Origin of the sequence: Natronorubrum sediminis (assembly GCF_900108095.1) — an archaeon.
GTDB lineage: Archaea > Halobacteriota > Halobacteria > Halobacteriales > Natrialbaceae > Natronorubrum > Natronorubrum sediminis.
The window spans coordinates 1-901,136 of record NZ_FNWL01000001.1; the positions used below are offsets into that span (position 1 = coordinate 1).

The window sequence follows — 901,136 nt, forward strand, 5'->3', positions numbered from 1 at the left end:
AGTATGAGTGAAGGCGGCGAATCGGGGATCCCAGAGGCTCGCGCACTCCAGTACGTGCCGATACGCAGACGAGCTTATCTTCCGTGTTCGGGATGGGTACGGGAGGCACCTCGTCGCTCTGGCCGCCGTAATGCCGATCAACGGACTCGAACCGTCGCTAAACCGTAATCGGTGGCCTCTGACCGTGTGTATGTGTAGTCCAGTTTGCGTCCGGACCCGTTCTCCGCGTCACGGATCCAATGCGATAATGTATGACTGTGTGGCTCGATCGATTAGTGCTCGCGGGCTCAACGCCTCGTTGCCTTGGCGCGTACACCCCGAGTCTATCGAACTCGTCTTCTACGAGTGATCTCAGTGGTATCTCTTTTCCAAGTGGGTTTCGAGCTTAGATGCGTTCAGCTCTTACCCCGTGGTGCGTCGCTGCCCGGCACGTGCCCTCTCGGACAGCCGGTACACGAGTGGCACCCATTCGTAGTTCCTCTCGTACTATACGAACGTTCTCGTCAGATACCGTAACACCCCCAATAGATAGCAGCCGACCTGTCTCACGACGGTCTAAACCCAGCTCACGACCTCCTTTAATAGGCGAACAACCTCACCCTTGCCTGCTTCTGCACAGGCAGGATGGAGGGAACCGACATCGAGGTAGCAAGCCACCCGGTCGATATGTGCTCTTGCGGGTGACGACTCTGTTATCCCTAAGGTAGCTTTTCTGTCAGCAATTGGCCGCATCAAGCAGCCTAATTGGTTCGCTAGACCACGCTTTCGCGTCAGCGTCCGTCGTTGTGCCGGACACTGTCAGACTTCCGTATGCTCTTGCGCTCTTTCCCGCGTCTCCGACGCGGGTGAGGAAATCTTGGGGCGCGCTCGATATCTTTTCAAGCGCGTACCGCCCCAGTCAAACTGCCCGGCTACCAGTGTCCTCCGCCAGGAGTGAGAGTCGCAGTCACCATCGGGTAGTATTTCAATGCTGGCTCGGTGAGCCGCTAGCGCGGCTACCTGTGTAATGCCTCCTACCTATGCTGCACAATGGCGACCACGTCTCAGTGACAGCCTGCAGTAAAGCTCTATAGGGTCTTCGCTTCCCCTTGGGGGTCTCCAGACTCCGCACTGGAACGTACAGTTCACCGGGCCCAACGTTGGGACAGTGGCGCTCTCGTTGATCCATTCATGCAAGCCGCTACTGAAGCGGCAAGGTACTACGCTACCTTAAGAGGGTCATAGTTACCCCCGCCGTTAACGGGTCCTTCGTCCCCTTGTAAGGGGTGTTCAGATACCCGCACTGGGCAGGATTCAGTGACCGTACGAGTCCTTACGGATTTGCGGTCACCTATGTTGTTACTAGACAGTCGGAGCGCCCGAGTCACTGCGACCTGCCTCTTTCCGAGGCAGGCATCCCTTATTGCGAACGTACGGGACTAACTTGCCGAATTCCCTAACGTCGGTTATTCCCGACAGACCTTGGCTTTCGCTGCCACGAGTACCTGTGTCGGATCTCGGTACGGACTGTGTGCTTGCCTTTTCACGGGCTCTAGGTTGACCTCTCTTTCGCTATCCAGCCATTCGATCGCTTCCTGCCATTACGGCTTCCACGATCTTCGACTGTTCGACCGGGCGAAAACCCGGTAGAGGCGGCCCCAAAGCGTCGGCTTTGAGTGCACACTGGCGTAGGAATATTAACCTACTTCCCTGTTGTCAGCTTCGACTTACGGGCTGACTTAGGACCGGCTAACCCTCAGCTGATCAGCATTGCTGAGGAACCCTTACTCGTTTGGCCGTCGAGGATCTCACCCGACTCACGCTGCTACTATGACCAGAATTTTCGTTACTGCACGGTCCACACGACCTCTCGGCCGTGCTTCCGCCCGAACAGTACGCCAACCTACAGGATCACTCCGTCAAGAGTGCCGCTAGGTCTCGGTGGTGGACTTGAGCCCCGATCATTTTGGGCGCCTCAAACCTCGGCCGGTAAGCTGTTACGCTTTTCTTAGAGGGTAGCTGCTTCTAAGCTCACCTCCCGGCTGTCTAGGGCTTGAGACCACCTTCGATCGCACTTAGTCCACACTTGGGGACCTTAACCCAGCTCTGGGTTGTCTCCCTCACGGTACACAGGCTTACCCCGCGCACCGGACTCCCTGCGTCAAACGACGTTCGTAGGTTCGGAGTTGGACAGGGGGGCACACTCCTCTCGGAGTGCGATCCCCCAATCCGTTGCTCTACCCCACGAACTATCTCGGCAGAGGTCATGCTTCGACATGTTTCGGTTGGAACCAGCTGTTTCCGGACTCGATGGGCCTTTCACCCCTAGACATAGGTCACGCGAGGGTATTGTAGGACACCAACGCTAGCAGGCCTCCACGTGGCTTTCGCCACGCTTCACCTTGCCCATGCCTAGATCGTCCGGTTTCGGGTCGTGCCCGATTGACTCCCCGCGCTTGAACACGGCGGCCCTTGTGCAAAGCACTGCGGCCATGTCGGTTTCCCTACGCCTTCCCCGATACTCGGGTTAGACTCGTCAATCAGGCACACTCTCTGGTTCGTTTTTCAAAACGTACGACGGAACACCGGCTTCCCGTGATGCTTACTACAGGTTCGCACCTGATTCATTACTCACAGGACCTTGTGTGCCCCGTCGCTCTATCGCCAACTGATTTCACGCCCTATTGCACCTCCCTTCTGGGGGTACTTTTCAGCGTTCGTTCACACTACTTGTTCGCTATCGGTCTTGAGGAGTGTTTAGTCTTCCCAGTCGATGCCTGGGATATTCACGAGGGATATCCAACCCCCGATACTCTGGAGCTGACTCGTCTCATACTCATCTACACTACGGGACTGTCACCCTGTCTCGTGCTCTATTCCAAGAGACTTCCTGTAGATCCTCTGAGAGTGTTAGTCAGTCCGAACACCACATTGCCCGAAGGCTTCGGTTTGGACTGTATCGCGTTCCTTCGCCAGTACTAACGACATCACATTACGTTTTCTTTTCCTGCCGATACTGAGATGTTTCAGTTCTCGGCGTTCCCCATTGCGCGAAGCAATTGCGGTGGGGATTCCCATTCGGAAATCCTGAGTTCTTTCCCTCCGTGCGGGTCCCTCAGGCTTATCGCAGCTTGGCACGTCCGTCTTCAGCTCTCAAGCCGAGCGATCCACCAGCTGGCACAGTAGCCACGTTCATCGGATCGGGATTACATCAAAGATGTAATCGTTAAGTGACCCGGGAACGGGTCCAGTGGACGCCTGGACTACACGTACACACAGTCTCATCTGCACGCCGGTAGACGGCCGGCCTGCATTGACCCTTCCCAGCCACACTTGCGCGGGCTGGTGCATCGGTTCTGCTTCGGATTCAATCCTCGGGTCGTCTCCCACTTAAGGGACACGATCCGTGATTTCCTCCGAGTCATGGACCCACAGGGATTCGAACCCTGGGCATCCTCCTTGCAAAGGAGGCACTCTACCACTGAGCTATGGGCCCACGTCCACCACTCGATGGTGGACACGAGGTGAGTGTTAGCCTTGGTAGTTCTGAGGTGCTCGATCGGCCTAACGGTGGGCGATCGAACGTGAACTGCGTGACGGAAAACCGTCACGGCTTCTGGGCTGGGGCGACGCCCCAGTCCCGGTCTGTGGAGGTGATCCAGCCGCAGATTCCCCTACGGCTACCTTGTTACGACTTAAGCCCCCTTGCGAAGCCCAGATTCGACCCCCGTACAGGGGCCTCATCCGGACCTCACTCGGGTGCTTTGACGGGCGGTGTGTGCAAGGAGCAGGGACGTATTCACCGCGCCCTTCTGAGGCGCGATTACTACCGAATCCAGCTTCATGAGGGCGAGTTTCAGCCCTCAATCCGAACTACGACCACGTTTCGGAGATTAGCGCCCCCTTTCGGGGTTGCATCCCACTGTCGTGGCCATTGTAGCCCGCGTGTCGCCCAGCACATTCGGGGCATACTGACCTACCGTTGCCCGTTCCTTCCTCCAGTTTGGCACTGGCAGTCCTCCTAATGTACCCAACCACCACAAGGGTGTTGCTGGCAATTAGGAGTGCGGGTCTCGCTCGTTGCCTGACTTAACAGGACGCCTCACGGTACGAGCTGACGGCGGCCATGCACCTCCTCTCAACGGCTCCAGTAAGCTCATCACACTGACCTTCACGGCACGTTGTCGATGCTGGTGAGATGTCCGGCGTTGAGTCCAATTAAACCGCAGGCTCCTCCGGTTGTAGTGCTCCCCCGCCAATTCCTTTAAGTTTCATCCTTGCGGACGTACTTCCCAGGCGGTCTGCTTCACGGCTTCCCTACGGCACAACACTGGCTCGTAGCCAGTGTCACACCTAGCAGACATCGTTTACAGCTCGGACTACCCGGGTATCTAATCCGGTTCGTGACCCGAGCTTTCGTCCCTCACCGTCGGATCCGTCCTTCCAGAGCGCTTTCGCCACCGGCGGTCCGTCCAGGATTACGGGATTTCACTCCTACCCCAGACGTACCCTCTGGATCTTCCGGTCCCAAGCCACACAGTTTCCACCGGACGCCTGCGCGTTAAGCACGCAGATTTCCCGATAGACTTGTGCGGCCAGCTACGGACGCTTTAGGCCCAATAATAGCGGTCATCACTCGTGCTGCCGGTATTACCGCGGCGGCTGGCACCGGTCTTGCCCAGCACTTATTCCACCACCACCTTACGGTGGTGAAAAGCGAGGACTATATGCCCTCGCACTCGGAGTCCCCTTATCGCACTCGCGTGCAGTGTAAAGGTTTCGCGCCTGCTGCGCCCCGTAGGGCCCGGTATCTTGTCTCAGATACCGTCTCCGGGCTCTTGCTCTCACAACCCGTACCGATTATCGGCACGGTGGGCCGTTACCCCACCGTCTACCTAATCGGCCGCAGCCACATCCTATGGCGCCTGAACGTTTCGCGCTCGCGCCACTTCCAGGCAGCGAGCGGTATTCCGCATTAGCCTCAGTTTCCCGAGGTTATTCGGATCCATAGGGTAGTTTGGCCACGTGTTACTGAGCTATCTGCTACGAGTCTAAACTCGTGCAACTAGCATGGCTAAATCGGACTCCAATAGCAATGACCTCCGGCAGGATCAACCGGAATGCTATCTAACTCCCAGCCCCAATGAGCTGGGAGGGCTAAATTTGGCGGTGAATGTCGTATCCAAGATACACACTCACACATGGGTCCACGTTCGATGTCCCCCAGATCGCCGACCGATCAAGCGACACCGAACTACCAAGGCTAACATCAAATCCCATCTATACGGCGGACCGCAGGGGTAGGATTCTCATTTCCTTCGGATCTACTCCTAAGCCATCCGGGGTACATAACCCCTTCGAACCGGAGTGATCCGATCCGACGAGACGTCAAGCGCCTCGCCGATCACGTTAGTATCCAAACGACCTCGTACATATAAGGGCGTCGGATCAAATCCACCGTCGGAAACCACATCCAACGGAGGGTTCCGCGTATACAGGAATAGACGACGACCACATATAAGGGCGTCGTCTCCGACGTCGATCGTCGAAGTGTATCACGGTGAATCCGAACACCCATCCGACGCTTCGGAGTGATCCGTATCGTCGAGACGAGGGCGGGATACTATACCTACCTCCGTGCCGGGAAACGGCCGGAGGGGACGCGACGAAGTACGCCACGTCGTTCGCATTACTTTCGAAAGTCGGGTGTACACATAAGGCCGTCGTCTCGAGTCGCGTCTGAGCCACGTTAGGCAGTGCCGTTAGGTAATCCGAAACAGTGTATCCGTATGGTATCGTTACTTGCGCTCAGGAGAGGTCTCGGTCGGGTTTTCGGGTGAAACGAGACTACGAATGAATCGAAAGCTTCCGACGAGAACCTCTCGAAGGACTGGTGCACCATCGTACAGCCAGAGCAATGCGGCACCAGAAGCCATCCCAATCTGGATCCACATGTACGTCGAGAGGTCGCCCGCGAGCAGTTCCGACTGATACTGAGAGAACAGTAGAAAGAACTGCTCGAGGAAGTTCCGACTGTGGCCGTGTGAGCCAGTTGTCTCGACGGGCCAATACATTAGTTCGGGTTGATAGACCCCTTCGCGGACGTACGCGTCGACGACATCGGACGGAAGGTGAAGGAGATACCCGAGACCGAACGCGAGCCCAGTCCGCGGGCGGCCGAGTGAATGCGCAACGATTCCGACGAAGAGAGACAGGGGCACCGCGAAAAAGATCGAGTGGCCAAGCGCGTACCCACTGTCGAAGATGCCGTACTCCCAGGCGAGTGGTTTATCGATGAGATCCGGGAGGACAGAAGCGAAGACGACGGCGAACGCCTCGAGTCCGCCGGGCGAATCGCGATAGACCGTGTGACAGAACAGCGAGTAGGCGAGATATCCAACGATAGCGTGTTCCCATGGCCACATACGTTGGGCGTACGGTGGACGATGGATAGTTATGGAGCGCCTGTATCCACTTTCGGTCGGGAACTCGTATTCGTTGTGGAGTTCAGGCGCACCTGGACCAGAACGGAGGTGTTGGCGCTCGACAGTGGCGGTTCGAGAGTCCGGAGAATCGTACGGGTCGAATATAGAGGACGGAAGATGGAGGTGGAAGCGTGAAGGTGCCAGCGTGCGAGAGTCGGCGACCGATACGATTTAGCGGCGAGCGAGCGATGGGTGAGACATGGACCGAGAAGGATTCGTCAGGCTCGCGATAATCGGGATCGGACTCGTCATCTTGAGCTTTTTCGTCCGCGGGTTCAGCCAGCTCGCGCTCGGTCGGGGTATCGCGGAGATGCTACAAGCACCGTTCGCGCTCGTTGGATTTTGCATCGTCGTCTATTTGTTCATCAGGGCGACACTCGACGCTGTCGGGATCTGGGAAGTCGAAAATCCGGACGCGTAACCGTTCACGAAGAGGATTCTGTATGACTCGCCTCGAGCGTGACGTCACCGGAAGGAAACCGTTTTTCGCACACCGACCGAACGCGTGGGTATGACAGCACTTGTGCGGTCACTTGCCGACCTCGGTCCGGCAGACCGTAATGCGTTTTTCGAGCGGGACGCCGGAATCGAGGCGATCAGCGGTGACGTGGAAGAGATCGTCTCTCGCGTGCACGAGGAAGGCGACGTTGCCGTCCGAGAGTTTACGAGTGAGTTCGACGACGTCGAACTCGGAAACATCGAAATCACTGACGCGTGCGAGCGCGCGTACGAAGACCTCGAGCCAGATCTTCGAGAGGCGATCGAAGCGGCCGCGAGTAACGTGAAAGCGTTCCACGAAACCCAGTTACCAGCGGACTGGCGAGAAGAGGCGAGTCCTGGTCGAGAGCTCGGGCGTCGGTTTCGACCGATCGACCGCGTTGGTGTCTACGTTCCAGGAGGATCAGCCGCGTATCCCTCAAGTGCGATCATGGGCGTCGTTCCGGCGGTCGTCGCCGGTGTCGAACACGTCGCGGTCGTCACGCCCCCAGCCGACGAACTCAATCCCGTGACGCTGGCAGCGATCCACGTCGCAGGCGCAGATGCAGTGTACAGCGTCGGTGGGGCGCAGGCAATCGCCGGTCTCGCTTACGGGACGGAATCCATCACGCGCGTACAGAAGATCGTTGGCCCGGGGAACAAGTGGGTCACGGCGGCAAAAGCCGTGGTACGCGGTGACGTCGAAATCGACTTCCTTGCGGGACCGAGCGAGGTCGTCGTCGTCGCAGACGAGACGGCAGATCCCGAACTCGTCGCCGCGGAACTGGTCGCACAGGCCGAACACGACCCGAACGCCTCCGTCGTCGCAGTCACAGCCGACGAAGACCTCGCTACTGCAATTCAGACTGCAGTCGAGGAGCAGGCCGACGCGCGTGAGCGCGGGGATGTAATTCGGGACGCCCTCGAGAACGACGCCAGTGGTATCCTCGTGGCCAGATCGATGAGCGAGGCGATTCTCTTTACCGAGGAGTACGCCCCCGAACACCTCTCGATTATGGCTGACGACGACGAGGCAGTCCTCGAGCGAATCGACAGCGCGGGGAGCGTCTTTCTCGGGCCGAACACGCCGGTCGCTGCAGGAGATTACGCGAGCGGGACGAACCACGTCCTCCCGACGAACGGCGGCGCGCGCGTGACGGGCGGGCTTTCGACCGAGACCTTCCTCCGGTCGACGACGGTCCAACGACTCTCTCGAGAGGGACTCACGGATATCAGCGAGACGGTTACGACCCTTGCAACGGCAGAAGGGCTCGAGGCTCACGCGGAGAGCGTCCGAAAGCGACTCGAGAAGTAAGCAAATCGGCTCGAGTGAAACGGGATGTGATTGTAACCTAGTTTTAGGGTCTTCGACGACGTAGGTAACTGCATAATGCCACGGCAGGAGTGTGAGAGCGAGCCAATGGTCGATCCAACCGACAGACGAGTGCTCGAGCGAAATTACGATTACGCACAGAAGAACGTGCGGCTCCTCTCGATGTGGTACGAGTGTGAGCCAAAACGAATGCTCGAGTTACTGGCCGAGTACGACATCGAACTGTCTCGAAACGATAAACGCCAGTTTGGTCCGTACTACCAGTCGGTACAGCAGTGGGCGAACACGTACGGCGAGTAACGGTCGAAACCGCCGATCGAGTGCTGTGCGTGTCGCGTCACGAATGGCGTCACAGTTAACATCGTTGCGACGGAAGGGATGCATATGAGCACGGACAGTATGGAAGGTGGCAACACGAAGACACACCCGGAGATCGAAGTAACGGAGATTGCGGCCGAACAGGCGCTGTCGCTGCTCGACAGTGAGGATCTCGACGCGACGGAAGCCGGACTTCGCCTCTTCGTCCAACAGGGCGGGTGTGCTGGCCTCTCCTACGGGATGCGCTTCGACGATTCACCGGACGACGACGATACGATCTACAACCATCACGACCTTCGGGTCTTCGTCGACCCGGCTAGCCTGAAATACATCGAGGGGAGCATCCTCGACTACGAAACTGGTCTTCAGGCAGAAGGGTTCCACGTCGAGAACCCGAACGTCGTCAGCGAGTGTGGCTGTGGAGAGTCGTTCCGAACGTAACGTCGGCGTCCGCCTCCCGTCCGTTCTTCAAGAGACGTTTTCGGCCCCGATTCTCGAGACGACGAGTGACTGCGCTCACGAAACGGAAGGAAACGGAGTGAGTGCTCACTCCTCGAGTCTGAACGCGACGGTCACTTCTGCTTGATACTCGCGGTCGTCCGCGCTCGCGACTTCGACGCCGAGTTCGTCGACTTCGACCCAGTGGACGTTCTCGAGCGTCTCTTCGGCGCGGGTGATCGCGTCGTCGGCCGCGTCGTCGAAGCTTTCGGTGCTGGTTCCGATCAGGGTGATTTTCTTGAAGACCATCGCCTGTCTTTGTACACCGTCCTCAGCCTTCAATATGTGGCTCGTGAGCGCAAGAGTCACGCTGTTCGCACAGTGCAATCGCCAAAGACAGTGTGGACTCGCGTGTGGATGCCGTGGCGATGCGTGAACGTTTTTGAGGGTTCCGCTCCCACTGGGTACCATGTCAGATGCTGACGAGGCGATAGACGTCGCGGAGATAGCTGAGTTGACACCACCGGATCGGACGCTGATGGGGCCAGGGCCGAGCGATGTCCACCCACGCGTGCTGCGAGCGATGAGCACGCCGCTCGTGGGCCACCTCGATCCCTCGTTCGTCGAGATCATGGACGAGGTGCAGGAACTCCTTCGCTACACGTTCAGAACCGACAATCAGTGGACGATCCCGGTTTCCGGAACCGGTTCCGCGGCCATGGAAGCTGCCATCGGGAACGTCGTCGAACCAGGAGACACCATGCTCGTACCGACGAACGGCTACTTCGGCGGGCGAATGGCGTCGATGGCGCGTCGCGCCGGCGGCGAGGTCGTCGAGGTCGACGCGCCGTGGGGCGAACCCCTCGAGCCTGCCGACGTTTCCGACGCGTTGGCAGCACACGACCCCGATGTCTTTGGTTTCGTTCACGCGGAGACGAGTACGGGCGTCCTCCAGCCTGACGTCCCCGAACTCACCGCGGCGGCCCACGATCACGACGCGCTCGTCATCGCCGACACCGTCACCTCGATCGGCGGCGTCGAGTTGCGGGTCGACGAGTGGGACATCGACGTGGCCTACGCGGGGCCACAGAAGTGTCTCTCCTGTCCACCCGGCGCGAGTCCGCTCACGCTCTCCGACGAGGCCATGGAGAAGGTCCTCTCGCGCGAGGAAGATCCGCGCTCGTGGTACCTCGATCTCTCCCTGCTCGAGGGCTACTGGGGGAACGAACGCGCGTACCACCACACGGCACCGATCACGAACGTCTACGCGATCCGCGAGGCGCTGCGACTTGTCGCCGAGGAAGGAATCGAACAGCGCTGGGCGCGCCACGAGCGACTCGCCGGCGCGTTGAAAGCGGGCGCAGAAGGAATGGGACTCGAGATGAACGCACCCGAGGAGTACTGGCTTCCGAGTCTCAACGCCGTCCGCGTTCCAGACGGAATCGACGACGGGGAGGTCTGTTCGGAACTCATCGACCGCTACGACCTCGAGGTTGCGGGTGGATTGGGAGACCTCGCCGGCGAAATCTTCCGCATCGGTTGTATGGGCCACTCCGCACGGCCGGAGAACGTCATCTACGTCGTGACGGCACTGGGTGACATCCTCGAGTCGATGGGAGCGGACGTCGATCCCGGTGCGGGCGTCTCTGCGACGCGAAACGCACTCGAGTAACGACGCGGTCGCTACTTTTCCGGACGGTGGGTTCTCGAAAAGAGGGTCGTGATCGGTTTATGCAGTCGCGCGTGGGCCCGGCGGGGCGCGTTCGACCTGATAGTCGTCGCCGTCGACGACAATGATGGCCCACTCGTATTCAGGGCTGCGACGCCGAAGTTCGGTCTCGAGTTCGTCTACGTCCTCTGGTTGTGCAACATAACAGTGGAACTGTCCGGATTCGTCTGACAGTTCTGCTGTCTCGAGGACGGTATTGACGTGGACGACCTTCCATTCGCGTTCGGCACGGAACGTCGGGCCGTTTCCTTCGACGCTGTATCCAAGTTCAGCGAATATCGACCTGGCCTGCTCGACGAGTCGCATGTTAACAGGACCCATTCGTATAGACAGTCGTTGGCATACACCATAAGTGTTGGTCCGACACGAGAACTCGGCTGTACGTTCGGATTGTCGATAGAATCAGCGAGTAGTGGTGATAAATCACGACGGAATCGGTCAATTTGGTGTGTGGACGTCACCGGCCCGTCGACAATGTGGGGCGACTTTCGCGGCGGCGAACTGACCACGAGAACTGGAGACGAGTATCGAGTGTCGAACACGGTCACTCGTGGGCGGCGTCCCACTCGGTCGGTTTGCGGAAGTTTCCACACTGGTTGCACTTAATTCGGCCCATCGAATCCATCGCGTTGTCGAAGCTCTCGCAGTTCGAACAGTACCAGCCGTATCGACTCTCAGCCGCTCGAGATTCGTAGGCCACGAGAAATGGCCCCTTCGAACCGCGATCGCCATCCGTCTGTGACACGTAGACGGTCGTTCCGTCGTCGGTGGACAGTGACTGCATGCACGCACCTACCGTCGCTCGGGGTAAATGACTGTCTGTCCGGTCGCGAAACTCGTTTCCAAAATGACCGTCCGCCAGGGCGTGACAATTGTGCACACCCGTGACTGTCCGCACTGAAAGGTTTACCCGGTGGCGAACCGTTCGGGTGAATAATGTCGCTGGTCGTGGTTCCCGTTCGGTATCCACTGTCGAAGCACTCGCGTCGAACGCTCGAGCGCGCAATCACCGTTGCGCGCGAGCGCGACGCGGCGTTGACGGTTCTCCACGTCGATCTCTATCAGAACGGGAAGAAAGTCACGAGAATCGATCTCAAGAACGCTGTCGAGCGCGAATTCGGGCGTCTCGAGAACGTACGCTACGTCGTGCGGACCGGGTTTTTGGTCGAGGAGAGCATTCTCGACGAGGTGGCAGCGGAGGAAGCGGACGCGGTCGTCATCGGCAGTCGACAGGCGAGTCGCCTTCGCCGGATTTTCCGCCGGTTCACCGACAATCCGAACATCGACCAATACCTTCGCACACACCTCGAGTGTGAGATTATCACCGTCGAGAGTGCGCGCGCCTGAGCGCTAAAGCGCGATTAGAAACCCGTCGACTCACGCTGTGGTTCCCGCATTCCGGACGACGAAAACTGGAATTTCTGCGTTATCGACGACGCGTTCGGACACGCTTCCGAGAGACGTTACCTTTTCTCGCGCACTCTTGCCGCGCGTTCCGATCACGATCAGGTCGATATCGTGATCGTCTGTATATTCGAGGATCGTTTTCGATGGCGTCCCCTTGTGAACGTCGCGTGCCGTCTCGAGACCGCGTTCTGTGGCGGCGTCTGTGACGGCAGTAACGGCTTCGCGACCTTCGTCCTCGAGTGAGCGCTCGAGGTCGGCCCCAGTTTCCTCGGTCGCCGCTGCGGTGATACGACTGTCGACGACGTACAGCGCGTGGACCGTTGCATCGTTGTCTTCGGCGATAGCAAGTCCGTGCTCGAGCGTTTCGTCGGTCGTTTCGCTCCCGTCCGTCGGAATGAGAATGTCGTCGTACATCGCTGTGCTAGTACGTGACTTCGTGACAAGACGGGATAAAAGACTACCACGATTTCGGCGGATGGAAAGTACAGACGGACTGATGGATTATTCGCTGTCGTCGTCTGAATTCCGTCGAGGACCCGGATTCGAGTCGTGGCTGCGAGCGTCGACTGGAACGCCGCTGTCCGATCGCGTCCGTTGGGTGTCCTCGACTATCGTCCGAGCGACGCCGCTGCTGTCGTCGAAGACGTGGTGACGGTGTGGGTACGCGAACTCGACGTCCAGATCCTCGAATCGATCGTAGACGGCCTTTTGGACGTCCGAGCGGGAGACGGTTTGCTTGTAGGGGTGTTTGATCCAGAAGCGAAGTTGCAGTGCGATCCCGTCTTCGGCGTACTCGTCGATCGTACACATCGGGGCAGCGCCGTATCTGGCGCTTCCGATTCGGATATCCGGCCCGCCGGAGATGACGGTGTCGACGGTCCGAGCAGCCCGTTCTGCCTGACGCCGTGCTTGCTCGAGGTCGCTCTCGTACGTAATTTCGAACGAGACGGAGATACGAGTTCGTTCGTCTTCGGCGGAGTAGTTGATGACGTCCCGTTCGTGGATTTCCGCGTTCGGGATAACGATGAACGTGTTCTCGACGGTGAAGATCTTGGTGTAGCGGATCGTGATATCTTCGACGAAGCCCTTGTGTTCCTCGTCGGTAATTTCGATCATATCTCCAATTTCGTAGGGCTGATCGGCGAGGATGAAGAAGCCGTTGATCAGACTGCCAACCAGCGGTGCGAGGACGACGGCAATGACTGCCGAAATGACGGTCACCGAGAGGAGGATCTCCGTATCGCCAACGCCGAGAATCCAGGCCGCAACGATGGTCGCGACGGCCAGAACCGAGATCCGAACGCCGCGAAGGACGGTTCGAGTAACGCTCGGTCGGTCGATTCGCCTGGCGATCGTTCGACCGGCGAGTTGGACGACGAGTTTCGAGAGATACCAGCCGAGGACGATGATACTGATCGCAAGTGCGAGTTGGACGGCCCACTCCGGCGGCCCGAGCGGCAGGCTTTGGTGCACGTACTCGGTTATCTCACGCTCCGTCATTCGAACCCCTCGCGCATGACAGCAAATCAGGGTCACAGTGGTTAAGCGTTCTGACTATCGCACTCCCGACGCTCCCGGGTATTGACGAAGGAGCGCCGAATCGTTCTCGAGACTACCTAATTTCGAAAAGAGGTGCTACTCAGAGTATAATAAATCATTTAGCCGTCGGGACCGTAGGCGTCGATATGGCTTCAGACGAACTTCGTTCGACCGTCGAGCAGGTCGGCGATCGGTTCAACCTCGGAGAATACGAGATCGATGCCTATCTCACCGTGTTAGAGCAGGGACAACTGACGGCAAGTGAAATCGCAGACCAAACCGACATTCCCCAGCCCCGCGTCTACGATACGGTCCGCAGTTTGAGCGACCGCGGGCTGGTCGAACTGCGCGAGTCTCGACCGATGAAGGTCGTCGCGATCGACCCGGAAGACGCCTTCGAGAACGTCCAGGACTCCCTCGAGGAGATGATCTCCGAACTCGAGGCACGCTACACGGCACCCGCACGCGATACGGAGGCGGTCTCCCTCGTCAAATCGCGCTCGACGATCCTTCGGTATCTCGAGGAGGTCATCGCCGACGCGGAGTTCGAACTCTCGGTGTCGCTGACGCCGGAGCTCCTCACGCGGTTCGAAGCGGACCTCAAGGAGGCCATCGACGACGGTGTGAGTGTCGATCTGATCGTTACGCCGGCGAAGGAAGCGCCCGATCCGGACGAGTTCGACTACCTCGAGGTAGCGACGACGGTTCGAGCGCGGCGCGGAATCACGACACCAGTCGTCGCGGTTGCAGACGGTAATTACTCGATGTACGCGACACAGGACGCCTTGCGTGACGATCAAGACCGTTACGGCGTCATCTTCAATCGGTCGGCGCTTGGCTTCCTGGTCTCGGGATTCTTCGGTACCGTTCTCTGGACGACCGCCGAAGAGACGCTCGCCGAGAACGGCGTCGCCGGCACCTATCCGCGCAAGTACGCCTCGATTCGCCGGTGTGTCAAAGACGTCCTCGACGAGGGTGGGGAGTTCTACGCGACCATCGACGGTCGCGACGTCGAAGTCGGCGGCCCACGCGTCGTTCGCGGTCGTATCCTCGACGTTTCCTTCGAGGTGAGCGAAGAAGTTGCGTCACTCACGCTCGAGACCGAAGACGGCGAAGAAGTCTCCGTCGGCGGTCGCGTCGCCGCGTTAGAGGACGTCGAGGCCCACGAAATTCACATCGGCCGCCACGAGCCACCGACGCTCGAGGACTAACACCGAACGCGACCCAAATCTGAACCGAAACCAGAACGTGAGACAACGTTCGTATCGTTTCTCGCTCCGAATTCACTGAAGAGGACTTCGTGAGTACTCAATTCCGCCGACGATCGCTCCAGAGCGGCCGTGTGCACCTCGGTCGGGTCTCTCGTTACTTCTCGAAGAGCGTAACGACGGATTACTCCGGTGATCGGTTCCTCTAGCTGTGGTAGGCATAATCATGCAAGCAGACTAATTAAGCACCGAAGCGCCGTGTATTGAGTTCGGATGGGAGACGAGACTGGCGGACGATTCCAGCGGGCTGGCGTGTCACGCCGGACGTTCGTACGAACCGCGTCAGTATCGACGGTGCTCACCACGACGGCGTTGGCCGGTTGTCTCGGACGTGGACGAGACGAAACGACCGTCGTCATGACCGGTGCGACTGATTTCGAGGAAATTCTCCACACGGAAGAGGGGGAACCCTCGGTCCAGCAAGCACTGTGGGACGCCGGACTCGACGAAAATATCACGGTCGAACTCCAGACGGTCGTCAGCGACTCGGTCCAGCGAATGCAAGAAGCCCAGGCGACGCTCCAAGCCGGCCGAGCACCCCCCGACATTCACATGATGGACAGCGGGTGGACGATTCCGTTTATCCTTCGCGGGCAGACGCGAAACCTGACCGACGCGCTTCCGGACGACGTCGTCGAGCGCATCGAATCCGAGTATCTCGAGGAGGCGCTCGAGACGACCCAGCACCCGGAAACGGGAGATATCCACGGCATTCCGCTGTTTCCCGATTTCGGCATGATGTTGTACCGCCAGGATCTCGTCGAGGACGCCGGCTACGACACGGAAGAGTGGGCCGCGGAGCCGCCGTCGTGGGAACTGTTCTCGGAAGCGGTCGCCGAGACGCAGTCCGAACACGACATCGACTTCGGCTACACCACGCAGGCGGCCGCATTCGAGGGACTGGCGTGTTGTTCGTTCAACGAGGTGATGACAACCTGGGGCGGTGGCTACTTCGGCGGCACGGAGAACCTCTTCGTCGCCGGTGAACGGCCCATTACCGTCACCGACGACGGCGTTCTGGATGCAATTCGGATGATGCGAGCGTTCATCCACGGCGAAGACGACGAGCACGCACTCGAGGGCTACCCCCAGATCAGCCCCTCGGCCATCGTTCAGTGGTCCGAAGAGGAGTCACTCGGGCCGTTCGCGGGAGGCGACGCCGTCGCCCACCGAAACTGGCCGTTTTCGATCGCCGAAACCGGCGACGACGAAGTGTTCGGCGAGGACCTCGGCGTGATGGCCCAACCGTACGCGGTCTCCGAAGACGACGCGGAGTACGAGGGCGTCGGTGGAACGGCCGCCGCACTTGGCGGGTGGCACCTCACGCTCAGTCCCTACACCGACCGCGAGGATCTCGCACTCGAGGTGCTCGAGGCCTTCACCCACGAGGAAGTCATGCTCACGATTTTCGAACTCCAGGGCTTCCTGCCGCCGAACATCGACCTCATCGAGGAGGCGGATCCGGACGAGATCGGCCCGATTGCACGGTACACCGACCAGCTCCAGTTAGCTGGAGAAAATGCGATTTCGCGGCCGGTCACCGACGTCTGGCCGGAACAATCGGCGCTCATCTTCCAGGAGGTCAACGCGGCCTATCGCGGCGCGAAATCGCCCGAGGAAGCGATGAACGATCTGGACGAGCGACTCGAGCGGAGCGAATCGGAGGTGGCCGAGCAACATGGCGACTGATACCGACGAGAACCCGTTGATTGGCGGAGAAGAAGGGCGGGAACGAGACCGAGACCGAAGCGGAAACGTCGTCGTCAACTGGATGGAGAATCTGAGCGAGGCCGCGTACGCCTACTTGCTGTTGATACCTGCGTTCGCGTTACTCACGTTGATCGCGTTCTACCCGCTCATTCAGACGTTCGTCATGTCGTTGCGCTCTGATGAGACGCGGGGTGCGGAGCCACTCGGCGGGTTTGTCGGCGTCGAGAACTACATCGACATACTCACCGGCAACGCCCGACTCGCCCGGCAGTTCCTCGACGTCACGGTCTCGACGTCGTTTCCGTTCGTCGAACTCGGCGTGCCGTTCCTGCAGCAAGCGTTGTTCGTGACGCTCGCGTTCGCCGTCATCAGCGTCATCGCCGAGACCCTTATTGGGTTCGGACAGGCGTACGTCCTCGATCAAGAGTTCCGAGGCCGACGGTGGGTTCGCGTCGCGATCATCCTCCCGTGGGCGGTGCCCATCGTGATTCAGGGGATGATCTTCTTCCTGTTGTTCCAACCCGAAGTCGGCTTCGGCAGCGATCTGATGCAGTGGCTCGGCCTCTTCGGGGCCGATCCGCTGGCTGATAGCCAGGATTCGTTCATCATCATCCTCATCGCGGACATCTGGAAGTCCTCGGCGTTCATGGCCCTGCTCATCCTCGCGGGCCTCCAGAGCGTCGACCGAAGCCTCTACGACGTCGCACGCGTCGCCGGTGCGTCGCCGTGGCAACGATTCAAGCGAATCACGCTGCCCCTCGTCATGCCAGCCCTGCTGGTCGCGATGTTGTTCCGAACGATGGACGCGATGCGCGTCTACGGACTCATCGAATCGACTGCCGGCTGTACGACCGTCCCCTCGCTGACCTGTCTCGTCGTCGAAGCGATGTTCGGCGGGACGCGAATCTTCGCGACGGCGGCCGCCATCGCGTTCGCGACGGCGCTCGTGATCGGCCTGATCATCTCGGTGTACGTGTTCTTCTTCCGCGACACGCAAGGAGGGCTCTACTGATGACGAACGATACCTCACCGACCGGCGGAGACGACCCGCTCGATCGCTCCTCAGACGACGTATCAGAGGAAACACGCGGGGCGGACCCGACTCAGACGACACCCCGGCGGATGACCGACGGCGGGAGTCCCGAATCACAACAGCCCGACGCACTGATGGGTGAAGACGACGCGGAACTCGACCGCGGACCGCTCGAGCGGTGGGTCGCGAGTTCCATCTCGAACCCGACGCGGGCGTACCGAGCGATGTTCTACACTGCCACGATTTTCTTCCTGTTCACGACGCTCTTTCCGTTCTACTGGCTGCTTATGGTCGCACTCACGCCGGAGGGACAACAACAGGATATCATCCTCACGCCAAACGGATTCAATCCCGGCGCGTTCGTCGAGGTCTTCCAGGTGCTGCCGTTTCACTGGTACATCTTCAACAGCTTCGTCATCGCGACGGCTTCGACAATCTTCGTCCTGATCGTCGCCAGCCTCGCGGGCTACGCCTTCGGCCGCCTCGAGTTCCCGGGCAAAGTGCCGCTCATGTTGCTCGTCTTAGTCATCTCCTTCTTCCCGCCAGCCGCGTTTTTCATTCCGCTCAACGAGTTGTTCAACACGCAATTTGTCGCCCTCGAGCCGATTACGGGCGACGGCTCGCTGTACAACACCCCCGGAGCGATGGTGTTGCCCCTCTCGGCGATCTTCATGCCGCTGGCGATTTTCATCCTGACGACGTTCTACAGCCAGATTCCCGACGGACTCGAGGACGCCGCCCGCGTCGAGGGGACGACTCGCCTCGGCGCGCTGTTTCGCGTCATCATCCCGCTGTCGGCCCCCGGCGTCGCGACCGCGGGCGTCCTCACGTTCATTGCCGTCTACAACGAGTTCTTCTTCTCGTTCCTGATGACCGACGGCCAACCGGAGAACTGGGCACCGATTCTCGAGGGTATCCTCGGCTATCAGGGCCAATACGAAGTGATGTACCACCTGATGGCTGCCTCGAGCATTATCGGCGTCATTCCGGTCGCGATCCTCGTGATCATCGCCCAGGAGAAGATCGTGAGCGGACTGACCGCCGGCGCGCTCAAGGAGTAACCAAGATACAACCATGGCACGAGTACGACTCGAGAACGTCACGAAACGCTACGAAGACGTCACGGCAGTCGACGACGTCAGCCTCGACATCGAAGACGGCGAGTTCGTCACCTTCGTCGGCCCCTCCGGTTGTGGCAAGTCGACGACAATGGAGACAGTCGCGGGTCTGACGAAACCCACAGACGGGAAGGTGTACATCGGTGACGACGACGTTACCACGCTCGCACCGAAGGACCGCGGCGTCGCGATGGTCTTCCAGAACATCGCCCTCTTCCCCCACATGGACGTCTTCGAGAACATCTCCTTCGGGCTTCGCCTGCGCAAGTACGACGACGAGGAGATCGAACGCCGCGTCGAGCAAGCAGCCGACATCGTCCAACTCGAGGGCATGCTCGAGCGGATGCCAGACGAGATGTCCGGTGGCCAACGCCAGCGGGTGGCAATCGCCCGCGCGATCGTTCGCAATCCGGACGTCTTCTTGATGGACGAACCGCTGGCCAATCTCGACGCCAAACTCCGGGTGCACATGCGGACGGAACTCCAGCGTCTTCACCGACAACTGGGGACGACGATCATCTACGTGACCCACGATCAGGCCGAGGCGATGACCATGTCCGATCGGATCGCCGTTTTGAACGCGGGGAAACTTCAGCAGATCGCCCCCCCACTCGAGTGTTACAACGAACCCGCAAACCGGTTCGTCGCGGGCTTTATCGGCTCGCCGTCGATGAACTTCGTCGACGGCGAACTCGAGGAAGACGGCCTCCAAACGCCGAACTTCCACGTCAACCTCGATCCCGAGACGCTCCCGGGCGCAACCGTCGGTGACGCAGTGACACTCGGCGTCCGGCCAGAAGACATCCACCTCAGTGAGTTTGCGGACACGATCCACCACTCGACGGCACCGATCGACGCTCGGACCGACGTCCTCGAGCCCATGGGTGATGAAGTGTTCGTCTATCTATTGCTCGCAGAAACGTCGTCGCAGTCGATGGCAGAGGACCCAACGTCGTCGTCGGACCAACTGTTGATGAGCGTGACACCGGATACGGAGGTGTCCGTCGAACAGGACGTGAACATCGTGCTCGATCGATCGAAGATTCACCTCTTCGAGACGGAAACTGGTGACGCACTCGTTCACGGACTCGTCGACCACTCCGAACGGGAGCCGGGGACCACGACTCGAGAGGCAGATAGCTGAACCGGCGAGCGACGAACGCGGCCAATGGACAGTCGCCAACGGAGCAAAGAGGGTCGAGCCCCTAATTTGATATAGCGATATTGGATATATCGAGGGATCGGCCACACCGAGGCTAGGACAATGACACTGGATCGAAACGACGTACGAACAGGGATCATCGGACTGGGAAACATCGGCCAGTACCACGCAGAGCGACTCGTCGATCTCGGTATTCCGCTGGTCGGCGGCATGGACGTCGCTCCGGACGCGCGGTCTCGATTCGCCCGCCGATACGACGTGGACGTCTACGAAGACCACCAGGAACTCTACGATACAATCGACGCGGTCATCATCACGACACCGAACAAGTACCACGAGGAGTACGCCATCGATGCCTTCGACCGCGACCTCCACGTCCTCCTCGAGAAACCACTCGCTCACTCGCTCGAGAGTGCAGAGCGAATCGCAGCGGCTGCAGGTGAGTCGGACGGCCACTGCATGGTGGGATTCAACAACCGATTCGCAAACGCGGTCCAGATCGTCCACAATCGAATCGCTCGCGGTGAACTCGGGGAAATTACGCACATCGAGGCGAACTACGTCCGTCGGCGAGGAATCCCGGGGAGAGGTTCGTGGTTCACCAGACGCAAGATTGCAGGTGGCGGGGCGCTCATCGATCTCGGCGTCCACGCCGTTGACCTCGCGCTGTTCTTACTCGACTATCCAGATCTCACAGAGGTCACCGGCGTTGCCCGCGGTGAGTTCGGCGCGAGCGACGAGTACGCGTACCTCGAGATGTGGGGTGAAGACGCCGGACCCGCAGGATTCGACGTCGACGACTCCGCGAGCGCGTTCGTTCGGTGTAGGGGGAATCGAACGATCTCGCTCGAGGTCGCCTGGGCGACGAATCGCCCGGCAAACCACGAGTTCGTCGTCCGAGGCACCGAGTCAGCTGCACGCTTTGACTTACTCGAGGGTGATCTGTCCGTTCACTCGGCGAGTACGACAGGCCCCGACCACCTCGAGAATACGACGATCGAAACGCGCCAGAACGACACCCATTCGGCGGAGCAACGCGCATTTTTCGAGGGTATTCGTCGTGACGACCCGCCTGAACACAGTATCGAACAGGCGCTGGCCGTCCAGGAGGTCATCGAGGCGATCTATCGCTCGAGTGAAGCGGGGAAAACGATCGCCGTCGAAGAGTGAGTTCGTGGCCAAGAACAGACCGACAACCGGAGTAGATTTCACACCGATCGCACAATCATCGTAGGTAGGATCGGGTGCGCACTGCCTTCAGTGCCAGCTAACTGGTGTCTCACTGAGAGCGTTGGTTCGTGCCCGTAGCTGTTTCCGGTTTTTCGTGTGTCACATGCAAGTGTGCGCTTTTGGGGGCAAACGGTGGTAGACGTCAGTATGAACGTGAAACGATCGCTCGTTCTCGAGGTGAACAGATACGAGGTCCCCGTCGGAGAACCCGTCGTCGTTCGCGTCACGTCGGGCAACCGTCCGATCGAGGGCGCGATCGTCGAGGCCGGTTCGAAACGGGTCAGAACCGACGCCGGTGGGTGGTGTGAAGTGACGTTTCACTCGCCCGGATTCTGGAAAATTATCGCGGCCAAATCGCCGACGGATACCACCACGTACAAACCCGTATCGACCCTCGTTCGAACCTTGCCACGCACCTCGACGAGGCGAAAAGCACGACCGACCGATCCACTTCGACTGTAACTCGAGACGTGCCGTCTCGATTGCCGGCCATCGTTTTATTTTACCGGCCGTCGACCGTCGTCTCGTATGAATATCGGTGTCCACACCCCGCCGCTGGCCGACGAATCGCTCGAGGGTGCACTCGGGTATCTCTCGGATATCGGCGTCGACGCGATCGAACCGGGAGTCGGCGGCCATCCCGGGGAAGATCACCTGTCGCGAGCGGATCACCTCGACGACGAGGACGCCCAACAGGTCGTTCGAACCAAACTCGAGGAGTACGGAATAGAGATCAGCGCACTCGCTACGCACAACAATCCGTTACACCCCGACGACGAACGCGCCGACGCCGCCGATACCGAACTCCGTGAAGCGATCGTCCTCGCCGACCAACTCGAGGTCGACGTCGTCACCTGTTTTTCCGGCCTCCCCGCCGGCGGCCCCAACGACGAGGTGCCAAACTGGATTACGGCACCCTGGCCGCCAGAACACGAGCGCGCACTCGAGTATCAGTGGGAACAGGCGACTGCGTACTGGCAAGACCTCGCTGCACACGCGGATGACCACGGCGTCGACGTCGCGATCGAGATGCACCCGAACATGCTGGTCTATGAACCCCACGGGATGGCGAAACTCCGCGACGAGACAAACGAGCGAATCGGCGCGAACTTCGACCCGTCGCACCTCTACTGGCAGGGAATCACGATTACGGACGCTATTCGATACCTCGCCGAACGCGATGCGATCCACCACGTCCACGCGAAGGATACGAAAATCTACCAGGCCCAAGCCCGAGAAAAGGGTGTGCTCGATACCACGGCCTACGACGACGAACCCAATCGCTCGTGGCTCTTTCGATCGGTCGGCTACGGACACGGCGAATCTCACTGGAAGGATATCGTCTCGACGCTTCGTATGGTCGACTACGACGGCACGCTCAGCATCGAACACGAAGACTCGCTGACGAGTTCGCGAGAGGGCCTCGAGAAGGCGGTCGACCTCCTCGAGCGTGCGATATTCGAGACGGAACCCGGTGAGGCCCACTGGGCCGAGTGAGTCACTGCTGATGTCGATCGCGCGGATTCCGCGAATTATTCGTTGGTTCCGCTAACCGAGTCCAATCGAGTCTCGAAGAATCGACGAACCGAGTCGACGATGCCGTCGACGGTGTAGTTGACGCCGATGTAGACGCTCACGAGTGCGAGGATGGTGCCGGCGACGACGTCAGCGAACCAGTGTATTCCCAGGTACATCGTCGAAAGCGCGACGCTGACCGCGAGGAAACCGGAGACCGGAACCCACAGCGGATACTTCCGGCGCGTTACCCACGCGAGGAAGAAGACGGTCATCGACAGCGAGGTGTGCAACGACGGGAAAACGTTCGTGCTCTGATTCACTTCGGTCGTGAGCGCCCCCGACTGTGGGAAGACGTCGTACAACAATGGCTCGAATGTGGTTGGATCGATGTTGCGCGGTCCATACGCCACGAAGAGTGTATAGAAGAGCAACCCAATCGCGTAGTTCGCGGTAAACGCGAGGATGAGCGTCGAGAGGTCGTCCATCTCCTCGAGTGCAAAATACGCGAGAAACGGGAACAACAACAAGAACGCGTAGCCGTAGATGTAGATGAAGACGAAAAACGCCGTCACCAGATCCGTCTGGACCGACTGGACCATAACGACGGGGTCCGTTCCGAACACCGTCTGATCGAACTCGAAGAGATAGGGTGTGATATTGTTCTGGAGGACGCGACGCTCGAGCAACTGCACGATATCCTGTGTCGACCAGCGCAAGAGTAAGACGGCAGCCAACGCGACAAACGGCAAGAGGCAGGCCTCGAGGCGCCACCGGAACCCTCGTATCGCATCGAGCAGGTTTCGGGGACCGATAATAACGAGTATCCCGGTGACGAGCATCGCCGCCACGACGAGCGAGAGTTCGAACAGTACTGAGAGGAGCGCCATTCGGGTCTACGTAGAGATAGAGACTCCGAGTCATTAACTCTTTCATGGGTATCGGTGTGGATGGCCGATACGTTCCACTGTAGAACAATTGCTCGTCGTCGACAGACGGATAGTTACCGACGTAGCCCCAACCAGCGGGGTTGTCGACAGTCAACAAGAGAACTCAACAGTGAGCGGGAGAATGCAAGTGAGAACGACGCAGTCTCCCACACGCGACCGACCGGAACTACTTGAGCAATACGCCGTCGTCGTGATCACTTGAGCAATACACCGTCGTCGTAGCTGTACCCGATATCTTCGAACAGCGACCGAGTTTGAGCGGTATCGATCGATCCTGCAGACCCCGGAAAGTTCAACACATCCGGGGTGAGCGAGTCGAGTTCGTCATCGTCGTCGAAGTCGGCGTTGTGCATGCCGACGAGTTTGGCCGGCGTCGTCGCTGGATCCCCGAAGTCGTTGAAAACGTCTTCGACGGTCGTCTCGCGATCGATCAAGCGCGAACAGATACGCCGGAAGTTTGGATTCGCAAGCTCGTCGTGTTGGTTGTTGTATCCAACCATATAGAACGACTCCGAGGAATTCATCGCCGTCGTCACATCACTCGTCCCCTGGACGTCGCCGACGCGCTCGGGCGGAAGTTCACTCGCTGTGATATCGATTTCACCGTCGAAGAGGGTTTCAACCATCGTCCCCGGTTTCGACACGATATCGAATCGCAGCCCACCGAAATGTGAGAAGTTCTCGAGCACCGATGGTCGGTCCTCACTCTCGTAGAAGACGTGCGCTTCGAACGGTTCGAGAAGGACTTCGTTGTCCTCCGTCGCCTCTTCGAATGCGAACAATCCTGAGCCGATCGGTTCCTCGTTGTCGCTTGCGAGTACCTCAGTCTGGCGATTAGCGATAATTTCTGATCGATCGGCCCAGATGTGCTCTGGGAGGAGTGGCATCGTAAACACGCGTCTGGCTACGTCCCGTGACACCTCTCCGAATGATATCGAAATCGAGTCTGGCGCGTACACGTCAGTCGATTCGACGAGCAGTTGTTGATCTCGATAGATTGGAGCAGGAATCGCACTCTCAGCGTCGCCGAGCGACGTATCTTCGATGAGTTCGAGCGTGAACGCCACGTCGTCTGCGTCGATCGATTCACCGTCGTGCCACTCGAGGCCGTCACGGAGCGTGACGTCGGCGCGAAGTCCGTTATCGTCGTCCCATTCGACGTCCGCAGCCAGCCACAGCACGTACTCGTCTTCGAACTGGCGAACTAACGGATCGTACAGCAAATCCAACACCCCGTCGATTCGGTTCCGATCGACGGTGAGTGGGTTCAGTCGTTGAGTCAAATTTTCTCCAAAAACGCCCAACTCTACCCGACCATCCAGTGATCCGTTGTTCTCGTCTGAGAGGAGGTCGACGTAACTCGGGATGTCTCGTGGCGGCGTCGCAGCCTCGAGACTGGACTGGACGCCGCTGATTCGGTACGGATGTGCGACCACCGTGTAGGGCACTGCTTCCAACAGGAACTCGACGAGATCGACGAGTTCTGTCGGACGGTCGTCGTTCGACGCCTCGCGTTGTCGTTCGAGGAGGTCGTCGACAGTGAGGTCAGCGAATTGGAACGGGTTCTGCCATCCCCGTTCGCTGACGAACTGCGAATGTAACAACCCATACAGCGAGTCGTGCTCGTCGAACCCGCGGTGACGAACGACGAACACGTCGTAATCGTGCTCGAGGAGGACCTCACGGTGGAGTTCTGCCTTCGCGATTGGGTGGTGGGAGGCGTCGATCCCAGCCTCGGTGAAGTTTTCACGGAGCCGGTTCGCAATGGTTGCGGCGAGTGGGTCGTCGTCTGCCGGGACGGTTTTGATCGACATCGTCACTTGATCCGGACCGGTCGTTTCCGCTTGGGACCAGAGTCGATCGAAGCAGCCTGCGAGAGAGCTCACAGCGGCCACACTCCCGCCAGCAATGAGCCCTCGTCGCGTCGTCGGCAGCGCGCCCCCTTCCATACGAGCGAGGGTACGCTACCGTTGCGTATAGGACTTACTCTCGAATCGACATTTCGCCGAGACGATTAGCTCACGTGTCGCGGAACACTCGAGAGGATTGCTCCATCTCGCAGTTTGATCTCGAGAATCCGGACCAGCCAACATCTAAGAAATAGAGAATGTAATGGGTTATTGACTCTTATTTATTCGAGTGTACTCGATCCATAACAATAGGAACGTCTGCCGATCGATCAACTGTGAGACGGCTACTGAAACGGTCGTTCGGCAGAGTAGTCGAACAATCTCGCCTCAGTAGCGGCCACGAATACACCCATGAAACTCGCACTCATTGGCTTTGGACAGGCAGGTGGAAAGGTCGTCGATCAATTTCTGGCGTACGATTCCGAGATTGGCGGCGGGTTCGTCGAGGACGCTATCGCGGTCAACACGGCGACGGCGGATCTCCACGGGCTCGAGAACGTCCCGGAGGATCGTCGTGTGCTCGTCGGCCAGGCACGAGTGAACGGTCACGGGGTCGGCGCCGACAACGAACTCGGTGCAGCGGTCACCGAAACGGACATCGACGAAATACAACACGCGGTCGATCAGGTGCCGACGCACGAACTCGACGCGTTCCTCGTCGTCGCCGGTCTGGGCGGTGGAACCGGGTCGGGTGGCGCACCCGTCCTCGCGAAACACCTCCGAACCATCTACACCCAACCCGTCTACGGGCTGGGTCTCCTCCCCGCGATGGACGAAGGCGGGATCTACACGCTCAACGCGGCACGCTCGTTCCAGACGTTCGTCCGGGAAGTCGATAACCTCCTCGTCTTCGACAACGACGTCTGGCGGAGTACGGGCGAGTCCGTCGGAGACGGCTACGACCGAATTAATCGTGAGATCGTCGAACGCTTCGGTCTCCTGTTCGCTTCGGGCGAAGTCTCAGACGGCGACGTGGTCGCAGAGAGCGTCGTCGATTCCTCCGAGATCATCAACACGCTCTCGAGTGGCGGCGTCTCGACGATCGGTTACGCAAGTGAATCCGTCGGAACGAGCGGCGATGGACTGCTTTCGTCGTTCACCGGGAGCACCGACGATTTCGACGAGGGGAACGCCACCAACCGGATGACGAGTCTCGTCCGAAAGGCGACGCTGGGTCGACTGACGCTCCCGTGTGACGTCGGGAGTGCAGACCGCGGTCTGGTCGTCGCCACGGGACCACCAGAGTACCTCAACCGAAAGGGCGTCGAACGCGGTCGGCAGTGGCTCGAGGACGAAACGGGGAGCATGGAGATTCGCGGGGGCGATTATCCGCGAGCGGACGACACCGACGTTGGAGCCGTCGTTCTCCTCTCGGGAGTGACGGACGTTCCGCGTGTCAAACAACTCCAACAGGTTGCTGTCGAGGCGAAAGAGACCACGGCAACCGTGCAGGCGAACGCCGAAGACGAGTTCGCAGCACTTGTCGATACGGGCGGCGAACTCGACGCACTCTTCTAACGCTCGAGAAGCGAATTCGAGGCTGAATTGCTCGAGACCATACTAGTAATTCGAGGCGCCAGCGTGGCCTTGTTCAGTCACAGTTAGCCCGTGACGCCGGAATCGTTCACTTCACCCAGCCATGGTTCGTTCACCTCCCCCTCTCGCGAACCCCTCCTGATGAACAGCGAGTGTGACCACCCGACGCAACCGAGATATCGATGATATCAAATTTTGTGTTATTCAAGGTATGGAGAGTATAACGAAACCCGATACGGTCGATCTGCCGACTATGGCACGGAAGAGTCAGCCGAATCGGGGCGGACGCGACTCACGCATCCGCCGATCACTTCGCGCCGTCTTCGCTCGAGATTCGGACCGAACGACCATCGAAGAGTGTCGTCAGTGCGGAACGACGTTGCAAACGTCGGCACCCTCGTGTCCGACTTGCGGTCGCGAGGAGATCGCCATCTACCACCTCGAGTGATCGGGTCTCTCGAGTAGCGTACTCACCTCGAGCCCCTCGGCGGCGCGCACACGAAGTGAGCCGTCACTGGTCTCGGGTGAGTTCCACTGGCAAGTCGTTCGTATCGATCGCCCCTCGACGGCCGTCTAGTAGTTCGAACGCCTCGCCGCGACGTTGCTCAAGCCACGCGAGCAGCCGTTCGGCCCACTCGAGTTTCCGGGCTTTCTGCCCATCGACCGTCGGATCGTCGAAATCCCAGCCGACGAACTCGAGGGTTGTGGCACCGAGGTGGTCAGCGAGGAAGGCTCCACGGTCCCCGTCGGTGAACCCGCCAACGTTGACGACAGGACCCCGTGGTGCAGCCTGCGTCGTCGGAAGCACGTATTCGTCGGTGCACGTCGGAATGACCTCGCGAATCAGCGGGATATTGTCTCCGTGAGCGTGGACTGCGACGGGAACGCCATCTTCCGTGAGACGTCGAACGGTACCCGGATTCTTATCGAGATCCGTCACCATACAGTCGACGGCGATGCCGTGGGCTGCGAGTCGATCGGTCGCTGTCGAGGCCCCAAAGACGACGTCGGCTCCCCGGATTCGCTCGAGCGCAGCACCGTCTTCGAGCGACGGTCCCGCCCCAGCGATGGCGACAGACGCACCCTCGACGCTCGAGAGTACGTCGAAATCGAACGCGCCAGTCATCGATCCCAGAAGATCCCGTGCTCGCTCGTCACCCTCACGACCGTACCCGAAATCCTCGAGAATCGCTTCGTACACGGGTTCCCACTCGTCGAACTCCATACTTCCTCTTGTGAAGTGGAGTCGTATCTGTATTGCGCACGCGATTTCTAGAAGCGAGAGGACGACGAACGAGACAGACGATTGGACGACGAACGACGATGTGACCTTGCGTTCACGACAGCCAGCACTCGACAGTTGGTTCTGTTTCAAAACGAAACAGTCACGCAAGAATACACAGACCGCTCGGGTGAAGATGTCACTGGCCGGTTGGAGCCACAATAATTCCGTGTTGTGGGCCGGGAGGTCGCCTCCGAAGTACCCCTACCCGGGAGGCCGCCCGGCGTCCACTCCATCCTTTCGAAGCATCAGGCATAAGCTTTCTCTTACCTAAGCACTGTCAGTAGTTGGTATCTGATACTGTCGAACGTGACGAATATCTGGAGAGAATACTCGAGCGCCGTGAATTCAGTCGAATCGGCCCGGCTTTGCTATACCATGGTTATTGGTACCACGAGTAACTGGCTTCCCTCATTGGGACTGCGTAGATCAGCCCTAAAGAGAAGAAGAAAGAAATCGATCGACACTCGTCTCGAGCACACGAATCAGTCCCGAGCACACGAATCGGCGAACGCATCACCAATCAATGCTGCATCCCTCGTTTCACCAACGTCGTGCGTTCGGACGATGTGTGCCCCACGATCGACGGCCATCGAGGTCGCCGCGAGGCTCACTGGTAGTCTGTCGTCGGTCTCCCTGTCGGCGATTTCACCGAGGAAGTTCTTCCGGTTGATCGAGACGAGCATCGGTCGCTCGAGCGACCGAAACTCTCGCAGGCGTCGGAACGTCTCTCGGTCGTTCTCGAGCGTTTGCGCCTCGCTCCACCCACCGAACGCCGGATCGATGATCGTCTTCTCGGTCAGACCGTTTTGTTTCAATGCCTCGTAAACCTGGTCGACGTAGTCAGCGTTTCCAGCCCACTCGCGTGACTTTCGTTGGGCCCAGTCGGTCTCTTCGACGGCACCGGGACGCTCGAGATCAGGCGGACTCGCCATTTTTGCAACGGCGACGTCGTACTCAGAACAGACGACCGGCATCTCCGGATCGGCGAAGCCGGCAATGTCGTTGACCATGTCGAACCCGCGTGAAATCGCCTCGTCGGCAACCTCGGCGTACCGAGTTTCGATCGAGAACACCGCATCCCCGCTGACGCTCTCGATCGTCTCGAGGGCAATATCCAGTCGCTCGAGTTCTTCCTCGGCCGAGAGCACGTCGAAGCGTTTGTTCGCAGACTCGAGTCCGATGTCGACGATATCGGCACCCTCGTCGATCAACGATTCGTCGACATATTGAGCGGCGTCACCGGGATCGTCGAACACGCTCGGATCGTACGGTGACTCCTCGCTGACGTTCAACACGCCCATAATCCGGGGCGGGTAATCGTCACCGATCCCGAGACCTGCTGCGTCGACAGCGTTCATACCACACACTGGGAAACAGAGCCTGATAGGTACGCCGGTCGCGAGTCCGGGCGGATTATTACGCTCTTTCCGAAGGGATGGTTGGGACGTGTAAGAGAGAGAAATTAGGACAGCGTGGGGGAGATACCTGTTACTCGCGACGGATTACTCGTCGCCGTCGTCCTCGAGGACAGCCAGTCGCGAATCTCGCAGGAGCACCTTTTTGACGATAGACGGATTCTCGAGGAGTCGGTGTTTCGCGTGCGCGCCTCGACCGCGCCCACGTCCCTCACGTTCGGATTGAATAACGTTGAGGAAGTTTTGTTCCTGGAGGATCTCCTGGACTCGCCGTTCGGAGAGGACATCGAAGTTGAGTTGACGAGCGATCGACTTGTACTGGTTGTAGATAATCTTCGTCGGGAACTCCTTTTCCGAACTGTTCTCGGTGAGCAGCGTCAGCGAGTACAAGATCGCCTTCGCCTGTTGTGGAGAGCCCTCGATCAATTCGTTGAACCTGTCGGCTTCGGTTTTCTCCTTTGCATCCCGGACGTGATCTGCGGTAACGCGCGTCGCGTTTTGTTTCTTTGCGATCCGACCCGCATTGCGCAGAATGTCGATCGCTTTCCTCGCGTCGCCGTGTTCCTGGGCCGCTAATGCGGCGGTCAGTGGAATCACGTCGTCAGAGAGGACACCATCGTGAAACGCGTCGCGGCGTTTCTCGAGGATTTCGACGAGTTGGTTGGCGTCGTAGGGTGAAAAGACGAGTTCGTCCCGTGAAAGACTCGATTTGACGCGCTCGGAGAGATGATCGGGGAAGTCAATCTTGTTCGAAATGCCAATAATACCGATACTCGAGTCCGAGATTCGTCGATTTTCGCCCGCTCGGGAGAGCTTTCGAAGGACTTCGTCGTTCTCGAGCATGTCGATTTCGTCTAGAATGACGATCGTGACGTCCGTGCAGTGGTCGATGGCCTCCCAGAGGCGTTTGTAGTAGTCACCGGTGCCGAGTCCGCGGTCGGGAACGGAGATGCCACTCGCTTCGGGTTCGTTGACTAGCTGGGCGATCGTTTTGATGACCGAGGCCTCCGTGTTCTGTTCGCCGCAGTCGATAAAGGCGTACTTGACGACGATGTCGTCACGGCCGGCTTCCGAGATGACACGTTGGGTCACCGATCGAGAAATGAGTGACTTTCCGGTTCCGGTCTTCCCGAAGATGAATAGATGGTTGGGTTCGCTGCCGAAGATTGCAGGGTTCAGGGCGTCTGCGACGCGTTGCATCTGTTCGTCGCGGCCGACGATGCGGTCGGGGCCGGGGAGGTGCGTAATCTCGAGCAATCGCTCGTCAGCAAAGACCGGATCGTCGTATTGAAAGAGCGGATCACGATCGTCGTTGGCGGACATTGCAGTACCTCGTGGCTTTCAACTGGATTGAAATAAACCTATGGACTTCGCTCGCGGATGTAAATATGGTGGGAACCCCTCTGAAAAGACTGTACGCGCGGGAGTGACGGTGAATCAGTAGATTGCCAGTATCGCGCTTCTAACACTGTGGTTCGATAGACGATCGGTATGCGAAACACCCCCACCCCCGTCGCGGATGTAACTGCGCCGACAGGGAGGGGTCGAGGAGAGATGAACGCTGACGGTGAGTGAAACGAGCGCTCCTACGAAGTGTACTCGATTTTTAGGAGCGGACAGTGCAAGTCTCGCTTGCCCTCGCTCATATCGTCCCATTTGCCCTCGCTCAAATCGATCCACTTGCTCTCGCTCGTATCTCGTGTTTCAAAACGCCATTCGCGACGTTCGAACCTGTTAATTCCATCGCTCGAGGGAGGCACACCCCCATCGCGTTTGTAACGGGGAATGGGTGGGTGGGGTCTGAGATTATCGACTGATTTGTCCGCATTCAGAGTTATTTGGGCTGATTTTACATCCGCGGCACTGGTGTGTACCAATACAGAACCCCCACACACATACAGCCTTACAAACGCGATGGGGGTGTGTCCCTCCCCCCATTATATGTGTTGTGTCTCGAGATACGGAGAACTACCAAACGCCTTCGTGAATCGAGACTATACCGACCCAACCAAGACCGTACTAACACGATTCCAAGGGAGCACAGTTCCAAGACCATAGTAACACAATTAGTATCAACTGGCTAGTCTAGAAACTAGTCTAGTTAGCTAGTCTAGAATAGCTAGACTAGAAGAAAGAAGAAGAGAGAAAAAGAGACCGAGAGACCGAGAGACCGAGAGAAGGATCAATCGAAACTGATGAAGAGACCGAGACGATGTCCAGATTAGGTCGAGTATCCTGAACAAGACTCCCGTTCTCTTCCGGTCAATCTCTCTTCTCTCTCATTCGTTGCTTTCGTCCTCGAGTCGCCGAGTGATGAATCGAAAGGGTAACCCGTTTCACGACCCGATCTTCGCTGAACGCGTATGAGCGAGGAGTTAGACGACCAGTCCACGGTCACTCATCAAACACCGCCAGCAGTTGCCGTCGTCGATGCCCAGACGCCGGGGAACGTCGGGACGATTGCACGAGGCATGAAGAACTTCGGATTCGAAGACCTCCTCCTCGTCGACCCGCCAGCACTCGACCGTGACGGCCCAGCGTACGGATTCGCAGGACACGCTCGAGACGACATTCTTCCGAACGCGAGTGAAGTAACGTTCGACCAGCTCGTCGAAAACTATCACACCATCGGCTGTACGGCAGTGACGAACGAAGACGACAACAGTCACATCCGTTTTCCGTTCTCGACTCCTGGCGAACTCGCAGATCGCCTCGAGACCATCGAGGGACCAACTGCACTCGTCTTTGGCCGTGAGCGTGTCGGACTTACAAACGAGGAACTCGCCCAAATCGACGAAATTTGTTCCATTCCGGCTGCCGAAGAGTACCCCGTTCTCAATCTCGGCCAGGCGGCGACGATCACGCTCTACGAACTCAGCTCACTCACACTCGCGAAGGGAGACACACAGCTTCCCGACCGCGAGCAGGTCCGAGCGCCACAGGAGACGGTCGATCGAGTGTACGACCAGTGGGACGCGCTTCTCACGGAACTCAATCATCCATCCGAAAAACACGACAAAACGATGCGGATGCTTCGTCGGATCCACGGTCGGGCGGATCTGACAGCGCGAGAAGCACACACGCTCCTCGGCGTACTTCGCCGAGCAACTGACCGCCCCGAAAAGCAGTAACAAAGTCGACAACCACTTTACCGACCGTCCATTCCTCGTATTCTCGCACCTCGTGGACACTGCGAGACGAACGGAACGAATACCACTACAATGATATATCAGTGGTAATCACTACTACTGGATGATCGAGGTCAATCGACGACACGCACTGTCTCTCGCCGCGGGTGGAATGCTGGCCCTCGCTGGGTGCTCGGAGTTAACCAGTTCCGACGATGAGGAATCGGACGGTGGGATCGAGGCCGACGGTGGATTACCGTCGTACGCGTCGATTCTCCCCGCCGGAGACTACTCGCCGTACGTCTATGGTGCGATCGATTTCGAGACGATGGCGACTATCATCGACGAGGAAGACACGACGGCTGGTGACGAACCGGACGATCCGCTCATCGGGAACCCGATCGTCGTCGCCGTCCTCAACTCGAGTGGGTTTTCTCACCTGGCTAACTCCCCAGGAGCGACCGCCTACAGCGACAACGACGAGACACCGACGGGCGAGGGTGCGCTCGTGTACGCGAACGGTGCTTTCGCAGTCGTCGGCGAGTACGATTACGACGGTCTCTACACCGACCTCGAGCAGGCGGGATACGACCTCGAGTCAGAATCGGATTCGTCAGCACTCTTTAGTGACGCCGAAACTGACGAAATCGTCGGGATCACCGACGACGTGTACGCCTTTTCGTACCCGAATCCGAACGACGACGAGTACGACGCACTCGAGGGAGTCGACAGACTCATCGAGACCGCAGCTGGTGAACGAGAGCCCAAACACGAAACCGACGACGACTTCGAGTGGCTGCTCCGGACGGGCGAAACGGGAGGGATCACGCTCGGTGTGTACACTGACGACGAGGCCCTTCCCGCCGAGACGATCGACGGCGAGCAACCGGCGGAAGACGAGGAGGGCCTCGAGTTCGAATTTGGAGCCTTCGAGGATGCGTCGGCCGTTCACCAACACCTCGCGGTCGAATCCGACGGCGCACACGCCAGTACGCTCGTGACGTACGCCGGGGAAGATTCACTGGACGGAGAGGGACTCGAGTCGGCACTCGGAACCGACTCAGACTCGACCGAGACTACGACCGACGACACCGCCGTGCGGGTCGACGGTGAGTACACGGGAGAGCTGACTGATTGAGTGCCAGACGGGCTCTTCCTAGCGATTTACTTTACGTCCGAGTCGTCGAGGACGACTACGAGCGGAGACGTTGAGTGCGAAACGGATAGTCCGTTGAGCACGATACGAACGAGGCCGTCAGACCCGAGGACTACCGCTTCGAACTCGAGGGTTAGCGCTCGTTGGGTAACTCACTCGAGTCGGATTCGGGGATGACTCCACCATCTGTTCTGGCTTTAGCGTGGGTTTCGGTGCTAGCTTCGACACGAGTTTTGGCAGTGGTTTCGACGTGCGTCTCAGGAAGTCCCCGATTTGGCTTGCCCGAACGCGCCGACACCAGGGCGGAGCGGATCGCGTTTCGCTTGATGACGAGAAAGCCCACAAGGATCGTGAGCAGTCCGACGATCGTAATCGAGTCGACGATCGAGCCGAGTACCAACCAACTGACGACGATCGCGACGGCAGGTTCGGCGTAGCCCACGAGGTTGACCTGCGTTGGTCCGCTTTGCTCGAGCAACTCGAAGTAGAGCAAGAACGCGAAGACGCCGGAGATAATCGTCAGGTACGCGTACGAGAGCAACGCTGTCGTCGTCAATTCGACGCCAGCCATCGACTCACCGCGAACGCCCGCCCAGGCGAACAGGACGCCGGCACCGATGAGCATCGCCCACGCCTGGAGCGTTTCGATCGGAAGTGCGGACTCGATCGGTCGGACGAGGACGCTCCCGAGCGCGAAGGTAATCGCAGCACCGAGGACGAGTATCGCCCCGTAGGTCATGTCGCCGTGGAGCGATGCCGGAGACGGTCGAACGACGAGGATTACACCCACCAGTCCGAGGACGAACCCGATAACGCTGAGTCCGTTAATTCGCTGATTCGGCAACAGGAGACTGGCGAAGACAACCGTCAGAATCGGGGCCGTACTGACGACCGTTGCGGCGACTGCTCCCGAGACGTAGAGCTCACCGAGGTACAAGAGCCCGTGGTAGAGACCGATCACGAAGACGCCCGCGATGGAGACGATGAGCCACTCACCGCGAGTCCGTGGGCGTATTCGGTCGGTTGCGACCACCGCATAGGCGAAGACGATCGCGCCCGCGACGAGGTAGCGAAAGCCGGCGAATAACAACGGTGGAACGTACTCGAGGCCGACTTCGATTGCGACGAACGAACTTCCCCAGCAGAGTGCGAGTATCGAAAAGAGCACCAGTTCTCGGTACTCAGATCGGCGGGAGAGTAGATGAGTCATATCCGATTCAGAATGGAGGGGTATATTTAGATCCTTCTACAAGCGCACTCTCTGAGCCGAATCAAGAACCACACATATGGATTACATCCGAATGTACTGCCACAGTGATGGACTGTGTTATAGATATATCCAAGTACGTCAGACGAAGGATATATTCGAACCGAACGATGAGTGTACTACATGGACGAGCGCGACGTGCGACTGCTGAAGGCAATTTCGGAACTCGAGACCGGGAGCCCGGAACGACTCCACGAAGCCACTGGAATCCCGGTCTCCACGATTCACTATCGGTTGAGCAACCTTCGGGAGGAGGGAATCATCACGAACGATCGCTACGAGATCGACCTCGAGGAACTCGGTCTCGGCGTGACGGTCCTCGTCGAGGTTCACGCCGATTATCAGGGCTCCTACGAGGAGTTCGCCGACCGACTGCTGACCGTCGAGGGCGTCACGAACGTCTACTTCACGATGGGGAAAACCGACTTCATCGTCCTTGCTCGACTGAGCGCCAGCGAGATGGTCGAACGACTGATCGCGGAGTTCGAACAGATCGAAGGCGTCGACCGGACCGATTCGACGTTCGTGATTTCAGCCATCGAAGAGCGGGACGCACTCCAGAGTTACGAGCTAGAGACGTTGCTCGAGGAACTCGCCGGTGAGTGAGCACGCTATTCGAATTCGCAGTTACGAAGGTGGCGACAAAATGCGTCTCGAGCGTTTTTCCAGACGGTCTACGTCCGTTTTTGAATCTCTTCACGCAGCAACTCGCTCACGAGGTCGCCGTCGGCCTTCCCTCGCAGCGCGCCCATACACTCGCCCATGAGTCCGGAGAACGCCTGCATTCCTTCGTCTGCGACCTGTGACTCGTTGCGTTCGACGACCTCGACGACGGCTTCCCGAACCTCCGTTTCGTCGACGCCGCCGAGTCCCGCCGCTTCAGCCGCCGCTTCGGCGGTTTGGTCTGGCTCTCGAGCCAGTTCGGAGAGTAGATCCGGCACTCCTTCGTTAGGGAGGTCGCCCTCTTCGGCCATCGAGAGCACGGCCTCGAGATGCCCGCGTTCGAGGTTCTCGACCGGCACGTCGTCTCGTCTGAGTTCGGTGAGCGTCGACTCGAGGGTGGTCGCGGCGAGCGTCGGATCGATGTTGTCGGCGACTACGTCCTCGAAGAGTGGCATCCGTCTGCCGTAGGCGACCTGTTCGGCCAGTCCGGCACCGAGGTCGTGCTCGTCTTGATACCGTTCGACCTTCTCGGTCAGGAGTTCCGGCTCTGGAACCTCGCTCGGGTCCGGTTCGACGGGTGGCACGTCCGTCTCGGGGTACATCCGCGCGGCACCGGGAAGTGGGCGCAGGTAACGGGTCGTCCCGTCGTCGTTCGCGCCGCGGGTCTCCTCGGGGACGCCCTCGAGGGCGGTCGTGGCGCGTTCGGCGGCGGCCTCGATTGCGGCTTTGGCGACGTCGGTGTCAGCAGCGACGATCGCGACGGCGTCTTCGGGACCGGCCCCGACGGCGTCGCGAAGCGCGTCGACTTCGTCCTCGGTCACGCCGTATGCCGGGAGTTCGTCCGTGTGGAAGATTCCGCCGGCGCCGTGGCGCTTGGCGTGGTCGGAGAGTTCGGTTCCGAGCCGACGATCGGGAGCGATCTCACGGCCGACGATCCCGTCGAAACCGTAGAGCGGGACGGCCATCACCGATCCACCGCTACTGAGTGCACCGGCGATGACGCCGCTGTCGGTTCCCTCGAAAACCTCGCTGACGTCCTGTTCCTCGCCGACGGCAGCCTCGCGTTCCTCGAGTTCCTCGCGAATGCCGACGAGTTCGGCCTGTCGACCGACCTCGTTGCGGACGATGTCGTCGATGTCGTCCAGACTCTGGACGCCCTTGATCTCGACGCGGGCCCCCTCCGCGATAGAGACGTTCACGTCCTGACGGATGGTTCCGAGCCCGCGTTTTACCTTGCCCGTCGAACGAAGCAGCATGCCGATTCGTTCGGCAGCCTCGAGCGCCTGTTCGGGAGAGGCGATGTCGGGCTTCGTGCCAATCTCGACGAGCGGAATCCCCAGCCGATCTAGGCTGTAGCGGACGCCGTCGTCGGTCTCCTCGACGCGCTGGGCGCTCTCTTCCTCGAGGAGGAGGTCTTCGATGCCGACGCTGCCCTCGCTGGTCTCGATCCCGCCGCCAGTTGCGATCAACGTCGAGCGCTGGAAACCTGACGTGTTCGAGCCGTCGACGACGAGCTTTCGCATGACGTTCGCCTGATCGACCGGGCGCATGTCCATTAGCTGGGCGATCTCGAGGACCGTCTCGAGAGCCTCTGCATCCAGTTCGTGTGGTGGCTCGTCGTCCTCTTCGACCAGACACGTCGAGTCGTACGCGAGGTACTCGAACTCGCGGTCGACCTTGCTCTCTTCTAAGGCGGCTTCATCGATCTCGCCCAGTTCGCTGCGCGTCGGGTGGAGATAGCGCGTGAACGTCCGCGACGACTCCTCGGGCTCGCGAAGCTCGGTCGGACACTGACAGAACAGCTTCGTCGCCGTCTCGAGTTGCTGGTGGATCTCCAGCCCGGCGACGAGTCCGAGCTCGTCGTAATCGTACTCGCTCATTAGCGGCCACTCGGAGGCGGAAGGGTAAAAAACCGTCCAGTTGCGTTCAGTCGTCGTCGGCCGCATTACTCACGTGCGCGCTCGCTCGAATCACGGTCGTCTCGTTCATCTCGCTCGCGCGATTGCCACCAGCTAATTGCGATAGTCGGCAGGAATAATAGAACGCCGACGCTCACGAAGAGCAGGACGATCGCAATTGTCTCGAGCATATTCTCTCTCGGAAAGCGTGACGGACAGTCGTAAATACACTTCGCGTCTCGCACATGCAAGCACTATCATTACCGGTCGATGTCGTGACAGAATTTAGTATGGTTAGACTCTCGACGATCGTCATCATCCTCGCGATCGTGCTCGCAATCGGTCTCATTCCGATCCCCGTCATCCCCGGAGTTGGACTTCTCGTCGGCATCTCGGGAATCATTCTCGGGATCATTCTTCGACTGATCGGCTGGTAAAGCCCCTCCCGAGCGTCCCGAGGGTGCAAACCGAGAACCCAGATTGATACCGCGCTCTGCAACTCTCTAATCGCTCGAGGACTCCGCCGAGGCGCCCGGACTCGAATCGTCTTCGGAAGTCGATCCGCTACTCGCGGACCCGGCGGTCCGACGCGAGTCGACCGCGTTCGTGTGTTCCTCGAGTGCGGCGTCGATGGACTCGAGAACGGTCTCTCGGGTTCCAGCAATCACTCGCTGGTGACTCGAGAACGTTTCGGGGGCCGTTTGCGACGCTGGATAGTCGCTACCAGATACGTCGTCTTCACGGGTGGCACTGACTCGACTGTCGGCTTCCCGAGGGTTGTTGACCCGTCCGTCGTCTCCGCTCGAGTCCGTCACGATCACGACCGAGTCGGCGACTGCATCGACCGTCTCGAGGAGTGCGCGCGACCCGGGCCCAACCGATTCGACGACGCGTTCGGTGACGACCGTGACGTCGGCAGTTCCGACTCGCTCCTCGAACGTCGGGTGTACGGCCGGCGATGGCGACTCGTAGGGGCCGATCTCGAGACACGCGAGGTCGTGTCGGCGCGCGATATCGGCGACTGTGCTCCCGCGGGTCACGGGACCGACGGTTACCGAGAAGTCGCGATTCGCTGTCTCGAGTCGCGAGACGACGCCCGCACTGACCTGTCCAGTCCCGAGGACGTGGACGGTGACGTTCGTGGCACCACCGTCGTTGTCGACTCTGCCGCCGTTGTTGGCTCTCTCATCGTTGTCCATTCCGCTCGAATTTGTCGCCTCGAGTCGGTCCGCAGTTCCGTCGGTAGTCGGTAGTGCCGTCACCTGTTCGGTCCCCGTAACGGGATTCTGCGTCACCGTTGCGCTCGCCTCGAAGACCGCGGAGAGCGTCTCACCCGTTAGTACGTCCTCCGGCGGCCCACTCCGGTAGACCGAGCCATCGGCGAGCAAGACGAGACGATCACAGTAGCGGGCGGCCAGATCGAGGTCGTGAATCGCCGCACAGACGGTCTGGCCGTCGTCGACGAGGTCGCGAACCAACTCGAGCGTCTCGACCTGATGGTTCACGTCGAGGCTCGCGGTCGGTTCGTCGAGCAACATAACGGGCGTCTCCTGTGCGATCGCTCGCGCGAGGACGACACGTTGGCGCTGGCCGCCGCTAATCTCGTCGATCGGTCGATCAGCCAACTCGGTCGTTCGCGTTCGCTCGAGCGCTCGTTCGACCGCAAGCCGGTCCTCGTCCGTGGGCGCGCTAAAGCGAGAGCGATGGGGGTGACGGCCCATGGCCACGACGTCGCGGACGGGGAAGGAAAACGAGAGCGACGTATCCTGGGGAACGACCGAGAGCAACCGACTCGAGGCCCTCGAAGAGGCGTCGTGGACGTCGGTTCCGTCGACCGTGATCGTCCCCGAATCCGGCTCGAGTGCGCTACTGATCGCTCGAAGGAGCGTCGTCTTCCCGGCTCCGTTGGGGCCGATGAAGCCGACGAACTCACCAGCGTCGACGGTGAGCGAGACGTCCTCGAGAACGGAGAGGTCGCCGAACGAGAGCGAACAGTTCTCGATCTCGATCGACGCGGATACTGGTGTCCGTCCGGAACTCGCGAATGGAAGCGAGTCGCGTTCCTCGGTCTCGAGGGGTTCCCAGTGGGTGTCGGTACTATCCGAGTTCGCGCCGGAAGTAAACGGATTCATACCGAGTGCACCTCCCGTCGCGTGAGCAAGAACAGGAAGAAGGGCGCGCCGAGTGCGGCCGTGATGATCCCCACGGGAACCACCGGCGTCTCGATCTGGATACCCAGTGGGAACGAGAGCGTTCCGAGTCGGGCGATCGTATCCGTTACGACCAGAAACGACGCCCCCGCGAGCGCACTGGTCGGCAGGAGGATTCGGTGATCCGGGCCGACGAGGAGTCGCATGATGTGGGGGACGACGAGGCCGACGAATCCGATGACGCCAGCGACGGCCACGCCCGCAGCGGTGACGATGCTCGCCAGTGCGAGCAAGAGGAGTTTGGTCCGTTCGACGTCGACGCCGAGGTGGTGGGCGTCTTCCTCCCCGAGGAGCAAGACGTTCATCTCTCGAGTGTAGGTAAGCAAGATGGCCACGCCGACGAGCGTCACCGGGAGGGCGAAGGCGACGTCGCTCCACGTACTGTTGCTCAGATGGCCCATCATCCAGACGACGGCCTGTCGAAGGTCGTCACCGCTGTGGACGAGCATGTAGGAGATCATCGCGCCGAGGAAGGCCTGAATCGCGACGCCCGCGAGGAGCAACGTTGCAACCGGCGTTCGCCCGCCTTCGGTCGCGATCGCGTAGACGAAAAAGGCCGTTCCCAGCGCACCGACGAACGCCGCGAGGTGGAGGCCACCGAACGGAATCAGTGCTGGGAAGGCGATGGCTGCGACGGCACCGGCGGCAGCACCCGACGAGACGCCGATTATCGAGGGGTCGGCGAGCGGATTGCGGAAGAATCCTTGCATCACCGTCCCGGCCGCGGCGAGCGAGAATCCGACGGTGGCTGCGAGGGCGATCCGCGGCAGGCGGACGTCGGTGACGATGATCTGATGGCTGTCGGGCACGTCGAAGCCGAACAGCGGACGGTACTCGAACGACGGGAACGGAATCGACCACCCGGTGACCGGAAGCCCGGACGACTCGAGGCTGGCCCCGACGGGAACGGCGAGCGCGTTGAGGACGGCCATCGAAACCGTGAGCGGGTCGATCCGGACCGAGCCAAGCGCCGCGCTGGCGACGATCGTGGCCACGAGGAGGGCGAACAACCCCATCGACCACGCGAGGAGCCGGCCCGGTCGGTACATACGTCACAACCACGATTGGATTAGCCAAATATTTGTTGAAGTGGCTCCAGAGTCGGAGGTATGCGACCTATCGCAGCACTCGTCGTGGCAGTGTTCGTTGCCACCGCAGCGTTCGCCCCGGCCGCCGCGGCCGGCGCTACTACACACGCCACACCCGAAACGAGCACCTCGGCGGGTGACGTCACACCGTCGATTCAGGACGATACCGTCTGTGAGTATCCCCTCGAGATGACCGACGCGACCGGTGAGACCGTCACGATCGACGAAGAACCGGAGGAAGTCGTCGCCTTACAGCCGAGTGACGCACAAACGACCTACGAAATCGGTGCCCAAGAGCAGGTCGTCGGCATGCCGATCGGCGAATTCACCGACTACCTCGACGTCGAAGATCACGCGACCGACATTACCGAAGACGACGGCGTGACGACCGACGCCGAACAGGTCATCGATCTCGATCCTGACGTGGTCGTCGCCGACGAAACGGCACTCAGCCAGGAGGGATTGATCGACCAACTCCGTGACGAGGCCGACCTGACCGTTTTCGTCGTCGAGGACGCCAACAGTATCGACGACGTCACCGAGAACGTCGCACTCACCGGGCAACTCGTCGGCGAGTGTGAGGGTGCAACCGACACGGTCGAGGAGATGGACGACCGACTCGAGGACGCCGAACCGGACATCGACGAGTCGCCGACGGCGTACTTCGCGATGGACGAAGAAGGCTACACGGCCGGTCCCGGCTCGTTCAACCACGACGTGCTCGAGGCGGCCGGATTCGAGAACATCGCCGAGGATGCTGGCGTCGAGGAGTGGGGCGAGATCGACCCGGAGATGGTGGTCGAAGCGGATCCTGACGTCATCATCTATCCCGACTATCAGGACGAGCCACCGATACCGGATGCCGTCGAGGCGACGACGGCGGCTGAAGAAGAAAACTTCGTTCCGGTCAACGACAACCTGATGAACCAGCCAGGGCCGATGATCGTCGAAACTGTCGAGGATCTCGCAGACGAAGCCGAGGCGCACGAATCGGACGCTGAGGGTGCCGACGACGCTGACGACGCTGACGACGGCGACGAAAGCGAACCGATCCCCGGCTTCGGCGTTCCCGCCGCGGTTGCCGCAGCCTTGCTCGCCGTCGGGTTCCTCGTTCGGTTCCGATAGGGAATCTCTCCCCACTGATTTTGAAAAGGGTTTACCGGTCGGACTGCCGAGATGAGTGTATGGTCGAGAACGTCATCTGGCCCGCCTATCTCGATGCGGCCCTTTCGCGGGCCGACGGGCGGCGCGTTTCACAGGAGCTCGCCGTCGAGGAACCGACGGTCGACGAAATCGCCAAGGCAGTCCAACAGATCGGCTACGACGCCTCGATCGAACGGGACAAAGCCTACTCTCGAGAGCACTGGGCCGACCGGGGTCGGGTCGTCGTTCGCGGTGCCGACGATTCGTCGAAGAACGACCTCGTTCAGGCCGTCGCGGCGTACGTCGTCGCGATGCGTGAGTAAGATGCGACGGGTTGGCTCCGTCGTCAGAACGGCACAGGGACTCGCCGTCCTCCGCGCGAGCGAACGGAGTGACGAGAACGCTGCGGGCGCTGGCGGCAACGCGTTTCGCGACGAAATCGGGACGATGGTCATCGACGACGACCTCGAGACCGTCGGTCGCGTCGTCGACGTGTTCGGACCCGTCGAGCAACCCTACGTTGCGGTGACACCGGAGGACGGCGTCCACCTGCCGTCGCTCGTCGGTTCGAAGCTCTACACACGCTAAGTGAGGTGAGTTCGCCGTACGCCTCCTCGAGCGGAGACGAAAACACCCATACCAGCAGGATACGAACGCCGGGCTATGAACCATCGGACTCGAGTCTCTGCCGCCGTCGGATTTACGGTGGCGCTCTTCCTCGCGATCCAGCTCGGGACGCTCGCGCTGGTCGAACCGTTTCAGGAAGCGGGACATCAGGCCGTCGACGACCCGGACGATCCGGCCAACAGCGCGTTCTACTTTGGAATTATTCTCGTCGCAACGGCGTTCATGCTCCTCACGTTCAAGTACAACGCAGACTGGCTTATCAGGGCCCTCATCGTCGGCGTCAGCGTGATGCTCGGGTGGTTCGTCTTCGCCGAACTCGTCCCGCCGGTGGTCACCGTCGCCTCGACTAACGTCCTCGCCGCACTCGGCGCACTCGCCGTCGGAGCAGCCCTGCTGGTCTATCCCGAGTGGTACGTCATCGACGCCACGGGTATCGTGTTGGGCGCTGGCGCGGCCGCCCTCTTTGGAATCAGCTTCGGTCTCCTGCCCGCCATCCTCTTGCTCTCGATTCTCGCCATCTACGACGCGATTAGCGTCTACCGAACCGAGCACATGCTCGACCTCGCGGAAGGCGTGATGGACCTCAAAATCCCCGTCGTCCTCGTCGTCCCCACGACGCTTTCCTACTCGTACCTCGAGGCTGGAAGCACCGAGGGGGTCACCGATGTCGAAGACGGGCATCCATCGGACGAACGCCACTCGACCGACGATGAGGATTCGGGTACCGCGGCCGAGACCGAACCAAACCCCGCCACCGAGTCCGAAGCGGACGCCGATCTCGACACCGAGACAGACGCCAATCTCGAGGCTGAAGGCGACTCCGATCTCGAGGTCGGAAGTGGCTCCGACGGCGACACTGACGCCGAGGAACTCTCCGCTGAAGAACGCGAACGCGACGCGCTGTTCATCGGCCTCGGCGACGCCGTGATTCCGACAATCCTCGTCGCGAGCGCCGCGTACTTCCTCGAGGCTGGAACGATCGACGTACCCGGACTCGCGCTGAACGTGCCTGCACTCGGCGCGATCATCGGAACGATCGCCGGCCTCCTGGTACTCATGTACATGGTGCTCAAGGGCCGACCCCACGCTGGCTTACCGTTGCTCAACGGGGGCGCAATCGGCGGCTACCTGCTCGGGGCGATCGCGAGCGGGCTATCGATTTCGACTGCGCTCGGATTCTGAGCGGTCGCCGGTTCTATTCGTCATCGTCCGTGTGGTCGATCTCCGTCTCCTCGTCGATATCTACGTCTACGTCCTCACCGTGTTCGAGACCAGCAAGGAGGGTGTCGACCTCGTCCTGTTCGTCGCTCAACTCGAGGCTCTCGTCCTCAGGATAGATACCGACCGTGACGAGTGAATCCTCGCCGGCGTCGAATCGAACGACGTCGACGACGCAGTCAATCTCCGCGTCAGCGTCGTCGGCCACCGTCGCCGTCGCGGCGTACGTATCGAAGGAGACCCGAACCTCTAGGTCGTCGATCTCGACGGCACGGCCGCCGACGTTGTTCTCGACGCTGAAATCTTCGTACTCGTCCTGAACCGATTCGACGATGACTTCGGGATCGCGGTCTGCGAGCGTCTCGAGTTCCTCGCCCGCGACCACGACTGTCGGCGTGGACACGACGGAGACGACGGCCGGAACGGACGACGACTCGAGGTCCTCGAGTGAGTGTTCGACCTCCCGGACGTACTCGCTCACGTAGCTCGTTTCCTCGTACGATTCGTCCTCGTACTCCCGGTGTTCGACCCGTTCTTCGGTGCGGGTATGCTCGTAGTCGGTCTCGTCGACAGCGTCCGGAGAGACGCGAACCAGCGACGCCTGGAACGTCGTCTCGTCGTCGATAATATCACTCAGACAGCCCGCAGTGACGCCGACTATGCCGGATACGCTTGCCCCGAGAAACACCCGTCGATTCATCTACTCAGGTCGTCCCCACTCGAGCGTATATAGCTCGTGACTGTTGTCACTCGCTGAAATGGGCCCTCGCAGAAACGGTCGCAAAAGACCAGCGGACTACTCGTCGCTCGGCAACCGGTAGCTCGCGCCGTCGTCGGTATCCTGAATCTCGATGCCGAGTCCCTCGAGTTCGTCGCGCAACTCGTCCGCTCGCTCGTAGTTCCCCGCCGAGCGTTCCCGTTCGCGAACGTCGAGAACGAGGTCGACGACATCGCCCGCGAGGTCGGCCGTCCCGGTCGTTTCCCCGACGAACGAGAGGCCGAGGACATCGCCGAGTTCCTCGAGCGTTTCGACGGCCGCTCGGAGCCCGCGGTAGTCGTACTCGTCTCGGCTCTCGAGGTGTGCGTTCAGCGCCGATGCGATCTCGAGCAACGCGGCCTGTGCCTCACGCGTGTTGAAGTCGTCGTTCATCGCGGCGACGAAGTCCGAACGGGCGTCTCGGACTGCTTCCCGAAGCGAGTCGTCCGACGCTTTCGTCCGTGCGGCCGGCGAGTCGAGCGCCTCGACGGCCGACTCGTAGGCGCGCTCGAGTCGATCCCATCGCTCCCGGGCCTCGGCGATGGTCTCGTCCGAGTAGAGCTGTTTGCTGTTGTACGACCCCGCGGTGAGGAAGGTGCGAAGCGCGTTCGTCCCCCACTGCTCGACGGCGTCGTCGACCGTGACGAAGTTGCCCAGACTCGAGGACATCTTCTCGTCGTCCATCTGGAACAGCTCACAGTGAAGCCAGTAGTTCGCGAATTGCTGGCCGGTCGCAGCTTCTGACTGGGCGATTTCGTTCTCGTGGTGGGGGAAGACCAGATCCCGGCCACCCACGTGAATGTCGAGCGTTTCCTCGAGGTGCGTCATGCTCATCGCCGAGCACTCGATGTGCCAGCCGGGACGACCCTCGCCCCACGGCGACTCCCAGGTCTGGCCGCTCGGTTCGTCCTCGCAGTCGAACGCCACATCGTCGTGGCGGTGTTCGTGAACGGACGACTCGTCGACGCCGCCGGCTTTCCAGAGTGCGAAATCCGCAGGGTGGCGCTTCTCGGAGCGCTCGTCGGCTTCGCCCTGGGATTCGATCTCCTCGAGTTCCTGATTCGAGAGCTTACCGTACTCTTCGAAACTCGTCACGTCGAAGTAGACCGAGCCGTTCGACTCGTACGCGTAGTCCTTCTCGATCAGGGTTTCGACGAGGTCGACGATTTCGGGGACGTGTTCTGAAACGCGCGGGTAGACTTCCGCCCGGAGGAGGTTGAGGGCTCGCATATCCGCGAGCGTCCGTTCGATGTACGTCTCCGCGACGTCGTTTTCGTCCGAGCCGAGGTCGTCCTCACCCACCCGGGCGACGATCTTCTCGTTGACGTCGGTGAAGTTCTCGACGTGACGCACGTCGTAGCCCAGGTGCTCGAGCCAGCGGTGCATGACGTCGACGTGGACCCACGAGCGCGCGTGGCCCAGGTGAGGCGGATCGGAGACCGTCAGGCCACAGTAGTAGAGCAAGACGTTCTCTGGATCCTGTGGCTCGAAGGGCTCTCTCTCGCCCGTCAACGTGTTCGTCACGTGCAGGGTCATTAGGCTCACTTCCTCCGGACGAAAGTTAAAGCGTGTGATGAGCGTCGAGACACGACTCGAGCGCGTCCTCGACCGCCCGGAGCGCGTTCGCCCCCTCGAGTCGATCGACGACGACGACCAATGATTCCTTGCCGACGCCCGCCGCGTGGGGCTCGATACCCGAACGCGACAGTCGGTGGATGACTTCCGCGAGTGCCGTCGCGTCCACGTCGCCGGTCGCGATCACGGCCGTTCTGTCGCCCCCAGTCGGTCCGAACGCACTCCCGCCGACCGTGATCAACGCCTCGTCCGCCCCTGCGTCGGCTGATCCCCCACCATCCGGTCTCGCACTGTCCGCCCCCGCTTCGACCGGGCCGATCCCACTCTCCATCGTGACTCGAGCGTCTCGGGTCCTCGTCTCGTGTGCCGGTAACTCCTCCGCGTAGCGTCGCAACGCCGTCGCGACCGCGTCAGTCTCGCCGTCGACCTCGAGAAATCGAGCGGCGGCGGTGTAGTTGACGACCCCCGCCCGCAACGCCGTGATGAGAAACGGGTGCGAGTCGGCGACCCGCCGCGCGTCGGCTGCCAGTGACATATCGCAGCAAGCGCCCCGGATCGGTATAAATTCGCCGTCACCGGCGTGGCGGTACCGACGTGTCAGCACCGGCGTGCCAGCACAGATGTGTCAATGCCGATACGGTCGAGGGGCGTAAGAGATCATGTACTCCCGAGCGCTGCGAGCAGGACCGCGGCGCTTTTGCCTCGAGCGTCCGAATGTCTGCGTATGAATCTCTCCGACATCGAGGAACTCATCGAGTCGAACGTCGAGAACGCCGAAGCGAATGTCACGCACGCGCGAGACAAACACGACGACGACCACCTCGCAGCCACCGTCGTCTCGCCGACGTTCGAAGACCTCCCGCTGGTCCAACAACACCAGGCGGTCTACGACGCCCTCGGAGAGCACATGACGACCGATATTCACGCCCTCGAGTTGTCGACGTACACTCCCGAGGAGTACGACGAGCAAGAGGACTGACTCGAGGTCGCCCCGCCGCGAGATAATCACGTCACGTGAGGAGACAACCGCAACTTTATCCACGTTCCTGAGAGGCTATGCGTATGGAATCCCTTCACCCGCGAATCAGACTGCTCTGGATCGCGAACGTGGCGATCGTCCTCGGCGTCGTCGGGGCACTCGCTGGTCAATGGGTGATCGACATCCCCATCGAAGCGGTCGGGGCTGTCATTGCGGTCGGAATCGGGCTGGGGATCGTCTACGCGATCCGCCTCTATCAGGTCTGGCGCTTCGAACTGCAAGACGACGCGCTCTACCTCGAGCGCGGTGTCGTCACCTTCGTCGAGACGGCCGTTCCATTCGTTCGGGTCCAGCACGTCGACACCCAGTTCGGCCCCGTCGAACGAGTGCTCGGGCTCTCGAGCGTCGTCGTCTACACGGCCGGTTCGCGCAACGCGGACGTGCGAATTCCGGGGCTGACCCCCGACCGGGCAGATGATCTGCAAGATACGCTCCGTGATCTCGCCGTCGAGAGCGAGGCCGACGACGCGGTCTAACTCACGATGAACCGACTCCATCCACTCAGCGCAGCCACGTACGGGCTTCAATACGGCCTCATCTGGCTCTGGATACCGATGGCGTTGGTTCTACTGTTGGGTGCCGTCGTCGACCCGATCAGCCCAGCGTGGTCTCCACTCGCCGCGCCACTCGGGTTCGCGATCGGTGTCGCCTACGGCGTCGCCTACTACTACCGATTCGAGTACGCCATTACGCCGGACACGTTCGACGTCTCCTCGGGTGTCTTCGCCCGCCGATCCCGTGAAATTCCCTACGGCCGCATCCAGAACGTCGACGTTCGACAGGGGGTGTTTCAACGACTCTTCGGTCTCGCGACGCTGTCGATCGAGACCGCAGGTGGCGGTGCAACGGAGGCCACGCTCAACTTCGTCAGCGAATCCGAAGCCACGAGACTCCAAACGCAGATCAGGCGGCGAACTGCCGAGGTAAAGAGTCGTCGGGGTCGACGACGCGAACAGGAATCGTCGTCGGACGACCAAGCCGAGTCAGTCGCCGATCGACCCGAACACCCCGACGAAGCCGAGCGCACGAGCAGCGACCAAACGGTCGACGGGACCGGCGGTCCTGGCACCCCTGAACCGACGTCGAACCGCTCTCGAGAACTCGACTCCGACTCTCCTCTCGCACCAGGAGTCGGCCAACGCCGACAGCATCGACTGTTCGACCTCGAGGCTCGAGAACTCCTCCTCTACTCGTTCACGTCGTTTCGGCCCGCGGCCGCCGCTGCCGTCTTGGGGCTCTTTTTCATCGCGACGGATACCTTCCTCGAGTTGCTCGTGGTCGTCGCCCAACCGGTCGGTGGCCCCGAATCGCTGGGCGAAGGGACGACGACAGATTACGGCATCCTGACGCTCGTCTCGATAGCTAACGGTGTCGTCATCGCGTACGTATTGAGCGTCGCGTACACGTTCGCAACGTACTACGACTTTCAGCTCGGACGGGCCGACGACGACTTCGTCTACGAACGCGGGCTCTTACAGCGTTACAGCGGCTCGATTCCCGTCGAAAAGGTCCAATCGGTGACGGTGACCGCCAACCCGATTCAACGGGCGATCGAGTACGCCGGTCTCTGGGTCGAAACGGCCGGATACGGTCCCGACAGCAACGGCGGCAGCCAGTCTGCCGTCCCGCTGGCGAAACAAGGACGCGTTCATCGCTTCACGGAAAACCTGACCGGCGTCGAAACGCCGAAATTCCAGCGCCCACCGCCCATCGCACGCCGACGGTACCTCGTTCGGTACTCGCTCATCGCCACCGTCATCGTCGCGATCAGCTTCGGAATCACGCAGGCAACCGGCCTCGAGCGCTGGTACCTCGCTGCTGTCGCCTTCGCCGGGGTTCCACCCGCAGCCCACCTGAAGTACGTCAATCTCGGCTACTACGTCGGCGAGGATCACTTGATCGTTCGACGAGGCTTTTGGCAGCGCCGAACGACGGTGATCCCCTACTACCGAATCCAGACCGTCTCGACTCGTCGATCGATCTTCCAGCGTCGACTCGGGCTGGCGTCGCTCGTCATCGACACGGCCAGTTCGCGAACGCTCTTTTGGACGACGCCGACCATCTACGACGTCGATCTCGAGGATGCGCGTGACACCCACGGAACCGGCCGAAAACGACTCCAGTCGGCGCTTCGTGAACGGGCTCGAGACGACGACCTCGGCCTCGACGTCGACTTCACCGCCTCGAGTGAACGCTCCGATGATTTTATCTAATTTCCACAATAACGCCGCGTTATGGAACCCCTCCATCCGCGAATTAGGCTCCTCTGGATAGCAAAAGGTGCTCTTCAGGCGCTCGTCGTCGGCCTCCTCTTGGTCGTCCTCGATCAATTTATCGCAGACGTTCCCGTGTCGGTCATCGCTGTCGTCATCGCAATCGGCCTCGTCCTCACGAGCGTCTACGCGATTCGACTGTATCAAATATGGCAGTACGAACTTCAGGACGACGCGCTCTACCTCGAGCGCGGCGTTATCACGTTCGTCGAAACCTCGGTGCCCTTCGTTCGGGTCCAGCACGTCGACACCCAGTTCGGCCCCGTCGAACGAGTGCTCGGACTCTCGAGCGTCGTCGTCTACACGGCCGGTTCGCGCAACGCGGACGTACGAATCCCGGGGTTGACGCCCGACCGTGCTCGAGACCTCCAGGACGCGCTGCGCGAACTGGCAGTCGAGAGCGAGGCCGACGACGCGGTCTAACTCACAATGAATCGACTCCATCCACTCAGCGCCGTCTCAAACGCCGTCAGCGGCGCGATCATTGGCTTCTTCCTCCCGTTTCTCACCGTCTCGTTCCTCGCGGACCCGCTCGGCACGAACGCGGTTTACGCACTGGTTCCGATAGGACTCGTTCTGGGTGTATCCCACGGAATTGCAACCTACTATCGATTCGAGTACGAACTCTCTCCGGACACGTTCGACGTCTCCTCGGGCGTCTTCGCGCGCCAGTCTCGAGAAATTCCCTACGGCCGAATCCAGAACGTCGACCTCAGACAGGATCTGCTCCATCGACTACTCGGCGTCGCCGTGGTCTCCCTCGAGACGGCTGGTGGCGGGGCCTCCGAGGCGACCCTAAGCTTCGTCACCAAGGACGAAGCCGAGCGAATCCGCACCGAGGTCCGCCGACTGACGGCCGAATCCGGATCCGAGCGAGCAGCGTCGGACGAACGGGTCTCGAGTACAGAATCAGCCACTGAAACACCAGCGGTCGATGCAGATGTCGGCACGGAGACCCAACGCGTCACCGGCTCTGATACGGATTCTGGGATCGAGACCGAAGCAACTGACGACCACCGAGTCGAACGAACGCGACTGTTCGAACTCGAGACCCGCGAACTGTTGCTCTACGGCACCACGGCGTTCAGCCTGAGCGGCGTCATGTTGCCGGTAATCCTCTTCGTCTTCTTTACCGACGGCGGATCGGGCGTGTTCACGAGCGGGTTCTTCGAACTCTCGATCCTCCTCCAAGCCGTCTTGGTCGTCGTTCCGTGGGCGCTGGCTGCGTACCTCTTTAGCGGATTGTTCACGATTGCGCGATACTACGACTTCCAGTTAGCGCGCGCCGGCGACGACTACGTCTACGAACACGGCCTGATCCAACACTACAGCGGCTCGATTCCGATCGATAAGGTCCAGTCGGTGTCGATTACGGACAATCCGCTCCAGCGGGCGCTCGGCTACGCCGGGCTCTGGGTCGAGACGGCGGGGTACGGCCCCGAAAGTAGCGGCGGCAGTCAACCAACCGTTCCGTTCGCGACCGAGAGTCGAGTTTACCGATTCGCCGAACGAGTCACCGGAATCGAGCGGCCGGCATTTACAGACCATCCGCCGATCGCTCGCCGACGGTACCTCGCACGATACACCATTCTCGCGACGGTGTTCGTCGGCGCGGTGTTCGTCGCGGCTCAGGTGACCGCCCTCGAGCAGTGGTACTTCGCGGGACTCGCCTTTCTCGCAGTTCCACCAGCGGCCCACCTCAAGTGGAAGCACATGTCCTACTATCTCGGCGAGGATCACCTGGTCATCCGGCGGGGCTTCTGGAACCGAACGACGACCGTCATCCCCTACTACCGAATCCAGACGCTGACGACCAACCGCACGCTCCTCCAGCGCCGCCTCGATCTGGCGACGCTCGTCGTCGATACGGCCAGTTCGCGAACGTTTTCTCGATCGACGCCACAGATCGTCGACATCGACCTCGAGGACGCTCGCGACGTTCACGACGAGAGTCGCAACCGACTCGAGCGAAGTCTCCACGAGCGGACTCGCGACGGTGTGGAGACGTCGCCGGCCGACGGAATCTGATCGTTTCGGACGGTTTTTCGATCGCGTGACCTGCAAGTGAGGTTCGTTTCGGTGGGTTTTACCTGACTCACCGAGACGAGTCGCGTATGGCAGACAATGACGAGTTCCGCGTCGAGGAGGACAGTCTCGGGGAGATGGAGGTACCCAAAGACGCCTACTGGGGCGCACAGACCCAGCGGGCGATCCAGAACTTCCCCATCTCGGGCATCTCGTTCGGCCGACGCTTCGTTCGCGCGTTGGGTGTCGTCAAAAAATCCGCCGCGCAGGCGAACCGCGACCTCGGTCTCATCGAAGACGACGTTGCTGATGCGATCGTCGAGGCCGCAGACGAGGTCATCGCCGGCAAACACGACGAGCAGTTCCCGGTCGACGTCTTCCAGACCGGCTCTGGCACGTCCTCGAACATGAACGCCAACGAGGTCATCGCCAACCGCGCCGCCGAACTCAAAGGTGCGGAAATCGGCGACCGCGTCGTCCACCCGAACGACCACGTCAACTACGGTCAATCGAGCAACGACGTCATTCCGACCGCGATGCACGTCGCCTCGCTCGAGGCCGTCGAAAAGGACGTCATCCCGGCACTCGATCAACTCCGCGAGGCGCTCGAGCGAAAGGAAGACGAGTTCGACGACGTAGTCAAAACCGGCCGTACGCACCTCCAAGACGCGACTCCCGTGACCCTCGGTCAGGAGTTCGGGGGTTATCGTACACAAGTCGAGAAGGGACTCGCCCGCGTTGACAAGGTTCGCGACCACCTTGCCGAACTCGCACTCGGTGGCACGGCAACCGGAACCGGCCTCAACACGCACGAGGAGTTCCCCGGTCGCGTCGCCGAGTACATCACGAAAGAGACCGGCGTCCAGTTCCGCGAGGCCGATAACCACTTCGAGGCCCAGGCCGCACACGACGCGATGAGCGAGGCCCACGGTGCGCTTCGCGTCATCGCCGGCTCGCTGAACAAGATTGCCAACGACCTTCGACTGCTGGCTTCCGGACCGCGAAACGGTCTCGGTGAGATCGAACAGCCCGAAAATCAACCCGGATCGTCGATCATGCCGGGCAAGATCAACCCCGTCGTCGCCGAGGCCGTCAATCAGGTCCACAAACAGGTCATCGGCAACGACGCCGCCGTCTCCGCCGGCGCTGCAGACGGCCAACTCGACCTCAACCTCTACAAGCCCGTCCTCGCACACAACTTCCTCGAGTCCGCCGAACTCATCTCGAACTCGAGTCAGGTGTTCGCCGACCGCTTCGTCGACCCACTCGAAGCGAACCGCGAATTCTGTGCGGACCAGGTCGAACGGTCGATGGCGATGGCGACGTCGCTCAACGTCCACATTGGATACGACAAAGCCAGCGAGGTCGCGAAGACGGCGCTCAAAGAGGACAAAACGGTCCGTGAGGTCGTCCTCGAGAAGGGCTATCTCGACGAAGCAGAAGCCGACGAAGTGCTCGACCCCCGCAAAATGTCCCAACGCGGGATCCTCGGCCAGGACGACTGAGTCCTGAGCGGAACCAACACTTACCCGTTGTCTCATATCTGCATTTTTCTCGAGCGAAAACAGTTCCCTCGACCGACGTGACAGTTACCGCCCCACTCGTTACCGAATACTCGGTATATTCTGACGTTCTTTCTTCACGAGTAATAGCCAATAAAACGACATAGTGGGCCCAGATCACGGTAATCTCCGTCGGAATAAAAAATCCAAGCAGTTTTGACGGGGGCTCGCGTCAGACAAAATATGCACACCTGTCGCGACTGTAACCAGTCGTTTCAGACGGAACTCGCACTCGAATTGCACCGTGATACGTGCACGAAGGGCCAACTCTTTTGTCAGGTCTGTGGCGATCGGTTCCGAGAGGCCGACGCGACACAAGATGGTTGGCATTATGACTGTCCGGACGTCGAGTGCGACGGCGGTGGCCTCCAAGAGGACCTCTTTCGAGTTGAAGACATTCGAACCGCTACACACTGAGTGAGTGCGCTATACACTGAGTGAGTATTCCACGCGACAGTCCGTCTCGGCGGGCGTTCTCAGGCGACAGATTCGCTCTCGAGTGCACCACTGATCCGGAGTAATTCGCTTTCAGACGACGTTCCGATTACGCTGGGTCGGCCACTTCTCCTTTGAGTTCCTGCACGACAGCCAAATCGTGTTCCGCGATTTCGCCCACGAGTTCTCGAGTTTCGGCTTCGACGTCCTCGTCCGGAACGACTCGATTGAGGAGTCCGAGCGCCCGTGCGCGCTCTGGTGAAACGGCTTCGCCGGTGAGTACGATTTCTTTCGCGACTCGAGAGCCTACCATCGCCTCGAGGTAGGGAATCGAATGTGAGGCCGCGATACCGAATTAAACCTCCGGCATCGCGAGTGTTGTCTCTTCGCCGGCGACGAGGAAGTCACACCGCAACGAGAGAATGAATCCGATACCGATGAGTGCACCGCGCTCCGACGGCGATCGGATACGGTCTCGAGGTGAGAAAATAGTATATTTCACCGGTCAACTCGCCAATTTCGTCGGCGTACTTTTCGCCGTACGCTGGGTCAGCGACGAGGTCCCTGTCCATGCCGGCACAGGTGACGTCACCGGCCCCAGTCAGGACGAGACCGTCGACCGCATCCTCGGACAAGTCGACGAGAGCGTCTCTGAGAGCGGACAGTAACTCGAGATTCACCGCGTTGAGTTTGTCTGGACGCGCCAGCGTAATCGTCGCAATTCCGTCGGTGACGTCCGATTCGATGAGTGTTGACGAAGCCATACGTGTTCAATTCACAGTGGCCGAGATAACAGTGGGTGACTTCCGTACTCGTCTACAATACCACCGTCCTTTCAGTATAGCGAAATGCAGTATATGTGTCTGTCGTCGGCCGCACTCTGTGGACATATTCACTACGCCTATACTCACTAATTTCTTCGTGAATTGATACGGGGGAGCCCACTCGAGGCGTCGTTCGGGTCGAAGGCAGGTAGTTTCCGCGAGTGGTCCACATTCTCTGACCGACACGAAAAATTCGGTCGATACACTACCTGTCCCACACCCACAACCAATAATCAGTCACGGTCCCAGACCCATTCACGAACTACTGAGGCGACCGTCCACCCCTAATTCAACAGTGTGAGCCGTCGCTTTGATGGATACGTCCACTCGACTCGAGTCGGTTAGTCGGGGTGTATCCGACTCCGGAAACCAGTCGTTCGACCAAGAGCACTCTCGTGGTCAGATACCTGCCCAAGACCGGTGAGTGGCCACGGAATCGATTGTTGATGGTTACGCGTCCATTTCCCCCTTCGGACTAGAAACGGGGCTCTCGAGTCCCTCATGGCCAGTACCCCACACCGTATTCGAGCGCACGAATCGACCGATCAGCGCCTTTCTATCGTCGTTTCCGCGATAGGAAGACAATTTGCCAGCAGTGCCGGTCGGTGACGTTGACGGGGTAGTGAAAAAGACTCGATTCATTCACAGGGACTCCTCGAGTGCTGGCCCAACTCTGGTTCGGTAGGTCTCGAGTCGATTTACCACCCCGACGCGTACCACGTAGCATCGTTCACTCATCTCAGTTTCAAAGATCTCACACCGATGTGTTTTCTTTCGACCGTTCGATTCTCTCGTTTGATCGGGCCATGAGTTGTGCCCTCGCCTCGCTCGAGGAGACCCATTCGAAGTCGTCTGGATTGTAGTAAGACCGAGAGTCTGTGGAGTGGTCCATGGTGACGATAAGCACTCTTCCCTAAGAATTTTACAATTAGGATGGGGAGGAATTATATTGTTTTGCAAGGGTGTTTTTCGGGCGTTACCCCAAGGGTTTGCCCCGGGAAGATGGCAATCAAATATTGCCGGATGTGGCTGTACTTCGACCATGGATTTCGATTGATTCCCAGCAACTGAATGAGGGTACAGACCGACTCGATAGTAGCATAATAAATCTGCCAATTTATCACACTTCGTATTCGGATCAGTTCGAATCGCGATTCTTTATCTGTGTAAGTAACACTATTTGGTCGCTATTGGTGGACCTGCTAATGAATATAATCTACTTGCCCGTCGGTTTTGAGAGTATCAATTGCCCAAATAAATGCCCTTATTTGTGATAGTGGGATAGATTGAAGTGTGCCCGCTGAGTTGCGCCGACCATGGCTGAAGACGACCGCGTCGCTGTGAAAACATACGTTCCTCGACAACAAAAGGAAATTTGGAGCGACCAGGCCGACGATCTCGAGATGAGTCAAAGCGAGTTCGTCAGGACGATGGTCCAGGCTGGGCGGAGTGAATTCGAGATCCCTTCGGCAGGTGACTCGGGGGGAACTGAATCAGGTTCTAACGCACCCGCTGACGAAGACTTTGCAGACCGCATTCTCGAGGTGTTACAGCGAAGTGGCGCGCTGGATTGGGACGGACTCGTCGAAGCACTGGTCGACGACGTGGAGGCCGAACTCGACGCCGAGATCCAGCGTCTACAGGACGACAATCTGGTTCGATACAGCGGCCGAGAGGGCGGCTACGTGGTGACGAACGATGAGTGAGGGCCAGCAACAACCGAATACGGTCGAGTACTTCCTCCAGGACATCGAACACCACGGGCGTAACGAACGAACGGCAACAGCCTACAAACGAGTGCTCACGGACTACGAGCAATTTCTTGCGGAACGCTTCGATAAGACGCCGCCAGCGGCCAGCTATCGGGATTGTATGGCGTGGGTACACGAACTCCGCTCCACGCACTCTGACAGCACTGTCGCGACGTACGCGTCGTATCTGAACCGATTTTACAGCTATCTCGAGCGAGTGGGACACACCGAAGCGAACCCCATGACCGTCGTCTTAGAGGAGATGAACGAGTCGATCGAATCGAACCCGACGCGTCGCGACGTGACGCTCCCCGAAATGCGGTCGTTCGTCGGCGAGATTCACCATCCCTTGCACGAGGCAATCGTGCTCGTCCTCTTGAAAACGGGTATCAGAGCGGGGGAACTCTGCAACCTCGATCTGATCGACGTCAATCTCGAGCACGAGGCTCGAACCTGGCAGCCTCGAGCCCATATCTCGGGTCGCTCTGACTCGCTGTTTATCGCGACAGAGCACACGTACGGCCAGGAATCGGGTGGGGAACGCCGAAACGCGTCGAATAAACGGAAACGGGAAACGGTGATACCGATCGATTCGGAGCTCAAAGACGTCCTCGTTCGGTGGCTCGCCGTTCGGCCGGACGTCGCTTCGAACTCGGCCTCACCGGCTGCGTCGGAGCCTTTTTTCGTCGGGACAGCCAGCAGTTGGGGTGAGCGATTGACGCCGAATATCGTCCATCACGTCGTCGAGCAGTACGCGAGAGCCTACGGCTGGTATCGAACGGGCGGTGGTGCCGCAGAGAACGTCACTCCCCACTACTTTCGTCACTTCTTCACGACTCACCTTCGCGATCGAACGGGTGACCGGGGTATCGTCCAATACCTTCGCGGTGACGTCGCCAGTGACGTGATCGATACGTACACTCACAACTGGGGTGATCGCGTTCGAGAAACGTATCTCGAGCACATCTACACGCTTCGTCGATAGGGCTCGGTCGTCAATTATCGTTTCCTGTGTTCGCCGCTGAATACCACCCCGAGACGCGAGGAACGCTATTGCAAACACGCAGACGGACGCTGTTCTCATCGGCACGATTTCCGGAGACTGAGCCTCTGTGCCACATATAATTACTACTATCGTTGTCCTATATCGCGTCCGAGGCTGGACTAATAAATCGCATGTCGCTATATACAATTGGGACACCAGCGACGAGAGAGTCGGAACTCTCGAGTCACCGCTCGAAACTGTGACGAAAATTGTGTTGCTACGGTTCGAGGGTCAGTTCGGTCTCGAGGTCGGGTCCGGTGAACAGCGACCGGACCCGTTCGACGGTGTCCGTCACTTCCGGGGAACTCTCGAGGAGGACGGTTTCGCTCGGGAAGAGTTGTTCGCCGAGCAAGAGACCGTGGTCTCGAGCGGTCGACCCCGTTACCGTGAGGTAGACGCCGATTCCGGTGTCGGCGATAGCTGCTTCCTCTTCACGACCGGATTGGGGGTATTCGAAGTGAACTCCCTCGAGCACGTGCGTTCCGAGGACGGCCTGTACGAGTCGCTCGTAGCGCGGTTCGATACACAACGGGCCCTCGTATTGCTCGAGGAACGTCCGGTCGATCGACCCGTCCGAGGACACGTCGGGGGTAGCCATCAGCGTGTGATACACGGTGTCGCCGAGTCCGGTGACCACCTGGACGTGGGTGTCCGACGGATCGATTCGCGTGTTGATATCCGCTAAGCTCTCGAGTGGCTCCGGACGAAGTTCGACGACTTCCTCGAGGACGAGGTCGGCGCTGTCGAATCCGAGTGCGAACTCGTGGGTGCGAAGCGCACGGAACGGCTCCTCTCGTCCGACGAGTTGAATCGAGACGTCGTCGGAGATATCGTCGACATCAGTGAGTGGAATCGTGACACTGTCAAAGACGATTCGACGAGGTTTGCCGTCACGGTCGTCTCTCAAGAGCGTGTACTCGGGTTCGGTTGGATCCTCGACGGAACTATAGGTTGCGAGACGATGGTAGACGTGTTCGTCGGGTCCGTCTGCTGGCTCGATCGTTCCCTTCGTCAGTGCCTTCTCGTGACGAAGCGTCGACGTAATCGTGTCCGCGAGGTCGGCGATGTCGAGTCGGTGTGCTAATCGATCGAGGACCGACTCGAGTGGCCGCCCCTTTCGTGGAACCGCAATCGGGATCGTCTCGCCCATCGACGAGTTCTCGCGTACCGAGAGATAAACGCGTTGCGTTTCGAAAGCCAGACTGGGGAAAATCAGTCAGAGAACATCGAACCGAGTTGGTCACGCCACTCCTGAATATCGGTGACATCACCACGAACGTCTTCGAGGTCCGCTTGGAGTTCGTCGACATCGTCCGTCACCGTCTCGAGATCGTCGGTTACCGTCGAAACATCGTCGTCGAGGCTGTCTACGTCGCTCTCGAGGCCCGAAACATCGGTCGAAACTGTCTCGAGGTCGTCCTCGACGGCCGACACATTGTCCGTCGTCTCTTCGAGTTCCGCTTCTACCGTACCGACGTCGGACTCGAGCGATTCGAGACCCGACAACGCCGTGTCGACGTCGGCCGAGACGGCTTCGAGTTCGGAGTCGGTATCCGTGAGCTGACGGTCGTTCGCTGTTACTTGCTCGTCCATGCGCTCGAGTTCCGATTCCATCGATTCGAGGTCCGATTGGACGTCCTGAATGAGTTGCGTCCCAGTCCCGTTTTCGTCGAGGAACTCTTCGAGTGCGTTGGTGTAGGCGGCGACTTCTTCGACGCGAGACTGGAGGTGGTCGAATTTCGCAACGTCTGCTCCCGCTGGCTCGAGATCTAGTGCGTCCTGGAGCACGTCGAGGTCGTCGTCGTCGATTTTGCCGTCGCGAAGTTCCGCCGCGAGTGTCGCACCAACGGTGCCCTCGAGTGCAACCGCGTCTGTGCGTTCGGTGGAATCGTCTGTCGCTTCGGTGTCGGTCTGAGTCGCTTCAACGGGCGCCGTTGTGTCAGTAGAATCGGCCATGTCGGTCTCAGTATCGGCTGTGTCGTCGTCGGTGCCTTCGGCTGTGTCCTCACCAGCGTTTTCGGCTGTGTCGTCGTCGGTGCCTTCGGCTGTGTCGTCGCTTTCGTTCTCTTCTTCCTCGAGATCGAGGGCGATTTCGGGCTCTTCGGCTGGTTCTGCTGGTTCGGCTGGTTCTGCTGGTTCGGCTGGTTCTGCTGGTTCGGCTGTCTCTCCTTCGTCGCCGGCGGCGTCGTCCCCGTCTGCGTTGTTCGTGTCGGTTTCGTGGTCGAGACCGAGTTTGAGCTCCGACTCGTCGTCTTCCTCAGTAGCAGCCGGGATATCGTCTTCTTCGAAGTCGAGGTCGATATCGGGAGCGTCCTCGTTAGAGTCACGTTCGTCCGTGTCGACGTCCTCGTCGTCTTCGTCCGTTGTCCCCAGTGACAGATCGAGTTCTTCGTCTGGATCGGCCTCGCTGTGATCGTCTTCGTCGATGGGACTTTCAGAATCAGTGTCCTCGTTTTCGAGGCCGGGAACCGAGTCTGTATCCCCGGAAATCAGATCTTTGACCGCCTGATTTCGGTCCGGTGAGACGATGCTTCCGATGACATCGTCTTCCACGACATCGGCTTCTGAGTCGGTTGAATCGGTCGTTTCAGAACTCACTTCGACGATCGTTGGGTCCGTCAGAAACGCACCAATGTCCGTGTCGTCGTCGATCCGAATTCCGTATACCGTGAGCAAGTCGTCGGTTGCGTCGACGGCTCCGGTAAATTCGACGTGGTTGTCTTGAAAGGCAGTCCAGTTGTCGCTATCGTAGTCTGGGTGAAATCCGACCCTATCCATCGGGAACGATTCCGGAATCGATTCAGAGAGGCGGAATGTAACGGGTTCCTCCCGTTCTGATTCGATTTCGAATTTGATCGCAGGGACCGGAAATTCGTCCGCCGTGAACGATTTTCGGACGGATAACCCGTCGGCAGAGACCTCGATCACGTCGTCCGTGTCGGCGGTGCTACTCATGACGCCAACGTTACCACACCATTACTATAAATGATACGGACAGTATCAGATTTGGTGTACGTCGCAGTCTCAGAGATCGACCCGGTCGCCGATTTCGGCGAGTTCGACCCGTCGAGGGTACTCAAAACTCGCCGCGTGGTGATGAAGTGATTTCGGGTCAGCGGTGAGGCCACGCCACATATCCCAGTGACTTGGAAGGACGCGCTCGAGTCGGAGCGTCGACGCGGCGTCGACGAGTTGGTTCTCGTCGTTGTACCAGCGAGTTCGGGACGGTTCGCGGGTTTGTTTATCAGGTATCTGACCGACGGTACCGAACGCGAGAACGCCGAGGTCGATGTCGTACTCGCTCCCGATTCGGTCGAATTCGTCGGAGGGCTTCGTGTCGCCGCCGTGGAAGAAGGTTCCCGAGTCGTGCTCGAAGACGTAACTGACCGGATGGGTTGCATCGGGGTCGTTCGCCACTTCGACGTGAACGGTAAACTCGCCGACCTCGAGCGTGTCTCCTTCGGCCACTTCGGCGAACTGGTCGTCGTCGAGGTCCCAGCGGGTGGCCCACTCCTGGTCGTCTCGAGCGGCCTCAAGGCTGTCATCCGGTGCGTAGAAGGTTGCACCCGTTTGCTCGAGAATCGGTGCCTGACTCTCGCCGTGGACGTGATCGGAGTGTTCGTGGGTGGCGAACACGGCGTCAGCCGATGTGACGTCGGCGGGATCGAACGGTACGGGAATCATCCGAACGGTTCGGGGTGGATCGCCTAGCCCGAGATACGGATCGATGTAGATCGTGGTACCGTCGTGACCTTTGAGGACGAACCCGTTACAGCCGAGGTACCAGATTGCCACGCTGTCGGGCGATGCGTCTGCAACGTCTTCGAGGAGCCAGTCTCCCCAGTCGCTGTGGATCATACCTACCGATGCGAGGAGTGAGTGGGTAAGTGTTGTTGTCTCCGTAGCGTATCCCGGCATTTCCACGCGACGGCAAGTAGAATTTAAGAGGGACCTGTGACAGTCGCTGGCGGTTGTGCGTTATTTCGACGGTCGGTATTCACGATACGACGGGTTCGCAGGAGGCGGTTGTGGTGACTAGCGTGTCGCGTAGCTGTGATCCGCCTTCGTAGGAGATTTGATCCCGCTGGTCGTCCGTTCTGACGAGACCAGCCTGTTGCAATCGTGGCAGGTGATCGTGGACGAGTGCAGCCAGGACATAGTCGAGGCGCTCTTGGAAATCGATGGCTTCTGTGTCCCTCATCTCTCGCCCCGTAACGTCTCGAGCGAGCGTATCGGTCGAAACTGGCTTCTGGTAGTTCGCGAGCACGCTCAGCACGGTTCGTCGTTGTGGGTCCGTAAGGATACTAGCGAGCGTCTCGACGACGTTCGAGTCCATTTGGTTGTCGAGGAGTGTCCGGACCACGGGGTCGTCGAACGCCCAGTGGTCGCCCGCGGCAACCGTATCCGAATCAGTTTCGACAACGAGCCCAGAATCTAGCAAGTACGGGAGGTGGGAGTGGTGACACTCGACGAGCGTTCGCTCGAGTTCGGCATCTGTTACCGTTGCTGGTTCGGCGTCGGTGAGTACGGCGGCGAGTTCTCGCGCAAGCGCACGTTTCGAGATCCCAGTCGGTGACCGATCCCGGACAATTTGAAGGAGATGACGGCGCGTCTCGTTCGTGAGTACCCCGAAGACCACGTCTCGAGACCGCGTCGATCGTCCAGCGACGTCTGAATTACTCATCGATTACTCGTGGGCACCATACGTGCAAAAGGACTGCTCCAAATTTATTTGGAGTCAACCTATGGTTACGACGTTCACTGGCACATTCGTTCACTATTCGACAACATTCTGGCGATCCACGAAAGAGTAGTGCCGGATACTCTCACATTCGGCAAACGGATTCTCCGAGGTAGATGGGGATAATCGATTGCAACGTCCCGAGAAAGACCCGCGATATCGTCTGCTTACCAGGTTCCGTGGAACGTGTCGAAGGAGAGTTCGTCGAGTGGTTTGTTGCCGACGGCAATCTCGTACTCGCCGGGGGTGAGCATCGGCTTGTGGAACTGCGGACCGTCGTCGGTCGTAATTCGCGGGCAACCGGTGTTGACGAAGGCGTCCATGTCGAAGTTTCGGAGGCGATCAGGGGTCACTTCGTCCATCGTGATGAGGTAGGCGTCGTCGTTGTCGTCGAGAATCTGCTGGGCCTGTTCCCACCGCCCTTGGCCGATCTTGGTACAGAAGATGACGCCCCACTTCTTCGCGTCCATCGCCTTGTGGACCGACGCATAGCGCTGTTTCAAGAACTTCTCCGTGTCCGCGACGGTCACGACGTTGTTCACCGGATCAGCGATGACGACGTGTTTCTCGGGGTGTTCCATCGCGAGTCCGAGCGGGTGGAACTTACCGCCGCCGACGTAGAGAACCTGATCCGCGGGAACGTCCGCGCTCGCGTAGTTGCAGCCAAGCACCTGCCCTTCGTGAGTCAGTCGGTCGTCGCCACGACGGCTATGAACCTCGTAGCCTCGCTCCTCGAGGAAGTCGGTCATCTCCTCGTAGCGATTCATGTGTTGGGCCGTGGTGACGAGTCCGACGTCTTCGGTCTCCGCGGGGTCCTCGAGCGTCTCGAGGGCCTCCTCCATAATCGGCTGGACCTCGACGTTCGAGAACAGCGGGACGTAGATTACTTTGTCCGTGTTCTTCATCGGCGAGTGCCCGAAGTGAACGAACACGTCCGTTCGTTTCATCAGGAACGTATCGAGGTCGCAGGCGCCGTAACAGGGCTGCCCGGAGAGCATGAACGTCACGTCGTCGTCGGCCAACTGACGGAGATCGTCCGCGACGGCCGGGCCGCGACGTTTCAGCCCTTCCGGAAACTGCAGGCCAACTTTCTTCGCATCTCGCTCGTCGATGGCGTCGACGATTTGCTCGAGTTCGTAATCCCACTCCCGGTCGTGTTTGAGACGCATCCCAGTGTTTCGGAGGTCACCCTCGGTGTACTCCGACTCGTGACTCATTGTCCGGTGTAGCGTGCACGGACGTATATACTGCACGCTGTCGAAAATACAGCGGCGAGCGAGCCACACGGTGACGAAGACCAGTCGTTCGAGACGAATTGAGTGTCGGGTCAGATGGGAACGTGACAGACGAAACGGGGATCAAATCACGGAAAAACTAGTTTGATATATAACTGGTAAGTCGACCCAACAGTCATAGTACTGGAGTATAAACGGGTTGCTAATGCCAGCGGAACAGCCTGCAGATGGGTATCTCTTCGACCTTTATCGTCGATACATCGGTGAACCCGAGGAGCGAACCGACGTCTACGTCGGCTTCGGCCTCTTCTTCGGTGGAATCGGGATCGCGGTGACGGCCCTCGTACTCTTCCTGTGGGGGAGCACGCACGAGGTCCACACCTTAGACAGCGCGTACTACGACTGGATTCAGTCGGCGTACGCACTCGGAATGCTTTCGCTTCCCGCGATGATGCTGGGGATCGTCGTCCTGTTGCCCGCCGAGCGCAAAGTGTTGTACACCTCGGTCGTGGGCGCGGTGATCACCATCGGTGCAGTCATCGGGTTCGTCTACGCCTACCCGATGCACTGGAACTTCGTTCGCGAGGTCGACTACACCATCGAGGTCGTCGCGACGTACGCGCTCGGGCTCTCTGGACTCATCGCCTCGACCGGCGCGGCGCTCGTCGCTCACTACCTCGACCTCGCGCGTCAGGCGGAGACGGTTCATATCGACGGCGAGGACGACGAAGAAGACGAACTCTCCGACGCCGACGTCCGGCGGGATATCGACGAGGCGATGGAAGATGTCGAACTCTCGTGGGGTGGCGTCCAGAAAACCGAGCACAAGCGACTGAACTTCTCGAGTGACGATTTCGAGGACGTCTCGGTCGATACGGACGTCGGAACGAAGACCGCACGCTCGAGTGGTGTCGACGCGCAGGTTGCAGGTCTGAAGGGACTGAAAGGCGGCGAAACGAAGACGACGACCTCGAGTTCGACGGTCGACGACCAGACGTCGAAGTTGAAGGAACTTCGCGAGCAAAAGCGCAACGAAGAACTGGCAACGGCCGAGAACGAGGGATCGGCGATCTCCGGACTACTCGATCGGCTTCGAGGCCTCCTTACCCGCAGGTAATCATCTGATACTGGCGGTAATTGCCGCTTATAATTCACACGTTGAGATGTAAGAAATTCACATAGATTTATATTCCGTCGGCCGCCTTGCCCAACTATGGCGAAAGGCCTAGACGTTGGGACGATGAACATCCTGTCAGCACAGCAGGATGGGAACGACACGGTTTTCGTGCAACAGCGCAACTCATTCGTAGAGATCGAATACTCGGATATGGCCGAGCAAATGCTCTCGCGAAGTGAAGTACTCCACATTCGCAAAGACGACAAGGTGTACGTCGTTGGTGACGACGCCCTTAACTTTGCGAACATTTTCAACAAGGAGACACGCCGCCCGATGAAACACGGGATTCTCTCGAACGACGAGAAGAGTGCGATTCCGATGATGAAGCTCATCATCGAACAGGTCGTCGGCGAGCCAGCCTATCCTGACGAGAAACTGTACTTCTCCTCGCCCGCAGATCCGATCGACTCGGATCTCTCGACGCTGTATCACCAGAAAACGATCGAGTCGTTCCTCAACGACATGGGATACGACTCCGAACCAATCAACGAAGGGATGTCCGTCATCTACTCCGAACTCGCGGACAACAACTTCACCGGCCTCGGCATCTCCTTCGGTGCCGGGATGACGAACGTCTGTCTGGCGTACTACGCAGTGCCAGTCATGAAGTTCTCCGTCGCTCGTGGTGGCGACTGGGTCGACGAACAGGCCGCCCGCGCGACGGGCACGCCCGTCGACAAGGTCACCTCCATCAAGGAAGACGACTTCGAACTCGACTTCACGACCGACGTTGGTGGCGTCGAAGGTGCACTCTCGATTTACTACGAGAACCTGCTCGACTACGTCATCGAGAACATCGTCAAAGAAGTCGACGACGAAGACGTCGAAGAGGGACTGGACGTCCCCGTCGTCGTCACGGGCGGAACCTCGAGTCCGAGTGGCTTCGAGGACCTCTTCCGTGACCACCTCGAGGACGCGAACATTCCGTTCTCGATTCGGGACGTCTCCCACGCGAACGAACCCCTCTACAGCGTCGCCCGTGGTGGCCTCGTGGCCGCCCGTTCCGACGAAGACGTCGACCACGACGGCGGAGACGACGACGCAGAAGAAGCAGAAGCGGCTGCCGAATAAGGGTCGCTGCAGTTTTTCTTTGGAGCAAAGTTCCTCGCAAGTGAATACTCTCGCGGTAGGTTACACCGTCGAACGACTACCAGTTGCACACCGTCAAACGACTGCCTAGACAGTCACGGGCGCGTCTCGACAGTTCGGTTACTGATCGTAAAATCGGTGGAACGCGTCTCGCCAGGACTCCGGTTCCTCTCCCTCGGGGATGTGATCGACCGGGACGTCCGCAAACTCACAGTGTGGACACGACACCGTCGAGACGTCACCCAACGAGAGTTCCTCTAACGCCCCCTCACAGCGTGGACACTCCATACCTGCACGTCACACGGATTATCCTTAACTCTATTCGAACATACCAACTTCAATATGTTTCACGTTACTCGACAATCGGGTCGTCAGATGGGCTATCAGAAGACGTTCCGTCGACGGTCGAACATCTCCCTGCCGGTCCCAATTCCGAGGGGGCTATCACGCTCGAGTCCGAATCGATTCGCATGTCCGGCCCGTCGCGCCGATCGCTCGCTCGAGCACTCGAGACGCTCGACGATTTTGCCGAGCCATCCGTCGAACTCGAGCAGTACCTCACGCCCCCCGAGATTGCCGCCCACGTCTGTCATCAGGCCCAACTCTCCGGGGATCTCGAGGGGTGGGTCGTCGATTTAGGCACCGGAACGGGAATGTTCGCGATCGCGGCGTCGCTTTCGGGAGCCAAGCGCGTGGTCGGTATCGACGTCGATCCCGACGCGCTCGCCGTTGCACGGTCGAACGCAGCCAGAATCGAAGCCGCGGGAGAATCGGGGTTCCTCGAGTGGGTTCGTGCTGACGCCACGCAACCACCCGTGTCGGAACCTGTGGGCGATGCTACGGTCACGGTCTTCTCGAATCCACCGTTCGGCGCACAACGGGGAAATCGCCACGCAGATCGGGCGTTTCTCGAGACGGCTCGGTCGATCGCCGACGTCTCGTATACGATCCACAACGAGGGGAGTCAGTCGTTCGTCGAGTCGTTCGCGGCGGACGAGGGCGGCGACGTCACGCACGCGTTTCGCGCGGAGTTCCCGATCGAACAGCGATTCGAGTTTCATACCGAAGGCGAGCGAACGCTCGAGGCGGAAGTGTTCCGGATCGAGTGGGCGTGAGCCGGAACGACCCCACGGGCAGGGTTGTCCCGCGAACAGGGTTGGTCCCACGAGGAGGGACGACAGGCGACCAGTGACTGGCGGTGACGCGGGCGTCACTCGAGGTGCTCGAGTCGAGCGTAACGAGCGCCACGCCAGCCGGTGACGAGGGCGACGACCGTTCCGAGGGCAATCGAGAGAGTGAGTCCGAGGAGGTACACCTCAGGTGGGGTTCGCAGTAATTCGTCGAAGCCGACGATTGACGCCGAGAGGTGGTTGAGTCCCGCGGCGAACAGGGGAGTCAACGCGAGCCCGAACACGCCACCGACGAGGCTGATGAGGAACCCCTGGACGGCGATGGTTCCAGCGAGTACCCACCGAGAGAGGCCGATTGCTCGCAGTGCAGCGAGTTCGTCGCGTTGCTGGTAGGCAACCAGCGCGAAGAGATTAACCGTCAAGACGATTCCGCCGACGAGCGCGAGGCCGACCAGCGTCGTGCCGCTCGCGATGACGAGCGGTCGCTCTTCGATCATTGCCCCGACCTGCTCGTCGTTGGCTCGAACGTCGTACTCCGGATAGTCGTCGTCCAGTTCGGCTGCGACGGCGTTTGGATCCTCACCGTCGGCGACGCTCGCGGTGATGAACGTCGCTCGATCGGTTCCGGCCGTTCCGCCGAGGGCCTGGAGATCACCCAACGGAATCGCTTCGGTGTCCGACCCGAGGAATTGCGAATAGTACTCGGCGATTCCGACGACGGTGAACTCGTAGTTCGGTGCCGACTCTCGAGCCGTCCCGACGTAGACCGTCTCACCGACCGATACGTCGTGTTCCTCGGCAGTATCGGGATCGAGGACGATCTCTTCGACGTCCGGGTCGGTTGGCCGTTCGTCGGCAACCCCATCACCGTCGGACGCGTTCGTGTCGGTTTCGAACCCTTCCCCCTCCTCGAAGCCAAACCCGTCGTGGGTCTCGTGGACGCCGACGGCCGACGTTCGCTCGAGGTCGTCCGGTGACGTTCCGATGTAGACGTCGTGCATCGCGAGCGGTGCGGCGGAGCTGACGTCCTCACGCTCGCTTACCTCTGCAGACACGGTGTGTGCGCCGACGATCGGGTTTTCGGTGCCGCTGGCTGACGGGTCGATCGGATCGCTCGAGATCCAGATGTCCCGACTGGAGCTGTCGAGGCCGTCCTCTCCCGTTTCGACGACGCCGACGCCGAGGCTGGCGAGAAGCGTCACCGACAGGACCGCGAGCGCGACGGCGAATACGGTGAGGACAGTTCGTCCGGGCGAGCGCCGAAGCTGCGAGACGGCTAGCCCGACCACCGCCCGCAGTCGTCTGCCGGCCCGACGGAGCCTCACCGTCCCACCTCCTCGAGGACGGAGGTGCGCGCGGCGACTGCGAGCGGGTAGGGAATCGCGACGAGCCCTGAGACGAGGGCGACGCCGAGTGCGTAGGGAACGAGTATTGGGTGAACGATGGCGACGGCACTGGGGGCAATCGTCGCGGTGGCGATTGTGTTGACGAGCGCGATGCCACCGATGCCGAGGACGATGCCGACGAGTGCACCGACGATCGTCGTCAGCATTGTCGAGACAGCGACGATCGAGAGGCGACTCCGCGTGGGGTAGCCAACGGCCTCGAGAACGGCGAGCGTCCGCCTCTCTTCGGTGACGGTCATCCCGGCGGTCGTGGCGACGAAGGAGGCACAGATTGCGATCCCGATGACGAACGTGAGCACGCTCGTCGCGAACGCGAGTCCGTCGCTGAACAGTGCAGACGGGTCGGTTCCGTCGTGGGTTTCGACCGCCGCGTCGGGATACTCGTCGTCAGCAGCGGACGCCGCTGCATCGTCGTCGCCCCACACCAGGACCTGATCTGCCAGTTGGTCGTCGTCGGCACCCGAGAGCGTCTGCAACTGCTCGAGGTCGACGAGTGCGACCGGCGTTTCGTCGTCGGTCGATTGGACGTCAGTCGCCGTCATCGAAGGGGCTGGAACGTCCGCTGGGACGTGAGAGGGGCCAACGGTAATGTCGTCGTCGGGCGCTGCATCCAGTCGGTCTGCAGCCGGTTCGGAGAGGACGATGGTGTCATCCTGTGAGACGGCGTCCGATTCGTTGTCGCCACCGTCGTCACCCCCCGCTAACTGGGCCGTCGAGAGTCCGCCGACGGTTCGATGTTCGTCGTCTGCATCGACACCGACGAGAAGGACCGTCTCGGATTCGCCGTCACTCGGGGACTCGAGTTCGACCGGTTCGATGAGGACGGGTGAGGCGTGATCGACACCGTCGGATTCGCGAATCGTCTCCGCCCGATCGTTCGTCTCACCGAGGCGAGGCCCCTCGACGCCGTCGACGGCCGACAGCGTGCCGCTCTCCTCGGGGACGATCTGTACGTCGGCATCGGCGTCGTCGACAGCGCCGCCATCGGCGAGTCCGAGTGCGACGCCGGTCACGACGACGAGCAGGGCGATCGTGAGGGCGACGGCACAGACGGTCGCGAGGACCCGACTCGACTTGGTTCGGACGGTCCGCTTCCACAGCCGAGTGACCGAGACGCCGAGGATTCCACGCCACCGCGAGCGCCGCGTGCCGTCTTCGTTCGACTCGAAGGCGTCGTCAGCTGCCATCGGAAACCACCCGTCCATCGCGTAGGGTGATTACGCGGTCGGCGACGGCGAGCGTCGGTTCGTCGTGGGAGGCGACCAGTACTGCCCGATCACGGCCGATATCCGTCAGCAACTCGAGGACGTCTGCGCCAGTTTCGGTATCGAGTTCGCCCGTCGGCTCGTCGGCGACGATGACGTCCGGGTCGGTCACGAGCGCTCGCGCGATCGCGACGCGCTGGCGTTCGCCGCCGCTGAGTTCTCCCGGTAGATGGGTGATCCGTTCGGCGAGCCCGACGCGCTCGAGCAACGTTTCGGCCCGCTCGCGACGGACGGTTCTCGGCAGTCCCGCCTGGACGAGTGGCAACGCGACGTTCGCACGCGCAGAGAGGGAGGGGAGCAGGTGAAATCGCTGAAACACGATGCCGACGTGCTCGCGTCGAAGCCGGGTTCGCTGCCGACTGGAACGACCCTCGAGTGGCGTTCCGAGCAACTCGATGGTTCCAGAAGAGGGGACTAATAGCCCCGAAACGGCGTGTAGGATCGTCGACTTTCCGCTGCCGCTTGGCCCCTCGAAGCCGACGATTTCGCCGGCGCGGACGTCGAACGACACGTCCTCGAGCGCGGTTACGGTCCGATCAGGCCCCGAAGCTCCGCGAGCCCCACTCGAGCCGTACTCGTGGGTGACGCCCGCGAGACGAACGGCAGTCGGTAGCTCGGCCTCGTCGGTACGCGGTCGGTCGGTCGAGTGCGCGTCCTGTTGCAGCGTGTGCTTGCTCATCGATCCAGAGTCAACTCACGCAGAAGACCGACGCAGTCGGCTATTGTTTCCCGCCGACTTCTCACAGCCACGTTGCCGTTAACGATCGTTCCAATTGCGACGACTGTCGGTTTCACGGCTACTGTAATCGATTCACGACCATCTCGAGAGCAAACGCGTTCGATTCGATACCGATGAATATCGGCGAAAGAAATGTGTCTGTACCTGTGAGTGTGTTCGAAGATGAAATATTTCGATTATATGACCCTCAATCAAACCTTCACGTAGGTGACTCGAGCCCCCTACTCGTACGTCTCTTCGCTCGCCACAGCAACCTCTGTCCCGTCGGCGATTGCATAGATCGTCTCGGCCGCATCGTCGTCTGTATCGCTCTCGCGTTCGAACGTGAGCGTGCCGGCCGTCGTCGATTCGTTGCCGTCCGGAATTGGCGTCGTTTCGACATCGCCTGTTTCGGTCGATTCGACGACGAATTCGAACGTCCCGTCCGTCGACGCGAGCGTCACGTTCTGGCCCTCGAGTTGGACGTCTGCTCGCGATTCGTTCGACTCGTGAGCCATCTGGGGATCCTCGCCGTCCGCCCAGAGTTCGACCTGATAGACGGAATCGTTACCGACCGGTTCCCAGCCGGTGCGTTCGACGTGGACGGTTTCTCGCCACCCGACGCTGCCGACGTCGACCGAATCGGAGCCGGAGAATTCGAGGTTCTGTGCGGGAATCGCTTCGGACCAGAGTTGTCGCTCCTCGCTCGCGACGATGACGCCACTCGACTCGAGGGAAATGGCGTCCTGAAGCGGACCGATGGCGAACGGAGTCGTCATTTCGTTTTCGACGTCCTCGGCGTACTGCACCGTGTAGTCCTCAATTTCGACGGCCGAGTCGGATTCCGGTGTGGCATCCTCGAGGACGAAGAGATTGACCGGAACGGCCATACCCGCGAGGATCGCCAGCACGACGACGACGAGGACGGTTCCCGTCTGTCGCTGCCCGAGTGTCGCGAACCGACTTCGGCCGCTCGAGCTCGGCCCGCCGGCGATCGTTTCGATTCGCTCGAGTCGGCCGGTCGGCGATGGGGCACGTTCGCCAGACCGGCGGGCGAGTTCGAGCGATCGCTCGAGGGGGCCGTTCGAGCGATTTCGGTCGGTGGGACTACTTCGCGACCTGAGCCGTCCCGGCACGATCGGTTTCTCGGAGCCGGCGATGGCGACGGTGATCACGAGCGCGAGGACGAAAACGAGGAACACACCGGGCCCTCTGAAGAGGTAGTAGACGTTCTCGCCGCCGAACCAGTAGATCTGCCAGAGTCCCTGTGCGAACGCGAAGAGGAGGACGCCGAGCCAGACCCAGCGGGCGTTAGGCTGTCGGCTTCGAAGGCGTAGGAGCCCGATACCGAGAACGAGTCCGAGGAAGAACCCGAGTGCATGGCCCTGTATCGCGATTCCGGCCCACGAGGGTGCCGACGGCGGACTGGGCTGGGCGACGAAGACGCCGATCGGCGATTGGAGCGCCTGGTAGGTGGTCACGAGCGCCCCCTGAACGCCGAGGATGCCGACGAGCGAGACGATCGGATAGTGCACGATCGCGAACGCGGCGAAGGCGAAGACGACTCCCGAAAAGCCGATCACCGGTCCGAGCGCGAAGAGACTCGTCACGAGCGTGAGACCGACGACGACGAGCGGGAAGACAACCACCGCCCGGATCCAGGGGGTGGTCGGCCACCACGAGAACCGCTCCGTCGCTCGTTCGTTCGGGTAGTGACCCCACGCGTACTCCGCTATCGGGGCGAGCACCATCGCACCAGCGAGGTTCCCCATGAGATGACTCGCGGACGCGTGTGAAAACGAGGACGTGAGCATCCCCAGGGGGTAGAAGTACGAATACGCACGGTAGGGAATCGTCACCGGATCGTTGATCGACGAGATGCTGTCTTGGACGAACAAGTAGACGCCACAGACGAGTCCGATGACGATCAGCGACCCCCACGGAACACCCATCACGAGCCTCGAGCGGGCACTATCTACCCACCCCTCCTCGGAATCGTGCAACCGATCGACGATTACCACCGACGCGAGGATGGTCCCCACCGTGAGTACGGAGAGGATGATCGCGAAGAGCGTTCCGATCGACAACATACCCAACGGTTCGGGGCCTGCTGTATAGTGATTTACATTCCGGGAATGCCGACTCGAGCGGCCTCGAGCCTCGAGGGTGAACAGAAAGGTACAAGCGGCTGACGGCCGGAACGGAGACTATGGAACTGCGGGTCACCGAGAGTAGCGAGAACGAACTCTCGATCGAAATCGCCGGCGAGGATCACACCTTCATGAACGTGCTCAAGGGAACGCTGCTCGAACACGACGACGTCACCGCCGCAACGTACGACGTCAACCCCGAACAGTCGGGTGGGCAGACAGAGCCAATTCTCACGCTCAAGACCGTCTCCGGAGCCGACCCGATCGACACGCTCGAGGACGCTGCGGGCGACGTTCGCGACAAAGCGATCTCCTTCCGCGAAACGTTCGAAGCGGCCGCGTAATTTCGTCTCGTTCTCGAGGTCCGGCGTCGCTGTTTTTGTCGGTGATTCCGGAACGAATCCGTCGTTAGCACGCCGCGTACGTGACGTAAAGTTGTCCGTCGACGGCGTGGAGGTCCATCCCCTCGATGTCGTACTCGTCGCCGGTAATTTCCTCGGAGCCGCTCGTCTCGAACGCCGCGGTGACGGCGCTCGCGAGTTCGTCTTCGTCGTCGTACTCGTCGACGGATACCATTTCGATACCCGGCCAGACGGGAATCTCTCCGCTACAATCGGCACCAAAATCGGCTGGCTCGACCGAGTCTGGGCTCACGTCGTCGTACTCGCTCGCGACCTCCGCCCGATTTATGTACTCTGCGTATGCAGCCATATCGCCGTCGTACGTCCGCGTCGACTCTCGCTCCGCATCGAGTTGCTCGTGAATTATTTCCTCACTTGCCTCGAGGTCGATGCCGGCCGCCGTCGCTCCGTCGCCGGGGGCGTCGGGCGGTGATGGCGTTCCCACACCGGGGATGATCGACGGCGAGATGATCCCCGTCGCGAACAAGACGACGATGAGCCCGAAGACGGCGATAATCGGCGCGTAGGGTTTCGCAACCTCGAGCCAGCTTGGAACCTCGAGGTCGCTACCGACGTCGTCGTAGGTCTGTTCGACTTTCTCGAGGTCGTGGTCGCCACAGCGAGAACAGGGTGGGTTGTTCTTCATGTGCTGGCGGCCGCAGTTCGAACAGACCCACATGTACTGCGTGCCGGTGTCCACGGTTTCGAACTCCTGTTGGCGAACGACGGCCTTCTCGAACTCGTTGTGGCCACAGCTATCACACGGAGGGTCGTCGGATTCGTGTGGTTTGCCACACCACGTACACCGCCACTTCACGAGTCGGAAACTCGAGTGATAGAAGAAAAGCGTAGCGAATCAGTTGCGGACGGGAACGTCTCGTTCGTCCAGATGCGCTTTGACCTCGCCGATCGAGTACTCGTCGAAGTGGAAGATAGAAGCTGCGAGACCGGCATCTGCGTCGGCTTCGGTGAACACCTCGTGCATGTGTTCCGGTCCGCCACAACCCGAGGAGGCGATGACTGGCGTGTCGACTGCATCGCAGACGGCCGACGTTAAGGGGACGTCGTAGCCGTCTTTAGTTCCGTCCTTGTCGATCGAGTTGACGAACAATTCGCCCGCGCCGCGGGATTCGGCCTCCTGTGCCCACTCGATGACGTCGATCCCGGTTCCTTCGCGGCCACCCTTTTTCGTGCACTCGAACCAGCAGGATTCGCCGTCCACGTCGACGTAGTGTTCACCCTGTTCGTCGAAGCGGCGTCTCGCGTCGACGCTGATGACGATACACTGGCTTCCGAACGCGCGCGCTCCCTCGTTGATCAGTTCGGGTCGCTCGAGTGCACCGGTCGTGATCGAGACTTTGTCCGCGCCGGCGCGAAGCGTTTCTTTGATGTCTTCGGTAGTACGGATGCCGCCGCCTACCGTCAAGGGGATGAACACTTCGTCGGCGACGCGTTCGACGACGTCGAGCATGGTCTCGCGCCCTTCCGCGGAGGCCGTAATATCGAGGAAGACGAACTCGTCCGCGCCGGATTCGTTGTACGCTTTCGCCATCTCGACCGGGTCGCCGGTGTACTCGAGGTCCTCGAAGTGAACGCCGGTGTACACCGCCGGGTTCCCGTCTTCGTCCAGATCGACGTCGATACACGGGATGATTCGCTTGGTCAGCATGTAGGTACTATCCGAGGGTTAGCACCCGGTGTAGTAAAGTGACCTGCATCGATGCGTCTTCGCTGCGGGCGATACCCCTCTCCACCGATCGCGACAGAAGGGGCGACCTCTCGGATCGCGTGTCTTTAAGACGACTACCGGCCAACACGCTGGTATGGCAAACGAATCAGACGCCGATGTCGAGGACGACTCGGGCGCTGACGTCGGTCACGACCTCGAGGCCGAACGGACGACTGCACCGATGAGCGAGTTTTCGGCACGCGAAGCCGGAATCGGATTCGCGATCTTGCTCGTCGGCGTCGCGCTCGCGTTCGGGATTCCACTCGTCGCTGTGGCTCCGTAGCGACAAGAACGCGCGGGAAAGAGTCAGTTAGAAGACGTATTCGTCGTCGTGGCCCATCATGCCGTCGTCTTCGAGGCCGCCCGGGCCACCCTCATCTTCGTCCATTGGTCCACTAGTCTTGTAGGCCTTGATACCGGTCGACAGCAGATCCTCGATCGCCTCTTCGCGATTGACGAACTCGCCGCGTTCGACCATCTGGGCGATCTGCATCTCGAGGTGTTCCGGTATGGTGATCTCTACTTTCGGCATCTGATTCGGGTTTCGGTGAGGGGGTATTTAGGTTTGACGGGGAGTCTATCGTGCTTGGAATCGGACTGAAATATTGTGAACGGAGATGGACTCGAGTCACTCGACTCGTCGCCAGTAGGTGGTTCGTCGAAGACCGACACGAAAAGTGCTGTGTCGGTGACAGGCCGGGCACGTTCGATATCACCGATGGGACTTCACCGAAAAACGGGGGCGTTCGAGGATGAGTCAGCGGACCGTTATTTGTTGCCCATCATCGAGTCGAACGCGTTCTTGATCGTCGCACCGGGCTGGGTGACCGTCTCGAGTTGCTGGCGCATCTTGCGCTGGTTGAAGTAACTCGCGAACGCAAGGATGGTCGGCGGCCAGAGTCCGACGAATATGCCACGTTGTCGGTCGCCGCGGAGGAAGAAGTAGTACCACGACAGCCCGACCGATGCGACCGCCGCAAGAAGCGCCGGGCCCATGGCTTGTCTGGTCACTTCTTCTGCCTGCTGTCCGGACATCTCCTGTTCCGTCATCTGCTGTTTGCTCGCCATACGATGTGAGGGTGGTCGAGACTGTACTAAGGGATGGCGAGGGTTTCGCCCGGAATCCTTTCCATAGGACCTCACTGAAACCGTTTCAGACCGTTTCATTTCGTCCTTCGTCGTGGTAAGTCCAGATTGTCACGCGAAACTCGCCACTCTAGAGAACGCGATATCATCGAGTTCCTCGAGGGATCGATCTCTCGAGTCGCGATCGGCGACGCGAGTCGAGTTGACACTCGAGCGTCACACCTACGTCCCTCGGTCCGGACGTATACGTATGAACACGGACATCTCCGACGTGACCGATCTTTACCAGGAGTTCGGCGACGATCGACTCCCGCCCGGACAGCGGGAAACGACGGCGTTTCCGGTTCTCTCGAAGGGGAGCACTCCCGACTGGGACCCCGATACGTGGGAGTTCACTGTCACGGGTGCCGTCGAGAACGAACTGACGCTCTCGTGGGACGAGTTCCGAGCGTTACCGAGTGAGACCCAGTGTCAAGACTTTCACTGCGTGACTGGCTGGAGCAAGTTCGACTGCGAGTTCACGGGCGTTACATTCCCCGAACTCGCCCAGAGAGCAGGCGTCGACGACGATGCAGTCCACGTCATGTTTTCCGCACTCGACGGCTACACGACCGACCTTCCACTCGAGGACTGTCTCCGCGAGGAAGTGCTCTTCGCGTGGGCGTACGACGGTGAGTCGCTTCCCGGCGACCACGGCGGGCCGCTACGGGTCCTCACCCCGCACAAGTACGCCTACAAGGGGGCGAAGTGGGTCGACGGTGTCGAGTTTTTGACCGAACCCGAACTCGGGTACTGGGAGAAACGCGGCTATTCGGAGACTGCAGATCCGTGGCAAGAAGAACGCTACAGCTAATTTAACGCGCGTTTTCCGTCGTGTCGTTTCGCTGTCGAACGTATACTCTCCCCATCAGTACCCGGTATAGTTAGGCTGAAGGCACGGCAGTTCCGAACTGTGTTCGATGGATCATTCGTCGGGCGACCGTCGACTGGCGGGGGTCGAGCCAGCCGACGGCCCGCCCTCTTTCGTCAGCCACAGCCGCGAACTCGAGGACGTCTCCTTCGGCGCGATCGTCGATACGGACGCCGAGTCGCGGATCCTGTGGTCGACGCCCGATGGTGTGGAGATCGTCGGCCGGGGTGTCGGTGCTCGATTCAGCGCCCGCGGCCCGGACCGATTCGATCAGATTCGAACTCGCACACAACGTACGTTCGACGCGCTCGAGCACACGGGCCCAACGATCGCCCGTCCCCGTGCGTTCGGCGGGTTTGCATTTCACGAGGAACACGTGCCGGAAACACTGTGGAACGGGTTCGACGCGGCGTCGTTCGTCATCCCCGAAACGCTCGTCGTTCGCAGCGACGAAGGAACCTGGCTGACGACGCTCGGCGAGGATTCGGCACGCGCACAGGAACGACTCGAGTCCTGGAGTCAGCGACTCGCCGAGTTACCGTCGATGAAGCCGACGGCGGCGAGCCCCGGTATCGCGTCGACCGAGCGCCCAACCTCGAGAGCGGACTGGGCGACACAGGTCGAAACCGCCCTCGAGCGAATCGATCGGGGCTCGCTCAGAAAGGTCGTCCTCGCACAGTCGCTCTCGGTCGATCTCGAGAATCCGATCGACGTTCCGGGGACGCTCGAGCGACTCCGTCGCGAGTACCCGAACTGTTATCGGTTCCTGGGGGGCTACGAGGGAGGCGGGACCTTCTTCGGTGCCCCACCTGAACGGCTCGTCTCCAAACGCGGCAATCAGGTCGAAACCGAAGCGTTGGCTGGATCGGTACAGCGAGGCGACTCGCCCGAAGCGGACCGAGCGTTCGCGGACCGAATGGCAGAGAGCGAAAAAGTCCAGCACGAACACGAACTCGTCGTCGACGCGATTCGAAGCCAACTCACACCGCTCACGCGAACGCTCGCAGTCGAGGAGCAGACGATCAGACGACTCGCGAACATTCAACACCTTCAGACGCCGATAACTGGCGTTCTCGAGGACGACCGACACGTTCTCGATCTCGTCGAAGCGCTCCACCCGACTCCCGCCGTGGGCGGTGTCCCGCCGGGATCGGCCTTCGAAACCATTCGAGACGCCGAAACGTTCGACCGGGGCTGGTACGCCGCCCCGATCGGTTGGTTCGACGGTGCTGGCGACGGCGAGTTCGCCGTCGGCATTCGCTCGGGACTCGCTCGCGAGGACACGGTCACGCTCTTCGCGGGCAACGGGATCGTCGCCGACAGCGACCCGACGGACGAGTGGGAGGAAGTACAGCTCAAGTTCCGACCGATCCTCGACGAACTCAGGTGATCAGATGGACGCACCCAATCGCTCGACGCTGTGGGGCCGGATTCTGATCGACGAACTCGCGAAGGGGGGACTCGAGGCCGCCTGTGTCGCCCCCGGCAGCCGTTCGACGCCGTTGACCGTCGCCGCGGCTGCACATCCCGATATCGACGTCTATTCGCACCTCGACGAACGATCGGCGAGCTTCTTCGCGCTCGGGCGTGCGAGACGAACCGGCGAGGCGACCGCGCTGATCTGCACCTCCGGGACGGCAGCGGCGAACTTCCACCCGGCAGTTATGGAAGCCGATCAGGCGCGAGTGCCGATGCTCGTCCTGACGGCTGACCGACCACGAGAACTGCGCGACAGCGGCGCGAACCAGACCGTCGATCAACCGTCACTCTACGGCGACGCGGTTCGGTGGGACGCCGAATTACCGAATCCCGAACCCGACGAACGCAAAGTCAGAAGCCTTCGGACCACCGTTGCGCGGGCGCTCGCAGAGACCGGCGGCGTCGATCCCGGTCCAGTTCACCTGAACTGCCCGTTTCGCAAGCCACTCGAGCCAATCGACGTACCTGGCGACATTCCGGAGTCGTTTGCGGATACCCTGGCCGGCCGAGGCAGACCCGGGGCGTTCGTCGAGACGGCTGCAGGGACCCGTTCGCTCAAGGACGAACAGTCCCAATCGCTGGCAACGGCTCTCGAGACAGCAGAGCGACCGGTGATCGTCGCTGGACCGGCCGACCCCGTTTCACTCTCGACTCTCGACCCTGCGCACGTCGTTTCGGTTGCCGAAAGTGTCGGCGCACCGATTCTCGCGGACCCGCTCTCCGACGTTCGATTCGGCAATCATGTCGACGACGGGTCCTCTAAGAAGTACGTCTGCGGTGGCTACGACGGCTACATCGACGCGATGGCGGCTCCCGACGTCGTCGTCCGTTTTGGTGCGTCGCCGACCTCGAAACCGCTTCGTCACTTCCTTCGCGACAGTGAGGCGCGACAGTTCCTCGTCGACCCCGCTGGAGCGTGGCGCGAAGCCACGTTCACCGCGACGGACCTGCTCGCAGCCTCGCCCGGAGCCGTCTTTTCGAACCTCCTCGAGCGGATCGACCCCGAAACGAACGCCGATACCGACTGGATCGAACAGTTTCGGGACGCTGAACGCGAACACTGGCGACTCCTCGAGGAAGCGAGGACGGACGAGGCGCTCGAAGCCGAGCCCTTCGAGGGGAGCGTCCTCGCCACGGTGTTTCAACGCGCGCCAGACCCGGCAACTGTCTTCGTCTCGAACAGCATGCCGATTCGTGATGCGGACCGGTTTGCACGCCCGCGAAGCGCCGAATTCACGGTATTGGCAAACCGCGGCGCGAGCGGCATCGACGGGATCACGAGCACGGCACTCGGTGCTGGCAGCGCGGGCGACGAACCACTGGTCCTCGTTACCGGCGACCTCGCGTTTTACCACGATTCGAACGGCTTGCTCGCCGTCGAGCGCTGTGACGTCGATGCCACCATCGTCGTGCTCGACAACGACGGCGGCGGAATCTTCCACAAACTCCCGATTGAAGACTTCGAGCCGCCGTTTACGGCGCAGTTCAAGACGCCCCACGGCCTCGAGTTCGATTCGCTCGCCGAATTCTACGGCCTCGAGTTCGACCGCGTCAGTCCCGTCGACTTCGCTGACGCGTACGCGGATTCGCTCGAGCGCGAGGGAACGCAGGTTCTCTCGGTCGAATTCGACTCGGAGACGAATCACCGAACTCGCGAGTCTCTCGAGCAGCGGGTGAGAGACGCCGTCGGAGGCGTCGGCACCGACTCGGTGTAGCGGTTCACGGCCGTAACGCCCACCAAAAGGCCAGCGCGTAGCCAAACGGAATCCAGACGGAACCGAGTGCGATGAGGCCGGTCACCGAGATTACAGAAACGCCCGGCAGCTGGAGGAGTCCGAACGGAAACAGGAGGGTCCAACTGCCGAACAACACGGTCGCGAGTCGCGGCCTCGTGAGCAAATATGCCACGAGAATACCCGTACATACCGCGAGCACCGCGTTCACAGCGAGTGGAAACATCGAGGTCACGCTCGAGGCGACGAACAGCGGATACAAAAGCCAACAGCCAGCCATCGTCAACGCCGTCGCGCGGTCGATCGGACGACCCTCCCACTCGAGGGTGGCCTCGCCATCCCAGTCGTGAACGGTGTACCGGAACCCGCCTGCAGAACGCTCCGTGGCCTCGTTCTCCGGCGGGGGCCGGCCGGCGGCTCCGACTTCGGTGGCGTCTCGTGTGAATTGCCCACGGCGTTTCGTTCGCCGTCGCGCGCGCTGGCTTCCGGCCTTCCTCTGGCTCGTCGTTCCAGAGCCGTGTGTCGACCCGGTTCGTGACCGAGTTCCGTCGGACGCCCCTCGCGTGCCTCGAGCACCGTTCGATTTGGTCGTCTTCTCGGTTGAATCGGTCGTCTTCGGTTGTCTCGACGTCCTCGAGTCTCCTGTCTCGCTCGAGTCACTCGAGTAGCGCCCAAGGCGCTCGTAGGCGTCGTGTCCGAGTCGGTCGTACCGAGCGCGTTCGTCCCCGTCGGTGAGCACGGATCGTGCCCTCGAAACGCGGGAAAACTGTGTCGCGGCGTCGGGTGCGTCGTTGTGGTCAGGGTGGGTCTCGAGGACGCGCTTGCGATACGCCGCGGTGATTTCAGCCCGCGTCGCGTCCGACTCGACCTCGAGGACCTCATAGTACGTTTCACCCATCGACTGAGAAATAGTTGGAAATCGCGGATGAAAGTCATTCCGGCTGTCACGTCCGAGCGACTTCGTTCGAGTTTCGGTGGTCGATTCAGGGGAACGATGGTGGCGAACGAGGCCGAAACAAGACGGATGAATTGTATTACGATATATCAAATCAAGTCAGTCTCCGCATCCCGATAGTCGGACAGAAGTGAGGGAGAGACAGATGAAACGGGTCTTTTCGACGGATTCGGTTGTCGAAGGAGTTGCTCGAGGGAGAGATGGTGAGAGTCGTCTAGTCTGGCGTCACGGTGTCACGAATCCGAGGGTGGCGTCGACGGCTGGCGGTTCGTGACAGGCCGGGCGAAGAGTGGGTACGGGGAGCGCACGGTGGAGACACCTCGTCTCGAGGGCGTCGGTCGTCACGAGGGTGAGACGTTCGGCGTTACACCGGACGCATCTCGGTCGGTCGACAGCGGACCACCTCGAGGGGTCGACAGCGCCCCCTCGAGGAGCGACAGTCGCTGCGTTCTACTGGAGAAACCCACGTTTCGATTGACGCAAGCGTTCGAGAACAGCGCTAGCCTCGTTAGCGTTCGCGTCGATACAACGCGACGAGCAGGACTAACAACGCGACTTCGGTGGTCTTGCTCGCGAGTTCGTGCACATCGTCGAGGAGGTGCGCAACGACCGTTTCGAGGACTCCCCGATCGTGGTGGCCGTGGGCTTCGATATGTGGCCAGAACGCGCCGTGTTCTAACACGGTGTGCCACGTGACGTAGCCGACGAGGTACGCGAGGACGAGTCCGATGCCGAGCGCGTAGAGGTGGCGATTCGGGATGTCGACGAGATCGGTCGCGACGAGCACGATCCCGGCGAAGATGGCCAGCCCCGAGAGGGTGAACAGGAGCGGGCGTGGATCGTAGAGCGTCCCGAGTTGAACGTACTCGAGCAGGCGGGGGAGACCGAGCGTCGGGTGAAAGAGGTGCAATCCGGCGACAGCGACGGCGACGCCTCCCGTGAGTGCCCGAAGACGGGTGGAAAACGCGTGTGAAAACTCGTCCAGCGTTGGCTGCCAGTAGAGCAAGCCGACGGCGAGGACGAAGAGGACGGTCGCGATCTCGTGGGTGTAGTTGACCATGAAGACGAACGCGGAGGACGTTCCCGCTGCGCCCGCGATCAGCGGGGCCAACACCGGTGCGGCACAGCCGGGACAGGTCACGAGTCCGACGACGCCGGTGTAGATCGACGAGGAAATGTTGAGCACGGCGGTGTAGAGGAGATACGACAGTGCCAGATAGCCGACTACTTGGTACGGAATGAGTCGAACGGAGACCCAACTGCCGGTGTAGTCGACGATCGGTGACCAGCCAAGCGGTCGATCCCACTCGACGACGAGACCCGATGGGCCGGGCTCTGCGATCGAACGTATCGGCATCACCATCCCCGAGAGGTACAAGATCACGAGGAAGTACGCGATCGCGACGCTCGCAGCGATGGCGACGTACTTGAACGAACGGGTGACCGGTCTCGTGTACCAGACTGCCAGCGCGGAGATAGTTATCCAGATGAACGGAATGAAGTAGTAGTGGACGTTCGGCGTGTTCGCGTCGACGACGGCCGCGTACGTCAGACCGACGACGAGCTGTGCGGCCAGGAAGAGATTGATCCACGTAAGTGTCCGAAGGTAGCCGCTAACGTCGTCGAATCGTCCGAGGGATACGTCTTCACTCATAGTTCTCGAGACGGAACCACTGTTGTCTCGAAGTGTGGTCTCACGGCCAATAACCGTATCCATCTCGTGCTCGAGTCGATCTTTTGGGAAAGTAATTCGTCCGTCGTAACCAGGAGACGGCGTTCGAGCTTTCGGTAGGTGTCGCCAGTACACCGCGAGGACGAACCTATTTCACCTGCCGGACGCGAAATGCGAGCCAATGGTTTCGGAATGTTTCGACGACACGCAGTGGGAACCGGTAGCGGAGTTCGACTTTCGCGATCTGACCTACCACCGGGCAGTCGATTCAGGCACGGTTCGAATCGCCTTCGATCGACCGGACGTTCGGAACGCGTTCCGTCCGGGGACGGTCGACGAGCTGTACGACGCGCTGGATCACGCGAAGCGACAGACAGACGTCGGCTGTATCCTGCTGACCGGCAACGGCCCATCGTCGAAAGACGGCGGCTGGGCGTTTTGTTCCGGCGGCGATCAGACGGTCCGCGGCGACGACGGATACCAATACGGCGACGAGGAGAGCGAAGCGCGTAGTTCTTCGGAGAACGCGAACGGGCAGCGCCCGGGATCACGTGCGTCGGAACAGGGACGACTGCACATTCTCGAGGTCCAGCGACTCATCCGTCACATTCCGAAGATCGTTGTCTGTGTCGTCCCCGGCTGGGCCGTCGGCGGCGGCCACTCGCTACACGTCGTCTGTGACCTCACGCTCGCGAGCGAAGAGCACGCGAAGTTCCTCCAGACCGACCCCGACGTGGCGAGCTACGACGCCGGCTTCGGCTCGGCGTACCTCGCGAAACAGATCGGGCAGAAGAAGGCTCGAGAGGTGTTCTTCCTCGGGAAGACGTACAGCGCGGAAGAAGCCGCCGAGATGGGGATGGTCAACGAGGCCGTCCCGCACGACGAACTCGAGGACGTAGCTCTCGAGTGGGGCGAGCGGATCAACGCGAAAAGTCCGACGGCGATGCGGATGCTCAAGTACGGGTTCAACATGGCTGATGACGGACTGGTCGGCCAGCAGGTGTTCGCCGGCGAGGCGACGCGACTCGGCTACATGACCGACGAAGCGAAAGAGGGCAGAGACGCCTTCGTCGAGGGGCGCGAGCCCGATTTCGACGAGTATCCGTGGCATTACTGACTGCGAAAGGTTGCAGAATTCCCTCGGATATTCCGGTTGCAGTTGTCAGGAAGCGTAACGCTTTGGATGGATCGGCGTGAAAAATACACCAGTGACACTCTCCGATCGGTCGGGACTGTCCCGTCGGGATTCCCTCCGCGCGCTCGTCGCCATCGGTGGAGCGACGGCCCTCAGCGCCTGTCTCTCCGAAACCGAGGATAGCGACGTTCCAAGCGGGACGGACGATCCGGGTTCTCTCCACCCCCGCCAGCACGCGTGGAACGGGTATCTCGATCGAGACGACGACGGAAACGTCCGCCTTCCCGAACACCACGTCCTCGTCGCGCTATCGCTGCTCGAGGAGCCAAGCGATGACGCTCGAGACCGGGTCGAGTCGGCGTTACGGACGCTCGAGCGCGCCTACGAGTGGAGCACCGACGGGCTGGTGTTCACGCTCGGTTACACGCCGGCGTACTTCGATCGCTTTGACGAGTCGCTGCCGGAGACGGTTGACTTGCCCGACCCAGAGGCACTCACCGAGCGCGAGGAGCCGTCGACCGATACGGACGATGCGGTGATTCATCTCGCCAGCGACCGCTCGGAGGTCGTTCTCGAGGCCGAAGAAGGATTGTTCGGCGACCGATCGACCGTCAACGGCGTCGACGTCGAAACCGATCTCACCGACGTCTTCGAGCGACTCGAGGACGAGCGCCGCACCGGGTTCGTCGGAGCAGGCCTTCCGGCGGAGCACACCGACGTGTCGGGAGTTCCCGATGCCGTCCCCGAGGAGGCCCCGTTCTTCATGGGCTTTCGATCCGGATTCGATCGGAGTCAGGCCGACGAGGATCGGGTGACGATCGAGGAGGGGCCGTTCGCGGGCGCGACGACCCAGCACGTCGAATCGATGGACGTGCAACTCCGGACGTGGTTCGAACAGGAGAGCCACCGTCAGCGCGTGATGAAGACGTTCAGCCCCCAGCACGCGGACGAAGAGCTGGTTGGCGAAGTCGGCGAGAAACTGACCGACTCGAGCGAGCTAACCGACGAGCGGATCGACGCGACGGAGGACGACGCCCGAAGCGGTGTCGTCGGGCACGCGCAGAAGGCCGCTCGAGGGAGGATCGACGGAGAGCCACCGTTGCTCCGCCGCGATTTCAATACCGTCGACGGCGACACGCCGGGACTACACTTCCTCTCGCTCCAACGAGATATCGAGACGTTCGTCGACGTTCGAGAGGCAATGGAGGGCGAGGATCTGGCCGTTTCGAACGCGAACAACGGCATTCGGAGCTACCTGTTCGTTTCCCGACGGGGGAACTATCTGATTCCGCCGCGGTCGCTTCGCGCACTGCCGCCGCCCGATCCGGATGAGACGTGACAAGGATCGTTCGGCAAAACAGATATTTGCACTCGCGACAACCACGCTGAAAACCACGACTCGATCTATGCACGACCGAGCTATGAACCGACGGGCGTTCACGCGACTGACCGGCGTTGGAGCCAGCGCGCTCGCGTTGGCGGGCTGTCTCGACGGCATCGCAAACGGAGACGATGAGGAGCAGGACGACTCGAACGAGACGGAAAACGGCGGTGACTCCGGCGGGGACGGTGACGTCCCGGCATTTCCCGAAATCGACGACCCGCCGGACGTCGTCTATCGCCCCACACACCGCGAGTCGATGCGCGTTCTCGAGCCCGTAGTGGCTGGCGAGTACACCCTCGCACCGATGCTGTCGTATCCCCATCCCTTCTGGGTCGTCGCCGGCGGGACCGACAGCGAGGACGAAGACGAAGTCGAGCGCGAGGACCCTGAGCAGATGGAGGGCGTCCACCTGATGGTGCTCTGTTGGGACGAGGAGACGGAGACGATTCTCCCGGTCGACGAGGGCGTCGAAATCGCCGTCTCGCGCGACGGTGACCCGGTCGGCTCGCCGCGCTCGGCGTGGACGATGATCTCCCAGGAGATGGGTTTTCACTTCGGCGACAACGTCCCACTCGAGGGCGATGGAACGTACACCGTCGACGTCGAGTTGCCGTCGCTCTCGGTTCGGAAAACGGGCGACCTCGAGGATCGGTTTACCGACCGAGAACAGGCAACGTTCGAGTTCGACTACGACCAGTCGTTTCGGGACGCTGTCTTCGACGTGACGTACTTCGACGAAGACGAGTGGGGCGAACCCGGCGCGCTCGAGCCGATGCACGGCGAGGACGCGGGTGAGCACGCCGGAGACCACGACGACGATGACGGTGAACACGACTACACCGAGCACGCTGACGACAATGGCGGCCACGCTGACGACGGTGATCACGCAGACGACGGTCACGAAGACCACGACCACCACGAGGACATTCCCTACTCCGCACTTCCGCCCGCCAGCGAGTATCCAGGGACGGCGCTCGAGCCGGTCGAAGAACCGGAGGATGGCGACCTTCCGCGCAGCGGCGACGCAGCGTTCGTTGCAACGCTCGTGGACTCGAGTTCGCAACTCGCGATCGACGAGGAGACGACGCTCCTCGTCTCGCCGCGAACGCCGTACAACCGGGTGCCGCTGGCGGACATGTCGATGCGCGCCACTCTCGAGCGTGAGGACGAGTCACGTTCGGAGGCCGACCTCGAGCAGACGATCGACGGGGAACACGGCCTGCACTACGCCGGTTCGCTCGCGGACGCGGCCGCCGGTGATAGGGTGACCGTCGAGGTCGACGCACCCCCGCAGGTCGCTCGCCACCAGGGGTACGAGACGGCGTTTCTCGAAATGTCGCCGATCGAGTTTGACATTCCCGAGGACCAATGAGAACGACGCTTCCTCGCCGACGGCTCTCGGCCGTTGTCGTCGTCGCGCTCGCGTGTGCGATCGTCGCCGGGCTAGTCGTTCCGGCTACCGTCGCCGGCGGCGACAACGCGACGACGATGTACTTCGACCCCCACGAGTCGGAGGCCGACGCCGGAGAGACGATCACCGTCGACCTCGTCGCGAGCACCCACGGCGACTACGTCGGCGACGGTATCGACGAACTGTCCGTCGACCTCCAGTACGATTCGGACCTGCTCACCGTGACGGAGGTCGAACACGGGCCGATGCTCGCGGAGGGGGCCGACGACGCCGAGGTCAACGGGACCGCCGATTTCGACGAGGACGGAACCGTGTCGATCGAGCAGGAACGCGAGCCCTCGGGCGACGGCGCGGTTGCCACCGAAACGGTGGCGACGATCACTGTGGAAGTTGCTGAGGATGCACCATCGACTGAGACCGATCTCGAGATCACCGATTCCGAGGCGATGCTGATCAGCGAGTACCCGCAGGCGTCGATCGAACGCGACGGCTCGATCGAAATCGATGGCGACTCGAGTGACGGTGCGGCTGACTCGATTCCGGTGGGTACCCCGTTGGCCGCACTGGTCGCGATCGGCGGGACGCTCCTGTTCTTCTTCCTCCGTCGGTAATCGGTTTGACGCGAAGACTGCGTTGCACCCGGTTCCGGAAGTGATTTTACTTCGATTGTGGACGCGTTCGATAACTCACGATGGACGAGTCGCGACTGTCGTCTCGAGTCAGTGGTCGACTGCAATGCCAACGTTCACACTCCCGCGAGTACCACTCTGGTGCAATGAGCACGGCGGAGGTCGATATTTCACGGACGAAGGCGTGGGTGATGGCTGCGCGTCCACAGACCTTGCCCGCGGCCGCGGCACCGATTCTCGTCGCGACGGGGCTGGCGGTCCACGAGGGCGTGTTCGCGCTGGGGCCAGCAGTGATGGCGTTCGTCGGGGCAGCACTGATCCAGATTGGGACCAACTTTGCGAACGACTACTACGACGCGATGAAGGGTGCCGACACCGACGACAGGGAGGGGTTCACGCGGGTCACGCAGGCGGGAATCATCTCGCCCGAACAGGTCAAACTGGCGACGATCCTGACGTTCGCGCTCGCGATCGTCACCGGCACCTATCTCGTCTACATCGGTGGTGTTCCCATTCTCGTCATCGGACTGGTGAGCGTCTTCTGTGGCTGGGCGTACACGGGAGGGCCGTACCCACTCGGCTATCACGGACTCGGCGATCTGTTCGTCTTCGTCTTCTTCGGCGTCGTCGCCGTGATGGGGACGTTCTACGTGCAGGCGGCGGCGACGCTCGCGGACCCGCTCGCGACGACGGTTCCTGAGGGAACGGTCACGCGAGAAGCGTTCCTCGCGAGTCTCCCCGTCGCCGGACTCTCGACCGCGATTCTCGTCGTGAACAACGTCCGCGACCTCGAGACGGACGCGGAAACCGGCAAGCGAACGCTCGCCGTCAGGCTCGGCTACCAGTGGAGTCGTCTCGAGTACGTCGCCATGCTCGCGCTGGCGTACGTCACGCCGGTGTGGTTCTGGCTCGGCGAAGGCTACGGAATCGCCGTCTTGTTGCCCCTGCTTACGCTGCCCTACGCGGCCGTGTTGACCCGAACGATCTACACCCGAACCGACGGAGAGGCGCTGAATCCGGCGCTCGAGGGGACCGGAAAACTGCTCGCGCTGTACTCGCTGTTGTTCGCACTCGGGGTGGTCGTGTGAGTGGATCCTGTAACGACGACCGCGACCGCAACCGCGAACTCGAACTCGAGTATCAGTCGTTCTCGCTTCCACTCGCCGCCCCGCTCGAAACCGGCGACGGGACAATCGAGTCGCGAGACGGATTTCTGGTCAGAATCGAGGACGCAAACGACGACGGAGACCCAGCCCCGGTCGGCTACGGCGAAGCGACGCCACTCGCAGGCTGGACGGAATCGATCGAGGACTGTCGGGACGCCCTCGAGCGGGCCGAGTCTGCCATTCAGGTCGGTCCAGAGACCGCACTCGAGGCCGTCAGCGATCAGGTCGCCGCTCGACACGCGATAACGCTCGCGCTCGCGGATCTGCAGGCGACCAGCCAGTCGACGCCGCTGTACCAGTATCTCGGCAACGGCCCGCTGGTCGGACGGGTTCCGGTCAACGCGACCATCGGGTCCGGGTCCCCGGCCGAAACCGCACAGGAGGCACGAGCGGCCGTCGAGCGCGGCTTCACGTGTTGTAAACTGAAGGTCGGACGACTCGCCCTCGAGACGGATCTCGAGCGAATCGCTCGCACCCGCGAGGCCGTCGGTCCGGACGTCGAAATCCGGGTCGACGCCAACGGTGCCTGGACCGCAGCGGAAGCAACGCGAGCACTCGAAACGTTGGCCGAGTACGACGTTTCGCTCCTCGAGCAGCCCCTACCGGCCGGATCGTTGGACGGACACACCGACCTCAGACGAAGCGTCGGCGAGGATGACGTCGCGATCGGGCTGGACGAAGGGTTGCTCGAGCACGGGGTCGACGCAATCTGTGACGCCGGTGCAGCGGATGTGGTCGTCCTGAAGCCGATGGCACTCGGCGGGATCGACGTTGCTCGCAAGATCGCGGCGTGGGTACGGATGCTCGACATCGAACCGATCGTGACGACGACGATCGACGGCGTGGTCGCCCGGACGGGGGCGCTTCACGTCGCCGCGTCGATTCCAGACGTTCCGGCCTGTGGATTGGCAACTGCGGACCTGCTCGCGGACGATCTGGGCAACGATCCGGTCTTACTCGAGAACGGGTCGGCCGTCGTCCCGCAGGCCAAAGGGCTCGGCGTCGAGGGGGTGTGGGACGCGTGATCGGAGACCCACTCGCAGACGCACCTCGAGATCTCCTCGCGATGCGAACGAAGACGACGCCGGAACGGACGGCGCTGCTCGACGACGAAACGGGACGTCAGTGGTCGTACAGCGAACTCGACGCGCTCGTCGATCGAGTGGCCGAAACCCTCGAGCGAACGCTCGCGGCCGTCGACGATACCCGGGCACGACCGAGACTCGGAACGCTCGTCGACACGCGACCGGCGTTCGTGACGCTCGTCTTCGCTGCGATACGAGCGGGAATCACCATCGTCCCGCTGAACGTCCGCGAGACGACCGACGAACTGGCCTGGAAAGCCGAACGGACCGCTGTCACGGCCATCGTCTGTGAACGCGAGACCGAATCGGCGGCGCTCGAGGTCGCCGAGACGGTCGATACGGGGAGTTCGTCGACACCCGTCCTCTCGGTCGACGGGCCGAGGGCGAATCGAACCGGACGGATTCGAGCGACGCTCGAGGATGTGGGTTCCTCATCGAAGACCGACTCGCGCTCGACGACGCCGGAACGTTCGAACGATGGCCCAGCGGCGTCGAACGAAACAGCTCCGCTCGAGCACGACGAGACGTTCCTCATCATGTTCACTTCGGGCACGTCCGGCGAGCCGAAGGGCGTTCGCCTGACGCTCGGCAACCTGATCGCGAGTGCGACTGCCTCCGCATTCCGTCTGGGAGTCGACCCGTCCGACCGGTGGCTGTGTTGTCTGCCGATGTACCACATGGGCGGATTGGCACCCGTTATCCGATCGACGCTGTACGGGACGATGGTCGTGATCCAGCGGACGTTCGATCGCCACGAAACCGCACGCGTGCTCGATGAGTACGGGATCACCGGTGTGTCGATCGTGCCGACGATGTGTAAGCGACTGCTCGACGCTGGATGGGAGCCCGCGGAGACGCTTCGATTCGTCTTGCTCGGCGGTGCACCGGCCTCGAGCGAGTTACTCGAGCGGTGTCTCGCGGCCGACGTCCCGGTGTACCCGACGTACGGCATGACCGAAACGGCCTCCCAAATCGCGACGGCGACGCCACAGGACCTCGCCAATCACACAGGAACGGCGGGAACGCCGCTGCTCGTCACCGACGTGACCGTCGTCGACGAGGACGGCGACCCCCTCGACCACGGTGAAACGGGCGAGTTCGTCGTCAGTGGGCCGACAGTGACACCGGGATACCTCGAGACGGCGCACACGAACGCCGCGTTCGACGAGTACGGCCTCCACACGGGGGACATCGGATACAAGGACGGTGGGGGTCGGCTGTGGGTGCTCAACCGACGGAGCGACCGAATCGTCACCGGCGGCGAAAACGTCGATCCGGGCGAAGTGATCGCCGCGATTCGATCGCACCCCGACGTCGACACTGCGGTCGTACTCGGCCTCGAGGATCCGGAGTGGGGCGAACGCGTCGCAGCGCTCGTGGTTCCCGACGAATCCAGCGATTCGGGTGCAGCCAGCGACGGCACAACTCGAGGTGCGCCGAGCGACGCCGCGTCGGTCGACCTCGAGTCCGTGCTCGCACGCTGTGGGGACTCCCTCGCCGGATTCAAACAGCCGAAGACGATTGCCGTCACGGACTCGCTTCCCCGAACGGCGTCGGGAACCGTCGACCGCGAGCGCGCTCGAGCACTCATTCTCGAGCACGGGATCGACGTCTCCGAACTCTCCTGAGCGCAAGCGAAGTTAAGGCGATGGCGGCCCAACCAGCGGCCGTGTGTACACTGACACTCGCGTGGCAGGTATTCGACGACGCACCGGTCACGGTCGCGGCGAATCGTGACGAGGCCGTCGGCCGGCCGTCCGAACCGCCGGGACGCTACCGAGACGAGCCGGCGATCGTCGCACCTCGAGACGTCGAAGCGGGCGGCACTTGGATTGGGTACAACGAGTTCGGCGTGTTCGCGGGCATTACGAACAAGTGGACCGACGCGGACCTCGCCGGCGAGCGATCTCGGGGACTGCTCGTTGCGGACGTTCTGTCGGCTGCATCTGCCGTTGAAGCAGCCGAGGTGCTCGAGGCCGCGACGGCCGACGCCGAGTACGACGGCTTCTATCTCGTCATTGCAGACGCGACGGACGCCTACTGCTACGAGTGGGACGGGACGCTCTCGCGACTCGAGTTCGATCCGGGCGTCCACGTGGTCGTCAACGTCGCTATCGACGATCACGTCGACATTCCGCCCCATCGCGTCGACGCCGGCCGCCAGCAAGCCGACAGCGCTCGCGCGGTTCGCGACGCCCTTTCGGACCCCACCGAAGAGACGGCCGCGGAGTGGCTCGAGCGCGCTGGAGGGGTCCTCGCGGATCACAACTACGGCGTCTGCCTCCACGAAAACGGGTACGGAACGCGCTCGTCGTCGCTGATCGCGCTCGGATCGTCACCGACACGACACGCGTTCGCTCCAGGCCCGCCGTGTGAGACGGCGTACGAACCCGTCGACCTCGAGGCACCGGGTCTCGCTGAGACGCGCGCCATCAGTGACGATTGCAGCGTCGAAGGGCACATTTAAGCGCCTCGACCAACCTCATACGTACATGGACGCACTCCCGTTCCGAGCGATGAGCACGGAGAGGTGGTCACCGTGAGCGTTTCTGCGATCGAAGCCGAACTCTCCGAGGACGAGCGCGCCGGGCTCGAACTCGTCCGTCAGAGTGGTGGGATCCATCAGAGCGACTTCTGGAAGGAACTGGACGTCTCCTCGCGAAAGGGTAGTCGAATCGTCGAGTCGCTCGTCGAGAAAGAACTCGTCGATCGCGAAGACGCCGTCTACGACGGACACAACACCTACCACATCACGCCGACCGCTCGAGACCTCGACTTCACGCTGTTGATGGCCGGCGACATGCTCTCGCCGTATATCGGCGAAGAGGAAGTCGACCCGAACAGTGACGCGTTCTCGCAGTGGATCATGAACCTCGCCTACGAGGAGTAACCACCTGCTGCTCTCGATTCTGACGCACTCCCATCGACGGATAGCCCTGCAGCTGGCGCTCTCGCTTCCTACCGACAGATCCCGACTCGTAGAAGTTGCTGCGAGACAGTCGATGGCGTTCGTTACTCGAGCGCGCTCGCCGCTCGAATCAGTCGTTCCTCGCCGAAGGCGGGGCCGACCAACTGGAGTCCGACGGGGAGGCCGTCGTCGTCGCTTTCGCCGGCTGGCACCGAAATCGCGGGCAGGTCGGCGAGGTTGACGGGAACGGTGTTCGCGTCGGCTAAGTACATCTGAAGCGGGTCGTCGAGGCTCTCGCCCTGCTCGAACGGCGTGACCGGCATCGTCGGCGAAGCCAGCACGTCGGCGTCAGAGAGCGCCTCGTCGAAGTCCTGTTTGACCCACGCTCGAGCGTCCTGTGCCTTCTTGTAGTACTTGTCGTGGTAGCCCGCCGAGAGGGCGTAGGTACCGAGGAGGATGCGGCGTTTGACCTCGTCGCCGAAGCCTTCCTTGCGAGTCTCGGCGAAGACGTCGTTCCAGTTGCCCTCGGCGTCCGCGGAGTGGCCGTAGCGGACGCCGTCGAACCGGGCGAGGTTCGAGGAGGCTTCCGACATCGCAATCACGTAGTAGGCCTCGACGGCGTGTTCGACCGACGGGAGCGAGACCTCGTGGTACTCGGCTCCTTGCGCTTCGAGGTCGGCAATCGCGTCCCAGAAGGCCTCGACGACGCCGTCGTCGGCACCCTCGAGCAGTTCCGTCGGAACACCGATCGACAGACCGTCGACGTCGCCCGTTGCAGCGTCGGCGTACCTCGAGTCGTCGCCGGCATCGCGGGTCGTCGCATCTCGCTCGTCGCTTCCGGCGATGACGTCGAGCAGGGAGGCGGCGTCTTCGACGGTGTTCGCGAACGGGCCGATCTGTTCCAAACTATTGCCGTAGGAGACGAGTCCGTACCGGGAGACCAGCCCGTACGTCGGTTTGATGCCGACGACGCCACAGAAGGCGGCGGGACAGCGAATCGAGCCGCCGGTGTCCGACCCGAGTGCGAGGTCGGCCTCACCAGCGGCGACGGCTGCGGCCGAACCACCGGAGGAACCACCGGGAACGCGTCCCGGTGCGGCCGGATTGTCCGTCGACCCGAACGCGGACGTTTCCGTCGTCGATCCCATTCCGAACTCGTCCATGTTCGCCTTCCCGATGATGGTCGCGCCGGCGTCCGTCACGCGTTCGACGACCGTCGCGTCGTACGGCGGGACGTACTCCTCGAGCATCGTCGACCCGCAGGTCGTTCGGACGCCCTCGGTCGAGATGTTGTCCTTGACGGCAACGGTCTGGCCGGCGAGTGGGCCGTCGTCTGTGCCATGGATCGTCTCTTTCGTGATGAAAATGTGTTCGGACATGATCAGGAGACGTTCGGTCCTTTGAAGTAGCCGTCTTCGGTCTCTGTTGCGTTCTCGAGTGCCGCCTCGTGATCGAGTGATTCGCGTTCCTCGTCGGGTCGCATCACGTTCGTCAGGTCGGCCTCTCGGTCGACCTCGGGCACCGTATCCAGCGTCTCGAAGTACTCGAGGATGTCACCGAACTGTTGGGTGAACTGGTCGACCTCGTCGTCGTCGAGGTCGACGCGAGCCAGTTCGCCAACGTGGCGGACTTCCTCGGGACTGACGGCGTCGCTCATGCTTGCTCGCACTAGCCAGCGGGGAGTAAGCGTTTCGATACGCACACACTCGAGTCTCGCCTCGTATCACTCGAGGAGTGTATCACTCGAGCCCGACTGATCGTCTGTAGAACGCGTGTTCTCTAGGAATACTCGCTATCACCACCTTGCACTCGCCAGTTCATCTCACCGTACTATCGAAGAATTTAAGTGATGCGGATTCGTTGGGTTTCCCTACGATAGCACGTTTTCCAGTGAGCGTCGTGAAAATGTGACAATACAATGACTGACTCCACTATTCGAACGCGGAGCGGTGAGCGACGCCAGCACGAGTCGACGGACTCCGAGGAACAGTCCTCGACGCGAGAGCGCTGCCCGGAGTGTGACGGCCGACTCGTCTCCGACGCCGAACACGCCGAGACCGTCTGTCGCGACTGTGGCCTCGTCGTCGACGAAGGTGAAATTGACCGCGGCCCCGAGTGGCGCGCGTTCGACGCCGCCGAGAAGGACGAGAAGTCCCGCGTCGGTGCGCCGACGACGAACATGATGCACGACCAGGGCCTCTCGACCAACATCGGCTGGCAGGACAAAGACGCCTACGGCCGTTCGCTCTCGAGTCGCCAGCGCCAGAAGATGCAGCGCCTGCGCACCTGGAACGAGCGCTTCCGGACTCGCGACAGTAAGGAGCGCAACCTCAAGCAGGCGCTGGGCGAAATCGACCGCATGGCGAGCGCACTCGGCCTCCCGAAGAACGTCCGCGAGACGGCCAGCGTCATCTACCGTCGCGCGCTCGACGAGGACTTACTCCCTGGCCGCTCGATCGAGGGCGTCGCCACCGCCTCGCTGTACGCGGCAGCGCGACAGGCGGGGACCCCGCGTAGTCTCGACGAAATTTCGGCCGTCAGCCGCGTCGAGAAAGACGAGGTCGCCCGAACGTATCGCTACGTCGCCAGAGAACTCGGCCTCGAGATCGAACCAGCGGACCCCGAACACTACGTCCCCCGATTTGCGAGCGACCTCGAGCTCTCTGACGAGACTGAACGACGCGCTCGCGGGCTCCTGTCGACGGCGAAAGAGCAGGGAATCCACAGCGGCAAGTCGCCTGTCGGCCTCGCGGCCGCAGCCGTCTACGCCGCGGCACTCTTGACGAACGAGAAGGTTACGCAAAACGACGTCAGCGAAGTCGCGAGCATCTCAGAAGTAACCATCCGCAACCGGTATCACGAGTTACTCGAGGCCGAAGAGGCGACGCCGGCGTAATCGAGTGGCGGCTCCCGGGGGCGCTCGCGTTTCAAGATCACATTTCCCGCTGTTAGTACGACTTTTATCCGTCTCGTCGCTCGTATAGTCACTCCATAGTGAATATCATCGGTCCAAATAACTCTGCTATGAGCTGTGACAACTGTTCGGCGACAGCAGTCGCGTACACGCTTCGGACGCACGTGACGGACTCCCCCGGTGAGCAAATCGACCTCCACTTTTGCTCGAGCGAGTGTCTTCGCGTCTGGACGTAACGACCCCACGGAGCTATCACGCGCTTTGGTGTTAGAGTCGCGCTATGGTGACGAATTCGTCTCTCCGTTCCGAGACGGGAACGGCCCTCCGGTCGTCCATCGACGCGGAATCGACCGTCCGAACGGTCAACGACGTCCAGTTGCACGTGGTCGTGGCTGGCGAAGAGACGGGCCCACTCGTCGTCTTACTGCACGGCTTTCCGGAGTACTGGTACGGGTGGCGCCACCAACTCGAGGCCTTCGTCGAAGCGGGATTTCGCGTTCTCGTTCCCGATCAGCGCGGGTACAACCTGAGCGAGAAACCCGACGGCGTGCGTCCGTATCGACTCGAGGAATGTACTCGAGACGTCCGCGCGTTGATCGAAAACGAGGGTCGCGACAGCGCGTTCGTCGTCGGCCACGACTGGGGCGGCGTCGTCGCGTGGAATCTCGCCCAGCGGTTTCCATCGGCGGTCGATCGACTCGCGATCGTCAACGCGCCCCACCCGACGGTGTTCAGAGAGCACCTGCGCTCGAACCCGGAACAGCTTCGACGAAGCTGGTACGCCGGCTGGTTCCAACTCCCGACCCTCCCGGAACTCGTTTGTCGCGCGAGAGACTTCACGATCCTCGAGCGAGCGCTCACGTCCATGGCGCCAACTGGAACGTTCACGGACGACGAACTCGAAAGCTATCGGTCGGCCTGGAGACGACCCGGCGCGCTCACGTCGATGCTGAACTGGTATCGGGCGGCGCTACGGTATCCCCCTGGTCTGGATCGAGAACCGGTTTCGCCACCGACGCTCGTCGTCTGGGGAACTGACGACGTCGCGCTGACGACTGCACTGGCGATCGACGCGGACCTCCGGTGTGAGACGAGTCGCCTCGAGTTGTGGCCGGAGACGAGTCACTGGGTACAACACGAACGCCCGGAGCGCTTGAACACGCATCTTCTCGAGTGGTTCGATGATGACCGGTGAGCCCGTTCGCCATCTTGTCGTCGGCCGTTCCCAACGGGTGGGAATAGCCAGTGTCTATTCGGACGGAGCGAGGCTACGATCGAGAAGAGACGCTCGCATGGCTCAGGCGATACTCACGATTACGATGCCAGAACGCAACTGGATAGGCCAGCTCTCGACGGCGTATCCGGAGGCGACCTTTCAGGTGCTTGCGGCACTCGGCGACGCCGAGAGTGGGTTCGCGCTCGTCCGGATAACCGAGTCGAACCGTTCTCAGGTACTCGAGGACGTGCGTGAGCATCCACAGATTACGGCGTTTACCCTCCTCCAGCGTCGAGACAACGAGGCGACCGTTCACGTCGAGACGGCTGAGTCACTCGCCCCCTTCTCCTCGGGAGGGTCGGAACTCCCCCTCGAGTTCCCGCTCGAGATCGTCGACGGTGAAACGACGATCGAGGTGACCGGAACGCGAGACCATCTCGCTGGACTCGCCGAGCAACTCGAGTACTCGCCGGTCGACTATCGAATCGACGAGGTCCACGAGCGCCTCCACGAGAGCCAACTCCTCTCCGAGCGCCAACTCGAGATCGTCGTCACCGCCGTCGAAGAGGGATACTACGATACGCCACGCCGGAGTTCCTTGACGGAGCTCGCAGCCCATCTGGGTATCGCGAAGTCGACGTGTAGCGAAACGCTCCACCGGGCAGAAGGCTCGATCATCAAACGGTTCGTCGACGACGTTTCACAGAGTGATGCCGATGATGAACTGGAAGAACACTTCGCCACCCGCTGAATCGGCGAGCAACCGCGTGGGTCCGTTCGAATCACGTCCACCTCACGAGTAGTTTTGAGAGTTGACACAGATTACCACGCTGGACGATAAGAAACTCCGACGCAGTTGTCGGGCGATAGACGGGGCGTCTCGTTCTTCCCATGGTCCATGATATGATGGAACATGTGCTGGCCAATTCAGGGAAAACGGCCTACCCTACTAATAAATGCACGAACATATTCGCGTCCATTCTCACCCGATGGAAATCGAGTCTATATTTGAACCTGATCTAGTTGTGAGTCCGGTAGTAGAGGATCCACAGATGACCGTATTCAACTACGTGTCGGCGTGTTATTACTTCGCAACGAGCGGATTCTCGTCCAGAGGTGTGCTACCGAAATGAGCACGGACGACGAATCTTTCCACCCGCTCGGACAAGAGTGGGAGACTGAGCTCGAAGGAATGCTCGACGATACCGAGTACGACTCCGATCTCGGTATGCAAATGGCCCAGGACGCAATGCGCGTCACCAAGGGCGAACTGTCTGAAGCCGAATTCCACGAAATGTATCACGACGACGTGATGGACGAATTCGGCGTCGACGACCGCCCGACTGAGGAAGCCTACGAGGCTGCTCAGGAAGAAGGGAAGGGCGGAGTAGCCCGAATGCTCTCTGCTTTCGACGACGACGGCGAGGAGGGTCGCCGCGACGTCATGAAGAAGATGGGCGTCGGTGCCGCTGCCGTCGGCCTCGGTGCGTGGGGCACCGTCGACGACAGCGAACCCAGCCTAGGTATCTCCCAGGAAGGCGACGACGCCGGCGGAGATGGCGACGACGTCCAGATGGGAATGACCATCGACCTCGAGCAGTGTGACGGCTGTCTCTCTTGTATGTCTGCCTGTGCCGAGGAGAACAACCTCGATCAGGGTGTCAACTGGATGTACGTCCTCGAGTACGACGAACCAGAGGGCACCCCAGACACGAGCAACAACCTGCTCGTCCGTCCGTGTCAACACTGCACCGACGCACCCTGTGAGAAGGTCTGTCCGACCACGGCACGACACACCCGTGACTCCGACGGCCTCGTGCTGACGGACTACGACGTCTGTATCGGCTGTCGATACTGTCAGGTCGCGTGTCCCTACGGCGTCAACTACTTCCAGTGGAACGAACCCGACATCTCGACGGACGAAATCGCCGAGGACCACGAGGACATGGATTCCGATCACATGACCTCCGAGGATCGGTGGGTCGACAGTCGTGCTCCACGCGGAACGATGAGCAAGTGTACGATGTGCCCAACCCGCCAGGACGGCGGTATGGGCGACGAGATGGTTGGCACCACAGCCTGTGAGGAAACCTGTCCGCAGGACGCCATCCACTTCGGCAATATGAACGACGAGACGAGCGACCCACAAATCTACGCCGACAACCCGAGTCGCGGTCGGACGCTCACGGACTTCGCTCCGGACGAAGCCGACGTCGAGGAGGAACTCGAGGAACTCGAAGACGCCCTCGACGGCGAAGACGAGGACCTCGACGCGGTTCTCGACGCCTACGACTTCCAGGGTCTCGGTGCCGTAGAAGACGACGAGGAAGGCCTCGCACTCTTGCTCGCACTCGAGATCACCGCCGAGGACGAACTCGGTGGCGGCGAGGACTACCTCGCACAGAACGAGGAGTTCGTCGCCGCTGCGCTCGAGATCATTGCCGACCACGGACTGGATCTCGAGAGCCAAGAGGTCCTCTCGGAACTCGACCTCGCAGATGCACCTGAAGAAGACGACGAGGAAGACGACGAAAACGGTGCAGACGAGGACGAAGACGAAGCCGACGAGGAAGACGAGGACGAAGACGAAGCCGACGAGGAAGACGAGGACGAAGACGAAGCCGACGAGGAAGAAGAGGACGAAGCGGAAGACGAGTTCGATGGCCCAGACGAAGGCGCTGCACAGAGCCTCATCGAACAGTACGCTGGCACCCCTGCCTCGAGCTTCCGCTTGCTCGAGGACATGGGGACCAACCCGAACATCATCTACCTGGGTAACGAACCCGGACCGAACGCCGAACAGAGTGAGGATCCCGAGGAGCAATCCGACTATGGGAACGTCTCTTACCAGCGAGCAGACGGCGACCGCGTCGATCTGGTCGACAACCGCAAGGAAATCCTCGACGACGAGACGGTCGGTGACGCTGGGGTGTCCCTATGAGCACGAAGACGCCATCCGAAGCGGACATCCTCCGCCCGATCGACAACTTCTCGAAGAAGTTCTTCATCCTCTTCGGTGTCTGTGCCCTGGCACTCGGTGCGTTTCTCGTCGCCTGGGTCTACCAGCTCTACGTCGGGATGTCGGTTACCGGCCTCTCCGACTGGGGGACCGGCGGCGGTGCGACCTGGGGACTGTACATCGGCGCGTTCATCTGGTGGGTCGGGATCGCTCACGGCGGGATCATCCTCTCCGCTGCGGTCCGACTGCTCGGCATGGATCGATACATGCCGGTCGCCCGCCTCGCCGAATTGCTGACCATCGCCGGCCTCTCCGCGGCTGGCTTCTACATTCTGGTCCACATGGGACGCCCGGACCGCATGGTCACGAGCGTCCTCGGACACTACCACATCACGGTCAACAACTCGCCGCTGGTGTGGGACGTGACCGTCATCACGGCCTACTTCGTGTTGACGGCGACCTACCTCGCACTGACGCTTCGCTACGACATCACGCGGCTGCGTGACGATCTTCCAGGCTATCTCTCGCCGGTCTACAACGTCCTGACCCTCGGCTACACCGAGGACGAAGACGAGGTCGTCGAGCGGATGGTTTGGTGGCTCGCACTCGCGATCATCATCATGGCACCACTGCTGCTCCACGGCGGTGTGATTCCGTGGCTGTTCGCAGTGTTGCCCGGCATGCCAGCCTGGTTCGGTGCCGTCCAGGGACCACAGTTCCTGACGATCGCACTGACCTCGGCGATCAGCGGCGTGATCATCGTCGCGTACGCGTTCCGACGCGCGTACGATTGGAACCACATCATGACCGACGACGTCTTCCGCGGACTGCTCCTCTGGCTGGGCTTCTTCTGCCTGCTGTTCGTCTGGCTCCAGCTCCAACAGAACGTCACCGGTCTCTTCGCCGCACCAGTGAGCACGGAAGTCGCCCAAGAGGCGACGATCGGTCACTGGATGTACATCGGATCGATGGCGCTCGTCTTCGGGACGCTCGTCTTCATCTTCGCACAGGCGATCCGTCCGTCGCTGTTCACGAAGGCTCGAGCGATCGTCGCCTCCGTTGCCGTGCTCATGGGCACGCTCGGTGAGAAGCTAATCTTCGTCGTCGAAGGCTTCCTGCACCCGGAGTTCGAGATCTACGCGAACACGCCCGGAGAGTACTTCCCGAGTGTGATCGAGTGGCTCTCGCTGCTTGGCACGATCGGGATGGTCACGCTGATCTTCCTCGTCGTCTCGAAGGTCGTCCCCGTCGTCGAACTCCACGCCGTCGAACACCTGCGTGGCGATCACGGACACGGCCACGAGGAAGCAGACGAATCCGCAACTGAACCAGAGGTGAAAGCATGAGCGCACTCGCAGCCACACTCGCAGAACCGCTCTACCACGGCTACAGTGGTACCGAAGGAGTAACCGGATTCCCGAACATCGGGACCTACCTGATCTTCGGCGTCGTGTTGGTACCCATCTACGTGATGGTCATTTCGTGGTTCGTCAGCGAACCTCGAGACACGAAGACGGGCCTGCTCGGTGTGTCTTACCTCATCGGCATCGCCGCACAGATGTGGATCGGGATGTTCATCCTGACCGTGATCATCGGGGTCTTGTTCTTCGGCGGCCTCCCGGAACCGCTTGGCTCCCACGGCCCGACCGACTCCATCCCGATCTTCGGGTTCCTGTTCTAACCGGACAGGCCGACCTGCTGATCGGTTCTCACCGTTTTTGTTCTCGTTCAGTCGGCGCTGCCTCGCGAGCCGCGGCCCACCCATGACATCCATGCACACCCAGGGGAAACCACGACCCGACCGGGGCGCAAACCCAGATTATGACGCTGGTTGACACGCTCGCGACGATACTCTATCACGGCTACGAAGGGACGGAGGGATGGACCGGATTTCCAAACGAGGGAACGTACATCATTTTCGGTGTCGTCTTACTGCCGATTTACGTCATGATCATCGCCTGGTTCACGGGTACCCCTCGAGACACGAAAGTCGGGTTGCTCGGCGTCACGTATCTCGTCGGCATCGCAACGAGTATGTGGGTCTCGATGCTCGTCATGACGGTACTCATCGGGATCATCTTCTACGGTGGTGTGCCGAGTATCTGAGGCGACGAACGATCGACGTTTCACGCACCCGTCGAGCGGTTTGCCGGGAACCCTCGAACCATCACACGTATCCCATTCCGACCCCTTATGCACTGATAACGAACCTAACGCACTATGAGTATTACAGAACACGAACTTCAGATCGAACTCGAGGGGATCGAAGACCCGGACCTCGGCGGGGATATCGTCTCGCACGGATTGGTCAACGACGTCCAAATCGAGGACGAAACCGCCCGGATCGAGTTGGCGATGAACGCGCCGTATGCCCCCTCCGAGATGGAACTCGGCAATCGAATTCGAGAGGTGTGTGACGAGGCCGGACTCGAGGCCGACCTGCGTGCACACGTCGGCGAGGAACACGGGTTCGACGATCAAGTGCTGCCACGAGTTCGGAACGTTATCGCCGTCGCCTCGGGGAAGGGTGGCGTCGGCAAGACGACGGTCGCCGCGAACATCGCTGCCGGACTCGAGAAACGGGGGGCGATGGTCGGGTTGCTCGACGCGGACATTCACGGCCCGAACATTCCGAAGATTCTGCCGCCCGAGAGCGATCCCGGCGTGACGCCGAGTGAGGACATCGTCCCGCCACGATCGGACGGCGTCCGAGTCATCAGTATGGGGATGATGATGGAAGACGAAGACGATCCGGCGATCCTCCGCGGGCCGATGGTCAACAAGTTCATGCTGAAGTTCCTGGAGGGCGTCGAGTGGGGCCGTCTCGATTATCTTATCGTCGACTTGCCGCCGGGAACGGGCGACGCGACGTTGAATCTCCTTCAGTCGATGCCGGTGACGGGTGCAGTCGTCGTGACGACGCCACAGGAGATGGCCCTCGAGGACACCCGGAAAGGGATTCAGATGTTCAAGAAACACGACACGCCCGTGTTGGGCATCGTCGAGAATATGAGTTCGTTCATCTGCCCGTCGTGTGACGACCAGCACGGACTCTTCGGTACCGACGGCGCACAGACGATCGTCGACAAGTACGACGTGCCGTTGCTCGGCCAGATTCCGATCCACCCGGACTTCGGTGCCGATGGAAGCCAGGGTGCGCTCGTGAAAGACGAGGAGAGTCAGGTTCAGGAGACGGTCGAAAACCTCGTTGCCGACGTCGCAGATCAAATCGGCGCGACGAATCGCCAGACGGTTGCCGACAACGTCGAAGGGGGGCCGACGAATCAGCTCCCGACCGAAACGAAAGACTGAGTGGCTGACTTACACCCCACAGTAGGACGCGTGCGCCGTCGAATTACCCGGTTGAGTTCTACTCGGTTGATGGTTCTTCGTCGACTTCCCACTCGAGCGTGACCGTTACTTCTTCACGCGGTCCACCGAGCATCGGCGAGCGCTCTTCGACTTCGATCTTGTACTCGAGTTCCGGTGCCGGTGTGAGCGACAGCGTCTTGTTTCCGACGCGAACGTTGGCCGTGCCATCACGTCGGAGTTCTCGAGCGAGTTCCTGAACGAGGTCGGCCGCTCGTTCCCGTGAGACATCCTCCGTCGTGTTGGTTTTCTCTGCCATGGCCAAACGGCCACCGAGTGAACATAAATAGATTGGCTGCGAATCGGCAGGCCGGGCGTCGATCGTCATCGCCGTCGAAGCGAGGTATCAGGACCCAAGAGACTGATCGCCGTCGAACGGAGCGGGGCATTCGAACCGTGTCCGGCGACCCGAAATCGTGCTATGCACTCGGCGGATCGGGTTCGTTCTCGAGCAGCGACCGAATGTACGTCCCGACGTGGTCATCCATGCGGCGTTTGTAGCCGGCTTGTCTGGCGAGTCGGTCGAGTTCTCGAGCGACGAGACTGCCGTATTGGACGGCCTTTTTCTCACGGTCGACGACGTCTGCGGGGAGGTGCGATCTGGAGACGCGACGGAGGGCCCGTTTCCGTTCGGTTTCGTCCGCGAGTAGTTCGTCCGGAAGCCGAAGGGCGGCGTCGACCACGGTGTCGTGTAACAGGGGGGCGACGGGGTCGAGTCCGGTCGCTTCGATGGCGTGAACGTCTCGTGGAAGCTGTGCCGGCAACGTCTCGATTCCCTCGCGGACGGCACCCCGAACCGTGTTCGCCTCGACGCGGTGATCGAGACGGACGACTTTCTCGTAGCCGCCGAACAGTTCGTCGGCACCCTGGCCGACTGCGAGGGCGTCGAAGCCGTCGGCGGCGACACGCTCGCCAACGAGGTACAACGGCAGGGCGATCTGAACGTCCATCGCGTTCGTCCGTCCCGTCGCTCGAGCGACCTCGGGGACGGCGCGCTCGAGGTCTGTAGGCTCGAGTTCGACGACGGTGAGCTCCCGCCCCATCGCTCGTGCAGCGCTTCGGGCGGCCTCGACGTCGTGACTGTCGGGAAAGCCGACGACGTACAGCGGCGCATCGAGCACGGCGGCGACGAGCGCCGAATCGACACCACCGGAAAACGCGACGGCGATGTCTCTGTCGTCGGTGTCGACGGCGTCAGCCGCGGTTTCGATCGCCGTCTCGAGTCGTGTGAGTGCTCTCGAGTGATTCGATTCGGGTGTCGGCTCAGGGAGGTCGAAGTACTGCTCTGGAGTCGCGTCCGGGTCGTCGAGTGCGAGCGTCGATCCCGCCGGAAGAAGCGTCGGATTTTCGAGTGCTGTGGGTTCGAACGCCCATTTTGTCGAGGTCTCTGCTGAGGGCTCTGCCGTGGGCATCGAGTTTGTACGGGCGGATGCAGACTCGACGTACAACGGCTCGCGTCCAAGCACGTCTCGAACGACTATCCCGTCGAGTTCACCGGCGAAGCCGGTCGTTCCGGGGAGGGCGTCATCGCTCGAGAGTGCCGCCCGAACCGTCTCTCTGGTGGCACCACGGAACGTCTCGGTGTCGCTTGCGCAGTCGCTCATTGGAACAATCCTAACACCGAATTTCGAACGCGTCGGGTCACGCCGCCGGCGGCCTGTCGAAAGCTGATATGCCACGGCGTTCGTTTGCCTTCGACGGTCGTTTTACCCTCACGGATCGCCTCGAGTATCGCGTCGGCGGAGCGTTCATCGGCGTCGACGCGGGTGATGGCCTGGCCGACCATTTCGCTGATGTGGGCGTCACTGCCCGCTGTCATCGGCATGTCTCGCGTGTTCGCGAAGCGTTCGGCCTGCCGATTCGCTCGGCCGGTGAGCAATCGAGAGTTGTAGACCTCGATCGCATCGCCCTTGGCGAGTTGATCGCGCGTGACGCGAGCGATCACACCGTGGCGAGACTCCTGGAATGGGTGGGGAATAACGGCGAGTCCATCCTGTTCCCAGATGGCCTCGAGCGTGGTTTCGTAGGAGAGGCCGGGAGGGACGGCTTCCTCGAGCCCGAAGCCGAGGATGTGGCCCGCTTTGCTCGAGATTTCCATGGCGGGAATGCCGACCAGGCCGTACTCGGGGGCCCGTTCGGCCGCGTCGAGGCTAGCGTCGATTTCGTCGTGGTCGGTCACTGCGATCGCGTCGAGACCCACGGCTTCGGCCTGTTCTAAGATCAGTTCGACCGAGTCTCGGCCGTCGTACGACAGCGACGAGTGAGCGTGGAGTTCAACCGACAGCACGTGTATGTTGCACGATTCGGGCGGAGCGATCAAAAGCACCTCGGTACGCGAACGTTCACTCGCGCTACCGACAGGACGGTCGTCTCGACTGCATCACGAAGGAGTTGCGCCCGGGGACCGCCGTCGGGCCGATCGGTTTCGGCGGTGGACGAGTGACGCGATTACTCGTCCGTCTCGAGTTCGACCAACTCGAGCGATCGGTCGAGATGGCAGACGTCGTGTGGTGCGTCGCCGTGAATTTCTTTGATCCGGTACTCCTCGTCGAACTCGAGGCCATCGGGTTCACAGAACTCGTGGGAGGGACACTCGACGTACGGACACGGTCCGGAGAGACTCGCCTTGCTGCCGGCGAATGCCCCCTTGGATGGGATGGTTGCGCGGACCGACGCGGGTTCGACTTCGACGGCGCGAACACCCCCGTCGTGCATCGCACACTCCAGAGTCTGTGCGTTCTCTCGGATGGCCGTGACGCGGTACTTCGTCTCCGGCTGGAGGTTCAAACACTGGCTTCGGTACGGACAGCCCGCACAGCCATCGGCTTCGCCGTGATAGACGAATTCGGTTCCCGGCTCGGCGAGGCGGGTTCCGAGGAGGGTAACGGTCGACATACGTCGTCGTTAGTGGTGGTCGCGGTTAAGACTCACGTCCCCTCGCCGCACGCGGCTGGGTCGATAACGGACTGTCTCGACGGTCGAATCCGCTCTGTGGGCGGATTATTGTTCGCCGACGAGTTCGTCTAACCGTTCGAAGTACGTCTCTCGAGGAACCTGATACAACTCGCGGTAGTCGACGTCTCCGTCGTCGAATTCCGTGGCGAGCGCAAGCGTGTACTCGAGGGCGTCGTTTCTGTTCGCGAACCGTTCCGTCGTCGCCGAGACGTCGGGCTCGAGGTAGAGGGTGACGTACCAATCGTCGTCGGCGTGATTAGCTGGGTTGGTTCCGGGGCGTCGGGTCCGTGCGCCGTGGGTGAGGTACAGCGTCGGGAGGCAGGCCGGCGGAAAGTCGTCGCCGTTGAATACGTCGGGTCGGTACGCAAGGACGAGTCGGCCGTCGTCCCCGCGATTCCAGACGTTCCACTCGGAAGGGAGCGACGTGAGTGGCGTCTCCGAATCCTCCGCCGATGGCGAGTTCGTCATTAGTGGCCGTACGCGCGCCCCGCCTAAATTCTCGTCGTCGAGTCGTGAACACCTGTACTCGAGTCGTGAGCGCCGGCACCGACGACAGCGGCCGCGTCGAGCGCGCGCGACCGATTCCGGCAGTTGCAGGGAGATAACTTATTCGTCGAATTGGCAAACTGTCCGTATGGTGGCAGAAAATGCGGTATAATTCGACACTACCGACAGGGAAATATATTCTGGTAAATACCTTTTGGGGCCAAAGCTAAGTACCTGGATTACTCACTCATTAAATACTATCGGTATCCGCTCACCGGACCGATCCACTCTGCGCTCGTCCCCGACGCAGCGTCGTTCGAAGCAACACGTGCTTCGTGTACGATGTCGAGTGGTACAAGAAAACACATGACACGACACGGTAGCCCCTCGGTGCAGTGCTCCCCGCTCCCAGCCCACGTCGCTCGAGGAGCGAGTAGAGAACGGACGCGATGTGTTGTCGCCGGTGAGGCGACCGAGCGGACCCGGACGAATCGGTTCCGTCGAAACCGATGGCAACCGCCACCGACTCCGAGCACTCGGCGCGAGGAGAGCCGATGCAGACGGGGGAGAGAACAACTGGCAATGATACCATGACCGGCGATATCGAGACACTCGAGACGCTCAGCACGGATTACAAGGAATCGATGCCCGAAGACCTGCGGGAAACCAAGCCCTTCGATTGGTACCTCGGGGAGTGTTACGACGATCCACAGATCACTCGGAACGCTCACCAGCGGGTCGCGGACATGTTCGACTACTACGGCACGACGTACGACGAGACCGAAGGTGTCGTCGAGTACCAACTCGCCAGCGAAGATCCACTGGGCGACGGTGAGAACACGTTCTACGGAAACGTCATCCACCACTCGATTCACGAGTTCGTGAACAAGGTCAAATCGGGTGCCCGCCGATTGGGTCCCGAGCGTCGAATCAAGTTGCTGCTCGGCCCCGTCGGCTCCGGGAAGTCACACTTCGACAAGCAAGTCCGCAAGTACTTCGAAGATTACACCCTCCGCGAAGCGGGCCGAATGTACACATTCCGGTGGACGAACCTCTGTGACGTCATCGTCGATCAAGACCCCGCCGACGACGTCGTCCGTTCGCCGATGAATCAGGACCCACTCGTCCTCTTGCCACTCGAGCAACGCCAGCGGGTGATCGACGATCTGAACGAACGACTCGACGCACCCTACACGATCCAGAACGAGCAGGCGCTCGATCCGGAAAGCGAGTTCTACCTGGATAAACTGCTGGCATACTACGACGACGACCTCCAGCAGGTACTCGAGAATCACGTCGAGATCGTCCGTCTCGTCGCCGACGAGAACAAACGACAGGGCCTCGAGACGTTCGAGCCAAAGGACAAGAAGAACCAGGACGAGACGGAACTGACGGGCGACGTCAACTACTCGAAGATCGCCATCTACGGGGAAAGCGACCCGCGCGCGTTCGATTACTCGGGGGCGTTCTGTAACGCGAACCGGGGCATCTTCTCCGGCGAGGAGTTGCTGAAGCTTCAACGGGAGTTCCTCTACGACTTCCTGCACGCGACACAAGAGCAGACGATCAAACCGAAGAACAATCCTCGGATCGACATCGACCAGGTGATCGTCGGGCGAACGAACATGCCCGAGTACAAGGATAAGAAGGGCGACGAGAAGATGGAGGCGTTCAACGACCGCACCAAGCGGATCGACTTCCCCTACGTCCTCAGCTACGAGGACGAAGCCAGTATCTACGAGAAGATGCTGAACAACGCCGACGTCCCGGACATCAACGTCGAACCACACACTCTCGAGATGGCGGGGCTCTTCGGCGTCCTCACGCGAGTCGAAGAGCCAGACACCGAGACGGTCGATCTGCTCTCGAAGGCGAAGGCCTACAACGGGGAAATCGACGAAGGCGACGACATCGACAGCAAGAAGCTCCGCGAGGAAGCCGAACAGAAGGCCGAGATTGGCGAAGGGATGGTCGGCGTCTCGCCCCGGTTCATCGGGGACGAGATCGCCGAGGCGATCATGGACTCCAAACATCGCAGCCGGGGCTTCCTCTCGCCGCTGACGGTGTTCAACTTCTTCGAGGAGAACTTAGAGCACCACGGCTCGATTCCCGAGGAGAACTTCGAGCAGTACTACCGCTACCTCGAGACGGTTCGCGAGGAGTACAAGGAGCGAGCCATCGAGGACGTTCGCCACGCGCTGGCCTACGACATCGACGAGATCCAGCGCCAGGGCGAGAAGTACATGGACCACGTGATGGCCTACATCGACGACGACACCATCGAGGACAGCCTCACGGGCCGCGAGCAAGAACCGGACGAAACCTTCCTCCGTAGCGTCGAGGAGAAACTCGACGTGCCAGAAGACCGGAAGGAAGACTTCCGTCAGGAGGTGTCGAATTGGGTCTCTCGTCGCGCACGCGAAGGAGAGGCATTTAACCCACAGGACAACGAGCGCCTGCGCCGCGCACTCGAGCGCAAACTCTGGGAGGACAAGAAACACAACATCAACTTCTCCGCGCTGGTGAGCGCCAACGAGTTCGACGACGACGAGCGTTCGGCGTGGATCGACGCGCTGATCGAACAGGGCTACTCCGAGGGCGGCGCGAAGGAAGTACTCGAGTTCGCCGGCGCGGAGGTCGCCAAAGCAGAGATGGAAGACTAACATGACCGGCAACGACTACGTCACCGAGGCCGACCGCGCGTTAGAAGAGACCTACGAGGAGCCGATGGGTCTCGCGGCGTACGTCGATCGGATCTTCGAAAACCCGACGATCGCCTCTCACGCCTCGAAGTACCTGCTCGAGGCGATCGAAGCCGCGGGTACCCGTACCGTCGTCGAGGAGGGCGAGGAGAACGAACGCTACCGGTTCTTCGACGATCCGCACAACGACGGTGAGCACGCCATCCTCGGGAACACCGAGGTGCTCAATCGGTTCGTCGACGACCTCCGATCCATCGCGGCTGGCCGAGCGAAAGACGAGAAGATCATCTGGTTCGAGGGGCCGACCGCGACCGGCAAGTCCGAACTCAAACGCTGTCTGGTCAACGGCCTGCGGGAGTACTCGAAGACGCCAGAAGGTCGTCGGTACACGGTCGAGTGGAACGTCGTCTCGGGCGAGGCCGACGAGCGCGGCCTGAGCTACGGCGGCGACCCTTCGGCGGGGGACGAGCAGTACTGGTACGAGAGTCCCGTCCAGACACATCCGCTGTCGGTGTTTCCCGAGGAAATTCGAACCGGCCTCCTCGCCGACCTGAACGAACGAATCGAGGACCACGTTCCGATACGCGTCGACACCGCCCTCGATCCGTTCTCTCGAGAGGCCTACGACTACCTCGAGGAACGGTACCGGCGAGCGGGTGAAGACGCCCTGTTCTCTGCGATCACCGACGAGGATCACCTGCGAGTGAAGAACTACGTCGTCGACGTGGGTCAGGGCGTCGGCGTCCTTCACTCCGAAGACGAGGGGCTACCCAAGGAGCGACTCGTCGGCTCGTGGATGCACGGCATGGTCCAAGAGTTAGACTCCCGCGGGCGAAAGAATCCGCAGGCGTTCAGCTACGACGGCGTCCTTTCCCAGGGCAACGGCGTGCTCACGATCGTCGAGGACGCGGCCCAACACGCCGACTTGCTCCAGAAACTGCTGAACGTCCCCGACGAGCAGTCGGTCAAGCTAGACAAGGGAATCGGGATGGACGTCGATACGCAGATGCTCATCATCTCGAACCCCGACCTCGAGGCCCAACTCAATCAACACGCGGATAGAAACGGAATGGACCCGCTCAAGGCGCTCAAACGCCGCCTCGACAAACACCAGTTTGGCTACCTGACGAACCTGAGTCTCGAGTGTGAACTCATCCACCGCGAGTTGACCAACGAAACCGAAATCTGGGACGCTGAGGGCTACGACGAACTCGAGGAGCGGATTCGAGAGCCGGTGACGGTGACGCTCAAAGATCAGGACGGGCAGACGCGAATAGAGGAGTTCGCACCGCACGCGATCGAGGCGGCCGCACTGTACGCGGTCGCGACGCGACTCGACGAGGAGAACCTCCCCAACGGCCTGGACCTGGTCGACAAGGCGTTGATCTACGATCAGGGGTACCTCCAGGAAGGCGATACCCGCCGGGAGAAAGAAGACTTCGACTTCGACGACGATAACCACGACGGCGAGCACGGAATCCCGGTCACGTACACGAGGGACACCCTCGCCGAACTCGTCCAGACCGAACGGGACCGCCACCATCCCGAATTCCCCGTCGAGAACGTCGTCATGCCTCGAGACGTGTTGAACACGATGGCCGAAGGGCTCTCCGACGCCCCCGTCTTCTCGACGGGCGAGCGTTCGGAGTTCGAAAATCGAATCGTGCCGGTGAAAAATTACATCTTCGACAGACAAGAGAGCGACGTCATCGAGGCCATCATGTACGACAAACGCGTCGACGAGGAGACCGTCGCCGAGTACGTCGAACAGGTCTACGCCTGGGAGACTGACGAACCCCTACAGAACGACCGCGGCGAACGCGTCGAGCCCGATCCGTTGAAGATGAAACTCTTCGAGATCGAACACCTCGGTCGGTTCTCGGAGGCAGAATACGAGGGGAACTTGCCTCGAGAGAGCGTTCGAAACTTCCGTCGCGAGAAGGTCATCACGTCGCTCAATCGGCACGCGTGGGAGCACCGCGACGAGGACTTCGCCGTCGAGGACGTCGATCTCACGGCGATTCCGGTGATCAAGTCGGTCCTCGAAAGCCACGATTGGGAGGACGTGCGCCGAACCTTCGAGGACTTCGATCCGCGACAGTGGGATGACCCACCGAGCGGGACGGAGACGGCAGCGATCAAAGCCCAAACGATCGAGACGATGGTCGACCAGTTCGCGTACTCCCCCGCGTCGGCCGAGTTGACCAGCAGACACGTTATGGGACAGGTGAGCTACCGATGGGACTGAGAGACGACCTCGAGCGATTCCGTGAAGTGGGTGAAAAGCGCCGCGAAGATCTGGCCGACTTCATCCAGTACGGCGACCTCGCCGGCGGGAAGGAGTCGATCCAGATTCCGGTGAAAATCGTCTCCCTACCCGAATTCGAGTACGACCAATTCGACAAGGGCGGCATCGGTCAGGGAGACGGCGACACGCCCGACGTGGGACAGCCGGTCGGCCAGCCACAGCCACAACCGGGTGACGACGACGGTGACGACGGCGAACCCGGCGAGGAAGGCAGCGAGCACGAGTACTACGAGATGGACCCCGAGGAGTTCGCCCAGGAACTCGACGAGGAGTTGGGTCTCGACTTAGATCCGAAGGGGAAGACGGTCGTCGAGGAGAAGGAAGGCCCCTTCACGGACATGACCCGAACGGGCCCCGACAGTACGCTCGACTTCGAGCGGATGTTCAAGGAGGGCCTCAAGCGAAAACTCGCGATGGACTTCGACGAGGAGTTCCTTCGGGAAGTCTGCAAGGTCGAGGGAATCACGCCTCGAGCGGTCTTCGAGTGGGCACGCGGCGAAAGCCTCCCCGTCTCGATGGCCTGGATCGAGGAGGCCTACAGCGAGGTTCCCGACGACGAGCGTGGAACGTGGGCCTCTATCGAAGAACTCGAGGCGAACGTCGAGCGCGAGAGCGTCCAGCAGAAGATTCGCCGTGAAGGGATCAAGCACGTCCCGTTCCGACGCGAGGACGAACGCTACCGCTACCCCGAGATCATCGAGGAGAAAGAGAAGAACGTCGTCGTGGTCAACATCCGCGACGTCTCGGGTTCGATGCGCGAGAAGAAACGCGAACTCGTCGAGCGAACGTTCACGCCGCTAGATTGGTACCTGCAGGGCAAGTACGACAACGCCGAGTTCGTCTACATCGCCCACGACGCGGAAGCCTGGGCCGTCGAGCGCGACGACTTCTTTGGCATCCGAAGCGGCGGCGGGACGAAAATCTCGAGCGCGTACGAACTCGCGAACGAGTTGCTCGAGGAGTACCCCTGGAGCGACTGGAATCGCTACGTCTTCGCCGCGGGTGACTCCGAGAACTCGAGTAACGACACGGGGGAACGAGTTATTCCGTTGATGGAGGAAATCGACGCGAACCTCCACGCCTACGTCGAGACCCAACCTTCGGGCAACGCGATCAACGCGACCCACGCCGAGGAACTCGAGCGACACTTCGGCACCGATGCGGACGACGTGGCGGTAGCGTACGTCAACAGCAAAGACGACGTGACCGACGCGATTTACGAAATTCTCTCGACGGAGAGTGAGGGCGATGACTGAGAGCGGACTAGCACGACACAACCACAGTGGTGTCCATGAGTAAGACAAACTCCAACGCGGATCGCTTCCGCAAACAGGCGATCGCGAGCGACCTCGAGGAACCGGTTTCGGAAGCCAGAAACTTGGCCGAAAAACTCGGCCTCGAGCCGTATCCGGTCAAGTACTGGATCATCGATTACGACGAGATGAACGAACTCATCGCCTACGGGGGGTTCCAGAACCGGTACCCACACTGGCGCTGGGGGATGCAGTACGACCGACAGCAAAAGCAAGGCCAGTACGGCGGCGGCAAGGCCTTCGAGATCGTCAACAACGACAATCCAGCCCACGCGTTCCTCCAGGAGTCGAACACGATCGCGGACCAGAAGGCCGTCATCACCCACGTCGAAGCCCATTCCGATTTCTTCGCGAACAACGAGTGGTTCGGACTGTTCACCAGCGGCCGAACAGACGAACAGGTCAACGCTGCGGCGATGTTGGCCCGGCACGCGCGTGCCATCGACGAGTACATGGCCGACCCCGACATCGACCGCGCGGAAGTCGAAAAGTGGATCGACCACTGTCTCTCCCTCGAGGACAACATCGACCAACACCAGGTCTTCGTGCGTCGACTCGAGGTAGACGGACCGACGGATGACCTCGAGGACCTCGACGACGACCTCGCGGAGAAGGTGGCCGAACTCGACCTCTCCGAGGAGATCAAAGGCGAGGTGTTCGACAAGGAGTGGCTCGAAAAACTCGAGGCGGGCGAGGAGTCCGTGACGTTCCCCGAAGAGCCCCAAAAGGATATACTCGCGTTCGTTCGCGAACACGGGAAACAGTACGACGGCGAGGCGGGTCGCGCCCTCGAGATGACCGAGTGGCAACGCGACATCCTGGATATGATGCGCGCCGAGGCGTACTACTTCGCCGCCCAGAAGATGACGAAGGTGATGAACGAGGGGTGGGCCGCTTACTGGGAGTCGACGATGATGACCGACGAGGGTTTTGCCGGCGACGACGAGTTCCTGAACTACGCCGACCACATGGCCAAGGTGTTGGCTTCCGGCGGGCTCAATCCTTACAGCCTCGGCATGGAGCTCTGGGAGTACGTCGAGAACCGAACGAACCGACGCGAGGTGCTCGAGCACCTGCTTCGAATCGAGGGCGTCTCGTGGCGGAACCTGATGGACGTCGTCGACTTCGACGAGGTTCGGGACGCGCTCGAGCCACCAGCGCCACTCGCGACGATCACGCCGGAGACGATCGAGGAACTCGCGGACGTTCCAGACGAATACGTCGACCACGACGCACTCGAGGCGGCACGGGCGGGTGAAATCGACGTCGAGCGCTATCCCTGGAAGGTGCTCACCACCGAGGGGTTGGCCCGACGCCACTACTCGCTGCTCAAGCGCCAACATCGCGGCTTCCTGACTCGAGTCAGTCAGAACGATGTGGAGCAGATCGGTCGCTACCTCTTCGACGACGCTCGGTACGAGTCCGTCGAGGAGGCGCTCGCGGACGTCGACTTCTCGGCCGGCTGGAATCGGATGTACGACATTCGCGAGAGCCACAACGACGTGACGTTCCTCGACGAATTCCTCACGGAGGAGTTCATCACGGAGAACAACTACTTCACGTACGAACACTCGAAGGCGACCGGGCAGTACCACGTCGCGAGCGACGCCGCCGAGGACGTCAAGAAGAAGCTCCTGTTGCAGTTCACCAACTTCGGCAAGCCGACGATCGCGGTCTACGACGGCAATTACAACAACGCGAACGAACTGCTCCTTGGCCACCAGTACAACGGCGTGATGCTCGATCTCGGGAAGGCTCGAGAAACCCTCAAGCGGATCTTCGAACTGTGGGGTCGTCCGGTGAACGTACAGACGATCGTCAAGGAGGTCAACGAACACGACGTCGAAGTGGCGAAACGACGGAACCGAGAGCCAGAGCCAGAAGAGCAAGGCAAGTTGCTTCGCTACGACGGCGAGGAGATAACCGTCGAGGACCTCCCCTGGGAGGAAGTCGATCATCTCGCTGCAGACGACGTCGACTACGATACGAAACCGGACGAGTGGCTCGCGTAGTGGATGTTTTCGCCACCCTAGACGCGAAGTAAACACTCGGAACGCTTTTGACCCTAATTACCAATACTGAGAACAGCATGGATGGGGAAGGGGTTGGATCACTCGACCAGCGACAAGCCGCTGGCTCGCCGTTCGACGTGCCGGCCATTCTCGCACAGCTAGATAGACGCGATCCGGCCGAACAACGCGTCGCGGTCGAAACGATTCGAGAGACGATTGCGGACGAACCCCGCGCCTGCGTCCCGACGGTCCCGAAACTCAGAGCACTCCTCGAGCAAGACCCACTCGAGTACCACGAGACGGTCGCGTACTGTCTCGCCGAACTCGCAGCGGAGTTTCCAGCAGACGTCGCACCGTCCGTCGCGGAACTCGTTACCTTCGCCAGCGAGCATCCGACCCAGTCCGCGACGGGGGAGGTACTTCGCTGTCTCGAGGCGGTCGCACGCGAACAGCCAGCGACTGTCTCCGACTACGTGGCATCGATAGCCAAGGTGATCGACGAGCGACCCGGATACGACGAGTGGGGGCTCCGTCTCCTACAGCACGTTTCTCACTCGAACCCGGTTGCAACCACATCAGCGGTCCCGGTTCTCCTGGATGCCCTCGAAGCGGACTCAGAAGCGACCGGAACGCAGGTCCTTCCGGTATTCGGTCGACTCGCACGCGCGGGTCGATTATCATCAGCGTGTGAATCGGCCGAAATGGACTCGAGTTTCGAGTCGCTCCTCGAGGAGACAACCCAACTCCTCGACCACGACGTGGATGCGCTCAGACGAAACGCGATCGGCTGTCTGGCTGACGTCGCCACCCACTCTCCGACTGCTGTCACGCCACCCTCACCCGCGCTCGTGGGTGCACTCGACTCGACTGACCCACAGACACGGGCGAACGCGGCCGTCGTCTTCGCTCGCGTCGCGATGGAGACGAACGTAATTCCCGAGAACGCACGCGAGCCACTGATCGGCGCACTCGCCACCGATCACGAGCGTGTCCGGGCGAACGCGTGTGTCGCACTCGGCTACGGTCGCGTCGAAACCGCGAGTGATCGACTCGAGACGTTGGCAGACGACGACCCGGAACCGAGTGTTCGCGAACGAGCCGAGTGGGCCCTCGAGCGACTCTCCTGAAACGATCGTCGGTCGACGCCGTGAGCGAAACTGGATAGGGAGTCCGTCGCGTGGTCTCACGTATGGGTATCGAGACGATCACTATCGAGACCGACGCTCGATTGACGACGGTCGACGTGACCGATCAGATCGCGAGCGTCGTCCCAGACGACCTCGAGTCCGGGACGGTCACGGCGTTCGTCGCGCATACGACGGCTGGACTCCTCGTCCAGGAGAACGAACCGCGATTGCGAGAAGACATCGAAGACTTTCTGAGCGACCTCGTTCCCGACGAGGGCCACGCTCACGATCGACTCGACGGGAACGCAGATTCTCATCTGAGGGCGGCGATGATCGGGCCGGACGTAACGATTCCCGTCGAAAACGGCGAGCTCGTCCTCGGCACCTGGCAGTCAATCCTGTTCGTCGAGTGTGACGGCCCGCGGACGCGTTCGCTCACGGTCGCGGTAACGCCTCACTCGGAGTGACAGCAGCGCTCTCACCTCACAAGCGATGGTTTCCCACACCGATGCCCGCCTCAAACGCGAATCGGGCGGTCTGCCGAGACGCAATCGACGCCGCGCAACTCGAGGAGTTTTGCCGTCGTCCGGCGCTCGAGCGACCACGCGTGGACCTCGAGGTCGACCGCTTTCGCTCGCGGGACGATGTTGGTCGTGAGACACCGCCAGTAGTTCGCACCGATGACGTCACAGTCCAGTTCGATCGCGGTCGTGACGGGGGTTTCGAGGTGGCGACTGGCCAGCAAGCCCGTCGGCTGCTCGCGGTCGAGTTCGCGAATTGCTCGCAGCTCCGGTATCAAAAACGAGGTCGTCACGACGCGATTGTCGACCGATTCGATCGCTTCGAGGACGTCGGCCGCGATGTCGAGTTCTTTCATCTCGAGATTGACTTCGACGCGCGAGGGCAACGCCTCGAGGAGTTCCTCGAGCGTCGGCACGCGCTCGCCGGACTCGAGAACGGTCTGGGTCTTGAGTTCCTCGAGTGACTGGTCGGCGACCACACCGACGCCGCCGGTGACGCGATCGATCGTCTCGTCGTGGATGACGACGAGTTCTCCCGACCCACACCGACGAACGTCGAACTCGACTGCATCCGCGCACTCGGCCGCAGATTGAATCGCGGCGATCGTATTTTCCGGAGCCGTCGCGGCAAATCCTCGATGTGCGATCAAACGCATTCACTGGCACAACAACGGCGACCGATTTCAGTGTCTCGCCTCGTGACAGTTCCCCCGCATTTCTGAGCACGGTCTCGAATCACGGTCGGTATCGGCAGGACCACTCAAATCCACGATCTCTCGCTCGAGACGAATCCAGGATTTCAGCTGTTTAGACGCTTGTACCAACCGGACTCGATTTCGACCCAAACGGTGTAGTAGCCACTCTTAAATGGGTGCCACATATAGTAGGGTTCAGTTACGGATCGAATGGTCTCTATTGGGTCAGGAAGGCGCGACATGGGGTGGGGGTGCACATATGACTAGTCGAACTGACGACGTAGTCGAAATCCTGCTCGTCGAAGACAATCCGGGAGATGTTCGGCTGACGAAGGAGGCGCTGATCCAGCTTTCGATCGAGACAACGACGCACGTTGCGATCGACGGCGACGAGGCACTCCAGTTTCTCTCGAGACGAAATCGGTCAGACACGGAATCGCTTCCCGATCTCGTCCTGTTAGATCTCAATTTGCCTCGAATGGGTGGACTCGAGGTACTCGAGGCGTTGGCGGACGAGTCGCTACCCGCTCGCATTCCGGTTGTCGTCCTCACGAGTTCCGACACGACGGAAGACATCGTCGAAAGTTACGAACTCGCCGCGAACGCCTACCTGACCAAACCAACGGATCCGGCCGAATACACCGAGATGGTCGAGGCGCTCGCCCACTTTTGGTTCGAACAGGCTGCACTCCCCCCGATGAGTCACTGATCGGCGTGGGGCTTCGACGCGACTGGCGACCACCCGAGCAATCATTGTTGTGGTCGTGGAAGCGGGCGTATGGCTCCGTCCGAGTTTTCAGTCGACTTCGACGAGCGGGTCGCGATCGTTACGGGTGCAAGCGGTGCACTCGGTAGTGCTGTCGTCGAGCGATTCGACGACGCGGGGGCGACCGTCTGTGCCGTCGATGTCGTCGCTCCCGACGATGAAGACAGTCACCTCGAGATCACCGACGACGTCCACTTCTACGAGGGCGATCTGACCGACGAAGCCGACGTCGAGCGCCTCGTCTCCGACATCGTCGACGATCACGGCCGGATCGACCACTTGCTCAACATCGCCGGCACCTGGCGCGGTGGCGATCCAATCGAGGACACCGACCTCGAGGAGTTCGAACTGCTCGTGAACGTCAACCTACAAACCGCGTTTTTGGCGTCGAAACACGCGCTCCCTCACCTCCAGGAGACCGAGGGATCGATCGTCAGCGTCAGTGCGCGTTCGTCACTCGAGGGTGGCGAAGGGGATGGTCCCTACCGGATTACGAAAGCCGGCATTCGGCTACTAACCGAAACCATCGCCGAGGAGAACACGGGAACCGTTCGCGCGAACGCCGTGATGCCGAGTGTGATCGACACGCCGATGAACCGCGAGATGATGTCGGATTCGGATCACGACGAGTGGGTCGATCCGGCGGACATCGCCGACGTAATGGCGTTTCTCTGTAGCGACGGGGCGTCGGTGACGAGCGGTGGCGCGGTGCCCGTCTACGGCGAAGCGTAAGCGAGCGATGGTGGCTGTGCGTTGCTCACTCAGAAACCCAGCTTCTCGTCTCGAAAAACCACAAAAGAAGGCTCGAACGCTACAGATTCGCGCTGATCCAGTCAGCGAAGTCCCCCGTCAGGAAGCCGACGTAGTCGACGATACCGAGCGCGAGGGTGATTGCCAGCACGACGACGAGCGGAATGCGAACCGCCCAGATCCACGCCGCACCAGCGGATCCGATATCGTCGACGCCTTTCGATACTTCGTCCAAGGCAGCGTCCGGGATGACCCACCCGACGAAGATGACGAGTAACAGGGCTCCGAGGACAAGCAAGACCGAATCAGCGAAGTAATCGAACAACTCGAGGAAGACGAGGTCGTACGTCACGGGAACTCCGAGTGCGAATACCGAGCCACCTGCGAGCAGTGCTGCAGGGCGACGCTCGAAGCCGTGTTCGTCCATCAGGTACGCGACGATGAACTCGAGGATACTGATCGCACTCGAGAGCGCCGCGACGGCGACGACGCCGAAGAAGAGCAACCCGAGCACGTCGGGGACCTCCGTCATCGCGTCCGCAACTGCTGTGAAGATTGCACCGATCGGCGACGCAAACAGGAGTTCACCATCTGGGTCAGGCGTTGCGGTAAGCAGAATCGGGAAGACGATCAGGCCGACCAACAGCGCGATTGCGGTATCGAACCCGATGATGATCCCGCCGTCCTTTGCGAGGTTTCGATCTTCACCGACGTAGGACGCGTAGACGATCATCACACCCATTCCGAGCGAGAGCGTGAAGAACGCCTGTCCGGCCGCGGCCGGCAGAAGCGTCGTCCAATTAGCGGCAATTTCGCTGAAATCGGGCGAGAGGTAGTACTCGTACCCATCGCTCGCACCGGGAAGGGTAGCAGCCCAGATTGCGAGTCCGACGAGCAAGACGATAAGCGATGGGACCATAACCTTGACCGCGAGTTCGATCCCCTTCCTGACCCCGAGGGCAACGATGCCGATCGTTACCAACATAAAGAGCGTGTGGAACAGAATCGAATCGAGCCCCGTCGCGACGGAGTCGAACAGCAATTCGGCCGGTATCGTATCGTCTCCGGCTTCGCCTTCGTACTGACCGACTGCATCGTCGTAGCCGTCGGTCACACCGATGATGAAGTAGCGAACGAACCAGCCCGCAACGACGCTGTAGTACGAGAGGATGACGAACGCAGTGACGAAGAACACGTATCCGACGTACTTCCACACCCCGCTGCCGAGTTCACGAAGTGCACCGACAGGATTGAGTTTGGTTCGTCGGCCGATGACGAACTCCACGAGAATCGCCGGAAATCCGATGAGGAAGATAAACAGCAGATAGACGAGGAGGAACGCCGCACCACCACCCTCACTCGTGACGAACGGGAATCGCCAAATGTTTCCTAACCCCACCGCGCTCCCCACCGCGGCGAGAATGAAGCCTGTTCTTGTTGCCCATGTCTCTCGTTGAGCCATGTCTTGCCCATTGAGAGGGGTGTTATATATAACTTTCTACGGTATTTTCCCTCGAGATAACGAGCGTCTATTTATAATTGCTGTCGGTCGTTCCACCATTTGCCACCTCGGTGGTTATTAATTGTGATGGAGTTGCGGAATCCTTTTCCAGTAGGTTCTCGCACGAGAATATATGAACCACGCAGGGGTGCATCGACCGTGACGATGGAAGATCGCATTGCGGAACTCGAGGAGCTACGCGAAGAAGCCCGTCTGGGTGGCGGAGAGGACCGAATCGAGAAACAACACGACAAGGGCAAGATGACCGCCCGCGAGCGGATCGACTACTTCCTCGACGAGGGGACGTTTACGGAGTTCGATCAGCTTCGGACCCATCAGACCAGTCAGTTCGGGATGGAAGAGAAGAAAGTTCCCGGCGACGGTGTGGTGACGGGTTACGGCGAAGTCAACGGACAGACGGTGTTCGTCTTCGCTCACGACTTCACCGTCTTCGGCGGCTCGCTCGGCGAGGTGTTCGCCGAGAAGGTCTGTAAGGTCATGGACATGGCGATGGAAGTCGGCGCACCCGTTATCGGGCTCAACGACTCCGCCGGGGCCCGCATTCAAGAGGGTGTTAAGAGCCTCGCTGGCTACACCGAAATCTTCCGCCGAAATCAGGAAGCGAGCGGGGTTATCCCCCAGATTTCTGCGACGATGGGTCCGTGTGCTGGCGGTGCCGTCTACTCGCCGGCGATCACCGACTTCATCTTCATGGTGAAAGACACGAGCCACATGTACATCACCGGGCCCGGCGTCACCCAGACCGTCACCGGTGAGGAGGTCACCCACGAGGAACTCGGCGGCGCGATGACCCACTCCGGGAAGACCGGCGTCGCCCAATTCGCCTGTGAAAGCGAAGAGCAGGCCCTCGACGATATCAAGCGGTTGCTCTCGTATCTGCCACAGAACAACGTCGAGGATCCGCCTCGCGTCGAACCGTGGGACGACCCCGACCGACGAGACGAGGAACTCAAATCGATCGTGCCGCCGAGCCCACAGAAGCCCTACGACATGGTCGACGTCATCGACAGCGTCGTCGACGAAGGCTCGTTCTTCGAAGTCGCGGACAACTTCGCGAAGGAACTCGTCGTCGGATTCGGCCGTCTCGACGGCCGTTCCGTCGGTCTCGTCGCCAATCAGCCTCGAGTGAACGCCGGAACGCTCACCGTCGACGCCTCGATGAAGGGCTCGCGATTCGTTCGCTTCTGTGACTCGTTCAACATTCCGATCGTCACGTTCGTCGACGTGCCCGGCTACATGCCCGGAACCGATCAGGAACATCGGGGCATCATCCGCCACGGTGCGAAACTGCTCTACGCGTTTGCGGAGGCAACCGTCCCACTGCTGACGGTCATTACCCGGAAGGCGTACGGCGGTGCCTACTGCGTCATGGCGTCGAAGAACCTCGGTGCCGACGTCAACTACGCCTGGCCGACCGCCGAAATCGCCGTCATGGGGCCACAGGGCGCGGTCAACATCCTCTACCGCAAGGAACTCGCCGAGTCCGACAACCCCGATGAACTCAGAGACGAACTCATCGAAGAGTACCGCGAAGAGTTCGCCAATCCGTACACGGCGACGGACAAAGGCTTCCTCGACGACGTCATCGTGCCGACCGAAACACGTCCGCGCCTGATCGACGACCTCGAGATGCTCGAGACGAAACGCGAGTCGAATCCGGACAAGAAACACGGAAACATTCCGCTGTAAGCATGACGACACACCAGTCGAACGTCGAACTCGACGGCCCACAAGATGGTCTCGAATCGGCCACGCACTCGACAGCAGGCGAAACCGATGGTGCCACCGTCGAGACCCCATCGCAACCGGCGTACGATATCGACATCCCAGCGGATGCGAGCGACGAAGAAGCGGCCGCAATCGTCGCGGCAATCGGCGCACACGTACACGATCACGCACTCGCGATTGCCGCGGCAGCGTCAGAGAGCGAGGAGACGTGGGATGGAAAGCGCTGGTCGTTCGCCGGCCGGATTCGCGACCGACAACAGCGGACGGTTAGAGTGCCACGCGAAAGCCCAACCGATCCGTGGGCGGCGGCGGGCCGAACGGATCGATTCTAACGCAGTGGCGACTGGCGTTTCGAGCGATCGATTTTCACGGGATACTCTTCCTCGAGACGTGTCCGCGTGCTTGTGGACCTGACGCACAATGAGTGCGCTTAAGAGACACCGTCCACAACCCCCGAACATGGCCACGCAAACCGAATCTTCGACGGACATGGGTGTAGGACTGGCATTTGCACTCAGCGCAGTTGCAGCGATTGGTGCGTTGTTGATGTTCACCGGCGCCCCGGACATGACCGCAGCCTGGGGATTCGCCGCAGCGATGCTCTTTAGCGCGCTGGCAGTCGTTGGCATTCACCTTTACTGGGACTAATCGCCAGGCGAGACGTCGTTCAATACCGGCGTACGTTCCGAATCGGGCTACAAAAGTTAAGAGCGACGATGTCCTAAACCCTCCTACGGACGATGACCGACTACTCCAACGAAGAGCAAGAAATCCTCTCGTACCTCCGGGAGAGTGCGACTCGAGGTGAACAGTACTTCCGGGCGAAGAATATCGCGGAAGCGATTGGGCTGTCATCGAAGCAGGTCGGTTCCCGCCTCCCTCACCTCGCCGAAAAGGCAGACGAGGTCGACATCGAAAAGTGGGGTCGCGCTCGCTCGACGACGTGGAGAGTAACGATTAGTTAATCACCGGCCGGAACTGGGTCGTTGTGTCGGTGGAGTAACGTGACGTTCGGTCCACGGTCTTTTTACCAGTGACTCCCGGAGTTAGGGCCATGACAGTACGGGTCGATCGATCGTTCGAGGTTTCGGCGCCACCCGAACGTGTCTGGGCATTCATTGCTGACCCAGAGAATCGCGCACAGGCGATCAGTGTCGTCCACGAGTACACCGCGAACGATCCTGCCGGCAAAGAAGTAACCTGGCACGTCGAATTACCGATTCCGTTCGTTCGGAAAACGATCACCGTCGAAACCGAAGACGTGGCGCGTGACCCACCGACGTATGTCGAGTTCGTCGGCAGATCGAAGGTGATGGACGTCACCGGGACGCACGAAATCGTCGAAACAGCCGACGGCACCCGCCTAGAGAATTCGTTCGTCGTCGATGGCAAACTCCCTGGCGTGGAGACGTTCTTCGAACGAAATCTCGACGACGAACTCGAGAACTTGCGTGTCGCCCTCGCGGACGACCTCCGGGCGACCAACTCAGGGGGCGACTGACGACGCTCACTCGAGGATCGACAACACACGGGAATGACGGCACTCGAGGACAGACACCATCGGATTCAGACGACACCGACAATTGACACCACACGATGACACCGACAATTGACACCACACGATGACACCGACTCCGACCACACCGTTTACACTCGCACTCGCACAGATCGACGTCGAACCGACCGCTGTCGACGCGAACGTCGAACGCGCACTCGAGGCCATCTCGCGTGGGGCCTCGCGCGGCGCGGACCTGGTTGCACTGCCGGAGCTGTTCAACGTCGGGTACTTCGCGTTCGACAGCTACTCGGACCTCGCGGAACCGATCGACGGCACGACGCTCGCTCGCATTCGAGAGGCAGCGGCCGAACACGGCGTCGCCGTGCTTGCGGGGAGTATCGTCGAAGACCTCGAGGCGACGGCGACCGTCGAGACGCCGGCAGACGAGGGGTTTGCAAACACGGCGGTGCTGTTCGATTCGAACGGTGACCGTCAACTGATCTACCGGAAACACCACCTCTTTGGGTACGAGTCGGCCGAATCCGAACTACTCGTTCCGGGTGAGCGCATCGAGACGGCAACCGTTGGCGGGGTCACTATCGGAACGACGACCTGTTACGATCTCCGCTTTCCGGCCCTCTACCGACGACTCGTCGATGCCGGCGCAGAATTAGTGCTCGTCCCGAGCGCGTGGCCGTATCCGCGCCTCGAGCACTGGCAAACGCTTTCACGCGCTCGCGCGATCGAGAATCAATGCTTCCTCGCGGCGATCAACGGCTCGGGCCACTTCGAAGACGCCGACGCGACCCTGCTCGGACGGTCGACCGTCTACGACCCGTGGGGGACGACGCTGGCCTCGAGTGGTGACGAGCCTGCTCTGATCGTCGCGGATCTAGACCTCGAGCACGTCGGGCAGGTTCGATCGGAGTTTCCCGCACTTCAAGACCGGCGACTGTAACTGTACCGCGTTCGTCACTTCCAGAACGGCGACGTCGATCACTGAATTTTTATTTCAGGGACCCGATTGTTCGACCTGCCGGTTACAGGCGCTTTTCACGTCACGACCGGCAGAGCGCGTCTCCGGCCCGACACACGCTCGAATCCCGGGACTCGAGCGTGTCTCGTCTCCGTCCCACCTCGACCCCACTCCTCTTTCGTTGCTGTCGAGTCGTTGACTATCCGCGTCAGACGGCCGATCTCGCAGAAATTGCGAAAAGTACCATCGGCCAGCCCGTTGCGAAAAAGTAAGGTAGTGGGTTCGCGTGGGTTTTGACAGGAATGTTCAGGAAGGTTCTCGTAGCAAATCGCGGGGAAATCGCAGTTCGAGTGATGCGAGCCTGTGAGGAGTTGAATATCGGGACCGTCGCGATCTACTCCGACGCCGATTCGGAGTCGGGACACGTCCGCTTCGCCGACGAAGCGTACAACGTCGGTCCGGCTCGAGCGGCCGATTCGTACCTCGATCACGAGGCGGTTATCGACGCCGCACGGCGAGCCGATGCCGATGCGATCCACCCCGGCTACGGCTTCCTCGCGGAGAACGCCGAATTCGCGAGCAAAGTCGAAGCTGCCGATGGTATTACCTGGATCGGTCCTGCGAGTGACGCAATGGAATCACTCGGTGAGAAGACCAAAGCGCGGACGATTATGAACGAGGCAGACGTGCCGATCGTCCCCGGAACGACGGATCCCGTCACCGAACCCGAGGAGGTCACCGCCTTCGGCGAGGAACACGGCTATCCGATCGCGATCAAAGCCGAAGGTGGCGGTGGCGGACGCGGGATGAAAGTCGTCTGGGACGAGAGCGAAGTCGAAGACCAACTCGAGAGCGCCCAGCGCGAGGGTGAGGCCTACTTCGACAACGACTCAGTCTACCTCGAGCGCTACCTCGAGAACCCTCGCCACATCGAAGTCCAGATCGTCGCCGACCACGACGGCAACGTTCGTCACCTCGGCGAGCGTGACTGTTCGCTCCAGCGCCGCCATCAGAAGGTTATCGAAGAAGGCCCCTCCGCAGCACTCTCCGACGAACTGCGCGAGAAGATCGGCGAGGCCGCTCGCCGCGGGGTTTCTGCGGCGGAGTACACCAACGCCGGCACCGTCGAATTCCTCGTCGAGGAAGCGTCCGGACGCAGTCCCGACGAACCGCTTGGCCCCGACGCAAACTTCTACTTCCTCGAGGTCAACACGCGAATTCAAGTCGAGCACACCGTCACCGAGGAAATCACCGGCATCGACATCGTCAAACGTCAGATCCGAATCGCCGCCGGCGAAGAAATCGATTTCGAACAAGACGAGGTCGAGATCGACGGTCACGCGATCGAGTTCCGGATCAACGCGGAGAACGCGGCCGAGGACTTCGCTCCCGCGACCGGGGGCACGTTGGAGACGTACGATCCGCCGGGTGGAGTCGGCGTCCGGATGGACGACGCCCTCCGACAGGGCGACGACCTCGTCACGGACTACGACTCGATGATCGCGAAGCTAATCGTCTGGGGCGAAGACCGCGAGGAGTGTATCGACCGCTCACTGCGCGCGTTAGGTGAGTACGAAATCGATGGCATTCCAACGATCATCCCGTTCCACCGACTCATGCTCACCGACGAGGAGTTCGTCGAGAGCACGCACACGACGAAGTACCTCGACGAAGAACTCGAGGAGAGTCGAATCGAGGAGGCCCAAGAGCAGTGGGGCGGAGACGTCGGCGATGGCTCGAGTGAGGACGAAGAGGCCGTCGAACGCGAGTTCACCGTCGAGGTCAACGGCAAGCGATTCGAAGTCGAACTCGCAGAGCACGGTGCCCCGGCGATTCCGGCCGGCGACGTCGACGTCGACGGTGGCCACACCGAACCGCCACAGCCAGCAGGCGGCTCGAGCGATAGTAGTGATCTCGAGGGCGACGGTGAAACCGTCGACGCAGAGATGCAGGGAACGATTCTCGACGTCGCCGTCGAAACGGGAGACGAAGTCGCCGCTGGCGACGTGCTCGTCGTTCTCGAGGCGATGAAGATGGAAAACGATATCGTGGCCTCGAAGGGCGGCACCGTAACCGAAATCGCCGTCGAGGAAGAACAGAGCGTCGATATGGGCGATACGCTCGTCGTCCTCGAATAAGGAAGGCCGATTCCGACTAGTCGTCCTCGAGCGTTCGACGGTGGACGTTTTGATCCGCCGACCAGTCTTTTTGGGCGTATCCTTTCTGCCACTCGATTCTCCGGTTACGTAAACGAGTCAATGACTGCTTGAGTAGACGAGTTGGGACCGTTTCCTCTCGACGGTAGTCCGTGACGCTAAAACAATTCGAACGAAACGAACGATTCACCTGATGAGTGTCATACTATTACACCACTATTGGAGTCGAAGAAATACACTGTCGAACAGAACTGCGTCGTACTGAACAATAGTGTCCAACAAGGGCTGGCTGAGGCCAGAGGATTTATCCCTGATGACTGTAAGAGTCTGCCCAATGCTACTCTCAGCTGACGCCTCGGATACCACTGCGACACGCTCGATCAGTTTCGACGTAATCGCCGCCGTTGCCGAACGAGAGGGTGTCGATCCGATGGATATCGAACCTCCAGAGTACGAAGCGTTGTACGAAGCCATCAATCCGGAGGCGCTCGATGCAATTTTCACCCCACGAACGGACGGAACTCCTCGAGCGGCGGGGCGCGTCGAGTTCCCTTTCTGTGGGTATTACGTCACAGTAACGAGCGACGGGGATGTCGACGTTCGCGAGCAATCGAGCACCGATCAGTAAGCTCGTTTGGCGCGTGGACCTGGAGTCGAGACTCACTCGCGTGTTGCGTCGATTCGCGTTCGCCATTCGTCGGGGAGTGGCTTCGACTCGCCGGCCGCCCGATCGACGAGGACCTGAACTGTCTCTGCTGTCGCGGCGGTGTCTCCATCGGCTCGGATCTCGTATCCAATCGTCAGGCTCGAGGTACCGAGGGCAGTAACGCCCATCGAGACGGTGACCCTGTCGTCGGCTTCGATTGCCCTGACGTAATCGATTGTCATCGTTGCGAGGACGGTTCCAATGTCAGTCAGTGAGACGCCAATGACGTCGGCGAAGTACGCTTCTCTCGCTTCTTCGAGGAACGTGGCGTAAACTGCGTTGTTTACGTGGCCCATGAAATCGATGTCACGGAGACGCACGTCGATGTCGGTTTCGTAGGAGTACAAGTCGTCGGGATCGTCGGTCATCGATGCCAGCTAACGAACGCGGCCACCGTATAGCTACGTGTCCCATCCGTATTCGTCATCGATCGTCGCGAGTTATTCTGAGTCACAGACCGATTCGAAGACGGATCGATGGAGTTGCGTCGTGACGATTTCCATCAGCGGCTTCATGTTTCGCGTATCAGCCCGGTTGTACTCGACGAGGCGCTCGAGTGCGGCGTCGTCGCCGCGTTCGTACTCGTGCCAGAGGCGGACGGCGTCGCGGCCCGTGAGGTCTGGCATGTCGCGGTCGATCCCGAGTTCCCGCTCGATCGCTTTCAACCCGCCATCGAGTCCGAGCCTCTTACAGGGATACATGAGGTCGACGTGGGGCGTCGTGACGTCGATGTCGTAGCAGGTCTCGAGAAACGGCACGTCGAAGCGCTGACCGTTGAACGTCGCCAACAGCGCCGCTTCCTCGAGTTCAGCCTCGAGGCGCTGACTCGTCAAATCTCGGCCCTGAACGAACGTCTTCGTCTCGCCACCTTGGTGAAGGCTGACGGTCGTTACGTCGTTACAACTCGCGTCGAGTCCGGTCGTTTCGATGTCCAGAAAACACGTTTCCTCGCGAACGTTTTCGTAACAGCGCCAGCGGCTAGCTGCCGGCATAGCGTCGGCGAATACCGAAACGTCACCGCGCTCGAGGTGGCGACGACCGTCGTCGATAAATGAAGAGATACGGTCGGCGAGCGTCTCGCCAACGACACGTCCATCGAACTCGTCCCAGTGGGTGATCCCGTGCTCCCAGAGACGACGTTCGGTGGTTTCCCCAACCCCGCGGACGGGAATGAAACTGTTCTCGATTCGCACACCCATTTCAGAGCGCCGCGCAAACTAAAATTGATTGGATCGACGCCGGGGACCGTTATCTCGACCGTCTCGAGAGACTGGCGGTATCGACCGGAGAGACTGGATTCTCGTGTGAGCGTTTGACGGCTCAAAAGGCTAGCCACTCGGTCGTCGTTCCTTCGTCTTGAAATTGCCAGCGATGTTCGTCCGTTCCGCGCCGAGAGCGGATTTCGACGAGCACGTCGAACAGTGGCTCGAGGAGACGAACCAGTTCGTCGGTGCGCTCGAGTGGGAGGTGATAGTGGCCCATCCCGTTGTAGTAATCGACTCGAGCGGTGAGCAGGTGGAGGAACTGAAACACGTCGTCTCGTGGCTGTGCTTCGAATAACCGCTGGAGGCAATCGAGACAGACGCGAAGCGAGGCGGGTTCGAACCCGTCCGCACGCTCTTCGAGTTCCTCGATCGCGTCGTTACTCTCGATACCGAGCGTTTTGAGCGATGTCTGGTCGGAGGTGTCGCCAGCTACCCGTGTCGACGGTGTGGCCGCTGTCACGTCGATCGTACGGGTGTGAGCTGGCGCGTCGATACTCGAGCGAGTACACGGCTGCGTCGTCGAATCTGAATCGGTAATGGAGAGTCGATATCGCGAGGGTGCATCGACGCCGCCACACAATCGACGACAGAGGGTCGTGTGAAGTTCGGACGCATCCGTGCCGACGATCAGAATATTGCTACCGTTTCGTTTGAGTTTCGCGAGCGTCTGTCCGAAACTCGCCTCCGATGACACACCATCGATTGGTTCACCATCCATTCCGTCATACAGAGCTTGCGATATACTGATAAGTTTTCTGTCTCGTATTGATCGTATCGTTCTGTTTCACCTCCAGTCGTGAGTTCGACGGACTACTTTCGAGTCCACCGGCTACCGGCCGAACTTTTCATTGAGGCACCCGTAGGAGTCGTATGAGCGACTCCAACGACGAACTGATCGATGCCGTTCGTGAACTCACACGAACGATCGATGACCTTCGAACGGAACTCGAGGCGAACACCGACGGCCCTCGACTGCGATCGCGCCCGCGGCCGCCGACCCCCCGAGAACTCCTTCGGTTTACGGACGAAGTTGCGATCCCGGCAGCGATCGTTGCCCTCGAGACGAGCGTTCGCGCGCTCGAGGGGTTTCAGCGGACGCTCAAACTCGCTCGTACTGAACGAGACGTTCGAGACCGAACGTCGACCGCGACCGACGCCGCGAGCGATCGCGCGAATGCGCTCAGACGAACGACGCTGTCACAACTCGATACCATTCTGACGCAACTCCAGCGAGCGACGGCCGACGAAGACGCCGTGGAGGACGACCGAGTCACCGACTTGCTCTCCGAGGCTCGAGCGCTGCGCGACGATCTCGACGGGAGGTTGCAGCGTCTCGGCGACGATGTCGACCGATCCACGGAGGGCTCGGAACCGATTCGCATCGACATCGAAGACGGAACCGTCGACTCGCCCGATATCGGTGACGAAAGCGACACTCGGGCCGATCCACAGTCACACGTCGACGTCGACGCCGAACTCGAGACGCTGAAAGATCGTTACGGAGAGGAGGATCCGGACGCCGATTCCAAGCCGGGCGTGGGTTCCGGTGTTGGTATCCACGAGAATCACTCGAGTGCGGCCGGTGAGACTGACGATACAGGCGAAGCGGACGAAACGGACGAAACAGACGAAACAGATGAGACGAACGGTGACAACGAGTCGGACCCGACTCGTGACGATTCTCCGGGAGCGGGAGGCGATAACGGCGAGGAACGTTAGACCGGTTCGAACCGATACCCGTCCCACTCCTGACTTTCTGGCTCGCGAATGCCAGCATCGGGGTCGCGCAGTTCCTCGACGTACACCGGCTTTACCTCGTCGTCAGTTTCGATATCGCCGGTCGTCACCTGACCGATCGCTCGAACGGATTCTCCCTCGACGTCGAACTCGACGATTGCGAGATGATTCGGCTCGCGGACGCCCGGTGGCGTTGCCGTACTCGTCGTCCACGTGATCACTTCTGCAGTGTACTCGCTGAGATCGATCGTGTCGACCGGTTCGGTCCCACCCGGCCCTCGAGGATGGCCGGGGTAGCGAATCGTGCCGTCGTCGTACTCGTAGGCTTCCATCGTCATTGTGCTGCCTCCATGATCGTCGTGATCACACAGTTGCCAAAGCCACCGACGTTACAACAGAGTCCGGCCTCGGCGTCGACCTGTCGTGGTCCTGCCTCACCGACCAATTGTTCGTAGATTTCGACCCCTTGTGCGACCCCGCTTGCACCCAGTGGATGGCCCTTCGATTTGAGACCGCCGGAGGTGTTGACCGGCAACTCGCCCGTCTCTCGCTCGGTGTATCCCTCCTCGACGAGTTTCCACGCCTCGCCGTGCTCGGCGAAGCCAAGTCCCTCCATCTGAAGGAACTCGAGAATGGTGAACATGTCGTGGAGTTCTGCGACGTCGATATCGTCCGGTTCGAGGCCGCTCATCTCGTAGGCTCCGTTGCCGCTCTCGACGACGCCGCCCATCACGGTCGGATCCTCGCGTTCGTGGACGACGTGAGTGTCCGTCGCGCCGTCGATGCCTGAAATGACGGCGTAGGTATCGGTATACTCCTGGGCGACGGATTCGGGACAGCACATCAGCGCCGCCGAGCCATCCGTAATCGGACAGAAGTCGTACAATCGAAGCGGATCGGCGACGACCGGCGACTCGAGGATCGTCTCGAGGTCGACTTCCTTCTGGAACTGCGCGTGTGGGTTGTCGACGCCGTTTCGATGGTTCTTGGCTGCAACCTTTCCGAGACTCTCACGCGGGGCGTCGAAGCGCTCGAGGTAGTGTCGCGCCGTGAGCCCTGCAAACGAGGGGAGCGTAACGCCATGTTTGTACTCGACTGGGTGAGTGAGCGAGGCGATGACGTCGGTTGCTTCGCCAGTCGTCCGATGGGTCATCTTCTCGCCGCCGACGAGCAGCGTCATCTCGCTCGCGCCGCTTGCGACGGACTGCCAAGCAGCGTAGATACCTGCACCGCCGCTGGAACTCGTCTGATCGACACGTTGTGTATATGCCGGCATCGCATCGAGGTCGTGTGCCAGCGCGTTCGGAACGCCGGTCTGTCCTTCGAATTCCCCACTCGCCATGTTCGAGACGTACAGGTGGTCGACCGCCGAGGCGTCGACACCCGAATCCTCGAGACACTCCTCACCGGCTTCCGCGAGGAGGTCCATGATCCACTCCCCCTCGCGTTGGCCGAACTGCGTCATCGAGGCACCGATAATTGCAACACGTTCCATACGCTACTGGTCATCGGTCAACGATTTATAAGGTGGGGATCCCGACAGTGCTCGTCGTCGCGAGAGCTTCAGCGGACGGCTGCCGGGAGACTACACCGATTCAGCCGTCGTCGTCCCCAACTCACTCGCACGTGATCGCGCCTGCTCGATCATCGCGGGTCTCGCTTCGAATGTAATGACGACGTCTTCGTCACCGTACGTCACGTCGTCGACGTGGCCGTTATCGTGAATCCACGACACGACGCTCATCGTCTCGTCCGTCATGGGGAGCAACAGGCGCTCTTCACGCCACTCCGGCAATTCGTCGTCGATTCGCTCGAGGAGGGCGTCGACGTTCGCTCCCGTCTTCCCGCTGACGGCAACCGGATTCGGGGCGAGCGACGAGAGCGCCTCGCGCTTTTCGGCGAGTTCGTCCTCGTCGACTTTGTCGATCTTGTTTAACACCGTGACGATCGGTGCCTCGTTGCGTTCGTAGAGCGTGTCGTGACTGGTGACGAGTTTCTCGTGAATCTCGTCGACGTCTTCGCTAACGTCGACGACGAGTAAGACCAGGTCGGCACGGTAGACCGAGTCCAGCGTCGACTTGAACGATTCGACCAGCCAGTGGGGCAGGTCGCTGATGAACCCAACCGTGTCGGTCACAAGGACATCCCGCGGTTCGATCGCTGCACGTCGGGTCGTCGTCCCTAGCGTGGTGAACAGGTTATCCTGAGACTCGGCCGTCGCCTCGAGGTCCGGGTGAAGCCCCTCGTTTTCTTCGACGGTGAGGTCGTCCGCGAGTCGGCGCAAGAGGGTCGATTTGCCGGCGTTCGTGTAGCCGGCGAGAGCGACCAGATCGAACCCGGAGTCGCGTCGGCGTTCTCGCCGATGCTGCTCGGTCTGTTCGATCTGCTTGAGTTCGTCGTTGATCCGGCTGATCTGGTCTTTGATGTCCTGTTCGCGGCTCTCGTCGTACTCTCCCAGACCCATGAATCCGGGGTGTTCGTCCCGCTTGGCGAGGCTGGTTTTCGCCTCGGCTCGAGGGAGTTCGTATCGGAGTTCCGCGAGTTCGACCTGAAGCTGTGCCTTGCGCGTCTGGGCTCGTTGGCCGAAAATCTCGAGGATGAGCGTGAATCGGTCGATGACCTCGACTCCCGCATCGAAGAGTTGTCCCAGATTGTACGTCTGATAGGGGCCAAGTCGATTGTCGAAGATAACTGTCGTCGCCTCGGTTTCATCGACGAGCTCGGCGAGCGTTTCGGCTTTCCCCTCACCCAGTTGCAACGCGGGATCAGCCCGTCGCGATTGGGTGACTTCGCCAATGACAGTGTACCCTGCTGCGGCTGCAAGGTCCCGAATTTCGCTCGTATCCGCGACGCCGGAATCGACGCGTTTCGCGATAATAGCCTTCATACAAACCTCGAATGTGTCGTAGTCGATTCGGACTCGTGTCCGTCCGTTCGCGAGACGTGGGGCTCTCCGGACGACGACAATCCTTCGGTACCCCACCATTCGTCTCGACGTATCGATCGAGACATCCGCTGGTCGTCACTCGAAACGATGCCGGGCGAACACCTCCGTTGGACGAATGCTGACCATACGTGTGAATACGTGTCCGAGCGTCTTGAATCCCATGCTCAAGTCACACTCACGAGTCGTCCAATCGGTGAAATCCGCGTTCCATCTGTCGTCAGAAATGGGGGACGGCGTCGGTTTTAACCACAACAGTAATTGTCATTGGCACGTATGTGAAACCGTGGTTGTAGATATCGATCCGTCGACGCTCGGCCTGGAGTTTGCCGGAGGTGCGATTATCGGTGCGGTTCTCGGATTTGCGACGAAGCAGGTTGCCACGCTCGTCGCCATTATTATCGGCGTTCAGTTGATGGCGTTTCGATATCTCGAGTCCCAGGAGATCGTCACCGTCGACTGGAACCGTCTCTCAGCGGGTCTCGTCGAAACCCAAGAACGCGCGCAATCGGAAATTCACTGGCTCGAGTCCGCCCTCTCGATGCTCTCGGTTGGGGCCGGATTCACGAGCGGGTTTTTAATCGGGTTCCACCGAGGGTAGCGTAGAGGCCACTCGCCGAGAGTCACGTCTCGTTGCGGGCGTGAGGCACCCACAACGAGTTCGAGGAACTTCACCGCGTCTGGAGGTCGTCTTTGTCCTTGACGAGTTCGGTTTCTGCTTCGCCACTCGAGTGTTCGTTGACGACGTCGTAGAAGTCGTTTTGCATGCCCGCTGGGAACGTGATAGCACCGATCCACGAGCCGTCGGGTTGCCACTCTTCGCGCTCGAGATCGCCGAAGGAACGAACCTTCGCCTGTGCGCTCCCGGCGTACTCCGCGGGAATCTGGACGGCGATGGTCACCTCTTCGAAGCGAATCGGGATGACGGGACGTAACGCATCCAGGGCCTCGTCGACTTGCTGTTCGACCGGTTCCATCGGATCGACGGTGAAGCCGGCTTCCTCGAGGGCGTTCTCGATTCGTTCTGGGGGATGGGGCGCATTGTCCATCTGGGGGTTGATCGCGTTTCGTGCGATCGTGTTGATCAGTTGCTTGCGCTTTTGTTCTTGCATCTCCCGACGCTGTTCGGCCGTGATCTGGATCTCACCCTGCTTGATCACTTCTGGAATGATCTCGAGCGGGTCGGTCGTCTCGAAGACCGTCTCGAGATCGTCCTCAGCAGGTCGGTCTCCCCGCGAGGCGTTTTCGAACACGTCCTCTGCAGCGATCACGTCCTCGAGGTCGTCGTCGAACTCGCCCCGTTTGATCTCGAGTGCCGCGTCAGGATCGACTAACACTTCGAAGCGCGCCCCGTGTGACTCGAGTTGCGCCGTCACCGCCTCGTCGAGTGATATCATACCTGTGAGTTCCGTCGGACGGGTAAAAGAGCTTTTCCTGATCACTCGGCGGAGACAGACGCACGAACCCGCGAAAAACGAGACTCGAAACTGCAAGCGACGTCCGTGCCCGTCGGATCGTCTCGATTACTCTGCGTCTTCGTCGTCCTCACCGTCGTCGAGGAGGTCGTTTTCCTCGAGGTGAGATTCGATCTTGTCGTAGTCGAACTGCTCGAAGGACTCCGTTTCGACGTCGACCGTCGCGAGGCCGACCTCGTTCGGCAAGAGCGAGCCCTCGTTGACCGAGGCGAGTGCGTCGAGTGCGAGTCCGATGCCACCATCGAGATCCGCTTCTTCGTCGTAGTTCTCCTCGAGGTACTCCTGTAAGTCGCCGCGGTCTGCACCGACGGCGAGGGCCTTCCACTCGTAAGGCGTTCCGGATGGGTCGGTTTCGAACAGGCGCGGCTCGCCGTTGTCGATCCCGCCGACGATCAGGGCGACGCCGAACGGACGGGCACCGCCGACCTGAGTGTACTGTTGGATGTGGTCGGTGACTTCCTTCGTCAGCGTCTCCACGCCGATTGGCTCGCCGTAGCGTAGCTGGTTGACCTGCGTCTGTCGGCGCGCGAAGTCGATGAGCTGGCGAGCGTCGGCGACGTGGCCGGCGCTGGCGATGCCGACGTGGTTGTCAGCCTTGTGGATTTTCTCGACGCTCGAGTCCTCGAGCAGCGGAGAGGGAACTCGTTTGTCGACGGCCAGTACGACGCCGTCACTCGTTCGGACGCCGATGCTTGCTGTTCCTCGCTTGACCGCCTCGCGAGCGTACTCGACCTGGTATAGTCGGCCGTCGGGCGAGAAGATCGTGATGCCTCGGTCGTACGCCTGCTGTTGTTGTTGTCCCTGCATAGTATCACGCTAAATCGTAATCGAGGTCTGTCGCACCCGTGAACGTCTCATCGAGTCGCACGTCTGTAGATCCATCGCGCACAACGGCGACTCGCTCCTCGTTCCCGAACACGACGTTTCTCTCTTCGGAATCTTGCCCGCGTCGACCTAAATAGTTTTCTTCAGCGGCACGGATCGTGCCACTGATACCACAGACCCGAATTCCGACCGGAGAGCCGTCTATACCGTCGATACAGGCGACCGCTGCCCGCCCCGGTTCCGTCTCACCGCGGCGGACCCGAACGATCGCTGTACCGGTTCCATCGCCAAATTCGAACCTCACGACCGTCATATCGGCTCGAGCGCTCCCCGGATCGCCCAGTAAATTCTGGGCCGCGTACCAACACTCGCGCTGGAACGCTCGTCGATCGATCGTGGCGTCGGGCCAACTCTCGAGTTCGAGCGCGAGATAGCGCCAGTGGGGCTGGAGGTGTTTTGGCAGGTGCTTCATGCGGAATCGAGAGCGTCAGTGTCGCCCACTCGGGTCGTCGCCCGTTCCGCAACCAAGACGCCCACCTGTTCGTGGACCTGTTCGACTGCGGTGAGCGAGAAGCCGGCGTCGGTGAATGCGTCCGCGAGGACGCCGACGGTCGCGGGGTCGTCGACCTCCGGCGAGTAGTACGGCTCGTCTGGATCCGGTTCCCCGAAGAACATCACGTCACCGAGGACGAATTTCCGGGGCTCGAGGTCGGCAATCACCGCAATCGCCTCGCGTTTTTCTCCATCCGAGAGGTGATGAAGGGCGTAATTCGAGGTGAGTATGTCGACCTCGTCGTCGTAATTCGGCTCGCGGAAGGTCCCGTGGCCGAACGAGACGTTCTCGAGTCCGCGCTCATCGGCCTTGGCTCTCGCCTCGTTCATCATTTCGTCGCTGATGTCCCGACCGACGATGCGTTTTGCGTCGGCCGCGAGCGAAAGGGCAATCGCGCCGGTTCCAGTGCCCAGATCGAGAACGATATCGTCGTTACTCGGATTCGCGTGTTCGACCACGAGGTCCGCACACGCCCGATACTCGGGTGATTTCGACTCGTCGTAACTCGCCGCCTTTTCGTCGAACCTTGCGGCGTGTTCCTCAGGACTCTTCGTCATATCTCCCCCGTTCGACCCCCGGCTCAATGAACGACTCGGAGCGAATCGCTCGGTTTCGTTCGGCAAGGTGGCCCCACTCGGCGAGCCCCGCTTCGATAAACTCACTCGAGAAGCCCAACTCCTCGCCCAGCGCAGCGAGTTCGCGCGGGGCGCGCATCTCGAGGTGTGATCGCGGATCACCACTGACGACGTACGGTGCGTCGTAGTAGTCGACGAGTTCCTCGAGCTTTTGCAGCGACTGAATCGCTCGCACTCGTCTGCCGCCGCTTCGTCGGAGCACCCCCGAGAGGTCGAATTCGAGGCGAACGCCGTTCTCGACGGCGGCTTTCACGACCACGTGATTGACGTCACCGCCGCCGGCCATCGGATGCGCGAGAACGTCGACCTTGTCGGTCTCGACTGCGAATCGATTCATCGCGTTCGAACCGCCGTGAACCGCGAGAATCGTCTGTTCCGTTCGGTAATTTCCGACCGACCCTCCGGCCTGTTCGGGAGAGTCGGCTCGTATCTCGAGGCCCGTCACGACGTCGACGTCGTACGCCTCGCGGATTTGCTCGGCGTCGTACTCTCCACGAGAATCGTGGTGATTGCGTACGACCACGCCCTCGAAGCCGTAGTCGGCCGCCGTCTTGGCGAGTCTGGCGACCGTGGTCTCTCCGTCAGGGTGGGCGTGGACGGCCTCGTACATACTCGAGTCGTCTCACGGCGGCGACTTGGGGTTTGCGCCATGTACTGAGGAAATTGTCGCAGAGTCGAACGGCCGGGAGCACGCCCGAACGACTGTGAGGGCGTGCGACCCGGGGAAGGGCAGGCTGACACCCGACGCTCACCGCGAGCGAACGTAAGAACGGCGCTACGCGCCGCGGAAAGACGAACGGCCGGAGGCCGTGAGTCAGTGAGCGAGCGGGCCGACGACTGATGTGAGTGAGGACTAAAAGGACGAACGAACGGAAGGAGAAGTGCTTTTCATCGAAATTTTGCCGAGGGACATCGCGGCCGCAACAGTTTGCGGCCGCGATAGACCGCAGCGCAAAAGTTCGGTTCTAGTTGAGAATCGACTGTGCGACCGTCGCGAGCTGGCCGTTGTCCGCCTCGCGGAGTCGGTCGTCGCCGATCGTTAGACGCAGTCGTGGGCGACCGACGTCGATCGGAACCTTCTCGGTGTCGATGAGACCCATGTCCTCGAGTTTGGTCTTGGTTCGGCTGAACGTTGCTTTGGACGCGATGCCGACGTCTTCGCCCCACTTGCTGATGTCGTACAGCAGCGCTTCGTTCTTCGCTGCGACGAGCAGCGAAATGGTCACTTCGTCGAGACCGTCGCCGTCTCCGCGAGCGGTCTCGAGCGAGTTGAGGATCGCCGTGAAATCTTCCTCGGCTTCGGGACTGATCTCGTCGGCGAGAGTCTCCTGGACGTCCGTGATCGGTGGCGTCCGGAGGTTGAACTGGGTGGCGTCCTCCCAGCGGCCGGCGTACGTGTCGTACGTGTCGGCGACGAAACTCTCTTCGTCGGTGACGAGGCCACCGACGCGGTCGCCGGCGTGGACGATCGCGATGACGCGTTCGTCGGTGCTCAAAAGCGAGTTCTCGGGTGCTTGCTCGAGCGTGCGAAGTGCGAGTGCGTCCTCGCTGATGAGGTCGGCAGCGTTCGAGGCGATGATAAAGTCATCCATCACATCTTTGAGTGTTCGCTCATCTGCGAGCATGTGAACCGACGGCAACTCGCCGTCGAATGCGGTCGCGACGGAAACGAACTCTTCGATCGCATCAGCGGACGGATTAACCATGTATACGTCCCCAGATGCATCCTCGAGAACAGATTCGAGGATATCGTCAATCTGGTGGTTGAGTAAATTCGAGGCCATGACTATACAGAAGTAAACGAACGGATGTTACTTAATTTTGGTGGCCGTTTGACCACCAGAACATCCAATCGCGTCGGGACACCGGTAAGTTTTGTCTCAGGTATCGTCAATTTCCCGACCAAATCCGGGTAGAAGCCCGATACTTGTTAACCAATTGTCTGGATAGGACGCTTCGTGTGACAGTCCTTTCTTCAGTATTGTAACCATTATTGTATTGTGGACAATAATTATATATGCTACCGTAGTACTGTTGACTCGTATGGGTGCTAGCTACGAACAGTGTTCGTCGATTGGTCGTACGTTGTATCGTTGTGGGTCGACGGCTGATGCACGTCGGTTCCCGCTAGTGGGTGCAAAGCGTGTCAGTACGTACGGTGGTCCCTGAACTGCTTACTGGACAAAGTGCGACCAGATATCGTTCGACCAGTAGACGTCGCCGTCGTAAATTACCGACGCATCTGTTTCCTTGAGGACCGTTGCAACCTCACTCGAGGTGAGCGTCATGTTCGACTGTGTCCCACTGAGGTATGCAAACTCGTTTTCTTCGGTGTGGGGGTAGTAGTACGACCCCGTCGCTCGTGTCGAGTAACAATCGAACGTCACGAAGTACCTCGAAGGTTCACCGTCGAGTTCCTCAAGAGTGATCGTAATCGGAAGTTGGTTTTCACCGTGGACAAGCGAGTGGGTTCCGTCGCCGACGACGGCGTAGTCTTTGCCCATCATGATGCGTCTTCTGGCGAGGCGAAGCGCGCGTTCGAAACTGAATCCGTGGACGAGCAGTTTGGCGAACATCGAGCCCACTTTGACCGCGTGTTCGTTCAGAACTTCTTGAAACGTTACTGCACCGGCCACGCTACCGTTTTCGATCAGATCGACCCCTTCGTAGTAGGAGCCACACGCGTTGAGGAAGAAGGTTTGTGCGTTTGATTCGTCCACGTTCGAAGTCGAGAAGGAGCCGTCTGTACAGCGAAGTCCATCGGTTTCACAGTGGCCGATGTAGTGGACGAAGTCGTGGTCGGCTTCGAACACACGGGCGAGTTCGCTCGACGTAAGCGATTCGAGGACGGTGACGTCCATCGAGAGCTCCGACGATCGTTGCCGGTAGATATTGGCGACGTCATCGTGTTCGCAGGCCATCTCGGGATCGTTCAACACGATACAGATCGACGTCGTCGAACTCGGGCCTTCGATGTACTCGAGTCGATTGTGGTAGGCCTCCGGTGTCGTGTTGAAGACGTCGATTGGGACACCGTCGGCGAGCCACCCGTGAACGCGACCTGTTTTGAGGTCGGGTTTGACGATATCGACGGACGCGACGGCTCCGTTCATTGCACCCCTGGTGTCCGCGTTTTCGAGAGAACGACCGGCGCGGTAAAAGTCCTCGAGTGATCGTTCGACGAGTTCCTTCCCCTCGAGTTTGGAGGTCTGTGGCATGTATATCATGCTCATTCGATCGAGGAGGAACGGGAGGGCCTCGACAGTATCGTACGCCGGGGCGACGTACGTCGAGAGGTGCCAATCCGGGAGTCGGTGTTCGATTGCACCGTAGGGAACGTCGAGGTACGCGGCGAGTCGTTCTCGTGGCGGCGCAGTGTAGAGTCGCTGTGCATCGACTCCGAGCGCGTCGAGGACGTTGAGTTCGGCCAAGTCGGTACCGTGGGGCCCGACGTTCCGGACGAGACAATCGAGGAAAAACGTCTTACGGAGCAACTGTTCGACGTCTCGCTCGAGTTTGGGCATCGATGAGAGTTGCGTTTCGATCGGCCCGTTGGTCGAACGAAGCGTCGGTTCGTTCGATTCGATTCCGCGGGCATCGAACGGGACGATCGTCGCCTGAAGATAGTAGGCGAGGGGTGCGATCACGTAGAGCGTCTCGTAGTCGGCTGGAACGAGGAGTTCGATACCGGTGTCGATACGCTTCTCGCGGACGGTGTCGGGAATCTCGAGGTGGTCGCCGCGCTCGAGGAGCGGTGGGTGGCCCCGAAGTGTCGGGTACGTGCGATCCGGGCTGTCGGTTTTGTGTGCTGTAGCGAGATGGGAAATTGCAGTTGCAAGTTCGGTCGGCGAGTCGGGGACGGTAATCGTCTCCGTCGGAAGTTCGTGCCGACTCCGAAAGCCAACGATGACGCGGGTCCGTTCGGGAAAGGTAACGACGGTTTCTTCGTAGCCACCGGCTTTCGAAATTGTCGCACTGCCGGAGAATCGGAGGTACGTTTTGATCTCGGCGTCGATATCGACGACGTACTCGTCGGGGACGAGCGACAGTGGGGTGCCGTCCGGATCGAGTTCGTGTTGTGCTGTTGTGCTGAGTGAACACGCGTAGGTAACGGCGTGGGGGAATCGCAGTTCGTCCGTCGTAACGACGACCGTCTCGTCGACGGGGCGCGGGATGTCCGGACCTGGGCCGTCGACGACGAGCGTCTCACCGTGTACCGACAGTTCGGTGTTGTCGGCGTCCGTCACACGGAGCGTATTATCGCCCATCGCCCACTCTATCATTCGGTTCGCTGAATGTTTCTCTGCGAAGTTAGTTGTATCGGGTGTGTCACGACAATATCTGCCATTACGATCGTGAAACGTCGGAGATGAGCAATTTGAGCGGTTAATACCCGACCACGTCTCTTTCGGTTGAATCGTGACCGAACCGCTGTTCTCGAGGCCAAGTAGTGGCCCCACTTGCCGAAGACGGGTACACTTATACACTCGCCAGCCGGCACATCGGACATGGAACACGAGCACGTACGGGAGGTCGATCCCGCCGTAGCAGATGCACTCGAGGGTGAGGTCGAACGCCAGCGATCGTCCCTGCAGATGATCGCGAGCGAGAACCACGCCAGTCGAGCCGTCATCGACGCGCAGGGAAGCGCGCTGACGAACAAGTACGCCGAGGGCTACCCCGGCTCCCGGTACTACGGCGGCTGTGAGTTCGCCGACGACGTCGAACAACTCGCCATCGACCGCGCAAAAGAGCTGTTCGGTGCCGAGCACGTCAACGTCCAGCCACACTCGGGGACCCAGGCCAATCAGGCCGTCTACTTCGCGATTTGCGAGCCAGGCGACAAGATTCTTTCGCTGGATCTGACTCACGGCGGACACCTCAGTCACGGTCACCCGGCGAACTTCGTCGGCCAACTCTACGACGTCGAGCAGTACGAAGTCGACGCCGAGACGGGCTACATCGACTACGACGGCCTCGCAGAACAGGCCGAGGAGTTCGAGCCGGACATCATCGTCTCGGGGTACTCCGCGTACCCGCGCGAGATCGAGTGGGGACGCATTCAGGAAGCCGCCGACAGCGTCGACGCACTCCACCTCGCCGACATCGCTCACATCACCGGCCTCGTCGCTGCGGGCGTTCACTCCTCGCCGGTCGGCACCGCCGACTTCGTCACCGGTTCGACCCACAAGACCATTCGCGCCGGTCGCGGCGGCATCGTCATGTGCGATGAAGAGTACGCCGACGATATCGACGCCGCCGTCTTCCCTGGCGGACAGGGTGGCCCGCTCATGCACAATGTCGCTGGCAAGGCCGTCGGCTTCAAGGAAGCCCTCGAGCCCGAATTCGAGGAGTACGCCGACCAGACGGTCGCCAACGCGAAGGCCCTCGGTGAACGTCTCGTCGAGAACGGTTTCTCGCTCGTCTCAGACGGGACGGACAACCACCTCGTCCTCGTCGACCTCCGCGAGAGCCACCCCGACACGAGCGGCGGTGACGCCGAGGAAGCGCTCGAGGACGCGGGTATCGTCCTCAACGGGAACACGGTTCCCGGCGAGACGCGCTCGGCGTTCGACCCGTCAGGTATCCGCGCGGGCACGCCCGCACTGACGACTCGCGGTTTCGACGAAGACGACTGTCGCAAAGTCGGTGAGTTGATCTCCCGCGTCATCGATGCCCCCGAAGACAAAGCCGTCATCGAAGACGTTCGAAGCGAAGTCGAGGACCTCTGTGGCGCGAATCCGCTGTACGAGTAAGTAGTCGAGTAGGTCGATCGTCAGCGTTCGGTCGTGTCGCCTTTTTCCGCTAATCGTTGTCCCGGCCTACTTGCCGCGGGCATCCAGCGGTTCCACCGAGTACCGACACCGATTTCCATAGCGGGCGACCGTTTGGTGGAGACGTGAGTGTTCTGTCTCAGTCGTCGCTCGAGTCGCTCGAGTCGGCACCGATCGACTCGTGTTTGTGCAGGAGTGACATCTTTTCGCGGAGATCTTCGTCCTCGTCGCCGTACGTCCGAATTCGGTAGACGTACAACAACGACATTACCAGAATCCAGCCGAACTGGAGCACCAGTGCCGACGGTGCGCCCAGTGCGACGAACACCATGAACACCGCCGAGACGACGACGTTGCCGACGGCGACGATTTTGAGCACCGGCATCGGGAGTCGGTAGAACGAGTACTTGTACCGATCCGGGAATATTTTCGGGAGATTCCACAGCGCGACTCCGCTAATCATGAAGCTGATGAAGATCCCGGTGACCGTGACGGTCACGAGCCAGTCCAACACGTCGACGGTGAGAATTGCTCCGAAGGGGCCCATAAGGGGGGCGGCGAGTAACGGAGGGAGCCCGAGTAACAACAGTGCACGGTTTGGCGTTCCGAACCGATCGTCGATCCCGGCGAAGAACTCGGGGATAACGTCGTCACGGGCCGCGCGCATGATCGTCCGCGAATAGGACGTGTACAGCGTGTTGGTCGTCGTCGCGGCCGCAACGAGCGCGCCGATAGCGACGAACGCGATCGCCCAGCCAGGTAAGATGCCTTCACTGACGGCCGCGATACCACCATCGACGGCCTCACCGTCTTGAGCGATCGCCTCCCACGGTACGGCACCGACCAGGGCGATGATGACGGCAATCGTCAACACTGCCACGAGTGCCATCCCGACTGCGAGGACGCGCGGGATGTTCTTCGCCGGGTTCTCGAGTTCTTCGCCGATCTCGATGATCATCGCGAAGCCCTGGAACGGAATATACAGCGTCACGGCTGCCAGGAAGAAGGGAGCGTATCCGTCGGCGTACGGTTCGCCTTCACCGGCGGGGAACATCGGTTCGAAGTTCGCGGTATCGAAGGACGTGAAGCCGCCGACGACGAACGTGATCATCGCCGCGATCAACAGACAGACGAGGACGATCTGGATGTTCGCGGCGAGACGAACGCCGACGTAGTTAAACACCAGAAACGCTCCGAGTAGGAGGTAGACGGACAGCAACGTCGGTAACTCGACGAAAACCGGGACGTACTCGGCGAAGCCAAGTGCCGCGAACAACAGGTACGCCCACACCGACATCACCGGAACTGCAACCCCAAGGAATCCCCAGTACGGCCCGACAAGCCTCGAGGCGTAGACGTACGCGCCACCGGCGACTGGGATTGCACCACCGAGTTGTAACAACAACAACATTCCCAGTACCATCGGCACTACCGAGAGTAAGATCGCCAGGACGATACTGGGTCCAGCGACGGCGGCCATCTGTGTCGGGACGATGAAGATACTCATTCCAACTGCCGTCCCAATGAGAAGTGCCACTGCTGCAATTGGTCCCACCCGTTCCGTAATCAGTTTGAAATCGTCAGTAGCCATCGATGTTATGCTACTACATGCCATACCATCTGCCTTCAACCTACCTATTGGAACATACGATAAGTCTGCGTATCGTTCGAGCGTATCGTCGACACGATACCCACATTCGTGGATAGTGTGGCTAGCGAGCGTGGAGATTTTGGGCACGAACCCGAGGGTTGAATAGCCTCGCGGTCGCCCACTCGAGTAATGACTGAGATCATCGACGGCAACGCTGTCGCGAGCGAGATCCGAGACGGGTTGACAGACGCGATCGAGACGCTAGCCGACGTGGGTGCGCGACCTGGGCTGGCGACCGTCCTGATGGGCGACGATCCCGCTAGCCAGACCTACGTGAACATGAAACAACGCGACTGCGAGGAGGTCGGCATCGAGGGCCACCACGTAGACGTCGCCGGAGATGCGCCTGCAGACGAACTATACGAGACGATCGACGACCTGAACGACAACCCGGATGTCCACGGCTACCTCGTCCAGGATCCTGTCCCGGATCATATCGACTACCGAGAGGTCATTCGCCGAATCGATCCCGCTAAAGACGTCGACGGCTTTCATCCCGAGAACGTCGGCCGGCTAGTCGCTGGTAACGCCCGCTTTCGCCCCTGTACTCCCCACGGAGTCCAGAAGATTCTCGAGGCTTACGACATCGATACAGAAGGGGCGGACGTGACGATCGTCGGCCGCTCGCGAATCGTCGGCAAGCCGCTCGCGAACCTCTTGATTCAGAAGGCTGAGGACGGCAACGCAACGGTGACGGTCTGTCACTCCCGAACCGACGACCTCGGCGAGAAGACCCGCAATGCGGATATCGTCGTCGCCGCCGTCGGCGTTCCCGAACTGATCGACGGGTCGATGATCGGCGACAACGCCGTCGTCATCGACGTCGGTGTCAATCGCGTCGAGGCAGATACCGAGAAGGGATACGAACTCGTCGGTGACGTCGACTTCGAGAGCGCCAACGAACGCGCCAGCGCGATCACGCCCGTCCCCGGCGGTGTCGGTCCGATGACGCGCGCGATGTTACTATATAATACGGTTAAAGCGGCGAGCCTCCAAGAAGAGATCGACGTGTCGCTTCCCTGAACGACGCTCTCCTCGACAGAGAGGTTACTCTCCATATCTAGACGGCGTCGTCGAACTCGAGTGTCTCGAGTCGATCCTGCGCCCGTACGACGGCCTGTTCGTCCCCACGGAGTCCGCTCGCGAGGTCGCGTGTGGCGTCAACCAGTTGATCTGCTCGTTCCGGTGCAACGTCGCCATCGAGCATCCGGACACGTGTGACGTGATCGTCGAGCGTCTCGAGGGTGGCTCGTTCGGTACTCGTGAGGGTATCGTCGTCGATCCAGGTTCGAACGTCTCGACGGTATTCGTCGACGGCGGTCGCGTAGGCGAGTCCGCGAGCGCTGCGAAGCGACGGCGGAATTTCGGCTGCCGGTGGGCGTTCACCCTGATCGGCGTCGCGAAGTAAGGAGAGGAAGTACAGTTCCTCGCGTTCCTCGAGGCGGGGGGCTCGAGAGATGGTGTCAGAGACGTGGCGTAACTCGGATGCGGCCAGATACGTGTCGTCCAGATCACGCAACGATCCGCCGTCGATGAAGCCGCGTCGACGAACGTATTCGCGACACTCCTCGCTCGCCCGGTCTGCGACGTCGTCACTCGAGTGTTCGTCGAGGTCGTTTCGGACTCCCGTGAGGTCGAACGTTACCTCGAGGTCGGTGTGTTCGGCGCGTTCGTTTACGCCGACGCTGTGGAGACTCCCACACGATGGACAATCGATCTCGCCGGTTTCGTAGTACGACCACCGGGTTCCACAGTCAGTGCACTCGCGCTCGCCCCGTACTTTCATGGCGAGACGTACGTCCGGGAGCCCAAAAACCACACCGGAGTCTCGGTCGACCTCGCTCGAGCGCGTCCGTCGTGTGGGAAGTGACAGGAATCGCCATCAGTGACTCGTGTAGGAATCTCGGATGAGTAAATTCGCGGTCGAGATGCCACCGACACCGATCGTGAGCCAGTACGTACAGAGCCGGTAGATGAGTGCGATGGTGAACGCCGCCGCTGGGTCGAGTTGACCGAGGGTCGTGAGTCCGGCGGTGACGATTGCTTCGACACCACCCGTTCCACCGGGTGCCGGAACGACGGTTCCCAGTTTGCCGAGTGCGACGACGATGGCGACGACGGGTAACGATAGTTGATGGCCAAGCGCCATCGCGCCGATGTAGACGGGGAGCATCAGGAACGCCATCCCGAGGTGGGCGTAGATCGTCGCGACGACGAGCGTGCGCTTGTTGGTCGTGATCGTCTCGACGGTCGTGTAGAACCGATCGAGGCGCTCTCGGATAGTTACCTCCGAGAGGTGCGTGGCGAATCGGTCCGTGAACCGCCCGGTGGCGACACGGACGATGCCAGCGAGCCCAAGCACGATTCTGTAGACGAGCGACGGGCGGCGAACGACGGTGAGGACGACCGACGTCACGACGACGAACAACACACCAAAGGCTGTGAACTGCGCGACCATTCCGTTACTGAGGGCACCGGAAACGGTGATTATCGTGAGGCCGAGGAAGCCGAACGTATAGTAGGGAACGTAGTTCAAGAGGTCTGCAGAGAGGATACTCGCGAGTCCATCTTCGTAGGCCATCTCTCCGTTGCGAGCGACCAGGTAGGCGACGAACGGTTCTGTCGTCACCTGGCCGTACGGCGTTGCATATTTGATGAACATCGCGCTGAGAAAGACCCCGCCGATCACCCGCCGGGACATCGTCGTGTCGACTAGTGTGATAAATCGCTCCCACACCATGCCACGGAACGTGAGTGCGAGTAACCCAGAGAGGAATCCCAAACCGAGCAGTCGAACGTCGGCGCCGGACAACTCGTCGACGATTCCCTGCCTGCCAACGAAATAGACGAGGAGGGCGAGGAGGGTAAGGGCGAACACGAATCCGAGGGCCATTCGACGCTTCACGTACGTACCAACGCGCCAACCATACAACTATTTTATGAATTTAGTGGCCATTATGTTTATTACTTATCAGTGAAGAAAGGAAAAACTCGGGAGAAATAGAGAGTCATCGAAAAGCCCCGGTAACGGCCCGATGTGTCGCTCTATCGCCAATTACCGAAAAACCAGTTTTCCGGGGTGACGGTCACACCATCTTGGAGGATGTTCAATACGTGATTAACAGGCGGCAGTTGCAGGCCGCACTGAAACCAACGGGAACGTCCTATCCAGAGATATGTCCGATTCAGAACTGAACCGACGTAAGTTCGTGGCCGCAGCAGGTACCGCAAGTGCACTCGTCCTCGCCGGCTGTGCCGACGACGGAAACGGTGGCGACGATGACGACGGAGCCGAAGAAGAGGAAGATCCAGCGACGGAAGACGATACGGACGACGAAGACGACAACGGTGACGAAACGTATGCGCTCACGGTAACCGTCGAGGACGACGGTGAACCCGTTGAAGGCGCGACCGTCGAACTCGAGGAGGCCGACGACGACCTCATGGACGACGATGAGGACGAGGATGACGACGAAGACGACGATGATCTCCTCGATGACGAGGACGAAGACGAGGAAGATGACGATCCGGAAGAAGCCGAAACCGACGCGTCGATTCAGGAAGACGACGACCCGGCCGCAGACGACGAAGACGACGATGAGGACGAGGATGAGGACGATGACGACCTCATGGACGACGACGAAGATGACGATGACGATGAGGATGACGAAGACGACGACGAGGACGATGATGACGAGGAGTTCCCACTCGAGGAGGAAACCGACGAAGACGGTGAGGTCGAATTCGACGACCTCGAGGACGGCGAGTACACGGTGACCGCTGAGTACGAAGGCGAAGAAGCCGAAGACGATGTCGAAATCGACGGCGACGACGAAGAGGTCACGCTGACGCTGGGTGAAGAAGCCGAAGACGACGATGCCGCCGCGGACGAGGATGACGACGAAGACGACGAGATGGACGATGACGACGATATGATGGATGACGACGAAGACGATGCGGCAGACGACGGTGACGAAGACGACGCACTCTAGGTCACACTGAGTCGGCTCAGAAAGACATCACCTCGTGGTGTTTTCCGTCAGTCAAACCCCCGTGACAGACGTTTTTTCCCGGTCCAAACTCACGCGTGTGAGAGCCATCTCTAACTCCCTCGAGTCGAACTGGCACTAGTGACTCCTGGGAAGAAACGGTGCTGGCTTCGGTCATTCAGTGTTACATCACTCGAGTTACACGGACGTGTTCGTTTTTTCGGCCGTTGTCGTATCCCGTGTCAGATTGTACTGTCGTCTGCCGACGAGCGTCACCCGCGCGAACCGTTTCACGAACTAATCGATGACTGACTCCTAAAACCATCACAGTCCTTGCTACGACTCGATGTGTGATGAGTCACATACTGGCCAGCTCCGGATACACTCGAGATTGCTGTCACGGTCTGGGCGAGCGAACGCGAGGGCTTTTTTCCGTGTCGCGTCCGTAGTGTGACGTATGCGAGACGAAGAAGAAATCCGGGAGCAATATGAGTTTCTCACCGAACACCTCGAGAGCGAGGAGATGAACCACGAGGGTGTTAGAGAGATGTTCACGTACTACAAACGCGCGATTGGCTGGGTTCTCGAGGAAGAACACATCTGATTGTCATCGAACCTGAACGTATCATCGCTCCGGCTGGTGTCGTTACCTTTAAGTACACTCGGCAAAATCGTTCACCTGACGCTTCGCTTGGAGGGCCGAAGCGTCAGCGGGGACCAATTCAGGGCGGCAAGCACTCGCGTGGCATTTTTCCGCCACGCGATCTGCTTTCCTGTTTCGATACTATTCACTCAGTCAAAACACTGCTTTTTAGTAACGCAGCATCGTCTCCGTAGACAGAGTTTGTTCGCTACGCGATAGTATAATAATACGGAAAATATCTACCCGGACACTAAACATGAATCGAGCGTTACCTATCCTCCGGTGTCGATTCATCACCGCCGTTATCATTTGGCTAAATCGAAAATGGCAACATTCGTCTGTAATAGTGCTGTTTCAGTCGAAACAACCCGATAGCCTTATTAAAATTCGACAGTAAGTGCAAGTGGTACTTATCCAATGTACGACCTGACAGGATTTCAGCGTGACTTGCTGTACGTCATCGCTGGCGAGGAGGAACCCCACGGACTGGCAATTAAAGAAGAACTCGAGCAGTATTACGAGAAGGAGATCCATCACGGTCGGTTGTATCCGAACCTCGACACGCTCGTCGACAAGGGCCTCGTAGAGAAAGGCCGGCGTGACCGGCGAACGAACTTCTACACGCTCACTCGACGCGGCCGGCGCGAACTCGAGGCGCGTCGTGACTGGGAAGGACAGTACGTCGAACTATAGGACGTCGGTCGGTCAGGGTCGGGAATCGCTATTGATGCCGTCGTTTTTCACGTGGGGTCGGTCAGCGACGGTCCGTTCGAGGGTTGTTCCGATTCGAACGGACTGACGGGACGAACGCTGGCATATAGTTGGTGTCGGATTGCACTTTTCGAGAGGTGACGGTGCTCGTTTCGCCACCGTGCATATATGCACTCGTGGTGAACCACCGCTAGTGAACGAGGTGACGTTACAACTCGTCGAAGCGCCACTCGAGGAGACAGTCGTTCGGCTGGCACTCGCCGGCGCACTCGGTATGTTCCTCGGCTTGGAGCGAGAGTGGTCTCAGAAATCGGCAGGTATTCGGACGTTCTCACTCATTAGCCTGCTCGGAGCAGTCTTTACGCTGCTCGCGACGGAGACACAACTCGGTGAAGGGTTGCTCGTCCTCGGAGGCATCCTCGTCATCGTTCAGGGGATCATGCTCGCAATTCAGGGGCTACTGAGCGAGGAAAACGCCGGGTTGTCACTCACGACGTCGGTCTCGATGCTCGTCGCGTACGGAGTCGGTGCACTGGTCGCAGCCGACTTCGTCGTCGAAGCCGTCGCCGTCGCCGTCCTCTCGTCGTTGTTGCTCGTGCTCAAACGAGAACTCCACGAGTTCGCGTGGGGGCTCTCCAGAGAGGAAATGCGCTCGACGACCGAGTTCGCTATTTTGGCGTTCGTCGTCTATCCGCTCCTCCCAGCGGAGTGGACGCCCGAAATCGCCGGTCTCACGATTCCACTCGAGCCACAGGTCATCTGGCTCATGGTCGTCGCAGTCGCCGGGATCGGTATCGTCAACTACGCGATCGTCTCGACGTACGGCGGCCGTGGAATCGCTGTCACGGGGTTTTTCGGCGGGTTAGCGTCATCGACGGCAGTTGTCGGGACGATGCTCGATCACGTCCGACAGCGCCCCGATGCCGCGTCGTACGCTGTCGCAGCGATTCTCCTCGCGAACGCGGCGATGGCGTCGCGAAATCTCGCTATCGCCGTGGGATTTACGATGGGCGGTGAGACGGCAATCCTGCTCGAGTCAATTATTCCGCTCGGTGCAGTTATCGTGCTCGCGTTCGCCATTGCCGCGATGACTGCAGACTGGCACGAATCCGGCCCGATCGAACTCGAGAGTCCGTTCTCGCTAAAGAACTCGCTCGCGTTCGGTGCCGTCTTCCTCGTGGTGCTCGTCTTCGGCTCGCTGGCCGAAACCTGGTTCGGCACACTTGGGTTCTACGCAACTGCCGTCGCGAGCGGGTTCGTCTCGAGTGCCGGAGCGACCACCTCGGCGGTCGTCCTCTATCGTGGTGGCCAACTCGGGGCGACCGAAGCAACGATCGCTATCCTCCTCGCAACGGTCTCGAGTATCGTCGTTAAGGCGTTACTCGCAGCGACGTCGACGAACACGAACTTTCGTAGGCAGGTGGCAACCTACAGCGGGATGCTCTTACTAGGGGGTGCACTCGCGTCTCTCGTAATCGTTGTTTGAGCCGAAACGTCGCGATCCGCCGCGCGTTACGTCGTCATACGAAAGCCTCGGCGTCTTACCGCTTCGACACGAGTATCGTGGACGATGATTGGGGCACTAACGGTCGGCAAAAAGGCGGTGACGTTCGGGTACAAACGCTACGGCCTCCCGGGGGCAGTTGCATCAGGCGGAATCGTCCTCGTCGGATACCTTGCCGTCCGGAGAGCGCTCCGTGCGGCGGCCGAGGCCGACGAGGACTCGATCGGTGCGGCGATCGATGCAGATCAAATCGAACGCGCGATCGATCAGAACGGGATCCAGGCGGTGACCAACGTCGGGACGCTCGAGGAAGCGATCGATACGGACGAACTGCGTTCGAACGTCGATCTGTCTGACATCCGATCGGATGTCGAGTCGTCGATTCCAGAGGATTCCGAAGAGTTCTCTGACGAGTTCGACGACGAGTACGGACAACAAGCAGGCGGCTAAGCGGTTTACTCGCCGCGGAGGTCGTCCATATGGTCGATTCGCTGCTGGACGAGGTCGGGTTTACCGATGTCGTGGCGCATGTGCAATCCGTCGTCTCCGGCAACCGCGAGGGCGTCTTCTGCGATTGCTTCGGCCTCGGTAATCGAGTCCGCGAGGCCGACGACAGCGAACGAGCGCGAGGTCGTCGTGTAGATTCCGCCGTCACCAGAACCTGAAGCGTGCTGATCGCTCGAGGCGCTTCGCTCTTCGACGCTCGCGTAGTAGAGGAGCGCGTCGCCTGCACTCTCCTCGTCGATTTGTATCTTCGCACCGGCCTCCGGGTCTGTGGGGTAGCCGTCAGGAACGGCGTACTTACAGACCGTCGCCTGCTCGACGAACTCGAGTTCCGGCGGCGCGTCGCCGTCTCGAGCCGCGATCAAGACGTCCAGGAAGTCGGTCTCGAGGACGGGGAGGGTGTTCATCGCCTCGGGGTCGCCAAAGCGGGCGTTGAACTCGATGACTTTCGGGCCCTCGCTGGTGAGCATGAACTGCCCGTAGAGAATACCGCGGTAGTCCTCGAGTGCGTCGACGGTCGCCTCGATGATCGAGACGGCCGTTTCGTAGTCGTCGTCGGTCATAAACGGCAGTTCGTTCGTCGCCGCGGAGTAACTGCCCATGCCGCCGGTGTTTGGTCCCTCGTCTCCTTCGTAGGCGCGCTTGTGATCTTGGACTGCGGGTGCGGTCTGGAACTCGCCGTTTGCCACGAACGCCTGAACGGTGACTTCCTCGCCGATCAGTCGTTCCTCGAGGACGATTCGGTCGTACCCCGACTCCTGAATGTACGCTTTGCCCTCCTCTGGTGTCACCTGGTCGCCGATGACCTTCACACCCTTCCCGCCAGTGAGACCGGCGGGTTTGATCGCGAGGTCACCGTCGTACTCGTCGACGAACTCACAGGCCGCCTCCATATCGTCGAACGTCTCGAAATCCGGGCAGCCCGGAATGTCGTGTTCATCCATAAATCGGCGCTGAAACGCCTTGTCCGTCTCGATGCGAGCGTCCGACTGTTTCGGGCCGAAGGCGTAGACGCCGGCAGCCTCGAGTTCGTCGGCGACGCCGGCCTCGAGTGGGCCTTCGGGGCCGATGACGGCGATCGTCGCCTCGATTTCCTCGGCGAACTCGAGGACGGCCTTCGGATTGGTCGTCTCGAGTGTCTCGAACTCGCTCGCGATGCGGGCGATGCCGGGATTTCGATTCCCGGCGCAGGCGTAGAGGTCGGCCTCGCTATCCTCGAGCGCGCGAGCGATGGCGTGTTCGCGACCGCCGCCGCCGATCAGGAGCACGGTCTCTGGCATGATCGATAGCGGAACGCACGAACCTGTAAGTGTTGCTCTTTTCTCGAGTCGAACATATCCACGAACGTGGATACTCGTCGCTACGACTCACGCGTAAAACAGCGGCGGCCGTCTATCTCCGCCGTAGTCCTCCTCGGACGTCTGGTCCTCGAGCGCCTCGGGGTCCGCGTTCCCGAGCAGTTGATCTAGCACGTCGACTGCGCCACCGCGATGGAGCGGCTGATTGTCGTTTCCACACTGTTCATCCATCACGCACGCGGGGCAGCCGCCGACGTTGCCACACTCACAGTCGGCGATGAGGTCTCGAGCGCGCCGAGCGACGGCCTCGTAGTTCTCGTAGATGGCTCGAGCAAAGCCGAGTCCACCCTCGATACCGTCGTAGATGAACCAGCCGCTGGCCGGTTGGTGCTCGAGTTCCATCGCTATCTCGCGGACGGTGGCCTCTGCCGCGGCGATGTTCTCCGGCGCGTCCTCCTCCGTTGCTCGTCTCTCGCGTCGGTCATCTTCGCCCGGTCCCCCGTCGGGATCTAGGTGGGAATCAATCGTTAGCGTCGCGAGCCCGCCCAGATCTCGTTTGTCGACCATCAACTCGAGGGGGGCCACGCCGATCGTCGCGTGCTCTGCAGCGTGGAGGCCGCCCGCGTAACCGAGGTGGGCCGTCCCTGCGAAGCCGTCCTCGAGTTCGGGAATCTCGAAGTCGCGGTACTTCTCGACGAGGGCGTCCTCGACGGCCTGGGGCACCTCGAGCCAGCACAGTTGCGTGTCCATCGACAGCGGCGGGTTGTCGGTCGGGATCGCCTGTTCTTGCTTCTGGCCGCCGTGGATGGCGACCTTGTCGTAGGTTCCGTGGTAGACGAGCACCCGCCCACGACCGAAGTGCAGGGTGAAGTCACCGATCTCTCGAGACTCCTCGGAGACCGCGTCGAGCACGGTCACGTCGGTTTGCGTGCGCGTGTAGTAGTCCGCATTCGTCGGCCGAAGCGTCACCGATGGCTGTGGCGAGTCGTGCTCGACGGCGGTCACCTCGTACTGTCGACCCTGATGCAACCGAACCGCGCCTTCGTGGAAGTCCCGCAGTACGCGCTCTTTCGCCAACGGCTCCATCTCTGGATCGGCGTCGTCGTCACACCCGTCTTCGAGACTGACTTCGTACTCCTCGCCGGTCGTCGCGTAGAGTGAAATCGACTGCTGGGGGCGTGGCGGGCCGACGTAGGAAACGCCCGTCTCGAGGTGGCCCTGTAGGTGTCCAGCGCGTCGCCACATCTCGACGGCTCGCTCGAGTCGCTCGTGCTCGGCGAAGTCCTCCGCATCGCGTTCCTCGAGCGCGAGTTCGCTGGCAGCACACCGCAGGTGCTGGGCGAAGACGGCGTCGTTGTCGATGTCGACAACGGCGTCCTCGACGTCGTTCTCGAGGAGGTACTCGGGGGTGTTCACAACGTACTGATCGAGCGTGCGGTGTTCGGCGACCAGGACGGAGAGCGCACGTTGGTCTCCGCGACCCGCGCGGCCAATTTGTTGCCAGAACGATTGTCGCTGGCCGGGGTAGCCGAGTTGGACCGTCGCGTCCATCTCGCCGATGTCGATTCCCAACTCGAGGGCGTTCGTCGAGGCGACGCCGTCGAGGACGCCCGTTTTGAGTTGGTGTTCCGTCCCGTGGCGTTTGCGCCGCGAGTGTCCTGCGTGATAGGGCTCGAGGGCGCTCGATCGCTCGGGATTCGTGTAGTATCGCTGCCGGTCGTGACGATATTTCGTGGCACGTTTGATGGAGAGTTCGGCGAGCTTTCTCGAGGGGGTGAACAACAGCGTCTGGGCGTCGTGATAGGTGAGGTGTGAGAAGACGCGCGGGGCCTCGACGGTGGCGGGCAGGCGCTCGAGGATGCCCTCGCCGCCGTCACCCGTCGCTCGGTCAGTGTCGGTCTCGTCGCTATCGCGCCACTCGTCTCGAGGGTCGGCCGTGTCGTCTCGATTCCGCGGCGGCGGATTCCAGAGGACCAGATCCCGCGGTCCGCGCGGAGAGCCGTCCTCGTCGACGACAGTGACCGATTCGTCGAGCAGCGCCTGCGAGTGCTCGCCGGGGTTGCCGATCGTCGCACTCGTGAGCACGTACTGAGGTGTAGCCCCGTAGTACGACAGCACGCGTTTGAGCCGTCGGACGATCCAGGCGACGTGCATGCCGTGGACGCCGGTGTAGGTGTGTGACTCGTCGATGACGAGGAGATCACAGGCGCCGAGAAATCGCGCCCAGCGATCGTGGTCGTTGAGATAGGTGTTCACTCCCGCGAAGTTCGTGATGATGACGTCCGCCTCCTCTCGAATACGCTTCCGGTTCGTGCCGCGTTCGGTGTCGCCGTCGTAGACGGAGACGGTGATGTCGAGGCCGAGTTCCTCGAAGAGGTCGTTCAAACTGGCTTCCTGATCGCGCGAGAGGGCTTTCGTCGGATAGAGCAGGTACGCCGTCGATTCTTCGCCTCGAGCCTGCGCTGCGAGATAGTTGCGGGCGATCTGCAGCGCGTACACGCGAGTCTTTCCCGACGCGGTGCTCGTCGCGACGCAGACGTGTTCCTCGCGTGCGAGCGCCTCGAGCGCGCGAGCCTGGTGGGAGTAGAGGTCGTGCTCGAGCGAGTCCGCGAGGTCGGTTCTGAGGACGTCTTCGCTCGGAACTCGCATCGCCTCCCGCCCTGCTCGCTCGAGGATGGTCGCACTACCGGGCGAGCCGGGGAAGGTTTCGACCAGTTCGTTGCCGGTTACCGGAACCTCAGAACGCGAGTGCTGTTGGTCGCTCATGGATTAGAAATCACTCAAGCCGCTTTGTTCGGTTTCGTTCGTCTCCGTCGTCGCCGTGGCAGCGGAACTCGAGTCGGATCCACCCTGACTCGAGTCCGCGCGATTCGCGTCCCGAGTCGCTTGATCTCGGGTCGCTGGGGCAGTGGTCGACTCGTCCGCAGAAGCCCCATCGGCTCGAGGCGCATCCTGCAGACGCTCGTAGACGTGCCAGAGCGCCCGGCAATCGTCCTCGCAGTAGGCTTCGTGGCGTTCCCACTCGAGTGGCTTTCCGGTTCGCATGAATCGCTGGTAGGCAGCGGCAGTTTGAGCTCCGTCGAGGCCAGTCTTTGCGCCGTCGAAACCCAGCGCGTCGGCGACGACCTCGAGTTCGTTCGTCCGACCGGGGAGCAACGCGTGCTCGTTCTTTGCGGCCCACCAGTAGAGGTCGAACTTGGGAATCGACTCCCACTCCTCGGCGTAGTACGGGGCGTGTTTCGCGATGAACGAGCCGAGGTGTCGGTAGTCGAATCCCCAGCCGTTCCACGTGAGCAGCGCGCGATTCGGGTGGACGCCGAGCAGCCAGTCACAGAAGGCCTCGAGTACCGGTCCCGGATCCGAGGGCTCTTCACGCTCGACGAACGCGCGATACTCGTCGGCCGCGGGGTCGTAGACGCCGATCTGCCAGAGAATCGTCGGCGAGAGGCCGTCGGTTTCGATATCGAGACACAGCGGGGGCGTCGACCAGTGCTCTCCCGGTAGCGACTCGTCGGTCAGCCGGCGCGCTTCGCCGGTCTCGAGCACCTGCGCGTGCCGGTGCATCGTCCGAGCGCGTTCGGCACCGACGCCAGAGAGTGACGTGAGTGTCTCGAAGGAAGTCTCGAGCAGGTCCGTCCGCGTCGTTACACCTCGTTCTGCGAGCTGTGTGGCCGTTTTCGGCCCGATGCCGGAGACTGCCTCGAGTCCGAAATCGGTCACGTCGTCGGTGTCGACGGCCGAAACGCCGCTTGGGCTCAGTTTCAGCGTCGCGATCGAACGGCTCTTGCCGTAGCCTACTGTGGGCCCCACTCCTCGAACGCGAACGGAGACGGACGCCGAATCCAGTGGATCGAGGGCACCGATCAGGTCGTGGTCGACGGCCCGAACCGATCCGGAATCGGGCTCGAGGTGCCAGAGGGCGTCGTAGCCGGCTGGTTCGCCGCCAGTAAGGACGGTCGTCACAGCCCCCGTCGGTGCGACTGACGCCAACGTTTTCGCGCCCTCGAGTTCGGCTGCGAGTGCCGTCGGTCGAACGGTTGTCGTCACGTCGTCGCAGACGAGCGGTGGACTGTCTGCGTCCGCGGATCTCCGGGCGAGCGCGCTCGAGACGGTCTCTCGATCGGCGTCCATGGCTCGGAGACTCGGTGCGACGGTGAGCTCGAGCGCGTCACGCTCCTCCTCGATAGCCTCGTTCTCGTCTCCTTCGAGTGGCTGTCGATGAAGCGGCCCATCGCCGGTCGTCTCGAGTGGCGGGTGAAAGACTGCCGCCTCGAAGACGCTCCTCGCGCGGGCGAACGCTTGCGGTTCTCGAGACGGACCGAGCACCCAGACGGCGTCCGGCTCGCGGGTGCTCGCGAGGTCCTCGAGCGTCGCGATGGAACGGTTCTCGAGTGCCGACGGTGGGAGAGCGAGGACGGTGGCACCGACTCGAGCGGTCATCGCTCGTCGGGACGCCCGCAGGAATAAAGAGGGTTTGGACAGCGGAGTGAAAGTGAACAAAACGTGGAGATATGTGATCAGCGAAACAGTTAAGCAGGATCTGCACACATATGTGTGCATGAGCGAGACCGAGTATCGAAACATCAGGCTCACTGAGGAAGCGTACGAGCAACTCAAAAGCCGCAAGCAGGCTGGGGAATCGTTCTCTGATACGGTCGATCGTATCGCGGGCGAACGGTCGTTGCTCGATCTCGCGGGAATCATTTCAGAAGACGAAGCCAACGAGATGCGTGATGCGATTCAAGAGCAAGAAGACAGGTCGCGTGAGAATCTCGACCGACTTACCGAACGAATGGACCCGTGATCGTCGATACAGACGTTCTTATCGATATCATGCAGAATCGAGAACGAGCGATACAGAAGCTTCGCCATCTCGAGAGCGAACACGTCCCGCTTCGTATCTCAGCGGTTTCACAGTTCGAACTATTCCATAGTATCGAACGAGTCGATAACCCAGATAACCGACGACGAAAAATCGAACACGTTCTCGAAACGAAACCGGTGTACCCAGCTGATAGCGCCGTGATGAAAAAGGCTGGACGGATCGACGGACAGCTAACAGCAGATGGTCGTGCTATCGGCATCGGTGACACAATAATCGGTGCCACGGCGCTCGTACACGAAGAGTCAGTGCTCACGAGAAATGATACGCATTTCAAACGAATAGACGGTCTCACTATCGAATCGTACCCAGACGAAAGCTAACGGCGAAATCAAACGGCTGATTTCGAGCCTGCGACTTTCTGCAGTAAAATCATACTTGGCGGGGATTTGCCATGTCGGCCCTTGGAAGTCAACGCTAAAGAACGAGGGGCCAAAATGGGAGTGTAATGCAACAGTACCTCGATCTCGTCGACGCGGCTCTGAGCGAGGGGGCGTACAAACCCAATCGCACCGGCGTCGACACGATTTCTTCGTTCAGCGAGCACTACGAGGTCGATCTCCAGGAGGGGTACCCGCTCCTGACGACCAAACGGATGGACGGCTATCGCTGGAATTCGATGCTCCACGAAGTCTGCTGGTATCTCTCCGGCGAGGAACACGTTCGAACGCTGCGCGAGGAGACGAAAATCTGGGACGCGTGGGCCGACGAGGAGGGCAAACTCGACACCGCGTACGGGCGCTTCTGGCGACGGTTCCCCGTCCCGGAGAAATCGAACCGACTCGAGGGTGAGTCCTGGCCCGACGAGAGCCACCGGTGGGTCACCGAAGAGGCTGACGGCAGCCAGACGTTCGACCAGTTGCAGTACGTGATCGACACGCTCTCCGACTCGCCGAACTCCCGGCGACTCGTCGTCAACGCGTGGCATCCGGCGAACGCAGCCGTCTCGACGCTGCCGCCGTGTCACTACTCGTTCGTCTTCAACGTGCAAGGCGATCGGTTGAACTGTCACCTGACTCAGCGCTCGGGGGACATCGCACTCGGCGTGCCGTTCAATATCGCGGCGTACGCCCTGCTCACGAAGGTTATCGCACAGCAGACCGGCTTCGAACCCGGCTCGTTCGCCCACACGGTCGTCGACGCGCACGTCTACTGTGGGCGAGGCGCTCGAGGGGAGTGGTACGGAGACAACCTCGCGGACCTCCAGTCCAAACTCGCCGCGGTCGACGACCGCGAGGAGTACCACGAGGTCGCGACGTGGCTCGAGTCCGAGGCCCCCGCCGAGGCCGAGGGTGACGAACGCCTCGATCACGTGCCCGGCATGCTCGAGCAACTCGCCCGCGAGCCACTCGAGCGACCGACGCTCGAGGTGAGTGACGTTTCGATCGACGAACTGAGCTACGATGACGTCACGCTCGAGGGGTACGACTCCCACGACGGCATCGAGTTCGCAGTGGCAGAATGACGGCGACAGAGTCGACGGCCGAGACGGACCTCGAGACCGACCGCGAACTCGTCGGGATCGTCGCCGTCGCCGAAAACGGCATTATCGGCAAAGACGGCGACATGCCCTGGCACATCCCCGAGGATCTCGACCACTTCAAGGAGGAAACGATGGATCACCCGGTGATCATGGGTCGAGTCACCTACGAGGGGATTCTCGAGGCACTCGGTGAGCCCCTTCCCGGCCGAACGACGGTCGTGTTGACGAGTCGGGACCTCGAGACGCCTGATGACGGGGCTGCCGTCGTCGCAAATGATCTTCGAGAGGCGCTCGAGAAAGCCGAGCGAGCGGCCGACGAACACCACGACGGCACCGACCGCATTTTCGTCGCGGGTGGGGCAACCGTCTACGAACAGTGCTTGCCCGCCCTCGATCGACTCGTCGTCACCGAAGTGCACGACGACCCCGCCGGCGATACCGTGTTCCCAGAGTGGGACCGAGACGGTGGGTGGGAGGAACGCTCGCGTGACGCCCACGACGAATTTTCGTTTCTCGAGTACGTGCGTCGCGAGTAACGTCGTCGAAGTAGAGACACACGTTCGGCATACAGTCTATATTTCCGACAATAGCTCGCTGTATTATCGACAGGGTGTCTATCACCGTTCGTTGTCTGTCGGCGTTCACGTGATATTGGCGAACCATCCATATAATCACATACCAATATGTGACAAATATTGGGCGAAACTGCGCCCTACAGGGAGTTCTCGGGAGATTCAAAACCCCCCGCCTCGAAGTCACTGTATGGCAATCGATGAGTTCTCGGATGCAATCCGGGAGTTCGAACACGACGGCGAGACGTACAAGATGGCCGACCTCACCGTACTCGAGGAACAGGGACTCTGTGACCTCGAGACACTGCCGGTGAGTATTCGCGTGCTGCTCGAAGCGGTCCTCCGAAACGCAGACGGCGACATGATTTCTGCACAGGACGTCGAAAACGCAGCGTCCTGGGAACCGGACGTACCGGACGTCGAGGTCCCGTTCCAGCCCTCCCGCGTCGTCCTGCAGGACCTGACCGGCGTTCCGGCGGTCGTCGACCTCGCTGCCCTCCGTTCGGCCGCGGATCGGGCCGGAAAGGATCCTTCGGTCGTCGAACCCGAAGTCCCCTGTGACCTCGTCATCGACCACTCCGTCCAGGTCGACTACTTCGGCAGCGAAGACGCCTACGAACAGAACGTCGAACTCGAGTACGAGCGAAACGAGGAGCGCTATCGCGCGATCAAGTGGGCCGAACAGGCCTTCGAGGACTTCAACGTCGTGCCTCCGGGAACCGGGATCGTCCACCAGGTCAACCTCGAACACCTCGGCCGCGTCGTCCACGCCCGCGAGGAAGACGGCGAACAGTGGCTCGTCCCCGACACCCTCGTCGGCACCGACAGCCACACGCCGATGATCAACGGCATCGGTGTCGTCGGCTGGGGTGTCGGCGGGATCGAAGCCGAAGCCGCCCTCCTGGGCCAGCCCATCACGATGACGCTGCCCGAGGTCGTCGGAGTCGAGCTCACGGGCGAACTCCCCGAGGGCGCAACCGCGACGGACCTCGTGCTTCACATCACCGAGAAGCTCCGCCAGGTTGGCGTCGTCGACAAATTCGTCGAGTTCTACGGCGAGGGCGTCTCCCAGCTTTCCGTCGCCGACCGCGCGACCATCTCGAACATGTCGCCCGAACACGGCTGTACGATCTCCATGTTCCCCGTCGACGAGAAGACGCTCGACTACCTCGAGCTCACTGGTCGCGACGAGGACCACATCGAACTCGTCCGTGAGTACCTGGAGGCCCAGGGACTCTTTGGCGACCACGACCCCGAGTTCACCGAGACGGTCGAGTTCGACCTCAGCTCAGTAGAGCCCAGCCTCGCGGGCCACAAGAAGCCCCACGCCCGCATCCCGATGGGCGATCTCGACGAGCACTTCCCGACGCTGCTCGCCGAAGAGGGTGTGATCGATTCGGGAGCGGCCGAAAGCGACGGTGGACTTGTCGCGAAAGAACAGCCCGGACTCGACGAGAAGGTTCCCGTCACGCTCGAGGACGGCACTGACGTCGAGATCGGTCACGGCTCCGTTCTCGTCAGCGCAATCACGTCCTGTACGAACACGTCGAACCCGTCCGTGATGGTCGCCGCGGGCCTGCTCGCGCGTAATGCAGCCGAGCAGGGACTCGAGATCCCGGAGTACGTTAAGACCAGCCTGGCACCCGGCAGCAAGGTCGTTACGGAGTATCTGAAGCAGGCTGATCTCCTCGAGGATCTCGAGGAACTGGGCTACCACGTCGTCGGCTACGGCTGTACGACCTGTATCGGTAACACTGGCCCGCTCGCCGAGCCGATCGAGGCTGCCATCACCGAGCACGATCTCTGGACGACCAGCGTCCTCTCGGGCAACCGCAATTTCGAGGCCCGAATTCACCCGAATATCCGCGCGAACTACCTGGCCAGTCCGCCGCTGGTCGTCGCCTACGGTCTCGCGGGCAAGATGGACATCGACCTCGAAAACGAGCCGATCGGCACGAACGACGACGGCGAGGAGGTCTACCTCGAGGACGTCTGGCCGGACCCAGAAGAGGTCAGAGAAACCATCCACGAGAACGTCTCTGCCGAGTTGTTCGAGGAGAAGTACGCGAGCGTCTTCGAAGGCGACGAGCGCTGGGAGTCCCTCGACGCGCCGGAAGGTGACGTCTACGAGTGGGATTCAGAGTCGACGTACATCCGCGAGCCGCCGTTCTTCCAGGACTTCCCACTCGAGGAACCCGGCGTGGAGAACATCGAAGGGGCGCGCGGTCTACTCATGCTCGGTGACACCGTCACGACCGACCACATCAGCCCGGCCGGGCCGTTCAGCGAGGACCTGCCCGCCGGCCAGTGGCTCGCAGAGCGCGGCGTCGAAGCCTACGAGTTCAACACCTACGGCTCCCGTCGGGGCAACCACGAGGTCATGATGCGGGGCACCTTCGCGAACGTCCGCATCGAGAACCAGTTGCTCGACGGCAAGGAGGGCGGCTACACCATCCACCACCCGACGGACGAGGAAACCACCGTCTTCGACGCCTCCGAACGCTACCGCGAGGACGATACGCCGCTGGTCGTCATGGCCGGCGACGAACTCGGCACCGGCTCGAGTCGCGACTGGGCGGCGAAGGGAACCGACCTGCTCGGCGTCCGCGCAACGATCGGCAAAAGCTACGAGCGAATTTATCGGGACAACCTCCTCGGCATGGGCGTCTTGCCCCTGCAGTTCGAAGACGGCGACGGCTGGGAGGAACTCGGCCTCGACGGCTCGGAGACGTTCGAGATTCGCGGACTAGACGACGGCCTCGAGCCGAACGCCGAACTCACCGTCGTCGCCGAAGCCGACGATGGCGAGACGACCGAGTTCGACGTGACCGCACAGGTCGGGACGCCTGCTGCAGTCGAGTACGTCGAGAACGGGGGCGTGCTCCACCTCGTGCTTCGACGCATGCTGACGGAATAACGAACCGAAAATCAACTCTCGATTTCCCTATTTTCGCGCCCGTAGACTGGTCTATGGGGCTGATTTACGAAAGAATTGTCAGCGAAGTATATAGCTGCTCGTGTCGTTCATACGAGACGAGAGCCATGGAATCTACACCCAACGAGTCAGCCGTCGATCCGTTCCCACTCGACGTAGACTGGCAACTGGTCGGAATCACTGGTGGTGTCATCGCACTCCTCGGCGTCCTCGCGATCGCGTTTCCGTTCGTGACGGGCCTGTCGATGACCTACCTGCTCGGGGCGCTACTCGTCGCGAGTGGTATCGTACACGCGATCACCGCACACGCGAATCGTGGCTGGAGCGGAACGCTCTGGCAGGTCGTTCTCGCTGGCGTTGCAGTCGTCGCGGGACTCCTCTTGCTCGTGAACCCGATCGTCGGTCTCGCGACGCTCACGCTCTTGGTCATCGCCTTTCTGGTCGTCGACGGGCTTACCGAACTCGCGGCGAGCGTTCGAATGCGAGGCCACGACGGAATGGCGTACATCGCTGCCAGCGGGATCATTTCACTCGTCCTCGCGGGCCTGCTCTGGGCGGGCTTCCCGGCCGACGCGACGTGGGCGATCGGAGTCCTCCTCGGCGTGAGCTTGCTCATGACGGGGTTCTCGATGGTCCTCATCTCCATGAGCGGACGACGAGCCGCGAGAGACGTCGAGAGAGGCGTCGCCGACTCCCCACGGACCTGAGAACAATATCGTTCATTTTTCGACGCCGTCAGTACGTCACTCGAGCGGTGGATTCATCGTCGTGCCGACGGGTTCGACGGAGTTCCGAATCGACATCGGCGTCTGTAATGTTCGTCCGATTCCCGTCGCCGCCCACGCGCAAAACGCTCGAGACGACCGTCGTATCGCGTCCGTCCCAGTGGTCCGTCGGGAATTCAAGCACACCCTACTCGGTCGTCGCGTTTCGACGCGGGGCTTTTAGGCCGGGAGGCTGTATCCCGTTACATGAGCGCGCCTACCCGGCGAAATCGTCTGGACGAGGAGGAGAGTCCCTATCTGCGCCAGCACGCCGACAACCCCGTCAACTGGCAGCCGTGGGACGAACAGGCACTCGAGACGGCTCGCGAGCACGACGTGCCGATCTTCCTCTCGATCGGCTACTCGGCGTGTCACTGGTGTCACGTCATGGAAGAAGAGAGCTTCGCGGACGAGGACGTCGCCGAGGTGCTCAACGAGAACTTCGTCCCGATCAAAGTCGACCGCGAGGAGCGCCCGGACGTCGATAGTATCTACATGACCGTCGCCCAACTCGTCACCGGACGGGGCGGTTGGCCCCTCTCGGCGTGGCTCACGCCACAGGGAAAGCCCTTCTACGTCGGGACGTACTTCCCGAAGGAAGCGAAACGCGGCCAGCCGGGCTTTCTCGACGTACTCGAGCAGCTTACGACCTCGTGGGAACAGGACCGAGACGAGGTCGAAAATCGCGCACAACAGTGGACCGACGCGGCGAAAGACCGACTCGAGGAGACCCCCGACTCCGTCGCCGCGGCCGAGCCTCCCTCGAGTGAGGTGTTGACGACGGCAGCGGACGCTGCCCTCAGGAGTGCCGACCGCCGCCATGGCGGCTTTGGCTCCGGCGGGCCGAAGTTCCCACAACCGTCTCGCCTCCACGTCCTCGCCCGCGCGTTCGATCGAACCGGGCGAGAACAGTATCTCGAGGTGCTCGAGGAATCACTCGACGCGATGGCCGCAGGCGGGCTCTACGACCACGTCGGCGGCGGGTTCCACCGCTACTGCGTCGACGAGGACTGGACGGTCCCACACTTCGAGAAGATGCTCTATGACAACGCGTCGATTCCGCGCGCGTTCCTCGCGGGGTATCAACTGACCGGCGAGGAGCGATACGCCGAAATCGTCGAGGAAACCCTCGAGTTCGTCGACCGAGAGCTGACTCACGAGGAGGGCGGCTTTTTCAGTACGCTCGACGCTCAGAGCGAGGATCCCGAGACGGGCGAGCGCGAGGAAGGTACGTTCTACGTCTGGACGCCGGCAGAAGTTCACGACGCCGTCTCCGACGAGAAAACGGCAGATCTCTTCTGTGACCGATACGACATCACCGAGTCGGGGAATTTCGAGGGAACGAACCAGCCCAATCGAGTTCGCTCGATCGCCAACCTCGCCGAGGAGTACGCCCTCGAGGAACGCGAGGTCGAACAGCGACTCGAGACCGCTCGCGAACGGCTGTTCGACGCCCGAGAGTCCCGACCACGGCCCAATCGGGACGAGAAGATCCTCGCGAGTTGGAACGGCATGCTGATCGATACCTGTGCGGAGGCAACCCTCGTGCTCGGCAACGACGAGTACGCCGAATTAGCCGTCGACGCCCTCGAGTTCGTCCGGGAACGTCTCTGGGACGAGGACGAGAGCCGTCTGGCGCGGCGATACAAGGACGGAGACGTCGCCGTCGACGGCTACCTCGAGGATTACGCCTTCCTCGCGCGGGGGGCACTGCGGTGTTACGAAGCGACTGGAAACGTCGAGCACCTCGCGTTCGCCCTCGAACTCGCCCGAACCATCGAGACCGAGTTCTGGGACGAAGCCCGCGGGACCCTGTACTTCACACCCGAGAGCGGCGAGTCGCTCGTCACGCGCCCACAGGAACTGGACGATCAGTCGACGCCCTCGGCGACCGGGGTGGCCGTCGAGACGCTGCTCGCCCTCGATGGCTTCGCCCGCGAGGACTTCGAAACGATCGCATCGACGGTCCTCGAGACGCACGCGAACCGAATCGAAGCGAACGCACTTCAACACGCCTCGCTCTGTCTTGCGGCGGATCGACTCGAGGCGGGTGCACTCGAGGTTACGGTCGCAGCCGACGAACTCCCCGACGAGTGGCGCGACCGATTCGCGGAATCGTACCACCCGGACCGGCTGTTCGCGCTTCGACCGCCGACCGAAGACGGACTCGAGGCGTGGCTCGAACGCCTCGACCTCTCGGAGGAACCACCGGTCTGGGCCGGTCGAACGGCCCGTGACGACGAACCCACGCTGTACGTCTGTCGGGATCGGACGTGCTCACCGCCGACGCACGACGTCGAGGACGCACTCGAGTGGCTCGGCGAGAGCGAACTGCACGCTGAGTCGACTGAGAACGGTTCCGACGAACCGGAAAGCCCCTTCTAACGGCCCTTCACTCGGGTGTGCTTACACTCGAGGCGGATCATCCCACGTCGGGTTTCCCCTTGTGTGGGCACCGCAGGGCTTCGACTGTTTTGCGCTGGCGGAGTATCTACCCGGTCCTCCTCGTGTTGTGTCCGTCTCGTATAGCTCTTCAGAAGCGAACGGGCGGACGTACTCACATCGCTGAATATCTGCAAATTATTCACGTGCTACCGTCTGGTTAGCGCCGATTAACAATACTACCTGATGATTGTTATTCAGCTGAATTTCGATGAATCCCCGCTTCGTGGCAACGGCGTTGAACGGCGTGGTCGCTGTGGAACGCACCGACTCCCACCCTGGGCAAGTGGAACAGTGTGAGGAACCAACCCATGACTGATATGAATCGACAGTCGCTCGATCGGGACGAACGGCCAGCGCATCACTCCACTCAGGAGTCGTCGTCAGCGCCGGCAGAATCCGAATCCACGACGTACTCGACAGGTAGCGGTCGTCAACGTGAACGCACGGTCGCGATTCACCAGCCAAACTACTTGCCGTGGCTCGGATACTTCCACAAGATCCAGACGAGCGACGTGTTCGTCTTCCTCGACGACGTTGAGTACACGTCCAGTTCCTGGATCAACCGGAACAAGATCAAGACGCCGGACGGCTGGTCGTGGCTCACCGTCCCCGTCGCCGGATCGAGTGGCGAAATCTCGAGCGTCGACATCGCGAACGACGACTGGCGGGACACGCACCGAAAGAGTCTCAGGCAGAATTACGGCAAAGCGTCGGCGTTCGAAGAGTGGTGGCCGATCTTCGATGACGTCTATGCTCAGTCGTGGGACTCGCTGTGTGAGCTGAATATCCACCTCGTTCGGACGATTGCCGATCACCTCGACCTCGAGTGTACGTTCGTCCGCTCGTCGGAACTCGACGTCGACGCGTCGAAAACGGACCGGATCGTCCGTCTCTGCGAGGAAGTGGACGCAGATCGGTACTTTTCGGGCACCGGCGCGCGCTCGTACCTCGAGCACGATCGGTTCGAGGACGCCGATATTGCACTCGAGTACCAGTCGGTGACCCATCCCCGCTACGAGCAGCGCTTCGACGAGTTCGTCCCGCAGTTGTCTATCGCCGATCCGCTCCTGAACGTCGGGTCAGCAGAGACGACCGAACTCCTTGCACAACTGGAGGACCCATGAGTCGAACGGACCACATCCAAAACGGCGAGTGGAGCGACGATTTCAGCTACGACTACTACCGACAGCTAATCGACACGCTCGAGACCCGATTCGATCTCCGCACGCTCTCTGCGTACCCCGAGTACCGGTCGAACTCATCACGGGCCGCGTTCGTCCGTCACGATGTCGACGTCTGCCTCGAGGAAGCACTCGAGTTGGCCTACTTCGAGCACGAACTGGGCGTCTCGACGACGTACATGGTCTTCCCCAGATCACCGCTGTACGATCTCGAGGCGCAGCGAGACATCCTCCTCGAGATTCAAGCGCTTGGTCACGAGATCGGCTTGCACTGCGATCTCGGAATCCGCACGACACGTGACCGGGCTGAACGACCTGCCAGTAGTGAGGGGGGACTCGGACCGGCTGAACGGGCGACGATCGAGGAATCGCGGTCGCGTCTCGAAGCACTCGGTGTCGGCCCCGTCGAATCGCTCTCGTTCCATCGGCCAGCGGAGCAACTTCTCGGTGGGCCACCTGCGATTAGCGGCATGATCAACGCCTACAGTTCGGAACTCCTCTCGGCGTATATCTCGGACTCGGGTGGTCGATGGCGAGAGGGGCCGCCGATCGATTCGGTACGAGCCGTCTCCGACGCCGATTCGTTTCAGCTGTTGACTCACCCGGTGTGGTGGGGTCACGAACACGTTCAGCCGATCGATCGTCTGGACGCCGTCGCCGAGAAATTCGACGTGACGAACGAGGGTGTGTACGACGAACTCGTCGCGATCTATCCGTCGCTGGCTACACGACTCGAGCACCCACAGTTGAGCTAGTACCACTCGACGCTCCGCTCGTCGCTCACGCGGCCATCACACTAACGGAGCGTGGCCCACCACGTTGAATCACGCAGGAGTAGCGATCGACCCGGTTCTTTAGCGCTGTTCTTCGAGTTGGGTCGCGAGCCAGACGGCCGGCGGAAGGTCCTCGGATTCGACGAATCGAATCACTTCCTCGCCGTCCGTGGTTTCGACGACGACCGTCGGAATGTACTCGATATCGTACTCCTCGACGCCCTCACCCTGCTTGTCCTCGCCGAGAGCGTACTCCTCGATCTGCGCTTCGGGGACGTCCGCCGCCTCGAGTGCAGCACCGAGGTTCGGCAAGAGTTTCCGGCAGTCCTTACACCAGTCGCCACCCCAGACCTTGTAGACGAGGTCGTCGTGTGCGGCGAGCGTGTCGACGGCCTCCTGGTACGACGCCTCGTCCCACGTCGGATTTGGTCGCAATGTCTCGAGACTCATACCCACGGGTTACTGCTCCGATGGCTTAACGACGATGTTTCAGTTGGCGCTATACGATAGCCGGCACATCCTGCCTGTGTCCAGCAGCGGTTTATGGCTCGACCGACTACGAAGGGTCAATGAAAGGGAGCATCCTGGACACGATCGGCTCGCCGCTCGTCCAGGTCGACTCGCCGGAGGGAGCGACCGTCGCAACGAAAGTCGAATCTTTCAACCCCGGCGGCTCGGCCAAAGATCGGCCGGCGCTCCAGATGATCCGCACGGCCGAACGCGAGGGGGCCATCGAACCCGGCGATTGGCTCGTCGAACCGACCAGCGGGAACACCGGGATCGGACTCGCATTGGTCTGTGCCGCTCGAGACTACGATTTGACGATCGTCATGCCCGCAGACAAATCCAAGGAGCGCCAGCAGATCATGGCCGCCTACGGTGCCGAGCTAGAACTCGTCGACGGCGATATGGAAGCCGCCCGCGAGCGTGCCGACGAACTCGTCGAAGACGGCGCGATCCAGTTAGGCCAATTCGAGAATCCGGCGAACCCGGAGGCACACTACCGAACGACCGGCGAGGAGATCGTCGAACAGGTCGGCGAGCGACAGATCGACGCGTTCGTCGCCGGTGTCGGCACCGGCGGCACGCTTTCGGGCACCGGCCGAAGGCTTCGCGAGGAGTTTCCCGAAATGGAGATAATCGCCGTCGAACCGGAGCGCAACGCCGTCCTCTCGACCGGCGAGTCCGGCGACGACGACTTCCAGGGGATGGGTCCCGGCTTCGTGAGCGACAATCTCGACCGCGACCTCCTCGACCGCGTCGAAACGGTCCGACTCGAGGACGCGGAAGACGAGTGCCGTCGCCTCGCTCGCGAGGAAGGGCTACTTGTGGGCCAATCCAGCGGCGCGACGAGTCTCGTCGCACAGCGAATCGCTCGCGAAATCGCCGATCCAGACCTCGAGTGCCCGGAGCCCCCAAGCGAGTTCGACGAGTCGGTGGCCACACCCGAACCCGACGGCGGCGAGGTAGCCGACTGTCCGCTCGTCGTCACGGTCTTCTGGGATAGCGGCGAACGCTACCTCTCGACGGGACTGTTCGACCTCGACTCGTAACGACAAAAATCATTTTAGCTTGCCATATTCCTTTGATACGTCGGTGAGTACGTTCGGGTGATGACACGTCGTTCACGACGAACCGTCCTGTATGGTACCACAAGCCTACTCACCCTCTCAGCCGGCTGTCTCGACGAGATGAACTCCGGATCGGACGACGATACCGGAACGGATGACGATCCCGGAAGTGGGAGTGAAGGCGGTGGCGAAAACGGGAACGATGACGACACTGACGACGGTGGCACTGACGACTCCGACGGTTCAGACGAATCAGACGAATCAGACGATTCCGACGATTCCGACGATTCCGACGACTCGTCTGAGAACGGGGAACCGCTCGAGTCCGTCTCGTTCGCCCACTCCGACCCGCCGTCAGAACCCACCGCGACGGTCCTCGACACCACCGACGAACTCGACGACTGGCTCGAGGACCGCCAACTCGAGGACGGCGATGTCGCCGACCTCGTCGACGGGATCGACTTCGATACGTCGGTGCTGACCGCTATCGAAGCAGAGGGGCCGAATCTCTGTTACACCATGACCCTCGAGAAGAAATCGATCGACGAGGACGAATCGGAACTCGTCCTCGAGGCGACCGTCGAATCCGAGGACGAAGACGACGTTGCGTGTGCACAGCAGATCGTTTCGGCTGGCCACCTCGTTCGGGCCTCGCTCGACGGCGAACCGATCACCAGCGCGTCGGTGACGATCACTGACGCCGACGGCGAGGAACACGACCTCGATCCCGATTACTGAGCGTTCGGTCCCCTGCCAGGCGCTTCTCAGTACGCACCGTTCTCGAATAATCTACCCTCCTCCGCGTCCCTACGGCGCGTGCTCGCTCTCAGTCAGGCGAACGACCATCGTTTCTTCGACGTCTCGGAGATCGTACTCCGGCAACTCTCCGTCGGTTCTGCGCACGTACAACGGTTCGACGAGTTGCCACTGGGTGGGGACGGTTCCGGGTGACTCGCTCGAGTCTGCGTCCGCACCGTCGACGTCGTCCCCTTCGCCCGTGTGCTCGCGTTCTGCTCCGTCAGAAGACTGCTCACCGGCGCGTTCCGCCTCGCTTTCGGGCTCAGAACCGACACGCTCGAGACCGTAGACTTTACAGAACTCGTCGGTTTCGCGGGGTTCGAGGGTGCCGTTTCGGAGGTCGGTGGCGAGCGAGCGCGAGAGCCACTCGTCGTCGCAGACGCTTGGCTCCTGGACGAGTGCCACGTCCACGAATCGGGTGAGGTACCAGTTCAAGTCGTTCAACAGCGAGACGGCAGCGCCGATGCTGACGGTTCGCAGCGCGATCGAGTTCTCGAACGGCCGCTCGAGATCGTACGTCGCGAGGGCGTCTCGAGAGGTCTCTCGGGAGAGGAGTTCGTACTGGAGATTGCAGTCGGCCGTCCCGATGAGACAGACGCGCGTCACTGACTGTGCATCGGTGCGTCTGCGTAATGTGGGTTTCGCTCCGGCCGACGCACGCGATCCTCGCCGTTAGAGTTCGATCAGTTCGGCGTCCCGTGCAGCCGCTTGTGCACGCTCGAGCAGGTCGTCTGGCTCGGCCGCCAGCAGTGGCTCGAGGCGGGCGTTGGTCTCGACGCGGTCGGGGGCGACGCGGTTACACCCGGCGTCGATCGTGGAGTCGGAGTAGGTGCCGATTTCTCGGGCCTTCGCGACGATTTCTTGTTTGTCCAGCGTGAGGAGCGGGCGGTGAATCGGCAGCCTGCTCGCCCGACTGGTGACGCCCAGGTTTCGGACGGTCTGACTGGATTTCTGCCCGGCCGCCTCGCCGGTAACGATGCCGTTCGCGTCGACGCGTTCGGCGAGTGTCTCTGCGGCCCGGTAGAAGAATCGCCGGAGCGAGAGCATTCGCCCCTGTTCCATCTCGTTGACGAGCAAGTCGACCGTCTCGCCGCCGGGGATCTTGTAGACCTGCATGTCGAAGTTGGGGGCGTAGTCCGAGAGCAGGCGAACCGTCTCCATCGCGCGAGCCTCGTGGTCGATACCGCCGTAGTCTCCGAGGTCGACGTAGGCCGGAATGACCGGGCTACCACGTTTCATGAACTCGTAGGCGGCGACCGGCGAGTCGATGCCGCCGCTGACTAGGGCGATGACGGGTTCTTGTGCGCCGAGTGGAAGCCCGCCTGGGCCGGGCACTTTCTCGAGGTAGACGAACGCGAAGTCTTCGCGGACCTCGACCCCGAACGTGATGTCGGGATCGTCGAGATCCACCTCGGGTTCGAACTCGTCCGCAACGGCCTCCCAGATGGCTGTGCCGCCCTCTCGAGCGAGATCCTCGCTCTCGTAGGGCAGCGTCTTGTCCGAGCGGCGGGCGTCGACCGCGAACGCGCCGCCGGTGTAGTGCTCGCGTGCCGTCTCCTCGAGCAACTCGACGATTCGTTCTTTTTCGGTGCTGACGGTGGCAACCGGGCTCGCGGAGACGACGCCGAAGGTGTCGGCCGCGGCCGCCGTCGCCTCCTCCACGGCGTCTTCGGTCGTGTGGATCAGTGGGCGATTCCACCGGCGTTCGACCTCGCCGGGGATCGAGCGCTCGGCGAGGAGGGCCTCGAGGTTCTCGACGAGGATTTCCTCCATGTACCGCTTGACGGTGTTGCTCTTGGTGTTGACGTCCCCGTGGCGGATGAGGACGGTATCGGCTCCCGGCGGGTGCATGGACGTGGATAGTTGGGCCGAGCTATAAGGGGGTTACGAGGACGGGCCTCGAGCGGACGAACGGATAGTCGAGGCAGACGACCGCCCTTATCCAGTCGATTCGCTAATCGTCGGGCTCACGCGGCCCGTATGGGCGTAGATGCCGACGACGAGCACCGCGCCGGCGAGCATCGGGACGATCGCGCTGACGCCGTAGATAATCTGGAAGCCGATCGACTCGACGAGGGGGAGTGAAATGAGCGGCCCGAGTCCACCGCCCACGTCTCCGAGGACGTTGTTCGTCCCCATGGCGCGGCCGACGCGTTCATCCGGCGTCAAATCCGCGAGCAGCGCCGTCAGCGGGCCGCCGACCCCGCCCTGACCCGCGCCGATTAGGAGACACGCGAAGACCATCACCTCGAAACTCGAGCCGAAGGCGAGAACGGCGAAGCCAACGCACGAGGTCGTCAGGAACGCGATCATGACGGGAACGCGCGCACCGACCGTGTCGCTCAGGTAGCCACCGCCGAGCGTGAACACCGCACCCGAGAGAACCGTGATCGCCATGAGCATCCCCGAGGAGCCCTGCGCGTCGAGACCGAAGATCGAGATCGCTCGCGCGTCGAGCAAGAGCACCAGCGTGGAAAAGAGGACGCCGATGTACGCGAAGTAGAGCCCGAAGTTGACGAGACCGATCGTTACCGTGGGCATGCTCGTATCCACGTCCCACGGTTTGACCGAATCCTGCTCGGACTCCACGTGCGTCTCGGGGACGATCAGATAGGCGATAACGCTCGCCAGGCCGGCAAATGCGGCTGCGAGGACGAACGCCGTCGTATTCGTCCAGAGATCGCTGACGACACCGCCCAGCACGAGCCCCGCAGGGAAGCCGAACGTAATTCCCGCGCGGACGATACCCATGCTCGTCCCCCTCGAGTCGGCCTCGCTGACGTCGGCGGTGATCGTGTACGCCGTCGCGAAGACGAGCGCACTGCCGATTCCCCAGAGGATTCTGGCGACCATGAACCAGACCTCCGGCATCGGCGAGACGATCGCGACGACGTACATGAACGTCGCGATGCCCTCGATCGCCAGCCCGACGACGAACGGCTTTCGCGTGCCGATTCGATCGACGAGTACGCCGGCCGGTGCGTTCGCGACGAGTCGTGTGAACCGGTTCGCGCTCAGGATGAGCCCGACCATGAACGCCGAAATGCCCAGCACCTCGCCGAGGTTCGGCAGAATCGGGAAGATGACGCCGCCGCCGAATCCGACGAAGAAGGTACTCGCGACGACGGCGAGGACGATCCGATTCGAACTGGCAGATGGCAGGGACACTGACGATCGCTCTCGAGAGGTGTTGAGTCGGGTCGAAACGTGGTACCAGAGTATCACGTGCGTTCGCGTAATGGGTCTGTTGGAACCGGAGATCCCCATTTTGGTGCAATTTGGACAGTCACGAGTGCGACACGGAGAGACCGTGGCCCGCCGTCGCGCACTCGTCGTTCGCTCACCTAACGTGTCGCTAGCGTGAACTATATCGGCTCCGCCGGTGACGAATCGCATATGTTGACGAAGCGAGTCGATCGACTGTGGACGTACGAAGAACCGCTGCAATTCTTCGGCGTCGAAATCGGACGGATCATGTCGGTGATGAAGCTCTCGAGTGGCGGCCTGTTCGTCCAGTCGCCAGCCAGATTGACGCCGAAACTCGAGGCCGCACTCGCGGACCTCGGCGAGGTTCGATTCGTCGCCCCGGCGAGCAAACTACACGGTCACCTCTACATGGAACAGTACAGGGAGGCCTATCCCGACGCCGAGTTACTGGCTGCACCCGGTCTCCCTGCACGACGATCGGACCTGCGTTTCGATCAGGTACTCGGTGACACACCCGATCCGCGGTGGGCAACCGATATCGATCAGGTCGTCGTGGCCGGACATCGCTGGCTCACCGAAGTAGCGTACTTCCACCGACCGAGCCGAACGGCTATTCTCGGTGATATCGGTTTTCACATCGACGAGCATCATCCACTGAAAACCCGACTCGTCGCTCGAGCCCTTCGAATGTACAGGCGAGTGAGTCCGCCGATTGAATTGCGCGCGACGATCACGAACGAGGCGACCTTTCGCCGATCGATACAGGACGTCCTCGCGTGGGACTTCGATCGCGTCATCCCCGGGCACGGAACGATCGTCGAGACTGGGGGCAAATCGGCCGTTATCGAGGGCTACGACTGGCTGCTCGAGTAGCTCTTCGCTGGTATCTCACGCCGGCTCAACACAAAATTGGACTCGAAGGTGGCCTTAGAACGTCGAGAGTTCGCCGTCGATCACGCGGCGGGTGATGTCGGTGACGTTGGCGAGTTCGTCGTCGACGATGGCTTCGACATCGTCCTCGACGTCGCCGAGTTCGACGCCGTCGTCGGTGACGATGTGAATGTCGGCGACGTGGGGTTCGTCGATCGGTCGGCCGATCTGTGAGAGAAGGCGGACGCGCAGGTCGCGGATGCCGTCGACCTCGTCGACGACCTGTTCTGCGATCTCAGTCGAGAGCAGGTTGTAGATCTTCCCGATGTGGTTGACCGGGTTCTTGCCGCTCGTCGCTTCCATCGACATCGAGCGATTCGGGGTGATGAGGCCGTTCGCGCGGTTGCCGCGGCCGACCGAGCCGTCGTCGCCCTGCTCGGCAGAGGTGCCGGTGACGGTCAGATAAATCGAGCCCTGTTCGTAGTCGTCGGCCGTGTTGACGTGCACGTCGACCGACCGGTCGGTGTGCTCGCTCGCCACGTCCTCGACGAACTCCCGGACGGATTCGACGGCCTCCGCGTACGCGTCGATGTCCGCGATGTGCTCATCGATCATCGCCGCCGCGACGGTGACGTCGATCTCGTCGCCCTCGCGTTTGCCCATCAGCTTCACGTCGGTGCCGAGATACGGGTGTTCGTCGGCGAATTCGCCGTTCAGCCGGGCCTCGGCCTCGAGCACGATCTGCTCGGTTTCGCTGAGCGGGGCGTGACCGACGCCGAAACTCGTGTCGTTGGCCATCGGGACGCTCACTTCGTCTTCTCCGAAAACTTCCTGCAGGTCACCGCTCCCCTCACCGAGTTTGACGTCGACGACGATGTCCTCGCCGTAAGTGAGGTGGGGGATCTCGGACTCGAGGTACGCTCGAGCGGCTTTGAGCGCGATGGTCTCGGCCGGGATCGTCTGGCCTTCGTAGTGTTTGGTCGCACGGCCGACGATCAGGAGGTAGATGGGGTCGACAACTTCGCCGCCGCCGAATGCGGGTGCGGCTTCGCCGGCGACGAGTTGCGTCTCGTCGGTGTTGAAGTGAAGCACTTCGCCGACGCGATCTAAGTACTCGCGGGCCAACGCTCCGGCGACGGCTTCGGCGATGCCGTCACAGATGGAATCGGGGTGCCCGATTCCCTTTCGCTCGACGATCTCGACGTCCTGGTCTTCGACTGCTCGACGGTCGATTGGCTCGATCCGAATGTTCCGCTCGCTCATACCCCGGAGTTAGCGAAGCGTGGTTCTATAACTTGCGGAAACAGAATCGGCTCGAAAAATGCTTGCAGGTTATAGGGCTGAGCGAAATCGGGCGTCTCTGGCCCCTTTCTGCGCTCTGTTACGCGTATTTGTGCGTCGACACCTCACGAGTCGAGTAACAGCCCCAGATACGACGTTCGGATCTGTTCGTCGGGATCGAGTTCGAGGCGTTCGAGCACCGCATACACCGACTCGCGGGCCGACTCGAGGTCGGCTTCGTCCTCGACGTCGGTCTCGACTTCGACGTACTCACCTACATCGTCCACCAAATCGAGCGTGATCGTGAACCCCTCGAGGTCGAATCGCTCGCGGTCTTTGTGAACCGTTGCAGCGGGTTCGAACCCGAGGTTCGTAAGGATCGCATCGAACGTGTCGTCGTCTGCGACTGCCGTTTCGAACTCCTCGCGGCTCTTGGATTCGTTGTCGAGGAGCGGTCCCTTGTAGGTCACTCTCGTCTCCTCGACGTCCGATTCGGCGTCTGACTCTCGACGAATTCGTAGTGCTTCGTCGGTTTCGGCAAAAGTCCGGTGGGGCGCATCGTAGTACGTATCTCGCTGAACGAGTGCCCCCTCCCGCGTCGCCTCGAGTGCCTCGAGTCGGGTTCGAACGGTCTCGAGGTCGGCGGGAACCTTCACTTCGACTTCGTACATGCTCGAGGCCACGAGCACCGAGAGTAAGTATCGGTCGCTCCGTGCCCGCGTGAAAACGTGTCCCTTAAATGTAGACGGCGGGACGTACAACGTATGACCGAGGATCAGGAGGCCGAACTCGAGGAGCAGGCCGATGACGTTGACGAATCAGCAGACGAAGACGCCCAGGAGGGGCTTCAAACGGGCGATTTCGTCGAAATCGAATACACCGCGTACACCGTCGAGGACGAGCAACTCGTCGACACGACGGATCCCGAGGTCGCCGAAGAAGAAGGCGTCGACGATCAGGGCCAGGAGTTCAAGCCCCGAACGATCGTTCTCGGTGAGGGCCACATCTTCGAAGGCGTCGAGGAGGCACTCACTGGCAGCGAAGCCGGCGACTCCGGTACCGTGACGATCGACGCCGAAGAGGCATTCGGCGAGTACGACCCCGACGACGTCCAGACGGTTAGCGCCGAGAAGATCGACGAAGACGACCGCTACCCCGGCGCAAACGTGCAAGTCGACGGCCAGCAGGGCTACATCAGCACGATTATCGGCGGCCGCGCTCGCGTCGACTTCAACCACCCACTCGCCGGCGAAGACGTCGAGTACGAGTACGAGATTCTCGCGGAAGTCGACGACCGCGAACAGCAGGCTGCCGGCCTGTTCGAGATGTTCCTCGGCATGGAACCAGACCTCTGGATCGAGACCGACGAGGTCGAAGAGGAAGTTCCCGTCGAACCCGACGAAGACGAGGACGAGGACGCAGAACCTGAGTTCGAAACCGAGGTCGTCGAGAAAGAGACGCTCTACCTCGAGGCCACGCCACAGATGACCATGAACCAGCAGTGGATGATGGGCAAACAACAGATCGGTCAGCAGGTCATCGACCAGATCGGTGTCGACCGCGTCATCGTCCAGGAAGTCATCGACGGCATGGGTATGGGTGGAATGGGCGGCATGATGGGCGGTATGGGCGGCATGGGCGGCGGCGACATCGAGGAAGCCCTCGAGGACGCCGACGTCGACGCCGACGAAATTGTCGAGGAACTCGAAGGCGCAGAAGAGTAACGTCGCTCGTACTAAACGGCATTTACCGACGAACGCATTTTTACCGGAGCTTCTCACTCAGCACTGCGTGTGCTCGAGGAGGGGGACACAGACGGTCCGTCGTTTAGCGCGACGTGAGCGAGCAGATGTCACTGTAAGACCAGAATCGACTCGTACCCCGTCTCGAGCGAGTTACGCAATATCTCGGCTCGTGTCGATCGCGACTTCTTCGACGAGTTCGAGTTTGATCGCTTCGGTCGGCTGTTTGCCCTCGCGGAATTTTGGGATCGTGAGATGATTTTCGAGTTCCGTGCCGGCGATTTTCGTTCGCAAGTCGAAGACGGCATCCGCGGCGTGGAGTGTCCGTGGCCGACTTTTAGGAACATCGTTCCCTTTGAGACAGTGTAAGATGGCGATCGAACCGGTCTCGATCATCTGCGTCTTGAGTTCGTTGAGAAAGGTGACGTACTCGGTCGGGTCGGCTCGCTCGAGGAGATCCATCGTGTCGACGATGAGATTCGCGCCGTCGGGCAACGCGCCGATCAACTGGGTCGCTTCCTCGAGTGGGTCGTCGCTGGTGACGTGTCGAACGGTCGGACTGCCGACTGATGACGGCGAGGCTTCGATTGCTCGATTGACTGCCTCGTCGGAGCGTTCGGTCGAGAGGTACAGGGTCCCGCGGGCGGCCGTGAGTTCGTACAAGAGAAGTTCCGACTGGCTCGCTGGCTCGGCAGTGTAGGCGACGACACACCCTGTCGGTAACCCACCCTCGAGTTTCCGATCCAACACGTCGATTCCAGTCTCCAGCCGACCCGCCATGCAATTGCGCGTACTTACCGCAGCGCTCGCATAACTCTTTGGCTTCAGTACATTCACTGGAAACGAGGTGTGTGTAGCACCCCGTCTCTGCGGACGCTACTGCGGATGTTTTCCCGTCACTATCGGTGCGGTACTGGCTAACCTTTCCGCTCGCGTATCGTTTGTTCTCGCTCGGTAATACGCGACGTCGAATGGGGAGATTCAAGGGGACGCCAAGAGCTAACACGAACGAATGCGCCACGATCACCTCATCACGAGCAAACAACTCTCGCGGGCGGACATCGAGACGGTCCTCGACCGAGCGGCCGAGATCGATGCCGACCCATCGACGGTCGCCGACCGACACGCGAACACGTTGCTCGGCTTGCTCTTTTTCGAGCCGAGTACGCGGACGAAGATGAGCTTCGAAACCGCCATGAAACGCCTCGGAGGCGACGTCGTCGACATGGGTTCGATCGAATCCTCGAGCGTCAAGAAAGGCGAGACGCTCGCCGATACGGTCCGCGTTATCGAAGGTTACGCGGACGCACTCGTCTTGCGCCATCCTCGCCAAGGGGCGGCGACGATGGCCAGCGAGTTCGTCGACGTGCCACTGTTGAACGCCGGTGACGGTGCTGGACACCACCCGACACAGACGATGCTCGATCTCTACACGATCCGCGAAAACGCCGGGCTGGACGATCTAACGATCGGGATCATGGGTGACCTGAAGTACGGCCGGACGGTTCACTCGCTGGCCCACGCCCTGACGAACTTCGACGCACGCCAGCACTTTATCAGCCCGGAGAGCCTCCAGTTGCCCCGCGAGGTCGTCTACGACCTTCATCAATCCGACGACGGTCCGGGAATCCGTGAACACGAGGCGCTCGAGGAGGTATTGCCGTCGCTCGACGTCCTCTACGTGACCAGAATCCAGCGCGAACGCTTCCCCGACGAATCCGAGTACCAGAAGGTCGCGGGTGAGTACCAGATCGACCTCGAGACGCTCGAGGCTGCAGCGGACGATTTGACGGTGATGCATCCGCTTCCCCGCGTCGACGAGATCGCACCCGAGATCGACGACACGACTCACGCGGCGTACTTCGATCAGGCACACAACGGGGTGCCGGTTCGGATGGCGTTGTTGGATCTGTTGCTCACGGACGGAGGTGATCTCGATGAGTGACGATGGGGCCAACGGCGAGACGGGCGGCGACCACCAGTTACGCGTCAGCAAGATCCGAAGCGGAACCGTCATCGATCACGTTCGGGGTGGGCAGGCGCTGAACGTACTGGCGATTCTCGGCATCGACGGCAGCGAGGGTGAGGAGCTTTCGATCGGAATGAACGTCCCCTCGGATCGGCTCGCGCGAAAAGACATCGTCAAAGTCGAAGGGCGAGAGCTCAGCCAAGACGAAGTAGACGTGCTCTCGCTCATCGCCCCCGAGTCGACGATCAACATCGTTCGGGATTACGACGTGATCGAAAAGCACCGCGTCGATCGCCCGGAACTCGTTGAAGGCGTCCTCTCGTGTCCAAATTCGGGGTGTATTACGACCGGCGACGAACCGGTTACGTCCACGTTCGACGTGCTCGAGGACGGAGTCAGATGTGCGTATTGCGAGACGATCGTCCGCACCGGGATCGCCTCGTTAATCGACACCTGAACGCCGCTGGCGCACACGAGTCCCGTTTCCATCGTGTTTTTCGGTACCCCGTGGTGATCTACACGAATGGTCTCGTTACTGAGACTTTTTTCACCCCGAGAGAACTGTCCAGAATAGCTAAGTAGCTATCAAAAGAACGTGGAGATGTACATGTCTCGTACAGTTAAACTCCTGCTCGCCCTGTTCGTCATCGCCGTTTTCTGGAAGGTTGCCCTCAGCGGCTCTTCCGACGTCGAGATCGAAGAAGTCGAGTACGAACCGGTCGAATAGTCCCCGACAACCGTCATTTTTCGGCGTCTCGATCGCGGAGTTGCCTCGCTACTCGCGTGTACAAATCCTGTCGACACGGTACTGATTGGTGAGGTGAACACGGTGCGTTCCGAACGGCTTACGGCGTCGGCGACGAACCATCCACTATGTACGGCGTCGTCACGCGGAACGAAGACGAAGTCAACTGGCCCGAGTTCGACCGGGGCTTCTACGAAGTCAAAGACGTGACCGGTCGGTCGGCCGAACCGATCGAGAACGGTGTGAACATGGTGTCGTGTTTCGGTGACAACGCTGCGGCGGACGCCGACCCTTCACTCGTTCCCGTCGACGACCTCGGTCGCCCGGCCACTCGAGATCGGACGTACTTCGATTGGGCCTATATCTGCCCGTCTCGCGAGGACTACCGCGAGGGCTTGTTCGAGATCATCGACGACTGCGTCGAGGCGAACGAGGACGTCAGACTCGACGATATCGGCTTTCCCCGCGCCGAGTACTGTCGCTGTGGCGTCTGCGAACAGTCCTTCGAGAACAGCCGTTTCGAGGATCGATACGAGTGGCGAGCGAACGTCATCACCGAGTTCGTCAAGGAAGCCGTCGAGCGAATCCCTGGTCGCGTCTACATGACCGTCTATCCTGATCCGTACCCGGGACACCTCTACGAACGGGCGGGAATCGATCTCGAGGCTCTCGAGGAACACGTCGACGAGTTCGTCGTCCCGCTGTACGACATGGCCTACGAGACGACCTACTGGCTCGAGACCATCGCTCGTGGCTTCGAGAGCGCACTCGAGACGCCCTTCAGCATCGAATTGTACGCGATCAACATCGATATCGACAATCTGGTCCACGCCACGGAGGTTGCGAGCGAGTATGGCAACGACGTGTTCTTCGGCTACGAAGCGAGCAACGCTCGAGCGACACTGAGGCGGATGCGTGCCGACGAGCGCGACGGCGTGACACACGGCGACCCGGATTCGGACCGCTGAACGGACTCGGCCGGTGCTGGCGTCACTCGTTTCTCGATGTCTCCTGGTGGCTCGGATTCGTGTACTCTCGCTCGAAAAATCGAATTGACCAGCCGAATCTCCGCCGTCATGACTCGAGTCGGTTGGGCTAGGGTTTATCGGGTGCCTCGACTGTCGACGTCGTCATCGTCGTCGCCGATCAGGTCATCGTCATCGTCGTCCATGAGCCCCTCATCATCATCGTCACCGATCATGTCGTCGTCATCGTCGTCCATGAGGCCGTCATCGTCATCGTCCATCAACCCATCATCGTCGTCTCTAACGCCGCTATCATCGTCGTCCATGAGGCCGTCGTCATCGTCTCGGAATCCATCGTCGTCGTCTCCAATCATGTCGTCATCGTCGTCCATGAGTCCGCTATCGTCGTCATCACCAATCATGTCGTCATCGTCGTCACCCATCAACCCGTCATCGTCATCACCGATCATATCGTCATCGTCGTCGTCCATGAGTCCGCCATCATCATCGTCGTCATCCATCAATCCGCCGTCGTCATCATCGTCCATAAGGCCGTCATCGTCGTCACCCATCAATCCGTCATCGTCGTCTCGTCCTTCTCGACCCGATTGAGTACCGGCGCTGGCCGAGCCTGCACTGGCTCCGGCAGCGCCGCCGGCTCCCGCTCGGTCGCTCGAGGATCCCATCTCTGTGGTGTCCGTGTCGAGGTCGGATTCGCCGCCGGCGCTGGTCGCTCCGCCGCCGGCGCTCCCCGAGAGATCACTCTCGAGGCGAATCTCGTCGTTAGTCACTTCGGCGACGGAGCTCTCTTGGAGTGGATAGGTGTCGTCGTCGGCACCGCCCCAGCCGAGTTTCGCTTTGATCGTGTCTGCGATTCCGGGGTCTGGCTCGACGTGTGCGGTGCCGTGTTCGATGCCCGCGATCAAGCCGACTTCCTCGCCGTTTGCGTTGACGACGGTCTTGCCGATGTCGTCGTCAGTAAATTCTGGAGACATTACACTCGGCTAGACGGCGAACCGGTGGAAGTTGGTGGTGCTTGCGGTGGCTTGCGATTCGAGTATTACCGGAGTAGTCCGTAAGTATCAGCGCCTTAGGTGTCGAATTCTGGCTCCCGGTTTTCGAGGAACGCCGTGACTCCTTCCTCGTGGGCGTCCGACGTCCGGGCCTGTACCTGCAGTTGATTCTCGTAATCGAGGGCTTCCGACCAGTGACGCGTCATGTTCTCGTGCATCGCCTGTTTCATCATGCCGACGATGGCCGTCGGTGCCTTTCGAAGCCGAGCGACGTCTTGCTCGACGCGCTCGTCGAGTTCGTCGGCTGGAACGGCCTCGTTGATTAACTCGAGGTCGGCCGCCCGTTCGGCGTCGAAAAACTCGCCGGTGAACGCGAGTTTCTTCGCGGCCCGAAGACCGACGATGTGGGGCAGCATGAACGTGGCGCCGGTATCAGGAATGAGTCCAACGCGGACGAACGCACACGAGAACGTCGCGTCCTCGCTCGCGTAGGCGATGTCTGCGAGGGCGACGAGTGCCAGTCCTGCACCGATTGCATCGCCGTTGACTTTCGCAACGATCGGGACGTCCGACTCGAGCATCGCCTCGACGACGCGGCCGAAGGTGTCGGAGACCGACTCGTACGCGTCTCGCGCCGTGTCCGGAAAGTTAGAGAGCGACTCGAGGTCGCCTCCGGCACTGAACGCGTCGCCCTCGCCGGTGAGGACGATTGCGTGATACTCGTCCGGAGACGTCTCCTCGATCGTCTCTGCGAGATTCACGGCGGTCTCTTTCGTCATTGCGTTGAGTGCCGCTGGTCGGTCGAAGAAAATTCGGCGGACTCCGTCGTCGCGTTCGACGTGCATAGACAGGGCATGTCTGGCACGGAACATAACGGTACCCGTTCGGGTCTCGGCTACGGATCGTCAACCGGGATACGAACGATCAACGCTCGTTCGTGGGGTCGGCTCCCGTCGCGACTCGAGCGACGGGATCTAACTTCGCTGGGCCGCGAAAACATCGAGTGAAACCGGAATCGACAGCCGGTGATTGGTCGTCGTTTGGGTAATCAGGTGGTCAGCGCAATCGATTCGATCAATCCGATGGCATCGGCGGGGCGACGGTTTCGTCCTCGGAGACGTTGAGTTCCGAGGTGACGAGTGCGCGGTAGGCCCGGCGGAGTCGCTCCGAGAGGGCCTGGTGTGAGATGTCGAGTTCCTCCGAGAGTTCCTGCATCGAAACCTCACGCGGAATTTCGAAGTAGCCGTGGTCGATCGCCGCCACGAGCGTTTCGTACTGTCGCGCCGTGAGCCCACACTGCGTGTGCGTCTCATCTGCGAGGTCGAACAGGCGAACGATCGTCGGCGTGATCTCCGCCTCGTCGAGTCTGTCGTAGAGCGAACTGACGCTCTCGCGGTCGGCAAATCGAATGCTCAGCAGCCACGTGCCACTCGAGGCCGACGCGCTCAGGACCGTTCCCTGCTCCTCGAGGATCAACTCGAAGACGTCGGTCGTGGCGTTGTTGAACTGGAGATCGTACAGCCACCGACCGTCGTCGGTGGAAATGAGTGTGTACGATTCGATGCCTGACGCTTCCGTCAGGGCGTCCTCGATTGCTTCCTGTGAAGGCCCCGAGAGCCAGAGTCCGTGGCCGCTCGAAGCGATTACCCGTTCCATCTCGCAGGTGAGCGATGGAATTGCGTCGAACAATTCACCGGTTCCGGTCCCGTCTGCCGAAATCTCGATGTCTGCGATCGATGTCATAATTCTCAATCAGGGATACAACGAGGAGTCGGATAACCCCGTTTCCAAAGAGATTAGAAGCGATGACGGTGAATTACACTCTCCATGAAGGGTTACGATAGGGAGTCATTTACGTCGGAATATCAGTATACGTTCATTGATCTGAACTCACTCTTGCTGTCAGCGGTCGGATGGATCGTAAGTGACGTTGAGTGGAACGCAGGTGCTGTTGAGTGGACGTAGCCAACGGTCACACAGCGTGCGTCTCGTATTCATCACTTGTACAATAGAATGGGCAGACCGACTCGAGTGCAAGTGCCTGCCACGGATTGAACACCAAAATATTGACTATCGAGACAGTCGTTAGATCGAATACTCTCTGTGAGGGTGCTCGTTCGTCACTATTGCGTCTCTTCGGAGAGCGTGTACGATGTCCGGTATGGAGGGCCTGCATCCGGCGAGAAAGCGAGCGAACCACTCGAGAGTGCCCTAGTTTTTCTCGTTGAAACTCGAGTGTGCTCGATCAGGGTCACGAATACAGACGCAGTCCTCGCTGGTGACAACGACGGTGTGGTCGTCAGTCGTAAACGTGACACTGACGTTCGAATCAGTCTCTCTCGAATGGGCGAGTAAATCACCTACCGACTCCGTTTCGACGTCGTCGTAGAGCGAATCGAGTTGTGACACGGGAACGTTTTTGCTTCGGGCCAGTCCTCGCAGAATCATGTGTGTCACAGATTCACCGTCCTCACGAACGGTCCGGATCTCTACACAGTCGTCGTGTAGTCGAGGGCGGTCATCGTGGGAGACCATACACTGTCTCACGATTGTCTTTCAAAGAGACTTGTTCCAAAATGCGTAGGGCAGTGACCGTCTCAGTCACTGGTAATTCGTTTCGTTGTGCGCTCAGGAATCGTGTCTCGATCTCTCTCTAAAACAACTCGACGCGGATGTCGTCGTCCTCGAGTTCAGCAACGAAGGCCTCGGCGTCCGTCTCGATCGGTTCGAACGTATCGTAGTGTTCGGGCAAGACGAGCTCCGGATCAACGCTGCGAGCGAAGTCCGCCGCCTCGTGTCGGTCCATGGTAAAGTGCCCCCCAATCGGTGGGATGAAAACCGCTGCAGTGATCGACTCGTGGTGCTCGAGGAAGTCCGTATCCGACGGACAGAAAACGGTGGTTCCATCGAGGTCGATACGCAGCCCGATCACTTCACCCTCGGCGTGAAACGGATTTCCGTCGTCGTCGACGTGTTCCCCATCCGGGTCGTTGTACGCGGGCACCGTCTGGACGGTAATCCCGTCGACCGTCGTCTCGCCGTCCGCTGGCAAGTCGACGACATCGCGCTCGAGGTCGCTCGTGTCGACCGCCTCGTAAACAGCGACCGTCGCATCCGGTCCTGATACGGCGTCGATCCCCGCCGGATCGTAGTGATCGAAGTCGTCGTGCGTGACGAAGACGATATCGCCGTCTCCCGGTTCGGACTCGAGGACCTCCTCCCAGGGGTCGATGTAGATAACCGTTCCATCGTCCGTCTCGAGTCGCTTGCTCGCGTGGCCGATCCGTTCGAACGTAATTCCCTCGTATGTGATGGACATCGTCACGCGGATCATACGACGGGTTTTGCCTTATACTCCCGTCAGCCAGTAACGCGCTCGGGGGATCGATCCACGCCGTTGCTCGAATGTCCCCGGGAGCGACCTCGAGCGGCGGAATGCGTTCGATAGTACCATTCCATGAAAGTCTCTCAAACGGTTCTTTCGTTCGAGCGCAACTGTTGTTCCCGTCTCGGCGGCCCCAGTCCCTCAGTTGAGTCGTTTCCAACGGTCCGAGCAAGAACTGCTTGCATTGCGTTTCATAGAATTACGTTCGCTTTGTCCTGACTTTCAGTATTTTGGTCGCGACTTTGATGGCGTTCGAAATCTGTGTCTAGACTGGTATTATTTTACTTGGGATATACGTAATAACCGTTAACGGTGAGGACTGGCCGTGTCTCGAAACGATTCACGGAAACGAAGCATTGATCGACGGTCGTACATAAAGGGTTGCCTCGTTGGGCTTGGGACGCTCACGGTCGCCGGGACGTCGAGCGCTACGGCGCTCGAGGACCAATACGAGACAGTCGTCGACGTCGTCGAAGCCGGCGCGGACCCCGAAGGGAACGAGTCCATCACGCCTGTATTACGAGAGCACGTTGGCGACGATACTCTTCTCGAGTTCCCGGAGGGGCGATACTACATGGACGAACAACTGCGCCTCACTAACTTCGAGAACGTCGGCTTCAGCGGCCACGGCGCGACCTTGGTCCCGGCTTCCTTCCACGAGTTCGACGGACCACAGTATCGCCTCTTCCGACTCGGTACGCACGAGGACCCGGGACGAGACCTCCTCTTCGAAGGCTTCGACGTCGACCAGAGCGCAGAAGACACGGGCATCCGCGTAATCAGCGCTCAAGTCGAGGACGGGCTCTCCGTCCGAAATATCTCCGTCGAGGGACGCCACGACAGCGGTACCTGGGGACCAGGACTGTTCAACATCACCGATCCTGACGGTGAGGGCCACGTCTACTGCTTCTTCGCAGACGACGGCGCGGACCACGTCGACGAGACGCCAAACGCTGGGAACATGTGGCGCGGAGCAACCGGCTTCGCCGTCGACCAACACCACCGCGGTTTGCTCATCTTCGAGAACTGCCGACTGGGTGACTTCCCGGACAACGGACTCTACGCCTCGAACGAAACCGGCCGAATCGGTGTCGACGGTGGCACCTACCAGAACAGCGGCACCGCCTCGATCCGTCTCAGCGGATCGACCGGCCGGGTCGAGGGCGCAACCGTCGTCGTCGACGAGAACCAACACGACTCCGCCGGTCAACACGCGATCCGACTCGACGACGGCGAACACGAACTCGAGGACATCACCGTCGACGTACCCGAACCGAACGGCGACGCGATTCGAATCATGGATCCCGTCGACAGCGCCTCGATCACGAATTCGGAAATCACCGTCGGCGACGAGCCAAACGCCGCCGTCCGAATCGATCCGTCGGCCGGCGCGACGACTATCGACGATGTCGACATCGACATCAACGGCAGCGCCAACGCCGTCCGAATTCTCGGCTCCGATGCCGGCGCCGTCGAACTCGAGGACGTCCACATCACGGGCGACGCGAGCGGCGCTCGAAACCGAGAAGCGATCTTCTGCGAACGAAACGGCTGTGAGTTCGTCGGCCTCGAGGTCGAGCAACTCGGACCGGACAACCGACGCGGGATCGACCTCCGCGGATCCGACACGATCATCGCCGACAGCGAGTTCGAGACGACCGACACCGCGATCACCCTCAACGGCGCAGACAGCGTCACGCTCGAGGACACCACCGCAACTGTCGATGCAGACGGCTACTCGCTTCGCATTCTCGAGAGCACTGACTCCGTCTCCCGGACGAACAACGATCTCCCCGACGGCGTCCGAGACGACCGATAACTGTCTCGTCGCCCCTGAACAGGTCCCCTTGGCGCTTCTCGAGTACTCGGTACGAAACTAGTAGACGGCGTGGCTCGAGTGGCTACACTCTGGCCGGACGCGGTTGTGAACGACGCCCAGAAATGCTCGTGGTTCGAGAGAGCACAGCTCTCTCGTCATTACGAAACGGCAGAGCCGTTTCGAACGACTTCGCTGTGCCTTTCTGGTCTACTTCAAATCGCAGGGCCGTTTTGCCACTCGCGAGTTTGCTCGTGGCAAAAGCGGGCCGGGCGCGATTATGAACACACGGTCGTTCCCGTTCGCTCCACCTTCGGTGTCGCTCACCTCCCACTCCCTGCGTTCAAATCGTTTTGGCCGCTCTGCTCGTCACGAATTGTTCCTCGCAGAAGCGGGCCGGGCGCGATTTGAACACGCGACCGTCTGATTAAGAGTCAGACGCTCTGCCGAACTGAGCTACCGGCCCTGTACCTGCGACTTTTCTGCGACGAGTGAAATACGTTTCCCTTAGAACTCGTCGTGACAGGGACGAACACACACTACTCCGCACCTTTTGGCACTGTGCGTCACTGACCGAGCACTTCATCGGGTAACAATCTTCGGGAGCGTTAAGTGTGGTCGGTCCCACCACACGTTCAATGAGTACGGGGGTTACCATCTCGTCGATTTCTGACTATGCGATCTTGGGATGTGGCAGCGTCGGCTACGCCGTCACAGAAGAACTCGTCGAGCAGGGAAAGGACGTCCTGATCATCGACCGTGACGAAAGCCGCGTCGAGTCCCTCCGCGATCAGGACCTCGACGCCCGCACGGCAGACATCAGCGAACCCGAAACCGCAGACTTCGTCACCGACCGCGACGTCGTCCTCATCCTCGCCTCCGACGTCGAATCTAACAAACAGGCCGTCGAACACATCCGCGCTGTCGACGACACTCAATTCGTCGTCGCCCGCGCGAGCGACCCCGTCTCCGGCGACGAACTCGAGGAAGCCGGTGCCGACATCGTCATCAACCCGTCGGCAGTGATCGCCGAATCCGCCCTCCGCGCCCTCGAGTCGGGGGAACTCGAGTACAATGCGGGCAAACTCGCCCAGTTAGTCGAGACGACCGACGAGCGCTTGGCGATCGTCACACAGGATAGTCCGGACCCGGACTCGATCGCCAGTGCGGCCGCGCTGCAGGCGATTGCGTCCCACCTCGGCGTCGAATCGGATATCATCTATCTGGGTGACGTCGGCCACCAGGAGAATCGCGCGTTCGTCAACCTCCTCGGGATCGATCTGGTGCAGTGGGACGAAATCGGCGATCACGCCATTTACGATACGGCGGCCATGGTGGATCACGCGACGTCCGCAGAGATGGACCTGGACGTCGACATCGTTGTCGACCACCACGAACCCGAAGTGGAGTACGAACCCGAATTCGTCGACATTCGACCGAACATGTCCTCCACGTCGACGATCATGACGAAGTATATTCAGGAGTTCGACATGAACGTCTCCGAGGAGGTTGCCACCGCGTTACTGTACGGTATCCGCGCGGAGACGCTCGATTTCAAACGCGACACTACCCCCGCGGATCTCACCGCCGCCGCGTATCTCTACCCCTTCGCGAACCACGATACTCTAGAACAAGTCGAGTCGCCGTCGATGTCCCCCGAAACGCTCGACGTGCTCGCCGAGGCGATCACCAACCGAGACGTCCAGGGCAGTCACCTCGTCTCGAACGCCGGGCTCGTGCGCGACCGCGAAGCACTCACGCAGGCCGCGAGCCATCTGCTCGATCTCGAGGGCGTCACCACGACTGCCGTCTTCGGAATCGCCGACGAGACAATCTTCCTCGCGGGTCGCTCGAAGGACATCCGAATCAACATCGGCAAGGTGCTCGAGGATGCCTACGGCGAGATGGGTGAGACTGCGGGCCACTCGACGCAAGCAAGCGCCGAAATCCCGTTGGGCATTTTCACTGGAATCCAGATTTCAGAGGAGACGCGAGACACGCTACTCGACCTGACCGAAGAGGCGGTCAAACGGACGCTCTTCGACGCGATGGGTGTCGACGGCAGCGAAGGATCGAACGGGAGTTAACCCCATTCGCAAAATCGTCAGAAAGTCGAATACAGCGGCTCGAAGGTAATTTTCGTCCGTCGGACAAGGATTCGAAACTGATCTCAGGCGACGACTTCTTGCTCTTCCTCGTCGGGCTGTTTGACGCGCTCGACGACGTCGTTGATCAGGATGACGTCGCCGACAGCACGGACCCAGCGGTAGGGGACAATGACGCCTTGCGTTCCGCGAGCGGTGTCGGTGAACAGTTCGGTGTTGAGCTGACCCAGGGCGAGTCCGGTGACGGCCTCGCCGTCGACGTTCAAACGAAGATCCTCGACTTCGCCGACGAAAACGCCATTGTTCGAGTATACCTCGCGACCGACGAGAGAGGTGATTTCTTGGGGAGTGTCGTCCATGACTGGGCTCATGCGTGGCGGACTCTTAATTGTTGGTCAGACGCATTCACGACGACCGAAAGGAGACACCAGTCCTCGGTGAAACGAAACACGAACGCACGCCGAGTTCGATTCCTGCGTTTTCACGAGTCACGCGCCCGAAATGCCCTCGAGTATCGATTCGACATCGACGTGATCTGAGAGCAAGTCCTCCATTCGATCGACGGTCGATTCGTCGCGCGTGCGTCCGCTGCGAACGATGTTCTCGGCGCGTTCGACCGTCGTGAGCGTGTCGGTCTGAACGGAGAGGATCGAGAGCCCCTGTTGTGCAGCCTCGCCGATGATGGTCTTCGACGGTTGCTGACCGCCGGTGAGGATCAAGCACGTGACGCCGGGTGCCTCGAGTGCTGCAGTGTGAATACCGGCGCGGTCACCGCCGGTGATGACGGCGGCGTCTTTCGTTCGCCGGAAGTACCGAAGCGCGCTGTCTGCGCCCATCGCGCCGACGCTAAAGCGCTCGATGTAGCTGTCCTCGCCCTCGACGAGTACCGACGCGCCGAGTTCCGAGGCCAGTTCGTCGACTGAAACTCCCGAGAGCGTCTGTATGCGGGGCAAGATTCCGAAGACCGGAATTCCGCGGCTCTCGAGGAACGGGACCACGGTCGACTCGAGCGTGTCGTGAGCGGCGTTCTCGACGTTGTTGAAGACGACGCCCGCGAGCCGATCTCCGAAGGCGGCGGCTGCGGCCAGTACGTCGTCGACGTCGCGGGGAATCGAGTACGGCGCGACGAGGATGACCTCGGCGTCGAAGCGGTTCGCGACGTCGGGGTCGGTGAGGTCGACGATCCCGCCGACGGTGTACTCGCCGCCACCTTCGACGAATAGCCGATCACACCCCTCGGCGACGGTCTCGAACGCCGCCTCGACTCGCTCGTGAATTTCGTCGGGATCCTCCCGACCCCGAAGGGTTTGTTCGATGAACGTCGGCGAGTAGACGACGGGCTCTAAGTCGTGGAGTTCCGCGTCGAGCCCCAGGATCTCTCGAGCGAGCAACGGGTCGGCGTCCAGCGTTTTCCCGACGTTGCTCTCGAGACGGGTTCCCTTCGGCTTCATGTAGCCGACGCGTGCACCGCCATCTCGCGCGATGCCCGCAAGCGCGATGGTAATCGCGGTCTTTCCGATTCCCGATTCGATCGAACTGACGAGAATCGTCTCCGTTTCCCACTCGCGCTCCTCGTGAGCGGTCTCGTCGTCCTCGCTCTCAGCCGCCGTTTCTCTCGCGTCGCGATCGTCGGTTTCGGGCTGTTCGGCACCAGTCTGCTTGCTCTCGGTCGAGTTTCGATCGGTCGCTGTTGTCGATGTGTCTGTCTCGGTATCTGTGTCAGTCATGGCTCGTCTCCCTCGAGTCGGTCTGTGTCGACGGTGAGGCTGAGATCGATCGCCTGTACTCCCTCCGGAGCGACGACCAGCGGGTTGACGTCGAGTTCGAGTATCGACGGAAAGTCGACGACTAGCTGGGATAGCCGTTGGATCGTCTCGGTGATGGCGTCGATATGTGCGGGTTCACGTCCGCGAGCGCCGCGCAACAACGGTGACGCCTGAATCTCGTCGATCATGTCGCGGGCCTCGGACTCGCCGATCGGCGCGACGCGAACCGCCGTGTCCTCGAGCGTTTCGACGAAGATGCCGCCGAGGCCGAACACGACGAGCGGCCCGAACTGCGGGTCGCGGTTCATTCCGACGATCGTCTCGGTACTGTCTTCCATCTCGACGAGTTCCTGAATCTGGACGCCGAGAATCGTCGAGTCGGGCTGGTACGTTCGCACGCGAGCGACGATATCCTCGTAGGCACTGGCCACCTCCTCGTCCGAGACGCCGACTCGAACCCCGCCGATGTCGGATTTGTGGGACACGTCGGGGCTGACGATCTTCATCACGACGTCACCCTCGATTGCCCTCGCAACCTCGGACGCTCGCTCTGGGTCCGATACCACTTCACCCGCCGGCGTCGGGATGCCGTAGGCCTCGAGCAATTTCATCGACTCGACGCCGAGGCGGTTGTCACTGTATCGCTTCGCGCGTGCGAGCACCGCTCGAGCGCGCTCGCGGTCGACGTCGAACGTCGTCGGCTCGTCGATCGTTCGCTCACGAATCTCTCGGTATCGGGTCAGCGCCTCGAGTCCGGCCACCGCGCGAGTCGGGTCGAAAAAGTTCGGCACGCCGAACCCACGGAGGACCTGCTCTGCGGCCCGCGCGCGCTCGCCGCCCATCAGACACGTCACGATGGGCTTGCCGGAATCTTCGTGCTTCTCGATGATCGTCTCGGCGAGTCTGTCGTATCCCAGCACTGCTGTCGGTGCACTGACGACGATCGCTGCACCGACGGCGTCGTCCTCGAGGACGGTCTCGAGTGCGTCGCCAAAGCGGTCGGCGTCAGCGTCACCGATCACGTCGACCGGGTTGTACCGCGTCGCTTCGTCTGGCAGGACTTCTGCGAGACCATCTGTCGTCTGGGCACTCAACGAGGCCATCTCGAGTCGCGAGTCGCCGACCGCGTCGGTCGCGAGCACGCCCGGCCCACCGGCGTTCGTCACGACGGCGACGCCGTCGGTGTCGGGTTCCGGCAGGCCAGAAAGCGCTCGAGCGAAGTCGAATAGCTCCTGGACGGAGTGTGCCCGGATCACGCCGGCTTGCTCGAGGCCGGTTTCGTAGGCTCGTTCGCTGCCGGCGATCGCTCCGGTGTGCGAGGAGGCAGCCTGCGCACCGGCGTCCGTTCGGCCGGCTTTGACGAGCACGATCGGCGTGTCCTCGGTGACTGCACGCGCAGTCTCGAGGAACGCAGTGCCGTCGTCGATCCCCTCGAGATAGCCGATAATGACGTCTGTCCCCGGGTCGTCGCCCCACTCTCGGAGGAAGTCCGTTTCGTCGAGGTCGGCTTTGTTCCCGAGGGAGACGACGTGCTGGAAGCCGATTCGTTGCTCGTCGGCCCACTCGAGGACGGCCGTGACGAACGCGCCGGATTGGCTCAGAAACGAAATAGCCCCCTCGCGCGGCGAGTCGGGCCCGAAGGTGGCGTTCAGGCCGTTGACCGTCGACATGACGCCGAGGCTGTTCGGCCCGACGATCTCGAGGTCGTAGCGCTCGGCGCGTTCGCGCAGGCGCTGTTCGCGCCTCGCCCCCTTCTCACCCGACTCGGCGAATCCAGCCGTCACGACGACCACCGCGCGGGTGTCGGTCTCACCGAGATCGTCGAGCACCTCGAGGACGACGTCGGGTGGAACGACGAGCACCGCGAGATCGATCGCCGGCGCTGCCGTGGCGTTGGAATAGCACTCGAGTCCGAGCACCTGCTCGCGCGAGGGGTTGACGGGGACGATTTCACCGTCGTAGGTCTCCTGCAGGTTCTCGAGGATCGCCCGCCCAACCGACCCCTCGCGGTCGGTCGCCCCGACGACACCGACGGATTCCGGATCGAAGAGCGCAGACAGCCGGCCCATCACACGATCTCTCAACTCGCGGCGAGGTAAAGCTGTACCCTGACACACACGTGTGCCAGACTCGAAGCGCGAGAAACCGACCGACAGGTGACCCCAACACCTGACACGCGACAATCAGTGCATCGACAGCGCCGCCGAGCGACTCGAGGCGGCGATCGCGAGGAGGTAGACCACGATTGCGACGACGACGATGGAGCCACCCGGCGGGAGACTCTGGTGGACCGAGAGTCCGTATCCCACGATGACGGAAATCTGGCCGAACAGGACCGAGAGGACGAGCGTTTCCCGGAAACTGTTGGCGAGCTGTGAGGCGGCCGCAACCGGAACGACGAGCATCGCGGCGACGAGGATGACGCCGAGAATCTGCATCGCGCCGACGACGACTACGGCGGTCATCACGATCAAGAGCGTGTTGTAGCCGGTGACGTTGAGGCGAGCGACGCGTGCGGCTTGCTCGTCGAACGTGATGAACAACAGCTGTTTGTACGTGATCGCGATCACGCCGAGGACGGCGATCGTCTGGACCACGACGAGTTGCGCGCCTTCCGTCGGAACCGCTGCCGCGCTGCCAAAGAGGTAGTCCTCGATGCTGACGCCCGAGAGTCCCTGCCCGTAGCTGATGATGATCGTCCCGACGGCGAAGCTCCCGGTGAGCATGATCGCGATGGGCACGTCGCCGTAGGTGTTCGTCCGTTCGGCCAGCCACTGGACGCCCAGCGCACCGAGGATACCGACAATGAGCGCCGCAGTGAGCAGGCTGCCGTCCCAGTCCGTCGTCGTACTGAACAACAGTCCGATGGCGACGCCGGCGAACGCCGTGTGAGCGAGCGTTTCGCCGATCAGGGCCATCTCTCTGTGGACGAGGTACGTTCCGACGACCGGCGCGATGATGCCGATAAGGACCGTCGTCGCCATCGAGCGCCACATGAAGCCGTGGCTGAAGACGTTCGTCCCGAGGTAGTAGTCTATCCACCGGCCGGTGGTGATGAACTGCCCGTAGAGGAACTCCCCGATAGCGAGCGACCGAAGGGACTCGACGGTGACGAATCCGATCATCACGACGGCTAACACGGCCGTCAGGGCGAGACCTGCGAACTCGACGGAACGGCGAATATTCGGTCCCATCAGTGGTGGTGATGAACGACCTGCCCGGTCGAGCCGTAGGCCGCTGCTAAGGCGTCACTTTCGACGAACGATTCCGTGTCTCCGTGGTGGTACAGTTCCTGATTGATACAGGCGATATGATCCGCACGATCCGTGACAACGCCGATATCGTGTTCGATCAAGACGATCGTAATACCCGAATCGTTGAGCGAGTCCAGCAGTTGGTAAAACTCGTCTCGAGACTCGGCGTCGACGCCGACGGTCGGTTCGTCCAGTGCCAGCAGATCCGCTTCGGAGGCGAGCGCGCGGGCGATGTAGGCTCGCTGGCGTTGGCCGCCCGAGAGCTGGTTGACGCGTCGATTCTCGAGATCGGAGATGTCGACCGTCTCGAGTGCGTCGTCGACGATTTCTTCGTCGGCGTCGGAAAGTCGACCGAAGCCGGCGTGGGCGAATCGCCCCATCGTCACGGCTTCGCGGACGGTGACGGGCATCGTTCCGCCGCGACTGGTCGCCTGTTGGGAGACGTAGCCGATTCGCTCGCCGGCTTCGAACTCGTCGACCGGTTCGCCGAAGAGGTCGATCGAACCGCTATCTGGACTGTGCAGACCCAACATCAGGTGCAGTAGCGTCGTCTTCCCGGAGCCGTTCGGGCCGATGAGTCCCAAAAAGTCGCCCTCGTCGATCGTCAACGAGACGTCCCGAACGGCGACGCTCTCGCCGTACGCGAACGACACGTTCTGGATATCGACGGCTGCACTCACGGTGAATTCACTTGGTAGTCGGGCACGGAGTGGTTTATCTCTTCTACTTTGGCTCGACCGATCGGTACGACTACTGTGGCGATCATATACAACTCATTCGGCACCGAATGCGGCCCGAAGCGCCGGAATGTTGACTTCCTCCATCTGCTCGACCCAGCCGTATCCGTCGTCTTCCCACTCCTCGGTCGTGCCCTCGAGTGGCGACAGCGGCGCGGTCTCGTCGGCGTCGGTCTCCTCGAGCGCCTCGTTGACGACGTTGCTCATGTCGTCGAACGGATCGTAGAGGATCGTGTCGATGTCGTTCTCCTCGATGATCTCGATTGTGTCGCTGATATCGTTGGGAGAGACGTCGTCGTCGGGCGAGATGCCGACCGGCGTGTGCAACTCGATATCGTAACGAACCTCGAGGTACTGGAACGCATCGTGGCCGGCGAGAACGGCGATGTCACGGTCAGTCTCTGCAAAGAGGTCCTGAAGCTGGTCGTGAATGTCGTCGATCCGCTCGATGTACGCTGCGGCGTTTTCCTCGTAGACGTCTTCGTTGTCGGGGTCGGCCTCGATGAGGCCGTCTCTAATCGTCCCGACGATGTCACGGACCAGAACCGGATCGACCCAGACGTGAGGGTCGTACATCTCCGGAACGTCGCTCTCTTCGACCTCGTCGACGACCTCAAGTCGCGCGTTGTCGTTGCTCGTGTCGAAGACGACCTCACCGTCCGCGACGAGTTCGAAGACGACTCGCGACGTATTTTCCTCGAGACCGCTGAAGATAACGTGATCTCCTTGGGAGTCGATTTCGACGGTCTCGCCCTCGCTGTCGTCGGCAGTCGTCGCCTCGAGTTGGAAGGATTCGTTCGAACCGATGGGGAGGATGCGACCCTCGCTGTCCTCGACGACGGCTTCGACCTCGAGCGTCTCGTCGACGGCGACGTCGGGGAGGCCGCCGTGCCAGTGGTCGTTGTGCCACCACGCGAGTTCCTCCCCGCTTCGGCGCTCGAACAGCTCGAATCCGACCACCGAAATCGACTCGGGGTCGTCGTCGAAGTCGTCGGGTTCCTGATCTGCTGCCGTGTCGCTGTCCATCTCGAGGAACGCATCTTCGAGTCCGTCCATGGCGTCGATCAGCGTGAGGTGGTCGTAGTCCCGTTCGAAGTCGACAACGTACTCCTCGACCCAGCCGAACTCGTCGGTCTCGAAGTAGACGAAGACGTCCGAATCGGCAATATTGCGTTGCAGATCGCTCGAGGGCTCGTACCCGTGACCCATCTCCCCCGTGGGAACGGCGTTTTCGAACTCGAGTTCGTCGCCGCCGATTTCGGATGCCATGTCCCAGAGGGCGAAAAACGAGGCGTACCCACCGTCGGCCTCACTGCTCGCGGGATCGCTTAGACAACCGGCCAGCGTACCGAATGCGAGTGCACCAGCCCCCGCCTGGAGCACCGATCGGCGTGTTCGTTCCATACCGGATGGTGCCAGCGGGTGAATAAAAGCGTTATTATTCTTTCCCGAGCTGTTAATAACAGCTGCTACTGCGAAACTGTGAATTAGTAACACAGCGGCGTCTCGGGTTTCGACGGAAGTCGATGCGGCAGAAGGCACCTGTCCGAAACGCGCTCTGTCGACCGCTCTCAGTTAGTGATCGTCATCGTGGCCGTCGTCGTGGTCGTGGCCGTCGTCGTCATGGTCGTGGTCGTCGTCGTGATCGTGACCGTGGTCGTCGTCCTCGTCGACGTACTCTTGGTCCTCGTCACCAACTTCGACCTCGAGTGGGCGTTCGTCGTCGCCAGGAGTTTCGTACACGACCTCGTCGTCCTCGACGAGTTGGAAGACGACGTCCGTGAACCCTTCTTCTTCCCCTTCGACGTGAATGTGGTCGCCGTGTGATTCGAACGAAACGATGTCGTCTCCATCGCCGACGAGTTCGCCCTCGAGGTCGAGGCCCGCTTCCTCGAGGTCGATTTCCTCCCCGTCTTCGTCTTCGACGCGCGCACCGAGAGAGACGTTGTCTCCCTCCGGAACCACGAGCGGCCCGTGGTCCCAGTGGTCGCCGTGGACGTACGCGATGACGTCCTCGTCGTGGTCGCGGTCGAGCAACTGGAACGCTTCGACTTCGAGGTCGGAGCCGTTATCGTCGCTTCCGTTGTCTCCGTCGTCGTCGTCACTCAGGCAACCGGCGAAGCCGAGTAGTGCGAGCGAACCGGACGATGCGAGCAGTGTGCGACGAGACGTCGAACGTTTATTTGCGGTCATGTTAGTTCTCGACGAAGAGTTGCGACTGATTAGTAATGAGTGTAACGATGTTAATAACGAAGAGCAATTGTGGGGTGGTAAATAGCAGCGTCTGGTTCGGAAAATCGAATCTCCCTCCGAAAACGAGTTCGCGAGCCTACTCGAGTGAGACGTGAACGCGAACGCCGTCTTGTCGGCGATACGCCGGTGGCCGACGGGGATCGTGGTCGCGAACGACTTCGAACGCGTTGAATCTGATAATCAATCGGCCCGGGTCGATCGTCGCGCGAAGTAGCGGTCCGCGACTCGTGACGACGACGTACGGCGGCGCGGCGACCGGCTGTGCCCGAAGCTCATATCCAATCGCTTCCACGACGTCGACGAGCACTCGAGGGAGGTACTCGAGCACGCCAGCCATCTCGAGACCCTCGTGGAGACCGTCGACGACAGCGTTGCGATCCGTCGTTCGCGCGGTATCCCACGGCTCCGCAATCCGTGTTGCGACGCGGTCGACTCCCTCCACGACCGCAGCGTGTTCCGCCTGAATTCGCTGGCGAGCGCTTCGAACCGGGTACGACACGGCTCCGAATGCGACCGGGACGTACTAATGTGTCTCGAATCCGACCGACTGCACAAATCCATCCGCTGACCCTCACTCACGGCCACGGTCGAGCGATCCGACGTTGATCGTCCGCACGTGTCGGGCCACCGTTCGAAGCGCGCGTTGCCAGCCGGTGCGTGTTTCGTCTCGCTCGCGTTCCTCGAGTGATCGCTGCAGTCGGTCATTGGTCGCTTCGAGTTCCCGATTCGTTGACTCGAGCGCTCGCACGCGATCCTCGAGGCGGTACCGTCGTTTTCGTTGTGCGTCCCGATCGAGTCGGAGTTGGTTTCGCTCGCGCTCGAGGGCGTTCGCACGATCGCGAAGGTGGTCGTACTCGTACTCACTCGCCGTCTCGGCTCCGAGGGGCGCTCTCCCCGTCGCTGCGATCGAGCCCTCGAGTGGCTCCCTCGAGTCGTCCGAACCCTGTTCGGTTTCGTCGCTCCCCGGCTCGAGGTAGCCCGTTCCGATCGCGTTGACGACGGCTCCGGAGAGCAAGATCAGGCCACCGAAGTACAGCCACGTTAGCAACAGCAAAATCGCACCGACTGCCCCCGCTCCCTCCGACTCGGCGGCGAAGGCAACGTACACCCGAAAGAGCGACTGGAGGGCCATCCAGCCGATGGCCGCGACCAACACGCCGGGAATCACTTCGCGTTTGGAGACGTCGACGTCCGGGAAGTAGTAGTACATTGGATAGAACGCGCCCGTGAGAACGACGACGAGTAACAGCGACTGCAAGAGTCCGAGGCCAGGGATATCGGGCAGGAACGCGAACACGATTCCGGCGGCGGTTGCGGCGATGAGCGCGCCACCGATCGCACCGAAAACCAACAGCGCATCGCGGATCTGGTCGAGGAACGAACTCTCCGCGGTCGTATCGTAAATTTCCGAAAACGCCGTATCGAGCCCCCTGAATATCTTCAGCGACCCCCACAGGAGGACGACCACGCCGATGACGGTCGACCCCGCCGTCGCAGGTGAGTCCTCGAGCGACTCTTCGATGAGCAACTGGCCGCTTTCGGGGAGTGCTCCCTCCGTCGTCTCGGTGACCTGCGCCGCGAACTGTTCGTCTCCGGCGAGCGTGACGAAGAAGAAAACGAGCACGAGCAACGGAATGAGCGAGATGAACGCCTGGTAGGCGATGCTCGCGGCCATAAACGGGACGTTCTTCTCCTGAATACCCTCGACGACCGTTTTGGCGAAATTGAGGCCGTCACGAAAATCGCTCGACATGAGCTACCAATCGGCCTGAATACCGATAGCAGGTCGGCTTGCATCCACCACGAGGGAAGCGGTGAGAAAAACGAGCGGAGGAACGGCCCCTCGAGTCGCCGGAATCGTCGGTTAGAGGACGATACTCTTCTTTCGCATCATTTCGTGGATCGAGGCGTCGAGCCCTTCGCGGCCGATACCCGAGTCCTTGTTCCCGCCGAAGGGAATGTCGCCGAGTCCGTGGCTTGGCGGGCCGTTGATGCGAACGGCACCCGCATCCACTCGATCCGCAACGGACATCGCTCTCGAGTGGTCGCTCGTGAAGACGGAAGCGTCCAGTGCGAGGTCGGAGCCGTTCGCGATCTCGAGTGCCTCGTCTTCGTCTTCGAACGTGGTGATCGCTGCGACGGGGCCGAACTGCTCTTCGTCGACGATTCTGGCGTCGTAGGGAACGTTCGCGAGCAGTGTCGGCTCGAAGAACTGATCGCCGAGTTCCTCCGGCACGCCTTCGGGAGCGCGACGGCTGCCGCCGCGAATCAGATCCGCCCCCTTCTCGACGGCGTCGTCGACCAGTGTTTCGACCCAGTCGGCTTGTTCCTCGCTGATGAGGGGGCCGAAAGCCGTGTCCTCGTCGAAGAGGTCGCCCGCCTGCCAGGCGTCCATCTGCCCCTCGATGAGGTCAACGAGGTCGTCGTGGATTGACTCGTGGGCGATCACGCGCGAGATAGCCGAGCAGCGCTGGCCGGCGTACTTGAACGATCCTTTGGCGCAGCTTCCTGCGACGTCCGCGAGGTCCGCGTCCTCGAAGACGATCGCCGGCGCGTTGCCGCCGAGTTCCATGTGGAGGTTGACCATCCCGCTCTCGCGGGCGATGTGGTTCCCAGCTCCCGAGGAACCGGTCATGGCGATCGCGTTGATGCGGTCGTCACCCGCGAGCACGTCACCGATTTCGCTCGCTTCGCCGGGGACGAAGTTGAATGCCCCGTCGGGAATGCCGTCGACGTCGGCGATCACGGTCGAGAGGATCGCCGCCGAGATAGGCGTCTTGCTCGCGGGTTTGAGGACGACGCTGTTGCCGGCGGCGAGCGCGGGTGCGGCCTGGAGCGCCGTCGTCGCCAGCGGGTAGTTGTAGGGGGCGATGCACAACACCGAGCCGATCGGTTCGTGTTTCACGATGGCCTGCCAGCCCTCGTGGCCCTCGGTCGAGCCCTCGCGATACTCGCCCTTGCTGACGATATTGCGGGCCTCTTCCGCGGCTCGATCGAACCGAGTTGCGGCCTGCTCGACCTCGCCGCGAGCAGAGGAAATCGGCTTCCCAGCTTCGCGGACGATGACCTCCGTCAGTTCTTCTTCGCGCTCGCGAATGCCAGCGGCGATTTCCTCGCACCACTGGGCGCGTTCGACGACCGTCGTCTCTCGAAGCTCGGGCTTGATTTCGTGGGCTGCCTCGAGTGCCGCCTCGGCGACGGATCGATCGGCAGCGGCAACCTGCGCGAAGGTGCCGCCATCGGCGAGATCCGAAACCGAAATGGCGTTTTCGGACTCGAGCCACTCTCCGGCGACGTAACTCTGCTCTCGTCGCTGTGCGATTCTCGTTGCCATACGAGCACGTACGTCGGCCACACAGAAAATGTTTACTCATACTCGAAAAAATAACATTGGTGGACCGACGACCAGTCCGACCGGTGGCACACAACACGGGTAATACAAGAAAGTTGGCCTCATAAGCCAACGAAAGTTTTTGCCCACCAAAAAATTATTTCGTCATGGGAAGGCTTTAAGTGGGATGCGAGCGTATCGTATAGATACGATGAGCACCCAAAAGACCGTCCGCCAACGTGCAGACGCCGTCGAGGAGAACGAACTCCGTCTCGAGCAAGAGAAGGCCGAGCAGATCGTCGAGGCGCTCAACACGGAGCTTGCGAACGCCTACGTGTTGTACCACCAACTCAAAAAGCACCACTGGGTCGTCGAGGGTGCTGAGTTCCTCCCGCTCCACGAGTTCCTCGAGGAGGCCTACGAACACGTCGAGGAGGGCGCTGACGTCATCGCCGAGCGCACACAGGCCCTCGGTGGCGTCCCGGTCTCCGGCCCGACGAACCAAGAACAGCGAGCGACCGTCGAGTTCGAGGGCGAGGACGTCTACGACGTCCGAACGATGTTCCAGAACGACCTCGAGATGTACGGCGACATCATCGAGTCGATGCGCGACAGCATCGAACTCGCGGAGAACCTCGGCGACTACGCCACCGCCGAGATTCTGCGTGAGATCCTCGTGACGCTCGAAGACGACGGCCACCACTTCGAACACTACCTCGAGGACGACACCCTCGTTCTGGAAGAAGCGACGAAGTAACAGACAACGACGGCGCTGTCGAGCGGGTATTTTTCGAGCGATCGTTCGTAGTTTCTTCGATCTAACGATTTTCGACCGTCGAGTACGTTCCTCGAGTGGTGATACAGGGCTCGAGCAATAGGCTGGAACGTGAGAGCGACTCGGCGCGACTCAGCGACGATAGTAGATAATTCCGCCGAGCGCTCCGACCGCGAGCAGCCCAAAGAGCGGCCGGATCGGATCGACGTACGTCGCCAACCACGACGAACTGAAGAGGGCGACGAGAATCGCGTTGCAGTGAGGACAGGCGACGGCGAGGAAGCCCCCAAGTGCACCGCCGTACGCACAGCGATCGCTACCACAATCAGGCTGCATCGTTCGCTGAGTTACGTACGCACCGACGAGGAGGGACGTGAGAACGAGAAACGCGTAATCGAGGGGTGTCCGAGGGACCATCCGCTCGAAGAGCGGCGTCTGTACGACTCCGGTGACGACGCCGGTGAACAGAAAAAACGCGAGCGCGGCGAGGACGCCCTTCAGGAGTGACTCTCGAGTCGGATTCACAGTGAGACAATCCACGTTAGCAGCGCAAAATCCCTCTGATTCTTGTCCGTTTCGGCACAGATAGATTCACGGCTCGAGCGGCCACACCATCTCTGGTCGTGGAGGGCCGACAGTGCTATGGCAATAGCGCTATCGCTCGAGCGTGACGGCGAGGTTGGTCGCGATCCAACCGTCGGTGTTTCCGCGTTCGGTCAACACGAGTTTGCCGGGGCGCGTCTTGTGCGCGCTCACGATCGCCGCCGGCACCTCGTGGGCGTCGGAATCGGCTGTCTCCCTTCGGGCGGGTACGTCCATCAGGAGAAGTTAGGTGGGCCTAAATCTAAAAACGTTTTGGTCGAGCCGCTCACTCGAGCGCGTATCACCCATTGTGACTGTTTCAGCTGCTTCAACGTGCTGTCCATTCACAGTCCCCCAGGACGTACGCACGCGTATGGAGTACGAGATCGTCCAGGGTGATATCGCCGCACAGTCAGCCGACGCGCTCGTCAACGCCGCTGGTACCAGCCTCGAGATGGGGTCGGGTGTCGCCGGTGCGCTTCGCGCCGAAGCGGGCGACGAACTCGATCGAGAAGCCACTGCGAAGGGGCCGGTAGACCTCGGTGGGGTTGCAGTGACCGACGCCTACGACCTCGAGGCCGAGTTCGTGATTCACGCCGTGGCGATGCCCCACTACGCCGACGGGCAAGCGACGGAGGCGAGCATCCGTGATGCGACCCGAAAGACGCTGGAAACCGCGGACGACCTGGGCTGTGAGTCGCTCGTGTTGCCCGCACTCGGCTGTGGCGTCGCCGGGTTCGACCTCGCGGATGGTGCGAAGATCATCGGTGATACGATCGATTCGTACTCCCCGGAGACGCTCGAGGACGTTCGGCTCATCGCCTACAGTCACGAAGAGTACGAGACGATTCGAGAGGCGACGGGCGAGACGGGTTCGACAGCGTAACTCGCTGTGTCGGCCGTCGAAGGATTCACGTTCGAATTTCGTCCGAGAGTCCGTTCAAATACGCTGTGCTGGCCACTGGGTCCGACCTCGAGTCACTACTCGAGCGAGAGGCCGCGAATCTCGACTTCTGAACCCGATTCGACGCGGCCGATGATCCGTCCGTCGGTCGCGTCGACCAGATCCGTCGCCCGGTCTTCGGGGACGGCGACGACGAAACCGGTTCCCATGTTGAACGTGCGGTGCATCTCCTCGTCGGTAACGTTGCCCTCCTGCTGGACGAACTCGAAGATCGGCTGGGCCGGGAACGGATCGTCGACGACGTACTTTCGCTCGCCCATCCGAAGCAGGTTGGTCCAGCCACCACCCGTGATGTGGGCCGCTGCGCGAACGTCGTGAGCGTGCATCGCCTCGAGCAGGTCCGTGTAGATCCGCGTCGGGCGGAGAAGTTCCTCGCCGATCGAACGACCGTCCTCGGCGTGGGGAAACGGATCGGTGTACTCGTGCTCCCGAGTGACGGCCTCGCGAGCGAGCGTCAGTCCGTTCGAGTGGATGCCATCTGAGGCGAAGCCGACGAGGACGTCGCCGACCTCGGCCTCGCCCTCGAGCACGTCGTCTTTCGCGGCGAGGCCGACGCAGGTCCCCGCGAGGTCGAACCCGGAGACGACTTCGGGCATGACGGCCGTCTCTCCGCCGAGCAGGGTCATGCCCGACTCCTCGAGCCCCACTGCGAGTCCCTCGCCGATCTCGTTCGTCAGGTCGTCGTCGGGTTCGTCGATCGCGAGGTAGTCGACGAAGGCAACGGGTTCGACGCCCGCGGCCACGAGGTCGTTGACGTTCATCGCGATGCAGTCGATTCCGATCGTCGAGAAGTCCGCAATCGCTTCGGCGACGAGGAGTTTCGTGCCGACGCCGTCGGTCGCCAGCGCGAGGTATCGGTCCCCGATGTCGAGTAGGCCCGCGTACTCGGTCATCAGATCGCTGCCGAACGCCTCGAGCAAGGCCGCCGTCGCGTCCTCGCTGGCGTCGATGTCGACACCCGTCTCGGCGTAGGTGAGCCGGTCCTCCTCGCTCCCGTCGTCCGCTGGATCGGTCATGTCTGAACGACCTCTCGGGGTGAGCAAAAGACCACCGGTCCAGTGATGATCAAACCGTTTGGTAGCTTATTCAGAATGTAGTTGTGGGTGGTTTGGAGGCGTCTAATCCCCTCAGGAAACATTTTAACCGAACAAACCTATCTCGACGAGAGCAAGCAGTGCCAATGTCAAACTCGGAATAAAGACGAGTAAGCAGACTCCTTTATTCCAATTCCAGACCGACTTTCCATCGAGTGGGCCGAATGGGATCATGTTGAAAGCGGCGAGAAAGAGATTGATTGTTACACCCATTGCACCAATCGTCCGAAGCGGATCTGGGAAGATTAAGAGTGGGAGGAACATTAACGCAAGCAAGTGATTAGTGACCGGGCCTGCGAGTGCTACCATCGCATTTTCGCGTTTCGTAATCTGTCCACGGTGATAAACCGCTCCGGGTGCAGCAAAGAGGAAACCGAGCAAGGCAATCATAATTGCTAGAAATAGCATTTGATAATCCGCGCGGAATTCTGCTATTTGACCATGTTCTATTGCGACAATTTTGTGTGCGAGTTCGTGTAACAAGAATGCAACACCAACTGTAATAAAACTCAATCCAACCATTAGGACAAAATGTTGAATGTCTACTTCTCCACTATGAACTGGCTCAATAAATAGTGCAAATGCGACCGAGAGCGTGACCCAGGCGAGTGCGAGGTCGAACAACTCCTTACTGGAGAACGTCAACTCCGGTTCGCGACGAGTTCGAGTGGGGGTGTTCGTATCCATGGACGTATCGCCTCAGCTCACGTCAACAGACCCCGAAGCAACTCGAGTGTGTTCTCTGCGCCGTTGAGTAGTTCGCCCATCAGCGCGTCGACGCCGCCGATTTCGGGTGCCAGCCACGGCAAGACGGCGACGGGGAACAGCAACGTCGCGATCATGCTCCCGATGTTGGTCAACGCAACGATCATGATGAGTCGGAACAGGGGCACGTCGAACATCTCCGAGAGAGCGTCCTCGAGTGGCCGTTCGGTGTCGCCGATGATGTTGTTGAGCCGCTGGATGTCGCCGACGTTGACCGGCCGGTGTTTGAGTTCGACGTAGCCGGCGAACCAACCGGGTGCCAAAAGCGGGTTGATGCTGGTGAGCCAGGCGACGGAGCCACCGACGCCGGCACTCGACCACCGGGCACCCGCGAGTCTGGCGAGCGTGAACGCGAAGAAGCCGTTGAACAGGAACCACGCGCCGAAGAGTTGCAACAGGAACGTGTCCTGGACGCCGGCCATGATGAGCAGGAAGAAGAACCCGATGAAGCCGAGCATGACCAGGTAGCCCAGAATCTTCAGCGGTGAGAACCGACGGCCAGACGCGGTCCCGGAGATCGACTCGAGCGTCGGAATCTCGGAGGGGTTCTCGAGGTGTCGTTCGATACCGGCTTTGTGTCCGGCACCGACGACGGCGACGACGTCGTAGCCCTGCGCCTTGAGTTTGTGCAGGTGATTCGCGATGTAGGCGTCGCGTTCGTCGATCAGGGCGTTCGCGCCGCGGGGGCTGAACTGACGGAACTCTTCCATCATCGCTCTGACGACGTCGCCGTCGGTCATCTCCTCGATGTCGACTTCCTCGATGTCTTCGACGTCGCCGCTGAGCACGTCGAGAATGATGCCGAGGAGTGCTCCGGCCGCGACACCGATTCCGACTCCCGCGACGACGCCGACCGTACCGCGAATCGCGTAGGTCCCGGTGCTCTCGAAGGCGCCGGCAGAGAACGGACCGACGAAGGTCTCGGTCGCGACGAGTGCGAGACAACCGCCGACCCCGAGGACGACGCCGGCGAGGAGCCGGATTGTGAAGCCGTCGATGGCACCGCTCGAGTTGCTCGAGCCGAGCGAGGGCAAGAAGAGCATTCCAAGGAGTGCGCCACCGACGCCGCCGCCGATCAGGGCACCAGCGTACTGGAGCGTGCCGGCGTCGGTGATACCGAGCAACAGCATGTCTCCCAGCCCGAACAGCGGTGCGAGAAACGCGGCGAAGACGAAGCCGACGAAGAGGCCGACGGCTGCACCGAATGCAAGTCCGATGGTCCGGGGGTCGGTGACCCCGAGAGCCAACCCGCCGATCATCTTTAGCTTCTCGACGATGGACAACCGTCGCCAGAAGCGCTGGATAGTGATCTGAATGTCCCGGTCGACGAGTGCGACGCCGCTTTCGTTACGTTCGGCGGCCTCGATTGCCGCCCGCATGTCCGACCCGGGTTCGATATCGAAGCGTTCACCGAGTCGAGATTGGACGTACGAGAGCATCCAGTATGCCAGAAATTGAAAGACCGTGTTGCCCGAGAGAAGATCCTTCGCCTCGATGTCGTCGGGCGTGCCGCCTTGCATCTGGCGGTAGCGACTCTCGTCGAGTTCGACGGCGACGACGTCTGGTTCTTCGCGATCGACCGTTTCGTGGACTTCGTCGACGCTCGCCTGTGAAACGTGTGCCGTCCCGAGAACGTGGACGGAGCCCTCTTCATCTGCCGATGGCTCCGGGGGGTCCGGCACGTCGGCGTCGCCTACATCGCTCATTAGCGGGTCAACTCGGTGAGGACTTTTACCAGTATCGAACTCAGAAGAAATAATAAATTCGGTTCGTTTGCTGCTGTATGTATATACGAGGGGACGGCGACGACTCGGCGACGGTCCCTCCACCCACGACCGATTTTCTCGAGGGGGGAGCCGAGAAGTTCTTTCCGTCACGTCTCCGGCCAGTTCCGTGTACAACAGTGATCTATTTGCAGTCGCCGAATCGTGGCCAGTTCGACCGCCGAATGCCCCCGATATCACTCAGCCGGTTCCAGGCCGGAATACTCCGTTTCGAGCCGAGTTGCCGGCGGGCGTCGACGAGAAGAGTAATTCACGTTCCCGCACAAGGACGAGCGATGACCGATCTCATGGAGACGCTCGTGGAGAATCGCGAAATGGTTCAACCTAACCACGCGAACATGCTCGAGACGGCCCACGGTGGGAACGTGATGAAGTGGATGGACGAGGTGGGTGCGATGTCTGCGATGCGATTTTCCGGCGAAAACTGTGTCACCGCCCGCGTCAACCGGATGAACTTCGAGCGACCGATCGCCGTCGGCGATACGGCGTTTATCACGGCCTACGTCTACGACGCCGGGATCTCGAGCGTGAAGGTTCGACTGGTAACCGAACGGGAGGACCTCCGGACGCGAGAGCGAGAGCAGACGACCGAATCCTACTTCGTCTACGTCGCCATCGACGAGGACAACGAGCCGACGTCCGTTCCGGCGTTGACGGTATCCAGCGAGGAGGGTGAACAGCGTAGAACGCTCGCTCTCGAGGGCGAGAACGGCGATTCCTGAGCGATTGACGGAAACGGCGTCTCCGATGGTCTCCGTGTGTCACTCGAATTGGATCGTCTCCCGGCGCGGATCGATCGCGAGGCGACCCCCGATCGAAATCGGCGTCGTCGGCTACGTGTGGGCAAAGTCGAGGTCGAAGTGAAACGGAGAACACACTGATCGCCAACCCGGATTTCAATTCGGTGCTCACTGACGGCCAGTGGTTACGATCGATTCCCGACGGTGAAAACCGATGTCAGGACTCTTCGTTAGTCTTCGTTTCGCTCACCGATCCGAGCTCCGACTCGCGAGCTTCCTCGAGGAACGCACTCGCCGAATCTCGGGTATCCGAAACCGTTACACCGACCATTGCACCGAACGCGCCACCGGTGCTCGCGGCGTTTCGACTGATGACTGACCCGAGTGCAGCGCCGACAGCGGCTCCGAGTGCAGCGTAGCGGGCTCGACGCGCGATCTGTGTTAGGCGATCTTTCATACGTTGACATTCGTGAGTCTCACTGATAAAAATGAGTGTTGATATCGCAAATTGTGATTGAGTTGTCACGGGAATGTCGCCACTCGACGCCACTATAGCACGGCGTCGATCTCGGCGAGTGACTCGAGAACGTAATCCGGTTCAGTCGTCGCTGACTCGAGGTCGCCGTCGTCGCTCACACCGGTTTCGACGAGCACCGTCGTCATCCCGGCCCGGTTGCCCAGTTCGATGTCGGTGTCGAGGCGATCGCCGACCACGAGCGTTCGTTCGGGGGCCGACTCGAGGCGCTCGAGTGCTGCGTCGGCCGCGATCGGAGACGGTTTGCCGAGGATTGCGTCTGGTTCGCGGCCTGCAACGGCCTCCATCGCCGCGAGGAGGGCTCCCGACCCCGGAATCTCGCCGTCTTCGATCGGAATCGTCGTATCCGGATCCGTGCCGTAGAACGACGTCGTCTCGTCCTCGAGCGCCCGGAGCGACTCCCAGAGCGTGCCGAACGAGAAGTCCGTGTCGAACGACCCGACGACGACGTCGGCCGCGTCGGGGTCGTCCGTCAACTCGATCGCGGTGGCTTCGAGAATCCCCTCGAGTCGGTCGCTTCCGACCAGATAGACGGTCTCCTCGGGGTGCGTCTCCTCGAGATACGCGGCTGATACGGTCGCTGAGGTGAGGACGTACTCCGGATCGACGTCGATCCCATAGGGCGCGAGCATCTCGCCGTAGTGACCGCTGGCGCGCGTTGGATTGTTCGAAAAGAGGAGTCGAGACACGTCGGCGCCCTCGAGCGCGGAGAGTCCGTCGGCGACGTTCGGGAGCAACTCGTCGCCGCGAACGATCGTTCCGTCGACGTCGAGAATCGCCGCCTCGTAGTCGGTCATCCCTCGAGTAAAGGCCGAGTACGGAGTTGAGTGTTTGGATGGAACGCGAGCGACTGCCTAGCTCGCTTTTTCGAACTCGAGTTCCTCGGTGTCGATCCCGGCGTTTTCGGCCCGCTCGTTGGCGTCGATCAGGCGCTCGAGTTTGGTCTCGAACTCCTCGTCGGAGAGTTCGCCGGCCGCGTATCGCTCCTGAAGTTTGCTAACGGGATCGCGTTCGGATACTGGCCCGTCGACGCTCGACGGTTCGGTCGCCGACGCAGACTCGTCGCGTTTGACGAGGTGCCAGATCAGAAAGGTGCTGACGACGAACAAGAGTGTGATCGCCAGCGCGTACAGCGGTCCGGCTAACAACAAGACGGCGATGATCAAAATATCCGCGAGGACGAACTTGATGGCGAAGATCTCCGTGAGACTGTAACTCCGCCCACCACTGTCAGCGCCCATACGCATTAGTTGGCGTCGCTCGAAATAATTGTACGCATCGCTCTCGACTCGAGGGCACGTTTCGCTGTGACTCGAGGTGGGAATTCTTTTCCACGCACCGACCCTACGCCACGGTATGACACTCGAGGTCGAACCACCGGAGCCGCCGGAGTTGAACGTCGTCGATCCTAACGAGTACGAGGACGCGACGATTAGTGCCGACGGCGCAGAGGACATCGACTACCGACGCGAGGAACTCGAGGCGTTCCTCGAGAGCGGCGCCTGGGAGGAAGCCTTCGAGGAGTGGGTCGAGGACACCGATCTGGACGAACGGACGTACGCCATCGCTCGAGATCTCGATCTCTTCGCCGGCTTCGACTTCTTCTGGGACGATTTCGCAGACAGGGTCGGCTATCACGCCCCGGGGATTCCGGAAGATTGGCAAGAACGAGCGTATCACCCGGAACTAGACACGTGGGGGACCGTCTCCGCGATCAACGCCGAACTGACGGAGTTCGGCCAAATTGTCTCCGTCGTCCTCAAAGAGGAGTACATCGACTGGGAAGCAGAGTACGAACCGCCGGAAGACCTGCCCGATTTCGAGTAACTAGCCCGCCCACTCGCCGGCGAGATCGCCGGTGATATTCTCGCGCCAGTGTTCGAACGACTGCTTGCAGTCGTCGCTCTCTTCGATGTGATCGACGAACCCTGCGCCGGGTGACTCGAGTTCGGTGCCACAGAACGGACAGTGTATTGGATTCGTCCAGTCTGCTGTCGTGTTGACTGCCATCGGTTCCGGTGAGTATCATCATCTATCATATACGTGTTCCCCGTTAAGATCTATTATAATTAGTATGGTGTATAATACCACTAGACCAATTTGCCACACTGGCAGCCACTACTTCTCGATTGAGCGCGACCGTTTTCGAGCGGGCCGAGCGATACCGCATTTCCATTCCCATTACAATCAACGGGTCGACATTTACTGAATTCGACCGGCGAATCGGTGGGTATTCATCCGTCCGATGGTGACCCTTCGATGTAACGAAATGTCGGTTCGAGAGACGGCTCAACGCATCACTCACTACGACGTCCTCCTGCTCGCGGCAACGATCTGGTTTCTCGGCAAGTTCCTCCGATATGCCTTTCCGCCGCTGTTCGACTCGTTTCAAATGAGCTATGGCGTCTCGAACGCCGTACTCGGTGCTTCCTACACCGGATTCATGCTCGTCTACGCCGCGATGCAGTTTCCCTCCGGCGTCCTCGCAGACCGATTCGGGTCGGTAATCGTCGTCACCACTGGCGCGCTCGTCGCTGGTGTCGCCGCGCTCATCCTCGTCGTCGACTCGCCGTTTCTCGTCCTCGTCGTCGCGATGCTCATCATGGGTGCTGGAACCGGCGCGCACAAGACCGTCGCCGTTCGGCTCCTCTCTCGAGCCTATCCCGCTCGGACAGGTTGAGCCCTCGGGATCCTCGATACGTTCGGTGCGTTCGGTGGCGTGGTCGCTCCGGCAGCGGTCGTCGCCGTTGCAGGTGTTTCGTTCGCACTCGGCGACAGTTGGCGAATGATCTTCTTCGTCGCTGGGCTGACAGCGCTCGCTCTCGCGGTCGCCTTTCGCGTTCGAGTTCCCAAGCGCGTTCCCGGTGAAACTCACGGCGACACCGCGACGAGCGCGATTTCCGCCGGCAACATCTCACAGTACGCGTCACTCTTTCGCGACTGGCGGTTTGCCGTCTTCGCCCTTCTAACGGTCTTGTTCTCGTTTACGTACAACGGCTTCGTCGCGTTCGCACCGCTGTATCTCACGCAGGAAGCCGGACTGAGCGAGGCGGCCGCGGGATTGCTCTACAGCGTGCTCTTCCTGGCGAGTCTGGTCCAACTCGTGACCGGCGACCTCAGCGACCGTCTCGGGAAGCTTCCGATCATCGTCTTCTTGCTCGGACTCGCTTCGATCGCACTGATCGCGTTCATCTCCCTGACCGACTCTGCCGGCCCCGTCGTCCTCGGTGCCACGCTCGTCGCTGTCGGCATCGGCTCGCACGGCTTTCGACCCGTTAGAGGGGCATACTTGATGGCCGTCATTCCGGACGACGTCGCCGGTGGCGGACTCGGTGTCGTCCGAACACTGTTGATGGCCGCCGGTGCCGTCTCGCCAGCCATCGTCGGCACCCTTTCAGAGGTCGTCGGCTTTCAGCCCGCATTCGGGGTACTCGCCGCGTCGATCATTGCTGCAACCGTGTTGAGCGTGTTTCTTTGGGTTCTCGAATAATGTCACAACCTCGTTACTCATCACCTCCCCGACATTCGAGCGGACGTTCGAACACCCAGTGGAAAGAGTTAACACGGAACACGACTTAGCACGAAGTATGTCACTCGCCGATTCACTCGAGTACGAGTGCCTCTTGTGTGGCCGCCGAGAGTGGGCCACGGACTCACTCGTGAGCACCTGTCGACGCTGTGGCGGCGAGATGCGTAACGTCGAGGTTGTCGGGAGCTAATCGGAACTCGAACACGCCAGTCAAGTGGCGGCCTGAGCGGTGATTCTCTCCCAAACTTGTGCTATCGTCCGAGGAGGGCGATTGCGAGGAGAAGCACGATTCCGAGCGCGAGGGCAACACCACCGACTGTCGGCTCGCCGATAGCCGCGAGTGCGCCACCGGCGACGAGACCGGCCCCACCGGCACCAGCAGCGGTCGAAGCGACGAGACCCGAGGCGCCATCCGACCTCGCCTCGCTCGAGGGCTGTCGCTGGGCCTCCTGTTGGTCGCGCAGTTCCTCGAGTGCATCTCGAAGCTCCTCGAAGGCCGCATCGCGGTCGTTCGCAGCAGTCTGACCCGTGTTCGCTTCGCGTTCAGCGTCTGCATCCTCCAGGCTCTCGAGGTTGGCCATCACTGCCTCGATCCGAGAGTCTTGGTCGGCGAGGCGACGACCCTGATCGTCGACCGTTGCCGTTGTCTCCTCGAGACGCTCGTCGTGGCTACTCGTCTGCTCTTCGAGTTTGCCAAACCGGCTTTCGAGTCGGTCGACTCGGTCCGCGACGTCGACCACCGTGTTTTCGACGCCGTCGATGCGAGCGCCGTGATCAGTTCCGGCATCCGCGTCTTGGAGTGACGAGAGTTCAGTTCCGAGCGACTCGAGTTCCGCCTCGAGCGCCTCGACGGTTTCGTTGGATACCGTAGAGTCCGTCGAAGCGGTCGTTTCCTCGAGCGTGCGAACGACTGCGTCCAATTCCTCGACCTCGCTTTCGAGCGTTGCAGTCGTTTCGGAGACCGTCTCGAGTCCGGTTTCGATCTCGTTCGAGTCCGTCTCGAGCGAATCGAAACGAGCATCGAACTCGTCCGATCGGTCGTCGAGTGCCGTCTCGAGGTCCGCGAGCGCGTTCTCGAACTCGGCCTCGAGTTCGTCCAGTCGGGCCGTGAGGTCCGCTTCGACACGCTCGGCCTCGACCGACCCTGCCTCGAGTTCGTCGATCGCCTCTCGAAGCGACTCGAGACGGTTCTCTACACCGCCCACGCGCTCGTCGATTGTACTGTCGACTTCCTCGATCTCAGACGTGACTGCTTGCACGTCGGTCTCGAGCGTTTCGACGGTCGATTCGACCGTGTCGACGTTCGCCGCGACCGTTTCGATGTCCGCTACGGCCGTGTCGACATCTGCTTCGATCCCGTCGACCTCGTCGCTGGCAGTCTGTACGTCCGCCGAGACGGACTCGATGTCGGTCTCGAGTGCAGAGACGCTGTTTTCGACGGCCTCGACACGGTCGTCCGTCGCACGCTGGTTCTCGTCGAGACGCTCGGTCATCGTCGCGGTCGTCTCGAGGTCGTCGTCGAGGGTTTCGACTCGATCGTCGACCGAATCCAGTTCGTCCGCGAGTGCGTCTCGAGTCGTCTCGAGCGCTTCGGTCAACGCGTCCAGGTCATCTTCGAGTCGTTCACGTTCGGCAGTCGCCTGCTCGAGACTGTTGTCGAGTTGCGCCGAAACCTCGGCGAGTTCCTCGTCTTGCTCGTCGAGGCGATCACCGAGAGTCGCTGTCCGTGTCTCGAGTGTCTGGACGGTCTCGTCGACTCGTTCGAGCGAGTCGCGTTCGGTTTCGAGGGCCGTCTCGAGGGCCTCGATGTCTGTTTCGAGTGCCGATTCGATGTCCGTGAGTGTGCCCTCGAGGGCCTCGATCGTTGCTGAAAGCGAGTCGTGTTCCGCCTCGAAGTCGGCCTCGAGCGTCTCGAGGGTGTCCGACACCGACGCGAGTTCGTCGTTCGTCTCGGCTGTAAACTCCGCGAGCGAGTCGGCACTGGCGAACGTCTCGCTTCTGGCCTCGAGGTCGCGAACGTCCGCCCTAACCGTCTCCAGTTCGTCGCCGAGTTCGCCGACGGATTCGGCCGTTGCGGCCCGTTCCTCGAGCGCCGAGAGCTCCTCGAGTGCAGTCTCGAGGTCGGCTTCGAGCGTCTGAATCTCCTCGTCGCGGTTGGCGAGTCGGTCGAAGAGTTGGTCGATCGCGTCGTTCGCTCGCTCGTGCTCCGAGCGTCCGCCGCTCCCGGTTGATTCGTCGAACGAGAGCGTCGTCTGTCCGTCGTCACCGGAGAGCGTTGTCGGTTGAGTCGTGGTCGCTGCGTCGCCAGCGTCGTCGGCATCCGCCCCCGGCCAGACGATATCCTCGTAGGAGTCGACGTCGTCTCTGGCGGCTGCGAGAGCCCCTCTGGTCGCACTCTCACTCGGCTCGTCGGCGAGTCGCACGTCCCGAACTGAAAACGGCAACGGCGCTGCGTCGAAGCGCCCGCCGAGGAGGTACTCGAGTCCCTCGACAGCTCCTTCACCTGCGAGGGCCATCGAGATTCCCAGCCCCTGTTGGACGTCGCTCTCGGTCGCTTCCGCCTCGATCTCGTCGACAATTTCGCCGATCAGGGCGTCGTAGGCCTGTGCGAGTGCACTCTCGACGTCGCCCGTCGCCGCGTCTGGCTCGAGTCGAAACCCCTCGAGGACGGTCGCGACGTGAGACGGTTCGACCCCGCATGCTGTCGCTGCTCGATCGACGACCCAGTCGCTCCCCTTGGCGAGTGAGAACGCCAGCGCGGGGACGCCGTAGTACGCGAGCGTGACGCTCGTCGTCTGCGTGCCCAGACAGAGACCGAGTCCGGTGTGGTTTTCATCGCGAAGTTGATCGTAGACGACGGCGAACCCGCGGCTGATCGGCGTCGCATCGATGTCGCGCTCGGTGAACGCCGCGTCGACGGCCGCTCGGTGAGCCTCGGTCGGTTCGGAAACGTCGACGAGCCGTCCTGGCGTGGTATAGCACAGTCGCTCGACCTCGTTCCCGTCGGCGTCGATTAGTTCGTCGACGAGCGCGGCGAGAGCCGACTCGGCGTACGCGTCGACGGTGAGAACGCCGTTCGAGAACAACGATTTCGGCGCGCCCTCACCGCTCGTCGTGGCCGATATCGCAGCCGACCCCACCGCGTACGTCGCCTCCCCCTCTTCGATGAGCACCGTTCCTCCCGACGTGTCGAGTTGCTCTTCGAGTGCCCCCTCGTCGTCAGCAACGACGAACGGCGGAACCGAGTCGACCGTCCCCTCCCCCTTGCCGGAAGCCACCCTGAGGCCCTCCGGTCCGATATCGAGACCGTATTCCATGTCACCGCTGAGTCGGAGCGACCTCTTTGAGCTTTGGCCCCGAGTACCAGATATGAAAACCAGCGCGAACGGCGCTGGCACGCAGGATACTTTTGGCCCTTCTCGGCGACGACACGTGTATGGGACACGAACGCGACCTCGAGTCGGATCTCCAGTCGGCGATCCGCTCTGTGCGTCAGGAAGACGACGATCTGGCTATCGACGAGATCAGCGAGTACCTCCTCTCCGAAGATCAGATCAACCGCTACCTGATCGGGCTGCAAGACGAGTGTACGCGAGCGTCGTTTTACTGTACGACGACGCGCTCGATCGCCTACAAACCGGTCGCGGGCGAATCGCCGTCGAAGCTGGTCGATACAGTGACTGGCATCGTCGATCGGACACAGCTTCGTGACTGGATCGTCAGTCAGGAGTGGTCGTGGATCCATCCGCGGTATCGATGGCTCCTCGAGGACGAGTGACGGGCGGCCAAGGTGGAGATCGTTTCCGACGCTACTGGGCCGGGTTCGCATCGACGAGCACGTCGTCGACGCTGACGGGATCCGTGACCGTGAACGAATTGCCCCACGACGAGTCCGGCACGGTCGTGTTGACCATCAACCGGAAGTAGTGATCGAACCACGCTTCGCTGGCCCACTCGGGAAGTGTCGCTTCTCTGCGTTCGACGAACGTCTCCTGGAAGCCCTCCGTTTGTTCACCCGTATCGGGATCTCGCGTCGGAACGACACACCGCTGGCACGGATTGACTCCCTGCAGTTCGACGCCGCCAATCTCGAACGGAACGATCTGGCCCGGGCGTTCGTAGAGCCGATCCTCCCAGAAGGCGGGTGCCTCGAGGACGAGGTTCGGACGGAGTCGCCGGCACATCTCTTCCGTCTCGATTTCGTCGTACCACGAGGCGACCGCCTCGAGCGTGCCCGTACTGATGACCGTCGGGCCGGCGGCATCGGTGTCGTCCGGAAAGCCACCTTCGTCGTCTCGGACGACTTCGACTGGATACCCGAAGTACGAGGAGAGCCAGGAGGCGAAACAGTCGCGATCGAGTTCGAGGTGGAACGTGTTCGTCTCCTCGGCGTTTCGTTCGCGGATCGTCACCGTCTCTCGCTCGAGGTCGTACGTGGTCTCGAGTTCGTGCGTTCGCCGTTCGCGCTTGCCGTTGACGTACTGACCAACGGCGTCCGTCTCCGAGCCGGGAGCACTCGTTCGTTCGACGATCGCGTAGCGACGATCCCACTCGAGTCCGCCGCCGTCGGCGATATTACACTCGTCTACCGACACTGCATCGAGTGATTTGATCGGGTGGACGCGGATTTGACCGAGGTGTACCATTTGGTGGGGTGTCATTATGGTCGCTCTTAGCTGTATTCGTTTCACCCCGCGTTCGCCGGTATCAATCGCGTAGCAGGGAGACGCCTCCGAGGGCACTTTTTTGTCGATCGAAACCGTCATTCGGAGCGAAATGTCCCCCGACACCACGCTGTCCGACGCGGTCGACAATCTGGTGTACGAGCCAACGCAGGTCCACGACCACGGGATCGATCTGACCGTCGGCGCACTCTACGAAGTCGCCGAACCGGGCTCGATCGACTTCGGCGGCGACGAACTCGAGGACGCCGGCCTCGAGCCGGTTTCGACGGAACTCCGGCAACCCGACGACGAGTACGGCTGGTGGAACCTCGAGAGCGGCCAGTACGTACTCCAGCACAACGAGTTCCTGACGGACGTGGAGGAACCGCTTTACCTGCAGCCACGCAACGAATTACTGGCTCGTGGCGGCTCGCATCCTTCGGTCTGGGTCGCCTCGCACCTGCCGTTGCTCCCGTTGTCGGTCGCTGATGGCGGGTTACGACTCAAGGAAAACGCACGCGTGTCGACGCTCGTCGAGGTGGGACCTGCATCGATAGATAAGTCCTGACAGTGGTGTCACTCTCGTCCCCGTGACTCTGGCTGACTTTCGTTATCCTCCCCAACATGTTGGACTGTCCCTACCCAACACATTGCACTATCCCTCCACTTCACGCTGCACTGTCTTCACTGTCGAATTCTTCGCCGTCTCTTCTCAAAAAATACCGAATTTGTGTCGAACTACCGTCCCTCGAACTCGGGGTCTCGGTCCTCGAGGAAGGCGTTGACGCCCTCTGCGTGGTCGTCGGTGTCGAAGACGATCCCCTGAGCGATGGCCTCGTCGGTCAGCGCTTGCTCGAGGGATTTCTCGAGTCCCTCGCCGACCAGTCGATTCGCGTGTCGAAGGGCGACTGGCGGGCCGGAGACGATCTGCTCGACGAACTCGTCGACCTTCTCGTCGAACTCGTCTTCGGCGTAGACGTGGTTGACTAGGCCGAGTTCTTTCGCGCGGTCGGTGCCGAAGATGTCGCCGGTCAGGACCAGTTCCTTGGCGACGTTCTCGCCGACGATCCGGGGCAGCAGGTACGACGTTCCGGCGTCGACACTCAGGCCAACCTGCCGGAAGACGAAACCAAAGACCGACCGATCGCTCGCCAACTGGACGTCACAGCCGATGGCCAGGTTCGCGCCCGCGCCGACTGCGGGACCGTCGATAGCCGCGATTGTCGGAACCGGGCAGTTGACCAGCGAAGTCATCATTTCACCCACTCGGTATTCGAGACTGCGCGCTCGTTCGTCGGCCGGGATATCTTCCTCGAGCGTGTCGACCATTCGCTTGACGTCCCCGCCGGCGGAAAACGCGCCGCCCGCGCCCTGGAGGACGACACAGCGAGCGTCACTCCCTTCGATTTCCTCGAACGCCGCGACGAACCCGTCGTGAATCTCCGACGAAAAGGCGTTTCGTCGGTCGGGCTGGTTGAGCGTGATCGTTGCCGGGCCGTCATCCTCGATGTCGAGGAGTACTGCGTCACCAAGTGTCATTATTATTGACTCGTGCTTGCTTCCTCGTCACGGAGCTTGAATTTTTGGACTTTCCCCGTCGTCGTTCGCGGCAGTTCTTCGACGAACTCGATTTCGCGGGGGTGTTTGTACTCTGCGAGGTTGGTCAGACAGTACTCTTTGAGTTCGTCTTCGGTCACGTCCGCGTCGGGCGTGGTGACGACGAACGCTTTGACGGTCTCGCCGCGACGCTCGTCGGGAATCCCCGCGACGGCGGCGTCGGCGACGGCCTCGTGCTCGAAGAGCAACTCTTCGACTTCGCGTGGATAGACGTTGTAGCCGCCGGTGACGATCATATGCTTCTCGCGGTCGACGACGTAGTAGAAGCCGTCTTCGTCGGAATAGCCGATGTCACCTGTGTGGAACCACCGTCGACCCTCATCGTCGGTAAACGCCTCGTCGTTGGCCTCGGGCAACCCGTAGTAGCCCTTCATGACGTTCGGCCCGGCGATCACGATTTCGCCCGTGATCTCGCGGAGATCCGTGTTCTCTTCGTCGATCGGTCCCGCTTCGACCGGCGAGACCGACTCGAAGCTCTCGTCGACCACTTTCGAGTCGACACCCGGAACCGTCTTGCCGACGCTGCCGACGCGTCGCCCCTCGATCGGGCTGTTGAAGTGCGTAATCGGGCTCGTTTCGGTCAGGCCGTAACCCTCGTAGAGCTTCGGTTCGTACAGTTCTTCGAACTTGCGCAACACCTCGACCGGAATGCCGGAGCCACCGACACCACACAGCCGCAGCGAGGAGAGGTCGAACTCCGCAGCGTCCGGCTGGTTGATGACGTCGTTGTACATCGCCGGCACGCCGTGCATCAGCGTCAGTTGTTCGTCCTCGATCAACGAGATAGCCTGTTGTGCGTCCCACGCTGGGAGCGGATAGAACGCCCCGCCGTTGAACAGCGTCGAATTCATCACGACGGTCATCCCATAGATGTGAAACAGCGGGAGGACGCCGAGTTGCTTGTCGTCGGATCTAATCCCATCTGGAATCAGTTCTGACGCCGCGCTCGCGTTCGACGCGAGGTTCTCGTGGGTCAACTGCACTCCCTTCGGTTGTCCCGTCGTCCCCGACGTGTAGGGCTGTACCGCCACGTCGTCGTCCGCTCGCTCGGTGATTCCGGGGTCACCCGGCTCGAGGAACTCGGTAAACTCGATCGCACCGTCGGCCTCACCACCGACGCTGACGACGTGCTCGACGCTCGTCTCGTCCTGTACTTCCGTGACGAACGGCACGAGGTCGGCTAACGCGACGACGACTTTGGCTTCGCTGTCGCCGAGTAGGTGTCCGATCTCTCGAGCCTTGTACTGTGGATTCATCGGCACGACGGCCCCGCCCGCCCGAAGCGTGCCGTGGAACGCGATCAGAAACGGCGGAACGTTCGGCAGGTAGATCGCAACACGATCGCCCGCGCCGACCCCGCGTTCCTCGAGCGCGTTGGCGAACGCTCCCGTTTGCCCCCAGAACTCCTCATAATTAGTCTCAGCCCCCTCATAGCCAATCGCGGTATTTTCGCCGTACTCCTCGACGGCTGCCGCGAGATTAGTGACAAGATTTGTCATACTCCGTGAGTTGTGTTTGCGTGTGCCGTAAAAAAGATTGCCACCGACGACGCCGATGATTCGACGGACGGAACGGTTGCTCGAAACGATTCCGTTCGTGTAATTCGATCCCAGCAGGTGTCGACACAGGCGGTTCGGTCGTCCCTGACTTGTGGCTATTTACGTCTCAGGGTCTAACTGCTCACCCAGATGTACGAGGACGTGCTCATCCCGACGGACGGAAGCGACGGAACGCGACAGTCGATCGACCACGGCCTAACGATCGCCCAGCAATTCGACGCGAGCGTCCACGCCCTCTCCATCGTCCCGGAAGGGCCACTGGGGACGCTCCAGAACGACGCGGTCACACCGGCAGCCTACCGGGCCGTCGACCGCGTCGAAGCCGAATGCGAGCGTGTCGGCGTCCCCGTCGAAACGACGGTCGAACAGGGTGTTCCCCACGAAGCGATCCTCGAGTACGCGTCGGCCAACGATGTCGACATGATCGTGATGGGGACGCAGGGCCGGTCGGGACTCGATCGCGTGCTTGTCGGCAGCGTCACCGAACGCGTCGTCCGGATGGCCGACGTGCCGGTCGTCACCGTTCGCCAGACCGACGAGATCCGAATCGAGGGCGCCGAGGAGGCCGACGCGCTCGCTCGGACAGCCCTCGCAGACGACCGAACCGGGCTCGAGGCAGAGGACTTCTCCACTCTCGAGGGCCCCCACCGAACGAGTGCAACATGGATCGTCGTCCTCGAGACCGAGACCGAAACGGTGGACGTTCACGTCGACGCGCTCACGGCTGACACGCGCATCGTCGGTCACGAGTGAGGAAGGGTCTCCTCGCTCCCGAGCGAGCGCGTCCCTACTCGTTTCGAGACGATCTCTCGAGTCTATGCGAGAGATGGTGGGGGCGATCGTTGATCCTGGTCGGCGCGTGAGGGCGATTGTTGATTCTGATCGCGACTCGAGAAGGTTCGATCGTGACTCGCGCTGGATCTGCCGACACGCCTCCTCGTTTGCGGTTGCCTACCGGCGTCGCAGCCACCTCCTGCGTTAGTAATCGGACACAACAGTCTGGTAACGTTCCCCATCAAATGTACGTCGGGGCCGACACGAGCCAAATATCCGATTTGTGCGCACAACGGTACACCCCCTTTTTGCGGTGATTCCGGGTTGGCGACCAGTATACTGCCGGACAGAAGCGAACCCTCCGGACAGCAGCGTTACAGGAGGTGCCTACCCGTTCGCGAATCCCGTCGTGAACGTCCTGTCCGATAGTATAGGAGGCTAGACACGTGAATCGACGAATGCTCTTGAAAGGGGTTGTTGTCGGAAGTATCGCATCGGTACCGAACGCCGCGAGCGCAGCTGGCGGTCCTCACGGTGGTAAAACGAAGACGGACGAATCGGACGCGACAACGGGTGATCCCAAACACACTGAACCGAACGACGCTGAACCGAACGACATCGACGAATCGTCCCTCGCCATCCGAATCGTGGACATCCCGGACGCGCTGACCGGTGGCGAGTTCCTCGAGTGGACGCTCGAGGTCGAAAATCTCACCGACGAGTCGATCGAGCCCACGGTCGACTCGTTCGTCGACGGCGAGTCGGTCGGCTCGGTAACGCTCACGATCGGTCCCGGAGAGACGGTTCAACCGACGACGCCGAGCGTTCCAACCGAACCCGTCGACACGGAAGGCTCGGTAACGCCCCGCGTCAGCGCGAACGGCGTCTCCGACGAGCGCACCGTCCGTCTCCTCCCTGCGGAGGAACTCGACACGGCCCTCCAGTTTCCCGACCCGGAGTTGACCGTCCAACCGGGAACGACGGTCCACTTCGAGGTCGGTGTCGTCGATCCGGACGCCACGCAGACGACGACCTGGTTCGTCGACGGTGAGGAAGTCGGTAGTACACTCGCCGATCCGCGGCAGTCGGTCTACTTCGCCGAGCAGGACGCACACTTCTGGCAGGAAACGTTTGACACACCCGGTCCGTCGGAAGTCGTCGCCGCCGTCGACGTCGACGGCGAACAGTTCAGAGCGAGTTGGACCGTCACCGTCGATCCGAAGGGACTCGCCGACCCCAGCATCGACGCCGTGAGACCGGAACCGGGGATCCTCGAGTTCGACTCCGAGACAGACGAGGAGACGACGCTCGAGATCGACGTCTCCGATCCGGACGAGAACCTCGATCGAGTCGTCTGGTGGCTTACGCAGGCGGACACCATTCTCGGCGTCTCCGACGTCTCGGGTGCAACGGACACCGCATCACTCACCGTCGGCGCCGAGCTGTGTCACACTTGCGTGATCATCCCGTGGGTGATTACCGGCGACGGAACGTTCGCGTCGGAACCACTCTGGGAGGCCGTCGACGTCAATATCGGCGAGCCAGCAGGCACGGCTTCACCGGACGATCAGGACGTCGGAACGGACGACGCCGGCGATTCGACTGCCCCAACGCCACCCGAAGCAGACGCGCAGTCAGAACCGAGTGGGTGAAGAACCACCAGTGACTCGAGGCACTGTTTCTGTCGTCTGTTCCCACGATTGACACACCTCGAACGCGTTTTTGGGGACTCAGACCGTACTCGGGCCAGAATCTCGCACTTGCAACTCGGAGACAACGTAGCGAAACCCAACATGATTTGGGAGGATACCTATCATCCAGGACCACGTTCACTCCACTGACGGGGGTAGAACACCAGTCGTTGCCACGAAGGGGTTCAGCTACTACAGTCCCTCGTCGTACCACTTCCACCACCTGTTCCGACATCGGCCCTCACCAGGCCGATAGTTTTCACCCACTCGAGCGACGCGTCCGATAGAAAAACCGCTGGCTGCGTCTCGAAGAGAACCAGCAGGTACCGAGGCGACACACTCGATTTCGATCCGTCGCTCACGAAAGATGTCTCGAGGAGGAAGCCAGGGCGGGGATTTGAACCACGCCCGAGAACCTGCGCGTAGCGCAGAACCTCAGTCTGATTCAAATCCATTCTCGCTGCTGACGCTCACGAATATGTTCGCGTCAGCAAGCCAGGGCGGGGATTTGAACCCCGGGAGTCTCGATTACAAGTCGAGTGCATGAACCACCCATGCTCCCCTGGCGCAGATTGTGGTTAGCGGTCCCCCTTTGAGTGTGTATCGCTTTTGGATCGGTCGTCGTCCTCGAGCGAGCGCTTCATCGACACCCGATACGAGTCGTAGCCATGTCGCGCGTAGAACCGTCTGGCGTCGTCGTTCATCGACATCACCTCGAGGGTCACGACGCTCGCGCCCTGAGAGGCGAGTTCGTCCTCCGCCGTCTCGAGTAGGGCCGTCCCGATTCCCCGTCCGCGAAACGGAGGGTCGACGTAAATGTTCGACAGCAGTCCGCGGGTCGTATCGAGTGCGAGCGTCCCCCGCTCGAGGGTGAAGGAGGCGAACCCGACGACGGAGCCACCGACGCGAGCGACGAGCAGGCAATCGGCAACCTGGTGGGCGGCCAGCGTCTCTCGCATCGATTCTCGATTTCGCTCCGGGAGGACGGCCGACTCGTGGAGGCGCTGATCGCGTGCGAGGCGAACCCAGAGATCGGTGACCGCATCGATATCGTCCTGGGTCGCGTACTCAATCGTCGGCTGGCTGTTGGTGTTTCGGTCCATCCTCGAGTGCCGTCACGGCAGGGAGGGGTTCTGCGGTGAGCATTCGTAAGGCGGCACCGCCGCCGGTGCTGACGTGGGAGAAGCCCTCGACGCCGAGACTGCGTAACGCCGAAGCGGTGTCTCCACCGCCGACAATGCTGGTTTCGACGCCGCTCGCCGCGTTGTAGAGTTCTCGGGTTCCGTTCTCGAACGCTGCCTCCTCGAAGACGCCGGCGGGACCGTTGAGGATAACCGTCCTTGCATCCTCGAGGATTCGTTCGTAGTACGAGAGCGTCGACGAGCCGATATCCATCGCGGCCTCGGAATCGGCTGGTGGCAAGGCGTTGACGCCGAGCTCGTGTCGCTCGCCGTCTCGTTCGACGGCGACGTCTCGGGGGAGTGCAACCTGTTCGCCGTAGGCGTCGAGCAAGTCGGCGGCGCGGTCGATTTCGTCCCAGTACCCTTGCTCGTAGATGAAGTCGGTGCTCGCATCCCCGAGGTCGACGCCGTCGGCGGTGAGGAAGACGTTCCCCGCGACGCCCGCCGTCAGGACGTGATCCGCGAGTCCCTTCTCGAGCACGGACCAGGCGACGTCGATCGAATCGGAGACCTTCGCGCCGCCGAGAACGTACACTCGCGGCTCGGGTGTCTCTTCGATCGAACCCAACACGTCGAGTTCGGACTCCATGACTCGACCGGCGTAGCCGGGGAGCACGCTCGGAAAGCCGACGAGCGAGGGCTGTGAGCGGTGGGCTGCGGCGAATGCGTCGTTGACGTAGGCGTCGAGCACCGGGGCTAATCCCTCGACGAGGTGCGTCTGTGCGGCCGCGTCGGGGTCGAACTCCATGTACTCCTCGCTGTAAAAACGGGTGTTCTCGAGGACGATGCAGTCGCCGTCGTCGAGGTTTCGAACGGCTTCGCGCGCGCCGCTGCTGTAGGTGACGTCCACGTAGTCGACGGGACGCTCGAGCAGCGTCGAGAGACGCTCGGCGTGGGGTTCGAGAGAGACGAAATCGTCGCCACCCGGTCGCCCTTGGTGGGCGAGGACGGCGACGCGGCCACCACGCTCGAGGAGTTCGGAGAGTGTGTCGACGTGGGCACGTAGTCGGGCGTCGTCGGCGAGTGAACCGTCATCGTCGATCGGACTGTTGATATCGACGCGAACGCCGACGGTGGTCCCTTCGACGTCGAGGTCGTCGAGGGTATCGGTCATTACCGACCAGTCCACCGCGGCACCCGAAAGGTCTTTCCATCGGAGTAATCGTTCCTGCAGAGTGTTAGCACGAATCAGTCCGTTTTCCCGGCCGCTGTGGCGGGGCGGGGACGAGTCGACGCAGACGGGACACTCGCTGCTCAGACGGCACGGCAGTCCGTGCACACGAGCTTTCCGTTCGCATCCCAGAGCGAATCCGAAAGCGTCCCACAGGCTTCACAGACGCTCTGTGTCGAGTACTCGTCGTTGGGAAGGACGGAACCAGACTCGAGTTCCTCGCGGGGTTGGGACGATTGCGCCGGTCGTTCGGTCGCGAGTTGTCCGTTGTCGTACGCGGCGTCGCTCGAGCGCAGCGGCGTCATCGTCCCCTGGAAGGAACTCGCTGCAGCGATGACGTCGCGCTGGGTGACGAGTCCGAGCACGCCGTCGTCGTCTTCGACGACGATGTTTCGGATGTGCTGGCGGGTCATGACGTTCGCCGCCTCGGTGAGTGACTGCTCCGGCGTGAACGTGATGACGGGTGCGGTCATGGCGTCACCGACGGTCGTCTCGCCTGCGTCGTATTCGTCGGCGATGATGCCGAGAACGTCCCACTCGGTCATGATGCCAACCGGCTTCGGTCCCCGAACGACGAGCACGCAACTCGCTCGCTCCTCACGCATCAGCGACACCGCGTCTCGGACCGTGTCCGATTCACTGACGCCAACGAACTCGTTCGTCAGAACATCTCTGACCGACAGATCCGATTCCATGTGTGAACAATGGACACGACTGGGCTAAAAGCTACCCCCGCTACGTTTAAGCAAACAGGAGTAGAAGGTCCGTAATTCGGGGGACGAGAGGTCATTCGTCGCGTTCCAAACGGCGGGGACGATTGCCGGCAGTAGCCGGTTACTCCCACTCGAGTTCGACTCTGGTTCCGTCGGCGCGACATGTTTCTAACGCGTGCTTCGCGGCGAATCCGGCGTCGTGGGCACTGGTGCCACGGCCGACGCCCACTTGTAAGTCGACATCGACTGCTTCTTGGACGTGGTAAATCGCCTCCTCGTAGTCGTCTGCCGTGAGATCCGGACAGACGACGATGATGTTGTCGCCACCGACGAAAAACGAGAGGCTGTCGTGGCTGTAGCGCATGTGTCGCATCAATTCGGCGTAGCCCTGCTCGATTTCGATGAACGTATCGAACGCGTTGAGTTCGTCGGTGTACTGTCCGGTCGCGTTGACGACGTCGAAGTGAGCGATCTGAATGTCGTCTTCCCGTCGCTCGTCGCCTTCGATGACTCGCCCCTCGAGACACTCGCGTCGGTTCTTATCCTGTGCGCTTCCCGCATCTTGGACGTGTCCGGTCGCGTCGGCGAGTGCCTGTACGGGATTGGCGTTCGTCGACACGCCTAGACTGAGCGTTACGGGGTAGCGATTGCCCACCGACTCCTGGAGGAGCGCGTGATCCTCGAGGTCGAGGCCGTTCGTGATGGCGATCATATTGTCGAAGCGGGTGAAGAAAACGTAGCCACCACGGTTGCCGACGAACTGGGAGATATCGGCGTAAAGCCGGGATTGGAGCGTCTGTAGGTCGGCTTCCCGTCTCGGCTCGGGAGTGACCGTCCATGGCCCGTAGTTATCGATTTGAACGAGCGTAACCTGCGTAGTAGTCACGGTGAGAACTTCTTTCGAACGCCGTCGTATAAGTGGTACGTAATCCAGATTCGTGATGGGGGCTCGTCTGCGTCGCGACTCGATGCTGCTTATGCCGGTTTCTTCTCCGGGTCCGCGCCTTTCGGGTGGTAGTCCCAGAAGTCGCCTGCACGCATCGCGTCGCCGACTGCCTTGTGCATATCGAGAATCGTCTCGAACTCCTCGGGTTCGACGTACTCGAAGATCTCCCGCATCGGGACGACCGTCTCGTAGTTGACTCGGATCGGATCATCACCGTGTTCTTCGACGAACTCATCACGGATCATCGGGAAGTCTTCGTCCTCGTCGACTTTGTCTGCGATGATGCGCATGTCGTACTTGCGCATCCCTTCGCTGCCTTGCTCGCCGTCGGGATCGTGTGGCCAGTCCATACTCTGACGTGTGCAGGGGTCCCGCAAAAGGGTTACTCTCCATCGTCGCCCCTCCATCGAGGGTCCACGATCTTTGTTCTCCTCACAGCGATTGACAGCTCGGTGAACAAAATACTATTGTACGTTCATTACAGGTTTGACGGTAGTGATCCGGTGGAAGCCGATTGTCTCGCTGGTCGGCCCGAGACGCCTCATCCTCTTCTTCGGAATGATGTACGTAGTGGCCGCCACCGGACGAACGATCGTTCGTCTCTCGAGCGGGGGCACTCCCTCGAGTGTCTTCTTGACCGGGTTTCTCATCAGCGCCTTCGGTGCCGTCCTCTGTTACGGTAGCTATCGACTCCCCAGAACCAGCATCGACGACGAGTACCATCCGTACGTAGCCGGCTGGTCACTCGCCGGGTTCGCTATCATCCTCTCCGTTCTCGTGCTCTATCACTTACTCGCCGAGGGCGGCATCGCAAATCCCAGTCGGGCGATTCCCATCCTCACCTCGATCGGAACGACGGCCGGGTACGGCATCGGCGTCTACGATGGGAAGGCGCGGACTCGAGAACACGAACTCGAGCGTCGCAACCGTGCACTCGAAACGACACAGGCCGAACTCGAGGAAACTGTCGCTCGACTCGAGCGTTCGAACCAGCAGCTCGAGGCCTCGAACGAACGACTCGAACAGTTCGCCTACGCCGCAAGCCACGACCTTCAGGAGCCACTGCGAATGGTCTCGAGTTACCTGCAGTTGATCGAGCGCCGAAACGACGATCTCGACGCCGAGACGGAGGAGTTTCTGGAGTACGCCGTCGACGGCGCGGATCGGATGCGACGGGTGATCGACGGGTTGCTTCGATACTCCCGCGTCGAAACGGAGGGGGCACCACTCGAGCCGATCGATCTCGAAACGGTATTCGAGGACGTCTGTGACGACCTGTCGGTGAAAATCGCGGAGTGTGATGGCGAGGTTACGGCCGACGACCTCCCTCACGTCGACGGTGACGAAGGTCAACTCCGGCAATTGCTGGGGAACCTCATTAGGAACGCACTCGAGTACAGCGGCGAGGAGCCGCCGTCGGTCCACGTCACCGCTGAGCGAAACGGAACCGACTGGCACGTTTCAGTCAGCGACGACGGCATCGGTATCGTTCCCGACGATCAAGAGCAGATTTTTGAAATGTTTCACCGCTTGCACACTCACGAGGAACACGAGGGGACGGGTCTCGGTTTAGCACTCTGTGAGCGGATCGCCGAACGCCACGGCGGGGCGATCCAGGTGGATTCGACACCGGGGAGCGGGTCGACGTTCACCGTGACGTTGCCAGCCTGTCCAGAGGAAGCGTGACTTCGTTCGTCACGGACTTCGAAATCGAGAGACGGGCGACGAAGAACACCGGGCCACTCGGGGTACACAGCATCCACCAACATCGCAACGCGACGAAAGCGCGTTCTCCGACCGGTTCGTTCTACTCCTCGAGAGTCGGTTCGAGGCGAATCGCCCTCGCCGCAGTCGCCTTGAACGACGCGGTAATCGACTGTTCGGATCGAATCGACAACCGATCCGCACTCGCTTTCGTGATGAGCGCGTGGAGGTCGACGGAATCGCTCAGTCGAATCGTGACCTTGGTGATTGCATCCCCAGACTCCGTGTCGACGACTTCACCGGTAAACTGATTTCGAAGACTCGTTTCGGCCGGCTGTGACGTCTCTATCGGATTTTCCAACACGACCGCATCGGAACGAACGGCGACTTGCACCCTGTGTGCGTCGTCCGGAACGAGTGCCAGAATCGAGCCCGCGTTCGTGTCGACGGTTGCTAACTCTCCATTTCTGTCCTGTACGGTCCCCGTAAAGACCGACTCAGTTACCCGAGAGACGCCATCGAGTTCGACGTCGTGCTGATTGAACTGGTGACGTAACTCGTGGGCAGTCTGCGTCAGGTCTGTACCACCACCGTCGGTGCCGCCACGACGCCGCTCGGTAATTTGGCCGACGGAGTCTTCGATTTCGACGACCCGTCGTTGCAACCGTGCGTACGACCTCCCGAGTTCGTCCGCTGCCTTGTGCAACGAGCCGTGTTGGTCGATTGCATCGAGCATCTCGATGTCGCGTCGGTCAAGCGTAACGTCGCCGACCGAGAGTTTCGTCGTGTACTCCTTCCTGAACGTCATCTGTGTATCGTCCTCCGAAACGTGAACGAGAACATCACTCGAGTATCACTCAGTAGATGAGATCGCCGTCGATAAATTTCCGGGTCCGTTCGTCGCGTGGGTCCTCGAACACCGTCCTGGTCGCGCCGACTTCGATAATATCGTTTGCTAAGAGGACCGCAACTCGGTCCGCAACACGCTCTGCTTGATGCATATCGTGGGTCGCGACGACGACACCGATTCCTCGATTTCGCGCCTGTCGGACGGCGTCTTCGATGACAGCGGTATTTCGCGGATCGAGATCAGACGTCGGTTCGTCGAGTAAGAGCACGTCCGGTTCGTACGCCAGCGCGCGAGCGAACGCAACTCGTTGTGCCTCACCGCCCGAGAGCGATTGGGCGTCCTGATCGATCTTCCTTCTCAATCCGACGGTCTCGAGCGCCTCGAGAACGTCCGTAGTTCCGTTCTCTTTGCCAACCAGACTGGCGACTTCGTGTCGAACCCTCTCGACCCACGACTGGCGAACGCGAACGCCGTAGGCAGCGTTGCGTCGGACGGTCGCGTCGAACAGGCTCGCCTCTTGGAAGACCATTCCAATTCGACGACGGTGTTCCAAGCGTTCCTGTTCGGTCGTTTCCCACAGTCGAGTACCCTCGAACGAGACGGTGCCCTGATCAGGCGGATCGAAAACCGCCAGCAGCCGCAGCAGTGTCGATTTTCCGACGCCGGAGGGCCCGATGATCGCGACGACTTCACCGGGGTCAACCGACAGTGAGACTCCCTCGAAGACGGTTTCGTCGTCGTATCCGTGGTGGACGCCGTTTGCCTCGAGCATTATCCGTGCCTCCCGTTTCCGCTGCCGAGTCGAACCACGATGGCGTTGACGAGCAAGACGAGGACGACCAGAATCGCGCCGAGGATCATCGCAGTCTCGAATCGTCCCTGTCGCGCCTCGAGTTGGATCGCCGTCGTGAGCGTTCGAGTGACGGATGTGCCGTCTGCGTCGGCGATGTTTCCGCCGACGATGAGGACGGATCCAACCTCGCTGATCGCCCGACCGAATCCGGCGAGTACGGCCGTTGCGATCCCGTATCGGGCTTCTTTGATCGTGACGAGCGCGACGTCGAATCGCGTTCCGCCCATCGCAAACGCCGCGTCGCGAACGTTCTTCTCGACGCTACTCACGGCGGCTAAACTCACGCCGATGATCACCGGCGTCGCCAGGACGAACTGGGAGAGGATCATCGCCTCGGGTGTGAACACGAGGTCGAACGTCCCGAGTGGCCCCTGATTCGACACCGCAAACAAGACGAGAAGGCCGACGACGACGCTCGGGAATCCCATTCCGGTGTTGATCAGCGACGTGAGCAACTGCTTTCCCCGGAACTCTTTGAACCCGACGAAGAGTGCGATCGGGAGACTACACAGCGTGCTCAACGCGACTGCGACGATGCTCACGTACAGCGAGACGTAGATGATACTCCGGATGTAGTTCCACTCGAACGGGAACTCGAGAACCAACGGTGTCGATAGGAGAAACTCGTAGACCATGTATCCCTGTTCTTACCCTTTGCTCTCGGACGGTTCCCACTCCTCCGGCACGTACTGCTGAAAGTTCGGTTCGTCTGCGATCGCTTCCGGGTAAAACAACTGCTCTCCTTCGACCGTGTACTCCTCGATCAGTTCCTGTCCCTCGAGACTCGTGATGAATCCGATGTACGCCATCGCCAGATCGTACTCGACGGTTTCGTGTTCGGCCGGATCGACGGCGACGATTCCGTAGGGGTTCGCGAGGAGTTCCGGCCCGCCTTCGATCGGTCCCTCGACGTGAATCTCGAGGTCGAGTTCGGTTTGCATCGAGAGGTACGTCCCCCGGTCAGCGAGCGTGTATCCGCCGCCTTGGTCCGTCTGAATGAGGACGTCACCCATTCCGCTGCCGGCCTCCTGATACTCGCCGCGGTCGTCGCCGACGCCCGCTTCCTCCCAGATTTCGAGTTCTTTCGTGTGGGTTCCGGAGTCGTCGCCACGCGAGACGAACGTCGAGTCCGTGTCGGCGATCGTCGCGAACGCTTCTTCGATGTCGTCCCCGCCACCGATGTCCGCCGGGTCGTCGGGGTCGCCGACGACGATGAAATCGTTGAACATCAGATCGCGTCGGTTGACGCCGTAGCCCTCTTCGAGGAACTCGTCCTCTTGGGAACGGGCGTGGACCATTACCACGTCCGAATCGCCGCTGCGAGCCGTCTCGAGTGCGGCCCCTGTCCCCTGTCCGATGGTTTCGACGGTGACACCGAATCGGTCCTCGAACGCCAGATTGAGTTCGTCCAGCAGCCCCGTGTCGTAGGTGCTCGTGGTCGTGGTGAGTCGAAGCGTCTCGCCGTGTATGCTTGCCCCATCCGGGTCTTCCTCACCGAGTCCGACACACCCTGCGAACCCGATAGCACCAGCGCTCCCCAGACCGGTGAGTATACGCCGGCGATGTATCGTCATGGACACCACGTCGAAGGCCACACACATATGTGTTTTGGGATGGCGAAACGAGGATTGGTTTCCCAAACCGTGATGAGTTCGATATGTGGCCTCGGAGTAACCTATTTCGATTACTTTCCACTACTTTCGGAACGGGATCTGTTCACGATATTCGCACACAGTGTCCGCTCACACACACGTCGAGTGCATGCGAACGGACACCTCGCTCGGACGAAGACCCAGTGACTCGCTGTACACGAGACTCCCTCAGGGCGAAGTTGGATATCTTCCTCGAGCCGAATGTTCCGAAATTGGGTATCCGACCGCTCGCTACAAAAACAACGGTCGCAGGCCGCAGATTTCAGTCGGCGTCGTCCTGCTCAGTCGTCGGCCGTCGTTTCGGCTTCTTCGCCGAGTATCTCCTCGCGGTGCTCGTCGAGCAACGGTGCGCGACCGCGGGGTTGGGGCGTCGTCTCGCTCATCTTGATCGGGTTGCCCGCGATTTCGACGTCGCGGTCGGCACCAGGCTGTTCGACGGGGACGAGCATATCCCGGATGCGGACGTGTTCGTCCTCGAAGATTTCCTCGGTGGTCTGGACTTTGGCGGCCGGAACCCGCCCTTCGAGTTTGCCCACCAGTTCTTCGTTCGTCTGCTCGAGGGTCCAGTTGGCGATTTCGTCCCGGAGAATCTCTCGGTTCTCGAGGCGCTCTGGCGTCGTCGGGTACGATTCGGAGAGGTCCTCGCGACCCATTATCTCACAGAGTTCGGCCCAGTGGTTGTTGTTGAACGCGGCGATGACGGCGTAGCCGTCTGCGGTTTCGAAGGCGTTGTAGGGAAACAGCGTCGGGTGGGAGTTGCCCCGTCGGGAGGGTGCTTCTCCGGAGTACGACTGCTGGTAGATCGCGCGTTCGGTGAAACTGATCATGGAGTCGTACATGCCGGTGTCGACGTACTGGCCCTCGCCAGTCTGTTCGCGGTGATTCACGGCTGCGAGGATCCCGATGCAGTTCAGCGTCGCGGTAAAGAGATCACCGACGCCGGGGCCGGTTTTGGTCGGTGGACCGTCCGGTTGCCCAGTCGTTTCCATTACGCCGCCAAGCGCCTGGGCGATGAGATCGAACGACGGCTGGCCTTGACGATCTGTTTCGCCCGTACGCGGGTCACCGAACCCGCGAATCGAGGAATAGATGAGATTCTCGTTGTACTCGGTGAGCGTCTCGTAGCCCAGATCGTACTTCTCCATCGTCCCGGCGCGGTAGTTCTCGACGACGATGTCGGCTTCTTCGACGAGCGAGAGGAAATCGTCGCGATCCGTTTCGTCCCCGAGGTTGAGTTCGATACTCTTCTTGCCGCGATTGACGCTCTGAAAGTACCCGCCGTAGGCTTCTTTCTCGGAGTCCGCGACGAACGGTGGAAACGACCGAATCATATCGCCACCCGGACGCTCGATCTTGACGACGTCAGCGCCCATATCCGCGAGTAACATCGTGCAGTACGGCCCAGCAAGCACCTGGGTCAGATCGAGCACGCGTAGATTCGAAAGTGCTCCCATGTACCGGTCACTTCTAAAACCACGACCAAAACCCTTACCATCGATCATGTATATTGTGTCGCTGTGCCATAGGGGGGCTGTAAGGATGTTTAAGGAGTATTATCATGGAAGATCATTAGGTTTATAGTGGCGTTCCTCATGATTCATCATACGATGTCCCAAACGGTCGTCCTCGGCGTGATCGGTTCCGATGCACACGTCGTTGGAATCACAATCTTAGAGCAGGCCTTCAGTGCAGCAGGCTTCGACGTTGTCAACCTCGGTGTCCAAACCTCCCAAGAGGAGTTCGCCGAGGAAGCCGTAGACCACGACGCCGAGGCCGTACTGGTCTCTTCGCTCTACGGCCACGCCGAGCAAGACTGTCAGGGATTCCACGAGGTCCTCGCAGAATCCGACGTCGACGCCGTCACCTACATCGGTGGCAACCTCGCCGTCGGACAGGACGAGTTCGACCAGACCCGCCGGACGTTTCGCGAGCTCGGCTTCGACCGCGTCTTCGACTCAGAAACGGACCCGGAAGACGCGATCGAGGCGCTCCGAGAGGACCTACAAATCACACCGACCGAGTCTGAACGCGCTACTATCAGTTCCTAGATGATACGAGACGAACGTATTCCAGCCGACGAGCTACGGCGTATCGACGAAGAGATTCGGTCTGACTGGGAGACGGGTGCGGACGTCGACTTCGAGGAGGCAATCGAGTACCACGAGTCGCTGCCAGATCGCAAGCGATTCGCGGACGTCCTCGAGTCGGCCGACAAACCCCTCTTGCAACCTCGAGCCGGCGTTCCCCGGCTCGACGATCAGATCGAACTCTCGAAATACCTCCACGAGGAGGGGCAGGCGGATCTCATCCCAACGACGATCGACTCCTACACGCGCGACAACGAGTACGAAAAAGCCCAGCAGGGTCTCGAGAAGGCTCGAGAGACCGGCGACGACACGCTCAACGGATTCCCGGCGGTTAACCACGGCGTCGACGGCTGTCGGAAGTTGATCGACGCGGTCGACGCACCAATCGAGGTGCGCCACGGCACGCCGGACGCTCGACTGCTGGCGGCGATCACCTTCGCCGGCGGCTTCCAGAGCTTCGAGGGCGGCCCGATCTCCTACAACATCCCCTACACGAAACGTCACGGGCTCGAGGAGACGATCGAGCGCTGGCAGTTCGTGGACAGACTGGCGGGAGCCTACACCGAACGCGGCATCCGGATCAACCGGGAGCCCTTCGGTCCGCTGACGGGGACGCTCGTCCCGCCGTCGATTGCAATCGCGATTATGATCGTCGAGGGGCAACTCGCGGCGACGCAGGGCGTCCGCTCGATCACCCTCGGCTACGGGCAGGTCGGCAACGTCGTCCAGGACGTCGCCGCGTTGAACGCACTCAAGAAGTTGGGCAACGAGTACCTCCCCGACGAGGTCGTCGTTACGACCGTCTTCCACGAGTGGATGGGTGGCTTCCCGCCGGACGAGGCCCGCGCCAACGGCGTGATCAGCCTCGGCGGGATGACTGCTGCCATCGCACAGCCGGATAAGGTCATCACCAAATCGCCACAGGAGTTCCAGGGCGTGCCGACGAAGGAGGCGAACGCCTCCGGCCTGCGCACGACGCGACAGGTTATCGACATGGCTATCGAGCAGAAGATCGACATCGACGGCATCGAGGAGGAACAGGACCTCATCGAGCGGGAGACGCGGTGTCTGATGGACACGATCTTTACCCACGGCGACGGCGACGTCGTCCAGGGGACGCTCAAGGCGTTCGATTCCGGGGCACTCGACGTGCCGTTCGCCCCGAGTGACAGCGCACGCGGTGCGGTCCTCCCCGCTCGAGACGACGACGGTCGGGTCCGAATCTTCGAGTGGGCCGATCTCGATATGGACGACGACATCAAAGAGATTCACAAGGCGCGACTCTCACAACGTGCGGATACCGAGGGTCGCAAACAGTCGTTCCGAATGGTTGCAGACGACGTGGACGCGATCAGCGACGGGAAACTCATCGGCAGACCACAGGGTGACGTCTAAATGGAAATTACAGGATTATACGCGACGCCCGGCTACTCCGGGTTCTTCTTCGACGACCAGCGCGCGATCAAGCAGGGAGCACAGCAAGATGGATTCACGTACACGGGGACCCCCGTCACGGAGGGCTTCGACGAGATTCGCCAGGCTGGCGAAACGCTCATCGTCGACATCGAACTCGCAAACGGCACCGTCGTTCGCGGTGACTGTGCCGCCGTACAGTACTCCGGCGCAGGGGGACGCGACCCGCTGTTCAAAGCCGAGGAGTACGCACCCGTCGTCGAGGGGCCACTCGCCGAGGAACTCGAGGGCCGTGACGCCACTGCGTTCCTCGAGAACGCCGAGACGCTCGAGGAGCTACAAGTGGATGGAACGCGCCTCCACACGGCAATTCGCTACGGCGTCTCACAGGCCTTGCTCGCCGCCGCGGCTGAAGCGGACAACACGACGCAGACGGACGTGCTGGCCGACGCCCTCGGGACCGAGCCTGCCGAAGAACCGGTCCCGGTCTTCGGCCAATCCGGCGACGCTCGCTACACCAACACCGAGAAAATGTTCGTCAAGGGCGTGCCCGTCTTGCCACACGCGCTGATCAACAGCGTCGAGAAAATCGGCGAAGATGGCGGGACCTTACTCGAGTACGTCGAGTGGCTCACGGAGCGCTCACAGGAACTCGGCCCCGACGGCTACGACCCCCGATTCCACATCGACGTGTACGGGATGATCGGCGAGGTCTTCGGTGCCCCCTACGACCGCGACGAGGTTGTCGAGTACTTCGCCGACCTGGAGGAGGCCGCCGCACCCTACCCGCTTCAGATCGAAGGGCCGATGGATGTCGGCGCTCGCGCGGAACAGATCGAGGCGATGGTCGAACTCCGCGATGGACTCGCTGACGCCGGTGTCGACGTCGACATCGTCGCCGACGAGTGGTGTAACACCTTCGAGGACGTGCAGGCGTTCGTCGACGCTGGAGCGGCCGACATCGTGCAGATCAAGACGCCCGACCTCGGTGGCATTCACCGGAGCGGACAGGCAGTTCGCTACTGCGAGGGAACCGACACTCGAGCGTATCTCGGCGGGACGTGCAACGAAACGGAAATTTCTTCGCGGGCCTGCGCACACGTCGCGCTCGCGACGAACGCCGCGCAGGTGCTCGCAAAGCCCGGTATGGGATTCGACGAGGGCTACATGATCGTCGAGAACGAGATGCGGCGAACGATCGCCCGACGCGAACGGGAACAGTTAACAGCAGACGCGGATGAGGTGACAGCAGATGACTGAGTGGACTGATCCTGAGACGTTCGCACAGGCACTCGAGCAGGTCGAGACCAAAGAGAAAGGAAACTGTTTTGAGGACTTTGCGGAGGGAGACGTCATCGAACACGATCCCGGCCTCACGCTCACCCAATTCGGGAACGAACAGTGGATGGGCCAGACGCTGAACCACGACCCGGCGTACTGGCGTACCGACGCCGCCGAGGCGCGTGGATTCGACGAACCGCCGGTTCACCCCGACTACCTGACGGCTGCGACGCTTGGCATCACCGTCGAGGACCTGAGTGAGAAAGGTGGCTACTTCCTCGGTCGAACCGACGTTCGCTTCCCCGAGACGCCGGTGTACACGGGCACCGAACTTCACGTCGAAAGCGAAGTCGTCAACCGGGCGACCTCGAGTTCCCGACCGGAGTACGGCATCGTCTCCTGGCGAACTCGCGGCAAAGACGCCGAAACGGGCGACGTGTTGTGTTCGTACGAACGGACGAACATGATCCCCCGACGCGACCCAGTCGCGACTGACGGGAGCGGTGCGACAGCGACCGAGGAGGACGACGGCCCTGACCTCCCATCGGAGTTCGTAACGCCGGAGGGTGGCTACTTCGAGGATTTCGTCGAGGCACTCGAGAACGCAGCGGACGAAGACGCTGCCGTCGCCTACCGCCACGAGCGCGGTCGCACCCAAGATGACGTAACGGTCGCACAGCTCCCGCTGTCGACGCTGAACACGGCCAAACAACACCACAACGTCGACGTTATGTCTGACTCGCCCTCGGGTAACATCGTCACCTACGGCGACGTGACCCGTTCGACCGCGCTGGGCCACGCTCGTTCGGACGAGCAGACGTGGCGCGAGGTCGGCTTCGACGACGAATCCTTCCACACGTTCGTCGCCGTCGGCGACACCGTCTACGCGTTCACGCGCGTTCTCTCCGCCGAAGACGACGCCTCGAGCGACCGGGCAGGGACCGTCACCTTCGAGCACATCGCGTTCAACCAAGACGACGAACCCGTCTACTCGGGAACACGAACGGCGGAAATTCAAAAGCGTTCTAACTAACACGAACGAACATCACAATCGACTGCACTCACGACCATATCCACGACTTCAAATTCCAACGATGACAGACGACACTCGACTCTGCCGAACCTTCCAGACTGCACCGGCCGCCGTTCCGAAAGACGACTCGGCGAAGTACCTGCGCTCCGGCCTCGAGGCCGAAGGCTTCCAAGCACCCGACTGGCTCGTCCCCGACATGGAAGACGGGACCGCGCCGAATATGAAAGACAAGGGCCTCGAGAACACCATCGAACTCGTCCCCGAACACGACTTCGCGGGCGAAATCTGGCCCCGCGTCGAGTGGAGCTACGAGGACGAATCGTTCCGCTCGCGCGGTCGTGAACAGATCGACCAGCTTGTGGGCGAAATTGGCGACGAGATCGAAGGCGTCGTCGTCCCCAAGGTTGGCCGCGTCGAAGACGTCGAACGAGCCGCCGAAGCCGTCGCGGAAGCGGAATCGGAACACGGCCACGCAGACGGTTCGATCAAGCTCGCGATCATCGTCGAAACCGGTCGCGCACGCTCGGACCTCCGCGAAATCTCGAAGTTCGGCGAGGAGTCCCGTCTCACCGCACTGGTCTTCGGGCCCGTCGATTACGCCGCCGAACTCGGCGCTCGTGACCTCGGTGACGGCCGCCCGCGCTGGGACGCGCTTCTCGAGGAACTCTCGAACGAAGCGAGTGCCGGTGATCTCCTCTGTATCGGTGGTCCCTTCGACGACCTCTTCAAGGAACGCGCCGGCCTGACGTACTACAACGCCGACGCCTACGCGGACCAGGTCGAACACGAAGCCCACCTCGGACTCGACGGCTCCTGGTCGCTGTATCCAAAGCAGACCGTCCAGGCCAACACGGTTCACATGCCGACGCCCGAGGAACTCGAGCGTGACGTGAGCAAGATCGAGCGCTTCAACGAGGCGAAAGCCGAGGGGACCGGCGCGGTCACCCTCGACGGACAGATGGTCGACGAAGCCACGTTTAAGGTGTTCCGGAACACGGTCCAGCAGGTTCGTGCGATCGACGGCACCCGACCGGCTCAGACTGAAGAGTACTACGACGACGGGCTGTTGAGTCGCGCACGCGACCTCGACCTCTCCTACCAGTAGCCAGACGCCCGAATCCGTTCGATTCTCTCGTTTTTTGCATCGAGACACACCATGTGAATTGTTCGCTGGGACTGTTCGTCACAAAACGCCTTTAACGGCTGACTGACTAGTCAGTCAGTATGTGGCAATCGAACGAACGGTCTCTGCGAATTACTCTCTGGCGGCTGTTATTCGGTAGGGTCCTCGAGCGAGTCCGACTGGCCGGTACTGGAGCTGTAGGCGCGTGGTTGGCGACCACGGCGACCGACCCTCCACTCGTTGGTGAACGATGACGGCGACCGGCGAGGATCGATCCGTCGACGTGACCGACGGCGAGTTACTCAAACCGATCGTCTTTCTGGCGATTCCGCTGATCATCACGCAACTGCTTCAGGTCGCGTACAACATCGCGGACACGTTCTGGGTCGGCCGCGTGAGTGCAGACGCGGTCGCAGCAATTTCTTTTGCCTTCCCCATCATCTTTCTCATCATCTCTATCGGCGGAGGCTTCACCGTCGCCGGAACGATCCTGATCGCCCAGCACAAGGGCGCAGACAACCACGAGGAGGTCGACCACGTCGTCGGCCAGACGATGTCGTTCGTCCTGCTCGTCTCCATCGTCGCGTCGATTATCGGCTACATCTTCACGCCGCAGTTGCTCACCCTCGTCGGCGCGGACGCCGGCAGTGCGGTCCACGAGATGGCCGTCAGCTACACGCGAACCTGGTTCCTCGGAACCGTCACCGTCTTCGCGTTCTTCATGTTTCAGGCGCTGTTGCGCGGCTGGGGAGACACTCGGACGCCGATGTACCTGATGGCGATCAGCGTCGTTCTCAACATCGTCCTCGATCCGTTTCTCATCCTCGGATTCGAAGCCAACCCCGTCTTCAGCGTCGTCGGCCTCGAGTCCCTCGAGGCGACGCTCTACTCGATGACAGGCTTCGCCGGACTCGACGTTCAAGGTGCCGCTATCGCGACGGTGATCAGCCGCGCGGTCGGTGCGGCGGTCGGCATTTGGTTGCTCGTCTCCGGCCAACTCGGAATCCGTCCGACGCTCTCGCAGTTCCGACTGAAACTCGAGACGGTCGAAACGATCGTTCGGCTTGGAATCCCTGCCGGTATCGAGCAGAGTACTCGAGCGCTCGGTCTCGCGGTGTTGACGGCGCTGGTTGCGATCGCCGGCTCTGATGCGGTTGCCGCTTACGGCGTCGGGAGTCGCGTCTACGCCGTCTTCACGCTGCTCTCACTGGGCGTCGCACAGGCCACCGAAGTCGTCGTCGGGCAGAATCTCGGTGCCGATCAGACGGGTCGTGCTCGCCGCGGCGTGTTGTTGAACGCGGGGATCATCGGCGGGGCCTTTGCCGCGATGAGCGTCGCCGTCTACGCGTTTGCGCCAGAAATCATCGAAATTTTCCTCACGGAAGACGAGTCCGGACAGGTCGTTCAGATGGGTGCCGACTTCCTGATGATCGTCGGTCCGACGTTCGCCTTCCTCGGCGTCTTCCAGATCCTGATGGGCGCGTTCCGCGGGAGCGGAAGCACCCGAATCGCGATGGCGTTCTCGATCCTCTCGCTGTGGATCATCCAGATTCCCGTCGCACTCGCGTTGATCGAGTGGGCCGGAATCGGCGAAACGGGAGTCTGGTACGCGATGGCACTGTCGAACGTCGTCAGCGTTCTCGTTGCCGGTCTCTGGTTCCTCCGTGGGACGTGGACGGACAACGTCGTCTCCGGACGGCCTTCCACAGCTGAGTAACCGGCTCGCTCGAGGTCACCTCGTTGAGTTTCTGAAGAGGCAAAAGTGGAGGCTGGTGGGGATAGCGCTAGAACCACGCCGAGACGGTTGTCCCCTCCCCGTTCGGACGCTGCGACTCGCCTCATCCAAATCCCATCGTTTCGTTTTTCCGCTCACGTGCTCCTCGCGAGGCTCATCACAGTTGTTCGTCGAAAAACGGTGGGGATGGGATTTGAACCCATGAGGCTTGACAGCCACCTGCTCTCAAGGCAGGCGCGTTGGGCCGCTCTGCCACCCCACCTCGAAGGCTTCGGCTGCCCCCTTCACGTCATGCGATTTCAGCGCCTTCAATGGTGAAACTGATGAAACTGACACGTTCCATCGTTCCTCGATTGAACCGCGCCGAAACCGCTGAAATCGACTTCATTGAGGGACTATGAGTATGGACAAACCCGAGAAGGTTGAAGGTATCGTTCTTATTCCCGGTCCGTCACGTGATATCCTCAACGAGCGTCAATTGGTTGCGTACGAGAGCTATCGACGGAGGCTCATCAAGTGGCTCGCACGACAAGGAAAGAATCCGGACGCGCTCGAAGGCTATGCTCACGACACTGCACGGAACTATGCGAGCATCATCGACAAGTTTCATCGACAAGTCTGGCAACAGGATGGATACACGCTCGATCTTGGACACGAGACTGCTGAAGACTACCTACGCTCTTTGATTATGAGTGATGACGGATATTCACGGTCACACCTCCACAACGTGAAATTGGCGCTCATAGCCTATTTCCGGTTCAATGGCGACGAGTGGGAACCTGACATCACTATCAAATCATCTTCAGGCGTCTCTCAACCACGGGATTTCCTTTCCGGCGAGGAACGAACAGCACTCCGTGAAGCTGCGCTCGAATACGGGACCGTCCCCGCATACGCTGCTCTTGATCCCGATGAGCGGACAGAGTGGAAACGATTCCTCGCTCGCCGCTATGGAAAATCTGTATCCAAGGTGTCCAAAGAGGATTGGGACCGTGCTAACGGTTTCAAATATCCGAGTATCATCCACACGGCATTGGACGCTGGTCTTCGTCCCATCGAAGTAGGCCGTGCTCGGACCTATTGGGTAGACGTAGAAAATTCTACGCTCCGTATTCCTGAAGAGGAGTCCTCGAAAAACAACGACAATTGGACGGTGAGTCTTCGACGCGAGACAACTGAATATCTTGCCCGCTGGCTCGAAGAGCGAGAGATGTACGACAAATACGATGATACTGATCGGCTGTGGTTGACGCGTCACTCGAATCCCTACAGTGGATCATCACTACGCTATGTCCTCGATGCCACTTGTAACATTGCGGGTATCGATCGGGACATATCGTGGTATGCAATTCGACATTGGACGGGCACCTATATGGCACGCGAAGAGGGACTCGCTGCTGCGCAGTCTCAACTTCGTCACAAGAGCATCGAGACAACTGCCAAGTACGACCAAGCCCCGGTAGATGATCGGCGGGATGCGCTTGATAGAATGGGCTGAACAATCCACTCATCAGTATTTTTCTTCTTGGCAGAAAGTATATCCAGCTACCATTTGAAAAACTACTCAATGTCGATGGACTTCCCGTCATTGATAGACGAGTATGAGAACGCGAATCCCGGCGAATCCGTAGAGTACAAGGATGATTCGGGTTCATGGCAGGATGATACAGATTACGGATTCGGGTCTATATCTTCGGAATTTCAAAGGCGGGGGCACATATCTCGGCCTGAACTTCGAAAGATTGGTGAGTGGAAATATCCTACTGGTCGAATTGATCAATACCTAAAAAATAATAATTCAACTTACGTAGAACAGCGAAGTGCTGTAGCGTTTCAAACAAGCTCAGATGTAGAGAAAATAGAAGCGCTAACGGAACTCAGGGGGATTCGAGTTCCTCTGGCATCGGTTATTCTAACCATGTTTAATCCAGCTGATTATGCCATTGTAGACTACCATACCTTCCGCGCTCTTGGGGCAGAATTATTAGATCTTCAGAACTATCCCGATTACGCTGAATTTATGGGATATTTTCAGAACTACAATTCAGACCCGGAAGCATATAGCATCTATATGGACGTAGTTCGAGACGTTGCACAGCAAGAGGGGATACTCCCAAGGGAAGTAGATATGGCTCTTTGGGCCCATGATAAGATAGAATCCTCGTAGATCACTCAAATTTCAGGTCGATAGATTTCGTGTCCCTCCTGAGTCAACGGTGGAATATCCAAGGCAACATAGTGAGCTCCAATCAACTCAACCTCAATCTCCCTAAGCTTCCGTTCTGAATCCACATCTGCTGGTGGTTATACATATCAAGTGCTGTCATAGTTGACCATCATTATTCTTAGTACATAGAACCGACTGGTGATCAACTCTATTTCGGTGATATCACTCTTAACCGATAATACTCGTATTATCCACGGCTTGAATCGCAGAAATTATTCAGCCGATCGCCTTCTTTCTTCGATAAGACCGATACACCCCATCGAAGCCTCTGAACGGTATTAGCGGTGAAAATTCGGGAAAGATGCTCCCTGTCAAGAGTTATTTCCCGATTCCTCGGTGAGGGTGTCGCGGTCAGATTACGACGATGAAAACTACGGAACACAATCACAAGAATATATCGAACTATTCAGAGAAAAACAGACTGAAAACTATTTCCGATCGGATTGAAGAAATAGGACTTGAATCGAATCGGTTTATTCGACTTCAAGATGGATCGAAAGCTCCTATCTCACACGAGGAGTTATGTTGGGAGAAGATAGGAGAGGGAAATTATGGTGTATATGCCGGAAACGGGCTTGTTCTCGTTGATATTGACTCATATCGGAGCGATAGTGGTGACCTTCCTAAAGAAGTCCAGAAGCTCCGAAGCACCCTCACAATCACCTTCCGAATTACTTCTGAAGGCCGTGAATTGGACGTGAATCGCTCTTTACCTACATTTATAGTTCAGTCCCCACATGGAGGAGAACACCTATATTATGCCGTGTCAGATGATGTGGAAAATTCTACTCATGAGTGGGGAGAAATGCGAGCAGAAAATCAGTATGTCGTGGGTCCCGGTTCTGAACTCACTAATTGCGATAAGGATTGGCATGACTGTTCACAGCCGGATGAAGGTTACTACGCTATCAAGCATAACTACCCAGTCAGATCAATTTCAGCATCAGAATTGCCAACGAAGCAAGACACTGATCGGAATCCGGAGACAATGTCCAATGAGGGTGCGATTTCCGAGGAAGATCCTCAATATGCCGAAATAGATGTTGAGGTAGCAAATCAGCACCTCAAACCTTCCAAGCGGAGAGTGGAAGCGCGTTTTATTGCCTCATGGACCGACTGAACGGTGGAAGAGGAAAACTAAGTGGAAAAGTTACCCGTGACGATGGAACGATTAATCGGAGTGCCATAGATTTCCTCACTCTTTCACATTTGTTTGGAGTGATGGTGAAGTTCGGAAATGAAGACAAAGAAAGAGCAAGAGAACTATCCTACGCAGTCTACAGTCACTTCGCAGAACAAAAACCCTATGTCAAGGACAAAACCGGACGTAGAAGGAAGTGGCTATTGAGAGATGAGAAGTACCGTCAAGATCGGCTCGCATATGCAGTAACGGAGTTCGACCGAGGAAATCACCTTCCAAGGCCATGATGAAGCCGATGTTCGGGCAGCTGTGGTGGAGTGAAATAAGTTTGTAAACCAATATAATTAGTGCTCATAAAAGGAGTAGTCACACTATCAGATTTGTTGACTATTGTCTAATATTTCTCTTCAGACGCTGAGATTGGACTGTTAGTGGATTATAGTTTTATATAGTAAGGAGGAGGTTAGATAGTTGAAGTTGACTCTCCCTCTATCTCAATATCTTTTAATTTGATCCAATCAAATTCCATTTTCATCTTGAGAAGTTCGGGTGTGTTTTAAATACTTTAAAGGTATCCGGTGTTAATTTCCGATTCTTACTGTAGAACGTAATCATAGGATTATATCGTCTTCAACAGCATATCTATAGACACTTTTGGTCAGAATAGTACTTGTGAGAGCACAATCAAGACTAACTTCAGGAGTTATTTCCCATCTTTCCAAGGCTTCAGCATCATCACCGTGAGCACCACCTTTATTCCGGATCTCCGCAAGAGCCATAATGCGTCTTTTGTGATGACGCCTCACCAAGCCATCCCCCTGTAGATGATTACAGAGGGGTACAATTCCGGAACCGGTTGAATAATCTCGCCCTTCATCCCCATATGTTTCTCCGAGGTTTCGAAGGAAGTCTTCAAAGGCTCTACCAGATGCGCTAACAGAATCACGAGGCTCTGTTGAATGCTTTAGATATGCATCAGCCAAATCAGTTTTTGTATCTTGGTCAAGAAACTCCATTAAATTCTCTCCAAGGAACTCATCAAGATATATTTTGACTTCTAACTCTGATTTGAGTGACTTTCGCAGACTTTCTAATGAACCAGACATATCTGCAGGGACGTTTCGAATTTCGACTGACAGTTCGTCCCCTTCTAAAACAATTCCTGTATATTTCCCCATTAGTTCAAAATATTCCTTAAGATAATCCGGTTTGCTTGCAAGTTCGCTGTTTCCTGCATAGACTTTCTGAGCGGCTTCTTCTGAAGTGTAACCTCTATTTAAATAAGTAGAATAATCAATAAATGGCTGATAATTTAGTAATGATTTTTCTAATATAATCGACCAATCTTTTGGTGCCGTTTGCTGTAGTAACCTTTCATATCTATCCTCTACTTTATTATCTCCCTTATCAATAATACCAATTGTTTCAAGTATTTTAATTGCTTCTCTTACTTTGCGATTTGAGAGGTTAGCAAAGCGGGATATTTCATCATTTGATGGATTGGGGCCTAATTCAGATATTGCAAAAAGCACTTCAAGAATATCTTCCGGTAATACTCTATATGCGGGAAACATTTGGTTTTACTATTTAGATTGTAGTTTTTCAATTAGGGCGATGACTGATTCACTTTCCCAATCTGATGATGAGATCTCAATATTGATTTGTAGATCAATAGAACTGTCTTGTTCAATCTGCTCCGAAATTTCAATCAGATCTGTATTAGGATCCTGCTCAGGTTTCTTAATTGATGGTTCTGCTACAACATCCTCTTCAAAACTAACCTCTTTATCCTGTTTAGTTTCTTCCTCTTCTTTGGCCTCCTTTTGCTGAATGATTTCTGTAGCACTATCCTCCAAGGTAGGCTGTTCAATTTCTGCCCTATCTTCGCTCCCCTCCGCGGGGTTCTCATCGAGATCCTGATCTACTTCCTGTTGGATGTTTAATAGACTCTCTTGGACTTCTAAACGAGTCGGGTTACCACCTCTGCCAACTACATAATTCCCATAACCTGCTGCCTCTAATGTCTTCAAAAAGACATTGGTTGCTGGCTTGAGTGTACTATCTGTACTAAGTTCTGAAAAGCCAAAATTTCTATTCAAATGGGGCAAAATCTGTTTCTGAGTAATTGTGTTTTCCATTCGTTCTTCTACCAAGCCATCATCAATTACTAATTCTAAAAGATCTGAGTATAGAGAATGTTCCTGAACCCCCTTTCTAAATTCTTCTTCAAGAGTATCATCAATTTCATCAGTAAATGCAGCCTCCCAACCTCGGTCTGTGAGTTTATATTTTCCTTCTTCAGATTCAGAAATGAACCCTAACCTATCCCCATATTTTATAACTTCAGAAACAACTCCTTTTGATAAACCAATATCCTCATCTTCTGCGAGATTGTCTATCGATCTTGCACCATCATTCAGACCCTCACAAACGAATAATAAATTCTTAGGTGAGGAATCGGTTGTCGGGTTCTCGTATGACATGACTTATGGAAATCACCCATATTAAATAGTATTTTCGAATTTCATGACAGTTCAGATATTTAATAATAGGCGCATATGAGAATAGGTCCATATGACTATATGTTTAAAGGGTACTACAGGTGTTGTTCTACCTTCACTCCCTCGGAGCATCTATCATATTATGTTTTAAGGGCAGCTTGGCTTCCGGTCATGAGACCGAGAAGGGTCACTATGGGTGAAATAGATATACTTTTGATGCCCTAAATTCCGTCCTGCGGTCTCAAGATAGTATCAATAGGAGTCTGATTCACAAACCTATAATTTTATAACTATTAGTAAACTATTCTTCACGTAGAAGGTGCGAATCGGATGATACGGTGGGGATGGGATTTGAACCCATGAGGCTTGACAGCCACCTGCTCTCAAGGCAGGCGCGTTGGGCCGCTCTGCCACCCCACCTCACCTCTTGCTTTTCCGTCCGCTCAAAAAGGGTTATCGGTTACGCTCGCTCGAGCGACCCGTCGGCACCCACCGAGAGGCCGAGGTCGTCGACGACGGTAGCCGTCGCCTCCGCACGCAGCGTTCCCGCGTGGCGGCGGGCCTCGAGAAGCGAGACGGTCGATCGGAGGCCGGCAGGCGTGGCGATGGTCGGGAGCATCGGTGCAAATCCGACCTCGAGACCCGCGTTGCGTGCTCGCTCGGCGAGCGTCGAGAGTTCGGCACCCGCGTACGCGTCGGTGAAGTCGATCGGCTCGCGAAAAGCGGTGAGGTACGTACTCCCGTCCGATGACGGACCGAGAACGACGTCTTTTCGCCGGCTCGACATCGCCGCGCCGTCGAGTTCCGTTCGTCGGACGAGCGCAGCAGTCGGTTCGAGAACGCCGACACTTTCCACGTTTTCACGCTCGAGGAGGTGCGTGACGGTGTTCCCGACTCTGGCACTGTGACTCGAGCCGACCTGTCGCTCGAAGCGGATGCTATCAGTATCGGCTTCGTTAGCACTCTCGGCAGGGATCCCGAGCGCGTCGGTCGCGAAATTTCGAACTTCGTCCTCGGGGTCACCAGACGCGACGTCGTCGGGGAGCGTCTCCGCGTCCCGATAGTTGACCAGCAACTCACCGCCACTCGAGGCGACCGCTCGAAGTACGTCGACGACGCTCGCTTCGTATAGCCGACAGGCCTCTGTGGCTGATAGCGGTGCGTTCTCGACGAGCGACGGGAGAACGAGTTCCTCTCGAGGCGGATCGACCGGAACGACGACCAGCATGGCCGATACTCCGGGTGGGTGGGCCTTGAACGCGGCGCTTCCCGGTGTCGGGACCCGGCGACGCTTGCGCCCCAGTCCCATCTCGCCCTGTCCTGTCCAGGTACCGACCGAACGTCGGGTGAATTATAGTGGTGGGACGCGAGCACTCGCGCATGGACGAACAAGCGATTTCGCGATCGATTCCGCGCTCGGTTGGATTGCTCGGCTCCCTCTCTATCGCCGCACTCGCGGTCGTCGGCCTCCTCGGGGCCGTCGATGGCTACCTCCTCGAGTCGAGTGAGTATCTTGCGCCAACGGCCGGCGTCCTCGTCGTCACGGCGCTCGTCGTCGGTGGGCTAATCGCCCTCGGTGCCCGTTCCAAGCAGTGGCGAGCGGGTCCGTACTGGTAGTTACACTGTCGGTGCTACACGACCTGACGAACCGATTTTCAGCGATCTCGTTGTCCCTTCGTCTGGCGATAATCCGACGCCATGAGGTCGACGAACCCCTCGAGCCACACTTGTGTCTGATCGTCGGTCTGCTCGCGTGGGGCGACCATCGGAACGAGTTCGAAGCCGCGGCCACGGATTCGAGCCGCGTGCGCTGCAGGGAGCGAAAGCTCGTCGACGGGGGTCGTCGTGTACGTCGTCCCGAGTTCCGCGAGGGCGCGCTCGCCGACGGGGACGAGGATCTCCGGGTTGATCATCCGAATCTCGGCGTTGAGGTACGGTTCACAGTTGCCGATTTCGTCGGCTGTCGGCCGTCGGTCGGGGTCGCGACACCGCGTCAAATTCGTGAGATAGACGTTCTCGACCTGCGGTGCGTCTGGTGGCGAGGTCGAATCGCAGAGACCGAGGCGCTCGAGCATCCGTCGGAGCGTGGCCCCTTCCCCGCCATCGGATCGATCGTTTGCGGGTTCTGCGAACGGTACCCCGAGTTGGTCAGCACGCTCGGATGGCCGTTCGCCGACGAACAGAAAGTCCGCATCCACGTCGCCGTAGCCGTGGACGACCTGCGTGCGCGTTTCACAGAGCGCCGGACAGTTCTGGCACTCCTTGTCCATCCCGTAGGGGTTGCTTCGAGAGCGTTGATTCGCGTCCACACTCGAGTGTCGTGATAGAAGCGCAAAAGCGACGCGGCCGCGAGCGGTGGCGGTTACGGAGTCGAGTTAGCGACCGAGACCGCCGCGCTCGGTGACCTCGAGGATGAATTTGACGTTGCGGACGATCGATTCGGGCGACGTGTCCTCGCTCGCGTCGTAGAGGTCGCTGGTGCGATAGAGGATGTTCGCGAGTTGTTTGCTCTCGCTGGTTTCGCCACGGACGTCGTCGGCGATTTCGCGAAGCGTGGCGACGCGTTCGGGATCAGCGGTGAACTCGCCCGCCGCGGTGGCGTCGTCGGTCGCCTCGTCGCTCATCGGTCGGGCGTGACGGCACCGCTTTGCCTGCTCTGGGAGATGCCGCGTCGGTGGACGATACCGGTGTTGTTCGCGACGTTTTCGGTGATCGTTCGGAACGCGTCGCCCGTCGAGGAGTCGTCCTCGAGGACGGTTGGCTTCCCGCCGTCGCCGCCTTCTCGGACGGCTGGATCGAGGGGAACCGATCCGAGGAACGGCATCTCGTGGGTCTCGGCGAACTCCTCGCCGCCGCCGGAACCGAAGATGTCGTGTTCGCCGCCACAGTCGGGACAGGAGAACGTCGACATGTTCTCGGCGATGCCCAACACGACGGTGTCGTGTTTGGCGAACATCTCGAGGCCTTTCCGAGCGTCGTCGAGTGCGACGTCCTGTGGGGTCGTCACGATGACTGAGCCCGTGACGGGCATAGTTTGGAGCATCGTGAGTTGGGTGTCACCGGTCCCCGGCGGGAGGTCGATGATGAGGTAATCGAGGTGTCCCCATTCGACGTCCTCGGTCAGTTGCGTGATGACCTTGTGGACCATCGGGCCGCGCCAAATAACGGGGTCGTCCTCGCCGGTGAGAAACGCCATGCTCATCAGCTTGACGCCGTACTTTTCGGGCGGAACGAGCGTCTCTTCTTCGGTCGTCATCGGCGGCTCGTCGGCGTCGACCATCCGCGGAACGTTCGGTCCGTACACGTCGGCGTCGAAGAGGCCGACGCGAGCCCCGAGTTGTGAGAGTCCGGCCGCGAGGTTCACCGACAGCGTCGACTTGCCGACGCCACCTTTCCCCGAGGAGACGGCGATGACGTTCTTGACGTTCGGGAGTACCTGGTCCTCGCTCGCGAGATCGTCGCGGTCCGGAATGCTCGCCGAGAGTTCCGGCTCGAGACCCTCGTCGACGAGCACCTGACGGATTTCGGCGGCCATGTCACTTTCGGTGGGTGAGTACGGTGCACCGAGGGCGAGATCCACTTCGACGGTGTCGCCATCGACGCTGATGTCGTTGACGAGTCCGAGCGAGACGATATCGTCTCCGAGTTCCGGGTCCTCGACCGTCCGGAGGCGGTCGCGAACGGCGTCTTCGTCCATGTCCGTAGGTAGAACTGGCCGTCGAAAAGGGTTGTGTTCCCACCTTTTTCCGTCACCCTCCAGTCCGTTCGGTCGAATCGCTCCAAGAATATGGCTCGAAAACGTTGCTCACTCGCTTCGCTGGTTTGCGAGGACAGTGCTCGTAATGATCGAGATCCCTTACACGAGCACCCTACGCGTTGAAATCGAATCGCGGCCCGCCGTACGTCGGCGGATCCGGCTCGAGTTCCACGCCGTGTTCGTAGCGGACGAAGTTGAGGTAGAACGGACGACCACAGCCCTCGACTGGATCTCCCTCGAGATCGGTCACAGGGCCGTCCTCGCCGCAGACGAACGCGATTCCGTCGGCTTCCTCGCGATCCGGATCGTCCGGCGAGGCGTACTCCCACCCTGGCTGTGTGGTGGTCGTGACCGATCGATCGGTGAGTTCCGGCGGTCGCTCGAGGCTAACGACGGCGTCGCAGTGAGGGCAAGTATAGCGGACGGTAACGCTCATACGTGGAGCTAGCGGCGTCGTGCGTGTAAATCTGTGGCCAGCGGTGGGTGTCGATGGCGACGGCGGGTGGATGTCGATGGCGACGACGAAATGGGGTGTGGTGGTAACCGTGAGAGACGCCAATCGCAGGCTGTCGGGTCGATTTTCCGAACCGTTTACCCGCTGGCCAACCCACACTCCGCCATGACCGAGTTCGACCCCGAAAAGTTCGAGGAGAAGTACGTCTACTACTTCGAGGAACTCGAGGAAGCCTACTCGAACGCGTACAACCAGCTACACGGACGGTACGATTCGGCGGTGCTTCGGGCGATCGACCGGAAGGTCTTGAGCGAAAGCGAACCGTTCTACGTCGGTGACGGCGAATTCAGCGTCGAACTCCCGGACGATGCTCGAGAACGCGTCGGTTCGGTTGCCGACCACGACCAGTTCGAGACGGTCCTCACGGAACTTCGCGAGCGAATCGAGCGCGAACTCCAGCGGATCTTCGGGTTCGACGACGAGGCGTGACGAACGGACGGTCGGACGGACTTCCGACCGCACGTTCCACCAAAGTGTAGTTTTGGAGTTCAGGCGAAGTGTCGAAACTCGGCGTCAGTAGACGTACTCCTCGGCCATCTCGACGGGGGAAATCGTCTCGAGGTGTCCCGCTGCTTCGAGTTCTGCGATCCGTGAGACCGTCTCCTCGAGCGCCTCGTAGGAATCCTCGTCGTCGATCTCGTAGAACGGAATTGCCGTGATACCGCCGTGTTCGGCCGTCCACTCGACGACGTCGGCAGCTTCGAACGGTTGGGGTGAACTGGTGAGCGAACACAGATGCGGATTTCCGGCGTAGCCCTGCGCCCGCGCCGAGCCCGCGAACGCGAGGTCGTAGTGTTCCGTGACGAGTTCGTACGACGCTTCCGAATACACTGCACCCGGATAGGCGAAAAACCGGCCGTCGTCTGCGTACCCTTCGTCCTCGAGCCACTCGGCCGGGCCAACGATCTCGGCTGCCAACTGGCTGCTCGAGCCTCCGTCGAGGTGTGAACCCCGTGCAGCGTAACTGCCGATCGTCCAGTCGGCACCGGCCAGCGACGCGATCTGTCCCTCCGTCAGTCGACTTTCGCCGTTTCCGGATTCGGCACCGATTCGCTCGGGGGGAACGAACGCGCTTCCCGTGACGCCGTACTCCTCGAGGAGCGACAGCGCGACCGTGTAGTGAGATTCGTATCCGCCGTGGAACTGGAGCATAACCCGTCCCGTCTCGGGCTTTGGGACGAAGTGGAAGTCATCGACCCAGAGCTGGGCCCCGTCGGCGTTTTCGTCCCCCCAGTGGACGATTTGGAGGACGAAAATTTCGCTGAGATCGGGGTCACCCCGGATGCGAGTGAGTCCGAAGTTCTTGCGCGTCATCGGCATTCCCTCGAGCACTCGCTGGCTGTACTCGACGTAGTCGCCGTCGGCGTCTTGAAGCTGAATCCTGACGACGCTGCTTCGCTCGCCGGCGACGGCGAGACCGGGTGCCACGGTCCGGATGTCGATCGGATCGTCGAGCGTGCGACGGATTCGAGTCTGGCCCTCGTCGTCTGCCTCGAACACGACCGATTGTGACCCCTCGTAATACCGATCCGTATCGGCGTCGAACGAGCCGATATCCTGTCTGACGCGCCAGCGCTCGAGGGTTTCGAAGTCGTCGAACGTCCCGGTCGGTGGCGGCGAGGCCGGACCCGCGTCTGCGAATTCGTCGTCATCGTCGGGGTCTTCGCCGATCACGTGTTCTTCATCCACTCCTTCGGTCCGACCGAGACTGACACCAGCGAACCCCGTTGCACCGAGTGCGAGGCCCGTCGTCAAATAGGTTCGTCGGTTCATTGATCCGTCTCTGTTGTGCGATCGATTCGGTGAGTCATCTGTACGCTTTTGCTCGAGGGCGAGCCAGTGAATTGTTATACTGAGAATAGATTGGGAAACGGAGCGTCAACCAGTTTCGAACGCGGGTAAGCGAAGGAAACACGAGTTCACCGCCACCGATTGGGGTTCTTACACTCGCTGGTACGGTCCTCGACTCGAACTCCTCGAAGCGACGCGCAGACGCGACGAGGCGTCTCGAAACGTGGGTCGTTGTGTCATTGCAGCCCCCCTTCTCGAAGACCAATGACCGATTGACCGTCGAGAAAGCACCCAGGGGAGAGACCTGAAGTCAGAGACTGTGTCGCGAGTGACTGTCCGCTCGAGTTGCCATTGTCAGTTGTGTCGCCACTCGAGACCCAGTCTGATCACACAACAGCGACGTAGGCTTCGAGTCGTCACTCGTCGCGTCGCCCTCGGTCGAGTACGACCCGAACACCTTTGGCGCTCACGAGAATCTGTCCGAGTATGATCGACGAGACGGTCGAGGAGATACAGGCAATGCAGACTCACAGCTCCTCGGTAGTGGCCGTACGTGCGACGCGGGCTCTCGAGGAACTGGTCGATCGAGAGTTCGCTACCGTCGAAGAGTACGTCCGTTCGTTGGAACGAAACGGTACCGTCCTTCGGCGAGCGAACCCCTCCCACGCCTCACTTCAGACGGCAGTCAGGGAGGTCGTTACCGCCGTCGAGGACGCCGACCTCGACAGCGTCGAGGACGCCAAGCGCCACACGCAAGACCAAATCGACGCCGTCGTCTCGCGAGTCGAAGCCGCAAAACGCCTGGCGGCCGAGAACGCGGTCGACGTTCTCGACGACGGCGCAACCCTGTTAACGCACGATTATTCCTCGACGGTACTCGAGGCGCTCGAGTACGCGACGACGGCCGGCAAATCGTTCGACGTCTACATCACGGAGGCTCGGCCCCGATACATCGGCCGCAAGACGGCACGGCAACTCGCCGACATAGACAACGTTGACGCCACCTTGATCACCGATAGCGCCCACGGACTCTACCTCGAGGAGTGCGACCGCGTCGTCGTCGGCATGGATTGTATCGTCGACGAGATGCTGTACAACCGCGTCGGGACGTTTCCCATCGCGGCGACCGCAGCACAACTCGATGTCCCCGTGACCGTCCTCGGATCGGCGTCGAAGATCGTCGAGGAGGGATTCGTCTTCGAAAACGAGTACCGCGTGGGCAGCGAGGTCATGCCGGAACCCGCCGACGGCTTCGCGATCGAAAATCCGAATTACGACGCGACACCGGTCGAGTTACTCGAGAGCGTCATCACGGACGACGGACGCGAGTACTTCTGAAGGAACGAGAACCGCCATTTGTCTTCACAGTTCGGGAGACGACATCACCGCGCCCTCACCGTTACTCGCGTTCGCCGAACGTTCGCGGCGCACCGTCCGTCGGCGTGGCCCACGCGACCGCGTTGCGGAGAACGCGTCGGATCTCTTCGTTTTCGTAGATCGGATACGTTTCGTGACCTGGACGAAAGTAGAAGATTCGTCCGCTTCCCCGCCGGTAACAACAGCCGCTTCGAAACACCTCGCCGCCCTCGAACCAACTGAGGAAAACCAGTCGGTCGGGTTCGGGAACGTCGAAGGGCTCGCCGTACATCTCCGTCCGCGGTAACTCGAGTGAGCCCTCGAACCCGTCGACGATGGGGTGTCCCGGGTCGACCACCCAGAGGCGCTCCGTCTCACCCGCTTCTCGATACTGGAGGCTGCACGTCGTCCCCATAAGTCGCTTGAACGGTTTCGAGTAGTGAGCCGAGTGAAGGGCGATCAGTCCCATCCCCTCGAGGACGCGCCGGTGAACGCGGTCGACGATTTCGTCGGCGACCTCGTCGTGGGCCTCGTGGCCCCACCACACCAACACGTCCGTTCGCTCGAGAACGTCCTCGGTAAGGCCGTGTTCGGGTTCCTCGAGCGTTGCGTACTGGACGTCGTGCGTTCGCTCTCCGTCGGTGAGCCCCTCTGCGATCGTCTCGTGAATTCCATCCGGATAGACGGCTGCGACGTCGTCGTCTTCGCGTTCGTGTCGAAACTCGTTCCAGATCGTGACCGTCGACATCGATTCGGTCTTCAGCGCCCACTCGCTTAGTAGGAGCGTGTGTCACTTCTGACTCTCGCAAGGAAATACAGATTTACTCGGGACTATCGATGGATGGTAGCAAGAACATAACAATTCACGTGAATTATCCCGAAATCGTAGAAACAAATCGGTCACAACCCTTATTTTGATCGACGGCTGCCTCTCTGTATGGACTGGGAGCGTACACGATCGAGGACGAAATGGACCGTTTCTTCTTCCATCTCTCTTCCACGTGCTTGGAAATTGGTGATTTTACGATGATCGGCGCGGGGATTGGTGTGGGGGTTGTCGGTCTCGGTGGAATGGGCCACCTCCACGCTCGACACGTGACGGAACTCGGTGCGAACGTCGTCGCTGGCGCAGACCTCGTCGAAGCACAGCGTGAGCGCTTCGAAACGGAGTTCGAGGCAGAAACGTACGAGACTCACGACGGCCTCGTCGACGACGACACCGTCGACGCCGTTATCGTGACGACTCCGAATCGCTTCCACGAACCGATCGCGATCGACGCGCTAGAGGCCGGTTGTGACGTGCTCGTCGAAAAACCACTCGCACACACCCTCGAGAGCGCGCGGCGAATCGCTCGCGTGGCGGCCGACGCAGACGGAATTTGCATGGTGGGCTTTCACAACCGTCACGCCGCGTCGATGGCCATGTTCGACGACCACCACACTCGCGGTCGATTCGGCGACCTCACGCACGTCGAAGCGAACTACGTCCGGCGACGCGGTGTTCCCGGCCCTGGGTCCTGGTTTACGAATCCCGAACTCGCCGGCGGCGGCGCGCTCCTCGACATCGGCGTTCACGCACTCGACCTTGCCCTCTACACCCTCGATTTCCCACAGATTACTGAGGTCTCCGGCGTAACCAGAACGACGTTCGGTTCCGCCGAGGAGTACGCCGACCCCGACGGATTCGGCGACGCGTGGGATGGGAAGAATGAGACGTACGACGTCGACGACTCCGTCAGTGCGTTCATCCGCTGTGAGAACGGCGAGACCATCTCGCTCGAGGCCGCCTGGGCGACGAACCGCGAGGAGAGCATGGACTTTCGGATTCGCGGCACAGACGCGGGCGCGCAGTTCGATATCGGGGACACGGCTCTGGACATTCTCGAGACCGGAACGGCTGGCTGCGACCACTACGCCGACTCGACGCTCACCGGCGACTCGTCGGTAACCGGATACACCGAACAGGACGAACAGTTCCTTCGCGCAGTCGCCACCGAAACCGAACCCGAAACCAACACCATCGAAGAAGCGCTGACCGTCCAACGCGTCATCGACGCCATCTATCGCTCGAGCGAAACCGGCCGAGCGGCACAACTCGAAGACCCCGAACTCGAGGCGGAACAGTGCGCGAAGCTTCAGTGAGCATCGATTAGCGGTGAAGTATTGCGGTGGGATGGGCCGCCGTGTTCGAACCTGCCCGCCAGTTCTCAGCGGACATAAAAATAACACCAATACTGTGAGGAAATAGTTACATACACCTTCGCCGTAAGGTGTCAATGCAATGCAACGAAGAGCAGCACTCAAAGCGATCGGTGTATCAGTCCTGGCAGGAGCGACGCTGACGAGTACGGCGTCGGCAACCGAAAACGGCCCACGCGTCGTCGACGTCGAATCCGAAATCTCCACCGAAAACACCGATGCCGGTGACGAGTATTCCGTCGAGTACGACGGCAATACCGTCATCATCACCGGCGGGACGACGGTTCCCGAATCGTGTTACGAAGCTGAAGTCGTCGGTATCGACTCCTCGGGCGCTGGTGACGTCGTTCAGGTCACACCACACCGCTACGGCGAGATCTGTACGCAGGTCATCTCTCGGTTGACGTTCGAAATCGAACTCGAGTACGAGGACGAACCGAACGACGTCTCCGTCGAGTTCGTCGACCAGTAACGCTCACTCTCTTTTTTCTCGGGTCTCGAGGTGCAACGGGTGCGAGAACGCAAGCGAGTATCGATTCGAATCACGACGCGTGAGCACGGCCGTCGTCACACGCCTCGCTGAGTCATACTCGTCTCACTCGAGTGATGGACGGAACGAGTGGATGCCGTTTTGGTCGTCTTCAGGAGCAGACGCTCGTTGGTTCGTTCGTCACGCGAAACGCGAAATTGGAGTAACTGCGTTAGACGACTTCGTCGAAATCGTGGTGGCCGTGGATGTCGACACCGTCTTCGGTGATCTCACAGAGGAACACACCGTTTCCGGAGCCGGTGTCGCGTTCGGCAGCAGATTTGATGGAACGTGCAGCGATGGTCGTTGCCTCGTCGTTCGAGAGGTCGTCCTCGTAGGCCTGTTCTAAGTGACCGTAGGCGAGTTGCATCCCCGACCCCGTCACGGTGTAGTCGTCTTTCATGACGCCACCCGCGGGATCGATGCTGTATACGTGGCTGCCCTCCTCGTCCACCCCACCCAGAATCGGGTGGATAGCGAAGAACGGACCGCCGCGAGCGAAGTTCCCTGCGAGTGTCGCGAGGGCGTCGATGCTCATGTCCTCGCCGCGTCGGGATTCGAAGAGATTCACTTCGGCACGGAGCGTCTCGATGAACGACTGTGCGCCGCCGACGCTGCCGACGAGGGTCAGTGCGCCGGTCGGGTGAATCTGCTCGACCTTCTGGACGTTCTTGTTCGAGACGAATCGGCCGCCGAGGCTAGCGCGCATGTCCGTCGCGATGACGACGCCGTCCGTGGTCGTGATTCCGATCGTCGTCGTTCCCGTCTTGTTGACGTTATCGAGATCCGCACGCGAGAGATCGTTCTGTGGCATCGTTCCGATCTCCGGGCCGTAGGGATCCGTCTCGTCGGCCAACTGGTCGACCGTGCGGGAGAACTCCGAGTGATGTTGAGGTGTACGCATTGACCGAACGTTACGACTGGGAGGATATAAAACACCGGCGGTCACCGCCGTGGTTTCCGCTATCAGCACCGATGGCTCTCGAGCGAGATGACCGACAGCGGCATTCGCCGATAAAACGATGCTTCGACTTACGGTGTCTGTGACTGACTTGCTTCGTAGGCGTCCTCGACGCTCTCGAGGAGTCGATGGACCGGAAGGGTAACTCCAGCTTGGCGGGCGGCGATTGCGAGTGGCATCACAGCGATACCGATCACAATACACAGCTGGTACAGTGCGAACAGACTCGCGTGGTACACGCGGGATTTCATCAGCGTTCACTGGGTGCCAATCGGAGGGTGTATATAAATTTTCTTGATATACACCAGGCATAATGATCAACCCTGCAAAATCGACCCGACGCCGTCTTGCGATTCAACTCTACTTTCACTCACTGCAACTCGAGGTGTGCTCGAGGCGATGTACGGCTATGTATGCAGCAATCGACCTGGGCAATTCTCATAACGTATGAGAATCATCCGTCGTTCGTGCGCACCGTGGACCCATTGAGGAGTGCGCCTCGCTCGCACGCCGGCGACGAACCGCAAGACAGGAAACCCCCCGGACCGACCACCTGATATGGCCAATTATCTCGTCGCGATGGAAGCCGCGTGGCTCGTTCGTGACGTCGAGGAGATCGACGACGCAATCGGCGTCGCGGTCAGCGAAGCCGGGAAGCGACTCAACAGCGAAAACATGGACTACGTCGAGGTCGAAGTCGGCGCAACGGGCTGTCCGGCCTGTGGCGAACCGTTCGACTCCGCCTTCGTCGCGGCGAATACCGCGCTCGTCGGCCTCGGCCTCGAGATGGAAGTGTTCAACGCGGATAGCGAGGAACACGCCTCTCGGATCGCAAAGAGCGAAGTCGGCGGTGCCCTTCGCGACGTGCCGCTCTCGGTCGTCGACCTCATCGACGTCTCTGAAGACGAAGACTAATTCTGCGGTCCGTCGCGTCGATACTCGATGCCGTCGGAACCTGCACTGACCCAAAGGATTTTCTATAACCGTTAGTTATTGAGCCGTATGGAGCTCCCGACACCCGCCGACCTCCGCCAGCGCCGGACCGAACTCGGGTTAACGCAGAGTGAACTCGCGAATACGGCGGACGTCTCCCAGCCGTTGATCGCCCGTATCGAAGGCGGCGACGTGGATCCGCGTTTGTCGACACTCCGACGGATCGTCAACGCCCTCGAGAAGGCCGAAAGCGACGTCGTTCGCGCGGAAAACCTGATGAACGAGGCCGTCGTCAACGTCTCGCCCGACGACGCCGTCAAAGAGGCCGCGCGCAAGATGGAAGAGGAGGCCTACTCGCAACTGGCCGTCATCCAAGAGGGGATTCCCGTCGGTTCGATCAGTCAGAGTGACCTCGTCCACCTCGACTCGGAGGCTCGAGACGAACCCGTCGAAGCGCACATGAGCGAAAGCTTCCCGACGGTCTCCAAAGACGCCACGCTCGACGAAATCAGCAACCTGCTCGAGCACTACAAGGCCGTGATGATCACCGAGGCGGGCGAAACCGTCGGCATCATCACCGAAGCAGACCTCGCCAGACGGTTCTCCTGATCGAAGCGCAGAAATCCGTCTCGAGCAGGTGACTAACGCTGTCTCGAGCGAGTCCAGAAAGCGAGTGAGAGCAAAAGCGTGACTTCAGCGGTTTCGAGGGTCTCTCCGCTTCCCGGTGCTGCCGGAATCGGCGTTACCCCTCGAGCGCGGGTCGGGGCGCGTTTTCGTACTTCACCATCTTCTCGGGTTTATCGGAAATTGTCTCGTAGATTCGCTGGAGCGTCTCCTCGGCGGCGAGGAGGTTGTGCGTCTCCAGTAATTCCCGTCCGTCGTCCGTCAGCCCGTAGAATTTCCAGGGATACCCTTGTTGGCGCTCGTCGTCGGGTAGTGCGACCGCTTTCACGACGCCCGCATCGACGAGTTTCTGGACGTGTTTGTACACGGTCGCCTCGCTCACGCTCGGATTCAGTTGCTCGAGTTCGTACATCGACGGCAACTGCTCGGGGTGTTGAACGATGTTCGTGAGCAGTGCGAATCGGGTCTCCTGCGTGATGAAGTGCAGGAGTTCGCGCGTTTTTGCCCCCGCCGGCGATCCCACATCGGTACTCATGGATCCACCTACGGCACCGTCGACCAAGTAGTTTACCCTCGGGTAAATCACCCCTAGGTAAACTCCGTGTCTACGGGACCCCACACCGCCTGAGGGTTATTTCGGAAATCGGAAACGGTGTAGTAACTCCTTTTGTCGGTCCGGATGAATCACAGGCTATGACCAACGAGTCGCCGCCAGTCCCCGAGGAGGTGCTCACGAGTGCGACGGAGCGACTCGAGGCCGACGACCTCACGCTCGCCGAAAACGAGGACCTCCTCCACGTGCTGAGCGAACTGACACCGATCTACGAGCGCGAGCGCTCGTACTTCGTCCTCGGGAACTACGACCCCGAGCAGCGTCGTCGCCTCGAGCGCGTCGTCGACCGATTGAACAGTCGCCCGGGCGCGTACGCCTTCCAAATGAGTGACGTTCGCGGAAACTGGGAGAACGGCATCCAGAAGTTCTGCCTGATCGCAGACCTCGTTACCCACATCGTCGGCGTCGCCGAGAAAGAACCGAGTGGCTTCCTCGTCGAACAGGGCCTCCTCGTCGGCACGGAGGAGTACTTCGAAAAGAGCTACGTCCTCAAGCGGACGTATCCGGATCTCGACGCGGACTATCCCTACGGCTGGATGGAAGACGGCGTCTTCGAGTTACTCGCAGCCGACGATCGACTGCACGAGTGGCGAACGGCCGACGAACTGGTCGAAACCGTCGAACAGATCCCGTAAATCCGAGGAACCGTTCGGCCGGTAATCGGTCTCGAAATGACTTCCTGAGTTCGAGTGTAGTGCCACAGATTGCACTCTCGTCACTGTCGACGTCTGACACTGCAAAAATTCGCCCACGATCGTCGACTGTCGACGATCGTCCCCAGTTTCCCTCTCGGCGCGATTGTTCGCCGATCAACGTCCCTCAACCGGTGTTGGCCGCGGGTTCAGTTCGGTCGGATCGCGTCACTGGCTCGTCTCGGTGCCGATTCGATAGGTCGCCCGACCGGTCGCGACGACGCGATCGCCCTCGTCTGCGCTCTCGACGGTGACCTCCACCACGCCGAAGGTATCGCCGGATCTGACGACCTCCGCGACGGCGATGAGATCGTCGCTCGCGGGGTGGAGAAACGAGACGTTCATGTCGATCGTCGAGAGCTGCGCTCGCTCGGGATCGTCGCACGTCGTCCAGATGGCGAACCCACCTGAAATATCGATCAGCGTCGAAATGACTCCGCCGCTTATCGCTTTCGACGTTCCCTGGGCTGGATTGAAGTGTTTGCTCTTTGCAGGGAGACGAATCGTCGCGGACGCGGATCCCAGGGTGTCGATCTGGATGCCGAGCCAGGACAGGTAGGCGCTGTGCTCGAGGAACCGCTGGGGAACGTCGGAGTCGAGCGTCGCGGATTCAGCGGTCATCTGTTGTGTGGATAGCGGCAGGTGCATTTTTTGGCGGTTCGACTGGGGTCGTTCGTTCTGGGGATGCGTGAATCACAGTGATCCGTCCACCAATGCACTAACACAGAATTTAAAATTTACCTAGTTTATGTATGTACTGAATTAGCACGCGCAAGTATTTCTAGATGTATACTCACATTAAATACGTGAATACAACTAGTATAGGGAGCGCAGACAATGGGAGTACTGCCAGCCGAACCGGTACTTGTCGGCTCTGTAGTTCGACCCTCGGCGTTCGACGCGTCGAGTGATATCGCCAGCACACTGCCGGTTTCGACGCGGTGATAGACACGTCACGACGAACGGGTACGACGAGAGAGCAGGCGAAAAGGGACTTGGTATCAGTTTCGCGGGCAAAGTCGACCGCAATCGGCGACCTGACGATCGATTCAGTTGTGACCCGACACCGGAACCGGTTCGTACGGTTCCTCGAGGTAGGCCATATCCGACGCCGAGAGCGAAATCTCGAGTGCTTCGACGGCCTGCTCTAAGTGCTCGACGCTCGTAGTTCCGATAATCGGTGCATCGACCCAGTCTTTGTGGAGCAACCACGCGAGAGCGATTTGGGCCATCGTCGCGCCCTTGTCTGCGGCGACTTCGGCGACGCGTTCGTTGACCTCCTGGCCGCCTCCCTCACGGTAGGGATGGTTGTACATGTGCTCTTCAGTCTCCCCGCGCGTCGTCGCGTCGATGTCCTCGTGCGGGCGCGTGAGGTAGCCACGGGCCAGCGGAGACCACGGCATCACGCCGATGCCCTCGTTCGCACAGAGAGGTAACATCTCGCGTTCCTCCTCGCGATAGACCAGATTGTAGTGATTTTGCATCGTAACGAATCGCTCGAGGTTCTTCAACTCGCTCGTCGCGAGCGCATCGGCGAACTGGTGGGCCCACATCGACGACGCCCCGATGTAGCGCACCTCACCGCGTCGAACCGCGTCCGTGAGCGTTCGAAGGGTGGTCTCGATCGGCGTATCGTAATCCCAGCGGTGGATCTGGTAGAGGTCGATCGTGTCCACACCCAGGCGCTCGCGACTGGCGGCGAGTTCCTGTTCGATTGTCTTTCGAGAGAGTCCCTGCGAGTGTGGATCATCGTCGCGCATCGGATGATACACCTTGGTGGCGATGACAGACGACTCGCGATGGCCCTCGAGTGCCTCACCGAGAATCCGCTCGGATTCACCGCGCGAGTACATATTCGCCGTGTCGAAGAAGTTGATTCCGAGGTCGATCGCCCGGTCGATGATCTCCTTCCCTTCTTCGTCTTCGAGTACCCACTCCCGCCAGTCGCTCGAGCCGAAGCTCATACAACCCAGACAGAGCCGACTGACTTCCATTCCGGTCGAACCGAGTGTCGTATACTCCATACGCTCGAGACGAACCCCACCGAAAAAACAGTATGTGCTCAGCGAGCGCAATGATTGGCGAAACCCTTCCGGAAAACGGTCGACCGCCTCACCCGTTTCGCCATCTTTGACGATAGACCTCGAGTGCTGAGTGTGCTGTCCTCGAGCGATAGCGATCCCTTCTGGCGAGGGATCTCGAGTGAGGAAAATTCACATGGGCCTCGCCCGCGTAGCGACGCGTAGGGATGACTCGCGTTCGTCCGATACACACCCAAGACGGTCGCCGGATCGAGGTTTCTCACGTTCTCGAGGCACCCGCGGCGGACGCGTGGGAACTGCTCGTCGACACGACCGAGTGGCCGTCGTGGTCGCCGCTGGTTTCCGGCGTCGAATCGAGCGATCGGCGGATTCGAACGGGGACGACGGGGCGCGTCAGGCTCTCCGGAGTTTGGACGTCGTTTCACATCACGACCTGCGCGGACCGTCGCTGGACGTGGACGCTTTCGAGGCTGCCGGGTGCAACCCACCGCGTCGACGACCTCGAGAACCAGCGCTGTCGAATCGCGTTCGAACTGCCGGTGTACGCAGCGGGCTCAGTTCCGGTCACCCTTCGCGCACTCGAGAACCTCGAGGAGAGACTCGCCGAGTAACTGCAGCGGGTTCGCGGCGACTACGGCGGTCGCTCGAGGGCGAATCGATCGTCGGTTCGCGTGTAGAGACTGCCCGCGAGTCGGCCGACTGCGTCGACCTCGGAGACGTCGATTCGGTCCTCGAGTGTGACTGACTCGTCGAGGTGAACGTGGCGCACGTCACCCAGCACGAGCGTCTCGCGGGAGTCGTCAGTCACGAACGATACCTTCGAATCCGTGCGCATTCTGTTGGTGTGGTACTCGGCGGCACTGCTAACATGGTGTTAGTTGGTTTCGATCCGAACTGCTAAAGTGGTTCGTCCCATAGCCGTGGCCAGATCGAATAGATGGCGACCCAACAGCCGACGACGAAGACCGACGAACCGAACGCCTGCCCCGTTATCGAATCGCTCGAGCAAATCGGTTCGAAGTGGCGACTGGCCGTCCTGCACGAACTCCTCTCCGGCGAACAACGTTTCAACGAACTCAAACGCTCGACGGGCGCAAACGCCCGGACGCTCTCTCGCGTCCTCGACGACCTCGGCGAGATGGGGTTCGTCGAACGCAGACTCGAGGAAGATGCACCGGTGGCGACGTACTACAGTCTCACCGACAAGGGCAAGTCGCTTGATCCAGTGTTCGACGAGATCGAATGCTGGGCCGGATCGTGGCTCGACGACGAGCAACTCGAATTGTAGTCAGCCTCTCCGACGGCCCGTAGTTATGCACGAAGGTGGATATGGAAACCCATTTACTGCCCGACTTCCATCACCGACATGAATGAGTCTTGCCGATTCGGATCGCGAACTCGTCGTCGAGGAACTCGAGCGAGAGCCGACGCCGGCCGAGGCGGCGCTGTTCGAAAACCTCTGGAGTGAACACTGTGCATATCGCTCCTCGAGGCCGCTGCTGTCGGCGTTCGACAGTGAGGGCGAGCAGGTCGTCATCGGGCCGGGTGACGACGCGGCGGTTGTCGCACTACCGGGAAGCGAAGACGGCGGCCCAGCGGAGGGATCGACCTACATCACGATGGGTATCGAGAGCCACAATCACCCCTCGTACGTCGACCCGTTCGACGGGGCCGCGACGGGCGTGGGCGGCATCGTCCGGGACACCCTCTCGATGGGCGCGTACCCGATCGCACTCGCGGATTCGCTGTACTTCGGCGAGTTTGTCGAACCGCGTTCGACTGCCCGCCGATCCGACGATGTCGACCACGAGCACTCGAAGTATCTCTTCGAAGGCGTCGTCGAGGGAATCAGCCACTACGGCAACTGTATCGGCGTGCCGACGGTCGCGGGCAGCGTCGACTTCCACCCGGATTACGAGGGGAACCCGCTCGTCAACGTCGCCTGTATCGGTCTGACGAACGAGGAGCGACTCGTCACCGCCGAAGCCCAAGAGCCAGGAAACAAACTCGTACTCGTCGGCAACGGAACCGGGCGTGACGGCCTCGGCGGTGCCAGTTTCGCCAGCGAGGACCTCGCAGAAGACGCCGAAACCGAGGACCGACCAGCAGTCCAGGTCGGTGATCCCTACGCCGAGAAGTTGCTCATCGAAGCCAACGAGCAACTTATCGACGAGAACTTGGTCGAGTCCGCCCGCGACCTCGGTGCCGCCGGATTAGGCGGGGCCTCGAGCGAACTCGTTGCCAAAGGTGGTCTGGGAGCTCACATCGAACTCGAGCGCGTCCACCAGCGCGAACCGAACATGAACGCCCTCGAGATCCTGCTCGCCGAGTCCCAAGAGCGGATGTGTTACGAGGTCGAACCCGAAAACGTCGATCGCGTGCGTGAGATCACCGAGCGCTACGATCTGGGCTGTTCGGTCATCGGCGAGGTCACGGACGGAAACTATACGTGTACCTTCGACAGCGAGACCGTCGTCGACGTCGACGCCTACTTCCTCGGCGAGGGTGCACCGATGAACGACCTGCCGAGCGAGGAACCGACCCAGCCGGAAACGGACCTTCCGGAGGTCGACCTCGAGGAGGCCTTCGAAGCCGTTCTCTCGAGTCCGAACACGGCCTCGAAGCGGTGGGTCTACCGCCAATACGACCACGAGGTCGGCGTCCGAACGAGCGTCGGACCGGGCGACGACGCGGCGATTATTGCTATCAGGGAAGCGAGCGCGGAGCGTGACTCCGCAACCGAGTCGAGCGACGACGGCCCCGAAACCGGACAGGGCCTCGCAATCTCGTCGGGTGCGGCACCGAACTGGACGACCACCGCACCCTACGAAGGGGCGAAAGCGATTGCCTTAGAGAACGCGACGAACATCGCTGCGAAGGGAGCCACGCCCCTCGCAGCCGTCGACTGTCTCAACGGCGGCAACCCGGAGAAACCGGACGTCTACGGCGGTTTCGAGGGCATCGTCGACGGCCTCGCCGACATGTGCGAGACGCTCTCCGCGCCGGTCGTCGGCGGCAACGTCTCGTTGTACAACGACTCCGTCACCGGGCCGATTCCACCGACGCCGACGCTCGCGATGGTCGGAACCAAGGACGGGTACGACGCGCCGCCGCTGGCGATTTCGACGGATACGGACAGCACGCTCGTCCTCGTCGGCGACCTCACGCTCGGCAACGAGGGCGGCTCTACGACCGACGAGGCCCGTCTCGGCGGTTCCGAGTACCTCGCACAGTTCGGTGGAAGCGACGCGTTCCCGACGCTCTTCGACGAGCCAGCGGCCGTGATCGACGCGCTCGCCGACGTCGCGAACGACGACTCGACGCTCGCCGTCCACGACGTGAGCCACGGCGGTCTCGCCGTTTCGCTGGCCGAGATGGTCACGGACGACGCGGGACTCGAGGTTTCGCTTCCCGTCTCCGACGGCGCTGATGATGCAGCCGTCACAGGTGCGCTCTTCCACGAGCAACCCGGTCGAGCGGTGATCCAAACGGAATCGCCAGCAGCCGTCGCCGAGGCGTTCGAGGGCATTGCACCGGTCACCACGCTCGGTCAGCCGACGGCCGATGGAACGCTCGAGGTCAGCGCTGGCACGCATCAGTTCAGTATCGATGTCGCGGACATCCGCGAGCGACGCGCGACGATTGAACGCGCTCTCGAGTAACGATTTTGGGCCGTTAGACACGTGTACCCGGTATATTGATATGCCCCGGGTACAATTGAAATCACGAACCGAGAAGCTGGAGGATACTGTCTAATGGCCAGAGAACCCCCGTCTGTCCTGATCGTCGAAGACGAGCCTGATCTCGCTGATCTTTATGCGACCTGGCTCGCAGAATCGTGTACCGTCCAAACGGCCTACGATGGAGAGACGGCGCTGAATTCGATCGACGACGGTCTCGATATCGTGCTCCTCGATCGCCGAATGCCCGGACTCTCTGGCGATACGATTTTGACCACCATTCGAGATCGGAATCTCGATTGTCGGATTGCGATGGTGACCGCGGTCGAACCTGACTTCGACATCGTCGAAATGGGATTCGACGACTACCTCGTCAAGCCCGTCTCGAAAGACGAGTTGTGTTCGATCGTCGACCAGCTACACCTCCGCTCGAGTTACGACGATCAACTCCAAGAGTTCTTCGCGCTGGCATCGAAAAAGGCCCTCCTGGACGCCGAAAAAACCGAGGTAGAACGAAAGTCGAGTCGCGAGTACGACCGACTGCAGGACCGACTGGCAGTGCTTCGAGTCCAAGTCGACGACACGATGCAAGAACTCCTCGATCAAGATGGCTACCGCCGACTCTGTCAGGATCTCACGCGCGATACCTTGCTCGAAGAAACTTACTGACCGAACCCGGTAGACCGTCCGACAACGGCGTCTTCACATTCACGGAGCGAAGTCGGAATCTGACGTTTCCTCGAGTGTCGTTACGTCACTGATCTCGAGTCTCGTCCCTCCGTTGGTTCCGGTGTCGACGGTGAGCGTCCAGTCGTGTGCTTCGGCAATCGCCCGGACGAGAGCGAGTCCGAGTCCGTCCGTGTTTTCGCTCATGTCGCTTCGAACGCTCGATTTGCCGGTTACTGGCCTCCCATCGGCATCGTCAGCGTCTGAAAGTGGGTTTATCCCGCGTCCATCACCGTCGTGTTCGTGCACCGTTGGCTCGAGCACTCGCTCGTCTGCTGGTGGCGGAATCTCGGCTGCATCGTCGAGCAAGAAAAACCCGCGCGTGCGGTCGTCAGTGTCGAAGCCGAGGAGTCCGACCTGAATCGTAACGTCGTCGGTCGCTCGCGCGGCTGTGTCGTCGAACGCCGTCTCGAGGAGGCGGACGAACCGGTCGTCGTCGGCCCGAAGCGATGCAGAGCGCTCGACGACGACGCGTTCGCTCTCGAGGCGTGAGCGCTCGAGAGCGTCCGTGATCGCCGACTCGAGGTCGATTCTGGTCCGCGGCCCGACAGCCGATGCGTTTCGTGCGAACTCGCGAACGTCGTCGACGAGTCGTTCGGTTCGCTCGAGTGTCGTCTGGACGGTATCCTCCGCGAGTGGAAATTCCCACATTGGGTCGTGGGGCGTCTGCTCTCCCGAGAGAGCGTCGGCGAGCGTCGAGAGTTGTTGTTTGAGATCACTCGAGAGGACGTCTGCGACTGACTCGAGTCGGTCAGTCTGGCGCTCGAGTTCGGCCGTTCGCTCCCGAAGGACGTGCTCGCGCTGGGCGCGCTCGAGTGCGGCAAGAGTGTTCTCGACGAGTGTGGAGACGAGATCGACGTCGGTTTCGTCGAATTGGTGAGCCTCGAACGAACCGGTCATGAGTACACCGTGCGTGCCGATCGGTGCGATGATCTCCGATCGAATCGGCGTGTCGGGATTGTAGAGGTCGTCGACCGTCGCCAAATCGTCGAAGCGCTCGACGGTGCCGGATTCGAACACGTCCCAGACGAGCCCCTCGCCGGGAGAGAATCGCGGCAATCCGCCGAACTCGTCGTGTGCACCGGCCGTTCCGGCGACTGGGTCGAGGTAGCCGTACTCGTCGTCGAGGAGCCACACGCCACTGATCGGGAGATTGAGTAGGTCGCTCCCCGCATGAACGGCGATCGCACAGATCTCTTCTGGGTCGTCTGACTCGAGGAGCCAGCGGGTAATTTCGTGGAGGGACGTGACGACGCGCTCGTACTCGCGTCGGTCGGTGACGTCACGGATGACGGCTGCGACCGTCGCGACGTCGTCTTCGATCGGGACGAATCGGAACTCGCCGATTCGATCGGTTCCGTCGGCGTCGGTGAACGGTAACTCGAGGTGTCTGTCGACGGCGTTACCGACGTCGACATCGGTGATCGCCTGGCCGATTTGAATCGCGTGCTCGTCGTCGATACCGGCGCGTTTGGTGAGGAACTCGATGTGTTTCCCGACGAGATTCGACCGGTCGATGCCGAGAAGCGCCTCGGTTGCGCCGTTGACCGTGACGAGGTTTCGATCGCGATCGAGCGTGAGGACGGCGTCGTGAACGGCCTCGACGACTGCCGCGTGCTGTGCGAGCGACGCCTCCTGTGTTTTCCGCGCGGTAACGTCTCGCATGTAGACCGACAGTCCGTCCTCGGCGGGATACGCGCGGGCTTCGAACCAGGTCTCGAGGTGGGCGTGATAGATCTCGAAGGAGACGGGGACCTGTTCGTCCATCGCGCGGTGGAACCGATCCGGAAACTGCGTTTCGACGGTCGTAGGGAACTCGTCCCACATGACGCGTCCGATGAGGTCGGCTCGAGATCGCTTGAGAAGAGTCTCTGCTCGCTCGTTCAGATACGTGAAGCGAAAATCCGTATCGAGCGCGAAGAATGCATCAGTAACTCGATCGAGCAGTGGTTCTGATCGTCCCGTCATCGCTCGACACCCCTTTCGTTACTCGATAGCACCGGCTCACCCTTCCACCCCAGCTTCCAACTGGGTTTTGGTTTCGGTAGTCCGAGCCCCCCACCACAGAGCATCGTGACTCGCCCCGTCACTGTGGTCATCGAGAGAGTAGTAGAGTTACCTTCGGGTGGTGCCTATTTCAGTGTCGTGGCCACACTTTGACGCATCCGTGGCTGCGTCGCTCACAACGACAGTGACTCACCCAGTCCTCGTTCTTCAGCCCGTTCGAAGACGAACGTCGCCGCCCCAGCATCCAACACCGCCGAACCGACGCTCTCGAGGACGAGAATCTCCGCCGACGACGTTCGGCCAGTCCGTCCCACCAACACGTCGCCGAATGGCACGACCTCGAGGTCGGCGTGCTCGCGGAGATCTCCCGTCTCACGTGCTTCTTCGGGAACGTCCGCGAACACGCGAGTGGCACGTTCGATCGTTCGATTGTCGAGTTCCCGCATTTCGGGTGTGTAGGCACCGACGGCGACGACGAGCGCGCCGGGTGCCAGTGCATCCCCCGGAAACACCGGCTCCGTGCTCGTCGTGGTCGTGACGACGACGTCGGCGTTTTCGACGGCACCCCGTGGACTCGAGGCCGCGTCCGTCCGAACGCCGAGTTCGGACTCGAGGGCTCGCGCGCACTCGAATCGCGAATCGCTCGGCGAGTAGATTCGGATCGACTCGAGTCGGTCGGCACCGATGGCGGCCGCGATGGCACGCGTTTGCCAGCGAGCCTGTGTACCGGCGCCGATGACGCCCACCTCGAGCGGGCCAGCGGAGGCGAGTTCGCGAGCGGCGAGTCCGCCGATACAGCCCGTTCTGGCGTTGGTAATTCGATTTCCTGCGAGGTAGCCCACGGGCTGTCCGGTTTCGGCGTCGGTGAGCGCGATCTGTGCGGTGACGGTCGGTAGCTCCCGCTCGGAATTGTCCGGACAGACGGCGACGAGTTTCGTCGCGGCGTACGGTGTGCCGTGGATGTACGCCGGCATACAGAGGCCGGTCCCAGTCGGTTGCTCGGGTGCGTCCGGATTCGTCCCTCTCCCGATTGGATAGTGTGGCCGCTCCGGTCGTTCGATGGCCCCCTCGCGTTGCTTTTCGAACGCTTCGGCGACGACGGGAAGCAACGCCTCGAGGTCGAGAACGGACGACACGTCTGCGTCGGAGAGGACGCGAACCATGTCGGTATCTCGTGGTTCGATCACTTCAGTGTGCGTGTCCTCGCAGAATCGGCTCTGACGGTGTAAATTGAGGATCTCGTCGGAGAGGGACCTCAGGCGTGGTCGTCGACGAACGCCTCGATCCGAGCGAGAGCCTGTCGGAGGTCCTCGAGTCCCGTCGCGTAGGAGACCCGAAGGTGTCCGTCGCCGCCCTCGCCGAAGACGTCGCCGGGAACGACGGCGACCCCTTGTTCGCGCAGGACTTCTTCGGCGAACTCCGCTGCGGTGAAACCCGCTGGTACCTCGGGGAAACAGTAGAATGCGCCCTTGGCTTCGAAGACGTCCATGCCGATTTCCCGGAAGCGCGAGAGGACGAACTGCCGTCGTCGATCGTACTGGTCGACCATCTCTCGGACCTCGTTCTCACAAGACTCGAGGGCCTCGAGTGCGGCGTGTTGAGCCGTGGTCGGTGCCGAGAGCATCGTGTACTGGTGTATCTTGTTCATCGCGTTGATGGCCTCGGCGGGGCCGAGCGCGTAGCCGAGTCGCAGTCCGGTCATCGCGTGGGCCTTCGAGAAGCCGTTGAACACGATTGTGCGCTCGCGCATGCCCTCGAACGTCGCGATGGAGGTGTGCTCGTTTCCGTCGTAGGTTAGTTCGGCGTAGATTTCGTCCGAGAGCACCGTCAGATTGTGCTCGCGGGCGAACTCGGCGATCGGCTCGAGATCCTCCTCCGTCATGATCGCCCCCGTCGGGTTGTTCGGATAACAGAGGACGAGCATGTCGGCTTCGTCCGCGCCTGCGTCCTCGAGTGCGTCGACCGTCAGTCGGAAATCGTCGGCCTCGGTCGTCGGAACTGGTAGCGCCTCACCCCCTGCGAAGACGACACCGGGTTCGTAGGAGATGTACGACGGCTGGGCGATGGCGACCGTGTCGCCGGGATCGACGAACGCACGAAAGGCCAGGTCGACCGCTTCGCTCGCGCCGGCGGTGACAAGTATCTCTTCGTCCGGGCCGTACCCTAATCCGAATCGGTTGGCGACGTACTCGGAGATCGCCTCGCGGAGTTCGCGCGTTCCTCGATTCGCCGTGTACGAGGTCTTTCCTTGCTCGAGTGACGTGATCGCTGCGTCGCGGGCCGCCCATGGCGTAGCGAAATCGGGTTCACCGACGCCCAGTGAGATGACGTCGTCTCGTTCCTCGGCGATTTCGAAAAAGCGCCGAATTCCCGATGGCGGCACCGTCTGGACGCGTTCGGACAGTTCGAACGTCATGATTAGGGTGAGAACGAGAGCCGTTCGTCGTCTTCGCCGTCACCGAGTTCGATCCCGTGTTCCTTGTAGGAGGTCATCATGTAGTGGGTAACCGTCTGGGTGATCTCGGGGACTGGCGCGACCTTTTCGCTGATGAACTGTGAAACCTCGCGAATGGAGTCGCCCTCGACTTCCATGTCGAAGTCGTAGTCGCCACTGACTAATCGCAAGGCTTTGACCTGCGGGAATCGCGCGAGGCGCTCTGCGATATCTCCGTAGCCGGTCTCCCGGTCGAGACGAACGTTGAGTTCGACCTCCGCTCGGACGCGTTCGTCTTCCAGTTTGTCCCAGTCGACGACTGCCTGATAGCCGCGGACGACACCTGCGTCTTCGAGTTCCTGGATCGTCGTCTCGACCTCCGACTCCTCGAGGTCGGTCATTCGTGCGATATCGGCGCTCGAATATCGCGCGTTCTCACGAAGCAACTCGAGTACCTCGCGTTCGCTCATAGTTCTCCGAAGCGCGAGCGCGAGTAAAGGTCTACCGTTGTTCGCTCGAAAAAACCGACGGGAACGGCTTGGCCGACGATCAATGCAGCGACGCCTCACACCGTGGGCAGATTCGAGACTGCATCGGCACGTCTCGGCCACACTCTGGGCACGTGATGTCCTCCTCCTGTTGGAATGGGTATGCTCGGCTCATCGTTCCCCTCACGTGAGACTCCCACAGGGATGCCTATAAACGCATTCGGCGCTGCTGGTGACTCTCAGGGGCAGTGAATCCTCACTCGAGTCGGGTCTGTAGACGAGTCGCGAGGGACGCAAAACGTGTCACACCCCTAGTCACGGGTGGACTGCCACCGTTCGCCCGCTTCCTCCGGTACGATTACCGATAGTTCTTGAACAAGATTGCTCGCACGTCGTCTTTCGTCTGGACGTCTTCCGTCGTGCCGTCGGGCAGTTCGACGCTGTAGCGGAAGTCGGCCGAACTGGATTCCTCCCACTTGTCGTCGTGGGTCTCGAGTAGGCTCATCATCTCGTCGAGCATGTCGTCGTCGTCAGCTGACCCGCCACTCGCACTCGCTTGTCCCGAGTCGCTTTCGCTGTCGTCTTCGTCGCCGTCCGCGTCTTCGCTGTCGGCCTCGTCCTCGCTGTCATTTTCGTCCGCATCGTCGCCAGCCCCGTCCGTTGCTTCATCGACATCGTCGCCAGCCGCGTCGTCCGCACCGTCTTCGTCCGACCCCTCGTCGCCGCCGTCGCCGTCGTCTTCGATGTAGGAGACTTCCTCGAGGTCCTCCGGCGTCGATTTGCCCTCGATTGCGGCCCCGACCGAGGCGGCGACGTCGTCGGTCGCCGAGGAGTCGAGGTCTGCCTCGAGTTCGATCTCGAGTTCGTCCTCGCCGTCTATGTTGTCGATCAGGAACTGGACGGCGTCGCGTTCGCGGACGAAGCCGTACTTTCCGACGACCTCCTCGGAAATCGCTTCACGAAGGTGCTGGATGACTGCATACTGTTCGTCGGTGACCTCGAGCGTCTTCATACACTACCGATGTTGCGGGGGGTACAAATATGTGAGCCGTCCTGACGTACACGATTCACGACTGGTTTCCGCGTGAAGGGCGAGAGCCTCATCAGGAACACCGCTGTGGACCGAACACGACATTTACAACCGACTGTCTGTAACTGAAAGCTATGGTACTCGAAGAATCCGACACCGACCTCAAAGCGGGCGAGACGCCACCCGACTTCGAACTCGAAGCGTCAGACGGTGAGACGTACACGCTCGAGTCCTTCGAAGACGCCGAGGCGTTGCTCGTCGTCTTCACGTGCAATCACTGTCCGTACGCGAAAGCGAAGTTCGACCTGCTCAACGACATCGCAGCCGAGTACGACGACGTTTCGGTCGTCGGTATCAACCCGAACGACGCCGAGGAGTATCCCGACGACTCACTCGAGTCGATGCGCGAGTACGTCGACGCCGGCGAAATCGAGTACGACGCGTACCTGCGAGACGCGGACCAAACGGTCGCGAAGTCCTACGGCGCGGTCTGCACTCCCGACCCGTTCCTCTTTCGCCGAGGCGAGGACGGCGACTTCGAACTGGCCTATCAGGGTCGACTCGACGACGCGTTGAACCCAGAGGACGAACCGTCGCGGATTCACGTCCGCGAAGCGATCGATTCGATTCTCGCCGGAGAGGCCGTCGATCTCGAGTGGCGACCCTCCCAGGGCTGTTCGATCAAGTGGACCGACGAGTAACTTCCTCACAATATCCGCTGGAGTCCGTCGCGCCTGCAACACCTTATTCGACGTCGAATTCGCCGATCTGTCGACGCGCGTGAAGCGAGCAGACGTACGACGAGAGCTCTGCCGTCGCCGTGAACTCGAGTACATCTCGCTCGCCTTCGTCGGCCATCGTGTCCGTCGCCAGATCGTCGACGATGGCGTCGCCGTCGTCCCACAATTGGAGATCGTGTTCCATGCCGTCGCCGTTGATCCACTCGATTTCGTAGCGTTCGTCCTCCTCGAGGACGAACGTCGGATTCTCCGATCCCTCGATCTCCTCCGGTTCGACGCCTTCCCAGTGGGAGTTGTAGCCCTCGATAACGATCGTCGTCTCGGGATCGATTTCGAACGCTTCGGCGTCGTCGCTTCCCAGACAACCCGCTGTGGCGATTGTTGCCACCGAGGCACCCGTTACCCCTAGTACCGTTCGTCTCGTGTAGTCGGCCATAGATTCCTGCTCGTGTGTATCGATCGACGAATATTGACTAGTCCAGACGATTCCCACGGCGTGAGAGTGGGTCCACTTCCGAATGCAATTCGGCCTCGCATCTCACGCATCAGCCGTGGCCGCGCCGCGAGCCTACCGTACAGCGCGTCGGTACTGCACGGGCCAGCGCGAGGACGCATCCTCCTCGAGCGCACTGGCCGCGTGAACGCCGAAGTACGGGTCGCGAAGGAACTCCCGGCCGACGAGCACGAGGTCGGCACGGTCGTTTCGAATCAGCGCATCTGCCTGCTCCGGTTCAGTGACGCCGCCGACGGTACCGACAGCGACGTCGGTCTCCGTACCGATCGTCTCGGCCAGTGGGACCTGGAAGTTCGGTCCGCCCGGCACCGCTTGCTCGGGGTGGAGTCCGCCCGAACTAACGTCGACTAGATCGACGCCGAGCGCCTCGAGGTCGTCTGCGAGTCGAACGGATTGTTCAATATCCCACGACGGCTGGTTCTCGAGCCAGTCGGTGCCCGAGATTCTGACGAACACCGGCTTCTCCTCGGGCCAGACGTCGCGGACAGCCGAGACGACCTCGCGGAGGAGGCGCGTTCGGTTCTCGAAGCTTCCACCGTAGTCGTCCTCGCGTCGGTTCGTGACGGGTGAGAGAAACTCGTGGAGCAAGTAGCCGTGGGCCGCGTGGACTTCCGCGATTTCGAATCCGGCCTCGAGCGAGCGCTCGGCGGCGGCGCCGTAGGCGTCGATCACGTCCTGAATATCGTCGACCGTCGCCTTTCGAATCGCCGGCTTCTCTCCTTCGAACGGCGGGTACGCCTCAGGCGACGGTGAGAGGACCTCCCAGCCGCCGTCGTCGGGGTCGATCGGGACGTTGCCGTCCCACGGGCGACACTTGCTGGCCTTGTGGCCCGCGTGAGCGAGTTGAATCGCCGGGACCCCACCCTGTTCGCGGATGAACCGCGTGGTCTTCGCGAGGGAAGCGGCGTGCTCGTCGCTCCAGATGCCGAGGTCGCTCGGCGTGATTCGGCCTCTGGGTTCGACGGCCGTCGCCTCGGTCATGACGATACCGGCACCGCCGACGGCACGACTGCCAAGGTGGACGTGGTGCCACTCGGTTGGCATGCCGTCAGCCTCACAGGAGTACTGACACATCGGAGAGACAGCGATCCGATTCGGCACCTCGAGATCACGAATCGACAGCGGATCCACTAGCGTAGACATCGCCCGCCTCTTCTAACGGTGGAGAGAAAACGCCCTCGGACGAGGGCGTCCTTGCCGCCTCGACGACGAGCGAACCGGCCGACCACCGATCCGTCCCACCGGAACGCGCCGACGGATTCCACACCGACTTTTCTCACTCGAGTCCACAGCCAAACTATGCCGACACCGTTACTCGACAGGTTCGACGCCGAGACGCCCGTCGTCGGGATGGTCCACCTCTTGGCGCTTCCCGGCGCACCAGGGTTCGCGGGTTCCCGCGAGACCATTCGTGCCCGAGCGCTCGAGGACGCACGTCGACTCGAGGCTGGCGGCGTCGACGGGATCATCGTCGAGAACTTCGGCGATGCACCGTTTTATCCCGAGGACGTTCCGAAGCACGTGGTCGCGGAGGTGAGCGCGATGGCGACCGAACTGACGACCGAACTCGACATTCCAGTCGGCGTGAACGTGCTCCGAAACGACGCGGACGCGGCGCTTTCAGTCGCTGCTGCCGCCGAGGCCGACTTCATCCGCGTGAACGTCCACGTGGGCGCGGCGGCGACCGATCAGGGGGTCCTCGAGGGACGAGCACACGACACGCTCAGGCTTCGCGACCGCATCGACGCCGACGTCGCAATCCTCGCCGACGTACACGTCAAACACGCGTCGCCGGTCGGCGAACCCACAATCGAACGGACCGCACTCGAGACAGCGGAACGTGGTATGGCCGACGGCGTCGTCGTTTCCGGGGCTGGAACCGGCGTCGAAACGGCACTCGAGGACGTCGATCAGGTGGTGGAAACGCTTTCAGAGTCCGCAACCGACGGCGACGCCGATTCCGACCCTCGAACGCCCGTCTTCGTCGGCAGCGGCGTGACCCCTGAAACCGTCGGCGACTGCCTCGAAGCCGGTGCGGACGGCGTCATCATCGGTACGGCACTCAAAGAGGGAGCAGAAACGACGAACCCCGTGTCTCGCGAGCGAGTCGAAACAGTCGTCGCTGCACGCGACGCTGCACTCGCTCAGGATTCGAACGATACATAGGATTGCTCGAGGAGGGAGTCGATTCAGCCAGCGAGCATCAACGGACCGATCAGGACGCCCATCAGGTGGACGCGACGCGCCTGAAACCGAACCGGGACCATCCCGATGGCGGCCGCGACGAAGAAGACGACGATCCCGAAGAGACCCGCGAATAGAAACGAGAGCACACACAAGAGCCCGAGCACGACGACGGAGATTTTCCAGTAGGCCAGTTGGCCGACGAACTCGAGATAGACGTCTCCGACGACGATCACGAGCACGAAACCGATCACCCCAGCGAGGACGACTCCGACGAGCAAGATCGGGAGTTCGAGCGGCGCGTTCGCGTTCTCGAAGGCGACCATCACGCCCGTTCGCGGCTGGCCGATGGCGACCAGCGCGAACAGGGCGAAAATCGTGTTAGCGGTATCGACGCCGCTCGTCGCGACGATGTAGCCTCGGTCCCCGGAGCGGCCGGGAACGAATAGAAGGACGGCTACGGCGGCGATCGCCGCCGAAATTCCCGGAATGTAGCCGACAACGGCACCGGCGAGCGCGCCCGCGAGCGCAGTCACGGCGACGAGCCATCCCGGCATGGCGATCGCTCGCTCGCGCTGTGGTGGAACGCCGCCACCACGGATCGCATCGATCAACACCGGTGCGCCGAAGAGGCCGGCGAAGATCGGGGCGAGCATGCCGCCACCCTCGAGTGGAGCGTCCGGCGAGAGGTCGAGCGTGTACAGTCCTAATACGGTCGCAAGGACGAACGAGAAGAGTGCACCCACTCGAGCGCGTCGCGTGAACTCCGAGGCGATCAGCGCGACGACGACCATCGCGAGTAAGAGGGGAAGGTTGTCACGAATCGTCGGATATGCGGCCGTTACGCCCCACGTGATCGGCAGCGCCAGCGGAATCGCGGCCAGGACGGCGAGGATGCTCCCGAGTGCTGAGAGTCTGATCGCCTCGTATCCCCGTCCCTCCTGGACCATTCTGTGTGCCGGCAGCGTCGTTACGGCCATCTCCGCGTCGGGGACACCCAGTGCCATCGCGGGGACAGCATTGAGGAACGTGTGAACGACGCCCGCAGCGAGCATCGCACAGCCGACGAATAGCGGATCCCCGGGAACGGACGCCGCGACGCCGGCGAGCAAGAGGGCGAAATTGTTCGCGTGGAGCCCGGGAACGAGCCCGCTCAAACTGCCCAGAAACGCACCCCCAAGCGTCCAGCCGAGTAACTGTAGCGTGAGCGTCGGATCGGCGACAAACTCGACCGGAGTAACGGCCATCGATGTCTCTGGCCGCGGCTTCGTTTATTAACCCTCGTCCGACTGCGTCACTCGAGCGCACGGAGAATCGATGGCGCTGACCGACGGCGTCGCCACTCGCCGGCGATCGTCATAAAAATTCGAGGTTGGTGTCGACGAAACGTCGCCGTCTCGAACCGAGTTAGCCGAAGAGTTCGCCGAGGCCCTCGCCGCCGGCCTCTTCGTCTTCGTCATCGTCGTCATCGTCGTCCGTCGTGTCCGGGACGTCACTCGTCTCTTCGACGTCTTCGTCGTCTCCGCCTGCTGCGGCACCGCCTGCTGCAGCGCCACCCGCTGCGGCACCGCCTGCGGGAACGGCAGCAGCCTCGGAGACTGCATCGTCGATGTCGACGTCCTCGAGTGCAGCGACGAGCGCCTTGACTCGGGATTCTTCGACGTCGACGCCGGCAGCGTCGAGTACGTTCGTCAGGTTGTCTTCGTTGAGCTCTTCGTCAGTTTCGTTCAGGATGAGTGCAGCGTAAACGTATTCCATTGTTGTGTCCTCCAGTTGTTATCCAAACATTGCGCCGAGTCCTTCGCCGCCACTTGCGTCATCGTCGTCATCGTCATCGTCGTCTTCGTCGGCGTCGGCGTCGGCGTTGGATTCAGCGTCGTCTGGTTCGTCTGTCGATTCGTCCTCGCCCTCGTCCGATGCCGTCTCGGCAGCGGGTGCCTCGACGCCCTGTAGTTCCTCAGGCAGGGCGTCCTCGTCGTCGATCTGGGCCGCGAGCGCACGCAGTTGTGCGTCGGCCTTGGAGACGAGGTCGGGCATCAGGTCTTCGTCCTCGATGGCGGCCTGCAGGCCGAGGCTCTTGGCCTCGCCCGTCGCCTTGGCGATGAGCGTTGGCGCGGTCGCTTCGGTCGGGTAGCTCGCGTTGACCGAGAGGTTGCGAGCGCGAGCGGCAGCCGTCGCCACGTCGCTCTCGTAGGCCTCGACGTCGATGTCGAGGTCCTCGGGGTCGAACTGAACGCCCTCGGCGACGACCGATCGCAGGTCGAGCCCGACTTCCTTGGGCTCGATACCGAGTTCGTTGAGAACGTTCGAAAGGTCCGCGGAGACTTCCTCGCCGGCCTCTAAGACCGTGGAGTCTTCCATGACCTGAATCGAGCCGTCCTCGATGCGCGCGTTCGCACCGATGCTCTGCAGTTCGCCGACGAACGGCCCCGGGTCGACACCGGTGTCACCCTCTGGGATGACGATGTCGTTCGGGGCGACTTCGCCCTCGTTGATCGGAGCGGGCGTCTTCGACGCCTCGAGTTCCTTGTAGAGGGTGAATGGGTTGTCGTTCGTTCCGACCAGGCCGACCTGACCTTCGACCTCACCGACGAGGTCGCCGAGGCCAGTGCTTTCGAGCGCACGGACTTGCAGGGTGTTACGGCTCACACGGAGTTCGGCGGTGCCGTAAAGACCGCGTCGCATGTCCTGAAGCTGTTTGCTCGGAATGCCAGCAATACCGACGACGCCGACGCTCTCGTAGCTCTCGATGAGTTCCTCGAGTTCGTCGACTTCTTCTTGCTTCCACTGGGGAAGGTTCTCGGTTTTGCGGTCTGCCTGTGCGCTCATGTTAGGCCACCTCCACAGACGGGCCCATGGTCGTCTTTACGAAGACGCCATCGATGTTTTGTGGGCCCTTCTCGAGGTCGGCGTGCAGACGTCGCAGGATGACGTCGATGTTGTCTGCAATTCCTTCAGCATCCATATCTTCGGCACCGACGAGCGTGTGGAACGTTCGTCGGTCGCCGGAGCGAAGTTGCACGGTATTCTTGAGTCTGTTGACGGTCTCGACGACGTCGTCGTCGGGAGCGAGCGGGTCCGGCATCTTTCCGCGGGGACCGAGGATGGTACCCAGGTGCCGGGCGATATCTTGCATCATCGCCTCTTCGGCGATGAAGAAGTCCGTCTCGTCCGCCATATCTTTGGCTTCGTCGTCGTCCAGATCGGCCACGTCGTCACCCGAGAGAACCTCGTCCGCCGCCTCTTCGGCGCGGACTGCGGTTTCTCCCTCGGCGATGACGGCGATAATCGTTTCCTGGCCGGTTCCGGACGGCAGGACGATAGACTCGTCAACACGATTCGACGGTTCGTTGAGGTCGAGGTCGCGCAGATTGATCGCGAGGTCTACCGTTTCGGTAAAGTTCCGTTCCGGTGAGTCCTCGAGTGCGCGAGCGACTGCTGTTTCAATATCCGAATCTGCCATCGTTCACCTCCGTAGTACGCAGGAGTGCTCCTACGGGTCAGTGAAACAGGCTACGCCTGTCTCCCTTGAACGAAATGCCATCTCGAACTTAAACCCGTCGAAGCGCGTTCCCCGACAGCCCTCGAGCACTATCACGTTTTCACACACCTCTCGAAAGTAACCCTCGAAATCAGCTCTGTACCCAACGTGATCCACACTGTGGACGACCATCGTCGGCTTCAACGACCGAATATCTCAATTTCGATGAAAGTAATCTAAAAGCGAAGTTCTATTAGATGTGAATGTATATACCACGTTCATGCGGCCAGTAGATTCATATAACATCGATGGGGCAGCACTTGAGTCAATCGGCCAACCAGCCGTGATTACCGGCGGACTCGAGGCGTATTTGGCACTGGAGGCGCTCGAGCGCGCCGGAGTTCAGTTCGGACTCACGCTCGTCGTTGCGATGGTCGTACTCGGGTTGGTGCAGGGATTCGGACCCGAAACGGTAACCAAATCGCGAAAGAGTCCCGTCATTTCGATCTGTATCGGGACACCGGCGTTACTCGTTCTCGTCGGACTCGTCACCGGCGGTTACATGATCGTCGGCACGACGCTCGGTTCGTTCTTCGGCTTACTGATGGTGACACTGGGGATGACCGTTATCCCGATCTTGACCGTTCTCGGATTCGTGGCAATCGGCCAGTCGATCGCCTCACGACTGGGACGAAACCAGTTGTGGGCCGGCGTGTTCGTCGGGAGTCTCCTCAGCGGCGTGGTGGGCCTTTCCCTCGTAACGACGCTGCTCGCCGCACTCTTCGCCGGGACGCTCGGGATCGGTGCCGGTGTTCGCGTGATGCGCAGCACCGGTGGTTCGACGAGTCCGAGCGAACGGACGGTTCCGCCCGCGAACAAAATGTAAGCACCCGCTACTCGAGTAACCCGTCGGAAGCTGTTTTTGAGTCGCCATCGAGACCACCGTATGACCGCTGCGAACCGAGTCGCGTCCGCCTCACTCACGCCCCTCCACTTGGCGGCGATCGGACTCGCGCTCGTCACCGGGCTCGTTCACCTGATTCTGGGACTCGAGTTCCTCCCTCACTGGATGGGACTCGCCTTCCTGTTCGCGACTGCAGGCTTCCTGCTGGGGATCGGACTCGTCGTCGCTGACTACCGGCGACCGACGGTCTATCTCCTCGGAATTCCGTTCACGGGCGTACAGATCGTGCTCTGGTACGTCCTGAACGAACCGGCGACCGTCGCCGATCTCTCGAGTGCAGAGCTGATCGACAAACTCGCACAGATCCTGCTCATCGTCGCGCTGGTACTCCTCTATCGGCGAGAGCGATGACCGACGAAACGCGCGTTGGGCGCTCACGAGCCAGTTCCCCCTGTTGGATCACTATGAGTGCGGGACACGTCGCGATGGTGGTCGGAACGCTTCTCGCTCTCGAGTTGGTCTGGCCCGCTGGCCCGTCGCGTGCGTTTCTCGGCACGGTCGCGCTCGTCGTCGTTCTCGAGTTGGTCCTCGTATGGATCCTCTTCGATGAAGGGGGGTCGATATCGGCGAAACCAGCTCAGTCACCACGAGATGCGACGGGGCAGTCGGTTACACTCGCGACGTGGGTGACCATCGCCCGCGCTGGGGCGGTTGTGGTCCTCGCCGGATTCGTCGCGACTGGACTCCCAACGGAGTCGGGGATCGGTCCCTGGGCCCCGGCCGCGTTGTTCGCGGTCGCGATGGTCTTCGACGCCGTCGACGGTGCGGTCGCCCGACGAACGAACAGCGAGACGGCGTTCGGCTCGCGACTCGACGTCGAAGTGGACGCGCTGGCAATTCTCGTGGGCTCCGTCGTGGCCATCGCTGCCGGGACGCTCCCGCTCGTCTTCGTCGCCGTTGCCGTCGCCCGGTACCTGTTCGTCGCCGGCCGACGGTGGCGAACGTGGCGCGGGCGGGGCGTGTCGACACTCCCGCCGAATCGGCTCCGTCGGCCACTCGGCGGCCTCGCCATGGTCGCCGTGTTGCTCGCTTTGACACCGGTTCCCGGCCCGGCCGTTTCGTACTGGCTCGGTTTGCTCGTCGCCGTTCCCGTTCTCGCGAACTTCTGTTGGGATTGGCTCGCGGTTTCCGGCCGTCTCGAGCGAGGGTGAATCACCAAACATAACCGCCACCTACGGGTCGGAAACGCTCGTCTACACCGACCGGTCGTCGGCGCGCGACAACCGGAAGCACCGTATGGCCACCGTACCGACGCCGTTGAAACCCGTACTGACGCCGTTCGCACAAACGACCAAGTGGGGTGACGTGGAAGACGGCCCAGCGTGACCGACTCTGACGCCGAGGACACCCCGTCGTCGGCCGGTGGTCCTCCACGATCCAATCGGCGAGCGACGATGCGATCTTCGAGCGACGCTCACGGCCTGGTTTTTACGGGTCCGAAGAGCGTCGCCGTCGAATCGAACTCGATCCCGGAACCGGGATCTACTGACGTACTCGTTCGGACGAGAACGTCGGCGATCAGCGCCGGTACGGAGGGGCTGATTTTCCGGGGGGACGCCCCGACGAACCTCGCGGCCGACGACGAACTCGAGGCCCTCGAGGGGGATCTCTCCTTTCCACTTCGGTACGGCTACGCCGCGGTCGGCGAAGTCGTCGCTGTCGGCGACGATGTGGCCGAAAAGTGGCTCGATCGAACCGTCTTCGCGTACAACGCCCACGAGAGTCACTTTCTCGCCGAGCCTAGCGACCTCTTTCCCGTCCCCGACAGAATCTCGCCGCGCGAAGCAGCCCTCTTCGCGAACCTCGAGACCGCGATCACGCTCCTACTGGACGGTGAACCTCGGCTCGGCGAGCACGTCGCCGTCTTCGGACAGGGAACCGTCGGCTTGTTGACGACGGCGCTGCTCGCCCACGCGCCACTCGAGACGCTGCTTACGTTCGAACCGCACGCGAAGCGCCGTCGCCACTCCGAACGCCTCGGTGCGGATCAGTCGTTCGACCCGACCGATCGGGAGTTCCCCGACATCGTTCGAGCAGTCACTGACGCGCGGACGGACCTGACGTACGAACTCTCTGGGAACCCCGCGGCCCTGAACGACGCCATCGCGTCGACGGGCTTCGACGGCCGCGTGCTCGTCGGTTCGTGGTACGGCACGAAGCCAGCTAGCCTCGATCTCGGCGGTCGATTTCACCGCGACCGAATCGACATCCGAAGTTCGCAGGTGAGTACGATCGATCCGCGCCTCTCGGGGCGGTGGTCTCGCGAACGCCGTCACGACCTCACCTGGCAGTGGCTCGAGCGACTCGAGGTCACACCGCTCGTCACGCACGAAATCCCACTCGAGGACGCCGCGACGGCCTACGAGCTACTCGAAGAGCGACCTGACGAGGCCATCCAGATCCTGTTGACCTACGACTGAGCGTCGTTTGTCTCTCCTTCATCCGCTGCGAGTAGCCCCGGTCGTTTTGCCGGATGCTGGCGTACGACTGAGTATGTATTCGGTGTCCGTCTCTCGGGAACTTATCGCCCAACACTACCTGACCGTTCCGGACCCCGGAGCGGAAGGGAAACTCCACTCCCACCGATACACGGTCGAGGCGACGCTTCGAGGGCCCGAGTTGGACGAACGGGCGTATCTCGTGAACATCGACCGATTGTGCGAAACGATGGACGCGCTCGCCGCGTTCTACAGTGACCGGACGCTCAACGACCTCGACGCGTTCGAGGGTGCCAACCCGAGCACCGAACGCTTCGCGCGCTGTTTCGGCGACCGACTCCTCGAGCACCTCGATCCGGACGGCGTTTCCGAACTTCGAATCGCCATCGACGAAGACGATGTGGCCAGCGTGGCCCACGAACGGACGTGCTGACCGATGAGGGTTGGCCTCGTCGTCGACGGCGACCTCGAGCAGGCAACCGGCGGCTATCGTTACGACCGCAAACTCGTCGAGTTTCTCGAGTCACGGGGAGATACCGTCGACGTGATTTCGCTTTCCGAAGCGTCCGAGGAGTCCGTCGGCGATCGGACCGGCGCTGCCCCCTCGAGCGAACTGCAGACGCGCCTCGATCGACCCTACGACGTCCTCTTGCAGGACGAACTCTGTTACGCGAGGCTACTCGAGTACAACCCCCGACTCGAGCGTCCGGGATCGCTCGTTTCGCTCGTTCACCTCCTCCGAGCGCCCGACCCAACGGTCTACGATCCGCGTGCTCGCGAACGCGAATGGCGCTATCTCGAGTCGGTCGACGCGGCGATCTGTACCAGCGAGTACACGCGGGATCGGACGCTCGCCCTCGCCGGCACGGACCTCCCGACACAGGTCGCACACCCCGCTGGTCGTCACGACGGGCCAGCGTTGACGCCGGACACAGTCGAGACGCGTGCTCACCGCGATCCATTTCGTGTCGTCTCCGTCGGCACGCTCGAAGCACGAAAGAACGTCACGACCCTCCTCGAGGCGCTCGCTCGACTCGACAGTTCGTCGACGGAGTGGTCGCTCACCGTCGTCGGTCGCGAGGATGACGATCCGGCGTACGCCAGCGTGGCCCGCGAACGAGCAGCCGAACTCGGTATCGACGATCGGGTGACGTTCACCGGAGAGGTGGAGACAGCGGCCCTCGAGTCGATTCTCGAGGGTGCACACGTTCTCGCTGTTCCCTCTCGCTACGAAGGATTCGGCATGGCCTACCTCGAGGCGATGGAGTACGGCGTCGTCCCAATCGCCGGCACCGTCGGCGGCGCGCGCGAGATCGTCTCCGACGGCGAGAACGGGTTTTTGATCGATCCGACCGACTCGAGACGACTTGCGGACCGACTCGAGCGTCTGGCAACCGATCGAGACCGTTTGGCGACCCTCGGCGTCGAGGCGCTGCAAACCGCTCGGGATCACCCGTCGTGGACGGACACGCTGGAACCCGTCCGTGAATTTCTCCGCCGATCGATCCACCGGTCGGGACGCACCGACGGTGAGCAACCGTGACGACCTCGTTTCTCACGTACCTCGAGGCCAAACGGACCGTGGACGACAGCGCGCTCGATCGGCGCGTCCTCGAGCAGTTTACGAACGCGCTCTCGAATCGGGACGGACCGGTTCGACTCGTCGAACTCGGTGTCGGCGTCGGCGCGATGCTCTCTCGACTGATCGAGTGGGACGTGCTTCCGCCGCGCGTTTCCTACCGCGGCGTCGATATCGACTCGTCGTGTATCGTTCGCGCGCGAGAGCGCGTCCCGAAACGCCTCGAGTCCGCGGGCTACACGGTCGGTGCGCCCCGCTCCGTGGGCAACGAAACGGTCGAAGACGGTGTTCCGAAGGCGACGTCGTTCGTAGCAACGTGGGCTCCCTCGAGCGACGATGAGACTGCCACTGAAATCGAAATCACGCTCGAGGTCGCAGACGCGTTCGCACTCGAGGACGACGCGGACGCCGTCATCGCGGCGGCGCTCCTCGATATCGTGGACCTCGAGTCCACGTTGGCGGCGATTGAATCCCTTCTCGCACCCGGCGGCCTGTGCTACGCGCCGATCACGTACGACGGGTCGACTGCGTTCACACCCCGCGATTCGCTCGACGCGAGCATCGAGGCGCAGTACCACCACCACATGGACGAGGTTCGCCCCGCTGGGGGGAGTCGTGCCGGCTCGGCGCTCCTCGAGTCGGTAGCGGACCGTCCCTGGTCGCTCCTCGCGGCCGGGAGCGGGGACTGGGTCGTGTCTCCAGTCGACGGCGGGTATCCCCACCGTGAGCGAGCAGTCGTCTCGCACGTCCTCGAAACGATGGCCGACGCGCTCGCGGCCGTTCCCTCGAGTGATCTTCCCGAGGAATCGCGGCTTCCGGCGGAGAAACGGCGTCGCTGGTTCGAGCGCCGACACGCAGAACTCGAGGCGGAGAGACTCGGCTACGTCGCGCACAATGTAGACGTCGTGACTCGAGTGCCGTAATCGATCAGCGTCGCTTGGCGTCTCGAGAAACGCAAAACCCGTTCTCGTTCGAGCGTCGGTCGCGGCTTACAAATTAGCCGACGCGCCGACGCACTCACTACGCTCGTGTTCGAGTGCTGGCCTCGTTACGCTTCAGCCAGGACGTCGTCGTACTCGCCGCTGTCGACTTTCTCCTTGAACGCTCGAGCGTCGTCGCCTTCGATGGTGACGCCCATGGAGGCGCAGGTGCCGACGACTTCCTTCGCGGCGTTGATCGTATCGTAGGCGAGCAAGTCGGGGTGTTTTTGCTCGGCGATCGTCTTGACCTGCTCGACCGAGAGGTCGGCGACGAAGTCTTCCTGTGGTTCGCCGCTGCCGGTGTCGAACCCGGCTTCGTCCTTGACGAGTGCGGCCGTCGGTGGGACACCGACGTCGATTTCGAAGGAGCCGTCTTCTTCGTAGTCGACGGTGACGGGCACTTCCGTGCCGTCGAACGCCGCAGTCTCGTCGTTGATCTGTTGTACAACCGCCTGCACGTCGACGGGAGTCGGTCCGAGCTCGGGACCGAGCGGTGGGCCAGGGTTGGCCTGGCCACCCGGAACGAGCACTTCGATGGTTCCAGCCATACCCGTGAAAACCCGCGCGCGAGTTTTAAGGGTTGCTTTTTCGGGCAGTCGTGTCTGTGAAAGTGTGTCGCACGTACGGCGTCCTTACTCCAGGGCGTCTGCTCGCCACTCGGCGAACGACTCGAGGACGTGTGCCTCGTCGAATCGTTCGATACAGGGGACGTCGTGGGGGTGAATCTCCTCGAGTCGCTCGACCAGATCCTCGTACGCGTCGTCGGTCGTCTTCGCGAGCAAGACGGCTTCGTCGTTGTGGTGGATTTCGCCATCCCAGTGATAGGTTGACGTCGTCGACAATCGATTTACGCAGGCCGCGAGACGTTCTTCGACCAGCGTGTTGGCGATTGCCTCGGCGTCGGCCGGTGGCGCGGTGATATAGACGGTTGGCATACAGCCGACTACGGGTGAGTGTACAAAAAGAATCCTGCACACGCTCGTGAGACGACTCGAGCGTGTGCGAGCATCTAAGACAAATCGCGGTTACTCGGGTCCAGAAACTGGATTGAACGTCCCGTTGATGTCCCACTCGTGGAGACAGTGGGGATTCCCAACCTGCTTCTCGCCGTCTTCGTGGACGAGTTGCCAGGCTTCGAGGGAGGTATCCCAGTGTTCTGCTCGTTCGCACCGTTCACAAACGCGGGCGGTTGGCGTGCGTACGTCTACACTCATTACGCCACTGTGAGAACTACACGCACATAACGGTATTCATGACAGGCAAGTGCTGTCACGTCCGCTATAGTACCACCTGAACCGAGTTACACACTGATCTAGCTCACTCGAGGCGAGTGAAAATCGAAACACCGGCTCAAAAATAGGGGCGCTGGCTCCCCGTATGTCGATTAGTAAACGGCGTCCGCGATCTCTTCTCGGAGTTCGTCGAACTGCTCGAGGTAATCACGTCGGTCGGCGCGCAGTTCGGCGAGGGCCGCCTCGTAGTCCTCGACGTGGTCGGGGACATAGTAGTCCGCGATGTCCAGTCCGGGAACCGATTCGGGGATGGTCAGTCCCGTCTGATCGTCGTCACGCCATTCGATCGTGTCTCGAGCGGTTTCGGTCAGGATCGTGACGGACTCCTCGACGCCGATATCTGCAGACTTCTCGCCGAGATAGCCCGTGTTGATGACGTAACACTCGACGTCGAGCGCCTCGATCAGATCCTGGAAGATGTTTCCTTCCTCTCCTTCCGGGCCGATGATGAACGGGTTCGTTCCGACGACGCGGATCGATTCGCCTGCTCGAGAGGGGTCACCCGCGCTGGTCTCGATCGATTCGCCGAGCATGAACGCGACGGCGGCTTGCCGCTCGTTGAGTTTCGCGACCGGCGGCATCAGGGGGTTTCGGGTGATGAAAAAGACCTGATCGATCCGCTCGAGGTCGATTTCCTCGTCTGCACTCTCGAGTTCATCGCGCTGGACGATGGCACGCGAGTTCGCCGTGTATCGGTCCTCGTCGAAGTGCACCGTGCCGTCGTCGTCGACGGCGACGTTCTCGAGGATAGCGGAGTCGTCGGTCGCTGCCTCGTAGAGTTCGGGCTGTTCGTCTTCATCGAGGCCGATCGTCTTGATGTAGAGGCCCTCACCCTCGCTGCCCGGAACGGAGCCGTCGGGCAGGAGACCACAGACGTCGTCCTGAAGCATCGCGGCGTCCTCGTCGTCCTCGAGCCAGCACCCGTGTGAAGTGAGCGTCGATTTGCCAGTCGCCGAGAGACCCATGAACACCTGCCCGACAGTTTGGAGGTCGTCGTTTTCGTTACGGACGCGGACGCGTTTGCTGCCAGCGTGGAGGCCGAGTCCGCCCTGTTTTTTGAGCTGGTACATGAACAACCGGAGGAACGACTTCTTGGCTTCGCCGGTGTAGTCGCTGCCGAGTACCGTCGTCACGCCTTCCTCCGGAAGGACGCGGATCGCAGTCTCGTCGTAGTCAGGTAATTGGACCGTAACGAGGTCAGGTTCTCGGCCGTCGGTGGGTTCGAACAGATTCGCCCACGCGAGGGCGATTCGGGCGTAGTCGACGGGGACGAAGAGCCGACAGCAGTACGTCGCGTCTGCGTGACGACCCATGAGTCGGTCGACGCAGACCAGTTCTCGGTTTCCTGCGAGTTCGAGCGCGGTGTCGACGAGGTCGCGATCGCGGGCGTCGAACTCGCTATCTTTGGCGTTTTTCGTCCGATCGGAACTCCGCGAGCGGTACTCGCTGACGTACGACGGCGAGTCGAATTCGGTCGTCGTCTCGTCGTCGGCTGCAAGTTCGCGAAGCTCCTCGAGTGATGGGTTGTATCGAACGTTCGACGCAGTTTTCGGGTCGGGAAGCTGTCGGGCCAGCGGACGGGACTCCGTCCCGGTTTCGGACATATACGTAACCCACCATCAGCCCGGTGTATAAACATGAAGGATTCTGACCGACGTGTGTCACATCTTACCCTGAAGCAAACTGACGTATGGGAGTTCATACCCGCTCGCGGCGATTTATAACCAGTACGTTATCCGACCAAAAGCTGTCTGAACAAAGATATGAACTTGGAATGTACTCGATCCAGAAATAATTCTCGTCGGTCGGAAACCAGTAGGTGGGTAGGCGCTCTCGAGTCGGAACCGAGGCTATCGGCGATGAAAAATACAGTTACTCGGTGACGATGACCGTCCCGACCATGCCGCCACCGATGTGGGGTTCACAGATGTACTCGTACTCCCCTGGCACCTCGAAGGTGTGTTCGTACGTCTCACGGAGTTCGATCTTTCCACCTTCTTCCTCGTGCCACGCGTCGACGGCCGTCTGTTGGTCTTCGTACCCCCCACTCGCGAAGTACTCTGCATCGTCCGGAATGCCGTTGTCGAGCGCAGTGACGGTGTGACGAGCGTCGCTGGTGTTCTTCCAGACGACGGTATCGCCGACGCTCGCTTCGTACTCTTCGGGGACGAACTCGTTGCGGGTCATCCCGATATCACAATCGTCACCATCACACGCGTCGTCTTCGAAGGCGCTGCGGACCGTCGAACAGCCTGCTAGCCCGACGGAGACGGAAGAGCAAACGGCGGCGAGGTAGGCGCGCCTGTTCATACGAACGCGTTGGGACAGTTGCGATATAACCACCCCGGTTCATTCCTCGAGCGTGGGAGTCCTGTCTGTCGCCGACGGACGCCTCGAACCCGCCTGCCACAGTTCGGTCGATGAACTCCCCACAGTGAACGTATCGGTGTAGGAAAACGAAAACACGTAAGGTCGCTGCGCATCGATTCCGCGAGTATGCTTCCCCGGTTCGTCGGGCGACTCGGCGTCGCCGACGCCGTGACGATTGCAAACGCCGCCTTGGGGTTCGTCGCGATCGTCGTGGCGTTCGTCGATATCGATCTCGCCGCCCGCCTCATCCTCCTCGCAGCCATCGCGGACGGTCTCGACGGGATTCTCGCGCGTCGCTACGGTGGGACCGACGCTGGTCCGTACCTCGACTCGTTGGCCGACGTCGCTTCCTTCGGCGTCGCCCCCGCCGTCCTCGCGTTCGTCGTCGTTACTGACGGCCTCGCGATCGGATTCGATGCAGTGACCGGTGAACTCCTCCTCGTGACGATCATCTGTGCCCTCTTCGTCGCCACAGCGGTCACCCGTCTCGGCATGTACACCGCCTACGATATCTCCGGGAACTACACCGAAGGCGTCCAGACGACGCTCGCGGCGACTGTCCTCGGTGCGGCGATCCTCGCGGGTCGCCCCGAACCCTGGCTCGTCCTCGCTATCACGGGCGCGTTCTGTTACCTGATGGTCTCTCGCATTCGCTACCCCGATCTACTCGTTCGCGATGCAGCCATCATGGGCATCGTCCACGCGCTCGCAATCTTGATCCCGAGTTTCGCCGGTCGCACGTTTCCGTACGCCCTGTTGACACTCGGCATCGCCTACATGACCCTCAGCCCCTGGCTGTACTGGCGCCAGGATCCCGAGCCAGCGGCCGCCGAGGTGCATGGAAACGCTTAGGACGCTCCTGACACGAGTGTAGCGTATGTTCACTGCCACGCGTCCACACTCTAGTCAGGCACAGGTGGTCCCATGAGCGAAGACGAGGCAGCCGAGGACGGAGCCGAGGAACCCGAACCGGTCGATCTCGAGGCCATCCGGGAAGCCCTCGAAGCGTTCGAAGGCGACGTCGACTCGCTCGCGGACGATCTCGAGGCCGCCGACACCGAGGACGATCTCGACGTCGTCGAGGCCGACCTCGAAGCGTTTCGAGACGATCTCGAGGAGATCGAGATTCCCGACCCACCGGAACCCGACGAGGATGCGGACGAGGAAGACGACGAAGAGGAGGAAATCACCCCGGAGGAAGCACTCCAGGATCGTTACGACGATATCGAGAGTGACCTCTCCGACCTCGAGTCCGATCTCGAGGACCAGCGTGGACCCTACGGCGAAGACGTGGTCGGCGAGATCGACGACGCCAGCGCCACGATTACGAACACCCGCTGGACCGAAGAGGGCGACGACGAATTGATCGACGTCGTCGACGCGTTCCTCGAGGAGACGAACGACCTGCTCGATTCCTCACTCACGATCGTCAAAGACGGCGACGACGTCCCAGCCCAACTCGAGACGACCCTCGGGGGGGCAGCGACGGCCGTCGAGGACGCAGGACTCGACGCGGACGACGACGCCGAGACGATCGCGGCCTTACTCGAGGCGACGGACGACCTCGAGACGGGAATCGACGAATCGACCGCGTGGAGTGATCTCAAGGTCCGTGAGCAGATGCGACGAGAGGGCTTCTACGACGTGCTCGAGCATGTCAAGGACTTCCCGCCGGAGTGGCACGCGCTCAAGGTCCACGAGAAACGCGGCAACGTCGATATGATCTTACTCGCCCTCGAGACGTTCGATTCCGACTTCATGGAAGAACACTGTCTCGAGGCTTTAGAGCGCATGGGTCCCGAAGAAGCCATCGAGCCGATGATCCAGAAGGCGAACCGTCGGGACACGACGGCGATGTCGATCCTCGGCAAGATCGGCGACGACGACGAGGAGGTCGTCGACACCCTCTTGGATTACGTTGACTCGAATCCGACCCTCCAACAACCCGCGTTCAGAGCACTCGGCGAAGTCGGTGCCGAAGACGCAGTCCAACCGATCGCCAACCAGTTGGTCGACGAGGAACCGGACGTGCGAAGTTCGGCCGCGCGCTCGCTCGGACTCATCGGCGACACGCGCGCGATCGATCCACTCGAAGACATCCTCGCCGAGGACGAGGAGGACCGCGTTCGCGCTAGCGCCGCCTGGGCACTCAACCAGATCGGTACCGAAGACGCACTCGAGATCGTTGCCGAGTACGGTGACGACCGCGCGTACCTCGTGCAAGCCGAAGCCGAGAAAGCGACGCTCGAGCCCGCAGCCTGATTCGGGGCGAATCGGCGGGTCGATGGGCACTGTTTTTGAACGACGACTCGATCCGAGACTTTACGTACGAACGAGCGGCCAGAGTCGTCGATGGATCGTCAGCGACTCGTGATCGTCTCGGTCGTCCTCATACTGGTAGTCGCCAGTGGGGCTGCCATCACCTTGGCTGCTACCGAGTCTGTGAGTCCTGTACCTGCGGCGACACCAATACTCCCTGAAACCAACACCGAACCGGCCTGTCCTGCAGTAGTTTCGAACCCCGGTGCTGGAACCTCGGCGGACACTGACGTCGATTTCGAGCCCAGAATCGTCGAGGCGTTTCCAAATCCGACCACGGAACACAACGTCGGCGAGTACGTCGTTCTCGAGACCCCACCCGACACCGAACTCGAGAACTGGACGGTCACGGACGGCCACACGAGTGCATCTATTCCGAACGAAACCGTCTCTGGACGAGTCGCACTGAGTACGGACACCGAAGCTACCGACGAGTTGACCGACTATCCAGTCCACGAACTCGAGGGCTCGTTGCGACTGGCCGTCGACGGCGACGACCTCGAACTTCGAAACGGGTCGACGACGGTCGATACGGTGTCGTACGAACGGGCGCCACTCGAAGAACGCTGGCACCGTGACGCCGACGAATTCGACACCGCCACCACACAGACTCCCGCCGACGGAGACTGGCATCCACGAGATGCGACGTGCGTGCCGATTTCGAGCGGCGACGCCGACGAGGCGACGCCGTTCGTCCTTCCTGACGAGCCCGAGCTTCCACGAGAGACGATTCGGGAAGCGGAGGATCGTCTCTCGGTCGCCGGCTACACCCTTACCTCCGAGGAGATCGCCGAGGACCTCGTCGACGCTGCAGACCGGGGTGTCGACGTCTCCGTTCTCCTCGAGGCCAGTCCAGTCGGCGGTACGGAGGAGACGACCGAACCCGTCCTCGAGACGCTTGAGGATGGCGACGTGGAGGTCCGTGCGATCGGTGGCGAAGGCTCACGATATCGATTCCACCACCCGAAGTACGCCGTCGCGGACGAGCAAGTGCTCGTCACGAGCGAAAACTGGGCCCCCGCCGGCGTCGGTGGCGAGTCGAGTCGTGGCTGGGGTGTTCTGCTCGAGGATGAAACGCTCGCAGCCGACCTCGAGGCGGTATTCGATGCAGATTTCGAGGGTTGGGATACTGTCCCCGGCTCCGAGTACCGTGAAGACACCTCGTTCGTCGACGACGAAGGCGGTGAGGAGGAAACGCCCGGTTCGTACCCGAGCGAATACGGGCCAGAGCCGACTGCGATCGAGGCGGTAGAACTCCTCGTCGCCCCGGACAACGCCGAATCTCGCGTGGAGGAACTGCTCGCAGATGCCGACGAGGAGATACTCGTCAAGCAGGCCTCGATCGCCGCGGACGCGTCCGTTCTCGAGGAGACGATCGATGCTGCCCACCGCGGCGTGGACGTACAGATCCTCCTCGATTCGACCTGGTACCACGAAGACGACAATCGGGCCCTCGCGGACGAACTCGAGGAGTACGCCGACGACGAGGGACTCTCACTCGAGGTCGGCCTCGTCGAGGAGACCGATCGATTCGAGAAGATTCACGCGAAAGGCGTCGTTATCGATCGAGAGGTCGCCATCGTCGGAAGTGCAAACTGGAACGAAAACGCCTTTGAGAACAATCGGGAGGTACTCCTTGCACTCTCGGGTGAGGAAATTGCGACGTACTACGCGGACGTATTCGAGGACGACTGGGATGGAGACGAGGATCGATGGGAACTGCCGTTCGAACTCAGCCTCACAGTCGTCGTTGCCCTCGCGATTGCGGCGATTATCGGACGGCGGTACATCCGATTTGGCGATCCCGGCGTCGAGTAAGCGACGACAGTGTTCGTCGGGATTCGAATGATTACTCGGGACAGCCGTCCGGTCCGACCTCGAGTCGTTCACAGAAGTCCTGCTCGGGGTCGAAACAATCCGGACACTCCCCAGGACGGTCGATGATCGTGTCGAGGCGATCTGCAACCGTATCGTCGATCACGCTCTCTAAGGCACGCGCCTCGTCGCGAAACTCCTCGACCTCGAGGACGTTCGCGAGGAATCGTTCGATGATACAGTACGTCTGGAGGGCGTCGTGGGCCCGCTCGATTCCCTCGTTGGTTAGACTCGCACCCTTGTACTTCTCGTGTTCGACGAGTTCGCGTTCCTCGAGTTTGCCGATCATCTCGTTGACGCTTGCCGGGCTGACTTCGAGTAAGTCGGCGAGCGTACCGGTCGATGCTGGGCCGTCTTCGATCCGTTGGGCGAGATAGATCGCCTTGAGATATTGGTCTGCCGTGTTCATCGCGTCCCTCCGTCAGTACAGCGTGTCTCTGCTGTCGCGGCGGTAGCCTTCGTTTGCTGACCCGTCCCGATCATGCTCTGTGCTCCATGATCTCGGTCACGTCCTCGACGCCCTGCTTTTCTTCCTCACGAATGTCGTACAACGTCTCGAGGAGCCGATCACGATCGATTGCGTACTCGGCCTCGGAGGCTTCGATCGCCTCGATCAGATCGTCGTAGAACTTGTACGCCGTCTCCTCGTTCGCGAGTTGATCGTACAACACGCCGTCGGTGTCCTCCGGTGGCCCGTACTGAGCGTCGACCAAAGCGTTGATCTCCTCGTAACCCACCGTCTCGGCGTCGAGATCGTCGATCAATGCCTCGAGACGGTCCCGGTGGTCTGCAGACTCCGTGGCAGCCTCCTCGAGTAACTCGCGGATCTCGGCGTCGATTTCCTCTCGCTCGCTTGGGGGGAGCGAGTCGAGGTGGTGGGCGGCGCGTGACTCGACGACTTCTTCCAGCACGACCCCGATCTGGAGGAGTCGGGTGAGCTGGTGGTCGCTCGAGACGCGCTGTCCCAGACTCATACAACTGGATCCGGGCTACTGATACTTAACCGTCCCTACTCGCGTACCTTCGCTCACTTCTGGGTTGGACGCAAGTGAGATAGTGGCAGTCGTCTCGTCGACACATCAATGATATCGCCATCGCGAGTCGGGACACATCTCCTCGCCAGACAGCGACGCGGTTGGTGTGTGAACTGGTACAGTTAGGAGGGGAGTCGGTTCAGGTACCCGTCCCAACAGCAGGTATATGTGCTCACCTGAGAAAACACGGGTCAGTGATGATCGGAAATATCGTCGGTGGAGCCCTTTTGGTCGCGTTCGGGTACACGGTCGTCCGGTGGTATCGAAACGGCGACGCTAGACTCAACAGTGAGTGGTTCAACTAGCGACTGAGTGGTTGGTGACGACCGGCCACGGTGACTTTCCCCTTTCACTCACGATATCGCCAAACGCGCACCCCGTCGCCGCCATCGACCGCTTCGACCTGTTTGAGACCCGATTTGATACACTCCCACCAGCTATCGGCCGTCTCGTAGCCCGCCGGACACCCCTCGTACAGCGACTCGACGAAGTCTGCTCGTCGTGCGTCACCTTCGTCTCTGACGTACGCGACCGCACGACCGACGGCCCGACGGCGCATTTCGATCGTTTCTGCTTCCCGTCCGGGAACAGAAAGCGAATCGAGATCGACCAGATCCCCACCGGGGCGCACCATCTCTTTTGCTAACGGGGTCGACGACGTGTACTCGAGGCCCGTGTGGACGTCTCTGTTCAATCGAACGCGCGTCGCTGCAACTGCTCGTCGGGAGAGTTCGTTCACTCGTTCGGCTTCGACCGTCTCGAGTACGCCGGCGTCTTCATGGACCGGATCTTCGGAAATTCGCTCCACACGTTCCGGTGTGAGTGAATCTGGAGCCTCCTTCATCGACGACGAGTGAGCCGACTCATCGGATTCGTCTGCGTCTCGAGTGCCCAACTCGTTGGAACCCGCGGTCGCCTTCGTTCGGTGGCCGCTCGTCGCTGTCTCGTCACCGCCGTCGCTCGGTGCTTGCGGGCGTCGAATCGTCTGTGGTGACCCGCGGACCTCGAGCGATGGTTCCTCCACCGGTTCGTTTTTCTCGCTGATCTCGGCCGTACCCTCGCGTTCGTGTCGTGTGCCTGCTGTCGATCGTCCGTCGTCGCCACTCGGTGTCACTGGCGTCTCGTCCGCTCCGTCGAGCGAGTCGATCAACGTCGCTACTCGATTCTCGAGTCGCTCGAGTCGCTTGGCGTGTTCGCTACCGGTAGACGTCGGCTCACGCTCGTCGCCACTGTCTTGGCTGGCTTCGATCGATCCTCTGTTCGCGACGATCCAGCGGACGTACGCCCGTCGACTCTCGAATCCCAAGCGTTCACGTTCCACCTCGAGTGCGTCGACAGTCTCGGCTGACAGTTCGATAGAGAGCGACGGCATAGTGAGAACTACTAGGGGATGATATAAAAGTCGTCGTCAGACATGCAACTGAGATGAGTGGCGTCGCGACGAAAGAGAGACGGAAACGAGAGAAAACGGTAGCGTTAGGCTCGCTGGTGGAGTCGCGCAGCGATCAGGTCGTCGAGATCTTCGCGTAGTTCGTCGACGGCGACTTCCTCGAGGACGGGGACGAAGAAGCCCTCGACGAGCATGTTGCGTGCGTCGCGCGGATCGACACCGCGAGAGGTCATGTAGAAGAGGTCCTCCTCGTCGATCTGGCCGACCGTTGCGGAGTGGCTGGCCTCGGTGTCGTGGTTGTTGATGATCAGCTTCGGCGAGGCGTCGGCCTCGCTCTCGTCGCTGAGCATCAGGGTGTTTTCACGCTGGTAGGAACTCGTGTCCCACGCGCTGCGGCCGACGTCCTGGACGCCCTCGTAGACCGAACGGGCGACGTCGTCGGTGACGCCGCGGGTAACGAGGTCGGCCGTCGTGTGCTCGGCGCGGTGCCAGACCTTCGTGTCGAGGTCGAAGTGCTGGTCGTTGTGGCCGTAGAACGCGCCGACGATCTGGCTCTCGGAACTGTCGCCGTTGAGTTCCGTAGAGACCTCGGTCTTCGTTAGCTGCGTGCCGAAGTTGGCTTCGATCCAGTCGATCGTCGCGTACGTGTCCGCGTCGCCGCGTTTGAGCGTGAAGTTGTAGGCATCCTCCGAGAGGTTCTGGAGGCTGCCGTACTGGACGTTACTGTTCTCGCCCGCGACGACTTCGACGATGCCGCTGTAGTACTGCTCGTCTTGCTCTTCTCCCGTCGACTGTCGCTCGAGGATCGTAACCGAGGACGATTTCTCGGTGACGACGAGCGTGTAGTTGAACAGCGAGCGGGAGTTCTGCTCGGTGCGGATCTTCACGTCCTCGGCGTCGACGCCTTCTGGAACGTAGACGACCGTTCCGGTGCTAAACAGCGCCGTCGAGAGTGCCGTCAGGTAGTTCTCCTGTGGGTCGACGATGCTGCCGAAGTGCTCCTGGATGAGTTCCTCGTGTTCTTCTACGGCATCAGCCCACGAGAGGACGTCGACCTCGTCCGGGCCGACCTGATCCTTGTTCTCCGCCGCGTTCAGCGGATCGACGAGGGACTCGTAGTCGAGTCCGTGGAGATTCGTCCAGTCGCGACCCGGCGTTCGGATCACGTCTGGCATGTCGAGGTCCTCGAGTGCGTCGAGTGCCTCGAGACGGGTCTCGAGGAGCCACTCAGGCTCGTCGAGATCCCCGCTGATCTGGCGTACCTGTTCTTCCGTCAGATTGGCGTGTACCTGCGTTCCTGCGCTCATATTATCCGAGGCTTCCCTCCATCTCGAGTTCGATCAAGCGATTCAGTTCGACGGCGTACTCGATCGGCAGTTCTTCCGTGATTGGCTCGATAAAGCCGGCGACGATCATCTTCTTGGCGTCGTCGTCGTCCAGACCGCGGCTCTGGAGGTAGAAGACGTCCTCGTCGCCGATCTTGCCGACGGTTGCCTCGTGGGCGACGTCGACCTTCGACTCCTCGATTTCCATGTACGGCATGGTGTCCGATGTCGACTCGTTGTCGAACATCAACGCGTCACACTCGACGGCAGTGCTCGAGTTCTCGGCACCGTCGGCGATGTGGACGAGACCGCGGTAGTTCGTGCGGCCGCCGTCTTTGGAGATCGACTTGGATTCGATGGTCGAACTCGTCTCGGGTGCGTTGTGGTAGACCTTCGCGCCGGTGTCGATATCCTGGCCCTCGCCTGCGAAGGCGATGGTGATGTGGGTGTCCGTCGCGCCGCGACCCTTGAGGATCGTACACGGGTAGAGCATGGTCGCCTTCGAGCCCATCGAGCCCGAGACCCACTCCATCGTCCCGTTCGATTCGACGATGGCGCGCTTGGTGTTCAGGTTGAACGTGTTCTTCGACCAGTTCTGCACGGTCGAGTACTGAACGTGAGCGTCGTCTTCGACGAAGACCTCGACACAACCCGAGTGGAGGTTGTGCGAGCCGTACTTCGGTGCGGAACAGCCCTCGATGTAGTGGACTTCCGAGCCCTCCTCGGCGACGATGAGCGTGTGCTCGAACTGGCCCATCCCTTCGGAGTTCATGCGGAAGTAGGCCTGGACTGGCATCTCGACGGTGACGTCTTCAGGGACGTAGACGAACGAACCGCCGGACCAGACGGCACCATGGAGTGCGGCGAACTTGTTGTCGCTCGGGGGCACACAGGTCGTCATGAAGTACTCTTTGACGAGTTCTGGGTGCTCCTGAACCGCCCTGTCCATGTTCATGAAGACGACGCCCTTCTCCTCCCACTGGTCTTGCATGTTCTGGTAGACGACCTCGGACTCGTACTGGGCGCCGACGCCCGAGAGGGCGTTCTTCTCGGCTTCTGGAATGCCCAGTTTGTCGAAGGTGTCTTTGATCTCGTCGGGGAGCTCCGTCCAGTCGTCGACGCCTTCACGCTTGTCGACGTCCGGGCGGATGTAGGGGACGATTTCTTCGATGTCCAGTTCGGTCAGGTCCGGCTGCCCGGGCCAGTCCGTCGGCATCGGCATGTTCTGGTACTGCTGGAGTGCACGAAGACGCCGCTCGAGCATCCAGTCTGGTTCGTCTTTGTCTTCACTGATTAGTCGAACGACCTCTTCGGTGAGGCCTTTGTCAGATTTGACGGCCGAGCGTTCTTCTTTCTTGAACTCGAAGCGCGCCTCGGTGTCTGTCTCTTTGAGGTGGTCTTGTTCGGAACTCATAATGTGATTGTGTATATGGTTACGGCTGTAGGGTTATTACCGTTGTTCTAGTCGAATACGGTTACGCGGTGCCGTACACTTCTTCGCGGACCCAATCGTATCCCTTGTCCTCGAGTTCTTCGGCGAGTTCTGGACCGCCGCTCTTGGCGATCTGTCCGTCGATCATCACGTGGACGTGATCCGGCTCGACGTAGTCGAGGATTCGCTGGTAGTGGGTAATCTGGAGCACACCGGTGCCCTGCTCGTCACGAAGCGCGTTGATGCCGTTCGAGACGTCCTGGAGGCGGTCGATGTCGAGCCCGGAGTCGATCTCGTCGAGGACGGCAACCGATGGCTCGAGGATGGCCGCCTGCAGCACTTCGTTTTGCTTTTTCTCGCCGCCGGAGAAGCCGGCGTTGAGGTAGCGCTGTGCGAAGCGCTCGTCCATGTCGAGTTGCTCCATCTTCTCCTGAAGGATCTGCTGGAACTCGGCGACGCCGACGTCGCCATCGTCCGCTGGACCCTCCATCGGCGAGGTTTCGAAGCCTTCGTCCTCCGCTTCTTCTTCGCCTTCTTCTTCCTCGAAGAGCTCTTCTCGCTCTTCGATCTTGGCGTTGAGCGCCGTTCGAAGGAAGTTCGTCATCGTGACGCCTTCGATCTCGGCTGGGTACTGGAACGCGAGGAAGATGCCGAGTGCGGCGCGCTCGTTTGGCTCGAGGTCGAGGAGGTTCCAGGTGCGCTGGTCCTCGTCGATCTCGATGTCGTCGCCGAACTCGTCGTCCTCGAGGTGGACGAGAACCTCACCGTCGGTGACCTCGTAGGCCGGGTGACCGGCGATGACCTTCGCAGTCGTCGACTTCCCCGAGCCGTTTGGCCCCATCAGGGCGTGAATTTCGCCCGACTCGACCTCGAGATCGACGCCCTCGAGAATCTTCTCGTCGCCGTCCGCTACTTCTGCGTGCAGGTTGCGTAGTTCGAGACGTGCCATAGTACTCTGTCGTCTGAACGGTGGGTCGTCTGCCTGATAACGGTTTCGTATCCAATTGGATACGGTCTCAGATCGACAAAATAATTTTCCGAAACAAGAACCAGGGGCGGCACCGACGCACCGTTTTCTCAGGTCGACGCCGGCCGGCAGAATACCCAGTTTGGCACAGCCTGAGAGCTACATGAAATTGCCGAGACCTGTCTGCTCCTGGCCGCTTTTGACTTCGTTCCACGAAACGCCGAGCGCCTCGAGAATGCGGGATATCGGCCCCTTCAGCGTCTTCTCGAGCATCGTATCGTAGTCGACTTCGAACTCCTCGGGGATCTGGTCGTCGTACTCGAAGCAGATCACGTCGGGATCGCGCTTGAACGCGCCGTAGAGTGGGTCCGTCCGCGCGTCGAAGCCCTCTTCGGCCTCGAGTCGCTCGAAGAACGACGGATCGACTCGATCGAGGTAGAGTCGCTTTGGCTTGCTGCCACGTTGGAAGTTCGTGCCAAGCAAGAGATTCGCGTACTTTGCGCCGCGAACCTGTGCCGTGTCCGTATCGTAGTTGTTCAGTCGCTTCCCGATCCCGCCGGGGATCGCGATTTCCTCGAGTGAGATGTCGCCCGTCCGCACGTCCTCGATGACGCCGTTGACGTACTCCTTTGCCCCCTCGACGTCGCCGTCTTTGACGACCATTTCGATGACCTTGTGCTGGACTTCTTTCGTGATCGGTGCGATGTCCGAACGCTGGTACTCGAAACCGACGATGTCGATCGTGTCGACGTCTTTGCCCTCTTTCCAGGTGATGTGGCCGGCGTATCGCTTTTTCTTGCCGGCCTGGAAGAAGCGCCGATAGAGCTTCTCGAACTCGATCTGGAAGCGGTGTTCCTCGGCGTTCAGATCCTCGCGCGCGAAGTCGTCGTAGCGGCCGTTGATGTACTCCTCAATCTCGAAGGATTGCTCGAGTGCCTCGTCTTTTGGCACGTCGGGTCCGAGTTCGAGCATAACCGAGTCGGTGTCGCCGTAGGCGACCGTGTAATCCAGTTCGTTCGCTGCCGTCTCGGTGAACTCGATCACTTCACGACCCGTCGCGGTAATCGCGGATGCGGCATCCTTGTCGTAGAGGCGGAACTGCTCCCAGCCCGAAACGCCGTAGAGCGAGTTCATGATAACCTTTACCGCCCCTTGCTGGCGGTCGTATTGCTCGTATTCGGGCGTTCCGGGTTCGTGTTCGTTTCGCAGCGACTTCTTCTCCTCGCGCTCGGCGAGGAGTTCGGTGATCATCGTCCGGTTCACGCCGTCAGGTTTCTTCTGAAAGTGGGTCCCTGTCGGCGCCTCGTAGGTCTCGCCGTCGTACGCCTCAGGGTCGACTCTCGTCTCCGGACTGGCGTTGATCGTCGTCATGCACATCGGATACAGCGACTTCAGGTCGAGGACGGTGACATTCTCCTTGACGCCCGTAATCGGCTCGAAGACGGCCCCTCCCTCGTACTCCTCTCCGGCCTCCTGTTGGCCCTTCGAGGGGAGCGCGAACTCGCCGTAGGCCTGGTGAAGAACGTACATGTCCACCGCGTCGCCGGGCGTCGGAGCGTCCTCTAACTTGCAGCCGACGAAGGCTCGCACTTCGTCCCAGAATGGGATGATACTCTGTTGGCGATCGAGTTCGACGCAGAGTTCGACGTCCCGAAGGTTGTACTCGAGGAGTTTCGTCGGATCGTCCTCCCAGAGGTCGCCGATGTCGCCCGCGTATCGTTCCTTTCCGACGCCTAACTCCGACTCGCCGACGGCGTCGAGTCGGTAGGAATCGAGTTCGGAGAACACCATTCGCTGGTAGCCATACAGCAGGTCGAAGACGACTCTGCCCTTGATGTCGGGGCCACCCCAGTTGCTCCGCCAGACCTCGTCGACTCGAGAGAGGCGGTCGATCTCGAGGTCGTAGTCGTGGTGAGGTCCCTGTAGTTCCTCGAGTCGGTCGAGGAAGTACGGCGCGTCGAAGTCCTCGAAGTTCCAGCCCGTCATGATATCCGGATCCGTCTCCCGAACGTAGTCGACGAACGCCTCGAGCATAGCCTCTTCCTCGTCGAAGGCGCGAATCTCGTGTTCGATTTCGCCTTCGATCGGGTCGTACTCGGTGATTTCGTCGGGAATCTCGCCGTCACCGTCATCGGCCCCACAGATCCACATCACGTACTCGTCGCGGTACGAGTCGTGGCTCGTGAGACAGACGATTTTCTCTTCGCCATCTTCGGGGAAGCCGTGTCGGTCCTCGACCTCGATGTCGAACATCAGGACGCGCGGATCGGCGTCCACGTCGGTGGCCTCGACCTCCTCGTGGTGGACGATGACGGAGTCGTCTTCGGCACGTCGTGTCGGCACGCGGATGCCGCTTTGAACGTCCTTGTCGATCAGAAACCGGTTCGGAAAGAGGATGTCGGCCTCGAAGTGATCGAAGTCGTCACGAATCTGGCCGACGTCACGGGGCGTCTGGCCGAAAATCTTCGTCAGGTTCTCGCCACGGATACTCTCGTAGGAGTCGCCGTTCTCGTCTTCCGTCTCGCTCCCGGTGAGCCGATCGTACTGTTCTTCCGGTGGACGCTCGAGTGAGTCCGTCGGCGCGTAAAAGTACGGTTGGAAGCCGACGACTTGCACGTGCTCGAGAGTGCCCTTGGGCGTGCGGCCGAAGACGTGCATGATCGGCCGTTCTTCGTCGCCGTAGCCCGCGACGGTGTAGTCGACTTGCATCACGGCAAGCTCGAGTGTTCCCTGTGCGTCTGGGAGCGTCTCCGCTTCGACGTCGATGACGTCGATAGCGCCCGTCCCGCCGTTTCCTGCGACGGCGGCCGCCTCTTCGTCCGGTCGCTCGGCGGACTCGTCAGAAAATGCATCGAGTCCGGCCTGGCCCGCCTCAGTCATGGTATCGGGGTTGGGAGTGGCCAGATAAAAACCCCCACACTTCGAGCGGTGAATTCGTTCCTCGCTTCCCTCACCGGGAAGCTTTTGCAGGTGGAACAAGACATATAATGTGGTAACACATAGCATACTAACAGGTGATCGAAGTGTCCACTGACGTAACCGACGACACGACGGATCGAGGCGAGTCGAGTAGTGACCTCGCGGGCACCGAAACGATCGAATCCTACGAGACGGACGACGGTGTCGTATTCTACGACGCCGAAAATCCGCTCGCGTGGGTGGAGACCTCCCACTCACTCATGCTCTCCGAACTCGCCTAACGCGAGGAGTGAGTGCGACCAACGCGAACGGTTTTTATTGCGTCTGCGCCTCTATTCGAGTGTGGCACCTGATCGGTCCGAAGACGAGCCAGAAGAGTACGATCCGGAAGCGGAGTTTCGGGACCCGGATTCGGACTCGCTGACGATTCCGGAGGTGTCGACGGAACATGCTGGCTCGACACTTCGATCGGACCTGCAGTCGGAAATCGAAGACGACGCCACCGAAACGCCGGACGCGTCGCTCGACGACGTCGACGTCGATAGCGACCTGCTGACCGACTTCTGGGCGCTGGTACTCGTCGTCAACATCGCTGTCTTCGTGTACGCGCTCGCGGCCTTGTTCTTGGTCTTCGAGGGCGAAACGGCGTACGCGACGTACCTATTCGCTGGCGGACTCGTGCTCACTGGATTTGGAATGCACCGGTACCGAGCGTTCAAGAACAGGGACGATTCGGCTGCGACGACCGAAGAAAGCGCAGACGAAACCTCGTCGGAAACCGAACCGGCCGATAGCCCCGGGTCCGACGCCGATGAAAGCACAGATGCTGATGACGCCGACGATGCGAACGACGCCGACGACGGTAGTGACCCTGACGATGCCAACGACGCCGACGATGCTGACGACGGTAGTAACCCCGACGATACGACCGACGATTCCTAATCACCGTGTGGTATAGCGGTGTCCTTGTTTCGTGACTCAGCACCCACAACAGGTGCCCCTTCAGACGCTGTCGACCACCCCAGTGTGTGGAGGCGAAACTACTTCATGAGTGGTCACCCAACGACTACTACCGGACGTTCACGACCGAACATGAAATCCGTCCAAGATGACACCGGCAAACGGTACCTGCTTCTCAAACGGTCCGAACACGCGAGTCTGGTCCGTGACCCAGAGAACGGCAACGAATGCTACGTTCAGAACGATCGCCTCGAAGACCTCGAGGACGAATTACCGCTCGAGACGGCTACACGAGGTGTCAGCGAGCCGGTTCGAGTACTCCTGACGTCGGTTCACGACGAAGCGACGCTCGGCCTCCTCATCGAACTCGAGGAGCGAGGACCGCTGGGCGTTCGAACACTCCTCGATGCGTACGAACTCTGCGAGAGCGACTTACACGGGCGGCTCACCGTGTTGACGGCGGCAAACCTGCTTGAAGAGACCGACGTTGCTGGCGAGCGCGGCTACCGGGTGACCGACCTGTGTACACGCGCACTCGAGGTCGTCCAGGTCGACGAAGACGAATGTGACACGAAACTCGACGTCTCAGGAACCACTTCGGGGGAACAGGGAGAAAGCGAGTCTTAGGCCCATTTTGGGACGCACCAACCCCACACTCAATCGGAGACGAGCAGATCGATCTCCGGCGGTCGCCCTCGCTCGAGTTGCGAGCGATTCGAGGTGGCGTCTTTGCGAACTCGGACGAGCGAGTCGGCGGCTCCGACGAGTTCCTCGTCGTGGCTGACGACGACGATCTGTTCGACGCCGTGTTCACGCATGGATTCGACCAGCGAGACGAGTTGGGTGATGTGCCCCGAATCCAAGAACACCGTCGGTTCGTCGAGGATGAGTGGCGGCATCGGCGCGGCCCCCTCGACGCCTTCGGCGAGCAGGCGATAGATCGCACACCGGAGGCTGAGGTTGAACAGCGCGCGTTCACCGCCCGAGAGCTGTTCGGGCTCGAGCGCTTCGCCGTCTTTCTGGTAGACGGTCAGTCGGTACTCGCCGTCGAGGTCGATGCCGGCGTAGGAGTCGTTCTGATAGACCAGTTCGAACGTCTCGTTGAGGAGTCGATCGAGCGTTTCGACGTTGTGCTGGCGGAGTTCCGCTCGAAGGTCCGCGTACGTCGCTTGTAGCGTCTCGGCTTCGTCGTAGAGCGACTGAAGTCTCTCACAGCGCTCTTCGACGGCCTCGACTCGGTCGCGAAGCTCCTCGAGTTCCTCGAGTTCGCGTTCGACGGCACCGATCTCGTTTTGCACCTCAGTGCGCGCTTCCCGGAGGTCCGCGAGTTTCGCGTCGACTTTCTCGAGGTAGTCTTCTGCGTCTCGTTTGTCCTGACGTGCTGTTTTGACTCGCTCATCGTCGAACTCGGACTCGAGGTCGCGTTTTCGCTCGCGTTTTCCAGAGAGCGTCTCGCGGCGCTCGTCGTTCATCGTCTGCCAATCGTCGCGGCGTTCGCGCAGCGTTTCGATACCCGAGGCGAGTTCCGACCGTTCAGTCTCGACGTCGACGACGCGTGACAGGTGCTCGAGCATCTCCCTGATCTCGCTTCGTTCGCCGTTGATCTCGCCAAGATCGCCTCGAAGCGAGTCCACTGATTCCTCGAGTTCATCTGCTCTCGCACGTTTCTCCTCGGCTTCTGCCTCGTACTCCTCGGCGTCCGCCCGCAGTTGCTCGCGTTGCTCGCGGCGATCGGAAATCGTCTCGCGTTTTTCCTCGAGTAACTGTGCGATGTTGTCACGGTTTTCCTCGAGCCGATCGACTTGCCGTTCGGCTTCTCGGAGGGATTCGACGCGCTCGATGCGCTCGTCGAGCGCTTCACGCTCGGTTTCTCTCTCCTCGAGCGTCTCTCGTCGCTCCGCGAGTTCGTCTCGTTTCTCCGCCAGCACGTCGACGTGGGGCGAGTCCTCGACGGACTGGCCACACTCCGGACACTTGCCCTCCTCGAGCAGCGTCTCTCCCTCTTCGATCGCGTTTTCGATGGTCCGAATGTCGGCGGTGATGTCACCGATCTCGTTGGTCAGGTCCTCGCGGTCGGCTTCGAGTGCCTCGAGTGCGGCCTCCGCGTCGCCGAGTGAGATCGACAGATCGTCACTATCGCTCACCGACTGCGGCGGCGTCGCCGCCTCCGGCTCCGAAAATCGCTCGCGTTCGGTCTCGATTTTCCCGTCCAGTTCGTCGAGTTTCTCCTCGCGTTCCTGGATGGCATCCTCGTCCGTCTCGAGTTTCGACGCGAGGTCCTCGGCGTCTTCGCGTGCCGTGTTGGCTTGCGACTCGAGATCGGATGCTTCGTCGCGGAGTCGCTCGATATCGCTGTTCGTCTCCGTAATTTCGACGCGAACGTCCTCGAGATCGTCCCGAAGTTCGTCGTCGCGATCCTCGAGTGTCTCTGTCCGGGATTCGACGGCCTCGAGGGTACTGCTGTCGCCGTCGCTCTCGCCATCTTTGCCAACGCCGAGGTCGACGTTCGAAAGGAGGGTCTCGCGTTCGTCGTCGAGTTCCTCGCGGCGGTCGGACTTCTCGCGAATCTCCTCGTGTGCGTCCTCGCGTTGGCGTTCGGTCTCAGATATTTTCGAACGGAGGTCGTCTATCTCTTCGTCGAGTTCCTCGATCTCTTCGCGGGTCTCCTCGTGGCGTTCGAGGACGTCGTTCGCCGTTTCGAACGTCTCCCGCGCCTGCTCGCGTTGGGTTTCGTAGTTGTCGAGTTCTTCCGTAAGGTCCGCGTTTCGAGACTCGAGAGCGTTCAACCGGTCGTGGAGATCACCGTCTTCCTTTTCTTCGACTTGCTGACGCACGTTCTCGAGCACTTCGCGCTGGCCATCGAGGACCGTCTTGACGCCGAGTCGGGCGTCACTCGCTCGTTCGCGATACTCCTCGAGTGCACCGAGTTGGAGCAGGTCGTCGATCATGTCCTGTCGGTCACTCGGCGAAGCGTGGATGAGCTTGTTCACCTCGCCCTGGCGGACGTACGCGCAGTTGACGAACGCCTCGGCGTCCATTCGCAGGAGCTTCGTGACCTCCCGGCGAACGTCTCGAGCGCCCTCGATCGACTCGGTCGGCGTCTCGAGGACGCACTTGGTCGTCGTCGCCCGGTCTCCTCTGAGTTTGAGATGGCGTTCGACGTGATACGCCCGGCCGTCGTGGGTGAACCAGAGTTCGATTTCCGATTCCTCCTCGCCGGTCGTGATCACGTCGTCGAGGGTCCGATCGGAGAGGGCCTTCGAGCCGTAGAGTGCGAAGAAGACGCCCTCGAGCAGCGTCGATTTGCCGCTGCCGTTGACCCCGTGGACGACCGTGACGCCGCGGTCTAACTCGAGGTCGGCGTCGCCGTAACACTTGAAGTTCAATAGACGGATTCGGTCGACTTTCACGCGAAATCACCCAGCGAGGTGGTGTCGCCGTCTCCAGAACCGTCGGTCGTGCTCTCGGTCGAGTCGGCACTCGATTCGCGTGCTTCCCCGGCGTGAGCCCCGTTCTCTGTTTCGTTGGAGTCGTCGGAGTCGTCTGAGTCGTTGGTTTCATCGGTTTCGCCGGTTTCCTCGAGGTCGCCGGTTTTGGGGGCTGTCTCGAGTCCCCCGTCCTCGACGGGTGTGGATGCACTCGAGGCGGGTTCGTCAGTTCCGGCGGATTCGGCCGCTGTTGGTGTTCCCGCGAGTTGGTCGGCGACGGTCGTCACGTCCTCGTCGTCGGGGCTTCGCTCCGGAGCGGGATCGAAGGCCAACGCATCGTCCTCGAGCAACTCGCGGACGCGGCGTTCGACGCTTTCGCGGACGTTCGAGTCCACCAGGTCGTCGTTTCGAACCGTTTCGTCGATGCTTCGTGCGGCGTCGCTCAATCCGAGATCGCGGACGCGCTCGCGAATGGCAGCGTCCGGATCGGCGAAACTCACCGAAACCGCCTCGTCTTCTTCGGGCAGGTCGCGTCGGTCGTTGAGCCGAGCGACGAGTGCCCCTCGTTCGATAGCCGCTTCCTCGATCGTCGCGGGTGTAACTGGTTTGCCATCGCCCTCGAGCGTGACGATGACGACGGCGTCTTCGAGGTCGTGTTGGCGGACGCGTTCTTGCACTCGGTCGACCCCCTCGCCCTCCTCAAGGTCGACGTCGACGAAGACGAACTCGCGAGTGTCGGGCAGACCGCGTCGGCTGATCGTGATCGAGTCGTCGAAATCGACGAGGTTGTAGCCGCGGTCCTCGCGTTCGCTCGCGCTCGCGCGCTCGGTCGACCCGCAGTAGGTGACCCACGCGTCGGCGACTTCTGCCGTGTCTGGTTTGTGGTTGTCACCGAGAAGCACGGCGTCGAACTCGACGGACGACTCCGCGAGGACGTGTTCGGTATCCCAGTTCGCGTGCGCGAAGGGTTCGAATAGGCCGTGGCTGACGAGCGTCGCGTGGTCGGCCTCGGCGGGGACGGGCGCAAAGTCGTACTCGAGATCGTCGCGACGGGATTCGGGGACGAAGTCCAGCCCGTAGATGGCGACGTCGTCGATCACCTGCGGATCGCGTCCGAGGCGGGTCGCGAGACCGAGATCCGCGAAGAGGTCAAGCCACTGTGCGTCGCGTTTGGACTCGTGGTTGCCGACGACGGCGAGAAAGGGGATATCCGCGTCGGCGAGCGTTCGGAGGATTTCGACGGTCCCCTGAAGGTCGAGGAGGCTCGGTCGGCGGTCGTGAAAGAGGTCTCCGGCGTGGATCACGGCGTCGACGTCATCTTCGATCGCGTCGTCGACGACGGATCGAAAGCCCTCGAGAAAGTCCTGGCGGCGCTCGGGCGCATTGTACTGTTGGTACCCGATGTGGGTGTCGCCCGTATGAATCACCCGTGTCATTGGCTATTCGTTTGCAGGCACGCCCTAAAGGGGTTCCGCGAGCGGAGTGAAAGTAACTCTGAGCGGTCGTTGCTGCAACGGACGGTACAGGAACGTCGCCCCTGTCCAATTTGCCGGGAAGAGCAAATTCGGCGTCCGTTCGAAAGCCGAAGTGAACAACACCACGAGAATACACCGAGAGTAACGCCGCGAGGAAGGGCAGCCAGTTACGCTTCGATATCCAGACTGTACAGTCGCTTCCGGGCGTCCGAGAACGAAAATCTCGAGTCGATTACGTGTTCGTCCTCGAGTCGGTTTAGCGCGTACCGGACCGTTCGCGAGGGCAACAGCGTCTCGTCGGCAATTTGTTGTTGGGTCATCGTCTCGTTGTACTCGAGAACTTTCGCGACGAGTTTGGCACTCGGTGGCAGATCCCGCACGTCGTCCCAGGATCCACGCGGTTCTGTGTCCTGTCGGAACGCCTCTGATGTACTCATTACTACACCCATTCCGGATACGGGATGATAATATTTTCTGTTTCAAAAAATGCACCATAGTTATACGTCACCGGCCAGTGCATCTACCCGAAGCCTCTTATGAGCCAACACCTAAAGGACGGGTGATGAGCGACACTGTGGACGACGTCGACCTCCCATACGACGAGGACGAGGCGTCCCAACAGGAGAAGATCACGGCACTCGAGGACCGGCTCGAGATCCTCGAGGCGCAAAACGAGGAGATGCGTGACAAGCTCCTCGATGCCAACGCCGAGAACAACAAGTACCAGCAGAAACTCGAGCGGTTGACCCACGAGAACAAGAAACTCAAGCAGTCCGCTGTTCGTCGCCACGATCCAGGAGATCACGAACGAAGGCGTCATCATCAAACAACACGGGAACAACCAGGAAGCGCTGACCGAGGTTACGGACGAGATGCGCGAGGAACTCGAACCGGACGCTCGCGTGGCTGTCAACAACTCACTCTCTATCGTAAAGTCCCTCTCGAACGAGACCGACGTCCGCGCTCGCGTCATGGAAGTCACCGAAAGTCCCGAAGTGAGCTACGAGGACATCGGCGGCCTCGAAGAACAGATGCAAGAAGTTCGCGAGACCGTCGAGATGCCCCTCGAGAACCCCGACATGTTCGACGACGTCGGGATCGACCCCCCGAGTGGCGTCTTGCTCTATGGACCTCCCGGGACGGGGAAGACGATGCTCGCCAAAGCCGTCGCCAATCAGACCGACGCCACCTTCATCAAGATGGCCGGCTCCGAGCTCGTTCACAAGTTTATCGGTGAGGGTGCCAAACTCGTCCGCGACCTGTTCAAGGTCGCCCGCGAGCACCAGCCCGCGCTGATCTTCATCGACGAAATCGACGCCATCGCTGCCAAGCGAACGGAGTCGAAGACGTCGGGAGACGCCGAAGTTCAGCGGACGATGATGCAACTCCTCAGCGAGATGGACGGCTTCGAGGACCGCGGTGACATCCGCATTATCGCCGCGACGAACCGCTTCGACATGCTCGACCGCGCCATCCTTCGACCCGGGCGCTTCGACCGACTCATCGAGGTCCCCAAGCCGAACGAGGAGGGTCGCGAGATCATCTTCAAGATTCACACGCGCGGGATGAACGTCTCCGACGACGTCGACTTCGAAGAACTCGCCACAGAAGCGGCCGAAGCATCTGGTGCAGACGTCAAAGCGATCTGTACGGAAGCCGGGATGTTCGCGATTCGCGACGACCGCACCGAAATCCGGATGGCAGACTTCTACAACGCCTGGGACAAGGTCCAAGCCGACTCCGACTCGAGCGAACAGGTCTCGAAGACGTTCGCCTAAGCATCGAACGCGACTCTATCCTGATTGCAGCTGATTTTCGCGAGAGCAGATCCCATTCGGTTGAAAGCGACTGAGAGGCTCGAGTACGTGCCCATCTGTTACCGTCACCAGAAACGAAAGCGGCGTCTACGCGGAAATTTTGAGGGTGAAAATTGGGGAGGAGCGTCCGGACGTTACAGTGTCGCGAAGACCAACCACGGGACGATGAACAGGGCGACGGTCAACACGGCGAGGATAATCGCGTAGCCAATGCCTGTTCCAGCCGCGGTGAGCCACGACGGATGCTTGAATTCATCGAGATCGACTGCCATACAACAATCGTCCGCCGTTGGAAGTATAAACGTACCGATAGCAGGGGTCGTCGAGACCCCTGACTCGAGCCTTCGCGTACTCGAGGGGGGCGTTATCGCCACGACTCGAGCGACGCGACGTCGTACTCGGGCATCGAGAGCCACGTATTGTCCCGCGCGATGTCGGCGATAACGAGGTGCGTTTCGCCCTCGATTTCGTCGATTGCGGCGACGACGTCACCGTCGGAATGCAACCCCTCACCGACCGGTTCGGTCTCGAGTGTCATAGCTGAAGATTATTTTCAGTATGTATGAATGTTTTGATATCGTCGGGAACGATTGTCAATGATGTTTCGATATCCCGAGATAACGTTACAAACAAATCTTTATCGGGTGAGTAGTGGACAAAGTGGATGTTGTATTCGTATCGGTGGTGAGGTGGGCATTCGCAGATCGGAGCTCTCGCTCGACTCGAGGAGTCGTTCCGGACTGCTTTTACCGAGTGACTGGCTAGACGCCAGCAATGACGAAGATCGTCGTGGTGGACAATCACGGACAGTTCACCCACCTCGAGCGTCGAGCGCTTCGCGACCTCGGCGTCGAAACGGAGTTGGTCGACAACGAAACACCACCCGAGGACGTCGACGCCGACGGCGTCGTGCTCTCTGGCGGCCCAGACATGGACCGCATCGGCAACTCGCCAGCGTATCTCGAGGGAGACGCACCGGTACTTGGGATCTGTCTCGGCATGCAACTCATCGCCGAGGAACTCGGCGGCCGCGTCGACAGCGGCGAGTACGGCGGCTACGCCGACGTGAACGTCGAAATCGTCAGCGACGACGATCCGTTGACCGGTTCACTCGCACCCGAAACCCGCGTCTGGGCGAGCCACGCCGACGAAGTCGTCGAGTTGCCGGAGGGATTCGACCTGACCGCACGAAGCGACGTCTGCGACGTCGAAGCGATGAGCGACACGGATCGCGATCTCTACGGCGTTCAGTGGCACCCCGAAGTCGCCCACACCGAAGAGGGCGAGGAAGTCTTCGAGAACTTTCTCGAAATCTGTCGACAGTAAGCGTTTCTAGTCGGAACCCCAGACTTCGCTCGGGTGCTCCCAACGACGGAACACAGTCGCGTTTTTACGACCGCCCTCACACCAGTTATCGCCACGGAGTGTTCACGACTGCGTTCGGTGACGCCAGATGCCAGTCTCTCTCTTGTCGCGTCACTCGATGGGGCCGACCGTCACGCTCTTGTCCGTCGGTTCGAATGCGATAGATGATGACAACCGACACGGTCGGCCGATTCGAACGGTCGCTCGTCGACCTCGAGGTCGGCGTCGAACGCGCCTCGGCCGCCGACGCGAGCGAGCGAATTGACTCGATGCTCGACGACCCCGCCGTCGGCGTTCCCCTCCCCTTCGAGGACGTCGCTCAGCCCGAATCGGTGGACACGAACCCGACTGGAGACGATCTCGCGGAAGCGCGAACAGGCGTCACACCCGCGACGTTCGCGATTGCAGAGTACGGCACCGTCGCGATCGAATCCAGACCCGACGGCGACGAACCGGTGAGCCTCTACCCCGACCGCCACGTCGCGGTCGTCGCGGCCAGCGACGTGGTCGACGACATCGGTGCCAGCTTCGAGCGCCTCGAGTCGGCGTTCGCCGCGGGCAACAGCATCGTCTTCGCAACGGGTCGAAGCGCGACGGCGGACATGGGTTCGCTCGTCCACGGCGTCCACGGACCCGGCTCGGTCGACGTACTCGTCCTCGAGGATCGGTGAGTTCGATGGCAGAACGCACCCAATCCCCCCAGAGCCGCGACGAGAAGGCGGCCCACATTCGCCACCTCCTCGAGACCGAAGGTGAAGCGGTTCACGCCCAGTCGAGTTCCTCGAACGCGCGGCGCTACGACGTCTACGAGGAAACCCCGACGCTCGAGGACCGTCGGAGTGAGGCTCGAGCGATCAAAGAAGACGCTATCGACCGACTACCCTCGTTGATCGAGACGGTCCGCGAGGCGGTCGAGGCCAATGGCGGAACGGTCTACGTCGCTGACGACGCCGCGGACGCGAACGCCTACGTCGCCGACGTGGTCGAGCAACATAGCGGTGGATCGGACGCGAAATCGGACGCGAGTGCGACGAACGTGAGCGCGACTCGAGCAAACGACGCTGCACCGACGGTCGTCAAGTCGAAGTCGATGACGACCGAGGAGATCGACCTCAACGACGCGCTCGAGACAGAGGGAGTGGAGGTCCACGAGACCGACCTCGGCGAGTGGGTGTTACAGGTTGCCGACGATACGCCCTCACACATCGTCGGGCCGGCAATGCACTTCACACGCGAGGAAATCACCGAGTTGATCACCGAGCGATTCGAACCGGACGAGTCGGTCGAGACGGCCGAAGAACTCACCCGCTTCGCTCGAGACTATCTCGGTGAGCGCATCCGTGAGGCCGACGTCGGCGTGACGGGAGCGAACTTCGTCGTCGCGGAAACCGGGACGATGGCCCTCGTCACGAACGAGGGTAACGCGCGCAAGTGCGCGGTCACTCCCGATACCCACGTGGCCATCGCGGGCGTCGAGAAGCTAATTCCCTCCGTCTCCGACCTCGAGCCCTTCGTCGACATCATCGCCAAGAGCGCGACGGGCCAGCCGATTTCCCAGTACGTGACCATGTTGTCGCCGCCGACCGAGTCCCCGACGCTGGAGTTCGAGTCGGACGAACCGATCTCGAGTTCCCGATCGAACGACGAATCGGAAGAGCCGAACACGAACCCGGACCGAGACTTCCACCTCGTCTTGCTCGACAACGGGCGCATGGAAATGCGCGAGGACGAACAGCTTCGAGAGACGCTCTATTGCATCCGCTGTGGAGCCTGTTCGAACTCGTGTTCGAACTTCCAGGCCGTCGGCGGCCACGGCTTCGGCGGTGAAACCTACTCCGGCGGGATCGCAACCGGCTGGGAGGCCGGCGTGCACGGCCAGGACTCCGCAGCCGAGTTCAACGACCTCTGTACGGGCTGTACGCGCTGCGTCGACGCCTGCCCGGTAAAGATCGATATTCCGTGGATCAACACCGTCGTCAGGGACCGTATCAATCGCGACGAAGAACCCGCAGCCTACGACTCGCTCGTCGACGGGCTCACGCCGGACGCCGAGGGAGGTGGGCTGGACCTCGGGAAGCGCTTGTTCGGAAACATCGCAACGGCCGCCAGACTCGGCTCCGCAACGGCGCCAATCTCGAATTGGATCGCCGATACCCTACCCACCCGCGCGCTGCTCGAGCGAACGGTCGGCATCGACCGTCGCCGGGACCTCCCGACCTTCCAGCGAGAGTCCCTCGTCGAGTGGTTCGAAACTCGAGGGGGCGTCGAGGCCTCGAGACGCCGCGCGAACGAACCACGGGACCGAGACGGAACGGCGGACGTGGAGCGCGAGGCCGTTCTCTACGCCGACGTCTACACGAACTACGTCGATCCGGAACGCGGTAAAGCGGCCGTCAGAACGCTCGAGACGCTCGGCGTTCCGGTCAGTGTTCCCGACCTACCCGAAAGCGGGCGCGCTCCGCTCTCTCAAGGGATGGTCGCGACGGCAGATCGCCAGGCGAGTCGCTTCTATGGGGCCGTCGCCGAGGACCTCGATGCCGGGCGCGACCTCGTCGTCGTCGAACCCTCCGATCTGGCTGCGTTCCACCGCGAGTACGAACGATTCCTCCCGTCTGAGTCGTTCGAACGGGTCCGTGACAACAGTTACGAGGTCTGTGAGTACGTCTACGGACTGCTCGAGAACGGAGCCGACCCGTCCCTGCTCGAGACTGGCAAGGATGCTGCGGTCGGCGCTGGGGACGCTGTCGGCGAACCGATCGCCTACCACGCCCACTGCCAGCAGCGAACGCTCGACCTCGAGGGGCCGACGCTCGCCGTCCTCGAGCGCTGTGGCTACGAGCCAACCACCTCGAGCGTCGAGTGCTGTGGAATGGCTGGTTCCTTCGGGTACAAACGCGAGTATTACGAGTTGAGTATGACCGTCGGCGACCGACTGGCCAGTGAGGTCGAGACCGCGGAGACGGTCGTCGCCTCGGGAACCTCCTGTGGCGACCAACTCGAGTCGGTACTCGAGCGCTCGGTTCCGCATCCGATCGAGTTACTGGCTCCACGGCGGTGAGTCGAGCGAGCGTGGGCTGACGGTTCGCTCGAGTCACTGCTGAGTGCTCGCCGCGTGAAAGAAAAACGGAGGACGGTTACTCGCCGAATAGGTCGTCGACGGCATCCCGTGCGGCGAGTGCCGCATCGTCTGCGACCGTTTCGGGGTCGGGTGTCTCCTCGCCGTCGGGGGCGTTGAGGTAGACATCGACCTCGAGCATGCCGTCGTCGAACGAGGCGGTCACGTCGAGGTCTCGAACGGCTGATTGTTTGTACTGCGTGAAGACGTAGCCCTCCGCAGCGTCGGAGGCCGTCTGAACGACCTCCTCGTCGGTCGGATCCTCACTCGACATTTATGCGCCGCCAGCGCCGGGTCCGCCTGGGCCTGCTGGGCCGCCCATTGCACCGCCGCCACCGAGGAGGTCTTCGAGTTCGTCCTGCAGACCCTCGAATTGATCCTGAACGCGTTCTTCTTGCTTTTCGAGAGTCTCGAGTCGGATCTCGAGGGAGTCGACTTTGTCCTCGAGTTCGTCTTCGGCGGTGTCGTACTCCGTCTCGACGAGGAGTTCACCGACCTTGCGGTACATGGCGGTGTCGTCCTCGATGTTCTCGAGTTCCTCGAGGGCGTTTTCGGCCTCGGTGAGGTTCGATTCGGCTTCCTGTTTCTGGACGGCGACGGTCTGTGCCGTCTCCTGAAGGTCCTGAAGCTGTTCGATTTTCTCCTGTGCTTCCGGTGGGAGATTGCCTTGCATATCTCGTTGGTCGCCCTCCGCACTGATAAAGCCAAGCTTTGCGTTCGATGAGCGAATCAGCCCGTGTCACCGGAATCGTCCCGTATCGAACGGTTTCCGGGTGCTGGCACCGTCGTCGTATCGGTCTGGACGAGTCGGTACCCCACGGCGAGAAACACGAACCCCCAGAGGAGGAACGCGAGGTCCCACAGGAGCACGGGACCGGGACCGTCGGGCCAGACGTGGTGAATTCCGAGAAGGTGGTGGTTTACGATTCCCTCGAGGAGATTGAACAGCCCCCAGCCCATCAACCACGAACCGAAGAGCGTTCGCCCTGACGGGGGGACGCCAGGCTGTTTCCATGCCCTGAGTAACAGGGCGACGCCGATGGCCGTGAGTATCCACGCGACGGCGTGGAAGAGCCCATCCGCTTGCATATTGAGTGCCATATCACCGGCGATGCTCGGATTCGGATGCGAGGATAGCAGGTGGTGCCACTGCAGAATTTGGTGAAAGACGAGGCCGTCGAAGAAGCCACCGAGGCCGAGGCCGAGTGCGACACCGGCCAACACGAGGGGCTTGAATCGACGCGGCAAACCGAGCCACGTTTCGGCGTGGTTGGACATACGACACGTTCGCCGGTTGCAGAAAAGTCACCGGTGCCAGCCTCTGCAGGCGTCTATGGCTGGCGTCGGGCGTCGTCGGCGATGGCCGCTGTCTGTTCGGCGACGTCGACCAGCGTAAACCAGGTGTTGAGGGCCGCTCTGAGTGCGATTACGTCAGCGGCGTCGATCCGAATTTCGACGACCCGTCCGTCTCGAGCGATGGTCGTCTGCGAGCGCTCGTCGTCGATTTCGCCGGTCTCTCGGCTGACGCTTTCGGCGATGATCGAGGCGTGAGCCGGAGACTCGTAGTCGAACTCGAGGGTCGCCTCGTGAGAAGACACGTGCGGTCGTTAGTTGACGCCGACTTCCTTGACGTCGCGGCTGCGCTCTTTGAGGAGCACGCGGTGGCCGCAGTACGGACAGCGGACGCCACCGTACTCGTCGATCTGGACGTCGCGTTTACAGCGGGAGCACTTGTAGCTCATACAGTTGGAGAGAGGTTATTCGCTGTCTTCGGCGAGTGCCGCGCGGATCGAGCGCGTGACGGTCCGGCCGGCGGGGGTCTCCGGGCGGTAGGCACCGCCGGTGAAGACTTCGCCGGTCTCTTCGTTCTTCCAGATGCCGGTTCCGACGCGCGTGACGTCGTCGCCGTCGACCTGAGCGTTGTTCATGTCGTCTTCGATATCACTGACGCGGCGTCGGGCAACACGACCGTAGCGTGCACCAAAGCGGCCTGCACTCCCGACAATTCCGTTATCGGCCATAGTAGCCCTACCTACCGCCAGCGGATTCTTAAACCTGTTGAGTTACCGCGACTCGTCCGCCGCCCGGGCGACCGGACCGGAGAAAAGTTCTCGAACGATGAAGACGAACGCCGCCACGAATCCGAGCGGAGTCAACGGCGCGGCGAGCAACCCCGTTCCGACTCCCGACAGCGCGACAACTGTTCGGAGGGCAACGCCACTGATCGCGAGCAACGGTATCGCGGCTAGCACGACGTCCGGTCGCTCGAGCATGGCTAATTATATCTCATTACGGCCGGTCGGAAAAGGCCCCGACAACCAGCAGGCGCTGTCACTTCCATCGACTCGAGACAATTGTTGCCCGAATGTGGTCATCCGGGCCGTTACTGAAACTCCGTTTCCGAGAGAACGTCGTTCAGGTCGGCGCGAATCTGCTCGCCCATCGTTCGGTTCGACGCTGTCGTGACGACTCGATTTTCCTGTACGCTCGAGCCGTCGCGCAACAGCATTCGCACGTTGCCGCCGTTGTCGGCGCGGGTAACTTTCGCCCGAAGACCCGACTGCGAGCCCTTTCCGCCGGCGTCGATGGGCCCCGGAATGACCTTCTTGACGTGGGGGTGGTCCGCGACGGTGTGGATCGCTCGCATCCCCGTCCGGCCGCCGATGAGCGTCGTGTGGCTGCCGCCAATTTTCTCTGCTGGCGGCGTTTCGACGACGTCGAGTGCAGGTTCGCCCCGACGCTCGAGGACGGCCTCGACAGGGTCGTCGTCCGCGACGCGGTAGAACGAGTGATGAACGTCCTCGCGGACGGCGCGAACGACCGAGCGCTCGCCGCCGGCGTAAACCTCCGTTGGTCGCTTTCGCCTAATCTCGTCGCCGATTCGGCCTGCGAAGTTCCGGAGTTCGACGGGTTCGTTCTCGCCTTCCTCGGGTGTCGTCGTAATCGTCGTCTTTCCGAGTACGAGATCGTCGCCTCCTCTGGTCGCCGCAGGTGCCTCGTCGCTCTCAGCCTCGAGCATCGTTAGCGTCGCTCGCTCGCGGCCCGCCTCGAGGACGATTGCCTCAGTATTGGATTCCCGACAGACCAGACAGAAGTCGCCGGGTTTCTCGAGGGGCGAGGCGCAGTGGCGACACTCCATACTGGTAATTCGAGCGACTGGCGTAAAACGGCCGTGTTTTCCAGTTCGAGTTCGGGTTCGAGTGCTGTGGTCTCGGGGTCGGATTACAGCATCCGCTGGAGGATGCGTCGAACGTCGCCCGTCTCCACGACCTCGTAGGGGACACGCATCGGCGAGACGGAGACCCCCCCCTCGAGCAACGCGTGACGATCCGTATCCTCAGGGTCTGGAATGTCGCGATTCGCCATCTGCTGCCAGAGTCGGTTGGTCAACTGGAAGCCGCCGTTCTCGACCGCCGCGTCCATCTCGTAGATTTCGGTCGGCCGGGTGAGTTCGACCCCGTTCTCCTCGACCCCGGGTCGGGGGACGTTGACGTTCAGGTAGTCGATCCGATCGAACAGGCCCGTCCCGGGCACGCCGGTCGCGAGCGCCGCTGCGATTTCACCCGCCCGGTCGAAGTCGGCCGGTTCGAGGTCGCGTTCGATACCCAGCGTGTCCATCGAGATGGCAATCGAGGGAGTATCGAGGTACGCGGCCTCCATCGCGGCGCTGACGGTTCCCGAGCGCGAGAAGACGTACGCACCGAGGTTCGCTCCAGAGTTACACCCAGACACGACGAGATCGGGTTCGGGCTCTATGGCGTTGACGCCGACGATGGCGCAGTCACAGGGCGTCCCGCGCACGGCGTAACCGAGTTCGTGCTCGGCGTGGGGGACCGGCGAGGTGAACATGCCGTCGGCCATGCTCGTCGTCAGGTCGTCTTCTTCGGCCTCGGCGCTCGTCCGTCCGTAGGACAGCGAGCGGCCGACGGCGCTCTGGTTCCGATCGGGGGCGATAACGGTCACGGAGGCGACCTCCGCGAGGGCGTCGTGGAGCGCACGGATACCTGGCGCGTCGATCCCGTCGTCGTTCGTCAAGAGAATCTCCGGTTCGTCGTCTCCCTGCATATCACTCATCTTCGAGGCGGGGGAGGATACGAGTACCTATTCTCAGCAGGAAGTCTGTCCTCAGCCGAGGTCGACCGGATCGACCTTCAGGTACTCTCGCAACACAACCGTCGCATACGACCCCTTCGGCAACGCGAACGAGAGCGTCAACGGGTCGCTCTCGAGGCGCAGATCGGTCCGAACGAGCATCGCTCGCCGCGTCCCCGTCGAGTGAAATTCGCCGGGGAGGTCGAAGTCGGCGGGTTCGAGGTCGAGTTTCTCCAGCACGCGGCGTTCGATCTCACCCTGTTCGCCGTCGGCTAACTCCGTCTCGGTCCCCACGAGCGGCGCGGTGACGAACGCTCGCCCGCGCTCGCAGTGGCGCGTGACCGAGCGCACGCGGCGCTCGTCGACGCGCTGGAGTCGGTCGGTGTCGGGCAACTCGAGACCGGCGGGCGCGTCAGTGTCGGCGAAACAGGCCACGTCGCCTTCGACGGGGCGGTCGAATGGAAGCCCGCGTTCGAGGCGCTCACTGAGCATCAGGTTGAACGCGTAGGACTGAGCGGCGTGGACGAACAGCCGCTGGAGATTCGACGGAAGGCGCTCGAGTGTGGCCCTGAAGTCGTCCGGACCCGGCTCTCCGTCGCACTCGGCGAGGCCGTGCAGGAGCGATCGTTCGTACCGGAGCCGGTTGGGAAACCGCTCGAGGGCTTCCTGCCAGTCTTCGCTCTCCTGGACGAATTCGCGTGCCACCTGCGTCGATTCGGGTTCGGCGTCCGTCGGGTTCCCGAGGTAGGCCATCACCGCGCCCTTCCAGCTCCCGCGGACGATCTCGAGACCGACCTCGTGCGTGACGGGGCGACGGCTCCCGAAGCGTTGCTGGCCAAAGAAGTTGGGGACGGCGACGGAAGTCATCTCTTCGTCCGCATTATCCCCGTCCGCGAGCCCGCCGAACTCGTGTAGTTCGCTCGAGATGTCGGTCGCGGTCTCCGGTCGACTCGGCTCGCTGACCACGAGTTCGAACTCGTTGCCCGCGAGGTCACCGAACTCGAGGGAGCGTCCCGCACGTCCAAGCACCTCGATCTCCGCACCGTCGACGTCCGGCAGGTCCGCGGGGTTGGCTCCGTAGACCGAGAATAGTTGCGTGGTGACCGCGTACTTGTCCTTCGTCCCGGCCCAGTTGACCCGCTCGCGAGAGATGCCGAGTGCGTTCGAGAGTCGCGAGGCGAAGTCGTTCGTATCCCAGCCCGACAGCGTCACGCGAAAGACGAGATGTGGGTACGCGTCCGTGGACGCGTCAATGGGTTGAGTCTCGAAGCGCTCGAGTTCGCGCACGCGAAAGTGTTCGTCGTCCTCGCGCAGGTGGCCGCCGACGCCGTCGGCGTCACTGACGTAGTGGTCCATGCCAACGGCCTGCTCTGTGGGGTGTGCCGAGCGCATTACTGATTATCGTCGCTTTGGCCGCGAAGGATAAATCGGTTCGTTCTCGAGTCGGTCGGATCGCGCGCAGGGTAGACGAGCGTGCCGTCTCAGGCTTCGCTGCTGAGATCCGCGTCGACGCGAACCTCCGAATCGGTGATCGTCTTGATATTGTCGCTTGGTACCTCGAGGTCGTCCTCACCGGCGTCGCCGCGGCCGAGACTCTGGATCCAGGCGTTCGCCAGGCTTGGCTCCGGATCGACGTAGGCGACCTGTTCGATGGGATCGATCTTCGTGACGATCCCGATCTGTTCGCCTCTGACGTCCATGAGGAACTTCCCTTCGTCTTCGGTTGAGAGGACGGACATTGCAGGTTCGACCTCGTCAGGTTCGAATAAGTATCTACTGGTGTCTGACGAATGAAAGTGGCCGATTCGACGCCGTCCGTCCTCGAGCGGCCGTGCTACGGACCTCTGCGAACCGATCTCGCGAGGCGTTCAGAACAACGAGAGTTCGCCGGTGACGCTGTCGACTCGGTCGTCCGCTGCTGGGCCCACGGCGAGGGTGGTGACGGTTCCGGGCTCGAGTTGGGTGTGTCCGGCGTCTCTGACGACGGCGTTTGGAATCCCCTCGCTGTCCGCGATGGCGGAGAGTTCGTGGAGTTGACGCTCGCTCTCTCCTTTGAGGACGACCTTCTTCTGGCCCCCCTGTTTCCACTGACTCCGCAGTTGCTTGTCAGCCTTCTCGTAGGCCGAGAGTGAGGCGTGTGCGACCTGTGCGGCGAGTTTTCCCTGTCCCATGCCGATGTCCGTCCGAGCGACGATGGCTTGTTTCATGCGCGGACAAAATACGTCGACTCCTATAGCCACAGCGAAAGCGACAGCGAGACCCGAACGGTTTTGGTGAACCGGTTTGTGTGCTGACGTATGTCGACGACGCCGCTCGTCTCTCCCAGCGAGTACTTCGCTCGAGCGGACGCGTTCTCCCGTACGCGAACGGCCGGACTCGTGATCGGCTACTGGCTCGCGATCACCGTACTCGGACTCGTCTGGCGGATTGGGAGCGATTTCGGAGCGGACTCCGTGTCTATTACGTACCTGCTTCAGACGCTCGAGGCGACTCTGCTCTACTGGGTCGTTCCGACGGCCGTGCTGTACGGATTCGGCCGCGCTCTCAGCGCGGACCTTGAGCCAGCCCAGACGCTTTCCCTCGCAGCGTGGGGACTCGTCCCGCTGCTCGCGGGGGAACTCGTGACGAACGCCCTCCTCTCTGTGATCGTCGCACTCGAGATCGATCTGAGCGGCGTCCCGGTGGATCCCGATCTGTGGATTCTCGCGCCGCTCACGCTACTCGCGTGCGCCTGGGCGGCGGCAATCTGGCGCGGCGGGCTCTGGCACGGTATCGGACTCGATCGCTCGACGGCTACGACGACGGCCCTGCTCGCCGCGGGCGTCTGTGCCGCGTTGTTGCTCTTCCCGATGATTTCGGTGCTCATCTGACTCCCTCGAGCCGAAGTGGTGATTCTCGAGTGAAGCCGAACCGTTTACACCACCCGCGTTCGACTGCTCGCGTATGATCCTTTCCGACGCGGACATTCTGGCGCGCCTCGAGGCAGGAGACCTCGCCATCGAACCGCTAGACGATCCAGAGCTTCAGATTCAACCCGCGAGTGTCGACCTCAGATTGGGTCGGGAATTCCTCGAGTTCCAGCGGACGAACATCCCCTGTATCCATCCTAACTCTGAACAGGAAGTCGACGAGTACGTGACGGAGACGATCGTCGAGGACGGCGACGATTTCATTCTCCACCCCGGCGATTTCGTCCTGGGGACCACCTACGAGCGCGTCGAAATTCCTGCGGACTTAATCGCCCACGTCGAAGGGCGCTCCTCGCTGGGTCGTCTCGCCGTCGTCGTCCACGCCACGGCAGGCCTCTGTGACCCCGGCTATCGCGGGCAGATCACCCTCGAGTTATCGAACCTCGGGACGGCACCCGTCGCGCTCACCCCCGGAATGCGCATTTCGCAGTTGACGTTCACCGAGTTGAAGACGGAAGCCGAGCGACCCTACGGCAGCGACCGCGGCTCGAAGTACCAGGATCAAGACGGCCCGCAGGCCTCGAGAATCCAGAGCGACGACGAGTTCGGCGGCGACCAACTCGAGCGCGAGTAACCCACTCGAGTGCTCGCTGCGTACAGAATACGGATAGTGGGACGGCTCCCTTTGGTGCGAGTGATTCGCCCTCGTGAGCGAGACGGACAGTCAGTCTCGAGAGCGACGGGAAGATTCGGTCTCTCACTCGAGATCGGACGCGAGACCGATACGCAGCGCTCGAGCGTAGACCGTCTCACTCCTCGAGTTTGTACTTCTGTATCTTTCCGCTCGTCGTTCGCGGGAGATCGTCGATGAGTTCGACTTCGCGGGGGTGTTTGTAACTCGCGACGCGCTCGAGGCAGTACTCTTTGATCTCCTCGTCCGTGATGTCCTCGCCTGCCTCGAACCCGTCGGCCGGGACGACGAACGCCTTCGGTACCTCGTTGCGTCGCTCGTCCGGAATCCCGACGACAGCCGCGTCCGCGACGGCGTCGTGCTCGAGGAGCAAATTCTCGAGTTCGCTGGGGTAGACGTTGTAGCCCGCAGTGTTGATCATGTGCTTCTTCCGGTCGACGATTTCGTAGTAGTTCAGCCCGTCTCGCCGGGCAATATCACCGGTTCGGAAGTAGCCGTTCTCCGTAAATGCGGCGTCGGTGGCGTCAGGTAACTCGTGGTAGCCCTTCATCACCTGCGGGCCGCGCACGAGGAGTTCGCCCTCCTCGCCCGACGCGACTTCCTCGCCGCTCTCGTCGACGATCTTGCAGTCGGTGATCCGCAGCGGCTGTCCGATCGTCCCATGGCGCAGACCGAACGAGGATCCGGACTGGGTGTGCGTCGCGCCGTGGGTTTCGGTGAGGCCGTATCCTTCGGAGATATCCACGCCGGCCGTCTCCTCGAATTGCTCCTGGACGGCCGTCGAGAGCTTCGCGCCACCTTCGGCGGCCGACTCGAGACTCGAGAGGTCGTACTCGCCGAAGTCGTCCGCGGCGACCATATCCGAGTACATCGTCGTCACGCCGACGAAGTGGGTGATCTCCTCGTCCTCGATCAGTTGCATACACTCCTGGGCGTCCCACTCGAGGGCGCTCCGGAAGTAGCAGCTACCGCCCCCCGCGAGGGGCTGTAAGGCGGTGTGCGTAAAGCCCGTGATGTGATAGAGCGGCAGCCAGATGAGACTCCGCACGTTCTCGGGTTCGACGTCGTCGTTCGAGGCCGCGAGCGTCCAGTTCACCTGCGAACGCGTGTTCTGGTGGGTCAACTGGACGCCCTTCGGTTTGCCCGTCGTCCCCGAGGTGTAGGGCAACAGGGCGACGTCGTCGTCCGCGCGTTCGACGAGCGTCGGCTCTCCGCGCACGTCCTCGAAGAACGTATCCTCGGGGTCGCGATCCATGTACTGGCTCTCGACGGTGATTACCTCGACGCCCCGTCCTGTCTCCTCGAGCGCCTGATCGACGACGGGTCGAAGCGCGGGGTGCGTGACGATGGCTTTCGCGTCGGTGTCCTCGAGCTGGTAGGACACCTCGCGGCGTTTGTACTGGGGATTGACCGGCGAGATGACGACGCCGGCCTTGAACGAACCGAGCGACGCGACGAGGTACTCCGGACAGTTCGGCAAGAACAGAAGCAACCGGTCGTCGGGCTCGAGTCCGAGGTCGTGGAGTCCGCCGGCGAATTCGGCCGTCCACGCCTCGAGTTCGGCGTGCGTGGTGCGCTCGTCGTGGTGTTCCATCGCCTGCCCATCCCCGTGGTGTGTGGCCGTCTCGTCGAAGAGTTTACCAACGTTTCCCTCTCTGGCAGACTGGGCCACATCTGTAAGATCCATGGCGGACGTTACCGAGGTTCACCTATAAAATTTCTCGTTGACGATACCTTCGCCCAAAATAGACCTCCATTTCTCGACGAGACTCCTCGCTCAGCTCAGTGTGAGCCTGACGAGTCAGCCGTTCCGCGGTCAGTGGCGTCGAGACACCATTCAATACTGTTAAGGACGCGTGTCTGGACGATATTCTCGATGGTCCGACAGGTCGTGTCTCGGTTCCGCGAGCGCGTCGACGTCGTCGACGTGGGTGCCCTAATCGTCTTCCTCGGCGTCTTCTCGGCGGCTGGAATGGATTCCGCTGCGGTTTCGATTCTCCTCGGGATCGTCGTGGTCGCGCCAGTGCTCCGAGCGACGATGGATGCACTCGGACTCGACCTCGGCCCGGTACTCGCGAAGGCGATCCTCGGAGCAATCGTCGCTGTCGCGGGTATCCATGGCTCCTCGAGTGGCGACCTGTGGCTCGGCGGCGCACTTCTCGCGCTCGGCGGCTGGCTTCTATTGGACGCCGTCGACACGTGGCGACACCCTGACGATGGCGACGACACGGCGAATTCGGACGTCGACGCAACTACTGTGAGCATCGACGCAACCAACGCGAAAGCCGACACGGCCAACACAGACGGTGAGCCAACCGACGAAGACGATATGTCCAACGAGGAGGTGTACCTCGTCGGCGAGCACAACCGCTGGCTCATCGAGGCGCTCCGCGAGGCCGACCGACCGCTCACCGCCGCAGAAATCAAATCCGAGACGGGACTCACCGACGAGGACTTCGAGCGCCTGCTCGAGATCCACGGCGAGTCAGGGCCGATCGAACGCGTCGGCACCGGCTATACGATCGACGAGTCCGAGATGGGTGCTCAGGCGATGGTTAAATCCGTCGCTCGAGGAGCCGGTGGTCGCGTCCTTCGGCCGCTTCGCGTCTTTCGCCCCTCCGGTTGAGCAGGCGTCGCTCGGCCGCACCTTACTCGCCGTCGTGTGCTCCGTCCGCCGATTCGACGCGCTTGCCGGTCTCCATCGGAACGACGCGTCGGTCGGCGTCTTCCCACTCGCGCTCGAGTTCGCGCCCGTCGAACAGGCGGTCGAGAAAGACGGCGAGTCCGGCGACTTCGGAGTGTGGTTGGTTCGTGACGCCGACGTTCCAGTCGGCTTCCTCGTAGACGTCGAAGGGGACCTTTTCGGCACCGACGACTACGAGAATCGGTTCGCCGTCGCGCTGATGGGCGTCACGAATCTCGCTTTCGACGTCCTGTACTCGCTCGCCGTACATCGTGAGGTGGACGACCCGCCCCTCCCAGTTGCGGATGATCCGCTGTGGGGAGTCGGTCAGTTCGACCTCGAACGGTCCGCCGAAGCGGTCGGTAATGTCCGCGACGGTGTCTCTGGACTGGCCGGCGTTGTCGGGGACCCAGACGCGGTCAGCACCCAGTGCCCGCGCCGTCAGGCCCACGTGGGTCGTCATCCGCTCGTCTCGGCCGGGTCGGTGGCCCAGTCGAAGGACGGCGACCTCGCTCTCGTCGTGCATGCCCTAACCCACTCTCGGGTGAGGTTAGGGGGTTTCGTTTTGGCGAGCCGTTCCAGACGGTGCGCTCGAGGAACATCGGCTGAACGGGCTGTCTGCCAGCGGACAACGACGGTGGCCACTGAACGATAAATAGTCTCTCCGCGATATCCGTGGTATGAACAAAATCAACGAGGATGCCGTCGACTGGGACGAGTACGACCCCGACAACGAGGACACCCGCTTTCGACGCAAGACACTCTCGAGTGCCGTCGACGCGACGGATCTCGGTTGTAGCCTCTACGAACTCCCGCCGGGGAAGCGCTCGTGGCCCTTCCACTATCACACGGCAAACGAGGAGGCGGTGTACGTTCTCGCCGGTGGGGGGATGCTTCGGGCCGCCGACGGCGAAGCCCCGCTAACGGCGGGCGACTTCGTCACCCTCCCGGCGGACGAACGCGGCGGCCATCGAATCGTCAACGATAGCGACGAGCCACTCCGATATCTAATGCTCTCGACGATGAACGAACCGGATATCACGGTCTATCCCGAGATGGAGAAATTCGGCGTCTACGTCGGCTCGCCCCCGGGCGGCCGCGACGAACGGTCGCTCGAGGGTTACTACCGTCTCGACGACGAGGTGGAGTATTGGGGGGAGTGACCGCTGTCCGACCGTCGATAGGCTTTTTCGGTCCCGTGCGAAAGAGTCACGCGATGGTTGACACAGGGAACGGGCGGGTGATCGCGCGATGACGAACGTCGCCGAGTGGATCCGACAGGCACGCGAGGATCGGTGGGGGATTCTCGTCGACCTCGTGTTCGCTATCGTTTGGGTGACGATGGTCGACCTGCTCTTTCGCATTCTCGAGGGCCCAGACTGGGCGTACTATCTGTTCATGCTCGCCGGCATCGTCGCCTACTTCGGCTTTTTCATCAGCCTCGAGATGGCGACGACGAATCGAGAGTGAGCGGAAAACCAGCCTTTAGGACCCGTGCCGACTCGAGTGAGATCACAGGAGGTGTCTCGTGTCGGCCGCGTCGTGCGTCAGTCTTTCCGAACGTCGACGACGAGGACCGGGATGTCCGTCGTTCGTAGCGTTCGCTCGGCGACGCTGCCCAGGAGTGCTCGCCGAACACCGCCACGACCGGCAGACCCCATCACGATCAGATTGACCCCGTTGTCGTCGGCATATTTTGCGATCTGTCGATGGGGCTGCCCGCCGACGATCGATTCGGTCACGCCGAGACCGTGCTCTGTTGCTTGCTCAGCAACGTACTCGAGTGCCGTTCTGGCTCGAGCCTCGAGTTCGGGCATCTCGTCGAATCGACCCGCGTGAATTCGGTCGACTTGTTCGGCGCCGAGCGTGATATCCATCGTGCTCGTGTCGACGACGTACAGCGCGTGGACGTCGGCGTCGTACTTCTCAGCGATGTCGACCGCGTGGTCGATCGCGTTCTCCGCAACGTCGCTTCCGTCGGTTGGAACGAGAATCGTGTCGTACATGGTTACTCCTCCGTCTCAGGCTCGCCATCGGTGGCGTCGTCTGCTGGTCGATCGCCGGCGTCGGTCGTCGATCCACCGTCGGCCACTCCGTCCTCGAGGCCGCCGTCGGTCGCGATGTCCTCTGCCGATTCCATCTGTTGCATCGGCTCGGGGCTGTGACACTGTCGAACGAGTCGCTTGACGTCTTCGGGTGGCTCGTCCGTGAGCACCGAGACGACGATGATCACGCTGAAGACGATCGGGACGCCGAGCAGCGCGGAGGACGTTCCGGGCAACCACGTCGCGACTGCCGGGATGACTGCTTCTTCGACGCCGGTGTACATCGGAATCGCCGTGTCGTTGAGAATTGCGCCGAACGAAAGGACGATTCCCGCGAGCATGCCGGCGATTGCGCCCTCCTTGGTCGTGTTCTCCCACCAGAGGCCGAGGAAGAACACGGGGAAGAAGATACTGCCGGCGATGGCGAACGCCATTGCGACGAGTTCGCCGATGAGCGCTGGCGGATTGAGGCCGATGAGCGTCACGAGCGCACCGATTCCGAGAATTGTCGCTCGACCGACGATCATCTGCTCGCGCTGAGTCGCGTTGTCCTTGTAGAGATTCGTGTAGATGTCGTGTGCCGCTGCCGACGAAGCCGTGATGAACAACCCGGCGGTCGTCGCGAGCGCCGCGGCGACTGCACCCGCGGCGACCAGTCCGACTAGCCACTCCGGCAGGTCAGCCAGTTGCGTCGTGAGGACGACGAGTGCGTCGGCTTCGATACCGAGCATCTCCGCGTCGCCGGTGGCGAAGCCCTCAATATCGGTCACTTCCTCGTTGTAGAGCAAGCCACCGAACGCAGCGTAGGCAGCCGTTCCCCAGTACAGCAGGCAGATGAAGAACAGGCCCCAGACGGTCGACCAGCGGGCCGTCCGCTCGTTTTCGACCGTGTAGAACCGGACGAGCACGTGTGGGAGCCCGCAGGTCCCGACGATCAGGCTGAACGCCAACGCGATCCAGCCGTAGTAGCCCGCGGCGGCAAACGGCTCGACGAACTGCGTCTCGATTTCGGCGGCCGCCGAGACCTCGGATCCGAACTCGAGGTAGGGCAGGACGGTCGAGTAGCCCTGTGACCAGCCGACGGCGTAGAGGCCGAGCGTGAAGGCGATGATGAGGATGACGTACTGGATGGCCATGTTCTTCGTCGTCCCGAGCATCCCCGAGAGGGCGACGTAGGCGATGGTGACGCCCATCAACAGGATGACGCCCATCTCGTAGGAGATGCCGAAGATGTACTGAGCCATCAGCCCCATTCCGCTGGCCTGGCCGATCGCGTAGGTGAACGCGATCGCGAGCGTCGTGAACGCCGCAATTCCGCGCGCCCAATCGGAGTAGAACCGGTCTCCGACGAAGTCGGGGGCGGTGTACTTTCCGAACCGGCGGAACTGCGCGGCCAGGAAGATGAGCAGGATGAAGTACCCCGTCGTCCAGCCGACGACGTACGCCAACCCGAAGTACCCCGAGAGGGCGACGAGCGACGCGACGCCGAGGTAGGAGGCCGCACTCATCCAGTTCGCTCCGATCGCCATCCCGTTCTCGATCGATCCGATCGAGCGGCCGGCGACCCACAGTTCGTCGACTGCGGCAACTCGGAAGAAGTAGCCGACACCGAGGAACAAAATGAGCATGGCAGCCACCGTCAACGCCGGTACGAGTTTGAACTCACCGACGTCGAGGGCCGTCTCCTGCAGAATCACCGGATCGACCGCTTCGATCATGGTTCACCTCCGTCCGCAGCGACGGTTCCGTCGGATTCCGCCGCTTCTTCGTGTGAAATTCCGTACTTCGTATCCAGTCGGTCCCGTTGCATCGCGTAGCCGACCGAGAGCAACAACGCGCCAAGCGGTGTAACGATCGCCGCCAGGAAGAAGTGCAGCGGGAAGCCCCCGAGGACAGTCGTCTCGGTCATGAACTCCGGCGCGAACAGAATTGCCGTCGTCGGTCCGAACACAACGACGATCCACGCGACGAACGAGAGCCAGATCACGCGCAAGTGATCCCGCATGAACGGCGTCGCCGGCTTGAAGATATTTATTTCCTTATCGAGGTACGCTTCGGTCTTGACGCCGCCGTCCGTTTCGGCGGCGTGCTCCGTATCTTGGCTGGTATTATCTGACATATTCTGAGAGTTTGGTATGTTTGTCGTCTTTTAGTTGAAAAAAGAACGACGTGGTTACTCGGCTTCGACCTGTTCTGCGATATCGTCGACGACTTCCGGATTCCGGAGCGTCGAGGTGTTACCGAGCTCGTTGCCACTCGCGATGTTCTCGAGCAAGCGGCGCATGATCTTGCCCGAGCGCGTCTTCGGCAGTTCGGGCGTGAAGATCACGTCTTCTGGCTTGGCGATCGGGCCGATCGAATCGAGGATGCTCTCGACGACGCCCTCCTCGAGGTCGTCGTCGGGTTCCTGGCCGTCTTCTGGAATGGCATAGACGTAGACGGCTTCGCCTTTCACGTCGTGGTCGCCGCCGACGACGGCGGCTTCGGCGACGCCTTCGACGCCGACGACGGCCGACTCGATTTCCATCGTGCCGAGTCGGTGTCCGGAGACGTTAATCACGTCATCGACGCGACCAAGCACGGTGATGAAGCCGTCGTCGTCGATTTTCGCGCCGTCTTCGGGGAAGTACACCCACTCGTCGGCGTCTTCGTCGGAGTACTCCTGCCAGTACTCCTGAAGGAAGCGCTCGTCGTTTTGATAGAGCGTGCGCAACATCCCCGGCCACGGTTTGTCGACGGCCAGGTAGCCGGCGTTTCCGGGTTCGACTTCGGTGCCTTCGGCGTCGACGACTTTACCGCTGATGCCCGGTAGGGCTGGGCCGGCGGAACCGGGTTTCATCGTATCGATCCCCGGTATCGTCGTGATCATGTGGCCGCCGGTTTCGGTCTGCCACCAGGTGTCGACGATCGGACAGCTCTCGCCGCCGATGTGTTTGTAGTACCACTTCCACGCACGCGGATTAATCGGTTCGCCGACCGTCCCGAGCAGCCGCAGTGAGGAGAGGTCGTGACGGGCCGGATACTCCTCGCCCCACTTCATGAACGCCCGGATGGCCGTCGGGGCGGTGTAGAGCGTATCGACTCGATTCTTCTCGACGAGTTCCCACATTCGATCCTTGTCGGGGTAGTCGGGCGTCCCCTCGTACATCATCGTCGTCGTCCCTAACGCGAGCGGGCCGTAGACGATGTAGGAGTGGCCGGTAATCCAGCCGATGTCGGCCGCACACCAGTAGGTGTCCTCGGGTTTGACGTCCAACACGGCGTGACTCGTCCACGCAGTGTAGGCCAGATAGCCGCCCGTGGTGTGTTTGACACCCTTCGGCTTACCGGTGGTCCCCGACGTGTACATCAAGAACAGCATGTCCTCGGCGTCTCTCGAGACCGGTTCGACCGACTCGCCCTCGTGCTCGTCGACGAGTTCGTCGTAATCGGTCTGATTGTCCGCCAGCGAGTGCTCAAGGGCGTCACCGAGTCGGTCGACGACGACGACGTCCGAAACGTCGTGTTCGACGCCCTCGAGACCCTCGTTCGCCTTCGAGAGGTGGTCGAGGGCGTCACCACGCCGGTAGTAGCCGTCGCAGGTGACAAGGTGCTCGCTGTCGGCGGCGTTCATCCGCGTGGCGAGCGCGTCGGCCGAGAAGCCGGCGAAGACCACCGCGTGTGGCGCGCCGATACGGGCGCACGCGAGCATCGCGATCGGAAGTTCGGGGATCATCGGCATGTAGAGGGTGACGACGTCGTCTTCTTCGACGCCGAGGTCGCGTAGCGTTGAGGCGAACGCTTCGACCTCGTTCAACAAGTCACCGTACGTGTACGTGCGCGTCTCGCCGAGTTCGCCCTCCCACTTGATCGCCGCGCGATTCTTCGCGCCGTCTTCGACGTGCCGGTCGAGACAGTTGTACGACGCGTTCAGGTCGCCGCCGGTAAACCACTCGTAGAACGGTTCGTTGCTGTCGTCGAGCACCGTGTCGTACTCGTTCTCCCAGGACAGCAAGTCGGCTGCCTGTTCCCAACACTCGGGCCAATTCTCCTCGAACTCGTCGTAAATTCCCGGATCCGTGACGTTCGCTTGCTCGACGAACGACTCGGGGGGCTCGAAGGCCTCCTGCTCTTCGAGTCGCGCCTCGAGACTGGCTTCCTCCTGTGACATGATACACCATTCCAATAGACTACGGGTATAGTAAATGCGCCATCTAGGTGTACAAAACGGGATCGAAAACGAAGTGGTCAAGTGACGAACGGCGAATATATTAGGGAGTTATATCTGGTTATACCGGCCGACATTCTCGCCTCTCCGCTGGTACGACACGACACGTCACCCGTTGGCTGCCAGCGTTCGAGGACGACATCACGAGAAAACGGAACTCGCTCTAGAAGCTTAGTGTCTGTTTCGGACGAGAGACTGCAAGTGCTAGATTCGAGTTCGATCAATCACGTCGATACTCGATGTCGTCGACGGCGATATCTTCTCCATTCGGTTCGTCGAAAAACGTCCGGAGGAGTTCGTGTTGGCCCTTACGGAGGTGGTTGTGAAGCGTCGGTGACGAGATACCCATTGCGTCGGCGATCTCCTCGGCCGTACTCTCCCGGGGCCAGTCGTAGTAGCCGCCGAAGTAGGCGGCTCGAAGCGATACTTCCTGTCGATCAGTCAGGCGCTCCTCGAGACCCTCACGGAACTGCTGGGCGGTCTGGACGGTACGTTCTGCGTCGCGCTTGCCGACGAGTTCCGAGTCCGGAAACGAACTCCGGAGGCCGTCGACGATCGTTCGCAGGTTGGCGTCGGCCGCACACTCGGCCGTGATCGTCGCGATACCACCCTCGAATCGCGCGTCGAGGACGGTGGTCCCGTACTCGGTGAGCGTCACGATTGGACAGGAGCCATCGACGACGAACTCGACGCGACAGCCGTCTTCGTCCGTCTCGACCAGCCGATAATCGTCGATGCCGGGATCCTCGGCGGCGAGATCGAAGACATCGGCGGGCGACGCCTCCTCGAGTCGGAGGTAGTACACCTGCGTCGACTCCGAAATCGCGACCAGCGAGTCGAGTATGAATCGACACCCGAGCCGTCGCGACGCGTTCACCAGGAACGAGGAGTCATCCCGACAGGCGATTTCGAGTTCGACAACGCGATCGGAAAGCAAGAGGTTACGCCGCCGAACGGCGGCGATCGCGTAGCCACCCTGTCGGCCGATGACCTCGAGCCACCGTCGCTCGTCGTCGTCGAACGCGTCCGTTCTGTCGGTTGCGACCGAGAGGGTGCCGTACGACGTATCGCCGTAGGCCAGGGGAACACGAGCGATCGCACCGTCGCCGTCTGTGGCCGAAGCGCCGTCGCTACGGTCGGATTCGTCGCTCGCCTCGCCGTCGATGTTCAGTGAGACGCCACGCTTGACCGTCACCGACATCGACCCGTCGTCGGCCGCCGTCGCTTCGTCCGTCCGTCCCCGCCGTTCGCTCGGAAGCGACCTCGAGTCGTCGGGGGGCGACGACGACCCGGCGTCCCACGCCTCGGGTACGAATTCTTCGACGTCGCCGGGGTCGATCCCGCTCGCGGGGCGTCGGTCCTGTCGACGCTCGGCGATCGTCTCCCGGTCGATCCAGGCGTACTCGTAGGCCGCACCCGTCGTCATCGCCGCACACATTTCCGACTCGATTTCCGCGTGATCGGTCGAGACGAACAGCGACTGCGTGACCCGGCGGTGGGCCTGGGCCACCGCATACCGTCGCTCGAGTTCGTCCCGGCGAGACCGGGTCGACTCGAGATCCTCGTGCGCGCTCGTGACGTCGCGGACGAAGACGGCGAACCCGCGGTGGCGACTCTGCTCGTCGCGCAGTGGTGAGATGACTTCTGTCGCTCGAAACCGTGAGCCGTCTTCGTGAACGCGCCAGCCGTCGGCTTCGGTGCCCGACTCCTCGAGTGCAGCAGAGAGGATTCGATCGGGTTCGCCGTCGTCGACGGCCTTGTCGGTGTGAAATGCGGAGACGTGCGTCCCGACGATTTCGCCGGCCCGGTAGCCGAACATCGCGGCCGCACTTCGATTCCAGCGGTCGACGTAGCCCTCCGCGTCGAGGCGAAGGAGTGCGTACCGTTCGCTCGCCGCCAGAAGCAAACGAATCACGCTGTCGTCGCTGACCATCGAACCGCGTTGGCGTCGGCGCTGCTGGCCGCGTTCGGATCCTGCGGGGCGTTCGACAGCGTCGAAGGCGTCGACGATCGCCGCGTCCGTCGGCTCGGGGAGATAGGACTCGAGGGCTTCGAAACTCTGCCAGCCGCCGACACTCTTGACGACGCGCGGATTGACCGCGTGCTCGACGAGCGCTCGCCGCGCGAAGTGCTGGCGGAGGTCGCTCGTCGACACGTCGCTGAGTGCGGGCTGGTCGAACAACTCGCTCGCACGGCCAGCGACGTCAGAGACGAGCATCTGGAGGCGTCGAGGCGTCACCGAAAAGATTCGATCGTCCGTCGAGAGGTCGTTGCTTCGAGCGTAGCGACGAAGTTCCCGCTCGACGTGTGTCGGCAGGTACGCCGTTCGCTCCTCGTCCTCGTCGTCGACGGCCGGGACGCGAACGAGGTACCGCGGCGGGTCGATCCGGACCTGCTCGACGTGGTCGATCGTGAGTTCGGTGAGTTCGGTCGGTCGAAGGCCGACGTCGCCACAGAGGCGAACGACGAGCGCCTCCCGGTACGTTTCGGCGGCGTCGAGGAGCGATTCGAACTGCTGACGCGAGAACGCCGGTGAATCTGGATCCTCGAGCATCGTTATTCGCTCTTTCAGGTGACGCGAATATAATTGTATCGTCCCGGTACTGTTCGAACGGGTGGTTCACCCGATTGCACCGATATCAACAGGCTTTCTCGTTTCGTCTGAGTCAATACTCCGAAACGATGTCGTGAGAAATCGAGCGCCGTCGCCGGTCGTCACTCCTCGCGAATCTCTGCTTGAATCTCGCCGACGATCTCCGGATTGCGAAGCGCGCTCGTATCACCGAGTTCCTCGCCGTTCGCGACAGCCTCGAGCAAGCGACGCATGATCTTCCCGGAGCGAGTCTTCGGCAACTCGGGTGTGAAGAGGATGGATTTCGGTGTCGCCATCGGGCCGATCGCGGTTTCGATACTTCGTTCGATCGTCTCGCTCATGTCGGAGTCGTCCACGTTGTACCCGCCTTCGGTGCTCACGTAGGCATGGATGTCCGTCCCGTTCGATTCGCTCGAGCGCCCGACGACGGCGGCTTCCGCGACGCCGTCGACATCGGTGATCGCGCTCTCGATTTCCATCGTGCCGAGTCGGTGGCCGGAGACGTTGATCACGTCGTCGACGCGACCGAGCACGGTGATGTAGCCGTCGTCGTCGATCGTGGCTGCGTCGCCGCTGCCGTAGCGCCACTCGTCTTCTTCTGGATTGGAAAATCGCTCCCAGTACTCCTCGCGAAACCGGTCGTCGCCGCTGTAGAGCGTTCGGGCCATCCCCGGCCAGGGCTCGGCGATCGTGAGGTAGCCGGAGTCGCCGGCCTCGACTTCCCTCCCGTCGTCGTCGACGATCTGGACGTCGATCCCCGGCAATCCGGGGCCGGCAGCGCCGGGTTTCATCTCGTCGACGCCCGGTAGCGTCGAGATTGTCACGGCCCCCGTTTCGGTCTGCCACCAGGTGTCGACGATCGGACACGCCTCGTCGCCGACGTGCTCGTAGTACCACTGCCACGGCCGAGGGCTGATGGGTTCGCCGACGGTGCCGAGCAGCCGCAGCGACGAAAGGTCGTGTTCGTTCGGGTACGATTCACCCCACTTCATGAACGCGCGAATCGCCGTCGGGGCGGTGTAGAAGATGTCTACGGCGTTCCGGTCGACGATCTCCCAGAGGCGATCCCGGTCTGGGTAATCCGGCGTCCCTTCGTACATCACCGTCGTCGTCCCTAACGCGAGCGGGCCGTAGACGATGTAGGAGTGGCCGGTAATCCAGCCGATGTCGGCCGCACACCAGTAGGTGTCCTCGGGTTTGACGTCGAGGACGGCCTGGGTCGTCCAGGCGACGTGAGAGAGGTAGCCCCCCGTCGTGTGAACGACACCCTTCGGTTCGCCGGTGGTTCCCGACGTGTACATCAAGAACAGCATGTCCTCGGCGTCTCTCGAGACCGGTTCGACCGTTTCGCCGGCGAATCGACGCCGCAAGTCGTGATAGTCGTGCTCGTCGTCGCCGAGGACGTGGGGCATCTCCTCGCCCAGTCGGTCGACGACGACGGTCCGGACGTCCTGGTCGACCTCGAGTCGGGCGTTGTCGGCCTTACTCTTCTGATTGAACGCGTCGCCGCGTCGGTAGTAGCCGTCGCAGGTGACGAGGTACTCGCTGTCGGCGGCGTCCATCCGCGTCGCGAGCGCGTCCGCGGAGAGTCCAGCGAAGACGACGCTATGAGGGGCACCGATGCGGGCGCAGGCGAGCATCGCGATCGGTAGTTCGGGGATCATCGGGAGGTAGATCGTCACGACGTCGTCCGCTTCGACGCCTAACTCTCTGAGCGCGGCGGCGAACTCGTTCGTCGCGACGTAAAGGTCCCGATACGTGTACGTCTCTCGCTCGCCGTGTTTTCCTTCCCAGCGAATCGCCGTGTGCGTCTTTCGACCGTCCTCGAGGTGACGATCGATACAGTTCTCGGCGGCGTTCAATTGCCCGTCAGCGAACCACCGGTAGAAGGGCGCGTCTTCGTCCTCGAGAACGGTCTCGTAGGGCTGATCCCAAGAGAGGAGGTCGGCGGCGCGCTCCCAGCACTCGGGCCAGCGTTCGTCGAACTCGTCGTAGATGTCCGAATCCGTGACGTTCGCTTGCTCGAGGAACGCCGCCGGTGGACGTCGCAGGGATCCAGTCAGGACGGGGTGGTCACGGGCCCACCCATTCCGATCGACCATATACGTTCGAACCGATGGCAGTCAGGTGAATAAACGTTCCTCTGGCAGCAAGCACGAATCGCCGTCGGACACCGGGTTGGCGCGCCGTCGTCGTTCAGGTGCGACGCTCCTTGCGCGTAACTGTGATCGTGTTGATAACTGACTGCCGCGCCGCTCGTCCTCGCGGAGTTGCCACGCTGAGAGCGAGTCCTCACTCCGCTCGCGTCGCGTCCGACGGACCGCCGCTCACTCAATCGTCGAGTCGATATCCACTCGCTCCGCAGGATCAACCTCGTCACCGGGTTCACGAACGACGTAGACGTCGTAGCGCTGATCGTTCGCAACCGGACTCCCGACGCTCGAGTGGGGCGCGATCACGGACCCCGCGTTCTCCGAGCCGATGAAGACGACCGACGCCTCGAGTTCCCTCGCGACGCGTCGAATCTCCCTGACGACGGTCGTCGTCGCCGTCGCCGTGGGTTCCTCGGAACTGACTCGCTCGGTCTGAAACGTCGCCTCTGGTGCGATTTCGGCCGCTCGAGTCTGCAATCCGCGTTCGATCGCGTCGACGTCGAAGGGCTCGCCCATCGTGATCCAGTTTCGCTCTCGAGCGTACTCCGAATCGTCCGGAATCACCGTCAACACGACGAGTTCTTCGTCGAGAAGTTCCCCGAACGTGGCTGCGGTCTCGAGTGCCTTGTTCGCTAATCTGGACCCATCGAAGGGCGCGAGTACCGTCATACCCCTCTGTGCCACGACGTCAGTGGTAAATGTTCGCCCGGAGAGGCTCGCAGAATAATCACACCGCTCGAGGCGACACCGTTTCACTCACGGTTGCTCCGTTCCGCCCACGACCAGCACCGACCGCGATGTCGAACGCAACAACCTGTCGACGGTACTTCCCAGCAGCGACCCGTGAAACGACGAGTGACCGCGAGCACCGATGACGATCACGTCGGTTCCTTCCTCGCCGGCGTAGCGACGGATCTCCTCGTGTGGGATCCCGGATCGAACGGCCGTTTCGACGGCGACCCCGGCGTCGTCGGCCGTCGCCGTCACGTCCTCGAGAATCTCCGTTGCGCGTTCACGACGGTGCCGTTCGGCTTTTTCCGGATCGACGATTGCGTTGTCGTACTCGGTCCGACTCTCGAGGACAGTGAGGACGAACAGCGTCGCTTCGAGGGAGCTTGCGAGGTCGACCGCACGCTCGGTTGCTTTTGTTGCCGCGTCACTGCCATCCGTGGCGAGGAGAATTGCGTCGTCCATGGTGTGTGTTCGCTCCGCTCGAAGAAAGTTTTGTGCTCGAGATCGGATGAACGCGGCTGGCTCGCGCTTTCGACGGCTACTATATGGTGTCAGTCATACGGTCACGTATGTCCGAGGAAGTCCCGGTCAATCGTGTGGATTTACTCGCGCTCGCGGTCGTTTCGCTCGTCGGTGGGGTGGTACTGGCGGTACTGCTCGCGCCGGTCGAACTCACACCCGAGTTCATCAGCATCATCTTTCTCGGCATGATGCTCCTGGCGTTCTTCTTGTTTATCCCAGTCATGGGCGCTCGACTCTTCATCGACGACTGGCGCGAAGAGTAGCTCCGACGCGAGTCAGTCTCACTTCGAATCCGGCATCGTCGAATGGCTGGTCGAGACGTTCATATCCGCCCGTTCGGAGGGTGACGGTGCGACGGTCGAAAGCCGCTCTCGATCTTTGCCCCCCGAATCGCCGTCGTCGGAACCGAGTCCAGGATCAAGCAGTCCGTCGTCTTCGTCGTCTTCCTCACCGTCTTTATCGGCTCCTTCTTCGTCCGACTCCTCGTCATCCTCCGCTTCGTCGGTCGCGTCGTCCGCCTCCTCATCACCGTCGACGACACCGGCTGTCGCTTCCTCGAGTCGCTGTGTGAGGCCCTCGAGGTCGTCGCTTACGTCGGTTACCGTCGACTGAAACGCGTCTCGGAGTTGCTCGCCGATCTTCGATTCGTCCGCCTCGTCATCGTCGGCGGGTTCGTCTGTGTCCGCCTGGTCGTCGGTACTCATCTCTTCGTCTTGTGTTTTCTTCCGAGAGTGCCTGAGCGCGTCGGCTGCCGTCTCGAGTCCCTCGTTATCAGTCTCGGCCAGATTCGCGAGGTGGAATAGCTGCTGGAGCGTGTCGACGCGTTCCGGATCCCCCTGTGCGATCGCCTCCGGGATCGAATCCGGCTCGCTGCCGTCCGGCAACGTCTCCAATCCGACCGCCTCGAGAATCTCCGGCGGGTCTGCGGACTCGAGAAACGCACTCGCCTGTTCGGCCGCCTCGAGTACGTCGGGCTGATCCGACTCGCTCCCATCGTCGCCGAGCATCGACGCGCTCGCTGTCTCCGCGTCGTGGAGAATCTCGCGTACGTCTTCGGTAGTTGGTTCACTCATGTGTGGCCTCGTTTGTGTCGCCGGCCCGCCGTTTGGGTCGCCCACCGATGACGGTCGGTCGGGAGACCGCGAGCGAAAGCGGGGTTACGACGCGTTCGCCTCCGCTTCCTCCGTATCGTCGGTTTCCGTTTCTGCGTCCTCCTCCGCGCTCTCCTCCTCGTCGGTTACCGCAGCGATGATTTCTTCGGTCATCTCCTCGCGGCTGAGGTTCGCCTTCACGTCAACGTCTTTCGCGACCGATTGGAGGTCGTCGTAGGACATCACCCCGAGGAAGTCCTCGAGGGTATCCCGGCGGAGGTCTTCGATGTCTTCGACGGACATCTCCTCGTCTTCCGCCGTCGGCTCCTCGGACTCGTCACCCTCCTCGGTCTGGGCCGCTTCGTCGTCGGTATCCGCACCCTCCTCGTCGGGTTGTTCTTCGTCTTCGGCTGTGTCTCCCTCCTCACTCTCAGCCGTGTCGTCTGCATCGTCCGGCGTTTCGTCGTCGGTCTCGGAATCGTCCGCCTCGTCGCCACCGATCTCTCCCTCGAGGAGGTCCTCGATTCCATCGTCGTCTGCGACGCGTTCGGCCACCGATTTGATCGTCTCCGACGACGCGCTCTCCGAGAGCGTCTCGCTGAGGGCGGCTTTGATCTCGGTCTTGAGGTCCGATTGCATCTCCGTTCGGTCTTTTCCCTCCTCGAATCCGGCGGCGAGCGACTGGTGGATGCCGCGTCCGATCCCCGCACCCAGTTCGCGACCGGCGCGTTCACCGATCTCCCGCCCGACCGCGCCACCGACAGCACTGCCGTCGATACTCTCCTCGATCGACCCCTCGCCGAGCAAATCGCTCACCTCGAGTTGGTCGCTTACCTCCTGTGCGACCAGTTCCGACAATCCGCCCTCACTCATGGCCGTCACCTCGAGTGGGACTCGGGATTCTACCCTCGAGACGCTGGTCTACGTGCATGATTAGTCGTCCTCGCTGTCGGCTTCCTCGCCGTCATCTTCCGTCTGTTCACTCGAGTCGTCGGCCGATTCCTCGCCCGCGTCGTCGCTTTCCTCATCCTCAGTGGCGTCGTCTGTTGCTGATTCGTCGTCGTCGCTTTCCTCCTCGGTTTCGTCCTCGGATTCGGCTTCGTCGTCTTCTTCGTCTGCGTCTTCTGCTTCCTCGTCACCGTCTTCTGCCGTCTCGTCTTCGCCCTCCGATTCTTCGCCGTCTTCAGTCTCTTCGTCCTCATCCGCCGCTTCGTCGTCTTCGGCTTCGGCCTCTTCGTCCCCATCCTCGTCGGGGCTGAGCAGTTCGTCGACGATCATGTCGCCAATCGTCTCCCCGATCGATTCGCCGATCTTTCGACCGATGAGCGCGCCGAGTTGGCCGCCCAATGCCTCGCCGAGTGGCTTGTCGTCGTCGATTTCGTCCTCCCACTGGGTCCCCTCGACGAGTTCGTGAACGTCGATGTTCTCGGTGATCTTTTGATAGTCGATTCGCTGGGTCAGTGACTCGGATTGTTCGCTCATTATTGGGCCTCCGCCTGTGACGGCGCGTCAGATTCGTCTCCCGATTCGTCCGCTCGTTGGTCCGGTTCTAACTGCTTGAGTACCTGTTCGATCGCCTGCTCGAGGACGATCGAAATGAGGTCCTCGAGTGGCGACCCCGGAATCAATCCGGCCAGTTTCTCTCTGAGCCAGCTTCCGGCAGCCCTGATTCGGCTGTCCGATTCGGCGTCTTCGTCCGCTGACTCCTCGGTGTCGTCCTCGTCGTCCATCTCGGACTCCGCTTCCTCATCTTCGTCGTCCCCAGCAGCCTCTTCGTCCGACTCGCCGATACCGAAGAGTTTGCTGAGTAGCGCTTTTGGCTTGCTCGCGAGCGTACTGAGCAGTTCCTTCAGCTTGCTCGCGAACCTGGAGAGCAATTCTTTCGGTTTGCTCACCAGCGTGCTGAGAAGGCCTTTGAGCTTCCCGCCGAAGCTCTCGAGTAACTGTCGTGGCTTCTCGAGTACCCCCTTGAGCAATTCCACGGGCTTCCCGAGTATCGATTTGATCTTGTCCGGGATCGACATCGTGCTGTCCAGAAGCCCGCTGACGGCCGAAAGCAGGTTCCCGAGTAGGTTATTCTCCCCCGGGCGAGCAGACACGTCGAGCGTGACCGGATTCAGATTGACCTCGAGGCCGAGCAAATCGAGAAAGAGACCGTCGAGATCGAGGTGAAGCACGCCGGATGCCTCGTCTCCTTCGTACACGTCGTCAGCGTCTTCGACGTGGTAGTCTTCAGATTCTTCGTCTCCGTCGTCCGAATCTGCGTCGTCGGCCTCCGTTTCGTCCTCGTTGGATTCCGTTTCACTTTCTGTGTCTTCCTCGGATTCGTCCTCGTCGGAGTCCGTTTCACTTTCTGCGTCTTCGTCGAATTCGTCTTCGCCACGTCCGTCCGCGGAGTCGTCGGTCGATTCGTCGTCCGCCGCTTCGGTCTCGTCCGATTCGTCGGTCTCTGCCTCCACGTCGTCACCGTCGTCGGTTTCCGCGTCCGCGTCGTCCGACTCCGATTCGGATTGTTCTTCACTCTCGGACTCTTCCGAGAGCTCTGCCTGTCCGCCGTCGGTCACTAGTCGGGTGACCGAACGCTCTTCGCCGCCGTCGCCATAACGATGACTCGAGGTGTCTGTATCCGTCGCGGAAGCCAGACACTCCGCAGAGTCATCATCTCCCAGACCCGTTGTCATTATACGAGAATACGCACAACAGTCGGCACTGTGGTAATTGGCCTTGCGTGTGCGACTCTCGAGCAGGTCGATAACCGAGGGTAGACGACATCAACGGCGTCCTGACTGTCGGAGTCGAAACCGCGAGAACGAGTCGATCTGTGCCGATGTTACTCGAGGGTGACGACGTGTATTACTCGAGGGTAACGATATGGAGTGCGTACTCCCCGCGCGTCCGATCCTCGTCGTGGTACGTCACGGGCTCTTCGATTGCTGCGAGCGTGTTCCCGGCCAACGCACAAGCCGTGGCGATGCCCTCGAACGGTTCGACGCCACGAGAGCCAGACTTACGGTCGAACCAACGAACGGCGTGGGTGTCGGGGTCGCGAACACGGAAGTTCTGGGCACACGGCGTCACGACCGTTTCGCCGTCCGTTGCGAGGCCGTGAACGAACCCCTGGACGCCGTCGGCCCACAGGAGTTCGCCGTCGGCGTCGAACGTCGCGAGACGGTGCTCGTGTGGATGTCGGTGTTCAGTTTCTCGAGCGCCGACGGCGTAGGTGTTCCCAGTCACGAACGACACCGTCCCGTCGCTCGCGACGGCGTGGTTCGGGTACGCATAGAGGGTCTCTCCCTCACGTTCGGTTTCGACTGCGAGGTCGACGTGCCAGCGTTCCGCGCCGCCGGGTCCGAGCAGGTAGCCGCGTTTGTCGCCGTGACTCGAGACCGCGATCGAATCGCCGTCGAAGGAGACGTCACCGACGCGGCGGTCACCGTCCGTCCCCGGGTCCCAGGTCCACTCGAGCCCTCCTGATTCCGTCTCGAGGACGACGAGTCCGGTGTCGTGGTCGCCCATACAGCGGTTGTATCCCACTGCGAGTCGTTCCCCGCTGGCGTCTATATCCAGCGCGATGGGCGAGGCGTCGGTTTCGTACGTCCAGCGAACCGAGCCGTCGGCGGCGAACGCGTAGACGGTGCTGTGCCACTGGCGCGTCTCGCCGTCGCGTTCGTACCGTCTCGCGGCGGCGTAAAGCGTTTCACCGTCGGGAGCGACCTCGAGGTCGACGACGTAGGGGAGGTAGAAGATTGTGTCTTTGACGGCTTCGCCGAGGTCGTCGACGGTGTCGTAGCGCCAGCGTTGGTCGCCCGTCGTCGCGTCGTAGGCCGCAATGGTTCCCGTGTCGCCGCGTCCGGCGACGACGACCGTCTCGGCAGTTCCACCGTCCTCGAGCGTCGTGATCCCGACCGCGTGCTCCGGGTGGGTGAGCGACCAGCGGGTCTCGAGCGATTCGGACCCGGCTGCTCGAGCGGTGACGGTTCCGTCCCACTCGCCGGTAACGACGAGGGTGCCGTCATCGGCAACGTGAACCGCGGATCTGGTCCACATGTGGCGACTGCGAGCCGACTCGATGTCGCCGAGGGGGACCGACTGGAACGCGAGGGTCTCCCGTCCGTCCGTCGGGCCGTCTCGGTCGGTGTCAGCGGTTTCAGCCATTCTCACTCCTCGGTTGGGAAGATTTCGTGCAGCGTGTCGTGGGCCTCCCCGAGCCCGTCGACGATGCTCTCACTTTGCACCCGAAGGCGCTTGATCGCTCGCTCGGCGTTTCGCACCTCGAGCAGCCGACCTCGCGTGTAATCGTATTCGGGATCGTCGCGGTCCATTTCGGCGACCTCCTCCTCGAGGTCGACTAGCGCCGCGTCGAGATGGCGTTCGATCGCCGTCAGGCTTTCAGCCTCGACGAGGGCCTCGATCGGTCCCTCGAGATGACCCTCGAGTTCTTTCTCCGCGTGATCGCGGGCGTGTTGGTCCCCGACGCCGAGGACGTTCATCAATCCGAGTCGCAGCGCTTCGATTTCGTGGCAGCTCATAGTTGTGCTTCGTTGTCGTCGGTCTGGATGTCGAAGTTCGTGGTTAGCGTGCTATTCGTCTCTCAAAGCGTCTGGTCGACCAGTTCGCTCACGATTCGGTCGCGATCGAGGTGGTCCCCGACGATTCGCTCTGCGTCCTCGCTCGAGACGTCGCCGTACCAGATACCGTCCGGATAGACGGCGACCATCGGTCCGTCGCCACAGCGTCCCAGACAGGACGAGCGCGTGATCCGTGCGTCGCAGTGCTCGGAGTCTCTGGCTTCCTGTCGCAACCGTTCGAGCACCGCGGGAGCGCCCATGTCGGCACACGTCCGATTCGTACAGACCGTGACGTGCTTCGCGGGGGCGTCGTGGGTGTGGGGTTCGTCGTCGACGTTCTCCCGATCCGCGTGAGCGTCCTGGTGAGCCAGCGCGCGCAACATGGCGCGAGCGCCGCCGACGTCTTCCTCGTAGCCCTCGAGGTCGACCTTGTACTTACAGGTGTCACAGGACATCTCCACGCTGTCGCTGCGCGCTTCTTGCCAGCGATCGGCGAAAACGTCGAGCAGTCGGGAGTCGGTTCCCAACGGATCCCCCGCCAGCGCGTCGACGTAGGGGTACTCGTCGTCGAACTCGCTCGTCCAGTCGCGAACCCGCTGGGTCAACACCCCGTCGCCGAGCATGTACGGCAAGACGACGACAGCATCGGGCCGGTGCTTCGAGAGTCCGTGGAGGCTCTCCTCGAGCGTTGGCTCCGTGACGCCGATAAACGAAGCCTCGACGCGGTCGAACTCTCGTCCCTCGTAGAGCAGTCGTGCGAGTTTGTGGACGTCGCCGTTGGCGTCCGGATCGCTCGAGCCTCGACCACAGAGCACGACGGCCACGTCGTCCGCTGTCCGGTCGACGCCAAGTTCGGTCTCGACCGCGCCAGCCCGGTCGTCCAGCAGGTCCAAGATCGCGGGGTGTATTCCGAGGTGCGCCCCATTATCGATCTCGAGGTCGTATCGCCCGCGGGCCTGCTCGATGGCCAGTGGCACGTCGTTCTTGACGTGACTCGCGGCGAACAGCGAGCAGTGGACGATCGTCACCTGCGAGGCGACCGGTGCGAGCCCGGCGAGGGCGTCGTCGATCGAGGGCTCTGCGAGTTCGAGAAAGGCGGCGTCGGCCGGAATGCCGAGACGGGACTCGAGGTCCGCTGCGAGTTCGCGCACCTGTTCGTTCGACTTCTCTCGACGCGAGCCGTGGCCGACCAGGAGAACGGCCTCGTCGTCGAAGGCGGCCGTCGACATCGCGGATCGTGACTCGTCGGGTGTGCTCATCGTGGTAGTGGGTCGAAATCGTTAGTCGTCGTACGCGTCTGCCTGCTCGAGGCTCGCCTCGAGTTTGCGTCGTCGACTCGGTGCGAACAGGCCGGTCTCCTCGCAGTTTTCGTAGAGCCACGTCCCGAAGGCGGGGGCGGCCTCGTCGTCGACGCCGAACCAGTAGTCACCCGAGGAGGTCTCCCCGAGGTCGCCGTAGGGCGCGTCCACGGGACAGTCGTCGATCAGCTCCTGTACTAACTCGAGTAACTCTCGATCCTCGTGGACGAACGAGATGCCGACCGTCCCGCTCGAGGACTTGAAGCAGATGGTGCCACAGCCCTCGAGCACCCCTCGAAGGAGTTCTCGGTCGTGACTCGAGAAGGCTCCGAAGCGGTAGTGTCCGCGGCCGTCGACGGGGAGGCCCAGTGCGCCGCTGCGTCCCAGCAGCGCGGAGTCGCTACCGTTCTTATCCCCGCCGACCGAGAGCGTGTACTCGTCCTCCGTTCGGGTGATCGACGTATCGTGCGCGTAGTCTCGGCTGGTCGTCTCGTGTGCGACGGCGCCGCCTGCGACGGCTGCGAGCACCCGTGCGGACTCGTCGTCGTTGGTGACGACCTCGATACCGGTATCGGAAACGTTCCCGCTCCCGGCGACGTGGCCCCAGAGGTACGCCGACGCTGGGTGGCCAGCGAGCGGGTCGACTGGGACTTCGACTTGCCGTTCGGTTTCGCTCATTTGCCCACCTCTTCGACGATAATCGCGTCCGTCGGACAGGCTGCAGCGGCCTGCTTCGCTTCGTCGATGCGGTCGTCGTCGAACGTGGCGACGACGCGTTCTGCGTTGTCGGTGACCTCGCCTTCGCAGTCGTAGACGGGATCCGCGCTCGGATCGACCGTCGCGAGGCCGTCTTCGCCCTCGACGAATCGCGGGTCTCGCGTCAGGCAGGCGAAGATGCCGTCGCAGGCGTCTTTCTCGATTGTGACTTCGTATCGTGGCATTGTGGATTAGGTGTGTTCGCTGGTCGGGTCGTTGGATCAGTAGTCGTACTTCGTCTCGTAGCCCCGCGGCGTGACCATCCGGTCGTCCCAGACGTAGGTGTCCTCGGTGCCGACGACGATGGTCGTCGTCATGTCGATGATCTCGCTCTCGCCTAACTCCTCGAGTTCGGCGAGTTCGGTGATCATCACCTGTTCGTCCTCGCGACCCGCGCCGTGGACGATGCCAACCGGCGTGTCTTCCTCTCGGTGGGTCAGCAGGATCTCACAGCACTTCTGGAAGTTGTCGCGACGCTTGCGACTCCACGGATTGTAAATCGTGATCGTAAAGCTCTCACTCGCGACGGAGTGCAGGCGCGATTCGATCTCGGGCATCGGAACCAGGTGATCCGACAAGGAGACCGAAACGGTGTCGTTCACCAGCGGCGCACCCAGGCGGGCCGCACAGGATTGGGCCGCCGGCACGCCCGGAATCACGTCGAAGTCGACCATCGAGGCCGTCGCGCCCTTCGACTCGAGGATCTCGAGTGCCAGTCCAGCGAGCGCGTAGACGTTCGGGTCACCGCTGCCGACGATGGCGACGTCGTTGCCCGCGAGCGTGCGGTCGATGGACTCCTCGGTTCGGGAGACCTCGCCGCACATCGGCGTATCGTAGATCTCGTCGGCCTGCTCGGTGATCTCGTCCGGAATGAGTTCAATGTAGGTCGTGTAGCCGACGATGTGATCGGCCTCGAGCAACGCCGTCTTCGCGCGTTCGGTCATCCCCTCCGCGTGACCGGGGCCGAGACCGACGGCGGTTAGCTGGCCAGGGTCGGCGTCGAAGTCGTCGACTTTCGCGCCGACTTCCTGTTCGTTGCTGCTCGAGTCGTCGTCCGAACTCGAAGCGCCACACTTCGAACCCGAAGACGAGGATGCGGACGAACTCGAGGCACCGCACTTCGAGCCCGAGTCGTCCGAGTCGCTCGAGGACGCTCCGCACTTCGAGGTGCTCGAGGCCTCGGATTCACTCCCGGTTTCGGCGGTGCTCGAGGCACCGCATTTGGAGGTCGATTCGTCGGCGTCTGCGTTGGTATCCGTGCTCATGGTTGGGTGTCGTGTGTCGGTTGGTGTCTCAGAAGTCGTCGACGTCACGCCCGCCGCGGGGGGTGACGAGGTACGTTCGGTCGTCGTTGCGCCAGGTTTCGGTCTCGTGGTTGCCGATGATCAGCGAGGTGCCCATCCCGGAGACCTTGTCGTCGTGGTCGGCGGCCTCGCCGAGGGTGGTGACGAACTCGCTCTCGCCGTTGCGGCCGGCGTCTTCCCGGCCGGCGTCGTTGACGATGGCTACGAAGGCGTCGTCGGTTCGTTCTTCTCTCACGATCTCGACGGCCTGTTCGTAGTTTCGCCAGCAGTTGTAGAGGACGATCACGAAATCGGAGATGGCGGCTGCGCGAAGCTTCTCCTCGATCTCGTCCCAGCCGCGCCACTTGTCCGACAGCGAGATCGTACAGAAATCGTTGCACAGTGGCGCGCCGACGTTGGCTGAGCCGCCTAGTGCCGCCGTGATTCCGGGGACGATCTCGATCGGCACGTCCGTCGCGTCCTCCTCCTCGGCCATCTTGAAGATGAGGTCCGACTTGCCGTAGACGGATGGGTCGCCGCCCGAAACGTGGGCGACATCTTTCCCCTCACGGACGTAGTCGAACGCCGCGCGGGCGAGTTCGATCTGCCGACCCATCGTCGAGCGGACGATTTCCTGTTCGAAACCGTCGTCCCGGACTGCAATCCCGTCCTCGTCCGTCTCTTCCTCCGGCAGCAGGGTCCCGTCATCGCGCAGGAACTCCTGGTAGAGACTCGAGGCGATGACGACCTCCGAGGATTCGATGACCTGCTTTGCCTTCGCGGTCATGTGATCTGGGAGGCCGGGCCCGATGCCAACGACGTAGAGGGTGCCGTGGTCGTCGGGGGTCCCTCCTGTATCGGAACTCGCGTTCTCGGTGCTCATCGGCCAATCGCCACCGTAACCTCGTTTTCGTAACCGATCTTCTCGAGGACCAGTTCTTGTTCGGCACTCCCCGCAATCGCGCTCGCCTCCGAGACGCCTGGCCAGCCGATCAGCTCCTTCGATTTCGAAGGCGTCGGCCCCTCGTGCTCGAGGAGCGTTTCCTTGTCGAAGGCGACCACGCCGAGGTCGAGTTCCTGGGCGGCCTCGAGCAACCCTTCCTCCTCTTCTTTCCGGGTCGCGGTGCCGACGAACTCGACGTCTGAGAAGTCGTAGTCCGTTTGCTCGAGTGCTTCCTCCCAGGCTGCGACGAACGACTCCGTGCTCGCGCCGGAGACGCTGCCGGTGCCGATGACGATTCCATCCTGCATGTTGCGCTTGAGGACCGTCACGTCGTCGCCGACGAGAACGGCCTTGGGGCCCTCGAGTCGCTCCACGGGACCCAGATTGTCGTCCAACACGGCGAGGTTCGTCTTCACCGTCGAATCGCCGTTGACGACGTGGGTGTCCATCGCCTTCGCGCGGGACTCGACGCCCTGCTTGCCCGCGGCCTCGCTCGCGGTCGTCATCGCCGGAATCGCGCCCATCGTCGCCAGATCCTGTGCGACCTGATTTGCACCGTGGTGGCCGCCCGTGATCGGGATGGCCCACGTGAGTTCCTCGTCGACGACGCAGATCGCGGGGTCCTCCCACTTGTCGTCGAGCAGATGGGCCGTCTTTCGCATCGCGATCCCCGAGGCCATGAGGCCGATGAAGCAGTCGTACTCGCCCCAGTGCTCCTCGAACACCGTCCCGTGGTATTCGATAATGTCGATCGCTTCGTAGCGATCGCCGATTTCGGCCTCGATCTCCTCGGCGGTCTCCATCTTCCGCCCGAAGGAGATGATCGCGATCTCTTCTGCGACTTCACCGTCCGAATCGGCCGTCGAACAGTGGCCGCCGGAGTCAGTGCTCGAGTCGTCCGTCTCGTCCGTATTCTTCGTTCCTGAACTCATGTTGAAACCTCTCTCGTACCGAAATTGTCCTGTCTACGTCCTATCGACCCGTCCAATCCACTTCCGAGGTGGGACTGAAAGGGGCTGGCTCGGTCGGTCCGGTGAGGCGACGCAAGGACCGCAGCGAAGCGAGGACCACAGCGAGTCGCAACTGGTCGAGCGAGCCAGGGGCTTTCGGGGTGTTCGCTGTACCGACTACGGTGTATCTCAGTCATCGCTCGCCTCCGGTTCGCTCGTATTCTCGCCCGAATTCCCCGAGGAGCCTCGATTCGCCCAATCTCCGTAGAGGAACGACCGCTCGTAACCGGCACCCGTGACTGCATCACCGATAACCACCATCGCCGAGGCCCGATAGCCAGCCTCCTCTACCTTATCTGCAATAGTGCCGACTGTTCCGACGATGACGTCCTCGTCGGGCCAGGAGGCGTGGTAGATCACGCCGACCGGCGTTTCGGGGTCGTGGCCGTCCTCGAGCAGGCGATCCATCGTATCGCGAACGGCGTGGGTGCCGAGGTAGATACAACTCGTCACGTCGCCCATCCCGACGAAGTCGGAGATGTGGTCTTCCTCCTCGGTCAGGGTCTTGCCCTGTGGCCGGGTGAACGCGACGTGATTCGAGACCTCGTTCAGCGTCAGTTGGGTTCGCAGCGTCGCGCTCGCCGCAAACGCAGACGTCACGCCAGGCACGAAGTATGTCGGGACGTCCTCATGCTCGAGGGCGTCCATCTGCTCGAGTGCAGCGCCGTAAATCGCGGGATCGCCGCTGTGCAGGCGGACCACGTTCTCGCCGTCTTCGTAGGCGTCCCGCATCAGCGGGATCAGTTCCTCGAGGTCCTTGCCCACCGAGTTCACGAGTTCCGCGTGGGCGCAGTACTCCTCGAGCAACTTACTGTTGACCAGCGAACCGGCGTGAACGACGAGGTCTGCTCTCTCGAGCAGTTCTTTTCCGGCGACCGTCAGCAGCCGCGGGTTGCCGGGGCCAGCGCCGACGAAGGGGATTCCCTCCTGTTCGTCGCCGGCGTTGTGTTCGAAAATTCGGTCGTCCAGTTCCTCGCGGCGACGTTCGCCCTGGGCGTCGATCGCCTGCTGGGGGTCGTCGCCTCCATCCGTTGCAACCGGTCTCGCAGCGTCGTCGTTCGTAGTTGTCTCCGTCATTCTCAGTGGCCTCCGCAGTCGCCGTGGGTGCAACCCTCGGCGATTTCTTCCGTCACTACTGCTCCGCCGTCTGCCAACGGCTCCTCGCTCGCCGTCGATTCGTCCTCGCTCGCGCCATGCTCGCTGCTTTCGGCCTCCGTCTCGAAGGCAGCCGTCGCCTGCTCGACCTCGAGATCCTCCTTTACGGCGTAGGCGAGCGTGTAGTAATCGCGTTCGTCGATCTCCTCTGGATCGTCGGTGACGAGGGTCTCGCCTTGTTCCATGAACAGTCGACGGCCGTAGGTCACGTCGTAGCCCGCTTCGAGGAGCCCCTCGTGGGTCGCCGGCGCGTCGGTGACCTTGAAGCAGATCATGCGATCCGGCCCCGTCGGGCTGTGGCCGTTCGCGGCCTCGCGAAGGGAAAGTCCCGCACCGGCTTCGATCTCGACGCCCATCGCGGTCGCGAAGGCCGTCACCGCACTGACCCCAGGGACGATCTCGAGTTCTACATCGGGATGGAACGCGTCGATCGTCCGGCGCAGGTGCCCGAAGGTCGAGTAGACGTTCGGATCGCCCAGCGTGACGAAGGCGACGTCACCCTCCCGTGCGTTCGGGGCGATTTCGGCCGCAGCCTTCTTCCACGCCGCGCGAAGCTTCTCTTCGTCTTTCGTCATCGGGAAGTCGAGGTCCCCAATTTTCGACTCGTCGACGTGCTCAAGGGCGACGCTTCGCGAGAGGCGACCCGGCGAGTAGACGATATCACAGTCCTCGAGCACCTGCTTCCCGCGAACGGTCACGAGGTCGGATTCGCCGGGGCCAAGTCCGACGCCGTAGAGCGTCACTTCTCATCACCTCGCTGCTCGGCTTCCGTCTCGCCGTCCGAATCCGTCGTCGCGCTTCCGACCAGCATGTACACTGGATTCTCGGAATTAAAGCTCGTCGCACCGGCGAGTTCGTAGCCGTGACTCACCTGAAACTGGACGACTTCCTCGAGGATCTCTCGCTCGCGAAAGGCTTCCGTCGCCTTCCCCGCGACCTCGAGTCGCGAGACGTTCATCACGATTCGGTCGACCTCGGTGTCGACGGCGTGATCGAGAACGGCCTCGAAGTTTCGGCTGCCGCCGAGAAAGAGGGCGTCGGCGTCGTCTGGCAGCCCAGTCGGTGCTTCCTCGTTTCGTAATTCGACGTCCGCTTGAAGGGACTCCTCGTTCGCTGCGAGGTTCTTCTCCGTCGTCTCGAGTCGTTCTGCCTTTCGCTCGAGTGCCGTCACTTCTCCGGCTCGGCGTGCGGCGTCGATCGTGATGGCTCCCGTACAGGAGCCGACCTCCGCGAAGTGATCGCCGTCCTCGAGTGCGAGCTTCGAGTGGACGACGGCGCGGACCTCAGGCTTGGTGGGCCCGGCCTTCGCGTCGTGTGGGAGCGCGATGGGTGGCATCACCTGAGTGAACAGAGTCCTCTCCTAAAACAATTTTGTTTGTGGTAGAACAATCTACATTGTCAAAGTGTAGTTGAGGTAGCGCAACTGAAGTGGCTACTTGGGCGTGCGGCACTGCCGCTCGAAGCAGGTGGTATCGCTGGGGAAGAAACGAGACGAGTCGATCAGTCCGCGGCGCGTGCCGTCTGCACGACCTGCTTGACGTCGCTGTACTCCTCGAAGCGCTCGCGACCGATGTAGTCGATCGTATCCTGCAGGTACTGCGTCGTCTGCTTGCCGATTTTCGCCTGATCGTAGCCCTCGAAGGGCATCTCCATCGGAGCCGCAGCGAGGAGGCGGTTCTCGACGTACTCCTCGATCCGGGGCTCGTAGACGTCGTGGACGATGTCGGGTTCGGCGATGGCGAGTTGTTTCATCACCCAGCGCCCGTTCTCGATGTGACGCGTCTCGTCCTGTCGGACCTTTCCGATCGATTCCTGGAACGACTCGAGGACGATTTCCCGGCCCATCTCTTTGGCTTTCAAGTCGATCATTTGGTCGAACGAGAGGTAGCCGCCGCGAGCGAGTTGCGCCTCGACGATGCCCATGTAGTTCAGGTAGGCTTCGCCGAGTGAGTAGACCAGTTCCTGCTGGTCGCCACTGTTGATCGCTGCCAGCAGTTCGTCTGCGGTATCGTACAAGTTGTCCGTGCTGTATCCGTGTTCCTGGTAGCCCCCTTCGCGGTAGGGATCGGTATTCTGCGTCCCGAAGACCTCCTCGAAGTAGCGACTGAACAGGTCCGTGTGTTTGGCCTCCTCGTAGACCTGCTGGGCCAGATACATCTCCTCTTGGACGGTGTCGAAGGGCATCTCGTCGTTGTCGAGTGCGTCGAGTGCCATCATGTACGGTGCGAGCGTTCGCGTGACGTCCTCTTCACCGTCGTAAAACCCGGCACAGGTCGCCAGGAACCGGTTCTGTTCTGCTTCGCTAAACTGCTCCCAGTCTTCCTTGTCGGCCTCGAGATCGTAGTGATCCGGGTCCCAGGTTCCCTCCCGTTTGCCCTTTCGGTACAGTTCGTAGGACTTCTCACGGTTACTGTAATCAATTGGCATACTTCTACCACCAGGCAGTTCCTTATTAGTGTTGCTAACAAAACACCTAGCCCGTTCAAGTCAGTTGTTTTACCGCCTCGAGTTACGCGTCGAGTTGCTCGAGAAACCGATCGAACGCGCCGCTCTCGGGGTGGACGTGAACGTAGGTCCCCAGCGAATCGTACTCCAGTAACCCGTCGTGTTCGCCGTCGATACCGTCGCCGCGAACCGTTTCGAACGCGAAGCGGGCATCGCCGTCGACGGCAGCACTCGAGTAGTGGAACTCGTGACCGCGAATCGTCTCGCCTGCTGGTGCAGTCAGCGTTCCCGTACTCGCCTCGAGTTCGACGTGATCCAGCGCCTGATAGCGCTCGTGCATGGTCACGTCGGCGGGGAGAATGCCCGCCATCTCGTGGTGGTCTCCTTCCGCCGTCGTCAGCGACTGGCCCATCGCCATCAGCCCGCCACACTCGCCCAGAACGGGGAGGCCCTCACTCGCACGCCGGCCGAGTTCCGAGAGCGTCCCCGCGGACTCGAGTTCCGCGGCGTGGAGTTCGGGATACCCGCCGGGCAGATAGACGCCGTCACACTCGGGAACCGAGTCGCCCGCGACCGGCGAGAACGTGACAAGTTCCGCTCGCTCGCGAAATCGCTCGAGCGTCGCGGGATACCGAAAGCAGAAGGCCGCGTCGCCGGCGACGGCGACGCGCGCGTCGACCCACGGTTTCGGTTCCGAGGGCGTGTCGGGTGGGGCTGGTTCGCTCGCCATCGCGGCCAGTCGCTCGGCCTCGAGCGTCTCCGCCGCCTCTCGGAGTGCCTCTCGCGGCAGCGCGGCCTCCTCGCCCATCTCGAGACCCAGATGCCGATCCGGAATCTCGAGGTCGGGGTTCGGCGGGATGCGTCCGAAGAACTCGAGATCGTCCGGAAGCGCGTCACGAATCCCTTGTTCGTGGCGACCACCGTGAGCGCGCTGGGCGACGATGCCGGCAACCTCGACGTCGCGACCGATCGTCTTGGCGTAGCGCTGGAACCCCAGCGCCGTCGCAGCCACGCTCTCCATGCCCGCCTTCGCGTCGACGACGAGCACGACGGGAACGTCGAGCGCCTCGGCGACCATCGCCGTACTCGAGCCGTCGCCGTCGTACAGTCCCATCACGCCCTCGACGACACAAATGTCTCCCTCGCCGCGCTGGTAGTTCCGCTTAAGACCGTCCTCGCCACAGAGCCACAGGTCGAGCGTGCGTGAGGGGCGTCCCGCGATCGCCTCGTGGTGGCTCGAGTCGATGAAATCCGGTCCGGCTTTCGCCGGCTGGACCGAATAGCCCGCGTCCTCGAGCGCCTGGACGATAGAGAGCGTCGCGACCGTTTTCCCGACACCAGAGCTGACACCGCCGAGGACGAATCCGTTCATTATTGGTTTCGTTCGGACAACTGAACTTGAATCCGTCGGTGCTGGCAGCGCCGCCTCGACTGCGGGGCGGGACCGAAATCGAGTTGGGGGTCGGCCGTCTGCACTCGGATACCAGCCATGAGCGACACGGAGACGCGGACCGCGACGACCGACGCGAGACCCGCACTGAAAGAGCGCGCCGGCGTCGTGAACGCCTTACTCGAGGGAACCCAGACAGTCCTCGTTCGCCACCCGACGCTCGATCCGGGAACGATCGACGAGCCGTTCGCGTTGTACCCATCCTACAGCCATCAGGAGCCGACTCGGTACCAGTCTCGGTACGAACACTACTACCACCGTGCGAGTACGAAACCGGACGCGGGAATCCCCATTCGAGCCGTCGCCGAGGTTTGCGAGGAGCACGCCGTCTCGAGTGATGACCTCGGGGCCCTCGCCAGACACTACGTCTACACCCCTGATGGCCTGCGAGACAAGTACGATCCGGACGACGACCTCCGCGTACTTGTGCTTCGAGTGAGCGAACTCGAGTCCCCTCGCTTCATCGAGGAACGGGGTAGCTATCGCGGCTGTCGGGCCTGGATCTCCCTCGAGGAGGCTGTCGACGTGTCCCTCGAGTCGGCAACGCCGGTGCTCGACGACGCGACGTTTTCGGAGCGAACGGCGGCTGTTCGCGACGCACTTGCCTAACCTCCACAGCCATCGACCCCACTGATCACCCCCACCAACGAACTTAACCACTCGAGTCCGTTACCTCGTCCTCGCTGGTCCCTATGACTGAACACGCTGATCAGGAAACCGAGCACCACCTTCGAGAGGCGATTCGACACCTCAGCGAGGCACAGGACGGGGAGCTTAGAAAGACGCACGACGTCGCCATCGAGAGGGTCCTCACCACCGTCTCGACGGTCCTCCGCGAACACAGCCAGGACGAGTAGCGACGGTGCCTTTTTCGTTTCAGTTCCCGCTCAGGCGACCACTCGCTGATTCGAGACCTCGAGCCACCACTCGAGATCCGGCCACAGCGTTATCCCGATCCTTTCCGTCTATTCCAGTATGACGGGTGAGACCGACGACCAAGGCGAGGCACCTGGGACGAACGCCGAACAGCACACGACGGCTGCGCGTCGCCCGAACGGTGGCACTTCGGACTCGCCTCGCCAGTGTCACCGACGCGGGTGCGACGAGCCGGCGAGTTTCGTCGTCCTCGAGCGATACCAAGAGGAGACCGGCCACGGAGCCGTCGAGGCCCGGGCCGAACTCTGTCGAGGCCACACCGACGAGGAAAGCCCGGCGAACCTCGACGGTGCGTACGACGACTACGTCTTCCGCGTCGAACCCCTCTCGGAATAAGGTAGACGGAATCCGACAATACGCGTCGTCAGGTGCGTCTTCTGTCGATCCTGCCGAACACGGACCGTAAAACAAGGAACGATGAACGACGAACGGCGAACGACTACACCGGCTGGCGAACGGCAAGGACGACCAGATCGGAAAACGGCGTCTCCTCGGGTCCGTCCCCGCCCGCGTGTTCCGACAGCTCCGCCAGCGTAAACCGATGAACCGTCTCGTCCTCGTGGGTCAACTTCTCGAGCACCAGCGCCTCGAGTTCCGGGTCGGCCCCTTCCTCGAGGAGGAACTGGGCGAGGTCGCCGGGCATTCGATCGTAGGGCCGGGGCAACGTGAGGAGGTGCCGGCCCTCTGCCACGACAGCGCCGGCTAACCGGTCCATATCGGCCTCGAGGTCGCCGCTCTTGTGTAAGGTCACGAACTCGGTGTCTTCCATCGGCGTTCGGGCCCGACTGGCGGCCATCTGGAGCGAAGAGATGCCGGGAACGATGCGTACGGGCGTCTCGGGAGCGCTGGACTCGGCGGCGTCCTGCTGAGTCTGCGAAGCAGGGCTCGTGGAAGCTTGTTCCACGGCGTCCTGACGAGCGTGCGAGTCAGGGCTCGTCGAGCAACGCTCGACGGCGTCCTGCTGAGTCTGCGAAGCAGGGCTCGTGGAAGCTTGTTCCACGGCGTTCTGACGAGCGTGCGAGTCAGGGCTCGTCGAGCAACGCTCGACGGCGTCCTGGACCTTTCCGACGAACTGGTAGCCCGAGTGGTTTGGATCGCCCATTGCGACGGCTGTACCCGACTCGCCCGCTGCGACGCGCTCACCGAAGGTCTCGAGGGCCTCCGCTTCGTCCTTGTAGCCACAGGTCAGCAGGTCAGCGTCCGTCAGGTCCTCGACGAACTCGACGACGGTCGTAAAGCCGACGACGACGTCCGCTTCAGCTATTGCTCGTCGTCCTCGAGGCGTGAGGAACTCCTGATTCCCAGGACCGACGCCCACGGCGTAGACTGGGTCGTCGCTCCCCTCGTCGATATCCGGCTCCGCCGTCCCGGCCGCGAACGTTGCCGGGTCCGGCCCCGACTCGAGATCGTACTCGCCGCTCATGCGCCCTCGCCGTCCTCCCGTCCGGCGTTCCGAGCGGTCCGTTCGTCGGCCCTCAGCTCTAACTCGAGTTCGTCCGTCCGCACGTCCTTCGCGACGTGGATCAGTTCGTTCGTCAGCGCGGCCGCGAGCCCGCTTCCACCGCGGCGACCGACGTTGGTGATCGCTGGCACGTCGTACTCCTCGCTGATCTCGCGGATCCGTTGGCGGCTCTCCTCGGCCTTGACGAAGCCGACGGGGGTCGCGACGACGGCGGCGGGTCTGGTGCCGTTTTCGATGCAGTCCGCGAGCGCGAACGCGGCCGTCGGCGCGTTGCCGATCACCGCAATCGAGCCGTCGTAGACGCCTTGCTTGTCGAGTTCGAGCACCGACGCAGCGGTCCGGGTCATTCCCGTCTCCTTCGCCAACTCGGCACCGTTTCCGATCGCTTTGCGTTTCTCGCAGTCGTGGCCTCTCCCCGTAATGCCGGCTTTGGACATCGTGATGTCGGTGACGATAGTCGACTCCGCGAGGACGGCCCTCGCGCCGGCACGAACTGGCGCGTCTTCGTCCGCCCCCAGCTCGTCGCTGCCGGTGAACTCGATCAGGTGTTGGAACTCGATGTCGCCCATCGAGTGGACTGACTTCTGGCGGATGCGGTCGCCCAGCGTCTCGTCGGGGACGAACTGCCGGACGATATCCATGCTTGTCTCCGCGATATCCATCGCGTTCTGCGTCGTGGCTCCGAGGTCGGCGTACTCCCGCTCGTACTCCTGGCCGCCGTCGGACTCGAGTCGCTCGTCGTCAGTCATCGTTTGTCACCTCCGCGCCGACGACCTCGTTGGTCGTTCTGGCCTCGAGGTCGCCCTCGACGCTCAGGTTGAGGTCGCGCAATCGGTCGGCGATCTCCTCGTCGGCGTCCCACAGGTCGCGTTCGATCGCCTCGAGCAGCGTGTCTGAGATGGACTCGAGGGCCCACGGGTTCACGTCGCGCATCCACTCCTGTCGATCCTCGTCGAAGGCGAACTTCTCGGCGACCTCGTTCCAGAGCGTGTCGCTGACGACGCCGGTCGTGGCGTCCCAGCCCAGCGTGACGTCGACCGTTGTGGAGAGGTCGCCAGCGCCCTTGTAGCCGTGTTCCTCCATGGACTCGAGCCAGTCGGGATTCAGCACGCGAGCGCGCATCGCCTTGCGGACCTTCTCCTCGTTCGTGTAGACGTCCACGTTGTCGGGATCCGAGGAGTCGCCGACGTAGGACGCCGGCTCCTCGCCCGAAATTTCGCTGACAGCCGAGATGAAGCCGCCGTGGAAGGCGTACCAGTCCGAGGAGTCGAACTCGTCTTGCTCCATCGTGTCCTCGAGTTTGACCGTCGCGTCGACGCTCGAGAGGCGACGTTCGAAGGAATCGTGGGCGTCGCTGACCTTCCCTCTCGAGCCCATGGCGTAACCGCCCCACTGGACGTAGACGCTCGCGAGGTCCGAGCGGTCCTCCCAGTTGCCCTCGTCGACGGCCTTGTTGGTCCCGGCACCGTAGCCGCCGGGTTTGGTGGTGAAGACTCGGTGTAGAGCCGCTTTCTTGGCGTCGGATTCGTCGAGCCCTTCTTCTTCCTGCAGTTGCTCGGCTTCCTCCTCGACGTGCTTTTTGACGTAGTTCATCTCGTGTGGTTCCTCGAGGTCGACCACGGCGTCGACGGCGTCGTGGATGACGCCCGCCGCGGCCGGGAACGCGTCCCGGAAGAGTCCCGAGACGCGCGTCGTCACGTCGATTCGTGGTCGGTCGAGTTCCTCGAGTGGAATCGGCTCCACGTCGTCGATTCGGCCAGCGTCCGTCCACTGCGGTTCGACACCCATCATCGCGAGCACTTGCGCGATCGTCTCGCCGCGGGTACGGACCGTCGGGGTCCCCCACGCGACGACGCCGATCTCTTCGGGGTACTCGGCCACTCCGGCGGCTTCGCCGCCTTCGCCTCGCGACTCCTCCGGAGTCGCGCTCTCCTCGAGGTGGCGCTCGAGCACGCCCTCGGCTACCTCCCGGCCGACTTGCCAGGCCGCTTTTGCGGGCACCTTCCGCGGGTCGAGCGTGTAGAAGTTTCGCGCCGTCGGGAGCAAGTCGACGCCGCCGCGGGTCGGCGCGCCGGAGCCTCCAGGGGGCACGTACTCGCCCGAGAGCGCGTCTGCGGTGCGCGGGATCTCGTCTTCGGCCCCCTGCACGCGGGGCTGGGCCTCCTCGCAGATGTACGCCAGCGCTTTCCGCAGGGAGTCGTGGGCACCCGACTTCGCTCGAGCGTTACCGATCGTCTCGAGGTCGACGACGAGCAGGTTCATGTTCACTTCGTCGTCGGGACCGCCCTCGAGTTCCGACTCGGGCACGTCGAACTCGTGCTCGGCGAGGGTTTCGATCAGGTCGACGCTGGTTTCGTAGACCTCGTCTGCGGCTTCAGCGTAGGTCATGCCCAGCGCCTCGTCGTACTCACCGGGCGCGTTCAGCATGGTCTCGTAGTCGACGCCGAGCGCACCGGCGACGCTCTCGCGCAGGCTTGGCGCACCGGGGTTCTCGAGTCGCGTCAGTGCGACCAGATACTCGACGAGTCGTTCGTCCGCAGGCGGCTCGGACATGGTGTGCAGTCCCAGCCGGATCTGGGTCGTCTTGACGTCGGTAAGGTACTCGTGAATCCGTTCGACCAGTGCGTCGATTGTGAGGTCCTCGCCCGCCACCTCGCCCTCCGCGAGCGTCGATCCAGCTTCGTCGGGACCGCGGACGTCGGCTTTCTCATCGATGGTGCCCGAAATGCCGAGTTCGACCGCGAGATCCAGTTCCTCGACCTTCTCGCGCATGAGGTCCTCGAGGTGCTCGCCATCGTCGGCGCGGGCGTCTTCCATCCCGGCTTCGCGGTACTGGTTCGCGAGTTCCTCGAGTTCGGACAACTCGTCGTAGGTGCCCGCATTCCGCATGACGGGCGTGAGGTAGTCGACGATAGCGGCGTAGGATCGTCGCTTCGCCTGCGTTCCCTCGCCGGGGTTGTTCACGATGTAGGGGTAGACGTTCGGGATGTCGTCGATCAGCTGGTCCGGTGCACTCTCGCCGTTCAGCCCGACGGTTTTGCCGGGGAGCCACTCGAGGCTGCCGTGGGTGCCCAGGTGGACGACGGCGTCGGCCTCGAACGTGTGCTTGAGCCAGCCGTAGAAGGCGTAGTAGTCGTGTGGCGGCTGGAGGTCCGAGTCGTGGTAGACCTTCGAGGGGTCCATGCCGAACCCGCGTGGGGGCTGGACGGTGACGAGCACGTTGCCGAACTCGACGCCCGGAATCGCGAACGGCCGGTTCGGGACCTCTCCCCACTCCTCGAGGATGTTCTCCTGGAAGCGTTCGTCTGCCTCCGTGAACCAGTCGGCGTACGTGTCGGTCGGAACCACGTCGACCGAGCGGTCGCGAACGTCCTCGGGGGCGACCCAGCGATCCTCGAGCGTGAGTTGTGCGGTCAGTTTCTCGACGAGCGTTTGGCCGTCCTCGGGAAACTCGCCGTCTAACTCGTAGCCGCGACCCTCGAGTTCGGAGAGCAGATTCACCGTCGATTCCGGACTGTCGAGTCCGAACGCGGTGCCGATCCCGTCGTCGCTCGGCGGGTAGTTGTGCAGGACGACGGCGACGTTCTTCTCCTCGTTCGGCGTGTGTCGAAGCGTCGCCCAGTTGACCGCGAGTCGTGTCGCGTGATCGACTCGATCCTCGATGGGATAGTGGTGCTTCGGTGCGGAACCGATTTCGGCCGCGTCGTCGGTTCGCTCTTTCCCCGAAATCGGGTGCGTGATGACGTTGCCGTCGAACTCTGGCAGAGCGACCGAGAGAGCGAGTTCGAAGCCCATCACGCCGGTGTCGCTCGATTCGTAGCGCGAACGCGAGCGCATCGTCGTGACCGTCTGCAGGACCGGGACGCCGAGGCGGTCGAGGAAGACGTCCTCCGCGCTCGAGCCCTCGTCGTCGGCGCTCCGGCCCCGCTCGTCCATCGAGAGCGAGAACATGAACGAAGAGAGGACGGCGTCGACGACCGGTTCCCCCCCTTCGTCCAGGAGCCAGGTGTCGGTTACCCACTCGGCATCCTCTTGCTCCTCGGTGTCCGTCGCCGGATTACAGAAGATCGGCAGGGCGTTGGCTCCCTGCTCCTCGAGCGCCCGTACCTGGGCGTCGACGTAGCGGGTGTTCTCGTGGGTCCAGTGGGATTCGTAGAACCAGACCGCGACCGTCGGCTGCTCGGGGTCGTGGGTCTCGAGCAACTCCTCGTAGCCGGCCCCCGGGTAGTCGGGGTGGTAGACGCCCTCCGTCGGCAGCGTCGTCGGATCGTCGTACTCGCCATCTCTCCCCTCGTACTCCGCGAGGAGGAAGCGACAGCAGTTTTCGACGTTGATCGTCCCGCCCTTCTCGAGGTAGTCGTAGACGGTGTCGCGGTGGTCCGCACTCACCGTCGTATCCTCGAACGCGAAGGTGTCGCCGGTCGATTTGACGATCAACGGCACTCCCGCGTCCTCGAGCGCACCCGTCGCGTAGTCGTAGCCCGGCATGCTGTCTTCGGCGCCGTGCAGCCAGAACAGTGCTGCTGCGGCGTCGCGCAATTCCTCGACGAACTCCTCGATATCGGCTTCCTCCTCGAGGTCGCTCTCCGAGCGAACGACCAGTTCGACGTCCTCGAGGCGCTCGGCGGCCTGGCCGATCGAGCCGAGTTCGTTCTCCGTCGCCGTGTAGATCCCGATCGTTGTCATCGAGTTTTTAAACCTCTATTGTATTAGCTCAAGTATGGTTGCAGACGCTGGCGACAAAAATCTGTCGTCACTCCCCTTTCCGGCGATCGTCGGACAGGCGGAGTTAAAACGCGTGTTACTCGCCATCGCGGCGAACGATAGCCTCGATGGCGCACTCATCGTCGGCGAGAAAGGAACCGCGAAGTCGACTGCAGTCCGGGGAATCGTGGACCTCCTGCCGGACCAGCGAGTCGTCGCGGACTGTCCCTACGGCTGTGCCCCCGCGGACTCGAGTCTGCAGTGTGAATCCTGCCAGCACCGCGACCCGGCCGAGTTACCGGTCGAGACGCGCCCCGTCCCCCTCGTGACGCTTCCGTTGGGGGCGACTCGAGACCGCGTCGTCGGCACCCTCTCGGTCGAAGACGCCCTCGCCGGCGAGGCCGACTTCGATCCCGGGTTGCTCGCGCGTGCTCACCGTGGCATTCTCTACGTCGACGAGGTCAACCTGCTGGACGATCACCTCGTCGACGTTATCCTCGACTCGGCCGCGAGCGGAGTCAACACCGTCGAACGAGACGGGATTAGCGTTTCCCACCCCGCGGACTTCACCCTCGTCGGGACGATGAATCCCGAGGAGGGCGACCTCCGCCCCCAACTCCGGGATCGTTTCGCTCTCCAGGCCACCGTCGAGGGCTGTCGCGAGGTCGACGACCGCGTCGAGATCATCGACCGCGCACTCGAGGCCGGCGACGCCTCCTCCGCCGAAACCGAGTTCGCAGACGAGACGGCTGCCCTCCGCGAGCAACTGGTCACCGCTCGCGAGCGACTCTCGAGCGTTTCCCTCCCTACCGATTTCAAAGCAGAGATCGCACAGCTCTGCCTCGAGGCCGGCGTCGATGGCCACCGTGGGGATGTCGCCACGGCTAGAACGGCGATGACCCTCGCCGCACTCGAGGGGCGAACGACGGTCATCGAGTCCGACGTCTCCGAAGCGGCGAGCTACACCCTCCCCCATCGTCTCCGGAGCACTCCCTTCGAGGACGAACCCGACCTCGAAGACCTCCTCGAGGATCGGTTCGAAGAAGGAGCATCCGACGCGGACGGCGACGGCGAGGCGTCCGAGGCGAGTGAGGACGGGAGCGAAAGCGAGGACGACGAAAACGGCGGTGAGACGGGAAACGACTCCGGCGGCGAGCGGAGTGACGACGCCGATTCCGAGTCCGAAGACGGTGACGGCGAATTCGACGAACCAAGCGATGGTACCGACCCGGAAACGGACGACTCCGGACCCGAACGTCGACCGGACGAGGCAGACGGACCGACTGGCGACACACCGTCACCCGCCGAAGCCAGTGGTAGTGACGACGGAGACTCGGGCGAGAGGGACGACTCGAGCGATCCCGAGTCGACCGACGAATGCGACGACAGCGACGACAACAGCGGCGACGGGAGCGACGAGGAGGACGAAGCCCGACCGCTCGTCCCCGGCCAGCAGCGCGCCGAGGTCGCCGGCGTCGGCGAGGCGGCGGCACCCAACCTCGAGACGTCCGACGTAACGAATCGACAGTCCACGGCAGCGAGGGGCTCTCGAGCGAGCACGACGCCCAGCGTGAGCAACCGCGGCGCACGCGTCCGAACCGAACCCGTGTCGGATGACGGCCCTATCGACGCGGCTGCGTCGGTTCGCTCCGCCGCGGCGCGCGGCGAGTCCCGGGTCGGCGAGCAGGATCTCCGCCAGTCCGTTCGCGCCGGCGAGACGTCGGTGACTATCGTCTTCGCCGTCGACGCCAGCGCCTCGATGCGACCCGCGATGCACACCGCGAAAGGTGTCGTCCTCGAGTTGCTGCGCGAGAGTTACGAACAGCGCGATCAGGTCGCGTTCGTCGCGTTCGCCGGCGAGGAAAGCGAGGTACTGTTGCCGCCGACCGACAGCGTCTCGCTCGCTGCGCGCCACCTGAAGGAATTGCCGTCGGGCGATCGAACGCCGCTTCCATCGGGTCTCGAGACCTCGAGACGGGTCCTCGAGCGCGCCGAAACGGACGCCTCGGTCGTCGTACTGGTGACGGACGGCCGGGCGAACGTCGCCGACGGCAGTCCGACCGAGGCGACTCGACAGGCCGCACGCGGGCTTGCTGGCGACGCCGTGACTGTGCTTGTCGTCGATGCCGGCGACGACTCTCGAGCAGGGCTCTCGAAACTGGTCGCGAGCGAGAGCGGGGGCGAGTTGGTGTCCCTCGAGGCGCTATCCGCCGAGACGGTCCGCGAGGCGGCGGATCGAGCCCTAACGGATGACTCGAGGTGAGGAAAAGCGAATGCAGCCTCGTGACTGGTGTCTCCGAATCCGGATCAACATTCATTTGACCCCGCTGTTCCGTTATTCGACGAGATGACTGACGCGGGGGATAATTCGGTGGACAGGGACGCTGATAGCGGAGATGAACGCGAGGTCAGCGACGATATCGAATACGGCATCGACGAGAAACCGCCGGTCGGCGAATCGACGGTGCTCGGCATTCAACACTATCTGACGATGGTGGGGGCGAACATCGCCGTGCCACTGATTCTGGCCGATGTAATGGGAATGCCCGAGGAACTGTGGCCGCAGTTCATCGGGACTTTCTTTGTGGTGTCGGGAATCGCGACGCTGGCGCAGACGACGTTCGGGAATCGGTACCCGATCGTGCAGGGCGCACCGTTCTCGATGCTCGCACCGGCGATGGCGATCATTGCCGTGGTCACCGCTGGTGGGGTCGGCGGCGGAGACGACTGGCAGGCCGCATTACTGCAGCTACAGGGTGCGATCATCGTCGCCGCGACCGTGCAGGTCGCGATGGGGTATTTCGGCCTCGTCGGAAAGCTCCGAAACTACCTCTCTCCCGTCGTCGTCGCGCCGACGATTGCCCTGATCGGACTCTCGCTATTCGACGCCGATCAGATCACCCAGACAGACCAGAGTTGGCTGTTGCTCGGGCTGACGCTCGGTCTCATCTTGTTGTTCTCGCAGTATCTCGAGCTCAAACACAAGGCGTTCCGGCTGTACCCGGTTATTCTGGGTATCGGAATCGCGTGGATCACGGCAGCGGGTCTCTCGGTTACGAACGTGCTCGGAAGCGACCATCCAGGCCACGTTCCACTCGGTGATGTGACGGATACGACGTTACTCTTGCCGATCCACCCCTTCCAGTGGGGGATGCCGGAGTTCACGACTGCCTTCATCATCGGGATGTTCGCGGGCGTGCTCGCGTCGATCGTCGAGAGCATCGGCGACTACTACGCCGTCGCGAACATGACCGGAAACGGCGCACCGAGCGAGCAACGGATCAACCACGGTATCGGGATGGAAGGGCTGATGAACATCTTTTCCGGCGTGATGGGAACCGGCGGATCGACCTCCTACTCGGAGAACGTCGGCGCGATCGGCCTGACCGGCGTCGCCTCTCGGTACGTCGTCCAGATCGGTGCCGTCGTCATGCTCGTCTTCGGATTCGTCGGCTACTTCGGCCAACTCGTCGCGACGATTCCCGACCCGATCATCGGCGGCCTCTTCATCGCCATGTTCGCCCAGATCGTCGCCGTCGGAATTGGCAACCTCAAACACGTCGACCTCGAGTCCTCGCGGAACGTCTTCATCATCGGCTTCGCCCTCTTCATCGGGATGGCGATGCCCGCGTACATGGGCAACTTCGAGACCACGCTCGCGTTCCGAGACGCCGTCGGCGTCGAGGCCGCCCTCGCCGGCCAACCGGGCTGGCTCGAGACCGCCGGCGAGGCCGTCGTCGACACGGTGTACATCATCGGCTCGACGGGGATGGCCATCGGGGGACTCGCCGCGCTCTTCCTCGACAACACGATTCCAGGAAGCCGAGAGGAACGCGGACTCGCCGCCTGGGAGCAGATCACCGAAGACGACGACGAGTTCGAGTCGTTCTGGGAGCGCTGGCGCGGCTCCGAGCAAGATCAGTAACCCTCGATTCGTTTCGCCGTCCGTTTCTCGGTTCTCCCAGGTCATTTCACTCGAGACGACTGCCGCCGCTGTCGGTGCGTGCAACCCGGCGAGCTATGCCCCTTGGCGTGGTCGACGTGACAATGCCGGAACTCACACTCGAGGACGGCCACCTCTGGTACGAACTGCAGGGAACGGGTCGCCCGCTGGTGTTCATCCACGGCGGCTGGTCGAACGCCCGCGCCTGGGCCCCGCAGGTCGACCGTTTCGCGGACGAGTATCAGGTCCTCACACTCGACGTTCGCGGCCACGGCAATACGGGTGTCACCGACTCGGAGCGCTACTCGATCGAACTCTTTACCGACGACCTCGAGCGACTGCTCGCCGACCTCGATCTCGAGCAGCCGATACTGTGTGGACTCTCGCTCGGATCGATGGTCGTCCAAGAATATCTGGATCGTCACCCGAACGATGTCGCGGCGGCAATACTCGGGGGTGCCGTTCGGTCGATGCCGCCACTCGAGGTGCCCGACTCGACGAAGGCGCTCTTTACACCCACGCCAGCAATCGCGGCGTCGGTCGCCCTGAGCGGCTCCAGGGCGACGTTTCGATCGATGTGTGGTTCGATTCGCGCGGCGACCGGCGGTCACTGGCTTTCCGTCAATCCCGAGATCAGGCGCGATGCGATTGCGGCAGTCGGCGACATCGATCGGGACGAATTTCGGAAAATCTTCGACGCGCTCTATCGCTACGATCCACCCGACCTCTCCGTCGACGCGCCAACGCTCGTCGTCCACGGGGCGAGTGAGGCACCGCTGGTCAAACGACAGGGCCGACAGCTCGTCAGGGATCTTCCCCGTGGCGAGCGAGTCGTGCTTCCCGACTCGGGACATCTCGTCAACCAGGATCGACCAGACGCGTTCAACACGACGTGTGCGACGTTCCTCGAGTCGGCGTTCGAGCGCCGGAGACCGGTCTCGAGCGAGTAACTCCTCGTGAGCCGTTGATTGCCAATCGAGAGACAGAGGAAAAAGCCCATTAGCTCCCCGACACAGTAGCTGTATATGGGACTTGGCAGCACTGCGAAAAAGATTCAGGGTCTGTCGGACCGCGCCGAAGCGATGTACAAGCAAGTACAGGAGCTTCAACAACGTATCATCGGCCTCGAGGAGGAAGTCGACGACACGCACCAAACGGTCGAGAAGATCGACCACCAACTGACCGAACAGCGCGCGCTGTTGCTCGCAATCGCCGAGGAACAGGGTATTGACGGCGAGGAAATTTTAGCCGAAGCCGCAATCGACGAAGCCGAACTCGAGGCCGACGAGAACACGGAGGCCGAAACCGAGGCTGAGACCGGAACCGACGAACCCGTCGAAAACGTCGACGCACCGTCCGAGTAAGCAACTCCTCTGTTCTCTGTCTCCTCGTCAGCTAGCGGTTTCACATCCTGTCCTTTCGACACTCTGCGACGCGACTCACGCGACGAGTCGTCGATGTTCGACTTTCATACAGCGATCCTGAACGACGTCTCGACCATCGGCTTCGACGCGGGCCGCAGCGTCGTCGTCGTGAATCCCCTGTTGGGTCCAGACGACGTCGACGTCCTCGCGCTCGAGTGCGGCGTCGACGATCTCACCGACTTCCTCGCTCGGCCGGAAGATGCAAACGACGTCGATCTCGTCGTCGACATCGGCGAGCGTGTCGGGAACCGACCGACCGAAAATCTCGTCCGCGAAGGGGTTGACCGGGATGACGTCGTACCCCTGCTCGAGCAGGTACTTCGGCACGTCGTGGGCTGCTTTTCCGGGAGTGCTCGAACAGCCTACGACGGCGATCGTCTCGGCGTCGAGCACATTCTTGAGTTCCGCCGGTGTGTCGAGTGGCATACGCGAGCGTACGCGTTCGACGACGAAACCTTTCGGGGTCGACACGGGGCTGCCCGATCAGGACGAAAAGCCAGCCGTGGTGATGATCGGAGTGCCGTCTTCTCCGTCCTCGAGTTCGATGACAGCGTCGAAGAGCTGTTTGAGCGTATTCATCGTCTGCTCGTCGTGAGCCGTCGAGTCGATGACGTAGATACCGGTCGCATCGGCACTCTGGACACGCCCCGTAAAGACGTGCAAAAATCGAAACACGGTCTGGAGATTCGAATACAACAACAACGTCGACACGGAGTGCAGGAGCACCCGGTTCTCGGTCACGCCCCGGCCCTCGTAGAACTCCTCGAGAAACGCCGAGAGGCTGATTCCGATACCAGTCATATCGACGGGTGAAGACGCGTACTTCACTCGTGGATCGTCCTCGACGGTCCCGACCCCGCGTTGTTTCGTAACGCAGTCGACGACACCGACGGGACCGCTGTCTCGAGAACCGGCCGTCGACTCGCGACCCCCACTCGAGTCAGTCGCGGTAGTCGCTGCCTCCGCGACAGCCGCGTCCGCTCCGGAAGATTCGGGGGCTGTCTGGAGATCGTCGACCGACTCGTCGATCGCCTCGAGTACCGTCGTCGCGTCGTCTTCGGTCGAGACGACGATCGAACCACCACCTCGATCGACACCGTTTGCGAGGATATCGAACGCGAGGGTTCGTTTCCCCGTCATTGGGGGGCCAGCAACGAGCACGTTTGTCCCTGGTTGGAAGCCTTTCTCCGGGAGGCTATCGGCGAGACCATGCATACCTAATTTCACATCCATCAACCGTTGTACCGGCCAGCAATCGAACGCTGACGATGATACCGTCTGCCAGTCAAATGTTCAAGCGAGGTTATATTGTTTTTGGTCGAACAGTAACGATCGATAGTGATGGTAGTCGAACACCAAGATATCTTTCGTCACAACGGGTCATTCGGTAGTTACACCGGGAAAACGATCACGCCTCGGCCAACGATAAATGCGACAGCAGCGAGAAACGTTCCGTACTTGAGGTGCTCTTGTCCAGCCGTTGGATCGTCGAAACTCTCGTAGGTCGCGTAGCACATAATCGCGACGGCCGGAACGACGAGCGCCAGATACGCAGCGCCGAATTCGCCGAGGAAATAGGGGAACGGACTCGCAGCGACGCCCACGAGCAACAATCCCGTCGCGACCAGCAGCGCCCGTCGCTCACCGATAGCGATCGGAAGCGTGTTCAGTCCCTCCTCTCGATCACCCTCGATATCCTCGACGTCCTTGATGATCTCTCGAGTCAGCGTGGCAATCGCTGCGAGCAAAAAGAGGACCACGGCTGGCCCTAACTCGCCGACCGCTGCTGCCCCGAAGAGGAACGTGCTCCCGACGAGATAGGCGACCAACGCGTTCCCGACTCCGGGGAGACCCTTGAACACCTCCGTGTACGCGACCAGCGCGGCGAGGTTGATCGCCGCAATCGCAATCGCCAGCCGTGGAAGCACGAGCGCGAGCGCGACCGCAGCCCCGAAGAGCACGAGACTGAATACGAGCGCACCGCGTGGCGACACCGCACCGCGGGGAATCGCTCGTTCGGGCTGATTGATTCGATCGATCTCTCGGTCGAAGTAGTCGTTGATCGCGTTGCCCGCACCGACAGCCAGCCCAGTTGCCGCCACCGCAGCGGCCACCGCAAACGGGTACTCGCTAACGCTGCCGGCGACGAACGCCCCAATGAACGTCAACACGCTGGCCGCGACGACGTTCACCGGCCGCGTTAACTCGAGTAACCCACGAACCGTCTCTCCCGCTGTCATTGCCAGCACTGGTCAGCGAGCGTGGTTAAACGGTACGATATGCCGCCGCTATACCGCACTCGAGCATCAACACGAGCGGCTCTCGAGTGCGTTGGAATTGGCTACCACATGCAAAGAGACGGACCAGTTCGTCGAGTGTCGTCGCTATCGCCACGCCTCGAGATCACAGAGTGCGTCACCATCGATCGAGAGCCACTTGCTCACCCTGTCGTCGCCGGACGCATCGGCGGGGACGGCAGTCCAGCTTTCTTCGTCTTCGGTGAGCAACTCGAGTGGTACGCCCTGCGATCGACCATCGTCGGGACCCGCAGCCTCGTTCACCGTCATGCGTATCTCAGTAATAGCTCTCGACGACAAAGACCACCCTCGGTCGTTTTCATCGAGTGAGAAGCAACGCACACTGTGGATGGTATGGTGGCCCCTGTCGAAATGGTTGCAAACCGAGCGACTTATACGGGGTCGACGGAAATTGCTCAAGTGAGGGCGCTTAGCTCAGTCTGGACAGAGTGCTTGGCTTCGGACCAAACCGTCGCGGGTTCAAATCCTGCAGCGCCCATTCGTTCTTCGAACGATCAACATCCGCCAGACGGCGGTCGGTCACTTATAAAGCGACTTTGGCTGTCGAATTTGATTTCGTTCGATAGTCGAACGATTTCGAATGAGGGCGGTTCCCTCCGGGGATTCGCGTACATCTAAACACGGTTGGAAGGGGCATAATCATTGGGGGTTGGATGTGACGTGTAACCGAAACGATCACCTCTGTGTCGCACGCACCTCGATCTGATGCGAAGGTTTGAACAGGGGGACCGCGTGCGCGTTGACATCCCAGACGAGACCGATCCCGATCATGACCGACTCCACGGAAAGCATGGTACCGTGATTGAGGTCTTCGAGGATGACGCTGGTGAGGAAACCGGTGATCCTCGTGATTCACATCTATTCGACGTTCAACTCAACGACGGGAGTGTCGAACAGCTCCGCTGGCGGGATTTGCGACCAGGTTCCAACGAATGATTTGGGTAACTACAGACACGATGACTATGATAGAACGTCTGCTTTTTTCGACTATGCGCTAACGTCTCCGTAGAGTGCTTCAGCTTGATGGACAATTGGATCCACCAAGGGTTCATACTCTCCATGAGACAATCCATTTTTCCGGAGTAAGCCTTTGACCCGCGTCTTTAGCTTCGAGCGCATCGCCTTCCGGTTGGTCCAATCGATATTGACGTTCTCTTTCAGCATCTCGCACACCTCCTGAGCGATCTCTTGGAGTAGTCCGTCGTCGATTTCCATTTCCGTATTAGTGGCTATTGCATCGTAAAACGCCAATTCCTCGGCAGAGAGTCCTAACCGTTCTTTCCGCCGATCCTCCTGCTGAAGTTCCTCAGCGTAATTCCGCAACTCTTCGATCACTTCTTCAGTCGTCAGGAACTGGTTATTGTACTCATTGAGGGTCTCCTCCAACTCTTCCTCGAAAGATTCGTACTTTGCGAGATTCTGTTGTTTCCGAGTCGAGATTTCGTTCCGGAGCAGTTTCTCAAGCATCTTCACCTGGAGCTCTGGTTGCTCGACACGCTCGACGTCAGAAAGGAACTCATCGCTAACAATCGGTTCCTCCGACTTCCATTTCTCAAACCCAGCGACGGACACGACATCGTCAGCAGTGATACCCTCTGCGATCAATTTCTTCATCGCCGAGTCCAGTTCATCGTCTCTAGAGGTGCTATCACTCTCCAAGGATCGTAGGCTGTCTCTGACTGCCTCGAAGAAGAGCAGATCAGAGCGAATTTCGCTGGCTGCGTTATGAGGCGTCACCAATGCGAAGGCGCGTTTGAGTTCCGCTACAGCCTGCATGAACTCTTCTTGTTTCTCTTCGGTAGCGATAACCTCGCTTTCAGCACGGTGAATCAGTCGGGACAGTTCGAGTTCACTCAGTTCCTGCCATCCCTCGTAATCGACCCGCGAGAGGTACCGAGAGACCTTGTGGTGCTTCTGTTTCATCACCTCGACGGCAGTTTCGACATCTACCATCGCCATCTCCTGGATGTCGGACGTGTACTTGTCCAGTGCTTGGCGTAGATCCTCCGCAATGCCGATGTAGTCCACCACGAGCCCTCCAGGTTTGTCCTTGTAGACCCGGTTCACCCTCCCTATTGCCTGGAGCAGATTGTGGTTCTTCATCGGACGATCGACGTAGAGAGTATGCAACGGTGGGCAATCGAAGCCAGTCGTCCACTTATCGCAGACAACGATGATCTTGAGAGGGTCGTCTGGATCCTTGAACCGACGTTTGAGCTTCCTTTCACTCGTAGGATCGTCGATGTGCTCTTCTGGCTCTGAGATGACCACGCCAACTTCCGGAGCATCTGGTTGCTGTTCGATGTAGCGCTTGTATTTGACCGCAGCCTTCCGGCTGATGGAAACGACCATCGCCTTCCCCTCGATTTCACGGTCGTTGTAGTGGCCAACTATGTCACCCGCGATTTTGTTGAGACGGTCGTCGGCGTTCTCGATGATTCGACGAAGCTCAGTCCACTTCTCAACAAGTTCGTTCTCAAGTTCTTCGTCAGCCGAGTCGAGTAATTCCCGTACTGACTCGCTGATCGCTTCCTTATTGAACTGAAGTTTTGCGAACCGGGATTCGTAGTAAATCGGGACCGTTGAACCGTCTTCCTCAGAGCGGTCGATAGTGTACTGGCTGACGTACTCACCGAACGTCATTCGGGTTGCGTTGTCACCATCGTGAATCGGCGTGGCAGTAAAGCCGATGAAGGAGGCATTGGGGAGCGCATCCCGAAGGTTCTCTCCCAACTCTTTCGTTTGTGATCGATGGGCTTCGTCTGCCATCACGATCACATCCTCCCGCTCGTTGACGACAGGATGCTTGCGTTCGTCTTTTTGGGTCTGGAATTTCTGTATCGTGGTGAATATCAGTCCGCCTGTCTGCCGGTCAAGTTTGTTACGCAGGTCTGTGATGGTATCAGCCCAGCTCACGTTGTAGCCGGCATCGGTGAACGTATGCGTAATTTGCTCGTCTAGCTCGTTTCGGTCTGTGACGACGACGAACGTCGGATTCCCGAAGTCATCACTCCTTCGGATCTTCCGCACGAAGTAAACCATCGAGAGGGACTTCCCTGATCCTTGAGTGTGCCAATAGACGCCAATTCGTCCCAGTTCGTTTCCTTGGGTTTTCTTCGCGCTCTCTGCGGCTTCTCGGACGCCGTAGAACTGGTGGTACCCTGCCAGCATCTTCACCGGTTGGCCGTCCTTTTCGCTGAAGACGATGAAGTTCTCAATGAGGTCTAGGAGTCGTTCCTTTTCAAACACACCCCGAAGTAGAACCTCTTGTTCAGGCAGGTCATCTCGCTCATCGCCTTCTTCTTCGATGTATCGCCAAGGACGGTACCATTGCCACCCTGCATCAAGGCAGCCAATCCGGGCCTCATTCAAATCTGTCAGCCCAATAACTTCGTTGAATCGAAAGAGTGGCGAGATATCGTCTCGATATCGGCTGTTGACTTGGTCATATGCGTTTTCCAACGTTGCCTTCGGATCAGTCGGGTTCTTGAATTCGAGAACGCCTATAGGCAGTCCGTTGATGAAGACAACTAGATCTGGTCGGCGACGAGGGTTATCTCCGACTTGGACAGTGAATTGAGTAGTAATGAGCCAGTCGTTATTTTCAGGATCATCGTAATCAATAGGTTCAACAAATCGACCGACTTGCTCGCCATCCTTTTCGAACTCAACCTGGATCCCATCTACTAGCTGTGTATGCACACTCTGGTTATCTTCAAGAAGATTGGGAGATTGAGTACTTGTAAGTTCACGAACTGCCTCATCTATCGCATTATCTGGGACTTTCGGATTGATGATACGGAGCTGATCTCTAAGTCGTTGACGAAGAACTACATTTGATGTAGAGCGACGCTCAGAATCGAGATCTTTTCCATAATTATACCCAAGGCTCTGAAATATCTCGATGGCAGGCATTTCCGCCAATTCTAGTTCATTGAGCCCCATTGGATATTGTCTGTTGAATTTCCTCTTTAATTATTGTCAGGGTCAATACGGACGTGTCCAGATAATAACTCTGGAAGGAGAGTATTCCGCACCTGTTCCAAGGTTATCGACTCTTTTATATTATGATTGATTTGTTCATGTAAGGGGCGTACAAGGTTGTCAAACGCCTGCCTAACTTCCTTGGGAGGAAGGATCACACGCAGGTCTTCTATTTCGCTCACATGCAATGTCTCGAAGATTGATCGAGACAATGTTTTTCTCCCGATTTCTGCCTTCATCAATGGAGACAACATATATTCTCTTAGAAGAGGAGGCGATAATTGTTCTTTATCTGGACGAATACAAACTAAGTTCCTTCCGATTGCACCCTCCACTCCCTCTGGAATTTGAGCTACTGCTCCGACACGCCCGTCTTTCGATATAATTACATCACCTGGCTTCGCTGTTATTCGTCTTGTCCACTTTTCATAATCTTCTGCGGAAATGAGGTATTTGTTATCCAAAGCTAACTCGCCGTTTTCGCCAATGTCATTCACTTCAATGTAGAAATTCCCGTAATCTTGCTCATCAGGTTTCTTTGAATGCAAGCAGTCTACTACCTTTGCAACTTCTGACATTTGTTTTACCTGCCATTCGTCCGGTATTTCTCTACCAATCCCATCTCGGTATGAACGAGGTTCTTCTTCGAAAGGCTCTAACTCAATAAACCAATTTCGAAATATTGCTTGGGAAACCTGATTGCAGAGACTTATCACTCGCTTGTTTGAATCAATTTTGGAATCTAGGTTATTGAGCGCTTCCCCGATCCTCTTCTGCTCCTCCATCGGTGGGAGAGCAACGAGTACATCATCAAGCACATCCCAGTCTGCACGGGGCATTCGAGTTCCTGTTGAGGTCTTATCCGCTATATTGATGAAGTCTTGTCGAAACAGCGTATAGTGAAGAAAGTCTCTATCTACGCCCTCCTTGGGACGTATCACATCCATATCAGTGGAACATACACCACCAAATTCCGTCTTGATTACTTTCCTAAAATATGGGCGCAAACGGCCAAATAAGATATCTCCTTCTTTGAATCTGTATTTTTTACTTGAAACCTCTTCTGCGTAACCATGACTTTTCGCCCTTGTTGAGGATTTGTCTAGGTGTTTCAAACTTAGGTACTTGTCCTCCGGAAATTCCTGAGGATCAACTCGATTACTAACTCTCTCTTTTAATTCGCCTATTCGAACGATGTCCCATCCGTCTGGAATTTCCTCAGGAGCCAGACTAAATTTATGCTTGCTCTCGGGTTCCTTATTAAACTCCGAGATATCTTTTTGAGGGGTCAAAATCCAACCTCCTCAAGAGTCTCTTCAATTCCTTGTTGGAGTTCGTTCGAGCGCTGGATTTCTTCCCGAAGCTCTGAACTGAGCTCACCCATTTTCACATCAAACGGCACTTCATCTCCAATTTCTTGCTCAACACCAACGTACCGGCCAGGTGTGAGCAGATAATTATTGTCGGCAATCTCATCTACTGTAGCTATCTTGCAAAATCCAAGTTCGTCCTCATATTCGGAAACCCCGTCTTCTCCTCGATAAGCCCGTACAGTGTCTGCGACTTTGTGAATATGGTCGGTGTTCAGGTGATTCGTGGTACGGTCAAGTGATTCATATAGGTCATGAGCGTCGATAAATAATGTTTCTTCAGAACGATTTCTATACTGGTCGGAGTCTTTACCTTTGCTAATCACCCATAGGCAAACCGGTATTTGAGTCGTATAAAAGAGCTTTTCGGGAAGTGCAATAATGGCATCTACGAGATCGTCCTCAATAATCTGTTGCCGAATTTCACCTTCAGTTCCCTGTACTGACATTGAACCATTAGCCATGACAGTCCCGGCCATACCATCATCGTCCAAGTGGTGTATCATGTGCTGAATGAAGGCGAAATTCGCATTATTAGCTGGAGGAAGTCCATATTTAAAACGTGAATCATCATCAGAGACCGTTTCTTTCCCCCATTCGCTCATGTTGAACGGAGGGTTGGTGATGACTTTATCTGCGCGAAGATTGGGGAACCGATCGTTTCGGATGCTATCCCCGAGTTGAATGTTACCATCGATACCGCGCAGGTAGAGATTCATCTTACAGATACGCCAAGTAGCATCGTTGACCTCCTGCCCAAAGATGGATACCTGGCTTTCGTCTCCTCCCTTTCGCTCAAGGAATTTGTGACTCTGAACAAACATCCCGCCTGAACCACAGAACGGGTCAAAGATGCGTCCCTCAAAGGGTTCCAAGATCTCCACCAGTAGTTCGACAACGTGTTTCGGCGTATAGAACTCTCCACCACGATGGCCTTCTTTCCGGGCAAATTCCTTGATGAAGTATTCGTAGACGCGACCGAAGACGTCCTCGTCTTGAGTGTCTTTTCGGTTGCCGAGGTCGAGTTCTGCGAATTCGTTAAGCAGTCCTTCCAGTGTATCCTGAGGAATCCGCGAATATCGTTTCGGCAGCATTCCATCGAGACGGTCAGGGTTCTCGTTTTCGATAGCCCTCATCGCATCGTCGATCTGTGCCCCGATGTCAGGGTCTGTTGCGTTGTCAATGAGTTGCTCCCATCGCGCCTCCTCAGGAACATAGAACACGTTCTCACCGTGGTACGCGTCCTTGTCCTCCAGAATGAACTGACGCTCTTCGTCGTCATCCCCACAGTAGTACATCGAATCTTCGTCGTTCGTCAGTTCACGAAGCTCAACCCGGCGCTGTTCGAACGCGTCAGACATGTACTTAAGAAAGAGGAGGCCGAGCACGATGTGCTTGTATTCTGCTGACTCAACAGGCCCGCGAAGTCCCTCCGCAGATTGCCACAGACTCTTCTCGAAATCGCCGTTGTCGCCGTTAATACTCACACTCTCATGCTGGTTGTTCAGGTGACTTCAACTTTTGCCAATTCCATCAGGAGGTGTCAACTGTTGATAGTCCTTCTTCAAGATGCCCAATTGTTGCATTAGCGTGTTTTCGATCCGTAGTCCCACACTGATGACTTTTCCACTGGCAAAAATCAGGAGCGTGACCTCGAACTGTGACGGACGGTAAATCAGCCCGGGTTCTTATTCGTGGTTGAGCATGGATGGGGCATCAGAAGGTTATAATCCGTGGCATCAGAATCATCTGTGTACAAACGAGTAAGATGGTAAAAGTCGTTAATGTTGTTTCATCGGGGTCTCTGGGGATAGAACTTGATCTGGAGGCAGTAACCCAAGAACTGAACAGAGTTGCCGACTATGACCCTGAGAAATATCCAGGGGCCTACATCCGACTCAGCGAATCCTCACTCCTCATCACGCTCTACCGGACTGGGAAGTACATCATAACAGGGGCAGACTCCGAAAACGAGGCTAAGGCTATCCGTGAAGAGTTCTTACACGTTCTAAGTGATCATGACATACTAACATCAGCGGACGACGAGTGGTTCAGTGTCCAGAACTACGTGTGTACCGCAGACGTGGGGAAACAACTGAATCTCTCGGCGTTGGCCATCGGGCTTGGGTTAGAGGTAACGGAATACGAGCCGGAACAATTCCCCGGATTAGTGTATCGCCCACCGGAGCATGATTGTGTTCTCTTGGTATTTGGTTCAGGACAGGTAGTAATAACCGGCGCAACCGACATAGAGTATGCTGAACAGGCGTTTTCAGATCTCCAAGCACGTATCGAGGACTTATTTTGAAGGACTATTGCTCGCTACGTCCCGATTCAGGTATGTAGAAGCCTTGGCACATCCTGTGGGCGATCCCAGGAACGGAGCGATCAGGACCGTAGCTTTGCTGAGTTACTTTTCCGCGGCCTCTACGAATCCTTGTTGCCGGAGATTTTGATCCCAGTGCTTGATGAATCCGTTCAGCTGAAGACCGTCTTCGTCACGTTGGTACACTCGTGGATGCTGCGTGAATTCGATCGGGATCCAGTCGCCGTTTTCGACACGGAAGACGATCTCAGGATCGCACATCAGATCACATCGCTGGACGTAATGATGAGCCACGCTAATCTGCTGTTGGCCGACTTTTTCGATCGCCAAGTCATTGTACCCGGGGACTTCGACGGTGTAGCTCTCGTTGACGTCCATCTGCTCGACTGATTGGATACCTAACTGTGCAAGAATTTCTTGTACTGCCTTCATCCTGGAATTGAACTGGTTTCGTTTTCGTACAAAAATGTCCGTAGGCCCCCTCCATCACACATGTGTTAGAGAATATATCAGTAGCCATACAAACTGCTTGCAACTCTTGCATGTTGTTCGATCTGTTCCGTTCACAGTCGCTGGAGACGGTCACCGAGCACCTCGTGGAAATGTTCGCCGTATTCCAGAAACCACTTGATATGCTCGTCCCACATTTCCCGGTCGTCCAGCGTACCGTCTGTGCGGAGTTGAATCGCACTCCGCATATTCCCGCTCCGTGTCTCTTCAGGTTCATCCCAATTGAGCGAGTGACCAAGCTCCTCTTCGATTTGCTCCTTGTCCTCGTGGAGTTGCCAGAACGCTTGCTCGTCGTCCTCGACGAAGAGGGTGATGCCACGTTCCTCCGCTTTCCGATCAAAGAGGAAAGAGATGTGAAACCCGGATTTACCAATTGGATTTGAATAGTAATGACGGGGGCCTGGCTTCCGTGCGCTGAGAGGTGTTTGTTCCTGCTCAATTCGATTACGGAACATTGTCCAGAACTCTTCACGGCGTTCCGCCTGTTCGGAGAGTTCGCCCTCTGAACGTCGTGCTTTGGCTTTCCACTCACTGGGTTGGTCAACCGGGTTAAGGCGGAACGCTGGCGCGGACTCACCGATTTTCCACACTTCAAGTCGGAGGGCGAAAAGGTCCACGCCTTCTCTGCTGTTGCTATTCAACCACTGGACGGCGTCTCGGTGTTCATCGTTGAATCGGGGGGCGATCCAGACGATGATGTCTGCGTCTATGCCTGCAGCATAGGCGATGGCTTTGCCGAGATGGTCGTGATCGGATTGCGTGAGCTGGTTCTCAATCACGACGTTGCGTCCGTCGGCTTCGACTCGCGCGAGGATATCAACGCTGTATTTCCCGACACTCTTCTCAATCTCGACCACGTCTAATTCTAGGCCGAGCATATCCTCTAGGTGCGATGTTTCGTCGGATCGGATCTCCTCAGCCAACCACGGCGTGAACTCTTGGGCTTCATGCTGCCAGTACTCTCGAACGTCTTGTTTCTCAAGATCGCGGAAATCGAGATCGTTAAAATTTCCCATTATTGGATGTTCACACCCGTAGGACAAAATTCTGCGGGGCGTTTAATCACTGGCAGAAAGTGTCAATGTCTCCTGCGATAGTCCAATTTCCTGTTCTGACTAGTCAGAGTCATATAACTTGGCTGGAAACAAGCAGAGCATGGCCAAATGGTTTACAGAAAAGGGTGCGACAGGAGAGGTATTACTCGAACGACGTGGTAAAGACTGGTTTGTTGCTTCTCCACCGGGTGACGGTGACATCAAATGTATGCTGGAGGACGAAGAGTTGGTCGATAGCTCTTCAACCGAGCAGCGAGTTGAAGCTACCGTATCTAATTTTATGCGTGGAACCGGTGGGGATGAGAGCTTCCTCTTCTTGAGTTCGCCAAATGCTGAACACGAAAGCGAAGCCAATGAGTCAGAATCCAATGATCGATCTCCTACTCCCACTCCTTCTGACAGTAAAACGTCTTGGACCTCAAACGAAACATGGCAGCTCAAAGATTTCCGCGGGTCTGGAGAGTACGTTGATGTCGAAGCGACGATTGACTCGGTATTCTACGCCAAGAAGGACACAAACGGTGTACCCGATATCAAGGGGGAACTCACCGATGATAGCGTCCTAAATCCAGTCTATTTCATCGTCGAGGACGGCACGACTCATCCCTACCTCAAAGAAGGGAAGCGATTCCTGTTCAGGAATGTTAAGGATCATTACTACAAAAAACAGGCCGAGGTTCAGGTTGTCATTAGCAATAGTACCGACTTTATCGAACGATGACACCGAAATCGATTTCAAGTGCTAACGACGATCGCGGAAAATGTCAAGTGTCAGTTTAGCTTTTGGAGGTTGTCATAACATTTCCATAGACTTGCTTCTCTTTCTTATTCCTACGAACTAATTGGCTGAATTCCTTTACGGAATATACACCAGCAAATCTAAAAGATAGTCATATAAATAACCGACTATTGTATTCTCTCAATTATAAAAGTATTAGTAGCTTCAATTATCTCTTTATGAGAGACGATTGTGTCGTCCTCAAGCCAGTATCCCGATAACTGGGACAAGCTCCGCAAGCGAGTCTACAAGCGAGATGGGTACCGATGTCAAAGCTGTGGTGCTGGCGGTGGTACAAATGGTGACACAGTCCTTCATGCTCACCACAAGAAACCCATCGCAAATGGGGGCTCACATCGTATGTCGAATCTGACAACCCTCTGTCCCTCGTGCCACAATGACGAGCATGAGCACGACATTCAAGCATGGAAAGATTCCTCAACAAATAAATCTAACTCGAAAACGTCATCAAACCGAAATCGATATTACCACACTTCGGACGGTCGCAAGAGAGTTAATGACTGGGATTGGGGAAGCTCGGCTGAAGAAGTTCTGGAGGAGGAGAAGCCAGAACCGGCTGAAGTTGCATTCGGAATAGTGATAATTTTGATAATTGGGATCTTGGTGTTCATCTACTTTGAGATCGTTTTAGCGGCGATTGCAGCGTTTGCCATCTTGTATCTGATGACTCGTTAAGACATAATTGAGCTCGCGTCAAGTAGTTGTACAGAGGATACGTGAACTGTTCTATAACACCCTCACTAAGAGCTATTGAGGCGAAACGCCGAAGACCTCATAGAGTCGGTCAAGTGTCTGCTGGTCTCGTAATTTTGTAACCGTATTCTGGTTTGCGTATAACCCCTTCTCCCAGAACGCGTCTTCTATGTCTCTCGTCTCTATCCAATCGACACCGATGAGATACTCCCGGAGGTCGGGGTCTTCGGAATCCTTGCTTAAGTCACCTTCAAGCGGTGCTTCGGTGATCGGAATTTCATCTTCCTCGCCTTCCACATCAACCATAAACTCTGGTGCCGGTGTCTTCTCTTGAGTTACTATACCAACACCGATGTATCCCTCTCCAGGATGATTGACAAATATGCGTTTTCCCTCTTTGGCTTTCCCCATCGTTCGGTGATACCACTCACCGTGACCACCAGTGATGAACCCGTACTTGCGACCATCTTCCCATCTGCGGTACTCGTTCTGTCCGAAATTCGCGTAAAAGTCGAATCTGTTCCAAGGTTTCCGGGCGTCTTCTTCTTCCTCTTCTTCCGATTCATAGGGGTCTTTTAGCCAAGTACGGGCGATGTATTCGCGCCCATCTTCTTTGTAGTAATTGAATCGGATCGCATTTATTGGAACTTCGTATTCTTCGGAGAGATACTCAATAATACGTTCCGTTGAACTATCTAATTCCGAGGAAACTATCGTCAGCATGTGCTGGCTGTTCACATCTTCAGGTCCTGAGGGAGCATCATCTTGTGTAGGATAGAATGCAGAGTCGAATCCTACTTCGAACGTATTGTCGTGTTCGTCCGAGGCTTCGTATAGCTTCTTCACATCCTGATAGTCTAGGTGCCGAACCCAGGATGCATAGTCGATAACCTGCGCCGTGACGTCACGCGGTGATTGATCACGTTTCAATTCTACCACATGGAGGTCGCCTGCCTCGTCGATTGCCAAAATATCAAGACGGTTCCCGCTGGGGGTCGTTATTTGCCGGTCGATGACCAGAAGGGGTTGACCAAGCACGTTTGGGTCCTGGAGGAGGAATTCTTCAAGACGCTCTTCACTGTCTAACTTTGTGGATGAAACTCGCTTGAAGGAGTCGTCGTTCTCAACCCGCCAGAGTCCCAAATCAATCGGCATACCTCTTGTTTAATCCATATTCCGATAAATCATTCTTTTTGACTTTAATCCACTATCTCGCCAGGAAATGGTACTCCCTTCGTTCATCAATGGAGTAACTAATCTCGATCAGTTGTTGAGGTCGAGGTGTAGTTAGGAAGCCACCAAACTGTTGTCCGCCCACCGACCTTCTTAGATTCGAGAGTATCTACTTCTTCGAGCTGAACAAGTCGGTCATAGACTGAACGTCGTTTGATAGGAAGCTCAGTGGAGACTTCAGAAGCAGTCAAAACGGGATCGGCAGATTGGCGGAAAACCTGGAGAATTTCCTCATCAGAAACCCGTGGCTTCGGTCCTCGCTTCTTTTCTTCGCCCATTCATCCTAACGACGTGTGCACAACTTCAAAAGGAAACTCCACCATCGTAGGAACTAATTAATGATTTAGAGAGTCGTGTACTCCACAAATACCTAAAATACCGCCATCGTAGGAACTATATGGTGAATTGCCGGCGCATGAAGGTTCATATCCAGAATCGGTGGTTAACTGTGGGAGAGTCATTCTCTGATCAAACCTCCCTATTCGAAACGATCGATAAGCAGGGTGAACGAAAATGACGTTCCCAGATCTGAATGAACTACTCAAATCTGAATTCACGGATGACGATGTCTCCGCTGCGACCATAAGCTTAGTTGATCAGATACAGAGTACTTCATTTGACCGATGGTACCGTGCACAGGAGTTCGCCTCCAATATTCAGAACGGGCAGCCGTACTTCAATGGTCCCAGTCCAGTTCCTGATCCGATCCGTCATAGCCCGAGTCAACTCCTGCAATGCACTCGCAAAATCCACTACAGACAGCACAACGCTCCGAAAGAGACTGCAGACCCGTTAGGCATCTTTTGGGTAGGCGAACACGTAGAAACCGACCTAATCCTTCCGTACTTCCAAGCCGTTGCTGACGACGACGTATACGTCCAGAACGGTATTTGGGTTGACTTCACGGTTGAATCTCGGACTGGGAAACTGCGTCTCAAAGGCGAAACCGACCCCGTTTTTGTTGATGCGGAAGGCAAACCGGTTCTGCTGACCGAAATCAAAACGAAAGATTCTATCGAACATCTCGACTCACCAAATGACCACCATCTCGCACAGGCGCACGCCTACATGTGTGGTTTGACACAGAAATTCGACCGCCGGATTACTGACGCGTTGCTCGTCTACGTGGATCGCTCAACTTTGGATCTCAAGTCGTTCCATACGAAATTCGACGACAAATTTTGGAAAGACACGGTCTTGGACTGGGCCGCAGCGCACACCGAGTACCAAATGGACGAAGAATTGCCACCTGCTGATCCCGAGTACGAGTGGGAATGCCGGTTCTGCTCTTATCGAGTTCGATGCGGGCGAGGCAACACGTCTCATCAAGACCACGGTTCGAGCGGGTTGCTCATCGGATATGATGGCTACCCACGTGAGGCCGTAATCGAGTATCTTGAGGAAAACCCAGATCAATTCCTGACACCGTCGATAGCGCGGAAATATCCCGATCTTGCAGAGGAATACGGTGTGATGAACTGGTACTGCGATGGGTGTTCCTCCGATGTTGGTTGGGATGAAGTTGACCCAAATGGCGATCCATTGTGCCCCAATTGCGCTGACAAGGGGGAGATATCGTCTCTTTCGCTTTCAGGGAGGGGACGATGACACAGTCGGTATACGAACAAAGCGAACTCTGTCCCGTTTGTGAATCAGATGATATCGACGATTCTGTAGAGGTGTGTGACGCGATCTGTGAATCCTGCGGGTTCGTCATTAGTGAGAACACGGATTCCACTTCATTAGAATGGGATGTAGCTGAAGGATTCTTCTCATCCTCGGAGGATAAAGACTGGATGTCGGAATGTCGAATCAGAAACGCAACCGACCAACAACTTGCGGAGGCTTTTGAGACGCTGGAGGAGTTTGCTAACCAACTCGGGCTTTCAGACGATTTGCGGGGAAAGACAGCGGAGATCTACTGTGATGCATTTCGAGCCGAAATCACTGACGGAAGGGTAACCGCTTGTATTATTGCGGCGTGCCTTCGATTGGCATCCCGACGTGGAGACCTTCCGATCCCGATGAGCCGGCTTACTGAGTTTTCGAGTGTTGACGAAAAGAAATTCCATCGCAGCCACCTCGCCCTGTGTGACGAGTTGGATATAGAACCTCGTACGCCAGCACCATCGGAGTACGTATCGTTCCTTCAATTGGAACTAGGACTGACAGATGCCGATTATGAAGAAGTAGAACAGCTCGTGGACGAAGTTGAGAGAGAGCAGATGTTTGTGGGGAAGGATCCAGCTGGGATTGCAGCTGGAGGTGTCTACCTTCTACAAGAGGATTTTACGCAGTTGGATGTTGCCAAGGCAGTTGGGCTGTCAACTGAGACTGTACGACAGCGTGTCAAAGACCTCCAGAAGGTTTTCGACGATGTTTGATCAGGAATCTGTGCGTGAACGAGTTGCAGAAAACGGGGAGACTCAGCAACTCCGAGCATCAGTATACGCGAGAACGTCGTCTAAAAGTCAGGAGTATGGGTACTCATTAGACGCGCAAGTACGTCGGAGTATAGACCGATGTGAATCGCTCGGATGGAAGGTTTGGTTCGTTTTCCGTGACGAGGCTGAGAGTGGTAAGGACACGGATCGTCCGATGTTCCGGAAAATGCTGAGTGCCGCGGAGAAGCAGGTATTTGATGTGGTCGTGATCTGGAAGCTGGATCGATTTTCACGGAGTCTGATGCACGCAGTACAGCTGGAATCTGAACTGAGACAACACAACGTGAGTCTGTACAGCGTAACGGAACAGATCGATACGACGAGCGCGACGGGACGGTTCAACTTCAGGAATATTGCTAGTGCAGCTGAATTTGAACGGGACATGATAAAGCAACGGACCCAGATGGGGCTCAACGAACTTGCGTCCGAACTGAAGTGGCCGAATAACTCGCCACCGTTAGGTTATGAGTTGGATTCTGAAAGAAAACTCATGCTCGTAGAGCAGGAGGCGGACATAGTTGCTGGGATATTCGAACGCTATATCGAGGAACGATCGATGCCGGAGGTTGCGAGGTGCTTGAACGAGCAGGATATCCAGACACGAGAAGGGGGAGAGTGGACACCACGGGCAGTGGGTGACATCTTACGGAACGAGATCTACGCAGGAGTCTACGAAGTCGCAGACATTTCTAAACATGTTCCTGAGTACCAAATAATTGATTCAGATACGTTTGAAGAGGTAAAATCGATTCGTCACCGATTCCAAGGAGGTGGTGCTTCGAAGTCATCAATGTCCAACCCACGGAAGGAGCGAGCGATCAACAGAATACGAGAAATGTATCAGGAGTACCGTTCGGCTAATTCCGTCGAGGATAGATTATGATTGTAGCGAACTACGACATGCTTGGTCGTATTTTTACTGGCCCCGAACTGCAGTTACTGATTGAGGAGAATAGCCATGACCTGTTCGACTGGCCGCTTACATGTCCGATTTGTAATAGACAACTCACCTACCAAAGTGCCTCACTTGAACGGCCTTTCACTTATTTTTCTCACTCTGATGGAAGCGCAGATTGTTTCGAAACTAAATCTACGTCTGATGAGCACAGACTCGCTATCGAATACACAGTAAAAGCACTCTATAACCGAATCAGTGAGGTAACCGGAGAACCAGTAGTGATTGATGTGGAAAAGTGGATCGGCACACGGGAGAAGTTCGTTATTGCAGATGTGCGAGTCACATCTCCACTTAATATTGCTGCTGAAATATTCTACAAAACAGAGAGGCTTGCGCTCGGTCGTAGACTCAGAACGGTGTTCGCCAATGATTTCAAATCATATCTGGTGTTCCATACAAATGGCAAACATAACCCTAATCGAATTGAACGCTATCTTCAACAGGTAGCTCCGATCAGGGTTGGTCGCTTCGATGCTAACACTCGGGAAGTAACACTTGGCGATCTGTTTTCTGCAGAACAAGTCACATTGAGCCGTTCCGATCGGGATCGCTTACCTAATTACATCGCTCGATAGCACTCCGACACGTCCCATTTCAGACGCGTTCAGAGGATTGAGTGTAACTTATCCAGATTCACCAGCATCTTCATCATTTCACGCTCCGATTCGTTTGGCCATCGTCGATAGAAATCGCATTCAGCGTTGGAACATTCATACATGCGAGATGCGTGTTCTCCGTCAATCAAGTACTGACCTCTGGAATTCAGCCTTTCACGACACTTGGGACATTGTAACTCTACAATAGGACTGGTGGCCTCAACTACGAACGGGCTGAATTCTTCGTTGTAGTCGGCTGGGGAAAATGTCACATTCTCATTAGAGCTGTGTTTCTTTCTTAGCTCTACTATGATTTCCTGAGCCTTTTTAAATTTATCTTCACTGACAAGAGCCAACCCAGGATCCACTATGCTTGGGTATGGCTCATAGTGTTCAAGTGACGTGACCGGGATTGTCGGTTCACCCTTATAGAGCGGCCGACGTAACATCGAACGAATTTGAGAATAGGTCAATCCAGAATCCTCATTTATATCTCCATCCTCATTTGTCTCTTCGCTAAGACGGCTGAGTTCCTCGCTGTACCTTTCGTTTATTATCGATTCTACATCTGCATAGCTTTCTTGCTCGATGAATTCGTCGAAGATGTCCCTGATTATAGGTTTCATCCACTCAATCGGCTGTATCCAGTCTTCTTCGTCAATACGCACGTATCCTACAGGGACATCACTACCATACCACGAACTCCATTGTTTGTCTTTTAGGAAATTATCTGCCTTGGATCTGTGTGATGATCGAGCTCGGTTCATCGTTCCAAAATCAGCCATCGAAGCTAACATCGTCACCTGCATCTTGTCGGTTGGTTTGAGAACGTCGAATTCTTGTGTCCTGGTTAATAACTTGACGTCACACTTCGTTCGCAGGTGTTTGATGAACATAATCGTCTCCGCGACGCTTCGACCAATTCGGTCAATTGTGTCCACGAAAAGGTGAGTTACTTCGTCGTTGTGTGCTAATTCCGCAACACGCTGGATTCCTTCTCGCTCGAAATTTGTTCCAGTCTTCCCCTCATCCCTGATGGGTTCCTGCATATAGGTTCTCATATTCGGATTTGCGTCAACTATGGAAGTGAGTTCATCTTCTTGGGATTCTAATGAACGACCATCCTCCTTCTGTTCATTCGAACTCACGCGTACGTAGATGAGTACACATTTTTCGGCCTCGTCGATCTCAGTCTCGTCACCTGAACTACCCCCTGCTGGCTCACTGCCGTTTTCAACTTCTCCACTGTCGTGATGAGAAGTCCCACTTTGAGAAACAGGCTGCGTACTGTCACCGTCGCTCTGGGTGTCGGGCGAATTCCGAGCGTAGTCCCAGAGTGATCCCTCAGATGAGGTCAGCAGCAATGAACTGCCGACAACGGGGACCACTACGAATCCGCCTTGACTTAAGTTTGAGGCCAAGGCTGAAATAAAAGATTGTATACGACGATCGAACGCATACCGTATACAATCTTTTATTTCAGTGTGGGGGCAATCGAGGTAGTCTGTGAGTGCCGAACGACGGGGAGCTGAATCGATCAGCCAGCCCGCCTTCATAAGTACCCACCCCCGTTTTCGTTAGCGTGCTTGTCCAAGATCTGACGACGCACTTCGCGGCGCTCCTCTTCCGTTGTCTCATCATAGTATTTCCGGATGACCTCCTCCGTGACATCACAGCGATCGCTGAGGAGGTCGATGGGGACGCCGTTGCGCCGGGCGTCGGTGATGAAGCCATGTCTCAGCGTATGTGGCGAGCGGCTGGACGGGCACTTCGAGGCGTCGTCGCTCGACCGGTTTGCCTCGCAAGCCTCTGGATCGCGGTCGTGGGGGCAGTCAGTGCCGATCGAACAGGGTCGGCTCCAGCGGTAGATGCAGCGGCGGAACGTCGAGTTCGAGATTCGGCCGTGCGAGGTTGCTAGGAGCGGCTCACGGCCGTGGTCGTCTTCGACATCCGGACGCGTGTTTGTGAGATAGTCTCTGATGACGTCAGCCTGGGCCGGGGTTAGTGCGACGTGGCCTTCGCTTTGCTCACAGTTTTTCAGCCGGGTCTCCGTCTCTGGGCGGTGGCTGAATTCCAGGAAAGGTGCCTCGTCCGCAAGGTGGGTGTCGTCACAGTCGAGCGCGATTAGGCAGCCGGTGCGGCGGCCGGTGCCAGCGGTGAGGGCCCAAATGACGTGGTCGAGCGACGCGTATTCGAACGTGGCGAGGTAGTCGAGGACGCGCTCGACTCGCTCAGGATCCATATCGACGTCCCGGACTCCGTCACCGTCTCTGAGGTCGGGGATGGAGATCGAGTTACTAAGGTCAGGTGTAACCGCGTCAATGTCTTCGAGGTACTGAACCCAGTTCCGGAGTACGAAGAGGTCGTCTCGGATAGTCTTCGTCGCCAGCTCCTCAACCTCGTCAGTGGAGTCGTATCGCCGCCAGGCGATCATGTCGTCGAGGGTCCGACCATCGAGCTCGCGGAGATCCTCAATGCCGTTCCGGTCGAGGTATTGTCCGTAACGGCTGAGTTTACGCTCGTACTCGGTGAGGGTGTTCTCGGTGAGTTCCGAGCGTCGCTTCTTCAGGTAACGCTGGATGCCGTGTTCGGGCGTACACGGTTTGAGATCAGGGCCGAGTTCGTTGGCGAGTCGCTCAAGCAGGTCTTCCTGGGAAAGCTGGTCGATCGAGGACTCACTCATCGATCCCACCTCGAATTTTTGGCGTGGTCTTGACCGAGGTCCGTACGATCCACTCCTACGTCGCTTTTCAACGAAATCGCGTCAAAGTCTACTTCTTCAATCAGGTTGGCACGCTGCAAGAACTGTTCCAGAGGTTCTTCTTGTTCGGCTTGAGTTCGATGCGGTCGATCAGTGCTGATGCGGTGATTCATCGCATAGAAGGCTTACTGTGGAACCTGCAGATCGCCACTTAGGAGGTTTCTAACGTACAAATCAGCCCATATCAGTGGTTGGCAACAGTCTTTATATGTGTCGTAAGTCAGTTCTAGGCTAAGATGTCAGAAAATGAAACCAGGGGGATTCTGACGCCTGCTGATAAAGAATGGTTGCGAGGCGAGACGGAGTATGAGCACCGCCAATCCGAGGCCAAACGCCGCCAAGAAATCCGAGAACGCGTTTCTGCTGCGCTAGAAGATTTTGCTATGCTTGTCGATCATTGGTCTGCAACAGAACGTCAGAAGGCCCTCAAAGAGATCAACCGTGAGAAAATCGCTACTGATACGATCGAATTTCTGTATCTTGGACTCAATGGATACGCTTCCGATGCAGAAGAGATGACCGGTGAGAATGCAACTGATCGCGCATTAGCGTTTAGACGGGCCTTGAGTAACGGCATTCGGAATGGAAAGGAACATTTCGATAATGCACCAGATCACGTTCTGATCGACTCGAATACAGAATTATTTGAAATACCCTCAGTAGGGGATCTACAGCGCGCTATCGATACCGGTCAATGGCGAGATGCAAATGATCACGTTCGAGGTGCTTTCGATGAGCCTGACGATGCTGTCATAGAGAAGGAACAGGCAGCAAAACAGTTCCATATGGACCTTCATTTGGCTATCGAACGTGAGTTATATTCGCGTCGGCAGCGTGCCAGATCAGAGATCAAGCGGCACGATACAATGGTTGGCTCTGCAGGTCTGTTGAGCGATCACAAGACGGAGGCCGACAAATGACAACAAGTGCAACCGGTGAAGAGGGGTATCATCGGGTATTGGTGGTTATCTCGGAACATCCGCAGAAACCTCTACTTGGTAATATCGTAGCACTACAAAGTTCGAACGAAGAGGAAATTGATAGCAGCATACTCCATTCGGTGGTTGACGACGCTAAAGAGCGTTTTGAGATTGAGGAGTACGCTACTGAGCTCTACCTGGGGATATTATATGTTAATGATGAGACTGCTGAAGCTGTAGGCGTGTGTTGGGAAGATTCTCCGAAGCCCTACAACCATGATGACTTTGAGGAACCTGTTGACGACCTCCCTGACGATTTAGTACAAGTGTGATTATAGATTGATAGGGAGATAACATACCCTTCAGGTCAAACTGATAGCGGTCTGCCACAGGTTTCAGTTCCTCGCAACTCAGAGATCTCTAGGTGCCCCATCCAGGAAGTTCCTATCATTAACTCTTTAGTTCCAACGATCAAGATATACTCAGTTACGCGATTTACCAGAGCCCGATAGTTTGATTGTATGCCAAAATAACTAGAGTCCTATGACCCTAGACCGCGGATCTAAGTGGCGGAAATGGGACTTGCACGTTCATACGCCAGAGTCATTTGAGGAACATTATGGGTTTGACGGCGAAGAAGAGGTGGAAAAATATGATGGAAACCACTGGAAGAAATATCTTGACGAATTGGAGTCGGTGACTGACGACATAGCAGCCCTTGGTATAACTGACTATATGTCGGTTGATGGGTATGAAAAAATTATAGAGGAACGGGAAAACGGACGATTAGAACAAATTGACTTGGTTCTTCCTAATATCGAATTTCGGCTTGATGACCTCGTAGTCGAGAATAATAGTGGCGATACTACTCGCATAAACGCTCACGTTATATTCAGCGACAAGTTTTCGCCTGAGACTATCCGAGAGAGGTTCCTCCATCGGCTTGAATTTGAAAATCAAAACGGCGAGAGTCTCCCCCTGAGCAAAGGGAGCTTGAACACACTAGGGGGACAGCATATAGAGTCCAACCCGGAAGAAAATCACCTATCTCCGTATGTAGCCGGTTGCAAAATTGTCACAATCTCCTTTGATGATATTCTTGACAAACTTGACACCAAAAAATTTCGGAATGATCATATGGTCGTTTTGGCGACTGAAGGATGGGACGATGTTAACTGGAATTCTCAGGGTCATTTGACCAAAGAGCGCCTATTTAGAGAGTCAGATGCCTTGTTCAGCAGTAATGAGGGTCGCAGGGAATGGGCTCTCGGAATCACGGATGGCGTAGAAGAGTTCGAGAGGTCCTTTGGCAAACCAACACCATGTTTGTGGGGTTCAGACGCACATTCATATGATCGGTTATGCGAACCTGATGAAGAAAGATACTGCTGGGTAAAAGCTGACCCAACCTTTGAGGGACTAAAACAGGTGATTCACGAACCCAAACGAAGAGTTCGTATTCAAAGTGATTCTCCACGTGATTTCACCCCAATCCATACGCTTGATGAGCTTTCTATAGAAAACGGTATAGTTGATTCACAGTTGCGAATTGAAGAAGAGTCGATTCCACTGAACCGTGACCTCTCGGCTGTAATCGGCGGCAAGGGTGCCGGAAAGACAGCTCTCCTTGACATGATTGCGACCAATTTCGAAGATAGATGGGATAGGGACAAAGAGAAAGGGGAACCTCCATCTGACCGAAATTCATTTATACAGCGGATTCAGGACAAGGAACCAGACATAAAAACAAAGCTGAGCTTCGTTGGAGAGGATGTTGATGAGTTCTCTAAACAAGTGAGTGATGAAACTGTGTTTGAATCCGCAGATCTAGTTTATTTGCCGCAGGGGAAGATTGAGGAATATTGTAGGAATGAAGATAGGCTACATAACCGCATTATTGCCTTGGTCGAAAGAGAAGTACAACGAACTGACCCTGAGATGGTTAATCGTTTGGATCAACTTCGCACAACAACCGAAGAAATAGTTGAGAATTTCCGTACTATCACCTCAAATATTTATGACCTCAACCCTTCCAAGCTGAACAAAGAGAAGGAATCCCTACAAAGCAGAAAAAAGAGGCTCGGCGGTGACTTGCAATCCAAAAAGGCCGAGATATCCAACTTTGAGGAGAAACACGCTGATGTATTAGAAGACGATGAAGCGACTGACCTTCGGAACGAACTCGGAAAACTGCAAGAAGAGATCGAACAAATTGAGGATGCTGAAAAGATTACCGAATCCGTCCAAGAAAAGGTATCTAGGCTCTCAGACATAAATACACAACTGAGAAAGCTCGAAGGCCTATTGGAGGAGATTGACGAAGGCGAAAACCTCCCTCGTATCTCTATTCAAAAGGTAAAGACGGAGATTGAGAAAAATCAGGAGAGACTCCAGACTCAGGTCAACCGTAAGCGGGCACGGCAAGATGAGATTGAGGAAGCTCTCGAAGAAATGAATGATATTCAACAAGAGTATTCAGACCTTCTGGTCGAGAAAACAACAATTGCAGACAAGATTAGTGATACTAAAAGAGAGTTAGATGAGATTGGGGCCAAATTAGAACAGATAGAGGACCTCAGGGAGGAACGAGAGTCCTTATTCGTCGAATATATACAGAAGTTTGACGAAGTTCGAAATCAATATCAAACGATTATCGATCAATTTGAATCAGACTCATCTGAGATTTTAAGCGATATCTCTTTTGAACCCGCAATTAAGGCGAGAGAAAATTTGGAGACCCGTCTTGAACGACATATCGATATGCGTCGAGTTGATGAAGACCGCCTGCCGAATGTCGTGAATAAACTCACAGACGCTATTGAGGCAGATACCCAAGCTCGCAGGAAGGAACTATCCAGAGAGTTCCTAAACAAGACACAGAATCTCACCGAGAAGATGCTAAGCGGGACGAAGGAATTTGAGTACGAAACCACTGTGTTTGACGATCATCTGTCCCTGGTCGAGAAGATTTATTTCCGAGATTCACCTATGCCAAACCTGTCTCTCGGGCAGAAAGGGACTGTGTTGCTGAAGATACTATTGGCTGAGGAGGATACGCCACTTATTATCGATCAACCTGAAGAGAACCTCGATAACGAATTTATTTATGAAACTCTAGTTGGCGCTTTCCGAGATGCCAAACTAACACGGCAGGTGATTATCGCTACTCATAATGCCAATTTAGTCGTCAACACTGATGCTGAACAGGTTATTGTTGCAAACTATGACAATAATACTATCGGATTTGAGTCTGGCTCTCTTGAGAATCCCGACATTAGGGAGCGGGTTACGACCATCTTAGAAGGCGGGGAAGAAGCTTTCCGTAGACGAGAGGAGCGATACGAAATTGGCTAATTCGTTCCAAGGCAAGAATCCTACTCTCACAATCCAGTCTCGCCGGTGAGAGACAGTGAACGAGTTGCGTCGTCCAGAACATCTTCCGAGAGCGCAACGAACCGCTGTCCTGCCTTACCGTTCTTCAATGGTGCCCTATCCTCTGAAAGATGGATGATTTCGAGTACCTGGTTCCCAGAATCGTAATTGGCACAATTCAGTGCGTGGACTGCATCGACTCGCAGCATTGTATGCCACATCATTTGAGACGACCGATTTTGGCCACCTCACGCCTAAATGTCGGTTCGTTCGACGCTCGAATTATAGCTTGCAGCGCCCATAGATTTGGCGTTAAGAATCGTCCGATAGACCAAGGATTACCGATTAAACGGGCAGACTCGTTGCTTTCGTTCGATCACCAAACATTCGATCGCTGAGGGGAATCTTATGTCAAAAGGTCCAGCTTGATTGGCTACCGATAGACTTGCAATGACTATGAGTGAAGTCAGCCGGGTGGTGAGAAACTCAACCGGCCTACCCCTCTCAACGGATAGCGTCTATGAACTCGGTAACTGGTTCAATATACACTTCATTATCATTGGCCGAGTATTTTACGTACCACGCGCCAGGGACTGATCCGTCGCCGGTCCCAGTGTCGTATACTGCGTACTCGCGGAATATGTTCTCAATTGTTACTTCACTATGAAGCTGATGCCGGTAAACGGTTTTCGTCACGAGCTCGGTCATGGGGGTTGTTATCTTGTAATACAATCTCTGCGGAAATAGTAAATCACTCATTGACGATCAGCGACACAACAATGCCCTTCATCTATGTAGTATGGCGAGGGCGTGCTTTGAACTGAAACTCGACTGGTGCACACCAGACGACAAAGATCACTACAAGAACACCAATTTAATACTACCGGGCGGTCTTATGAAAGACAAATTCCGGTCGGCCCTAAACCGGTTTAGACACGAAATGAAGTACTACATATAAACTATGCGCCGAAAAATCAATTTAATTTCTATTCTCTCACTTCGATATAGTCTACAACTGCGGACAAATCATACCTTTGCTTGAGTCTTTTTTGATCGGCAAGGTTCGAATCTGCCATCGCAACAATTATCTGACATTCATCAAGAACCTCAGTCATCTCCAAAAGGAAATCCGTGATATCTGGAGCGTTCTCATCATCCTGACCGTTTCCATAAGGAGAATCAATCAACACCAACTTCAACGGAAGCGTGCTACTTTCCTCCTGTAACTCTGCAAGCACAGCGACATGGAACAGAAGCATATGCAGAGTTAGTTCTGCGTTCGTCTCTTCAAGGAGCTCTGGCTTCGACTCCGTTTGACCAGTTGTATGGACTGTGTACTTGTAAGAGTCGTCTTCTCTGAATGTCACTCCGGTCGCTGTCTCAAATGTTCCACGGGTGAATACCTTCAACAGGGAATTCATTCTCTGCCTCAATCGATTCTGAACTCGTCTCCTAGCCTCTTTCTGCTCTCGTGTAATCAGATCTTGGAACGCTTCTAGGGCCTTCTGCCGCTGCTCTTTCTGAATCCTCCCCTTGTTTAATTGCTTCCACCGCCACACGTCACGGGCAACCTCATGAAGCTTTTCACGTCTCGCCTCAATACGGAGTTCAATCTTTCTACTCTGCTCTCTCAACTGAGTGATCTCGTTCTTCAAAGCTTCCTTCCGCCGTTTGTATTCGGAGAACTTCGACTCTTCTTCTATCTTTCCTAGTTCTTGGAGTCGCTGCTTCTTTTCTTCAATCTCATCGTTCAGGAACTCAATTTCACCTTTGACCTGTCGCTTTCTGCCCTCAAGCTCTTCCAATTCCTCATGACGTCTCTCCTTCTCATCGACTCCACCCTCTTCTTCCACCTCAGACACTGTATCGTAACGTTTTGGCGGGATATCTTCCCCGCAAAGCGGACAGTCGCCTTCTTCGTGGAACTGCTCGTGTTTGCTTGGACTAATCGAAGTTGTGCATATCGGGCAGTGATTCGGGACAGCAACAAGTTGCTTCATTTCCTGAAGAGCTGGAGCAACTTCTTCCGTCACCGCCTCACTCTCAACCTTCGAGATTGCCTGCTTAATTGAGCCAAACTCTTCCTGCTTCTCATCGCGTCGCGTTTGAAGGTCAGAAATATCGTCTTTGATATCGATTTTCTCTGATAAAATTACACTAACCTCTCCCTTGTTTTCAATCAGGTGGGAGAGGTCTTCTCTCTCCTTCGTCTTCTCCGAAATCTCTTTTTCAGTCTCTTCCTGATCAACCTGAAGACTTTGTATCTCTTCGTGAAGTTTATATGCACGTTGCACTCGTTCCCGCAGTAATCCCTTCGCCTTCTTCTCTTCTTTGTCAAGTTTGCAGTCTTCGAGTTCTTCCTTGATTTTACGTACGACGTTCGTCACTGTGATCCCAAACAGGACATCTATCAAATCGGTGGCGTCATCACAATTATAGAAGCTCCGCAACTCACCAGTGATGACACTGTGTAATGAGAAGACGTCGAACTCGTCAAAACCACGTTCGTAAAGCGGAGTATACCCGATCAAGTTGTTCACATCACTCTGCGTCTGCCGTTGAGAGATGGGGACCTCGTTTTCGCTAGGGTTCTTAACAATATTGGGTTCATGATGACCTTTGTACCCCCCGGTGTTTTCCATCTCTCGATGGATTTTATACTCAACATCCCCCTTTGACCAGTAGCTGTCTGTCTCTAACTTACCGTAGTTTTCGTGAATCGGGTCCGTAACAAGCGGATTGTCGTCATCTCGACCGATTAGATTAAACCTGGTTGCCTCAATGAAACTACTCTTCCCTTTTGAATTCTTCCCATGAATGATCGTATTCTGGTTATTGATTGGGAGATCCAGATCCGTAATCGCTCTGAACGCTCGGATCTGCATGTGTTGCAGCAGAACCGGAGACTCATCGAAATCGAGGTTAGTATACCGACTGTCCAAGACATCAATAAACTCGTCTTCATACTCTTCATCGATCTCGTCTTCTTCCCGAATCGACTTACGAATCTCACTTTTTATGTTGTCTTCAGGCATCGCTCAGACCCTCCTGAGTCGTTTCAGTACGCCACAACTCATTGTCATACTTCACTTGCCTGCCACGAATCAAAAGCTTTCGATCATCGGCATTACGTACATCCTCGATATCATTGACGTAGTTGTGAAATTCCTCTATGGACATTGGCCCGAACTCTTCGATGACCGCGTTGATTGCACTCTCCCATTCGGAAAGGACATCAGTATCTAAATCAGCCATCATTTCGGAGAACCGACCCATCATCACTCTCCCCGAAGCACCTAGAGATATTTCGAGGCGAGTGTGTTGCTCAGTGATCTCCGGCGTGGATTCTCCCTGCACCAACTTTTCATCGATCAGATCTGATGCATACAAACGGTATGTGTCATCCCTGAGGTTTTTCGAGTATGGACCTGACTTTCTTTTCCGGTACGTATACCGAAACCCAGTTTTCTCTAGTTTCCCGTGGTCATACGGTGCTGTGTCCCGCTCCGCTCGTTCTTGTTTGACCAGTCGTCGATTTACAAGGTATACTAGTTTCTGAAGCCTGTACCGACTATCGACCAAGCCCTTCTCTGACTGGTCTGAGTACTGTTTTATCAGCTTCAACAGCATCGTCAAATCCAGAAGTTCGTTTATTGAATATTCGATTACATTCCATTGCTGGTAGACTTCGTCGTACGGAATCTGCTTTGTTTCAAACTGTTCGATTACAGTGGGATCTATCCCTGATCGCTCTAAGAAACCGAGAAGTTGAGGATCGGAGAAAACGTTGTTCTCCAAGTGTTGTAAATACCTCTCGTCGAAATGGGTTAGATTAGTATCCGGAACCGAGGACAATTCATGTGCAAGGTTAATGAACAGGTTCTCTTGGGTTCTTGACAGTTCGAGCCACTCGGCAACTCGTTCTATCGCTTTGTGATGTGTTTCTTTACCAACCATTGTTAGTTGTGCACGCATTGATAGACCTGTTTCTCCCACTCCAACACCCAATTCTTCGCAGGGTCACCCTTACACTCTGGACAAATTCTTTTAAAATACCGTTCTGCTTTTTCAAGAACATCGTCAATACAGGTTGCGGTCTCTATAGAGCGCTGCAGATTCTTTGCTCGTTTCCCAGGACTGTTGTAGTTCGAATCTTGGAGTAAGATAACAATTTCTGAGCCTTTTGGGATTGAGTTTCCTTTCAGATATACCCTGAAGTCCGTTTCGAATACTATATTGAAGTCAACAAAAATGAGGCTATTGGGTGCAATCTCATCAATTTCATCTACTTTCTCACGATTGAAGTAGTGAAACGTCGCTGAAAGCTCGTTCATCTCATGAATACCTTCGTCTCTAATATGCTCGCAATCCTCCAGTTGTTGAATCAAACCAGAAACTGGCTCCCCAAAGCAGTTATCCGAGTCCATGAGAAATATGACCGTCTCATTATGTGGCCATACATCCGTTACTGATTCTGGTTTCTTCATTGTTGGAAATTCTTTGTAATCTACTTATGATTGACTCGAAGTCATTTGCCAGTCTTCTTAACTCTTGTTGCTGAGGAGATCGGGATCGGTCAATAATCTCTGCTTGTGGGATTTCTGGATAGGTGCGGAAAGCTTCAGTCCAATCTTTCATATTACGAGATAGTTGACGCCCCTCTTCAGTGAAGGACTCATCAAGAATATCAGCACACTCCTCAATAGAGTCAACTAACGATTCGAAATTCCCTGTCTGCTTGATAGGTGCTTTGCTGCTATCTTCGATATTTGACCGCAAACTCTGTATCGACCGGATTTCGTTTTCCAGATCTACACGGTTTCTTGGTGTGTCAATTTCGACTCTGTCCAAGAATAACAGAATCAAAAATCCAAAGATCGATCCTATACTAACCCCAAGAACTGCTTCGTCTAACCCTACCACAACCGAGGTATTCATCAAAAAGGTGTGGAGCAAGTATCCGATTCCTGTCCCAACCAATCCAATCATAATATATCCGGACGCGATAAATGGTGGAACATAACGTTGGTGGAGGAACGGCGAATAGGATGTATGAGCAATTCTCCACGAGAAAAAGAATGTTCCCAATATGGCTATTACTCCGAAAATTGGGATCAATGTGAGAAAGGGAGATCTTGGCGAAATTTTAATGAAACCGCTTGCAGCGAATTGCAGCGAACCCAATACGAATAGACCTTCCAATATGATTGCGATGAGTAATCGACGAGGTAAAACACCGTATGTAAATAAGGAGAGTAACCGAGAGAATTTCGAATTAGTCATCCATCTCAATTAGAAACTGACTGCTTGCCTTATAATGCTTTTCCAGAGATTTAACAAAACATGGATAAGATTGGAATGTCTAAGCAGTTGAACCGTGTTTATTAAGATAACATCGCCCATTGATCGAGAGGAAGACAAAGGTCATCATGGTCGTATCGCTCGTGACATTCAAGCGTGAGTGTCAAGTGTTGGTCGTATCTACGTCAAGAAACTTGTTTAGATGCGTGAGATTGGTGGTATCAGAGCCTCACAGCTTGCTCGATGTTTCTGACGGCAGTCTTTAGGACGAACTCTCTGAACTCCCCAACCCACGTTCTCACCTGCAACGTCTCGTCGAACCTATGTTTCAAGATGAAGAAGATCGGCTCGACAATCGACAGACGGTGATACACGCCATCGTCGTGATGAGTGTTGTACTCTTTGTCGAGTGCATAGAACTAACGATGTTTGATCACCAGGCGGATGCCAGCGTCCCTGAGTTCGCACCAGAGCGCGTCTCAGTCGTAGCTTTAGCCAGCGAAAATCGTGTACAGCTGGTTTAAACACCTCGTCAGGGTCTGTTACCCGACCTGTGTCTCGTGAAAACATTGTTCGCGCTGTCTATTCACCAAGCCCTCTGAAACCAATCCTGAAAAGAGGGTTTAACAAGGTCAGGAGGTCAGAGATCAGTCAGGTATTCCCGGCGCTGTTCCATTTTCACCTCTTCTGAGCGAGAATCGTAGTGCATCGATAGCACCTTTTCCGAGACATTCGCACGGCCCTCAACCGCCTTCATCGGCCAATCTTCCGAGAGCGCGTGCGTGATTCCGCCACGTCGGAGAGCATGAGGGCTCACCGAAGACGGACACTCCGAAGCGCCGTCATAGCCCGCCGCTGAACACTCATCGACCTCGCGCCCGTGCGGGCACTCTCTTGTCGGGACACATGGGCGAGTGTACCGATAGCAGTCGCCGCGAAGGGTAGTCGTGTGGGCGCGCCCTTCCGGCGTTGTCACGAGGGGCTCTCGGCTGTGTTTGTCGGTAACTGCCGGTCGTTGGTGTTTGATCCAGTCGTCCAGCACCTCACAGACGTCTTCAGAGAGTGCGACGAACCGTTCTCCTGTCTCTCCATTCTTCAATGGCGTTCCAGTCTCTGGTCGGTGGATGACTTCGAGTGCTTGGTTCGATGGATCGTAGTCGACACAATCCAACGCGTGAATCGCACCGACTCGTAGCATTGTGTGCCACATTAATTCCAACGCGACGTGGGGCCGAGACGCGTACTCGTATTTCCGCAAATATTCCAAGATCTGTTTGGCTCGCTCTGAGTCCAACATTACGCTCCGGATGTTGTCGTTGCCAGTCAGCGTCGGGGACAGCACCTTTGCGTGCAAATCCTGTTCGACGCCATCGATCGATTCCAGCCACTTGATGAACACGCGCAATGTGTCCATCTGGGTTTTCTCGGTGGCTGGTGCAAGATCGCCTTCGACGCGTCGGCAAATGCGGAACTCGTGGAGCTGGCGGCCTGATAGCTCGTTCAGGTTTTTGATTTCTTTTTGGTTGCACCACCGGATGAAGTGGCCCAGTCGTGAACGATGTGAATAGATCGTTGCCTGGGTTACACTGTTTTCACGGTCGGCTAAATACAGTTCAAGTGCGTGTTCGGGGTCGATTGGTTCGAGACTCATTAGTCGTATCCACGCGAGTCCCCGTCAGAACCACCGTTTTGAGACGGCCGATTTCGGCAGCCTCACGCCTCAAAGGTCGAGTCGTTCGACAGTCGAACCGGAGCCTGCAGCGCCCATGATTTTGCGACGAACGAACGTGAGGAGTAAATCATGTCCGCGAGGATTTGAATCAGGGAGCAGCTGTGCTGCGACCGTGGTTCATAATCCTGCAGCGCCCATGTTTCTGTCGCGAACAAAACCGTGAGCGACAGAACTGGATCGCGAAGGATTTGAACGAGACGAGACGCAGCGCGAACGTCGTGAGCGACCGTCTCGGCGTGGTTCATAATCCTGCAGCGCCTACGTTTTCACGACGTTCGAACCCCGTTTTGGTATAAGTGACTGGGTGACGTACTACCGTCAGAGTATGCTTTACGACGATGTTTCTGGGCTCAGCGTCGACATCGATGGGTACGCCCTCCAGCGTAACGAGCGAGCGACGTCGAGTGGCTTCGACCGGGTGACAACCACCGTCGTGTTACACGGCGGCGACGAGACCGGAACCGGCGAGGACGTTACGTACGACAGCGAAGTCCACGACGCGCTGCAGAACGCGCCCGAGGAGTTCTCCATAACCGGTCAGTACACCCTCGAGGAGTTCTCGACGCACTTGTCGACACAAGCGTTGTTTCTCGGTACCGAACCGGATCAATCGATCTTTCGAAAGTACCGACAGTGGGCGTTCGAAAGCGCCGCGCTTGACCTCGCCTTGAAACAAGCTGAAACGATGCTCGCCGAGCGTCTCGGTCGGGAGTATCGTCCCGTCAGGTTCGTCGTGAGCACGCGTCTGGACGAGCCACCGACGGGTGACCGAATCCTCGACTGGCTCGAGCAAGATCCAACTCTCGAGTTCAAACTCGATCCGACGTCGGAGTGGACGGACGACACCGTCTCCCGGCTGGCCGAAACCGACGCCGTTCGCGTGCTCGACCTCAAGGGTCAGTACCACGGGACGACCGTCGACCAACCAGCCGATCCGGAGCTTTACGAGCGCGTTATCGACGGTTTTCCGGAGGCCCTCATCGAAGATCCGGCGCTGACCGACGAGACGCGGCCGGTATTCGAGGGACACGAAGACAGCGTGACGTGGGACTATCCGATCCGAAGCGTCGAAACCGTCGAGGACCTTCCGTGGGAGCCGACGTGGCTCAATATCAAGCCGTCGCGCTTTGGCTCGCTTCGAGCGCTGTTCGACACGCTCGAGTACTGTGAAAACAACGACATACGGATGTACGGTGGCGGTCAGTTCGAACTCGGCGTCGGCCGTGAACACCTCCACGCCATCGCGTCGCTGTTCTATCCGGAGTCGCCGAACGATATCGCACCGAAGGAGTACAACGAGCCGGAACCGAGCGACGACCTTCCCTCGAGTCCGCTTGCCCCGCCGTCGAGCACTCGCGGACTCGCGTGGAAGTACGCGGAACCATCCTCACCAGAACCTGCCGAACACGATACCTAAACAGAACCGTCCTCACACGATACGCAGACCGCCCCAATACGTCACCACGAATCGGACCCAACCGTTCACGCCGGTGAATGACCGTCTTTCAGTGACATTATGGTAAACGTCATTATCGTTCGCACCTCGTGCAGCGAAAATCACCCTCCGGTAGCGTCGTCGTACTCTACGCCATAACAGATCGAGTGACACTAACGAGAACTTATTTGTTATGGCAGTTACATGCTGCAATCAGTATGGCAACGATCAATACGGTTCTTATCTCCACATCGTGGATTAAGTCTCTCGTCGGACGTTCAGACGACGAATCTGAATCGAACGACGTACTGTCGGCAGTCGATACCCGAATGGGGTTCTATGGCTCGCTCGAAGGTGCGGAAGTGATCGGTCGAAGCCCTCAGTCGTACGTCGAGGCGGGTGAGTCGGTGTCTTCGTACGTCGGAAAACAGGTGACACACAAACTCTCGGAGTACGGACTCGAGGAAATCGAACCCGAGGAGTGGTATTCACTCGCTATTCCGCTCGCAATGTTGTACGACATGCGAGACGAGTACGGTGGTGTCAGAATGCGAAACATGGGTCAAAACGTCCCCGAGCACGTCGAATTCCCGCCGGAACTCACCGAGGTCGAGAACGCGTTGCACGCGATCGATCAGGCCTATCAACAGAATCACCGCGGTGACGAAATTGGCTTCTACGAGTTCGAGCTGGACGGCTCCAACGGGGGTATCATGACCTGTGAGACGCCGTATCCCTGCGAGTTCGATAAAGGACTCATCATGGGTGTCGCGGAGAAGTTCACGGACAATCACGTCGACGTGGAGGAGATCGGAGAACAGTGTCGAGAAGCTGATGGACAGCGCTGTACGTATCGCGTCGAGTGGATCTAACCCGCTTCGAATCTACTGTTTTCTCAGCGCCCGTTGGTTTCGGTTGTCAGGGCCCCGGTCGACTCAGTACGGATACTCGCGAGGTTCGCGCTGGACGGAGATCCACTTCAACGTCGTCAGAGTGTCCATAATCCACTCGTCGTTGTACCGCCCCATCCCCGACGCGCCGACGCCGCCGAACGCGACGTGGGGCTCGTCGTTCAACGGCTGGTCGTTGATGTGGACCATTCCGGTCTCGAGGGCGTCGGCGACGTCGCGGGCTCGCGCGACGTCACTCGAGTGAACCGAGCCCGACAGCCCGTACTCGGTATCGTTGGCGAGGCGGATTGCCTCCTCGTCGGTTTCGAAGGGGATCACCGGTGCGACCGGTCCGAAGTGTTCGTTGCACGCTACCGGCATGTCGCTGGTGACTCCCGAAAGCACCGTGGGCTCGACGAACAGGCCGTCGTGGTCGCCACCGGCTTCGGCTGTCGCACCGCGCTCGATCGATTTCTCGACGAATCCAACGATTTTGTCCCGCTGACTCTCATTGATGACCGGCCCCACGAGCGCTCCCTCCTCGAGTGGGTGACCGATGGGGAGCTGTTCGGCACGCTCGGCGAGGCCAGCAACGTACTCGTTGTAGAGCGATTCGTGGACGAGGTGGCGGTTGATCGAGATGCACTCCTGACCCTGATGGGTGAACGAGCCGAACGCGCCGGCGTCGATGGCCCGCTCGAGGTCGGCGTCCTCGAGGACGATGTGAGCGTTGTTGCCGCCGAGTTCCAGTGCGGGCTCCGTGAACGCGCCGACGGCGCGCTGGCCGACGCCGCGGCCGACTTCGGAGGAACCGGTAAAGGACATCACCGAGGGAACCGAGTGACCCGAAAAGTGGTCGCCGATTTCGTGGCCGTTGCCGGGGACGACGTTCAAGACGCCGTCGGGGAGGCCGGCCTCTTTGAAGATCTTCGCGAGCACGAGCCCGCCCGTGATAGGGGTGTGTTCGTCGGGTTTGAGGACGACGCTGTTGCCCAGTGCGAGGGCAGGGGCGACGACGCGACTCGAGAGGTACAGCGGGAAGTTCCATGGCGTGATGACGCCGACGACGCCCGCTGGCTCGCGAACGAGGAAATTCTCTTTGCCCGGCGTGACCGACTCCTTGCGTCGGCCGCCGTCGCGCATGGCCAATCCGGCGCCGACGTCCATCGTCCCCTGTGCGAGTTGGATTTCGAAGCCGGTTTTCAACTGCACGCCACCACACTCGAGGGCGAACAGCGTCGCGAGGTCGTCGGCGTACTCGCCGAGGAGTCGGGAAGCTTCGGAGACGATGGCAGCGCGTTCTTGCGGGGGATACTCGGCCCACTCCGATTGGGCGTCGTCGGCGATGGCGTACGCCTCGTCGACGTCGGCTTCGGTCGCAGCGGGGACCGTAGTCAGCGTCTCCCGAGTCGCCGGATTTTCGACGTCGATGAGGGCGCGCTCGTCCGCTGGGACCCACTCCCCATCGAGGTACAAGCCGCTCCATCCGCGTTCGGGCGCGATCTCGAGGTCGTCGACGTCGATCCGATCGGCAGAGGAATTATCTACGTCTGTCATACTCGGTACTTCTTTGGAATCTGCTTATGTATTTGGTTCCGACATTCACCTCCGATAATCGGACGCAGGCTCCCCAATAGAACGTCTCAATTATAGGAGCACTACGAATCGGTGAGTGATCACGAGACGTCGTACCTCGAGCGATAGGTCACTTCCCTACCAATCCGGCGCAAAGGCGATATCATCTCGCCACGAGGATGAATACATGGGGTCGCCAACCGAACAACTATGGGTCAGTCCGCGGGTCAAACGCGAACTCGAGGTTCGGAAACGACACGGTGAGTGCGACAACGACGTGCTCGAGCGACTGCTCGCCGAGACGACGGCCGGCAAGTTCGGAGACGGGTTCGGGCGGTGGTCGGCTGATCACGCCGAGTACGTTCGTGCGGGGCGAGAGACGATGGACGCGAAACGACTGCGGTGGGAACGCGAGAGCAGGTGAACGGTGGTTCGCGCGGTCGGAGTTACGTGGACGTGAAACGTAAAGCGACGAACCATATTCGCGTTCGTTGTCCGTGTCTGCCTCCGGCTACCGATGGGTCACTTCGTGGGTAGGTTTCTCACAAAAACGAGAGCGTTCGTACTCGAAAAGACTCGAGTAACTATGGTCGATCAATCCGACGGCCGCGGAATCGCCGCGCCGCCTGCCTCTGATGGATCGCTCTCGGTTGGAGCCTCCACCCGCCGGAAATCGCCGTCTCCGCAGGTACACTCCTCGGAGACGCCGATGGGTCTAATCGTCCCGTCGGGCTGTTGCTCGGAGACGAACACCGATTCACAGGCGCGACACACTGCAACGATCCTCGTCACCGATTCTGATTGGCTCATCATCAAAGATGACGCGACGGATAGGGATCACCATTGTTCCAATGTGTGTTGGCTCCTCCGACTGAATCGCCACGTGTTCACCACCAACGTTCGGGGCGCCAGTCCGCTCGAGCCCCATCCAGGTCTCCGCCGAAACTTCGGCCTCGTTCCCTCGTGTTCGATGCGTGCCTTGCACAGGCCCCACCAAGAACGATACTCCGGTGACACGTACTCTGTGTGGATCTCATGGTCGATGCCGAGTCCACGAACGGTGGCGAATGGGTCGACGAGCGTCGGTGCGGACCAGCCAACACAGAGCAGTGACGGGGTTGAGCTACCGACTCGTCGTTTACGCCGGTTCGTTCGTCGTGCTCACAGTCATCTACGCGATCGGATACCAGTGGGGAATGGCGACGCTCGAGGGCGAAAGTCGGTCGTGGTACCACGCACTCGAGGTGGTCATTCAGTCCATGACAACGACGGGGTACGGACAGGATGCGCCGTGGGAAACGCTCGAAATGACGGCGTTCATGGTCCTTATTCAGTCGACCGGAATTGCCTACATCTTCGTGGCGGTGCCGTTGTTCTTCGTGCCGTGGCTCCAGACGCTCGTCGAACCGACGCCACCGTCGGACGTCGCGGAACTCGACGATCACGTCGTCGTGGTTGGATACACGCCCCTTTGTGAGTCTCTCGTGGACGAACTTCGAGCGAGCGGGACCGACTACGTCGTCCTCGAGGCCGACGAAGAGCGCGCCCAGTCGCTCTACGAGGACGGCCTCGTCGTCTTGCACGGTGATCCGGCTTCGGAAGCGACGCTCGAAGATGCACAGGTCGACGACGCGCTCGCGGTCGTCGTCGACGCCTCGGAGACCGAACACATCAGCTCGGTCATCGAACTCACCCGTCGCGACGAGGAGCCGCGGGTGCTCGCGCTCGTCGTCGATCCCGAGGATTCTCGGTACTTGCGCTATGCCGGGGTTGAGGAAGTCATCTCACCGAAACACCGGCTCGGAAAAGCGCTCGGCGACAAAGTCAGACCGGTCGTCGACATCGACCTCGAGGACGCCGCTGAAACCGACGCCACGTCGACTGCCGAGTTTGACGAGGATCTTCGTCTGCGCGAATTCCCACTCGACGATACCAGCGAGTTCTACGGGGAGCCACTCTCGAACTGCAGGCGACTCGAGTCCGTGGGCGTGACGATCCTCGGCGCGTGGGTGCGCGGCGACTTCCTTCGATCCCTGCCGGCCGACGTGCACGTCGACGAGAACACTACTCTATTGATCGCCGGGACGCCGGACACGCTCGAGTCCGTTACTGCAGAAACCGATCTACGCGGGTCGTCGTACCGACCCCAGCGCGAACCGGTCGTCGTCGCCGGAACCGGAACGGTCGGCGCGTCCGTCATCGGCACGCTCGCTCGCTCCGATATCGACACCACCGTTCTCGATATCCACGACGGCGATATCGTCGATGTCGTCGGCGACGCAACGACGGAAGACGGACTGCTCGCAGCGGGTGTCCGCGACGCCGGAACGTTGATTCTCGCGCTCGGCGACGATATCACGACACTCCTCGCGACATTGGTCGCTCGCGAACTCAACCCCGACCTCGAGATTCTCGCGGGCGTCGCTCGGACGGGAAACGTCGTCCGACTCCGCGATGCCGGGGCAAACTACACGCTCGGCCTGTCGAACGTCGCCGGTCGTATGCTCGCGCTCCGAATCTTCGAGTACGAGACGATGACGTTCAGCGACCAACTTCAAATTCGAACCGTCGAGATTGCTGCGTCACTCGACGGGTCACTCGAGGGCGAAACGATCGGACAACAGACCGGCTGTGTCGTGATTGCACTCGAAGGCGACGGCGGCCTGCGTCCGACGCGCGAGGGAGAGTCGTTCGCACCAACCGATCGTCTCGTCGTCGCTGGGACCGAAGAGGAGATCGAACGGCTTCGAAAGCGAGTGGGGAGCTAACCACTGGCACGTCCCAGTAGAAGTGTGTTGTGTGTGGACATCGAACAAGTAAATATGGCCGACGGGGAAGCCGACTTCGATCCCGAAGAACCCGAGGAGAAAGAGATTGGCCGCGAAATGGTCGACGAAAGCACCGGCCTCGGCTCGGTCGCCGCCCACCTCTATCGAGGTGAGATGGAACGGACAGTCGAGTGGCGAAGCCGCCTCGATACGACGACGAACTGGGCGGTGACGGTGATGTCGGCCATCGTCGCCTACGCCTTCTCCGGCGAGGTCTCACACGCAGTCATCCTCGCTGGACTAATCATGGGAACCGTCTTCTTGTTCATCGAGGCGCGTCGGTTCCGCGATTACGACATCTGGCGCTCACGCGTCAGAGTCCTCCAGGAGAACCTCTTCGCGAACGCGCTCGATCCCTCCGAGGGAATCGAACGGGACGCGTGGCGCGAGGAACTGAGCGAGGACTATCGCGACCCCGAGAGCAAAATCAGCTACCGTGGTGCGTTTAGCCACCGGCTTCGACGGGTCTACCTCCCGTTGATGACAGCGATGTTACTCGGCTGGATTTTTCACATCTGGTCGTTCAACCCCGACGAACCGTTCCTCGAGAGCGCGGCCTTACCCGGTGTCGAGGGAACGACCGTCGTTGCCGCCGTTGCCGTCTACTACGTCACGTTGTTGGTGTTGGCCATCCCGCTGTCCTCGAAAGAACGGGGCGAATCCGGCAGCGCAGAACACGGCGACCTCGAGGAGTGAACCGGGCAATTGGTCTCCGTGTTCGGTGGCGCGTATCCCGACGCCTGCTTCGAAATTCGGGAGGCGAAAGACCCTTACGTCCCACTCGTCTACGTACGGGTGGATAGGTCGGGCAGTTTGGCCCTGCTCGTCACCCGCGCTATGGTCATTAGCGGGGACCGAACACCGCGGGCGTCCGGTCAGACCGACCGGGGCCTCGGGAGCCAACAGAGAAGCCTCGTCCGTCGGGGACAGCGGTCCACGGTGGCCGTCCGCAGGGACGTCCCAGCGTGGTTAGCCGGCGACAGCCCATCAGGCGCGGAAGCGAGCAGTGGACCGCCGGACACCTGTCGCTCGACGGGTTGCGGGGTGGAGAAGGCAACCGGGATTCCCCCGGTCGGAACGCCGGGCAATCGCGGCCTCCACATTCATACCGTATTCATCCTTCTCAGCGACGCTGCCCGTCGAATCAGCTGGGCTTCCTCGTCGTTGAATTTTTCGTGGACCCGACAGCAATGAAAACACTTAGGGCGTTTCTGTCGGTCCACTCACCCAATGGCGTCTCGTCGAGTCGCGGCCGCTGTCTGTGTACTCACCCTCATACTTACGCTGAGTGGGTGCGTTGCACTCGAGTCGATCTCATCTCAGGAATCGGAGGACCCAGCACCCGAGGACGTCTTCGAGGGTGCGTTCGTCCACAGCGACGACCTCGAGGACGTCGAGGGTATCGTCACGACGACAGTTACTGACGGGAACGAGACGATCGAAGAACGGGAGGATCGCGCTGAGCGTCCGTACGTCGAACAACGATCGGAAACCCTCGAGTCGACGGACGACGATCGCGAGGGCGAGGTCTACGTCTCGAACGAATCAATGTCGTGGTGGTACGACTCCGACGCGCAAGCGGCGACGTACTTCGAAAGCGACGAACCGTTCGACACTGACGAGGTGCGCGCGGACCGCGCTGAGATGGCCGACGAACAACGCGACCTGTACGACCTCGAGTACCAGGGGACGGAGACGATTGCGGATCGAGAGGCGCACGTCCTCGACGTCGAAGCGAAAGACGAGGCCGTCGAAGCGGGACTCTCGATCCTGGTCGGAGACACCGAGTACGTCTACGCACTCGAGACGGTCGATCCCGACGACGAACTCGACGTCGTCGAACAGACCATCTGGATCGACACCGAGTACGCGTTCCCGCTCAAAGAGCACCTGGTCGTCGACGACCCCGACGGCGACCGCCACGAACTCACCGAACGGTACGAAACGGTCTCGTTCAATCAGGACCTCGGCGACGAGACGTTCGACTTCGAGCCGCCGGCGAACACGACAGTTACGGCCTCGTAATTCGGAGTAGTCAGAAAGTTACGACAGCACTCTTCTCGCCCGTACGGACGGTCGACGGCGTTCGGGGACGACTCCTCGAGTAGTTTGAGTCCGACTCCTCGAGTGCGAAGTCGCCCTCGAGTCCGCGTCTCCGAAGCGCCGCTCGGCCGCGAGCAGTTTCTCCGATTGCATCGCCGAGCGTGCGGGGGAGGTGTTATCTGGCGATAACGGCGGTGTGTCCTCGGGTGTCGATCAACGTCGCGTTGACGCGCTCGGCCAGATCGGCTGCCTTTTCCTCGGTCGAACTCCCTGCACGGGCCGCACGGAGGAATTTGACCTTCACGAGCTGGCGGTCTGATAACTGGTCGTTGAGTTCATCGACGACTGACTCGAGTCCGCTTTTGCCGACCCAGACGGTGACGTCGACGTCGTGTGCTCGTTCTTTGAGCCGTTGTGTATCCATACCCCTGAATAACGACGCGAGCCGTTTCAATCTTCTCGATTGGGCTTTTCAAAACAGTGTAGCGCGAATGGCCCTACAGCGCACCCATCCTCACTCCTCGTAGGGGTACCTGGCGAGAGCGCCGCAGTCACAGGTAATCACGACGTGATCGTCCTGAAGCCTTACACGCGCGTTCACGCCCGGCCGGAGGTACGAATCGCACCGGTCACACGTGAACCGACGGAACTCTCGTGGCAACTCGAGTCGGTTTCGCTCTGCGACACGGCGTGCGAGACGGACGTACTTTCTGGCCCTGTCGTCTTCGCGGTTCGCCGCCGCTTCTCGAGCCAGTTTGTGGAGTCGCTCGAGTCGTTCGGCAGCGATATCCATACCTCATCTTTCGGGGGTTCACATATTGATGTTTTCTTCCAGTGGTCGCATTTCGGACACGGAACCCAGTTACTGACTGTCTACATCCTTGCCAACAAATAGCACATTCTCTGTAGTATGTCACAAAACAGCGTCCGATTGAAAACGTTTTTGACCCTTCCCTCTAGTCGAACACAGTACGAAATCTTGTTATATATCAACAGCAAAGAGGTGTAATAGACTGAATGAATCGCACTACAACTGATCCGGTTGACGGCGTTGACCGCCGGTCAGTACTCGCTGCAGGTGCGGCCGGGCTCTCGCTCTCGTTGAGTGGCTGTATCGACAACGTCCGGAGCGTCGTTACCGGCACAACCGACGATCAGCTCTCGCTCTCCATCGCGACGGTCCCCCAGGACGATAACAGGGAAATCATCCAGATCGCCCGCCACATCGAGTCGAATCTCCAAGCAGTCGGTATCGACGCAGATATTGAAATGCGATCGCGCACGGATTTCCTCGAGATGGTCCTCATCGAGCAAGATTACGATATGTACGTCGGCCTCCATCCTGCTGATTTCGACCCCGACTTTCTCTTCGAGGCGCTCCACTCGACGTACGCCGGTGAAGCCGGATGGCAGAACCCGTTTGGATACGCGACCGGCGAATACCTCTTCGACGATCTTCTGGAGGACCAGCGTCGGGCGGACGACGAACAAGAGCGACAAGAAATACTCACCGACCTGCTCGAGATGTTCGTCAGTGAAAAACCGTTCGAGCCGATCTGTCGGCCTCACGAGTTCCGGATTGGACGCGGCGACCGATTCGACGGGTGGCACGATGGCCACTTCGCCACCCAGCGTGGATATCTCGGTCTCGAGCCGACCGACAGTAACGACGACAACGAGTTAGCGGCGCTCATAACGGACTCGCGACCGACGCAGAACATCAACCCGCTCATGGCAGAAAACCGTGAACGGGAGACGATTATCGATCTGGTGTACGACTCTCTCGGAACCGTGATCGTCGAAGACGACGAAGACGGCGAGGACGGCGTCGACACCGACGACCACGTGGTCGAATATCGCGTCGAGCCGTGGCTCGCAGAGTGGGACTGGGAAACCGTCGAAGATGGAACGAACATTGCGCACGTCACGCTTCGAGAAGACGTCACGTTCCACAACCTCGAGGAGGACGATACGGGTGAACCCCTTACCGCCGAGGACGTCGAATTCACCTACCAACTCCTCGAGAACACGACGCTCGGACAGGGCAACACGTCACCAGCACCCCGCTATCAAGGTCACGTGAGCGCGGTCGACGTCGACGGTATCGAGATCGAAAACGAGTACGAACTTCGAATTCCCTTCCACACCAGTACGATGGTCGGCGAACGGGCGTTTACCGTCCCGATCTTACCGAAGCACATCTGGCTCGAGTACGAACTCGACGAGCGAATCGAATCGAGTGACGACTTCTCGGCACCGCAAGGTGAGTGGGGCCTCGTGACGAGCAGTGCGATCGAACCGGTGGGGAGCGGCCCCTACCAGTTCGCCGATCAATCCGATCAGAGTACCCTCACGCTCGAGCGATTCGACGATCACTTCTCGATCGGGTCGGACGAGGAAGACCTCCTCGAGCCGATCGTCGAAGAGATCACGTTCATGGCCGATACTGGCAGTGCGTCTTCGATCGATCGAATCGAAAGCGGTGGGGCCGACTTCACCGGGACGATGCTCGAGGCGTACGCGATCGACGACGTACCCGATGACGACAATATCGAGGCGATGCCGGCCTCCTCGTGGACGTTCTATCACCTCGGGTTCAATACGGGGCGCGCACCGTGTCACAACCCACAGTTCCGTCGAGCTGTTGCACAACTGATCGACAAGGCGTATCTCACCGAAGAAGTGTTCTACGACTATGCGGATCCGATAGCCGTCCCGGTAACTGACGAATGGGTCCCCGAGGAGTACGAGTGGAACGGCGGGGATCCCGTTACACCGTTTGCTGGTACCGATGGCGAGGTGAACGTCGAAGGTGCGTTGTCTGCGTTTGAATCGATCGGCTATCGGTACGATGCAGAAGAGGAGATTCTGAGGCGAAATTAATGCTCACAGAGGTCTTAGTGGGAATGGTACAGATCGTCGGCATCATGCTGGCGATTTCGATTGCGCTCTTTATCAGCCGCGAAGCACTCACAACGACGCTCGCACAGTTGCGGTCCCGGTTACAGATTACTGGGCCGGTCCTCGTCGTCTTGGGCATCGCGTTATTGATAAATCGAATGATGCGTCAAAGCGAGGAAGACGGCATCTTCCGAATGACGACAGCGATTCGGAATCTCGAGGGTGAGTTCATCCTCATCTTTCAGGATTTCGAGACGACGAGGCTGACGGCGTACTTCTCGTTCGTTTACGTCTACGGCTACGCCTACATGCTCATCTTCCCTGCTGTCGCGTACTTCGTCCTCTCGAATACGCGGATGTTCCGTCGGCTCCTGACAGCCTACACGCTCAATTACCTCATTGGACTCTCAGTGTACCTCCTCATCGCCGCCTACGGGCCGCGGCAGTTCTTCGGTGACGAAATGAACACGGTGCTCTACGATTTCGGTCCCGAGTACCAACACGTCACACAGGAGGTAAATCGGAACACGAACGTGTTCCCGTCGCTGCACACGTCTCTCGCCGCAACGGTCGGTATATTCGCGTTCTACACGCGCTCTGAGTACCCCTACTGGTTCGTCGTCGCGCTCATCCTCTCGATCAGTGTTATCATCTCGACGATGTACCTCGGCATTCACTGGGCAATTGACGTCGTTGCCGGCCTCGCACTCGCCGCGTTCTGTGTCTGGGTGTCGGATCAGGTCGTCGGACGGTGGACGCTCTCGGATATTGTCGATCGCACTCGAGAGACGCTCGACCGGTAGTCTCGCCCATTCTCGCTGGTACGGTGTTGGCTTCTGTTCGCTGACAAGGCATCGGGCCCAACGCAATACTGTTATACCACGGCCAGCCAACTGTCGTAAACGAACCGAATGAGCAACCACGGAGGCACACCGGTCGACGACGAAGCGAACGACGATATCGCCGGTGGGCCCTCCACCGGTGGGCTGAGCCGTCGGGCCGCACTTGTGGGTGTAACAGGCCTCACGGTGGCGACGAGTGGCTGTTTGAGTCAGTTCCGGAGTATCGTCAATCGCGACGACATCGATCCGCTTTCCGTGACGATTACGACGCTCCCCGCAGACGGCGACCGGGAGACGATCCGGCTCGCTCGAGAAGTGGCAAACGCGCTCGAGGCGGCCGGAATCGAGTCGTCAATCGAGATGCGCTCGAGCGAGGAGTTTTTGCGAGCCGTTTTGATTAACCACGATTTCGACATCTACGTCGGTGAACATCCGGGTGGCACCGATCCGGACTTTCTCTACGAAGCGCTCCACTCACAGTATGCCGACGAATCCGGCTGGCAGAACCCATTCGGCGTGACGAACCTGTTACTCGACGAGTTACTCGAGGAACAACGTGAGGCCGACGAGGACGAGCGCGAAGAGGCGGTCGAATCGATGCTCGAGGGGTTCGTGGCCGAGCAGCCGTTCGTCCCGATCTGTACGCCGACGGAACACCGCCTGGCCAGAGCAGATCGATACGACGGCTGGACGGACGGTCATCTCGCGACGCGAAGTGGCTATCTCGGACTCGATCCACTCGCTGACGAGCACAGCGAACACCTCCGAACCGTTCACACGGACGCGCGTCCGTCACAGAACCTCAACCCGTTGACGGTCGAGTACCGCTACCGTGACACCACAATGGACCTCGTCTACGACTCCCTCGCGATCGACGCCGTCTCCGGTGACGGCGAACAGACGTTCACGCCGTGGCTCGCCGAGGAGTGGGAGTGGGAAAACGAATCGACGCTCGTCGTGTCGCTTCACACCGACTGTACGTTCCACGACGGCGAATCACTCACCGCCGAGGACGTCGAGTTCACGTACGAGTTCCTCTCAGATACTGCAAATGGGGACGGGTCTGCACCTGCACCTTCCCCACGGTATCGCGGGGTGGTCAGTGCGATCGACGACGTCGAGGCGAGTGACGAACACACCCTCGAGTTCACGACCGAGTCGAACCAGACGGTCGGCGAACGCGCGCTCACGGTTCCGATCCTTCCCGAGCACATCTGGACGGACCGCGCTGAGCACGCATCTGTCCGCGGTGTCCGCGTCGCACAGGGGACGACCGATGCGGTCGTCTCGAACAACATTCCGCCGGTCGGTTCCGGGCCGTTTCAGTACGCAGATCACACCGACAGAGAACACGTGACGTTCGATCGATTTGACGACCACTTCACGCTGCGTGAGGATGTCGACCTCCCCGAACCGACCGTCGACGAACTCCGCGTGCAGATCGACCCGCGAAGCACCTCTGCGATCCAATTGATCGAAGATGGCGACGCCGACGTCACGAGTTCCGCACTCGAGACCTACGTGGTCGACGATATCGAGGAGACGGACGATGTTCAGTTACTCGAGTCGCCGTCGTGGTCGTTCTATCACCTCGGCTTCAACACCAGAAATGCACCGTTTAGCAACCCACGGTTCAGACAGTCCGTCGCGCAGTTGCTCGATAAGGCGTGGCTGACCGAGGAGGTGTTCGACGGCTACGCCGAACCGATCGCGACGCCGCTCACCGACGAGGAGTGGTTGCCCGAGGATTTCGAGTGGGACGGCGAGGATCCGGCCATGCCGTTTCTCGGAACGGACGGCGACGTCGACGTCGATGCAGCACAGGCCGCGTTCGAAGACGCCGGCTTCCGATACGGTGAGGATGGATCCCTTCGGGTGAGACACTGATGCTTGCGAACGTCCTGATTCAGTTGGCGCTGGTCGTCACGTTCATGACGCTCGTCTCGATCGCGCTCTTCGTGGGTCGATACCGACTTCGCGATACGAAAGTCGAGTGGCGAGACCGCCTCCGGGCGGCCGCCCCGGCGACCGTCCTCCTCGGTGCCGTCCTCTCGCTCAACGGACTCTCGAGGCAGTTCGTCCCCGAAATTTCGTGGCTGATCGACTGGAACCTGACGTGGGCGATCTACGACATCGAAGGCCAGTTCATCGTCTGGCTGCAGTCGCTCGAAACGCCAGCGGTGACGGCGTACTTCTCGTTCATCTACATCTACGGCTACGTTTTCTTGCTCGTGTTTCCGGTTATCGCGTACTTCGCGCTCTCGAATACGCGGCCGCTCCGAGAACTCCTGACGGCGTACACGCTGAACTACGTTCTCGGGACGGTGCTCTACATCCTCATCATCGCCTACGGGCCACGAAACATGATGCCGGAACTCGTCGACGCGTTGCTCTATGACACGTATCCGCAGTACCAACACCTCACGCGCCAGGTTAACCGAAATACGAACGTCTTCCCGTCCTTGCATACCTCCCTCGCAGCGACCGTCTCGATTCTCGCGTTCCACACGCGGTCGGTCTATCCGAAGTGGGCCGTCGTCGCCTCGATTCTGGGCCTCTCTGTCGTCATCTCGACGATGTACCTCGGCATTCACTGGGCGATCGACGTCGTCGCGGGAGTCGTCCTCGCGTACGTCTGCGTCGAACTCTCCCGCCTGCTCGTCGGCCGCTGGTCGGTTTACGAGTGGGCCGACGGTCGACTCCCATCGCTCTCGAGTATTCGCAATCGCGACTCCGACTCGTAGGCTCGAATCTGGCGTCCTGCTGTGTAGCGTTTTCCGAGGGTCTCGAGGACGACACCAGTCACTACGCGATGGGGTAGTACACGAAAATCCGCACCGACCGGGAGTGGTTAGTTGTCCTCGAGCGCGTCGGCGATCCGCTTGAGTGCGCGGGTCTGGTCGCGCATTTCGTCGCGAAGCTGACGGACCTCTTGGACGAGTTCTTCGTTGCCGGCTTCCTCGCTGCGGCCGCCTGGGCCGCCCGGACCGCCGCCCATGCCTGGTGGGCCGCCACCGCCGCCCATCATACCGCCCATCATCTGGGCGAACGGGTTGCCGCCACCGCCCATTCCGCCTGGGCCGCCTGGGCCGCCACCGCCGCCGCCGAATGGACTCTCCGGCGGTTCGCCCTCGCCTTCGCCCTCTTCAGCGCGCTTTTCGCGAATCTCTTCGACTCGCTCTCGGAAGGACTTCTCCTCTCCGTCGTCGCTGGCGTCGTTTGGTTGATCCTCGTCGGACATACCCTCGGATTCTCTATCGCCGCGGAAAAGGATTGTCATGTCTTCGATCGGGCGACAGTGTGGCCCCCTGACGGTTCGCGGCTCTACTTGTCAGATTTCACCGACTATCGACCGCGCACCTCGAGTGGACCTCCAATCGGGCTGACGAGAAGGCAATGATACAAATCCCACTCCTCCTAAGGAAAGACCAATGGGAAACGCTGCACTCCGTGACATCGCCGTGATCGAGGAGGTGCCGTTCGACGATATCGAGGGGGTCGTCGCCGTCGACGCCCACAACTGGCTCTATCGGTACCTGACGACGACGGTCAAGTGGACCTCGAGCGAAACGTACACGACCGCAGACGACACCGAAGTCGCGAATCTCGTCGGGATCGTCCAGGGCCTGCCGAAGTTCTTCGAGCACGACATCACGCCCGTAATGGTCTTCGACGGCGGCCCCTCGGAACTCAAAGAAGACGAAATCGAGTCCCGCCGTGAGCAGCGCGAAACCTACGAGGAACAACTCGAGACCGCTCGCGAGGAAGGCGATCAGGTGGCCATCGCCCAACTCGAGTCCCGAACCCAGCGACTGACGCCGACGATCCAGGAGACCAGCCGGAAGCTACTGGAACTGCTCGACGTGCCGATCGTCGAAGCCCCCGCGGAGGGCGAGGCACAGGCCGCGCACATGGTTCGACGCGGCGACGCCGACTACGTCGGCTCGGAGGACTACGACGCCTTGCTCTTTGGCTCGCCGCTGACGCTTCGCCAGCTCACGAGCAAGGGCGATCCCGAACTGATGGATCTCGAGGCGACGCTCGCACATCACGACCTCACGCTCGAACAACTGATCGACGCGGCCATCCTCATCGGGACGGACTTCAACGAAGGCGTCACGGGAATCGGGCCCAAAACGGCGATCTCGGCCATCACCGAACACGGCGATCTCTGGAGCGTCCTCGAGGCGCGAGACGCTCACGTCGAGTACGGCGACCGCGTCAGGCAGTTGTTCCGTGATCCGAACGTGACCGACGACTACGAGTTCGACCGGTCGCTGGATCCGGACCTCGAGGCGGCCCGTGACTACGTCTGCGAGGAGTGGGAAGTACACGCCGACGAAGTCGATCGCGGTTTCGAACGGATCGAAGAGAGCGTCAGCCAGACCGGACTCGATCGCTGGACCTGAACGACGATGCTGGCAGTGTGTCTGTCTTTCCGTGTTTCCGCCTTAGCGCGAGTGAAGCGAGTCGACGACAGACTCCACCGTCTCGATCGATAGCTCGTGTTCCGTCGCGATTTCTTCGATCGCCGCCGGACTCGGGGCCACGGGGCCGGCGTGATCGGTGTGAGCATCGTCGGACTCGAGTGGCTCGAGCTCGGTATTCCGGACGTTCAGGTTCACGGCGTCCCAGCGAGTGTAGTGACCCACCGCGTCGAAGTAGGCCTTCGTCGCACGGCGTTCGTCTCGGTCGAACTCGGCGGTGAGCAGCGCTTCCTCGTTCAGAACGGGTCCGGCTTTGACGATTCCGGCGGGGTTGACGAGCATGCTCCCGCCGGCGGCGATGTTGAGGCCGACTTCCTCGGAGACGGAGTCGAGCATGTCGTCGCTGACGTACGCCGAACTCGAGATGACGAACGACTGGGTTTCGAAGGCGTACTGACGCATCGCGGGGTACTGATCGCACGTCTCGATCGCGTCCCGGTCCGTTGCTTTCGTCTTGTTTCCGGGATGGCCGTGTTGTTCCCAGAAGCCAGGCCAGACGGCGGGGTGAATCTCCTCGCCCATCGCGGCGAGGGCACCCTTCGGGAGTGTCATGTGATTCTCGTAGCAGATGAGCCCACCCATCCGTCCGATATCGGTGTCGTGCGTATCGAGCGTCGAGGGATCGCCTCGCCCCCAAATCGCTCGCTCGCCATGTGTGGGCATGAGTTTTCGGTGGCGACGAACTAACTCGCCCGATCGGTCGAAGTAAAACAGCGAATTGTACAACGTCTCGCTTCCCGGCCGCTCTGAGAGTTCGTTCGTCCCGAGAACGACGTGGAGGTTCGCTTCGTCGATCGTCTCGCCAATGATCTCGAGTGCGTCATCTCCGACCGAGAGGCTGTTCTTCTGTAATTCGACCACGAGTTCGCTCCAGCGGCTGATCGAACAGCCACGCCAGTAGGGATAGCCCGGGAAATACGTCTCCGGGAAGACCAGCACGTCGACGTCTTGCGCTCCAGCCCGTTCGATCCACTGGCACGTCTTCTCGAGCGTTCCCTCCTTGTCATGATAGACGGGTTCGACCTGTGCGGCAGCGGCGGTGAACGTCTCTGCGACCATACACGTTCACTGATAACGTATCGCAAAAAGATGCGGGTGGAGGCGATCGCCTCCGACTCGTCACATCACTCGAGCGTGGCGGGTTCGGCTTACGGCTCGTAGTGTTCCCGGTGGACGACCCTCTCCTCGTCGCCGTCGACCGCGATTACCGTAAGACGTCGGTTCCGCTTAACGGTGGTTAGAAGAGGTGCTTCTCTTCGCCGAGGAGCTTTGCCGGGCCGCCGACGTCCCAGACGGTCGTGGAGACGCCACAGTCGGCGACGGCTTCCTCGACCTGGTCGACGTACTCCTCGGTGGTGTTGACGTAGACGCTGGCACCCGTGTCGGTCGAGAAGTAGACGGGAATATCCTCCTCCTCGCGAAGCTCTCGGACGGTGTTTAGAATCGAGAGTGTAGCTGGTTGCCAGTAGACCCAGCCGGATGGACCGGTCATCGTCGTCGCGGCCAGCGAGAGCGAGTCGTGTTCGGCGAGTTCGAAGACGGTGTCGAACTCGTTGTTTCGCAGGCCATCGCGCATTTCGGCGAGCTGGCCGTGGATGTGGGCGTTGCGTGCCTGGAACATGTGGCTGTCTGCGGCCTCGTCGTGGGCATCCTCGGTCTCCTTGTGGTACGGAACGAGCCCGACGACGATCTTGAGGTCCTCGTGGAGATCGGACGGAATACGACGGGATCGACAGTCTTCGTCGTTGAGTCCCGTGTGAAGCTGGGAGAACGCACCGGTGACGGCGCGGGAAGCGGAGGCCGATCCGACGCGGGCGATCGTCGAGATTTCTTGTCGTGATGCGTCGAGTTCCGCCGCTTCGGCGAGCGCCATCGCGGCTGCGGCGAAGCCGGAAGAAGAGGAGCCGAGCCCGACGTTCGACGGGAAGCTATTCTCGCTCTCGAGTCGAACCGGGTAGACGGTGTGGGCGGCGTCGGATTTCGAGCGCGCCTTCTCGACGACGGCCTCGACGCGCTCGTAGGCTCGCCCGTCGAGTTCCTCGCCGTCGACGACGAAGGTGTCCTCGTCGTAGTCCATCGAGAACTCGACGGTCGTGCGCGTGTGACTCGGTGCCGTACAGAGGCTGATACTGTCGTGGTAGGGAAGTCGCTTGACGTCGTCGCGCATCCCGTGATACTTTACCAGCCCCTGAATTGGGTGGGCCATGGCCGTAGCTTTCATACCCTGATAGGTGGAGGACGGCCGCTTAAAGTTCACGGCATCCGATTGATCGATCTCGATCTCTTCGGAGTAATTCTGTGGGGCACACAGCCGACCGAGAGCGGGACGTGATGAGACCTCGAGTGAGTTACGAGCCGGTGGCGTGGACTGGTATCGCGTCCAACGGTGGTCGCACCGGTCCGAATCCGAACCCCTCAAATGGTCGCTCTCGAAAGAGCGACAGCATGGGAACCCCTCTCGAGAGTCGCGAGGAACAGGCCACCGAGATCGTCGACCGTCTCGAGGAAGCGTATCCGGACTCGACGATCTCGCTTCGGTACTCGAATCGCCTCGAGTTGTTGATCGCGGTGATCCTCTCCGCACAGTGTACGGACGAGCGCGTGAACACGGAGACCGAACACCTCTTCGAGAAGTACGACGGCGCGGAAGAGTACGCAAATGCGCCCCAGGACGAACTCGCCGAAGACCTGAGCTCGATTACGTACTACAACTCCAAGGCAGGATACGTTCGTGACTCCTGTCGGACGATTCTCGAGGAACACGACGGCGAGGTACCGGATACGATGGAGGAACTGACGGAACTCTCTGGCGTCGGTCGGAAGACGGCGAACGTCGTCTTACAACACGGCCACGACGTGGTCGAAGGAATCGTCGTCGATACGCACGTGCAGCGACTCTCGAGGCGACTCGGGTTGACCGAAGAAGAACGGCCCGAGGCAATCGAACAGGAACTGATGGAACTCGTCCCCGAAGGCTACTGGCAGCAGTTTACTCACCTCTGTATCGATCACGGACGAGCGACCTGTACGGCCCGAAACCCCGACTGTAGCGACTGCGTGCTGGCTGACATCTGCCCCTCCGAGAAAGGCGACAGCGACGTCGACCTCGCCTCTGGCGACGACTGGTGACCTCCTGACGTAGCCACGGACGGGGATTTGGATCACCGGCACCGATCATCTGGTGGGGATCGGCGTCACCGGTCATCTGGTGGCCACTCCTCGACGCGCGACCGCGATTGCAACCCCAACGCCTTTTTGTCCGTTCGCCATATCTCAGGACGAGGAACTATGTCTGACAATACTGGCGAGACCGGCAAAGACGAGCACGGACGCGACGTCGAATTAACTCACGAAGACACCGACGACGAGGACGAAGAAGAACTCACGGAAGAGGAAATGGAGGCTCGCGAACGCCAGCAAGAAGAACAGCGTCGACAGGACATCGAACACAAATCCGACGACCGAGAGGACGACGCCCTCGAGCATCAGAACCCGGACAACCATCGCGACGAGGAGCCGTTCAACAGCTAATCGCACTCGAGCCCTCGCGCGTTCGTCCGCTCGCCGATTTCCCGCGGTTTCGCTCGACTTTTTTGCCCGTCACTCGGTACTCACGTCTCTCGGGTATCCGCTTGATTCCGTCTCTGCTCGCTCGTCTTCCCCCACTCACACGTCCTGTCCCTACTCACTCTGCCTCCGCTACTCGCTCGTTCGACCCAATCCGGTCGCCCGCAGTCGGGCGTTCCTGGAGTCGCAACGTTGACGGCGATCATCGGTCGCCACGGCGGGAGTACCGACGCGAGACTCGAGGTGTCGACGAATAGCGAGGAGCCACCGAACAGCGAAGAGCCGACGGACAGGTCGGGAGGCGAACGGTATTTCTGCCGTCGCTGCGAAGCCAGCATCGTGCAACTGGTCGGCTACGAGCCCCGCGGACGCGGCTCTGCAGTGGTGTTCGGTGACGGCGGGAGCGTCGAGCGACGGCCCCTCGAGCCGGGTGAAACGCTCTCGTATTCCCTCGGCACGCGTCACTGCGCCGGTACCATCGATGAGGGCGGACACGTCGCCTGCGACCGTTCTGGAACGCCGTACTGTCAGTACCACACCAGCACGTGGGTCTGTGCCCGGTGTACCGGGACGTGCCTGAAGGACGAGATGGACTGCTACGAGGAACACGCCGTCTACATCGCCGCGTTCGCCCCCGACACATTCAAAGTCGGCGTCACCAAGAGCCGCCGACTCGAGACCCGGCTTCGGGAGCAGGGTGCAGACCGTGGGGCGCACGTCCACACCGTCTCGAACGGCCGGATCGCTCGCGAACTCGAGGCCGAAATCGCGGAGTGGTTGGTCGATCGCGTTCGGACGCCCGCAAAAGTCGCGTCCCTCGCGGCTCCTGTGGAGGACGGAGCGTGGGAGGACGTGCTCGCGGCGTTCGACGTCCTCGAGCGCTTCGAGTTCGACTACGGGCTCGGACTCGAGACCCAGCCCGTACGCGAGACGCTGCTCTCTGGGACCGTTCGCGGTGTGAAGGGGCGGTTGCTCGTCCTCGAGCACAACGGAACCGAATACGCGGTGGACATGCGCGACCTCGTCGGCTACGAGGTAGATCCCGGGACGACGCGGCAGAACCTCCAGTCCTCGCTCGGCTCGTTTGGATGAGCGAGTTGGTCGTCTGGTGGGTGCTCGAGTTGCGACTCTCGATGCGGTCAGGTTTTTGAATACAGTAGTGATGAGTACGTCTGTCAGCTATTTCTTAATATTGGATGGGTCCGTACGTCATTCCTGGATAACGAGTTCGTTCGTTCCCCGATTACTAGACACGGGGATTTCCTCACCCTCCCCAGCCGACTCGCTCGCGTCCACCGGACGCTCGCTCGCCCCTCGCGAGTCGTGGCGCGTCTCGCGAGTGCTCGCCACGCCACCGCGCGCCACGGAATCGATTGTTACCGGCGGCCGCCGCGACTGGTATCGTGGCCGCGGGGAGTGTCGCGACTGGTATCGTGACCCCGGGGGCTGGCGTCGGTCTCGAGGCCGGGTGCACCGTCGTGTCGTCGGTCGTCGAGGAACGCGTGTTCGTCCGCTGAGAGCTCTCGGTCGCGAAATTCCTCGAGGCCGGACTGATAGCGCTCATCCCTGTCATCGATGTCGTCGGTGTCTTTGGCCGGGTTGGGCGAGGGATACTCGAGGACGAGTTCGGCGATGCCGGTCGTCTCACCGGTGAACGCGAAGCCACTCCGGTAGAGGGCTTCGTAGGCGAAGGGGTTGTTGACGGCGATCCGAAGCCGTTCGTAGCCGCGCTCGAGGGCGCGCTCGCGCACGAACGAGCAGAGCGCTGGGCCGATACCCTCACCTCGGTGGGCTCGTTCGACGGTGACGTACCGAAGCCAGAGGGTACTCGAGTCGGTTCGGTCTTCGTTGAACGCGACGGCAGCGACGATGTCGTCGGCTTGCTGGTCGGAATCCGGGTCGTCTCCCTCGGCGTCGATTCTGGCCACGGCCTTCCCCGTGTTCGACATGACGAACTTGCCGGCGTAGCTAAAGCGCTCGTAATCGAGTCGGAGGGTCGGACCGTCGGCTGGCCAGCCGAGTAGTTCGAACTCCACAGTAACGGGTTCCCACCGTAGCTACTAAGCTTCTGGTGGGCCGGTCGAGTGACTGTGGTTGTCGCTGCGACCATCGTTGTTTGTGCCTGTGACTGTGGTTGTGGTTGCCGGTCGAACACTTTTGGCAGGGCTCGTGGTAGGCGCGGGTATGAGTACCGAGTCCGATAACGCGGCAGCGTTCGGTATCAGTGGCGCAACCGGCTGGTTGGTCGGCGGCACAGTCGGCGGCGCACTCGGTGCCGTCGCGTTCGGCCTGCTCATGTGGTTGCTCGATCCCGCTATCGTCGAAGTGGCGATCCCCGCCGTCTACGGACTCGAGCCCGTCGGGATCGTCGGGTGGGGAATGCACATCGTCCACGGAATCGTGCTCGGTCTCATCTTCGGCGTCATCATCACTCGAGAGGCCGTCCTCGGTGTATTACTGACGGACGTCGAGACCGAGAGTCTCTCTCGAACCGGAGTCATGTTCAGGCTCGTCGGCGCTGGATTCGTCTTCGGACTCGCCGTCTGGGCGATCCTCCCGTTGCTCGTCCTTCCCGTCTGGGTCGAAACAGCAGGCGTGGGCGGCGAGATCGGCGACTTCCCGACGGACGCCGTCGAGAGTCTCGTCGGCCACCTCGTGTTCGGAACGGTCCTCGGACTCGTCTTTGCCGCCACCGTCGATCTCTACGGCCGGTCGGACGAACGGCCACTCGAGGAGTAACTCGACTCGCGTTTTCTCGATTTTACTCAAAACCGATTCCGCCGCCACTGGGTTCGGTGTTGGATTGCTCATACCAGCGTTTCGTCCGACGATCCTGGTAGGCCTCGTACGAGGACGCGCAAGTTCCCGCTGGTGGGTCTCGGTATACGTCGGTACCCCGAATTTCACGGTCGTTGCAATCGTAAGCCCGGGTTTTACTCGAGTCATGCCTGTCGATTGCTATCGAGGATTCTTCGATGACCGACAATAAAACGACCGTCGCGTCAGACTCGAGCAGTGGTCGACGAGGTGGATCCCGCAGATGAAAGCACTCACCTGGCACGGCGAACAGGACGTCCGCGTCGAGGAGGTTCCAAAACCCGAACTCGCGAATCCGACGGACGCGATTATCGAGGTGACGGCGACTGCGATCTGCGGTTCCGACCTCCTCCTCTACAACGGGTACATGCCCGGTATGCGCGAGGGCGACGTGCTCGGGCACGAGCCAATGGGTGAGGTAGTCGAAGTCGGCCGCGACGTCGAAACGCTCGAGGTCGGCGACCGCGTCGTCGTCCCGTTCACGATTAGCTGTGGCTCGTGTTGGTTCTGTGGAAACGACATGTTCTCGCTCTGTGACAACTCGAACCCGAACGCCGAACTGGCGAGCAAAGTGATGGGTCACTCGCCGGCCGGCCTCCTCGGGTTCTCACATCTCTTAGGAGGATACGCCGGGGGGCAGGCAGAGTACCTTCGGGTTCCCTACGCCGACGTCGGTCCAATTACGATCGACTCGGATCTGCCGGACGAGCAGGTTCTCTTCCTTTCCGACATCTTCCCAACGGGGTACATGGCCGCCGAGAACGCCGACATCGAGGACGGCGACACCGTCGCCGTCTGGGGGTGTGGTCCAGTGGGTCAGTTCGCCATCCAGAGCGCCTGGATGTTCGGTGCGAATCAGGTCGTGGCGATCGACCGCGTTCAGGAGCGCTTGGACATGGCGAACGATCACGGCGATGCCGTGACCATTAATTTCGAACACGAGGACGTCTACGACCGACTGCAGAGCCTCACCGGCGGCCGGGGTCCGGACCGGTGTATCGACGCCGTCGGCACGGAAGCCCACGGCACCGGCCTCGAGGGAGTAACTGACCAGGTCAAGCAGGAAATGCACCTTCAGGACGACCGTCCGTACGTTCTCCGCGAAGCAATCAAGTGTTGTCGAAAGGGCGGGACGCTCTCGGTCCCCGGCGTCTACATCAGGGAATCGGACAACATCCCTTTCGGTCCGCTGATGAACAAGGCCCTGACGGTGAAATCCGGACAAACCCACGTCCAACACTACCTCGATCCCCTCCTCGAGAAAATCGAAGACGGCGAGATCGATCCCTCGTTCGTCATTACGCATCAAACGTCGCTCGAGGACGGCCCCGATATGTACGAGACGTTCAACGACAAGGACGACGACTGTATCAAGGTCGTGATGACTCCCTGAGCGAGAGCCTTCGGTGAGAGTGGCTCGAACAATATTTTACGCTCGCGAATTTGGCTCGCGTGAAAATATGCGCGGACCGGGATTTGAACGACGCGAAGACGGTTGCACTCGCTTCGCTCGTGCACTGCGACTTCTCTACTTCAAACCCCTCGAGCGAATTCTGCTGCTCGCGGTGTTGCTCGTAGCAGAAGTGCGCGGACCGGGATTTGAACCCGGGCCATGAGCTTGGAAGGCTCAGGTCCTACCACTAGACCATCCGCGCGCAGTCTGCTATTCTGGTTCGGTGTTTAAGGCGCTTCCGTTTTCGACTACTCGCCTCGAGTCCGGCGTTTTTCCCACCATACCCTCCAAACTCGGCCGTCTCAAAACCTCATTCGTCGAGATCTGATTCAGAACCTGCGACCGTCGCATAACAGTTCCCACTCGAGAGTTCCCACTCGAGGACGTCGAGGTCGCTCGCCTCGAGGTCAGCGTCGAACTCGTCGGGAGCGTAGATGTGATAGAATCGGTCGACGGTTTCCCCGCCGGGAAGCGTCCACTCGATGGTCGTATCGAAGCCGTCGGTTTCGTCGAATTTATCGTGAGCGGTCGACCACGCGCTGATCAGTGCTCTCCCGTCGGGGTCGAGGACGCGCGCCAATTCGTCGAGACTCGCCTGCCGGGCCCGTTGGGTTGGAAGGTGGTGAAGCGTCGCGACGTAAACGGCGATGTCGACGGTGTTAGTAGCTAGGGGGAGCGTCGCAGCATCTCCCTGACAGAGTGCGACCTCGAATCCACGTTCGTGTGCACGCTCGCGGCCAGTCTCGAGGAGGCCAGCACTAGCGTCGAGGCCGACGACGGTCTCGCAAGTATCGACGAGCAACTCGGCGTGCCGGCAGTTGCCACAGCCGAGGTCGAGACCGACTCGAGTACCGGAGCGTGAGTTCGACGCCGCGTGCGCGTCGACGAACGATTCGACCTCCGGCCAGGCGTACTCTCTGGTCGACGCGAAGTGAGTCGCAATCTCGTCGTACGTATCCCGGACGTCGGCACGACGCGCGAGGTCGTCCGTCGTCGGTGGGTCCTGCTGGTCGGCCATCGTCGATCATTCGTCGTGGAACGCGCAAAAAGCGTTCGCACTCCTCGGTAAGGAAGTCGTCAGTTTCCCTCAGCGCCACCGTACACATCAGGTGTATGTCATCATACTATCGCCGCAAAGCTCGGTTCCTGTCACCTGCGGGTACCGTGCGAATAGAATCGTCACGAAACGAATCTCGTTAGTGTACGGATATCCGATTGGTGTGCGTTACGTTGATACGGTGTGAGTCCGAATCAGTGAGTACGGAATGAGGCGCGAGCACTTCACAGTAACTGTCAGCAATATCGAGTGGGCCGAGACCAACGGCGAGCCACGGAAACCTGAAGTATCGATCGACGTCACTGGCTCGACGACGATGCTCCGCGAGCGCCTTACAGGGCCCGACGGCGAACTCCTCGATGCCGGTGAAACCGACGTCTCCCTTCGGCTTCAGGCGCCACTGGACACCGACACGACAGGCGTAATCAGCGTTGCAAATCGTGTCACTGGCGAGTTCGTCCTCGAGCTCAACGAAACCGCCGAGAACGTGCTGACGTTTATCCAGGCGGCCCGGAGTTACGGTGAGAGCGAGACGGAAGACGACGGTCGGTACGAAGTTGAACTCCTCCTCGAGGGTGAGCAGTTCGTTACCTACGACAAACAGACCTTTCTGGTCTACGACGTCGACGGGAATCTCATGCGTCAACACAGCCTGATTCCGAGTGGCGTCGAACTCTAATCTGGGTTCACCGAGATAGCCCTCGAGTATCTGTTCGGTTTGCTAGACGTCTTTCCTCTACAACGCTGGAAGCGACCGGCAGGTATAAGTGTTTTAGGGGAGCCTAAATAGAATAGACGCCGAGAGACGGCGGAGGCGATCAATGGCGAACGGACAACTACTCACGACGGCGGCCGAGGAACAAGTTCCGGAGTCACACGCCCATGATGTGGTTCTCCAGCTCGATAGCGTCGCGAAACACTACGGCAGTGAAGCGGTCATTCCGGACCTCTCGTTGTCAGTTCGCGACGGTGAAATTCTCACGTTGCTCGGCCCATCTGGCTGTGGAAAAACGACGACACTCCGTCTTATTGCTGGCCTCGAGCGACCCGATACCGGGACGATCCAGCTTCGCAACGACGACGTTGCTGGCAACGGCAGATTCGTCCCACCGGAAGAACGCGGCGTCGGGGTCGTGTTTCAAGAGTTCGCCTTGTTCCCCCACCTGAGCGCCCGTGAAAACGTCGCATTCGGCCTACAGGAGTGGCCGGAAGACGAACGCGACGCTCGAGTCGAAGAACTCCTCGACCTCGTTGGCCTCGAGTCACAGGGTGAGAGTTATCCGGACGAGCTCTCGGGCGGCCAACAACAGCGAATCGCGCTCGCCCGGTCGCTCGCCCCGGAACCGGCGATGTTGCTACTCGATGAACCCTTCTCGAATCTCGACGTCGACTTGCGCGTCGAAATGCGAGAGGAGGTTCGTCGGATCATCAAAGAAGCCGGTGTCACTGCGGTTTCGGTCACGCACGATCAAGAAGAGGCGCTGTCGATTTCCGACCGCGTCGCCGTGATGAACGACGGCGATGTCGAACAGATAGATACGCCCCAGCAGGTGTTCCAGCAACCCGAATCCCGCTTTGTAGCGGGCTTTCTCGGACACGCGAGTTTCCTCTCGGGTGACGTTCACGGTGATAGCGTCGACACGGCACTCGGTCGAGTCCTCCGCGACGACGTTAACGGACTCGCAGAGCAATACGACAGCACCAGTATCGACTTACTCGTTCGACCCGACGACGTCACGGCATTTCCGGCGTCCGGGTCGGAAGCCAACGGTCACGTCGTCTATCGACGGTATCTCGGGCCGACAGTGCTCTACCGCGTCGAACTCGACTCCGGTGAGACGATCGAGTGCATGCACAACCACTCGGATCGAATCGTCTTAGACGAACGCGTCGCCGTTCGCGTCACCGCCGACCACGAACTCGCGTGGTTCCCCGCTAACCAGCGGACGAAGACAGAGACGACCACAACAGAGTAACTCGCGTACGGACTGTTCTCGAGACGCCGTCCACATCGACCCGATCTCGTCGAACAACCACCGCTGTCGGGTGGATTAAGCTTCCGTAGTGGCTTGTATCGGTGTTGCACACAACGTTTATGCCGAAACCGTTCGTACGCCACACCATGCATAAAGACGAACTCCTCGAGCTCCACGAAGAACTCGTCGTGATTATGGAGTATTTCTCCCAGCGGGAGGACGTCGACGAAGAACTGTTCGACCCGTACCATCAACTCGACGTCGACCCCTCACACGTCCACAAATCCAAAAGTGAGCACAAACACGCCGTATTCGTACTCGGCAACGCCCTCGCGAAGGGAATGAGCGAAGACGAGTTCTCGAGTGCCGGTCGAATTGGCAAACGAATGAAGGAATTAGCCGACGACGCCGAGTCGAAAATATAGCAACGAGACAGGCGAAACGTATTTAGTGTACTTCTTGTTTGTTGAACTATGGAACCGCGCACGAAAGAGCGCGCCGAACAATGGGATTCTCGCCCGTTCAGCGGCGGATACGACGGCCTCTCCGATCTCGCCTCGAGTGATTTCTCGGGCGCCGTCGTCAGCGCCGGAACGTGGCTGTTCATGCTCAACGGTCGCATCGTCGGCGTCATCGACGGAGAACTCGAGTCGTTCGAAGCCGCCTCAGGGACGATCTACGACGCACCACACCCCGCGTTGCCGTTGCTCTGTACGATGGAAGAGACGGGCGGAGAGACACGAGCGAGGTACTATACCAACAAAACTCCGCTTCGAGAGGTCGACGAAACGTTACAGCGTAATTCGTTCACCGGCTACGTCGAACTCAGCGAAAACGTTCTGAGTGGCGACTACTACGCCGTCTACTACGGCGGTCGCCGGATGGCAGCCGCCTACATCGGCAACGCCGAACGGTTGCTCACCGGCGAAGAAGCGTTCGAACGGGCCGACGACGAGGTCGGGATTTACGAGGTCCGAGACGTCGAAATCGACGTCGCTGACGTTCCCGGACGGACACCTGATGACGCCAGTACAAAGACACAGGCAAGTTCCGAACCTGTCCCCGAGACCGAGACGACTTCTGCCCCTAAGACCGAGCCGACTGCTTCCTCGAGCCACGAACACACGAGCGACTCGGAACCTCCCGCTCCGGAGACGCCAGACGTGCAGGATGACTCGGCGGACGACGCATCGACCACCCCTTCGTCGTCCCCAATCGAGTCGATCGACATCGCGGAATCGACGGCGGAGCCAGACGATCGAACGCCGAGGGGGCGGTCGATCGAAGATATCGCACTCGAGGAAACGCTGGGCGATGAGACGCCTGCCGATGCGTCCAACGCGGCGGATCACGCCGACGCCTCGACGCCGACTGAAACCGAGGAGATCGATCTCGAGTCGGCTCCCAGTGGCATCACTTCCTCGAGCGTCGAGACGCACACGTACTCGGATCCGGAAGACCAGTCGGTAACCGAATCGAACGAACAATCACCGACCGAACCGGACACCGGAGTACCGGCCGAGCACTCAACTGAGACTCCTGGGGACGGAATCGACCCCTCGCCGTCTGCTGATCGACAGCCCCGAGAGTCGACGCCGAAGACGACGGAGACCCAATCTGCTGTGTCGACCGAGACGGCCGACGAACCAGAGGACGAGTCGAGTGCTGATGGAAACGCTGATACGTCCGATCCAGGACCAGACCTCGCCGAGGTCGAAGCTGCCGCAGAACAGTTAGAGCAGAACGATATTTCCTGGACGGAAGACGACGTCGACGCCACGACTGAAGAAACTGAGACAGCAGAAAACGACGAGCGCTTCGATGAAGAAGAACAGTGGCGGGAAACGCGGAATATTCCGTCGATCGACCCCGAGAACACGCAGAAACCGACGACAACTGCCGAGGCTGCGACGCACACCGACCCTGATTCGAGGTCGGCCGCGTCCCAGTCGTCGACGGACGCGACGACCGCACAATCGACGACGCAGAGAGAAACACAACGACAACGTACGACTCCAAGCGAGTCAGCGCCCGGTCGACGGGAGCCCACTCCCTCGAGTCAGGAGCAAGACGGTCGTGTCGCAGATCTCACCGAACAGGTCGAGTCCCTCGAGGACCAACGCGACGCACTCGTCAGGAAGTACGAGGAGTTAGAAGCTGACCGGGACAGACTCAAATCCGAAAACGAGGAGCTTTCCTCGACGGTCGAGCGCTTGCAGGCCCGAATCGACGATCTCGAGCAGTCCCTACAGCAGGCGCGCGAGACGCAGGCTCCGAGCCCCGCAGAGACGGATTCGACGCCAACACGAACCGAACTGTCGCGCCAGCGAGCGCTTTCCGACACGAACCTCTTCGTTCGATACGCCTCGAAGAGTCAACCGACGCTCGATACGGCTCACGACGCGAACGCCGATCGGAGCGAGGTCGCTTCGAATCTGCGTCTCGAGCATCATACGGGGTTCGATGCCGCCGATGTCGCAGTCGATGGAGAGCCATTCGAGGACTTTCTGACCGGGACGATGGAACACCAGTTTGTCACGTGGTTGACCGAAACGGTGCTCTACGAGGTTCGAGACACCGGAAAGGCTGACGCGCTCGCCGATCTCTACGACGCAATTCCGCGAATCGATCGCGCGGAGCTGGGTGCGTCGATCTCGCTCGCCGACGACGAGACTGAACACGTTCCCGACGAGGTTACGTTCGACGTCGTCGCGTTCGACAAGATGGGCAATCCACTCGTCGTCGCGAACCTCAACGACTCGCGCCAGCCCGCAACGCAGGGAATGCTCGAGGAGATGGAAGAAGCCGCCTCGGCAGTCAAGGCGAACTATCAGACGCTCGCGGCGGCGATGGTCATCACCTCGAGTTACTTCGAACCGGGCGCACTCGAGGTCACCGAACGAGCGACCGGAGGAGGGTTCCTCAGCCGCGGTTCGAAGCTGAGTTACGTCTCACTCTCGCGAAAACAGGGGTATCACCTCTGTCTCGTCGAGGCTCGCTCGGAAGGCTTCCATATGAACGTCCCCGAGTTGTAGTCCGGTCTCGGTCGCTTTTTTCGAGTGACGTGTTCGTACTGAATCACGAGTCGTGGCCAGCGATAACCATCTTCGACAGGAGTAAAAACTGCGATTCGACTGCTCGGGGACGGTTTTCCCGTTGCTCCCCCCTCAGGGCGACTCGAGTGAAACGGGTGTTCGAGTCAGGTGGTCGGGAGAGAGATTAGCCTTCGATCTCGGCGACGTCTTCGATCTTCATGCCGTCGAGTTTGTCGATGATGTCGTCGAGTTTCCCGTCGAGTTCGTCGACGAACTCGGCCGTTCGCTCCGTCTTGATCGCACCCTGGCTGGAGGGCTCGATGAGGTTTTCTTCCTCGAGGACGCGCAGCGAGTAGCGGACCTTGTGGTGGGGGTACCCGGTCTCGTTCGACATCTTGACGATCCCGATCGGTTCGTTCTCGATAACCATCTTCAGGACCTGCAGATGTCGTTCCAACATATCCACTTCCTTCTCAAGTCGGTCTATCATGGCATTTGTTAACTTGTCGTTGTTCCTTTTAAAAGTTACTCTCGGAGATTGACTTCCCCACTCTCAACCTGATGTTCGTTTCTGGCAGTAGTTAACCGTTCCGTTCTCGAGACGGTCGAATGCGCGTATATTCACCCTCTCGGCAGCGGCCGCGAGTGAGAGCGTCTACAGAGAGATATCCAACAGTGATCGTGTCGATTGTCGATTGTCGATTGTCGATTGTCGATTGCCAGGCAATCGGCGCTCGAGTGGCAAAGTTCTGTTCCTCTCGCGGAGTTGTTTTTATATCCCCTCACGAAGGACCAAGTTCGGATTGGTCAATTATACCCACGTGTGTGTATATATTAGGTGGAACGGCTCATCCAGACCGTAATCTGTTTATCGGATCGGCAAGAATCCGCCGCTGTTATGACCGTCACAATCGTCGGGTCCCAACTCGGCGACGAAGGCAAGGGTGGCGTCGTCGACCTGTATGGCGACGCTGCCGATGTCGTCGCCCGGTATCAGGGCGGAGACAACGCCGGGCATACCGTCGTTCACGACGGTGAGAAGTACAAGCTATCGCTCGTTCCCTCGGGCGCCGTCAGAGGGAAAGTCGGCGTCCTCGGCAACGGCTGTGTCGTCAACCCCGAAACGCTGTTCGACGAGATCGACACGCTCCGCGAGCGCGGGCTCGAACCCGACGTGCGCGTCGCCGAGCGCGCGCACGTTATTCTCCCCTATCACCGCGCGCTCGATGGAATCGAAGAAGCGGAGAAAGAAGACCTCGCCGCCGGCACGACCAAACGCGGTATCGGGCCGACCTACGAGGACAAAGCGGGACGTCGCGGCGTTCGAATCGGCGACCTGCTCGACCCCGACGTGCTCCGCGAGCGACTCGAGTACGTCGTGCCACAGAAGAAAGCCCTCGCAGAAGAGGTCTTCGACAAGGAGACCGGCGAGGAGTTCGACATCGACGCACTCTACGAGACCTACCGCGAGTACGGCGAGCGCCTCGAAAACGAAGACATGACCGTCGATTGCGGAAGCTTCTTGCAAGCACGAATCGACGACGGCGACAACGTCATGCTCGAGGGTGCACAGGGAACGTCACTCGACATCGACCACGGCGTCTATCCCTACGTGACGTCCTCGAACCCGACAGCGGGCGGGGCGACCGTCGGCACCGGACTCGGACCGACCGTCGTCGGCGACGGTGAGGTCGTCGGCATCGTCAAGGCGTACCTCTCCCGAGTCGGCACCGGTCCGCTTCCAACCGAACTCGGCGGCGTCGCGGATCAGACGCCAGCGTACGACGCGGACGACGGTGCTGGGGAAGCCGAAGAAGAACTCGCGACCTACATCCGCGACGAGGGCGGCGAGTACGGGACCGTCACCGGTCGTCCACGGCGCGTCGGCTGGCTCGACATGCCGATGCTTCGCCACGCTGCTCGCGCGAACGGCTTTACCGGGTTGACGATCAACCACATCGACGTCCTGGCTGGACTCGAGGAAGTGAAAGTTGGCCACTCCTACGAGTTCGACGGAGAGGAAATCTTCACGATGCCCCCAACTACCGAGCAGTGGGGCCGCTGTGAGGCGACCTTCAAAACCTTCGATGGCTGGTCTGAGGTGGACTGGGCCGAGGTTGCAGCGGAGGGCTACGACGCCGTTCCCGACAACGCACAAACGTACCTCGAGTACATCAGCGATGAACTCGACACGCCGATTTACGCGATCGGTGTCGGTCCCGGCCGCGAGGAGACCGTCATCGTCGAGAACCCATACGACAGTCAGTAGCACGTCCCACTGACGACGAGTTCGGGTTCGTCAGTTCGTTCCCGAAACCTTTTGCTGGATGCGGCCCCCGTTCGTACTATGAAGGAGTCGTTGCTGGAGATCCTCTGTTGTCCGCTCGACAAACACGAACTGGAACTCGAGGACGCCGAGTACGAAACCGACGAAGACGACAGCGAGGAGATTATCGACGGAACGCTCGTCTGCGAAGAGTGTGGTGAACGATACCCCCTCGAAGACGGTATTCCGAACCTGCTTCCACCGGATATGCGCGAGGAGTCCCCGGCCTAACCGACCTGATTTATCGTGCCCCAGGAGGTCACCGTTCACGTCAATCGCGGGTCCACAGATTCGCTCGAGGCAGCCGTCAGTGCTCTCGAGACGCGTGGTTCGTTCAACCTGCTACTCGATGGCCACGAACGACCCGCACACGTCCACTGCCGTCTGCACGGCGACCTCGAGCGAATCGCCACGCTGGAGACGTCGAACTATTACGTCGAGACCGAGGGTGAAACGGTCGTTCCCGTTCACGTCGCTGCCGAGAATCTCGAGAGCGCAATCGAGGGGCAACTCGAGGTCGTCACGGGCTACGGTTCCGAGACGGTCACAGTGCCCGTCGTCGTCAAACCCGCACCGGGGCCAGTCGACGTCGACGAGTCACTCGCCGAACCGGCCAACCCGACACCGGAGCCGTCTCCGCTCGAGCGTGTCGTTACGACGAGTGGGCTCGATCCGGCGACTCTCGCCGTCGTCGCCCTCGGGCTCGTCGCCATCGGAATCGCGACGGTAACGGCAGCGACGGTCGGTGGAACGCTTTCGATGATCGGCGTCGGGATCGTCGCCGTCGGCTTTTGTGTCGCACTCGTTCTGTTGGTCAGATAGCGGTGAGAGTGTCGACGGTCAGCCGACGCGTTAGTCGGCGTCAGTTTCGTCTGCTCGTCTTTGGGCCGTGAATCCACCATCGTCGTCGAATCGCTTGGCACGAAGGTATCGGGCGCGGAATCGGTTCGCGCCGTCGTTGACGTCCGCTTCGCGTATCTCGTCCGTTCGTCCGTCGGCAACGGCGTCGACGATCTCTGTGAGCTGGTTGAGTTCGCTCGTCGTCAACTCGAGTTCGTACGTGTGCTCGTCCTCGGACTCGAGGATGGCCCACGATCGAGCGGCGGCGATTACGAGCGAGCACGGCTCTCGACACGGGAACTGCCCGTCGCCGCCGTCGACGTCGAGTTCGTCGTCTTCCTCGAAGTGCCACTCGCGTCGGCGAAGACACTGGGAGTCGACACAGCAGGCTTCGGTCATCCACTCGACGGCCTCGCGTGGCAGTTCGTCGACGACGTCGTAGATGCCGCTCTGGCGGTCTGCCGTCTCGAGCCAGTGGTCGACGTCGAGCATGTCGCGTTGCTCGCGATGCCAGTTAGCGACCGTCGCGGGGTAGAAGAAGCCGATCGTGTCGACGAGTTCGGCTCCCGAAAGGCCGGTGAACGCCCACCCGGAGACGAGCGTTGGAGCCGTTTTCAACGGCCGATAGCGGCCGTCCTCGTCGTGCGTTGCGAGCTCCCGTGCCGCACGCGGGTCGTCGTAGACCTCGAGTTCGGCGAGATCGGTCTCGGCGTCGTCTACGTGCCAACAGTCGTAGACGCGTTCGCTCTCGGGTCGATCGACGTCGTCGACAAGCCGTGTCGTCACAACGAGTTCGCCCCACTCCCTGTCGATTCCGTCTCGAAGCGCCTCGTCGCGCGCCGGGACCGCGACGGTTCCGTCGTCGGCTGTCACGAGGGTACGTGCCTCGGTCGTGGCGTTCTCTCCGTCGTTGGCAGTTGTTTCCCTGTCGTTGGTGTCTGTTTTCCCTTCTCTAGTATTTTCTCCGGTCTCTATCGGTGCTCGTTCACACCACCGAAGGAACGCTCGACGGGCGGTGTCCTCGCCACCGACCGTCCGTTGCCAGTAGTACCAGTTCGTGACGTACGCTGAGACTGGCTCGAGTGCTTGGGGAAGATCCGATTGCTCGAGACCCGTCTGCGTGCCGGCGGGGGTCTCGACGGTGTACCCGTCGCCGTTTCGTTCGATGGTGAGTCCGTCGAACGCGATACGCTCCTCGTCGGTGACGGTCTCGAGGATCGCTTCGAATTCGGGTGACGTTCGGTCCACGTGTCAGTCACCCGCCTCAGTCGTCGGATCGGTGGCGCTGTTGGACCCACCATCGTCTCGAAGCGACACCTCGTTTCGAACGGCCTCGAGTGCGTCGCCGACATCTGCACCGGCATCGGCAGCGCGCTCGAGGAGGACGTCGGCCATTAGTCCTTCCGTGCCGACTGCGCCGGCATACCAGATCCGGTGGTCATCGACTTCCGCCGGGACGTCCCAGCCGAGGCGGTAATCGTCGGTCAGCCCCATGTCTTCGGGGATGTCCTCTTGGGTGTGGTAGCCGTCGGCGATGAAGAGGGGGACGACGATGACGTCGTCGCTTTCGAAAAAGTCCGTGACGTCGTCGACTTCTGGCTCTTCGTCCATGAACAACGCCTCGACTTCATCAAATCGGCCCTGTTCGCGGATTCGCTCGGTGTGGTACTCGATGGCCTTCGCCGAGTTCTCGTTGCGCTCAGTGCCGTGGCCAACGACCGCGAGGCCGAATCCACCGTCGGAGAGACTCCGACGAGCCTCCGGATCTTCCGATTCGGAGACGTTCCCCACGTTGGGGTCATCGGTGACGGTTTCAGCCCGCTGGACGATTACGTCCGTCATCGCGTCGTGCGTCCCGACCGGCCCGCAGTAGTGAATCGTCTTGTCGACGTCAGTTGCCTCGAGCGTGACGGTGGAGGCAGCCGTTCCGTCGGAATCCCACTTTTCGGGGTCCCAGTCCTCGAGTCGCAACTCTCGAGGGATGACCTGTTCGGTGAAGTAGCCCTCACTGATGAACAGCGGGACGACGAACACCTCGTCGGACTCGAGGGTGCGGATTACCTCTCGAAAGTGCGGTTCTTCCTTCCAGAACGCCTCGCGAACCTCGTCGAACGCACCCGTCTCCCGAACAGTGTCTGCGTGGGCGTACGTCGGGTCCGATGCGTCGGGGTTCAGATGTGAGCCGTGCGCCGCAATAACCAGCGCTTGCATACCTTCGCCTTGGGAGTGGGACGGTTTAGCCACTTCGCTGTCGACGTTCGTCGCCGGGTTTTTGCCAGACCGGTAGGAGGATGATCGTTCTACACACTTATTGTAATTTTGAATGATATAATATAATCGATGACATTCCTATTTGTTTTGGTTAATGTTTGAAAGGTCTGTGAATTTACACCGTAGCACATGACTGGCTCCCCCCACCGTGACCGACGACCGGATGGCGGATCGGAAGTCGTCGTCGAGGAAAAGCCGAGTGAGTCAACGTCTCAGGCCATCCTCCGTGGTATTTCGACACTGGAGGACACTGGCTATTCCGACCTCGAGGTCCTCTACGAGAGTGTCGGCCCAGAATCATTAAACGAATTGATACGACACTCTCGGCGCCAGAACTGCTCTGTCTCAGTTGCGTTCAGATACGAAGGTTATAATATTTTCGTGACAACAAACGGTGAGATAACGATCACAGACACGTAACGATGTGTTACACCGTCGGGACGTCGGCTGGAACGACCACCGTCGACAGCGTCGACTCGACGCTGAGTCGTATGCGGTCGTCGACGCCAACAGTCTGAACGACGCGGTCGTCGACGACGAGACTCACGTCACCGTCGTCTCGCTCGACCGTCAGTCCGAGGTCGTCCGTCGGCAGTATCCAGTGTCGGGCTTGGGTCGCGAACGGGGCAATCGGTGCAACCGCAACAGCATCGACGGCCGTGGACAGCTGTGGCGTCTCGAGCGCACTGGCGTACCCGGACGTGCCGGCTGCGGTGGCGACGACGATCCCGTCCGCTCGGATCGTGTCGACCGTCTCGCCGCGACTCGAGAGCCCGTACTCGGAGATTCGTGCCGGTTCGTCGGTGACGAGCGTCACGTCGAAGAGGGCTCGAGTCCGGTCCTCGTCACCAGACTCGACCGGGGCGGTGGTGGTACCAGTCGAATCCGCGCGTTCTTCTTTACCGTCACGCTCGAGTGACGAGTCGGCGTCACGGCCCGAACTCACGTCGTCACCTCTCGGTTCGACCCTCACGTCGACCACTGCCTGTTCTGTGAGGGCCGCGTCCCCGTTGCGGATCGCCTCGAGTGCGGTTGGAACTGCCGTCGGCGAGACGGCGTCGATACCGACAACGTCGCCGACGGGTACGACAGGGACGGACGGTTCGGCACGTGCGAGGGCTGAGAGAGACGATTCTCCGTCGGCAATGACGAGCGTCGGGTCTGCGGCGAGAACAGTCTCTACGTCGTCGCGGACCGTCCTCACGTCGTCACTAGCGTCGATCGAGTCGCCGACCGGAAGTGCGTCGGCCTCTGGCGAGACGACGCCGACGACCACCTGCTCGTTCGGAGGCCACGCGAGGTCCATACCACCAGTTCGGGTAGCGCAGAAAAAAGCGTGCGGGGGGAAGTTACTCGTCGTACGGCCAATCGCCGGTTCGGCGCATGCCCTCGGCGAGGTTCTGCGCCTCGAGGTCGTCCGCAATCTCCGCGGGCGAACGCCGCTCGACGTCGACGGCCTCGCGTGCGAGGTGGACCGTCAGGTCGGTCAGTAAGATCGCCTGTTCGCGAAGCGTTCGCTGCTCGAGTTTTTCGAATGTGTCGGCGAAGGTGTGTCCCCAGCCCCGCCCAACGTCCTCGGACGTCGATTTGACGTGATAGCCGGGGACGCCCCACTGGACGAACGGCCAGTGATCGCTGTGAGGGCCCAATTTCGGCACGGTCTCGATCGGGTGACCGTAGCGGCTGGCGATCTCGTCCGCAGCAGCCTCGAGATCGTCGAATCCGTGGGTGGTGAACGAGAGCGTTCGATCACGGACGACGCCGTCGTTGTTGACGATGGCCGTGATCGTGTCGTGATCGGTCGTCTCGGCGTGGTACGCAGAGCCGACGAGGCCGACTTCCTCCGCGCCGTAGGCGACGAACTCGACGCGCGTCTCGAGGTCGTCTTCGCGCGCAGCGAGTGCGTTCGCGATCTCGAGAACCATCGCCGTTCCAGCCCCGTTGTCGAGTGCCCCCTCTGCGATGTCGTGGGCGTCGACGTGACTCGTCACGAGCACGCGTTCGTCCGTCTCCGGGCCGAGTTCCGCGTGGACGTTCTGGCTCTCGGCCGCGTGGATATCTGCGTCGATCGTCAGTTCGATTTCGTCGCCGTCGAATCGACGAGCCAATCGCGCGCCGGTCTCACTCGAGACGCCGACGGCCGGAATCTCGCCGATTGGATCGTCTTCGGTCCCCACGCTTCCCGTCGGTGGGAGACAGCCTTCGACGTGATTTCGGTAGATGAACCCGACAGCACCGCTCTCGACGGCGTTATAGTACTTCTCTCGGCGGTGAATGTAGCGCTCGTAGTGGCCCGGAATGTCGCTTCGCACCATGACGATCGTCCCCTCGAGATCGGTCTCGGCGAAGTCCTCGGGCAGTCCGTAGCCGAGGTCGACCAGTGGTGCCGTGACCTGATCGGACGGACTTCGAGGGAGGGCGATACACTCCTGTGTCGTCTCGCCGGCCTCGATCGAACTGTCGCCGCGCGTCCAGCCCTGAATCTCGAACGACTCGAGGCGGGCGTTTCGTGCCCCTGCCTCCTCGAGTGCGTCACGCGTTCGTTCGGCGGCGACTCGTTCGCCGTCACTGCCCGCCATTCTGGTCTCAAGATCGACGAGTGTCTCGAGGTGGTTCCAGCCAACGTCGCTCGTAAACACTTCACTGATCCACGATGTCATATGCTTACACAGAACGGAGGAGTGGGTAATTGTACCGTTCGCGGAAGAGATAGTTTCACTACTGACAAGTGAAACTGGGAATCTTTTTTACGCCACTCTCTCACGATTCGAGTATGCGGGAGACGCTTGCCGACTGGCGCCCGGCTATTGACGACGCAATCGCCGATCTGGTCCCACGCGAGATCGACGACGAGTACCTCGAGTCGTACTTCGGCGAACCGACGTACGAGTACGACCCATACGCCGTCCAGCGATCGCTCTCGACGCCGCTTTGGGACTTGCTCGATCGAGGGGGGAAACGCTGGCGGGCCGTGCTCTTTCTCGTCTTCATCGAGGGGTTCGGCGAAGATCCCGCCGAATACGTCCACTACGCCTGTATACCCGAGATCCTCCACAACGGGACGATCATCGTCGACGACGTCGAAGACGGCGCAACGATCCGTCGGGGTGAGCGAGCGCTCCACCACCTCTACGGACAGGACATCGCCCTCAACGCGGGCAACGCGTTGTACTTCCTGCCGCTGAAAGTCCTGAGCGACCGGGCGGACGAGATTCCAGCGGATCGTCGTCTCGAGGCCTTCGAGATGCTCATGTACGAACTCAATCGAACCCACCTCGGACAGGGGATGGACATCTGCTGGCACAACGAACACGCCACCCGCGCTACGCCCGAGCAATACCTCGAGATGTGTGCGTGCAAGACGGGGTGTCTCGCGCGGATCGTCGCCCGTCTCGCGGCGATCCTCACCGACCAACCTGCCGAAGTCGAGCAGGCTGTCGCCACCTACGCTGAACTGACGGCCGTCGCCTTCCAGATCGGCGACGATATTCTCGACGTCGAACACTCTCTGGGCAGAGCCGGCGACTTCGGCAAGGAGTTCGGTAACGACATCCGCGAAGGCAAGCAAACGTTGCTGGTCATCCACGCCCTCCAGGAGAGCGACCCCGATCAGGCCGAGCGTCTCCAGAACATTCTGAGTGCCGACTCGAACACCGACGAGGAAGTCGCGGCGGCCCTCTCGATCATCGAGGACGCCGGCAGCCTCGAGTACGCGCGCGAACGCGCCCTCGAACTCTCAGCACAGGCCCGTCGCGAAATCGACGCCCTCGAGTTCGACGAGGAGACCACCCGAAAGCTCCGGGAGTTCACCGAGTTCGTGATCGAACGCGAGGAATAACACCCAGTATTCCACCGGAAACCACAACAGTCTCGGTTGCCTCCGTCTAACACTGGCCCGTGAGCGTCGACCGAGAACCGGGCAACCGACGGCGACTCGTAGGAACGCTCCTCGCAGCGACTGCCGTCGCCACCGTCGGTGGGGCACTCCTCGGCTTCTTCCTTCCGACGGCCGTTGGCCTCGAGGAACTGGTCGTCCTCGAGATGACGGTGCCGATCACGCCCTCGTCGGTCGGCTTGTACGCGGGCGTAATCGTCGGCGTCTTTCTCCTCACGCTGGGTCTCGTCGTCGCTGCGGTCTCACACTTCGACGACGAGACCGTCTGATTGCTCGCCCTCGCGCAGTCGGGGGAATTATGCGCGCTCGCCGGAAACCGGCCGGTATGTCGTTCGCAGACGTTCTCGTCGTCAGCGCCGTCGCCATGGTAGGGGTTGGTATCGTCACCGGTAGCATCACTATCGTGCGGACCGGCATGCGACGAGTTCGGACGGTTCGAACGATTCGCGAGAACGGTCCGACGCCAGTGGGTGAACTCACCACGACCACGGACCCGATCAGGGTCGATGGGATTGTACGGGCAAGCGAAGACGGAACGCTCGAGGCGCCGCTTTCTGGCGACTCGTGCGTGGCGTACGCCGTCGACGCTCGGTCAGTGGTCGAAGCGAGTGACGGCGGCGAGCGCGCAGCAAGCGAACACACCGCCGCCGACGTCGTCCGTCAGCGAGACGGACAGGCGACGGGCCGAACGCGATTCGTCGTCGAAGACGAGTACGACGCCGTCTCGGTCGACCCGTCGAACGCCACGCTCTCGCTCTCGGGCGGACAGCCAAGCGCCGACCCCGACTCACAGACACCGTCGTGGACCGCCGAACGAGCCCTTTCCCAGCCAGCGAGACGTCGACTCGAGGATGAGAATCTCCTTCGTCCCGGCGATTTCGGCGGAGGCGACACCAGAACCTCCAGTGTTCACGACGGTCACGAACCGAGCGACCAGAGCGGCGGTATCGTCCGTCAGTACCGCGAACGACGCCTCGGGCCCGGCGATGACGTCTCCGTGCTCGGTGGCCGCGTCGTCGACTCGAGTGACTCTGTCGGTGCCGTCGGTTACAATGAGTCCGCTGGCACCGTCAGTCCCAGTGAACCCGTTGGCACCGTCAGTGCTGATGAGACTGGCTGGTTCGAAATCTCGAACGTGGGTCACTTCGACGTGCTCGCAGCCAAGCGACGAACCGGCACCATGTACGTCCTCTTCGGCGGCTTACTCCTCGTTCCGGGGCTCGGCTTCTCGCTGGCGGGACTCGTCGGCCTTCTTTCGACGCTCGTCTTGTAGCGAATCTGGTGGTGAGGGGCTTACGCGAGTCCGATCTCCTCGCTGTACGCACCGTGTGCGTCCTCGAAGACTTGCATGATCTCGCCTACCGTCGCGTACGCTTTCACGGCCTCGACGAGCACCGGAATGGTGTTTTCACCGCGGTCGATCGTACGTTGGAGTTCCTCGAGTGCGTCCTCGACAGCCGCGTCGTCTCGCTGGGCTTTGACCTGCTCGAGGCGCTCGAGTTGGCGTTCGGCCGTCGTCTCGTCGATCTTGAGCGTTTCTGGGCTGGTGTCTTCCTCGAGGGTGAACTCGTTGACGCCGACGACGACCTCTTCGCCGCGCTCGACGCGTTCTTGGTACTCGTAGGAGGCGTCCTGAATCTCGCGGAGGAAGTAGCCGTCGTCGATCCCCTTCAAGACGCCGTCGCGCATGGACCCCTCACCCATCTCGCGAATCTCCGTCAAGTAGCGCATCGTTCGCTCTTCGGTTTCGTCGGTGAGGGCTTCGACTGCAAAACTGCCGCCCATCGGATCGACGATGTCTGCGGCACCCGACTCCTCGGCGATGATCTGCTGGGTGCGGAGTGCGACTCGGACGGCGTCTTCGGAGGGAAGGGCGAGCGCTTCGTCGAAACTGTTCGTGTGCAGAGACTGCGTCCCGCCGAGGACGCCCGCGAGCGCCTGAATCGTCACTCGAACGACGTTATTCATCGGTTGTTGAGCCGTCAGCGATTGGCCCGCGGTCTGGGTGTGGAACTTCAGTTGCTTCGATTCGTCTCGGCCCGCGTCGTACCACTCGTCCATCACCCGGGCGTAGATCCGTCTGGCCGCCCGGTACTTGGCGATCTCCTCGAAAAAGGAGTTGTGGCAGTTGAAGAAAAAGGAGAGTCGCGGCGCGAACTCGTCGACGGTGAGTCCGCGGTCCATCGCGTCCTCGACGTACGCGAAGCCGTCGGCGAGCGTGAAGGCGAGTTCTTGCACGGCCGTGGAACCGGCCTCACGGATGTGGTACCCGGAAACCGAAATTGGGTGGAATTTCGGCGTCTCTTCCGTGCTGAACTCGAGGACGTCCGTCACGAGTTTGAGGGAAGGCTCCGGTGGAACGACCCACTCCTTTTGGGCGATGAACTCCTTGAACATGTCGTTCTGGAGGGTGCCACGGATGTTCTCGCGGGGAACTCCCTGCTGGTCCGCCATCGCGATGTACATCGCGTAGATCACCGGCGCGGAGGGGTTGATCGTAAACGAAGTCGAAATCTCCTCGAGATCGATACCGTCGAAGAGGATCTCCATATCCCGCAGGGTATCGACGGCGACGCCCTCTTTGCCGATCTCGCCCTCGCTCATGCGGTCGTCCGAGTCGAGTCCCATGAGTGTCGGCATGTCGAACGCCACCGAGAGTCCGGTCTGTCCCTCGTTGATCAGGTAATGAAACCGCTCATTGGTCTCCTCTGCGGTCCCGAAACCGGCGAATTGACGCATCGTCCACGTGCGTCCGCGGTACATCGTCGGGTAGGGGCCGCGAGTGTAGGGTTCCTCGCCCGGAAAGCCCAGGTCCTCGAGGTAATCGAGGTCCGCGACGTCCTCGGGCGTGTACAGGCGATCCACGTCGATATTCGAGACGGTCGCGAAGTTATCCTGTCGTTCACCGTGACGCTCGAGGACCGGATCGAGCGTGTCAGTCTCCCACTTCTCGCCAGACTCTCGAATCGCCTCGAGGTCCTCGTCGTCGTACATGCTCGTAATATTTGCCACCGACCGATGTAAGGATTCGGGAGCCAACAGGTTGGGACGAGACTCCTCATCGAGTTGTGAGATAGACTTCCGCGACGACTATGCTAGCGAGATTGGAGACGTTTCGTCGTCTGGACGAGCGGGTGACGCGCGTAGTCGACGATGTCGATATCGTCGATTTGCTCGAGTTCTTCTTTTTCGGCTGTCTCGGCCATGCCGAGATCGATTTCGTGATCGACGACGATGACGTAGGCGTCCATCTCGTCGATGCCGAGGCGGTCCGAGGCGAGTACCCGGTGGTGGCCGTCTGCGAGCAATAAGGTCCCATCGTTGTCGATGACAACTAACGGCTCTGCGAGGCCGCGTTCGAGTTCGTAGCGCCGTCCCTCGAGTTCGTCTGCGTAGACGCGCCCCTGTGTCGGCGTGAGTTCCGCCAGCGAGACCGTTCGGCGTTCTTGCGTTAAATTCGTGTTGTGGATCTGTTCGAGCGTCCGCATCAGCTTCCCGACCTTCTCGGGCGTCGCGCGTTCGATCTGGCTACGGATCACGTCGGCGTTCGAGATGATTCCGACGAGGTTACCTGCGTCGTCGACGACGGGAAGTTTCTGGATTCCCGAACGGAGGATGACGCGGGCGGCGTCGGTTACTTTCATATCCGGGTGTGCGACCAGCAGGTCTGTCGTCATCACCTTGAAAATCGGTTCGCCGTCGTCGGCCAGTAACAGGTCTCGAGCGCTGACGAATCCTTCGACGCGTCGTCGTTCACAGACGGGGAAACCGCTGTGCTCGTCGCTGCCAGCGATTCGCTCCGCGACGTCACCGACGGTTTCATCGGGGGTGACGGTCACGACATCGCGCGTCATGTACTCGTTGACCTGGGGCTTCGTTCCGTCCGACGCGACCTCCATAGCAGGTTCCACGGTCTCCGCGCGCAAAAGCGTGTCTTCCCGTCGCTCTCACTCGATCGAGTCCGTCTCCTGAGCCAATCGGGTTCGATGCGGAGTGGTCGCCCGTCTCGGTGTCACTGGGACTCTTCGCCCCGTTGCTTTCCGTCGTCGGCCGTCGGTGGCCCCTCGGTTTCGCCCTCTTCGATATCGAACAGCCACTGACTCGTCTGGGAGTACGCGCCAACTGAGGACCCTGGTTGAGTGTCGATCGCCTCGAGGAATCGGTTCGTGATCACCTCTTCGACGACGCTCACGATCGATTCGACCTCGTCTTCGTCGTCTGCGCTGGCGAGAATGCCGACCTCGAGTTGGGCACCGGCCATCCCGGCGTGTCCACCGGCGCTGCCGATTCGTTCGAAGGCGTCTCGAAGCGTTTCGCCGAGGTCGATATCGCTCCCCCGCGAGCGCGCGGAGAGAAACGCCATCTCGTCTTTGAAGCCGAAGACGAGCGTCGACTCGATTCCATCCATCGCCAGCAACTGATCGGCAGCCTGTGGTAAGGCATCGCGGTTGTTGATCTGGCCGACGCTCGCGACGGCGACTGAGTCGTGTTGAATGCGATTCTTGATGGCCCGCGCGATGGTCTCTAAAATCTCCCCCTCGATTGTCGGCTGTTCGATCTGCTCGAGGAGCGAGACGTCGACGTGTGGCCAGAGGATCGACGCGGCTTCGAAATCGGCCGGTGAAACCTCCCGGCTGAAATCGTTCGTATCGATTCGAATGCCATAGAGCAGCGCCGTCGCCGTCGACTCCCGGGGCTCGAGGCGAAAGCGAGTGAGATAATCCGTCATGACGGTACTCGTCGCACCGGCCTGTTCTCGAAGGTCGACGAAGTCGCCCGGAACCGGCCCGCGTGGAGGGTGGTGGTCGATGACGATATCGACGTGAAGATCCTCGGGGAGTTGGTCGTTGACCCCCGGACGGGAGTGATCGACCAGTGCGAACGCCTCGTACTCCTCGAGTGAATCGTCGGGCGAGAGGTTACGCAAGTCGAGACCGAGCAAGTTGACCATCGCTCGATTCTCCTGGTGGGAGATATCGCCGAAGTAGCAGGCATCCGCCTCGACGCCGACCTCGGCGGCGATGTCGACGAGCGTGACGGCGCTCGCGATGGCGTCCGGATCAGGGTTGTCGTGCATGAAGACGCCCAGGCGTCCGTCAATCGCCGTCAGGTGCTTGCGGAGACCGATCGCGGCCCCGGCCGACGGTCGGGCGACGCCGTCGATGATGTGTGAAACCATCGCGTCCGTCGCATCGAGGACGTGATCTGCCAGGTTCTCGAACACCCGCCGGTCGGATTCCGTCGCGTTCCCGCCGAGGTAGGCGACGATCGACGCCATCGGGAAGCGCTCGCGCGCTCGCTCGAGGGCGACGCGGTTGACGTCGGTGCGGTCGCTTCCGATGAAAATGACGTCCGGCCGCTCGATGTTGGCGATCATCGACGGGTCGGTCGGATCGCCCGCTCGAGCCGGAATGCTCTCGTCGCGAAGCGCTTCCACGACGCTTTCGTTCTCGGTGACGACGTGGAGTCGGTCGCTGTCATCACCGGTGCGCTCGGGTATCTGCTCGACCACCTGGCGGCCGACCGTCGTACACCCGAGCACGAGCCGAAAAACCATATACCGCGCTTTGCAATTCCGATGGGGAAAAGCTACCGGGTTCAGTTCAGCAGCGCCGTCGCCGCCTCGAGGGCGGCGTCGACGACCGGGCCGAAGCCGGGGAGGATGACGATCGTCATCACCGCGGCGACGACGATTGCCGCGTAGAGTCCCGTCGGCTTCGCGAGTCGGTCACGCGTTGTCGCGGGCTCTTCGATCCAGAGCGCCTTGACCAGCCGCGAGTAGTAGAACAGCGAGAGCGCGCTGTTGACGACGAGCGCGGCGGCCACCGCGAGCATCGCGGTGTTCGTCGCGGCTGCCTCGAGCGAGCCCATGAACAGGAAGAACTTGCTGAAGAAGCCGCCAAACGGCGGGATGCCCGCGAGGCTGAACATGAAGACGGCCATCGCCCCGCAGGCCACGGGTGCCCGCGCGGAGAGGCCGTTGTAGTCCTCGAAGGTCCGCCCGACGCCCCAGTGTTCGGCCAGCGCGACGAACAAGAACGCGCCGGTGTTCATGAAGCCGTAGACGAGCAGGTGCATCATCGCCGCGCCCATGACGAGTTCGCCGCCGTCGACGGTGAGACCCGCGAGGCCGATCAGCGCGTAGCCGGCGTGGCCGATCGAGGAGTACGCGAGCATCCGCTTGACGTTGTTCTGGGTCGCCGCGGCGAAGTTCCCGAGCGTCATCGTGACGATGGCGAGGATGATGAACGCGATCGTCCAATCGAAGCCAATCGCGACGCGCATCTCCTCACCGAGCGGGAACGCTTCCGTGAACACCCGAAAGAGCACGACGAAGCCGGCCGCTTTCGACGCCGAAGAGAGGAAAGCACTGACGGGTGCGGGCGCGCCTTCGTAGGCTTCCGGTGCCCAGAAGTGGAAGGGCACGCTCGCCGTCTTGAACGCGAAGCCACCGATCAACAGCAGGATGCCGAGTCCGAGCAACCCGCCGTAGTCGGCCGCCTCACCCTCGAGGATGACGTTCGCGATCGCGGACAACTCGAGGTAGCCCGTCGCGCCGTAGACCAGCGAGATGCCGTAGACGAAGATCGCCGACGACAGCGCGCCGATCAGGAAGTACTTCAGCCCGGCTTCGACGCTGCCGCGATTATCCTTGAGAATCGCCACGAGCGCGTACGACGGCAGGCTCGCCAGCTCGAGCGCGATGAAGATCGTCACGAGGCTGTCGGCCGCCGCGAGCAGCGACATTCCCGACGCGGCGAGGATGATCAGCGAGTAGTACTCGGCCTGGTAGGCGTGATCGACCAGGTAATCGTAGCTGGCGACCACGACCAGCGCCGTCACGATCGCGACGATGATCATGAAGAACAGCGCGAGCTGGTCGACGACGAAGCCGTGGATCGGATCGATCTCGCCGAGACCGCCGTCTGCGGTCGGCGTGCCGACGCCGGCGACGGTGAACCACGCGGCGACGGCGAGCGATGCGAGCGAGCCGCCGGCAGCAGTGGCGGCGATCAGCGATCGGTTCGTGGAGTGGGGCGAGATGCTATCGAAGACGAACAACACCAGCGCCGTGCCCACGAGGAGCAAGGCCGGTGCGAGTGCAGCCCACTCGGGGAGTTGTAACGGTTCCATTAGCTGTCACCTCCGTTCTCGAGAATCGGATCGACGGCATCGGTTATCATCTCGAAGATCAGGTCCGGTGCGACGCCCAGCAGGATGATCAATCCGAGCAACACGAACATCGGTGCGACGTCGTGTAGCGGGGCGCGAGTCACGTCGTAGTCGGTCTCGAGTTCGTAGGGGCCGAAAACGGCCCGCTGGAGCGCGAAGAGCAGGTAGCCGGCGACGATGACGATTCCGAACATCGCAAGCGCGGTGAACACCTGCGAGTACGCGAGCGCCTCGGAGCCGAAGGCCCCGAAGAAGATCGTGAACTCGCCGAAGAACCCGCTCATCAGCGGCAGTCCCATGTAGCCGAACGCGCCGGCGATGAGGATGCCGACGGCGATTGGCATTCGGTCGGCGACGCCGGACATGTCGGTGACGAGGCGGGTGTGGGTCGCGTTGTAGATCACGCCGACGGCCATGAACATCAGCCCCGAGATGAGGCCGTGTGAGACCATCTGGAACGTCGCGCCACCGACGCCGAAGTGGGTGAACGCGATCAAGCCGAGGATCACGTAGCCCATCGACGACACCGAGGAGTACGCCACGATCCGTTTCAGGTCGGTCTGTGCGAGCGCGAGCATCGCGCCGTAGATGACGCTGATGACCGCAATTGCGGCGATCGGCACCGCGTAGGTCTCGACCTGCTCGGGGAACATCGTGAAGTTGAACCGGAGCAGGGCGTAGGTACCCATCTTCAGGAGAACGCCCGCCAGCAACACCGACGCGGGCGTCGGTGCCTGCACGTGAGCGTCCGGTAGCCACGTGTGGAACGGCACGACCGGCACCTTCACCGCAAAGCCGAGGAACATCGCGATGAACACGACCGCGGCGAGCGTCGATCCCTCGAGGCCAAAGAGGCCGTCGGGGCCGCCCTCGAGCATCGCCGTCGCGATCTCCGGCAGGGCAAAGCTCGTGACGTCGCCGAGACCGAGGACGAGCGCGATGAACGCACCGAACATCACGAGCGAGGCGACGTTCGTGTAGACGAAGAACTTGATTGCCGCGTACTTCCGGCGCGGGCCGCCCCAGACCCCGATCAGTAGGTACATCGGAATGAGGACGGCCTCCCAGAAGATGAACCAGAGGAAGAAATCGAGCGCGGTGAAGACGCCGATCAGGTTCGCCTCGATGAAGAGCACGAGGCCGTAGAATTGGGACTCGCGCTCGTCGATCGGCGTCCAGGAACTCATGATCGCGAGCGAACAGAGTATCGTGGTCAACACGACGAGTGGCAGGCTAATGCCGTCGACGCCGACGAACCACGAGATGGAGTACTCGCCGAGTTGGATCCACTCGAGGTGGGATTCGAAGGCGAGCGTGCCGTCGATCAACGCGTTGCCGCTGCCGTCGAAGGTCGCGAACATCCAGAGGCTGAGGGCGACAGGAATCAGGCTGATAGCGAACGCCAGTTTGCCCGCCACGCGATTCGGCGCGATGAACGTGAGGAGTGCGCCGACCAGTGCGACTGCGATTAGTGCTTCGATCATCATCAGAACCACCCTCCGTAGACGCCGAGAACGGCCAGTAAGGCGACGACGCCCGCGACGATCAACGCCGCGTAGTTCGTCACGAGCCCGGTCTGTATGCGTTTCACCCAGTTACTGCCGAACAGACTGACACTCGAGACGCCGTCGACCGTCCCGTCGATGACGGTCTGGTCGAATCGGTTCGCGGCTCGAGCGAGTGGCAGCGCGACGCCGCGAGCGAGCCAGACCTGGAACTCGTCCTGGTAGTAGTTGTCCTCGACGATCTTGCGAGCGCCACCCAGTCGTTCCTTGTGAGCGACCGGTTCGGGGACGTTGTAGAGCTTCCAGGCGAGTCCAGCCCCGGAGAATGCAAGGAGTAATGACAGGCCGGCAGCGACGAGCACTGTCACCTGCTCGGAGCCGATGACGCCGCTCTCGAAGGCGATCATCTCACTGTACGCGCTGTAGGTGAGCGCGTCGATCGCACCGTACTCGCCGTCGAGCCAGTGCTCTAAGAACGTGATGTCAACGCCGACGATTTTGGCGACCGGCGCGAGATTCGCGGCACCCGCAACGAGCGCGAGCACGCCGAGCGTGATGAGTGGCACCTTGACGCTCCAGCCTACCGGATGTGGGTCTTCTGCCGCTTCCGAACGTGGCTCACCGTGGAAGGTCAAGAAGACCATCCGGAAGGTGTAGAAGCCAGTGAAGAAGACGGCCGCGAGCCCCATCGCGTACGCCGCGAGGATAACAGGCTCCTCGAGGCCGACGATCATGGCGTCGTAGAGGATCTCGTCTTTGGACCAAAAGCCCGAGAATGGGATGATCCCGGCGAGCGCGAGTGCGCCCGCGAGGAACGTGTAGTAGGTGACGGGCGCTTTGTCCTTCAACCCGCCCATCTTCCACATGTCCTGTTCGTGGTGCATGAGGATGATGACGGCACCGGCACCGAGGAACAAGAGCGCCTTGAAGAAGGCGTGGTTCATGAGGTGGAAGACCCCGGCGACGTAGCCGCCGACGCCGAGGCCGAGCATCATGTAGCCGTACTGGCTGATCGTCGAGTACGCCAGTACTTGCTTGATGTCGTCTTTGACGACGCCCATCGTTGCGGCGAAGAGCGCGGTAAAGCCGCCGACGAACGCGATAATCGCGAGTGCGGTGGGCGACAGCGCGTAGTAGCCGAACATCCGGGCGACGAGGTAGACACCTGCTGCGACCATCGTCGCTGCGTGAATCAGTGCAGAGACGGTGGTCGGGCCTTCCATCGCGTCCGGAAGCCACGTGTGAAGCGGGAACTGAGCCGACTTGCCCAGCACGCCGCCGAGCACGAGTAACCCGGTGATCGTCACCCAGGTCTCAGCGCCGAACCCGAAGAGCGTCTCGCCGTCGTTGATCGCCGTTTCTGCGGCCGTGACGAACGAGTCGTCGCCGGCGAAGCCGACCGTGCCGAACGTTGCAGCGATGGCAACGACCCCAATCAGGAAGAAGTAGTCCCCGAATCGAGTGACGAGGAACGCCTTCTTCGCGGCTGAAGGGGCCGACTTCGTGCGGAACCAGAAGCCGATTAGCAGGTACGAACACAGGCCCACGAGCTCGAAGAACATGAACGCCATTAGCAGGTTGTCCGAGTAGACGAACGCGAGCATGCTGAATGTAAACAGGCCGAGACTGGCGTAGTAGCGCGGGAGCCCGGTCTCGCCTTCGGCGTTCATGTAGCCGAGGCTGAACACGTGGACGAGAAACGCCACGAGCGAAACGATAACCAGCATGAGCGCCGCCAGCGGATCGATCAGGATACCGAAGGTGAACTCGATTCCATCGGCACCGACCTCGCTTGCGGCTTCACCGCTTGTCCACTCGTAGAGCGTCTCGTTGTACACTTCGCCGCTCGCGACCACCGCGAGCATCCACAGCGAGAACAGCAGTGACGCTGCCGTCGCTGCGATGCCCGGAATCGCCCCCTTCTTCGGCAACCACTTGCCGAAGACGAGCGCGACCACGAAGGCCACCAGCGGGAACGCCGCTATCGCCGGCGCGTAGGAGAATGCCCCTTCCATCTTACCACCTCATCGTCGTTGGAACCGTGACGTCGACGTCACGGAAGTTTCGGTACAACACCAGGATGATCCCGAGCCCGACGGCCACCTCCGCGGCGGCCAGTCCCATCGTGAACAGGGCAAACACCTGTCCCGTCAGGTTGCCGTGGTAGAACGCGAAGGCGATCAGGTTGATGTTCGCCGCGTTCAACATGAGTTCGACGGACATCAGGAACATCAGTGCGTTTCGACGCGTCAACACGCCGACGAGCCCGATACAAAACAGGGCCATCGACAGCAAAACGTAGTACTCGACGCCGACCGTCATCGGTCTTCACCTCCCGACGACACGTCGTCGTCATCCGCATCCGCGTCGGGACCAGCAGCGACACCGTCGTCACCGTCATCGGTGGCGACGTCGTCCGTCGTCCCATTAGTGTCACCCGTTCCACCGTCGGTTGCCGCCGGTCCAGAGTGGCTAAAACCACTCGAGTCCCCGGAGCCGGTTCCAGGGGCTGCATCGCTCGGACCGATGCTCCCGAGCGCCGACACCGGTTCACCGTCTTCCTCGCGCTTTGCGAGGACGAGCGAGGCGTCGAGTGCGGCGTCGAGTGCGACCGCGATCAATAAGAACGCGGCGAGGAACGGCTCGGTTCCGGGCACGCCGTCGGATTGCTGAAGCGCGTCGAAATTGAACAGCGAGTAGCCGATGGCGGCGGTGATCGACTCCGCCTCGAAGCCGCCGTCGGCCATCGAGTCGAACGGCGTGTTGAGGACGACCAGCGCCATCAACGCGAACAGCGCGACGGCGAGAAGCCCGGGGACGAGCGTCTTCCCGAGTTTGAGTTTCGGTCCGGTCGTCATGGCTGTACCACCTCTTCGGACGCTCCCGTCTCACGCTGGGTGAGCATCACAGCGAACGTGATGAGCACGAGCACCCCGCCGACGTAGACGAGCACCTGCATCATGGCGACGAACTCCGCCGCCAGCATCACGAAGTGAATCGCGATACTCATCAGGGCAACGCCGAGCATGAGCGCCGCGTGCCACGGGTCCTCGAGGAGGACCACGCCGAGCGCACTGGCGAGCGTCACGAACGCAAACACCGCAAACGCAATCGTTTCCATCATTGTTACTGGTAATCGACGTCCCCCTCTCCCTCACCGATCCACGCGCCCCGGTCGGGCTCGCGCGACTCGAGTGGGTCGATATCCTTGTACCACGGTACCGCTTTGAGCTGTTCTTTGTTGTAGACCAGATCGTCCTTGGTATCACCCGTGAACTCGAAGTTCTGGGTGAGCAAGATCGCGTCGACAGGACAGACCTCCTCACAGAGTCGACAGTAGATGCACTGTCCGATGTGGAGGTTGTACTGTTCGCCGTTTCGTTGGTCGTCCATGACGATCTGGATGGTGTCATTTGGACAGACGTTCTCACACTGACGACACCAGATACACCGTTCCTGACTGAACTTGTGGACGCCTCGGAATCGCGGGGAGACGTCGGGTGCGGTGTCGGGGTACTCGACGGTGAACGTCGAGCCGTCCAATGCGTGTTTCATCGTCGTGGCCATGGATTTGAGTAGTCCGATCATGCTATCAGCCCCACAATGACTGCGGTGAGTATAAGATTCGCAAACGAGAGGACGAGCAGCCCCTTCCAGCCGATCTCGATTAGCTGATCGATCCTGACGCGTGGCACCGCAGAACGGAGCCACTGGGTAAGGAAGAACACCGCCCAGATTTTGATGAGGAACCAGACGATTCCCGGTAGTACCGGTCCGGCTGGCCCGCCGAGGAAGATCGTTGCGATGATCGCGCCGCCGAGGAAGATGTGGAGGAACTCTCCGAGGTAGATCAACACGAAGTACACGGAGGAGTACTCGGTCTGGTAGCCGGCGACGATTTCGGTCGGTGCCTCGGGCGTGTCGAACGGGTTTCGGCCAACTTCAGCGAAGTTCGCCAGCAAGAACAGGACGAACGCGAACGGATTGACCAGTGCGTACCACGCCGGAATCGAAACGACCCCGAGATCGATCAGCGTCGCGGCCTGTGCCTCGACGATGGTACTCATCTGCAACGAGCCGGCGAAGATGACGACCGACATCCCGGTGACGACCAGCGGGATCTCGTAGGCGACGTTCTGTGCGACCGCACGCAATCCGCCGAGCATCGAGTACTTGTTCGCCGACGCGTAGCCGGCCATCACGAGTCCGATACTCGCGATGCCGGCGACAGCGAAGACGAACGCCAGCCCGACTTCGGGGTCGGCGAGGTGAATGCCACTGCCCATCGGAATCACGGCGAAGCCGAGGAGCGCAGAGGAGGCGACGACGATAGGCGCGAGGTCGTAGGCCGGTCGATCGGCGTTCTCTGGAATAATCAACTCCTTCGAGAGCAGCCGCACGGCGTCTGCCACGATGATGAACAGCCCTGCCGGGCCGAGGTGCGTGACCGCGATTCGGTCCGTGAACGCGGCCGTGATCTTTCGTTTCGCCCATGGGCCGGCGACGCCCGTCATCGCGAGCATCAGGTTGCCGATGATGAACGCGGCGATGAACGCGGCGAGGAGTTCCCCGCCGATTCCGAGTCCATCGAGTCCCGTCAGGTCCCCGATTCGCTCGGGGAGCAAGACCGGTTCGTCGTTCTGGAGCGGCGCGGTGGTGATTTCGGCTGCCATCCTTACCGGTCCACCTCGCCGAGAACGATGTCGAGACTACCGAGCGAGGCGATCAGATCGGGGATGTACTCCCCTTCGGTCATCTCGCCGAGCGCCGAGAGGTTGTGGAAACACGGACTGCGGATCTTGAACCGGCCGGGCTTGTCCGTCCCGTCCGATCGGATGTAGATCCCGAGTTCCCCCTTCGCCCCTTCGACGGCGCGATAGACTTCCGAGTCCGCGTCGGGTTTGAGCGTCCGCGGAACGTTGGCCTGTACCTCCCGGTCGTCTTCGGGCCACCCCTCGAGCAAGTCGAGACACTGCTCGATGATCTTCGCGGACTCCTCGACTTCCTGCATGCGCACGAGGACGCGGCTGTAGTTGTCACAGCCGTCCTTAGTGACGACATCCCAATCCAGTTCGGGGTAGTAGCCGTAGGGGTCATCGCGTCGGAGGTCGTAGTCGATTCCCGAGCCTCGAGCGACGGGGCCGGTACAGCCGTAGTCTTTGGCGACGCTTGGCTCTAAGATGCCCGTGTCGTTGCAGCGAATCTGGAAGATTTCGTTTCCGGTGACGAGGTCGTTGTACTCGTCGATTTTCGCTGGCAGTTCGTCGAGGAAGTCCCGCGTTTTCTCGATGAACTCCTCGCGAGGTTCGGGGAGGTCCCAGGCGACGCCGCCCAGACGGAAGTAGTTGAACATCAATCGCTGGCCGGTGAGGTCTTCCAGAATATCCTGGACGACCTCTCGGTCGCGGAAGGCGTACTGGAAGACGGCGTTGAAGTCGCCGTAGACGTCGAGACAGAAGGTTCCGAGCGCGAGCATGTGTGAAGCGATCCGACACAACTCGGCACCCATTGTGCGGATGATCTGTGCGTACTCGGGCACTTCGATATCCGCCAGATCCTCCGCTGCGCGCGCGTACGCCCACTCGTTCAACAGCCCTGCGGAGACGTAGTCCCAGCGGTCCGGATAGGGCATGATCTGGTGGCGGTAGGTTCCCTGCTGGCACATCTGCTCCTCACAGCGGTGAAGGTAGCCGATGTCGGGGTCGATGTCGACGATCGTTTCGCCGTCCAACACGGCCTTGACGTGTAACACGCCGTGTGTCGCCGGATGGTGTGGCCCGATGTTCAGGAACATCGTGTCCGATTCGGCCTCGTGGTGATCCGGCTGAATCGGGTTCTCGTGTTCGGCGAGCGTCACCACCTGTGGCTTCTCCTGATTGTACCCCTTCGAGAGTGGGTGTCCCTGCCAGGTTTCAGGCAGCAAGATTCGTCGGGGATCAGGGTGGCCCTCGTAGTCGATTCCCACGAGGTCGAACGCTTCCCGTTCGTGCCAATCTGCCGTCCGGTAGACCGATGCGGCCGACTCGCTGACGGGGTCGTCCGTCGGCGTCGGCACGACGATCGAGACCTCCTGCGTCGGATCGGCGTACTTCTTCAGGTGGTAAATCGACTCGTAGCGATCTTCGTACTGCTGTGCGGTCAAACACGAACAGTGGTCGAAGCCCGCTTGGTCACGCAGGTCCGTCAGCACGTCCTCGACGTCGTTCGGACGGATGACGAACCCCGGTGCGTTCAGGTGGTCGTCACGCGCGAGCGCGCGATCACCGATCACCGCCTCGAGGGCGGATTCCGTCACTTCGACCGACGGTTGTTCCTCGAGTCCCGTGCTCATGGTGAATCAGCCCAGTTGTAGCGCATGACGAGGTCCTCCTCGTCGATGTCGTCTGCGAGTTTTTGAACGAGTTCGTCCTTCGGCAGGTCGCCGAATTGCTCGAGTTCGTAGGGTTTGACGACGACCGGCGAGGATTCGCCGTTTTGAATCCGTTCTTGAAGCTTCAAAACCCCGTAGATCAGCGCTTCGGGTCGTGGCGGGCAGCCGGGAACGTGGATGTCGACGGGGATGATTTCCTCGGCACCCTTGACGACGTTGTACCCTTCTTGAAACGGGCCGCCAGAGATCGTACACGAGCCCATGCCGACGACGAACTTGGGTTCGGGCATCTGGTCGTAGACGCGCTTCATGCGCGGGCCGAACTTCGAGACGATCGTCCCGGGAACGATCATCACGTCGGCCTGGCGCGGCGAGGCGCGTGGCACACCGGCACCGTAGCGATCGATATCGTGTCTGATCGCGTACGTGTGGATCATCTCGATACTGCAACAGGCGATCCCGAACTGCAGCATGAACATCGAGTTTCCGCGGACCCAGTTCATGAACTGGTCGAACTTCGTGAGGATGAACGGAGACGCGCCGAAAGCCTCTCGAAGTTTCGAGTTGAACCGGTTGTCGGGACCCTCACCGATCCGCGAGTCGCGGGTATCCGTCGACGGGTCGGTACTGTCGTAGATCGATTGCCGTGGATTGTTACTACTCATTGTCGGTCACTCTCAGACGCTGCCTGACGAGGTGTCTGTGCCCACTGTACCGCACCGGTGCGCCACGCCCACGCGAGTCCGACGAGGAGGATAGCGACGAACAGCAACATCGGACCCAGCGCCTCGAGAAGCCCGTACTCCGGCGCGGCCAGCGCATCCTGGTAGACGACCGCCCAGGGAAACAAGAGGACGGTCTCGATATCGAAGACCACGAACAGTAGCGCAACCATGTAGTACTGGATGTTAAAGCGAATGCGCGTTCCGCCGGTGGGAATCTCGCCACTCTCGTAGGTGGCACGCTTACTCGTTTCGGGAACCGACGGTCGCAGGAGTGCTGAGACCACCATCATGCCAAATGGTATCAACAGCCCCACGAGCGCCAGTGCCCCGATAGCGATCCAATCGTTCATCTCGATAACGTTCGGAGATTCAGACCGCACGCATATAAGGGTTGATTGTTCGTTTAGGGGCCGCAGACGGGCTACATCCCCGACTTCTGCGATCCGACGCGAAATTGATTTATCTCCTTATACAATATATTCACGTTTCAGGAGTGAACGAACCGTCAGTCGAAGATCACGACGACGAAGAAACCACGGGACTGCGTCGGGTTCGGTGGTGCGAAGAACACGATCCCATCAGCAACAATCGGACGAACGATCGATTCGGTTGCACTACAATTCGCCGCGACGGTCGAGCACGTACTTCCGATTCGAGTCACCCGATCCGCAACCGTGGTTACCCGCGTACTCTCCCACTTGCTGACCGATGTATCCACTCACCTGCTCACTTATTCGAGAACGAAACGGTCCCCTCGTCGTGAAGTTCTCGAGAGACGTCCCCGACACCCGCTCGCAACTCGTCGTGGTAGGCGACGAGACGGTCGCGAACCTCGTCGTGTTGTCGCGCGAGAATTTGGGCGGCCGAGAGGGCAGCGTTGAACGATTTTCCCGCGTCGACGGCGACGAGTGGGGCACCGGTCGGCATCCCGATGACGCTATCGACCGACTTCTCCTGGACCGGGACGCCGATCACCGGCAGCGGGTAGGCGATCGACGCGGTCATGTTCGGCAGGTCTGCCGACTTACCGCCCGCACCGGCGATGAGCACCTCGAGGCCGCGATCTTCGGCCGTCTCCGCGTAGGCCGCCATCAGGTCGGGAGTTCGGTGGGCGGAGGTGACGGACGTCTCGAACGTGAACCGTTCTGCTGGCGGTTCGTCGTAGTCGGTCTGTTCGGCGAAGCCGAGTTCGTCGACGAAGGCGTCGTACGCGCCGCGGCGCTCGCCGCCGGTGGACATGACCGTGAGATCCGAGTCGCTTCCCATGACGATGCCTACGTCGGGCGTCTCCTCGGCCGAGAGGTTCTGTCCAGCCTCGCGGTGTAACCGATCGATCAGGTCGCTCACGCTGTCGCTCATACTCGAGAGTCGTCGGGCGGGTGACTTCAAACGGTGGTAAACGCCGCGCGATTCGTTACTCGGGTCGGAACGTGAGTCCGTCCTCGAGGTCGCGCGCGGTCTCGAGCAAGGCCTCGACGTCGGCGTCTTCCTCGTGACCCGACACCGTCACGTGTCCCATCTTGCGGAGCGGGCGGGCCTGCTCTTTGCCGTACCAGTGGAGGTGCGCGTCGGGCGTCTCGAGCACCGAATCGATATCGCGCAGTTGCGCCGTCCGTTCGTCTTCGACGTCGGCCAGCAGGTTCGTGAGCACGGTCGGCGAGCGAAGTTGGGTTTCACCGAGGGGCCACCCCAACACCGCGCGGAGGTGTTGTTCGAACTGGGAGTGGTGTGTTCCCTCGATCGTCCAGTGGCCCGAATTGTGCGGGCGCGGTGCGATCTCGTTGAGCAAAATTTCGCCGCCGCCCGCTCGGTTCTCACCCGGGTCACCGTCAGCGCGCGCCGACTCGCTCGTCTCGAACAGTTCGATGCCGTAGACGCCGCGTCCGTCCATCACCTCGAGGACGTCTCGGGCAACCTCGTATGCACGTTCCGTCACGTCCGCACTCGAGCGCGCGGGCACGATCGTTTCCCGCAGAACCTCCTCGACGTGTACGTTTTCCCCGAGCGGGAAGGTTGCGACGTCGTCCTCACCCTTCACCGCGATGACGGACACCTCGCGCTCGAACTCGACGAAGGCCTCGACCATCGCGGGACCGGCGACGGACTCGAGGGCGTCTGCAGCCTCGTCTTTCGACTCGACGGGGACGTTGCCGCGGCCGTCGTAGCCGCCCGTTCGGGCCTTGAGCATCACCGGCGCGCCGTAGTCGTCGATCGCTTCCCGAACGTCGTCGGCGTCTTCGACCTCCCGGAACGGTGGAACGGGGATCCCAGCGTCCTCGAGTTCCCGCTTCTGGACGAGTTTGTCGTGAATCGTCCGCAGCGTCGCGGGTTTCGGGTGGACCGGCGTGCCCGTCTCCGCCTCGACGCGCTCGAGGACGTCTTGATCGGCGAGTTCGATTTCGAACGTGAGCACGTCCGCGCATGAGGCGAGGTCACGGATGGCTTCCTCGTCGTCGAACCCGGCGACGAGCTGGTCGCTAACGACGGGTGCTGCCGGACACTCCGGCGTCGGATCGAGTACGATCACCTCGATGCCAAGCGGTGCAGCCGCCTCGCCGAGCATCCGTCCGAGTTGTCCCCCTCCGACGACGCCGACTGTCGGTCCCGGCGTCTCGAGCGTGGTCATTGCACGGCGGTTTCGGGCGGCTGTGCTTAAGGATTCTCAAAAAATACAGCCCGCAGAGCCGGAGGCTCAGTCGCTTCCCGACATCGCGGCCTGTTGCGTTTCGATGTGTTCGACCATCTCCGCCGTCTCGCTGACGAACGCATCGTACTCGATCTCGGAGCCGTGTAGGACCGACGAGAAGTATCGGACTTCTCCCGCGATGTTGACCGCCTCTTGCAACTCTTCGTCCGTCACGCCATCGAGTTCGGCCTCCGCTCTGTGGAAGTGTACGCAGTACGGACACTGGGTCGCACTCGCCGCGCCGAGGCCGACGAGTGCCTTCTCGCGTGCCGATAGCTCGGTTTCTTCCAACTGGAGGTCGCGCACGAGTTTCCAACTGTGATCTGCGGCCGGTTCCGGAAGCGATTCGATCCAGCTTGGAACCGTTCCGAGATACGCCTCGATTTCTTCCTGTATTTCTGTCGATACCATTGGGACCCTCCTGTGGATTCTCACCCGCCGTTCGACCACTCCTTGCGCCCGACCGACTCGCCGCTCACGAGAGTGGGAAATCCACGTGATAGTACGACACGAACGGTGATGAAACTAACCGATGGCTATCTGATAACAGGGGGGATAGAATTAGCCCGAAACCTGGAAACGGCAGTGTCACTCTCGGGTTGAACGGGCGATCGGTCCACGTCCTTACACGTGTCGACGGCCGCACGCACCGACGAGATCCGCGTCGCTCGAGAACGGTACCTCTTTTACCCGCCCTCTCCACCGCTCGCGTATGACCACGCTCGGATTGGTGGTCGCGGAGTTCAACCGTCCGATCACCGAGCAGATGGAGAATGACGCCCTCGAGGCCGCCCAGTCGGCGGGTGCCGAGGTGTACGACACGGTCACCGTTCCGGGCGTGTACGATGCGCCACTCGCGGCGGATCGCCTCGCCCGTCTCGAGGCCGTCGACGCCGTGGCCGTCATTGGGACGGTCATCACTGGCGACACCGACCACGATCAGGTTATCACCGACGCGGCCGCACAGCGCCTCGCTGACGTGAGCCTCGAGCGTGATACGCCCGTCACCCTCGGCGTGACGGGACCGGGCATGTCCGCCGCCGAATCGCGCGAACGCGTCGAGAACGCGGCGAAAGCCGTCGACGGCGCGCTCGACCTCGTCGAGGAACTTCCCGACGCTGAAGACCAACAATGACCATGGAATTCACCGACCGCCTGACCCGAGTCGAACCGTCCGCAACCCTCGCCATCTCCGCGCTCGCGACCGAACTCGAGAACGACGGCGCAGACGTCGTCGACCTCTCCGTGGGCGAACCCGACTTCCCGACGCCCCAGAACGTCGTCGACGCCGGCCAGGACGCGATGGACGCCGGCCACACCGGCTACACCACCTCTGCGGGGATCATCGACCTCCGCGAGGCGATCGTCGACAAACTCGCCGACGACGGCCTCGAGCACACGACCGACGAGATCATCGTCACGCCGGGTGCGAAGCAGGCGCTGTACGAAATCATTCAGGCCCTGATCGGCGAGGGCGACGAGGTCGCCCTGCTTGACCCCGCGTGGGTTTCCTACGAGGCGATGGTCAAGATGGCTGGCGGCGACCTCACGCGCGTCGATCTCTCCACCTCCGACTTCCAACTCGAGCCAGCCCTCGACGACCTCACTGAGGCCGTCTCCGACGACACCGAACTTCTGATCGTCAACTCGCCGTCGAACCCGACCGGCGCGGTCTACTCCGACGCGGCACTCGAGGGCGTGCGCGACCTCGCCGTCGAACACGACATCACGGTCATCTCCGACGAGATCTACAAGGAGATTACCTACGGTGTCGAGCCAACGAGCCTCGGCACGCTCGAGGGGATGGCCGACCGAACGATCACCGTCAACGGCTTCTCGAAAGCCTACTCGATGACTGGTTGGCGGCTTGGCTACTTTGCCGGCCCCGAGGAACTGATCGACCAGGCTGGCAAACTCCACAGCCACTCGGTCTCCTCCGCAGTCAACTTCGTCCAGCACGCCGGAATCGAGGCACTCGAGAACACCGACGACGCAGTGTCGGAGATGGTCGAAGCGTTCAGCGAGCGCCGCGAACTCGTCGTCGACTTACTCGAAGAGCACGATGTCGACGTCGCCGTGCCGGACGGTGCGTTCTACATGATGCTTCCCGTGGACGACGACGATCAGGCCTGGTGTGAGGGTGCGATCGAAGACGCCCACGTCGCGACGGTCCCTGGCAGCGCGTTCGGCACGCCCGGTTACGCTCGAATCTCCTACGCCGCGAGCGAGGAACGACTCGAGGAAGGTATCGAGCGACTGGCCGACGAAGGCTACCTGTAATCGCGTACTCCTCGCGTCTCGGTTTTGTTTTCGAAGGATTGGCGGACGTGTAAGCGGGGTCAAAACGAGCTGTCGTCGAACAAATCGCCAGTGCCTCGGATTAGGGAAGCGGAGCGACGACGATGGCGAATTCGTAGGTGTAGACGTGGTTGAGCATCACGTACGTGACGACGCCGAGGACGAGACTGACTACCCACGACGCCGCGGCGATGCGACCGATTTTCGCGTGGGACGTGTTCCGAAGTTCCGACGGGGTGTGTGTCAACCCGAGAATCAGCGCGTAGAGCACGACCGGAACGGCCACGATCGAGAGGATAATGTGGATTCCAAGCATGATCTGGTAGGCTAGCGTCTCGAGTGCAGGTGCAACGATCTGCTTCTCACCGTCTCCACCGCCGACTCGAGTCAGATACGTAACTAAGAACAACACGATGGAGACGAATGCACTAATCATCGCTTTTCGGTGTTTTTCGACCTCACCGACTCGAATCCAGTACCAACCGGCGACGATGAGGATCGTGGTCACTGCATTGATCACCGCAATTGCGTGCGTGAATATCGTGACCTGATCGGGCGTTAGATCCGGGTAGATCGGCAAGTCGAGGAGGAACGTCCCGAAGACCAGTGCGTACCCGACGATCGTTAGCGCAATCGTGGCACCGATCGGCTGTTCTCGAAGCCGCCGTCTCGCGGAAGCAGTCGCCATTAGTGGACGTTTGAATAGACGCCGTATCTGTCTTGCTGTTCGCTATCGCTCACACGCCCTGGTCCAAGCGATGCGGTCGCGTCGACACGATGACAGCCTCGAGTGCATCGACAACTCGGCGGTACACGTTCGCGGCGGCGTGTCCGTCAGTCGGATAACTCCTCGAGCGTTATCTCGCCGTTCCACTCGATGGTAACGTCGTACTCACAGAACGGAAACGAAATTTCGCCGTTCGGTCGTTGAATGCCGTTGGGTTGCGATGCAAAGAGCGAGTCGAGCGCTTCTGGATCGACAACAGTGTACAACGATTCGTAGGCCGGTGGACACAACTCTTCAGGCGGAACTCCTTCGGCCGCAGCGACCGCTTCGACTACGGCCTGACTCGGTGTCTTCTGGCAGGACATGTCAACACTGTCGCCGTCCCCCTCCGTCATACTGACACTCTACCGAATCAGATAGAATAAAACTGTCCTTCCGTCCCGAAAACCTGACCGGAACCGGCTGAAAACCTTCGATATCGAAGGACGGCGAGACCAAACTCTGGTCAGGCCGCGACGATTCGTTCCGCCGAGTCAGCACAACGACAACGTCGTAATGACATGGGTTTGATCAGTATCTCGGTTGCCACACTCACTCGATTCGAATCGCAGGCTTGCCCGGTCGCGCCCGCGTGGCCAACTCGTCGTCCGCCTTTGCTTGACGGACGACGACGGACGCATCGAACTCGTCGGTGACGAGCCACGAACTTCGCTCGAGTATCGCTCGCTCCTCGGTCGCTGGAAGCGAGGGCTCGTCGTCTCGTTGCTCGCCCCGCGTCGCCTGCGCTGAAAGGAACGTGGCAACGCGCTCGCGATCGACCGAGAGTTCCGCGACGGTGTCACCGTCGAGGACGGCGTCGATCATCGATGTCGGCTCTACGTTCGCACCGGCGGCGTCGACGTGGTCTTCGAGCGCGCGCGTGACATCGTACTTCCACTCCTGTGCGGCGACGAGTTCGATCCGCTCAGGATCGTCGATCGCCGCCGTCTCGACGATATCTCGCACGTCGGCCAGCGTCGTGTCGACGAGGCGTCGCTCGAGTCGGTAGTTCTCGAGGTCGTGTTCTGGCGTCGGCCAGTCGGCCTCGACGACGAGTCCGTCACCTCGGAGTTTGTTCCAGCACTCCTCGCCGAGGTGGGGGGCCATCGGTGCGATCAACGCGGCGAGTGCGAGTAGCCCGCGTCGGTAGCACTCATCGTGTGGTTGGTCGTAGGCCCTGTACCGGCGGAGAAGTCGAGCGAGTTCCTGTATCTCCGTCGCGGCCCGGTGGAACCGGAATCGGTCGTACTCTTCGGTGACGGCGGCGATTGTTCGGTCGATCTCCCGGCTGACGTACTCGTCGTGTGGCTCACGTTCGACGCGCGTGTCGCCTTCCTCGACGAACGCGGCCGCCATGCCGTACAAATTCTGTTGAAGGTCGTAGGCCCCGCGAACGTTGTTCGCCGTCCACTCGAAGTCCTGTTCAGGGTGGGCCGCCGAGAGAACGAACAGCCGCGTCGTCTCCGCGCCGTACTCCTGGGGCGCGACGACGTTCCCCTTCGAACTCGACATCTTCTCGCCGTCGTAGAGCACTGTTCCCTGGCTCTTGAGTTCCGTGATGGGTTCGCGGCGCTCGAGCATGTCGAGGTCCGCCAGCGCCTTCGTGAAGAATCGCGTGTAGAGCAGGTGGAGGATGGCGTGTTCCTCGCCGCCGACGTAGACGTCGACGGGAAGCCACTCGTCGGCGAGGTCGGTGTCGAACGGCGCGTTCTCGAGGTGGGGTGAGAGGAATCGCAGGAAGTACCACGAGGAGTCCACGAAGGTGTCCATCGTGTCCGTCTCGCGGCGAGCGGGTCCGCCACAGTCCGGACACGTCGTCTCGTGGAACGTGTCGTGTTCCTCGAGGGGGTTCCCCGTCGTCCGCACGAATTCGGGAAGCTCGATCGGTAGCTCCTCGTCGGGAACGAGCACGTGCCCACAGTCCTCGCAGTGGACGACTGGAATCGGCGTCCCCCAGTAACGCTGGCGGGAGATCAGCCAGTCGCGCAGCCGGTACGTTACGTCGCTTTCGAGTTCATCGTGTTCGTCGACGATTCGGCCGCGGGCCACGTCGCTCTCGAGGCCGTCGTAGTCCGTTTCGTAGCCGTCTTCGGTGTCTCCATTGTACTCGACGATTCCGTCTTCGGTGTAGGGGCCACTCTCGAGGCTGTCGTGAGCCGCCGGCGTGGACGGGACGACGACCTGTTCGATCGGTAGATCGTGCTCGCGCGCGAAGGAGTGATCTCGGTCGTTGTGGGCGGGAACGCCCATGACGGCCCCGGTGCCGACGTCCTCGAGGACGTACCCCGCTACGTACACCGGCAGTTCCTCGCCGGTTAACGGGTTGATCGCCGTCGCGTCGGTTTCGACGCCGGCGAATCCGACGTCGCTCGGGTCTTTCTCGCGGACCGACTCGACGTACTCCGCGACTTCCTCGTCGGTTTCGGCGAGCGCTCGCGCTAGATCGTGGCCCGGCGACACGGCGAGGTACGTCGCCCCGAAGACCGTCTCCGGGCGAGTGCTAAAGACGTCGACCTCGCCGCCGTCCGCGTCTGGAACCTCGAACGTGATTCTGGCTCCCTCTTGTCGCCCGATCCAGTTTCGCTGAATCTCGCGAACGCCGTCTGGCCACCCCTCGAGGGCCTCGAGTCCGTCGTGGAGTTCCTCGGCGTAGTCGGTGATCGTGAAGAACCACTGATCGAGTTCGCGTCGGTTGACCGGCGTTTCACAGCGCCAGCAGACGCGTTCGGTCTCGGGGCTCACAGCGTTGTGGCTCGCTCCTTCCGAAGTCTCACTCCGTTCGGTCACGCGGCTCGCGGCGTCACCGTCCGCATTCTCCGAGGTCTCACTTTGTTCGACTTCGCGCTCTTCCACCTGGGCCGCGGCGAGAACCGTCTCGCAGTCGGGACACCAGTTGACGGAGGCCGCTTCGTACTCGACGAGTCCGGCCTCGTAGAAGCGTTTGAACAGCCACTGGTTCCATCGGTAGTACTCCGGCTCGCAGGTGGTCACTTCTCGAGACCAGTCGTAGCCAAAGCCCATGGTCTCGAGTTCCTCGCGCATCCGGCGAATGCACGCTTCGGTCCAGGAGCGCGGGTCGGTCTTCCGCTCGAAGGCAGCGTTTTCGGCGGGGAGGCCAAACGCGTCCCACCCCATCGGGTGGAGTACGTCGTCGCCGCGCATTCGCCGGTACCGGGCGTAGGCGTCGGTAATCGCGTAGTTCCGAACGTGTCCCATATGGAGCGTCCCGGAGGTGTAGGGGAACATTCCGAGGACGTACGTCGGATCCTCGGCGTCTGCAGGGAGCGTATAGACATCGTCGCGTTCCCAGACGTACTGCCAGAACTCCTGGACCTTCGCGTGATCGTAATGATTCGTCATAGTAGCGAGCGTTCTTGGCGAACAGTGTGCGTGCCGGCTATTTCATTGTTCGGCCCGCGCGGAGAGTTCAGCACCGATGGAATTCGCCGAGATGCCGTCAGTATCAGTTCGTCTCGAAGTTGGCTGACCTTAACAAAGTCACTCTCCCCGAACAAGACGAGTATCGAATGGCTCGCTCAAGTGATCCCCACAGGTCTGGCGACGACTCGAGACCGCCCACATCGACAGTCTTGGTTACCGCTGTCGTCGTTTTGCTCACGTTCGTCGCGCTCGCGATGGTGTTTACGCCCGGACTCGGCCCCGATTTCCTCGGCCCGGAGGCGAACGCAGATTCGAACTCCCCGGCGAACGACTCGAGCGTCGAGTCCCTGGCCGAAAATGGCGACGACGATGCCACGGACGATGACGACTCGGAGACGGCGGACAACGACTCGAGTGAGAACGATACCGACGAGACCGATCCTCCGTTTGGCGATGGCGATGGCCTCTTCGGGAGTAACGAGTCGGACGACGAACCGACGAACGAGTCTGTCGGAGACGATGCGATGGCGGACAACGATTCCGTTGACGCGGACGATGGCGACGATGGCGTCACTGAGACAGATGATGACGACGACGTGACCGAGGCCGACGATGCCGACGATGACGACGACGGCCCCTTCGGTGACGATGGCCCGTTCGGATCTGACGGACTCTTCGGTAGCGACGATGACGGCGACGACGACTGACCGTGACACCGCCGTTTCGGCGGCCGAATAGTGATGCAGCTACTCGAGTGAACTTTCATTGTCCCGAACAGGATCCTCAAAACGAGGTAACGGTTTCGTGGCGATTCGTCAACACGTTTCGGCTGGCGTTCCGGTTCGGACATCCGAACCCGCAGCGTAGGCGATGGACGCCCCGAGTCCTGCCGCGATGGGCCCGGAGACGACGTTACTCCAGACGGGCCCCTCGCTCGCGACGCCGAGAGTGGCCATCGCGAACTGGCCCTCGAAGGCGAACGGTGCAACGATGGTCCACAGCGCGAGGAGGGTTACGGGTGAGATGACACCCGTGCTGGTCGAGTGTCCGGCGACGATTCGGTAGAAGTTGTCCCCCGCGAGCAAGAAGATCGCGCCGCCGGCTATCGTATTGTTCCAGGTAATCGATGCTGCCGTCTCGTACATCGTCGGTGAGACGGCAATCTACAGGCCGATAACCGACACGATGCCGCTGAGCGACTTCTGTCCGTCTGGCTCGCCTTGCTCTCGCGTACTCGCCTCTCCGCTCGGTGAGTCGTTGGTTGTCGATTCGCTCATAGTGATCTCCAGGTGAGCGAAAGCTGACTTCGGACAAAAACGGCCACGACTGTTCCACGAACCGGATCGAAACTGGATTGAAACCTTAATTCGCCCCTTCATTACCCGTTTGGCTACGTGTGGATTTCATCGCACCAAGTGGGGACTGGTGGGTACCGCCCATCGACGGTAGTTCGTGGTTACTCGGTCCACTCTTCGTTACTAAATAGACAAGAATTTGGGCTATCTGACAACCCCCATTTGATTGAGAGCACGCTTTCGACTGCTGAAACAGTCTTACCAGCGGTATAGTCATCCGCCGATAGACGAAACGAACCGACAATGACTGTCCCGACACGCGGACGCGATAGACATCGTGCCCACCTCTGTGGCTCGAACCGCCACTCGAGTCGAGCGCTGGTCCGACGCGCCGCCACGGTGGCCACACCAGCTTTCGGTACTCGTGCGATGGCACGCCGTCAGTCGACTGTCTCGACTGTCGGTCGATCGCGAGTGGACGTGTCGAAGACCGCTGGCGACACTTCGGGGACCTACCTGGGGGTTTAATCTATGAGTCCCAATGTCGATCAACGCGACGCCGAAGCCCAGTCGATTCAGAGTACCATCCAGATCCTGCTCACCGTCAGCGGAATCGTCTTCTTGATCGTCGGCCTCGGACTCGCTGCGAGTGGTGCATCGGTCGGCGGCATGCTCGGCTCCGTCTCGGACGACGGAGACGACAATGCGGAACCGGCCGACGATGCCGACGATGATGACGGTGACGACGCAGACGAAAGCGACGATGGTGATGCAGACGACGGGGGTGATGACGGTGACGACGCGGACGACGGCGACAGTGGCGACGACGACGCGGACGATGGCGACAGCGACGACGATGCAGACGATAGCGACGACGACGCAGGTGACGATGACGACGCAGATGATAGCGATGACGACGACGCAGGTGACGATGACGACGCAGATGATAGCGATGACGACGACGCAGGTGACGATGACGACGCAGACGATAGCGATGACGGCGATAGCGACGACGATCAAGATCCGTCTGACGGTGACGACAGCGATGGAGACGAAGACGACGAACAGACACTCACGGTTACGACCGAGGACGACGACGGTGACGCGGTCACCGACGCGACGGTCGAAATCGACGGCGGCTTCGGTCTGAGCGACCAACAAGATGTCGACGGCGACGGCGAAGCCGTCTTCGAGGTCGAAGACACCGACTACACGGTGAGCGCGGATGCAGACGACCACGAGTCCGCCGAAGACGACGTCGAAATCGACGGCGACGACGATGAACTCACCCTCGAGCTCGAGGCCGAAGACGACGATGACGCAGACGATGATGACGCAGACGATGATGACGCAGACGATGATGACGCAGACGATGATGACGCAGACGATGATGACGCAGACGATGATGGTTCAGATTTCTTCGGTTCGAGTGGGACGGAGAATGACGACGCAGACGACGATGATGGCGTGGACGACGATGATGGCGTGGACGACGATGATGGCGTGGACGACGATGATGGCGCGGACGACGATGACGGTTCGTTCTTCGGCTCGAGTGGGACGTAGAAGGTTGACGACGACATAGAATCCACCCACTTCGAACTCGAGGAGGACTAACGGTCTAGCGAAAATCGGTGCCGCTCGAGTGGTTTGTTGACGCCGTTTTGCTCCGATCACTTAGACACATTCGTTCTTGGACGAATTTCCTATCACGGGTGCACGCGTCTCTTTTTACTTCGACCCTCTCAAACCTCGAAAACTTCGTTCGGAGAGAACCGCTCGTGAAAATCACCGGTCAAGAGCCCGCTCGCACCCGCAAGTCATTCGCGGGTGCTGTACTCGTGGCTCGGAACGCTGCAGCCAAGACCTCAGCCCGTACTGAACGCGGAACGTACCGAAGCACTCTCAGATCGAGAGTCGTCCCATTAGGGTCGTTCGAAGCAAAGCGGTGTTGGCCCAGCCACCTGTCCAATCGGTGGCGCTCAAACCTCCGTGTACAATCTACACGTGTTACTCTCCGCCGGTGCCTTCGGTTCATCCGCCTGTTCGTTCACAGGGTCGATCCGAGCCGTGAACCCGGCAACGAGCAGTACGTATCGGAATCGTCGTCCGAACACCTCTCTGTCGAGCGGATCGAGACGTCATCCGTTTCGTCCGATTCGCCAACGGTGATGGTTTCCCTGGTTCACGAATCCCGCTCGGTACCTCGAGCCCCGCCCACTCCGCTAGTCGTTGGACAGGGAGCCACACGTAGATCGTGTACGCGCGCACATCACCGAAGGCACCTTGGATGACCACGTCGCTTGCCTCGCCCCGTCGACGGCGCTGCACCGATCTCTCGGCGTCGAAATACACTGCGTCGTTTCGTCGATCAGCACGCCTCGGGTCATATCCGCTGTAGGGGCAGCGATGACGACCTCGAGTCTCTCGACACGGGTCACGTCTAACGCGCCCCTCCGAAGTGGGACGCGATAGTTGCCAGCCGCTGCGACCGGGAGAACGACCAACTGGAGGGGTTGTTGGCGGCGTGACGCGGTAGTACCGTTGCTCGTCGATACAAATCCAACACCTGGTTGTTAAATAGGGGAGACTATCGATACACGAGAAACGGCCTCCCATCGTCGATGGACGGCGAACGGGGCGTAAATACAGGTTAGAAGCGGTCCGCGAGAATCATTCGACCGTCACGCTCTTCGCCAGATTCCGTGGCTTGTCGATCGACCGGCCGAGTTCGTCCGCCGCGTAGTACGAGAGCAACTGAAGTTGCACGTTCGCGAGGAGGCCAGCCCAGACGGGGTGCGTGTCCGGAATCGAGAGGTGGTCCTCAGCAACGTCGACGAGTGGGTTATCGTCCGGGCTCACGGCGACGATCGGTGCGCCACGCGTCTGGGCCTCAATCGCGTTCGTCTTCGTCTTACTGTCGGAACCCGTCGCGACCGCGAAGACGGGAGTCTCCGGCGTCACGAGTGCGAGCGGACCGTGTTTGAGTTCGCCGGAAGCGAACCCTTCGGCGTGTTCGTACGTGATTTCCTTGAACTTGAGCGCGCCCTCGAGTGCGACCGGGTGACCGAGTCCGTTGCCGATGAAGAAAAACGACTGGCTGTCGATCAGTTCCGACGCGAGCGACTCGGCGTTCGATTTCTCGAGGACCGTCTCGAGGTGTCCCGGGAGCGCGTCGAGTGACTCGAGCATCACATCGCTGTCCTCGGGAGGACTGACATCGGGAATGTCGGCCGCGAGTTGCTGGGAGAGCAACGCGAGGGTTACCGCCTGCGAGGAGAACGTCTTCGTCGCGGCGACGCCGACTTCCGGGCCGGCACGGATGTAGACGGCGTCGTCAGTCTCTCGAGCGGCCGTCGAACCGACGACGTTGGTGACGGCGAGCGACCGCGCGCCGTTCGCACTCGCCGTTCGGACGGCGTCGAGCGTGTCTGCCGTCTCGCCACTTTGGGTGACCGCGACGACGAGCGTGTTCTCGTCTACGGGTCCGGACATCGAGTCGTACTCGCTCGCGCGGACGACGTCCGTTCTGATACCAGCCGACCGCAGCAACTGGTCTGCGTACATCGCCGCGTGATAGGAGGTCCCACAGGCGACGAATTGAACTGTTTCGACGTCTGCAAACGTTCCCTCTGGGAGATCCTCGAAGACGACGTCACCGTCTTGGACCCGCCCCTCGATCGTGTTCGCGAGGGTCGTCGGCTGGCTGTTGATCTCCTTGAGCATGTAGTGGTCGTACTCGCCTTTCCCGGCGTCTTCGGGGTCCCAATCGACGGTGTCGATCGATCGTTCGACCGTCTCGCCACCGAGGTCGGTGATCTGATAGGAATCCGGCTCGAGCACGACGAGGTCGCCGTCTTCGAGATAGATGACTTCGTCGGTGTAATCGAGGAACGCGGGGACGTCACTCGCGAGGAACCACTCCTCTTCGTCGAGACCGAGGACGAGCGGCGAGCCTTTCCGCGCGGCGTACACCGCTTCTTCGCCGTCGACGATCGCGGCGATCGCGTAGCTCCCCTCGAGCGTTTCGACGGCGCGACGGACTGCCGTTTCGCTGTCGCCAGTCTCTTCGCGGTAGTCGTCGATGAGGTGTGGAATTACCTCGGTGTCGGTCTCGCTTTCGAACTCGTGGCCCTTGGCCTGGAGCTCTGTGCGGAGTTCGTCGTAGTTGTCGATGACGCCGTTGTGGACGACCGCGACGTCACCTGCCGTGTCCGTGTGTGGGTGTGCGTTCTCGTCCGTCGGCGGACCGTGGGTACTCCAGCGCGTGTGTCCGATTCCCATGTTGCCGTGGGGTCGTGACTCGAGGGAGGATTTGAGATCAGAGACCTCACCCGAGCACTTGTGGATCTTGACGCCGGAGCCGTTCTGAACCGCGATTCCCGCCGAGTCGTAGCCGCGATACTCGAGGTTTTCGAGGCCGGAAAGCAGCGTCTCTGCTGCGTTTCCGTGCCCAATGCGTGCGATAATTCCGCACATTAGCCGCTCACCTCGAGGCGGATACGATTTCGGGACGACGTCGCACGACTGGATAACCGGTCGACAGCGAGTCGAACCGTCTGTAGAACGGTCATCGAGAGTCGGTTCGAGACGGATACCTGCCGTACAGTGCCGTTGTATGTCATTATTGTCACCTACCCGACCAATGGCCGATCGCCGACAGGCCGGGTCACTATTCACTCCAAGACTACGGCGGGCCATTACTATACCACGAATAAGCTGAGGGTGATGGTCAGATTGCGCTGAAATTCGGTTGCATTTCGTGCAAACGAGCACTCGATTGTGACAGTCACTCCCGAATGTAGTGCCAGCCAGCGACCTTCTGTGAATGCCTGTAATTCGAGGAAATTGACCTGTTACCGCCATTCACAATAGCTTCGTCGTCGGGTATACTCGAGCACTCGCGTCCGATACGTGCGCGTAACGAAATCATGTGGTCAGTATAAATGGCTAGAGCACAGCCCCGACTCGAGGGGTGCTCGAAGATCGGTGAGGGGAACGGAGATGGGTGAGGGGGACGCAGATCGGAGAGGGAAACGATGGGAGCGACTGGCTGACAAAACGGGGCTGAGGCCCAACTGCGGGAGGGAGGGGTGAGCTATTCGATAGGCCAGTATCATCGAGATGGGTAGAAACTGTCACTCAGCGCGAATTCGTTCGATCAATGGAAACGTCTGCTGAGACTTCTTCCGGATCGACGGCTTCCACGAAGTCAACACCGTTCTTCGAGGGCGATGATCGTCGTCGAGAGTGTTCGAGAGGACACCCCCTCGGCTTTCGACGCTGGGTAAGACCCCGCGAGAACGAACCGCAGTCTCGTCGTTCGTGGCTGACTCGAGTGTGCTCGGGGGAAGATGAGACGGAAACTCCTCACTCGAGGAAGGGCCGTGTGCGATGAGGCGATCCGAGCGGGACGTACTGTATACGGCGAAGTGACGCGAGTGGAAAATTGGATCGAGTGTCGATGTCGATGAGCGACGGATGTTACTGAAGCGGACTCGTCGGATCGCTGGTGTGTGACTCCGAGTCTGGCGATTGATCGGCCAGGGTAATGACGTTCTCTCGGCCGACTGATGTCTTCTCGATCGTGCCGTCAGTGTGCATCTGTGAGCAGATACGACTGACCTTCGATTTCGACCAGCCGGTTTCTTCTGCGATCTGATGTTGTCGAATACGACCGTGGTTCGCGACGAGCAGGCGAACCACTTCACCCTTGTCGCTCAAGAGCTCGACCGGTGTTTCCGGCGAGAGGTACTGTTCGTAGGGTTGTTGGTCGTCGGTGGGTGAGCGTGCGCTAGCTTTTGAGTCGGTGGTTGACTCCGCCAGTAGCGAATTCGACGCGAGATCGACGTCGCGTCTCGAAATGATTTCGCGCAGGCGTATGCCAACCAAACCACTTATCAACACAAACAAAACCACGATCATTCCCACTTCCCAGAGTGACGAGCCACGGAGTAACGCGACCGAGGTGAGTGGCTCACTGACGTGTTCGCCAACACTCGTCACTGTCGAGATGTCCGACTGACTATCGAATCGACGAATCGACGTCGGAATCGTGCCTGCCGATACACTGCTGTAGAGCGCATCGATCGCCGGCGTAACTCCGATCTGGGAAGGTTGAACCATGGTTTTCACGGTAGTTGTACGGTCGGTGCATGGCCGATTTCCGATGGTCGTTCTCGGGGCCGACCGTATGAGCAACTCATGGACCGAGCCCCTTCATTATGGATTCGTATAGGTCCGTTTAACATCGGTATAAGCCGCTGTACTCGCAATTATCGAAAAGTCATCGAACGGCAACAATTTCGACGAACACGCCCGTCTCCTGGTAGATGAACCTGACACAACTGTTTATTTTGGCTATAGTAAACGGCCCACGGCGGCTCAACCCGAGTGAGGCACGTGAACGGTATCACTCCGGACGTATCGTTTCCGGACCACGACAGTACCCTACACGAGCGCGTGTGGCGGTACAATGACCTCTCTCACCCATGACTACGACACTCAGCGACACCGAAACGCGAGCGGACGAACGAGACCACGATCGATTTTCCCTCTCCTCGAGCGACGGGAACACGCCACTCGAGCACGTCGACGAGCGTGACGTCCGAGAGGCGACGATCTGTGTCGTCGGCCTCGGATACGTTGGCTTGCCACTCGCCGTTGGCTTCGCACAGTCGAACTATCGCGTCATCGGCTACGACGTCGACGAATCGACGGTCGAAAAGCTCCAAAACGGTGTCGACACGACCGGCGATCTCTCTTCCGAGGCAGTTGCGGACGACGACATTACGTACACGACTGACGACACCGAGATCGCCGAGGCGGATTACGTTATCATCGCCGTCCCGACGCCGATCGACGACGGCGACCGACCCGACTTACAGTACGTCGAGAGCGCGGCAGCGACCGTCGGCTCGAAACTCACGGTCGGGACGACCGTCATCCTCGAGTCGACCGTCTATCCGGGAACCACGCGCGACGTGCTCGTCCCGGAACTCGAGTCAGCCTCCGACCTCACCGCTGGCGAGGAATTCTTCGTCGGCTACTCGCCGGAACGGGCGACGCCAGGTGACTCCAAACACGGGCTCGCGGACGTCGTAAAGGTCGTCAGCGGTCAAAACGAGACGATTCTAAATGACGTCGCGACGCTGTACGAATCGGTCGTCGACGCCGGCGTGCACCGAGCCGCGTCGATCGAAGTCGCCGAGGCCTCCAAGGTCGTCGAGAACACCCAGCGGGACCTCAACATCGCGTTCGTCAACGAACTCTCGATGGCACTCGAGCGCATGGACGTCGACTCACAGGCAGTCCTCGACGCGGCGGGAACCAAGTGGAACTTCCACGATTACAAGCCCGGATTGGTGGGTGGTCACTGTATCCCGGTCGACCCGTACTTCCTCGCGTATCGCTCGGCCCAGGAAGGGTTCGACCCTGCCCTCATGCGCACGGGGCGGAAAGTAAACGAGTCGGTGTCGAACCACGTCGCCGACCTGACGATCAAAGCGCTCAATCAGTGTCACAAGACCCTCCGCGACAGTCGCGTGCTGGTACTCGGCCTTTCATACAAACCGGACGTCGGTGACATTCGCAGCTCGAAAGTCGCCGACGTCGTCGAGAATCTCCGCGAGTACGACGTGGATATCGAGGGCTACGACCCACACGCCGATCACGAAGCGGTCAGCGAGGTGTTCGACCTGCACGTCCAGGACGACCTCTCGTTCGACGGAATCGACGCCGTCATCTTCGCGACCCCACACGCCGAGTTCGAATCGCTCGAGCTCGAGCAGATGGCCGCCGAACTGGGGGAGAACCCCGCACTTATCGACGTGACGGGGACGTTCGACGAAGACGAAGCACACGCAGCAGGATTCGTTTATCGGAGGTTGTAACCGATAATGCGAGTCGTGATAACGATTCAACACCCTGGTCACGTCCACTTCTTCCGACACCCGATCGCGGAACTGGAAGCGCGGGGACACGATGTGCACGTCTTCGCGCGCGAAAGCGACGTGGCGATTGCGCTCCTCGAGGCGTACGACATCGACCACGAGGTGTTAGCCGGGGAGTCCGATTCGCTGCTCTCGCTCGCTGCGGTCCAGGCGACGTACGAAAGTCGACTCCTCGCTCGAGCGCGACGCGTCGATCCCGATGTGATCACGGCCATCGGTGGCGTCGCCGCCGCCCACGTCGCGTCGGTCTTGCGCACGAAGAGCGTCGTCTTCTACGATACGGAACACGCGACGCTGATCACGAAACTCGCGTACCCGTTCGCGGACGTGATCTGTACGCCGTCGTGTTACCGCGACGACCTCGGCGCGAAGCAGGTGCGCTACCCGGGCTATCACGAACTCGCGTACCTCCACCCCGACCGATTCGACCCCGACCCGTCCGTCCTCGAGTCTGTCGGCCTCGACGGCGACGACGAGTTCGCCGTCGTCCGCCTCAGCAGTTGGGAGGCGTCCCACGACGTCGGCCACGGCGGACTTTCGGATCCGCGAGCGGTCGTCGACCGTCTCGAGGACGCCGGGTTAGAAGTGCTCCTCACTGCGGAGGGACGTCCACCGGCAGACCTCGAGTCGGCGCAGTTCTCGACGCCGCCGGATCGACTCCACGACCTCCTCGCGCACGCGAACCTCGTGGTGAGCGAGGGCGCGACGACGGCGACCGAAGCGGCCGTCCTCGGCACGCCGGCCGTCTACGCGAACCCGCTCTCGCTCGGCTATACGGCCGAACTCGAGTCCGAGTACGGGTTGCTCTTCGAGTGTACCGACGAGAATCGACAGGAACGGACACTTGAGTCGATCGATTCGATCCTCGAGCGCGATGAGGAGACGTGGGACCGACGACGGACCCGCATGCTCGACGACAGAATCGACGTGACCTCGTTCGTCGTCGACCGACTCGAGCGCCACGCGCGCCATCGACCGATCGAACGACCCCTAACAGCCGACTCACACTACCGATGAAGGTCCTTCAATTGGTTACCTCCCCGCGGCCGTTTTTCGACCAGCAGGTATCGGCACTCGAACGCCGCGGCGTCGACTGTACCGTCTGTGCCGTTCCAGGGGCACACAGCGGCGACTCGGGCCGGTCGCCGGCGGATTACGTCCGCTACTATCCGGCTATTATCGATGCGATCAGATCAGAGGATTTTGACCTCGTGCACGCGAACTACGGGCTCGTCGCCCCGTTCGCACTCGCTCAGCCGACCCGCCCCGTCGTGATGACACTGTGGGGGTCTGACCTTATGAGCGACAAGCGGTGGCTTCGCTCGATCAGCCGCGTCGGCGCTCGCCGCTCGGCCGCGACGATCGTTCCGAGCGAACCGATGTCCCGCGAACTCGAGACCGAGCACGAACTGATTCCCTTCGGGGTGGATACAGCCACCTTCCAACCGATTCCACAGGAGGACGCACGCGAGCGGATCGGTTGGGAGAGCGAGGACCCGATTGCACTCTTTCCATACGACCGGACTCGAGACGTCAAGGACTTCGAGCGGGCCCGTCGGCTGGTCGACGCCGTCGAGGCCGACCTCGAGTTGCGGACAGTCACCGGTGTTGACCACGATATGATGCCATATTACATGAACGCGAGCGACGCGCTGTTGGTAACCTCGAGACGCGAGAGCGGCCCGATGGTCGTCAAAGAGGCCGCGGCGTGTCGGTTGCCAGTCATCTCGACCGACGTCGGCTTCGTCCGGGAGACCGTCGCGGACGTCAGTCACTGCGTCGTCAGCGACGACGACGACCGACTCCGGGACGGCCTCGAGTCCGTCGCGACGACCCGCGCTCGCTCTAACGGCCGAGCGGTCGTCGACGGATTAGGACTCGAGTCACTCGGCGAGAATCTACTGGGGGTGTACCGACGCGTACTCGATCGCGACGAGCCGTCGGGAACGCAGGCGGGGGTCACCCATGGCGTTTAACACCTTATCCGAACTCCGTCCGCTGCGGATCGATACCGTCGCCGCAATCGTCGGACTCGCCCTCGCGTTGATTATGCTTCCACTGCGGTTTTTCGCCTCGCAGATCTATCTCAACACCGTCCCGATCGTTCTGGGGACGGCGTGTCTCCTCTATCTCGTCGCGCTCTATCAGGGAGAGTCGGAGTCGGAACTACCGACGTTGCCTTCGGGTGTGGCGATGGCGCTGCCGAGTTTCGTCCTGATCGGTCTCTCGGCACTCGTGGGACTGACGGTGATTCAGGGCCAGCGAACGACGGTGTTTTTCGGCCTGGCGAGCGTCGTCGGGACGCTCGTCCTCGGTCAGATACTCTTCGTCCACGAGCGCGACCTTCACCCCGGACTCATGCTGTTTCAGATCTTGGCTTTCGCGTTCGTCTTCCGATTTACCGCGCTTTACGCAACGCCGGGATACATCGGAATCGACATCTGGACGCACGCCGAGTTGACCCAGGACATTCTCGAGGCCCAATCCGTCAGTGGTATCGACCACGACAAACACTACGCGTCGCCGTTCTACCACCTGTTGGCTGCCTCGTCCTCGATCCTGTTCGACCTCCCGCTTCGGAGCGCGATCTACCTCTCCGTCGGCGTCGTGATGCCACTGTCGGTGTTACTCGTCTACGCGACGACGAACCTGCTGACGACGACGCGGTGGGCAATCTTCGCGACGGCGCTCTTTGCCTTCGCGAGTCACGTCACCCAGTGGGGACTGCACCTGATCCCGACGAGTCTCGGCCTCGTCTTCTTCCTCGGCATGTTGTACGCCCTCGTCAGGGTGATGCGAATCGAGTACACACTTCGAGACTTCGCACTCTTAGTCCTGTTTAGCGTCGCCGTCATCCTGACCCATCAGGTGTCGACGTTCATCATGCTCGTGCTCTTGTTGTCTGCATTCCTCGCCCAGCTCGTCTTCGAGATCGATCCGCTCGGTCTGACTCGAGTCGACACGAGCGTCTTCCGGACGAAGAAGCCGGTCAACCTGATCGGGCTCGTCGTCTTCAACTTCGGGCTCACGATCTTCATGTGGTCGCTGACGCCCTATCGCGAGCAGTCGTTCCTCGCGACGGTGCTCGGATTCTTCACCGAGACGCTCGAGGAAAGTGCCGGTTTTCTCAACATCGCGAGCGACACCGGCGACGACGACGCCGAGGCGGCAGAAGCGGCGACGACGTTGCTCGATCAGGTTCTTCCCTACATCGATACGCTCGGCTTCCTCTTCTTGCTCGGGGCCACGTTCGTCGGGTGTCTGTACGTCGTCCACCGGCGCAGAGCCGAACAGTCGGTGTTCACGCTCTTGCTCGCGTCGGCGATCATGCTGGTGTTCGTCCTGCTCTTGCCGATGTTCGGCATTCGAAACTTCATCCCGACGCGATGGTTCGCGTTCCTCTTTGCACCAATGGCGATTCTCGCAGCGATCGGCCTTCGGATGCTCGTCGGGAGCCTCGATAGACGAGTCGTCGTCTCCGTCCTCCTCGTGTTCGTCCTCGTCTACCCCGGCGCGATGATCTTTGCAGCCGAGAGTAACGTCGACCAACCAGTGTTCGACGAGAATCACGAACAACTGGCCTACAACGAAGCCGAACTCGCCGCAGTCGACAGTATCGGCGAGTTGACGGGCGCGCCTAACGGCAGTGAGATTCGTGAAGACCAGCGGCTGTACACGGATCATCCGTATCAGACGGTGATCTATCGGACCGGAGCTTATGCTGAGACCGGGACACAGACCGCAATGGTGCCCGACGACGGCGCTGCCGAGCACGACTACACCGTCTACCGATCGGCTCAATCAGATGCGGCGACACACTTCGAAGACGAGAACGAAGACCGACGCGTCAAACAAATCTCCGAAGGCCAACTCTGTGGACCGAATCAGGGAACGGTGTACACGAACGGCGACGTAACGATGTGCACGCCCGGTCCGAACTCGTAGGAACGAAGTCAAGCGGACGGCGGTGTTTGATCTCGAGACCGACACTCGTCGGGAGCAGCGTTTTCTCGCTCGACCAATTGTGAGGCGTATGCACCCACGGGAGGACTCACTCGTCGTCTCAGCGATCGACACACTCCCGATTACCATCGCTATCCTCGACGACGACGGAACCATTCTCCAGACGAATCGCGCCTGGTCCGAGTTCGCGACGGAAAACGACCTCGAGATGCACCCCGATACGGTCGGCACAAATTATCTCGCGATCACCGCACAGGGGGAGACGGAACACGCTCAGACGGCAGCAACCGGGTTATCCGAGACGCTTTCGGGCGACCGCGAGGAATTCGAACTCGAGTACCCGTGTCACTCTCCCGACGAGCGACGGTGGTTTTTGATGCGAGCCGTCTCGTTTACCGAAGAGGGCGAGCGCTACGTCGCCGTCGCACACTTCGACATCACCGAGCGCTACGAGTTCCGACACCAACTGGAGGCGTCCAACGAACGCCTCGAGCAATTCGCCTACGCCGTCTCCCACGACCTTCAGGAGCCGCTTCGAATGGTCACGAGTTACCTCGAACTCCTCGAACAGCGCTACGCAGGGGAACTCGATGCGGAAGCCGACGAGTTCATCGAATTTGCTGTCGGGGGAGCCACACGGATGGAGGCGATGATCGAGGGACTTCTCACGTACTCTCGAGTTCACACGCAAAACAATCTCGTTCAGCAGGTCGATCTCGAGTCCGTCCTCGACGACGTCCGTGCGGATCTCGAGCGACGAATCGAGGAGACCGAGGCCGAAATCACCACTGACTCGCTCCCAGTCGTCGAAGGCAACGCGAGCCAACTTCGGCAGGTCTTCCAGAACCTAGTGGACAATGCACTCGAATACAGCGGTGGGGATTCGCCGCGAGTAACGATTTCGGCCGAACGAGCGGGTGATGAGTGGATCGTCTCCGTCAGTGATGAGGGAGTTGGAATGGACCCGTCGGACGCCGATCGAGTCTTCGACGTCTTCGAGCGCCTCCACAGTTACGAAGAACACGAGGGAACGGGGATCGGCCTCGCACTGTGCCGGCGGATCATCGAGGAACACGGCGGTGAGATTTGGATCGATACCGAACCGTCCAACGGCATCACGGTTTCGTGTACGTTACCAGCCACAGACCAATGAGTGGACGCGTACCACAAACTACGCAGGGGTACGCCTCACGTTTGACGCTGAGTTCGGAGCCACCGCCAGGCGTCGGCCGCGATCGGTGCCCCGTCGACGATCCAGAGTGCGACGACGGCCCCGCCCAGAAACAGTTGCATGACGACTGGCGGCGTCAATCCACCGGCGAGAATTTCGTCGACGTACTGGAGGAAGTACACGCCGAAGTGATCGAGTAACCCTCCGTGGTCGTCAGCCGGCGGCGACTCGAGCGGCCAGAGTACGACCCGTGGTTCGACAGTAGGGTTCGGTCGCAGTGGATCGTACACGTCGGTCGCGAGGTGGGAGACGTACGCGAGCGTGAACGCCCCAGCGAGTACTCGCTCGCCGTATCTCGAGGCGACAAGGAAGACGACGAAACAGACGGCTGTCGCAAAAAATATCGAGTGACCGATCGAATACCCCGTCTCAGTGATGCCGAGTGACCAGGCGAGGGGCTTATCGATGAGATCTGGCAACTGAGAGCCGATGACGACGGCGAGCGTGTCCCAGGCCTTCGGCGGTCGTCTGAGGACGATTCGAGAAACAATCGAGTAGAGCACGTACGCGGCGGCGAGGTGTTCCCACGGCCACATCTATTCGACCTCGATCGGCAGATGAATCGCTTCGTCTGCGTTCTCGGTCGTTGGGTCGGATGGTGGCTCCTCGGTGTAGAGCAACAGCGTGATTCGAAGGTCTTCTCCCTGCATCGACGGCGCGATTTCGAGGTCCTGTTCGACGGTTTCGCCGTCGGCGACGGTCGTCGATTCGCGATTGAGTTCCTCCGCTTCCTCCACGCTCGCCTCGCCGTCGTCGTCGTCGCTCACGTCCTCAAGTAAGGCGACGGTCGTATAGGTGTGTTCTTCGTGCTCCTCGTTCGTGATCGTGGTCGTGAGCGTTTCGCTCTCACCCGCGGCATAACTCGATTCGTACATCGTCTCGGTTTCACCAGTCACGTTCTCGGTTTCGATCGAAAACTCGGTGAACCCGTCGTGTTGTGGCGGGTTCGCGATTGCGAAGCCACCGGTCGCGAGTAACAAGACGAGTCCGACGACGATCGCGACGTTGAACAGGTGTGGGTTCGGTCGCGAGCGGCTTTGAAATCCGGGTTGATCGCGTGACTGTGTTCGATAGAATATCCCGGACGAAAGCGACGGTACGAACCGTCTCTCTGCCGGACAGCGGTAGCGAGCGACGATAGCGAGCAACGACAGGACGATAGTGAGCAACGCAATCCCGGAGAGTACTGTTTCGAGGGTAAGACCCCCAGGGGTTGCAGAGGCTAGAATGGCAATCGACGGAACCAGCGCAACACTAAAGACGACCGACAGGACGAACCGCTCGACTGACTCGATGCCGCCGGTGACGACGAGTGGTGTTCCAAACCGACTCTTTTCGTCATCGAAGGACTGGTACTCGTCGGTCGGGTTATCTGGAAACATCACGGAGACGAGCGCATACCCGGGAATAAAGAGGATAAGCGGCATCAAGAGTAGCGTTCGTGCGATGGTCCCGACACCGTAGAATACGGCAAACGTGCTAATGCCAGTGATCGCAACGACGGCTGCCAAGTCAGAATACCACCAGTGGCTGTCACTCATTATACGACTCAACGCAGACTCGAGGGTTTATTATCGGCACGGTAAGCCCGTATCGAGGGGGACGTCAGCCGACCGTCTTACGCCAATGTATCAAATATCGGATACAGAATCCACATAAGTCCCTTTCGGCGGTTGTAAACGCTTCCACGATACACAACAGTCACAAATCACAGATGATCGTTTTCAAATTCGTTGTACATTCACGAGAAATTAACTGTTTCGCACGAACTGTATTTCCCCCCACTGGGGCCTCAAACACTCGTTTTGGCTGTATAAAATGACTAAAAGGATCCGCTGAACGAAATGAATTCAACGAAATCGTCACTGCTGTGGATGTACAGTTTCAATGCTTTATTACTCCCTTCTGTTTACGGGGTAACTGGTGCGATGAAATCGACATATATCAACGAAGAAGAACAGGGTGAGCACGAGACGGATGACGAAGAGACAACGTCATCTGAAACGCCTGACTTCTCGAAAGACGAAATATTCCATCTCCTGCAAAATGAACGCCGTCGGTTGGTTCTCAGACACCTCCGTGGCACTAGTGGCCCCGTACGCATGCGCGACATTGCAGAGCAAGTCGCAGCATGGGAACACGATACGACCGTTAGCGAACTCACATCGACACAACGCCAGCGCGTCTACATCCCGCTATATCAATCACACCTCTCGAAGCTCGATGAAGCAGGTATCATCGACTACCAGAAAAACCGCGGTATCGTCGAACGAAAGCCCTTCGCCGACCAGGTAGACCAATATCTCCAGATCGACCCCGAACACGACTCGCCAGCACGACCAGAGACAACTGAAAACTGGGACGACTATTACATCGGCGCGACAGTCCTCTGTTACGTGCTTCTAATCGGTGCCGTTATCGAATTACCGTTCACGTCGTTCCTCTCGGGAATTGCACTGAGCGCTGTAATCTTGTTGCTCTTTACAGTCTTGACCGTCAGTCGACTTCTCGAGTAATTCGCGTCGATAGCCGCACCAGTTCTATCGAAACTTAGACGATGAAAGTAAACGCGACGAACAGCATCGTTCCGACCAGCAAGAGCGACAACAACACGAACAGTGTCGTCGACGAGTTCATCACTGCGACTCGTGAGCCGGATGCGGCAACGGCGACGCCGCTATTGGCCCCGGGTTCCGTGTGTGCCGGTCGCTCGACGAGCCCCTGGCTCTTATCGAACACGAGGGCACCAGAGTCAGCGAGCGCTGGTAGTCGCACCTCGTGTAACTGCTCGTGAATGCTCGCCCAGGTTTCGACCGGCGGACGTTCCGATCCGACGAGTTGGTCGGCTACCTCGTCGACTGTGACGGGCGTGTTCAGTTCATCGATTTCGGTTACGAGTGCGATATCAGAGTCTGGAATGTACGTCGAGGCCTGTTCGTCTGCTCGTGAACCGGCCTCCATTCCTTCGTCTAATGGGGTGTGATAAATCGTCACGCCCCCGTTATCGTCGGAATCGGTGGAGCCGTCCCCAGCGGCATCTTCCGACGAAGAACGGACCCAAGACGGCGTCAGACGCATACTTCGCGCTATCATTGCGCAGTATATAAGTATTGTCTCAGTTTATGCCCCGCAAACGATCTACGCCGTCATTAGTGCCGTTTCAAGGGCTATTCTCTCCACTGAGAACGTGCGTGAATACAAGTAAGGAATCGTGAAAGTAACGTAGATTGTCTAGTTCGAGTTCTCGAGCCACGGAAGTGACTGATCGCCCGAATTGCGCCAGTAGCCAAGCCACGTCCGGAGGTCGATGAGTCGCAGTTTGTGCCTGGCTGGCAGGTCGTGAACGTGTTCGACGTCAGCAAGGAGACGTTGATCGTAATCGTGGCGCTCGAACAACGTTTGTCTGTCGGGCCACGGTGGTTGGAACGATGCCAAAAACGGCGTCTTCCGCCGTACGAACCGTTCGATTTCGTTGAGCAACATCGTATCGTGCGGTCGATCCGGTGGACGATGTTCGAGAATGTCGTCGTCGAGTTGTGTACACGCCGCGAGGAACGTCTCTGTCGTTCGGTACGCAGGTGGCGTCTGGAGGTGCCACTCGATTAGCTCTCGATCGATCGCCAGAAACGACGTCAGGAAGTGATCCGAAAGGTGATCGTGAAACGGAACGGAAGGCTGGTTGGCGATTCCAACACAATTGAGCCGGTTTTGAACCGTCTTTGCACGCGTCTCTTTCTCCTCGAGTTGGTCGTTGAGCGTTTCTCTGACGAACGAGCGCGGATCGACGTTGAAGTCCATCCGATCGGTCAAATCCAGGCTCGCGTCGCGAGTGTACCCAAACTTTCGAAGGAGGACTTCCGCGGGCTCCGGATCGGTCTCGACGCGACCAGTTGGGACACGCTTTCCCAGGACGTCGACCGACTGTTCCGCATTGAAGTGCCCGCGGAAGAACGTGTCACAGAGCAATCCGTGATACACCGTATCGACGTCGAACTCGTCTGTGTATCCCGCGTGGTGGATATGCAACGATTCTTTGATGCCTTGCCCATAGCGGATTTTCGATTCGTCGGCGCGCAGGTATCGCTCGTCCGGTTCGAATGCGGTATGCGTGACGTCGTACTGTTCTGAGAGCCGTTTTGCCCCCTGAACTTCCTGTGCTGCAGGTGCACCGACGGTATAACTTCGCTCGATATCCGGAATTCGAGAGAGGATAACCCGCGAATCGTACCCCGCTGAGAGAAGGATACCTTTCTTGCCGGGAAGCACTCTGCGCCGACGAAGTGCCCGCTCGAGGCGTTGTGCGAGTTCGTCCACGTAGTCGAACTCACGAGGGTCGTAGACGAATCGCTCGAGGTCCTCGACCGTTTTCGAGCGCAGACAACTGTCGATCGGCAGCCGCTGTATCTCTTCGAGTGCGGATTTCTCCCCGAGGGTCACGCCGAGGTGGAGAAACTCGAGGATCCCGTTGCGATCGAGCGTCGGGTTGTCGACAGATTGAGCGATCTGCGACGCGTCGGTTCCGAAACGTCGTGTCCCACCTTCGTCGGTGTAGAAACACGCACGTGAACGGACGGGGTCCGTTGCGACGAACGCCTCGTTGGCGCTTGCGGAGTCGAGAACGGCGACGTACGAGCCGTTGAGCTGTGACAACGCGTCACGCCCGTGTTCCGGATACCGCTCGAGGAGCCACCGTGCCGCGTTCGTGTCGTCGTCGGGGACGAAGATTTCACCCCAGATAAGACAGAATCCATCGTCGGTGGCACACAGCGCGCTCCATCCGGGTTCGCCGAGATCTGGGTCTCGAACGCCGACCGTGAGCGATGGGCCGGTGACCACCTCGTCGAACGCGTCGTTGGACCGAAATCGATTGAACGTGTCGATATCACCGAATACGCCGAAGAGTTCCCTGTTCATCGTCGAAGTCCACTATCTAAGTAGCGTACGGGTGTGACGAACGCGAGTCGACCGATCAGACGGGTGAGAGACACCAGTCGACCCGATCGTCACGAACGTACGCTGACGTTGGTTCGCCTATCGGAGTGTGGTGGCGTTAACTATTCCATTGTTAAACGGTTAGACGACCGAACAGACGGTTCTGAACGGATTACCGGTACCCCACTATCGGATCTATAATAATGGGCTAGCTGTCGATAGATTCGACTCGACCATGACAGATAACCGGATGACACGGCGACGTGCCATTGCACTGTCGAGCACAGCGGCGATCGCAGGCCTGGCAGGCTGCAGTGACCGCATCGATTCCGTGTTGGGTGACTCCGACGACGACGAGGAGGGATCCGAGACCGGCTCGAGTGCATCAGCGCTCGCGGATGGTGTTCCATCACTCGAAACCGAATACAATAGCCGAGAAGAGTACAGTCAGCCGGGATCGTCGTTGGACGACTTCAGTGACATCGACGAGTGGGACGTCGTCGAGGGATCCGGTGAAGCGGACGAAGACGAAGTGTACGACGGTGACCACAGCTTGCATCTGGAGTCGGATGGGAGCGACAACATCGTCGTCGAACGCGATATCTCGGGGGAGGACCTGACCGACATGGACATCTCCATCGCAGTGCGTACCACGACACCCCAGAACATTACAATCAACCTTCGCCTCGTCGACCAATTCGGCAGCGACCGTGTCCACTCGCTGCGGGAAGTGAGCTACAGAGAACCCGACGTTGGTTGGTTCCGAGCGAGCCCCGGCGTATTCGAACAGAGTGACTACGACCCGGCGATGGACTCACTCGACCGAATCGAGATTCAGGTCCTTCACTCCATGGACGAAGCGGAGGTCTGGGTCGACGACCTTCGAGCACACGAGCGTCCGGATGGCGGATACGTGATGTTGGTCTGGGACGACGGCTTTACCGATTACTACGAGACAGCCTCGCCGCTCCACGACGAGTACGACTTCCCGACGATTCAGGCACCAGTGCCACAGTGGACCCAACAGGGACGTGACGGCATTATGACGACGGAGGAACTCCTCGAGCGCCAGGACGAAGGCGATCAGATCGTTCTCCACGGCACACACAACCCGATCCACGAGTACGAAGACGAGGAGGACATTCAGAGTCGTCTCGAGAGCGACAAACAGTGGTTCATCAACAACGAGTTCGAGGGTGCGAACTACATCGTCTACCCACACAACAGCTTCGACAAGACGAGCCTCGAGTACATCTCGGACTACCACTACTGTGGCGGATTCAATCAGTCCGGTAATGTCAACACGACCAGCGTCTACGGCTTCGATCCGCTGGTGTTACCGCGAACGATCGGCCACGACCTCGACATCGCAACACAGTGTGTCGACCTCGCAGCGGCACACAATCAGTGTACGATCTTGAACTTCCACGCGTTCGACGAAGACAACACGATGTCAGAAGACGACTACGAAGAACTCCTCGAGCACATCGATGAGGCCGATGTCGAGGTCATCACCTTCGATGACCTTTGGGAACTACGAACGGCCCAGCATCACGAATAAATCCGCTTCGTTCGACGACTCGAGCGATTAGTTCGTCGTCAGTGATATTTCGTCGGTCGACTCTTCACCAGCATCGTCAGTGACGTGTAAGACGACCGTGTGATCTCCGTTTGAACCGATAGTGATGTCGATGCACTCTTCGGTTTCGTCGATACAGCCGTCACCACCGAGGTCCCACTCGTAGGAGACGATTTCCTCGTTCGGTGTCGAGGATGGCGACGCGTCGAACTCGACCGTCTCACCGCAGTCGAACGTTCGGTCGTCGGCGTCGGAGGGGTTCGTCTCTATCTCTGCAGTTAGTGGCTCCGCAGTTTCGTCTTCGTCGTCTTCGTCTTCAACTTCGTCCTCGTCTTCGTCGTCTTCAGCTTCGTCGTCTTCCGCATCCTCGTCTACGTCTTCTTCATCCTCATCGTCTTCGTCTTCAGCTTCGTCGTCCTCGTCATCCGCATCCTCGTCGTCTGCATCATCGTCCTCGTCGTCTGCGGGTTCGTCAGGTTCCTCTTCAGATTCGTCTGGTTCCTCGTCCTCGGAGTCGTCAGGTTCCTCTTCAGATTCGTCTGGTTCCTCGTCCTCGGAGTCGTCAGGTTCCTCTTCAGATTCGTCCGGTTCCTCGTCCTCGGAGTCGTCAGGTTCCTCTTCAGATTCGTCCGGTTCCTCGTCCTCAGCGTCGTCTTCGGGTTCCTCTTCTGGGTCTTCTCCTGGCGTTTCGGATGGATCTTCTTCGAAAATAGCCGGGATGTCGTCAGTTTGGAACTCAGTATTGACGAACAGTTCGTCCTCGAGTAGGTACGCGACGAGCTGATACTGCCAGTCGACTCGAGTGTCGAGGTCGACGTCGGTCGAAACCGTCTCGACGAGATAGCTCTGCGCATCGAGTTCTCGAGACGCTTTGTGAACGAGCAGGCCCCGCGGATCAGAGTTCGGTCCGGTGAACCCGCCGGATTGGAACGATTTGTCCGGATCGTCGACGGAGTCTTCGTTGACGGTTTCGATCGCGTTACTCGCGGCGGCAGTCGCCTCCTCGTCGCTCGAGTGGAAGATAGCCTGGCCGACGCCGTCGACCGGGTCACCGGCGTAGATACCGGTCGATTCGTGCAGGTCGATGACCGCGTCGGCGTCGTAGTCGGTGACGACATCCCAGAGTGCTTGTGCCAGTTCTGTCTGTGGTTCGGATCCTTCTGGGAACTGGCGGTTGAGGTCGTTTCCTTCGTCGTCCGTTCTGGTTCCTCGTTCGACTGCGACGGCACTCGCTTCGGGAATCGTGACGAGCGTTCCGGCATCGATCGACCAGTCGGCGATATCTTCCGCTGCGGTGAACCCTGCGACCTCGTTGCCGTGAACGCCACCGAGGATGACGGCTGTCGGTCCGTCGGCGTCTGCCGTCGTCACGTACACCGTCGTCTCTTCGTCCGTTCCCTCGCGAATGTTGAACGACTCTCGAGAGACGCCACCGTCGGTCGTGCTCGCCGTCACGGCACCGATACTCGCCAGTACTGACCCTGCCGTGAGAGACAGTGCTGTTCGTCGTGTGAGTGAATTCCGTTGCATCCGGGTGATCCCTTCAGATAGGATTATGTTAACTATCGTTCCAATAACTCAAACCTTGACAACTTTCAGTTCCGAAATGGTTATCGAGACGACTCGAATAGCCGTTTCAGCGACGAAATGGTTCAACAGCTAACACGCTTCGAACGCGCTCAGCACACGTTGTGTCGCTCGTAGAAGCGCCGCACGCGGTCGTCCGTCAGCAACGGCCCGTGGACCTGAATCGATTTCATCCCCGGATAGCTGTTGGCTTCGATGATTTTGAACTCGCCACCGTCACCAGTCACGATCACGTCCCACCCGGCGTAAGGAACGAACGAGCACGCATCTGCAATCTCGAGCAACCGCGTTCGAATGTCCTCCCAGCCGGGAACCTGTGTCCCGTCGATCGTTGTCTCGGTCTCGGGGTGATCGGAGTGCCACTCGAGTCTGTTTCCGTCGCTGAGTTTCACGCCGGGACCGAGTTCGCCCGTCTCGAGGTCGATTTCTGCGGAGAGGCCACCCTGTGTAAAGTTGTCCAGCGGTTCGGACGTCTCGGTTCCGATTCGGTGGATGGCTGCGGCGATGAAGGGCTCCCCGGCCTCCTCGTCGTACATCGTGATAATTCGAAGGGTGTTCGGCGTTACCGGATAGAATCCCGCCGAGAACGTGCCCTGTTCGACGTGCTCACAGACGAGGTACTCCTCGAGGTCGGCGACCAGCGACCGAAACGCCGACTCGCTGTAGCGGTCACCGTTGACCGTATACCCGTCTTCACAGCGTTTGCACAACAACACGTTGTTTCCACCACCGCCGTGGACCCACTTCAAGACGAGTTGTGATTCGGACTCGAGTCGGTCGACGACTCGCTGTGCCGCGTCATTCGGTTCGGGTGAGGTCAGTCCGCTCTGGTCGTCGATCGACGGACCATCACTCGAGACGACGGCTCCGCCGTCAGTCAACTCGTGGCGAGCGTCGATCGAGTCGATCGAGTGGAACGACCCATCACGGATCATGCCGTAAACGTCCATCCGATGCTCGTCGAATGGGCCCATGAGCTGGTGGAAGAGGAGTTTGTTCGAGAGCGCGACGGACCACGTGCCGTTGATACGTTTGGTTTTGACGAATCGCTGATAATCAGTCAAGTACGAGTCGTGGTTCTTTTTCGTCAGACCGAAAACGGCGTCCGATCGGCTCAGAAAGCCCCGACGCCAGAGCCAGAGTCGTCGCTGAATCGAGGGTGAAACCGACGCTTCGCGTTCGGTCGTCACGAGGTCCTGTACCCCCCGAGCCGTGTGATAGAGTTTGCGGACGTTCACGTCCGAATAACACAGCGAACCGATGTTAGTTATCGATCCGACAAGGCCGTTGCACGACCAGTATCGGTCACCGGAATCGTTCGACACGCAGAACGAACGAGGAACCCATTAGGGTCCACAACACAGTACTCGAAACGAACGATCCGAAGTTACTCGTCCTCGAGGCGGCCTGAGACCGTGTGTACGCCGTACCCAACGACGATCGCGCTGAGCAGTGTCAGTACCGTTATGATCACTGCAACTGGTGCCGGTCGACGGCGGACTCCCGTTGCAACGGCCCAGCCAAGACCAGGATACTGTCGCGGAGCGACACCCGCATTTCGCAAGTGCCACGCCGCTCGAAGGATTCGTCCCTCGCTGGCGTACGCTTTCGCGAGAATGAGTTCGTGACTCGAGTGAATGTCGTATCCTTCCGCTTCGAAGCGATCGATCGTGTCGGCGTATCGCTCCCGATAGGCCTCGTTTGCACCCCTGATCAGATCGGCCGACGGCTGACCGGTATCTTCGCGCACCACGAGTTCCTCGTCGACGTAGGCGAGGTTCCCCGCCTCGAGCACTCGGAGACAGAACTCGGGGTCCTGGAACCGATCGAGTTCTTCGTCGAAGCCGCCGACGGCCCGGGCGACGTTGGTCCGAACGAGCAACGTCGAGCCGGCACCCGGCTGGACGTTGTCGGCGAGAATTTCACCGATCAGTTCGTCGCCGCCTTCCATCGTCGGCTGTTCGTCACCGCTCGCGAGCACCGTTGCAGCCGTCGTGCGGAGCAGCCCACTCGTCCCGGACAGTTCGAGCGTCGAGTCGCAGTACGCGCCGACCCACGCTTCGGAGCGTCCCTCGAGAACGGCGAGTTGTCGCTCGAGTTTCGTCGGGTCCCACACGTCGTCGGAGTCGAGGAAGGCGACGTACTCGCCGCGGGCGTGTGCGAGGCCGGTGTTTCGAGCCACGTTCGCCCCCTGGTTCGTCGCGTGGACGATCGGTCGGACGCGCCTGTCGTCGTACGCCGAGAGCACGGTCGCCGTTTCGTCGGTCGAACCGTCGTCGACGACGACCACCTCGAGATCGTCGACCGTTTGTGCGAGTGCGCTATCGATCGCACGCGAGAGCGACCCCGCTCTGTTGTACGTTGGAATAATGACGCTGACACGGGTCATATACGCGACGCTAGGTCAACGGATTGCATTATTATCTGGTCGGTAAACTGCTCGAGACGGCGGTTTCGAGCAATTAGCGTCGTCGTCGAGGGAGACCAATACGCGTCGACAGATTCGGGTCGTACTCGAGACAGCGACCAACCTAAGACGTGTATAAGAAAGGCTAAATCGGTCGTCGACGCCCACAATGACGAATCGAGACCGACGAGTACGCTGGCGATCGAGCGAATGCGCCGACGATCCGTTCGTGCAGCGACGGCGACGGCGACCCTGCGACGGGAAGCGACTGGGGGAGATGGCCTAATGTATCGCGGAGCGAGCGTGGGCGTCGTGCTCCCGGCGTACAACGAGGCGGGATTCGTCGGCGATGTCATCCGGGAGATGCCCGAGTACGTCGACCGAATGTACGTTATCGACGATCAATCGACTGACAGCACGTGGGAAGAGATCCTCGACGCTGCTCGAGACGATGCCACCGCGAACGGGACGCCTCAGTCGGGTGAACGGGCAGCTCTCGTCGCCGACGGCGGGACGTCGGTCCTCAATCGCGCCTCGGTCCACGAGACCATCGGCCGCGTCGTCCCAATCCGCCACACCGAAAACCGCGGGGCTGGCGGCGCGATCAAGACGGGTTACCTCGCGGCGCGAGAGGACGGCGTCGACGTGACGACGACCGTCGACGCGGACGGCCAGATGGATCTCTCGCAACTCCCGCAGTTGCTCGACCCGATCGTCGATGGCAAGGCCGACTACGCGAAAGGGAATCGTCTCCTCTCGCGTGAGTATCGCGCGACCATGCCTCGATTTCGGTTCATCGGAAACTCGATGTTGACGTTTCTGACGAAGATTTCCTCGGGCTACTGGAAGACGATGGACCCCCAAAACGGGTATACGGCCATCTCACACGACGCACTGGACGCAATCGACCTCGAGAACCTCTACGAGTACTACGGTTACTGCAACGACATTCTCGTCAAACTCAACGTGCAGGAGATGCGCGTCGCCGACGTCGCGATGCCGGCCCTCTACGGCGACGAGGAGTCGAGTATCCAGTACTCACAGTACATCCCGAAGGTCTCGACCATGTTGCTCCAGAACTTCCTCTGGCGGCTCAAGACGAAGTACCTCACCGTCGACTTCCATCCGCTTGCGCTGTTCTACCTCGTCGGCGGTGGATTGGCCGCGAGCGGGGCCCTCGCGATCGGCGCGCTGCTCATCTCGCTGCTCTCGAGTGTCGTTCCGACGCTCTTGGGCGCGACGACGAGTTTGCTATTGGTGATCTCCGGTATCGCGTTCTTGCTGTTCGCGATGGTGTTCGACATGGCAGAGAGCGAGCGCCTCGAGATGCAGGTGCAGTGAGCAACGCGTGGTGTAGAAACGAGGCGTACTTTACGAGGCGTACACGGAAATTCTTGGAACGAACGGGAACTCAAGCAGCCTTCCACTCGGTTCAAAATCACACACGTCACCATCGGGATAGTCGTCGAGTCGGGGGTTCGTCAGGACGACATGAACTCCAACTCGGCACCGAGCAGTCCCAAAATGACTCCGGAGAGAAGCAACGAGAGCCCGGTGAGGAATAACAGCCACTGGAGTCCCTCACTCGGTGGCCGGGTTCCAATCCTCGCTTCGATTCGCTCCTGAATCGACTCGGCCGTCGCGCCCACGGTTCCCGGCGCGTGCGCGAGAATTTCGAACGGCTCGCTGAGATCGAGCGCGCCGACGAGGAGTGCGAAGGCAACGAAGAGTACGAACCCGAGGGGCGGAACGACGGCGAGCGCGAGCCACGGGTTCGAGATGGTCGTCGCGAGCGCGACGATAGGGATCCCAGCGAGGACGGTCGTGATGGTCGCCCGAACGAGACGTGCGTCCTCGAGCGGATCGAATCCGACGACGCGGGCGCTCCAACAGTGGAACGCGAACATCGTTCCGTAGCCGATACTGGTCGCGACCGCCGCACCGACCATCCCGTACGTCGGAATGAGGGCGACGTTGAGGACGACGTTGATCAGGGCCGCACCACCGGTTGCCGCGACGGGGTATCGAAGGGTCCCATTCCCCTGAGAAATCGCGAGAACCGGGCGCGCGAGTGCGAATCCGAGCGATCCCGGCAACAACAATAGTAGCGGGGCGATAGCCGGAATCGCCTCGTCGCCGAAGTAAATCGGGACGGCGACGTCTGCCAGTGCAGCGAGACCGACGGCCATCACAGCCGTCAGCAAAAACGTGTACCGAGTCGTTCGAGCGGCCAGTTCCGAAATCTTCTGGCGACGATTCTGCGACCAAAGCTCCGACGTCGAGTGGACGAATACGGTCTGAATCGCGAGCGGAACGAACCAGAGGAATTCGGCGAGCGTCAGTGCCGCCCGGTAGTTTCCGACGTCGTCGCTCGAGGTAAACTGCTGGAGCATGACGATGTCGATGTGGTAGAGCGACATCAACAAGAACACGAGCGCGATGCTCATCGTGTTGAACGTGAGCATCTGTTTTCGCGGGAACTCCCGGGACGGCAAACTGGCCACGCACGACAGCGAGACGCGACGATTGACGATCACTAACCCGCCGACGGCGACGAGCACGCTGGCGACGAGGTGGCCCGCGAGTGCCCCCGTGACGCCGAACCCGAGCGCGACGAGTGGAATCGCGACGAAGACGAACCCGACCTTATCGAGGATCTTCAGCGGTTCCGAGTATCGCTCGAGTCCGAATCCCATCAGCGTCTTTCTGGCGTAATCGCGAAACTGTGCCGTCACCACGAGAACGGCGAGCACGTAGAAGTACGGCGCGAGGTCACTGCCGAACGCAGCGTCGACGACGCCGCTCGAGGCGGCCCACATCATCACGCCAGCACCGAGGACGGCGAGGATGACGGCGAGTCGGAAGTAAAAGCCGACGACGTGTTCGCTCCAGTTCGCCTCCCGTCGGTCTTCTGCGAGGAATTTTCTGACGCCGTCCGTGATCCCCGAACTGACGAAGATCATGTAGATGGCGAAGACGGACATCAAAAACGCGTAGTCCCCGAATCCTGCTGCACCGAGATAGCGATACAAAAGCGGCGTCGAAACCGCCGTCAGGATGAGTACGACGACTTTCGAACTGACGACGGAAAAGACTCCACTCGCGATACTTCTGTTCACGTCTTACTCACCCGTCGTCGACGAGTCCCGTATGCCACATGCACCCACACCACGATACCAACATCCCACACGCATGATATCGAATGATGACGCTACTGGTGCCTTATTATACCCGTATTAAACGTGCGTGCGAGGAGAGTGGGTAGAACGCTTCGGGGAAGCGTCGGTCAAACGCCCGCCGTCACTGGAATGTCGGGTTGGTCGAACTCGATGCTCGTTCGGGATGTGCTTAGCTGACGGATAAGTATAGGCTGGCTCACTCGAGTCGGAATCGAACACGATGAGTCAGGAATCGACGCGCCGTCGCTTCATCGGTGCGAGCGGAGTCGGTGCGATCGGATTGATGGCTGGGTGTACCGATTCGCTCACCGGCGATGGCGCCGAGTCCGACGATACCGGGAGCGACGACGAGAATGGAGATGGGGACGACTCAGACGACATCGACGACGGCGACGACGTTCCGGACCTCGATGGCGGCGCGGTCGTTTTCGTCTACGACGACGGTCCGATGGAAGACTACGACGACGCGTTTCCTGTCCACGAGGAGTTCGACGCTCCTGCCAGTACGGGAGTCGTCACCGAGTGGATGGGCCGAGAGGACTTCAACGACAGCGACTGGATGGACGTCGAGCACATGGAGGAACTCGTCGACGCTGGCTGGGAGATCATGTCCCACACGACGGCCCACACCGCACTCGGCTCGTTCGAACTCGTCGAAGACGTCGAGTCCGACGACACCAGAATTTATCCGGAAGAGCGCAACCACGGTTTCCACCAGGGCTACGACATCGAAATTACTGACGGTGAGGACAGCGTCCAGCGAACGGTCGTCGACTCCGATACCGACGACATCGGGGGCTACCTCGAGTTCGGGGAGTCCATCGGGGAATCCTTCGCCGCCGGCGAGACGGTCGAACGCTACCCCGAAGACGTCATGCACGAGTTCCTCGGCGAGTCGAAGTCGGAACTCGAGTCACTCGGCTTCGAGATCGAGACGTTGCTTGCTCCGTACGACATCGTCGACGACTGGGCGATCGATGTCGCGCGCGAGTACTACGACGGCATCGCGAACGTCAACCCAGGGTCGATGTACAACGATCCCGACTCGCTCGACGCCTTCGATACGAACCGAGACTACTTCATCGAGTTTACGACGCCAGAAGAAGTCGAGGCCGACCTCGAGCACGTCGCCGCCGAGGAGGCGATCGGTATCATCGGCGCGCATACGTTCAAAGAGGAAGTGACTGCGGAGCGAATTCGCGAAACGCTCGAGTGGGTCGAAGACCACGACCTCGAGGTACTCACGTTCCGCGAGGCCCTCCACGCGACAGGAGCGCTCGAGGGCTGAAGGTATGAGTTCCACATGGTGACCGCTTCGCCGGATACCACGTCCGGGGAGTCTGCTGCCGGCAGCGTTCACCTCGCGCCGGCACGGGGGAGACCGGTCGACTAGGTGGTATTCTGCCAGTCGGTGACGTTCGTCGCACCGAGGTCGTCGATTCCGTTTACGATGGTGTTCGCACGGAGTTCGGGGCCGTCGATATCGGGATAGAGTCGAACGCCCTCGCGAGAGCTGTTGTCGGATTCTGCGTGGGCATTTCGGAACACGTTCCCGTTTCCTTGGTCGACGTAGGGGTACTGACTCGCACGGAACGTCCCTTGATAGACCGTCGTATCGTCGGCGGCGACGACGAGGCCGTTCCGGTCGTCACCGCCGCGGCCGGGCTGGTCGACACTCACGTGACTAAAGCGACAGTTGTCGCGACCGCAGCGAATCCCGTCCTGGAAGCCGGCGTTCGTGACGCCTGCCTCACCCGAAATGTCGGTGAGTTCGACGAGGACGCGATCGTCCTTGGTGGTGTCTCGGATCCAGAGCGGGTAGCCGCCGGCCGCTTCGTGGACGATTTCGGAGTTGACGATGTGCGTGTAGCCCGCCTCGGGAGAGACGACGACGCCGTGGTTCACCTCGTCTCCGGAGATTTCGACCGACGTCTCCTCGATTCGAGAGCTCCGACAGGTGTTCATCACGGCGATCGCGTGGCTGGTCGACTGTGGCGAGGTGATCGTGATGTCGACGTTGTCGACGTGGATGTCGTCTGCGTTCTCGAGTCGAACCGCGCGCTGACTGTTGTCGTAGGAGCGCGTTCGGTCGACGACGACGCTTACGTCTCTGATGACGCTATCCTGGCCGCCGATGCGGACGTTCGCGCCGTTACTGTTCGCGAATCGGCCGCCTTCGACGGTGACCGTCCCCTCTTCGTTGATCGCGTAAATACCGTTGTCGGGGAACCCGCCGAGCTCACAGTCGACGAACTCGAGTTCGCCGACGTTCGTGTTCGCCTCGATACCGATTGGACCTCGCCAGATGTTCCCGGCATTCGGCGTCTGGTCGGCGTGAAGCCCACCGTCAGGCGCGTGGAACCGTTCGACGGTTCCGTGGCCACTCGGTTCGGTCATGGCGAACATTCCGGGACCCCACGTTCCGCTATCGTGCTCTCCCTCGATGGTAATATCTCGCACCTCGAGGTGTTGGGAGACGTTCGCTTCGATTACCCGAATACCCGTATCGGACGCCGTCTGATCGACGTCGAAGCCTTCGAAGAGCAAGTCTCCACCAGGGCTGTAGGAAACGCCGAGGCGAAAGAGCCTGAACTGCGGGCCAGCAAAATCGTGGTAATTCGCCGGGACCAGCGTTGCGCCGTCCCCAACCATTCCGAATTGGTCGAATCCCGTAAAGCGGAACTGTTCGTCCATATAGTATCGCCCCTCGGGGAACACGAGCAGCGTGTTATCTGCTCGGAGGTCCTCGAGGACGGGATTGATCGACTGTGATCCGCTGGTATCTGCACCAGCATCGGCGACGTTGACGACGTTGTCGTAGTTGCCACCGTATTCTGATTCCGGATTCGCCGTTGCCTGCATGGCTGTTGCCAGACCGAGTCCGGCAACGCCCGTACCAACGATTCCACGAAGGAATGTTCGTCGTGACCCACTTCCACATGAGTGTACATCCGAACGGCGTCCGTTTTGTTCGTTACTCGCGTCGGTCTGAGGGACCACCTCATGACCTGTAGACTTCGTACTACTTCGTTCCGACATGATAGTCATTCTTTTTGAGTAATCATACAATCCAATAGCTATGGATTCGAATAGCAAGCCTTTAAGTGAACGTACGGCTGGCTGAAACGTCATCCGGACAACAAAAATGAAGAATTAAACAGTTGCCTCAGGGGCAAATGTGTGCTACTGGTCGTGACACCTCAACCGAGCCACATTTCGATCGCAGACCATATCGCGTAGATTCTGTTATGTGTTTGATTTGTGACCCAAAGAGACACTCCCGCTCTTCGAAATCTGACACCGTCCACAGATCGTGATTGGCTCCAATCATATTCGCATATACGGCGTCCGATCGTCCTCTAGTGTTGCCCCGATCAGCTCCGAGACCGCCCGCCGAATGCGCTGAGACACTGCCGAATCGGAAACGTTCAACCGATCGGCCAAGCCGTCTTGAGTGATTCCTCGAGGAATGTCGAAGTAGCCGGTGTAGTAGGCCATCAGGAGGATTTCGTGTTGCTGTTCGGTCAAAAAGTACGTGCCAGCATCTGATGCAGAGAGATCGTACAACTGCGTCACACGGAACGACATGTTGCGTTCGCGACTCCACGCTCGAAACGCGCTCAACGTCTCCCTGTCTGGGAGATGGACCCGCGCGATCCACCCTCGCTCACCGCTCGTGATGGTAAACACGAACACACCACTTTCAGCACACCGTGGTGGCACGATCTCGAGGTCGGTCTCGCGTGTCATCCGATAGATCGCCCGGTTCTCGAACGTCGCAACCCGTGTCGGGTTCGAGACCGTGTGGTCCGTTTCCATCGCCGACTCGAGGGTCTCGTACTCGTCACTGAAGACGGAGACGAACTGAAACGTTTCGTCGTCGGTGGTCTCCTCGTACTCGCGTCTGAACGTTACATCCGGATAGCGAGCTATCGTCGGAGCTAACGCCAGATTGTCGTGGACGAGTTGGATCTCTGCAATGAATCCCATACGATACCCGTGACGTGTTCAATCAGAGGCCCCATTCGATCATACCTATAGGGTGTGTAACCGGCTGTTGCAGTTTCTGGGACCGTCGGCGCTATCACTGGGAAGTTGTTCAATCGTCAGTTTCAGACTCCCACCCTCTATGATACTTCCCAAACTTCATGTCAGCCGTAACATGGATAAGATGGGTCTTCGGAACGAATGTCCGTTATCGAATCACATCGATAATTCGGCCCACTCGAGACCGAACGTGGCCCCGCTCCAACTATCGACAACCACATCTCTCACGCCGAAGACGGCCGGCAGTTCCTCCACTGTTGTGCGACACCGATGACGATAGTCTCCACCTGATCGTCGTACTCACGAAATCGTGACAGCGTGCTTACGGTGTTGAGTGCGGATCGACAGAGTCGCTCGTCACGAGCGTTTCGGACGCCATCGTCGCAATCGTTGCCAGTGTGAACAATCCGACGATGGACACTGCGAGGAGCAACTGCGGAATCTGGAACACACCGAACGCGGTCGCAGCCAACAGGACCGTGCTCATGCACACTGAGCTCACGTAGTAGTCGTCGACGAAACTCGTCAGTTGTGAGGTCAGTGAGTGCTCGGATTCTGCTTCAGTTGTCGTTTCCGGCGGCTCGAGATACGGCTCGAACACCGAAATCCGGTCGGTCGTCTCGACGATGCCGCGTGGTTTGTTGTAGTCGATGATCCCTTTCTCGTCGAGTTTTGGGAGGTGTGACTGATACAGCGGGATGTAGACGCGCTGGCGTTGTGTCGACGTGAGCTCCTCGACAGTCGTCCCGTGCTCACGTGCTGCGACGTACTCTGCAACGTCGCTCATCTTGACCGGTCCACGCTTTTCTACTAGGTACGAGATCGCATCTCGGCGGCGATTGGTTTGGAGGATGTGGAAGATTTCGTCTTGTGAAAGCGGCGCTTGCCGGTCTGACGACGCTGGGTCGTCAGACCCCTCAGGACGACAGCGCTGGCGGTTTTGTGTGGTCGTCATACCCTGTGTGTGGAATGGGTTCGTAATCATACGTAAACCTTCTGTTCTTGGAATGAAATCGGAAGATTTTGAGAAATTATTTGGAAATAATACTTCTCGAACTCTCTATGGGTGAAACAACATCCATCGGGTTGAGTTAGCTTTCTGATCTTCAGTGCTGGTTTGACACTCTATACTACATATAAAAAAGCGTAGTACCAACAAAATTTGGTCCCTGAGACACAATTGCTAGCGCTGAGGCTCGACGTGCATATTCTGCGTGTAACTTCGTCCGACCTCTCGAGGGGGTCGTCACCGTCTCGCTCGGTCATTCGACCCGTTAGGGGCGAGCGATTTCACCAACCGGGACTGTTTTGCGGTGGCTCAGCACAGTCGTGTTCTCCCCGAACAAATATCGAATTCGCTCGCTCGAGTTCACTTCGGTCCACCGTCGATGTGCTAGAAGACGAACGCACGTTCGTCGTTCGATAGCCGGCCGTACTCTCAGCGCGAGAGACATACGTCAACTGGCAAGAACGCTTAAGAGCGCCTGAACGAGTTGTCTCCGCATGACCACGGATCACGAAGGCCTGCAGTTACGATTTCGGGCTGGATTCCTCGAACACCATCTACTCAAACTGGTCCTCGTCCTGCAGTTTACCATCGGTGCGATGATCTGTTTCGTCACGATGGGCTTTTTCTACCTGACGTTCGGGGCCTATCTGGATCCCCAGGATCGGACACTGCTGTACGCTGGTGTCGTTCCGTACCTGATCGGCGCAGTGGTGGTCGTGTCCCTTCTTAACCTACTGTACGAGTAAGTCGATGCTCGAGGAGGCCTGTGATGGGCGTGGCTCGAGTTCGGACCACTCCGGCCTTACCCATTGTATCGTGTGAATCACGTCCAATTCGGGGTATCCGTGCTTGCTGTCGCTATCGCTCACGGACTGGGGGTTGCAGTTGTAGACGGATTCGAAGACAGTCGTCGCTCGTGGATTTGTGTGCGACAGAAGTAGTCCCGGGCGGATTCGAACCGCGGTCACTCCGCTTCGCTTCGTTCCCTGATTCGAATCCGCTGGACGTATTTCGCACTCACGGAGTTGTTCGCGCGAAAATAGTCCCGGGCGGATTCGAACCGCCGTCATAGGCTCCAAAGGCCCATATGATTGGCCACTACACCACGGGACTGCAATGCCCGGATAGAGCCGACAGCCGAAACCGACATCGGCCGTCGAGCGGGCGTCACTTCCGGGATAGGAGATGACCGCACAATAGTGTTACTTTTCGGTGCGAGGAGATGACGGCGTCGACCGGTCTCGACGATGCCGCTCCTCCTCTCGAGGAACTCAATCCGTCTGTGGAATCGAACGTGCACCGAGCCAGAAGGCGAGCACTGCCAGGACCGAGAGGATGAGGAGATTCCCGACTGCAGGCTCGAGACCGGCCACAGTAACTGTTTCAGCCGCGGGGTCGGTCGCCGCCCGGACGCCGCGAGCGAAGTACGTCAGCGGCGAAATGTCGACGAAGGGGGCGAACCAACCGGGAAGTTGCTCGAGGGAGACGAACGTCTCCGAGAGGAAGAGCAGCGGGAGTCCGATGGCGTTACTCGCGGCGACAGCTCCATCTTGGGAGTCGGTGTAGCTGCCGAGCATCGCGCCGACGCCACAGAAACAGACGACGCCGATCAGGATGTAGGGCACGAGCAGCGGCGAGAACGCGATCTCTGCGCCCGTCAGGGCGACCACGAGGATGAGGATGAGGATACTCGCGAGGCCGATGATAACGGCGTTGACGAGCGTCTGTGCGAGGAGCCACTCCCCGCGGGTGACCGGCGTCGTCGCGAGCTTTTCGAACCGGTTACCCTCACGGTGGCGGGCGACTTCGCTGCCCATCCTCGAGAGTGGCGTAAAGAGGACGACGACGGCGAGGTAGCCCGGGACGTAGTAGGCCGGAGGTTCGGTGAACAGCCCTTCGCCCGTGGGGTCCGTCCGAACGAGCGCACCGAAGATGACGATCAGAATGACGGGGAAGAAGAACGTAAAGAAGACGGCCGTCCGCCTGCGGACGAACGACCGCCAACCGGCGCTGGCCTCCGCACGAACGCGAGTAAGCCGGCTCACGCTGTCTCACCCGTTTGGGCGACGCCGTCGTCCGTCGAATCGTCTCCAGGCTCCGTCCCGTGATTCGTCCGCTCGAGTTCTGTCTCGTCGGCCAGCGTGAGATAGACGTCCTCGAGGTCGGGTTCACTCCACGAGAGGCCAGTGTACTCGAGGTCGTGTCCCTCGAGAAAGTCGACGACCGCTCCGATCTCGGCCGGCTCGATTTCCTGGACCACGACCGCGTCGTTCGAACGCCGAGCGCGAACGCGCCCCTGCTCCGGTCGGTCGACGGGGAACGCGAGGTCGGCGAACGCGTCCAGTTTGGCCGTCGTTTCGATCGTGAGGCGACTCGAGCCGCCGTGTTCGGCCACGAGGTCGGTCGGCGTTCCGCGGGCGACGACGGATCCGTTGGCGAGTAAGCCGACGCGGTCGGCCAGCCGTTCGGCTTCGGCCATGTCGTGGGTGGTGAGCACGACGGTCGTCCCACCTGCTGCGAGGTCTTCGATCAAGCGCCAGACCGTCCGCCGGCCGGCGGGGTCGATCCCCGTCGTCGGCTCGTCCAGAAAGAGCACGTCCGGATCGTTGACCAGCGTCGAGCCGACGCAGACGCGTCGTTGCTGGCCACCCGAGAGGTCCTCGTACCAGGTGTCACCCGCGTCGGCGAGGCCGACGTCGGCGAGCACGGAATCGGGGTCTCGAGGATCGTCGTAGAGTCCGGCGTAGTACGAAAGCAGTTCGCGGGCACTGAGGCGATCCGGCGGCGAGAAGTCCTGTGGGAGCACCCCCAGTCGGTCTCGGTCGATAGCCGAGGGGACCTCGCCGAGCACTCGAGCGGATCCCGAGTCGGGCGTCGTCGTTCCCGTCAACGCGCGAACGAGCGTCGTCTTTCCCGCACCGTTCGGGCCGATGAGCGCGAAGACCTCGCCGCCCCCGACGGAGAGTGACGCTCCCGAGAGCGCCACCGTCTCGTCGTAGGTCTTCTCGAGGTCCGTCGCGTCGACCACGGCTTCGGCGTCCATGCGCCGAGGTAGCCACGCATCCCGGGTAAGGTGTTCGATTCCGGGGCTGCCGGTCGAGCGTTCTTCGCCCAGAGTTCGCGAGTCCGGCGTTCTTGCCCACGCAGGCTCAACTATTACCCGAGAATTCGTGGTAGGACGGGCGCAATGACTCAGATTGGCTATACGCTCTCGAGCGAAGAGCACGGGCCGACCGAACTCGTCGACATCGCCGAACGTGCTGAGGAAGCAGGCTTCGACTTTCTCTCTATTTCGGATCACTTTCACCCGTGGGTCTCCGAGCAGGGAGAATCACCGTTCGTCTGGTCGACGCTGGGTGCGATTGCGAACGCGACGGACGAGATCGACGTCGGCGTCGGCGTGACCTGCCCGACGATCCGAATTCACCCGCTCAACGTCGCCCACGCGGTCGCCACCGTCGACGAGATGTTCGGCGACCGGTTCACCTTCGGCGTCGGCACGGGCGAGAACCTGAACGAGCACGTGACAGGGGAACGCTGGCCCGAGCACGACGTCCGCCTCGAGATGCTCGAGGAGGCGATGGTCGTCATGCGCGAGCTCTGGACCGGCGAAACGATCAGTCACCGCGGCGAGCACTTCACGGTCGAGAACGCGCGACTCTACACGTGTCCCGACGAACAACCGACGACGATCGCGAGCGCGTTCGGCCCGCAGACGGCCGAGTGGACGGCCGAGAACGCCGACGGCCTCTGGTGTTCGGGGCCGAAAGAGGGGCCGGTCGAGGCCTACGAGGACGCCGGCGGGGAGGGGCCAAAATACACGCAACTCCACGGCTGTTACGCCGAAACCGAGGAAGACGCCATCGAGACGGTCTACGAGTACTGGCCCAACGGCTCGATTCCGGGTGAACTCGGCCAGGAACTGCCCACGCCCGCACACTTCAAGCAGGCCGCCGAGATGGTCGAGAAAGAAGACATCGCCGAGGCAGGCACGACCACCAGTCCCGATCCCCAAGATCACATCGACAGCCTCGAGCAGGCCATCGACGTCGGCTACGATCACGTCTACTTCCACCAGATCGGCCCCGAGCAGGACGCAGCGATCGAGTTCTACGAGGCGGAGGTGCTGCCGTCGTTTGCGTAACAACGGTTCTGAGCGAGCCGGGAACCGAGTCGTGCGGTAGGGCGCTTTCCACACGTATTTTGCCGCTCGCGGGCGAACGACGCCCATGGAGTACACCACGCTCGGGAACACGGGCACGACCGTTTCGAAGGTTTGCTACGGCACCTGGCGATTCGGCCGGGAGACCGGCAACCTCGAGAACGAGACGACGCGTGAGGAAGCCCACGACCTGCTCGACGCCTGTCTGGACCACGGGATCAACTTCATCGATACGGCGAACGTCTACGGCACCCCCGACGGCACCAGCGAGGAGTGGATCGGCGAGTGGATGGCCGACCGCGACGTCGACCGAGAAGACCTCGTCATCGCCTCGAAGGTGTACTTCGAGTTCGACGGCTGGGGCGAACCCGGGCCGAACGACTCTGGACTCGGCCGAAAACACATCCGCGCCCAGATCGAGGGCACGCTCGAGCGACTCGGCACGGACTACCTCGACTGCTACTACATCCACCGCTGGGACGAGGACACCCCCATCGAAGAGACCATGTCCGTGCTGACGGACCTCGTCCGCGAGGGGAAAGTCACCCACCTCGGCGCGTCGACGATGGCCGCCTGGCAACTCACGAAAGCGCTGTGGACCAGCGACGTCGAGGGACTCGAGCGCTTCGACGTCACCCAGCCGATGGTCAACGCCGCCCACTACGACGCCGTCGGTGACTACCTCGACGTCTGTGCGGATCAAGACCTCGCCGTCTGCCCGTACTCGCCACTCGCTGGCGGCTTCCTAACGGGCAAGTACGAGCGGGCTGACGACGGCTCCGTCGAAGCGCCGGACGGCTCTCGAGGCAGTTTCGACGACCTGTTCGAGGATCGATACGCGACCGACCGGGCGTGGGACGTCCTCGAGGCCGTCGAATCCGTCGCCGACGAAGCGAACGCCTCGCCGGCGCAGGTCTCCTTGCGGTGGCTGATGGAGCAGGATCGATTCACCTGCGTCCCGATCGTCGGCGCTCGCACGCCCGAGCAACTCGAGGAGAACGTCGGTGCCGTCGAACTCGATCTGAGCAACGAGCAGTTCGAGCGGATCGACGCGGCTCGCCAGTCAGACGAGTGAGTGGCCGATCCCATCGCGGGAAGAACCGTAGTCGAACGACTCTTTGAATTAGGAGGCGTCTTCGACCGCTGCGAAGATGGTATCGGCGTCGGGTCCGTCGAGAAGTTGGCCGTCGACGATCACTGCTGGTGTCCCCTCGACACCTGCGTCCTCGCCTCGTTCCTTATCCGCCGCGAGCGTCGGGAGGTAGGTTTCGTCCTCGAGCGCGTCCGCGACGACATCGGGGTCGACGCCGACGTCCTCCGCGGTCGACTCGAGATTGTCGTTGCTCCAGTCGTCGGTTGCGAACAGCGCTTCCTTGTACGCGAAGAACTCGCCAGCCGGATCGTCGTCGGATTTGGTCTCGTCTTGTACCGCGCGGGCGGCGTTGGCCATCGGCACGGCCTCGTCCTCGACGGGAATCGGGAAATCGGCGTGCTGGTAGGTAATCTCGTCCGGCTCGATCAGTTCTTCTTCGATGGAGGGAAACACGCCCGACTGAAAGTTGTGACAGGCCGGGCACGTAAAGTCGGCGTACACTTCGACGGTGACGTCGCCGTTGCCGAGTGCCGGCGCCGAAAGCTGACGTTCGGGGTCGACGCCGTCGATATCAGTCGTCTGGGAGCTACAACCAGCGAGCCCGATGGCCAGCGTGGTTCCGGCGGCCGTCCCGAGAAACGTTCGACGATTCATTTGACTACCGCTAGGGGTGGACTTCTGTTAGGAATATCGGTCTGCGTCGGGTCGCCGGTCAGATAACGAGCGCGTCGACGAGGACGGCCACGAGCACGGCACCGAGGAAGGCGTTCGAGGCGTGGAACGAACGGAACGCGGCGGCTTCCGTCTGCTCGAAGTGGAGCCGGATGGCCGCCCAGAGGAAGATGCCGCCGAAGATGGCGACCGTCGCGGCGTAGATGACGCCGAGGTCGGTGATCCACGCGAGCGCGATCGTGCTGACGAGCGTCGCACCGATGTAGTAGACGATGTGCTTTCGGGTCTCGGTCTCGCCGCGGACGACGGGCATCATCGGGAACCCGCCGCGAGCGTAGTCGTCCTTGTACGCCAACGCGAGGTTGTAGAAGTGAGCAGGCGTCCAGAGGAAGATCACGCCGGCGAGGGCGAGCGCCGGCCAGCCGATCTCGTTGGTCACCGCCGCCCAGCCGATGAGCGCCGGCAGCGCACCCGCAGCCCCGCCGATGACCGTGTTCTGGACGGTGTTTGGCTTGAGTACGAGCGTGTAGACGACGCTGTAGAAGATAATCGCGGCGAGGCCGAGTGCGGCCGCGAGCGGGTTGATCGTCAGGAAGACGCCGAGCGAGGCGGCTGTCAGGAGTAAGCCGAAGGCCATCGCGTTTCGGACGGGGATCAGTTCGGTCGCCAGCGGTCGGTCGGCCGTCCGGGACATCCGCTGGTCGACGTCGCGCTCGAGGACGTGGTTGAACGTGCCACTCGCACCGATCGCGAGGACGCCGCCGCCGAGCGTCGCAACGATGAGCGAAATGGTCAGATTCGGTCCAGCAGCCAGTGCCATTCCGGCCGCGGCGACGAGACAGAGCAGCCACATCAACCGTGGCTTCATCATTTTGAAGTACGCGAAAGCGGTGAGCCGAGCGCGAGCGAGGCGTCCGTCGGGAAGCGGGCGAACGTCGGGTGCGGACGCCTCGCCCGAGGCGACGGCTTGTTCGAGTGGCTCGGGTGTCTCGATCGTATCGTCTGCTTCGCCCGTTGCGAGCTCGAGGTCCCAGGCGAGCGCGAGGACGATTGCGGTAAAGATCACGAGACCGAGCGTGAGGTGTAGTCCGGGGACGATCGCTGCGGGGCCGACCGTCGCCGTGAGCGCGCCGACGCCCACTTGCACGATGTAGAGGGCCGCGGCGACGACGAGGATCCAGCGGACGCGCCTCGAGACGTCGCCGAAGACGGCGGCGACGGCCGTCGCGGCGACGAGTGCGCCGACGACGACGGCGGCGAGTCGGTGGCCCCACGCGATGGCGAGTTCCGTCTGATTCAGCGGATCCGCGGGTGCGTGACAGGTCGGCCAGGTCGAACACGCCGACGCGGCGTTCGTCAGTGAGGTCGTCGCGCCGATGATCAACAGGAGGTAGACACCGAGCGCCGTTGCTGCGAGTAGTGCAGAAAACCGTTGTCGTGTGTCGATCGGACGGGGAAACGACGAAGATTCAGTTGCCACGGCTATCCTTGTCTTGTAACTTCGACTCTGCATATTTATGAGTCCCGTTTTATCCCCATTTAGCGGGAATGACGGGTGACACAACGACATGGGTGCGCGAACGCCCGTGGCGAACGCTCACATTCCCATATCGTCGCCGGCTTCGGGAATCGGAAGGTCGTGTGGTGAGACGCCGAGCAGTTCCCCGACGTGATCAAGTGCCATGTCGAACCCGTAGTAGCGCTCGAGTTCGTCGCCGTCGGCCGTCGGCCGAACCTTCAACATGGCGTAGCCCTCGACGTTTTGGGCGATCGCCGCGCTCGCTCCGGTTGGGGTGGTCTCGGGGTCGTCGGTGTTAACCGCGCGAAACTCGAGGATACGTTCCGTCTCCGTTTCGTCGTAGGTCGCTTCGATACCGTTTGCAGTAGCCGTCCGATCGTCGGTCATACTCGACACTCGCGGATCGACCACCGGGAAGGTATCGGTTTCCGCGAGCGCTGGGCGTACACGGCGAGGAACCGATACAGATTTTTTCGTCTGTTGAGAGGATGCGTTCGTGAGCCGAGGGGACCCCTCCACGTTCGAAGCAGTTGCGACGTTCCACAAGTCGCGGGCACTCGCGATACAGTGGGTCGTCGTCGCCGTCGTCGGCTTCTTCGCGTTCGCCTACGGGTTCGCTCATGTTCGGGCAACGATTCGAGGAGCGACGCTCGAGCCGATCGTTTTTCACGCGTTCACGCCACCGGATGCGCTCGTCTGGGCCGCCATCACTCTCGGGCTGGTTGCCCTCGTCGTCGTTCCCCACGAGTTACTTCACGGCGTGTTTATGGCTCGCTACGGCACATCGCCGTCCTACGGCGTCGGCGTCTCTCACTTCGTACTCCCCTACGCCTACGCCGGGACGGTCGGCGAGAGTTTTACGCGAAACCAGTTGCTCGTCGTCCTTCTCGCCCCGTTCGTCGGGATTACGGCGATTGGATTAGTGGTGATGCTCGTCTCCCCCTCGCCGCTCCTGATCGTGCCCCTAGCCGCGAACGCCGCCGGCTCGATCGGCGACCTCTGGATGGCCGGCGTGCTCCTTCAGTACCCATCTTCCGTCCGAGTCGCCCCGCCGCCCAACGATGCGCAGGGATTTGGCATCTACGCCTCGAGCGACGACGGTGACGTTCGTCGCCGGTCTCGACATCGATTCGCCGTGCGAGCCGTCACTGGTGCAATCGGTACGCTCGTCGTGGTGTCGACAACGCTCGTCGGGACGGTATTTCTCTCGCTCTCCGTCGGAACTGGAACCGTCGTAATCGGCGAGACGGGCAGTCGCTGGCTCCTCTTCCGACACGAGTTCGATCCCGAATCGGGGACGGTCCTCCTCGAGATCGGTGCCACGGTGATGGTGGCCCTCGCGAGTGTTGGCGGCCTCCTCTGGGCGACCCTCGTCGAGAGCGTGCTCGCACTTCGAGCGGTCCCGAGTTGACAGTCGCTCTCGGAAGAACCGAAACGTTCGTGCGCTCGAGGGCCAGAGAAGTGGCTATGAGCAAGTGGCTCCGGAGCGGTCGCAGACGCGACATCTGTGTCCTCCTCGCCGGCGCTTCGGACGGCGAACTGCGCGGCCAGCAGTTGAAATCACGCCTCGAGTCTCACTACGACGACCACCTCGAGCCGAAGTCGTTCTACGGGTCCCTGTCGGCGCTCGTGGACGCCGGATTCGTCGAAGAGCGAACCGAGGGGATTCACGACGTGTACGCGCTCACCGACGGTGGGGACAAACGACTCCGCGAGCACGCCGAGTGGATTCAGACGTGTCTCGAGAACGGAGGAGAGAACTCCTGAGAGTCGAGGTAACTGTCAGAATTAGCAATCGTCTCGAGGGAGCTATCCCGCTCGAGCCCGTATTCGCGACTGAGTGGCGATGACCGATTCCCAACTCGATCCGGATTCGGCGTTCGACGAGCCGACGGTCGAGCGCAAGTGGTTCTGGTTCGGCGTCGTTATCGGCGTCGCTCACCTGGGATTCCTCGCGCTCATTCTCGTCTTGGTGCAGATCGACCTACTGCTCGCGCTGGTCGTCGCGGTGGCGCTGAGCGTGCTCAGCGGGATCGGAATTACGGTGTTTGCCCTGTGGTGGCGCGAGTGACCGTCGAAACGTGAGTCGAGATAGCGGGGTTCAGGCGTCCTCGAGCAACTGATCGCCGATGGTGTTCCGGAGCACCTCGCTGGTGCCCTCGTAGATTTCGTTGAGTTTGGCGTCTCGGTAGAATCGCTGGGCGGCGAAGTCCTTCGTGTAGCCGTAGCCGCCGTGGATCTGGATGCCCTCGTTCGCGACCTCGCGGCTCACCTCGGAGGCGTAGAGTTTGGCCTGCGAGGCGTCTTTGATGTAGTTCTCGCCCCGAATCTTCTTGTCTGCGGCCTTGTGCATGAGCATTTTAGCGGCCTGAATCTTCGTGTCCATGTCCGCTAGCTTGTGTTTGATCGACTGGAACTCGCCGATCGGTTGGCCGAACTGTTCGCGTTCTCCCGCGTAGTCTCGAGCCTCCTCGAAGGCGGCGCGAGCGATACCGACCCCGCGGGCTGCGATGGTGATTCGCCCGCCGTTGAGTGTCTTGAGCGCGTGGACGAAGCCGTCGCCTTCCTCACCGAGCAGGCGCGATTCCGGAATTCGGAGGTCGTCGAAGCGAAGTTCGGCTGTTGGGCAGCCCTTATCGCCGAGTTTGTCCTCCGTCCCTTCGACGATGAAGCCGTCGTCCTCCTCGGGCCGAACGACGAACGACGAGATTCCTTTGTTGCCCGCGTCCGGATCGGTCTTCGCGAACAGTGTGACGGTGTCGGCGACCGAGCCGTTGGAAATCCAGAGCTTGCCGCCGTTGATCACGTATTCGTCTCCGTCTTTCTCGGCGGTGGTCTCCATCGCCGGCACGTCGCTGCCCGCACCGGCTTCCGAGAGCGCGAACGCGCCGACGTCCTCGCCCGCTGCGACGGGCGTCAGGAACTCTTCCTTCTGGGATTCGTCGCCGAACTCGTAGAGCATGTTGCCCGCAAGCGAGGTGTGGGCTGCGACGACCGTCCCGAGTCCGCCCGACCCTCGAGCGATCTCCTCGAGTCCGATCGCGTAGGAGTGATAGTCTAACCCAGCGCCGCCGTACTCCTCGGGGAAGGGCATCCCCATCAGTCCGAGCTCGGCCATCTCGCCGACGAGGTCGGCCGGGAACTCGTCCTCGTGATCGATCTCGTCCGCGACGGGAACGACCTCTTCGTCCACGAACTCGGAGACCATCTCCCGAATCTGGCGTTGCTCGGCCGAGAGTGCGAAGTCCATGCTCGAGCAATCGCGGCGTCCATTGTTAGTAGTATCGCTGTCGGTCGGTTTGATATCGCTGCTTCTCGACGGTTTTGAGATCGCCGTCGTCGTTGATTTCGTCTCGGCTTCCTCACCGACTCCAGGACTCGAGGGCCTCGTCGATCGAGTGCTCGCCGCCCAACAGTTCGAACGTCTCGCCGACGAATCCGTCTCGCTCGAGGCACGCGATCAGCGTCTGGGCGACGTCTTCGCGCGGGATATCGCCGTCCCCGAGGTCGAAGTTGCCGACGCGAATCCGTCCGTCTCCGTCCTCGTTCGTCAACTCGCCGGGTCGAACGATCGTCCACTCGAGGTCGCTCTCGCGAAGGTACTCGTCGGCTTCCGCTTTGGCGATCAGGTAGTCCTGGAGGGCCTCGGGTGCGTCGTCCGGGTCGTCGACACCCATCGAACTGAGCATGACGAATCGATCGGCTCCCGCCTCGAGGGCGGCGTCGATTAGCGCGATTGCGCCGTCGCGGTCGACGCCGTAGACGTCGTTCCCACCGGAACCCGCCGCGAAGATAACCGAATTACAGCCCTCGACGGCGTGTGAGACCGATTCTGTAAGATCGGCGACGACCGTCTCGTCCGCACCGATCGCGTCCATCTCCTCGGTCTGGTCGTCGTCGCGGACCATCGCTTTGGCCTCGTGATCGCTCGCCCCGAGGCGTTCGGTAACGTGTTGTCCGACCTGTCCGTGTGCGCCAGCGACGAGTACAGTCTGTGCCATGTCTCTCCTCTTCTTTCCGCAGGAATAGATCCGGTGTTGGAATACGCTGGGGAACCAATGGCAATTTCCGGTATGGATCCCGGTCGGTCGAAATCGATACCACGTCCGCCGTTCGACTCGAGTAAGACCGGTGTTCCTCGTATCGAACGGAACAGTCCGCCGAGACCGCGGTGTTTTTCCGGGGTCAGCACAAAGGAACAGAGAGTAGATGACCACGGGCCAGCACGAACCGCCGACTGACGCCGATCTGGAGTGGTGTTACGACGCCGTTCACGACGTTTCGCGAACCTTTTCGATCACGATCGATCGGCTCGAGGAGCCGATGGCGAAACACATCTGTCTCGGCTACCTCCTCTGTCGCGTCGCGGACACGATCGAGGACGCGGGTCACATTCCGCCGGAAGCGCAGACCGAACTGCTGACGACGTACGATCAGTTACTCGATCCGACGGCCGACCAGACGGTTGGCGACTTCATGACGGCCGTCGAGCCCTGGATTCCGGACGAGCGAACCGACGACTGGGACGTCGTTGCCGAGACGCCGCGCATTCTTCGAACGTTCGAGTCGCTCGAGGATGAGCCACGCGAGATCATGCGCGAACCCGTTCGAGAACTCGTCGACGGCATGGCGATGTTCACGAGTCGCTACGCCGAGGAAGGTGGGCTTCGCCTCCAGACGCTCGAGGAACTCGAGGAGTACTGCTGGTACGCAGCCGGAACCGTCGGCACGCTCATCACGGGGTTGGTCGCCCGTGGCGCGTCACAGGAGCGAGCCGCGGAGATGCGAGCGAACGCGCGGTCTTTCGCGTTACTCTTACAGCTGGTCAACATCGCGAAGGACGTCGAATCTGATTATCACGAGGAAAACAACGTCTATCTCCCCGCAGAGTGGCTCGAGGAAGAGGATATCGACATCGAGCAAGTCACCGACGACTCGAATCAACGCGGCGTCACGAACGTCATCAAACGCGTCACCGGCCGCGCGGAGACGTACCTCGACGACGCCCACCGCTACCTCGAGGTTGTCCCCGAAACCCACGGCAATCGCCTCTCGGCGTGGGCGATTCCGTACCTCCTCGCCGTCGGCACGATGCGAGAGCTTCGCGAACGCCCAGAGGACGTCATTCGCGACGGTGACGTGAAAGTCTCTCGAGCGGAAGTGTATGCGCTCTTGCAGACGTTCGAGGGTGAAATTTCCCGTGCGGCATTGGCCGACCTTCGCAAGGAGATGGCAGAAAAGCCGCTCCATCAGCAGTCGTAGCCGTTTTCGGTCGAATCACTGTTACTTTGTGCGGAGGAGGTGTCGCAGTCGGCGATCAACTAGCCAACGCCCCGCTGTGTATCGCATCGACGCGGGCCCGCGGAATCCCGACGCCGAAAAAGGTACTTGCGTCTGCATATTGATCAGGCTGCCCAAATACGCCGGGAGAGCCTCGACGAAGATAAAGAAACAGGGTAAACCGTATTAGGGCCGATTCTTTCCACAATCTCGACATCGGAAAGTATGTGATTACGGCCCACAGAAAGAATGGGATTTACATGCAGCTATCCGCGCGGAGACGGATCTTCAGGTATAACGATAACTGAGGGTTTCACAAAAGGTCCCCCACACCGAATAGGGATTGGTCAGTACAGGGGCCAATAATAGATCGCGTTTGTTTTGAGACCCGAAACAGAATCTATTCCATCTCAAATCACGATAGTGCTTCCACCTGCGCAACTACAGGTGCACAGGGGGAACGATCACTGAGAGTGACCGTGTCGACTGCTAGTTACTTGCCTTCGAATTCGGGATCTCGATTTTCCTGGAAGGCCGCCATACCTTCTTCGTGGTCCTGAGACTGGGCGAGAAGGCTCTGACCTGTGCGTTCGAACTCGCGAGCCGCGACGTAGGCCATATCTTGACTCTGGGTCAGGATCTTCTTGCCGACCGCAGTCGCAAGCGGAGCGGTATCGGCGAGATCTTCGGCGAACGATTGAATGTCTGAATCGAATGAGTCGTCGTCGTAGACGCGATTGACGAACCCGAACCGATCGTGTGCCTCTTCCGCAGTCACCATCGAACCTTTCGATCCGGTACAGAGGACGAGTTCTTTGGCCTGGAACGAGCCGACCTCCTTCGATAATTTCGCACAGGCACCCGAGGCGGGGATGAATCCGATGTTGTCCTCCGGGTACCCGAACGTCGCCGATTCCGTGGCGACGATGAAATCACAGTGCAAGGCGAGTTCGAATCCGCCGCCGGCACACACGCCGTTGACCGCCGCGATGACTGGTTTTTCCATATGTTCGTACTCGTCGAACATACGGTGGTGACGACGGTATTCCCAGCGGAAGCGGTCGGATTCGTACTCTCCCATCTCCCTGAGAAGGTCGTGATCGACTCCCGCCGAAAACGCACGCCCCGACCCCTTGAGGATGACAACGCGAGCATCGCTGACTGCTGCTTCCTCAGCAGCTTCGCGCAGTTCTGTCCGCATCGTTCCGTTGATGGCGTTCAGTTTATCGGGCCGGTCGAACTGGATCGTAACGATATCCCCTTCGTGATCGTAATTGAGTGCTTTGTAATCAGCCATAAGGGTTGGTTTACCATGTCATGATAAGCCAGTTTCGATGGCTTGCCCGAGAGGTGAACTACCCCAGATGTCAATCCAGAGGACTTCATTCGCGCCACCATCACCCATATGGAAACGTCTCTCGATCCGCTTCAATCCGGCAGATGGCGTTTGTGGATCGGAAGAAGCCGACAACGCCTTCGAATTCTCTAAAGAGGAGTTCCGGACATATTCGAAGGGGCAACTGTGCGAACGCACGCAAATTTATCACCAAAATAGTATTTTTGGGTTGTCAGACTAGAACAATGTACGTTATCCTCTACACCGAGCGATTCGAACAGCCCCATTGTGCAGTCCCGTCCATGCTGTATATGCGCTGTGTATGCAGCACGAGGCTACGTATCAGATCCATTCTGAATAACGGAATTACGCTGCAACCTACTAGTAATGAGTAGCAGTACGATCAATCACTCACGCTGGTGAATCGACGAGATCACTAATTGCCTCGGATAGCAGCGATTCGAACCCGACCGACGCGAGTCCGATGGCTAAGGCGAGCACGACGGCTCCCACGGTGACGACGACCATCGCGGAGGTGATCGTTTCCCGTCCGTTGTCGGTCCCGTCGAACTCCCCAAAGTAGATGTGATCGACGAACGGGATCACGTACCCGAGCGTGAGTATCGTCGAGATAACGACGAATGTCGCGACGATCCACAGCCCTTCCTCGAGGGCACCAACGGCGATGTACCACTTGCCGACGAACCCCACCGTTGGCGGTAGGCCGATCATCGCAATTCCGAGTCCGGCAAAGGCGGCCGCGACGACCGGAGCACGATCTGCGATCCCGTCGAACTCGTCGATCGTTCGGGCGTCGAAACGGATCGCAATGATCCCTGCAATGAGACAGAATGCCCCCTTTACGAGTCCGTGTCCGAAGAGTTGGATCACCGATCCGAACACTGCGGTTTCGGTCGCGACGAGCAACCCCGCAACGACGAGGCCGAACTGCGAGACCGTCGAGTACGCGAGCATTCCCTTGATGTTTCGCTGTCCGTAGGCCAGGACGTTCCCGACGAGCAAACTCACGATCGCCCCGTAGATGATGCCGTTCGTGACCAGCGGGTTCGCCGCGAGAAAATCGACTGTGAACACGTCGAACAGGACGCGAAGCAGGGCGTAAACGGCCGCAGCCGGAAGAACGCCGGAGATGAGGGCGCTCACGGGATCAGGAGACCGAGCGTGCGTTTCGACCAGCCATCCGTGAAGGGGGACGAGCGCCACGAGCATCGCGAGTCCGACGGTCATACAGACGAACGAGGCGATCACGACTGGTTCGGTGTACCCGATCGTCTGGAACGTGCCGGCGAGTTGTTGGGCATCGCTCGAACCGGCCATCTGCGCGGCGACGAGAACTCCCAACAGGTAGACTGCGGTTCCGAACACCGTCGTACGTCGGTAGCCGGTCGCGGCGTCCCTCGTCCCGTCTTTGTCCCCGCACTCGACCAGACGACCCGTTGCGACGATCAGAACGAGCAAGAACCCGGCGGTCCCGAGCAGGTCGTCCGAGAAGACGACGCCGAACACGGCCGCGGTAAACAGCAGATACGATGCGTGAAACCGGCGTCCGTGCGGGCCAGCCGTTCGAGTGTATCCCAGTATCCCGAGCGTCAACACGACGTCGAGGAGTCCGACGGTTGCAGATAACGCGTCGGATCGGACCGAGAACCCGAATCCGCCGTCGAAGCCGAGGCGGTACGTGCTCGCGCCCTCGAGGATTAACAACACGGCGAGCGCGGTCGTCAACGCGCCAGTTATCGAGATCAGTATAGCGGAGAGGAGCCAGTAGCGATCGAACTCGTCGCCGTCACCGTCGCCGTCAGTTGAGACAAGTCGAACACCGAGAGCGCCGGCCGCCGGAACGGCGATACTGGAGAGCATCAGCAAGCCGGCGAGAGTCATTCGACGACCACCCCGACGGTCAGCGCCACTACGAGACAACAGATTAATGCGAGGTATCGGTACCAGACGTTCGGCGCAACTCCGAGGGATCCGGCGACACCCGACGCACGCTCTCGGTATTGTTCGCCGATGTCGTCCGGGAGCGTCCGCGCGATCGCTTCGTCCGGTGCGCTCACCGTTTCGATGGTCCTCCGTCTGGTCACTCGCTCGGCGGCAGCGAGTGTCCCGAAAACCGCCTCGGTCGCCGTGGCCGCGCGCTCGAGTGCACTGAAGACGAGCGGATCTCGAATCGCGTCGATATCGGTGCCGCCGTCGAATCGCTCGAAGAGCGGACGGCCCGCGAGAAAGACGATCGTTCCGGCCCCGAACAGCGCCACCTTCTCGAGAACGTGTCGCTGCGAGTAGGGCTCGGTCGACCACTCCGCGGCGGCCGGAAGCAGGTCGAACAACAGCCCGTAGGCGAGGCCGATGGCGATACAGGCGACTGCGACTGGAAGCATCGTGAGCGCCTGTCCAGCAGTCGCGTCTCGGAGCCGCGTCTCCTCACCTCGGCGAATCGCGTAGTACCCGAATTTCCAGAACGAGACGATCGTTCCGACGGCCCCGACTAAGAGGAGCCACCGAAGCGGCGCGTGTCCACCCTCGAGCGCCGCATCGAGGACCATTCCCTTGCTGACGAACCCGTTGGTCCCGGGGACCGCGGTGATCGACGCGGCGGCTACGAGGAAGATTCCCGTGGCGACCGGCGCGTGAAGGCCGAGGCGGCCGCCGTTTTGAAGACGGCCCGTTCCGGCCCGCAAGACGATGAGCCCGGCGACCATGAACAGGAGTCCCTTGAACAGGACGTTATTGAACAGATGGGCGAACGCGCCCGCGATACCGAGCGAGGAGCCGATACCGATCCCCGCGAGGATGTAGCCCACCTGTGCCTGAATGTGATAGGCGAGCAGTCGGCGCGCGTCCTTCTGTGCAAGGGCGTATCCGGCACCAACGATTGCCATGACGCCGCCGACGTACGCGAGTACGAGGTTCCCCTCCGGGAACGCGCGGTAGGCCGCGTAGACGGCGAGCTTCGTCGTATACGCCGAGAGAACGACGGAGACGCCGACGTGGGGACTGGCGTACGTATCCGGGAGCCAGACGTGGACGCCGATGATCGCCGCGTTGATCCCGACGCCGATACCGACGGCCAGTGCGGGCAGTCCGCTCGAGACGCCGTCACCGTAGTGGAGCGCGTCTGTTCCACCGCCCTGTGCGACGACGTGGAGGGCGAGTCCAGCCGCCAGAATCGCGCCGCCGATAGCGTGGACGAGCGCGTAGCGAAAGCCGACGCGAACCGCGTCGCCGCCGTGAAGCCAGACGAGGATCGTACTCGCCAGTGCCATGAGTTCCCACCCGACGAGCAATCCGAGCCAGTCGCCCGCGAAGACGGCCCAGATCGCCGCGCCGGCGTAGCCGAGCGCGGCAACAACGTGACGACGATCGCCACCAGTCACGGCCAGATACCCGATCGCGACCGTCCCAAACGCGGTGAACGCGAGTCCGGTGACTCGGGCCGCCGGATCGATCGCGACCGGAACGATGACGAACTCGAGGAACGTCCACGATCCGTGCGTTCCCGTGGGTGCGGTGAGCGTCCACGCCAAGGCGAGGACGTAGGCTGTGATTCCGGCGACGATTCCTGCCCGTCGACCGGCGAAGAGCGCGAGGAGTGCGGCGAGCCACACGACGAACGCCGGCGGAATCGCGTACACGGCGTCGATCACGCGACGATCACCCCAACGCTCGTTTCTGCGACTCGGACGGCGAGTTCGAGAACCGCCAGCCGGTCGGGCCACACGCCCAGTACGACCGTGAGGCAGGCGAGCGCGACGAGCGGGAGGAGGACGGTAGCCCGGCTTTCAACGCCGTTCGGGGCTACTCGTTCCCACCGCTGTCGGTTCCGTAGCTCCGCGCTCGCGTGTCCACCGTCCGACACTCGCTCGGATCCGTCACACCCGCCCAGCGGACCGTCGATCAGCGGCTTCGGATCCGACTTGGACGGGCTCTCGAAAAACGCGCCGTAGACGATCGGCCAGAAGTACGCCACGTTGAGTGCACCTGATACGACGAGCAGCGCCGGTACCAACGGATGGACGCCGCCACCGCCGACGAGCAGGTACCACTTGCTCGCGAACCCCGCGAACAGCGGGATGCCCGCGAGCGAACAGGCACCGATCGCGAAGGTGCCCATCGTCAGGGGCATCCGTCGCCCGACGCCGGCGATCTCGGAGACCTTCGTCACGTCGGTTTCGATCGCGAGCGCGCCGACGCAGAAGAACAGCGCGAGCTTGGCCACTGCGTGGGCGGGAATGTGAACGAGTCCGCCGACAACGCCGGCCGGAACGAGCAGCGCGATTCCGAGAACGACGTAGGAAAGGTGTGCGATCGTCGAGTAGGCTAACCGCCGTTTGAGGTCGTCCTGTCGGAGCGCGAGGACGCTCCCGAGGAGGATCGTTACACCGGCGGCGACCGCGAGCGGCGTCGCCATCCCGAGATCGCTCGTCGCCTCCGGACCGAACACCTCGAGGACGGTCCGTGCAATGCCGAAGACGCCGGATTTGACGACGACGACGGCGTGAAGCACGCCCGAAACGGTCGTCGGCGCGACCATCGCCTTCGGGAGCCAGGCGTGGAGGGGCATCACGGCACCTTTGACCGCGAATCCGATCAATAGACTTCCCAGCGCGAGCGTGGCGACCGTCGGATTCGACGCGGCCGCATCGGTCAACCCGGGGATCCCACCGGATTCGAAGCCGATCGTCCCGGCGAGTCCGTAGACCAGCACCGTCCCGCCGACGACTAAGGTACCACCAGCGATGACGTAGACAACGTACTCGTACCCGATGCGTCTCGCCTGCTCTGTCCCCTTGTGGGCGACCAACGGATACGTTCCTACCGTCGTCAACTCGTAGAACACGACGAGCACGAGGAGATTCGACGCGAACGCAACACCGAGGCCCGAACAGACACTCAGACACAGCGCGGCGGTGTAGCGCGTTCGGTCGTCCAACCCCATTTCTCGAGCGTATCCGACGCTGTATATCGATGTCACGACCCACAGTCCGCTCGCGACGAGCGCGAAGAGCATACCGAGCGGGTCCGCGCTGAGCTCGAGGTCGACGCCAGCAACGAGCGTTCCGAGGTTCGTCGTGGGGTTCTGTCCGGACATCACGTCGGGAACCATACTCACGACCAGTCCAAACGTGACAAGCGCTGCAACGATCGGTGCCCCGTCGCGGACGGCCGGCCGATGACGCCCGCCGACTACGACGGCAATCGCGACGAACCCGATCAGAATTGTGGCGAGCGGTCGAAGCGAGTGGACCTCCGTCATCGACACTCTCGAGTGAATACCATGTCGCTGAATCGCACCACCGTCTCACGCTCCGTCCGAGCAATCACCGCTGAAACGAGGAAAAATGGTGACCTGTTTAACACTGTGACCCCAACCGTAGACGCGATACATAGCACCTAATGAACCCGGATGGAATAAGGTGTTGATAGGCTATCGACGGCATTTTGAGGTCTGATATCGACGCGCTCGAGTCCGGTTTTCGAACGAGTTCGATCTGGCCCGTTTCTACGGCCGTCCCCTCATTCGTAGTCGTAAAACCCGGCTCCCGTCTTCTTGCCGAGTGCTCCGGCCTCGACTTTCCGCTTCAGGAGGTAAGCAGGTTTGTACCGATCACCGAGTTCCTCGTGAAGCGTCTCGGTGGCGTGGAGACAGATGTCGAGTCCGATGTGGTCCGCGAGGGTGAGCGGCCCCATCGGAACGTTGGTCCCGAGTTCCATTCCGGCGTCGATGTCCTCTTTCGAGGCGACTCCCTCGTCGTAGGCCCGAATTCCCTCGTTGATCCACGGCATCAGGATTCGATTCGTCACGAAGCCGGGCTTGTCGTCTGCTTCCCACGTCGTCTTCTCGAGGTCCGCGGCGATGTCGTGAGCTAACTCGGTCACCTCGTCGGTCGTCAACTCACCGACGACGACCTCGACGCCCTCCATGATCGGGACCGGATTCATGAAGTGTAAGCCGACGACGCGCTCTGGGTGCTCGAGATTCGACGCGATCGAGGTGATCGAGAGCGTGCTCGTGTTCGTCGCGAGCACCACGTCGTCCCCACAGACCCGTTCGAGGTCCGCGAAGATCTCCCGTTTGACTGGCAACTCCTCGAGGGCGGCCTCGACGACGAGGTCGCACTCCGCGAGATCCTCGAGTGTCGTCGTCCCCTCGATTCGACGGCGGATCGTCTCTGGCTCCGCCTCGAGCGCGTCACGATTCTCGAGTCGCTCGAGGCTGTGGTCGATGGTTTCGAACCCGTTTTCGAGAAATTCTGGCTCGACGTCGCGGAGGACGACGTCGTAGCCGTTGGTTGCCGCGACTTGCGCGATGCCACTGCCCATCGTCCCCGCGCCGACGACGCCGAGACGATCGATCTGGTCACGAACCATGCCCGCTGCTACCGGGGACTCGATCGTAAGGGTACTGGTCACATCCGTCACGTCCGGTGGATCGATCGGACGTGATAGTTCTCAGTCACCTCTCGAGGGGAAGTTTGAAGACTGGACGGTGAGAGATACCGGCTATCCGGTGGAACGCGTGAGCAAGAAACACGTTGCAGGCAATACGGGGACGGGAACCGAAAGCGACGAGGCTGGTGGGGAGAGCGCCGTCGATCTGGGAATCGGCATCACGGTGGATCTCGGCGTCGAGCGTCTCGAGGACCTCGAGATGGAGTCGGCGGAGACGGTCGAACTGACGTTCGACGAATCTGACGTCCTCGAGGAAACAGGGAGTGACAACGGTGGACGAGCGCAGGAGAACGCGCGATCCGTAAGTCGCTCTACTTCGACGAACAAAGCGGCGGCGACCGACGGCGCACGCGACGCGCGAACGCAGGAGCTACTCACACGCCCAAAGAGCGACGCCCGCCCGATCGAATCGCGCACAATCACGCCGACGGAGCGCGAGTCGCTCGAGGCGGCCGATATCGACCCGGCCGAAATCAGGGAAAAAGCATGCTCCTATCGAATGTTACTGGACGCCGAGGTCGAGGAGGCTACCGCAGCGACGCTCCGGCGTCGGTTCTCGCTCCCCTGGTCGTTCGAGAGCGACGGCGACCTCGAGCGACGCTCGAGTGAAGTTCGAGGATTGGGTGCGGCCGAACGCGAGTGGATCGCCCTCAGCGACGACGAGGAGTGGCAATCGTTCGAGTACGAACACGCCGCCGAGTCCGCTATCGGTCGCGAGCAGCCGTCCGAACGGCCGTGGCCCGAACCCACGCCGGTGACGGCGGTCACGGGAGTCGGTCCCGACGACGCGGACGCGTTGGCCACAGCGGGGATTCACTCGGCGAGTCAGTTAGCACGCGCCAGCGCCTTCGAGGTCGCACGGGTGCTCGACTTGCAGGTGTTGCACGTTCGGACGTGGCGACACAACGCTCGAGAACTGCTCGAGTAGCACGCGTTGTGCGCTCGAATATCGGCGAGTGGAATCTCCTCGAATACCGAGAATTCACCTCGCGATGTGTGGGGGAGGTTCACTCCCAAATCGGCCGTCTCACCGCAACAACAACTACAATAGTACGCAATTTCGATGGTCCGGACCATCAGAGATTTATAGCGGCCTGTTGGACCTGCTAACAGATGATTCCGATCGACGACTCTCCGATCGTACGCGATGGCAAGTCACTGATTCTGGCGATGGACCACGGGTTAGAACACGGTCCCGTCGACTTCGAGGACGTTCCGGAGAAACTCGACCCGTCGACGGTGTTCGAAACGGCGACCCACGACGCCGTCACCGCGATGGCAGTCCAGAAGGGTGTCGCGGAAGGGTACTACCCGAGCTTCGAGGACGACGTCAACCTGCTCTTGAAGTTGAATGGCACCTCGAACCTCTGGATGGGCGAACCCGACTCACCGGTCAACTGCTCGGTGGACTACGCCGCTGAACTCGGTGCCGACGCCGTCGGCTTCACCGTCTACAGCGGCTCGAACAACGAAGTCGAGATGTACGAAGAGTTCCGCGACGCACAGGAAAACGCTCGCGAGCACGACCTGCCGATGGTCATGTGGTCGTACCCGCGCGGACAGGGGCTGAAAAACGACACCAAACCGAGTACGATCTCCTATGCGACCCGCCTGGCCCTCGAGATCGGTGCGGACATCGCGAAGGTCAAGTACCCCGGCAGCCCCGAAGCGATGGAACACGCCTGCAAAGCGGCAGGAGACATGAACGTCGTCATGAGCGGCGGCTCGAAGACCTCAGACTACGAGTTCCTCTCGACCGTCGAGGACGCCATCGACGCCGGCTGTACGGGCCTCGCCGTCGGCCGAAACGTCTGGCAGCGCGAGGACCCGACCCAACTGCTCGACGCCCTCGAGAGGGTTATCTACGAGGAGGAAACGGCGGACGCCGCACTCGAGGCGACCCAGTAGGATGACGGTGTCCGATCCAGTCGTCGAGTCGATCGTCGCGACGATCTCTCGCTCGGCGACCGAGATCAGACAGGGGCTCATCGGCCGTCGAAGCACCGTCGACGAGGAGAACCCGAGCGGCGAGACGCAGGTCGAAGCCGACGTCTGGGCGGACGAGCTACTCGGCGAACGCCTCCGGGCCATCGACGGCGTCGGACAGTACGCCAGCGAAGAGCGAGCCGAGGTCGACGACTGCGGTGAGGACCCCGCGACGTCGAACAGTTTCGCCGTCGCAGTCGACCCACTGGACGGCTCCTCGAACCTCAAATCGAACAACGCGATGGGGACAGTCTTCGGCGTCTACGACGACGTCCTTCCCGCTCGAGGGGAGTCCCTCGTCGCCGCGGGGTACATCCTCTACGGGCCGATCACGACGATGGTGCTCGCGAACGAGGAGACGGTCTCGGAGTACGAGTTAACCGGGGGCGAACGGACCGTCGTCGAGGCGGACCTCACGCTCCCCGACGACCCCGTCGTTTACGGCTTCGGCGGTCGCGTTCCCAACTGGACCGACGACTTTCAGGCCTTCGCCCGCGAGGTCGAATCCGAACGCAAACTTCGCTACGGCGGAGCCATGATCGGCGACGTCAATCAGGTACTCACCTACGGCGGCATCTTCGGTTATCCCGGTCTCGAGTCCCGGCCCGAAGGCAAGTTGCGCCTCCAGTTCGAGGGGAACCCGATCGGCTACATCGTCGAACGCGCCGGCGGCCGCTCCTCTGATGGCTCACAGTCGCTGTTGAGCGTCGAACCGACGGCACTCCACGATCGAACGCCGGTTCACGTCGGCAACGCAGACCTGATCGAGCGACTCGAGGATCGACTCGCGTAGACTCAGTTGGTTGCTTCGACAGCGATTTTCTGCGACCAGTTTTCGCCGACAGTGTTCCGCCGACTCCTCCCGTGTTATTGGTCACGATCAGAATCAGTCCATGCGGCAGTAATGGTGACGTAGAGGCCGATACCGAGAACGAGGAGGAGATAAAACGACCACCCCGGCCACGCGGTCTCGAGAAAGACGAGCGTCAGGAAGACGACCCAGCAGGTGACGATAAGGAAGTCACCGGCGAGGCGAGCGATCGTTCGAGCGACCCGTCGGACGGTGCCGACGGTGCGAGTCGTCGTGGTCGTCGTAGATGTGTCGTCTGTTGCCATTAGAAGTGATAGCCGTACGTTTCGTTCAGCGTGTACGCGCCGATTCCCCAGACGTAACTCTGACCCGGCCACCACGTCCGTGCGTTGTTGAATCCCGCGACGAGTACGTCTTCGTCCTCCCCGTCTGGGTCGTGATAGTAGCTCACGGAGCCGCTGTCGCCGTCGGTGAGGTCCATCTCGCCACCCCAGCGGATCTGGCCGTATCGACAGAAGTTGTCGGTAAAGCAGGTGACTGCGTCGAAGCCCTGAATTGCGCCGCTCGTGTGTCCGGTGACCGCGCCGACTTTCTCGAGGTCTTCGTCTCGAGCGATGAGGTCTGCGAGCCCCATTCGGGTGAGTTGACCGCGAACGCGAACCGGCGACTGGGCGTCGATGACGTTCGACGGTCGAACGCGATTGTCGGGGACGATCGCAGCGATGTCCTCTGTCGGGTGTGCGTGTTCGACAGTGCCCAACTCGACCGAGTCGTCGTTTTCGGTCGGAAGCGACAGACGATCGCTGTCCGGTTCGGCCCCGCCGTTGAAGGCGTGTTCGGCCGTTACGAAAAACTCCTGTTCCGTCTCTGGATCGTACATCACAGGTGCCAACGTCGCGATACTCTCTGCCGTCTCGCAGGCGATCCCGCTGGGGATATCGGGGTTCGAGATCGAATCGATGACTCGCGGCTCGATATCGTCCGGCCTGTCCTGGATGTCCTCGATGTCGACGATCGACTCGAGGTCGAGTGAAACGCCGTTGAAGAGTCCGTCGATCGCCTCGCGGATCGACTCGAGATCACTCGAGAGACCGACGGAGACGGCTGCCGTCCCGCGCTCGTAAGAGTTCGGGACGACGGCACTGCCCAAGTAGCCGGTAAACGCCGTTCTGGCCAGTAGTTCGTTCAGTTCGATCGCCTTCTCGACGGAGGCGTACCACTCCGCCGGAACGTATTGCGTTCGCTCCTCGAGCGACCACGGATCGTCGGGATCCTCCCGGACGAGTGCCGTGACGATCGGAACCTCGTCGTCGCCGGCCGACAGAAAGTCGTCGACGCCGAGGAACCCGGCGAGCCCAATCGCGTACCCGCCAGTAACGAGGGTTCGGACGAACTCGCGACGATCCATTCCGGCCTCGAGGTGGTCGCGGATCGTCGTTAGTCGATGGACGAGGTTCTCAGTGTGTGGGTGGTCCATGCCGCGAATCGAAGGTCGTAACGGGCGTTCACCCCAGGCGGCTAAAGCTAATACTCACGTACACGGGACAGTTGTCAGCACCCGAACTGACGAGAATATTGCCGATACTCGTTATGCCTGCACCTGCTACGTCCGTTCTACCGCGTAATTTCCCGCTATTCGGACAGGTCCGATAATCGTCCGATCAAGCCGAATGTGTAAATTCGCTGAGAGAGCGAAATCGACTGCTACGCATCAGTCGCGTCACAGCAATCTAGCTATTTCGACGCACAGCGGTCGCATCAATCTCGCGGGTACGGACGCACCGCTCGAGAGAGCGCCCCCGTCTTAACAACTGGACGACTAAACGCGAGCGTTCGTGATGGACGCCACTCCACTCAACGCTGTCTTCGTGTTGGTGACCACGGAGGCAACTGACTGTTGGGTACGCGTGCTCGACAGCCGACTCACTCCCGACCGATCCGCGTCCACGCAAGGCCATCCTCAACACACTCGTGGTGAGTTCTCCGGTCAGTCACGGTCGGTGGACGCGGGCCGGTTTTTCCGCGTCGCGGGCGAAAATGGTTTTTGACCCCCCGACACAGCATGTGTCATGCAGGTTCATATCACGTCAGCGCCATCCGACGACGAAGCGGCAGCGATCGCCGCTGCGCTCGCCGAACACGTCGGCGAGACGGTCGAAGTGTACGCTGACGGGAACGACGACCCCGTCGCCGTCCACGAGTTCGAGTCGACCTCGAGTCCCGAGTCCCACAGCGCGGCCACTGATTCCAACGCCGATTCTGGGGCCTCGACACACGAGCAACCGCCCAACTCGAGCGAAGATCTCGGACCGACCGAGCGCGAGGCGCGTCTCCGAGCGGAGATCGACGACATTCTCGAGGGTGGCCCCGAGAAGTATCGCGAGCAACTGGCAGAGTCGAAGAAACTGTTCGTCCGGGACCGACTCGCGCTGTGGTTCGACGCCGAGAATTGCAAACTACAGTTCGAGGACGGCCGGTTCGCGGCGTTCGACGACTGGCATCCCGACGGCGTGGGTGCGGAAACCGACGATCGACTGCCGGCGGACGGCCTCATCACGGGTGGGGCAACCTTCGAGGGACGAGATCTGCACTTCATGGCCAACGACTACACTGTCAAACGCGGCAGTATGGCCGAAAAAGGCGTCGAGAAGTTCCTTCGGATGCAACAACGGGCGTTGAAAACCGGCCAGCCGGTCTTGTACCTGATGGACTCCTCCGGCGGTCGGATCGACCAGCAGACGGGCTTCTTCGCGAATCGAGAGGGTATCGGGAAGTACTACTACAATCACTCGATGCTCTCGGGACGAGTGCCACAGATATGCGTCCTCTATGGCCCGTCAATCGCCGGTGCAGCGTACACGCCCGTCTTCGCCGACTTCACGATTATGGTCGAAGGGATGTCCGCGATGGCGATCGCCTCCCCGCGGATGGTACAGATGGTTACGGGCGAAGATATCGACTTGCAGGAACTCGGTGGCCCCGACGTCCACGCTCGAGAGTCGGGCTCTGCGGACCTGATCGCGAACGACGAAGCACACGCCCGCGAACTCGTCTCCCAGTTGCTCACCTACCTGCCGAACAACGCCGACGAGAAGCCGCCTAAACAGGAGGCGAAACCACCTGTCGAGTCTCCGGCGGGGATCGACGCCGTCGTTCCCCAGGAACCGAATCGCGGCTACGACATGACGGACGTGATCGACCGCATCGTCGACGAAGGGTCGTACTTCGAGGTGCGCCCGGAGTACGGTTCGGAGATCATCACGGCCTACGCCAGAATCGACGGGCGACCGATCGCCATCGTCGCGAACCAACCCGCAGCGCGGGCGGGCGCGATCTTCCCGGACGCCGCGGAGAAGGCCGCGGAGTTCGTCTGGAAGTCCGATGCGTTCAACATCCCATTGCTCTACCTCTGTGACACGCCGGGGTTCATGGCCGGCTCGCAGGTCGAAAAAGACGGCATTCTCGAGCAAGGAAAGAAGCTGATCTACGCGACGTCGTCGGCGACGGTGCCAAAACAGACTGTCGTCGTGCGAAAGGCCTACGGCGCCGGCATCTACGCGATGGGCGGGCCAGCGTACGATCCGGAGAGCGTGCTGGGCCTCCCGTCCGGCGAGATAGCCATCATGGGGCCCGAGGCCGCGATCAACGCCGTGTACGCCCGAAAGCTCTCCGAGGTGGACGACCCCGACGAACGCGAGCGAATGGAACAGGAACTCAGAGCGGAGTATCGCGAGGACATCGACGTGCATCGAATGGCGAGTGAGGTCGTTATCGACGAAATCGTCCCGCCCAGCGAGCTACGCGAGGAACTGGCCGCTCGCTTTGACTTCTACGAAGACGTCGAGAAGTCCCTGCCGGATAAGAAACACGGCACGATTCTGTAATCTGGCTGGCCCCACGGGAGAGTCGTCGGTCGGTCACTCGTGCGTTCGGTCTGCCGGATAGTCGAGTGTTGTATCTGCGGATAGTCGAGCGTACCGTCTGTCGTTGACTCGAGCGTACCGTCTGTCGTCGACTCGAGTGACCCTTCTCACGTGTAGGGAGCGAGTGCAGGCTCAATTTCGATAGCATTCGGCGTCGAAACTACGCTCTCGAGCACCTGGTAGCGGGCTCATTCCAGCGGGTAGTTCCCGCTTAGAGCCACGTACAGAGACTCTACGCTTGGCATAACAATAGCCCGTTTGCTGAAAGCGTCGGGTGCGAGAGGATACCTCCCGACGGTCACCGCGACGGCCGGTTCGACTCCGGCAGGGAGCGTATGAGTTCCGACGGTGCTCACGCACGCTTCCACCTCCCAGTCGATGTGTCGCCAGTTGCACTCGAGCGATTTTGCTGGATCCTCGTCGGGGTGTCGCTCGTGGGCGATATCGTGACGACGTTCGTCGGCCTCCACATGGGGTTAGCGGAGTCGAATCCGATCGCACGAAGTGCAATCGAGGGGTACGGACTGGTGGGCATGATCGCCCTGAAAGCGTTTGCAGTGGGGATCGGCCTCGTCTGTCGACCGCTGTTGCCCGTTGCGTATCGAGCGATCGTTCCAGCCGGGTTGGCGGTCCCGTGGACGGCGGCCGTCTTCATCAACCTCTACATGATCTCGACGGTGATCTGAGCCGACTCAGCCGTCGTATTCCGACTCCATCGTCACTCCTCGAGTTGGCGTTTGAGCGAGAGAATCGTTCGATCGAACGAGCAGACGAGGTCGTCGTCCTGATTGAACACCTCGACGCACATCGTGACGATTCCGCGCTCGCCGTCGCTGGTTTCGCGTTTTTCGGTTACCGTCGATTGAGCATGGATCGTATCGCCGTGAAAGACCGGCTTCGGATGCTCGACGTCGTCGTACGACAGATTCGCGACGATGGTGCCGTCGGTCGTCTCCGGAATCGAGATCCCTGTCGCGAGCGACATCGTGTAGAGCCCGTTGACCAGTCGCTCGCCGAATTCGGTGTCGGCTGCGAACTCCGCGTCGAGGTGCAAGGGCTGTTGATTCATCGTCATATCGCAAAAGCGCTGGTTGTCGCTTTCGGAAATCGTGCGCCGACGTTCGTGTTCGATCGTCTCACCGACGGTGAACTCCTCGTAGTACAGTCCAGCCATACTGCAGACGTTGCACAGCGAGCCTAAAAACGTCGTGCTCGTTCGCACGTCGCTCGTCGAGCACGATTCGGCCTGAGAGTAGGGGCCGGAACCGAATCGAATTTCAGGCCACAGACACTGTATTTACACACTGGAGATATCCCATGAGCACACCACAACGGAACCCGCTCGAGCGACGCGCCCTGCTCGGATCGATCGCTGTGGGGGCTATCGGTGGCATTGCGGGATGTCTCGACGAAAGCGAGGACGGTTCGGGAGACGACTCGAGCGACGAGCCAGAACCGGTCTCGACAGAGGAGGACGCGGCGTGGCAAACGACGTCGCTGACGGACGTGCGGACCGACGAGGAGTTTACGCTCGGCGAGTTCGATCACCCGCTTTTCCTCCACACGTTTTCGACTGGCTGTGCGACCTGCCACAGTCAACACTACGAGTTCGAAGAGTTCTACGAACAGGCAGAGGGAGACGTCGAAATCGTCGACGTGACGACAGACGTCGGTGCCAGTCCGGACGACATTCGGACCTATGCAGAAGACGACGACTACGAGTGGCGATTCGCAATCGCCGAAGAGGAGGTCATCGAGGGACTCGTGAGCGACGTCGGCCGTGACGTCACCAACAGCGCCAGATCCCCGGTGGTCATGATCTGTCCCGACGGCGAGAGCTACCGCTACGAGAAACGCGTCGACGCCGACGAGTTCGAATCGATGATCGACGATGAGTGTTGAGCGGACGGTTTCGGTCACCTCGAGTGACGCGGCCGACGCTCGAGTCGCGTTCGTCCCCAACTCCTTCGTGACAGATGCGACCCCGGGGCGAGCGCGAGTATGACGTCGACGGCGAGCGCACTCCTCGAGTTTTTCCTGATCGGCCTCGCGACGCCGTTGACCGCGGCGTGCGTCCTCCCGCTGTACCCGAGTTTCGTCGCGTATCTCGCGTCGACGGGAACGCACAGTCGGAGTCCCTCGACGGGCGTCCTCGGCATCCTCGTCGTCGCCGGCGTCCTCTCGTTCATGGCGGTCGTCGGCTCGCTCTGGACCGTCGTCTTCAGCGGGGGCGTCACGAGGGCCGTCACGCAGCTCTCGCCGGTCGCGTTCGCCGTATTGGCCGTCGTCGGCCTCGTACTCGTCGTCGCGCCCGCGGGCTTCTCGAGGATTCCAACGGTCGAACCGCCACACTCGCGGTACCCGACGCTGTCTGCATTCGGGTACGGATTCGGTTTCGGTGCGATCGTGATTCCCTGCAATCCCGGCCTCATCGCGCTGTTCTTCAGTCGCTCGACGGTCGCGTTCCCCGAGTTCGACACCCAACTCGAGGTGATGCTCGGATTTTTGGCGTTCGGACTCGGTATCGGTGCCCCGCTTCTCGCCTTCGCACTCGTCTCACAGCCGTACAGTCGCCAGGTGACACGTCTCCTCGCACGTTACAGCGATCCGATCAATCGGGTCGTCGGAGTCGTCTTGCTCGTCGTCTCCGCGTACTACTTGCTCTTCGTCTTTCAGGTGATTCCCGGTACTGGCGCACTCGAGGCCCCGATCGAGAGTTCGCTACGCCGATGGTGAAGTGACTGCGACGCACTATCCTCACCGCCGTTTCCGGTACGCGTGAGGGGGCACACATAGCCATTTACTCGTGGACGAGAGAGGGGGCGTATGGCTCGCAGAAGTCTGTTGTTCACGCCGGGCGATCGACCAGAAATGCTCAGAAAGGCACCCGACGCCGGGGCCGACGTGATCATCTTCGACCTCGAGGATGCCGTCGCCCCCGCGCGAAAAGACGAGGCTCGAGACGCCGTCCGCGACGTCCTCGCCGATCCCGAGTTCGACCCGGACTGTGAGGTTTGCGTTCGGGTCAACGCCTCCCAGTCGGCGTACTCGGACGATCTCGAGGCGATCTTCGATGTGCCGGGAGGGGCTGACCGCGACGGCGCTGCTGACGACCTGCGACTCGATAGCCTCGTGCTCCCGAAAGTCGAGTCGGCGGCAGACGTTCACTCGCTCGAGGACGAACTCGGACGAATCGGCGACACTGTGCCGGTGTTCGCGTTGATCGAGAACGCGTCCGGGGTGCTCAACGCGCCGGAGATCGCCGCCGTACCGGCGACCGACGCGTTGGTGTTCGGTGCCGAAGACCTGTCCGCGGATATCGGTGCCTCGCGAACGTCAGAGGGGACGGAGGTGCTCTACGCACGCGAACGCGTCGTGCTCGCAGCAGCGGCCAAGGAGTGTCTCGCGATCGACACCGTCGTCACGGATTTCGGCGACGAACGGGCGCTTCGGGACGATACGGAATTCGCCCTCCAACTTGGGTACGACGGCAAACTGGCGATTCACCCGGCGCAGGTCGACCCGATCAACGAGACGTTTACGCCGAGCGACGAGGAACGCGAGTGGGCCGAACGCGTTCTCGCGGCCAAACGCGAGGCGGACGCCGAGAACAGAGGCGTCTTCGAGGTCGACGGCGAGATGATCGATGCACCGCTGATCGCACAGGCGCGGCGAATCCAGGAGCGAGCCGACGCAGCGACGAGAAAAAAGTGAACGATTGTCCACAATAGGAGCGGATATCAATATCCTCGAATTTAGGGGACCATTTCCCTATGATAGGTATTCGCTATGCTTATCCCTGCGTCCGAGAAACAGGCAGATATGGCCGAAGGCACGACGAATCCATTCGAAAGCCTGCAGTCACAGATCGACGAGGCAGCCACCCACCTCGAGATCGGCGACGACCTCATCGAGCGACTCAAGCACCCCGAACGGGTGCTCGAGACGAACCTGACGGTCGAACGCGACGACGGCGAACTCGAGCGATTCACGGCGTTTCGCTCGCAGTTTAACGCCGATCGCGGCCCCTACAAGGGCGGCATTCGATACCACCCACAGGTCTCTCGCGACGAAGTGAAGGCGCTCTCCGGCTGGATGACGTACAAGACCGCGATCGTCGACATCCCACTCGGTGGCGGCAAGGGCGGCATCATCATCGACCCCGACGAGTACTCTGACGACGAACTCGAGCGAGTTACTCGCACGTTCGCGACGGAGCTTCGCCCCCTGATCGGCGAAGATCGCGACATCCCTGCACCCGACGTCAACACGGGTCAACGCGAGATGAACTGGATCAAGGACACGTACGAATCGCTCGAGAACACGACCGAACCCGGCGTCATCACGGGAAAGAACCTCGCGAGTGGCGGGAGCGAAGGCCGCGTCGAAGCGACCGGCCGTTCGACCGTGATCGCGGCCCGCGAGGCGTTCGACTACCTCGGTAAGGACCTCGAGGGAGCAACTGTCGCCGTCCAGGGCTACGGAAACGCCGGCTGGATCGCCGCGAAACTCATCGACGAGATGGGCGCGACCGTCGTCGCAGCCAGCGACTCGAGTGGCGGAATCTACAATCCCGACGGCTTCGATCCGGTCGCAGCGAAAGACCACAAGAACGAAACGGGAAGCATCCTCGGCTACGAGGAGAGCGTCGAAGAACTCACGAACGAAGACGTGCTGACGATGGACGTCGACCTGTTGATTCCCGCGGCACTCGAGAACGCTATCGACGCCGACCTCGCCGAAAACGTGAGTGCGGACGTCATCTCCGAAGCCGCAAACGGGCCGCTGACGCCCGCAGCCGATGAGGTTCTCGAGGACGAAGACGTCTTCATCATCCCTGATATTCTCGCGAACGCGGGTGGCGTGACGGTCAGTTACTTCGAGTGGGTCCAGAACCGACAGCGCTTCTACTGGAGCGAATCGAAGGTCAACGACGAACTCGAGGAGCACATCGTCGACGCGTTCGACGCACTCGTCGGCACCCTCGAAGAACACGGTCTCGACAATCCCCGGACTGCAGCCTACGTCGTCGCGATTCAACGCGTCGCCGATGCCTTCGAGGAAGCCGGAACGTTCCCCTGAGACGAGTCGACATCACGCCGACCTCATCTTATCGGGCGATATGGGATGGTCGAAATGTTGAAATTTCTAACAGTTTTCTCGAGACACTCGGTAGCTTTTTGGCGATTGCTCGTGAGGCCCCGACAGAGCGAATAGTGAGAAATCGCCTGCAGGCGTACAGAGACCGGGTGAGGGCAGGGCTCGTGAAGGCCTTCCGCGAAGAGCGCACGCCCCGAGAAGTGGCTGCGAGTTTTGCGATGGGGGTGTTCGTGACGGCGCTCCCAACCGGCGGTCTCGGTCTCGGATTGTTCTTCGTGTTCGTCTCGATCTGGCCGTGGATCTCCAAACCGGCGCTTTTTGCCTCAGTTGCGGTCTTCAACCCGTTCGTAAAGCCCGCCATTTACGTCGTGAGCTTTCAGGTGGGTGCGTTCGTCCTCGGATCGGAGTCAGCCGCGTCGTACGAAATGCTCTCGAGTGAGTTCGCCTGGGTCGCACTCCAGCAATTACTCGTTGGAAACTTCATTGTCGCAGTCATCCTCTCCGTGATCGGATACGTCGTCGTCCTCCATCTCACTCGAGTCCATCGGCGCCAAAGTGACGAACACGCCGGGATGTCACTGCTCTCGTTCGTGATGGGGCCGTTCAAACGGTAGCTCGAACGCGAGAAGGGATCTCTCGCGTCTCGAGAAACATCTTGTCGAACCGACAGACAATCGCCGATTCAACAAACACTTATGAACCGGACTAAAATTGTGTCGGCTATGAACCGAAGAACACTACTCGGCGGTGTCGGCGTCGCGGGACTGACGGCGCTCTCGGGCTGTCTCGGCGTGGTCGGCATGGACGAACACGAAGCGTCGCCGGGGAGTGTCGAGGAAGGCGTCTACGAAGACGCCGGGTACGAGCCGTCCGTCGTGACCGATATCGCCGCCGAGGAGGAGGTGAGCATCGGTCCCTATTCAGAGCGCATTTCGGTTACTAACTACGCGACCGAGTACCAGAAGGAAGTCAGTATGGGTCCGCTCGGAAACCAGTCCGGTGCGATCGCGATCGTCCTCACGACGCCCCAGATTGGGGTCGCCGGACAGAACTTCAACCCGATCGAGGACAAGTCGGCCGAAGAGTTCGTCGAAATGCTCGAGGACGAGTACGACGACATTAGTAACGTGTCCCACGACGAGGACGACGAAATCACGATTCTCGGAACCGAAACGACCCGCTCGAGATTCGTCGCGGACGCGAATTACGACGGCTACGACACGACGATCGACCTCCACGTCAGCGAGGCCGTCCCGACCGACAACGACGACTTGCTCCTGACGATGTGTCTCTACCCACAGGACGCTCGAGACGACGAAGAGGGGGACGCCATCGACATGATGGAAGGGGCGAGTAGCGACGAGGAGACGAACGATACGGACGAGGACTCGACGGACGAAGACGACGACGGCGTCAGAGAGTTGCTCTGAGCTGGTCCCGTCTGTCCACGTCGGCGGTCAACCGTGTTCGATTACGCGGAAAACCGCATTCTCTCGGTTTCTACGCCTCCATCGAGTGCCCCGTTCCTGACGGAGCCACCGACGCAATTCGCTACACGAATCCAACGCTGTACGCGATGATCACGACGCCGAGCGCGACGAAGGCGGCACCCGTCCACTTCGTCACCCGAACCCTGTCCGTATCGTCCAGTTCGTCGTGGCCGTCCTCGAGTGGAGCCATCCCCTCCTGGTGTTGGGCGGCGACGATGGCGGCTGCGTATCGAACGCCCACGAGACCGAGGGCAACAAAGACCACACCGACGAGAATTACGAGCATACGGTACGTATACAGAACGGGCTCAAAGACCCAGTTCGCGACCGATTACGAGGTGTTGAATCTCACTCGTCCCTTCGCCGATTTCCATCAGTTTCGCGTCCCGGTAGAATCGCTGGGGGGCGAAGTCGGTCGTGTAGCCGTACCCGCCTAAGACCTGGACGGCGTCTTCGGCGACTTCTCGAGCGGCCTCGCTGGCGTCGAGTTTCGCGAGGGCGGACTCTCGCGTCACATCGTGGCCGTCGTCGTAGTTCCGCGCAGCGCGGTGGGTGAGCAACCGTGCGCGTTCGGTCTTGCGGTGCATGTCGACGATCTTGTCTCGAATCGCGTCGAACTTCGAAATCGGCTCGCCGAACTGCTCGCGTTCTGTACTGTAGGCTTTCGCGTGGTCGTACGCTCCCTGTGCTAACCCCGTCGAGAGCGCGGCAATGGAGATTCGACCGCCGTCTAAGGTTTTCTTCGTCTGAGTCCAGCCGTCACCCACCTCGCCGAGCAGTCGGTCCTCGGGAAGGCGAACGTTCTCGAGGTGAATTTCACAGGTCGGCGAGGCGTTGAGGCCCATCTTGTCCCAGATCGTCGTCACCTCGAAGCCGTCGTCCTCGTGCGGATCGACGATGAACGTCGAGATACCGTCGTAGCCCGCTTCGGGGTCCGTGACCGCTTTGACGAGGATCGAGCCGGCTTCGGAGGCGTTAGTGATGAACTGCTTGGTTCCCTCGAGCACCCACTCATCACCCGCTTTGTGTGCAGTGGTGTTCATGCTCGAGGCGTCGGAGCCGCTTTCGGGTTCCGTCAGCGCCCAGCCGCCCAGATACTCGCCCTCCGCGAGGGGGCGGAGCCAGCGTTCCTTCTGGCGTTTCGTCCCGAAGTGTTCGATCGGTTTGGACGCTAACGACGTGTGGGCGACGTAGGAGAGCCCGATCGATCCCGACACCCGTCCCAACTCTTCAGCGACCAGTGCGTACATGAGCGTATCGCCGCCGAGTCCGCCGTACTCCTCGGAAATCGGCACGCCCATCATATCGAGCGAGGCAAGTTCCTCGAAAATTTCCTCGGGAAACCGGTGCTCGTCTTCGATCTCCTGTGCGATCGGCTCGATTTCACGCTCACAGAAGTCCCGAACGGTCTCCTGTATCATCCGGTGTTCGTCGGGCAACGTCGTGTCCATACACAATAGTTTCCGAGGTGGAGGTTAAACGCACCGCCGAGTTACCCGTCCACGGGACGGTTGGAGGCGACGTTACCAGCCGCGCGTGTCATCGTCACGGTCGGTCGATTCGTCCTCGTCACCAGTGCGATCTCGGTCGTCGTCGACGCCAGCGTCGTCCCACGACGGCCTATCGTTGGTGTCGTCTGTGCCGTCGCCGTCGTCTGGTTCACCCCATGGGTCCGAGTCGTCAGTATCGTCCCAGAGGCTTCCCTCGTCGCCCTCACTCGAGTCGCGTCCCCACGCGCCGTCGACGCGTCGGGTGTCCCCTCGACCCGCAGTTCCATCACGGGGCGGCTGTGGGCCGTTTCCGGAGCGAACGGCGGCGCGCTGGTCGGGGATGAGGTCGAGTTCGTCGTTCGTGTCACCGAGGACGAGCAGCGCGTAGTACTGGAAGTACGTCGTGATCGGCGTCCAGACGAGCGCGACGAACAACAGCACCGACACGAACGCGAGGACGCCGAGCGGTATCATGAGGACGAACCCGATCTCGCCCAGGAACACCAACAGTACGAAGCCGATGACGAAGGGGATCATCAGGGCGAGGATACCGAAGGAGATCAGGAACCACACGCCAAGTGAAATCGCGAACGAGAGCACCCAGACGAGAATGAGATAGACCAGGTACTCCGTCCAGTTCGACGTGACGGTCGGCCACAGTCGCCCCCAGGCACTGAAGACGCCACGATCCTCGAGGAGCATGATCGGCGCGACGAACTCGCTCGTAAAGCGCTGGACGATCGAATAGCCCAGATAGACGGCGATGCCGTAGAGTAAGTAGATACCGAACGTTCCGCCCGAAGCGGCCTCGAGTCCGGTGCCCGTCACCTCGAGGAGGAGGGCTGGTCCGAGGGCGAGCACCCCCATCGCGAGCAACACGCCGATTCGAAACAGGAACAATCGCACGCCGTTTCCGAGATTCGCTCCGAAGTAGCGCCGCAAATTGAGTTCACTCGAGCGCAACGTCTCGATGAAGACGAATTCCATGATCCCAGCGATAAACGCGTAGATGAGCCAGAGGACCACCCCGATCACGAGCAGTATTGCCAATGCGAGCAAGATTTCATCGACGGGGGCGTCCTCTTCGAGGGCCTCGAGTTCTTCGCCTCCCTGCTCGTCGGCGGTTGGCTCTTCGAGGATCGCACCCACGTCACCACCCGGGAGCATCGGACCGCCGAGGCCGAGGGAACTGACGAAGAAGACGACGACCGCGAGTTTGAGCCAGAAGCCAAGACTCACCGGAGTCAACACGTTCCGCGTCGTCTCGAGTGCGTCGCTGAGATCGTCGATCGCGTCCATGTTAGCCTCGAGTTCAGTAGCCTCGATGATAATAATACTGTTCTCGTCCGCAGGCGGACGCAAAACGGCACATTTCGTGCGCCGATGAGCGAGGGTTGAAACGCCGAACCGGCCATCGACTTCGTTCCTGACACGTACCGATTGCGATAGTTCGAGATGCATTTAACGCCCGAGCACCCACACCAGACATATGGATATCCGCCGGCTCGCACGAGGAAGCGTCGAGTGGGATCGCCTCGAGCGCGTGATCCAGACGCTGGCGGATCGGTACGACCGCGAGGAAGTCCGCGTCGAGTTTCTCGAGGCTGACAACTGGCTCTCGACGCCCTGTGTCATCGACGAGGAGTGGTTCGTCAAGATCGTCTCTCGGCAAAACGCCCTCGTCCACGCGGTGTTGACGACCGGGCGAAACGTCGGGGCGGTCTCCGCAGGGACTGGCGGCTTCTTTGGCCGGTTCGACACGCCTCGCGAGATGGTCGAACACGAGTACGAGGCGACCGAACGGATGCGCGAAATCGGGATTAACGCGCCCAGACCGATCGACGCCTTCGAGGTCAACGGGCTGGGCGTGCTCGTTCTCGAGTATCTCCCGGAGTTTCGCTCGTTAGACGACGCGCCGGACTGGCTCGTCACCGAACGCGCGCCGGAGCTGTTCTCGATGCTAGCGACGTTCCGGGATCACGGCATGGCACACGGTGACCTCCGTGCGGAGAACATCTTGCTCTTCGAGGACGAGTTCTACGTCATCGACGCGACGAACGTCCACGACGACCGCGTCGACGAGACCACCGCCTACGATCTCGCGTGCGCCCTCGCCATCCTCGAGCCCCGAATCGGTGCCCGCGACTCCGTTCGCGCGGCCGCGATGGTCTACGATCCCGACGAGTTGCTCTCCGCGCGGCGATTCCTCGATTTCATCCGAATGCGCCCCGATCACGAGTTCGACGCCGCGACGCTCAGAAGCGAACTCGAGCGAGCGGCGGACCTCGGTCGTCGATAACCAGTCCTCGTCGTGTAACTCACCAGCAGGGTTTTCACGATACTCGTCGTAATATTTGCCATGAGTCAGCAAGCCACGACACAGGTACACGGTCACTACATCGGCGGGGAGTGGACGGACGACTCGAGTACCTCCCACTCAGAGGAGGCTGAGCACTTCGAGAGTCGAAACCCGGCGACGGGCGAATCGCTCGCGACCTTCCAGCGCGGAACGGCGGACGACGTCGACGCCACGCTCGAGGCCGCCGAGGGGGCCTTCGAGGAGTGGCGGTCCTTATCGTACATCGACCGCGCGGAGTACCTCTGGGACATCTACCACGAACTCCGCGAGCGCCACGACGAGTTAGGAGAAATCGTCTCGAAGGAGTGTGGCAAGGAGATCTCGGAGGGGAAAGCCGACGTGACCGAGGCCTGGCACATGGTCGAGTGGGCTGCCGGTAACGCTCGCCACCCTCACGGCGACGTCGTTCCGAGCGAGGTCGCGGGCAAGGACGCCTACATGCGCCGCAAGCCCCGCGGTGTCATCGGCTGTATCACGCCGTGGAACTTCCCCGTCGCGATTCCCTTCTGGCACATGGCCATCGCACTGGTCGAGGGCAACACCGTCGTCTGGAAACCCGCCGAGCAGACGCCGTGGTGTGGCCAGATTATCGCCGAGATGTTCGAGGACGCCGGCATTCCCGACGGCGTGTTCAACATGGTCCAGGGCTACGGCGACGCCGGCGCGGCGATTACCGACGACGACCGCGTCGACACCGTTCTCTTCACCGGCTCCGCCGAAGTCGGCCACGAAATCTCGGGTAAAGTTGGCGGCGAAGCGGGCAAACTCGCCGCCTGCGAGATGGGCGGCAAGAACGGCATCGTCGTCACCGAAGCAGCCGACCTCGACGTCGCGGTCCACTCGGCGATCATGTCGAGTTTCAAGACGACCGGCCAGCGCTGCGTTTCCTCAGAGCGACTGATCGTTCACACCGACGTCTACGACGAGTTCAAAGCGCGATTCGTCGACATCGCAGAAGATATCGCCGTCGGCGACCCGCTCGCGGAAGACACGTTCATGGGGCCAGTGATCGAGGCTGACCACGTCGAGAAGATCCGCCGGCACAACGAACTGGCCGTCGAAGAAGGTGGCGAGGTGCTCGTCGATCGGTTCGAACTCGGCGAGGACGAGATTCCCGACGGTCACGGAGACGGGACAGCCACTGCTGGCGACGGTGAGCGAACCGATGGCTTCGCGAACGGCCACTGGGTTGGCCCGTTCGTCTACGAAATCGACTACGAGTCTGACCTGCGTTGTTTGAACGAGGAGTGTTTCGGCCCACACGTCGCCCTCGTCGAGTACGACGGCGACATCGACCGCGCACTCGAGATTCACAACGACACCCCCTACGGCCTCGCGGGTGCGATTATCTCCGAAGACTACCGGCAGTTGAACGCGTTCCGAGATCGGGCGGAAATCGGCCTCGCGTACGCGAACCTCCCGTGTATCGGCGCGGAGGTGCAGTTACCCTTTGGCGGCGTGAAGAAGTCCGGAAACGGCTATCCGAGCGCCCGAGAGGCTATCGAGGCCGTCACCGAGCGAACGGCCTGGACGATCAACAACGCCGACGACATCGAGATGGCACAGGGACTCTCGGCCGACATTACGACGACCGACGACTAACCTCGTCGTCGGCTACCGAACGAGATCGCTCTCGTGTGTTCTCGTTCAAGATATCTGCGCACTTCACATCAGAAAATAGATACCTGTTGCTGCGAGGTAGCGAATCGCTTATCCGACGGTTCGTGGAACAAACGAGATACATGAAAGCAGTCGTTCTTGCGGCTGGGCAGGGCACGCGTATTCGACCACTCTCTCATTCGGTCCCGAAACCAATGTTGCCGGTCGCTGACCGGCCGCTCGTCGCCCACACGATCGACGCTGCAATCGACGCCGGCGCGGACGAAATCGTCCTCGTCATCGGCTACGAAGCCGATACCGTCCACGAGTACTTCGGCCCAGAATATCGCGGTGTTCCCGTCTCCTATGCGGTTCAGACTGAACAGGCAGGCACGGCAGACGCCGTCAACGCTGCCAGCGAACACCTCGATGGCCCCTTCGCCGTCTTGAACGGCGACAACCTCTACGATCCGGCCGCGATCGCCCAACTCTTCGAACAGTGTCCGGCCGTCTGTGCCATCGAGGTCGACGACCCGCGAAACTACGGCGTCCTCAGCACCGACGGCGACTCGGTCTCCGGCATCGTCGAGAAGCCGGCAGATCCGCCGACGAACCTCGCCAACGCGGGGGCGTACGCATTTCCCGAGGCGGCGCGCAAGTGGCTCGAGGTCCCCGAAAGCGACCGGGGCGAACACGAGATCACGGACGTGCTCGCGACGGTGATAGACGAGTTCGACGTCAGCCCCGTCACGCTCTCACGCTGGCTCGACGTCGGTCGCCCCTGGGAACTGCTCGAGGCCAACGAGTGGAAACTCTCCGTCCTCGAGCGACGCATCGACGGTGACGTGAGCGACGACGCCCACCTCGAGGGTGACGTCGTCGTCGAGCCGGGTGCAACGATCAAACCCGGCGTCGTCATCGACGGGCCCGCGTTGATCCGCTCGGGTGCAACCGTCGGGCCCAACGCGTACGTTCGCGGCGCAACGCTGATCGACGAAGGTGCCAAAGTCGGCCACGCCGCGGAAGTGAAAAACAGCGTGCTCTCACGCGACGCGTCGGTCAGTCACCTCTCGTACGTCGGCGACAGCGTCCTCGGACGCGACGTCAACCTCGGCGCGGGAACGAACGTCGCGAACCTGCGACACGACGATGCAGCTATCGAGTTTACCGTCAAGGGCGAACGCGTCTCGACGGGCCGCCGAAAGTTCGGAATCGTCGCCGGTGACGACGTCAAGACGGGTATCAACTCAAGTCTCACGCCGGGGCTAAAACTCTCACCCGGAGCGACGACGAATCCTGGCGAAACGGTCAACCGCGACCGATAGATCGACGACGGACTCGCTTTCTCGAAGGGCGGAACGATCGCCGAGTTCGATCACACCTGTTATAGGCCGTCGACACATCTCACTCCCCAGCATGTGGCCACTTGGACACGTCGCCGTTGCCTATCTCTGTTACGCGATTGCGACTCGCGTTCGCTTCGATGCGCGGCCACCAGCGATTCCAGTCATTATTCTCGTCTTTGGGAGTCAGTTTCCGGATCTCGTCGACAAACCGCTGGCGTGGTACGTCGGCGTTATTCCGACCGGGCGGACGCTCGCACACTCGCTGTTCACGATCGTCCCGCTTTCACTCGCAGCGTACGGACTCGCTCGAGCGTACAACCGTCGCGAGTACGGCGTTGCCTTCGCCATCGGTGCGCTCTCACACGTTATCGTTGATGCCGTCCCAGCCCTCTGGGGCGAAGAAGGGAGTGCCGACCACCTCCTCTGGCCGGTTGTCGGCGTCGAGGAGTACGAGCAGGGGCCGCCGACTATCACGGCCCTTCTCCACGACTCGCTGACCGATCCGTACTTTCTCTCGGAGTTCGTCTTCGCTGCACTCGCGTTCGTCCTCTGGCGACGACACGGCTATCCCGGCCTCGGGCCGCTACAACGTACCCTCGAGCGAGTGACGGGCCACCAACGTGAGCCTCGCCGCGACGAACTCGAGTGATCTGTGGCCAAGGGTGTCCGATCGGTCACCGTGATCGTTTCCGGACAGTTTCGTGACCGGCCTACCGAATCTCCTTCCAAGTATCATCACAATCCGGACAGATCCGAAGCGTGGAGATCTTATCCGGGTCGTTTTCGGTCTTCAGTGGCTGTTCACACTCGCCACAGACCAGTCTATCGTAGGTATCTTTATCGAGTTCACCCTCGCGAAGTGCCTTTCGGATCGATTTCATGTTGCGCTCCTACGAAGGAGGGGGAGAAAAAGACCGGTGCTTTTTCCGAACTATTCCCATCAACTGAACGACAATATTTTTGATAGAAAGCTGGTGAAAGAACGAGCGTTCTTCGTTTATCACGGGAACCACGTACCGAGGTTGGCGAAAAGCACGCTCGAGACGCGAGCCTGCGTTGTGACAGTCTTTGGCCGGAGTCGTGACCATTTTACCGGTCCAGCCAAACACTCCACCGATGGAGTACGTCCAGGAGCGAATCGCGACGCTCCACGAATTCGGTGGCTCGGCGCGCGACCCGGCGCGCAACGATGTCGCCGACACGACGGCGGCGATGGCCGAGACGGCCGTTGTCGTCCCGATGACCGACCGCGAGCACGAGAGTCCTGCGGCCGAACGCGTGCTCGAGGAACTCGAGTCACTGACACCAGCGCCGGCGGCCGTCATCGTCCCCGTTCGCGCCGACGCCGACAGTATCGGCCCGGTTCGGGAGTGGCTCGAGTCGTTCTCGCTCCCAATCCAGGTGCTCTGGTGTAATTCGCCCGCGATGGAATCGCGGCTGGCGGCGGCCGGCGTACCGCCAGGTGCGGGCAAAGGACGCGACGTCTGGCTGGCGCTTGGCCCCGCCACGACAGCGGCGGAGTTCGTCGTCGTCCACGACGCCGACGCCCGGAGCTACGACGCCTCGCACGTCCACCGACTGCTCGCCCCGCTGACGATGGGGTTCTCGTTCTCGAAGGGCTACTACGCTCGAATCGAGGATGAACAGCTCTACGGTCGACTTTTCCGCCTCTTTTACACGCCACTCGTGCGGACGCTCGCGGACGAACACGACGAGGATATTCTGGCGTATCTGGATTCGTTTCGCTACGCCCTCGCGGGGGAGTTCGCCGCGCGTTCGGACCTCGCGCGGCAACTTCGCGCCCCGCGAGCGTGGGGGCTCGAGGTTGGAACGCTCGGCGACGCGTTCGACGCTGCCGGATTCGACGGAACCGCACAGGTCGACCTCGGCCGACACGAACACGACCATCGCGGCGTCTCCGGCGAGACCGGACTCGAGGGGATGAGCCGCGAAGTCGCCAGCGAACTGTTGCGCGTCGTCGAGGAACGCGGCGTCGACCCCGACTACGAGACGCTCCAGGAGCGGTTTCTCGCGACTGGTGAGCGACTGGTCGGTCAGTATCGCGCCGACGCTGCCTTCAACGGTCTCGCGTACGATCCGGCGAGCGAGCGAGACCAACTCGCGCGATACGCCGAGTCGATCACGTCGCCAGGGCCGGACCGCCGGCTGCCGCGCTGGGTGGACGCGCCGTTCGACGCGACGGAGGTACTCAAGGCGACACAGCCCTGGCGAACGGACCAGCGGTCCGAACGACGCCAACTCGGGCGCGTCGACGGCAGCGCACAAGACTAATCTTCCCGCCCTTCGTTGTGGCGGGTATGAACGCGACCGCCGACGAACTCGCCGGCGTGGTCGACCTCTTCGGCGCGTTAACTCGCCCCGAACTCGAGCGGGCGCTCTCGGAAGCCGCCTATCGGGCCGACGGTCGATCGCTCGACGAATCGGCCCTCGAAACGGCCATCGACGACGCCATCGAGTCGTTTGCGCTGGTTCGCCACGAGCAACGCGGAAACGAGGCTGAGACGACGTTGCTGGTCGCGGGTCCGACGGCGTTTCCGTCGGTGCCGGCCCACGCCGAAGACGTCCCACACATCCTCGACGTCGACCGACGACGACTCGACCGCGACGCACTCGGCGAGACTGCCCGCGAGCAGTTCCTCGAGACCGTCGAGACGGCGACCGAGAATCCGGACGACGCGGATCTCGAGGAACTGATCGACATCAGCTACGACGTCGAAGCGTGGGCCCCGGTCGACCTCGCGAACGAACGCGACCAACTGGAGGCGTCACTCGAGTGAATCGACCGACCTTTCGCCCGCGCGACCGACGAACGCGGACGAGCCTCCTCGGGTTTTCGAACCAAAGTCGCCGGGCTCCGAACGAGTGTGATCACGCGTGACCCAGACGACACTAACGCTCGAGCCCGTCACGAACCACGAACCGCTCGAGATCGACGACCAGGAGTACGACGCCGCCGTCCTCGCCCCCATCGTCGAACGCGACGGTGAGGACCACCTGCTGTTTACGCGGCGATCGGACGACCTCGGCGAGCACCCTGGCCAGATGAGCTTTCCGGGCGGGGGTGCCGAACCAGTCGACGAAACTATCCTCGAGACCGCGCTTCGAGAGTCTCACGAAGAGATCGGACTCGAGCCCCACGAGGTCGAAATCGTCGGCCGGTTAGACGACATTCGAACGGTTTCCGAGTACGCCGTCACGCCGTTCGTCGGCCACGTGCCAGACCGTGAGTACGAACGCGACGGCTACGAGGTTGCCGAAATCGTCGTCTTGCCGCTGTCCGGTCTCCTCGATCCGGCGAATTACGAGTACGAGCACCGCGATCACCCCTACTACGGCGACATGGTTATCCACTACTTCCACGTCGACGGCTACACCGTCTGGGGCGCGACGGGCCGAATGCTCGTCCAGTTACTCGAGTTGGCGACCGATTTCGACGCGTCCGAGCGAGTCGACCGAACCGAGTGAGCCACGACGCGGTTATTTCTTTCCTGGACCCCGTTCGATCTCCATCTCGCCAACGACGGACAGGGAGAGTTCGTCGATGTCCGCCTCCGCTCGATCGGCATCACCGAATCCGGCGCTGACGACTCGAGTGAGCGCTTCCTCGACGGTTTCGTCGAGTTCAGTTATTTCGTTGGGTGAGACCTCGAGGACGAACCCGGTCGTGATGTTCGGTGAGGTGGGCAAAAAGAGCAAGACGCGACCGTCGGTCGTCGTGCGGCCCGTCTTGAACGCCGTCATCCGTAGTCCGTTCCACGTCTCGAGCCTGACGGGCGTCTGAAGCGTATCGCCCGCGCCGAGGGCCGTTTCGGTGGCAGTTTTCGACGCGTTGTAGATAACTCGAATGAGGGGGACGCGGTTGGCGAGATAGTCGACGATTCCCTCGAGGACCTCGCCAGTCGTCGTGTCCGTCGTCTGTCCGATTCCGTACATCGCCAGACAGAGGAGGGCAACGAACGTCAGGACGCGAAGCAACGCGGCGAGTTGGGCGAGGACGAACTCGTTAATGCCAGGGAGGAACACGCCGAGTACGTCGGCGTTGATGAGGACGGCAGGCGTGAACCGCGCGATGAACGAGTAGAGGATGTAGAGGATGGCGAGCGTCACGAGGACGGGTCCAACGACGATCAGCCCCCGGCCGAAATCCCCTTTCAGCGAACTCATGTGGCGACGTTCACACACAGAGTCTGTGTCCCTCATACGAGTAGATTGTGGACTCGCGTCGGCCGAAGGCAATCGGCTTCGGTCACCTGATCGATCCACCCGGAACGCCAGATTTTTGCGCGTCGACCCCGCAGACCCGACAATCGCGTCGACGACGGTAGATCGATCGATGTAGACTACGTCGGAACCTACCGCGCGTCGAGCGAGTGACGTTATCGATGTTGACCGAACACACCGTCGCCCGCGCCGGTCTGGATGCAATCGCGCTGAAGCCAACCGAATGTGCCGTCGAAACGGCCAGAGCACTTCCAGTCGACACGCTCGCAATCGACTACGAGGGCCGAGAGCACGTCCCCGCCGCTGAGACGCTGCGCGCTCTCTCCCGTGAGGGGTCCGTCTACCTCACGACGCCCGTCCGTGCCGACGGGTTCGATCCGCTCGGAGACGACTCGCTCTGGACGGACGTCCCCGACGCAGTCAGTCGAATTCTCGTCGCCGGCCACCCTGCCTACCTCACCGAGACGGAGCGAGAGCGAGCCGTCGCTCCCCGATTTGGTCGCGCCCTCGAGTCAGATCCGGACGCCTGGGTCGGCACCGAGAGCGTCGAACGAATCGCCATGGCGACGGGCGCGACCCAGTACGATCTCCTCTCGCGGACGACCGAACAGGAACTCCAAGCCCTCCGCACGGCAGGCTTCGGCGGCGAGATTGCAGTCTACGCCCCGACGGTGTTGACGACGGACGACGACGCGATTCTCGATGCCGTCGGCGAGTACGTCGCCCGTCGCCGACCGGTCTCCCGGGAACTTCCCGACGGCGCAGCGACCGACTCGAGTGCGAGCGCTCGCGCACGTGAGGTCTTGCTCGCGGCCGCCACGGAGTACGCGCTCGTCGGCTCCCCGGAGGCGGTCGGCGAACGGGTCGAGCGACTTCGCGACTCCGGGGCGACCACCGTCGTCGGCTATCCGGCACAGGGCCTCGAGTCGCTTCGCTCGTGAGTCGGTCGGCCACAGGACGCGTCGCGTACCACCCAGAGGTAAGTACCTCCTCTCCACAGTACCCCACATGACGACGAGTACACACGATGGTGGTGTGCGGGTATCCCGTCGGCAGGGTTGGTATCGACTCTCGGTGCGTGATCGGCGATGACGCCCGAAGACGACCCCGAAATTGCAGTCGGCGCGGATGCGTTCACGCAATCGGGTGCCGGCCTCGAGGTCGCCGTCGTCGGTGCCGGTGCCGTCGGCGCGACGACGGCGTACGACCTCGCTCGAGCGGGCGCGGACGTGACGCTCTACGACGCCGACGAGATTGCAAGCGGTGCGAGCGGGCGCGCTGCTGGCATCTGTTACAACGCGTTTGCGGGTTCCCTCGACGCCGAAATTGCCGGCGAGGCAATCGAACGATTTCGAGCGTTCTCCGGCGACGACACGTTCCCGTTCGTCGAGTGTCCCTACGTCTGGTTCGCCCGGGACGGCGACTCGAACCGGGCGGAGGCGATCCGCGAACAGGTTCGCCAGATGCAAGAACAAGGCATTGTCGCCCTCGAGGCCGACGCCGACTCCCTCGCCGAGCGGTTCCCGACGCTCCGGACAGACGACGTTGCAGTCGCTGGAATCGCCGGTGCGGCGGGCTACACCGATCCAACGCGGTACACGGCGTGTCTCGCCGCCGCGGCAACTGGTGCTGGCGCGACGCTCGAGGCGAATACGCCCGTCGAGGTCCGAACCGACCCGTCCCGCGTCGTGCTATCAAATGGAGCCGAACGCGAGGTCGATGCCGTCGTCGTCACGGCCGGTGCGCACACGAAAGCGTTACTCGAGGACGCTGGCGTGTCGATCGCGATGAAACCGTATCGCGTGCAGGCGCTCGTCGCGAGCGCCGACTTAGAGGAGCCGATGTGGTACGACGCGAGCGACGAATTCTACGTGCGACCCCACCCCGACGGCTTGCTCGCGGGTGACGGTACAGAGTTCGTCGAAGCCGACCCCGATTCGGTCGACCGGAGTGCTGACGCCGAGTTCACCGAAGACATACTCGCGCGCGTCGAAACCCGCCTTCCCGACCTCGAGATCGAACTCGAGCGGGCGTGGGCAGGCCTCTGTACGGCGACGCCGGATCGCGATCCGCTAGTCGGGGAACTCGAGAACGGACTCTACGTCGCGACTGGATTCCACGGACACGGATTCATGCGCGCGCCGGCGATCGGCGAGCGACTGGCTGAGCAGGTCCTCGGCGACGACGGTATCGGCGCGTTCGACCCGACTCGATTCGACGGCGACGAATCGTTCGATATCATCGACGGAATGACGCTCGACTCGGAGTAGTGACGCGAATTACTGCTCGTCGACGGCGAGTTCGCCCGACGGTTCCGAGGAACCGCTTGGCGATGACGAGTGAGAGGCGGGGTCGGTATCAGTTGACGAATCTGCTGTTTTCTCTGCCGTCGGTTCCTCCTCGCGGGATCCCTTGGGGATCGTAATGCGCAGGGTCCCGGTTTCGGTCAGGGTCGCCTCGCCGGCGTCGGGTTCGACGATGGCGTCTGCTGGCAGTTCGGCCGAGCCGGTCAACTCCATTCCGCGGCCAGGAAAGCGCATCTCGTAGCCGTCGCGATACTGCCGGAAGCGCTCGATTCGGATTTTGACGGTCCCCTCGAGATACCTGACCTCGATGTCAGTGGGTTCAGCATCCGGTGCATCGAAGACGACCTGATAGGTCGTTTCGCTCTCGAGAATGTCGACGGGAAGCGAGCGATGGCTCTGAACCTGCCCGTTCGCCCGCCCGATCTGTCGATAGAGGGAGTTACCGATCGACTCCCGAAGGTTCCCCGGAGTCATATGTGATCACCGACGGAACGAGGATGTGAATGTGTAACGAAGACCGAGAAAGCCGTTGACGTCATTTGGTATTTGCGGGTACAACATACCTATTTATATTTTTTGTGGCGTCAAAATAAACGTCTGACACGTTCGGCCGATCTGAGGTGTGTCTGACGAGCCACGTTACTCGGTTGGAGGGTACTCGAGTCAGAGTTCCACGCGCTCGAGGCAGGTGCTCCCGCCACAGACGGGACACGAGAGCGCGAGGTCCTCGAGGTCGTCCGGCACGTCGTAGGTGTAGTGATTCTCGAAGAGGTCGAGTACGCAATCGTCGTCGGTACAGACGAGTTCCTCGGTTGGTGGCATACGCACCTGTAGTGTGAGCACGACTATCAACGTCAGGGTTCCTAATCGGTATCCCGCCCGTCGTCGCCTTCGAGTGAGGGCTACTCACGCCTCCATGCGTGTAGTCACCGTTTTACCACTCGAGGCGCTACCTGTCGCTATGACTGACCCCGAGACGCTCTCGGTGACGATCGTCGACGGCTACGTCGACGAACCCGCTCACTTCGGGGTGCCGCCGTATATTTCGACGTATCCGCGATACACGGCCGGTGCGCTCGTCGACGCGGGCGTCCCCGAAGGCCAGATCACCTATCACACGATCGACGGCCTTCGCGACGAACCGGATCGCTGGCGCGACGTCGACGAGGCCGACCTCCTGATCTACCTCGGCGGCATGACCGTCCCCGGAAAGTACGTCGGCGGCACGCCCGCCGAACCCGACGAGGTGCGCAAACTCGCCTGGACCGCCAACGGCACGAGCCTGATGGGTGGCCCCATCAAGTTCGGCGTCGGCGACGAGAACGCCGGCGCGACCGAAACCGAGCGACAGGACCTCGACTTCGACTTCGTCGCGAAAGGTGACGTCGAGGCCGCCGTCTACGACCTCGTCGAGAGCGGTCTTGAGGGCTTCAACAATCGAATGCGAGACGTCGAGGAAGTCTCTCACTGGGCCCAGGGCGGGGCGTTCGTCGTCGAACAGCATCCGAATCACCCCGACTACCTCATCGCCGAACTCGAGACCTCTCGAGGCTGTGCCTATCGCTGTTCGTTCTGTACCGAACCGCTGTACGGCAACCCAACGTTCCGGCCGCCGCCGACGGTCGTCGGCGAAGTCGACGCGCTCTCCGACTACGGCGTCAAGCACTTTCGAATCGGCCGACAGGCCGACATCCTCGCCTACGGCGGCGACGGTGAAGCGCCCAATCCCGACGCCCTCCGCCAACTCTACGGCGGCATCCGCGACGTCGCGCCCGACCTCGAGACGCTCCACCTCGACAATATGAACCCAATTACGATCGTCGAGTGGCCCGAAGCGAGTCGGGAGGGGATTCGGATCATCGCGGAGCACAACACGCCGGGCGATACGGCCGCCTTCGGCCTCGAGTCCGCAGATCCGCTCGTTCAGGAGGAAAATAATCTGAACGTCAGCGCCGAGGAGTGCTTCCAAGCGGTCAAAATCGTCAACGAGGAGGCTGGCTGGCGTCCGGGAGGGCCGGATGATCCGGGGCCTTCCGACCGCGCTGTTGCCGGGGCCACGAACACGGGCGACGACGCACCGCGTCGACTCCCGAAACTCCTTCCCGGCATCAACCTGCTTCACGGACTCAAGGGCGAACGCGAGGAAACGTACGAACGGAATCGGGAATTCCTCGAGCGAGTGTCCGACGAGGGCTACATGCTCCGCCGGATCAATATCCGGCAGGTGATGTCCTTCGACGGCACCGACATGTCCGAGACGGGGGCCGAAATCGCTCACGACCACAAGAAGCTGTTCAAACGCTACAAACAGCAAGTACGTGAAGAGATCGACCAGCCGATGCTCGAGCGAGTCGCGCCACCAGGAACCGTCTTGCCAGACGTCCACCTCGAGTACCATCAGGACGGGAAGACCTTCGGTCGACAACTCGGGACCTATCCGCTGTTGGTCGGGATTCCGGGAGAGCGCGAACTCGGGTCGACGCTCGACGTTGCCGTCGTCGACCACGGGTATCGCTCCGTCACCGGCGTCCCCTATCCGCTCGATCTCAACGGGGCGTCGATGGACGAACTCACGGTGATTCCCGGGGTCGGGAACAGTACGGCGGGCGATATCGTCGTCAACCGCCCCTACGAAACGGTCGCGGACGCCGACCTCGACACGACGTTCGACGTCTCCCAATTCATGACGACGCGGGCATTCGAGCCCGTACAGTAGATTCGGGTTCGAACGCGCGCTATTTTGCTGCTGTGGCGAGTGAAGCGAGTTTCGAGGCACGGTGTGGTACCATGTTGGCGTGGTAGCCTGTCGGTAGTTCTATTACGAATGAGAGTCAGAGGTGAAACGAGGGTCTACCTGTGGAAATATCTGAAAAGCTCCTGTGTTTGTTCAGTGCGGACGTTTCAGAAGAGGAGGATCGCTACGTCATCGAAGTACCACGACAGGAAGTCGAAACTGGGGACATCGATCCCGACGATGTCTATCGCGTCGCACTCATTTCACGTGAGGAAGCGACCGAGAGTGAGTCGACGACGGCACAGCCACAGACCGCGCCGTCGGAGCCACAGCCACCAGTCGATGTCGGTGAAACGCGCTACGTGGAAATCGAGGATATCGGGAAGCAGGGCGACGGGATCGCTCGCGTCGAGCGTGGGTACGTCATCATCGTCCCCGACGCCGACGTCGGCGAACGCGTCAAGGTGGAAGTCACAGAGGTCAAATCGAACTTCGCGGTCGGCGAGATCGTCGAAGAGACGTTCTAACGACACCACCCTTTTGCCGACAAGTCGCCCAAACAGCGTACGCGCCGAGTACTGACACGACTGCGACGGTGGATGAAAACGAACGAGCACCCACAGCGTCGCCTTATTTCGGGATCGTCTCTCGGAACTGCGCCGGGTCGTCGTGGAAACAATCGCCGACGACGATCGCATCCGCACCGGCCTCGAGAACGGCTGTGGCCTTCTCCTGGCTGTCGATCCCGCCCCCGTAGACGAGTTGGGTGTCCTCGAGGTAGCGAGCGGCCGCTTCGACGTCGTCGGTGCCACCGTAGGTGCCAGAGTACTCGATGTAGAAGATAGGGAAGCCGTAGAACGTCTCCGTCGCGAGGGCAGCGCCGGCGACCTGTTCGGGCGTGTACTTGGTGTCGACCCCCGAGACCGAGGCCGCGGCGGAGTCGAGGTGCTGGACGACGTAGCCCTCGCCCACGAGCGTCTCTGTGAGATCGGCGACAGCGTCGACACCTTTGGACTCGATGAAGTTGCCGACGACGGGAAGGCTCGCCCCGAGGAGTTCTTCGGGTTTGCGAGCGATTTCGGTGAAGAGAGAGGTGTGTTTTCCGACGAAGTGCGTCCGGTCGCCGTTGAAGACGGCCGGGACGGCGACGAAGTCCGCCGTTTCGATCGTTTCGCGTGAGACGTGGTCTGCACTGTATGGTTCCTGAAAGACGGGAACCGACGGATACGCACTGTCAATCGATTCGATGGCGTCGATCGTATTTTCCTCCGTCACGCCGTCGGAGCCGCCGACGATTACCAGATCGGTTCCCTCGAGGACGCTGAGATCGGACGGGAGGGGCTTCGCAGGGTCGACTTTCGTAATATGTGTAATCTGTTCCCACTCGAGGCTCATGCAAATTGCTTCGAAGAACGACCTCAATGACCTATCGATTTCGGTGTCAGAAACACGATCCCGACTGTCGTTACTTCTCGAGTGGCGTCCCGTCGTCGCGTTTCGCCCCTTCGGAGTCGTGAACGACGATTTCACCCGGGTCCGGGTCGGCGGGTTCGTAGGTGTCTCGGACGCCGATCGCTTGCTCGAGTTCGGTGATCGCTCGGTCTTTGAGCGTGCGAGCGAGGGCCTCGGCGTCCTCGCGCGAAATGTCACGTCCGAGGCCTTCACACTCGTGGGCGCGAACGTCACCCGCTTCGTCGACCGCCTCGCCCATCGGTTGGCTAGTTCCGGCGAGGTCGATACTGAAGGGGTACGTCTGGCAGATCAGGGGCCGATCCTCGTGGACGCTGCAGGCGCCGGTGCCGTCGGCCGTCGTTTCGTAAAATGTGCAGTCGCCACAGCTGTCGGTCTGGAGCGCCCATTCGAACGTCTCCCCCTCGAGGCCGTCGTCGGTTTCGGTGAGGCCGTAGGGCATCGGACGGGCGACGTCTCTCCAGTCGTATTCGCCGGTGTCTGTCTCGTGATCGCTGGTGTCCGTCTCCTGATCGCTGGTGTCCGTCTCGTCGTCGGACGTGCCCTCGGTCGCTGAATCGCCGTCGGTTGCGGGACTATCGCCCGCCTCGCGTTCCGCGAGCGTACGGATTTCCTCGGGGAACACCGTCGCCGTATGTTCTTCCTCGCCGTGGCCTTTACAGCAGGCCCCACAGCGAGTGCACTCGAAGCCGATCGACTCGATCGCGTCCGCGAGGTCGGCGACGTCGAGTGCACGAGCGGATTCGAGTTCTGCCTCGAGTGATTGCACACCGAGTACTACCCGCGAGCGGGGAAAAGTCAGTCGCTCCGAACTCGAGTGGTCGCTCGTTTCCCGTCCCATTCGAGTCGTCCCTCGACGTCGAGTTTCTCGAGGTGGGCGACGACCGTCGCGCGAGCGAGTTCGCGGACGCCGGTGAGGTCTTTCTCGTACGCACGTTCGAGGATTTCCTCGAGATCGTTGGCACCGGAGTCGACCGCGTCGTGAACCGTTCGTTCGCGGCGTCGACGGTGTGCGAGCAGTCGCTCGAGGGTGGCTCGAGGGTCGTCGATCACGGGGCCGTGGCCGGGGTGAAGCGTCGGCGGGTCCATCGTCCAGAGGCGTCGAAGGGTCGAGACGTACGCACGCATGTCGCCGTCGGGTGCGCCGACGACGACGCTGCCTTCGCGTATCGCACAGTCGCCACAGAGAATCGGGCCACCGCGCCCGACCTCGAGCGCGATGTGGTCGGCCGCGTGTCCGGGCGCGCCGACGATTCGGATTCGCTCGTCGTCGACGGAAAGGGTCGTTCCCGGTTGGAGGGTTCGATCGGGTTCGAGACCGGTCGCGTCGGCGAATCGCTCCCGTCGGCCGTACCTGGCCCAGACGGTCGCGTCGGTTTCGTTCGCGTAGGATTGGAGTGCGCCGACGTGGTCGGGATGGGTGTGCGTAGCGAGAATGTGTTCGACCGACCGGTCGGCGACGAGTCGATCGAGTTCGTCGGTCCGCGCCGCCGGATCGACGAGAACTGTCGATTCACGGCCGATTAGATAGGCGTTCGTCGTTCCAGTCGGCGCGTACGTGGATACCGGGACCGGACAGCGAGTGAGCGACATACCTCGAGACTTCCGAGCGCACGAAAAAGTGTATATCGGCACGTCGATGCGCAGCGCCTGTCGGCCACCCCACACTGCATCCTCGTGTTGTGAACCGTGATAGCAGGCAGCGTTCGTTCGGACTGGTCAGTGTTCGAGGTAGTACACCTGTTTCCGCGCGTCGCGGAAACTGTATCGAGAGCCGACGAGGTCCACATCCTCGAGTCGGTTGAGGGCGTAGCGGACGGTACGGTCGGGGAGGAGCGATTCCTCGGCGAGTTGACCCTGCGAGAGGGGCGAGTCGGCTTCGAGCACTTTCGCGACCAGTTTCGCACTCGGTGGGAGGTCACGAAGACGCTCGCGGTATTCATCCTCAGAGAGGGTCTCTTCGCCGGCGGCGGCACCGTCCTCGGTTGTACTCATGCTCATGTCTATTCCAGCGGAACCCCTGATGGTAAACCTTCCCTATATGTGGATACGAATAGTGAAGTTTGTATAAGGGGTATAAATGAGGTATAAACACAAGCGATGCGAGCGACGCGTCTTTGTAAATCAGCGCGATTGTAATCGAACATAGGCTTACAGCACTGTCCGTGGCTGTCTCGAGCAATTTTCGGGACACGAGCGCGAGTAACTCGAATTCGGAGGGCGGCCACTCACAACGCACGCGGCCACATCATGACACGTGGGAGTCACCTCTCGGGGTGGCTGACGGTGTGTTTCGTCGATAGACTCCAGTATCGTTTTATCCTCCGGCTACTGTAGTTGCGTCCAGTGTGAAAGGACAGGAGTGGTACCAAGCCGACGACGTCGCCGAGGAGTACGACGACAAGCGCTTCTCCCAGGGCGGTCAGCTGATCGACCGCCGCGAGAAAGAAGCCGTCCTCGAGGCAATCATGCCCGTCGAGGACCGGAACATCCTCGAGATCGCCTGTGGTACCGGGCGGTTTACGGTGATGCTCGCAGAACAGGGGGCAGACGTCGTTGGACTCGACATCTCGGCGGCAATGTTACAGCAGGGCCGCAAGAAAACCAAGAACGTCGAACTCGAGGGGACACTCGAATTCCTCCGCGGAGACGCAGGACGACTGCCCTTCCCGGACGATCACTTCGATACCGTCATCGCGATGCGGTTTTTCCACCTCGCTGACGACCCGGAGGCGTTTCTCACGGAGATGCGTCGGGTCTCGAGCGACCAGATCGTCTTCGATACGTTCAACCGATTCAGCGCCCGAAGCATCTACAACTGGGCGTTACCGATGGGATCGCGACTGTACTCGAAGAGTGAAGTGAGCGTCCTGCTCGCAAAAACCGAACTCACGCTCGTGGACGTCGAGGACGATTTCCTCGCGCCGTATGGGCTCTATCGGTCGATTCCGAACGGGCTCGCATCGCCGATCAGAACGGTCGACGAGACGATTGGCAAACTTCCTGTAGCGGATCACCTCGCGTCCGTCTCCTACTGGGATACGCGCGTGCGCTGATCGGGGGACCATTCATAGCGTCCTCCCTGCGATCGGTGTTCGGAAGGCTGACACGATTGCTGGGACGCAATACCAAAACCCCCTTGTTTTTACTACCGATGACCGTTAGGAGTGCATATGAAGCTCTCGGTCGTCGTCTCGACGCTCAACGATCGGGAGCAGTTGCTCTCGTGTCTCGATGCGCTCACCGAACGGACCCCGGACGCGACGGAGATTATCGTCGTCAACGGGCCGTCGTCCGATGGCACGTCCGGTGTGGTCCGTGATCGATCCGACGTCGACGTGCTCGTCGAAATTTCCGAACGGAACTCGAACGTCTCGAGAAACGCCGGGTTCGAGAGTGCGACCGGCGAGGTCGTCGCATTCCTCGACGGCGAGTACACCGTTTCTCACAGCTGGTACGACGCCATCGAAGCGACGATCACGTCCGGAACGGACGTCGTCACCGGTCCCGTTACGGGTCGTGACACCGACTACGAACGGTCGGCCAGAACGGTCGCCGGTCGGCAAGTGACAGAGTTCGACGGCACCAACGTTGCGTTCGCACGCACCGTTCTCGAGGCGTTAGATGGCTTCGACGAGGCGCTCGAGGTTGGTGGCGAACGAGACTGTGCACATCGGGTCGCCGGATTCGACTTCGACGTTACCTGGAACGCGGAGATGGCGGCGAACGACGAACTCGGGACCGACGGGGGGACGCCCGATCGAGAGTGGGGGATGGCCTATCATTCGTTCGCGTACCGACTCACGAAGAATTACGGCCCGCGACCGACGATTTTCGCCCGAATTTTCGGTAGTGCGCTCCGCGACGGCGTTGGCGGCGTTCGAAGCATTGTCGCCGGGGAGGAAACGCCGACGGACTGGACGTCGGATGGCACCGACGTCGTCTCGAATATCGCGCGCGGAATTGCCAGCGGACTCCGCGCTCGCTACACCGATCGCTCGGCAAAACGCAATCCACACGGTATCTCGACTCGTCACGACCGAGCGGTTCAACTCTACGACCGCCGGTAATCACGCACTTCGGGCGCGGTTCGTCACTTTGCCCTCGAGATCGAGGCGCTCGTTGCTTTCGAAGTTCTCAGTCACTGAATAGTGCCTTAGATCTCGAGTACTTCGTAGGAAATATCGGAATCTCGAAGCGTGTCGGTAACCCGCCCGACTTCGTCGGTCGTCGCGACTGTCGTCACCTGGAGGCCGCGTTCGGCACCTTCCGAGGCGACTTCGGCGGCGGCGAAGGCGACCGTCGGGTCGGCGTCGACCTGTCGACAGGCGACGACGGCTTCGACACCGGCAGCGACGACGAGGTCGGACGACTCACAGTGGTCGGCGATGACCGACGAGTCGACGACGTCACTTCCCCCAGATCTGACCGCAGGGACCTGCAAAACGGTCACTGACCCGGGTGAGAGATCCATGACGCCTTCGAAACTCGTGACACCGACGTCCGTTCCCGCGTCGGCGTCAGTGGTCGCCACGCCAGTCGCCGGCCCGTCGTCGCTGGGACTCGCGTGTAACAATCCGTTTTGCACCGAGAGGGTGACGGTTTCGCCTTCCTCGATATCATCGGTGGCGATGTACGCCGCCTCGCTCATCGCGCCGAGGACGTCGCCCGTAACGTGATCTGCGAATCGACGGACGTCGTCTGCGGCCCGAAACAGCCAGTCGACCCCCTCCGGAGTGACGCGATAGCGCGAGCGTCCCTCTTTCTCGACGAGGTCGTCGTCGACGAGTTCGCGAATGTACTCGCTGACTGCCTGACTCGTCACGCCGACCTCCTCGGCGATCTCACCCTGACTGACGGCGGGCTGGCGCTCTGCGATCTGGACGAGGATCCGAAAGCGCGTTGCAGCCCGTTTGTTATCGAGGACGTCGACCATACGCCAGTACTTTCACGAGCGTGCCAAAAAGCCCCTCGGTCAGCGACGACGGAGCCAGGCTATCGGTGCTCGTGTTTCGCGTTCCGATCCGGTAACGTACCGACCTCGTGACATAGGGGAGACTCGTCGGTCGACCGACGAGTCGTCAAGTTGATAGCGAGCGCGTTCGTCAGTAATCGATGACTATGTCGTTCGCTTTTTCGACGGCCGAATCGGTGTCGGTCGTCGGCCTCGAGGCTGCAGGCACGACGCCAGCGCTCCTCTCGTCGGTTGGGATGACGGACGCACTGGCGTGGGTTGCGATCGGCGCGTTTTTCCTCGCCCTGGGCCTCGAGTGGCAAGGTGCACGGGAGCCGGCGCGCTATCTGGGGACCGGTGCGTGGCTCACCTTCGGATTGTTCTGGCTCACGATGGTGCCGTACTACTACGCTGATGCGCAGAGTCCGTTGCAGACCGTTCTCGCGGTCGTCGCGCTGCCGTTGTGTGCCTACACCGGCTATCTGCTCTGGAACGGGCGACGCTCGCTGTTCCTCCTGACGAAAGCGATTGCCCTGATGGGACTCATCTATCTGCCGGCGGAGACGATTCCGTTCGTTCGCCAGTGGCTGATCGAGACAACGGCAGCCCAGACGCACGTCGCGATGGAACTGCTCGGTCACAGTCCGGGCATCAACGAGGGAACGAACGGCTACGAGAGTCGCTTCGACTTCGATCCCGACAAGACGGTGACCGGCCGGACGACGTACATCGTCCTCGCGTGTACGGGCCTCGGTAGCATGGCGATCTTCGGCGGTCTCATCGCCGCCGTGAACGCCCCGTTCAAACGAAAAGCCGCGGCGTTCTCGCTGTCCATCGTCGTCATCTGGTTCCTCAACCTCGTTCGCAACGTCTTCATCGGACTCGCCTCGCCGTGGGGCTGGTTCCAACAAGAATGGCTCGTCTCGTTCATGACGACGTACATGGGCGCACAGCCCGATCGCGTCTCGTATCTGGTCGCCCACAACTACATCTCGCAGGTGCTCGCGGTCGTCGCCCTCGTCGGGATCACGTACGTCCTCGTCAAGATTCTCCCCGAGATCCTCGCACCACTCGAGGAAGTCCTCTTCGTCCTCACGGGCACCGAGTACGACCTCTTCGAGGCACTCGGCAAACCCGATGCCCGTCCAGATCACCGCTACTCGTCACAGTGACCACGACTCCCTCCCTCTCGCTTTCCGACCGCGCGCTTTTCGTTCCCGCAGCCGACACGCTCGTGATCGCCGACGTACACCTCGGTCGGGCCGCCGACTCGAGCGTCGACGCGCCCATCAACGACGGCGAGGTCGTCCGCGACGCACTCACATCCCTCCTCGCCCGCACAGAACCCACGACGGTCGTCATCGCCGGTGACCTCCTCCACTCCTTTCAGACGATTCCACGGGGCGTCGAGCGGGATCTGGCTGCCCTCGAGGAAGCCATCAACGATTCCGGGGCCTCCCTCGTCGTGACACCGGGGAATCACGATTCGATGCTCGAGTCGGTCTTCGACGGCGAGACCGCGAGCGAGTATCGACTCGCGGACGACGAGACGGTCGTCTGTCACGGCCACGAACGACCGGAGACGGAAGCCGCGCGATACGTCGTCGGCCACGACCATCCGGCGTTGTCGGTCGAGGGTCGCAAACTGCCCTGTTTCCTCTACGGTCAGAACGTCTACAACGGTGCCGACGTAATGATGGTGCCCGCGTTCACTCCCCTCGCGGCCGGCGCGACGGTCAACGGAATGTACGCGCGTGACTTTCAGTCGCCACTGATTTCCAACGCGAATCGGTTTCATCCCGCCGTCTGGGACGACTCGAGCGACGAACCGCTGTGGTTCCCGCCACTCGGTGAGTGTCGACGATTGCTTTGAAAGTACACCTCGAGCACCACCCACCAAACCCGATCACTGCGAGCAGTCCTCGAGCACAGCCTGAGCCGCGTCCCGACCGCTTCGCATCGCACCCTGAATCGACGACCAGCGGGTGTAGTCGCCGGCCAGATAGACCGGCCCGTCGGGATCGCGGGCGTCTGGCAGCGTCTCGTGAACGCCTGGTAGTTGATCGAACTGTGCGAACTCGATACGTTCGGTGTGAAGATCCTCGAGATCCTCGAACGCTCCTTCGGGGTACCACGACTCGAGGGCTGTCTGCGTTCGCTTGGCCAGTTCGCCGTCGTCCGCTTCCGACTGGCCGAGGTACGTTGCACTCAGCAACGTCACCCCGTCGGGTGCGTACTCCGGCGCGACCGCGCTGTGTGGGACGACGTGATTCGGTCCCTCGTCGTCCACAGCGTTCAACAGGAGTCGTTTCCCCGTCTCGAGGTCGGCGTCGTCGGCCAGCGCGTAGTACTGCGTGACACAACTCCGGGCGTCGGTGGGGATGGACACGAGGCCGGTGAGTTCACGCGCCGTGGGCGGGTCGGTCGCGATGACGACGGCGTCCCAGTCGTCGGTTCCGCCGTCGGTCGTTACCCGCACGGAGTCCTCGCTCGGTCCGTTTCGAACCTTCGTCACCTCGCAATCGGTTTCGATAGTTCCGCCGACCTCCCGAACACGCTTGGCGAGTTGGTTCGGGATCGCTTCCATTCCTTCTGCGGGCACCGCAGCTCCACCCGTAGCGAGGGTTCGGAACGTGTACTCGAAGACCCGTCTCGAGGTCGATAGCGAGCGATCGAGCGTGATCCCGCCGTAAAAGGGCGCAACGAACCGCTCGACGAACCCGTCGGAAAACCCTCGGTTGCGGAGGCATCGTTCGATCGACTCGTCGCCTCCCTCGAGGTCGTCGAAGAACGTCTCTGGCTCGAGATCCCGAAGATCCCACCAGAGCCGCGCGACGCGGAGTCGGTCACCGATTGTGATATCGGCGTTGAACAGCGTCGCCGGGAGCGTTTGCGGCGCGTCGAGGGGATCCGCGAGCACGGACCGACGGTTCGGTCGGGCGATGGTGGCTCCGGAGGTAAACCGACGGAGATCGAGGGCCTCGAGATCCAGCTCCCGTTTGACGGCCGGATACGCGGGGAAGAGCACCTGGAACCCCTTGTCGAATCGGTATCCGTCTCGCTCGACAGTCCGAACTCGGCCGCCGACCGCGTCGCGGCACTCGAGGAGAGTCACGTCGGCCCCGCCGCCCGCGAGGTGACGCGCCGCGACGAGGCCGGCCAGTCCACCGCCCGCGACGAGTATCCGTGGAGTCGACTGCATACCCGCGTCTACGACGAGCGGACGGAAAGCGATTGACTCCCTTGCTGCTGGCGCGTGCCATTCCTGTGAGGTGTCGGCGACACTACTGGTGTGTGACACCGTCACACCAAGGGTGCTGAACTACCCGGCTCTCGAGAGTCGGGAACCCCCATGCCGGACGACGAGACTGGACCGGACGGAGAGGCGAAGTTCGACTTCACACGACGAGGCGCGATGATGAGCGGGGGCGCGTTCATCGGCGCGAGCATCCTCACGAGACGGGCGCGAGCGGAGACGACCGACTTCTCGCTCGAGGACGTCGAGGAAGCCGAAATCGAAAAGCAGGGACTACAGTTCTTCACGCTCGAGCAGGCCGAAATCGTCCAGGAGATGGCGAATCGGATCTACCCCTCGGACGACAACGGCCCCGGCGCGCCCGAGGCGGGCGTCGTCTACTTCATCGATCGACAGATGAACCAGGACTGGGGGCAAGGCGAGCGCTGGTACATGGACGGGCCGTTTCCCGGCGTCGAGCAACTCGAGTTGGATACGGCGGTCGAAGCGGCCGATCCGGTCGGCGATCCTACCGAGGCCGAAGGCGTCGGAACGCCGCCAGCCCACACCGAGGAAGCAGAGACGGACGACGGCGAGGATGACGAAGACGACGGGGACGACGAGAACAGCGCGAATGGGGAGAACAATGAGGACAACACTGCTGACTCGATTGCGTTCACTGCTACCGACGCAGGTATCCAAGAAGTCGACGAGGGAGATGACGACGACACGGACGGTGCGGACGAGGAGATGGCCGAAGACGACGGTGAAGAGACTCCTGATGAGTTCGAAGAGGAGCCAGACGATCCGGACGACGAGGAGACCGAAGTCGCGTGGGCGGACGAGGAGCCAGCGGCGGGTCAGGGCTGGCAACACCCCATGACACCCGCGGACGCGTATACGTACTCGATCGACTTCGTCGAGGCGTACTGTGAGGAGGAGTACGACGAGAGTTTCGTCGACCTCGGGGGCGAGGAGCAAGACGACGTTATTCAGGCCTTAGAGGACGACGAGGTCGAGACGTTCGAGGGACTCGAGCCGAGTGACTTCTTCCTCCTCTTGCGCGAGAACACGCTCGAGGGCATGTTTTCCGACCCGATGTACGGCGGGAATCAGGAGATGGTCGGCTGGCGGCTGAAGAACTTCCCCGGCTCTCCCGGCGCACTGGGGAGCTTTCGAGAACACATCGAGGACGACGAGTACCAAGAGGTGGACGAACCTCGGAGCATCGCGGACGACGTCGAAGAAATCGGCCTCAATCCGGACGGGGACCACGACCATTGAGCCGAGCGGCGAAGCGGTGTGTGGACGTGCGGCGTATCGACGACCGACCAAACTGCGACACACTGAGAGAGTAATCCAAATGGCAGAAGAACTCGACCCCGTCGACGTCGTCACCGTCGGCGTGGGCTGGACTGGCGGTATCATCGCGAAAGAACTGGCACAGGCAGACTACGACGTCGTTGGCCTCGAGCGCGGGGGGGAACGATCCACCGAGGACTGGCTCACCGTCCACGACGAACTGGGCTACGCGATGCGGTATAAACTGATGCAAGACCTCTCCCGGGAGACGATCACCTTCCGACACGAGCCAGAAGACACGGCGCTCCCGATGCGTCGCTACGGGGCGTTTCTTCCCGGAACCGGCGTCGGCGGCGCTGGCGTTCACTGGAACGGCGTCACTTGGCGATTCCTCCCCTACGACTTCGAAATCGAATCCGAGACGATTGAGGAGTACGGCGAGGAGGCGATTCCCGACGAAATGCAGCTTCAGGACTGGGGAATTACCTACGAGGAACTCGAGCCCTACTTCGACGAGTTCGAGTATACGGCCGGGATTTCGGGCGTCGCCGGCAACATCGACGGCGAGATTCAGGACAACGGAAATCCCTACGAAGGGCCCCGGTCACGGGATTACCCGTTGCCGCCGATGATGCAGTCGCCGCCCCTCGAGGTGTTCGCGGAAGGGGCCGACGCGGCCGGCTACGAGCCGTTCATGCAGCCCTCGGCGAACCTCTCGGAGACGTACGAAAATCCCGACGGCATCAACCTCGGGCAGTGTGAGTACTGTGGCTACTGCGAGCGATTCGGCTGTGAGTGGGGGGCGAAGTCCGATCCCACCGTGACCGTTCTTCCGGCCGCCGAGGACACGGGGAACTTCGAACTGCGGACGCACTCGAACGTCGTCGAACTACTCTACGACGAGGACGAGGAGGAGGTCACTGGCGTGAAGTACGTCGACTCGCGGACGAACACCGTCTACGAGCAACCCGCCGACGTCGTCGCCCTCACCGCGTACGTGCTCAACAACGTGCGCCTGCTCCTCTTGTCGGGTATCGGAGAGCCCTACGACCCCGAAACGGGCGAGGGAACCGTCGGGAAGAACTACTGTTACCAGAACATGGGTGGCAGCGCCACGGGCTTCTTCGAGGACGAAGAGTGGAACCTCTACATGGGCGCGGGTGCGCTCGGGGCCGCGTTCGACGATATCAACGGCGACAACTTCGACCACGAGGACGAAGAGTTCCTCCACGGCGGCTCCGTCTCGATCAGCCAGACCGGCGAGCGACCGATCGCGAACAATCCGGTCCCCGAAGACACGCCGTCGTGGGGATCGGAGTTCAAAGAAGAGAGCCTCGAGTACAACCACAGTTCGCTGTCGATCTCCTGTCAGGGTGCCGTCTTGCCCTATCAGGACAACTACCTCGACCTCGATCCAAACTACACTGACGACTACGGGTTGCCCTTGATCCGGATGACGTTCAACTGGCACGATCAGGACTACGCGCTCGCGGAGTACGCCAGCGACGTCTGCGAGGAGGTCATGGAGGAGATGGGTGCCGACCAGGTCGACGCCAGCGGCGGCCTCGAAGGCGACTTCGACATCATCCCCTATCAGACGACTCACAACACCGGCGGCGCGATCATGGGTGCCGACCCCGACGAATCGGTCGTCAACAACTACCTCCAGTGTTGGGACGCACACAACCTCTTCGTGCCCGGCGCGTCGGCGTTCGCCCACAACAGCGGCTACAACCCGACCGGAACCGTCGGTGCGCTAGCCTTCCGCGCGGCGGAGGGAATCGAGGAGTACCTCGAGGAACCGGAGGTGCTGGCCGATCCGGAGACGTAGGTGCCCCTCCGCGAGCGGGCGTCTCCGTGAGCCGTTCAGAGATCCGTCAGAAACCTGAGTGCGAGGCCGATCAGGATGACGATTACGCCGGATACCGTCGCGATGGGCGGAATCGGGATGAACAACAAGACGATACCGGCGAGGATGACGAGGGTCGAGACTCGGACCATACGGGCCGTTCGACGACCCGACGGGTAGCTCTACGGCTGGCATGAACAGCGACTCGAGCGCATCTCGTACCGATTCGGGCAAATTCTGGCCGACCTGAGCTATAAACCGTCGGAGAGAGACGCTGTCGTATGGTCGATGCGACGCTTTCAGTACTCGAGCGCGGGACGATCACGACCGACGTGAACAACATCATCGAGGGCCAGACGCTGGGCACGGCCGACGAGCCGAATCCGCAGACGCTGATGGGTGATGGCCCCGTCTACAACCTCGTGATCGACCACCCCGAGGCGACGATCCTCTGGGACACCGGCTCTCATCCCGAGGCGGATTCGGGCCACTGGCCCGACGACCTCTACGCCGCGTTCGAACACACCGGGCTGCGTCCGCTCGAGGACGACCTCGCCGACGCCGGCTACACCATCTCAGATATCGACTGCGTAATCCAGACGCATCTCCACCTCGATCACGCCGGCGGCCTCCAGGTTTTCGCGGGCACTGAGACGCCAATCTACGTCCACAAACGGGAACTCGAGTTCGCCTACTACAGCGCAAAGACCGACGAGGGCGACGACGCCTACATCGCCGGGGACTTCGATCACGACCTGAACTGGCGGATCGTTCACGACGACAGAGAACAACACTTCACGGATCTCGAGTTCGTCCACCTCCCCGGCCACACGCCAGGGTTACTCGGCGTGAAACTCGAACTCGACGGCGTCGGAACGGTCGTTCTCGCCGGCGATCAGGCCTACACACGCGCGAACTATCACGGCGAACTCCCGATGGGCGGCGCATTGCTCTGGAGCAAACGCCACTGGCTCGAGAGTCTCCGAACGGTCCAAGACCTCGAGCGTCGCCACGACGCGACCGTTATCTGCGGACACGACGGCGACGATCTCGAGGTGTTGGCGGATCTACCGTAGTCACCGCAAGTCGGTGCACACCGGGACGAAAGCGAGTTGCCGAGGTCGGTACGACTTTGCCGGTCGAACCAGCGGTAGTTGGTATGGGTACGACTGACGATGCGGACGTAACCGCTGAACCCGACTTCCAGCCAGTGTTCGAGAATCGCGTGCGATTCGCCGAAACCGACAAGCAGGGAATCGTCTTCTACGGCGAGTACTTCACCTTTCAGGACGAGACCGTCTCCGAGTTCTTCCGCCAGATCGAGTACAGCTACGAGCAGATGGAAGCCGACAACTGGCAGGTCCACGTCGTCAACACCGAACTGAACTACCGCGCCGCGGCCGAGTTCGGCGACCGACTCGTCAACGAAATCCGAATCGTCGAGATGGGAACCTCGAGTTTCACGTTCGACTACCGCGTGAAACGCCTCGAGGACGAGAAACTCCTCGCGGATGGCAGCGTCACGCAGGTCGCCGTCGACCTCGAGACCGAGCGCCCAATCACCGTTCCAGACGAGTTTCGCGAAGCGGTCGCCTCGTTTCAGGGCGGTCTCGGGGGCGACGCCTAACTGAACTGGGCCAACACACTGTGGAGACGATACGGAGCTGATACGGAGCTGATTCGGAGCTAATTCGAAGCTGATACGGAGCTGATGTGGACGAATTTCGCTCGAGGAGGGGTCCAGTTGGAGCCCTGGCAATTGTGCGGAAAAATAACTGTGGGAACCGACTGCGCCCCGTCAGTGAACGCCGACGTACGCTTCGCGGACGTACTCGTTGTCGTGGAACTCAGAGGCCGTTCCCTCGAGTTCGATTTCGCCGGTTTCGATCAACGAGAGCCGTTCGGCGTGGCGTAACGCGAACGTCGAGTTCTGTTCGGCCAGCAAGATGGTCAGCCCCTCGTCTAGCAGGCGCTCGATGGCCTCGCTGATGTCCTGAATGATCACCGGAGCGAGCCCGATCGTGGGCTCGTCGAGCATGAGCATCTCGGGGTCGCTCATCAGCGCGCGACCGATGGCGAGCATCTGTTGCTCGCCGCCACTCATCGTTTCGGCCTCCTGCTCGCGTCGCTCGTCTAAGCGCGGGAACAGGTCGTAGACCATCTCGAGGTCGGCTTCGACGGCCTCGCGATCGTCTCTGAACTGGGCACCCATGAGCAGGTTTTCGTGGACCGAGAAGAACGGGAACAGGTCCCGGTCTTCGGTACAGTAGATCAGCCCGTCTTGGACGATATCTTGGGCTCGTTCGTCGGCGAGATCACTGCCGTCGTAGCGGATCGTCCCCTCGTAGTCGACGAAGCCGGCGACGGCGTTCAGCATGGTCGTCTTGCCGGCCCCGTTCGGGCCGATGACGCCGTAGATCTCGCCGCGCTCGACGGATACCGAGACGCCCTTGAGCGCGTGTGCTTTGCCGTAGTAGACGTGTAGATCGTCGATCTCGAGTAGTGGGTCGCTCATTGTGTCACCTCGCCAGCGAGGTACGCTTCCTGGACGTCGTCGTCGCCGGCGATCTCCTCTGGGGTCCCCGCCGCGAGGAAGTCGCCGTTGTTGATGACGACGATTCGGTCGACCAGTCCCATCAGGCCGCCCATGTTGTGGTCGACGACGACCTGCGTGATTCCTTCCTCGCGGAACTCCTCCATCTTCGCCGCGAGTTCGGTGATCTCCTGTTGGTTCATCCCCGCGAACGGTTCGTCGAGGAGCAACATCTCCGGCTCCGTCGCCAACGCTTTCGCGATTTCTAAGCGACGAACGCCCGCGTGGGGCATCGATCCTGGGTGCTCCTCGAGTTGGTCTTCGATATCCACGCGCGCGGCGTACTCGGCGATCTCCTCGTCGCTCGCGCCGCCGGAGAACGCCAGAATGGAGTTCGGCAACGTGAACAGCTTGATGTTCTCACGAACGGTCATGTCATCGATCGGGTTCGACTCCTGGGAGACTCGAGAGAGCCCGCGGTTGACGATTTCGTGAGTCGAGTCGTTCGTGATCTCCTCGCCGTCGAAGTGGATCTGTCCGTCGGTGACGTTGTAGATCCCCATGAGGCAGTTGAAGACGGTCGACTTGCCCGAGCCGTTCGGGCCGATCAAGCCGACGATCTCGCCGCGTTCGACGGTCATGTCGAAGTCGTCGACGGCGACGAGCCCACCGAATCGCTTGGTGAGTCCGTCGATCTCGAGGAGCGTCATCGGTCGTCACCTCCGAGGCGTCCGAGCCAGTTCCAGAGTTTCCGCCCGAGCCCGTCCCGTGCGAACACGAGGACGAGTAAGACGAGCGTCCAGAGCACGGCGTATCTGGTCGTCGTCCCGAAATCGATTATCGGCAGGACGTTTCCGACCCCCGGGAGCACGTAATCGTTCGCGACGATGAAGAAGAACGCCCCAGCGACCGGCCCGAGAATCGAGCCGATTCCGCCGAGGACGGCCATCGCGATCATCTCGATGCTGTTGTCGACGATGACGAACAGCTCCGGATTGACGGTCCCGAAACGGTGGACGAGTAAGACGCCACCAATCCCCATCGGCACCGAACTCACCGCGAACGACCAAATCTTGAACTTCGTCGCGTCGAGTCCCGCCGCCTCGACGGCCGATTCGTTCTCGCGGATCGCCTTGAACACCATCCCGTTGTTCGACCGGGAGATGTAGAGCAATCCGAGCGCGACGAGGAGCATCGGCACGAGCGCGATGTAGTAGCGAACCTCGTAGTAGAACAGTTCGAACCCGAGGATGGTCGTGTCGCTACCGTACGTGTAGATGTTCCTCGAGATGCCCGTCTCTCCGCCGGTATACTCGCTGAGTGGTCGGAGCATCCGGTAGAAGACGAGCACCGCGGCGAACGTAATCAACGAGAAGTACGGGCCACGCAGCCGAAGCGACGGCAACGCGATGACAAGCCCGATGAGCACCGTCATGACGACCGACAGTGGAATCGTAATCCACAGGGACATGTTCGGGTCCACGTTGTAGATCAACATCGCGGTCGTGTATCCGGCGGCACCGGAGAGCACCGAGTGCCCGAAACTGATGTAGCCGGTGTAGCCGCTCTGGATGTCCCAGCCCATCGCGAAGATGGCCCAGATACACGCGAGCGTCAACGCCTGCATGAGCGCGAGGTGACTCGGCAACATCGCGCTCCAGAACGGTGCGGTGAGCAGTGCGAGTACGGAAACGGCGATGAACGCGAACTGCACCGTGTTCATCGATCCGAACGGCGTCGTGAATCGCGGTGTGCTATCAGTCATGGACGAACTCCCTCCCGTAGAGGCCTTCCGGCAAGACGATCAACACTGCCACGAGCACGATCAGCGCGAAGATGCCCTGATAACTCGCACCCAGTTGGGTGATCGCAATCGTCTCGAGGTAGCCGATCAGGTAGGCAGCGACGATCGAGCCCTTGATGCTCCCGATCCCGCCGATAACGACGATGATGAACGCCAGCGCGAGCGGGTTCAACCACATCTCCGGGTTCGCGGGGTACGTTCGCGTGCCGAGGAAGACCCCCGCGAGGCCGGCGAGGCCGCCGGCGATCAGCCACGTTCGGGCCTTGACGGCGCGGAGGTCGACACCAGTCAACTGCGCTCCGCGTTCGCTCATCGAGGCCGCAAGAATCGACCGACCCTGGTCCGTTTTCGTCACGTAGTACCAGAGTAGTCCGATGGCGATCCACGAGGCGACGAACCCGAGGAGGTCGTTGTACCTGACGCGAACGCCGACCGACTCGAGGTGGAACGAGCCGCCCCAGACGGCGAGCGTGTAGGAGTTCGTCGTGAACTGCATCGTCGCGAGCTCCGTGAGGAGGAGCGCGACGACGACGGTCGCCAGGAACGTGATCACGATGTCGTCTTCGATGAACTGCACCAGTCCGACGTAGAGGACGTAGGACGCGATTGCGGCGATTGCAATCGCGACGATGAACCCGACAACAGGATGGAGTCCGACGAAACTGGCGTCGGTGACGACCAGGTACGTGTACGCACCGATCATGATCAACCCGCCGTGGGCGAGATTGAGCACGCCACCGACGCCGAATATCATCGTGAATCCGACGGCGATGAGCGCGTACACGGCGCTGAGCATCGCTCCGGTGACGAGTATCGAAATAATACTATCTAACATGCCTCACATCCAGTCGGGAGCTTGGTGGTCTGCCGTCGCGTACGTCTCTGGGAAGACGCACTCGACTTCCCCGCCTTCTTGCCACTGCGTGATGGGGAAGTTGACGATTCGGTCGTCTTCGTCCCGGACTTCCTGGACGTCGTGGGGGTACTCGTCGTCTTCGCCGTAGAGGCTGATCTCGCCCGCAGTCCCGTCGTAGGTGAGACTGAGCATGGCGTCGACGATGTCGTCGAGGTCGTCGTCGTAATCGGCAGTTCCGGCGTCCTCGACGGCTTCCTTGTAGAAGTTGATCGCGTCGTACGTGTTGAAGCCCATGTACATCGGCATGCTCGGCTCTTCGTCGCCGTACTCCTCCTGATAGGCCTCGACGAACGACATGGTTTCGTCGCCGTCGCTCATCTCGGTGACGCCGCCTGCGCCCGCCTGTCCCGTCGACTCGTAGAGGCACGCACCGTTGGTCTGATCCCAGAACTCGGGCGACATCGACGTAACGTGAATACCCTCCATCGCGAAATTGTACTCCCCTTGCCACGTGGAGACCAGATTCGCCCCATTGGCGTGTGCAGCGATCCGAAGGACGACGTCGACTCCTTCGCTTTCGAAGGAATCGTAGTACGAGGTGAAGTCGTCCGTCTCGATGTCGGCGGCTGTCTCGTAATCGAGCGAGAGGTCAGTTTCCTCGAACAGGCCGGGAATCTCGTCGCCGAAGGGCACTGTCCACGCAGCGTCGTCACGAAGCAATCCGAACGAGGTCCAGCCGTGTTCGTCGGCGAGGAACTCCGCGTACTCGACGACCGACTCCGCCTGGAGCGACGAGTTGATCGGTCCCGTTCTGAAGATGTTCTTGTACGTCTCGTAGTCCTCGCCGTGGTAGTCGACGACAGTCTCCGTGTCGGCAGAACCCGTGATGATGAACGGCACGTCGCGTTCGGCGACGAAGTCCATGATCCCCTGCGTAACCTCGGTGACGAACGTTCCGACGAGGAGGTCGATGTTGTCCTCGACGATCATCGTCTCGATAACAGCCTCCGCATGGTCGACTTCCGCTTCCGTATCACCCGTCAAGAGTTCGACCTCCTGATCGAGAATTTCGTCGATTTGGTCGACTGCAATCTCCGCACTCTGTTCCGACCCAATCCCCATCGGCTGCGTCGTCGGGCCGATGTGGCCGATTCGAAAGACATCGTCGTCACCACCACGGCCAGCACACCCTGCAACTGTCGTCATCACGGCCCCCGCACCGGTTGCAGCCAAAAACCGTCGACGATTCATTCCTGTCGCACTTCGCTCCCGATCACCTACAGATTCAGTTATATTTGACATTGCTGAACACAGACACACGTCGTGTCATCGCTGATTTTCCAGTGGCATCTATTAAATGTATGTATCCAATATTAGGCTCCTGAAATGAGCGATGTACACAGGTAACTATCCTACCGTTACCAGTTCACATTTGTAAGCGCAGCTGCCTGCCCGTATGGTGTATTTAGGTCAATAATTCGTTAAATCGTCGAACTCGATGCCCGATCGGATTACGTCTCTCGAGAAAAGACCGACTCGAGGCCGTCCACTGACTCCGGCATTCGATAGACGCCCTGTTCTTTCTCGAGGACCCCTTCGTGCGTCAGGTGATCGAGGTGGGCGAACGCCTCACCCGGCCCGTGAACGATGTGGATCCCCTCGAGGTCGCCGAATAAGCGCTCGCTGACCGTCCACGCGTCCGCCGGCCCGTGTTCCTCGAGCACGCCGAGGATGTTCTCGCTTCGCTCGCGGTGGTGGTCGAGGATTTCGAGGGCTCGCTCGCGCGGGTTCTCGATCGGATCGCGGTGGCCGGGCCAGACTCGTTGGTACTCGTGGTCGGCGATTCGACGCAAAGACGCGAGATACTGCTCCAGTGGGCGCTCGACGCGAACGTCTGCCCCGCCAACGTTCGGCGTGTAGACCGGCAACAGTGCGTCCCCGACGAACGCCTCCGTTCCATCGGCCACGTCGAAACAACTGAGGCCGGCCGAGTGACCGGGTGCGTGTACCGTCTCGAGGGTGTCTCCCCCGACCTCGAGTCGATCCCCGTCTTCGACCGGCGTCACGGACGCGCCATCGCCTTCGATGCTGATCGCGTCCTCGAAAAACGCCAACAGTTCCGCTTGTTCGTCCTCGGGAACGCCCCACTCGTCTAAGTACGCCTGTCGCCGCCGTTCGACGGCGGCGATCGCCTCGGAATCGCGTTCGACCATCGGCGCGTCGGCCTCGTGGACGTACACCGTCGCGTCACTCTCCGCTTGTATCTCTCCGGCGAGTCCCGCGTGATCGACGTGAAAGTGCGTCAGGACGATGTCGTCGACGTCCGAAAACGCGTAGCCCCGTTTCTCGAGTCCGACACGCAACTGCTCACGAATATCCGGCGTCGCGATGCCGGTATCGACCAGCGCGAGTTCGTCCTGTTCGTCGTCTGCGAGCACGTACGCGTTGTTTCGGCCCTCGAACTCGTCGTTCCCCAGCGTAATCCGATCCATGTCGACACAGAACACGTTCCTCGCTCTTAATTCACCTGATAGGATCGGGGTCGACCACGAACCCTCCGTCTCTCACTCGAGTTCGGCGCGCAACTGCTGATTCACGTCGCCTGGGTCCGCACTCCCTCCCGTCAGTTTTGCCACCTTTTTCTCGTCGGGATGCTCGCGAGACTCGCACCCACTCCGAGAAAAATCTGGACCAAAAGCCGAACGCTCGTGACTTACGGACACTGTCCGTTCGCCTCTTCGCGTTCGGTACCGTTCACTCGAGTTCGGCGCGCAACTGCTGATTCACGTCGCCTGGGTCCGCACTCCCTCCCGTCTTTTGCATGACCTGTCCAACGAGGAAGTTGATCGCGCCGTCGTCGCCCGATTCGTAGTCCTCGACCGCCTCCGGATTCTCGTCGATGGCCTCAACAACGGCCGATTGGACCTCGTCGCCGCTCGTCTTGCCGAGTCCCGCTTCGTCGACGATTTCGTCGGGTGTGGCCCCCTCGTCGAGCATCGACCGAAGCACCGTCTCGTGGGCGTTCTTCGACGTGATCTCGTCCTCGGCGACGAGTTCCACGAGTCGCGTAACGTCCTCGAGTCGCCCCTCGAGATCGGTGATCTCCATATCGCGGTAGTTGAGTTCGCCGAGTAAGTTGTCCGCGACCCAGGTGGCTGCGAGGTCGGGGTCGAACTCGCTCGCGACGTCCTCGTAGAAGTCCGCGACCTGCTTGGTCGACGTGAGCTTCGAGGCGGCTTCCTCGTTCAGGTCGTACTCCGCCTGAAAGCGCTCGCGACGGGCCGTCGGAAGCTCCGGAATGTCGATCTCTTCTTTCCAGTGTGAAACCCGAAGCGGCGGCAGGTCGGCCTCCTCGAAGTAACGGTAGTCTTTCTCCTCTTCTTTCGAGCGCATCGAGACCGTGATACCGCGGGACTCGTCCCAGTGGCGCGTCTCCTGTTCGACCGCACGGCCGCGCTGGATCGCGTTCTTCTGGCGTGTCTCCTCGTAGGCCAGGGCCTTCTCGGCACCTTTGTGACTCGAGATGTTCTTGACCTCGGTTCGGTTGGCCGACTCGAGGGCGTCCGTGCCGATCTCGCTCACGTCGTCGCTCTCGATGTCCTCCTCGGGGATGATCGAGAGGTTGGCGTCGATCCGCAGGCTGCCGTCTCGCTCGGCGTCGAAGACGCCCAGGTACTCGAGAACCTCCTCGAGTTCGGCGAGAAACGCTCGAACCTCGCCGGGGCTTCGGAAGTCGGGTGCCGTGACGATCTCCATGAGGGGCGTGCCCGCGCGGTTGTAGTTGACCAGCGTGTAGTCCGCGGAGTCGATTCCCCCACCGCCGCCGACGTGCTGGAGGCTGCCCGGGTCTTCCTCGAGGTGTGCACGCTCGATGGTGACCGTGCGTCGGTCGCCCTCGACGGAGATCTCGAGGTCGCCGTCGGCACAGATCGGTTCGTCGTACTGGGTGATCTGGAAGTTCTTGGGCAGGTCGGGGTAGTAGTAGTTCTTCCGGTGAAAGCGAGTCTCCTCGGGGATTTCGGCGTCGATCGCCTTGCCGATCTTGACCGCGGCTTCGACGGCGGCCTCGTTGAGCACGGGCAGGGCACCCGGCAGGCCGAGACAGACTGGACAGACGTTTTCGTTCGGCTCGTCCGTCTGTGCCGTCGAACAGCCACAGAAAATCTTCGTGTCGGTTTCCAACTGGACGTGAACCTCGAGGCCGATGACGGTGACGAGGTCGCCCTGCTGGACGGTCTGGGCAGTCATTGGTGGCGGTTCGGTCCGGGTGGGGTAAAACGTAACGGGATCGGGTGACTTACGCTTCGTCGCCGTTTCCTCGGTCTTCCGGTGGCACGGGGCCGATAGCTAATTCCGCCGAACCGAACGGCTCGAGCGTCTCGTCGAACGTCGCGGTCAGTTCGGTGTTAGGGAAGAATCCGATGACGTAGGCCGTCTCCTCGCCCGTATTGGAGATGGCGTGTGGCACCATCTCGGGGACGACCGCACACTGTCCGGCTCGCAGGTCGATCGTGTCGTCACCGACCGTCGCCTCGACGGCTCCTGCAGTCACGACGAGGAGTTCCTCGTTGCTGTCCTCGTGGGACGGCAGGTAATTTCCGGGCTCGATTTCGATACAAACGATCATCGACTCCTCGGCACCGGCGTCGGTTCCGTTCGGCATTCCGGGTGTCAGCGGGAAGTACCCGCGGACTCGGGCGTGTTCGTCGCTCTCCTGATACACGTCTGCTCCCTCGAACTGGTCGAGGTCGACGGCTCGAGGCGCTTCTGAGTGGTTCTTCGATGTTGTCGCCATGGTAGTACTCCTCGTGTGATTATGGGCCGTCTCACGACGGCACGTCTCGTGCCGACTCGCTGTAGGGCGACCTATATCACGTGAAGAAACGCGCCCGGAGAAGATAACGATTGTTCAGGTCAGTGAGAGACACCGCATAGACAACAGAACGGTGATTGCCTGCCCTCACAACGAGAGTCTCTCGAGTTGGTACTACCGTGCGTCTTCGAGTTCCTCGAGTGCGTCCGGGTTCTCGATACTGCTCATGTCGCCGAGATCCTCGCCGGTGTAGGTCGCCTCGATGGCGCGACGAATGATCTTGCCTGACTGCGTTTTCGGGAACTCGTCGACGAACAGTACCTCGCGGGGACGGAACGGTTTGCCTAACTCCTCGCCGACCTGTGCGCGCAGTTCCTCGCGTAACGCGTCCGACACCTGGTGGCCGTCGTCGAGGACGACGTAGGTGACGACCGCCGTTCCGGTCGTGTCGTCCGGCGCGCCGATGGCGGCGGCCTGGTTGACGGCCTCGTGGTCGATCAACGCACCTTCCACTTCTGCAGGGCCGACCTTCCGGCCCGCAACGTTGAGCACGTCGTCCGCGCGGCCGTGGAGGAACCAGAAGCCGTCTTCGTCCTTCTGGGCCCAGTCGCCGTGATTCCACATGTCCTCGAACGTCGACCAGTACTCGTTGAGATACCGGTCGTCGCCCGACCACAGCGACTTGGTCATCGACGGACAGGAGTCTCGAGCCACGAGGTAGCCCCGTTCGTGGTCGTCTTCGACGGAGTCGCCCTGTCGGTCGACGATGTCGATGTCCATTCCGAGCCCCGGCCCGCCCAGCGTACAGGGTTTGAGCGACTGATTCGGCAACGGCATCAGGAAACAGCCACAGATCTCCGTCCCGCCGGAGATGTTGATGATCGGGGCCTCGCCGTTGCCGACGTTCTCGTAGAACCACTGCCACGATTCAGGGTCCCAGGGCTCGCCGGTCGACCCGAGTAGCCGAAGCGAGGAGAGGTCGTGGCCCTCGAGCCAGTCGTCGTCTCCGGTTCCGCCGGAGCCGGATGGCTCGTCAGCCGTACTCTGCCGCTTGCCGTGTTTCCGGAGCGCGCGAATCGCGGTCGGCGAGATGCCAAACTGCGTGAGGCTGTGGCGGTCGATCATTTCCCAGAATCGGTCGGGTTCGGGGTGGTCGGGCGCGCCTTCGTACATGAAGACGGTGCCGCCGAAGGTGTGGGTGCCGATGAGCGTCCACGGCCCCATCATCCAGCCGATGTCCGAGACCCAAAAGAGGCGATCCGCGGGTTTGAGATCCATCCCGAAGAAGACCTCCTTCGCACACTGCACCTGTACACCCGCGTGGGTGTGGACGATTCCCTTCGGTTTCCCCGTCGTCCCCGACGAGTAGAGGAGCATCGACTCCTGGCTTGAGTCGAGCGATTTCGTCTCGTACTCGTCGTCTCGCGTTTCGATCGCGTCGGCCCACCACGCGTCGCGGTCGTCGTTCCAGGGGACGGTGTGTTCTGAGGACTCGGTACTCGCGCCGAGTCGATCGAAGACGATCGTGTCCTCGACGTAACCAGCCTCTTCGATCGCCTCGTCTGCTGCGCTCTTGAGATAAACGGGATCGCCGCGGCGGTAGAAGCCGTCGCCCGTAAAGAGCACCGAACACTCGGAGTCCTCGATCCGAGTCGCCGTCGCGTCCACCCCGAAGCCCGAGAAGATCGGGACGGCGATCGCCCCTACCTTGAAACAACCGTAGAGAATCGAGGCGACTTCGGGGACCATCGGCATGTAGAGCCCCACCGTATCGCCCGTCTCGATACCGCGTTCCTCGAGCGCGTTCGCGACCTGACTCGACTGGCGCTCGAGTTCGTGGTACGTTACTTCACGCACCTCGCCGTCTTCGCCCTCCCAGATGGTCGCGACTTTGTTTCGTCGCTCCTCGTCGACAGCGGCGTGACGATCCGCGACGTTGTGAGCGATGTTGAGTTCCCCGCCGGGATACCAGTCGCTGAACTGTGGTCCCTCGCTATCGTCTCTGACGGCATCGTAGGGCTCGTAGAACTCGATATCGAGGTAGTCGACGAGTTCGTCCCAGAACCACTCGAGGCCCGATTCCTCGACACCGTCGATATCGGTCGTCGATCGCTCGATGAGTTCGTCAGTGTCGTCGATACCGTGCGTCTGCATGAAGTCGTGGACGTTCGTCGACTCGACGAACGACTGACTCGGTTCGTGAACGACACGATCGACGTCCTCGAGACTGGAATTCGGTGTGTCCCCTGACATCGTTACTCGTAGGTTAGCGTCATGCCCCCATCAAACATGAGGTCTCCGCCGTTGAGATGTCGGCCAAGAGTAGAGAACCCGATCAGGTACAGGTTCGCGACGTCGATCGGTTCCATCATCTCCGTCACGCGAGATTGCCCAAGCATCACGTCTTCGATCACCTCCTCGACGGAGATTCCCCGTTGTTCGGCAGTATCCTCGAGTTGGGCCGTCACGAGCGGCGTCTTGACGTACGCCGTGCTGATCGAAAACGCGCGAACGTCGCCTCCGCCTTCCGCGGCGATGGACTGTGTGAGGCCCCGAAGCCCGAATTTCGAGACGTTGTACCCGACCTTGTCGCTGGTAACGTAGTGGCCGTGAACCGAACTCATGTTGCCGACGCAACCTCGCCCGTCCGCACTCGCCCGAAAGTGAGGTAAACACAGCTTCGTGAGGTACAACGGCGCTCGAAGCATTATTCGGTGCATTTGATCGTAGGCCTCCATCGGAAACTCGTCGATCGGATCGATATGTTGAATCCCGGCGACGTTGGCGAGGTAGGAGAGTTCGCCCAACGCCGCGGCGTCGTCGACGATTCGCTCGAGGTCGTCGTCGACCGTTAAATCGCCGACGATCGAGTGGATATCGCCCTCGAGACCGAGTTCCTCGCCTCGTTCGATCGTTCCGGAGAGCCCGGACTCGTCGATATCCGTCGCGGCGACGGTGAGACCGTTTCCGGCGGCTGCGAGGGCCGTCGCGCGGCCGATTCCCGACCCGGCCCCGGTGACGAGACAGACGTTTTTCCCGGTGAAGGAGTCGTCGTTGATCCTGTGGATGTCCGCTGCTGAGACTGTCGGTGGCGTAACCTCCTGCTGAGACATACTCGTACTCGATAGACGTACCTTCGGCACGCGCTAAAAGACAACTGTTAACATATCAACCCCTGCGCTAACGGGATTCAGGACACCGCTGAGACGCTCTCTCGGTAAACCACCAGCAAGTCGGTCACCATCGGATCACCCAAATTTCCACCGTGCAACCACCCATATACAAATAGTAATACCTTGTATGGTATATATTAGCCACAAATGATCGACCTCGATATCGACATGCGCCAGTACGACTGTCCGTTCATCGATACGACTGACGACGTCGATATCGCGTTCTCGGCCGTGCAGTGGCAACTCGATACCGACGACGAATCGCTCGAGACGCGACTCATCGCGAAGGGAGGGTCCGTCGGAGCGCTCGACGCCGGCCTTCGTGAGCTGCGCGAGCACCCGAACATGACGGAGTGTTACATTCTCTCAAAACGCGACGCCGTCGCCCAAATCGGGACGACCATCGAGGAGACGAACGCGATGCGGACAATCGACCGAAACGGCGGCTACATCACCGGGCCGTTCCAGATCGAGGACGGGCGAGAGCGCTGGCACGTTGGCTTCGACGACGATCAAGACGAGGACCACGCGCTCGCCGACCTCGAGCGTCACAACGAGTTCACCGTCGAGGACCGCGACCAGCTCGGCCCGACGGCGCTATTCGACTTGCTCGAGAACTCGGAAAGCGCGATCGGGTTGCTCGAGGGCTGTCGATCGCTCACCGAAACCGAGCGCACGACCTTCGAAGCGGCCTGCAAAAACGGCTACTACGAGACGCCACGCGAGACGACGCTCGAGGAATTGGCTGCACAGTTCGGCGTCTCGAAGACGGCCGTCTCGATGAACCTCCGACGCGGCGAGCGAAAAGTGCTAAAGGCGGCACTCTCAGCACTCGAGAGTCTCGAGGACGCACAGACCTGCTGAGCAACCGATTGCTTCCGTCCGTCGATCAACGTCATCTCTCGATTCGACGGGAATTCGTACGTGACGCTCGCCTCAGGCCTCGAGGATCTCGTCTTCGTCGTCCTCGGGGACGAGCATCGAGCCGTCGAGCACCGTCACGCCGCGGCCACCGACGCGGACGGAATCGCCGACACGGACACGGGCCCGTCCCGGGCGGTCGACGTAGTGGCCCTGCTCGAGGCGGAGTTCCTCGGGAAAGTCATCGTCGAACGCGCCGAAGTGGTCGAGATAGGCACCGACTGCGCCGCTTGCGGTCCCGGTGACCGGATCCTCTGGCACTCCCGCTCCGGGTGCGAACATCCTCCCGTGAAGCGTCGACTCGCGCTCGAGGGCGTCGAAGGTAAAGAGGTAGACGCCCGTCGCGTCGACGTCGTCGGTCAGTTTCTCGATCGCGTGCATATCTGGTTGCGCATTGCCGACGTCCGAGAGGTACGTGATCGGCGCGATCAAGAAGGACAGGCCGGTCGAGGAGACGGCGAGGGGAATGTCGTCGCTCGCCCCCTCGAGTGCGGCCTGATCCACTCCGAGCGCGTCGGCGACGCGGGCGTAGCCGACGTCCGCTTCCCGGACCTGCGGTGCGTCCTGCGTCATCCAGACCGTTCCGTCGTCGTCGACGTCGATCTCGAGGGTCCCGACGTTCGTCTCGAGCGTCGTCGTCCCGGACTCGAGGCCCTCGTCGCGAAGGTGTGCGAAGCTACCGATCGTCGCGTGTCCACAGAGGTCGACCTCCTGGGTCGGCGTAAAGTAACGAACGCGACGGTCTGCGCCGTCGCTCGAGCGAAGGAAGGCTGTCTCGCTGAGGGCCATCTCGGCGGCGATCGATTGCATCTGGTGTTCGGAGAGGTCGTCCGCCTCGGGCACGACGCCGGCGGGGTTGCCGCCGAACGGTTCGTCTGTGAAGGCGTCGACTTGCAGGACCCGAATCGTATCCATATCACGTTCGTGGACCGAACGGGGTATGAATCCTCTGCCCTCCACACGGACCACTGCTGTCGCTATCGGTGCTTGCCACTCCCAGTGACCCCGTCAGTATAGATCCTGAACCCACGTGGCGATATCGTCGACGACCCGTTCGTCGACGTTGTTCCGAAGATCGTACTCCATCGGCGTCGCTGGCCCTTCCCCAGGCATAAACGCGCGATTGAGATCCTCGTACACCGCCGTTTCTGACTCGGTATCCTCGAGTTCGCTCTCCCACCGCTCGAGGTCGTCCTCGACGGTCGCTCGCGTATCACGCTCACCCTGCAGGAAGTACGTTGGAAGTTCGAGCGACGCAGCGGTCTCGACGTGGTCGTAGTCCTCGAGGCTCTCCCAGAGCGAGCCGTAGTAGCCACAGACGGGCTCGTCCGCGTCGTAGTCGCCGTCTTCGATTCGCTCGACGTCTGCTTCCCACTCTTCGTACTGATCCATGCGGGCTTCCCACTCGTGATCGCCCACGGTCGCCTGGTGTTCGATCTGCTCGAGGGTGACCTCGTAGAACGGTCGTGCCGGGGCAGCGAGGCCGACGATTCCGGCGAGGTCGCCGTCTTCGTCGGCGATCCGTGGTGCAGCGAGACCGCCGAATCCGTGACCGACGACGACGATTTCGTCCGAATCGACGCCGTCTGCATCCCGAAGTTCGTCGATCGCAGTCAGTGCGTCGTCGACCGCGACGGTATCGATTCCGTGGTCGTCGGGGTCGACGTCGCATTCGGCCAGTCGGCTGTCGTAACGAATCGTCGCGATACCCTGGCTGGCGAGGCCTTCAGCGAGGTCGCCGAACAGTTTCGTCGCGGTGGTATCGCTGTCCATCGACACCTGCCCAGCATCGTGAACCAACACGACGCCGGGAACGTCATCTCCATCTTCGGGCATCGTGACGAGCCCTGAGAGTTCACACTCGTCGTCGTCGGTCTCGAGCGTGACCTCCTCGTCCGTGATCGCAGCGGCATCGACGTACCCCGGGCGTTCGTACTCGTCTGCGGGCGCGTACTCGCCGTACTCGTACTCGTCGTTCATCGCGAACAACAGATCGTGTGACCCGTGTTCGAACGACATCGAAATGCGGACGTTGTAGACGCCGTCCTGTTTGTCAGCCGCCGTCGAGTCGACGCCTTCGAACTCGCCACCGATGGCCGTGTACCCCATCCAGGCTTGCTCGAGTTGTGCGAGCGTCGCGATATCGTCGCGCATTTCGGGGATGAACTCCTCGCGAGCGTCTTCGAACTCGCCGTCTGCCAGTGTTTCGACGAACGTTGCTGCTGCGTCTTCAGCCGCGCTCGTGTCTCCGTCGTCACTATCGTCTGCGAGCAGGCCGCTACAGCCGGCGAGGGCCGAAACGGTTGCAGTCGAGACAGCCGTCAACACGGTACGCCGTTGGAAGGAAGCCATCACTGGCGATAAATATCACGAGTTCGTATAATAAACCAACAATGGACTCTCACGGACTGATAGGAGAGCGTGGTACTTAGTCGTCGCCAGTGGATTCGACCGAGGACGCATCACCGCCGTCGAGCGGTGAAAACCGTCCCAGTTCGTGTGCGCCGACCGGCGGTCGATTCACGTCGGCAGCGGCGGACTCCTCGAGATCGGTCGTCGACTCGAGACCCGACATCGTCCCGTCGTCTCGAGGCTGGTCAGCCGACGCTGGCGCTCGAGCGTCCTGGTCGATCCGCATCGAGCAGAACTCGACGCCGCACATCGAGCAAAAGCGAGCCTCCTTGTAGTTGTCCTCGGGCAGCGTCTGATCGTGGTATTCGCGGGCGCGCTCGGTGTCGAGGGCGAGGCGGAACTGCTCGCGCCAGTCGAAGGTGTAGCGGGCTTCCGAGAGGGCGTCGTCCCAGTCTCGAGCGCCCGGACGTTCGTTCGCCACGTCGCCGGCGTGGGCGGCGATTCGGTAGGCCGCGAGACCGTCGCGCACGTCTGCTTCCTCGGGCAATCCGAGGTGTTCTTTCGGGGTGACGTAACAGAGCATCGCCGCCCCCGCCTGTGCGGCCATCGCGGCACCGATGGAACTGGTGATGTGATCGTAGCCCGGCGCGATGTCGGTGACGAGCGGGCCGAGGACGTAAAACGGCGCGCCGTCACAGACCTCTTGCTGGCGTTCGACGTTTTCGGCGACTTTGTGCATGGGAACGTGTCCGGGCCCTTCGACCATCACCTGTACGTCGTGATCCCAGGCGCGACGGGTTAACTCACCGAGCGTATCGAGTTCGGCGTATTGGGCTTCGTCGCAGGCGTCGGCCAGACACCCCGGTCGGAGACTGTCTCCGAGGCTGAACGTCACGTCGTGTTCCACGAAAATCTCACAGATTTCGTCGTAGACCTGGAACAGTGGGTTCTGCTCGCCGTGGGCTTCCATCCACGCGGCCATGATCGACCCGCCTCGAGAGACGATGCCTGTCTTCCGGTCGTTGGTCAACGGCAAGTGCTTTGCCAGGATTCCCGCGTGGATCGTCATGTAGTCGACGCCCTGCTCGGCCTGCGCTTCGATCACCTCGAGCAACAGGTCCGTCGTGATGGCCTCCGGATCACCCGCCCGCTTGACGGCCTCGTACAGCGGCACTGTCCCGAGGGGGACGGGCGAGTGTTCGACGTGGACTCCACGGATCTCCTCGAGGTCGCTGCCGGTGCCGAGATCCATCACCGTATCCGCGCCGTAGTGAACCGCCGTGTGGAGCTTCTCGAGTTCGGTCTCGAGGTCGCTCGTCGTGTCGCTGTTGCCGATGTTCGCATTGACTTTCGTCGCGAACTCGCGGCCGATGATCATCGGATCGAGCGCCTCGTGGTGTCGGTTCGCCGGGATCACTGCCTGCCCGCTTGCGACTTGCTCCCGGACGAACTCCGGATCGCGGTTCTCGCGTTCGGCGATTCGGGTCATTGCGTCGGTCACGGTTCCGTCGCGGGCGGCCTCGAGTTGTGTTCGCGCCATCGAAAACTAGGTTGTACTACTCGATTATATTACTTGTGCTGCTAACAGGATGTGTGAGGTGTACCGCTCCGTCTAATATTCCAGTAGCAATTGGAAACGCACCCTGTTCGGATAGAGGTGGATCGAGAAATCACGCGAGTAGATTTAGCGTGCGGTCACGGATAGTAATCCCAGGGCGGGTTTCAGCCCACTTATGAGCATTGCGCGTCTTTCCTTCGAGTAGGTGCACCCAGATGTCCGAACTACCGGACGATTTCGACTGTACGATCACGACGTGGGACTACATCTACAGCCTCTGTCGCGACGTCAGCAACGACGTTCGTAACGACGAATTCGAGCCGGACGTCGTCGTCGCGCTCGCCCGCGGTGGGTGGTTCGCCGGTCGGTGTCTCTGTGATTTCCTCGGACTCGACGACCTGACGAGTTTGAAGATGGAACACTACGTCGGCACCGCCGAGAAACGCGACGAACCGTCCGTGCGCTATCCGATGCCAGAGGGGAGCGTCGAGGGCAAAGACGTCCTCATCATCGACGATATCGCCGACACCGGCGGTTCTATCGAGCGTGCCGACGAGTACGTCACCGACCGCAACGCCGGCGACGTGCGAACTGCCACCCTCCAACTGCTCGGAACCAGCGAGTTCGAACCCGACTACGTCGGCGAGCACTTAGAGGAGTGGAGTTGGATCGTCTACCCCTGGAACTTCATCGAGGACATGATCGATCTTATCACGAGCGTGATGGATCGGGCCGACCAGGAGTCGTTCACCCAGGAAGAGATCCGGCACTATCTCGCCGAATTCCACGGCGTCGATCGCATCGGAATGGAAATCGCCCAGCCCGATCGGATTCGAGAGGTTCTCAACGAGATGGAGCGACGCGACATCCTCGAGTCGGCGGGTCCCGGTGAATGGACGCTCGGCGACGAGTAACGGATAACGAGTAACGGATAACGGACGACGAGACGAACGAGTAACTTACTCTGCGACCGATTCGGATTCGCTTTCCGCAGCCGATTCGCCACTCGAGTTCGTCTCAGCGCCCCCTCCCTCCTCGAGCAAGGACGCTTTCCACGTACCCCGGGAGAACCACGCGACGGCCGCGAGCGCGCCGACGATGTCGCCGATGACGACGCCGAGCCAAATCCCCGTCGTCCCCCAGTCTGCGACGAAGATCAACACGTAGGTGACCGGAACGCGGACGATCCAGAGGCCGAGCACCGAGAAGACGAGCGCCGTCTTCGTGTTGCCGGCACCTCGGAACGCCCCCAGAATCACCTGCATGACGCCCATGAAGACGAAACCGAACGCGGCGTAACGCAGGTACGTCACACCGTACTCGAGCGTCTCGGCTCGTCCCGCTTCCTCCGCCGTCAGGAACACCGAGACGAACGGCTCCGGGAAGAGGAAGGCGATCGCGCCGGCGACGGCCATGATCCCGCCGATCACGCCCGCGCCGATCCACGTTGCCCGCTCTGCACGGTCACTCCTTCCTGCACCCAGGTTCTGGCCGACGATCGAGTCCGTCGCCTGCCCCATCCCGAGTGCTGGCAAGAACGCGAGCGAGATCAGTCGGTTGCCGAGTCCGTAGGCCGCGACGACTGCGGGTGGGAAGGTGACGACGATCGCCGTCATCGCGACCAGCGCCATCGCCGTCATCGACTGCTCGATCGCCGTCGGGACGCCCAGCCGCGTGATTTCGGAGACGTACTCGAGACGCGGGCGAAGGTGCCCGAATTCGATATCTGGCCCAACGTCCGTGTAGTACAGCAAGTAGAATCCGATGAGAGTCGCGATCCCTCTCGAGACGACTGTCGCGACGGCGGCTCCGGCGATCTCGAGGCGAGGCAGCGGACCGACACCGAAGATGAGCAGGGGGTCGATGACGAGGTTGATCACGACGCTGATGGCCATTACGCGCATCGGGGCGCGAGTGTTGCCGTACCCGCGCATGAGCGCCGCGAAGACGAAGAAGCCGAAGACGAAGGGCACGCCGAGGAAGAATATCTGGAGATACTCACCAGCTAGCGGCAGGATGGCCGCTTCCGTGTCGCTATCGGCGGGAAGCACCTCGAGCATCGGCTCCGTCGCGACGTAGCCGATCGCGCCGAGGACGATCGCGACGAGCGAGATGAACGTAATCGTCTGTCCGGCGATCAGGCCTCCCTTTCCGCTCTCCGCGCCCGTGTGTTGAGCGATCAGGATCGCGCCAGCCGTGGTGAACCCGGCTCCGACCGCGATCACCAGAAAGAGCAGCGGAAAGGCGAGGCTCACCGCACCGACGGCGTCGGGCGAGAGCGCGCCGAGCCAGAAGGTGTCACCGACGTTGTAGGCGACCTGGAGCAACTGAATCACGACGAGCGGCCACGCAAGTTTGAACATCGGCCCGACGAGCGATCCGTCCGTCAGGTCGTGTTCACCCCCCGGATCGCCTGCAGACATATCCCAACAGTGACCCCCGATCCACTTGACACCTCGTGAGGTGTGATATCCGCACCCACTCTGTCAGTTGATCGAGCGCCTCGAGCACTGACGCTGACGGACGCTACTGTTGTACGTGGGCCGGTTCGTCTCCGTTCCGACGACGGCGAAAATCAGTCTGCGACGGCTTCGCTCGGCTCCGCCTCGAGCGTCGCGTCCTGTACCCACAGGTCGCCGAACAGTTCGTCCTGCTCGAGGCGAACGCGCCCGCGGTGGGCCAGAAAGAGCAGCGCCAAATAGGTCATGACGCGTGTGCCACCAATCTGTTCGATTTCGGCGTACAACACCTCTTCCCGACCCTGATCGTACTGTGACTCGAGTTCGGCTTCGACGTCGTCGATGACGGTCTCGATGTCCTCCTCGTGAGTCGTGTGCGTGACGTCGTCGCTCGTCGGTTCGTCGTCGACGCGAAAGTCGTCCCCGGAGTGATAGCTCAGTTCCTGGACGCCACGGTCGTAGCCACGCGGCGAGTCGCTCGTATCATACGTCCGCGATTCTTTCCACCACGAGCCGCGTTCGGCGCTGCGAAGCTCTCTGACCAGTTCGTCGAGCGTTTCGGGTTTGCCTCGGACCTGCTTTCGCTCGAGGCGGCGCTCCATCTCCGCCTCGAGATTCTCGATAGGATCGAACCCCGGCGGATGGTCGCTGCCCTCGTCTTCGCCCCCGGCCATCCCGCCGTCGTCTGCGAAGGGGGCTTCCCAGGGTGGGAGTTCCTCGTCGTCGGGTTCGTCGACGGCGAACAGTTCGTCGCTTTTCATCCGCAAGAGGACGCTCGCGTAGAACAGCGCCCGGCCGGAGGTCCGCAAGTCGACCTCGTCGATGGCCTCGAGAAACTTGTCCGTCACCGCGACGATATCGATGTCCCAGGGGTCGATCTCGCCGTCTTTGGCGAGTTGAACGAGCAGTTCGACCGGTTCGACGTCGTCCTCGCCCACACCCTCGCCCTCGCCGTCGTTGTCGGTAACGTCGCTGGCGTGGCCACCCTGATCTGACTCGAGGTCGGTAGCTGTCTCCTCCGAAAACTCGAAGACGGCCGTCTCGTCGCCGTCTGTCGATTCTGACGGACGCTCGCGGTCTTCATGGCCCGCGATGTTCAGCGGAATGTCGTCGTCAGTCACTGGCAGGCACCTCCTCGCCCTCCGGCGAGCCCTCGCTCAGGTCGATGCCGGTCACGGCGCTGACGTTGTCCTGTTGCATCGTGACGCCGATGGCTCGCTCGGAGCGATCGAGCATGGCACTTCGGTGAGAAACCACGACGAACTGGGCTTTATCGGAGAGTTCGTCCACCATCTGACCGATTCGTTCGGCGTTGACGGCGTCGAGGAAGGCGTCGACTTCGTCCAGCGCGTAGAACGGTGCCGGATTGTGTCGCTGGATGGCGAAGATGAACGCCAGCGCCGTGAGCGACTTTTCGCCGCCCGACATCGCGTCGAGACGCTGAATCGGTTTGTCCCCCGGTTGGGCCTTCATCGTCAATCCGCCTTCGAATGGGTCCTCCTCGTCCTCTAAGTGCAACTCGCCGGTCCCCTCCGAGAGCTTCTCGAAGATTTCAGTGAACTGTTCGGCGATCTCGTCGTAGGAGTCCATGAACGTCTGTTTCTTCTGGGTCTCGTACTGTTCGATCCGCTCACGGATCCCCTCGGCCTCCTCGACCAGCGTCGCCTTCGCGTCCTCGAGTTCCTCGAGGTCGCTCCGGACGTCGTCGTACTCGTCGATCGCGAGCATGTTCACCGGCTCCATCGCTTCCATATCCGCCGTCAGATACTCGATCATCTCGAGGACGGTCTCGTGGTCTGGCACGTCCTCGGGGTCGTACTCGCCGACTTCGCCTTCGAGACTCTCGATTTCCCACTCAAGGTCGCTCACCCGACCGCGCGTCTCCTCGAGTTTGCTCTCGACGGCGTTGACCCGATCTTGCTGTTGGTCGCGTTTCGTTCGGGCCTCCGAGAGCTCTTCTTTGAGGTCGCTTCGTACGTCTTTCAACTCGGTGAGTTCCTCCTCTAGGTCTTCGACGGCCTCGCGTTTTTCCTCGAGTTTGCCCTCGTTGTCCTCGATTTCGGCCTCGAGTTCCTCGATTCTGTCTTCGTGCTCTGCCGTTCGGTTCTGGGCCGTCTCGATGTCGTCGTGGAGGTCCTCGATCGCGTCTTCGGCGTACTCCTTCTCGAGGCTCAATTCGTTGAGTTTGCTGTCGAGATCCGCGATTCGCTCCTCGCGCTCGTCGATCTCGTTCTCGAGTTCCTCGATCTGGGCCGTGAGTTCGGGGATCTTCGAGTCGGCGAGTTCGGTCTCGAGATCGTCGATATCAGCTTCGATGGACTCGACTGCCGCCGTCTTCGTCTCGATCTCGTCGGCGAGTTCGGTCATCCGATCGTCGACGGACTCACGTTCGGCCTCGAGTTCCTCGAGTTCGTCCTCGAGCGTCTCGATGTCGGCTTCGATGGACTCGCGTTTGTCATCGAGCCCCTCGAGTTTGCTCTCGATCGAACGCACCTCGTCGCCCGCGTCGGTCTTCCGATCTCGAGCGTCGTCGAGTCGCTCCTCGACGTCTCGGAGGTCGCTTCGCAGCGATTCGCGTTCCTCCTGAAGCTCGGTGATCTGTTTTGCGACACGCTCGAGTTGGCCTTCGCCACCGCCGGTAAAGGAGTAGCGCGAGCCCTTGCCGGAGCCACCGGTCATCGCGCCGCTCTTCTCGACTAAGTCGCCGTCGAGGGTGACCATCCGATAGTCGCCCATGTAGGATCGTGCGGTCTCGAGATCCTCGACGACGAGCGTGTCCCCGAGGACGTACGAGAAGACGTCCGCGAACTGGGTGTCGAAATCGACCAGATTGTACGCGAAGTCGACGACACCCGGATCGCTGGGGGCGTTCGGCAGCCGACGCTGGTTCATGTCCGTCATCGGGAGGAACGTCGCCCGCCCCGCGTTGCGCGATTTGAGGTGGTCGATACACTGCTGGCCGATGACGTCGTCGGAGACGACGACGTTCGCGAGTCGCCCGCCGGCCGCCGTCTCGCAGGCGACGGCGTACTCGCCGGCCACGTTCCCCAGTTGGGCGACTGCGCCGTGGACACCGTCGATGCCCGCGTTGAGAATCGTCGTCACCGCGCGGCCGAACGAGGAGTCGCCGCTTTCTCCCGCGTTGGCCTCGAGTTCGGCGTACTCCTGTTGTTTCGACTGAATCGTATCGTCCACGTCGTCGACGTCCGACTGCAGACGGCGCTTCTCGTCTCTGAGGTCGTCGACGACGCCGGCGATGTTCTCGCGATTCTTCTCTGCCTTCTCGAGTTCCCGCTCGAGTTCGCTTCGTTTGCTCTCGATTTCTGGAAGCTCTTCGCGGTGGCGCTCGATCGTGTCTTCTTTCTCGCTGATCTCGTTCGAGCGTCGCCGGGCTTCGTCCAGCAAACGATCCTGCTCGCGCTGGAGGTCGTTTTTGGTCGTCTTGGCTTCCTCTAAGTCATCTTTGCGCTCGGCGAGGTCGGCTTTGAGTTCGTCGAACTCGGTGTCGACGGCGTCGATTTCGGCCACGAGTTCCTCGCGTTCGCTCTCGCGCTCTTGAATCTCGCTCTTGATCGAGGCCTTCTCGAGTTTGTAATCTCGCATCTCGGTGTCGAGATCCTCGATCTGTTCTTGCTTCCGATCGATCTGGACGAACGCCTCGCGGCGATTCGCTTCGGCCTCCTCAATCTGGGCCTCGCTGGATTCGATCTTGTCCTCGAGACGCGAAATTTCGCCTTTGATCTCCTCGATTTCGCTCTTGATTCGGAGCTGTTCGTCCTCGCCCTTGCGCTCGATTTCGGCGTTCAAATCCTCGAGATCTTCCTGTAAGCGAACGACCGTTCCCTGGCGCTCGTCGAGTTCTCGCTGTAACTCCTCGAGGTCGTCTTCGAGACCGGCGGCTCGATCCTCCGCGGTGGCCAGTTCCTCGCGTTTCTCCTCGAGTTCGCTGGCCTTCTTGTAGCCCTCGTACTCCTCTTTCTCGCGGCGGAGCCGACGGTAGCGGAGTGCACTCTGGCGTTCGTCCTCGAGTTGGCCGAGTCGGTCGCGTTTCTCTTCGATACGGAGTTCGGCTTCGTCGATTCGCTCTTCGACGACCTCGAGTTCCTCGAATGCGTCTTCTTTCTTCGCGTCGAACTCGGCGACGCCGGCGATCTCGTCGATGATCTGCCGGCGCGCGTAGGGCGTCATGTTGATGATTTCGGTGACGTCGCCCTGCATGACGACGTTGTACCCCTCCGGAGTGACGCCGGCTTGAGCGAGGAGATCCTGAATGTCGGAGAGATTGACCGAGCGGTCGTTGAGGTAGTAATAGGAGTAGTAGTTGTCCTCGGTCTCTTTGACTCGCCGTCGGATGCGGATTTCGTCGACCTCGCCGACGTCGTCACTGCCCGCGGCGTTGACGACCTGCGTGCGAGTGAGCGTCTCGTCTGAGTTGTCGAGGATCACCTCGACGGTCGCTTCGCGCGGGCCGCTCGAGGAACTGCTGTCCTCGTGACCCGGGTTGTAGATGAGGTCGGTCAGTTTCTCCGCGCGGATCCCGCGCGTGCGGGCCAATCCGAGCGCGAAAAGTACGGCGTCGATGATGTTCGATTTCCCGGAGCCGTTGGGTCCCGTGACGACCGTAAAGTCCTCGTAGAATGGGATCTTCGTCTTCCGGCCGAAACTCTTGAAATTGTCCAGAACGAGTGCTTTGATGTACATTCTCTCCTCGAGTCCTCCGTCCGTATCGGGGAACGTTCCGGTCGGACTCGAGACGAGTGGGATCACTCCACGGGTCGTCACTCGACTCGAGATGCCGACGGTGTCGCGTAGTTATGCGACAATAATGTCGTCGCTACCTGAGTCTTCCGCTTCGTCGGGAGTCGCGTCCGCGTCATCGTCTGCGTCCGCAGTCGCTTGTTCGACCTCGTCAGGGGCTGCTTCCTGGGTCTCTTGCGCTTCCGCCGTCTCTTCACTGGCTCGACGATCCGGAACGCGGGTCGGCGTTTCGGTATCGAGTTCGGCCTCGAGCACGCGAATGCGCTCTTTGGCTTCGATAAGTTCGTCTGTCAGGCCATCGACGGTCGACTCGAGTTCTGCGACCGTAGATTCGAGTTTCTCGACGCGGTTTTTCGACATACTGTCTAGGGATCCATCAGGACACATAAACGTACGTCAGACATGACTAACTGTTCTGGTAGCTTCGGAACGGAGACACACCGACCTGACCGAACTGGACACGCGTTCTCGAGACCGGGGGAGAGATTTCAGTTATCGTCTTCGCGCCACTTGTACTCACACTCGCTGCAGATGAAGAATCGGGTCTCGGATTCGTCTGCCGAGCGGATCTGTTGCATGTACCAGTACGCTCGGTCGTGGCCACACTCGGGACAGAGTGCGTCCGTTTCCGGAAGCGAGGTCTCCTCGGAGGATTCGATAATTTCACTCGCCTCCTGGCTGTCAGTGACGACGTATTCGTCCGCGTCGCCCTTGGGTTTCGAATAGCCACAACTGCCACACTCCCACACGCCATCGTCCGCTTTCATCATCGAACCGCATTCGTCGCAGAATTCCATGGTATCCGGGCTACGGTTGCCGGGCGACTTAAACGACCCGTTTGCCGCCATCGAGGGCGTCCACGTCAATGCCCGATATCCACACGTGCTCGCTCGAGGAAACGGGATTCCGGGAGAGATGTCAATCGCTCTCAAAACGCCAGACACAAATCTGATTTTTATATACCTACTCCTGCTACCATCGCGTATGTTCGGAACGAGCGGTATTCGGGGGGCGGTCGGGGAGGACGTCACGGCTGACCTTGCGCTCGCTGTCGGCCGTGCACTCGCGTCTGAGGGGTACGAACGCGTCGTCGTTGGACGGGATGTCCGCGAAAGCGGGTCGATGCTCGCCGACGCACTCACCGCCGGAATTCGCGAGTGTGGCGGCGACGTCCTCGAGATTGGCGTCGCCCCCACGCCGACCGTGGCCCGGGGCGTCGAGTGGCTCGACGCAGACGCTGGCGTCGTGATCACCGCCTCGCACAATCCCAAGACCGACAACGGCATCAAACTCTGGTCGCCGACGGGACAGGCATTCGACGCCGAGCGCCGCGAAGCGATCACGGCCCGCGTCGAGGCAGACGACTACGATCTCGAGGCCTGGGACGGTCTCGGCACTCGGCGACGCCGCGAGGGACTCCTCGAGCGCCACGTCGAGACGATTACGGAGACGATCACGAGCACCGGGGACGACGCACTCACGGACCTCGAGGTCGTCGTCGACGTCGGAAACGGCGCGGGAAGCGTGGCTGCGGACGCGTTGATCGACCTCGGCTGTTCCGTCCGAACGCTCAACGCACAACCGGACGGGCGCTTTCCCGGGCGGCCGAGCGAACCGAACGAAGAAACGCTCGAAGACCTCCAGCAGCTGGTGGGCGCGACGGACGCCGCGATCGGTGTCGCCCTCGACGGCGACGGTGATCGACTGGTCGCCGTGGACGAGCGCGGGCGATTCGTCCCGAAAGACTTGCTTCTCGCCTTGTTCGCGCGCGAAGCCGCGGGGGAGGGCGAGCGGGTGGCCGCCCCCGTCGATACGAGCCTCGCTGTCGACGACGCGCTGGCGGCCGTCGGTGCATCGGTGACCCGAACGGCCGTCGGCGACGTGTACGTCGCAGAACGCGCGACCGAAGCCGACGTCACCTTCGGCGGCGAACCGAGTGGCGCGTGGATCTGGCCGGCGGAAACGCTCTGTCCGGACGGCCCCCTCGCGGCCTGCAAACTCGTCGCGATGGCCGCCAACAGTGGCTCGCTCGCAGAACTGGTCGACGACCTCGAGACGTACCCCATTCGACGCACCTCCATCGAACTCGAGGACAAGGCCGCCGCGATGGATCGCATCGAGGCCACGGTTCGCGACCGAGACGTCGAGGTTGATACCCTTGACGGCGTCCGCCTCGAGCACGAGGGCGGCTGGACCTTGATTCGGCCGAGTGGCACGGAATCGGTCGTGCGGATCACCGCCGAAGCGCGCGACCCGGAACGCGCGGACGAACTGTTCGCCGAGGCGCGAGAACTCGTGCTCGAGGCGGCCGAGTAACGGTTCGAGAAACGGTTCGAGAACCGATTACTGATTGCGGATCGGCAGTCGGTTGACGCTGCTACTTACCGTTCGCCGGCCATCGCCGAGAACAGTCGCTGTTCGAACTCTTCGCTCCCGATTCCGTCCGAGGGACCGATTCCGTTCATGTGATCGAGCGACAGTTGGCCCCCGCCCATCCGGGCGTGCCCGCCGGCGTTTGCCATCGGAATGTCGCTGATCGCGTGGCGGAGCGTTTCACCCATGTGGACGCGGTCGTCTCGAGAGCGACCCGAGAGATGGATCGTCCCGTCGCTCTCGCCGTAGACGACGACGGCCGTGACGCCCTCTAGGTGCATGAGTTCGTCCGCTGCCTGTGGAATCGCGTCAGTGTTCGAGACCGAGCCGACATCACAGACGGCGAACGCCCCTTCGATTCGCTTCTCGGTGATCGCTCTCGCCTTGATCTGCAAGACGTCGTCGCTGACCTGCGGATTCGCCACGCGGTCCAGCAGGTCCTCGTCGATACCCGAAAAGAGCGCGGCGCAGGCGTCGAACTCCGCTCCCGAACACCCTGTCGTCAACTGGTTCGTATCCGATTGAATGCCGTACAACAGTCCCGTCGCGAGTTCCGCTGAGACCTCGAATGCACCGTCTTCGTTGTCGCCAAAATCCGCGCCGATTTCGAGGAGATACTCGACGAGGATAGTCGAGGCCGCACCGTAGTCCGTCCGAACGTCCGTAAACTCCGTTCCCGCACCGTTTCCAGGGTGGTGATCGACGACTGCGACCGGCTCGACGGTCTGTGAGCCGGTGAATCCACGCGGCGTATTGTGGTCGACGAGTACGACCGCGTCGGCGGCGAGTTCAGAACTCGATTCGATCGACTCGAGGTCGAGGTCCAGTACGGTTCGAAACGCCCGGTTTTCCTGGTGGCGAATCTCCCCGGCGTACTGCAACGTCGTCTCGGTTCCAACGGTGTCGGCGATTCGGGCGACGCCCATCGCACAGGACATCGCGTCCGGATCCGGATTGGGATGCATCAACACCGCCACGTCGTCGTAGTTGCTGAGCAGTCGCTGGAGTCGAACGCCGGGAGGGCGCCGAAACCAGCGAACGAGCCACCATCCACCCAAAACGAGACCCACGAAAACGACGACGAGCAAGGACAAGACGAGTGGCTCGAGCGATGTGAGCCACTCTTCGGCCTGATCCGTGAGCAACGCACCCCCCTCGAAAAATGCGTTGCTGACCGATCCACTCCAATCGCTCATTACCTCACTATCAAAACGCACCCCCAAGAAATTACCCCCCGATAATGAAAACTCGCTATCACTGACTATTTCGCTTCGTCAGTCCCTCTCCTCACGGTAGGTATCGATCGCATCACAGTACCCCTCTCGGTACGTTGGGTACACGAACTCGTAACCCAACTCGCGTAATTTCTCGTTCGAACAGCGTTTGCTGGTCAGAATCCGACGCTCGCCAGCGGCCGAAATGTCCGACTCCTCGAGTCGCTCGGCTTTCGTCTGTTTTGGCGGGTGCTCGAGTCCGCAGCGCTCGGCCAGCCAATCTGCGAACTCCCACTTGTGGGCCGGTTCGTCGTCGACGACCTGGACGACCTCGCCTCGCGCACGGTCTTCCTCGAGCAGAAAGCGAACGGCTCCGGCCGCGTCGTCTCGGTGGACCATGTTCAGATAGCCCTCGGTCACCGGCCCCTCCAGATATCGCTCGAGACGGTAGCGTTCGGGCCCGTAGAGGCCCGCAAATCGAGCGACGGTTCCCTCGAAGCCGTACTCGGGCGGATACTCGAGGGCGATTCGCTCGGCCGCCGCGAGCACCTCGGTCTTCTCGGTGGTCGGATCGATCGGCGTCTCCGAACCGACCCACTCGCCGTCGTGATCGCCGTGTACGCCGGTCGAGGAGGTGTACACCAGTCGATCAGGCGAGTGGGTCCGATTGCCGAAGTGTTCGATCACCGTCTCGAGGCCGTTCACGTAGACGTCTCGCGCTGCCTCCGCGCCGCGCCCGCCACTGCTGGCGGCGAAGACGATGGCGTCGACGTCAGCCACGGCCTCGAGTTGTGCGGCGTCGGTCACGTCCGCCTGCACAGCCTCGAAGCCGGCATCGTCGATCAGGCTCACGCCTTCGTCGGATCGACGGACGCCGACGACGTCGTGTCCGCGTTCGGTGAGTTGCCGGCCGAGTTCGAGACCGACGTGGCCACAGCCGAGAATTGCAACGTCCATGCGAAACCTCGTGACTACACGCACATAATTTCGCCGCTCGAGACAGGAATTTCCAAACGTGAGAGAAAATACGGCGATTCCGGACGTCTGTTCCGTTACGGTGCGCCGTCGACGATCACGTACTGGATGTGAACGAACTCCTCGAGCGTCATCGGCGAACGCTGCTCGAGTTTCTGCTGGATCTCCTTCGCGTCGAGTTCGAGTGCGAGTTCGCTCTCGATGGCGTCGACGTCGAGAACGGCCGTCGACATTCCCAACAACAGGTGCTCGCACGCGATGGTCACGAGTTCGTCAGGGGCGGGTTCGTCCGGCTCGAGCGAGTGGATCTGGGCGACGTCCGAGAGGAGCAAGTCGGGGTCGTCGCCGTCATGAATGGCGTCGGCGGCGTTCTCGTCGACGTCGGTTGCTTCGACGACGGTCTCGACGCCGTGTTGGTTGACGATCGATCGGAGGTCCTCGAGGTATTCCTCGCGGAGCCCGGCGGGCGACTCCGGGGCTTGCATCCGTTGCTCGTAGAACATGGGCGACAAAACGGGGATAGTGCTGAAAGGTATTGTTATTGGACGTGGCGCTCTTTCGACGAAACCCATCGTCGACGTGCTCGCCTCGCCTCTCCACCTCGAGTTCGACCTCACACCGTTCGAGGGACACTCTCCAACAGGTTAGAAGTGGATCATGTTCGACATTGCGCTATTCTCCGGAGTTGTTTTCAACCACGATACCGTCGATACGCGTCGGAACAGCTTTTTCCCTCGCGTTCAGTGACGGGTTCAATGGATGACAAGTGGACTGGTGGTTACCTCACAGATCAGGACGAGGGGCCACCGACGGTGCGAACGTGGCGGCCGATCTCGGAGGTCGGTGATCTCGAGCCCTCAACGGCTGACTCCGGCGCGCTCGCCTACCGAACGACCCTCGAGGACCTCCGTCGAACCGAAACGGAGCGTGCATTGGCTACGCTCGAGGGCGACGCCCCTCGAATCGAACTCTGGCTCGGCGGGTCGAATCGCGGCGAGTACGAACCGTTCGCCGGACCGCTCTCCCTCGAGTTCGATCCGGAGACGGAGTCGGAACTGATCGTCGTCTGTGAGTCCGATGGGTCCACCCGTGATCCAGAGTCGACCGGGACGGAGGAGATCGGCGAGGCGAACACGTCCGTTCGCGCCCGACAACCGCCGGGGACCCAGTGGTCCGTCAACGTCGAGGCCCGGCCCCAGACCTTTTTGCGCCGACTCGAGGTACGCCCGCGATTGACTGACGACGGCGGCATCATCGACGTGGAACTCGAGATCGACGCCGGTCGGGCGATCGACGACGCGATCACGCTCTCGTTGCGCCCGGAGGGGTTTCGGGGGAGTGCGGCCATGCAACGGCTCGCAGTACAGGCGGACGCGGGCGAGCGAGTCGTCGTGCGCGATTCGCTCGAGGTGAGGGAGCCGTCGTTGTGGTGGCCACAGGGCTACGGCCCACAGCATCAGTATACGGTGCAAGCGAAACTCGGCGCTGATTCCGTGACCCAGACTGTCGGATTCTGCTCGGTCACGCGCGACGGCGAGGAGGTGCTGGTCAACGGCCGACCAGTTCGCCTTCGCGGATTTCGGTGGCACCCCAGTGGCGATCCAGTTGCGGACATCGAACGCGCTGTGGCCGCGAATGCGAATGTCGTTCGCGTGGGGGCGAACGCGCCACCGGAGGCGCTCTACGACGCGTGTGACGAAGCCGGGGTTCTCCTCTGGCACGCGCTGTCGGCGGACGGATTTGCTGTGACGAACTCGGAGGGGGAACCGAACGCGAAAAGCGACGGGGCTGCAGACGGAACTGCTACGCTCCGCTCGTCGCTCGAGCGACGGGCGTCTCACCATCCGAGCGCCTCGTTGTACGGCGTCACAACAGAACGCAGCCAGCGATACGACGGGCCCTACGAGAGCGGCTTCCTCTCGAAGCTTCGCTTTCGCTTCCGTGCGTGGCGTGTGAGCCCAGCAGACGAGCGAGTCGACTCGGTCGCAGAGACGATTGCAACGGCACTTCCGGAGGAGTATCCGGTCATCTCGCGTGCGGGCCCGCCCGGGACGGACCCCGACGCGACGCAGTTGGCACTCGGGTGGGAGTATCTCGCTGCCGAGGACATCGAGTGGCTCCTCGAGTCGAACCCGTCGCTGGGAGAGACGGTTGCCGGAATCGACGTGGGGACGCTCACTGACGAGGACGTGGACCCGGACACGGTATCGACGCTCGAGTCGGCCGTGCTCGACTGCCGATTCGGTGCAGACGACGGGGAGGGCACACTGGAGCGACAGCAGGCCCGAACGGTGAAGACAGTCGTGGAGGCGCTTCGCCGCCACGAATCGAAGACGCTGGTTGGCCCGCCGATTCGGGATCTCGGCTCCGGCGGTGGGCTCGGCGTCGTGCGCAACGACGGCGAGGAAAAGCCCGCCTATCGGGCACTGTCTCACTCGTTCGAACCCGTCCAGGCCGTCCTCGAGTCGCCTCCATCACCGGGGCCAGTCGGAATCGTGCTCTGTAACGACACGCACGCCGAGCGAGCGGTGACCGTTCGGTGGGCGGCGGGCGAAAACGAGGGAGAGACGACCGTCTCCGTCGGCCCACTCGAGACGGCATCCGCTGGAACGGCCGATGTGCCACGAAATGCCACAGAGGTGCAACTTACTCTACACGACGACGACCGATCGGTCTCGAACCGCTACCATTTATAAGGCCTCGGTTGCCCATGACAACGTCCAACATAGCTCGAGGCGGCTCCTGCTCGCGGTTTTCCGGTCTTTGCCGACCGGTACATTTAAATTGGAAGCGACAGTACGTACAGTTACCAGAACGCCACCGGGGCGCGTATCGCTCGACGATCGATGACAGGAAATCTTATTCACCGAGGTTTCGCAGATCCTGAGCGAACGCTAAACGGTCGCTCGTCTTATCCGACGACACGCTACTCCGAGCGACGGGTACGGGTCACACTCGAGACAGTCGACCGCGTTTTCCGGTGCGGGTATGGCACAGAGGATTGAGTAACACATGGTAGACGAATCGAAAAACATCGAACTGACAGAAGACGACCTCGAAAACAAATCGAAAGGACAGCTCATCAAAATGGCCGGCCAGCTCCGAGATCGACGAAACGATCTCAACCAGATGGCCTCCGAACGAGCGTCCAACCGAGACGACCTGAACGCCGAGACACGCGAAAAGGTCGACGAGGCCCAAGAACACCGCGAAAAACGCGACGAGCTCAACGAGCAAGTCCAGGAGCACAAGGACAGCCGTAACGAGCTCAACGCCGAAGCCAACGAACTCTTCGACAAGGTCGAGGACCTCAAATCGGACATGGAACTCGACGAGGGCAAGGATTTAGAGGAGCTCAAAGAAGAGATCGAGCAACTCGAGTTCAAACAGCAGACGGAGGTCCTCTCGAGCGAAGAGGAGAAAGAACTCATCGAGAAGATCGAGGACAAGCGCGAGGAGTACGAAGAGCGCAAGGGAAAACTCGATCAGAACGAGGATCTCGAGGAGCTCGTCGAGGAGGCTGAAGAGGTCCGCTCGGAAGCGTCCCAACACCACCAGAAGGTGACGGAACTCGCGGACAAGGCCCAGGAACATCACAATCAGATGATCGAGGCCTACCGCGAAGCCGACGACATTCGTGACGAAGCAGACGATATGCACGAGTCCTTCGTCGAGGCCCAGGAGGCCGCCGACCAGCACCACGAGGACTTCGTCCGCGTCCAAAAGCGCCTGCGCGAACTGGACAAGGAAGAAGAGCAAGAGCGCAAGTCCGAGCGCGACAAGAAGAAAGAAGAGGCCAAGGAGGAAGCCGAGGAAATCTACCAGAAGTTCAAGGAGGGCGAAACCCTCGACACCGAAGACCTGATGAAACTTCAGAAGACGGGGCTACTCTAAGTCAGGTTCGTCTACCGGTAGTGCTGGCGATATTGCCTATTTTCGGCGAGTTTTGATCTGCGACTGTTACTCGACACGACACGGTTTCACTTCGTCCACCCTCCACCGTTGAGTCGGACCGATGACTCCTGAACGACGGACCGGTTAACACGCAGTATACTCGAACAATATCGAGTATCAGTTCTGTTCTACTGCCATTTGCGACTGTCTTTTCACTTCGTGTGAACGAAGTGAGCCGTTTTGTACGCACTCGTATTCTGTGTGATACATCATGACGATGGGAGAGAACAGACCTGCATCGGCTGTGGAGGCGACAAATCAGGAAGTACTCATCGAGTTCTACGGTGAATTCAACATCGCAGTTACGAGTCTCGATGAAGACGACGAGTTAGCTGAAACGCTCCACAGAGACATCAGCTGGGAGATAGTAACGACCGGTGACCGAACCGAGGCAACCTATAACGGGATCGACGCCGTGATCGAACGTATCGTGTCGTCAGCTCGCGAGACAACGGACCACCTCCAGGCGCTCCCAGAACGGGTCATCGACGCCGGTGAGACCGTGGTCGTCGAGGGTGCGTACGTCGGGACTATCGACGAAACGTCGTTCGACACGCCATTCGTCCATATCTTCGAACTCGAGGAGGGGCTCATCCACCACTGTCGAGCGTACGCTGAATCGCCAATCGAACGGGCCCCACTCGATCACGCCGACGCGGTCGACCAGCGTCACCCCCGGAACTGACCGCCTGAACCAAAGTATCCACCGCATACCCATGACAGTCGACACGAACTCACTAGACATGCACCGACACGAAACTGACGCAGGTGTCCTCGTTCCCGGCATCGGCGCCCCGAGTACCGTCGCCTGTTTACGATCGCTTCGCCCGCGAGGGATTCCGACAGTCGTCGCTTCGGAGACGGCGGAGACGCCAGCAGCGTCCTCGACGTACTGTGACGACTTCGTGCGCGTACCCGATCCGAGAGCGGACTTGCACGCCTACGGCGACGCACTGCTCGAGCTCGCGAACAGACCGGACGTTCGAACGATCATCCCGGTTCGCGAGGAGGACGTGTACGTCCTCGCGAACCGCAAGGACGCATTCGCCGAGGTCGTCGAGACGAACTGGCCCGATTTCGAGACGCTCCGGCGAGTCCAGGACCGCGTCGAACTGTTCGCTGCGGCCGATGCGGCGGGCGTTGCAGTGCCCGAAACCGCGGTGTTCGACCAGTGGGACGATTGGGAGCAAGAAACGATCGTCAAGCCGCGATATACGGTCGCCGCACCGGCGTACCTCGGTTCCAACACCGACGTCGAGTCGATCGGTTCCACGGAGTACCAGATACCGGGCGCACCGCCGGATCCACAGGCACTCGTCGAGGAACGCGGCCACATGCCACTCGTACAGGAACGAATCGACGACTCGCGGGAGTTTGCCTTCTTCGCACTCTACGACGAGGGCAAGCCGGTCGCGACGTTCCAGCACTGCCAACGTCGCGGGTGGAAGTACTGTGGCGGTCCGAGCGCCTACCGCGAAACTGTCTACGATCAAGACTTAGAGGACGCTGGTAGAGCCATCCTCGACGAACTCGAGTGGCACGGCCTCGCGATGGTCGAGTTCCTCCGCGATGAATCTGACGAGGAGTACAAGCTGATGGAGATCAATCCGCGCTTCTGGTCGTCGTTGCCGTTTTCAGTCCGTGCAGGTGCTGACTTTCCGTACTACTACTGGCAGCAAGCACTCGGCGAACCGATCGAGGACGACGCGAGCTACGAGGTCGGGATTGGTGGGCACTTACTCCGCGGCGAACTCAGTCACGTCCACAGCGTGTTGACGGAGGAGTATCCGATGGTCGAACGGCCGTCGCTTCCGTCGACACTCGTCGACGTCGCCGCCTCGCTCGTCCGGGAGCCGAGATTCGATTACGCCGTTGCCGACGACCCGGCTCCGTTCTTCCAGGACGGACTGAACTTGCTCCGCGCGTTCCGAGAGAGTCGATCAGACCCGGAACCGGTCGTCGAGGACGAGAACGACCGTGAACGCTCACGGTCGAACGAACTCCCCCAAATAGAACCGCTCGTTCGAGACGACGACGAGGCGGAGCCGCCGTCCCCGACATCGCAGGGAATTACACAGGCATCTCACCAACTCGACGACTGATACGGACTACCGGAGCTGTGTACCGGTGTGACTGCAGACGGGTCGCGGTTGCCCCGTCAACGACGGACAGCAAACGTATAACCAACTAACGCAGGGACACTGCGTCAGGAGACTCGAGGGTCGTCGGCCTCGAGTGTTGGCGGACGTTTTCGAGCCGACGGAAAAAGAGGTAATTCCGGAACCACCAGTGCTTAACGGGTGCCAGATGGACGATAATGTATGACTCGAGGTGTGCGAAATGGTTAGTGCTGAAGGGCTTGGTCGACTGGCAATCGTCGGAATCGGCGCAGCAGTGTTCGCTGCGGTTGGAATCGCGCTCTTCGTCGTCTATCCGGCGACACTTACGGAGCTCCTGGGCGTGCTCCTCGTGCTCGTCACCCTCGTCTTCGGGCTGCGAATTGCGAGTAACATCGCCCAAACGCTGTTTCCGGGGTACGACGTCGCCGAAGTCGCCGTCGACGGTCCGATTTCTCGAGACGGCGGGGGTGGACGCATGCCGACGGGCCCACAGTCGACGCCGGCGGACGATATCGTCGAGCAGATCGACCGTGCCGACGAGGACGGGAGCGTAGACGCGTTGCTCGTGAAGCTGAATACGCCCGGCGGCGAAGTCGTTCCGAGCGACGATATTCGACTCGCAGCCGAGCGATTCGACGGGCCGACTATCGCCTACACGACCGACGTCTGTGCCAGTGGCGGCTACTGGATCGCGAGTGGCTGCGACGAACTCTGGGCGCGCGACGGCTCTATCGTCGGCTCGATCGGCGTCATCGGCTCTCGAGTCAACGCGAGCGACCTCGCCGAAAAGGTCGGTCTCTCCTACGAGCGATTCGCAGCCGGTGAGTACAAAGACGCCGGCACGCCGCTCAAAGAACTCGAGGAAGACGAACGCGAGTACCTCCAGACGCTGATCGACGACTACTACGAGACGTTCGTCGATCGAGTGAGCGACGGCCGCGACTTAGACGAGGAGTTTGTCCGCGAGACGGAGGCTCGCATCTACCTCGGCGAGGAGGCCCACGAGATGGGGCTCGTCGATACGATCGGCACGCGTCGGGACCTCGAGGACGAACTGGCGGAGCGACTCGACAGACCCGAGGTTTCGATCGAAGAGTTCGAGCCCGAACGACCGTTGATGGCTCGTCTCGGCACCGGTGCACAGCAGGTAGCCTACGCCTTCGGAGCCGGTATTGCTGGCCTCACAGACGATCGAACGTTCCGACTCCGACTCTAACCGCCGTTTCGCCCGTTAGTCAACCGAACGAGTAAGTGGTTTTATCGTCGCACAGAATGCATCGACTACCGTGACTACGCTGGTCGTCTGTCTCGATCGAACCGACGACGTTGGCCGCAGGACCGGGCTGCGGTCGCCGATCGTCGGTTGGGAAGCGATCCGCGCGCTCGTAACCGACGTCGGACTCGCGGATCCGGAGGACTCCGGAGTCAACTCCTTGCTCGAGACGTTACGCGTCGCCCAGAACTTACGCGACGAGAACGAGTCGGTCGTCGCCGCCGTCGTCTCGGGAGACCGGGAGTCGATGGTCTCTGCAGACCGATCCGTCGCCTCCCAGATCGACGAACTCGTCGCCACCCACGATCCCGACTCGGCCGTCGTCGTTATCGACAGTGCGGAGGACGAGCGATTGGTTCCGATCGTCGAGAGTCGCGTACAGGTCGACTCGGTCGACCGCGTCGTCGTTCGACAGGCTCGCGACATCGAATCGACGTACTACCTGCTCAAGCAGTTCCTCGCCGACGAGGAGCTTCGACAGACCGTGCTCGTCCCGATCGGGCTCACGTTGTTGGTGTTTCCGATACTCGCGACGGTATTCGGTCCGGCGGAGGGAGCAGCGGCCATCACGACCGTTATCGGCGTCTTTCTCCTGTACAAGGGATTCAACGTCGACGATCTGATCACGCGTGCAACCCATCAGGCTCGAGAGGCGCTGTACTCGGGACAGGTCTCGGTCGTCACCTACGTCGTCGCCGCCGGATTGACGCTCGTGGGGGTCTTCGCGGGGATGCTGGGAGTTTCGAACCTCGACGATCCAGCAGGTATTTTGACGCCAACCGCCCAGTTCGCGTTCGACAGCGTCATGTGGCTGGCGATGGCCGCGCTGACGGCGAGCGTCGGTCGATTGCTCGACGAGGCCATCAGTGACGAACCGATTCGCACGTCGTTTCTCAACTTACCGTTTATCGTCGTCTCCGTCGGACTCGTCATCCGCGGGTTTTCAGCGTACTTCCTCGAGCAACAGGGCGTCATCGGTCCGCTCGAGGTGCCGGCGTACGAACTCGGCGCGGTCTCGAGTGAAAGTTTCGTCGTGACGGCCAGTGAACGGCTGGTGGTGTTCGTCGTCCTCGCCATCGTCGTCAGTCTCCTCGGGGCGAAAGCGGCTTCGTCAATCAGTACGACTCGAGACGAGAGCGAATCCGAACGGTCAGCAAGCACAAGATCGACAGCACCGAACACTGAGGTGGCTGGGGACGCCGACGCACCCTCCGGACTCACCGACGGCGGCCCTTCGAGTAACCACGACTCACCCCGTGCGGAGAATTCGGACGACACCGACGTCTCCCACCGCTACGGATCTGGACCGGACCAGCCTTCCGAGCCGGACGACGACACCGACAGATCTGAGTGAGAGGCAGGCCGACTCGTCATCCCTTTACTCGTGTGTGCCCAGCGAGTGTATATGAGCGACGCAGACGGGACGTGGATCAGCCTCTTTTCCGGCGGAAAAGACTCCTCGTGGGCGCTCCATCGGGCACTCGAGGAGGGACTCGACGTCTCACACCTGGTCACCGTTCACCCGTCGGGTGACTCCTACATGTATCACGTACCGGCCACGGATCTCGCCTCGTTGGCGGCTGACAGCACCGGAATTCCCCTGATCGATGTCGAACCTTCCGATTTCGAGGCCGAGGGGACGGTCGATTCGAGCGCGCAGGGTGATGCGGAACTCGAGCCACTTGAGGCCGCACTCGTCGACCTCGATCGGGAACTCGAGGGGGGGATCGCTGGGGTTACGGCCGGTGCCGTCGAGAGCGAGTACCAGACGAGCCGGATCGAAGCGATGTGTGACAGGCTCGGCTGCGAGCTGTTCGCTCCACTCTGGCAGGAAGATCCGCGCGACCTCGTCGACGCGATGCTCGAGGCTGGCTTCGAAATCGCGATCATCCAGGTCGCAGCCCACGGGCTCGACGAGTCGTGGCTCGGCAGAACGCTCGACCACGACGCGATCGAAGCACTCGAAGCCCTGAACGAGGAGTACGGCGTCCATATTCTGGGTGAAGGGGGCGAATTCGAAACGCTGGTTCTGGATGGCCCGCACATGGCGCGTCGAATCGACCTCGAGTACGAGACCGAGTGGGATGGAACGCGCGGACGGTTACAGATTACTGACGCGCGACTCGAGTGAGGACGACGGTGCTCGAGTGAGACCCACGCTGAACGTTATCGTCCGCGAGTGAGCGACGCGACCGAGCGGTTTTTTGGTCTCTTCGCAAACGGAGTGAGCGAAGGTCAGCGAGAGCGATGCTCTCGCCAGACAGATTGTTGCGTGAGTGGTGGTGAACAGCGTGAACCACCCGAACGGGACACGGTGGGACGAACGCGTCGACCGCTTGGACGTTTCATGCGACGGCCGAATCGCTATGCCGTGTGGCGGTGAGGACACCGCCTGCATGATCGAGTCAGAACGCGACCTCTTCGTTCACGAGTTGCGCGAACTGTATCACATCGAACGCGAACTCGAGGAGCTACAGGCACAACTCGCCGAGTCAGCCACCGACGAGGACCTCGAGGAGTACTACGCTGCCCACAGCGAGACGACGACCGACCAGATCGCCAGACTCGAGCCGATTTTCGAGGGGCTACAGGCGGAACCCGGCCCCGTCGAGAGTTCGTCGCTCGACGGCTTGCGAAGCGAACGCGAGGCGATCGTCGAGGACCTTATGGACCCCATTCTAGGCGATCTCACGGATGCGGAACTCGGACGGGCGATCGAACGCCTCGAGATCACGAAACTCGAGACGCTGTTGACGCTCGCGGATCGAATGGATCTGCCCGGCGAGATCGTCGATCCGCTGGAACAGACGAAACGAGACGCAGAACAGGGTCTCGAGCAACTACAGCGGATGCCGATGTAATCGAAGACGAGCGCCAGTGTACCAACTCGGCAGTTGGTGTTTTTCGTGCGTTACCGATCTCCTTCAGACACATTCAATCAAAATGAATATATACGAATAGTAACTATTTTCGAGTGAATGAACTCGAGACGCGACGTGTTGGGGATGGGAACGAGAGTAATTGGGAGTGCAACGATGGCGGCACTCGCGGGCTGTAGCGATCTCCCCGTCGTCGGCACCCACACCGACGAATCGCTCGATTACAGGGAGTGGACGTTCGATCCGGAAACGCTCGACGAACCGAACATAACGGTAACGGCGATCGACATCGAGACGCTTCTAGCCGGGGACGACCCCTACGGCGAGGATGAACTTCGGGAGATACTCGAGGGAACGTTCCACGACGAACTCGACGCAGACGATGTCGAATCGTTCGTTTCCATCGCCCCTCTCGAGATTTTGGCCGGATCGTTCGATGCCGCTGATATCTTCGAGGCGCTGGATGCAACGTCTGAATCGGGCTACGAGGGGTTCGACGTCGCGTTCGACGAAGACCGCGAGACGATGTTCGCGTCCAACGGAACGTTCCTCGTTGCCATGCTGGGGGCCGCTTCGCCAGACGACGCGAGTCGCGAGGTACTCGAACTCGCGATCGATACGTACAACGGCGACGAAGCGCGCTTCGTCGACACGAGCGACGATTTCGCGCGGATAACCGACGAAATTGAGGCGGGGACGCACACGACGATAACCGGATACGCCGATTCGTCCCTCGAGGACGAACCCGACAGTTCCCCAGTCGCGGACGCCTCGGTCGCATCGGTCGACGGCGAGGAGGCGGACGTCGATCTCGCCGTCTTGTACGCAGACGAGGAGTACGCGGACAGCGAACGACTCGAATCCGAAATCCACGCAGAACAGAGCGGAGACGAAGTCGAAGTCGAAGACAGTGACGTGGATGGTCGACTCGTTAGACTCGAGTACGCGATGGCGGCCGAGGACTACCTCTGATCGACCGCTCTATCTCGACACGAGCGGACGACGCCACCGCAGCGCGACTCACTCCGGTTTCTCTGTCGTTTCGTGGACGGCTGCGGTGGCTCGCTTCGTCTCCTCGTCGGTAAATGCACACCACGCCAACCGGTCGATCTCGAGGGGCGAATACGACGAGACGAATGACAGCCACTCGCCCGAAGCGATCGTTCGGGCGGTCGTCGACGTATCGAGGGGTGCGGAGTCGAGTTCGGCAATCACCGATTCAATCAACGTGGTGACCGTCGATGTCGGCCTGATCGTCTCGACGCCGGCGAGTTGGCGGAGGTACTGAAAGCTCGAGGGGCCGACACCGGAAATCGAGCCGATCGGGTCCGAATCGTAGCGATAGTGATCCGCGGAACTGGCCCAGCCGACTAGCGATTCGAGGTCGCCCTCCTCGGGGCGTTCGGCGAGTACGCGTGCGGCCTCGAGCAACACGGTTCGATTTCGACGGACGGTGAACACCTCACGGAGGTCCTCGTCGTCGATTTCGAGTGCGGCGAGCGAATCGAACGAATCGACGCGATCGGTCTCGACGAACGTCGCTTGGAATCGTTCGACGGCAGGCTTGACACCGCTGATGAATTGTTGACCAGTCGTCGAGGCGGCGACCTCGGCTACCAGGAGTCGCGGTTCGTCGCCCGTCCACCGGCGGTACTCACGAAACTCTGTCGCGCGTTCCTCGCCCGAACTGGTAGTTGCGTACTGATCGAGGATATCCTGAACCGCCTCGCTCATGCTCTCTTCCTAACACGTCACACGGGAGACGTATAGCTGTATCGCCACACTACGTCTCGTCACCGCTCTCTGGCACGGATCCCGGTTCTTCAGCAAATCCGTAAAACGAGAGGTCAGCGAAATGTCTGCGTTCCGACTACTACGGCGAGCCGTTCGTGATCGTCGTGTGGGCACCGATGAGTGCGCCTGCGAGGTCTAAATCCTCGAGGTGGGTTCCCTCGTCGATGATCGACCGGCGGATGTCACCGTTTTGGACCGTCGCCGACGGGAAAATTACGGCGTGCTCGAGCGTCGTGTTCTCGAGAGTAACGTCGGCCATCACGTGTACGTTGTCGCCGACCGAGACGTTCTCGAGAGAGGCCGAATCGGCGATCAGCGAGTCGCCGTCTAAGTGCCAGGCGACGGCGTCGAGGTAGCTTTCGGGAGTGCCGATGTCGAACCAGGCACCTTCGAACGTGTAGGCGTACGTCGGTTCGCGATTTTGCAGCCATTGAACGAACCAGCCGGGTTCGTCCGGATTGTTTCCCTCCTCGAGGTACGTCGACAGCAGCGAGAGCGAGTCGCGGGGAAACGCGTAGCAGGCGATCGAGACCAGCGTGCTCTTTGGCGTCTCGGGCTTTTCCTGAAAGTCCACGACGCGGTCGTCCTCGAGTTCGACGAGGCCGTAGGATTTCGCTTTTTCGCGCGAGCCGACGTCGTAGGCGGCCAGCGTCGGCGAGCCGACGCTCTCGAAGTAATCCAGAAAGTCGGAGACGTCGAAACTGATCAGATTGTCGCCAGCGATGACGAGCAGGTCGTCGTCGACCTCCTCTCGCTCGATAAGCTGGGCGAGTGCACCGACGACGCCGAACTTGTCGTCTTCTTCGTCCGTCTGTTCGATCGAGAGCGTCGGTTTCTCGAATTCGCTCGAGGCCAGGTGTGCTTCGAAGTCGGCGGCGAAACGCTCGTTGGTGCTGACGTACACTTCATCGATTCGCTCGTCCGCCTCGAGTTCGGCGAAGATACGGTCGATGACGGTCGATTCGCCGATGGGGAGGAACATCTTCGGCCGGTGTTTCGTAATCGGCCACATCCGCGTTGCGTACCCGCCGGCGAGGACGACGGCTTTCATAGCCCGAGTATTCTGCTGGGTACGGTAAGTGGTTTGTCCTTTCAACGGTGAGTACGCCAGCGAGCCTTACAAAGCAAGAGACGTAAATGCCCGCCGGCCGTTTGCTCGTGGTATGCGTGAGGCCGACGAAACGACGCGACAGCGATTGGCCGGTGCGCTGAGAGCGGAGCCCGCGACGCCGAGTGAACTGGCCGTGAAATTGGACTTGACACCCGAGTCGGTCCTCCGTCACGCCGAGCACGTCTCCCGTTCGATCGACGGCGACGAAACCGACGAACAATTCCTCGTCGCGCCGCCGACGTGTCGTGAGTGTGGGTTCGACTCGTTCGACGACCTGTTGAACGTTCCGTCGCGTTGCCCCAGTTGCAAGAGTGAGTCCATTTCCGAACCGGCGTTCACGATCGAGTAACACGTCACGGCGAAGAACAGATCAACGGCCGATGACAACCTGAAACGGATTCGGTACTAATATTTAGTGCGACGCCGAGAAATCGGTACGAACCCTCGACTGCAGAACGGGTGTGGATTCCCCTAACCGTCACGCTGACACCCACTATCGACCCTTCATCGGGTATCCGCCTGCCTCGAGCGGTCCGACGGAGAACATGTATGACTGCTACGTCCCATTCCGAGAGTGACTGTGTCGAGTTCGCGCTGACGATCCTCGACACCCTCGAGACATGCGAGACGACGGCGACGACTGTCGACGAGGTGTTTCGTCTCCTCGCTGAACAACGCCGACGGCTACTCGTCGACGTCATGCGGACGTTCGGTGAACCGATTACGCTACCGGACGCCGCCGAGGAGGTCGCCGTTCGTGAAACGGGCAAACCCGTCTCGAGCATTTCGGCCGAACGCGTCCACGAAGTCTACATCTCCCTGTATCATGATCACCTCCCGAGACTCGTCGATTCCGGCTTGCTCGAGTACGATCAGGAACGGGACATGGTCTTTCCCGCTGCGCTCCGGAATCTCACATTTTGACGTTCGACGTCGACGTGAGGTCGTCATCGTCGTCGATCGGCCCGTGGCCGACGAACTCGTACGCTCCATCGGAAAAATAAACCACACCGTCAGCGACCGTAACCTCGAGTTCGGTGAGGTACGCCCCCTCGCAGGGACCGTACGTACACTCACCGGAGTGACTATCGAAGTACGCGCCGTGGTTCGCACAAATCAACTCTCCGTCTCGTATCGGTGCACCCGATCCTTTGTCGATTTTGATGTGGGTCAGGTGTTGACAGTAGTTTAGCCAGCAGGTGACATGTGGTTCTGCTCGACTATCGTCTGCGCTGTTCCCGTCGTTCTCGCCGCCCCTGCCGTCCTCGCTGTGTCCGTCGGTTTCGCCGTCTCCGTCGCCGTCGCCCGCATCACCGTTCGTCACAAGGATCGCTTCTCGTTCGTCCTCGCCGTCCGTCACGCGAAAGAGAACCGTCGAATCCGCTGGAATGTCCTCGAGTGCGACGATTGCGCCGTCCATTGGCGCGTCGTTTTGGGTCACCGCCCCTGAACGTTGCGATGTCCGTCGTCGCGTGGCGCGTCGACGCGTGGACGTTCTCCTCACGCTCACCCGTCGAGTGTCTGACGCAATTTTAACACCTCGAGTCACCAATCATCGTCTATGAACTCCCTCCTCGTCTACGGCTCGTACGGCTATACCGGCCGACTAATCGCGCGTGAAGCCGTCTCTCGAGGAGGGACGCCGGTTCTCGCCGGGCGCGACGACCGCAAACTGACTCGACAGGCGACCGACCTCGGCGTCGAGAAACGCGTCTTCGACCTCGACGGTGACGTCGCCTCCAACATCGAAGCGTTCGACGCCGTGTTGAACTGTGCAGGCCCGTTCGTGAAAACGGCCGAACCGCTCGTCGACGCCTGTCTCGAGACGGGAACCGACTATCTCGACATCACGGGCGAGTTTCAGGTCTTCGAACGACTGCGCCATCGGGACGAGGCGGCCAAAGATGCGGGCGTCACGTTGCTCCCCGGCGTCGGCTTCGAGGTCGTGCCCTCGGACTGTCTGGCGGCGTTCCTCCACGAACAGGTGCCCTCGGCGAGCACCCTCACACTCGGCGTGAAGGGGAACGGGCCGCTCTCTCGCGGAACGGCCCGGACGTTCGTCGACCAACTCGGCACGAGCGGCGTCGTCCGTCGAAACGACCGGCTACTCGAGGTGCCACTCGCGTTCGACACGCGCGAGATCGATTTCGGTGACGGGCCGGAACATACCGTAACGGTTCCCTGGCCAGACGTCGTCACCGCGGCACACACCACGGGAATTCCCTCGATCGAAGTGTACGCGTCCGTGCCCAGTGTTGCTCCCCACGGAATGGCGGCCGTCGATTCGCTGGGGTGGCTCCTCGAGCGACGACCGGTCAAGGACGCGCTCGAGCAACTGGTCGATGCCACCGTTGACGGACCGAGTCAACGCGAACTCGCGACTGACACGGCGACCGTCTGGGGAGAGGCGGTCGACGAGGCCACGGGCGAGCGAGCGAGTGCGCGAGTTCGGACGCCGAATCCCTACGCGCTCACGACGACGGCGGCCGTCAGCGCTGCCACGCGGTTGCTCGAGGGAGCTGGTGAGACCCGAGACCGCGTTCCGAGGGGCTTTCAGACGCCGGCGTCGGCATTCGGCTCCGAATTCCTTCTCGAGCTCCCGGGCACCGAGCGCGAACTCCTCACCGCCCCGAATACGTCGAACGAACCGGAGGCGACTGCACTCGAGTCCGACGACTGAGTAACACTCGAGTTCACCAACGGGAACTGTCCGCCGCTCACTTCTCGGCCGAATCGCCATAACACACCCGCTCGACGCGCTCGTCGTATCGCCTCGAGAGCAGGTCCGTGATCGGCCCACTGCCGATATCGTGTCCGTCGAGCGTCGCGATCGGTCTGAGTTCCCACGTTCGATTCGTCAAAAACGCTTCGTCGGCGTCGCGGACAGTGTCGACTTCGTAGGCCCCTTCTCGAACCGCAAGTCCCTCCTCGGTCGCTAACTCGAGGACGATACGTCGAGTGATGCCGGGCAGGACGTCTCGCTCCGTACTCGGCGTGTGGAGGACGCCGTCGCGGACGAAAAAGAGGGTACTCGTCGTCCCTTCCGTGACGTACCCCTCGAGATCGCGGACGAGCGCTTCGTCGGCGACGTCGGTTTCGCCGTCACGGTCGGACCGGAGCTCCACTCGAGCGAGGATGCCGGTGAGGTAGTTGTGCGTCTTCGCCGCGGCCGGAATCGACGCGTCAGGTACGGCTCGCGTTTCGACCGTCTGCACCGTCGCTGGCCCGTCCCAGACCGACGTGCTCTCGAGTCCGCCCCGCGGAAGCGGACTGGCGTAGACGACGACCGTCGGGTCGACTTCGGGGGCGGGGGTGAGTTTTCCCGGTTGGACGCCGCGAGTGATCGACAGCCGAACGGAGGCGTCTGCGAGTCCGTTCGCCTCGAGCGTCTCGTCGATTCTGCTCCGGAGGTCGGTCCCCGTGAGCCCGTGATCGAGTGCCAGCGCGTCGCAGGTCCGCTCGAGGCGCGCGAGGTGTGCGTCCCACTCGAAAATCGTACCGCCGTAGGCTCGCATGGTCTCGAACGCGCCGTCGCCGTAGCGAAAGCCGCGGTCGTCGACGCTGACCGTGGCCTCGTCTGCCGGGACGAGGTCGCCGTCGACGTGGTAGACGCGCTCTCGTTCTCGCTCTTGCTCTTGTTCGTGCCCTCGCTCGTGTTCGTGCCCTCGCTCGTGTTCGTGCACTCCCTCACTGCCCGCCTCGTCGTCTCGATCAGCCATGTCGTTCCTCCGTCGCGAGTCGGCAGAAGTTCTCGATCATTCGCTTGCCGACCTCGAGTGAGATATCGTCGTCACCCTCGTCTCGACGGCGCGTGAGGATGCTCTCGGGATGGAACTGAACGCCGACGTGTGGTTTCTCGCGGTGGCGAACCGCCATCACGACGCCGCGCTCGTCCGCCGTTCGCGCCGTTTCGACGAGTTCGTCCGGAAGTTCGTCGCGTTCGACCGCCAGCGAGTGATAGCGACCGACCTGGACGTCGGCGGGCAGTCCCTGGAAAATTCCTTCGCCGTCGTGGTTGATCGTGGATGGTTTGCCGTGAACGACTCGGTCGGCGTGGCCGACGGTCGATCCAGCGGCTGCACACAGCGCCTGGTGACCCAGACAGACGCCGAGGATGGGATACTCGGTTTCGCCGAACAAGGGAATCGAAATCCCCGCGTCCTGTGGCGTCCCAGGTCCCGGTGAGACGACGATGCCGGTCGGATCGATCGACTCCACGTCGGTTAGCGTGAGTTCGTCGTTCCGGTGGACTACGATCTCGTCGGCGACGGCACCGACGTACTGGACGAGATTGTAGACGAACGAGTCGTAGTTGTCGATCACGAGCAACCGGGTGCTGTGGTCACTCACGCGACTCACCACCGTCTGACTCGAGGGCCATCGCGGCTCGGTCGCCGAGTGCGTCGTCGACGGCCGAGAGCAGCGCGCGAGCCTTGGCGAGCGTCTCGTCGTACTCGAGTGAGGGATCCGAGTCGTGAACGATTCCGGCCCCCACGCGCAGGTGGTACTCCTCGCCGTGACGAACCAGCGTCCGGATAACGATGTTGAGCGTCGCTCGGCCGTCGAAGCCGAAGATACCGATACTCCCCGTGTATGGGCCTCGTTGGGTCGCCTCGAGTTCGTCGATAATCTCCATCGTGCGTGGCTTCGGCGCGCCGGTGATGGTCCCGCCGGGGAACACCGCGGCGACGGCGTCGGCCAGCGTTTCGTCGTCGCGCAACTCGCCGGTGACGTCCGAGACGAGGTGCATGACTGCCGAGTAGCGATCGATCCGGCGGTACTCCTCGACGTCGACGGAGCCGTACGCACAGACTTTTCCGAGGTCGTTTCGCTCGAGGTCGACCAACATCGCGTGCTCGGCGCGTTCTTTCTCGTCGCTGCGGAGTTCAGCCTCGAGTTCGGCGTCTTCCTCGGGGGTCTCCCCGCGTGCTCGCGTCCCCGCAATCGGCTCCGTTCTGACGAACGACCCATCGCGCTCGAGGAGCAACTCCGGGCTGGCACTCACCAGGTCGGTCGAGCGAAGCTCGAGCAATCCGGAGTATGGTGCCGGGTTCACCGCTCTGAGGGCGTCGTAGGCCGCGACGGGGTGGACGGCCGCGGGGGCGACCAGTCGCTGAGAGATGTTCGCCTGAAACGTGTCGCCGTCGCGGATGGACGATTTGACCTGCCGGACGCGTTCGGCGAACGCCTCGCGACCGCACTCGCTCTCGAAGGTCGCCGTCGGCGTGCTCGCAGGGGGCTCACCGACCGACGGTTCGCCCTCGAGTATTCGTTTCGCGAACGCGAGTGCCCGCGTTCGCCCTCGATCGTAGAGTTCCTCGAGTGTCGCCGTCGAGACCGGTTCGCTGGCTTCCCCGTGGACGGCCAACTCGTCAATTTCGAGTCGGGGACAGGCCGTAACACGGAGCGCCGTCTCCGACCCGTCCGACCCGTAGCCGTCTCGGTCCGGCGTGGCCTCCCACGATGCGAGACAGTCGTAGACGCCGACCTCAAGTCTGGGCAATCCTCGATCGTCGATCGCGGATTCGGGAAGCGACTCGAGTTCCCGGACGATGTCGTAGGAGAGCCACCCGATCGCTCCGCAGGGGTAGGGCACGCTACATTCGCCACGGACGAGCGTGTCGGGCTCGAGGAGTCCCTCGAGCGCGGCGAGCGTGGCCGACTCGTCCTGATGTGGCTCGCTCGAGTCGCCCTCAGTCGGCTGCGTCACCGTCTGTGCGTCGGGATGGACCGTGAGTCGATCGACCGGATCGACGCCGAAGTATCCCCAGCCGGGTTGTCCGCCGGTCGTCTCGAGAAACACCCCGTCGCGAGTTTCGTCACGTGCTCGACGGTAAGCGAGAAACGGATCGTCGACGGTCAGGCTGACCTCGATCGGGACTCGAATGTGCGTCGGGACGTTCGTCGCCGCGGTCGGCGCGTCTCGCTCGAGCCACTCGCTGAGGGCCGCTCGCACCGACTCGATGGACGTTTCGACGCGCGGCTCGCGCATGTCACTCGAGAGGGAGTGTACGCCTAATCGTTTTGCGGTTCGAGTGAGCGACACTCGTCGCGGACGTCAATGTTCGACAGAGACACTCGAATCGCGAGAAAATCCGAATCGCGGTAACGGTTCGGAGAGAGGTGGGTCAACAGCCGTCGACGGTACTATCTGACTTCTGCGCGGTCAATCCAGCCCTGAATTCGGGTTTCGGAGATGTCGGTGTCTTCCGAGAGGGCGGCTGGGTCAGCATCGGCGAGTTCGCCGACGGTTTCGACGCCGGCAGCGGTGAGCCTGTCGGCGTAGGCAGGGCCGATTCCCTTGATCGTATCGACCGGCTCCTGAGTGCCCGAATCGCCCTCGGATTCGGCCGACTCGTCCTCGCCAGCCGTCGATTCTGTCTCCGCCGACTCGTCGACCTCGGCAGCGTTCGGTTCTGCATCCTCGACGAGTTCCGTGGGGTCAGTTTCGTCCGCGTCGTCCGTCCCAGGGTCTGCGTCGGCTTCGACGTCATCGTCGGTTTGGTCGTCAACGTCGTGGAGACCATCATCGTCGGCCTCGTCAGCACCGTCAGCCTCGTCGCCGTCTTCGACCTCCGTTTCGCTTTCGACTGACTCGAGGACGTCTTCGTCGGTCGATTCTTCGATTTCCCCCTCCGGCGTCTCGTCTGCGGTAGACCCGTCCGGCGTCTTCTCGGCTTCGGGAACCGCGTCTTCCGAGACGGGGCCAGCGGCCTCAGCAGGCTCGGCTGCACCGTCGGCCTCCCTCGTGGGGTCGGTCATCGAATCGGTCGATGCCGCTGCGGTCGACTCCGCTGCGGCCGATTCGTCGACGCTATCCGTGGTGTGTTCGTCCGACCGTTCCCGTTCGACTGTGACGCCTACCTCTCGAGAATGCCCTCGCTCGGGGTCCGAGTCACCGAATCCCAGCAGCGATTTGAGCTTCTGCAGGATTGCCATTATCCGGATATAGTGGGTCCATCACTTAAATTCGTCTGATACGATCGTCGTGTCGCACGTCTTGTGGCGGTTCTCGGTGCCTAAACGGGACCGTCTTATCGAAATCGGGCGGAACGATAGCTGACTTACAAGAACGGTCGCTCCCTTACAATTGTGAGCGAAGCGCCTCGTTCATCGCGTCGACCGGCGCATCTCGCCCCGTCCACAACTCGAGGGCTTCGACGCCCTGGTAGAGTAACATCCACGCACCGTCGACCGTCGTCGCCCCGGCCTCGCGAGCGTCCTGAAGCAGTTGCGTTTCGAGTGGCTGGTAGACCGCGTCGAGGACGGCCAGATCACCGTGGAGGTGGGCTGGCGGAACCGGCGTCGCATCTTCTTTCATGCCGACGCTGGTTGCGTTGACCAGCACGTCGGCGTCTGCGACGATGCGCTCGAGCGAGTCGAGGCCGTACCCCGTCGCGTTCGGGACCTCGTCCGCGAGGTCGTGTGCCGTCGATTCGGTTCGGTTCGCGACGTCGACCGTCGCGCCTGCGTCTGCGAGTCCGAACGCGATCGCTCGACCGGCACCGCCTGCGCCGACGACGACGGCACGAGCGTCCGCGAGCGTCACGTCGTGATCTCGAAGCGCGCGCAAAGCGCCCGCCGCATCGGTGTTGTGTCCCGTCGGCGGCCCGGAGCCGGTGAAATCAATGGTGTTGACCGCGCCGATTCGGGTAGCCAACTCGTCCGCTTCGACGCACTCGAGGACGTCCTGTTTGAACGGAATCGTGACGTTCAGGCCCGCAATTCCGAGCGCCTTAGCTCCCTCGATCGCCGCACCGATCGCTTCCGGTTTGGGTTCGAACGTCACGTAGCGCGCCTCGAGCCCAAGTTCGTCGTAAGCAGCCTCGTGAAGCGGTGGCGACAACGAGTGGCCGACCGGGTTCCCGAGTAATCCGAATACGTCCATAGCTATGGAGATGCTCGGGTGTGAGGGCTCATAATCGATGTGACTTCTATCCGGATCTGCCGACACGTTCGTACGTGTACGGGCCGGGTGGCGTACACTCTCGAGCGCGTCGCCCGCGAACGAGACGCTCCGAAGGTATGGGAACATCCCGCACGCTTATACACCAACGCACCGTATCGGGAGGTATGCACATCCTCGTTCCACTCGATAACTCCGAGCCGGCACAGGAGGCACTCGAGCACGCCGTCAGCGAGTATTCGGATGCGGAGATTACGGTGTTGCACGTGATCAATCCCAACGTATCCATGTACGGCGAGGGCGGCGTCTACGCGTACGATTCGGTGATCGACTCCCGCAGGAAAGCCATCCAAAGCCAGTTTGACAAGGCACGAGAGGCGGCCGCAGCACACGACGTGTCGATTTCGACCGAGACGGTCGTCGGCAATCCGTCTCGAGAAATCGTCGCCTACGCGGACGAACACGACATCGACCACATCGTCATCGGCAGCCAGGGCCGCGACGGTGCGAGACGCGTGTTACTCGGAAGCGTCGCCGAACGCGTCGTTCGTCGCGCCCCGGTTCCGGTCACGATCGTCCGATAGACGCCGAACGATCGCTCACATCACGCAGTGTCAGGGACTGGGACGGACAGACGACGCGACGATCTCGAGGAGTCGAGTACGGTTCCGACAGCACGTTTCCGGGCTGTTTTTAGGCTACTTGCGTCTACGTAGGGACGATGCTCACCGGCACCCCGCTGGATATCGCCCTCCTCCTTGCCGGCGTCGTCGCGTTGTACGTCGGTGCCGAATTACTCGTCGCCGGTGCGGGCCGACTGGCGATGGGGATCGGTCTTCGCGCGGCGACCGTCGGCGTGACCGTCATCGCGTTCGCGACGACCGCCCCGGAACTGTTCGTCGCGACCATCGGTGCACTCGACGTCTCGAGCGATATCGGTCTCGGCGCGATCATCGGCTCGAACATCGCGAACATCGGGTTAGTTCTCGGCGTCGCCGCCCTCATCACGCCGTTGCAGATCGGTTCAGTCGTCATGCGCCGCCACGTTCCGTTTATGGTATTTGCAGCCGTGTTGGTCGTCGTTCTCGGCGTCGACGGGACCCTCAATCGCCTCGATGGGGTGATTTTACTTCTCGCTCTCGCCTGCTTCACTGGCTATCTTCTCTCGAGTACCGGGTCCGACACCCCGCCGATCACGGACGACCCTGCGGCTGGTTCGGGTGCCTCGGCATGGGACGTGGCGCTCGTCGTCGGCGGCTTGCTCGCGCTCGTCATCGGCTCGCGGTGGCTCATCTCGGGTGGAATCGGCTTACTCTCGGCGTTTGGCGTCTCCGAGTTCGTCATCGGGCTCACGGTTTTGGCCTTCGGGACCTCGTTACCCGAACTGGCCGCCTCAGTCGTCGGAGCCGTCCGCAACGAAACCGGCTTCGTCATCGGCAACATCGTCGGCTCGAACATCTACAACATTCTCGCCGTTCTCGGCATCGTCGCGCTCATCACGCCGATCGAGGTCGCCGCGAGCACGCTCAGATTCGAACTTCCCGTCTTGCTGGTCTTTACCCTCGGCGTCGTCGCGATGATGGGCAACGGCCGCGAACTGACGAGGCTCGACGGAATCGCACTCGTGATTGGGTACGTCGTCTTTCTCACGTTGCTCGCACTCTGAGGAAGCGTGTTCACCGGACGGAAGCGGTTGGCCGAGAAAAACAGTGTCGAGCTCCTGGTGTGATCTTTGCGACGCGGACGGCTACATCGGGAACGGCGTCGTCTGTCCCTCCCAGTCCTCGACGCTGCGTGACTCGAGTCTATCGAGGCGAGGACCGACGTGGTTACGGACGAGTCGTCCGAGCGCGTTGTCCGGCCCCTCGCCAGTGACTGCGCTCATAGTCGCGGTTCGGTCGGCTTCGTCGTCGACCGTGATGAGCATCACCTGTTCTCTGTCGGCGAGTACGACACAGCCGTGGTGAATACCGTCGACGGGGAAGTTGAGCCAGTCGAATTGGGGCTCACAGACCGTCGCTTGGGGGATGACCGAGCGAACGATGTCGCGAACGTCCCGTGAGCGCGAGCCGACGTAAATCTCGACGCCGCGCTCGGCAGCGTCCTGCCAGTGGTCGAGACACTGCTGTTGAAGCATCGAGGGGTCCGGAATCGAGACGAACAGTTCGTCGTCTGCACTGTCGGCGAGTTCGTCGCTTCGCTCGAGGACCGGTTCGCGCCCGTCGATCGTCCAGCAATTCGCCGTCGCGGAGGCACTCGCGCCGGGCTGGGTCGCCTCGCTCGCGTCGTCGGCAAACGGTTTCCGAGTCGGCTCGAGCGTCTCGGTGACCGTGCCGAGTGGACTCGTTGCGAGCCACTCCGAACGCCACTGCGGTGCATCGCTCGCGAGCGCGACGGTCTCGCTCGAGCGATCGAAATTCACGAGGCCGACGTCTGCGAGCGCGGGCAGGTGGTTGTGGACGAGCGCCGTTTCCATCGGCTGCCAGTCGTCTCGCTCGACGTCGACGAGTCTGGTCTCCTGTGTGCGCGCGACGAGCGTCACGGCCAGATCGGCCACAGGCACTCGCTGGTCCTGTTTTGCGAGGAACTGACAGACGCGACGACGCTGTTCGGACTGGACGGCGTCGAGGGTCCGATCGACCAGTTCTTCGTCGGCGGTCGACCCACCAGTGGGTTTCTCGAGCAGCCGAGTCACCCACTCGAGATCGAGAATTGGGTGGTCGGCGAGCGTGATTTGTTCGGTTTCCTCGGAGGTCTGCTTACGCACGAGTCCTGCTTCCACGAGTCGTGGAACGTGACAGTGAACGAGTTCGATGTGGGCCGTCCGAGCCTGCTCGTCGGTTACGACCGGCGAGTCGTGTTTCAGAACGGCGACTTCGGTTGCGGCTGTCTCTAGTGGGAGTGACTCAGCTCGTTTGTACAATGTCGAAAGCAAATATCGACGATTCGCGTCCGCGAGAATATCGAACGCGGTGGTCGTCCAGGGTGTCGATTGACAGGAGCTCATTATCGAATACAAACGATGAGCGTGGGAAAGAACTGTACCAGCGTGCTCTGGTATGACCTGGATATATGACGGTGGAATTGCGCGCAGTCATGCGAATTGCTCGTCTTCGGCGGCGGTGTTCGGATCGAAATACGCGCTGAGCAATTTCTCCTGTGCCACGCGTAGGTGCTGATGGAACGTTTGCCGGGCGATTCCGAGCTTTTCCGCGATTTCGCTCGCGTCGCTGTGGCGGGTCGGCCACTCGAAGTAGCCGCCATAGTACGCCGCCTCGAGCGCCGCTTGCTGTTTCGTCGTCAGTTCGCGCTCGACGTGGTTTCGGAAGTCACCGTGAGTCTCGACGGGCCGTTCGGCGGTCCGCTTCGAGACCAGTTGGGTGTCGGGGTACTTTGTCGTAATCGTGTCGACGAGTTCGCGAATGTTCACGTCTCGGCTGACCTGGACGACCGAACTCGAGTTGCCTTCGTCGACGACCTTCGAGCGCATTCGTGCGCCGTAGTCGGCGAGCAAGCCGGTGATCGTCGGCCCGCGAACGACGAGTTCCCAGTGGCTGTTACCGTCGGCAGTGTCGACGAGTCGGAACTCGGAAACCGAGTCGTGTTCATCGGCGATCGATTTCATCTCGTCGGGTTCGACGTCGCTGATCGTGACGTAATAGACGAACATGCGATCGGTTAACGGCAGCACGTGCTCTAAGGAGAGGTGGCAGTTCGCCCGCGCAGAAAGGTCGATACAGATGTCCTGTCTGTCGGTGGATTCGAACTCGAGTTCGACGACGGTATCCAGGTAGAGCAGCCGACGGATCGTCATCGCGTTGATCGCGTGACCAATCGTTCCGCCAAACTCCTGTAAGACCTCTCGTTCACGCTCGGAAAACGCCTCGGACTCGGCTGCAGCGACGACGAGTAAGCCGTACGACCGTCCGCTCGCGATAATCGGGACGACCGCGAGCGACCCGTAATCGTGCGTTCGGGCTGGTTCTCGCCACTCCTCGACGTCGTTCTCACGAAGGTGTTGGTAACACGAGACCGTTCCCGTTTCGAACGGTGTTTCATCATCGTCCCCGACGAGTGGGTCGACGAACGGCGAGAGAACGTCGTCGATCGAGTCCTCGGTGAGCCCCGCCCACGTCTGTGGCGTCCAGGAATGGTGGTCCGCGGGCCCGGTCGTATCGACCCGGCAGATGGCCGCGAATCGATAGGCGTCGGTCGCTTCGAACGCCTCGACGATCGCCGTCTCGATCTCGTCGCGCGTCTCTGCGGAGACCATCGTCTCGTCGACTGCACGGATCGTCGCGTTGAGGCGCTCGAGTCGCTCGAGTTCTCGTTCTCTGGCCTTTCGGTCGCTGATGTTCCGACCGATGCCCGTAAATCCGAGAACCGTCCCCCTATCGTCGGTGATTCGAGCGCTGTTGAACTCGTATGGGATGTACTCGCCCTGTTTCGTCATTACCCGACCCTCGGCGCTCACCCGTTCCCCGGCTTCCATGATCCGATCGATCGCGTCGCCAATATGCTCTCGATCGGGCGGTGCGATGAACTGAAGCGGGTGCATGCCCTCGAGTTCGTCGCCCTCGTACCCGGTGAGTTCCTCGTAGCGCTCGTTCCACTGAATGAGATTCCCGGCGACGTCGTAGGCGTACAACAGGTCCGGTTGGGCTTCGAAGATGCTCTCGGTCAACGCTTTCTCCTGTCTGAGCTCTCGCTCTCGAAACTTTCGGTCGCTAACATCTCGGCCGACACCGGTAAATCCGAGAATGTTACCGTCGGCGTCGCTGATCTGTGCGTTGTTGAACTCGTAGGGAATGCGCTCTCCGTCTTTCGTTCGAAGATCCGCCTCGATCGTGACCGCTTCAGTCTCCTCGAGAATACGGGAGATCGCGTCCGCGATTCGCTCCTGGTGCTCCGGCGCGATGAACTCGAGTGGGCCCATGTGTTCGAGTTCCTCGGTCGAGTATCTCGTGACCTCGGGAACGCGGTCGTTCCAGTCCACCAAGTTCCGGCGGGCGTCGAACGCGTAGATGATGTCCGGTTGCGCCTCGAAGACGCTCTTCATGAACGCGCGCTCTTCGGTTCGTTCTCGCTCGCGTTCGTGGAGTTGGGTCCGCTCGTTGACGAACACGACGTACCCCGAGAGTGTCGATTGCTCATCGCCCGCCGTTCCCGTCGAATCCGGCTGCTCGGCCACGCCCACGTCCCCGTTTCGAACGGTCGCGAGGACTTCGTGTACCCAGCGTCGATTTCCTTCTCCAGTGAGTCGCCAGCCGTCATCGACGGCTTTTCCGTCCGTTCTGGCTCGCTCGAGAAGCTGTGCTGGCTTGCCGCGCTTTCGAGCGTCAGCCGGGAAGAACGACTGATACGCCGTGCCGAGTGCAGTTTCCTCGTCGTACTCCATGAGTCTCGCTGCGGCGTCGTTCCAGCTGACGACGCGGCGTTCCGTATCGAGTAGCCAGACGGCGTGGTCGCTGATGAGACTGGTCAGTTGCCCCCCGTCGAGAGTGAACTCGGCAGGGAACTGATCGCTCGCTGTGGGTGCTGATTCGGCCGGATTGCTGTTTTGGTTAGACGGTGAGTCTGTCATAGGGAGTCAGCGGAGATCGAGTGATCGACAGTGCGTATCGTCAATCGGCACTGCGTCTACCAATGATACTTACGGCTAGTTCTAACGGCTGGGATAACAGAAAACCCTGTGGTAGCTGTTGCCAAGGGTTTATTACGGTATCTGGGGTGACCCGCGTTCGTCGCCCCCCTCACACTCCACGTGGCGTCAACACTCACCCACGCACCCGACAGTCGGCCAGCCACTCGAAACCGACGACGTTACCGGGACTCAGGCCAGCCACTCGAGTATGACCGACCTCGCTATCGTCGAGAGCCGGGCCGATCGCGCCTCGGTCCACATCTGCGAGCACCTGCGCGACCACCTCGAGTGGGACGCCCACGAAGACGACACACGGCCACCCGAAGCCGGCGGGGGCACCTACTACCGACTCGACGGTGTCGAACTCCGTTCGTTCGAGGAGTTACACCTCGACCTCGAGCGTCCCGCCGACGCGTTCGAGTGCGATCCCGACCTCCTCGTCTTCGCCTCCCGTCACTCCGGCGAGACGGGGGCGCTTTTGACTGGACACTTTACCGGAAACTTCGGGCCGGCGGAGTTCGGCGGCGAGCCAGACACCCTCGCCGCGGCCTGCCCAAACGCCCTCGCACACTTTCTGGACGCACTCGAGGCGTACGCCCCTGAGGGCTACGACGTCGGCATGGAGTGTACCCACCACGGACCGACCGACGTCGGCTGTCCCTCGCTGTTCGCGGAACTGGGCAGCGGCGACGAGCAGTGGGACGACCCCGACGCAGCAGCGGCGGTTGCCCGAGCCATTGCCGACCTTCGAGACAGTCAGCCCCACAATCCGCCCCGACTGGATGACGACGAGGAAGCGAGGGTCGATCACGGACACGTCGAGGAGAATCCGGACGCGAGCCACACTCACCCCGCGAAACGCCAGTTCGTCGGCTTCGGCGGCAACCACTACGCGCCACGGTTCGGCCGTATCGTCCGCGAGACGCCCTGGGCTGTCGGGCACATCGCCGCCGACTGGGCGCTCGAGGCGATGGACCATCCGAGCGCCCACGAGGACGTCCTCGAGGCGGCGTTCGAGACCAGCCGCGCGGACATCGCCGTTCTCGACGGCGAGTGGCCCGTCCTCGAGTCGACGCTCGAGGACCTCGGCTACCGAATCGTCAGCGAAACGTGGATCCGGTCTGTCAGAGATCGCTCGCTCGAGGTCGTCGACGCCGTCGAATCCGAACTCGGTGCCATCGACGAGGGCGTTCGCTTTGGCGACCATCGAACGCCGTCGTTCACTATCGCCGACTTGCCAGCGGACCTCGTCGATACCGCCGAGGGGATCGACGCCGAGCGCGTCCGGACGGTCGTCGAATCGCGAACCGTCGCGTTCGAAACCGACAACGGCGGCAGCCGAATCGGCTCGCGGATAGCCCTCCCTGTCGAGTCGGACAGCCACGACGAGGAGTCGAGTGGCCCTCCTCGCGTCTCGCTCGTCGAGGAACTCGCAGCCGTTCTCGAGGAGAAGTACGACAGCGTCACGCTCGAGGACGAGGGGGTCGTGGCCGAGCGAACGACGTTCGATCCCGAATTAGCCCACACACTCGGGATTCCCGAGGGGCCGAAGTTTGGCGCGCTGGCAGACGGCGAATCGATTACCGTCAACGGCGAGTCGATCGATCCCGAAACGGTACACTCACGCCAAATCGAACGATTCCCGTTGTAACCCACCGTATCCCGCGAGTAAGCCACGACTATCGGACCCGGCGTGGCGTTCACCGTCGACGTGTTCACAGACGGTAATCTCACGATACCTGTCAGACAGGTGTCTGACTAGTAGGGGAAAGGTAATTATGCTCCATCTACTAGTCTGGGCCAAGAATGGACTCCATCATCGACGAAGCTATCGACGAGGCCGAAAATGGGGAGCAAAACACCGCTCCCGACGACGCGTCTCCGCAGGATGGACACACCCAGGGAGACGGGGACGCGAACAAGACCGGGACGATGACCGACGACGAACTCGAGGACGTTCTCCAGGACCTCCAGACCGACATCACCGTCGTCGGCTGTGGCGGTGCCGGCGGGAACACCGTCAACCGAATGCACGAAGAGGGCATCCACGGCGCGAAACTCGTCGCCGCGAACACCGACGTTCAACACCTCGTCGAAATCGAAGCCGACACGAAGATTCTGATGGGCCAACAAAAGACCAGCGGCCGCGGCGCTGGCTCGCTCCCACAGGTCGGCGAGGAAGCCGCACTCGAGAGCCAACAGGACATCTACGATTCGATCGACGGCTCCGATATGGTCTTCGTCACGGCGGGGCTGGGTGGCGGAACCGGAACTGGTTCGGCCCCCGTCGTCGCCAAAGCCGCTCGTGAAGCCGGCGCGCTGACGATTTCGATCGTCACCACGCCCTTTACTGCCGAAGGTGAGGTCCGCCGAACTAACGCCGAAGCCGGCCTCGAGCGCCTGCGTGACGTGTCGGACACCGTCATCGTCGTCCCGAACGACCGCCTGCTCGACTCCGTCGGCAAACTGCCAGTCCGTCAGGCGTTCAAAGTGAGCGACGAAGTGCTGATGCGCTCCGTGAAGGGAATCACCGAACTCATCACGAAACCAGGCCTCGTCAACCTCGACTTCGCCGACGTTCGCACCGTCATGGAACGCGGTGGCGTCGCGATGATCGGTCTCGGGGAGTCCGACTCCGAAGCGAAAGCCGAAGACTCGGTCAAGACCGCGCTCCGGTCGCCGCTGCTCGACGTCGACATCTCCGGGGCGAGTTCCGCACTCGTCAACGTCACCGGTGGCAACGACATGGCAATCGAGGAAGCCGAAGGCGTCGTCGAAGAGATTTACGACCGGATCGACCCCGACGCCCGTATCATCTGGGGAACCTCGATCGACGAGCAACTCGAGGGCAGCATGCGGACGATGATCGTCGTCACCGGCGTCGAGTCGCCACAGATCTACGGTAAGCCCGACGGCGAGGCCGTCCAGCCCGAAGCGCCCGCACAGGGCGAAGACATCGACTTCGTCGACTGATTCGAAGGCGACTCGAGACCGATCGAGGGAAATCCAGCAAGCCCAGCAAACACGGGAGGAGTCCACGGTTCACCACTCGGTTCTCGTTTTCAACGACGTATTCACCACAAACCAAGCAGCGACGCAGTCACCACAGACGCAGTTATCAGCCTGGAGCACCAATGAGAGCCTATGCCAGAAGAAGTACTCTTCGAATCCGAGAGTCGCCAGCGTCGAGAAGATATCGCGTCGTATCTCCGAACGGTCGCCGACTCACTCGAGAACGGCGACGAACTCACGCTCAGTGCGGGCGATCAGTCCGTGACGATGGACCCACCAGCTCAGCCGACGTTCGAAGTCAAAGCCGAGCGGGAAGGTCCTACCGACGGCCCCGGCGAACTCAGTATCGAGTTCGAACTCGAGTGGGACGAGAACGGAAACGGTGACGGCGGTGACGGCGAGTTGACGATCGAGTAACGGAACCGGTCGACTTCTCGTCGAGAGGAACAACTGAAACAAGTTACACGCTGACCGTTGATGTAGGCGATTAGATGTGCACTGACTTGCAGTGGCTACGGTAGCAGTAGTCGGCCAATACGGTTTTGTTATCCAAATTTGAGTGTGAAATCCACGTTCAGTATAGGTCGAGTAGGTAACGGCGCAGCAATCGATTCATCCGATAGCTGTCAAGAGATGCTTGCTGAATATAGAGGGTGAGTGGAGCAATACGCCTTTGGTTAGTTCGATCTATCTCCACAGCAGCTTCCGATCAATAGGCCTATGAACTGAAACCAATCACAACAGTTCGTTACTCTTTTTCGCCTTCTTGATAGTACCGTCAGCTTATTCAACCCGGATCTCCCCCCGCATTGTGTCTGGGTGTTGCCGACAGACGTATTCGACTATTTCATCAGTCGCTTCGAATTCGAAGGTATCGTCCTCATTAGGGTCGTCGGTGACTTCGGTCTCATGCTCGTCGACGACTTCGTCATCCTCGTCGACGAGTTCGAGATTATGGGACGCATCATCGCCCTGTTCCCATCCTATCTCGTATTCTTCACCCTCTTCGAGGACGAGCGTGGGGTTCTCTTCTCCCTCTATTTCCTCAGGCTCCACGCCTATCCAACCAGCTGTCTCCCCTTCAAACATGATCGTGGTATCGGGTTCGATTTCGAATTCATCATCGGTGTCGGTATCGTCGCCCCGGTCGTGGTGGTCGTCTTCGTCATGATGATCATCGTGACGATCGTCATCGTGGTGATCGTCACCGGTAGCGGGTGCAATCATACCGAGTACACCCACTGTGACTGCGCTGGCTTTCACTACTGTTCGACGTGAGAGGCCGTCATCTATGGAGGTTCTATCAGTCATTGTCTTTCTTCCGTTCACTGCTGAGTTCTCAGCCGGGCAAATGCACGTCAACATACTACATATACTTCGTCTGTTCTGCCCGATTACATTCCATATTAAGTATGCGTCAATCTATGCTGCATTTGCGCCCTCTATTCAGCAAACTTCGTCCAAACTCCCGAATCGCTGTCAATAGAGGCCTGCTGCATACAGAGCGTGTCTGCAGTGTAGCGGGGTCTGTTCTTCAGCAACGACGATATGAACCAGTTATTAGTCTGATAGGAGGGTGAGCGGCTCGTTTATTGAGCTACGAGGACGACACCGACGCCCGCGAGCAGGAGCCCTGCGACTCTCGTTGTGGTGATTTCGTCTCCGAGCACAGCCATCCCAATGAACGCTGCGACGACAAAATACATGGCACCGAGAGTCGAGACGACCGTCGTTGAGCCACGTGAGAGGCCGATGTACATCGAGACGAAGCCAATTCCGGCGAACATTCCAGCTATGCCAGCAAGCGCCCCACCTCGTGGCGTGATGGCCAGTGAGGAACCTGACACGAAAACGTAGCCAACTGCAAGGATGGCTGCGACGAGATACGATATCGCGGCAGCCGTCGTCGGGTCGATGGATTCTGACGCAGCGTTCCCCACGACGATCCAGATCCCCCACGAGACCATCGTCAGTAACCCGAATGCTACAGCCGCATTTAGCTCTGGGACTTCCATCGGTTGTCGCTTCGTCCCTGTGTCGGTAAAAGACGCTGCTTGTAGCTATTCAGATCTAGGTAGAGGAACCAACTGCTAGTGACCGATTTGCCCTGTGTATTCAGCACGACCCCCTTAACACACCTAGATCCTGATAGAAAGGGTGCGTTAGGTTTCCAGATATAATTACTGAATCGCCCGATTCGGTTTCGAGTGTCTCTCTAAATAAAGAAATGGTGCCACCAGACTACTGATAGTCTTCGAGTCAGCGTACCGCCAGCTGTGTCGAACAAAGAGGGAATCCGCCTGCCGGGACACGATAGAGACGACGAGATCTACTTGTCACTGCATCAGTCGTCCGCGACGGCAGCGCCGTCGTTCCCCTCGCTCTCGAGGTCTCCTTCGATGCTCGGCGGGTACACTCCGCGCTCGAGTTTGAGATCCGACTGTGGCCGGGCCATACAGGTGAGCGCGTAGTTCTCGGCTTCCGCCTCGGTAAAGCCGCGCGCGGCAGGTTGGACGACCTCGCCCTCGAGGATCTCTGCCGAACACGCCAGACACATGCCGACGCGACAGGAGAACTCCTGTGCGATACCCTCCTCGAGACAGCGACTAAGGATCGTCTCCGTGTCCGAACAGGTGATTGTCTCACCCGTTCCGACGAATTCGATCGTGTACTCCGTCATACACGCTGGTAGGAACGACCGCACTAAAACTCTTTATTCCCCGATTCGTCCACCTCGGGACAACGAGACTCCCTCGAGAGAACCTATCCCGTGACTTTTGACTCTCGAGCGGGCGGCCCTCTCCGTTACTGGCACTGAAACCCGGAATCTCTCTCCTGCGAATCCGACACGTGACATAAAACGTTTTCTTCCCGTGGTGTGGAAACGGTAGTATGAGTACTCAGGAGCGCTCGGCAAGCGCCGCTACGTCCCATTCCCACGCACCGGACGTGGTCGTCGTCGGTGCCGGGACTGCCGGATGTTACGCCGCAGCGACCGTCGCACGTGAGGGCTACGACGTCGTCGTTCTCGAGCGCAAAACCGAGGAAGAGGCAGGTCACATCGCCTGTGGCGACGCACTGAAAGGGGCGGACGAGTTTCCCGATTCGATTCCGAAATCGAAACTCGAGCCGGCGTTCACCAACACGGGCGTCGACCACGGTCGCTTCGAGATTCCACAAGAAGACACCGTCCTCGAGATTCCAATCCCTGGCGAGTTGGCCGTCATCGACCGCTGGGAGTACGGCCGCCGCATCATCGAGGGGGCCGCAGACGCCGGCGTCGACTTCCACTACGATACCGTCGTCCAGAACGTAACCCAGGCCGACGACGGGCGCGTAACGGGAGTCGAAGCGATCCGAACGGGTGAGCCACTCACCTACGACGCAGAGGTCGTCATCGACGCCGCGGGATCGCTGTCCGTCCTCCAGGACACCGTCGACTTCTCGACGTCCACGTTCGATACGAACGTCAACTACTCGCACTTCTGTTCGGCCTACCGGGAGGTCGTCCACGTGAAAGAACCGGTCGAGTGGGACGACGCACTGGTCTTCAAGCCGACCGACCGCGCCGCGGGCTACCTCTGGTACTTCCCGCGCACGGAGACCGAGATCAACGCCGGTCTCGGCTTCCAGATGACCGAAGAGCCGATGAAACTCGTCGAGGACCTCAAACACGACCTCGAGAACCGCGCGGAGTTCGAGGGCGCGACGGTCGACGACAAACTCGGCGCTGCCCTCCCGACCCGTCGGCCCTACGACTCGGCCGTCCACCCCGGCTACATGGCCGTCGGCGACGCTGCCGGACACGTCAACCCCACCACCGGCGGCGGCATCGCCGGGGCCGCCTACGCTGGCACGTACGCCGCCGAACGAGCCATCGAAGGCCTCGAGACGGGCGATGTCAGCGAGGAGACCTTCTGGGAGTACAACGAACTCGTCATGGACCACTTCGGCGCGCGCTACGCCGCCCTCGACGTCTACAACATCCTCGCGACGGCCATCGATGTCGACGACCTCATGGGCTTACTCGCCGCCATGCCCGGCGACAAACTCGCCGAGGCACTCTACTCGGGAAGTACGAACATCAGCACGAAGCTCAAACTCGAGTCCCTGATCAAGAGCCGCGGCCACTGGGGCACCATCTGGAACCTCTACCAGACCAAACGCTGTGCCGACGACCTGCTGGCACACTACGAGAACTACCCGACCAGCCCCGAGGGGCTCGCGGGCTGGCAGGAGCGTCGCGACGAACTCATGGAAGCGGTCTACGAGGCGACCGGGGCGGAGCCGAAGTACTAACACCGAAATTTTACTCTGCGATCTGTTGCGAGCGAGACGATTTCGTCTCGCTCGCAACGTCTCTCGGTAAAATTTCGATAAAAAGCACTCCTCCATCCCCTCCACTCGGCTCGCGGCTTCACCGCTCGCTTCTTCGCGGCGCGACGCGCCGCGTTCTCGTTCCGGGTCAGTCGTCGGCCCGCTCGCTCACACTTCGGTTCGCTCGCGGTCGTTTTCGGGTGACGGCCTGCCCTCCCCCGGGTCGCGCGACTCTCGCGGTGCTCGAGGCGCGCTCCCGGCCACTGGTACCTGTCTCGAGCAATCTGTTACTCGTCTGAATAACTCTATGACTGGGCAGAGCCAGTCTCCGACTCGGCTGAGTAAGCGCGGAGTCGTTCGATCCGCTCGTCGGTCGGCGGGTGGGTTCCGAACAGTCGTCGGTCGACGAACCGATAGACCCGATCGAAGAAGCGGCGTTCTTCCCACGGCGAGGGGACGATAGAGAACGCAGCCGCGGTACGGTGGTTTCTGAGGTCGGCCACGGGTCGCCGGGCAACCGATCGATCGAGTTCCTCGAGTGAACTGGCTAAGGCGGCCGGATTGCCGGTGATCGCGACGGCACCGTCGTCGGCCGCGTACTCTCGGTATCGGGTGACGATCCGGAGCCACCAGCGGGAGAATCCGCGCAGGACGAGAGCGATCGCGCCGGCGTGGCCACCCTGAGCCTGCTCGATTCGCTCAGCGGTCGCGACCGGAATCGCCATTACCGACGCGACGGCGGCGTCGCGATTCGCGATATGCGCGATTTCGTGGGCCAGCACGGCCTCGAGTTCCTGCTCATTGAGCGTCTCTACGAGGCCCTTCGAGACGACGACGGTGGAGGACTCGGGCCGGTAACCGACGGTGAGGGCAATGGGTGTTCGCCGAACGGCAACCTCGAGCGACGGAACCGGCACGTCGGCTTGCCGGGCCAGTCGCTCGACGCGTCGACGGAGGTCGTGGAGTTCGGGGTGGCGCTGCTCGTCGTCCGACCGACGTATCGAGTCCTCGAGCGACCGGAGGACGGCCGCCTCGTTGCGTCGTTCCGTACGAAGGGTCGTGGAAAATTGGTGCCAGACGACCGTGAGGGCCACGAACAGTGGTACGAACGCGTAGTACGCAGTTTCACCGAATCGTTCACCGAGCAACAGACTCGTCCCGAAACTGGCACCCAGGACGCCGACGACGAAGGCGTATCCCACGAGTCCGTAGCGCTCGCGAATCGTTCGTATGTTCGCGCGCATCGCGTCGACGACCGCCGCTCGGTTGGCGTCTCGGTCCGGCTCTCGAACCAACCGGTATTCGTAGTAAGCGAACCAGAGCGCACCGACAAACGCGACGTAGCCGACGGCGAATGCCGCCAGCGGAACCGGCGAGAGCACGACGTAGCTCACGTAGACGGCCCCGAAGTGGACCATCCCCACTACCAACCAGATCGTCAACAATTCGACTGCGAGCAAGACGAGCACCGAAGCGAGTAGCGCGGCGAACGCGAGCGTCATTCGAATCCAGAGACCGACTCGTATTCGACGACGGCTGGTGAGTGACATGACTGACTCGACTCAGGGCTATCGACTCGAGTCGATCACGGACTCGAGGTGGATTCTCTGCCGTCCCCCCTCACGAGGCTTGTGGAGGGAGTGGATGGGTCGATTCGGTCGTCTCGTCACTGCGGCGACTCGTGGCTCAGGTTTGAGTCCGACTGATCCGCTCGATTGCACCGGAGAGAACGTCGACGCCGTGGTCGATACTCGCCTCGTCGACGTCGAACGTCGCGGTGTGGTGGCCGCCGGGGTGGTCAGTGCCGACGCCGACGTAACAGGCCGTCCCGCCGTTTTCCTGGACGGCTCGCATCAGGAACGTCGCGTCCTCGCTGCCGCCGAGTTCGTCGCGCTCGAGGACGTTCTCGACGCCCGCCGTTCGTCCCGCGACGTCGGCGACGATATCGACGAGTTCCTGATCGCTCGTCGCACTCGGGGCTTCGGCACCCGTCGTGAACGCGACCTCACACTCGTGCATCGCCGCGGCGTTGCGGATCGTGTGACGCGCCTTGCGATCCATGTACTCCATGAGTTCGGTCGTCTCGCCCCGAACTTCGGCGAGGATCCGCGCCTCTTCTGGGATGACGTTGGCCGCGCTGCCGCCTTCGACGACGCCCGCGTTGACCCGGGTTCGGCCGTCGTTGTGCCGCGGAATACCGTAGAGGTTCTGGACGGCCGCCGCCATCGCCTGAACGGCGTTTCGGCCTTGCTCGGGGTGACCACCGGCGTGTGCGGACTCGCCAGTGAACTCGGCCTCGAGGTGGCGAACGGCGAGGAAGCCGTCGATTCCGGCGACGATCTCACCGGTGGGGTGGTCGAGTCCGACGTGAACCGCGAGCAACGCGTCGACGTCCCGAATGTGCTCGCTTTTCGCCATCGACTTTCCGCCGCCGACGACCTCCTCGGCGGGTTGGAAGAACACCTTCAGCGTTCCCGAGAAATCTACGTCGGAACCTTGTTCCGACGAGGATCGCGACTCGTCGAGTCCCTCACCGCTCTCTGCGATCGCTTCAAGCACGCCGACACCGATCGCCGCGTGGGCGTCGTGGCCACAGGCGTGCATCGCGCCCTCGTGTTCTGAGCGAAAGCCCTCTGCGGCGGGAACGTGGGCAGGGTCGTCGCTCTCCGGTCGCGGGAGGCCGTCGATGTCGACCCGCAGGCCGACGGTCGGCCCCTCGCCGCGCTCGAGGACGGCGACGAGGCCCGTCTGGCCGCCCTCGAGTGACTCGAGGGTCGTCTCGTCGACACCGGTGGCTCGAGCTTGTTCGTACCACTCGGCGAGTTCAAGGTCATCGGGCACGGCCAGTCGGTGTTCGCTCGCGATCGCATCGGAACCGACGTAGAGTTCGTCGAGATCGACACGCGACTCGAGTTCCGCGGCGATTCGAGCGGTCGTGTAGAACTCCCGCCAGGCGGGTTCGGGTCGTCGGTGGAGGTCTCGGCGCAGCGAGATGAGATCGCTTGACATACCGGATACTCACCACGAGCGATCAAAATGGTACCGAACGCAGAAAACACCGACTCGCTCGGGACTGTCTCGCTCCGACAGTTAGTTGCCCCGTCCCGCACCGTGGATCTGCTCGACTTCGGCTTCGATGTGGACGGAATCCGGGAAATTCTGTGAGGCGATGTTGCGCGCGAGATTGTCGTGACCGTGAATCTCGAGTTCGCGGGTGAAGACGGTGTACTCCCACGACGAAAAGTGTCGGTCGTCGTCGGCGTGAAGGCGAGAGCGCTGTGGAACGGAGATGGTTTCGGGAGGATGAGAGTGTGGGCCTTTCAACGCGGCCCCTTTGCGTTCCGCGGTTGATTTGATGTCGTCGACGATACCGTCGAGTGCGGCTCGATCGCCGCTTTGGAGCGTGAGACGGGTGACAAAGGTCATTGCTACGTTGTGCGTAGTTGTACGCCCGGTGCGTAAAAACCTGCTGAGATACGCCTACGCAAGACGAACAGTCCGATATTCTCTTAACGTCGCGCCTGTTAGCAGGGATAATGGCAGTCGAAGCTACGAGCGCAGGCGCAATCCTCTTCCGCGATACGCGGGGCCGGCGCGAGTATCTTCTACTCAAGAGCCGCCCAGGCGACTGGGAGTTTCCCAAGGGCGGTGTCGAAGGAGATGAAGAACTACAGCAGACGGCGATCCGCGAAATAAAGGAAGAGGCAGGTATCGAGCAGTTCCGGCTCCTCGATGGCTTTCGCGAAGACTACGACTACGTCTTCGAGGCGAACGGCACGACGATCCACAAGACCGTTCACCTCTTTATCGCGAAGTCATTCGAGGCCAGCGCGGAACTGTCGAACGAACACCGCGACCTACAGTGGCGCGATTACGAACAGGCAGTCAACACCGTCACCCAAGACGGTCCACGAGAGATCTTAGAGGAGGCCCACGAGTTTCTGGACGACGAACTCGAAGAGTAGCTCTCGAGTGACGACCACGAGCGTCGCCACTGAACGCAGACGCTCACTCGCTGGCCTCGAGCCGTCGGTGACTCGCACAGCGTTTGCGACGGCTGCACGTCGTGTCTCACCTGACTGGTCACTCGAGATGCGTCACCCTGTCGGCGAACCCGAAGCGCCGGGCGGAAACAGTGAGAAGAGCTTTTTCACTACCCGCCTACAACGAAGACCGTGAACGCCGCGAACGAGGAGACGAGTGAGTTCGCGTTCGAACTCGGTGTCTGTCACTGGGCCGAGCGCAACTGGCCACCAGCACACCCAGCCAGTGACGACACGGCCGTTCTCGTCGCCCGTCAACTCGGCACCAGAGGAAGACGCTGGGACACGATCGTCCTCGAGTGCGACGGTGACGCGCTCCGACGGCGGGCGAACTTCGGCCCGAAGCGACTCGATAGTAACCTCTTGCACGTCGTTCGACACGCCCCCGAATCGTGGGCGTACTATCGAGACTGTCTCCCCCATCCCGGCTATCCGTGGCGCTACGTCCGCGAGGCGATCCACGAGGCCGACGATAGAGGTATCCTCGAGACCCGACGGAACGGCAATCGAATCGAGATTCGCCGCAAGTGGGCCTATCCCGACTGGGTCGAGCGAATCGTCGCGATCGAGAACAAGCCGGACCTCGACGCCAGCGCGGCCCGAGTGCTCGGCTCACAACTCGAGTACGACGTGGCGATGGCCCTGGCCGACGAGGTCTGGGTCGGAACCCACAAAACCGGTGAACGCGTCGAGCCGGCATTGCTGGAGGGGCTGCCCGTCGAAGCGGGCATCCTCACGCTCGAGGAAGCAAGTTCGGACGCCGAGGTGGCGTGGCATCCCAGGACGCTCGCCGTCGACGAACCCGGAACGCGAATCCTCGAGCGACCCAACGGTGGCCGCCGAGACGGCTCCGCGGCTCGATTCGAGTACGTGAGTCCCGAAGAGAAGGCTGCAAAACGACTCGAGATCGCCGAACGAGCGTACGAACGCGGCTGGCGATCGTTCGCCGACACGATGCGACCCGACTGCCGGTACTTCGAGTTGCGAACGCACGACAGTATCGGGCTCCGCCCGCACTGCACGGCGAAAGGGGGCTGTCAGACGGCAACCGAGTGCTCGGGTCGGTGCCCCGAGTTCGAGCCGGAGCCCCCGACCTGGCGAACCAACGGGTGGCCGATCGACGGCGGCCCAGGAACGCGTTGTCGGCAGGTGCTCGAAGATCGCCGCCGCCGACGACGGCCCGGGTTAGAGCCGTGACTCGGTTGTCGTGGTCGTGGTCCTTATCGGGCGCGTCGAACAGACGCGATTCACTCGGAGACGCTAACCTCGAGGTCGTCGCGCTCGACCGTCAGCCGGAACGTAGGGACGGTGCGATACTCGACGTCGACGACGCCTTTTCGACGGAGGCTCTGGAGGCTCGAGCGAACGTCTTCGGCCTCGGGGTCGACGTCGTACTCGTCTCGAAGCGCGTGTAGAACCGAGACGACGCTTTCGGATTCCTCGTCAGGGCCGGCGAGCACCGAGACGATCTGGGCGTGGAGTTCCGGCACGCGGATCCGCGAGGGCGCACCGTCGCTCTCCGGGTCGCTCTCGATGCCGGGTTCGACGTCGACGAGATCGTTCGCCTCGGCGGTGGCGCGTATCAGGCTGTTGTCGTCGCGAAAGTAGTAGTCCCCGAGTTCGTTCTCGAGGAACTGGTGCACCTCGCTGCCACTTTCCATGTCCCAGCGGTCCTGGAGTTCGGAATTTTTCGTCGGCTGGAGCTCCACCACGTCTGCTAACCGTTCCGTCGCCTCCTCCGAGAGCGTCATTGTCGGTTCGTATGCGTATCCACTACTTTTGCGTTGCGTCCCGTCGACCGCGTGTGCGCCACGGTGGCTAATCGTCGCTGCCGATAGGCACCGAGTGCGCCGTCTCGAGGGTCTCTTCGACCTGTGTGTAGACGAGAATCGTCCCAAGCACGGCGAGAGCGGTGCCGAAGATGAACGGCGCTTCGAAGCTGTAGTCGACGAGTGCACCCGAGGAGAGGGGGCCGATGGCAATCCCGAAGCCGAACGCCATCGTGAGAATCGAGAGCTTCGAGCCGGATTCGCCTTCGCCGGCGAGGTCCCCCGCGAGTGCGAGCGACGGTGCGAACACCATCGCCCCCGCGACACCCTGTACGAGGCGCGCGACGAACATGAGTTCAGAGGAGAGGATGAACCCCTGGACGAGCGTCGAGGGAACGAGGAGGAGCATGCCGCCGAGGATGAACGGTCGACGTCCCCACCGGTCGGAGGCGCGTCCGATCGGCGTCTGTAACACGACCTGCGCGAGGACGAACGCCGCGAACTGGAGGCCGAACCAGGTCTCGCCCTGTCCGAGGCGCTCGTTGACCTGGGGTTGAATCGTCGCGAACAACGCGATTGCCGTCGCCATGAACAGCGACGCGACGCCGAGCGTGAAGATCGGATCGAGCAGGTTCTTGCCCGAGGGGTCGCGAATCGCAATCGAGAGGTCCGCGCCGGCGTTGGCCCTCGTCGCGTCGGGATCCGAAATGAGGACCGTCACGAGGAGCAAACTGACCATGGCCGTTATCGCGGCGATGTAGAAGGCCGCGTCGAAGCCGCTGATCGCGAGTCCACCCGGCAGCGTGTAGGGTCCGAGGTTGACGACCGCACCGGCGGCTACCGGTCCGGCACCGAAGCCGATCAGCCGAAACGTGTTGTAGACGCCCATGTTGCCGCCGCGGTCTTGTGTCGTCGCGAGTTCGTTGACGAGTGCGACCGACGCGGGGACGATGAACGCGACGCTGATCCCCTGGACGCCACGGATCGCGAGCAATGTGAGATACGACTCCGCGAACACGTACGCGACGTTCATCGCGGCCAACCCGGCGAGTCCGACCATGAGGAACGGCTTGCGCCGCCCCACGAAGTCGGAGAGTCGACCGGTGAACGGCTGAAAGCTACTGTTCAAAAATCCAAAGATCGAGAGGATGATGCCGATGACCATCGACTCCCCGAGGCCGAACGTCGTTCCGGTGATGAGTTCGCTGCCGACGTAGATTGGAATGACGATGATCAGAAACGAGTTCCCGATTCCGTCGGCCATCCGAGCGAACGCGAGCGTGAGGACCCGTCGGTCGACGACAAATTGAGCGAGAATCCGACGGAAGAGATTCCTCATCGAACGAATGTGTGACGTCCCTGCCAATTATCGTTTCGAATCGAAACACCCACGGCCGATCGACTCCGCCTCGAGAGATACCTTCTCGAGAACGATCTGAGCGATCTCAGTTGATCGTCGTGTGCTCGGACTCTTCGTTGAGCGCGAGGTTGGCGGCAATTTCGGCGTTTCGCATGGCGTACTGGGCCGTTTGCTGAAGGCTGACGAGTACCTCGCGGACGCGGAGCAAGTCGTCGTTCGACATCTCCGAGAGTTCGTCGAGAATTTCCTTCTCCTGGTCGGAAATCTCATGAAATAGCGCTCGGACCTGATTCGACTTGTCGTAGTCGCGTTCGACGGCGGCTTCGACGGCGATCGACGTGATCTCGTCGACCAGTTCGTTTAGCTCCCGGATGTCGCGCATGACCGAACTATCGACGTTCAGCGTGTGGCCCTCGGTTTCGATGACGATATCGGCGATGTCCTCGGCGTTGTCGGCCGTCAACTCGAGGTTCTTCGCGATCGATCGGTAGCCGATCAGCGGGAAGCCGGTGTTGAGCCCGACTGCGCGCGCGAGATTTGGATTCTGGTAGGCCGTGAAGATCAATCGAAGCAAGAGCACGAAGATCTTGTTCGCCTGGCGCTCGCGATTGAGCGCGCGCTGGGCGAGATCGGGATTGCCGTGGGCGAGTGCCTTGATCGCCTCGCCACGCATCGTCTGACCGGTTCGCTCGAGGCGCTCTAAGAGGTTGTCGAGCGTGAAGTCCTCCGGGTCGACCGAGCAGCGAATCGAGATGCTCTCGGGGGTTTCCTCGATGACGCCGAGGCCCATCAACTGGGTTTCGGCCTGGTAGACCGCGTTGATGTGTTCGGACTCGAGTGCGCCGTCTTCGGTGTCGATTCGAATGACGCGCCGGCCGAGGACGTACTGTGCGACGATGGCTCGTTCGACGGCGTCGGCGTCGAGGTCGTCAGCGTGGATGATCGCCTCGGTCTCTTCCGAACTCGCCGATTCGGGCATGACGGTGAGCGTTCCCTTTCCACTCGTGCGAAGGGAGACCTCGTCTCCTTTCTCGACGTCGTGTTCGGAGGCCCACTCGGCGGGGAGGGTCATGGCGAGCGTCGATGGTCCCAGACGCTGGACTTTCCGCGTTTCCATACGAGACCCCTAGCCGGGACCGACCTTAATCTTGACTATATGGCCATTATATCTGACTCAGATAGTTATATGGTTTATTGCAAACGCGATTTTCACGCGTCCCTTAAACAACGTTCACGAGACGCGTCGTAAATCGCCCCGTTCGAACGCGTTGCCACCCACGAAGTTCCTCGTCGAGGTCCCGGTCGTCCGTATCGACGTGCAACGCGTCGATTCCGTCGAGTTTCGCGCCCGAGGCGACGACTTCGATCTCCTCGGCACGCCGGATCACGGCCGGCGAGAGCTGTTGATTCCCCCGACCGAAGAGAAACCCCTGCCCGCCGATTGGCGAGACGACGATGGTGACCGGGCCGTCCACGGACTCGAGGCACTCGAGAATATCGTCCTCTGTGGCGTCACGAGAGAGCACCTCGTCGTCGTGCCAGATATCGATGCCGAGCGGAGAGGGATCGATCCCGAGTTCCGATTCGATCGCGCCGACGGTGCCACCGGGGCCGAAGACGTACGTTCTCGCGGGGTCGACCTCCTGTGCGAACCCCGCTGCCAGCGAGTCGACGTTCCCACTCGAGAGTTGCTTGCTCGATTGGACGTCGGGCGCGACGGGGACGGGAACGACGGCCCGGAGTTCCGACTTGACTTCGCCCTCCCGATAGGCTGCTTCGTCGATGTCGTTGACTTCCCGGGTTTCGACGCGGTCGAACTCGGCCGCGATTCGGCCGGCGTCGGCGGGTGTGACCGCGAACACCGACGAGTAGATTTTGACGCCGGCGGGCACGCCCAGTATGGGTGTCGAACGATCCGCCTCCTCGAGTACCGTCGCAACGTCGACGGCCGTCCCGTCACCGCCGACGAACAGAACGAGGTCGACGCCGCGCTCGAGGAGAGCCTCGACGGTCGCTCTCGTATCGGCCGCTGACGTGCCGGGATCGTCGGGATCGGATGCGTCGTTCACGTCCGTCGTCGCTCCGGAGACGACGTGCGGATCGATCCCGACGTCTCGAGCGACCGTTTCGCCCAGCACTCCTGCCCCCGTGTAGACCTCGACCTCGGGCTTCCGGCGGGCGAACGCCTCGAGGGCCTCCCTCGCTCGATCTGGTGCCCTCGGTTTGGCACCGCGCCGGCGCGCTTCCTCGAGTTTGCCGTCGGTTCCCTTCAGTCCGACTCGACCGCCCATTCCGGCGATCGGATTCACAACGACGCCGAGCGACTCCATATCAGATGGTAGGTGTAGGCGTCGCAAAAGCCGTGTGGTGTTCTCACGCTGCTTTGCTGTGCACACTCTCTGTCTCTGCGTGGGCCCAGTGGCTGCTATCGGGTGACGACGACGCCAACGTCTTTCTGAAAGATTAAGAGGGATGGGAACCCACCGCGGAACATGAACCAACTCGCGTTCGTCGTGCTCGAGGCAGAGACGGAACTACCGATGGAGATCGCCGGCTGGGGCGTTTTAGCACTGAGTCTACTCCTGACGATCGGTTGGCTCGTCTACTTCTACCGATAATCACGACGCGAACTGAACTCGCCTCAACCCACCTTACTCGGCTTCGTCGACGCGCTCGCGAAGCCACGCCGTCGCCTCCTCGAGCGTCACCTCGTCGGGGCACTCCAGTACCAGCCGAACCGATCCGCCCGGATAACTGCCGACGGTCACGTCGAACCGTTCTCTTACGGCCGCAATTCGGTCGAGAAGCGCACTCTCTGGCTCGTCGACGACGATTTCCTCGCGGTACGTGGTCGTCCCCGTAAACTCACTCGCGACGGACTCGAACATGGCTTTCATCTCCGAGGGTACTCCGGGCAGGACGTAGACGTTCTCGAGGACGGCTCCGGGTGCGACGCCGACCTCGTTGTGGATCGCTCGCGCACCCCTCGGCAGGTCGGCCGTGCCGTCGGTCAGGTCCGCTCGAGAGTAGCCGTCGTCCGCGAGCCAGGCGAGCGCGTCCGCGTGTTCCTCGAGGTCTCGCCCGAAGGCTGTCGCGACGGCGGCCATCGTCACGTCGTCGTGTGTCGGGCCGAGTCCGCCGGTGACGACGACGGCGTCGTACGCCTGACGGTACTCCTCGACGGTACCGACGATGTCCTCGATTCGGTCGGGAACGGTGGTGACCCGTTCGACCGAGACGCCTCGAGCGCTCAATCGCGTACAGAGCCAGGTGGCGTTGGTGTTCGTCGTCCGCCCGGCGAGGAGTTCGTCACCGACTGTTAGGACCGCTGCGTTCATACCGGTTGGTTTGGGCTACAACATCAAACGAGTATCGAGGAGTCGCTCACCCCGCTACTGAACGCTGTTCGGAGCGCGATACCGTGTTATCACTATCCAGCGTCCATGTGCAGCCGATTCCATGTCATCAGATAACAAATATTACAATACTTGATAGTCACAATATAACCACAAGATTAAATTCTGATAATTCTCTATAGAGTGAACAATGTCTCATAGTCGGAGGGAACGAACCGAGTCGGACTCGAATACAGTCCTCTCAGCACTCGGCAACAAATACAGCGCAGAGATCCTCTGTGCTGCAGGTTCACCGAAATCAGCACAGGCTCTCAGCGAAGATATCAAAATCCCGATTGCAACGTGTTATCGTCGGATCGAAGAACTCGTGGACGCCGGGCTCTTGACATGTGAGGGACGACAGCTCTCGGAGGAGGGTCGGCGAACGAATATTTACCGACGAACGCTCGACGAGATCGAGGTCGACTTCTCTGACACCGAGCCCCAGTACTCACAGAAGCGACGAACGGAAGCCAAAAACCGACTTCACGATCAGCTTCACGAATAAGGAGGTCGTCGAAGACACGATTGTCAACGAGTTGGGGTCGCGGTGATCGAATTCGCTCGAGATGTGGTAGCGACACGCAAACGATGGGACGCGGGAGACGGGGAGGGCCGTGTGCGGCGAGGTGCACTCGGTTCGAGGGAGCGATTGACTATTCTAGACGTTTCTAGTCCAGACTTCGATTTGAGTCGAGACGTCGCGTGTACAACGGAATGGGGCCCCTATCTCGCAGACACCGACGCGACTCGAGAAATCCGACTGCCAGTACTCACAGCATCGGTTGATCATCCTTAAGTAATCTCGTGAGAATACCACGGTATGAACGAGAGCGGAGAGTCGGGAGGTCGCCGTGGCGGGACCGACGCCGGTCGGGGCGCGTACTCTGTCACCGGCACGGAGCGAGTGCTTTACATTGGACGCGAGCGACCGATCAGAATCAGCGCCGGGCACCGGATTCTTCATCACGACGGAAAGTGTTCACGCCCCCACGGCCACAACTACGAGCTCACCGTCGAACTCGTCGGCGAACTCACCGAAGAAGGATGGGTCGCCGATAAAGGTGATATTACCGACGTCATCGACGAGTGGGATCACATGTTCTTGCTCGAGGCGGGCGACCCACTCGTGGACGCCTTTGAGTCGGCCGGTGACGACGACGCCCTAATCGTCCTGGATCACCCGCCTACGGCGGAGGTTATGAGCGTCGTTCTCGAGGAAAAACTCGAGGCCGCCCTCCCCGAGACCGTCTCCGAAATCGCGGTACAGGTGAACGAAACCAGCGAACTCTGCGGAGGGAGCGCGTTCTGAGATGCCGGTCTCAGATTCGGTGGATCGAGACGACTCAGCCGGGGAAGTCGGGTCGGGCGACGGGCTTCCGATCAACGAGTTGTTCTGCTCGCTCCAGGGCGAGGGACGACTCGCGGGTGTGCCCTCCGTATTCGTTCGAACGAGCGGCTGTAACCTCCGGTGTTGGTTCTGTGACTCCTATCACACGTCCTGGGAGCCGACACACGCCTGGATGGACCTCGAGACGATCCTCGCGGAGATCGAGTCCTACGAAAATGCAGAGCACGTCGTCCTGACGGGGGGCGAGCCACTGATACACGAGACGGCCGTCGACCTCCTCGAGGAACTCTCTGCGCGCGGGTACCACACGACCGTCGAGACCAACGGCACCGTCGTCCCCGACGCGCCGATCGATCTCGCGTCGATCAGCCCGAAACTCGAGAGCAGTACGCCGACCCCCGAACGCGCGCCAGCGGGCGTCGACGCGGGTCAGTGGGAACAGCGCCACGAAGCCGACCGAATCGACCTCGAGGCGCTAACCAGTCTCGTCGAAACGTTCGACTTCCAGTTGAAGTTCGTCGTCACCGACGACGGCGACATGCCGGAGATCCTCGACCTCCTCGCGGAGCTCCGCGAGGCGAGTGACGAGCCGATCCGCGACGACGACGTGCTCTTGATGCCCGAAGGGGCGACGCGCGAGCAACTCGCGGCAACCCGTACTCGAGTCGCTCAACTCGCGATCGATCACGGCTTTCGGTACACGCCCCGATTGCACGTCGATCTCTGGAACGACGCACCCGAGACCTGAGTGAGCATACCGATGACCAACCAACCAATCAACCGATCAACCGACCAACCGACCGACGAATCGACCGCAAAACGCGCCGTCGTCCTCCTTTCGGGAGGCATGGACAGCGCCACCGCCGCCGCCGTCGCTCGCGCCCGTGGCTACGACCTCTACGGGCTCCACACCTCCTACGGCCAGCAAACCGAAACGCGCGAACTCGAGTGCGCCCGTCGGCTCGCCGACGCGTTCGACCTCACGGATCTCTTGCGAATCGAAACGGGCCACCTCTCTGCGATCGGGAACTCGAGTCTCACCGACGACGAACTGGCCGTCGAAGACGCAGACCTAGAGAGCGACGAGATTCCATCGTCGTACGTTCCATTCCGGAACGCCAACCTGCTTGCGATGGCCGTCTCCTACGCGGAAGCCAACGACTGCGAGGCCGTCTTCATCGGCGCACACAGCGAGGACTTCGCCGGCTATCCCGACTGTCGCCCGGCGTTCTTCGAGGCGTTCGAGCAAGTAGTCGACGTCGGGACGAAACCGGAGACCGAGATTTCGATCGAAGCGCCGTTCGTCGAGTGGTCGAAAACCGACATCGCCGAGCGGGGTGACGACCTCGAGGTACCCTACGAGCATACCTGGAGTTGTTACCGCGAAGACGAGCCCGCCTGTGGCACCTGTGATTCCTGTGCGATTCGACTACAGGCGTTCCAGAACATCGGCGTTCGAGATCCGATCGAGTACGCCGAACGGCCGTCGTACGCAGAGAACTAGCAACGACTGGAACGTTTACTTAACGCCGTTCCCGAACGACTAATAGTTACTCTTTCTTCTACCTCGACGATGGATCACTGGAAACGAGTGCTCTCTGCAATCGGTCCGAGGACCGTTGTTATCGGTCTCGGCACGCTCTACATCGTTTCCAGTCTCGCCTGGGGCTCCGTTCGGATCCAGGGCGGAACGCCAGCCGGAAACGTGGTAGTCGTCTCCTCACTGATCTGTCTGCTCGGCATCACCCTCGTCTACGGTGGGTCGGCGTTGTCGAGAAGCGACATTCGACCCGAGTTCTATCCCGACGTCGCGGGCTGGACGCTCGTCGGATTCGGTGTAATGTTCGGCATGCTCGTCGTGTACAATAGCCAGCCAGCCGATAGCATTTCGAATCCGGCCCAAACGATCCTCTTTCTCACGTCGTTCAGTAGTCTCGCCGGATTCGGAGTCGGGATCTACGACGCACGAGCAAAGACGCGAGCAACCGAACTCGAGGAGACAGTCGCAAAGCTCGAAGCCTAGAACGAGCGACTCGAACAGTTCGCCTACGCCGCCTCCCACGACTTACAGGAGCCACTGCGAATGGTCTCGAGTTACCTACAGTTGATCGAGCGTCGATCCGACGACGAGCTTTCGGCGGAGAGTGAAGAATTTCTCACCTTCGCGGTCGACGGTGCCGAGCGAATGCGACGGATGATCGAGTCACTCCTCGAGTACTCCCGGGTCGAAACTCGAGACGAACCACTGTCGCGCGTGGAGTTAGACCAAGTCCTCGAGAGCGTCCTCGACGATTTGCACGGACCGCTCTCGGAGAGCAATGTCGAGGTCACCATGGACTCGCTACCGGCAGCCACCGGCAACGAACGGCAGTTGCGGCAGGTGTTCGAAAACCTGTTGACGAATGCGATCGAGTATGGCGGCTCCGGCCCGACGAGGGTACACGTCTCCGCCACACAAGACGGCCCCTGGTGGAACGTTACCGTCGAGGACGACGGAATCGGTATTGCGCCTGACGATCACGAACGTATCTTCGACGTGTTTCAGCGGCTTCATAGCCGTGAGGATCATCCAGGGGACGGAATTGGTCTAGCACTCTGTGAACGAATCGTCGAACGCCACGAGGGCCAGATCAGCGTCGAGTCCGAACTCGGCGAGGGGGCGACGTTCTCGATCACGCTGCCTGTAATCGATGCTGAGCGCTGAAACCCATCCACCATCCCTAATCCGTGTATCCCGAAATCGGCCCACAGCGACGCCCTTTCGAGCCGCCACCAACGATCGGATCCGAATCGTCGAGACTGTGTCCGTCGACTGCTCACCACGCTCGCTCGAGGATTCCTTCGATGTCGTCGACCGTCGCCTCGAGCCCCGGCGGCGTGTTCGCCATCAATCGGTCGGTTAGAATGTGGGTCGCAACGGCTTCGAACTCGTCGGGTTCGGGACCGTCAACGTTCTGCAGGCGTGCAGGGAGTCCGAGTGCGTCCCGAATTTCGGTGACTGCCTCGACGACTGCACTACCGTGATCCACCGCATTTTCGACGCCGAGTGCGGCTGCGAGCAGTTCCGTTCGAGCGTCGACGCCGTCCTGTTCAAAGAGATACTCGAGGACATGAGGCACGATGACGGCGTGCGCGGCACCTTGCTGAACGCTGTACGTGCGAGTGAGTCCGTGTCCGAATGCGTGGACGATCGAGAGCGTCGACCCATCGGCGCGAGAGATTCCGTACTGGACGAGGACGATTCCCTCGAGAAGGGTCTGATACGTATCGAGATCCTGGGCACCGTCACCGAATGCGCGTAGCCCGTCCTCGAGTTTCTCGAGACCGTGGCTGGCCGGGGCGTCGGTCACCGGCGTCGCGGCGGCCGAGTAGAGCGTCTCGATACCCTTGTCGAAGCCGTTCATCGCCGACCCGGCGAGGATAGACTCCGGCGTCGTCTCGAGCATCGTCGGGTCGTACACTGCGGCTGCAGGCATGAGTCCCGGATGTGAGATCCCGCCTTCGACCACGGTGTCGACCAATCCCGACTCGGGACCGGCAGTGACCCCCGCGCTCATCGAGAGGTCGGCCCCGGCGAGCGTCGTCGGGATGGCAACGATCGGCACCAGCCCCTCGTCCGGAACGGAGATCGTCTCCGTCCTGGCCAACTCGTCGGCAATTTCACCCGTCGGACGGTCGCTCGCCGCGAGGACGCTCGTCGCCTTCGCCACGTCGAGGCTACTCCCGCCACCGAGGCTCACGAGCACGTCCGCTCGCTCCGCCTCGAGGCGCTCGAGGGCGTCCGCGGCCGTTGCGAGGCGTTTTTTCGGTGTCGTTTCGTCGAAAACGCCCACCAATCGGTTACCGATTCCGTCGGTAACCGGGCCGATCACGTCCGGTGTCCTACCGACGGTCGAGCCACAGACGACGAGTGCGCGTTCGAAGCCGTTGGCCGCGAGTTCGTCCTCGAGGTCGTCGACACAGTTCGGGCCGAGTCGGATCGTCGATGGCTCGTACTCGAAGCGCGTCGTCGGCTCCCGCCCGCCGGCAGCGTCCACTGGAGTCATAGACGCTCGTTCGTGGGGAGCCGTGTTAAATGCGAACGAGTAGGAGGGGTGGAGATCTCACTCGAGGGGAGCGACAGCTCTCCGTCGCGTGATGTCTCCCACTAGAAAAAACGCCTCGCGTTCGGTCGTCCGTTAGTCGTCCGTGGCGACGTCTTCTTCGTCGACGTCGACCGCGGTCGCTTCCTCTTCGGCGACTTCCTCGGGTCGGGCCTCGAGGGTCGCCTTCTGAATTTCGACGCGGCGAAGCGGGTAGATCGTCTTAGCCTCGCCGTAGATGCCCGAGGAGAGTCGTCCCTCGACGACGCTGTCGATGAGTTCCTCGAACGTCCGCTCGGCGGCGGCCTCTTCGATCATGGCGACCATCTGTTCGCGGATGGCCTTCTCCTGGCTCGCGTCGGCCTTTTTCGTCGTGAAGGCGACGGGCTGGATCTGGACGCGGTAGTCGTCCGTCGTGAGGACGGTGACGTAGGCCTCGATCTTCGAGGCACCGCGACGGACCAGCGAACGCAGGTAGTCTCGGGTCAGCGAGTGCTCGATGAACTCCGTGTACGCCGAGTCGCTGCCGACGTCGGTGACCTTGAAGGTCAGCTTCGTGTTGTTCTCGCTGGCGTTGTTCGTCAACTCGCCGAGCGTCGTTTCGATGGTTCGGTCGTAGACTTGATCCGGTTCGTCAGCGGGTGTCTCACCGAGTTCCTGCCGGTCGAATTGCTCCGGTGCCAGGATGGTGTACCACCGCTTTTCCTGTTTTGCGCGTGAAACTGATCGTTCACTCATTGTTGGTAGTATCGTGTTCGTGTTCGGACGCGCACCCCGCGTCCATCGGTTGGTCGAACTGTTCCTCTCGAGTGGCGTTTGCGACGGTCATCGCGACCTCGAGATTGACCACGTAGTCGTCGACGTTCGAGTGGAGCCCACTGGTCGTCTCGCGTTCGATACGCGTGAGGACGGTGTCGTGGGTGTCGTCGGTGGCTGGCTCCTCGCTCGAGGACTCAGCGTCCGCCTCGACGACGGTCTCCATCTCGTCCGTGTTGCCCGGGCGGAGTGTCCGAGCGACGACGTCGGCGTCTTCGTGCGTCGTTCGAATAGTCGCGCGTCGACTCATCGTAACGCCCTCACGATTTCGATAATCGTCGACTGGTCCACGTCCGGGTCGTATCTGAGATAGCCACGGCGATTGGCGCTGTCGTAGGTGACGCCCGTCGCGTCCGCCTCCTCGAGGTCTCGCGTGATCGCCTCGAGCGTCGCGCCGAGCGGGTCGTCGCCGCGGGTGGCGATCGCCGCTTCGTCCTCGGCGACGACGAGTACGGTCGGCTCCGGCGAGCGAAACGAGACGGCGAGTCGAGCGACCGCTTCGACCGGCCCGTCGTCGATACCGAGGACGAACAGGCCGTCGTAGCGACCGGTCGACGCACCCTCGAGCGCCGTATGCGCACGTCGGCCGTATTCCCGCCAGGCGGCGAGTGCCGGCTCGTGTGCGTCGTGACCCATCGCGAGCGCAGCGCCCGTCCCCGGTTCGCTCCGGGCCGTCGCCTCGAGCACGTCGGCGTAGCCGCCGATGGTTTCAAAGGCGTGATCGGGCATCGCGTAGGGGCGAAGCGCTCGTTGAATCGTCTCCGCCGCAGCTTCGACCGCGCGGTCGTCGCCGACGACGTCGAGAGCGACGGCGGACCCGATCGCTCGGTAGTCGTCGGCGGCGAGCGATTCGGGGTCATCGAGGGGCACGTCGAGACTGTCGAGCGCGTCTCGCGTCGCGTCCGGGTCGCCCGACCACGGCGCGGCGACGTGCGTCGAGTAGGCGCACCCATCAACTGGGTCCATACTCGGCACCGCGAGTCCGGGTCGCCGTTCGACCAACTCGCGTTCGCGTGCCGCCTCGAGAATCCACTCGCTCTCGCCGGCTCCCGGCTCGACGCCCGCGGCCACGAGGCCGGCGAGTGCGAGGACGGGATCGGGCGACGTCTCGAGGTCGCGAACGACCTCCAGTGCGGCGAGCGTGGCTGGTCGATCGTCCGTCTCGAGTCGCGTCACGTCCGCATCGACGGCACCGACGGCGAGCGTGGTGTCGTCGGCTGTCGGGTCGCGGTCGCCGACGCGGTCGGTTCGATCCGCGACGGTTCGCCCGATGCTCACCTGATACGGCGTCTCGCGTGCGGCGAGTGCTCTCGCGAGGAGGCCACTCGCAGCGAGTGCGTCACCGTCGGCTCGCGCCACGAGGTGGACGAAGTTCGCACTCTCGAGTGCGCTCGCGGGGGCGGACGACGCGGTTTCGGATCGACCCTCTGTGGACATGTCGCTGTGTTACTCGTCGACGATCTCTTTCGCGAGGTCGAAGGTGTACTCGAAGTCGGCCTCGAGTTCGTCACCGCGGTAGTACTGAACGAGACGGCGAACCTTCGACTCGGTGTTCTGCAGAGCGCGTTTGTTCTGGTAGTCCTGCTGGTTCTCCTGGATGTGCTCGCGCAGGCGAACTGCGCGCTCCATCAGGTTGTAGAGATCCTCGGGAATCTCAGGCGTCGCGTCGTTCTCCTCGAGAATCGTCGTGAGCTTCTTCCCGGTTGCCAGTTTGACGTCGGGAATCGGCGTGCCCGTGACACCTTCGTCACGCAGCTTCATTCCGATCTGGCTCGGTTCGTAGCCCTGCTCTGCCAGTTCGACGACGCGAGATTCGATCTCCTCGGCGTCGACGTCGCTCCACTCCGGCGGTTCGTCTGCCGCTGGCTTGTCCGATCCGGACGAGCCTCGGCGGCGGGTATGCATTCGTGCCATTGGTGAGGATAGGAACCGCACTGACCGCTCGTGTATGAAACAGTCGACTCTCGACTGTCGGTGCACTTCCGCAATCTCGAGCCGTCCGAAAGAGTGGACGACACCGTCAGATTTGCGGCCGTGCGCTTCCCGTTGTGTCGTCTCTCTCGAACGGACTAAAGGGTTTCTAGACTGGAATCCTCGAATTCACGAACCTCCCGGATGGTCCTCGAGAGCAGACGATCCTCGAGCGTCGAGTACTGTCCCGCAAACACCACGAAGCCCCTTTCAGTCCCACCCGCGGTGACACGACCGGCCAGCCGGCACGGGTGGGACTGAAAGGGGCTGTCGGCCTCCGGGAAGACGGGCGACGCAAGCACCGCAGGACGGAGTCCGAGGAGCACAGCGAGCCCTTCGACTGGAGGCCGACAGGGGCTTTCGTAGTGTTCTCGAGTTCGGTGGTGACGAAATAGTGTGAGACGACCCGGCTGTCAATCGATCACTGTTGTCCTACGCGCGTCTCCTCCTCGTCCCAGTACTCCTCGCGGAGTTCGTACTTCTGGACCTTTCCCGTCGCAGTTTCGGGCAGGTCGTCGACGAAGTCGACGCTGGTTGGTTTCTTGTAACTCGCTAAGCGCTCGCCGACGAACTCGAGGAGGTCGTCCCTGAGGCGGTCCGCTTCGGCGTCGGCGTCGCTTCGCGGAACGACTACCGCTTTCGGAGTTTCTCCCCACTGCTCGCTGGGAACGGGGACGACGGCGGCCTTTCCGACATCCGGGTGGTCGTAGAGGACATCCTCGAGTTCGATGCTCGAGATGTTCTCGCCGCCGGAGATGATGATGTCCTTCTTGCGGTCCTGGATCGCGACCATGCCGTCGTCGTCGATGGTAGCGAGGTCGCCGGTGTGGAAGTAGCCCTCGAGGCGGTCGCTGAACGCTTCGTCGGTGATCGCTGGCTTGTTGAGATAGCGATCCATCACCTGATTTCCCCGGACGACGATTTCGCCGATGGTCTCGCCGTCGCGAGGGACGTCTTCGCCGTCCTCGTCGACGACACGGACGTCGGTACAGAGGGTCTGACTGCCTTGCTTGACTTTGAGCTCGCGGCCTCGCTCGGCGAGCCGACGCGGCGAGTTACTGGTCGCGATGATCGGCGCGGTCTCGGTCAACCCGTAGATGTGGATGATCCGCCAGCCGAACTCGTCCTCGACGGTCTCGATAGTGGCCGTCGCGGGCGCTGAACCGGCGGTCGCGATGCGCACGTCTCGGTCACCCGTCGTCTCGAGGTCGGGACGGTCGTCGGCGTGTTGGATCAGATTGTTGAGCACCGTCGGCGCGCCGCACATGAACGAGACATCGTACTCGCGCACTCGCTCGAAGACACCCGCGGCGTCGAACGTGCGCTGGCAGACGTGCGTGCCGCCCGTGCCCGTGATCGCGTAGGTGTGTCCCCAGCCGTTGCAGTGGAACATCGGCAGTGTCCAGAGGTAGGTGTCGTCGTCCCGAATCTCCATGTGCTGGTTGAGCACAAGTGCGTGCCAGTGTTCCGTCCGATGGGTTCGGACGACTCCCTTCGGATCGCCCGTCGTCCCCGAGGTGTAGTTGATGCTCGCGTCCTCGTCTTCGCTGATATCGGGACGCTCGGGCTCCGTCGCGGGCTGGCCCGCGAGGACGCCCTCGTAGTCCTCCCACTCACCGTCGGACGAGCCTTCGATCTGGTCAGCCTCGTAGCCGACGAACGTCGTCGCCGGAATCTCCTCGCGAATCGCCTCGATCTTCCCGGCGTAGTCGTAGTCCGCGATCACCGTCCCCGCCGCACAGTCCTCGAGAATGTAGGCGTACTCCTCTGGTTCGAGGCGGTAGTTCAACGGGACGAACACCGCGCCCAGCTTGTTCGTCGCGTACAGCGTCTCGATGAAGTAGTGCGTGTTCGGCGCGAGCAAGGCGACGCGGTCGCCCCGTTCGACGCCGCGCTCTTCGAGGGCGTGTGCGAGCTGATTCACTCGGTCGTCGACCTCTTCGTACGTGTACTCGGTGCCGTCGTGTGCGACGACGCCGGTGACGTCGCCGTAGTCGTCGACCGCGCGCTCGAGGAAGTCCATGGTGAGCATCTCCCGTTTCATCGTGTGTTCTGATAGCACCGTCCACGCTCTGCGTAAAATGGTTACCCCCCGACCGATAGTCGACTCGAGGAGTAGTGGTACCGAATGGTCAACAGCAAATCCGTGGCTAGCGGAACGGCCGACCCAGTCCCGGTATCAGGCGATACTCACACAGCCGCCTGGGATGGGTGTTGACTCACAAGCGCTGGAAGTGAGCAGGTCCTCGAGCGAACAGCGTCTGTGTGATGACTCGAGTACTGCCTCGAGTATTTCGAGGGGTTTATCTATTCCCCACGGAAATACTGCAATGCGAACGAGGGCTCGTAGATCAGAGGTAGATCACTCCCTTGGCATGGGAGAGGCCCCGGGTTCAAATCCCGGCGAGTCCACTTGTAATTAAAAGCCACGGAGAGGGTTCTCTACCGCAAGGTAGAACCTTCGAAACGGCTGGATTCGCCACTTTTGGGCTGAGAACTACTCCCTCACAGGATAGACTTCATCAGAAATCCAGACGCTGGTCAGCGCCTGCTGGCGGTTTTCTGAGGGAATCGAGGTGGGTAGCGTAATTCGACGCTCGAACGGCGTCGAACGCGCGCCACTGATCTGTGAGTTCTGCGGCTGCGAGATCGACTATCCCGAGAAGCGCTGCGCGGCGCTCGAGGATGGGAGGTGTCGGCCGTGACTCGAAAAGCAACCACGAGGGCCGTTCACTGTTCCAAGGCTACCTTGGCCCTTTGCGGCGCACTGCTTCGGTTTACGAATCCGATCACCAGCGACGCAAGAGTAGCGGTAGCGGGGGTAATCGGGCGTGCGTGACGACCACCTCGAGTGTGTTGAACCTGCTGTTGAGACGAGTCTCAGTGCGCCGCTCGAGACAGCCGCCGATCCCACGCGCCGGGGATGTACGGAGGAGGTGGTCTAAGTGGCCTCCCAGCAGTTCCTCGAGACCCAATACCACGAGTTCGACGCCTACCTCAATTTCGACGAGTACGGGCTGAAGCCGTACTACGGACTTACCACCTTTCGGAAAGCGCACGACTGGGTCAATAACGGAAAGCCGTCGACGACAGCCCAGATCCGAGAGGTAGACCTCGAGGACATCGGTGATCCCTTCGGGGCCGACGTCGATCAGGATGAGGCCACGTTCCGTCTCGGCGGATGTGGACGTGATTGGCAGCTCGAGGTTGCCGTACTCGACAGCGACGTCAGGGCGTGAACGTGTCCAGATTCTCTCATATCGGGTGGTTCGCTCGGAAAGCCCAACGCGTTCGATATCGAGGCTCGGAACTGCATCGGCCTATGCCTGCAAGTGGTTGCACTATTACCGATATCGCCGTCGATGACAGTATGACTGAAAATGGCGTGAGCCGACGGCAAATTATACAGACCGGCGGCGGCCTCGTGGTGGTTAGTGGCGTCGGAGGTACTACGGCCGCCTCGAGTGACGACGAACCGACCGACCAGCCAACCGATGCCGACTTCCAGACTCGAGTTGCACACCTCTCGCCCGACGCACCCAACGTCGACATCTATGTCGACGGAGAGCAGGTCCGCGAGGGGATCCCGTACGGGACGGTCACCGACTATCGCGACCTCCCGCCTGGCACGTACACGATTCAGGTCGTTCCCGCCGGTGAAGCCCCGGCCGAAGCAGTGCTCGAGGAGACCGTCGAGGTCGACGACGAGGACCCTACCGTCGACGGTCTCCTCGCAGTAATCGGCGAAGTGGCCGCCGAAAACCAGCCCCTCGAGGCGCTGTTTCTCGACGACGATAACAGCCCAGTCGATCCGGGTACCGCTCGCGTTCGCGTCCTCCACGCCTCACCCGATGCGCCCCCGGTGGACGTCGTTGCCGGTGAAAACGGGGACGCGCTGTTCGAGAACGTCGCGTTCGGTGAATCCGGCTACGTCGAAGTCCCGGACGGCGAGTATACGCTCGAGATCTATCCGGCGGGCGACCGAGAGGCCAGCGTCTTCGAAGTCGACGTTTCTCTCGCCGGCGGAACCGTCTACTCCGCGTTCGCGATTGGCTACCTCGAGCCAGAGAGGGCACCCGCGGATGAGCCGTTCGAGATCCTCCTCACGGAGGATTCCCTTCCGGACGAAGCGGACGTTGAGCCGGACGAAGCGGAAGCAAACGAAGACGAACCGGAGAAAGAGCCTGAAGAGGAGCCGAAAGAAGACGAACCAGAGAAAGACGAGAAAGACTGCAAGAAGGACGAGAAAGAGAAGAAGGCTAAGTAGATGAGCGAGGGTCGAGTCACGCCGATTCAGACGCTAGAACATCGATGGCTGCGTTCGCGTCACTCGACCGGCTGGGCTTCGGGGAACTGATAGCTCCCGTCGAGAATCTCCTCGCGGGGCTCGTAGAGCCGGACCGTGTAGTTCCACCCCTCCGGCGTGTAGATGAAGTTCGGCTGGTCGGGGTCACCACCGAAATGGATCGTGACGCTACCGTCGTCCGCGCGCTCTGCAGTCGCGTTGCTGACTGTGTAGGCGTCGAACTCGTTCTCCTCTAAATAAAAGTCGCTGTTGTAGACGGTGACCGACCAGAACCCGTCGACGGGGACGTCCTCGACGGTGAGTGTATGCGGCGTCGTGCCATCGTTCTGGGCAGGAATCCGTTGGAGGATGAACGCTGCTTCTGGCTCCGGAACGCCGGTCCACCCCGCCGTACTGGCGATGAAGAACTTCACGGGGTCGACCTCGTCGACGTCGCCAAACGCGCCCGAGTAATCGTCCAGTGTGAATCCGACTGGTATGAGCGCGGCTGTGAGTCGTTGGTACGATTGCTGATCCCAGTTAGGGATCTCGAACGAGCCAGCCGACGATTGGTTCACCTCGATCTCGTCCTGGAGTTGCCGGGCCTGTTCCAGATCGGCCGGGTCAGTCGGGTCGACGAACGTCCGGACCAGGACGCCAGCATACTGAGTGTCTACGAGCTCTCGTGTTATCGTGTACCCGCCGGGGTCAGTGGCGAAGTTCTTCACGTACTGGTCCTCGTCTTGAACGTTCATCGACATGTATCGGTCACCGCTGTCCGGCAGCGTGATGGTGACCGGCTCGGTCAGATCGAACACCCCGAGTGAGGCGATCACGTCACGGTTCTCCCCGACGACCAACTGATCTTCGATGGGGGTGACATTTCTGCGATGGTAGAACTGCCCGAACCCGCCCAAGTCGACGGTTGACTGGAACGCAACGTGACAGTTGGCACGAGGGTAGTTCTCCCACGTTACCGGGATCGATTCGTCAGCTGCTGACGACTGCTGGTCCGTCTGCTGGGTGTTCGCCTCCGAGGACTGTTGGCTGGCAGTGGCACTGCCACTGGCTAGCGCGAGTATTCCGGCGAGACCTGCCCCGCGAAGCGCGGTGCGGCGCGTCGCCCGCAGCGGTTCGAAGTCCGATTCTGCCGTCGTGTCTGGTGGTTCGTCGCTCATGGCTCGTGTCTTTCTGAGTGACCCACTGCAACGGTTGGGACCGACTCAGACAACCGCACACCAGCAATTCACATAAAGCAGTGACGATACGTGAGAATAATTTCAGGACATGATGGTGGTATTAGATTGACAACTAGCCCTGACTTCGCGATCGCCCCTCTGTACTTGTAGCGAGCGATCACAACAATCAGTTTGTGCTGCGGTCGAGCCGTCTATTCAGCAGATTCTGACCGAACTCCCGAGCCGCTGTCAAACCCGCATGCTGGATACAGAAAATGCACGGCAACGGTCTAGTCGAGGATGAAGGGAGAAGCTACCACTCCTCCGCAGGGACGACCTCGGGCATGTCGTAGGACCCGTCAACCACCGACCAACGGGGGCCGTAGAACCGCGCCGCGAAGCGCATGCCCCCTTCGGGGGCTGGCAGCCAGTTCGTCGCCTGCTCGGGATCGGCCGGTTCCTCCTGCTGTACGTAGATAACGAGTTCGTCACCGTCGGTGTCCAACAGCCCTTCTTCGAGCATGTAGCTATTGATACTGTACCGATCGAGTTCGTTCTCGACGAAGTAGCCCTGCGCGTCGTAGATCGGAATCTCCCAGAACTCGGTGACTGGCGGCATGTCCTCGAGGTCGAACGTGATGGTGTACTGGTTCGATCCGTCCAGTGGTTCGCCGTTCGCGTCGGTGAATTTGAACCCAGCGGCGTGAGACGCGGGCGAGTCGGGGCCTGCGAAACCAAAGTCGGCCATGGCGGCCCGGGTCAACCAGTCGGTTCTGAAGTCCCCCGTGTTCTGAAGAACGTTCCAGCCGTTCATATCGACCATGACGTCGCCGTTGGCCTCCACCGCGGCGGCTCTGACGCGCTCGAACCCGCTCTCGAACCCACTGGTCAGCGCCTCCTGGACGTCGGTTTCGAGACTGGACCAGTCGAACGCCAGTCCCGGGCCGATTCCGACCTGCTCCAGTCGCTCGAGCATCGCAGCCTCCTTGCGGGAGTCGTCGATGAGCGGCATGCTCGGGTCGTTCAGGACGAGATTGAGGAGGGTGAAGAAGTCCGCTGCGGTCTGATTTTCGACTTGCTGCTCTGTCAGCTCTGCCATTCGCGGGATCGTCTCGTAGTCACCGGGGATGACTGACTGGTCCGCCCACGGCACGCCCGAGCAGTCGTTTTCGAGCCACTCGCTGAGCGGGGTGATGGTCGTTTGCTCCTGCAGGTCGTTGATGTACGCGATTTCGGATTCATCCGTGGGATCGCGCAGCGCGTACCGGAGTTCGGTTAACAGAGTCTTCGTCCCTGTTTGGACGACGTCTGTTGCGGCGAAGTCGCCTGGAATCTCGCCCTCGTAGTCGTCCGGCAAGATAAGGTACGACCGCGCGTCAGTGCCGGTGAACTGATTTCCGGCGTAGAGGGGGTAGATCCCGTACTGGTTCATCAACTCCAGCGAGAAGTAGCGGTCGGTGACTTCGGGCATCTCGATGACGACGGGGTCGTCCTGTAGGTCGAGGACGCCCTGCCCGTACAGGGTGGTGGCGTTCGGACTGACCACAGCCGTGAAGTCGGCCGTTATCGGTCGGCCCTCGTTGGGATAGTACAACCGATTGATTCCCACGAAGACGTCGCTGTCCTCGTTCTGCGTGTAGTTGAAGCGCGTCACGTAGAAGATGACCTGCTGGAGTCCGTAGAGGTACGCGTCTTCTGCGATCGCTGCGACACTGGCATCCGTGTCGTTGCCATGGCTCGCTTCGGACTCTCGATCGGCAGCGACTGTCCGCGTCACCGTCGGTCCACCGAGTGTGAGTCCGCCTGCGATGATTCCCCCTCTCTGGAGGGCCTCGCGGCGTGTCAGCGTTCGGGTGCTGAACTGGTGCACTCCATCAACTGTCTCGTCTGAATCCGGGATTCCTTGGTGAGTATTCGTCCCGCGAAGCGCGGTTCGACGCGGTGACCGCAGCAGTTTGACGTCTAATTCTGGCGTCGTGTGATCTGTTTTTTTGCTCATGACTCGTGCCTCTCCGAGTGGCCTATAGTGGTTGGGACCGGCTCACATATTCGCACTCCAGTATCCCATATAATACAGCGGCGATACTCGAGAAGAAATTCATGATGTGGTGAAAGTGTTAGATTAATCATATATCTACATCCTCGATCGACTATCTGTACCTGTTCTGTTCGGCCTGACGTTGGAGTTTCGTCGGTTCGGTATCTCTGCCCCATGAAAACCAGCCACACCGTGTCCTCGTACTCTTGACGGGGCACGCGAGAAGCGGCGCCGTCAGCCGTCGCCGCGCGCGGCCTCGAACGCCTCGACTGCGCGGTCGTGATGCTCGCCGTACTCGACAATGGGGGCGGGATAGTCGGGCGCAACGACGGCGCGTTTCTCGTCATCTAGCATAGGCCACTCGTGGATGGCGTCGGTCGGCGCGTCCCGGAGTTCGGGGACGTGTTCCCTGACGTACTCGCCGTCCGGGTCGTACTTCTCCGACTGGGTCACGGGGTCGAAGAAGTGGAAGTACGGCTGGGCGTGTATTCCCGTCGAGGCAGCCCACTGCCAGCCGCCAGCGGCGTGAGCGGTGTCGTGGTCCACAAGCTTTCGACGGTACCAGTCGTACCCCTTGCGCCAGTCTATCAGCAGGTCCTTCGTGAGGAACGAGCCGGCCACCATCCGGACGCGATTGTGAACCCACGCCTCGTCGCGCAACTGTCGCATCCCGGCGTCGACGAACGGATATCCCGTCTCGCCGTCCTTCCACGCCTGAAGCCCCTCCGGATCGTCACGCCACTGGATTTCGTTCGGGTACTCGCGGTAGTTCTCGGTAACGACGTCGGGACGCGCGTCGAGGATGTGCGCGTGGAACTCCCGCCAGGCAAGCCGTCGCCGGAACGTCTCGACCGACTCCCGGGCGTCTCCGTCGCTGGCAGTGGCCGCCGCGTCCTCAGTGGCTTTCCAAACCGTCCGGACGCCGACTGTCCCGAACTTCAGGTGCGGCGAGAGGCGCGAGGTCGACTCCCGGGCGGGGAACTCGCGGTCGTCCCCGTAGCGGTAGATAGTGTCCTCGCGGAAGTCGGCGAGGAGGTCGTGGGCGATGTCGGTGCCCGCAGGCTGCACGTCGGCTTCAGGTTCGTTGAAACCCAGGTCGGCGAGTGACGGTAGCGGGCCGGCGGCACCGGAGGCCTCGTCGAGCCACTCCTCGCCGAGGCGATCGCGGGGGTCGACGACGGCACCGCGAACCGGCGCGGCGACGGGGGCGGCCTTCTCCTGGTTGCGCCACTCTCGCCAGAAGTCTGAAAAGACGGAGTAGTGGCTCCCGTCATTCGTCGTGATGTGCTCTGGTTCGTGGAGGAGAGTGCCGCCGAACCGCTCAACGCCGACGCTGACGCCAGTGTCAGCGAGTGCCGCCGCGACCGCACGGTCGCGTTCGCTCGCCAGTCCGGAGTAGTCTCGGTTCCAAGTGACGGCATCGGCGTCGCAAGCCGCGGCGAGGGCGGGAAGCGCCGCCCTTGGATTGCCGCGGGCGAGGAGCAGTTCGCCGCCCTGATCGCGGTACTGCTCGCGCAATGAGTCGAGCGCATCGAGCAGGAACGACACCACGGGCGGCGCGCCGTGGGTGAGTATCGCGGGATCGTGAACGAACACCGGGAGTAGGCGGTCGTCACCCGCCAGTCCCGGGTTGTCGGTCACACGAAGGTCGCGGCGGTGCCAGTGGAGTCGCATACCGACGTCTTGGCGGGCGCTGGCGCGGCCCATCGCGAGCAATCCGGCGAGGCCCGCCCCGCGAAGTGCGGCGCGGCGGGTTGCTCGTAGCGGTTCGAAGTCCGATCCTCCCGGTGTGTCTGGTGGTTCGTTGCTCATAGCTCATACCTCTCTGAGTGGCTCACAGCAGTGATTAGGACCGACTCACACGTTCGTACTCCAGCGTTCCATATAATACAGTGATAAGATTCGAGAATAGTTTCACGACACGATGATAGTGGTAGATGGGTGACCATCTCTGAGTTCTCGATTGTCTATCTGTACTTGTAGCAACACCCTCTTTCTCAAGAGCGGGGTATAATGTCGGTGGAAAGTGTATTCGATCGAAGGTTGCATGGGTACAGTTGACAACTACCGATACTCGAACCGTGGTGTTCCAATCGATGTCAGCCATAGCCGTGAGCCGAAACTCTCGAGTGTCGACGGACAGGCCGCGATCATGCGTGTACTCCTCGAACGATGAACTTCCTGGTGATTCTCCCGCTGGTATTCGTCATGATCGGTGGGCCGCAAATCCTCAGCGCCATCTTTCTGGCCACGAGCGAGGACTGGCGGCGGAATTCGGCTGCGTTCGTCTTCGGTGCCTCCCTTTCGATCAGTCTCGTCGTCACGCTCGCGTATTATTTCGGCAGTGGCGTTCGTCAGGGCGGGTCGAACCGCATGCTGCAACTGCTCGTGCTCGTTGTTCTCCTCGCCGCGATGGTGCACGTCTACCTGAAGCGCGAGCAATCGGAGCCGCCGACGTGGATGGGCAAACTCGAGAGCGCGAATCCGAAGTTCTCGTTTCAACTCGGATTTCTATTGATGGGATTCTTTCCGACCGACGTGCTTACGTCGATCACCGTCGGAACCTATCTCGCGAGTCACGGTGATCCGCTGTGGTACGCTACCGGATTCGTCTTACTGACCCTGCTGTTCCTGGCCCTTCCATCGCTTTCCCTGGTTATGATCGGCGATCGTGCGGAGACGCTCCTTCCGAAGGTTCGCACATGGATGAACACACATTCGTGGATCGTAAGCGAAATTGTGATTCTCATCTTCGTCGCGATCACGATCAATAACATCGTCGGGTGACTCTCTATCGAAGAGGATAGTGGCGTTGGAGACGCCACGAGCAGGCGGTGCTTCCGGGTACCGTGTACACGATAGCGACCGTCGCGGTCAGCACTGAGACGGTACTGTCGACGTTCCTTGAGTACAGGTTCAGGTCGATGAAACTCGCGCTAACCGCCGGAAAGCTACTTTGCGAACTTTGTTGGGAGTTTGAGTGGAAGATGTCGCGAAGATCAAACGCCAGTGGACAGGAGCGGCGGAGCACGAATCGTCGACGGTTTTTGAAAGCGACCGGGGGAGCAAGCGTTGCCGGCCTTGCAGGCTGTCTGAGTGGCAAGTCGACGGTAACCGCCACCACCCCCGAGGCTGACGATAGCAGCGACGAAGACAACGGGGGTGACGAGATGCCGACGGACACGATCACGCTTGGCGGCTCGATGAGCCTCTCCGGCAACCTCTCCGACCTCGGACGGCTGTATGCGGACGCGTACGAATTGACCATAGAACGCATCAACAACGCTGGCGGCGTCGACGCGGGCGACGAGACCACCTACGAGCTCGAGCTGGTCCTGCGAGACGACGAGAGCGACCCCTCGAGGAGCGAAGCCATCTACCAGGACCTCGTCGACCAGGAGGGGATCGACTACCTGGTGGGGCCGTACTCGAGTGGAATTACACTGCCAGCCAGTGACGTCGCGGCGAATGCCGAGCGGCCGATGGTTGCGGGTGGTGGCGCTAGCACACAGATAATCGAGCGCGACAACGAGTGGATTTTCAGCCTGTTACCGACCGCCGACACGTACGCCACCACGAGTATCGAGATGGCGATGGCGCAGCCGGATCCACCGTCCTCGGCAGCGATCCTGGCCAAAGCGGATCCGTTCAACCAGGATGTTGCGGAGGGCGCACGCGGAAACCTGCAGTCGGCGGGAGTCGACGTCGTCGTCGACGAGATGATCCCGGATGAGACGACCGACATCTCGACGTATCTCGCGCTCGTCGAGGATACCGACGCGGACCTTCTCCTCCTGTGCGGCTATCAGGACGACGTGGTGATCGCGGCCGACCAACTGGCGACCGAGAACGTGGACGTCGACATGGCGTGGGCGCCGGGTGGCAACCTCACTGACTCGTTCAGGGAACAGACCGGAGCGAACGCTGACTACTGGTACGGGCCGTCGCCGTGGGTACCTACCGTCGACTCCGCGGACGACGTCTTTGGATCCACGAGCGAGTTTCTCTCGGCCATCGAGAGCGGATATGAATACGAACCCACATACCACAGCGCAGCCGCCAGCGCCGTCGTCCAGACGTTCCAGCGTGCGTTCATGGCCGTCGACGAGCTGACGCCAAGGACCGTGCGTGACGCCATCCGCGAGACTCAGTTTGAGAGCCTCTACGGGGCCGTTCAGTTCGACGAAGACGGCACCATCCCGAGAGAGATGGTCGTCAATCAGTGGCAGCCGGACACAGGCAGGCAACTCGTGTGGCCAGAGGAGATCAGCGAAGCCGATCCTATCTACCCGGCACCGACCTGGGATGAGCGATAGGACGTACCAGTGACTGATGTCCAGGTAGTTTTTGCAGTCGGGATCGCACTCGTCGCAGCCCTCCTCCTCGGAGAACTGGTCGAGCGTGCCGGCGAGTCCACTATTCTGCGGCGCAATTCACAAGCTTGTGAGCCTCGCCAATTATCGTCGTGGCACTACCACGACATTCGTAAATGGGAACGTATCACTCATCTCCCTCGTTTTTTCGACCTCGAGAATAGATCCAGACGGCGATAATGGCACAGGTTGCGACCACTCTCGAGACGTCGTTGGTCGGCGTCGCTGGATCGACGAGTGTGGCACTGATGGCGGCGAGACCGATTAGAACGACGAGCGGAAACAATACTTTCTCGCCGGTCGTCAGACCGTGCCAGAACGATGGTGTCTCCGTCAGTGCTCGAGTTGGCTCAATTTCGGGCTGTGGGTCACAGTCCGTGCACACCACAGGATCACCATTCAGTTCCTCATATCGAGAGGGCTGTAGACGCAACCCTCGGTTGCACTGATCGCAGACGGTGTGAATCAGACAATCAGCGCAGAACGGATCGGCCCCATATCGCCGAAAAAACTCCGTGTCGACCTCGAGTGAGCGCTCACAACAGGTGCACTCGACCTGTGCGATACTCATAGCCTGCCATTGAAGTGACGGTATGCGGAAATTACCTGTTTACTTGTACGTCTGTTCTCGTGGCACTTCGCTAAATCTAACCGCAGACAAAATGCACAGTATACCTCAAATCACAACAGCTCCGTAACTGTCTCGAGGACTTTCCAGAGGAGAACACATAACTCGACACGACACGCTAGCGGTTCGTATGAAACGGTTGCTCCGCTACGTCTTTTATCGCGAGTTCTACCGGCAACTTCGAGATTTGACTCGAGGAACGAACTCGAGTGACGAGTCGAAACAGACCGACGGTACCACCCAACCCGTCGGTCAATCCTCGCCAGCCACTCCGTCCTCTGACACCGAGGTCCCCTTCGAGGACGGTCCAGTCGAGAGTCCCGAACAGCTCCAGGCCGTGCTTCAGCAGATGGATCCCTACGACTTCGAGCATTTCGTGGCCGACCTCTGGGCGAAGATGGGGTGGCAGACTGAAGTCTCGTCGGAAGCTGCCGACCAGGGGGTCGACGTCGTCGCCACCAAAACGACGCCCTACGACCAGACGACGCTCATTCAGGCGAAACGCTACGGCCCGAACACGACCGTCGGCTCGCCGGAAATTCAGCAGTACGCGAGCCTCAAAAATCAGTACGACGGCGTCGACAAGGTCGTCGTCGTTACGACCAACGAATTCACCGCCCAGGGGCGAGAGTTGGCCCAGCGGCTCAACGTCAAACTCGTCGACGGCAGTGATCTCGTCGACTTGCTCGGCGAGAACGAGGCTGCCGAGTTGGTCGCAGAGTACCTTGAGTTCGTCTCATTGAACGACGACAAGTCGGCGACTCGAGAAGCGTCAAAAGCGCACACAGATCGATCCGAGCCACGGGCCAATCCTGGACACGAGCACCCCACCGCTCGCGCTTCGCCTTCCCCGTCGTTCGTCCCCGAAACTCGCTGGCGAACGGTCATCGGGGCGGCGACGCTCGGGTGGATCGTTTCGGTCGTCTTTCTCAACGTCCTCCCTGCCGGTATCGGCGGGTTACTCGTGCTCGGTTCGTGGGTTGCACTACCGATAGCGCTCTACCAGGACAGCAAGGCGCTCAGTCCACACACCGACTGGCCGACGTACACGTGGCTCTACGTGCTCGTCTCGCTCTTTTGGATCGTCGCCATCGTCCCCGGCGTCGTCTACCTCTGGCGACGACGAAAACTCGAGCAACGAGAGGACGCGATTTCGACAGACTAGACCTCCTGAGTCGCCCAACGACAGGACGCTCGGAACGGGGCGTAACTCGGCTCGCAGGTTCGTCACGAGCAGTGTGTGAACCGTTTCAGCTGTTACTATAACCATCGTTTACCGTCGGTGAGTAGTTCGTCTTGTCGCCGAGTAGCTTCGAGTAATAGAGTAGAGTGACTGTTCCGAATCATACTCACTTCTTTTTGTTTCGCTGATGCTCTCGCAACTGTTCCTCGAGTGAGCCGCCATCCCACCCTCTCCGAGGTTCGTTTTGGGTCACAGACCGACGAGTTCCTCCGGACGGACCCGAATAGAACCCGATGCCACCGATTACCGTTGCAAACGTCCCCAGTCCCAGCAAGACGAACTTGCTCGAGTTCACCGATTCGTACTCGGTTTCGACACAGTCCTGTCCGGGACCGAAGGGGTCGTCGTAACAACTGGTAGATGTTTCAGTACTCGTCGTCGGGATGACGAGTCCGAGCAGAAGCATGAGCAGCCCAAGTGCCAGGAGAATTCGGCCAGTCCGCCGGTTCATGTTGCTACCACGAAATAATATCCCAACACGGCGAGTGGGACTACTGCGAACAAGAAGAACAAGGGAAACGCCGCAAGCGCAACGAGACTCCCAAAGACCACCAATGCGATCATCACCCACCCAGCCAACGTCGTACCGGACGCCTGCTGCTCGAGCGAGTACACCTCCTTCGTTTGCACGCCAATTTCGTCGAGCAGTACCTCGAGGACGTGTTCGATTTCGTGACCTCGAAACGTCTCCAGACTTTGGATGAACTGGGATTTGTATGCTTCAGGTCTCGAAGTGATGTTCATCGCGACCTCCCGTTCGGCAATAACTGAAATCATCGTTCGGTCGTCGTCCGATTGCTGTTCTGGGATTTCGACGCGGATTACCTCACCGTAGCTAACGAAACTTCCACCTGTCCGACCGGTAACCCGAATTCCATCGTCGAAGTACGTTTCGATGCTCCCCACCATTTCAAACGCGGCTTTCACGAGCGTTCTAGCCTCGTCTCGTGAGTAGTCTAGCACCAACGTCGTCATCTACTTTTCAGAATGCAAGACAGGCTATATAGACCTGTTGGCTTTCCTGACATAATTGGAAAACTATCCAACAAGACACTCCGTGATAGTAAACGCATTCTCTAGCGAGATTACTTCGTTCACTCTCGAGCGCGTTCCGCTCGCTCCTCGGCTACCTCGATCTTCTCGTCTAGCTTCTTCAGAACGACGTACTTGAAGTCGTCCGGCATCTGGCCGTAGTCGATATCGACGGTAAGCATCGCGTCGCAGTCGTCGACGATTTCGGGGGCCCACTTGCCCTGGGCGAGTTTCGATTCGTCGGTGACGACGGCTTCGCCGTCTTCGACGTCGATAAACGCCGTCACGGTGTTCCAGATATTCGGGTTGCTGGTCGTCGCCTCGTCGAACAGTCCGTCGAGTCGTCCGACTTTGATCGGTTCGTTCGCCGCCTCCTCTCGGAGGTCCTCGAGTCCCTCGATCAGTTCCTCGTACTCCTCGGCGGGGCGGTCGGTATCGTCGAGGATCATCGACACCACCTCGAGTCGGTGCGTAGACGCATTACTAGAGGACCGCAGGGCTGGCGTACTAAGGCTTCCGTCCTTCGTTGTCGTCGAGATTCGAGGAGAAACGAGACGACAGAAGTAACACGGAAGTGACGGGCACGGGGCTATCCAGTAACCAATCGTCCCGAGTGTGAATCGTGATCGACTGAGAACGAACGTGAGTGGAATTGGATACTCGTCACTTCATCTCGGTGTCTGTCGGCGACTCAGTGTCTGTCGGCGACTCGGTGTCTGCGGGTGAGTCGATGTCCGTCGGGGACGCGGTATTCGTCGGTGAGTCGGCGTCGGATGGAGATTCGGTATCGAGTGATGATTCGTCGTCGACGAGTTCGAAGGACTCTTCGCCACAAGAACATCCTTGTTGGCCGATGATTCGGATATCACCGTTTGGCCACTGTCGGGCTGCATACACTGAGTTACACGCACTACATGCGGCAAGCACACGTGATACGTCGTCGTTGTGCGCCATTGCTACGCTGTTGGATAGAAGAGGACCAGAATGAATGTTTCTATTTGGAAAACTATTGCCATAAGAGTAGAAGACGAAACGCCGTCTGCGAATTCCCAATGAATCGAATGATTATGTATCGAGGTTCCTCAGCACGTTTATCTGCCGAGGAGGGTATGGGTCTGTGATCGTAACGAAAACCGATACAATTCTGCCCCCCATATAAGTCTACCCCCGGTAAATTGTGTCAGGGACGACGTACTCGTTTACAAGCGAGGAATCGACTCCCTGTAGTGACTACTTAGTTAATATTGGTCCGATAGTCGACGTTTCTGTAACGATGACCAGTCAGTTTCTGGGCTGTGGGCGTGGAGTCGGGTACGCGGGGGTGGACGTGCCACGACGGCCCGTCTCACGACAGCAACCGACAGTATGCCCTCCAGAGCGTTTACAGCCCTACGAGTGGTTGATGATGGTCACTCGAGTCCGATCGACGGAACGCGACGTCGCCGCAATCGAGTGGGGAGGTTGGGGACTCGACGGCCTGGCGAATCGAGAGGACGAACGGCGAGTATCGATTGGAGGTGTCTGCCGATGACGTCGCATGCGCGTCGACATGGTGGCTCACTGGACCACGAGGAACAGATTATCATCGACATCGTCGAGGCACTCGCCGAGGCCGACCGACTCGAATTAGAGGAGGTCGAATACACCCTCTACGAGTACATCAACCCGACGATATTGAGCGAACTGGCGGCCTGTGACACCGGAACGTGGACGTTTCGATTCGACGTTGCCGATCACGAAGTGACGGTCACGAGTGATGGCCGACTGTTCGTCGATGGCGTCCTCTGTCGAACCGATCTCTCGCTCGAGCGCCAGTCGTCGACCTGTGCGTACAGCTAGCTCGAGTCCCGACGTCGATCTACCGTGTTGGAGGCCGTCAGCTAGCTATCGGTTTAGCTGAGAGGGGACTCACTGACCGCCGAACAGTGCACGCTACTCCGACCGCTGTGACCGACCGACCGGCTACGTCGACCCTGATTGCCGTGTCCAGAGTGCAGCGTCGATCGTTCGCTCCCTCGCCCACTCGAGTGCTACAGCAGCAGCGAGATGATGGCGAGGACGAGGAAGATCAGGACGAGCCACTTTGCGATGGACATACTCAACCCAGCGACGCCACCGGCACCGAGTGCACCGGCGATGAGCGCGATTACGAAGAACAACAGTGCGAGTTCTAACATACCGTTATCGTGGTTTGTTCGATAGAAATGAATTGGGCCTTAATACGCCGGAGTGGGGGTGCATCGATTGCCCACATCGATTCAACCCCGTCCTTGGACCGTGGAACCTGTCGATATGCATACCTCTTCGTTCGGCAAATCGACCGAGACTCCCGACTGGGATTTGTCTCCGCGACCTGAGATACGCGAGTTGTCTCCGAGACGAGAACACTGCTCGCGCTCGCTCGAGACACTTCACCAAGGGAGCCAGTCAGCGCAATCGCTACTCGAGTCGGAGAAACGAATCGTACTCTCGACGGTCTCGCGTACGTATTGACGGCCGACTCACTCGTTGAGGTGTGAGCGATAGCCTTTCGGTTCGAAACCACGCCGACAGACGACTCGCTTGCGGCCGACGGTGATCGCACTGACCTGGCCGTCGTCTTCCATGGTGTCGATGACCTCCTCGAGGTAGGTGTCGTCCCACCCGGTCTCCTGAAGGACGGTCGATCGGTCGACGCGACCGCCGCGTTTGACGAGCAACCTGAGGACTTTATCCTCGTCTGGAAGGTCGTGTTCGTCGACGCCGTATTCGATCTCCTCCGCGTAACTCAGTGTTTCGTCGCTCGAATCGTCCGATTCGTCTGCTGTGGAGTTATCGTCTCCCGATTGCCCGGCCGAGGTGCCCGACCAGACCGACGAAAGACGTGTCCAGAGTGTTTTGAATACCATTGTCGATCACCAGCGGTGAAATTTCTCGCAGTGTGTGCGCGCATTTGCCTCGTGTTCCTGTCCCATTTCTTACTACTCCCGATCGCGGCTCAGTATGGTATGACTATCGTAATGCTACCGTCGTCGAATAGCGACGACCTTGCGACCCGCAAGTCAGTTATCACATTCCCGAAGCGATTCCGATGGCCCTCTCGGACTCGAGTCATAGTCGATCACGCACCCGACGAACGATTTCGTCGACATCGTATGCGCTCTCGCTCTTTTCGTAGACGAGTTCGTCGTCGACGCGGACTGCCAAGATCCCGTTCGCACCGGTCCGCAGCGTCACCGACTCGAGTTGCTCGCCGAACGTCGATAACAGCGCGTGTTGGAGCGCTTCGGCACGCTCGAGGAAGCCACAGGAGACGCAGTATTCGATCTCGACGCTCGTCATACGTGTCGCTTCACCATCCCGATACATATCAGTTCGGTAGTGGGTGCCTTCTGCACATCGAACCGTTACTGTCGGCGCGCCGGTGACCCAACGGATTCGTGATACGTTTCCGCGAGTGCGCTGAGCACGTCGTGGTGGTTCGTCGAGTGTGGGGCGGTCAACGGCGAGATACTGATACGGCCCTCGGCGACGGCTCGACGGTCTGTCCCCTCTGGATCCGGAATCGTCTCGGGGTCCATGGACTCCCAGATACGGTCTTTCATGTGAATCCGACCGCCGTCGCGGTCGGCGTCCATCTCGTAGCGTTTCGACGGATCGGTGATCTCGACCGCGGCAGGGTCGCCGTCGGCAACGGGCACGTTGACGTTGAGATAGGCCGCGTGGTCGAAGACGCCGGCCTCGAGTGCGTGCTCGGCCAGATACGTCGTGATTCGGGTGGCTTCCGCGTACGCGTCTGGCTCGAGGTCGACCTCGCCGAGGGGCGTGTCGTCGATGGGGACGTACATCGAGGTCGCGATAGCGGGGACGTCGAAGAAGGCAGCTTCGACGGCGGCGCTGATCGTTCCCGACCGACCCAGGACGTACTCGCCGAGGTTCGCTCCTTTGTTACAGCCCGCGACGACCAGATCGGGATCGGGGCAGAGGTCGGCCATTCCCGCGACGACGCAGTCGGCGGGCGTTCCGTGGACCGCGTACCCGAGTTCGCGCTCGTCGACGTCGACCTCGTGAGAGATCGATCGTCCGCAGGCACTCTGGTCCGTCGCCGGGGCGACGACCGTCACGTCTGCGATAGCCCCCAGGGCGTCGTGGAGCGCCTGGATCCCCGTGCTGTCGATCCCGTCGTCGTTCGTCAACAGGATCTCGAGGGAGTCGCTCATACCACTCGAGTTGGCGGCTGGGACGAAAAGCCCACCGTTTCGTCGTACCGACCGTATCAGCTTCCCTCAGCCGATTCGGTCGACGATCGTCTGCTCGTCGACGACCAGGTTGTACGCCCCCTCGTCGTCGTTCCAGAGCGCGAGTATCTGTTCGAACGTGCAGACCTCGCCGTACTCAGCCTCGAGCAGCGGCCGGTTGAGCGACGTTTCTGACGTGAGGACGGCGTAATGGTCAGTCGACTCGCTACCGTCGCTGATCTTGAACAGCGGATTCGTGCTCGAGGCGTCGTATCCGCTATTTTCGTCCTCGCTCAGCGAGCGGCTGAGTTTTGCAGCGGCGATGTCGATTCGGTTGGTGACGTGGCGCTCCATCTCGGCCATCTTCGCCCAGTCGCTGGTCTCGAGGGCGACGTCGATTCGTCGCGTTCCGTCGAGACGCAACAGGGAGGACGAAAACTGCACGTCGACGTTGCGGAACTCGCCAGGTGCGTGTTCCTCGTCGTCGCCCGGCGTCGCCTCATCGAGTTTCCGCTGGAACGACGGCACCTCGAGGTCCGGTCGCGCGTCGAACGACCAGCCCCGGTCGGTGGGCCGCTCGCCCGGCCAGAGTCTGACCGTGGGGCCGTAGACGGTGACCAGTCCGCGGCGGTCGGCGTCACCGTCGCGGCGGCCGTCCGTTCCACCAGCCCCGGACCGATCGCCCTCGTCGCTTTCGCCACGCTCTCCCGACCCGTCCTCAGCGATTCCCATTTCGGCCGGCGACCAGACGCGGTCGTCCTCGAGTTCGCGTTCGACGGCTCGCAACTGCGTGCTCGTGTTCTTGTCGGCGGGAGCCATCGCGAGCAGCGTGCCCTCGGGCGCGAGCCACTCGAGCGCGTCGCGCGCGACGGCGGTCGGGTCCTCGAGTTCGCTCAGCACGTTCGCCGCGAGGATGAGGTCGAAGCCGTCGTCCGGGGCGGAGGGGTCGAAGCCGTCCGAACCTCCCCCGCCGTGCTCGCCCGCGACTTCGACCGGGTCGAACGACTCGATGGTGGACCGGTGGATCGTCGTGTGGACGTTTCGGCCGGTCTCCTCGAGCAACGAGTCGAGGACGTCCGCGGCCGCGCTCGGCTCGACGGCGTGGTACTCGAGGAGGGCGTCGTCGGGGAGGTACGAACAGAGGCCGAGGGCGGGCCCGCCGACGCCCGCACCGATGTCGAGCACGCGGAGCTGGCGCCCGAGGAGCCCGCGTTCGGCCAGATCGTCGAGTGCGTACTGGACGGCGGCGTAGTACCCCGGCAGGTGATAGATCGCGTAGCCCGCCGCGACGTCCTCGTCGTACTCGACGGGGTCGCGCTCGAGGTAGCTCGCTTTGAACCGGCGGATCGTCGAGCGGAGCAAGTCGCCGGTCGCGTCCTCGTGCCAGTCGACGCCGTAGCGCTCGACGAGTAAGTCTTCGAGTCGGCGTTCGTAGGTTTCGGGGAACCTCTCGACGGGCCCGCGATTCGGTTCTACCGGGTCGTCGTCGACGGGAACGAACGTCCCGTCGTCTCGCTCGAGCAACTCGAGGCTCGGCGCTTCCTCGCGGAGGAGTTGGCGAACGACGGCCGGGTGCGGGTTGCCCTCGATGTACTCACAGATCTCCTCGGGATCGACCGGCCGAACGTTGCGCAGGTACTTCGCGTTCGATCGAACGGCCTCACGCTGGTCGCTCATACGCGATCACCGTCGTCCGCCGTGGCCGTCGAATCCGTCTCTTCCAACTCCGACGAGTGCCACCGTCGAGACGCCTCGTCGTAGAGCGACTCGAGTTCCGCGGGCTCGGCCTCGGCAATTGCCTCGGCGGCGTCTGCGACACCGTCCGCGCCGTCGAACGTGTCCTGAATATCGGCGTATACTCGCGGCGTGCCGTCGGTAACCTGCTCGGCTAAGGTTCGAAGACCGTCGTAAATCGGCGTCTCGAATCCTTCGGGAACCGGATCGGCGGCCAGCGCGAACGAGAGCACGGCGGCGTGCGTCGCGGCCTGGACCGATTCCATCGCGTCGTCGTGTTCGCCCGCCGTCGTCTCGAGGAGGTCGTTTCCGCGGCCCTCGAGGTCGGCGAGTAGCGCGTCGATCGTCGGCCCAGCGTCGTCGGCAACCACCGCAATCGAGCCCGGTGCGCGCTCGGGTGCGAACAGCGGGTGGAGACTCGCGCGTTCGAGGCCGGGGGCCTGCGTCGCCATCGCCTCGAGTGGCGGTCCCATCACGCCGGAGACGTCGACGATCGCGTCGTCCGCTCGCCCGGCGTGGGTTGCGATCGCGTCAGTTGCGTGAGTCATCGGCACGGCGAGACAGACGACGTCGTAGCTGTCCGTCTCCTCGAGAGAGGTCGTCTCGGCGTCGGTTCTGACTGCATCGGCTGCGGCGGTTGCGGCGTCGGCGTCCACGTCGGTGAACGTGACCGAGGCGTCTATCGCCCGGCCGAACCACGTCCCCATCGCCCCCGCACCGACGATCAGTACGTCCATCGGTCGCTCTTACCGGCCGGCGTCGCAAAAGGCGTTCGATCGATTGCCTCGCGTGAGTGTCCGTGCAATTGGCTCGGTTACAGGAGAGCGTTCAGTCACCGCATCCGTCGCTCGGCTGTCAGTGGTATGGTAGCAACGCCCAAGTTCTAAACCAGTGGTCGTCGTACTGGTGCTATGGGAGCGATCGAGCGACCGACCTTTTCGTCGGACGCGAGCAGACAACTCTACGAGTACGTCGAACGGAACGGAACCGTCAAGCGACACAAGTTACTGGACGTCGTGTCGCTCCCGACTGACGAGTTCCGAGATCACCTGGAAGGACTCAAATCCGACGGTTATCTGGAAGAAGACGGCGGAACCCTCCAAATTTCCCTCGAGTTCGGGGCGATCACGGAGTACGAGATCGACGACCTCTCCTTCCTCGTTCGGCCCGGGCGACAGGACGACTTCGACGGCCTCATCGAGACGATTCGGGACGTGACGGCGGCGGAAACGTACGTCGTCGCGGAGACCATCGCCGAGGAGTTGCTCTACGAAGACTCCGTAAGCAGACACAACGCCGTCAAATCGCGGATGTTCTTCGTCGCGACCGTCGACGGCGAGGTCGTCGGCTGGACGCACCTCGACTTGCCACAGGTCGAGCCGATGCAGGGAACTGCCCAGCAGACGGTGGGCGTTCGCGAGGCCTACCGTGGCAACGGCATCGGCACGAAGCTACTCGCACGTGGGATCGAGTGGGCCGAAGCCAACGGCTACCGGAAAGTGTACAACAGCGTCCCGATCACCAACGACCACGCCCTCGAGTTCCTGACCGTCCACGGCTGGGATACCGAGGCCATCCGCCGCGACCACTACGAAATCGACGGCGAGTGCGTCGACGAGGTGATGATGGCCTACGAGCTGTGAGCACTGTGGCGTCACTCCTGGGCTGATCAGTCCACCGGCCGACAGTACTTGGGCGTCCGCCTCGAAGGCTGATCCACTATGACCAGAATCGGCATCGTCGGCGCTGGCGCGGCCGCTGCCGGCACAGCGCACGCGATCGACGCCGGACTCGAGGACGCGACGATCACCGTTCTCGAGAAGTCCCGGGGTCTGGGCGGTCGTGCAGCGACGCGACGCCGTGGCGACGTTCGCTACGACTACGGCGCGAACTACGTCAAATCGGGCGACGACCGGGTCGACGAACTGCTCACGGAAACACTCGAAACCGACGGACTGGTCGACGTGAGCGAGCCGATCTGGACCTTCGACGGCGCAGGGGAGGTGTCGGAAGGCCGAGACGCAGACGAACACAAGTGGACGTACGAGACGGGGGTGACACAACTCGCGAAACGACTCTTTGGACGGACTGACGCGACGATTTATCGCGAGACTCGGGTCGAAACGCTGAGTCGGAACGCGAGCGACGGGACGTGGCGACTCGAGGACGGATCCGGCAACCGATGGGGTCCGTTCGACGCCATCGTGGTGACCCCGCCGGCACCGCAGACGGCCGAGCTCGTGCGCACGGCCGAGTGGGACCACGCCAGTCGAGAATCGCTCGCCGAAGCGATCGACGGTGTTCCGTATCGAACGATCTGGACGGGCGTCTTTCACTATCCGTTCGCGCTCGAGCGACCCTACTACGCGCTGGTGAATACGGACAAAGACCACGAAATCGGGTGGCTCGCCCGAGAGGCGTGCAAACCCGGCCACGTCCCCGACGGCGAGTCGCTGTTGATCGTGCAGGCGAATCACGAGTGGTCGGTCAAACGCGCCGACGCGGACCCCGAGGCGACTCTCGATGAACTCGCTGAACTGACAGCGGCGCTGCTCGAGGACGATCGGTTGCTCGAGCCCGACTGGACGGATCACCAGTGCTGGCGGTACGCACAGCCCGAAGACGAGGTTACGCGGGAGCCGCTGGGACGGGCCGAGGAAGCCGGGCTGTACTGTCTGGGTGATTGGGTCGTCGGCGAGGGACGAGTCCACGCCGCGTTGCGATGCGGGCTCGAGGGCGGCGAGCGCATCGTCGAGCGCTTCGTCGAGCGAAACACGTAGCCGTTCTGTTCGGCAGTCGAAAATTGTCCCGACGGTGCGGGTAACCACGCTCGCGCGCACTCACAGCGATTGCGACGGTCGCTAGTTGGTTGCGCTGATCGCTAGTCACCCGAAGGCTCGAGCCCAACTCGATAGTCGGTCAGGTTCTCGTAGCCGTCTTCGGTCACCGCGACGAGGTCCTCGATTCGCACGCCTCCGACGGCGGGGTCGTAGATTCCCGGTTCGATCGAGATCACGTGACCTGGCTCGAGTTCGCCGCCTGAGGGGGCGACACTCGGCTGTTCGTGGATGTCGAGGCCGACGCCGTGACCGGTGCTGTGAATGAAGCCGGTTTCGGTGCTCGGATCGCTTCGGAGGGTCTCGTAGCCGGCGTCTTCGATCACGTCGCAGGCGACGTCGTGGACGGCTTCGCCGGTGACGCCGGCCTCGACGGCCTCGAGTGCGGCCTCGTACGCGTCTTCCGTGACCTCGTAGCGCCGGCGCGCTTCTTCACCGGGGTCGCCGCGGGCGAACGTGCGCGTCATGTCCCCGAAGTAGCCCGTTTCCTTGTCGCGCGGGAAAATATCGATCACGATGAGTTCGTCGGCCTCGAGCGGGCCGCTGCCGCGGTCGTGTGGATCCGCGCCGTCTGCCCCGCAGGCGACGATGGTATCGTCGAGCCCACAGCCGTGTCGCAGGAGAGTCACTTCGATTTCCTCCTTGACGCGCTCGCTGGTCAGCACCTCGCCGTCGTGGACCAAATTGCCGTTGTCGGCCACGTCGGCCGTCGCGATCAGTTCTTCCGCAGTCGTCATCGCGGCCTCGTTGGCTCGCTGGGTTGCACGGATCTGCTCGAGTTCCCACTCGTCTTTCGTCGATCGAATGTCTTCGACGATGCCCTCGGGTTCGACCGTCACCGAGAGCCCCTGCTCGCGAAGCCCGTCTGCCGTCCCGGTCGGGAAGCTCCGGGGGACGGCGAGCGAGTCGATGCCTCTGTCCTCGAGGAACGCGGTGATCAGTCGGCTCTTCGCCTCGTAGGGGCCGTGTTCGGCGACCAGTCCTCGGTAGTCGTACTCGGAGCGACGCGTCACCGAGTCGGCTGCCGCTTCGGTCTTCGCCCGCCCGTACTCGAGTCCCGAAACGAGCAGGTGAACGCCGTCGCGAGTGACGACGGTCTGATAGGGATCGGGTGCGGTAAAGCCCGAAACGTAGCGCTGGTCGGAGTCCGACGCGTCCGCGTCGATACAGTAGCCATCCAGGTTGGTCGCCTCGAGATAGTCTCGCAACGAGGAGAGGTCGATAGTTGCCTTCATACGCGAGTGTGTGTCGAGCACCCACATAATCCCGGCGAGTCACTTCCTCTGTCGCTTCGCTCCATCGATCGTGAAGTCGCCGAACATCGCAAACCGTTGTGGTTTGCTCAATCCCGGCGAGTCACTTCTTCTGTCGCTTCGGGTCGATTCGCTCGATGAGTCGGCCAGTCCGTTACGTCGAAACACTCCGAGGATCGGTATCGGTATAGGGCGGCCACTCCACAGAGCGACCATGAACGTCACTATCACACCCTCGACTCTCGAGGGAGAGGCGCGCGCGCCACCCTCGAAGAGCTACACGCACCGGGCGATTCTCGCGGCGGGATACGCGAGCGAGACGACCGTCCACGACGCGCTCTGGAGTGCGGACACGCAGGCAACCGCCCGCGCCGTTGAACTGTTCGGCGGGGCCGTCGAGCGACGTGCGGACGCCAACCTCGAGGTCGAGGGCTTCGACGGGCGGCCCTCGGTCCCCGCGGATGTCATCGACTGCGACAACAGTGGAACCACGATGCGCCTCGTCACCGCTGCGGCCGCGCTCGCGGAGGGCACGTCGGTGCTCACCGGTGACGAATCGCTTCGCTCGAGGCCCCAAGGGCCCCTACTCGAGGCTGTGGCTGATCTCGACGGCGAGGCGTACAGCACTCGAGACAACGGGCAAGCTCCGCTGGTCGTGACGGGTCCGATTTCGGGGGGCGAAGTCGCGATTCCGGGCGACGTCTCCTCCCAATACATCACCGCGTTGCTCATGGCCGGTGCCGTCACCGAGGAGGGAATCGACGTCGTCCTCGAGACCGAACTCAAGTCCGCGCCGTACGTCGATATCACGCTCGAGGTCCTCGCGGATTTCGGCGTCGAGGCACGCAAGACAACGGACGGATTCACGGTCGAGGGCAGCCAATCCTACGCGGCTACCAGCGGTGAGTACGCCGTTCCCGGCGACTTCTCCTCGATCTCCTACCCGCTTGCGGCCGGTGCGATCGCCGCGGCCGACGGCAGTAGCGTGCAGATCACGGGAGCTAATCCGAGCGCACAGGGGGACACCGCCATCGTCGACATCGTCGACCGGATGGGTGCAGACGTGACGTGGGACCGAGATGCGGGAACGATCGAGGTCTCGAGTGCCCCGCTCTCGGGCATCGAGGTCTCCGTCGAGGATACGCCCGATTTACTGCCGACGATCGCAACGCTGGGGGCCGTGGCCGACGGCGACACGCGGATCACGAACGCCGAGCACGTTCGGTACAAGGAAACCGACCGCGTGAGCGCGATGGCCGAAGAACTGGGTAAAATGGGCGTCGAGACGACCGAGGAACGCGACTCCCTGACCGTCCACGGGAGCGATTCCACGCTCTCCGGCGCGACCGTTCGCGGGCGACACGATCACCGGATCATCATGTCGCTCGCGCTCGCCGGCTTGGTCGCCGAGGGCGAGACGACAGTCGAGGGTGGCGACCACGTCGACGTTTCCTTCCCCGGCTTTTTCGACATGCTCGAGGACCTGGGTGTCGCACTCGAGCGAACATAATTCGCCGTCTGCTCTCTTTCACTCTCGCCGTTTGTCCCTTCCACTCTCACCGTTTGTCCCTTCCACTCTCGTTGCTCGTCCCTTCTCCCCCGTCGTCTGTCCCTTCCACTCGTAACTGTTCCCGGCAACCTGGTTACCGATTCGCACATTTATTTACGCGTGGACAACAAGTGGTAGCCAATGGCAGACACGACACCGGTGATCGTTAGTGCAGTTCGGACGGCTCAGGGGAAAGAAGACGGCGCGCTCTCGGAGTTTCGAAGCGAAGACCTCTCGATTCCGCTGGTCAACGAGATGCTCGCCGAGACCGGCCTCTCCGGCGACGATATCGACGATCTGATGTGGGGCTGTGCACAGCAACGCGGGGAGCAGCGAACGAACATCGCGCGCCAAATCGCGCTCTTTTCGGATCTCGGTGAGGGCGTTCCGGCGACGACGGTCGACCGTCAGTGTGCGTCCTCAGCGCAGGCGATCATCGGTGCAGCGGACTCGATCGCTGCAGGCCGCCAGCAGGCCGTCTTCGCGGGCGGCGTCGAGAGCATGAGTCGCGTAAAGATGGGAGCCTCCGAGAGCGGCGAGATGCACCCGAAACTCGACGAGGAGTACGGCATGGAGAACCTCGCGATGGGTGTCACGGCCGAAAAGGTCGCCGAGAAGTACGGCATCTCGCGCGAAGAACAAGACGAGTACGGTGCTCGCAGCCAACAGCGCGCCGTCGAAGCGACCGAGGAAGGCCGATTCGATGACGAAATCGTTCCCCTCGAGACCGAGGACGGAACGCACGAAACGGACGAAGGACTGCGTCCGGGAACGACGGCCGAGAAACTCGCAGAGTTGCCGACCGTCTTCAAAGAAGACGGCACCGTCACACCGGGCAACGCCTCCCAGATCGCCGACGGGGCAGCGGGCGTGTTGGTGACCAGCCAGGCATTCGCCGACGAGCACGACCTCGAGGTCCTCGCGGAAGTCGGCACGAGCTACGTCGCCGGCGTCGATCCGACGGTCATGGGTGTCGGACCGGTTCCGGCAACGGAGGGCTTGCTCGAGCGTGCGGGTCGAGAGATCGACGACTACGGCCTGGTCGAGATCAACGAGGCGTTCGCGAGCCAGACGCTGTACTCCCAGCAGGAACTCGGTATTCCGGAGGATCAACTGAACGTCAACGGCGGCGCAATCGCGATCGGTCATCCACTCGGGTGTTCCGGCGCTCGCCTGCCCGTGACGCTCGTCCACGAGATGAACCGCCGCGGCGTCGAGCGAGGGATTGCGACCGAGTGCGTCGGCTTCGGTCAGGGAGCGGCGATCGAGTTCGAGCTACCGTAAGCGGCCGCGTCGGAGTAGCAGACGCGTAGACACCTTGGTTACCGTTTTTGGCGCACTGGATAATCTGGAGACGAGCGTGTCGTGCCCAGAGCGACGTTTTCAGCAGTGATCGGCGTCAGACTCTTCTGTCACCTCGAGGTCGTCGGGGCCGAGGACGACCAACTCCGTCGCGGGGCAGGGGTCGTCGAACGACGAGGCGTCGATATCGGGCGCCTCGAGGTCGGTGTCGTCGACGGCAACGGAGACCTCGTACTCGGCTTCGTCGCCGAGAAAGACGGCGACGTGGGCTTCGGACTCGAGCGTGTACGTTCCGGTCACGGCGCTTCCGTCGTCGGATTCGATACGGAGTTCGACCGTGTGACGGTCGTCGTCGAGGTTCCAGACCCGAACGCGGTGTGGTGACTCCGCGGTCGACCCGATTACGGACCTCGCGACAGGGTCGTCGGGATCCGAGGGGAGGTCGACGGTCGACTCGTCACTCGAGGGCGATCCACTGACGGAGAGACACCCAGATACTGCGAGTGTCGAACAGCTGAGACACGCGAGGAGCGATCGCCGATCCATATCGTTCGTTACCGTACTCGCTGGAAAGATCGTTGGCCCGGCACGTGCCGTCGTTAATTACGCCCGGGATGAGACCGAAACCGTCGGCAGCCAGTTGCCACCGCACGGACGACCGAACCCTGCACCGCTAAGTGTCCCCACCACCGAGGAGGAGGTAATGAACGGCAATCGCTTCGGTCGCCTCTTTCAGGTGACCACGTTCGGTGAGAGCCACGGCGAGGCGATGGGGTGTACCGTCTCGGGTTGCCCCGCCGGTCTCGAGCTCTCGGAGGAGGACATTCAGGCAGATCTGGACCGCCGGAAGCCGGGCCAGTCGATGATCACGACCAGTCGCGGCGAACCCGACGACGTCTCGATCAAATCGGGTGTACAAGACGGCTACACGACCGGGACGCCGATCGGGATGGTCATCCAGAACAAGGACGCGAGATCGGGCAAGTACGAGCCCTTCATTACGGCTCCTCGACCCTCCCACGGCGACTTCACCTACTCCGCGAAGTTCGGCACGCGAAACTGGGGCGGCGGCGGTCGCTCGTCGGCCAGAGAGACGGTCAACTGGGTCGCTGCGGGCGCCATCGCGAAGAAGCTCCTCGCGACGCAGGGAATCGAACTCAAGGCCCACGTCAACCAGATCGGCGACGTTGAGGCCCCCGAAGTGAGCTTCGAGGAGATACTCGAGCACAGCGAGGAAAACGACGTGCGCTGTGCCCACCCCGAGACGGCCGACGAGATGCAGGAGTTGATCGCGGACTACCAGGAAGAAGGCGACTCCATCGGCGGGAGCATCTACTTCGAAGCACAGGGTGTCCCCGTCGGACTCGGTGCGCCGCGATTCGACTCGCTCTCGGCCCGGCTGGGGCAGGCAATGATGGCCGTTCCGGCGACGACGGCCTTCGAGTTCGGGCTGGGAGCCGAAGCCGCAGAGTGGACCGGCAAGGACCGCAACGACGACTGGGAGTTCGACGAGGAAGGGAACCCAACTCCCGTCGAGAACGACCACGGCGGCATTCAAGGCGGCATCTCGAGTGGCGAACCCATCTACGGCGAGGTCACGCTTCACGCGCCGACGTCGATTCCAAAGAGCCAGCAGACGGCCGACTGGGAGACGGGCGAGTTGAAAGAAGAGAAAGTCATCGGCCGTCACGACCCCGTGCTCCCGCCGCGGGGCGTTCCCGTCGTCGAGGCGATGCTCGCACTGACGCTGGTCGACTTCATGTTCCTCTCCGGACGACTCAACCCCGACCGCGTCGACGACCAGCCGGGCGAGTACGACACGGACTACCACCCGAGCAATCCGGCGAACGAATAGGGAGACTCTCGAGCGAGCAAGAGGCAGCGACTCGAGTCGCCAATCAATTATATAGCTATTTCCGATATTGCAAAATTAGCGACGACGATGTCTCGAGTCGCTGTTCGATCATTCACAAACACACACAACTTTAGCTAATTCCGCCAATGTTAATGGTCGATAATCCCCTATAGTGTGTGGTTGTGCATTCTTCACGATTGATGCATGACAATCTATAGCAAAGGCTTTAGGTTTTGTAGGGCAAATTTCTGCGTACGGTTGGCCCACCGGCCACTGATTTACTATGAGCGACGATGAACTCATCTGGCGAATCGCAGGCGGTTCCGGTGACGGGATCGACTCGACGAGTCAGAACTTTGCGAAGGCGCTGATGCGCTCGGGGCTCAACGTATTCACCCATCGGCACTATCCGTCGCGAATTCGCGGCGGCCACACGTACGTCGAGATCCGAGCTGCAGCACGCGAGGTACAGTCACGTGGCGACGGCTACAACTTCCTGCTCGCGCTGGGCGACTCGTTCGCCCGAAACCCACAGGAAGAAGCCTACTACGGGAACGAGGAGATCAAACCGCTCTCGGAAAACTTAGACGAACTCCGAGAGGGTGGCATCATCGTCTACGACGAAGGGCTCGTCGACGACGAAGACATCGAGGAGATCGACCTCGAGGAACGTGCTGAAGAAAACGACTGGCACGTCTTCCCGATGGATCTGCGCGGCCTCGCCAAGGAACACGGCCGCGAAGTCATGCGAAACACCGCCGGCGTCGGCGTCACCGCGGCGTTGCTCGACATGGACCTTGAGCACATCGAGGACTTGATGGAAGACGCCATGGGTGGGGACATCTTAGAGGCGAACCTCGAGATTCTCCACGAGGCCTACGACACCGTCAACGATGAGTACGACTTCGAGCACGAGCTTCGTGCGCCGACGGGCGAACACGACGCCGAACAGGCGCTGCTCTCAGGCTCGAACGCGATCGCCTACGGTGCGATCGACGCCGGCTGCCGATTCATCGCTGGGTATCCGATGACGCCGTGGACGGACGTGTTCACCATCCTCAGCCAGAACTTCCCAGACATGGGCGGCGTCTCCGAGCAGGTCGAAGACGAGATCGCCGCGGCCGCGCTCGCGGTGGGTGCGAGCCACGCCGGCGTGAAGGCCATGTCCGGTTCCTCGGGCGGTGGCTTCGCGTTGATGTCCGAACCGCTCGGCCTCGCCGAGATGACCGAGACGCCGGTCGTCCTCATCGAATCGATGCGAGCCGGCCCCTCGACGGGGATGCCGACGAAGCCGGAACAGGCTGACCTCGAGCACGTCCTCTACACGAGCCAGGGCGACTCCCAGCGCGTCGTTTTCGCGCCGGGGAACATCGAGGAGGCCTACGAGCAGACGCGACTGGCCTTCGACATCGCCTGGGACTACCAGATCCCGGCAATCGTCATCTACGACCAGAAGCTCTCCGGCGAGAACCAGAACGTCGACGTCGAGTTCTTCGACCGAGACGTCTCGCCGGACCTCGGCTCGACGCTGACCGAAGAAGAACTGAAGGAGGCCGCACACGACGCCTCCGGGAAGTTCAAGCGCTTCGACTACAACGAGGCGACCGACGGCGTCGTCTCGCGATCGATTCCCGGTCAGAAAGGCGGACGCTACCTCGCGACCGGGAACGAGCACTCGCCGGTCGGCCACATCAGCGAAGATCCGGACAACCGCGTCTTCCAGATGGAACGACGCCTCGAGAAACTCGAGAAGATCCGCGAGGAACTCGACGAGGAGCGCGACTCCACGCAGACGTACTTCGGTGACGAAGACGCGGAGTACGGTATCATCACGTGGGGCTCCTCGCAGGGTGCCGTCGAAGAAGCCATCGGTCGCTTGAACGAACAAGGCCACTCCGTAAAGGGAATCAGCGTCTCCGACATGATGCCCTTCGCGGAAACGGAAGTGACCGAGTTCTTAGAGAGCGTCGACGAGGCGATGGTCGTCGAGATGAACGCGACGGCCCAGTTCCGCGGGCTGATCCAGAAGGAACTCGGTCGCTTCGGCGACAAGATGACCAGCCTGCTCAAGTTCAACGGGAACCCCTTCGAGCCCGCCGAAATCGTCGAGGGCTACGAAGTCAATCTCGCAGACGAGGACCGCGAACCGACAGCACAGGTACGAATCGAACCCGTCGCAGGTGACTAATCATGAGTGCATTCAACGCAATCGGCGAAGAACGAGAGATCGACCGGGATGAGTTCACCCCTGGTGTCGAACCCCAGCCGACCTGGTGTCCGGGCTGTGGCGACTTCGGCGTTCTGAAGTCGCTCAAACAGGCCCTCCCCGAAGTCGGGAAGACCCCCGAGGAGGTCCTGACCGTCACCGGAATCGGCTGTTCGGGCAAGCTGAACAGCTACCTCGACACGTACGGCTTCCACACGATTCACGGCCGCTCGCTGCCCGTGGCCCGTGCCGCCAAACTCGCGAACCCCGAACTCGAGGTCATCGCCGCTGGCGGTGACGGCGACGGCTACGGGATCGGTGGCAACCACTGGATCCACACGGCTCGAGAGAACCACGACATGACGTACATCGTCTTCAACAACGAGATCTTCGGCCTGACGAAGGGCCAGACCTCGCCGACGAGCCCTAAGGGCCACAAGTCGAAGACCCAGCCCTCGGGGAGCGCGAAGACCCCACTGCGGCCGCTCTCGACGTCCCTTGACGCCGGTGCGAGCTACATCGCCCGCACGGCGGCCGTCAACCCGAATCAGGCGAAGGAGATCATCAAAGAGGCCATCGAACACGACGGCTTCGCCCACGTCGACTTCCTGACGCAGTGTCCGACGTGGAACAAGGACGCCCGTCAGTACGTCCCCTACATCGACGTCCAGGAGTCCGACGACTACGACTTCGACGTCACCGACCGACGCGAAGCCGCCGAGATGATGCACGAAACTGAGGACGTGCTCAACGAGGGCACCGTCCTCACCGGTCGCTACTACGTCGACGAGGACCGGCCATCCTACACGCAAGAGAAAGAAGCCGTCGGCGAGATGCCCGACGAGCCACTCGCAGAACGCTACTTCGACGACGACGCCGAGTGGGAGCGAAGCTACGACCTCCTCGAGCGACACACGTAACGACCCCCCTCGAGTCGACGACGACTCGAGTTTTCGTAACGTCCCGGGTTTCCATAGCGACCCGGGTTTCCGTCACGTCCCGATCACCCGACAGTTCCGCGATTCTATTCGTTCTACACGGCTGTCGCGTTACTTGGCTCGAACGTGAACCGGTCGTCCGCGAGTTCCTCGTCGAACGTCACGTCCGTGTAGGTGATCGACACCTCGAGCGATCGATCGTCGTCTTGGACGTGATACTCGAGTGGGAAGTGGTACTCGTCGTCAGTGACGAGTTCGACGCTGTCCGCGTGCGTGCCGTCGACGTCGCTGGTCTCGAATGGGAGGATGTACTCCGTGTTTCCGACGGAGACGCCGATCGAGCGATCGATCGTCTCGTTCGACGGCGGATCGAAATCGGCGCGGAACGCGTCGTCTCCGTCGCTCGTCGTCTCCTCGACGTCAGTCAACTCGTACTCCTCGGCGTAGCGATCCTGTTCGTCGTAGACGAACGAGAAATACGTGTGCGCAGTTGCGTTCGAATCACGGGACGTCGCCGTCTCAGTTTCCCCGTCGTAGTACCAGACCGAATCGCCGTCGTCGACTCTGAGGAAGTCACTTCCGTCGTCGAGATCACCGATTCGACTCGTTCCGTCGTCGGCTATCCAGACGGGTTCGCTGATCGTCTCTCGCTCGCCCTCGAGTTCGATTTCGACCTCGAGCGTAGCCGACATCGTCTCGGGTGGCTCAGCCGACTCGACGTCGTCCGTAAATTCGGATTCCAGCGGATCGGAGCCAGAAAAGGAGACGCAACCGGCACCGACGACCGTCACCGCGAGGACGACCACGACCACTACCGTCGATGCGCGATCGGTTCGTGGCATTTTCGTGCGTGTCTCTTGGCTGTCGTATTGAGTGTACCGGCTGGCGAATCAAACGCACCTTCGACGGCCCTCACCCGCGATAGCCCCAGCCGCGCGCGAAGCGCTTCGTCGCGTAGCTCAAAATGAAGAGCGTAACGATGAGTGCCCCGAAGGCGGCCGGATTGTAGCCGTAGAGCATCTGGTGGATCGCATACGTGACGACGAGCAGCCCCATGAGCAAGGCGGTCCCGCCGGCCCATTGCGAGACGTACGCCGGGTCGACCGACTCGTCGTAGTCGACGTGGAGATCGGCTCGTCCCCGAAAGGCGATGATGTATCCCAAGACGAGAATCACGATTCCACAGACCAGCCAGATCGTCCCGCTGATGAGGTTGAAGTCGACCATACGCCGTGGTCACGTCTGGGGACAACGAGCGAATAAGTGCCCCGGTCCCGACTCGCCGGCGATCGGGCACAGTATCTGTTTCTGGTGAGACCATTAGCCCGCATACCGTCAGGATAGTCGACGTTTTCGTATACAAAAGATATTTTCCCGTCCGAGCAAAACGATACCCTATGAGCACACAGGCGACGGAAGATCGCATCCTCGAGGTCCTCGAAGAGGATGCTCAGGCATCGTACGCCGAAATCGCCACCCGGGCGGACGTTTCGAAGCCGACGGTCCGAAAGTACATCAACCAACTCGAGGAAGAGGGCGTGATCGTCGGCTACTCCGCGGACGTCGACCCGAAAAAACTCTCGAGTAAGACGATCGCGATGGTAGGGATCGACGTCGCGAGCGAACGCTACGTCGAGGCGACGAAGGCGCTCAAAGCCCTCGAGCAGGTCGAAGCCCTCTACAGTTCCAGTGGCGATCACATGCTGATGGCGGAGGTGCGCGCTGCCGACGGCGACGCCCTCGGCGAGATCATCTCCGACGATATCCTCGAGATCGACGGCGTCACTGCGGCACACCCGTCGTTCCTCCAAGAGCGACTCAAATAATCCTTCACGGACCGTCTCGACTATCGGCCCGCTCGCTCGAGCGCGACGTGTTGGGTCGAAACTGGTGAGAGCACGCTATTTTCACCTCGGCGCTCGTGAGTTCCCTCGTGGCAACGTACGAACGCCAAACGACCGTCGACGCACCGCTCGAGGACGTCTGGCAGTTTCACTCGCGAATCGGGGGACTCGAGGCGCTTACCCCCGACTGGACGGGCCTTCGCGTCGAGGGAATGATCGGCCCCGACGGGAACTCGGATATCGATGTCCTCGAGGCCGGGACCGAAATCTCGCTGTCGATGCGTCCCTTCGGTATCGGGCCGCGACAGTACCTGACGTCGGTGATTGTAGACCGCGAGCGCGACGGCGGCGTCGCCCGCTTTCGCGACGGAATGGCCCACGGACCGTTCGAGCACTGGTTGCATACCCACACGTTCGTCGCCGAGGGCAACGGGACCGTCGTTCGAGACCACGTCGAGTACGAGTTGCCCTACAGAACGACACCCGGAATCGGTCGACTCGTGGCCGCAGCGACACCGTTCTCGTGGGTGGGATTCGAAGCCACGTTTCGGTACCGTCATCGGCTGACGAAAGATCTTCTCGAGTGAAACGGGCGTTTTCGATGGAACCCGACTGCAGCGGTCTACCGATCGTTCGACGAGGGAACCACGTCCGTTTTGGTGGTCGGCCCGATACCCTCGGGTATGGTAGACCACGGCGACCGATCGCTCGACCGACGACACCTCCTCGGCGTGCTCGGCTCGAGTGCACTCGTCGGACTCGCGGGCTGTAGCGGTGGCGACGACGACGAAGACGACGAGGACGAGGAAGACGACGAATTCGAACCGAATATGGAACATCCGGGCGGCGAGCCGGTCGACTTTAGCGACGACCAGAGCTGTCCGGTCTGTTCGATGACGCCGACGGACTACCCCGATTTGCAGAGCCAGATCGCACACGACGACGGTCAGGGCGCGGCCTTCGATTCGCCGGGGTGCATGCTGGCGTACCACGTCAATAACTCCGCAGACGCCGAGGTCGAAGGTGCGTGGACGATCGACCACGAGACGGGCGACCTCATCGACGCCACCGAGGCGTATTTCGTCGTAATTACCGATGAAGACGAAGCAAACGATCCGATGGGAATCGATCCGCGCGTGTTCGAAGCCGAAGACGACGCACAGGAGTTTATGGAAGAGTGGGATGCAGAGGACCTCTCGGAGGACGACATCATCGGTTTCGAGGATATCGATTACGACGTTGCACTCATCTACCGTCCGAGCCACCTCGACGCGTAAATAGCCAGCTGACGACGGTGTCGATCAGTGCTCGGAAAGCGTCGCGAGGTGTTTCTCTCCGGTGTCCGTAATCGAATACACGCCGCCCGAAACCTGCCGAACGTGGCCGGCCGCCTGCAGTTCGTGACACTTCGTGGCCACCGTCATCGGGTGGGCATCGACGGCGGACGCTAACGCCGTCGTTTCGACCGCCCCGCGCTCGTCGAGTATCCCTAACAACACTCGACTCGAGCAATTGGTCATCGTCTGCCACCATGCTACGGCAAAATATGACATAGTCGTTTCGATACAGTCTCCAATTATGATTAGTCCGACTCGGAAAGATAGAATTCGGGAAGCGGCTTCGACAAGCGCCTCGCTTACGCCTTCGCTTGCCAGGATCGGACGCGATCAGCACTGACGCCGTCGACGTCTTCGGCGACCGTATCGGGATCGGCCTCGGTCAGATCCGCGAGGCTCTCGATCCCGGCGGTCTCGAGTTTTTCGACCGTCTTCGCACCGACGCCCTCGATGGACTCGAGTTCGGAACCGCTGTCGCTCTCTCGGGCCTGGAACTCCTGATAGTTACAGATCGGACAGCCAAGCTCCCAGGGGTCGTCGCCGCTGTGGACGAGCAGTTCGGGGAGGTCGTGTTCTTCACAGCGTTCCTCGGTGACTTCGATCTCGCCTCGGCGTGGCAACGGTAGCGAGTACTCACAATCCGGATAGCGCGTACAGCCCACGAGTCTCGAGCCACTCTGGAGCGTTTTGACGGCGAGTTCGCCGCCTTCGTCGCTGCCACACTCCGGACACTCGCCGAGTACCGGCCCTTCGCCGGCGTCTTCGGCCTTGCAGAGCGGACAGCCGTGGACGAACGTTTGGCGGCCGGCGAGCATCTTCACCTCGTTCAGACCGTGATCCTCGCACTCGCTTTCGAGGATGAGCGGCTTACCCGTCGAGGGCAGGGGCAGCGTGTTCTCACAGTCGGGATAGCCGTCACAGCCGACGAAGTACGAGCCGTGGCGACTGCGTCGAACGAGCAGATCCTCGCCGCACTCGGGACACGGCCCGAGTCGTTTGTCGTCTTTGAGCGATTTTCGCAACTGGTCGCCGATCTCGTCGCGCGAGTCCGCGAGGTTCGCGAAGATTTCCTCCAACATCTCGCGGGACTCGTCGGTGACGTCGTCCAGGGTAGCGTCGCCGTTCGCGATGGCGTCCATGTCCGCCTCGAGTTGGGCCGTCATGTCCTCGCTGACGACGCGGTCTGCGTAGTCCTCGGCGGCCGTGACGACGGCCATCGCGAGCCGAGTCGGACGTGGAGGATCGCTCTCGACGTAGCCTCGGTCGTAGAGTTTCTCGAGGATGTCGTGGCGAGTCGACTTCGTCCCGATCCCCAGCGATTCCATCGTCTCGATGAGCCGCGACTGGCCGTATCGACGCGGTGGCTGGGTCTCTTTTTCCTCGAGGTCAACGTCGGCTAGCGCGAGTTCTTCGCCCTCGTCGACGTCCGGGACGAAGTTCTCGCTGGTGTTGAAGTACGGGTAGACGTCGTGGTAGCCCGCTTCGACGAGACGTTTCCCGTTGGACTTCATGCGGTAGTCGTCGACTTCGGTGACGACCTTGAGGTGTTCCCAGATGGCTGCCTCGGCGACCGTCGCGTAGAATCGGCGAACGACGAGTTCGAAGATTTCCCACTCGTCGTCGCTCACGTCGCCGCCACGCGAAGGGATCTCACCCGTCGGATGGATTGGCGGGTGGTCGGTCGTCTCCTCGTCACCCTCGGTCGGGACGATATCGTCGTCCGACTCGAGGAGGCTCTCCGCGGAGTCACCGAGCGTCGGATGGCCGACGAAGTCGTCGAGCAACTCCTCGGGGTCGAGGTCGTCGGGGTAGACGGTGTTGTCCGTCCGTGGATAGGTGATGTAACCCGCGGTGTAGAGGTCCTCGGCGATCGACATCGCTCGCTTGGCCGAGTAACCGATCGCACTCGCCGCGCGGATGAACTGCGTGGTGTTGAACGGCGTTGGGGGCGTGTCCGTGCGCGTTCGCCGGTTGACGTCGACGACCGTGGCGCTGTCGCGCTCGCTGAGGGTTTCGAAGACTTCGCTCGCGACGGCTTCCTCCCAGACGCGTTCGGCTTCGTTGTCGTCTTCGTCGCGGTAGAAGTACTGGGCGTCGAACGTGGCTTCACCGTCCTTCTCGAGGTCGGCGAACAGCTCCCAGTAGGTCTCTGGATCGAAGGCTTCGATCTCACGCTCTCGGTCGACGATCAACTTGAGCGTCGGCGACTGAACGCGTCCGACGGAGATGAAGTCGTTCCCGAGTTGGCCCGAAGACAGTGAGAGAAACCGGGTCAACGCGGCGCCCCAGATGAGGTCGATGATCTGTCGGGCTTCGCCGGCGGCCGCGAGGTCGAAGTCGAGTTCGTCCGGTTCGTCGAACGCGCTCGTGACCTCGTTTTCGGTAATCGAGGAGAACCGTACGCGCTGAATCGGGACGTCGTCGTCTACGTTGCGGACGATATCGTAGGCTTCCTTTCCGATGAGTTCACCCTCGCGGTCGTAGTCCGTCGCGATCGTTACTCGTTCGGCCTTCCGGGAGAGGATGCGAAGCGTCGCGACGATGTTTTCCTTCGTCGCCGTCTTCTCGACGTCCGCGTCGATCAGTTCGACGGGTTCGACGTCTCGCCAGTCTGAGTACTCTGAAGGGAAGTCGACGCCGACGACGTGCCCCGAGAGGCCGACGCAGCGTTTGCCACCCCACTCGTAGACGTTGACGCCGTTCGTCCGACTCGAGTCGTACGTGCCACCGCTCAGAATATCAGCGATCCGTCTCGCGGCATTGTTCTTCTCGGTGATGATTAACTCCACGAGAGATCACCTCCGTGATCGCTCACTCCCAGAACGTGATGACGAGTGCGCTCCATTGGCGAGCGCTACGACTGAGAATTTGATAACCCTTTCGCCGAAAACCGAGCGATAGCGCGGGTGTGCGTGCGTTGGCGCACGCTCGAGTGCGCCGCGCGTGCGTGAGGTGGGTGTGTCGATACCACGTTCGTGGCGGGTCGACCCACGGTCGTCCACACACGGCCGACGAGTGCGATACGGAGCCGGACTGGGACTCTGACTCGAGGGCGAGTCGGGGCCGGATCCTTCACCAGAGTTCGTGTCGCACGGTATCGGCCATCGTCGAGGCGCGTTCGCCGTGTTCGTAGCCGTCGCGGATCCCGTTGGTCACGTAGGCGAACGCGAGGTCGTGCACCGGGTCGGCCCAGCTTATGATGCTGCCGAGGCCGCCATGGCCGTAGGTCGTCTGCGGCGCTGTGACGCCGTAGCTATCCATCGGCGCGCCGCCGAAGGAGACGCCCAGCCCCCATCGCGAGTAGCCGCCGTCCTCGTCCGCTTCCTCGACCTGCACGCTCGTCCACTCGTCGACGATGTCGGCGCTGAAGACGTCTTCGCCGTCTGCGAGCAGACACTGGTAGAACCGGGCGAGATCACGCGCGGTGCCGATCCCGTTCGCGCCGCCGACGACGCCGGACTGAACCTGCTCGCTGTTGAACGACGCCGCGACCTCGGCGTTGTACGCCGCGTCCTCCTCGCTCGGGTCCTCGATCTGATCGTAGGGGTCGAACCCGACGAGTGTCGCGACAGCCGTGTCCTCGTCCTTCCCGAGACCGATACTCGTGTCGTCCATGCCAAGGGGGGCGAACAGCTCCGCCTTTGCGAACTGATCGAGGCGCTTCCCGGTCACCTGTCGGACGAGTCCGCCGAGAATCCAGCCGTAGCTGAGCAGGTGATACTGAACGGCCGCTCCCGGTGGGTGGATGAGCTCCGCCTGCTCGACCCGTCGCTCCTTCTCGTCGGGCTCGTTCCAGACCGAGTAGTCGTCGTCGATCGAGGGGATCGCGGGCAGTCCCGACTGGTGGGTCAAGACCTGCCGGATCGTGATCTCCTCCTTGCCCGAATCGCCGTCGGCGAACGCGGGCCAGTGATCGACGACCGCGTCGTCGTACGCGACGTCGCTCCGGTCGACGAGTCGGTGCACGCAACCCGCAGTGTACGGTTTCGTCGTCGAGAAGAGGATGTGGCGCGTGTCACGCTCCGTTTCACCGCCCTCGGGGCCGGTGACGCCGCCCGCGAGATCGACCACCAGTTCGCCCTCCTTGTAGACCGCAAGCTGTGCCCCGTGGTGGATTTCATGCTCGAGCTGTCGGTAGAACGTTTCTTCGATTCGCTCGATGCCCTCCGGGACGACGCTCGAGTCGCCGTGCTTCTCGCCGTCGTTATCGGTGTCGGTGCGGTTCTCGGCATCACCGTCGTCCTCGCTCTGGGAGGCCGAACAGCCCGCCAGGACGCTGCCGAGCGTCACGGCACCCAGACCGGTGAGATATCGTCGCCTGTTCACACACCTCAGTGGTGGTGCATGATAGATATCTGTTTGTTTCTGACTCAACCGTCGAGAATATATTACGGCAGATAAAAGTCACGACGATGAGAGCGTCACATCACGCTTGCAAGGTACCCGGTTCGTCTTCCCGGACCCAACCGGCCGTGTCCCCGTCGGGAATCGGTCCGCACTCGAGTCGCGATGAGGTGACTCGCCCGCTCGGGTCACCGATACCGCCACCGTCGTTCGATTGTCCTCGGACTCACACCGATACCGCGGCGCGATCGTTCCCGCGGTATCGATTCCAGCGTGAATCGCGCGCCGTCGTCCCATCGGTAACGGCAACGCGGTCCCGGAGGCGAGTGCGTTTGCCGTCGCCGGACGAGGCGCAGACGAGAGTCGACGCTGGCCGAGACCGAGTCCGAACCCGAGCGTAAACGCGTCGACGTGACGACGGGGGCGATTCCCCCGAAGCTGTTGCACCTCGCGTGGCTGCTGGTCCTCGATACTCTGCTTCAGACGCACTACCACCTCGCGATATGTGCTGTGTCGGCCGCGTCAGCAGCGAGACCGTCGACGCCGCCTCCCTGCAGTTCCCGCTGTCGTGGATGCTCATCTCGACGGCGATGGAAATCCTCGCGGCGACCATCGCGCTGGTCTCCCAGTACGCGTCGGGACCGACGACGATCGAATGCGTCTCTGGGGCGTGTTTCGTCGGCACCGATTACGGCCTACTTCGTCGGCAGCCACTTCCGGAGGGTGGGACTGAACTCCGCGGCCATCTGGGCGTCCGCGTCGGTGAAGGCGTCCATCGCGACGAGCGCGGCCAGATACGTTCCGATGACGACGATCGGTAACGCGACGATGATAACGAGGTCGGACTCGAGGAAGTAGACGACCGGAGCACCGGCGATGGCTGCGGGGAAACCGGCACCGACGATCTTCGCGAAATCACGGGTGAAGGGGTGAATGCCGTCTAAGTAGTAGATTTCACCGAGGGTGAGACAGCCCACAAGGATGAGTGCCGTCGCCGACCCGATCGCCGCGCCTTCCATCCCGAAGAAGGGGACGAGCGTGAACGAGACGATGAGGTTCGCCCCGAAGAGGACGAGCGTGTTGGCGAAGACGATCCGCGCGTATCCAAGCCCCTGAAGCAACGAGCCGTCCGGGCCGCCGAACGTGACGTTGAACAAGAACGCACCGGCCAGCAAGGCGACGACGACGGTTGCCTCCGCGTACTGTGGCGTGTAGAGCACCGCGAGGTAGGAACTCGCGCCGAGGGAGAGGACGATGGTGACGGGGAGCGTGATGCCGGCGATCCAGCGAACCATGATCCGGAACCGTTGCTCGACTAAGTCGATGTCGTCTCGAGTCTCCGCGATCAGGGGCTTGAACACGGGCGACAGCGAGTTGAAGATAATCATGAGCCCCGATCCGAGCATGTAACCGACGCGGTAGATACCGACGTCCTCCGAGTCGAGGAAGAATCCCAGGACGAAGTAATCGACGTGGCCCATCAACACGAAGACGACGCTCGTCATCGCCAGCGGCACGGAGTACTTGACGAGTGGTGCCGGGGCGACGAGCTCGAGTTCGGCGGTGAGCAGGCCCCAGGCTTTGTACGTGAAGACGGCGGCGCCGACCGTGATCGCGATGAACAGGCCGACGACGTAGCCGGCGATCAGGCCGAGCAGTCCGTACCCGACGAGCAAGAGCGCGGCAGTGGCGACGAAGCGAACGATCGGGCGGACGAGATCCCGCATAATGACCCGGTACTGCAGTTTTTTGATGCTGTAGTAGGAGGTCAAGAGGACGTTGTAGATCGCGAGCATCGGAATCGTCACGGACAGCAAGAGCAACGCGACGTTCATCGCCGGTTCCTGAAAGAGTTCGGCGACGTAGGAGGCGCTGATCGCCAGGGCGAAGGCGACCAGCGAGGAGGTCACCAACACGGTCGCCGTCACCTGCACGATCACGCCTTTGGCTTTGCCGTACTCCTCGTTGTCCAGGTATTGCGGGACGAAGTAGTCGATCGCCAGGGGTAATCCGAGATTCGCGAACACCTGCATGAAGAGGATCACGGACGTCGCCAGCACGAACAGTCCGTACACCGATGGGCTGACGAAACGAGTCATCAGCATGACGATGGCGAACCCGAGAATGCCGTTGATGACGTTCCCCACGAACGTGATGCTGCCTTGTTTTGCGAGCGTCGAAACGCCCTCGTCGTGGTCGTCTCCCGTTGTACTGGACGTCCGTTCTTGCGAATCTGAGCCGCCGTACTCGAGATCGTCCGGCGTCGTTGTGTCAGCCTCCGAACCCGATCCCGTGTCGGAGTGGATGCCCTGTTCGGCGCCAGCCTCGCCATCGCCGCTGGACTCGCGCCCGGTGTCGCCATCCCCGTCAGGATCGGTATCTGTCATATCAGGTCCTTCCTCGAGTTCGAGCAGTCGTCGTTTGCAACGCCCACACCGGCGATTCACGGCCGGAAACGGTCACTGCACGTACCGGAGACGGGCGATTAGACGCCCATCGCCGGCTCGAGTTCGTATGTCGTCACATCTCTGGCGTCCTCTCCAAACCGCGGGAATTCGATCTCGAAGGGCCACTCGTCGCCCGAGGAGACGTCCTCGTCGACGTGTTCGATGACGGCCTCGAGTTCCTCGCCGTCCTCGTCGTAGAACGTGGCGCGAATCTCGAGGTACGAAAACGCTCGGTCGCCGACGTTTCTGGCGGCCCCCCAGACCACCACGCGTTCGTCGTCGGTGCCGGGATCGTCTCGCACGAGGTCGTGCCAGACGATTTCGACGTCTCCGGGCTCCGTGATCTCCTCTCCGTTGTCCTCGAAGTACTCGAGGCACCCCGAGAGGGGGATAAGGCCGGCACACGCGAGAAACGCGCGACGATGCATCTGTCGAGTATTGTGGTGGACGAGCCTTCAGCGTTCGGGTCGCCAACTGATTACCGAGGTGTCAACTCCAGCGTCCCGATTTCGGACCTGAATTTCTCGCACGTGTTGACAACGGCCTGAACACTCCGTCGAGGGCGCGATAGACTTTTCACCACAGAGTGCTACCACTTGGTTGTATGAGCGAATTCGAACAGTTCAGCGACGTCGGAGAAGCGGACGTAACGCGCGCGATCGGACAGGAGTGGACCGAGGAGTTCATGGACTTCTCGGATTCGGACGTGATCATCGTCGGCGGCGGCCCGTCGGGGCTGACGGCCGCGAAGGAACTGGCAGAGCGCGGTGTGAAAGTGATGGTCGTCGAGAAGAACAACTATCTCGGCGGGGGCTTCTGGCTCGGTGGCTTCCTGATGAACAAGGTCACCGTCCGCGACCCTGCACAGAAAGTTCTCGACGAACTCGAGGTCTCCTACAAGGAATCCCAGGACAGCGAAGACCTCTACGTGGCGAACGGACCGGAGGCCTGTTCGGGGCTCATCAAAGCCGCCTGTGACGCGGGCGCGAAGATGCAGAACATGACCGAGTTCACGGACATCGTCATCCGCGAGGACCACCGTGTCTCGGGAATCGTCATGAACTGGACGCCGGTCCACGCGCTGCCTCGAGAGATCACCTGCGTCGATCCAATCGCCGTCGAAGCCGACCTCGTCATCGACGCGACGGGGCACGACGCGATGGCGATCACCAAACTCGACGAGCGCGGCGTGCTCGACGTCCCCGGCATTCAGGACGCAAAGGAGCGCGGGAAGGTTATGGATCAGACCGATTCGGACACCTACGGTGCACCAGGCCACGACTCGCCCGGTCACGACTCGATGTGGGTCGGTAAGTCCGAAGACGCCGTCGTCGAGCACACCGGTCTCGTTCACGACGGCTTGATCGCGACCGGAATGGCGACTGCGACGACCTACGGCCTCCCGCGCATGGGCCCGACCTTCGGTGCCATGCTCGTTTCGGGCAAACGCGCCGCCCAGGTCGCCCTCGACGAACTCGAGGTCGACGCCGATCCCGTCGAACTGACCTCGCGTGCGGCCCCCGCAGACGACTAACGTCGCCTGAGGTCTCGTTTTTCACCGGTAGCGAGCGAAACGCCGAGTGGACGGCCTCTTTTGTTCCGCACCGACGCTACTGCCACCAGTACCCGTCGGAATCGTCGATGAGTTCCGCATCTTGTGCACGCTCGAGGAGGTCGTCGGCGTCCTTGCCTAAGAGGTAGCCGCTCTCGACGGCGTCGTCGACCGCGTCTTCGAACTGCGCGACGTACTCGTCGTTCGACTCGTACAACTCCTCGAGCGTGTCGTCATCGAAGGGCATCGTCTGGCCCTCGAGGTCGCAGCTTCTAGCGTCGTACTCGGCGACGGGGACCTCGATCGACGGGAGTCGGACGCCCCCGTGTACGTTCCCGTGTTCGTCGGTCACCACGGATCCGTCCTCGCGTTCGATGCGTGGCGCGTCGTCCGGTTCGGTGTCGTCTTCGACCCAGGTGCGAAGGGCCTCGAGCGCCGCGCTGTAGGCGTAGCGGGCCGGGAAGTAGTTGCCCCCGCAATCGCCGTACTCGCCGTCCTCGAGTGTGCCGAAGTCGCCCGCGGCGGTTTCGTCCCACTCGGCGTCCTCGCCACCGAAGTCGCGAGCGATCATCGCCGCGTTCCACGAGGAGAGCCAGTAGTTCACGTGGGAGGCGCCGGCCACCTCCCAGAGCCTGAACTGACCGGAATCGTCTGGCGGGTCGCCACCACCAATATCACCGAACAGTCCCTCGGCCTCGTCCTCGGTGTTCAACCAGAGGACGGGCACGAGGTCGTCTCGGTAGTCCGTGACGGCGCTGGCGGCCGGAAGGTAGCCGTCGATATTGCCGTACTCCTCTTGGACGTCGGTGATGAGACTCGCCATGTAGCCCGCGGACTGAGACTGGCCCGTCGCGAGGACGTACTCGACGTCGAGTCCCGCCAACGGATCACTATCGTCGCTGCTACCGGTAGAGCCCAGACTCGAGTCGTCCGCACCCCCTGTGCGCAGTCCTTCGACAACCTGTGAGAAGATGTCCAGTGCGTAGTCGTCGCCGGGATGCTCGAGATCGCCGTAGCGTTCTGGATCCCAAGCGACCAGATTTTCGCCCTCGCCAGACCCGAGATCGCCGATCGGCGACGACGTATCGACACCGACCGCCTGTGCAGAGACGACCGCAACGGCGTACCCTTCCCGCATCAGATACTCGTACGCATTTATCCAGGTGACTGGCATATCGATACCCGTCGAGACGTTGCTCCAGTCCGCGAGCAAGTGGCCGTTGAAGTCGGCCTCGTCTTCCGGTCGATAGACGATCGCTCGAGTTTGGTACTCGTCTTCGTCGGCGAGGCCGCCGAAGGTACCAAAGTAGGTATCGCTGCGCGCAGTGCCCGAGAAGAAGTACTCTTCCTCGGTGTACCCGTACGACTCGACGTCGTGGACAGCTGCCGTCTGGGGATTTCCGGTCTGGCTTCCGCCGTCGATCGGTCCCTCCATTTCCGGCAAGGCCACGTCGTTTCCGTGGTCGGATGCACTTGCACTTCCGACCATAGCGCTACCGGCGACGAGTCCACTCACTCCAGCGAGGACGCTCCGGCGAGCCACCGTCTGCTCGAGTCCGCGACGGTCGCTCGTTTCGGGTTCCTCACTGGGCGCTGACGGGTCGCGTCTGTTAGTATCGTGTGACATTCACCGACAGCTACCGCCGAGCGCCGCCTAATTATTTTCCCTCCGTTATGAGATGTATTATATCGGCCTCTCGGTTGGCGATGGCCCGGAGTCGGCACACGCGAAAACCCACACCGTTTTCGCGATTCGCACGCAGCCTTCGGGTATGAACCTCGTCGTTACCGGCGCAATCGGCGGTGTCGGGAGTTGGCTCGTCGATCACTTCGCCGAGGCAGGTCACGATGTCGTCGGCGTCGACCTCGAGCAACCGCCTCGAGAACGCGAGAACGCGACGTTCCTTGCGGCCGACCTCACCGAGCAGGGGCAGGCCTGGGACGCCGTCCTGTCGGCCGACCCGGATGCGGTGGTCCACACTGCGGGCGTTCCGCGAATGGGTGTCACGACCGGCACCGAGACCTTCGCAACGAACGTCTCGAGTACCCACCACGTCTTCGAAGCCGCGGGTCGGACCGGCGCGGACGTGGTCTGGACCTCGAGCGAGAGCCTCTACGGGATGCCCTTCGCCGCGAAGCCGTTCGTCCCCGATTACCTCCCGATCGACGAGGCGCACCCGAAACGGCCGGAAGACGACTACGGGGCGTCGAAACTCGTCGGCGAGGAACTCGCGGCGAAGACGGTCCGGAAACACGATGTCTCGGTCGCTTCGATCCGGCCGACGTGGGTGCAGTACCCGGGTGAGTACCGAGCGAGAGCGGCGTGGACGCCGTTCGATCCCGAGACGGCCGAGCGAAGCGGCTGTTTCTGGTCGTACGTGGATATTCGCGACGTCGTCTCGATCGTCGACGCCGCGCTCGAGGCCGATATCGACGGCCACGAGCAGTACCTCGCGGCGGCCGCGGAGAACGGCCTCGGCAGGCCGACCGCAGCGACCATCGAGGAGGTTTTCGGCGACCTTCCTGAAGAGTGTGCACTCGAGGGCGAGCAGTCGGCGTTTTCGACGGCCAAAGCCCGGGACGAACTGGGGTGGGAACCGACCCACTCCTGGCGCGAGGCCGAAACCGAAGTCGTCGAGGGTCCATCGTTCGTCGATTCTTGAACCTCACCTGTCCCAGGCAGACGATATCCGCAGTTGTCGTGCAGTGACGGGAAACGGCGACCGCAAACGTTTCACCGAGTGGTACGACTAGGTAGTACATGGTCGATAGCGTCATCCTCTATCGGGCACCGTCGACGGTCGTGGAGACGGACGAACTCGGCGAGTGGCTCGCGGGCCGAATCGAGGGGTCAGTGACCGTCCGCGACCGATTTCTCGACGTCCATAGAAACGACGACCTCGCCGAACAATTCGCCCAGGCTCGAGTCCGTTCTCCACACAACAGAGAGACGGGCAACACGTTGCTGGGAACGATTCGGTACGAAGAGCGCGCCCTCGAGGACCCCGAACGCGAGGGCGGCGTGCTCTACGACGGCATCCAAATTCAGCGCGCGCTCAACGCAACACTGCCCATCGACGAGCGCGGCCTCGAGACGCTGCACGTGCCGATTCTCGACCGGGCGATCGGAACCTGGGGGAGCCACGACGGGCGCTGGCACAAGCGCGTGAACGTCCTCGGCCAGCCCGCACTGGTCTCCGTGCCGGGACTCTACGAGGCCCCCGCGAAGCCAGAATCGTACTACAAGGAACAACAACGTCACGCTCTCCTTTCGGGTGATACGCCACCGCGGGAGGTCCTCGAGAACCAGGTCGACGGCGAGTTCCTGATCGAGGACGACCCGCGGACGACGGATGCGCTAAAGGGGTACGTGTTACAGGCGTATCACTACCTCGAGACCGGCGAAGCGTTTTGCGAGCGAGAAGCGTGTCGCCTCTTCAACGCCCACTACCACGAGGAGTTGATCGACGCGCAGTTGCGCGAGCCGTTGTTCTGTCCGAACCACGACCGGGTGTACGGCGACTCCTGAGCGGGACGCCTCAGCGGACACAGCTTCACACTCGAGGCCGTCCAGCCACGCGATTTTCGGATCGAAACGACTGCCCGAACCGGAGCCCTCTTTTATTTCAGTCGTCTTCGACAACACACAATGAGTGAGAAGTTCACCACCGAGGTCCCCGTTCGGTTTCGCGACCTCGACCCCCACGATCACGTCAATCACGCCGTCTACGCGAGCTACATCGAAGCCGCCCGCATCGACTACATCGAGGAGGTGCTCGGCGTCCGTCAACAAGAGGCTGCATTCGTCATCGCCAACCTCGAAATCGACTACAAGCGGCCGGTAACCCTCGACGACGAGCCAGTCGTCGAACTCGCCGTGACAGACCTCGGTAAGAGCAGTTGCATGATGGAGTACGAAATTCTGACCGACGACGGCGTCGCCGCGACGGCCGAGACCACGATAGTCAACACCGACGCCGAGACCGGCAGACCTGAACCACTGCCGGACGACATCGTGACTCGCATCAGCGAGTTCGACGGGTTGGCACCACCAGCGTAAGTACCGACTCCCCTTCTGCCGAACTGGTTTTGCTCTTCACTCGAGTCGCGCGCCAGTGAGCCTGACGACACCGAAAACGTGCGTTTCGTCTACGATAGCTGCCGAACGCGTTCGCAAGTGCTCGTGAGCGGCGTCGATTTTGGCGTCCAAGTGAAGGTGTGGCTCGTTCTCGTAGCGAAACTTCGTCGTCGGCGGCGTCGAGAGGATCACGATGGCTCGAAAGACGGCGTTGACCGGCAGCGCGTACCACTCCTGGCTTCGCGCGGCGTTCGCGAGGACGACGTTCCCGTCGGGACCGACGAGGTCACACCAGTCGTCGACGGCGGCCCCAGGATCGTCGAGCATGCCGACGACGAACGTTGCGAGGACGGCGTCGACAGCCGTATCGTCGACTTCCGGTGCGAACGGTGGCTGGGTCGCATCGCCGCGAACGACGTGAACGTTGTCGTACTCACTCGTCAACTCGCGCGCTCGCTCGAGGACAGGCCCCGTAAAGTCGACACCGACCACCGTGCCGTGGTGGCCGACTTGCTCGCGGAGGTACGGCAGGTTCGCTCCCGTGCCACAGCCCATCTCGACGACGGTGTCGCCGGGCTCGAGTTGGCAGGCCGCGGCGGCCCGTCGTCGCAGCGCGGGGATTCCGGGCGTTCGTCGGGCGATGAGGTCGTAGAGGCCAGCCCAGCGGCCGTAAAACTCCTGGGCCGTCTCGGTTTCCATCCGCGAGAGTGTCGAGCGAACTGACGACATGTTAGATCAGGGATCGAACCGTGTCCGCAACCGACTCCGCGTCGGAGCCGAGGATGTAAATCAGCGGCTCGATTCCCATCCCGCCGGTCTGGTACAGTACCGTCACGTCGTCGTCGTCCTCGATCACCGCGCCGACGCTCGAGGCGATGTCGTCCGTTTCGTCGAACTCGGCGGTTGCGTGACCTTCTTCGGTTAGATCGGCGAGCGTGTCCGAGTCGTACGCGATGTTGATCGCCGCCGTCGCCTCTGAGCCGTGCGCTCGCGCCGCAAGAACCACGTTTGCGACGTGCTCGGAGACGCCGAACTCCGGTTCGGCGGGCACCGTGGTTCGGCCCTTCACGTCGAAGATGCGTCCGGGGACGCCGGCCACGTCGTCGATATCTGTCGCGTCGGGAACACACGCGACCAGGTTCGAACCGACTGCGGGAATGAGGCTCGTGAAGCCACTCGAGTTCTCGAGAATACGAAGGCCCCGCCGGAGCGACGAGAGCACGCGTTCGCCCGTTCTGAGTTCGCTCTCGGGGTCGTGAATGCGGAAACTCGAGCCGTGGTCCGCGAGGTCGGGGACGGCTTCCTCGTGGAGTTGGGCGAGGAGATCGCCGCCGGCCTCGAGTTCGCGGATGAGCACTTCGATTTCGATGAGCGCCTGAACGCGAGTCGTGTCGCCCGCGGCCAGTCCGTCGGCGAGTTCCCCGACCAGCATCTCGACGCGCTCGTCGTTGGCGATGCGGTCGTTGGTCGCCACGTCGCCGTGGGCGTACTTCGAGACGGCACTCTGGCTGATCCCGAGCACGTCAGCGACGTCGCTCTGTGTGAGTCCGCGTTCGCGGAGTTCCCCGGCGAGTAGCGATCGGACCGTCGGGAGAAACTCGTCGACGACGATCTCTTCGACGAATTGCATTACCGGAGACTACGACCGCCGGCAAAATAACTTGTGGGTCCTCGGACCCAGCGGTTGGCGATCGCCAGTGGTGGGTGGATCCATGGGAGAGGCTCATTACGATCTCTGGGTGGGATTTTATTAGATCTGCGGGTGGCACGGAGAGTACGTCTCGTAGCTGTTTGCGGGTCCCAATCGTTGCTCCGCCTTCAGACTGCCTCTCTCACCTATTTCGAGTAGACATGACACCGAACTCGACCGACGAACGCCCGGACCGTCGAAACATCGGCTCTCGAGCGGAGCAACTCGATCGAGAGCGGACTGCGTTCGAACGGGTTCGGCTTTCCCGTAACACACTGAAACGGCTCGCGTTGGTTTGCGCGTTGTACCTCGGCGTTCTCCTGGCAATCTACGCGACCGTCGCCCGGACCGCTGGTCGGGCTGAGTTCCAGATAATCCCCATCGTAGTCGTTATTGCCTTCGTCTTCGAGGGGCTCGATTCGTCGGCTGGAATGGGGTTCGGAACGGCGCTAGCCCCGCTTTTATTCATTCTCGGCTACGAACCGCTGCAGGTCGTTCCAATTCTCCTGCTTTCAGAGATGTTGACGGGACTCGTTGCCGGATTCGTCCACAACGAGTTCGATAACGTACACTTCGAACTGGACCCAAGCAACGACGCAACCAAGTTAGTCGCGCTGTTTGCGACCGTCGGTTCGGTCGCCGTATTCACCTCAATCGTGCTCGTCTACGCAGCAGTCGAGCTCAATACGAACCTCATCAAAATGTACGTGGGAGGCGTCGTCGTCCTCATGGGCGCGAGCGGACTCGTTCGTGCGAAAATTGGCCCGAGTCTCACGTACCGGCCAAAGCTGTTGGTCGGCTTTGCCGTCCTGGCAGGAGTGAATAAGGGTATCGGCGGCGGAGGATACGGGCCCGTGATTACTCTCGGACAACTCTTTTCGGGCGTCTACGAGAAGAGTGCGACGGCGATCACGACCCTCTCCGAAGGAATCGTCTCGTTGGTCGGCGTCATCACGTTCTTTTTGATTACGATTCACGGGGTATCGATCGATCCGCTGCTTCTCCCGTCGATATTCGTCGGGGGATTCCTCGCAGCAATCTTCGCCCCGTATCTCGTGCGAATCGTCCCGAACGCGGTGTGGCGATACGTCATTCCCGGGTACGCGTTCCTCATCGGTATCTCAGCAATCGTTCTCGGTCTGGACGCCTAGTCTAGACGGTGGGGTATCGTCGGGATATCTGGGTTATCGGTGACGTCCCCACCCAGGCGGTAATCTCGGTTTGATTACATTTTCTGACAAACACTCCTCGGAGTGAGCAGCGACCCGTATTATCCGTATTGGGCCTGTACGTGCCTTGGAGATGGCGTCACGAAGTATAGACGGACCGATCAGGAGCATCACGTCTACGGCGGTTCCCACGTGCCAGCCGGCGGACACTCGAGCAACCGTCCTCGACCAACTCGTCGGTCGGACGTGGGAAAGCGCGGATACGATCTACGTCCTCGAGGAGGGGACGCTCATTGGTCGTCTCGATATCACTACCCTTCTTCGATCAACCGATGACGTCCCCGCCTCACGGTTGATGGAGATACCACGTGCGCAGCTACGCCCCAGTACTGACCGGGAACACGCCATACTTCTCGCCATAACGGAGGATAGAGACGAGATTCCGGTCGTCGACAGCGACGGGCGGCTCATCGGTGCCGTGACCTCCCAGGCCATCATCGATACGATGCACAAGGCGCACGTTGAGGATATACTCCTCCGTGCAGGGGTCCAAAAGACCGGGCGTCAGATGCTGGACGACTCGTCCGCTCGCGTTCGAATCGCTGTCCGGAGCCGGGCACCGTGGCTTCTGTTCGGTCTGGTAGCCGGATTGTGCCTCAGCCTAATCTCGAGCCAATTCGAGGCGACCATAGAAGAGACGATCGCTCTCGCATTCTTCCCGCCCGTTATCGCATACATTGCCGATTCAGTAGGAACGCAGTCAGAGGCCATCGCGATCAGGGCGTTTGCGATCGCTGACGTCGATTATGGGAGTTACGTTCATCAGGAACTGCTCGTCGGGATTGTCCTCGGCACCATGATCGGAATTCTCGGCGGCGTTGGAGCGTCGGTTATCGCTAACTCGTCGCAGATCGGTGTCGTCGTCGGACTGTCGCTGTTCGTTTCGAGTACCCTCGCGACCGTTCTCGCCTCCCTCATCCCGATTGGATTCATTATGTTAGATGTGGACCCGGCCCTCGGCAGTGGTCCGCTCGCCACTGCGCTTCAGGACGCCTTTAGCATTGCAATCTACTTTCTGTTTGCACTTCTCTTACTTTGATCCGCGCGTTTCGAGGGAGAATCACCAGGAAGTTCATCGTTCGAGGAGTGCGAACCTGATTGCAGGCCGTCCGTCGACGCTCGAGAGTTTCGGCTCACGATTGTGACTGGTACCGACTGGAACGCCACGGCGTGATCGGTAATGATTGTTAACTTGACTCGTGCACCCGCCGATCGAATACGTTTTCCACCGACCGTATACCCCGATCTTGCAAAGGTTGTTCTCGCCAGTGATAGTCGACGCCGTCGTTGAAGGCCAAATTAGCGAACAGGACCCCACATCAGATCGCAGATCCACTCGCTCGAGTCGCCATACGCGACCGTTCGCTATACACGACCATCCGTCACACGATCGTTCGCCCCGCGTGAATGAGGATGGTTTTTCTGTGACGCCATCCACACGTCGAGTATGGGATCAGGGAGATCACTGCCCAGAACGCCGATCGAGTGGTACATGCTCGGCCTCCTTCTCGTCGTCCTCAACGTCGGGATCTTGCTCGTCACCGGCCATCCGTTGCTCGAGGCGGTGGCGATGGGGCTGTTTTACGGCCTCATGCTCGCGTTACTCATCGTTGTGGCAGCGGGCGTCTGGAGCACCGTCCGCGGCGACGAAGAGACGCCGGATGCCGATTCGATGGAGTAACCGAATTCGAATACCCTCGCGGATGATCTGAGGGACTCACCGATTGGTTTGCGCACAGATCCGAGCGAATCGCCAGCCGGTTATTCTCGTCGTCGATAGGTTCGCGCGCCGTCCTTGCAGTCGTAGGCGACGAGTCCCCGATTCTCGAGCGTGCCGAGCGCCCCCAATGCGTCCATTACTGGTGCCGTATACTGAACGCTACCCGCTCGTTCCACGGCGATCTCGAGGGGCGTCGCGGGTTCGACTCGTTCGAGCGCCGCGAGCGTTTCCTCGAGCAACCGGTCGAGTCGCTCACGGGTGCGCGTCGCGACGCGTTTCGGGTCCGTGAACGTCGGCCCGTGGCCCGGAAACGCGTGCGTCGCGCTCGTCTCGAGGAACCGATCCATCGCGTCGTAGTAGCGATCGACGCCCTCGTACGCGCCGCGATCGATCCCGGCGTGGAACGTCCCCGCGCGGAACGGTTCGATAAGCGCGTCGCCGGAGAATAGGGCCGTCGTCCCCTCGAGATCGACCTCGTAGCTCAGGTGGTTTTGCTCGTGTCCCGGCGTCTCGAACGTACGGAACTCGTGCGTGCCGATCGAAACCGACGTTTCGGGCTCGATCGGCTGCGTTGTCGCCGGGTCGAGCAGCCGCCGATCCCGGTGAAAGGAGTCGACTTCGGAGTCGACGATCTCCTCGAGATCCTCGCCGGTGTAACCCGTCGACCGGGCCGTCTCGCGAACGGTCGAGCGAACCGTCTCGGGGTCTCGCTCGAGGCGCTCGAGCGACGCCGCCGGACCGTGGATCGTCGCCCCCGCGTCGGAAAGCGTCGGCACCTGCCCGATGTGATCGCTGTGGGCGTGCGTCACGAGCACGTGGTCGATATCTGCAGGCGAGTAGTCGAACTCGGCGAGGCTTCGCTCGAGTGTCGCTTCGGAGGCGTCGGTCTGTCGGCCGGCGTCGATCAGTATGGGTTCGGGGCCGTCGAGGAGGTAGGCGGCGACGTGTTTCGGCGGCCACGGGACGTCGAACTCGAGACGATGAAGCGTCGAGAACGCAGATTTGCCTCGAACAGCACCGTCGGCGTCAGTCGTCATCGACTCGAAAACGGCGACGGACGACCGTGAATGTTACTCTCTACCGTCTCACCGAATAGCAAGACTGCGGTCGGATGCGGACGGGGAGCATACCGGATGGTGGACACGCTCGGCCAGCGTGGCAACGAAGCGTGGGCAACGCCGGCCTGTGCGCCGTCGCTCACAAGACTTAATGGCCAGACGCCGTTACGGGTGGGTAATGGCTTTTGAGGACCTGCTCGAGGATCCAGTCATCCAAAAGTACCTACACGAGCTGGTCGGTCCCAAAGGAATGCCCGTCGCGGCCGCGCCGCCAGACGGGGAAGTGACCGACGAGGAGCTCTCTGAGGAACTGGATCTCGAGTTGAACGACGTGCGGCGGGCGCTGTTTATCCTGTACGAAAACGACCTCGCGACGTATCGCCGACTGCGAGACGAGGACTCGGGGTGGCTCACCTACCTCTGGACGTTCCAGTACGACAACATCCCGGAGAATCTCGAGGAAGAGATGTATCGCCTCTACGACGCCCTCGAGGATCGCCGCGAGTACGAGCGAACACACGAGTTCTACCTCTGTGAAATTTGTTCCATCCGCTTCGAGTTCGGCGAGGCGATGGACTTTGGCTTCGAGTGCCCCGAGTGTGGCTCGCCGCTCGAATCGATGGACAACGACCGACTCGTCACCTCGATGGACGACCGCCTCGACGCGCTCGAGGACGAACTCAACATCGACGGTGCGGACGCCTGATGGTCGTACTCGCAACCAAACTCTACGTCGAGGGCGACGCCCGCGAACGATCGCTCGATTCCCTGCGATCGCTCGTCGCCAACGAGGTCGGCGACCTCGACGTCGAGTTCGACATCGGCATCCGCCACGACGACTTTCCGTCCGTGACCGTCGAAGGTGAAGACGCGACCGTCGCCAGAAACGTCCTCCGCGAGGAGTTCGGCGAAATCGTCCCCGACCTCGAGGTGGGTGAAACCTACATCGGCACGCTCGAGTCCTGGGACGACGACGGGTTCGTCCTCGACGCCGGACAGGGTGACGGCGTGCGTATTCCAGCGGACGAACTCGGACTTGGCCCGGGATCGCCCGAACAGATTCGTGAACGCTACGGATTGGTCCAGCACCTGCCACTCGAGTTCGTCTACGGTGGTGAGGGATCCGACGCAGGCGACGATGGAGCGTCTCCGAGTCGACTCGCCGACGAAGCCCAGGACCGACTCTACGAGTGGACGCGCGGCGACGGCCGACTCAACGTCAACAGCGCCACGCGAGCGGAAGTTCGAGCGACGCTCAACCGCGCCGGCCACGCGCAAGATTACGTCACCGTCGAGCGACTCGGCTTGCTCGAGCAGAGCGTCATCTGCACCGAGGGGACCGACCCACCCGGACTGTTAGCGAGCGTCGGCGAGTATCTCCCAGCGGAGCTCCGCTGTGTCGTTCCATAATATGAATCGACGGCTCGTCCTCGGCGTTATCGCGGTTTGCTTGCTCGTCGGTCTCGCTGGATGTTCGATGTTCTTCGGTGACATCTCCGACGAGGAACTCGATCAAGAGCAGGAGTACGACGACCTCAGAGACAGCGACGCCGACGTCGCCATCGATATCGAAAGCGGCGGCCTGTTCAGTAGCGGCGAGTTCCGCGCAGTTTACGACCTCGAGGAGCGCGAGGAGATCGCATTGTATCGGTCGAATATCCACGCCGACGAACCACTCGATATTCGCGCCGTCAGGTACTGGGATTCGGACGGAACCGAAATAACGGGCTCGGAACTCGAGGTCGATCAGGGTCAAGAACACACCGTCGTGACGTTGCCAGACGAAAACGGAACGCTCGCGTTCACCGGCGACGCCGGACGGCACACGTTCGATCTCCCGGCGTACGTCGAGGGCTCCTACGAAGTAACCCTGCCGCCGGGATATCGTAGCTCTGCGTTCCTCTTCGGAGAGGTCACGCCGGGGGGCTACGAACGCGACGTCGTCGACGATCAGGAACACCTGACCTGGGAGGAGGTAGATAGCACGCTGGCGCTGCAGTACTACCAGACACGTGACATCCCGATATTCCTCGGTCTCGTCACGGTCGTCAGCGTCATCGGCGGAATCGGTATCGCCTACTACTACCGAAAGGTCAAACGGCTCAAAGAGCAACGCGAGGAACTCGGACTTGACATCGATATCGACGACGACGATAACGACGGCCCGCCGCCGGGAATGCGCTAACGCCTCTCCTCGCGCGAAATCGTTCTTTTGTCCCAACCGTCCGAGAAAGCGAAGTGGTCGGCGTCTGATGATGAACTACCGAACTACTCGTGGATCGCGCGTTCGTCGAGCCAGATTACGTCCTCGTCACCGATTTCGATCCGTCCTTTGACGTGGGCGAGTCCTGTTCCCGTTTGTGTCGCCTCGAGGTCGGCCGGTTGGACCCGTTTCGTGACGTCGACCTCGTCGACGAGCCACCCGTGGGTACGCTCGGTATCGTCGCTCGGGGCGAAGACGATGAGTTTTGGCTCGTCGACGCGGGACGTCGTTCTGGCAGCCGAGGAAAAGGCTCTAGGGAGGTCGACGACCTGGACGTGCGTCCCGTCAACCGTGACGGACCCGGCGTTCCACGGATCTGACGCGTCGGCGAGCGCCTCGTCGTCGGAGACGCCGAAGACCGAGGCGACGGTATCGGCATCGACGCAGTATCGGTCGTCTGTGAGGTCGAAGGTGAGAACGGTAACACGTTCGTTGGTATCGTCGGGAGGTGGCGACGACGGCATGCTGTTCTGATCGTTTTCTCCACTGGAATAAAGTGTTTAGGTTTCGAGGCGTCGAACCCGCTGTGTCACGGGCGGTGTGGCGCGGTCGTGGCGTGTCGGTGGAGTCAATGTTTTATTGATGGAATGTGATTGACGAGCAAGAACATGACTCCGGACCTCTCCGAACGACTCCTCGGAATCGACATCGACGACGCGTCCGACGGTGGTCGAAACGGCGAAGGCGCCAGCCCGGTCGACCAAGAGGAGCGCGAACAGTTCCTCTTCGTCGGACTGGGCGAACACCGTTTTGCGTTGCCGATTGACGCGGTACAGACACTTGCAGACGTTCCCGAGGACGTGACACGCGTCCCGCGTTCTCCCAAACCGATCGAGGGCCTGATGGACCTTCGCGGAGAGATTACTGCGGTCGTCGACCCGCACGTTCACTTTCCGGACATCGAAGCCGACGAGCGAAACGGACGCGAGCGATTGCTCGTGTTGGATCGACCGACCGATCAGCAATCAGCAGCCATTCGAGTCGACGACGTGATCGGCGTCGAATCGATCGGTGTGAGCAAGGTACACGACAAATCGACCGTCGAAGACCGACCGTTTTCGGGCGACTCGTTGGCACACCCACTCGTCGATGCGCTCATCGAACAGGAACGCTCACCCTCGACGCAATCGATCCGTGCCTCGAGGCCAACGGGTACCGACACCGCGAATCCACTCGATCTACCCGCCGACTCCAGTGACACGTCACTGTCAACGATGCAGGATCGGATCGACGGCGACACTCGAGAAAGCGACGGCGAGTCGTTCGAACTCGAGTCGACGGAGCACTCGAACGAATCGGCGCAGTCGTCGGTCGCCGCTGACACAGAGACGCCCCGGGAAGTCGTTCTCGAGGCGACGCCGCTGCTCAACGTCGAACGATTGTTGTTGGCGTCTGGCACGCAAACGTAGCGGATCTGGCGCGCGAACGTCCGGAAATCGGAGTCGGGTTTGTAACAGGGTCTTCGTTCCGTATTCGATGTTTATCACAGTTGATAATAGGGAGACAGCATTTATGGTAGTCGTATTTCTATCAGCGTTTGGTGTACTACTGAATGTCGACAGGGGTGCTCATCGTGGACGATTCTCATTTTATGCGGAATTTACTGCGCCAAATTTTGGAACAGGAATACCGCATTCTCGGAGAAGCGTCTAACGGAGCAGAAGCAGTGAAACTGTACAAAGAACACGAACCCGACATCGTCATGATGGACATCGTGATGCCCAAGTGTAACGGCATCAAGGCGACCGCGGCGATCAAAAAGATCGACCCGAGCGCTCGCGTCATCATGTGTACGAGTGTCGGCCAGCGTGAGAAAATGAAACTCGCCGTGAAAGCTGGTGCGGACGGCTACGTGACGAAGCCGTTCGAAGAACCCAGCGTCAGAAAGGCCCTCACAGACGTCGCTACGGCATGACGCGAGTACTCGTTGTCGACGACTCGAAGTTCATGCGGACAGTCATCGCCAACGCACTCACGGATGCCGACTACGACGTCGAAACCGCAACGAATGGGTCAGAAGCGATCGAAGCGGCCGCCGAATTCGATCCCGCCGTCGTCACGATGGACGTCGAAATGCCCGAGATGGGCGGTATCGACGCCGTCGAGCGAATTATGGCGACGAATCCAACGCTAATTCTCATGCTCAGCGTCCACACCGACGAAGGAACTGAGTCCACGCTCGACGCACTCGAGCGAGGAGCCGTCGATTTTCTACACAAACCCGACGGATCGGATTCGCGGACCGTGACCCACCTGAGCGAGGACGTCGTCGACAAGGTCGACGATCTAGCCGACGCAAACGTCTCGTCGATCGCTCTCGCGCGCGCTTCGGCGTCCGCGTACGCGACGCGTTCGAATCACGCGAACGTCGAGGCAACGACTGATCGGGCGCTCGCCGGTGGACGAACGAACGCAGCAGGCGGCACCGAAACGCGCGTCGGAACGGCGACGAATCGACCAGCAGGCCCGCGGTTCGGAGGGGCGACGAGCGCCGGATCGCGACCCGAAGACGGTGACGACGCTGCCGGTTCGCTAACGCCGCCCGAACTCGAGGGACCGCACGCAGACGATCCGACGGTCGTCATCGGCGCCTCGACGGGCGGACCGAAGATCGTGGAAGGCCTCTTCGCGCGCCTTCCAGTCGACCTCGAGGCGAAAGTGCTGGTCGTCCAGCACATGCCAGCGGGGTTTACCGAACGGTTCGCCGAGCGATTGGACGCGCTCAGCGAGTACGACGTCCGCGAAGCGACCCATAGAGCGTCGGTCAGGTCCGGCGAGGCGGTGGTCGCACCGGGCGATTCCCACCTCGAGGTACTGAACAACGTCGGCGGCCGTCTCCGACTCGGATTGGACGACGGCGAGCGGATCCACGGCGTTCGTCCGGCGATCGACGTGACGATGGAGTCGGCGGCCGAACACGTTGTCGACCCACTCTGTGGCGTCGTGTTGACGGGCATGGGACAGGACGGTGCGACAGGCATCGAGGCGATCAAAACAGCTGGCGGGCACACCATCGCACAGGACGAAGCGACGAGTCCGGTCTTTGGCATCCCCTGTCAGGCGATTCAAACGGGGTGCGTCGACGATATCGCACCCGCGACCGAACTCGTCGAGACGATCGTCGACGCGTTCGATACGGACGGTGAGACCGATGAGTGACTATCTAACCGACTTCGTTCAAGAGAGCGAGGAACGAATTACGGAGCTGAACAACGCGTTGCTCACCTTAGAGCGCGACCCGACGAACGACGACGCACTGGAGAACATCTTCCGCGTCGCACACACGCTCAAAGGCAACTGCGGCGCGATGGGACTCGAGGAAGGCAGTGATCTCGCACACGCGATCGAAGATCTGCTCGATGCAGTCCGGCGGAACGAACTCGAGGTGACGTCCGAACTGATGGACGTCGTCTTCGACGCCGTCGACGAACTCGAGGCGATGATCGACGAGGTCGCTGCGACCGGCGAAATCGAGACGGACCCTACCGCGACGATCGACAGGCTCCGTGCGTCCCTCGACGACGAATCGACATCGAGCGCGCTCGCGATTCCCTCCGCGAGGGAGATCGAAACCGTCCTCGAACGGTTCGAACCACCCGCAAACGACGACCACGACGCCTACTTCGTTCGCCTCGATATCGCCGCACGCGAGAACGTCAACAACGGCGTTCTCGTCGTCAAGGCGCTGATCGACGCGTTCGATCTGATCGGCACCGATCCGCCACGTGCGGAGATCGAAGCCGGTAACTACGGCGGGCAGTTCGACGCCGTCTTCGGCAGTGCCGTCGGCGAGGCCGCCATTACGTCCGGCCTCGAGCCGGTCGAAGAGGTCGACACGTTCCAACTCATCAACGTCACCGAGCAATTCGACCGTGTGGCGTCGAGCCAGGCAGCCGACGCGGACGGTCAAGCCCCAGCGGACCAACCCGGTACCGGAATGTCGTCGGAAGAAGCGCAAGATCTCGAGGTCGACGAACTCCTCGACGAGTTCGACGAGTTCGACAACCTAGACGAGATGGTCGAGGACGTCGACGACGACGGCCTCGATGCCTTCGACGAAATGGGCGAGGCCGGTTCGTTCGACGAACTCCTCGACGACGAGGAACTCGAGGAGACGGAGCAACCGGCCACCGCTGCTGACGACGGTGACGAGCGACAGACAGCGGAGACTGCCACCGACTCGTCCCCAGACGACGACGGAGACGAGTCCGTCGACGACGCCAGCAGCGTGTTCAACGAACTCAAAGACGAAGTCGAGATGGTCGGCTTCGACGAGTTGCAGGACGAACTCAGCGAACTCGAGTTCGACGAGTTCGACAACGACGACGAAGTGGACATGGACGAACTCCTCGGTGACGATGTCGACCCCGAGGACGATACATTCCTCGACGGGACGAGTGACGACGAACTCACCGAGGACGCACTCGAGGATGCGGTCGACGACGTGCTGGTGGACGAGCCAATCGAAGAAGGCGGTAGTGACGATGGCGAGACGACTGAGCCAGTCAACGGCGAGACAGTCGACGACGAGACGAGCGGCGACACCGATGTCATCGACGACGAACTCGAGGCACTCGAGGACGACTCCTCGAATGACGAACCCTCGGTGTCTCCGGCACCGTCCGAATCGGCGACACCGTTCTCGGACGAGCAAGCGGGTACTGCCCCTGCCGGAGACCACTCGGACGAACTCGAGAATGCAGATGCTGTCTCCGGTGATCTCTCGCCGGACGAGGGCGACGAGCACTCACTCGACACCGCGTCCGACTCGATGACCGCCGATTCGGCCAACGAAACCGATTCGGAATCCGACGAAGAGCGCCAGTTTGCGTCGGGCGAGGAGTTCGATGCCCCGGACCGAGCATTCGACGAACCGGCCGACGAAGATGAGGGAACGGCCGACGGAATCGTCACGCCAGTCGACAGCCTCGAGCAGCGAAATACTGACGAAGAGACACTCGACGACGGTGAAGCGGCGACCGACGACAGAGAAGCAACGATCGATGACAGCGAAGGAGCGGCCGACGATCTCGAGGAGACTGACGAGAGCGTCGAAGAGACAGCTGTCGGTACCGAAGAGTCGGACGGGGACGAATACGCATTCGAGACCGCTGAAACCGATGACGGCGAACAGCCCGCTGTCGGCGACGATACCGACTCGGACCCGGAATCGACCCCAGCATTCGACAATTCGGATGCAACGACGGCCGACGCACCGCTCGAGTCGGACTCGAGTGACCACTCTGACGAGGAGTCTGCGTCGTCCGCCACCGACGATACAACACTGTTCGAGATGGACGGCGCTGTTCGTGACGAACCAGTCGTTGACGAGGCACTCGAGGCGGCCGACAATGAGAAGGACGAAACACCGACGCCATCGGACGACTCGGAACCGGATTTCGAGGCACTCGAGAGCGAGGCGACGACCGAAATCGACGATGGATCCGGTGAAACTGAACCGATCGACGACGGCGAACAGTTACCGTTTGAGTCCGCTGAGAAATGTAGCGACGGGCAGACTGACGAGGTCAGCGAAGAAGGCGACGAGCAGCCAGTCGGCGATTCGATAGCCGGATCGACCGATGAATTTGTAAGCGAGAGAACGAACGGTACCGATAGAGTCGCGGACGATACCGACGAGATGTCGGCCAACGTGGCGGATGACACCGATGTAGTGACAGCCGACTCCGATGCGCCAACGGCTGACGCGACAGACGTGGCCGACGATGGCAACGATGGCGACGAAGACGCCGCAATCGACGACTCCTCCGAAACTGCCGACGTCGTCGAAACCAGTACCGCAAGTCCCGATTCTGAAACACCGTCCGACAGTGGGTTCGACGTAGCTGAAGACCCCGACGATGCAGGTGAAAGCGCCGAGACAGTCACAGAGAGCGCCGAGACAGTCACAGAGAGCGACGAAACGGCTGACGACTCGCCGTCGACGTCATCGATCAACGAAGAATCCACAGCCGAAACGTCGACCGACGACTCGAGTGTGGTGTCGTTCAGCGAGGACCGAGACGGCGGATCGGACGACGACGCCAGCGACGATTCGTTTGCCGAAGAAGCCGCCAGCGACGATCCGTTTGGCGACAAAGCCGCCAGCGACGATTCGTTTGCCGAAGAAGCCGCCAGCGACGATCCGTTTGGCGACAAAGCCGCCAGCGACGATTCCTTCGTTGACGACTCACTCGAGGACGATCCGTTTGCCGAGGATGAGCGGACGGCTGACCCCTTCGACGATGATTCGTTCGACGACGATTCGTTTGCCGATGATCCGTTCGCCGACGATTCCCTCGAAGACGATCCGTTCGAGGCGTCTTCGTCGTTCGATGACGACGACACGTTCAGCGATGAGTTCGGCGACGACCTCGAGGTAGGTGCGAGCGGATTCGATGCACCGTCCTCGAGTTCGACCGACGGTGCGTCGACGACGTCTTCGCCGGACCCCGCTGCTGGTGACTCGTCTACGACGGATTCGGGTGAGACCGTCGTCGAGCGGGTCGAGGAACCCGTGTTCGAGGTCCCAGATCTCACGATTCCGGACGCAGGGGACAGATCGGACGTCGGAACGGAAACTGACGAGATTCAGTCCGTTCGCGTCGATGTCGAACAGATCGACTCCCTGCTCACGCTCGTCGAAGGACTGGTGACGAGTCGCGTCCGACTTCGCCACGCAGTCTCCGAAGGCGAAGAGAAAGCGTCGCTCGAGACGGAACTCGACGACCTCGAGGACCTCACGGCGGACTTACAGGAGACGGTGATGAACGTTCGTCTCGTGCCGTTGCAGACGGTCACGAACCGTCTGCCGCGGGTCGTTCGAGACATTGCGCGCGAACAGGACAAACAGGTCACGTTCGAGATGAACGGTGAGGACGTCGAACTCGACCGGAGTATCCTCGACCGAATCGGTGACCCGTTGATCCACCTGGTTCGAAACGCCGTCGATCACGGAATCGAACCACCAACCGTGCGTGAGGATGCGGAGAAACCGGCGGACGGAACCGTCGAAGTCCACGCAGAGCGCAAACGCGACCGCGTGGCGATCACCGTCGAAGACGACGGAAGCGGTCTCGATCCGGATCGCCTCCGGAACGAAGCCGTCGAGGCTGGCGTGCTCTCCGAGGAAGACGCACGCGAGTTGCCCGACGACGACGTCTACGAACTCATCTTCCACGCTGGCCTCTCGACGGCCGAAGAGGTGACCGACGTCAGTGGTCGCGGCGTCGGGATGGACGTCGTCGAGCGGACGATCGAAGACCTCGACGGCACCGTCGATATCGACAGCGAGCCGGGTGCAGGAACGAGTGTCACGATGACGCTCCCCGTCTCGGTCGCGATCGACGACATTCTCTTCCTCGAGTGCGGTGGCGAAGAGTTCGGCATCCCGACGGAGACGGTACTCGATATCGAACCGGCAACGCGCCTGGAAACGAGAGACGACGCGACGGTACTGGTCGATGGCAACGACGAGTACGACGTCGTTCGACTCGACGAAACCCTCGAGACGCCACACCAGGCTGGTGACGACCACGGAATGGTCGTTCGGATCCGCACGGACGTGCGTCCGATCGCAATTCACTGCGATCACGTCCACGGCCAGCAGGAAGTCGTCGTAAAGCCCTTCGAGGGCTTTATGAGCGGTCTTCCCGGCCTCAGCGGGGCAACAGTCCGAGGACGCGGAGAAGTGGTCAACATCCTTGACGTGACAACCCTATGATGACAAATACCGAATCAAGCAGACGGAGGAACCCATGACGTTACAAGTCGACATTCGAAAGCTGAGTTTCATCAACGAAATGGCGAAAGTCGGGACGAACGGCGTCGCCGACAACATGAGCAAGCTGACGGGCGAGGACGCCCAGATGGAGGTGACGAAGACGAACTTCGTCGACGTCGATGACATCAAATCTCAGGTCGATCCCGGAAATCGTATCGGCGTTCGCGTCCGATTACTCGACCCGCCACACGGGCACATCCTCATTCTCTTCCCCGAAGAGAGTGCGAAGAAGATCACCGCGATCATGCTCCGTGACGTCGTCGACGACATGTCGGACGTCTCGAGCAAGATGGCACGCAGCGCCGTCGAGGAGATGGGAACGATGATGTCGAGTGGCTTCATCGACGGCTGGGCCGACGTGTTGGGCCGAGCGATCGATATCGCCGCTCCACAACTCGTCTACGCACCGACTGGAGAAATCGTTACGCGAACTGCCGGGCTCGGTAGCGACGACCTCGCGTTGTTCTTCGATTCAGACCTGACCGTGCCGAGCTATCAGATCGAGGCGGAGATCTACGCGTTCCCCGACCTCGAGGAGTTCGTCGAAATGGTCAACGCGATGGAAGTGCAATCGGCATGAGACTCGACGTTAACGCGCTCGGGACCTTTTATGAAATGGCCCGAGAAGGAGCCGGACTCGCCGCGGGTCGACTGACACACATGACCGGTGTCGAGACGAAAGTGGGCGTGACGAAGCTGAATTTCATGCGCGGTAGAGAGATTCGTCGCGATTTCGAGGACTCGACAGAAAAAGTCGCCGTCCGCGTCAAACTCACCGGAACGATCGACGGCTACTCGATGGTCGTGTTCGAACGAGCGAACGCGCTTCGCGTCGTCGAAACGCTGATGGCGGAGTCGAATCGGGACGGCGACATCAACGTCGACGACGAGTTCGACGAGATGACCGAAAGTGCCGTGACCGAGGTCGGCAACATCATGAACAGCGGGTTCATCGACGGCTGGGCCGATGTCTTGGAAACGGTTATCGACGTGTCGACGCCCGAATTCGTCGAGGGTGAAACGGCGGAGCCCTTCTTCGACGATATCGACGATGCACCAGCAGCGGACGACTTCGCGTTGCTCTTCCAGAGCCAGATCGAAACCGTCGGCAGCGAAATCGGCTTCAGCCACTACCTGTTCCCAAAACGGGAATCGATGGCCGCCCTCCTCTCACAGCTTCGGACGACCGGCGGGATCGAGTACGGCAAACTCGACGGTTTCGACCGGATGGCCGAACAGGGCGCAGAAGAAATCGCGAAAACGGCGACGACGCTGACCGGCATCGACACGAGCATCGAAATTCGCCGGCTTAACTTCCTCTCTCTCGAGGCCATTCCCGAGCAAGTCGCCGAGGAGAAACTGGTGGGCGTCGCCTTCGAATTTGACGGACTACCTAGTGGCTATCTCCTCTTCTTGTTCGACGAAGACTCCGCACAGGAGATCGTCGATGCGATGGTCCCGATGGAACTCGACGAAGACGGCTTCGGCGAGATGGGCACGAGCGCCATCAAAGAACTCGGAAACATCATGGCGAGTGGCTTCCTCGACGGCTGGGCCAACGTGTTGGATACGACGATCGACCACTCCCCTCCCGAGTTCATCCACGATATGGGGGCTGCAGCCGTCGATCCAGTCATTATCCAGTTAGGCGAGAACCAGGAGTTCGCGTTCGTCTTCGACACCGTCGTCGTCGCCGACGGGCGAGAGTTCGACTGTGACGTCTACGCGATTCCGGACGAGGACGACCTCGAGCGAGCACTGAACGATCTGGATATCGATCGAATCGAAGAGACGCCGACGACTGCTGAATTTCAGGATATCGAGAACGCATGAAGACCTATGGAACAGAACCGGGCGCGCCAACACCCGTCCAGGTCGGGATCTCCGAACTGGTCGTCAGCGACGGCGACGACACGCTCAAATCGTACGGACTTGGCTCGTGTCTCGCAGTCGCGTTGTACGATCCGGACACCGCAATTGGCGGGTTAGCACACGTGATGTTGCCCGATGGCGACGCCGCTGAAAACAGCGACCGAAAGCCAGGAAAGTACGCCGACACCGCAATCCGCGCACTACTCCGACGGATGGTCGAGCAAGGTGCAAGTTACACGACTGTCGAAGCAAAAATCGCCGGCGGCAGCGATATGTTCGAGTTCGAGAGCTTCGGCAAGGGCGTCGGTCAGCGAAACGTCACCGCCGCGAAAGAGGAACTCGAGAAACTCGGCGTCCCCATTCTCGCCGAAGACGTCGGGGGCGAGTACGGACGGACCGTCGAGTTCGAACTCGAGACGGGAACGCTCCTCGTCCGGACGGCCGACGACCGTGCCGAAAACGGAGTGACGAAACTGTGAGTGACGAGGCGTTCGAATCCCTCCTTTCGTACGTCGAGTCTGAGTTATCGTTCGCGACCAGCCACTACAACGACAGTTATCTCGACCGACGGGTTTCCTCGCGAATGCGCCGAACACAGAGTGCGAATTACGCCGAGTATTTCGAAACCCTCCGAAACAATCGCGACGAACAAGAAGCACTGCTCGAGGCCCTGAGCATCAATGTAACCGGCTTTTTCCGCAATCCAGACGTCTGGGACGGGATCCGGGACGTACTGCGGTGCCTGAGTGCGAACAACGAAACCGTGTGGGTCTGGAGCGCCGCCTGTGCGGACGGCCGCGAACCCTACTCGGTCGCGATGCTCGCCCACGATGACCCCCAAATCGACGAATCGTCGCTTCGAATCGTCGGAACAGATATCAGCGAACCAGCACTGGAAACGGCTCGAAACGGCGTTTACGAGGAGTCTCGAACGGTCGATTTCGACGACCAACTCTCGTTTCTCGACGACGCCAGTCCGTACGTCGAGCGAGACGGACGAACGTATCGCATCGACGAGTCGATCAAACGAAGCGTCTCGTTCGAGCGCCACGATTTGATCAACGACGAACCGAAAACGGGATTCGACCTCGTTATCTGTCGGAACCTGTTTATCTACATCGACAACGAGTACAAACAGCCGATGTTGCGAACGATTGCCCGTTCGCTTCGTCAGGATGGCTTCCTCGTAATCGGGAAAGCGGAGACCATTCCGCCGACGCTCAAATCCGCATTTTCGGTTCGTGACGCGCGCCTCCGAATCTACCATCGCGAGCCACTCGAGACGAATACGCTCGCTCGAGAGCAACCGGAGTCGAACCCCTAACTCCGTCGGATTTCGGATGGCAGCGAAACCCGTCGGCCGTCCAGTTCCTGAAACACACAGTTGCTTACATATCGATGGGGCGAATAGTCGTCTGCGATGAGTGCACTCGACCTCGAGTCGTTCGTCGAACGGACCCAAGCGGTCGTCGACGCCACGCCCCCTGTGACCACCGGCGAAACGAGGGCCTGGCTCGTCGAACCCCTCCTCGAGGCACTCAGTTGGGACGTCCACGAAGCGTCGTGTCGGACGAACAGAGCGGTCGACGGAACCCATTTCGAGTACGTCTGTACGATCGATGGCATCCCCGCGTTGCTCGTCGCGACCGAATCCTTCGACGACACACTCGAGAAGTCGCGTGCCGCGTCGCTCGTCGAGACGATGGCGTGGACGGGAATCGACCGGACGATCTATACTAACGGTCGGGATCTGCTCCTTCTCGCTGGCACTACCGAAATCGACCGACTGGTGTGTGATTGTTCGGAACTGACGGCCTACGAGTCAGCGCTCGAGCACTATACGCGAGCCCAACTCGAGGAACGTCTCGGGACAGACACGCGCGAACACGTCTCGAGACGACTTGCGATCGAGCGAGCGACGCTTCTCGAGACGTTTTCCGACGAACTCACAGCGATCACGGGAACCTCGATGGACCACACAGCAGCGTTCGAAGCTGCAACGGAACGGTTTCTCGACCAGCTTATCACCTCGTTTTCGGCCGACACGAGCGGCGAGTCGGAACACGAGGACATCTCGCGCGACGTCTTGATGGAGTTCTCCGAGGGATCGGTTATCGGCGACACGCCTACAGACGAAGCTAGTGCGTCAACCCCCGAAGACGTGGACACGGACTCGAGTCCGGAATCCGATCCGGCCGATCGCGAAAACGATCACCCCTCCACCGACCGGAACGAGGATGACAGTCAGGAGTCGTCGTACGTCGTTCGCTTCTTCAACGAACGGGGTTCGATCGGAGCAATCGGTCACTCGAGTCCCGAAACGGCACTCGTCGGAACCACGGAGTACCTCTTCGAACGTGGTCTCTCCGGCGTTACCGTCCCCTGGCATCCAGACGACGACGCCGATCGAGCCGTGTTGAACGCAAACGCGGTCCACCCCGACGGCACGCCGATGGAAACCCCACACCAGCTTTCGAACGGGCTGTACCTCGAGGCGAGCGGCGACGAAGAAACACAGGCGACACGGATCGAGGAGTTAGTTTCGCGAGCAGGATTACGGGTGATGTTGAGCGGCGAGTGGACTCGAGAGTGAGCGCTTAGAAGAGAGTTTGAGACGCGTTTAGTACTCGAAGCCGACTTCGACGAGCGTGATGACGATATCACCGTCGGCTTCGCATGTTCCCTCGAGTGAATTATCCTCGTTGTCGAACCCGTTGGAGCCAACCATACTTTCCCACGCAGCTTCGTATTCTGTGTCGTCCTCGACTTGGACCGTAACTTCATCGTTGTCGTAGACCTTCGTATCACGATTGATTTCAGTCATCGTCACCCCTGTGCTGTCGCTTGGGTTGATCGATTGATCGTCCGCAGTGACTGATGCGAGTGTAATCGATGCTGCTGATCCTTCCTCACATCGAATTTGGGGTTGCTTGAGATCTGTGCTCCACTCCGATCTGTCTTCGTCGGCTCGGACGAGGCCTCCACCTTCGTAGGCGATGGTGTCACCGTGTGCAGTGTAGGAGAACTCTCCAAGGTCGATTGTGCCATCTTCTCCGTAGGCATTAAACAAATCGTTGTCTCGTTCTTCAATCGACTCCCCGTTATCACCGACCTCTATGTTCACCGTCGTCCCACCCTCATCGACGGCAATAGTCCCCTCACGCATCGTGAGTTCACCGTAGCGGTCGTTGACACCCCCGTATCGAAGAACGTCGTTGAAGTTATCGGTCAGCGACTCCATCGCTCGTTCGGCGTTGTTGAGCTGTTCGGTCTCCTGATAGTCGTTCATCGCCTGGAACCCCACCGTGTACAACAAGCCGACGGAGAGGAAGATAATCGAGAAGACGAGGATGAACCCGAGCACTTCCGACACACCTCGATCGGTATTAGTGGGACTCGAGTCCGGACGTTGCGTTCGAGAACGGTCGATCATCGGTCGCCCTCCTCAATCATAATCTGACCATCGCTGTTCGTGCTAATCTCGATCGATCCGCCAGAGACTCGATCGCTATCGTCGATATTGTCAGCCGAAACTGGAACGTGAACCGTCACGTCCACCTCGTGTGCTGCTAGCTCGAGACATGCTCCATCGTCGATGAGCGGCGCATCTGTGACTTCACAGTCGTCGTATAACTCGACTGTGTACTGCGAATTCGAGACGCTAGATGGATGATCAGCGACGATCGTCGCTGAATCACCATCTTCTGACGCGATCTGGTCGACATTGTCGATTTCGCCGGCGAGTCGCTCGCCGACAGTCTCGAGTGAGGTCTCCGTCGACCGTTCGGTTTCCGCCTCGAGCATCGCGCTCGCACCCATCATCAACATCGCGATGAGGATCGTCGTAATTCCGATCGTCAGCACGTGCGTCAACGCGGCCGTTAGTCCGCGATCCCGTTCGTGATTCGGACCAATCATTGTTCCTCCGGACACTGTTCATCGGTGATGTCTTGAACCTCTTCGTTGGTAATTTTTCGAGTCTGTTCGTAACTGAGATCGGTAGAATCGTAACTAATGACCACACTCAAGTTATCACCAGAGTCTACATTCCACCCGTCTTCATTTTCGGGAGATATATTCACTGCTCCCGAACCGGATTCAGCCGTCGTATTCTGATACTGATTAGCAAACGCCTCGATATCTGCAGGGGTATCTTCCCCAGCGTGCTCCACTGCACAGGCAACTCCATGCGTCACCTCGAGTTCGATCTTATCCGCAGTTGCTGCACTCTGAGACGTGTCGCCGGCCGAAATCGTTTCCGTGAAGAGGACGCCGTTGAAGACGATGACGATGCCGAGAATAATGAACGCGAGCGTAATGGCACCGATGAGGATGACCTGTCCGCGGCCGGTCGATTCGGTTACCATACGATCACCCGCACTTCGACGACGTTGTAAAGTGAGTCATCGGAATCGGCATCTGGAATCGATGGGTTCGATGCCTCAGAAAGCGAGTCACTACTGTCCGTTACCAGCTGATCATCGTACAGTGAAACGGTGTAACTGGCTGAGACAGCGTTCGATGATGGAGAACCTTGATAGACTAGCGACCTATTTTTTGTTTCGTCAGACTCGTTATTGTAGTGGAGTTCGACGTTGTAGTTTTGCCCACGTTCGTCGAATCTGTCGTAGAGAATCTCACCGAGTTCCGACTCGTTACTGAAATTACCCGGGCTGTACACGTTATTTCCGTGTGGATCGACGAGGCTATCGTCAGTTCCCTCGAAACCACCGTCTCCGTCCCAGTATCGCACCATCTCCGAAAGCGAGTTATTGTCCGTATCCTCCGCAGCAACGACCAGCGCGTCCTGTGCTTCCTGTTGCATCTGTGCCTGAACCGTCCGATCTGCTGCACCGCCTGTCGTCGGGGTGATGACGACCGACTGCAACGCGAGTAAGATTGCGACGAGGACCACCATCGCGCTGATGAATCCCTCGAGCGTGTAGGCCTGCCCGCGCTCAGTGGCGTTCGATTTCCGTCTCATGTTACCAGACCCTCACGACGAGTCGACACGTGTCGCACTCAGGATCATTTTCAGAATCATCAACCGAGACGATCCGAGACGAACTCGCGGCCGATTCGTCGTCGTAGTCGTCCCCAACTGTAAGGTCACTCGTATACTCTCCCTCAAGGTCTTCTATCGTGACGTTGACTCGGTCGTAGACGATCCCGTCGCTCTCGCGTAGGCCGAATTCGTCGGCGAACTCCGATTGGTTCTTATCATCGTATTTATCCGCTAATTCGACCCACTCGAGTTCGTTACCGTCCCCCGAGTCGTTCACGATATGATCCGCAATGCGATCTGCCTGTGCCGTCTGGCCGCCGCTGGCCGAGGAGTCAAACGGCGTCAGGATCGTCGGCAGGAACGAGAAGACGAACGCGATGGCCAGGATGAACACGCCGATTCCGATGGCGAAATCCTGCGTAGTCTGCCCACGATTTTGCAACGAGATCGAGACCGTCCGCTGGCGGCGGGTTCTCGAGCAATTCCGTTCCGTTCCTGTTCGATCTCGTCCCATCTTAGGCCACCATCGTCCACGCGATCAGTGCGACCGTTGCCAGCGATACGGCGTACTTGATCCCGCTCAGCAGGTCCGCGTCTCGCATGTATCCACAGATGAATCCAGACATGATCGCCTGCAGCGTGACGGCGTGAAAGAACACCAACGACAGCATCTGGATGTCGATCGCTTCGGTCATGTCCATGCCTTCCATGTCGCCACCGCCGCCGCCGGCATCGGCATCGGCATCGGCTTCGCCACCCTCGAGTCCGGCCATCGTCTCGATGAACTGCGTCTGGAGAATCGCCATGACGGCGAGGACGGTCAGGAACGTCATGACGATGATCACGACCTGCATTCGAGTTCGGGACTTTCGTTCACGTTCGATATCGTCTTGATTCTCACTCGCCTGTGCTGCCGTTCGAAGCACGTCGGAGATCTGATTCGACGCTTCCTGTGCCTCGGTGATCAATCGCGTAATCCGGGCCAACCGCGGAATGTGATACTTGTTGTTGAACTCGATGAGCGCCTGTTTGAGTCCCGTTCCGTAGTTGACTTTCGTGTGCATCATCTCGAACTCGCGAGCTAACTTCCCGCTCGTCGTATCGGAGACCGCTTTGAGCGACTCGAGTAAGGTCAATCCGGTGTCGTTCGAACTCGAGAGTTTTCGAAGGTCTTCCGAGAGTTGGCTCATGACCGAGTTTCGGTGACGGAAGTTCCACTCACGGAAGATGGCGAGTGGAATCCCCATGATGTACAGCGGGGCGTAGATGTAGATGAACGTCCCCCAGATCGGGTTGTCGAGCATTCCCTGCCAGGAAAGCGGTGCCGATCCGGTCATCATCGCGCCGGTGACGATTACCAGCGTGAGGGGGGCCGTCAACCCGAGCGTGTAGAGCGGGTTGTCTCGGAAGAAGATGTGTGGCCGCTGGAGGATCTTCTTCGTCTCGTGGGTCCCCTCGCGTTTCTTGATGCGACTGAAGACGCTGTGTTCGCCTGTGAACTGCTCGACGAGCCCAAGGTCTAACAGCCCATCATCTCGGGCAGTCTCGACACGCTGACTGCCGCCGTCCATCTCGAGGTACCCATCACCGGGTTCGTCCTGTTTGACCGTCGAAACCATTACCAGAAACCCAATTCCAGTCATCGGGATCAGCCCGTAGACGGTCATGAAGATCATCGAGTCCTCGACGTTCGCATCCGGGATCATCTGCATCGTGACCATGATGATGATCAACAACAGCGGAAACAGCGACAGCGTCATGTACATCTCGCCGAACAACTCGAGCGTCTCGAGGGTGATCTCCTGTTCTTGTTTGGAGGTCCGCAGGTGCTTTTCTTTCTTGTCCTCGAGGAAGCTCTCCATATCACCACCGCTGTTGACGATCGAGAGCATGTCCGTCAGAAACTGCGAGAGTTCGTCACTCGGCGTCTCGAGTGCCTGTGTACGGATCGCCGTTCGATAGTCGACGTCGAAGTACTCGGTCTCCTTGACGATGCTCTGGAACTCTTTTGCGACCTCTCCGTAGGTGTCGTCGGCTTCTGCCATCGCCTCGATGATCTCGAGTTGGTTGAGTCCGCCGACCGACAGGGCGTACATGAACGAGACGGAGTCGGTCAGCAACATGTTGATCTCGCGCTTGCGAGTGGACGCTCGAGAGTACGGAATTGCGACCAGCGAACCGAACCCGAGTGCGAACCCAATCGACCCGAAGACGAGACCGGTTACGAAGACGAGCGCGGGGATCCGAAGCGTTTCGATGAGGTTGAGCACCGTCTGGCTCCCCACGGGAATACCGAGTAACTCGTCGATTTGAATGAGACCGGTCGCGAAGAGTCCGTAACCGAGAACGAGTCCGAGGATCCACAACGCGAGGCCGCTGATGAATCCGATCCCGAGCGAGCGAGACAGGTACAACTCGACCGTATCGGTCATCCGGGACTGGGCGAGTTTCGTCTCGACGTCTTTGACGAACGTGCTATCTTCGTCGAAGAGGCGCTCGTAGAGCGGATAGAACGCTTCTCCGAGGAGATCGGTGCCACCCGAAAGACTACCCGAGTCGCGGTTGCCACCGGTTTGGAGGCTCATGAGTTCGTCTCCTCGCTGTCGTCTAGCGTTGACTCGCCGTCAGTCGTCTCGTGGTCGGGCGTGTCGGCATCGGCGGCCGACTCGTTGTCGTCGACCGTCTCGTCATCGTCGGCCGTCTCGTCATCGTCGACCGTCTTATCGTGAGAGAAAATCGAATCGTCCGTCTGCACCTGATCGGTCGAGTCGAAGAGTGAATCGTCGTCGTCTGGCGTCTCGTCGGTCTCGGAGAAGACCGAGTCAGTTTCGTCTTCGAAGAGCGACTCGTTCCCCCCAGTATCGACAGCTGCGGCGTTGGCTGTCTCCTCAAGCGATGCATCCTCGCCAGTGTCCTCTTCGGCGACGTCCCCCTCTGACTGGCTGGTTCCGTTATCGTCAGCATCCCCATCTTCGAGAGCAGTCGTCGATTCTCCCTCCCCAACATCGGCTTCTTCACTCGAGTCTGGCGGTGCAGCGGGTATCGCTTCGTCGTCACTAGTCTCGCCTGACGACGCGGCTTCTGTGGGATCGCCAGCCATCGGTTCAGGCGAAGACGACGGGTCGTCCTCGTCGTTTTCCGTCGCCTCGTCTTGGTCATCATCCGACGCGTCACCTAGTTCGATCGTCGGTGGATCGACACTCTCGTTCTCCTCCTCGTCCGAATCACCTAATTCGATCGTTGGAGGGTCCGCACTCTCCGTATCGTCGACCTTCGAATCACCTAATTCGATCGTTGGAGGGTCCGCACTCTCCGTATCGTCGACCTTCGAATCACCCAATTCAATCGTTGGCGGGTCGATGCTCTCAGTTTCGTCTGGATCTGGCTCGCCGGCATCGGCCGGTTGGGTGTCGTCGCTCTCCGACTCGTCCGATTCGGTTGTCGACGAGTCACTCGTCGTCGATGGTGACTCGTTGACTGCCGTGTCTTCAGATTGCACGTCCCGAATGGCCGTCTCGATGTCGTCCGTTTTGCTGCCAGCGTCGGTACTCTTCGACGGGTCGTTCCCATCAGGGTCGAAGATCGACTCGAAATCTCCGTCGGGAAACAGTGACTCGGTGTCGAGATTGTCCGTCGACGGTTCGGCCTCGAGCGACTTCGATTCGGCCGGTGAATCGGTCGACTCGAGTTGATCGATCGTCTCTCCCATATCGTCGAAAAGGCCGCCGAGATCATCTTCGTCGGGATCGTCCGACGGGAATATCGTCGCCGATTCGTTTGGAGTCGACGCCGCTGGGGTCGATGCTGATTCACCTGCTCCCGTTGACGATTGCTCCACAGCGGTTTCTGCGGACTGTGTATCGGCTGTACGCCGTCGTTGGTTGGAATCGCTCTGGTCCTCTCGACTCGAGGAGGCTGACGCGTCGGCTGTCGTATCGACTTCGCCGGAAGCGCCGATTTCGAACCCAGTGTCATCGCTGAGCCACGCCGGTTCGCGTTCGCCATCCGCTGTCTCGACACCGAACGCGCTCGAGCCGTCGTCGAGTTCCCACTCGTTTTCGTCGACGGCACCGTCGGCACTCTCCTCGAAGTCGAAGGCGTCACCATCGCCCTGTTCGACGTCGATTGGTTCTTCGTCCTCGATGTTGCCGAGTGCACTCGCGAGACCGCTTGGCACTTTCCCGCGATACTCTTCGAACAGCGACTCTTCGGCGCGCTCGAGGATGTCCATCGAGAGGTTGTACGTCTCGCTGCTCGCATCCGGTCGCGGAACGAGTTCTTCTTTCTCCTGATCGACGTCGATCAGGACGCTCTCCATCTCTCGCAGGTCGGTGAGACTCTCCTCGAGTTGTCCGTTTGCGATGAGCGTGAGAATCGTATCGGGGTCGTTGATGAACGCCTGTGCGGTCGCCGCTACCTCCGCGTACGTGTTGAGACCGTTTTTGATGAGGTATGCGAGGATAACTTCACGCTTGAACAGTTCTTCTTGAAGTTTCTCGTTGCTCCACCCACGATCGAACTGGATCTCGTCGAGGGTGTTCGAGTCCCCCATCTTGAGGTACTCGTCCGTCTCCGCTTGCCACTGGTAGACGTCCTGGACGTTGATCTCGTCGTGTTCGGCCTCGTAGTGGTTGATCTCGGTCAGCGATTTGTTCCGGCGAACCTTCCGGCCCTGTACCCGCGTCTGGGTCTGAATCGAAACCAGATCCAGCGCGGTGAACATCGTCTTCGAGACGTTGATCGGATCCGTCGTGAACCGTTTGAGGACCTCGTCGACGGAGTCCGCGTGGAAGGTAGTGTAGGTGGTGTGGCCCGTCGACATGACCTGGAAGAGCGTCCGTCCTTCCTCACCACGGATCTCACCCATCACGATGTAGTCGGGACGCTGTCGGAGCGCGGCTTCCAGCAAGTCGAACTCGTCGACGTCACCCTGTTCGTCGTCGGAGAACGACGGCCGCGTAACGCTCGCGATCCAGTTTCGCTGTGGCAACTCGACCTCGCGGGTGTCCTCGATGGAGACGATTTTCGCGCTGCTCGGAATGAACAGCGAGACGGCGTTCAGGGAGGTCGTCTTCCCCGATGCCGTCCCGCCGGCGAAGATCAGACTCTTGTGGTTCTCGATGGCGAGCCAGAGGAACGCCATTTCGTCGAGTGAGAAGGTGTTCCAGTTGATGAGGTCGATCGGGGTGAACGGCACGTCCTTGAACTGGCGGATCGTGTAGTTCGTCCCGTGATCCGACACTTCTTGGCCGAGTGTGAGCTGGGCACGAGAGCCGTCGGGCAATGTTGCGTCGACCTGTGGGAGCCGTTTACTGATCCCTTTGCCCGAACGCTGGGCGAGTTTGACGACGAAATCGTCGAGTTCGTCGTCGCCGTGGTAGATGTTCGAAATGATCTGTTCGTACTCGGAGTGGTAAACGAAGACGGGGGAGTTGTACCCGTCACACGAGACGTCCTCCACGTTGATGTCGTGTTTGATGCCGTCGATTCGCTCGTATCCGATGAAGTTTCGCTTGAGCTGGTAGAGTAACTTCTCGACTTGGTACTCATTGAGCGTATCCGGATCGTCAGCGAGAATCGCCGGTTCGGGGCGAACCTCGATACCCTCGAGTTGCGTCGTTTCGGGGTCGCTCATCGGCTCCAGTTCCCCTTCGGACGCCGCTTCGTCCGTGTCGTCCTTGGCAGAACCGTCCTCGTCGGCCTCGTCGGACTCGTCGGACTCGTTGGATTCGTTGGATTCGTTGGATTTGTTGGATTCGTCGTCGAGGATGTTCTGGAGACTCTGTAGGTCCCCCAAACTCTGGAACGTCTCGAGAATGCTCTGTTGTGTGCCACCTCCCGTCTTCTCGAAGAGGTCGTATCGTTTCAACAGGCGACGCGCCTCGTCTTCGATGACGACTCGGCGACCGTCTTCGGTCGCTTTCTCTTTGATCCCGTCGTCAGAGTACTTGATTGCCGTTCTGAGTTTACCCGAGAGGAACTCCTGTAGTTCCAACTCGATCTCGTTCAGATACGGCTCGACCATGTAGTATTTCTTCTCGTTTTCCTTCTCGGAGTGGAAGATGACGACGTAAGCGTAGGGTTTGTTGACCCAGTAGCGTTCGACCTCCCGGAAGTGGGTCTTCTTGTCCATCGGGACGGCCTTCTCGAGGTCGTACCGATTCGAAACAGTCGTGTTCCCGTCGACGCTCGAGAAGAAGTCGTCTTCGTCGATTTCGTCTTGGATGTTGACCGTTCGTTCCTCGACGAGTTCGTCGAGTTCCATCGCGGCTTCGTCGCCGGCGAACAACCGCTGCTCGAGCGTCTCGGGGTCGAAGCCGAGTGCCTCCTCTTTGTCGTGACGGATAATCTCGCCGTCGCCGTCGCGCGGGCGGGAGCCGTCGTCGTCGTAGTAGTACTCCCACTTGTAGTGTTCCCACGTCCAGACGTCTTTGGTGACCGGCGTCGTCTCCGGGTCGACGTACTCGAGAAAAATGTCCTGCAGGACGTCAGCATTGTCGCCGGCGACGGGCATCGTCTCCGAGCGGAGGTCGTCCGGGTGGATTCCGAGATACGCTGTGGGGTCGAAGTCGACGCGATCCCAGTCCGCGCCGGTCGGAACCGTCTGCGATTCGTCGGTGTCGAGTCCGAGTTGCTCGTCACCCGTGGGTTCGTCGGGGTATAGCGTCGATACCTCGGTTCCGTACCCGTGTTCGATCATGAAGTCCTCCCACGTGTACTCGCCGACGCGAGCACTGGGATTCGCGTCTGCATCAGCACCCGACTCGAGATCGGATTCCTCTCTCTCAGAAAAGTCCCCAGAATCCGATTGGTCGGCGTCGTCAATAGCCATTAGCTTCATCCAAACTCTCACCCTTCAAAAGATTCATCCACACAGTACCATATCTGATAATCACACAGACGGCCCCGAGTTTCTGTATTCTCGATTTCTGTAAGTCCGTAACCGTCGCGTTCTGTGAGATATAACAGGGATGGGATGATATGTGCTCACGACCAAACCTCTATGATCATATCATAATATCTATAGATGAACTTGGATAGACTCCTTCACTGTGACTGCGACCGACGCTGGGTCACGACGAGTGAGAGCGACGCGGTAGCGAGAACACAAACTCGTAACCGTTCACAGACGACATTTTCTCAACGGACACGTTGTAGAACGTTTTCAGTGATACCACTCACACCAACGCGTGGCGTTCCAACGTGGAGTAGCCCCATTCACCACGAGCGGGGTATCTAGCTAATCGTGCCACCGACCGCTCGGAAGACGTCGGCTCGTTGCTCGAGTAGGGGTACTCGAGGGAGCGACTCCCCGTTCCCGTGGATTGAGAGGTGTACGGACAAGAGAGACGAACGTCGGTTCGCGGGCGTGGCGGACAGGCGCGGCGGGATTCGAACCACGGTCGTTTCGCTACGCTTCACTCTCTGATTCGAATCCGTGCCCGTCCGCTTCTCACGTCCGTTCGTCGCGGACAGGCGCGGCGGGATTCGAACTAAAATCAGACGTGCTCGCTTCGCTGTGCGCGACTGATAGGCTTCGATCCCTCCCGATCCGTTATCGGCTTCGCTCTGCCCAGCACGATAACGGGCGTGGCGGGATTCGAACCACCTGAACTTCGCTCGCTGTTGCTCGCTCGTTCCGTCGTTCAAGAATCCCGCCATGCCGGTTCGCTCGCCACAACGTGGCTCGCTGCACGGGCGTGGCGGGATTCGAACCCACGATCAGAAGGTTAGGAACCTCCTGCCCTCTCCGCTAGGCCACACGCCCCTCGAGAAAAGAAATCGGTTAGCTGGATTCGGCTTCCGTCTCGGTTTCTTCGGTGACTGGCTCTGTGTCGACGAAGTCATCTTCTGCCTCGTTGATTTCCTCGCTGTACTCCTCTTCGAACTCCTCGTCAGTGCCGTCGAACTCCTCTCGCATTTCCTCGAGTTCCGATTCGACCTTTTCACGCCCTTTCTGGAATTCGCCCATCGCTTCCCCCGTCGATCGGGCGAGCTTCGGGATCTTGTTTGCCCCGAAGAGCAAAATGGCGATGAAAAGGATGATCAGGAGTTCCGGACCCCCTGGGATAGGGGCGAACAGCGGTGCGATTTCGACTACCATCTCTATGCGTGGCTTATCCGCTGGCAATTATAACCTTTTTGGACCGCACAGTAAAACGGGACTCCACGAACGTCCGTTTCAGCGGGACCTCCGAGCTAATTACACCTGTGTCACTCGAGAATGTATTATCGCATCCCGTGTGATCGACGAGGGAGTAACTCGCTGTAATGGTGATACGTGTCCGCTCTAGTATGTGTGTGTCTACCGACCACTCCCTGCGATCGGAGCGTCTGAGGGGCGATCTCGGTGGGGCTACTGGTTCCGCGAACGAAACTGTCTTTCCCAGTTATCCGCAACTACCCACTGATGCCTGAAACCGGAGACACAGCACCAGACTTCACCGCACCGCTCGCAACCGGCGACGTCGAGTCCATCACGCTCTCGGAGCGCCTCGAGGACGGCGCGCCGATCGTACTCGCGTTCTTCCCGGGCGCGTTCACCGGCGTCTGTACGACCGAGATGTGTACGTTCCAAGACCGTCTCGCGTCGTTCAACGACCTCGACGCGAGCGTCTACGGCGTCAGCCGAGACTCGCCGTTCGCACTCAACGAGTTCCGCGAGCAAAACAACCTCGAGTTCGGACTGATCAGTGACTTCAACCAGGAGATCATCGACGACTACGGAATCGCGATGGACTTCGCCGACCTCGGCGTCTACGGCGTCGCAAAGCGCTCGGTCTTCGTCGTCGACGGCGACGGCGAAATCGCCTACTCGTGGGTCAGCGACGACCCCGGTGTCGAACCCGACTACGACGAAGTCGAAGCCGCCGTCGAAGACGCTGCGTAAGGGCTACTAACGCGAGAGGGACTGCTGATCGACTGCACGACCCGATTGCCGTAGGGCTTTTTTAGTCGGCTATCGACGTTCTCGTATGAGCGATTCTGCTGGCGACGACCCATCGCGTCGTGTCTACCGTCCTAATGTGGACCATCACTTTCCCGACGAGAAGTTGAACACCGTCCTCGAGTTCCTCGACGACGACGAAGAGATTGAAGCCTACCTCGAGGCACAGAACGTCAACGCGGTCGACCGAATGCGCTACAACGACCACGGCACGAAGCACATCGAGATCGTCCGAAATCGGGCGCTGTGTCTCTACGACCTTCTCAAGGCTGGGAACGTCGATTTCAACGGCGCGCGCCAGCAGGGATTGGCCGAGGCAGACGAGTCGGTCATCATCGCACTCGCCGCGACCCTCCACGACATCGGACACGTCGTCCACCGCGACGAACACGCGTTTTACTCGATTCCGCTGGCTGCCGACGTCCTCGATCGAGTCCTCCCCGAGTTCTACGACGTCGCCGAGACGGTCCGGATGAAAGGCGAGGTCCTCCACGCAATTCTCTGTCACCATCGCACCGAGACGCCGCTGACGACGGAAGCGGGCGTCATCCGCGTCGCCGACGCCCTCGATATGGAGCGCGGGCGCTCTCGTATCCCCTACGAACACGGTGGGCGCGGCATCAACACTCTCTCGAGTCAGGCGATCAATCAAGTCACCCTACAAGAGGGCGATAGCAGCCCGGTAATGGTCGAAATAGCGATGACCAACGCTGCCGGCGTCTACCAGGTTGATAATCTCCTCAAGGCGAAACTCGAGGGCTCCGGCCTCGAGGAACAGATTCGGATCGTCGCCGTCAACACGAACGAAAATCGCGAGCAGTTAGTCGAGCGAATCGAACTGTAACGCTCCAGTGGCCACCTTCACCGATTAGGTGAGGTGGTATCCGGATTCCGTCCGCTCGAGGTGGCCTCGGCTTCGAAGAGTACCGATAATCGAGAGCGCCGTTCCTTTCTTGAGTTCGAGATCTGCACAGAGCGCTTCGGTCGTCGTCCCACCGACAGCACCGATGTACAGATAGATCAGTTTCGCTCGAGGCGACTCGAGGTCGTTGGGCACCGCGACGCTGTGTCGGGATTCGTCGTATCGTTGCATACGAAACTGGCTCAGTTTCGACAATAATAAATCTACGTATCGACGATAGTCGAAATATCAGGGGCGGCTTCGGGTTGTTTGGGCACACGTGACAGATACCGGAACAATGCCGTCGGAAGTCAGCAGATTTTCCTTCCTCCCCTTCCGTGTCTCGATATGAATTACGAACTCGTCTTGTTAGGTCTCCTTACAGGAACGATCACCGGTGCGTTCTTCGCCCTCGTCGATGTGCCGATTCCTGCTCCACCTGAGTTGCCCGGATTGATGGGTATCGTTGGGATCTATCTCGGGTACAAACTCGTCGAGGCCACGGACGTGAGCACGGATATCGCTGGCTGGCTTGGACTCTAAACAGTCGCGACGATTCGTCGGTTGACGAAGTTTGGGTCGTCAGGGGTCGATGTCGAGATCGGCTGCAAACTCGCGGGCCCGCTCGCGGATCGATTCTGCGTCTGCGACCAACACGTCGCCGTCTCGCACGAGCACGTCACCGTCGACCATCGTAAACTGCACGTCGTCGCCGCGAGCCGCGAAGACGAGGTGGGAGTGTACGTCGTGAATCGGCGTTCCGCGCGTCACGTCCGTCTCGAGGCCGATGATGTCGGCTTTCCACCCTTCGCGAAGCGCACCGACGCGCTCGAAGCCGGCCGCCTTCGCGCCGTTTATCGTCGCCATCTCGAATACCGTCTTCGCGGGAAGCGCCTGTGGTTCGAGACGGTCGACCTTCTGGAGGAGCGAGGCCTGGCGCATTTCCGTGAACGGATCGAGCGTGTTGTTACACGGCGGGCCGTCGTTACCCAGCGCGACGTTGATCCCTCGCTCGAGGTAGTCGTCGACGGGTGCGACGCCGCTCGCGAGCTTCATGTTCGAGGACGGACAGTAGGTCACGTGCGTCCCCGTCTCGGCGAGTACCTCGCGCTCGCTGTCGTCGGTCCAGACACAATGTGCCAGGACGACGTCCTCGCCGGTCAACCCGACCTCGTCGAGCCAGTGGATGTTTCGTTTGCCCGTTTCGTCCTCGACTGTCGCGACCTCGTCGCGATTCTCGCTCGCGTGGGTGTGAATCGTCACGCCGTCGTAGGCGTCTGCAAGTTCTCTCGTCTCTCGAAGGCACGTCTCGGTACAGCTAACGGCGAATCGCGGCGTCAGCGCATATCGAATTCGGCCGTCCTCGACGCCGTGATACCGACGGATGAGCCGTTCGCTCTCCGCGAGCGCCTCGTCGGTCTCCTCGAGCAAGCCCGGCGGCGAATCCTTGTCCATCATCACCTTTCCGAGTCGCCCGCGGATGCCGAGTTCACGGGCCGCCTCGAAGGCCTCCTCGGCGTGAGAAACCGACAGGTGGTCGACGCACGTCGTCGTGCCGCTTTCGATCATCTCGAGGTATCCCAGTTCCGCGGCGACGCGCATCTCCTCGGCCGAGAGCGACGCCTCCATCGGCAACACGTACTCGAAGAGCCACTCGAGCAACGCAGTGTCGTCGGCAATGCCGCGACCGAGACTCTGGACGGAGTGTACGTGCGCGCCCACCGTTCCCGGCGCGACGAGGTCGAGGGCGTGATGTTCGTGCTCGGGATAGGACTCGAGACAGGTCGTTCGGTCGTCGACGGCGACGATTCTATCGTCCTCGACGACGACCGCGCCGTCGTGAAGTACAGTGTCAGCGTCGACGATAACCGTCCCCGACAACAACATATCGAGAGAGGATAGCCGGCCCCGCCGCTTAGCTCTGTGGATCTCAGGACGAGCCGACCGACAGTGACGCCTTCGATAGTCCCCACGCGAGACAGATCAGGGTCGCGAACGTGATGTAGCCGACGCCGAGTGGGAGAAACAACAACGGCAGATAATCGGCGAAGAGGTATCCAGCGACGAGGAGTACTGGAATCAGGACGAGATTTATCCGGACGAATCGCTCGAGACCCATCTACCTCCTATAATCGGCAGAAAACACAAAGCTTTGCTGATCTCGAGTGAATCCTCGAATCGCGGCCGAGAAGAGAATCGACGGCTGGTGTGGATCAGTAGCTGCGGACTTTCGGCTCGTAGGTCTTCTCCTCGCCCTCGAGGATCACCGGGCGATAGAAGATGTTCGGTTCGCCATCCTCCCAGGAGATGAGCGTGTGTTTGAGCCAGTTTTCGTCGTCACGCGTCTGGTTCTCCTGTCGCCAGTGTGCACCGCGGAACTCGTTACGGACGAGTGCGCCGAGTGCGATCGTTTCGGCGACGTCGATCAGGTTTCGCGTCTCGATGGTCTGCTGGAGGTCGGTGTTGAACGTCGTGGATGGATCGTCGACGTAGACGTCCTGGTACTCCTCGCGACACTCCCGAATGAGGGTCAGTGCTTTCTTAACGCCCTCCTCGGTTCGGAAAACGTTGACGTAGTCGGTCATCGCGTTTTGGAGCTTCTGGCGGATTTCGGCGTGTTGGACGCCCGTATCCTTGTCCATCAGCGAGTCGACGTGTACTCGAGCGTCTTCGACCGTCTGTTCGAGGACGCCGTCTGCGTCCGCCACGACACCACCGTCGGAGCGGGCCTCCGACGAGGATCGCGAACCGTCGGTTCGCTCACCACCGTCGGCAGCGACGTCGTCCGCGGTCCCGAGGCCGGCAGCGCCGGGCTGGACTGGGAGTTCGGTGTCGGTCTCGTCTTCGACGTCGTCGCCGTAGCCGGTCCGGATCTCCGGTTCGCCGAGATCCTTGCCAGCAGCGTGGTAGCCGGCGCGCTTGCCGAAGACGATGAGTTCCGGCAGCGCATTGCCACCGAGTCGGTTCCCGCCGTGGACGGAGACGCAGGCACACTCGCCCGCTGCGTAGAGGCCGTCGATACAGGTTTGACCGTTCTCGTCGACCTCGATGCCGCCCATCGCGTAGTGTTGGCCAGGCTTGACTGGCATCGGCTCGATGAGGCCGTCGACGCCTTCGAAGTCCTCTGCGAGGTGCAGGATGTTCTCTAGGCGGTCGAGAATACGCTCTTCGCCAAGGTGGCGCATGTCGAGGTGGACGTACTCGTCCTCGACGCCGCGGCCCTCCTGTACTTCGGTGAGTTCCGCACGCGCGACGACGTCACGGGAAGCGAGTTCGCCGGAGTTGTTCGCGTATCCGTGCTCGAACATGAACCGCTCGCCGTCGTTGTTGTAGAGAATGCCACCTTCGCCACGGACACCCTCACTGATGAGGACGCCGGTCGATGGGAGCGAGGTCGGGTGGAACTGGATGAACTCCATGTCCTCGAGTGGCGCGCCCGCACGATACGCCATCGCGTGACCGTCGCCGGTACAGGAGACGGCGTTGGTGGTGTGATCGAAGGCCTGGCCGGGACCACCGGTCGCGAGAACGACGCCGTCGTTCGCCTTGAAGCCTTCAATGTTGCCCGTTTGGACGTCGTAGGCCACGATGCCGTGGCAGTCGCGTTCGTTCGGATCGTCTTCGTCGCTGACGGCGAGGTCCATGACGTACCACTCGTCGTAGACCTGAATGCCGCGTTTGACGACCTGCTCGTACATGACGTGCAGGAGGTGGTGGCCGGTTTCGGCACCCGCGTAGGTCGTCCGCGGGTACGAAAGGCCACCGAAGGGACGCTGGGAGACGCGGCCGTCCTCTTCGCGGGAGAACGGCATTCCCCAGTGCTCGAGTTTGATCGTGTCTTCTGGGGCGTCCTGTGCGAGGGTCTCGACTGCCGGCGCGTCGCCGAGGTAGTCCGAGCCCTTCATCGTGTCGTAGGCGTGGAGTTCCCAGTCGTCGCCTTCCTGCAGAGCGGCGTTGATTCCCCCTTCCGCTGCACCCGTGTGGCTGCGAACCGGGTGGAGTTTCGAGACCAGTGCGACGTCCGCACCCGCCTCGTCCGCTGCGACCGCAGCACGGAGGCCGGCACCGCCTGCGCCGACCACGATAACGTCGTGTTCGTACATATTACCAGAACTTCAGGTTTTTCTTGACTGCTTCCCGCTTGAGCTCCTGAATGTGCTCGGTGAGCGGGATATCTTTCGGACACACTTCCGTACAGGAGAACTGCGTCTGACAGCGCCAGACGCCGTGTTCTTGCTCGAGGATCCGGAGTCGGTGTTCCTTGACGTCCTCGGGTTCACGATTGTCCATCGCGAACCGGTAGGCCTTGTTGATCGCGGCCGGGCCGAGGTACTCGTTGTCCCCTGCAGCAATGTTACACGAGGACATACAAGCACCACACCAGATACATCGGGTCGACATCTTGACCTTCTCGCGGTTCTCCCGCGTCTGGCGCTGTTCTTCGAGGTCGCTCGAGTCGGGCGTCTCCTCGTTTTGGAAGTACGGCTCGACGGTGTGCATCTGGTCGTAGAAGTGATCCATGTCGACGACCAGATCCTTGACGACCTCCTGGTGTGGCAGCGGTTCGATCCGAACCGGGTGCTCGAGGTCGGCCATCTGGGTTTTACAGCCCAGTCGTTGCTTGCCGTTGACGAAGAACGCGTCCGACCCACAGACGGCCTGTCGACAGGAGTGTCGGAAGGTCAGCGAGGAGTCGTAGTGGTCTCGGGCGTACATGACCGCGTCGAGGACGGTCATCCCCTTCGAGAAGGGGACGTGGAAGTCGTCGAAGCGCGGTTCCTGTTTGCCCTCGACTTCGGGATCGTATCGGAACACTTTGATGAGGACTGTCTCGCCCTCGAGTTCCGACTTGTCGGCCGTCGTCTGGTCGATCTCGCCGTCTTCTTTTTCCTTCTCGTCGACCGGCGATTCGGCCCCCCGCATTTCGGGGTCTTTCGGTGCTTCTTGACTCTCGGGTTGTTCGGGTTGTTGCGTACTCATACTTACCACCCCGCCATCTCGACTGCAACGTAGGTTCCCTGTGCGATGAGTGCCACACTCGCAATGACAAGCACTGCGAGGACGACTTTCTTCTGGGTTCCAGCGAGTCCTTGGTTGACCAGGGCGTTGTAGACGCCGTTGACGCCGTGGAAGGTCCCGGCGATGAGGAACAGGACCATCGTCAGGAAGTAACCGACGTTCTCCATGCGTGCTTGGGTCCCTGCGAACGTTACGTCGGCCGCGTGGTTCACGAAGTGCAAGAGGAAGAAGTGGAATGCGAGAACGATGACTAAGAACGCCGCCGTAACGCGCTGAAGAAGCCACGCAGTCCCACCAGGGGCAAACGAAGAGTATCGTTCCGCCATTAGATCGTCACCCCGTCCATGAAGGTTGGGACACTCGCGATGGTGATGATCGCCGTCAACACCAGCGAGGCGTAGAAACTCTTGTCCTGTGCGTCGAGGCCGACACCGAGGTCGACCATCAGCAGGCGGAGTCCGTTCAGGATGTGGAACACTGCCACGGCGAGCAGACCGACCTCGAGCACGCGGATGATGAACAGCGACTCGAGACCCTGAATGGTGTTCGTATACGCCTCAGGACTGGTTAACGCACTACTCAACACGGCGATGTGAGTGAACAGGTAGCCGATAAGCATCCACCCGGTGAACTTGTGGAAGATCCACGCCCACATGCCGGCTGAGAACTCCTTCCAGCGACCGAAGTCCTCGATGAGACCGCGATTGTAAGACTGACTCATACGCTCATGTTGTCCGTTAGACCGCGGGGGTATAGAAGTTACTTTTGTCGCTCTAAGGCAGCCCTCTCCGAGCCAGTTTGCCGACGACGAACACGGTTGCTAGCGAATTCGAGGTGTACGAGACTGGAACGCGTGTTACTACGGCCCTCGCGAAGACCAGACACACCATCTTGTGGGGAGGTAGTCGGTGGAATCATCCTGTGAGGAGTTAGTCGGTGGAATCGTCGTCGAAGTCCTCGCCGGTCGAGTGGAGTTCCGATTGTGAACTCGTCGTCGTTCGCTCGCGCTCGAGTGCCGTTCGAGTGACCTCCGAGAGGCCGACGAGGTGACACAGCGGATTGCCCGGATAGACGACCGGGTTCTCGAGAACGCCGACGATGAGGCCGGTAAACGGGGCTTCGACGGAGACGATATCGTCTTCTTCTTTGAACGGATTGGTGATCGAACAGATAACCTCGCCCGCTCGAACGAACGCGCCGCGGCCGTGTTTCATGTCGACGATCCCGCCGGCGTCCGCGCGAAGCCACGTCTTCTCGTTCTCGTCGTCGATGACGGTTCGCCAACCGGGCCAATGCACCGACGACTCTCTGTGGAGACCGAACTCAGCGAGGACGCTCGCGACGCCGGTGAGTGCACGGTCGATGAGTCGACGCTGGAAGCGGTGGGCTTTGCCCATCTCGACGGTAATCGTCGGCACGCCAGCCTCGGTGGCTTCTCGCCTGAGCGTACCCGAGGGACCTTCGCCAGCGATGATCACGTTCGAACTAAACGCCCTCGCGAGACGATTGACCAGTCGGTCGTCGGTCTTCGCTCTGACGTGAAGCATGTTGGTTCGTCCGCGCGTCGACGTGTGGAAGTCGATGCCGAGATCGCACGGTTCGATGAAGTTCGTGAAGATTCGATGGGCCATCCGGCGAGCGCTGGTCGAGCCCTCCCGGCCCGGGAACGAACGGTTCAAATCGCGATCGTAAATCGGCAGGTACCGTTCCTGTGCGAGAAAACCGGGAACGTTCATCACGGGGAGACAGACCAACGTGCCGTAGAGATCCGAGTGATCCCAGTCGTGGGCGACCTCGCGAACGACTTCGATTCCGTTGAGTTCGTCGCCGTGGGCCGCCGCCGAGAGGAAGACCGTCGGGCCGGGCTGTTCGCCGTTGATGACCGTGACGGGAATTCTGACCGGGTCGCCGAGGTAGGTCTCGCTGATCCCATACCGGATGTTGGCCGTCTCGCCGGGATCGATCCGTCCACCGTCGTACGTAAACGCCTCGGCTAAGGGGTCGGAGCCGTCCCGTGTTGACCCACCCTTCTCGTCGCTCATGAGAGTGACTCCGATGGTGTCACTGTTGAATCTTCGCCTCGACAGACGCGGATCCCCTATTCGGAAGGGGTGCCTTTCAGTCGAATCTCTCGCGAAACGCTCTCCCTCGAACCCGTCACCGTCGATGTCATTCAACAACTGGAAAAACTAACCACGTGGGTATACGTTTAGTAGGAGGGCATGGTAGCACCTGCTATGGAAATTCGTGAAGCGACCGACGACGACATCGAAGCGATCCGGTCGATCGCACAACGTTCGCTGAAATCGACGTACACGGACTTTCTCGAGCAAGATACCGTCGACGACGCAGTCGAACAGTGGTACGGCGACTCCTTTAGCGACCAGATCGCCGACGACCACTCACTCGTGTTGGTCATCGAGCGCGACGGCGACGTGATCGGCTTCTCCCAGAACGATCTGATCGGCCAACGCTACCGAACCGGGCGAATCCTCTGGCTTCACATCGACCCCGACACTCGAGGGAGCGGAACGGGCGTTCGACTGCTCGTTCGCACGCGGGAACTCCTCCTCGAGGAGGGCGCAGAACAGATCCAGTGTCTCGTCCTCGCGGACAACGAGGGCGGCAACGAGTTCTACACGAGCCACGGGTTCGAGCAGGCCGGACAGCGCGAGGTCGACATCGGCGATGAAACCTTCACGGAGAACGTCTACGTCGAGAGCGAGATCGGTGACGAGGGCTGGGGTGCCGTCGACGAACTCGAGGTCGACGGCGAGCAGATCTACGTCAGCTACGGCGAGGCCGCTCGCGGCGCGGAGGCACCGTTCTACCGGACCTACGAAACCGAGGACCGGGCGGAACTCTACGCCTGGTTCTGTGGCAACTGTGACTCGATCGATAACACGATGGACACCATGGGTCGCATCGAGTGTAACGTCTGTGGCAACCGTCGGAAAGCGACCCGGTGGGACGCGTCCTACCTCTGAGAGCTTCGAAGACGACCCGAGACAGTGGTTTGTGGTCGCTCGGTCCTCGGTGATTGTCCGTCAAATACGAATACCATGAGTACGCGATTGTCTCTTCAGCGAATCGTTCGGTTCAACCGCAAATAGATCAGTGTAGGCGACGGTTACCGCCGCGTTCGGGCGTCGTTTCCATCCACATTCACCGTTTGGACTGGGTCTCGAAGCCGTCTGTCGGAGCCGACTGCTAATCGGGTCGGGCGAGCGTCGCAGCCAAAGCAGGCCACCACCACGCACAGTTGTCACTGCATTACAATTGAGCGGATCGTTAACCGATCAACTACGTTGGTCTCGCTCGCCATTTCGACGGCCGAACGCTCACCCATACATTTCGAATGAGTAGACAGGAGCACATCGTCCACGGATTCAAAGCAACGCTCGTCGCTCGAGCAGTCTACATGATCTCGAGCGCGCTGTTGATGTTCTTGCTGGCGCGGTACCTGCTCGATCCCGATGGCTACGGCACGTTGTACTGGGTGATCGGCATTCTCGCCGTCGTCCAGTTGGTCGCAGACCTCGGCATCGGCAAGTCGGTCGCGCGCTACGTCTCCGAGTACAGCGAGAAAGATCCCGGGCAGATTCCACACTTACTCACCTCGACGATCACATTCAAACTCGTCATCATCTCGGTCGTGGGCTACCTGCTGTTCGTCTTCCACGAACACCTCGCGATCGCGTTAGGCGACCCTTCGGCCGCGCCGTTTCTCGCAGTCGGCATCCTCTACGTCGTCGCGATGTCGTTTTCCACGTTCACGCAAATCGTCTTCCAAGGGTACAACCAACTTGTCTACAGCGCGGCCGTCCAGGCGTTCAGCGGCTTCGCGCGCCTCATCTTCGCCATCGCGTTCGTGTTGTTCGGCCTCGGGGCGCTCGGGGCCTTACTCGGCTACATCGTCGGCTACGCACTCTCTGCCGTCGCCGGCCTCCTCGTGCTCTACTACAAGTTTTACCGCCGCCACGAACCGGCCGAAGAGTACGAGGAGGGACTCTCGAGGCGGTTGCTCGAGTACAGTATTCCGCTGACGGCGACGCGAAGCGCGAACGTCATCGACAAACAGATCGACACCGTCCTCGTCGGGGTGTTTCTGACGCCGACGGCGGTCGCGTTCTACACGCTCGGCAAGCAGATTTCAGACTTCGTGCTCGCGCCGGCGGAGTCGCTTGGCTTCACCATCTCTCCGAACTTCGGCGAGCAGAAGGCCTCGGGCCAACTCGAGCAGGCGCGACGGATCTACGAGACAGCGCTGTCGAACACGCTGTTGTTGTACATTCCAGCAGCCGTCGGCCTCGCCATCGTCGCGGAGCCGTTCGTGACGATGACGTTCGGTGCCGACTACGCTGGGGCAGTACCGGTCCTCCAGATTCTGTCGGGCTTCATCGTTTTACAAGCGATCACGAACTTAACGAGCGACAGTCTGGACTATCTGGGACGTGCCAGACATCGGGCTATCGCGAAGGGGGCAACCTCCGTCGCGAATCTCGGACTCAACATCGCTCTCATTCCGACCATCGGCGTCGTTGGCGCGGCGGCCGCGACGGTCGCGACGCACACCGTTTACGTCGCCGTCAACCTCTACATCGTCCATCTGGAACTCGACCTCCGATTGCTCCGTCTGGGGCGGTCGATTGGGTTGGTCTGTCTCATCACCGGCGTCATGGCCGTCGCCGTGATGCTCGTCACGCCGATGGTCTCGAGCGTCGTGATGCTTTTTGGCGCTATCGCACTCGGCGCGTCCACGTGGGCAATCCTCGCCGTCGCGAGTGGGTTAGTCGATCCACGAGAGGTTCGTGCGGCGATTAGCTAACGACGTATCAAAATCGACGATATCGTCACTGAGCAAGCACGTACCGACGTTTGACGACCGCATACTTTTCCGTTGCCTCGTCGTGGACGTGATATGGCTGCGACCGATACTCATCCTGTGGACGACCCCGTTACCGTCGGGGTGTTGAGTCTCCACACGAGCAAGGAGACGAAAGCAATTCTGAACGCCGTCGACAAACTGGGCCACGAAACCGAGTGGCTCCGGACGGAGAACACCTCGATCAGCGTAACCGACGGCAGCGTCGTCCTCGAGCCACACGTCGACGTCATCGCGAACCGAGTGTTGCTCTCGAACACCGAACAACCTGCTGAGGAACTCGGCATCGTGAACACGTTCGCACAGCTCGTTCCGACGCTCAACGAACCCTCGACGGTTCTCACGGCGATCCACAAGCTTTCGACGGCGACGACGCTCGCGGCGAACGACGTCCGAACTCCCGACGTCACGCTCGCGTTGAACAGCGAGCAGTTGAACGCCGTTCGAGACAGATACGGGGAAGAAGCGGTTTACAAGACGGCAATCGGAACCCACGGCGGCGGGACGTGGAAAGTCAGCGGCGACGATCCGATCAACGCCAAAGTCGGGAACCGATACGCGTTCTTACAGCAACTGATCGACCGAGACGACGCCCGCCACCGGGACGTCCGTATCTACGTCGTCGACGGCGAGATCATCGCGGCGATGTATCGATACGCCCCCGATAACGACTGGCGGACGAACGTGGCACTCGGCGGTGACGTCGAAGACGCGACCGACGACCTCCCAGAAGAAGCTCGAGAGATGGCGCGACGGGCGGCTAACGCGATTGGACTCGACTACGCCGGCGTCGACCTCGTCGAAGGCGACGAAGGGTGGTTCGTCCTCGAGGTGAATCCGACGGCTGGCTTCAAGGGACTCTTTTCGGCCACGCACGTGAGCCCAGCACCCTACATCGCCAAACTCGCCATCGAACGCGCCGGCGGCGACGTCGACGACGAACGCGTCGAGGAACTCTCGGCGGTCCTCGACGATGCCCAGCCCGCGGCACAGCCGGTTCAAACGCCACAAACTGAACCCGAGGCGAGCGTCATCGGCTACACCGAAGAAATCGTGCTCTCGGGGACCAGCGGTTCGACGTCCGTCTACGCCAAGTCCGATACCGGGGCGACTCGGACGAGCATCGATACGGCTCTCGCCGCAGAGATCGGAGCAGGGCCGATCAAGTCGATCACGCGCATTCGCTCTGGCAGTTCCAAGACGGCCAAAAGCCGACCCGTCGTCGACGTCGTCGTCGGCGTCGGCGGCAACCAACACACCGTCACGGCGAGTGTCGAGGATCGCAGTCACATGGACTATCCCGTTATCCTGGGTCGCGACATCCTCGGGAACTACCAGGTCGACGTGAGTCGTCGTGTCGACGGCGACACCCCCGATACGCCCGAAGAGGAGTGAGCGTCGCTCCTAGAAACCGAGTAACTCCGCAGACGCGGAAGGCGACGCCCACGAGAAAACGAGAAACTGGCGTTTCGACGCGGTTAGGTGTCGGATGTCGCCAGTCGTACTGTCTCTACCGCCGAAACCGAGACTAAAAAAGTTCTCGAGGAGCGAATTTTATTTCCTATGCCACGAAGACAACACCACCGGATTAGCAAATCTTAATACGTGAAAGTAGCAATCGTACAGTGATGACTAAGTCAAACCAAGACTGGTGGCCAAACCGGTTGAACGTTGACATCCTCGATCAGAACGTCCCCACGTCCAACCCGATGGACGAGGACTTCGACTACGCCGAGGCGTTCGAGAGCCTCGACTACGAGGAGGTAAAGGCGGACATCGAGAGCGTCATGACCGACTCTCAGGAGTGGTGGCCCGCCGACTACGGCCACTACGGACCGCTCTTTATCCGGATGGCCTGGCACAGCGCCGGCACGTACCGCACCAGCGACGGTCGCGGTGGCGCTTCCGGCGGCCGACAGCGCTTCGCGCCGCTCAACAGCTGGCCGGACAACGCGAACCTCGACAAGGCCCGCCGACTGCTCTGGCCCGTCAAACAGAAGTACGGCCGCAAGCTCTCGTGGGCCGACCTGATCGTCCTCGCCGGAAACGTCGCACTCGAGTCCATGGGATTCGAAACGTTCGGCTTCGCCGGCGGACGTGAGGACGACTACAAACCAGACGACGCCGTCGACTGGGGACCAGAGGACGAGTGGGAAGCGTCCGAGCGCTTCAACGAGGAGGACGAACTCGAGGGAACCCTCGCTGCAACCGTCATGGGCCTGATCTACGTGAACCCAGAGGGGCCAGACGGTGAGCCGAACCCAGAGGCGTCCGCAGAGCGGATTCGCGAGTCGTTCGGCCTGATGGCTATGAGCGACGAGGAGACGGCCGCACTCATCGCCGGCGGTCACACGTTCGGGAAGGTCCACGGGGCCGACGATCCGGACGAGCACGTCGGAGCAGAGCCCGAAGCAGCCCCGATCGATCAACAGGGCCTCGGCTGGGAGAGCGCTCACGGCTCGGGCAAAGGCGGTGACACGATCACCAGCGGTATCGAAGGACCGTGGAACACCACGCCGACCCAGTGGGACACGAGCTACATCGACAACCTGCTCGAGTACGAGTGGGAACTCGAGGAGGGCCCAGGCGGTGCCTGGCAGTGGACCACCCAGAACGGCGAACTCGACGAGGCCGCACCGGGTGCGGAAGACCCAGACGAGAAAGAAGACGTGATGATGCTCACGACGGACGTCGCGCTCAAGCGTGACCCCGAGTTCCGTGAGATCATCGAGAACTTCCAGGAGAACCCACGAGCGTTCCAGGACGCGTTCGCGAGGGCCTGGTACAAGCTGCTCCACCGCGACATGGGCCCAACGGAGCGACTCGTCGGTCCGGAAGTGCCCGACGAGGAGATGCTCTGGCAGGACCCGATCCCCGACGTCGACTCCGACCTGATCGGCGACGAGGAGATTTCGGAGCTCAAAGCCGAGCTTCTCGACTCCGACCTCTCGGTCTCACAGTTCGTCAAGACCGCCTGGGCGGCGGCGTCGACCTACCGCGACAGCGACAAGCGTGGCGGCGCGAACGGCGCTCGTATCCGCCTCGAGCCCCAGCGAAGCTGGGAGGTCAACGAGCCCGAGGAACTCGAGTCGACGCTCGAAACCTACGAGACGATCCAAGAGGAGTTCAACGGCTCTCGCTCCGACGACGTGCGCGTCTCGCTTGCCGATCTGATCGTGCTGGGTGGCAACGCGGCCGTCGAACAGGCCGCCGCGGACGCCGGCTACGACGTCGAGGTGCCGTTCGAGCCCGGCCGTACCGACGCCTCCCAAGAACAGACCGACGTCGACTCCTTCGAGGCGCTCAAGCCCGAAGCCGACGGCTTCCGGAACTACTACAGCGACGAGGCCGACGAGTCACAGGAAGAACTGCTGGTCGACAAGGCAGACCTGCTCGACCTGACGGCACCCGAAATGACGGTGCTCGTCGGCGGCCTGCGCGCACTCGACGTGACCTACCAGGATTCCGGACTCGGTGTCCTCACCGACCAGCCAGAGACGCTGACTAACGACTTCTTCGTGAACCTACTCGACATGGACTACGAGTGGGAAGCGTCCGGTGACTCCCAGGACGTCCTCGGCTGGGAAACCGCCGCTGACTCCGAGATCGACCAGGTCTTCGAACTCCGCAACCGCGAGACGGGCGACGTCGAGTGGACCGCCACCCGAGCGGACCTCATCTTCGGTTCGAACTCTCGACTGCGCTCCATCGCGGACGTCTACGCCTCCGCCGACGCCGAGGAGAAGTTCGTGCGTGACTTCGTCGACACCTGGAGCCACGTGATGCAACTCGACCGCTTCGACCTCGAGTAATCGCTCTCGACGTATCGGCCTCGAGAGTCGGGCTGTTCGGCCCGCCGTGTTTCGACTGCGGATTTTCTTTCGACGTACCCGGCCACCTGTCAGCGACGAAAATACGTCCACGCTGAAGGACAGCCTCGAGTCTCGAGACTGATGTCGTCGCCTCAGGCTCGTTGACGGACGACTGCGAGGGACCTTCGCCTCGACTGTGCAGTTCAACTGGTACATCCGCTTCGGAGACCGGCAACCGGACGTACCGTGAGCGGTCGCTCGCAGACGGCACGTGCCAGTCACCCTCCGTCCCGACACCTCGTCTGCAGCCAACATACCGGGGGTCGACACTGCGTCAGCGAGTGACCGAGGGGCGAAAAAATCACCGTGAGTTGCGTACGCAATTCGTTCAGCAACCGAAACGAGAGGTTACCGATCGAAACGCGCCCACATCGCTATCGAGAGGAGTGCGACGAGGGCGGCGACTGCACCGAAGCCGGGGATCGAGTCGTCATCGTCCGACTCGTCGTCGTCGCCTACGTCGGTCTCGAGGTAGTTGTCGACTTCTTCCATGTCGAGTCGCGGGTGATCTTCGTCCCAGTCGCCCGGCATGTGGATCTCGGTGTCGTCCGCGACGATCGAATGCTCGCGGATGTCGTCTTCGTCGTCATCGTCGTCGGCCATGTCGGTGACGTAGACGTAGCCGGCGTCGTCGTCGCCGTAGATGTGTTCGACCGTCAGTCCGTGGTAGCCGTCCTCGAGGTGATCCTCGAACGCACCGAGGTCGTCGAAGGAGGCACCGGTTTCGAAGGTAACCGTTCCGTCGTCCATATCGAGGTCGAACTGCATGAGTTCGAGGTCAGCTTCGTCGAAGGCGGAGACGAGCTCGAGTGCGTCGTCGTCGACGGTCGGGTCGTTCTGGAGGTCGTTGGCCATCGTCGTGATCGCCGTTTCGATGATCGCCTCCTGTCCGACTTCGAGTCCCATCTCGAGGTCGATTTCGTCGCCGACCGTTTCCGCGTGAGCGTCGATCACGAACTCGGGCGAGTCGATATCGCGGTCCGCGAGTTCGTCGGTGTAGGCGTCCCAGTTGTCAGTCTCGGAGGTGACGTCGACGACGAATTCTTGCGATCCGCCGGCTGCGTCGAACGTCACGTCCCACTCGGTCGTCTCGGTGAGGTCGGCCGCTGCCTGGGCCTCGTACATCTCCTCGTAGTCGTCGAACTCGTCGGCCGCGTCGTCGTCCATCTCGTCGCTCGCTTCAGCGAGGTCCATCATCGCGAAGGCAGACGATTCGAAGCCGCTGAACGCGACGTCCCAGTGGCCGTCGACGGTCGTGTCGTCCTCGGCGAACGCGAGTTCGAACGTCTCGAGTTCGGCGTCGAGGATATCCGCGGCGATCTCGTCGGCCTCACTTTGCGTTACGTCGAGTGTCGGATCGGTCGCGAGATCCTCTGCGACGAGTTGCTCGAGGCCGTCTTTGGCGTTCTCGAGTTCGACCGTGTACTCGATGTCGAGGTGACCGTCGCCCATCGCGTTGACGTTCTCCTCGAAGTCGTGGTCGTGGATTGTGACCGTGACGTCGCTGCCGAGGTCTTCTGCGACGACCTCGAATTCGTCCTCGAGGGTCGCCTGTGCAGCGTCCTCGGTATCCCAGTCGTGGGTTTCGAACTCGATGATCACGTCCTGTTGTGCCATCTCGAGCGTGTAATCGTCACCCGTCTCCGTGATCTCCAGATCGAGGCCGATCTCGGGTGAATCAGGGGGTGCGTTGTGTGACATGTCGAACTCACCCTGCGTGGCGAGATCGTCTGCACCCATTACGACGGAACCACTGGTCGAGATGGACTCGTCAACGGTCGCTTCCGGCGGCGAGTCGGAGGCGGCGAGTGCCAACTCGAGGTTCGCGTCGAAGTCGTTCGTCGACTCCGTTTGCTCACCAGTGACGTCCATCGAGAAGTCCTCGACGTCAGCCGGTCGATCGGCGGCGAGCGAGCCTGAGGACTCGAGGCCATCGTTGTCGAGGGCCATCGAGAACGCAGCGGAGACGTCGTCTTCGATCTCGTCGGTGACGAGCGCGTACGCCACCGACTCGGAGATATCGACGCCGAACTCACCGCTCGCTTCGTCGTCGATCCCGTCGTCTTCGTCGTAGACGAGGACGGCCCCACCGTCGTCGTCGACGAACACCTCGTCGGCAGGCTCGGCTTCCTCCATCCCTGTGTCTGCCACAGCAGTGCCTGCTGCGACCGACGTGATCATGATGAGAGCCATCATGACTGCACCTATACGGCTAACCGTTGCACCACTAACAAAGTCCCTTCCCATTATTGGATAATTGTCATTCACCTATATGTTACTTTCGAATATATTGATAGTGATTGGCAACGAAGTCGTGATACGAACGTCCAAACACGTATGAAGATCGGGTTAGAACCGACAGCACGAATGGCCAGTTTCGGACGTTCGAGCGCGCTACTCGTCGGGATACTCCTCGTGACGAGTCTGGGGGCCATCGGGGTCACTGGAGCACACGCTGACTCGGACGAACCGGTCCCTGAGGAAATCCTCGAGGAGATCGACGCGACGGAAGACGTCGAAGCGGTATACGTGTCCGACGATGGCGACGCGGTGCTCACGTACGACTATCCACACGAAGCGTCCCAGACTGGAACGACACTCGAGGGGCAGTTCGGTCTCGACACGGATCCTGGGGTCGCGTACACGCACTACACTGGAGCCGTCGATGAAGACGAACGCGGCGTAACCGGTGAGCTGTCGATGCACTCCGACCGCGATGGCGTCTCGAGCGTCGGTGACGTACTGATCGAAGATCCAGCACCGATCACGGACCTCGAGGCGGCCATCGACGTGTCACAAACCGACACCGAGTCGACCTCGAGCGGTGACGTGCAGGCGACCGTCGCCGATCACGACCCCGATTACGACGCACTCGAGACGACCGGCGAGCTAGAAATGACCTCGGAGTCGATCACCAGTTCGGGAACGCTCTCGCTCGTCGAGGCCGAGATCGACGGCGTGCCGGCCGGCACGGACTCACTCGAGGCGACCGTCGTCGAGCGCGACGACGGCTACTCCCTCAAGGTGAGCGAGCGACGGGTCATCGAGGACTGGGAGACGGATCGATGGGAGACGCGCGAGGACGCCGGCGAGTCCCTCGAGAATCGGTACTCGAGTATCGCCGTCGGGCTAGGTGGGACGGCCGACGGTGAGATCGAGTCCTACGACTACTCGGGCGACGGTGACCAGAATATCGTCGAGTACGAGTACCACGTCGAGTACACGGGCGTCACGGACGAGGTGGCGGCGGCCGCCGTCTCGCTGGTTCAACAACAGGCCGAGACCGAACTGGACGAGACCGAAGCGCAGGCGATGACCGATCGACTCGCAGAAGCGACCGTCGAGGAACTCCACCTTACCGTCGATAGAGACGGCGAAGCGACCGACATCGAGTGGGACCTCGAGGCCGACGCCCACGACGAGGTCGTCCTCGGAACGGTCGAACTCGCCGACTCGCTCGAGTCGGTCGACGACGATCTCGCAGATCGCTTCGACGACGTCAGCGAGACGCTCGAGGTGCGTGCGGAAACGGATCTGAAACGGACGACGTCGTGGGACGTCACGGCCGAGCGAGCCGACGGCCTGACGATGGTCGACGCGACCTGGGAGAGCGACACCGAAAACTGGGATCGACACGCGAGCGCGCTCGAGGAGCGCGATCTCGAGGCGCTCACGCCCGATCGCACGATGACGTTCGACGCGGCGTCGACCGAGGACGGTCTCGAGGTCGTCTACGACTCCGAGACCCGGGAGAACGGACTACTCGAGTGGTCGCCCGACGGCCTCGGGGAGGTCGGGACGGTACTGGGTGTGGAGTTCGGCCTCGGAGACGTGGGAGTCGACACTGACGATGTGGTTCCGATGTCGACCGTCGACGAACTGTCGCAGACGGCCGAACTCGCGAGAACCGACCTCACGATCGACGACGGGACGTTCGAACTCGAGGGCGCAGCGGCTGATCCGGACGCGACACTCGAGTCGTCCCCAATCGGGAGCGAGGACGAACTGACGGCGTCAGAACTCCACGTCGAGACGATGGGTGGCTCGAGTACTGTGTACGTCGTCGCCGACGGGTTCGTCGGCGCGGACCCCACCGAAGCGGAGGTTCGCGACCACGAACAGGTCGGTTCGGAGACGACCGTCTCCATGTCCGGCGAGGAAGAGCCCGACGTGCCCGAAATCGACTACGACCGCGTCGAGACGCTCCTCGAGACCGAACTGGACCGCGGCGAGACGTCCGAACTCAACTGGAGCGGTGTCGGTGCGGTACTCGTCGTGTTGAGCAGCCTCGCCACGGTCGCGCTCGGATTCTACGCCGCTCGCCCACCGTCGCGCGAGTGACCCGTGCGAAACTGAAAGTCACGTCGAACTGAAAGAAGTATACGCGTTCCGAACAGTTGTCACGACTGATGAACGGGGGGAGACAGGACGAGCCGACACGGTTCACCCGGCTCGTCGACGCGATTACGACGCAGACGACGGTCGTGATCGTCTCGATTCTCCTCCTCACGGCCGTCTTCGGTGTCGGAATCGCGTTTCTCGAGTACGATAGCTCGCTCGAGCAATTCGAGAGCGAGACGAAAGAGGCGGAGACGCTCGAGTACGCGACTGCGAATTTTTCGACGCAAGAAGAAGCGAACACGACGGTCACGGCGGTGATCGTCAGCGACGACGACGCGCTCGCGAAGGAATCCCTCCTCGAGTCGCTCGAATTCCAACAGGCGCTGCACGAAAACGAGACCGTCACCGAGACGCTGGCAGCGGACTCGCCGACGATCGGCGTCGAAAACGTCGTCGCCACGAGCATACTCCGCGAGGACGACGTCGACACGCTCGTCGAGCGCAGAGACGACCTCGAGGAACGTGCGGACGAACTCGACGAAACGGAAACCGATCTGCGCCAGGCTCTCGAGTCGGTTCGCGGCCTCGAAGCCGACTACGCGGACCTAAACGCTTCCTATGAGAACGACGAGATCGACGAAGAGACGTACCAGACTCGTGCGGGCGATCTTGACCAAGAACTCGAGTCGGTTCGCGAGGAAGCAACGACTGATCTCGAGGACGATCAGACGCAGTCATTCGACCGAGCGATGGGAAGCGTTCGAGCCGTTCAATCAGAGATCAACGCCACCGAGCGGGCGTATGCGGACGGTGAGATCAAGACGGAGGCGTACGACGAACGAACGGATCGACTCGAGAACGACCTCGAGACAGCGTACACCGACGGCACGGTCGGCGTGCTCGGCGACGAGTACGACGAACTGTGGGCAGAACAACGGGAGCTGGAGGACCAGCGAGACGACCTCGAGTCCCTCGATCAGCCCCCACTCGAGGAGCAGATTTCGGCGCTCGAGTCGATAGACGAGTCGGCCTATGAACGCCATCTCGAGGAACTCGGCGACGAGGAGTCGCCAGCCGTCGACGAGTTCGCGACGACGTTGCTCCCCTCGTCGTACGAGGTTGGAGACACACAGGCCGAGAAGCGACTAACCGTTCTCAGGCACGCACAGGCGGGAGTGGACGGAGAGGAGGACGGGGACGTGAACGCGGATACGGATACGGATACGGATTCGACCGGCGACCGACTCGTCGAGAGCGAACTCGCCGTACAGCAACTGGCAGCGGATCACGGCGACGCGAGCGGCGGCGAATACGTCGTCTTCGGCCCCGGAATCGTCTCGGACGAGATCGACCGGGCGATCGTCGACAGCCTGATTTTCGTCGGCCCGCTCGCACTCGGCGTCGTCCTCGTCTCGCTGGCCGTCGCCTACCGCGACCCGATCGAGGTCGCACTCGGCGTCGCCGGCATCGGAACGGTGCTCGTCTGGACGCTCGGATTCATGGGCTGGGCCGGGATCACGTTCAACCAACTCTTCGTGGCGATTCCCGTCCTCTTGATCGGGCTCTCGATCGACTACGCGATCCACGTCTTCATGCGCCATCGCGAGTCGCGCGAGACGGCGGCCACGGCCGTTCGACCGGCGATGGCGCTCGCGCTCACCGGTGTCGGCGTCGCCCTCCTCTGGGTCACCGCGACGACGGCGATCGGCTTTCTGTCGAATCTGGTGAGCCCGATCGCGCCGCTTCGCGAGTTCGGCCTCGTGAGCACGGTCGGCATCGTCGCGGCGCTGCTCGTCTTCGGCGGCCTGATGCCGGCGATCAAAATCGAACTCGACGAGTCCCTCGAGCGACGGCGACCCGCTCTCGGAATCGAAGATGGCCCCGTTCGAAGCGCGTTATCGGTCGGTGCGAGCGCGGCCCGCGTCGCGCCGCTCGTCGTCCTCGTCCTCGTCCTCGCGGTCACCGCGGGCGGCCTCTACGCGGCGGGTTCAGTCGATACTAACTTCGACGAAGACGACCTTCTCGCCGAGAATCCGTCGTGGACCGAACACGTTTCGACGACCGACCGAGACTACCAGGCGACGGCCGGATACGAAGCACTCGAGGATGGCTTCGAGTACCGGGACGCACAGGCCCAAATCGTCGTCTCGGGCGACGTGACGGACGGCGACACGCTCGAGCGAGTCGATTCGGCACGGATGCAGGTAAGCGAGAGCGAGTCGACCGACGCGGCGCACTCGGCCGGCGCGGACGACCAGAATCCGCTGACGGTGATGGAATCCGTCGCCACAGAGGACGAGTCGTTCAACGCGTCGTTCCACCTCGCCGACCGGACGGGTGACGGCGTTCCCAACCAGAATCTCGAGGGGCTGTACGACCACCTGTTCGAAAGCGATCCCGAGGCTGCGAGCGAAGTGATCCACCGCACGAGCGATGGCGAGTACGAGTCGGTTCGTCTGCTCGTCTCCGTTCGCGGGGACGCGCCGGCCGAAACGGTGACGAGCGACGTGCAATCGGCAGCGGCGATGGTCGACGACGGTGGCGCGGACGAGCGCTGGAACGCGAGCGCGACCGGCCCGCAGATCGTCGAGCACACCGTCGAGGAGAGTCTGCTGGACGGAATTTTCGAGAGTCTCGTGATCACTCTCGTTGCGGTTTTCGGGTTTCTGACGGCTGCATACTATCTCACCGGCCACAGTGCGTCTCTGGGAATCGTCACACTGTTGCCGGTCGCCCTCGCCGTCTGTTGGATCGTCGGCACGATGGCACTACTTGGGATTCCGTTCAATATACTGACCGGAACCGTCACGAGCCTCACGATCGGACTCGGCGTCGCCTACAACATCCACGTGAGTTCGCGCTTCGTCCTCGAGCGTCGGAGACGAGGAGACGCCGCCGACGCGCTCTCGCGAACGATGGCTGGCACGGGCGGCGCACTGTTTGGTAGCGTGGCGACGACGACGCTCGGCTTCACCACGCTCGCGCTCGCGTTCCTCCCCGCCGTTCGCCAGTTCGGCTTCGTGACGGCGCTGACGATCGCGTACGCATTTTTCTCGAGCATCCTCGTCCTGCCCACGCTGTTGCTCCTCTGGGCGCGCTACGTCGCTGATGGCGGGGAGAACGACGACGCCCAGAATGGCCAGCGTAGCCAGAATGGCCGGTAACTCGAGGGCTGTCGCCGAATTGGGATGTCGCCTCACTCGAGTCCTACTCGGCGTCGCGTTTGCTCTCGAGGATCACTTCTTCGTCGGTGATCTCGGTGATTTCCGAGGCGTCGACCGGGTACTCGTCGTCGCCGTGGCCACCCCAGTTGAGTCGCGCCTTGAGTCGATCCGTCAGTCCGGGCTCGGGGTCGATGTAGGCCGTCTGTGCGTCGATTTCCGTCACGATTCCGACCTGTTCGCCCGTCTCGTCGACGACTGCTTTCCCCTGTTCGTCCGCTGAGAGTTCGGTCGGCCCGGCGGCTCCCGTCGCTCCCGCTCCGGGTGGGCCTGCTTCGTCAGCCCGCTCCGCGTCAGCACCCGTTTCGCCGGGCGCTTCCGCCATCGGTTCGTCTTCGCTGAGTTGCTCGGAACCCGCGTCAGCCGTCGCGTCGTCGTCCGCCATCGGTTCGTCCCCAGCCATCGTCTCGTCCGCATCCATCGGATCACCGCCGGCTAGCGACTCGCCGCCAGCCACGCCGCCAGTCGCCGGAGCGTCTATCGCCTCCATCGACTCGTACTCCTCGACGTCGATGATCTCCCCCTCGAGCAGGTCGCTGCCGATCACCTCGGACTCGAGCAACTCGGTCTCCTCGAGCGTAAAGCGCATCATCGAGCGCTCGTCGATCTGATCCTCGAGGGTTCGGCGTTCGAGCAGTTCGCTCTGGACGGTGTCGCCTTCGCCGCGCTTGCTCTCGATAACCTCGCGATCGACGACCTCGTCGGCAGCGACATCGGAGCGAACCACGTCGCTCTCGAGGATCGAGCGCTGGACGCTCTCGAGTTCGACGTCGGTCTGAATCTCGTCTCGCTCGACCTCGTCGTGTTGTTCGATGTCGACGTCGACCACTCGACTCTCGACGATGTAGCGTTCGATTTCCTCGATGGTCTCGAGTCGGGATTCGTCGGTGGTCACCTCGATTACGTCGGCGCTCACGAATTCGGTGTTCACAACGTCTCTGCTCAACAGTTCGCTCTCGACGACGCGTCGCTCCGTGAGTTCGGTGTCGACGACCGAACTCTCGATCGTGTCGCGCTCGACGACTTCGGTCTCGACGACCTGCGTCTCGACGATTTCGGTCGTCACTGTCTCACCCTGTCGAAGCTGATCCTCGAGTTCACTGCGACCGATCGAGGCTCGATCGAACGCCATTTCGCGCTCGACCAGTTCGAAGTGGCCGAGTTCGTCTCCGGCGGCCGGTTCGTCGTGATAGACGAACACGAGGTCCTCGTCTCGGAACGTCTCCATGAAGCCCTCCCACGTGTGCTCTTCTTGGTCCTCCTCGATCGCTCCCTGCCGTGCGAAGGAGTGGCCGTGCCCTTCGCCGCCGTGAGTCGAGACGGGAACCGCCTCGCGCGATTCGGCCCATTCGCGAATTCGCTCGGGATCGGTCGTCATTCGCCGTTGTCCGCCCCCGTCGTCGGTTGGTCTCTCGTTTGCCATCTCGATTCCGACCCCGGCCAGCGAACACTTGAGTCGGTGTGGCCGTCTCGACAACTCAGTATGAGATTTCTCGCATCCGGACGACCGGCTTGCATACTCGCGCGCGTAATCGGTGATTGGCCGGTCCAAACAGTGTGCGCGAGTCGACGACGACTGACGGAAGTCCTGCGTTACTCCGATCCTCGAGGCTGACGCTCGACTCCCGTTACCCCGTTACACGGCGAACGAACGCCGATTGCAGCAGAGTTGGCAGTTACTCGGACTCGTACTCCGCCCAGATGTAGCGAGTCGCGACGCTTCGATAGGGGCGCCACGCCTCGGCGATCTCGCGCATCTCACCTCGAGTCAGTTCCTCATCCCCGTTGGCGTACAACTGCTCGATGCCCCGGCGAACGGCGAGGTCACCCAGCGGAAGCACGTCCGGGCGTTCGAGGACGAACAGGAGGTACATGCGCGCCGTCCACTCGCCGACGCCTTTGATCTCGGTGAGCGCGTCGACGACCTCGTCGTTCGTATGGTCGGCTAACCCCGATCTCGAGTAATCGCGTTCTCGAAACGCTCGCGCGGCGTTTCGGATGTATTCAACCTTGCTTCGCGAAAGTCCGGCGTCCCGAAGGGCCTCATCGTCGGCCTCGAGCACCGATTCGGGTGTGACATCGTCCGAGAGCACGTCGAAGACGCGCCCCCGGACCGCGGCGGCGCTCGCGGTCGAAAGCTGCTGATTGATGATCGAGATGCACAGTCGCTCGTACTCAGTCCAGTTCGGCTCGACGTAGGGATCGTGCTTCTCGACGAGCGTTGCCATCACGGGGTCCGCTCGGAGCACGGGTTCGGCCTCCGCTAACATTCTCGTGACAGAAACGGTAGTGTCGAAGCCTCATAGGCGTCTCGGTGGGTGAGAACTCGGGACGACACAGAACGGATCAGAAGACAATACGAATCGAGGTCGGGACAACGCTGAATTTACTTCGCACACAACAGAGACCGAGAAGGATGCAACCGATCGTCCACCTCGTCGTCGGCTACATCTGCTATCGGGAGTTCGTTCGGTATCGAGACGGGGGGCCTCCGAACGACGTGCCGGTCCTCGTCGCCGTCTTCGCGGCCGGCCTCGCCGATTTCGTAGACAAGCCACTCGCGGCCGCAGACATCGCACCCGTCGGACGGACCGTCGGCCACTCGCTGGTGTTCGTCGTTCCGCTACTCCTCCTCGTCTGGGTGCTCGCGACTCGACGAGCGCGTCGCGACCTCGGTTTTGCCTTCGCAATCGGCTACCTCTCCCATATCGCGACGGACGTTCCTTGGCACGTGCTGTCGGGTGATTTCCACGAACTCGGCTTTCTCTTCTGGCCGCTCACGCCGATGCCACCCTACACCGGCGTCAAGCCGTTAGGGACCATCCCCGGACTCGAGGCCGAGGTGACGACGCTCTGGCTCGAGGCCGCAATTCTGGTTGCGGGAGTGACTCTTTGGTGGGTCGACGGGCGTCCCGGACTCGGTGCGCTACGCCGCGATTGAAAGCCTCGACGAGCGCGAGAGATGTCAATCATTTGCCCTTCTGGAGCCCTGTTGCAGCGATAGATTGAGGTGACTCATGCGCGAATGTGTTCGCGTATGCAAGAACTCGTACTTCACGCCGGACACGAACACCCCAATCTCATCTGGGTTCTCGTTCCCAGCCTGCTAACGTTCATCGCAGGACTCGGAATCGGCACGTTTTCCGAACGAACGCGAGAGTGGATCCACTCCCAGACCGAACCGAGCAGCGAGTAACCCGAACGAAGCGCACTCGTTATTTCTCGGCAGACTCCTCGAGCGCCCCAGGAGTCTCGGGTTCGACGTTCGCTAGTCGCATCGCGTTGCCCGTCACGCCGAGGCTCATCCCCATGTCGCCGATGACGACTGCGTGGATGACGGTGACGAGCCCGATTGGCGCACCCGCGGCCAACACGGCTTTGACGGCCAGACTGGACCAGATATTCTGCCGGATGACGCCGTTTGCCCTCCCCGAAAGCTTGTAGAGGTAGGGCAGTTTCGAGAGGTCGTCACCCAGTAACGCCACGTCCGCCGTCTCGAGGGCCGTATCCGTCCCCGCAGCGCCCATCGCGATGCCGACGTCCGCGGTCGCGAGCGCGGGCGCGTCGTTGATGCCGTCGCCGACCATCGCGACGTGTCCTCCACGAGCAGCATCGGTTCGGTCTCCGCGACGGGCAGCGTCGGTTCGGTCTCCGCGACGAATACCGTCGTCTCGGCCGTCCTCGTTCGGTTCGCCGTCCAATCGGCGGATCCACTCGAGTTTCTCCTCGGGGAGTAACTCGGCGTGGTACTCGTCGATCCCGACTTCGGTCGCGATGGCTCGGGCCGTGCCCTCGTTGTCGCCAGTCAGCATGACGACGCGAACGCCCTGGTCTTGCAAGCGCGAGACGGCCCACTTCGCTTCGGGCCGCACGCGGTCGGCCACGCCGACGACGCCGATCGGCCGCGCTTCGGTGCCGACGATCACGACCGTCTTGCCCTGTGACTCGAGGTCGGGGACGACCTCCGCGAGCACGTCGAGACAGTCCTCGCGGTCACACCGTGGCTGGGGCGTCGTCTCGTAGCCCATCTCCGCGAGCGCGACGCCGCCGTCGGTGGTCGCGTGGACGTGTTCCAGATCTGCGAGTCCGTCGAACAGGTTCGGTTTGCCGACGTAGTGCGTCTCGCCGTCGATGTCGGCCCGAACACCCTTGCCGGTCAGCGCCTCGAAGTCGGAGACGTCGGGGTCACTATCCGCGTCGACCCCCTCTTCCTCGGCGTAGCCGACGATTGCCCGCCCGATCGGGTGCTCGCTACGCCGTTCGGCGGCGGCCGCCCGTCGGAGGACGTCGCGCTCGTCGGCACCCTCGAGGGGAATGACGTCGGTCACCGTCAGATCGCCCTCGGTGAGCGTCCCCGTCTTGTCGACCGCGAGCACGTCGCTCTCGCCGACTGACTCGAGGTATTTGCCGCCCTTGATGAGGACGCCGTTTCGCGCGGCGCTAGTGATCCCCGAGACGACGCTGACGGGCGTCGAGATGACGAGCGCGCAGGGACAGGAGATCACGAGTAGTGTCAGTCCGACGACGAACCAGTAGCTCCAGGACGCACCGAAGGCGAGTGGCGGCACGAACGCGGCCGCGGCCGCGAGGACGACCACGATCGGCGTGTAGACGCTGGCGAACTGGTCGATGAACTGCTCGCGGTCGGTCTTCTCGCGCTCGGCGTTTTCGACCATTCGAACGATTCGAGCGATCGTCGACTCGTCGGCCTCGCTCTCGACGTCGACCTCAAGGTAGCCCGATTCGGGAATCGTGCCGGCGTAGACTTCGTCACCGACGGACTTGTCCGCGGGAACGCTCTCGCCGGTAACGGGCGACTGATCGATCGCGCTCTGGCCCTCACGAACGGTGCCGTCGGCGGGAATCTTCTCGCCCGGCCGAACGACGACCCTGTCACCGACCGCGAGTTCCTCCGCCGGAATCGTCGCTTCGGAGCCGTCCTCTCGCTTGACGGTCGCCGTCTCCGGCGAGAGGTCCATCAACTCCCGCAGCGAGTCTCGAGCGCGGTCCATCGAAAACTGCTCTAACAACTCGGCGACGCTGAACAACACCGCGAGGATGGCCCCCTCGAATGGGTGGTGGGCCGCCACGCTCGCGAGGATTCCGAGGCTCATCAGGAAGTCGATGTCGAGACTCCGATTCCGCGCGGAGTAGTAACCGTTGCGCAGGATTGGCGTCCCCGCGATCACCACCGCCGCGATGAACAATAGGTGAGAGAGCGCGTACGTTCGCCCGGCGACGGTCGTGAGCGCCGGATCGAGGGCAGGGAAAACGAACTCGAGAGCCATCCCGACCGCCACGAGCACGCCACCGATTCCGGTCCCGAGGGCACGTCGACTCTTCCAGACCGCCTCGCGCTCCTCGAGTGGGCCGCCCTCGTCGGCGACCGGCGAGGCGTCGTAACCAGCACGTTCGATCGCTCCGGTGACGGTCTCTACTGGGGTCTCGTCGTCGATCGAGACGGTCACCCGACCCGATGTCGGACGGGTCTCGATCTCTCGCACGCCGTCGGTCGCCTCGAGTGCGTTCTCGACCTTCGAGGCACACGACGCACAGTCCATGTCGGGAACCGAGAACGTCCGCTCGGCCCCACCGTCGTCGATCTCGTACCCGGCCGCGCGAACCCGGGCACGAACGTCGGCTTCGTTCGTTTTCGTCGGATCGTACTCGACGACGAGGCGGCCGCTCGTCACGCGCGCGTCGAACTTGAGGATACCCTCGAGTCGCTCGACGCTGTTCTCGACCTTGCCGGCACAGGACGGACAGTCCATCTCGGGGACGCGAAGTTCGAGCGTGTGCGTGCGATCGGGCGGCGCATCAGGCGAAGACGGAGACGACTGCGTCATTACTGAGCAGTAATCGGTCACCGCCCATACCACTTATTTGGCGCACGCCAACTTAGGGCCGGCCGAGCAGCGCTTCGTGTGAATCGTCCGTCGCGACGAACTCCGATGCGAGGCTCGCTTCTGCTCTTCTGAGCCGGTAGGAGAGCGTCGATCGCGGGATCTCGAGTTGTGCCGCGAGGTCGCCGAGTTCGATGCGACGAGGCGTCTCGTAATAGCCGCGTTCGACGGCCGCCCGAAGCGCCTCGCGTTGTTCTCGCGGCAGGGTGGCTTCGGGGCTCGAATCGCTGCCGTGGTCCGGATCGAGTTCCGTCAGTCGGAGCATCTCGATCCCGGTACACTCGTCTACCTCTTCGTCCAGCGCGTCGAAGAAGTCGTGAATCTCAGCGTCGCTGCCGAGGACGATCCGCCAGCGGTAGCGCCGCCCCTCGCGATAGGTCTCGAAAAGGAGTCCCTCGCCGAGGTGCTCGAGGGCGACGTGAGGAACCGACGTACAGACCTCGGTGCGGTCCCAGTAGGTGTAGACCACGAGCGTGTCGCTCGAGCGATCGAGCACCTGAACTTCACACTCCGCACCGCAGTCGTCCTTGACGAGGCAATCCGCGAAGAAGTCACTCGTCGTGTAGGCGTCCTCGAGTGCCGCGAGCGCCTCGGCTGAACCTTCGGCGTGATCGACGCGCCAGAGGCTGTCCGCGGTGACGTGACACGACAGCGAGCGAATCGACGCCTCCGGGTAGTCGGCGAGCACGTCGGCGACGGGGTTCGTCCCCGATTCGTACTCGAGGGCGAAGACGAATTCTCTCATTGCGTCTCAGTAGGGGCTCACGCGACAAATGGTTTCTCGATAGACCACGTAGTACTCACGATGGTTTCGCCGTCGCTCGTCACGATCCCGGCAGTCCAGAACCGAATCCGTGACTTCTGGCTGTTCTACCGTCGCTATACGGACACGACCATCCACACAGCCGCAACCGCTGCGCTGGCGATGTTCGGCTTGCTCATCTTTCTCGACCCGTGGTTTGCCGCAGTCGCCATCGCCTGTTACGTTCTGCCCCCCATCGTCCTGTACGTGTTCGAACCCAACTCACCCATCGTCGCCGACGTCGAACGTGAGTTCGAACACGAATCCAGACCCGAACGCGACGGTGTCTCTGAACCGAAACCGCCAGTCGAACGCAGCCGAGATTCCCTCTCGGCGGACGAACCCTCAGCAAACCACCGTGACCTCGAGTCGCCGTCGAAGCCCGCTCAATCCGACGACACAGGTTCCTCGAGACGCGTGCCGAACGTCTCAGTCACGGATCACGAGACAGACACCGAGTTCGATGGTCGGGGAACGGACGCGGATAGCGATGGAGAGCATTCCGGTAGTGATACCGGTCGCGACCTAGATCACGCGGGAACTGACACTGACCCGCCTGGCACGGACACTGACCCACCTGGCACCGATACAGACACTGGTAGCGATCAGGACGACGGCGACACGGACACCGATTTCGATCGGGACGACGGTGATACCGACACGGACACCGACAGACCAGGCACCGATACGGATACCGACCTGCCGGGTACAGATACGGATACTGACCCCCCAGGTACCGACACGGACACCGACCGAGATGGCACTGACACGGACACTGACCCGCCGGGCACTGACACCGATTCAGATCGAGATGGCACTGACACCGACTCGGATTCCGATAGCTAACGGGTCGATCGTCCTCGAGTCACTCAAAAATAATCGACTGGTTCCGGGAACTCACCCGATTACGAGGCAGTGATTACGCTTCCTCTTCCTCGTCGGGTTCCATTTCGCGACGGCGGAGCCACTCGAGTGAGAGGGCACCGCCGAGGAGGCCTGCACCGGTGGTGAAGCCGGGAACGCTATCGTCGCCGTCCGCGTCTGCTGCGTCGTCTGCGTCATCGTCTGCAGCGTCTTCCGTGTCATCGTCCGCAGCGTCGTCCGCATCATCTGCGTCATCGTCATCTTCGTCTTCGTCCGCACCATCGTCGTCCGCATCATCTGCGTCATCGTCATCTGCGTCATCGTCCGCATCGTCCGACCCGTCGTCTGCGTCATCGTCGCTATCCGTGTCGGAATCGCCATCCGCGTCAGCGTCGTCGCCATCGTCGTCGGAGCCGCCATCCGCGTCAGCGTCCCCGTCTGGCGCTTCGTCGTCGTCATCGTCGGACTCGTCGGTGTCCTCGGAATCGCCCTCGACTTCCTCTTCCGGGGAGTCACCGTCGTCTTCCGGTTCCTCGTCGATATCGTCCTCGTCGGCGTCGGTTTCCGAATTGCTCCGCAGGGCGAAGATCATACCGTCGTTCGAGAGCGTTCCGACGTAGAGCGTTTCGCCGACGACGGCGAGAGGCCACAGGCTGGCACCCGTGTCGATCTGCCACGCAGTTGAGCCATCCTCGATGTCGAACGCGTAGAAGCGATCTCCCGTTTCGCCGTCGCTGAATTCGTCCTCGCTCGTGAGTCCGGAGTAGACGAGGTCGCCGTCGGTGATCGGTGGTGTCGCACCGAGACCAGACTCTTCTGCCTCCCACTCCGACTCGCCCGTTTCCAGATCGTGTGCGGCGGCGTAGTAGCTGTCCATTCCGGTGGTGTTGAGAATTCGGTCGTCCGTGATCGCCCCCTCCGGATTACTGAAATTACTAACGCGGCCCTCTTCCTCGCCGTCCTCGAGGTCGTGAATCGACAGTTCGTCGTTCGCTCGCATTGCGACGACGTACTCTTTGGTCGCCATCGGATACGCTGCGAGTCGGCTGGCGAACTGCCCGTCGAGGGAATCGTCGTCCGACTCGTACGTCCAGAGCTCCGAGCCGTTGTGCACGTCGAGTGCGTACAGTTGCGTTTCGCTCGCGGTGATACAGATGTCCTCGACGATCGCGACCGCCTGCTCGTGGAGTTGTTCGTCCGCCGGTTCGTACTCCCAGCCAACCTCGCCTTCCAGTGCGTCGACGGCGTACACGACACCGTCGGCGACGACCAATACGAGTTCGGCTTCGACGTTCGGCGACGCGATAACCTCGTCCGGCTCGAGGTCGAGTTCCCAGCGAACGTCACCGTCTGCAGCGTCGAGCGCCGTCAACTGCTCCCCGCCGAGATAGACGGTATCGTAGGCGACAGCCGGTGCCCCCTCGACACCCTCGACGTCAACTTCCCACTCTCGAGAGCCGGTTTCGGCGTCGAGAGCGTGGACCTCGTCGTCGCCGGCGAGGTACACGACGTCGTCGACGACGGCGAGCATGCCGCTGTGGTTGTACTGCCAGGCCGGGGCAACGGGATCCTCGGGACCGGTTTCGTCCTCGAGAAAGCCCGTGTTTCCTTGCCCGCCACCGAGTGACGACCAGCCATCGGGGCTGTCCATCGGTGACTCGTCGTCATCGTTTATTGCCGCCCCCGTGGTTGTGAATAATCCAATTGCCGCAGCCGTTGCGCCTGTAGACGCCAAAATTTCGCGCCTGCTATGGTCTGCCATGAATACGAACAGGTTACAACGGACCGTGTGTACCTATTTCCGGACTAACGCCGTTTCACGTACGAAACTGGTCATCGAACATGGGACTCGCGTGAATCGAGCCCGATTACTGCATCGGGCGCGCACACGCGGTATCGGACGATACTGGCCGTGTCGAGGCCCCACATGGATTGACAACTGTTTCGCTTATCCAAACAGTTAGCAATTACGACGGGAGTTCGCTTCGAGAGCGGTGCTCGGATGCCTACTCGACACGAACCGAATTCGTCTGCAGGAGTATCGAGAAAACGAATGCGGAAGCCGAACGAACGAGCGTGTGAAACGAAGTGGTTTGGGGAACGAAGTAGTGATCGAGTGGGTGGGAGGGTGCTTAGAAGCCTTTCCCGAGTAGTTCGCGGGCGATAACGTTCTTCTGAATCTCGGACGTTCCCTCGTAGATCTGGGTAATCTTCGAGTCGCGGTAGAAGCGCTCGACGGGGAAGTCGTTGACGTAGCCCGAGCCGCCGTGGATCTGGACGGCTTCGTTAGCAGCGTCGACGGCAACGCGAGAGGAGTACTCCTTGGCCATCGAGGCGAGTTTGGTGATGTCCTCGCCCTGGTCGACGTGCCAGGCGGCCTTGTAGGTCAGGTTACGCGCGGCCTCGGTTTCGGTCGCCATATTGGCGAGTTTGTGCTGAATCGCCTGGAACTCGCTGATCGGCTGACCGAACTGCTCGCGATCCTGTGCGTACTCGAGTGCCTCTCGAGTCGCACCCTTCGCGATGCCGACGCCCTGTGCGGCGACGCCGACACGAGTGGCGTCGAAGAACTGCATCTGCTGCATGAACGCGGCGTCTTTGGTTCCGATGAGGTTCTCTTCGGGGACGCGCACGTCGTCGAAGATGAGTTCGGCGGTGTCGGAGGCGCGGATGCCCATCTTTCCGGTGATCTTGTCGGCGCTGAAGCCGTCGCGGTCGGATTCGACCACGATCTGGCTGAAGCCGTTGTAGCGGCCCTCGGCGTCGGGGTTGGTCTTACAGAGGACGACGAAGAAGTCGCCGACGCTTCCGTTCGTGATCCACATCTTGTTGCCGTTGACGACCCACTCGTCGCCGTCCTTCTCGGCCTGCGTCGAAACCGAGGAGACGTCGGAGCCGGTGTCGGGTTCGGAAATTGCGGCGCCGGAAATCTTCTCGCCCAGCGCGACGGGCTCTAAGAAGCGTTCTTTCTGGTCTTCCGTACCGAACTCGCGGATCGCTTCGGTCCCGAACGAGCAGGCGAGAATCGAGAGCGCGATACCGGGATCGTAGGAGAACAGTTCCTCGGCGATGATCACTGTCTCGAGCGTCGAGTAGCCCGCGCCGCCGTACTCGACTGGGATCGAGGAGCCGACGAGGCCCATCTCCGCGGCCTGATCGACGATCTCGTGGGGGAATTTCTCCTCCTCGTCGAACGTCTCCGCTTCGGGGACGATTTCGTTTTCGGCAAACCGAGCGACTTCCTCGCGAATCTGTTCCTGTTCTTCGGTGAGACCGAATTCCATGTCATCGGCTTTCTACCCCAGCGATAAAGAGCTTTGTAACCCGTAATAAACGGAACTATAGTTTCCTCCAGAGAGAGGGAAACGTTCAAACACGTGCCGATTCCATGTATGGCCATGGAGCTCGAAGATATCAACACCGTCGCAGTTCTCGGTGCAGGCAACATGGGCCACGGCATCGCGGAGGTCGTCGCGATGGCTGGCTACGACGTGAACATGCGCGACATCAACGAGGAGTTCGTCCAGAACGGCTACGACCAGATCGAGTGGTCGCTCGACAAACTCGCCGAAAACGACCAACTCTCCGACGACGAGGCCGAGGCCGCCCTCGAGCGCGTGACGCCTTTCGTCGACATGGCGGACGCCTGTGGCGACGCGGACGTCGTCATCGAGGCCGTCCCCGAGCAGATGGAGATCAAAGAGGACGTCTACACCGAACTCGAGTCCGTCGCCCCCGACCGAGCCATCTTCGCGACGAACACCTCGAGTCTCTCGATTACGGACCTCTCGGAGTTCACCGAGCGTCCCGAGCAATTCTGTGGAATGCACTTTTTCAACCCGCCGGTGCGGATGCAACTCGTCGAAGTGATTTCGGGTGCACAGACGAACGACGAGACGCTCGACGTCATCGAGGAACTGGCCGACGACATCGGCAAGTCGCCCGTCCGCGTCCACAAGGACTCGCCCGGCTTCATCGTCAACCGCGTGCTCGTCCCACTGATGAACGAAGCCTGCTGGCTCGTCGAGAGCGACGAGGCCACCATCGCCGAAGTCGACTCCACGACGAAGTACGACATGGGCCTGCCGATGGGCAGTTTCGAACTCGGCGATCAGGTCGGCAACGACATCAGCTACCACGTCCTCGAGTACATGCACGACGTGCTCGGCGAGCCCTACGAGCCGTGTCCGCTCCTCGAGCGCAAGGTCGAAAACGAGGAACTGGGCAAGAAAACCGGAAAAGGCTTCTACGACTACGAGGACGGCGACGGCGCCGACATTCCAACCGACGAGCAGTCGGATCTCGTCGAGTCCCGGCTGATCGCGTCGATGGCCAACGAAGTCGCGAAGTTGATCGGCAACGACGTCGCGCCGCCTGAATCGATCGACGAGGCGACGAAACTCGGCGCTGGCTTCCCCGACGGACCCGTCAAGATTGTCGACGAGTTCGGCATCGAGAACGCCCTCGAGACGCTCGAGGAGGCCTACGAGGAGACGGGCCACGAACGCTACGAACCAGCCGACTACCTCGAGGAGCGAGCGTCCGAAGGCGGCTTCTATGACGCCGCGGAAGACGACGACGGCGTCGAGTTCGACGCCATCCGCGTCGAGTATCCCGGCGACATGGTCGGTCACATCGTCCTCGACCGGCCACACCGGATGAACACCATCAGCGACGAACTGCTCGAGGAACTCGCCACAGCCGTCGACTTGCTCGAGGACGACGAAGAGATTCGCTCGATTCTGATCACGGGCGAGGGCGAGAAGGCCTTCTCCGCCGGAGCAGACGTCCAGAGCATGGCCGCGGGCGGTGCGGATCCACTCGAGGGTCAGGAACTGTCCCGGCTGGGACAGCAGACGTTCGGTAAACTCGAGGCCTGTGACCTGCCCATCGTCGCCGGCATCGACGGCTTCTGTCTCGGCGGCGGGATGGAGCTCTCGATGTGTGCCGACCTCCGCGTGGCGAGCGAGCGCTCGGCGTTCGGCCAACCCGAACTCGACCTTGGCTTGCTGCCCGGCTGGGGTGGCACGCAGCGACTCAAACACATCGTCGGCGAGGGTCGAGCGAAGGAGATCATCCTCACCGCGGAGCGCTTCGACGCCGAGACGATGGCCGACTACGGCTTCGTCAACGACGTCGTCGACAACGCGGACCTCGAGGACGAAGCCCTCGCCCTCGCGACTGACCTCGCCGGCGGCCCGCCAGTCGCCCAGAAGTTCACCAAGCGCGCGATGCTCACCGGCCGCCACGACACCGAAGCCGGCCTCGAGTACGAGGCCTCCGCGTTCGGTCACCTGATGGCGACCGACGACCTCATGGAGGGCATCACGGCCTTCATGGGAGACGGTGAGCCGGAGTTCGAAGGGAAGTAAGGCTGGCCTCGAGACCGAGAGCGTTTCCGTCACCCGTGGGGTTTCGCGGTAGAGAACCCGCGGAACCCCAGAGGAACACTTTTGTGACAGCATTCGTATTTTTCAGCAATGTCGACAGCATCGCAGGACGCTGACGGGATCCAAGAGCGACTCGTCGACCACTTCGGACGGCTCCCGGCCGGCATCTACGTTCTCGTGTTCGTCCTCATATTCGAAGGAGCGTTCTCGTATCTCAATCCCGCTGCAGCGGGCGAGGCGCTGACGACAGCTGAAATGGCCGGTGTGATACTTCCACTTCTCGTCGTTGCCTGTTTGCTCTCTGGGCATCCGATCGGCTGGTTGCTCGCGCTTACGTACTTCGGCGGAACGGCCGCCCTCGGGTTGTTCCTCGGGATGTCCGTCGGTTCGCTTCCACTCCTGATGATTGTCGTCTACGGGGCCGTCGTCATCTATCTACTAGCCGTGAGCGAACACTACGACGACCCGTTTCAGTGGATCACGGGGAACCGTTCTCCGAGCAAGTGAGGCCGCCGAACACGTCGCGAGTCCCAGCCCGCGTGAGTGAGTCCTCAGGCGATACATCTTTACTCGAGAGGGACGTATCTCTGCGTCCAATGGCGGCTTCGCTCGAGGACGAGTACGACTTCTGGCTGCTCGATTTAGACGGGACGCTCATCGACGTCGAGTGGTCTTACACCCGTGAGATATTCGACCGGGTCGGCACGAAACTCGGCCGCGAGTTCACCGACCGAGAGGCGGACATCCTCTGGAGTGGCCTCACCGGCTCGAGAAACCGTCAACTCGAGGAGTGGGGAATCGATCCCATCGCGTTCTGGGATGCCTTCCACGAGGAGGAGGATCCGCTCGTTCGGGCCGAACAGACCTACCTCCACGAGGACGCTGCGTTCGTCACCGACCTCGACGTGCCGGTCGGCCTGGTCACCCACTGCCAGAAGTTCCTCTGCGAGCCGGTGCTCGATCACCTCGACATTCACGACTGGTTCGACGCCCGACTGTGCTGTACCGAGCAGACGGGCTGGAAACCAGATCCGGAGCCAGTGCAGTCCGTGATGGACGATCTCGGCGTCGGTGACAACGGCCACGTCGGCGTCCTCGCCGGAGACGGGGCGAACGACGTCGGTGCAGCCTGGAACGCTGGACTCGATGCGATTCACGTCGAACGAGTCGGCCACGACCGACGCGGGCTATGTGTTCGAGGCGACTATCGCGTCGATTCGTTCGACGAGTTGTTTTGAGTGAGAGTCCAGGGATAGTGATTGTTCAGCGTTCGAGACGGCGCTCAGCCAGCACCAAAAAAGATTCAGTGCGGCACTCTGAGTGACACCCAGAGACACGATGAAATACTGCCTTACCTGCGACTGGTATACCACCCCCGCAGACGAGCCCTCCAGCGCCACTCGCTCGCGAGACGCCATCGACCACCACGTCGAGACGGGCCACACCATCGACTCGAGTAACGGCATCGTTCCCCCACAGTTGCCAGACCTCCCCGAGGAAGTGTTCGTTCGCGATCTTATTCCCGCGCGCTCGAACGATTAGATCACTCTCGGCGCGAATCTTCTGACTTGTCGTTCTCATCTCGGCGCGTACCGGGCGAACGATCGGTTGACGCTCACCTGACGTTCGATTGCTCGCGCGCCGGCTGAAGTTCGTCGTCGACCAGCGTCTCGTACGCCCGACGAAACCGTTCGGAGAGCGCCTGATGCGAGATGCCTAACTCCTCGGCCAGTTCCTCCATCGAGATACCACGGGGGATTTCGAAATAGCCGTGCTCGAGTGCGGCCTCGAGCGCTTCCTGTTGTTGGGGGGTCAGTCTGGTGTCCGTGCCGGAGACCGTGCTCACGTCGCTGACTCGTCGCAAGTCGACGGAAATGCCCGTCTCCTCGAGTCTATCGTAGGCGTCGACGAGGGTGTCTCTGTCGGGGAATCGCACGCGAACCTGCCACCAACCGTTGGTCCCCCACATCTCGAGGACGGAGCCGCCGTCGGCGAGCAATTCGTCGCGGAGTCGTTTCGTTCCGTTCTCGAAACTCACGTCGAAGAGCAGTCGGGAGTCCGTCTCGACGAGCAGTTCGTACGCCGCGACTGAGTCGTCCAGTTCGAACGCCCGTTCGACGGTCTCGCGGTCGACGTCTGAGACCCACAGGGAGGGGTTGGTCTTGGATACCGAGGACTCGAGTTCGAACGTGGCCTCGGATGCGTGTTCGAGTGCTGTCCCCAGCGTCGTCTCCGCTGCAGGGAGCCGGAACTCGGCTATCGTCGACATCACCACTTGTACACCACACACGCCTAAAAATCACTGTTCTGACAAGAGTGACTATCGGCCTCGTTGATATCGACTCCTGAACGGTGACGTATCGAGGACGGTCAACGAGCGATGTCGATCTCCGAGTCGGATTCGAGTGCAGCCTCGAGTTCGCGCACGCTCTCCGTGTCGACTCGATCCGGGTTCGCGAGGACGCGAACGGGTTCCGAATCGACGGGAACGAACGCGAGGTCGAGTCGGTCAGCCGTTTCGCGAAGGCCGAGTCCAGCGTCCGCGTCGCCGCCGATTACCTTCCGAGCGGGACTCTCGTGAGCGCGAAGCGCCAGGTCGAAGCCGTCGATGGCGTCACGAACGTCCTCCGGACGCTCGTCTCGATCGGCAGCAATTGCGTCCAGTTCGGCCTCGAGACTCGAGCGAAGTCCGGAGTCGGTCGTCCGATTGACGAACCGAAGATCGTGCTCGAGCAGGTCCGCCAGTCCCTCGAGTTCGTCGGGGTTGCCGGGCCTAACGACGAGGCCCCACTCGCGGCGCCAGCGGCCGAGTTCGACTGCGTCCACGTCGCGCTCGAGCGGACCAGCGACCACGGCGACATCGGGGACGCCGTCGCGGAGTCGCCGAAGGCCGGGTCTCGTGCCAACCGAGAGGTAGCGAGGGTTCTCGAGGCCGTCGAGCAGTCGGTTCAGCGTCGGATCGTCCTCGCCGATGCCGAGCAACGTGGGTGGCCGAACGTCCGGTGAGAAGAGCGTGACCGCGACGGATTCGCCTTCCTCGAGGTAATCGGTCTCCGGGCTCACTTCGACGACGCCGTCGGCCTCGGCGAGACTCGTCGTCGCACCACTTCCCTTGTCGACGGGGTAGACGAGTGGCGAATCGTCCTCGCGTTCGACGACCCCCACGGGCATGAGCCGGAGTCGACCTTCGCCGTAGCGTTCCTCTCGAGCCATGACGCCCGACACCGTCGCCGAGTCGGGTTCGGGGACGCCGGCGGCCGCGCGAATCGCGGGCGCGACGAACGTTCGAAAGACCATCATCGCGGAGACGGGGTAGCCGGGCAACCCGACGTACGCGGAGTCGACAGTTGACGAGCGACCGTCACCGTTCGAGCCATCCGACCCGTCCGAGCCCCCGAGTCGGCCGACGAGCATCGGCTTCCCCGGTTTGACGCTGACGCCGTGAAGGAGGAGTTCGCCTTGCTCTTCGATCACTCGGTAGATGACGTCGACCGCGCTCGCGCTGGTCGATCCGGAGGAGAGGACGAGGTCACACTCCTCGGCAGCCTCTTTGAGAATTGCCTCCATCTCCGCTTGCTCGTCGCCCGCGTGTGGGTAGAGCACCGCCTCGCCGCCGGCGTCTTCGACCCCCGCGGCGATCGTGTAGCTGTTGACGTCGTAGATCTCCCCGCGAGCGCTCTCGAGGTCGCCTCCCGGCCGCACGAGTTCGTCGCCGGTCGAGACGATGCCGACCGTCGGGCGAGCGCGGACGGGCACCTCGTCGATACCGAGTGCGGAGAGCAACCCGATATCACGGGGCGTAATCTGCGTTCCCGGTCCGAGCGCGCGTTCGCCCGCCGCGACGTCGGCACCGGCGAACATGACGTTGTCGCCGGGTGCGACCGACGTTCGAATTCGGACGGTCTTCGTCTCGGTGTCGATATCGGTTCGCTCGACGGGAACCATCGCGTCGGCCCCCGAGGGCATCACCGCGCCGGTCGAAATCTCGACGGCTTCGCCCGCCTCGAGGTCGATCGACGGTTCTTCACCGGCGTGGACCTCGCCGACGACTTCGAGTTCGGCCGGGTCCGCCTCGTCGGCACCGAACGTCTCTCGAGCAGCGAGCGCGTAGCCGTCCAGACTCGCGCGATCGAATCCGGGCACGTCGAGTTCGGCGTCGAGTCGCGCGACGAGCACGCGCCCGCTGGCCTCCTCGAGTGGCACGCGGTCGATTCCGCCCTCGAGCGAGAGCGACTCGATCGCCTCTCGTGCGGCCGCCGGCGACGCGAGATCGCGAAATTCCTTGCGTTCCATATCTGGCGTTGACGGGCCACGCGTAAAAACGTCGACCGACTCGTGCCCGCCGCGATGCGATTCGGGTCGCTCGAGTCGACGCGGACCGACGACGGTTCGTGGTCGAAATTCGCCAGCATTGTCGCCCGTCGGTGGCGTCCTCGAGGGCCATTTATATTCACGGACGGATAGATGACTTTTTCCGGTCGACCCACAAATTGCGTGGTATGGCTACGCATGGCTCTCGACAGGTAACGGGCACGGCTGTGTCGCTTCCGGACGCCGTGCCACTCGACCTCTCTCATCTCTCCCGATTGAGCTGGGAGCTCGGCTCGCGGGTCATCCGCGACGAGGATGCGTCGCTTCACAGCGAGTGGACGCAGACGGGACGGTCGTGGGTGCTGTCCATCTTCCGCGTCACGAACAACACCGTCACGTTGCGCGTCCGAACGCCAGTCGGTCGAGAGCGATTCTACGGCGCTGCCCGACAGGACCTCGAGACGGCGTTGCCCCGCCTCGAGTCGGCGACGAACTGGCAGCGACTCGAGTAACGATCCATTGTGGGACGCGGGTAACGGTCGGTCGTGACACCGAGGGGAACGGTTACAACGCTCGCAGTTGAGTTCGTTGGTATGTCACGACTTGCCGAATCTGATCGCGAGCGAATTAGTTCATTGTTCGACCGACACCTCGAGGTCGGACTCCACCACGGCGCGCAGTTAACGGTCTCTCTCGACGGCGAACAGGTACTCGACCTCGCGGGCGGAGTGACGGGACCGAACGGTGACGAGGAGACGCCCGCCCGTCGACACGTCCTCTTCTCGTCGACAAAACCGTACGCGGCCGTTACGCTCCACACGCTCGTCGACGAGGGCCTGCTCTCCTACGACGACCGCGTCGTCGACCACTGGCCCGAGTTCGCCGACTCCGGCAGCGAAAAGGCCGAAATCACGGTTCGACAGGTGCTGAGTCACACAGCCGGCCTCCCACGGGGTGAGATCGACCGACGGCCGGACCTCTGGCCCGACTGGGACGCCGTCATCGAGCAACTCGAGGAGATGGAACTCGTCTATTCTCCCGGAGACGTGCCGGCCTATCACCCGCTGACGTTCGGCTGGCTCGTCGGTGAACTCGTGCGCCGGATTACGGGGACGCCGATCGAGGAAGCCGCCGCCGAACGCGTGTTCGATCCCCTCGAGATGACGAATACTGGAATCGGGCTCCGAGATCACGAGACCGACGACGTCGCGACTCTCACCGCGTTCGACGAGTTCGACCGCTGTCGCGACCCCGGCGAGGGAATGGGCGATCACAACGCCGTCGCTGCGCCGTTCAACACCGAAGCGATCCACCGAGCCGTCATTCCCGCGGCGACGGGCATCGGAACGGCGAGCGACATGGCCCGATTCTACGCCTGCCTCGCAAACGGCGGCGAACTCGAGGGCACGCGCATTCTCTCGGAGGAGACCGTCGAGGAACTGACCGCCCTCGAGGCCGAAACGGAGGCAGACGGCACGCTCGATCGCGAGGCGCGCTTCGCGTTGGGCTTTTGGAAAGGCGGAACGACGGCCGCACCGTACGGCGTGCTCTCGCCGGAGCGCGTCTTCGGGCACGCCGGACTCGGCAGTAGCGTCGGGTGGGCCGACCCCGAAGAAGGGATCGCCTTCTCCTACGTGACGAACGGTGTCCGCGAAGGATCCTACGAACATACCGCGCGGGTAAACGCCCTCGCGGACGCGCTTCGACTCGCACTCGCGACACCCTGATCAACGTCAGGTCACCACTATTTTCCGGTCAGTTACCCAGAAGGACAATGCTGGGTGCCATCTCTGCTATGTCGATGGTCAGACGATCCCCTGGAAGAGGTCGCTGAACAGGATGAGCAAGATTCCTGCTGTGATAACCAACAGCAAGAATGCAAAGAAGATGAGCGCTGCTTGTCTGCCGGTGAGCGTACTCCCTTCGAGGAATTCGTTAACGTCCATACCTGCTGGTTAGCGAGACAGTGGTATTAAACGATGGTGGTCCTAGACGGTCGGTTCCCAGTTTTCGACGGCGACGGTCTCTCCTGCGGGGATTCCCTCGCGCTCGTCGCCGACGACCACCCAGCCGTCGGCGAGTGCGACGCTCGAGAGCACACCCGATCCACTCGCCCTGGTCGGAATCGCCCGGTAGCGGGGCTCGTCCGGTCCGAAGTCTCCGTCCCCGAATTCGCGCTCCTCGAGTTGTACGCGTGCGAACGTTCGCGTGCCGGGTTCACTCGGGATCTTGCGCTCGAGTCGGGCGTTCGTCGTCGGATGGGGTGCAGGCGTCGTCCCCTCGAGCCAGTTCATGACGGGCCGGAGGAACTGGACGGCGTTGACGATGCAGGCGACGGGGTAGCCGGGAAGGGCGAGTACGGGCGTCTCTTCGACGATACCGAGACAGACGGGGTGGCCGGGTTTGAGCCCGACGCCGTGGACGAGCACCTCGCCGAGGTCGTCGATGACTTCGGGGAGGAGGTCTCGCTGGCCGACCGAGGAGCCACCCGTGGTGACGACGACGTCCTTTGTCAGATCGCGCTGGATCGCCACGCGCAACGAGTCAGGATCGTCGGTGACGACGTCTCGGTACGTGGCCGTGCCACCCCAGCGTTCGACGAGTCGGGAAACGGTGAGACCGTTCGTCTCGACGACTTCCCCCGGATCCGGGTCGCGCTCGACGAGTTCCTCGCCCGTCGGCACGACGCCTACTGTCGGTGGCGTCGCGACGGTTACCTTCGCGTACCCCGCAGACCGCAGGAGACCGAGGTCCGACGGCCGAAGGCGATGACCTGCCTCGTAGAGGTGTTGGTCCTCTTCGATATCCTCTCCGACGGGAGCGACGTTCTCACCCTCCGCGACGGCGTCTTCGACCTCGAGTTCGCCGACCGATTCGCGTTCGGCGACGTGTTCGATCATGACGACTGCGTCGGCACCCTCCGGCAGGGCGCTTCCCGTGTGGACTCGAGCGGCGGTGTCTGCCGAAACGGACGCGTCACCACCCGTCTTGTCGGCGATCCGCAGCACTTCGGGTGAGCGGTCACTCGCACCGAACGTATCGGCCGCGCGAACGGCGTAGCCGTCCATCGCCGCCCGTTGGTAGTGGGGAACGCTCCGCGCTGCCGTGATCGGCGCGGCGAGTATCCGGCCGTCCGCACGCTCGATGTCGATCGTCTCGATACCCGTTTCGGGCTCGATTTCGGCCCCTTCTCCGACGACCGCCTCCCGAAGTATCCGACGCGCTTCGTCCACCGGCGTCCGTACTTTGAACCCAGATTGCTTCCGGTCGCTGTCGGCTCCGTCCATACCCTGACTCGAGGTGCCGTGGGCCAAAAACGTAGGGGACACGACCGAAGCCGCGATCCAAGTCGGCAGTGGTTCGCGCCGACACTGTACTTATATGCAACTGATCAGAATGCTGGAGTGTTCACCGATGACCCTCCAACTCGAGCCCGTGACGCTGACGATACTCGCCGTGGGTGTCGTGGTGGCGGTACCGTTTTGCTGGTACGGCATTAGCGAACTCCGACTCGCGAACCGAATCCTGCGTTCGGAGCCGAATTCGGTACTCGACACCACCGACGGCGGCCACGTCGAACTTCGCGGCATGGCACAGCCACTCGAGGCCGATCGATTGTGTCGCTCGCCGATCAGCGCCACACCGTGTCTCGCCTTCGAGTGTGAAGTCGAGACGCTCTCCTCGAGCGGTACGCAGAACTCCTCGAGCTGGTCGACCGTCTACACCGACCAGGAGTACGTCCCGTTCAGACTCGAAGACGGCGACGGGAACGTCCTGATCGAGCCGCCGGGTGCCGATTTTCGCCTCGAGACGGACGCACAGGCGAAAGTCGACGCCGGAACGGAACCGCCGTCGGCCGTCGCGCAATTCATCGAGGAAACGGACGAAGTCGACGCACAGAACACGGGAGACGACCGGGGACTTCTCGATCGGTTCACGGACACCGACCGACGCTTCACCGAACGTCTCCTCGTTCCCGACGGGTCGGTTCACGTCTTCGGGACGGCCCGCTACGACACGACCGTCTCGAGCGCACCGGGACAGGTCAACGCCGCCGTCGGCCTCGACGAGGCGGCCTACGCCGACAGTCGGTGGCTCCGTCTCCGCCACTCGCTAATGGGTGATCCGTTCATCATTTCCGACAGCACGGAACGGCAACTCGGGCTTCGTGCCGGCGCGTATGGACTCTTCAGCGTCGCACTCGGACTCCTCGCCGCAGGAATCGCCGTCTTCTGGGCGTTTTGAGGAGTCGGTGGGAAGATGGGTGTCGCCTCAACCGACTGTCGCGTTCACGACATCCCGAACCAACCGCTACCGCGGGCTTTTTCGTATCGGCGTTCGAACCAGTAGGTATGCCAGCGCTTCGTGACGCACTGGGCGATCTCTCCGAAGACATCTTCTTCGATCTCCTCGAGAGCGACGACGACTACCTCCTCGTTCTCGACGTTCCCGGCGTCTCCGCCGAATTGCTCGATCTCACGGTCGAAAACGGGCGGATCTCTATCGACGCACACCGCGAGAAACCAACCGACGACCACTACCACTACCTCGAGGAGAACCGCTCGCTCTTTCTCGACGTCGACCTTCCGGTTCCCGAGGACGTGATCGAAACGGAGGCGACGGCGACGGTCGAACGCGGCGTACTCGAACTGACGCTGCCAAAACGCTCGGGTGGCGGCGAGACGACGATCGACGTCGTCGACCAGGACGAAGACGAGAACAAGTAACGTGAGGTGACAGAGACTGGGCTCCCTCCGCGCGTACAAGCGATTCGTTCTCGTCGCCTGGCAGTTCCTCCCGCTGCTCGTCGCCTTCGCCCGTGACCGACGGCGGTTTCTGTTCTTCGGTCGGTCGCGACGGGTCGACTCGGAGACACACCGCCAACGCGCCGAGGTGCTCCTCGAGTCGCTGTTGACGCTTGGACCGACGTTCATCAAACTCGGGCAACTGCTCTCGACGCGCCCCGACGTGTTGCCCCCCGCGTACATCGACGTGCTCTCGGCGCTTCAGGACGAGGTGCCACCAGCCGAGTGGGCGGACGCGAAAGCCGTGTTCGAGGACGAACTCGGTCCCGTCGACGACTACTTCAGCGAGTTCGACACCGAGGCGATCAGCGGCGCGAGTCTGGGACAGGTGTACCGAGGACGCGTCGACCCGTCGTCCGACCTTGCTGGAAGAGACGAGGCCGACGACGCTACGGCCGAAAGCGACGCCCGCGAACGCGAGGTCGCCGTCAAAATCCGCCGTCCCGAAATCGAATCGCTCGTTTCGGCCGACCTCCGGGTCATCAAGTGGTCCCTTCCCATCTTGCTCACCTTCGTCGACGAGTCGCGGGCGTTCTCGCTCGAGAACCTCGCCGACGAGTTCGCCAAGACCATCCGCGAGGAGATGGATTACGAGCGCGAAGCCGAGATGCTTCAGGAGATCCGAGGGAACTTCGAGGGCGACGACCGATTCCTCGTCCCGGACGTCCTCGAGAGCCACTCCGGTGAGCGCGTACTCACGATGGAGTACATCGAGGGGACGAAGATCAACGACGTCGACGCGCTCGATGAGAAGGGGATCGACCGAACCCAAATCGCCGAAAACCTCGAGCGCTCGTACCTGCAGATGATCATCGACGACGGCGTCTTTCACGCCGATCCGCACCCGGGGAACCTCGCGGTGACGGACGACGGCCGGATCGTCTTCTACGACTTCGGGATGTCCGGCCGCGTCGATTCGTTCGTCCAGGAGAAGATCGTCGACTTCTACGTCGCGGTGGCCAACCAGGATATCGACGGCATTCTCGACGCGTTGATCGAGGTCGGAACGCTCAGTCCGGACGCCGACAGAGGCGTGATGGCCGAAGTCATGGAGATTGCGATCCAGGACGCCCGCGGGCAGGACGTCGAGCAGTATCGGATCAACCAGATCGTCGGCCAGATCGAAGATTCGATCTACGTCTTCCCGTTTCGTCTCCCCAAGAACCTCGCGCTCGTGCTTCGAGTCGCGACCGTCGTCGAAGGGGTCTGCGTGACCCTCGATCCCGAATTCGACTTCATCGACGTCGCGACGGACTACCTCACCGAAGAAGGCTATCGCGAGGAAACCGCCCGGCAGTACGTCGCGGAGACAGGCCAGCAACTCCGACAGACCGGCGAATCGTTGACGCGACTCGCTCCCAAGACCGAACGGACGCTCGATCGACTTGAGCGCGACGACCTCTTCGTTCGCATCGGGCTCGAGGACGAGGAGGATGTCTTCAATACGTTCGCCAAGCGCTTGATTTACGGCATGTTGCTTACGATGTCGCTGTTCTCGATGGGCGTCCTCTACGCCCTGCAAGCACCCGAGGCCAGCATCGTCGCTGCGGTCTTCTCGTTCGTCGTCGCGATTCAACTCTACCGGTCGTTTCGCGAGCCGCGTTCGACGCGCGTCAAGCCCCAGTTCACCCGCCAGAACATGCGCCAGCGACGCGAAGAGGAGTGATCGTGGCCGGATATCGTCGGGGACTACTCGAGTCGAATCGAAAGCTACTGCTTCGTTCCCGACCGACGATTACTGACGGAGAGTCATGACGGGTACACTGCTGCTCATCGATGTCGGGTCGACGCTCGAGGACGCGGGCGGATTCCTTCAGTACCTGCTGGTATTCGTATTCGCGGCTATTCCGGTCGTGGAGATTCTGGTCGTCATCCCCGTCGCGATCGGTGTCGGACTCGACCCGGTGCTCTCGGGCGTCTTCGCGTTCGCCGGAAACGTCGCCTCGATTTACGTCCTCATCGGCTTCCACAAACAGCTCAGAGAGTGGTGGCACAGGCGCCGCGGGCGCGAGACGCGGACACGCGACGAGTTGAGTGAACCGCCCGACGAGGAGTCGGCGAGCGACCGGTACGCCCGTGCTCGAGGGCTCTGGGAACGGTACGGACTGCCTGGTATCGCAGTGGGCGGGCCGATCCTGACTGGCGTACATATCGCCGCACTCGTCGCCTTGCTGGCGGGGGGGTCGAACCGACTGGTCGCGGGCTGGATGACCGTCGGCATCGCGGCGTGGACGGTCGTGTTAGTAGCTGGTTCCGTATACGGATTCTCCTTGCTCGGCGTCGTCTGAACGCCTCGAGTCGGCCTACGCCTCAAGTCGCTCGAGCGTGGCCGCGATCACGAGCGGTAGGCTGATCGTCGCGTCGCCGTAGACCGAGACGTTCTCGGCGTCTTTCTCGAGTTTACCCCACGAGCGGGCTTCCTCGAGGGTCGCACCCGAAAGTCCCCCTGTCTGTTTGGGGTCCATCGTCAACTGGACGCCGTAGTCGTAGGCTCCGGGCGTGACGAGCATCGTCTGGAGGGTGAAGTTCTTGGGGACGCCGCCGCCGACGACGAACGCGCCGGCTTTCTCGGCGTCGAAGGCGACGTCCGTGAGCGGTGACATGTCTGCCAGCGCGTCGAGCGAGAACGGCGAGGTCTGGGAGTACATCCACGCCTGCAGGCCGAGCACGGAGTCCTGAACGGCGGGGCAGTAAATCGGCACGTCGTGTTCGTACGCTGTGGCCGCGATGCCGGGGCCTTCTTCGATATCGTCGCGTTCGTTCACGTCGCTGTTCGCCCGACCCAGTTCCTCGGTGAAACGCTGGATCGAGACGGGACCCGATTCTTCGGCTTCTGTCTCGAGCACCGGAAAGACCTCCTCGCGCAGGTGTGACTCGAAGTCCGCGAAGTACTCCTGGGGCAGGTAGACGTTGTAGATTCGATCGACGCCCTCGTCGCGAAGCGTCTCGTCGTGTTCGCGTTCGGTCTTCCCCTCGGCGTGGGCCGCGCCGTGGTGGTGTTTTCCGCCGATGGCTTCGATCGAGTCGTGCGTGAGATTCGCGCCGGTGGTCACCAGCACGTCGATGTGGCCCTCGCGGATCAGATCGGCGACGATCCGACGCATCCCCGTCGGGACCATCGCCCCCGCGAGGCTGAAGAAGACGGTCACGTCGTCGGCGAACATCGATTCCGTCACGTCGACGGCTTCGTGGAGGTCCGCAGCACCGACGCCGGCGTTCCCGTACTGCTCGGCGAGTTCGCCAACCGTCATGCCAGCACGGGCCTCGGCGTGGCCGATGGGGTCGTGCGAAAACGTCTCTCGTTCTGGAGTGTGACTCGAGTCGTGATCGTCGCTCATGTCCGTTGGTGGGCGCGCCAGCGCTTTGAACGCCGCGGTCTTCGCGAAGAATGTGTGCGCGGGACCTCGTCGTTCTCCCGCCCTCGAGTCACTGGAAGGCCGGTTCCAACAGCTGAGCCGTCTTCGACAGCTACGCCGTTTCCTCAGCCTCCTCTGGATTCTCGAACGGGAATTCGGCGTCGGGATCGGGATAGACAGGGCACGGACACGCCTCGCCGGTCTCCGTCTCGATCGACGCGCTGTCGACTTCCTGCCCGTCCTCGAGCAAGACGACCGACGCCGCTCCGTCCGTTACCGGAACCGGGAAGCACGCGGTCGACTTCGCGGGCACGACGAGTTCCCCCTGTTCGCAGTCGAGGGTGGACTCGTCCGCCGACTCGACGCTACTCGACGCTTCTTCCGACGCAGCGGCCTCGTCGTCCGCTGGCGTCTCGTCACCGTCGTCCTCGCTTACTTCGACGACGACCTCGCCGAAGAACGCCTCCTGACAGGCCTCGAGTTCGGGATTGGTCGCCGTCACGTCGCCGTCACCCGGAACCGGCTCCCCGTCGTCGTGAAACGCCTCCGCATAGCCGACGATGGCGTCCTCGGGGACGTTCTCGACCTCGGTGATGTCGATCGTCTGTTCGCCCTCGACCGGCCCGACGAACTCGATGACGTTTCCTATCTCATCGTTCTCTACGAACAGCGCCTCGAACGAGGCCGCCGCGAAGTCTCCAACGACGCGGATCGTCTGGCAATCGAGGTACTCGATTCCCTCCTCGGGTTCGTCGGGCTCCTTCTCGTCTTCTTTCGGCGTCTCGAGACGCCACTTGAGGTCGGCGTCGCGTTTCCCGCGATTAGCGACGCAGAATGCAGCGCCGCCATGTTCCTCGTCGATACACTTCGGGATCAGCGACAGTCGGTCGGACGCACCGGTCTCTTCAGGTTGATCGTCGCCCGTCGCGTCACCCTCGGGATTGTTATCGCCGTTGATGTCGCCTGTCTCTTCGGTATCGTCGGTATCGTCGTCGGCGCTCACGCTCGAGAGGCCGATCGCGCCACCGCCGACGAGTGTGCCCACGGCTCCGAGTGCCTGTAACTGCTCGCGTCTGGAGTAAGTCTCTCGTGTCATGATCGTACTCCGGAGTTGTGCCTCTGGAGTGGATGAACCGAACAGATCGACGAGCATTGTTAGCTGGAAACTGTTACCGTTGCAAACGTCGTACGATCGAGTATTACACGAACGCTTGATGGTAAGGACTGCCTGGGTCGAGTAGCGTCGAAAGAGGGCTAACCGTTGTAAAATAGTGCAGTTGAGCGGGCGTTCTCGCCGCTCGATCCAACTTTCGGCCCGCGAGCGCGTCGTCCGTACGAGTCGACTACGGCCGAAGCGAAGCGACGCGCTTACAATCCCGTTGGAACGTCGACATACGTCGTCTCGAGACCCCACTCTTCGACCAGGTTCTGGAGCGCGCGGACACCGAAGGTCTCCGTCGCGTAGTGGCCGGCGAGGAAGACCGTTACACCTCGCTCTCGAGCCTCGTGGTAGGCCTTCTGCTTCCCTTCGCCCGTGACGAGCGCGTCCACGCCGGCGGCTTCGGCTTCGGCGAGCCAGTCAGTGCCGCTACCGGTGATGATCGCGATCTCCTCGAGTTCGTCGGGGCCGCCCTCGAGCACCTGTACGGGGTTTTCGCGGCCCTCGAGCGACGTTTCCAGTCGTTCCTGAACCTGGGTCGTCGTGTACGATTCTGGTGCGACACCCCGCTGGCCGATGTACTCGGGGCCGAGTTCGCCGAAGGGGGTTCGATCCTCGAGGTCGAGTACGTCCGCGACACCGGCGGCGTTGCCGAGTTCCTGGTGGCCGTCGAGGGGGAGATGGGAGACGTACAGTGCGAGGTCGTTCTCGAGGAGCGTCTCGACGTTCTCGTACGTGCGGCCGGTGACGCGATCGAATCCGCCCCAGGAGATTCCGTGGTGGGTGAGAAGGACGTCGGCACCGGCGTCGGCCGCGCGTTCGAACGTCTCCTGGACGCCGTCGACGGCGACGGCGACGTGTTCGACCTCGGCGCTGTCGGGGCCGACCTGCAGGCCGTTCGCGCTGGCGTCGAGGTCGGCGTACGCGTCGGTTCGGAGCTCCTCGTCGAGTCTGTCGACGAATTCGGCGAGTTCCATAGCTGGCTGTTGCCCGGCGGGGCTCTTGTATCCGGCTGTCGATCCCGACGAGACGAAGGAGAGAAATTCCCGCGTCCGGCGACTCACATCAGGTAGAACAGCGGGAACAGGAACACCCAGACGATGTCGACGAAGTGCCAGTAGAGCCCGAAGAACTCCACCGGCCGACTGTCCTCGAGGTAGGCGTCGATGCTGGTGATCCGGTAGATCATGAAGATCGCGATCAGGAGACCAAAGAGCACGTGTAAGGCGTGTAAGCCGGTGGTGACGTAGTAGACCGAGTACTCGAGGCCGTACCACCAGTACTCGCCGTCGGCGAACTTCATGCTGTACTCGTAGGCCTTGACGCCCATGAACGACAGCCCCAGCAGTAAGGTGGCGCTCATCGCGGCGAGGAGCCCGCGCTTGTTCTTCCGCTCGGCAAACGACAGCGCGAGGACGACGGTGAAACTCGAGGTGAGCAAGATGTAGGTGTTGAGCAGACCCGGCCACGAGGCGAACGGAACGGTCTCCCAGTTGCCCCAGCCCATGTGCAGGCGCATGAAGACGAACGCGCCGATGACGGCCCCGAAGACGACGACGTCCGACGCGAGGAACACCCAGACGCCCATTTTCGTCGTTCCGATGCCCTGGAACGGCCACCGTTCGGCGATCGCCATCTCGGGGGCGACGAACTCCTCGCGACCGTACTGGAAGAGCGTGTAGCCCAGAATCGCGACGCCCAGAATCGTCAACACGGGATAGACGATGTTCGGCGCGGCGGCGGTGCCGTCGAGTGCCTCAGGAGCCGTTCCGGTTCCCTCCGCATAGGAAACCATGTACGGCGTGATACCGGAGACGCCGAGGAAGAAGACGAATATCCCGAAGCCGATGCCAAACGGCCAGATGCTCGCGTGATCGACGTGGGCCTCTTGGACTGCCTCCTCGGCGGCGACGCCGCCGTCCGTCGCCGCCTGCGAGTCCTCGACGAACTCGAGGCGACCACTGGCGTAACTCGGCCGTTCTTCCCAGTTCTCGAGGGGCGGTGGCGAACTCGTGGCCCACTCGGCAGTCCGGGAGAACTCCCAGGGATTGTCGGGTGCGGCGGGGCCCGAGGCCCAACTCTTCGCGAACGTGTAGAACATGATCAGGAACGACGCGCCGAGGACGAACGCGCCGACGGTCGCTAGCTGGTGGTAGATCTGCATCCCCTCGCCGAAGTTGAAGACGCGTCGGGGTGTCTCCCAGGCGAGAAACATCGGGAAGTAGAGCAGGTTGAACCCGATGAAGTACACCGCGAAGTTGAGTTTCCCGAGTGCTTCCGAGTACATCTTCCCGGTGATTTTGGGCCACCAGTAGTAGAGGCCGCCAACGAGGGCTGTCACGCCCGAAACCATCACGTAGTGGAAGTGAGCGACGACCCAGTAGGTGCCACGGAACTCGTAGTCCAATACGACGGCACCGAGGAACACCCCGGTAATTCCACCGAGGATGAACAAGACGAGCGCGCCGAGACTGAACAGGAACGGCGTCGTGAGCCTGACCCGACCCTTGACCATCGTGTAGATCAGTGCGAAGACCATCAGGTCGAACGGCAACGAGATCCCGATAGTCGTCGCCATTATCAGGGTCTTGATCTCCAAGTTGATCGTCGTCAAGAACATGTGGTGCATCCAGACCAAAAAGGACTGGACGGCTACGAGCACCATCGCGATGATGACCCACTTCCGCCCGACGAGTCGCCTTCCAGTGAACGTCTGGAACGTCTCGAATATAACTCCTAACGCGGGGAAGAAGACGATGTACACCTCCGGATGGCCGAAGAACCAGAACAGGTGCGCCCAGAGGAGACTCGAGCCCTGATCGGTCGCCATGTACTGCGTCAAGAAGATGCGATCACTCGCCTGTAACAACAACGCAGCGAGTAAGGCGGCGAATGCGAACAGCATCATCCAGACCGTGAGCAGCCACGTCCAGGTGAACAGCGGCATGTTCCAGAGGCCGAGCCCTTCTGCCCGACAGCGGTGGATCGTCGTGATGAAGTTCACCGTCCCGATGGTGATCGAGAGAACGAATATGATCAAGGCGAGAATCGTGGCGTTCCCACCCGTCGTCGCTTCCATCGCCGGCGTGTACATCGGGACGTTGAGCGGCGCGTACATCGTCCAGCCGCCGGCGAACGTCCGTCCCTGGAAGAACGAAATCGCAAAGAGGATCCCCGAGAACAGGTAAAACCAGTAGCTCATCGCGTTCAGGCGTGGGAACGCGAGGTCTTTCGCGCCGATCTGTAGGGGGACGACGTAGTTCGCGAACCCGGTCGCGATAGGCGAGAGGAACCAAAACACCATCAACAGCCCGTGGGCCGAGACGGCCTGATTGAACTCGGCGCCGGAGAGAAAACCCGTTCCGCCCGCTTCCCAGAGTTGGACACGGAAGAGTAACGCGAGGACACCGCCCAAGAGGAGAAAGAACAGCGACGTGGCGAGGTAGAGGATTCCGACGTCCTTGTGGTTCGTCGTAACTAACCAGCGCTTGACGGTCGTCATCGGTGGCAGGTCACTCACGTGTACCACCATCCACACCGGCACTCACAGTCTCCAGTCGGTTTCCCGTCTCGGACGTACCACTGACCCGTCGAACATTAGACAGACGATTCAGGAAGCCCATTAACAGCAAATTCGACACCTGATCTCCGTATCAATGTATGTGGTGCATGTGCAAGGACTCGAGAGTGCCATTTACCACCCTGCAAGCCGATAGTCTCGCGTATGGCACGCGAGACGATTTCCCACGAGACGGGTGCGATCTACGAATTCACGCCGAACCTCGAGTCGATCGCGACGGTTGAGTCGGGAGCCCAACTCACGATCGAGACGCGAGACAGTTTAGACGGCGCGATACAGGACGACTCGGACGTCATCGACTCGATTCCCGAGGAGGTCAACGCCGCGACGGGCCCGATCGAAATCGAGGGTGCAACGCCGGGTGATGTCCTCGCCGTCGAGATCGAAGCCGTTCGACTCGACGAACCGCTTGGCCGAGTCATCACCATCGACGGCTTCGGGTTGCTCGACGAATACGACGACATCGAGGCTCCGCGAACGCAGACGACACCAGTGACGGACGACGGCGACGCCATCGAATTCGACGATCTCGAGGTCCCCGTCGACCCAGTCATCGGCACGATCGGCGTCGCACCGGAATCTGAGTCGTACACGACGCTCGTTCCTCACGACCACGGCGGCAACCTCGACACGACGGACGTAACGGCGGGGAACACGATCTATTTCCCCGTCTTCCAGGAGGGCGCAATGCTCGCGATGGGCGACTGCAAGGCCGCGATGGCCGACGGCGAGATGTGTGGCACCGGCGCGGAAATCGCGACCGAAATCGACGTCACCGTCGACGTGATCGACGGCGGCGCGGCCGATATCGACCTCGAGCGCCCCCTCGTCGAGACTCCCGACGCGTGGAAACCCCTCGCGAGCGCCGAAACGATCGAGGAAGCCTGCGAACTCGCGAATCGGGACGCCATCGACCTGCTCGCGGCCGAACACGGGTTCGACAATACCGACGCGTATCTCCTCTCGAGTCTGGTGGGTGGCCTCGAGATCAGCCAGGTGGTCGACCCGCTGGTGACGGTGCGCAACTCGATTCCGAAGGCGTACCTCACCTCACCGTTCTGATCGCCACGGTTCATTGCCCCCCAATTTGTTGAACAATACTTATGTTCGAGGTGTACTGTGGTTGAGACATGGACTCGTCCGTCCTGACGGTTGTTTCGATGCTCTCGATTCTGTTCGGTGTCGGTGCCCTCTATCAATCCACGAAATCCTACCGACAGTACCGAGCCGTTGACGGACTCACACCGGAGACGACACTCGCAGCCGGCGACGGTGGCGAGACGACGGCCGTTCGAGGGCCAGTCGCCCTCGAGGAGCCGGCAGTTCTCGAGCGCACACCCCCCGAGGACGCGGGAATCGAGACGAATCGCGCGGCGCTCGTTGCGTGGCGCGTCCGGCGACACGTGCGGACGGGAAGTGGAAAGTCGGGGAAGAGCCGCTGGCGAACGGTCGACAGCGGGATTGCTGCCGGCGAATTCGCGATACGAGAGCACGGACGATACGTTGAGATTCCTGCGGAGTGTCTTCCCGGAGGCGTCGAAGGGTCGTTCGATCCGTTTGCGGATTCGAACGTCCACCTCGGCGAACCCGAACACGACGTTCGACTGGGTAAACCACGTTTGGTGACGAAAGCGCTCGAGCGACTTCGACTCATCGGGAAGAACGGACTCCTCGAGGACACAACGGTTTCGCTCAGTATCGGCGGAACGTCGGCGAGTCCGGATCGGTATCAGGCGACCGTCATCGAGGACGGCGAGGAACTCACGATTAGCGGAACAGTAGCCGACTCGCAGGCCGACCCCGACTCCGTCTTGGAACCAGCCAACGAGGGGGAAACAGCACTGGTCGGTGGCCGACTCGACGACGGCGGGAGCCAACTGCGTCGGCGAGCACTGACACAGGTCGGAATCGGTGTGATCGTGCTCGCAATCGGCCTGCATCTAGTTTGAACGGACGACTGCCGATACGCCGACACGATTGCGGCGAAGACGTGTCCCACCGGTGCGACTAACTGACCTGTTACTCGAGATGGATGTATGTCCTCCACACCCAGCCAGCGAGCGGACCACCAGGAGGTCGAGGCCCTCGTCCGGCGATACCATCGCGTCGAACGCATTTGGAGTATCGCAATTGCGGTGCTCGTCGCCATCGTGGCGGTCGTCGCGCTCTTCACACTCCCGCTTCTCGTCGGCCTCTTCGTCGCGCTCGGCCTCCTCGCGCTCGCTCGAGCACCACTGATCACGCGGACGACCACGACCAGCGCCGTGACTGACGCGGGTCCATCGACCGTCGTCTCCGAGTTCGACGACGCCTCGCCCCCAAATCTCGTATTCCAGTGGGGGCTCGCCGACAGCGTTCGTGCCACCGACGACGGCGGCGCGTACGACTTCACGTACTTCTTCGGGCTCCAGTCAGCCACGATGGACGTCGATGTCGACGTTCGACCCGGTGAGCCCCCGGAGACGGATCTCGTCGCCACGCTCGAGATCGTCGCGACGACGAACGGTCGCTCGTGGGGAACGCACACGGTTTCAGTTCGAGACGACGGAGACGAAACCCGCCTCGAGATCGAGAGTACGACCGACCGTCGGTTCGGAGCCCTCTTTCTCGTACAAGGGCTCGTCGCGGATCGCTACTACGAAGACGCACTCGCTGCGCAAGGGTACACCGTCCTCGAGCGAAACTGGTCGCTGTCAGTGTTGTGAGCGCTCGGAACCAGGACGCGGAGTTCGATTCGTTGCGTGAATTTTCGGTTCGGAGCGTGAATTACTCGTCTGCGCCGTCACTCGCCGCCTTCGAGAAGACGAACTCCCGAACCAGTTTCCCCGCCAGCGACGCAGCCTGTCCGTCGTCCCGGTCGTTGACTTCGACGACGTCGAAGCCGCCTGCGTGGGGAGCGAGCGCGCGGACGACATCTCGCATCTCTCGAGGCTTGAGGCCGAACGGCTCCGTCGTTCCCGTCCCCGGCGCGTACGCCGGGTCGGCGGCGTCGATGTCGACGCTCAGGTAGAGTGCTCGGTTCTCGAGTTCCGCTCCGGGTTCCCAGTCGGCGACGTCCTCGGGTGGGACGACGGTCACGTCGTCGGCCGCTGCCCGCTCCCACTCGGCCTCGCTGCCGGTTCTGATACCGAGGAGAATCACCTCCTCGACGCTCTCGACCTCGAGGATTCGACGCATTACGGCGGCGTGGGAGTGTTCGTTACCGTCGTAGGCGTCGTAGAGGTCGAGGTGCGCGTCGAGACAGACGACCACCTCGGGGGAGACGGCGCGGACACCCGCCAGCGAGACGGTGTGTTCGCCACCGAGCATCAATGGGACGGCGTCGTCCCAGACCACATCGCGCAGGGTTCCCTCGAGGTACTCGAGATACGCCGGGACGTCGTCCCACGCGCGGATGTCGCCGTGGTCCGTGACGCCCAGTTGCGAAAAGTGGTGGTCCGTTCGACGGTCGTAGTCGTCGAACGGTTCTGCAAACGTTCGAATGCGTCGGGGACCGAATCGAGTCCCCGGCTGAAAAGTCGTCGATACGTCCAGGGGCGCACCGACGACCACGAAGTTCACGCCGCCACGGTCGGACTCTCGCCCTCGCGCGTCGGTTTCACCGTCACGAGCAGCCGTCTGGCCGTTCGCGTCGGATCGCTCGCGTTCGTCGCTCGCCCCGGGAAACATTAGACGATCTTGCGCTGGTCTTCCATCTCGAGGTATTCGATGTTCTCGTCGGGGGAGACATCTTTGTCCTCGGGGACGCGCATCGTGATCGTCTCGTAGGTCTCGAGGTCCATGACCTGCATGTCGTTGCCGTCGACGGAGACAATTTGTCCGTTCTTCCGGTCGATGATCGGGACCCAGATCTTCGCGTCGACTGGCTGGGAGAGCGAGCGCTTCTTGCCGTCGAAGACGCCTTTCGCTTCGACTCGAGCCTTCGCGCTGCCGTGTTTGCCCGGCTTTGCGGTCGAGTAGGCGTTGATCTTACAGGCTGAGTCGTCGATCATGACGTAGCTCCCTTCCTGGAGTTCGCGAACTTCGGTCTGCTGTTTCGCCATGTCCCGGGGTAATCAACCGACGGCCATAAACCGTTTGGAATGGACGCTGTCTCGAGGACCGGAGCGGAACCCGTCCAGCCCCGCTGTAACTGCCGTCTCCGAGTTTCGAATATTCGATGAAAGTGGTGGAGACGAGTCACGGGAACGGGTCGAAAACCGTGCCGAGAGGCGAACGCACTACTGACTGGGCGACGACGGTCCACGCGATGGAAGTCACCGTCGTCGTTCTCGGTGCCGCCGCCCTCCTCCTCTCGGGGGGAAGCGCAGCGATGGTCGTTCGGTACCGGCGAGGAACCCGTCCACAGCGAGCCATCGCGACCGACCTCGACAACCGCCTCGCGGACGCGATGGGGCCGGGAACCGGCACCCACCTCGAGCAGCCACCGTCGGTTCGCCGGATCGTCTCGATCGAAGGTGGAGAGGGTGGAGAGGGCAAAAAGGACGGAGAGGGTGGAGAGGGCGAAGACAACGCGACGACGGTGGTTCCGGTCGTCCGAATCGACCTCGAGACGACCGATACGCCGGGGATGAAACTCGTCCTCGAGTACGTCGCGAGCGTTCTCGAAGCAATACATCCCGCCCTCGAGTCCTCAGACGTGCGCGTTTCCCACTACGATGTCGAGTGTACCTTCGGCCCCGACGGCTTGCTCGTCGAGGGCGAGTGTCGTCGGGTGTCGGTTGCGCCGGAACTCGCCGATCGGTTGCTCGAGGACGAACGCTACGGCGCATTCGAACTCTGGCGTGACGTCAAACGCGGGGATCGCGACGACGAGACGCCGACGACGCTGTGGGAACCCTGTCGGTCGTCCACAGCAATCCGGACGCAACTCGAGTGAGGGCTGGCCGTCGATTTCGTTTCTCACTCGTCCGAATACGTCTGTGAACTCGCCGACGCAACATCGATACGTACGAGCGTATTTTCGTCGTAGGCGTCGGGTTCAGCGCCGTACTTCTCGTTGATTGCACGTCTTGCCGTGGTCGTCGCTTCGTCGTCGTCGACCACCCCTGCGGAGCCACGGAGCGTGACCATCCATTGTGGCTCCCCGCCGTCGTCGGATTGGATCGAGAGCGCGACACGCGGATTCGCCTCGATATTCGAGAGTTTGCGTCCGGTCGTAACGATTTCGACGACCTCGTCGTCGGCGAGATAGCGGTACCAGACCGGCGCGACGTGGGGGCGGTCGTCGACGCTGGTCGCGAGGTGTGCCATGAGAACCTCGCCCTCGAGTAACTGCTCGATTTCCTCGGAGACTGTCACGGCAGTGGAGTCAACGGGTTCTGGGAAAAGCGATTTCCTTGACGGTGCCGCGGCGACGGCGGCGAGGCTGCTCACCAGCGTGTCCGTCGGCTGGCGGATTGTCGTCTGGTGTACTCTGGCTATTTGGGCGTGTGCTCGCCGTCTCCCGACTGGCGAATACGGCCCACGTCCAACCGGAGGTAGTGCCAGAGCGTTCCGGTCAGTCCGTCCGTGGCGATACGACGCCCGGAGCTTTCGACGAGCACCTCGGGGTAGTACCCCGTCGGATAGCGTTTCGCGAGTCGACGGCTAAAGGCCGTATCCTCGTTCGGGACGTCCGGAAACCCGCCTACCTCCTCGAACGCTCGAGCGTGGACGAACGTGTTGAATCCGGGCAGAATCGGTCGCTCGAGTCGCGAAAAGACGTAGTTGATCGTCGCCGCCATCAGGGTCGCCCGTAGCGGGCCGGTGATCCGGCAGTGCGAACTCGCGGCGGCGAGGGCGTTCGACTCGACGAATCCGAGCATCGCGGTGAGGTAGTTCGCTCGCAGTTCCGTGTCGGCGTCGACGAACGCCAGCCACTCGCCGTTCGCACGTGCCGCACCGTGATTCCGGGCCTGTGCGATGCTCGAGTCCGGGTCCTCGAGCACGGTCACGTCGTACTCCCGGGCGATGGCCGTCGTGTCGTCAGTCGAGCCGCCGTCGACGACGATCACTTCGTGCTCGTAGGCCGTGTCCAACCCAGCGATGCTCGCCAGTGCGCTCCGGAGATACTCGCCTTCGTTCTGTGTTGGGATGACGAAGCTGACAGCAGGACGGGGAGAGTCGCTACGATCCGTGGCCGTGGTTTCGTCCGCGACGGCAGTGTCGGTAGCACGTTCGGTATCGATATCGATATCGATATCACGTCCAGCGTCCGTTTCGGTGGCCGTTTCGTGGCCGTCAGGAGCCCCCATTCGGTCTCTATTCGAACTATCTTACACGGCCGGTTTTAGTTTGTGGTGTCCCGCAGCGATTCGTCTCGAGCACCGTCGGTCCCGTTGTGTCGTAAGCGTGGGTCGAAATTCGAACGGGCAGCGATGGCTGTGAGTGAACGCATCGTCCTGTCACAGAGAGTGGTTCCGTGGTTTGCAGTGAGCACTCGTTTGGAAATCGAGTCCATTGCAGCGTTCGGAACCGAAGAATCCGCTGAGGGTTCTCGCTTAGTTCGGTTCAGTTTCACCGAGGAGATCGATCGTCGTGGCCGCCATCACCTTCGCCGCTGTCAGTATCTCGTCGATCGGAACGTACTCGTCCTCGACGTGTGCTTGCTCGAGAAGCCCCGGCCCGTAGACGATGCAGTTCTCGATTCCGCCGTCGTTGACGACGAATCGCTGATCGTCGGAGCCAGGAGAAACGACGAACTCGACGTCACCGTGGTGGCGTTCGACGTGCGTTGCGACCGTCTGACTCACGGTGCACTCCCGGGGCACCTCAGCAGGTTCTGCAAACATGATTTCGTCGTAGTCGAACTCGGCTCCCGTCGCCTCCTGTGTGGCCTGAAGGCGAGCATCGATTTCCGAGCGTGCATCGGAAACCGATTCACCGGGAACGAGGACTCGGTAGAACGTCGCCGTGCAGCGATCGGGAACGACGTTCTCCGAATAGCCGGCGTCGATCATCGTCGTGGAGATATCCGCGTGACGCGATTCCGGTGGCGTAACGGGAAGATCAGTCGTCCGCGTATGAAGCGTCTCACGATACTCTTCGATCCGGCCGAGGAAGTCCTGCATGGCCGTAATCGCGTTCTGGCCGTCGTGCGCCATACAGCCATGAGATTTCTTTCCTTTGGCCGTAACTTCGAATTTCAACACACCGCGATGACCGAGACAGACGCGAGTGGAGTCGAAACACTCCGTATAAATGCAGTAGTCCGTCTCCGCGAAGTACCCCTCGTCGACGAGGTAGCCGAGACCGGTGAACCCACCCGTTTCTTCGTCGACGGTCATACTCTGGGTGATCGTCCCCGCGAGGTCCACATCGGCCGCCTCGAGTGCGTCGACTGCAAGGAGACTCGCGGCGATTCCCGACTTCATATCGCTGGCACCGCGACCGTAGAGTTTCCCGTCCTCGACGACGGGGTCGTACGGATCACGCGTCCAGTCGACACCGGCCGGAACGACGTCGAAGTGACCGGTAAAGTGTAGTGTCGGGCCATCACCGTACTCGCGATGACCGAGAACGTTCGTACGGGGGTACTCCGCTCGGTCCGGATAGTGCTCGGCGACGACGTCCTGCGGAACCGGGACCGTTTCGACGTCGTAGTTGCGCGCGTTCAACGCCTGCTCGAGAAACGCCGCTCCTTCGGGATACGCTCGACCGGGCGGGTTTTCCGTTGGGATCCCGATGAACTCAGTGAGAAATTCGACGATTCGGTCTCGGCGAGCGTCGATTGCATCGAACACCTGCTGTTGGGACGTCATCAGATATCTCGTCCTCCGTCGACCTCGAGTGCGGTCCCGGTGATCATGTCCGCCTCGTCACTCGCGAGGAAGACGGCTGCTGCTGCAACATCCTCGGGGGTTGCGAGTTGCTCCATTGGAATTGTCGATTCCATATCACTGACACGCAGGTCTTCGCCTGAAAACTCCTCGAGCATTGGCGTCTCAGTTGCGACGGGACAGATCGCGTTCACCCGGACGTCCGGTGCGAGTTCTTTCGCTAACTGCTTCGTCAGTGCAACCATCCCGCCCTTCGACGCGACGTAGGCCGAAAGCCCTGTTCTCGGTCGGATCGCCGCTGTCGATGCCGTGTTGAGGATGACACCATTGCGCTCTCTCAGATGTGACACGGCGTACTTCGTCCCGAGAAACGCACTCTTGAGATTGATATCGACGAGGCGATCCCACGTGTCCTCCGAAACGTCTTCAACCGGCGTTGCTCGTTGTGGAATGCCAGCATTGTTGTGTAAGACGTCGAGCCCGCCAAACGCAGAAACCGTGCGCTCGATCATCTCCCGTACGTCAGCCGACTCCGAGACGTCGGCTTCGATCGCGATGGCGTCGCTGTCTCCCGATTGGATCTCTCGTTTCGTCTCGGTTACAGCGTGTTGATCGATATCGACACAGGCGACCGCAGCGCCTGTCGTGGCAAATTGGCGAGCACTTTCCTTCCCCATGCCAGAACCGGCACCCGTAACGAGTACAACGCGATCTTCACTGTCCATGGTGTATGATATCGATATCCTCGCAATGAATCTTCGGGAATGAAATTGGATAGGTAGTACAGCCCCAATATTTGACAATATGGCAAGTGAGAGCGTCTATCCCGGCTGATAGTGTGATATGGGTTTGACCAATAGATGGCACAATTAGGATCGTGTCCAATAAAGACAATCCATTCTGGATCCTATCCATCTATTGAGCAGATTATAATATTTAATTAGCGTCGTTCGGAACAGTTTTGCCGAATGCTCATGAACGGATGAGTGTGACTGACACACAATATACCGAACTGGAGACACTCATCGCGGAGTTAGTCAAAATTGAAACAGAAAATCCACCCGGCAACGAAGGTGACTGTGCTGAGTTCATTCAGTCGTGGTTCGCTGATCGCGGTATCGACGCCGACCTACTCACCGATCCCTATCCCGACCGCCCGCAAGTCGGAGTTTCCGTCGGTGATGGGGACCCAACGCTCGTTCTCAACGGTCACATCGACGTCGTTCCTGCAGGGGACCTCGAGCAGTGGGAGTACGATCCATACGGTGCAGAACGCGTCGGAAACTCACTGTATGGCCGCGGGAGCGTCGACATGAAAACGGGTGTTGCGATCGGTATGCTCGCAACGGTGGAGTTTGCAAACGCGATCGAGTCGGGCGATCTGTCGGGTTCGGTCGTGTTTCAGGCTGCTATCGGCGAGGAAACCGCCGAACCGGGCACGAAAACCCTGTTGGAACAGGGCTACGATGGTGATTACGGCGTCGTGCTCGAGCCAACCGGTTTCAAAACCGCAACGAGCGAAAAAGGACTCGCCTGGTACGAAATCAGCGTCGCCGGTGACCCCTCCCACGCGAGTCGGCCAGACCAAGGAGCGAACGCAATCGACGGTGCGCGGCCGGTACTGGATGCACTTGCTTCGTACGACGACACCGTCCGAGAACGATCTGCGGACCTCGTGGGACAGGCGTATGCGACGGTCACGATGCTCGAGGCCGGCACGAAAGAGAACGTCGTCCCGGAACGGGCGACGATCACGGTCGACCGTCGGTTCTTGCCCGACGAGACCGTTACCGATATCGACGCCGAAATCGACGAGTTGCTGTCCGACGTAGAATCAGAGCACGAGATTTCCACCTCGTGGACGCGTACCCGAACGTACGAATCGGCTGCAATCGATCCGGAGAGTCCGTTAGCGACCTCCTTTCGGGATCACTCCGCTGCACTCGCTGACGCCCCAACAGAGCCGTGGGGAGTGCAAGCGTCGACCGACGTCCGAAATTTCATAAACGACGCACAGACCGAGGCGATTACGTGGGGACCTGGCGACATGACACAGGCCCACACCTACAACGAGCACGTCGATCTCGAGGATGCAGCCACCGGCCTCGAAATCTTGCGTTCGGCTGGTCGGGAAATTCTCGCGGGAGAGAGTGGATAACGACGGTGGGGCTTCACTCGACGGACTGTCGCCACAGGCCGTGGAATATGTCCTAATATTCTCGTTAAAACTTGTATATAGTACATACTTTCCCCGGTAATTTTATAATACAGTGTCGTAATGTGTTGGTTAGACTTACCATGACTGTATTTGGCATGCCGGAATCGATGTTCCTGATATTCGTTGCGACCATAATTGCAGGAAACCTCGGCGCACTTCACTATGTCATCGTTCACGTACTACTCGGAAAGCCATTCGGTGACGAAGACGACGTCGAAGAGACCGAAGAGGAAGCAAAGCCGGTAATCGAAGCGGGTGAGGTCAATGATTGATCTGATTCCGGGTGATGCTAATCCGTACTACCTCGCAGCGTTCGTCCTCTACATGCTCCTCATCTTGGGGCTGGGAGTCTGGGGATACACCAGAACGAACGACGTGATGGATTTTTGGGTGTTTGGACAGGATATGGGGCCGACCCTCGCGACGTGGTCGCTCATCGCGAATTTCGTCAGCTCTGTGAGCGTAATCGGCTTTATCGGGTCTGTTTACGTCGAGGGCTATTCGTTGATGACTCACACCATCCTCGGATTGATGCTCGGGATCAGTGGATTGTACTTCGTCGTCGGCCGAGTCCGTGCACTCAACGTTCTCACGCTGCCCGATCTGATCGCAGAAGTGTCCGGCTACGACGTCGCACGGCCGATATCCGGGTCCGTCTTGCTCGCGAACGCCTGGCTCTATCTCATCATGCAACTCGTCGGTGCGAGTTTACTCGTTACAGCGATTACCGGCGTTCCCTACGAGTACATGGTCTGGGTGATCGGTGCCGTGTTCATCATCTACACCGTACTTGGCGGACTGGTGAGTGTCGCCTGGACCGATCTGGTCCAAGGCGTGATTATGGTGGCGGCAGTCGCCATCACGTTCGTCTATATGCTGTTCGATCTCGGTAGTTTCACTGCAATCAACGCCGAACTCGCTGCAGTCGACTCCGCGTTGGTCCATCCGACGAACGAGGGTACCTACACCGCCCTCATGATCGCAGCGACGATCGTCGCGTTCTTTGGATCGATATTCACCGAACAGAATATGCTCATCCGGATCGCCGCGACCAGAGACATCCGGACAGCAAAGATTCACCTCGCAGGAGCAGGCGCAGTGTTGTCCATATTTTACTCGTTGCTCATTATCCTCGGCGGCGCAACGACCGTCGCGTTGCTCGAGAGCGGATTAGCCGTCGACGACCCCGATGCAGCGTTCCCCGTCCTCATTACAGACTACGTCTCGACGGGAATTGGCGTCGTCATCATACTCGCCGTGATGAGCGCGATTCTCTCGACCACCGACACACGGCTTCACTCGACGGGTATCACGACGGCTCGAGACATCTACAGTTACTTCAAGCCCGACGCAGCCGAAACGCGCCTGATGACGGTCTCACGAATCGCGACCGTCGTCTTCGGAATCTCGGCGACTGCGGCCGCGGTCGATCCGCCGGGGACGATCATCGAACTGTACAATCTCCGTGCGGTGTTGTTGACCAGCGCGTTCCTCGTTCCCGTCTACGTCGCGATGTACTGGTCCGATCTCGATGGACGAGCGATCGTCGCCGCGGTCGCCGGCGGTGGGATCCTTGGGCTCGGGACCGATCTTATCGACGGTGGAATCGGCGCGGTCCCATCGGCGTTCATCGGAATCGGAACCGGAACCATCGTACTCCTCGTCGTCCACCACCTTCTCCCGGATTCGGACGACGGTCCCGATCCGGCCGGCGGCGACTGACCCGTCGGTGCGTTATTGCTGGTGTAAACAGATTCGCGACGACGCGAACACGCGAGTTCCACCCCTCAGTTCGAAAAACCGCCTCCAGTGACTGTTACTCAAGCGTTCCGAGACCAACCTCACACCCACGGGAATGCGTAGTTGGCCATCGGTCCGACACCAGTGAGCGAGCCTCCCGGCCGATCACAGATTGGATAGCGCCGAAATTCGTGTCGTCGCTCGAGTCGAATCACACCCATACCCATGTCACTTGTTTTCACGCCTCTGCAACTGGCACGATTATCTATCATGAACTTTTATAACCAAGGAGGCTGAAGGGGTGAGTACAGATGTCGGTCGTACACGTAGTAGCGTAACTTCGCCCCCTTCATCCAGACGAGTCCGTACCGATTTCGACGAACGTCATACACCGACCGACAATGAGCACCCAACACCCACACACCGACGCACAATCCGACCGACCAACCCCACCGACCACACCGACAGACCCGATCGTCGTTGAGACGACTCAGCCAACTACCGAGCACGCCCCACGAACGTTCTCCTATCAGAACCGGGCCCAACTCGAGAACCTGATCGACGAGTTCAACACCGCGTTCGCCAACGCCTCGAGCACGTAAGTTCGAAATTCGTTCTCTCGCACAATCCAAACCGTCTTTGGAGCGACTGCGTTAGACTCGAGTGGCCGATGACGATTCACTCGCTCCGAGCCGGACTCGGCATTCGGTTGTGACGAGCCCTATGAGTGCCGAGGCCATCGTTTCACACGTTCCGTTCTCGTGCTGGTGCAGACCTCTTGGAACGGCTGTCTACAGAAAAGCAGATCGATGCGGTTCACAGCGTCTGCTGGCGTACTACTCGACTATGTACTCGATGTCTCGAGTTGTATTCCCGGTAAACTGTTCTCCATCTTCCTCGGCGTGGATGCCGATTCGGACCTCCCTGTCTTCCTCGATTACCGGATCGAGATCGATCTGGACGTCCTCTTGTGTCGTTCCGGCTTCGAACGTGTCCGACGAGGATGTCTCGTCGTCGTAGTGTGCGTGGAGGAAGTAGTCCTTCTCGGCGGTGACCGATTCGACGACGACGGTTTCACCGTCTCCGGTCTGGTCGTTTGCGACCAGCGAGAACGACTCCGATTCCGTCTCGGAGGTCTCTTCTCTACTAATACAGCCGGCTGCTATAAGAGACAGCGGTACGACACTTCCGTACTTCAGAACCTGTCTCCGAAGACGTTCGTTCGAGGTCACAGTCACCGATACGGGATCGTCACACTATAAGCACTATCCGTTTTCACTCACCCAGCAAAACGAAAATATATCTGATATATGTCTGACGTAACACTGGAGTCCACCGTACTAATCGCGCCGAAAGCATGATTCGAGAGGAGATCCGAATGATGGCTGTTCGAGCACGAAATTCCGTCTCCGTTCGTTACTCGTCTCACTCCCAGACGGGCCAACACTCCAGATCCGACCGAAAGCTGGACAGACCAACCTCCTCACTCTCCTCCGATATGCTCAGGGGGTACAGTCTGAGACGATCGAAGAGAAGACATCAATCTCCGCTGGACGAACGGTCATTGGGGCGCTTGCAGCGCTGTTTGAAGCCGAACTCGAGGCAGTGATACGTCAGGGACTCCACCGCGATTATCGTCGTGTAGAGGAAGACGAAGAACATCTTCGGGGGCGGCTAAACGTACAAAAACAGATCCAGCGTCAGGGGATCACACCCACTCGATTCGAATGCTCCTATGACGAACTCACCTACGACACAATTCCTAACAAAGCCGCCCTCTTCGAAGCAACACATCTTACTCGGTTTGTTCGAGATCAAACCCTCGAGCGGGCACTTCAGAAGCATTGTCATCGATTGCGTCAACGAGTATCCCTCGAGCCAGTACGACCGGCTGATCGTGATACTGGTAAGTCGTTCCTGTTCGAGTGTCGAGGCCGTTACATTCTCGAACGACACCGAATACCCTACACGACAGTCATCGAGCGATTCCATTTCTGCAACCAACTACGCTAACCACCCAGACACTCATTACTACACGTTTGAGTGAGCCTACAGATTGGTTTTCCAACCATACTCTTGTGAGATGTTCACGAGCTGGTGAGTGTGATTCACGATGAACGATCTCGAGGTCGCTGACTACTTCGACGCGAATACGAACGCGTACCGGAACGAACGGACCGTGGACGCGGTCGAATCCTGGCCGCTCGTCGACGAACGTCTCGAGGACGCGGCGAGTGAGGGTGACCGACTGCTCGAGATCGGCTGCGGAGACGGGCTGTTTCTCGAGTACGTCCTCGAGCACACGGACATCGAGGAGGGGTACGGAATGGACATCTCGGCCGAAATGCTGCCCGACGACGAGCGATACCGCGGGCGGTATCTGCAGGCCTCGGCGACGAAACTGCCGTTGCCGTTCGCGCCCGAATCGTTCGACTTCGTCGTCATGGGTGATGTCCTCCACCATCTCGTCGGACCGACTCGAGCGGACTCTAAACGACGGGCGCAGATAGCGTTGCTCGAGGCGACGACGCTGTTGAAAGAGGGCGGCCACCTGATCGTCAAAGACATCTACTACGAGAGCCCGGTGGGGCCGAAGACGCTCACCTCACAGGGTATCTTCTACGGGCTGAAACACGCCACGAGGCTCGCCGAAGCGGTCGACGAAGAGGTTGTACCCGGCCTGCTGGTATCGTTTTACACGCGCGGAGAGTTCCACGAGATGGTCCGACAGGCCGGCACGACGATCGTCCAAGAAGAAGTCGACGTCAAAGAACAGTCCACTCTCTCGAGACGGGTATTGGTCGGCGAATCCGCGTGTATCCGGTTGTACGCCCGGAAAAACCGGCGGAACGTAATTGACAACGAGCGTTCCGAGAACGTAGACCGCCCGTAGCACCCGCCAGATCGCGCCAGTCCAACCGACGGAAGCGTGCTCGCCGGCAGATTCAACCGACGGGAACGCGTCCGAAGGCGAGTACTCCGCAGAAGCCAGAGTACTCCGCAAAAGCCTCATCGCGCTGGTTTCGAGGGTGCTTGGGCTGGGGGAAGGGTGAACGTAAAGGTCGTACCCACGCCGGGTTCGGAATCGATCCAGATGGTCCCGCCGTGGCGCTCGACGATCCGTCGGCACAACGCGAGTCCAATCCCCGTCCCAGCGTGTTCTTCGTGACTGTGGAGACGTTGGAACACCTCGAAGACGCGATCTTGTTGCTCGGGTGGAATACCGATACCCTCGTCCCGGACGAATACCTGCCACCTCGAGTTCGTTCGCGTCGCCCCGACGTGCACGCGAGGGGGGTCGTCGCCGCTGTACTCGAGCGCGTTGCTGAGCAAGTTTTGGAACACCTGTCGGAGTTGGCGTGGGTCGCCCGCGACTCGAGGTAACGCGTCGCTGGTAATCTCCGCGTCGCTGTCGTCGATCTGTAATTCGAGGTTTTGCTGGACGTCCGCGAGGAGTGCATCGAGGTCGACCGATTCGAAGGACTCGCCTCGCGTCTCGATTCGAGAGTACTCGAGGAGGCCGTCGATCATCTCTTTCATTCGCTCTGCGCCGTCGACGGCGTAGTCGATGAATTCGTCGGCGTCGTCGTCCAGTTCGTCCGCGTAGCGACGTTCCAGAAGTGAGAGGTAACTCGTGATCATCCGCAGTGGCTCCTCGAGGTCGTGTGAGACGGCGTAGGCGAACTGCTCGAGGCGTTCGTTCGACGCCTCGAGTTGGGCCTGGAGGCGTTGTAAGTCCTCGTTGCGCTGTGTGAGCTCGCGGGCACTCGCCTTGGCTCGGGCGTCGTACATACCGACGCCCAGCCCCGCGACGCTACTGAGGGCAGTGAGGACGAGGATCTCGCGGTACGGGTTGCGCAGACTGTCAGCGGGCTGAAAGTGGTAGAGACTCAACAGAACGAACATTACCCCGACGGCACCGAGGGTCCAGCCGCCGATCAGCGGATACAGGTCGGAATCGAGATCGGCGTGTACCAACTGGAACCCACCATAGAGGAGAACGAAGGCCGGGCCGCCGGTGAGTAAGATGATGACGGCGACGTTCGAGTACGGTTCGCCGCTGGACAACCGCAAACTCGCCCAGACGAGCGAGAGCGTTGCGTACGTAAGGCCGAGAAAGAGGATGACCCCTCTGCCACTGGTTGGGGAGACGTACCGAGTCACGAACGCCATCAGTACCAATCCGAACGCTGAAAAGGTAGGCGTTTTGTACGGATTCGATGAGTGTCACGCAGGTGTGAGAGACCCGTCCGTCGGTAATCTCGTATTGACGACACCGTGAATGGGTTGAATACGGTGAATGGGTTGAATACGAACATACTGTAGTAGGCGGGAGACCCAGAACCCGCTCTCGACGAGGACGGTTGCTGATCCCACAAGCCGAACGCTCACACTGCCGTCTCTCTGGACGACCGGAACCCACTCCCGGCTGTTCGGTACTAGTCGCTCCGGTAGACACCCACGCTGCGTGGTAGAGCCACCAAAACGGACTGTACGCGAGTATCGCAATAGCAGGTTAAGACCGCTGACGACGAACCTCTACTCGAGGGAGTATCATGACGACAGACGACCACCAAACCACGATGGATCGAACCGGCGAGGTCGAACACGGCCTCGACGCCGGCGACTTCCAGGAATTCATCGAGTGGTTCGAGGCGAACCCGGACGACGGCATGCTCGAGTTCCGCGCCTCGGGCGACACCGAAGCGGTGGCGAACCGCACGACGGCGACAATCGGCGACTGGGCGCTCGGCGGTGACGAGATGGGTGACGAACGCGAACACGTCCTCGAGTTCGGTCTCCCACCGGAACTCGAGGCGGCGATGGGCTACCTCGAGCCGACGGACCGCTACGAGGCGATCGAAGGTGCACTCGCGGGGCTCACCGCGTGCATCAACGGCACGATCGTCTGGAACGCGATCCGTGAGGGGATCGACGTCGAGGACGTGACGACGACCGTTCGCGCGCCGGTCGATCTCAGCATGCTGTTCGGTATCCACGACACGGACCGGGCGGACGAGATGTACGGCGAACTCGAGATCGACGTCGAAGTGACCGGCGACCTGACCCCCGAGGAGCAATCGGCCGTGCGCGACTACCCGAAGCGCTCGCCAGTCTACACGCTCGTGACGCTCGAGCAGCCCAACAGGCCTCGAGTGGAGTTCCAGACAGCAGCGTGAGCCCACGACTATTTTTTCTCACCGCGAGTCGCTCCAGAGGCGTTCCGCGTCGGTGAAACGGTCCGTTCGAGTGGCCATGCGGTCGCCATCACCCGCCATCGACGTGTCTGTAAATTAGATCGAACAGCGAACACGTCGGGTTCGTCGTCTCAATGGCGAGGTCGAGAGGTGTCGCTCTCCCGCCCGCATATCCACAACGTTCACTTCGGCTGGCGGTCGCTTTGGAGTATGAAAATCGATCTCGCGGAACTTCGGAGGGGAGTGGCTTCGATGGGGCCGTACGTCCTTTCCCATCACCTGCTCTCCGAGCGCCACCGGTGCTATTCGCCGACCGTCTTCGGCCGTCGGGTCGATCTCTGTTCCCGGTGTCTCGGCATCTATCCGGGCATCTTACTGGGCCTGTACGTCGCCAATGCGGGCCATTTTGGTGCGAACAGTCTGCTCGTCGTCGCGGTGTTCCCCCTTCCCGCCCTCCTCGATTGGACCCTCACGACGTATACGAAGCGTCGGGGGTACAACGTCGTCCGCACGGCGACCGGGTTCTTGCTCGGGTACGGGTACGGTCTCGGACTCGTGCGCTTGTTCCTCAAGGCCGATAGTCGCGTCTTCGGCGTGGGGATCGCGTACGCGGTAGTCGCCGGGATGTTACTGTACGTCGGTAAAATCAACAACTGACCGACAAATACTCTTTTATAGGGCCTGTGTCATCATTCGGAAAGAACACGGAATGGCATACTGTACAACCTGTGGGGCGGAACTCAGAGATGAGGCCGAGGTGTGTCCCAATTGTGGGGTTGGGCAAGCGCCGGGGGCGAAGGCGGCCGACCGAAACCACGCCGACGGCGAAAAATATTGTGTCGAGTGCGGCGAATTGATCCACGAACGGGCCGAAATCTGTCCCGAGTGTGGGGTCCGTCAGCCCTCTTACGGGCAGACAGCAGGCTCGCACGACTCGGATAAGATCGTAGCCGGAATTCTCGCACTGTTACTCGGATCCCTCGGAGCACACAAGTTCTATCAGGGGCACATCCTGTACGGCGTCCTCTACCTGTGTTTCTTCTGGACAGGCATTCCGGGCCTTCTCGGCATCATCGAAGGCATACTCATGCTGGTCGCAGACGACGACGTCTACGCCGAAAAGTACGCTGACGGAAGCATCCTCGGTGCGCTGTAATTCGGAGGGAGATACCACGGACGGCCGCTCGAGGACAGTTATCGAACGGACGTCGCGAAATCCCACACCTCACGCTCGAGCAGTCACCGCGCTCAGTACCGTGTCTGCTATCTCGTAGGACTCGAGCAGCCACTCTCGCTTCGAGTGACAGTGGAAACTGAAAGACCGTGGGAACACCGTCATGCAATCGATTAGCACGATGGTTCCACCTCTCAGTGTTGGTATAGGTCACCGCTCGTGTACTTTTCCCAAACCGGAGATACTGCAGCGACAAGCCTTTTCTGCCCGTGTCAGGAACAATTAGTGACTACCGCTGAATCGTCGCCGACCAGTTTGACTGAGGACTATGTCGCTCGGAGGAATTGCACTGGCTACGGATTTCGCGTTGCTCATCGTGGCTGCGGCCGTCCTCAGTTACATCGCCAGGCTGACAAAACAGCCGACGATCGTCGCCTACGTGTTGACGGGGGTCGTCGTCGGCCCGATCGGCCTCGGCATCGTCGCCGAGGATCAACTGATCGAGATCATCGCGGAATTGGGGCTTGGCTTCTTGTTGTTCGTTCTGGGGATCGAGATGCGCTTCGACGACATCAAGGAGATCATGCGCCCCGTCGGTGCGATTGCGCTCGGCCAGGCTGTTTTGCAGGCCATCGCGTCGACTGGCGTCGCTCTCCTCCTCGGCTTCACGCTCTTTCAGTCGCTGATGATCGCGCTCGCGACGACGTTCGGTGCGACGCCGATCATCGTCAAAGTGCTCGGGGACAAAGAAGATTTGAAAGCACTCTACGGCAAGGTCGACGTCGGAATTCTGATCTTCCAGGACATCTACCTCGTGTTGGCCCTCGCGATTCTCTCCGTCGGAGCCGTCGACGACCTCGGGGAGATCGCGTTCAGTATCGGGCGCGTACTGGTGTTGATGGGGGTCATCGGCGTCGCCGCCTACCTCGGGAGCAAATACCTCCTGCCGACGCTGTTGCGCGCCAGCGCCGCGAACAAGAGCACGCTCTTTACCGTCGGCATCGGCTGGGCGTTTCTGTTCATCTTCGCCGCGGAATCGCTCGAGCTCTCCGTCGAGGTCGGTGCCTTCCTCGCCGGCCTCGCACTCGCACAACTCCCCTACAGCACGGAGCTCAAGGAGCGAATGCGCCCGGCGACGAACTTCTTCATCGCGATTTTCTTCGCGAGCATCGCCCTCCAGATGGAAGTCGATCAACTGCTCGCCTACTGGCAGGAAGCGATTATCGCTGCCGTGATGTTGATCATCCTCAACTTCTTCATCGTTTTCGGGCTCTTCTACAGCCAGCGCTTCGATATCGAGACCTCGTTCCTCGGGACGATTTCGATGCTCCAGGTCAGCGAGTTTTCGCTCGTCCTCGGCACGTTAGCCGTCAACGAGGGTTTCATCGAAGAAGGGATCCTCGGCTTCCTCAGCCTGATGGCGCTGATCACGATGCCGGTTTCGACCTACTACGTGATCTACAACAGGCAGATATTCGAACTCGTCAGGCCGTACCTCGAGCGACTCGAGCGCGAGGACACCATCGAGGCCCAGCCGGTCGAGTACGACGACCACGCGGTGTGCGTCGGCTACAGCCGCCTCTCGGCCGAACTCGCCGAGGTGCTCGAGGACGACGTGGACGACGTCGTCTTCGTCGAGGACCGAGCCGAGTACGTCGAGGAACTCTCCGAACGTGAACACGGCTTCATCTTCGGCAACGCTCGACACGGCGACATTCGTCAGGAAGCGAACGTCGGCGGCGCGACCGTCCTGATCAGCGTCGCCCAGCGAACGGACGTCAACCTGCGGCTCGTCGAGGACGCACCCGACGCGCTCTCCATCGTGACGGCGACGACCGACGCCGAAGCCGAACGCCTCCGCGAGGCCGGCGCGGACTACGTCGTGTTAGAACGCGAACTCGTCGGCGAGGAGTTCGAAACCGTCCTCGAGTTACTCGACGACCCCGAAGCATTCGAACGGCGACTCGAGGCGCTGAACGACCGTGTGAGCGAACACGAGCGACCGGTCGATACCGTCGCGACCGACGACGACGGAGCGGATGCCGACGCGGCCGAGGGAACCGACTCGAGCAGTTGGGGCGAGTCGGACGGCCGAAGCGAACCGAACGACCGGGTCGACACGGACGACCCGACCGACAGCGGTGGTGAGAACGATGTATGATATCCTCCTCGCACTGACGCTGATATTCGTGCTCGCAGCCGCGTTGTTACTCGTCGCCGCCCGAAAGGGGCTCTCGGTGATCCCGTTTTACCTCCTCGCGGGCATCGTCGCTGGAGCGGCGATCGACGAGACGCAACTGCTCGACCTCGCGCAGTGGGGTATCGCCTTCCTCGTGTTCCTCTTCGGCGTCCACGTCGACCTCGAGGCAGTTCGGTCGACCGGCCGGGTCAGCGTCACCGTCGGGGTAGTGCAGGCAACCGTCGTCGGGGCGCTGACGGTCGGCGTTGGGCTCGCTTTCGGCCTCGATCCCCTGAATGCCGGCTACCTGGGTATCGCTGCCGCGTTGAGTTCCTCGCTCGTGGCGACCAGCTACCTCGGCACCGAGCGCGACGTCCGTCCGACCTACCAGCAACTCGCGGAGTCGATCCACCTCACGGAGGACCTGCTCGGCGTGCTCGTCGTCCTCTCGTTGAGCGCGTTCGTCTACGCTGCGACGCCCGCCTGGGAACAGTTCGCCGTCGCGGGCGGCCTGCTCGCGCTCGCAGTCGGCATTCGATACCTCCTCTTTCACCGACTGACGGCACGACTTCGCGGCGATTCGGAAGTGATGATGCTGATCGGCATCTCGTTCGTCGTCGGCTTCATCGCGCTCGCCGAAGCCGCAGACCTCTCGATCGTCGTCGGCGCGTTCGCCGCCGGCATCGCCATCGCCGACGACTATCCACACTCCCTCGAGTTAGTCGACACCGTCGACGACCTCGAGGACTTCTTCTCGCCGATCTTCTTCATCACGCTCGGGGCGCTGGTGGCTATCCCGTCGCTCGAGTCGCTCGGATACACGCTCGTGTTGGTGATCGCGGTCGTGATCGTCAATCCGCTCATCGTCGCGTTCGTTCTGCTCAGACGCGGCTTCGACGGTCGAAGCGCAGTGTTGACAGGACTCACCCTCGATCAGGTGAGTACGTTCAGCCTCTTCATCGCGATCGAAGCGTTCGCCGCGGACCAGATCGCTCGAGAGGTCTTCAACGCCATCGTCCTCGCTGCAGTCGTAACGATGCTCGTCGCGACGTACACTGGTCGTCACGCCGGCGAGATCAACCGCTGGCTTCGCGATCGAGGCGTCGCCCAGCGACTCGGCGAATCGGTCGGTAACCGAACGTCGGTCGCGGACGACCTCTCGGACCACGTCATCGTCGTCGACTTCGAACACGGCGGTCGACAGGTCCTCGAGGCCTGTTCGCGTCTCGACCGGCCGACGCTCGTGATCGAGGACGATCCACTCCTGCTCGAGGAGGTTCGTGACTCGTGTGAACACTACGTCTACGGCGACGTGGCGAACGACGACGTCTGGGAGTACGCGAATCTCGAGTCCGCCGCACTCGTCGTCTCCCTGACGCCGGAACACGACCGCGCCGAGGCCGTCGTCGACCTCGAGACGGACGTCTCGCGCGTGGTCCGCGTCGACGAGGCCGAGACGGCCGAGGCGTTCCTCGATCGCGGCGTGGACGCGGTGTTGAATCCGGATACGATCGCCGCAGACCGCGTCGGAGACGACCTCGAGGCGCTCCTCTCGGAGGAACTCTCTCGCGAGGAGTTCGTCGAGCGCAGCCGTGACCAGGCAGGTGGTTCGAGAGAAGCGTGACCGATCCACGACGTTTCGGCGGGGAGCGAGACTACCGGAGACGACTACCAACGTCGATCACGTACGGATACGACCACGACGATCTGGACAGTGCCGTCACGGTGTCGACGATGGCGAAAGCGAACGTGCCGACGAACGCTCACTCGAGAAACTCGTCGCTCGATACCTCGAGCGAGTCGGCGCGTTCCCAGTAGTCATCGACGGTTTCTCGGGCCCACGAGCGCACGACTTCGTCGTCAGTATCGATCGAGGCCCGCAAAACGCCGTGTTCGTCGCGAACGAGCAGGTAGACGACGTCGTCGAGGAGCATAACCGCGAGCGGGACGCCGTCCTCGCGGACGCGAACCGCTGCATCGTCTTCCTCGAGGAGTTCCTCGAGTCGAGTTTGTAACTCGTCGTCGGTGGCGAGTGCGTCGATCGCTCGCCGCGAGAAGACGCCTTTGAAGGCTTGCTCCCCACTCGCCGTTCGCTCCTGTACGACCGTCAGCGTCTGTTCGTTAAACGCGTGTGAGACGGTCCACACCTCGTCGGCGTCCTCGAGTAACTCGAGCAGGCGCGACAGCGGCGCGTTCGGGCGCATCTGTGACGGCGTCGTGATGTTCGCGTCGGCTAATCGCCTGAGGTCGAACGTCAGCGAGTCGGTTGGAAGGTACTCGACGACACCGCGAAGCCGCTGTTCGGTCTCGATTATCTCCCGGAGGTCGGTGAATCCCGAACTGACGAGTCGTCCCGTCGCAGTCGCGACGTACGTACTTCCCTCGCGTTCGATCCACGCGCGGTCTCGAAAATCGTTCAAAATACGACCCAGCGTCGCCTGTGAGGCCCCTGTCTCCGCAGCGAGTTCGTTTCGCGTCCGCTCACTCGTCGCGAGCGAGTCGAGTACCGCCACGCGATTCGGTGACAGCGCGAGGAACTCGATCTCCTCGAGTGCCGATTCCATACGTCCATCTTCGGGTGCGTCGAGTTAGTGCTTTCGCACCGTGAAATGATTTCACAGTGTGATACCACGGGGCGCACGTGAGTTCGTTTCCCGGAACGTGCGCCTTTCTCGCCCCTCCACAATTTCCTGCCGTGCAGTATTTTCTGAATTAAACTATCCCCGCTGGGTCCGTAGCACGAGATACGATGTCCCATCTCTCTCCACGCCGACGATCCCGTGTTGAGGTCGTCACGACTCTTCGTACGATCGGGGTGAAACCATGATCGATCGCCGAACGTTCGTGCTCTTCGCCCTCTCGAGTGTCTTCTTCGGCGGAACGTTCGTCGCCGCGAAGGCCGGCCTCGAGTACTTCCCGCCGCTTCTATTCGTTGCACTCCGATTCGATCTCGCCGCGATCATCATGCTCGGCTACGTCGCGCTCACCGCATCGGTCGAGGACCTGCGGCCGAGAACGCGCGGCGACGTGGTTGGCATCCTCGCGACCGGTGGCCTCGTGATCGGCCTCGCGAACGCGCTTCTCTTCGTCGGTCAGCAGTACGCCACCAGCGCCGTCGGTGCGATCGTCTTCAGCCTGAATCCGATCCTGACGCCGGTGTTCGCCGCCGTCTTGCTCTCGAACGAGCGACTGTCCGCTCGCGGCGCGTTCGGGATGACCCTCGGACTCGTCGGCGTCGCGCTCGTGGTCAGTCCCGACCCCGCAATGTTAGTCGGCGGCGACGCTCTCGGTCGCGCCATCCTGTTCGCCGGCGCGGCGAGCGCCGCACTCGGAGCCGTGTTGATTCTCCGCGCCGGGGCGAATGCAACGCTCTCGAGTACGGCCCGAATCGCGTGGGGACTGCCACTCGCGGCGGCGCTCACGCACGGCTTCTCCTGGTCCGCCGGCGAATCGTGGGCCGCGATCACGTGGTCGACGAACGCGCTCGTCGCCCTCGCGTACGTCGCCGTCTTCGCCGGCGTCCTCGCGTACATCGCGTATTTCGGCTTGCTCGAGTCGACAGGTGCGATTCAGGCGAATCTGGTCTTCTACGTCGTCCCGGTCGTCTCGACGCTCGGCGGTTGGGCGCTGCTCGGCGAAGCTATCGCGCCGCTGGCGGTCGTCGGCTTCCTGTTGATCTTCACCGGGTTCGCCGTCCTCGGAAGCGAATCGATCGACGTTCGCGCGACGCTTCCCGACTGGGTGGCGTCGACGCCCGCTCGCGACGAGCCAACGGCTGCAACGGAAGAGCCTCGCGGCTACCGCTCTGATTGAGCGGCGACGCCGGAAATCGAGGACGACGACACGCACTGTTTTGGCTATCGAGACGAGTGAATACGCATGTACATTCCACACCGAACGTGGCCCGAACTCGGCGAGTACGTCGGTCGCGAGTCACTCGCCGTCGTGCCCGTTGGCTCGACCGAACAACACGGTCCACACCTACCGGAGGGAACGGACGCCATGATCGCCGACGCGCTCGCTCGAGCAGCCAGCGAGCGGGCGGATATGCTCTGTACCCCGCCGATCCAGATCGGCGTCAGTCCCCACCACCGCCAGTTCCACGGGACGATGTGGGTCGACGCACCCGTCTTCCGCGACTACGTCGAGAACCTCTCTCGCAATCTCACCTCCCACGGCATCGACCGAATCGTCTACGTCAACGCCCACGGCGGCAACGTCGCCCATCTCCGCGAAGTGGGTCGACGACTCCACGAGGACGAAACCGCCTACGCCGTCGAGTGGATGTGGGACGAATCGATTCCCCAGTTGATTACGGAGGTCTTCGACACCCCCGGCCCTCACGGCGGCCCGAAGGAAACCGCGATGATCATGCACATCGCCGAGGAACTCGTCCGGACCGACCGACTCCAGGACGCCCGCGACGGCGGCACGGTCTTCGATTTCGACGCCGAACGCGTCCACGGCGCGACCACGTTTTACGACTGCATCGAGAACAGCGAAAACGGCGTCTTCGGCGACCAAACCGACGCGACGCCCGAAATCGGCGAGCAACTCTTCGAAGCCGCAACAGACCAACTCGTGGCCCTCCTCGAGTGGCTCGACGACCAACCCATCGAGGACCTCATGCCAAAGCCACACCTCGAGTCCCAGGCAGGGAATCGACTCGAGGGTGACGCAGAGCGATAACCCGCCGTCCGAATGCGTACGGCGATTGTTGAGGGCTAGTGCGCCGATTCGTGAGGTTCTTCCGAGCCGTTGTCTGGTTCCTCGCTGGATGCAACGGGTCCGAGCAGTGCGATCGCCTTTCGTTTCGCGACGTAGGCTACGCCGTTCGAGACGTGCAAGAGCACCAGCGTCGCGAGTACGCCGACTGGGACGGCGACGAGCGCCTCGGGAAGCGTCTCGATCGTCCAGACGACCGGTTGGTCGTTGACGGTCCCGAACTCGACCGCCGTGGGGTAGCGAAGCGGGGTGAAGAGGAGTTCGATCGAACTGACGAGGAAGGCGACGAGCAGGAAGCCGACGAACCCGAACCAGAATTTGAGCGTCACGAATCCGAGATTTCGCCAGGTAGAGGGTGCATCGACCATCCCTTTAGTCGTCTCCCAGAGCCCTCCCGATTGGGGTCGGTCGGACGGTGCTCGGAGTTCGAGGGAGAGCAACGCGTTCGCGAGCCAGCGCTCGAAGCGGGCGAGGAGTCGCGTCCCGAAGACGGTCGCAAGCAAGATCCCGAATCCGACGACGACCACCGAGAGGACGAGTCCGAAAATGAATCCGAACCAGACGAACATCGCGTACACGAACCCCAGCGGAAACGCCAGCAGTAAGTAGACGACGTTCTTGTACGTCTGGGCCTCGAGAACGATTCCGAAAACCGAACGCACGACGCTGTCGGAGGCGCTGATCGGGCCGGGAATGTTTCCCATGCGAACAAGTTCAGCGGCTATCACAAATAACGTCCACTCCACGACTCGAAGCAAGATGCCCTCGAGTCGACGGACAGGCGAGTAAATCGACAGAACGCGTCAATATCGGGGGCAGAGCCAAAGTTATATATCCGATCGACCACTCGTCCCAGCAAACCGGTGCACGACGTGATCTCGACTATCACTCGCTCTGACCAACTGTTGCTCGCCGCCTCGTTCACCTGTCTCGCCGCTGCCGGGACCACAGGGAGTGTCGTCGAGACGATGACGCCGACGCTCGCAGCGACCGCCGTCGCCATCGCGGGCGTCTACGGCGTCGCGAGTTACGCGACTCGAGTCTCCCGGCGAACGCTCGCGACACTCGCGCTCGGATTCTGGGTCGCGTTCCTCTCGCTCACCAGTTTCCACGTCGTCGGTCTCGAGACCGTCGGCACGGCCGTTCCCGGCGATCCAGCGGTGTACGTCTACTTACTCGGCGCGCTGACCTGGGGAACGCTACTCACCGCCTGTGCGGCAACGACGTTTTTGGGCTTTCGTGAGTACGGCGCGACGACCAGTGCAGACACGCCCGAAGAGCAGGTTCTCGAGAGCGAATCCTACGACACGCGGTAACTGACGGCGATTCCTTCTCCCAGTGGCAAGAGAATCGTCTCGAAATCCGGATCGCCAGTGATCTTCTCGAGGTAGTCAGCGACGCCGCGGGTCGCCTCGTTCGCTTCGACTACGGCGGCCGACGGATCGTCTGAGTCGAGGAGCGCGCGCAGATCGTCGAAATCGACGGGCGACGCCGTGATCGCGTTATCCGCGACGACGACACCGCCTACTGGTACCTTCGGGCGGACGGCCTCCAACGCTTCGACGTAGCGTTCTTTCTGGTGATCGATCAGGACTACGTCGAATGGGCCGTCGTACTCCTCGATCGTCTCCTGTGCGTCGCCCAGTTCGAATCGGGCGATATCCGCGTATCCGCCCCGCTCGAGGTACTCGCGGGCGCGCTCGAGGACGTCCGAATCGACGTCCGTCAGGACGATTTCGCCGTCTGCTGGGAGCGTGTCTACCATCCAGTACGCCGAGTAGCCGTAGCCCGAACCGAACTCGAAAATCCGTTCGGCGTCGCTCATTCGGGCGGTAAACCGGAGAAACCCACCAACTTCGGGGCCGACATGCGGGAAGCCCTCGCGTTCGGCGACGGCGTCCATCTCGCGAAGCGTCTCGTCGGGATCCGGCCCGATCGTGCGCACGAAGCGTTCAATGTCATCTGCGAGTACGTCGACCATACGGTCCGCTACGGGCCCGACGACATCAAAGTCAGTGGCCTTTTCACGAAACCCGCCCCACGAAAAAGCCAGTGAGTCTCCTCGCAACGGCACTCGCGGGCGTCGTCTTCGGCCTCGCGCTCGCCGCCCCGCCGGGCCCCATGAACGCCATCATCGCCGAAGAGAGCGTCGTCCGCGGCTGGGCGGCCGGCTTCCGGGCCGGGTTAGGTGCGATGACGGCGGACGTCGTCTTTTTCGTCCTCACGCTGGCCGGTGTCGCCGCCGTGATCGACCAATCGTCGGCGATCCAGCCCATCCTCTACCTCGTTGGTGGCGCGCTCATGTGCTACTTCGCGCTGGGTGCCCTCGAGGAAGCCAGAGACACCGCGACGTTTACCGCGGCCGAGGGCGACCTCGGCGTCTCGAAGGGGTTCCAGAAGACGTTCGCGCTCTCGCTGACCAACCCCTACCAACTCGGCTTCTGGCTCACCGTCGGCGTCGGGTTGCTCCAGCCCGGAACGCTCGACGTCCTCGCACACGTCCCCGGAGCCGGAGCGTCACTCGAGGGTGTAATGGTCGTCCAGACCGGTTCGCCGACGCTGCTCGCCGGATTCTTCGCGGGCGTCGCGCTCTGGATCGTTACCTACCCCGCTGGATTGGTCGCGGTCGGTCGACGCGTCGACGCCCTCGCACCCGCCGTCGCTGTCGCGAGTGGCGTCGTGCTCGCCGGCTTCGGAGCGCTCTTTCTCGGCGTCGGCGTATTGGCACTCGTCTGAGCCGTCGACTCACGGTGGATGGAGACCGAAAAACGCGATCCGCTACCGCAAGTCGGCGCTACTCGCCAATCCCGGCGATCTCGTCCTCGAGCCACTCGCTGAACCACTTGACGCGTTTGAGTCGTCGATGGGCGATTCCCTCCGCGGTGTCACTCCGGACGCGCGAAGCGGCGTCGTAGCCGCGCTCGAGGACGCGATCGACCATTTCGTCGGCGTCCATGTGCGTCCGAGCCTCGTAGCCCATGCGCAAGAGCATGAGCGCGGTGCCGTTGGCTCCGACTTTGTCGAGTAAGTCGGCCTCGACGAGACACTGCGTCTCGCGGTCGAGGTCGGTCAACTCACCCTGGTAGGAGTGGTATTCGATCGAGCGACACACCTGATCGATGAACGAGTCGGGGTAGCTCCCACGCGACTCGAGGTACTCTCGAGCGACGCGAGCGCCGGCTTCGGCGTGGAGTTCTTGGTCGGCCTCGAGTTTGGAAACGTCGTGAAAGAGGGCGGCGACGCGGGTGACGTCGACATCCGCGCCCTCTTCGTAGGCGATCTCTTCGGCGAGATCGACGACGTTGAGGATGTGGTTGTGACGGTACTCCGCGGAGTGCCACGGGTACCACCGCATCCGCCCGCCTTCGTCTTCTTTCTCGACGCTGGCCGAGAGATACTCGAAGACGAACCCTTTCATCTCCTCGAACTCGGCGTCGGTCACTTTGGTTTCTTTTATCTCGACGCCCACGAGAGATCCCTCCGCAGTAAACGAACGATAGTCATTACCAGACTGTTAGGTCGTTTCGCTCTTTAGCCTTTGGTTCACGCCGATTACGGCTCGCGTGCGCCACGATTGGATCGTCGAATCCAGCGACTAGGTCGGGTTTCGCCTCTCCTCTCACCCACTCCGCGAGGGAGATCGAAACACCACAATTTTCCGTTAAAGTCAAACAGGCGGCTGGGGAAGTACCGGACATGAGTAGCGAACAGGAGCAAGAATCGATCCGCTGTCTCGTCGCCAAAGTCGGCCTCGACGGTCACGACCGTGGCGCACACGTCATCGCGCGCGCGTTCCGTGACGCTGGGTTCGAAGTCATCTACTCGGGACTCCACAAAGCCCCCGAGGAAATCGTCCAGGCAACCGTCCAGGAGGACGTCGACGTTCTCGGCATCTCGATCCTCTCCGGTGCTCACGACACGCTCGTGCCCAAGATCATGGATGGCTTAGAGGAGTACGACGCAAAGGACGACACCCTCGTTCTCGCTGGCGGCGTCATCCCCGACGAAGACCGCGAGCAACTCGAGGAACAGGGCGTTTCTGCGATCTTCGGCCCCGGCACGTCGGTCGAGGAGACGATCGAGTTCGTCCGCGAGAACGCACCCGAGCGATGAGTTCGGACGAGACGTTACTCGAGGACCTCCTCGAGGGCAAGCACCGCGCGTTAGCTCGCGTCATCTCGAAGATCGAGAACCGCTCGCCGGGCTACCGGGACCTCGTCTCGGAACTCTACGCGCACACGGGCGAGGCCGACGTCATCGGCATCACCGGCAGTCCGGGCGCAGGAAAGTCGACGTTGGTCGACAAACTCGCGGAGACCTACCGCGAGCGCGGAGAGACGGTGGGCGTGATCGCCATCGACCCCTCCTCGCCGTTTACCGGCGGGGCCGTCCTCGGTGATCGCATTCGGATGGCCTCCACGGTTGGTGACATGGACGTCTTCGTCCGTTCGATGAGCGCCCGCGGCACCTTAGGCGGGCTCTCGACGGCGACCGCGGACGCCGTCAAAGCCATGGACGCCTTCGGCAAGGACAAGATCATCATCGAGACCGTCGGCGCTGGCCAGAACGAGATCGATATCGTCCGCACGGCAGACACCGTCGCCGTGCTCGTTCCGCCAGGCTCCGGCGACGAGATTCAGACGCTGAAAGCCGGCATCCTCGAGATCGCGGACGTGTTCGTCGTCAACAAGGCCGACCGCGACGGTGCCGACCGAACGGTCCAGGAGCTGCGAGACATGATCCAACTGGGCAACGAAAGCGGCTTCGCCGCTGGAGACGGTGGCCACCATAGTCAGGAGGTCATCGACGCCCACGACGACTGGGACGGCGAACCCGCCGACGAGGAAGTTGACGCGGGCTGGACTACCCCCATCGTCGAAACCGTTGCGACGACCGGAGATGGAATCGAAACGCTACTCGAGGCGTTTCACGATCACCGGACGTACCTCCACGACTCTGGCGAGCACGCCGAACAGGTCCGTCAGCGCTACGCCGAGGAGATCCGCACACTCCTCCGTGAGGACGTCCACGCGATGCTCGAGGAGGAACTCGCCGACAGCGGCGGGATCGACGCGCTCGCAGAGCGTGTCCGAACCGGCGAGACCGATCCCTACGCCATCGCCGGCGAGGTACTGGCACCCGTCGACGCCTGTCTCGAGGAACTCGAGACCGAGTGAGCGCTGCCCAGCAGCGACACCGCCGTAGACGTGGGCTGATTACCAACCGCAGGCCTAAGAGCATCGATGGTGAACGGTCGGATATGAGACTCCGCACACTACTCGGTGGAACGCTTGGCACCGTCGGCGCGGCCGTAGTCGGAAACCGACTCCTCAAACACCGTGCGGACGGCCTCGAGAACCCGCTCGTCGGGATCGAACGAACCTATCGTTGGCGCGGGATCGAGACCAGCTATACCGTCGCCGGCGACCCGAACGATCCACATTTGGTCCTCTTGCACGGGATCTACGCCGGCTCAAGCAGCCACGAGTTCGAGCCGATCGTCGAGCGACTGGCCGAGGAGTACCGCGTCTTCGCGGTCGACCTCCCCGGATTCGGCCGCTCCGAGCGACCGCCGTTAGTCTACTCCGCGACGCTCTACGCCGAGTTCGTCCGAGATTTCGTCGACGACGTCACCGACGACCCGATCGTCGTCGCCTCCTCGCTGACCGGGGCGTTCGCCGCCGACGCGGCTGGCGAGACCGATATCGAACAACTCGTCCTGGTCGGCCCGACCGCCGAGACGGGCGAGGAGCGACCGTGGGTTCGCACCCTCCTCCGGACGCCGGTCGTCGGAACGACGCTCTTCAATGTACTCGCGAGCAAACCCTCGATTCGCTACTTCTACGATCGCGACGGCTACTACGATTCCTCCCGCATCGACGAGCGAGAAGTCGAGTACGCCTGGAAAAGCGCCCACCAACCCGGCGCTCGCTACGCTCCTGCGTCGTTCGCGTCCGGAACGCTCGATCCGGAGTTCGACCTCGCGACGGAGCTGGCCGCACTCGAGACCCCGACGACGCTCGTCTGGGGGCGAGACGCCGAACTCGTTCCATTGGCCGAAGGGCGCGACCTCGCCGAGGCTGCGGACCTCGACCTCGTCGTCATCGACTACGCCACCCAGCTCCCACACGCCGAACATCCCGACAAATTCCTCGAGTACCTGACCGCCGAGTTGTTACAGTCGTCCAGTAGCGTCGACGAGTAGCTCGGCGGCGGCCCTGACACGTTCATCCGGCAGCGTCGACGAGTTGCGCCGTGACTCGAGTGCCAATCCATTGATCCGACAAGTTTCTCTCTCTTGGCCGCCCCGTCCAAGATGAAGTTACGACGAATTCTCGGGATCGGAGTCATGAAATTCCCGGAGAGCGAGCGTCGTGCCGAGATACGATGCGAAGACGACGGCACAGAATCCGAGGAGTACCGCCAGCGTGGTGTAACTGAGTAGCAGTTCCATCCCCATCGATCGTGGCTTTCGCTCTAGTGACAAAGTTCCTACTAGTCAGCACACCGAAATGAGGGGCTGTGTACCGCTACACGGGCGCGAATCCGATTATGTGCTCGCTCATCGTCTCCGAGACCGTGATCTCGAGTTCGAAAACAGAGCAATTGCTCGCTACCGCCCATCTCAGTCGTCCGCGACGGAGTCCTCAACGGACGAGTCAGATCCGGGTACGGAGATATCGTCTTCCTCCCGGAGGAAGATGGCGTTTCGGTTCCCGAACGCGAGCACCATCGAGGCGACCGCGATCAGGGTGACGAAGGCGAACGGGCCGCCGGTGATGATGGCGGCCGCCTGCAACGCGTCGACACCGCCGACGACCATCAACAGCGAGGCCAGCGCACCGATGAGAAAGCCCCAGATGACTCGGTTGATCGTGGAGGGCTCCTCCTCGCCGCCGGTGGTCAGCATGCCGAGGGCGAGCGTCGAGGAGTCGGCGGAGGTGATAAAGAACGTCGTCACCAGTAGGAGGAACATGACGGTCAACACGCCGCCGAGGGGCAGCGCCTCGAATAGGGGGTAGCCGGCACCGGCCTCCGCGTAGGTGTCGACCGCACCGAGGATGTCGGCCTCGCCGTTCTGCTGGAGAAAGATGGCTGAGCCACCCATCGTCGCGAACCACGGGATCGTAATGCTCGTCGAAGCGAGAACGCCGGTGACGGCGACCTGACGGACGGTCCGTCCCCGCGAAATGCGGGCGATGAACAGGCCGACGAATGGCGACCACGAGAACCACCAGGCCCAATAGAAGATCGTCCAGTCGCCGACCCAGCCGGAGACGGTGGAACTCTCGGCGGCGTCGGCACCGGTGTAGAAGCTCATCGTGATGAAGTCGTTGATGTAGCCGCCGAGAGCCTCCGTTCCCAGCGCCATGATGAACCGCGTCGGCCCGAGCACGAAGGTCGCGAGCAACAACACCGCGAACAGCGCGAGGTTGAAGTACGCGATCCGGCGGATTCCCTTTCGAACCCCGAGCGCGACGGAAATCGTAAACGCGACGGTCAATCCGGTGATGACGAGCACCGTCCCTCCGTCGCCGACGGCGGTCCCGGTCGTCCACTCGATGCCGGTCAGAAACTGGTCGCCGACGAAACCAAGCGTCGCCGCGACGCCGCCGATCGTCGCGAACACCGCGAGGACGTCGACGGCCTTCGCGATCGGGCGCTCGAGGTTGTCCTCACCGAGCCAGGGGAGGAGGATCGTCGAGATGCGCATCGGCGCGTCGTATCGGTGGGCGTAGTACGCGATCGGGATGCCCAACACGACGTAGGCTGTCCACGCGGAGATTCCCCAGTGGAAGAAGGTGTACTGGACGGCGCCGACGGAAGCCTCGGGGGACCCGGCTTCCGCGCCGACGAACGGCGAGACGGCGTCGTAGTGGAAAATCGCCTCCGCTGGTCCCCAGAAGACGACGCCGGCGGCGATTCCCGCCGAGTACAACATCGCGAAGTACGCGGGGAAGCTAAACGCCGGTTCCTCGTCGTCCTTCCCGAGGGTGATGTTCCCCCACGGACTGAAGATCAGAAAGCCGACGAAGACGATCAGGGCGAACATGACCAATAGGTACGCCCAGCCGAAATTCGCCTGAAGGAACTCGTTCGCGTTCTCCATGTGGGCCGCAGCTGCATCGTCTCGAAGCGCGAAGACGACTACTGCGAGTGCCGTAACGACGAAACCGGCGCTGAAGACGACGTAATCCAATTCGTCGATGAATTGGCGGAGTGCGTTTCGTGTGCGGCTCATTCGTCAACTACCGCCTTGCACCACGTTTCGTGGATCATATCTGTGTATTTTCGGTTGTCTTCGCTGACCGTCAGAACGAGAGACTCGAGTCCAGTCGTGAGTCTGTGCCTCGAGTGTACGCGCGAGCGCCCGTTCTGTCGGCGGTTCGACCTCCTGTCGGCAGTTCGACCGCTGTTCGGCGAAACGCGTCGTGTCGCGTCGTGTTTCCGGTATTGGAATCGCTCACTGACTCGTTTTCACGGGTGCTCGAGGAGAAGCCCTCCCCCGTCACCGCCTGCGTGTAGGCGGCGAGACTGATACAGCCGATACGTCGACAACCGCGAGCCAGCGGATGTGTGGCTCGATTCGATAGTCGAAGGTTAGTGTATGGATACTTCAACCTGCGGCGTTAGCACTCCAGCCGGTCTTATCAGGGGTATCTTCATTTACGGGTTTACGCAGGGTCCTCGAGCCCCAACGCTGTTCGCGACACGATCAGAACAGCGGTTCCGGCTCCGTCGGCGCCGTTCGTTTGTGGTCGCTCTCCTCGTGGAGCGACGCGACGTGCTCGACGCTCTCGACGGTGGTGTTCGTGAGTCGAGCGACGACCGACGCCGGGAGGTTGCCGTCGATGTAGAACGCCAGGACGGCGTCGAGCGTGTCGTAGTCCATCCCGAGTTCCTCCTCGTCGGTTCCGTAGTCGACCATTCCGCCGGTCGGCGTCTTCCGGACGAGCGACTCCGAAACACCGAGGTGGGCCGCAACCTGCCGGACTTGCTGTTTGTAGAGGTTCGCGAGCGGATTACAGTCGACGCCGCCGTCACCGTACTTCGTCACGTAGCCCGTCGCGAGCTCCGCGCGGTTGCCGGTCCCGAGGACGATCCGGTTCTCCCGGTTGGCGACGAGGTACGTCATCGTCATCCGGACGCGGGCGCTCGTGTTACCGACGTAACGGCCCTCCCACCGGTCCTCGGAGGCGTTGTAATTCTCGGCGTCGGCCCGACTCAACGTCTCCTCGACGACCGAATCGATGCCGATCACGTCGTAGTCGATGCCGAGATCTTCGGCGACCCGCTCGGCGTCGCTCATGTTTTCGTCTTCGTTTACCTCCTTCGGGAGGATGATCCCGTGGACCGCGTCGGTACCGAGCGCCTCGACGGCGAGGTAGGCGGTCGTCGTGCTGTCGATCCCGCCCGAGAGCGCGATCTCGACGCCGTCGGCATCCGCGGCCCCGACGCGGTCGCGGATGAACTCGGTGAGATGATCGACCTGAGCTTCGATCTCCGCCGCCGAAAACCGGAGGTCGGCCGGATCGATCTCAGTCTGGGTCTGCTCGTAGAGATTTGCCATCTGGACTGGCACGTAACCGGAAGCGGCCATAAAAGCCGTACGCTTTCGAAAGCACGTGGTCAGACGATAATTCGAGGGCGCTCGCTCAGACGGGCGCAAACGAAAGGACCCGTTCACCCGTCGTCTCCGAGACCGTGATCTCGATTTCGACCTCGAGACCGTTTTCGATGGCCTCGAGGTCGATCCCGACGATCTGTCCGGTGATGCGCACGGACCCGAAGCTCGCGACGGCCGTCGCGTAGGGGGCGTCCTCCTCGAAGGCCGGCGTCGGAACGTGCGTGACGGTGAACGTTTGGACCTCGCCGGTGTCGGGAAGGTCGACCTCCTCGAGGTCAGTCGCGCCGCAGTCGGGACAGACGCGTCGCGGCGGCAGCGAGCCGTGGCCCTCCGGACACGACAAGTAGTACGCTTCCTCTTTTTCGGCGGCGTCGAGCCACTCGTCGAAGCCGGCATCTCGTGGGTTCGTCTCGTTCTCGCTCATGCGTCACTCACCTCCAGAACGTGAACGGTTGCACTCGCGACGGTGCCACCCGCGTTGTGCGCGAGGGCCGTCGTCGCGTCTTCGACGAACTCGCTGTTGGGGTGTTTGCCGGAGAGGAGCTTCGTGACCTCGGCGATCTGTGACGCGCCGGTCGCGCCTACCGGATGGCCCTTCGCTTTCAGCCCACCGGAGAGATTGATCGGCGTCTCGCCGTCGGCCGTCGTTCGCCCGTCTCGAGCGGCGGAGATTCCCTCGCCGATCTGGAAGAGGTCGAGCGACTCGATCGCGAGCACTTCCGCGATGGTGAAACAGTCGTGGACCTCGGCAAAATCGACGTCTGCGGGCCCGATTCCCGAATCGGCGTACGCCTCCTCGCCGGCGTTGCGGGCGGCAGGCGAACGCGCGAGGTACTCGCGATCGTGCAAGGCCATTCGGTCGCCGCCCTGTCCGGTACCCGTGATCGACACCGCGCTCTCGAGGTTGTGTTCCTCGGCGTAGGATTCGCTGGTCAAGACGAGTGCTGCCGCCCCGTCGGAGAGCGGACAAGCGTCGTAGAGACCGAGCGGCGAGGAAACCTGTGGCGCCTCGAGGACGTCCTCGACATCGATCGCGCGCTGGTACTGCGCCTTGTCGTTCGGCAGCGCATTCTCGTGGTTCTTGACGGCGATGTGAGCGAGATCCTCGTGCACGCCGCCGTACTCCTCGAAGTACGCCTGTGCCATCAACGCGTACGCGCCAGGGAACGTCGTCCCGGCCCGAACCTCCCAGAGGTCGTCCGCGGCGATGGCGAGTGCTTCCGTCGCCCCCGCCGTCCCGAGGTTGGTCATCCGCTCGGCACCGCCGACGAGGATCACGTCGTCCTCGCCGTTTCGAAGGCGCAAGACCGCGTCCCGAACGGCCGTCCCGCTCGAGGCACACGCCGACTCGTATCGGGTCGCCGGGGCCTGAATCCCGGCGGCCTCGGCCATAAGCGGCCCTTGATGACCCTGATGTTCCGATAGTTCGCCCATGAAATTGCCATAGAGGAGCGCGTCGACGTCCTCGCGGGGAACTCCGCTGTCTTCGAACGCTTCGATGCTTGCCGTCGCGAAGAGTTCCCGGCCGGTTTTCTCGGGCATGTTCCCGAAGGAAGTCACGCCAACACCTGCAACACGTACGTCACTCATACGCACACTCCTAGTCGATCGCTCCGTTAATACTCCGCGGTTGCAGTCGTGACAAGTTTCGAAAGTGAGTGACTATTCAGCTGAGTCTCGGACACGTGTCGGAGCCCGTACGTTTATTTTCACGTCGCAACGAGTGCCAGTATGGAATCGACTCCCTTCGACTTCGATCACCTCACAGAATTGACTGAAACGAGTGGCGTCCCCGGTTACGAGGACCGAATTCGCGACCTCGTCATCGAGGACCTCGAGGAGAGCGTCGATCGGGTCCGAACCGACGCGATGGGGAACGTCGTCGGGACGCTCGAGGGCGAGTCCGATCACTCCATTGCCGTCGCGGCGCACATGGACGAGATCGGATTTATGGTTCGCCACCTCAAGGGCGGCGAGGACGGCTTCGGATTCGTCGAACTCGACGCGCTCGGGGGCTGGGATGCGCGAATTCTCAAAGCCCAGCGGGTGACGATCCACACGGACGACGGCGACCTGCCGGGAGTGATCGGCTCACCGCCACCGCACACGCTGACCGACGAGCAACGCGAGAAGACCCCTGACGTAGAAGACGTCGTCGTCGACGTGGGCCTCCCCTACGAGGATCTCGAGGAACGCGTCTCGCCGGGCGACCTCGTCACGATGGATCAAACGACCGAACGCGTCGGTGAGACGGTCACGGGCAAAGCCTTGGACGACCGCGTCTGCCTGTTCGCGATGCTCGAGGCCGCGCGCCGACTCGAGAACCCGGACGCGACGATCCACTTCTGTGCGACGGTTCAGGAGGAAGTCGGCCTCCGCGGTGCGCGGGCACTCGGCGTCGACGTCGACCCAGACCTCGCCATCGCACTGGACGTGACCGTCGCGAACGATGTCCCCGGATTCGAAGACGGCAAGCACGTCACCGACCTCGGTGAGGGGACGGCGATCAAACTCAAAGACGGCAGCGTCATCACGAACCCGAAGGTCCACAAGCGACTGCAGTCGGTCGCCGAAGACGAGGGTATCGACTATCAACACGAGATTCTACCCGCCGGGGGCACCGATACGGCCGGCTTCCAGTTCCCCGCCGGAGCCAAGCCCGTCGGCGCGATTTCGGTGCCGACACGTTATCTCCACACCCCGACCGAAGCCGCCCACGTCGACGACGTCGCGGCGACGATCGACCTGCTCGAGGCGTTCCTCGCCAGCGAGGACGGTGAACACGAGTACACGCTGTGATAGTGGATCGACGGAGAGAGTACCGACGGAAAAAAGACATCGACTACGGCGTTTCGTGAACCGTCAGTTCGACGGGTCGTCGCTTTCCTTCGATGTCTGCGACGAGGCGTTCGACGACCGTCTCGGCTTCCCCGACCAGTTTGGGCTGGACCTTCTTGATAACCCACTCCAGTGAGACGAATCGCGGGAGCGAGAGCGAACTCGTATCCGCCGTATGCGGGTCGTACACCGCCTCGAAGTAGACCCGACTCGCCGTCTCCTCGCCGTCGGGAGCCGACTCGGGTTCCGCTTCGATGCGCCACTCGCCGCGCGCGTCGACGCGGTTCGTCAGTCGCCACTCGAGTGACTCGGGTTCGGAGATGTCCGTGACCCTCGAGCGAGCCGTGTAGGTCAGTTTCCACCAGGCGAACCTGAGGTCGTACCGAGAGCCGACGCCGCCGTCGCCGTGGACGGTTACGTCTTTGAGGTGCTCGGTGTAACGAGGATAGTTCGTAAACGCCTGCACGTACGGGAAAACCTCCTCGGGAGAGCGATAGACGAGCGTACTGAGGAGAATTCTGTCCACGCCCACCGGTACGATGCGTTCGAAAGTAAGGATTGTCATCCAGAGAGTGTTGGTAGATGACAGCCGCCGAATCGAACATGAGGGGCACTCGAGACTCGAGTCGCCACCTTCTATACCGACCGAAAACTACCTCGTGGCATGCGAGACGTCTGTATCGTCGGTGGCGGCGTCGCCGGCCTCGCCGCATCGATCTTCACCGCCCGTGCCGGACTGGACACCCTCGTCATTGACGGGGGCGAATCGATACTCGCGCGCAACGCGAGCCTCGAGAACTACCCCGGCTATCCCGATGGCATCGACGCGCGACGCTATCTGCAACTGAGCCGTGAACAGGCCCGGAACGCGGGCGCGACGTTCGAACTCGGCCACGTGACGCGAATCGAAGCGATCGACGAAACTGATCTCGAGCAGGGATTCGTCCTCGAGACCGACGGTGGCGACCCCCTCGAGGCGCAGCGAGTGATCGCAGCGTCGTGGTCGGACAGCGAGTACCTGGTTCCGCTCGACGTGGGTCGACTCCAACGCGGGAGCAAGCACTACGTCTCGGTCGACGACGGCGGCCGAACGGCCGTCGACGGCATCTACGCGGCCGGGCGACTGGCCAACGAACCCCACCAGTCCATCGTCGCGGCGGGCCACGGCGCGAAAGTCGGTCTCGCGGTGATCCACGACTCCGACGCGAACTTCTACCACGACTGGGTCGCCCCTGAGGGCTACTTCACTGGCCGCAGCCGTGAGGTGCCGCCGGGCTGTGAGGAAATTTCCGACGACGAACGTCTCGAGCGTGACGAACAGGCAAGAGCGCGGATGCTCGAGGCGTTTTCGGAGCCGTTGGATGAGAAGCCGACGATGCACCCGAGCGTCGCGGAGAGCAAAACGCGCTAAACACTGATTTTCGTCCGTCCAACGGTTCTTTCGACCGTTATCGGTAGTCGTCTACACGTCGATGTCCCCTCTGCCTCGCCGTTGGTATCTGTGCCGTCGGTCTCGATCGTGTTCTCGCTGACGACAGCACTGTCGATCTCGCTTACATCGGGATCGAGTGAGCATACTGACCGTCTCCGGTACACGTAAGCCACCAACGTCCGAAGACAGTGACGAATGCTCGAGGGAGTTAACGTCGCACTCGGGGTTACGGGCTCGATCGCGGCCGTCAAGACGGTCGAGTTGGCCCACGAATTGCGACGACAGGGTGCCAACGTCCGGGCCGTGATGTCCGAAAGCGCGACGGGTATTATCCATCCGTGGGCTGTCGAGTTCGCGACCGACAACGACGTCGTCACCGAGATTACGGGCCGCGTCGAACACGTCGAACTGTGCGGGTACGACGGCTGGGCGGACGTCTTCGTGATCGCCCCCGCAACGGCCAACACCGTCGGCAAGATCGCCGGGGCCGTCGACGACACGCCCGTCACGACGACGGCGACAACGGCTCTCGGTGCCGATACGCCCGTCGTCATCGCGCCCGCGATGCACGAACCGATGTACGACCATCCCGGCGTACTCGAGGCCATCGACACCGTCTCGGCGTGGGGCGTCGAGTTCGTCGATCCGCGCGTCGAGGAGGGGAAAGCCAAAATCGCGAGCGAAGACGCCATCGTCACCGACATCGCTCGAGCGGCGGGTGATCGGCCCCTCGAGGGCGACCACGTTGTCGTCACAAGCGGTGCGACGGGTGAAGCGATCGACCCCGTTCGCGTCCTGACGAACCGATCGTCGGGGAAGATGGGCAGAGCAGTCGCCAAGGCCTGCTACGTCCGCGGTGCCGACGTGACACTCGTCCACGGACTGGTCGGTCCGCGTTCGATCACCAGCGACGGCGCGGTGGCCCAAACGAACCCCGACGGGACGGTGTCCTACGCGACGCTTCGATCCGTCGAAAGTGCCGACGCGATGCTCGAGGTAACCCGCGAGGCGTGTACGGACGCGGACACGCTGGTTTCGGTCGCCGCAATCGGCGACTACACCGTCGACTCGAGCGACGAGAAGATTCGCTCGGGTCAGGACCTCTCGTTGTCGCTCGAGCCGACCCCGAAACTCATCGACGAGATTCGAGACGACCACCCCGAGTTGCCGATCGTCGGCTTCAAAACCGAGACGTCGGGCGACGAAGCGGCGATGATCGAGCAAGCGCGCGAGACACTCGAGCGCGCAGAATTGGCCTTCGTCGTCGCGAACGACGCGAGTGTGATGGGTGCCGAGCAAACGAACGCCCTGTTGGTCCACGACGCCGATGCAGCCAGATTCTCTGGCTCGAAGGCGGGATTAGCCGGAGAGATTGCGGATTCGATCGCCACACTTTTTGGAGTAAACTGACAGATACCGCTTGAGGGAACGTCAAGAGAATTATATAGGTGGCGTTCATGCCTTGAATTACCAACTATGCGACCGGTTTCAGTCGCACGTCCCTCTCTGTCGTCGATCCCCCGTGCTGGGTATCGGTGGCGGTTCGAACGCGAATTAGCGGGCAGTCTCGACCGGCGTAGTGAGGTGATCTGTGGTGCAAAAACAACAATCTGATAGTATCGATTCCGGAGACTCACTATCGAAGGGTGAAGTTTTCGAAGTATTACGTAACCAGCGACGACGCTACGTCCTGCAGTATCTCCAGCAGGATTCCCGCCCCGTCGAACTCGGTGATCTCGCCCAGCAAGTCGCCGCCTGGGAGTACGAAACCACGCTCGAGGAAGTCACGCCTGAACAACGAAAGCGCGTGTACACGACCCTCCAGCAGACGCACTTACCGAAGATGGACAAATCGGGGATTCTCGAGTTCGACTCCGACGACGGCGTCATCGAAGCGACGGATCGGGCCCAGGATATCAGCATCTACCTCGAGATCGTTCCCGGCCACGAGTTCGCCTGGCGCGAACTCTACCTCTCCCTCGGTGCGATTTCTGGCGCGCTCGTCGCTGCACTCTGGCTCGAGATTTACCCGCTGACGATCTTTTCAGATCTCGCGTGGCTGGGGATCACCGCTGCAACGTTCACGGTGACGGCGATCGTCCACAGTTATTACGAACGAAATATGCGACTCGGCCACGGTGATCAGCCTCCGGAACTCAGCTACGGAAGCGACAACTAAGGCGGACTGTTGTCCCTGTTTACCGGTGGAACTGCGGATGGATCGCGGTTGCACCAGTACCGACTGTTAGGAAACCGTATGACACTACGTCGCGATATCACGATCGATCATCCGTGGCTCGAGTGTATCGTCAAGTTTTACTCGACGACCACCAGACCCACGACATGGATCAGTTGAAGCGGTCGCTTCTCGACGCCCCGATCATCGAGAAAAACGGTTATCACTACTTCGTCCACCCGATTAGCGACGGCGTACCAAAACTCGACCCCGGCTTGCTTCGGGAGATCGTCATTCGAATCATCCGAAAAGCGAAACTTGAGGAAGTCGATCGAATCGTCACGCCGGCCGCGATGGGCATCCACATTTCGACGGCCGTCTCGCTGATGACGGACATTCCACTGACGGTCATCCGAAAGCGCCAGTACGGACTCGACGATGAGGTCGCTATCTCCCAACAGACGGGCTACTCGGAGAACGAGATGTACATCAACGACGTCCGCGAGGGCGAACGCGTGCTCGTCCTCGACGACGTGCTCTCGACGGGCGGAACGCTCGCGTCCGTGCTCGAGGCCCTCGATGGGATCGGTGCCGAAGTCGTAGACACCGTTGCGGTGATCAAGAAAGTCGGTGGCGAAAACAAGGTCGCAGACGAAGGTTATCGCGTCAAAACGCTGATCAACGTCGACGTCGTCGACGGTGAGGTCGTCATCGTCGACGAGAACGGCGACTCGTAATCGAAGCCCGCTAAGCGCGTTCTCTCGCCGACAGTTCACCGGCTATAGCAGTATATAAGGGTACTGGCCAACCCGAAATGTCGGCGCAAAATGTTCAAAATACCACATTTATATACGATCAATATTGGGGAAATTAGCCCATTAATGAGCTATCATTCTCGTTAATAACTTGAAGATCGTATCGAATAAACTCGCTTTCCTACAAAGTGAGTTTCCGTTCTTCGCGTAAAAATACAGACAGAAGTTGCCGGGAACGTACCAATCATAACTCATATAACATCCTGGTAGATATAGCAAAGACATGCCATCACACGGATCGAATGATGACGGCGATATTAGTCGGCGACCATTACTCAAAGGTCTCGGTGCAGCGGGTCTAATCGGTCTCGCTGGCTGTATCTCCGAAGAAGGTGACGTCGAAGCAGACAATGCAGCAGAGGAACTCATCGCGGAAGGGTTCGAAGAAGAAGGTGTCGAGCCACCGTTCGAGACGACGGTGTACGCGAACTCGGACAGTTCCGACCGAATCGCCTACGGCGAACTCATTCAAAACGAACTGAACGAGACCGGATTCTTCGACGTTTCCTTCGAAGATATGGAGTGGGGCTCATATCTCGACTTCATGAACAGCGTTGCTGAAGAGGAAGAAAATGCCCTCCTCTGTAGCGGTCACGCCGCGGACTGGGACCCACACGTGTTCATGAACAACCCGTATCACTCGAGTGCGCACTCGCCAAGTGGGATCAACACGAATCACTTCGAGGACGAAGAGTACGACGACCTGGTCGACGAAGGAGTCGAAGAGTCGGACCAGGAAGCGCGACAAGATATCTATGCAGATGCACAGGAACGACTCGTCGAACTCTCCCCCGTTGCACTCATTCAATTCGGCGAACAGGTAACTGCCTGGAACGACGACGAAGTGAGCGGGTTCAAGACGCATCCGATGGCGGGACGTGAGTTCACCGCAGTGTACGCGCCACACGAGGGAGTGTACACGGAAGTCGACAACGATGATGACGAGCTTCGTGTCGATCTCGGCTCCGACGTCCCCGACTTCGATCCGATCAGTCAGGAGGACACGGTCTCGCTCATGGCGACCACGCTCGTGTACGAGAGCCTCATCGCCGTCGATTTCGCCGGTAATCCACAACCCGGTCTTGCGACGGATTGGGAGCAAGAAGACGACACGACCTGGCGGTTCTACCTCCGCGAAGGCGTCGAGTTCCACAACGGTGACGAGTTCACCGCACACGACGTCCAGACATCCTACGAGCGCTACGAGGGCGAATTTCGCGAGTCGGACGTTTACGACTGGTACGAAGGCAGCGAGATCGTCAACGACCACGAAATCGTCATTGAACACCACCGAGACTACAGTGGACCGTTCGAGGCGACTGGTGCCGGTGACGTCCCAATCGTCCCAGAAGGTGCCGAAGATGGCGACGTCGACCTCTCCGACGGCCCGGTCGGGACCGGTCCGTACCAATTCGACGAACATCAAGAAGACGACCGATTCGTGATCGAACGCTACGACGACCACTGGTACTCGGGCGACGAGTACGACAACGATGTCCCCGAAACCCCACCGGTCGAAACGGTCGTCATGGAAGTTATTCCGGAAGGCTCCTCTCGTCACCAGGCACTGGAGGTTGGCGACATCGACCTCAGCCAAGGACTTCCAGCCGAAAGTGTCGCCGAGTTCGAAGACGACGACGACTTCGACATCGACGGCGCACTCGGCCTCACGAACGAATACCTGACCTTCCCACTCTGGCAGGAGCCGTTCAACAATCCGAAAGTCCGCCGCGGAATCAGCGGTCTGATTCCACGCGAGACGATTATGGACAACGTGTTCCACGACGTCGGAGAACTGGCGTACACGCCAATTTCCCCGATTCTGGAAGACTTCACTGGAACGGACTATCAGGACGATCTCGCTGAGGAATACCTCGAAGTACAGTAAGACGCACCATCTAACAGGTCAATGTCTCTTTCACGCTATATACTAAAGCGGGTTCTCGTCACGATACCAGTTCTGTTCGGTGTCTCAGCGATTACGTTCTCGTTCATTCACATCGCACCGGGCGACCCGGTCGACATGATCGCTGGTTTCGGTGACGTCGACGAAGAGGTCCTCGATGGAATTCGAGAGGATTACAACCTCCATCTTCCTCTTTGGGAACAGTACCTGCTCTGGTTACAGGACGCGTTGTTGCTCGATTTCGGTGAATCGCCAATCACTGGTAGAGATGTCGGCGCATCGATCGCCGCTCGACTGCCACACACGATTCTCCTCGGTGTCTCGGCGTGGGTTCTCGCACTCGGGATCGGTATCCCGACGGGGATCATCGCCGCAGTCAAGCAGGGCGAAACTGCAGACGAAGTCAGCCGAATCGCTGCACTCGCTGGTATCGCAACGCCGAACTTCTGGCTCGGTCTCGTGTTGTTGTGGATCTTCAGCGTTCACTTCGGGTGGTTCAGCGTTATTCCGCCGGACGCGCCGCTGTTGAGTTTCAGCACGCTCTGGTTCATGATCCTCCCGACCATCACACTCGGGACAGCATCCGCCGCACTCATCACGCGACTGATGCGGTCGTCGATGCTCCAGGAACTGAACAAGGACTACGTCCGAACCGCACGAGCGAAAGGGTTGCGCGAGCGGACGGTCATCCTCAAACACGTGCTGCGTAATTCGTTGATCGCAGTCGTGACCGTCGCCGGATTACAGATCGCGTTCCTCATCGACGGCGCAGTCGTCGTCGAGGAGGTCTTCGCCTGGCCGGGAATGGGGCGATTGCTCGTCGGCGCGATCTTCGAGCGTGACTTCCCCATCATCCAAGCCGGCGTATTGTTGATCGCAGTCACGATCATCGTCGCCAACCTGATCGTCGATATCATCTACTCGTATCTCGATCCACGAATTCGATATTAATTATGAGCCAACGACAACCAACGACACAACGTGGTCGAATCCGCATTACTGGGTTCGACGAAGCGGTCGCCGACCAGACGGACACCGAGGTCTGGGACGGCGAATCGGAAAGTAGCGGACGCAGTCGCCTCGAGTACGCCTGGCTCCGATTCAAATCGAATCGAACGGCGTTATTCGGGATGCTAATTATTGCCGTGATGGCGGTTCTCGCCATCTTCGCCCGTCCGATCGAGGTGTCGACGATGGGCTATCAGATCACGCTGCAGCCGATTTCGCTCGCACCGTTCGGTCCGAACGAGATGTACGTCGGCGAGGCGAACGAGGCACCGTCGTTCGCACATCCGTTCGGGACGGACTGGGCAGGGCGTGATATCTTCTCCCGCGTCCTCGTCGGCGGACGACTCAGTCTGAGCATCGGATTTATCGCCGTCGTGCTCGCGTTAGTCGTCGGAATCCCGCTTGGCGCAGTTGCGGGCTACTTCGGCGGCTGGATCGACGAGGTCATCATGCGAATGATCGACATGCTCTACGCGTTCCCGTTCCTGGTCCTGGCAATCGCCATCGTCGCGATTTTCGGATCCGGATTCTGGGTGATTATCTTCGCGCTCGTCGTCACGGGGTGGCTGAGTTACGCCAGACTCTTACGCGGGGAAATACTCTCCGTCAAAGAAAACGAGTACGTGCTGGCCGCGAAAGCACTCGGCTCCCCGGACCGAATTATCGTCTTCAAACACATCGTCCCCAACGCGATGGCACCCGTCATCGTTCAGGCAACGCTCAACATCGGGACGATCGTGCTCGCGGCCGCAGCGCTCGGATTCCTGGGCATCGGCCTCGAGCCAGGGAGCGCCGAATGGGGGTCGATGCTCTCGAACGGACGCGATTCGATCGTCTACGGCCACTGGCACATCACGCTCTTCCCCGGGGGTGCGATCTTCCTGTTCGTGATGGCCATCAACCTGGTCGGTGACGGTATCAACGACGCACTCGATCCGCAAGGAAACGCAGCAAAAGAGAGGATGCGATAACAATGTCACTACTCGAAGTGGAAGATCTCGTCGTACAGTTCTACACCGAAGACGGGGTGGTCCGCGCAGTCGACGAACTCAGCTACGAGATCGAACGCGGCGAAAAGTACGGTATCGTCGGCGAAAGTGGCGCCGGAAAGAGCGTCACGAGCCTCTCGCTGATGCAACTGATCGAGAGCCCCGGCGAAATCGTCAGCGGCGAGATTCGATTCAAGGGGCAAAATCTCCTCGAACTGTCCGAGAGCGAGTTGCGGGACATCCGCGGGAACGACATCGCGATGGTGTTCCAGGACGCAGAAACCGCACTCAACCCCGTCTACTCGGTTGGCGAACAGATCGCCGAAGCGATCCGCACGCACAAGGACGTAACCGACGAGGAGGCCAAAGAAGAGACGATCGAACTCCTCGAGCGCGTCGGCATTCCCGACGCGTCGGCGCGCTACTCGGACTATCCCCACGAGTTCTCCGGCGGGATGCAACAGCGAGCCGTCATCGCGATGGCGCTGTCGTGCGACCCGGATCTCCTGATCTGTGACGAACCGACGACGGCACTCGACGTGACGATCGAAGCCCAGATTCTCGAGTTACTCGACGAACTCGCGTCGGACTTCGATACGGCGATCCAACTGATCACGCACGACCTCGGCGTCGTCGCCGAGCTCTGCGATCGAGTGATGGTCCTCTATGCAGGACAGGCCGTCGAGCGAGCGCCCGTCGAGGAGCTCTACTACGAGCCAAAACACCCCTATACGGTTGGGTTGATGGCGTCGATTCCGCGAATTGGAGACGAACGCGAGGAGTTAACGACGATTCCCGGGGCGATGCCCGACCTCATCGACGTGCCGACGGGGTGTCGGTTCCATCCGAGATGTCCCTACGCCGAAGACGTCTGTATGAAGCGCGAACCGCCACTCATGGACACGGACGAAGAGGTAGTCGCCGACGACGCAGAAAACACCGATCACGTGGCGTCCTGTCACGAATACACCGGCGAACTCGCGACCGGATTGGATTACGATATCGACGTCCGAGGTGAGTCCCAATGAGTGAGCATTCGGGAGAGCCACTCCTCGAGATCGAAGGGTTAGAGAAGTACTACACGACCAATGACGGCTTCCTCGATCGGTTCCTCGGAGGCCAAGAGGAAGTCAAGGCCGTCGACGGCGTCGACCTCGAGATTCACGAGGGGGAGACCCTCGGCCTTGTCGGCGAGAGTGGCTGTGGAAAGAGTTCGCTCGGTCGCTCGCTCGTGCAACTCACCGAGCCGACAGGTGGATCGGTCAAATACCGCGGCACCGAGTTGACCGAACTCTCGCGAAGGGAGATGCGAGATATGCGGACGAACATCCAGTATATCTTCCAGAATCCGTTCGCGAGTCTGAACCCGCGGCTGACGATCAACGACATCGTCGGCGAAGCGCTCGACGTCCACGACATCCTCGAGAGCGACGACGAAGACGATCGATCGCAGTCTGAGCGACGAAACGAACGAGTCGAAGAACTCCTCGAGACCGTCGGCCTCAAAGCGAGTCACGCCAACCGGTATCCACACGAGTTCTCCGGCGGGCAGCGCCAGCGGATCGGAATCGCCCGCGCGCTGGCCGTCGAACCGGAGTTCATCGTCTGTGACGAGCCGGTTTCCGCACTCGACGTCTCGGTTCAGGCGCAGATCCTGAACCTGCTCAACGAGCTTCAAGAAGAGTTCAACCTCTCGTATCTCTTCATCGCACACGACCTCTCGGTCGTCGAGCACGTCGCGGATCGGATCGCCGTGATGTACCTCGGTAACATCGTTGAAACCGGCGACCCGGAGGAGGTGTTCTCCGGCGACTCACACCCCTACACGGAGGCGTTGCTCTCCGCGATTCCCGAACCCGACCCGCTGTGGGAAGGCGACCGCGTCATCCTCGAGGGAACCGTTCCCTCGCCGATCGACCCGCCATCGGGCTGTCGCTTCCACACTCGCTGTCCGAAAGTCATTCCGCCAGCGGAGTTCGAGTTCGACCAGGACGCCTTCCACAGCGTGTTCACCTTGCGACTCCGACTCGCCGACGCCGAAGCCGGCCTCGAGTCGGTCCTCTCAGAGCCTGCGGAGGCAGCGGACGTTCCGACGGCGATTCGCGACGAATTCGGAATTCCACATCAACTTCAGGACGCGCGTGCGGAAGAAATCGTCTCGGAGACGCTCGAGGAGATCGCCACAGACGACATCGAGCGCGCACGGGAACGACTCGAGTCGGCGTTTACGACGCCGTGTGAGACGGACCGTCCGACCCTCGAAGCGGGGGAGAAACACCATCCGATCGCGTGCCACCGGTTCGACGCTGCGTACGCGGACGCCGTCGACGAACCACCGGAAGCACTCGCTCCAGAAATCGACCGATGAGACGAATTTACGAATCGCGAGCGCTCGAGCGCGGGGATGAACCCTTCACGCCCTCGAAAGCGGACGACGACAAGAACAGTCGTCGGACGATCAACTGGGACGCGTTCAGTCACGCGTTCATGCCGAAGGCGCTTCGAAATCGAGCGATCGACGTCTCGGTCACGACGAATCGAGACACCTACGAACTCGGCGAACCGGTTCGGATCGGAGTCGAGTTCCGCAATCGGATTCCGTTTCCCGTCCGATTGCGAACCGAGTCGCCGAACGTCTGGACGTGGTCGGTCGACGGGCTCGAAGCAGCCTCACGGGTGCCTCGAGCGGTGCCAGAGCGACCGGACGCCTTCTCGTTTTCGCGCAGCGAGCGAAAGCGGTTTCGCCGCGAGTGGCCACAGCGAATCCAGGTCACACCGGGCGAGTGGGAATCCGTCGACCCGGGAACGTACACCATCGAAGTCAGTATCGCCTGTAAAAACGGCGAGCAGCGCGGCCTGACCGACCGAACCGAAATCGAGATTCGGGACTGACCCGAGGCCGTTCTTCTTTCCTCGTTCCCAGTCACCCTCTCGCCAGCGACCCCGATTGCCGGTGGTTGTACTCGAGAATACGGTGGCTCAAAACAGAGAGTGGACCGATTCCGATCTCGGGTTCATTCCCGCTAAAACACTGGAAGGGCGCTGTTAAAACCCTCTTCTTAGACATCTACGTTGGTGAAACTACACACCACTACATCCACGGACATGATTCCGCCAGTTTGCCAATATTGAAGACTTCTCTTTCATTGTTTTGAGCCTACTATTGGAATGACTTCAAAAGGCGGTGACCGTTAGTCCTCCCGTTCGTAGAACACCGCGGCCGCATCGTCGTTCCGAGTTACGTAACTGGCGGGCTCAAACTCGTCGTCACCCTCATATCCGGGTAGTTCGTCGATTCGATCGGTTACCGCTTCTCGTTCCGCCTCGTCGAGTCGCTGCGTCGCCGTTCTGTTTGTCTCGATCGCTTCGACGACAACCTCCTCGACAGGCCCCTCAACTTTTGGATCGTCAATGCTTGTCGTCGATGCCTTAGGTGGAGCGGTGTCGTACGGACCAGCAACGACGAGGTAATCGCTGCTGCCTCCACCGTCGCGATCTTCATCGTCGTTGCCCCCGAGACAGCCTGCAAGAACCAATGACGTGACACAGCCACACCCGACAAGGAACTTCCGACGCTTCATATCCCATCATTTTCAGTAGAATGATAAATGTCTTCGTCACGTTAAAACCGCTCTTTGTTCTATCCCGTTCTCGCTCAGTTCGCAACTGTAGTTATCGAACTGCCGAATTCCGTTTCAGGTGTGATTCTAAATAACGAAACAGTGCTACTATCTACTGTTATTGTTCGTCTCGAAAAGTACCTGGAGGGTGATTTGAACTACGGTCACAGCAGAGCTGTTCCCTGATTCAAATCTCCTTCATGCTATGGATGGCGCTCACGTACTTGTTCGCGCCAAAACATAGCGGGAGGTAGATTTGAACTACCGGTCTGCGGGTTATGAGCCCGCCGGAATCTCCTGGCTATCCCATCCCGCTATCACTTCATAACCGAGTGTGCTAGATAAGGGTTGTGATTCAACTGCCGTATGGGGGTTTCTACCGTTAGTCCCGGTGGACTTTCCACGTATAGAGGCTCTCGCAGGTGTAGTTGACGAAGAAACCGATTCCGGTGCCGATGATATTCGCTGCGACGTACCAGACGTCGAACCATTCGACCAGCACGGCGAGGACCAACATCGTCACCAGAAAGCCTCCGAATCGGACCGCGTTCGAGCGAACGAATCGGGTACCGAACGCTCGAGGTGTCATCGATCCGTAGTCGGCGAAGGTCCACCACTCGTTAATCAGAAAGATGACGACGATCGACAGCTCCCACGAGATGACTTTCGCGGAGAGCGGGCCGAGAACCGTCAGTTCGACCAACAAGATGAGAACGAGGTTGTCTACCGCCGCGCCGACGAATCCGACGCCGGCGAACTGGGTGAATCGCGATGCCGAACACAGCGCTCGAAAGCGCGTCCGAATCGCCTCAGAGAGCGAATTTTGGGTCATATACTACCTCGATAGGCTCGCGTGACGATGCGGTGTGGTGCGTCGGCCGTATCGACCACTGGCTTCGGCATCCGTATCCGTGTTGCGATTCGCCGACAGGTTTGCGTGTCATCGAGACGGCGTTGTCCGATATCGACGTGCAAAACGGTTCCGTTTGGTAAGTGGTTCCGAAGTGAAACGACGCGCCGGCGAAAGACGACGACGTGTCCGGAGAAGTGTCGGAGAGGGGTTACAGTACGCATAGATTGTACGGCTCGAGGTCGACGACCGGAAACCGACGGAGAGAAGGGAACGTCGCCCGGCGTCAGCAAGTTCGAGTCAGATCGCGAGATCGGCCGACGGCCGAACGACGGTGACGTCGCCGGCGTCGACGCGTTCGACGTCGAGGAAGTGCGGGGTGAAATTTCGCTTTTCGAAGTCCTCGTACTCGTCTTCGCTCCCGACGGTACACCACAACTGGACGGTTTCGGGACCGTGCCACTCGCCGTTGCGGTTGATCCCGAAGCAGACCAGTTCCTCGCCGTCGTACTCGACGATAGCCCCCTTCCGAATGCCCGGATCGCCGTGAATGATGAGGCGCTTCATACCTCTTCCTTCACAGGAGAGCCGATTAAACGCTTCGAAGGGGTCCTCGAGACGCACTCACTACGCACGATCGTGTACACAAAACGCTCACTCCGAGCCCACGAGGAACTCCCGGCACGAGAGCGAACCAAACGGGTTTTAAACAGTGCTGCCCTACCCCACGCCAAGTGAATTAACAATGCAGATGCCACGCCGATTCAACACGTACTGCCCGCACTGTAACGAACACCACGAGCACGAAGTCGAGAAGGCCCGATCCGGCCGTTCCAGCGGAATGAAATGGGACGCTCGCCGTACGCGACGCAACAGCGCAACGATCGGTAACTCCGGTCGCTTCTCGAAGGTTCCTGGTGGCGAGAAGCCAACCAAGAAAACCGACCTCAAGTACCGCTGTGGCGAATGTGGCAAGGCCCACCTCCGCGAGGGATGGCGCGCCGGCCGACTCGAGTTCCAGGAGTGATTCCAATGGCAGGAAATTTCTACAGTGTCCGATGCAGTGACTGCGAGAACGAACAGACCGTCTTCGGCAAAGCCTCCTCGGAGGTCGCCTGTGCCGTCTGTGGCACGACGCTCGCGCGACCGACCGGCGGCAAAGCCGAGATCGAACACGAGATCTTAGAAACTGTCGAGTCACGATGAAATACAGCGGCTGGCCCGAACCCGGCGAACTCGTCGTCGGTAAGATCGACGAGATCGAAGACTTCGGTGTCTTCGTCGATCTCGAGGAGTATCAGGACAAACGCGGCCTGATTCACATCTCCGAGGTCGCGAGCGGATGGATCAAAAACGTCCGCGACCACGTCCGCGAGGGTCAGATCGTCGTCTGCAAAGTCCTCGACATCGACGAGAGTTCCCAGCAGATCGATCTCTCGTTGAAAGACGTCAACGACCACCAGCGCTCCGACAAGATTCAGGAGTGGAAAAACGAGCAAAAGGCAGACAACTGGATGGGTATCGCCCTCGGCGAGGACGCCGACGACGAGACCTACACCGCAATCGCGAACGAACTGATCGCGGCCCACGGCAGCCTCTACAACGGCTTCAAGCAGGCGGCGATCCACGGTGTCGAAGCACTCGAGGACACCGATCTCTCCGACGACGAAATCGACTCGCTCGTCGAGACTGCTCGCGAAAACGTCTCGGTTCCGTACGTCAACGTCACCGGCTACGTCGACCTCGAGAACGCCTCGCCAAGTGGCGTCGACGGCATTCGCGAGGCGCTTGCGGCCGCCGAAGGAAACGGCGAGGTCCCCGAGGAAGTCGACCTCGAGGTGAGCTACGTCGGTGCACCGGAGTATCGAATCAAAGTTCGTGCGCCGAACTACAAGACCGCCGAATCCCACCTCGAGGAGAGCGCACAGCGAGCGATCACCGCGATCGAAGGTGAAGGTGGCGACGGCGAGTACCACCGCGATCGACGAACCGACGACGAGTAAGCCATGAAATCGGACATCCGGGTGTGTTCGGCGTGGCGCGACGCACACGACCGCCCGGTGTACACGCTTTCTGAGACGTGTCCTGACTGTGGGAGCGAGACCGAGAATACCGCGCCTGCGCCGTTCGATCCGAACGATCCACACGGAGAGTACCGACGCGCTCTTAAACGTCGCCGGCGCTGATACGGTATGGACGAACTCGAGATCGATGCAGTCGCCGAGGCCGACCTCACCGACCCTGTCCTCGTCGAGGGACTGCCGGGCGTCGGACACGTCGGGAGTCTCGCCGTCGAACACCTGCTCGAAGAACTCGAGGGCGACAGTACGCTCGTCCGCCGAGTGTACTCCGAAGAGTTTCCACCGCAGGTGAGTCTCGAGGACGGCGTTGCCGAACTCACCTGTGCGGAACTACACGCCGTCTCGGTTCCCGACGGCAGGGATTTACTCGTTTTGACCGGCGATCACCAGGCCCAGACGAACGAGGGCCACTACACGTTGACTAACGCGTTTCTCGATATCGCCGAGGAGTTCGGCGTGAGCGAGGTGTACGCACTCGGCGGTGTTCCGACTGGCGAACTCATCGACGAGTACGCCGTCATCGGCGCCGTTAGCGACGAGTCGCTGCTCGAGGAACTCGAGGACGCCGGTGTCGAGTTTCGCGAGGACGAACCCGCTGGTGGGATCGTCGGCGTGTCGGGACTCTTACTCGGATTGGGCGAGCGCCGCGGATTCGACGCGGCCTGTCTGATGGGCGAAACCAGTGGCTATCTCGTCGATCCGAAGAGTGCACGCGCAGTGCTCGAGGTACTCGAGGAACTCCTCGAGTTCGATCTCGAGTACGACTCGCTCGACGAGCGCGCAGACGAGATGGAGGACGTGATCGGCAAGATTCAGGAGATGGAACAACAACAGCAACAACAGCAGATGGACGTGCCGACCGACGAGGATCTTCGGTACATCGGTTGATCGGGCGTCCACGGTCGATTTTTTGAGAGTACTCTCGTCGGTTCGACAGCGGTGAGCTCGTCCAGTGCGTGTCCCACTCGTGAGAAGGGAGTCTGCTAACTGAGAGGGGTGCCTGCTACCGTTCCCCGCTGGAGACAGGGCCTCGAACACGCGACAGGCGTTCTTCGAAAAGACACGCCAGAGTTTGTCCTCGGAGACGTCGAGCGTCAGGATTTCCATCACGGCGACGTTTGGGTGACGGGCTGGAACGCCGCTGCCGAAGAGCACGCGATCCGGGTGTTCGAGTAGCGCGCGCTCGAGAACCTCGCGATACTGGACGAAACTCGTCTCGACGTAGCACTCGTCGTAGCGCTCGAGTAACGTTATCATCTCGTGCATGCGCGGGCGCTCGAGGGGGTAGCCGCCGAAGTGTGCGACGACGACGGGAAACGATCGCTCGAGGAGGGTGGCTTCGAGGTGAGCGGGACGAACGTCACCATTGCCGCAGACGAGAACGGGGAGTCCGACCGTTTCGAGCGTCTCGAGGACGGCTTCGTCGGGGTAGTCGTCAACGCTGGGATCGATGACGAAGCCGTGGAATCGGTCGTCGTAGGCGTACTTTTCGATATCGTCCGGAGTCGTGTGATACGGGTTTGGGCTACTGACGGCGTTTCGGAGTCGTCCGGTCGAGGAGGTTCCTGGTCGTCGTGTTCCGTTGATTCGAGCGAGTGCGATAAACGGCCGGTCGACGCTGTGGCGGGCGACGCCGTTGTTCGCACCGACGTAACTCGTGTCGGCACTCGCCGGCGGAAAGACGACCGATCTGGTGATTCCCGCTTGGTGCATCTCTCGCTCGAGTCGATCCGGGGTACTCGTGAAGTCCCTTCCGCCGGGAGACGCCCCATCCGGTGGCAGTCCCGCATAGACGTCGACGACGCGAAATCCGTGTTCGAGTTCCAGCATCCCTGCCGGGACTTTCTAGCCGACCCATATTTTGCTACCGGCCACGAGGGACTCGAGTGGCGACGACTCGCGGCGTTGAGTCGAGCGAGCAATCGCCAGACGGGAGGGGTTCTGGAGCGTAATATTTATATAGAAGTGCTGACGACATAGTTAGTGAGGATTCAATTATGGCACAACAGCGACGCATGGGCGGACAGCCGATGTTTATCATGAGCGAGGATAGTCAGCGAACGCAGGGTCGCGATGCCCAGTCGTCGAATATCATGGCCGGGAAGGCCGTGGCGGAAGCGGTACGGACGACACTCGGCCCCCGTGGGATGGACAAGATGCTCGTCGACTCCGGTGGAGAGGTCGTCATCACCAACGACGGAGCGACGATTCTCAACGAGATGGACATCGAACACCCTGCAGCCCAGATGATCGTCGAAGTCGCCGATTCCCAAGAGGAAGAAGTCGGGGACGGAACGACGACGGCTGCGGTCGTCGCCGGGAACCTCCTCGGTGAAGCCGAAGACCTCATCGAACAGGACGTTCACGCGACGACGATCGTCGAAGGCTATCACGAGGCGTCCGAAATCGCACTCGAGGCAATCGCCGAGCAGGTCAACGAGGACGGCGTCGACGACGACGTGCTCAAACAAGTCGCCGAGTCGAGCATGACCGGCAAGGGCACCGGCGGCCTCACTGCAGCGTCGCTGGCCGAAACGGTCGTCGAAGCGATTCGCCACGTCGAAACCGACGCGGCAGTCGCCCGCGACAACGTCGCCGTTCACACCCAGGTCGGAGCCTCCTCGAACGCGACGGAGCTCGTTCCCGGAATCGTCTTCGACGAGGAGCCTGCCCACGACGGCATGCCTGCGGAGATCGAAGATGCCTCGATTGCCGTGCTCGACGTCGAACTCGGCGTCCGTACGGGAGAGCTCGATGCCGAGTACGCTATCGACTCCATCGACCAGCTCAACACGGCGATCGACGCCGAGGAGAGCGAGGTCCGTGGCTACGCGGAAACGGTCGCCGAAAGCGGTGCTGACGTCGTCATCACGACCGACGACGTCGACGACCGCGTCAGTTCCTATCTCGCGAGCGAGGGCATCTTGCTCTTCGAAAACATCGGTAGCAGCGACGCGAAAGACGTCGTCTCCGCGACCGGTGCGACGCGAGTCGGTGCGCTCGACGACCTCGAGGAGTCCGACTTCGGCGAGGCAGACCGAGTTCGCTCGGCGAACTACGGCGACAACGACCTCGCGTTCATCGAAGGCGGCGCGGCCGCAGAGACCGTCACGGTCTTCGTCCGCGGTGGGACAGAACATGTCGTCGACGAACTCGAGCGAGCGATCGGTGACGCACTGGACGTCGTCGCGACGGCGCTCGATTCCGGCGAAGTCGTTCCCGGTGCCGGTGCGACTGAGATCGCCATCGCGGACAAGATCCGTCAGGAGGCAGCGGGTATCGAAGGCCGCAAACAACTCGCCGTGACGGCCTTCGCCGACGCCCTCGATATCGTCCCCCGAACGCTCGCGGCGAACACCGGCCAGGACCCAATCGACGCGCTCGTGGACCTTCGTTCCGCCCACGAGTCCGAGGGTCGCGCAGGCCTGATTACCGACGGCGAGGACGTCACCATCGACGACCCGCTCGAGTACGGCGTTGTCGACCCGGCAGACGTCAAGCGTGAAGCTGTCGAGAGTGCGACCGAAGCCGCAACGATGATTGTCCGCATCGACGACGTCATCGCCGCCGAATAACGACGCCGAGTCAGTTTTCTACCGTTTTTCTGCGCGGTAACGTCGAAGCACACCGATAATCGATCAGTCAGTAATCGTACACGGTACAAGATATTTCAACAGAAAGGAGTTACCTGCAGCCAATAATGTTAAGTGTTAACACACATAATTGTATCCTGTATCATGTCCAAAACCACTCGAGATCGCCTGACGCAGGTCAACGAACAGACCGGGCGTCCGGTGTACTACGACGACAGTCGGGGGACGTATCACGTCTGGTGCCAGACCAGTGATTACGAACCAGTAAGTACAGCGCTCGTTCTCGCCGTCTCGTCGATACTCGGTGTCGAAACCGAGGATCTCGAGTCGCTCTCGAGACGGGTTGATCCAGACGCGTTGAACGGTCTCGTGAGCCACTGGGACGAAATTGACCCGCGTACATCGAGTGGATCGGTTGGCTTTCGGTACGCGTCGTGTCGAATTACCGTCTACGCCGATGGCGAGATCGTCATCGACCCCGATCATCACCTGCGCGAACGACGGTCGGCGTCGAGCATCGGATAAGGACGATCCGGTCCCGGAGCGGCGCTTTCGGTTCCGTCTCAGTCGTCTTCAGTCGTCTCGAGCGTCACCTGCTTCCCACCCTCGAGGCCGAACGCCTCGTCGCCACGGCCCTGATTTACGTCGAGTTCGACGTAGCCGTGGCTGCCGACGGTCGCGAGTCGCTCACCGACCGGAACGGATGCGAACGTCTCGCCGACAGGGACGACCTCGTCGTTTACGCTCACGTGGTCACACCCTGTGAGAAATCCGCCGGGAACGTTCGTGATCGCGTTCCCAAAGTCGTCGACGGCCAGCACTTCACCCGCCGCGCGTTCGTCCTCGAGCGTCGGTTCTGGAAGACGACAGTCGACGGGGTCGTCGACGAGCGGTGTGAGCCACTCGAGGTCGGCGACTCCCTCGAGTCCAGTTTCGTGGACCTCGCCCGCGGCGGGGGCAAAGACGTCCCGGCCGTGGAAGGTCGCACTGGCAGGACCGTCGGGGCGGCCAGTATCGTCCTCGCTCGGGCAGAGTGCCGTCGCGTCCGGACCGTTCGCAATCGTGCCGGTATTGGTTCCGGCAGGCTCGGCCGACTCGAGGGCGGATTCGTCGATCACGTAGCACTCGTAGTCGACGTCGGTGTCTCCGTCACGACCGCTATCGGCGAGTCGTCGTGTGGCTGGCAAGAGTACGCCGTTGTCGGGACCGACGAGGAGGTGTTCGCCAGCACGGACGACGATCGCCCGTCGATCGGTTCCAACGCCGGGGTCGACGACCACGAGGTGTGTCGCTGGCGGAAAGTAGGGGAGCACTTCTCGAAGCCAGAAGGCACTCGCTCGCACGTCCTGTCGCGGAAAGTCGTGTGCGACGTCGACCAATCGGGCATCCGTTCGTCGGGCCAGGACGCCTTTCATCGCCGCGGGGTACGGCGTCCCAAAATCCGATGCGAGCGTGATCATAGCCGACGGTATGAGGCGGTCACAGAAATGAAATACGCTCGCCAATCGACGTATTTCGGCCGCTGATCGTTTGAGTCGTGGGCGTCCACCGCTCGAGATTCCTTCGCCTTCAGGTGGAGTGGAATATCAAGCGCCGTTCGAGTCCGAATCGCTGATCATCTGGAGGCGTTCGATCCCGTTCATCTCGTCGACGACGTCGACGACGGCTTCGGGGACGAGCGTCTTCCAGTCACCGTCGTTGATCATCCGTTCACGGACCTCAGTCCCCTCTAAGACCTCGCGATTGAACATCGGTGATTGTCGGATTTCGATGCCGGCCTCGCGAAAGAGTTGGATGACGAGTGGATTGTTCGAGTAGGCGACGTCGAAGTCCGGGCTCATACTCTGGACGTGGCTCACCCAGACCGAATTCCGCTCGAGGTCCTCGATTGGGACGGCGTAGGTGACGAGGTCGAACTCGACCAGTGACTTCGTGATCATCATGATCCGTTCGCCGGCCGTGAACGGGTTTCGGACCGTGTGCGAGTCGTCGGCGCTGCCGATCCCGAGGACGAGTTCGTCGACGTCCTCGGCAATTTGCTCGATCATACTGAGGTGGCCGTTGTGGAACGGCTGGAAACGCCCGATGTAAAACCCCCTGCTCATGCGGGAAATTCCTCGGGCGGTATGCTTAAGCGTGGCGAGTTTCCCAACAGTTGCGAGCGACTAAAGCGAGTTACACGTGTAGAATAGTTCAGTGTGTTATCACTGCACATAAGTTGGAGATCTCATCGCTGAATCGAACCGACGGGAAACGCTGACCCGGGTTTATAGCAGTCGAGTCCCCGTATATCTGGAGTTTTTGCTATCCGCCGCATGGAGAAAGTATATCAGTGCCAGTCCCTTCGAATCAGGTACTGAACAGAGTTCTATGAGCAACGATACGAACGTTGACGATCCTCCCAAAGACGAACCCGACGCTGAGCCTGAGTCAGACCAGACTCAGTCACGGCCCCGCGATGAGGAGCCGGCGTCGGATCGTCAGGGAGAACGGTCGCTCCTCGAAGAAGAAGGTGACCGGCGCGACGACGTCGACGACGATGACCAACGCAACGATATCGACGATTCGAACGCCGATACCGGCGAACTCGACGATAGTGACGAGTTCGACGATCCGATCGCGGACCCGAACGACGAACTCGAGTCGGATTCGACGACCGAGGAAGCAGAAGACGACATCGAAACTGTCGAAGACCTCGGGAGCACGGTCGAAGTCGATCCGGGTGTCGAAGTAGACGAAGAGAACGCCGAAGACGATCTTCTCGGCGGGCTCAAAGTCGATTCGACCGCCGATATCGAGGTCCCAGACCGGCTCGTCGACCAGGTCATCGGTCAGGACGAAGCACGAGACATCATTATCAAAGCGGCCAAGCAGCGCCGACACGTGATGATGATTGGCTCCCCGGGTACCGGGAAGTCGATGCTGGCGAAGGCGATGAGCCAGTTGCTCCCGCGAGAGGATCTTCAGGATGTCTTAGTCTACCACAATCCGGACGACGGCAACGAGCCGAAGGTCCGAACCGTCCCCGCCGGGAAGGGTGAACAGATTATCGACGCCCACAAGGAAGAAGCGCGCAAGCGAAACCAGATGCGCTCGATCTTGATGTGGGTCATCATCGCGATCATTATCGGCTACACGCTGCTCAGCCCGACCAGTATCCTGCTTGGCATCATCGCCGCAGGTATCGTCTGGCTGATCTTCCGCTACACGTCCCGCGGCACGGACGCGATGGTTCCGAACATGATCGTCAACAACGGCGATCAGCGCACCGCGCCGTTCGAGGACGCAACCGGTGCCCACGCCGGTGCACTGCTCGGTGACGTCCGCCACGACCCGTTCCAGTCCGGTGGGATGGAGACGCCGAGCCACGACCGCGTCGAACCCGGCTCGATTCACCAGTCTAACAAGGGCGTGTTGTTCGTCGACGAGATGAACACGCTCGACGTCCGCACCCAGCAGAAGCTGATGACCGCGATTCAGGAGGGCGAGTTCGCCATCACAGGCCAGTCCGAGCGCTCCTCGGGCGCGATGGTCCAGACCGAACCCGTCCCCTGTGACTTCATCATGATCGCCGCGGGGAACCTCGACGCGATGGAGAACATGCACCCCGCACTGCGCTCGCGGATCAAGGGATACGGGTACGAAGTGTACATGGACGACACCATCGAGGACACGGCCGAGATGCGGCGCAAGTACGCCCGCTTCATCGCCCAGGAGGTCGAACGCGATGGACGTCTCCCACACTTCGAGCGCGAAGCCGTCGAGGAGCTTATCCTCGAGGCCAAGCGCCGGGCGGGCCGGAAGGATCACCTGACGCTCCTGTTCCGGGACCTCGGCGGTCTCGTCCGCGTCGCGGGTGACATCGCCCGTTCCGAGGACCGCGAATACACGACACGCGACGACGTGTTGCAGGCCAAGAGCCGCTCCCGGTCGATCGAGCAACAACTCGCCGACGACTACATCGAGCGGCGCAAGGACTACGAACTACAGGTCACCGACGACGGCGTCGAGGGCCGCGTCAACGGGCTCGCCGTCATGGGCGAGGACTCCGGGATCATGCTCCCCGTCATGGCTGAAATCGCCCCCGCACAGGGCGGTGGACAGGTCATCGCCACGGGACAGCTCAAAGAAATGGCCGAGGAATCCGTCCAGAACGTCTCCGCGATCATCAAGAAGTTCTCGGACGTCGACCTCTCGGAGAAGGACATCCACATCCAGTTCGTCCAGGCCGGCCAACAGGGCGTCGACGGCGACTCCGCCTCCATCACGGTGGCGACGGCCGTCATCAGCGCACTCGAGGACATTCCGGTCGATCAGTCGATTGCGATGACCGGTTCGCTCTCGGTTCGCGGGGACGTCCTCCCCGTTGGGGGAGTCACCCACAAGATCGAGGCTGCGGCGAAAGCCGGCTGTAGCAAGGTTATCATCCCCGAGGCGAACGAACAGGACGTGATGATCGAGGAGGAGTACGAAGAGATGATCGAGATCATCCCGTGTTCGAACATCAGCGAAGTGTTAGACGTCGCCCTCGAGGGCGAGCCGAAGAAAGACTCGCTGGTCGATCGCCTCAAATCGATTACCGGCTCGGCGTTCGAAGGCGGTCAGGGTGCCGTCGGCTCCGCCAGCGGCTCGAACCCGAACCCACAATAGATGACTGCGTGGGCGACGTTCGCCGGGATTACGGGCGTCGTCCTCGTCGTGTTGCTCGTTTTATCGCAGTTGACGCAGGACGCTTTCGAGGGTTCCGACTCCGACTCTGACCCTGATTCTAACTCTAACTCTGACTCCGACTCCGACACTCGCCAGTCGACGGTATCCGATAGAACCGAAGCCATTCAGACTCCCGCGGATTCGCCGACCCCTGGGAACCTCCCTCCGTCGGAAACGTCCTCGCTCGAGGCGGATTCGGACGCGAGTCCCCCAGGTGAGAACGAACGGCCATCGAGTCACACCGACGCCGAATCGGCCTCCGGTGAGCCAGCGCAAGTCGATCCCAGATCGCTGTCGACGATGGCGTTGCTGGCGAACGTGGCGTTCTCGCAGGGGCTGTTCGCGCTCGTCTTACTGGGCGCGGTGATCTACACAGGAATTCCTGCCGACGCACTCGGGATCGAGTTCTCGTGGCGTTACCTCGAGCAGGGGCTCCTGTTGGGAACGGTCTTCGGAATCGGCCTCTACGTGGCGAACGAAGTCGCTGCGGCGCTGGCCACGCGCTTCGGATTCGATCACGACGAGGAACTGCGAGAGCTGTTAGGTCCGGACTCGGTGACGGAGTGGGGCGTGTTGCTCGTCGTCGTGTTGCCGATCATCGCAATCTTCGAGGAACTGCTCTTTCGGGCCGCGATGATCGGCGCGATGGAAGCCGGGTTCGGCGTTTCGCCGTGGCTCCTCGCCATCGTCTCCTCCGTCGCGTTCGCGGTGGGACACGGTATTCAGGGGTCGGTCGGTATCGTCGTGACGGGCGCGCTCGGATTCGTCCTCGCGGCGATTTTCGTCGTCACGGGGAGCTTTCTGGTCGTCGTCGTCGCACACTACCTGATCAACGCCTTCGAGTTCGTCGTCCACGAGGGATTCGAACTCGAGTGGGCGCGAATCCTCGAAGGCTAAGAGGACGGACCTGTTCGAATTCAGTATGGATACACGTGAAGCGATTCCGGACGCGGTGTATCGGGCGATCTTCTACGGCATACTCGGGTACTTCGCGCTCCTCTTGTACGGGCAAAGCGCGGGCGAGCCGTTGGCGATTCTCGCAGCGGAGTTCGTTTTCGGGGTAATCGCCATCGGCGTCGGGACGGTGTTGTTCATCCAGACGAGAGAGACGACGACATCGCCGGCGCTGCTCGGGGCAGCCGTCTGTCTCGTGGCCGGCGGAATGTTCCAGTTTGGCTACCTCTTCACGCGCGTTCTCGTCCTCGATCAGGTCTCGTCCATCGTCGTCTTCGCCGGCATCGGGTTGTACCTCTATGCGGTCTGGTACGCCGAGTGAGGAGAGATGTTTCCGTCGGGTAAGGGCGGTTTAGAGTTCCTCGAGCGACCGGAGCTTCTGTTCGACGGTCGGCGGTGCAGCACTCGGACCGTCACGAACGCGGTGGTCCGGGATCAAAAGCGGGGCCGGATTCTCATCTAAGGCGGTTCGGACGAGGATAATGTCGTCTTCGTCCTCCGGGTCCAGTTCGGGAGTCATCCGCGCGAGCGCCTCGACGCTCACCTGGTCGCCGTAGGGGATCTCGCGAACCTGCTCGAGGACGGCCCGCTGGTCGGTCGGCACGGTCAACGCGATCTGAATATCGTCGAAGCGTACCTCCTCGAGACCGTCGAGGTATTCGAATATCTCCTCGAGGACGGGGTGTTCGTCTTCGGCGTCCGCGTCGGGGGTCGTGGGAAACGAGACGCTCAAGACCCGGCCGCTCGCGGCACCGAGCTGGACGTATCGGTCGAGATACGTTGACTCGCGCGCGTAGATTCCTGCGTCCGTGACGTCCTCCATACGTGGGCCTAGGTGATGCGGGGTTGAATAATCGCCGGTCGATCACTATCGACTGACGCGATGAACGAGTCGCCGATCGACGATCGGACTGATCACCCGTTAGCAGCCGGATTCGTCCGGCACGACCACGTCCCGCGTCCGCTGGACGCCCGTTCGTTCGCGACGATGGCGGAAGCCTTTTGTACATATGAGTACGTCGATGTACAATAATGAACTCCAAAACGGAGCTCGCTCCGGCGGTGGCGTCGATCCTCGAGGCCGCCAGAGAGCGCCCGGGTGGTGACGCCCCCGTCGACGTCGACGCGCGCTCGTTACCCGACGCGCTGGCGCGAGCGGAGGCGGACGGTCGCGTGCCAATAATCGCGGAGGTAAAGCCGACGAGCCCGACAGCCGACGGGACGCGTTCGGACGACCCGGTCGAACTGGCCCGGGCGATGGTCGAGGGTGGCGCAGCGGCGATTTCCGTCCTCACCGAGCCGACGCACTTCGGTGGCTCATCCGAGTCACTGACGCGAGTCCGAGAGGCCGTTTCGGTCCCCGTGCTTCGCAAGGACTTCCTCGTCCGCGAGGACCAACTCGACGTCGTCGAAGCCGACCTCGCCTTGCTCATCGCACGCTTCGTCGGCGATCAGAAATCGAACGATTCGCGAGCGAGTCAGAATACGTCGAGGTCTGACGCTGACCTCGAGGAACTCGTCGTCGCGGCTCGAGAGCGAGGGTTCCAGGCGCTCGTCGAGGTCCACGACCAGGAGGAACTCGAGGACGCGCTCGCAGCCGGGGCGAACATCATCGGGGTCAACAACCGCGATCTGGCGAAACTCGAGGTCGACCTCGAAACCTTCGAGTCCGTCGCGCCCCACGTCCCTGACGACGTAACGTTGATCGCCGAAAGTGGCGTCTCCTCGCCAGACGATGTTCGGCGAATGCGCGAGGCGGGTGCCGACGCCCTCCTGGTCGGCAGCGCCATCATGGACCACGGCGCGGGTGACAGTGACGTGACGGAGAACACCCGACGGCTGGTCACCGCGACGGAGGAAGACGAATGATCGACGACCCAGACAGCCACGGAGACGAGAGATGAGCACGAGCGACCACGACCACGAACGAAACCGAGAGCGCGACAGCGACGCCACCTTCGGCGACTACGGTGGCCAGTACGTCCCCGAGGCACTGATGCCGGCCGTCCAGGAACTCGAGGACGCCTACGAGCGCTACGTATTGAACAACGAAGACGGCTTCATGGATGAGTTCCGCGAGCGCATGCGCGAGTTCGGCGGCCGGCCGACGCCGCTCCAGCGCGCGGATCGATTGAGCGAGCGCTACGACCGCGAGATCTACCTCAAACGCGAGGATCTCGTCCACGGCGGCGCACACAAGCTGAACAACGCGCTCGGGCAGGTCCTGCTCGCGAAGTACATGGGCAAAGAGCGAATCGTCGCCGAGACCGGCGCGGGCCAACACGGCACCGCGACGGCGATGGCCGCGGCCCACCTCGAGATGCCCTGTGAGATCTACATGGGTCGAACAGACGTCAACCGCCAGCGCCCGAACGTCTACCGGATGCGGATGAACGGGGCCGAGGTCAACTCCGTCGAGGCCGGCAGCGGAACCCTAAAGGAGGCGATCAACGAGACGATGCGCGACTGGGCGACGACGGTCGAACGAACCCACTACGTCATCGGATCGGTCGTCGGGCCCCACCCGTTCCCGAAACTGGTTCGTGACTTTCAGGCCGTTATCGGGCGAGAAACCCGCGAGCAGATCCGCGAGCAGGCGGGTCGACTCCCCGACAGCGTCGTCGCCTGCGCCGGCGGCGGGTCGAACACGATGGGTGCGTTCCACGAGTTCGTGCCGGACTGCGCGGACCCACGGTTCGCGAATGAATCGAGCGGACGGAGTCCGCGAGACGAAGACGTGGGACTGTACGCAGTCGAGGCCGGCGGCTCGAGCCTCGAGATCGACGCCGAGAACGCTGTCGCCCCGAACTCGGCGACGCTGTCGACGGGGACGAACGGCGTGCTTCACGGCGCGATGACGAAGCTGTTACAGAGCGAGGAGGGCCAGATCATGGAATCACACAGCGTGAGTGCCGGACTCGACTACGCGGGCGTCGGTCCCGAACTCTCGCACCTCGTCGACAGCGGACGGGTTACCCCCGTGAGCGTCGACGACGAGGCCGCACTCGAGGGCTTTCACCGACTGTCGCGACTCGAGGGGATCATCCCCGCACTCGAGTCGAGTCACGCGTTGGGCTATCTCGAAGAGGCGCACGAAGACCTCGGCGACCTCGTCGTCGTCAACGTCTCCGGCCGGGGCGACAAGGATCTGGAGACTGTGTTGGAGGAGACCGAAAAGCGTGATCTTGAGGCAGCCCCCGACGTGGAGGTGTTCGACGGATGAGCGGCGATTCGACGGCGTCCGAGTACGACAGCGACGTCGAAGCCGCCATTCGAGAGAACCACCCCGCCCTCATCACGTACATCACGGCGGGCGACCCGTCGCTCGAGGACACCAAAGCGTACGTCGAGGCCCTCGACCGCGGCGGTTCGGACCTGATCGAACTGGGCCTTCCCTTCTCGGAACCGATCGCCGAGGGGCCGACGATTCAGGCTGCGATCAACCGCGCACTCGAGGCTGGAACGACGCCCGAGGGCTTTTTCGAACTGATCGACGACCTCGACACGGAGGCGCCGCTGCTGGTGATGACGTACTACAACATGATCCTGCAGTACGGGCCGTCTGCGGCCGTCCGGCCCTTCGTCGAGCGCGCCGCCGAGACCGGACTCTCGGGGATCATCGTTCCGGACCTCCCCGCCGAGGAAGCCGATCCCCTCCGCGAGGCCTGTGACGATCACGGCCTCGACCTCGTCTTCATCGTCGCGCCGACGACCGAAGGCGAACGCCTCGAGCGAATCATGTCGCAGGTGTCGGGCTTCGCTTACGTGCAGGCTCGCCTCGGGACGACCGGCGCGCGCGCAGACGTCTCGAACGCGACCCACGACAGCCTCTCGCGACTCGACGACTACGACGTGCCCAAGGCCGTCGGCTTCGGCGTCAGCGAGGGCGACCACGCGGCCGAGATCATCGAAGCCGATGCCGACGGCGTCATCGTGGGCAGCGCGCTCGTCGACATCGTTGCCGAACACGGTTCGGCGGGTGCTGCCCCTGCGGCCGACGCTCTCGAGGCCAAAGCCCGGGAGCTCAAACGCGGCGCACTTCGGGGAGGCGAGACCCTCACGAACGATACGGAAGATACACCGGAACCAGAACAGCCATAACTGCAAGCTTGCTACACACTCGCAATGACTACCACAGGAATCGACGCCAGACTCGACAGAATCGGTACAGACGGCTCCTACGTGATCGTTCCGATGGATCACGGCACTACGATCGGTGCCGTACAGGGGCTCAAAGACATCGAATCGACGATCGACGGTGTCACCAGCGGCGGTGCGGACGCGGTCCTCACGCAGAAGGGCATCGCACCCCGCGTTCACGAACACAAAAACGACAAGGGTTACATCGTCCACCTCAATGGATCGACGGCGATCGGTCCCGACGAGAACGAGAAACGGTTGACCGGAACCGTCGAGGAAGCCGTTCGAGTCGGTGCTGACGCCGTCTCCTTTCATATCAACGTCGGATCGAATCACGAACCCGACCAGATCACCCAACTCGCCGACGTAACCGAGCAGGCGACGCGCCTGGGCATGCCAGTGCTCGCGATGGCCTACGCGCGTGGCCCCGACATCGACTCCGCGGATCCCGACGCGCTCGGTCACGCCGTCCGGCTCGCGGAGGAACTCGGCGCGGATATCGTCAAAACGGGCTACAGCGGCGACGCAGATAGCTTCGAGCACGTCTGTGAGTCGACTCGACTCCCAGTCGTCATCGCCGGTGGCTCGAGAGGTACCGACCGACAGACCATCGAAATGGTACGCGGGGCGATGGACGCCGGTGGTGCTGGCGTCTCGATGGGTCGATCGATCTTCCAACACGAGAATCCTCAAGCGATCGCAAACGCCGTCTCCGGCGTCGTTCATCACGATCTCTCGACGGACGACGCACTGGCGAAATCAGGACTGGCACTCGAGGCCTAACGCGGATCTATTTGGCGCTCGAGGAAGACAACCGATAGTCGACGGTCAACGTTCTCGACTGCTCGCGTAACTGTACTGTTTCTTCTCCCCCCGTATTGGGGGCGATCTGATCAGAGTGGCACGCTCGAGCCGTCTCTGCTGATAGTCGAAATGATACGTCGCGCACACTCACAGGTCATTCACACAGCAGTGGCTGTTGCAGGCCGAACCCACTCCCCGCTCATACCTGATTAGTCTGACATGGTCCAACGATCTGTCGCTGTCGCAACTGTCAACATCCAAGTTCGCGGTGTCGAGGTGGTTCTCGATGGCGAGTAGAAATTACGAAATCGGTGGCGTACAGTCGCGGATTTCGGATTTATTGGAATCGTACGGTCTCGGAGTATTGTTCGCAGCAAACGTCTTCGGTGCTGGCTCGGTCTACATTCTTGCAGATACTGGCGCGAACTTTGCGTTCGCACTCCTGTGGGTGCTCCCGCTGGCGTTTCTCATCGATATCGCACTCCACGACATGTCCGCGCGGCTGGCCGTCTCTCGAGAACCGCTGACCGACTATATCGTCGACCGACTTCCCGGTCCGAGCGGACAATTAGTCATCATCGCGATGGCGTTGATGAGCGCGTTCTGGTCCATCGCGAATTACGCGATCGCCGGCGCGGCGTTAGCCTGGCTCGTTCCCGGGCTGGACAACGTCATTATCGGCATCCTGCTCGCGAGCGGCGTCGGAATCGCCCTCGTCGAGTTGCGCGTGTACGAACGCATCGAGGGCGCGATCGCCGCGATGGTGATCACCGTCTTCGCGTCCTACGGCCTCCTGCTGCTCGGTCTCGACATTCCCGTCGGTGACGTCGTCGCCGGCCTCATGCCAGCCTTAGAGAGCGACGTCGGCTACCTCACGGCCATCATCGCGTTACTCGGGACGACGGTTTATTGGCCGAACTTCTTCATCCAGTCAAGCATCGGACCGACGAAGGAGTGGTCCGACGTGAACACCTATCGCCGCGACAACGCCGCTGGCATCATCACGACGCTCACGATCGGCGCGTTCGTGATGATCGTCTCCGCAATTACGCTGACCGAGGGCCCGACGACGCTCACCGGGCCCGGCGAACCCCTCGCAGCACTCCTCGGAAGCGGCGCGCTCTACATCTTCCTGTTCGCCGCGTTGCTCGCCAGTTTCAGTTCGGCGACCGGGACGCTGTTCGGCGCTGGCTACATGGTCCCACAGGCGTTCGGCCATCACACCCGATTCGGAGACACGAAGTTCAGAGCGACCGTCGTCGGCCTCATCATCTTCTCGGCAGTCGCCGCATTCTGGTTGCTCGCGAACACCGGGCTCACGCCCGTCAGAATGGCCATCATCATGCCCGCGATCAACGGTCTCATCGCCCTGCCGATCACCGTCCTAGCGCTCATCGGCGCGGTCAACCGCTACCGAGACGTGTCGCGGGCCGAAAATATCGCGTTCGCCCTCGTCGCGCTCGTCTTGTTGCTCGGCAGCATCACGACGGCCGACTCGCTCGCAACCACCATCTCCGGATGGCTCTAACGCGAGGAGGTCGCCTCGAGACCGAGCGGATCTACCGTCACGAGTCCCTCGACGACGGCCTCGCCGACGCGGGCGGCGTTGGTAATCCCCAGCGTGAGACTCGCGGGATTACCGTCGAAACTCTCGGCGACCGACTGGCTGGGTGCCGGCCGATCGTAGTTGGCGACCGACCGAACGCTCAGGTACTGCTCGCGCAGGCCGAATCGCTCGAGTGCGCGCGCCGTCGCCGCGTCTTCCATCTGAGTGGTCACGTACGGTTCCACCTCGTACTCCGCACAGAGCCACTCGACTTCTCGGGCGTAGCGCGTCCCGTGCCAGAACTCGTCGCCACAGACGGTCGTTCCGCGTTCGATCGTCGGCCCTGCGTCCGGCACGTCCGGATACGTTCGCTGGTACGCACGGGCGTCCTCGTCTTTCTCGAGGGCGACATCCCGGGCAGCCTCGAGTGCGCACTCGACGACGCTCTCTTCGAGACGGTGAACGTAGTCTCGGGGACGGTAGGCGAGAAGGTCGATGGGGCGATCCGTGGAAGTTTCGCCGGCTGCATCGGCGGAACTCGAGTCCGGTCTGTGGTCCCAGCGGTGTTTTCGGTCCCAATCGACGACCGCGTCGGCGATAGCGACCGACCCGAGCGCAGTCGTCTCGGGGGACGAACCCGCGATACCACTCGAGACGACGTAGGTCGACTCGAGATCGACTCCCGGCGTGGCGAGTAATGCGGTCGTCGTCGTCGCCGCGTCGCTCTTGCCGATCCCCGTCGTCGTGATCGCAACGTCGTCTTCGGTGAGGTACACCGGCGTGTCAGTCCCGGGAACCAAGAGCGCGTCGACGAGCGTGGCGCGCTCGAGCCACGGCCGTCGTTCGTCGAGTGGGGCTTCGCACGCGGCCGTGAGAACCAGCGCAGCAGGGGAAACCGGCGCAGTTGGATCCGGTGCACGTGGCTCGGGTCGTGACGGCTCGCTCATGGAATTCAGTTCCCGATAGCCAGGGCACTCGCATAGAACCCCCGTATCGACTTCCAGACGAGGTGTCTCCGTCCAACTGCGGCGTTGAATCCAACCGTAACAGCTTCAAAATCCGCCTGCGTTGGCCGGCCTGTGACCGACGCCGACCTCACGATCGACGACGAAATCGTCGCTCGCGCCCGGATTCACGCCCGCGAGGTCTGCCGCGAGTACGATCTCGAGATCGATCGCGAGGCCCTCGAGTGGGAGGTGTCGACTCGCGCGCGCCGACGTGCCGGGGCCTGTCGGTGGAACCGTTCGCGCGAGGTCGCGACGATCGTGTTGACCCGGCAAGCGTACGAACGCTACGAGTGGGAAACGTTCGCCGGCGTCGTCAGACACGAACTCGTTCACGCCTGGGAGTTCCAACACTTCGGCGAGTCCGGCCACGGCACCCGGTTTCGAGAGCAGGCGACGCGACTCGAGGCCCCTCGCCACTGCGAGACGTTCTCCGAGCCACGATACGTCCTGCGGTGTCTCGCCTCGGCGTGTGAGTGGTCGGCGCGGCGACACCGCGCGTCCAAACCGGTGAAAGCACCCGACCAGTATCGCTGTGGCCAGTGCGGACACGACTACGAGGTCGAACACGCCGAGAGCGGGCGGACCTGGACGAGTGCGAGTGAGTACGGCGGCGTGAAAGCAGCCCTCGGCGAGACGTGGTAAGCCCAAGCGAATCGACGACGACCGACGCGAGACACTCGCTCGCCACAGCGCTCGCGAGAGCGCCGCGGAACACTTATTCGAGTCCCACGTACTGATTCATCTATGGGACTACTCGAGTTGATGCTGGGCCAATCAGGCCCCGGCGAGCAGGGCGTCGAGGGACGGTCGTACAAACTGCCAAAAGACACGCACGACTTCGTCTACCCGGTCGCCGTCCGACGCGTCGAACTCGAGGGATTTCTCGACCTCCTCGAGGCGGAAGCCGACGCCCCGTCGCTCGAGGTCGATACCGACGATGTCCAGGACGTGTTCGACGAGGTGCTCGGTGAAGTTGACATCGACGCCGAAGACCTGACCGATCGCCAGCGAAAACCGCGACAGGAGGCCCAGGCCATCCTCGACACCTGGAGCGAGCACGTCACCGACGATATCGGAATCGTCTACGCCCGCCCAGACACCTACCCGACGCTCCTCTCGTTCGTCAAACGGTGCAAACAGCGAGACGACAACGTCGACGATCAGTTCGAACTGCCCGACACCTTCAACGACGGTGCAGCCCTGCTCAAACGACTCGAGGAGGCGACCGACGAACAGTATCGTGCCGTCGTCCACACGGACGTGTTGCCGCCTGAACCCTGAACTCTACGCCAGATGTCTGAGTTTCGCGCTCGTCCTCCGTTTTCGGCTGCCGTTCAAAGACCCGCCGGCTACACAATCGTCTCGAAGGCCTCGAGCGACGCGAGTTCGTACGTCGGTTCGTGACCGACGTTTGCGGGGTCGTCGTGGCCCAAATCGAGCCAGGCCGAATCGAGCCCCATCGCGTTCGCCCCCGCGACATCCGCGTGCAGTGAGTCACCAATGTGAAGCGCCGCGTCGGGCGTCGCCTCGAGTTCTCTCAACGCGTATTCGAAGGGAGCAGCGTCCGGCTTCGGATGAATGCCCTTGCTTGGTTCCGTAAACACCCGCACGTCGAACGCGTCCGCGATGTCGAGTGCCTCGAGTTTCTGCGTCTGTGTCGGGCGGCCACCGTTCGTGATCAAGCCGACCGGGCCGCGCTCGCGGGCGTGCTCGAGTGCCGCCTTTGCCCCGGGGCGAAACCGAACGGCAGACGGGTCCTGTGCCTCGAGATAGCGCTCTGCGAGCGTCGACGTGTGAGTCGGTTCGACGTCGGCATTTGCAGCGACTGCTGTAAAGAGATTCTCGTAGAACTCGAGAGCCGTCTCGGCGGTCGGAACCGACGGGACGGCCGCTCTGAGATCACCCGGCGTGCAAAACGGCTCGAGGTGAGCCTGATCGAACGCGGACTCGAGAAGCGCCTCGGGGTCCTGGGTCGACTCACAGAGCGTTCGATCGAGATCGAAACAGATCGCATCGTACGCACTCATTGTTCAGATGATGGGGCGCGAACGTTCTCAACGTTTCGACAGTGTGTCATAGTGAAGCACGTTCTGTGGGCCGCCTCCGGCGGTCGCTCGAGCGAACGGGAGCGTGCCGTCTCTCTCGAACCGAGGTAACGACACCGAATGACGCGACAACGACAGGTCGTCTGTGGCATTCGCCACGTTCAAGCCAATCCCCTTCGACGGTGAACTCATGACGCGATCTGTCTGGGTCAAAGCCGACGACACCGTCGGCGACTGGGATGACCAACGCGAACGGATTACCGCTGCACTCGAGGCGGGTGCAGACTGGGTACTGGTCGACGAAGACGACGTTGCACGGGTCCGAGAACTGGGCGATATCAACGTCGCAGCCTACCGAACCGACGGCGACGTGACGCTCGTCGACGACATCGACGACGCCGAAGCCGACGGCGACGATGAGCCGACCGCACAACCCGACGCTATCATCGTCGGGAAGGAAGGCGAAGGCGACGCGACGATCGACCTGCCCGAGGATCTCTCGGGCTCTGCCGATCTCTCGACACTCCGCCGGCGTGACGGCGACATCGACCGCGGCGCGTACATCCGCATCCTCGCGAAGGAGTACGAACACTTCGCCGAAACCGCCGCTGTAGACGCCGACTACACCATCGTCGTCGGCGAAGACTGGACGATCATCCCCCTCGAGAACCTGATCGCTCGTATCGGCGAGGAAACCGATCTCGTGGCCGGCGTCACGAGTGCCGAGGAGGCGAAGACGGCGTTCGAAACGCTCGAGATCGGTGCTGACTCAGTCCTACTCGACTCCGACGATCCAGACGAGATCCGACAGACGGTCGAGGTTCGCGACGACGCCGATCGGGAATCGCTCGACCTTCAGTACGCGGAAGTCCTCGACGTCGAACGCATCGGCAGCGCCGACCGCGTCTGCGTCGATACGGGCACCCTCCTCGAGCACGAGGAAGGCATGCTCGTCGGCTCGATGTCTCGCGGCCTCGTGTTCGTCCACGCCGAAACGGCGGAGTCGCCTTACGTTGCATCTCGACCGTTCCGCGTCAACGCCGGTGCCGTCCACGCTTACGTCCGGACGCCCGACGGCGGCACGAAGTACCTCTCGGAACTCCAGAGCGGCGACGAAGTGCAGGTCGTCGATACCGACGGAAACACGCGCGAAGCGATCGTCGGGCGGGTCAAAATCGAAAAGCGACCGATGTTCCGGGTCGCCCTCGAGACCGAAGACGGCGACCGCATCGAGACCCTCCTCCAGAACGCAGAGACGATCAAAGTTGCGACGTCCGACGGTCGAACTGCGATTACCGATCTCGAGGCCGGCGACGAACTCCTTCACTACTACGAGGATACGGCCCGACACTTCGGCGAACCGGTCGAAGAGAGCATCATCGAGAAGTAAGTCGCTCCGTTCCTTTTCTCCCCGGTTTCGGCTTCGGCGGGTCCGCCCGTTCTCGACTCGAGGGTTACAGAGGAGGAATTAGTTGTGAACGGGCTCTTCCCGTTCCGTCTCGTCGACGTCTTCGGCCTCTGAGTCTACTGGCTCGAGGCGAGTCGTACACCAGTGACAGAACCCGAGGTCTTCGTCGAGCCCTTTGCCACACTCGGGACAGGACGGGCCATCAGTCTGGTCGTTACTTTCTGGCGGAAAGCCGAGCGCTCTGAAGGTGGCGTCGATCGCCGCAAAGAGCGCGATGAACATGATGAAGAACTGTGACATCGTGTCCGTCTCCGTGTTGACGACGTCCATCATCCCCGAGAACGAGCTCGCGGAAGCCATTTGTTCGACCGGGAAGAAGAACCAAACCGCCGAGAAGTACAGCCCGGCAAAGACGAGTGCACGAAACCAATCGCGAAGTAAGGCGTGACCTGCCCCCGGAAAAAAGAGCGAAAGACCGGCGGCGGCCATCGCACGAAGCCATGTCATCGTACGTGGTGATTGGGGACCCGGGCCCTTAACATTCCGATTTTATACTCACCGCGGACCAATCGCGAGTTTCGAGCCAGCCACGCGGCGTTAGGCCTCTAACTGCGAGACGAGCCTCGAGAGCGTCTCGAGGTCGTATTGTCCCGGCGCAGTCGCGTCTGGCGCTTCGACGGGGGCGTAGCCGATTTTCGAACCGTACACCGGCGCGACAGCACGCGTGTGACTTCCCAACTCGCCCATCGCCATCGTCGCCACGCGGTCGCCGTGGGCCGTCATTTGCTCGGTCGCGGCGAGGACCGCGAGCGTATCGGCGTGCGATTCGGCGGTGACGGCCAGTTTCGAGACGTCGGCGTACTTGCCTGCCTCGGTCAGCGTCGAAACCATCTCACCGCGAGTCGGCGTCCCCTCGAAATCGTGTGCCGACGCGACGACCGTGACGTCTCGCTCGCGTGCAGTCTCGAGAAGGTCCTCGGCGTCACCCTCGAGAATCGACTCGAGTTCGATATCGATCGCGCCGACGGCTTCGAAGCGCGTCGCCTCGGCGAGCGCCTCGAGACGGGCAGCGTCGTCGCCGTTCCATTCGCCGCCCTCCCACTCGGCGCGGTTCGTCGCCAAGACGGGCAACTCGCCGTCACCATCGTCGTAGGACTCGAGGGCCTCGAGGGATTCCTCTGCGAGGTCCATTCGGAATTCGATCGCGTCGGCGTGGTCTCGAGCGACTGGTTCCGTCGAGAGATCGGCGGTCGATGCGGCGAGTACGAACGAGTCGAAGTCGAGTCCCATCAGTAGCGATGTAGAGTACGAGAACGGGAAAAACGGTGTCGATTTAGCGAGTTTGCGACGGCGTCGATACGGGGCTTCTTACGCCAGTCCGAGCGTCTCCTCGGCCTCGAGGAGTTCGTGGTAACGGTTGCGGATCGTCACTTCGGAGATGTCCGCGACGTCGCTGACTGCGGCCTGCGTGGTTTTCTCGTTGGTGAGCAAGGCGGCGGCGTAGACGGCGGCGGCGGCGAGACCGACCGGCGACTTGCCGCTGTGGACGCCTTTCTCCTTGGCGTTCTGGAGGAGGCCGCGTGCGCGGTGTTCGGCCTCATCGGAGAGGTCGAGTCCGGACGCGAAGCGTGGGACGTAGCTCTCGGGGTCAGCCGGCTGGACCTCGAGACCGAGTTCTCGGACGACGTAGCGGTAGGTTCGGGCGATTTCGTTTTTCTCGACGCGCGAGACGTCTGCAATCTCGTCGAGACTTCGAGGGACGCCGGCCTGGCGAGCGGCGGCGTAGACACAGGATGTCGAGACGCCTTCGATCGAGCGGCCGGGGAGGAGGTCCTCGTCGAGTGCGCGTCGGTAGATCACGCTGGCCGTCTCACGGACGTTCGTCGGCAGTCCGAGTGCACTTGCCATCCGGTCGATTTCGCCGAGTGCCTGCTTGAGGTTGCGCTCTTTCGAGTCGCGCGTCCGGAAGCGTTCGTTCCACTTGCGCAGGCGCTGCATCTTCTCGCGCTGGCGGGAACCAAGCGAGTTACCGTAGGCGTCTTTGTTTCGCCAGTCGATGTTCGTCGAGAGGCCCTTGTCGTGCATCGTGTTCGTCGTCGGTGCACCGACGCGAGACTTCTCGTTCTTCTCGGCGGCGTCGAATGCTCGCCACTCCGGGCCGCGGTCGACCGAATCCTCTTCGACGACGAGGCCACAGTCCTCACAAACGGTTTCGCCGTGTTCGTCGTCGACGACCAGGTGTCCCGTACATTCGGGACACGAGAGGTCGCTGTCTTCCGTTTCGGTCGTCTCTTGGTCCGATTCGCGTTCGGTACGTCGTACTCTGGTGCTCGATGTTGAGTTGGTCATACGATGGCAAATGCTGACCGGCCGAACTGACTGCAAAAGCCCGGACGGATTCGTTACCTACCTCGTTCTTAGACTCGAGGGTTAAGGGTTTCGGAATCGCGTCCCGATACCGCTCGAAAGCGGGTAATTCGTTGGATCGAGCATGATCGATCAAAACATTGAAGCAGAGAAGTGTCGGATCGGAGCGATCAAACCACACCCACCCGAACGACGACGTATGCACGTCGCCGTCGGGAGCACGAACCCCGTCAAAGTCAGGGCAGTCGAGCAGACACTCGAGCGATTTCAGCCGGCAGTCACCGCGCACGCGGTCGACTCTGGGGTGGCCGAACAGCCACGGTCGATCGACGAAACCGTCACCGGTGCACAAAACCGCGCCCGACGAGCGCTCGAGACGGCCGGTGGCGACTACGGCGTCGGACTTGAGGGAGGCGTCGCTCGAATCGACGGCATCGACGGACTCTCCTTGATCATGTGGGCCGCCGTCACCGACGGGACACGTCTGGAATACGGTGGCGGACCCACGCTGTCACTTCCCGACGACGTCACTCGCCGCCTCGAGGCCGGAGACGAATTGGGCCCGATTATGGACGACCGTCACGACGCGGATGACATCGCGAAAGGAGAGGGCGCTGCGGGGGTGCTCACCGCCGGCTTGACCAATCGGTCACAGGCACTCGGCGAAGCGCTCGCCGGTGCGTTCGGTCCGTTCGTCGTCGACGGAATTTCCACCGAACACAGATAGGGGACGGTCGTCGTCATCGCATCACCGGAAGTGATTTTCACGCTTCGAATCGTTCGAATGCGACATCGTCAGCCGGTACTGAGACTCACCGTTTCTCGATAGTCGTCGAATTTATATTGTACTCCGTCAGTATGTATTAACCTCCCGTACCAACGGAACGTTTCTGCCGGGTTATCCACGGATTACTTCCGAGGGAAATCGCAAGCAGGCAGCGGGTTAACCGCGCGTACCAAACCCCATAAGGGCATTCTTGCCATCAACTGGGCCATGAGCACCGCAGTAACCACGGACCTCACCGGTAAACAACGCCAGATCCTCCAGTACCTCCGCAAGAATGCCGGAACGAAGACGTACTTCAAATCGCGACTGATCGGCAAAGAACTCGGCATGACGGCAAAGGAGGTCGGCTCGAACATCGCCGCCTTGCAGGATGGCGAGTACGACATCGAGATCGAAAAGTGGGGCTACTCTTCGAGTACGACGTGGAAAGTGATTACGTAGGACCAGACCCCTCGAGCAGCCAATAACCCTCCGTTCAATCCCGTGTTTACCCGCTCGCAGACGCACCAACGAATTCACTATCTATACCATTCGTGTGTGTCTTCCTCTACCAACTAGTTCGTGTTAGCTAGTGTCTCACACAAATCGTCGGACAGTTTTTGATTGCTGTTGACCTATTCGAGACACGTAATGACACCGCCAGTGCTGTTCGACATGGATGGCGTCATCCTCGAGGGACCGCGGACCGCTCCGGGCATTTACGCGGACGCGGCCGACGCTGCACTCGCCGAACTCGGCGTCGAACCCACGCCGGGACAGCGACGAGACCTCAGACGCCACGACCTCGAGCACGTCGTCGAACACTGCGAGACGCTGGGAATCGACGCCGCCGACTTCTGGCAACTAAAGGATCGATTCGCCTCAGAACGGACTCACGAGCGCGTTCGAACGGGCGAACGCGGTCTGTACGACGACGTCCACGCACTCGAGGAATTGGCTGCAGAAACGACGCTCGGTCTCGTCACGAACAATCGCCACGCTACTGGCGAGTTCGTTGCCGACTACCTCCCCGTCGACTTCGCAGTCGTCCGCGGCCGCCAGCCGACGTTCGAGGACTACCGACGTCGAAAGCCCGATCCCACCTTTCTCGAGGACGCCTGCGAGCACCTTGCCGTCGACGACGCACTCTACGTCGGCGACTCGCTCAAAGACGTCACGGCCGGGAACGCGGCCGGCCTCGAGACGGCGTACCTTCGTCGACCCCACAATCTCGACGTCGAGCGACCTGCCGACGCGACGACGGTCGTCGAGTCGCTGACCGAACTGCCGGCGATCCTCGAGACGCTCGACGCGCGATAGTCGTCGCTGACCGAGTCGTGTTAGATGTAAGCCAGGAATACCACCGAAAAGAGGCCGTCAATACGTGATTACCAGCCGCGTCGGACGCGACGTGGCTCTCGAGTGAGCGACATGGGCGTTACTGATCGTTCAGTGAACCGTCGTACTCAATGAGTTGATCGGCACGCTGGGCGAGTTGGCGGGCCGTCTCGCCGAAGGAATCGGCGTGGCGAACGACCAGAACGAGGACCGTCTCCGGGCGTTCGACGGCGTAGCCGTCTTCGCGCGACAGTAACCCGGCCTCCTCGAGTTCACCAGCGTATTTGCTCACCGTCGGTGCCGAAACGTCGAGTGAGGTAGCGAGTTCGCCGGCGCTCGCGTCCGGCGTCAATAGGAGTTCGATCAACATTCCGCGAGGGGTCTCCCGGCGGAGGTATCCGAGCGCGTGCTTTTCGTACTCGTCGAATCGCCCGGCCGGGACGAATCGCTTGTAATCGCCGTCGCGAAATCGCTCGATTGCATCGAGTTCCTCGAGTCGGCGAAGATGATGTTGGGTTTCACCGGTGCCGAGTTGAAGGTCGTCTCTGATCTTCGAGAAGTGAGCACCGGGGGTCGTCGAGAGATACCCGACGATCGCATCGCGGGCATCGCTCTCACCCGTATCGGCAGCTGCAGAGGGAGAAAGGCCGGCAAGCGGTGTCGCGGCCCCGAGAGCCGCGAATCGTCGCAGGGTCGCTCGCTTCTCGTCGTCGACCCCGTCGGAACCCGTCATGTGATGTGTATCAATCGAACGGGGCCGTACGTAAAACAGGTTTCGCTCCGCTTTCTTCTCCGAGAATTGAGTGTCTGCGTGCGGTGAGCGTTAGCTGGACTTGGAGTCGCCGGCGAACTCCTGATCCATCTCTTCGATGACGTCGTCGGGATCGGAGATCTCCGCCGCGTCCTTGCCCTCTTTGATCGCCTGCGCTTCCTGTTCCATCGCCTCGAGGTCCATCTCGGCTTCCTCGTCGATCTCGCCGATGATCTCGGCGATATCGTCGAGACCGATCAGTTCGCGCGTCTCCTCGTCGAAATCGAGACTCTCGAGTTCGGTATCGGACTCCTGCACGTCGCTGCCCGAGAGGTGCTTGCCGTAGCGCCCGACCATCGAGGAGAGTTCCTGTGGCAGGACGAACGTCGTGGACTCGCTCTGGCCGATTTCGGAGAGCGTCTCCATGCCCTGGTCGATGATCGCGCGTTCGCCCATCGATTCGGCCGAACGTGCGCGAAGCACGGTCGAGATGGAGTCACCCTGCGCTTCGAGGATCTGACTCTGTTTTTCACCCTGTGCGCGGATGATCTCACTCTGTTTGTCACCTTCTGCCTTCTCGACGGCGCTGCGACGTTCACCCTGTGCCTCGAGAATCATGGCGCGGCGTTTACGCTCTGCGGAGGTCTGTTGTTCCATCGCACGCTGGACGTCCTTCGATGGGTTGACCTCGCGGACCTCGACGCTCTCGACGCGGATCCCCCACTCGTCGGTGGGTTCGTCGAGTTCCTGGCGGATTCGCGCGTTGATCTCCTGGCGCTTGTTGAGCGTGTCGTCGAGTTCCATGTCACCCAGAACGGCACGCAGGGTCGTCTGGGCGAGATTCGACGTGGCTCGCTTGTAGTCGTCGACCTGGAGGAACGCCTTCTTGGCGTCCATCACTTTGATGTAGACGACGGCGTCGGCCGTCACGGGCGAGTTGTCGCGCGTGATGGCTTCCTGTCGTGGCACGTCGAGCGTCTGCGTACGCATGTCGAAACGATACGTATTCGAGACGAACGGCGGCACGAAGTTGATACCCGGTTCGAGCAGTTTGCGGTACTCACCGAAGACGGTGAGCGCTCGTTTCTCGTACGCGTCGACGATTTCGATCGCACTGAGCAGTGCGGCGACGACGACGAGGAGAACGAGCGCACCGAGGAACAACAATGCACCACCGGTTTGCAACGGGAGTACTTCTACGACCATGGTACCGTCTTACGGTGGTGAGGGGAAAAGCGTTCCCTTATTTTCACGACATATTGTTTCCGGAGAGTGTCACAAGCCCGTGTGACTCGAGTCGGCTGTCAGCTCTGACACTCAACTCGACTTCTCGGTTTCCGTTTCCGGTTCGGCCTCGCTATCGGTCGTCTCAATCGAGTCGCCGGTTTCGTCGGTCTCAGAATCAGCGTCTCTATCGTGCTGTGCTAGCGCGCGGTCGATTTCGTCGTCACCGATCGCGCCGAGGGATTCGACGGTGAGGACGTTCCCGCCACCCGGATCCAGGACGATGATCTCTTCGCCCTCTTCGATCGTTCCACTTGTCGAGCGAGCGCTGTAAAAGGGTGCGAACCCGCCGTCGTCGAGTTTGACTTCGCCGTCACGAGACGTGACGGCCTCCGTGACGTAGCCCGTCGACCCGGCCAGCGAACTCGAGTCCGACGTCTGGGCCGTTCCCTTCCCACCGTAGAAGTCGAACTCGTTGTAGACGTACGCCGCGGCGAGTCCGATGACGAGCGTCAGCGCCGAGAGGACGAACACGTCGGCGACCGGCGGGAAGATCAGTCCGATGAACCCTGCGCCAGCGAGCGCGACGCCGACGACGATGAGGTGTGCGCCCGGCGAGAGGGCCTCGAGTGCCATCAGAATGAGCCCCACCGAGAGGAGCGCAAGTGGCATGTTGCCAAAGAGGAGTTCGAGCATACCTCGAGCTAAGTTCTCACCCAAATTAAAGGTTGTCGAGGGTCGACCGCGGCTTTCGCGAGACGGCGGAATTTCGACGTTGCCCTTAGAAGACGAGCGCCCCGAGCTGGAACATGACGAGAACCATCGCGACGACGCCGAGCACGACGAACAGCGCGTGCTCGAGGCTTGGATCGCCGGGTTCGATCGGCGTCGAACTGGGCTCCGGTGCGTACGGATCGTCTTCAGCGTCGTTCGCCGAGGCGTCTGCCTCGTCGGCTCCCCAGTCGTCGTCAGCGACTGATCCCGAGAGGTCGAGTGGCACACGATACGCATCGTCGTCGCGACGGCCGCGTTCGGAGTCGGATCCGGGGTCGCGAACGTCGTCTCGAGACACCCGAATCTCGTCTGCCAGCGTGTCATCACGATCGGTGTCGACAACGGGATCGTCCCACCGGTCGCGCTCTCGCTCGAATTCGGAGGCCTCCTCGCGGGTGTGAGCCGTCGAATCCGACGTCCCCTCCCGATGTGCGTCCTCCTCAGGTTCGGACGCGTCGTCTGTCATGATCGGATCCTAATCGCCGCGCCATCAAAAAGCCGCGGTCCCGAATCGAACAGCGAACGAGTGACTGTCCACAACGTTACTCGAGTTCCGAACGGTTCGTCCGGTCGCCGATCTCTCCGCCGTAGACGACGCCGCGTTCGGCGTCGAGCGTGACGACGTTCCCTTCGATACCCCCTGGAAGCGAGGCGCCGCTGACCATCGGAATGTCCATCTCTCGAGCGACCAGTGCGGGGTAGCCCGTCAGTCCCCGCTGGGCGTCGACGATGCCGCCGATCGTGGACAGGTCACCCTCGAACTCGCCGTCGAACTCCGCCGGTAACGAGAGTATCGCCCCGTCGGGAACCCTCGAAAGGTCGCCGTCATCCACTCGCACAACGGGGCCCGTCACGCGCCCGTCGACGACGACACGGCCGGTCGTCAGCGCCTCGGCGGCGACGTGTACCTTGAGCATGTTCGTCGTGTTCGCGCCCTCGAGTTCGGTCATCATGCCACAGAGGACGACGACGGTATCACCGCTCTCTGCGACGCCGGCGTCCAGTGCAGCCTGAACGGCCTTCTCGACGACGGCGTCGGCTCCCTGATCCGACACGCGGGCGTAGAGCGGCGTCACGCCCCACGAGAGCGCGAGTCGCCGGCGGACCTCGTGAGTCGGCGTGGAGGCGACGACCGGGACCCCCGGACGGTACTTCGCCGTCTTCAGCGCCGTGTAGCCGGACTCGGTGACGGCGACGACCGCGTCCGCACCGATGTCGCGCGCGAGGAAGCGGGCGGATCGAGCCAGCGCGTCCGTCCGCGCCTCGCCAGCCGACGGAACGCGTTGCTCGAGCAGTTCGTCGTACTCCTCGGAGGCTTCGACCTCGCTGACGATGCTATCCATCGCGTCGACGACCGCAACGGGATGGTCGCCGATGGCGGTTTCCGCGGAGAGCATCACCGCGTCGGTGCCGTCGAGGACGGCGTTCGCCACGTCCGACGCCTCCGCTCGAGTCGGACGGCGAGCGTGCACCATGGAGTCGAGCATCTCCGTCGCCGTGATGACCGGTGAGCCGTCGTTTCGGCACTTGCGGATAATCCGCTTTTGGATCATCGGCACGTCCTCCATCGGACACTCGACGCCGAGGTCGCCACGAGCGACCATGATTCCGTAGGACGCTTCGATGATCTCGTCGAGATTTTCGACCGCGCCCGCGCGTTCGATTTTCGAGATGATCGGAATTTCGACATCCAGTTCCTCGAGCACCTCGCTGACCTCGTAGACGTCCTCCGCGTCGCGGACAAAACTCGCGGCGACGAAGTCGACGTCCCTCTCGGCCGCCAACTCGAGGTCCTTTCGATCCGATTCGGTGACGATGTCCAGATCCAGATCGACGCCGGGAACGTTGACACCCTTTCGGCCGCCGAGTTCGCCGCCGGTATCGACCCGGGCGCGAACGGCGTCTCCCTCGCGTTCGAGGACGGTCGTCTCGATCAGTCCGTCGTCGAGCAAGATCGTATCGCCCTCTTCGACGGCGTCGATGGGAAGCGAGAGGCCCACCGTCTCGGGAGAGACCTCCTCGCCTTCGACGAAGTGAACTCTCGATCCCGTCTCGAGTGTGACCGTCTCGCCCTCGGGAAGCGTCGCGGTCCGAATTTCCGGTCCCTGCATGTCGAGCATGACGGCGACCGGTTCCTCCCGTGACTCGTCGACGGCGCGAACCCGGTCGATCAACTCGGCGCGGTCCGCTCGAGTGCCATGGCTGGCGTTCAACCGAGCGACGGAGAGGCCAGCGTCGGCGAGGTCCTCGATCGTGTCGCGGTCGCTCGAGGCCGGCCCGAGCGTACAGACGATCTTCGCGTTTCTCATGGCTCGAGGTAGCGCGAGTACACGCAAAAAGATAGGTGGCTAACTCGGAGACGAGTTGCTTTTCACGTCCCGTCCTGTGCCACGTGAATCGTTTTCCGTTACTCAACCGTTTTCTGATATATGGTAACCGACGCATCGCTCGTCCAAGTCGATGACCGAGAGGTCCAGAACGCGCAGGAACTTTCGTCGATCTGGGGCGAGATACGAGGCGAGTTCGAAGAACACGAAGCCGAGGTGCTCGAGTCGTATGCCATCCTCGGCGAACACGATTTTTTAGTGACGTTCGAGGCACCCGACCGTGAATCGGCGTTCAAATCGGCGTTGACGCTCCGCCGACATGGATTATCCGCCCAGACGATGGAAATCGTCGATACCGACGATTTCGCACACCTAGTCGACGAGGTATAGTCGCTCGAAACGACGCGTGGTTAGCGAACTTTCTCGCCGACGTCGGCGTCGTCGTGGGTCGTCAACAGGTCGGCCTCCTCGCCTGCCGCGAGGATCATCCCGTTGGACTCGACGCCGAACAGTTCGGCCTTCGCCATGTTCGCCAGTAGGATGCACTTCTCGCCTGGAAGTTCCTCGAGGTCGTGGAGCTGTTTGATCCCCGCAACAACCTGTCGCGTCTCGAAGCCGATGTCGACCTCGAGACGGGCGAGGTCGTCCGCTCCGTCGATTCCCTCAGCGGTCTCGATGCGTCCGACGCGGATGTCGACGTCCTGGAAGTCCTCGAACTCGATGCGCTCGTCGGTGAGTGGCTCGAGGTCGTCTGCGCCTGCCATATCGGTCGCTTCGCCCGCATCTGTGTCGTCGCTTTCGGTTGCCGCGGCAGAATCGTCACCGTCCTCGTCGTCTGCTGTGGCAGCGACGCGCTCCTCGAGTTTCTCGTTCAACTCGTCGACGCGGTCGTCTTCGATCTTTTCGAAGAGTTCGCCGGGTTCCGCGAAGTTTCGCGGTGGGGCCTCGAGCGCGTCCTCGAGGTGAGCGTCTGCAACCGACCCGTCCTCGCCCAACTGTTCCCACAGAGCCTGAGCTTTGTCGGGCGCGATCGGTTCCAAGAGGACGCCGACGGCTTTCGCGATCTGCACGCAGTCGCGGATGACCTGCGCGGCTTCCTCGGGTTCGTCGTCGGTGAGTTTCCAGGGCTCGTTGCGCTGGATGTACTCGTTGCCAAACTGCGCGAGTTGGGTCGCGGCGCGGCCGACTTCCCGAAGGTCGTAGTCGTTGACCGCGTCGCGGGTTTGCCCGATCGCGCCTTCGATTCGTTCGCTGACTCCCTCGGAGACGCCAACCTCCGGCGTTCCCTCGTAGTTTCGGTACGCGAAGAGCAGCGAGCGATACCAGAAGTTGCCGACCGTGCCCACGAGTTCGCCGTTGACCTTCTCCTGGAAGGCGTCCCAGGAGAAGTCGACGTCCTGTTGAAGGCCGCCGGTCGTCGTCAGGTAGTAGCGAAGCAGGTCTGGGTGAAAGCCTTCCTCGAGGTACTCTTTCGCCCAGATGGCGCGGTTTCGACTCGTCGAGAGGCCCTTCCCGTTGATCGTGATGAAGCCGGTCGCCGCGACGGCGCGGGGGGCGTTGTAGTTCGCCCCTTCGAGCATCGCGGGCCAGAAGATGGTGTGGTGTTGGATGATGTCCCGGCCGATGATGTGGACGATCTCTCCCTCGCCCTTCCAGGGCTGTTCCCAGTCGTACTCGTCCGTCCCGACGCGTTCTGTGTACTGCTTCGTCGAGGCGATGTACTCGATGGGTGCGTCGACCCAGACGTAGAGGACGAGGTCCTCACCGTCTCCATCTCCGCCGTTGGGGTAGTCGATCCCCCAGTCCATGTCGCGGGTGATACACCAGTCTTGCAGGCCATCTTCGATCCACTGGCGAGGCTGGTTGCGCGCGTTCGAGGTTCCCTCGAGACCGTCTAAGAACTCGGTGAGGTACTCCTCGAACTCGGAGACCTCGAAGAACTTGTGTGGACGCTCGCGGTACTCGGCGGGGTTGCCCGTGATCGTGCTCGTCGGGTCCTCGACCTCGCCGGGCTCTAAGTGGCGCTGGCACCCTTCGTCACACTCGTCGCCACGGGCTTTCTCTCCGCAGTAGGGACAGGTGCCGACGACGTAGCGGTCGGGGAGGTACTGGTCGGCGTCGGGGTCGTAGGCGACCTGAATCTCCTTCTCGTAGATGTAGCCCTCCTCGTCTAAGGTGCGAACGACCTCCTGGGTCAGTTCGGTGTTCGTCTCGTCGTGGGTGTGACCGTAGTTGTCGAAGTCGACGTTGAACTTCGGGAACGTCTCCTCGTACTGGTCGTGCCACTCGAGTGCGAAGTCTTCCGGATCGACGCCTTCTTGCTCGGCGTTGACGGCGACGGGCGTGCCGTGCATGTCCGAGCCACAGACGTAGGCGGTTTGTTGACCCAGCGTCTCGAGTGCGCGGTCGAACGCGTCGGCTCCGATGTACCCCCGCAGGTGGCCGATGTGCAAGTCGCCGTTTGCATACGGCAACCCACAGGTCACGACCGCGGGCGTGTCGGTCGGAAACTCGTCGTTGCTCATACCTGTACGCTGTCGCTGGCGGGCGTAAAACCCGCCGGTTTTCGGTCGCGAACGCGAGCGCGCCACATTCAGCTCCAAGCCGCCCCATTGCGTCGCCACGGACGGTAATTCGAGACTCGAGTGAGAGTATCGTCACGATACGGGACAAAATATCTAATTTCTCTACCGAGACTGTCATGCATTGTTTTGACATGCCATCCGAACGTAACGAGGTATGAGCAGCGGTGGCCAACGCGAACAGTGGGCGACCCGAATCGGGTTCATTTTCGCGGCAGTCGGTAGCGCCGTCGGCCTGGGGAACATCTGGCGGTTCCCGTTTCAGGTCGGTCAGGAAGGTGGCGCGGCGTTTCTCGTCATCTACCTCCTGTTTATCGTCGTCATCGGCTTTCCGGCGATGCTCATCGAGTTCGTCGTCGGTCGTCACACCGAACGCAACCCAGTCGGCGCCCTCCAGGAAATCGGCGCTGGCGTGTGGAAGTACGTCGGCTGGATCTTCATCGCGACCGGGTTCGTGATCCTTTCGTACTACAGCGTCGTCGCCGGCTGGACGATTCGCTACACGCTCCTCGGCTTACAGGACGACTACATCGCCGACGCCGCCGAAGCGGAAGCGCAGTTCGTCACGCTCGCGAGCGGCCTCGATGCCATCTTCCTTCACGCGATTTTCATGGTCGCAGTCATCGTCATCGTCGCCTACGGCATCGAACGCGGGATCGAACTCGCCGTGAAGGTGATGATTCCGGCGATCATCGTCATCATGCTTGGTCTCGCCGTCTACGTCGCGACGCTCGAGGGCGCGAGCGAAGCCTACAGCTACTACCTCTCGCCGGAGTGGGGAGTGATCGCCGCCGAGTGGCAAAGCATCCTACCCGCGGCCGCCGGACAGGCCTTCTTCACGCTCTCGCTCGGGATGGGCGTGATGATCACCTACGCGTCGTACCTCGGCGAGGACCGAAATCTCGCGGAAGACAGTGCGATCATCATCGGCTTCGACACGGCAATCGCGTTCGTCACCGGCCTGATCGTCTTCCCCATCCTCTTTACGGCCGGCGTCGCCCCCGGCGATCCCGGGGCCGGTGCGATCTTCGTCTCGCTCGCCGCCGCGTTCGGCGACCTCACGTTCGGCTGGCTCATCGGCGCAATTTTCTTCGCCACCGTCGCAATCGCCGCGCTCTCGAGTGCGATCAGTCTCATGGAGGTGGTCGTCTCCTACGCGATCGACGAGTTAGACGTCGACCGGGTAACGGCCACCCTCGCCATCGGCGGCGCAATCTTCCTGCTCGGCATCCCCTCGGCGTACGACCTCGTCTTGCTCGACCTGTTCGACCTCTTCGCCGACCAAATCCTGCTCGTCCTCGGCGGACTGTTGCTCGCCATACTCGTCAGTTGGTCGCTGTCGACGCTCGCCATCGAAGAACTCGAGCGCGGAATCGGCGACCTCGGCTCGCTTGGAACGGCGTGGATCTGGGCCGTCAGGATCCCCGTCGTCCTCGTGCTCATCGTCGCCCTCGTCCTCGGTATCCTCGACTACTACGAGTTCCTCAGCGGGGACTTCGCGGCGTGGCTCGAGGAGTGACGCCACTCGCGGGAAGATTAGTCCTCGCCGCCGGCGGACGGGGCGTGCCAGATATCCGGGAGCCACTCGAGGCGAGCACCGAACAACAGGCCGATTCCCACCAGGAGACAGCCGAAGAAGGCGACGAGGAACGCGCCGCCGCTGGGAACGACGACGATCGACACCGCCGCACCGACCCACGCGATCCAGGCCAGCGCCTCCCACGGCCGGCCGTCGTACAGTCGCCAACTCGACAGCGAGAGGGCGAATCCGCCCAGTGCGGCCGCGACCAGTACTCCCTCGAGAACCGCCGAAGCCCCGACCAGTCCGACGAAACCGACGATTGCGACCACGTCGAAGCGATCCAGCGCCATACTCGAGTCTCGAAGCGGGAGGGCAAACCGCTACCGATCCGATCCATCGGTATCTCGACGGCGGCGACGGAGCGTCAGCCGTCACTCGCGACTGGAACGCTCGCCCCTCGCTCGAGTCGATCGAGATCCTCGAGAAACGACGCGAGCATCTCCCGAGTCACGTGTGGCATGCAGACGACGCGCAATTCGCCTCTCGCGGTTCGGGAGATCCGCCACCCCTCCTCGCGCAGCGACTCGAACGTCGGTCCCGAAATATCGGCTGCGACCAGTGGTAGCGTCGGATCGACGACATCGTAGCCTCGCTGCTCGAGTTCCTCGGCGAGCCACTCGGCGTTTTCCTGAGAGCGACGGTACTGTTCGCGATACCCATCGGGCCACAACTCGTTCATCGCGGCGACGGCGCTCGCGACGCCCGCGCCGGAGCGCGTCCCTGTCAGCGTCGCCTGCGAGGTCGACTCGAGGTAAGGCGTGTCGACGGCGAGTTCGTCGAGCAGGTCGTCCGAGCGAGCGAGCAGACCGCCCGCGGGGACGGCGGCTTGGCCCATCTTGTGTGGATCGATCGCCATCGTATCGACGGCCGCGTGACCAAAGTGCCACTCGTCCCCGCTGAATGGGAGGACGAACCCGCCCCAGGCTGCGTCGACGTGGAGCATCGCTCCCGCGTCTCGAGCGATCTCACCGAGTGCCGGAATCGGATCGACGCGGCCGTACTCCGTCGATCCGGCCACGCCGACGACGAGTGCGGTATCCGCATCGACGGACGCGCGAACGGCCTCGAGATCCGCCCGAAACCTCTCGTCGGTCGGTACGATTCGAAGGTCGACGCCCAACACGCCGGCAGCCTTCTGAAAACTGAAATGTGCCGACTCGGGCATGACGACGTTCGGCGTCCGCGTCTCGGCCCGATTGCGGGCGATTCGCATCGCCTGCACGTTCGCTTCCGTCCCGCCGCTCGCGATGTACCCGGACGGATTCTCGAGACCGCCGATTTCGCCCAGCGTGGCGAGCGCCTCCTCCTCGAGGGCCGTCACAGTTGGATAGGTTCCCGGATCGCCGGGGTTCGTCGCGAGAAATCGTTCGGCCGCCTCGCGTGCGAGCGGATGTGGCTCGGAACACATCGAGGAGAGCACTCGATCGAACGATTGCGGCTCGCGTTGCATACCACGACAGTCCCTACTCGCGAATTTATGCGTTACGTTTACTCGAAGTAGTGAAGAAAACTGTCCGAGGGTTCGCCGACTCGGTCTAGCGGACCGAATCGAGGAGCAACTTTTGCTCGACGCGCTTTACTTCGTGTTGGACGTCGCGAACGGCGTCGATGTTAGCCGAAATCGAGTTCACACCTTCGTTGACGAGGAACTGGGCCATCTCGGGCTTGGAACCGGCCTGCCCGCAGATACTCGTGTTCACGTCGTGTTCTCGACAGGTTTCGATGACGTCACCGATGAGTCGCAAGATCGCCGGGTGGAGTTCGTCGAAGCGGTCGGCGACGTTCTCGTTGTTCCGGTCGACCGCGAGCGTGTACTGGGTGAGGTCGTTCGTCCCGAACGAAGCGAAGTCGATTCCCGCCTCGGCCATTCCCTCGACGGAGAGCGCCGACGCCGGCGTCTCGATCATCACGCCCCACTTTCGCTTCTCGGGGTCGATACCGGCGTCTTCCATGAGCGACTTCGCCCGGTAGACGTCCTCGGCATCGTTGACCAGCGGGAGCATGAGTTCGACGTTGTCGTAGCCCATCTCGTACAGGCGACGGAACGCCTCGAGTTCGTGGCCGAACACGTCGGGCCGGTCGAGCGAGCGCCGAATCCCTCGGTAGCCCAGCATCGGATTGTGCTCGCTCGGTTCGTTCTCGCCGCCCTCGAGTTGTCGGAACTCGTCGGTCGGGGCGTCGAGCGTGCGAACGCGGACCGGTCGCGGATAGAAGGCGTCGGCGACGCCGCGGATGCCCTCGACGAGTTCGGTAATGTAGGCGTCCTCGCCGTTTTCCTCGATGAACTTCGCTGGCGTCTGATTCAGCGAGAGGATCATGTGCTCCATACGGAGCAAGCCGACGCCGTCGGCTCCCGTCGCCGCCGCGCGTTCTGCGGCTTCCGGAATGGAGACGTTGACTTTCACCTCGGTCGCGGTCATCGGTTTGACCGGCGACTGCGGACGCACCTCCTCGACGGGTTCGGTTTCCTCGTCGGGATCGACTTCCTGTCCCTCGAGCACCGCGCCCTTGTCACCGTCGAGCGTGACGACTTGGCCGTCCTCGAGCGTCGTCGTCGCGTTCGTCGTGCCGACGATGGCTGGAACGCCGAGTTCCCGGGAGACGATCGCGGCGTGGCTGGTCATGCCGCCTTCGTCGGTGATGATCCCCGAGGCGCGTTTCATCGCCGGCACCATGTCGGGCATCGTCATCTCGGTGACGATGACGTCGCCCTCGCTGACTTTGTCGAGATCGTCGAGCTTTTTGACGATTCGCGCGGCGCCGCTGACGGTCCCCGGACTCGAGCCGAGTCCGTCGACGAGTACGTCACCGGACCCGCCGGGACTTCCTGTGGCTGCGTTTCCGCCACCTGTCGCTTGGACGCTACCGCTGCCGTCGGTGATTCCAGTTGTCGGGTCGACGCTGCCCGTCTCTGCCGTGGCTCCGCCGTCCTCGTCGATGGTCGTGATCGGTCGGGACTGGAGCATGAAGACCTCTTCGTCGACGATCGCCCACTCGACGTCCTGTGGTTCGCCGTAGTGGTCCTCGACGCGCTCGCCGAGGTCCATGAGCGCGTTGATCTCCTCGTCGGAGACGACTCGCTCGTTGCGTTTTTCCTGGGTAACCTCACGTTCGACGGTCTCGCCGGTCTCCTCGTCCTTTTCGTGCATCACCTTCTTCTCGGCGACGGTGACGTCGACCTCGCGATCCTCGCGCTCGATGACGTAGTTATCCGGCGAGACGGCGCCCGAGACGACGGCTTCGCCGAGTCCCCACGCGGCCTCGATGATCATCGTCGGGTCACCCGTCGAGGGATGACTCGTGAACATCACGCCCGATTTCTCGGCGTCGACCATCTGCTGGACGACGACGGCGATGTTGACCGCTGAGTGGTCGAATCCTTGCTCCTGACGGTAGTAGATCGCTCGCTGCGTAAAGAGCGACGCCCAACACTCCCGAACGCGGTCGAGGAGTGCCTCCTCGGTGACGTTCAGGAACGTCTCCTGTTGGCCCGCGAAGGAGGCGTCTGGCAGATCCTCCGCCGTCGCCGAGGATCGAACGGCGACGAACGCCTCGCCGTCGCCGACTTCCTGGTACGACGCGAGAATCTCCTCGCGCAGGTCGTCCGGAAACGGCGTCTCGAGAATGAGTTCCTGTGCGCGGTCGGCCGCGCTCGCGAGCGCGCTCGAGTCGTCGACGTCGACATCGACGGCCTCGAACAGTTCTTCATCGATTTCGGCTTCTTCGATGAACGATCGGTAGGTCCCGGCGGTGACGACGAATCCCGGGGGGACGGGCAGCCCAGCACCCGTAAGTTCGCCCAGAGAGGCGCCTTTGCCGCCGACCGTCTCGAGGTCGTCGGCACTGATCTCGTCCAGCCAGAGTACAGCCATTGCTATGTTCGTGGACACCCGAGCGAATAAAGAAGGTTGCGAACAGTTGCTGTGATTCGCTACTCACAACTGAATGAATATTTTTCGCGCGAGCGGCTGAGAGACGCGAAATCCGGTTGTCGACAGCCTTCGGTGGCAAGAATTACACGTTACGAGCGATCACGAGATAGCCCGTGTGGCCCACCGGTGCGGTCGACGGTCGCGAGCCGCGGTCGTCGAATTGCATCTCTCGTTGGATCGTCTCTCGAGTGCGGATGTTCGATAGTTCGGCCTCGCGCGCCGCCTCGACGGTCGCTTTCGTCGACTCGATAAACGGACTGTAGACCGCGAGGAAGCCGCCGTCGACGAGCACGTCGGGTGCGTGCGTCACGATCGACGGCGCATCGCCCGTATCGAGCGTGAGCACGTCGAACGACGACTCGAAGCCAAGCGAGTCGGCGCCCTCCTCCTCGAGCAGCGTCGCCAAATCTCCCGTTCGAACGTCGACGGAGTCGGAAACGCCCCCCAACGACATGTTCGCTCGAGCGACGTCGGCGAACTCGCCCTTTCGTTCGTACGTTACTACTGACGCCCCAGCACGGGCCATCGAAGCCGCGAGGACCCCGGTTCCGGTGCCGGCGTCGAGGATCTGATCATCCTGCGAGACGCCCGTCTCACCGATCACCAGTCCGATGTCTCGCGGGACCATCGGGGCCCCGGTTCGCTCGAAGTGGTGAAAGAGATCCGGGCCGCGCAACGAGCGCACTCGGAACGCCTCGCCCAGATGTGTCTCGACGATTTCACCCGGTTGCACGTCCGCCGGCACCTCGAGGACGCCCAGATCGGTGCCTTGCTCCGCGCCCGGTTCGATGAGGAACTCTCGATCCTCGCGGACGAGCAAGACGGGAACGCGGTCGCTCTCGGTGGATTCGTCGGACTCTTGGTCGTCGTGGTCGTGGTCGCGCCCGTGGTCGCTCTCGGTGTCGTCGTCGAGGGCAGTATCGTCCGTCACGCGTTACTCGAGGGATTCGACTGCAGCGGCGAGGTCGCCGTCGACGTCCTCGAGTGCTGCGCGCGCGTCGTCCTCGCTGACGCCGGTACGGGCCGCGACGAGTTCGACGTCGTCGTCGGGAATCGCGCCGCCAGCGTCTGCGTCGGCGTCGCCGCCGGTACCGCCAGCACTACCGGCAGCGCCGGATTCGACTTGCTCGGGTGAGCCGATGACCTGGTAGGTTTCCTGGCCACGGGCGTCCATCTTCGTGACTTCGGCGTCGTTGAAGACGAGGTCGTACTCGTCGGTGCGGATAATGACCTCCTCGGCGTCGATATCCTCGACGTCGATCCCCATCTGTTCCATCATCTGTTCCATCTTGCGCGGGTTCAGTCCGCCGCCTCCTCCAAACATACCCGACACGTCGCTGTCAGCAACCTTTTATGCTGCGGTCCGAACTTTTGCTCTGTGTGCGGTCGCTTTGCGACCGCACTCGGCAAAATCTCGAGAGAGCAAAGCTCTCTCGGACCTCGCGGGATCGAAGATCCCGCTTAGCTTCGATGAAAAGCACTCCTCCCTCCGTTTCGACTCCTTCGGAGTCTTCACATCGGTCGTCGGCCCGCTCGCTCACTTCGTTCGTTCGCGGTAAGTATCGGTAAACAGCCTGCCCTTCCCCGGGTCGCGGGGCTCTCGCAGTGCTCGAGCCCCGCTCCCGGCCGTCGATGTGGACTCTCTCCGCGAATTTTGATTTTGACTCACTCCGTGGGTCTCACTCCGCGGGCACGCCTTCGCGCACGCGAACTGCCATCCCCGTCTCGAAGTCCTCGATTCCCTCGGCGGCGAGGTCGGCCGTCCCGACGGCGATGAGTTCGCCGCGCTCGTGGACGACGAGGACCTCGTCACCGGGACGAATGTCGGGACCCGCCTCGAGGACGAACTTCGCGAAGACGTTCTTCTCGTCGCGGACGAACGGTTCGCTCTCGTCGTCGACGATGACGCGATAGGCCGGGAACTCGAGCGCCTCGTGTAGTCGTCGCCCGCCCTCGAGTCCGAGGGTGAACCGGCCGTCGATGCCGAAGGAGACGAGTCGCCCGCCGTCGGCGTGGACCTGCTGGGGCCGTCCAGAATTCGTTCGTTTGACCGTCACCGACTCCTCGCGCGGAAAGAGGGCCGACCCCGCGCCCGCCCCGAACTGGTAGTCCGCGATCGTTCGGAGTTCGGACACGCCGGCCAATCCGCCCTCGGTGGCTCCGTCGCTCATTACCCACCTCTTCTTCCGAGCGGTCGAAAGCCCTTCGACCTCGAGTTTCGTCTCAGTATCCGTTCTCGCGAAGGCCGTGGCCTGTCGTCTCAGAGTCAACTATCGCCAACTGAATCGAATCAGACACCGATCGTCGAACCGTCTGGCAAGCAGGTGTGCACCGATGTGCAGTGGCTCCCAGAGAAAATAGCGTCATATTATGGATATGGTGAAGGTTATAAGACTCGATCCGAAAGTTCCATTATCTCATGGACGCCACGCAAATCGGCCTCGGAACGGCACTGCTCGTTCTCGGGGGGCTAACGCTGGCTGGTCCGGCGACGCTCGTCTCTGGCCCGGTAACCTATCTATTGACGGCCGCGACGCTGTGTGTGACGGGATACGCACTCCTGGTTGGCGTGGGACGCAACCAGTACCCGAACTGATCTTCCTCGAGCAAGGCCGCGAGAAGAATTGAGACGAAATCCGCGAGATACGAAATCCGCGAGTGTCACGCAATCGGCTGAGCGGACGAACTCGACCTACAGGAGGAACGTTTCATGACGGTCGCCGAGGTCGAGAAACGAATCGGCCGCGGCGATGAGGTCTTCTGCCGTCGAGGACTCGAAGGCCATCACTTCGACACGGACGCCCTCGTGGCGCAGGTGCGAACACAGCCGCGAGAAATCGCCATCACCCGTACAGAGGACGATCGTATCGACGTGGTTCGCGAGCGTCACCGCGTCGAGACTCATGCCGACGTCCCAGTCGGCCTTCTTCGTGCCGTCGGAAAACGTCTTGATCTCCTTAATCTTCGGCTCGAAGCCGATATCGACCAGAGCCTCGAAGAAACTCTCCTCTTCCGGTGCGTCCGCGCGAATGACGTATGAAATCGCTCGAGTAAGTTCGCGGTCCTGGACGGCCTTCTCGAGGAGCGCGGAGTAGTCGATGTTGCGGCTGTGGATGCTCTGTGCGGTGTGATAGAGGTTCTGGGCGTCGACGAGAACCGCGACGCGCTGACCGGGATGGATTTCCGTCATATGCTATACTGAATCGGCCACCGTTAAAAAGTCGCGGCGTTTCGACGGGGAGAGACGGCGCGTTTCGAGGGAAGCGAGATGATGTCGACCCCCCCTCCAGAGGTGGCACTCGAGGGGGTCGGCAACACTGTTAACGTATCGACGTCTGCAAAAGAGCCGACGGTATCGAATTGTCCGCGACGTTCAGCTACGGAGCTTCTGAATGCGCTTTTCGGTTGGAGGGTGGGTCGCGAACACCGTCTCGAGCAGTCCGCGCTCGGAGTTGAAGATACAGAGCGCGGCCTGACCGTCGTCGATGGTCGACTCGCGGTTTTCTGCGCCCTGCGAGATCTTTTCGAGGGCTCGCGCGAGCGGGTCACCGCTACCGATGTACTGGCGAGCGTCGTCGTCGGCGACGTACTCTCGGTAGCGCGAGATAGCCATCACGAGGATCGTCACGAGCATCTGGGCAATCATCGAGAGCACCATGCCCACGATGAAGCCGCCGGGGTTGTCCTCGCCGGCGAACACGTAGACGAAGTAGACGGCGTAACCGACCATCATCCCGATGGAGCTACCGACCGTCATCATGAGCACGTCACGGTTCTTGATGTGGGCGAGTTCGTGGGCGACGACGCCCTCGAGTTCGTCGCGGTCGAGTAGCCGGATGAGCTCCTCGCTGACGACGACGACGCCGTTGCCCTTGCGGCCGGTCGCGAAGGCGTTCGGGACCCCCATCTGCTGGACCATCAGTTTGGGCTTCTTGATACCCATGTCACGGGAGAGTGACTCAGTCATCCGGTGAATATCTGCGTACTGGCCCTCTTCGGGCATCTCCTGAGCTTTTCTGGTAGCGGCCCAGGTCCCGAGTTTGTACTGGAGGAACGGGAACGTCACCAACAACAACAGGACGATCGGCCAGGCCCCCGTACCCAAGAACGCCAGTCCGACGGCTCCGACGAACAGGTACAGCGCCGCCAGCATCGAGCCGACGACGAACATCCGTAGCTTCAGTCCGAAGTCTGTCATAGACGAGAATACGTAACCTGGCGGCATAAATATCGCGAAACGTGATGCTATCCGGTGGCACACATTCGACGAGCACGAAGCGAACCGCTCAGTCCTATCACAAACGTCTCACGGTCGGATCGACGGACGAGTTTGACTCGAGTAGCTACTCGAGTGGGCCGCGGATCGTCGAGGGGAACGAACGAACCAACGAACAGTCGATCCAGTGAAGGCGAGGGATGAGTGACAGGAACGATCGTGGAATTCACAACCGATAAGTTCGTTCGGGGTGAACCGGCCTGATATGCGTCGCCTCGCTCACGAATCGACCAGCGTATCCACGAGCGTTGCGACCCTTCGTATTCTGAAAAAACGCGTCTGAGAGTGCTCGAGGCGGGCGTAGCGCCCCTGTCCCGGGTACGTTCCAGACGAACTCGGGTTGAAACCGTATTCGACCCCAACCGAGACGTACATCACCCATAACCAAGTAACCGCTATCCAACCAGCATACGACACCACCAATGACACGAGATATCGACTTCACGGGCGTCTTTCCGGCGATGTGTACGCCCTTCGACGAGGACGAACGGATCGACTTCGAAACCCTCCAGACCGACGCGCAGCGACTCGAGACCGCGGGCGTCGACGGCTTAGTCCCCGTCGGCTCGACTGGCGAATCGGCGACGCTGACTCACGACGAACACGTTCGCGTCGTCGAGAACGTCATCGACGCCGTCGAAGACGTCCCGGTCATCGCGGGCACGGGTTCGAACAACACCCGCGAGGCGCTCGAACTATCAGAGCGTGCCGCCGAAGCCGGCGCAGACGGACTGCTTCTCATCTCGCCGTACTACAACAAGCCAGAACAGCGCGGGCTGGTCGAACACTTCCAAACGATCGCGGACGCGGTCGACCTCCCACAGATCGTCTACAACGTCCCCTCGCGAACGGGCCAGAACATCGAACCCGACACCGCCGTCGAACTGGCGAGCCACGAGAACATCGCGGGCTACAAGGCCGCCAGCGGCGACCTCGGCCAGATCGGCGAAATTGCAGAGCGGACGATGGACGAGGACTTCGCCGTCCTCTCGGGTGACGACGCGCTCACGCTCCCCACGATTTCGGTCGGCGGAACCGGAACGATCAGCGTCGCCGCGAACGTCGAACCCGAACTAACCTGTGCGATGGTCGGTGCCGCACTCGACGGGGATTATGCACGGGCACAGAAAATTCACCACGAACTCGGCGACCTCTTTCGCGAACTCTTCGTCGAGACCAACCCCATTCCGGTCAAGGAAGCGATGGAGATCCGCGGCTATGGACCCGCCCGGATGCGTTCACCCCTCAGCCGACTCTCCGAAGAGTATCGCGACGACCTCGAGGCCGTCCTCGACGACCTCGAGACGACCGCGCCCGCGACGGCAGACGACTCCAGCGTCGAGCCCGCCGCGGAGGGTGAGTAAATGACGGCGCGGGTCGGCGTCACCGGCGCAACCGGCCGGATGGGCCGTGAAGTCATCGACGCCGTCGGCGACCACCCAGAGTGCGAAGTCGTCTTCGCGGTCAACCGTGAGCCCGACGGCGAGACGGTCGCGGGCGTCGAAATCGAGCCAGCGAGCGAGTTCGGCTCCCTCGTCGACGAGCGCGAGCCAACCACTGTCGTCGACTTCACCGGTCCCGAGTCGGCCATCGAGTACCTCGAGACCTGTGCGGCCGCCGACGTCGCGTTCGTCACCGGGACGACGGGCTTTAGCGACGCCCAAGAAGGCGCGCTCGAGGAGGCGAGCACCGACATCCCCGTACTTCACGCGCCGAATTTCGCCCGCGGCGTACAGGCACTCTTGAACGTCGTCGGCGAGGCTGTCCAGAATCTTCCGGGCTACGACGTGGAACTCGTCGAGACCCACCACAACGCGAAGCGCGACGCCCCGAGTGGCACCGCGAATCGGTTGCTCGAAGAGATCGAGTCGAACGGCGAGTTCACCGAGCGCACGCACGGCCGCGAGGGAGACGATCCCCGCGAAACGGGAGAAATCGGCGTCCACGCGCTCCGCGCAGGAAACGTCACGGGCGAACACGAGGTCGTCCTCGCGGGCAACCACGAGGAGGTTCGTCTCACTCACCGCGCCGAGGATCGCGGCGTCTTCGCCGCTGGCGCAGTCGACGCTGCGGTGTGGATCGCTGGACAAAAGGCAGGTCGCTACGAGTTTGCGGACGTGATCAACGAATGAGCACGCTCGAACGCGATATTTCGGAGCTGTGGAGCCGGTATCAGGACGACGAGATCGACGCCGATTCGGCCGACGAAGACGCCTATGCGACGCTCGAGGCGTTCCTCGAGGCGCTCGAGGCGGGCGACGCTCGCGCGGCCGAAAAGCAGGGTAACACCTGGGAAGCCAACGAGTGGGTCAAGCAGGGTATCTTGCTCAACTTCGGGCTGCGCTCGATCGGCCAGTACGAACACGGCAGCGTCACGTACAACGACGTCCTGCCCCTCGCGGACTCGAGTGAGTATGGCGAGCGCGGCAGCCGAAACACGCCGGACGGCACCGTCGTCCGTCAGGGAGCCCACATCGGCTCGGACTGCATCCTGATGAGTCCGGCGTTCGTCAACATCGGCGCACACGTCGGCGACGGCACGCTCGTCGACTCCTGTGACACGGTCGGCTCCTGTGCACAGATCGGGGAGAACGTCAAACTCGGCGCGAACACCCTCATCGGCGGCGTCCTCGAGCCAGTCGAGAACGCCCCCGTCATCGTCGAGGACAACGTCTCCCTCGGCGCTGGCTGTCGGGTCACCTCCGGCTTCGTCGTCGGCGAGAACAGCGTCGTCGGCGAAAACACGCTGCTCACGCCGCGTATTCCCGTCTACGACCTCGTCGAAGAGGAGGTCGTCTACGGCGAACTGCCCGCGAACCGTCGGGCGTTCACCCGATTCGTCGAGTCCTCGATCAGCGACCACGACCTCTTCGAGGGCGGCGCCTACAAGCCCGCCGTCGTCGCCACTGACCTCGAGACGGAGACCCTCGAGGCGACCGAGCGCGAGGACGCGCTGCGCGAATAGCGACGTCGACGCATCGAATCCAAACGTTTGAATCAACACGATCACTTTGCCAAAACGATGACTGCGCTCGTGGAGTCGCCGCCGATCCGCCGCCTCGCCGACTGGGACCCGACGCGTCTCGAGTCCCTCGCCCAGGACTACGGCTCGCCGCTTTACGTCCTCGACCTCGAGCGCGTCCGCGAGAACTATCGTCGCCTCGAGTCGGCGTTTCCCGACGCCGAAATCCTCTACGCGGTGAAAGCGAACGCGCTTGGTGACGTTCTCGAGACGCTTCGTGCGGAGGGGGCGGGCCTCGAGTGTGCCTCCGCCGGCGAAGTCGAACGCGCGCTCGCGGCCAGCGAATCTGTGGCCGGGAACGGCGCGACGGGCGCGAACGTCCACTACACCGCGGTCAACCCGCCAGCACGCGACCTCGAGTGGGTCGTCGACGCCTGGGAAGAGTACCCAGACCTGACGATCACCGTCGGTGCCGAGGACACCATCGACCGTCTCGAGGAACGGGGCTACGACGGCCGACTCTGCTTGCGAGTCAACCCCGGTATCGGCGCGGGTCACCACGAGAAGGTTCAGACCGGCGCTGCCGCGAAGTTCGGCGTCCCGGCGGAGCGCGCCGTCGACGTCCTCGCCGACGCCGCCAGCCGAGGCTTCGACGTCGTCGGCATCCACGCCCACGTCGGCTCCGGCGTCTCGAGCGATCAACTCGACGACCACCGCGAGTTCGTCTCGCGGATGGGTGACCTCGCTCGAGACGTGAACAAGGCGCTCGAGGGCGACGGCGGCCTCGAGTTCGTCGACGTCGGCGGTGGCTTCGGCGTTCCTTACCGCGAGGAAGACCAGCCACTGGATCTCGAGGCAGTCGGCGACGCGACCCGCGACGCACTCGGCGACGTCGACGCCAGGCTGACGATCGAACCCGGCCGGTACTTCGTCGCGGACGCGGGCGTCCTCCTGACGGCGGTCAACACCGTCAAGGAGGCCCGTGATACCCTCGCGGTCGGCGTCGACGCCGGCATGACGGCACTCTTGCGACCCGCGATGTACGACGCCTACCATCCGATTCGGAACCTGACGGCCGCCATCGAAGGCGAGCAATACGGCGCGAGCGACAATGGAGGAGGCCGCGAAACGGTCGCACAGACTATCGCCGGCCCGATTTGTGAGAGCGGAGACGTTTTCTGTGAGAACCGTCACTTACCCGTAAGTGAGCGCACGGACGTGCTCGCGATCGGCAACGCGGGGGCCTACGGCTACGAAATGGCGAACCAGTACAACTCACGACCACGGCCTGCATCGATCGTCCTCGAGGGCGAGGACGTTCGACTCGTCCGCCAACGCGAGACGCTCGAAGACGTAACTCGTCTCGAGCGGGAGGCCCGCGATTCCGAACCGAGCGCGAACCACGAGACTCATGCCGAGCACGACACACGATAGCACGATGACTGTCCCATTCCAGAAGTACCACGGCACCGGCAACGACTTTCTAATCATTCCTGCGGACGAGTACGTCTCCAACCGCGGTGCGCTCGCCGAACGCGAGTGCGACCGCGAGGAGGGCGTCGGTGCCGACGGTATCCTCTATCTCGCACTCGAGGAACGGTTCTCTCCGCCACGCGTCGTCATGACGCTCGTCCAACCCGACGGCGCGACGGCCCCGATGTGTGGCAACGGCGCGCGCTGTGCCGCCGAGTGGGCCATGCGTCGAACCGGCGCGGACAGCGTCATGATCGACACCCAAGCGGGTACGCTCCGGGCTGATCGCACCGACGGCGACATTACCATCGAGATGGGGACGCCGACGTTCGATCCGAAAGACGTGCCCGTCAGAGCCGACGAACCCGTTTTCGAGCAGGAGATCGAAGGCCTCGAGGTGACGATGGTCAACACCGGCGTCCCCCACGCTGTCGCCTTCGTCGACGACGTCGACGACGTCGACCTCGAGACGGTCGCGCCGCCGATTCGCTACGGTGACGAGTTCCCGGCCGGGACGAACGTGACGATTGCGAGTCCCGACGGAGAAGGCGGCTTCGACCAGCGATCCTACGAGCGAGGCGTCGAGGCCGAAACCGATTCCTGTGGAACCGGCGCGGTCGGCATCGCCGTCGTCGCTCGCCGCCTCGGGCGGACCGACGCCGATCCGGTCGACGTGCACCCACCGGGTGGCCACCTGCGAGTGAGTTTCAACGATCGCGGGAACGCCACGCTAACCGGCCCCGTCGAGCACGAATTCGACGGCGAAGTTGCCATCGAGTCCCCGACAGAACTGTGAGCAGAGACGACCCATCCGGAACGGCTCCGGCCGAGAGCGAGTCGACGGGCAGCGCCGACACTCCGTCCCCCGCGTTCGACCCCGTTTCGTTCCTCGAGACGGCCGTACAACACCCCTCCCACGAGGATATCGGACCGATGCGGGAGTTGCTGTGTGAGACGCTCGAGGCAAACGGCGTCGACCCACACGTCGACGAGCACGGAAACGTCCTCGCGACGCGAGGCCAGGTCGATGCGGACACGCACGTCGTATTGAACACGCACATCGACACCGTCTCGCCCCACGTCCCGTTCGAGCGGGAGATCGACGGAAGCGATGGATACCCCGAAACTGACGGCGAGATCATCTGTGGCCGTGGCTCCTGTGACGCGAAGGGACCCCTCGCCGCCATGCTCGCGGCCTTCTTCGCGGTCGACCTCTCGAGTGGGGCCGGCCGCGTGACACTCGCGATCACGCCCGACGAGGAGGTGCTTTCGATCGGCGCGTACGAACTGGTCTCGAGTGCGAACTCGCCGACGCGAGACGCCGACGCCGTGATCGTCGGCGAACCGACCGACCTCGACGTCTGTACGGCAGCGAAAGGTCGGTTTCAGGGAACGATTCACCTGACGGGTGCGAACGCCCACGCCGCCGAACCCGAAACCGGGATCAACGCCGTCGCTGCCCTCGAACCCGTCCTCGAGACGATCCGGACGTTCGACGAGCGCGACGACGCCCCGCCGACGCACCCCCAACTCGGTGGGGCGACGCTCACGCCGACCGTCGTATCCGGTGGTGAGGCGACCAATCAAGTGCCCGCCGACTGCGCGCTGACGGTCGACCGACGAAGCGTCCCGCCCGAAACGGCGGAGGACTTCCACGCCGCGTTGACGGACCAACTCGAGGCTGCGGTTCCGACGGGAGTCGGCGTCGAGTTCCACTTTACCGACCGACCGACACCGTTCCTCGAGGCGTGGGATACCGACCCCGACGCACGGATCGTCGACGTGCTCGCCGACGCCGCGGGCGGTAACGTCCGACCGTTTTCGGCGGCGACGGAGGCGTCGTACTTCGCACAGGACGCGCCGACGGTCGTCTTCGGACCCGGCGTGCTCGCCGACGAGAACGGTGCCGTCGCCCACGCTCCTCGAGAGTACGTCCGAGTCGAAGCCGTCCGCGAGGCCGCACGCGCACTCGAGGAGACGCTACAGACGGTTCTCGAGTGACTCGATTGTTAGAGGACTTCACTACCTCGTCTCACTCGTCTCACTCGTCCCACTGCGTCGAAATGTACAATAGCGCGATCATCCCCAGAATAGCGATCGTAAAGAGGGCGATGGTCGCGATTTCGGGGAAGAGGTACTCGAGTAACGCCTCGCTCATACGAGAGCGTTGAACGTGCCCGCTCAAAGCGGTGTTGGTCGCTGACTGGAAAACGGGCGTCCCCAGCGGTCACTCACAGCCCCTCGTTTCGATCGTTTTTTGTCGATACTGCCGAAGGAATAGGGCACACTCGTGTTTCCAGTTGCCGCCAGCGTGTCGTTCGAGCAGACAGCTTCGACGACCGTCTCGAGTCTTACACGGCTACTCTTCGTTGCGGGTATCGACCTCCCGCAGCCAGTCGTGTTTAGTCTCGCCGTAGTCGTCATCGCTGGGGTCCTCGGTGCCGTGTTGGTCGTCGGTACGCCATCGTTCACGCGCTCGGTCAGTGCTGAAATCGGTTTGCACCCCGATCGAACGTTCACGATCGGGTTTCTGGGCTTCTTCGGCGTTCTGGTCGTCGTTTCCTCCCCGTTGATCGTCACGACGGTGTACGAACACGCGAGTCTCGTGGCGTTGGCCGGGATCGTCTCACTTCCCGGCCTGTTCTTCTGGGGACTCCTGTTGGCCTTCGGCGCAACGCTCGGTGCGCTCGCCGTGAGTCACCACCTCCTCGAGACCGCCACCGGCGGCGAGCCGTCGCTCGGGTGGGCGCTCTTCGTCGGCGCACTCGGCCTCGCATCGAGTCAACTGATTCCGATTCTGGGGGCCCTCGTCGCGATGGGGCTCGCGACCGTCGCAATCGGAGCGATTCTTCGCCAGCGCACCGACCTTGAGCAACGGCTGTTCGACGAACCAAACGAGGATCGAACCTCGAGAGCCGAATTGGTCGACCAGCCACGGTGGGCTGAAACGACCTCCGCAGGTCTCGACGACACTTGTGGCGACGATTCAATTCGGGACGAACGAGAGCTGTAGGAGGGGAACGCCGGCACCTCGAGTCGGGGAGCGAACTCGATCGGGGGAACGAGCGTCGGACGAGTTCTCAGGCGTACGTGACGTAGTTCGAGTAGTAGACGAGGGCGTTGTATCCGCCGTGAATGAGTGCGGGGACGACGAGGGTATCGGAGAGTTCGTAGAGGATACCGAGGTAGAGTCCGAGTGCGAACACCGTGCCGAGACTGACGAGTACGGCACCGAACTCCTCGCCCATGTACACCGGGAGGTGGACGGCTGCGAAGACGAGCGACGAGAGGAGAACGGCGAGCGACGACGGGAACGCCTCGCCGAGACGTGACTGAACGACGCCGCGATAGAGCAGTTCTTCGCCAGGGCCGGTCAGAAAGAGGGCGATCGGGATGGCGACCAAGAAGAGCGACGGGTACTGCCGCCCGTCTTCGATCGACGAGTGTGTCTCGCCCTCACCACCCGTTCCAAACGGATCGACGAACTCGATGAACACCTGATACCCCATGACGACGGCAAACGCCCCCCACAGCCCGACGGCGATCCACAGCATGTCCCAGATCGTCGGCTTACGAATTCGAAGAAACTCGAGGACGAACGGCAGGTCGAACCCGTTTCGACGGACGATGAGGTACGTGAGCGCGACCCCAGCAGCGCCGACGACGTTGAACGCGACCGACGAGCCGATCTGCATAATCGCCCGAATATCGTAGCCAGCGGCGAGGACGTGGAGTTCGACACCCAGCGTCGCGGCGAATCCGGTCAGCCAGCCACCGATCGCGAGAGCGAAACAGAGCCCCAGCACGCGAAGTCGGTGAGAGATCGCCGTCGAACGCCTGCTCGAGGCCATACCTGTCCGTTCACACCTCCGGTAAAAATAGGTTCGAGATCCGGAGTGCGTGTTGATTGGTGTCTATGAACAACGTATTTTCATAGACTGGTTGGTGTAAATATGTATTTCCGTGGATAGTCGCGAGTTTTATCATACAGGGAAAGAATTCATTGATCATGACTGTGATGGATGAGACGAACCGAGGGGAAAGTAAGTGAGCACCAAACCAGACATCCTCGTCGTCGACGACGAGAATCGACTTGCCGATCTGTACACCGAGTGGCTTCAACAAGACGGATGGTCCGTCGAGACGGCCTACAACGGCGAAACAGCCCTCGAGAGGCTCACGGCGTCCATCGAAATCGTTCTGTTAGACCGTCGGATGCCGGATCAAACCGGCGAGGATGTCCTCGAAACGATTCGAGACGGCGGATACGACGCACGCGTCGTCATGGCGACGGCGGTCGATCCCGACTTCGACATCATCGAAATGGGCTTCGACGACTACTTGGTCAAACCCATCTCACAAACGGAACTCCTCACCGCGGTCGATCACGTCACACAACGTGCTACCTACGAGTCGGATATGCAGACGTACTACACGCTCGTCTCGAAGAAAGCGCTACTTGAGTCAAAAAAACCCGCTTCAGAACTGGACGGTAACGAAGAATATCAGACGCTCTGTACACGCGTCGAAGAACTCGAGGAACAGACCGACGCGACCGTCTCGAGCCTTCGAGATCACGACGAGTTCGTCGGCGTCTTCCGGGACATCTCATCCGAAAACTAACGGGTTCCGTTCGCTTCGCTCGTTTTCCCAACCTGATACCGAAACGTTCGTCTCGTTCGCTGGCGCTGTTTAGCTCCTCGGTGCCTGCCCGTAGATCAGGTTTCGCTGGATTTCGTTCGATCCCTCGTAGATGACTGGAATGCGCACGTCGCGATAGACGCGAGCGATTCGGCGCTCGTCGAGTATCGACCGCCCACCGTGAAACTGCATGCCTCGTTCGGCGACGTCGACCGCCATCTCCGTCGCGTTCGTCTTCGACAACGCCGCCCAGTATCCCACGTCGTCGCCATTCTCGACCTTCCGGCAGGCACGCCAGGTGAGTGCTCGAGCGCGTTCGAAGGCCATCAACATCTCCGCGAGGCCGTGTTGGACCGCCTGAAAGTCGCTGATCGACCGGCCGAACTGCTCGCGGTCGTGGACGAACGCCCAAGTTTCCTCGATCGCTGCCGCTCCCAATCCCAGGCCGTGTGCCGAGACGACGATACGGCCGTGATTGAAGAATTCGGCGAGCAGCCAGAAGCCCGCACCTTCCGCACCGATTAGGTTTTCCGCGGGGATACGACAGTCCTCGAGTTCGATGTGAGCCTGCTTCGAGGCGCGCATCGCCATCTTCTCGGGGATGTGCTCGGCGTCGTACCCGTCGGTATCGGTCGGAACGATGAACAGCGAGTGGTTGCCGTAGCGGTTGGTCTCGTCGTCGTCCGTCCGCGCGTAGAGGGTGACCCAGTCCGCTTCGACGCCGTTTCCGATCCAGTACTTCTCGCCGTTGAGGACGTACTCCTCGCCGTCTCGTTCCGCGGTGGTCTCCATACCCGTGAGGTCGCTGCCGGTGTCGGGCTCTGAAACCGCGAGCCCCGAACGCATCTCCCCCTCGGCAACCGGGCGAACGAACTCCTCGCACTGTTCGTCGGTGCCGTGTTCGTACGTGATCTCACAGCCGAAACTCGCCAGTTGGAGCGTCAACGCGATGCCCGCGTCCGCCCGATAGAACTCCTCCGTCAGTGCGAGCAGTTGGGGGAGGTCGAACCCGCGTCCACCCCATGCTTCCGGAATATCCTGTGCAACGAGACCCGCCTCCTGGCCCGCCTCGAGGATCTCCTCCGGATACGTTCCCTCCTGAAAGTGCTCCTGTGCGTTGGGTTCGATGTGTTCACGCGCGAACTCGCGGGCTTCGGCTTTGACGTCGCGTGCGTGCTCCGGGACGACACTGTCCTCGAGTAACTCCATGCATCACTACACGATAGTGTGTCAGAAATAGTCACACCACAACAGTGCAAGTCCGAACGGAAGTACGAGGTTGTCCTCGGCCTCGAGCGGCCGAGAGGTCACCCGCTCACCCGGCGAATCCGGAGAGCAGTCGCTCGTCGTCGCCGTTTTCGTCACCGATACTGGGCGCGCTGACGAGGACGAACGCGCTCTCTTCGTCGCCGTTTCGAATCTGACGCGTCGATTCCGGCGGAAGCCAGAGTGCATCGCCGGTCTCCATCTCGACCGGTTCGTCGTCGACGACGACGGTCGCAGCGCCCTCGATCAGGACGTACACCTCCTCGTGCTCGTTGTCGGTGTGGTCGTGTGGTTTGCTGTTCCAGCCCGGATCACACCGTGCGACCGTCACGCCGACCTGCTCGGTCTCGAGCGGATCGCTCAGGAAGTGCATCGCACTCGAGACCTGATCGACATCCTCGTAGTTCACTTTCCGATAGGTCATGTGTACACATTGGGCGGGACCCCAGTAAAACTACGCGTTCCGGGACGATTCGCGAGAACGTCTCACCCCCATCAGTTTCACCGCTCGGCGCGACATCGTAATGATGGGGTAGTAACGCAGAACGCCGAGAGTACTCGAACCGCTGACCGTCACCCGTCCTGAGAAATCGGATCGAAACTGTCGACCGGGATTACCGAATAGTCGACCGTCAACGCGTCCTTCGTCGCTCGAATTTTCCCGACGAACGTCGAGATATCCTCGAGTTCGCCCTCGAGGACGAACAGTTCCATGCAGTAGTGGTCGCCGACGTGGCTGTGGAAGTTCGAGGCGACGAGATCCTCGTGTTCGTGTCGAAGGTGCATCATCCGCTCTTCGACGCTCGTGGTTTCGTAATCGAAGAGCACGGTGACGATTCCCATCAGTTCGCGTTCCTCGAGACGGGTGTCCTCGAACTCGCCGAGGAGGTTTCGAGACGCCTCTCTGACGACTTCGCTGCGGCCGGTGTAGCCGTGGTCATCTGCAAACTGATCGAGTCGCTCGAGAAGTTCGTCCGGCATCGAGACGCTGACGACTGCCATGTAATAACTCAGCCGCCTTAGAATAATAATCCTTATCATCTCGAGGGCGCGCCTGACGACGGCGAGCCCTGCGGTTTGAAGAACGAAATCCGGCGAAACGGCCGATGAAGAGGCGAGTACTATTCGATCTCGTCGACCAACTCGTCCGCAACCCCCGTATAGCCCGTCGGCGTCAGCGCGTGGAGTTCCTTGCGAACGTCTTCGTCGACCGCGAGTTCGTCGAACATGTCACGGAAGTCCTCGAGCGTAACGTCCTTTCCGCGCGTGACGGCTTTGACCTTCTCGTAGGCGTCTTCTTGGCCTTCCCGGCGGAGGATCGTCTGGACGGCCTCGCCGATGATTTCGGGCGTCGACTCGAGGTCGTCGCGCATGACGGCTTCGGTCGGGACGACCTTCTCGAGACCGGATTCGGTTTTGCGGTAGCCGATCAAACAGTGAGCGAAGGCCGCGCCGATATTTCGCTTGACCGTCGAATCGGAGAGATCCCGCTGGAGTCTCGAGGTCGTGATGTAGTCGGCGAGGAAGGTGAGATCCGAGTTCGCCTTCGAGAGGTTGCCCTCGCTGTTCTCGAAGTCGATCGGGTTAACCTTGTGGGGCATCGTCGAGGAGCCCGTTTCACCCTCGACGGCCTCCTGTCCGAGGTAGCGATCCGAGACGTAGAGCCACATATCCAGATCGAGATCGAGGAGCACGTCGTTCGCCCCGCGGAAGGCGTCGAAAACGGCCGCGAGGTCGTCACAGGGGTTGACCTGCGTCGTGAGCGATTCGAACTCGAGTCCGAGATCCGTCACGAACTCTTCGGCGAATGCCGGCCAGTCGACGTCCGGGTACGCGGCGTGGTGGGCAGCGTACGTCCCCGACGCACCGCCGAGTTTCCCGCGGAGTTCGTCCGTCGCCTGCCGAATACGACCCGTCGTGCGACCCAATCGGGCGGCGTAGACGGCCATCTCCTTGCCGAAGGTCGTCGGCGTCGCGGGCTGACCGTGAGTTCGTGCGAGCATCGGGAGGTCGCGGTAGTTCTGTGCCATCTCAGCGAGCCAATCTCGAACGTCGTACAGCGCCGGGAGGAGTACTTCGTCGACTGCATCGCGGACGAGCAGTCGATGTGCCAAGTTGTTCACGTCCTCGCTGGTCAACCCGAAGTGGATCCACGCCGAGGCGTCGCTGTCCTCGGCCAGCCGATGGCGGATGAAGTACTCGACGGCTTTGACGTCGTGATTGGTCGCCTCGAACTCGGCGTAGCCCTCCGTCTCGAGCGTCTTGATCAATCGTGCGTCTTCCTCCGCGAAGTGTTCGTACAGGCCTCGAAGCTGGTCGCGTTCGTCGGCGTCGATCTCGAGTGGCGTCGCCGCTACGTCGGCGAGTGCGAACAGGTACTCGACTTCGACGCGGACGCGTGCACGCATGAGCGCGGCCTCGCTGACGTACGGCGACAGTGGCGCAGTCCGGCTGCCGTAGCGGCCGTCGAGTGGCGAAACGGCGTACAGGGCGTCGGTTTCGGTCATGCTGGAATGCTTTTCCCAGACAGTGCAAAAGGGTGTCGAAGTCGACCCCGGACAGGGCCACGAGCGTGCATATCTCGAGCATTGTCGTCGGAAATACTGCCGTAGAAATGCATATTCGTGTATACTCCAGTCAACGAGACCGCAACCACTTTGCCCCTCGCGGGCGGGCATCAGCATATGACGCGAATCGCCGGGATGGCCGGCAACCGAGGGCGCAACCTGTTGAACATCGCCGACCGACGACCGGGAGGAGCCGACCTCGCCGTCGTCCTCACGAACAATGACGACGCGCCGGTGCTCGAGGCCGCCGCCGAGCGCGATATTCCGACCGAAGTCGTCCCGGTCGAGGACGGGATGGATCGAGCGACCCACGAAGAGGCCGTCCTCGAGGCCCTCTCGGGGTACGACTTCGACCTCGTCTGTCTCGACGGCTACATGCGGATCCTCTCGGAGACGTTCCTTTCGGAGGCTCCAACGACGCTGAACGTTCACCCCTCCTTGCTGCCCGCGTTCCCCGGCATGGACGCCTGGGGCGACGCACTCGAGGCGAACGTCTCCGTGACGGGTTGTACGGTCCACGTCGTCACCGACGCAACGGACGCAGCTGGGGAAATTCTCGAGAGCGAGGTCGACGCCGGCCCGATCGTCACGCAGGAGCCGATTCCGGTCTACGAGGGTGACGACGAGGAGAGTCTGAAGGAGCGGGTCCTCTACGAAGGCGAGTTCCGCGCGTACCCGCGGGCGGTGAAGTGGTTCGCCGAGGGCGCTGTAGATGTTCATACGGCCACAGGAGAGGTCACCGTCGACGCCGACGTAGCGAGCACGGACGCAGACGACCACGACGGCCTCCCAGCCCGACGCCTCGTCTCCGACGACCGAGCGGATACGCTCCGATACGGCGAAAACCCACATCAGGACGCCGCGGTCTACGCAGACTACACCACCGACGAGGCCAGCGTCGTCCACGCCGATCAGTTGAACGAGGGCGCAAAGGCGCTCAGTTACAACAACTACAACGACGCTGACGGCGCACTGAACCTGATCAAAGAGTTCGACGAGCCCGCAGCGGCAGTCATCAAACACACCAACCCCGCAGGCTGTGCTACGGCGGACAACCTGGCCGAGGCCTACGAGAAGGCCCTCTCGACGGATCCGATGAGCGCCTTCGGCGGCATCGTCGCGCTCAATCGGGAGTGTGACGCCAAAACTGCCGAATTGGTCATCGACTCCTTTAAAGAGGTCGTCGTCGCACCCGGGTACACCGACGACGCCCTCGAGGTGCTCTTCGAGAAAGACAATCTCCGAGTACTCGATGTTGGCGAGTTAGGTGAGCGCACGGAACGCTTTACCGAGAAGCCCCTCGTCGGCGGCCGACTCGTTCAGGAACGCGACCTGCAGTCAATTTCGGTCGACGACCTCGAGGTCGTCACCGAGCGCGAGCCAAGCGACGAGGAACTCGAGTCGATGGTCTTCGCCTGGCAGACGCTCAAACACGTGAAATCGAACGGCATCCTCTTCGCAGACGGAACGGAGACGGTCGGCGTCGGGATGGGACAAGTCTCTCGAGTCGACGCGGTTCGCCTCGCGGCGATGAAAGCGGACGAACACGCCGAAGGCAAGGACGCCGAGGGTGCGGTCATGGCCTCGGATGCGTTCTTCCCGTTCCCGGACGGGATCGAAGAGGCTGCGAAGGCTGGTATCGAGGCCGTCGTCCAGCCCGGCGGGTCGGTCAACGACGACGACGTGATCGAGGCGGCAGACGAACACGATATTGCGATGGCGTTTACGGGCCAGCGGTCGTTCCGTCACGATTAACAGCTGCGAACGAAGTGAGTGAGCAGCTTTTTGGACTCTTCGCGAACGGAGTAAGCGAAGGTCAGCGAGAGCGATGCTCTCGCCAAACAGATTTTTGCGCGAGGGTGAGCGAAGCGAATCCGAGCGGAAAAAGGTGGATGCCGCGTTTACGGGCCAGCGGTCGTTCCGTCACGACTGAACTTCCACGAGCGAACGGGCGAGCGAGCGGGTTTTTTGGTCGATCTGTTTCGAAGAGTGTGACCGAACGCAAGCAGAAACGGCCGATCCCACGTTGGTGTTTGCGGATAGCAGTCCGTTAGCGACCACTGGGCGTTCTCTCCAATCACCGAACCAGTCCGGCCGCGCCGCTCGGTCCCGCAACGAACTACTCGTCGGCCGCGGCGAACGCGTCCCCGAACGACTCGGGGAGGTGCCGTTCCTCCCACGCTCGCCGTCCCGCCGCGTCGAGTCGGGCTGGCCAGACGAGCAACAGAACGAGTCCCGCTGATTCAGATCCAGAATCTAAGCTGTACAGCCGGGAAGAGGCCATATAAATTATATAGATTTGGGAGAATGTCAAAATAGATGCAACGAAGAACGGTACTCGGAACGTCCGTCGCCGTCCTAGCGGCGCTGGCCGGTTGTAGCGAAACGAGCGAAGAGTCGGAGAACGGGACCGATGACACCGACGACGGTGACGGGGATGAACTGACGATCGAGACATTCGATTATCCGGAAGGGGTAGACGAGGACGGGTTCGACAGTAATCTAGCGAGCGTACAGCAAGACTATCTTTCGGAAGCCGAATCAGTGACGGTGACTCGAGAGTCGACGTTCGAAATGGGCGATCACGAGTCGGATCCCTCGGTAGAGACTGCCGAAATAGAGGGAGACCAAGCGCTACTGTCGACTGAGCAGGGAGGGACAGCCCAGGAAATGTGGATCGATTCGATGAGCGAGGAGAATCCCGTTCTCCTCCGCAGTGACGACGGGTCGAACGTTCGGTATCTGGTGAGCGAGCACCTACACGAGATCGCCGACGACGCAGATGGAATCGCCATGCTCGACGCGATGGTGAACGCCGCATCGTTCGATGCGACCGAACTCGATGACAGCGACGATACGCCGGGCGTGGTGTTCGAGTCGGCTGAACTGACCGACGAGGAGTCGCTTCGAGACCTCGAATACTTCGACGAGTACGACGCGTTCGATGCAAGCGCCACGGTATCGACGGACGGCCTCGTCGAGTACGAGTACGAACTGGAAGGGGCGACCGGTGATCAAATGGCAGTGTCAACCGAGGCGATAACGGTCGAGAACCTCGGTGAGACCGATCTCGGGGAGCCGGAGTGGCTCGACGAAGGACTCGAGGATGCAGTCGAAATGACGATCGAGCTGACGGATGACGAGTCGGCGGTCGCACTGACGATGGAAGCGGGTGAAACGATTCCGGAGGGTTCGTTCGTTCACCTCCATACCGATCGATCCCTCGACGGTATCCTCGATCAGACCGTGTCCGAGGGAGAGACGCTCTACCTCTACAGCGATGGCGAAGAACTTCGCACGGCGGTCGACGAGGAACCCGAGACAGATTCGACGTTCGACAGCCAACACTTCTTCGTCGACGTTCGCCTCGAGACCGGTGCGCCCGCCTACGAGGGCGAATACATGCCGTTCGACGCACCCTAAAATCGAGTCGCCGATTCCTCGGCTTCTCGGTCGAGTGCGAAACGAGGAGCACAGTTCTTCGGGCGAAGCGCTCCGTGAGAGTGGCGATCTGTGCGTAGACTGGACTAACCCAGGTCAGGGAAACGGATTGCCAGAAAACGAAGTACAAATTTCGAAATCCGCAGGTCGGCGTCAGTCGTCGGCGGGAACGGCAGTCGTCGCTCGAGCGTCGGCCATCGCGAGGACGTCGTCGAAGAAGTCGAGGGTGTCCTCTGGGCCGGGGTTGGCTTCGGGGTGGTACTGACGCGTGATGATGTCGTAGTCGACGCCGTCGAGGCCTTCCGGCGTGTCATCGTTGACGTTGATCTGGGTGACCTCGAGGTGGTCACCGGGTTCGGCGACGGTGTAGCCGTGGTTCTGGGTCGTCATGACGACCTGCCCGGACTCTAAGTCGAGGACGGGTTGGTTGACGCCGCGGTGACCGAAGGTCATCTTTTCAGTGGCGCCGCCGAGGGCTTCGGCGACGATCTGCTGGCCGAGGCAGATGCCGGCGACGGGCGTCTCTTCGGCGAAGTTCTGGACGAGGTCGATCGCGTTCTCGTAGTTCGCCGGATCGCCGGGGCCGTTCGAGATGAAGAGCACGTCCGGCTCGAGCGCGTCGACATCGTGGGCGCTCGCGTCGTGTGGGAGGACGTGAACCGTCGCGTTGCGAGCGAGCAGCGAGTCGACGATCGATCCCTTCGCACCGCAGTCGACCAGTGCGACGGTCTCGCCGTCGTTGTCCGCTCCGTAGGTCGTCTGTTCGTCGACGCTGACCTGTTCGCCGATCTCCGTGTGCTCGCTCATGGCCTTACAGGCCTCGAGTTCGGCGAGTGCATCTTCTTCGGTGACGTCCTCGCCGACGGCGATTCCGCACTTCATCGCGCCGCTGTCGCGGATGTCGGTGACGACGTCTCGGGTGTCGAGACGGTCGACTGCCGGAACGCCCTCGCTCGCGAGCCAGTCGGCGACGTCCTCGGTGAGTTCCTTCGCGAGGACGGCTCGTGGGTGGACGCGGTCGGACTCGAATCGTTCCTCTCGGACGCCGTAGTTCCCGATCAGTGGGTACGAGAAGGTCAGGATCTGCTCCTCGTAGGATGGATCGGTGAGACTTTCTTCGTATCCGGTGTACGCCGTCGTGAAAACGAGTTCGCCACGAGCCGTTCCCGGAGCACGACCACGCGCCTCGAGTACGTGGCCACCCTCCAGTGCAACGTAGGCAGCTGTCATTACGATCTACGTATTGGATCGACCATCATAAGTGTTGTCTTCGAAGCTGAGTTACGAAATTCGTAATCGGTAAATGGGGGTCGATCGTAGGTTCGCATCTCCATGGACGATCTGGACCGACAGATCCTCGATATGCTCCGGCGAGACGCGCGAACGCCATACACCGAAATCGCCGACGAGGTCGGAACGAGCGAGGGGACTGTCCGCAACCGCGTCGAAGGAATGATGGACGACGACGTCATCGAACGGTTTACGATTACCACGCGGACGGGCAACGTACAGGCGATGCTCGAGATCAGCGTGGCAGTCGATGTCGATACCAAGGCCGTCTCCGAGCGGATGGCCGAGTGGGAAGAAGTCGACCTCGTCTGGATGGTTTCGGGGGAACAGGACATCGTGCTCGTCGTCGACGCGGCGGACACGCGCGGGGTCAACGACCTGATCACCAAAGCCCGCGATCAAGAGGAGGTCGTGAGCACGAAAACGCGACTAATCCTCGAGAAACAACTCGGTTGAGGCCGGCGTTCGTGGAGTCACTCGTTCCGTCGTCGAGTTTCAACTCGAGTCCGTCTCCCGGTTGTATCGGTTGTACAGCGATCTCCCGGTTTCGACGAGTTTCCAGGTCGGTCCAGTGCCCCGTTCCCAATAGATGTTCGGGACGAGTTCGCCGCCGAACTCCTCTTTGAACTGGAACGCACCGTCTTCGAAATCCGCACCGCCACCGCCGAAGTCGTACTTTTCGTAGCCCTCGTCGATTGCCCACTGGAATAAGTAGTCGTAGAGCAGTTCCGAGGCGTGATACTGGAATGACTCGGAGGGGACGCCGGCGAAGAAGCCGTGGACGACGTCCTGTTCGTCGTTGAGTAGTTCGAGGAAGCCGCCGGCGTACTCGCCCTCGACGTAGAGCATCAACAGCAAAATCCGATCCTCCATAGCGGCGAGTTCCTCGAAGAACTCGAAGGGGTAGACGATCCCACCGACGCTTTTCATGTGCTGTTCGTACTTCTTGTAGAAGCGCTCCAGATTGACCTGTGAGAGATCTGCCTCGACGATTTCGTGGTCGGTTTCCCGCCCACGTCTGATCGCCCGCCGCTTAGAGCTGTCCATCTCCTCGAAAATCGTGTCGTAGCCTTTCTCGAGGTTCACGACGAAGCGGCCACCGACGCGACTCGAGTCGTAGCCCTCGGCCTCGAGGAAGTCGTTGTACCGGAGGAAGTTCGTGTTGCAGGCCCTAATCTCGTGGACGATCGTTCGGTTGTCACAGAGTTGGGGGACTACGTCGAGGACGGTCGAGAGCGACTCGGTGACGTCGGTCGTCATCAAGGGGCCACCGAATCCGGGATAGATCGACGTGAGTCGGTAAAACGGTGTTTTCGGTATCTCGGCGACGAAATTCGGAAAGAGACCGATCGGATTCGTATCCTTCTCGACCACGATGTGTCTGGCCGGATAGTTGAGCGCGTTTTCGACGGCCTGGAGCCACTCGTAGCGATGGAACACCGTTCCGAGTTCGGAACGCTCGACGAGGTCGTTCCATCGGGACCGATCTTTCATCGCCACCGTGTCGATGACGTTTACCGTCAGGCCCGATTGGTCGTCCGTCATCGTCTGGACGGTTCTCCCAGTCGTTTCGTCGCGTTTCGAGTGCGTACTTCCACTAGCGTGCTGGGCCATCTGTTGTCTATCGAGTTCTCTCCGGGCAGAAGCGGGTTAAGTTATTTTAGCCTACAGACACACATCAACGAGCACAACCGTCCGTATCAGTCACGTACGTGGGATCCAGTACCACGCCATTATCAGCGCTCGAAAACGATTGATTATCGGACGGTCACCGATGCGAACAACTGCACGTGTATCGAACGCGACGACGTACGGGAAGATTACTACCCTGAAACAGTGTTCTCGGTCGGGAAATCGTGTGAATGGGTGACGTTCGACCGTGAGAAGTGCCAATCACTCGTAAAGAGACGACACTGGTTTCACACCGCTCCAGAATGATGCGAATATGACCACACCACCGGACGACGAACGTCCACACGAAAACGCGAACCAGGACGTAATCGCTGTCGACCCAGATGACACCGCACTCGAGACCGTCAACCGACTCGATGCCCACACCGGCGATGGCGTTCGCCATCGAGCGTTTACCTCGCTCGTGTTCGACGGCGACGGAAACGTCCTGCTCGCCCAACGAGCACCCGAGAAACGCCTCTGGGGGACGTACTGGGACGGAACCGTCGCCTCCCACCCCGTCGAGGGTCAGAGTCAGGAAGAAGCCACGCGAGAACGACTCGAGGACGAACTGGGAATCATACCCGAGCAGTACGACGACCTGCGACTCACCGACCGCTTCGAGTACAAACGATACTTCGAGGACGCCGGCGTCGAACACGAAGTCTGTGCAGTGTTGAAACTGACGCTCACGGATCGCACGCTCGAGCCGAACGAAGCGGAGGTTGCGGGCCTCATGTGGGTTCCCTACGAGCGACTTCACGCCAATCCATCGTGGTATCGTCAGCTCAGGCTCTGTCCGTGGTTCGAAATCGCGATGCGACGAGACGTTCGCGGCGAGTGATCGGGTTGACGACCACGGCGAATCACCCGACTCCGGCAAGCGACGCACGGTAACACGCGACAAGGTTTATTACAACGCCGTTCGTAGCGTCGCCCAAGGGCCGACGAAATCGGTCCGTGTGACGTAATGAGTTCTCCACAACCGGAAACAGAAACGCACGAAGTGACGCTCTCCAGAGACGAACAGTGGGTCGTCCACAGTGTCCTCGCGAACGAAATCGACGGGGCGATCGACGACGACGAATCACCTGCCGAGTGGACGCTCGAGGCACTCGAGACGCTCGAAACGGCCGGTGAGACGACAGTATTTACCGTCTATCAGGCCCAGACACTCGTCGACCGACTGACGTCGTACCTCGCGCGTGTGGACACTCCAGAAGACGATATCGTCCACGGATCGGCCGTCGTCGAGCGACTCGAAACTCGCCTCGAGTCACGCGAATCGCCACCCCAATAACGACCGAGTTTTTCGTTCGGTTACGGACGCGTCGTCGCCCACACTGCGGTGACGGCGAGGAAAAACGCCGGGAACAGTGGCAAGGTCAAGAGTGCGAAGCGATAGCCGACGCCCGGCGGCCAGAACGTGATCGCCACCGGGGCGACGATAAACGCGAGGACGATCATACCGACGACGGTCCACCCTCGCCAGTCGAATTCCCGGTCGGCCGCCTCGGGATGGTCCGGGTTCCGAACCCAGTCGTCGTCCTCAGGCGACGCTGTTCGCGTTCCGTCCTCGTCGAACGCGCCCGGGTCGTGAACGTAGCCGCCGTCGTCGCTCGAACTCACACTCGAGTGTTTCGAGTCCGTGGTCAAAGCCCTCACGGTTCACGGCTCACAATTCACGGTTCGTCAGTGCGGAGAAAAACGCGCCGCGACGTGGAGTGGGGGCGGGAGCTACAGTTCGCTATCCGGCCGGACGACGACCTTGCCGAAGCCTTCTCGGTTCTCGATGATTTCGTGAGCGCGTGCGGACTCGCTCATCGGCAGTTCCTCACGAATCGCGGGCTCGAACGTGCCGTCCCAGACGAGTTCCATCACGTCGTCAACCTGATCGGGCGTGGCCATCGTCGACCCGATGATCTCGAGTTGGTTCCAGAAGATCCGCGGGATGTCCGTCTCGGGGGCACCGCCGCCAGTGCCGCCGCAGGTGACGAGTCGCCCGCCCTTCGTCAGGCTCGCAAGTGAGTCCTGCCACGTCGGCGCGCCGACGTGCTCGACGACGACGTCGACCCCGCGGCCGTCGGTCTCCGCTTGCACCCACTCCGCGAAGTTCTCCTCCTCGTAATTGCAGACGTGATCTGCGCCGTGTTCTTTCGCGTACTCGAGTTTCTCCTCGGTGCTGCCCGTTGCATACACTTCCGCGCCCGCGTGGTCGGCAATCTGGAGGGCTGCGTGGCCGACGCCGCCGCTGGCTCCAAGGACGAGGACCTTCTCGCCAGCCTCGAGGTCGGCGCGTTCGATTAGCATGCGCCAGGCCGTCTGGAAGACGAGACAACTCGAGCCGGCGACCTCCCAGTCGACGTGCTCGGGAACGGGAATCAGGTTCTCCTCGGGAATCGCGGCGTACTCGGCGTGAATGCCGGGCACGTGCTCGCCGATAATGTAGTAGTGTGGGTCGAGCGTCGGGTCGTCCATCCGCAAGTCGCCACAGCCAGCCGAGAGGGCGACGCGATCGCCCGCCTCGAATCGAGTGACGTCCTCACCGACCTCCTCGACGATTCCCGCGCCGTCGCTGCCCGGAATGTGGGGCATCTCGAGGTCCAATCCGGGCATTCCGCGTCGCGTCCAGATGTCGAGGTGATTGAGCGCCGCCGCTTTCACGTCGACCAGCACGTCGGTGCGGCCGATTTCGGGGTCAGGATGGTCCCCGTAGTCGATGACATCGGTGTCGCCGTGTTCGGTGATTGTGACTGCCTGCATACGCGTACACAGACGCAAACGCCGTCCATAACAGTTGGGCTCCGTCTCCGAATCAAATCTCCCAGTGAGCAGGTTTTACCCGCCGGCCCGTCGAACCACGTTCATGGCCGATTCGGACTCGAGTCGACGTGAGGAGAGCCAGCACGGACGCGGAACACGTAACGCCGAGAACGCAGACGATCCGCAACTCTGTGCCGGTGTCGTGACGATTTCGACCGATCGAACGCTCGAGTCCGACGCCGCTGGCGGTGCCATCGTAACGGCGCTCAAGAAAGGTGGACACGAGGTGGCGACGCGAGAGCACGTCGGTGCCGACCTCGATCGCGTCCAGGGCACCGTCTCTCGATTGATCGACCGTGACGACGTCGATATCGTCGTTACGGCCGGTGCGACGAGCGTCGAACCCGACGATATCGCCATCGAAGCGATCCGACCGCTTCTCGGGAAGGAACTCCCCGCGTTCGCGGACGTCTTTACCAGCCTCTCGTTCGACAACGTCGGGACTCGAGTGATCGCTGCACGACCGCTCGCGGGCGTTGCCGACGGTGTTCCAGTCTTTTGTCTCCCCGGAGACGAAGACGCGGCCCGCCTCGGAGCCGAGGAGATCATCCTCCCCGAAGTGACCCACCTCGTCAGCCTCGCCCGCGAGGAACTCGAGGAAACGCGGTGGACGAGTGACGACGAGGGCGCGGACGCAAACGGTGCAGTCGACACCGACAACGCCGACGCGGAAACGACCGACCACGAGAACGGAGAGCACTAACAGAACGGAGACCAGCAAGATGGACGAGACAGACCTGAATACGGACAAGACCGAGGCAACCACGGACGAGACCGAGCCAACCACAGACGAAACCGAGGCAACGATGGACGACACTGAGACGCCGTCGACTGAGCCGGTGGAACCGAGCGACAAAGAATCGATTCGCGAACGCGTCTGGGACGACCTCGAGGAGAGCGGAACGGCCAGATTCCCATTTCCGCCCCACGGTCGGATTCCGAACTTCGACGGTGCGGACGAGGCAGCGGAGCGACTCGCCGAGCAGCAGGCGTGGCGAGACGCATCGACGATCAAAGCCAACCCCGACGCACCACAGCTCCCGGTTCGACGCCGCGCGCTGAAAGCCGGGAAGACGGTCTACATGGCCGTTCCACGACTCGCCGACGAGCGGTGTTTCCTGAAACTGGACCCAGACGAACTCGAGGACTACGATGCGGCGACGACGGTTTCGGGGTCGTCGGAACACGGCGAACAAGTCGGTCCCGAAGCGGTCCCAGAAATTGACCTGATCGTTTCCGGCAGCGTGGCAGTGAGTGTGGATCGCAACGCGGCGGAGACGGCAAGCAGCGCTAGCCACGAGTCCGTCGAGGGCGGTCGAATCGGCAAAGGCGAGGGCTACAGCGACCTCGAGTTCGCGCTGTTGGCCGAATTTGACCTCGTCGACGAGACGACCACGGTTGCGACGACGGTACACGAACGACAGCTAGTCGACGACGCGGTTTCGCTCGGTGATCACGACGTCTCGATGGACCTGATCGTCACACCCGAGCGAACGATTCGACCGGACGGTGCCGAGCAGCCGTCTGGAATCGACTGGGATCTCCTCTCGGCGCAGCGACTCGAGGAGATTCCGGTATTGGAGCGACTCAGCGACGCAGGCGACTAGTCGACGGCGCAGTCGATGCGTCTCGCGAAAGTGGCGATCGATTAGCTAGTAGAAGCAGTCGCTTTTGATGTGGCTATTCAGAACGGAGACGAGCCACTGACGAGTGCAGTGTCGATGTGCGTAGAAACCCAGCAAAGAAGCGCGTCGGGTTGACGCGCCTCGAAATTGCCTACCGTAGCCGACACGGACTGGTGCAAGAGCCCGTGTCAGTTAGAAAACGGTGTGGCAATGGTGGGGAAGGGTGCTGTGGTGGGGTTGCTGGAAGTCACGGGAATAGGCATAATGCCTTGGTGGGGTCTGCCCGTCGACCTCCATCTCATCCAATCAGCGGCGTGCACTTCAACCGGGGCGATGGTAGCAGTGTCTTACACCGGATTCCACCGAATTTAGCCCAGTTTTATTCGGCTAAATCTCCGCTCGAGATCGATTACAGTTCAGGGATTGTGATTGTTTTCCGTTTCACTGTCCGTCGTGTGTGCGACATGTGTCCGTACCGCTCGTGAAAAAGAGCGACAGCGCCGACGTTAGTCGGTCAGTTCCTCGGCGACGAGCGAGGCGTCCATCAGCTTCGGATCGATCGCGATGTCCAGTTGCCCCTTGACGAACTCCGGAACGGTTCTGCGAGCGTAGACGACCGTCCGAACGTCGTCCGTGAGATCACAGACGATTGGAATCGTCGTCGCCTGCCCGATATCCGTCAGTACGTACAGATCGGCCTCGACGATGCCAGCTTCTTCGAGAACGGGCCGGGTTACCACGCCGTTGAGGCGGGTGACGGTGGCTCCTTCGGCCTCGAGTGCGGGCGTGATCTCGTCTTCGTCAGGACCGACGACGACCGCGTTCAGTTCCGTCATTCGTACTCGATCGTCGCGGGTGGCTTGTGCGTCACGTCGTAGACGACGCGAGCGACGGTTTCGTTCTCGCCGGTGATACGCGACTGAATTCGCTGGAGCGTCTGCCAGTCGATTTCCTGAGCGCGGGCGGTCATGCCATCACGGGAGTCGACCGAGCGAACGGAGACGACCCAGCCGTGAACCCGATTGTCACCTTTGACACCGGTCGCCTTCCCGATCACGGCGGCGAGGGCTTGCCACGGCTCGTACTCCTCGAGTTCGTCCTCGACGACGTGACAGGCGTGACGCGCGACCTCGAGTTTCTCGTCGGTGACTTCGCCGATGACGCGCACGGCGAGACCGGGGCCGGGGAACGGCATCCGCTCGGCGACGATTTCGTCGAGGCCGAGGTGGCGTGCGACCTCGCGAACTTCGTCCTTGTAGAGGTCGCGGACGGGTTCGACGATGCCGTCGAAATCGACGACATCGGGGAGGCCGCCGACGTTGTGGTGGGACTTGATTCCCCCCTCGCTCTCGATCCGGTCGGGATAGATCGTCCCCTGGACGAGGTAGTCAGCGTCGGCCTCGGTTGCCTCACGCTCGAACTCCCGGATGAACTGTTCGCCGATGATGTGTCGTTTCTCCTCGGGGTCCGTGACGCCGGCAAGAGCCTCGAGGAACCGATCTTTCGCGTCGACGATCCGCAGCGACTCCATGTAGTCGAACGTCTCGCGGATCTGGTCGGTCTCGCCTTTGCGCATCAATCCGGTATCGACGTAGACCGGCGTGAGCTGGTCGCCGATCGACTCGTAGGCGAGTGCGGCGGCGACCGAGGAGTCGACCCCGCCCGAAAGCGCGATGACGGCGTTCGAATCGCCGATTTCGTCGCCGATCTCTGCAACTGCCTCTGGAACGAATGTCTCTGTTTCTACCATCAGTGAGTAACCTCCGTTTCCGTATCGTTCGTCGTGTCGCCGTTCGCTTCCGTCTCGTCCGCTCCGTCCCCGGCGATTGCCTCGATGAGACCGAGGAACGGCGGACTCGGCTGGCCGGGTCGGGACGTGTACTCGGGGTGGAACTGCGTCCCGAGGAAGTAGGGGTGGTCCTCGAGTTCGAGGATCTCCATTCGGTTTCCTGCCGTCCCCGAGAACGTCAGCGGTTCGTCCTCGAAGTCATCGAAGTACTCCGGATTGACCTCGTATCGGTGGCGGTGGCGCTCCGTACAGGACGTGTCGTCGTAGAGGTCGTAGGCGAGCGTCTCAGGTTCGATCACGGTCGTGTGCTCGCCGAGACGCATCGTCCCGCCCATGTCCTCGACTTCGTACTGTTCGGGCAGAATGTCGATAATCGGATGTGGTGTATCCTCGACCATTTCGGCCGAGTGAGCGTCCTCGAGTCCCAGCACGTTCCGGGCGTACTCGACGACGGCCATCTGGAAGCCAAGACAGAGCCCGAGGAACGGAACGTCGTGCTCGCGGGCGTAGCGAACGGCCTCGATTTTGCCCTCCGAACCGCGCATGCCGAAGCCACCGGGGACGATAACGCCCTCCATTCCCTCGAGTTGGCCGTCGTGGCCGTCGGCCATCTCGTCGGCCGACACCCAGTGGACGTTCACATCGACACCGACCTCGAAGCCGGCGTGTTTCAGCGACTCGTGGATGGACATGTAGGCGTCCTCGAGGTCGTACTTTCCGACGAGTGCGACATCCACGTTCCCGTCTTTCTCGGTCGTGACGATCTCGCGCCAGTCGTTCGTTCGCTCGCCGGTCGCCAGCGCCTCGTCGGCCATCCCGAAGTGCTCTAAGACGTACTGGTCGAGTCCTTCCTCTTCGACCATCAGCGGGACGTGATAGACGTCCTCGACGTCGGGGTTCGAGAACACCGCGTCGGTCGGGATGTCACAGAACAGCGCGATCTTCTCTTTCGTCTCGGGGTCGAGTCGATCCTCACAGCGGCCGACGATGATGTCCGGCTGGAGACCGATCGAACGGACCTCCTTGACGGAGTGTTGGGTCGGTTTCGTCTTCTGCTCGCCGTTTTTCGAGTAGGGCACGAGGGTGACGTGCGTGAAGAGGACGTTCTCCTCGGGTTCCTCGTGGGCGAACTGGCGCAAGGCCTCGAGGTAGGGCATCCCCTCGATGTCACCGACGGTGCCACCGACTTCGATGATGCAGACGTCGGTTCCCTCGGCGGCTTCCCGAATGCGCCGTTTGATGTCGTCGGTGATGTGCGGGATAATCTGGACGGTTTTCCCGAGATAGTCGCCCGCACGCTCCTTCTCGATGACGTGTTGGTACGTCTTCCCGGTGGTGATGTTGTGGTCCGAGGTCATGTCGATATCGAGGAAGCGCTCGTAGTTCCCCAGATCGAGGTCGACCTCGCCGCCGTCCTCGAGGACGTACACCTCTCCGTGTTGGTACGGATTCATCGTCCCCGCGTCGACGTTGAGATACGGGTCGATCTTCACGGCAGTCACGTCGAACCCGGCCGTTTTGAGGAGTCGGCCGGTGCTCGCGGCCGTGATCCCCTTGCCGAGTCCCGACATCACGCCGCCGGTGACGAAGATGAACTTGTTCCCCAGGGAAGGGTCATAATGAGTGTCCGATTCCGTCGGCATACCGAGTGTCCGCGTGAGCGGTTGAAAACGATTTCGGGACCGGTCTGCCTCGAGACGGACTAGCACCCCTCGATCGAGATGCCGACGAACTCCACCAGCGAGACCGAACCGCGGTGTGACGGCGAAATCGCTCGAGGGGTTAGGAACTCTCGGCGCGTACGTCGACGATTTCGGCGTGCTCGAGGGTCGTCGTTTCCGCACCCAATTGCAACTGGATTGACCGCCCGGGGAGGTCCCGTTCGTCCGCATCGATCGACTCCTGCGAGACGGAGATGGCAGTGACGCCGTCGACCGTGATTGAGCGTCGCTGGATCGGATCATCCTCGTATTCGACGGTCTCCCACGTCTCGACGTCCAGTTCGTCCATCTCGGTGCCGAAGTAGTCCTCCGCGTCCGGATTGACCGAGTCCTCGGTTTGGGACTCGCCGGTCGTTCGGTTGTCGTCGAACTGCACCTCCTCGTGTTTGTACTGGGTCAAGCGTGCGAACATGCGACGAGCCACCACGAACAGCATGTTAATCCTTGCTGGGGTTCGGAGTCATTCGTGACCGATCTCGGTCGACCGACACGACTGCTCGCAGACGACAGCGGCGGCGTTCGCTCGATCACCACCGAGATGAACGATAGCAGACAGAATCGTTTAGTAACAGTGTCACATCTTTTCGGTAGATGCTCTCCCGCGAGCGACAGTCCGTCCCCAAACCCGCCGGGAGCGACGGTATCGACCTCGGTTTCAAGGTCGGTATCGGCTTCTACCTCGGCCTCGTCGTCGCGGGATTCGCGACGGTCGGTGGGATTGCCGCTGACGCCTCGACGGCGACGCTCCTCGCAACCGCACCAAGCACGGTTACCGGCGTCTTGCTCGTAACCCTCGTCTTCGGGAATCGACTCGAGGGCGTCCCCGAACGACTCGGCCAGAACCGTCTCCGGCGATCGCTCTGGTACGTTCCAGCGATGGCGTTCGCGGGAGTGCCACTCGGTGCGTGGCTGGGACAGATTAGCCTCTCTCCGCAACTCGTCGCGACCGCGGTCGGATTCGCGATAATTACGATCGCGATCGCGATTGGCCTCTCCCAGATGACTCGCAACCGATACATTGCAGCGGTAACTGGCGAGCCGACTATCGAGTGGACCTGGCAGACCACACGATTCGACGGTCCTGGCTGGAGTATCGCGATCGCCGGTTCCGGCGTCTTGTTCGTACTCACTGGTCTCCAGGCAGCGTTTTCGGAGGGGGGATCCGGGGCGCGCCTTCTCGGTTATGGCTCGATTCTCCTCTTGTTGTGGGTCGGACAGCGCCGCGAGTGGGGCGCTTTCGAACAGCCGGAAGCCGACTCTCGATGGGGCGGGGCCACGCTTCAGGCATACGACGCCGGCCTCGTCGTCGATCGATTCAACTCCAAGCTGATCCCGTGGGATCGAATTGGCACGATCGAGCTGACCGACGAGGAACTCGTCATTGAGCGCAATCGCTGGTTCGACGTTCGCTGTGACCAAGAAGAAATCGACGATCCCGAGGGTGTACTCGAGGGGGTCGAACGCGTTCGCTCACGCGAGATCGACGCGCCGCGCCAATAGATCCAGTAGACCTCGGAATCGTTGCTAACGGACCCAACGCACCACGGACACTGAAGTATCGACGGCGTCTGGCACAGCGTATGGCCGACCTCACCGTCTTCGTCGACGATCACGCCCTCGAGGCGACCTGGACCGGCGACGCGCCGAAAACGCAGGCTGCACTCGACGCCGTACTCCCCGTCGGTGGCGATGCCGTCCGCTGGGGCGACGAGCTCTATATCGATGTCGCACTCGACGTACCGCCGGAAAACGCTCGAGACGTCGTTCCCGAGGGTGCACTCGCCTACTGGCCGGCGGGCGACAAACTGTGTCTGTTCTGGGGCCCGACTCCCGCCAGTGAAACCGACGAACCACGCGCCGCCGCACCGGTGTCCGTCGTCGCACGACTCGAGGACGCGTCGGCGCTCGCCGGAGTCGAGGGCGGGGCGCGTCTCCGCCTCGAGTCACGAACCGAGTGCTGACTCGCGACGAACGTGAACCCCTTCCGATCCGCTCAATCGGTTTCTGGCTCGGTTTCCAACACTCGAGTGTCGAGAAGAAGCGAGGAGATGCGAGGAGAAGCGAAACGAGGTTAGACTCCGTCGGATTGCTGCGCTGGCGACTCTGGTGAGTGGCGGTCGTCGTCTACCGATTGGGAAACGAATTCAGTTGGATCAATGTCGCCGAATTCCTCGGGTAAGGGCTTCCCGGTTGCGTGGTAGTACAGCGCCGTTTTTGCGACGCCGGTTGCAGCCTGATACGTCGCCAATGCGATTCCGACGAGGACGAGCGTTGGTGCAGCCGTTATCGTGAGCACGGTTCCCGGTTCCTCGAGCAAAAGTGCCGGCGCACCGATCCCGACGAATCCGATGATCGCGATCAACGGAAACATCACGAGCCCAACTCCGAGGTTGATCACGGCTGCCTCGCCCCAGGTCTGACGGAATATCTCGAGACTGTTTCGAACTGATTCGCGGAGACCACCTTCTTGAAAGACGATCACGGGAACGATGAAAAACGTCATCGCAGACCACGCGAATCCGAGCGTGGATTGGACGAACCGAGAGCCACGCCCCGTCCGATTTTCGAGGATCCGAATAACCATTCCGACGACCGCACCGACGCCACCCCACGCGAGAATCGTTCGTTTCGCACCCCACGCCCCCGCGAGTCCGTCGCGGACTCCCGTCTGTTCGTCTGTGAAGATGTTCCCGACGGAGTGGACCAGTGTGGCGCTGAAAAACGTCGCGACGGAGGACGTAATGAACAAGAACACCGCGGACGAGGCGAACAACACTGCCATCGCAACGTCGTCGGCCGTGCCTTCGGGGAGTGACACGAATGACTCGAGTGCTGCGAGCGCGTATCCCGCGGCGATCAACGCGACGAAAATCCCACCGAGGATGATACCGAGACCGACGACCCACGTTAGACCGTACAAGATCGGAAAGGCGAACAACCACTTTCGTTGTCGAAGCGTCCGAAACGAACCGCGCGTGATAGCGACACCCATTCGCAACCGGTCTCGAAGGGATAATTGAGCAGCCATAATTAATTTTCACACATTAAATGTAAAAGCTTACTTGTTTTGGCACCGGTTTGATGCTTGAGCGTCGATTACGAGCGCAAAAGTAGATATGGGCTGTATCGTTCAATTCGATCCAGACTTTCGAATCCGACGAATTCGTGGAAGACGTAACCGATTTCGCTCGAGCGCACCGAGTTTTTGTGCGGCGATGTAGACGAGTAACGCGCCGAAGAACGTCGCCCAGAGCAGTAGGAGGTGCCACGCGAGCGTGTTACCAATATCGTATCCGAGCACTCGGAGAGCCTCATCGAAGCGCTCGAGTGGGTACAATACGGCCGGATGAACGACGTAAATGCCGACAGCGTACTTCCCCCAGGATGGCAACGGCGTTCCCTTTCCCAGGTTCGGTCGCGAGAGGAGGTACATAAACAAGAAGAACGTGGCTAACGCGGTGCCGATCGTATAGCTCGAGACGTACACCTCCTGTGTGATCGCATCGCCCGTGAGCACGTATCCGAGCACGTATCGCTCGCCGACGTGGACGGCGGTGAACAGCACGGTCAACCCGAGGTAGATCGTGCTGTGATCTCGGCGCGGAGTCAACCCCCGCGAGTAGATGACGTATCCGAGACTCGTGTAGAAGAACCCGAAGAATACGGCGTCTCGCACCTCGAGTGGAATATCGACGAACATCGTGTAACTCGCTCCCAACAATCCGACGAGGTGAACGGCGATCGAAATGGGAAGCAGATACGCGGTTTTGTCCGTTCGAACGAAACCGTAGACGAACGCCAGCGAGAACGCCAATGCCGGGAGGAACCACAAAATGACGGACACCGAGTCTCCGTAATAGAGCAATCCGAGTGGCGAGATGAATCCCGCGAACTCACTGAAAAGAACGTCGAGGACGTACGGATTGTCGACCCCCGTTTCGATGGCAGCGCCAGCCAGAAACACCGGCGCGGCGAGTAACAGCCCGAACACGTAGAGGGAGGCGATAGTCACCATTCGGTCGACCAAGTAGGCCTTGGGGTCTCCATGCATCGTTTTGAGCGCGAAGAGGTACCCCGAGGTCATGAAGAAAAACGGAACGACGAATCGCCCAGCCGAATCGATCACGAAGTTCGCGACGTTGCCGTACGCGCCGAGGCCCCTGAAGAGATTCGTGTGAATCGCGACGACGAACACCATCGCGACGATCCGCATCGAATCCAGACTGTAGATTCGACTGGCCATTGCCCGAGGCCATTTCGGTAGCACCTATGATTCTTTTGGATCGTCTGGTTATCGTATAGTTCAATCATGTGTTCGTCCCGAATAGTACAATACGGAGACAGTATGTCGACTATCGTTTCGGATAGGCTCAATTATTCAACTCGAAAGTATGCGCCGTTATCGGGATCGAATCGAGGCAAAATCGCACAAACTCGAGTTGAGACGCGTCAATCCAGTTGAAGACGGTCGGTTACTTGCCCCAGAACGGGTCGCGACTGCGTTGTTTGTCGAGGTACATGTTCAGCGCCTCGAGTTCGTCGCCGGGAATTTCGCTGGTCAACTCCTGTTCTAAGATCTTCGCGTGTTTCTCCGGAATTTCGATCCAGAGTTCGTCGTCCTCTTCGATCTGGCGGCCAACAGTGGGGCCGTCGATAGCGACCGAGACGCGGTTTCCGGCGCGGGCCTCGTCGACGTCCTCGCCCTGTTCTTGAATGCCTTTGACCTGACCGACGCGTTCTGGCTCGTTGTTCTCGTATTTGACGACGTTCGCATTGTTCTGGACGGTTCCCGAGTTCACCTCGACGCCGACGACGGCGGGGTCGTTCTGACGGAAGGTGTGATCCGGCAGGATGCGGAATCGTGCCGGTCGCACGATGTTCTCGAGAATGGTGTCTTGTTGTTCGCGCTCGAGTTCGTCGACGAACTCCTCGTACTCCTCGATGAGTTGGTAGATCACGTCGTCCGTGAAAATCCGCACGTCGTCGTTCTCGGCGCGCTGGTCGGCATCACCGAGCACGTCGACGTTGAAGCCGAGGATGACCTGCTGTTTCTGGTCTTCTGCGGTGGAGGCGACCGACACGTCCCGCGGTGCGACATCACCGACTTCCGCGCGGACGATGGGAAGTTCAGTCTCCTCGAGTGCGTCGGCCATGGCCTCGAGACTGCCGAGCGTATCGGCTTTGACGACGACGCCCTGCTCGTCGGTATCGACGGCGATATCCGCGAGTTCGGCTTCGACTTCGTCGACGACGTCCTCGAGTGGACGGTCACGGACGACACGGACTGGTGCACCGGCCATGGCGTCTGCAAGGTCGGGCGCGGCAACTTTGATCCCCGTCGCCGCCGAGACCGACTCGACCTTTTCGAACCGACTCTCGGTTCGAATTTCCGCGAGCGGACGGGGTTGGAGCAAAGCCCGGACATCGGTGACGATCGGATCGTTTTGCCCACCGACGACGAGCGTATCGTCGTCCCGAATCGTTCCGTCGTAGAGGACGGTGTCGATGGTCGTTCCGAAGCCTTTCTCCTCTTTGACCTCGAGGACGGTCCCGACGCCGGGGCCGGTGACGTCGATTTCCATCTCCTCTTTCATGTAGCGCTGGGAGAGTCCCATCATCACCGTCAGGAGGTCGGGGACGCCCTCGCCAGTCATCGCTGAGACGGGGACGACGCCGACGTTGCGCTGGAAGTTCTGGACCCGCCAGTACAGGTCCGCAGAGAGGTCCTCGTCACTGAGGTTACCGATGATCTCGTAGAGACTCTCGTCGAGGCGAGAGCGAACGCGATCCGACTGGGACTCGTACGTCTCGGTGATCGGCGCGTCCTCGGTCGCGTTCCAACCCGGAACGGTATCGATCTTGTTCGCCGCGACGATAAACGGTGTCTGGGAGCGTTTGAGGATTTCGAGGGCCTCGAGTGTCTGTGGCTGGAAGCCGTCGTTGACGTCGACGACGAGGATAGCGATGTCGGCGAGGGCACCGCCGCGAGAGCGAAGCGTCGTGAAGGAGTGATGGCCCGGCGTGTCGATAAAGAGGAGGCCGGGCAGGTCGAAGTCGTCGGGATCGACGAGATCACCTGCAATCGAAGAGATGATATCCAGCGGGACGGCTGTTGCGCCGATGTGCTGGGTGATCGCTCCTGCTTCGCCCTCGATAACCGCAGAGCCACGGATTTTGTCGAGGAGACTGGTCTTGCCGTGATCGACGTGTCCGAGGACGGCGACGATCGGTGTTCTGAGAGATGTTGGGTCGCGCGTATCCGTATTCGACATGGTGAACCACCCGAGAAGGTCTTATCTAACGCGTCGGGAGAGCGGTAGTTAAACCCATCGTCATCGACCCTCGAGTCGCTCCTCGAGCGGTAGTGGAGCGTTCGTGTGAGAGACGATCCACCTGTGACGACACCCCACCAACCCCGTGATTTTTAATACCGACTAGGTAAATACTGGTACACATGAGCGATATACTCGCTGAGAATCTCTCGGGGAAGTCCGTCATGGGGTCTGACGGAACTGAACTGGGATTGCTCTACAACATTACGATGGACCTCAAGTCCGGACAACTGAACGATCTCGTCATCGAACCCGACGAAGAACTTCCCGTCCGGTCGATCGACTTCAGTCGCGACGATGAGGGTCGGTTCCTCGTCCCCGTGAGCCGTGTCCAAGCGGTTAAAGATTACATTGTGGTCCAGCGATAACGGTATGTACATTCTCGACTCCTCGGCGTTTATCCACGACTTCCACACGACAGAACAGACTGCAACGATCCCGCTCGTCCGCGAGGAACTCGAGGACGAGAGCGCCTACCGATTCGACGCGATGGAAGGCTCTGGGATGCACATTCACATTCCGAACGAAGATACCACCGAAAAGGTCCGAC

General features: G+C 61.0%; 874 protein-coding genes, 11 tRNA genes, 3 rRNA genes, 1 other RNA gene and 8 pseudogenes (1 of these 897 running past the window's edge). 424 read left to right on the forward strand and 473 right to left on the reverse strand.

The annotated features are described in order from the left end of the window. Nucleotides 1-8: 8 nt before the first annotated feature. The 5 genes from rrf to BLW62_RS00025 form a co-directional block, all read right to left on the reverse strand. A 5S ribosomal RNA gene (gene rrf, locus BLW62_RS00005) occupies nucleotides 9-130 on the reverse strand. 124 nt (nucleotides 131-254) lie between these two features. Further along, nucleotides 255-3,174: ribosomal RNA gene (locus BLW62_RS00010) — 23S ribosomal RNA — on the reverse strand. Between the two features lie 229 nt (nucleotides 3,175-3,403). Next, nucleotides 3,404-3,475 (reverse strand) — tRNA-Ala (locus tag BLW62_RS00015). 152 nt (nucleotides 3,476-3,627) lie between these two features. After that, a 16S ribosomal RNA gene (locus BLW62_RS00020) occupies nucleotides 3,628-5,101 on the reverse strand. Together the 16S, 23S and 5S rRNA genes with 1 tRNA gene alongside form the textbook arrangement of a ribosomal RNA operon. A 676-nt stretch (nucleotides 5,102-5,777) precedes the next feature. Next, a complete protein-coding gene (locus BLW62_RS00025; RefSeq protein WP_090503133.1) occupies nucleotides 5,778-6,404 on the reverse strand; it encodes a metal-dependent hydrolase in 627 nt (208 codons plus the stop codon). A gap of 259 nt (nucleotides 6,405-6,663) precedes the next feature. Between BLW62_RS00025 and BLW62_RS00030 the strand changes: the two genes are divergently transcribed. From BLW62_RS00030 to BLW62_RS00045, 4 genes are all read left to right on the forward strand, one after another. Continuing rightward, nucleotides 6,664-6,885, forward strand: coding sequence for a hypothetical protein (locus BLW62_RS00030; protein ID WP_090503137.1), 222 nt, complete (start codon nucleotides 6,664-6,666; stop codon nucleotides 6,883-6,885). A 90-nt stretch (nucleotides 6,886-6,975) separates the two neighbouring features. Next, nucleotides 6,976-8,256: a histidinol dehydrogenase gene (gene hisD, locus BLW62_RS00035; protein WP_090503143.1), complete on the forward strand. Its 1,281-nt coding sequence runs from the start codon at nucleotides 6,976-6,978 to the stop codon at nucleotides 8,254-8,256. Nucleotides 8,257-8,331: 75 nt separating this feature from the next. Continuing rightward, the gene (locus tag BLW62_RS00040) at nucleotides 8,332-8,574 is read left to right on the forward strand and encodes a hypothetical protein (RefSeq protein WP_394328147.1); all 243 of its coding nucleotides are present in this window, start codon (nucleotides 8,332-8,334) and stop codon (nucleotides 8,572-8,574) included. Between the two features lie 84 nt (nucleotides 8,575-8,658). Further along, nucleotides 8,659-9,033, forward strand: a complete 375-nt coding sequence (locus BLW62_RS00045; RefSeq protein ID WP_090506357.1) for a HesB/IscA family protein — start codon at nucleotides 8,659-8,661, stop codon at nucleotides 9,031-9,033. Between the two features lie 105 nt (nucleotides 9,034-9,138). Here the strand turns inward: BLW62_RS00045 and BLW62_RS00050 are convergent, their stop codons facing one another. Then, nucleotides 9,139-9,339, reverse strand: a complete 201-nt coding sequence (locus BLW62_RS00050; RefSeq protein ID WP_076580085.1) for a dodecin — start codon at nucleotides 9,337-9,339, stop codon at nucleotides 9,139-9,141. Between the two features lie 160 nt (nucleotides 9,340-9,499). Here BLW62_RS00050 and BLW62_RS00055 point away from each other — a divergent pair, with 160 nt between their 5' ends. Further along, nucleotides 9,500-10,702, forward strand: coding sequence for a pyridoxal-phosphate-dependent aminotransferase family protein (locus BLW62_RS00055; protein WP_090503147.1), 1,203 nt, complete (start codon nucleotides 9,500-9,502; stop codon nucleotides 10,700-10,702). Between the two features lie 57 nt (nucleotides 10,703-10,759). Here BLW62_RS00055 and BLW62_RS00060 read toward each other — a convergent pair whose 3' ends face one another. Continuing rightward, nucleotides 10,760-11,065, reverse strand: a complete 306-nt coding sequence (locus BLW62_RS00060) for a DUF7116 family protein (protein WP_090503150.1) — start codon at nucleotides 11,063-11,065, stop codon at nucleotides 10,760-10,762. 238 nt (nucleotides 11,066-11,303) lie between these two features. Further along, nucleotides 11,304-11,543: a DUF5816 domain-containing protein gene (locus BLW62_RS00065; RefSeq protein ID WP_090503154.1), complete on the reverse strand. Its 240-nt coding sequence runs from the start codon at nucleotides 11,541-11,543 to the stop codon at nucleotides 11,304-11,306. A gap of 152 nt (nucleotides 11,544-11,695) precedes the next feature. Here BLW62_RS00065 and BLW62_RS00070 point away from each other — a divergent pair, with 152 nt between their 5' ends. Further along, nucleotides 11,696-12,106 (forward strand): universal stress protein, encoded by a 411-nt coding sequence (locus BLW62_RS00070; RefSeq protein ID WP_090503160.1) that lies wholly within the window; start codon nucleotides 11,696-11,698, stop codon nucleotides 12,104-12,106. 30 nt (nucleotides 12,107-12,136) lie between these two features. Here the strand turns inward: BLW62_RS00070 and BLW62_RS00075 are convergent, their stop codons facing one another. Beyond that, nucleotides 12,137-12,580 (reverse strand): universal stress protein, encoded by a 444-nt coding sequence (locus BLW62_RS00075; RefSeq protein WP_090503164.1) that lies wholly within the window; start codon nucleotides 12,578-12,580, stop codon nucleotides 12,137-12,139. Between the two features lie 87 nt (nucleotides 12,581-12,667). Then, the gene (locus BLW62_RS00080) at nucleotides 12,668-13,666 is read right to left on the reverse strand and encodes a mechanosensitive ion channel family protein (RefSeq protein WP_090503167.1); all 999 of its coding nucleotides are present in this window, start codon (nucleotides 13,664-13,666) and stop codon (nucleotides 12,668-12,670) included. A 185-nt stretch (nucleotides 13,667-13,851) separates the two neighbouring features. Between BLW62_RS00080 and trmB the strand changes: the two genes are divergently transcribed. From trmB to BLW62_RS00120, 8 genes are all read left to right on the forward strand, one after another. Further along, nucleotides 13,852-14,916 (forward strand): HTH-type sugar sensing transcriptional regulator TrmB, encoded by a 1,065-nt coding sequence (gene trmB / locus BLW62_RS00085; protein ID WP_090503172.1) that lies wholly within the window; start codon nucleotides 13,852-13,854, stop codon nucleotides 14,914-14,916. 270 nt (nucleotides 14,917-15,186) lie between these two features. Next, nucleotides 15,187-16,662: an extracellular solute-binding protein gene (locus BLW62_RS00090; protein ID WP_090503177.1), complete on the forward strand. Its 1,476-nt coding sequence runs from the start codon at nucleotides 15,187-15,189 to the stop codon at nucleotides 16,660-16,662. Then, nucleotides 16,652-17,695 (forward strand): carbohydrate ABC transporter permease, encoded by a 1,044-nt coding sequence (locus tag BLW62_RS00095; RefSeq protein WP_090503181.1) that lies wholly within the window; start codon nucleotides 16,652-16,654, stop codon nucleotides 17,693-17,695. Before BLW62_RS00090 ends, BLW62_RS00095 begins: the two co-directional genes overlap by 11 nt. Then, nucleotides 17,695-18,777 carry a carbohydrate ABC transporter permease gene (locus BLW62_RS00100; RefSeq protein ID WP_394328148.1) on the forward strand — a complete coding sequence of 361 codons (1,083 nt, stop codon included), beginning with the start codon at nucleotides 17,695-17,697 and terminating at the stop codon, nucleotides 18,775-18,777. The genes BLW62_RS00095 and BLW62_RS00100 overlap by 1 nt, the downstream gene beginning before the upstream one ends. 13 nt (nucleotides 18,778-18,790) lie before the next feature. Further along, a complete protein-coding gene (locus tag BLW62_RS00105) occupies nucleotides 18,791-19,978 on the forward strand; it encodes an ABC transporter ATP-binding protein (RefSeq protein ID WP_090503186.1) in 1,188 nt (395 codons plus the stop codon). 96 nt (nucleotides 19,979-20,074) lie between these two features. After that, nucleotides 20,075-21,166 (forward strand): Gfo/Idh/MocA family protein, encoded by a 1,092-nt coding sequence (locus tag BLW62_RS00110; protein WP_342706814.1) that lies wholly within the window; start codon nucleotides 20,075-20,077, stop codon nucleotides 21,164-21,166. A gap of 207 nt (nucleotides 21,167-21,373) precedes the next feature. Beyond that, nucleotides 21,374-21,688, forward strand: a complete 315-nt coding sequence (locus tag BLW62_RS00115; protein WP_090503194.1) for a hypothetical protein — start codon at nucleotides 21,374-21,376, stop codon at nucleotides 21,686-21,688. Nucleotides 21,689-21,754: 66 nt separating this feature from the next. Next, a complete protein-coding gene (locus tag BLW62_RS00120; RefSeq protein ID WP_090503199.1) occupies nucleotides 21,755-22,723 on the forward strand; it encodes a sugar phosphate isomerase/epimerase family protein in 969 nt (322 codons plus the stop codon). A gap of 35 nt (nucleotides 22,724-22,758) precedes the next feature. On the opposite strand, the gene BLW62_RS00125 is transcribed toward BLW62_RS00120, so the two are convergent. Together BLW62_RS00125 and BLW62_RS00130 are read right to left on the reverse strand one after the other, a co-directional pair. Beyond that, nucleotides 22,759-23,631: a phosphatase PAP2 family protein gene (locus tag BLW62_RS00125; protein WP_090503203.1), complete on the reverse strand. Its 873-nt coding sequence runs from the start codon at nucleotides 23,629-23,631 to the stop codon at nucleotides 22,759-22,761. Between the two features lie 254 nt (nucleotides 23,632-23,885). Next, the gene (locus BLW62_RS00130; protein ID WP_090503207.1) at nucleotides 23,886-25,640 is read right to left on the reverse strand and encodes an ABC transporter substrate-binding protein; all 1,755 of its coding nucleotides are present in this window, start codon (nucleotides 25,638-25,640) and stop codon (nucleotides 23,886-23,888) included. A gap of 312 nt (nucleotides 25,641-25,952) precedes the next feature. Here BLW62_RS00130 and BLW62_RS00135 point away from each other — a divergent pair, with 312 nt between their 5' ends. Together BLW62_RS00135 and BLW62_RS00140 are read left to right on the forward strand one after the other, a co-directional pair. Next, nucleotides 25,953-27,119: a tubulin/FtsZ family protein gene (locus BLW62_RS00135; RefSeq protein WP_090503212.1), complete on the forward strand. Its 1,167-nt coding sequence runs from the start codon at nucleotides 25,953-25,955 to the stop codon at nucleotides 27,117-27,119. Nucleotides 27,120-27,390: 271 nt separating this feature from the next. Further along, complete coding sequence (locus tag BLW62_RS00140) at nucleotides 27,391-27,585, forward strand: hypothetical protein (protein ID WP_139305356.1); 195 nt, start codon at nucleotides 27,391-27,393, stop codon at nucleotides 27,583-27,585. 63 nt (nucleotides 27,586-27,648) lie between these two features. Here the strand turns inward: BLW62_RS00140 and BLW62_RS00145 are convergent, their stop codons facing one another. The 3 genes and pseudogenes from BLW62_RS00145 to BLW62_RS00155 form a co-directional block, all read right to left on the reverse strand. Next, nucleotides 27,649-28,362: a 6-hydroxymethylpterin diphosphokinase MptE-like protein gene (locus BLW62_RS00145; protein ID WP_090503221.1), complete on the reverse strand. Its 714-nt coding sequence runs from the start codon at nucleotides 28,360-28,362 to the stop codon at nucleotides 27,649-27,651. A 560-nt stretch (nucleotides 28,363-28,922) separates the two neighbouring features. After that, nucleotides 28,923-29,780: pseudogene (gene folP, locus BLW62_RS00150) on the reverse strand (dihydropteroate synthase); the annotation flags it as partial. 144 nt (nucleotides 29,781-29,924) lie between these two features. Then, nucleotides 29,925-31,160 carry a Cdc6/Cdc18 family protein gene (locus tag BLW62_RS00155; RefSeq protein ID WP_076577792.1) on the reverse strand — a complete coding sequence of 412 codons (1,236 nt, stop codon included), beginning with the start codon at nucleotides 31,158-31,160 and terminating at the stop codon, nucleotides 29,925-29,927. Nucleotides 31,161-32,200: 1,040 nt separating this feature from the next. On the opposite strand from BLW62_RS00155, the gene BLW62_RS00160 reads away from it, so the two are divergent. Together BLW62_RS00160 and BLW62_RS00165 are read left to right on the forward strand one after the other, a co-directional pair. After that, nucleotides 32,201-32,968, forward strand: a complete 768-nt coding sequence (locus tag BLW62_RS00160) for an RNA methyltransferase (protein WP_090503224.1) — start codon at nucleotides 32,201-32,203, stop codon at nucleotides 32,966-32,968. A gap of 121 nt (nucleotides 32,969-33,089) precedes the next feature. After that, nucleotides 33,090-34,103 carry a hypothetical protein gene (locus BLW62_RS00165; protein WP_090503229.1) on the forward strand — a complete coding sequence of 338 codons (1,014 nt, stop codon included), beginning with the start codon at nucleotides 33,090-33,092 and terminating at the stop codon, nucleotides 34,101-34,103. Between the two features lie 151 nt (nucleotides 34,104-34,254). On the opposite strand, the gene BLW62_RS00170 is transcribed toward BLW62_RS00165, so the two are convergent. Further along, nucleotides 34,255-35,331: a DMT family transporter gene (locus BLW62_RS00170; protein ID WP_175459646.1), complete on the reverse strand. Its 1,077-nt coding sequence runs from the start codon at nucleotides 35,329-35,331 to the stop codon at nucleotides 34,255-34,257. 180 nt (nucleotides 35,332-35,511) lie between these two features. On the opposite strand from BLW62_RS00170, the gene BLW62_RS00175 reads away from it, so the two are divergent. Then, on the forward strand, nucleotides 35,512-35,994 hold the full coding sequence (locus BLW62_RS00175) for an Lrp/AsnC family transcriptional regulator (RefSeq protein WP_090503233.1): 483 nt from the start codon (nucleotides 35,512-35,514) through the stop codon (nucleotides 35,992-35,994). Between the two features lie 68 nt (nucleotides 35,995-36,062). Here the strand turns inward: BLW62_RS00175 and gatE are convergent, their stop codons facing one another. After that, nucleotides 36,063-37,931: a Glu-tRNA(Gln) amidotransferase subunit GatE gene (gene gatE / locus BLW62_RS00180; protein WP_090506360.1), complete on the reverse strand. Its 1,869-nt coding sequence runs from the start codon at nucleotides 37,929-37,931 to the stop codon at nucleotides 36,063-36,065. A gap of 65 nt (nucleotides 37,932-37,996) precedes the next feature. Then, a complete protein-coding gene (locus BLW62_RS18420; RefSeq protein ID WP_175459647.1) occupies nucleotides 37,997-38,140 on the reverse strand; it encodes a hypothetical protein in 144 nt (47 codons plus the stop codon). A 99-nt stretch (nucleotides 38,141-38,239) separates the two neighbouring features. On the opposite strand from BLW62_RS18420, the gene BLW62_RS18425 reads away from it, so the two are divergent. Next, nucleotides 38,240-38,386 (forward strand): hypothetical protein, encoded by a 147-nt coding sequence (locus BLW62_RS18425; RefSeq protein WP_168170929.1) that lies wholly within the window; start codon nucleotides 38,240-38,242, stop codon nucleotides 38,384-38,386. A gap of 66 nt (nucleotides 38,387-38,452) precedes the next feature. Here the strand turns inward: BLW62_RS18425 and BLW62_RS00185 are convergent, their stop codons facing one another. Then, entirely contained in the window at nucleotides 38,453-40,081 is a 1,629-nt protein-coding gene (locus tag BLW62_RS00185) for a heme ABC transporter ATP-binding protein (RefSeq protein ID WP_090503237.1), read from the reverse strand. After that, nucleotides 40,078-41,208: a vitamin B12 ABC transporter permease BtuC gene (btuC, locus tag BLW62_RS00190; RefSeq protein WP_090503241.1), complete on the reverse strand. Its 1,131-nt coding sequence runs from the start codon at nucleotides 41,206-41,208 to the stop codon at nucleotides 40,078-40,080. The genes BLW62_RS00185 and btuC overlap by 4 nt, the downstream gene beginning before the upstream one ends. Before the next feature lie 60 nt (nucleotides 41,209-41,268). On the opposite strand from btuC, the gene BLW62_RS00195 reads away from it, so the two are divergent. The 4 genes from BLW62_RS00195 (at nucleotide 41,269) to BLW62_RS00210 (ending at nucleotide 44,199) form a co-directional block, all read left to right on the forward strand. After that, entirely contained in the window at nucleotides 41,269-42,372 is a 1,104-nt protein-coding gene (locus BLW62_RS00195; protein ID WP_076577806.1) for a PGF-CTERM-anchored ABC transporter substrate-binding protein, read from the forward strand. Between the two features lie 59 nt (nucleotides 42,373-42,431). Beyond that, nucleotides 42,432-42,713 carry a signal recognition particle subunit SRP19 gene (srp19, locus tag BLW62_RS00200; RefSeq protein WP_076577808.1) on the forward strand — a complete coding sequence of 94 codons (282 nt, stop codon included), beginning with the start codon at nucleotides 42,432-42,434 and terminating at the stop codon, nucleotides 42,711-42,713. 1 nt (nucleotide 42,714) lies between these two features. Further along, nucleotides 42,715-42,978: an H/ACA ribonucleoprotein complex subunit GAR1 gene (locus BLW62_RS00205; protein WP_090503245.1), complete on the forward strand. Its 264-nt coding sequence runs from the start codon at nucleotides 42,715-42,717 to the stop codon at nucleotides 42,976-42,978. A 75-nt stretch (nucleotides 42,979-43,053) separates the two neighbouring features. Then, on the forward strand, nucleotides 43,054-44,199 hold the full coding sequence (locus BLW62_RS00210; RefSeq protein WP_090503251.1) for a presenilin family intramembrane aspartyl protease PSH: 1,146 nt from the start codon (nucleotides 43,054-43,056) through the stop codon (nucleotides 44,197-44,199). 13 nt (nucleotides 44,200-44,212) lie between these two features. Here BLW62_RS00210 and BLW62_RS00215 read toward each other — a convergent pair whose 3' ends face one another. The 3 genes from BLW62_RS00215 to BLW62_RS00225 all read right to left on the reverse strand — a co-directional run bounded on the left by BLW62_RS00215 (nucleotide 44,213) and on the right by BLW62_RS00225 (nucleotide 47,102). Then, nucleotides 44,213-44,935 carry a DUF6517 family protein gene (locus tag BLW62_RS00215; RefSeq protein ID WP_090503255.1) on the reverse strand — a complete coding sequence of 241 codons (723 nt, stop codon included), beginning with the start codon at nucleotides 44,933-44,935 and terminating at the stop codon, nucleotides 44,213-44,215. A 96-nt stretch (nucleotides 44,936-45,031) separates the two neighbouring features. Beyond that, nucleotides 45,032-46,528 (reverse strand): cysteine--tRNA ligase, encoded by a 1,497-nt coding sequence (gene cysS, locus BLW62_RS00220; protein WP_090503262.1) that lies wholly within the window; start codon nucleotides 46,526-46,528, stop codon nucleotides 45,032-45,034. 25 nt (nucleotides 46,529-46,553) lie between these two features. Next, the gene (locus tag BLW62_RS00225) at nucleotides 46,554-47,102 is read right to left on the reverse strand and encodes a DUF7523 family protein (RefSeq protein WP_090503267.1); all 549 of its coding nucleotides are present in this window, start codon (nucleotides 47,100-47,102) and stop codon (nucleotides 46,554-46,556) included. A gap of 189 nt (nucleotides 47,103-47,291) precedes the next feature. On the opposite strand from BLW62_RS00225, the gene BLW62_RS00230 reads away from it, so the two are divergent. From BLW62_RS00230 to BLW62_RS00260, 7 genes are all read left to right on the forward strand, one after another. After that, nucleotides 47,292-47,546, forward strand: a complete 255-nt coding sequence (locus BLW62_RS00230; RefSeq protein ID WP_090503271.1) for a BolA family protein — start codon at nucleotides 47,292-47,294, stop codon at nucleotides 47,544-47,546. 83 nt (nucleotides 47,547-47,629) lie between these two features. After that, nucleotides 47,630-48,082 (forward strand): PH domain-containing protein, encoded by a 453-nt coding sequence (locus BLW62_RS00235; protein ID WP_090503275.1) that lies wholly within the window; start codon nucleotides 47,630-47,632, stop codon nucleotides 48,080-48,082. Nucleotides 48,083-48,088: 6 nt separating this feature from the next. Next, entirely contained in the window at nucleotides 48,089-49,819 is a 1,731-nt protein-coding gene (locus BLW62_RS00240) for a PH domain-containing protein (RefSeq protein ID WP_090503279.1), read from the forward strand. 21 nt (nucleotides 49,820-49,840) lie between these two features. Continuing rightward, nucleotides 49,841-50,302: a PH domain-containing protein gene (locus BLW62_RS00245; protein ID WP_090503282.1), complete on the forward strand. Its 462-nt coding sequence runs from the start codon at nucleotides 49,841-49,843 to the stop codon at nucleotides 50,300-50,302. 6 nt (nucleotides 50,303-50,308) lie between these two features. Then, complete coding sequence (locus BLW62_RS00250) at nucleotides 50,309-51,907, forward strand: PH domain-containing protein (RefSeq protein ID WP_090503286.1); 1,599 nt, start codon at nucleotides 50,309-50,311, stop codon at nucleotides 51,905-51,907. Nucleotides 51,908-51,993: 86 nt separating this feature from the next. Further along, the gene (locus tag BLW62_RS00255) at nucleotides 51,994-53,409 is read left to right on the forward strand and encodes a class II fumarate hydratase (RefSeq protein WP_090503290.1); all 1,416 of its coding nucleotides are present in this window, start codon (nucleotides 51,994-51,996) and stop codon (nucleotides 53,407-53,409) included. Between the two features lie 240 nt (nucleotides 53,410-53,649). After that, the gene (locus BLW62_RS00260; RefSeq protein WP_090503294.1) at nucleotides 53,650-53,883 is read left to right on the forward strand and encodes a transcriptional regulator; all 234 of its coding nucleotides are present in this window, start codon (nucleotides 53,650-53,652) and stop codon (nucleotides 53,881-53,883) included. A 127-nt stretch (nucleotides 53,884-54,010) separates the two neighbouring features. Here BLW62_RS00260 and BLW62_RS00265 read toward each other — a convergent pair whose 3' ends face one another. After that, on the reverse strand, nucleotides 54,011-54,250 hold the full coding sequence (locus BLW62_RS00265) for an enoyl-CoA hydratase/isomerase family protein (RefSeq protein ID WP_342706815.1): 240 nt from the start codon (nucleotides 54,248-54,250) through the stop codon (nucleotides 54,011-54,013). 55 nt (nucleotides 54,251-54,305) lie between these two features. Next, nucleotides 54,306-54,665, reverse strand: coding sequence for an enoyl-CoA hydratase/isomerase family protein (locus BLW62_RS00270; protein ID WP_090503302.1), 360 nt, complete (start codon nucleotides 54,663-54,665; stop codon nucleotides 54,306-54,308). Between the two features lie 1,376 nt (nucleotides 54,666-56,041). On the opposite strand from BLW62_RS00270, the gene BLW62_RS00275 reads away from it, so the two are divergent. Together BLW62_RS00275 and BLW62_RS00280 are read left to right on the forward strand one after the other, a co-directional pair. Beyond that, on the forward strand, nucleotides 56,042-56,431 hold the full coding sequence (locus BLW62_RS00275; RefSeq protein WP_090503305.1) for a DUF5805 domain-containing protein: 390 nt from the start codon (nucleotides 56,042-56,044) through the stop codon (nucleotides 56,429-56,431). Continuing rightward, complete coding sequence (locus BLW62_RS00280) at nucleotides 56,424-57,461, forward strand: tyrosine-type recombinase/integrase (protein ID WP_090503310.1); 1,038 nt, start codon at nucleotides 56,424-56,426, stop codon at nucleotides 57,459-57,461. Before BLW62_RS00275 ends, BLW62_RS00280 begins: the two co-directional genes overlap by 8 nt. Before the next feature lie 277 nt (nucleotides 57,462-57,738). Here BLW62_RS00280 and BLW62_RS00285 read toward each other — a convergent pair whose 3' ends face one another. The 5 genes from BLW62_RS00285 to dph2 form a co-directional block, all read right to left on the reverse strand. Further along, a complete protein-coding gene (locus tag BLW62_RS00285) occupies nucleotides 57,739-58,671 on the reverse strand; it encodes a phosphoribosyltransferase HisG-related protein (RefSeq protein WP_090503314.1) in 933 nt (310 codons plus the stop codon). Between the two features lie 62 nt (nucleotides 58,672-58,733). Further along, nucleotides 58,734-60,476: a hypothetical protein gene (locus tag BLW62_RS00290; protein WP_090503317.1), complete on the reverse strand. Its 1,743-nt coding sequence runs from the start codon at nucleotides 60,474-60,476 to the stop codon at nucleotides 58,734-58,736. A 69-nt stretch (nucleotides 60,477-60,545) separates the two neighbouring features. Beyond that, nucleotides 60,546-61,379 (reverse strand): MBL fold metallo-hydrolase, encoded by an 834-nt coding sequence (locus BLW62_RS00295; RefSeq protein ID WP_090503320.1) that lies wholly within the window; start codon nucleotides 61,377-61,379, stop codon nucleotides 60,546-60,548. Between the two features lie 139 nt (nucleotides 61,380-61,518). After that, on the reverse strand, nucleotides 61,519-62,205 hold the full coding sequence (locus BLW62_RS00300) for a DUF7344 domain-containing protein (RefSeq protein WP_090503324.1): 687 nt from the start codon (nucleotides 62,203-62,205) through the stop codon (nucleotides 61,519-61,521). Between the two features lie 224 nt (nucleotides 62,206-62,429). Then, the gene (gene dph2 / locus BLW62_RS00305) at nucleotides 62,430-63,479 is read right to left on the reverse strand and encodes a diphthamide biosynthesis enzyme Dph2 (protein ID WP_076577849.1); all 1,050 of its coding nucleotides are present in this window, start codon (nucleotides 63,477-63,479) and stop codon (nucleotides 62,430-62,432) included. A 223-nt stretch (nucleotides 63,480-63,702) separates the two neighbouring features. Between dph2 and BLW62_RS00310 the strand changes: the two genes are divergently transcribed. Then, nucleotides 63,703-64,614 (forward strand): cell division protein CdpA domain-containing protein, encoded by a 912-nt coding sequence (locus BLW62_RS00310; RefSeq protein WP_090503330.1) that lies wholly within the window; start codon nucleotides 63,703-63,705, stop codon nucleotides 64,612-64,614. 96 nt (nucleotides 64,615-64,710) lie between these two features. Continuing rightward, complete coding sequence (locus tag BLW62_RS00315) at nucleotides 64,711-65,745, forward strand: cell division protein FtsA (RefSeq protein WP_076577854.1); 1,035 nt, start codon at nucleotides 64,711-64,713, stop codon at nucleotides 65,743-65,745. 138 nt (nucleotides 65,746-65,883) lie between these two features. On the opposite strand, the gene BLW62_RS00320 is transcribed toward BLW62_RS00315, so the two are convergent. Further along, nucleotides 65,884-66,051, reverse strand: coding sequence for a zinc finger domain-containing protein (locus BLW62_RS00320; protein ID WP_083687676.1), 168 nt, complete (start codon nucleotides 66,049-66,051; stop codon nucleotides 65,884-65,886). 182 nt (nucleotides 66,052-66,233) lie between these two features. Between BLW62_RS00320 and BLW62_RS00325 the strand changes: the two genes are divergently transcribed. Next, nucleotides 66,234-66,878 (forward strand): METTL5 family protein, encoded by a 645-nt coding sequence (locus tag BLW62_RS00325; RefSeq protein ID WP_090503335.1) that lies wholly within the window; start codon nucleotides 66,234-66,236, stop codon nucleotides 66,876-66,878. 95 nt (nucleotides 66,879-66,973) lie between these two features. Here the strand turns inward: BLW62_RS00325 and BLW62_RS00330 are convergent, their stop codons facing one another. The 4 genes from BLW62_RS00330 to BLW62_RS00345 all read right to left on the reverse strand — a co-directional run bounded on the left by BLW62_RS00330 (nucleotide 66,974) and on the right by BLW62_RS00345 (nucleotide 72,372). Further along, on the reverse strand, nucleotides 66,974-68,218 hold the full coding sequence (locus BLW62_RS00330; protein ID WP_090503339.1) for an ABC transporter permease: 1,245 nt from the start codon (nucleotides 68,216-68,218) through the stop codon (nucleotides 66,974-66,976). Further along, the gene (locus BLW62_RS00335; protein ID WP_090506361.1) at nucleotides 68,215-69,486 is read right to left on the reverse strand and encodes an ABC transporter permease; all 1,272 of its coding nucleotides are present in this window, start codon (nucleotides 69,484-69,486) and stop codon (nucleotides 68,215-68,217) included. The genes BLW62_RS00330 and BLW62_RS00335 overlap by 4 nt, the downstream gene beginning before the upstream one ends. After that, nucleotides 69,476-70,243, reverse strand: a complete 768-nt coding sequence (locus BLW62_RS00340; protein WP_090503346.1) for an ABC transporter ATP-binding protein — start codon at nucleotides 70,241-70,243, stop codon at nucleotides 69,476-69,478. Before BLW62_RS00340 ends, BLW62_RS00335 begins: the two co-directional genes overlap by 11 nt. 281 nt (nucleotides 70,244-70,524) lie before the next feature. Then, nucleotides 70,525-72,372, reverse strand: coding sequence for a rhomboid family intramembrane serine protease (locus BLW62_RS00345; RefSeq protein ID WP_090503350.1), 1,848 nt, complete (start codon nucleotides 72,370-72,372; stop codon nucleotides 70,525-70,527). Nucleotides 72,373-72,491: 119 nt separating this feature from the next. On the opposite strand from BLW62_RS00345, the gene BLW62_RS00350 reads away from it, so the two are divergent. After that, nucleotides 72,492-72,776 (forward strand): DNA-directed RNA polymerase subunit L, encoded by a 285-nt coding sequence (locus BLW62_RS00350; RefSeq protein WP_090503356.1) that lies wholly within the window; start codon nucleotides 72,492-72,494, stop codon nucleotides 72,774-72,776. A 64-nt stretch (nucleotides 72,777-72,840) separates the two neighbouring features. Here BLW62_RS00350 and BLW62_RS00355 read toward each other — a convergent pair whose 3' ends face one another. Beyond that, nucleotides 72,841-73,650, reverse strand: a complete 810-nt coding sequence (locus tag BLW62_RS00355) for a hypothetical protein (protein ID WP_090503360.1) — start codon at nucleotides 73,648-73,650, stop codon at nucleotides 72,841-72,843. A gap of 39 nt (nucleotides 73,651-73,689) precedes the next feature. Then, nucleotides 73,690-74,502 (reverse strand): imidazole glycerol phosphate synthase subunit HisF, encoded by an 813-nt coding sequence (hisF, locus tag BLW62_RS00360; RefSeq protein ID WP_076577869.1) that lies wholly within the window; start codon nucleotides 74,500-74,502, stop codon nucleotides 73,690-73,692. A 154-nt stretch (nucleotides 74,503-74,656) separates the two neighbouring features. Here hisF and BLW62_RS00365 point away from each other — a divergent pair, with 154 nt between their 5' ends. Continuing rightward, entirely contained in the window at nucleotides 74,657-74,845 is a 189-nt protein-coding gene (locus BLW62_RS00365; RefSeq protein ID WP_076577871.1) for a DUF7550 family protein, read from the forward strand. A gap of 27 nt (nucleotides 74,846-74,872) precedes the next feature. On the opposite strand, the gene BLW62_RS00370 is transcribed toward BLW62_RS00365, so the two are convergent. Both BLW62_RS00370 and BLW62_RS00375 read right to left on the reverse strand, forming a co-directional pair. After that, nucleotides 74,873-75,094, reverse strand: coding sequence for a ribbon-helix-helix domain-containing protein (locus BLW62_RS00370; RefSeq protein WP_006091440.1), 222 nt, complete (start codon nucleotides 75,092-75,094; stop codon nucleotides 74,873-74,875). Nucleotides 75,095-75,330: 236 nt separating this feature from the next. After that, nucleotides 75,331-75,630: a hypothetical protein gene (locus BLW62_RS00375; RefSeq protein ID WP_090503363.1), complete on the reverse strand. Its 300-nt coding sequence runs from the start codon at nucleotides 75,628-75,630 to the stop codon at nucleotides 75,331-75,333. A gap of 268 nt (nucleotides 75,631-75,898) precedes the next feature. On the opposite strand from BLW62_RS00375, the gene BLW62_RS00380 reads away from it, so the two are divergent. The 3 genes from BLW62_RS00380 (at nucleotide 75,899) to menD (ending at nucleotide 79,752) form a co-directional block, all read left to right on the forward strand. Then, the gene (locus BLW62_RS00380; protein WP_090503368.1) at nucleotides 75,899-76,501 is read left to right on the forward strand and encodes a sulfite oxidase-like oxidoreductase; all 603 of its coding nucleotides are present in this window, start codon (nucleotides 75,899-75,901) and stop codon (nucleotides 76,499-76,501) included. A gap of 106 nt (nucleotides 76,502-76,607) precedes the next feature. After that, nucleotides 76,608-77,948 (forward strand): isochorismate synthase, encoded by a 1,341-nt coding sequence (locus tag BLW62_RS00385; RefSeq protein WP_090503372.1) that lies wholly within the window; start codon nucleotides 76,608-76,610, stop codon nucleotides 77,946-77,948. Between the two features lie 4 nt (nucleotides 77,949-77,952). Beyond that, entirely contained in the window at nucleotides 77,953-79,752 is a 1,800-nt protein-coding gene (gene menD / locus BLW62_RS00390; RefSeq protein WP_090503376.1) for a 2-succinyl-5-enolpyruvyl-6-hydroxy-3-cyclohexene-1-carboxylic-acid synthase, read from the forward strand. Nucleotides 79,753-79,756: 4 nt separating this feature from the next. Here the strand turns inward: menD and BLW62_RS00395 are convergent, their stop codons facing one another. Together BLW62_RS00395 and BLW62_RS00400 are read right to left on the reverse strand one after the other, a co-directional pair. Continuing rightward, on the reverse strand, nucleotides 79,757-80,668 hold the full coding sequence (locus tag BLW62_RS00395; protein WP_090503381.1) for a J domain-containing protein: 912 nt from the start codon (nucleotides 80,666-80,668) through the stop codon (nucleotides 79,757-79,759). 565 nt (nucleotides 80,669-81,233) lie between these two features. Continuing rightward, a complete protein-coding gene (locus BLW62_RS00400; RefSeq protein ID WP_139305357.1) occupies nucleotides 81,234-82,379 on the reverse strand; it encodes a DUF7546 family protein in 1,146 nt (381 codons plus the stop codon). 199 nt (nucleotides 82,380-82,578) lie between these two features. On the opposite strand from BLW62_RS00400, the gene BLW62_RS00405 reads away from it, so the two are divergent. From BLW62_RS00405 to BLW62_RS00445, 9 genes are all read left to right on the forward strand, one after another. Next, nucleotides 82,579-83,514, forward strand: a complete 936-nt coding sequence (locus BLW62_RS00405) for a 1,4-dihydroxy-2-naphthoyl-CoA synthase (RefSeq protein ID WP_090503390.1) — start codon at nucleotides 82,579-82,581, stop codon at nucleotides 83,512-83,514. Between the two features lie 91 nt (nucleotides 83,515-83,605). Then, the gene (locus tag BLW62_RS00410; protein WP_090503395.1) at nucleotides 83,606-84,871 is read left to right on the forward strand and encodes a DUF7405 family protein; all 1,266 of its coding nucleotides are present in this window, start codon (nucleotides 83,606-83,608) and stop codon (nucleotides 84,869-84,871) included. Between the two features lie 67 nt (nucleotides 84,872-84,938). After that, nucleotides 84,939-86,288, forward strand: coding sequence for a DUF7350 domain-containing protein (locus tag BLW62_RS00415; RefSeq protein WP_090503398.1), 1,350 nt, complete (start codon nucleotides 84,939-84,941; stop codon nucleotides 86,286-86,288). Next, on the forward strand, nucleotides 86,285-86,938 hold the full coding sequence (locus tag BLW62_RS00420; RefSeq protein ID WP_090503403.1) for a cohesin domain-containing protein: 654 nt from the start codon (nucleotides 86,285-86,287) through the stop codon (nucleotides 86,936-86,938). The genes BLW62_RS00415 and BLW62_RS00420 overlap by 4 nt, the downstream gene beginning before the upstream one ends. Nucleotides 86,939-87,102: 164 nt before the next feature. Beyond that, the gene (locus BLW62_RS00425) at nucleotides 87,103-88,044 is read left to right on the forward strand and encodes a 1,4-dihydroxy-2-naphthoate polyprenyltransferase (protein ID WP_090503407.1); all 942 of its coding nucleotides are present in this window, start codon (nucleotides 87,103-87,105) and stop codon (nucleotides 88,042-88,044) included. Then, nucleotides 88,041-89,147, forward strand: a complete 1,107-nt coding sequence (locus BLW62_RS00430; protein WP_090503412.1) for a mandelate racemase/muconate lactonizing enzyme family protein — start codon at nucleotides 88,041-88,043, stop codon at nucleotides 89,145-89,147. The genes BLW62_RS00425 and BLW62_RS00430 overlap by 4 nt, the downstream gene beginning before the upstream one ends. 41 nt (nucleotides 89,148-89,188) lie before the next feature. After that, nucleotides 89,189-90,835 carry a class I adenylate-forming enzyme family protein gene (locus BLW62_RS00435; protein ID WP_090506363.1) on the forward strand — a complete coding sequence of 549 codons (1,647 nt, stop codon included), beginning with the start codon at nucleotides 89,189-89,191 and terminating at the stop codon, nucleotides 90,833-90,835. Nucleotides 90,836-90,876: 41 nt separating this feature from the next. Next, the gene (locus tag BLW62_RS00440; RefSeq protein WP_090506362.1) at nucleotides 90,877-91,674 is read left to right on the forward strand and encodes an NRDE family protein; all 798 of its coding nucleotides are present in this window, start codon (nucleotides 90,877-90,879) and stop codon (nucleotides 91,672-91,674) included. 72 nt (nucleotides 91,675-91,746) lie between these two features. Then, complete coding sequence (locus BLW62_RS00445) at nucleotides 91,747-92,097, forward strand: helix-turn-helix transcriptional regulator (RefSeq protein ID WP_090506364.1); 351 nt, start codon at nucleotides 91,747-91,749, stop codon at nucleotides 92,095-92,097. A gap of 122 nt (nucleotides 92,098-92,219) precedes the next feature. Here the strand turns inward: BLW62_RS00445 and gatA are convergent, their stop codons facing one another. Beyond that, nucleotides 92,220-93,494, reverse strand: a complete 1,275-nt coding sequence (gene gatA / locus BLW62_RS00450; RefSeq protein WP_090503415.1) for an Asp-tRNA(Asn)/Glu-tRNA(Gln) amidotransferase subunit GatA — start codon at nucleotides 93,492-93,494, stop codon at nucleotides 92,220-92,222. Between the two features lie 2 nt (nucleotides 93,495-93,496). Continuing rightward, the gene (gene gatC / locus BLW62_RS00455) at nucleotides 93,497-93,772 is read right to left on the reverse strand and encodes an Asp-tRNA(Asn)/Glu-tRNA(Gln) amidotransferase subunit GatC (RefSeq protein WP_076577905.1); all 276 of its coding nucleotides are present in this window, start codon (nucleotides 93,770-93,772) and stop codon (nucleotides 93,497-93,499) included. Nucleotides 93,773-94,033: 261 nt separating this feature from the next. On the opposite strand from gatC, the gene BLW62_RS00460 reads away from it, so the two are divergent. The 9 genes from BLW62_RS00460 (at nucleotide 94,034) to BLW62_RS00495 (ending at nucleotide 102,516) form a co-directional block, all read left to right on the forward strand. Then, nucleotides 94,034-95,011 carry a transcription initiation factor IIB gene (locus BLW62_RS00460; protein WP_090503419.1) on the forward strand — a complete coding sequence of 326 codons (978 nt, stop codon included), beginning with the start codon at nucleotides 94,034-94,036 and terminating at the stop codon, nucleotides 95,009-95,011. Nucleotides 95,012-95,139: 128 nt separating this feature from the next. Then, entirely contained in the window at nucleotides 95,140-95,265 is a 126-nt protein-coding gene (locus BLW62_RS19075; RefSeq protein ID WP_257787635.1) for a hypothetical protein, read from the forward strand. Nucleotides 95,266-95,309: 44 nt separating this feature from the next. Further along, on the forward strand, nucleotides 95,310-96,224 hold the full coding sequence (locus BLW62_RS00465) for an alpha/beta fold hydrolase (RefSeq protein WP_090503423.1): 915 nt from the start codon (nucleotides 95,310-95,312) through the stop codon (nucleotides 96,222-96,224). Between the two features lie 97 nt (nucleotides 96,225-96,321). Next, entirely contained in the window at nucleotides 96,322-96,996 is a 675-nt protein-coding gene (locus BLW62_RS00470; RefSeq protein WP_076577911.1) for a helix-turn-helix domain-containing protein, read from the forward strand. A gap of 378 nt (nucleotides 96,997-97,374) precedes the next feature. Continuing rightward, nucleotides 97,375-99,186 carry a 4Fe-4S ferredoxin N-terminal domain-containing protein gene (locus tag BLW62_RS00475; protein ID WP_090503427.1) on the forward strand — a complete coding sequence of 604 codons (1,812 nt, stop codon included), beginning with the start codon at nucleotides 97,375-97,377 and terminating at the stop codon, nucleotides 99,184-99,186. Continuing rightward, nucleotides 99,183-100,550, forward strand: coding sequence for an NrfD/PsrC family molybdoenzyme membrane anchor subunit (gene nrfD / locus BLW62_RS00480; RefSeq protein ID WP_090503431.1), 1,368 nt, complete (start codon nucleotides 99,183-99,185; stop codon nucleotides 100,548-100,550). Before BLW62_RS00475 ends, nrfD begins: the two co-directional genes overlap by 4 nt. Continuing rightward, the gene (locus BLW62_RS00485; protein WP_090503435.1) at nucleotides 100,547-100,885 is read left to right on the forward strand and encodes a hypothetical protein; all 339 of its coding nucleotides are present in this window, start codon (nucleotides 100,547-100,549) and stop codon (nucleotides 100,883-100,885) included. The genes nrfD and BLW62_RS00485 overlap by 4 nt, the downstream gene beginning before the upstream one ends. 140 nt (nucleotides 100,886-101,025) lie before the next feature. Then, on the forward strand, nucleotides 101,026-101,310 hold the full coding sequence (locus BLW62_RS00490) for a hypothetical protein (RefSeq protein WP_090503440.1): 285 nt from the start codon (nucleotides 101,026-101,028) through the stop codon (nucleotides 101,308-101,310). Nucleotides 101,311-101,424: 114 nt separating this feature from the next. Further along, on the forward strand, nucleotides 101,425-102,516 hold the full coding sequence (locus tag BLW62_RS00495) for an Mrp/NBP35 family ATP-binding protein (protein ID WP_090503444.1): 1,092 nt from the start codon (nucleotides 101,425-101,427) through the stop codon (nucleotides 102,514-102,516). Between the two features lie 58 nt (nucleotides 102,517-102,574). Here BLW62_RS00495 and BLW62_RS00500 read toward each other — a convergent pair whose 3' ends face one another. The 5 genes from BLW62_RS00500 to BLW62_RS00520 all read right to left on the reverse strand — a co-directional run bounded on the left by BLW62_RS00500 (nucleotide 102,575) and on the right by BLW62_RS00520 (nucleotide 105,996). Continuing rightward, complete coding sequence (locus BLW62_RS00500; RefSeq protein WP_090503448.1) at nucleotides 102,575-102,832, reverse strand: amphi-Trp domain-containing protein; 258 nt, start codon at nucleotides 102,830-102,832, stop codon at nucleotides 102,575-102,577. Between the two features lie 160 nt (nucleotides 102,833-102,992). Next, nucleotides 102,993-104,177 carry an asparagine synthase C-terminal domain-containing protein gene (locus tag BLW62_RS00505; protein ID WP_090503452.1) on the reverse strand — a complete coding sequence of 395 codons (1,185 nt, stop codon included), beginning with the start codon at nucleotides 104,175-104,177 and terminating at the stop codon, nucleotides 102,993-102,995. Then, nucleotides 104,174-104,860, reverse strand: a complete 687-nt coding sequence (locus BLW62_RS00510; RefSeq protein WP_090503456.1) for a PHP domain-containing protein — start codon at nucleotides 104,858-104,860, stop codon at nucleotides 104,174-104,176. Before BLW62_RS00510 ends, BLW62_RS00505 begins: the two co-directional genes overlap by 4 nt. A 161-nt stretch (nucleotides 104,861-105,021) precedes the next feature. Next, on the reverse strand, nucleotides 105,022-105,468 hold the full coding sequence (locus tag BLW62_RS00515; RefSeq protein WP_076577929.1) for a UPF0179 family protein: 447 nt from the start codon (nucleotides 105,466-105,468) through the stop codon (nucleotides 105,022-105,024). A gap of 105 nt (nucleotides 105,469-105,573) precedes the next feature. Next, the gene (locus tag BLW62_RS00520) at nucleotides 105,574-105,996 is read right to left on the reverse strand and encodes a DUF5820 family protein (RefSeq protein WP_090503460.1); all 423 of its coding nucleotides are present in this window, start codon (nucleotides 105,994-105,996) and stop codon (nucleotides 105,574-105,576) included. Between the two features lie 608 nt (nucleotides 105,997-106,604). On the opposite strand from BLW62_RS00520, the gene BLW62_RS00525 reads away from it, so the two are divergent. The 6 genes from BLW62_RS00525 (at nucleotide 106,605) to BLW62_RS00550 (ending at nucleotide 115,943) form a co-directional block, all read left to right on the forward strand. Continuing rightward, nucleotides 106,605-108,677 (forward strand): PrkA family serine protein kinase, encoded by a 2,073-nt coding sequence (locus BLW62_RS00525; protein ID WP_090506365.1) that lies wholly within the window; start codon nucleotides 106,605-106,607, stop codon nucleotides 108,675-108,677. Nucleotide 108,678: 1 nt separating this feature from the next. Then, a complete protein-coding gene (locus tag BLW62_RS00530) occupies nucleotides 108,679-110,964 on the forward strand; it encodes a PrkA family serine protein kinase (RefSeq protein ID WP_090503465.1) in 2,286 nt (761 codons plus the stop codon). Continuing rightward, nucleotides 110,955-112,280, forward strand: a complete 1,326-nt coding sequence (locus BLW62_RS00535; protein WP_090503470.1) for a YeaH/YhbH family protein — start codon at nucleotides 110,955-110,957, stop codon at nucleotides 112,278-112,280. Before BLW62_RS00530 ends, BLW62_RS00535 begins: the two co-directional genes overlap by 10 nt. A 35-nt stretch (nucleotides 112,281-112,315) precedes the next feature. Then, a complete protein-coding gene (locus BLW62_RS00540; protein WP_090503477.1) occupies nucleotides 112,316-114,349 on the forward strand; it encodes a SpoVR family protein in 2,034 nt (677 codons plus the stop codon). Between the two features lie 77 nt (nucleotides 114,350-114,426). Further along, nucleotides 114,427-115,476 (forward strand): HEAT repeat domain-containing protein, encoded by a 1,050-nt coding sequence (locus tag BLW62_RS00545; RefSeq protein WP_090503481.1) that lies wholly within the window; start codon nucleotides 114,427-114,429, stop codon nucleotides 115,474-115,476. 62 nt (nucleotides 115,477-115,538) lie between these two features. Then, a complete protein-coding gene (locus BLW62_RS00550; protein WP_090503485.1) occupies nucleotides 115,539-115,943 on the forward strand; it encodes a secondary thiamine-phosphate synthase enzyme YjbQ in 405 nt (134 codons plus the stop codon). A gap of 50 nt (nucleotides 115,944-115,993) precedes the next feature. On the opposite strand, the gene BLW62_RS00555 is transcribed toward BLW62_RS00550, so the two are convergent. After that, nucleotides 115,994-116,653 carry a glycerophosphodiester phosphodiesterase gene (locus BLW62_RS00555; protein ID WP_090503490.1) on the reverse strand — a complete coding sequence of 220 codons (660 nt, stop codon included), beginning with the start codon at nucleotides 116,651-116,653 and terminating at the stop codon, nucleotides 115,994-115,996. A 298-nt stretch (nucleotides 116,654-116,951) separates the two neighbouring features. Here BLW62_RS00555 and BLW62_RS00560 point away from each other — a divergent pair, with 298 nt between their 5' ends. Next, the gene (locus BLW62_RS00560) at nucleotides 116,952-117,401 is read left to right on the forward strand and encodes a response regulator (RefSeq protein WP_090503494.1); all 450 of its coding nucleotides are present in this window, start codon (nucleotides 116,952-116,954) and stop codon (nucleotides 117,399-117,401) included. Nucleotides 117,402-117,470: 69 nt separating this feature from the next. Next, nucleotides 117,471-118,190, forward strand: coding sequence for an SDR family oxidoreductase (locus BLW62_RS00565; RefSeq protein WP_090503499.1), 720 nt, complete (start codon nucleotides 117,471-117,473; stop codon nucleotides 118,188-118,190). Between the two features lie 79 nt (nucleotides 118,191-118,269). Here the strand turns inward: BLW62_RS00565 and BLW62_RS00570 are convergent, their stop codons facing one another. After that, a complete protein-coding gene (locus tag BLW62_RS00570) occupies nucleotides 118,270-119,670 on the reverse strand; it encodes a sodium-dependent transporter (RefSeq protein ID WP_090503503.1) in 1,401 nt (466 codons plus the stop codon). A 204-nt stretch (nucleotides 119,671-119,874) separates the two neighbouring features. Here BLW62_RS00570 and BLW62_RS00575 point away from each other — a divergent pair, with 204 nt between their 5' ends. The 8 genes from BLW62_RS00575 (at nucleotide 119,875) to BLW62_RS00610 (ending at nucleotide 126,716) form a co-directional block, all read left to right on the forward strand. Further along, on the forward strand, nucleotides 119,875-121,419 hold the full coding sequence (locus BLW62_RS00575) for an acyl-CoA carboxylase subunit beta (protein WP_090503507.1): 1,545 nt from the start codon (nucleotides 119,875-119,877) through the stop codon (nucleotides 121,417-121,419). 2 nt (nucleotides 121,420-121,421) lie between these two features. Continuing rightward, entirely contained in the window at nucleotides 121,422-121,790 is a 369-nt protein-coding gene (locus BLW62_RS00580; RefSeq protein ID WP_090503512.1) for a DUF8022 family protein, read from the forward strand. A gap of 127 nt (nucleotides 121,791-121,917) precedes the next feature. Continuing rightward, a complete protein-coding gene (locus tag BLW62_RS00585) occupies nucleotides 121,918-122,106 on the forward strand; it encodes a DUF7525 family protein (protein ID WP_076577959.1) in 189 nt (62 codons plus the stop codon). A gap of 92 nt (nucleotides 122,107-122,198) precedes the next feature. Further along, nucleotides 122,199-122,423 carry a DUF7123 family protein gene (locus BLW62_RS00590; RefSeq protein ID WP_076577961.1) on the forward strand — a complete coding sequence of 75 codons (225 nt, stop codon included), beginning with the start codon at nucleotides 122,199-122,201 and terminating at the stop codon, nucleotides 122,421-122,423. Nucleotides 122,424-122,512: 89 nt separating this feature from the next. Next, nucleotides 122,513-122,959 (forward strand): SRPBCC family protein, encoded by a 447-nt coding sequence (locus BLW62_RS00595; RefSeq protein ID WP_090503515.1) that lies wholly within the window; start codon nucleotides 122,513-122,515, stop codon nucleotides 122,957-122,959. Nucleotides 122,960-123,080: 121 nt separating this feature from the next. After that, the gene (locus BLW62_RS00600; RefSeq protein WP_090503519.1) at nucleotides 123,081-123,914 is read left to right on the forward strand and encodes a carbon-nitrogen family hydrolase; all 834 of its coding nucleotides are present in this window, start codon (nucleotides 123,081-123,083) and stop codon (nucleotides 123,912-123,914) included. A gap of 320 nt (nucleotides 123,915-124,234) precedes the next feature. Then, nucleotides 124,235-126,070 (forward strand): acetyl-CoA carboxylase biotin carboxylase subunit, encoded by a 1,836-nt coding sequence (locus tag BLW62_RS00605; RefSeq protein WP_090503523.1) that lies wholly within the window; start codon nucleotides 124,235-124,237, stop codon nucleotides 126,068-126,070. Between the two features lie 352 nt (nucleotides 126,071-126,422). Then, on the forward strand, nucleotides 126,423-126,716 hold the full coding sequence (locus BLW62_RS00610) for a DdfA family disk-determining factor (RefSeq protein ID WP_090503526.1): 294 nt from the start codon (nucleotides 126,423-126,425) through the stop codon (nucleotides 126,714-126,716). A 32-nt stretch (nucleotides 126,717-126,748) separates the two neighbouring features. On the opposite strand, the gene BLW62_RS00615 is transcribed toward BLW62_RS00610, so the two are convergent. From BLW62_RS00615 to BLW62_RS00625, 3 genes are all read right to left on the reverse strand, one after another. Then, a complete protein-coding gene (locus BLW62_RS00615) occupies nucleotides 126,749-127,162 on the reverse strand; it encodes an acyl-CoA thioesterase (protein ID WP_090503531.1) in 414 nt (137 codons plus the stop codon). Between the two features lie 72 nt (nucleotides 127,163-127,234). Continuing rightward, complete coding sequence (locus BLW62_RS00620; RefSeq protein ID WP_090506366.1) at nucleotides 127,235-127,987, reverse strand: ribonuclease H-like domain-containing protein; 753 nt, start codon at nucleotides 127,985-127,987, stop codon at nucleotides 127,235-127,237. A gap of 127 nt (nucleotides 127,988-128,114) precedes the next feature. Further along, nucleotides 128,115-128,777 carry a DUF7504 family protein gene (locus BLW62_RS00625; protein WP_090503535.1) on the reverse strand — a complete coding sequence of 221 codons (663 nt, stop codon included), beginning with the start codon at nucleotides 128,775-128,777 and terminating at the stop codon, nucleotides 128,115-128,117. 152 nt (nucleotides 128,778-128,929) lie between these two features. Between BLW62_RS00625 and BLW62_RS00630 the strand changes: the two genes are divergently transcribed. Continuing rightward, nucleotides 128,930-129,778, forward strand: a complete 849-nt coding sequence (locus BLW62_RS00630) for a DUF7547 family protein (protein WP_090503540.1) — start codon at nucleotides 128,930-128,932, stop codon at nucleotides 129,776-129,778. Here the strand turns inward: BLW62_RS00630 and BLW62_RS00635 are convergent. The 3 genes from BLW62_RS00635 to hflX form a co-directional block, all read right to left on the reverse strand. Next, nucleotides 129,775-130,134, reverse strand: coding sequence for a nucleic acid-binding protein (locus BLW62_RS00635; RefSeq protein WP_090503546.1), 360 nt, complete (start codon nucleotides 130,132-130,134; stop codon nucleotides 129,775-129,777). The two genes, BLW62_RS00630 and BLW62_RS00635, sit on opposite strands and share 4 nt — an antisense overlap. Continuing rightward, nucleotides 130,131-131,291 carry a thiolase family protein gene (locus BLW62_RS00640; RefSeq protein ID WP_090503550.1) on the reverse strand — a complete coding sequence of 387 codons (1,161 nt, stop codon included), beginning with the start codon at nucleotides 131,289-131,291 and terminating at the stop codon, nucleotides 130,131-130,133. Before BLW62_RS00640 ends, BLW62_RS00635 begins: the two co-directional genes overlap by 4 nt. A gap of 90 nt (nucleotides 131,292-131,381) precedes the next feature. Continuing rightward, on the reverse strand, nucleotides 131,382-132,683 hold the full coding sequence (hflX, locus tag BLW62_RS00645) for a GTPase HflX (protein ID WP_090506367.1): 1,302 nt from the start codon (nucleotides 132,681-132,683) through the stop codon (nucleotides 131,382-131,384). 343 nt (nucleotides 132,684-133,026) lie between these two features. Here hflX and BLW62_RS00650 point away from each other — a divergent pair, with 343 nt between their 5' ends. Beyond that, nucleotides 133,027-133,341 carry an FUN14 domain-containing protein gene (locus tag BLW62_RS00650; protein ID WP_245726640.1) on the forward strand — a complete coding sequence of 105 codons (315 nt, stop codon included), beginning with the start codon at nucleotides 133,027-133,029 and terminating at the stop codon, nucleotides 133,339-133,341. A 70-nt stretch (nucleotides 133,342-133,411) separates the two neighbouring features. Here the strand turns inward: BLW62_RS00650 and BLW62_RS00655 are convergent, their stop codons facing one another. The 7 genes from BLW62_RS00655 to BLW62_RS00685 form a co-directional block, all read right to left on the reverse strand. After that, complete coding sequence (locus BLW62_RS00655; RefSeq protein WP_090503559.1) at nucleotides 133,412-134,137, reverse strand: ribosome assembly factor SBDS; 726 nt, start codon at nucleotides 134,135-134,137, stop codon at nucleotides 133,412-133,414. A 126-nt stretch (nucleotides 134,138-134,263) separates the two neighbouring features. Next, nucleotides 134,264-135,022: an archaeal proteasome endopeptidase complex subunit alpha gene (gene psmA / locus BLW62_RS00660; RefSeq protein WP_076577986.1), complete on the reverse strand. Its 759-nt coding sequence runs from the start codon at nucleotides 135,020-135,022 to the stop codon at nucleotides 134,264-134,266. A gap of 4 nt (nucleotides 135,023-135,026) precedes the next feature. Beyond that, nucleotides 135,027-135,512 (reverse strand): Rpp14/Pop5 family protein, encoded by a 486-nt coding sequence (locus BLW62_RS00665; RefSeq protein ID WP_090503563.1) that lies wholly within the window; start codon nucleotides 135,510-135,512, stop codon nucleotides 135,027-135,029. After that, nucleotides 135,509-136,150 (reverse strand): class I SAM-dependent methyltransferase, encoded by a 642-nt coding sequence (locus tag BLW62_RS00670; RefSeq protein WP_090503568.1) that lies wholly within the window; start codon nucleotides 136,148-136,150, stop codon nucleotides 135,509-135,511. The genes BLW62_RS00665 and BLW62_RS00670 overlap by 4 nt, the downstream gene beginning before the upstream one ends. Continuing rightward, entirely contained in the window at nucleotides 136,134-136,838 is a 705-nt protein-coding gene (locus BLW62_RS00675; protein WP_090503573.1) for an RNase P subunit p30 family protein, read from the reverse strand. The genes BLW62_RS00670 and BLW62_RS00675 overlap by 17 nt, the downstream gene beginning before the upstream one ends. A 355-nt stretch (nucleotides 136,839-137,193) precedes the next feature. Beyond that, nucleotides 137,194-138,012: a transcriptional regulator TbsP gene (gene tbsP, locus BLW62_RS00680; RefSeq protein ID WP_090503579.1), complete on the reverse strand. Its 819-nt coding sequence runs from the start codon at nucleotides 138,010-138,012 to the stop codon at nucleotides 137,194-137,196. A 390-nt stretch (nucleotides 138,013-138,402) separates the two neighbouring features. After that, nucleotides 138,403-140,511, reverse strand: a complete 2,109-nt coding sequence (locus BLW62_RS00685; RefSeq protein WP_175459648.1) for a hypothetical protein — start codon at nucleotides 140,509-140,511, stop codon at nucleotides 138,403-138,405. 225 nt (nucleotides 140,512-140,736) lie between these two features. Here BLW62_RS00685 and glyA point away from each other — a divergent pair, with 225 nt between their 5' ends. After that, nucleotides 140,737-141,984 (forward strand): serine hydroxymethyltransferase, encoded by a 1,248-nt coding sequence (glyA, locus tag BLW62_RS00690; protein ID WP_090503593.1) that lies wholly within the window; start codon nucleotides 140,737-140,739, stop codon nucleotides 141,982-141,984. A 157-nt stretch (nucleotides 141,985-142,141) separates the two neighbouring features. Here glyA and BLW62_RS00695 read toward each other — a convergent pair whose 3' ends face one another. After that, nucleotides 142,142-143,593: an APC family permease gene (locus BLW62_RS00695; RefSeq protein WP_090503597.1), complete on the reverse strand. Its 1,452-nt coding sequence runs from the start codon at nucleotides 143,591-143,593 to the stop codon at nucleotides 142,142-142,144. A gap of 189 nt (nucleotides 143,594-143,782) precedes the next feature. Between BLW62_RS00695 and BLW62_RS00700 the strand changes: the two genes are divergently transcribed. Further along, the gene (locus BLW62_RS00700; RefSeq protein ID WP_090503602.1) at nucleotides 143,783-144,676 is read left to right on the forward strand and encodes a bifunctional methylenetetrahydrofolate dehydrogenase/methenyltetrahydrofolate cyclohydrolase; all 894 of its coding nucleotides are present in this window, start codon (nucleotides 143,783-143,785) and stop codon (nucleotides 144,674-144,676) included. A gap of 37 nt (nucleotides 144,677-144,713) precedes the next feature. On the opposite strand, the gene BLW62_RS00705 is transcribed toward BLW62_RS00700, so the two are convergent. Together BLW62_RS00705 and BLW62_RS00710 are read right to left on the reverse strand one after the other, a co-directional pair. Beyond that, entirely contained in the window at nucleotides 144,714-145,439 is a 726-nt protein-coding gene (locus BLW62_RS00705; RefSeq protein ID WP_090503607.1) for a DUF7117 family protein, read from the reverse strand. A gap of 96 nt (nucleotides 145,440-145,535) precedes the next feature. Next, complete coding sequence (locus BLW62_RS00710) at nucleotides 145,536-146,558, reverse strand: lysylphosphatidylglycerol synthase transmembrane domain-containing protein (protein ID WP_090503610.1); 1,023 nt, start codon at nucleotides 146,556-146,558, stop codon at nucleotides 145,536-145,538. 271 nt (nucleotides 146,559-146,829) lie between these two features. Between BLW62_RS00710 and BLW62_RS00715 the strand changes: the two genes are divergently transcribed. The 5 genes from BLW62_RS00715 to BLW62_RS00730 all read left to right on the forward strand — a co-directional run bounded on the left by BLW62_RS00715 (nucleotide 146,830) and on the right by BLW62_RS00730 (nucleotide 150,950). Further along, on the forward strand, nucleotides 146,830-147,645 hold the full coding sequence (locus BLW62_RS00715; protein ID WP_090503614.1) for a hypothetical protein: 816 nt from the start codon (nucleotides 146,830-146,832) through the stop codon (nucleotides 147,643-147,645). Nucleotides 147,646-148,099: 454 nt separating this feature from the next. Further along, the gene (locus tag BLW62_RS18430) at nucleotides 148,100-148,246 is read left to right on the forward strand and encodes a hypothetical protein (RefSeq protein ID WP_168170928.1); all 147 of its coding nucleotides are present in this window, start codon (nucleotides 148,100-148,102) and stop codon (nucleotides 148,244-148,246) included. 456 nt (nucleotides 148,247-148,702) lie between these two features. After that, on the forward strand, nucleotides 148,703-148,978 hold the full coding sequence (locus tag BLW62_RS00720; protein WP_076578009.1) for a PadR family transcriptional regulator: 276 nt from the start codon (nucleotides 148,703-148,705) through the stop codon (nucleotides 148,976-148,978). A 211-nt stretch (nucleotides 148,979-149,189) separates the two neighbouring features. Next, complete coding sequence (locus BLW62_RS00725) at nucleotides 149,190-150,482, forward strand: MgtC/SapB family protein (protein ID WP_090503618.1); 1,293 nt, start codon at nucleotides 149,190-149,192, stop codon at nucleotides 150,480-150,482. A gap of 84 nt (nucleotides 150,483-150,566) precedes the next feature. After that, the gene (locus BLW62_RS00730; RefSeq protein ID WP_090503622.1) at nucleotides 150,567-150,950 is read left to right on the forward strand and encodes a hypothetical protein; all 384 of its coding nucleotides are present in this window, start codon (nucleotides 150,567-150,569) and stop codon (nucleotides 150,948-150,950) included. 5 nt (nucleotides 150,951-150,955) lie between these two features. On the opposite strand, the gene purD is transcribed toward BLW62_RS00730, so the two are convergent. The 3 genes from purD to BLW62_RS00745 form a co-directional block, all read right to left on the reverse strand. Next, nucleotides 150,956-152,284 carry a phosphoribosylamine--glycine ligase gene (gene purD, locus BLW62_RS00735; RefSeq protein WP_090503626.1) on the reverse strand — a complete coding sequence of 443 codons (1,329 nt, stop codon included), beginning with the start codon at nucleotides 152,282-152,284 and terminating at the stop codon, nucleotides 150,956-150,958. 87 nt (nucleotides 152,285-152,371) lie between these two features. Beyond that, on the reverse strand, nucleotides 152,372-155,068 hold the full coding sequence (locus BLW62_RS00740) for a DEAD/DEAH box helicase (RefSeq protein ID WP_090503631.1): 2,697 nt from the start codon (nucleotides 155,066-155,068) through the stop codon (nucleotides 152,372-152,374). Nucleotides 155,069-155,071: 3 nt separating this feature from the next. Further along, a complete protein-coding gene (locus BLW62_RS00745) occupies nucleotides 155,072-156,742 on the reverse strand; it encodes a ribonuclease H-like domain-containing protein (RefSeq protein WP_090503635.1) in 1,671 nt (556 codons plus the stop codon). Nucleotides 156,743-156,860: 118 nt separating this feature from the next. Here BLW62_RS00745 and BLW62_RS00750 point away from each other — a divergent pair, with 118 nt between their 5' ends. The 6 genes from BLW62_RS00750 to BLW62_RS00775 all read left to right on the forward strand — a co-directional run bounded on the left by BLW62_RS00750 (nucleotide 156,861) and on the right by BLW62_RS00775 (nucleotide 162,881). Continuing rightward, nucleotides 156,861-157,106: an antitoxin VapB family protein gene (locus BLW62_RS00750; protein WP_090503639.1), complete on the forward strand. Its 246-nt coding sequence runs from the start codon at nucleotides 156,861-156,863 to the stop codon at nucleotides 157,104-157,106. A gap of 29 nt (nucleotides 157,107-157,135) precedes the next feature. Further along, nucleotides 157,136-157,507 (forward strand): type II toxin-antitoxin system VapC family toxin, encoded by a 372-nt coding sequence (locus BLW62_RS00755; protein ID WP_245726684.1) that lies wholly within the window; start codon nucleotides 157,136-157,138, stop codon nucleotides 157,505-157,507. Between the two features lie 125 nt (nucleotides 157,508-157,632). Continuing rightward, on the forward strand, nucleotides 157,633-158,649 hold the full coding sequence (gene thyA, locus BLW62_RS00760; RefSeq protein WP_090503648.1) for a thymidylate synthase: 1,017 nt from the start codon (nucleotides 157,633-157,635) through the stop codon (nucleotides 158,647-158,649). Next, nucleotides 158,646-159,203, forward strand: coding sequence for a dihydrofolate reductase (locus tag BLW62_RS00765; protein ID WP_090503653.1), 558 nt, complete (start codon nucleotides 158,646-158,648; stop codon nucleotides 159,201-159,203). Before thyA ends, BLW62_RS00765 begins: the two co-directional genes overlap by 4 nt. A gap of 226 nt (nucleotides 159,204-159,429) precedes the next feature. Continuing rightward, entirely contained in the window at nucleotides 159,430-162,156 is a 2,727-nt protein-coding gene (acnA, locus tag BLW62_RS00770; RefSeq protein ID WP_090503658.1) for an aconitate hydratase AcnA, read from the forward strand. A 125-nt stretch (nucleotides 162,157-162,281) separates the two neighbouring features. Beyond that, the gene (locus BLW62_RS00775; RefSeq protein WP_090503663.1) at nucleotides 162,282-162,881 is read left to right on the forward strand and encodes an HdeD family acid-resistance protein; all 600 of its coding nucleotides are present in this window, start codon (nucleotides 162,282-162,284) and stop codon (nucleotides 162,879-162,881) included. 28 nt (nucleotides 162,882-162,909) lie between these two features. On the opposite strand, the gene BLW62_RS18435 is transcribed toward BLW62_RS00775, so the two are convergent. Further along, complete coding sequence (locus BLW62_RS18435; RefSeq protein ID WP_175459649.1) at nucleotides 162,910-163,083, reverse strand: hypothetical protein; 174 nt, start codon at nucleotides 163,081-163,083, stop codon at nucleotides 162,910-162,912. A gap of 62 nt (nucleotides 163,084-163,145) precedes the next feature. Here BLW62_RS18435 and BLW62_RS00780 point away from each other — a divergent pair, with 62 nt between their 5' ends. The 3 genes from BLW62_RS00780 to BLW62_RS00790 all read left to right on the forward strand — a co-directional run bounded on the left by BLW62_RS00780 (nucleotide 163,146) and on the right by BLW62_RS00790 (nucleotide 167,319). After that, nucleotides 163,146-165,323 carry a thioredoxin domain-containing protein gene (locus BLW62_RS00780; RefSeq protein ID WP_090503667.1) on the forward strand — a complete coding sequence of 726 codons (2,178 nt, stop codon included), beginning with the start codon at nucleotides 163,146-163,148 and terminating at the stop codon, nucleotides 165,321-165,323. Nucleotides 165,324-165,691: 368 nt separating this feature from the next. Continuing rightward, complete coding sequence (locus BLW62_RS00785; protein ID WP_090503671.1) at nucleotides 165,692-166,507, forward strand: WbqC family protein; 816 nt, start codon at nucleotides 165,692-165,694, stop codon at nucleotides 166,505-166,507. Further along, complete coding sequence (locus tag BLW62_RS00790; RefSeq protein WP_090503675.1) at nucleotides 166,504-167,319, forward strand: hypothetical protein; 816 nt, start codon at nucleotides 166,504-166,506, stop codon at nucleotides 167,317-167,319. Before BLW62_RS00785 ends, BLW62_RS00790 begins: the two co-directional genes overlap by 4 nt. Before the next feature lie 99 nt (nucleotides 167,320-167,418). Here BLW62_RS00790 and BLW62_RS00795 read toward each other — a convergent pair whose 3' ends face one another. Then, nucleotides 167,419-167,787: a TlpA family protein disulfide reductase gene (locus BLW62_RS00795; protein ID WP_090503679.1), complete on the reverse strand. Its 369-nt coding sequence runs from the start codon at nucleotides 167,785-167,787 to the stop codon at nucleotides 167,419-167,421. A gap of 119 nt (nucleotides 167,788-167,906) precedes the next feature. Between BLW62_RS00795 and BLW62_RS00800 the strand changes: the two genes are divergently transcribed. Together BLW62_RS00800 and BLW62_RS18440 are read left to right on the forward strand one after the other, a co-directional pair. Beyond that, nucleotides 167,907-168,890, forward strand: a complete 984-nt coding sequence (locus BLW62_RS00800) for a PLP-dependent cysteine synthase family protein (RefSeq protein WP_090503683.1) — start codon at nucleotides 167,907-167,909, stop codon at nucleotides 168,888-168,890. Between the two features lie 138 nt (nucleotides 168,891-169,028). Further along, nucleotides 169,029-169,646 carry a hypothetical protein gene (locus BLW62_RS18440; RefSeq protein ID WP_090503687.1) on the forward strand — a complete coding sequence of 206 codons (618 nt, stop codon included), beginning with the start codon at nucleotides 169,029-169,031 and terminating at the stop codon, nucleotides 169,644-169,646. Between the two features lie 69 nt (nucleotides 169,647-169,715). Here the strand turns inward: BLW62_RS18440 and BLW62_RS00810 are convergent, their stop codons facing one another. The 3 genes from BLW62_RS00810 to BLW62_RS00820 all read right to left on the reverse strand — a co-directional run bounded on the left by BLW62_RS00810 (nucleotide 169,716) and on the right by BLW62_RS00820 (nucleotide 172,874). Beyond that, the gene (locus tag BLW62_RS00810; RefSeq protein ID WP_090503690.1) at nucleotides 169,716-170,312 is read right to left on the reverse strand and encodes a DUF5804 family protein; all 597 of its coding nucleotides are present in this window, start codon (nucleotides 170,310-170,312) and stop codon (nucleotides 169,716-169,718) included. A gap of 66 nt (nucleotides 170,313-170,378) precedes the next feature. After that, nucleotides 170,379-171,557, reverse strand: a complete 1,179-nt coding sequence (locus tag BLW62_RS00815) for a tRNA sulfurtransferase (RefSeq protein ID WP_090503693.1) — start codon at nucleotides 171,555-171,557, stop codon at nucleotides 170,379-170,381. An 87-nt stretch (nucleotides 171,558-171,644) separates the two neighbouring features. Further along, the gene (locus BLW62_RS00820) at nucleotides 171,645-172,874 is read right to left on the reverse strand and encodes an MFS transporter (RefSeq protein ID WP_175459650.1); all 1,230 of its coding nucleotides are present in this window, start codon (nucleotides 172,872-172,874) and stop codon (nucleotides 171,645-171,647) included. A 228-nt stretch (nucleotides 172,875-173,102) separates the two neighbouring features. Between BLW62_RS00820 and BLW62_RS00825 the strand changes: the two genes are divergently transcribed. Continuing rightward, the gene (locus BLW62_RS00825; protein WP_090503705.1) at nucleotides 173,103-173,786 is read left to right on the forward strand and encodes a DUF4336 domain-containing protein; all 684 of its coding nucleotides are present in this window, start codon (nucleotides 173,103-173,105) and stop codon (nucleotides 173,784-173,786) included. A gap of 54 nt (nucleotides 173,787-173,840) precedes the next feature. On the opposite strand, the gene BLW62_RS00830 is transcribed toward BLW62_RS00825, so the two are convergent. Together BLW62_RS00830 and cyaB are read right to left on the reverse strand one after the other, a co-directional pair. After that, nucleotides 173,841-175,046 (reverse strand): methionine adenosyltransferase, encoded by a 1,206-nt coding sequence (locus BLW62_RS00830; RefSeq protein WP_090503710.1) that lies wholly within the window; start codon nucleotides 175,044-175,046, stop codon nucleotides 173,841-173,843. Nucleotides 175,047-175,189: 143 nt separating this feature from the next. Further along, a complete protein-coding gene (cyaB, locus tag BLW62_RS00835) occupies nucleotides 175,190-175,735 on the reverse strand; it encodes a class IV adenylate cyclase (protein ID WP_090503713.1) in 546 nt (181 codons plus the stop codon). A gap of 93 nt (nucleotides 175,736-175,828) precedes the next feature. On the opposite strand from cyaB, the gene BLW62_RS00840 reads away from it, so the two are divergent. Then, the gene (locus BLW62_RS00840) at nucleotides 175,829-176,788 is read left to right on the forward strand and encodes an FKBP-type peptidyl-prolyl cis-trans isomerase (protein ID WP_090503716.1); all 960 of its coding nucleotides are present in this window, start codon (nucleotides 175,829-175,831) and stop codon (nucleotides 176,786-176,788) included. A gap of 171 nt (nucleotides 176,789-176,959) precedes the next feature. On the opposite strand, the gene BLW62_RS00845 is transcribed toward BLW62_RS00840, so the two are convergent. After that, nucleotides 176,960-177,586, reverse strand: a complete 627-nt coding sequence (locus tag BLW62_RS00845) for an RAD55 family ATPase (RefSeq protein WP_090503720.1) — start codon at nucleotides 177,584-177,586, stop codon at nucleotides 176,960-176,962. A 232-nt stretch (nucleotides 177,587-177,818) separates the two neighbouring features. Between BLW62_RS00845 and pyrB the strand changes: the two genes are divergently transcribed. The 3 genes from pyrB to BLW62_RS00860 all read left to right on the forward strand — a co-directional run bounded on the left by pyrB (nucleotide 177,819) and on the right by BLW62_RS00860 (nucleotide 180,488). Beyond that, the gene (gene pyrB, locus BLW62_RS00850; protein ID WP_090503724.1) at nucleotides 177,819-178,751 is read left to right on the forward strand and encodes an aspartate carbamoyltransferase; all 933 of its coding nucleotides are present in this window, start codon (nucleotides 177,819-177,821) and stop codon (nucleotides 178,749-178,751) included. After that, nucleotides 178,744-179,232: an aspartate carbamoyltransferase regulatory subunit gene (pyrI, locus tag BLW62_RS00855; RefSeq protein ID WP_090506368.1), complete on the forward strand. Its 489-nt coding sequence runs from the start codon at nucleotides 178,744-178,746 to the stop codon at nucleotides 179,230-179,232. The genes pyrB and pyrI overlap by 8 nt, the downstream gene beginning before the upstream one ends. Nucleotides 179,233-179,648: 416 nt before the next feature. Beyond that, entirely contained in the window at nucleotides 179,649-180,488 is an 840-nt protein-coding gene (locus tag BLW62_RS00860) for a hypothetical protein (RefSeq protein ID WP_090503729.1), read from the forward strand. Nucleotides 180,489-180,622: 134 nt separating this feature from the next. On the opposite strand, the gene BLW62_RS00865 is transcribed toward BLW62_RS00860, so the two are convergent. The 5 genes from BLW62_RS00865 to BLW62_RS00885 all read right to left on the reverse strand — a co-directional run bounded on the left by BLW62_RS00865 (nucleotide 180,623) and on the right by BLW62_RS00885 (nucleotide 184,817). After that, on the reverse strand, nucleotides 180,623-181,480 hold the full coding sequence (locus tag BLW62_RS00865) for a hypothetical protein (protein WP_090503733.1): 858 nt from the start codon (nucleotides 181,478-181,480) through the stop codon (nucleotides 180,623-180,625). A 95-nt stretch (nucleotides 181,481-181,575) separates the two neighbouring features. Next, on the reverse strand, nucleotides 181,576-182,343 hold the full coding sequence (locus BLW62_RS00870) for an enoyl-CoA hydratase/isomerase family protein (RefSeq protein ID WP_090503738.1): 768 nt from the start codon (nucleotides 182,341-182,343) through the stop codon (nucleotides 181,576-181,578). Nucleotides 182,344-182,572: 229 nt separating this feature from the next. Further along, a complete protein-coding gene (locus BLW62_RS00875; protein ID WP_090503742.1) occupies nucleotides 182,573-183,241 on the reverse strand; it encodes a helix-turn-helix domain-containing protein in 669 nt (222 codons plus the stop codon). A gap of 468 nt (nucleotides 183,242-183,709) precedes the next feature. Next, a complete protein-coding gene (locus BLW62_RS00880; RefSeq protein ID WP_090503747.1) occupies nucleotides 183,710-184,033 on the reverse strand; it encodes a HalOD1 output domain-containing protein in 324 nt (107 codons plus the stop codon). A gap of 118 nt (nucleotides 184,034-184,151) precedes the next feature. Beyond that, complete coding sequence (locus BLW62_RS00885; protein WP_090503750.1) at nucleotides 184,152-184,817, reverse strand: MBL fold metallo-hydrolase; 666 nt, start codon at nucleotides 184,815-184,817, stop codon at nucleotides 184,152-184,154. 391 nt (nucleotides 184,818-185,208) lie between these two features. On the opposite strand from BLW62_RS00885, the gene BLW62_RS00890 reads away from it, so the two are divergent. Continuing rightward, nucleotides 185,209-186,702: a hypothetical protein gene (locus tag BLW62_RS00890; protein WP_090503754.1), complete on the forward strand. Its 1,494-nt coding sequence runs from the start codon at nucleotides 185,209-185,211 to the stop codon at nucleotides 186,700-186,702. Nucleotides 186,703-187,091: 389 nt separating this feature from the next. On the opposite strand, the gene BLW62_RS00895 is transcribed toward BLW62_RS00890, so the two are convergent. Then, nucleotides 187,092-187,165, reverse strand: a tRNA-Lys gene (locus BLW62_RS00895). 172 nt (nucleotides 187,166-187,337) lie between these two features. On the opposite strand from BLW62_RS00895, the gene BLW62_RS00900 reads away from it, so the two are divergent. Continuing rightward, a complete protein-coding gene (locus BLW62_RS00900) occupies nucleotides 187,338-188,786 on the forward strand; it encodes a DHH family phosphoesterase (protein WP_090503758.1) in 1,449 nt (482 codons plus the stop codon). Between the two features lie 83 nt (nucleotides 188,787-188,869). Here BLW62_RS00900 and BLW62_RS00905 read toward each other — a convergent pair whose 3' ends face one another. From BLW62_RS00905 to BLW62_RS00950, 10 genes are all read right to left on the reverse strand, one after another. Next, on the reverse strand, nucleotides 188,870-189,163 hold the full coding sequence (locus BLW62_RS00905) for a PRC-barrel domain-containing protein (RefSeq protein WP_076578074.1): 294 nt from the start codon (nucleotides 189,161-189,163) through the stop codon (nucleotides 188,870-188,872). A gap of 129 nt (nucleotides 189,164-189,292) precedes the next feature. After that, entirely contained in the window at nucleotides 189,293-190,531 is a 1,239-nt protein-coding gene (locus BLW62_RS00910) for a phosphotransacetylase family protein (RefSeq protein ID WP_090503762.1), read from the reverse strand. Further along, entirely contained in the window at nucleotides 190,528-192,639 is a 2,112-nt protein-coding gene (locus BLW62_RS00915; protein ID WP_090503766.1) for an acetate--CoA ligase family protein, read from the reverse strand. The genes BLW62_RS00910 and BLW62_RS00915 overlap by 4 nt, the downstream gene beginning before the upstream one ends. 114 nt (nucleotides 192,640-192,753) lie before the next feature. Then, nucleotides 192,754-193,764, reverse strand: a complete 1,011-nt coding sequence (locus BLW62_RS00920; RefSeq protein ID WP_090503771.1) for a metal ABC transporter permease — start codon at nucleotides 193,762-193,764, stop codon at nucleotides 192,754-192,756. Then, a complete protein-coding gene (locus tag BLW62_RS00925; protein ID WP_090503775.1) occupies nucleotides 193,764-194,504 on the reverse strand; it encodes a metal ABC transporter ATP-binding protein in 741 nt (246 codons plus the stop codon). The genes BLW62_RS00920 and BLW62_RS00925 overlap by 1 nt, the downstream gene beginning before the upstream one ends. 93 nt (nucleotides 194,505-194,597) lie before the next feature. Further along, the gene (locus BLW62_RS00930; protein WP_090503780.1) at nucleotides 194,598-195,965 is read right to left on the reverse strand and encodes a metal ABC transporter substrate-binding protein; all 1,368 of its coding nucleotides are present in this window, start codon (nucleotides 195,963-195,965) and stop codon (nucleotides 194,598-194,600) included. A 171-nt stretch (nucleotides 195,966-196,136) separates the two neighbouring features. Next, a complete protein-coding gene (locus BLW62_RS00935; RefSeq protein ID WP_090503786.1) occupies nucleotides 196,137-196,754 on the reverse strand; it encodes a hypothetical protein in 618 nt (205 codons plus the stop codon). A gap of 136 nt (nucleotides 196,755-196,890) precedes the next feature. Next, entirely contained in the window at nucleotides 196,891-197,313 is a 423-nt protein-coding gene (locus BLW62_RS00940) for a DUF7988 family protein (protein WP_090503790.1), read from the reverse strand. Between the two features lie 72 nt (nucleotides 197,314-197,385). Then, nucleotides 197,386-198,567, reverse strand: coding sequence for a YhjD/YihY/BrkB family envelope integrity protein (locus BLW62_RS00945; RefSeq protein WP_090503794.1), 1,182 nt, complete (start codon nucleotides 198,565-198,567; stop codon nucleotides 197,386-197,388). A 111-nt stretch (nucleotides 198,568-198,678) separates the two neighbouring features. Further along, nucleotides 198,679-200,148, reverse strand: coding sequence for an aldehyde dehydrogenase family protein (locus tag BLW62_RS00950; protein WP_090503799.1), 1,470 nt, complete (start codon nucleotides 200,146-200,148; stop codon nucleotides 198,679-198,681). Between the two features lie 208 nt (nucleotides 200,149-200,356). On the opposite strand from BLW62_RS00950, the gene dpsA reads away from it, so the two are divergent. Beyond that, nucleotides 200,357-200,902, forward strand: coding sequence for a DNA starvation/stationary phase protection protein DpsA (gene dpsA / locus BLW62_RS00955; protein WP_090503804.1), 546 nt, complete (start codon nucleotides 200,357-200,359; stop codon nucleotides 200,900-200,902). Between the two features lie 150 nt (nucleotides 200,903-201,052). Here dpsA and BLW62_RS00960 read toward each other — a convergent pair whose 3' ends face one another. Both BLW62_RS00960 and BLW62_RS18445 read right to left on the reverse strand, forming a co-directional pair. Then, nucleotides 201,053-201,445: a hypothetical protein gene (locus BLW62_RS00960; RefSeq protein WP_090503809.1), complete on the reverse strand. Its 393-nt coding sequence runs from the start codon at nucleotides 201,443-201,445 to the stop codon at nucleotides 201,053-201,055. A gap of 129 nt (nucleotides 201,446-201,574) precedes the next feature. Next, nucleotides 201,575-201,739: a hypothetical protein gene (locus BLW62_RS18445; protein WP_175459651.1), complete on the reverse strand. Its 165-nt coding sequence runs from the start codon at nucleotides 201,737-201,739 to the stop codon at nucleotides 201,575-201,577. Between the two features lie 136 nt (nucleotides 201,740-201,875). Between BLW62_RS18445 and BLW62_RS00965 the strand changes: the two genes are divergently transcribed. Beyond that, on the forward strand, nucleotides 201,876-202,388 hold the full coding sequence (locus tag BLW62_RS00965; RefSeq protein ID WP_090503813.1) for a macro domain-containing protein: 513 nt from the start codon (nucleotides 201,876-201,878) through the stop codon (nucleotides 202,386-202,388). Nucleotides 202,389-202,483: 95 nt separating this feature from the next. Here the strand turns inward: BLW62_RS00965 and purM are convergent, their stop codons facing one another. The 3 genes from purM to BLW62_RS00980 form a co-directional block, all read right to left on the reverse strand. Then, nucleotides 202,484-203,482, reverse strand: a complete 999-nt coding sequence (gene purM / locus BLW62_RS00970; RefSeq protein WP_090503817.1) for a phosphoribosylformylglycinamidine cyclo-ligase — start codon at nucleotides 203,480-203,482, stop codon at nucleotides 202,484-202,486. Nucleotides 203,483-203,605: 123 nt separating this feature from the next. Beyond that, nucleotides 203,606-204,247 carry a zinc metalloprotease gene (locus tag BLW62_RS00975; RefSeq protein WP_090503821.1) on the reverse strand — a complete coding sequence of 214 codons (642 nt, stop codon included), beginning with the start codon at nucleotides 204,245-204,247 and terminating at the stop codon, nucleotides 203,606-203,608. A gap of 17 nt (nucleotides 204,248-204,264) precedes the next feature. After that, nucleotides 204,265-206,031: a TraB/GumN family protein gene (locus BLW62_RS00980; RefSeq protein ID WP_090503823.1), complete on the reverse strand. Its 1,767-nt coding sequence runs from the start codon at nucleotides 206,029-206,031 to the stop codon at nucleotides 204,265-204,267. Between the two features lie 353 nt (nucleotides 206,032-206,384). Here BLW62_RS00980 and BLW62_RS00985 point away from each other — a divergent pair, with 353 nt between their 5' ends. Next, on the forward strand, nucleotides 206,385-206,831 hold the full coding sequence (locus BLW62_RS00985; protein ID WP_090503827.1) for an acyl-CoA thioesterase: 447 nt from the start codon (nucleotides 206,385-206,387) through the stop codon (nucleotides 206,829-206,831). A 235-nt stretch (nucleotides 206,832-207,066) separates the two neighbouring features. Here the strand turns inward: BLW62_RS00985 and BLW62_RS00990 are convergent, their stop codons facing one another. The 3 genes from BLW62_RS00990 to BLW62_RS01000 all read right to left on the reverse strand — a co-directional run bounded on the left by BLW62_RS00990 (nucleotide 207,067) and on the right by BLW62_RS01000 (nucleotide 208,625). Then, nucleotides 207,067-207,306, reverse strand: coding sequence for a hypothetical protein (locus BLW62_RS00990; protein ID WP_090503832.1), 240 nt, complete (start codon nucleotides 207,304-207,306; stop codon nucleotides 207,067-207,069). Between the two features lie 92 nt (nucleotides 207,307-207,398). Next, nucleotides 207,399-208,181 carry an HAD-IIA family hydrolase gene (locus tag BLW62_RS00995; RefSeq protein ID WP_090503842.1) on the reverse strand — a complete coding sequence of 261 codons (783 nt, stop codon included), beginning with the start codon at nucleotides 208,179-208,181 and terminating at the stop codon, nucleotides 207,399-207,401. 57 nt (nucleotides 208,182-208,238) lie between these two features. Beyond that, on the reverse strand, nucleotides 208,239-208,625 hold the full coding sequence (locus BLW62_RS01000) for an SHOCT domain-containing protein (RefSeq protein WP_090503845.1): 387 nt from the start codon (nucleotides 208,623-208,625) through the stop codon (nucleotides 208,239-208,241). A gap of 115 nt (nucleotides 208,626-208,740) precedes the next feature. On the opposite strand from BLW62_RS01000, the gene BLW62_RS01005 reads away from it, so the two are divergent. Next, nucleotides 208,741-209,211: a DUF7992 family protein gene (locus BLW62_RS01005; RefSeq protein ID WP_090503849.1), complete on the forward strand. Its 471-nt coding sequence runs from the start codon at nucleotides 208,741-208,743 to the stop codon at nucleotides 209,209-209,211. Here the strand turns inward: BLW62_RS01005 and BLW62_RS01010 are convergent, their stop codons facing one another. Continuing rightward, a complete protein-coding gene (locus BLW62_RS01010; RefSeq protein ID WP_090503852.1) occupies nucleotides 209,212-209,394 on the reverse strand; it encodes a DUF7501 family protein in 183 nt (60 codons plus the stop codon). 259 nt (nucleotides 209,395-209,653) lie between these two features. Between BLW62_RS01010 and BLW62_RS01015 the strand changes: the two are divergent. Together BLW62_RS01015 and BLW62_RS18230 are read left to right on the forward strand one after the other, a co-directional pair. Then, nucleotides 209,654-210,874: pseudogene (locus tag BLW62_RS01015) on the forward strand (MFS transporter). Between the two features lie 97 nt (nucleotides 210,875-210,971). Continuing rightward, on the forward strand, nucleotides 210,972-211,103 hold the full coding sequence (locus BLW62_RS18230; RefSeq protein ID WP_139305358.1) for a rubrerythrin-like domain-containing protein: 132 nt from the start codon (nucleotides 210,972-210,974) through the stop codon (nucleotides 211,101-211,103). A gap of 61 nt (nucleotides 211,104-211,164) precedes the next feature. On the opposite strand, the gene BLW62_RS01020 is transcribed toward BLW62_RS18230, so the two are convergent. Next, nucleotides 211,165-214,230, reverse strand: coding sequence for a disk-shape morphogenesis protein volactin (locus BLW62_RS01020; RefSeq protein WP_090503857.1), 3,066 nt, complete (start codon nucleotides 214,228-214,230; stop codon nucleotides 211,165-211,167). A gap of 119 nt (nucleotides 214,231-214,349) precedes the next feature. Here BLW62_RS01020 and BLW62_RS01025 point away from each other — a divergent pair, with 119 nt between their 5' ends. Further along, a complete protein-coding gene (locus BLW62_RS01025) occupies nucleotides 214,350-214,691 on the forward strand; it encodes a hypothetical protein (RefSeq protein WP_090503860.1) in 342 nt (113 codons plus the stop codon). A 31-nt stretch (nucleotides 214,692-214,722) separates the two neighbouring features. Here BLW62_RS01025 and BLW62_RS01030 read toward each other — a convergent pair whose 3' ends face one another. After that, nucleotides 214,723-215,559, reverse strand: coding sequence for an MOSC domain-containing protein (locus tag BLW62_RS01030; RefSeq protein WP_090503864.1), 837 nt, complete (start codon nucleotides 215,557-215,559; stop codon nucleotides 214,723-214,725). 130 nt (nucleotides 215,560-215,689) lie between these two features. On the opposite strand from BLW62_RS01030, the gene BLW62_RS01035 reads away from it, so the two are divergent. Continuing rightward, nucleotides 215,690-216,145, forward strand: a complete 456-nt coding sequence (locus BLW62_RS01035) for a dCTP deaminase/dUTPase family protein (protein ID WP_090503869.1) — start codon at nucleotides 215,690-215,692, stop codon at nucleotides 216,143-216,145. A gap of 170 nt (nucleotides 216,146-216,315) precedes the next feature. On the opposite strand, the gene BLW62_RS01040 is transcribed toward BLW62_RS01035, so the two are convergent. Both BLW62_RS01040 and BLW62_RS01045 read right to left on the reverse strand, forming a co-directional pair. Further along, a complete protein-coding gene (locus BLW62_RS01040; protein ID WP_090503872.1) occupies nucleotides 216,316-217,116 on the reverse strand; it encodes an enoyl-CoA hydratase/isomerase family protein in 801 nt (266 codons plus the stop codon). Nucleotides 217,117-217,118: 2 nt separating this feature from the next. Continuing rightward, the gene (locus BLW62_RS01045; protein WP_090503875.1) at nucleotides 217,119-218,693 is read right to left on the reverse strand and encodes a long-chain-fatty-acid--CoA ligase; all 1,575 of its coding nucleotides are present in this window, start codon (nucleotides 218,691-218,693) and stop codon (nucleotides 217,119-217,121) included. A gap of 189 nt (nucleotides 218,694-218,882) precedes the next feature. Between BLW62_RS01045 and BLW62_RS01050 the strand changes: the two genes are divergently transcribed. Both BLW62_RS01050 and BLW62_RS01055 read left to right on the forward strand, forming a co-directional pair. Further along, complete coding sequence (locus BLW62_RS01050) at nucleotides 218,883-219,506, forward strand: universal stress protein (protein ID WP_090503879.1); 624 nt, start codon at nucleotides 218,883-218,885, stop codon at nucleotides 219,504-219,506. A gap of 467 nt (nucleotides 219,507-219,973) precedes the next feature. Beyond that, entirely contained in the window at nucleotides 219,974-221,179 is a 1,206-nt protein-coding gene (locus tag BLW62_RS01055) for a hypothetical protein (RefSeq protein ID WP_245726642.1), read from the forward strand. Between the two features lie 532 nt (nucleotides 221,180-221,711). Here the strand turns inward: BLW62_RS01055 and BLW62_RS01065 are convergent. From BLW62_RS01065 to BLW62_RS01090, 6 genes are all read right to left on the reverse strand, one after another. Then, a tRNA-Thr gene (locus BLW62_RS01065) sits at nucleotides 221,712-221,785 on the reverse strand. A gap of 11 nt (nucleotides 221,786-221,796) precedes the next feature. Continuing rightward, complete coding sequence (locus tag BLW62_RS01070; RefSeq protein ID WP_090503888.1) at nucleotides 221,797-222,321, reverse strand: GNAT family N-acetyltransferase; 525 nt, start codon at nucleotides 222,319-222,321, stop codon at nucleotides 221,797-221,799. Beyond that, the gene (locus BLW62_RS01075) at nucleotides 222,287-223,513 is read right to left on the reverse strand and encodes a phosphoglycerate kinase (protein WP_090503893.1); all 1,227 of its coding nucleotides are present in this window, start codon (nucleotides 223,511-223,513) and stop codon (nucleotides 222,287-222,289) included. Before BLW62_RS01075 ends, BLW62_RS01070 begins: the two co-directional genes overlap by 35 nt. A 140-nt stretch (nucleotides 223,514-223,653) precedes the next feature. Beyond that, the gene (locus BLW62_RS01080; RefSeq protein WP_090503898.1) at nucleotides 223,654-224,265 is read right to left on the reverse strand and encodes a CBS domain-containing protein; all 612 of its coding nucleotides are present in this window, start codon (nucleotides 224,263-224,265) and stop codon (nucleotides 223,654-223,656) included. A gap of 139 nt (nucleotides 224,266-224,404) precedes the next feature. Then, nucleotides 224,405-225,169: a GTP cyclohydrolase III gene (locus tag BLW62_RS01085; RefSeq protein ID WP_090503902.1), complete on the reverse strand. Its 765-nt coding sequence runs from the start codon at nucleotides 225,167-225,169 to the stop codon at nucleotides 224,405-224,407. Between the two features lie 89 nt (nucleotides 225,170-225,258). Next, nucleotides 225,259-225,579 (reverse strand): DUF5785 family protein, encoded by a 321-nt coding sequence (locus tag BLW62_RS01090; RefSeq protein WP_090503907.1) that lies wholly within the window; start codon nucleotides 225,577-225,579, stop codon nucleotides 225,259-225,261. 145 nt (nucleotides 225,580-225,724) lie between these two features. Between BLW62_RS01090 and BLW62_RS01095 the strand changes: the two genes are divergently transcribed. Further along, on the forward strand, nucleotides 225,725-226,915 hold the full coding sequence (locus BLW62_RS01095) for a sensor histidine kinase (RefSeq protein WP_245726643.1): 1,191 nt from the start codon (nucleotides 225,725-225,727) through the stop codon (nucleotides 226,913-226,915). A gap of 121 nt (nucleotides 226,916-227,036) precedes the next feature. Here BLW62_RS01095 and BLW62_RS01100 read toward each other — a convergent pair whose 3' ends face one another. From BLW62_RS01100 to mct, 5 genes are all read right to left on the reverse strand, one after another. Next, on the reverse strand, nucleotides 227,037-227,741 hold the full coding sequence (locus BLW62_RS01100) for a TOBE domain-containing protein (protein WP_090503910.1): 705 nt from the start codon (nucleotides 227,739-227,741) through the stop codon (nucleotides 227,037-227,039). Between the two features lie 49 nt (nucleotides 227,742-227,790). Then, the gene (locus tag BLW62_RS01105) at nucleotides 227,791-228,555 is read right to left on the reverse strand and encodes an amino acid ABC transporter ATP-binding protein (protein ID WP_175459652.1); all 765 of its coding nucleotides are present in this window, start codon (nucleotides 228,553-228,555) and stop codon (nucleotides 227,791-227,793) included. After that, on the reverse strand, nucleotides 228,555-229,271 hold the full coding sequence (locus BLW62_RS01110) for an ABC transporter permease (protein ID WP_090503921.1): 717 nt from the start codon (nucleotides 229,269-229,271) through the stop codon (nucleotides 228,555-228,557). The genes BLW62_RS01105 and BLW62_RS01110 overlap by 1 nt, the downstream gene beginning before the upstream one ends. A 12-nt stretch (nucleotides 229,272-229,283) precedes the next feature. Further along, nucleotides 229,284-230,210 (reverse strand): ABC transporter substrate-binding protein, encoded by a 927-nt coding sequence (locus BLW62_RS01115; RefSeq protein WP_090506370.1) that lies wholly within the window; start codon nucleotides 230,208-230,210, stop codon nucleotides 229,284-229,286. Between the two features lie 359 nt (nucleotides 230,211-230,569). Next, on the reverse strand, nucleotides 230,570-231,742 hold the full coding sequence (mct, locus tag BLW62_RS01120) for a succinyl-CoA:mesaconate CoA-transferase (RefSeq protein WP_090503925.1): 1,173 nt from the start codon (nucleotides 231,740-231,742) through the stop codon (nucleotides 230,570-230,572). 138 nt (nucleotides 231,743-231,880) lie between these two features. On the opposite strand from mct, the gene glmS (BLW62_RS01125) reads away from it, so the two are divergent. The 6 genes from glmS (BLW62_RS01125) (at nucleotide 231,881) to BLW62_RS01150 (ending at nucleotide 238,942) form a co-directional block, all read left to right on the forward strand. Continuing rightward, entirely contained in the window at nucleotides 231,881-232,336 is a 456-nt protein-coding gene (glmS, locus tag BLW62_RS01125; protein ID WP_090506371.1) for a methylaspartate mutase subunit S, read from the forward strand. After that, nucleotides 232,337-233,770, forward strand: a complete 1,434-nt coding sequence (locus tag BLW62_RS01130) for a methylaspartate mutase subunit E (protein ID WP_090503930.1) — start codon at nucleotides 232,337-232,339, stop codon at nucleotides 233,768-233,770. It begins immediately after the preceding gene. Continuing rightward, complete coding sequence (locus BLW62_RS01135) at nucleotides 233,771-235,048, forward strand: methylaspartate ammonia-lyase (RefSeq protein ID WP_090503935.1); 1,278 nt, start codon at nucleotides 233,771-233,773, stop codon at nucleotides 235,046-235,048. It begins immediately after the preceding gene. After that, complete coding sequence (gene mch, locus BLW62_RS01140) at nucleotides 235,041-236,102, forward strand: 2-methylfumaryl-CoA hydratase (protein WP_090503938.1); 1,062 nt, start codon at nucleotides 235,041-235,043, stop codon at nucleotides 236,100-236,102. The genes BLW62_RS01135 and mch overlap by 8 nt, the downstream gene beginning before the upstream one ends. 61 nt (nucleotides 236,103-236,163) lie before the next feature. Then, complete coding sequence (citE, locus tag BLW62_RS01145) at nucleotides 236,164-237,207, forward strand: L-malyl-CoA/beta-methylmalyl-CoA lyase (protein ID WP_090503941.1); 1,044 nt, start codon at nucleotides 236,164-236,166, stop codon at nucleotides 237,205-237,207. 268 nt (nucleotides 237,208-237,475) lie between these two features. Next, entirely contained in the window at nucleotides 237,476-238,942 is a 1,467-nt protein-coding gene (locus BLW62_RS01150) for an MATE family efflux transporter (RefSeq protein ID WP_090503948.1), read from the forward strand. A gap of 196 nt (nucleotides 238,943-239,138) precedes the next feature. Here the strand turns inward: BLW62_RS01150 and BLW62_RS01155 are convergent. After that, a tRNA-Ser gene (locus BLW62_RS01155) sits at nucleotides 239,139-239,222 on the reverse strand. Nucleotides 239,223-239,363: 141 nt separating this feature from the next. Here BLW62_RS01155 and BLW62_RS01160 point away from each other — a divergent pair. The 4 genes from BLW62_RS01160 to BLW62_RS18240 all read left to right on the forward strand — a co-directional run bounded on the left by BLW62_RS01160 (nucleotide 239,364) and on the right by BLW62_RS18240 (nucleotide 242,615). After that, nucleotides 239,364-240,458: a tyrosine-type recombinase/integrase gene (locus BLW62_RS01160; RefSeq protein WP_090503953.1), complete on the forward strand. Its 1,095-nt coding sequence runs from the start codon at nucleotides 239,364-239,366 to the stop codon at nucleotides 240,456-240,458. A 69-nt stretch (nucleotides 240,459-240,527) separates the two neighbouring features. Beyond that, nucleotides 240,528-241,127, forward strand: coding sequence for a hypothetical protein (locus BLW62_RS18235; RefSeq protein WP_139305359.1), 600 nt, complete (start codon nucleotides 240,528-240,530; stop codon nucleotides 241,125-241,127). Nucleotides 241,128-241,551: 424 nt separating this feature from the next. Next, a complete protein-coding gene (locus tag BLW62_RS01170) occupies nucleotides 241,552-242,307 on the forward strand; it encodes a bifunctional DNA primase/polymerase (protein ID WP_090503961.1) in 756 nt (251 codons plus the stop codon). After that, nucleotides 242,295-242,615, forward strand: a complete 321-nt coding sequence (locus BLW62_RS18240; RefSeq protein ID WP_139305360.1) for a hypothetical protein — start codon at nucleotides 242,295-242,297, stop codon at nucleotides 242,613-242,615. The genes BLW62_RS01170 and BLW62_RS18240 overlap by 13 nt, the downstream gene beginning before the upstream one ends. A gap of 324 nt (nucleotides 242,616-242,939) precedes the next feature. Here BLW62_RS18240 and BLW62_RS18245 read toward each other — a convergent pair whose 3' ends face one another. The 4 genes from BLW62_RS18245 to BLW62_RS01185 all read right to left on the reverse strand — a co-directional run bounded on the left by BLW62_RS18245 (nucleotide 242,940) and on the right by BLW62_RS01185 (nucleotide 246,057). Continuing rightward, entirely contained in the window at nucleotides 242,940-243,902 is a 963-nt protein-coding gene (locus tag BLW62_RS18245; protein ID WP_139305361.1) for a hypothetical protein, read from the reverse strand. 9 nt (nucleotides 243,903-243,911) lie between these two features. Next, entirely contained in the window at nucleotides 243,912-244,811 is a 900-nt protein-coding gene (locus tag BLW62_RS01175) for a hypothetical protein (protein ID WP_090503965.1), read from the reverse strand. Between the two features lie 354 nt (nucleotides 244,812-245,165). Then, nucleotides 245,166-245,249 (reverse strand) — tRNA-Ser (locus BLW62_RS01180). Nucleotides 245,250-245,289: 40 nt separating this feature from the next. Next, nucleotides 245,290-246,057, reverse strand: a complete 768-nt coding sequence (locus tag BLW62_RS01185; protein WP_090503970.1) for a glycosyltransferase family protein — start codon at nucleotides 246,055-246,057, stop codon at nucleotides 245,290-245,292. Between the two features lie 152 nt (nucleotides 246,058-246,209). Here BLW62_RS01185 and BLW62_RS01190 point away from each other — a divergent pair, with 152 nt between their 5' ends. Continuing rightward, entirely contained in the window at nucleotides 246,210-246,446 is a 237-nt protein-coding gene (locus BLW62_RS01190; RefSeq protein ID WP_090503975.1) for a hypothetical protein, read from the forward strand. A gap of 38 nt (nucleotides 246,447-246,484) precedes the next feature. On the opposite strand, the gene BLW62_RS01195 is transcribed toward BLW62_RS01190, so the two are convergent. The 4 genes from BLW62_RS01195 to BLW62_RS01210 form a co-directional block, all read right to left on the reverse strand. Beyond that, nucleotides 246,485-247,099 carry a uracil-DNA glycosylase gene (locus BLW62_RS01195; protein WP_090503980.1) on the reverse strand — a complete coding sequence of 205 codons (615 nt, stop codon included), beginning with the start codon at nucleotides 247,097-247,099 and terminating at the stop codon, nucleotides 246,485-246,487. A gap of 105 nt (nucleotides 247,100-247,204) precedes the next feature. Next, nucleotides 247,205-247,453, reverse strand: coding sequence for a DUF7976 family protein (locus BLW62_RS01200; RefSeq protein ID WP_076578177.1), 249 nt, complete (start codon nucleotides 247,451-247,453; stop codon nucleotides 247,205-247,207). Continuing rightward, nucleotides 247,450-248,526 (reverse strand): Mrp/NBP35 family ATP-binding protein, encoded by a 1,077-nt coding sequence (locus BLW62_RS01205; protein WP_090503985.1) that lies wholly within the window; start codon nucleotides 248,524-248,526, stop codon nucleotides 247,450-247,452. Before BLW62_RS01205 ends, BLW62_RS01200 begins: the two co-directional genes overlap by 4 nt. 172 nt (nucleotides 248,527-248,698) lie before the next feature. Then, nucleotides 248,699-249,022 (reverse strand): DUF7969 family protein, encoded by a 324-nt coding sequence (locus tag BLW62_RS01210; RefSeq protein WP_090503990.1) that lies wholly within the window; start codon nucleotides 249,020-249,022, stop codon nucleotides 248,699-248,701. Nucleotides 249,023-249,205: 183 nt separating this feature from the next. Here BLW62_RS01210 and BLW62_RS01215 point away from each other — a divergent pair, with 183 nt between their 5' ends. Beyond that, a complete protein-coding gene (locus tag BLW62_RS01215) occupies nucleotides 249,206-249,529 on the forward strand; it encodes a DUF5783 family protein (protein ID WP_090506372.1) in 324 nt (107 codons plus the stop codon). Between the two features lie 84 nt (nucleotides 249,530-249,613). On the opposite strand, the gene BLW62_RS01220 is transcribed toward BLW62_RS01215, so the two are convergent. Then, on the reverse strand, nucleotides 249,614-250,873 hold the full coding sequence (locus tag BLW62_RS01220; RefSeq protein ID WP_090503994.1) for a polysaccharide deacetylase family protein: 1,260 nt from the start codon (nucleotides 250,871-250,873) through the stop codon (nucleotides 249,614-249,616). Nucleotides 250,874-251,377: 504 nt separating this feature from the next. Here BLW62_RS01220 and BLW62_RS01225 point away from each other — a divergent pair. Further along, a complete protein-coding gene (locus BLW62_RS01225) occupies nucleotides 251,378-252,229 on the forward strand; it encodes an eIF2B alpha/beta/delta subunit family protein (protein ID WP_090504000.1) in 852 nt (283 codons plus the stop codon). A gap of 61 nt (nucleotides 252,230-252,290) precedes the next feature. On the opposite strand, the gene BLW62_RS01230 is transcribed toward BLW62_RS01225, so the two are convergent. Then, nucleotides 252,291-252,995 (reverse strand): ThuA domain-containing protein, encoded by a 705-nt coding sequence (locus tag BLW62_RS01230; RefSeq protein ID WP_090504003.1) that lies wholly within the window; start codon nucleotides 252,993-252,995, stop codon nucleotides 252,291-252,293. Between the two features lie 278 nt (nucleotides 252,996-253,273). On the opposite strand from BLW62_RS01230, the gene BLW62_RS01235 reads away from it, so the two are divergent. Together BLW62_RS01235 and BLW62_RS01240 are read left to right on the forward strand one after the other, a co-directional pair. Then, on the forward strand, nucleotides 253,274-254,389 hold the full coding sequence (locus tag BLW62_RS01235) for a Gfo/Idh/MocA family protein (protein WP_090504008.1): 1,116 nt from the start codon (nucleotides 253,274-253,276) through the stop codon (nucleotides 254,387-254,389). 139 nt (nucleotides 254,390-254,528) lie between these two features. After that, nucleotides 254,529-254,918 (forward strand): hypothetical protein, encoded by a 390-nt coding sequence (locus BLW62_RS01240; RefSeq protein ID WP_090504010.1) that lies wholly within the window; start codon nucleotides 254,529-254,531, stop codon nucleotides 254,916-254,918. A gap of 229 nt (nucleotides 254,919-255,147) precedes the next feature. On the opposite strand, the gene psmB is transcribed toward BLW62_RS01240, so the two are convergent. Together psmB and BLW62_RS01250 are read right to left on the reverse strand one after the other, a co-directional pair. Beyond that, a complete protein-coding gene (gene psmB, locus BLW62_RS01245; protein WP_090504014.1) occupies nucleotides 255,148-255,879 on the reverse strand; it encodes an archaeal proteasome endopeptidase complex subunit beta in 732 nt (243 codons plus the stop codon). Nucleotides 255,880-256,007: 128 nt separating this feature from the next. After that, nucleotides 256,008-256,187, reverse strand: a complete 180-nt coding sequence (locus BLW62_RS01250; RefSeq protein ID WP_076578193.1) for a hypothetical protein — start codon at nucleotides 256,185-256,187, stop codon at nucleotides 256,008-256,010. A gap of 307 nt (nucleotides 256,188-256,494) precedes the next feature. Here BLW62_RS01250 and BLW62_RS01255 point away from each other — a divergent pair, with 307 nt between their 5' ends. Further along, the gene (locus BLW62_RS01255; protein ID WP_076578195.1) at nucleotides 256,495-256,851 is read left to right on the forward strand and encodes a DUF555 domain-containing protein; all 357 of its coding nucleotides are present in this window, start codon (nucleotides 256,495-256,497) and stop codon (nucleotides 256,849-256,851) included. Between the two features lie 87 nt (nucleotides 256,852-256,938). Continuing rightward, on the forward strand, nucleotides 256,939-257,478 hold the full coding sequence (locus BLW62_RS01260; protein WP_076578197.1) for a CBS domain-containing protein: 540 nt from the start codon (nucleotides 256,939-256,941) through the stop codon (nucleotides 257,476-257,478). Between the two features lie 133 nt (nucleotides 257,479-257,611). On the opposite strand, the gene BLW62_RS01265 is transcribed toward BLW62_RS01260, so the two are convergent. After that, on the reverse strand, nucleotides 257,612-258,028 hold the full coding sequence (locus BLW62_RS01265) for a MarR family winged helix-turn-helix transcriptional regulator (protein WP_090504019.1): 417 nt from the start codon (nucleotides 258,026-258,028) through the stop codon (nucleotides 257,612-257,614). Between the two features lie 158 nt (nucleotides 258,029-258,186). Here BLW62_RS01265 and BLW62_RS01270 point away from each other — a divergent pair, with 158 nt between their 5' ends. Then, nucleotides 258,187-258,741: a DUF8170 family protein gene (locus tag BLW62_RS01270; protein WP_090504024.1), complete on the forward strand. Its 555-nt coding sequence runs from the start codon at nucleotides 258,187-258,189 to the stop codon at nucleotides 258,739-258,741. Nucleotides 258,742-258,966: 225 nt separating this feature from the next. Here BLW62_RS01270 and BLW62_RS01275 read toward each other — a convergent pair whose 3' ends face one another. Both BLW62_RS01275 and BLW62_RS01280 read right to left on the reverse strand, forming a co-directional pair. Next, nucleotides 258,967-259,419, reverse strand: coding sequence for a PaaI family thioesterase (locus tag BLW62_RS01275; RefSeq protein ID WP_175459653.1), 453 nt, complete (start codon nucleotides 259,417-259,419; stop codon nucleotides 258,967-258,969). A 428-nt stretch (nucleotides 259,420-259,847) separates the two neighbouring features. After that, nucleotides 259,848-260,822, reverse strand: a complete 975-nt coding sequence (locus BLW62_RS01280) for an aldo/keto reductase (protein ID WP_090504032.1) — start codon at nucleotides 260,820-260,822, stop codon at nucleotides 259,848-259,850. A gap of 224 nt (nucleotides 260,823-261,046) precedes the next feature. Between BLW62_RS01280 and BLW62_RS01285 the strand changes: the two genes are divergently transcribed. Next, nucleotides 261,047-261,451 (forward strand): SRPBCC family protein, encoded by a 405-nt coding sequence (locus BLW62_RS01285; protein WP_090504037.1) that lies wholly within the window; start codon nucleotides 261,047-261,049, stop codon nucleotides 261,449-261,451. Nucleotides 261,452-261,471: 20 nt separating this feature from the next. Here the strand turns inward: BLW62_RS01285 and BLW62_RS01290 are convergent, their stop codons facing one another. Next, on the reverse strand, nucleotides 261,472-261,648 hold the full coding sequence (locus tag BLW62_RS01290; RefSeq protein WP_245726644.1) for a hypothetical protein: 177 nt from the start codon (nucleotides 261,646-261,648) through the stop codon (nucleotides 261,472-261,474). A gap of 129 nt (nucleotides 261,649-261,777) precedes the next feature. On the opposite strand from BLW62_RS01290, the gene BLW62_RS01295 reads away from it, so the two are divergent. The 3 genes from BLW62_RS01295 (at nucleotide 261,778) to BLW62_RS01305 (ending at nucleotide 265,189) form a co-directional block, all read left to right on the forward strand. Next, nucleotides 261,778-262,128, forward strand: coding sequence for a winged helix-turn-helix transcriptional regulator (locus BLW62_RS01295; RefSeq protein ID WP_090504040.1), 351 nt, complete (start codon nucleotides 261,778-261,780; stop codon nucleotides 262,126-262,128). A gap of 82 nt (nucleotides 262,129-262,210) precedes the next feature. Then, nucleotides 262,211-264,502, forward strand: a complete 2,292-nt coding sequence (purL, locus tag BLW62_RS01300; protein WP_090504045.1) for a phosphoribosylformylglycinamidine synthase subunit PurL — start codon at nucleotides 262,211-262,213, stop codon at nucleotides 264,500-264,502. A gap of 93 nt (nucleotides 264,503-264,595) precedes the next feature. Continuing rightward, a complete protein-coding gene (locus BLW62_RS01305) occupies nucleotides 264,596-265,189 on the forward strand; it encodes a response regulator transcription factor (protein WP_090504049.1) in 594 nt (197 codons plus the stop codon). A 39-nt stretch (nucleotides 265,190-265,228) separates the two neighbouring features. Here BLW62_RS01305 and BLW62_RS01310 read toward each other — a convergent pair whose 3' ends face one another. From BLW62_RS01310 to BLW62_RS01330, 5 genes are all read right to left on the reverse strand, one after another. Next, nucleotides 265,229-267,214, reverse strand: a complete 1,986-nt coding sequence (locus BLW62_RS01310) for a PAS domain-containing protein (protein WP_090504053.1) — start codon at nucleotides 267,212-267,214, stop codon at nucleotides 265,229-265,231. Between the two features lie 212 nt (nucleotides 267,215-267,426). Next, a complete protein-coding gene (locus tag BLW62_RS01315; RefSeq protein WP_090504060.1) occupies nucleotides 267,427-268,416 on the reverse strand; it encodes an ornithine cyclodeaminase family protein in 990 nt (329 codons plus the stop codon). Nucleotides 268,417-268,508: 92 nt separating this feature from the next. Continuing rightward, nucleotides 268,509-269,669, reverse strand: a complete 1,161-nt coding sequence (locus BLW62_RS01320; RefSeq protein WP_090504065.1) for a pyridoxal phosphate-dependent aminotransferase — start codon at nucleotides 269,667-269,669, stop codon at nucleotides 268,509-268,511. 2 nt (nucleotides 269,670-269,671) lie between these two features. Next, on the reverse strand, nucleotides 269,672-270,157 hold the full coding sequence (locus BLW62_RS01325) for an Lrp/AsnC family transcriptional regulator (RefSeq protein WP_090504069.1): 486 nt from the start codon (nucleotides 270,155-270,157) through the stop codon (nucleotides 269,672-269,674). 376 nt (nucleotides 270,158-270,533) lie between these two features. Beyond that, on the reverse strand, nucleotides 270,534-271,187 hold the full coding sequence (locus tag BLW62_RS01330) for a hypothetical protein (protein WP_090504074.1): 654 nt from the start codon (nucleotides 271,185-271,187) through the stop codon (nucleotides 270,534-270,536). A gap of 152 nt (nucleotides 271,188-271,339) precedes the next feature. Between BLW62_RS01330 and BLW62_RS01335 the strand changes: the two genes are divergently transcribed. Next, nucleotides 271,340-271,906, forward strand: coding sequence for a thioredoxin family protein (locus BLW62_RS01335; protein ID WP_090504078.1), 567 nt, complete (start codon nucleotides 271,340-271,342; stop codon nucleotides 271,904-271,906). Between the two features lie 43 nt (nucleotides 271,907-271,949). Here the strand turns inward: BLW62_RS01335 and BLW62_RS01340 are convergent, their stop codons facing one another. Both BLW62_RS01340 and BLW62_RS01345 read right to left on the reverse strand, forming a co-directional pair. Continuing rightward, on the reverse strand, nucleotides 271,950-272,381 hold the full coding sequence (locus tag BLW62_RS01340) for a PKD domain-containing protein (protein ID WP_090504082.1): 432 nt from the start codon (nucleotides 272,379-272,381) through the stop codon (nucleotides 271,950-271,952). Nucleotides 272,382-272,513: 132 nt separating this feature from the next. Next, complete coding sequence (locus BLW62_RS01345) at nucleotides 272,514-273,602, reverse strand: NADH:flavin oxidoreductase/NADH oxidase (RefSeq protein WP_090504087.1); 1,089 nt, start codon at nucleotides 273,600-273,602, stop codon at nucleotides 272,514-272,516. 156 nt (nucleotides 273,603-273,758) lie between these two features. On the opposite strand from BLW62_RS01345, the gene BLW62_RS01350 reads away from it, so the two are divergent. Further along, nucleotides 273,759-274,625 (forward strand): BtpA family protein, encoded by an 867-nt coding sequence (locus BLW62_RS01350; protein WP_090504091.1) that lies wholly within the window; start codon nucleotides 273,759-273,761, stop codon nucleotides 274,623-274,625. Between the two features lie 23 nt (nucleotides 274,626-274,648). Here BLW62_RS01350 and BLW62_RS01355 read toward each other — a convergent pair whose 3' ends face one another. The 4 genes from BLW62_RS01355 to BLW62_RS01370 all read right to left on the reverse strand — a co-directional run bounded on the left by BLW62_RS01355 (nucleotide 274,649) and on the right by BLW62_RS01370 (nucleotide 278,106). Next, complete coding sequence (locus BLW62_RS01355) at nucleotides 274,649-275,890, reverse strand: tripartite tricarboxylate transporter permease (protein ID WP_090504094.1); 1,242 nt, start codon at nucleotides 275,888-275,890, stop codon at nucleotides 274,649-274,651. A 160-nt stretch (nucleotides 275,891-276,050) separates the two neighbouring features. Then, the gene (gene rpl12p / locus BLW62_RS01360; RefSeq protein ID WP_076578241.1) at nucleotides 276,051-276,401 is read right to left on the reverse strand and encodes a 50S ribosomal protein P1; all 351 of its coding nucleotides are present in this window, start codon (nucleotides 276,399-276,401) and stop codon (nucleotides 276,051-276,053) included. Between the two features lie 18 nt (nucleotides 276,402-276,419). Beyond that, nucleotides 276,420-277,472: a 50S ribosomal protein L10 gene (locus tag BLW62_RS01365; protein ID WP_090504098.1), complete on the reverse strand. Its 1,053-nt coding sequence runs from the start codon at nucleotides 277,470-277,472 to the stop codon at nucleotides 276,420-276,422. A gap of 1 nt (nucleotide 277,473) precedes the next feature. Beyond that, a complete protein-coding gene (locus tag BLW62_RS01370; protein WP_090504101.1) occupies nucleotides 277,474-278,106 on the reverse strand; it encodes a 50S ribosomal protein L1 in 633 nt (210 codons plus the stop codon). A 298-nt stretch (nucleotides 278,107-278,404) separates the two neighbouring features. Between BLW62_RS01370 and BLW62_RS01380 the strand changes: the two genes are divergently transcribed. From BLW62_RS01380 to BLW62_RS01410, 7 genes are all read left to right on the forward strand, one after another. After that, nucleotides 278,405-279,010: a hypothetical protein gene (locus BLW62_RS01380; RefSeq protein ID WP_090504110.1), complete on the forward strand. Its 606-nt coding sequence runs from the start codon at nucleotides 278,405-278,407 to the stop codon at nucleotides 279,008-279,010. A 60-nt stretch (nucleotides 279,011-279,070) separates the two neighbouring features. Further along, nucleotides 279,071-279,439: a DUF7475 family protein gene (locus BLW62_RS01385; protein WP_090504115.1), complete on the forward strand. Its 369-nt coding sequence runs from the start codon at nucleotides 279,071-279,073 to the stop codon at nucleotides 279,437-279,439. 53 nt (nucleotides 279,440-279,492) lie between these two features. Further along, entirely contained in the window at nucleotides 279,493-280,239 is a 747-nt protein-coding gene (locus BLW62_RS01390; protein ID WP_245726645.1) for a CDP-alcohol phosphatidyltransferase family protein, read from the forward strand. A 243-nt stretch (nucleotides 280,240-280,482) separates the two neighbouring features. After that, nucleotides 280,483-281,508 (forward strand): zinc-dependent alcohol dehydrogenase, encoded by a 1,026-nt coding sequence (locus tag BLW62_RS01395; RefSeq protein WP_090506373.1) that lies wholly within the window; start codon nucleotides 280,483-280,485, stop codon nucleotides 281,506-281,508. Nucleotides 281,509-281,581: 73 nt separating this feature from the next. Further along, a complete protein-coding gene (locus tag BLW62_RS01400) occupies nucleotides 281,582-281,959 on the forward strand; it encodes a 6-pyruvoyl trahydropterin synthase family protein (RefSeq protein ID WP_090504121.1) in 378 nt (125 codons plus the stop codon). Between the two features lie 3 nt (nucleotides 281,960-281,962). Beyond that, nucleotides 281,963-283,069: a glycosyltransferase family 4 protein gene (locus BLW62_RS01405; protein ID WP_090504123.1), complete on the forward strand. Its 1,107-nt coding sequence runs from the start codon at nucleotides 281,963-281,965 to the stop codon at nucleotides 283,067-283,069. Beyond that, the gene (locus tag BLW62_RS01410; RefSeq protein ID WP_090504125.1) at nucleotides 283,066-284,028 is read left to right on the forward strand and encodes a hypothetical protein; all 963 of its coding nucleotides are present in this window, start codon (nucleotides 283,066-283,068) and stop codon (nucleotides 284,026-284,028) included. The genes BLW62_RS01405 and BLW62_RS01410 overlap by 4 nt, the downstream gene beginning before the upstream one ends. A 125-nt stretch (nucleotides 284,029-284,153) precedes the next feature. Here BLW62_RS01410 and BLW62_RS01415 read toward each other — a convergent pair whose 3' ends face one another. The 5 genes from BLW62_RS01415 to BLW62_RS01435 form a co-directional block, all read right to left on the reverse strand. Next, nucleotides 284,154-284,633, reverse strand: a complete 480-nt coding sequence (locus BLW62_RS01415) for a 50S ribosomal protein L11 (RefSeq protein WP_090504128.1) — start codon at nucleotides 284,631-284,633, stop codon at nucleotides 284,154-284,156. 84 nt (nucleotides 284,634-284,717) lie between these two features. Beyond that, nucleotides 284,718-285,020, reverse strand: a complete 303-nt coding sequence (gene cutA, locus BLW62_RS01420) for a divalent-cation tolerance protein CutA (RefSeq protein ID WP_090504131.1) — start codon at nucleotides 285,018-285,020, stop codon at nucleotides 284,718-284,720. Nucleotides 285,021-285,110: 90 nt separating this feature from the next. Beyond that, on the reverse strand, nucleotides 285,111-285,299 hold the full coding sequence (locus BLW62_RS01425; protein WP_090504133.1) for an HEWD family protein: 189 nt from the start codon (nucleotides 285,297-285,299) through the stop codon (nucleotides 285,111-285,113). A gap of 170 nt (nucleotides 285,300-285,469) precedes the next feature. After that, nucleotides 285,470-286,981, reverse strand: a complete 1,512-nt coding sequence (locus tag BLW62_RS01430) for a phosphoenolpyruvate carboxykinase (ATP) (RefSeq protein WP_090504136.1) — start codon at nucleotides 286,979-286,981, stop codon at nucleotides 285,470-285,472. A gap of 268 nt (nucleotides 286,982-287,249) precedes the next feature. Further along, on the reverse strand, nucleotides 287,250-287,687 hold the full coding sequence (locus tag BLW62_RS01435; RefSeq protein WP_090504139.1) for a cupredoxin domain-containing protein: 438 nt from the start codon (nucleotides 287,685-287,687) through the stop codon (nucleotides 287,250-287,252). A gap of 186 nt (nucleotides 287,688-287,873) precedes the next feature. On the opposite strand from BLW62_RS01435, the gene BLW62_RS01440 reads away from it, so the two are divergent. The 3 genes from BLW62_RS01440 to BLW62_RS01450 all read left to right on the forward strand — a co-directional run bounded on the left by BLW62_RS01440 (nucleotide 287,874) and on the right by BLW62_RS01450 (nucleotide 291,884). Beyond that, nucleotides 287,874-288,599, forward strand: a complete 726-nt coding sequence (locus tag BLW62_RS01440) for a protein sorting system archaetidylserine synthase (RefSeq protein WP_090504141.1) — start codon at nucleotides 287,874-287,876, stop codon at nucleotides 288,597-288,599. Nucleotides 288,600-288,671: 72 nt separating this feature from the next. After that, nucleotides 288,672-290,009 (forward strand): HEAT repeat domain-containing protein, encoded by a 1,338-nt coding sequence (locus tag BLW62_RS01445; RefSeq protein WP_090504144.1) that lies wholly within the window; start codon nucleotides 288,672-288,674, stop codon nucleotides 290,007-290,009. Between the two features lie 90 nt (nucleotides 290,010-290,099). Beyond that, a complete protein-coding gene (locus BLW62_RS01450; protein WP_090504150.1) occupies nucleotides 290,100-291,884 on the forward strand; it encodes a phospholipase D-like domain-containing protein in 1,785 nt (594 codons plus the stop codon). A 31-nt stretch (nucleotides 291,885-291,915) separates the two neighbouring features. On the opposite strand, the gene BLW62_RS01455 is transcribed toward BLW62_RS01450, so the two are convergent. The 7 genes from BLW62_RS01455 to BLW62_RS01485 all read right to left on the reverse strand — a co-directional run bounded on the left by BLW62_RS01455 (nucleotide 291,916) and on the right by BLW62_RS01485 (nucleotide 300,969). Then, entirely contained in the window at nucleotides 291,916-292,350 is a 435-nt protein-coding gene (locus BLW62_RS01455) for a metal-dependent transcriptional regulator (protein ID WP_090504155.1), read from the reverse strand. A gap of 70 nt (nucleotides 292,351-292,420) precedes the next feature. Further along, complete coding sequence (locus BLW62_RS01460; RefSeq protein WP_090504159.1) at nucleotides 292,421-292,915, reverse strand: rubrerythrin; 495 nt, start codon at nucleotides 292,913-292,915, stop codon at nucleotides 292,421-292,423. Between the two features lie 409 nt (nucleotides 292,916-293,324). Then, a complete protein-coding gene (locus tag BLW62_RS01465) occupies nucleotides 293,325-294,347 on the reverse strand; it encodes a hypothetical protein (RefSeq protein ID WP_090504163.1) in 1,023 nt (340 codons plus the stop codon). Nucleotides 294,348-294,451: 104 nt separating this feature from the next. Further along, nucleotides 294,452-295,672 (reverse strand): Fe-S cluster assembly protein SufD, encoded by a 1,221-nt coding sequence (gene sufD / locus BLW62_RS01470; RefSeq protein ID WP_090504168.1) that lies wholly within the window; start codon nucleotides 295,670-295,672, stop codon nucleotides 294,452-294,454. 1 nt (nucleotide 295,673) lies between these two features. Then, entirely contained in the window at nucleotides 295,674-297,104 is a 1,431-nt protein-coding gene (sufB, locus tag BLW62_RS01475) for a Fe-S cluster assembly protein SufB (RefSeq protein WP_090504172.1), read from the reverse strand. A 61-nt stretch (nucleotides 297,105-297,165) separates the two neighbouring features. After that, nucleotides 297,166-298,071, reverse strand: coding sequence for a Fe-S cluster assembly ATPase SufC (gene sufC, locus BLW62_RS01480; protein WP_090504177.1), 906 nt, complete (start codon nucleotides 298,069-298,071; stop codon nucleotides 297,166-297,168). Between the two features lie 177 nt (nucleotides 298,072-298,248). Then, a complete protein-coding gene (locus BLW62_RS01485; protein WP_090504182.1) occupies nucleotides 298,249-300,969 on the reverse strand; it encodes a DNA-directed DNA polymerase in 2,721 nt (906 codons plus the stop codon). A 134-nt stretch (nucleotides 300,970-301,103) separates the two neighbouring features. On the opposite strand from BLW62_RS01485, the gene BLW62_RS01490 reads away from it, so the two are divergent. From BLW62_RS01490 to BLW62_RS01500, 3 genes are all read left to right on the forward strand, one after another. Next, the gene (locus tag BLW62_RS01490) at nucleotides 301,104-301,289 is read left to right on the forward strand and encodes a DUF7331 family protein (RefSeq protein ID WP_083687680.1); all 186 of its coding nucleotides are present in this window, start codon (nucleotides 301,104-301,106) and stop codon (nucleotides 301,287-301,289) included. Nucleotides 301,290-301,350: 61 nt separating this feature from the next. Next, nucleotides 301,351-301,950: a DUF7322 domain-containing protein gene (locus tag BLW62_RS01495; RefSeq protein WP_090504185.1), complete on the forward strand. Its 600-nt coding sequence runs from the start codon at nucleotides 301,351-301,353 to the stop codon at nucleotides 301,948-301,950. 150 nt (nucleotides 301,951-302,100) lie between these two features. Beyond that, a complete protein-coding gene (locus BLW62_RS01500) occupies nucleotides 302,101-302,595 on the forward strand; it encodes a DUF7346 family protein (RefSeq protein ID WP_090504189.1) in 495 nt (164 codons plus the stop codon). A gap of 29 nt (nucleotides 302,596-302,624) precedes the next feature. Here BLW62_RS01500 and rad50 read toward each other — a convergent pair whose 3' ends face one another. From rad50 to BLW62_RS01515, 3 genes are all read right to left on the reverse strand, one after another. Next, entirely contained in the window at nucleotides 302,625-305,378 is a 2,754-nt protein-coding gene (gene rad50, locus BLW62_RS01505) for a DNA double-strand break repair ATPase Rad50 (protein ID WP_090504193.1), read from the reverse strand. Next, on the reverse strand, nucleotides 305,375-306,832 hold the full coding sequence (gene mre11, locus BLW62_RS01510) for a DNA double-strand break repair protein Mre11 (protein WP_090504197.1): 1,458 nt from the start codon (nucleotides 306,830-306,832) through the stop codon (nucleotides 305,375-305,377). The genes rad50 and mre11 overlap by 4 nt, the downstream gene beginning before the upstream one ends. Nucleotides 306,833-307,038: 206 nt before the next feature. After that, a complete protein-coding gene (locus tag BLW62_RS01515; protein ID WP_090504203.1) occupies nucleotides 307,039-307,308 on the reverse strand; it encodes a MarR family transcriptional regulator in 270 nt (89 codons plus the stop codon). 125 nt (nucleotides 307,309-307,433) lie between these two features. Here BLW62_RS01515 and pan1 point away from each other — a divergent pair. Continuing rightward, a pseudogene (pan1, locus tag BLW62_RS01520) lies at nucleotides 307,434-308,649 on the forward strand (proteasome-activating nucleotidase Pan1). Nucleotides 308,650-308,822: 173 nt separating this feature from the next. On the opposite strand, the gene BLW62_RS18450 reads toward pan1, so the two are convergent. Together BLW62_RS18450 and BLW62_RS18455 are read right to left on the reverse strand one after the other, a co-directional pair. Further along, nucleotides 308,823-308,960 (reverse strand): hypothetical protein, encoded by a 138-nt coding sequence (locus BLW62_RS18450; RefSeq protein WP_175459654.1) that lies wholly within the window; start codon nucleotides 308,958-308,960, stop codon nucleotides 308,823-308,825. A 92-nt stretch (nucleotides 308,961-309,052) separates the two neighbouring features. Further along, nucleotides 309,053-309,226 (reverse strand): DUF7556 family protein, encoded by a 174-nt coding sequence (locus BLW62_RS18455; RefSeq protein ID WP_175459655.1) that lies wholly within the window; start codon nucleotides 309,224-309,226, stop codon nucleotides 309,053-309,055. A gap of 236 nt (nucleotides 309,227-309,462) precedes the next feature. Here BLW62_RS18455 and BLW62_RS01525 point away from each other — a divergent pair, with 236 nt between their 5' ends. The 3 genes from BLW62_RS01525 to BLW62_RS01535 all read left to right on the forward strand — a co-directional run bounded on the left by BLW62_RS01525 (nucleotide 309,463) and on the right by BLW62_RS01535 (nucleotide 313,111). Then, a complete protein-coding gene (locus BLW62_RS01525) occupies nucleotides 309,463-310,014 on the forward strand; it encodes a GMP synthase subunit A (RefSeq protein WP_090504207.1) in 552 nt (183 codons plus the stop codon). A 206-nt stretch (nucleotides 310,015-310,220) separates the two neighbouring features. Next, a complete protein-coding gene (locus BLW62_RS01530) occupies nucleotides 310,221-310,724 on the forward strand; it encodes an LUD domain-containing protein (RefSeq protein ID WP_090506374.1) in 504 nt (167 codons plus the stop codon). A gap of 5 nt (nucleotides 310,725-310,729) precedes the next feature. Beyond that, nucleotides 310,730-313,111, forward strand: coding sequence for an LUD domain-containing protein (locus BLW62_RS01535; protein WP_090504212.1), 2,382 nt, complete (start codon nucleotides 310,730-310,732; stop codon nucleotides 313,109-313,111). A gap of 76 nt (nucleotides 313,112-313,187) precedes the next feature. Here the strand turns inward: BLW62_RS01535 and BLW62_RS01540 are convergent, their stop codons facing one another. From BLW62_RS01540 to pth2, 12 genes are all read right to left on the reverse strand, one after another. Next, nucleotides 313,188-313,442, reverse strand: a complete 255-nt coding sequence (locus BLW62_RS01540; RefSeq protein ID WP_090504215.1) for a DUF3194 domain-containing protein — start codon at nucleotides 313,440-313,442, stop codon at nucleotides 313,188-313,190. After that, nucleotides 313,443-313,841 carry a prefoldin subunit beta gene (locus BLW62_RS01545; protein WP_090504218.1) on the reverse strand — a complete coding sequence of 133 codons (399 nt, stop codon included), beginning with the start codon at nucleotides 313,839-313,841 and terminating at the stop codon, nucleotides 313,443-313,445. A gap of 56 nt (nucleotides 313,842-313,897) precedes the next feature. Continuing rightward, nucleotides 313,898-314,446 (reverse strand): DUF2243 domain-containing protein, encoded by a 549-nt coding sequence (locus BLW62_RS01550; protein ID WP_090504221.1) that lies wholly within the window; start codon nucleotides 314,444-314,446, stop codon nucleotides 313,898-313,900. A 53-nt stretch (nucleotides 314,447-314,499) separates the two neighbouring features. Continuing rightward, entirely contained in the window at nucleotides 314,500-314,766 is a 267-nt protein-coding gene (locus tag BLW62_RS01555; protein ID WP_090504225.1) for a KEOPS complex subunit Pcc1, read from the reverse strand. Between the two features lie 9 nt (nucleotides 314,767-314,775). Continuing rightward, complete coding sequence (locus BLW62_RS01560; protein ID WP_006091868.1) at nucleotides 314,776-314,910, reverse strand: DNA-directed RNA polymerase subunit P; 135 nt, start codon at nucleotides 314,908-314,910, stop codon at nucleotides 314,776-314,778. A 15-nt stretch (nucleotides 314,911-314,925) separates the two neighbouring features. Beyond that, entirely contained in the window at nucleotides 314,926-315,189 is a 264-nt protein-coding gene (locus BLW62_RS01565; RefSeq protein ID WP_076578310.1) for an eL43 family ribosomal protein, read from the reverse strand. A 42-nt stretch (nucleotides 315,190-315,231) separates the two neighbouring features. Beyond that, on the reverse strand, nucleotides 315,232-315,441 hold the full coding sequence (locus tag BLW62_RS01570; protein WP_090504229.1) for a hypothetical protein: 210 nt from the start codon (nucleotides 315,439-315,441) through the stop codon (nucleotides 315,232-315,234). A gap of 110 nt (nucleotides 315,442-315,551) precedes the next feature. After that, nucleotides 315,552-316,307 carry a DUF2103 domain-containing protein gene (locus BLW62_RS01575; protein WP_090504232.1) on the reverse strand — a complete coding sequence of 252 codons (756 nt, stop codon included), beginning with the start codon at nucleotides 316,305-316,307 and terminating at the stop codon, nucleotides 315,552-315,554. An 83-nt stretch (nucleotides 316,308-316,390) separates the two neighbouring features. Then, nucleotides 316,391-317,233 (reverse strand): 5'/3'-nucleotidase SurE, encoded by an 843-nt coding sequence (gene surE / locus BLW62_RS01580; RefSeq protein WP_090504236.1) that lies wholly within the window; start codon nucleotides 317,231-317,233, stop codon nucleotides 316,391-316,393. A gap of 60 nt (nucleotides 317,234-317,293) precedes the next feature. Continuing rightward, nucleotides 317,294-318,652 carry a tRNA pseudouridine(13) synthase TruD gene (truD, locus tag BLW62_RS01585; protein WP_090504240.1) on the reverse strand — a complete coding sequence of 453 codons (1,359 nt, stop codon included), beginning with the start codon at nucleotides 318,650-318,652 and terminating at the stop codon, nucleotides 317,294-317,296. A gap of 89 nt (nucleotides 318,653-318,741) precedes the next feature. Next, nucleotides 318,742-318,999, reverse strand: a complete 258-nt coding sequence (locus BLW62_RS01590; RefSeq protein WP_090504244.1) for a hypothetical protein — start codon at nucleotides 318,997-318,999, stop codon at nucleotides 318,742-318,744. Between the two features lie 129 nt (nucleotides 319,000-319,128). Beyond that, on the reverse strand, nucleotides 319,129-319,467 hold the full coding sequence (gene pth2 / locus BLW62_RS01595) for a peptidyl-tRNA hydrolase Pth2 (protein WP_076578322.1): 339 nt from the start codon (nucleotides 319,465-319,467) through the stop codon (nucleotides 319,129-319,131). A 90-nt stretch (nucleotides 319,468-319,557) separates the two neighbouring features. Here pth2 and BLW62_RS01600 point away from each other — a divergent pair, with 90 nt between their 5' ends. Together BLW62_RS01600 and dcd are read left to right on the forward strand one after the other, a co-directional pair. After that, nucleotides 319,558-320,130: a YIP1 family protein gene (locus tag BLW62_RS01600; RefSeq protein WP_090504247.1), complete on the forward strand. Its 573-nt coding sequence runs from the start codon at nucleotides 319,558-319,560 to the stop codon at nucleotides 320,128-320,130. Nucleotides 320,131-320,203: 73 nt separating this feature from the next. Next, nucleotides 320,204-320,803, forward strand: a complete 600-nt coding sequence (dcd, locus tag BLW62_RS01605) for a dCTP deaminase (protein WP_090504250.1) — start codon at nucleotides 320,204-320,206, stop codon at nucleotides 320,801-320,803. A 175-nt stretch (nucleotides 320,804-320,978) separates the two neighbouring features. Here the strand turns inward: dcd and BLW62_RS01610 are convergent, their stop codons facing one another. Further along, nucleotides 320,979-322,547: a class I adenylate-forming enzyme family protein gene (locus tag BLW62_RS01610; RefSeq protein ID WP_090504253.1), complete on the reverse strand. Its 1,569-nt coding sequence runs from the start codon at nucleotides 322,545-322,547 to the stop codon at nucleotides 320,979-320,981. 189 nt (nucleotides 322,548-322,736) lie between these two features. On the opposite strand from BLW62_RS01610, the gene BLW62_RS01615 reads away from it, so the two are divergent. Then, on the forward strand, nucleotides 322,737-323,486 hold the full coding sequence (locus tag BLW62_RS01615; RefSeq protein WP_090504259.1) for a hypothetical protein: 750 nt from the start codon (nucleotides 322,737-322,739) through the stop codon (nucleotides 323,484-323,486). 22 nt (nucleotides 323,487-323,508) lie between these two features. Here BLW62_RS01615 and BLW62_RS01620 read toward each other — a convergent pair whose 3' ends face one another. Continuing rightward, nucleotides 323,509-324,069, reverse strand: a complete 561-nt coding sequence (locus tag BLW62_RS01620) for a tRNA (cytidine(56)-2'-O)-methyltransferase (protein WP_090504262.1) — start codon at nucleotides 324,067-324,069, stop codon at nucleotides 323,509-323,511. A 154-nt stretch (nucleotides 324,070-324,223) separates the two neighbouring features. On the opposite strand from BLW62_RS01620, the gene BLW62_RS01625 reads away from it, so the two are divergent. Continuing rightward, complete coding sequence (locus BLW62_RS01625; RefSeq protein ID WP_090504265.1) at nucleotides 324,224-324,706, forward strand: cupin domain-containing protein; 483 nt, start codon at nucleotides 324,224-324,226, stop codon at nucleotides 324,704-324,706. 88 nt (nucleotides 324,707-324,794) lie between these two features. Beyond that, the gene (locus BLW62_RS01630; protein WP_090504268.1) at nucleotides 324,795-325,013 is read left to right on the forward strand and encodes a DUF8119 family protein; all 219 of its coding nucleotides are present in this window, start codon (nucleotides 324,795-324,797) and stop codon (nucleotides 325,011-325,013) included. Between the two features lie 77 nt (nucleotides 325,014-325,090). On the opposite strand, the gene BLW62_RS01635 is transcribed toward BLW62_RS01630, so the two are convergent. The 8 genes from BLW62_RS01635 to BLW62_RS01670 all read right to left on the reverse strand — a co-directional run bounded on the left by BLW62_RS01635 (nucleotide 325,091) and on the right by BLW62_RS01670 (nucleotide 335,735). Continuing rightward, nucleotides 325,091-325,549, reverse strand: coding sequence for a universal stress protein (locus BLW62_RS01635; RefSeq protein WP_090504271.1), 459 nt, complete (start codon nucleotides 325,547-325,549; stop codon nucleotides 325,091-325,093). 2 nt (nucleotides 325,550-325,551) lie between these two features. Next, nucleotides 325,552-327,306, reverse strand: a complete 1,755-nt coding sequence (locus BLW62_RS01640; protein ID WP_090504274.1) for a sodium:solute symporter family transporter — start codon at nucleotides 327,304-327,306, stop codon at nucleotides 325,552-325,554. Continuing rightward, nucleotides 327,303-327,707 carry a DUF4212 domain-containing protein gene (locus tag BLW62_RS01645; protein WP_076578344.1) on the reverse strand — a complete coding sequence of 135 codons (405 nt, stop codon included), beginning with the start codon at nucleotides 327,705-327,707 and terminating at the stop codon, nucleotides 327,303-327,305. The genes BLW62_RS01640 and BLW62_RS01645 overlap by 4 nt, the downstream gene beginning before the upstream one ends. A gap of 54 nt (nucleotides 327,708-327,761) precedes the next feature. After that, nucleotides 327,762-329,738, reverse strand: coding sequence for an acetate--CoA ligase (acs, locus tag BLW62_RS01650; RefSeq protein WP_090504277.1), 1,977 nt, complete (start codon nucleotides 329,736-329,738; stop codon nucleotides 327,762-327,764). A 277-nt stretch (nucleotides 329,739-330,015) separates the two neighbouring features. Further along, complete coding sequence (locus tag BLW62_RS01655; RefSeq protein WP_090504281.1) at nucleotides 330,016-332,349, reverse strand: bacterio-opsin activator domain-containing protein; 2,334 nt, start codon at nucleotides 332,347-332,349, stop codon at nucleotides 330,016-330,018. Nucleotides 332,350-332,510: 161 nt separating this feature from the next. After that, nucleotides 332,511-334,490, reverse strand: a complete 1,980-nt coding sequence (gene acs / locus BLW62_RS01660) for an acetate--CoA ligase (protein ID WP_090504284.1) — start codon at nucleotides 334,488-334,490, stop codon at nucleotides 332,511-332,513. Nucleotides 334,491-334,715: 225 nt separating this feature from the next. Further along, nucleotides 334,716-335,210, reverse strand: a complete 495-nt coding sequence (locus tag BLW62_RS01665; protein WP_090504287.1) for a universal stress protein — start codon at nucleotides 335,208-335,210, stop codon at nucleotides 334,716-334,718. Nucleotides 335,211-335,297: 87 nt separating this feature from the next. After that, on the reverse strand, nucleotides 335,298-335,735 hold the full coding sequence (locus tag BLW62_RS01670) for a universal stress protein (RefSeq protein ID WP_090504290.1): 438 nt from the start codon (nucleotides 335,733-335,735) through the stop codon (nucleotides 335,298-335,300). 107 nt (nucleotides 335,736-335,842) lie between these two features. Between BLW62_RS01670 and BLW62_RS01675 the strand changes: the two genes are divergently transcribed. Beyond that, the gene (locus BLW62_RS01675) at nucleotides 335,843-336,058 is read left to right on the forward strand and encodes a hypothetical protein (RefSeq protein ID WP_090504293.1); all 216 of its coding nucleotides are present in this window, start codon (nucleotides 335,843-335,845) and stop codon (nucleotides 336,056-336,058) included. Nucleotides 336,059-336,076: 18 nt separating this feature from the next. Here the strand turns inward: BLW62_RS01675 and BLW62_RS01680 are convergent, their stop codons facing one another. From BLW62_RS01680 to BLW62_RS01760, 17 genes are all read right to left on the reverse strand, one after another. Further along, nucleotides 336,077-336,868 carry a hypothetical protein gene (locus BLW62_RS01680; protein ID WP_090504296.1) on the reverse strand — a complete coding sequence of 264 codons (792 nt, stop codon included), beginning with the start codon at nucleotides 336,866-336,868 and terminating at the stop codon, nucleotides 336,077-336,079. Nucleotides 336,869-336,952: 84 nt separating this feature from the next. Beyond that, nucleotides 336,953-337,759, reverse strand: coding sequence for a hypothetical protein (locus BLW62_RS01685; protein WP_090504299.1), 807 nt, complete (start codon nucleotides 337,757-337,759; stop codon nucleotides 336,953-336,955). Nucleotides 337,760-337,819: 60 nt separating this feature from the next. Continuing rightward, a complete protein-coding gene (locus tag BLW62_RS01690; RefSeq protein WP_090504302.1) occupies nucleotides 337,820-338,368 on the reverse strand; it encodes a hypothetical protein in 549 nt (182 codons plus the stop codon). Beyond that, nucleotides 338,368-339,567 carry a DNA polymerase V family protein gene (locus BLW62_RS01695; protein WP_245726646.1) on the reverse strand — a complete coding sequence of 400 codons (1,200 nt, stop codon included), beginning with the start codon at nucleotides 339,565-339,567 and terminating at the stop codon, nucleotides 338,368-338,370. Before BLW62_RS01695 ends, BLW62_RS01690 begins: the two co-directional genes overlap by 1 nt. A 172-nt stretch (nucleotides 339,568-339,739) precedes the next feature. Beyond that, nucleotides 339,740-341,041 (reverse strand): outer membrane protein assembly factor BamB family protein, encoded by a 1,302-nt coding sequence (locus BLW62_RS01700; protein WP_090504304.1) that lies wholly within the window; start codon nucleotides 341,039-341,041, stop codon nucleotides 339,740-339,742. A gap of 2 nt (nucleotides 341,042-341,043) precedes the next feature. Beyond that, nucleotides 341,044-341,415, reverse strand: a complete 372-nt coding sequence (locus tag BLW62_RS01705) for a DUF3209 family protein (RefSeq protein ID WP_090504307.1) — start codon at nucleotides 341,413-341,415, stop codon at nucleotides 341,044-341,046. Between the two features lie 62 nt (nucleotides 341,416-341,477). Further along, nucleotides 341,478-342,713 (reverse strand): CbiX/SirB N-terminal domain-containing protein, encoded by a 1,236-nt coding sequence (locus BLW62_RS01710; protein WP_090504310.1) that lies wholly within the window; start codon nucleotides 342,711-342,713, stop codon nucleotides 341,478-341,480. Between the two features lie 21 nt (nucleotides 342,714-342,734). Continuing rightward, nucleotides 342,735-343,430 (reverse strand): cobalamin biosynthesis protein, encoded by a 696-nt coding sequence (locus BLW62_RS01715; RefSeq protein WP_090504313.1) that lies wholly within the window; start codon nucleotides 343,428-343,430, stop codon nucleotides 342,735-342,737. Further along, nucleotides 343,427-343,693, reverse strand: coding sequence for a ferredoxin (locus tag BLW62_RS01720; protein WP_090504316.1), 267 nt, complete (start codon nucleotides 343,691-343,693; stop codon nucleotides 343,427-343,429). The genes BLW62_RS01715 and BLW62_RS01720 overlap by 4 nt, the downstream gene beginning before the upstream one ends. A 36-nt stretch (nucleotides 343,694-343,729) precedes the next feature. After that, nucleotides 343,730-344,773: a precorrin-3B C(17)-methyltransferase gene (cobJ, locus tag BLW62_RS01725; RefSeq protein ID WP_090504319.1), complete on the reverse strand. Its 1,044-nt coding sequence runs from the start codon at nucleotides 344,771-344,773 to the stop codon at nucleotides 343,730-343,732. A 28-nt stretch (nucleotides 344,774-344,801) separates the two neighbouring features. Continuing rightward, nucleotides 344,802-345,674 carry a precorrin-3B C(17)-methyltransferase gene (locus BLW62_RS01730; RefSeq protein WP_090504323.1) on the reverse strand — a complete coding sequence of 291 codons (873 nt, stop codon included), beginning with the start codon at nucleotides 345,672-345,674 and terminating at the stop codon, nucleotides 344,802-344,804. After that, nucleotides 345,671-346,666: a cobalt-precorrin 5A hydrolase gene (gene cbiG / locus BLW62_RS01735; protein ID WP_090504326.1), complete on the reverse strand. Its 996-nt coding sequence runs from the start codon at nucleotides 346,664-346,666 to the stop codon at nucleotides 345,671-345,673. The genes BLW62_RS01730 and cbiG overlap by 4 nt, the downstream gene beginning before the upstream one ends. A 207-nt stretch (nucleotides 346,667-346,873) precedes the next feature. Then, complete coding sequence (locus BLW62_RS01740) at nucleotides 346,874-347,821, reverse strand: cobalt-precorrin-4/precorrin-4 C(11)-methyltransferase (RefSeq protein WP_090504329.1); 948 nt, start codon at nucleotides 347,819-347,821, stop codon at nucleotides 346,874-346,876. 2 nt (nucleotides 347,822-347,823) lie between these two features. Further along, complete coding sequence (locus BLW62_RS01745) at nucleotides 347,824-348,642, reverse strand: cobalt-factor II C(20)-methyltransferase (RefSeq protein WP_090504332.1); 819 nt, start codon at nucleotides 348,640-348,642, stop codon at nucleotides 347,824-347,826. Beyond that, entirely contained in the window at nucleotides 348,639-349,235 is a 597-nt protein-coding gene (gene cbiT, locus BLW62_RS01750; RefSeq protein WP_090504336.1) for a precorrin-6Y C5,15-methyltransferase (decarboxylating) subunit CbiT, read from the reverse strand. Before cbiT ends, BLW62_RS01745 begins: the two co-directional genes overlap by 4 nt. A 164-nt stretch (nucleotides 349,236-349,399) precedes the next feature. After that, nucleotides 349,400-350,326, reverse strand: a complete 927-nt coding sequence (locus BLW62_RS01755) for a ferritin family protein (RefSeq protein ID WP_090504338.1) — start codon at nucleotides 350,324-350,326, stop codon at nucleotides 349,400-349,402. Nucleotides 350,327-350,408: 82 nt separating this feature from the next. Then, nucleotides 350,409-351,716 carry a cobyrinic acid a,c-diamide synthase gene (locus tag BLW62_RS01760; protein WP_090504341.1) on the reverse strand — a complete coding sequence of 436 codons (1,308 nt, stop codon included), beginning with the start codon at nucleotides 351,714-351,716 and terminating at the stop codon, nucleotides 350,409-350,411. A gap of 117 nt (nucleotides 351,717-351,833) precedes the next feature. Between BLW62_RS01760 and BLW62_RS01765 the strand changes: the two genes are divergently transcribed. The 3 genes from BLW62_RS01765 (at nucleotide 351,834) to BLW62_RS01770 (ending at nucleotide 353,066) form a co-directional block, all read left to right on the forward strand. Next, nucleotides 351,834-352,403: a DUF1802 family protein gene (locus tag BLW62_RS01765; protein WP_090504344.1), complete on the forward strand. Its 570-nt coding sequence runs from the start codon at nucleotides 351,834-351,836 to the stop codon at nucleotides 352,401-352,403. An 83-nt stretch (nucleotides 352,404-352,486) separates the two neighbouring features. Next, a complete protein-coding gene (locus tag BLW62_RS18460; protein ID WP_175459656.1) occupies nucleotides 352,487-352,651 on the forward strand; it encodes a hypothetical protein in 165 nt (54 codons plus the stop codon). 118 nt (nucleotides 352,652-352,769) lie between these two features. Then, nucleotides 352,770-353,066: a hypothetical protein gene (locus BLW62_RS01770; RefSeq protein ID WP_245726647.1), complete on the forward strand. Its 297-nt coding sequence runs from the start codon at nucleotides 352,770-352,772 to the stop codon at nucleotides 353,064-353,066. 103 nt (nucleotides 353,067-353,169) lie between these two features. On the opposite strand, the gene BLW62_RS18895 is transcribed toward BLW62_RS01770, so the two are convergent. The 3 genes from BLW62_RS18895 to cobN are packed head-to-tail and all read right to left on the reverse strand — an operon-like array spanning nucleotide 353,170 to nucleotide 358,878. Next, nucleotides 353,170-354,153 (reverse strand): cobalt-precorrin-7 (C(5))-methyltransferase, encoded by a 984-nt coding sequence (locus BLW62_RS18895; protein WP_245726648.1) that lies wholly within the window; start codon nucleotides 354,151-354,153, stop codon nucleotides 353,170-353,172. Continuing rightward, nucleotides 354,150-354,941 carry a precorrin-8X methylmutase gene (locus BLW62_RS01785; protein WP_090504347.1) on the reverse strand — a complete coding sequence of 264 codons (792 nt, stop codon included), beginning with the start codon at nucleotides 354,939-354,941 and terminating at the stop codon, nucleotides 354,150-354,152. Before BLW62_RS01785 ends, BLW62_RS18895 begins: the two co-directional genes overlap by 4 nt. Next, the gene (gene cobN, locus BLW62_RS01790; protein WP_090504351.1) at nucleotides 354,934-358,878 is read right to left on the reverse strand and encodes a cobaltochelatase subunit CobN; all 3,945 of its coding nucleotides are present in this window, start codon (nucleotides 358,876-358,878) and stop codon (nucleotides 354,934-354,936) included. Before cobN ends, BLW62_RS01785 begins: the two co-directional genes overlap by 8 nt. 34 nt (nucleotides 358,879-358,912) lie before the next feature. Between cobN and BLW62_RS01795 the strand changes: the two genes are divergently transcribed. From BLW62_RS01795 to BLW62_RS01810, 4 genes are all read left to right on the forward strand, one after another. Then, a complete protein-coding gene (locus tag BLW62_RS01795) occupies nucleotides 358,913-361,159 on the forward strand; it encodes a VWA domain-containing protein (RefSeq protein WP_090504354.1) in 2,247 nt (748 codons plus the stop codon). A gap of 84 nt (nucleotides 361,160-361,243) precedes the next feature. Beyond that, nucleotides 361,244-362,821, forward strand: coding sequence for a uracil-xanthine permease family protein (locus tag BLW62_RS01800; RefSeq protein ID WP_090504357.1), 1,578 nt, complete (start codon nucleotides 361,244-361,246; stop codon nucleotides 362,819-362,821). A gap of 122 nt (nucleotides 362,822-362,943) precedes the next feature. Beyond that, nucleotides 362,944-363,789, forward strand: coding sequence for an alpha/beta fold hydrolase (locus BLW62_RS01805; RefSeq protein ID WP_090506376.1), 846 nt, complete (start codon nucleotides 362,944-362,946; stop codon nucleotides 363,787-363,789). Between the two features lie 75 nt (nucleotides 363,790-363,864). After that, complete coding sequence (locus BLW62_RS01810) at nucleotides 363,865-364,203, forward strand: DUF5798 family protein (RefSeq protein WP_090504360.1); 339 nt, start codon at nucleotides 363,865-363,867, stop codon at nucleotides 364,201-364,203. Between the two features lie 75 nt (nucleotides 364,204-364,278). Here the strand turns inward: BLW62_RS01810 and BLW62_RS01815 are convergent, their stop codons facing one another. The 4 genes from BLW62_RS01815 to BLW62_RS01830 all read right to left on the reverse strand — a co-directional run bounded on the left by BLW62_RS01815 (nucleotide 364,279) and on the right by BLW62_RS01830 (nucleotide 366,830). Continuing rightward, nucleotides 364,279-364,689, reverse strand: a complete 411-nt coding sequence (locus BLW62_RS01815; RefSeq protein ID WP_090504363.1) for a CoA-binding protein — start codon at nucleotides 364,687-364,689, stop codon at nucleotides 364,279-364,281. 57 nt (nucleotides 364,690-364,746) lie between these two features. Further along, nucleotides 364,747-365,478, reverse strand: coding sequence for an RAD55 family ATPase (locus BLW62_RS01820; protein ID WP_090504366.1), 732 nt, complete (start codon nucleotides 365,476-365,478; stop codon nucleotides 364,747-364,749). Nucleotides 365,479-365,654: 176 nt separating this feature from the next. After that, on the reverse strand, nucleotides 365,655-366,503 hold the full coding sequence (locus BLW62_RS01825; protein WP_090504369.1) for a geranylgeranylglycerol-phosphate geranylgeranyltransferase: 849 nt from the start codon (nucleotides 366,501-366,503) through the stop codon (nucleotides 365,655-365,657). A 144-nt stretch (nucleotides 366,504-366,647) separates the two neighbouring features. Next, entirely contained in the window at nucleotides 366,648-366,830 is a 183-nt protein-coding gene (locus BLW62_RS01830) for a DUF7511 domain-containing protein (protein ID WP_090504372.1), read from the reverse strand. 154 nt (nucleotides 366,831-366,984) lie between these two features. On the opposite strand from BLW62_RS01830, the gene BLW62_RS01835 reads away from it, so the two are divergent. Both BLW62_RS01835 and BLW62_RS19165 read left to right on the forward strand, forming a co-directional pair. Continuing rightward, nucleotides 366,985-367,059 (forward strand) — tRNA-Arg (locus BLW62_RS01835). Between the two features lie 227 nt (nucleotides 367,060-367,286). Beyond that, nucleotides 367,287-367,517: a DUF8139 family protein gene (locus BLW62_RS19165; protein WP_090504375.1), complete on the forward strand. Its 231-nt coding sequence runs from the start codon at nucleotides 367,287-367,289 to the stop codon at nucleotides 367,515-367,517. 51 nt (nucleotides 367,518-367,568) lie between these two features. On the opposite strand, the gene BLW62_RS01845 is transcribed toward BLW62_RS19165, so the two are convergent. Genes BLW62_RS01845 through BLW62_RS19170 form a run of 4 tightly spaced genes read right to left on the reverse strand, consistent with a single transcriptional unit; the run spans nucleotide 367,569 to nucleotide 373,614 of the window. Continuing rightward, nucleotides 367,569-370,526, reverse strand: coding sequence for a type I restriction endonuclease subunit R (locus BLW62_RS01845; protein WP_090504378.1), 2,958 nt, complete (start codon nucleotides 370,524-370,526; stop codon nucleotides 367,569-367,571). 26 nt (nucleotides 370,527-370,552) lie between these two features. Beyond that, on the reverse strand, nucleotides 370,553-371,857 hold the full coding sequence (locus BLW62_RS01850; RefSeq protein ID WP_090504381.1) for a restriction endonuclease subunit S: 1,305 nt from the start codon (nucleotides 371,855-371,857) through the stop codon (nucleotides 370,553-370,555). Next, nucleotides 371,854-373,422 carry a type I restriction-modification system subunit M gene (locus BLW62_RS01855; RefSeq protein ID WP_090504384.1) on the reverse strand — a complete coding sequence of 523 codons (1,569 nt, stop codon included), beginning with the start codon at nucleotides 373,420-373,422 and terminating at the stop codon, nucleotides 371,854-371,856. The genes BLW62_RS01850 and BLW62_RS01855 overlap by 4 nt, the downstream gene beginning before the upstream one ends. 27 nt (nucleotides 373,423-373,449) lie before the next feature. Continuing rightward, nucleotides 373,450-373,614: a hypothetical protein gene (locus tag BLW62_RS19170; RefSeq protein WP_217630527.1), complete on the reverse strand. Its 165-nt coding sequence runs from the start codon at nucleotides 373,612-373,614 to the stop codon at nucleotides 373,450-373,452. 89 nt (nucleotides 373,615-373,703) lie between these two features. Here BLW62_RS19170 and BLW62_RS01860 point away from each other — a divergent pair, with 89 nt between their 5' ends. Continuing rightward, on the forward strand, nucleotides 373,704-374,243 hold the full coding sequence (locus BLW62_RS01860; protein ID WP_090506377.1) for a TATA-box-binding protein: 540 nt from the start codon (nucleotides 373,704-373,706) through the stop codon (nucleotides 374,241-374,243). Between the two features lie 102 nt (nucleotides 374,244-374,345). Here the strand turns inward: BLW62_RS01860 and BLW62_RS01865 are convergent, their stop codons facing one another. Both BLW62_RS01865 and BLW62_RS01870 read right to left on the reverse strand, forming a co-directional pair. After that, nucleotides 374,346-374,693, reverse strand: coding sequence for a DUF6908 domain-containing protein (locus BLW62_RS01865; RefSeq protein WP_090504387.1), 348 nt, complete (start codon nucleotides 374,691-374,693; stop codon nucleotides 374,346-374,348). Between the two features lie 131 nt (nucleotides 374,694-374,824). Continuing rightward, entirely contained in the window at nucleotides 374,825-375,787 is a 963-nt protein-coding gene (locus BLW62_RS01870) for a DUF4268 domain-containing protein (RefSeq protein ID WP_090504390.1), read from the reverse strand. 139 nt (nucleotides 375,788-375,926) lie between these two features. Between BLW62_RS01870 and BLW62_RS01875 the strand changes: the two genes are divergently transcribed. After that, on the forward strand, nucleotides 375,927-376,547 hold the full coding sequence (locus BLW62_RS01875) for a hypothetical protein (protein WP_139305362.1): 621 nt from the start codon (nucleotides 375,927-375,929) through the stop codon (nucleotides 376,545-376,547). Between the two features lie 249 nt (nucleotides 376,548-376,796). Further along, nucleotides 376,797-377,300, forward strand: coding sequence for an HNH endonuclease (locus BLW62_RS19175; RefSeq protein ID WP_090504395.1), 504 nt, complete (start codon nucleotides 376,797-376,799; stop codon nucleotides 377,298-377,300). Between the two features lie 72 nt (nucleotides 377,301-377,372). Here the strand turns inward: BLW62_RS19175 and BLW62_RS01885 are convergent, their stop codons facing one another. Then, nucleotides 377,373-378,473 carry a PDDEXK family nuclease gene (locus BLW62_RS01885; protein WP_090504398.1) on the reverse strand — a complete coding sequence of 367 codons (1,101 nt, stop codon included), beginning with the start codon at nucleotides 378,471-378,473 and terminating at the stop codon, nucleotides 377,373-377,375. A 591-nt stretch (nucleotides 378,474-379,064) separates the two neighbouring features. Here BLW62_RS01885 and BLW62_RS01895 point away from each other — a divergent pair. From BLW62_RS01895 to BLW62_RS18255, 4 genes are read left to right on the forward strand one after another with little or no spacing between them, the layout of a single operon-like run. Further along, nucleotides 379,065-380,159 (forward strand): CRISPR-associated protein Cas4, encoded by a 1,095-nt coding sequence (locus BLW62_RS01895; RefSeq protein WP_139305363.1) that lies wholly within the window; start codon nucleotides 379,065-379,067, stop codon nucleotides 380,157-380,159. Then, nucleotides 380,156-380,935, forward strand: a complete 780-nt coding sequence (locus BLW62_RS01900) for a transcription initiation factor IIB family protein (protein ID WP_090504403.1) — start codon at nucleotides 380,156-380,158, stop codon at nucleotides 380,933-380,935. Before BLW62_RS01895 ends, BLW62_RS01900 begins: the two co-directional genes overlap by 4 nt. Then, nucleotides 380,928-381,878, forward strand: coding sequence for a recombinase family protein (locus BLW62_RS01905; protein WP_090504406.1), 951 nt, complete (start codon nucleotides 380,928-380,930; stop codon nucleotides 381,876-381,878). The genes BLW62_RS01900 and BLW62_RS01905 overlap by 8 nt, the downstream gene beginning before the upstream one ends. After that, entirely contained in the window at nucleotides 381,875-382,528 is a 654-nt protein-coding gene (locus tag BLW62_RS18255; RefSeq protein WP_139305364.1) for a hypothetical protein, read from the forward strand. The genes BLW62_RS01905 and BLW62_RS18255 overlap by 4 nt, the downstream gene beginning before the upstream one ends. A gap of 29 nt (nucleotides 382,529-382,557) precedes the next feature. Here BLW62_RS18255 and BLW62_RS01910 read toward each other — a convergent pair whose 3' ends face one another. Continuing rightward, on the reverse strand, nucleotides 382,558-383,937 hold the full coding sequence (locus BLW62_RS01910; protein WP_175459657.1) for a recombinase family protein: 1,380 nt from the start codon (nucleotides 383,935-383,937) through the stop codon (nucleotides 382,558-382,560). Nucleotides 383,938-384,101: 164 nt separating this feature from the next. Beyond that, entirely contained in the window at nucleotides 384,102-385,232 is a 1,131-nt protein-coding gene (locus tag BLW62_RS01915) for a tyrosine-type recombinase/integrase (RefSeq protein ID WP_090504413.1), read from the reverse strand. 314 nt (nucleotides 385,233-385,546) lie between these two features. Here BLW62_RS01915 and BLW62_RS01925 point away from each other — a divergent pair, with 314 nt between their 5' ends. The 3 genes from BLW62_RS01925 (at nucleotide 385,547) to BLW62_RS01935 (ending at nucleotide 389,584) form a co-directional block, all read left to right on the forward strand. Then, entirely contained in the window at nucleotides 385,547-386,230 is a 684-nt protein-coding gene (locus BLW62_RS01925) for a DUF8102 family protein (RefSeq protein ID WP_090504419.1), read from the forward strand. Beyond that, nucleotides 386,227-386,562, forward strand: coding sequence for a hypothetical protein (locus BLW62_RS01930; RefSeq protein ID WP_090504422.1), 336 nt, complete (start codon nucleotides 386,227-386,229; stop codon nucleotides 386,560-386,562). Before BLW62_RS01925 ends, BLW62_RS01930 begins: the two co-directional genes overlap by 4 nt. 211 nt (nucleotides 386,563-386,773) lie before the next feature. Continuing rightward, on the forward strand, nucleotides 386,774-389,584 hold the full coding sequence (locus BLW62_RS01935; protein WP_090504425.1) for a TrlF family AAA-like ATPase: 2,811 nt from the start codon (nucleotides 386,774-386,776) through the stop codon (nucleotides 389,582-389,584). Nucleotides 389,585-390,106: 522 nt separating this feature from the next. Here BLW62_RS01935 and BLW62_RS01945 read toward each other — a convergent pair. The 7 genes and pseudogenes from BLW62_RS01945 to BLW62_RS01970 form a co-directional block, all read right to left on the reverse strand. Further along, on the reverse strand, nucleotides 390,107-390,361 hold the full coding sequence (locus BLW62_RS01945) for a hypothetical protein (protein WP_090504431.1): 255 nt from the start codon (nucleotides 390,359-390,361) through the stop codon (nucleotides 390,107-390,109). 227 nt (nucleotides 390,362-390,588) lie between these two features. Then, nucleotides 390,589-392,637, reverse strand: coding sequence for an AAA family ATPase (locus BLW62_RS01950; RefSeq protein WP_090504434.1), 2,049 nt, complete (start codon nucleotides 392,635-392,637; stop codon nucleotides 390,589-390,591). Further along, nucleotides 392,630-393,577: a hypothetical protein gene (locus tag BLW62_RS01955; RefSeq protein ID WP_139305365.1), complete on the reverse strand. Its 948-nt coding sequence runs from the start codon at nucleotides 393,575-393,577 to the stop codon at nucleotides 392,630-392,632. The genes BLW62_RS01950 and BLW62_RS01955 overlap by 8 nt, the downstream gene beginning before the upstream one ends. After that, entirely contained in the window at nucleotides 393,562-394,029 is a 468-nt protein-coding gene (locus tag BLW62_RS01960; protein WP_139305366.1) for a hypothetical protein, read from the reverse strand. The genes BLW62_RS01955 and BLW62_RS01960 overlap by 16 nt, the downstream gene beginning before the upstream one ends. 19 nt (nucleotides 394,030-394,048) lie before the next feature. Beyond that, a complete protein-coding gene (locus tag BLW62_RS18260; protein WP_139305367.1) occupies nucleotides 394,049-394,591 on the reverse strand; it encodes a hypothetical protein in 543 nt (180 codons plus the stop codon). Between the two features lie 533 nt (nucleotides 394,592-395,124). Continuing rightward, a pseudogene (locus BLW62_RS18905) lies at nucleotides 395,125-395,466 on the reverse strand (IS5/IS1182 family transposase); the annotation flags it as partial. A 77-nt stretch (nucleotides 395,467-395,543) separates the two neighbouring features. Then, the gene (locus BLW62_RS01970; protein WP_090504445.1) at nucleotides 395,544-396,554 is read right to left on the reverse strand and encodes a tyrosine-type recombinase/integrase; all 1,011 of its coding nucleotides are present in this window, start codon (nucleotides 396,552-396,554) and stop codon (nucleotides 395,544-395,546) included. 406 nt (nucleotides 396,555-396,960) lie between these two features. Here BLW62_RS01970 and BLW62_RS01980 point away from each other — a divergent pair, with 406 nt between their 5' ends. Then, the gene (locus BLW62_RS01980; RefSeq protein WP_090504451.1) at nucleotides 396,961-398,052 is read left to right on the forward strand and encodes an enolase-like domain-containing protein; all 1,092 of its coding nucleotides are present in this window, start codon (nucleotides 396,961-396,963) and stop codon (nucleotides 398,050-398,052) included. 236 nt (nucleotides 398,053-398,288) lie between these two features. Then, nucleotides 398,289-398,942, forward strand: coding sequence for a hypothetical protein (locus BLW62_RS01985; protein ID WP_090504454.1), 654 nt, complete (start codon nucleotides 398,289-398,291; stop codon nucleotides 398,940-398,942). Between the two features lie 63 nt (nucleotides 398,943-399,005). On the opposite strand, the gene BLW62_RS01990 is transcribed toward BLW62_RS01985, so the two are convergent. Beyond that, nucleotides 399,006-400,517: an aldehyde dehydrogenase family protein gene (locus BLW62_RS01990; protein WP_090504457.1), complete on the reverse strand. Its 1,512-nt coding sequence runs from the start codon at nucleotides 400,515-400,517 to the stop codon at nucleotides 399,006-399,008. Between the two features lie 205 nt (nucleotides 400,518-400,722). Between BLW62_RS01990 and BLW62_RS01995 the strand changes: the two genes are divergently transcribed. Then, nucleotides 400,723-400,959: a hypothetical protein gene (locus BLW62_RS01995; protein WP_090504460.1), complete on the forward strand. Its 237-nt coding sequence runs from the start codon at nucleotides 400,723-400,725 to the stop codon at nucleotides 400,957-400,959. A gap of 170 nt (nucleotides 400,960-401,129) precedes the next feature. On the opposite strand, the gene BLW62_RS02000 is transcribed toward BLW62_RS01995, so the two are convergent. Next, nucleotides 401,130-401,345, reverse strand: a complete 216-nt coding sequence (locus BLW62_RS02000) for a hypothetical protein (protein ID WP_090506379.1) — start codon at nucleotides 401,343-401,345, stop codon at nucleotides 401,130-401,132. A 275-nt stretch (nucleotides 401,346-401,620) separates the two neighbouring features. On the opposite strand from BLW62_RS02000, the gene BLW62_RS02005 reads away from it, so the two are divergent. The 4 genes from BLW62_RS02005 (at nucleotide 401,621) to BLW62_RS02020 (ending at nucleotide 405,388) form a co-directional block, all read left to right on the forward strand. Beyond that, nucleotides 401,621-403,303: a potassium channel family protein gene (locus tag BLW62_RS02005; RefSeq protein ID WP_342706740.1), complete on the forward strand. Its 1,683-nt coding sequence runs from the start codon at nucleotides 401,621-401,623 to the stop codon at nucleotides 403,301-403,303. 54 nt (nucleotides 403,304-403,357) lie between these two features. After that, entirely contained in the window at nucleotides 403,358-404,059 is a 702-nt protein-coding gene (locus BLW62_RS02010; protein ID WP_090504466.1) for a DUF2270 domain-containing protein, read from the forward strand. A 96-nt stretch (nucleotides 404,060-404,155) separates the two neighbouring features. Then, nucleotides 404,156-404,467: signal recognition particle sRNA (ffs, locus tag BLW62_RS02015), an RNA gene on the forward strand. Nucleotides 404,468-404,593: 126 nt separating this feature from the next. Continuing rightward, nucleotides 404,594-405,388 (forward strand): LolA family protein, encoded by a 795-nt coding sequence (locus BLW62_RS02020; RefSeq protein WP_090504469.1) that lies wholly within the window; start codon nucleotides 404,594-404,596, stop codon nucleotides 405,386-405,388. A gap of 193 nt (nucleotides 405,389-405,581) precedes the next feature. Here the strand turns inward: BLW62_RS02020 and BLW62_RS02025 are convergent, their stop codons facing one another. Beyond that, nucleotides 405,582-405,830: a YhbY family RNA-binding protein gene (locus tag BLW62_RS02025; protein ID WP_076578431.1), complete on the reverse strand. Its 249-nt coding sequence runs from the start codon at nucleotides 405,828-405,830 to the stop codon at nucleotides 405,582-405,584. A 90-nt stretch (nucleotides 405,831-405,920) separates the two neighbouring features. Further along, on the reverse strand, nucleotides 405,921-406,199 hold the full coding sequence (locus BLW62_RS02030) for a ribonuclease P protein component 4 (protein ID WP_090504470.1): 279 nt from the start codon (nucleotides 406,197-406,199) through the stop codon (nucleotides 405,921-405,923). 224 nt (nucleotides 406,200-406,423) lie between these two features. On the opposite strand from BLW62_RS02030, the gene BLW62_RS02035 reads away from it, so the two are divergent. From BLW62_RS02035 to BLW62_RS02050, 4 genes are all read left to right on the forward strand, one after another. After that, entirely contained in the window at nucleotides 406,424-408,289 is a 1,866-nt protein-coding gene (locus BLW62_RS02035) for an ABC transporter substrate-binding protein (RefSeq protein WP_090504472.1), read from the forward strand. Next, nucleotides 408,289-409,110 carry a phosphatase PAP2 family protein gene (locus BLW62_RS02040; RefSeq protein ID WP_090504475.1) on the forward strand — a complete coding sequence of 274 codons (822 nt, stop codon included), beginning with the start codon at nucleotides 408,289-408,291 and terminating at the stop codon, nucleotides 409,108-409,110. Before BLW62_RS02035 ends, BLW62_RS02040 begins: the two co-directional genes overlap by 1 nt. Nucleotides 409,111-409,218: 108 nt before the next feature. Next, nucleotides 409,219-411,036 carry an ABC transporter substrate-binding protein gene (locus BLW62_RS02045; protein ID WP_090504478.1) on the forward strand — a complete coding sequence of 606 codons (1,818 nt, stop codon included), beginning with the start codon at nucleotides 409,219-409,221 and terminating at the stop codon, nucleotides 411,034-411,036. Then, entirely contained in the window at nucleotides 411,036-411,893 is an 858-nt protein-coding gene (locus BLW62_RS02050) for a phosphatase PAP2 family protein (protein ID WP_090504481.1), read from the forward strand. The genes BLW62_RS02045 and BLW62_RS02050 overlap by 1 nt, the downstream gene beginning before the upstream one ends. A 107-nt stretch (nucleotides 411,894-412,000) precedes the next feature. Here the strand turns inward: BLW62_RS02050 and BLW62_RS02055 are convergent, their stop codons facing one another. Further along, the gene (locus BLW62_RS02055; protein ID WP_090506380.1) at nucleotides 412,001-412,390 is read right to left on the reverse strand and encodes a hypothetical protein; all 390 of its coding nucleotides are present in this window, start codon (nucleotides 412,388-412,390) and stop codon (nucleotides 412,001-412,003) included. 190 nt (nucleotides 412,391-412,580) lie between these two features. On the opposite strand from BLW62_RS02055, the gene fen reads away from it, so the two are divergent. After that, nucleotides 412,581-413,558: a flap endonuclease-1 gene (gene fen / locus BLW62_RS02060; protein ID WP_090504484.1), complete on the forward strand. Its 978-nt coding sequence runs from the start codon at nucleotides 412,581-412,583 to the stop codon at nucleotides 413,556-413,558. A 42-nt stretch (nucleotides 413,559-413,600) separates the two neighbouring features. On the opposite strand, the gene BLW62_RS02065 is transcribed toward fen, so the two are convergent. Beyond that, the gene (locus BLW62_RS02065; protein ID WP_090504487.1) at nucleotides 413,601-414,695 is read right to left on the reverse strand and encodes a carbon-nitrogen hydrolase family protein; all 1,095 of its coding nucleotides are present in this window, start codon (nucleotides 414,693-414,695) and stop codon (nucleotides 413,601-413,603) included. Nucleotides 414,696-414,873: 178 nt separating this feature from the next. Beyond that, nucleotides 414,874-415,857, reverse strand: a complete 984-nt coding sequence (gene mvaD, locus BLW62_RS02070; protein WP_090504489.1) for a phosphomevalonate decarboxylase MvaD — start codon at nucleotides 415,855-415,857, stop codon at nucleotides 414,874-414,876. A gap of 224 nt (nucleotides 415,858-416,081) precedes the next feature. Between mvaD and nth the strand changes: the two genes are divergently transcribed. From nth to BLW62_RS02085, 3 genes are all read left to right on the forward strand, one after another. Next, nucleotides 416,082-416,765: an endonuclease III gene (gene nth / locus BLW62_RS02075; RefSeq protein WP_090504492.1), complete on the forward strand. Its 684-nt coding sequence runs from the start codon at nucleotides 416,082-416,084 to the stop codon at nucleotides 416,763-416,765. Between the two features lie 159 nt (nucleotides 416,766-416,924). After that, nucleotides 416,925-417,167 (forward strand): hypothetical protein, encoded by a 243-nt coding sequence (locus BLW62_RS02080; RefSeq protein ID WP_076578454.1) that lies wholly within the window; start codon nucleotides 416,925-416,927, stop codon nucleotides 417,165-417,167. A 375-nt stretch (nucleotides 417,168-417,542) separates the two neighbouring features. Beyond that, a complete protein-coding gene (locus tag BLW62_RS02085; protein ID WP_090506381.1) occupies nucleotides 417,543-418,295 on the forward strand; it encodes a DUF2797 domain-containing protein in 753 nt (250 codons plus the stop codon). 284 nt (nucleotides 418,296-418,579) lie between these two features. On the opposite strand, the gene BLW62_RS02090 is transcribed toward BLW62_RS02085, so the two are convergent. Then, entirely contained in the window at nucleotides 418,580-419,239 is a 660-nt protein-coding gene (locus tag BLW62_RS02090) for a GNAT family N-acetyltransferase (RefSeq protein WP_090504495.1), read from the reverse strand. Nucleotides 419,240-419,387: 148 nt separating this feature from the next. On the opposite strand from BLW62_RS02090, the gene BLW62_RS02095 reads away from it, so the two are divergent. Both BLW62_RS02095 and BLW62_RS02100 read left to right on the forward strand, forming a co-directional pair. After that, nucleotides 419,388-419,942 carry a hypothetical protein gene (locus tag BLW62_RS02095; RefSeq protein WP_090504498.1) on the forward strand — a complete coding sequence of 185 codons (555 nt, stop codon included), beginning with the start codon at nucleotides 419,388-419,390 and terminating at the stop codon, nucleotides 419,940-419,942. 301 nt (nucleotides 419,943-420,243) lie between these two features. Beyond that, nucleotides 420,244-421,413, forward strand: coding sequence for a zinc-dependent alcohol dehydrogenase (locus BLW62_RS02100; RefSeq protein ID WP_090504501.1), 1,170 nt, complete (start codon nucleotides 420,244-420,246; stop codon nucleotides 421,411-421,413). 191 nt (nucleotides 421,414-421,604) lie between these two features. Here BLW62_RS02100 and BLW62_RS02105 read toward each other — a convergent pair. Both BLW62_RS02105 and BLW62_RS02110 read right to left on the reverse strand, forming a co-directional pair. After that, nucleotides 421,605-421,675, reverse strand: a tRNA-Gly gene (locus BLW62_RS02105). Between the two features lie 108 nt (nucleotides 421,676-421,783). Further along, nucleotides 421,784-422,491 (reverse strand): class I SAM-dependent methyltransferase, encoded by a 708-nt coding sequence (locus BLW62_RS02110; protein WP_090504503.1) that lies wholly within the window; start codon nucleotides 422,489-422,491, stop codon nucleotides 421,784-421,786. Nucleotides 422,492-422,738: 247 nt separating this feature from the next. Here BLW62_RS02110 and BLW62_RS02115 point away from each other — a divergent pair, with 247 nt between their 5' ends. The 4 genes from BLW62_RS02115 (at nucleotide 422,739) to BLW62_RS02130 (ending at nucleotide 427,541) form a co-directional block, all read left to right on the forward strand. Then, nucleotides 422,739-423,209, forward strand: coding sequence for a DUF5793 family protein (locus BLW62_RS02115; RefSeq protein ID WP_090504505.1), 471 nt, complete (start codon nucleotides 422,739-422,741; stop codon nucleotides 423,207-423,209). A 142-nt stretch (nucleotides 423,210-423,351) separates the two neighbouring features. Beyond that, nucleotides 423,352-424,506, forward strand: a complete 1,155-nt coding sequence (locus BLW62_RS02120; protein ID WP_090504508.1) for an ABC transporter ATP-binding protein — start codon at nucleotides 423,352-423,354, stop codon at nucleotides 424,504-424,506. Nucleotides 424,507-424,652: 146 nt separating this feature from the next. Then, nucleotides 424,653-424,931 carry a UPF0058 family protein gene (locus BLW62_RS02125; protein WP_076580139.1) on the forward strand — a complete coding sequence of 93 codons (279 nt, stop codon included), beginning with the start codon at nucleotides 424,653-424,655 and terminating at the stop codon, nucleotides 424,929-424,931. 48 nt (nucleotides 424,932-424,979) lie between these two features. Then, nucleotides 424,980-427,541: a DUF7527 domain-containing protein gene (locus tag BLW62_RS02130; RefSeq protein WP_090504511.1), complete on the forward strand. Its 2,562-nt coding sequence runs from the start codon at nucleotides 424,980-424,982 to the stop codon at nucleotides 427,539-427,541. 184 nt (nucleotides 427,542-427,725) lie between these two features. On the opposite strand, the gene BLW62_RS02135 is transcribed toward BLW62_RS02130, so the two are convergent. Further along, the gene (locus BLW62_RS02135; protein ID WP_076578478.1) at nucleotides 427,726-428,031 is read right to left on the reverse strand and encodes a hypothetical protein; all 306 of its coding nucleotides are present in this window, start codon (nucleotides 428,029-428,031) and stop codon (nucleotides 427,726-427,728) included. A 408-nt stretch (nucleotides 428,032-428,439) separates the two neighbouring features. Here BLW62_RS02135 and BLW62_RS02140 point away from each other — a divergent pair, with 408 nt between their 5' ends. The 3 genes from BLW62_RS02140 to BLW62_RS02150 all read left to right on the forward strand — a co-directional run bounded on the left by BLW62_RS02140 (nucleotide 428,440) and on the right by BLW62_RS02150 (nucleotide 430,689). Next, nucleotides 428,440-429,810 carry an adenylosuccinate synthase gene (locus BLW62_RS02140; protein WP_090504514.1) on the forward strand — a complete coding sequence of 457 codons (1,371 nt, stop codon included), beginning with the start codon at nucleotides 428,440-428,442 and terminating at the stop codon, nucleotides 429,808-429,810. A 78-nt stretch (nucleotides 429,811-429,888) separates the two neighbouring features. Continuing rightward, nucleotides 429,889-430,098: a methytransferase partner Trm112 gene (locus BLW62_RS02145; protein WP_090504517.1), complete on the forward strand. Its 210-nt coding sequence runs from the start codon at nucleotides 429,889-429,891 to the stop codon at nucleotides 430,096-430,098. Nucleotides 430,099-430,113: 15 nt separating this feature from the next. Next, nucleotides 430,114-430,689 carry a DUF7524 family protein gene (locus BLW62_RS02150; RefSeq protein ID WP_090504520.1) on the forward strand — a complete coding sequence of 192 codons (576 nt, stop codon included), beginning with the start codon at nucleotides 430,114-430,116 and terminating at the stop codon, nucleotides 430,687-430,689. A 30-nt stretch (nucleotides 430,690-430,719) separates the two neighbouring features. Here BLW62_RS02150 and BLW62_RS02155 read toward each other — a convergent pair whose 3' ends face one another. Together BLW62_RS02155 and BLW62_RS02160 are read right to left on the reverse strand one after the other, a co-directional pair. Then, nucleotides 430,720-431,955, reverse strand: coding sequence for a DR2241 family protein (locus BLW62_RS02155; RefSeq protein WP_090504523.1), 1,236 nt, complete (start codon nucleotides 431,953-431,955; stop codon nucleotides 430,720-430,722). Nucleotides 431,956-431,958: 3 nt separating this feature from the next. After that, nucleotides 431,959-432,918, reverse strand: a complete 960-nt coding sequence (locus BLW62_RS02160) for a CbiX/SirB N-terminal domain-containing protein (protein WP_090504527.1) — start codon at nucleotides 432,916-432,918, stop codon at nucleotides 431,959-431,961. Nucleotides 432,919-433,107: 189 nt separating this feature from the next. Between BLW62_RS02160 and BLW62_RS19180 the strand changes: the two genes are divergently transcribed. Then, nucleotides 433,108-433,398, forward strand: coding sequence for a HalOD1 output domain-containing protein (locus tag BLW62_RS19180; protein ID WP_175459659.1), 291 nt, complete (start codon nucleotides 433,108-433,110; stop codon nucleotides 433,396-433,398). 7 nt (nucleotides 433,399-433,405) lie between these two features. Here BLW62_RS19180 and BLW62_RS02165 read toward each other — a convergent pair whose 3' ends face one another. Together BLW62_RS02165 and BLW62_RS02170 are read right to left on the reverse strand one after the other, a co-directional pair. Further along, nucleotides 433,406-434,284, reverse strand: coding sequence for an NAD(+)/NADH kinase (locus BLW62_RS02165; protein WP_090504530.1), 879 nt, complete (start codon nucleotides 434,282-434,284; stop codon nucleotides 433,406-433,408). 43 nt (nucleotides 434,285-434,327) lie between these two features. Further along, on the reverse strand, nucleotides 434,328-435,638 hold the full coding sequence (locus BLW62_RS02170) for a M28 family peptidase (RefSeq protein ID WP_090504533.1): 1,311 nt from the start codon (nucleotides 435,636-435,638) through the stop codon (nucleotides 434,328-434,330). A 113-nt stretch (nucleotides 435,639-435,751) separates the two neighbouring features. On the opposite strand from BLW62_RS02170, the gene BLW62_RS02175 reads away from it, so the two are divergent. The 3 genes from BLW62_RS02175 to BLW62_RS02185 are packed head-to-tail and all read left to right on the forward strand — an operon-like array spanning nucleotide 435,752 to nucleotide 438,146. Continuing rightward, the gene (locus tag BLW62_RS02175; protein ID WP_090504536.1) at nucleotides 435,752-436,816 is read left to right on the forward strand and encodes a polyprenyl synthetase family protein; all 1,065 of its coding nucleotides are present in this window, start codon (nucleotides 435,752-435,754) and stop codon (nucleotides 436,814-436,816) included. 59 nt (nucleotides 436,817-436,875) lie between these two features. Next, the gene (locus tag BLW62_RS02180) at nucleotides 436,876-437,142 is read left to right on the forward strand and encodes a hypothetical protein (protein ID WP_090504539.1); all 267 of its coding nucleotides are present in this window, start codon (nucleotides 436,876-436,878) and stop codon (nucleotides 437,140-437,142) included. Nucleotides 437,143-437,198: 56 nt separating this feature from the next. Then, the gene (locus tag BLW62_RS02185) at nucleotides 437,199-438,146 is read left to right on the forward strand and encodes a hypothetical protein (RefSeq protein WP_090504542.1); all 948 of its coding nucleotides are present in this window, start codon (nucleotides 437,199-437,201) and stop codon (nucleotides 438,144-438,146) included. 20 nt (nucleotides 438,147-438,166) lie between these two features. Here the strand turns inward: BLW62_RS02185 and BLW62_RS02190 are convergent, their stop codons facing one another. The 17 genes from BLW62_RS02190 to BLW62_RS02275 form a co-directional block, all read right to left on the reverse strand. After that, complete coding sequence (locus BLW62_RS02190; protein ID WP_090504546.1) at nucleotides 438,167-439,867, reverse strand: acyl-CoA mutase large subunit family protein; 1,701 nt, start codon at nucleotides 439,865-439,867, stop codon at nucleotides 438,167-438,169. A 101-nt stretch (nucleotides 439,868-439,968) separates the two neighbouring features. Next, a complete protein-coding gene (locus BLW62_RS02195) occupies nucleotides 439,969-440,772 on the reverse strand; it encodes a CBS domain-containing protein (RefSeq protein WP_090504549.1) in 804 nt (267 codons plus the stop codon). Nucleotides 440,773-440,885: 113 nt separating this feature from the next. Beyond that, nucleotides 440,886-442,430 carry a DHH family phosphoesterase gene (locus tag BLW62_RS02200; RefSeq protein ID WP_090504552.1) on the reverse strand — a complete coding sequence of 515 codons (1,545 nt, stop codon included), beginning with the start codon at nucleotides 442,428-442,430 and terminating at the stop codon, nucleotides 440,886-440,888. Between the two features lie 41 nt (nucleotides 442,431-442,471). Continuing rightward, entirely contained in the window at nucleotides 442,472-444,007 is a 1,536-nt protein-coding gene (locus tag BLW62_RS02205; RefSeq protein WP_090504555.1) for an NADH-quinone oxidoreductase subunit N, read from the reverse strand. Then, nucleotides 444,007-445,533 carry a complex I subunit 4 family protein gene (locus BLW62_RS02210; RefSeq protein ID WP_090504557.1) on the reverse strand — a complete coding sequence of 509 codons (1,527 nt, stop codon included), beginning with the start codon at nucleotides 445,531-445,533 and terminating at the stop codon, nucleotides 444,007-444,009. The genes BLW62_RS02205 and BLW62_RS02210 overlap by 1 nt, the downstream gene beginning before the upstream one ends. Then, nucleotides 445,533-447,566 carry an NADH-quinone oxidoreductase subunit L gene (gene nuoL / locus BLW62_RS02215; protein ID WP_090504560.1) on the reverse strand — a complete coding sequence of 678 codons (2,034 nt, stop codon included), beginning with the start codon at nucleotides 447,564-447,566 and terminating at the stop codon, nucleotides 445,533-445,535. The genes BLW62_RS02210 and nuoL overlap by 1 nt, the downstream gene beginning before the upstream one ends. A 1-nt stretch (nucleotide 447,567) precedes the next feature. Further along, nucleotides 447,568-447,873: an NADH-quinone oxidoreductase subunit NuoK gene (gene nuoK, locus BLW62_RS02220; RefSeq protein WP_076578514.1), complete on the reverse strand. Its 306-nt coding sequence runs from the start codon at nucleotides 447,871-447,873 to the stop codon at nucleotides 447,568-447,570. Continuing rightward, nucleotides 447,870-448,409 carry a hypothetical protein gene (locus BLW62_RS02225; RefSeq protein ID WP_090504563.1) on the reverse strand — a complete coding sequence of 180 codons (540 nt, stop codon included), beginning with the start codon at nucleotides 448,407-448,409 and terminating at the stop codon, nucleotides 447,870-447,872. Before BLW62_RS02225 ends, nuoK begins: the two co-directional genes overlap by 4 nt. Further along, nucleotides 448,406-448,675 carry an NADH-quinone oxidoreductase subunit J gene (locus tag BLW62_RS02230; RefSeq protein WP_090504565.1) on the reverse strand — a complete coding sequence of 90 codons (270 nt, stop codon included), beginning with the start codon at nucleotides 448,673-448,675 and terminating at the stop codon, nucleotides 448,406-448,408. The genes BLW62_RS02225 and BLW62_RS02230 overlap by 4 nt, the downstream gene beginning before the upstream one ends. A gap of 2 nt (nucleotides 448,676-448,677) precedes the next feature. Then, nucleotides 448,678-449,139: a NuoI/complex I 23 kDa subunit family protein gene (locus BLW62_RS02235; RefSeq protein WP_076578520.1), complete on the reverse strand. Its 462-nt coding sequence runs from the start codon at nucleotides 449,137-449,139 to the stop codon at nucleotides 448,678-448,680. Continuing rightward, the gene (locus BLW62_RS02240) at nucleotides 449,136-450,224 is read right to left on the reverse strand and encodes a complex I subunit 1/NuoH family protein (RefSeq protein WP_090504567.1); all 1,089 of its coding nucleotides are present in this window, start codon (nucleotides 450,222-450,224) and stop codon (nucleotides 449,136-449,138) included. Before BLW62_RS02240 ends, BLW62_RS02235 begins: the two co-directional genes overlap by 4 nt. Nucleotides 450,225-450,226: 2 nt before the next feature. Further along, nucleotides 450,227-451,882: an NADH-quinone oxidoreductase subunit D gene (locus BLW62_RS02245; RefSeq protein WP_090504570.1), complete on the reverse strand. Its 1,656-nt coding sequence runs from the start codon at nucleotides 451,880-451,882 to the stop codon at nucleotides 450,227-450,229. Then, a complete protein-coding gene (locus BLW62_RS02250; RefSeq protein WP_090504573.1) occupies nucleotides 451,879-452,586 on the reverse strand; it encodes an NADH-quinone oxidoreductase subunit B in 708 nt (235 codons plus the stop codon). The genes BLW62_RS02245 and BLW62_RS02250 overlap by 4 nt, the downstream gene beginning before the upstream one ends. Further along, nucleotides 452,583-452,996, reverse strand: coding sequence for an NADH-quinone oxidoreductase subunit A (locus tag BLW62_RS02255; RefSeq protein ID WP_076578528.1), 414 nt, complete (start codon nucleotides 452,994-452,996; stop codon nucleotides 452,583-452,585). The genes BLW62_RS02250 and BLW62_RS02255 overlap by 4 nt, the downstream gene beginning before the upstream one ends. 376 nt (nucleotides 452,997-453,372) lie before the next feature. Beyond that, the gene (locus BLW62_RS02265) at nucleotides 453,373-454,005 is read right to left on the reverse strand and encodes an AIR carboxylase family protein (protein WP_090504579.1); all 633 of its coding nucleotides are present in this window, start codon (nucleotides 454,003-454,005) and stop codon (nucleotides 453,373-453,375) included. Nucleotides 454,006-454,060: 55 nt separating this feature from the next. After that, on the reverse strand, nucleotides 454,061-455,272 hold the full coding sequence (locus BLW62_RS02270; RefSeq protein ID WP_090504582.1) for a 5-(carboxyamino)imidazole ribonucleotide synthase: 1,212 nt from the start codon (nucleotides 455,270-455,272) through the stop codon (nucleotides 454,061-454,063). Between the two features lie 66 nt (nucleotides 455,273-455,338). Continuing rightward, nucleotides 455,339-455,743, reverse strand: coding sequence for a carboxymuconolactone decarboxylase family protein (locus tag BLW62_RS02275; RefSeq protein WP_090504585.1), 405 nt, complete (start codon nucleotides 455,741-455,743; stop codon nucleotides 455,339-455,341). Nucleotides 455,744-456,044: 301 nt separating this feature from the next. Between BLW62_RS02275 and ribH the strand changes: the two genes are divergently transcribed. Together ribH and BLW62_RS02285 are read left to right on the forward strand one after the other, a co-directional pair. Beyond that, complete coding sequence (ribH, locus tag BLW62_RS02280; RefSeq protein ID WP_090504589.1) at nucleotides 456,045-456,467, forward strand: 6,7-dimethyl-8-ribityllumazine synthase; 423 nt, start codon at nucleotides 456,045-456,047, stop codon at nucleotides 456,465-456,467. After that, the gene (locus BLW62_RS02285) at nucleotides 456,464-457,612 is read left to right on the forward strand and encodes a pyridoxal phosphate-dependent aminotransferase (RefSeq protein WP_090504592.1); all 1,149 of its coding nucleotides are present in this window, start codon (nucleotides 456,464-456,466) and stop codon (nucleotides 457,610-457,612) included. The genes ribH and BLW62_RS02285 overlap by 4 nt, the downstream gene beginning before the upstream one ends. Nucleotides 457,613-457,712: 100 nt before the next feature. On the opposite strand, the gene BLW62_RS02290 is transcribed toward BLW62_RS02285, so the two are convergent. From BLW62_RS02290 to leuS, 3 genes are all read right to left on the reverse strand, one after another. After that, nucleotides 457,713-458,318, reverse strand: coding sequence for a DUF420 domain-containing protein (locus tag BLW62_RS02290; RefSeq protein WP_090504595.1), 606 nt, complete (start codon nucleotides 458,316-458,318; stop codon nucleotides 457,713-457,715). A gap of 146 nt (nucleotides 458,319-458,464) precedes the next feature. Then, entirely contained in the window at nucleotides 458,465-458,752 is a 288-nt protein-coding gene (locus BLW62_RS02295) for a HalOD1 output domain-containing protein (RefSeq protein ID WP_090504598.1), read from the reverse strand. A 196-nt stretch (nucleotides 458,753-458,948) separates the two neighbouring features. Next, nucleotides 458,949-461,756 carry a leucine--tRNA ligase gene (gene leuS / locus BLW62_RS02300; RefSeq protein ID WP_090504601.1) on the reverse strand — a complete coding sequence of 936 codons (2,808 nt, stop codon included), beginning with the start codon at nucleotides 461,754-461,756 and terminating at the stop codon, nucleotides 458,949-458,951. A gap of 167 nt (nucleotides 461,757-461,923) precedes the next feature. On the opposite strand from leuS, the gene BLW62_RS02305 reads away from it, so the two are divergent. Then, nucleotides 461,924-462,484 (forward strand): hypothetical protein, encoded by a 561-nt coding sequence (locus BLW62_RS02305; protein ID WP_139305368.1) that lies wholly within the window; start codon nucleotides 461,924-461,926, stop codon nucleotides 462,482-462,484. Nucleotides 462,485-462,592: 108 nt separating this feature from the next. On the opposite strand, the gene BLW62_RS02310 is transcribed toward BLW62_RS02305, so the two are convergent. Beyond that, on the reverse strand, nucleotides 462,593-462,922 hold the full coding sequence (locus tag BLW62_RS02310; protein ID WP_342706744.1) for a hypothetical protein: 330 nt from the start codon (nucleotides 462,920-462,922) through the stop codon (nucleotides 462,593-462,595). 681 nt (nucleotides 462,923-463,603) lie between these two features. On the opposite strand from BLW62_RS02310, the gene BLW62_RS02315 reads away from it, so the two are divergent. Continuing rightward, on the forward strand, nucleotides 463,604-464,638 hold the full coding sequence (locus BLW62_RS02315; RefSeq protein WP_090504607.1) for a hypothetical protein: 1,035 nt from the start codon (nucleotides 463,604-463,606) through the stop codon (nucleotides 464,636-464,638). Nucleotides 464,639-465,745: 1,107 nt separating this feature from the next. Here the strand turns inward: BLW62_RS02315 and glmS (BLW62_RS02320) are convergent. Together glmS (BLW62_RS02320) and BLW62_RS19145 are read right to left on the reverse strand one after the other, a co-directional pair. After that, the gene (gene glmS / locus BLW62_RS02320; RefSeq protein WP_090504611.1) at nucleotides 465,746-467,551 is read right to left on the reverse strand and encodes a glutamine--fructose-6-phosphate transaminase (isomerizing); all 1,806 of its coding nucleotides are present in this window, start codon (nucleotides 467,549-467,551) and stop codon (nucleotides 465,746-465,748) included. A gap of 1,005 nt (nucleotides 467,552-468,556) precedes the next feature. After that, nucleotides 468,557-468,964 (reverse strand): helix-turn-helix transcriptional regulator, encoded by a 408-nt coding sequence (locus BLW62_RS19145; RefSeq protein WP_342706745.1) that lies wholly within the window; start codon nucleotides 468,962-468,964, stop codon nucleotides 468,557-468,559. Nucleotides 468,965-469,563: 599 nt separating this feature from the next. On the opposite strand from BLW62_RS19145, the gene BLW62_RS02330 reads away from it, so the two are divergent. From BLW62_RS02330 to BLW62_RS02350, 5 genes are all read left to right on the forward strand, one after another. Next, nucleotides 469,564-470,964 (forward strand): nucleotide sugar dehydrogenase, encoded by a 1,401-nt coding sequence (locus tag BLW62_RS02330; protein WP_090504618.1) that lies wholly within the window; start codon nucleotides 469,564-469,566, stop codon nucleotides 470,962-470,964. 6 nt (nucleotides 470,965-470,970) lie between these two features. Then, a complete protein-coding gene (locus tag BLW62_RS02335) occupies nucleotides 470,971-472,041 on the forward strand; it encodes a DUF354 domain-containing protein (RefSeq protein ID WP_090504621.1) in 1,071 nt (356 codons plus the stop codon). Continuing rightward, nucleotides 472,038-473,000 (forward strand): glycosyltransferase, encoded by a 963-nt coding sequence (locus BLW62_RS02340; RefSeq protein WP_090504624.1) that lies wholly within the window; start codon nucleotides 472,038-472,040, stop codon nucleotides 472,998-473,000. Before BLW62_RS02335 ends, BLW62_RS02340 begins: the two co-directional genes overlap by 4 nt. Then, nucleotides 472,990-474,969: a DUF2206 domain-containing protein gene (locus BLW62_RS02345; RefSeq protein WP_090504627.1), complete on the forward strand. Its 1,980-nt coding sequence runs from the start codon at nucleotides 472,990-472,992 to the stop codon at nucleotides 474,967-474,969. Before BLW62_RS02340 ends, BLW62_RS02345 begins: the two co-directional genes overlap by 11 nt. A gap of 88 nt (nucleotides 474,970-475,057) precedes the next feature. Then, the gene (locus tag BLW62_RS02350) at nucleotides 475,058-476,140 is read left to right on the forward strand and encodes a sensor histidine kinase (protein WP_090504629.1); all 1,083 of its coding nucleotides are present in this window, start codon (nucleotides 475,058-475,060) and stop codon (nucleotides 476,138-476,140) included. A 35-nt stretch (nucleotides 476,141-476,175) separates the two neighbouring features. Here BLW62_RS02350 and BLW62_RS02355 read toward each other — a convergent pair whose 3' ends face one another. Both BLW62_RS02355 and BLW62_RS02360 read right to left on the reverse strand, forming a co-directional pair. Further along, a complete protein-coding gene (locus BLW62_RS02355) occupies nucleotides 476,176-476,754 on the reverse strand; it encodes a metal-dependent hydrolase (RefSeq protein WP_090504632.1) in 579 nt (192 codons plus the stop codon). Further along, entirely contained in the window at nucleotides 476,755-477,759 is a 1,005-nt protein-coding gene (locus BLW62_RS02360; RefSeq protein ID WP_090504635.1) for a DUF1616 domain-containing protein, read from the reverse strand. It abuts the gene before it with no gap. 387 nt (nucleotides 477,760-478,146) lie between these two features. Between BLW62_RS02360 and BLW62_RS02365 the strand changes: the two genes are divergently transcribed. Beyond that, nucleotides 478,147-478,734 carry a DUF7344 domain-containing protein gene (locus tag BLW62_RS02365; RefSeq protein WP_090504638.1) on the forward strand — a complete coding sequence of 196 codons (588 nt, stop codon included), beginning with the start codon at nucleotides 478,147-478,149 and terminating at the stop codon, nucleotides 478,732-478,734. 34 nt (nucleotides 478,735-478,768) lie between these two features. On the opposite strand, the gene BLW62_RS02370 is transcribed toward BLW62_RS02365, so the two are convergent. Then, a complete protein-coding gene (locus BLW62_RS02370; RefSeq protein WP_090504641.1) occupies nucleotides 478,769-479,296 on the reverse strand; it encodes a hypothetical protein in 528 nt (175 codons plus the stop codon). Nucleotides 479,297-479,449: 153 nt separating this feature from the next. Next, nucleotides 479,450-481,132 (reverse strand): asparagine synthetase B family protein, encoded by a 1,683-nt coding sequence (locus tag BLW62_RS02375; protein WP_090504644.1) that lies wholly within the window; start codon nucleotides 481,130-481,132, stop codon nucleotides 479,450-479,452. 253 nt (nucleotides 481,133-481,385) lie between these two features. Here BLW62_RS02375 and BLW62_RS02380 point away from each other — a divergent pair, with 253 nt between their 5' ends. Further along, complete coding sequence (locus BLW62_RS02380; RefSeq protein WP_090504647.1) at nucleotides 481,386-482,711, forward strand: polysaccharide deacetylase family protein; 1,326 nt, start codon at nucleotides 481,386-481,388, stop codon at nucleotides 482,709-482,711. A gap of 27 nt (nucleotides 482,712-482,738) precedes the next feature. On the opposite strand, the gene BLW62_RS02385 is transcribed toward BLW62_RS02380, so the two are convergent. From BLW62_RS02385 to BLW62_RS02395, 3 genes are all read right to left on the reverse strand, one after another. After that, nucleotides 482,739-484,259: a PKD domain-containing protein gene (locus BLW62_RS02385; protein WP_090504650.1), complete on the reverse strand. Its 1,521-nt coding sequence runs from the start codon at nucleotides 484,257-484,259 to the stop codon at nucleotides 482,739-482,741. Between the two features lie 149 nt (nucleotides 484,260-484,408). Then, the gene (locus tag BLW62_RS02390) at nucleotides 484,409-485,554 is read right to left on the reverse strand and encodes a sugar-transfer associated ATP-grasp domain-containing protein (protein WP_090504653.1); all 1,146 of its coding nucleotides are present in this window, start codon (nucleotides 485,552-485,554) and stop codon (nucleotides 484,409-484,411) included. Nucleotides 485,555-485,703: 149 nt separating this feature from the next. After that, nucleotides 485,704-486,705, reverse strand: coding sequence for a glycosyltransferase family 2 protein (locus BLW62_RS02395; RefSeq protein ID WP_090504656.1), 1,002 nt, complete (start codon nucleotides 486,703-486,705; stop codon nucleotides 485,704-485,706). A 303-nt stretch (nucleotides 486,706-487,008) separates the two neighbouring features. On the opposite strand from BLW62_RS02395, the gene BLW62_RS02400 reads away from it, so the two are divergent. Further along, on the forward strand, nucleotides 487,009-488,064 hold the full coding sequence (locus tag BLW62_RS02400; RefSeq protein ID WP_090506382.1) for a glycosyltransferase family 2 protein: 1,056 nt from the start codon (nucleotides 487,009-487,011) through the stop codon (nucleotides 488,062-488,064). A gap of 140 nt (nucleotides 488,065-488,204) precedes the next feature. Here BLW62_RS02400 and BLW62_RS02405 read toward each other — a convergent pair whose 3' ends face one another. Next, on the reverse strand, nucleotides 488,205-489,842 hold the full coding sequence (locus tag BLW62_RS02405; RefSeq protein WP_090504659.1) for a flippase: 1,638 nt from the start codon (nucleotides 489,840-489,842) through the stop codon (nucleotides 488,205-488,207). 280 nt (nucleotides 489,843-490,122) lie between these two features. On the opposite strand from BLW62_RS02405, the gene BLW62_RS02410 reads away from it, so the two are divergent. Beyond that, nucleotides 490,123-491,190 carry a polysaccharide deacetylase family protein gene (locus BLW62_RS02410; protein ID WP_090504662.1) on the forward strand — a complete coding sequence of 356 codons (1,068 nt, stop codon included), beginning with the start codon at nucleotides 490,123-490,125 and terminating at the stop codon, nucleotides 491,188-491,190. Nucleotides 491,191-491,291: 101 nt separating this feature from the next. Here BLW62_RS02410 and BLW62_RS02415 read toward each other — a convergent pair whose 3' ends face one another. The 3 genes from BLW62_RS02415 to BLW62_RS02425 form a co-directional block, all read right to left on the reverse strand. After that, nucleotides 491,292-492,941: a right-handed parallel beta-helix repeat-containing protein gene (locus tag BLW62_RS02415; protein ID WP_394328158.1), complete on the reverse strand. Its 1,650-nt coding sequence runs from the start codon at nucleotides 492,939-492,941 to the stop codon at nucleotides 491,292-491,294. A 288-nt stretch (nucleotides 492,942-493,229) separates the two neighbouring features. Next, nucleotides 493,230-493,892, reverse strand: a complete 663-nt coding sequence (locus BLW62_RS02420; protein ID WP_090504665.1) for a helix-turn-helix domain-containing protein — start codon at nucleotides 493,890-493,892, stop codon at nucleotides 493,230-493,232. A gap of 379 nt (nucleotides 493,893-494,271) precedes the next feature. Further along, entirely contained in the window at nucleotides 494,272-494,904 is a 633-nt protein-coding gene (locus tag BLW62_RS02425) for a DUF7344 domain-containing protein (RefSeq protein WP_090504669.1), read from the reverse strand. Nucleotides 494,905-495,452: 548 nt separating this feature from the next. On the opposite strand from BLW62_RS02425, the gene BLW62_RS02430 reads away from it, so the two are divergent. After that, nucleotides 495,453-495,704, forward strand: coding sequence for a hypothetical protein (locus BLW62_RS02430; RefSeq protein ID WP_090504672.1), 252 nt, complete (start codon nucleotides 495,453-495,455; stop codon nucleotides 495,702-495,704). Between the two features lie 294 nt (nucleotides 495,705-495,998). Here BLW62_RS02430 and BLW62_RS02435 read toward each other — a convergent pair. The 3 genes from BLW62_RS02435 to BLW62_RS02445 all read right to left on the reverse strand — a co-directional run bounded on the left by BLW62_RS02435 (nucleotide 495,999) and on the right by BLW62_RS02445 (nucleotide 498,001). Continuing rightward, nucleotides 495,999-496,071, reverse strand: a tRNA-Gln gene (locus BLW62_RS02435). 158 nt (nucleotides 496,072-496,229) lie between these two features. Continuing rightward, nucleotides 496,230-497,003, reverse strand: coding sequence for an ABC transporter permease (locus BLW62_RS02440; protein ID WP_076578611.1), 774 nt, complete (start codon nucleotides 497,001-497,003; stop codon nucleotides 496,230-496,232). Beyond that, nucleotides 497,000-498,001, reverse strand: a complete 1,002-nt coding sequence (locus BLW62_RS02445; RefSeq protein WP_090504675.1) for an ABC transporter ATP-binding protein — start codon at nucleotides 497,999-498,001, stop codon at nucleotides 497,000-497,002. The genes BLW62_RS02440 and BLW62_RS02445 overlap by 4 nt, the downstream gene beginning before the upstream one ends. A 144-nt stretch (nucleotides 498,002-498,145) precedes the next feature. Here BLW62_RS02445 and BLW62_RS02450 point away from each other — a divergent pair, with 144 nt between their 5' ends. Next, nucleotides 498,146-499,102, forward strand: a complete 957-nt coding sequence (locus BLW62_RS02450; RefSeq protein ID WP_090504677.1) for a TIGR03557 family F420-dependent LLM class oxidoreductase — start codon at nucleotides 498,146-498,148, stop codon at nucleotides 499,100-499,102. Nucleotides 499,103-499,187: 85 nt separating this feature from the next. Further along, on the forward strand, nucleotides 499,188-500,195 hold the full coding sequence (locus tag BLW62_RS02455; RefSeq protein WP_090504679.1) for an aldo/keto reductase: 1,008 nt from the start codon (nucleotides 499,188-499,190) through the stop codon (nucleotides 500,193-500,195). Between the two features lie 48 nt (nucleotides 500,196-500,243). Here BLW62_RS02455 and BLW62_RS02460 read toward each other — a convergent pair whose 3' ends face one another. From BLW62_RS02460 to BLW62_RS02470, 3 genes are all read right to left on the reverse strand, one after another. Next, nucleotides 500,244-500,867 (reverse strand): thioredoxin domain-containing protein, encoded by a 624-nt coding sequence (locus tag BLW62_RS02460; RefSeq protein WP_090504681.1) that lies wholly within the window; start codon nucleotides 500,865-500,867, stop codon nucleotides 500,244-500,246. A 58-nt stretch (nucleotides 500,868-500,925) separates the two neighbouring features. Continuing rightward, nucleotides 500,926-502,365 carry a heme o synthase gene (locus BLW62_RS02465; protein WP_090504684.1) on the reverse strand — a complete coding sequence of 480 codons (1,440 nt, stop codon included), beginning with the start codon at nucleotides 502,363-502,365 and terminating at the stop codon, nucleotides 500,926-500,928. A gap of 117 nt (nucleotides 502,366-502,482) precedes the next feature. Then, the gene (locus tag BLW62_RS02470; RefSeq protein WP_090504687.1) at nucleotides 502,483-502,791 is read right to left on the reverse strand and encodes a DUF7111 family protein; all 309 of its coding nucleotides are present in this window, start codon (nucleotides 502,789-502,791) and stop codon (nucleotides 502,483-502,485) included. A 109-nt stretch (nucleotides 502,792-502,900) separates the two neighbouring features. Between BLW62_RS02470 and BLW62_RS02475 the strand changes: the two genes are divergently transcribed. The 3 genes from BLW62_RS02475 to BLW62_RS02485 all read left to right on the forward strand — a co-directional run bounded on the left by BLW62_RS02475 (nucleotide 502,901) and on the right by BLW62_RS02485 (nucleotide 504,475). Further along, nucleotides 502,901-503,815, forward strand: a complete 915-nt coding sequence (locus BLW62_RS02475) for a DUF3267 domain-containing protein (RefSeq protein WP_090504690.1) — start codon at nucleotides 502,901-502,903, stop codon at nucleotides 503,813-503,815. Between the two features lie 56 nt (nucleotides 503,816-503,871). Continuing rightward, nucleotides 503,872-504,171, forward strand: coding sequence for a PadR family transcriptional regulator (locus BLW62_RS02480; RefSeq protein WP_090504693.1), 300 nt, complete (start codon nucleotides 503,872-503,874; stop codon nucleotides 504,169-504,171). A gap of 79 nt (nucleotides 504,172-504,250) precedes the next feature. Beyond that, a complete protein-coding gene (locus BLW62_RS02485; protein ID WP_090504696.1) occupies nucleotides 504,251-504,475 on the forward strand; it encodes a hypothetical protein in 225 nt (74 codons plus the stop codon). Between the two features lie 30 nt (nucleotides 504,476-504,505). Here the strand turns inward: BLW62_RS02485 and BLW62_RS02490 are convergent, their stop codons facing one another. Both BLW62_RS02490 and BLW62_RS02495 read right to left on the reverse strand, forming a co-directional pair. Then, complete coding sequence (locus BLW62_RS02490; protein WP_090504699.1) at nucleotides 504,506-505,654, reverse strand: acyl-CoA dehydrogenase; 1,149 nt, start codon at nucleotides 505,652-505,654, stop codon at nucleotides 504,506-504,508. Between the two features lie 112 nt (nucleotides 505,655-505,766). Then, complete coding sequence (locus BLW62_RS02495; protein ID WP_090504701.1) at nucleotides 505,767-506,405, reverse strand: SDR family oxidoreductase; 639 nt, start codon at nucleotides 506,403-506,405, stop codon at nucleotides 505,767-505,769. 208 nt (nucleotides 506,406-506,613) lie between these two features. On the opposite strand from BLW62_RS02495, the gene BLW62_RS02500 reads away from it, so the two are divergent. Beyond that, the gene (locus BLW62_RS02500; RefSeq protein WP_090504704.1) at nucleotides 506,614-507,666 is read left to right on the forward strand and encodes a phytoene/squalene synthase family protein; all 1,053 of its coding nucleotides are present in this window, start codon (nucleotides 506,614-506,616) and stop codon (nucleotides 507,664-507,666) included. Nucleotides 507,667-508,177: 511 nt separating this feature from the next. Here BLW62_RS02500 and BLW62_RS02505 read toward each other — a convergent pair. The 5 genes from BLW62_RS02505 to BLW62_RS02525 all read right to left on the reverse strand — a co-directional run bounded on the left by BLW62_RS02505 (nucleotide 508,178) and on the right by BLW62_RS02525 (nucleotide 515,413). Beyond that, nucleotides 508,178-508,981, reverse strand: coding sequence for an enoyl-CoA hydratase/isomerase family protein (locus tag BLW62_RS02505; RefSeq protein ID WP_090504706.1), 804 nt, complete (start codon nucleotides 508,979-508,981; stop codon nucleotides 508,178-508,180). Nucleotides 508,982-509,431: 450 nt separating this feature from the next. Continuing rightward, nucleotides 509,432-510,922 carry a proton-conducting transporter transmembrane domain-containing protein gene (locus BLW62_RS02510; RefSeq protein ID WP_090504709.1) on the reverse strand — a complete coding sequence of 497 codons (1,491 nt, stop codon included), beginning with the start codon at nucleotides 510,920-510,922 and terminating at the stop codon, nucleotides 509,432-509,434. Then, nucleotides 510,919-512,688, reverse strand: coding sequence for a proton-conducting transporter transmembrane domain-containing protein (locus BLW62_RS02515; RefSeq protein ID WP_090504711.1), 1,770 nt, complete (start codon nucleotides 512,686-512,688; stop codon nucleotides 510,919-510,921). Before BLW62_RS02515 ends, BLW62_RS02510 begins: the two co-directional genes overlap by 4 nt. Further along, nucleotides 512,685-514,298 (reverse strand): proton-conducting transporter transmembrane domain-containing protein, encoded by a 1,614-nt coding sequence (locus tag BLW62_RS02520; protein WP_090504714.1) that lies wholly within the window; start codon nucleotides 514,296-514,298, stop codon nucleotides 512,685-512,687. The genes BLW62_RS02515 and BLW62_RS02520 overlap by 4 nt, the downstream gene beginning before the upstream one ends. A 260-nt stretch (nucleotides 514,299-514,558) precedes the next feature. After that, the gene (locus tag BLW62_RS02525) at nucleotides 514,559-515,413 is read right to left on the reverse strand and encodes a 3-hydroxyacyl-CoA dehydrogenase family protein (RefSeq protein WP_090504718.1); all 855 of its coding nucleotides are present in this window, start codon (nucleotides 515,411-515,413) and stop codon (nucleotides 514,559-514,561) included. A gap of 148 nt (nucleotides 515,414-515,561) precedes the next feature. On the opposite strand from BLW62_RS02525, the gene BLW62_RS02530 reads away from it, so the two are divergent. The 3 genes from BLW62_RS02530 to BLW62_RS02540 all read left to right on the forward strand — a co-directional run bounded on the left by BLW62_RS02530 (nucleotide 515,562) and on the right by BLW62_RS02540 (nucleotide 518,273). Then, nucleotides 515,562-516,422, forward strand: coding sequence for a hypothetical protein (locus tag BLW62_RS02530; RefSeq protein WP_090506384.1), 861 nt, complete (start codon nucleotides 515,562-515,564; stop codon nucleotides 516,420-516,422). Between the two features lie 185 nt (nucleotides 516,423-516,607). Then, nucleotides 516,608-517,402: a class I fructose-bisphosphate aldolase gene (locus BLW62_RS02535; RefSeq protein WP_090504721.1), complete on the forward strand. Its 795-nt coding sequence runs from the start codon at nucleotides 516,608-516,610 to the stop codon at nucleotides 517,400-517,402. Nucleotide 517,403: 1 nt separating this feature from the next. Continuing rightward, nucleotides 517,404-518,273 (forward strand): class 1 fructose-bisphosphatase, encoded by an 870-nt coding sequence (locus tag BLW62_RS02540; protein ID WP_090504724.1) that lies wholly within the window; start codon nucleotides 517,404-517,406, stop codon nucleotides 518,271-518,273. Nucleotides 518,274-518,347: 74 nt separating this feature from the next. On the opposite strand, the gene BLW62_RS02545 is transcribed toward BLW62_RS02540, so the two are convergent. After that, nucleotides 518,348-518,596, reverse strand: a complete 249-nt coding sequence (locus BLW62_RS02545) for a DUF8119 family protein (protein ID WP_090504727.1) — start codon at nucleotides 518,594-518,596, stop codon at nucleotides 518,348-518,350. Continuing rightward, nucleotides 518,596-519,768, reverse strand: a complete 1,173-nt coding sequence (locus tag BLW62_RS02550) for a hypothetical protein (protein WP_090504730.1) — start codon at nucleotides 519,766-519,768, stop codon at nucleotides 518,596-518,598. The genes BLW62_RS02545 and BLW62_RS02550 overlap by 1 nt, the downstream gene beginning before the upstream one ends. Before the next feature lie 592 nt (nucleotides 519,769-520,360). Between BLW62_RS02550 and BLW62_RS02555 the strand changes: the two genes are divergently transcribed. Both BLW62_RS02555 and BLW62_RS02560 read left to right on the forward strand, forming a co-directional pair. Then, nucleotides 520,361-522,175, forward strand: a complete 1,815-nt coding sequence (locus tag BLW62_RS02555) for an acyl-CoA carboxylase subunit beta (RefSeq protein WP_090504733.1) — start codon at nucleotides 520,361-520,363, stop codon at nucleotides 522,173-522,175. Between the two features lie 374 nt (nucleotides 522,176-522,549). Continuing rightward, nucleotides 522,550-522,900 carry a DUF5658 family protein gene (locus BLW62_RS02560; protein ID WP_175459660.1) on the forward strand — a complete coding sequence of 117 codons (351 nt, stop codon included), beginning with the start codon at nucleotides 522,550-522,552 and terminating at the stop codon, nucleotides 522,898-522,900. A 32-nt stretch (nucleotides 522,901-522,932) separates the two neighbouring features. Here the strand turns inward: BLW62_RS02560 and BLW62_RS02565 are convergent, their stop codons facing one another. Beyond that, on the reverse strand, nucleotides 522,933-523,388 hold the full coding sequence (locus BLW62_RS02565; RefSeq protein WP_090504739.1) for a MaoC family dehydratase: 456 nt from the start codon (nucleotides 523,386-523,388) through the stop codon (nucleotides 522,933-522,935). A gap of 143 nt (nucleotides 523,389-523,531) precedes the next feature. Between BLW62_RS02565 and BLW62_RS02570 the strand changes: the two genes are divergently transcribed. The 6 genes from BLW62_RS02570 (at nucleotide 523,532) to BLW62_RS02595 (ending at nucleotide 528,744) form a co-directional block, all read left to right on the forward strand. Next, nucleotides 523,532-524,116, forward strand: coding sequence for a TlpA family protein disulfide reductase (locus BLW62_RS02570; RefSeq protein WP_090504742.1), 585 nt, complete (start codon nucleotides 523,532-523,534; stop codon nucleotides 524,114-524,116). Between the two features lie 99 nt (nucleotides 524,117-524,215). Next, nucleotides 524,216-524,950 carry a cytochrome c biogenesis protein CcdA gene (locus BLW62_RS02575; RefSeq protein ID WP_090504746.1) on the forward strand — a complete coding sequence of 245 codons (735 nt, stop codon included), beginning with the start codon at nucleotides 524,216-524,218 and terminating at the stop codon, nucleotides 524,948-524,950. A 90-nt stretch (nucleotides 524,951-525,040) separates the two neighbouring features. Continuing rightward, nucleotides 525,041-525,928: an HpcH/HpaI aldolase/citrate lyase family protein gene (locus tag BLW62_RS02580; protein ID WP_090504750.1), complete on the forward strand. Its 888-nt coding sequence runs from the start codon at nucleotides 525,041-525,043 to the stop codon at nucleotides 525,926-525,928. Nucleotides 525,929-526,036: 108 nt separating this feature from the next. Further along, the gene (locus tag BLW62_RS02585; RefSeq protein ID WP_090506385.1) at nucleotides 526,037-527,296 is read left to right on the forward strand and encodes a Glu/Leu/Phe/Val family dehydrogenase; all 1,260 of its coding nucleotides are present in this window, start codon (nucleotides 526,037-526,039) and stop codon (nucleotides 527,294-527,296) included. Nucleotides 527,297-527,427: 131 nt separating this feature from the next. Next, nucleotides 527,428-527,928 carry a DUF2062 domain-containing protein gene (locus BLW62_RS02590; RefSeq protein WP_090506386.1) on the forward strand — a complete coding sequence of 167 codons (501 nt, stop codon included), beginning with the start codon at nucleotides 527,428-527,430 and terminating at the stop codon, nucleotides 527,926-527,928. 108 nt (nucleotides 527,929-528,036) lie between these two features. Next, complete coding sequence (locus tag BLW62_RS02595; RefSeq protein ID WP_090504752.1) at nucleotides 528,037-528,744, forward strand: DUF6517 family protein; 708 nt, start codon at nucleotides 528,037-528,039, stop codon at nucleotides 528,742-528,744. Between the two features lie 121 nt (nucleotides 528,745-528,865). Here BLW62_RS02595 and BLW62_RS02600 read toward each other — a convergent pair whose 3' ends face one another. From BLW62_RS02600 to BLW62_RS02610, 3 genes are all read right to left on the reverse strand, one after another. After that, a complete protein-coding gene (locus BLW62_RS02600) occupies nucleotides 528,866-529,090 on the reverse strand; it encodes a hypothetical protein (RefSeq protein WP_090504754.1) in 225 nt (74 codons plus the stop codon). A gap of 22 nt (nucleotides 529,091-529,112) precedes the next feature. Then, nucleotides 529,113-530,255 carry an acyl-CoA dehydrogenase family protein gene (locus BLW62_RS02605; RefSeq protein ID WP_090504756.1) on the reverse strand — a complete coding sequence of 381 codons (1,143 nt, stop codon included), beginning with the start codon at nucleotides 530,253-530,255 and terminating at the stop codon, nucleotides 529,113-529,115. 72 nt (nucleotides 530,256-530,327) lie between these two features. Then, nucleotides 530,328-531,593, reverse strand: a complete 1,266-nt coding sequence (locus BLW62_RS02610; RefSeq protein WP_090504759.1) for a DUF7544 domain-containing protein — start codon at nucleotides 531,591-531,593, stop codon at nucleotides 530,328-530,330. Nucleotides 531,594-531,783: 190 nt separating this feature from the next. On the opposite strand from BLW62_RS02610, the gene BLW62_RS02615 reads away from it, so the two are divergent. The 4 genes from BLW62_RS02615 (at nucleotide 531,784) to BLW62_RS02630 (ending at nucleotide 536,247) form a co-directional block, all read left to right on the forward strand. Next, complete coding sequence (locus tag BLW62_RS02615) at nucleotides 531,784-532,593, forward strand: RIO1 family regulatory kinase/ATPase domain-containing protein (RefSeq protein WP_090504763.1); 810 nt, start codon at nucleotides 531,784-531,786, stop codon at nucleotides 532,591-532,593. A gap of 60 nt (nucleotides 532,594-532,653) precedes the next feature. Continuing rightward, complete coding sequence (locus BLW62_RS02620) at nucleotides 532,654-534,255, forward strand: aldehyde dehydrogenase family protein (protein WP_090504766.1); 1,602 nt, start codon at nucleotides 532,654-532,656, stop codon at nucleotides 534,253-534,255. 140 nt (nucleotides 534,256-534,395) lie between these two features. After that, a complete protein-coding gene (gene glmU / locus BLW62_RS02625) occupies nucleotides 534,396-535,577 on the forward strand; it encodes a bifunctional sugar-1-phosphate nucleotidylyltransferase/acetyltransferase (RefSeq protein ID WP_090504769.1) in 1,182 nt (393 codons plus the stop codon). Nucleotides 535,578-535,668: 91 nt separating this feature from the next. After that, a complete protein-coding gene (locus tag BLW62_RS02630; RefSeq protein WP_090504772.1) occupies nucleotides 535,669-536,247 on the forward strand; it encodes a metal-dependent hydrolase in 579 nt (192 codons plus the stop codon). Nucleotides 536,248-536,308: 61 nt separating this feature from the next. Here BLW62_RS02630 and BLW62_RS18470 read toward each other — a convergent pair whose 3' ends face one another. Further along, nucleotides 536,309-536,479 (reverse strand): HVO_0758 family zinc finger protein, encoded by a 171-nt coding sequence (locus BLW62_RS18470; protein WP_175459661.1) that lies wholly within the window; start codon nucleotides 536,477-536,479, stop codon nucleotides 536,309-536,311. 235 nt (nucleotides 536,480-536,714) lie between these two features. Here BLW62_RS18470 and BLW62_RS02635 point away from each other — a divergent pair, with 235 nt between their 5' ends. The 3 genes from BLW62_RS02635 (at nucleotide 536,715) to BLW62_RS02645 (ending at nucleotide 539,084) form a co-directional block, all read left to right on the forward strand. Beyond that, nucleotides 536,715-537,890, forward strand: coding sequence for a glycosyltransferase family protein (locus BLW62_RS02635; RefSeq protein WP_090504774.1), 1,176 nt, complete (start codon nucleotides 536,715-536,717; stop codon nucleotides 537,888-537,890). Between the two features lie 26 nt (nucleotides 537,891-537,916). Further along, on the forward strand, nucleotides 537,917-538,396 hold the full coding sequence (locus tag BLW62_RS02640; RefSeq protein WP_090504777.1) for a DUF7109 family protein: 480 nt from the start codon (nucleotides 537,917-537,919) through the stop codon (nucleotides 538,394-538,396). Nucleotides 538,397-538,493: 97 nt separating this feature from the next. Further along, nucleotides 538,494-539,084 carry an NUDIX hydrolase gene (locus BLW62_RS02645; protein WP_090504780.1) on the forward strand — a complete coding sequence of 197 codons (591 nt, stop codon included), beginning with the start codon at nucleotides 538,494-538,496 and terminating at the stop codon, nucleotides 539,082-539,084. Between the two features lie 12 nt (nucleotides 539,085-539,096). Here the strand turns inward: BLW62_RS02645 and BLW62_RS02650 are convergent, their stop codons facing one another. Then, on the reverse strand, nucleotides 539,097-539,783 hold the full coding sequence (locus tag BLW62_RS02650) for a DUF502 domain-containing protein (protein WP_090504783.1): 687 nt from the start codon (nucleotides 539,781-539,783) through the stop codon (nucleotides 539,097-539,099). A gap of 218 nt (nucleotides 539,784-540,001) precedes the next feature. Here BLW62_RS02650 and BLW62_RS02655 point away from each other — a divergent pair, with 218 nt between their 5' ends. Beyond that, nucleotides 540,002-540,781 (forward strand): DUF7388 family protein, encoded by a 780-nt coding sequence (locus BLW62_RS02655; RefSeq protein WP_090504786.1) that lies wholly within the window; start codon nucleotides 540,002-540,004, stop codon nucleotides 540,779-540,781. Nucleotides 540,782-540,928: 147 nt separating this feature from the next. Then, the gene (locus tag BLW62_RS02660) at nucleotides 540,929-542,110 is read left to right on the forward strand and encodes an NAD(P)/FAD-dependent oxidoreductase (RefSeq protein ID WP_090504789.1); all 1,182 of its coding nucleotides are present in this window, start codon (nucleotides 540,929-540,931) and stop codon (nucleotides 542,108-542,110) included. A 9-nt stretch (nucleotides 542,111-542,119) separates the two neighbouring features. On the opposite strand, the gene BLW62_RS02665 is transcribed toward BLW62_RS02660, so the two are convergent. Together BLW62_RS02665 and BLW62_RS18475 are read right to left on the reverse strand one after the other, a co-directional pair. Continuing rightward, entirely contained in the window at nucleotides 542,120-542,620 is a 501-nt protein-coding gene (locus BLW62_RS02665; RefSeq protein WP_090504791.1) for an Hsp20/alpha crystallin family protein, read from the reverse strand. Nucleotides 542,621-542,809: 189 nt separating this feature from the next. Continuing rightward, complete coding sequence (locus BLW62_RS18475; RefSeq protein WP_175459662.1) at nucleotides 542,810-542,968, reverse strand: DUF7559 family protein; 159 nt, start codon at nucleotides 542,966-542,968, stop codon at nucleotides 542,810-542,812. Between the two features lie 139 nt (nucleotides 542,969-543,107). Between BLW62_RS18475 and BLW62_RS02670 the strand changes: the two genes are divergently transcribed. Next, a complete protein-coding gene (locus BLW62_RS02670) occupies nucleotides 543,108-544,862 on the forward strand; it encodes a radical SAM protein (RefSeq protein ID WP_090504794.1) in 1,755 nt (584 codons plus the stop codon). A gap of 140 nt (nucleotides 544,863-545,002) precedes the next feature. Then, complete coding sequence (locus BLW62_RS02675) at nucleotides 545,003-545,407, forward strand: TRAM domain-containing protein (protein ID WP_090504797.1); 405 nt, start codon at nucleotides 545,003-545,005, stop codon at nucleotides 545,405-545,407. Nucleotides 545,408-545,510: 103 nt separating this feature from the next. On the opposite strand, the gene BLW62_RS02680 is transcribed toward BLW62_RS02675, so the two are convergent. From BLW62_RS02680 to BLW62_RS02695, 4 genes are all read right to left on the reverse strand, one after another. Next, nucleotides 545,511-546,275 (reverse strand): geranylgeranylglyceryl/heptaprenylglyceryl phosphate synthase, encoded by a 765-nt coding sequence (locus BLW62_RS02680; RefSeq protein ID WP_090504800.1) that lies wholly within the window; start codon nucleotides 546,273-546,275, stop codon nucleotides 545,511-545,513. A gap of 70 nt (nucleotides 546,276-546,345) precedes the next feature. Next, nucleotides 546,346-547,119 carry a YkgJ family cysteine cluster protein gene (locus BLW62_RS02685; RefSeq protein WP_090506387.1) on the reverse strand — a complete coding sequence of 258 codons (774 nt, stop codon included), beginning with the start codon at nucleotides 547,117-547,119 and terminating at the stop codon, nucleotides 546,346-546,348. Nucleotides 547,120-547,148: 29 nt separating this feature from the next. Continuing rightward, a complete protein-coding gene (locus BLW62_RS02690; protein WP_090504802.1) occupies nucleotides 547,149-547,943 on the reverse strand; it encodes an MBL fold metallo-hydrolase in 795 nt (264 codons plus the stop codon). 126 nt (nucleotides 547,944-548,069) lie between these two features. Continuing rightward, entirely contained in the window at nucleotides 548,070-548,351 is a 282-nt protein-coding gene (locus BLW62_RS02695; RefSeq protein WP_090504805.1) for a MarR family transcriptional regulator, read from the reverse strand. 347 nt (nucleotides 548,352-548,698) lie between these two features. Here BLW62_RS02695 and BLW62_RS02700 point away from each other — a divergent pair, with 347 nt between their 5' ends. Both BLW62_RS02700 and BLW62_RS02705 read left to right on the forward strand, forming a co-directional pair. Then, a complete protein-coding gene (locus tag BLW62_RS02700; RefSeq protein WP_090504808.1) occupies nucleotides 548,699-549,406 on the forward strand; it encodes a class I SAM-dependent methyltransferase in 708 nt (235 codons plus the stop codon). A gap of 117 nt (nucleotides 549,407-549,523) precedes the next feature. Further along, nucleotides 549,524-550,420: a glycosyltransferase family 2 protein gene (locus BLW62_RS02705; RefSeq protein WP_090504811.1), complete on the forward strand. Its 897-nt coding sequence runs from the start codon at nucleotides 549,524-549,526 to the stop codon at nucleotides 550,418-550,420. An 86-nt stretch (nucleotides 550,421-550,506) separates the two neighbouring features. Here BLW62_RS02705 and BLW62_RS02710 read toward each other — a convergent pair whose 3' ends face one another. Next, nucleotides 550,507-551,286, reverse strand: a complete 780-nt coding sequence (locus BLW62_RS02710; protein ID WP_090504814.1) for a DUF7839 domain-containing protein — start codon at nucleotides 551,284-551,286, stop codon at nucleotides 550,507-550,509. Between the two features lie 179 nt (nucleotides 551,287-551,465). On the opposite strand from BLW62_RS02710, the gene artA reads away from it, so the two are divergent. Continuing rightward, nucleotides 551,466-552,476, forward strand: coding sequence for an archaeosortase A (gene artA / locus BLW62_RS02715; protein WP_090504817.1), 1,011 nt, complete (start codon nucleotides 551,466-551,468; stop codon nucleotides 552,474-552,476). Next, nucleotides 552,473-553,177, forward strand: coding sequence for a metallophosphoesterase (locus BLW62_RS02720; RefSeq protein WP_090504820.1), 705 nt, complete (start codon nucleotides 552,473-552,475; stop codon nucleotides 553,175-553,177). Before artA ends, BLW62_RS02720 begins: the two co-directional genes overlap by 4 nt. 33 nt (nucleotides 553,178-553,210) lie before the next feature. On the opposite strand, the gene BLW62_RS02725 is transcribed toward BLW62_RS02720, so the two are convergent. Then, the gene (locus BLW62_RS02725) at nucleotides 553,211-554,506 is read right to left on the reverse strand and encodes an NAD(P)/FAD-dependent oxidoreductase (protein WP_090504823.1); all 1,296 of its coding nucleotides are present in this window, start codon (nucleotides 554,504-554,506) and stop codon (nucleotides 553,211-553,213) included. 150 nt (nucleotides 554,507-554,656) lie between these two features. Between BLW62_RS02725 and BLW62_RS02730 the strand changes: the two genes are divergently transcribed. Continuing rightward, a complete protein-coding gene (locus BLW62_RS02730; protein WP_090504826.1) occupies nucleotides 554,657-555,823 on the forward strand; it encodes a gluconate 2-dehydrogenase subunit 3 family protein in 1,167 nt (388 codons plus the stop codon). A gap of 79 nt (nucleotides 555,824-555,902) precedes the next feature. Further along, a complete protein-coding gene (locus tag BLW62_RS02735) occupies nucleotides 555,903-557,672 on the forward strand; it encodes a GMC family oxidoreductase (protein WP_090504828.1) in 1,770 nt (589 codons plus the stop codon). 35 nt (nucleotides 557,673-557,707) lie between these two features. Here the strand turns inward: BLW62_RS02735 and BLW62_RS02740 are convergent, their stop codons facing one another. Continuing rightward, on the reverse strand, nucleotides 557,708-557,842 hold the full coding sequence (locus BLW62_RS02740) for a transporter (RefSeq protein ID WP_090504831.1): 135 nt from the start codon (nucleotides 557,840-557,842) through the stop codon (nucleotides 557,708-557,710). A 129-nt stretch (nucleotides 557,843-557,971) separates the two neighbouring features. Between BLW62_RS02740 and BLW62_RS02745 the strand changes: the two genes are divergently transcribed. Both BLW62_RS02745 and BLW62_RS02750 read left to right on the forward strand, forming a co-directional pair. Beyond that, the gene (locus BLW62_RS02745) at nucleotides 557,972-558,766 is read left to right on the forward strand and encodes an N-acyl homoserine lactonase family protein (RefSeq protein ID WP_090504834.1); all 795 of its coding nucleotides are present in this window, start codon (nucleotides 557,972-557,974) and stop codon (nucleotides 558,764-558,766) included. An 83-nt stretch (nucleotides 558,767-558,849) separates the two neighbouring features. Beyond that, nucleotides 558,850-559,317, forward strand: a complete 468-nt coding sequence (locus BLW62_RS02750) for an acyl-CoA thioesterase (protein WP_090504837.1) — start codon at nucleotides 558,850-558,852, stop codon at nucleotides 559,315-559,317. 171 nt (nucleotides 559,318-559,488) lie between these two features. Here BLW62_RS02750 and BLW62_RS02755 read toward each other — a convergent pair whose 3' ends face one another. The 10 genes from BLW62_RS02755 to BLW62_RS02800 all read right to left on the reverse strand — a co-directional run bounded on the left by BLW62_RS02755 (nucleotide 559,489) and on the right by BLW62_RS02800 (nucleotide 570,809). After that, a complete protein-coding gene (locus BLW62_RS02755; protein ID WP_090504840.1) occupies nucleotides 559,489-560,205 on the reverse strand; it encodes an ABC transporter ATP-binding protein in 717 nt (238 codons plus the stop codon). Then, nucleotides 560,202-560,933 (reverse strand): ABC transporter ATP-binding protein, encoded by a 732-nt coding sequence (locus BLW62_RS02760; protein WP_090504843.1) that lies wholly within the window; start codon nucleotides 560,931-560,933, stop codon nucleotides 560,202-560,204. The genes BLW62_RS02755 and BLW62_RS02760 overlap by 4 nt, the downstream gene beginning before the upstream one ends. Next, complete coding sequence (locus tag BLW62_RS02765) at nucleotides 560,930-561,988, reverse strand: branched-chain amino acid ABC transporter permease (RefSeq protein ID WP_245726651.1); 1,059 nt, start codon at nucleotides 561,986-561,988, stop codon at nucleotides 560,930-560,932. Before BLW62_RS02765 ends, BLW62_RS02760 begins: the two co-directional genes overlap by 4 nt. Next, the gene (locus BLW62_RS02770; protein ID WP_175459663.1) at nucleotides 561,981-562,862 is read right to left on the reverse strand and encodes a branched-chain amino acid ABC transporter permease; all 882 of its coding nucleotides are present in this window, start codon (nucleotides 562,860-562,862) and stop codon (nucleotides 561,981-561,983) included. The genes BLW62_RS02765 and BLW62_RS02770 overlap by 8 nt, the downstream gene beginning before the upstream one ends. A gap of 3 nt (nucleotides 562,863-562,865) precedes the next feature. After that, on the reverse strand, nucleotides 562,866-564,089 hold the full coding sequence (locus tag BLW62_RS02775; RefSeq protein WP_090504846.1) for an ABC transporter substrate-binding protein: 1,224 nt from the start codon (nucleotides 564,087-564,089) through the stop codon (nucleotides 562,866-562,868). Nucleotides 564,090-564,394: 305 nt separating this feature from the next. Then, complete coding sequence (locus BLW62_RS02780; RefSeq protein ID WP_090506390.1) at nucleotides 564,395-565,375, reverse strand: MBL fold metallo-hydrolase; 981 nt, start codon at nucleotides 565,373-565,375, stop codon at nucleotides 564,395-564,397. Between the two features lie 262 nt (nucleotides 565,376-565,637). After that, nucleotides 565,638-567,131 carry an Asp-tRNA(Asn)/Glu-tRNA(Gln) amidotransferase subunit GatB gene (gatB, locus tag BLW62_RS02785; RefSeq protein WP_090504848.1) on the reverse strand — a complete coding sequence of 498 codons (1,494 nt, stop codon included), beginning with the start codon at nucleotides 567,129-567,131 and terminating at the stop codon, nucleotides 565,638-565,640. Nucleotides 567,132-567,180: 49 nt separating this feature from the next. Beyond that, nucleotides 567,181-567,678 carry a cupin domain-containing protein gene (locus BLW62_RS02790; protein ID WP_090504851.1) on the reverse strand — a complete coding sequence of 166 codons (498 nt, stop codon included), beginning with the start codon at nucleotides 567,676-567,678 and terminating at the stop codon, nucleotides 567,181-567,183. Nucleotides 567,679-567,870: 192 nt separating this feature from the next. Then, nucleotides 567,871-569,949, reverse strand: a complete 2,079-nt coding sequence (locus BLW62_RS02795) for an AMP-binding protein (RefSeq protein WP_090504854.1) — start codon at nucleotides 569,947-569,949, stop codon at nucleotides 567,871-567,873. A 2-nt stretch (nucleotides 569,950-569,951) separates the two neighbouring features. Next, nucleotides 569,952-570,809 (reverse strand): SDR family NAD(P)-dependent oxidoreductase, encoded by an 858-nt coding sequence (locus BLW62_RS02800; protein ID WP_090504858.1) that lies wholly within the window; start codon nucleotides 570,807-570,809, stop codon nucleotides 569,952-569,954. Between the two features lie 207 nt (nucleotides 570,810-571,016). Between BLW62_RS02800 and BLW62_RS02805 the strand changes: the two genes are divergently transcribed. Next, on the forward strand, nucleotides 571,017-571,733 hold the full coding sequence (locus BLW62_RS02805) for a helix-turn-helix domain-containing protein (protein ID WP_090504861.1): 717 nt from the start codon (nucleotides 571,017-571,019) through the stop codon (nucleotides 571,731-571,733). Between the two features lie 72 nt (nucleotides 571,734-571,805). On the opposite strand, the gene BLW62_RS02810 is transcribed toward BLW62_RS02805, so the two are convergent. From BLW62_RS02810 to thiC, 3 genes are all read right to left on the reverse strand, one after another. Continuing rightward, nucleotides 571,806-572,705, reverse strand: a complete 900-nt coding sequence (locus BLW62_RS02810; RefSeq protein ID WP_090504864.1) for a PhzF family phenazine biosynthesis protein — start codon at nucleotides 572,703-572,705, stop codon at nucleotides 571,806-571,808. Nucleotides 572,706-572,798: 93 nt separating this feature from the next. Then, complete coding sequence (locus BLW62_RS02815) at nucleotides 572,799-574,142, reverse strand: alpha/beta hydrolase (RefSeq protein WP_090504868.1); 1,344 nt, start codon at nucleotides 574,140-574,142, stop codon at nucleotides 572,799-572,801. Nucleotides 574,143-574,218: 76 nt separating this feature from the next. Next, on the reverse strand, nucleotides 574,219-575,682 hold the full coding sequence (gene thiC / locus BLW62_RS02820) for a phosphomethylpyrimidine synthase ThiC (RefSeq protein WP_090504871.1): 1,464 nt from the start codon (nucleotides 575,680-575,682) through the stop codon (nucleotides 574,219-574,221). 233 nt (nucleotides 575,683-575,915) lie between these two features. On the opposite strand from thiC, the gene BLW62_RS02825 reads away from it, so the two are divergent. Further along, nucleotides 575,916-576,614, forward strand: coding sequence for a phosphoribosyltransferase (locus BLW62_RS02825; RefSeq protein WP_090504874.1), 699 nt, complete (start codon nucleotides 575,916-575,918; stop codon nucleotides 576,612-576,614). A 45-nt stretch (nucleotides 576,615-576,659) separates the two neighbouring features. Here the strand turns inward: BLW62_RS02825 and BLW62_RS02830 are convergent, their stop codons facing one another. From BLW62_RS02830 to BLW62_RS02850, 5 genes are all read right to left on the reverse strand, one after another. Continuing rightward, on the reverse strand, nucleotides 576,660-578,123 hold the full coding sequence (locus tag BLW62_RS02830; protein ID WP_090504878.1) for an MATE family efflux transporter: 1,464 nt from the start codon (nucleotides 578,121-578,123) through the stop codon (nucleotides 576,660-576,662). Between the two features lie 152 nt (nucleotides 578,124-578,275). Further along, nucleotides 578,276-579,280, reverse strand: a complete 1,005-nt coding sequence (locus tag BLW62_RS02835; protein WP_090504881.1) for a segregation and condensation protein A — start codon at nucleotides 579,278-579,280, stop codon at nucleotides 578,276-578,278. Continuing rightward, nucleotides 579,273-582,860: a chromosome segregation protein SMC gene (gene smc / locus BLW62_RS02840; RefSeq protein WP_090506391.1), complete on the reverse strand. Its 3,588-nt coding sequence runs from the start codon at nucleotides 582,858-582,860 to the stop codon at nucleotides 579,273-579,275. The genes BLW62_RS02835 and smc overlap by 8 nt, the downstream gene beginning before the upstream one ends. Nucleotides 582,861-582,971: 111 nt before the next feature. Next, the gene (locus BLW62_RS02845; protein ID WP_090504884.1) at nucleotides 582,972-583,277 is read right to left on the reverse strand and encodes a DUF7518 family protein; all 306 of its coding nucleotides are present in this window, start codon (nucleotides 583,275-583,277) and stop codon (nucleotides 582,972-582,974) included. Between the two features lie 128 nt (nucleotides 583,278-583,405). Beyond that, nucleotides 583,406-583,714, reverse strand: coding sequence for a transcription factor S (locus BLW62_RS02850; protein ID WP_090504887.1), 309 nt, complete (start codon nucleotides 583,712-583,714; stop codon nucleotides 583,406-583,408). Between the two features lie 187 nt (nucleotides 583,715-583,901). On the opposite strand from BLW62_RS02850, the gene glmM reads away from it, so the two are divergent. Continuing rightward, a complete protein-coding gene (gene glmM / locus BLW62_RS02855; RefSeq protein WP_090504890.1) occupies nucleotides 583,902-585,233 on the forward strand; it encodes a phosphoglucosamine mutase in 1,332 nt (443 codons plus the stop codon). Nucleotides 585,234-585,298: 65 nt separating this feature from the next. On the opposite strand, the gene BLW62_RS02860 is transcribed toward glmM, so the two are convergent. From BLW62_RS02860 to BLW62_RS02870, 3 genes are all read right to left on the reverse strand, one after another. Further along, complete coding sequence (locus BLW62_RS02860; protein WP_090504893.1) at nucleotides 585,299-586,486, reverse strand: DHH family phosphoesterase; 1,188 nt, start codon at nucleotides 586,484-586,486, stop codon at nucleotides 585,299-585,301. Between the two features lie 78 nt (nucleotides 586,487-586,564). After that, on the reverse strand, nucleotides 586,565-587,461 hold the full coding sequence (locus BLW62_RS02865) for an SDR family oxidoreductase (RefSeq protein ID WP_090504896.1): 897 nt from the start codon (nucleotides 587,459-587,461) through the stop codon (nucleotides 586,565-586,567). Nucleotides 587,462-587,556: 95 nt separating this feature from the next. Next, nucleotides 587,557-587,982, reverse strand: coding sequence for a DUF5791 family protein (locus tag BLW62_RS02870; RefSeq protein WP_090504899.1), 426 nt, complete (start codon nucleotides 587,980-587,982; stop codon nucleotides 587,557-587,559). A 252-nt stretch (nucleotides 587,983-588,234) separates the two neighbouring features. Between BLW62_RS02870 and BLW62_RS02875 the strand changes: the two genes are divergently transcribed. The 9 genes from BLW62_RS02875 to BLW62_RS02915 all read left to right on the forward strand — a co-directional run bounded on the left by BLW62_RS02875 (nucleotide 588,235) and on the right by BLW62_RS02915 (nucleotide 598,677). Next, entirely contained in the window at nucleotides 588,235-590,175 is a 1,941-nt protein-coding gene (locus BLW62_RS02875) for a glycoside hydrolase family 2 protein (protein WP_090504902.1), read from the forward strand. Nucleotides 590,176-590,491: 316 nt separating this feature from the next. Further along, nucleotides 590,492-591,373: a coiled-coil protein gene (locus tag BLW62_RS02880; RefSeq protein ID WP_090504905.1), complete on the forward strand. Its 882-nt coding sequence runs from the start codon at nucleotides 590,492-590,494 to the stop codon at nucleotides 591,371-591,373. 271 nt (nucleotides 591,374-591,644) lie between these two features. Further along, on the forward strand, nucleotides 591,645-592,118 hold the full coding sequence (locus BLW62_RS02885) for a nuclear transport factor 2 family protein (RefSeq protein ID WP_090504908.1): 474 nt from the start codon (nucleotides 591,645-591,647) through the stop codon (nucleotides 592,116-592,118). A 58-nt stretch (nucleotides 592,119-592,176) separates the two neighbouring features. Continuing rightward, on the forward strand, nucleotides 592,177-593,535 hold the full coding sequence (locus BLW62_RS02890; protein ID WP_175459665.1) for a carboxylate--amine ligase: 1,359 nt from the start codon (nucleotides 592,177-592,179) through the stop codon (nucleotides 593,533-593,535). A 238-nt stretch (nucleotides 593,536-593,773) separates the two neighbouring features. Beyond that, nucleotides 593,774-594,769: a signal peptide peptidase SppA gene (gene sppA, locus BLW62_RS02895; protein ID WP_090504911.1), complete on the forward strand. Its 996-nt coding sequence runs from the start codon at nucleotides 593,774-593,776 to the stop codon at nucleotides 594,767-594,769. Nucleotides 594,770-594,839: 70 nt separating this feature from the next. After that, nucleotides 594,840-596,180, forward strand: a complete 1,341-nt coding sequence (locus BLW62_RS02900; RefSeq protein ID WP_090504914.1) for a DUF373 family protein — start codon at nucleotides 594,840-594,842, stop codon at nucleotides 596,178-596,180. Nucleotides 596,181-596,231: 51 nt separating this feature from the next. Further along, nucleotides 596,232-596,957 carry a diphthine--ammonia ligase gene (locus tag BLW62_RS02905; protein WP_090504917.1) on the forward strand — a complete coding sequence of 242 codons (726 nt, stop codon included), beginning with the start codon at nucleotides 596,232-596,234 and terminating at the stop codon, nucleotides 596,955-596,957. 160 nt (nucleotides 596,958-597,117) lie between these two features. Beyond that, nucleotides 597,118-597,687: a DUF892 family protein gene (locus tag BLW62_RS02910; protein ID WP_245726652.1), complete on the forward strand. Its 570-nt coding sequence runs from the start codon at nucleotides 597,118-597,120 to the stop codon at nucleotides 597,685-597,687. A 117-nt stretch (nucleotides 597,688-597,804) separates the two neighbouring features. Beyond that, nucleotides 597,805-598,677, forward strand: a complete 873-nt coding sequence (locus BLW62_RS02915) for a hypothetical protein (RefSeq protein ID WP_139305369.1) — start codon at nucleotides 597,805-597,807, stop codon at nucleotides 598,675-598,677. A 48-nt stretch (nucleotides 598,678-598,725) separates the two neighbouring features. Here BLW62_RS02915 and BLW62_RS02920 read toward each other — a convergent pair whose 3' ends face one another. Then, entirely contained in the window at nucleotides 598,726-599,439 is a 714-nt protein-coding gene (locus BLW62_RS02920) for a hypothetical protein (protein ID WP_090504923.1), read from the reverse strand. A gap of 139 nt (nucleotides 599,440-599,578) precedes the next feature. Beyond that, entirely contained in the window at nucleotides 599,579-600,550 is a 972-nt protein-coding gene (locus tag BLW62_RS02925) for a nucleotidyltransferase family protein (RefSeq protein ID WP_090504926.1), read from the reverse strand. A gap of 112 nt (nucleotides 600,551-600,662) precedes the next feature. On the opposite strand from BLW62_RS02925, the gene BLW62_RS02930 reads away from it, so the two are divergent. Further along, nucleotides 600,663-600,959: a transcriptional regulator gene (locus tag BLW62_RS02930; RefSeq protein WP_090504929.1), complete on the forward strand. Its 297-nt coding sequence runs from the start codon at nucleotides 600,663-600,665 to the stop codon at nucleotides 600,957-600,959. A 200-nt stretch (nucleotides 600,960-601,159) separates the two neighbouring features. Further along, complete coding sequence (locus BLW62_RS02935) at nucleotides 601,160-601,534, forward strand: DUF7344 domain-containing protein (RefSeq protein ID WP_090504932.1); 375 nt, start codon at nucleotides 601,160-601,162, stop codon at nucleotides 601,532-601,534. Here BLW62_RS02935 and BLW62_RS02940 read toward each other — a convergent pair. Then, complete coding sequence (locus BLW62_RS02940) at nucleotides 601,524-602,030, reverse strand: Rieske (2Fe-2S) protein (protein WP_090504934.1); 507 nt, start codon at nucleotides 602,028-602,030, stop codon at nucleotides 601,524-601,526. The genes BLW62_RS02935 and BLW62_RS02940 overlap by 11 nt on opposite strands. 141 nt (nucleotides 602,031-602,171) lie before the next feature. Between BLW62_RS02940 and BLW62_RS02945 the strand changes: the two genes are divergently transcribed. Then, nucleotides 602,172-603,290: a saccharopine dehydrogenase family protein gene (locus BLW62_RS02945; protein ID WP_090504938.1), complete on the forward strand. Its 1,119-nt coding sequence runs from the start codon at nucleotides 602,172-602,174 to the stop codon at nucleotides 603,288-603,290. Between the two features lie 37 nt (nucleotides 603,291-603,327). Here BLW62_RS02945 and BLW62_RS02950 read toward each other — a convergent pair whose 3' ends face one another. The 5 genes from BLW62_RS02950 to BLW62_RS02970 all read right to left on the reverse strand — a co-directional run bounded on the left by BLW62_RS02950 (nucleotide 603,328) and on the right by BLW62_RS02970 (nucleotide 608,498). After that, the gene (locus tag BLW62_RS02950; RefSeq protein ID WP_090504941.1) at nucleotides 603,328-604,329 is read right to left on the reverse strand and encodes an aminotransferase class IV; all 1,002 of its coding nucleotides are present in this window, start codon (nucleotides 604,327-604,329) and stop codon (nucleotides 603,328-603,330) included. Beyond that, entirely contained in the window at nucleotides 604,322-604,969 is a 648-nt protein-coding gene (locus BLW62_RS18910; RefSeq protein WP_394328153.1) for an anthranilate synthase component II, read from the reverse strand. The genes BLW62_RS02950 and BLW62_RS18910 overlap by 8 nt, the downstream gene beginning before the upstream one ends. Beyond that, nucleotides 604,953-606,602: an aminodeoxychorismate synthase, component I gene (gene pabB / locus BLW62_RS18915; protein WP_090504944.1), complete on the reverse strand. Its 1,650-nt coding sequence runs from the start codon at nucleotides 606,600-606,602 to the stop codon at nucleotides 604,953-604,955. Before pabB ends, BLW62_RS18910 begins: the two co-directional genes overlap by 17 nt. 155 nt (nucleotides 606,603-606,757) lie before the next feature. Then, nucleotides 606,758-607,549: a helix-hairpin-helix domain-containing protein gene (locus BLW62_RS02965; protein ID WP_090504948.1), complete on the reverse strand. Its 792-nt coding sequence runs from the start codon at nucleotides 607,547-607,549 to the stop codon at nucleotides 606,758-606,760. A 145-nt stretch (nucleotides 607,550-607,694) separates the two neighbouring features. Continuing rightward, nucleotides 607,695-608,498 carry a shikimate dehydrogenase gene (locus tag BLW62_RS02970; protein ID WP_090504951.1) on the reverse strand — a complete coding sequence of 268 codons (804 nt, stop codon included), beginning with the start codon at nucleotides 608,496-608,498 and terminating at the stop codon, nucleotides 607,695-607,697. A gap of 185 nt (nucleotides 608,499-608,683) precedes the next feature. Between BLW62_RS02970 and BLW62_RS02975 the strand changes: the two genes are divergently transcribed. Both BLW62_RS02975 and BLW62_RS02980 read left to right on the forward strand, forming a co-directional pair. Continuing rightward, nucleotides 608,684-609,100: a universal stress protein gene (locus BLW62_RS02975; protein WP_090504954.1), complete on the forward strand. Its 417-nt coding sequence runs from the start codon at nucleotides 608,684-608,686 to the stop codon at nucleotides 609,098-609,100. Between the two features lie 137 nt (nucleotides 609,101-609,237). Further along, entirely contained in the window at nucleotides 609,238-610,182 is a 945-nt protein-coding gene (locus tag BLW62_RS02980; protein ID WP_090504957.1) for a calcium/sodium antiporter, read from the forward strand. 81 nt (nucleotides 610,183-610,263) lie between these two features. On the opposite strand, the gene BLW62_RS02985 is transcribed toward BLW62_RS02980, so the two are convergent. Both BLW62_RS02985 and BLW62_RS02990 read right to left on the reverse strand, forming a co-directional pair. Next, nucleotides 610,264-611,523: a DUF7344 domain-containing protein gene (locus tag BLW62_RS02985; protein WP_090504960.1), complete on the reverse strand. Its 1,260-nt coding sequence runs from the start codon at nucleotides 611,521-611,523 to the stop codon at nucleotides 610,264-610,266. An 87-nt stretch (nucleotides 611,524-611,610) separates the two neighbouring features. Then, complete coding sequence (locus BLW62_RS02990) at nucleotides 611,611-614,100, reverse strand: PAS domain S-box protein (RefSeq protein ID WP_090504963.1); 2,490 nt, start codon at nucleotides 614,098-614,100, stop codon at nucleotides 611,611-611,613. 268 nt (nucleotides 614,101-614,368) lie between these two features. Here BLW62_RS02990 and BLW62_RS02995 point away from each other — a divergent pair, with 268 nt between their 5' ends. The 3 genes from BLW62_RS02995 (at nucleotide 614,369) to BLW62_RS03005 (ending at nucleotide 617,589) form a co-directional block, all read left to right on the forward strand. Then, a complete protein-coding gene (locus BLW62_RS02995; protein WP_090504966.1) occupies nucleotides 614,369-615,811 on the forward strand; it encodes a D-aminoacyl-tRNA deacylase in 1,443 nt (480 codons plus the stop codon). Nucleotides 615,812-615,966: 155 nt separating this feature from the next. Continuing rightward, nucleotides 615,967-617,133: a cell division protein FtsZ gene (ftsZ, locus tag BLW62_RS03000; protein WP_090504969.1), complete on the forward strand. Its 1,167-nt coding sequence runs from the start codon at nucleotides 615,967-615,969 to the stop codon at nucleotides 617,131-617,133. 171 nt (nucleotides 617,134-617,304) lie between these two features. Then, entirely contained in the window at nucleotides 617,305-617,589 is a 285-nt protein-coding gene (locus BLW62_RS03005) for an amphi-Trp domain-containing protein (protein ID WP_076578823.1), read from the forward strand. Between the two features lie 366 nt (nucleotides 617,590-617,955). On the opposite strand, the gene BLW62_RS03010 is transcribed toward BLW62_RS03005, so the two are convergent. The 3 genes from BLW62_RS03010 to BLW62_RS03020 all read right to left on the reverse strand — a co-directional run bounded on the left by BLW62_RS03010 (nucleotide 617,956) and on the right by BLW62_RS03020 (nucleotide 619,852). Next, nucleotides 617,956-618,483 carry a hypothetical protein gene (locus BLW62_RS03010; protein WP_090504972.1) on the reverse strand — a complete coding sequence of 176 codons (528 nt, stop codon included), beginning with the start codon at nucleotides 618,481-618,483 and terminating at the stop codon, nucleotides 617,956-617,958. Nucleotides 618,484-618,761: 278 nt separating this feature from the next. Next, nucleotides 618,762-619,187 carry an EamA family transporter gene (locus tag BLW62_RS03015; protein WP_090504975.1) on the reverse strand — a complete coding sequence of 142 codons (426 nt, stop codon included), beginning with the start codon at nucleotides 619,185-619,187 and terminating at the stop codon, nucleotides 618,762-618,764. 329 nt (nucleotides 619,188-619,516) lie between these two features. Beyond that, on the reverse strand, nucleotides 619,517-619,852 hold the full coding sequence (locus tag BLW62_RS03020; RefSeq protein ID WP_090504978.1) for a 2Fe-2S iron-sulfur cluster-binding protein: 336 nt from the start codon (nucleotides 619,850-619,852) through the stop codon (nucleotides 619,517-619,519). Between the two features lie 212 nt (nucleotides 619,853-620,064). On the opposite strand from BLW62_RS03020, the gene BLW62_RS03025 reads away from it, so the two are divergent. Beyond that, nucleotides 620,065-621,471, forward strand: coding sequence for a geranylgeranyl reductase family protein (locus BLW62_RS03025; protein ID WP_090504981.1), 1,407 nt, complete (start codon nucleotides 620,065-620,067; stop codon nucleotides 621,469-621,471). Between the two features lie 323 nt (nucleotides 621,472-621,794). Here the strand turns inward: BLW62_RS03025 and BLW62_RS03030 are convergent, their stop codons facing one another. The 3 genes from BLW62_RS03030 to BLW62_RS03040 all read right to left on the reverse strand — a co-directional run bounded on the left by BLW62_RS03030 (nucleotide 621,795) and on the right by BLW62_RS03040 (nucleotide 624,915). After that, nucleotides 621,795-622,991, reverse strand: coding sequence for a M48 family metallopeptidase (locus tag BLW62_RS03030; RefSeq protein ID WP_245726654.1), 1,197 nt, complete (start codon nucleotides 622,989-622,991; stop codon nucleotides 621,795-621,797). A 184-nt stretch (nucleotides 622,992-623,175) separates the two neighbouring features. Beyond that, nucleotides 623,176-624,498: an amidohydrolase gene (locus BLW62_RS03035; RefSeq protein ID WP_090504988.1), complete on the reverse strand. Its 1,323-nt coding sequence runs from the start codon at nucleotides 624,496-624,498 to the stop codon at nucleotides 623,176-623,178. 81 nt (nucleotides 624,499-624,579) lie between these two features. Beyond that, nucleotides 624,580-624,915, reverse strand: a complete 336-nt coding sequence (locus tag BLW62_RS03040; protein WP_076578835.1) for an uS10/mL48 family ribosomal protein — start codon at nucleotides 624,913-624,915, stop codon at nucleotides 624,580-624,582. A gap of 110 nt (nucleotides 624,916-625,025) precedes the next feature. On the opposite strand from BLW62_RS03040, the gene BLW62_RS03045 reads away from it, so the two are divergent. Next, on the forward strand, nucleotides 625,026-625,454 hold the full coding sequence (locus tag BLW62_RS03045) for a bis(5'-nucleosyl)-tetraphosphatase (RefSeq protein WP_090504991.1): 429 nt from the start codon (nucleotides 625,026-625,028) through the stop codon (nucleotides 625,452-625,454). Nucleotides 625,455-625,664: 210 nt separating this feature from the next. Beyond that, a complete protein-coding gene (locus BLW62_RS03050; protein WP_090504994.1) occupies nucleotides 625,665-626,729 on the forward strand; it encodes a DUF5787 family protein in 1,065 nt (354 codons plus the stop codon). A 50-nt stretch (nucleotides 626,730-626,779) separates the two neighbouring features. Here BLW62_RS03050 and BLW62_RS03055 read toward each other — a convergent pair whose 3' ends face one another. From BLW62_RS03055 to BLW62_RS03070, 4 genes are all read right to left on the reverse strand, one after another. Beyond that, nucleotides 626,780-627,283, reverse strand: coding sequence for a DUF5797 family protein (locus BLW62_RS03055; RefSeq protein WP_090504997.1), 504 nt, complete (start codon nucleotides 627,281-627,283; stop codon nucleotides 626,780-626,782). A gap of 67 nt (nucleotides 627,284-627,350) precedes the next feature. Continuing rightward, nucleotides 627,351-628,640, reverse strand: coding sequence for an MFS transporter (locus BLW62_RS03060; RefSeq protein ID WP_090505000.1), 1,290 nt, complete (start codon nucleotides 628,638-628,640; stop codon nucleotides 627,351-627,353). A 106-nt stretch (nucleotides 628,641-628,746) separates the two neighbouring features. Continuing rightward, the gene (locus BLW62_RS03065; protein WP_090505003.1) at nucleotides 628,747-629,778 is read right to left on the reverse strand and encodes a phosphate uptake regulator PhoU; all 1,032 of its coding nucleotides are present in this window, start codon (nucleotides 629,776-629,778) and stop codon (nucleotides 628,747-628,749) included. Between the two features lie 103 nt (nucleotides 629,779-629,881). After that, a complete protein-coding gene (locus BLW62_RS03070; RefSeq protein WP_090505006.1) occupies nucleotides 629,882-630,991 on the reverse strand; it encodes an ATP-NAD kinase family protein in 1,110 nt (369 codons plus the stop codon). A gap of 162 nt (nucleotides 630,992-631,153) precedes the next feature. On the opposite strand from BLW62_RS03070, the gene BLW62_RS19080 reads away from it, so the two are divergent. Next, a complete protein-coding gene (locus BLW62_RS19080) occupies nucleotides 631,154-631,279 on the forward strand; it encodes a hypothetical protein (RefSeq protein WP_257787631.1) in 126 nt (41 codons plus the stop codon). Between the two features lie 33 nt (nucleotides 631,280-631,312). Here BLW62_RS19080 and BLW62_RS03075 read toward each other — a convergent pair whose 3' ends face one another. Next, the gene (locus BLW62_RS03075; protein WP_090505009.1) at nucleotides 631,313-631,999 is read right to left on the reverse strand and encodes a competence/damage-inducible protein A; all 687 of its coding nucleotides are present in this window, start codon (nucleotides 631,997-631,999) and stop codon (nucleotides 631,313-631,315) included. A 208-nt stretch (nucleotides 632,000-632,207) separates the two neighbouring features. Between BLW62_RS03075 and BLW62_RS03080 the strand changes: the two genes are divergently transcribed. From BLW62_RS03080 to BLW62_RS19195, 7 genes and pseudogenes are all read left to right on the forward strand, one after another. Continuing rightward, a complete protein-coding gene (locus tag BLW62_RS03080; protein WP_076578848.1) occupies nucleotides 632,208-632,564 on the forward strand; it encodes a winged helix-turn-helix domain-containing protein in 357 nt (118 codons plus the stop codon). A gap of 315 nt (nucleotides 632,565-632,879) precedes the next feature. Beyond that, nucleotides 632,880-633,368 carry a 6-pyruvoyl trahydropterin synthase family protein gene (locus tag BLW62_RS03085; RefSeq protein ID WP_090505012.1) on the forward strand — a complete coding sequence of 163 codons (489 nt, stop codon included), beginning with the start codon at nucleotides 632,880-632,882 and terminating at the stop codon, nucleotides 633,366-633,368. A gap of 1 nt (nucleotide 633,369) precedes the next feature. After that, nucleotides 633,370-634,155 carry a 7-carboxy-7-deazaguanine synthase QueE gene (locus BLW62_RS03090; RefSeq protein ID WP_090505015.1) on the forward strand — a complete coding sequence of 262 codons (786 nt, stop codon included), beginning with the start codon at nucleotides 633,370-633,372 and terminating at the stop codon, nucleotides 634,153-634,155. Nucleotides 634,156-634,167: 12 nt separating this feature from the next. Beyond that, a complete protein-coding gene (queC, locus tag BLW62_RS03095) occupies nucleotides 634,168-634,911 on the forward strand; it encodes a 7-cyano-7-deazaguanine synthase QueC (protein ID WP_090505018.1) in 744 nt (247 codons plus the stop codon). Nucleotides 634,912-634,980: 69 nt separating this feature from the next. Continuing rightward, nucleotides 634,981-635,430, forward strand: coding sequence for a hypothetical protein (locus BLW62_RS19185; protein ID WP_090505021.1), 450 nt, complete (start codon nucleotides 634,981-634,983; stop codon nucleotides 635,428-635,430). Between the two features lie 21 nt (nucleotides 635,431-635,451). Continuing rightward, nucleotides 635,452-635,628, forward strand: a pseudogene (locus tag BLW62_RS19190) (histidine kinase dimerization/phospho-acceptor domain-containing protein); the annotation flags it as partial. Beyond that, complete coding sequence (locus BLW62_RS19195; RefSeq protein WP_394328159.1) at nucleotides 635,602-636,111, forward strand: sensor histidine kinase; 510 nt, start codon at nucleotides 635,602-635,604, stop codon at nucleotides 636,109-636,111. The pseudogene BLW62_RS19190 and the gene BLW62_RS19195, both read left to right, overlap by 27 nt. 112 nt (nucleotides 636,112-636,223) lie before the next feature. On the opposite strand, the gene BLW62_RS03110 is transcribed toward BLW62_RS19195, so the two are convergent. The 6 genes from BLW62_RS03110 to BLW62_RS03140 form a co-directional block, all read right to left on the reverse strand. After that, nucleotides 636,224-637,453, reverse strand: a complete 1,230-nt coding sequence (locus BLW62_RS03110) for an iron-containing alcohol dehydrogenase family protein (RefSeq protein ID WP_090505027.1) — start codon at nucleotides 637,451-637,453, stop codon at nucleotides 636,224-636,226. Between the two features lie 132 nt (nucleotides 637,454-637,585). Beyond that, nucleotides 637,586-638,227 carry a 30S ribosomal protein S3ae gene (locus tag BLW62_RS03115; protein ID WP_090505030.1) on the reverse strand — a complete coding sequence of 214 codons (642 nt, stop codon included), beginning with the start codon at nucleotides 638,225-638,227 and terminating at the stop codon, nucleotides 637,586-637,588. Then, nucleotides 638,220-638,555 carry a KEOPS complex subunit Pcc1 gene (locus BLW62_RS03120; RefSeq protein WP_090505033.1) on the reverse strand — a complete coding sequence of 112 codons (336 nt, stop codon included), beginning with the start codon at nucleotides 638,553-638,555 and terminating at the stop codon, nucleotides 638,220-638,222. The genes BLW62_RS03115 and BLW62_RS03120 overlap by 8 nt, the downstream gene beginning before the upstream one ends. Further along, nucleotides 638,552-639,742 carry an exonuclease gene (locus BLW62_RS03125; RefSeq protein ID WP_090505036.1) on the reverse strand — a complete coding sequence of 397 codons (1,191 nt, stop codon included), beginning with the start codon at nucleotides 639,740-639,742 and terminating at the stop codon, nucleotides 638,552-638,554. The genes BLW62_RS03120 and BLW62_RS03125 overlap by 4 nt, the downstream gene beginning before the upstream one ends. A gap of 9 nt (nucleotides 639,743-639,751) precedes the next feature. Then, on the reverse strand, nucleotides 639,752-640,219 hold the full coding sequence (locus BLW62_RS03130; RefSeq protein WP_090505039.1) for a 30S ribosomal protein S15: 468 nt from the start codon (nucleotides 640,217-640,219) through the stop codon (nucleotides 639,752-639,754). A 478-nt stretch (nucleotides 640,220-640,697) separates the two neighbouring features. After that, nucleotides 640,698-642,320, reverse strand: coding sequence for a long-chain-fatty-acid--CoA ligase (locus BLW62_RS03140; protein ID WP_090505044.1), 1,623 nt, complete (start codon nucleotides 642,318-642,320; stop codon nucleotides 640,698-640,700). A gap of 296 nt (nucleotides 642,321-642,616) precedes the next feature. On the opposite strand from BLW62_RS03140, the gene BLW62_RS03145 reads away from it, so the two are divergent. From BLW62_RS03145 to BLW62_RS03155, 3 genes are all read left to right on the forward strand, one after another. After that, nucleotides 642,617-642,688: transfer RNA gene (locus BLW62_RS03145), tRNA-Ala, on the forward strand. 533 nt (nucleotides 642,689-643,221) lie between these two features. After that, nucleotides 643,222-643,515, forward strand: a complete 294-nt coding sequence (locus BLW62_RS03150) for a DUF7845 domain-containing protein (RefSeq protein WP_090505047.1) — start codon at nucleotides 643,222-643,224, stop codon at nucleotides 643,513-643,515. Nucleotides 643,516-643,646: 131 nt separating this feature from the next. After that, nucleotides 643,647-644,543 (forward strand): DUF4397 domain-containing protein, encoded by an 897-nt coding sequence (locus BLW62_RS03155; protein WP_090505050.1) that lies wholly within the window; start codon nucleotides 643,647-643,649, stop codon nucleotides 644,541-644,543. A 59-nt stretch (nucleotides 644,544-644,602) separates the two neighbouring features. Here BLW62_RS03155 and BLW62_RS03160 read toward each other — a convergent pair whose 3' ends face one another. The 3 genes from BLW62_RS03160 to BLW62_RS03170 form a co-directional block, all read right to left on the reverse strand. After that, the gene (locus BLW62_RS03160) at nucleotides 644,603-645,739 is read right to left on the reverse strand and encodes a DUF1214 domain-containing protein (RefSeq protein ID WP_090505053.1); all 1,137 of its coding nucleotides are present in this window, start codon (nucleotides 645,737-645,739) and stop codon (nucleotides 644,603-644,605) included. Nucleotides 645,740-646,052: 313 nt separating this feature from the next. After that, on the reverse strand, nucleotides 646,053-647,738 hold the full coding sequence (locus tag BLW62_RS03165) for a DUF1254 domain-containing protein (protein WP_245726655.1): 1,686 nt from the start codon (nucleotides 647,736-647,738) through the stop codon (nucleotides 646,053-646,055). Nucleotides 647,739-648,011: 273 nt separating this feature from the next. After that, nucleotides 648,012-649,451 (reverse strand): cryptochrome/photolyase family protein, encoded by a 1,440-nt coding sequence (locus BLW62_RS03170; RefSeq protein WP_090506395.1) that lies wholly within the window; start codon nucleotides 649,449-649,451, stop codon nucleotides 648,012-648,014. Nucleotides 649,452-649,949: 498 nt separating this feature from the next. Between BLW62_RS03170 and BLW62_RS03175 the strand changes: the two genes are divergently transcribed. Further along, complete coding sequence (locus BLW62_RS03175) at nucleotides 649,950-650,564, forward strand: GAP family protein (RefSeq protein WP_090505056.1); 615 nt, start codon at nucleotides 649,950-649,952, stop codon at nucleotides 650,562-650,564. 200 nt (nucleotides 650,565-650,764) lie between these two features. Then, on the forward strand, nucleotides 650,765-652,093 hold the full coding sequence (locus BLW62_RS03180) for an amino acid ABC transporter substrate-binding protein (protein WP_090506396.1): 1,329 nt from the start codon (nucleotides 650,765-650,767) through the stop codon (nucleotides 652,091-652,093). A gap of 184 nt (nucleotides 652,094-652,277) precedes the next feature. On the opposite strand, the gene BLW62_RS18920 is transcribed toward BLW62_RS03180, so the two are convergent. After that, nucleotides 652,278-652,535, reverse strand: a complete 258-nt coding sequence (locus BLW62_RS18920; protein ID WP_245726656.1) for a hypothetical protein — start codon at nucleotides 652,533-652,535, stop codon at nucleotides 652,278-652,280. Nucleotides 652,536-652,908: 373 nt separating this feature from the next. On the opposite strand from BLW62_RS18920, the gene BLW62_RS03190 reads away from it, so the two are divergent. Beyond that, nucleotides 652,909-653,943 (forward strand): restriction endonuclease, encoded by a 1,035-nt coding sequence (locus BLW62_RS03190; protein WP_090505061.1) that lies wholly within the window; start codon nucleotides 652,909-652,911, stop codon nucleotides 653,941-653,943. 184 nt (nucleotides 653,944-654,127) lie between these two features. On the opposite strand, the gene BLW62_RS03195 is transcribed toward BLW62_RS03190, so the two are convergent. From BLW62_RS03195 to BLW62_RS03205, 3 genes are all read right to left on the reverse strand, one after another. Then, nucleotides 654,128-654,472, reverse strand: coding sequence for a hypothetical protein (locus BLW62_RS03195; RefSeq protein WP_090505067.1), 345 nt, complete (start codon nucleotides 654,470-654,472; stop codon nucleotides 654,128-654,130). After that, the gene (locus tag BLW62_RS03200) at nucleotides 654,469-654,996 is read right to left on the reverse strand and encodes a hypothetical protein (RefSeq protein ID WP_090505070.1); all 528 of its coding nucleotides are present in this window, start codon (nucleotides 654,994-654,996) and stop codon (nucleotides 654,469-654,471) included. The genes BLW62_RS03195 and BLW62_RS03200 overlap by 4 nt, the downstream gene beginning before the upstream one ends. Nucleotides 654,997-655,115: 119 nt before the next feature. Beyond that, nucleotides 655,116-655,502, reverse strand: coding sequence for a hypothetical protein (locus BLW62_RS03205; RefSeq protein WP_090505073.1), 387 nt, complete (start codon nucleotides 655,500-655,502; stop codon nucleotides 655,116-655,118). 1,078 nt (nucleotides 655,503-656,580) lie between these two features. On the opposite strand from BLW62_RS03205, the gene BLW62_RS03215 reads away from it, so the two are divergent. Next, complete coding sequence (locus BLW62_RS03215; protein ID WP_090505080.1) at nucleotides 656,581-656,892, forward strand: HalOD1 output domain-containing protein; 312 nt, start codon at nucleotides 656,581-656,583, stop codon at nucleotides 656,890-656,892. 191 nt (nucleotides 656,893-657,083) lie between these two features. Here the strand turns inward: BLW62_RS03215 and BLW62_RS03220 are convergent, their stop codons facing one another. The 6 genes from BLW62_RS03220 to BLW62_RS03250 all read right to left on the reverse strand — a co-directional run bounded on the left by BLW62_RS03220 (nucleotide 657,084) and on the right by BLW62_RS03250 (nucleotide 661,741). Then, entirely contained in the window at nucleotides 657,084-657,230 is a 147-nt protein-coding gene (locus tag BLW62_RS03220; protein WP_076578873.1) for a DUF1328 family protein, read from the reverse strand. 324 nt (nucleotides 657,231-657,554) lie between these two features. Further along, on the reverse strand, nucleotides 657,555-657,941 hold the full coding sequence (locus BLW62_RS03230) for a helix-turn-helix transcriptional regulator (RefSeq protein ID WP_090505086.1): 387 nt from the start codon (nucleotides 657,939-657,941) through the stop codon (nucleotides 657,555-657,557). 202 nt (nucleotides 657,942-658,143) lie between these two features. After that, nucleotides 658,144-658,374: an Rdx family protein gene (locus tag BLW62_RS03235; RefSeq protein ID WP_090506397.1), complete on the reverse strand. Its 231-nt coding sequence runs from the start codon at nucleotides 658,372-658,374 to the stop codon at nucleotides 658,144-658,146. Nucleotides 658,375-658,439: 65 nt separating this feature from the next. After that, on the reverse strand, nucleotides 658,440-659,252 hold the full coding sequence (gene surE / locus BLW62_RS03240) for a 5'/3'-nucleotidase SurE (RefSeq protein WP_090505090.1): 813 nt from the start codon (nucleotides 659,250-659,252) through the stop codon (nucleotides 658,440-658,442). A 66-nt stretch (nucleotides 659,253-659,318) separates the two neighbouring features. Next, nucleotides 659,319-660,947, reverse strand: coding sequence for a small ribosomal subunit Rsm22 family protein (locus BLW62_RS03245; protein ID WP_090505093.1), 1,629 nt, complete (start codon nucleotides 660,945-660,947; stop codon nucleotides 659,319-659,321). Beyond that, nucleotides 660,944-661,741 (reverse strand): prephenate dehydrogenase/arogenate dehydrogenase family protein, encoded by a 798-nt coding sequence (locus tag BLW62_RS03250; RefSeq protein ID WP_090505096.1) that lies wholly within the window; start codon nucleotides 661,739-661,741, stop codon nucleotides 660,944-660,946. The genes BLW62_RS03245 and BLW62_RS03250 overlap by 4 nt, the downstream gene beginning before the upstream one ends. A gap of 174 nt (nucleotides 661,742-661,915) precedes the next feature. Here BLW62_RS03250 and BLW62_RS03255 point away from each other — a divergent pair, with 174 nt between their 5' ends. After that, nucleotides 661,916-662,647: a GNAT family N-acetyltransferase gene (locus BLW62_RS03255; RefSeq protein WP_090505099.1), complete on the forward strand. Its 732-nt coding sequence runs from the start codon at nucleotides 661,916-661,918 to the stop codon at nucleotides 662,645-662,647. A 78-nt stretch (nucleotides 662,648-662,725) separates the two neighbouring features. Beyond that, a complete protein-coding gene (locus BLW62_RS03260; RefSeq protein WP_090505102.1) occupies nucleotides 662,726-663,784 on the forward strand; it encodes an NAD(P)/FAD-dependent oxidoreductase in 1,059 nt (352 codons plus the stop codon). 101 nt (nucleotides 663,785-663,885) lie between these two features. Here the strand turns inward: BLW62_RS03260 and BLW62_RS03265 are convergent, their stop codons facing one another. Further along, nucleotides 663,886-665,076 carry a M24 family metallopeptidase gene (locus tag BLW62_RS03265; protein WP_090505106.1) on the reverse strand — a complete coding sequence of 397 codons (1,191 nt, stop codon included), beginning with the start codon at nucleotides 665,074-665,076 and terminating at the stop codon, nucleotides 663,886-663,888. A gap of 232 nt (nucleotides 665,077-665,308) precedes the next feature. Between BLW62_RS03265 and aroA the strand changes: the two genes are divergently transcribed. Both aroA and BLW62_RS03275 read left to right on the forward strand, forming a co-directional pair. Beyond that, nucleotides 665,309-666,604: a 3-phosphoshikimate 1-carboxyvinyltransferase gene (gene aroA, locus BLW62_RS03270; protein WP_090505109.1), complete on the forward strand. Its 1,296-nt coding sequence runs from the start codon at nucleotides 665,309-665,311 to the stop codon at nucleotides 666,602-666,604. A gap of 180 nt (nucleotides 666,605-666,784) precedes the next feature. Next, nucleotides 666,785-667,927 carry a thiolase family protein gene (locus BLW62_RS03275; protein ID WP_090505112.1) on the forward strand — a complete coding sequence of 381 codons (1,143 nt, stop codon included), beginning with the start codon at nucleotides 666,785-666,787 and terminating at the stop codon, nucleotides 667,925-667,927. A 99-nt stretch (nucleotides 667,928-668,026) separates the two neighbouring features. Here the strand turns inward: BLW62_RS03275 and BLW62_RS03280 are convergent, their stop codons facing one another. Then, a complete protein-coding gene (locus BLW62_RS03280) occupies nucleotides 668,027-668,491 on the reverse strand; it encodes an Ig-like domain-containing protein (RefSeq protein WP_090505114.1) in 465 nt (154 codons plus the stop codon). A 157-nt stretch (nucleotides 668,492-668,648) separates the two neighbouring features. Between BLW62_RS03280 and aroC the strand changes: the two genes are divergently transcribed. The 3 genes from aroC (at nucleotide 668,649) to BLW62_RS03295 (ending at nucleotide 672,926) form a co-directional block, all read left to right on the forward strand. After that, entirely contained in the window at nucleotides 668,649-669,800 is a 1,152-nt protein-coding gene (aroC, locus tag BLW62_RS03285; RefSeq protein WP_090505117.1) for a chorismate synthase, read from the forward strand. A 283-nt stretch (nucleotides 669,801-670,083) separates the two neighbouring features. Beyond that, entirely contained in the window at nucleotides 670,084-671,988 is a 1,905-nt protein-coding gene (locus BLW62_RS03290; RefSeq protein ID WP_090505120.1) for a 2-oxoacid:acceptor oxidoreductase subunit alpha, read from the forward strand. A gap of 2 nt (nucleotides 671,989-671,990) precedes the next feature. After that, on the forward strand, nucleotides 671,991-672,926 hold the full coding sequence (locus BLW62_RS03295) for a thiamine pyrophosphate-dependent enzyme (protein ID WP_090505123.1): 936 nt from the start codon (nucleotides 671,991-671,993) through the stop codon (nucleotides 672,924-672,926). Between the two features lie 113 nt (nucleotides 672,927-673,039). Here the strand turns inward: BLW62_RS03295 and BLW62_RS03300 are convergent, their stop codons facing one another. After that, nucleotides 673,040-673,786, reverse strand: coding sequence for a LolA family protein (locus BLW62_RS03300; RefSeq protein ID WP_090505126.1), 747 nt, complete (start codon nucleotides 673,784-673,786; stop codon nucleotides 673,040-673,042). Nucleotides 673,787-673,856: 70 nt separating this feature from the next. After that, nucleotides 673,857-674,171 carry a hypothetical protein gene (locus tag BLW62_RS03305; RefSeq protein WP_090505129.1) on the reverse strand — a complete coding sequence of 105 codons (315 nt, stop codon included), beginning with the start codon at nucleotides 674,169-674,171 and terminating at the stop codon, nucleotides 673,857-673,859. A gap of 170 nt (nucleotides 674,172-674,341) precedes the next feature. Between BLW62_RS03305 and lrpA1 the strand changes: the two genes are divergently transcribed. The 3 genes from lrpA1 to BLW62_RS03320 all read left to right on the forward strand — a co-directional run bounded on the left by lrpA1 (nucleotide 674,342) and on the right by BLW62_RS03320 (nucleotide 676,065). Further along, nucleotides 674,342-674,770, forward strand: coding sequence for an HTH-type transcriptional regulator LrpA1 (gene lrpA1, locus BLW62_RS03310; protein WP_090505131.1), 429 nt, complete (start codon nucleotides 674,342-674,344; stop codon nucleotides 674,768-674,770). Between the two features lie 107 nt (nucleotides 674,771-674,877). Beyond that, nucleotides 674,878-675,375: an SRPBCC family protein gene (locus tag BLW62_RS03315; RefSeq protein WP_090506398.1), complete on the forward strand. Its 498-nt coding sequence runs from the start codon at nucleotides 674,878-674,880 to the stop codon at nucleotides 675,373-675,375. Between the two features lie 96 nt (nucleotides 675,376-675,471). Further along, nucleotides 675,472-676,065 carry a nitrous oxide reductase accessory protein NosL gene (locus BLW62_RS03320; RefSeq protein WP_090505134.1) on the forward strand — a complete coding sequence of 198 codons (594 nt, stop codon included), beginning with the start codon at nucleotides 675,472-675,474 and terminating at the stop codon, nucleotides 676,063-676,065. 24 nt (nucleotides 676,066-676,089) lie between these two features. On the opposite strand, the gene BLW62_RS03325 is transcribed toward BLW62_RS03320, so the two are convergent. From BLW62_RS03325 to BLW62_RS18265, 4 genes are all read right to left on the reverse strand, one after another. Next, a complete protein-coding gene (locus BLW62_RS03325) occupies nucleotides 676,090-676,308 on the reverse strand; it encodes a MarR family transcriptional regulator (RefSeq protein WP_175459666.1) in 219 nt (72 codons plus the stop codon). Nucleotides 676,309-676,424: 116 nt separating this feature from the next. Further along, nucleotides 676,425-678,914, reverse strand: a complete 2,490-nt coding sequence (locus BLW62_RS03330; protein WP_090505137.1) for a DNA topoisomerase I — start codon at nucleotides 678,912-678,914, stop codon at nucleotides 676,425-676,427. 283 nt (nucleotides 678,915-679,197) lie between these two features. Beyond that, nucleotides 679,198-680,451: a serine hydrolase domain-containing protein gene (locus tag BLW62_RS03335; RefSeq protein ID WP_245726657.1), complete on the reverse strand. Its 1,254-nt coding sequence runs from the start codon at nucleotides 680,449-680,451 to the stop codon at nucleotides 679,198-679,200. Between the two features lie 78 nt (nucleotides 680,452-680,529). Continuing rightward, nucleotides 680,530-680,958 (reverse strand): hypothetical protein, encoded by a 429-nt coding sequence (locus BLW62_RS18265; protein ID WP_139305370.1) that lies wholly within the window; start codon nucleotides 680,956-680,958, stop codon nucleotides 680,530-680,532. Between BLW62_RS18265 and BLW62_RS18925 the strand changes: the two are divergent. Then, nucleotides 680,839-681,127, forward strand: a pseudogene (locus BLW62_RS18925) (MATE family efflux transporter); the annotation flags it as partial. The gene BLW62_RS18265 and the pseudogene BLW62_RS18925 sit on opposite strands and share 120 nt — an antisense overlap. Before the next feature lie 37 nt (nucleotides 681,128-681,164). On the opposite strand, the gene BLW62_RS03345 reads toward BLW62_RS18925, so the two are convergent. Together BLW62_RS03345 and BLW62_RS03350 are read right to left on the reverse strand one after the other, a co-directional pair. Further along, the gene (locus BLW62_RS03345; RefSeq protein ID WP_245726658.1) at nucleotides 681,165-682,856 is read right to left on the reverse strand and encodes a flippase; all 1,692 of its coding nucleotides are present in this window, start codon (nucleotides 682,854-682,856) and stop codon (nucleotides 681,165-681,167) included. Nucleotides 682,857-682,954: 98 nt separating this feature from the next. Next, on the reverse strand, nucleotides 682,955-683,344 hold the full coding sequence (locus BLW62_RS03350) for an FxLYD domain-containing protein (RefSeq protein WP_090505140.1): 390 nt from the start codon (nucleotides 683,342-683,344) through the stop codon (nucleotides 682,955-682,957). A 176-nt stretch (nucleotides 683,345-683,520) separates the two neighbouring features. Between BLW62_RS03350 and BLW62_RS03355 the strand changes: the two genes are divergently transcribed. Then, on the forward strand, nucleotides 683,521-684,450 hold the full coding sequence (locus BLW62_RS03355) for a sulfide-dependent adenosine diphosphate thiazole synthase (RefSeq protein ID WP_090505142.1): 930 nt from the start codon (nucleotides 683,521-683,523) through the stop codon (nucleotides 684,448-684,450). A 76-nt stretch (nucleotides 684,451-684,526) separates the two neighbouring features. Here BLW62_RS03355 and BLW62_RS03360 read toward each other — a convergent pair whose 3' ends face one another. Beyond that, entirely contained in the window at nucleotides 684,527-686,095 is a 1,569-nt protein-coding gene (locus BLW62_RS03360) for an alpha/beta hydrolase domain-containing protein (RefSeq protein WP_090505145.1), read from the reverse strand. A gap of 145 nt (nucleotides 686,096-686,240) precedes the next feature. Between BLW62_RS03360 and BLW62_RS03365 the strand changes: the two genes are divergently transcribed. From BLW62_RS03365 to BLW62_RS03375, 3 genes are all read left to right on the forward strand, one after another. Continuing rightward, complete coding sequence (locus BLW62_RS03365; protein ID WP_090506402.1) at nucleotides 686,241-687,131, forward strand: NAD-dependent epimerase/dehydratase family protein; 891 nt, start codon at nucleotides 686,241-686,243, stop codon at nucleotides 687,129-687,131. A 98-nt stretch (nucleotides 687,132-687,229) separates the two neighbouring features. Next, nucleotides 687,230-687,997, forward strand: a complete 768-nt coding sequence (locus BLW62_RS03370; RefSeq protein WP_090505148.1) for a DUF7001 family protein — start codon at nucleotides 687,230-687,232, stop codon at nucleotides 687,995-687,997. Between the two features lie 120 nt (nucleotides 687,998-688,117). Further along, nucleotides 688,118-688,528, forward strand: coding sequence for an acyl-CoA thioesterase (locus BLW62_RS03375; RefSeq protein ID WP_090505151.1), 411 nt, complete (start codon nucleotides 688,118-688,120; stop codon nucleotides 688,526-688,528). Between the two features lie 36 nt (nucleotides 688,529-688,564). Here BLW62_RS03375 and BLW62_RS03380 read toward each other — a convergent pair whose 3' ends face one another. After that, nucleotides 688,565-689,275 carry a class I SAM-dependent methyltransferase gene (locus tag BLW62_RS03380; RefSeq protein ID WP_090505155.1) on the reverse strand — a complete coding sequence of 237 codons (711 nt, stop codon included), beginning with the start codon at nucleotides 689,273-689,275 and terminating at the stop codon, nucleotides 688,565-688,567. Between the two features lies 1 nt (nucleotide 689,276). Further along, the gene (locus tag BLW62_RS03385; protein ID WP_090505158.1) at nucleotides 689,277-690,176 is read right to left on the reverse strand and encodes a thiamine-phosphate synthase family protein; all 900 of its coding nucleotides are present in this window, start codon (nucleotides 690,174-690,176) and stop codon (nucleotides 689,277-689,279) included. A gap of 221 nt (nucleotides 690,177-690,397) precedes the next feature. On the opposite strand from BLW62_RS03385, the gene BLW62_RS03390 reads away from it, so the two are divergent. The 3 genes from BLW62_RS03390 (at nucleotide 690,398) to BLW62_RS03400 (ending at nucleotide 693,146) form a co-directional block, all read left to right on the forward strand. Further along, nucleotides 690,398-691,387: a TSUP family transporter gene (locus BLW62_RS03390; RefSeq protein WP_090505160.1), complete on the forward strand. Its 990-nt coding sequence runs from the start codon at nucleotides 690,398-690,400 to the stop codon at nucleotides 691,385-691,387. Nucleotides 691,388-691,538: 151 nt separating this feature from the next. Further along, nucleotides 691,539-692,504 carry a magnesium transporter gene (locus tag BLW62_RS03395; RefSeq protein ID WP_090505163.1) on the forward strand — a complete coding sequence of 322 codons (966 nt, stop codon included), beginning with the start codon at nucleotides 691,539-691,541 and terminating at the stop codon, nucleotides 692,502-692,504. Between the two features lie 408 nt (nucleotides 692,505-692,912). Beyond that, entirely contained in the window at nucleotides 692,913-693,146 is a 234-nt protein-coding gene (locus tag BLW62_RS03400; RefSeq protein ID WP_090505165.1) for a hypothetical protein, read from the forward strand. Between the two features lie 80 nt (nucleotides 693,147-693,226). Here the strand turns inward: BLW62_RS03400 and BLW62_RS03405 are convergent, their stop codons facing one another. Then, nucleotides 693,227-694,222: an MBL fold metallo-hydrolase gene (locus BLW62_RS03405; protein WP_090505168.1), complete on the reverse strand. Its 996-nt coding sequence runs from the start codon at nucleotides 694,220-694,222 to the stop codon at nucleotides 693,227-693,229. 199 nt (nucleotides 694,223-694,421) lie between these two features. Here BLW62_RS03405 and BLW62_RS03410 point away from each other — a divergent pair, with 199 nt between their 5' ends. Genes BLW62_RS03410 through BLW62_RS03420 form a run of 3 tightly spaced genes read left to right on the forward strand, consistent with a single transcriptional unit; the run spans nucleotide 694,422 to nucleotide 696,428 of the window. Continuing rightward, nucleotides 694,422-694,949 carry a transcription factor gene (locus BLW62_RS03410; protein WP_090505171.1) on the forward strand — a complete coding sequence of 176 codons (528 nt, stop codon included), beginning with the start codon at nucleotides 694,422-694,424 and terminating at the stop codon, nucleotides 694,947-694,949. Further along, complete coding sequence (locus BLW62_RS03415; protein ID WP_090505174.1) at nucleotides 694,949-695,653, forward strand: DUF2110 family protein; 705 nt, start codon at nucleotides 694,949-694,951, stop codon at nucleotides 695,651-695,653. The genes BLW62_RS03410 and BLW62_RS03415 overlap by 1 nt, the downstream gene beginning before the upstream one ends. 1 nt (nucleotide 695,654) lies before the next feature. After that, nucleotides 695,655-696,428 carry a DUF5803 family protein gene (locus BLW62_RS03420; protein WP_090505177.1) on the forward strand — a complete coding sequence of 258 codons (774 nt, stop codon included), beginning with the start codon at nucleotides 695,655-695,657 and terminating at the stop codon, nucleotides 696,426-696,428. Between the two features lie 83 nt (nucleotides 696,429-696,511). Here the strand turns inward: BLW62_RS03420 and BLW62_RS03425 are convergent, their stop codons facing one another. Continuing rightward, nucleotides 696,512-696,970: a chemotaxis protein CheW gene (locus tag BLW62_RS03425; RefSeq protein WP_090505180.1), complete on the reverse strand. Its 459-nt coding sequence runs from the start codon at nucleotides 696,968-696,970 to the stop codon at nucleotides 696,512-696,514. 144 nt (nucleotides 696,971-697,114) lie between these two features. Between BLW62_RS03425 and BLW62_RS03430 the strand changes: the two genes are divergently transcribed. The 9 genes from BLW62_RS03430 (at nucleotide 697,115) to BLW62_RS03470 (ending at nucleotide 708,754) form a co-directional block, all read left to right on the forward strand. After that, a complete protein-coding gene (locus tag BLW62_RS03430) occupies nucleotides 697,115-697,915 on the forward strand; it encodes a chemotaxis protein CheW (protein WP_090505183.1) in 801 nt (266 codons plus the stop codon). Nucleotides 697,916-698,058: 143 nt separating this feature from the next. Continuing rightward, entirely contained in the window at nucleotides 698,059-698,421 is a 363-nt protein-coding gene (gene cheY, locus BLW62_RS03435) for a chemotaxis protein CheY (RefSeq protein WP_076578947.1), read from the forward strand. After that, nucleotides 698,418-699,665: a chemotaxis-specific protein-glutamate methyltransferase CheB gene (gene cheB, locus BLW62_RS03440; protein ID WP_090505186.1), complete on the forward strand. Its 1,248-nt coding sequence runs from the start codon at nucleotides 698,418-698,420 to the stop codon at nucleotides 699,663-699,665. Before cheY ends, cheB begins: the two co-directional genes overlap by 4 nt. Next, nucleotides 699,658-704,229 (forward strand): chemotaxis protein CheA, encoded by a 4,572-nt coding sequence (locus BLW62_RS03445; protein ID WP_090505190.1) that lies wholly within the window; start codon nucleotides 699,658-699,660, stop codon nucleotides 704,227-704,229. The genes cheB and BLW62_RS03445 overlap by 8 nt, the downstream gene beginning before the upstream one ends. Before the next feature lie 34 nt (nucleotides 704,230-704,263). Next, nucleotides 704,264-704,869 carry a chemotaxis protein CheC gene (locus BLW62_RS03450; RefSeq protein WP_090505193.1) on the forward strand — a complete coding sequence of 202 codons (606 nt, stop codon included), beginning with the start codon at nucleotides 704,264-704,266 and terminating at the stop codon, nucleotides 704,867-704,869. Beyond that, nucleotides 704,866-706,122 carry a chemotaxis protein CheC gene (locus BLW62_RS03455; RefSeq protein WP_090505196.1) on the forward strand — a complete coding sequence of 419 codons (1,257 nt, stop codon included), beginning with the start codon at nucleotides 704,866-704,868 and terminating at the stop codon, nucleotides 706,120-706,122. Before BLW62_RS03450 ends, BLW62_RS03455 begins: the two co-directional genes overlap by 4 nt. After that, nucleotides 706,119-706,640 carry a chemotaxis protein CheD gene (locus BLW62_RS03460; protein WP_090505199.1) on the forward strand — a complete coding sequence of 174 codons (522 nt, stop codon included), beginning with the start codon at nucleotides 706,119-706,121 and terminating at the stop codon, nucleotides 706,638-706,640. The genes BLW62_RS03455 and BLW62_RS03460 overlap by 4 nt, the downstream gene beginning before the upstream one ends. Continuing rightward, complete coding sequence (locus BLW62_RS03465) at nucleotides 706,637-707,485, forward strand: CheR family methyltransferase (RefSeq protein WP_090505201.1); 849 nt, start codon at nucleotides 706,637-706,639, stop codon at nucleotides 707,483-707,485. The genes BLW62_RS03460 and BLW62_RS03465 overlap by 4 nt, the downstream gene beginning before the upstream one ends. 96 nt (nucleotides 707,486-707,581) lie before the next feature. Further along, complete coding sequence (locus BLW62_RS03470) at nucleotides 707,582-708,754, forward strand: hypothetical protein (protein WP_090505204.1); 1,173 nt, start codon at nucleotides 707,582-707,584, stop codon at nucleotides 708,752-708,754. Nucleotides 708,755-708,781: 27 nt separating this feature from the next. Here BLW62_RS03470 and BLW62_RS03475 read toward each other — a convergent pair whose 3' ends face one another. From BLW62_RS03475 to tatA, 9 genes are all read right to left on the reverse strand, one after another. Next, nucleotides 708,782-709,594 carry a DUF7289 family protein gene (locus BLW62_RS03475; protein ID WP_090505207.1) on the reverse strand — a complete coding sequence of 271 codons (813 nt, stop codon included), beginning with the start codon at nucleotides 709,592-709,594 and terminating at the stop codon, nucleotides 708,782-708,784. After that, on the reverse strand, nucleotides 709,591-710,079 hold the full coding sequence (locus BLW62_RS03480) for a DUF7266 family protein (RefSeq protein ID WP_090505210.1): 489 nt from the start codon (nucleotides 710,077-710,079) through the stop codon (nucleotides 709,591-709,593). Before BLW62_RS03480 ends, BLW62_RS03475 begins: the two co-directional genes overlap by 4 nt. Further along, nucleotides 710,076-710,528, reverse strand: a complete 453-nt coding sequence (locus tag BLW62_RS03485; RefSeq protein ID WP_090505213.1) for a hypothetical protein — start codon at nucleotides 710,526-710,528, stop codon at nucleotides 710,076-710,078. The genes BLW62_RS03480 and BLW62_RS03485 overlap by 4 nt, the downstream gene beginning before the upstream one ends. Continuing rightward, nucleotides 710,522-711,145, reverse strand: coding sequence for a DUF7288 family protein (locus BLW62_RS03490; RefSeq protein WP_090505216.1), 624 nt, complete (start codon nucleotides 711,143-711,145; stop codon nucleotides 710,522-710,524). Before BLW62_RS03490 ends, BLW62_RS03485 begins: the two co-directional genes overlap by 7 nt. Before the next feature lies 1 nt (nucleotide 711,146). Beyond that, on the reverse strand, nucleotides 711,147-711,680 hold the full coding sequence (locus tag BLW62_RS03495) for a DUF7287 family protein (RefSeq protein ID WP_090505219.1): 534 nt from the start codon (nucleotides 711,678-711,680) through the stop codon (nucleotides 711,147-711,149). Between the two features lies 1 nt (nucleotide 711,681). Further along, nucleotides 711,682-713,751: a type II secretion system F family protein gene (locus BLW62_RS03500; protein WP_090505222.1), complete on the reverse strand. Its 2,070-nt coding sequence runs from the start codon at nucleotides 713,749-713,751 to the stop codon at nucleotides 711,682-711,684. Continuing rightward, nucleotides 713,748-717,998, reverse strand: a complete 4,251-nt coding sequence (locus BLW62_RS03505) for an ATPase, T2SS/T4P/T4SS family (protein ID WP_090505224.1) — start codon at nucleotides 717,996-717,998, stop codon at nucleotides 713,748-713,750. Before BLW62_RS03505 ends, BLW62_RS03500 begins: the two co-directional genes overlap by 4 nt. An 863-nt stretch (nucleotides 717,999-718,861) precedes the next feature. Next, nucleotides 718,862-718,934: transfer RNA gene (locus BLW62_RS03515), tRNA-Arg, on the reverse strand. 18 nt (nucleotides 718,935-718,952) lie between these two features. Then, the gene (tatA, locus tag BLW62_RS03520) at nucleotides 718,953-719,270 is read right to left on the reverse strand and encodes a twin-arginine translocase TatA/TatE family subunit (RefSeq protein ID WP_090505230.1); all 318 of its coding nucleotides are present in this window, start codon (nucleotides 719,268-719,270) and stop codon (nucleotides 718,953-718,955) included. A 306-nt stretch (nucleotides 719,271-719,576) separates the two neighbouring features. Here tatA and BLW62_RS03525 point away from each other — a divergent pair, with 306 nt between their 5' ends. Together BLW62_RS03525 and BLW62_RS03530 are read left to right on the forward strand one after the other, a co-directional pair. Further along, nucleotides 719,577-720,056: a redoxin domain-containing protein gene (locus tag BLW62_RS03525; RefSeq protein WP_090505233.1), complete on the forward strand. Its 480-nt coding sequence runs from the start codon at nucleotides 719,577-719,579 to the stop codon at nucleotides 720,054-720,056. 85 nt (nucleotides 720,057-720,141) lie between these two features. After that, nucleotides 720,142-720,957, forward strand: a complete 816-nt coding sequence (locus tag BLW62_RS03530; protein WP_090505235.1) for an HD domain-containing protein — start codon at nucleotides 720,142-720,144, stop codon at nucleotides 720,955-720,957. A gap of 24 nt (nucleotides 720,958-720,981) precedes the next feature. On the opposite strand, the gene BLW62_RS03535 is transcribed toward BLW62_RS03530, so the two are convergent. After that, nucleotides 720,982-721,206: a MarR family transcriptional regulator gene (locus tag BLW62_RS03535; RefSeq protein WP_090505238.1), complete on the reverse strand. Its 225-nt coding sequence runs from the start codon at nucleotides 721,204-721,206 to the stop codon at nucleotides 720,982-720,984. Between the two features lie 156 nt (nucleotides 721,207-721,362). Between BLW62_RS03535 and BLW62_RS03540 the strand changes: the two genes are divergently transcribed. Further along, the gene (locus tag BLW62_RS03540) at nucleotides 721,363-721,557 is read left to right on the forward strand and encodes a XapX domain-containing protein (RefSeq protein WP_090505241.1); all 195 of its coding nucleotides are present in this window, start codon (nucleotides 721,363-721,365) and stop codon (nucleotides 721,555-721,557) included. Between the two features lie 39 nt (nucleotides 721,558-721,596). On the opposite strand, the gene BLW62_RS03545 is transcribed toward BLW62_RS03540, so the two are convergent. The 7 genes from BLW62_RS03545 to BLW62_RS03575 form a co-directional block, all read right to left on the reverse strand. Next, a complete protein-coding gene (locus BLW62_RS03545) occupies nucleotides 721,597-722,901 on the reverse strand; it encodes a 5'-deoxyadenosine deaminase (protein WP_090505243.1) in 1,305 nt (434 codons plus the stop codon). A 43-nt stretch (nucleotides 722,902-722,944) separates the two neighbouring features. Further along, nucleotides 722,945-723,133, reverse strand: a complete 189-nt coding sequence (locus BLW62_RS03550) for a hypothetical protein (RefSeq protein WP_090505245.1) — start codon at nucleotides 723,131-723,133, stop codon at nucleotides 722,945-722,947. A gap of 94 nt (nucleotides 723,134-723,227) precedes the next feature. After that, the gene (locus BLW62_RS03555) at nucleotides 723,228-725,117 is read right to left on the reverse strand and encodes an FAD-binding protein (protein ID WP_090505247.1); all 1,890 of its coding nucleotides are present in this window, start codon (nucleotides 725,115-725,117) and stop codon (nucleotides 723,228-723,230) included. Between the two features lies 1 nt (nucleotide 725,118). Then, nucleotides 725,119-725,994 carry a succinate dehydrogenase/fumarate reductase iron-sulfur subunit gene (locus BLW62_RS03560; RefSeq protein WP_090505249.1) on the reverse strand — a complete coding sequence of 292 codons (876 nt, stop codon included), beginning with the start codon at nucleotides 725,992-725,994 and terminating at the stop codon, nucleotides 725,119-725,121. Between the two features lie 2 nt (nucleotides 725,995-725,996). Continuing rightward, the gene (locus BLW62_RS03565; RefSeq protein ID WP_076578995.1) at nucleotides 725,997-726,359 is read right to left on the reverse strand and encodes a succinate dehydrogenase/fumarate reductase transmembrane subunit; all 363 of its coding nucleotides are present in this window, start codon (nucleotides 726,357-726,359) and stop codon (nucleotides 725,997-725,999) included. Further along, nucleotides 726,359-726,754, reverse strand: a complete 396-nt coding sequence (sdhC, locus tag BLW62_RS03570) for a succinate dehydrogenase, cytochrome b556 subunit (RefSeq protein ID WP_076578997.1) — start codon at nucleotides 726,752-726,754, stop codon at nucleotides 726,359-726,361. Before sdhC ends, BLW62_RS03565 begins: the two co-directional genes overlap by 1 nt. A 208-nt stretch (nucleotides 726,755-726,962) precedes the next feature. Continuing rightward, nucleotides 726,963-728,075, reverse strand: coding sequence for a succinylglutamate desuccinylase/aspartoacylase family protein (locus BLW62_RS03575; protein ID WP_090505251.1), 1,113 nt, complete (start codon nucleotides 728,073-728,075; stop codon nucleotides 726,963-726,965). A gap of 195 nt (nucleotides 728,076-728,270) precedes the next feature. On the opposite strand from BLW62_RS03575, the gene BLW62_RS03580 reads away from it, so the two are divergent. From BLW62_RS03580 to katG, 4 genes are all read left to right on the forward strand, one after another. Further along, nucleotides 728,271-729,020: a GNAT family N-acetyltransferase gene (locus BLW62_RS03580; RefSeq protein ID WP_090505252.1), complete on the forward strand. Its 750-nt coding sequence runs from the start codon at nucleotides 728,271-728,273 to the stop codon at nucleotides 729,018-729,020. A 371-nt stretch (nucleotides 729,021-729,391) separates the two neighbouring features. Beyond that, nucleotides 729,392-730,861 (forward strand): oligosaccharide flippase family protein, encoded by a 1,470-nt coding sequence (locus tag BLW62_RS03585; RefSeq protein WP_090505254.1) that lies wholly within the window; start codon nucleotides 729,392-729,394, stop codon nucleotides 730,859-730,861. Nucleotides 730,862-730,954: 93 nt separating this feature from the next. Beyond that, entirely contained in the window at nucleotides 730,955-732,313 is a 1,359-nt protein-coding gene (locus BLW62_RS03590) for a RimK family alpha-L-glutamate ligase (RefSeq protein WP_090505256.1), read from the forward strand. A 233-nt stretch (nucleotides 732,314-732,546) separates the two neighbouring features. Next, nucleotides 732,547-734,730: a catalase/peroxidase HPI gene (gene katG, locus BLW62_RS03595; protein WP_090505258.1), complete on the forward strand. Its 2,184-nt coding sequence runs from the start codon at nucleotides 732,547-732,549 to the stop codon at nucleotides 734,728-734,730. Nucleotides 734,731-735,138: 408 nt separating this feature from the next. On the opposite strand, the gene BLW62_RS03600 is transcribed toward katG, so the two are convergent. Continuing rightward, the gene (locus tag BLW62_RS03600; protein ID WP_245726659.1) at nucleotides 735,139-736,986 is read right to left on the reverse strand and encodes a PGF-CTERM sorting domain-containing protein; all 1,848 of its coding nucleotides are present in this window, start codon (nucleotides 736,984-736,986) and stop codon (nucleotides 735,139-735,141) included. Nucleotides 736,987-737,157: 171 nt separating this feature from the next. On the opposite strand from BLW62_RS03600, the gene BLW62_RS03605 reads away from it, so the two are divergent. After that, nucleotides 737,158-739,131 (forward strand): hypothetical protein, encoded by a 1,974-nt coding sequence (locus BLW62_RS03605; RefSeq protein WP_139305371.1) that lies wholly within the window; start codon nucleotides 737,158-737,160, stop codon nucleotides 739,129-739,131. A 68-nt stretch (nucleotides 739,132-739,199) separates the two neighbouring features. Then, a complete protein-coding gene (locus BLW62_RS03610) occupies nucleotides 739,200-742,295 on the forward strand; it encodes an MMPL family transporter (protein WP_090505261.1) in 3,096 nt (1,031 codons plus the stop codon). A gap of 43 nt (nucleotides 742,296-742,338) precedes the next feature. Here BLW62_RS03610 and BLW62_RS03615 read toward each other — a convergent pair whose 3' ends face one another. Together BLW62_RS03615 and BLW62_RS03620 are read right to left on the reverse strand one after the other, a co-directional pair. Next, nucleotides 742,339-743,775, reverse strand: a complete 1,437-nt coding sequence (locus tag BLW62_RS03615) for a hypothetical protein (protein WP_090505263.1) — start codon at nucleotides 743,773-743,775, stop codon at nucleotides 742,339-742,341. A 253-nt stretch (nucleotides 743,776-744,028) separates the two neighbouring features. Further along, on the reverse strand, nucleotides 744,029-744,622 hold the full coding sequence (locus BLW62_RS03620; RefSeq protein WP_090505265.1) for a DNA-3-methyladenine glycosylase family protein: 594 nt from the start codon (nucleotides 744,620-744,622) through the stop codon (nucleotides 744,029-744,031). Between the two features lie 146 nt (nucleotides 744,623-744,768). Between BLW62_RS03620 and BLW62_RS03625 the strand changes: the two genes are divergently transcribed. Beyond that, nucleotides 744,769-745,293 (forward strand): zinc dependent phospholipase C family protein, encoded by a 525-nt coding sequence (locus tag BLW62_RS03625; RefSeq protein WP_090505267.1) that lies wholly within the window; start codon nucleotides 744,769-744,771, stop codon nucleotides 745,291-745,293. Nucleotides 745,294-745,389: 96 nt separating this feature from the next. Beyond that, nucleotides 745,390-745,548 (forward strand): hypothetical protein, encoded by a 159-nt coding sequence (locus BLW62_RS18485; protein WP_175459667.1) that lies wholly within the window; start codon nucleotides 745,390-745,392, stop codon nucleotides 745,546-745,548. Between the two features lie 19 nt (nucleotides 745,549-745,567). Here the strand turns inward: BLW62_RS18485 and BLW62_RS03630 are convergent, their stop codons facing one another. Continuing rightward, complete coding sequence (locus BLW62_RS03630; protein WP_090505270.1) at nucleotides 745,568-748,198, reverse strand: heavy metal translocating P-type ATPase; 2,631 nt, start codon at nucleotides 748,196-748,198, stop codon at nucleotides 745,568-745,570. 52 nt (nucleotides 748,199-748,250) lie between these two features. Then, the gene (locus BLW62_RS03635) at nucleotides 748,251-749,000 is read right to left on the reverse strand and encodes a helix-turn-helix domain-containing protein (RefSeq protein WP_090505272.1); all 750 of its coding nucleotides are present in this window, start codon (nucleotides 748,998-749,000) and stop codon (nucleotides 748,251-748,253) included. A gap of 60 nt (nucleotides 749,001-749,060) precedes the next feature. Between BLW62_RS03635 and BLW62_RS03640 the strand changes: the two genes are divergently transcribed. Then, nucleotides 749,061-749,903, forward strand: a complete 843-nt coding sequence (locus tag BLW62_RS03640; protein WP_175459668.1) for a hypothetical protein — start codon at nucleotides 749,061-749,063, stop codon at nucleotides 749,901-749,903. Nucleotides 749,904-749,976: 73 nt separating this feature from the next. Here the strand turns inward: BLW62_RS03640 and BLW62_RS03645 are convergent, their stop codons facing one another. Next, the gene (locus BLW62_RS03645) at nucleotides 749,977-751,572 is read right to left on the reverse strand and encodes an outer membrane protein assembly factor BamB family protein (RefSeq protein WP_175459669.1); all 1,596 of its coding nucleotides are present in this window, start codon (nucleotides 751,570-751,572) and stop codon (nucleotides 749,977-749,979) included. Between the two features lie 481 nt (nucleotides 751,573-752,053). Beyond that, a complete protein-coding gene (locus tag BLW62_RS03650) occupies nucleotides 752,054-753,205 on the reverse strand; it encodes an acyl-CoA dehydrogenase family protein (protein WP_090505276.1) in 1,152 nt (383 codons plus the stop codon). Nucleotides 753,206-753,319: 114 nt separating this feature from the next. Here BLW62_RS03650 and BLW62_RS03655 point away from each other — a divergent pair, with 114 nt between their 5' ends. The 4 genes from BLW62_RS03655 to BLW62_RS03670 all read left to right on the forward strand — a co-directional run bounded on the left by BLW62_RS03655 (nucleotide 753,320) and on the right by BLW62_RS03670 (nucleotide 756,853). Then, nucleotides 753,320-755,293 (forward strand): 3-hydroxyacyl-CoA dehydrogenase/enoyl-CoA hydratase family protein, encoded by a 1,974-nt coding sequence (locus tag BLW62_RS03655; protein ID WP_090505278.1) that lies wholly within the window; start codon nucleotides 753,320-753,322, stop codon nucleotides 755,291-755,293. 108 nt (nucleotides 755,294-755,401) lie between these two features. Then, nucleotides 755,402-755,818: a hypothetical protein gene (locus BLW62_RS03660; protein WP_090505280.1), complete on the forward strand. Its 417-nt coding sequence runs from the start codon at nucleotides 755,402-755,404 to the stop codon at nucleotides 755,816-755,818. Nucleotides 755,819-755,907: 89 nt separating this feature from the next. Beyond that, nucleotides 755,908-756,549, forward strand: a complete 642-nt coding sequence (locus tag BLW62_RS03665; RefSeq protein ID WP_090505282.1) for an HAD family hydrolase — start codon at nucleotides 755,908-755,910, stop codon at nucleotides 756,547-756,549. A 100-nt stretch (nucleotides 756,550-756,649) separates the two neighbouring features. Next, nucleotides 756,650-756,853 carry a hypothetical protein gene (locus BLW62_RS03670; RefSeq protein ID WP_090505284.1) on the forward strand — a complete coding sequence of 68 codons (204 nt, stop codon included), beginning with the start codon at nucleotides 756,650-756,652 and terminating at the stop codon, nucleotides 756,851-756,853. Nucleotides 756,854-756,926: 73 nt separating this feature from the next. Here the strand turns inward: BLW62_RS03670 and BLW62_RS03675 are convergent, their stop codons facing one another. Together BLW62_RS03675 and BLW62_RS03680 are read right to left on the reverse strand one after the other, a co-directional pair. Continuing rightward, a complete protein-coding gene (locus tag BLW62_RS03675; RefSeq protein WP_076579040.1) occupies nucleotides 756,927-757,580 on the reverse strand; it encodes a helix-turn-helix domain-containing protein in 654 nt (217 codons plus the stop codon). A 101-nt stretch (nucleotides 757,581-757,681) separates the two neighbouring features. Continuing rightward, nucleotides 757,682-759,604 (reverse strand): molybdopterin biosynthesis protein, encoded by a 1,923-nt coding sequence (locus tag BLW62_RS03680; protein ID WP_090505286.1) that lies wholly within the window; start codon nucleotides 759,602-759,604, stop codon nucleotides 757,682-757,684. 206 nt (nucleotides 759,605-759,810) lie between these two features. On the opposite strand from BLW62_RS03680, the gene BLW62_RS03685 reads away from it, so the two are divergent. Next, entirely contained in the window at nucleotides 759,811-760,134 is a 324-nt protein-coding gene (locus BLW62_RS03685) for a hypothetical protein (protein ID WP_090505289.1), read from the forward strand. An 81-nt stretch (nucleotides 760,135-760,215) separates the two neighbouring features. Further along, the gene (locus BLW62_RS03690) at nucleotides 760,216-761,349 is read left to right on the forward strand and encodes a serine hydrolase domain-containing protein (protein WP_090505291.1); all 1,134 of its coding nucleotides are present in this window, start codon (nucleotides 760,216-760,218) and stop codon (nucleotides 761,347-761,349) included. A gap of 78 nt (nucleotides 761,350-761,427) precedes the next feature. Here BLW62_RS03690 and BLW62_RS18490 read toward each other — a convergent pair whose 3' ends face one another. Together BLW62_RS18490 and BLW62_RS03695 are read right to left on the reverse strand one after the other, a co-directional pair. Next, nucleotides 761,428-761,568: a hypothetical protein gene (locus BLW62_RS18490; protein WP_175459670.1), complete on the reverse strand. Its 141-nt coding sequence runs from the start codon at nucleotides 761,566-761,568 to the stop codon at nucleotides 761,428-761,430. 42 nt (nucleotides 761,569-761,610) lie between these two features. Beyond that, nucleotides 761,611-762,909, reverse strand: a complete 1,299-nt coding sequence (locus tag BLW62_RS03695) for a molybdopterin molybdotransferase MoeA (protein ID WP_090505293.1) — start codon at nucleotides 762,907-762,909, stop codon at nucleotides 761,611-761,613. A 127-nt stretch (nucleotides 762,910-763,036) separates the two neighbouring features. On the opposite strand from BLW62_RS03695, the gene BLW62_RS03700 reads away from it, so the two are divergent. The 4 genes from BLW62_RS03700 to BLW62_RS03715 all read left to right on the forward strand — a co-directional run bounded on the left by BLW62_RS03700 (nucleotide 763,037) and on the right by BLW62_RS03715 (nucleotide 766,715). Further along, nucleotides 763,037-763,867 carry a GIDE domain-containing protein gene (locus BLW62_RS03700; protein WP_090506404.1) on the forward strand — a complete coding sequence of 277 codons (831 nt, stop codon included), beginning with the start codon at nucleotides 763,037-763,039 and terminating at the stop codon, nucleotides 763,865-763,867. 107 nt (nucleotides 763,868-763,974) lie between these two features. Continuing rightward, nucleotides 763,975-764,349 (forward strand): Hsp20/alpha crystallin family protein, encoded by a 375-nt coding sequence (locus tag BLW62_RS03705; protein ID WP_090505295.1) that lies wholly within the window; start codon nucleotides 763,975-763,977, stop codon nucleotides 764,347-764,349. A 73-nt stretch (nucleotides 764,350-764,422) separates the two neighbouring features. Then, a complete protein-coding gene (locus BLW62_RS03710; RefSeq protein WP_090505297.1) occupies nucleotides 764,423-766,093 on the forward strand; it encodes an ABC1 kinase family protein in 1,671 nt (556 codons plus the stop codon). Nucleotides 766,094-766,178: 85 nt separating this feature from the next. After that, nucleotides 766,179-766,715 carry a small multi-drug export protein gene (locus tag BLW62_RS03715; protein ID WP_090505299.1) on the forward strand — a complete coding sequence of 179 codons (537 nt, stop codon included), beginning with the start codon at nucleotides 766,179-766,181 and terminating at the stop codon, nucleotides 766,713-766,715. A 15-nt stretch (nucleotides 766,716-766,730) separates the two neighbouring features. Here the strand turns inward: BLW62_RS03715 and BLW62_RS03720 are convergent, their stop codons facing one another. The 4 genes from BLW62_RS03720 to BLW62_RS03735 all read right to left on the reverse strand — a co-directional run bounded on the left by BLW62_RS03720 (nucleotide 766,731) and on the right by BLW62_RS03735 (nucleotide 772,462). Then, nucleotides 766,731-767,765 (reverse strand): deoxyhypusine synthase, encoded by a 1,035-nt coding sequence (locus BLW62_RS03720; protein WP_090505300.1) that lies wholly within the window; start codon nucleotides 767,763-767,765, stop codon nucleotides 766,731-766,733. A 130-nt stretch (nucleotides 767,766-767,895) separates the two neighbouring features. Next, nucleotides 767,896-768,879, reverse strand: a complete 984-nt coding sequence (locus BLW62_RS03725) for a hypothetical protein (protein ID WP_139305372.1) — start codon at nucleotides 768,877-768,879, stop codon at nucleotides 767,896-767,898. 272 nt (nucleotides 768,880-769,151) lie between these two features. Next, complete coding sequence (locus BLW62_RS03730) at nucleotides 769,152-769,919, reverse strand: Nif3-like dinuclear metal center hexameric protein (RefSeq protein WP_090505304.1); 768 nt, start codon at nucleotides 769,917-769,919, stop codon at nucleotides 769,152-769,154. 83 nt (nucleotides 769,920-770,002) lie between these two features. Next, on the reverse strand, nucleotides 770,003-772,462 hold the full coding sequence (locus BLW62_RS03735) for a cbb3-type cytochrome c oxidase subunit I (protein WP_090506405.1): 2,460 nt from the start codon (nucleotides 772,460-772,462) through the stop codon (nucleotides 770,003-770,005). A gap of 204 nt (nucleotides 772,463-772,666) precedes the next feature. Between BLW62_RS03735 and BLW62_RS03740 the strand changes: the two genes are divergently transcribed. From BLW62_RS03740 to BLW62_RS03750, 3 genes are all read left to right on the forward strand, one after another. Continuing rightward, complete coding sequence (locus BLW62_RS03740) at nucleotides 772,667-773,584, forward strand: acetamidase/formamidase family protein (RefSeq protein ID WP_090505306.1); 918 nt, start codon at nucleotides 772,667-772,669, stop codon at nucleotides 773,582-773,584. Nucleotides 773,585-773,652: 68 nt separating this feature from the next. Then, entirely contained in the window at nucleotides 773,653-774,471 is an 819-nt protein-coding gene (locus BLW62_RS03745; protein WP_090505308.1) for a hypothetical protein, read from the forward strand. An 87-nt stretch (nucleotides 774,472-774,558) separates the two neighbouring features. Next, on the forward strand, nucleotides 774,559-775,227 hold the full coding sequence (locus tag BLW62_RS03750; RefSeq protein ID WP_090505310.1) for a hypothetical protein: 669 nt from the start codon (nucleotides 774,559-774,561) through the stop codon (nucleotides 775,225-775,227). Nucleotides 775,228-775,288: 61 nt separating this feature from the next. Here BLW62_RS03750 and speB read toward each other — a convergent pair whose 3' ends face one another. Together speB and BLW62_RS03760 are read right to left on the reverse strand one after the other, a co-directional pair. Beyond that, complete coding sequence (speB, locus tag BLW62_RS03755; RefSeq protein ID WP_090505311.1) at nucleotides 775,289-776,191, reverse strand: agmatinase; 903 nt, start codon at nucleotides 776,189-776,191, stop codon at nucleotides 775,289-775,291. Further along, nucleotides 776,191-776,565: a translation initiation factor IF-5A gene (locus tag BLW62_RS03760; protein ID WP_090505313.1), complete on the reverse strand. Its 375-nt coding sequence runs from the start codon at nucleotides 776,563-776,565 to the stop codon at nucleotides 776,191-776,193. The genes speB and BLW62_RS03760 overlap by 1 nt, the downstream gene beginning before the upstream one ends. Before the next feature lie 206 nt (nucleotides 776,566-776,771). Between BLW62_RS03760 and BLW62_RS03765 the strand changes: the two genes are divergently transcribed. Further along, the gene (locus BLW62_RS03765) at nucleotides 776,772-777,401 is read left to right on the forward strand and encodes a hypothetical protein (RefSeq protein WP_090506406.1); all 630 of its coding nucleotides are present in this window, start codon (nucleotides 776,772-776,774) and stop codon (nucleotides 777,399-777,401) included. Nucleotides 777,402-777,424: 23 nt separating this feature from the next. Here the strand turns inward: BLW62_RS03765 and BLW62_RS03770 are convergent, their stop codons facing one another. The 4 genes from BLW62_RS03770 to BLW62_RS03785 form a co-directional block, all read right to left on the reverse strand. Continuing rightward, a complete protein-coding gene (locus BLW62_RS03770) occupies nucleotides 777,425-777,823 on the reverse strand; it encodes a pyridoxamine 5'-phosphate oxidase family protein (protein WP_090505315.1) in 399 nt (132 codons plus the stop codon). Between the two features lie 119 nt (nucleotides 777,824-777,942). Continuing rightward, complete coding sequence (locus BLW62_RS03775; RefSeq protein ID WP_090505317.1) at nucleotides 777,943-778,758, reverse strand: glycosyltransferase; 816 nt, start codon at nucleotides 778,756-778,758, stop codon at nucleotides 777,943-777,945. 246 nt (nucleotides 778,759-779,004) lie between these two features. Further along, nucleotides 779,005-780,264, reverse strand: coding sequence for an ArgE/DapE family deacylase (locus BLW62_RS03780; protein ID WP_090505319.1), 1,260 nt, complete (start codon nucleotides 780,262-780,264; stop codon nucleotides 779,005-779,007). Then, nucleotides 780,264-781,007, reverse strand: a complete 744-nt coding sequence (locus BLW62_RS03785) for an SDR family oxidoreductase (protein WP_090505321.1) — start codon at nucleotides 781,005-781,007, stop codon at nucleotides 780,264-780,266. The genes BLW62_RS03780 and BLW62_RS03785 overlap by 1 nt, the downstream gene beginning before the upstream one ends. A gap of 257 nt (nucleotides 781,008-781,264) precedes the next feature. Between BLW62_RS03785 and BLW62_RS03790 the strand changes: the two genes are divergently transcribed. From BLW62_RS03790 to BLW62_RS03805, 4 genes are all read left to right on the forward strand, one after another. Further along, nucleotides 781,265-782,440 carry a M20 family metallopeptidase gene (locus tag BLW62_RS03790; protein WP_090505322.1) on the forward strand — a complete coding sequence of 392 codons (1,176 nt, stop codon included), beginning with the start codon at nucleotides 781,265-781,267 and terminating at the stop codon, nucleotides 782,438-782,440. A gap of 140 nt (nucleotides 782,441-782,580) precedes the next feature. Further along, nucleotides 782,581-782,772, forward strand: a complete 192-nt coding sequence (locus tag BLW62_RS03795) for a hypothetical protein (protein WP_090505324.1) — start codon at nucleotides 782,581-782,583, stop codon at nucleotides 782,770-782,772. Further along, a complete protein-coding gene (locus BLW62_RS03800; RefSeq protein ID WP_090505326.1) occupies nucleotides 782,765-784,222 on the forward strand; it encodes a sodium:solute symporter family protein in 1,458 nt (485 codons plus the stop codon). Before BLW62_RS03795 ends, BLW62_RS03800 begins: the two co-directional genes overlap by 8 nt. 419 nt (nucleotides 784,223-784,641) lie before the next feature. Beyond that, nucleotides 784,642-784,842, forward strand: coding sequence for a hypothetical protein (locus BLW62_RS03805; protein WP_090505329.1), 201 nt, complete (start codon nucleotides 784,642-784,644; stop codon nucleotides 784,840-784,842). Between the two features lie 234 nt (nucleotides 784,843-785,076). Here BLW62_RS03805 and BLW62_RS03810 read toward each other — a convergent pair whose 3' ends face one another. Continuing rightward, the gene (locus tag BLW62_RS03810) at nucleotides 785,077-785,472 is read right to left on the reverse strand and encodes a DUF7282 domain-containing protein (RefSeq protein WP_090505330.1); all 396 of its coding nucleotides are present in this window, start codon (nucleotides 785,470-785,472) and stop codon (nucleotides 785,077-785,079) included. A 202-nt stretch (nucleotides 785,473-785,674) separates the two neighbouring features. Here BLW62_RS03810 and BLW62_RS19200 point away from each other — a divergent pair. Next, nucleotides 785,675-786,253, forward strand: a pseudogene (locus tag BLW62_RS19200) (5-methylcytosine restriction system specificity protein McrC); the annotation flags it as partial. Nucleotides 786,254-786,353: 100 nt separating this feature from the next. Further along, nucleotides 786,354-787,133 carry a class I SAM-dependent methyltransferase gene (locus BLW62_RS03820; RefSeq protein WP_090505334.1) on the forward strand — a complete coding sequence of 260 codons (780 nt, stop codon included), beginning with the start codon at nucleotides 786,354-786,356 and terminating at the stop codon, nucleotides 787,131-787,133. A 116-nt stretch (nucleotides 787,134-787,249) separates the two neighbouring features. On the opposite strand, the gene BLW62_RS03825 is transcribed toward BLW62_RS03820, so the two are convergent. Further along, complete coding sequence (locus BLW62_RS03825; RefSeq protein ID WP_090505336.1) at nucleotides 787,250-788,413, reverse strand: sensor histidine kinase; 1,164 nt, start codon at nucleotides 788,411-788,413, stop codon at nucleotides 787,250-787,252. Between the two features lie 383 nt (nucleotides 788,414-788,796). On the opposite strand from BLW62_RS03825, the gene BLW62_RS03830 reads away from it, so the two are divergent. The 5 genes from BLW62_RS03830 to BLW62_RS03850 all read left to right on the forward strand — a co-directional run bounded on the left by BLW62_RS03830 (nucleotide 788,797) and on the right by BLW62_RS03850 (nucleotide 794,415). Further along, nucleotides 788,797-789,420 (forward strand): OsmC family protein, encoded by a 624-nt coding sequence (locus BLW62_RS03830; protein ID WP_090505338.1) that lies wholly within the window; start codon nucleotides 788,797-788,799, stop codon nucleotides 789,418-789,420. A 228-nt stretch (nucleotides 789,421-789,648) separates the two neighbouring features. Next, a complete protein-coding gene (locus BLW62_RS03835; protein ID WP_090505340.1) occupies nucleotides 789,649-790,095 on the forward strand; it encodes a DUF2085 domain-containing protein in 447 nt (148 codons plus the stop codon). A gap of 52 nt (nucleotides 790,096-790,147) precedes the next feature. Then, nucleotides 790,148-790,594, forward strand: a complete 447-nt coding sequence (locus BLW62_RS03840) for an NINE protein (protein WP_090505342.1) — start codon at nucleotides 790,148-790,150, stop codon at nucleotides 790,592-790,594. A gap of 346 nt (nucleotides 790,595-790,940) precedes the next feature. Further along, nucleotides 790,941-792,773: a cation:proton antiporter gene (locus BLW62_RS03845; protein ID WP_090505344.1), complete on the forward strand. Its 1,833-nt coding sequence runs from the start codon at nucleotides 790,941-790,943 to the stop codon at nucleotides 792,771-792,773. Beyond that, nucleotides 792,766-794,415 (forward strand): cation:proton antiporter, encoded by a 1,650-nt coding sequence (locus BLW62_RS03850; protein WP_090505346.1) that lies wholly within the window; start codon nucleotides 792,766-792,768, stop codon nucleotides 794,413-794,415. Before BLW62_RS03845 ends, BLW62_RS03850 begins: the two co-directional genes overlap by 8 nt. A 139-nt stretch (nucleotides 794,416-794,554) precedes the next feature. On the opposite strand, the gene BLW62_RS03860 is transcribed toward BLW62_RS03850, so the two are convergent. Further along, a complete protein-coding gene (locus BLW62_RS03860; RefSeq protein ID WP_090505350.1) occupies nucleotides 794,555-795,355 on the reverse strand; it encodes a helix-turn-helix transcriptional regulator in 801 nt (266 codons plus the stop codon). A 259-nt stretch (nucleotides 795,356-795,614) separates the two neighbouring features. On the opposite strand from BLW62_RS03860, the gene BLW62_RS03865 reads away from it, so the two are divergent. Continuing rightward, on the forward strand, nucleotides 795,615-796,604 hold the full coding sequence (locus BLW62_RS03865) for a DMT family transporter (RefSeq protein ID WP_090505352.1): 990 nt from the start codon (nucleotides 795,615-795,617) through the stop codon (nucleotides 796,602-796,604). Between the two features lie 66 nt (nucleotides 796,605-796,670). Next, nucleotides 796,671-797,480 carry a creatininase family protein gene (locus tag BLW62_RS03870; protein ID WP_090505354.1) on the forward strand — a complete coding sequence of 270 codons (810 nt, stop codon included), beginning with the start codon at nucleotides 796,671-796,673 and terminating at the stop codon, nucleotides 797,478-797,480. 35 nt (nucleotides 797,481-797,515) lie between these two features. On the opposite strand, the gene BLW62_RS03875 is transcribed toward BLW62_RS03870, so the two are convergent. Beyond that, nucleotides 797,516-798,220 carry a sensor domain-containing protein gene (locus BLW62_RS03875; protein ID WP_090505356.1) on the reverse strand — a complete coding sequence of 235 codons (705 nt, stop codon included), beginning with the start codon at nucleotides 798,218-798,220 and terminating at the stop codon, nucleotides 797,516-797,518. A 159-nt stretch (nucleotides 798,221-798,379) separates the two neighbouring features. Here BLW62_RS03875 and BLW62_RS03880 point away from each other — a divergent pair, with 159 nt between their 5' ends. Next, a complete protein-coding gene (locus BLW62_RS03880; protein WP_175459671.1) occupies nucleotides 798,380-798,832 on the forward strand; it encodes a hypothetical protein in 453 nt (150 codons plus the stop codon). Here the strand turns inward: BLW62_RS03880 and BLW62_RS03885 are convergent. Then, nucleotides 798,817-799,497, reverse strand: a complete 681-nt coding sequence (locus BLW62_RS03885) for an O-methyltransferase (protein ID WP_090505358.1) — start codon at nucleotides 799,495-799,497, stop codon at nucleotides 798,817-798,819. The two genes, BLW62_RS03880 and BLW62_RS03885, sit on opposite strands and share 16 nt — an antisense overlap. Nucleotides 799,498-799,568: 71 nt before the next feature. Here BLW62_RS03885 and BLW62_RS03890 point away from each other — a divergent pair, with 71 nt between their 5' ends. Then, nucleotides 799,569-800,252, forward strand: coding sequence for a LysE family translocator (locus BLW62_RS03890; RefSeq protein WP_090505360.1), 684 nt, complete (start codon nucleotides 799,569-799,571; stop codon nucleotides 800,250-800,252). A gap of 58 nt (nucleotides 800,253-800,310) precedes the next feature. On the opposite strand, the gene BLW62_RS03895 is transcribed toward BLW62_RS03890, so the two are convergent. Continuing rightward, entirely contained in the window at nucleotides 800,311-800,985 is a 675-nt protein-coding gene (locus BLW62_RS03895) for an HD domain-containing protein (protein ID WP_090505362.1), read from the reverse strand. Between the two features lie 227 nt (nucleotides 800,986-801,212). Between BLW62_RS03895 and BLW62_RS03900 the strand changes: the two genes are divergently transcribed. The 3 genes from BLW62_RS03900 to BLW62_RS03910 all read left to right on the forward strand — a co-directional run bounded on the left by BLW62_RS03900 (nucleotide 801,213) and on the right by BLW62_RS03910 (nucleotide 803,721). After that, nucleotides 801,213-801,629 (forward strand): cobalamin B12-binding domain-containing protein, encoded by a 417-nt coding sequence (locus BLW62_RS03900; RefSeq protein ID WP_090505365.1) that lies wholly within the window; start codon nucleotides 801,213-801,215, stop codon nucleotides 801,627-801,629. Beyond that, nucleotides 801,626-802,693: a methylmalonyl Co-A mutase-associated GTPase MeaB gene (gene meaB, locus BLW62_RS03905; protein ID WP_090505367.1), complete on the forward strand. Its 1,068-nt coding sequence runs from the start codon at nucleotides 801,626-801,628 to the stop codon at nucleotides 802,691-802,693. The genes BLW62_RS03900 and meaB overlap by 4 nt, the downstream gene beginning before the upstream one ends. 83 nt (nucleotides 802,694-802,776) lie before the next feature. Then, nucleotides 802,777-803,721, forward strand: coding sequence for an alpha/beta fold hydrolase (locus tag BLW62_RS03910; RefSeq protein ID WP_090505369.1), 945 nt, complete (start codon nucleotides 802,777-802,779; stop codon nucleotides 803,719-803,721). Nucleotides 803,722-803,838: 117 nt separating this feature from the next. Here the strand turns inward: BLW62_RS03910 and BLW62_RS18495 are convergent, their stop codons facing one another. The 5 genes from BLW62_RS18495 to BLW62_RS03935 all read right to left on the reverse strand — a co-directional run bounded on the left by BLW62_RS18495 (nucleotide 803,839) and on the right by BLW62_RS03935 (nucleotide 808,734). Then, nucleotides 803,839-803,976, reverse strand: a complete 138-nt coding sequence (locus tag BLW62_RS18495) for a hypothetical protein (RefSeq protein WP_175459672.1) — start codon at nucleotides 803,974-803,976, stop codon at nucleotides 803,839-803,841. 165 nt (nucleotides 803,977-804,141) lie between these two features. Next, the gene (locus BLW62_RS03915; protein ID WP_090505371.1) at nucleotides 804,142-805,758 is read right to left on the reverse strand and encodes a BCCT family transporter; all 1,617 of its coding nucleotides are present in this window, start codon (nucleotides 805,756-805,758) and stop codon (nucleotides 804,142-804,144) included. A gap of 474 nt (nucleotides 805,759-806,232) precedes the next feature. Next, the gene (locus tag BLW62_RS03925; protein WP_090506408.1) at nucleotides 806,233-807,087 is read right to left on the reverse strand and encodes an NAD+ synthase; all 855 of its coding nucleotides are present in this window, start codon (nucleotides 807,085-807,087) and stop codon (nucleotides 806,233-806,235) included. A gap of 85 nt (nucleotides 807,088-807,172) precedes the next feature. Continuing rightward, nucleotides 807,173-807,568 (reverse strand): Zn-ribbon domain-containing OB-fold protein, encoded by a 396-nt coding sequence (locus tag BLW62_RS03930; RefSeq protein WP_090505377.1) that lies wholly within the window; start codon nucleotides 807,566-807,568, stop codon nucleotides 807,173-807,175. Beyond that, nucleotides 807,565-808,734, reverse strand: a complete 1,170-nt coding sequence (locus BLW62_RS03935) for a thiolase C-terminal domain-containing protein (RefSeq protein ID WP_090505379.1) — start codon at nucleotides 808,732-808,734, stop codon at nucleotides 807,565-807,567. Before BLW62_RS03935 ends, BLW62_RS03930 begins: the two co-directional genes overlap by 4 nt. 141 nt (nucleotides 808,735-808,875) lie before the next feature. On the opposite strand from BLW62_RS03935, the gene BLW62_RS03940 reads away from it, so the two are divergent. After that, complete coding sequence (locus tag BLW62_RS03940; protein ID WP_090505382.1) at nucleotides 808,876-809,943, forward strand: M42 family metallopeptidase; 1,068 nt, start codon at nucleotides 808,876-808,878, stop codon at nucleotides 809,941-809,943. A gap of 43 nt (nucleotides 809,944-809,986) precedes the next feature. Here the strand turns inward: BLW62_RS03940 and BLW62_RS03945 are convergent, their stop codons facing one another. Next, complete coding sequence (locus BLW62_RS03945; RefSeq protein WP_090506409.1) at nucleotides 809,987-810,508, reverse strand: SRPBCC family protein; 522 nt, start codon at nucleotides 810,506-810,508, stop codon at nucleotides 809,987-809,989. Between the two features lie 138 nt (nucleotides 810,509-810,646). Between BLW62_RS03945 and BLW62_RS03950 the strand changes: the two genes are divergently transcribed. The 10 genes from BLW62_RS03950 to BLW62_RS03995 all read left to right on the forward strand — a co-directional run bounded on the left by BLW62_RS03950 (nucleotide 810,647) and on the right by BLW62_RS03995 (nucleotide 821,200). Further along, on the forward strand, nucleotides 810,647-811,393 hold the full coding sequence (locus BLW62_RS03950) for an NAD(P)/FAD-dependent oxidoreductase (RefSeq protein ID WP_090505384.1): 747 nt from the start codon (nucleotides 810,647-810,649) through the stop codon (nucleotides 811,391-811,393). Nucleotides 811,394-811,609: 216 nt separating this feature from the next. After that, nucleotides 811,610-812,824, forward strand: coding sequence for a bifunctional phosphopantothenoylcysteine decarboxylase/phosphopantothenate--cysteine ligase CoaBC (gene coaBC, locus BLW62_RS03955; RefSeq protein ID WP_090505385.1), 1,215 nt, complete (start codon nucleotides 811,610-811,612; stop codon nucleotides 812,822-812,824). A gap of 181 nt (nucleotides 812,825-813,005) precedes the next feature. Further along, complete coding sequence (locus tag BLW62_RS18885; RefSeq protein ID WP_090505387.1) at nucleotides 813,006-813,593, forward strand: DUF7344 domain-containing protein; 588 nt, start codon at nucleotides 813,006-813,008, stop codon at nucleotides 813,591-813,593. A 164-nt stretch (nucleotides 813,594-813,757) separates the two neighbouring features. Then, the gene (gene hpt / locus BLW62_RS03965; RefSeq protein WP_090506410.1) at nucleotides 813,758-814,327 is read left to right on the forward strand and encodes a hypoxanthine/guanine phosphoribosyltransferase; all 570 of its coding nucleotides are present in this window, start codon (nucleotides 813,758-813,760) and stop codon (nucleotides 814,325-814,327) included. Between the two features lie 301 nt (nucleotides 814,328-814,628). Next, nucleotides 814,629-816,293 carry an ABC transporter substrate-binding protein gene (locus BLW62_RS03970; RefSeq protein ID WP_090505398.1) on the forward strand — a complete coding sequence of 555 codons (1,665 nt, stop codon included), beginning with the start codon at nucleotides 814,629-814,631 and terminating at the stop codon, nucleotides 816,291-816,293. A gap of 21 nt (nucleotides 816,294-816,314) precedes the next feature. Continuing rightward, complete coding sequence (locus BLW62_RS03975) at nucleotides 816,315-817,262, forward strand: ABC transporter permease (protein WP_076579176.1); 948 nt, start codon at nucleotides 816,315-816,317, stop codon at nucleotides 817,260-817,262. A 2-nt stretch (nucleotides 817,263-817,264) separates the two neighbouring features. Beyond that, nucleotides 817,265-818,290 (forward strand): ABC transporter permease, encoded by a 1,026-nt coding sequence (locus BLW62_RS03980; RefSeq protein ID WP_090505400.1) that lies wholly within the window; start codon nucleotides 817,265-817,267, stop codon nucleotides 818,288-818,290. Between the two features lie 2 nt (nucleotides 818,291-818,292). After that, the gene (locus BLW62_RS03985) at nucleotides 818,293-819,336 is read left to right on the forward strand and encodes an ABC transporter ATP-binding protein (RefSeq protein ID WP_090505402.1); all 1,044 of its coding nucleotides are present in this window, start codon (nucleotides 818,293-818,295) and stop codon (nucleotides 819,334-819,336) included. Then, nucleotides 819,333-820,676, forward strand: a complete 1,344-nt coding sequence (locus tag BLW62_RS03990; RefSeq protein ID WP_090505406.1) for an ABC transporter ATP-binding protein — start codon at nucleotides 819,333-819,335, stop codon at nucleotides 820,674-820,676. Before BLW62_RS03985 ends, BLW62_RS03990 begins: the two co-directional genes overlap by 4 nt. Continuing rightward, nucleotides 820,673-821,200, forward strand: a complete 528-nt coding sequence (locus tag BLW62_RS03995) for a DUF7974 family protein (RefSeq protein WP_090505408.1) — start codon at nucleotides 820,673-820,675, stop codon at nucleotides 821,198-821,200. Before BLW62_RS03990 ends, BLW62_RS03995 begins: the two co-directional genes overlap by 4 nt. 299 nt (nucleotides 821,201-821,499) lie before the next feature. Here BLW62_RS03995 and BLW62_RS04000 read toward each other — a convergent pair whose 3' ends face one another. The 4 genes from BLW62_RS04000 to BLW62_RS04015 all read right to left on the reverse strand — a co-directional run bounded on the left by BLW62_RS04000 (nucleotide 821,500) and on the right by BLW62_RS04015 (nucleotide 823,345). Beyond that, nucleotides 821,500-821,889: a hypothetical protein gene (locus tag BLW62_RS04000; RefSeq protein ID WP_090505410.1), complete on the reverse strand. Its 390-nt coding sequence runs from the start codon at nucleotides 821,887-821,889 to the stop codon at nucleotides 821,500-821,502. Nucleotides 821,890-822,169: 280 nt separating this feature from the next. Beyond that, nucleotides 822,170-822,244, reverse strand: a tRNA-Met gene (locus tag BLW62_RS04005). 66 nt (nucleotides 822,245-822,310) lie between these two features. Then, the gene (locus BLW62_RS04010; RefSeq protein ID WP_090505412.1) at nucleotides 822,311-822,760 is read right to left on the reverse strand and encodes a GtrA family protein; all 450 of its coding nucleotides are present in this window, start codon (nucleotides 822,758-822,760) and stop codon (nucleotides 822,311-822,313) included. A gap of 318 nt (nucleotides 822,761-823,078) precedes the next feature. Beyond that, complete coding sequence (locus BLW62_RS04015) at nucleotides 823,079-823,345, reverse strand: HAH_0734 family protein (RefSeq protein ID WP_090505414.1); 267 nt, start codon at nucleotides 823,343-823,345, stop codon at nucleotides 823,079-823,081. Nucleotides 823,346-823,523: 178 nt separating this feature from the next. On the opposite strand from BLW62_RS04015, the gene BLW62_RS04020 reads away from it, so the two are divergent. The 5 genes from BLW62_RS04020 to BLW62_RS04040 are packed head-to-tail and all read left to right on the forward strand — an operon-like array spanning nucleotide 823,524 to nucleotide 825,747. Further along, a complete protein-coding gene (locus BLW62_RS04020) occupies nucleotides 823,524-823,805 on the forward strand; it encodes a 50S ribosomal protein L44e (protein ID WP_076579192.1) in 282 nt (93 codons plus the stop codon). Nucleotides 823,806-823,810: 5 nt separating this feature from the next. Further along, nucleotides 823,811-823,984 (forward strand): 30S ribosomal protein S27e, encoded by a 174-nt coding sequence (locus tag BLW62_RS04025; protein WP_090505416.1) that lies wholly within the window; start codon nucleotides 823,811-823,813, stop codon nucleotides 823,982-823,984. Continuing rightward, nucleotides 823,981-824,781 carry a translation initiation factor IF-2 subunit alpha gene (locus tag BLW62_RS04030; RefSeq protein ID WP_090505418.1) on the forward strand — a complete coding sequence of 267 codons (801 nt, stop codon included), beginning with the start codon at nucleotides 823,981-823,983 and terminating at the stop codon, nucleotides 824,779-824,781. Before BLW62_RS04025 ends, BLW62_RS04030 begins: the two co-directional genes overlap by 4 nt. Nucleotides 824,782-824,784: 3 nt before the next feature. Next, nucleotides 824,785-824,964, forward strand: a complete 180-nt coding sequence (locus BLW62_RS04035) for an RNA-protein complex protein Nop10 (RefSeq protein WP_076579198.1) — start codon at nucleotides 824,785-824,787, stop codon at nucleotides 824,962-824,964. Between the two features lie 6 nt (nucleotides 824,965-824,970). Beyond that, nucleotides 824,971-825,747 (forward strand): proteasome assembly chaperone family protein, encoded by a 777-nt coding sequence (locus BLW62_RS04040; RefSeq protein ID WP_090505420.1) that lies wholly within the window; start codon nucleotides 824,971-824,973, stop codon nucleotides 825,745-825,747. A gap of 129 nt (nucleotides 825,748-825,876) precedes the next feature. Here the strand turns inward: BLW62_RS04040 and BLW62_RS04045 are convergent. Further along, nucleotides 825,877-826,689 (reverse strand): annotated as a pseudogene (locus BLW62_RS04045) (amidohydrolase family protein); the annotation flags it as partial. Nucleotides 826,690-826,889: 200 nt separating this feature from the next. Here BLW62_RS04045 and thsA point away from each other — a divergent pair. Further along, nucleotides 826,890-828,434 carry a thermosome subunit alpha gene (thsA, locus tag BLW62_RS04050; protein WP_090506411.1) on the forward strand — a complete coding sequence of 515 codons (1,545 nt, stop codon included), beginning with the start codon at nucleotides 826,890-826,892 and terminating at the stop codon, nucleotides 828,432-828,434. Between the two features lie 162 nt (nucleotides 828,435-828,596). Then, complete coding sequence (locus tag BLW62_RS04055) at nucleotides 828,597-828,977, forward strand: HalOD1 output domain-containing protein (protein ID WP_090505422.1); 381 nt, start codon at nucleotides 828,597-828,599, stop codon at nucleotides 828,975-828,977. Between the two features lie 38 nt (nucleotides 828,978-829,015). On the opposite strand, the gene BLW62_RS04060 is transcribed toward BLW62_RS04055, so the two are convergent. Both BLW62_RS04060 and BLW62_RS04065 read right to left on the reverse strand, forming a co-directional pair. Further along, nucleotides 829,016-829,912: an SAM hydrolase/SAM-dependent halogenase family protein gene (locus tag BLW62_RS04060; RefSeq protein WP_090505424.1), complete on the reverse strand. Its 897-nt coding sequence runs from the start codon at nucleotides 829,910-829,912 to the stop codon at nucleotides 829,016-829,018. A 126-nt stretch (nucleotides 829,913-830,038) separates the two neighbouring features. Then, nucleotides 830,039-830,557, reverse strand: a complete 519-nt coding sequence (locus BLW62_RS04065; protein ID WP_090505426.1) for a nicotinamide-nucleotide adenylyltransferase — start codon at nucleotides 830,555-830,557, stop codon at nucleotides 830,039-830,041. A 265-nt stretch (nucleotides 830,558-830,822) separates the two neighbouring features. Between BLW62_RS04065 and lonB the strand changes: the two genes are divergently transcribed. From lonB to BLW62_RS04080, 3 genes are read left to right on the forward strand one after another with little or no spacing between them, the layout of a single operon-like run. Continuing rightward, the gene (lonB, locus tag BLW62_RS04070; protein WP_090505428.1) at nucleotides 830,823-833,102 is read left to right on the forward strand and encodes an ATP-dependent protease LonB; all 2,280 of its coding nucleotides are present in this window, start codon (nucleotides 830,823-830,825) and stop codon (nucleotides 833,100-833,102) included. Continuing rightward, nucleotides 833,103-834,059 carry a CPBP family intramembrane glutamic endopeptidase gene (locus tag BLW62_RS04075; RefSeq protein WP_090505430.1) on the forward strand — a complete coding sequence of 319 codons (957 nt, stop codon included), beginning with the start codon at nucleotides 833,103-833,105 and terminating at the stop codon, nucleotides 834,057-834,059. Nucleotides 834,060-834,084: 25 nt separating this feature from the next. Beyond that, nucleotides 834,085-834,438 carry a hypothetical protein gene (locus BLW62_RS04080; protein WP_090505431.1) on the forward strand — a complete coding sequence of 118 codons (354 nt, stop codon included), beginning with the start codon at nucleotides 834,085-834,087 and terminating at the stop codon, nucleotides 834,436-834,438. 30 nt (nucleotides 834,439-834,468) lie between these two features. Here the strand turns inward: BLW62_RS04080 and BLW62_RS04085 are convergent, their stop codons facing one another. Then, on the reverse strand, nucleotides 834,469-834,939 hold the full coding sequence (locus tag BLW62_RS04085) for an MGMT family protein (protein ID WP_090505433.1): 471 nt from the start codon (nucleotides 834,937-834,939) through the stop codon (nucleotides 834,469-834,471). A 60-nt stretch (nucleotides 834,940-834,999) separates the two neighbouring features. On the opposite strand from BLW62_RS04085, the gene BLW62_RS18505 reads away from it, so the two are divergent. The 6 genes from BLW62_RS18505 to BLW62_RS04110 all read left to right on the forward strand — a co-directional run bounded on the left by BLW62_RS18505 (nucleotide 835,000) and on the right by BLW62_RS04110 (nucleotide 840,588). Beyond that, nucleotides 835,000-835,149: a hypothetical protein gene (locus BLW62_RS18505; RefSeq protein ID WP_175459673.1), complete on the forward strand. Its 150-nt coding sequence runs from the start codon at nucleotides 835,000-835,002 to the stop codon at nucleotides 835,147-835,149. Then, nucleotides 835,149-835,985 (forward strand): indole-3-glycerol phosphate synthase, encoded by an 837-nt coding sequence (trpC, locus tag BLW62_RS04090; RefSeq protein ID WP_090505435.1) that lies wholly within the window; start codon nucleotides 835,149-835,151, stop codon nucleotides 835,983-835,985. Before BLW62_RS18505 ends, trpC begins: the two co-directional genes overlap by 1 nt. Before the next feature lie 31 nt (nucleotides 835,986-836,016). After that, complete coding sequence (gene trpB / locus BLW62_RS04095; protein WP_090505437.1) at nucleotides 836,017-837,339, forward strand: tryptophan synthase subunit beta; 1,323 nt, start codon at nucleotides 836,017-836,019, stop codon at nucleotides 837,337-837,339. After that, nucleotides 837,336-838,217, forward strand: a complete 882-nt coding sequence (trpA, locus tag BLW62_RS04100; RefSeq protein WP_090505439.1) for a tryptophan synthase subunit alpha — start codon at nucleotides 837,336-837,338, stop codon at nucleotides 838,215-838,217. The genes trpB and trpA overlap by 4 nt, the downstream gene beginning before the upstream one ends. Before the next feature lie 24 nt (nucleotides 838,218-838,241). Then, on the forward strand, nucleotides 838,242-839,039 hold the full coding sequence (locus BLW62_RS04105; protein ID WP_090505441.1) for a 2-amino-3,7-dideoxy-D-threo-hept-6-ulosonate synthase: 798 nt from the start codon (nucleotides 838,242-838,244) through the stop codon (nucleotides 839,037-839,039). A gap of 307 nt (nucleotides 839,040-839,346) precedes the next feature. After that, on the forward strand, nucleotides 839,347-840,588 hold the full coding sequence (locus tag BLW62_RS04110; RefSeq protein ID WP_090505443.1) for an NRAMP family divalent metal transporter: 1,242 nt from the start codon (nucleotides 839,347-839,349) through the stop codon (nucleotides 840,586-840,588). Here BLW62_RS04110 and BLW62_RS04115 read toward each other — a convergent pair. Continuing rightward, nucleotides 840,585-841,553, reverse strand: a complete 969-nt coding sequence (locus BLW62_RS04115; RefSeq protein WP_090505445.1) for a phosphorylase family protein — start codon at nucleotides 841,551-841,553, stop codon at nucleotides 840,585-840,587. The genes BLW62_RS04110 and BLW62_RS04115 overlap by 4 nt on opposite strands. A 132-nt stretch (nucleotides 841,554-841,685) precedes the next feature. Between BLW62_RS04115 and BLW62_RS04120 the strand changes: the two genes are divergently transcribed. Next, the gene (locus BLW62_RS04120) at nucleotides 841,686-842,255 is read left to right on the forward strand and encodes a SprT-like domain-containing protein (protein WP_090505447.1); all 570 of its coding nucleotides are present in this window, start codon (nucleotides 841,686-841,688) and stop codon (nucleotides 842,253-842,255) included. A gap of 102 nt (nucleotides 842,256-842,357) precedes the next feature. Further along, the gene (locus BLW62_RS04125; protein WP_090505448.1) at nucleotides 842,358-842,894 is read left to right on the forward strand and encodes a hypothetical protein; all 537 of its coding nucleotides are present in this window, start codon (nucleotides 842,358-842,360) and stop codon (nucleotides 842,892-842,894) included. Between the two features lie 68 nt (nucleotides 842,895-842,962). Here BLW62_RS04125 and BLW62_RS04130 read toward each other — a convergent pair whose 3' ends face one another. Further along, on the reverse strand, nucleotides 842,963-843,640 hold the full coding sequence (locus BLW62_RS04130) for an HAD family hydrolase (RefSeq protein ID WP_090505450.1): 678 nt from the start codon (nucleotides 843,638-843,640) through the stop codon (nucleotides 842,963-842,965). A 208-nt stretch (nucleotides 843,641-843,848) separates the two neighbouring features. Between BLW62_RS04130 and BLW62_RS04135 the strand changes: the two genes are divergently transcribed. Further along, on the forward strand, nucleotides 843,849-845,048 hold the full coding sequence (locus BLW62_RS04135) for a 3-dehydroquinate synthase II (RefSeq protein WP_090506412.1): 1,200 nt from the start codon (nucleotides 843,849-843,851) through the stop codon (nucleotides 845,046-845,048). Nucleotides 845,049-845,126: 78 nt separating this feature from the next. Here the strand turns inward: BLW62_RS04135 and BLW62_RS04140 are convergent, their stop codons facing one another. The 3 genes from BLW62_RS04140 to BLW62_RS04150 all read right to left on the reverse strand — a co-directional run bounded on the left by BLW62_RS04140 (nucleotide 845,127) and on the right by BLW62_RS04150 (nucleotide 847,415). After that, nucleotides 845,127-845,573 (reverse strand): DUF7575 domain-containing protein, encoded by a 447-nt coding sequence (locus tag BLW62_RS04140; RefSeq protein ID WP_090505451.1) that lies wholly within the window; start codon nucleotides 845,571-845,573, stop codon nucleotides 845,127-845,129. Between the two features lie 90 nt (nucleotides 845,574-845,663). Beyond that, complete coding sequence (locus BLW62_RS04145; protein ID WP_090505452.1) at nucleotides 845,664-846,356, reverse strand: type I 3-dehydroquinate dehydratase; 693 nt, start codon at nucleotides 846,354-846,356, stop codon at nucleotides 845,664-845,666. A gap of 78 nt (nucleotides 846,357-846,434) precedes the next feature. Further along, nucleotides 846,435-847,415 carry a transcription initiation factor IIB gene (locus BLW62_RS04150; RefSeq protein WP_090505454.1) on the reverse strand — a complete coding sequence of 327 codons (981 nt, stop codon included), beginning with the start codon at nucleotides 847,413-847,415 and terminating at the stop codon, nucleotides 846,435-846,437. Between the two features lie 217 nt (nucleotides 847,416-847,632). Between BLW62_RS04150 and BLW62_RS04155 the strand changes: the two genes are divergently transcribed. The 3 genes from BLW62_RS04155 to BLW62_RS04165 all read left to right on the forward strand — a co-directional run bounded on the left by BLW62_RS04155 (nucleotide 847,633) and on the right by BLW62_RS04165 (nucleotide 849,519). Continuing rightward, nucleotides 847,633-848,160 carry a DUF84 family protein gene (locus tag BLW62_RS04155; protein ID WP_090506413.1) on the forward strand — a complete coding sequence of 176 codons (528 nt, stop codon included), beginning with the start codon at nucleotides 847,633-847,635 and terminating at the stop codon, nucleotides 848,158-848,160. 267 nt (nucleotides 848,161-848,427) lie between these two features. Next, complete coding sequence (locus tag BLW62_RS04160) at nucleotides 848,428-848,661, forward strand: DUF7123 family protein (RefSeq protein ID WP_090505457.1); 234 nt, start codon at nucleotides 848,428-848,430, stop codon at nucleotides 848,659-848,661. Nucleotides 848,662-848,850: 189 nt separating this feature from the next. Next, a complete protein-coding gene (locus BLW62_RS04165) occupies nucleotides 848,851-849,519 on the forward strand; it encodes an HAD family hydrolase (RefSeq protein ID WP_090505459.1) in 669 nt (222 codons plus the stop codon). Between the two features lie 118 nt (nucleotides 849,520-849,637). Here the strand turns inward: BLW62_RS04165 and BLW62_RS04170 are convergent, their stop codons facing one another. The 5 genes from BLW62_RS04170 to pyk all read right to left on the reverse strand — a co-directional run bounded on the left by BLW62_RS04170 (nucleotide 849,638) and on the right by pyk (nucleotide 854,595). Further along, nucleotides 849,638-850,270, reverse strand: a complete 633-nt coding sequence (locus BLW62_RS04170; protein WP_090505460.1) for a winged helix-turn-helix transcriptional regulator — start codon at nucleotides 850,268-850,270, stop codon at nucleotides 849,638-849,640. A gap of 90 nt (nucleotides 850,271-850,360) precedes the next feature. Next, entirely contained in the window at nucleotides 850,361-851,494 is a 1,134-nt protein-coding gene (locus BLW62_RS04175) for an SPFH domain-containing protein (protein WP_090505462.1), read from the reverse strand. 111 nt (nucleotides 851,495-851,605) lie between these two features. After that, on the reverse strand, nucleotides 851,606-852,208 hold the full coding sequence (locus BLW62_RS04180) for an NfeD family protein (protein WP_090505464.1): 603 nt from the start codon (nucleotides 852,206-852,208) through the stop codon (nucleotides 851,606-851,608). An 85-nt stretch (nucleotides 852,209-852,293) separates the two neighbouring features. After that, nucleotides 852,294-852,752 (reverse strand): DUF7312 domain-containing protein, encoded by a 459-nt coding sequence (locus BLW62_RS04185; protein WP_090505466.1) that lies wholly within the window; start codon nucleotides 852,750-852,752, stop codon nucleotides 852,294-852,296. A 76-nt stretch (nucleotides 852,753-852,828) separates the two neighbouring features. Further along, the gene (gene pyk, locus BLW62_RS04190) at nucleotides 852,829-854,595 is read right to left on the reverse strand and encodes a pyruvate kinase (protein WP_090505467.1); all 1,767 of its coding nucleotides are present in this window, start codon (nucleotides 854,593-854,595) and stop codon (nucleotides 852,829-852,831) included. A gap of 120 nt (nucleotides 854,596-854,715) precedes the next feature. Here pyk and BLW62_RS04195 point away from each other — a divergent pair, with 120 nt between their 5' ends. After that, nucleotides 854,716-855,003 (forward strand): GYD domain-containing protein, encoded by a 288-nt coding sequence (locus BLW62_RS04195; protein ID WP_090505469.1) that lies wholly within the window; start codon nucleotides 854,716-854,718, stop codon nucleotides 855,001-855,003. Nucleotides 855,004-855,023: 20 nt separating this feature from the next. Here the strand turns inward: BLW62_RS04195 and metG are convergent, their stop codons facing one another. Further along, nucleotides 855,024-857,138 (reverse strand): methionine--tRNA ligase, encoded by a 2,115-nt coding sequence (gene metG / locus BLW62_RS04200; protein WP_090505471.1) that lies wholly within the window; start codon nucleotides 857,136-857,138, stop codon nucleotides 855,024-855,026. A 214-nt stretch (nucleotides 857,139-857,352) separates the two neighbouring features. Here metG and BLW62_RS04205 point away from each other — a divergent pair, with 214 nt between their 5' ends. Then, nucleotides 857,353-858,714, forward strand: coding sequence for a sodium-dependent transporter (locus tag BLW62_RS04205; protein WP_090505473.1), 1,362 nt, complete (start codon nucleotides 857,353-857,355; stop codon nucleotides 858,712-858,714). Nucleotides 858,715-858,731: 17 nt separating this feature from the next. Here the strand turns inward: BLW62_RS04205 and BLW62_RS04210 are convergent, their stop codons facing one another. From BLW62_RS04210 to BLW62_RS04235, 6 genes are all read right to left on the reverse strand, one after another. Continuing rightward, nucleotides 858,732-859,067, reverse strand: coding sequence for a hypothetical protein (locus tag BLW62_RS04210; RefSeq protein WP_090505475.1), 336 nt, complete (start codon nucleotides 859,065-859,067; stop codon nucleotides 858,732-858,734). A gap of 74 nt (nucleotides 859,068-859,141) precedes the next feature. Then, nucleotides 859,142-860,227, reverse strand: a complete 1,086-nt coding sequence (gene mfnA / locus BLW62_RS04215) for a tyrosine decarboxylase MfnA (protein ID WP_090505477.1) — start codon at nucleotides 860,225-860,227, stop codon at nucleotides 859,142-859,144. A gap of 85 nt (nucleotides 860,228-860,312) precedes the next feature. Next, nucleotides 860,313-862,649 (reverse strand): phosphoenolpyruvate synthase, encoded by a 2,337-nt coding sequence (gene ppsA, locus BLW62_RS04220; protein WP_090505479.1) that lies wholly within the window; start codon nucleotides 862,647-862,649, stop codon nucleotides 860,313-860,315. 142 nt (nucleotides 862,650-862,791) lie between these two features. After that, nucleotides 862,792-863,640: a methyltransferase domain-containing protein gene (locus tag BLW62_RS04225; protein ID WP_090505481.1), complete on the reverse strand. Its 849-nt coding sequence runs from the start codon at nucleotides 863,638-863,640 to the stop codon at nucleotides 862,792-862,794. A 3-nt stretch (nucleotides 863,641-863,643) separates the two neighbouring features. Next, entirely contained in the window at nucleotides 863,644-864,033 is a 390-nt protein-coding gene (locus tag BLW62_RS04230) for a nascent polypeptide-associated complex protein (protein ID WP_090505482.1), read from the reverse strand. 355 nt (nucleotides 864,034-864,388) lie between these two features. Next, entirely contained in the window at nucleotides 864,389-864,880 is a 492-nt protein-coding gene (locus tag BLW62_RS04235; RefSeq protein WP_090505485.1) for a PUA domain-containing protein, read from the reverse strand. A 248-nt stretch (nucleotides 864,881-865,128) separates the two neighbouring features. Between BLW62_RS04235 and BLW62_RS18510 the strand changes: the two genes are divergently transcribed. Beyond that, on the forward strand, nucleotides 865,129-865,305 hold the full coding sequence (locus tag BLW62_RS18510; RefSeq protein WP_175459674.1) for a hypothetical protein: 177 nt from the start codon (nucleotides 865,129-865,131) through the stop codon (nucleotides 865,303-865,305). 96 nt (nucleotides 865,306-865,401) lie between these two features. On the opposite strand, the gene BLW62_RS04240 is transcribed toward BLW62_RS18510, so the two are convergent. Both BLW62_RS04240 and BLW62_RS04245 read right to left on the reverse strand, forming a co-directional pair. Next, the gene (locus BLW62_RS04240) at nucleotides 865,402-865,899 is read right to left on the reverse strand and encodes a LabA-like NYN domain-containing protein (protein WP_076579306.1); all 498 of its coding nucleotides are present in this window, start codon (nucleotides 865,897-865,899) and stop codon (nucleotides 865,402-865,404) included. Between the two features lie 183 nt (nucleotides 865,900-866,082). Beyond that, complete coding sequence (locus tag BLW62_RS04245; RefSeq protein WP_090505487.1) at nucleotides 866,083-866,907, reverse strand: M48 family metallopeptidase; 825 nt, start codon at nucleotides 866,905-866,907, stop codon at nucleotides 866,083-866,085. A 500-nt stretch (nucleotides 866,908-867,407) separates the two neighbouring features. On the opposite strand from BLW62_RS04245, the gene dapA reads away from it, so the two are divergent. The 7 genes from dapA (at nucleotide 867,408) to BLW62_RS04280 (ending at nucleotide 874,433) form a co-directional block, all read left to right on the forward strand. Beyond that, nucleotides 867,408-868,349, forward strand: coding sequence for a 4-hydroxy-tetrahydrodipicolinate synthase (gene dapA, locus BLW62_RS04250; protein WP_090505489.1), 942 nt, complete (start codon nucleotides 867,408-867,410; stop codon nucleotides 868,347-868,349). After that, nucleotides 868,350-869,117 carry a 4-hydroxy-tetrahydrodipicolinate reductase gene (dapB, locus tag BLW62_RS04255; RefSeq protein ID WP_090505491.1) on the forward strand — a complete coding sequence of 256 codons (768 nt, stop codon included), beginning with the start codon at nucleotides 868,350-868,352 and terminating at the stop codon, nucleotides 869,115-869,117. It begins immediately after the preceding gene. Then, entirely contained in the window at nucleotides 869,114-869,950 is an 837-nt protein-coding gene (locus BLW62_RS04260; RefSeq protein ID WP_090505493.1) for a 2,3,4,5-tetrahydropyridine-2,6-dicarboxylate N-succinyltransferase, read from the forward strand. Before dapB ends, BLW62_RS04260 begins: the two co-directional genes overlap by 4 nt. A gap of 57 nt (nucleotides 869,951-870,007) precedes the next feature. Continuing rightward, entirely contained in the window at nucleotides 870,008-871,381 is a 1,374-nt protein-coding gene (gene lysA / locus BLW62_RS04265; RefSeq protein WP_090505494.1) for a diaminopimelate decarboxylase, read from the forward strand. 4 nt (nucleotides 871,382-871,385) lie between these two features. After that, complete coding sequence (gene dapF, locus BLW62_RS04270) at nucleotides 871,386-872,216, forward strand: diaminopimelate epimerase (RefSeq protein ID WP_090506414.1); 831 nt, start codon at nucleotides 871,386-871,388, stop codon at nucleotides 872,214-872,216. Further along, nucleotides 872,213-873,421, forward strand: coding sequence for a M20 family metallopeptidase (locus tag BLW62_RS04275; RefSeq protein WP_090505496.1), 1,209 nt, complete (start codon nucleotides 872,213-872,215; stop codon nucleotides 873,419-873,421). The genes dapF and BLW62_RS04275 overlap by 4 nt, the downstream gene beginning before the upstream one ends. Nucleotides 873,422-873,710: 289 nt before the next feature. Further along, nucleotides 873,711-874,433 carry a DUF8173 domain-containing protein gene (locus BLW62_RS04280; RefSeq protein WP_175459675.1) on the forward strand — a complete coding sequence of 241 codons (723 nt, stop codon included), beginning with the start codon at nucleotides 873,711-873,713 and terminating at the stop codon, nucleotides 874,431-874,433. A gap of 67 nt (nucleotides 874,434-874,500) precedes the next feature. On the opposite strand, the gene BLW62_RS04285 is transcribed toward BLW62_RS04280, so the two are convergent. Next, entirely contained in the window at nucleotides 874,501-875,271 is a 771-nt protein-coding gene (locus tag BLW62_RS04285) for a CPBP family intramembrane glutamic endopeptidase (RefSeq protein ID WP_090505500.1), read from the reverse strand. A gap of 196 nt (nucleotides 875,272-875,467) precedes the next feature. Here BLW62_RS04285 and BLW62_RS04290 point away from each other — a divergent pair, with 196 nt between their 5' ends. Beyond that, complete coding sequence (locus BLW62_RS04290; protein ID WP_090505503.1) at nucleotides 875,468-876,043, forward strand: HalX domain-containing protein; 576 nt, start codon at nucleotides 875,468-875,470, stop codon at nucleotides 876,041-876,043. A 69-nt stretch (nucleotides 876,044-876,112) separates the two neighbouring features. Here BLW62_RS04290 and BLW62_RS04295 read toward each other — a convergent pair whose 3' ends face one another. From BLW62_RS04295 to purB, 4 genes are all read right to left on the reverse strand, one after another. Next, nucleotides 876,113-877,270: an acyl-CoA dehydrogenase family protein gene (locus BLW62_RS04295; RefSeq protein ID WP_090505505.1), complete on the reverse strand. Its 1,158-nt coding sequence runs from the start codon at nucleotides 877,268-877,270 to the stop codon at nucleotides 876,113-876,115. 106 nt (nucleotides 877,271-877,376) lie between these two features. Continuing rightward, nucleotides 877,377-877,751, reverse strand: a complete 375-nt coding sequence (locus BLW62_RS04300; protein ID WP_090505507.1) for a cupin domain-containing protein — start codon at nucleotides 877,749-877,751, stop codon at nucleotides 877,377-877,379. Nucleotides 877,752-877,900: 149 nt separating this feature from the next. Further along, complete coding sequence (gene nikR, locus BLW62_RS04305) at nucleotides 877,901-878,329, reverse strand: nickel-responsive transcriptional regulator NikR (RefSeq protein ID WP_076579348.1); 429 nt, start codon at nucleotides 878,327-878,329, stop codon at nucleotides 877,901-877,903. A 119-nt stretch (nucleotides 878,330-878,448) separates the two neighbouring features. Continuing rightward, nucleotides 878,449-879,834 (reverse strand): adenylosuccinate lyase, encoded by a 1,386-nt coding sequence (gene purB / locus BLW62_RS04310; RefSeq protein ID WP_090505509.1) that lies wholly within the window; start codon nucleotides 879,832-879,834, stop codon nucleotides 878,449-878,451. Nucleotides 879,835-880,011: 177 nt separating this feature from the next. Here purB and purH point away from each other — a divergent pair, with 177 nt between their 5' ends. Then, nucleotides 880,012-881,649: a bifunctional phosphoribosylaminoimidazolecarboxamide formyltransferase/IMP cyclohydrolase gene (gene purH, locus BLW62_RS04315; protein WP_090505512.1), complete on the forward strand. Its 1,638-nt coding sequence runs from the start codon at nucleotides 880,012-880,014 to the stop codon at nucleotides 881,647-881,649. A 364-nt stretch (nucleotides 881,650-882,013) separates the two neighbouring features. Here purH and BLW62_RS18515 read toward each other — a convergent pair whose 3' ends face one another. After that, nucleotides 882,014-882,178: a hypothetical protein gene (locus tag BLW62_RS18515; RefSeq protein ID WP_175459676.1), complete on the reverse strand. Its 165-nt coding sequence runs from the start codon at nucleotides 882,176-882,178 to the stop codon at nucleotides 882,014-882,016. Between the two features lie 35 nt (nucleotides 882,179-882,213). Here BLW62_RS18515 and BLW62_RS04320 point away from each other — a divergent pair, with 35 nt between their 5' ends. Beyond that, nucleotides 882,214-883,317, forward strand: coding sequence for a hypothetical protein (locus tag BLW62_RS04320; protein ID WP_090505514.1), 1,104 nt, complete (start codon nucleotides 882,214-882,216; stop codon nucleotides 883,315-883,317). Between the two features lie 171 nt (nucleotides 883,318-883,488). Here BLW62_RS04320 and carA read toward each other — a convergent pair whose 3' ends face one another. Then, nucleotides 883,489-884,565, reverse strand: coding sequence for a glutamine-hydrolyzing carbamoyl-phosphate synthase small subunit (gene carA / locus BLW62_RS04325; RefSeq protein ID WP_090505515.1), 1,077 nt, complete (start codon nucleotides 884,563-884,565; stop codon nucleotides 883,489-883,491). A 102-nt stretch (nucleotides 884,566-884,667) separates the two neighbouring features. On the opposite strand from carA, the gene BLW62_RS04330 reads away from it, so the two are divergent. Then, entirely contained in the window at nucleotides 884,668-885,081 is a 414-nt protein-coding gene (locus BLW62_RS04330; protein ID WP_090505517.1) for an Lrp/AsnC family transcriptional regulator, read from the forward strand. A gap of 39 nt (nucleotides 885,082-885,120) precedes the next feature. On the opposite strand, the gene BLW62_RS04335 is transcribed toward BLW62_RS04330, so the two are convergent. Next, a complete protein-coding gene (locus BLW62_RS04335; RefSeq protein ID WP_090505519.1) occupies nucleotides 885,121-886,239 on the reverse strand; it encodes a GNAT family N-acetyltransferase in 1,119 nt (372 codons plus the stop codon). A gap of 331 nt (nucleotides 886,240-886,570) precedes the next feature. Here BLW62_RS04335 and BLW62_RS04340 point away from each other — a divergent pair, with 331 nt between their 5' ends. Together BLW62_RS04340 and BLW62_RS04345 are read left to right on the forward strand one after the other, a co-directional pair. Further along, entirely contained in the window at nucleotides 886,571-887,140 is a 570-nt protein-coding gene (locus BLW62_RS04340; RefSeq protein WP_090505521.1) for an NUDIX hydrolase, read from the forward strand. Between the two features lie 126 nt (nucleotides 887,141-887,266). Next, nucleotides 887,267-887,596 carry a DUF7853 family protein gene (locus BLW62_RS04345; RefSeq protein WP_090505523.1) on the forward strand — a complete coding sequence of 110 codons (330 nt, stop codon included), beginning with the start codon at nucleotides 887,267-887,269 and terminating at the stop codon, nucleotides 887,594-887,596. Nucleotides 887,597-887,616: 20 nt separating this feature from the next. Here BLW62_RS04345 and BLW62_RS04350 read toward each other — a convergent pair whose 3' ends face one another. Continuing rightward, nucleotides 887,617-887,925 (reverse strand): DUF7977 family protein, encoded by a 309-nt coding sequence (locus tag BLW62_RS04350; RefSeq protein WP_090506415.1) that lies wholly within the window; start codon nucleotides 887,923-887,925, stop codon nucleotides 887,617-887,619. A 108-nt stretch (nucleotides 887,926-888,033) separates the two neighbouring features. Beyond that, nucleotides 888,034-889,059, reverse strand: a complete 1,026-nt coding sequence (locus BLW62_RS04355; protein WP_090505524.1) for a zinc-binding dehydrogenase — start codon at nucleotides 889,057-889,059, stop codon at nucleotides 888,034-888,036. A gap of 103 nt (nucleotides 889,060-889,162) precedes the next feature. Between BLW62_RS04355 and BLW62_RS04360 the strand changes: the two genes are divergently transcribed. Both BLW62_RS04360 and BLW62_RS04365 read left to right on the forward strand, forming a co-directional pair. Then, complete coding sequence (locus BLW62_RS04360; RefSeq protein WP_090505526.1) at nucleotides 889,163-889,822, forward strand: MogA/MoaB family molybdenum cofactor biosynthesis protein; 660 nt, start codon at nucleotides 889,163-889,165, stop codon at nucleotides 889,820-889,822. Between the two features lie 103 nt (nucleotides 889,823-889,925). Then, the gene (locus BLW62_RS04365) at nucleotides 889,926-890,726 is read left to right on the forward strand and encodes a 5-formyltetrahydrofolate cyclo-ligase (protein WP_090506416.1); all 801 of its coding nucleotides are present in this window, start codon (nucleotides 889,926-889,928) and stop codon (nucleotides 890,724-890,726) included. Nucleotides 890,727-891,250: 524 nt separating this feature from the next. On the opposite strand, the gene BLW62_RS04370 is transcribed toward BLW62_RS04365, so the two are convergent. The 4 genes from BLW62_RS04370 to BLW62_RS04385 form a co-directional block, all read right to left on the reverse strand. Continuing rightward, nucleotides 891,251-891,580: a DUF7126 family protein gene (locus tag BLW62_RS04370; RefSeq protein ID WP_090505528.1), complete on the reverse strand. Its 330-nt coding sequence runs from the start codon at nucleotides 891,578-891,580 to the stop codon at nucleotides 891,251-891,253. Continuing rightward, on the reverse strand, nucleotides 891,577-892,494 hold the full coding sequence (gene guaA, locus BLW62_RS04375; protein WP_090505530.1) for a glutamine-hydrolyzing GMP synthase: 918 nt from the start codon (nucleotides 892,492-892,494) through the stop codon (nucleotides 891,577-891,579). The genes BLW62_RS04370 and guaA overlap by 4 nt, the downstream gene beginning before the upstream one ends. Next, a complete protein-coding gene (gene pyrG / locus BLW62_RS04380) occupies nucleotides 892,494-894,176 on the reverse strand; it encodes a glutamine hydrolyzing CTP synthase (protein WP_090505532.1) in 1,683 nt (560 codons plus the stop codon). The genes guaA and pyrG overlap by 1 nt, the downstream gene beginning before the upstream one ends. Nucleotides 894,177-894,315: 139 nt before the next feature. Continuing rightward, nucleotides 894,316-894,666: a hypothetical protein gene (locus BLW62_RS04385; RefSeq protein ID WP_090506417.1), complete on the reverse strand. Its 351-nt coding sequence runs from the start codon at nucleotides 894,664-894,666 to the stop codon at nucleotides 894,316-894,318. A 179-nt stretch (nucleotides 894,667-894,845) separates the two neighbouring features. Between BLW62_RS04385 and BLW62_RS04390 the strand changes: the two genes are divergently transcribed. Together BLW62_RS04390 and BLW62_RS04395 are read left to right on the forward strand one after the other, a co-directional pair. After that, nucleotides 894,846-895,754, forward strand: a complete 909-nt coding sequence (locus tag BLW62_RS04390; RefSeq protein WP_090505534.1) for a hypothetical protein — start codon at nucleotides 894,846-894,848, stop codon at nucleotides 895,752-895,754. 80 nt (nucleotides 895,755-895,834) lie between these two features. Then, nucleotides 895,835-896,215, forward strand: coding sequence for a cyclophilin-like family protein (locus tag BLW62_RS04395; RefSeq protein WP_090505536.1), 381 nt, complete (start codon nucleotides 895,835-895,837; stop codon nucleotides 896,213-896,215). Nucleotides 896,216-896,325: 110 nt separating this feature from the next. Here the strand turns inward: BLW62_RS04395 and BLW62_RS04400 are convergent, their stop codons facing one another. The 3 genes from BLW62_RS04400 to infB form a co-directional block, all read right to left on the reverse strand. Further along, nucleotides 896,326-897,282: a DUF6159 family protein gene (locus tag BLW62_RS04400; protein WP_090505538.1), complete on the reverse strand. Its 957-nt coding sequence runs from the start codon at nucleotides 897,280-897,282 to the stop codon at nucleotides 896,326-896,328. Nucleotides 897,283-897,384: 102 nt separating this feature from the next. Further along, nucleotides 897,385-898,497 (reverse strand): acyltransferase, encoded by a 1,113-nt coding sequence (locus tag BLW62_RS04405; protein WP_090505540.1) that lies wholly within the window; start codon nucleotides 898,495-898,497, stop codon nucleotides 897,385-897,387. Nucleotides 898,498-898,726: 229 nt separating this feature from the next. After that, the gene (infB, locus tag BLW62_RS04410) at nucleotides 898,727-900,526 is read right to left on the reverse strand and encodes a translation initiation factor IF-2 (RefSeq protein ID WP_090505542.1); all 1,800 of its coding nucleotides are present in this window, start codon (nucleotides 900,524-900,526) and stop codon (nucleotides 898,727-898,729) included. A gap of 182 nt (nucleotides 900,527-900,708) precedes the next feature. Between infB and BLW62_RS04415 the strand changes: the two genes are divergently transcribed. Beyond that, entirely contained in the window at nucleotides 900,709-900,954 is a 246-nt protein-coding gene (locus BLW62_RS04415) for a PRC-barrel domain-containing protein (RefSeq protein WP_076579401.1), read from the forward strand. A gap of 4 nt (nucleotides 900,955-900,958) precedes the next feature. After that, nucleotides 900,959-901,136, forward strand: partial view of an NOB1 family endonuclease gene (locus BLW62_RS04420; protein ID WP_076579403.1) — the 5' end (the start) only. 281 nt of this gene lie beyond the right edge of the window; 178 of the gene's 459 nt are visible here — the first part of the coding sequence; its start codon is at nucleotides 900,959-900,961; its stop codon lies off the right edge, out of view.

Bases quoted from the DNA above. Each gene is read 5' to 3' on its own strand.
- BLW62_RS00025 (WP_090503133.1), bottom strand. From the start codon at position 6,404: ATGTGGCCATGGGAACACGCTATCGTTGGATATCTCGCCTACTCGCTG.
- BLW62_RS00030 (WP_090503137.1), top strand. From the start codon at position 6,664: ATGGACCGAGAAGGATTCGTCAGGCTCGCGATAATCGGGATCGGACTC.
- hisD (WP_090503143.1), top strand. From the start codon at position 6,976: ATGACAGCACTTGTGCGGTCACTTGCCGACCTCGGTCCGGCAGACCGT.
- BLW62_RS00040 (WP_394328147.1), top strand. From the start codon at position 8,332: ATGCCACGGCAGGAGTGTGAGAGCGAGCCAATGGTCGATCCAACCGAC.
- BLW62_RS00045 (WP_090506357.1), top strand. From the start codon at position 8,659: ATGAGCACGGACAGTATGGAAGGTGGCAACACGAAGACACACCCGGAG.
- BLW62_RS00050 (WP_076580085.1), bottom strand. From the start codon at position 9,339: ATGGTCTTCAAGAAAATCACCCTGATCGGAACCAGCACCGAAAGCTTC.
- BLW62_RS00055 (WP_090503147.1), top strand. From the start codon at position 9,500: ATGTCAGATGCTGACGAGGCGATAGACGTCGCGGAGATAGCTGAGTTG.
- BLW62_RS00060 (WP_090503150.1), bottom strand. From the start codon at position 11,065: ATGCGACTCGTCGAGCAGGCCAGGTCGATATTCGCTGAACTTGGATAC.
- BLW62_RS00065 (WP_090503154.1), bottom strand. From the start codon at position 11,543: ATGCAGTCACTGTCCACCGACGACGGAACGACCGTCTACGTGTCACAG.
- BLW62_RS00070 (WP_090503160.1), top strand. From the start codon at position 11,696: ATGTCGCTGGTCGTGGTTCCCGTTCGGTATCCACTGTCGAAGCACTCG.
- BLW62_RS00075 (WP_090503164.1), bottom strand. From the start codon at position 12,580: ATGTACGACGACATTCTCATTCCGACGGACGGGAGCGAAACGACCGAC.
- BLW62_RS00080 (WP_090503167.1), bottom strand. From the start codon at position 13,666: ATGACGGAGCGTGAGATAACCGAGTACGTGCACCAAAGCCTGCCGCTC.
- trmB (WP_090503172.1), top strand. From the start codon at position 13,852: ATGGCTTCAGACGAACTTCGTTCGACCGTCGAGCAGGTCGGCGATCGG.
- BLW62_RS00090 (WP_090503177.1), top strand. From the start codon at position 15,187: ATGGGAGACGAGACTGGCGGACGATTCCAGCGGGCTGGCGTGTCACGC.
- BLW62_RS00095 (WP_090503181.1), top strand. From the start codon at position 16,652: ATGGCGACTGATACCGACGAGAACCCGTTGATTGGCGGAGAAGAAGGG.
- BLW62_RS00100 (WP_394328148.1), top strand. From the start codon at position 17,695: ATGACGAACGATACCTCACCGACCGGCGGAGACGACCCGCTCGATCGC.
- BLW62_RS00105 (WP_090503186.1), top strand. From the start codon at position 18,791: ATGGCACGAGTACGACTCGAGAACGTCACGAAACGCTACGAAGACGTC.
- BLW62_RS00115 (WP_090503194.1), top strand. From the start codon at position 21,374: ATGAACGTGAAACGATCGCTCGTTCTCGAGGTGAACAGATACGAGGTC.
- BLW62_RS00120 (WP_090503199.1), top strand. From the start codon at position 21,755: ATGAATATCGGTGTCCACACCCCGCCGCTGGCCGACGAATCGCTCGAG.
- BLW62_RS00125 (WP_090503203.1), bottom strand. From the start codon at position 23,631: ATGGCGCTCCTCTCAGTACTGTTCGAACTCTCGCTCGTCGTGGCGGCG.
- BLW62_RS00130 (WP_090503207.1), bottom strand. From the start codon at position 25,640: ATGGAAGGGGGCGCGCTGCCGACGACGCGACGAGGGCTCATTGCTGGC.
- BLW62_RS00135 (WP_090503212.1), top strand. From the start codon at position 25,953: ATGAAACTCGCACTCATTGGCTTTGGACAGGCAGGTGGAAAGGTCGTC.
- BLW62_RS00140 (WP_139305356.1), top strand. From the start codon at position 27,391: ATGGCACGGAAGAGTCAGCCGAATCGGGGCGGACGCGACTCACGCATC.
- BLW62_RS00145 (WP_090503221.1), bottom strand. From the start codon at position 28,362: ATGGAGTTCGACGAGTGGGAACCCGTGTACGAAGCGATTCTCGAGGAT.
- BLW62_RS00155 (WP_076577792.1), bottom strand. From the start codon at position 31,160: ATGTCCGCCAACGACGATCGTGATCCGCTCTTTCAATACGACGATCCG.
- BLW62_RS00160 (WP_090503224.1), top strand. From the start codon at position 32,201: ATGAGCGAGGAGTTAGACGACCAGTCCACGGTCACTCATCAAACACCG.
- BLW62_RS00165 (WP_090503229.1), top strand. From the start codon at position 33,090: ATGATCGAGGTCAATCGACGACACGCACTGTCTCTCGCCGCGGGTGGA.
- BLW62_RS00170 (WP_175459646.1), bottom strand. From the start codon at position 35,331: ATGACTCATCTACTCTCCCGCCGATCTGAGTACCGAGAACTGGTGCTC.
- BLW62_RS00175 (WP_090503233.1), top strand. From the start codon at position 35,512: ATGGACGAGCGCGACGTGCGACTGCTGAAGGCAATTTCGGAACTCGAG.
- gatE (WP_090506360.1), bottom strand. From the start codon at position 37,931: ATGAGCGAGTACGATTACGACGAGCTCGGACTCGTCGCCGGGCTGGAG.
- BLW62_RS18420 (WP_175459647.1), bottom strand. From the start codon at position 38,140: ATGCTCGAGACAATTGCGATCGTCCTGCTCTTCGTGAGCGTCGGCGTT.
- BLW62_RS18425 (WP_168170929.1), top strand. From the start codon at position 38,240: ATGGTTAGACTCTCGACGATCGTCATCATCCTCGCGATCGTGCTCGCA.
- BLW62_RS00185 (WP_090503237.1), bottom strand. From the start codon at position 40,081: ATGAATCCGTTTACTTCCGGCGCGAACTCGGATAGTACCGACACCCAC.
- btuC (WP_090503241.1), bottom strand. From the start codon at position 41,208: ATGTACCGACCGGGCCGGCTCCTCGCGTGGTCGATGGGGTTGTTCGCC.
- BLW62_RS00195 (WP_076577806.1), top strand. From the start codon at position 41,269: ATGCGACCTATCGCAGCACTCGTCGTGGCAGTGTTCGTTGCCACCGCA.
- srp19 (WP_076577808.1), top strand. From the start codon at position 42,432: ATGGTCGAGAACGTCATCTGGCCCGCCTATCTCGATGCGGCCCTTTCG.
- BLW62_RS00205 (WP_090503245.1), top strand. From the start codon at position 42,715: ATGCGACGGGTTGGCTCCGTCGTCAGAACGGCACAGGGACTCGCCGTC.
- BLW62_RS00210 (WP_090503251.1), top strand. From the start codon at position 43,054: ATGAACCATCGGACTCGAGTCTCTGCCGCCGTCGGATTTACGGTGGCG.
- BLW62_RS00215 (WP_090503255.1), bottom strand. From the start codon at position 44,935: ATGAATCGACGGGTGTTTCTCGGGGCAAGCGTATCCGGCATAGTCGGC.
- cysS (WP_090503262.1), bottom strand. From the start codon at position 46,528: ATGACCCTGCACGTGACGAACACGTTGACGGGCGAGAGAGAGCCCTTC.
- BLW62_RS00225 (WP_090503267.1), bottom strand. From the start codon at position 47,102: ATGTCACTGGCAGCCGACGCGCGGCGGGTCGCCGACTCGCACCCGTTT.
- BLW62_RS00230 (WP_090503271.1), top strand. From the start codon at position 47,292: ATGAATCTCTCCGACATCGAGGAACTCATCGAGTCGAACGTCGAGAAC.
- BLW62_RS00235 (WP_090503275.1), top strand. From the start codon at position 47,630: ATGGAATCCCTTCACCCGCGAATCAGACTGCTCTGGATCGCGAACGTG.
- BLW62_RS00240 (WP_090503279.1), top strand. From the start codon at position 48,089: ATGAACCGACTCCATCCACTCAGCGCAGCCACGTACGGGCTTCAATAC.
- BLW62_RS00245 (WP_090503282.1), top strand. From the start codon at position 49,841: ATGGAACCCCTCCATCCGCGAATTAGGCTCCTCTGGATAGCAAAAGGT.
- BLW62_RS00250 (WP_090503286.1), top strand. From the start codon at position 50,309: ATGAATCGACTCCATCCACTCAGCGCCGTCTCAAACGCCGTCAGCGGC.
- BLW62_RS00255 (WP_090503290.1), top strand. From the start codon at position 51,994: ATGGCAGACAATGACGAGTTCCGCGTCGAGGAGGACAGTCTCGGGGAG.
- BLW62_RS00260 (WP_090503294.1), top strand. From the start codon at position 53,650: ATGCACACCTGTCGCGACTGTAACCAGTCGTTTCAGACGGAACTCGCA.
- BLW62_RS00270 (WP_090503302.1), bottom strand. From the start codon at position 54,665: ATGGCTTCGTCAACACTCATCGAATCGGACGTCACCGACGGAATTGCG.
- BLW62_RS00275 (WP_090503305.1), top strand. From the start codon at position 56,042: ATGGCTGAAGACGACCGCGTCGCTGTGAAAACATACGTTCCTCGACAA.
- BLW62_RS00280 (WP_090503310.1), top strand. From the start codon at position 56,424: ATGAGTGAGGGCCAGCAACAACCGAATACGGTCGAGTACTTCCTCCAG.
- BLW62_RS00285 (WP_090503314.1), bottom strand. From the start codon at position 58,671: ATGGGCGAGACGATCCCGATTGCGGTTCCACGAAAGGGGCGGCCACTC.
- BLW62_RS00290 (WP_090503317.1), bottom strand. From the start codon at position 60,476: ATGAGTAGCACCGCCGACACGGACGACGTGATCGAGGTCTCTGCCGAC.
- BLW62_RS00295 (WP_090503320.1), bottom strand. From the start codon at position 61,379: ATGATCCACAGCGACTGGGGAGACTGGCTCCTCGAAGACGTTGCAGAC.
- BLW62_RS00300 (WP_090503324.1), bottom strand. From the start codon at position 62,205: ATGAGTAATTCAGACGTCGCTGGACGATCGACGCGGTCTCGAGACGTG.
- dph2 (WP_076577849.1), bottom strand. From the start codon at position 63,479: ATGAGTCACGAGTCGGAGTACACCGAGGGTGACCTCCGAAACACTGGG.
- BLW62_RS00310 (WP_090503330.1), top strand. From the start codon at position 63,703: ATGCCAGCGGAACAGCCTGCAGATGGGTATCTCTTCGACCTTTATCGT.
- BLW62_RS00315 (WP_076577854.1), top strand. From the start codon at position 64,711: ATGGCGAAAGGCCTAGACGTTGGGACGATGAACATCCTGTCAGCACAG.
- BLW62_RS00320 (WP_083687676.1), bottom strand. From the start codon at position 66,051: ATGGAGTGTCCACGCTGTGAGGGGGCGTTAGAGGAACTCTCGTTGGGT.
- BLW62_RS00325 (WP_090503335.1), top strand. From the start codon at position 66,234: ATGTCCGGCCCGTCGCGCCGATCGCTCGCTCGAGCACTCGAGACGCTC.
- BLW62_RS00335 (WP_090506361.1), bottom strand. From the start codon at position 69,486: ATGGCAGCTGACGACGCCTTCGAGTCGAACGAAGACGGCACGCGGCGC.
- BLW62_RS00340 (WP_090503346.1), bottom strand. From the start codon at position 70,243: ATGAGCAAGCACACGCTGCAACAGGACGCGCACTCGACCGACCGACCG.
- BLW62_RS00345 (WP_090503350.1), bottom strand. From the start codon at position 72,372: ATGTTGTCGATCGGAACGCTCTTCGCGATCATCCTCTCCGTACTCACG.
- BLW62_RS00350 (WP_090503356.1), top strand. From the start codon at position 72,492: ATGGAACTGCGGGTCACCGAGAGTAGCGAGAACGAACTCTCGATCGAA.
- hisF (WP_076577869.1), bottom strand. From the start codon at position 74,502: ATGCTGACCAAGCGAATCATCCCGTGTATCGACGTCGATCTGGACGAA.
- BLW62_RS00365 (WP_076577871.1), top strand. From the start codon at position 74,657: ATGGCAAACGAATCAGACGCCGATGTCGAGGACGACTCGGGCGCTGAC.
- BLW62_RS00370 (WP_006091440.1), bottom strand. From the start codon at position 75,094: ATGCCGAAAGTAGAGATCACCATACCGGAACACCTCGAGATGCAGATC.
- BLW62_RS00375 (WP_090503363.1), bottom strand. From the start codon at position 75,630: ATGGCGAGCAAACAGCAGATGACGGAACAGGAGATGTCCGGACAGCAG.
- BLW62_RS00380 (WP_090503368.1), top strand. From the start codon at position 75,899: ATGAACACGGACATCTCCGACGTGACCGATCTTTACCAGGAGTTCGGC.
- BLW62_RS00385 (WP_090503372.1), top strand. From the start codon at position 76,608: ATGGATCATTCGTCGGGCGACCGTCGACTGGCGGGGGTCGAGCCAGCC.
- menD (WP_090503376.1), top strand. From the start codon at position 77,953: ATGGACGCACCCAATCGCTCGACGCTGTGGGGCCGGATTCTGATCGAC.
- BLW62_RS00395 (WP_090503381.1), bottom strand. From the start codon at position 80,668: ATGGGTGAAACGTACTATGAGGTCCTCGAGGTCGAGTCGGACGCGACG.
- BLW62_RS00400 (WP_139305357.1), bottom strand. From the start codon at position 82,379: ATGAGTGAAGACGTATCCCTCGGACGATTCGACGACGTTAGCGGCTAC.
- BLW62_RS00405 (WP_090503390.1), top strand. From the start codon at position 82,579: ATGGTTTCGGAATGTTTCGACGACACGCAGTGGGAACCGGTAGCGGAG.
- BLW62_RS00415 (WP_090503398.1), top strand. From the start codon at position 84,939: ATGCACGACCGAGCTATGAACCGACGGGCGTTCACGCGACTGACCGGC.
- BLW62_RS00420 (WP_090503403.1), top strand. From the start codon at position 86,285: ATGAGAACGACGCTTCCTCGCCGACGGCTCTCGGCCGTTGTCGTCGTC.
- BLW62_RS00425 (WP_090503407.1), top strand. From the start codon at position 87,103: ATGAGCACGGCGGAGGTCGATATTTCACGGACGAAGGCGTGGGTGATG.
- BLW62_RS00435 (WP_090506363.1), top strand. From the start codon at position 89,189: ATGCGAACGAAGACGACGCCGGAACGGACGGCGCTGCTCGACGACGAA.
- gatA (WP_090503415.1), bottom strand. From the start codon at position 93,494: ATGTCCGAACACATTTTCATCACGAAAGAGACGATCCATGGCACAGAC.
- gatC (WP_076577905.1), bottom strand. From the start codon at position 93,772: ATGAGCGACGCCGTCAGTCCCGAGGAAGTCCGCCACGTTGGCGAACTG.
- BLW62_RS00460 (WP_090503419.1), top strand. From the start codon at position 94,034: ATGACTGACTCCACTATTCGAACGCGGAGCGGTGAGCGACGCCAGCAC.
- BLW62_RS19075 (WP_257787635.1), top strand. From the start codon at position 95,140: ATGAGCTGTGACAACTGTTCGGCGACAGCAGTCGCGTACACGCTTCGG.
- BLW62_RS00465 (WP_090503423.1), top strand. From the start codon at position 95,310: ATGGTGACGAATTCGTCTCTCCGTTCCGAGACGGGAACGGCCCTCCGG.
- BLW62_RS00470 (WP_076577911.1), top strand. From the start codon at position 96,322: ATGGCTCAGGCGATACTCACGATTACGATGCCAGAACGCAACTGGATA.
- BLW62_RS00475 (WP_090503427.1), top strand. From the start codon at position 97,375: ATGAGCACGGACGACGAATCTTTCCACCCGCTCGGACAAGAGTGGGAG.
- nrfD (WP_090503431.1), top strand. From the start codon at position 99,183: ATGAGCACGAAGACGCCATCCGAAGCGGACATCCTCCGCCCGATCGAC.
- BLW62_RS00485 (WP_090503435.1), top strand. From the start codon at position 100,547: ATGAGCGCACTCGCAGCCACACTCGCAGAACCGCTCTACCACGGCTAC.
- BLW62_RS00490 (WP_090503440.1), top strand. From the start codon at position 101,026: ATGACGCTGGTTGACACGCTCGCGACGATACTCTATCACGGCTACGAA.
- BLW62_RS00495 (WP_090503444.1), top strand. From the start codon at position 101,425: ATGAGTATTACAGAACACGAACTTCAGATCGAACTCGAGGGGATCGAA.
- BLW62_RS00500 (WP_090503448.1), bottom strand. From the start codon at position 102,832: ATGGCAGAGAAAACCAACACGACGGAGGATGTCTCACGGGAACGAGCG.
- BLW62_RS00505 (WP_090503452.1), bottom strand. From the start codon at position 104,177: ATGAGCGACTGCGCAAGCGACACCGAGACGTTCCGTGGTGCCACCAGA.
- BLW62_RS00515 (WP_076577929.1), bottom strand. From the start codon at position 105,468: ATGTCGACCGTTACCCTCCTCGGAACCCGCCTCGCCGAGCCGGGAACC.
- BLW62_RS00520 (WP_090503460.1), bottom strand. From the start codon at position 105,996: ATGACGAACTCGCCATCGGCGGAGGATTCGGAGACGCCACTCACGTCG.
- BLW62_RS00525 (WP_090506365.1), top strand. From the start codon at position 106,605: ATGACCGGCGATATCGAGACACTCGAGACGCTCAGCACGGATTACAAG.
- BLW62_RS00530 (WP_090503465.1), top strand. From the start codon at position 108,679: ATGACCGGCAACGACTACGTCACCGAGGCCGACCGCGCGTTAGAAGAG.
- BLW62_RS00535 (WP_090503470.1), top strand. From the start codon at position 110,955: ATGGGACTGAGAGACGACCTCGAGCGATTCCGTGAAGTGGGTGAAAAG.
- BLW62_RS00540 (WP_090503477.1), top strand. From the start codon at position 112,316: ATGAGTAAGACAAACTCCAACGCGGATCGCTTCCGCAAACAGGCGATC.
- BLW62_RS00545 (WP_090503481.1), top strand. From the start codon at position 114,427: ATGGATGGGGAAGGGGTTGGATCACTCGACCAGCGACAAGCCGCTGGC.
- BLW62_RS00550 (WP_090503485.1), top strand. From the start codon at position 115,539: ATGGGTATCGAGACGATCACTATCGAGACCGACGCTCGATTGACGACG.
- BLW62_RS00555 (WP_090503490.1), bottom strand. From the start codon at position 116,653: ATGCGTTTGATCGCACATCGAGGATTTGCCGCGACGGCTCCGGAAAAT.
- BLW62_RS00560 (WP_090503494.1), top strand. From the start codon at position 116,952: ATGACTAGTCGAACTGACGACGTAGTCGAAATCCTGCTCGTCGAAGAC.
- BLW62_RS00565 (WP_090503499.1), top strand. From the start codon at position 117,471: ATGGCTCCGTCCGAGTTTTCAGTCGACTTCGACGAGCGGGTCGCGATC.
- BLW62_RS00570 (WP_090503503.1), bottom strand. From the start codon at position 119,670: ATGGCTCAACGAGAGACATGGGCAACAAGAACAGGCTTCATTCTCGCC.
- BLW62_RS00575 (WP_090503507.1), top strand. From the start codon at position 119,875: ATGGAAGATCGCATTGCGGAACTCGAGGAGCTACGCGAAGAAGCCCGT.
- BLW62_RS00580 (WP_090503512.1), top strand. From the start codon at position 121,422: ATGACGACACACCAGTCGAACGTCGAACTCGACGGCCCACAAGATGGT.
- BLW62_RS00585 (WP_076577959.1), top strand. From the start codon at position 121,918: ATGGCCACGCAAACCGAATCTTCGACGGACATGGGTGTAGGACTGGCA.
- BLW62_RS00590 (WP_076577961.1), top strand. From the start codon at position 122,199: ATGACCGACTACTCCAACGAAGAGCAAGAAATCCTCTCGTACCTCCGG.
- BLW62_RS00595 (WP_090503515.1), top strand. From the start codon at position 122,513: ATGACAGTACGGGTCGATCGATCGTTCGAGGTTTCGGCGCCACCCGAA.
- BLW62_RS00600 (WP_090503519.1), top strand. From the start codon at position 123,081: ATGACACCGACTCCGACCACACCGTTTACACTCGCACTCGCACAGATC.
- BLW62_RS00605 (WP_090503523.1), top strand. From the start codon at position 124,235: ATGTTCAGGAAGGTTCTCGTAGCAAATCGCGGGGAAATCGCAGTTCGA.
- BLW62_RS00610 (WP_090503526.1), top strand. From the start codon at position 126,423: ATGCTACTCTCAGCTGACGCCTCGGATACCACTGCGACACGCTCGATC.
- BLW62_RS00615 (WP_090503531.1), bottom strand. From the start codon at position 127,162: ATGACCGACGATCCCGACGACTTGTACTCCTACGAAACCGACATCGAC.
- BLW62_RS00625 (WP_090503535.1), bottom strand. From the start codon at position 128,777: ATGGATGGTGAACCAATCGATGGTGTGTCATCGGAGGCGAGTTTCGGA.
- BLW62_RS00630 (WP_090503540.1), top strand. From the start codon at position 128,930: ATGAGCGACTCCAACGACGAACTGATCGATGCCGTTCGTGAACTCACA.
- BLW62_RS00635 (WP_090503546.1), bottom strand. From the start codon at position 130,134: ATGACGATGGAAGCCTACGAGTACGACGACGGCACGATTCGCTACCCC.
- BLW62_RS00640 (WP_090503550.1), bottom strand. From the start codon at position 131,291: ATGGAACGTGTTGCAATTATCGGTGCCTCGATGACGCAGTTCGGCCAA.
- hflX (WP_090506367.1), bottom strand. From the start codon at position 132,683: ATGAAGGCTATTATCGCGAAACGCGTCGATTCCGGCGTCGCGGATACG.
- BLW62_RS00655 (WP_090503559.1), bottom strand. From the start codon at position 134,137: ATGATATCACTCGACGAGGCGGTGACGGCGCAACTCGAGTCACACGGG.
- psmA (WP_076577986.1), bottom strand. From the start codon at position 135,022: ATGCAGGGACAACAACAACAGCAGGCGTACGACCGAGGCATCACGATC.
- BLW62_RS00665 (WP_090503563.1), bottom strand. From the start codon at position 135,512: ATGAAGCACCTGCCAAAACACCTCCAGCCCCACTGGCGCTATCTCGCG.
- BLW62_RS00670 (WP_090503568.1), bottom strand. From the start codon at position 136,150: ATGACGAAGAGTCCTGAGGAACACGCCGCAAGGTTCGACGAAAAGGCG.
- BLW62_RS00675 (WP_090503573.1), bottom strand. From the start codon at position 136,838: ATGTACGAGGCCGTCCACGCCCACCCTGACGGAGAGACCACGGTCGCC.
- tbsP (WP_090503579.1), bottom strand. From the start codon at position 138,012: ATGGCCTCGAATTTACTCAACCACCAGATTGACGATATCCTCGAATCT.
- BLW62_RS00685 (WP_175459648.1), bottom strand. From the start codon at position 140,511: ATGATAGAGTGGGCGATGGGCGATAATACGCTCCGTGTGACGGACGCC.
- glyA (WP_090503593.1), top strand. From the start codon at position 140,737: ATGGAACACGAGCACGTACGGGAGGTCGATCCCGCCGTAGCAGATGCA.
- BLW62_RS00695 (WP_090503597.1), bottom strand. From the start codon at position 143,593: ATGGCTACTGACGATTTCAAACTGATTACGGAACGGGTGGGACCAATT.
- BLW62_RS00700 (WP_090503602.1), top strand. From the start codon at position 143,783: ATGACTGAGATCATCGACGGCAACGCTGTCGCGAGCGAGATCCGAGAC.
- BLW62_RS00705 (WP_090503607.1), bottom strand. From the start codon at position 145,439: ATGAAAGTACGGGGCGAGCGCGAGTGCACTGACTGTGGAACCCGGTGG.
- BLW62_RS00715 (WP_090503614.1), top strand. From the start codon at position 146,830: ATGTCCGATTCAGAACTGAACCGACGTAAGTTCGTGGCCGCAGCAGGT.
- BLW62_RS18430 (WP_168170928.1), top strand. From the start codon at position 148,100: ATGCGAGACGAAGAAGAAATCCGGGAGCAATATGAGTTTCTCACCGAA.
- BLW62_RS00720 (WP_076578009.1), top strand. From the start codon at position 148,703: ATGTACGACCTGACAGGATTTCAGCGTGACTTGCTGTACGTCATCGCT.
- BLW62_RS00730 (WP_090503622.1), top strand. From the start codon at position 150,567: ATGATTGGGGCACTAACGGTCGGCAAAAAGGCGGTGACGTTCGGGTAC.
- purD (WP_090503626.1), bottom strand. From the start codon at position 152,284: ATGCCAGAGACCGTGCTCCTGATCGGCGGCGGCGGTCGCGAACACGCC.
- BLW62_RS00740 (WP_090503631.1), bottom strand. From the start codon at position 155,068: ATGAGCGACCAACAGCACTCGCGTTCTGAGGTTCCGGTAACCGGCAAC.
- BLW62_RS00745 (WP_090503635.1), bottom strand. From the start codon at position 156,742: ATGACCGCTCGAGTCGGTGCCACCGTCCTCGCTCTCCCACCGTCGGCA.
- BLW62_RS00750 (WP_090503639.1), top strand. From the start codon at position 156,861: ATGAGCGAGACCGAGTATCGAAACATCAGGCTCACTGAGGAAGCGTAC.
- BLW62_RS00755 (WP_245726684.1), top strand. From the start codon at position 157,136: ATGCAGAATCGAGAACGAGCGATACAGAAGCTTCGCCATCTCGAGAGC.
- thyA (WP_090503648.1), top strand. From the start codon at position 157,633: ATGCAACAGTACCTCGATCTCGTCGACGCGGCTCTGAGCGAGGGGGCG.
- BLW62_RS00765 (WP_090503653.1), top strand. From the start codon at position 158,646: ATGACGGCGACAGAGTCGACGGCCGAGACGGACCTCGAGACCGACCGC.
- acnA (WP_090503658.1), top strand. From the start codon at position 159,430: ATGGCAATCGATGAGTTCTCGGATGCAATCCGGGAGTTCGAACACGAC.
- BLW62_RS00775 (WP_090503663.1), top strand. From the start codon at position 162,282: ATGGAATCTACACCCAACGAGTCAGCCGTCGATCCGTTCCCACTCGAC.
- BLW62_RS00780 (WP_090503667.1), top strand. From the start codon at position 163,146: ATGAGCGCGCCTACCCGGCGAAATCGTCTGGACGAGGAGGAGAGTCCC.
- BLW62_RS00785 (WP_090503671.1), top strand. From the start codon at position 165,692: ATGACTGATATGAATCGACAGTCGCTCGATCGGGACGAACGGCCAGCG.
- BLW62_RS00790 (WP_090503675.1), top strand. From the start codon at position 166,504: ATGAGTCGAACGGACCACATCCAAAACGGCGAGTGGAGCGACGATTTC.
- BLW62_RS00795 (WP_090503679.1), bottom strand. From the start codon at position 167,787: ATGAGTCTCGAGACATTGCGACCAAATCCGACGTGGGACGAGGCGTCG.
- BLW62_RS00800 (WP_090503683.1), top strand. From the start codon at position 167,907: ATGAAAGGGAGCATCCTGGACACGATCGGCTCGCCGCTCGTCCAGGTC.
- BLW62_RS18440 (WP_090503687.1), top strand. From the start codon at position 169,029: ATGAACTCCGGATCGGACGACGATACCGGAACGGATGACGATCCCGGA.
- BLW62_RS00815 (WP_090503693.1), bottom strand. From the start codon at position 171,557: ATGCACCCGCCGGGAGCCGATACCGTCCTCATCCGCCACGGGGACGTC.
- BLW62_RS00825 (WP_090503705.1), top strand. From the start codon at position 173,103: ATGTTGACGAAGCGAGTCGATCGACTGTGGACGTACGAAGAACCGCTG.
- BLW62_RS00830 (WP_090503710.1), bottom strand. From the start codon at position 175,046: ATGAGCGAGCGGAACATTCGGATCGAGCCAATCGACCGTCGAGCAGTC.
- cyaB (WP_090503713.1), bottom strand. From the start codon at position 175,735: ATGTACGAAGTCGAAGTGAAGGTTCCCGCCGACCTCGAGACCGTTCGA.
- BLW62_RS00840 (WP_090503716.1), top strand. From the start codon at position 175,829: ATGACCGAGGATCAGGAGGCCGAACTCGAGGAGCAGGCCGATGACGTT.
- BLW62_RS00845 (WP_090503720.1), bottom strand. From the start codon at position 177,586: ATGGCGGGTCGGCTGGAGACTGGAATCGACGTGTTGGATCGGAAACTC.
- pyrB (WP_090503724.1), top strand. From the start codon at position 177,819: ATGCGCCACGATCACCTCATCACGAGCAAACAACTCTCGCGGGCGGAC.
- pyrI (WP_090506368.1), top strand. From the start codon at position 178,744: ATGAGTGACGATGGGGCCAACGGCGAGACGGGCGGCGACCACCAGTTA.
- BLW62_RS00860 (WP_090503729.1), top strand. From the start codon at position 179,649: ATGTACGGCGTCGTCACGCGGAACGAAGACGAAGTCAACTGGCCCGAG.
- BLW62_RS00865 (WP_090503733.1), bottom strand. From the start codon at position 181,480: ATGTCTCCAGAATTTACTGACGACGACATCGGCAAGACCGTCGTCAAC.
- BLW62_RS00870 (WP_090503738.1), bottom strand. From the start codon at position 182,343: ATGCACGTCGAACGCGACGACGGAGTCCGCCGAATTTTCTTCGACCGA.
- BLW62_RS00875 (WP_090503742.1), bottom strand. From the start codon at position 183,241: ATGACATCGATCGCAGACATCGAGATTTCGGCAGACGGGACCGGAACC.
- BLW62_RS00880 (WP_090503747.1), bottom strand. From the start codon at position 184,033: ATGGTCTCCCACGATGACCGCCCTCGACTACACGACGACTGTGTAGAG.
- BLW62_RS00885 (WP_090503750.1), bottom strand. From the start codon at position 184,817: ATGTCCATCACATACGAGGGAATTACGTTCGAACGGATCGGCCACGCG.
- BLW62_RS00900 (WP_090503758.1), top strand. From the start codon at position 187,338: ATGAGTACGGGGGTTACCATCTCGTCGATTTCTGACTATGCGATCTTG.
- BLW62_RS00905 (WP_076578074.1), bottom strand. From the start codon at position 189,163: ATGGACGACACTCCCCAAGAAATCACCTCTCTCGTCGGTCGCGAGGTA.
- BLW62_RS00910 (WP_090503762.1), bottom strand. From the start codon at position 190,531: ATGACTGACACAGATACCGAGACAGACACATCGACAACAGCGACCGAT.
- BLW62_RS00915 (WP_090503766.1), bottom strand. From the start codon at position 192,639: ATGGGCCGGCTGTCTGCGCTCTTCGATCCGGAATCCGTCGGTGTCGTC.
- BLW62_RS00920 (WP_090503771.1), bottom strand. From the start codon at position 193,764: ATGGGACCGAATATTCGCCGTTCCGTCGAGTTCGCAGGTCTCGCCCTG.
- BLW62_RS00930 (WP_090503780.1), bottom strand. From the start codon at position 195,965: ATGGAACGAACACGCCGATCGGTGCTCCAGGCGGGGGCTGGTGCACTC.
- BLW62_RS00935 (WP_090503786.1), bottom strand. From the start codon at position 196,754: ATGACCGCAAATAAACGTTCGACGTCTCGTCGCACACTGCTCGCATCG.
- BLW62_RS00945 (WP_090503794.1), bottom strand. From the start codon at position 198,567: ATGTCGAGCGATTTTCGTGACGGCCTCAATTTCGCCAAAACGGTCGTC.
- BLW62_RS00950 (WP_090503799.1), bottom strand. From the start codon at position 200,148: ATGGCAACGAGAATCGCACAGCGACGAGAGCAGAGTTACGTCGCCGGA.
- dpsA (WP_090503804.1), top strand. From the start codon at position 200,357: ATGAGCACCCAAAAGACCGTCCGCCAACGTGCAGACGCCGTCGAGGAG.
- BLW62_RS18445 (WP_175459651.1), bottom strand. From the start codon at position 201,739: ATGGACGTACCCGCCCGAAGGGAGACAGCCGATTCCGACGCCCACGAG.
- BLW62_RS00965 (WP_090503813.1), top strand. From the start codon at position 201,876: ATGGAGTACGAGATCGTCCAGGGTGATATCGCCGCACAGTCAGCCGAC.
- purM (WP_090503817.1), bottom strand. From the start codon at position 203,482: ATGACCGATCCAGCGGACGACGGGAGCGAGGAGGACCGGCTCACCTAC.
- BLW62_RS00975 (WP_090503821.1), bottom strand. From the start codon at position 204,247: ATGGATACGAACACCCCCACTCGAACTCGTCGCGAACCGGAGTTGACG.
- BLW62_RS00980 (WP_090503823.1), bottom strand. From the start codon at position 206,031: ATGAGCGATGTAGGCGACGCCGACGTGCCGGACCCCCCGGAGCCATCG.
- BLW62_RS00985 (WP_090503827.1), top strand. From the start codon at position 206,385: ATGACCGATCTCATGGAGACGCTCGTGGAGAATCGCGAAATGGTTCAA.
- BLW62_RS00990 (WP_090503832.1), bottom strand. From the start codon at position 207,306: ATGAAAGATCGCCTAACACAGATCGCGCGTCGAGCCCGCTACGCTGCA.
- BLW62_RS00995 (WP_090503842.1), bottom strand. From the start codon at position 208,181: ATGACCGACTACGAGGCGGCGATTCTCGACGTCGACGGAACGATCGTT.
- BLW62_RS01000 (WP_090503845.1), bottom strand. From the start codon at position 208,625: ATGGGCGCTGACAGTGGTGGGCGGAGTTACAGTCTCACGGAGATCTTC.
- BLW62_RS01005 (WP_090503849.1), top strand. From the start codon at position 208,741: ATGACACTCGAGGTCGAACCACCGGAGCCGCCGGAGTTGAACGTCGTC.
- BLW62_RS01010 (WP_090503852.1), bottom strand. From the start codon at position 209,394: ATGGCAGTCAACACGACAGCAGACTGGACGAATCCAATACACTGTCCG.
- BLW62_RS18230 (WP_139305358.1), top strand. From the start codon at position 210,972: ATGTCACTCGCCGATTCACTCGAGTACGAGTGCCTCTTGTGTGGCCGC.
- BLW62_RS01020 (WP_090503857.1), bottom strand. From the start codon at position 214,230: ATGGAATACGGTCTCGATATCGGACCGGAGGGCCTCAGGGTGGCTTCC.
- BLW62_RS01025 (WP_090503860.1), top strand. From the start codon at position 214,350: ATGGGACACGAACGCGACCTCGAGTCGGATCTCCAGTCGGCGATCCGC.
- BLW62_RS01030 (WP_090503864.1), bottom strand. From the start codon at position 215,559: ATGGTACACCTCGGTCAAATCCGCGTCCACCCGATCAAATCACTCGAT.
- BLW62_RS01035 (WP_090503869.1), top strand. From the start codon at position 215,690: ATGTCCCCCGACACCACGCTGTCCGACGCGGTCGACAATCTGGTGTAC.
- BLW62_RS01040 (WP_090503872.1), bottom strand. From the start codon at position 217,116: ATGACACTTGGTGACGCAGTACTCCTCGACATCGAGGATGACGGCCCG.
- BLW62_RS01045 (WP_090503875.1), bottom strand. From the start codon at position 218,693: ATGACAAATCTTGTCACTAATCTCGCGGCAGCCGTCGAGGAGTACGGC.
- BLW62_RS01050 (WP_090503879.1), top strand. From the start codon at position 218,883: ATGTACGAGGACGTGCTCATCCCGACGGACGGAAGCGACGGAACGCGA.
- BLW62_RS01070 (WP_090503888.1), bottom strand. From the start codon at position 222,321: ATGGACCGAAACACCAACAGCCAGCCGACGATTGAGTACGCGACCCAG.
- BLW62_RS01075 (WP_090503893.1), bottom strand. From the start codon at position 223,513: ATGACCGATACCCTCGACGACCTCGACGTCGAAGGGACCACCGTCGGC.
- BLW62_RS01080 (WP_090503898.1), bottom strand. From the start codon at position 224,265: ATGGAATCGGATCTGTCGGTCAGAGATGTTCTGACGAACGAGTTCGTT.
- BLW62_RS01090 (WP_090503907.1), bottom strand. From the start codon at position 225,579: ATGGACTGGCCACACGATCCCGACGGCGAGCAAGGCAGCGAAGGGATG.
- BLW62_RS01100 (WP_090503910.1), bottom strand. From the start codon at position 227,741: ATGACGTTCAGGAAGGAGTACACGACGAAACTCTCGGTCGGCGACGTT.
- BLW62_RS01105 (WP_175459652.1), bottom strand. From the start codon at position 228,555: ATGCTCGAGGCAAACGGCGTCCACCACGGATACGACGACGAAACCGTC.
- BLW62_RS01110 (WP_090503921.1), bottom strand. From the start codon at position 229,271: ATGGTCTACGAGTTTCTCCTATCGACACCGTTGGTTCTCGAGTTCCCG.
- BLW62_RS01115 (WP_090506370.1), bottom strand. From the start codon at position 230,210: ATGACGATACATCGCCGGCGTATACTCACCGGTCTGGGGAGCGCTGGT.
- mct (WP_090503925.1), bottom strand. From the start codon at position 231,742: ATGGGAGCACTTTCGAATCTACGCGTGCTCGATCTGACCCAGGTGCTT.
- glmS (WP_090506371.1), top strand. From the start codon at position 231,881: ATGATTCATCATACGATGTCCCAAACGGTCGTCCTCGGCGTGATCGGT.
- BLW62_RS01130 (WP_090503930.1), top strand. From the start codon at position 232,337: ATGATACGAGACGAACGTATTCCAGCCGACGAGCTACGGCGTATCGAC.
- BLW62_RS01135 (WP_090503935.1), top strand. From the start codon at position 233,771: ATGGAAATTACAGGATTATACGCGACGCCCGGCTACTCCGGGTTCTTC.
- mch (WP_090503938.1), top strand. From the start codon at position 235,041: ATGACTGAGTGGACTGATCCTGAGACGTTCGCACAGGCACTCGAGCAG.
- citE (WP_090503941.1), top strand. From the start codon at position 236,164: ATGACAGACGACACTCGACTCTGCCGAACCTTCCAGACTGCACCGGCC.
- BLW62_RS01150 (WP_090503948.1), top strand. From the start codon at position 237,476: ATGACGGCGACCGGCGAGGATCGATCCGTCGACGTGACCGACGGCGAG.
- BLW62_RS01160 (WP_090503953.1), top strand. From the start codon at position 239,364: ATGGACAAACCCGAGAAGGTTGAAGGTATCGTTCTTATTCCCGGTCCG.
- BLW62_RS18235 (WP_139305359.1), top strand. From the start codon at position 240,528: ATGTCGATGGACTTCCCGTCATTGATAGACGAGTATGAGAACGCGAAT.
- BLW62_RS01170 (WP_090503961.1), top strand. From the start codon at position 241,552: ATGAAAACTACGGAACACAATCACAAGAATATATCGAACTATTCAGAG.
- BLW62_RS18240 (WP_139305360.1), top strand. From the start codon at position 242,295: ATGGACCGACTGAACGGTGGAAGAGGAAAACTAAGTGGAAAAGTTACC.
- BLW62_RS18245 (WP_139305361.1), bottom strand. From the start codon at position 243,902: ATGTTTCCCGCATATAGAGTATTACCGGAAGATATTCTTGAAGTGCTT.
- BLW62_RS01175 (WP_090503965.1), bottom strand. From the start codon at position 244,811: ATGTCATACGAGAACCCGACAACCGATTCCTCACCTAAGAATTTATTA.
- BLW62_RS01185 (WP_090503970.1), bottom strand. From the start codon at position 246,057: ATGCTGGTCGTCGTTCCGGTCGATCCGCCTCGAGAGGAACTCGTTCTC.
- BLW62_RS01190 (WP_090503975.1), top strand. From the start codon at position 246,210: ATGGACGAACAAGCGATTTCGCGATCGATTCCGCGCTCGGTTGGATTG.
- BLW62_RS01195 (WP_090503980.1), bottom strand. From the start codon at position 247,099: ATGGACAAGGAGTGCCAGAACTGTCCGGCGCTCTGTGAAACGCGCACG.
- BLW62_RS01200 (WP_076578177.1), bottom strand. From the start codon at position 247,453: ATGAGCGACGAGGCGACCGACGACGCCACCGCGGCGGGCGAGTTCACC.
- BLW62_RS01205 (WP_090503985.1), bottom strand. From the start codon at position 248,526: ATGGACGAAGACGCCGTTCGCGACCGCCTCCGGACGGTCGAGGACCCG.
- BLW62_RS01210 (WP_090503990.1), bottom strand. From the start codon at position 249,022: ATGAGCGTTACCGTCCGCTATACTTGCCCTCACTGCGACGCCGTCGTT.
- BLW62_RS01215 (WP_090506372.1), top strand. From the start codon at position 249,206: ATGACCGAGTTCGACCCCGAAAAGTTCGAGGAGAAGTACGTCTACTAC.
- BLW62_RS01220 (WP_090503994.1), bottom strand. From the start codon at position 250,873: ATGAACCGACGAACCTATTTGACGACGGGCCTCGCACTCGGTGCAACG.
- BLW62_RS01225 (WP_090504000.1), top strand. From the start codon at position 251,378: ATGATCGACGAGACGGTCGAGGAGATACAGGCAATGCAGACTCACAGC.
- BLW62_RS01230 (WP_090504003.1), bottom strand. From the start codon at position 252,995: ATGTCGACGGTCACGATCTGGAACGAGTTTCGACACGAACGCGAAGAC.
- BLW62_RS01235 (WP_090504008.1), top strand. From the start codon at position 253,274: ATGATCGGCGCGGGGATTGGTGTGGGGGTTGTCGGTCTCGGTGGAATG.
- BLW62_RS01240 (WP_090504010.1), top strand. From the start codon at position 254,529: ATGCAACGAAGAGCAGCACTCAAAGCGATCGGTGTATCAGTCCTGGCA.
- psmB (WP_090504014.1), bottom strand. From the start codon at position 255,879: ATGCGTACACCTCAACATCACTCGGAGTTCTCCCGCACGGTCGACCAG.
- BLW62_RS01250 (WP_076578193.1), bottom strand. From the start codon at position 256,187: ATGAAATCCCGCGTGTACCACGCGAGTCTGTTCGCACTGTACCAGCTG.
- BLW62_RS01255 (WP_076578195.1), top strand. From the start codon at position 256,495: ATGGCCAATTATCTCGTCGCGATGGAAGCCGCGTGGCTCGTTCGTGAC.
- BLW62_RS01260 (WP_076578197.1), top strand. From the start codon at position 256,939: ATGGAGCTCCCGACACCCGCCGACCTCCGCCAGCGCCGGACCGAACTC.
- BLW62_RS01265 (WP_090504019.1), bottom strand. From the start codon at position 258,028: ATGAGTACCGATGTGGGATCGCCGGCGGGGGCAAAAACGCGCGAACTC.
- BLW62_RS01270 (WP_090504024.1), top strand. From the start codon at position 258,187: ATGACCAACGAGTCGCCGCCAGTCCCCGAGGAGGTGCTCACGAGTGCG.
- BLW62_RS01275 (WP_175459653.1), bottom strand. From the start codon at position 259,419: ATGACCGCTGAATCCGCGACGCTCGACTCCGACGTTCCCCAGCGGTTC.
- BLW62_RS01280 (WP_090504032.1), bottom strand. From the start codon at position 260,822: ATGGAGTATACGACACTCGGTTCGACCGGAATGGAAGTCAGTCGGCTC.
- BLW62_RS01285 (WP_090504037.1), top strand. From the start codon at position 261,047: ATGACTCGCGTTCGTCCGATACACACCCAAGACGGTCGCCGGATCGAG.
- BLW62_RS01295 (WP_090504040.1), top strand. From the start codon at position 261,778: ATGGCGACCCAACAGCCGACGACGAAGACCGACGAACCGAACGCCTGC.
- purL (WP_090504045.1), top strand. From the start codon at position 262,211: ATGAGTCTTGCCGATTCGGATCGCGAACTCGTCGTCGAGGAACTCGAG.
- BLW62_RS01305 (WP_090504049.1), top strand. From the start codon at position 264,596: ATGGCCAGAGAACCCCCGTCTGTCCTGATCGTCGAAGACGAGCCTGAT.
- BLW62_RS01310 (WP_090504053.1), bottom strand. From the start codon at position 267,214: ATGACGGGACGATCAGAACCACTGCTCGATCGAGTTACTGATGCATTC.
- BLW62_RS01315 (WP_090504060.1), bottom strand. From the start codon at position 268,416: ATGGTTCGCGTCCTCTCCGACGCAGACGTGTCGTCCGTTCTCGACCTC.
- BLW62_RS01320 (WP_090504065.1), bottom strand. From the start codon at position 269,669: ATGACGTTCGAACTGTCCGAACGCGTCCAGACGGTGCCGCCATCGGGA.
- BLW62_RS01325 (WP_090504069.1), bottom strand. From the start codon at position 270,157: ATGAGCGAACGCGAGGTACTCGAGTTGCTTCGTGAGAACGCGCGATAT.
- BLW62_RS01330 (WP_090504074.1), bottom strand. From the start codon at position 271,187: ATGAAGACGCTCGAGGTCACCGACGAACAGTATGCAGTCATCCAGCAC.
- BLW62_RS01335 (WP_090504078.1), top strand. From the start codon at position 271,340: ATGGTACTCGAAGAATCCGACACCGACCTCAAAGCGGGCGAGACGCCA.
- BLW62_RS01340 (WP_090504082.1), bottom strand. From the start codon at position 272,381: ATGGCCGACTACACGAGACGAACGGTACTAGGGGTAACGGGTGCCTCG.
- BLW62_RS01345 (WP_090504087.1), bottom strand. From the start codon at position 273,602: ATGTCTACGCTAGTGGATCCGCTGTCGATTCGTGATCTCGAGGTGCCG.
- BLW62_RS01350 (WP_090504091.1), top strand. From the start codon at position 273,759: ATGCCGACACCGTTACTCGACAGGTTCGACGCCGAGACGCCCGTCGTC.
- BLW62_RS01355 (WP_090504094.1), bottom strand. From the start codon at position 275,890: ATGGCCGTTACTCCGGTCGAGTTTGTCGCCGATCCGACGCTCACGCTA.
- rpl12p (WP_076578241.1), bottom strand. From the start codon at position 276,401: ATGGAATACGTTTACGCTGCACTCATCCTGAACGAAACTGACGAAGAG.
- BLW62_RS01365 (WP_090504098.1), bottom strand. From the start codon at position 277,472: ATGAGCGCACAGGCAGACCGCAAAACCGAGAACCTTCCCCAGTGGAAG.
- BLW62_RS01370 (WP_090504101.1), bottom strand. From the start codon at position 278,106: ATGGCAGATTCGGATATTGAAACAGCAGTCGCTCGCGCACTCGAGGAC.
- BLW62_RS01380 (WP_090504110.1), top strand. From the start codon at position 278,405: ATGCGGCCAGTAGATTCATATAACATCGATGGGGCAGCACTTGAGTCA.
- BLW62_RS01385 (WP_090504115.1), top strand. From the start codon at position 279,071: ATGACCGCTGCGAACCGAGTCGCGTCCGCCTCACTCACGCCCCTCCAC.
- BLW62_RS01390 (WP_245726645.1), top strand. From the start codon at position 279,493: ATGAGTGCGGGACACGTCGCGATGGTGGTCGGAACGCTTCTCGCTCTC.
- BLW62_RS01395 (WP_090506373.1), top strand. From the start codon at position 280,483: ATGCGATCTTCGAGCGACGCTCACGGCCTGGTTTTTACGGGTCCGAAG.
- BLW62_RS01400 (WP_090504121.1), top strand. From the start codon at position 281,582: ATGTATTCGGTGTCCGTCTCTCGGGAACTTATCGCCCAACACTACCTG.
- BLW62_RS01405 (WP_090504123.1), top strand. From the start codon at position 281,963: ATGAGGGTTGGCCTCGTCGTCGACGGCGACCTCGAGCAGGCAACCGGC.
- BLW62_RS01415 (WP_090504128.1), bottom strand. From the start codon at position 284,633: ATGGCTGGAACCATCGAAGTGCTCGTTCCGGGTGGCCAGGCCAACCCT.
- cutA (WP_090504131.1), bottom strand. From the start codon at position 285,020: ATGCCAACCGTCTATATCACCGCGCCACCGGCCGACGCCGAGGCAATC.
- BLW62_RS01425 (WP_090504133.1), bottom strand. From the start codon at position 285,299: ATGAGTGTAGACGTACGCACGCCAACCGCCCGCGTTTGTGAACGGTGC.
- BLW62_RS01430 (WP_090504136.1), bottom strand. From the start codon at position 286,981: ATGTCCGAAACCGGGACGGAGTCCCGTCCGCTGGCCCGACAGCTTCCC.
- BLW62_RS01435 (WP_090504139.1), bottom strand. From the start codon at position 287,687: ATGAACAGGCGCGCCTACCTCGCCGCCGTTTGCTCTTCCGTCTCCGTC.
- BLW62_RS01440 (WP_090504141.1), top strand. From the start codon at position 287,874: ATGCTTCCCCGGTTCGTCGGGCGACTCGGCGTCGCCGACGCCGTGACG.
- BLW62_RS01445 (WP_090504144.1), top strand. From the start codon at position 288,672: ATGAGCGAAGACGAGGCAGCCGAGGACGGAGCCGAGGAACCCGAACCG.
- BLW62_RS01450 (WP_090504150.1), top strand. From the start codon at position 290,100: ATGGATCGTCAGCGACTCGTGATCGTCTCGGTCGTCCTCATACTGGTA.
- BLW62_RS01455 (WP_090504155.1), bottom strand. From the start codon at position 292,350: ATGAACACGGCAGACCAATATCTCAAGGCGATCTATCTCGCCCAACGG.
- BLW62_RS01460 (WP_090504159.1), bottom strand. From the start codon at position 292,915: ATGAGTCTGGGACAGCGCGTCTCGAGCGACCACCAGCTCACCCGACTC.
- BLW62_RS01465 (WP_090504163.1), bottom strand. From the start codon at position 294,347: ATGCCGTCGCTCTCTATCGAACTGTCAGCCGAGACTGTCGACGCACTC.
- sufD (WP_090504168.1), bottom strand. From the start codon at position 295,672: ATGAGCGCAGGAACGCAGGTACACGCCAATCTGACGGAAGAACAGGTA.
- sufB (WP_090504172.1), bottom strand. From the start codon at position 297,104: ATGAGTTCCGAACAAGACCACCTCAAAGAGACAGACACCGAGGCGCGC.
- sufC (WP_090504177.1), bottom strand. From the start codon at position 298,071: ATGGCACGTCTCGAACTACGCAACCTGCACGCAGAAGTAGCGGACGGC.
- BLW62_RS01485 (WP_090504182.1), bottom strand. From the start codon at position 300,969: ATGACTGAGGCGGGCCAGGCCGGACTCGATGCATTTTCTGACGAGTCC.
- BLW62_RS01500 (WP_090504189.1), top strand. From the start codon at position 302,101: ATGAAATCCGTCCAAGATGACACCGGCAAACGGTACCTGCTTCTCAAA.
- mre11 (WP_090504197.1), bottom strand. From the start codon at position 306,832: ATGACACGGGTGATTCATACGGGCGACACCCACATCGGGTACCAACAG.
- BLW62_RS01515 (WP_090504203.1), bottom strand. From the start codon at position 307,308: ATGAGTACATCAGAGGCGTTCCGACAGGACACAGAACCGCGTGGATCC.
- BLW62_RS18450 (WP_175459654.1), bottom strand. From the start codon at position 308,960: ATGGCAGTCGATCTCGATGAATTCAAGCATCCGTCGTGGCTCACCGCG.
- BLW62_RS18455 (WP_175459655.1), bottom strand. From the start codon at position 309,226: ATGACACTCGAGACCGAACCGGTCGGTGAGGGGTTGCATTCCGACGGT.
- BLW62_RS01525 (WP_090504207.1), top strand. From the start codon at position 309,463: ATGACGAAGATCGTCGTGGTGGACAATCACGGACAGTTCACCCACCTC.
- BLW62_RS01530 (WP_090506374.1), top strand. From the start codon at position 310,221: ATGACAACCGACACGGTCGGCCGATTCGAACGGTCGCTCGTCGACCTC.
- BLW62_RS01535 (WP_090504212.1), top strand. From the start codon at position 310,730: ATGGCAGAACGCACCCAATCCCCCCAGAGCCGCGACGAGAAGGCGGCC.
- BLW62_RS01540 (WP_090504215.1), bottom strand. From the start codon at position 313,442: ATGTCGAGTGAGGATCCGACCGACGAGGAGGTCGTTCAGACGGCCTCC.
- BLW62_RS01545 (WP_090504218.1), bottom strand. From the start codon at position 313,841: ATGCAAGGCAATCTCCCACCGGAAGCACAGGAGAAAATCGAACAGCTT.
- BLW62_RS01550 (WP_090504221.1), bottom strand. From the start codon at position 314,446: ATGTCCAACCACGCCGAAACGTGGCTCGGTTTGCCGCGTCGATTCAAG.
- BLW62_RS01560 (WP_006091868.1), bottom strand. From the start codon at position 314,910: ATGAGCTACAAGTGCTCCCGCTGTAAACGCGACGTCCAGATCGACGAG.
- BLW62_RS01565 (WP_076578310.1), bottom strand. From the start codon at position 315,189: ATGGCCGATAACGGAATTGTCGGGAGTGCAGGCCGCTTTGGTGCACGC.
- BLW62_RS01570 (WP_090504229.1), bottom strand. From the start codon at position 315,441: ATGCTCGAGCGACCGGACGTCGTGCTAGCCGCGATACCGTTGCTCGCG.
- BLW62_RS01575 (WP_090504232.1), bottom strand. From the start codon at position 316,307: ATGGAGTGTCGCCACTGCGCCTCGCCCCTCGAGAAACCCGGCGACTTC.
- surE (WP_090504236.1), bottom strand. From the start codon at position 317,233: ATGCAGGGAGACGACGAACCGGAGATTCTCTTGACGAACGACGACGGG.
- truD (WP_090504240.1), bottom strand. From the start codon at position 318,652: ATGCGCTCGGCACACCCCACAGAGCAGGCCGTTGGCATGGACCACTAC.
- BLW62_RS01590 (WP_090504244.1), bottom strand. From the start codon at position 318,999: ATGTCCGTCCTCTCAACCGAAGACGAAGGGAAGTTCCTCATGGACGTC.
- pth2 (WP_076578322.1), bottom strand. From the start codon at position 319,467: ATGAAACAAGCCATCGTCGCTCGGACGGACATCGGCATGGGACAGGGA.
- BLW62_RS01600 (WP_090504247.1), top strand. From the start codon at position 319,558: ATGTCGACGACGCCGCTCGTCTCTCCCAGCGAGTACTTCGCTCGAGCG.
- dcd (WP_090504250.1), top strand. From the start codon at position 320,204: ATGATCCTTTCCGACGCGGACATTCTGGCGCGCCTCGAGGCAGGAGAC.
- BLW62_RS01610 (WP_090504253.1), bottom strand. From the start codon at position 322,547: ATGGATCTTACAGATGTGGCCCAGTCTGCCAGAGAGGGAAACGTTGGT.
- BLW62_RS01615 (WP_090504259.1), top strand. From the start codon at position 322,737: ATGGTCCGACAGGTCGTGTCTCGGTTCCGCGAGCGCGTCGACGTCGTC.
- BLW62_RS01620 (WP_090504262.1), bottom strand. From the start codon at position 324,069: ATGCACGACGAGAGCGAGGTCGCCGTCCTTCGACTGGGCCACCGACCC.
- BLW62_RS01625 (WP_090504265.1), top strand. From the start codon at position 324,224: ATGAACAAAATCAACGAGGATGCCGTCGACTGGGACGAGTACGACCCC.
- BLW62_RS01630 (WP_090504268.1), top strand. From the start codon at position 324,795: ATGACGAACGTCGCCGAGTGGATCCGACAGGCACGCGAGGATCGGTGG.
- BLW62_RS01635 (WP_090504271.1), bottom strand. From the start codon at position 325,549: ATGTACGACACGATTCTCGTTCCAACCGACGGAAGCGACGTTGCGGAG.
- BLW62_RS01640 (WP_090504274.1), bottom strand. From the start codon at position 327,306: ATGATCGAAGCGGTCGATCCGGTGATTCTGCAGGAGACGGCCCTCGAC.
- BLW62_RS01645 (WP_076578344.1), bottom strand. From the start codon at position 327,707: ATGTCAGATAATACCAGCCAAGATACGGAGCACGCCGCCGAAACGGAC.
- acs (WP_090504277.1), bottom strand. From the start codon at position 329,738: ATGTCACAGGAGGAAGCCAGTCTCGAGGCGCGACTCGAAGAGCAGGAG.
- BLW62_RS01655 (WP_090504281.1), bottom strand. From the start codon at position 332,349: ATGCTCGAGGATCCAGATTCACCGGCGTTCTCGCGTCAGCAGTTCGAA.
- acs (WP_090504284.1), bottom strand. From the start codon at position 334,490: ATGGTCGATCGGAATGGGTGGGCCCGTGACCACCCCGTCCTGACTGGA.
- BLW62_RS01665 (WP_090504287.1), bottom strand. From the start codon at position 335,210: ATGACGGTACTCGCGCCCTTCGATGGGTCCAGATTAGCGAACAAGGCA.
- BLW62_RS01670 (WP_090504290.1), bottom strand. From the start codon at position 335,735: ATGGACGACGCAATTCTCCTCGCCACGGATGGCAGTGACGCGGCAACA.
- BLW62_RS01675 (WP_090504293.1), top strand. From the start codon at position 335,843: ATGTCCGAGGAAGTCCCGGTCAATCGTGTGGATTTACTCGCGCTCGCG.
- BLW62_RS01680 (WP_090504296.1), bottom strand. From the start codon at position 336,868: ATGAGTGAACCAACTACCGAAGACGTACGCGAGATTCTCCACGACGCG.
- BLW62_RS01685 (WP_090504299.1), bottom strand. From the start codon at position 337,759: ATGAGTGAGGGCGGATTGTCGGAACTGGTCGCACAGGAGGTAAGCGAC.
- BLW62_RS01690 (WP_090504302.1), bottom strand. From the start codon at position 338,368: ATGAGCGAACAATCCGAGTCACTGACCCAGCGAATCGACTATCAAAAG.
- BLW62_RS01695 (WP_245726646.1), bottom strand. From the start codon at position 339,567: ATGACAACGGGTCTGGGAGATGATGACTCTGCGGAGTGTCTGGCTTCC.
- BLW62_RS01700 (WP_090504304.1), bottom strand. From the start codon at position 341,041: ATGGCTGAAACCGCTGACACCGACCGAGACGGCCCGACGGACGGACGG.
- BLW62_RS01705 (WP_090504307.1), bottom strand. From the start codon at position 341,415: ATGAGCTGCCACGAAATCGAAGCGCTGCGACTCGGATTGATGAACGTC.
- BLW62_RS01710 (WP_090504310.1), bottom strand. From the start codon at position 342,713: ATGAGCACACCCGACGAGTCACGATCCGCGATGTCGACGGCCGCCTTC.
- BLW62_RS01715 (WP_090504313.1), bottom strand. From the start codon at position 343,430: ATGAGCGAAACCGAACGGCAAGTCGAAGTCCCAGTCGACCCGCTCGCT.
- BLW62_RS01720 (WP_090504316.1), bottom strand. From the start codon at position 343,693: ATGCCACGATACGAAGTCACAATCGAGAAAGACGCCTGCGACGGCATC.
- cobJ (WP_090504319.1), bottom strand. From the start codon at position 344,773: ATGAGCACGGATACCAACGCAGACGCCGACGAATCGACCTCCAAATGC.
- BLW62_RS01730 (WP_090504323.1), bottom strand. From the start codon at position 345,674: ATGAGCACCGAGAACGCGAGTTCCGATACAGGAGGGACCCCCGACGAC.
- cbiG (WP_090504326.1), bottom strand. From the start codon at position 346,666: ATGAGTTCAGGAACGAAGAATACGGACGAGACGGACGACTCGAGCACT.
- BLW62_RS01740 (WP_090504329.1), bottom strand. From the start codon at position 347,821: ATGACGGAGACAACTACGAACGACGACGCTGCGAGACCGGTTGCAACG.
- cbiT (WP_090504336.1), bottom strand. From the start codon at position 349,235: ATGCCACCCATCGCGCTCCCACACGACGCGAAGGCCGGGCCCACCAAG.
- BLW62_RS01755 (WP_090504338.1), bottom strand. From the start codon at position 350,326: ATGCCAATTGATTACAGTAACCGTGAGAAGTCCTACGAACTGTACCGA.
- BLW62_RS01760 (WP_090504341.1), bottom strand. From the start codon at position 351,716: ATGAACGGATTCGTCCTCGGCGGTGTCAGCTCTGGTGTCGGGAAAACG.
- BLW62_RS01765 (WP_090504344.1), top strand. From the start codon at position 351,834: ATGAGCGACACGGAGACGCGGACCGCGACGACCGACGCGAGACCCGCA.
- BLW62_RS18460 (WP_175459656.1), top strand. From the start codon at position 352,487: ATGACTGAACACGCTGATCAGGAAACCGAGCACCACCTTCGAGAGGCG.
- BLW62_RS01770 (WP_245726647.1), top strand. From the start codon at position 352,770: ATGACGGGTGAGACCGACGACCAAGGCGAGGCACCTGGGACGAACGCC.
- BLW62_RS18895 (WP_245726648.1), bottom strand. From the start codon at position 354,153: ATGAGCGGCGAGTACGATCTCGAGTCGGGGCCGGACCCGGCAACGTTC.
- BLW62_RS01785 (WP_090504347.1), bottom strand. From the start codon at position 354,941: ATGACTGACGACGAGCGACTCGAGTCCGACGGCGGCCAGGAGTACGAG.
- cobN (WP_090504351.1), bottom strand. From the start codon at position 358,878: ATGACAACGATCGGGATCTACACGGCGACGGAGAACGAACTCGGCTCG.
- BLW62_RS01795 (WP_090504354.1), top strand. From the start codon at position 358,913: ATGGTTGCAGACGCTGGCGACAAAAATCTGTCGTCACTCCCCTTTCCG.
- BLW62_RS01800 (WP_090504357.1), top strand. From the start codon at position 361,244: ATGACTGACGCGGGGGATAATTCGGTGGACAGGGACGCTGATAGCGGA.
- BLW62_RS01805 (WP_090506376.1), top strand. From the start codon at position 362,944: ATGCCGGAACTCACACTCGAGGACGGCCACCTCTGGTACGAACTGCAG.
- BLW62_RS01810 (WP_090504360.1), top strand. From the start codon at position 363,865: ATGGGACTTGGCAGCACTGCGAAAAAGATTCAGGGTCTGTCGGACCGC.
- BLW62_RS01815 (WP_090504363.1), bottom strand. From the start codon at position 364,689: ATGCCACTCGACACACCGGCGGAACTCAAGAATGTGCTCGACGCCGAG.
- BLW62_RS01820 (WP_090504366.1), bottom strand. From the start codon at position 365,478: ATGCATGGTCTCGCCGATAGCCTCCCGGAGAAAGGCTTCCAACCAGGG.
- BLW62_RS01825 (WP_090504369.1), bottom strand. From the start codon at position 366,503: ATGACAGCGGGAGAGACGGTTCGTGGGTTACTCGAGTTAACGCGGCCG.
- BLW62_RS01830 (WP_090504372.1), bottom strand. From the start codon at position 366,830: ATGACGGTGAACGAGGCTGCGGGTCCCGACGATGGTCGATCGCAGGGC.
- BLW62_RS19165 (WP_090504375.1), top strand. From the start codon at position 367,287: ATGCGAAGGTTTGAACAGGGGGACCGCGTGCGCGTTGACATCCCAGAC.
- BLW62_RS01845 (WP_090504378.1), bottom strand. From the start codon at position 370,526: ATGGGGCTCAATGAACTAGAATTGGCGGAAATGCCTGCCATCGAGATA.
- BLW62_RS01860 (WP_090506377.1), top strand. From the start codon at position 373,704: ATGGTAAAAGTCGTTAATGTTGTTTCATCGGGGTCTCTGGGGATAGAA.
- BLW62_RS01865 (WP_090504387.1), bottom strand. From the start codon at position 374,693: ATGAAGGCAGTACAAGAAATTCTTGCACAGTTAGGTATCCAATCAGTC.
- BLW62_RS01870 (WP_090504390.1), bottom strand. From the start codon at position 375,787: ATGGGAAATTTTAACGATCTCGATTTCCGCGATCTTGAGAAACAAGAC.
- BLW62_RS01875 (WP_139305362.1), top strand. From the start codon at position 375,927: ATGGCCAAATGGTTTACAGAAAAGGGTGCGACAGGAGAGGTATTACTC.
- BLW62_RS01885 (WP_090504398.1), bottom strand. From the start codon at position 378,473: ATGCCGATTGATTTGGGACTCTGGCGGGTTGAGAACGACGACTCCTTC.
- BLW62_RS01895 (WP_139305363.1), top strand. From the start codon at position 379,065: ATGACGTTCCCAGATCTGAATGAACTACTCAAATCTGAATTCACGGAT.
- BLW62_RS01900 (WP_090504403.1), top strand. From the start codon at position 380,156: ATGACACAGTCGGTATACGAACAAAGCGAACTCTGTCCCGTTTGTGAA.
- BLW62_RS01905 (WP_090504406.1), top strand. From the start codon at position 380,928: ATGTTTGATCAGGAATCTGTGCGTGAACGAGTTGCAGAAAACGGGGAG.
- BLW62_RS18255 (WP_139305364.1), top strand. From the start codon at position 381,875: ATGATTGTAGCGAACTACGACATGCTTGGTCGTATTTTTACTGGCCCC.
- BLW62_RS01915 (WP_090504413.1), bottom strand. From the start codon at position 385,232: ATGAGTGAGTCCTCGATCGACCAGCTTTCCCAGGAAGACCTGCTTGAG.
- BLW62_RS01925 (WP_090504419.1), top strand. From the start codon at position 385,547: ATGTCAGAAAATGAAACCAGGGGGATTCTGACGCCTGCTGATAAAGAA.
- BLW62_RS01930 (WP_090504422.1), top strand. From the start codon at position 386,227: ATGACAACAAGTGCAACCGGTGAAGAGGGGTATCATCGGGTATTGGTG.
- BLW62_RS01935 (WP_090504425.1), top strand. From the start codon at position 386,774: ATGACCCTAGACCGCGGATCTAAGTGGCGGAAATGGGACTTGCACGTT.
- BLW62_RS01945 (WP_090504431.1), bottom strand. From the start codon at position 390,361: ATGAGTGATTTACTATTTCCGCAGAGATTGTATTACAAGATAACAACC.
- BLW62_RS01950 (WP_090504434.1), bottom strand. From the start codon at position 392,637: ATGCCTGAAGACAACATAAAAAGTGAGATTCGTAAGTCGATTCGGGAA.
- BLW62_RS01955 (WP_139305365.1), bottom strand. From the start codon at position 393,577: ATGCGTGCACAACTAACAATGGTTGGTAAAGAAACACATCACAAAGCG.
- BLW62_RS01960 (WP_139305366.1), bottom strand. From the start codon at position 394,029: ATGGACTCGGATAACTGCTTTGGGGAGCCAGTTTCTGGTTTGATTCAA.
- BLW62_RS18260 (WP_139305367.1), bottom strand. From the start codon at position 394,591: ATGATTGGATTGGTTGGGACAGGAATCGGATACTTGCTCCACACCTTT.
- BLW62_RS01970 (WP_090504445.1), bottom strand. From the start codon at position 396,554: ATGAGTCTCGAACCAATCGACCCCGAACACGCACTTGAACTGTATTTA.
- BLW62_RS01980 (WP_090504451.1), top strand. From the start codon at position 396,961: ATGCTTTACGACGATGTTTCTGGGCTCAGCGTCGACATCGATGGGTAC.
- BLW62_RS01985 (WP_090504454.1), top strand. From the start codon at position 398,289: ATGGCAACGATCAATACGGTTCTTATCTCCACATCGTGGATTAAGTCT.
- BLW62_RS01990 (WP_090504457.1), bottom strand. From the start codon at position 400,517: ATGACAGACGTAGATAATTCCTCTGCCGATCGGATCGACGTCGACGAC.
- BLW62_RS01995 (WP_090504460.1), top strand. From the start codon at position 400,723: ATGGGGTCGCCAACCGAACAACTATGGGTCAGTCCGCGGGTCAAACGC.
- BLW62_RS02000 (WP_090506379.1), bottom strand. From the start codon at position 401,345: ATGAGCCAATCAGAATCGGTGACGAGGATCGTTGCAGTGTGTCGCGCC.
- BLW62_RS02010 (WP_090504466.1), top strand. From the start codon at position 403,358: ATGGCCGACGGGGAAGCCGACTTCGATCCCGAAGAACCCGAGGAGAAA.
- BLW62_RS02020 (WP_090504469.1), top strand. From the start codon at position 404,594: ATGGCGTCTCGTCGAGTCGCGGCCGCTGTCTGTGTACTCACCCTCATA.
- BLW62_RS02025 (WP_076578431.1), bottom strand. From the start codon at position 405,830: ATGGATACACAACGGCTCAAAGAACGAGCACACGACGTCGACGTCACC.
- BLW62_RS02030 (WP_090504470.1), bottom strand. From the start codon at position 406,199: ATGGATATCGCTGCCGAACGACTCGAGCGACTCCACAAACTGGCTCGA.
- BLW62_RS02035 (WP_090504472.1), top strand. From the start codon at position 406,424: ATGAATCGCACTACAACTGATCCGGTTGACGGCGTTGACCGCCGGTCA.
- BLW62_RS02040 (WP_090504475.1), top strand. From the start codon at position 408,289: ATGCTCACAGAGGTCTTAGTGGGAATGGTACAGATCGTCGGCATCATG.
- BLW62_RS02045 (WP_090504478.1), top strand. From the start codon at position 409,219: ATGAGCAACCACGGAGGCACACCGGTCGACGACGAAGCGAACGACGAT.
- BLW62_RS02050 (WP_090504481.1), top strand. From the start codon at position 411,036: ATGCTTGCGAACGTCCTGATTCAGTTGGCGCTGGTCGTCACGTTCATG.
- BLW62_RS02055 (WP_090506380.1), bottom strand. From the start codon at position 412,390: ATGTCCGACGAGGATCAACCAAACGACGCCAGCGACGACGGAGAGGAG.
- fen (WP_090504484.1), top strand. From the start codon at position 412,581: ATGGGAAACGCTGCACTCCGTGACATCGCCGTGATCGAGGAGGTGCCG.
- BLW62_RS02065 (WP_090504487.1), bottom strand. From the start codon at position 414,695: ATGGTCGCAGAGACGTTCACCGCCGCTGCCGCACAGGTCGAACCCGTC.
- mvaD (WP_090504489.1), bottom strand. From the start codon at position 415,857: ATGAAAGCTACGGCCATGGCCCACCCAATTCAGGGGCTGGTAAAGTAT.
- nth (WP_090504492.1), top strand. From the start codon at position 416,082: ATGGGAACCCCTCTCGAGAGTCGCGAGGAACAGGCCACCGAGATCGTC.
- BLW62_RS02080 (WP_076578454.1), top strand. From the start codon at position 416,925: ATGTCTGACAATACTGGCGAGACCGGCAAAGACGAGCACGGACGCGAC.
- BLW62_RS02095 (WP_090504498.1), top strand. From the start codon at position 419,388: ATGAGTACCGAGTCCGATAACGCGGCAGCGTTCGGTATCAGTGGCGCA.
- BLW62_RS02100 (WP_090504501.1), top strand. From the start codon at position 420,244: ATGAAAGCACTCACCTGGCACGGCGAACAGGACGTCCGCGTCGAGGAG.
- BLW62_RS02110 (WP_090504503.1), bottom strand. From the start codon at position 422,491: ATGGCCGACCAGCAGGACCCACCGACGACGGACGACCTCGCGCGTCGT.
- BLW62_RS02115 (WP_090504505.1), top strand. From the start codon at position 422,739: ATGAGGCGCGAGCACTTCACAGTAACTGTCAGCAATATCGAGTGGGCC.
- BLW62_RS02120 (WP_090504508.1), top strand. From the start codon at position 423,352: ATGGCGAACGGACAACTACTCACGACGGCGGCCGAGGAACAAGTTCCG.
- BLW62_RS02125 (WP_076580139.1), top strand. From the start codon at position 424,653: ATGCATAAAGACGAACTCCTCGAGCTCCACGAAGAACTCGTCGTGATT.
- BLW62_RS02130 (WP_090504511.1), top strand. From the start codon at position 424,980: ATGGAACCGCGCACGAAAGAGCGCGCCGAACAATGGGATTCTCGCCCG.
- BLW62_RS02135 (WP_076578478.1), bottom strand. From the start codon at position 428,031: ATGATAGACCGACTTGAGAAGGAAGTGGATATGTTGGAACGACATCTG.
- BLW62_RS02140 (WP_090504514.1), top strand. From the start codon at position 428,440: ATGACCGTCACAATCGTCGGGTCCCAACTCGGCGACGAAGGCAAGGGT.
- BLW62_RS02145 (WP_090504517.1), top strand. From the start codon at position 429,889: ATGAAGGAGTCGTTGCTGGAGATCCTCTGTTGTCCGCTCGACAAACAC.
- BLW62_RS02160 (WP_090504527.1), bottom strand. From the start codon at position 432,918: ATGCAAGCGCTGGTTATTGCGGCGCACGGCTCACATCTGAACCCCGAC.
- BLW62_RS19180 (WP_175459659.1), top strand. From the start codon at position 433,108: ATGACTGGCTCCCCCCACCGTGACCGACGACCGGATGGCGGATCGGAA.
- BLW62_RS02165 (WP_090504530.1), bottom strand. From the start codon at position 434,284: ATGGACCTCGCGTGGCCTCCGAACGAGCAGGTGGTCGTCGGCGTCGTC.
- BLW62_RS02170 (WP_090504533.1), bottom strand. From the start codon at position 435,638: ATGACATCGTGGATCAGTGAAGTGTTTACGAGCGACGTTGGCTGGAAC.
- BLW62_RS02175 (WP_090504536.1), top strand. From the start codon at position 435,752: ATGCGGGAGACGCTTGCCGACTGGCGCCCGGCTATTGACGACGCAATC.
- BLW62_RS02185 (WP_090504542.1), top strand. From the start codon at position 437,199: ATGTCGTTCGCAGACGTTCTCGTCGTCAGCGCCGTCGCCATGGTAGGG.
- BLW62_RS02190 (WP_090504546.1), bottom strand. From the start codon at position 439,867: ATGTACGACGACGAGGACCTCGAGGCGATTCGAGAGTCTGGCGAGAAG.
- BLW62_RS02195 (WP_090504549.1), bottom strand. From the start codon at position 440,772: ATGGAGGTCGCGTCGGACGGAACGAAGCCCCAGGTCAACGAGTACATG.
- BLW62_RS02200 (WP_090504552.1), bottom strand. From the start codon at position 442,430: ATGGTTTTTCGGCTCGTGCTCGGGTGTACGACGGTCGGCCGCCAGGTG.
- BLW62_RS02205 (WP_090504555.1), bottom strand. From the start codon at position 444,007: ATGGAACCGTTACAACTCCCCGAGTGGGCTGCACTCGCACCGGCCTTG.
- BLW62_RS02210 (WP_090504557.1), bottom strand. From the start codon at position 445,533: ATGATGATCGAAGCACTAATCGCAGTCGCACTGGTCGGCGCACTCCTC.
- nuoL (WP_090504560.1), bottom strand. From the start codon at position 447,566: ATGGAAGGGGCATTCTCCTACGCGCCGGCGATAGCGGCGTTCCCGCTG.
- nuoK (WP_076578514.1), bottom strand. From the start codon at position 447,873: ATGACGGTCGGCGTCGAGTACTACGTTTTGCTGTCGATGGCCCTGTTT.
- BLW62_RS02225 (WP_090504563.1), bottom strand. From the start codon at position 448,409: ATGACGACCGGACCGAAACTCAAACTCGGGAAGACGCTCGTCCCCGGG.
- BLW62_RS02230 (WP_090504565.1), bottom strand. From the start codon at position 448,675: ATGATGGAAACGATTGCGTTTGCGGTGTTTGCGTTCGTGACGCTCGCC.
- BLW62_RS02235 (WP_076578520.1), bottom strand. From the start codon at position 449,139: ATGATCGGACTACTCAAATCCATGGCCACGACGATGAAACACGCATTG.
- BLW62_RS02240 (WP_090504567.1), bottom strand. From the start codon at position 450,224: ATGGCAGCCGAAATCACCACCGCGCCGCTCCAGAACGACGAACCGGTC.
- BLW62_RS02245 (WP_090504570.1), bottom strand. From the start codon at position 451,882: ATGAGCACGGGACTCGAGGAACAACCGTCGGTCGAAGTGACGGAATCC.
- BLW62_RS02250 (WP_090504573.1), bottom strand. From the start codon at position 452,586: ATGAGTAGTAACAATCCACGGCAATCGATCTACGACAGTACCGACCCG.
- BLW62_RS02255 (WP_076578528.1), bottom strand. From the start codon at position 452,996: ATGAACGATTGGATCGCTATCGGGGCACTGGCGCTCGTGGGGCTGTTG.
- BLW62_RS02265 (WP_090504579.1), bottom strand. From the start codon at position 454,005: ATGAGCGACAGCGTGAGCGACCTGATCGATCGGTTACACCGCGAGGCT.
- BLW62_RS02270 (WP_090504582.1), bottom strand. From the start codon at position 455,272: ATGACCACGCTCGAGACGCCGGGACCGACAGTCGGCGTCGTCGGAGGG.
- BLW62_RS02275 (WP_090504585.1), bottom strand. From the start codon at position 455,743: ATGGTATCGACAGAAATACAGGAAGAAATCGAGGCGTATCTCGGAACG.
- ribH (WP_090504589.1), top strand. From the start codon at position 456,045: ATGACCACGCTCGGATTGGTGGTCGCGGAGTTCAACCGTCCGATCACC.
- BLW62_RS02285 (WP_090504592.1), top strand. From the start codon at position 456,464: ATGACCATGGAATTCACCGACCGCCTGACCCGAGTCGAACCGTCCGCA.
- BLW62_RS02290 (WP_090504595.1), bottom strand. From the start codon at position 458,318: ATGGCGACTGCTTCCGCGAGACGGCGGCTTCGAGAACAGCCGATCGGT.
- BLW62_RS02295 (WP_090504598.1), bottom strand. From the start codon at position 458,752: ATGACGGAGGGGGACGGCGACAGTGTTGACATGTCCTGCCAGAAGACA.
- leuS (WP_090504601.1), bottom strand. From the start codon at position 461,756: ATGACGAATCATTACGATCACGCGAAGGTCCAGGAGTTCTGGCAGTAC.
- BLW62_RS02305 (WP_139305368.1), top strand. From the start codon at position 461,924: ATGGCTCGCTCAAGTGATCCCCACAGGTCTGGCGACGACTCGAGACCG.
- BLW62_RS02310 (WP_342706744.1), bottom strand. From the start codon at position 462,922: ATGTACGAGACGGCAGCATCGATTACCTGGAACAATACGATAGCCGGC.
- BLW62_RS02315 (WP_090504607.1), top strand. From the start codon at position 463,604: ATGAGTCCCAATGTCGATCAACGCGACGCCGAAGCCCAGTCGATTCAG.
- glmS (WP_090504611.1), bottom strand. From the start codon at position 467,551: ATGTGCGGAATTATCGCACGCATTGGGCACGGAAACGCAGCAGAGACG.
- BLW62_RS02330 (WP_090504618.1), top strand. From the start codon at position 469,564: ATGACTACGACACTCAGCGACACCGAAACGCGAGCGGACGAACGAGAC.
- BLW62_RS02335 (WP_090504621.1), top strand. From the start codon at position 470,971: ATGCGAGTCGTGATAACGATTCAACACCCTGGTCACGTCCACTTCTTC.
- BLW62_RS02340 (WP_090504624.1), top strand. From the start codon at position 472,038: ATGAAGGTCCTTCAATTGGTTACCTCCCCGCGGCCGTTTTTCGACCAG.
- BLW62_RS02345 (WP_090504627.1), top strand. From the start codon at position 472,990: ATGGCGTTTAACACCTTATCCGAACTCCGTCCGCTGCGGATCGATACC.
- BLW62_RS02350 (WP_090504629.1), top strand. From the start codon at position 475,058: ATGCACCCACGGGAGGACTCACTCGTCGTCTCAGCGATCGACACACTC.
- BLW62_RS02355 (WP_090504632.1), bottom strand. From the start codon at position 476,754: ATGTGGCCGTGGGAACACCTCGCCGCCGCGTACGTGCTCTACTCGATT.
- BLW62_RS02360 (WP_090504635.1), bottom strand. From the start codon at position 477,759: ATGAGTGACAGCCACTGGTGGTATTCTGACTTGGCAGCCGTCGTTGCG.
- BLW62_RS02365 (WP_090504638.1), top strand. From the start codon at position 478,147: ATGAAATCGACATATATCAACGAAGAAGAACAGGGTGAGCACGAGACG.
- BLW62_RS02370 (WP_090504641.1), bottom strand. From the start codon at position 479,296: ATGCGTCTGACGCCGTCTTGGGTCCGTTCTTCGTCGGAAGATGCCGCT.
- BLW62_RS02375 (WP_090504644.1), bottom strand. From the start codon at position 481,132: ATGAACAGGGAACTCTTCGGCGTATTCGGTGATATCGACACGTTCAAT.
- BLW62_RS02380 (WP_090504647.1), top strand. From the start codon at position 481,386: ATGACAGATAACCGGATGACACGGCGACGTGCCATTGCACTGTCGAGC.
- BLW62_RS02385 (WP_090504650.1), bottom strand. From the start codon at position 484,259: ATGCAACGGAATTCACTCACACGACGAACAGCACTGTCTCTCACGGCA.
- BLW62_RS02395 (WP_090504656.1), bottom strand. From the start codon at position 486,705: ATGACCCGTGTCAGCGTCATTATTCCAACGTACAACAGAGCGGGGTCG.
- BLW62_RS02400 (WP_090506382.1), top strand. From the start codon at position 487,009: ATGTATCGCGGAGCGAGCGTGGGCGTCGTGCTCCCGGCGTACAACGAG.
- BLW62_RS02410 (WP_090504662.1), top strand. From the start codon at position 490,123: ATGAGTCAGGAATCGACGCGCCGTCGCTTCATCGGTGCGAGCGGAGTC.
- BLW62_RS02415 (WP_394328158.1), bottom strand. From the start codon at position 492,941: ATGTCGGAACGAAGTAGTACGAAGTCTACAGGTCATGAGGTGGTCCCT.
- BLW62_RS02420 (WP_090504665.1), bottom strand. From the start codon at position 493,892: ATGGGATTCATTGCAGAGATCCAACTCGTCCACGACAATCTGGCGTTA.
- BLW62_RS02425 (WP_090504669.1), bottom strand. From the start codon at position 494,904: ATGACGACCACACAAAACCGCCAGCGCTGTCGTCCTGAGGGGTCTGAC.
- BLW62_RS02430 (WP_090504672.1), top strand. From the start codon at position 495,453: ATGACCACGGATCACGAAGGCCTGCAGTTACGATTTCGGGCTGGATTC.
- BLW62_RS02445 (WP_090504675.1), bottom strand. From the start codon at position 498,001: ATGGACGCCGAAGCCGTGGTCGACGCGACGGACCTCGAGAAGACCTAC.
- BLW62_RS02450 (WP_090504677.1), top strand. From the start codon at position 498,146: ATGACTCAGATTGGCTATACGCTCTCGAGCGAAGAGCACGGGCCGACC.
- BLW62_RS02455 (WP_090504679.1), top strand. From the start codon at position 499,188: ATGGAGTACACCACGCTCGGGAACACGGGCACGACCGTTTCGAAGGTT.
- BLW62_RS02460 (WP_090504681.1), bottom strand. From the start codon at position 500,867: ATGAATCGTCGAACGTTTCTCGGGACGGCCGCCGGAACCACGCTGGCC.
- BLW62_RS02470 (WP_090504687.1), bottom strand. From the start codon at position 502,791: ATGACCGACGATCGGACGGCTACTGCAAACGGTATCGAAGCGACCTAC.
- BLW62_RS02480 (WP_090504693.1), top strand. From the start codon at position 503,872: ATGAGCAAGTGGCTCCGGAGCGGTCGCAGACGCGACATCTGTGTCCTC.
- BLW62_RS02485 (WP_090504696.1), top strand. From the start codon at position 504,251: ATGACCGATTCCCAACTCGATCCGGATTCGGCGTTCGACGAGCCGACG.
- BLW62_RS02490 (WP_090504699.1), bottom strand. From the start codon at position 505,654: ATGGACTTCGCACTCTCGGCCGAGCAACGCCAGATTCGGGAGATGGTC.
- BLW62_RS02495 (WP_090504701.1), bottom strand. From the start codon at position 506,405: ATGGCACAGACTGTACTCGTCGCTGGCGCACACGGACAGGTCGGACAA.
- BLW62_RS02500 (WP_090504704.1), top strand. From the start codon at position 506,614: ATGACCACGGGCCAGCACGAACCGCCGACTGACGCCGATCTGGAGTGG.
- BLW62_RS02505 (WP_090504706.1), bottom strand. From the start codon at position 508,981: ATGGCTGATTACAAAGCACTCAATTACGATCACGAAGGGGATATCGTT.
- BLW62_RS02510 (WP_090504709.1), bottom strand. From the start codon at position 510,922: ATGACTCTCGCCGGCTTGCTGATGCTCTCCAGTATCGCCGTTCCGGCG.
- BLW62_RS02520 (WP_090504714.1), bottom strand. From the start codon at position 514,298: ATGACGGAGGTCCACTCGCTTCGACCGCTCGCCACAATTCTGATCGGG.
- BLW62_RS02525 (WP_090504718.1), bottom strand. From the start codon at position 515,413: ATGGTTCGTGACCAGATCGATCGTCTCGGCGTCGTCGGCGCGGGGACG.
- BLW62_RS02535 (WP_090504721.1), top strand. From the start codon at position 516,608: ATGATTCCGATCGACGACTCTCCGATCGTACGCGATGGCAAGTCACTG.
- BLW62_RS02540 (WP_090504724.1), top strand. From the start codon at position 517,404: ATGACGGTGTCCGATCCAGTCGTCGAGTCGATCGTCGCGACGATCTCT.
- BLW62_RS02545 (WP_090504727.1), bottom strand. From the start codon at position 518,596: ATGGCAACAGACGACACATCTACGACGACCACGACGACTCGCACCGTC.
- BLW62_RS02550 (WP_090504730.1), bottom strand. From the start codon at position 519,768: ATGGACCACCCACACACTGAGAACCTCGTCCATCGACTAACGACGATC.
- BLW62_RS02555 (WP_090504733.1), top strand. From the start codon at position 520,361: ATGCAGGTTCATATCACGTCAGCGCCATCCGACGACGAAGCGGCAGCG.
- BLW62_RS02560 (WP_175459660.1), top strand. From the start codon at position 522,550: ATGAGTTCCGACGGTGCTCACGCACGCTTCCACCTCCCAGTCGATGTG.
- BLW62_RS02565 (WP_090504739.1), bottom strand. From the start codon at position 523,388: ATGGCTGGACTGTACTACGAGGAGTTCACCGTCGGTGAGACGATCGAA.
- BLW62_RS02570 (WP_090504742.1), top strand. From the start codon at position 523,532: ATGAGCACACCACAACGGAACCCGCTCGAGCGACGCGCCCTGCTCGGA.
- BLW62_RS02575 (WP_090504746.1), top strand. From the start codon at position 524,216: ATGACGTCGACGGCGAGCGCACTCCTCGAGTTTTTCCTGATCGGCCTC.
- BLW62_RS02580 (WP_090504750.1), top strand. From the start codon at position 525,041: ATGGCTCGCAGAAGTCTGTTGTTCACGCCGGGCGATCGACCAGAAATG.
- BLW62_RS02585 (WP_090506385.1), top strand. From the start codon at position 526,037: ATGGCCGAAGGCACGACGAATCCATTCGAAAGCCTGCAGTCACAGATC.
- BLW62_RS02595 (WP_090504752.1), top strand. From the start codon at position 528,037: ATGAACCGAAGAACACTACTCGGCGGTGTCGGCGTCGCGGGACTGACG.
- BLW62_RS02600 (WP_090504754.1), bottom strand. From the start codon at position 529,090: ATGCTCGTAATTCTCGTCGGTGTGGTCTTTGTTGCCCTCGGTCTCGTG.
- BLW62_RS02605 (WP_090504756.1), bottom strand. From the start codon at position 530,255: ATGGACACGACGTTGCCCGACGAACACCGGATGATACAGGAGACCGTT.
- BLW62_RS02610 (WP_090504759.1), bottom strand. From the start codon at position 531,593: ATGGACGCGATCGACGATCTCAGCGACGCACTCGAGACGACGCGGAAC.
- BLW62_RS02615 (WP_090504763.1), top strand. From the start codon at position 531,784: ATGGATATCCGCCGGCTCGCACGAGGAAGCGTCGAGTGGGATCGCCTC.
- BLW62_RS02620 (WP_090504766.1), top strand. From the start codon at position 532,654: ATGAGTCAGCAAGCCACGACACAGGTACACGGTCACTACATCGGCGGG.
- glmU (WP_090504769.1), top strand. From the start codon at position 534,396: ATGAAAGCAGTCGTTCTTGCGGCTGGGCAGGGCACGCGTATTCGACCA.
- BLW62_RS02630 (WP_090504772.1), top strand. From the start codon at position 535,669: ATGTGGCCACTTGGACACGTCGCCGTTGCCTATCTCTGTTACGCGATT.
- BLW62_RS18470 (WP_175459661.1), bottom strand. From the start codon at position 536,479: ATGAAATCGATCCGAAAGGCACTTCGCGAGGGTGAACTCGATAAAGAT.
- BLW62_RS02635 (WP_090504774.1), top strand. From the start codon at position 536,715: ATGGAGTACGTCCAGGAGCGAATCGCGACGCTCCACGAATTCGGTGGC.
- BLW62_RS02640 (WP_090504777.1), top strand. From the start codon at position 537,917: ATGAACGCGACCGCCGACGAACTCGCCGGCGTGGTCGACCTCTTCGGC.
- BLW62_RS02650 (WP_090504783.1), bottom strand. From the start codon at position 539,783: ATGAGTTCGCTGAAAGGGGATTTCGGCCGGGGGCTGATCGTCGTTGGA.
- BLW62_RS02655 (WP_090504786.1), top strand. From the start codon at position 540,002: ATGTTGACCGAACACACCGTCGCCCGCGCCGGTCTGGATGCAATCGCG.
- BLW62_RS02660 (WP_090504789.1), top strand. From the start codon at position 540,929: ATGACGCCCGAAGACGACCCCGAAATTGCAGTCGGCGCGGATGCGTTC.
- BLW62_RS02665 (WP_090504791.1), bottom strand. From the start codon at position 542,620: ATGACTCCGGGGAACCTTCGGGAGTCGATCGGTAACTCCCTCTATCGA.
- BLW62_RS18475 (WP_175459662.1), bottom strand. From the start codon at position 542,968: ATGCCACCAACCGAGGAACTCGTCTGTACCGACGACGATTGCGTACTC.
- BLW62_RS02670 (WP_090504794.1), top strand. From the start codon at position 543,108: ATGACTGACCCCGAGACGCTCTCGGTGACGATCGTCGACGGCTACGTC.
- BLW62_RS02680 (WP_090504800.1), bottom strand. From the start codon at position 546,275: ATGAGCCTCGAGTGGGAACAGATTACACATATTACGAAAGTCGACCCT.
- BLW62_RS02690 (WP_090504802.1), bottom strand. From the start codon at position 547,943: ATGTCGCTCACTCGCTGTCCGGTCCCGGTATCCACGTACGCGCCGACT.
- BLW62_RS02695 (WP_090504805.1), bottom strand. From the start codon at position 548,351: ATGAGCATGAGTACAACCGAGGACGGTGCCGCCGCCGGCGAAGAGACC.
- BLW62_RS02705 (WP_090504811.1), top strand. From the start codon at position 549,524: ATGAAGCTCTCGGTCGTCGTCTCGACGCTCAACGATCGGGAGCAGTTG.
- BLW62_RS02710 (WP_090504814.1), bottom strand. From the start codon at position 551,286: ATGGTCGACGTCCTCGATAACAAACGGGCTGCAACGCGCTTTCGGATC.
- artA (WP_090504817.1), top strand. From the start codon at position 551,466: ATGACTATGTCGTTCGCTTTTTCGACGGCCGAATCGGTGTCGGTCGTC.
- BLW62_RS02725 (WP_090504823.1), bottom strand. From the start codon at position 554,506: ATGCAGTCGACTCCACGGATACTCGTCGCGGGCGGTGGACTGGCCGGC.
- BLW62_RS02730 (WP_090504826.1), top strand. From the start codon at position 554,657: ATGCCGGACGACGAGACTGGACCGGACGGAGAGGCGAAGTTCGACTTC.
- BLW62_RS02735 (WP_090504828.1), top strand. From the start codon at position 555,903: ATGGCAGAAGAACTCGACCCCGTCGACGTCGTCACCGTCGGCGTGGGC.
- BLW62_RS02740 (WP_090504831.1), bottom strand. From the start codon at position 557,842: ATGGTCCGAGTCTCGACCCTCGTCATCCTCGCCGGTATCGTCTTGTTG.
- BLW62_RS02745 (WP_090504834.1), top strand. From the start codon at position 557,972: ATGGTCGATGCGACGCTTTCAGTACTCGAGCGCGGGACGATCACGACC.
- BLW62_RS02750 (WP_090504837.1), top strand. From the start codon at position 558,850: ATGGGTACGACTGACGATGCGGACGTAACCGCTGAACCCGACTTCCAG.
- BLW62_RS02755 (WP_090504840.1), bottom strand. From the start codon at position 560,205: ATGAGCGACCCACTACTCGAGATCGACGATCTACACGTCTACTACGGC.
- BLW62_RS02760 (WP_090504843.1), bottom strand. From the start codon at position 560,933: ATGACGCTCCTCGAGATCGACGGACTCACCAAGCGATTCGGTGGGCTC.
- BLW62_RS02765 (WP_245726651.1), bottom strand. From the start codon at position 561,988: ATGACTGATAGCACACCGCGATTCACGACGCCGTTCGGATCGATGAAC.
- BLW62_RS02770 (WP_175459663.1), bottom strand. From the start codon at position 562,862: ATGTTAGATAGTATTATTTCGATACTCGTCACCGGAGCGATGCTCAGC.
- BLW62_RS02775 (WP_090504846.1), bottom strand. From the start codon at position 564,089: ATGACGACAGTTGCAGGGTGTGCTGGCCGTGGTGGTGACGACGATGTC.
- BLW62_RS02780 (WP_090506390.1), bottom strand. From the start codon at position 565,375: ATGGATCGGATTACGCTGGGGAACGACGAGTTCGAGGGCCGAAACAAC.
- gatB (WP_090504848.1), bottom strand. From the start codon at position 567,131: ATGACTGCCCAGACCGTCCAGCAGGGCGACCTCGTCACCGTCATCGGC.
- BLW62_RS02790 (WP_090504851.1), bottom strand. From the start codon at position 567,678: ATGGCGACAACATCGAAGAACCACTCAGAAGCGCCTCGAGCCGTCGAC.
- BLW62_RS02795 (WP_090504854.1), bottom strand. From the start codon at position 569,949: ATGTCAGGGGACACACCGAATTCCAGTCTCGAGGACGTCGATCGTGTC.
- BLW62_RS02800 (WP_090504858.1), bottom strand. From the start codon at position 570,809: ATGTCTCAGCAGGAGGTTACGCCACCGACAGTCTCAGCAGCGGACATC.
- BLW62_RS02805 (WP_090504861.1), top strand. From the start codon at position 571,017: ATGATCGACCTCGATATCGACATGCGCCAGTACGACTGTCCGTTCATC.
- BLW62_RS02810 (WP_090504864.1), bottom strand. From the start codon at position 572,705: ATGGATACGATTCGGGTCCTGCAAGTCGACGCCTTCACAGACGAACCG.
- BLW62_RS02815 (WP_090504868.1), bottom strand. From the start codon at position 574,142: ATGGCTTCCTTCCAACGGCGTACCGTGTTGACGGCTGTCTCGACTGCA.
- thiC (WP_090504871.1), bottom strand. From the start codon at position 575,682: ATGGCGCGAACACAACTCGAGGCCGCCCGCGACGGAACCGTGACCGAC.
- BLW62_RS02825 (WP_090504874.1), top strand. From the start codon at position 575,916: ATGTCCGAACTACCGGACGATTTCGACTGTACGATCACGACGTGGGAC.
- BLW62_RS02830 (WP_090504878.1), bottom strand. From the start codon at position 578,123: ATGTCTGCAGGCGATCCGGGGGGTGAACACGACCTGACGGACGGATCG.
- smc (WP_090506391.1), bottom strand. From the start codon at position 582,860: ATGTACATCAAAGCACTCGTTCTGGACAATTTCAAGAGTTTCGGCCGG.
- BLW62_RS02845 (WP_090504884.1), bottom strand. From the start codon at position 583,277: ATGTCGAAAAACCGCGTCGAGAAACTCGAATCTACGGTCGCAGAACTC.
- BLW62_RS02850 (WP_090504887.1), bottom strand. From the start codon at position 583,714: ATGGAATTCTGCGACGAATGCGGTTCGATGATGAAAGCGGACGATGGC.
- glmM (WP_090504890.1), top strand. From the start codon at position 583,902: ATGTTCGGAACGAGCGGTATTCGGGGGGCGGTCGGGGAGGACGTCACG.
- BLW62_RS02860 (WP_090504893.1), bottom strand. From the start codon at position 586,486: ATGAGCGATTGGAGTGGATCGGTCAGCAACGCATTTTTCGAGGGGGGT.
- BLW62_RS02865 (WP_090504896.1), bottom strand. From the start codon at position 587,461: ATGGACGTTGCAATTCTCGGCTGTGGCCACGTCGGTCTCGAACTCGGC.
- BLW62_RS02870 (WP_090504899.1), bottom strand. From the start codon at position 587,982: ATGTTCTACGAGCAACGGATGCAAGCCCCGGAGTCGCCCGCCGGGCTC.
- BLW62_RS02875 (WP_090504902.1), top strand. From the start codon at position 588,235: ATGGATGACAAGTGGACTGGTGGTTACCTCACAGATCAGGACGAGGGG.
- BLW62_RS02880 (WP_090504905.1), top strand. From the start codon at position 590,492: ATGGTAGACGAATCGAAAAACATCGAACTGACAGAAGACGACCTCGAA.
- BLW62_RS02885 (WP_090504908.1), top strand. From the start codon at position 591,645: ATGACGATGGGAGAGAACAGACCTGCATCGGCTGTGGAGGCGACAAAT.
- BLW62_RS02890 (WP_175459665.1), top strand. From the start codon at position 592,177: ATGCACCGACACGAAACTGACGCAGGTGTCCTCGTTCCCGGCATCGGC.
- sppA (WP_090504911.1), top strand. From the start codon at position 593,774: ATGGTTAGTGCTGAAGGGCTTGGTCGACTGGCAATCGTCGGAATCGGC.
- BLW62_RS02905 (WP_090504917.1), top strand. From the start codon at position 596,232: ATGAGCGACGCAGACGGGACGTGGATCAGCCTCTTTTCCGGCGGAAAA.
- BLW62_RS02915 (WP_139305369.1), top strand. From the start codon at position 597,805: ATGAACTCGAGACGCGACGTGTTGGGGATGGGAACGAGAGTAATTGGG.
- BLW62_RS02920 (WP_090504923.1), bottom strand. From the start codon at position 599,439: ATGAGCGAGGCGGTTCAGGATATCCTCGATCAGTACGCAACTACCAGT.
- BLW62_RS02925 (WP_090504926.1), bottom strand. From the start codon at position 600,550: ATGAAAGCCGTCGTCCTCGCCGGCGGGTACGCAACGCGGATGTGGCCG.
- BLW62_RS02930 (WP_090504929.1), top strand. From the start codon at position 600,663: ATGCGTGAGGCCGACGAAACGACGCGACAGCGATTGGCCGGTGCGCTG.
- BLW62_RS02935 (WP_090504932.1), top strand. From the start codon at position 601,160: ATGACTGCTACGTCCCATTCCGAGAGTGACTGTGTCGAGTTCGCGCTG.
- BLW62_RS02940 (WP_090504934.1), bottom strand. From the start codon at position 602,030: ATGGACGGCGCAATCGTCGCACTCGAGGACATTCCAGCGGATTCGACG.
- BLW62_RS02945 (WP_090504938.1), top strand. From the start codon at position 602,172: ATGAACTCCCTCCTCGTCTACGGCTCGTACGGCTATACCGGCCGACTA.
- BLW62_RS02950 (WP_090504941.1), bottom strand. From the start codon at position 604,329: ATGGCTGATCGAGACGACGAGGCGGGCAGTGAGGGAGTGCACGAACAC.
- pabB (WP_090504944.1), bottom strand. From the start codon at position 606,602: ATGCGCGAGCCGCGCGTCGAAACGTCCATCGAGTCGGTGCGAGCGGCC.
- BLW62_RS02965 (WP_090504948.1), bottom strand. From the start codon at position 607,549: ATGGCAATCCTGCAGAAGCTCAAATCGCTGCTGGGATTCGGTGACTCG.
- BLW62_RS02970 (WP_090504951.1), bottom strand. From the start codon at position 608,498: ATGGACGTATTCGGATTACTCGGGAACCCGGTCGGCCACTCGTTGTCG.
- BLW62_RS02975 (WP_090504954.1), top strand. From the start codon at position 608,684: ATGCACATCCTCGTTCCACTCGATAACTCCGAGCCGGCACAGGAGGCA.
- BLW62_RS02980 (WP_090504957.1), top strand. From the start codon at position 609,238: ATGCTCACCGGCACCCCGCTGGATATCGCCCTCCTCCTTGCCGGCGTC.
- BLW62_RS02985 (WP_090504960.1), bottom strand. From the start codon at position 611,523: ATGAGCTCCTGTCAATCGACACCCTGGACGACCACCGCGTTCGATATT.
- BLW62_RS02990 (WP_090504963.1), bottom strand. From the start codon at position 614,100: ATGACAGACTCACCGTCTAACCAAAACAGCAATCCGGCCGAATCAGCA.
- BLW62_RS02995 (WP_090504966.1), top strand. From the start codon at position 614,369: ATGACCGACCTCGCTATCGTCGAGAGCCGGGCCGATCGCGCCTCGGTC.
- ftsZ (WP_090504969.1), top strand. From the start codon at position 615,967: ATGGACTCCATCATCGACGAAGCTATCGACGAGGCCGAAAATGGGGAG.
- BLW62_RS03005 (WP_076578823.1), top strand. From the start codon at position 617,305: ATGCCAGAAGAAGTACTCTTCGAATCCGAGAGTCGCCAGCGTCGAGAA.
- BLW62_RS03010 (WP_090504972.1), bottom strand. From the start codon at position 618,483: ATGACTGATAGAACCTCCATAGATGACGGCCTCTCACGTCGAACAGTA.
- BLW62_RS03015 (WP_090504975.1), bottom strand. From the start codon at position 619,187: ATGGAAGTCCCAGAGCTAAATGCGGCTGTAGCATTCGGGTTACTGACG.
- BLW62_RS03020 (WP_090504978.1), bottom strand. From the start codon at position 619,852: ATGACGGAGTACACGATCGAATTCGTCGGAACGGGTGAGACAATCACC.
- BLW62_RS03025 (WP_090504981.1), top strand. From the start codon at position 620,065: ATGAGTACTCAGGAGCGCTCGGCAAGCGCCGCTACGTCCCATTCCCAC.
- BLW62_RS03030 (WP_245726654.1), bottom strand. From the start codon at position 622,991: ATGACGCTCGCGTTCGCCGCGCTACTCGCTTCGGTGCTCGTCTTGCTC.
- BLW62_RS03035 (WP_090504988.1), bottom strand. From the start codon at position 624,498: ATGTCAAGCGATCTCATCTCGCTGCGCCGAGACCTCCACCGACGACCC.
- BLW62_RS03040 (WP_076578835.1), bottom strand. From the start codon at position 624,915: ATGACCTTTGTCACCCGTCTCACGCTCCAAAGCGGCGATCGAGCCGCA.
- BLW62_RS03045 (WP_090504991.1), top strand. From the start codon at position 625,026: ATGGCAGTCGAAGCTACGAGCGCAGGCGCAATCCTCTTCCGCGATACG.
- BLW62_RS03055 (WP_090504997.1), bottom strand. From the start codon at position 627,283: ATGACGCTCTCGGAGGAGGCGACGGAACGGTTAGCAGACGTGGTGGAG.
- BLW62_RS03060 (WP_090505000.1), bottom strand. From the start codon at position 628,640: ATGAGGAATCTCTTCCGTCGGATTCTCGCTCAATTTGTCGTCGACCGA.
- BLW62_RS03065 (WP_090505003.1), bottom strand. From the start codon at position 629,778: ATGGAAACGCGGAAAGTCCAGCGTCTGGGACCATCGACGCTCGCCATG.
- BLW62_RS03070 (WP_090505006.1), bottom strand. From the start codon at position 630,991: ATGGAGTCGCTCGGCGTCGTTGTGAATCCGATCGCCGGAATGGGCGGT.
- BLW62_RS19080 (WP_257787631.1), top strand. From the start codon at position 631,154: ATGAACCAACTCGCGTTCGTCGTGCTCGAGGCAGAGACGGAACTACCG.
- BLW62_RS03075 (WP_090505009.1), bottom strand. From the start codon at position 631,999: ATGAACGCAGCGGTCCTAACAGTCGGTGACGAACTCCTCGCCGGGCGG.
- BLW62_RS03080 (WP_076578848.1), top strand. From the start codon at position 632,208: ATGTCTCATAGTCGGAGGGAACGAACCGAGTCGGACTCGAATACAGTC.
- BLW62_RS03085 (WP_090505012.1), top strand. From the start codon at position 632,880: ATGAACGAGAGCGGAGAGTCGGGAGGTCGCCGTGGCGGGACCGACGCC.
- BLW62_RS03090 (WP_090505015.1), top strand. From the start codon at position 633,370: ATGCCGGTCTCAGATTCGGTGGATCGAGACGACTCAGCCGGGGAAGTC.
- queC (WP_090505018.1), top strand. From the start codon at position 634,168: ATGACCAACCAACCAATCAACCGATCAACCGACCAACCGACCGACGAA.
- BLW62_RS19185 (WP_090505021.1), top strand. From the start codon at position 634,981: ATGGATCACTGGAAACGAGTGCTCTCTGCAATCGGTCCGAGGACCGTT.
- BLW62_RS19195 (WP_394328159.1), top strand. From the start codon at position 635,602: ATGATCGAGTCACTCCTCGAGTACTCCCGGGTCGAAACTCGAGACGAA.
- BLW62_RS03110 (WP_090505027.1), bottom strand. From the start codon at position 637,453: ATGACTCCAGTGGACGCTGCCGGCGGGCGGGAGCCGACGACGCGCTTC.
- BLW62_RS03115 (WP_090505030.1), bottom strand. From the start codon at position 638,227: ATGAGTGAACGATCAGTTTCACGCGCAAAACAGGAAAAGCGGTGGTAC.
- BLW62_RS03120 (WP_090505033.1), bottom strand. From the start codon at position 638,555: ATGAGTCGACGCGCGACTATTCGAACGACGCACGAAGACGCCGACGTC.
- BLW62_RS03125 (WP_090505036.1), bottom strand. From the start codon at position 639,742: ATGTCCACAGAGGGTCGATCCGAAACCGCGTCGTCCGCCCCCGCGAGC.
- BLW62_RS03130 (WP_090505039.1), bottom strand. From the start codon at position 640,219: ATGGCACGAATGCATACCCGCCGCCGAGGCTCGTCCGGATCGGACAAG.
- BLW62_RS03140 (WP_090505044.1), bottom strand. From the start codon at position 642,320: ATGAAACGGGAGATGCTCACCATGGACTTCCTCGAGCGCGCGGTCGAC.
- BLW62_RS03155 (WP_090505050.1), top strand. From the start codon at position 643,647: ATGACTGAAAATGGCGTGAGCCGACGGCAAATTATACAGACCGGCGGC.
- BLW62_RS03160 (WP_090505053.1), bottom strand. From the start codon at position 645,739: ATGAGCGACGAACCACCAGACACGACGGCAGAATCGGACTTCGAACCG.
- BLW62_RS03165 (WP_245726655.1), bottom strand. From the start codon at position 647,738: ATGAGCAAAAAAACAGATCACACGACGCCAGAATTAGACGTCAAACTG.
- BLW62_RS03170 (WP_090506395.1), bottom strand. From the start codon at position 649,451: ATGCGACTCCACTGGCACCGCCGCGACCTTCGTGTGACCGACAACCCG.
- BLW62_RS03175 (WP_090505056.1), top strand. From the start codon at position 649,950: ATGAACTTCCTGGTGATTCTCCCGCTGGTATTCGTCATGATCGGTGGG.
- BLW62_RS03180 (WP_090506396.1), top strand. From the start codon at position 650,765: ATGTCGCGAAGATCAAACGCCAGTGGACAGGAGCGGCGGAGCACGAAT.
- BLW62_RS03190 (WP_090505061.1), top strand. From the start codon at position 652,909: ATGAAACGGTTGCTCCGCTACGTCTTTTATCGCGAGTTCTACCGGCAA.
- BLW62_RS03195 (WP_090505067.1), bottom strand. From the start codon at position 654,472: ATGAACCGGCGGACTGGCCGAATTCTCCTGGCACTTGGGCTGCTCATG.
- BLW62_RS03200 (WP_090505070.1), bottom strand. From the start codon at position 654,996: ATGACGACGTTGGTGCTAGACTACTCACGAGACGAGGCTAGAACGCTC.
- BLW62_RS03205 (WP_090505073.1), bottom strand. From the start codon at position 655,502: ATGATCCTCGACGATACCGACCGCCCCGCCGAGGAGTACGAGGAACTG.
- BLW62_RS03215 (WP_090505080.1), top strand. From the start codon at position 656,581: ATGACGTCGCATGCGCGTCGACATGGTGGCTCACTGGACCACGAGGAA.
- BLW62_RS03220 (WP_076578873.1), bottom strand. From the start codon at position 657,230: ATGTTAGAACTCGCACTGTTGTTCTTCGTAATCGCGCTCATCGCCGGT.
- BLW62_RS03230 (WP_090505086.1), bottom strand. From the start codon at position 657,941: ATGGTATTCAAAACACTCTGGACACGTCTTTCGTCGGTCTGGTCGGGC.
- BLW62_RS03235 (WP_090506397.1), bottom strand. From the start codon at position 658,374: ATGACGAGCGTCGAGATCGAATACTGCGTCTCCTGTGGCTTCCTCGAG.
- surE (WP_090505090.1), bottom strand. From the start codon at position 659,252: ATGAGCGACTCCCTCGAGATCCTGTTGACGAACGACGACGGGATCGAC.
- BLW62_RS03245 (WP_090505093.1), bottom strand. From the start codon at position 660,947: ATGAGCGACCAGCGTGAGGCCGTTCGATCGAACGCGAAGTACCTGCGC.
- BLW62_RS03250 (WP_090505096.1), bottom strand. From the start codon at position 661,741: ATGGACGTACTGATCGTCGGTGCGGGGGCGATGGGGACGTGGTTCGGC.
- BLW62_RS03255 (WP_090505099.1), top strand. From the start codon at position 661,916: ATGGGAGCGATCGAGCGACCGACCTTTTCGTCGGACGCGAGCAGACAA.
- BLW62_RS03260 (WP_090505102.1), top strand. From the start codon at position 662,726: ATGACCAGAATCGGCATCGTCGGCGCTGGCGCGGCCGCTGCCGGCACA.
- BLW62_RS03265 (WP_090505106.1), bottom strand. From the start codon at position 665,076: ATGAAGGCAACTATCGACCTCTCCTCGTTGCGAGACTATCTCGAGGCG.
- aroA (WP_090505109.1), top strand. From the start codon at position 665,309: ATGAACGTCACTATCACACCCTCGACTCTCGAGGGAGAGGCGCGCGCG.
- BLW62_RS03275 (WP_090505112.1), top strand. From the start codon at position 666,785: ATGGCAGACACGACACCGGTGATCGTTAGTGCAGTTCGGACGGCTCAG.
- BLW62_RS03280 (WP_090505114.1), bottom strand. From the start codon at position 668,491: ATGGATCGGCGATCGCTCCTCGCGTGTCTCAGCTGTTCGACACTCGCA.
- aroC (WP_090505117.1), top strand. From the start codon at position 668,649: ATGAACGGCAATCGCTTCGGTCGCCTCTTTCAGGTGACCACGTTCGGT.
- BLW62_RS03290 (WP_090505120.1), top strand. From the start codon at position 670,084: ATGAGCGACGATGAACTCATCTGGCGAATCGCAGGCGGTTCCGGTGAC.
- BLW62_RS03295 (WP_090505123.1), top strand. From the start codon at position 671,991: ATGAGTGCATTCAACGCAATCGGCGAAGAACGAGAGATCGACCGGGAT.
- BLW62_RS03300 (WP_090505126.1), bottom strand. From the start codon at position 673,786: ATGCCACGAACCGATCGCGCATCGACGGTAGTGGTCGTGGTCGTCCTC.
- BLW62_RS03305 (WP_090505129.1), bottom strand. From the start codon at position 674,171: ATGGTCGACTTCAACCTCATCAGCGGGACGATCTGGCTGGTCTGTGGA.
- lrpA1 (WP_090505131.1), top strand. From the start codon at position 674,342: ATGAGCACACAGGCGACGGAAGATCGCATCCTCGAGGTCCTCGAAGAG.
- BLW62_RS03320 (WP_090505134.1), top strand. From the start codon at position 675,472: ATGGTAGACCACGGCGACCGATCGCTCGACCGACGACACCTCCTCGGC.
- BLW62_RS03325 (WP_175459666.1), bottom strand. From the start codon at position 676,308: ATGACCAATTGCTCGAGTCGAGTGTTGTTAGGGATACTCGACGAGCGC.
- BLW62_RS03345 (WP_245726658.1), bottom strand. From the start codon at position 682,856: ATGACAGATACCGATCCTGACGGGGATGGCGACACCGGGCGCGAGTCC.
- BLW62_RS03350 (WP_090505140.1), bottom strand. From the start codon at position 683,344: ATGCATCGTCGCGCGTTTCTCGCGTGTGCCGGCCTTATCCCCCTCTCG.
- BLW62_RS03355 (WP_090505142.1), top strand. From the start codon at position 683,521: ATGAGCGAATTCGAACAGTTCAGCGACGTCGGAGAAGCGGACGTAACG.
- BLW62_RS03360 (WP_090505145.1), bottom strand. From the start codon at position 686,095: ATGTCACACGATACTAACAGACGCGACCCGTCAGCGCCCAGTGAGGAA.
- BLW62_RS03365 (WP_090506402.1), top strand. From the start codon at position 686,241: ATGAACCTCGTCGTTACCGGCGCAATCGGCGGTGTCGGGAGTTGGCTC.
- BLW62_RS03370 (WP_090505148.1), top strand. From the start codon at position 687,230: ATGGTCGATAGCGTCATCCTCTATCGGGCACCGTCGACGGTCGTGGAG.
- BLW62_RS03375 (WP_090505151.1), top strand. From the start codon at position 688,118: ATGAGTGAGAAGTTCACCACCGAGGTCCCCGTTCGGTTTCGCGACCTC.
- BLW62_RS03380 (WP_090505155.1), bottom strand. From the start codon at position 689,275: ATGTCGTCAGTTCGCTCGACACTCTCGCGGATGGAAACCGAGACGGCC.
- BLW62_RS03385 (WP_090505158.1), bottom strand. From the start codon at position 690,176: ATGCAATTCGTCGAAGAGATCGTCGTCGACGAGTTTCTCCCGACGGTC.
- BLW62_RS03390 (WP_090505160.1), top strand. From the start codon at position 690,398: ATGACACCGAACTCGACCGACGAACGCCCGGACCGTCGAAACATCGGC.
- BLW62_RS03395 (WP_090505163.1), top strand. From the start codon at position 691,539: ATGGCGTCACGAAGTATAGACGGACCGATCAGGAGCATCACGTCTACG.
- BLW62_RS03400 (WP_090505165.1), top strand. From the start codon at position 692,913: ATGGGATCAGGGAGATCACTGCCCAGAACGCCGATCGAGTGGTACATG.
- BLW62_RS03405 (WP_090505168.1), bottom strand. From the start codon at position 694,222: ATGACGACTGACGCCGACGGTGCTGTTCGAGGCAAATCTGCGTTCTCG.
- BLW62_RS03410 (WP_090505171.1), top strand. From the start codon at position 694,422: ATGGCTTTTGAGGACCTGCTCGAGGATCCAGTCATCCAAAAGTACCTA.
- BLW62_RS03415 (WP_090505174.1), top strand. From the start codon at position 694,949: ATGGTCGTACTCGCAACCAAACTCTACGTCGAGGGCGACGCCCGCGAA.
- BLW62_RS03420 (WP_090505177.1), top strand. From the start codon at position 695,655: ATGAATCGACGGCTCGTCCTCGGCGTTATCGCGGTTTGCTTGCTCGTC.
- BLW62_RS03425 (WP_090505180.1), bottom strand. From the start codon at position 696,970: ATGCCGTCGTCGCCACCTCCCGACGATACCAACGAACGTGTTACCGTT.
- BLW62_RS03430 (WP_090505183.1), top strand. From the start codon at position 697,115: ATGACTCCGGACCTCTCCGAACGACTCCTCGGAATCGACATCGACGAC.
- cheY (WP_076578947.1), top strand. From the start codon at position 698,059: ATGTCGACAGGGGTGCTCATCGTGGACGATTCTCATTTTATGCGGAAT.
- cheB (WP_090505186.1), top strand. From the start codon at position 698,418: ATGACGCGAGTACTCGTTGTCGACGACTCGAAGTTCATGCGGACAGTC.
- BLW62_RS03445 (WP_090505190.1), top strand. From the start codon at position 699,658: ATGAGTGACTATCTAACCGACTTCGTTCAAGAGAGCGAGGAACGAATT.
- BLW62_RS03450 (WP_090505193.1), top strand. From the start codon at position 704,264: ATGACGTTACAAGTCGACATTCGAAAGCTGAGTTTCATCAACGAAATG.
- BLW62_RS03455 (WP_090505196.1), top strand. From the start codon at position 704,866: ATGAGACTCGACGTTAACGCGCTCGGGACCTTTTATGAAATGGCCCGA.
- BLW62_RS03460 (WP_090505199.1), top strand. From the start codon at position 706,119: ATGAAGACCTATGGAACAGAACCGGGCGCGCCAACACCCGTCCAGGTC.
- BLW62_RS03470 (WP_090505204.1), top strand. From the start codon at position 707,582: ATGAGTGCACTCGACCTCGAGTCGTTCGTCGAACGGACCCAAGCGGTC.
- BLW62_RS03475 (WP_090505207.1), bottom strand. From the start codon at position 709,594: ATGATCGACCGTTCTCGAACGCAACGTCCGGACTCGAGTCCCACTAAT.
- BLW62_RS03480 (WP_090505210.1), bottom strand. From the start codon at position 710,079: ATGATTGGTCCGAATCACGAACGGGATCGCGGACTAACGGCCGCGTTG.
- BLW62_RS03485 (WP_090505213.1), bottom strand. From the start codon at position 710,528: ATGGTAACCGAATCGACCGGCCGCGGACAGGTCATCCTCATCGGTGCC.
- BLW62_RS03490 (WP_090505216.1), bottom strand. From the start codon at position 711,145: ATGAGACGGAAATCGAACGCCACTGAGCGCGGGCAGGCCTACACGCTC.
- BLW62_RS03495 (WP_090505219.1), bottom strand. From the start codon at position 711,680: ATGGGACGAGATCGAACAGGAACGGAACGGAATTGCTCGAGAACCCGC.
- BLW62_RS03500 (WP_090505222.1), bottom strand. From the start codon at position 713,751: ATGAGCCTCCAAACCGGTGGCAACCGCGACTCGGGTAGTCTTTCGGGT.
- BLW62_RS03505 (WP_090505224.1), bottom strand. From the start codon at position 717,998: ATGGCTATTGACGACGCCGACCAATCGGATTCTGGGGACTTTTCTGAG.
- tatA (WP_090505230.1), bottom strand. From the start codon at position 719,270: ATGGTAGTCGAAATCGCACCGCTGTTCGCCCCTATCCCAGGGGGTCCG.
- BLW62_RS03525 (WP_090505233.1), top strand. From the start codon at position 719,577: ATGCCTGAAACCGGAGACACAGCACCAGACTTCACCGCACCGCTCGCA.
- BLW62_RS03530 (WP_090505235.1), top strand. From the start codon at position 720,142: ATGAGCGATTCTGCTGGCGACGACCCATCGCGTCGTGTCTACCGTCCT.
- BLW62_RS03535 (WP_090505238.1), bottom strand. From the start codon at position 721,206: ATGCAACGATACGACGAATCCCGACACAGCGTCGCGGTGCCCAACGAC.
- BLW62_RS03540 (WP_090505241.1), top strand. From the start codon at position 721,363: ATGAATTACGAACTCGTCTTGTTAGGTCTCCTTACAGGAACGATCACC.
- BLW62_RS03545 (WP_090505243.1), bottom strand. From the start codon at position 722,901: ATGTTGTTGTCGGGGACGGTTATCGTCGACGCTGACACTGTACTTCAC.
- BLW62_RS03550 (WP_090505245.1), bottom strand. From the start codon at position 723,133: ATGGGTCTCGAGCGATTCGTCCGGATAAATCTCGTCCTGATTCCAGTA.
- BLW62_RS03555 (WP_090505247.1), bottom strand. From the start codon at position 725,117: ATGTACGAACACGACGTTATCGTGGTCGGCGCAGGCGGTGCCGGCCTC.
- BLW62_RS03560 (WP_090505249.1), bottom strand. From the start codon at position 725,994: ATGAGTACGCAACAACCCGAACAACCCGAGAGTCAAGAAGCACCGAAA.
- BLW62_RS03565 (WP_076578995.1), bottom strand. From the start codon at position 726,359: ATGGCGGAACGATACTCTTCGTTTGCCCCTGGTGGGACTGCGTGGCTT.
- sdhC (WP_076578997.1), bottom strand. From the start codon at position 726,754: ATGAGTCAGTCTTACAATCGCGGTCTCATCGAGGACTTCGGTCGCTGG.
- BLW62_RS03575 (WP_090505251.1), bottom strand. From the start codon at position 728,075: ATGAGCGACGAGAAGGGTGGGTCAACACGGGACGGCTCCGACCCCTTA.
- BLW62_RS03580 (WP_090505252.1), top strand. From the start codon at position 728,271: ATGGAAATTCGTGAAGCGACCGACGACGACATCGAAGCGATCCGGTCG.
- BLW62_RS03585 (WP_090505254.1), top strand. From the start codon at position 729,392: ATGAGTAGACAGGAGCACATCGTCCACGGATTCAAAGCAACGCTCGTC.
- BLW62_RS03590 (WP_090505256.1), top strand. From the start codon at position 730,955: ATGGCTGCGACCGATACTCATCCTGTGGACGACCCCGTTACCGTCGGG.
- katG (WP_090505258.1), top strand. From the start codon at position 732,547: ATGACTAAGTCAAACCAAGACTGGTGGCCAAACCGGTTGAACGTTGAC.
- BLW62_RS03600 (WP_245726659.1), bottom strand. From the start codon at position 736,986: ATGATGGCTCTCATCATGATCACGTCGGTCGCAGCAGGCACTGCTGTG.
- BLW62_RS03605 (WP_139305371.1), top strand. From the start codon at position 737,158: ATGGCCAGTTTCGGACGTTCGAGCGCGCTACTCGTCGGGATACTCCTC.
- BLW62_RS03610 (WP_090505261.1), top strand. From the start codon at position 739,200: ATGAACGGGGGGAGACAGGACGAGCCGACACGGTTCACCCGGCTCGTC.
- BLW62_RS03615 (WP_090505263.1), bottom strand. From the start codon at position 743,775: ATGGCAAACGAGAGACCAACCGACGACGGGGGCGGACAACGGCGAATG.
- BLW62_RS03620 (WP_090505265.1), bottom strand. From the start codon at position 744,622: ATGTTAGCGGAGGCCGAACCCGTGCTCCGAGCGGACCCCGTGATGGCA.
- BLW62_RS03625 (WP_090505267.1), top strand. From the start codon at position 744,769: ATGCAACCGATCGTCCACCTCGTCGTCGGCTACATCTGCTATCGGGAG.
- BLW62_RS18485 (WP_175459667.1), top strand. From the start codon at position 745,390: ATGCAAGAACTCGTACTTCACGCCGGACACGAACACCCCAATCTCATC.
- BLW62_RS03630 (WP_090505270.1), bottom strand. From the start codon at position 748,198: ATGACGCAGTCGTCTCCGTCTTCGCCTGATGCGCCGCCCGATCGCACG.
- BLW62_RS03635 (WP_090505272.1), bottom strand. From the start codon at position 749,000: ATGAGAGAATTCGTCTTCGCCCTCGAGTACGAATCGGGGACGAACCCC.
- BLW62_RS03640 (WP_175459668.1), top strand. From the start codon at position 749,061: ATGGTTTCGCCGTCGCTCGTCACGATCCCGGCAGTCCAGAACCGAATC.
- BLW62_RS03645 (WP_175459669.1), bottom strand. From the start codon at position 751,572: ATGGACAGCCCCGATGGCTGGTCGTCACTCGGTGGCGGGCAAGGAAAC.
- BLW62_RS03650 (WP_090505276.1), bottom strand. From the start codon at position 753,205: ATGGAATTCGGTCTCACCGAAGAACAGGAACAGATTCGCGAGGAAGTC.
- BLW62_RS03655 (WP_090505278.1), top strand. From the start codon at position 753,320: ATGGAGCTCGAAGATATCAACACCGTCGCAGTTCTCGGTGCAGGCAAC.
- BLW62_RS03660 (WP_090505280.1), top strand. From the start codon at position 755,402: ATGTCGACAGCATCGCAGGACGCTGACGGGATCCAAGAGCGACTCGTC.
- BLW62_RS03665 (WP_090505282.1), top strand. From the start codon at position 755,908: ATGGCGGCTTCGCTCGAGGACGAGTACGACTTCTGGCTGCTCGATTTA.
- BLW62_RS03670 (WP_090505284.1), top strand. From the start codon at position 756,650: ATGAAATACTGCCTTACCTGCGACTGGTATACCACCCCCGCAGACGAG.
- BLW62_RS03675 (WP_076579040.1), bottom strand. From the start codon at position 757,580: ATGTCGACGATAGCCGAGTTCCGGCTCCCTGCAGCGGAGACGACGCTG.
- BLW62_RS03680 (WP_090505286.1), bottom strand. From the start codon at position 759,604: ATGGAACGCAAGGAATTTCGCGATCTCGCGTCGCCGGCGGCCGCACGA.
- BLW62_RS03685 (WP_090505289.1), top strand. From the start codon at position 759,811: ATGGCTACGCATGGCTCTCGACAGGTAACGGGCACGGCTGTGTCGCTT.
- BLW62_RS03690 (WP_090505291.1), top strand. From the start codon at position 760,216: ATGTCACGACTTGCCGAATCTGATCGCGAGCGAATTAGTTCATTGTTC.
- BLW62_RS18490 (WP_175459670.1), bottom strand. From the start codon at position 761,568: ATGGACGTTAACGAATTCCTCGAAGGGAGTACGCTCACCGGCAGACAA.
- BLW62_RS03695 (WP_090505293.1), bottom strand. From the start codon at position 762,909: ATGGACGGAGCCGACAGCGACCGGAAGCAATCTGGGTTCAAAGTACGG.
- BLW62_RS03700 (WP_090506404.1), top strand. From the start codon at position 763,037: ATGACCCTCCAACTCGAGCCCGTGACGCTGACGATACTCGCCGTGGGT.
- BLW62_RS03705 (WP_090505295.1), top strand. From the start codon at position 763,975: ATGCCAGCGCTTCGTGACGCACTGGGCGATCTCTCCGAAGACATCTTC.
- BLW62_RS03715 (WP_090505299.1), top strand. From the start codon at position 766,179: ATGACGGGTACACTGCTGCTCATCGATGTCGGGTCGACGCTCGAGGAC.
- BLW62_RS03720 (WP_090505300.1), bottom strand. From the start codon at position 767,765: ATGAGCGACGATCACGACTCGAGTCACACTCCAGAACGAGAGACGTTT.
- BLW62_RS03725 (WP_139305372.1), bottom strand. From the start codon at position 768,879: ATGACACGAGAGACTTACTCCAGACGCGAGCAGTTACAGGCACTCGGA.
- BLW62_RS03730 (WP_090505304.1), bottom strand. From the start codon at position 769,919: ATGGAACTCGCCGAATTCGTCGACAGACTCGACGAGGAGCTCCGAACC.
- BLW62_RS03740 (WP_090505306.1), top strand. From the start codon at position 772,667: ATGGCACGCGAGACGATTTCCCACGAGACGGGTGCGATCTACGAATTC.
- BLW62_RS03745 (WP_090505308.1), top strand. From the start codon at position 773,653: ATGGACTCGTCCGTCCTGACGGTTGTTTCGATGCTCTCGATTCTGTTC.
- BLW62_RS03750 (WP_090505310.1), top strand. From the start codon at position 774,559: ATGTCCTCCACACCCAGCCAGCGAGCGGACCACCAGGAGGTCGAGGCC.
- speB (WP_090505311.1), bottom strand. From the start codon at position 776,191: ATGTTTCCCGGGGCGAGCGACGAACGCGAGCGATCCGACGCGAACGGC.
- BLW62_RS03760 (WP_090505313.1), bottom strand. From the start codon at position 776,565: ATGGCGAAACAGCAGACCGAAGTTCGCGAACTCCAGGAAGGGAGCTAC.
- BLW62_RS03765 (WP_090506406.1), top strand. From the start codon at position 776,772: ATGGAAGTCACCGTCGTCGTTCTCGGTGCCGCCGCCCTCCTCCTCTCG.
- BLW62_RS03775 (WP_090505317.1), bottom strand. From the start codon at position 778,758: ATGGGGGCTCCTGACGGCCACGAAACGGCCACCGAAACGGACGCTGGA.
- BLW62_RS03780 (WP_090505319.1), bottom strand. From the start codon at position 780,264: ATGACGTCCCAACAGCAGGTGTTCGATGCAATCGACGCTCGCCGAGAC.
- BLW62_RS03785 (WP_090505321.1), bottom strand. From the start codon at position 781,007: ATGGACAGTGAAGATCGCGTTGTACTCGTTACGGGTGCCGGTTCTGGC.
- BLW62_RS03790 (WP_090505322.1), top strand. From the start codon at position 781,265: ATGAGTGTGACTGACACACAATATACCGAACTGGAGACACTCATCGCG.
- BLW62_RS03795 (WP_090505324.1), top strand. From the start codon at position 782,581: ATGACTGTATTTGGCATGCCGGAATCGATGTTCCTGATATTCGTTGCG.
- BLW62_RS03800 (WP_090505326.1), top strand. From the start codon at position 782,765: ATGATTGATCTGATTCCGGGTGATGCTAATCCGTACTACCTCGCAGCG.
- BLW62_RS03805 (WP_090505329.1), top strand. From the start codon at position 784,642: ATGAGCACCCAACACCCACACACCGACGCACAATCCGACCGACCAACC.
- BLW62_RS03820 (WP_090505334.1), top strand. From the start codon at position 786,354: ATGAACGATCTCGAGGTCGCTGACTACTTCGACGCGAATACGAACGCG.
- BLW62_RS03825 (WP_090505336.1), bottom strand. From the start codon at position 788,413: ATGGCGTTCGTGACTCGGTACGTCTCCCCAACCAGTGGCAGAGGGGTC.
- BLW62_RS03830 (WP_090505338.1), top strand. From the start codon at position 788,797: ATGACGACAGACGACCACCAAACCACGATGGATCGAACCGGCGAGGTC.
- BLW62_RS03835 (WP_090505340.1), top strand. From the start codon at position 789,649: ATGAAAATCGATCTCGCGGAACTTCGGAGGGGAGTGGCTTCGATGGGG.
- BLW62_RS03840 (WP_090505342.1), top strand. From the start codon at position 790,148: ATGGCATACTGTACAACCTGTGGGGCGGAACTCAGAGATGAGGCCGAG.
- BLW62_RS03845 (WP_090505344.1), top strand. From the start codon at position 790,941: ATGTCGCTCGGAGGAATTGCACTGGCTACGGATTTCGCGTTGCTCATC.
- BLW62_RS03850 (WP_090505346.1), top strand. From the start codon at position 792,766: ATGTATGATATCCTCCTCGCACTGACGCTGATATTCGTGCTCGCAGCC.
- BLW62_RS03860 (WP_090505350.1), bottom strand. From the start codon at position 795,355: ATGGAATCGGCACTCGAGGAGATCGAGTTCCTCGCGCTGTCACCGAAT.
- BLW62_RS03865 (WP_090505352.1), top strand. From the start codon at position 795,615: ATGATCGATCGCCGAACGTTCGTGCTCTTCGCCCTCTCGAGTGTCTTC.
- BLW62_RS03870 (WP_090505354.1), top strand. From the start codon at position 796,671: ATGTACATTCCACACCGAACGTGGCCCGAACTCGGCGAGTACGTCGGT.
- BLW62_RS03875 (WP_090505356.1), bottom strand. From the start codon at position 798,220: ATGGGAAACATTCCCGGCCCGATCAGCGCCTCCGACAGCGTCGTGCGT.
- BLW62_RS03885 (WP_090505358.1), bottom strand. From the start codon at position 799,497: ATGGTCGACGTACTCGCAGATGACATTGAACGCTTCGTGCGCACGATC.
- BLW62_RS03900 (WP_090505365.1), top strand. From the start codon at position 801,213: ATGAGTAGCGAACAGGAGCAAGAATCGATCCGCTGTCTCGTCGCCAAA.
- meaB (WP_090505367.1), top strand. From the start codon at position 801,626: ATGAGTTCGGACGAGACGTTACTCGAGGACCTCCTCGAGGGCAAGCAC.
- BLW62_RS03910 (WP_090505369.1), top strand. From the start codon at position 802,777: ATGAGACTCCGCACACTACTCGGTGGAACGCTTGGCACCGTCGGCGCG.
- BLW62_RS18495 (WP_175459672.1), bottom strand. From the start codon at position 803,976: ATGGGGATGGAACTGCTACTCAGTTACACCACGCTGGCGGTACTCCTC.
- BLW62_RS03915 (WP_090505371.1), bottom strand. From the start codon at position 805,758: ATGAGCCGCACACGAAACGCACTCCGCCAATTCATCGACGAATTGGAT.
- BLW62_RS03925 (WP_090506408.1), bottom strand. From the start codon at position 807,087: ATGGCAAATCTCTACGAGCAGACCCAGACTGAGATCGATCCGGCCGAC.
- BLW62_RS03930 (WP_090505377.1), bottom strand. From the start codon at position 807,568: ATGAGCGAGAACGAGACGAACCCACGAGATGCCGGCTTCGACGAGTGG.
- BLW62_RS03935 (WP_090505379.1), bottom strand. From the start codon at position 808,734: ATGAGTGACGTACGTGTTGCAGGTGTTGGCGTGACTTCCTTCGGGAAC.
- BLW62_RS03940 (WP_090505382.1), top strand. From the start codon at position 808,876: ATGGAATCGACTCCCTTCGACTTCGATCACCTCACAGAATTGACTGAA.
- BLW62_RS03950 (WP_090505384.1), top strand. From the start codon at position 810,647: ATGCGAGACGTCTGTATCGTCGGTGGCGGCGTCGCCGGCCTCGCCGCA.
- coaBC (WP_090505385.1), top strand. From the start codon at position 811,610: ATGCTCGAGGGAGTTAACGTCGCACTCGGGGTTACGGGCTCGATCGCG.
- hpt (WP_090506410.1), top strand. From the start codon at position 813,758: ATGGATCAGTTGAAGCGGTCGCTTCTCGACGCCCCGATCATCGAGAAA.
- BLW62_RS03970 (WP_090505398.1), top strand. From the start codon at position 814,629: ATGCCATCACACGGATCGAATGATGACGGCGATATTAGTCGGCGACCA.
- BLW62_RS03975 (WP_076579176.1), top strand. From the start codon at position 816,315: ATGTCTCTTTCACGCTATATACTAAAGCGGGTTCTCGTCACGATACCA.
- BLW62_RS03980 (WP_090505400.1), top strand. From the start codon at position 817,265: ATGAGCCAACGACAACCAACGACACAACGTGGTCGAATCCGCATTACT.
- BLW62_RS03985 (WP_090505402.1), top strand. From the start codon at position 818,293: ATGTCACTACTCGAAGTGGAAGATCTCGTCGTACAGTTCTACACCGAA.
- BLW62_RS03990 (WP_090505406.1), top strand. From the start codon at position 819,333: ATGAGTGAGCATTCGGGAGAGCCACTCCTCGAGATCGAAGGGTTAGAG.
- BLW62_RS03995 (WP_090505408.1), top strand. From the start codon at position 820,673: ATGAGACGAATTTACGAATCGCGAGCGCTCGAGCGCGGGGATGAACCC.
- BLW62_RS04000 (WP_090505410.1), bottom strand. From the start codon at position 821,889: ATGAAGCGTCGGAAGTTCCTTGTCGGGTGTGGCTGTGTCACGTCATTG.
- BLW62_RS04010 (WP_090505412.1), bottom strand. From the start codon at position 822,760: ATGACCCAAAATTCGCTCTCTGAGGCGATTCGGACGCGCTTTCGAGCG.
- BLW62_RS04015 (WP_090505414.1), bottom strand. From the start codon at position 823,345: ATGAAGCGCCTCATCATTCACGGCGATCCGGGCATTCGGAAGGGGGCT.
- BLW62_RS04020 (WP_076579192.1), top strand. From the start codon at position 823,524: ATGCAGATGCCACGCCGATTCAACACGTACTGCCCGCACTGTAACGAA.
- BLW62_RS04025 (WP_090505416.1), top strand. From the start codon at position 823,811: ATGGCAGGAAATTTCTACAGTGTCCGATGCAGTGACTGCGAGAACGAA.
- BLW62_RS04030 (WP_090505418.1), top strand. From the start codon at position 823,981: ATGAAATACAGCGGCTGGCCCGAACCCGGCGAACTCGTCGTCGGTAAG.
- BLW62_RS04035 (WP_076579198.1), top strand. From the start codon at position 824,785: ATGAAATCGGACATCCGGGTGTGTTCGGCGTGGCGCGACGCACACGAC.
- BLW62_RS04040 (WP_090505420.1), top strand. From the start codon at position 824,971: ATGGACGAACTCGAGATCGATGCAGTCGCCGAGGCCGACCTCACCGAC.
- thsA (WP_090506411.1), top strand. From the start codon at position 826,890: ATGTTTATCATGAGCGAGGATAGTCAGCGAACGCAGGGTCGCGATGCC.
- BLW62_RS04055 (WP_090505422.1), top strand. From the start codon at position 828,597: ATGTCCAAAACCACTCGAGATCGCCTGACGCAGGTCAACGAACAGACC.
- BLW62_RS04060 (WP_090505424.1), bottom strand. From the start codon at position 829,912: ATGATCACGCTCGCATCGGATTTTGGGACGCCGTACCCCGCGGCGATG.
- BLW62_RS04065 (WP_090505426.1), bottom strand. From the start codon at position 830,557: ATGAGCAGGGGGTTTTACATCGGGCGTTTCCAGCCGTTCCACAACGGC.
- lonB (WP_090505428.1), top strand. From the start codon at position 830,823: ATGAGCAACGATACGAACGTTGACGATCCTCCCAAAGACGAACCCGAC.
- BLW62_RS04075 (WP_090505430.1), top strand. From the start codon at position 833,103: ATGACTGCGTGGGCGACGTTCGCCGGGATTACGGGCGTCGTCCTCGTC.
- BLW62_RS04080 (WP_090505431.1), top strand. From the start codon at position 834,085: ATGGATACACGTGAAGCGATTCCGGACGCGGTGTATCGGGCGATCTTC.
- BLW62_RS04085 (WP_090505433.1), bottom strand. From the start codon at position 834,939: ATGGAGGACGTCACGGACGCAGGAATCTACGCGCGCGAGTCAACGTAT.
- BLW62_RS18505 (WP_175459673.1), top strand. From the start codon at position 835,000: ATGAACGAGTCGCCGATCGACGATCGGACTGATCACCCGTTAGCAGCC.
- trpC (WP_090505435.1), top strand. From the start codon at position 835,149: ATGAACTCCAAAACGGAGCTCGCTCCGGCGGTGGCGTCGATCCTCGAG.
- trpB (WP_090505437.1), top strand. From the start codon at position 836,017: ATGAGCACGAGCGACCACGACCACGAACGAAACCGAGAGCGCGACAGC.
- trpA (WP_090505439.1), top strand. From the start codon at position 837,336: ATGAGCGGCGATTCGACGGCGTCCGAGTACGACAGCGACGTCGAAGCC.
- BLW62_RS04105 (WP_090505441.1), top strand. From the start codon at position 838,242: ATGACTACCACAGGAATCGACGCCAGACTCGACAGAATCGGTACAGAC.
- BLW62_RS04110 (WP_090505443.1), top strand. From the start codon at position 839,347: ATGGCGAGTAGAAATTACGAAATCGGTGGCGTACAGTCGCGGATTTCG.
- BLW62_RS04115 (WP_090505445.1), bottom strand. From the start codon at position 841,553: ATGAGCGAGCCGTCACGACCCGAGCCACGTGCACCGGATCCAACTGCG.
- BLW62_RS04125 (WP_090505448.1), top strand. From the start codon at position 842,358: ATGGGACTACTCGAGTTGATGCTGGGCCAATCAGGCCCCGGCGAGCAG.
- BLW62_RS04130 (WP_090505450.1), bottom strand. From the start codon at position 843,640: ATGAGTGCGTACGATGCGATCTGTTTCGATCTCGATCGAACGCTCTGT.
- BLW62_RS04135 (WP_090506412.1), top strand. From the start codon at position 843,849: ATGACGCGATCTGTCTGGGTCAAAGCCGACGACACCGTCGGCGACTGG.
- BLW62_RS04140 (WP_090505451.1), bottom strand. From the start codon at position 845,573: ATGACATGGCTTCGTGCGATGGCCGCCGCCGGTCTTTCGCTCTTTTTT.
- BLW62_RS04145 (WP_090505452.1), bottom strand. From the start codon at position 846,356: ATGGGACTCGACTTCGACTCGTTCGTACTCGCCGCATCGACCGCCGAT.
- BLW62_RS04150 (WP_090505454.1), bottom strand. From the start codon at position 847,415: ATGACCAACTCAACATCGAGCACCAGAGTACGACGTACCGAACGCGAA.
- BLW62_RS04155 (WP_090506413.1), top strand. From the start codon at position 847,633: ATGCACGTCGCCGTCGGGAGCACGAACCCCGTCAAAGTCAGGGCAGTC.
- BLW62_RS04160 (WP_090505457.1), top strand. From the start codon at position 848,428: ATGAGCACCGCAGTAACCACGGACCTCACCGGTAAACAACGCCAGATC.
- BLW62_RS04165 (WP_090505459.1), top strand. From the start codon at position 848,851: ATGACACCGCCAGTGCTGTTCGACATGGATGGCGTCATCCTCGAGGGA.
- BLW62_RS04170 (WP_090505460.1), bottom strand. From the start codon at position 850,270: ATGACGGGTTCCGACGGGGTCGACGACGAGAAGCGAGCGACCCTGCGA.
- BLW62_RS04175 (WP_090505462.1), bottom strand. From the start codon at position 851,494: ATGGTCGTAGAAGTACTCCCGTTGCAAACCGGTGGTGCATTGTTGTTC.
- BLW62_RS04180 (WP_090505464.1), bottom strand. From the start codon at position 852,208: ATGCTCGAACTCCTCTTTGGCAACATGCCACTTGCGCTCCTCTCGGTG.
- BLW62_RS04185 (WP_090505466.1), bottom strand. From the start codon at position 852,752: ATGACAGACGACGCGTCCGAACCTGAGGAGGACGCACATCGGGAGGGG.
- pyk (WP_090505467.1), bottom strand. From the start codon at position 854,595: ATGAGAAACGCGAAGATCGTCTGTACGCTCGGGCCGGCCTCGAGCGAC.
- BLW62_RS04195 (WP_090505469.1), top strand. From the start codon at position 854,716: ATGGTAACCGACGCATCGCTCGTCCAAGTCGATGACCGAGAGGTCCAG.
- metG (WP_090505471.1), bottom strand. From the start codon at position 857,138: ATGAGCAACGACGAGTTTCCGACCGACACGCCCGCGGTCGTGACCTGT.
- BLW62_RS04205 (WP_090505473.1), top strand. From the start codon at position 857,353: ATGAGCAGCGGTGGCCAACGCGAACAGTGGGCGACCCGAATCGGGTTC.
- BLW62_RS04210 (WP_090505475.1), bottom strand. From the start codon at position 859,067: ATGGCGCTGGATCGCTTCGACGTGGTCGCAATCGTCGGTTTCGTCGGA.
- mfnA (WP_090505477.1), bottom strand. From the start codon at position 860,227: ATGCAACGCGAGCCGCAATCGTTCGATCGAGTGCTCTCCTCGATGTGT.
- ppsA (WP_090505479.1), bottom strand. From the start codon at position 862,649: ATGGCTGTACTCTGGCTGGACGAGATCAGTGCCGACGACCTCGAGACG.
- BLW62_RS04230 (WP_090505482.1), bottom strand. From the start codon at position 864,033: ATGTTTGGAGGAGGCGGCGGACTGAACCCGCGCAAGATGGAACAGATG.
- BLW62_RS04235 (WP_090505485.1), bottom strand. From the start codon at position 864,880: ATGAGCGACGGAGCCACCGAGGGCGGATTGGCCGGCGTGTCCGAACTC.
- BLW62_RS18510 (WP_175459674.1), top strand. From the start codon at position 865,129: ATGGACGCCACGCAAATCGGCCTCGGAACGGCACTGCTCGTTCTCGGG.
- BLW62_RS04240 (WP_076579306.1), bottom strand. From the start codon at position 865,899: ATGACGGAAATCCATCCCGGTCAGCGCGTCGCGGTTCTCGTCGACGCC.
- BLW62_RS04245 (WP_090505487.1), bottom strand. From the start codon at position 866,907: ATGACAGACTTCGGACTGAAGCTACGGATGTTCGTCGTCGGCTCGATG.
- dapA (WP_090505489.1), top strand. From the start codon at position 867,408: ATGACACGAGATATCGACTTCACGGGCGTCTTTCCGGCGATGTGTACG.
- dapB (WP_090505491.1), top strand. From the start codon at position 868,350: ATGACGGCGCGGGTCGGCGTCACCGGCGCAACCGGCCGGATGGGCCGT.
- BLW62_RS04260 (WP_090505493.1), top strand. From the start codon at position 869,114: ATGAGCACGCTCGAACGCGATATTTCGGAGCTGTGGAGCCGGTATCAG.
- lysA (WP_090505494.1), top strand. From the start codon at position 870,008: ATGACTGCGCTCGTGGAGTCGCCGCCGATCCGCCGCCTCGCCGACTGG.
- dapF (WP_090506414.1), top strand. From the start codon at position 871,386: ATGACTGTCCCATTCCAGAAGTACCACGGCACCGGCAACGACTTTCTA.
- BLW62_RS04285 (WP_090505500.1), bottom strand. From the start codon at position 875,271: ATGGCCTCGAGCAGGCGTTCGACGGCGATCTCTCACCGACTTCGCGTG.
- BLW62_RS04295 (WP_090505505.1), bottom strand. From the start codon at position 877,270: ATGGAGTTACTCGAGGACAGTGTCGTCCCGGAGCACGCACGCGACGTC.
- BLW62_RS04300 (WP_090505507.1), bottom strand. From the start codon at position 877,751: ATGACCTATCGGAAAGTGAACTACGAGGATGTCGATCAGGTCTCGAGT.
- nikR (WP_076579348.1), bottom strand. From the start codon at position 878,329: ATGGCAGTCGTCAGCGTCTCGATGCCGGACGAACTTCTCGAGCGACTC.
- purB (WP_090505509.1), bottom strand. From the start codon at position 879,834: ATGACCGAAACCGACGCCCTGTACGCCGTTTCGCCACTCGACGGCCGC.
- purH (WP_090505512.1), top strand. From the start codon at position 880,012: ATGACGCGAATCGCCGGGATGGCCGGCAACCGAGGGCGCAACCTGTTG.
- BLW62_RS18515 (WP_175459676.1), bottom strand. From the start codon at position 882,178: ATGGCCTCTTCCCGGCTGTACAGCTTAGATTCTGGATCTGAATCAGCG.
- BLW62_RS04320 (WP_090505514.1), top strand. From the start codon at position 882,214: ATGCAACGAAGAACGGTACTCGGAACGTCCGTCGCCGTCCTAGCGGCG.
- carA (WP_090505515.1), bottom strand. From the start codon at position 884,565: ATGACAGCTGCCTACGTTGCACTGGAGGGTGGCCACGTACTCGAGGCG.
- BLW62_RS04330 (WP_090505517.1), top strand. From the start codon at position 884,668: ATGGACGATCTGGACCGACAGATCCTCGATATGCTCCGGCGAGACGCG.
- BLW62_RS04335 (WP_090505519.1), bottom strand. From the start codon at position 886,239: ATGGCCCAGCACGCTAGTGGAAGTACGCACTCGAAACGCGACGAAACG.
- BLW62_RS04340 (WP_090505521.1), top strand. From the start codon at position 886,571: ATGACCACACCACCGGACGACGAACGTCCACACGAAAACGCGAACCAG.
- BLW62_RS04345 (WP_090505523.1), top strand. From the start codon at position 887,267: ATGAGTTCTCCACAACCGGAAACAGAAACGCACGAAGTGACGCTCTCC.
- BLW62_RS04355 (WP_090505524.1), bottom strand. From the start codon at position 889,059: ATGCAGGCAGTCACAATCACCGAACACGGCGACACCGATGTCATCGAC.
- BLW62_RS04360 (WP_090505526.1), top strand. From the start codon at position 889,163: ATGGCCGATTCGGACTCGAGTCGACGTGAGGAGAGCCAGCACGGACGC.
- BLW62_RS04365 (WP_090506416.1), top strand. From the start codon at position 889,926: ATGGACGACACTGAGACGCCGTCGACTGAGCCGGTGGAACCGAGCGAC.
- BLW62_RS04370 (WP_090505528.1), bottom strand. From the start codon at position 891,580: ATGACGGAACTGAACGCGGTCGTCGTCGGTCCTGACGAAGACGAGATC.
- guaA (WP_090505530.1), bottom strand. From the start codon at position 892,494: ATGGTAGAAACAGAGACATTCGTTCCAGAGGCAGTTGCAGAGATCGGC.
- pyrG (WP_090505532.1), bottom strand. From the start codon at position 894,176: ATGCCGACGGAATCGGACACTCATTATGACCCTTCCCTGGGGAACAAG.
- BLW62_RS04385 (WP_090506417.1), bottom strand. From the start codon at position 894,666: ATGTTCGCACGCTTGACCCAGTACAAACACGAGGAGGTGCAGTTCGAC.
- BLW62_RS04390 (WP_090505534.1), top strand. From the start codon at position 894,846: ATGCTCTCCCGCGAGCGACAGTCCGTCCCCAAACCCGCCGGGAGCGAC.
- BLW62_RS04395 (WP_090505536.1), top strand. From the start codon at position 895,835: ATGGCCGACCTCACCGTCTTCGTCGACGATCACGCCCTCGAGGCGACC.
- BLW62_RS04400 (WP_090505538.1), bottom strand. From the start codon at position 897,282: ATGGCTGCTCAATTATCCCTTCGAGACCGGTTGCGAATGGGTGTCGCT.
- BLW62_RS04405 (WP_090505540.1), bottom strand. From the start codon at position 898,497: ATGGCCAGTCGAATCTACAGTCTGGATTCGATGCGGATCGTCGCGATG.
- infB (WP_090505542.1), bottom strand. From the start codon at position 900,526: ATGTCGAATACGGATACGCGCGACCCAACATCTCTCAGAACACCGATC.
- BLW62_RS04415 (WP_076579401.1), top strand. From the start codon at position 900,709: ATGAGCGATATACTCGCTGAGAATCTCTCGGGGAAGTCCGTCATGGGG.